The sequence below is a fragment of the Enterobacter sp. RHBSTW-00318 genome (assembly GCF_014101375.1).
GTDB lineage: Bacteria > Pseudomonadota > Gammaproteobacteria > Enterobacterales > Enterobacteriaceae > Enterobacter > Enterobacter ludwigii.
Genome location: NZ_JABXQH010000001.1, coordinates 1656550 through 2579295 on the forward strand (window position 1 = coordinate 1656550; position 922746 = coordinate 2579295).

882 protein-coding genes, 16 tRNA genes, 6 rRNA genes, 1 other RNA gene, 16 pseudogenes, 1 riboswitch and 2 other annotated features (2 of these 924 cut by a window edge) are annotated in these 922746 nt (G+C 54.7%); of the genes and pseudogenes, 388 read left to right on the plus strand and 533 right to left on the minus strand.

Features of this window, described 5'->3' with window-relative positions:
• Nucleotides 1-524: the start of an efflux RND transporter periplasmic adaptor subunit gene (locus tag HV157_RS08295; protein ID WP_104440481.1), read on the minus strand. The gene continues 538 nt to the left of window position 1, outside the view; only the first 524 of its 1062 coding nucleotides appear in the window; its start codon is at nucleotides 522-524; its stop codon lies off the left edge, out of view.
• Nucleotides 525-630: 106 nt separating this feature from the next.
• Nucleotides 631-3339: a cation-transporting P-type ATPase gene (locus HV157_RS08300; RefSeq protein ID WP_182268313.1), complete on the minus strand. Its 2709-nt coding sequence runs from the start codon at nucleotides 3337-3339 to the stop codon at nucleotides 631-633.
• Between the two features lie 488 nt (nucleotides 3340-3827).
• Between HV157_RS08300 and HV157_RS08305 the strand changes: the two genes are divergently transcribed.
• Nucleotides 3828-4076, plus strand: a complete 249-nt coding sequence (locus tag HV157_RS08305; protein WP_182268312.1) for a DUF1158 family protein — start codon at nucleotides 3828-3830, stop codon at nucleotides 4074-4076.
• A 59-nt stretch (nucleotides 4077-4135) separates the two neighbouring features.
• Here HV157_RS08305 and HV157_RS08310 read toward each other — a convergent pair whose 3' ends face one another.
• Together HV157_RS08310 and HV157_RS08315 are read right to left on the minus strand one after the other, a co-directional pair.
• Nucleotides 4136-4477, minus strand: a complete 342-nt coding sequence (locus HV157_RS08310) for a RamA family antibiotic efflux transcriptional regulator (RefSeq protein ID WP_020885132.1) — start codon at nucleotides 4475-4477, stop codon at nucleotides 4136-4138.
• A gap of 32 nt (nucleotides 4478-4509) precedes the next feature.
• Nucleotides 4510-5613 (minus strand): MBL fold metallo-hydrolase, encoded by a 1104-nt coding sequence (locus HV157_RS08315; RefSeq protein WP_020885133.1) that lies wholly within the window; start codon nucleotides 5611-5613, stop codon nucleotides 4510-4512.
• Between the two features lie 190 nt (nucleotides 5614-5803).
• Here HV157_RS08315 and HV157_RS08320 point away from each other — a divergent pair, with 190 nt between their 5' ends.
• From HV157_RS08320 to nfsB, 3 genes are all read left to right on the plus strand, one after another.
• Complete coding sequence (locus HV157_RS08320) at nucleotides 5804-6394, plus strand: TetR/AcrR family transcriptional regulator (protein WP_020885134.1); 591 nt, start codon at nucleotides 5804-5806, stop codon at nucleotides 6392-6394.
• A complete protein-coding gene (locus HV157_RS08325) occupies nucleotides 6384-6752 on the plus strand; it encodes an MmcQ/YjbR family DNA-binding protein (protein ID WP_020885135.1) in 369 nt (122 codons plus the stop codon). Before HV157_RS08320 ends, HV157_RS08325 begins: the two co-directional genes overlap by 11 nt.
• A 121-nt stretch (nucleotides 6753-6873) precedes the next feature.
• The gene (gene nfsB, locus HV157_RS08330; RefSeq protein ID WP_040016828.1) at nucleotides 6874-7527 is read left to right on the plus strand and encodes an oxygen-insensitive NAD(P)H nitroreductase; all 654 of its coding nucleotides are present in this window, start codon (nucleotides 6874-6876) and stop codon (nucleotides 7525-7527) included.
• 121 nt (nucleotides 7528-7648) lie between these two features.
• On the opposite strand, the gene HV157_RS08335 is transcribed toward nfsB, so the two are convergent.
• Nucleotides 7649-8683, minus strand: coding sequence for a hypothetical protein (locus HV157_RS08335; RefSeq protein WP_032677584.1), 1035 nt, complete (start codon nucleotides 8681-8683; stop codon nucleotides 7649-7651).
• Nucleotides 8680-9549 carry a helix-turn-helix transcriptional regulator gene (locus tag HV157_RS08340; protein ID WP_014168966.1) on the minus strand — a complete coding sequence of 290 codons (870 nt, stop codon included), beginning with the start codon at nucleotides 9547-9549 and terminating at the stop codon, nucleotides 8680-8682. Before HV157_RS08340 ends, HV157_RS08335 begins: the two co-directional genes overlap by 4 nt.
• Before the next feature lie 107 nt (nucleotides 9550-9656).
• On the opposite strand from HV157_RS08340, the gene HV157_RS08345 reads away from it, so the two are divergent.
• Both HV157_RS08345 and HV157_RS08350 read left to right on the plus strand, forming a co-directional pair.
• Nucleotides 9657-11093 (plus strand): MFS transporter, encoded by a 1437-nt coding sequence (locus HV157_RS08345; protein WP_182378457.1) that lies wholly within the window; start codon nucleotides 9657-9659, stop codon nucleotides 11091-11093.
• Nucleotides 11094-11159: 66 nt separating this feature from the next.
• Nucleotides 11160-12404 carry a mechanosensitive ion channel family protein gene (locus tag HV157_RS08350; protein ID WP_014168964.1) on the plus strand — a complete coding sequence of 415 codons (1245 nt, stop codon included), beginning with the start codon at nucleotides 11160-11162 and terminating at the stop codon, nucleotides 12402-12404.
• On the opposite strand, the gene HV157_RS08355 is transcribed toward HV157_RS08350, so the two are convergent.
• The 14 genes from HV157_RS08355 to HV157_RS08420 form a co-directional block, all read right to left on the minus strand.
• A complete protein-coding gene (locus tag HV157_RS08355; protein ID WP_073395654.1) occupies nucleotides 12405-13376 on the minus strand; it encodes a LacI family DNA-binding transcriptional regulator in 972 nt (323 codons plus the stop codon).
• Nucleotides 13377-13451: 75 nt separating this feature from the next.
• The gene (locus HV157_RS08360) at nucleotides 13452-14594 is read right to left on the minus strand and encodes a Gfo/Idh/MocA family oxidoreductase (RefSeq protein ID WP_182268310.1); all 1143 of its coding nucleotides are present in this window, start codon (nucleotides 14592-14594) and stop codon (nucleotides 13452-13454) included.
• Nucleotides 14587-15612 carry a sugar phosphate isomerase/epimerase gene (locus HV157_RS08365; RefSeq protein WP_182268309.1) on the minus strand — a complete coding sequence of 342 codons (1026 nt, stop codon included), beginning with the start codon at nucleotides 15610-15612 and terminating at the stop codon, nucleotides 14587-14589. Before HV157_RS08365 ends, HV157_RS08360 begins: the two co-directional genes overlap by 8 nt.
• A 15-nt stretch (nucleotides 15613-15627) precedes the next feature.
• Nucleotides 15628-16866, minus strand: a complete 1239-nt coding sequence (locus tag HV157_RS08370) for an MFS transporter (RefSeq protein ID WP_041162456.1) — start codon at nucleotides 16864-16866, stop codon at nucleotides 15628-15630.
• Nucleotides 16867-17050: 184 nt separating this feature from the next.
• Nucleotides 17051-18439 carry a phenylalanine transporter gene (gene pheP / locus HV157_RS08375; protein ID WP_059306883.1) on the minus strand — a complete coding sequence of 463 codons (1389 nt, stop codon included), beginning with the start codon at nucleotides 18437-18439 and terminating at the stop codon, nucleotides 17051-17053.
• A gap of 102 nt (nucleotides 18440-18541) precedes the next feature.
• Nucleotides 18542-20725 carry a TonB-dependent siderophore receptor gene (locus HV157_RS08380; RefSeq protein WP_182268308.1) on the minus strand — a complete coding sequence of 728 codons (2184 nt, stop codon included), beginning with the start codon at nucleotides 20723-20725 and terminating at the stop codon, nucleotides 18542-18544.
• Nucleotides 20726-20940: 215 nt separating this feature from the next.
• Complete coding sequence (locus HV157_RS08385) at nucleotides 20941-21981, minus strand: ABC transporter ATP-binding protein (protein WP_025204783.1); 1041 nt, start codon at nucleotides 21979-21981, stop codon at nucleotides 20941-20943.
• A gap of 1 nt (nucleotide 21982) precedes the next feature.
• Nucleotides 21983-23557, minus strand: coding sequence for an iron ABC transporter permease (locus HV157_RS08390; RefSeq protein WP_182268307.1), 1575 nt, complete (start codon nucleotides 23555-23557; stop codon nucleotides 21983-21985).
• 24 nt (nucleotides 23558-23581) lie between these two features.
• Complete coding sequence (locus HV157_RS08395) at nucleotides 23582-24598, minus strand: iron ABC transporter substrate-binding protein (protein WP_020885149.1); 1017 nt, start codon at nucleotides 24596-24598, stop codon at nucleotides 23582-23584.
• Between the two features lie 330 nt (nucleotides 24599-24928).
• Nucleotides 24929-24995, minus strand: a tRNA-Ser gene (locus tag HV157_RS08400).
• Nucleotides 24996-25153: 158 nt separating this feature from the next.
• Nucleotides 25154-25543 carry a S24 family peptidase gene (locus HV157_RS08405; RefSeq protein WP_182268306.1) on the minus strand — a complete coding sequence of 130 codons (390 nt, stop codon included), beginning with the start codon at nucleotides 25541-25543 and terminating at the stop codon, nucleotides 25154-25156.
• Nucleotides 25544-25695: 152 nt separating this feature from the next.
• The gene (locus tag HV157_RS08410; RefSeq protein WP_182378459.1) at nucleotides 25696-26472 is read right to left on the minus strand and encodes an ORF6N domain-containing protein; all 777 of its coding nucleotides are present in this window, start codon (nucleotides 26470-26472) and stop codon (nucleotides 25696-25698) included.
• 67 nt (nucleotides 26473-26539) lie between these two features.
• Nucleotides 26540-27163, minus strand: a complete 624-nt coding sequence (locus HV157_RS08415) for a P22AR C-terminal domain-containing protein (RefSeq protein ID WP_346010513.1) — start codon at nucleotides 27161-27163, stop codon at nucleotides 26540-26542.
• Between the two features lie 73 nt (nucleotides 27164-27236).
• Entirely contained in the window at nucleotides 27237-27398 is a 162-nt protein-coding gene (locus HV157_RS08420; protein ID WP_182378463.1) for an Arc family DNA-binding protein, read from the minus strand.
• A gap of 118 nt (nucleotides 27399-27516) precedes the next feature.
• On the opposite strand from HV157_RS08420, the gene HV157_RS08425 reads away from it, so the two are divergent.
• On the plus strand, nucleotides 27517-27795 hold the full coding sequence (locus tag HV157_RS08425) for an Arc family DNA-binding protein (protein WP_182378465.1): 279 nt from the start codon (nucleotides 27517-27519) through the stop codon (nucleotides 27793-27795).
• A 44-nt stretch (nucleotides 27796-27839) separates the two neighbouring features.
• On the plus strand, nucleotides 27840-28247 hold the full coding sequence (locus tag HV157_RS08430; RefSeq protein ID WP_182378467.1) for a hypothetical protein: 408 nt from the start codon (nucleotides 27840-27842) through the stop codon (nucleotides 28245-28247).
• 29 nt (nucleotides 28248-28276) lie between these two features.
• On the opposite strand, the gene HV157_RS08435 is transcribed toward HV157_RS08430, so the two are convergent.
• The 29 genes and pseudogenes from HV157_RS08435 to HV157_RS26235 form a co-directional block, all read right to left on the minus strand.
• Nucleotides 28277-29602 carry an SGNH/GDSL hydrolase family protein gene (locus HV157_RS08435; protein ID WP_346010560.1) on the minus strand — a complete coding sequence of 442 codons (1326 nt, stop codon included), beginning with the start codon at nucleotides 29600-29602 and terminating at the stop codon, nucleotides 28277-28279.
• Nucleotides 29603-29705: 103 nt separating this feature from the next.
• Nucleotides 29706-30686, minus strand: a complete 981-nt coding sequence (locus HV157_RS08440) for an IS5-like element IS5 family transposase (protein ID WP_000019402.1) — start codon at nucleotides 30684-30686, stop codon at nucleotides 29706-29708.
• Between the two features lie 361 nt (nucleotides 30687-31047).
• Nucleotides 31048-31440 (minus strand): annotated as a pseudogene (locus tag HV157_RS08445) (phage tail protein); the annotation flags it as partial.
• A 57-nt stretch (nucleotides 31441-31497) separates the two neighbouring features.
• A complete protein-coding gene (locus tag HV157_RS08450) occupies nucleotides 31498-33981 on the minus strand; it encodes a host specificity factor TipJ family phage tail protein (protein ID WP_182268301.1) in 2484 nt (827 codons plus the stop codon).
• Nucleotides 33923-34360 (minus strand): NlpC/P60 family protein, encoded by a 438-nt coding sequence (locus tag HV157_RS08455; protein ID WP_182268300.1) that lies wholly within the window; start codon nucleotides 34358-34360, stop codon nucleotides 33923-33925. The genes HV157_RS08450 and HV157_RS08455 overlap by 59 nt, the downstream gene beginning before the upstream one ends.
• On the minus strand, nucleotides 34353-34823 hold the full coding sequence (locus HV157_RS08460; RefSeq protein WP_044865745.1) for a hypothetical protein: 471 nt from the start codon (nucleotides 34821-34823) through the stop codon (nucleotides 34353-34355). The genes HV157_RS08455 and HV157_RS08460 overlap by 8 nt, the downstream gene beginning before the upstream one ends.
• A complete protein-coding gene (locus tag HV157_RS08465; RefSeq protein ID WP_182268299.1) occupies nucleotides 34823-35317 on the minus strand; it encodes a hypothetical protein in 495 nt (164 codons plus the stop codon). The genes HV157_RS08460 and HV157_RS08465 overlap by 1 nt, the downstream gene beginning before the upstream one ends.
• 2 nt (nucleotides 35318-35319) lie before the next feature.
• Nucleotides 35320-38808: a tape measure protein gene (locus HV157_RS08470; RefSeq protein WP_182378471.1), complete on the minus strand. Its 3489-nt coding sequence runs from the start codon at nucleotides 38806-38808 to the stop codon at nucleotides 35320-35322.
• Between the two features lie 63 nt (nucleotides 38809-38871).
• The gene (locus HV157_RS08475; protein WP_052135636.1) at nucleotides 38872-39468 is read right to left on the minus strand and encodes a hypothetical protein; all 597 of its coding nucleotides are present in this window, start codon (nucleotides 39466-39468) and stop codon (nucleotides 38872-38874) included.
• A 107-nt stretch (nucleotides 39469-39575) separates the two neighbouring features.
• The gene (locus tag HV157_RS08480; protein ID WP_182268297.1) at nucleotides 39576-40256 is read right to left on the minus strand and encodes a DUF6246 family protein; all 681 of its coding nucleotides are present in this window, start codon (nucleotides 40254-40256) and stop codon (nucleotides 39576-39578) included.
• 58 nt (nucleotides 40257-40314) lie between these two features.
• Nucleotides 40315-41058 carry an Ig-like domain-containing protein gene (locus HV157_RS08485; RefSeq protein ID WP_182268296.1) on the minus strand — a complete coding sequence of 248 codons (744 nt, stop codon included), beginning with the start codon at nucleotides 41056-41058 and terminating at the stop codon, nucleotides 40315-40317.
• 63 nt (nucleotides 41059-41121) lie between these two features.
• Nucleotides 41122-41511, minus strand: a complete 390-nt coding sequence (locus tag HV157_RS08490; protein WP_150344257.1) for a hypothetical protein — start codon at nucleotides 41509-41511, stop codon at nucleotides 41122-41124.
• Complete coding sequence (locus tag HV157_RS08495; protein WP_182268295.1) at nucleotides 41508-41876, minus strand: HK97 gp10 family phage protein; 369 nt, start codon at nucleotides 41874-41876, stop codon at nucleotides 41508-41510. The genes HV157_RS08490 and HV157_RS08495 overlap by 4 nt, the downstream gene beginning before the upstream one ends.
• A gap of 2 nt (nucleotides 41877-41878) precedes the next feature.
• Nucleotides 41879-42229 (minus strand): hypothetical protein, encoded by a 351-nt coding sequence (locus HV157_RS08500; protein WP_065944896.1) that lies wholly within the window; start codon nucleotides 42227-42229, stop codon nucleotides 41879-41881.
• The gene (locus HV157_RS08505) at nucleotides 42226-42459 is read right to left on the minus strand and encodes a hypothetical protein (RefSeq protein ID WP_182268294.1); all 234 of its coding nucleotides are present in this window, start codon (nucleotides 42457-42459) and stop codon (nucleotides 42226-42228) included. Before HV157_RS08505 ends, HV157_RS08500 begins: the two co-directional genes overlap by 4 nt.
• Nucleotides 42452-42625 carry a hypothetical protein gene (locus HV157_RS08510; protein ID WP_047717761.1) on the minus strand — a complete coding sequence of 58 codons (174 nt, stop codon included), beginning with the start codon at nucleotides 42623-42625 and terminating at the stop codon, nucleotides 42452-42454. Before HV157_RS08510 ends, HV157_RS08505 begins: the two co-directional genes overlap by 8 nt.
• Nucleotides 42625-43005, minus strand: a complete 381-nt coding sequence (locus tag HV157_RS08515) for a hypothetical protein (protein ID WP_063812783.1) — start codon at nucleotides 43003-43005, stop codon at nucleotides 42625-42627. Before HV157_RS08515 ends, HV157_RS08510 begins: the two co-directional genes overlap by 1 nt.
• Before the next feature lie 2 nt (nucleotides 43006-43007).
• The gene (locus HV157_RS08520; protein WP_063452468.1) at nucleotides 43008-43373 is read right to left on the minus strand and encodes a hypothetical protein; all 366 of its coding nucleotides are present in this window, start codon (nucleotides 43371-43373) and stop codon (nucleotides 43008-43010) included.
• Nucleotides 43374-43382: 9 nt separating this feature from the next.
• Nucleotides 43383-44480 carry a major capsid protein gene (locus HV157_RS08525; RefSeq protein ID WP_047716508.1) on the minus strand — a complete coding sequence of 366 codons (1098 nt, stop codon included), beginning with the start codon at nucleotides 44478-44480 and terminating at the stop codon, nucleotides 43383-43385.
• A gap of 10 nt (nucleotides 44481-44490) precedes the next feature.
• Nucleotides 44491-44925: a hypothetical protein gene (locus HV157_RS08530; RefSeq protein WP_017693196.1), complete on the minus strand. Its 435-nt coding sequence runs from the start codon at nucleotides 44923-44925 to the stop codon at nucleotides 44491-44493.
• A gap of 3 nt (nucleotides 44926-44928) precedes the next feature.
• A complete protein-coding gene (locus tag HV157_RS08535; protein WP_182378473.1) occupies nucleotides 44929-46314 on the minus strand; it encodes a DUF2213 domain-containing protein in 1386 nt (461 codons plus the stop codon).
• Nucleotides 46315-46326: 12 nt separating this feature from the next.
• Nucleotides 46327-46509 carry a hypothetical protein gene (locus tag HV157_RS08540; protein WP_182378475.1) on the minus strand — a complete coding sequence of 61 codons (183 nt, stop codon included), beginning with the start codon at nucleotides 46507-46509 and terminating at the stop codon, nucleotides 46327-46329.
• A 64-nt stretch (nucleotides 46510-46573) separates the two neighbouring features.
• Entirely contained in the window at nucleotides 46574-47152 is a 579-nt protein-coding gene (locus tag HV157_RS08545) for an HNH endonuclease (RefSeq protein ID WP_182378477.1), read from the minus strand.
• A 99-nt stretch (nucleotides 47153-47251) separates the two neighbouring features.
• Nucleotides 47252-48244 carry a phage minor head protein gene (locus tag HV157_RS08550; protein WP_182378479.1) on the minus strand — a complete coding sequence of 331 codons (993 nt, stop codon included), beginning with the start codon at nucleotides 48242-48244 and terminating at the stop codon, nucleotides 47252-47254.
• Nucleotides 48183-49628 (minus strand): phage portal protein, encoded by a 1446-nt coding sequence (locus HV157_RS08555; protein WP_182378481.1) that lies wholly within the window; start codon nucleotides 49626-49628, stop codon nucleotides 48183-48185. The genes HV157_RS08550 and HV157_RS08555 overlap by 62 nt, the downstream gene beginning before the upstream one ends.
• An 11-nt stretch (nucleotides 49629-49639) precedes the next feature.
• Nucleotides 49640-51112, minus strand: a complete 1473-nt coding sequence (locus tag HV157_RS08560; RefSeq protein ID WP_182378483.1) for a terminase — start codon at nucleotides 51110-51112, stop codon at nucleotides 49640-49642.
• Entirely contained in the window at nucleotides 51112-51627 is a 516-nt protein-coding gene (locus tag HV157_RS08565; RefSeq protein ID WP_045621971.1) for a hypothetical protein, read from the minus strand. Before HV157_RS08565 ends, HV157_RS08560 begins: the two co-directional genes overlap by 1 nt.
• A gap of 165 nt (nucleotides 51628-51792) precedes the next feature.
• A complete protein-coding gene (locus HV157_RS08570) occupies nucleotides 51793-52011 on the minus strand; it encodes a hypothetical protein (protein ID WP_182378485.1) in 219 nt (72 codons plus the stop codon).
• Nucleotides 52012-52068: 57 nt separating this feature from the next.
• Nucleotides 52069-52413 (minus strand): hypothetical protein, encoded by a 345-nt coding sequence (locus tag HV157_RS26235; protein WP_249420777.1) that lies wholly within the window; start codon nucleotides 52411-52413, stop codon nucleotides 52069-52071.
• 119 nt (nucleotides 52414-52532) lie between these two features.
• Here HV157_RS26235 and HV157_RS08580 point away from each other — a divergent pair.
• A protein-coding gene (locus HV157_RS08580) for an IS3-like element ISSen4 family transposase (RefSeq protein ID WP_180245966.1) occupies nucleotides 52533-53653 on the plus strand; the annotation gives its coding sequence in 2 pieces (ribosomal slippage) (nucleotides 52533-52791 and nucleotides 52791-53653; 1122 coding nt in all).
• A 58-nt stretch (nucleotides 53654-53711) separates the two neighbouring features.
• On the opposite strand, the gene HV157_RS08585 is transcribed toward HV157_RS08580, so the two are convergent.
• The 19 genes from HV157_RS08585 to HV157_RS08670 form a co-directional block, all read right to left on the minus strand.
• Nucleotides 53712-54152 (minus strand): lysis protein, encoded by a 441-nt coding sequence (locus HV157_RS08585; RefSeq protein ID WP_182268651.1) that lies wholly within the window; start codon nucleotides 54150-54152, stop codon nucleotides 53712-53714.
• A gap of 32 nt (nucleotides 54153-54184) precedes the next feature.
• Nucleotides 54185-54628: a lysozyme gene (locus tag HV157_RS08590; RefSeq protein ID WP_182268283.1), complete on the minus strand. Its 444-nt coding sequence runs from the start codon at nucleotides 54626-54628 to the stop codon at nucleotides 54185-54187.
• The gene (locus HV157_RS08595) at nucleotides 54612-54953 is read right to left on the minus strand and encodes a phage holin, lambda family (protein ID WP_172703114.1); all 342 of its coding nucleotides are present in this window, start codon (nucleotides 54951-54953) and stop codon (nucleotides 54612-54614) included. The genes HV157_RS08590 and HV157_RS08595 overlap by 17 nt, the downstream gene beginning before the upstream one ends.
• Before the next feature lie 360 nt (nucleotides 54954-55313).
• Nucleotides 55314-56123 (minus strand): antitermination protein, encoded by an 810-nt coding sequence (locus HV157_RS08600; RefSeq protein WP_150343991.1) that lies wholly within the window; start codon nucleotides 56121-56123, stop codon nucleotides 55314-55316.
• Complete coding sequence (locus HV157_RS26240; protein ID WP_249420776.1) at nucleotides 56123-56239, minus strand: hypothetical protein; 117 nt, start codon at nucleotides 56237-56239, stop codon at nucleotides 56123-56125. Before HV157_RS26240 ends, HV157_RS08600 begins: the two co-directional genes overlap by 1 nt.
• The gene (locus HV157_RS08605; protein ID WP_182268282.1) at nucleotides 56236-56847 is read right to left on the minus strand and encodes a recombination protein NinG; all 612 of its coding nucleotides are present in this window, start codon (nucleotides 56845-56847) and stop codon (nucleotides 56236-56238) included. Before HV157_RS08605 ends, HV157_RS26240 begins: the two co-directional genes overlap by 4 nt.
• Entirely contained in the window at nucleotides 56840-57010 is a 171-nt protein-coding gene (locus HV157_RS08610; protein ID WP_182268281.1) for a NinE family protein, read from the minus strand. Before HV157_RS08610 ends, HV157_RS08605 begins: the two co-directional genes overlap by 8 nt.
• Nucleotides 57010-57465 (minus strand): YbcN family protein, encoded by a 456-nt coding sequence (locus HV157_RS08615; RefSeq protein WP_182268280.1) that lies wholly within the window; start codon nucleotides 57463-57465, stop codon nucleotides 57010-57012. Before HV157_RS08615 ends, HV157_RS08610 begins: the two co-directional genes overlap by 1 nt.
• Before the next feature lie 228 nt (nucleotides 57466-57693).
• Nucleotides 57694-57948: a hypothetical protein gene (locus HV157_RS08620; RefSeq protein ID WP_063139440.1), complete on the minus strand. Its 255-nt coding sequence runs from the start codon at nucleotides 57946-57948 to the stop codon at nucleotides 57694-57696.
• Nucleotides 57948-58682, minus strand: a complete 735-nt coding sequence (locus tag HV157_RS08625; RefSeq protein WP_249420775.1) for a DUF551 domain-containing protein — start codon at nucleotides 58680-58682, stop codon at nucleotides 57948-57950. Before HV157_RS08625 ends, HV157_RS08620 begins: the two co-directional genes overlap by 1 nt.
• 3 nt (nucleotides 58683-58685) lie before the next feature.
• Complete coding sequence (locus HV157_RS08630; protein ID WP_182268279.1) at nucleotides 58686-58880, minus strand: diguanylate phosphodiesterase; 195 nt, start codon at nucleotides 58878-58880, stop codon at nucleotides 58686-58688.
• A 2-nt stretch (nucleotides 58881-58882) separates the two neighbouring features.
• Complete coding sequence (locus HV157_RS26245) at nucleotides 58883-59350, minus strand: ead/Ea22-like family protein (RefSeq protein WP_249420774.1); 468 nt, start codon at nucleotides 59348-59350, stop codon at nucleotides 58883-58885.
• Nucleotides 59347-59547, minus strand: coding sequence for a hypothetical protein (locus HV157_RS08640; protein ID WP_182268278.1), 201 nt, complete (start codon nucleotides 59545-59547; stop codon nucleotides 59347-59349). Before HV157_RS08640 ends, HV157_RS26245 begins: the two co-directional genes overlap by 4 nt.
• On the minus strand, nucleotides 59544-59843 hold the full coding sequence (locus HV157_RS08645) for a protein ren (protein WP_182378486.1): 300 nt from the start codon (nucleotides 59841-59843) through the stop codon (nucleotides 59544-59546). The genes HV157_RS08640 and HV157_RS08645 overlap by 4 nt, the downstream gene beginning before the upstream one ends.
• Nucleotides 59843-61276 carry a DnaB-like helicase C-terminal domain-containing protein gene (locus tag HV157_RS08650; protein ID WP_182268277.1) on the minus strand — a complete coding sequence of 478 codons (1434 nt, stop codon included), beginning with the start codon at nucleotides 61274-61276 and terminating at the stop codon, nucleotides 59843-59845. Before HV157_RS08650 ends, HV157_RS08645 begins: the two co-directional genes overlap by 1 nt.
• Complete coding sequence (locus HV157_RS08655) at nucleotides 61266-62162, minus strand: DNA replication protein (protein WP_182268276.1); 897 nt, start codon at nucleotides 62160-62162, stop codon at nucleotides 61266-61268. Before HV157_RS08655 ends, HV157_RS08650 begins: the two co-directional genes overlap by 11 nt.
• The gene (locus tag HV157_RS08660) at nucleotides 62155-62301 is read right to left on the minus strand and encodes a hypothetical protein (RefSeq protein WP_023306333.1); all 147 of its coding nucleotides are present in this window, start codon (nucleotides 62299-62301) and stop codon (nucleotides 62155-62157) included. The genes HV157_RS08655 and HV157_RS08660 overlap by 8 nt, the downstream gene beginning before the upstream one ends.
• A gap of 89 nt (nucleotides 62302-62390) precedes the next feature.
• A complete protein-coding gene (locus tag HV157_RS08665) occupies nucleotides 62391-62954 on the minus strand; it encodes a toxin YdaT family protein (protein ID WP_182378488.1) in 564 nt (187 codons plus the stop codon).
• A 29-nt stretch (nucleotides 62955-62983) separates the two neighbouring features.
• A complete protein-coding gene (locus HV157_RS08670) occupies nucleotides 62984-63235 on the minus strand; it encodes a helix-turn-helix domain-containing protein (RefSeq protein WP_001514164.1) in 252 nt (83 codons plus the stop codon).
• Nucleotides 63236-63362: 127 nt separating this feature from the next.
• On the opposite strand from HV157_RS08670, the gene HV157_RS08675 reads away from it, so the two are divergent.
• The 24 genes and pseudogenes from HV157_RS08675 to HV157_RS26250 all read left to right on the plus strand — a co-directional run bounded on the left by HV157_RS08675 (nucleotide 63363) and on the right by HV157_RS26250 (nucleotide 72714).
• A complete protein-coding gene (locus HV157_RS08675; RefSeq protein WP_126680762.1) occupies nucleotides 63363-64055 on the plus strand; it encodes a helix-turn-helix transcriptional regulator in 693 nt (230 codons plus the stop codon).
• A gap of 35 nt (nucleotides 64056-64090) precedes the next feature.
• Nucleotides 64091-64567, plus strand: a complete 477-nt coding sequence (locus HV157_RS08680) for a hypothetical protein (protein ID WP_063407876.1) — start codon at nucleotides 64091-64093, stop codon at nucleotides 64565-64567.
• A gap of 496 nt (nucleotides 64568-65063) precedes the next feature.
• Nucleotides 65064-65276: a hypothetical protein gene (locus HV157_RS08685; RefSeq protein ID WP_182378490.1), complete on the plus strand. Its 213-nt coding sequence runs from the start codon at nucleotides 65064-65066 to the stop codon at nucleotides 65274-65276.
• 69 nt (nucleotides 65277-65345) lie between these two features.
• A complete protein-coding gene (locus tag HV157_RS08690; RefSeq protein WP_032655957.1) occupies nucleotides 65346-65540 on the plus strand; it encodes a hypothetical protein in 195 nt (64 codons plus the stop codon).
• Between the two features lie 138 nt (nucleotides 65541-65678).
• Nucleotides 65679-65954, plus strand: coding sequence for an antitoxin (locus HV157_RS08695; RefSeq protein ID WP_223825982.1), 276 nt, complete (start codon nucleotides 65679-65681; stop codon nucleotides 65952-65954).
• Complete coding sequence (locus HV157_RS08700) at nucleotides 65951-66109, plus strand: hypothetical protein (protein WP_182268272.1); 159 nt, start codon at nucleotides 65951-65953, stop codon at nucleotides 66107-66109. Before HV157_RS08695 ends, HV157_RS08700 begins: the two co-directional genes overlap by 4 nt.
• Nucleotides 66106-66315: a cell division protein FtsZ gene (locus HV157_RS08705; protein WP_058106384.1), complete on the plus strand. Its 210-nt coding sequence runs from the start codon at nucleotides 66106-66108 to the stop codon at nucleotides 66313-66315. Before HV157_RS08700 ends, HV157_RS08705 begins: the two co-directional genes overlap by 4 nt.
• 7 nt (nucleotides 66316-66322) lie before the next feature.
• Nucleotides 66323-66544, plus strand: a complete 222-nt coding sequence (locus tag HV157_RS08710) for a hypothetical protein (RefSeq protein WP_249420773.1) — start codon at nucleotides 66323-66325, stop codon at nucleotides 66542-66544.
• A 73-nt stretch (nucleotides 66545-66617) separates the two neighbouring features.
• Nucleotides 66618-66902, plus strand: coding sequence for a host nuclease inhibitor GamL (gene gamL / locus HV157_RS08715; protein WP_182268271.1), 285 nt, complete (start codon nucleotides 66618-66620; stop codon nucleotides 66900-66902).
• 11 nt (nucleotides 66903-66913) lie between these two features.
• Nucleotides 66914-67112: pseudogene (locus HV157_RS08720) on the plus strand (hypothetical protein).
• On the plus strand, nucleotides 67109-67417 hold the full coding sequence (locus HV157_RS08725) for a hypothetical protein (protein WP_182378492.1): 309 nt from the start codon (nucleotides 67109-67111) through the stop codon (nucleotides 67415-67417). The pseudogene HV157_RS08720 and the gene HV157_RS08725 overlap by 4 nt, the downstream one beginning before the upstream one ends.
• Entirely contained in the window at nucleotides 67414-68037 is a 624-nt protein-coding gene (locus tag HV157_RS08730) for a lambda exonuclease family protein (protein WP_182268270.1), read from the plus strand. The genes HV157_RS08725 and HV157_RS08730 overlap by 4 nt, the downstream gene beginning before the upstream one ends.
• On the plus strand, nucleotides 68034-68462 hold the full coding sequence (locus HV157_RS08735; RefSeq protein WP_182378494.1) for a regulator: 429 nt from the start codon (nucleotides 68034-68036) through the stop codon (nucleotides 68460-68462). The genes HV157_RS08730 and HV157_RS08735 overlap by 4 nt, the downstream gene beginning before the upstream one ends.
• Complete coding sequence (locus HV157_RS08740) at nucleotides 68459-68611, plus strand: DUF1317 family protein (RefSeq protein WP_148748707.1); 153 nt, start codon at nucleotides 68459-68461, stop codon at nucleotides 68609-68611. Before HV157_RS08735 ends, HV157_RS08740 begins: the two co-directional genes overlap by 4 nt.
• Nucleotides 68608-69135 carry a hypothetical protein gene (locus HV157_RS08745; protein WP_182268268.1) on the plus strand — a complete coding sequence of 176 codons (528 nt, stop codon included), beginning with the start codon at nucleotides 68608-68610 and terminating at the stop codon, nucleotides 69133-69135. Before HV157_RS08740 ends, HV157_RS08745 begins: the two co-directional genes overlap by 4 nt.
• Entirely contained in the window at nucleotides 69111-69773 is a 663-nt protein-coding gene (locus tag HV157_RS08750; RefSeq protein WP_182268267.1) for an MT-A70 family methyltransferase, read from the plus strand. Before HV157_RS08745 ends, HV157_RS08750 begins: the two co-directional genes overlap by 25 nt.
• Nucleotides 69770-69985: a hypothetical protein gene (locus HV157_RS08755; protein WP_182268266.1), complete on the plus strand. Its 216-nt coding sequence runs from the start codon at nucleotides 69770-69772 to the stop codon at nucleotides 69983-69985. Before HV157_RS08750 ends, HV157_RS08755 begins: the two co-directional genes overlap by 4 nt.
• Complete coding sequence (locus HV157_RS08760) at nucleotides 69985-70281, plus strand: DUF4406 domain-containing protein (RefSeq protein WP_047352291.1); 297 nt, start codon at nucleotides 69985-69987, stop codon at nucleotides 70279-70281. Before HV157_RS08755 ends, HV157_RS08760 begins: the two co-directional genes overlap by 1 nt.
• Complete coding sequence (locus tag HV157_RS08765; RefSeq protein WP_096216705.1) at nucleotides 70278-70469, plus strand: DUF1382 family protein; 192 nt, start codon at nucleotides 70278-70280, stop codon at nucleotides 70467-70469. The genes HV157_RS08760 and HV157_RS08765 overlap by 4 nt, the downstream gene beginning before the upstream one ends.
• 88 nt (nucleotides 70470-70557) lie before the next feature.
• A complete protein-coding gene (locus tag HV157_RS08770; protein WP_182268265.1) occupies nucleotides 70558-70827 on the plus strand; it encodes a hypothetical protein in 270 nt (89 codons plus the stop codon).
• Between the two features lie 2 nt (nucleotides 70828-70829).
• A complete protein-coding gene (locus tag HV157_RS08775; protein WP_182268264.1) occupies nucleotides 70830-71048 on the plus strand; it encodes a TraR/DksA family transcriptional regulator in 219 nt (72 codons plus the stop codon).
• Nucleotides 71048-71233 (plus strand): hypothetical protein, encoded by a 186-nt coding sequence (locus tag HV157_RS08780; RefSeq protein ID WP_160863170.1) that lies wholly within the window; start codon nucleotides 71048-71050, stop codon nucleotides 71231-71233. The genes HV157_RS08775 and HV157_RS08780 overlap by 1 nt, the downstream gene beginning before the upstream one ends.
• 105 nt (nucleotides 71234-71338) lie before the next feature.
• Nucleotides 71339-71674 (plus strand): helix-turn-helix domain-containing protein, encoded by a 336-nt coding sequence (locus HV157_RS08785; RefSeq protein WP_071882737.1) that lies wholly within the window; start codon nucleotides 71339-71341, stop codon nucleotides 71672-71674.
• Nucleotides 71557-72714: a site-specific integrase gene (locus HV157_RS26250; protein ID WP_234783191.1), complete on the plus strand. Its 1158-nt coding sequence runs from the start codon at nucleotides 71557-71559 to the stop codon at nucleotides 72712-72714. The genes HV157_RS08785 and HV157_RS26250 overlap by 118 nt, the downstream gene beginning before the upstream one ends.
• A 15-nt stretch (nucleotides 72715-72729) precedes the next feature.
• Here HV157_RS26250 and HV157_RS08790 read toward each other — a convergent pair.
• Nucleotides 72730-72806 (minus strand) — tRNA-Arg (locus tag HV157_RS08790).
• A 278-nt stretch (nucleotides 72807-73084) separates the two neighbouring features.
• Here HV157_RS08790 and HV157_RS08795 point away from each other — a divergent pair.
• The 3 genes and pseudogenes from HV157_RS08795 to fimZ all read left to right on the plus strand — a co-directional run bounded on the left by HV157_RS08795 (nucleotide 73085) and on the right by fimZ (nucleotide 75970).
• A pseudogene (locus HV157_RS08795) lies at nucleotides 73085-73784 on the plus strand (EAL domain-containing protein).
• 24 nt (nucleotides 73785-73808) lie between these two features.
• Nucleotides 73809-74525: a response regulator transcription factor gene (locus tag HV157_RS08800; RefSeq protein WP_182268263.1), complete on the plus strand. Its 717-nt coding sequence runs from the start codon at nucleotides 73809-73811 to the stop codon at nucleotides 74523-74525.
• 812 nt (nucleotides 74526-75337) lie between these two features.
• Nucleotides 75338-75970 (plus strand): fimbria biosynthesis transcriptional regulator FimZ, encoded by a 633-nt coding sequence (gene fimZ, locus HV157_RS08805; protein WP_014168952.1) that lies wholly within the window; start codon nucleotides 75338-75340, stop codon nucleotides 75968-75970.
• Between the two features lie 51 nt (nucleotides 75971-76021).
• Here the strand turns inward: fimZ and sfmF are convergent, their stop codons facing one another.
• The 6 genes from sfmF to fimA all read right to left on the minus strand — a co-directional run bounded on the left by sfmF (nucleotide 76022) and on the right by fimA (nucleotide 82035).
• Nucleotides 76022-76546 (minus strand): fimbria assembly protein, encoded by a 525-nt coding sequence (gene sfmF, locus HV157_RS08810; protein ID WP_032681530.1) that lies wholly within the window; start codon nucleotides 76544-76546, stop codon nucleotides 76022-76024.
• Nucleotides 76547-76555: 9 nt separating this feature from the next.
• A complete protein-coding gene (gene fimH, locus HV157_RS08815) occupies nucleotides 76556-77563 on the minus strand; it encodes a type 1 fimbria D-mannose specific adhesin FimH (RefSeq protein ID WP_020885154.1) in 1008 nt (335 codons plus the stop codon).
• On the minus strand, nucleotides 77556-80117 hold the full coding sequence (locus tag HV157_RS08820) for a fimbrial biogenesis usher protein (RefSeq protein WP_182268262.1): 2562 nt from the start codon (nucleotides 80115-80117) through the stop codon (nucleotides 77556-77558). The genes fimH and HV157_RS08820 overlap by 8 nt, the downstream gene beginning before the upstream one ends.
• A gap of 14 nt (nucleotides 80118-80131) precedes the next feature.
• Complete coding sequence (gene fimC, locus HV157_RS08825; RefSeq protein WP_020885156.1) at nucleotides 80132-80824, minus strand: type 1 fimbria chaperone FimC; 693 nt, start codon at nucleotides 80822-80824, stop codon at nucleotides 80132-80134.
• Nucleotides 80825-80858: 34 nt separating this feature from the next.
• Nucleotides 80859-81404 carry a type 1 fimbrial protein subunit FimI gene (fimI, locus tag HV157_RS08830; RefSeq protein ID WP_020885157.1) on the minus strand — a complete coding sequence of 182 codons (546 nt, stop codon included), beginning with the start codon at nucleotides 81402-81404 and terminating at the stop codon, nucleotides 80859-80861.
• Nucleotides 81405-81471: 67 nt separating this feature from the next.
• Nucleotides 81472-82035 (minus strand): type 1 fimbrial major subunit FimA, encoded by a 564-nt coding sequence (gene fimA, locus HV157_RS08835; protein ID WP_014168946.1) that lies wholly within the window; start codon nucleotides 82033-82035, stop codon nucleotides 81472-81474.
• Nucleotides 82036-82345: 310 nt separating this feature from the next.
• On the opposite strand from fimA, the gene folD reads away from it, so the two are divergent.
• From folD to HV157_RS08860, 5 genes are all read left to right on the plus strand, one after another.
• Complete coding sequence (gene folD, locus HV157_RS08840; RefSeq protein WP_014168945.1) at nucleotides 82346-83212, plus strand: bifunctional methylenetetrahydrofolate dehydrogenase/methenyltetrahydrofolate cyclohydrolase FolD; 867 nt, start codon at nucleotides 82346-82348, stop codon at nucleotides 83210-83212.
• Between the two features lies 1 nt (nucleotide 83213).
• A complete protein-coding gene (gene ybcJ, locus HV157_RS08845) occupies nucleotides 83214-83426 on the plus strand; it encodes a ribosome-associated protein YbcJ (RefSeq protein WP_014168944.1) in 213 nt (70 codons plus the stop codon).
• Nucleotides 83427-83645: 219 nt separating this feature from the next.
• Complete coding sequence (locus HV157_RS08850) at nucleotides 83646-85145, plus strand: PTS transporter subunit EIIC (RefSeq protein ID WP_014168943.1); 1500 nt, start codon at nucleotides 83646-83648, stop codon at nucleotides 85143-85145.
• Between the two features lie 84 nt (nucleotides 85146-85229).
• Nucleotides 85230-86246 carry a Mal regulon transcriptional regulator MalI gene (malI, locus tag HV157_RS08855; protein ID WP_014168942.1) on the plus strand — a complete coding sequence of 339 codons (1017 nt, stop codon included), beginning with the start codon at nucleotides 85230-85232 and terminating at the stop codon, nucleotides 86244-86246.
• A 72-nt stretch (nucleotides 86247-86318) separates the two neighbouring features.
• A complete protein-coding gene (locus tag HV157_RS08860; RefSeq protein WP_086532861.1) occupies nucleotides 86319-86840 on the plus strand; it encodes a metal-dependent hydrolase in 522 nt (173 codons plus the stop codon).
• A 78-nt stretch (nucleotides 86841-86918) separates the two neighbouring features.
• On the opposite strand, the gene cysS is transcribed toward HV157_RS08860, so the two are convergent.
• Complete coding sequence (gene cysS / locus HV157_RS08865; protein WP_020885161.1) at nucleotides 86919-88304, minus strand: cysteine--tRNA ligase; 1386 nt, start codon at nucleotides 88302-88304, stop codon at nucleotides 86919-86921.
• Nucleotides 88305-88478: 174 nt separating this feature from the next.
• Here cysS and ppiB point away from each other — a divergent pair, with 174 nt between their 5' ends.
• The 6 genes from ppiB (at nucleotide 88479) to mnmH (ending at nucleotide 92987) form a co-directional block, all read left to right on the plus strand.
• The gene (gene ppiB / locus HV157_RS08870) at nucleotides 88479-88973 is read left to right on the plus strand and encodes a peptidylprolyl isomerase B (protein ID WP_014168939.1); all 495 of its coding nucleotides are present in this window, start codon (nucleotides 88479-88481) and stop codon (nucleotides 88971-88973) included.
• A 3-nt stretch (nucleotides 88974-88976) separates the two neighbouring features.
• Entirely contained in the window at nucleotides 88977-89699 is a 723-nt protein-coding gene (gene lpxH / locus HV157_RS08875; RefSeq protein WP_182268261.1) for a UDP-2,3-diacylglucosamine diphosphatase, read from the plus strand.
• Between the two features lie 137 nt (nucleotides 89700-89836).
• Nucleotides 89837-90046 carry a YdgH/BhsA/McbA-like domain containing protein gene (locus HV157_RS08880; protein ID WP_044859257.1) on the plus strand — a complete coding sequence of 70 codons (210 nt, stop codon included), beginning with the start codon at nucleotides 89837-89839 and terminating at the stop codon, nucleotides 90044-90046.
• Nucleotides 90047-90258: 212 nt separating this feature from the next.
• Nucleotides 90259-90768, plus strand: coding sequence for a 5-(carboxyamino)imidazole ribonucleotide mutase (gene purE, locus HV157_RS08885; protein WP_020885164.1), 510 nt, complete (start codon nucleotides 90259-90261; stop codon nucleotides 90766-90768).
• Nucleotides 90765-91832: a 5-(carboxyamino)imidazole ribonucleotide synthase gene (gene purK / locus HV157_RS08890; RefSeq protein ID WP_182268260.1), complete on the plus strand. Its 1068-nt coding sequence runs from the start codon at nucleotides 90765-90767 to the stop codon at nucleotides 91830-91832. Before purE ends, purK begins: the two co-directional genes overlap by 4 nt.
• Nucleotides 91833-91916: 84 nt before the next feature.
• Nucleotides 91917-92987, plus strand: a complete 1071-nt coding sequence (gene mnmH / locus HV157_RS08895; protein WP_086532863.1) for a tRNA 2-selenouridine(34) synthase MnmH — start codon at nucleotides 91917-91919, stop codon at nucleotides 92985-92987.
• A gap of 70 nt (nucleotides 92988-93057) precedes the next feature.
• On the opposite strand, the gene HV157_RS08900 is transcribed toward mnmH, so the two are convergent.
• The 3 genes from HV157_RS08900 to ybbA form a co-directional block, all read right to left on the minus strand.
• On the minus strand, nucleotides 93058-94203 hold the full coding sequence (locus HV157_RS08900; RefSeq protein ID WP_014168933.1) for a porin: 1146 nt from the start codon (nucleotides 94201-94203) through the stop codon (nucleotides 93058-93060).
• A 182-nt stretch (nucleotides 94204-94385) separates the two neighbouring features.
• The gene (gene ybbP, locus HV157_RS08905; RefSeq protein WP_182268259.1) at nucleotides 94386-96800 is read right to left on the minus strand and encodes a putative ABC transporter permease subunit YbbP; all 2415 of its coding nucleotides are present in this window, start codon (nucleotides 96798-96800) and stop codon (nucleotides 94386-94388) included.
• Complete coding sequence (gene ybbA / locus HV157_RS08910) at nucleotides 96797-97483, minus strand: putative ABC transporter ATP-binding protein YbbA (protein WP_014168931.1); 687 nt, start codon at nucleotides 97481-97483, stop codon at nucleotides 96797-96799. The genes ybbP and ybbA overlap by 4 nt, the downstream gene beginning before the upstream one ends.
• Here ybbA and tesA point away from each other — a divergent pair.
• The 3 genes from tesA to HV157_RS08925 are packed head-to-tail and all read left to right on the plus strand — an operon-like array spanning nucleotide 97454 to nucleotide 99789.
• Nucleotides 97454-98077 carry a multifunctional acyl-CoA thioesterase I/protease I/lysophospholipase L1 gene (tesA, locus tag HV157_RS08915; RefSeq protein ID WP_025206538.1) on the plus strand — a complete coding sequence of 208 codons (624 nt, stop codon included), beginning with the start codon at nucleotides 97454-97456 and terminating at the stop codon, nucleotides 98075-98077. The genes ybbA and tesA overlap by 30 nt on opposite strands.
• Nucleotides 98067-98876, plus strand: coding sequence for an SDR family oxidoreductase (locus HV157_RS08920; protein ID WP_014168929.1), 810 nt, complete (start codon nucleotides 98067-98069; stop codon nucleotides 98874-98876). The genes tesA and HV157_RS08920 overlap by 11 nt, the downstream gene beginning before the upstream one ends.
• A gap of 58 nt (nucleotides 98877-98934) precedes the next feature.
• Nucleotides 98935-99789 (plus strand): co-chaperone YbbN, encoded by an 855-nt coding sequence (locus tag HV157_RS08925; protein ID WP_025204830.1) that lies wholly within the window; start codon nucleotides 98935-98937, stop codon nucleotides 99787-99789.
• A gap of 49 nt (nucleotides 99790-99838) precedes the next feature.
• Here HV157_RS08925 and fetB read toward each other — a convergent pair whose 3' ends face one another.
• Nucleotides 99839-100621, minus strand: a complete 783-nt coding sequence (fetB, locus tag HV157_RS08930) for an iron export ABC transporter permease subunit FetB (RefSeq protein WP_020885171.1) — start codon at nucleotides 100619-100621, stop codon at nucleotides 99839-99841.
• Nucleotides 100614-101285 (minus strand): iron ABC transporter ATP-binding protein FetA, encoded by a 672-nt coding sequence (gene fetA, locus HV157_RS08935; protein WP_025204832.1) that lies wholly within the window; start codon nucleotides 101283-101285, stop codon nucleotides 100614-100616. The genes fetB and fetA overlap by 8 nt, the downstream gene beginning before the upstream one ends.
• 217 nt (nucleotides 101286-101502) lie before the next feature.
• On the opposite strand from fetA, the gene HV157_RS08940 reads away from it, so the two are divergent.
• Both HV157_RS08940 and HV157_RS08945 read left to right on the plus strand, forming a co-directional pair.
• Entirely contained in the window at nucleotides 101503-102417 is a 915-nt protein-coding gene (locus HV157_RS08940) for an SPFH domain-containing protein (protein WP_014168925.1), read from the plus strand.
• A pseudogene (locus HV157_RS08945) lies at nucleotides 102414-102872 on the plus strand (NfeD family protein). The gene HV157_RS08940 and the pseudogene HV157_RS08945 overlap by 4 nt, the downstream one beginning before the upstream one ends.
• Here the strand turns inward: HV157_RS08945 and cueR are convergent.
• Nucleotides 102863-103273, minus strand: a complete 411-nt coding sequence (gene cueR / locus HV157_RS08950; protein ID WP_014168923.1) for a Cu(I)-responsive transcriptional regulator — start codon at nucleotides 103271-103273, stop codon at nucleotides 102863-102865. The pseudogene HV157_RS08945 and the gene cueR overlap by 10 nt on opposite strands.
• Before the next feature lie 108 nt (nucleotides 103274-103381).
• On the opposite strand from cueR, the gene copA reads away from it, so the two are divergent.
• The 3 genes from copA (at nucleotide 103382) to ybaK (ending at nucleotide 107404) form a co-directional block, all read left to right on the plus strand.
• Complete coding sequence (gene copA, locus HV157_RS08955) at nucleotides 103382-105880, plus strand: copper-exporting P-type ATPase CopA (RefSeq protein ID WP_182268258.1); 2499 nt, start codon at nucleotides 103382-103384, stop codon at nucleotides 105878-105880.
• Nucleotides 105881-105930: 50 nt separating this feature from the next.
• Nucleotides 105931-106725 (plus strand): TraB/GumN family protein, encoded by a 795-nt coding sequence (locus tag HV157_RS08960; protein WP_025204835.1) that lies wholly within the window; start codon nucleotides 105931-105933, stop codon nucleotides 106723-106725.
• 199 nt (nucleotides 106726-106924) lie between these two features.
• Nucleotides 106925-107404 (plus strand): Cys-tRNA(Pro)/Cys-tRNA(Cys) deacylase YbaK, encoded by a 480-nt coding sequence (ybaK, locus tag HV157_RS08965; protein WP_020885175.1) that lies wholly within the window; start codon nucleotides 106925-106927, stop codon nucleotides 107402-107404.
• A gap of 89 nt (nucleotides 107405-107493) precedes the next feature.
• On the opposite strand, the gene ushA is transcribed toward ybaK, so the two are convergent.
• Entirely contained in the window at nucleotides 107494-109146 is a 1653-nt protein-coding gene (gene ushA, locus HV157_RS08970; protein WP_014168919.1) for a bifunctional UDP-sugar hydrolase/5'-nucleotidase UshA, read from the minus strand.
• Nucleotides 109147-109315: 169 nt separating this feature from the next.
• On the opposite strand from ushA, the gene HV157_RS08975 reads away from it, so the two are divergent.
• Nucleotides 109316-110524 carry an MFS transporter gene (locus HV157_RS08975; RefSeq protein WP_182268257.1) on the plus strand — a complete coding sequence of 403 codons (1209 nt, stop codon included), beginning with the start codon at nucleotides 109316-109318 and terminating at the stop codon, nucleotides 110522-110524.
• Nucleotides 110525-110753: 229 nt separating this feature from the next.
• Nucleotides 110754-112430 (plus strand): YbaL family putative K(+) efflux transporter, encoded by a 1677-nt coding sequence (gene ybaL, locus HV157_RS08980; protein ID WP_014168917.1) that lies wholly within the window; start codon nucleotides 110754-110756, stop codon nucleotides 112428-112430.
• An 89-nt stretch (nucleotides 112431-112519) separates the two neighbouring features.
• Here ybaL and HV157_RS08985 read toward each other — a convergent pair whose 3' ends face one another.
• The 9 genes from HV157_RS08985 to HV157_RS09025 all read right to left on the minus strand — a co-directional run bounded on the left by HV157_RS08985 (nucleotide 112520) and on the right by HV157_RS09025 (nucleotide 121887).
• The gene (locus HV157_RS08985; RefSeq protein WP_020885178.1) at nucleotides 112520-113824 is read right to left on the minus strand and encodes an inosine/guanosine kinase; all 1305 of its coding nucleotides are present in this window, start codon (nucleotides 113822-113824) and stop codon (nucleotides 112520-112522) included.
• Nucleotides 113825-113887: 63 nt separating this feature from the next.
• A complete protein-coding gene (hemH, locus tag HV157_RS08990) occupies nucleotides 113888-114850 on the minus strand; it encodes a ferrochelatase (RefSeq protein ID WP_014168915.1) in 963 nt (320 codons plus the stop codon).
• A 125-nt stretch (nucleotides 114851-114975) separates the two neighbouring features.
• Entirely contained in the window at nucleotides 114976-115620 is a 645-nt protein-coding gene (gene adk / locus HV157_RS08995) for an adenylate kinase (protein WP_006809841.1), read from the minus strand.
• 192 nt (nucleotides 115621-115812) lie between these two features.
• Nucleotides 115813-117687, minus strand: coding sequence for a molecular chaperone HtpG (htpG, locus tag HV157_RS09000; RefSeq protein WP_014168914.1), 1875 nt, complete (start codon nucleotides 117685-117687; stop codon nucleotides 115813-115815).
• 110 nt (nucleotides 117688-117797) lie between these two features.
• Nucleotides 117798-118403 carry a recombination mediator RecR gene (gene recR, locus HV157_RS09005; protein WP_006809843.1) on the minus strand — a complete coding sequence of 202 codons (606 nt, stop codon included), beginning with the start codon at nucleotides 118401-118403 and terminating at the stop codon, nucleotides 117798-117800.
• The gene (locus HV157_RS09010) at nucleotides 118403-118735 is read right to left on the minus strand and encodes a YbaB/EbfC family nucleoid-associated protein (protein WP_010428194.1); all 333 of its coding nucleotides are present in this window, start codon (nucleotides 118733-118735) and stop codon (nucleotides 118403-118405) included. Before HV157_RS09010 ends, recR begins: the two co-directional genes overlap by 1 nt.
• Before the next feature lie 54 nt (nucleotides 118736-118789).
• On the minus strand, nucleotides 118790-120718 hold the full coding sequence (gene dnaX / locus HV157_RS09015) for a DNA polymerase III subunit gamma/tau (RefSeq protein WP_104440492.1): 1929 nt from the start codon (nucleotides 120716-120718) through the stop codon (nucleotides 118790-118792).
• Nucleotides 119396-119460: a sequence feature (DnaX frameshifting element), on the minus strand. It overlaps the preceding gene by 65 nt.
• 88 nt (nucleotides 120719-120806) lie before the next feature.
• Entirely contained in the window at nucleotides 120807-121358 is a 552-nt protein-coding gene (apt, locus tag HV157_RS09020) for an adenine phosphoribosyltransferase (RefSeq protein WP_000127359.1), read from the minus strand.
• A 151-nt stretch (nucleotides 121359-121509) separates the two neighbouring features.
• The gene (locus HV157_RS09025; protein ID WP_020885182.1) at nucleotides 121510-121887 is read right to left on the minus strand and encodes a DUF454 family protein; all 378 of its coding nucleotides are present in this window, start codon (nucleotides 121885-121887) and stop codon (nucleotides 121510-121512) included.
• A 50-nt stretch (nucleotides 121888-121937) separates the two neighbouring features.
• Here HV157_RS09025 and priC point away from each other — a divergent pair, with 50 nt between their 5' ends.
• Nucleotides 121938-122465, plus strand: coding sequence for a primosomal replication protein N'' (gene priC / locus HV157_RS09030; protein WP_063156329.1), 528 nt, complete (start codon nucleotides 121938-121940; stop codon nucleotides 122463-122465).
• Between the two features lie 12 nt (nucleotides 122466-122477).
• On the plus strand, nucleotides 122478-122663 hold the full coding sequence (rsmS, locus tag HV157_RS09035) for a pleiotropic regulatory protein RsmS (RefSeq protein WP_020885184.1): 186 nt from the start codon (nucleotides 122478-122480) through the stop codon (nucleotides 122661-122663).
• Nucleotide 122664: 1 nt separating this feature from the next.
• Here the strand turns inward: rsmS and mscK are convergent, their stop codons facing one another.
• Nucleotides 122665-126012: a mechanosensitive channel MscK gene (mscK, locus tag HV157_RS09040; protein ID WP_014168907.1), complete on the minus strand. Its 3348-nt coding sequence runs from the start codon at nucleotides 126010-126012 to the stop codon at nucleotides 122665-122667.
• Between the two features lie 113 nt (nucleotides 126013-126125).
• Nucleotides 126126-126779, minus strand: a complete 654-nt coding sequence (gene acrR / locus HV157_RS09045) for a multidrug efflux transporter transcriptional repressor AcrR (RefSeq protein WP_014168906.1) — start codon at nucleotides 126777-126779, stop codon at nucleotides 126126-126128.
• A 141-nt stretch (nucleotides 126780-126920) separates the two neighbouring features.
• On the opposite strand from acrR, the gene acrA reads away from it, so the two are divergent.
• The 6 genes from acrA (at nucleotide 126921) to HV157_RS09075 (ending at nucleotide 133761) form a co-directional block, all read left to right on the plus strand.
• Nucleotides 126921-128114: a multidrug efflux RND transporter periplasmic adaptor subunit AcrA gene (gene acrA, locus HV157_RS09050; RefSeq protein ID WP_020885186.1), complete on the plus strand. Its 1194-nt coding sequence runs from the start codon at nucleotides 126921-126923 to the stop codon at nucleotides 128112-128114.
• 22 nt (nucleotides 128115-128136) lie between these two features.
• The gene (gene acrB / locus HV157_RS09055; RefSeq protein ID WP_014168904.1) at nucleotides 128137-131283 is read left to right on the plus strand and encodes a multidrug efflux RND transporter permease subunit AcrB; all 3147 of its coding nucleotides are present in this window, start codon (nucleotides 128137-128139) and stop codon (nucleotides 131281-131283) included.
• A gap of 511 nt (nucleotides 131284-131794) precedes the next feature.
• Nucleotides 131795-132169, plus strand: coding sequence for an Hha toxicity modulator TomB (gene tomB / locus HV157_RS09060; RefSeq protein ID WP_020885187.1), 375 nt, complete (start codon nucleotides 131795-131797; stop codon nucleotides 132167-132169).
• Nucleotides 132170-132196: 27 nt separating this feature from the next.
• Nucleotides 132197-132415, plus strand: a complete 219-nt coding sequence (locus HV157_RS09065; protein ID WP_014168902.1) for an HHA domain-containing protein — start codon at nucleotides 132197-132199, stop codon at nucleotides 132413-132415.
• Between the two features lie 209 nt (nucleotides 132416-132624).
• Nucleotides 132625-133176: a maltose O-acetyltransferase gene (gene maa, locus HV157_RS09070; RefSeq protein ID WP_020885188.1), complete on the plus strand. Its 552-nt coding sequence runs from the start codon at nucleotides 132625-132627 to the stop codon at nucleotides 133174-133176.
• A 117-nt stretch (nucleotides 133177-133293) separates the two neighbouring features.
• On the plus strand, nucleotides 133294-133761 hold the full coding sequence (locus HV157_RS09075) for a YlaC family protein (protein WP_032677533.1): 468 nt from the start codon (nucleotides 133294-133296) through the stop codon (nucleotides 133759-133761).
• On the opposite strand, the gene HV157_RS09080 is transcribed toward HV157_RS09075, so the two are convergent.
• Entirely contained in the window at nucleotides 133733-135193 is a 1461-nt protein-coding gene (locus HV157_RS09080; protein WP_040016798.1) for a PLP-dependent aminotransferase family protein, read from the minus strand. The two genes, HV157_RS09075 and HV157_RS09080, sit on opposite strands and share 29 nt — an antisense overlap.
• A gap of 100 nt (nucleotides 135194-135293) precedes the next feature.
• On the opposite strand from HV157_RS09080, the gene HV157_RS09085 reads away from it, so the two are divergent.
• A complete protein-coding gene (locus tag HV157_RS09085) occupies nucleotides 135294-136004 on the plus strand; it encodes a GNAT family protein (protein ID WP_014168897.1) in 711 nt (236 codons plus the stop codon).
• Here HV157_RS09085 and ykgO read toward each other — a convergent pair.
• On the minus strand, nucleotides 136001-136141 hold the full coding sequence (ykgO, locus tag HV157_RS09090) for a type B 50S ribosomal protein L36 (RefSeq protein WP_003859006.1): 141 nt from the start codon (nucleotides 136139-136141) through the stop codon (nucleotides 136001-136003). The genes HV157_RS09085 and ykgO overlap by 4 nt on opposite strands.
• Nucleotides 136142-136143: 2 nt before the next feature.
• Nucleotides 136144-136404 carry a type B 50S ribosomal protein L31 gene (locus tag HV157_RS09095; RefSeq protein ID WP_010428154.1) on the minus strand — a complete coding sequence of 87 codons (261 nt, stop codon included), beginning with the start codon at nucleotides 136402-136404 and terminating at the stop codon, nucleotides 136144-136146.
• Nucleotides 136405-136612: 208 nt separating this feature from the next.
• Here HV157_RS09095 and HV157_RS09100 point away from each other — a divergent pair, with 208 nt between their 5' ends.
• Nucleotides 136613-138178, plus strand: coding sequence for an EAL domain-containing protein (locus HV157_RS09100; protein ID WP_040016796.1), 1566 nt, complete (start codon nucleotides 136613-136615; stop codon nucleotides 138176-138178).
• Here HV157_RS09100 and HV157_RS09105 read toward each other — a convergent pair.
• Entirely contained in the window at nucleotides 138171-138443 is a 273-nt protein-coding gene (locus HV157_RS09105; RefSeq protein ID WP_020885193.1) for a metal/formaldehyde-sensitive transcriptional repressor, read from the minus strand. The two genes, HV157_RS09100 and HV157_RS09105, sit on opposite strands and share 8 nt — an antisense overlap.
• Nucleotides 138444-138577: 134 nt before the next feature.
• On the opposite strand from HV157_RS09105, the gene HV157_RS09110 reads away from it, so the two are divergent.
• Nucleotides 138578-139441, plus strand: a complete 864-nt coding sequence (locus HV157_RS09110) for a nickel/cobalt efflux protein RcnA (RefSeq protein WP_182268256.1) — start codon at nucleotides 138578-138580, stop codon at nucleotides 139439-139441.
• A gap of 33 nt (nucleotides 139442-139474) precedes the next feature.
• Here HV157_RS09110 and HV157_RS09115 read toward each other — a convergent pair whose 3' ends face one another.
• The 3 genes from HV157_RS09115 to HV157_RS09125 all read right to left on the minus strand — a co-directional run bounded on the left by HV157_RS09115 (nucleotide 139475) and on the right by HV157_RS09125 (nucleotide 144431).
• Nucleotides 139475-142567 (minus strand): beta-galactosidase, encoded by a 3093-nt coding sequence (locus HV157_RS09115; RefSeq protein ID WP_182268255.1) that lies wholly within the window; start codon nucleotides 142565-142567, stop codon nucleotides 139475-139477.
• A gap of 103 nt (nucleotides 142568-142670) precedes the next feature.
• A complete protein-coding gene (locus HV157_RS09120) occupies nucleotides 142671-143741 on the minus strand; it encodes a LacI family DNA-binding transcriptional regulator (RefSeq protein ID WP_040016793.1) in 1071 nt (356 codons plus the stop codon).
• Between the two features lie 78 nt (nucleotides 143742-143819).
• Nucleotides 143820-144431, minus strand: a complete 612-nt coding sequence (locus HV157_RS09125) for a membrane protein (protein WP_032677524.1) — start codon at nucleotides 144429-144431, stop codon at nucleotides 143820-143822.
• An 87-nt stretch (nucleotides 144432-144518) separates the two neighbouring features.
• Here HV157_RS09125 and HV157_RS09130 point away from each other — a divergent pair, with 87 nt between their 5' ends.
• Complete coding sequence (locus HV157_RS09130) at nucleotides 144519-145940, plus strand: PLP-dependent aminotransferase family protein (protein WP_025204848.1); 1422 nt, start codon at nucleotides 144519-144521, stop codon at nucleotides 145938-145940.
• Between the two features lie 80 nt (nucleotides 145941-146020).
• Here HV157_RS09130 and HV157_RS09135 read toward each other — a convergent pair whose 3' ends face one another.
• The 3 genes from HV157_RS09135 to ffs all read right to left on the minus strand — a co-directional run bounded on the left by HV157_RS09135 (nucleotide 146021) and on the right by ffs (nucleotide 146849).
• Nucleotides 146021-146236 (minus strand): hypothetical protein, encoded by a 216-nt coding sequence (locus tag HV157_RS09135; RefSeq protein WP_014168888.1) that lies wholly within the window; start codon nucleotides 146234-146236, stop codon nucleotides 146021-146023.
• The gene (locus HV157_RS09140) at nucleotides 146233-146484 is read right to left on the minus strand and encodes a hypothetical protein (RefSeq protein WP_020885198.1); all 252 of its coding nucleotides are present in this window, start codon (nucleotides 146482-146484) and stop codon (nucleotides 146233-146235) included. The genes HV157_RS09135 and HV157_RS09140 overlap by 4 nt, the downstream gene beginning before the upstream one ends.
• A 268-nt stretch (nucleotides 146485-146752) precedes the next feature.
• Nucleotides 146753-146849: signal recognition particle sRNA small type (gene ffs, locus HV157_RS09145), an RNA gene on the minus strand.
• Nucleotides 146850-147016: 167 nt separating this feature from the next.
• Here ffs and HV157_RS09150 point away from each other — a divergent pair.
• Nucleotides 147017-147331: pseudogene (locus HV157_RS09150) on the plus strand (MGMT family protein); the annotation flags it as partial.
• 30 nt (nucleotides 147332-147361) lie between these two features.
• On the opposite strand, the gene HV157_RS09155 reads toward HV157_RS09150, so the two are convergent.
• Nucleotides 147362-147889 (minus strand): YbaY family lipoprotein, encoded by a 528-nt coding sequence (locus HV157_RS09155; protein WP_014168885.1) that lies wholly within the window; start codon nucleotides 147887-147889, stop codon nucleotides 147362-147364.
• Between the two features lie 203 nt (nucleotides 147890-148092).
• On the opposite strand from HV157_RS09155, the gene tesB reads away from it, so the two are divergent.
• Nucleotides 148093-148953 (plus strand): acyl-CoA thioesterase II, encoded by an 861-nt coding sequence (tesB, locus tag HV157_RS09160; RefSeq protein WP_020885200.1) that lies wholly within the window; start codon nucleotides 148093-148095, stop codon nucleotides 148951-148953.
• 75 nt (nucleotides 148954-149028) lie between these two features.
• Here tesB and amtB read toward each other — a convergent pair whose 3' ends face one another.
• The 5 genes from amtB to HV157_RS09185 form a co-directional block, all read right to left on the minus strand.
• Nucleotides 149029-150315, minus strand: coding sequence for an ammonium transporter AmtB (gene amtB, locus HV157_RS09165; protein WP_020885201.1), 1287 nt, complete (start codon nucleotides 150313-150315; stop codon nucleotides 149029-149031).
• A 35-nt stretch (nucleotides 150316-150350) separates the two neighbouring features.
• Nucleotides 150351-150689, minus strand: coding sequence for a P-II family nitrogen regulator (gene glnK, locus HV157_RS09170; RefSeq protein ID WP_008503304.1), 339 nt, complete (start codon nucleotides 150687-150689; stop codon nucleotides 150351-150353).
• Nucleotides 150690-150911: 222 nt separating this feature from the next.
• Nucleotides 150912-152693 carry a SmdB family multidrug efflux ABC transporter permease/ATP-binding protein gene (locus HV157_RS09175; RefSeq protein ID WP_020885202.1) on the minus strand — a complete coding sequence of 594 codons (1782 nt, stop codon included), beginning with the start codon at nucleotides 152691-152693 and terminating at the stop codon, nucleotides 150912-150914.
• Nucleotides 152686-154458, minus strand: coding sequence for a SmdA family multidrug ABC transporter permease/ATP-binding protein (locus tag HV157_RS09180; RefSeq protein WP_032681552.1), 1773 nt, complete (start codon nucleotides 154456-154458; stop codon nucleotides 152686-152688). Before HV157_RS09180 ends, HV157_RS09175 begins: the two co-directional genes overlap by 8 nt.
• A 50-nt stretch (nucleotides 154459-154508) precedes the next feature.
• A complete protein-coding gene (locus HV157_RS09185) occupies nucleotides 154509-154967 on the minus strand; it encodes an Lrp/AsnC family transcriptional regulator (RefSeq protein WP_182268254.1) in 459 nt (152 codons plus the stop codon).
• Nucleotides 154968-155082: 115 nt separating this feature from the next.
• Between HV157_RS09185 and HV157_RS09190 the strand changes: the two genes are divergently transcribed.
• Nucleotides 155083-156129: a PLP-dependent cysteine synthase family protein gene (locus HV157_RS09190; RefSeq protein WP_032677522.1), complete on the plus strand. Its 1047-nt coding sequence runs from the start codon at nucleotides 155083-155085 to the stop codon at nucleotides 156127-156129.
• 41 nt (nucleotides 156130-156170) lie between these two features.
• On the opposite strand, the gene cof is transcribed toward HV157_RS09190, so the two are convergent.
• Nucleotides 156171-156989, minus strand: coding sequence for an HMP-PP phosphatase (cof, locus tag HV157_RS09195; protein WP_047355643.1), 819 nt, complete (start codon nucleotides 156987-156989; stop codon nucleotides 156171-156173).
• 101 nt (nucleotides 156990-157090) lie between these two features.
• Here cof and HV157_RS09200 point away from each other — a divergent pair, with 101 nt between their 5' ends.
• Together HV157_RS09200 and queC are read left to right on the plus strand one after the other, a co-directional pair.
• Nucleotides 157091-158791 carry an SgrR family transcriptional regulator gene (locus HV157_RS09200; RefSeq protein WP_059306738.1) on the plus strand — a complete coding sequence of 567 codons (1701 nt, stop codon included), beginning with the start codon at nucleotides 157091-157093 and terminating at the stop codon, nucleotides 158789-158791.
• Nucleotides 158792-158857: 66 nt separating this feature from the next.
• Nucleotides 158858-159553 carry a 7-cyano-7-deazaguanine synthase QueC gene (gene queC / locus HV157_RS09205; protein ID WP_014168876.1) on the plus strand — a complete coding sequence of 232 codons (696 nt, stop codon included), beginning with the start codon at nucleotides 158858-158860 and terminating at the stop codon, nucleotides 159551-159553.
• 60 nt (nucleotides 159554-159613) lie between these two features.
• Here the strand turns inward: queC and HV157_RS09210 are convergent, their stop codons facing one another.
• The 9 genes from HV157_RS09210 to bolA all read right to left on the minus strand — a co-directional run bounded on the left by HV157_RS09210 (nucleotide 159614) and on the right by bolA (nucleotide 169977).
• Nucleotides 159614-160012, minus strand: a complete 399-nt coding sequence (locus HV157_RS09210; protein ID WP_014168875.1) for a YbgC/FadM family acyl-CoA thioesterase — start codon at nucleotides 160010-160012, stop codon at nucleotides 159614-159616.
• 99 nt (nucleotides 160013-160111) lie between these two features.
• Nucleotides 160112-160492 carry a helix-hairpin-helix domain-containing protein gene (locus HV157_RS09215; protein ID WP_040016787.1) on the minus strand — a complete coding sequence of 127 codons (381 nt, stop codon included), beginning with the start codon at nucleotides 160490-160492 and terminating at the stop codon, nucleotides 160112-160114.
• Between the two features lie 148 nt (nucleotides 160493-160640).
• Nucleotides 160641-162512, minus strand: a complete 1872-nt coding sequence (gene ppiD, locus HV157_RS09220; RefSeq protein ID WP_025204855.1) for a peptidylprolyl isomerase — start codon at nucleotides 162510-162512, stop codon at nucleotides 160641-160643.
• A 212-nt stretch (nucleotides 162513-162724) separates the two neighbouring features.
• The gene (gene hupB / locus HV157_RS09225) at nucleotides 162725-162997 is read right to left on the minus strand and encodes a nucleoid-associated protein HU-beta (protein ID WP_002444653.1); all 273 of its coding nucleotides are present in this window, start codon (nucleotides 162995-162997) and stop codon (nucleotides 162725-162727) included.
• A gap of 210 nt (nucleotides 162998-163207) precedes the next feature.
• The gene (gene lon / locus HV157_RS09230) at nucleotides 163208-165562 is read right to left on the minus strand and encodes an endopeptidase La (RefSeq protein WP_014168872.1); all 2355 of its coding nucleotides are present in this window, start codon (nucleotides 165560-165562) and stop codon (nucleotides 163208-163210) included.
• 183 nt (nucleotides 165563-165745) lie between these two features.
• Nucleotides 165746-167020 (minus strand): ATP-dependent protease ATP-binding subunit ClpX, encoded by a 1275-nt coding sequence (clpX, locus tag HV157_RS09235; RefSeq protein ID WP_020885209.1) that lies wholly within the window; start codon nucleotides 167018-167020, stop codon nucleotides 165746-165748.
• 126 nt (nucleotides 167021-167146) lie between these two features.
• On the minus strand, nucleotides 167147-167770 hold the full coding sequence (gene clpP / locus HV157_RS09240; RefSeq protein WP_020885210.1) for an ATP-dependent Clp endopeptidase proteolytic subunit ClpP: 624 nt from the start codon (nucleotides 167768-167770) through the stop codon (nucleotides 167147-167149).
• A 260-nt stretch (nucleotides 167771-168030) separates the two neighbouring features.
• Nucleotides 168031-169329: a trigger factor gene (gene tig, locus HV157_RS09245; RefSeq protein ID WP_014168868.1), complete on the minus strand. Its 1299-nt coding sequence runs from the start codon at nucleotides 169327-169329 to the stop codon at nucleotides 168031-168033.
• Nucleotides 169330-169659: 330 nt separating this feature from the next.
• Nucleotides 169660-169977, minus strand: coding sequence for a transcriptional regulator BolA (gene bolA, locus HV157_RS09250; RefSeq protein ID WP_013095855.1), 318 nt, complete (start codon nucleotides 169975-169977; stop codon nucleotides 169660-169662).
• Between the two features lie 304 nt (nucleotides 169978-170281).
• Here bolA and HV157_RS09255 point away from each other — a divergent pair, with 304 nt between their 5' ends.
• The 8 genes from HV157_RS09255 (at nucleotide 170282) to HV157_RS09290 (ending at nucleotide 179157) form a co-directional block, all read left to right on the plus strand.
• Nucleotides 170282-170860 carry a lipoprotein gene (locus tag HV157_RS09255; protein WP_014168866.1) on the plus strand — a complete coding sequence of 193 codons (579 nt, stop codon included), beginning with the start codon at nucleotides 170282-170284 and terminating at the stop codon, nucleotides 170858-170860.
• Nucleotides 170861-170906: 46 nt separating this feature from the next.
• Nucleotides 170907-172382 (plus strand): muropeptide MFS transporter AmpG, encoded by a 1476-nt coding sequence (gene ampG, locus HV157_RS09260; RefSeq protein ID WP_025204965.1) that lies wholly within the window; start codon nucleotides 170907-170909, stop codon nucleotides 172380-172382.
• Nucleotides 172383-172861: 479 nt separating this feature from the next.
• A complete protein-coding gene (gene cyoA / locus HV157_RS09265; protein ID WP_008503322.1) occupies nucleotides 172862-173809 on the plus strand; it encodes a cytochrome o ubiquinol oxidase subunit II in 948 nt (315 codons plus the stop codon).
• A 16-nt stretch (nucleotides 173810-173825) separates the two neighbouring features.
• On the plus strand, nucleotides 173826-175817 hold the full coding sequence (gene cyoB / locus HV157_RS09270; RefSeq protein ID WP_014168864.1) for a cytochrome o ubiquinol oxidase subunit I: 1992 nt from the start codon (nucleotides 173826-173828) through the stop codon (nucleotides 175815-175817).
• On the plus strand, nucleotides 175807-176421 hold the full coding sequence (locus HV157_RS09275; protein WP_014168863.1) for a cytochrome o ubiquinol oxidase subunit III: 615 nt from the start codon (nucleotides 175807-175809) through the stop codon (nucleotides 176419-176421). Before cyoB ends, HV157_RS09275 begins: the two co-directional genes overlap by 11 nt.
• Nucleotides 176421-176747: a cytochrome o ubiquinol oxidase subunit IV gene (locus HV157_RS09280; protein WP_006176899.1), complete on the plus strand. Its 327-nt coding sequence runs from the start codon at nucleotides 176421-176423 to the stop codon at nucleotides 176745-176747. The genes HV157_RS09275 and HV157_RS09280 overlap by 1 nt, the downstream gene beginning before the upstream one ends.
• A gap of 11 nt (nucleotides 176748-176758) precedes the next feature.
• Complete coding sequence (gene cyoE, locus HV157_RS09285; protein WP_014168862.1) at nucleotides 176759-177646, plus strand: heme o synthase; 888 nt, start codon at nucleotides 176759-176761, stop codon at nucleotides 177644-177646.
• Nucleotides 177647-177795: 149 nt separating this feature from the next.
• A complete protein-coding gene (locus HV157_RS09290) occupies nucleotides 177796-179157 on the plus strand; it encodes an MFS transporter (protein WP_020885214.1) in 1362 nt (453 codons plus the stop codon).
• Nucleotides 179158-179189: 32 nt separating this feature from the next.
• On the opposite strand, the gene HV157_RS09295 is transcribed toward HV157_RS09290, so the two are convergent.
• On the minus strand, nucleotides 179190-179681 hold the full coding sequence (locus tag HV157_RS09295; RefSeq protein WP_040016786.1) for a YajQ family cyclic di-GMP-binding protein: 492 nt from the start codon (nucleotides 179679-179681) through the stop codon (nucleotides 179190-179192).
• A gap of 203 nt (nucleotides 179682-179884) precedes the next feature.
• Here HV157_RS09295 and panE point away from each other — a divergent pair, with 203 nt between their 5' ends.
• Together panE and yajL are read left to right on the plus strand one after the other, a co-directional pair.
• Entirely contained in the window at nucleotides 179885-180796 is a 912-nt protein-coding gene (gene panE, locus HV157_RS09300) for a 2-dehydropantoate 2-reductase (protein WP_014168859.1), read from the plus strand.
• Nucleotides 180759-181352 carry a protein deglycase YajL gene (yajL, locus tag HV157_RS09305; protein ID WP_020885217.1) on the plus strand — a complete coding sequence of 198 codons (594 nt, stop codon included), beginning with the start codon at nucleotides 180759-180761 and terminating at the stop codon, nucleotides 181350-181352. The genes panE and yajL overlap by 38 nt, the downstream gene beginning before the upstream one ends.
• Nucleotides 181353-181397: 45 nt before the next feature.
• On the opposite strand, the gene thiI is transcribed toward yajL, so the two are convergent.
• A complete protein-coding gene (gene thiI, locus HV157_RS09310) occupies nucleotides 181398-182846 on the minus strand; it encodes a tRNA uracil 4-sulfurtransferase ThiI (protein WP_121340284.1) in 1449 nt (482 codons plus the stop codon).
• A 312-nt stretch (nucleotides 182847-183158) separates the two neighbouring features.
• On the opposite strand from thiI, the gene xseB reads away from it, so the two are divergent.
• From xseB to HV157_RS09330, 4 genes are all read left to right on the plus strand, one after another.
• The gene (gene xseB, locus HV157_RS09315) at nucleotides 183159-183401 is read left to right on the plus strand and encodes an exodeoxyribonuclease VII small subunit (protein WP_008503331.1); all 243 of its coding nucleotides are present in this window, start codon (nucleotides 183159-183161) and stop codon (nucleotides 183399-183401) included.
• Complete coding sequence (ispA, locus tag HV157_RS09320) at nucleotides 183402-184301, plus strand: (2E,6E)-farnesyl diphosphate synthase (protein ID WP_014168855.1); 900 nt, start codon at nucleotides 183402-183404, stop codon at nucleotides 184299-184301. It abuts the gene before it with no gap.
• Between the two features lie 24 nt (nucleotides 184302-184325).
• Nucleotides 184326-186188, plus strand: coding sequence for a 1-deoxy-D-xylulose-5-phosphate synthase (gene dxs / locus HV157_RS09325; protein WP_020885219.1), 1863 nt, complete (start codon nucleotides 184326-184328; stop codon nucleotides 186186-186188).
• A gap of 63 nt (nucleotides 186189-186251) precedes the next feature.
• Nucleotides 186252-187226 (plus strand): aldo/keto reductase, encoded by a 975-nt coding sequence (locus tag HV157_RS09330; RefSeq protein ID WP_032677512.1) that lies wholly within the window; start codon nucleotides 186252-186254, stop codon nucleotides 187224-187226.
• An 81-nt stretch (nucleotides 187227-187307) separates the two neighbouring features.
• Here HV157_RS09330 and thiL read toward each other — a convergent pair whose 3' ends face one another.
• The 5 genes from thiL to nrdR form a co-directional block, all read right to left on the minus strand.
• The gene (gene thiL / locus HV157_RS09335; RefSeq protein WP_020885221.1) at nucleotides 187308-188279 is read right to left on the minus strand and encodes a thiamine-phosphate kinase; all 972 of its coding nucleotides are present in this window, start codon (nucleotides 188277-188279) and stop codon (nucleotides 187308-187310) included.
• A gap of 78 nt (nucleotides 188280-188357) precedes the next feature.
• Complete coding sequence (nusB, locus tag HV157_RS09340) at nucleotides 188358-188777, minus strand: transcription antitermination factor NusB (protein WP_006809908.1); 420 nt, start codon at nucleotides 188775-188777, stop codon at nucleotides 188358-188360.
• A gap of 21 nt (nucleotides 188778-188798) precedes the next feature.
• Nucleotides 188799-189269, minus strand: coding sequence for a 6,7-dimethyl-8-ribityllumazine synthase (gene ribE / locus HV157_RS09345; RefSeq protein WP_006176874.1), 471 nt, complete (start codon nucleotides 189267-189269; stop codon nucleotides 188799-188801).
• A gap of 87 nt (nucleotides 189270-189356) precedes the next feature.
• Nucleotides 189357-190460 (minus strand): bifunctional diaminohydroxyphosphoribosylaminopyrimidine deaminase/5-amino-6-(5-phosphoribosylamino)uracil reductase RibD, encoded by a 1104-nt coding sequence (gene ribD, locus HV157_RS09350; protein ID WP_020885222.1) that lies wholly within the window; start codon nucleotides 190458-190460, stop codon nucleotides 189357-189359.
• Between the two features lie 4 nt (nucleotides 190461-190464).
• Complete coding sequence (gene nrdR, locus HV157_RS09355) at nucleotides 190465-190914, minus strand: transcriptional regulator NrdR (protein ID WP_008503337.1); 450 nt, start codon at nucleotides 190912-190914, stop codon at nucleotides 190465-190467.
• Between the two features lie 152 nt (nucleotides 190915-191066).
• Here nrdR and HV157_RS09360 point away from each other — a divergent pair, with 152 nt between their 5' ends.
• Both HV157_RS09360 and HV157_RS09365 read left to right on the plus strand, forming a co-directional pair.
• Entirely contained in the window at nucleotides 191067-191606 is a 540-nt protein-coding gene (locus HV157_RS09360; protein ID WP_025204974.1) for a DUF3251 domain-containing protein, read from the plus strand.
• A 266-nt stretch (nucleotides 191607-191872) separates the two neighbouring features.
• The gene (locus HV157_RS09365) at nucleotides 191873-192757 is read left to right on the plus strand and encodes a nucleoside-specific channel-forming protein Tsx (RefSeq protein ID WP_025204975.1); all 885 of its coding nucleotides are present in this window, start codon (nucleotides 191873-191875) and stop codon (nucleotides 192755-192757) included.
• A 48-nt stretch (nucleotides 192758-192805) separates the two neighbouring features.
• On the opposite strand, the gene HV157_RS09370 is transcribed toward HV157_RS09365, so the two are convergent.
• From HV157_RS09370 to queA, 7 genes are all read right to left on the minus strand, one after another.
• Nucleotides 192806-193486: a YafY family protein gene (locus tag HV157_RS09370; RefSeq protein ID WP_014168847.1), complete on the minus strand. Its 681-nt coding sequence runs from the start codon at nucleotides 193484-193486 to the stop codon at nucleotides 192806-192808.
• Between the two features lie 14 nt (nucleotides 193487-193500).
• Nucleotides 193501-193866, minus strand: a complete 366-nt coding sequence (locus tag HV157_RS09375; RefSeq protein WP_020885224.1) for a VOC family protein — start codon at nucleotides 193864-193866, stop codon at nucleotides 193501-193503.
• 142 nt (nucleotides 193867-194008) lie between these two features.
• The gene (gene secF, locus HV157_RS09380; protein ID WP_113656521.1) at nucleotides 194009-194980 is read right to left on the minus strand and encodes a protein translocase subunit SecF; all 972 of its coding nucleotides are present in this window, start codon (nucleotides 194978-194980) and stop codon (nucleotides 194009-194011) included.
• A gap of 10 nt (nucleotides 194981-194990) precedes the next feature.
• Entirely contained in the window at nucleotides 194991-196838 is a 1848-nt protein-coding gene (secD, locus tag HV157_RS09385; RefSeq protein WP_182268253.1) for a protein translocase subunit SecD, read from the minus strand.
• A gap of 27 nt (nucleotides 196839-196865) precedes the next feature.
• Nucleotides 196866-197198: a preprotein translocase subunit YajC gene (yajC, locus tag HV157_RS09390; protein WP_000007630.1), complete on the minus strand. Its 333-nt coding sequence runs from the start codon at nucleotides 197196-197198 to the stop codon at nucleotides 196866-196868.
• Nucleotides 197199-197220: 22 nt separating this feature from the next.
• Nucleotides 197221-198348 carry a tRNA guanosine(34) transglycosylase Tgt gene (tgt, locus tag HV157_RS09395; RefSeq protein WP_121340287.1) on the minus strand — a complete coding sequence of 376 codons (1128 nt, stop codon included), beginning with the start codon at nucleotides 198346-198348 and terminating at the stop codon, nucleotides 197221-197223.
• 53 nt (nucleotides 198349-198401) lie between these two features.
• The gene (gene queA / locus HV157_RS09400) at nucleotides 198402-199472 is read right to left on the minus strand and encodes a tRNA preQ1(34) S-adenosylmethionine ribosyltransferase-isomerase QueA (protein ID WP_032677507.1); all 1071 of its coding nucleotides are present in this window, start codon (nucleotides 199470-199472) and stop codon (nucleotides 198402-198404) included.
• A 92-nt stretch (nucleotides 199473-199564) separates the two neighbouring features.
• Between queA and acpH the strand changes: the two genes are divergently transcribed.
• Entirely contained in the window at nucleotides 199565-200146 is a 582-nt protein-coding gene (acpH, locus tag HV157_RS09405; protein ID WP_047355638.1) for an ACP phosphodiesterase, read from the plus strand.
• Between the two features lie 127 nt (nucleotides 200147-200273).
• On the plus strand, nucleotides 200274-200876 hold the full coding sequence (locus tag HV157_RS09410) for a peroxiredoxin (protein ID WP_014168840.1): 603 nt from the start codon (nucleotides 200274-200276) through the stop codon (nucleotides 200874-200876).
• A gap of 70 nt (nucleotides 200877-200946) precedes the next feature.
• On the opposite strand, the gene HV157_RS09415 is transcribed toward HV157_RS09410, so the two are convergent.
• The 8 genes from HV157_RS09415 to phoB all read right to left on the minus strand — a co-directional run bounded on the left by HV157_RS09415 (nucleotide 200947) and on the right by phoB (nucleotide 211434).
• Complete coding sequence (locus HV157_RS09415; RefSeq protein ID WP_182268252.1) at nucleotides 200947-202815, minus strand: amidohydrolase; 1869 nt, start codon at nucleotides 202813-202815, stop codon at nucleotides 200947-200949.
• 21 nt (nucleotides 202816-202836) lie between these two features.
• The gene (locus HV157_RS09420) at nucleotides 202837-203382 is read right to left on the minus strand and encodes an antibiotic biosynthesis monooxygenase (RefSeq protein WP_014168838.1); all 546 of its coding nucleotides are present in this window, start codon (nucleotides 203380-203382) and stop codon (nucleotides 202837-202839) included.
• 48 nt (nucleotides 203383-203430) lie between these two features.
• Entirely contained in the window at nucleotides 203431-204072 is a 642-nt protein-coding gene (locus HV157_RS09425) for a hydrolase (RefSeq protein WP_020885231.1), read from the minus strand.
• A 200-nt stretch (nucleotides 204073-204272) separates the two neighbouring features.
• On the minus strand, nucleotides 204273-206090 hold the full coding sequence (gene malZ, locus HV157_RS09430; RefSeq protein WP_032681572.1) for a maltodextrin glucosidase: 1818 nt from the start codon (nucleotides 206088-206090) through the stop codon (nucleotides 204273-204275).
• Nucleotides 206091-206243: 153 nt separating this feature from the next.
• Entirely contained in the window at nucleotides 206244-207617 is a 1374-nt protein-coding gene (proY, locus tag HV157_RS09435; protein WP_014168835.1) for a proline-specific permease ProY, read from the minus strand.
• A gap of 81 nt (nucleotides 207618-207698) precedes the next feature.
• A complete protein-coding gene (gene brnQ / locus HV157_RS09440) occupies nucleotides 207699-209018 on the minus strand; it encodes a branched-chain amino acid transporter carrier protein BrnQ (RefSeq protein WP_182268251.1) in 1320 nt (439 codons plus the stop codon).
• 409 nt (nucleotides 209019-209427) lie between these two features.
• Nucleotides 209428-210723 carry a phosphate regulon sensor histidine kinase PhoR gene (gene phoR / locus HV157_RS09445; RefSeq protein WP_014168833.1) on the minus strand — a complete coding sequence of 432 codons (1296 nt, stop codon included), beginning with the start codon at nucleotides 210721-210723 and terminating at the stop codon, nucleotides 209428-209430.
• Nucleotides 210724-210744: 21 nt separating this feature from the next.
• On the minus strand, nucleotides 210745-211434 hold the full coding sequence (gene phoB / locus HV157_RS09450; protein ID WP_008503265.1) for a phosphate response regulator transcription factor PhoB: 690 nt from the start codon (nucleotides 211432-211434) through the stop codon (nucleotides 210745-210747).
• 187 nt (nucleotides 211435-211621) lie between these two features.
• Here phoB and sbcD point away from each other — a divergent pair, with 187 nt between their 5' ends.
• On the plus strand, nucleotides 211622-212827 hold the full coding sequence (sbcD, locus tag HV157_RS09455) for an exonuclease subunit SbcD (RefSeq protein WP_032681573.1): 1206 nt from the start codon (nucleotides 211622-211624) through the stop codon (nucleotides 212825-212827).
• On the plus strand, nucleotides 212824-215955 hold the full coding sequence (gene sbcC / locus HV157_RS09460; RefSeq protein WP_182268250.1) for an exonuclease subunit SbcC: 3132 nt from the start codon (nucleotides 212824-212826) through the stop codon (nucleotides 215953-215955). Before sbcD ends, sbcC begins: the two co-directional genes overlap by 4 nt.
• A 60-nt stretch (nucleotides 215956-216015) precedes the next feature.
• Here the strand turns inward: sbcC and mak are convergent, their stop codons facing one another.
• Nucleotides 216016-216921, minus strand: coding sequence for a fructokinase (gene mak / locus HV157_RS09465; protein ID WP_182268249.1), 906 nt, complete (start codon nucleotides 216919-216921; stop codon nucleotides 216016-216018).
• A gap of 123 nt (nucleotides 216922-217044) precedes the next feature.
• Here mak and rdgC point away from each other — a divergent pair, with 123 nt between their 5' ends.
• The gene (gene rdgC, locus HV157_RS09470) at nucleotides 217045-217959 is read left to right on the plus strand and encodes a recombination-associated protein RdgC (protein ID WP_014882739.1); all 915 of its coding nucleotides are present in this window, start codon (nucleotides 217045-217047) and stop codon (nucleotides 217957-217959) included.
• 45 nt (nucleotides 217960-218004) lie between these two features.
• Here rdgC and ppnP read toward each other — a convergent pair whose 3' ends face one another.
• From ppnP to HV157_RS09495, 5 genes are all read right to left on the minus strand, one after another.
• Nucleotides 218005-218292: a pyrimidine/purine nucleoside phosphorylase gene (gene ppnP, locus HV157_RS09475; protein WP_014168827.1), complete on the minus strand. Its 288-nt coding sequence runs from the start codon at nucleotides 218290-218292 to the stop codon at nucleotides 218005-218007.
• A 71-nt stretch (nucleotides 218293-218363) separates the two neighbouring features.
• Complete coding sequence (locus tag HV157_RS09480; RefSeq protein ID WP_025204994.1) at nucleotides 218364-219041, minus strand: AroM family protein; 678 nt, start codon at nucleotides 219039-219041, stop codon at nucleotides 218364-218366.
• Nucleotides 219042-219278: 237 nt separating this feature from the next.
• Entirely contained in the window at nucleotides 219279-219470 is a 192-nt protein-coding gene (gene yaiA, locus HV157_RS09485) for a protein YaiA (protein ID WP_013095817.1), read from the minus strand.
• A gap of 44 nt (nucleotides 219471-219514) precedes the next feature.
• Complete coding sequence (aroL, locus tag HV157_RS09490) at nucleotides 219515-220039, minus strand: shikimate kinase AroL (protein WP_020885238.1); 525 nt, start codon at nucleotides 220037-220039, stop codon at nucleotides 219515-219517.
• Nucleotides 220040-220183: 144 nt separating this feature from the next.
• Nucleotides 220184-220642: a YaiI/YqxD family protein gene (locus HV157_RS09495; RefSeq protein WP_014168823.1), complete on the minus strand. Its 459-nt coding sequence runs from the start codon at nucleotides 220640-220642 to the stop codon at nucleotides 220184-220186.
• 97 nt (nucleotides 220643-220739) lie between these two features.
• Here HV157_RS09495 and proC point away from each other — a divergent pair, with 97 nt between their 5' ends.
• Nucleotides 220740-221549 (plus strand): pyrroline-5-carboxylate reductase, encoded by an 810-nt coding sequence (gene proC, locus HV157_RS09500; protein WP_020885239.1) that lies wholly within the window; start codon nucleotides 220740-220742, stop codon nucleotides 221547-221549.
• Nucleotides 221550-221565: 16 nt separating this feature from the next.
• Here the strand turns inward: proC and adrA are convergent.
• The 6 genes and pseudogenes from adrA to HV157_RS09530 all read right to left on the minus strand — a co-directional run bounded on the left by adrA (nucleotide 221566) and on the right by HV157_RS09530 (nucleotide 227230).
• Nucleotides 221566-222667: pseudogene (adrA, locus tag HV157_RS09505) on the minus strand (diguanylate cyclase AdrA).
• Between the two features lie 101 nt (nucleotides 222668-222768).
• Complete coding sequence (gene psiF / locus HV157_RS09510) at nucleotides 222769-223089, minus strand: phosphate starvation-inducible protein PsiF (RefSeq protein ID WP_014168820.1); 321 nt, start codon at nucleotides 223087-223089, stop codon at nucleotides 222769-222771.
• A gap of 89 nt (nucleotides 223090-223178) precedes the next feature.
• A complete protein-coding gene (gene phoA / locus HV157_RS09515) occupies nucleotides 223179-224594 on the minus strand; it encodes an alkaline phosphatase (protein ID WP_020885241.1) in 1416 nt (471 codons plus the stop codon).
• Nucleotides 224595-224693: 99 nt separating this feature from the next.
• Nucleotides 224694-224954: an anti-adapter protein IraP gene (gene iraP, locus HV157_RS09520; RefSeq protein ID WP_014168818.1), complete on the minus strand. Its 261-nt coding sequence runs from the start codon at nucleotides 224952-224954 to the stop codon at nucleotides 224694-224696.
• 208 nt (nucleotides 224955-225162) lie between these two features.
• Complete coding sequence (locus HV157_RS09525; RefSeq protein ID WP_020885242.1) at nucleotides 225163-226377, minus strand: multidrug efflux MFS transporter; 1215 nt, start codon at nucleotides 226375-226377, stop codon at nucleotides 225163-225165.
• A 169-nt stretch (nucleotides 226378-226546) separates the two neighbouring features.
• A complete protein-coding gene (locus HV157_RS09530; protein ID WP_104440500.1) occupies nucleotides 226547-227230 on the minus strand; it encodes an extensin family protein in 684 nt (227 codons plus the stop codon).
• A 103-nt stretch (nucleotides 227231-227333) separates the two neighbouring features.
• Here HV157_RS09530 and ddlA point away from each other — a divergent pair, with 103 nt between their 5' ends.
• Nucleotides 227334-228434, plus strand: a complete 1101-nt coding sequence (ddlA, locus tag HV157_RS09535) for a D-alanine--D-alanine ligase (RefSeq protein WP_020885244.1) — start codon at nucleotides 227334-227336, stop codon at nucleotides 228432-228434.
• Here ddlA and HV157_RS09540 read toward each other — a convergent pair.
• The gene (locus tag HV157_RS09540; RefSeq protein WP_025205000.1) at nucleotides 228431-228667 is read right to left on the minus strand and encodes a DUF2754 family protein; all 237 of its coding nucleotides are present in this window, start codon (nucleotides 228665-228667) and stop codon (nucleotides 228431-228433) included. The two genes, ddlA and HV157_RS09540, sit on opposite strands and share 4 nt — an antisense overlap.
• Before the next feature lie 248 nt (nucleotides 228668-228915).
• Between HV157_RS09540 and HV157_RS09545 the strand changes: the two genes are divergently transcribed.
• Nucleotides 228916-229218, plus strand: a complete 303-nt coding sequence (locus tag HV157_RS09545; protein ID WP_020885246.1) for a DUF2755 family protein — start codon at nucleotides 228916-228918, stop codon at nucleotides 229216-229218.
• Here HV157_RS09545 and HV157_RS09550 read toward each other — a convergent pair.
• From HV157_RS09550 to HV157_RS09560, 3 genes are all read right to left on the minus strand, one after another.
• Nucleotides 229215-230312 (minus strand): DUF1615 domain-containing protein, encoded by a 1098-nt coding sequence (locus HV157_RS09550; protein WP_182268247.1) that lies wholly within the window; start codon nucleotides 230310-230312, stop codon nucleotides 229215-229217. The genes HV157_RS09545 and HV157_RS09550 overlap by 4 nt on opposite strands.
• 14 nt (nucleotides 230313-230326) lie before the next feature.
• Nucleotides 230327-231547, minus strand: a complete 1221-nt coding sequence (gene sbmA, locus HV157_RS09555; RefSeq protein ID WP_025205008.1) for a peptide antibiotic transporter SbmA — start codon at nucleotides 231545-231547, stop codon at nucleotides 230327-230329.
• Between the two features lie 111 nt (nucleotides 231548-231658).
• Nucleotides 231659-232192 (minus strand): isochorismatase family protein, encoded by a 534-nt coding sequence (locus HV157_RS09560; RefSeq protein WP_025205011.1) that lies wholly within the window; start codon nucleotides 232190-232192, stop codon nucleotides 231659-231661.
• Between the two features lie 204 nt (nucleotides 232193-232396).
• Here HV157_RS09560 and ampH point away from each other — a divergent pair, with 204 nt between their 5' ends.
• Entirely contained in the window at nucleotides 232397-233563 is a 1167-nt protein-coding gene (ampH, locus tag HV157_RS09565; protein WP_182268246.1) for a D-alanyl-D-alanine-carboxypeptidase/endopeptidase AmpH, read from the plus strand.
• On the opposite strand, the gene HV157_RS09570 is transcribed toward ampH, so the two are convergent.
• From HV157_RS09570 to HV157_RS09580, 3 genes are all read right to left on the minus strand, one after another.
• On the minus strand, nucleotides 233560-234183 hold the full coding sequence (locus tag HV157_RS09570) for a helix-turn-helix domain-containing protein (protein ID WP_014168808.1): 624 nt from the start codon (nucleotides 234181-234183) through the stop codon (nucleotides 233560-233562). The two genes, ampH and HV157_RS09570, sit on opposite strands and share 4 nt — an antisense overlap.
• Nucleotides 234184-234274: 91 nt before the next feature.
• Nucleotides 234275-236995 carry an autotransporter outer membrane beta-barrel domain-containing protein gene (locus HV157_RS09575; protein WP_182268649.1) on the minus strand — a complete coding sequence of 907 codons (2721 nt, stop codon included), beginning with the start codon at nucleotides 236993-236995 and terminating at the stop codon, nucleotides 234275-234277.
• 158 nt (nucleotides 236996-237153) lie between these two features.
• A complete protein-coding gene (locus HV157_RS09580; protein ID WP_000019402.1) occupies nucleotides 237154-238134 on the minus strand; it encodes an IS5-like element IS5 family transposase in 981 nt (326 codons plus the stop codon).
• A 563-nt stretch (nucleotides 238135-238697) separates the two neighbouring features.
• Between HV157_RS09580 and hemB the strand changes: the two genes are divergently transcribed.
• Together hemB and HV157_RS09590 are read left to right on the plus strand one after the other, a co-directional pair.
• Nucleotides 238698-239672, plus strand: a complete 975-nt coding sequence (gene hemB / locus HV157_RS09585) for a porphobilinogen synthase (protein ID WP_020885251.1) — start codon at nucleotides 238698-238700, stop codon at nucleotides 239670-239672.
• Nucleotides 239673-239804: 132 nt separating this feature from the next.
• Complete coding sequence (locus HV157_RS09590) at nucleotides 239805-241505, plus strand: lysophospholipid acyltransferase family protein (RefSeq protein WP_121340295.1); 1701 nt, start codon at nucleotides 239805-239807, stop codon at nucleotides 241503-241505.
• A gap of 44 nt (nucleotides 241506-241549) precedes the next feature.
• On the opposite strand, the gene tauD is transcribed toward HV157_RS09590, so the two are convergent.
• The 6 genes and pseudogenes from tauD to mmuP form a co-directional block, all read right to left on the minus strand.
• Nucleotides 241550-242401 carry a taurine dioxygenase gene (gene tauD, locus HV157_RS09595; RefSeq protein WP_014168804.1) on the minus strand — a complete coding sequence of 284 codons (852 nt, stop codon included), beginning with the start codon at nucleotides 242399-242401 and terminating at the stop codon, nucleotides 241550-241552.
• On the minus strand, nucleotides 242398-243225 hold the full coding sequence (gene tauC / locus HV157_RS09600) for a taurine ABC transporter permease TauC (protein ID WP_014168802.1): 828 nt from the start codon (nucleotides 243223-243225) through the stop codon (nucleotides 242398-242400). The genes tauD and tauC overlap by 4 nt, the downstream gene beginning before the upstream one ends.
• A complete protein-coding gene (tauB, locus tag HV157_RS09605; RefSeq protein WP_014168801.1) occupies nucleotides 243222-243989 on the minus strand; it encodes a taurine ABC transporter ATP-binding subunit in 768 nt (255 codons plus the stop codon). The genes tauC and tauB overlap by 4 nt, the downstream gene beginning before the upstream one ends.
• Nucleotides 243990-243999: 10 nt before the next feature.
• A complete protein-coding gene (tauA, locus tag HV157_RS09610) occupies nucleotides 244000-244962 on the minus strand; it encodes a taurine ABC transporter substrate-binding protein (protein WP_047955097.1) in 963 nt (320 codons plus the stop codon).
• A 196-nt stretch (nucleotides 244963-245158) separates the two neighbouring features.
• Nucleotides 245159-246091, minus strand: coding sequence for a homocysteine S-methyltransferase (mmuM, locus tag HV157_RS09615; RefSeq protein ID WP_047955096.1), 933 nt, complete (start codon nucleotides 246089-246091; stop codon nucleotides 245159-245161).
• Nucleotides 246078-247476, minus strand: a pseudogene (mmuP, locus tag HV157_RS09620) (S-methylmethionine permease). The gene mmuM and the pseudogene mmuP overlap by 14 nt, the downstream one beginning before the upstream one ends.
• Nucleotides 247477-247812: 336 nt before the next feature.
• On the opposite strand from mmuP, the gene HV157_RS09625 reads away from it, so the two are divergent.
• Both HV157_RS09625 and HV157_RS09630 read left to right on the plus strand, forming a co-directional pair.
• On the plus strand, nucleotides 247813-248922 hold the full coding sequence (locus HV157_RS09625; RefSeq protein ID WP_182268245.1) for an AI-2E family transporter: 1110 nt from the start codon (nucleotides 247813-247815) through the stop codon (nucleotides 248920-248922).
• Between the two features lie 120 nt (nucleotides 248923-249042).
• Nucleotides 249043-250827 (plus strand): diguanylate cyclase, encoded by a 1785-nt coding sequence (locus tag HV157_RS09630; RefSeq protein WP_121340296.1) that lies wholly within the window; start codon nucleotides 249043-249045, stop codon nucleotides 250825-250827.
• A 33-nt stretch (nucleotides 250828-250860) separates the two neighbouring features.
• On the opposite strand, the gene HV157_RS09635 is transcribed toward HV157_RS09630, so the two are convergent.
• Both HV157_RS09635 and HV157_RS09640 read right to left on the minus strand, forming a co-directional pair.
• Nucleotides 250861-251370: a hypothetical protein gene (locus tag HV157_RS09635; protein ID WP_020885258.1), complete on the minus strand. Its 510-nt coding sequence runs from the start codon at nucleotides 251368-251370 to the stop codon at nucleotides 250861-250863.
• A gap of 20 nt (nucleotides 251371-251390) precedes the next feature.
• Nucleotides 251391-252287: a LysR family transcriptional regulator gene (locus tag HV157_RS09640; protein ID WP_032677486.1), complete on the minus strand. Its 897-nt coding sequence runs from the start codon at nucleotides 252285-252287 to the stop codon at nucleotides 251391-251393.
• Between the two features lie 97 nt (nucleotides 252288-252384).
• Here HV157_RS09640 and HV157_RS09645 point away from each other — a divergent pair, with 97 nt between their 5' ends.
• Together HV157_RS09645 and HV157_RS09650 are read left to right on the plus strand one after the other, a co-directional pair.
• On the plus strand, nucleotides 252385-253179 hold the full coding sequence (locus HV157_RS09645; RefSeq protein WP_063156357.1) for an SDR family oxidoreductase: 795 nt from the start codon (nucleotides 252385-252387) through the stop codon (nucleotides 253177-253179).
• 68 nt (nucleotides 253180-253247) lie between these two features.
• Entirely contained in the window at nucleotides 253248-254462 is a 1215-nt protein-coding gene (locus tag HV157_RS09650) for an L-dopachrome tautomerase-related protein (RefSeq protein ID WP_047366355.1), read from the plus strand.
• Between the two features lie 405 nt (nucleotides 254463-254867).
• On the opposite strand, the gene HV157_RS09655 is transcribed toward HV157_RS09650, so the two are convergent.
• Nucleotides 254868-255227, minus strand: a complete 360-nt coding sequence (locus HV157_RS09655; protein WP_182268244.1) for a LecA/PA-IL family lectin — start codon at nucleotides 255225-255227, stop codon at nucleotides 254868-254870.
• A 786-nt stretch (nucleotides 255228-256013) separates the two neighbouring features.
• Here HV157_RS09655 and HV157_RS09660 point away from each other — a divergent pair.
• Together HV157_RS09660 and HV157_RS09665 are read left to right on the plus strand one after the other, a co-directional pair.
• On the plus strand, nucleotides 256014-256778 hold the full coding sequence (locus HV157_RS09660) for a LecA/PA-IL family lectin (RefSeq protein WP_047366357.1): 765 nt from the start codon (nucleotides 256014-256016) through the stop codon (nucleotides 256776-256778).
• A 63-nt stretch (nucleotides 256779-256841) separates the two neighbouring features.
• A complete protein-coding gene (locus HV157_RS09665) occupies nucleotides 256842-258248 on the plus strand; it encodes a carbohydrate binding domain-containing protein (RefSeq protein ID WP_182268243.1) in 1407 nt (468 codons plus the stop codon).
• Between the two features lie 184 nt (nucleotides 258249-258432).
• Here the strand turns inward: HV157_RS09665 and HV157_RS09670 are convergent, their stop codons facing one another.
• Nucleotides 258433-259125 carry a hypothetical protein gene (locus tag HV157_RS09670; RefSeq protein ID WP_047955088.1) on the minus strand — a complete coding sequence of 231 codons (693 nt, stop codon included), beginning with the start codon at nucleotides 259123-259125 and terminating at the stop codon, nucleotides 258433-258435.
• A 108-nt stretch (nucleotides 259126-259233) separates the two neighbouring features.
• Here HV157_RS09670 and HV157_RS09675 point away from each other — a divergent pair, with 108 nt between their 5' ends.
• The gene (locus tag HV157_RS09675) at nucleotides 259234-259875 is read left to right on the plus strand and encodes a TetR/AcrR family transcriptional regulator (RefSeq protein ID WP_182268242.1); all 642 of its coding nucleotides are present in this window, start codon (nucleotides 259234-259236) and stop codon (nucleotides 259873-259875) included.
• A gap of 203 nt (nucleotides 259876-260078) precedes the next feature.
• On the opposite strand, the gene HV157_RS09680 is transcribed toward HV157_RS09675, so the two are convergent.
• Complete coding sequence (locus HV157_RS09680) at nucleotides 260079-261221, minus strand: hypothetical protein (protein WP_182268241.1); 1143 nt, start codon at nucleotides 261219-261221, stop codon at nucleotides 260079-260081.
• A 158-nt stretch (nucleotides 261222-261379) separates the two neighbouring features.
• Here HV157_RS09680 and HV157_RS09685 point away from each other — a divergent pair, with 158 nt between their 5' ends.
• A complete protein-coding gene (locus HV157_RS09685) occupies nucleotides 261380-262360 on the plus strand; it encodes an IS5-like element IS5 family transposase (RefSeq protein ID WP_000019402.1) in 981 nt (326 codons plus the stop codon).
• Between the two features lie 108 nt (nucleotides 262361-262468).
• On the opposite strand, the gene HV157_RS09690 is transcribed toward HV157_RS09685, so the two are convergent.
• From HV157_RS09690 to proB, 16 genes are all read right to left on the minus strand, one after another.
• Entirely contained in the window at nucleotides 262469-263566 is a 1098-nt protein-coding gene (locus tag HV157_RS09690; RefSeq protein WP_182378496.1) for a reverse transcriptase domain-containing protein, read from the minus strand.
• Nucleotides 263566-264126 (minus strand): SLATT domain-containing protein, encoded by a 561-nt coding sequence (locus HV157_RS09695; protein WP_182268239.1) that lies wholly within the window; start codon nucleotides 264124-264126, stop codon nucleotides 263566-263568. Before HV157_RS09695 ends, HV157_RS09690 begins: the two co-directional genes overlap by 1 nt.
• Nucleotides 264127-264677: 551 nt before the next feature.
• Nucleotides 264678-264950 carry an ogr/Delta-like zinc finger family protein gene (locus HV157_RS09700; protein ID WP_182268238.1) on the minus strand — a complete coding sequence of 91 codons (273 nt, stop codon included), beginning with the start codon at nucleotides 264948-264950 and terminating at the stop codon, nucleotides 264678-264680.
• A gap of 276 nt (nucleotides 264951-265226) precedes the next feature.
• Nucleotides 265227-267914 carry a DUF927 domain-containing protein gene (locus HV157_RS09705; RefSeq protein ID WP_182268237.1) on the minus strand — a complete coding sequence of 896 codons (2688 nt, stop codon included), beginning with the start codon at nucleotides 267912-267914 and terminating at the stop codon, nucleotides 265227-265229.
• Nucleotides 267911-268321, minus strand: a complete 411-nt coding sequence (locus tag HV157_RS09710) for a hypothetical protein (RefSeq protein ID WP_182268236.1) — start codon at nucleotides 268319-268321, stop codon at nucleotides 267911-267913. Before HV157_RS09710 ends, HV157_RS09705 begins: the two co-directional genes overlap by 4 nt.
• The gene (locus HV157_RS09715) at nucleotides 268311-268550 is read right to left on the minus strand and encodes a hypothetical protein (RefSeq protein WP_182268235.1); all 240 of its coding nucleotides are present in this window, start codon (nucleotides 268548-268550) and stop codon (nucleotides 268311-268313) included. The genes HV157_RS09710 and HV157_RS09715 overlap by 11 nt, the downstream gene beginning before the upstream one ends.
• Nucleotides 268547-269137, minus strand: a complete 591-nt coding sequence (locus HV157_RS09720; RefSeq protein ID WP_182268234.1) for a host cell division inhibitor Icd-like protein — start codon at nucleotides 269135-269137, stop codon at nucleotides 268547-268549. Before HV157_RS09720 ends, HV157_RS09715 begins: the two co-directional genes overlap by 4 nt.
• Nucleotides 269138-269226: 89 nt before the next feature.
• A complete protein-coding gene (locus tag HV157_RS09725) occupies nucleotides 269227-270231 on the minus strand; it encodes a P2 family phage major capsid protein (protein WP_182268233.1) in 1005 nt (334 codons plus the stop codon).
• A gap of 351 nt (nucleotides 270232-270582) precedes the next feature.
• Nucleotides 270583-271280, minus strand: a protein-coding gene (locus HV157_RS09730) for an IS1-like element IS1B family transposase (protein WP_095033700.1) whose coding sequence is annotated in 2 segments (ribosomal slippage) — nucleotides 270583-271031 and nucleotides 271031-271280 — 699 coding nt in all. Because the reading frame shifts where the segments join, the coding sequence is not laid out codon by codon here.
• 33 nt (nucleotides 271281-271313) lie between these two features.
• Complete coding sequence (locus HV157_RS09735; RefSeq protein WP_249420794.1) at nucleotides 271314-271961, minus strand: hypothetical protein; 648 nt, start codon at nucleotides 271959-271961, stop codon at nucleotides 271314-271316.
• A complete protein-coding gene (locus tag HV157_RS26080; protein WP_058688253.1) occupies nucleotides 271921-272076 on the minus strand; it encodes an AlpA family phage regulatory protein in 156 nt (51 codons plus the stop codon). The genes HV157_RS09735 and HV157_RS26080 overlap by 41 nt, the downstream gene beginning before the upstream one ends.
• A 155-nt stretch (nucleotides 272077-272231) precedes the next feature.
• Nucleotides 272232-273083, minus strand: coding sequence for a hypothetical protein (locus HV157_RS09740; RefSeq protein WP_182378498.1), 852 nt, complete (start codon nucleotides 273081-273083; stop codon nucleotides 272232-272234).
• On the minus strand, nucleotides 273080-274258 hold the full coding sequence (locus HV157_RS09745; RefSeq protein WP_182268230.1) for an integrase arm-type DNA-binding domain-containing protein: 1179 nt from the start codon (nucleotides 274256-274258) through the stop codon (nucleotides 273080-273082). Before HV157_RS09745 ends, HV157_RS09740 begins: the two co-directional genes overlap by 4 nt.
• A 164-nt stretch (nucleotides 274259-274422) precedes the next feature.
• A tRNA-Thr gene (locus tag HV157_RS09750) sits at nucleotides 274423-274498 on the minus strand.
• Nucleotides 274499-274609: 111 nt separating this feature from the next.
• Entirely contained in the window at nucleotides 274610-275863 is a 1254-nt protein-coding gene (gene proA / locus HV157_RS09755) for a glutamate-5-semialdehyde dehydrogenase (protein ID WP_014168771.1), read from the minus strand.
• An 11-nt stretch (nucleotides 275864-275874) separates the two neighbouring features.
• Nucleotides 275875-276978: a glutamate 5-kinase gene (proB, locus tag HV157_RS09760; protein WP_020882782.1), complete on the minus strand. Its 1104-nt coding sequence runs from the start codon at nucleotides 276976-276978 to the stop codon at nucleotides 275875-275877.
• A 305-nt stretch (nucleotides 276979-277283) separates the two neighbouring features.
• On the opposite strand from proB, the gene phoE reads away from it, so the two are divergent.
• Complete coding sequence (phoE, locus tag HV157_RS09765) at nucleotides 277284-278336, plus strand: phosphoporin PhoE (RefSeq protein WP_014168769.1); 1053 nt, start codon at nucleotides 277284-277286, stop codon at nucleotides 278334-278336.
• A gap of 114 nt (nucleotides 278337-278450) precedes the next feature.
• On the opposite strand, the gene crl is transcribed toward phoE, so the two are convergent.
• From crl to gpt, 3 genes are all read right to left on the minus strand, one after another.
• Nucleotides 278451-278852, minus strand: coding sequence for a sigma factor-binding protein Crl (crl, locus tag HV157_RS09770; RefSeq protein WP_020882784.1), 402 nt, complete (start codon nucleotides 278850-278852; stop codon nucleotides 278451-278453).
• 57 nt (nucleotides 278853-278909) lie between these two features.
• On the minus strand, nucleotides 278910-280154 hold the full coding sequence (gene frsA, locus HV157_RS09775; protein ID WP_182268229.1) for an esterase FrsA: 1245 nt from the start codon (nucleotides 280152-280154) through the stop codon (nucleotides 278910-278912).
• Between the two features lie 105 nt (nucleotides 280155-280259).
• Nucleotides 280260-280718, minus strand: coding sequence for a xanthine phosphoribosyltransferase (gpt, locus tag HV157_RS09780; protein ID WP_010427903.1), 459 nt, complete (start codon nucleotides 280716-280718; stop codon nucleotides 280260-280262).
• A gap of 260 nt (nucleotides 280719-280978) precedes the next feature.
• On the opposite strand from gpt, the gene pepD reads away from it, so the two are divergent.
• Nucleotides 280979-282436, plus strand: a complete 1458-nt coding sequence (gene pepD, locus HV157_RS09785; RefSeq protein ID WP_032677472.1) for a cytosol nonspecific dipeptidase — start codon at nucleotides 280979-280981, stop codon at nucleotides 282434-282436.
• 54 nt (nucleotides 282437-282490) lie between these two features.
• On the opposite strand, the gene dinB is transcribed toward pepD, so the two are convergent.
• The 8 genes from dinB to HV157_RS09825 form a co-directional block, all read right to left on the minus strand.
• On the minus strand, nucleotides 282491-283549 hold the full coding sequence (dinB, locus tag HV157_RS09790) for a DNA polymerase IV (protein WP_014168765.1): 1059 nt from the start codon (nucleotides 283547-283549) through the stop codon (nucleotides 282491-282493).
• Between the two features lie 101 nt (nucleotides 283550-283650).
• A complete protein-coding gene (gene nqrM / locus HV157_RS09795; protein ID WP_020882787.1) occupies nucleotides 283651-283854 on the minus strand; it encodes a (Na+)-NQR maturation NqrM in 204 nt (67 codons plus the stop codon).
• Nucleotides 283854-285077, minus strand: coding sequence for an NADH:ubiquinone reductase (Na(+)-transporting) subunit F (gene nqrF, locus HV157_RS09800; protein ID WP_020882788.1), 1224 nt, complete (start codon nucleotides 285075-285077; stop codon nucleotides 283854-283856). The genes nqrM and nqrF overlap by 1 nt, the downstream gene beginning before the upstream one ends.
• Before the next feature lie 10 nt (nucleotides 285078-285087).
• Nucleotides 285088-285684, minus strand: coding sequence for an NADH:ubiquinone reductase (Na(+)-transporting) subunit E (nqrE, locus tag HV157_RS09805; RefSeq protein ID WP_182268228.1), 597 nt, complete (start codon nucleotides 285682-285684; stop codon nucleotides 285088-285090).
• Between the two features lie 6 nt (nucleotides 285685-285690).
• A complete protein-coding gene (locus HV157_RS09810; RefSeq protein WP_025205100.1) occupies nucleotides 285691-286329 on the minus strand; it encodes an NADH:ubiquinone reductase (Na(+)-transporting) subunit D in 639 nt (212 codons plus the stop codon).
• Nucleotides 286322-287116: a Na(+)-translocating NADH-quinone reductase subunit C gene (locus HV157_RS09815; protein WP_020882789.1), complete on the minus strand. Its 795-nt coding sequence runs from the start codon at nucleotides 287114-287116 to the stop codon at nucleotides 286322-286324. Before HV157_RS09815 ends, HV157_RS09810 begins: the two co-directional genes overlap by 8 nt.
• On the minus strand, nucleotides 287109-288344 hold the full coding sequence (locus HV157_RS09820) for an NADH:ubiquinone reductase (Na(+)-transporting) subunit B (RefSeq protein ID WP_182378499.1): 1236 nt from the start codon (nucleotides 288342-288344) through the stop codon (nucleotides 287109-287111). The genes HV157_RS09815 and HV157_RS09820 overlap by 8 nt, the downstream gene beginning before the upstream one ends.
• Before the next feature lie 3 nt (nucleotides 288345-288347).
• Nucleotides 288348-289691 carry a Na(+)-translocating NADH-quinone reductase subunit A gene (locus tag HV157_RS09825; protein ID WP_182268226.1) on the minus strand — a complete coding sequence of 448 codons (1344 nt, stop codon included), beginning with the start codon at nucleotides 289689-289691 and terminating at the stop codon, nucleotides 288348-288350.
• A gap of 298 nt (nucleotides 289692-289989) precedes the next feature.
• On the opposite strand from HV157_RS09825, the gene dpaA reads away from it, so the two are divergent.
• On the plus strand, nucleotides 289990-290730 hold the full coding sequence (gene dpaA, locus HV157_RS09830) for a peptidoglycan meso-diaminopimelic acid protein amidase (RefSeq protein ID WP_014168757.1): 741 nt from the start codon (nucleotides 289990-289992) through the stop codon (nucleotides 290728-290730).
• Here the strand turns inward: dpaA and HV157_RS09835 are convergent.
• A complete protein-coding gene (locus HV157_RS09835; protein ID WP_014168756.1) occupies nucleotides 290701-291468 on the minus strand; it encodes a class II glutamine amidotransferase in 768 nt (255 codons plus the stop codon). The two genes, dpaA and HV157_RS09835, sit on opposite strands and share 30 nt — an antisense overlap.
• Nucleotides 291469-291514: 46 nt before the next feature.
• A complete protein-coding gene (lpcA, locus tag HV157_RS09840) occupies nucleotides 291515-292093 on the minus strand; it encodes a D-sedoheptulose 7-phosphate isomerase (protein ID WP_014168755.1) in 579 nt (192 codons plus the stop codon).
• 239 nt (nucleotides 292094-292332) lie between these two features.
• On the opposite strand from lpcA, the gene fadE reads away from it, so the two are divergent.
• Nucleotides 292333-294777: an acyl-CoA dehydrogenase FadE gene (fadE, locus tag HV157_RS09845; RefSeq protein ID WP_182268225.1), complete on the plus strand. Its 2445-nt coding sequence runs from the start codon at nucleotides 292333-292335 to the stop codon at nucleotides 294775-294777.
• Nucleotides 294778-294885: 108 nt separating this feature from the next.
• Nucleotides 294886-295656: an amidohydrolase gene (locus HV157_RS09850; protein WP_014168753.1), complete on the plus strand. Its 771-nt coding sequence runs from the start codon at nucleotides 294886-294888 to the stop codon at nucleotides 295654-295656.
• 41 nt (nucleotides 295657-295697) lie between these two features.
• Here the strand turns inward: HV157_RS09850 and HV157_RS09855 are convergent, their stop codons facing one another.
• From HV157_RS09855 to dnaQ, 9 genes and pseudogenes are all read right to left on the minus strand, one after another.
• Entirely contained in the window at nucleotides 295698-297299 is a 1602-nt protein-coding gene (locus tag HV157_RS09855) for a gamma-glutamyltransferase family protein (RefSeq protein ID WP_020882793.1), read from the minus strand.
• Between the two features lie 9 nt (nucleotides 297300-297308).
• A complete protein-coding gene (locus tag HV157_RS09860; RefSeq protein WP_025205112.1) occupies nucleotides 297309-298184 on the minus strand; it encodes an ABC transporter permease in 876 nt (291 codons plus the stop codon).
• A gap of 2 nt (nucleotides 298185-298186) precedes the next feature.
• Nucleotides 298187-299128 (minus strand): ABC transporter permease, encoded by a 942-nt coding sequence (locus HV157_RS09865; RefSeq protein WP_020882795.1) that lies wholly within the window; start codon nucleotides 299126-299128, stop codon nucleotides 298187-298189.
• Between the two features lie 18 nt (nucleotides 299129-299146).
• Nucleotides 299147-300661 carry an ABC transporter substrate-binding protein gene (locus tag HV157_RS09870; RefSeq protein WP_020882796.1) on the minus strand — a complete coding sequence of 505 codons (1515 nt, stop codon included), beginning with the start codon at nucleotides 300659-300661 and terminating at the stop codon, nucleotides 299147-299149.
• A 2-nt stretch (nucleotides 300662-300663) separates the two neighbouring features.
• A pseudogene (locus HV157_RS09875) lies at nucleotides 300664-301742 on the minus strand (oligopeptide/dipeptide ABC transporter ATP-binding protein).
• Nucleotides 301739-302752 (minus strand): ABC transporter ATP-binding protein, encoded by a 1014-nt coding sequence (locus HV157_RS09880; RefSeq protein ID WP_047744231.1) that lies wholly within the window; start codon nucleotides 302750-302752, stop codon nucleotides 301739-301741. Before HV157_RS09880 ends, HV157_RS09875 begins: the two are co-directional and overlap by 4 nt.
• The gene (locus HV157_RS09885; protein WP_014168746.1) at nucleotides 302749-303468 is read right to left on the minus strand and encodes a FadR/GntR family transcriptional regulator; all 720 of its coding nucleotides are present in this window, start codon (nucleotides 303466-303468) and stop codon (nucleotides 302749-302751) included. The genes HV157_RS09880 and HV157_RS09885 overlap by 4 nt, the downstream gene beginning before the upstream one ends.
• Before the next feature lie 387 nt (nucleotides 303469-303855).
• A tRNA-Asp gene (locus HV157_RS09890) sits at nucleotides 303856-303932 on the minus strand.
• A 132-nt stretch (nucleotides 303933-304064) separates the two neighbouring features.
• Nucleotides 304065-304796 (minus strand): DNA polymerase III subunit epsilon, encoded by a 732-nt coding sequence (gene dnaQ, locus HV157_RS09895; protein WP_047356240.1) that lies wholly within the window; start codon nucleotides 304794-304796, stop codon nucleotides 304065-304067.
• A gap of 31 nt (nucleotides 304797-304827) precedes the next feature.
• Between dnaQ and rnhA the strand changes: the two genes are divergently transcribed.
• A complete protein-coding gene (gene rnhA, locus HV157_RS09900; RefSeq protein ID WP_226778004.1) occupies nucleotides 304828-305328 on the plus strand; it encodes a ribonuclease HI in 501 nt (166 codons plus the stop codon).
• On the opposite strand, the gene HV157_RS09905 is transcribed toward rnhA, so the two are convergent.
• The gene (locus HV157_RS09905) at nucleotides 305329-306045 is read right to left on the minus strand and encodes a class I SAM-dependent methyltransferase (protein ID WP_182268224.1); all 717 of its coding nucleotides are present in this window, start codon (nucleotides 306043-306045) and stop codon (nucleotides 305329-305331) included. It lies immediately after the preceding gene.
• A 32-nt stretch (nucleotides 306046-306077) separates the two neighbouring features.
• Here HV157_RS09905 and gloB point away from each other — a divergent pair, with 32 nt between their 5' ends.
• Both gloB and mltD read left to right on the plus strand, forming a co-directional pair.
• Nucleotides 306078-306836 carry a hydroxyacylglutathione hydrolase gene (gene gloB / locus HV157_RS09910; RefSeq protein ID WP_182268223.1) on the plus strand — a complete coding sequence of 253 codons (759 nt, stop codon included), beginning with the start codon at nucleotides 306078-306080 and terminating at the stop codon, nucleotides 306834-306836.
• A 68-nt stretch (nucleotides 306837-306904) separates the two neighbouring features.
• Nucleotides 306905-308269: a murein transglycosylase D gene (mltD, locus tag HV157_RS09915; RefSeq protein ID WP_014168738.1), complete on the plus strand. Its 1365-nt coding sequence runs from the start codon at nucleotides 306905-306907 to the stop codon at nucleotides 308267-308269.
• Nucleotides 308270-308321: 52 nt separating this feature from the next.
• Here the strand turns inward: mltD and HV157_RS09920 are convergent, their stop codons facing one another.
• From HV157_RS09920 to HV157_RS09930, 3 genes are all read right to left on the minus strand, one after another.
• Complete coding sequence (locus tag HV157_RS09920) at nucleotides 308322-309095, minus strand: class I SAM-dependent methyltransferase (RefSeq protein WP_182268222.1); 774 nt, start codon at nucleotides 309093-309095, stop codon at nucleotides 308322-308324.
• Nucleotides 309096-309169: 74 nt separating this feature from the next.
• Entirely contained in the window at nucleotides 309170-309970 is an 801-nt protein-coding gene (locus HV157_RS09925; protein ID WP_025205128.1) for an endonuclease/exonuclease/phosphatase family protein, read from the minus strand.
• A 136-nt stretch (nucleotides 309971-310106) separates the two neighbouring features.
• Nucleotides 310107-311282, minus strand: coding sequence for an MFS transporter (locus HV157_RS09930; RefSeq protein WP_020882804.1), 1176 nt, complete (start codon nucleotides 311280-311282; stop codon nucleotides 310107-310109).
• A gap of 104 nt (nucleotides 311283-311386) precedes the next feature.
• Between HV157_RS09930 and yafC the strand changes: the two genes are divergently transcribed.
• The gene (yafC, locus tag HV157_RS09935) at nucleotides 311387-312292 is read left to right on the plus strand and encodes a DNA-binding transcriptional regulator YafC (RefSeq protein WP_014168734.1); all 906 of its coding nucleotides are present in this window, start codon (nucleotides 311387-311389) and stop codon (nucleotides 312290-312292) included.
• A 31-nt stretch (nucleotides 312293-312323) separates the two neighbouring features.
• Here yafC and dkgB read toward each other — a convergent pair whose 3' ends face one another.
• From dkgB to gmhB, 8 genes are all read right to left on the minus strand, one after another.
• A complete protein-coding gene (gene dkgB, locus HV157_RS09940; RefSeq protein WP_182268221.1) occupies nucleotides 312324-313127 on the minus strand; it encodes a 2,5-didehydrogluconate reductase DkgB in 804 nt (267 codons plus the stop codon).
• Between the two features lie 162 nt (nucleotides 313128-313289).
• Nucleotides 313290-313366, minus strand: a tRNA-Asp gene (locus HV157_RS09945).
• A gap of 55 nt (nucleotides 313367-313421) precedes the next feature.
• Nucleotides 313422-313537 (minus strand): 5S ribosomal RNA (gene rrf / locus HV157_RS09950).
• Nucleotides 313538-313600: 63 nt separating this feature from the next.
• Nucleotides 313601-316506: ribosomal RNA gene (locus tag HV157_RS09955) — 23S ribosomal RNA — on the minus strand.
• A 180-nt stretch (nucleotides 316507-316686) separates the two neighbouring features.
• Nucleotides 316687-316762 (minus strand) — tRNA-Ala (locus HV157_RS09960).
• Nucleotides 316763-316800: 38 nt separating this feature from the next.
• Nucleotides 316801-316877, minus strand: a tRNA-Ile gene (locus HV157_RS09965).
• Nucleotides 316878-316947: 70 nt separating this feature from the next.
• A 16S ribosomal RNA gene (locus HV157_RS09970) occupies nucleotides 316948-318487 on the minus strand.
• The 16S, 23S and 5S rRNA genes sit together here with 3 tRNA genes alongside, the layout of an rRNA operon.
• Nucleotides 318488-318858: 371 nt before the next feature.
• The gene (gmhB, locus tag HV157_RS09975; RefSeq protein WP_014168732.1) at nucleotides 318859-319425 is read right to left on the minus strand and encodes a D-glycero-beta-D-manno-heptose 1,7-bisphosphate 7-phosphatase; all 567 of its coding nucleotides are present in this window, start codon (nucleotides 319423-319425) and stop codon (nucleotides 318859-318861) included.
• Nucleotides 319426-319613: 188 nt separating this feature from the next.
• Between gmhB and metN the strand changes: the two genes are divergently transcribed.
• The 6 genes from metN (at nucleotide 319614) to proS (ending at nucleotide 325190) form a co-directional block, all read left to right on the plus strand.
• The gene (gene metN, locus HV157_RS09980; RefSeq protein WP_014168731.1) at nucleotides 319614-320645 is read left to right on the plus strand and encodes a methionine ABC transporter ATP-binding protein MetN; all 1032 of its coding nucleotides are present in this window, start codon (nucleotides 319614-319616) and stop codon (nucleotides 320643-320645) included.
• The gene (locus HV157_RS09985; protein WP_014168730.1) at nucleotides 320638-321291 is read left to right on the plus strand and encodes a methionine ABC transporter permease MetI; all 654 of its coding nucleotides are present in this window, start codon (nucleotides 320638-320640) and stop codon (nucleotides 321289-321291) included. Before metN ends, HV157_RS09985 begins: the two co-directional genes overlap by 8 nt.
• A 40-nt stretch (nucleotides 321292-321331) precedes the next feature.
• On the plus strand, nucleotides 321332-322147 hold the full coding sequence (gene metQ, locus HV157_RS09990; protein WP_014168729.1) for a methionine ABC transporter substrate-binding lipoprotein MetQ: 816 nt from the start codon (nucleotides 321332-321334) through the stop codon (nucleotides 322145-322147).
• A 106-nt stretch (nucleotides 322148-322253) separates the two neighbouring features.
• The gene (gene rcsF / locus HV157_RS09995) at nucleotides 322254-322658 is read left to right on the plus strand and encodes an Rcs stress response system protein RcsF (RefSeq protein ID WP_014168727.1); all 405 of its coding nucleotides are present in this window, start codon (nucleotides 322254-322256) and stop codon (nucleotides 322656-322658) included.
• On the plus strand, nucleotides 322655-323359 hold the full coding sequence (tsaA, locus tag HV157_RS10000) for a tRNA (N6-threonylcarbamoyladenosine(37)-N6)-methyltransferase TrmO (RefSeq protein ID WP_182268220.1): 705 nt from the start codon (nucleotides 322655-322657) through the stop codon (nucleotides 323357-323359). Before rcsF ends, tsaA begins: the two co-directional genes overlap by 4 nt.
• Before the next feature lie 112 nt (nucleotides 323360-323471).
• The gene (proS, locus tag HV157_RS10005; RefSeq protein ID WP_014168725.1) at nucleotides 323472-325190 is read left to right on the plus strand and encodes a proline--tRNA ligase; all 1719 of its coding nucleotides are present in this window, start codon (nucleotides 323472-323474) and stop codon (nucleotides 325188-325190) included.
• Between the two features lie 53 nt (nucleotides 325191-325243).
• On the opposite strand, the gene nlpE is transcribed toward proS, so the two are convergent.
• Genes nlpE through HV157_RS10020 form a run of 3 tightly spaced genes read right to left on the minus strand, consistent with a single transcriptional unit; the run spans nucleotide 325244 to nucleotide 326940 of the window.
• Nucleotides 325244-325942: an envelope stress response activation lipoprotein NlpE gene (gene nlpE, locus HV157_RS10010; RefSeq protein WP_014168724.1), complete on the minus strand. Its 699-nt coding sequence runs from the start codon at nucleotides 325940-325942 to the stop codon at nucleotides 325244-325246.
• A 33-nt stretch (nucleotides 325943-325975) separates the two neighbouring features.
• The gene (gene arfB / locus HV157_RS10015) at nucleotides 325976-326398 is read right to left on the minus strand and encodes an alternative ribosome rescue aminoacyl-tRNA hydrolase ArfB (protein ID WP_050737481.1); all 423 of its coding nucleotides are present in this window, start codon (nucleotides 326396-326398) and stop codon (nucleotides 325976-325978) included.
• A complete protein-coding gene (locus tag HV157_RS10020) occupies nucleotides 326395-326940 on the minus strand; it encodes a YaeQ family protein (protein WP_047955068.1) in 546 nt (181 codons plus the stop codon). Before HV157_RS10020 ends, arfB begins: the two co-directional genes overlap by 4 nt.
• A gap of 196 nt (nucleotides 326941-327136) precedes the next feature.
• Here HV157_RS10020 and HV157_RS10025 point away from each other — a divergent pair, with 196 nt between their 5' ends.
• Together HV157_RS10025 and rof are read left to right on the plus strand one after the other, a co-directional pair.
• Nucleotides 327137-327337, plus strand: coding sequence for a YaeP family protein (locus tag HV157_RS10025; protein WP_014168721.1), 201 nt, complete (start codon nucleotides 327137-327139; stop codon nucleotides 327335-327337).
• The gene (gene rof / locus HV157_RS10030; RefSeq protein WP_014168720.1) at nucleotides 327324-327584 is read left to right on the plus strand and encodes a Rho-binding antiterminator; all 261 of its coding nucleotides are present in this window, start codon (nucleotides 327324-327326) and stop codon (nucleotides 327582-327584) included. The genes HV157_RS10025 and rof overlap by 14 nt, the downstream gene beginning before the upstream one ends.
• A gap of 28 nt (nucleotides 327585-327612) precedes the next feature.
• Here the strand turns inward: rof and tilS are convergent, their stop codons facing one another.
• From tilS to rpsB, 20 genes are all read right to left on the minus strand, one after another.
• A complete protein-coding gene (gene tilS, locus HV157_RS10035; RefSeq protein ID WP_182268219.1) occupies nucleotides 327613-328899 on the minus strand; it encodes a tRNA lysidine(34) synthetase TilS in 1287 nt (428 codons plus the stop codon).
• Between the two features lie 57 nt (nucleotides 328900-328956).
• Complete coding sequence (locus tag HV157_RS10040) at nucleotides 328957-329346, minus strand: VOC family protein (protein ID WP_014168718.1); 390 nt, start codon at nucleotides 329344-329346, stop codon at nucleotides 328957-328959.
• A 65-nt stretch (nucleotides 329347-329411) separates the two neighbouring features.
• Entirely contained in the window at nucleotides 329412-331544 is a 2133-nt protein-coding gene (locus HV157_RS10045) for a lysine decarboxylase LdcC (protein ID WP_182268218.1), read from the minus strand.
• A 100-nt stretch (nucleotides 331545-331644) separates the two neighbouring features.
• Nucleotides 331645-332604 carry an acetyl-CoA carboxylase carboxyl transferase subunit alpha gene (gene accA, locus HV157_RS10050; protein WP_014168716.1) on the minus strand — a complete coding sequence of 320 codons (960 nt, stop codon included), beginning with the start codon at nucleotides 332602-332604 and terminating at the stop codon, nucleotides 331645-331647.
• 12 nt (nucleotides 332605-332616) lie between these two features.
• Nucleotides 332617-336099 carry a DNA polymerase III subunit alpha gene (dnaE, locus tag HV157_RS10055; protein ID WP_047955065.1) on the minus strand — a complete coding sequence of 1161 codons (3483 nt, stop codon included), beginning with the start codon at nucleotides 336097-336099 and terminating at the stop codon, nucleotides 332617-332619.
• 38 nt (nucleotides 336100-336137) lie between these two features.
• Entirely contained in the window at nucleotides 336138-336734 is a 597-nt protein-coding gene (rnhB, locus tag HV157_RS10060) for a ribonuclease HII (RefSeq protein WP_014168714.1), read from the minus strand.
• A complete protein-coding gene (gene lpxB / locus HV157_RS10065) occupies nucleotides 336731-337879 on the minus strand; it encodes a lipid-A-disaccharide synthase (RefSeq protein ID WP_032681631.1) in 1149 nt (382 codons plus the stop codon). The genes rnhB and lpxB overlap by 4 nt, the downstream gene beginning before the upstream one ends.
• Nucleotides 337879-338667 carry an acyl-ACP--UDP-N-acetylglucosamine O-acyltransferase gene (lpxA, locus tag HV157_RS10070; protein ID WP_020882620.1) on the minus strand — a complete coding sequence of 263 codons (789 nt, stop codon included), beginning with the start codon at nucleotides 338665-338667 and terminating at the stop codon, nucleotides 337879-337881. Before lpxA ends, lpxB begins: the two co-directional genes overlap by 1 nt.
• 3 nt (nucleotides 338668-338670) lie before the next feature.
• Complete coding sequence (gene fabZ / locus HV157_RS10075; protein WP_010426706.1) at nucleotides 338671-339126, minus strand: 3-hydroxyacyl-ACP dehydratase FabZ; 456 nt, start codon at nucleotides 339124-339126, stop codon at nucleotides 338671-338673.
• Between the two features lie 103 nt (nucleotides 339127-339229).
• Complete coding sequence (gene lpxD / locus HV157_RS10080) at nucleotides 339230-340255, minus strand: UDP-3-O-(3-hydroxymyristoyl)glucosamine N-acyltransferase (RefSeq protein WP_014168709.1); 1026 nt, start codon at nucleotides 340253-340255, stop codon at nucleotides 339230-339232.
• A 3-nt stretch (nucleotides 340256-340258) separates the two neighbouring features.
• Nucleotides 340259-340753, minus strand: coding sequence for a molecular chaperone Skp (gene skp / locus HV157_RS10085; RefSeq protein ID WP_020882619.1), 495 nt, complete (start codon nucleotides 340751-340753; stop codon nucleotides 340259-340261).
• A 122-nt stretch (nucleotides 340754-340875) separates the two neighbouring features.
• The gene (bamA, locus tag HV157_RS10090; protein ID WP_014168707.1) at nucleotides 340876-343293 is read right to left on the minus strand and encodes an outer membrane protein assembly factor BamA; all 2418 of its coding nucleotides are present in this window, start codon (nucleotides 343291-343293) and stop codon (nucleotides 340876-340878) included.
• 31 nt (nucleotides 343294-343324) lie between these two features.
• Entirely contained in the window at nucleotides 343325-344677 is a 1353-nt protein-coding gene (gene rseP, locus HV157_RS10095; RefSeq protein WP_020882618.1) for a sigma E protease regulator RseP, read from the minus strand.
• 11 nt (nucleotides 344678-344688) lie between these two features.
• Nucleotides 344689-345546, minus strand: a complete 858-nt coding sequence (gene cdsA / locus HV157_RS10100) for a phosphatidate cytidylyltransferase (protein ID WP_014168705.1) — start codon at nucleotides 345544-345546, stop codon at nucleotides 344689-344691.
• 12 nt (nucleotides 345547-345558) lie between these two features.
• Nucleotides 345559-346317 carry a (2E,6E)-farnesyl-diphosphate-specific ditrans,polycis-undecaprenyl-diphosphate synthase gene (gene ispU / locus HV157_RS10105; protein ID WP_014168704.1) on the minus strand — a complete coding sequence of 253 codons (759 nt, stop codon included), beginning with the start codon at nucleotides 346315-346317 and terminating at the stop codon, nucleotides 345559-345561.
• Nucleotides 346318-346503: 186 nt separating this feature from the next.
• Nucleotides 346504-347703, minus strand: a complete 1200-nt coding sequence (gene ispC / locus HV157_RS10110; RefSeq protein ID WP_020882617.1) for a 1-deoxy-D-xylulose-5-phosphate reductoisomerase — start codon at nucleotides 347701-347703, stop codon at nucleotides 346504-346506.
• A gap of 95 nt (nucleotides 347704-347798) precedes the next feature.
• Nucleotides 347799-348356 (minus strand): ribosome recycling factor, encoded by a 558-nt coding sequence (frr, locus tag HV157_RS10115; protein ID WP_014168702.1) that lies wholly within the window; start codon nucleotides 348354-348356, stop codon nucleotides 347799-347801.
• Between the two features lie 166 nt (nucleotides 348357-348522).
• Nucleotides 348523-349248, minus strand: coding sequence for a UMP kinase (pyrH, locus tag HV157_RS10120; protein ID WP_003856194.1), 726 nt, complete (start codon nucleotides 349246-349248; stop codon nucleotides 348523-348525).
• A gap of 150 nt (nucleotides 349249-349398) precedes the next feature.
• Entirely contained in the window at nucleotides 349399-350250 is an 852-nt protein-coding gene (gene tsf, locus HV157_RS10125) for a translation elongation factor Ts (RefSeq protein WP_008501911.1), read from the minus strand.
• 117 nt (nucleotides 350251-350367) lie between these two features.
• On the minus strand, nucleotides 350368-351093 hold the full coding sequence (gene rpsB / locus HV157_RS10130; protein ID WP_003856207.1) for a 30S ribosomal protein S2: 726 nt from the start codon (nucleotides 351091-351093) through the stop codon (nucleotides 350368-350370).
• Between the two features lie 321 nt (nucleotides 351094-351414).
• On the opposite strand from rpsB, the gene map reads away from it, so the two are divergent.
• The 4 genes from map to HV157_RS10150 all read left to right on the plus strand — a co-directional run bounded on the left by map (nucleotide 351415) and on the right by HV157_RS10150 (nucleotide 356303).
• The gene (map, locus tag HV157_RS10135) at nucleotides 351415-352209 is read left to right on the plus strand and encodes a type I methionyl aminopeptidase (RefSeq protein WP_014168699.1); all 795 of its coding nucleotides are present in this window, start codon (nucleotides 351415-351417) and stop codon (nucleotides 352207-352209) included.
• Between the two features lie 63 nt (nucleotides 352210-352272).
• Nucleotides 352273-354948, plus strand: a complete 2676-nt coding sequence (gene glnD, locus HV157_RS10140; RefSeq protein ID WP_020882615.1) for a bifunctional uridylyltransferase/uridylyl-removing protein GlnD — start codon at nucleotides 352273-352275, stop codon at nucleotides 354946-354948.
• Nucleotides 354949-354980: 32 nt separating this feature from the next.
• Nucleotides 354981-355805 (plus strand): 2,3,4,5-tetrahydropyridine-2,6-dicarboxylate N-succinyltransferase, encoded by an 825-nt coding sequence (gene dapD / locus HV157_RS10145; protein WP_020882614.1) that lies wholly within the window; start codon nucleotides 354981-354983, stop codon nucleotides 355803-355805.
• A gap of 111 nt (nucleotides 355806-355916) precedes the next feature.
• A complete protein-coding gene (locus tag HV157_RS10150) occupies nucleotides 355917-356303 on the plus strand; it encodes a DUF3461 family protein (protein WP_014168696.1) in 387 nt (128 codons plus the stop codon).
• Nucleotides 356304-356393: 90 nt separating this feature from the next.
• Here the strand turns inward: HV157_RS10150 and cdaR are convergent, their stop codons facing one another.
• The 3 genes from cdaR to dgt form a co-directional block, all read right to left on the minus strand.
• A complete protein-coding gene (cdaR, locus tag HV157_RS10155) occupies nucleotides 356394-357551 on the minus strand; it encodes a DNA-binding transcriptional regulator CdaR (protein WP_020882613.1) in 1158 nt (385 codons plus the stop codon).
• 154 nt (nucleotides 357552-357705) lie between these two features.
• The gene (gene degP, locus HV157_RS10160) at nucleotides 357706-359142 is read right to left on the minus strand and encodes a serine endoprotease DegP (RefSeq protein WP_032679638.1); all 1437 of its coding nucleotides are present in this window, start codon (nucleotides 359140-359142) and stop codon (nucleotides 357706-357708) included.
• A gap of 131 nt (nucleotides 359143-359273) precedes the next feature.
• The gene (gene dgt, locus HV157_RS10165; RefSeq protein WP_182268217.1) at nucleotides 359274-360788 is read right to left on the minus strand and encodes a dGTPase; all 1515 of its coding nucleotides are present in this window, start codon (nucleotides 360786-360788) and stop codon (nucleotides 359274-359276) included.
• A gap of 82 nt (nucleotides 360789-360870) precedes the next feature.
• Between dgt and mtnN the strand changes: the two genes are divergently transcribed.
• Genes mtnN through HV157_RS10180 form a run of 3 tightly spaced genes read left to right on the plus strand, consistent with a single transcriptional unit; the run spans nucleotide 360871 to nucleotide 363013 of the window.
• The gene (gene mtnN / locus HV157_RS10170) at nucleotides 360871-361569 is read left to right on the plus strand and encodes a 5'-methylthioadenosine/S-adenosylhomocysteine nucleosidase (RefSeq protein ID WP_014168692.1); all 699 of its coding nucleotides are present in this window, start codon (nucleotides 360871-360873) and stop codon (nucleotides 361567-361569) included.
• Nucleotides 361562-362362, plus strand: a complete 801-nt coding sequence (btuF, locus tag HV157_RS10175; RefSeq protein WP_063858377.1) for a vitamin B12 ABC transporter substrate-binding protein BtuF — start codon at nucleotides 361562-361564, stop codon at nucleotides 362360-362362. Before mtnN ends, btuF begins: the two co-directional genes overlap by 8 nt.
• Nucleotides 362363-362389: 27 nt before the next feature.
• Nucleotides 362390-363013: a TRIC cation channel family protein gene (locus tag HV157_RS10180; protein ID WP_014168690.1), complete on the plus strand. Its 624-nt coding sequence runs from the start codon at nucleotides 362390-362392 to the stop codon at nucleotides 363011-363013.
• A gap of 56 nt (nucleotides 363014-363069) precedes the next feature.
• On the opposite strand, the gene erpA is transcribed toward HV157_RS10180, so the two are convergent.
• Both erpA and clcA read right to left on the minus strand, forming a co-directional pair.
• Nucleotides 363070-363414: an iron-sulfur cluster insertion protein ErpA gene (erpA, locus tag HV157_RS10185; protein WP_013095643.1), complete on the minus strand. Its 345-nt coding sequence runs from the start codon at nucleotides 363412-363414 to the stop codon at nucleotides 363070-363072.
• 85 nt (nucleotides 363415-363499) lie between these two features.
• Nucleotides 363500-364900, minus strand: a complete 1401-nt coding sequence (gene clcA / locus HV157_RS10190) for a H(+)/Cl(-) exchange transporter ClcA (protein WP_020882610.1) — start codon at nucleotides 364898-364900, stop codon at nucleotides 363500-363502.
• 177 nt (nucleotides 364901-365077) lie between these two features.
• On the opposite strand from clcA, the gene hemL reads away from it, so the two are divergent.
• Complete coding sequence (gene hemL / locus HV157_RS10195) at nucleotides 365078-366358, plus strand: glutamate-1-semialdehyde 2,1-aminomutase (protein ID WP_032681635.1); 1281 nt, start codon at nucleotides 365078-365080, stop codon at nucleotides 366356-366358.
• A gap of 56 nt (nucleotides 366359-366414) precedes the next feature.
• On the opposite strand, the gene fhuB is transcribed toward hemL, so the two are convergent.
• The 6 genes from fhuB to hrpB form a co-directional block, all read right to left on the minus strand.
• Nucleotides 366415-368397 (minus strand): Fe(3+)-hydroxamate ABC transporter permease FhuB, encoded by a 1983-nt coding sequence (gene fhuB / locus HV157_RS10200; protein ID WP_182378501.1) that lies wholly within the window; start codon nucleotides 368395-368397, stop codon nucleotides 366415-366417.
• A complete protein-coding gene (gene fhuD / locus HV157_RS10205; protein ID WP_040018653.1) occupies nucleotides 368394-369284 on the minus strand; it encodes a Fe(3+)-hydroxamate ABC transporter substrate-binding protein FhuD in 891 nt (296 codons plus the stop codon). The genes fhuB and fhuD overlap by 4 nt, the downstream gene beginning before the upstream one ends.
• Entirely contained in the window at nucleotides 369284-370081 is a 798-nt protein-coding gene (fhuC, locus tag HV157_RS10210; RefSeq protein ID WP_182268215.1) for a Fe3+-hydroxamate ABC transporter ATP-binding protein FhuC, read from the minus strand. Before fhuC ends, fhuD begins: the two co-directional genes overlap by 1 nt.
• Before the next feature lie 50 nt (nucleotides 370082-370131).
• The gene (fhuA, locus tag HV157_RS10215; protein WP_182268214.1) at nucleotides 370132-372351 is read right to left on the minus strand and encodes a ferrichrome porin FhuA; all 2220 of its coding nucleotides are present in this window, start codon (nucleotides 372349-372351) and stop codon (nucleotides 370132-370134) included.
• A 229-nt stretch (nucleotides 372352-372580) separates the two neighbouring features.
• A complete protein-coding gene (gene mrcB, locus HV157_RS10220) occupies nucleotides 372581-375106 on the minus strand; it encodes a bifunctional glycosyl transferase/transpeptidase (RefSeq protein ID WP_182268213.1) in 2526 nt (841 codons plus the stop codon).
• A gap of 176 nt (nucleotides 375107-375282) precedes the next feature.
• Nucleotides 375283-377712, minus strand: a complete 2430-nt coding sequence (hrpB, locus tag HV157_RS10225) for an ATP-dependent helicase HrpB (protein WP_182268212.1) — start codon at nucleotides 377710-377712, stop codon at nucleotides 375283-375285.
• Nucleotides 377713-377785: 73 nt separating this feature from the next.
• Between hrpB and thpR the strand changes: the two genes are divergently transcribed.
• The 9 genes from thpR (at nucleotide 377786) to panD (ending at nucleotide 384747) form a co-directional block, all read left to right on the plus strand.
• Nucleotides 377786-378340 carry an RNA 2',3'-cyclic phosphodiesterase gene (thpR, locus tag HV157_RS10230; RefSeq protein ID WP_182268211.1) on the plus strand — a complete coding sequence of 185 codons (555 nt, stop codon included), beginning with the start codon at nucleotides 377786-377788 and terminating at the stop codon, nucleotides 378338-378340.
• Nucleotides 378330-379034 carry a DNA/RNA nuclease SfsA gene (gene sfsA, locus HV157_RS10235; protein WP_014168679.1) on the plus strand — a complete coding sequence of 235 codons (705 nt, stop codon included), beginning with the start codon at nucleotides 378330-378332 and terminating at the stop codon, nucleotides 379032-379034. The genes thpR and sfsA overlap by 11 nt, the downstream gene beginning before the upstream one ends.
• 176 nt (nucleotides 379035-379210) lie before the next feature.
• Entirely contained in the window at nucleotides 379211-379666 is a 456-nt protein-coding gene (gene dksA / locus HV157_RS10240) for an RNA polymerase-binding protein DksA (RefSeq protein ID WP_001155232.1), read from the plus strand.
• 59 nt (nucleotides 379667-379725) lie between these two features.
• Nucleotides 379726-380616, plus strand: a complete 891-nt coding sequence (gene gluQRS / locus HV157_RS10245; protein ID WP_044867508.1) for a tRNA glutamyl-Q(34) synthetase GluQRS — start codon at nucleotides 379726-379728, stop codon at nucleotides 380614-380616.
• Nucleotides 380617-380658: 42 nt separating this feature from the next.
• A complete protein-coding gene (gene pcnB / locus HV157_RS10250) occupies nucleotides 380659-382056 on the plus strand; it encodes a polynucleotide adenylyltransferase PcnB (protein WP_182268648.1) in 1398 nt (465 codons plus the stop codon).
• Nucleotides 382053-382532, plus strand: coding sequence for a 2-amino-4-hydroxy-6-hydroxymethyldihydropteridine diphosphokinase (gene folK, locus HV157_RS10255; RefSeq protein ID WP_020882600.1), 480 nt, complete (start codon nucleotides 382053-382055; stop codon nucleotides 382530-382532). Before pcnB ends, folK begins: the two co-directional genes overlap by 4 nt.
• 122 nt (nucleotides 382533-382654) lie before the next feature.
• Nucleotides 382655-383446, plus strand: a complete 792-nt coding sequence (gene panB, locus HV157_RS10260; RefSeq protein WP_014168674.1) for a 3-methyl-2-oxobutanoate hydroxymethyltransferase — start codon at nucleotides 382655-382657, stop codon at nucleotides 383444-383446.
• An 11-nt stretch (nucleotides 383447-383457) separates the two neighbouring features.
• Nucleotides 383458-384309 carry a pantoate--beta-alanine ligase gene (gene panC, locus HV157_RS10265; RefSeq protein WP_025205376.1) on the plus strand — a complete coding sequence of 284 codons (852 nt, stop codon included), beginning with the start codon at nucleotides 383458-383460 and terminating at the stop codon, nucleotides 384307-384309.
• A gap of 57 nt (nucleotides 384310-384366) precedes the next feature.
• Nucleotides 384367-384747: an aspartate 1-decarboxylase gene (panD, locus tag HV157_RS10270; protein ID WP_182268210.1), complete on the plus strand. Its 381-nt coding sequence runs from the start codon at nucleotides 384367-384369 to the stop codon at nucleotides 384745-384747.
• Between the two features lie 40 nt (nucleotides 384748-384787).
• On the opposite strand, the gene HV157_RS10275 is transcribed toward panD, so the two are convergent.
• The 4 genes from HV157_RS10275 to HV157_RS10290 all read right to left on the minus strand — a co-directional run bounded on the left by HV157_RS10275 (nucleotide 384788) and on the right by HV157_RS10290 (nucleotide 388338).
• On the minus strand, nucleotides 384788-386035 hold the full coding sequence (locus HV157_RS10275) for a polysaccharide deacetylase family protein (RefSeq protein WP_014168671.1): 1248 nt from the start codon (nucleotides 386033-386035) through the stop codon (nucleotides 384788-384790).
• Nucleotides 386036-386098: 63 nt separating this feature from the next.
• Nucleotides 386099-386539, minus strand: a complete 441-nt coding sequence (locus tag HV157_RS10280; protein WP_020882597.1) for a PTS sugar transporter subunit IIA — start codon at nucleotides 386537-386539, stop codon at nucleotides 386099-386101.
• 105 nt (nucleotides 386540-386644) lie between these two features.
• Nucleotides 386645-387415 (minus strand): ABC transporter permease, encoded by a 771-nt coding sequence (locus HV157_RS10285; protein ID WP_014168669.1) that lies wholly within the window; start codon nucleotides 387413-387415, stop codon nucleotides 386645-386647.
• Nucleotides 387412-388338 (minus strand): ABC transporter ATP-binding protein, encoded by a 927-nt coding sequence (locus tag HV157_RS10290; protein WP_014168668.1) that lies wholly within the window; start codon nucleotides 388336-388338, stop codon nucleotides 387412-387414. Before HV157_RS10290 ends, HV157_RS10285 begins: the two co-directional genes overlap by 4 nt.
• Nucleotides 388339-388445: 107 nt before the next feature.
• Between HV157_RS10290 and can the strand changes: the two genes are divergently transcribed.
• Nucleotides 388446-389108 (plus strand): carbonate dehydratase, encoded by a 663-nt coding sequence (can, locus tag HV157_RS10295; protein WP_020882596.1) that lies wholly within the window; start codon nucleotides 388446-388448, stop codon nucleotides 389106-389108.
• A gap of 100 nt (nucleotides 389109-389208) precedes the next feature.
• Here the strand turns inward: can and hpt are convergent, their stop codons facing one another.
• Nucleotides 389209-389745, minus strand: a complete 537-nt coding sequence (gene hpt, locus HV157_RS10300; protein ID WP_025205381.1) for a hypoxanthine phosphoribosyltransferase — start codon at nucleotides 389743-389745, stop codon at nucleotides 389209-389211.
• A 207-nt stretch (nucleotides 389746-389952) separates the two neighbouring features.
• Here hpt and HV157_RS10305 point away from each other — a divergent pair, with 207 nt between their 5' ends.
• Nucleotides 389953-392343 (plus strand): pyrroloquinoline quinone-dependent dehydrogenase, encoded by a 2391-nt coding sequence (locus HV157_RS10305; protein ID WP_182268209.1) that lies wholly within the window; start codon nucleotides 389953-389955, stop codon nucleotides 392341-392343.
• 96 nt (nucleotides 392344-392439) lie between these two features.
• Here HV157_RS10305 and cueO read toward each other — a convergent pair whose 3' ends face one another.
• A complete protein-coding gene (gene cueO, locus HV157_RS10310) occupies nucleotides 392440-393999 on the minus strand; it encodes a multicopper oxidase CueO (RefSeq protein WP_063214163.1) in 1560 nt (519 codons plus the stop codon).
• Between the two features lie 145 nt (nucleotides 394000-394144).
• Here cueO and HV157_RS10315 point away from each other — a divergent pair, with 145 nt between their 5' ends.
• The 3 genes from HV157_RS10315 (at nucleotide 394145) to speD (ending at nucleotide 396273) form a co-directional block, all read left to right on the plus strand.
• Nucleotides 394145-394492, plus strand: a complete 348-nt coding sequence (locus HV157_RS10315) for a YacC family pilotin-like protein (RefSeq protein WP_014882582.1) — start codon at nucleotides 394145-394147, stop codon at nucleotides 394490-394492.
• A 116-nt stretch (nucleotides 394493-394608) separates the two neighbouring features.
• Complete coding sequence (speE, locus tag HV157_RS10320) at nucleotides 394609-395478, plus strand: polyamine aminopropyltransferase (RefSeq protein ID WP_014168661.1); 870 nt, start codon at nucleotides 394609-394611, stop codon at nucleotides 395476-395478.
• The gene (gene speD / locus HV157_RS10325) at nucleotides 395479-396273 is read left to right on the plus strand and encodes an adenosylmethionine decarboxylase (protein WP_014168660.1); all 795 of its coding nucleotides are present in this window, start codon (nucleotides 395479-395481) and stop codon (nucleotides 396271-396273) included. It begins immediately after the preceding gene.
• 31 nt (nucleotides 396274-396304) lie between these two features.
• Here the strand turns inward: speD and yacL are convergent, their stop codons facing one another.
• Together yacL and acnB are read right to left on the minus strand one after the other, a co-directional pair.
• Nucleotides 396305-396667 (minus strand): protein YacL, encoded by a 363-nt coding sequence (gene yacL / locus HV157_RS10330; protein ID WP_014168659.1) that lies wholly within the window; start codon nucleotides 396665-396667, stop codon nucleotides 396305-396307.
• 188 nt (nucleotides 396668-396855) lie between these two features.
• Nucleotides 396856-399453, minus strand: coding sequence for a bifunctional aconitate hydratase 2/2-methylisocitrate dehydratase (gene acnB / locus HV157_RS10335; RefSeq protein WP_020882592.1), 2598 nt, complete (start codon nucleotides 399451-399453; stop codon nucleotides 396856-396858).
• Between the two features lie 412 nt (nucleotides 399454-399865).
• Between acnB and HV157_RS10340 the strand changes: the two are divergent.
• The 5 genes and pseudogenes from HV157_RS10340 to HV157_RS10355 form a co-directional block, all read left to right on the plus strand.
• A pseudogene (locus HV157_RS10340) lies at nucleotides 399866-400807 on the plus strand (DUF3300 domain-containing protein); the annotation flags it as partial.
• Nucleotides 400792-400872 (plus strand): annotated as a pseudogene (locus HV157_RS26255) (hypothetical protein); the annotation flags it as partial. The pseudogenes HV157_RS10340 and HV157_RS26255, both read left to right, overlap by 16 nt.
• Nucleotides 400869-402020, plus strand: coding sequence for an IS30-like element IS30 family transposase (locus HV157_RS10345; RefSeq protein ID WP_001254932.1), 1152 nt, complete (start codon nucleotides 400869-400871; stop codon nucleotides 402018-402020). The pseudogene HV157_RS26255 and the gene HV157_RS10345, both read left to right, overlap by 4 nt.
• 7 nt (nucleotides 402021-402027) lie before the next feature.
• Nucleotides 402028-402627, plus strand: a pseudogene (locus HV157_RS10350) (DUF3300 domain-containing protein); the annotation flags it as partial.
• A gap of 10 nt (nucleotides 402628-402637) precedes the next feature.
• Complete coding sequence (locus HV157_RS10355; protein ID WP_020882590.1) at nucleotides 402638-403429, plus strand: DUF2950 family protein; 792 nt, start codon at nucleotides 402638-402640, stop codon at nucleotides 403427-403429.
• A 52-nt stretch (nucleotides 403430-403481) separates the two neighbouring features.
• On the opposite strand, the gene lpdA is transcribed toward HV157_RS10355, so the two are convergent.
• The 4 genes from lpdA to pdhR form a co-directional block, all read right to left on the minus strand.
• A complete protein-coding gene (lpdA, locus tag HV157_RS10360; protein ID WP_020882589.1) occupies nucleotides 403482-404906 on the minus strand; it encodes a dihydrolipoyl dehydrogenase in 1425 nt (474 codons plus the stop codon).
• A gap of 198 nt (nucleotides 404907-405104) precedes the next feature.
• Nucleotides 405105-406997: a pyruvate dehydrogenase complex dihydrolipoyllysine-residue acetyltransferase gene (gene aceF, locus HV157_RS10365; RefSeq protein WP_182268208.1), complete on the minus strand. Its 1893-nt coding sequence runs from the start codon at nucleotides 406995-406997 to the stop codon at nucleotides 405105-405107.
• 14 nt (nucleotides 406998-407011) lie between these two features.
• Nucleotides 407012-409675: a pyruvate dehydrogenase (acetyl-transferring), homodimeric type gene (gene aceE / locus HV157_RS10370; RefSeq protein ID WP_014168653.1), complete on the minus strand. Its 2664-nt coding sequence runs from the start codon at nucleotides 409673-409675 to the stop codon at nucleotides 407012-407014.
• A gap of 123 nt (nucleotides 409676-409798) precedes the next feature.
• Nucleotides 409799-410563, minus strand: coding sequence for a pyruvate dehydrogenase complex transcriptional repressor PdhR (gene pdhR / locus HV157_RS10375; RefSeq protein WP_013095596.1), 765 nt, complete (start codon nucleotides 410561-410563; stop codon nucleotides 409799-409801).
• Nucleotides 410564-411100: 537 nt separating this feature from the next.
• Between pdhR and aroP the strand changes: the two genes are divergently transcribed.
• The 3 genes from aroP to HV157_RS10390 all read left to right on the plus strand — a co-directional run bounded on the left by aroP (nucleotide 411101) and on the right by HV157_RS10390 (nucleotide 414994).
• Nucleotides 411101-412471: an aromatic amino acid transporter AroP gene (gene aroP / locus HV157_RS10380; RefSeq protein ID WP_014168651.1), complete on the plus strand. Its 1371-nt coding sequence runs from the start codon at nucleotides 411101-411103 to the stop codon at nucleotides 412469-412471.
• A 164-nt stretch (nucleotides 412472-412635) separates the two neighbouring features.
• Nucleotides 412636-414033, plus strand: coding sequence for an MFS transporter (locus tag HV157_RS10385; RefSeq protein WP_014168649.1), 1398 nt, complete (start codon nucleotides 412636-412638; stop codon nucleotides 414031-414033).
• 10 nt (nucleotides 414034-414043) lie between these two features.
• A complete protein-coding gene (locus HV157_RS10390; RefSeq protein WP_014168648.1) occupies nucleotides 414044-414994 on the plus strand; it encodes a family 43 glycosylhydrolase in 951 nt (316 codons plus the stop codon).
• 18 nt (nucleotides 414995-415012) lie between these two features.
• On the opposite strand, the gene ampE is transcribed toward HV157_RS10390, so the two are convergent.
• Together ampE and ampD are read right to left on the minus strand one after the other, a co-directional pair.
• Nucleotides 415013-415867 carry a beta-lactamase regulator AmpE gene (gene ampE / locus HV157_RS10395; protein WP_182268207.1) on the minus strand — a complete coding sequence of 285 codons (855 nt, stop codon included), beginning with the start codon at nucleotides 415865-415867 and terminating at the stop codon, nucleotides 415013-415015.
• 9 nt (nucleotides 415868-415876) lie between these two features.
• Nucleotides 415877-416428, minus strand: coding sequence for a 1,6-anhydro-N-acetylmuramyl-L-alanine amidase AmpD (ampD, locus tag HV157_RS10400; protein WP_020882585.1), 552 nt, complete (start codon nucleotides 416426-416428; stop codon nucleotides 415877-415879).
• 87 nt (nucleotides 416429-416515) lie between these two features.
• Between ampD and nadC the strand changes: the two genes are divergently transcribed.
• The 4 genes from nadC (at nucleotide 416516) to hofC (ending at nucleotide 420587) form a co-directional block, all read left to right on the plus strand.
• The gene (gene nadC / locus HV157_RS10405) at nucleotides 416516-417409 is read left to right on the plus strand and encodes a carboxylating nicotinate-nucleotide diphosphorylase (protein ID WP_020882584.1); all 894 of its coding nucleotides are present in this window, start codon (nucleotides 416516-416518) and stop codon (nucleotides 417407-417409) included.
• A 173-nt stretch (nucleotides 417410-417582) separates the two neighbouring features.
• Nucleotides 417583-418020, plus strand: coding sequence for a prepilin peptidase-dependent pilin (gene ppdD / locus HV157_RS10410; protein ID WP_032681660.1), 438 nt, complete (start codon nucleotides 417583-417585; stop codon nucleotides 418018-418020).
• Between the two features lie 10 nt (nucleotides 418021-418030).
• Nucleotides 418031-419413: a type II secretion system protein GspE gene (gene gspE / locus HV157_RS10415; protein ID WP_182268206.1), complete on the plus strand. Its 1383-nt coding sequence runs from the start codon at nucleotides 418031-418033 to the stop codon at nucleotides 419411-419413.
• Nucleotides 419403-420587: a protein transport protein HofC gene (hofC, locus tag HV157_RS10420; RefSeq protein WP_078774285.1), complete on the plus strand. Its 1185-nt coding sequence runs from the start codon at nucleotides 419403-419405 to the stop codon at nucleotides 420585-420587. The genes gspE and hofC overlap by 11 nt, the downstream gene beginning before the upstream one ends.
• A 33-nt stretch (nucleotides 420588-420620) precedes the next feature.
• Here the strand turns inward: hofC and HV157_RS10425 are convergent, their stop codons facing one another.
• Nucleotides 420621-421664, minus strand: a complete 1044-nt coding sequence (locus HV157_RS10425; protein WP_032679625.1) for a GMP reductase — start codon at nucleotides 421662-421664, stop codon at nucleotides 420621-420623.
• A 228-nt stretch (nucleotides 421665-421892) separates the two neighbouring features.
• Here HV157_RS10425 and coaE point away from each other — a divergent pair, with 228 nt between their 5' ends.
• The 3 genes from coaE to yacG are packed head-to-tail and all read left to right on the plus strand — an operon-like array spanning nucleotide 421893 to nucleotide 423460.
• Nucleotides 421893-422513 (plus strand): dephospho-CoA kinase, encoded by a 621-nt coding sequence (gene coaE, locus HV157_RS10430; protein ID WP_182268205.1) that lies wholly within the window; start codon nucleotides 421893-421895, stop codon nucleotides 422511-422513.
• Entirely contained in the window at nucleotides 422513-423256 is a 744-nt protein-coding gene (gene zapD, locus HV157_RS10435) for a cell division protein ZapD (protein WP_014168639.1), read from the plus strand. The genes coaE and zapD overlap by 1 nt, the downstream gene beginning before the upstream one ends.
• A gap of 9 nt (nucleotides 423257-423265) precedes the next feature.
• Nucleotides 423266-423460 carry a DNA gyrase inhibitor YacG gene (yacG, locus tag HV157_RS10440; protein ID WP_020882580.1) on the plus strand — a complete coding sequence of 65 codons (195 nt, stop codon included), beginning with the start codon at nucleotides 423266-423268 and terminating at the stop codon, nucleotides 423458-423460.
• Nucleotide 423461: 1 nt separating this feature from the next.
• Here yacG and mutT read toward each other — a convergent pair whose 3' ends face one another.
• The 23 genes from mutT to leuO all read right to left on the minus strand — a co-directional run bounded on the left by mutT (nucleotide 423462) and on the right by leuO (nucleotide 450646).
• A complete protein-coding gene (mutT, locus tag HV157_RS10445) occupies nucleotides 423462-423854 on the minus strand; it encodes an 8-oxo-dGTP diphosphatase MutT (protein ID WP_182268204.1) in 393 nt (130 codons plus the stop codon).
• A 57-nt stretch (nucleotides 423855-423911) separates the two neighbouring features.
• Nucleotides 423912-426617 (minus strand): preprotein translocase subunit SecA, encoded by a 2706-nt coding sequence (secA, locus tag HV157_RS10450; RefSeq protein WP_014168636.1) that lies wholly within the window; start codon nucleotides 426615-426617, stop codon nucleotides 423912-423914.
• A gap of 60 nt (nucleotides 426618-426677) precedes the next feature.
• Nucleotides 426678-427181 (minus strand): secA translation cis-regulator SecM, encoded by a 504-nt coding sequence (gene secM / locus HV157_RS10455; RefSeq protein ID WP_072126512.1) that lies wholly within the window; start codon nucleotides 427179-427181, stop codon nucleotides 426678-426680.
• A gap of 283 nt (nucleotides 427182-427464) precedes the next feature.
• Nucleotides 427465-428382, minus strand: a complete 918-nt coding sequence (lpxC, locus tag HV157_RS10460) for a UDP-3-O-acyl-N-acetylglucosamine deacetylase (protein ID WP_014168633.1) — start codon at nucleotides 428380-428382, stop codon at nucleotides 427465-427467.
• 101 nt (nucleotides 428383-428483) lie between these two features.
• Nucleotides 428484-429635 (minus strand): cell division protein FtsZ, encoded by a 1152-nt coding sequence (gene ftsZ / locus HV157_RS10465; protein WP_008501978.1) that lies wholly within the window; start codon nucleotides 429633-429635, stop codon nucleotides 428484-428486.
• A 63-nt stretch (nucleotides 429636-429698) separates the two neighbouring features.
• Nucleotides 429699-430955, minus strand: coding sequence for a cell division protein FtsA (gene ftsA, locus HV157_RS10470; RefSeq protein ID WP_006173845.1), 1257 nt, complete (start codon nucleotides 430953-430955; stop codon nucleotides 429699-429701).
• Nucleotides 430952-431794: a cell division protein FtsQ gene (ftsQ, locus tag HV157_RS10475; RefSeq protein WP_014168632.1), complete on the minus strand. Its 843-nt coding sequence runs from the start codon at nucleotides 431792-431794 to the stop codon at nucleotides 430952-430954. Before ftsQ ends, ftsA begins: the two co-directional genes overlap by 4 nt.
• Nucleotide 431795: 1 nt before the next feature.
• Nucleotides 431796-432716 carry a D-alanine--D-alanine ligase gene (locus tag HV157_RS10480; protein ID WP_020882578.1) on the minus strand — a complete coding sequence of 307 codons (921 nt, stop codon included), beginning with the start codon at nucleotides 432714-432716 and terminating at the stop codon, nucleotides 431796-431798.
• Nucleotides 432709-434184 (minus strand): UDP-N-acetylmuramate--L-alanine ligase, encoded by a 1476-nt coding sequence (gene murC, locus HV157_RS10485; RefSeq protein WP_014168630.1) that lies wholly within the window; start codon nucleotides 434182-434184, stop codon nucleotides 432709-432711. Before murC ends, HV157_RS10480 begins: the two co-directional genes overlap by 8 nt.
• 58 nt (nucleotides 434185-434242) lie before the next feature.
• Entirely contained in the window at nucleotides 434243-435307 is a 1065-nt protein-coding gene (murG, locus tag HV157_RS10490; RefSeq protein ID WP_049023069.1) for an undecaprenyldiphospho-muramoylpentapeptide beta-N-acetylglucosaminyltransferase, read from the minus strand.
• Nucleotides 435304-436548: a cell division protein FtsW gene (ftsW, locus tag HV157_RS10495; RefSeq protein WP_014168628.1), complete on the minus strand. Its 1245-nt coding sequence runs from the start codon at nucleotides 436546-436548 to the stop codon at nucleotides 435304-435306. The genes murG and ftsW overlap by 4 nt, the downstream gene beginning before the upstream one ends.
• Nucleotides 436548-437864, minus strand: coding sequence for a UDP-N-acetylmuramoyl-L-alanine--D-glutamate ligase (gene murD, locus HV157_RS10500; protein WP_025205419.1), 1317 nt, complete (start codon nucleotides 437862-437864; stop codon nucleotides 436548-436550). The genes ftsW and murD overlap by 1 nt, the downstream gene beginning before the upstream one ends.
• Nucleotides 437865-437866: 2 nt before the next feature.
• The gene (gene mraY, locus HV157_RS10505; RefSeq protein WP_008501985.1) at nucleotides 437867-438949 is read right to left on the minus strand and encodes a phospho-N-acetylmuramoyl-pentapeptide-transferase; all 1083 of its coding nucleotides are present in this window, start codon (nucleotides 438947-438949) and stop codon (nucleotides 437867-437869) included.
• A complete protein-coding gene (gene murF, locus HV157_RS10510) occupies nucleotides 438943-440301 on the minus strand; it encodes a UDP-N-acetylmuramoyl-tripeptide--D-alanyl-D-alanine ligase (protein WP_044857284.1) in 1359 nt (452 codons plus the stop codon). Before murF ends, mraY begins: the two co-directional genes overlap by 7 nt.
• A complete protein-coding gene (gene murE / locus HV157_RS10515) occupies nucleotides 440298-441785 on the minus strand; it encodes a UDP-N-acetylmuramoyl-L-alanyl-D-glutamate--2,6-diaminopimelate ligase (protein ID WP_032679622.1) in 1488 nt (495 codons plus the stop codon). Before murE ends, murF begins: the two co-directional genes overlap by 4 nt.
• A complete protein-coding gene (locus HV157_RS10520) occupies nucleotides 441772-443538 on the minus strand; it encodes a peptidoglycan glycosyltransferase FtsI (protein ID WP_014168624.1) in 1767 nt (588 codons plus the stop codon). The genes murE and HV157_RS10520 overlap by 14 nt, the downstream gene beginning before the upstream one ends.
• A gap of 15 nt (nucleotides 443539-443553) precedes the next feature.
• The gene (ftsL, locus tag HV157_RS10525; RefSeq protein ID WP_008501989.1) at nucleotides 443554-443919 is read right to left on the minus strand and encodes a cell division protein FtsL; all 366 of its coding nucleotides are present in this window, start codon (nucleotides 443917-443919) and stop codon (nucleotides 443554-443556) included.
• Nucleotides 443916-444857, minus strand: a complete 942-nt coding sequence (gene rsmH / locus HV157_RS10530; protein WP_014168623.1) for a 16S rRNA (cytosine(1402)-N(4))-methyltransferase RsmH — start codon at nucleotides 444855-444857, stop codon at nucleotides 443916-443918. Before rsmH ends, ftsL begins: the two co-directional genes overlap by 4 nt.
• Before the next feature lie 2 nt (nucleotides 444858-444859).
• The gene (gene mraZ / locus HV157_RS10535; RefSeq protein ID WP_025205427.1) at nucleotides 444860-445318 is read right to left on the minus strand and encodes a division/cell wall cluster transcriptional repressor MraZ; all 459 of its coding nucleotides are present in this window, start codon (nucleotides 445316-445318) and stop codon (nucleotides 444860-444862) included.
• A 598-nt stretch (nucleotides 445319-445916) separates the two neighbouring features.
• Nucleotides 445917-446924, minus strand: a complete 1008-nt coding sequence (gene cra, locus HV157_RS10540) for a catabolite repressor/activator (RefSeq protein ID WP_014168621.1) — start codon at nucleotides 446922-446924, stop codon at nucleotides 445917-445919.
• A gap of 179 nt (nucleotides 446925-447103) precedes the next feature.
• Complete coding sequence (gene ilvN / locus HV157_RS10545; protein WP_003856371.1) at nucleotides 447104-447595, minus strand: acetolactate synthase small subunit; 492 nt, start codon at nucleotides 447593-447595, stop codon at nucleotides 447104-447106.
• Between the two features lies 1 nt (nucleotide 447596).
• On the minus strand, nucleotides 447597-449321 hold the full coding sequence (gene ilvI / locus HV157_RS10550; RefSeq protein ID WP_014168620.1) for an acetolactate synthase 3 large subunit: 1725 nt from the start codon (nucleotides 449319-449321) through the stop codon (nucleotides 447597-447599).
• Nucleotides 449322-449701: 380 nt separating this feature from the next.
• A complete protein-coding gene (leuO, locus tag HV157_RS10555; RefSeq protein WP_032669418.1) occupies nucleotides 449702-450646 on the minus strand; it encodes a transcriptional regulator LeuO in 945 nt (314 codons plus the stop codon).
• An 813-nt stretch (nucleotides 450647-451459) separates the two neighbouring features.
• Between leuO and leuA the strand changes: the two genes are divergently transcribed.
• Genes leuA through leuD form a run of 4 tightly spaced genes read left to right on the plus strand, consistent with a single transcriptional unit; the run spans nucleotide 451460 to nucleotide 456141 of the window.
• Nucleotides 451460-453031 (plus strand): 2-isopropylmalate synthase, encoded by a 1572-nt coding sequence (gene leuA, locus HV157_RS10565; protein WP_014168617.1) that lies wholly within the window; start codon nucleotides 451460-451462, stop codon nucleotides 453029-453031.
• Nucleotides 453031-454122 carry a 3-isopropylmalate dehydrogenase gene (gene leuB, locus HV157_RS10570; protein ID WP_020882572.1) on the plus strand — a complete coding sequence of 364 codons (1092 nt, stop codon included), beginning with the start codon at nucleotides 453031-453033 and terminating at the stop codon, nucleotides 454120-454122. Before leuA ends, leuB begins: the two co-directional genes overlap by 1 nt.
• A gap of 2 nt (nucleotides 454123-454124) precedes the next feature.
• A complete protein-coding gene (leuC, locus tag HV157_RS10575; protein WP_014168615.1) occupies nucleotides 454125-455525 on the plus strand; it encodes a 3-isopropylmalate dehydratase large subunit in 1401 nt (466 codons plus the stop codon).
• A gap of 10 nt (nucleotides 455526-455535) precedes the next feature.
• Nucleotides 455536-456141, plus strand: a complete 606-nt coding sequence (leuD, locus tag HV157_RS10580; protein ID WP_014168614.1) for a 3-isopropylmalate dehydratase small subunit — start codon at nucleotides 455536-455538, stop codon at nucleotides 456139-456141.
• 202 nt (nucleotides 456142-456343) lie between these two features.
• Here leuD and HV157_RS10585 read toward each other — a convergent pair whose 3' ends face one another.
• Together HV157_RS10585 and sgrT are read right to left on the minus strand one after the other, a co-directional pair.
• Nucleotides 456344-457522 (minus strand): sugar efflux transporter, encoded by a 1179-nt coding sequence (locus tag HV157_RS10585; protein ID WP_032679619.1) that lies wholly within the window; start codon nucleotides 457520-457522, stop codon nucleotides 456344-456346.
• A gap of 119 nt (nucleotides 457523-457641) precedes the next feature.
• On the minus strand, nucleotides 457642-457794 hold the full coding sequence (gene sgrT, locus HV157_RS10590; RefSeq protein ID WP_014168612.1) for a glucose uptake inhibitor SgrT: 153 nt from the start codon (nucleotides 457792-457794) through the stop codon (nucleotides 457642-457644).
• An 88-nt stretch (nucleotides 457795-457882) separates the two neighbouring features.
• On the opposite strand from sgrT, the gene sgrR reads away from it, so the two are divergent.
• From sgrR to thiQ, 4 genes are all read left to right on the plus strand, one after another.
• The gene (sgrR, locus tag HV157_RS10595; RefSeq protein WP_049023065.1) at nucleotides 457883-459538 is read left to right on the plus strand and encodes an HTH-type transcriptional regulator SgrR; all 1656 of its coding nucleotides are present in this window, start codon (nucleotides 457883-457885) and stop codon (nucleotides 459536-459538) included.
• 36 nt (nucleotides 459539-459574) lie between these two features.
• Nucleotides 459575-459675, plus strand: a riboswitch (TPP riboswitch).
• Between the two features lie 31 nt (nucleotides 459676-459706).
• Entirely contained in the window at nucleotides 459707-460690 is a 984-nt protein-coding gene (thiB, locus tag HV157_RS10600; protein ID WP_182268203.1) for a thiamine ABC transporter substrate binding subunit, read from the plus strand.
• A complete protein-coding gene (gene thiP / locus HV157_RS10605) occupies nucleotides 460666-462276 on the plus strand; it encodes a thiamine/thiamine pyrophosphate ABC transporter permease ThiP (RefSeq protein WP_182268202.1) in 1611 nt (536 codons plus the stop codon). The genes thiB and thiP overlap by 25 nt, the downstream gene beginning before the upstream one ends.
• Entirely contained in the window at nucleotides 462260-462961 is a 702-nt protein-coding gene (gene thiQ / locus HV157_RS10610; protein ID WP_063214184.1) for a thiamine ABC transporter ATP-binding protein ThiQ, read from the plus strand. The genes thiP and thiQ overlap by 17 nt, the downstream gene beginning before the upstream one ends.
• Before the next feature lie 27 nt (nucleotides 462962-462988).
• Here the strand turns inward: thiQ and HV157_RS10615 are convergent, their stop codons facing one another.
• Together HV157_RS10615 and araC are read right to left on the minus strand one after the other, a co-directional pair.
• Nucleotides 462989-463756 (minus strand): DedA family protein, encoded by a 768-nt coding sequence (locus tag HV157_RS10615; RefSeq protein ID WP_014168607.1) that lies wholly within the window; start codon nucleotides 463754-463756, stop codon nucleotides 462989-462991.
• 128 nt (nucleotides 463757-463884) lie between these two features.
• Nucleotides 463885-464730, minus strand: coding sequence for an arabinose operon transcriptional regulator AraC (araC, locus tag HV157_RS10620; protein WP_025205437.1), 846 nt, complete (start codon nucleotides 464728-464730; stop codon nucleotides 463885-463887).
• 336 nt (nucleotides 464731-465066) lie between these two features.
• Between araC and araB the strand changes: the two genes are divergently transcribed.
• From araB to rluA, 6 genes are all read left to right on the plus strand, one after another.
• Nucleotides 465067-466776: a ribulokinase gene (gene araB / locus HV157_RS10625; RefSeq protein WP_025205438.1), complete on the plus strand. Its 1710-nt coding sequence runs from the start codon at nucleotides 465067-465069 to the stop codon at nucleotides 466774-466776.
• A gap of 10 nt (nucleotides 466777-466786) precedes the next feature.
• Nucleotides 466787-468289 (plus strand): L-arabinose isomerase, encoded by a 1503-nt coding sequence (gene araA / locus HV157_RS10630; RefSeq protein WP_014168604.1) that lies wholly within the window; start codon nucleotides 466787-466789, stop codon nucleotides 468287-468289.
• 52 nt (nucleotides 468290-468341) lie between these two features.
• Nucleotides 468342-469037 carry an L-ribulose-5-phosphate 4-epimerase gene (gene araD / locus HV157_RS10635; RefSeq protein WP_032679615.1) on the plus strand — a complete coding sequence of 232 codons (696 nt, stop codon included), beginning with the start codon at nucleotides 468342-468344 and terminating at the stop codon, nucleotides 469035-469037.
• 74 nt (nucleotides 469038-469111) lie between these two features.
• Nucleotides 469112-471469: a DNA polymerase II gene (polB, locus tag HV157_RS10640; RefSeq protein WP_182268201.1), complete on the plus strand. Its 2358-nt coding sequence runs from the start codon at nucleotides 469112-469114 to the stop codon at nucleotides 471467-471469.
• Between the two features lie 128 nt (nucleotides 471470-471597).
• Nucleotides 471598-474504 (plus strand): RNA polymerase-associated protein RapA, encoded by a 2907-nt coding sequence (rapA, locus tag HV157_RS10645; protein ID WP_182268200.1) that lies wholly within the window; start codon nucleotides 471598-471600, stop codon nucleotides 474502-474504.
• 12 nt (nucleotides 474505-474516) lie between these two features.
• Nucleotides 474517-475176, plus strand: coding sequence for a bifunctional tRNA pseudouridine(32) synthase/23S rRNA pseudouridine(746) synthase RluA (gene rluA / locus HV157_RS10650; protein ID WP_138013488.1), 660 nt, complete (start codon nucleotides 474517-474519; stop codon nucleotides 475174-475176).
• A gap of 29 nt (nucleotides 475177-475205) precedes the next feature.
• Here the strand turns inward: rluA and djlA are convergent, their stop codons facing one another.
• Nucleotides 475206-476021, minus strand: a complete 816-nt coding sequence (djlA, locus tag HV157_RS10655) for a co-chaperone DjlA (RefSeq protein ID WP_014168599.1) — start codon at nucleotides 476019-476021, stop codon at nucleotides 475206-475208.
• A 239-nt stretch (nucleotides 476022-476260) separates the two neighbouring features.
• On the opposite strand from djlA, the gene lptD reads away from it, so the two are divergent.
• From lptD to apaH, 6 genes are read left to right on the plus strand one after another with little or no spacing between them, the layout of a single operon-like run.
• The gene (gene lptD, locus HV157_RS10660) at nucleotides 476261-478612 is read left to right on the plus strand and encodes an LPS assembly protein LptD (RefSeq protein ID WP_032679612.1); all 2352 of its coding nucleotides are present in this window, start codon (nucleotides 476261-476263) and stop codon (nucleotides 478610-478612) included.
• A 53-nt stretch (nucleotides 478613-478665) separates the two neighbouring features.
• Entirely contained in the window at nucleotides 478666-479952 is a 1287-nt protein-coding gene (gene surA, locus HV157_RS10665) for a peptidylprolyl isomerase SurA (RefSeq protein ID WP_014168597.1), read from the plus strand.
• Nucleotides 479952-480938: a 4-hydroxythreonine-4-phosphate dehydrogenase PdxA gene (gene pdxA / locus HV157_RS10670; RefSeq protein ID WP_020882559.1), complete on the plus strand. Its 987-nt coding sequence runs from the start codon at nucleotides 479952-479954 to the stop codon at nucleotides 480936-480938. The genes surA and pdxA overlap by 1 nt, the downstream gene beginning before the upstream one ends.
• A complete protein-coding gene (gene rsmA / locus HV157_RS10675) occupies nucleotides 480935-481756 on the plus strand; it encodes a 16S rRNA (adenine(1518)-N(6)/adenine(1519)-N(6))-dimethyltransferase RsmA (RefSeq protein ID WP_014168595.1) in 822 nt (273 codons plus the stop codon). The genes pdxA and rsmA overlap by 4 nt, the downstream gene beginning before the upstream one ends.
• Nucleotides 481757-481759: 3 nt before the next feature.
• Entirely contained in the window at nucleotides 481760-482137 is a 378-nt protein-coding gene (apaG, locus tag HV157_RS10680; protein ID WP_014168594.1) for a Co2+/Mg2+ efflux protein ApaG, read from the plus strand.
• A gap of 4 nt (nucleotides 482138-482141) precedes the next feature.
• Nucleotides 482142-482990: a bis(5'-nucleosyl)-tetraphosphatase (symmetrical) ApaH gene (gene apaH / locus HV157_RS10685; protein ID WP_014168593.1), complete on the plus strand. Its 849-nt coding sequence runs from the start codon at nucleotides 482142-482144 to the stop codon at nucleotides 482988-482990.
• Nucleotides 482991-483029: 39 nt separating this feature from the next.
• On the opposite strand, the gene folA is transcribed toward apaH, so the two are convergent.
• The 8 genes from folA to HV157_RS10725 all read right to left on the minus strand — a co-directional run bounded on the left by folA (nucleotide 483030) and on the right by HV157_RS10725 (nucleotide 493298).
• Complete coding sequence (folA, locus tag HV157_RS10690; protein ID WP_008502023.1) at nucleotides 483030-483509, minus strand: type 3 dihydrofolate reductase; 480 nt, start codon at nucleotides 483507-483509, stop codon at nucleotides 483030-483032.
• Between the two features lie 114 nt (nucleotides 483510-483623).
• Nucleotides 483624-485489, minus strand: a complete 1866-nt coding sequence (gene kefC, locus HV157_RS10695; protein WP_020882558.1) for a glutathione-regulated potassium-efflux system protein KefC — start codon at nucleotides 485487-485489, stop codon at nucleotides 483624-483626.
• Nucleotides 485482-486012: a glutathione-regulated potassium-efflux system oxidoreductase KefF gene (kefF, locus tag HV157_RS10700; protein ID WP_020882557.1), complete on the minus strand. Its 531-nt coding sequence runs from the start codon at nucleotides 486010-486012 to the stop codon at nucleotides 485482-485484. Before kefF ends, kefC begins: the two co-directional genes overlap by 8 nt.
• 105 nt (nucleotides 486013-486117) lie before the next feature.
• Nucleotides 486118-486351: a YgdI/YgdR family lipoprotein gene (locus HV157_RS10705; RefSeq protein WP_010427047.1), complete on the minus strand. Its 234-nt coding sequence runs from the start codon at nucleotides 486349-486351 to the stop codon at nucleotides 486118-486120.
• Between the two features lie 138 nt (nucleotides 486352-486489).
• Nucleotides 486490-489714, minus strand: a complete 3225-nt coding sequence (carB, locus tag HV157_RS10710) for a carbamoyl-phosphate synthase large subunit (protein WP_014168589.1) — start codon at nucleotides 489712-489714, stop codon at nucleotides 486490-486492.
• A gap of 18 nt (nucleotides 489715-489732) precedes the next feature.
• The gene (gene carA, locus HV157_RS10715) at nucleotides 489733-490881 is read right to left on the minus strand and encodes a glutamine-hydrolyzing carbamoyl-phosphate synthase small subunit (protein ID WP_020882556.1); all 1149 of its coding nucleotides are present in this window, start codon (nucleotides 490879-490881) and stop codon (nucleotides 489733-489735) included.
• A gap of 454 nt (nucleotides 490882-491335) precedes the next feature.
• Complete coding sequence (gene dapB / locus HV157_RS10720) at nucleotides 491336-492157, minus strand: 4-hydroxy-tetrahydrodipicolinate reductase (protein WP_047743390.1); 822 nt, start codon at nucleotides 492155-492157, stop codon at nucleotides 491336-491338.
• Nucleotides 492158-492290: 133 nt separating this feature from the next.
• Nucleotides 492291-493298: a LacI family DNA-binding transcriptional regulator gene (locus HV157_RS10725; protein WP_020882554.1), complete on the minus strand. Its 1008-nt coding sequence runs from the start codon at nucleotides 493296-493298 to the stop codon at nucleotides 492291-492293.
• Nucleotides 493299-493486: 188 nt separating this feature from the next.
• On the opposite strand from HV157_RS10725, the gene HV157_RS10730 reads away from it, so the two are divergent.
• Genes HV157_RS10730 through HV157_RS10750 form a run of 5 tightly spaced genes read left to right on the plus strand, consistent with a single transcriptional unit; the run spans nucleotide 493487 to nucleotide 497790 of the window.
• Nucleotides 493487-495229, plus strand: coding sequence for a class I mannose-6-phosphate isomerase (locus HV157_RS10730; protein WP_182268199.1), 1743 nt, complete (start codon nucleotides 493487-493489; stop codon nucleotides 495227-495229).
• A 2-nt stretch (nucleotides 495230-495231) separates the two neighbouring features.
• The gene (locus HV157_RS10735; protein WP_182268198.1) at nucleotides 495232-495660 is read left to right on the plus strand and encodes a PTS fructose transporter subunit IIA; all 429 of its coding nucleotides are present in this window, start codon (nucleotides 495232-495234) and stop codon (nucleotides 495658-495660) included.
• A 9-nt stretch (nucleotides 495661-495669) separates the two neighbouring features.
• Nucleotides 495670-496164 carry a PTS sugar transporter subunit IIB gene (locus tag HV157_RS10740; RefSeq protein WP_182268197.1) on the plus strand — a complete coding sequence of 165 codons (495 nt, stop codon included), beginning with the start codon at nucleotides 495670-495672 and terminating at the stop codon, nucleotides 496162-496164.
• 10 nt (nucleotides 496165-496174) lie between these two features.
• Entirely contained in the window at nucleotides 496175-496972 is a 798-nt protein-coding gene (locus HV157_RS10745; protein ID WP_151888055.1) for a PTS sugar transporter subunit IIC, read from the plus strand.
• Entirely contained in the window at nucleotides 496972-497790 is an 819-nt protein-coding gene (locus HV157_RS10750) for a PTS system mannose/fructose/sorbose family transporter subunit IID (protein ID WP_040018597.1), read from the plus strand. The genes HV157_RS10745 and HV157_RS10750 overlap by 1 nt, the downstream gene beginning before the upstream one ends.
• 26 nt (nucleotides 497791-497816) lie before the next feature.
• Here HV157_RS10750 and HV157_RS10755 read toward each other — a convergent pair whose 3' ends face one another.
• The 8 genes and pseudogenes from HV157_RS10755 to HV157_RS26260 all read right to left on the minus strand — a co-directional run bounded on the left by HV157_RS10755 (nucleotide 497817) and on the right by HV157_RS26260 (nucleotide 505302).
• The gene (locus HV157_RS10755) at nucleotides 497817-498587 is read right to left on the minus strand and encodes a glucose-6-phosphate isomerase family protein (protein ID WP_182268196.1); all 771 of its coding nucleotides are present in this window, start codon (nucleotides 498585-498587) and stop codon (nucleotides 497817-497819) included.
• Nucleotides 498580-499134 carry a glucose-6-phosphate isomerase family protein gene (locus tag HV157_RS10760; RefSeq protein WP_050737508.1) on the minus strand — a complete coding sequence of 185 codons (555 nt, stop codon included), beginning with the start codon at nucleotides 499132-499134 and terminating at the stop codon, nucleotides 498580-498582. The genes HV157_RS10755 and HV157_RS10760 overlap by 8 nt, the downstream gene beginning before the upstream one ends.
• Before the next feature lie 158 nt (nucleotides 499135-499292).
• Nucleotides 499293-500243, minus strand: a complete 951-nt coding sequence (ispH, locus tag HV157_RS10765; RefSeq protein ID WP_020882547.1) for a 4-hydroxy-3-methylbut-2-enyl diphosphate reductase — start codon at nucleotides 500241-500243, stop codon at nucleotides 499293-499295.
• 1 nt (nucleotide 500244) lies between these two features.
• Nucleotides 500245-500694 (minus strand): FKBP-type peptidyl-prolyl cis-trans isomerase, encoded by a 450-nt coding sequence (gene fkpB, locus HV157_RS10770; protein WP_020882546.1) that lies wholly within the window; start codon nucleotides 500692-500694, stop codon nucleotides 500245-500247.
• Nucleotides 500695-500786: 92 nt separating this feature from the next.
• Nucleotides 500787-501287 carry a signal peptidase II gene (gene lspA / locus HV157_RS10775; protein WP_020882545.1) on the minus strand — a complete coding sequence of 167 codons (501 nt, stop codon included), beginning with the start codon at nucleotides 501285-501287 and terminating at the stop codon, nucleotides 500787-500789.
• Complete coding sequence (ileS, locus tag HV157_RS10780) at nucleotides 501287-504103, minus strand: isoleucine--tRNA ligase (RefSeq protein ID WP_025205469.1); 2817 nt, start codon at nucleotides 504101-504103, stop codon at nucleotides 501287-501289. Before ileS ends, lspA begins: the two co-directional genes overlap by 1 nt.
• Before the next feature lie 34 nt (nucleotides 504104-504137).
• Entirely contained in the window at nucleotides 504138-505076 is a 939-nt protein-coding gene (gene ribF, locus HV157_RS10785; protein WP_014168574.1) for a bifunctional riboflavin kinase/FAD synthetase, read from the minus strand.
• Between the two features lie 7 nt (nucleotides 505077-505083).
• Nucleotides 505084-505302: pseudogene (locus HV157_RS26260) on the minus strand (DUF2575 domain-containing protein).
• Between the two features lie 102 nt (nucleotides 505303-505404).
• Here HV157_RS26260 and rpsT point away from each other — a divergent pair.
• The gene (gene rpsT / locus HV157_RS10790) at nucleotides 505405-505668 is read left to right on the plus strand and encodes a 30S ribosomal protein S20 (protein ID WP_008502037.1); all 264 of its coding nucleotides are present in this window, start codon (nucleotides 505405-505407) and stop codon (nucleotides 505666-505668) included.
• Between the two features lie 59 nt (nucleotides 505669-505727).
• On the opposite strand, the gene nhaR is transcribed toward rpsT, so the two are convergent.
• The 4 genes from nhaR to dnaK form a co-directional block, all read right to left on the minus strand.
• Nucleotides 505728-506627, minus strand: a complete 900-nt coding sequence (gene nhaR, locus HV157_RS10795; RefSeq protein ID WP_014168572.1) for a transcriptional activator NhaR — start codon at nucleotides 506625-506627, stop codon at nucleotides 505728-505730.
• 57 nt (nucleotides 506628-506684) lie between these two features.
• A complete protein-coding gene (nhaA, locus tag HV157_RS10800; RefSeq protein WP_182268195.1) occupies nucleotides 506685-507860 on the minus strand; it encodes a Na+/H+ antiporter NhaA in 1176 nt (391 codons plus the stop codon).
• Nucleotides 507861-508042: 182 nt separating this feature from the next.
• Nucleotides 508043-509188 carry a molecular chaperone DnaJ gene (gene dnaJ / locus HV157_RS10805; RefSeq protein WP_020882543.1) on the minus strand — a complete coding sequence of 382 codons (1146 nt, stop codon included), beginning with the start codon at nucleotides 509186-509188 and terminating at the stop codon, nucleotides 508043-508045.
• A gap of 87 nt (nucleotides 509189-509275) precedes the next feature.
• Complete coding sequence (gene dnaK / locus HV157_RS10810; protein WP_014168568.1) at nucleotides 509276-511189, minus strand: molecular chaperone DnaK; 1914 nt, start codon at nucleotides 511187-511189, stop codon at nucleotides 509276-509278.
• A 297-nt stretch (nucleotides 511190-511486) separates the two neighbouring features.
• On the opposite strand from dnaK, the gene satP reads away from it, so the two are divergent.
• Complete coding sequence (gene satP, locus HV157_RS10815; RefSeq protein ID WP_020882542.1) at nucleotides 511487-512053, plus strand: acetate uptake transporter; 567 nt, start codon at nucleotides 511487-511489, stop codon at nucleotides 512051-512053.
• Here satP and HV157_RS10820 read toward each other — a convergent pair.
• The 3 genes from HV157_RS10820 to tal all read right to left on the minus strand — a co-directional run bounded on the left by HV157_RS10820 (nucleotide 512030) and on the right by tal (nucleotide 515127).
• Nucleotides 512030-513352, minus strand: a complete 1323-nt coding sequence (locus tag HV157_RS10820; RefSeq protein WP_032681686.1) for an MFS transporter — start codon at nucleotides 513350-513352, stop codon at nucleotides 512030-512032. The genes satP and HV157_RS10820 overlap by 24 nt on opposite strands.
• Nucleotides 513353-513474: 122 nt before the next feature.
• On the minus strand, nucleotides 513475-514062 hold the full coding sequence (mog, locus tag HV157_RS10825) for a molybdopterin adenylyltransferase (protein WP_020882540.1): 588 nt from the start codon (nucleotides 514060-514062) through the stop codon (nucleotides 513475-513477).
• A gap of 111 nt (nucleotides 514063-514173) precedes the next feature.
• A complete protein-coding gene (tal, locus tag HV157_RS10830) occupies nucleotides 514174-515127 on the minus strand; it encodes a transaldolase (RefSeq protein WP_014168563.1) in 954 nt (317 codons plus the stop codon).
• A gap of 262 nt (nucleotides 515128-515389) precedes the next feature.
• On the opposite strand from tal, the gene HV157_RS10835 reads away from it, so the two are divergent.
• On the plus strand, nucleotides 515390-516820 hold the full coding sequence (locus HV157_RS10835; protein WP_032681687.1) for a sodium:alanine symporter family protein: 1431 nt from the start codon (nucleotides 515390-515392) through the stop codon (nucleotides 516818-516820).
• Nucleotides 516821-516886: 66 nt separating this feature from the next.
• On the plus strand, nucleotides 516887-517660 hold the full coding sequence (gene yaaA / locus HV157_RS10840) for a peroxide stress protein YaaA (protein ID WP_063156949.1): 774 nt from the start codon (nucleotides 516887-516889) through the stop codon (nucleotides 517658-517660).
• Nucleotides 517661-517691: 31 nt separating this feature from the next.
• On the opposite strand, the gene HV157_RS10845 is transcribed toward yaaA, so the two are convergent.
• From HV157_RS10845 to yjjY, 7 genes are all read right to left on the minus strand, one after another.
• Nucleotides 517692-517991, minus strand: coding sequence for a DUF2502 domain-containing protein (locus HV157_RS10845; protein WP_182268194.1), 300 nt, complete (start codon nucleotides 517989-517991; stop codon nucleotides 517692-517694).
• Nucleotides 517992-518202: 211 nt separating this feature from the next.
• Nucleotides 518203-519489, minus strand: a complete 1287-nt coding sequence (gene thrC, locus HV157_RS10850) for a threonine synthase (protein ID WP_025205477.1) — start codon at nucleotides 519487-519489, stop codon at nucleotides 518203-518205.
• A 3-nt stretch (nucleotides 519490-519492) separates the two neighbouring features.
• Nucleotides 519493-520422 carry a homoserine kinase gene (gene thrB, locus HV157_RS10855; protein WP_014168558.1) on the minus strand — a complete coding sequence of 310 codons (930 nt, stop codon included), beginning with the start codon at nucleotides 520420-520422 and terminating at the stop codon, nucleotides 519493-519495.
• 1 nt (nucleotide 520423) lies between these two features.
• Nucleotides 520424-522886 (minus strand): bifunctional aspartate kinase/homoserine dehydrogenase I, encoded by a 2463-nt coding sequence (gene thrA, locus HV157_RS10860; protein ID WP_032679597.1) that lies wholly within the window; start codon nucleotides 522884-522886, stop codon nucleotides 520424-520426.
• Nucleotides 522887-522910: 24 nt separating this feature from the next.
• Nucleotides 522911-523028: a sequence feature (Thr leader region), on the minus strand.
• Entirely contained in the window at nucleotides 522967-523035 is a 69-nt protein-coding gene (thrL, locus tag HV157_RS10865; RefSeq protein ID WP_015572623.1) for a thr operon leader peptide, read from the minus strand. (Overlaps the previous feature by 62 nt.)
• A gap of 211 nt (nucleotides 523036-523246) precedes the next feature.
• Complete coding sequence (locus HV157_RS10870; protein ID WP_032679596.1) at nucleotides 523247-523933, minus strand: tRNA/rRNA methyltransferase; 687 nt, start codon at nucleotides 523931-523933, stop codon at nucleotides 523247-523249.
• Between the two features lie 399 nt (nucleotides 523934-524332).
• Nucleotides 524333-524473, minus strand: a complete 141-nt coding sequence (yjjY, locus tag HV157_RS10875; protein ID WP_001541509.1) for a protein YjjY — start codon at nucleotides 524471-524473, stop codon at nucleotides 524333-524335.
• A 95-nt stretch (nucleotides 524474-524568) separates the two neighbouring features.
• Here yjjY and arcA (HV157_RS10880) point away from each other — a divergent pair, with 95 nt between their 5' ends.
• Nucleotides 524569-525285, plus strand: coding sequence for a two-component system response regulator ArcA (arcA, locus tag HV157_RS10880; RefSeq protein ID WP_003856501.1), 717 nt, complete (start codon nucleotides 524569-524571; stop codon nucleotides 525283-525285).
• A gap of 43 nt (nucleotides 525286-525328) precedes the next feature.
• Here arcA (HV157_RS10880) and creD read toward each other — a convergent pair whose 3' ends face one another.
• The 4 genes from creD to creA are packed head-to-tail and all read right to left on the minus strand — an operon-like array spanning nucleotide 525329 to nucleotide 529336.
• Nucleotides 525329-526681, minus strand: coding sequence for a cell envelope integrity protein CreD (gene creD, locus HV157_RS10885; protein ID WP_182268193.1), 1353 nt, complete (start codon nucleotides 526679-526681; stop codon nucleotides 525329-525331).
• A 56-nt stretch (nucleotides 526682-526737) separates the two neighbouring features.
• Complete coding sequence (creC, locus tag HV157_RS10890; RefSeq protein ID WP_182268192.1) at nucleotides 526738-528162, minus strand: two-component system sensor histidine kinase CreC; 1425 nt, start codon at nucleotides 528160-528162, stop codon at nucleotides 526738-526740.
• Complete coding sequence (gene creB, locus HV157_RS10895) at nucleotides 528162-528851, minus strand: two-component system response regulator CreB (RefSeq protein ID WP_014168553.1); 690 nt, start codon at nucleotides 528849-528851, stop codon at nucleotides 528162-528164. The genes creC and creB overlap by 1 nt, the downstream gene beginning before the upstream one ends.
• A gap of 14 nt (nucleotides 528852-528865) precedes the next feature.
• Nucleotides 528866-529336 carry a protein CreA gene (gene creA / locus HV157_RS10900; RefSeq protein ID WP_014168552.1) on the minus strand — a complete coding sequence of 157 codons (471 nt, stop codon included), beginning with the start codon at nucleotides 529334-529336 and terminating at the stop codon, nucleotides 528866-528868.
• 211 nt (nucleotides 529337-529547) lie between these two features.
• On the opposite strand from creA, the gene robA reads away from it, so the two are divergent.
• The gene (robA, locus tag HV157_RS10905; protein WP_014168551.1) at nucleotides 529548-530417 is read left to right on the plus strand and encodes an MDR efflux pump AcrAB transcriptional activator RobA; all 870 of its coding nucleotides are present in this window, start codon (nucleotides 529548-529550) and stop codon (nucleotides 530415-530417) included.
• On the opposite strand, the gene gpmB is transcribed toward robA, so the two are convergent.
• Nucleotides 530414-531061 carry a 2,3-diphosphoglycerate-dependent phosphoglycerate mutase GpmB gene (gene gpmB / locus HV157_RS10910; RefSeq protein WP_014168550.1) on the minus strand — a complete coding sequence of 216 codons (648 nt, stop codon included), beginning with the start codon at nucleotides 531059-531061 and terminating at the stop codon, nucleotides 530414-530416. The two genes, robA and gpmB, sit on opposite strands and share 4 nt — an antisense overlap.
• Nucleotides 531062-531111: 50 nt before the next feature.
• Between gpmB and yjjX the strand changes: the two genes are divergently transcribed.
• Nucleotides 531112-531627 carry an inosine/xanthosine triphosphatase gene (yjjX, locus tag HV157_RS10915; RefSeq protein WP_014168549.1) on the plus strand — a complete coding sequence of 172 codons (516 nt, stop codon included), beginning with the start codon at nucleotides 531112-531114 and terminating at the stop codon, nucleotides 531625-531627.
• Here yjjX and trpR read toward each other — a convergent pair.
• The gene (gene trpR, locus HV157_RS10920; protein WP_020885267.1) at nucleotides 531618-531947 is read right to left on the minus strand and encodes a trp operon repressor; all 330 of its coding nucleotides are present in this window, start codon (nucleotides 531945-531947) and stop codon (nucleotides 531618-531620) included. The genes yjjX and trpR overlap by 10 nt on opposite strands.
• 54 nt (nucleotides 531948-532001) lie before the next feature.
• A complete protein-coding gene (gene sltY / locus HV157_RS10925) occupies nucleotides 532002-533939 on the minus strand; it encodes a murein transglycosylase (protein WP_182268191.1) in 1938 nt (645 codons plus the stop codon).
• Nucleotides 533940-534166: 227 nt separating this feature from the next.
• Between sltY and ettA the strand changes: the two genes are divergently transcribed.
• Nucleotides 534167-535834 (plus strand): energy-dependent translational throttle protein EttA, encoded by a 1668-nt coding sequence (gene ettA, locus HV157_RS10930; RefSeq protein ID WP_014168546.1) that lies wholly within the window; start codon nucleotides 534167-534169, stop codon nucleotides 535832-535834.
• A gap of 67 nt (nucleotides 535835-535901) precedes the next feature.
• Here ettA and HV157_RS10935 read toward each other — a convergent pair whose 3' ends face one another.
• Nucleotides 535902-536801 carry a LysR family transcriptional regulator gene (locus tag HV157_RS10935; protein ID WP_025205491.1) on the minus strand — a complete coding sequence of 300 codons (900 nt, stop codon included), beginning with the start codon at nucleotides 536799-536801 and terminating at the stop codon, nucleotides 535902-535904.
• Between the two features lie 108 nt (nucleotides 536802-536909).
• On the opposite strand from HV157_RS10935, the gene HV157_RS10940 reads away from it, so the two are divergent.
• Entirely contained in the window at nucleotides 536910-537911 is a 1002-nt protein-coding gene (locus HV157_RS10940; protein ID WP_063214206.1) for a zinc-binding alcohol dehydrogenase family protein, read from the plus strand.
• A 57-nt stretch (nucleotides 537912-537968) separates the two neighbouring features.
• On the opposite strand, the gene nadR is transcribed toward HV157_RS10940, so the two are convergent.
• The 3 genes from nadR to serB are packed head-to-tail and all read right to left on the minus strand — an operon-like array spanning nucleotide 537969 to nucleotide 541602.
• Nucleotides 537969-539201: a multifunctional transcriptional regulator/nicotinamide-nucleotide adenylyltransferase/ribosylnicotinamide kinase NadR gene (nadR, locus tag HV157_RS10945; protein ID WP_014168543.1), complete on the minus strand. Its 1233-nt coding sequence runs from the start codon at nucleotides 539199-539201 to the stop codon at nucleotides 537969-537971.
• A 35-nt stretch (nucleotides 539202-539236) separates the two neighbouring features.
• Nucleotides 539237-540622, minus strand: a complete 1386-nt coding sequence (radA, locus tag HV157_RS10950) for a DNA repair protein RadA (protein WP_014168542.1) — start codon at nucleotides 540620-540622, stop codon at nucleotides 539237-539239.
• An 11-nt stretch (nucleotides 540623-540633) separates the two neighbouring features.
• On the minus strand, nucleotides 540634-541602 hold the full coding sequence (gene serB / locus HV157_RS10955; RefSeq protein WP_020885272.1) for a phosphoserine phosphatase: 969 nt from the start codon (nucleotides 541600-541602) through the stop codon (nucleotides 540634-540636).
• A 117-nt stretch (nucleotides 541603-541719) separates the two neighbouring features.
• Between serB and HV157_RS10960 the strand changes: the two genes are divergently transcribed.
• From HV157_RS10960 to HV157_RS11000, 9 genes are all read left to right on the plus strand, one after another.
• Nucleotides 541720-542364, plus strand: a complete 645-nt coding sequence (locus tag HV157_RS10960) for a YtjB family periplasmic protein (protein ID WP_020885273.1) — start codon at nucleotides 541720-541722, stop codon at nucleotides 542362-542364.
• A gap of 39 nt (nucleotides 542365-542403) precedes the next feature.
• A complete protein-coding gene (lplA, locus tag HV157_RS10965) occupies nucleotides 542404-543420 on the plus strand; it encodes a lipoate--protein ligase LplA (protein ID WP_182268190.1) in 1017 nt (338 codons plus the stop codon).
• 408 nt (nucleotides 543421-543828) lie between these two features.
• Nucleotides 543829-544521, plus strand: coding sequence for a DUF1120 domain-containing protein (locus tag HV157_RS10970; protein ID WP_068795229.1), 693 nt, complete (start codon nucleotides 543829-543831; stop codon nucleotides 544519-544521).
• Nucleotides 544522-544792: 271 nt separating this feature from the next.
• Nucleotides 544793-545503: a DUF1120 domain-containing protein gene (locus tag HV157_RS10975; protein ID WP_014168535.1), complete on the plus strand. Its 711-nt coding sequence runs from the start codon at nucleotides 544793-544795 to the stop codon at nucleotides 545501-545503.
• Between the two features lie 251 nt (nucleotides 545504-545754).
• A complete protein-coding gene (locus tag HV157_RS10980; RefSeq protein ID WP_014168534.1) occupies nucleotides 545755-546471 on the plus strand; it encodes a DUF1120 domain-containing protein in 717 nt (238 codons plus the stop codon).
• 71 nt (nucleotides 546472-546542) lie between these two features.
• Nucleotides 546543-547247 carry a fimbria/pilus chaperone family protein gene (locus HV157_RS10985; protein ID WP_044867940.1) on the plus strand — a complete coding sequence of 235 codons (705 nt, stop codon included), beginning with the start codon at nucleotides 546543-546545 and terminating at the stop codon, nucleotides 547245-547247.
• A gap of 15 nt (nucleotides 547248-547262) precedes the next feature.
• Nucleotides 547263-549677 carry a fimbrial biogenesis usher protein gene (locus HV157_RS10990; RefSeq protein ID WP_182268189.1) on the plus strand — a complete coding sequence of 805 codons (2415 nt, stop codon included), beginning with the start codon at nucleotides 547263-547265 and terminating at the stop codon, nucleotides 549675-549677.
• Entirely contained in the window at nucleotides 549674-550243 is a 570-nt protein-coding gene (locus HV157_RS10995; protein ID WP_127350138.1) for a hypothetical protein, read from the plus strand. Before HV157_RS10990 ends, HV157_RS10995 begins: the two co-directional genes overlap by 4 nt.
• A gap of 117 nt (nucleotides 550244-550360) precedes the next feature.
• On the plus strand, nucleotides 550361-551062 hold the full coding sequence (locus tag HV157_RS11000; RefSeq protein ID WP_040018575.1) for a DUF1120 domain-containing protein: 702 nt from the start codon (nucleotides 550361-550363) through the stop codon (nucleotides 551060-551062).
• Nucleotides 551063-551108: 46 nt separating this feature from the next.
• Here HV157_RS11000 and deoD read toward each other — a convergent pair whose 3' ends face one another.
• The 4 genes from deoD to deoC form a co-directional block, all read right to left on the minus strand.
• Nucleotides 551109-551831 (minus strand): purine-nucleoside phosphorylase, encoded by a 723-nt coding sequence (gene deoD / locus HV157_RS11005; protein ID WP_013095492.1) that lies wholly within the window; start codon nucleotides 551829-551831, stop codon nucleotides 551109-551111.
• 104 nt (nucleotides 551832-551935) lie between these two features.
• Nucleotides 551936-553159: a phosphopentomutase gene (gene deoB / locus HV157_RS11010; RefSeq protein WP_020885280.1), complete on the minus strand. Its 1224-nt coding sequence runs from the start codon at nucleotides 553157-553159 to the stop codon at nucleotides 551936-551938.
• Nucleotides 553160-553212: 53 nt separating this feature from the next.
• Nucleotides 553213-554535, minus strand: coding sequence for a thymidine phosphorylase (gene deoA / locus HV157_RS11015; protein ID WP_020885281.1), 1323 nt, complete (start codon nucleotides 554533-554535; stop codon nucleotides 553213-553215).
• A gap of 56 nt (nucleotides 554536-554591) precedes the next feature.
• Nucleotides 554592-555371 carry a deoxyribose-phosphate aldolase gene (deoC, locus tag HV157_RS11020; protein ID WP_020885282.1) on the minus strand — a complete coding sequence of 260 codons (780 nt, stop codon included), beginning with the start codon at nucleotides 555369-555371 and terminating at the stop codon, nucleotides 554592-554594.
• A gap of 261 nt (nucleotides 555372-555632) precedes the next feature.
• On the opposite strand from deoC, the gene HV157_RS11025 reads away from it, so the two are divergent.
• Together HV157_RS11025 and HV157_RS11030 are read left to right on the plus strand one after the other, a co-directional pair.
• Nucleotides 555633-557180, plus strand: a complete 1548-nt coding sequence (locus HV157_RS11025) for a YjjI family glycine radical enzyme (RefSeq protein WP_182268188.1) — start codon at nucleotides 555633-555635, stop codon at nucleotides 557178-557180.
• On the plus strand, nucleotides 557155-558015 hold the full coding sequence (locus HV157_RS11030) for a YjjW family glycine radical enzyme activase (RefSeq protein WP_044866206.1): 861 nt from the start codon (nucleotides 557155-557157) through the stop codon (nucleotides 558013-558015). Before HV157_RS11025 ends, HV157_RS11030 begins: the two co-directional genes overlap by 26 nt.
• Here the strand turns inward: HV157_RS11030 and HV157_RS11035 are convergent.
• From HV157_RS11035 to HV157_RS11070, 8 genes are all read right to left on the minus strand, one after another.
• Nucleotides 558010-558792 (minus strand): TatD family hydrolase, encoded by a 783-nt coding sequence (locus tag HV157_RS11035; protein ID WP_182268187.1) that lies wholly within the window; start codon nucleotides 558790-558792, stop codon nucleotides 558010-558012. The two genes, HV157_RS11030 and HV157_RS11035, sit on opposite strands and share 6 nt — an antisense overlap.
• Entirely contained in the window at nucleotides 558789-559841 is a 1053-nt protein-coding gene (locus HV157_RS11040; RefSeq protein WP_182268186.1) for a patatin family protein, read from the minus strand. Before HV157_RS11040 ends, HV157_RS11035 begins: the two co-directional genes overlap by 4 nt.
• A 120-nt stretch (nucleotides 559842-559961) precedes the next feature.
• The gene (locus HV157_RS11045) at nucleotides 559962-560123 is read right to left on the minus strand and encodes a DUF1328 domain-containing protein (protein WP_003856556.1); all 162 of its coding nucleotides are present in this window, start codon (nucleotides 560121-560123) and stop codon (nucleotides 559962-559964) included.
• Between the two features lie 129 nt (nucleotides 560124-560252).
• Nucleotides 560253-560870, minus strand: a complete 618-nt coding sequence (gene osmY, locus HV157_RS11050) for a molecular chaperone OsmY (protein WP_020885287.1) — start codon at nucleotides 560868-560870, stop codon at nucleotides 560253-560255.
• Between the two features lie 303 nt (nucleotides 560871-561173).
• On the minus strand, nucleotides 561174-562763 hold the full coding sequence (prfC, locus tag HV157_RS11055) for a peptide chain release factor 3 (RefSeq protein WP_014168520.1): 1590 nt from the start codon (nucleotides 562761-562763) through the stop codon (nucleotides 561174-561176).
• Between the two features lie 91 nt (nucleotides 562764-562854).
• Nucleotides 562855-563532: a pyrimidine 5'-nucleotidase gene (gene yjjG / locus HV157_RS11060; RefSeq protein ID WP_014168519.1), complete on the minus strand. Its 678-nt coding sequence runs from the start codon at nucleotides 563530-563532 to the stop codon at nucleotides 562855-562857.
• Between the two features lie 19 nt (nucleotides 563533-563551).
• Entirely contained in the window at nucleotides 563552-563995 is a 444-nt protein-coding gene (rimI, locus tag HV157_RS11065; RefSeq protein ID WP_020885288.1) for a ribosomal protein S18-alanine N-acetyltransferase, read from the minus strand.
• Nucleotides 563964-564377 (minus strand): DNA polymerase III subunit psi, encoded by a 414-nt coding sequence (locus HV157_RS11070; RefSeq protein WP_020885289.1) that lies wholly within the window; start codon nucleotides 564375-564377, stop codon nucleotides 563964-563966. The genes rimI and HV157_RS11070 overlap by 32 nt, the downstream gene beginning before the upstream one ends.
• Before the next feature lie 102 nt (nucleotides 564378-564479).
• Here HV157_RS11070 and rsmC point away from each other — a divergent pair, with 102 nt between their 5' ends.
• The 4 genes from rsmC to HV157_RS11090 all read left to right on the plus strand — a co-directional run bounded on the left by rsmC (nucleotide 564480) and on the right by HV157_RS11090 (nucleotide 566002).
• A complete protein-coding gene (gene rsmC, locus HV157_RS11075) occupies nucleotides 564480-565508 on the plus strand; it encodes a 16S rRNA (guanine(1207)-N(2))-methyltransferase RsmC (RefSeq protein ID WP_182378504.1) in 1029 nt (342 codons plus the stop codon).
• Nucleotides 565509-565681: 173 nt separating this feature from the next.
• Nucleotides 565682-565768, plus strand: a tRNA-Leu gene (locus tag HV157_RS11080).
• Nucleotides 565769-565796: 28 nt separating this feature from the next.
• A tRNA-Leu gene (locus HV157_RS11085) sits at nucleotides 565797-565883 on the plus strand.
• 32 nt (nucleotides 565884-565915) lie between these two features.
• Nucleotides 565916-566002 (plus strand) — tRNA-Leu (locus HV157_RS11090).
• Nucleotides 566003-566042: 40 nt separating this feature from the next.
• Here HV157_RS11090 and HV157_RS11095 read toward each other — a convergent pair.
• Nucleotides 566043-566312: a DUF1435 domain-containing protein gene (locus tag HV157_RS11095; protein ID WP_063214213.1), complete on the minus strand. Its 270-nt coding sequence runs from the start codon at nucleotides 566310-566312 to the stop codon at nucleotides 566043-566045.
• 215 nt (nucleotides 566313-566527) lie between these two features.
• On the opposite strand from HV157_RS11095, the gene HV157_RS11100 reads away from it, so the two are divergent.
• Together HV157_RS11100 and fhuF are read left to right on the plus strand one after the other, a co-directional pair.
• A complete protein-coding gene (locus HV157_RS11100) occupies nucleotides 566528-567592 on the plus strand; it encodes a GGDEF domain-containing protein (protein ID WP_020885291.1) in 1065 nt (354 codons plus the stop codon).
• A 94-nt stretch (nucleotides 567593-567686) separates the two neighbouring features.
• Entirely contained in the window at nucleotides 567687-568475 is a 789-nt protein-coding gene (gene fhuF, locus HV157_RS11105; RefSeq protein ID WP_182268185.1) for a siderophore-iron reductase FhuF, read from the plus strand.
• A gap of 47 nt (nucleotides 568476-568522) precedes the next feature.
• Here the strand turns inward: fhuF and HV157_RS11110 are convergent, their stop codons facing one another.
• A complete protein-coding gene (locus HV157_RS11110; RefSeq protein ID WP_025205610.1) occupies nucleotides 568523-569869 on the minus strand; it encodes a PTS sugar transporter subunit IIC in 1347 nt (448 codons plus the stop codon).
• A gap of 328 nt (nucleotides 569870-570197) precedes the next feature.
• On the opposite strand from HV157_RS11110, the gene HV157_RS11115 reads away from it, so the two are divergent.
• Complete coding sequence (locus HV157_RS11115; RefSeq protein WP_014168511.1) at nucleotides 570198-570656, plus strand: YbaK/EbsC family protein; 459 nt, start codon at nucleotides 570198-570200, stop codon at nucleotides 570654-570656.
• 38 nt (nucleotides 570657-570694) lie between these two features.
• Here HV157_RS11115 and bglJ read toward each other — a convergent pair whose 3' ends face one another.
• A complete protein-coding gene (gene bglJ, locus HV157_RS11120) occupies nucleotides 570695-571330 on the minus strand; it encodes a DNA-binding transcriptional activator BglJ (RefSeq protein WP_032681707.1) in 636 nt (211 codons plus the stop codon).
• Nucleotides 571327-572064: a LuxR C-terminal-related transcriptional regulator gene (locus HV157_RS11125; protein ID WP_014168509.1), complete on the minus strand. Its 738-nt coding sequence runs from the start codon at nucleotides 572062-572064 to the stop codon at nucleotides 571327-571329. Before HV157_RS11125 ends, bglJ begins: the two co-directional genes overlap by 4 nt.
• Before the next feature lie 411 nt (nucleotides 572065-572475).
• Between HV157_RS11125 and HV157_RS11130 the strand changes: the two genes are divergently transcribed.
• The 13 genes from HV157_RS11130 to HV157_RS11190 all read left to right on the plus strand — a co-directional run bounded on the left by HV157_RS11130 (nucleotide 572476) and on the right by HV157_RS11190 (nucleotide 582812).
• On the plus strand, nucleotides 572476-573252 hold the full coding sequence (locus HV157_RS11130; protein WP_014168508.1) for a threonine/serine exporter ThrE family protein: 777 nt from the start codon (nucleotides 572476-572478) through the stop codon (nucleotides 573250-573252).
• A complete protein-coding gene (locus tag HV157_RS11135) occupies nucleotides 573243-573716 on the plus strand; it encodes a threonine/serine exporter (protein ID WP_020885295.1) in 474 nt (157 codons plus the stop codon). The genes HV157_RS11130 and HV157_RS11135 overlap by 10 nt, the downstream gene beginning before the upstream one ends.
• A gap of 67 nt (nucleotides 573717-573783) precedes the next feature.
• Nucleotides 573784-574425 (plus strand): TetR family transcriptional regulator, encoded by a 642-nt coding sequence (locus HV157_RS11140; protein ID WP_182268184.1) that lies wholly within the window; start codon nucleotides 573784-573786, stop codon nucleotides 574423-574425.
• A 41-nt stretch (nucleotides 574426-574466) separates the two neighbouring features.
• A complete protein-coding gene (locus tag HV157_RS11145) occupies nucleotides 574467-574919 on the plus strand; it encodes a MarR family transcriptional regulator (RefSeq protein WP_014168505.1) in 453 nt (150 codons plus the stop codon).
• 84 nt (nucleotides 574920-575003) lie between these two features.
• Nucleotides 575004-575432, plus strand: a complete 429-nt coding sequence (locus tag HV157_RS11150) for an organic hydroperoxide resistance protein (protein ID WP_006174091.1) — start codon at nucleotides 575004-575006, stop codon at nucleotides 575430-575432.
• 148 nt (nucleotides 575433-575580) lie between these two features.
• The gene (dnaT, locus tag HV157_RS11155) at nucleotides 575581-576126 is read left to right on the plus strand and encodes a primosomal protein DnaT (protein WP_025205613.1); all 546 of its coding nucleotides are present in this window, start codon (nucleotides 575581-575583) and stop codon (nucleotides 576124-576126) included.
• A complete protein-coding gene (dnaC, locus tag HV157_RS11160; RefSeq protein WP_014168503.1) occupies nucleotides 576123-576860 on the plus strand; it encodes a DNA replication protein DnaC in 738 nt (245 codons plus the stop codon). Before dnaT ends, dnaC begins: the two co-directional genes overlap by 4 nt.
• Nucleotides 576861-576945: 85 nt before the next feature.
• Entirely contained in the window at nucleotides 576946-577428 is a 483-nt protein-coding gene (locus HV157_RS11165; protein ID WP_020885299.1) for a DUF2501 domain-containing protein, read from the plus strand.
• A 269-nt stretch (nucleotides 577429-577697) separates the two neighbouring features.
• Nucleotides 577698-579989: a phosphatidylglycerol--membrane-oligosaccharide glycerophosphotransferase gene (gene opgB / locus HV157_RS11170; protein ID WP_044857266.1), complete on the plus strand. Its 2292-nt coding sequence runs from the start codon at nucleotides 577698-577700 to the stop codon at nucleotides 579987-579989.
• 261 nt (nucleotides 579990-580250) lie between these two features.
• Entirely contained in the window at nucleotides 580251-580802 is a 552-nt protein-coding gene (locus tag HV157_RS11175; protein ID WP_025205614.1) for a helix-turn-helix transcriptional regulator, read from the plus strand.
• A gap of 258 nt (nucleotides 580803-581060) precedes the next feature.
• On the plus strand, nucleotides 581061-581801 hold the full coding sequence (locus HV157_RS11180) for a winged helix-turn-helix domain-containing protein (RefSeq protein ID WP_014168498.1): 741 nt from the start codon (nucleotides 581061-581063) through the stop codon (nucleotides 581799-581801).
• Between the two features lies 1 nt (nucleotide 581802).
• Nucleotides 581803-582276 (plus strand): hypothetical protein, encoded by a 474-nt coding sequence (locus HV157_RS11185; protein WP_068795238.1) that lies wholly within the window; start codon nucleotides 581803-581805, stop codon nucleotides 582274-582276.
• A 29-nt stretch (nucleotides 582277-582305) separates the two neighbouring features.
• Nucleotides 582306-582812: a GNAT family N-acetyltransferase gene (locus HV157_RS11190; protein ID WP_182268183.1), complete on the plus strand. Its 507-nt coding sequence runs from the start codon at nucleotides 582306-582308 to the stop codon at nucleotides 582810-582812.
• A 67-nt stretch (nucleotides 582813-582879) separates the two neighbouring features.
• Here HV157_RS11190 and tsr read toward each other — a convergent pair whose 3' ends face one another.
• A complete protein-coding gene (tsr, locus tag HV157_RS11195; protein WP_032682055.1) occupies nucleotides 582880-584544 on the minus strand; it encodes a methyl-accepting chemotaxis protein in 1665 nt (554 codons plus the stop codon).
• Between the two features lie 85 nt (nucleotides 584545-584629).
• Nucleotides 584630-585070, minus strand: a complete 441-nt coding sequence (gene hpaR / locus HV157_RS11200) for a homoprotocatechuate degradation operon regulator HpaR (protein WP_014168494.1) — start codon at nucleotides 585068-585070, stop codon at nucleotides 584630-584632.
• A 269-nt stretch (nucleotides 585071-585339) separates the two neighbouring features.
• On the opposite strand from hpaR, the gene hpaG reads away from it, so the two are divergent.
• The 14 genes from hpaG (at nucleotide 585340) to yjiA (ending at nucleotide 600272) form a co-directional block, all read left to right on the plus strand.
• Nucleotides 585340-586617: a 4-hydroxyphenylacetate degradation bifunctional isomerase/decarboxylase gene (gene hpaG / locus HV157_RS11205; RefSeq protein ID WP_182268182.1), complete on the plus strand. Its 1278-nt coding sequence runs from the start codon at nucleotides 585340-585342 to the stop codon at nucleotides 586615-586617.
• Nucleotides 586614-588080 (plus strand): 5-carboxymethyl-2-hydroxymuconate semialdehyde dehydrogenase, encoded by a 1467-nt coding sequence (hpaE, locus tag HV157_RS11210; RefSeq protein WP_044865970.1) that lies wholly within the window; start codon nucleotides 586614-586616, stop codon nucleotides 588078-588080. The genes hpaG and hpaE overlap by 4 nt, the downstream gene beginning before the upstream one ends.
• A 2-nt stretch (nucleotides 588081-588082) precedes the next feature.
• Nucleotides 588083-588940, plus strand: coding sequence for a 3,4-dihydroxyphenylacetate 2,3-dioxygenase (hpaD, locus tag HV157_RS11215; RefSeq protein ID WP_020885307.1), 858 nt, complete (start codon nucleotides 588083-588085; stop codon nucleotides 588938-588940).
• Nucleotides 588941-588949: 9 nt separating this feature from the next.
• A complete protein-coding gene (locus HV157_RS11220) occupies nucleotides 588950-589330 on the plus strand; it encodes a 5-carboxymethyl-2-hydroxymuconate Delta-isomerase (protein ID WP_182268181.1) in 381 nt (126 codons plus the stop codon).
• Between the two features lie 78 nt (nucleotides 589331-589408).
• On the plus strand, nucleotides 589409-590212 hold the full coding sequence (hpaH, locus tag HV157_RS11225; protein ID WP_014168488.1) for a 2-oxo-hept-4-ene-1,7-dioate hydratase: 804 nt from the start codon (nucleotides 589409-589411) through the stop codon (nucleotides 590210-590212).
• Nucleotides 590213-590221: 9 nt separating this feature from the next.
• On the plus strand, nucleotides 590222-591019 hold the full coding sequence (hpaI, locus tag HV157_RS11230; protein WP_182268180.1) for a 4-hydroxy-2-oxoheptanedioate aldolase: 798 nt from the start codon (nucleotides 590222-590224) through the stop codon (nucleotides 591017-591019).
• Between the two features lie 21 nt (nucleotides 591020-591040).
• Nucleotides 591041-592393, plus strand: coding sequence for a 4-hydroxyphenylacetate permease (gene hpaX, locus HV157_RS11235; protein WP_020885310.1), 1353 nt, complete (start codon nucleotides 591041-591043; stop codon nucleotides 592391-592393).
• A 9-nt stretch (nucleotides 592394-592402) separates the two neighbouring features.
• Nucleotides 592403-593314: a 4-hydroxyphenylacetate catabolism regulatory protein HpaA gene (gene hpaA / locus HV157_RS11240; protein ID WP_032681716.1), complete on the plus strand. Its 912-nt coding sequence runs from the start codon at nucleotides 592403-592405 to the stop codon at nucleotides 593312-593314.
• A 164-nt stretch (nucleotides 593315-593478) separates the two neighbouring features.
• Nucleotides 593479-595041, plus strand: a complete 1563-nt coding sequence (gene hpaB, locus HV157_RS11245; protein WP_182268179.1) for a 4-hydroxyphenylacetate 3-monooxygenase, oxygenase component — start codon at nucleotides 593479-593481, stop codon at nucleotides 595039-595041.
• Between the two features lie 17 nt (nucleotides 595042-595058).
• On the plus strand, nucleotides 595059-595568 hold the full coding sequence (locus HV157_RS11250) for a 4-hydroxyphenylacetate 3-monooxygenase reductase subunit (RefSeq protein ID WP_020885312.1): 510 nt from the start codon (nucleotides 595059-595061) through the stop codon (nucleotides 595566-595568).
• 178 nt (nucleotides 595569-595746) lie between these two features.
• Nucleotides 595747-596664 (plus strand): WYL domain-containing protein, encoded by a 918-nt coding sequence (locus HV157_RS11255; protein ID WP_020885313.1) that lies wholly within the window; start codon nucleotides 595747-595749, stop codon nucleotides 596662-596664.
• A gap of 190 nt (nucleotides 596665-596854) precedes the next feature.
• A complete protein-coding gene (locus tag HV157_RS11260; RefSeq protein ID WP_020885314.1) occupies nucleotides 596855-599008 on the plus strand; it encodes a carbon starvation CstA family protein in 2154 nt (717 codons plus the stop codon).
• 96 nt (nucleotides 599009-599104) lie between these two features.
• Nucleotides 599105-599308 (plus strand): YbdD/YjiX family protein, encoded by a 204-nt coding sequence (locus HV157_RS11265; protein WP_003856610.1) that lies wholly within the window; start codon nucleotides 599105-599107, stop codon nucleotides 599306-599308.
• A gap of 10 nt (nucleotides 599309-599318) precedes the next feature.
• The gene (gene yjiA / locus HV157_RS11270) at nucleotides 599319-600272 is read left to right on the plus strand and encodes a GTPase (protein WP_182268178.1); all 954 of its coding nucleotides are present in this window, start codon (nucleotides 599319-599321) and stop codon (nucleotides 600270-600272) included.
• 46 nt (nucleotides 600273-600318) lie between these two features.
• Here the strand turns inward: yjiA and HV157_RS11275 are convergent, their stop codons facing one another.
• Nucleotides 600319-601677, minus strand: coding sequence for an esterase-like activity of phytase family protein (locus HV157_RS11275; protein ID WP_182268177.1), 1359 nt, complete (start codon nucleotides 601675-601677; stop codon nucleotides 600319-600321).
• A gap of 412 nt (nucleotides 601678-602089) precedes the next feature.
• On the opposite strand from HV157_RS11275, the gene HV157_RS11280 reads away from it, so the two are divergent.
• Both HV157_RS11280 and HV157_RS11285 read left to right on the plus strand, forming a co-directional pair.
• A complete protein-coding gene (locus HV157_RS11280) occupies nucleotides 602090-602635 on the plus strand; it encodes a YfaZ family outer membrane protein (protein ID WP_014168475.1) in 546 nt (181 codons plus the stop codon).
• Nucleotides 602635-602955: a hypothetical protein gene (locus tag HV157_RS11285; protein WP_020885318.1), complete on the plus strand. Its 321-nt coding sequence runs from the start codon at nucleotides 602635-602637 to the stop codon at nucleotides 602953-602955. Before HV157_RS11280 ends, HV157_RS11285 begins: the two co-directional genes overlap by 1 nt.
• A 45-nt stretch (nucleotides 602956-603000) precedes the next feature.
• Here the strand turns inward: HV157_RS11285 and HV157_RS11290 are convergent, their stop codons facing one another.
• Nucleotides 603001-604371, minus strand: coding sequence for an NAD-dependent succinate-semialdehyde dehydrogenase (locus tag HV157_RS11290; RefSeq protein ID WP_078774311.1), 1371 nt, complete (start codon nucleotides 604369-604371; stop codon nucleotides 603001-603003).
• Nucleotides 604372-604525: 154 nt separating this feature from the next.
• Between HV157_RS11290 and HV157_RS11295 the strand changes: the two genes are divergently transcribed.
• The 3 genes from HV157_RS11295 to HV157_RS11305 are packed head-to-tail and all read left to right on the plus strand — an operon-like array spanning nucleotide 604526 to nucleotide 607246.
• Complete coding sequence (locus HV157_RS11295) at nucleotides 604526-605278, plus strand: AraC family transcriptional regulator (protein ID WP_040018550.1); 753 nt, start codon at nucleotides 604526-604528, stop codon at nucleotides 605276-605278.
• 39 nt (nucleotides 605279-605317) lie between these two features.
• Nucleotides 605318-605971, plus strand: coding sequence for a LysE family translocator (locus HV157_RS11300; RefSeq protein WP_020885321.1), 654 nt, complete (start codon nucleotides 605318-605320; stop codon nucleotides 605969-605971).
• A gap of 3 nt (nucleotides 605972-605974) precedes the next feature.
• The gene (locus HV157_RS11305; protein WP_182268176.1) at nucleotides 605975-607246 is read left to right on the plus strand and encodes a DUF445 domain-containing protein; all 1272 of its coding nucleotides are present in this window, start codon (nucleotides 605975-605977) and stop codon (nucleotides 607244-607246) included.
• Here HV157_RS11305 and HV157_RS11310 read toward each other — a convergent pair.
• From HV157_RS11310 to HV157_RS11340, 7 genes are all read right to left on the minus strand, one after another.
• On the minus strand, nucleotides 607243-608319 hold the full coding sequence (locus HV157_RS11310) for a DUF2955 domain-containing protein (RefSeq protein WP_182378506.1): 1077 nt from the start codon (nucleotides 608317-608319) through the stop codon (nucleotides 607243-607245). The genes HV157_RS11305 and HV157_RS11310 overlap by 4 nt on opposite strands.
• Entirely contained in the window at nucleotides 608309-609376 is a 1068-nt protein-coding gene (locus HV157_RS11315; RefSeq protein WP_182268647.1) for an HlyD family secretion protein, read from the minus strand. Before HV157_RS11315 ends, HV157_RS11310 begins: the two co-directional genes overlap by 11 nt.
• On the minus strand, nucleotides 609373-609843 hold the full coding sequence (locus tag HV157_RS11320; protein ID WP_182268175.1) for a MarR family transcriptional regulator: 471 nt from the start codon (nucleotides 609841-609843) through the stop codon (nucleotides 609373-609375). Before HV157_RS11320 ends, HV157_RS11315 begins: the two co-directional genes overlap by 4 nt.
• Before the next feature lie 135 nt (nucleotides 609844-609978).
• Complete coding sequence (locus tag HV157_RS11325) at nucleotides 609979-610674, minus strand: winged helix-turn-helix domain-containing protein (protein ID WP_040018547.1); 696 nt, start codon at nucleotides 610672-610674, stop codon at nucleotides 609979-609981.
• Nucleotides 610667-611044 carry an amino acid-binding protein gene (locus HV157_RS11330; RefSeq protein WP_182268173.1) on the minus strand — a complete coding sequence of 126 codons (378 nt, stop codon included), beginning with the start codon at nucleotides 611042-611044 and terminating at the stop codon, nucleotides 610667-610669. Before HV157_RS11330 ends, HV157_RS11325 begins: the two co-directional genes overlap by 8 nt.
• Complete coding sequence (locus HV157_RS11335; RefSeq protein WP_182268172.1) at nucleotides 611037-611360, minus strand: antibiotic biosynthesis monooxygenase; 324 nt, start codon at nucleotides 611358-611360, stop codon at nucleotides 611037-611039. The genes HV157_RS11330 and HV157_RS11335 overlap by 8 nt, the downstream gene beginning before the upstream one ends.
• A gap of 108 nt (nucleotides 611361-611468) precedes the next feature.
• Entirely contained in the window at nucleotides 611469-612884 is a 1416-nt protein-coding gene (locus HV157_RS11340; RefSeq protein WP_182268171.1) for an aldehyde dehydrogenase family protein, read from the minus strand.
• 100 nt (nucleotides 612885-612984) lie between these two features.
• On the opposite strand from HV157_RS11340, the gene HV157_RS11345 reads away from it, so the two are divergent.
• Nucleotides 612985-613887 carry a LysR family transcriptional regulator gene (locus HV157_RS11345; RefSeq protein WP_025205665.1) on the plus strand — a complete coding sequence of 301 codons (903 nt, stop codon included), beginning with the start codon at nucleotides 612985-612987 and terminating at the stop codon, nucleotides 613885-613887.
• On the opposite strand, the gene HV157_RS11350 is transcribed toward HV157_RS11345, so the two are convergent.
• Nucleotides 613874-614353 carry a carboxymuconolactone decarboxylase family protein gene (locus HV157_RS11350; protein WP_020885328.1) on the minus strand — a complete coding sequence of 160 codons (480 nt, stop codon included), beginning with the start codon at nucleotides 614351-614353 and terminating at the stop codon, nucleotides 613874-613876. The two genes, HV157_RS11345 and HV157_RS11350, sit on opposite strands and share 14 nt — an antisense overlap.
• A gap of 102 nt (nucleotides 614354-614455) precedes the next feature.
• Here HV157_RS11350 and HV157_RS11355 point away from each other — a divergent pair, with 102 nt between their 5' ends.
• Both HV157_RS11355 and HV157_RS11360 read left to right on the plus strand, forming a co-directional pair.
• On the plus strand, nucleotides 614456-615844 hold the full coding sequence (locus HV157_RS11355; RefSeq protein ID WP_182268170.1) for a PLP-dependent aminotransferase family protein: 1389 nt from the start codon (nucleotides 614456-614458) through the stop codon (nucleotides 615842-615844).
• 81 nt (nucleotides 615845-615925) lie between these two features.
• Nucleotides 615926-616180: a DUF4282 domain-containing protein gene (locus HV157_RS11360; protein ID WP_020885330.1), complete on the plus strand. Its 255-nt coding sequence runs from the start codon at nucleotides 615926-615928 to the stop codon at nucleotides 616178-616180.
• 59 nt (nucleotides 616181-616239) lie between these two features.
• Here HV157_RS11360 and HV157_RS11365 read toward each other — a convergent pair whose 3' ends face one another.
• A complete protein-coding gene (locus tag HV157_RS11365; RefSeq protein ID WP_014168457.1) occupies nucleotides 616240-616401 on the minus strand; it encodes a DUF1127 domain-containing protein in 162 nt (53 codons plus the stop codon).
• A gap of 176 nt (nucleotides 616402-616577) precedes the next feature.
• On the opposite strand from HV157_RS11365, the gene HV157_RS11370 reads away from it, so the two are divergent.
• Nucleotides 616578-617993, plus strand: coding sequence for a PLP-dependent aminotransferase family protein (locus HV157_RS11370; RefSeq protein WP_014168456.1), 1416 nt, complete (start codon nucleotides 616578-616580; stop codon nucleotides 617991-617993).
• A gap of 66 nt (nucleotides 617994-618059) precedes the next feature.
• On the opposite strand, the gene foxA is transcribed toward HV157_RS11370, so the two are convergent.
• From foxA to HV157_RS11385, 3 genes are all read right to left on the minus strand, one after another.
• On the minus strand, nucleotides 618060-620168 hold the full coding sequence (foxA, locus tag HV157_RS11375; protein ID WP_182268646.1) for a ferrioxamine B receptor FoxA: 2109 nt from the start codon (nucleotides 620166-620168) through the stop codon (nucleotides 618060-618062).
• Nucleotides 620169-620289: 121 nt separating this feature from the next.
• Nucleotides 620290-621243: an AraC family transcriptional regulator gene (locus tag HV157_RS11380; RefSeq protein WP_041162409.1), complete on the minus strand. Its 954-nt coding sequence runs from the start codon at nucleotides 621241-621243 to the stop codon at nucleotides 620290-620292.
• A gap of 138 nt (nucleotides 621244-621381) precedes the next feature.
• Nucleotides 621382-621615 (minus strand): DUF2171 domain-containing protein, encoded by a 234-nt coding sequence (locus HV157_RS11385; RefSeq protein WP_020885334.1) that lies wholly within the window; start codon nucleotides 621613-621615, stop codon nucleotides 621382-621384.
• Between the two features lie 229 nt (nucleotides 621616-621844).
• Between HV157_RS11385 and HV157_RS11390 the strand changes: the two genes are divergently transcribed.
• Nucleotides 621845-622039 carry a DUF2767 family protein gene (locus HV157_RS11390; RefSeq protein ID WP_182268169.1) on the plus strand — a complete coding sequence of 65 codons (195 nt, stop codon included), beginning with the start codon at nucleotides 621845-621847 and terminating at the stop codon, nucleotides 622037-622039.
• A 38-nt stretch (nucleotides 622040-622077) separates the two neighbouring features.
• Here HV157_RS11390 and HV157_RS11395 read toward each other — a convergent pair whose 3' ends face one another.
• The 3 genes from HV157_RS11395 to HV157_RS11405 form a co-directional block, all read right to left on the minus strand.
• Nucleotides 622078-623199, minus strand: a complete 1122-nt coding sequence (locus HV157_RS11395; RefSeq protein ID WP_182268168.1) for a cupin domain-containing protein — start codon at nucleotides 623197-623199, stop codon at nucleotides 622078-622080.
• Nucleotides 623200-623314: 115 nt separating this feature from the next.
• The gene (locus HV157_RS11400) at nucleotides 623315-623917 is read right to left on the minus strand and encodes an ATP-dependent Clp protease proteolytic subunit (protein WP_014168451.1); all 603 of its coding nucleotides are present in this window, start codon (nucleotides 623915-623917) and stop codon (nucleotides 623315-623317) included.
• A 63-nt stretch (nucleotides 623918-623980) separates the two neighbouring features.
• Nucleotides 623981-624751 (minus strand): DeoR/GlpR family DNA-binding transcription regulator, encoded by a 771-nt coding sequence (locus tag HV157_RS11405; protein WP_182268167.1) that lies wholly within the window; start codon nucleotides 624749-624751, stop codon nucleotides 623981-623983.
• Between the two features lie 93 nt (nucleotides 624752-624844).
• Here HV157_RS11405 and HV157_RS11410 point away from each other — a divergent pair, with 93 nt between their 5' ends.
• Complete coding sequence (locus tag HV157_RS11410) at nucleotides 624845-625231, plus strand: VOC family protein (protein ID WP_020885338.1); 387 nt, start codon at nucleotides 624845-624847, stop codon at nucleotides 625229-625231.
• 33 nt (nucleotides 625232-625264) lie between these two features.
• Here the strand turns inward: HV157_RS11410 and HV157_RS11415 are convergent, their stop codons facing one another.
• Together HV157_RS11415 and HV157_RS11420 are read right to left on the minus strand one after the other, a co-directional pair.
• The gene (locus HV157_RS11415) at nucleotides 625265-626659 is read right to left on the minus strand and encodes an MFS transporter (RefSeq protein ID WP_020885339.1); all 1395 of its coding nucleotides are present in this window, start codon (nucleotides 626657-626659) and stop codon (nucleotides 625265-625267) included.
• Between the two features lie 45 nt (nucleotides 626660-626704).
• Complete coding sequence (locus HV157_RS11420; RefSeq protein WP_182268166.1) at nucleotides 626705-627793, minus strand: cellulase family glycosylhydrolase; 1089 nt, start codon at nucleotides 627791-627793, stop codon at nucleotides 626705-626707.
• 185 nt (nucleotides 627794-627978) lie between these two features.
• Between HV157_RS11420 and HV157_RS11425 the strand changes: the two genes are divergently transcribed.
• Nucleotides 627979-628986, plus strand: coding sequence for a LacI family DNA-binding transcriptional regulator (locus tag HV157_RS11425; protein ID WP_014168446.1), 1008 nt, complete (start codon nucleotides 627979-627981; stop codon nucleotides 628984-628986).
• Here the strand turns inward: HV157_RS11425 and HV157_RS11430 are convergent.
• Nucleotides 628972-629397: a fosfomycin resistance glutathione transferase FosA2 gene (locus HV157_RS11430; RefSeq protein ID WP_025205684.1), complete on the minus strand. Its 426-nt coding sequence runs from the start codon at nucleotides 629395-629397 to the stop codon at nucleotides 628972-628974. The two genes, HV157_RS11425 and HV157_RS11430, sit on opposite strands and share 15 nt — an antisense overlap.
• 199 nt (nucleotides 629398-629596) lie before the next feature.
• Here HV157_RS11430 and trpS point away from each other — a divergent pair, with 199 nt between their 5' ends.
• The 9 genes and pseudogenes from trpS (at nucleotide 629597) to HV157_RS11465 (ending at nucleotide 635836) form a co-directional block, all read left to right on the plus strand.
• On the plus strand, nucleotides 629597-630601 hold the full coding sequence (gene trpS / locus HV157_RS11435; protein WP_182268165.1) for a tryptophan--tRNA ligase: 1005 nt from the start codon (nucleotides 629597-629599) through the stop codon (nucleotides 630599-630601).
• Nucleotides 630602-630774: 173 nt separating this feature from the next.
• Nucleotides 630775-630948, plus strand: a pseudogene (locus HV157_RS26430) (hypothetical protein); the annotation flags it as partial.
• 34 nt (nucleotides 630949-630982) lie between these two features.
• Nucleotides 630983-631321 (plus strand): hypothetical protein, encoded by a 339-nt coding sequence (locus HV157_RS26435; protein WP_032681749.1) that lies wholly within the window; start codon nucleotides 630983-630985, stop codon nucleotides 631319-631321.
• 402 nt (nucleotides 631322-631723) lie between these two features.
• Nucleotides 631724-632170, plus strand: a complete 447-nt coding sequence (locus tag HV157_RS11440) for a hypothetical protein (protein WP_025205686.1) — start codon at nucleotides 631724-631726, stop codon at nucleotides 632168-632170.
• A 62-nt stretch (nucleotides 632171-632232) separates the two neighbouring features.
• On the plus strand, nucleotides 632233-633612 hold the full coding sequence (guaD, locus tag HV157_RS11445) for a guanine deaminase (protein WP_182268164.1): 1380 nt from the start codon (nucleotides 632233-632235) through the stop codon (nucleotides 633610-633612).
• 52 nt (nucleotides 633613-633664) lie between these two features.
• Nucleotides 633665-633910 (plus strand): annotated as a pseudogene (locus tag HV157_RS11450) (substrate-binding domain-containing protein); the annotation flags it as partial.
• Between the two features lie 50 nt (nucleotides 633911-633960).
• The gene (locus HV157_RS11455) at nucleotides 633961-634533 is read left to right on the plus strand and encodes a DUF1349 domain-containing protein (RefSeq protein ID WP_182268163.1); all 573 of its coding nucleotides are present in this window, start codon (nucleotides 633961-633963) and stop codon (nucleotides 634531-634533) included.
• 288 nt (nucleotides 634534-634821) lie between these two features.
• Entirely contained in the window at nucleotides 634822-635079 is a 258-nt protein-coding gene (locus HV157_RS11460) for a YjhX family toxin (RefSeq protein ID WP_014168433.1), read from the plus strand.
• A gap of 10 nt (nucleotides 635080-635089) precedes the next feature.
• Nucleotides 635090-635836 (plus strand): class I SAM-dependent methyltransferase, encoded by a 747-nt coding sequence (locus HV157_RS11465; RefSeq protein WP_040018526.1) that lies wholly within the window; start codon nucleotides 635090-635092, stop codon nucleotides 635834-635836.
• A gap of 95 nt (nucleotides 635837-635931) precedes the next feature.
• Here HV157_RS11465 and HV157_RS11470 read toward each other — a convergent pair whose 3' ends face one another.
• Nucleotides 635932-636318, minus strand: coding sequence for a SymE family type I addiction module toxin (locus HV157_RS11470; RefSeq protein WP_249420772.1), 387 nt, complete (start codon nucleotides 636316-636318; stop codon nucleotides 635932-635934).
• Nucleotides 636319-636351: 33 nt separating this feature from the next.
• On the opposite strand from HV157_RS11470, the pseudogene HV157_RS26265 reads away from it, so the two are divergent.
• The 3 genes and pseudogenes from HV157_RS26265 to HV157_RS11480 all read left to right on the plus strand — a co-directional run.
• A pseudogene (locus HV157_RS26265) lies at nucleotides 636352-636444 on the plus strand (hypothetical protein); the annotation flags it as partial.
• Nucleotides 636441-637592 (plus strand): IS30-like element IS30 family transposase, encoded by a 1152-nt coding sequence (locus HV157_RS11475; protein ID WP_001254932.1) that lies wholly within the window; start codon nucleotides 636441-636443, stop codon nucleotides 637590-637592. The pseudogene HV157_RS26265 and the gene HV157_RS11475, both read left to right, overlap by 4 nt.
• A 315-nt stretch (nucleotides 637593-637907) precedes the next feature.
• Complete coding sequence (locus HV157_RS11480; RefSeq protein ID WP_121339956.1) at nucleotides 637908-638783, plus strand: phosphorothioated DNA-binding restriction endonuclease; 876 nt, start codon at nucleotides 637908-637910, stop codon at nucleotides 638781-638783.
• A gap of 371 nt (nucleotides 638784-639154) precedes the next feature.
• On the opposite strand, the gene HV157_RS11485 is transcribed toward HV157_RS11480, so the two are convergent.
• Genes HV157_RS11485 through HV157_RS11505 form a run of 5 tightly spaced genes read right to left on the minus strand, consistent with a single transcriptional unit; the run spans nucleotide 639155 to nucleotide 642857 of the window.
• Nucleotides 639155-641488 (minus strand): primase-helicase zinc-binding domain-containing protein, encoded by a 2334-nt coding sequence (locus HV157_RS11485; protein WP_059385959.1) that lies wholly within the window; start codon nucleotides 641486-641488, stop codon nucleotides 639155-639157.
• 13 nt (nucleotides 641489-641501) lie between these two features.
• Nucleotides 641502-641825, minus strand: a complete 324-nt coding sequence (locus HV157_RS11490; RefSeq protein WP_181240937.1) for a DUF5375 family protein — start codon at nucleotides 641823-641825, stop codon at nucleotides 641502-641504.
• Nucleotides 641825-642046, minus strand: coding sequence for a hypothetical protein (locus HV157_RS11495; RefSeq protein WP_059385957.1), 222 nt, complete (start codon nucleotides 642044-642046; stop codon nucleotides 641825-641827). The genes HV157_RS11490 and HV157_RS11495 overlap by 1 nt, the downstream gene beginning before the upstream one ends.
• On the minus strand, nucleotides 642043-642600 hold the full coding sequence (locus tag HV157_RS11500; protein WP_182268161.1) for a host cell division inhibitor Icd-like protein: 558 nt from the start codon (nucleotides 642598-642600) through the stop codon (nucleotides 642043-642045). The genes HV157_RS11495 and HV157_RS11500 overlap by 4 nt, the downstream gene beginning before the upstream one ends.
• Nucleotides 642597-642857, minus strand: coding sequence for an AlpA family transcriptional regulator (locus HV157_RS11505; RefSeq protein WP_059385955.1), 261 nt, complete (start codon nucleotides 642855-642857; stop codon nucleotides 642597-642599). Before HV157_RS11505 ends, HV157_RS11500 begins: the two co-directional genes overlap by 4 nt.
• Before the next feature lie 919 nt (nucleotides 642858-643776).
• Between HV157_RS11505 and HV157_RS11510 the strand changes: the two genes are divergently transcribed.
• From HV157_RS11510 to HV157_RS11520, 3 genes are read left to right on the plus strand one after another with little or no spacing between them, the layout of a single operon-like run.
• Entirely contained in the window at nucleotides 643777-644331 is a 555-nt protein-coding gene (locus HV157_RS11510; RefSeq protein ID WP_181240941.1) for a phage polarity suppression protein, read from the plus strand.
• Nucleotide 644332: 1 nt separating this feature from the next.
• Nucleotides 644333-644605, plus strand: a complete 273-nt coding sequence (locus HV157_RS11515; RefSeq protein ID WP_059385953.1) for an ogr/Delta-like zinc finger family protein — start codon at nucleotides 644333-644335, stop codon at nucleotides 644603-644605.
• Nucleotides 644606-644624: 19 nt separating this feature from the next.
• Entirely contained in the window at nucleotides 644625-645443 is an 819-nt protein-coding gene (locus tag HV157_RS11520; protein ID WP_181240940.1) for a hypothetical protein, read from the plus strand.
• Between the two features lie 737 nt (nucleotides 645444-646180).
• On the opposite strand, the gene HV157_RS11525 is transcribed toward HV157_RS11520, so the two are convergent.
• Both HV157_RS11525 and HV157_RS11530 read right to left on the minus strand, forming a co-directional pair.
• Entirely contained in the window at nucleotides 646181-647287 is a 1107-nt protein-coding gene (locus tag HV157_RS11525; RefSeq protein ID WP_182071991.1) for a reverse transcriptase family protein, read from the minus strand.
• Between the two features lie 177 nt (nucleotides 647288-647464).
• Nucleotides 647465-647815, minus strand: coding sequence for a hypothetical protein (locus HV157_RS11530; protein ID WP_182378508.1), 351 nt, complete (start codon nucleotides 647813-647815; stop codon nucleotides 647465-647467).
• A gap of 53 nt (nucleotides 647816-647868) precedes the next feature.
• Between HV157_RS11530 and HV157_RS11535 the strand changes: the two genes are divergently transcribed.
• Complete coding sequence (locus tag HV157_RS11535; protein WP_000019402.1) at nucleotides 647869-648849, plus strand: IS5-like element IS5 family transposase; 981 nt, start codon at nucleotides 647869-647871, stop codon at nucleotides 648847-648849.
• A gap of 108 nt (nucleotides 648850-648957) precedes the next feature.
• On the opposite strand, the gene HV157_RS11540 is transcribed toward HV157_RS11535, so the two are convergent.
• Complete coding sequence (locus HV157_RS11540; protein WP_182378510.1) at nucleotides 648958-650751, minus strand: retron Eco8 family effector endonuclease; 1794 nt, start codon at nucleotides 650749-650751, stop codon at nucleotides 648958-648960.
• Between the two features lie 31 nt (nucleotides 650752-650782).
• Nucleotides 650783-652036, minus strand: a complete 1254-nt coding sequence (locus HV157_RS11545) for an integrase arm-type DNA-binding domain-containing protein (RefSeq protein WP_059385692.1) — start codon at nucleotides 652034-652036, stop codon at nucleotides 650783-650785.
• Between the two features lie 328 nt (nucleotides 652037-652364).
• Here HV157_RS11545 and HV157_RS11550 point away from each other — a divergent pair, with 328 nt between their 5' ends.
• Nucleotides 652365-653615 (plus strand): tyrosine-type recombinase/integrase, encoded by a 1251-nt coding sequence (locus HV157_RS11550; protein WP_063136044.1) that lies wholly within the window; start codon nucleotides 652365-652367, stop codon nucleotides 653613-653615.
• 292 nt (nucleotides 653616-653907) lie between these two features.
• Nucleotides 653908-654579 (plus strand): EAL domain-containing protein, encoded by a 672-nt coding sequence (locus tag HV157_RS11555; RefSeq protein ID WP_063151260.1) that lies wholly within the window; start codon nucleotides 653908-653910, stop codon nucleotides 654577-654579.
• A 43-nt stretch (nucleotides 654580-654622) separates the two neighbouring features.
• Here the strand turns inward: HV157_RS11555 and HV157_RS11560 are convergent, their stop codons facing one another.
• The 11 genes from HV157_RS11560 to HV157_RS11610 all read right to left on the minus strand — a co-directional run bounded on the left by HV157_RS11560 (nucleotide 654623) and on the right by HV157_RS11610 (nucleotide 662387).
• On the minus strand, nucleotides 654623-656482 hold the full coding sequence (locus HV157_RS11560) for a hypothetical protein (RefSeq protein WP_045623479.1): 1860 nt from the start codon (nucleotides 656480-656482) through the stop codon (nucleotides 654623-654625).
• Nucleotides 656475-656675, minus strand: a complete 201-nt coding sequence (locus tag HV157_RS11565) for a hypothetical protein (RefSeq protein WP_045623478.1) — start codon at nucleotides 656673-656675, stop codon at nucleotides 656475-656477. Before HV157_RS11565 ends, HV157_RS11560 begins: the two co-directional genes overlap by 8 nt.
• A 132-nt stretch (nucleotides 656676-656807) precedes the next feature.
• Entirely contained in the window at nucleotides 656808-657833 is a 1026-nt protein-coding gene (locus tag HV157_RS11570) for a major capsid protein (protein ID WP_172754455.1), read from the minus strand.
• Between the two features lie 25 nt (nucleotides 657834-657858).
• Nucleotides 657859-658218, minus strand: coding sequence for a hypothetical protein (locus tag HV157_RS11575; protein ID WP_003862896.1), 360 nt, complete (start codon nucleotides 658216-658218; stop codon nucleotides 657859-657861).
• Entirely contained in the window at nucleotides 658215-658430 is a 216-nt protein-coding gene (locus tag HV157_RS11580) for a hypothetical protein (RefSeq protein ID WP_045623475.1), read from the minus strand. The genes HV157_RS11575 and HV157_RS11580 overlap by 4 nt, the downstream gene beginning before the upstream one ends.
• Nucleotides 658431-659102: 672 nt before the next feature.
• The gene (locus HV157_RS11585) at nucleotides 659103-659420 is read right to left on the minus strand and encodes a hypothetical protein (protein WP_023304374.1); all 318 of its coding nucleotides are present in this window, start codon (nucleotides 659418-659420) and stop codon (nucleotides 659103-659105) included.
• Nucleotides 659413-659637, minus strand: coding sequence for a hypothetical protein (locus HV157_RS11590; RefSeq protein WP_023304375.1), 225 nt, complete (start codon nucleotides 659635-659637; stop codon nucleotides 659413-659415). Before HV157_RS11590 ends, HV157_RS11585 begins: the two co-directional genes overlap by 8 nt.
• Nucleotides 659637-660023 (minus strand): hypothetical protein, encoded by a 387-nt coding sequence (locus HV157_RS26275; protein WP_045350907.1) that lies wholly within the window; start codon nucleotides 660021-660023, stop codon nucleotides 659637-659639. Before HV157_RS26275 ends, HV157_RS11590 begins: the two co-directional genes overlap by 1 nt.
• A 266-nt stretch (nucleotides 660024-660289) precedes the next feature.
• Nucleotides 660290-661410, minus strand: a protein-coding gene (locus tag HV157_RS11600; protein ID WP_180245966.1) for an IS3-like element ISSen4 family transposase whose coding sequence is annotated in 2 segments (ribosomal slippage) — nucleotides 660290-661152 and nucleotides 661152-661410 — 1122 coding nt in all. Because the reading frame shifts where the segments join, the coding sequence is not laid out codon by codon here.
• A gap of 244 nt (nucleotides 661411-661654) precedes the next feature.
• Nucleotides 661655-662263 carry a helix-turn-helix domain-containing protein gene (locus HV157_RS11605; RefSeq protein WP_103448991.1) on the minus strand — a complete coding sequence of 203 codons (609 nt, stop codon included), beginning with the start codon at nucleotides 662261-662263 and terminating at the stop codon, nucleotides 661655-661657.
• Nucleotides 662223-662387, minus strand: a complete 165-nt coding sequence (locus HV157_RS11610) for a hypothetical protein (protein WP_045619843.1) — start codon at nucleotides 662385-662387, stop codon at nucleotides 662223-662225. Before HV157_RS11610 ends, HV157_RS11605 begins: the two co-directional genes overlap by 41 nt.
• 2139 nt (nucleotides 662388-664526) lie before the next feature.
• Between HV157_RS11610 and HV157_RS11615 the strand changes: the two genes are divergently transcribed.
• The 6 genes and pseudogenes from HV157_RS11615 to HV157_RS11640 all read left to right on the plus strand — a co-directional run bounded on the left by HV157_RS11615 (nucleotide 664527) and on the right by HV157_RS11640 (nucleotide 667708).
• On the plus strand, nucleotides 664527-665087 hold the full coding sequence (locus HV157_RS11615; RefSeq protein ID WP_023304377.1) for a tyrosine-type recombinase/integrase: 561 nt from the start codon (nucleotides 664527-664529) through the stop codon (nucleotides 665085-665087).
• 10 nt (nucleotides 665088-665097) lie between these two features.
• Complete coding sequence (locus HV157_RS11620; protein ID WP_023304378.1) at nucleotides 665098-665292, plus strand: hypothetical protein; 195 nt, start codon at nucleotides 665098-665100, stop codon at nucleotides 665290-665292.
• Between the two features lie 5 nt (nucleotides 665293-665297).
• Nucleotides 665298-665495, plus strand: a complete 198-nt coding sequence (locus HV157_RS11625; RefSeq protein ID WP_023304379.1) for a hypothetical protein — start codon at nucleotides 665298-665300, stop codon at nucleotides 665493-665495.
• Nucleotides 665477-665785: a hypothetical protein gene (locus HV157_RS11630; RefSeq protein ID WP_180238192.1), complete on the plus strand. Its 309-nt coding sequence runs from the start codon at nucleotides 665477-665479 to the stop codon at nucleotides 665783-665785. The genes HV157_RS11625 and HV157_RS11630 overlap by 19 nt, the downstream gene beginning before the upstream one ends.
• A gap of 456 nt (nucleotides 665786-666241) precedes the next feature.
• Nucleotides 666242-666427, plus strand: a pseudogene (locus HV157_RS11635) (IS256 family transposase); the annotation flags it as partial.
• A gap of 72 nt (nucleotides 666428-666499) precedes the next feature.
• Complete coding sequence (locus HV157_RS11640) at nucleotides 666500-667708, plus strand: IS256 family transposase (RefSeq protein WP_015386429.1); 1209 nt, start codon at nucleotides 666500-666502, stop codon at nucleotides 667706-667708.
• 50 nt (nucleotides 667709-667758) lie between these two features.
• Here HV157_RS11640 and HV157_RS11645 read toward each other — a convergent pair whose 3' ends face one another.
• The 5 genes from HV157_RS11645 to rraB form a co-directional block, all read right to left on the minus strand.
• Entirely contained in the window at nucleotides 667759-668127 is a 369-nt protein-coding gene (locus tag HV157_RS11645) for a hypothetical protein (RefSeq protein ID WP_029497222.1), read from the minus strand.
• 545 nt (nucleotides 668128-668672) lie between these two features.
• Nucleotides 668673-668754: transfer RNA gene (locus HV157_RS11650), tRNA-Leu, on the minus strand.
• 104 nt (nucleotides 668755-668858) lie between these two features.
• A complete protein-coding gene (locus HV157_RS11655) occupies nucleotides 668859-669587 on the minus strand; it encodes a topoisomerase II (protein WP_182268160.1) in 729 nt (242 codons plus the stop codon).
• A gap of 30 nt (nucleotides 669588-669617) precedes the next feature.
• Nucleotides 669618-670376 (minus strand): tRNA isopentenyl-2-thiomethyl-A-37 hydroxylase MiaE, encoded by a 759-nt coding sequence (gene miaE, locus HV157_RS11660; RefSeq protein WP_079231460.1) that lies wholly within the window; start codon nucleotides 670374-670376, stop codon nucleotides 669618-669620.
• Between the two features lie 46 nt (nucleotides 670377-670422).
• Nucleotides 670423-670848, minus strand: a complete 426-nt coding sequence (gene rraB / locus HV157_RS11665; RefSeq protein ID WP_014168417.1) for a ribonuclease E inhibitor RraB — start codon at nucleotides 670846-670848, stop codon at nucleotides 670423-670425.
• 99 nt (nucleotides 670849-670947) lie between these two features.
• Here rraB and HV157_RS26085 point away from each other — a divergent pair, with 99 nt between their 5' ends.
• The 3 genes from HV157_RS26085 to xynR all read left to right on the plus strand — a co-directional run bounded on the left by HV157_RS26085 (nucleotide 670948) and on the right by xynR (nucleotide 672909).
• Nucleotides 670948-671043, plus strand: a complete 96-nt coding sequence (locus tag HV157_RS26085) for a hypothetical protein (RefSeq protein WP_215723726.1) — start codon at nucleotides 670948-670950, stop codon at nucleotides 671041-671043.
• Nucleotides 671013-672017: an ornithine carbamoyltransferase gene (gene argF / locus HV157_RS11670; RefSeq protein ID WP_032679528.1), complete on the plus strand. Its 1005-nt coding sequence runs from the start codon at nucleotides 671013-671015 to the stop codon at nucleotides 672015-672017. The genes HV157_RS26085 and argF (HV157_RS11670) overlap by 31 nt, the downstream gene beginning before the upstream one ends.
• Before the next feature lie 133 nt (nucleotides 672018-672150).
• A complete protein-coding gene (xynR, locus tag HV157_RS11675) occupies nucleotides 672151-672909 on the plus strand; it encodes a DNA-binding transcriptional repressor XynR (protein ID WP_025205733.1) in 759 nt (252 codons plus the stop codon).
• A 4-nt stretch (nucleotides 672910-672913) separates the two neighbouring features.
• Here xynR and HV157_RS11680 read toward each other — a convergent pair whose 3' ends face one another.
• From HV157_RS11680 to HV157_RS11700, 5 genes are all read right to left on the minus strand, one after another.
• On the minus strand, nucleotides 672914-674533 hold the full coding sequence (locus tag HV157_RS11680; RefSeq protein ID WP_182268159.1) for a glycoside hydrolase family 43 protein: 1620 nt from the start codon (nucleotides 674531-674533) through the stop codon (nucleotides 672914-672916).
• 11 nt (nucleotides 674534-674544) lie between these two features.
• Entirely contained in the window at nucleotides 674545-675927 is a 1383-nt protein-coding gene (locus HV157_RS11685) for an MFS transporter (protein WP_072126504.1), read from the minus strand.
• 335 nt (nucleotides 675928-676262) lie between these two features.
• The gene (gene yagF / locus HV157_RS11690) at nucleotides 676263-678230 is read right to left on the minus strand and encodes a xylonate dehydratase YagF (protein ID WP_025205737.1); all 1968 of its coding nucleotides are present in this window, start codon (nucleotides 678228-678230) and stop codon (nucleotides 676263-676265) included.
• 14 nt (nucleotides 678231-678244) lie between these two features.
• Nucleotides 678245-679153 carry a 2-keto-3-deoxygluconate aldolase gene (yagE, locus tag HV157_RS11695; RefSeq protein ID WP_182268158.1) on the minus strand — a complete coding sequence of 303 codons (909 nt, stop codon included), beginning with the start codon at nucleotides 679151-679153 and terminating at the stop codon, nucleotides 678245-678247.
• Nucleotides 679154-679371: 218 nt separating this feature from the next.
• Nucleotides 679372-679824, minus strand: a complete 453-nt coding sequence (locus HV157_RS11700; protein WP_182268157.1) for a YhcH/YjgK/YiaL family protein — start codon at nucleotides 679822-679824, stop codon at nucleotides 679372-679374.
• A 675-nt stretch (nucleotides 679825-680499) separates the two neighbouring features.
• Here HV157_RS11700 and arcA (HV157_RS11705) point away from each other — a divergent pair.
• From arcA (HV157_RS11705) to ridA, 9 genes are all read left to right on the plus strand, one after another.
• Entirely contained in the window at nucleotides 680500-681720 is a 1221-nt protein-coding gene (arcA, locus tag HV157_RS11705) for an arginine deiminase (protein ID WP_020885388.1), read from the plus strand.
• Nucleotides 681721-681730: 10 nt separating this feature from the next.
• Nucleotides 681731-682642, plus strand: coding sequence for a carbamate kinase (gene arcC, locus HV157_RS11710; RefSeq protein ID WP_182268156.1), 912 nt, complete (start codon nucleotides 681731-681733; stop codon nucleotides 682640-682642).
• Nucleotides 682643-682732: 90 nt separating this feature from the next.
• The gene (gene argF / locus HV157_RS11715; protein WP_182268155.1) at nucleotides 682733-683737 is read left to right on the plus strand and encodes an ornithine carbamoyltransferase; all 1005 of its coding nucleotides are present in this window, start codon (nucleotides 682733-682735) and stop codon (nucleotides 683735-683737) included.
• Nucleotides 683738-683783: 46 nt separating this feature from the next.
• Nucleotides 683784-685187: a YfcC family protein gene (locus tag HV157_RS11720; RefSeq protein WP_020885390.1), complete on the plus strand. Its 1404-nt coding sequence runs from the start codon at nucleotides 683784-683786 to the stop codon at nucleotides 685185-685187.
• An 80-nt stretch (nucleotides 685188-685267) separates the two neighbouring features.
• On the plus strand, nucleotides 685268-685747 hold the full coding sequence (locus tag HV157_RS11725; RefSeq protein ID WP_025205741.1) for an ArgR family transcriptional regulator: 480 nt from the start codon (nucleotides 685268-685270) through the stop codon (nucleotides 685745-685747).
• A 100-nt stretch (nucleotides 685748-685847) separates the two neighbouring features.
• Nucleotides 685848-685952 carry a pyrBI operon leader peptide gene (locus HV157_RS11730; protein WP_168769597.1) on the plus strand — a complete coding sequence of 35 codons (105 nt, stop codon included), beginning with the start codon at nucleotides 685848-685850 and terminating at the stop codon, nucleotides 685950-685952.
• A gap of 34 nt (nucleotides 685953-685986) precedes the next feature.
• Nucleotides 685987-686919 (plus strand): aspartate carbamoyltransferase, encoded by a 933-nt coding sequence (gene pyrB, locus HV157_RS11735; protein WP_014168402.1) that lies wholly within the window; start codon nucleotides 685987-685989, stop codon nucleotides 686917-686919.
• 12 nt (nucleotides 686920-686931) lie between these two features.
• Nucleotides 686932-687393 carry an aspartate carbamoyltransferase regulatory subunit gene (gene pyrI / locus HV157_RS11740; RefSeq protein WP_025205744.1) on the plus strand — a complete coding sequence of 154 codons (462 nt, stop codon included), beginning with the start codon at nucleotides 686932-686934 and terminating at the stop codon, nucleotides 687391-687393.
• A gap of 74 nt (nucleotides 687394-687467) precedes the next feature.
• Entirely contained in the window at nucleotides 687468-687854 is a 387-nt protein-coding gene (gene ridA / locus HV157_RS11745; protein ID WP_014168399.1) for a 2-iminobutanoate/2-iminopropanoate deaminase, read from the plus strand.
• 65 nt (nucleotides 687855-687919) lie between these two features.
• Here ridA and HV157_RS11750 read toward each other — a convergent pair whose 3' ends face one another.
• Entirely contained in the window at nucleotides 687920-690304 is a 2385-nt protein-coding gene (locus HV157_RS11750; RefSeq protein ID WP_182268154.1) for a family 20 glycosylhydrolase, read from the minus strand.
• A 150-nt stretch (nucleotides 690305-690454) separates the two neighbouring features.
• Entirely contained in the window at nucleotides 690455-693163 is a 2709-nt protein-coding gene (gene mgtA, locus HV157_RS11755) for a magnesium-translocating P-type ATPase (protein ID WP_182268153.1), read from the minus strand.
• A 392-nt stretch (nucleotides 693164-693555) separates the two neighbouring features.
• Between mgtA and treR the strand changes: the two genes are divergently transcribed.
• From treR to HV157_RS11775, 4 genes are all read left to right on the plus strand, one after another.
• On the plus strand, nucleotides 693556-694503 hold the full coding sequence (treR, locus tag HV157_RS11760) for a trehalose operon repressor TreR (RefSeq protein ID WP_014168396.1): 948 nt from the start codon (nucleotides 693556-693558) through the stop codon (nucleotides 694501-694503).
• Nucleotides 694504-694631: 128 nt separating this feature from the next.
• Complete coding sequence (treB, locus tag HV157_RS11765) at nucleotides 694632-696050, plus strand: PTS trehalose transporter subunit IIBC (protein WP_025205752.1); 1419 nt, start codon at nucleotides 694632-694634, stop codon at nucleotides 696048-696050.
• Between the two features lie 51 nt (nucleotides 696051-696101).
• On the plus strand, nucleotides 696102-697757 hold the full coding sequence (gene treC, locus HV157_RS11770; RefSeq protein ID WP_020885396.1) for an alpha,alpha-phosphotrehalase: 1656 nt from the start codon (nucleotides 696102-696104) through the stop codon (nucleotides 697755-697757).
• Nucleotides 697758-697891: 134 nt separating this feature from the next.
• Nucleotides 697892-698638 (plus strand): oligogalacturonate-specific porin KdgM family protein, encoded by a 747-nt coding sequence (locus HV157_RS11775; RefSeq protein WP_182268152.1) that lies wholly within the window; start codon nucleotides 697892-697894, stop codon nucleotides 698636-698638.
• 8 nt (nucleotides 698639-698646) lie between these two features.
• Here HV157_RS11775 and HV157_RS11780 read toward each other — a convergent pair whose 3' ends face one another.
• Nucleotides 698647-699306 (minus strand): MurR/RpiR family transcriptional regulator, encoded by a 660-nt coding sequence (locus HV157_RS11780; protein ID WP_014168392.1) that lies wholly within the window; start codon nucleotides 699304-699306, stop codon nucleotides 698647-698649.
• A gap of 179 nt (nucleotides 699307-699485) precedes the next feature.
• Between HV157_RS11780 and HV157_RS11785 the strand changes: the two genes are divergently transcribed.
• The 5 genes from HV157_RS11785 to nrdG all read left to right on the plus strand — a co-directional run bounded on the left by HV157_RS11785 (nucleotide 699486) and on the right by nrdG (nucleotide 707174).
• A complete protein-coding gene (locus HV157_RS11785) occupies nucleotides 699486-700883 on the plus strand; it encodes a fructose-specific PTS transporter subunit EIIC (protein ID WP_020885398.1) in 1398 nt (465 codons plus the stop codon).
• Between the two features lie 10 nt (nucleotides 700884-700893).
• A complete protein-coding gene (locus tag HV157_RS11790; RefSeq protein WP_182268151.1) occupies nucleotides 700894-703491 on the plus strand; it encodes a glycoside hydrolase family 38 C-terminal domain-containing protein in 2598 nt (865 codons plus the stop codon).
• Nucleotide 703492: 1 nt separating this feature from the next.
• Nucleotides 703493-704065, plus strand: coding sequence for a PTS sugar transporter subunit IIA (locus tag HV157_RS11795; RefSeq protein ID WP_032681842.1), 573 nt, complete (start codon nucleotides 703493-703495; stop codon nucleotides 704063-704065).
• A gap of 367 nt (nucleotides 704066-704432) precedes the next feature.
• Nucleotides 704433-706571, plus strand: coding sequence for an anaerobic ribonucleoside-triphosphate reductase (gene nrdD, locus HV157_RS11800; RefSeq protein ID WP_182268150.1), 2139 nt, complete (start codon nucleotides 704433-704435; stop codon nucleotides 706569-706571).
• A gap of 138 nt (nucleotides 706572-706709) precedes the next feature.
• A complete protein-coding gene (gene nrdG / locus HV157_RS11805) occupies nucleotides 706710-707174 on the plus strand; it encodes an anaerobic ribonucleoside-triphosphate reductase-activating protein (RefSeq protein WP_020885402.1) in 465 nt (154 codons plus the stop codon).
• Nucleotides 707175-707222: 48 nt separating this feature from the next.
• Here the strand turns inward: nrdG and HV157_RS11810 are convergent, their stop codons facing one another.
• The 14 genes from HV157_RS11810 to pmbA form a co-directional block, all read right to left on the minus strand.
• Nucleotides 707223-707462, minus strand: a complete 240-nt coding sequence (locus HV157_RS11810) for a type II toxin-antitoxin system RelE/ParE family toxin (RefSeq protein ID WP_020885403.1) — start codon at nucleotides 707460-707462, stop codon at nucleotides 707223-707225.
• A complete protein-coding gene (locus tag HV157_RS11815; RefSeq protein ID WP_020885404.1) occupies nucleotides 707452-707694 on the minus strand; it encodes a type II toxin-antitoxin system RelB/DinJ family antitoxin in 243 nt (80 codons plus the stop codon). Before HV157_RS11815 ends, HV157_RS11810 begins: the two co-directional genes overlap by 11 nt.
• A 77-nt stretch (nucleotides 707695-707771) precedes the next feature.
• Nucleotides 707772-709682 (minus strand): PRD domain-containing protein, encoded by a 1911-nt coding sequence (locus tag HV157_RS11820; RefSeq protein ID WP_020885405.1) that lies wholly within the window; start codon nucleotides 709680-709682, stop codon nucleotides 707772-707774.
• A gap of 19 nt (nucleotides 709683-709701) precedes the next feature.
• Complete coding sequence (locus HV157_RS11825; protein WP_020885406.1) at nucleotides 709702-710838, minus strand: lactonase family protein; 1137 nt, start codon at nucleotides 710836-710838, stop codon at nucleotides 709702-709704.
• Nucleotides 710839-710956: 118 nt separating this feature from the next.
• Nucleotides 710957-711697, minus strand: coding sequence for a KDGP aldolase family protein (locus HV157_RS11830; protein WP_014168382.1), 741 nt, complete (start codon nucleotides 711695-711697; stop codon nucleotides 710957-710959).
• The gene (locus HV157_RS11835) at nucleotides 711694-712812 is read right to left on the minus strand and encodes a DgaE family pyridoxal phosphate-dependent ammonia lyase (RefSeq protein ID WP_014168381.1); all 1119 of its coding nucleotides are present in this window, start codon (nucleotides 712810-712812) and stop codon (nucleotides 711694-711696) included. The genes HV157_RS11830 and HV157_RS11835 overlap by 4 nt, the downstream gene beginning before the upstream one ends.
• Nucleotides 712796-713929 (minus strand): amidohydrolase/deacetylase family metallohydrolase, encoded by a 1134-nt coding sequence (locus HV157_RS11840; RefSeq protein WP_063934280.1) that lies wholly within the window; start codon nucleotides 713927-713929, stop codon nucleotides 712796-712798. The genes HV157_RS11835 and HV157_RS11840 overlap by 17 nt, the downstream gene beginning before the upstream one ends.
• A 42-nt stretch (nucleotides 713930-713971) precedes the next feature.
• Entirely contained in the window at nucleotides 713972-714613 is a 642-nt protein-coding gene (locus tag HV157_RS11845) for a DUF4310 family protein (RefSeq protein WP_014882285.1), read from the minus strand.
• 13 nt (nucleotides 714614-714626) lie between these two features.
• The gene (locus tag HV157_RS11850) at nucleotides 714627-715403 is read right to left on the minus strand and encodes a DUF4311 domain-containing protein (RefSeq protein WP_014168378.1); all 777 of its coding nucleotides are present in this window, start codon (nucleotides 715401-715403) and stop codon (nucleotides 714627-714629) included.
• 22 nt (nucleotides 715404-715425) lie between these two features.
• Entirely contained in the window at nucleotides 715426-715725 is a 300-nt protein-coding gene (locus tag HV157_RS11855) for a DUF4312 family protein (RefSeq protein ID WP_006810338.1), read from the minus strand.
• 2 nt (nucleotides 715726-715727) lie between these two features.
• Nucleotides 715728-716090 carry an SFCGS family glycine-rich protein gene (locus HV157_RS11860; RefSeq protein ID WP_003830384.1) on the minus strand — a complete coding sequence of 121 codons (363 nt, stop codon included), beginning with the start codon at nucleotides 716088-716090 and terminating at the stop codon, nucleotides 715728-715730.
• A gap of 10 nt (nucleotides 716091-716100) precedes the next feature.
• Nucleotides 716101-716439 carry a glycine dehydrogenase gene (locus HV157_RS11865; RefSeq protein ID WP_182268149.1) on the minus strand — a complete coding sequence of 113 codons (339 nt, stop codon included), beginning with the start codon at nucleotides 716437-716439 and terminating at the stop codon, nucleotides 716101-716103.
• Between the two features lie 318 nt (nucleotides 716440-716757).
• Nucleotides 716758-717144, minus strand: a complete 387-nt coding sequence (gene cybC / locus HV157_RS11870; protein WP_014168375.1) for a cytochrome b562 — start codon at nucleotides 717142-717144, stop codon at nucleotides 716758-716760.
• 41 nt (nucleotides 717145-717185) lie between these two features.
• Nucleotides 717186-718538, minus strand: a complete 1353-nt coding sequence (pmbA, locus tag HV157_RS11875) for a metalloprotease PmbA (protein ID WP_020882904.1) — start codon at nucleotides 718536-718538, stop codon at nucleotides 717186-717188.
• A 95-nt stretch (nucleotides 718539-718633) separates the two neighbouring features.
• On the opposite strand from pmbA, the gene yjgA reads away from it, so the two are divergent.
• Nucleotides 718634-719185 carry a ribosome biogenesis factor YjgA gene (gene yjgA, locus HV157_RS11880; RefSeq protein WP_014168373.1) on the plus strand — a complete coding sequence of 184 codons (552 nt, stop codon included), beginning with the start codon at nucleotides 718634-718636 and terminating at the stop codon, nucleotides 719183-719185.
• A 92-nt stretch (nucleotides 719186-719277) separates the two neighbouring features.
• Here the strand turns inward: yjgA and mpl are convergent, their stop codons facing one another.
• Entirely contained in the window at nucleotides 719278-720654 is a 1377-nt protein-coding gene (mpl, locus tag HV157_RS11885) for a UDP-N-acetylmuramate:L-alanyl-gamma-D-glutamyl-meso-diaminopimelate ligase (protein ID WP_025205787.1), read from the minus strand.
• A 197-nt stretch (nucleotides 720655-720851) separates the two neighbouring features.
• Between mpl and fbp the strand changes: the two genes are divergently transcribed.
• Both fbp and HV157_RS11895 read left to right on the plus strand, forming a co-directional pair.
• On the plus strand, nucleotides 720852-721850 hold the full coding sequence (fbp, locus tag HV157_RS11890; RefSeq protein ID WP_020882906.1) for a class 1 fructose-bisphosphatase: 999 nt from the start codon (nucleotides 720852-720854) through the stop codon (nucleotides 721848-721850).
• A 148-nt stretch (nucleotides 721851-721998) separates the two neighbouring features.
• Nucleotides 721999-722355 (plus strand): LysR family transcriptional regulator, encoded by a 357-nt coding sequence (locus tag HV157_RS11895; RefSeq protein ID WP_025205788.1) that lies wholly within the window; start codon nucleotides 721999-722001, stop codon nucleotides 722353-722355.
• Here the strand turns inward: HV157_RS11895 and HV157_RS11900 are convergent.
• The 5 genes from HV157_RS11900 to ytfQ form a co-directional block, all read right to left on the minus strand.
• Entirely contained in the window at nucleotides 722327-723898 is a 1572-nt protein-coding gene (locus tag HV157_RS11900; RefSeq protein ID WP_182268148.1) for a methyl-accepting chemotaxis protein, read from the minus strand. The two genes, HV157_RS11895 and HV157_RS11900, sit on opposite strands and share 29 nt — an antisense overlap.
• 93 nt (nucleotides 723899-723991) lie before the next feature.
• Complete coding sequence (gene yjfF / locus HV157_RS11905; RefSeq protein ID WP_020882909.1) at nucleotides 723992-724993, minus strand: galactofuranose ABC transporter, permease protein YjfF; 1002 nt, start codon at nucleotides 724991-724993, stop codon at nucleotides 723992-723994.
• Entirely contained in the window at nucleotides 724980-726005 is a 1026-nt protein-coding gene (ytfT, locus tag HV157_RS11910; protein WP_025205793.1) for a galactofuranose ABC transporter, ATP-binding protein YtfT, read from the minus strand. The genes yjfF and ytfT overlap by 14 nt, the downstream gene beginning before the upstream one ends.
• 10 nt (nucleotides 726006-726015) lie before the next feature.
• The gene (gene ytfR, locus HV157_RS11915; protein WP_078774349.1) at nucleotides 726016-727518 is read right to left on the minus strand and encodes a galactofuranose ABC transporter, ATP-binding protein YtfR; all 1503 of its coding nucleotides are present in this window, start codon (nucleotides 727516-727518) and stop codon (nucleotides 726016-726018) included.
• A gap of 124 nt (nucleotides 727519-727642) precedes the next feature.
• A complete protein-coding gene (ytfQ, locus tag HV157_RS11920) occupies nucleotides 727643-728599 on the minus strand; it encodes a galactofuranose ABC transporter, galactofuranose-binding protein YtfQ (protein ID WP_182268147.1) in 957 nt (318 codons plus the stop codon).
• Between the two features lie 309 nt (nucleotides 728600-728908).
• On the opposite strand from ytfQ, the gene ppa reads away from it, so the two are divergent.
• Nucleotides 728909-729439: an inorganic diphosphatase gene (gene ppa / locus HV157_RS11925; RefSeq protein ID WP_020882913.1), complete on the plus strand. Its 531-nt coding sequence runs from the start codon at nucleotides 728909-728911 to the stop codon at nucleotides 729437-729439.
• Between the two features lie 482 nt (nucleotides 729440-729921).
• On the plus strand, nucleotides 729922-730245 hold the full coding sequence (locus tag HV157_RS11930; protein WP_249420771.1) for a hypothetical protein: 324 nt from the start codon (nucleotides 729922-729924) through the stop codon (nucleotides 730243-730245).
• Between the two features lie 42 nt (nucleotides 730246-730287).
• Here the strand turns inward: HV157_RS11930 and HV157_RS11935 are convergent, their stop codons facing one another.
• The 3 genes from HV157_RS11935 to tamA are packed head-to-tail and all read right to left on the minus strand — an operon-like array spanning nucleotide 730288 to nucleotide 736141.
• Entirely contained in the window at nucleotides 730288-730632 is a 345-nt protein-coding gene (locus HV157_RS11935) for a gamma-glutamylcyclotransferase (protein ID WP_014168360.1), read from the minus strand.
• A 2-nt stretch (nucleotides 730633-730634) separates the two neighbouring features.
• Nucleotides 730635-734411 (minus strand): autotransporter assembly complex protein TamB, encoded by a 3777-nt coding sequence (gene tamB, locus HV157_RS11940; protein ID WP_182268146.1) that lies wholly within the window; start codon nucleotides 734409-734411, stop codon nucleotides 730635-730637.
• Nucleotides 734408-736141: an autotransporter assembly complex protein TamA gene (gene tamA / locus HV157_RS11945; RefSeq protein WP_020882918.1), complete on the minus strand. Its 1734-nt coding sequence runs from the start codon at nucleotides 736139-736141 to the stop codon at nucleotides 734408-734410. Before tamA ends, tamB begins: the two co-directional genes overlap by 4 nt.
• A 225-nt stretch (nucleotides 736142-736366) precedes the next feature.
• Between tamA and msrA the strand changes: the two genes are divergently transcribed.
• Nucleotides 736367-737008 carry a peptide-methionine (S)-S-oxide reductase MsrA gene (msrA, locus tag HV157_RS11950; protein WP_182268145.1) on the plus strand — a complete coding sequence of 214 codons (642 nt, stop codon included), beginning with the start codon at nucleotides 736367-736369 and terminating at the stop codon, nucleotides 737006-737008.
• On the opposite strand, the gene HV157_RS11955 is transcribed toward msrA, so the two are convergent.
• A complete protein-coding gene (locus HV157_RS11955) occupies nucleotides 737009-738067 on the minus strand; it encodes a LacI family DNA-binding transcriptional regulator (protein ID WP_014168356.1) in 1059 nt (352 codons plus the stop codon). It abuts the gene before it with no gap.
• Nucleotides 738068-738260: 193 nt separating this feature from the next.
• Here HV157_RS11955 and HV157_RS11960 point away from each other — a divergent pair, with 193 nt between their 5' ends.
• The 6 genes from HV157_RS11960 (at nucleotide 738261) to HV157_RS11985 (ending at nucleotide 745870) form a co-directional block, all read left to right on the plus strand.
• Nucleotides 738261-739412, plus strand: coding sequence for a Gfo/Idh/MocA family oxidoreductase (locus HV157_RS11960; RefSeq protein ID WP_182268143.1), 1152 nt, complete (start codon nucleotides 738261-738263; stop codon nucleotides 739410-739412).
• A 16-nt stretch (nucleotides 739413-739428) separates the two neighbouring features.
• Nucleotides 739429-740607: a Gfo/Idh/MocA family oxidoreductase gene (locus HV157_RS11965; protein WP_063934282.1), complete on the plus strand. Its 1179-nt coding sequence runs from the start codon at nucleotides 739429-739431 to the stop codon at nucleotides 740605-740607.
• 2 nt (nucleotides 740608-740609) lie between these two features.
• Nucleotides 740610-741677, plus strand: coding sequence for a Gfo/Idh/MocA family oxidoreductase (locus tag HV157_RS11970; RefSeq protein ID WP_182268142.1), 1068 nt, complete (start codon nucleotides 740610-740612; stop codon nucleotides 741675-741677).
• 12 nt (nucleotides 741678-741689) lie between these two features.
• Complete coding sequence (locus HV157_RS11975) at nucleotides 741690-742724, plus strand: Gfo/Idh/MocA family oxidoreductase (protein WP_181216267.1); 1035 nt, start codon at nucleotides 741690-741692, stop codon at nucleotides 742722-742724.
• A gap of 67 nt (nucleotides 742725-742791) precedes the next feature.
• Complete coding sequence (locus HV157_RS11980; RefSeq protein ID WP_182268141.1) at nucleotides 742792-744339, plus strand: MFS transporter; 1548 nt, start codon at nucleotides 742792-742794, stop codon at nucleotides 744337-744339.
• A gap of 193 nt (nucleotides 744340-744532) precedes the next feature.
• The gene (locus tag HV157_RS11985; RefSeq protein ID WP_014168349.1) at nucleotides 744533-745870 is read left to right on the plus strand and encodes a hemolysin family protein; all 1338 of its coding nucleotides are present in this window, start codon (nucleotides 744533-744535) and stop codon (nucleotides 745868-745870) included.
• Nucleotides 745871-745948: 78 nt separating this feature from the next.
• Here HV157_RS11985 and HV157_RS11990 read toward each other — a convergent pair whose 3' ends face one another.
• Nucleotides 745949-746155 (minus strand): DUF1107 domain-containing protein, encoded by a 207-nt coding sequence (locus HV157_RS11990; protein ID WP_003856054.1) that lies wholly within the window; start codon nucleotides 746153-746155, stop codon nucleotides 745949-745951.
• Between the two features lie 324 nt (nucleotides 746156-746479).
• Here HV157_RS11990 and HV157_RS11995 point away from each other — a divergent pair, with 324 nt between their 5' ends.
• Nucleotides 746480-747037, plus strand: a complete 558-nt coding sequence (locus HV157_RS11995; protein WP_014168347.1) for a YtfJ family protein — start codon at nucleotides 746480-746482, stop codon at nucleotides 747035-747037.
• Here HV157_RS11995 and cysQ read toward each other — a convergent pair.
• The gene (gene cysQ / locus HV157_RS12000; RefSeq protein WP_014168346.1) at nucleotides 747031-747771 is read right to left on the minus strand and encodes a 3'(2'),5'-bisphosphate nucleotidase CysQ; all 741 of its coding nucleotides are present in this window, start codon (nucleotides 747769-747771) and stop codon (nucleotides 747031-747033) included. The two genes, HV157_RS11995 and cysQ, sit on opposite strands and share 7 nt — an antisense overlap.
• Nucleotides 747772-747961: 190 nt before the next feature.
• Between cysQ and HV157_RS12005 the strand changes: the two genes are divergently transcribed.
• The gene (locus HV157_RS12005) at nucleotides 747962-749905 is read left to right on the plus strand and encodes a bifunctional 2',3'-cyclic-nucleotide 2'-phosphodiesterase/3'-nucleotidase (RefSeq protein ID WP_020882925.1); all 1944 of its coding nucleotides are present in this window, start codon (nucleotides 747962-747964) and stop codon (nucleotides 749903-749905) included.
• A gap of 44 nt (nucleotides 749906-749949) precedes the next feature.
• On the opposite strand, the gene HV157_RS12010 is transcribed toward HV157_RS12005, so the two are convergent.
• A complete protein-coding gene (locus HV157_RS12010; protein WP_014168344.1) occupies nucleotides 749950-750336 on the minus strand; it encodes a helix-turn-helix domain-containing protein in 387 nt (128 codons plus the stop codon).
• 84 nt (nucleotides 750337-750420) lie between these two features.
• Between HV157_RS12010 and HV157_RS12015 the strand changes: the two genes are divergently transcribed.
• From HV157_RS12015 to HV157_RS12025, 3 genes are all read left to right on the plus strand, one after another.
• Nucleotides 750421-751269: an SDR family oxidoreductase gene (locus tag HV157_RS12015; RefSeq protein ID WP_148576592.1), complete on the plus strand. Its 849-nt coding sequence runs from the start codon at nucleotides 750421-750423 to the stop codon at nucleotides 751267-751269.
• An 81-nt stretch (nucleotides 751270-751350) separates the two neighbouring features.
• Nucleotides 751351-752175 (plus strand): AraC family transcriptional regulator, encoded by an 825-nt coding sequence (locus HV157_RS12020; protein ID WP_025205813.1) that lies wholly within the window; start codon nucleotides 751351-751353, stop codon nucleotides 752173-752175.
• Nucleotides 752176-752250: 75 nt separating this feature from the next.
• Complete coding sequence (locus HV157_RS12025) at nucleotides 752251-753216, plus strand: DMT family transporter (RefSeq protein WP_032679428.1); 966 nt, start codon at nucleotides 752251-752253, stop codon at nucleotides 753214-753216.
• On the opposite strand, the gene HV157_RS12030 is transcribed toward HV157_RS12025, so the two are convergent.
• A complete protein-coding gene (locus HV157_RS12030; RefSeq protein WP_014168340.1) occupies nucleotides 753213-754862 on the minus strand; it encodes a methyl-accepting chemotaxis protein in 1650 nt (549 codons plus the stop codon). The two genes, HV157_RS12025 and HV157_RS12030, sit on opposite strands and share 4 nt — an antisense overlap.
• Nucleotides 754863-755106: 244 nt before the next feature.
• Here HV157_RS12030 and ytfE point away from each other — a divergent pair, with 244 nt between their 5' ends.
• Entirely contained in the window at nucleotides 755107-755769 is a 663-nt protein-coding gene (gene ytfE / locus HV157_RS12035) for an iron-sulfur cluster repair protein YtfE (protein ID WP_014168339.1), read from the plus strand.
• Between the two features lie 65 nt (nucleotides 755770-755834).
• On the opposite strand, the gene cycA is transcribed toward ytfE, so the two are convergent.
• The gene (gene cycA / locus HV157_RS12040; protein ID WP_014168338.1) at nucleotides 755835-757244 is read right to left on the minus strand and encodes a D-serine/D-alanine/glycine transporter; all 1410 of its coding nucleotides are present in this window, start codon (nucleotides 757242-757244) and stop codon (nucleotides 755835-755837) included.
• 312 nt (nucleotides 757245-757556) lie between these two features.
• On the minus strand, nucleotides 757557-758177 hold the full coding sequence (fklB, locus tag HV157_RS12045) for an FKBP-type peptidyl-prolyl cis-trans isomerase (RefSeq protein ID WP_025205816.1): 621 nt from the start codon (nucleotides 758175-758177) through the stop codon (nucleotides 757557-757559).
• Nucleotides 758178-758410: 233 nt separating this feature from the next.
• Here fklB and HV157_RS12050 point away from each other — a divergent pair, with 233 nt between their 5' ends.
• A complete protein-coding gene (locus HV157_RS12050; RefSeq protein ID WP_032679427.1) occupies nucleotides 758411-759055 on the plus strand; it encodes an OapA family protein in 645 nt (214 codons plus the stop codon).
• A 45-nt stretch (nucleotides 759056-759100) separates the two neighbouring features.
• Here HV157_RS12050 and HV157_RS12055 read toward each other — a convergent pair whose 3' ends face one another.
• The 5 genes from HV157_RS12055 to rpsF form a co-directional block, all read right to left on the minus strand.
• Entirely contained in the window at nucleotides 759101-760030 is a 930-nt protein-coding gene (locus HV157_RS12055; RefSeq protein ID WP_025205818.1) for a DMT family transporter, read from the minus strand.
• Between the two features lie 150 nt (nucleotides 760031-760180).
• Nucleotides 760181-760630, minus strand: coding sequence for a 50S ribosomal protein L9 (gene rplI, locus HV157_RS12060; RefSeq protein WP_014168334.1), 450 nt, complete (start codon nucleotides 760628-760630; stop codon nucleotides 760181-760183).
• Between the two features lie 41 nt (nucleotides 760631-760671).
• The gene (rpsR, locus tag HV157_RS12065) at nucleotides 760672-760899 is read right to left on the minus strand and encodes a 30S ribosomal protein S18 (RefSeq protein WP_000135199.1); all 228 of its coding nucleotides are present in this window, start codon (nucleotides 760897-760899) and stop codon (nucleotides 760672-760674) included.
• Between the two features lie 4 nt (nucleotides 760900-760903).
• Nucleotides 760904-761218 (minus strand): primosomal replication protein N, encoded by a 315-nt coding sequence (gene priB, locus HV157_RS12070; protein WP_003856035.1) that lies wholly within the window; start codon nucleotides 761216-761218, stop codon nucleotides 760904-760906.
• Nucleotides 761219-761224: 6 nt separating this feature from the next.
• On the minus strand, nucleotides 761225-761620 hold the full coding sequence (gene rpsF / locus HV157_RS12075) for a 30S ribosomal protein S6 (protein ID WP_014068637.1): 396 nt from the start codon (nucleotides 761618-761620) through the stop codon (nucleotides 761225-761227).
• A gap of 341 nt (nucleotides 761621-761961) precedes the next feature.
• On the opposite strand from rpsF, the gene yjfY reads away from it, so the two are divergent.
• Nucleotides 761962-762237 carry a DUF1471 family protein YjfY gene (gene yjfY / locus HV157_RS12080; RefSeq protein WP_025206244.1) on the plus strand — a complete coding sequence of 92 codons (276 nt, stop codon included), beginning with the start codon at nucleotides 761962-761964 and terminating at the stop codon, nucleotides 762235-762237.
• 142 nt (nucleotides 762238-762379) lie between these two features.
• Here yjfY and HV157_RS12085 read toward each other — a convergent pair whose 3' ends face one another.
• The 6 genes from HV157_RS12085 to ulaA are packed head-to-tail and all read right to left on the minus strand — an operon-like array spanning nucleotide 762380 to nucleotide 766788.
• Nucleotides 762380-763066: an L-ribulose-5-phosphate 4-epimerase gene (locus HV157_RS12085; protein ID WP_032679424.1), complete on the minus strand. Its 687-nt coding sequence runs from the start codon at nucleotides 763064-763066 to the stop codon at nucleotides 762380-762382.
• Nucleotides 763059-763919, minus strand: a complete 861-nt coding sequence (locus HV157_RS12090; protein ID WP_182268140.1) for an L-ribulose-5-phosphate 3-epimerase — start codon at nucleotides 763917-763919, stop codon at nucleotides 763059-763061. Before HV157_RS12090 ends, HV157_RS12085 begins: the two co-directional genes overlap by 8 nt.
• A gap of 9 nt (nucleotides 763920-763928) precedes the next feature.
• Complete coding sequence (gene ulaD, locus HV157_RS12095) at nucleotides 763929-764579, minus strand: 3-keto-L-gulonate-6-phosphate decarboxylase UlaD (protein WP_008502901.1); 651 nt, start codon at nucleotides 764577-764579, stop codon at nucleotides 763929-763931.
• Nucleotides 764580-764592: 13 nt separating this feature from the next.
• Nucleotides 764593-765060, minus strand: coding sequence for a PTS ascorbate transporter subunit IIA (gene ulaC, locus HV157_RS12100; protein WP_014168330.1), 468 nt, complete (start codon nucleotides 765058-765060; stop codon nucleotides 764593-764595).
• Nucleotides 765061-765069: 9 nt separating this feature from the next.
• Nucleotides 765070-765375 (minus strand): PTS ascorbate transporter subunit IIB, encoded by a 306-nt coding sequence (ulaB, locus tag HV157_RS12105; RefSeq protein WP_014168329.1) that lies wholly within the window; start codon nucleotides 765373-765375, stop codon nucleotides 765070-765072.
• Between the two features lie 12 nt (nucleotides 765376-765387).
• Entirely contained in the window at nucleotides 765388-766788 is a 1401-nt protein-coding gene (gene ulaA / locus HV157_RS12110; RefSeq protein WP_182268139.1) for a PTS ascorbate transporter subunit IIC, read from the minus strand.
• 358 nt (nucleotides 766789-767146) lie between these two features.
• On the opposite strand from ulaA, the gene ulaG reads away from it, so the two are divergent.
• Nucleotides 767147-768211 (plus strand): L-ascorbate 6-phosphate lactonase, encoded by a 1065-nt coding sequence (gene ulaG, locus HV157_RS12115; RefSeq protein ID WP_020882936.1) that lies wholly within the window; start codon nucleotides 767147-767149, stop codon nucleotides 768209-768211.
• A 111-nt stretch (nucleotides 768212-768322) separates the two neighbouring features.
• Nucleotides 768323-769078, plus strand: a complete 756-nt coding sequence (gene ulaR, locus HV157_RS12120; protein ID WP_014168326.1) for an HTH-type transcriptional regulator UlaR — start codon at nucleotides 768323-768325, stop codon at nucleotides 769076-769078.
• Here the strand turns inward: ulaR and yjfP are convergent.
• On the minus strand, nucleotides 769075-769797 hold the full coding sequence (gene yjfP / locus HV157_RS12125; RefSeq protein ID WP_182268138.1) for an esterase: 723 nt from the start codon (nucleotides 769795-769797) through the stop codon (nucleotides 769075-769077). The genes ulaR and yjfP overlap by 4 nt on opposite strands.
• A 137-nt stretch (nucleotides 769798-769934) precedes the next feature.
• Here yjfP and bsmA point away from each other — a divergent pair, with 137 nt between their 5' ends.
• The 3 genes from bsmA (at nucleotide 769935) to HV157_RS12140 (ending at nucleotide 772791) form a co-directional block, all read left to right on the plus strand.
• Nucleotides 769935-770264, plus strand: coding sequence for a biofilm peroxide resistance protein BsmA (gene bsmA / locus HV157_RS12130; protein WP_025206249.1), 330 nt, complete (start codon nucleotides 769935-769937; stop codon nucleotides 770262-770264).
• A gap of 148 nt (nucleotides 770265-770412) precedes the next feature.
• Nucleotides 770413-770688, plus strand: a complete 276-nt coding sequence (yjfN, locus tag HV157_RS12135) for a DUF1471 family protease activator YjfN (RefSeq protein WP_025206250.1) — start codon at nucleotides 770413-770415, stop codon at nucleotides 770686-770688.
• Between the two features lie 171 nt (nucleotides 770689-770859).
• Nucleotides 770860-772791: a methyl-accepting chemotaxis protein gene (locus HV157_RS12140; RefSeq protein ID WP_182268137.1), complete on the plus strand. Its 1932-nt coding sequence runs from the start codon at nucleotides 770860-770862 to the stop codon at nucleotides 772789-772791.
• Here HV157_RS12140 and HV157_RS12145 read toward each other — a convergent pair.
• Nucleotides 772788-774410 (minus strand): isovaleryl-CoA dehydrogenase, encoded by a 1623-nt coding sequence (locus HV157_RS12145; RefSeq protein ID WP_032681874.1) that lies wholly within the window; start codon nucleotides 774408-774410, stop codon nucleotides 772788-772790. The genes HV157_RS12140 and HV157_RS12145 overlap by 4 nt on opposite strands.
• 194 nt (nucleotides 774411-774604) lie before the next feature.
• Between HV157_RS12145 and HV157_RS12150 the strand changes: the two genes are divergently transcribed.
• Complete coding sequence (locus HV157_RS12150) at nucleotides 774605-775879, plus strand: MFS transporter (protein WP_047954945.1); 1275 nt, start codon at nucleotides 774605-774607, stop codon at nucleotides 775877-775879.
• A 67-nt stretch (nucleotides 775880-775946) separates the two neighbouring features.
• Here HV157_RS12150 and rlmB read toward each other — a convergent pair whose 3' ends face one another.
• From rlmB to nnr, 14 genes are all read right to left on the minus strand, one after another.
• Entirely contained in the window at nucleotides 775947-776681 is a 735-nt protein-coding gene (rlmB, locus tag HV157_RS12155; protein ID WP_014168319.1) for a 23S rRNA (guanosine(2251)-2'-O)-methyltransferase RlmB, read from the minus strand.
• Between the two features lie 69 nt (nucleotides 776682-776750).
• A complete protein-coding gene (gene rnr / locus HV157_RS12160; protein ID WP_182268136.1) occupies nucleotides 776751-779192 on the minus strand; it encodes a ribonuclease R in 2442 nt (813 codons plus the stop codon).
• Nucleotides 779193-779230: 38 nt separating this feature from the next.
• Nucleotides 779231-779656 carry a nitric oxide-sensing transcriptional repressor NsrR gene (gene nsrR / locus HV157_RS12165; RefSeq protein WP_014168317.1) on the minus strand — a complete coding sequence of 142 codons (426 nt, stop codon included), beginning with the start codon at nucleotides 779654-779656 and terminating at the stop codon, nucleotides 779231-779233.
• Nucleotides 779657-779848: 192 nt separating this feature from the next.
• A complete protein-coding gene (locus HV157_RS12170; RefSeq protein ID WP_025206256.1) occupies nucleotides 779849-781147 on the minus strand; it encodes an adenylosuccinate synthase in 1299 nt (432 codons plus the stop codon).
• A 104-nt stretch (nucleotides 781148-781251) separates the two neighbouring features.
• Nucleotides 781252-781449 carry a DUF2065 domain-containing protein gene (locus tag HV157_RS12175; RefSeq protein WP_014168315.1) on the minus strand — a complete coding sequence of 66 codons (198 nt, stop codon included), beginning with the start codon at nucleotides 781447-781449 and terminating at the stop codon, nucleotides 781252-781254.
• A gap of 71 nt (nucleotides 781450-781520) precedes the next feature.
• On the minus strand, nucleotides 781521-782525 hold the full coding sequence (gene hflC, locus HV157_RS12180) for a protease modulator HflC (RefSeq protein ID WP_014168314.1): 1005 nt from the start codon (nucleotides 782523-782525) through the stop codon (nucleotides 781521-781523).
• 2 nt (nucleotides 782526-782527) lie between these two features.
• Entirely contained in the window at nucleotides 782528-783790 is a 1263-nt protein-coding gene (gene hflK, locus HV157_RS12185; RefSeq protein WP_182268135.1) for an FtsH protease activity modulator HflK, read from the minus strand.
• A 56-nt stretch (nucleotides 783791-783846) separates the two neighbouring features.
• The gene (gene hflX / locus HV157_RS12190; RefSeq protein ID WP_020882944.1) at nucleotides 783847-785127 is read right to left on the minus strand and encodes a ribosome rescue GTPase HflX; all 1281 of its coding nucleotides are present in this window, start codon (nucleotides 785125-785127) and stop codon (nucleotides 783847-783849) included.
• 74 nt (nucleotides 785128-785201) lie between these two features.
• On the minus strand, nucleotides 785202-785513 hold the full coding sequence (gene hfq, locus HV157_RS12195) for an RNA chaperone Hfq (RefSeq protein ID WP_014168311.1): 312 nt from the start codon (nucleotides 785511-785513) through the stop codon (nucleotides 785202-785204).
• An 85-nt stretch (nucleotides 785514-785598) separates the two neighbouring features.
• On the minus strand, nucleotides 785599-786549 hold the full coding sequence (gene miaA, locus HV157_RS12200; RefSeq protein ID WP_014168310.1) for a tRNA (adenosine(37)-N6)-dimethylallyltransferase MiaA: 951 nt from the start codon (nucleotides 786547-786549) through the stop codon (nucleotides 785599-785601).
• Complete coding sequence (gene mutL / locus HV157_RS12205; RefSeq protein WP_182268134.1) at nucleotides 786542-788386, minus strand: DNA mismatch repair endonuclease MutL; 1845 nt, start codon at nucleotides 788384-788386, stop codon at nucleotides 786542-786544. The genes miaA and mutL overlap by 8 nt, the downstream gene beginning before the upstream one ends.
• Nucleotides 788387-788395: 9 nt before the next feature.
• Nucleotides 788396-789733, minus strand: coding sequence for an N-acetylmuramoyl-L-alanine amidase AmiB (gene amiB, locus HV157_RS12210; RefSeq protein WP_014168308.1), 1338 nt, complete (start codon nucleotides 789731-789733; stop codon nucleotides 788396-788398).
• Between the two features lie 16 nt (nucleotides 789734-789749).
• On the minus strand, nucleotides 789750-790211 hold the full coding sequence (tsaE, locus tag HV157_RS12215) for a tRNA (adenosine(37)-N6)-threonylcarbamoyltransferase complex ATPase subunit type 1 TsaE (protein WP_020882947.1): 462 nt from the start codon (nucleotides 790209-790211) through the stop codon (nucleotides 789750-789752).
• Entirely contained in the window at nucleotides 790204-791727 is a 1524-nt protein-coding gene (gene nnr / locus HV157_RS12220; protein WP_025206258.1) for a bifunctional ADP-dependent NAD(P)H-hydrate dehydratase/NAD(P)H-hydrate epimerase, read from the minus strand. Before nnr ends, tsaE begins: the two co-directional genes overlap by 8 nt.
• Between nnr and queG the strand changes: the two genes are divergently transcribed.
• Nucleotides 791726-792865, plus strand: a complete 1140-nt coding sequence (queG, locus tag HV157_RS12225) for a tRNA epoxyqueuosine(34) reductase QueG (RefSeq protein WP_040018456.1) — start codon at nucleotides 791726-791728, stop codon at nucleotides 792863-792865. The two genes, nnr and queG, sit on opposite strands and share 2 nt — an antisense overlap.
• A gap of 269 nt (nucleotides 792866-793134) precedes the next feature.
• On the opposite strand, the gene HV157_RS12230 is transcribed toward queG, so the two are convergent.
• The 4 genes from HV157_RS12230 to orn form a co-directional block, all read right to left on the minus strand.
• Nucleotides 793135-793210: transfer RNA gene (locus tag HV157_RS12230), tRNA-Gly, on the minus strand.
• 36 nt (nucleotides 793211-793246) lie between these two features.
• A tRNA-Gly gene (locus tag HV157_RS12235) sits at nucleotides 793247-793322 on the minus strand.
• A 36-nt stretch (nucleotides 793323-793358) separates the two neighbouring features.
• Nucleotides 793359-793434: transfer RNA gene (locus HV157_RS12240), tRNA-Gly, on the minus strand.
• A gap of 215 nt (nucleotides 793435-793649) precedes the next feature.
• Entirely contained in the window at nucleotides 793650-794195 is a 546-nt protein-coding gene (orn, locus tag HV157_RS12245; RefSeq protein WP_025206260.1) for an oligoribonuclease, read from the minus strand.
• A 107-nt stretch (nucleotides 794196-794302) separates the two neighbouring features.
• On the opposite strand from orn, the gene rsgA reads away from it, so the two are divergent.
• The 3 genes from rsgA (at nucleotide 794303) to mscM (ending at nucleotide 799764) form a co-directional block, all read left to right on the plus strand.
• Nucleotides 794303-795355: a small ribosomal subunit biogenesis GTPase RsgA gene (gene rsgA, locus HV157_RS12250; protein ID WP_020882951.1), complete on the plus strand. Its 1053-nt coding sequence runs from the start codon at nucleotides 794303-794305 to the stop codon at nucleotides 795353-795355.
• A 97-nt stretch (nucleotides 795356-795452) separates the two neighbouring features.
• Entirely contained in the window at nucleotides 795453-796421 is a 969-nt protein-coding gene (asd, locus tag HV157_RS12255) for an archaetidylserine decarboxylase (RefSeq protein WP_020882952.1), read from the plus strand.
• A gap of 19 nt (nucleotides 796422-796440) precedes the next feature.
• A complete protein-coding gene (mscM, locus tag HV157_RS12260; protein ID WP_025206261.1) occupies nucleotides 796441-799764 on the plus strand; it encodes a miniconductance mechanosensitive channel MscM in 3324 nt (1107 codons plus the stop codon).
• 39 nt (nucleotides 799765-799803) lie between these two features.
• Here the strand turns inward: mscM and yjeM are convergent, their stop codons facing one another.
• Nucleotides 799804-801303 (minus strand): glutamate/gamma-aminobutyrate family transporter YjeM, encoded by a 1500-nt coding sequence (gene yjeM, locus HV157_RS12265; RefSeq protein WP_163304282.1) that lies wholly within the window; start codon nucleotides 801301-801303, stop codon nucleotides 799804-799806.
• Nucleotides 801304-801503: 200 nt separating this feature from the next.
• Nucleotides 801504-802481 carry an elongation factor P--(R)-beta-lysine ligase gene (gene epmA, locus HV157_RS12270; RefSeq protein ID WP_020882955.1) on the minus strand — a complete coding sequence of 326 codons (978 nt, stop codon included), beginning with the start codon at nucleotides 802479-802481 and terminating at the stop codon, nucleotides 801504-801506.
• A 310-nt stretch (nucleotides 802482-802791) separates the two neighbouring features.
• On the opposite strand from epmA, the gene frdA reads away from it, so the two are divergent.
• The 4 genes from frdA to frdD are packed head-to-tail and all read left to right on the plus strand — an operon-like array spanning nucleotide 802792 to nucleotide 806085.
• On the plus strand, nucleotides 802792-804582 hold the full coding sequence (gene frdA, locus HV157_RS12275) for a fumarate reductase (quinol) flavoprotein subunit (RefSeq protein ID WP_014168298.1): 1791 nt from the start codon (nucleotides 802792-802794) through the stop codon (nucleotides 804580-804582).
• A complete protein-coding gene (gene frdB / locus HV157_RS12280) occupies nucleotides 804575-805309 on the plus strand; it encodes a fumarate reductase iron-sulfur protein (RefSeq protein ID WP_020882957.1) in 735 nt (244 codons plus the stop codon). The genes frdA and frdB overlap by 8 nt, the downstream gene beginning before the upstream one ends.
• A 10-nt stretch (nucleotides 805310-805319) precedes the next feature.
• Nucleotides 805320-805715, plus strand: coding sequence for a fumarate reductase subunit FrdC (gene frdC / locus HV157_RS12285; RefSeq protein WP_163304280.1), 396 nt, complete (start codon nucleotides 805320-805322; stop codon nucleotides 805713-805715).
• Between the two features lie 10 nt (nucleotides 805716-805725).
• The gene (gene frdD / locus HV157_RS12290; RefSeq protein WP_032679414.1) at nucleotides 805726-806085 is read left to right on the plus strand and encodes a fumarate reductase subunit FrdD; all 360 of its coding nucleotides are present in this window, start codon (nucleotides 805726-805728) and stop codon (nucleotides 806083-806085) included.
• Nucleotides 806086-806114: 29 nt separating this feature from the next.
• Here frdD and ampR read toward each other — a convergent pair whose 3' ends face one another.
• Nucleotides 806115-806990 carry a LysR family transcriptional regulator AmpR gene (gene ampR / locus HV157_RS12295; RefSeq protein WP_020882960.1) on the minus strand — a complete coding sequence of 292 codons (876 nt, stop codon included), beginning with the start codon at nucleotides 806988-806990 and terminating at the stop codon, nucleotides 806115-806117.
• 132 nt (nucleotides 806991-807122) lie between these two features.
• Here ampR and blaACT point away from each other — a divergent pair, with 132 nt between their 5' ends.
• Together blaACT and HV157_RS12305 are read left to right on the plus strand one after the other, a co-directional pair.
• A complete protein-coding gene (gene blaACT / locus HV157_RS12300) occupies nucleotides 807123-808268 on the plus strand; it encodes an ACT family cephalosporin-hydrolyzing class C beta-lactamase (RefSeq protein ID WP_182268133.1) in 1146 nt (381 codons plus the stop codon).
• A 97-nt stretch (nucleotides 808269-808365) separates the two neighbouring features.
• Nucleotides 808366-808896 carry a lipocalin family protein gene (locus tag HV157_RS12305; protein WP_014168292.1) on the plus strand — a complete coding sequence of 177 codons (531 nt, stop codon included), beginning with the start codon at nucleotides 808366-808368 and terminating at the stop codon, nucleotides 808894-808896.
• Here the strand turns inward: HV157_RS12305 and sugE are convergent.
• Nucleotides 808893-809210 carry a quaternary ammonium compound efflux SMR transporter SugE gene (sugE, locus tag HV157_RS12310; protein ID WP_032681885.1) on the minus strand — a complete coding sequence of 106 codons (318 nt, stop codon included), beginning with the start codon at nucleotides 809208-809210 and terminating at the stop codon, nucleotides 808893-808895. The two genes, HV157_RS12305 and sugE, sit on opposite strands and share 4 nt — an antisense overlap.
• 262 nt (nucleotides 809211-809472) lie before the next feature.
• Between sugE and HV157_RS12315 the strand changes: the two genes are divergently transcribed.
• A complete protein-coding gene (locus tag HV157_RS12315; protein ID WP_014168290.1) occupies nucleotides 809473-810072 on the plus strand; it encodes a LuxR C-terminal-related transcriptional regulator in 600 nt (199 codons plus the stop codon).
• Between the two features lie 38 nt (nucleotides 810073-810110).
• Here HV157_RS12315 and ecnB read toward each other — a convergent pair whose 3' ends face one another.
• The 3 genes from ecnB to efp all read right to left on the minus strand — a co-directional run bounded on the left by ecnB (nucleotide 810111) and on the right by efp (nucleotide 811122).
• Nucleotides 810111-810257 carry a lipoprotein toxin entericidin B gene (gene ecnB, locus HV157_RS12320; protein WP_014168289.1) on the minus strand — a complete coding sequence of 49 codons (147 nt, stop codon included), beginning with the start codon at nucleotides 810255-810257 and terminating at the stop codon, nucleotides 810111-810113.
• A gap of 108 nt (nucleotides 810258-810365) precedes the next feature.
• Complete coding sequence (locus HV157_RS12325) at nucleotides 810366-810497, minus strand: entericidin A/B family lipoprotein (protein ID WP_025206267.1); 132 nt, start codon at nucleotides 810495-810497, stop codon at nucleotides 810366-810368.
• A 58-nt stretch (nucleotides 810498-810555) separates the two neighbouring features.
• Complete coding sequence (gene efp, locus HV157_RS12330) at nucleotides 810556-811122, minus strand: elongation factor P (RefSeq protein WP_014882207.1); 567 nt, start codon at nucleotides 811120-811122, stop codon at nucleotides 810556-810558.
• Between the two features lie 40 nt (nucleotides 811123-811162).
• On the opposite strand from efp, the gene epmB reads away from it, so the two are divergent.
• Complete coding sequence (epmB, locus tag HV157_RS12335) at nucleotides 811163-812191, plus strand: EF-P beta-lysylation protein EpmB (protein ID WP_032681886.1); 1029 nt, start codon at nucleotides 811163-811165, stop codon at nucleotides 812189-812191.
• Between the two features lie 63 nt (nucleotides 812192-812254).
• Here epmB and HV157_RS12340 read toward each other — a convergent pair whose 3' ends face one another.
• From HV157_RS12340 to HV157_RS12350, 3 genes are all read right to left on the minus strand, one after another.
• Nucleotides 812255-812608: a DUF4156 domain-containing protein gene (locus HV157_RS12340; RefSeq protein ID WP_020882965.1), complete on the minus strand. Its 354-nt coding sequence runs from the start codon at nucleotides 812606-812608 to the stop codon at nucleotides 812255-812257.
• Nucleotides 812609-812745: 137 nt separating this feature from the next.
• Complete coding sequence (gene groL, locus HV157_RS12345; RefSeq protein ID WP_014168284.1) at nucleotides 812746-814389, minus strand: chaperonin GroEL; 1644 nt, start codon at nucleotides 814387-814389, stop codon at nucleotides 812746-812748.
• 32 nt (nucleotides 814390-814421) lie between these two features.
• Nucleotides 814422-814715, minus strand: a complete 294-nt coding sequence (locus HV157_RS12350; protein ID WP_003855929.1) for a co-chaperone GroES — start codon at nucleotides 814713-814715, stop codon at nucleotides 814422-814424.
• Between the two features lie 178 nt (nucleotides 814716-814893).
• Between HV157_RS12350 and yjeH the strand changes: the two genes are divergently transcribed.
• Complete coding sequence (yjeH, locus tag HV157_RS12355) at nucleotides 814894-816132, plus strand: L-methionine/branched-chain amino acid transporter (protein WP_182268132.1); 1239 nt, start codon at nucleotides 814894-814896, stop codon at nucleotides 816130-816132.
• Between the two features lie 42 nt (nucleotides 816133-816174).
• Here yjeH and HV157_RS12360 read toward each other — a convergent pair whose 3' ends face one another.
• Nucleotides 816175-816639 (minus strand): FxsA family protein, encoded by a 465-nt coding sequence (locus HV157_RS12360; RefSeq protein ID WP_020882967.1) that lies wholly within the window; start codon nucleotides 816637-816639, stop codon nucleotides 816175-816177.
• A 335-nt stretch (nucleotides 816640-816974) separates the two neighbouring features.
• On the opposite strand from HV157_RS12360, the gene aspA reads away from it, so the two are divergent.
• From aspA to HV157_RS12390, 6 genes are all read left to right on the plus strand, one after another.
• Entirely contained in the window at nucleotides 816975-818411 is a 1437-nt protein-coding gene (gene aspA / locus HV157_RS12365; RefSeq protein ID WP_020882968.1) for an aspartate ammonia-lyase, read from the plus strand.
• 116 nt (nucleotides 818412-818527) lie between these two features.
• The gene (locus HV157_RS12370) at nucleotides 818528-819829 is read left to right on the plus strand and encodes an anaerobic C4-dicarboxylate transporter (protein ID WP_006178930.1); all 1302 of its coding nucleotides are present in this window, start codon (nucleotides 818528-818530) and stop codon (nucleotides 819827-819829) included.
• 113 nt (nucleotides 819830-819942) lie between these two features.
• Nucleotides 819943-820266 carry a divalent cation tolerance protein CutA gene (cutA, locus tag HV157_RS12375; RefSeq protein WP_044857998.1) on the plus strand — a complete coding sequence of 108 codons (324 nt, stop codon included), beginning with the start codon at nucleotides 819943-819945 and terminating at the stop codon, nucleotides 820264-820266.
• Nucleotides 820242-821945: a protein-disulfide reductase DsbD gene (locus HV157_RS12380; protein ID WP_182268131.1), complete on the plus strand. Its 1704-nt coding sequence runs from the start codon at nucleotides 820242-820244 to the stop codon at nucleotides 821943-821945. The genes cutA and HV157_RS12380 overlap by 25 nt, the downstream gene beginning before the upstream one ends.
• 49 nt (nucleotides 821946-821994) lie before the next feature.
• Complete coding sequence (locus tag HV157_RS12385) at nucleotides 821995-822570, plus strand: transcriptional regulator (RefSeq protein ID WP_020882970.1); 576 nt, start codon at nucleotides 821995-821997, stop codon at nucleotides 822568-822570.
• A 126-nt stretch (nucleotides 822571-822696) separates the two neighbouring features.
• Nucleotides 822697-822772 (plus strand) — tRNA-Phe (locus HV157_RS12390).
• A 316-nt stretch (nucleotides 822773-823088) separates the two neighbouring features.
• Here the strand turns inward: HV157_RS12390 and rrf (HV157_RS12395) are convergent.
• The 4 genes from rrf (HV157_RS12395) to HV157_RS12410 all read right to left on the minus strand — a co-directional run bounded on the left by rrf (HV157_RS12395) (nucleotide 823089) and on the right by HV157_RS12410 (nucleotide 828066).
• Nucleotides 823089-823204 (minus strand): 5S ribosomal RNA (gene rrf, locus HV157_RS12395).
• A 63-nt stretch (nucleotides 823205-823267) separates the two neighbouring features.
• Nucleotides 823268-826173: ribosomal RNA gene (locus HV157_RS12400) — 23S ribosomal RNA — on the minus strand.
• Between the two features lie 192 nt (nucleotides 826174-826365).
• Nucleotides 826366-826441: transfer RNA gene (locus HV157_RS12405), tRNA-Glu, on the minus strand.
• 85 nt (nucleotides 826442-826526) lie between these two features.
• Nucleotides 826527-828066 (minus strand): 16S ribosomal RNA (locus HV157_RS12410).
• Between the two features lie 493 nt (nucleotides 828067-828559).
• Between HV157_RS12410 and HV157_RS12415 the strand changes: the two genes are divergently transcribed.
• A complete protein-coding gene (locus HV157_RS12415; RefSeq protein ID WP_182268130.1) occupies nucleotides 828560-829513 on the plus strand; it encodes a nickel/cobalt transporter in 954 nt (317 codons plus the stop codon).
• 32 nt (nucleotides 829514-829545) lie between these two features.
• Here the strand turns inward: HV157_RS12415 and proP are convergent, their stop codons facing one another.
• Nucleotides 829546-831048, minus strand: a complete 1503-nt coding sequence (gene proP, locus HV157_RS12420; RefSeq protein ID WP_020882807.1) for a glycine betaine/L-proline transporter ProP — start codon at nucleotides 831046-831048, stop codon at nucleotides 829546-829548.
• Between the two features lie 649 nt (nucleotides 831049-831697).
• Here proP and kdgT point away from each other — a divergent pair.
• Nucleotides 831698-832690 (plus strand): 2-keto-3-deoxygluconate transporter, encoded by a 993-nt coding sequence (kdgT, locus tag HV157_RS12425; RefSeq protein ID WP_086462936.1) that lies wholly within the window; start codon nucleotides 831698-831700, stop codon nucleotides 832688-832690.
• 32 nt (nucleotides 832691-832722) lie between these two features.
• On the opposite strand, the gene HV157_RS12430 is transcribed toward kdgT, so the two are convergent.
• The gene (locus tag HV157_RS12430) at nucleotides 832723-833601 is read right to left on the minus strand and encodes a diguanylate cyclase regulator RdcB family protein (RefSeq protein WP_014168272.1); all 879 of its coding nucleotides are present in this window, start codon (nucleotides 833599-833601) and stop codon (nucleotides 832723-832725) included.
• Entirely contained in the window at nucleotides 833598-835952 is a 2355-nt protein-coding gene (crfC, locus tag HV157_RS12435; RefSeq protein WP_047355930.1) for a clamp-binding protein CrfC, read from the minus strand. Before crfC ends, HV157_RS12430 begins: the two co-directional genes overlap by 4 nt.
• Nucleotides 835953-836547: 595 nt before the next feature.
• On the opposite strand from crfC, the gene HV157_RS12440 reads away from it, so the two are divergent.
• The 16 genes from HV157_RS12440 to phnP all read left to right on the plus strand — a co-directional run bounded on the left by HV157_RS12440 (nucleotide 836548) and on the right by phnP (nucleotide 848199).
• Nucleotides 836548-836883, plus strand: coding sequence for a zinc ribbon domain-containing protein YjdM (locus HV157_RS12440; RefSeq protein ID WP_020882810.1), 336 nt, complete (start codon nucleotides 836548-836550; stop codon nucleotides 836881-836883).
• 80 nt (nucleotides 836884-836963) lie between these two features.
• Nucleotides 836964-837401: a VOC family metalloprotein YjdN gene (gene yjdN / locus HV157_RS12445; RefSeq protein WP_014168269.1), complete on the plus strand. Its 438-nt coding sequence runs from the start codon at nucleotides 836964-836966 to the stop codon at nucleotides 837399-837401.
• Between the two features lie 136 nt (nucleotides 837402-837537).
• Complete coding sequence (gene phnC, locus HV157_RS12450; protein ID WP_014168268.1) at nucleotides 837538-838326, plus strand: phosphonate ABC transporter ATP-binding protein; 789 nt, start codon at nucleotides 837538-837540, stop codon at nucleotides 838324-838326.
• 24 nt (nucleotides 838327-838350) lie between these two features.
• A complete protein-coding gene (phnD, locus tag HV157_RS12455; RefSeq protein WP_014168267.1) occupies nucleotides 838351-839367 on the plus strand; it encodes a phosphonate ABC transporter substrate-binding protein in 1017 nt (338 codons plus the stop codon).
• Nucleotides 839368-839419: 52 nt separating this feature from the next.
• On the plus strand, nucleotides 839420-840199 hold the full coding sequence (gene phnE, locus HV157_RS12460; protein WP_044857801.1) for a phosphonate ABC transporter, permease protein PhnE: 780 nt from the start codon (nucleotides 839420-839422) through the stop codon (nucleotides 840197-840199).
• 20 nt (nucleotides 840200-840219) lie between these two features.
• On the plus strand, nucleotides 840220-840945 hold the full coding sequence (phnF, locus tag HV157_RS12465; RefSeq protein ID WP_025206370.1) for a phosphonate metabolism transcriptional regulator PhnF: 726 nt from the start codon (nucleotides 840220-840222) through the stop codon (nucleotides 840943-840945).
• Nucleotides 840946-841398 carry a phosphonate C-P lyase system protein PhnG gene (gene phnG / locus HV157_RS12470; RefSeq protein WP_020882814.1) on the plus strand — a complete coding sequence of 151 codons (453 nt, stop codon included), beginning with the start codon at nucleotides 840946-840948 and terminating at the stop codon, nucleotides 841396-841398.
• Entirely contained in the window at nucleotides 841395-841979 is a 585-nt protein-coding gene (phnH, locus tag HV157_RS12475; protein WP_014168263.1) for a phosphonate C-P lyase system protein PhnH, read from the plus strand. The genes phnG and phnH overlap by 4 nt, the downstream gene beginning before the upstream one ends.
• Nucleotides 841979-843043 (plus strand): carbon-phosphorus lyase complex subunit PhnI, encoded by a 1065-nt coding sequence (locus HV157_RS12480; RefSeq protein ID WP_032679402.1) that lies wholly within the window; start codon nucleotides 841979-841981, stop codon nucleotides 843041-843043. The genes phnH and HV157_RS12480 overlap by 1 nt, the downstream gene beginning before the upstream one ends.
• Nucleotides 843036-843881, plus strand: a complete 846-nt coding sequence (phnJ, locus tag HV157_RS12485) for an alpha-D-ribose 1-methylphosphonate 5-phosphate C-P-lyase PhnJ (protein ID WP_014168261.1) — start codon at nucleotides 843036-843038, stop codon at nucleotides 843879-843881. The genes HV157_RS12480 and phnJ overlap by 8 nt, the downstream gene beginning before the upstream one ends.
• On the plus strand, nucleotides 843878-844633 hold the full coding sequence (gene phnK / locus HV157_RS12490) for a phosphonate C-P lyase system protein PhnK (protein WP_182268129.1): 756 nt from the start codon (nucleotides 843878-843880) through the stop codon (nucleotides 844631-844633). The genes phnJ and phnK overlap by 4 nt, the downstream gene beginning before the upstream one ends.
• A 9-nt stretch (nucleotides 844634-844642) precedes the next feature.
• Nucleotides 844643-845323 carry a phosphonate C-P lyase system protein PhnL gene (gene phnL, locus HV157_RS12495; RefSeq protein ID WP_020882817.1) on the plus strand — a complete coding sequence of 227 codons (681 nt, stop codon included), beginning with the start codon at nucleotides 844643-844645 and terminating at the stop codon, nucleotides 845321-845323.
• On the plus strand, nucleotides 845320-846456 hold the full coding sequence (gene phnM / locus HV157_RS12500) for an alpha-D-ribose 1-methylphosphonate 5-triphosphate diphosphatase (protein ID WP_113656998.1): 1137 nt from the start codon (nucleotides 845320-845322) through the stop codon (nucleotides 846454-846456). Before phnL ends, phnM begins: the two co-directional genes overlap by 4 nt.
• Nucleotides 846453-847004 (plus strand): ribose 1,5-bisphosphokinase, encoded by a 552-nt coding sequence (phnN, locus tag HV157_RS12505; RefSeq protein WP_182268645.1) that lies wholly within the window; start codon nucleotides 846453-846455, stop codon nucleotides 847002-847004. The genes phnM and phnN overlap by 4 nt, the downstream gene beginning before the upstream one ends.
• The gene (gene phnO, locus HV157_RS12510) at nucleotides 846997-847431 is read left to right on the plus strand and encodes an aminoalkylphosphonate N-acetyltransferase (RefSeq protein ID WP_014168256.1); all 435 of its coding nucleotides are present in this window, start codon (nucleotides 846997-846999) and stop codon (nucleotides 847429-847431) included. The genes phnN and phnO overlap by 8 nt, the downstream gene beginning before the upstream one ends.
• Before the next feature lie 9 nt (nucleotides 847432-847440).
• The gene (gene phnP / locus HV157_RS12515; protein ID WP_014168255.1) at nucleotides 847441-848199 is read left to right on the plus strand and encodes a phosphonate metabolism protein PhnP; all 759 of its coding nucleotides are present in this window, start codon (nucleotides 847441-847443) and stop codon (nucleotides 848197-848199) included.
• Nucleotides 848200-848253: 54 nt separating this feature from the next.
• Here phnP and yjdP read toward each other — a convergent pair whose 3' ends face one another.
• Together yjdP and HV157_RS12525 are read right to left on the minus strand one after the other, a co-directional pair.
• The gene (gene yjdP, locus HV157_RS12520; RefSeq protein WP_068795432.1) at nucleotides 848254-848577 is read right to left on the minus strand and encodes a DDRRRQL repeat protein YjdP; all 324 of its coding nucleotides are present in this window, start codon (nucleotides 848575-848577) and stop codon (nucleotides 848254-848256) included.
• Nucleotides 848578-848646: 69 nt separating this feature from the next.
• Complete coding sequence (locus HV157_RS12525; RefSeq protein ID WP_182378512.1) at nucleotides 848647-850929, minus strand: ATP-binding protein; 2283 nt, start codon at nucleotides 850927-850929, stop codon at nucleotides 848647-848649.
• Nucleotides 850930-851110: 181 nt separating this feature from the next.
• On the opposite strand from HV157_RS12525, the gene HV157_RS12530 reads away from it, so the two are divergent.
• From HV157_RS12530 to HV157_RS12555, 6 genes are all read left to right on the plus strand, one after another.
• Nucleotides 851111-852631 (plus strand): sugar ABC transporter ATP-binding protein, encoded by a 1521-nt coding sequence (locus HV157_RS12530; RefSeq protein WP_020882824.1) that lies wholly within the window; start codon nucleotides 851111-851113, stop codon nucleotides 852629-852631.
• Nucleotides 852628-853623 (plus strand): ribose ABC transporter permease, encoded by a 996-nt coding sequence (locus HV157_RS12535; RefSeq protein ID WP_014168244.1) that lies wholly within the window; start codon nucleotides 852628-852630, stop codon nucleotides 853621-853623. The genes HV157_RS12530 and HV157_RS12535 overlap by 4 nt, the downstream gene beginning before the upstream one ends.
• 30 nt (nucleotides 853624-853653) lie before the next feature.
• The gene (locus HV157_RS12540; protein WP_014168243.1) at nucleotides 853654-854595 is read left to right on the plus strand and encodes an ABC transporter substrate-binding protein; all 942 of its coding nucleotides are present in this window, start codon (nucleotides 853654-853656) and stop codon (nucleotides 854593-854595) included.
• Between the two features lie 84 nt (nucleotides 854596-854679).
• Nucleotides 854680-855366, plus strand: coding sequence for a D-lyxose/D-mannose family sugar isomerase (locus HV157_RS12545; protein ID WP_182268126.1), 687 nt, complete (start codon nucleotides 854680-854682; stop codon nucleotides 855364-855366).
• Nucleotides 855367-855376: 10 nt separating this feature from the next.
• On the plus strand, nucleotides 855377-856237 hold the full coding sequence (locus tag HV157_RS12550; protein ID WP_025206378.1) for a ketose 1,6-bisphosphate aldolase: 861 nt from the start codon (nucleotides 855377-855379) through the stop codon (nucleotides 856235-856237).
• Complete coding sequence (locus HV157_RS12555) at nucleotides 856234-857241, plus strand: carbohydrate kinase family protein (RefSeq protein ID WP_086462941.1); 1008 nt, start codon at nucleotides 856234-856236, stop codon at nucleotides 857239-857241. Before HV157_RS12550 ends, HV157_RS12555 begins: the two co-directional genes overlap by 4 nt.
• Here HV157_RS12555 and HV157_RS12560 read toward each other — a convergent pair.
• Nucleotides 857238-857969: a response regulator transcription factor gene (locus HV157_RS12560; protein WP_014168239.1), complete on the minus strand. Its 732-nt coding sequence runs from the start codon at nucleotides 857967-857969 to the stop codon at nucleotides 857238-857240. The genes HV157_RS12555 and HV157_RS12560 overlap by 4 nt on opposite strands.
• 255 nt (nucleotides 857970-858224) lie before the next feature.
• On the opposite strand from HV157_RS12560, the gene fdhF reads away from it, so the two are divergent.
• A complete protein-coding gene (gene fdhF / locus HV157_RS12565) occupies nucleotides 858225-860372 on the plus strand; it encodes a formate dehydrogenase subunit alpha (protein ID WP_078774721.1) in 2148 nt (715 codons plus the stop codon).
• A 324-nt stretch (nucleotides 860373-860696) separates the two neighbouring features.
• Entirely contained in the window at nucleotides 860697-861371 is a 675-nt protein-coding gene (locus HV157_RS12570) for a tetratricopeptide repeat protein (RefSeq protein WP_014168236.1), read from the plus strand.
• Nucleotides 861372-861445: 74 nt separating this feature from the next.
• Here the strand turns inward: HV157_RS12570 and gltP are convergent, their stop codons facing one another.
• A complete protein-coding gene (gltP, locus tag HV157_RS12575) occupies nucleotides 861446-862759 on the minus strand; it encodes a glutamate/aspartate:proton symporter GltP (protein WP_013095082.1) in 1314 nt (437 codons plus the stop codon).
• A gap of 423 nt (nucleotides 862760-863182) precedes the next feature.
• Here gltP and acs point away from each other — a divergent pair, with 423 nt between their 5' ends.
• From acs to actP, 3 genes are all read left to right on the plus strand, one after another.
• A complete protein-coding gene (acs, locus tag HV157_RS12580) occupies nucleotides 863183-865141 on the plus strand; it encodes an acetate--CoA ligase (RefSeq protein ID WP_020882831.1) in 1959 nt (652 codons plus the stop codon).
• 71 nt (nucleotides 865142-865212) lie between these two features.
• A complete protein-coding gene (locus HV157_RS12585; protein ID WP_014168233.1) occupies nucleotides 865213-865527 on the plus strand; it encodes a DUF485 domain-containing protein in 315 nt (104 codons plus the stop codon).
• Nucleotides 865524-867173: a cation/acetate symporter ActP gene (gene actP / locus HV157_RS12590; RefSeq protein ID WP_014168232.1), complete on the plus strand. Its 1650-nt coding sequence runs from the start codon at nucleotides 865524-865526 to the stop codon at nucleotides 867171-867173. Before HV157_RS12585 ends, actP begins: the two co-directional genes overlap by 4 nt.
• A gap of 32 nt (nucleotides 867174-867205) precedes the next feature.
• Here actP and HV157_RS12595 read toward each other — a convergent pair whose 3' ends face one another.
• On the minus strand, nucleotides 867206-867895 hold the full coding sequence (locus HV157_RS12595; RefSeq protein WP_023310063.1) for an LrgB family protein: 690 nt from the start codon (nucleotides 867893-867895) through the stop codon (nucleotides 867206-867208).
• Entirely contained in the window at nucleotides 867888-868298 is a 411-nt protein-coding gene (locus HV157_RS12600) for a CidA/LrgA family protein (RefSeq protein ID WP_032679393.1), read from the minus strand. Before HV157_RS12600 ends, HV157_RS12595 begins: the two co-directional genes overlap by 8 nt.
• A 102-nt stretch (nucleotides 868299-868400) precedes the next feature.
• Here HV157_RS12600 and HV157_RS12605 point away from each other — a divergent pair, with 102 nt between their 5' ends.
• Entirely contained in the window at nucleotides 868401-869282 is an 882-nt protein-coding gene (locus HV157_RS12605; protein WP_025206385.1) for a LysR family transcriptional regulator, read from the plus strand.
• Between the two features lie 48 nt (nucleotides 869283-869330).
• Here HV157_RS12605 and HV157_RS12610 read toward each other — a convergent pair whose 3' ends face one another.
• The 4 genes from HV157_RS12610 to soxR form a co-directional block, all read right to left on the minus strand.
• Nucleotides 869331-870977: a Na+/H+ antiporter gene (locus HV157_RS12610; RefSeq protein ID WP_014168228.1), complete on the minus strand. Its 1647-nt coding sequence runs from the start codon at nucleotides 870975-870977 to the stop codon at nucleotides 869331-869333.
• 152 nt (nucleotides 870978-871129) lie between these two features.
• Nucleotides 871130-872479, minus strand: a complete 1350-nt coding sequence (gene ghxP / locus HV157_RS12615; RefSeq protein WP_020882835.1) for a guanine/hypoxanthine transporter GhxP — start codon at nucleotides 872477-872479, stop codon at nucleotides 871130-871132.
• Between the two features lie 296 nt (nucleotides 872480-872775).
• Complete coding sequence (locus tag HV157_RS12620; protein ID WP_025206386.1) at nucleotides 872776-873447, minus strand: glutathione S-transferase; 672 nt, start codon at nucleotides 873445-873447, stop codon at nucleotides 872776-872778.
• A 302-nt stretch (nucleotides 873448-873749) separates the two neighbouring features.
• A complete protein-coding gene (gene soxR, locus HV157_RS12625; protein WP_014168225.1) occupies nucleotides 873750-874208 on the minus strand; it encodes a redox-sensitive transcriptional activator SoxR in 459 nt (152 codons plus the stop codon).
• 98 nt (nucleotides 874209-874306) lie between these two features.
• Between soxR and soxS the strand changes: the two genes are divergently transcribed.
• Complete coding sequence (soxS, locus tag HV157_RS12630; protein WP_013095071.1) at nucleotides 874307-874633, plus strand: superoxide response transcriptional regulator SoxS; 327 nt, start codon at nucleotides 874307-874309, stop codon at nucleotides 874631-874633.
• 6 nt (nucleotides 874634-874639) lie between these two features.
• Here the strand turns inward: soxS and HV157_RS12635 are convergent, their stop codons facing one another.
• On the minus strand, nucleotides 874640-876205 hold the full coding sequence (locus tag HV157_RS12635; RefSeq protein WP_025206387.1) for an EAL domain-containing protein: 1566 nt from the start codon (nucleotides 876203-876205) through the stop codon (nucleotides 874640-874642).
• A gap of 339 nt (nucleotides 876206-876544) precedes the next feature.
• Nucleotides 876545-877945 (minus strand): sensor domain-containing diguanylate cyclase, encoded by a 1401-nt coding sequence (locus tag HV157_RS12640; protein ID WP_182268125.1) that lies wholly within the window; start codon nucleotides 877943-877945, stop codon nucleotides 876545-876547.
• Between the two features lie 489 nt (nucleotides 877946-878434).
• Here HV157_RS12640 and HV157_RS12645 point away from each other — a divergent pair, with 489 nt between their 5' ends.
• The gene (locus HV157_RS12645; RefSeq protein ID WP_020882839.1) at nucleotides 878435-878716 is read left to right on the plus strand and encodes a YjcB family protein; all 282 of its coding nucleotides are present in this window, start codon (nucleotides 878435-878437) and stop codon (nucleotides 878714-878716) included.
• A gap of 63 nt (nucleotides 878717-878779) precedes the next feature.
• On the opposite strand, the gene ssb1 is transcribed toward HV157_RS12645, so the two are convergent.
• Entirely contained in the window at nucleotides 878780-879307 is a 528-nt protein-coding gene (ssb1, locus tag HV157_RS12650) for a single-stranded DNA-binding protein SSB1 (protein WP_020882840.1), read from the minus strand.
• 251 nt (nucleotides 879308-879558) lie between these two features.
• Here ssb1 and uvrA point away from each other — a divergent pair, with 251 nt between their 5' ends.
• Nucleotides 879559-882381 carry an excinuclease ABC subunit UvrA gene (gene uvrA / locus HV157_RS12655; RefSeq protein WP_014168220.1) on the plus strand — a complete coding sequence of 941 codons (2823 nt, stop codon included), beginning with the start codon at nucleotides 879559-879561 and terminating at the stop codon, nucleotides 882379-882381.
• A gap of 3 nt (nucleotides 882382-882384) precedes the next feature.
• On the opposite strand, the gene HV157_RS12660 is transcribed toward uvrA, so the two are convergent.
• From HV157_RS12660 to dnaB, 8 genes are all read right to left on the minus strand, one after another.
• Nucleotides 882385-882738 carry an MmcQ/YjbR family DNA-binding protein gene (locus HV157_RS12660; RefSeq protein WP_014168219.1) on the minus strand — a complete coding sequence of 118 codons (354 nt, stop codon included), beginning with the start codon at nucleotides 882736-882738 and terminating at the stop codon, nucleotides 882385-882387.
• Between the two features lie 2 nt (nucleotides 882739-882740).
• Complete coding sequence (locus HV157_RS12665; protein WP_014168218.1) at nucleotides 882741-883157, minus strand: secondary thiamine-phosphate synthase enzyme YjbQ; 417 nt, start codon at nucleotides 883155-883157, stop codon at nucleotides 882741-882743.
• A 113-nt stretch (nucleotides 883158-883270) separates the two neighbouring features.
• Nucleotides 883271-883984 (minus strand): acid phosphatase AphA, encoded by a 714-nt coding sequence (gene aphA, locus HV157_RS12670; RefSeq protein WP_182268124.1) that lies wholly within the window; start codon nucleotides 883982-883984, stop codon nucleotides 883271-883273.
• 253 nt (nucleotides 883985-884237) lie between these two features.
• On the minus strand, nucleotides 884238-885431 hold the full coding sequence (gene tyrB / locus HV157_RS12675) for an aromatic amino acid transaminase (protein ID WP_182268123.1): 1194 nt from the start codon (nucleotides 885429-885431) through the stop codon (nucleotides 884238-884240).
• 75 nt (nucleotides 885432-885506) lie between these two features.
• Entirely contained in the window at nucleotides 885507-886517 is a 1011-nt protein-coding gene (locus tag HV157_RS12680; protein ID WP_182268122.1) for an AAA family ATPase, read from the minus strand.
• Nucleotides 886514-887071: a nicotinamide riboside transporter PnuC gene (pnuC, locus tag HV157_RS12685; protein WP_182268121.1), complete on the minus strand. Its 558-nt coding sequence runs from the start codon at nucleotides 887069-887071 to the stop codon at nucleotides 886514-886516. Before pnuC ends, HV157_RS12680 begins: the two co-directional genes overlap by 4 nt.
• Nucleotides 887072-887093: 22 nt before the next feature.
• Complete coding sequence (alr, locus tag HV157_RS12690) at nucleotides 887094-888173, minus strand: alanine racemase (protein ID WP_182268120.1); 1080 nt, start codon at nucleotides 888171-888173, stop codon at nucleotides 887094-887096.
• A gap of 16 nt (nucleotides 888174-888189) precedes the next feature.
• Complete coding sequence (gene dnaB / locus HV157_RS12695) at nucleotides 888190-889602, minus strand: replicative DNA helicase (protein ID WP_008503375.1); 1413 nt, start codon at nucleotides 889600-889602, stop codon at nucleotides 888190-888192.
• A 66-nt stretch (nucleotides 889603-889668) separates the two neighbouring features.
• On the opposite strand from dnaB, the gene HV157_RS12700 reads away from it, so the two are divergent.
• Nucleotides 889669-890652, plus strand: a complete 984-nt coding sequence (locus HV157_RS12700) for a quinone oxidoreductase (protein WP_014168211.1) — start codon at nucleotides 889669-889671, stop codon at nucleotides 890650-890652.
• Nucleotides 890653-890837: 185 nt separating this feature from the next.
• Here HV157_RS12700 and pspG read toward each other — a convergent pair whose 3' ends face one another.
• The 4 genes from pspG to HV157_RS12720 all read right to left on the minus strand — a co-directional run bounded on the left by pspG (nucleotide 890838) and on the right by HV157_RS12720 (nucleotide 894264).
• Nucleotides 890838-891080 (minus strand): envelope stress response protein PspG, encoded by a 243-nt coding sequence (gene pspG, locus HV157_RS12705; protein ID WP_020882842.1) that lies wholly within the window; start codon nucleotides 891078-891080, stop codon nucleotides 890838-890840.
• Nucleotides 891081-891216: 136 nt separating this feature from the next.
• Nucleotides 891217-892212 (minus strand): tRNA dihydrouridine(20/20a) synthase DusA, encoded by a 996-nt coding sequence (gene dusA, locus HV157_RS12710; RefSeq protein ID WP_182268119.1) that lies wholly within the window; start codon nucleotides 892210-892212, stop codon nucleotides 891217-891219.
• A gap of 82 nt (nucleotides 892213-892294) precedes the next feature.
• Nucleotides 892295-893605, minus strand: coding sequence for a conjugal transfer protein TraF (gene traF, locus HV157_RS12715; RefSeq protein WP_014168208.1), 1311 nt, complete (start codon nucleotides 893603-893605; stop codon nucleotides 892295-892297).
• A 170-nt stretch (nucleotides 893606-893775) separates the two neighbouring features.
• Entirely contained in the window at nucleotides 893776-894264 is a 489-nt protein-coding gene (locus HV157_RS12720; protein ID WP_014168207.1) for a cupin domain-containing protein, read from the minus strand.
• A gap of 115 nt (nucleotides 894265-894379) precedes the next feature.
• Here HV157_RS12720 and zur point away from each other — a divergent pair, with 115 nt between their 5' ends.
• Nucleotides 894380-894892 carry a zinc uptake transcriptional repressor Zur gene (zur, locus tag HV157_RS12725; RefSeq protein WP_014168206.1) on the plus strand — a complete coding sequence of 171 codons (513 nt, stop codon included), beginning with the start codon at nucleotides 894380-894382 and terminating at the stop codon, nucleotides 894890-894892.
• Between the two features lie 48 nt (nucleotides 894893-894940).
• Here zur and HV157_RS12730 read toward each other — a convergent pair whose 3' ends face one another.
• From HV157_RS12730 to HV157_RS12745, 4 genes are all read right to left on the minus strand, one after another.
• Nucleotides 894941-895150, minus strand: coding sequence for a CsbD family protein (locus HV157_RS12730; protein ID WP_014168205.1), 210 nt, complete (start codon nucleotides 895148-895150; stop codon nucleotides 894941-894943).
• 119 nt (nucleotides 895151-895269) lie between these two features.
• Nucleotides 895270-896607 (minus strand): MATE family efflux transporter DinF, encoded by a 1338-nt coding sequence (gene dinF / locus HV157_RS12735; protein WP_047954917.1) that lies wholly within the window; start codon nucleotides 896605-896607, stop codon nucleotides 895270-895272.
• A gap of 63 nt (nucleotides 896608-896670) precedes the next feature.
• Nucleotides 896671-897279: a transcriptional repressor LexA gene (gene lexA / locus HV157_RS12740; protein ID WP_014168203.1), complete on the minus strand. Its 609-nt coding sequence runs from the start codon at nucleotides 897277-897279 to the stop codon at nucleotides 896671-896673.
• 108 nt (nucleotides 897280-897387) lie between these two features.
• On the minus strand, nucleotides 897388-897756 hold the full coding sequence (locus HV157_RS12745; protein WP_014168202.1) for a diacylglycerol kinase: 369 nt from the start codon (nucleotides 897754-897756) through the stop codon (nucleotides 897388-897390).
• A gap of 154 nt (nucleotides 897757-897910) precedes the next feature.
• Here HV157_RS12745 and plsB point away from each other — a divergent pair, with 154 nt between their 5' ends.
• On the plus strand, nucleotides 897911-900331 hold the full coding sequence (plsB, locus tag HV157_RS12750) for a glycerol-3-phosphate 1-O-acyltransferase PlsB (RefSeq protein WP_020882845.1): 2421 nt from the start codon (nucleotides 897911-897913) through the stop codon (nucleotides 900329-900331).
• Nucleotides 900332-900396: 65 nt separating this feature from the next.
• Here the strand turns inward: plsB and ubiA are convergent, their stop codons facing one another.
• The 5 genes from ubiA to malK form a co-directional block, all read right to left on the minus strand.
• Nucleotides 900397-901266 (minus strand): 4-hydroxybenzoate octaprenyltransferase, encoded by an 870-nt coding sequence (gene ubiA, locus HV157_RS12755; RefSeq protein ID WP_014168200.1) that lies wholly within the window; start codon nucleotides 901264-901266, stop codon nucleotides 900397-900399.
• A gap of 12 nt (nucleotides 901267-901278) precedes the next feature.
• Nucleotides 901279-901776 (minus strand): chorismate lyase, encoded by a 498-nt coding sequence (gene ubiC, locus HV157_RS12760; RefSeq protein ID WP_014168199.1) that lies wholly within the window; start codon nucleotides 901774-901776, stop codon nucleotides 901279-901281.
• A 180-nt stretch (nucleotides 901777-901956) separates the two neighbouring features.
• On the minus strand, nucleotides 901957-902910 hold the full coding sequence (gene malM / locus HV157_RS12765) for a maltose operon protein MalM (RefSeq protein ID WP_032681924.1): 954 nt from the start codon (nucleotides 902908-902910) through the stop codon (nucleotides 901957-901959).
• Nucleotides 902911-903024: 114 nt separating this feature from the next.
• On the minus strand, nucleotides 903025-904335 hold the full coding sequence (locus HV157_RS12770; protein ID WP_020882848.1) for a maltoporin: 1311 nt from the start codon (nucleotides 904333-904335) through the stop codon (nucleotides 903025-903027).
• 42 nt (nucleotides 904336-904377) lie between these two features.
• Entirely contained in the window at nucleotides 904378-905487 is a 1110-nt protein-coding gene (malK, locus tag HV157_RS12775) for a maltose/maltodextrin ABC transporter ATP-binding protein MalK (protein ID WP_014168196.1), read from the minus strand.
• A 372-nt stretch (nucleotides 905488-905859) separates the two neighbouring features.
• Between malK and malE the strand changes: the two genes are divergently transcribed.
• From malE to malG, 3 genes are all read left to right on the plus strand, one after another.
• Entirely contained in the window at nucleotides 905860-907050 is a 1191-nt protein-coding gene (malE, locus tag HV157_RS12780) for a maltose/maltodextrin ABC transporter substrate-binding protein MalE (RefSeq protein ID WP_020882849.1), read from the plus strand.
• Nucleotides 907051-907116: 66 nt separating this feature from the next.
• On the plus strand, nucleotides 907117-908661 hold the full coding sequence (gene malF / locus HV157_RS12785; RefSeq protein WP_020882850.1) for a maltose ABC transporter permease MalF: 1545 nt from the start codon (nucleotides 907117-907119) through the stop codon (nucleotides 908659-908661).
• Between the two features lie 14 nt (nucleotides 908662-908675).
• Entirely contained in the window at nucleotides 908676-909566 is an 891-nt protein-coding gene (gene malG, locus HV157_RS12790) for a maltose ABC transporter permease MalG (RefSeq protein WP_014168193.1), read from the plus strand.
• Between the two features lie 96 nt (nucleotides 909567-909662).
• Here malG and psiE read toward each other — a convergent pair whose 3' ends face one another.
• On the minus strand, nucleotides 909663-910073 hold the full coding sequence (gene psiE, locus HV157_RS12795) for a phosphate-starvation-inducible protein PsiE (protein ID WP_020882851.1): 411 nt from the start codon (nucleotides 910071-910073) through the stop codon (nucleotides 909663-909665).
• A gap of 129 nt (nucleotides 910074-910202) precedes the next feature.
• Here psiE and HV157_RS12800 point away from each other — a divergent pair, with 129 nt between their 5' ends.
• Together HV157_RS12800 and HV157_RS12805 are read left to right on the plus strand one after the other, a co-directional pair.
• On the plus strand, nucleotides 910203-910718 hold the full coding sequence (locus HV157_RS12800) for a GNAT family N-acetyltransferase (protein ID WP_182268118.1): 516 nt from the start codon (nucleotides 910203-910205) through the stop codon (nucleotides 910716-910718).
• 8 nt (nucleotides 910719-910726) lie between these two features.
• Entirely contained in the window at nucleotides 910727-911182 is a 456-nt protein-coding gene (locus HV157_RS12805; protein ID WP_020882853.1) for an acyltransferase, read from the plus strand.
• 38 nt (nucleotides 911183-911220) lie between these two features.
• Here the strand turns inward: HV157_RS12805 and HV157_RS12810 are convergent, their stop codons facing one another.
• The 5 genes from HV157_RS12810 to pgi form a co-directional block, all read right to left on the minus strand.
• Entirely contained in the window at nucleotides 911221-913317 is a 2097-nt protein-coding gene (locus tag HV157_RS12810) for a YjbH domain-containing protein (protein WP_014168189.1), read from the minus strand.
• Nucleotides 913317-914054, minus strand: coding sequence for a capsule biosynthesis GfcC D2 domain-containing protein (locus tag HV157_RS12815; RefSeq protein ID WP_032679376.1), 738 nt, complete (start codon nucleotides 914052-914054; stop codon nucleotides 913317-913319). The genes HV157_RS12810 and HV157_RS12815 overlap by 1 nt, the downstream gene beginning before the upstream one ends.
• Nucleotides 914051-914689 carry a YjbF family lipoprotein gene (locus HV157_RS12820; protein ID WP_025206403.1) on the minus strand — a complete coding sequence of 213 codons (639 nt, stop codon included), beginning with the start codon at nucleotides 914687-914689 and terminating at the stop codon, nucleotides 914051-914053. Before HV157_RS12820 ends, HV157_RS12815 begins: the two co-directional genes overlap by 4 nt.
• 118 nt (nucleotides 914690-914807) lie before the next feature.
• Complete coding sequence (yjbE, locus tag HV157_RS12825) at nucleotides 914808-915050, minus strand: exopolysaccharide production protein YjbE (protein WP_014168186.1); 243 nt, start codon at nucleotides 915048-915050, stop codon at nucleotides 914808-914810.
• A 367-nt stretch (nucleotides 915051-915417) separates the two neighbouring features.
• Complete coding sequence (gene pgi, locus HV157_RS12830; protein ID WP_020882856.1) at nucleotides 915418-917067, minus strand: glucose-6-phosphate isomerase; 1650 nt, start codon at nucleotides 917065-917067, stop codon at nucleotides 915418-915420.
• 375 nt (nucleotides 917068-917442) lie between these two features.
• Between pgi and lysC the strand changes: the two genes are divergently transcribed.
• The 3 genes from lysC (at nucleotide 917443) to HV157_RS12845 (ending at nucleotide 920152) form a co-directional block, all read left to right on the plus strand.
• Nucleotides 917443-918792 carry a lysine-sensitive aspartokinase 3 gene (lysC, locus tag HV157_RS12835; RefSeq protein ID WP_014168184.1) on the plus strand — a complete coding sequence of 450 codons (1350 nt, stop codon included), beginning with the start codon at nucleotides 917443-917445 and terminating at the stop codon, nucleotides 918790-918792.
• A gap of 92 nt (nucleotides 918793-918884) precedes the next feature.
• On the plus strand, nucleotides 918885-919829 hold the full coding sequence (gene panS, locus HV157_RS12840) for a ketopantoate/pantoate/pantothenate transporter PanS (RefSeq protein WP_182268117.1): 945 nt from the start codon (nucleotides 918885-918887) through the stop codon (nucleotides 919827-919829).
• Nucleotides 919830-919879: 50 nt separating this feature from the next.
• The gene (locus HV157_RS12845; RefSeq protein ID WP_014168182.1) at nucleotides 919880-920152 is read left to right on the plus strand and encodes a DUF3811 domain-containing protein; all 273 of its coding nucleotides are present in this window, start codon (nucleotides 919880-919882) and stop codon (nucleotides 920150-920152) included.
• Here HV157_RS12845 and rluF read toward each other — a convergent pair whose 3' ends face one another.
• Nucleotides 920153-921022 carry a 23S rRNA pseudouridine(2604) synthase RluF gene (gene rluF / locus HV157_RS12850; RefSeq protein ID WP_032681926.1) on the minus strand — a complete coding sequence of 290 codons (870 nt, stop codon included), beginning with the start codon at nucleotides 921020-921022 and terminating at the stop codon, nucleotides 920153-920155.
• Nucleotides 921023-921156: 134 nt separating this feature from the next.
• A protein-coding gene (locus HV157_RS12855; RefSeq protein ID WP_182268116.1) for a Na/Pi cotransporter family protein crosses the window boundary here: on the minus strand, nucleotides 921157-922746 show its 3' portion. It continues 42 nt past the right edge of the window; the window shows 1590 of its 1632 coding nt (coding positions 43-1632); the start codon falls outside the window, past its right edge; it ends in the stop codon at nucleotides 921157-921159.

Below are 922746 nucleotides of genomic sequence, written 5' to 3' on the forward strand. Positions count from 1 at the left end.
CCGGCATGGAACTGGCTGTGCCCCACTCGGCCATCAATCGGCGATGTGATGCGCGTGTACGCCAGCGTCACGTTACGGGTTTCGAGGCGAGCTTTCGCCTGCTCCAGCGCAGCGCTGGCGACATCGCGCTGCATGCGCGCGTTATCCACGTCGTGACGGCTGATGGCATTGCTGTTGCCCAGGCTTTCAAAGCGTGAAAGCTGCTGCTGCGCCTGACGCAGCGTGGCTTCCGCGCTCTTTACCTCAGCCTGTGCCAGACGCACGGCGGCGCGTGGCTCGGCATCGTCCAGCTCAAACAGCACGTCACCTTTTTTCACGTATTGTCCGTCGCGAAAATGAACCTGGGTAATCACGCCTTCCGTGCGCGCTTTTATCTCGACGGAATGAATGGCTTCAATGCGGCCAGGCACGTGCCGTTCAGCGGCGTGGGTCGTTTGCTCCACAACCGCCACGCGAACCGGAATGGCAGCAGCAAACGCGGGTTGAAAGAGGGCGAGGAGGACAAACAGGAGCGGGAATTTCATGGGGATGTACCTCTGATGTGCTTCCCTCACCCCAGCCCTCTGCCCAATGAAAGGGAGGTCAGCATCCCCTCTCCCGGCGGGAGAGGGTTAAGGTGAGGGCAAAAGGTTATGCAGCCTTACGGAACCTGCGGGTCAGTCGCTTCTCGATTTCAACAACGAAGAACATCACCGCGGCTACCGCCAGCGTGACGAACCAGTAGCGCAGAGGCAGCGCTTCCGTGCCGAAAAGCATCTGCATAAACGGCAGGTAGATGATTGCCGCCTGGAGCAGGAACAACACGCCTGTGACCAGCCAAATCCCTTTGTTCGCCAGCAGGCCACGGTTCAGGGAGAACCCTTCAGTGTTGCGGCAGTTAATCATGTATACCCACTGGGCGCAGACCAGCATCTGCAGCAGCACGGTGCGGATGAACTCCGCGCTGTGGCCGCGCGGTGCCAGCCAGGCTTCCAGCGCAAAAGCGGCGATGGCAATCATGGTCCCGACAAAGGCCACGCGCCATACGGCGTACGCATCCATCACGTGCTGTCCGGTCTGACGCGGCGGACGCTTCATGATGTTGCGCTCAGCGGCTTCAAAGGCCAGGCCAAAGGAGAGCGTGGCGGAGGTTGCCATGTTCATCCACAAAATCAGTACCGGCGTCAGCGGGATAATGTTCCCTGCCAGCAGCGCAATAACAATCAGCAACCCCTGCGCCAGGTTGGTCGGCATAATGAACAGAATGGTTTTCTTCAGGTTGTCGTAAACGCGACGCCCCTCTTTTACCGCGCTGGCGATGGTGGCGAAGTTATCGTCGGTCAGGACCATGTCCGCCGCCTCTTTGGTCACTTCGGTGCCTTTGATGCCCATTGCGATGCCCACGTCCGCCTGGCGCAACGCCGGAGCGTCATTCACACCGTCGCCGGTCATGCCCACGATCTCACCCTTGTCCTGCAGGGCTTTCACCAGGCGCAGCTTATGCTCCGGGCTGGTACGGGCGAAAATGTCATATTTCACCGCGGCGTCTGCAAGCTCAGCGTCGTCCATTTTCTCCAGCTGGTAACCCGTCACCGCCTGCTCGCTGTTGGTGATCCCGAGCATCTGGCCGATGCTCATTGCCGTCTGCGGGTGATCCCCGGTGATCATCTTCACGCGGATCCCGGCCTGCTGGCAGGCATGAATCGCATCAATCGCTTCAGGACGCGGTGGATCCATCATTGCGGCAATACCGAGGAAGATCAGCCCGTGATTCAGATCGTCATGCGTCAGCGCCTGCTCACCGTTCGCCGGCTTGAACGCCGCGGCAACCATACGCAGCCCCTGACGTGCATAGCGCTCCATCTCGGTTTCCCAGTAAGCGCGGTCGAACGCTTCAGCGCCGTTACGGGCCTGCTGCTGTTTACACAGCGCGAAAATCACGTCCGGCGCGCCGGTAATCAGGATGTGCTCCTCGTGACCAATCTGATAGTGGGTGCTCATGTACTTGTACTGCGAATCGAACGGGATCTTGTTAATCAGGGTGGTCATCACCGGCTCAAGATGCGCCTTCGCCGCCAGCACCTTCAGCGCCCCTTCGGTCGGCCCACCGGTGATGCCCCACAGACCGCGTTCATCCTGAATCAGCTGGCTGTCATTACAGAGATCGACAGTGCGCAGGTACTGCTCCAGCACGGTGCCCGGCTGGATCTGCATCGGCTCGTCGCTGCCTTCCAGGTAAATGTTCCCCACCGGCTCGTAGCTGTTACCGTCCACGCGGTAGCAACTGTCGGCAGTAATGATGGCTTTCACCGTCATCTCGTTCATGGTCAGGGTGCCGGTTTTATCCGAGCAGACCACGGTCATCGCCCCCAGGGTTTCAACCGTTGGCAGCTTGCGGATAATCGCCCGCTTGCGTGCCATCGCCTGCACGCCAAGAGAAAGGATGATAGAAATAATGGCTGGCAGACCTTCCGGCACGGAGGCGACCGCCAGGCTAATCAGAGAGAGCAGCAGCTCGCCCATGGGGATTTCGCGGAACACCAGGCTGAAGACAAACAGTGCCGCCATCATCGCCAGAATAATGGCGAAGATCGCTTTCCCCAGCTTGTCCATCTGCACCAGCAGCGGCGTACGATGCTTTTCAATACCCGCCATCATCTGGTTAATGTGGCCAAGTTCAGTCTCTTGCCCGGTGGCAATGACCACGCCAATGCCGCCCCCTGCACTCACGGTCGTACCGGAAAAGACCAGGTTAGTGCGGTCGCCCAGCGGTAATTCACCGGTCAGCGGATTAATGTGTTTATCCACCACGGTAGATTCGCCGGTCAGAATAGCCTCTTCCACGCGTAAATTATGCGCTTCGATTAAACGCATATCCGCCGGAATACGATCGCCCGCGCGTAATACAATAATATCGCCCGGGACTATTTCAGTTGTCGGTAGCGCTTCATGATTGCCATTGCGAATGACGCGCGCTTCGCTGGAGAGCATATTGCGAATACTCTTCAGGGATTTTTCCGCATTGCTTTCCTGAATATGGCCAATTAACGCGTTGATTACCGCCACACCGAGGATAACCAGCGTATCGACCCAGTGGCCCATAACCGCGGTTAATACCGCCGCGGCAAGCAGAACGTAAATCAGTACATCGTTAAAATGGGCGAGAAAACGTAGCCAGGCGGGCTTGCCTTTTTTCTCCGGCAACGCGTTAGGGCCATATTGATGCAGACGTGCCTGCGCTTCAGCACGGTCGAGGCCATTTGCCTGGCTCTGCTTGTTAGCAAGCACTTGCTCAACGGTCTGCTGATACGCCTGCCCACCAGCAGGTGGCATGTTCTGAGAGAGATTTTTTTTGGTCATCGTATTTTTCCTTCAATATACGGTGGACGGAAGCCTGAATTCCTTTCTGGCTTTAATAAATTCATTTTTAAGGCTTGCGGGTAAAATTGATCTACCGCAATATAATTACTGCCGGGATATTCAAAACTAATAAATATTATTCGAATACGATGATTTTTACAAAATATTTCTAAACCAACGCTAAACGAGGAGGAACCATGTTTGGTATTTATCGCGCACGCCGCCTGGCGTTATACATTGTCGCAGCCATTGTTATTGCCACGTTAATTGGATATAGCACTTATATGTTTGTAAAATTATTTGCATGACAAGGACATTTATTTACATAACGCGATAATAATTTAATCGCTTCTGAAAGATTATTCTCTTTCTGTTATTTATTCGCAGAAAAGTGCATTTGATTTAACAAAAAACGTCTGCCGGGTTTATATTGCTTTACGTTCCGCGATGCCGGACAATGACATTTTTAACTGACGATTAACATTAAGATGAAACACCCGTTAGAATCGCTGCTCACAGCGGGGGGCATTTTGTTGATGGCCCTGCTCTCCAGCCTGCTGTTACCTGCGCCGTCGCTTGGGCTGGTGCTGGCGAAAAAGCTGATGACGATCTTCCACATGGTCGATCTTAACCAGCTGTACACCATTTTGTTCTGCGTGTGGTTTTTACTGCTTGGCGCCCTCGAATTCTTCATCCTGCGTTTCGTCTGGCGTCGCTGGTTTTCACTGGCATCGTAAGTAAAAAAAACCGGGTGCGGCTGCGCCTTACCCGGTCGGATTTCTGCATAACGACACGTTCAGTGTGTCCGGCTGTGGTTCTCTTTGCGGTACGCGCCAGGCGGCTGGTTGAAGGTACGGGTAAAGATACGCGTAAACGTCTGCTGCGAATCAAAGCCGTAGCGCAAACAGATATCGTAGACACGCTCGTCCGATTCACGCAGGTCACGCGCTGCCAGCAGCAGCTTGCGTTCGCGAATGTAACGCCCGAGACTTTCGCCCTTATACTGCATAAACAAACGCTGCAGATGCCATTTCGAGTAACCCGCGTGGCGGGCGATCTCTTCGATACGTAATGGCTGGTGCAGGTTGTCGTCGATCCACTCGACGATGGTGTCGATGACTTGAGCGGAAATGGTCATACTGCTCTCCCCCTCTGCTTCTCGCTTAAACATTATTCCCACCACTCACGAAAGGTTTGCGTGGTATCACTCACGTGAACAGGTTCACCCAGCTCCGGCGTCAGTAGCCGATAATTTTTATCTTTGCTGGCCTGCGCCAGCTGGATCAGCGGATCGTTCCAGGTGTGTTTCGCCAGCACAAAGCGTCCGTTATGACCGGGCACGACAGCTTTCGCGTTAAGGTCAGCCGACGCCTGCGCCGTTTCCGCCGGCATCATGTGAATGTACTTCCAGTCCCGATCGTACTGGCCGTTTTCCATGATGGCTAAATCCACCTCGCCGAACTGCTCACCGATGGCCCTGAAGTGCGGACCGTAACCGGAGTCTCCGCTGTAATAAACCTTCTGCGCCGGCGTGACGAACATAAAGCTCCCCCACAGGGTTTGATCGCGTTTAATCCCGCGTCCGGAGAAGTGACGTGCCGGCAGGACGTGCACCGTTAAGTCATCACTGATGCGCACCGACTGGTTCCAGTCGCGTTCGTCGATAATTTCCGGCTTCATGCCCCAGTAGCGCAGATGAGATCCAACGCCCAGCGGGGTAACCACACGTTTCACCTTCGGCAGTAACGCCCTGATGGTGGCGTAATCCAGATGATCGTAGTGATCGTGGGAGATGATCAGCAGGTCGATCTCCGGCATGTTCTGCGCATGCCAGGGATACTCGCCCGCAAAAGCTTTATTGAGGAACGAGAACGGCGCGGCATAGTTGCTGAGTACCGGGTCAATCAGAATACGTTTACCCGCCAGCTGCATATACCACGACGAGTGACCGAGCCAGACCAGCGTGTCCTGCTCCAGCGGCAGACTGGCGAGATCGGTTTTCACCAGCGGCAGCGGCTGCGCGGGACGGGCATTTTCGGTTTTGCGGGTCAGAAATTGCCACCACGCCACCAGCATATTTTGCTCGCCGGTGAAGCCCGGTGTCGGCAACGTATTGTGGAATTTCCCGTCGCGATACTGCGGGGAGGCCTCCACTTCGGTAAGCTGCGCACCCTGCGGTGGCTGGCCAAATCCAGGATTCAGGACAAAAGGTAAACTCGCAGCTGAAGCAATAATCATGACGAACACCACGCAGATGAATAGAGGCTTTTTCATATCCTGACCCGAAAACGCGCCCCATCCGATGGTTTACGCGGGTTGAACTTGATTATGAGTGAGTAAGCACTCATTATAGATATGATGATAAAGTCGTCAAGACGTTTTCGATCTTTGACATTGCGCGTTGCAGCCTGTCAAAGCACGTGTTTCAATCAAGGTTTTTACAATTGACAGGAGGAACAATTTAGTGGCACGTCCGAAGAGTGAAGATAAAAAACAGGCCTTACTGGACGCAGCAACCGCTGCATTTGCACAGTCAGGTATTGCCGCCTCAACGGCCTTAATTGCCCGGAACGCGGGCGTCGCTGAAGGCACACTGTTCCGCTACTTTGCTACCAAAGACGATCTGCTGAATGCCCTCTATCTGCACCTGAAGCAGGATCTCTGCCAGACGATGCTGGCGGAGCTTGATCGCACGCTCACCCTTCCCAAAGAACATACCCGCAATATCTGGAACAGCTACGTGGACTGGGGCATCCGTAATCCTGTCGCTCACGCCGCCATTCGCCAGCTTGGCGTCAGCGAGAAGATCAGCGCCGAAACGGAGCAGGCCGTGCAGGAGATGTTCCCGGAATTGCATGAACTGTGCCGTCGCGCAGTGCGTCCGGTATTTATGTCCGATGAGTTTCGTACCTTTGGTGATGCCATGTTCTTATCGCTTGCCGAAACCACCATGGAATTTGCCACCCGCGATCCGTCCCGCGCCGTCGATTTTAAAGCGCTGGGCTTTGAAGCCATGTGGCGTGGACTCGCCTCCGAGGATATTGATGGACAGTAAATCGCTGCAGGAACACGCCAAACGCGTGGCGCTGGAACTGCCGTTCACCGAACACTGCTGGCCGTTCGGGCCGGAATTTGATGTGTTTAAAGTGGGTGGCAAAATTTTCATGATTGTTGCGGTTGCTCACGGGCGACCGCATGTCAGCCTGAAATCCGATCCGGAAAAATCCCTGTTAAACCAGCAGATCTACCGCGGCGTTGAGCCGGGGTATCATCTCAATAAAAAACACTGGATTTCACTCTACGGCACCGACGATGTTACGCCGGAACTGGTGGCCGATCTCATCAACGATTCCTGGAATCTGGTCGTCGATAAGCTGCCGAAAAAAGACCAGAAATGGATCAGGCCGCGCTGATTGTTCGTCTGAGACGAACAGATTAAGCGCTCAAAATGCACTTATCTTTTCCCGCTTCGCACGGTAATCTGCACTCCTTTTCGCGCCCGCACGCGGGCGAACTTTATCACCAGGAGTTGTTATGGATATCATTTCCGTTGCCCTGAAACGCCACTCCACCAAGGCGTTTGACCCAAGCAAGAAACTGACCGCTGAAGAAGCGGAGAAGATCAAAACCCTGCTGCAGTACAGCCCGTCCAGCACGAACTCCCAGCCGTGGCATTTTATTATTGCCAGCACTGAGGAAGGTAAAGCGCGCGTGGCCAAATCTGCGGCAGGCACTTACGTGTTCAACGAACGCAAAATGATGGACGCCTCTCATGTGGTGGTGTTCTGCGCGAAAACCGCCATGGACGATGCGTGGCTTGAGCGCGTCGTCGATCAGGAAGAGGCCGACGGTCGCTTCAACACCCCAGAAGCAAAAGCGGCGAATCACAAAGGTCGCTGCTATTTCGCCGACATGCACCGCGTGGATCTGAAAGATGACGACCAGTGGATGGCGAAACAGGTTTACCTCAACGTCGGTAACTTCCTGTTAGGCGTGGCCGCGCTGGGCCTGGATGCCGTACCCATTGAAGGTTTTGACGCCGCCATTCTCGACGCAGAGTTTGGCCTGAAAGAGAAAGGCTTCACCAGCCTGGTGGTGGTCCCGGTTGGACACCACAGCGTGGAAGATTTCAACGCCGCGCTGCCAAAATCTCGCCTGCCGCTGAGCACGATTGTGACCGAGTGCTAAGACAAACGGGCCGCAACTGCGGCCCGTTTTCAATCACGCGTCATCTGCCTGGTTTCGCCATTGAGTCAGCATCTCACGCAGACAGCGTTTTCTGCGTCTTCCCGATAAACACGCGCAAAACTTACTTCTCCGCACGCCCGGCATGCCAGATCCGCTCCGCATACCGCCCTATCACCGCCAGCGACGCCGCCAGAATCAGGAAGAACACCACCTTGTTCATCCCATCCCAGAAGTATTCGAAGTAGCGGGTATAGAGGTTAATGGCGAGGAACGTCAGGCCAAACCCGCGCAGCATGCCGTCGTCGGTTTTCAGACTGACGTAAATACAGAGAACCGCCGCCACCGCAAACAGCAGCGCCCACGGCAGCAACGAGGCCTGGGTCACGCTGTACCAGTTATCGATATCGTAATTACCAAATATCGACATGATCCACAGGGCGACAAAGAGATACGTCAGCCCCATCGCTTTACTGGTGGTGTAGAGATGACGGGACTGCAGCACAGCACGCAGGATCCAGCACAGGGCCAGCAGCGCGCCGCCGAAAAAGATAAAGCGCACCGGATAGTTCATCCCCAGCCAGTAAGCACCCCAGCCGGACATATAGCCCGTCTCCGCGCCAAACCAGTTGCCAAGCGAGAGCAAGAAGAACAGCCAGACCAGCCCGGAGCGGCCGAAAAAGCCTACCAGACCATAGACGGCACAGCCGGCCAGGAACAGGGGTGCGATGTGGCCGCTGCCATTATCCAGCCGTTCACCCAGCTGCCAGAGCGCGATGGCGGTGAACAAGACTCCGAGGAACAAAATCGCTTCGGTGCTGTAATGCCACTGCGTCTCCCGCCGCTGGCGGCTAAAGCCCCACAAATAAAACAGCACGGCCAGGAGCGCCGGCAGCCCGATGCGGGCAAGGGAGGAAAAAGCGAAGAATTCGATAATGCGCGCCATCAGTTCGCTGTCCGAGAACAGGCTGCCGATGGCGATAATGACGCAGGCGAGTGCCGTCCAGAAGGCATAGCGGCTCAGCCGCTGCCAGTCCATGGTCACGCGTTGAAGCGTACCGGCCAGCCGCTGGTGGTCGTCAGCGGTTAATGTGCCTTCCTGTTGCCACTCGTTGAGTGCGCGGCGTAGCAGCCGCTCCTGTTTGCCGGTAACCTTCATTTTGCCTGCTCCGTCAGCCATTCCATTGCTCTCTCCCCGGCTTCATCTACTGGCAGATACACCAGCAACCGGGAACCGTTTCGTGGAGCAGAGTACCAGTACATCTGCTGCAGGGTAAATTCCCCAAGCTCAGGATGGGTAAACAACTTGAGCTGGTTTTCCACACCGCGCACGTCATTGCGCTGATGCCACAGATTTTTAAACTCCTCAGACACCGCAAAGAAGCGCGCCAGTTTGGCTTCCCACAGCGGGTCACCCCGGTGCTCGGCCATCGCCGCCCGGAAATAGGAGACAAAAACGGGCAGCACATCGTCACGTCTGCCGAGACGGGCGCGCCATGCCGGGTGGGTGAGGAACAGATAAATACAGTTGCGGTCTTCCGGGGGGATCGCATTGAAATCGACCCCCATCAGATGACCAAAGCTGTCGTTCCACGCCACGATGTCGAAATTGGGTTTCTGAATGCTGGCCGGTTTCGGCATTAACGTATCAAGCAGGCGGCGCGTGCCTTCGCTGATCCCTTCACAGCAGGTGGCCTGCGGTGCTTCACCCGGCGGTAGCCCGGCCAGCACAAAAAGATGGCGCGCTTCGGTCGGGGTACATTGCAGCGCTTTTGCCACGGCGGCCATCACCGCGCTGGACGGATTGACGTCCCTGCCCTGCTCAAGCCAGGTGTACCAGGTCACCCCGACGTCCGCCAGCAGGGCCACCTCTTCACGGCGCAGCCCGGGCGTGCGGCGTCGACCGCTGCGCGGCAGGCCGAGCCGCTGTGGATCGAGGCTTTCGCGTCGGGCGCGTAAAAACGCACCAAGTTGTTTTCGGGTGTCATCCTTGAGCGAGACGACGGGTTCAGACATCAGCGCCATAAATCCCCCTGCATGGTAGTGCCAGTACCAGTATAAGCAAGAACTGGTACCCGTTTATCAGATCGTTGATGCTACGACCATCTGTTGAATGACGCAATGGAGTTACCATGAATACGTCAGTCGTTTCACCGGGCCGTGCAGGCCTGATATTGCTGTTAACCGGCCAGATGCTGCCGCTGATTGATACCTCAATCACCAACGTGGCGCTGGATGCTATCACCCATTCGCTGCACGCTACGGCCACCGAGCTGGAATTAATTGTGGCCCTTTACGGTGTGGCCTTTGCCGTCTGCCTTGCCCTCGGCAGCAAGCTGGGGGATAACCTTGGCCGCCGACGTCTTTTCATGTGGGGCGTGGCGAGCTTTGGCCTGGCCTCACTGCTGTGCGGAATGGCAGGCAACATTGAACAACTGCTGGGCGCCCGTATTCTTCAGGGGGCTGGCGCGGCGCTGATCATGCCGCAAATTCTCGCCACCCTGCACGTAACGCTGAAAGGCACGGCCCACGCGAAGGCCATCAGCCTCTTTGGCGGCATCGGCGGCATCGCGTTTATCGTCGGCCAGATGGGCGGAGGCTGGCTGGTATCGGCGGACATTGCCGGCCTCGGCTGGCGTAACGCCTTCTTTATCAACGTGCCGATTTGTCTGGTGGTGCTGGCCATGAGCCGCCGCTACGTGCCGGAAACCCGCCGCGACACGCCATCAAGCATTGACTGGACGGGCACCGTCCTGCTGGCGATCATCCTCTGCTGCCTGCTGTTCCCGATGGCGCTTGGCCCGCAGTGGCACTGGTCCTGGCCGCTTAAGGTCGCGCTCATCGCCATTATTCCGCTTGCCGGGTTAATGGCCCTTAACCCCCGCAAAAAAGAGCGGGACGATGCGCATCCGCTGATCCCGCCGCGCCTGCTGCAGTTGCGCAGTATCCGCTTTGGCGTGCTGATTGCGTTGCTCTTTTTTAGCGTCTGGTCCGGCTTTATGTTCTGCATGGCGTTAACCATGCAAACCGGTCTGGGGATGGCGCCGTGGCAGTCTGGCAACAGTTTTATCGCCCTGGGTGTCACCTACTTTATTTCAGCGTGGTTTGCCCCGCGTCTGATTGCCCGCTACAGCACCAGTACCATTCTGCTGACCGGTCTGGCGATCCAGATAGCGGGCCTGCTGGCACTGATTGTCACCTTCCGCCTCTGGGGAATGCACAATACCGCGCTGACGCTGGCACCCGCGACCGGGCTGGTCGGCTACGGTCAGGCGCTGATCGTGAACAGTTTTTATCGTATTGGCATGCGCGATATTCAGCCTGATGACGCCGGGGCGGCGAGCGCCATTTTGAGCACGCTGCAGCAGGCGGCACTTGGACTCGGCCCGGCCATCTTTGGCGCGATTTTGCTGCACGGTCTGCAAAATCATCACGGAGATTACACCCAGGCGATCACCCTCTTCCTCGCGGTGGAAACTGGCCTGATGGTGATCCTCGCGCTGGCGACGCTGCGGGTTCGCCATCACCTGTGCCTGCCGGTGGTGACGACCTGCCACGCCGTCAAATAACCCTGACGAATTTGCATAATAGATCCGCAGCCGCCATTATGGGGCTGCATCAATACAGGAGACGTTATGCAGGAACTAATTGCTCAGGTTGAAGAGTTAGGCATTGAAATTAATCACACCACCTCTTTAGTGATTATCTTTGGTATTATTTTTCTTACCGCACTCATCGTTCATTTTATTCTGCACAAAGTGGTCCTGCGGGCCTTTGAGAAGCGCGCACAGGCCAGCAGCCATTTATGGTTGCAAATCATTACCCAGAACAAGCTATTTCACCGCGTCGCTTTTACCCTGCAGGGGATAATTGTCAACGTTCAGGCGGTACTGTGGCTGCAAAAAGGCAGCGAAGCCGCGGAAATGCTCACCACCTGCGCAAAGTTGTGGGTGATGGTGTATGCCCTGCTCTCGTTCTTCTCGCTGCTGGACGTCATTTTCAATCTTTCGCAAAAGATGGCGACAGCCTCGCAGCTCCCGCTGAAGGGCATCTTCCAGGGGATAAAACTGGTGAGCGCTATTCTGGTGGGGATTTTAATTATCTCGCTGCTGATTGGTCAGTCGCCAGCCATTCTGATTAGCGGCCTGGGCGCCATGGCTGCGGTGTTAATGCTGGTGTTTAAAGACCCCATCCTCGGGCTTGTCGCTGGGATCCAGCTCTCCGCCAATGACATGCTTAAACTCGGTGACTGGCTGGAGATGCCAAAATACGGAGCCAACGGCACGGTCACAGACATCGGCCTGACCACCGTGAAGGTGCGCAACTTCGACAACACCATCACCACCATTCCGACCTGGGCGCTGGTCTCTGATGCCTTTATCAACTGGAGCGGCATGTCGGCCTCCGGCGGGAGACGCATCAAGCGTAGCCTGAATATAGACACCACCAGCATCCACTTCCTCGACGAGCAGGAGCAACAGCAGCTGATTCAGGCGAAGCTGCTTAAGCCGTACATGGCGGCGCGTCACGAAGAAATTTCGCTCTGGAATCAGGAAAACGGTGAAGGCGAATCGGTGCTGAACCTGCGCAAAATGACCAATATTGGAACCTTCCGCGCCTATTTAAATGAATATCTGCGTAATCACCCGCGGATCCGTAAAGATATGACGCTGATGGTTCGCCAGTTAGCGCCAGAAGCTAACGGGCTGCCAGTTGAAATATACGCGTTCACTAACACGGTCGTCTGGGCGGAATATGAGGCGATTCAGGCCGATATTTTCGACCATATATTCGCGGTGGTGGATGAATTTGGTCTGCGTATTCATCAGTCTCCGACCGGAAACGATATTCGCTCGCTGGCTGGCGTAATAGCGAAATAATCAGGCGCTGGCGCGGGAGATAAAGCGCCAGTCCATCATCACTCTTTCTGTGGGCGCATCCGGGTTATCGATTTTATTCAACAACAAATCGACCGCCTTGCGCCCAATATCCCGCGACGGCTGTTCGATGGTGGTGAGCGAAATCATCTCCGCCAGTTCCGTACCGTCAAACCCGACTACCGCAATGTCTTCCGGCACGCGTAATCCCGCCTGCTGGATCGCATGCAATGCGCCTGCCGCCAGGGTATCGGAAACGGCAAAGACCGCGTCAGGCGGGTTTTCCTTCAGCAGATTTTGCATCGCCGCTATTCCGGCGCTGAAGCTGAGATCGCTGGCGTATTCCACCGCCTGGTAAGCCAGATCTTTCAGGTGGATAACGCTCTTATAGCCGCGCTCGCGCAGGCGGGCATATTTATAACTCAGGTCGTGGTTAATCATCGCGATCCGCCCGCGCCCGCCGTCGGCAAGCTGGCTGACGGCATGCTGCGAGGCGTCCACATCGTTAATCCCGACGCAGGAGACCGCACCGGCATCGGCGTATTCGGCGCACTGCACCCACGGCGCAGTGCCAATCAGGGCGGCCAGTTCAGGAAGCTTTGAGAAGGCATCCATGGTGATAATGCCGTCGACAATTTTACCGGACAGCAAACTCAGCCCCGAACGCGAGCGTTCAATGTCAGAGCCGGAGTTGCACAGCAGAATGCGGTAGCCGTTCTTTTCGGCTTCCTCTTCAATGCCTTTCACCACTTCGGCGCAGAACGGGTTAGCGATGTTCGACACCATTACCAGAATCATATAGCTGCGGGCAGTCCGCAGCTGGCGCGCCAGCAGGTTGGGCTGGTAATTACTCTCTTTGATCGCCTGCAGGACGCGTTCGCGGTTTTTCGCTTTCACGGTATCGCTGTTGTTAAGCACGCGGGAGACCGTTGCCACGGACACCCCGGCAAGCTGAGCGATTTTCTGAATGGACATAGCGACGGCACTTCCTGCGGTTAACGTTTTATGCAGGCTACCATAAATTCGTTGCCCGGCGAACCGGGCAACGCGTCAATACGCAACGCGCACCCAGCGCTGTTGCTGATGGCTTTTCACTATCGCATCAATGATATACATGACGTTCGCGCCGTCATGGAACGTCGCAAACAGCGGCTGTGCCGGCATCTCCCCCTGCATCACGGCGCGGTAAAACTGCGCCATCATATTTTTAAAGGCATCGGGCCAGCCTTCGATATGTCCGCCGGGAAAATGGGCGCTTTCGGCCACGTCACGGTTCATCAGGTTTGGATCGTCGGAGAGGGTCTGGTTTGCCTGCGTACGATGGCCGATCCAGAGTTGCTGCGGCACCTCCTGATCCCACGCCACGGACCGTTCGCTGCCGTTAATTTCAAACGTCAGCCGATTTTTGCGCCCGGCGCTGACCTGCGAGACGTTAAAACTGCCTTTGCTGCCATCGTCGAAGCGCACCAGCACTGAGCCAAAATCTTCGGTGGTGACCGGTTTGTCTTCATCGTTCGCGCTGCGATCATCCGTGAAGGTCCGGTTTCCCGCCGCACTGGCCTTGCGCGTTGGCCAGACGATGGCGAGGTCGGCCATCACGTCGGTGATCCGCCGCCCGGTCACAAACTGCACCGTGTCGCACCAGTGGGAGCCAATATCCGCCACCGCGCGCGATTCACCGCCCAGCGTGGCATCCACCCGCCAGTTGTAGTCGGTTTCCAACAGCATCCAGTCCTGCAGGTAGCTGCCATGCGTGGCAAACAGCCGACCGAGACTGCCCTCGCGCCTCATGCTGGCCGCCTGGCGCACCATCGCAAACTGGCGATAGACAAAGCTGACGCCGTGTACCACGCCCGCCTGCTCAGCCAGTGCCACCAGCTCGCGGGCCTCCTCCGGGGTCATACACAGCGGCTTTTCGGAAAAAACATGCTTACCCGCCCGCAAAATCTGGCGGTTAATCTCTGCGTGCAGATGGTTTGGCGTGCAGTTATGCACCACGTGCAGATCCGGATGGGCGAGCAGCGCCTCAACGTTCCCGTAAGCATGGGACACATTCAGCTGGCGCGCCTTTTCCTGCGCTTGTGAAAGCGAGCTGTCGCACAGGGCGACCACCTGCACACTGCCGAGACGCCGCAGCGCCTCAATGTGCGCCGGGCCGATAAAGCCACTGCCGACAATCCCGACGTTAATCATGGCAGCCTCCCGCGGCGAAATGGTCAAACGCGCGCCCGGATACCGGAATGATATGACGACGGATAAATTCGCTGCCTTCGCGGGCACCGGTATCGCCATCCTTAAGACAGCATTCCCACTCCAGCACTGCCCAGCCCTCGTAGTCGTACTGGGTCAGTTTGCTGAAAATACCGGTGAAATCGATCTGCCCGTCGCCCGGCGACCGGAAGCGACCCGCGCGATGGATCCACGGCTGGTAGCCACCGTATGCACCGCTGCGCCCGTTGGGACGAAACTCTGCATCTTTGACGTGAAACGCTTTAATGCGCGCATGGTAGAGATCGATAAACGTCAGGTAGTCCATCTGCTGAAGCAGCATATGGCTGGGATCGTAGAGAATATTGCAGCGCGGGTGGTTGTCCACAAGCGCCAGAAAACGCTCAAACGTCACGCCGTCATGCAGATCTTCCCCCGGATGCAGCTCATAACAGACATCGACGCCGTGCTCATCAAAGGTGTCCAGAATGGGCCGCCAGCGGGTTGCCAGCGTCTGGAAAGCGTCCTGAAAACGCTGCGCATTGTGCGGCGGCCACGGGTAGAAAAATGGCCACGCCAGCGATCCAGAAAAAGTGGCGTGCGCTGTCAGGCCTAATTTTGCGGAGGCCGCCGCCGCCTGATTCAGTTTGCTGGTCGCCCACGCCCGACGGGCCGCGTCGTTACCCCGCACGTCTGCCGGCGCGAAATGGTCAAACGCGTCGCCGTAGACCGGGTTCACCGCAATAAGCTGCCCTTCCAGATGGGTCGACAGCTCGCTGATCGCCAGCCCGTGCTCCGCCAGCGTGCCGGTAATGTCGTCACAGTAGGTCTGGCTCTCAGCCGCTTTCTCCACGTCAAAAATGTGCGGATGATTGCAGGGGATCTGCACGGCTTTGTAGCCCTTACCTGCTGCCCAGCCTGCCAGCCCATCCAGCGAGTTAAACGGCGCTTCTGCGCTGATAAACTGCGACAGGAAAATACCGGGTCCCTTAATCGTTCTCATACCACCTCCTGAACGTTACGCCTTGTCATCGTCATATTTGAACGTGAGAAGGAAAATCAGCGCAATCACCGCTGCCGCCACCGCCGGGATCCACCAGAAGGTGACCCACGCCTGCGGCACGGCCTGTCCCGCCACCAGACGGTTATACAGCGCGCCAGAAATCTGTGAACCAAGCAGCATGCCGATGCCATAGGTGAACATCACGATCATGCTCTGCGCCTGGCCTTTCACCTTTTCGCCCGCCACGCGGTCGGTATAGATAAAGCCCACCACAAAGAAGAAGTCATAGCACACACCGTGCAGCAGGATGCCGAGATAGAGCAGGAAACGTCCCTCCTCACTCACCCCCATGGCAAACATCGCGTAACGGACAAACCACGCCAGCATGCCGACCAGCAGCATAACTTTCACGCCCAGACGGCGGAAAAGCAGCGGGATCACCAGCATGAAGACAATCTCTGACATCTGGCCGAACGACATCGCGGTGCTGACATCAGCAATCCCGGCATCCGCCAGATACGAGGCGGTGTAAGCGTAGTAGGTGCCAAGCGGCACGGAAATCAGCATTGCGCAGACGGAAAAGACCAGGAAGTGGCGGGTTTTCAGCAGGGCAAACGCATCAGCGCAGAACAGATCGCGAACCTGGACCGGCAGCCCTTTTGCCGGGGCGGGCGTGTGCGGCAGCGTCAGACTGTAGATCGCCAGCAGCACGGAGCTCGCCGCCGCAACCTGGAAGATCGTGACGCTGGAGGCCACGCCGGTAACGCCGATAAAGATCCCCGCGACAATCCAGCCGATAGTGCCGAACACGCGCACCACCGGGAAGGTTTTATCGACATTTGCCAGGCTGTGAAACGCGATGTTGTTCGTTAAGGCCAGCGTCGGCATATAGCAAAGCGTGTAGCCAAACAGCAGGCCAATCAGCAGCGCACCATTTTCAGCGATCAGCGCCCCCGGAACGAACCACAGGATAGCCGCGCCCGCCAGGTGCATTACCGCCATCACCTTCTGCGAGGCGAAGAAGCGATCCACCAGCATCCCGAGCACGAACGGCGACAAAATAGAGGCGATGGGCCCGGCGGAGAACGCATCGCCAATCAGCAACGACATGTTGTGCTGGGTCATCACCAGACCCAGCGTGACCGACCAGCTACCCCAGATAAAAAACTGCAGAAACATCATCAGCGACAGACGCGGAACCAGCAGCCGGTGCTGCGCTATCACCTTTCCACTACTTTCAGTTGTTGACACCATAATGAGCCTCACCCAAGAAAAGTAATCGATTACAAATACCCTCAAATGAAAAGCAATCGATTACAAAATAAAGATCCTGTGGATCAGGAGAGATTTGGGAGAGGGGTCACGATAAAGAGGTTTATCGCGTTGGGATGGGAAACCGGATAGCTCGCCCTCTCCCACCGGGAGAGGACGGCATGCATTATTGCTTGCGGGAAAGTTTAAACGCCACAAACAGGAAGATGACCCACACCGGGAGCAACATCGCGGAAAGCCGCATGTCGTCCATGCTGCACATCAGCACAAGGATCAACCCGAGGAAAGCGATGCAGAGATAGTTTCCTGCCGGATAAAGCAGCGCTTTAAACTGCGTCTCACGTCCCTTGCGACGCATCGCGGCACGAAAACGCAGGTGCGCCAGGCAGATCATGATCCAGTTCAGCAGCAGGGTGGCAACCACCAGCGCCATCAGCAGGCCAAACGCCTCTTTTGGCAGCAGGTAGTTGATCACCACCACCAAAGAGGTGATCGCACCGGACAACAGCAGAGAATTCACCGGCACGCCGCGACGGCTGACGCGGGTTAAGAACTTCGGCGCATTCCCCTGCACGGAGAGGCCAAACAGCATCCGGCTGTTGGAGTAGACGCCGCTGTTATAGACCGAAAGTGACGCCACCAGAATAACGAAGTTCAACGCTGAGGCCACCACATTACTGTTGAGATCGTGGAAAATCATCACAAACGGACTGCTGTTTGATTTCACCTCAACCCAGGGATAGAGCGCGAGCAATACCACCAGCGAACCGATGTAGAACAGCAGAATACGGTACACCACCTGGTTGACCGCTTTCGGAATGCTTTTATGCGGGTCGCGCGCTTCAGCGGCAGTGATACCAATCAGCTCCAGCCCGCCGAAAGAGAACATGATCACCGCCAGCGAAAGGATAAGCCCCTTCCAGCCGGTCGCCAGGAACCCTCCGTGCTGCCACAGGTTGTCGATCGTGGCACGCTCACCGCCATGACCCGAGAACAGCAACCACAGGCCAAAACCAATCATGCCGATAATCGCCAGCACCTTGATGAGCGCAAACCAGAACTCGGTTTCACCGTACAAACGGACGTTCACAAGGTTGATGGCATTGATGATAATGAAGAAGGCCGCCGCCCAAATCCAGGTGGGCACATCCGGGAGCCAGTACTGCATGTAGATGCCAGCGGCGGTCAGCTCTGCCATCCCCACCAGCACAAACATCACCCAGTAGTTCCAGCCGGAGAGGAACCCCGCAAACGGGCCCCAGTATTTATACGCAAAGTGCGCGAACGAGCCTGACACAGGCTCTTCGACGACCATCTCGCCGAGCTGGCGCATGATCAGGAAGGCGATAATCCCGGCGAGGGCATAACCCAGCAATACCGCCGGCCCCGCCATCTGAATGGCCGGGCCGATGCCGAGAAACAGCCCGGTACCGATAGCCCCACCGAGGGCAATTAACTGTATATGTCGATTTTGCAAACCACGTTGCAGCGTCGGATTCTGTTCCGACGAAGCTTCAGCGCTACCGGTGCCTGAAGCGGATGACGCGTCTTTCACGCCCTACCCCTGTCTCTTTTTTAGAAGGGGCACGTTTTAACACTTCAGGCTGGTGGTAGCAAGGGAATGGGGCATCCCTGCCCCGGATAACGAGCGGCGTTCTCAGAATGCGTAGCCCACCGAGACTTTAAAGGTACGCGGTTCGCCCTGGGTGATGTAGGTACCTGAATCATCCACGCTGGACCAGTAGTTTTCATTGGTCACGTTGTCGATACCCGCACGCACCGTCATCTGATTTTGATTGTGGTTAACGGCGAAGCGATAACGCATACCCAGATCCAGCGTAGTATAGCTGTCCAGCTTTTTGGTGTTCGCCAGGTCCGCGTATTGCGTGCCGGAGTGGTTCACGCGCGCGGTAGCGGTCAGGCCATCAATCGGTTTGATGTCATACTCTGCGCCCAGAACAGCATAGAAATTCGGAACGCCAATCGCATCATTACCCTGGTTGAGGCCGTTGTTGGTTTTGGTCAGCTCCGCCTGCAGCCAGGTAGCGCTGGCGTTCAGACGGACGCCCAGCAGGGGCTCACCGAACACATTCAGCTCCACGCCGCGGTTACGCTGCTCGGCATCAAGACCATAATGACCGTTGCTGTTGAGGATCGCCGACGGCATTTTGATCTCAAACAGCGCCAGGGAGCCGCCCACGCGACCAAAATCCGCCTTCACGCCCACTTCGTTCTGCTTAGAGTGAACGATGCCGGTGCTCTGCCCGTAGTTGGTGGCGGTGTTGGGAGCTGTTTGACCCGGCTGCAGCGCTTCGGTGTGGTTGGCATACAGGGAGATCGCCTCCCACGGCTTGTAAACCACGCCGTAGGTAGGCATCCAGCGGCTGCCGTCGAAACCGTCTGCTTTATTTTCCTGCCCGGTAATTTTGTTGTATCCGCGAATGACCACCTTCTGATGACGCGCCCCGGCGGTAAACAGCAGTTTGTCGTCCAGCACGCCCAGCGTATCACTCAACAGCCAGCCCTGCGTCCGGGTACGCCCGCTGGTGAGCGGATCGCTGTAATTTCCGCCTAAGCCGTTGAAACTGGAGCTATCCGGCATATCCACACCGGTATTGTGGTAGATATTGGTGGTTGGGTTATCCGCCGCCGACGACATTTTCCAGCCGATTTTTTCGTTTTTGGTCATCGCGGAGTAACCAACGTTGACTTTATGCGTTACGAAGCCGGTAGCAAAGTTACCGCGAATACCCGCCATCCCGCTCACGGAATCGCTGATGCGGTTGGTATCAAGACGGCTGACCGTCGCCTTACCACTTTTATCCAGCAGCTTCGGCGCGCTGTAAATCCCTTCTTCGTGAGCGTGCTGTGCGCCGAGGCCGGTATAGGCCGTCCAGTTATCGGTAATGTCGTACTCGCTGCGCCACATCCCGAATTCATTTTCGATGTTGCTGTAGGCCCATTTCTGCGAGAAGTTGCGATCGTTTTTCGGCGGTTCAGGCACGAAATCCACGGCGGAGATATTGACGCTGGTCGGGCTGCCATGGAAGGTTTTCTTCTGATACCCCACATCCAGAGAGGTGCGGAAATTGTCGCCTTTGTAGTCGAGGCCGGTGGAGAGCAGCGTAGTGCGGCGGCGATCGTTGGGCACCCCGCTTTCCCCTTCGCGATGGACGAGGTTCACGCGCGCGCCAAACTGGTCGTTGTCGCCATAGCGACGGCCCGCATCCAGCGTGGTGCCAAACTGGGAATCAGAGGTGTAATCGACGCCCACTTTTGCCTGCGGCGTTTCATCCGCGTGTTTCGGCTCAAGGTTAATCATTCCCCCCACGCCTGAACTTGCCGCGCCGTTCATCAGGGCGTTTGCCCCTTTAAAAATCTCAATGCGGTCGACCATCTGCGCATCCACCACCTGACGCGGCAGAACGCCAGACAGGCCGCCGAAGGTCATGTCATCTCCGTCAAACTTCAGGCCACGGATACGGAAGGTTTCGGCGCTGTTGCCGTAACCCTGAACGTACTGCACCCCCGCGTCGTTAGCGACCACATCAGCAATGGTTTTCGCCTGCTGATCTTCTACCAGCTTCGAGGTGTAGCTGATGATATTAAACGGCACGTCCATGGCGTTCTGCTGCCCCAGCATCCCCATGCGTCCACCGTTCGCCACCTGCCCGTCAAGGAACGCCGGCACAAGCTGGTCGCCGCCGGGTTTAAAATCGCTGGCAGGCGCAGACTGGACAATCAGGGTGTCTTCTTTCTTTTCATCCGCCGCCAGGACAGAGTGCGTGACCGCGCCGATGGCGAGAGCCAGCAGCGTTTTATGCCTTTTCGTGTTGTTCATAATTAACTCATTAAACGTGCGCGCAAAAAGGGCCCGTTGTCGGGCCTTAGAATGTAATCAAGTGCAATGCAAATGAGAACTATACGCATTACATGATTATTGGCAAGCGTAAACGCACGTCACTGCGTGAGAAAATCGGTTAACAGGCGCGGGAAAGCAGGAGGACGTATGGACGGGATAGCGTGGCATAACCGCCCCGTTTCCGGGACGGTCTTTCAGGCGCGGCGGGAGAACGATAAAACGCGGGCGGTTCCCGCAACATCAATACGCACAGCCGTACCCGGATTCCAGCCAGGCTGGCTTACGGTCTTCAGAACAACAGGCTCCTGATGCCCGGCAAACGCCAGGGTGAGCGTGGACAAATGACCGGTAAAATCGACATCAATTATCGACACCGGGCTTTCATGCGGCGCGCACGCCGTCACGCGCAGTTGTTCAGGGCGCATCATGACGCGGCCCTGCCCGGTGGCATGCGTATTGTTGGTGGGTATCTCACCCAGCGCGCACACCGCATGGCCGGCGGTAAGCTGAGCGGGCAGGATCACCGCGTCGCCCAGAAACAGCGCGGTCTCTTCATCAACGGGCTGAGTGTAGACGTCATACGGGGTACCCACCTGGGTAAAGCGCCCGGAACGCATTACTGCCACCTGGGTGGCAAAAGATAATGCTTCGTTTTGATCGTGCGTCACCAGAATCGAGGCAACGCCCGCTTCAGCCAGCAGGTCAGCGGTCGCTTTGCGGGTCATGGCGCGAAGACCGGTATCGAGCGCCGAGAACGGCTCATCCAGCAGCATCAATGAAGGACGCTGAGCCAGCGCGCGGGCGAGCGCCACACGCTGCTGCTGTCCGCCAGAAATCTCATGCGGCCAGTGGGTCGCGAGCTGCCTGTCCAGCGACACCATCTCCATCAGCGCCTCTACGCGCTGGCGCTTTTCGTGGCGCGTGCCGTCCAGCCCCCAGGCAATGTTGTCTGCAACGCTGAGATGCGGGAATAACGCGCCCTCCTGGGGAACAAAGCCAATGCCGCGCAGATGAGCGGGAACAAAGCTGTTTTCGTCAAACAGCGTTCGGCCCTGCATCACTATCCGCCCGGCGTCCGGCGTTTCAAAGCCGGCAAGAATGCGCAGCAGCGTCGTTTTCCCTGACCCGGACGGCCCGACTATCGCCGTCCGGCTCCCCGGCGCAACGCTCAGGTTTAAGCTGTCGAGCACCTGCACACCGGAAAAGGATTTAGAAATGGACGTTAATTCAAGCATGTCATAGTCCTGCAATTTTTTTCGACTGCACGTAGAGGATGGCGGTCAGCGGGAGTGAAATCAGGATCATCAGCATCGCGTACGGCGCGGCGGCAACATAATCGATCTCACTGGTCAGCGCCCAGAAACCGGTGGAAAGCGTGCGTGTTCCCAGCGGGGAGAGCAGCAGCGTGGCGGTCAGTTCGTTGCTGACGCCGAGAAAAACAAGCGCAGCCCCCGCGGCGGCACCCGGCGCGGCCAGCCGCATGGTGACGCTCCACAGCGCCTTCGCAGGCGTGCTGCCAAGGCTACGCGCCACGTTTTCCAGCTCTACCGGCGCCTGTGCAATCCCGGCCCGCAGGTTGATGAGCGCGCGGGGCATAAACATCAACAGATAGGCGAGGAACAGCGTAATTTCCGTCTGATAAATGAAGCGGGCGTAATGAATCGTCACCGTTACCAGCGCGAGAGCGGTCACAATCCCCGGCAGCGAGCTGGTGATGTAGATACACCCTTCCAGCATCCGGAAGACGCGGTGCGGATAACGGATACCGAGCCACGCAATGGGGATCACGCAGGCCGTGGTCAGCAGTGCCCCACCCACGCCGAGCATGAGCGTCTGGCGCAGGGAGTGCCAGAGATCCGCGCTCATCCAGTTCTCAATACCGCCCAGCCAGACCCAGCGACACAGCACAATTAACGGTACGCCCAGCGCCAGCACGCTCAGCGTGAGGAAAAACAGCTGGGCCAGCGTGGCCGCGACCGGCTTCAGCGGCCAGCGTTTCTGTTCACGTGCGGCCCCGCCGCCGATGCGCGCATAGCGTGCTTTTCCGCGCGTCACCCCTTCCAGCATTAAGATGGCCAGACAGCATAAGGCCAGCACGCCCGCCAGCATATTGGCTGCCGGGCCGCTGAAGGTAGACTGAAACTGGTCATAAATCGCGGTGGTGAACGTATCAAAGCGGATCATCACGTACAGGCCGTATTCCGCCAGCAGGTGCAGCGCGACCAGCAGCGCCCCGCCGCAGATAGCAAGCTTGAGCTGCGGCAACACTACGCGGAAAAAGACCCGCCACGGCGGCGTGCCGAGCGACGCGGCCACATCTTCAAGCGTCGGGTCGAGGCGGCGCAGTACTGCGGCAACCGGCATGTAGATAAACGGGTAGTAAGCTAAAACAGAGAGAAATACTCCCGCGGAAAGACCGTGCAGGGAGGGGATGACGCTCACCCAGGCATAGCTTTGTACAAACGCGGGGATTGCCAGCGGGGCGACCGCCAGCGCAGACCATATTCCCCGCCCGGCCAGCCGGGTACGCTCCGTGAGCCAGGCTATCGCCACGCCGGTCACAATACAAAGCGGAACCGCTAAGGCCGTCAGCCACAGCGTGTTGCTGAGCAACTCAGCAACACGCGGGCGGAACACCAGCGTCTTAATGGTCTCCCAGCCCGTCTCAATGCCAATGGCAATGATAAAACCCAGAGGCAGAAGCGCCATTAATGAAAATAAGACAGCTAACGCAACCATCGGCAGTGCAGGTCGCCTGCGAGCAGGCTCCTGCATCCTGTTTTTTCCGATGTCGAGACTCAGACCAGACATAAGGCGTTCACTTAACTCTCAGGATCACAGCAGGCCGGCTTGCGTCATCAGCTCGATAACTTTTTTGCTGTTAAGCGTTGAAGGTTCCACTTTCGGCGCATCCAGATCTTTCAGCGGAACCAGTTTCGGGTTAGAGGCCGCGTTCACGCCAACCGCATATTCAAACGCGTTGTTGGTGCGCAGGCTCTCCTGACCTTCTTTACCGGTGATCCACTTGATGAATGCCTGAGCCTGTTCTTTGTGTTTGCTGGACGCCAGTACGCCACCGCCGGAAAGGCTGACAAAGGCACCCGGATCCTGATGTTTGAAGTAGTAGAGTTGGGTATTTTTGCTGTTTTCACCCGTTTTGGACTGATCGACAAAACGGTAGTAGTGATAAATCACACCGCCATCAATCTGGCCGGCGTTAACGGCTTTCATCACGGTGCTGTTACCTTTGTAGGCCACAAAATTGGTTTTCATCGCCTTCAGCCACTCAAGGGTGGCCTGCTCGCCTTTCAGGGCCAGCATCGCACTTACGATCGCCTGGAAATCCGCGCCTGACGGCGATGCCGCCCAGCGGCCTTTCCACTCAGGTTTCGCCAGATCCATCAGCGATGTTGGCAATTGCTGTTCGCTCAATTTTTCCGGGTTATAGACAAACACCGTGCTACGCGCAGCAATCCCGATCCAGCGGCCGTGCGCAGGACGAAATTCCGCAGGCACCTGCTTCAGGGTCTCTGCATCCAGTGGCGCGAACAGTTTGGCATTATCCACCAGAACCATTGAAGGCGAGTTTTCCGTCAGAAACACGTCTGCAGGTGATGCCGTGCCTTCCTGAACCAGCTGGTTACCCAGCTCGCTGTCATCGCCATTACGCAGCGTCACCTTAATACCCGTTTCTTTGGTAAAACCGTCTACCCACGCCTTCACCAGATTTTCATGCTGCGCGTTATAAACAACGATACCTTCGTTGTTATCAGCGGCAAATGCTTGTGTGGAAAGGAAAAGAGATGAAGACAACAAGGCAAGCGAGAAGCATGACAACAGGCGAGAATTCATGAACATATCCTTTATAGACCAGGGTGATTTACCACGCATAGCGTTGTGGGACAGGATTAAAGCATACAAAAACGCTAATGATAATTAGTATCAATCAAGTTTAGTCGTAAAAGTGTAAAATATTCTTATACAGCGGATAAATATGATAAAAATCCAGATTATAAAAATGGATGAAATAAAGATTAAGAAAACCTTAGGCTGGAAAAATAACAAATATTCATTAGCGTTCTATTTATTTCCCGATTATTTAATCGACAGAATGAGATCGGCATAAACGTGTATTTAGCGTAAAACGGGAGAGTGGAAGCGAAAAAGGGTGAAGGCAGTAAATGGCACGCCCTGTAGGATTCGAACCTACGACCTACGGCTTAGAAGAACGTAGAGTACCATTTAACGCACTGTAATATCATTAGTTTTTCCGCGCTCGCACCTCGATTGTGTCATTACGTGTCGTTATATGCTTCTGCGTTTCGTTACGACTCATCCATGCATGACACATCTGTGACACAGAGAGTGCACAGCCATGCCGCCTGGCATAGCTATGCCTTTTCCCCATTACATCACCGGGCAGTCGTCGAACTCGCCAGAGCGAGCATCGTTGATGCTGTAGGTGATCACCCCAAACACCGGCCGCGAAGTATCCGACAAATCGTCCTTCGATGGTAACGGCTCCCTCCTTCCATTTTCAGGGTTCTCCAGACATGGATGCGGTAGCGTCCTGTAGCGCATGATCCTGAACTCACCATCAACAGCACAGACAAGCAAAGAACCGTCTTTCGGTGTCAGTGATGAATCGACGATGAGCATGGCGCCCTTCATGATTCCGGCGCGCAGGTATGTCGTCCCGGCTATCATCATGTAAGTGGCTGATGGATGTGCAATAAGCCGCTTGTCGAGCGATATGCGCTCTTCTACATAGTCTGCTGCTGGCGATGGAAAACCCATGATGCACCTCCGATGGTTACTGTATATGCATACAGTATTACTGATCGCTGGTGTCGATCAAGCGAAGCGATTGAACTGATTTATAAGTGGCGGTTGGTGCTGGAAATTTAGTTGTGAAAAACCCGCCGAAGCGGGTTTGTATTTGAGTTAGATTAGAATAGCTTTCGAAGATCTACACCGTACACTGCCAACCATGCTGCACGTGGCCAGGACTTTACGCTACCGAATCGAGGGTCTTCTACTTCATGAGGTTCTGCATCATTTTCACGGCACCACTTACGCAAAGGCTGCCATTTGAACTTCTGGTTAAGCTTTTTCTCTACCGGAATGATGGCAGCGAAGTTTTTACCTTCGCCAAGCCGCTCAGCTAACTTATTCTTTTCACGCACTGCGATAGAGGCCGTTGTCATTGCAGTGACTTCTCGCTTCTCAGAAATCCAGAGTTTTTCTTTTACCGCGCGATCACGCTGCTCTGTGATGAACCGGTTCTCTTTCACCTTTAAAAGAAGGTCTTCGAGCGCCTCTTCATAAGTAAGCGGGATACCAGCCACTGGAGTTGGTCTGAAATATGAGTCTTCCAGACGTTCGAAGAAAGACCACGCTTCATCTGTGTCGACTATTTTAGACATGCGTGCAGCGCCCTTCTCCGTCCATAGAGTCAGGATTCTTGCGCGCTTACCAACAGACTCGCTAGAAGATAGTCTGTTCTTAAACTCCCTTAAATCATTCCCTTTTAACGTGAAGTAATGAACGCCGTTGATAAATCGCGACTCATTTCTGATGTGATTTTGCTGAATTCGAATCACATCGGTTCCATAGCCTGCGGCCAGCGTTTCAGTTGTAACAACACGCAAACCCTTCCATTCAATCACCGGAAGCGGCTGGGGATCGACATTTGGTTCATGAACTGCTAAATTTAATGAAGTCATTGGTTGGACCCTTATGACAAGCTTCAATGGAAGCCGGTAGCTCGAACTGCCGGCTTTTCTTTTTGCATCACTGCAACATTTCCTGACGCAAGTGCGGTAATACCCTACTCCAGTTATCATCCCTCCATGGTTGAAATTCGATATGCGATGTTTCGCGCTTGATGATCTCTCTCCCCTTGTTAAGGGTTCTCGTGAACCCTTGGCCTATCGAGTAGAAATGACCTGCCTGCCGATGTTCAGCCACTTTCAGTAAGGGGTAGATATCGCGACAAGCAGTAATCATCACAGCTCCAGCCCGCCACAGCCACGCTAAATCACAAAGTTCTTGGTCTGTGAACTGTTTGGCGATCGGTGAGTGCTCTACTTCTCGATCCAAAATACCCAATACCCAGCGGCGAAACTCTTTGGCTACATCTGTGCGAGCGAACATGGCAATCAGGTGAGCACCTCGAAGGGAAAAAACACGCACCTTCTTGCGGTAATTTCCTGAGGTCACTGATTCAATGACCTGAGTCATTCCATCGGAGAATTCATCATTGTTTTGGTTGAAGAGGTTGGTAATGGACTTGGTGCTTTTGTATTTCAAAGCAGCAGCCAAATCAGCCGAAGTAAACCAAACGCTGCCCATATCATTTACTGGAGAAAGCTGAACACCTTTGAAGTTAAACTCGGATTTGGATACAATATTCATGTTGGTTTCCTTGCATACGGTTACTGACATAGAAGCCCGGTTCGTGTCCCCACACTGCCGGGTTTCGCTATTTTTATGCTTTGATAAACCCATCTTCTTTCAGGCTCCTTTCGATACGCTTAATGACCTCATTGTTAAGCGAACGCCCCTCACCCTTTGCTACTAACTTCAGCAACTCCTTAAGGTGTTCCGGGAAGCGAATACCTGTCGGAGCTATATCACGAACCCTTTCCATTTATACCTCACTTTCTCTTCATCGTGTAATAACTACACAAATCTTACATCGTGAGCATAGATTGTCAACGCATTTGTTATTACATTGTGTAGTTATATGACTTCACGAGAATTTGGTTATGAAAGTACGAGACATCGCACCTTATGGCGTACGGATGCCAGCAGAACTAAAAGAGAAGATTGCAGAGATAGCCAAAGCTAATGGCAGATCCATGAATGCGGAGATCGTTATGGCTATTGAGGCGTGGGTTTCATACCACGAGAGAAAGGAGGGTGTCGATACTACCAATATCAACATGCCAATGACAAAAGATGAGATGAGAATGCTCGTTGATAACGTCAAAGAAGCTGTGGTGACTCAGCTGGTTAAGAAATACAAATTCGTACCTAAGGAATAGAAAAAGCCCACCTGAGTGAGTGTTTACAACAAGGAGAAGTAATCATGGATAATTTTTCCTCAAAGATTGCTAGGATTTCCGGCATGACCAACAAGGAAATCATCGATCTGCACTTCACTATGCAGGAGGAGATCAAGAAGCAGTATAAATTGAGAGCTAACCCGAAGAACTTGCAGAACGCCATTTCTCTTTGTGAGAAATGTGTCGCCATATCAGGAATCGTCATTGAGGCTATGAAGAAAAAGCACCGCGCCGATTGTGACGAGTATGCTCGGATCTTTGGCCGCTTATCTCCTAATTCTAAGTTTTATTACCCCAGCCACACAGCGGCACGCCAACTTTGCATCATCCTAAAGAAGCAAGGGAATGCCAATCAAATAGCCTACATTGAAGACAAAATGGCGCGAGAAGGATGGGGTAGTGGAAAGAGCGTAGATTTACTCGATCTTTAAGCCCACCGAGGTGGGCTGAATTGCAGGTGTTATCGCCTGATTACGTGAAATGGCTGACCTTTGGTGTCAACTTTCAATTTCGACGCATCTACACCAAGACTTAATCTGGCCATTAATTGACCAACAACCGCAATAACATCCGTTCCTGACAGTTTTATTGTTGTGTAGTATGTCCCAGCAGTGACTGATGAGCTCATGTCAACTCCAGCAACCTCGGCATTGTTTGCCCAATAACTAAGCCTCAAAGTCGTTCCTGTTAACTTAAGAGATATTGCTTTTGAGTTAGCATTTCCTGAAGTATCAAGGAGTGCAACTTCAGATCCGCTTGAAAATGGATATTGCAGCGCGACTGCATCCATATTCAGTACGTAATCATCCGCTAGATAGCCGCCAGACTGATCAGTCATTGAATTGAAGCTTCCACCTATGAGCGACACTCCTGAAAATGTTGCTCCCGTACCAATGCTTGTTGCTGTATCTATCAATACCCCAACCACATTAAGACCTGCAAACACTTTCTTTGGAATGCATGTCATACCATCCCAATCAATATCACCTATAGATCCATATGTCTTTCGTGGCTCTGAAATATAAGCAGTAACATTATTTATGAAGTAGTTGTGTTTTGCAGAAGAACCCCAATAAAGCTCATTTATTCCAAACCTTTCCTGCCCATGCTCAAAAATGACGGGGAAATTTATTCCTGTGGCATTACTCTCTTTAGTCCAGATGAATGTTTCTCCACATCTCGCGCCATGTTCCTCAATGCTTGAGTTAGTGGAGTTGGTGTAAAATGTCGATCCATTAAGGCCAGCATTATCGCCTTTCATAGCAAGCCGATGCGCACTGACAAGTGGTATCGCCAGATTGTAACCATACTGACGATATGCTGTAGCGCTCATATGTACGCCGTCAGGGAAAATAGTGATTGGGGTAAATACATTCAGCGACTGAGACATGTATTTATAGTTATCAACCAGGTCTACAGCCATATTGGCTGCGACTTCCCTCATCACATTTACAAAATTGATGAATCTTTTGCTGTTTGGAGTCGTTCCGAGTCCAATGGTAAGTTGAGGGTTTGGCGTCACCAGAATCGGTGTTGCATTGTACTGGCGAGAAACCTTAACAAAGGTAATAAGGTCTTTTCTGTATTGAAGAATGTCCTTCCCTGTCTGGTTATCATTAATCCCATGATTGCAGTACACAATGTCACACGCTGACTCAGTAAGCCTTTGCTGATATGTTTTGCCAGAACCATCGGTGCCGCGAATCATGTCATACAGAGTTGTGCCAGGGATGGCGTAGTTAGGGAAGGTGCGAATAAGTGGGGAAATTCTTCTCGGCTGACTCAGTCATTTCATTTCTTCATGTTTGAGCCGATTTTTTCTCCCGTAAATGCCTTGAATCAGCCTATTTAGACCGTTTCTTCGCCATTTAAGGCGTTATCCCCAGTTTTTAGTGAGATCTCTCCCACTGACGTATCATTTGGTCCGCCCGAAACAGGTTGGCCAGCGTGAATAACATCGCCAGTTGGTTATCGTTTTTCAGCAACCCCTTGTATCTGGCTTTCACGAAGCCGAACTGTCGCTTGATGATGCGAAATGGGTGCTCCACCTTGGCCCGGATGCTGGCTTTCATGTATTCGATGTTGATGGCCGTTTTGTTCTTGCGTGGATGCTGTTTCAAGGTTCTTACCTTGCCGGGGCGCTCGGCGATCAGCCAGTCCACATCCACCTCGGCCAGCTCCTCGCGCTGTGGCGCCCCTTGGTAGCCGGCATCGGCTGAGACAAATTGCTCCTCTCCATGCAGCAGATTACCCAGCTGATTGAGGTCATGCTCGTTGGCCGCGGTGGTGACTAGGCTGTGGGTCAGGCCACTCTTGGCATCGACACCAATGTGGGCCTTCATGCCAAAGTGCCACTGATTGCCTTTCTTGGTCTGATGCATCTCCGGATCGCGTTGCTGCTCTTTGTTCTTGGTCGAGCTGGGTGCCTCAATGATGGTGGCATCGACCAAGGTGCCTTGAGTCATCATGACGCCTGCTTCGGCCAGCCAGCGATTGATGGTCTTGAACAATTGGCGGGCCAGTTGATGCTGCTCCAGCAGGTGGCGGAAATTCATGATGGTGGTGCGGTCCGGCAAGGCGCTATCCAGGGATAACCGGGCAAACAGACGCATGGAGGCGATTTCGTACAGAGCATCTTCCATCGCGCCATCGCTCAGGTTGTACCAATGCTGCATGCAGTGAATGCGTAGCATGGTTTCCAGCGGATAAGGTCGCCGGCCATTACCAGCCTTGGGGTAAAACGGCTCGATGACTTCCACCATGTTTTGCCATGGCAGAATCTGCTCCATGCGGGACAAGAAAATCTCTTTTCTGGTCTGACGGCGCTTACTGCTGAATTCACTGTCGGCGAAGGTAAGTTGATGACTCATGATGAACCCTGTTCCATGGCTCCAGATGACAAACATGATCTCATATCAGGGACTTGTTCGCACCTTCCTTAGTAATGGTTGGACTGACTGGTACCCCGTAAAGATACACCAGAGCCTCTTTACACATCTTTGGGGGGTTATTTACGCTTTGTGTCAGGCTTGGCGGCTCCGAGCCATACATAGTTGAGTCACCAAAAAACTTAATATTTTTTACAGTACCAGCAAGCATGTCTTTTGCGTGTGTGGCTGCTGTTTTACCTGAGTAATAAATTGAGTTCTCGACATCGTCAACGTGGGCGCTTAATGCATCCAAATCTTCCTGTTTCGCAGCTCCATTTACTAGGTCCACGCCTCCAGGACCGGCGAGATCGGATCTTAAAGATGCGTCACCTACACTTACCCATTTCCCCTTTCCAATCCCACCGGTGCTGTCAGGTGTAGATCCAGGGGGTACTACTTTGGGGAGCGTCCCATCCCATCTGTAGTATTCGCCGCTGCTTTCCCAGCGTAAGCACTCGTTAGCAAGGCTAAGGGTGCTGCCATCTTCAAAAGAATCCTTCGTGATATAGCCATAATTCAGAATTGCCTGATTCGCATCGTAATTTATACCTTCAATTGTACGATGCTTATTGCCAAATCTGTCAACATAATCATGGCTTTCAGACGTAACAAATTCGTCGATTTTTCCTGCGTTAAATTTCAGGTCGCGAGGCGATTCACTTGGAACAGGGAGATTGGTTGGTTGCGTAGCCATATTGATTCCATAAAAAAACCCGGCGCAGAGGCCGGGTCTGGTTAGTCGGGATAGGTCTTATTGGTAAATCAGGTCGCTATACTCAGCGAGGGTTAAGGCTGTGCTTCCCTTACCGTCTGGCTGCTTAGCTGTTATTGTCCACTGCCCTGCATCAAGCTCCTGTGACGTGGCAATGACGTACCGGGAAGGAGACTGGACGTCAACGCCGTCGAACAGATTCAGGTCAATGTCTGGAATGGCAGCAGTAAAGCCAAACGCGGTGTCAGTGCGTGGAGATGCCGGATATCTGGCTGTGGTAGCGCCGGTTGTATCCGTGACCTGTACAAACATGGTTCCTGAGAAGTTGATGCGCTCACTCGTCTCGAAGTCATTGCCGACCCGTGACACGATGTATCCGGCCTGCTGGTTGGTATCATATGTATCCGGCACCTGAACCATATCGCCAATGTTTACCCATTCTCCGTCAGCCATTGCTGTGATGGCCATGGTCATACGGGAGAAGATCAGCCTCTTGCACTCGCGCAGCGCCCTTTCGTCCGCCTGAAACCTGTTTCTGACGTACAGCATTTCGAACTTTTTCGCCTTAGTCGGCGATCCTTCAATGATGGAATTTCCCGATATCCGGTACCGGACAAAGTCCTGCTTATTGGTGTCCGGGTTGCGGAACTGCACTTCAACGCCGTCATAGCCGCCTGGAAGCGTCATGTCGTAAGAAAGCGAGTAACCGTCTGGCTTTGTGTTTGAGCGGTTGAATATCGTGGCCGCAGAGGTTTTCTTGCTGTCTCGTGTGAATGACAGCACGCCGTTATCGTCATAAACGGACACGCTGGCAGCGTCACAGACGGTCTCCATCCGCGAGCCGAGCGACACATCCTCATCATCAAAGGTGTAATCGAAGTATCCGAGGCGCGGGTCGATAGCGTCGATTTCAGCCTGTATCTGGTACAGGCCATAAATGTCGATGCTCGACTCCGGCTGCTGCCCGACGACCAGCCAGTTAAACAACGCAATGTCAGCGAATTTACGCGATGGTCTGAGCGTATAGTCGACCTGTTGCGTCGTCATGTTGTAGCTGATGACATGGCGGGTGATCAGCGCGTTATATTTCCTGTCGCGCCCGCTCGTGGCATTTTCTGTGGCCCGAACCTTTACCATTACCAGCGAATCTTCAGCGTGAACGACGTTTGTCCTCACGTTTACCGCATGGATTTCTTCAACCTGAAGCTTACTGGCATCACTGCTGTTATCGGTCCTCTGGAATGTGATTGCATAGCGCCCAAACCCGCCAGTTGGAATAAGCTTGTCCGTCCGGTTAAACGTCTCAGACATGTAGTCATGAGGCGTTGTCTGACGGTAAGTAAACACCTGTTCGGTTCCGGGGATCTGGTTATTGCTGTCGTCGACTTTCCAGATTGTCACCTTCCAATTTGTTTCGCTATTACCGCCGAGGCCGGACTGCGTGTGAAGCCACAACTGGCTTGATGCAATCGGCGAGAAAAACGGCCCCACTATCAGCGCAGCGTTATCATTCAGGATGAACTTCGTCGTATTGATGGTTGCATCCTGAATGGGGATAGCCGGGCCATTCAGACGGTCAAATGTGAAGGTGTAGTAATAGGTCGGATTAACCACTGCTCCGTCGTTTGTTTCCTGAAACTGTATCAGCCTGCCAGAAAGAGTTACGTCTTCCGTTCTGGTACCGCCAGTGATTGGATACGTCACATTAATGGTGAATGTCACCGGGTGCGGGAAAGTCAGATCGGCAAAGTAATCGAAGGTTGCCTGTTTCACGATTTTCATCGCTATCTGTCCCCCTGCATAGACACCGCTGATAACAGTGTTTGCAGTGGCCGTTTCTACCGGGAAATCGCCACTCTCGTTTAACCCTGGCACTTCCTGCCCGTCAACGTCATCGAAATGGTAGCCTTCATTCACTACCGGGATTACGTCACCTGGCTGGTAAATGGTGTAACTGGCCCCTGCCATTGAACCGAGATTTGACTCTGAGAAACGCACAGACGTAACGTCGTATTTACCCAGCCCGAATACCATCAGTTCAGTGATGTATTTCAGGTTGCTGATATATTCGAACAGCGATTCCTGAGCCAGATCCGGGAAAGAACGCACCTGACCGAAGTTATCAGGCTTGGCTTCGCCATTACGCGCAATGTTGGTCTGGCCTTTCAGACTGTTGTTTGGCGACGTTTTACTGTTCCCGCCGGCAGCGCCCGCATTTGCTTTCGGCATCAGCCCGGAAAGTACTTTCTGAGTAAATTTTATCGGGTTGAGGTGCTCGAGCGGGTTCAGGATGGTACCAATCAGACCGCCGTTTTTAGGCTGGTCAAAAATGACTACCCGGTCATTTTTCTGAAGAACAAACCCCAGTTCTTCTTCAGGCTCCAGCTCTTTGCCGTTAACGTTGATGCGAATATCGCGGTGAAAACTTTCCTGCTCAAGCCAGTCATAAAACACCGTCCCTGCTTCAACTTCCGCCCTGTCCTTCGGCATCCCCGGGACGCGCTGAATTTCGATTACCGGCATACTGGTAAAACTCCACTCTGGTGAATAGCTTCTGAATTGTCCGTATCGCGTCAAATCTGACGTGCCCGTATTCCCCGCGGCTGTGCAGCGCCCGGCCGTCAACAATCAGGCCAACATGCACAGGCTGGCTGCCAACCCAGGCCACGAAGATCCCTTCATCGAAAAATGTTTCGCTTCGCTGCCAGAACACGACATCCGCGTCATAGCAGGTCATGAAGTCGCGCCCGGATTCATAGTCCGCAGTCTGGTGTACCTCGATACCGAGAACATGCCGGTAATACATCACCACCAGACCCCAGCAGTCTGCTGCGTCGAAACTGCACGCCCGGTTACTCCATGGCACGCCCTCAATTCGAGAAATAAACTCGTCTCTATGCATTCTGAAGCCCCGGGTATTCTTCGACGGTGTACAGACGGCCAACGTTCCGGTTTAGCGGATTAATTCGCGTGAGGCTGCATGTGACGTCCTTGTCATCCATCGAGCAGTCATTGACGTAGAGCGTCCATGACTTGATGGCTGTGCTCATGTCTGCAGCGTCAAATTGTTGATAGGTGGCAGAGATCGGTGTGATGCGCGAATGCGCCTTCCAGAGTTTCAGCTTCTGCTTAAAGTCCTGCGCCAGGCGGCTAAATTTAACCGTGCTGTCGAGTACCGGCGTATTGCTTTGCTGGCTCTCCGTAAGCTCCATCCGGCATGGAGTGAACACCTGGCCGCCTAACGTTTTTGGGAATATCTGGTTGTTCACCAGACGCACATATCCAAACGTCTCGTTGTAGAAGGTGATCGTCTCGTACAGTATCCGATTAGGTCTCTGGCTTTGAAATTCTCTCAGTGTGGGCATTACGGAACCCTCGAAAGGCTTTCCGGATCGCGTCCATCCGGATAACCGGTGACGATAATATCGAGCCATGAACCCCACGGCGGCGGAAGCTCGACAATAATGTCGTCATACTCATCATCAGAGTTAACCAGTTCTCGCGCGACAACATCACCGCTCCAGGTGAAAATGGATCCGGACTGCGACCATGTCGGCCAGGAAAGGAAATGCAGTTCCTGAACCTCTATCCCTGTGTCACCAGTACCTGTCCCGAGGCGCATCGTGAACCACTGATTGCAGTTATCGAGGTAGTTCGGGCTCCGCAACCACTGCATGAAGGCCCGATGCTGATCCCGGGTGAAAATCCACGTAAGAGAGAATGTGGTTTTCAGGTCATCGGTGAGTTTCTGAAATATTGGCGCGCCGACCGCCGGCTGGTCCGTCCGAAAACCGGTATCGGTCGAGGGTATCTTCCCTTTTTGCGCCAAGGGCAGCCAGTCAGGATATGGAATTGGCATAGTTAGCTCCTTGCCTTACGTGGTGCCTGGTGATTTCGCTGTATGGCCTGACTGGCAGGACCGCCGTTATCGAGGTCATAAACGAATGCATCCACCGTCCACCCTCCATTTCCGTCTGGTGTTGCCTGCGCATCTACGTTTGACGACGTGTAGTTGTTGATATTGACTACCACACCACCACCTCCCCCATTCGTCAGCTCCTTATTGCTAATCACCTTTCCGTTGTCTCCGGGGATCATGTACTGACTGCCATTGCTGGCCTGGTAGATTTCAGGCATGCCGCCCTCGCCTACCTGGTACATAGAGCCTGCTGATACAGGACCGCCATTTTTACGCTTACCTGCGATACCACCAGCCATCGCCATGGCGGCAATAACTGCACCGATACCAATGGCCGCAGCACCACCGAATGATCCGATGGAGGCGACGATTGCAGCTGGTGTCCACGCCGCGGTCGTGGCCGCAGCAGAGGAAACGCTTGCCGCGGTAGTCGTCGCTGTACCGGCTACTGCTGCCGAGGTTGTGGCCGTGGTGGCAGCGATTTGGGCAGTGCTGCCAGTTATCGCTGATTTAACCCACTCTACACCCATCTGCACAAAGCCATTGATGAGGCTATTCAGCGCGTTGCTTGCGAGAGATTGCATGGCCTCCTGAGCAGACATGCTTCCGGTTAGGATCCCCGTGAAAGCGTTGGAAGCGTTGCCAGCTAAAGAGTCAAATCCGGCTGCCAATAACTCATTCGCAGAATTTTGGTTTTTCCATATTTCCCATTGCGCTGCTATCCGTTGATGTTCGTATTGAGTATTAGCTGCATTAGCAAGCTCTATCCCACGCTGTGTTAGCTTTCCTTTATCAGACTCGAATTGCTGAATCATGGCTAATTCGGTTGCATGCTGATTGGCAAGTTGCTGAACTGAGTCAATTCCTCCTTGCGCATCCTGTACGGGCGTGACATTTGCAATTTTCTGCGCCCTTATCTTCGCCAGATTAACCTGATGTTGCTGCTCAAGTTGTTCTGACGTAGCGTTGTACTGCTCTTGGCTGATTTTCTTCGCGGCCAGAGCTGTGTTCAGAGCCTCAACATCCTGCTTGTAAGTGGCGTTCTCACGTGACTCAGGAAGAAGCTTCTGAGCTGCAGACTCTGCCTTGATAGCGTTGGCCGTATCCCATTTTGCTGCAGCATACTGGCGGGCCTCTGCGATCTGGGCCTGAGTCGCGCCTTTCCCAAGAGATTGCTCGGCATTAAGCATGGCCTGCTCTCTGCTGAGTTCTTGAGTTGACCCCGCCGCCAGTTCCGCTTGCTGTTTCAGGTTCGCCAGTTTCTGAGCCACAGAATCAGCGGATGTTGCAGAACGTTTATCCTGCTGTTCGCTTTCACGCTGTGTTTTTTTTCTGGCTTCTTCGGCCTTTTGCAGGTCGTAGTTTTCTCCAGCAAGCTTTCCAGCTGATGATATCTGATTCTTGTTATCAGTTACCTTGGCGGCTTGCATTTGAGCTTTAACAACGGCTCTTTGTCGCTCATCCTGAATTTTAAGAAGTTCGTTTTGCTCCTCAAGATTGAGGATAAGCTTATCGCCCTCTTTCGTGGCCGGAGAAATTTGCAGTGCTTTCGGATCAAAATTCTTCCCTGCCTGATTGGCCCGGTTTATTTCATCAGCTGTATCACCAAAGGCTTTCGCTACCGCACCCTGAACTTGCTCAAGAGACCAGGATTTTTCGATGAGTTGATCATGAACTCCCATCGCCGTAAGCATGTTGTTCGTGAGCGTGCGTGTCGCCTCTGACGCGGTTTCTTCTGTCCGGGATAATTTATCTTTAGCGGCCTCAAGGTCTCGCGTCTTGCGAGCCAGCTCATCAGACACTTCCGCCTGTTGGCGAGCGAAGTCTGTACCTTGCCCCATAGATTCAGCAACCTTCTGGGCAGCCGGGGTAAAGTTCTGGTATCTGTCTCTCAGCGAGTCAACTTCACTTTGCAGATCCGCAACAGCCTCTTTCTGAGCTCTAATAGAATTATTGGCATCTGCAATAGCCCCACGCAGCTGCGTGTTCGACATTGCATTCATGGCGGCGTTGAGCTTATCCAGACCATCGGCGAAGGCGATAGCCTCCTCTTTTGCCTGCTGAGCTTTCTGCCAGAAATAGAAGATCGCGCCGGCAGCAAGCATAGCCGCCCCCGCTGGACCACCTATAAGAGCAAGCGCACCACGAGCCATTCCGATACCAATGGACGCTGCACGAGCAGCTGTCGCTGCACGGGCCGACGCAGCAGCCTGGGCAGTTTCAGCCTCGGCAAGAGCTATAGATGCGGTAGTAGCCCTGGTTTTTGCGGCTACAAGGGCATCCATTGCCAGCATCTCTGCAGCGCTACCTTTTGCCACGTTATATTCAGCCTGGGCCAGCGCGAGAGAAGAAAGAGCAGCCTCTTTATCAGCAAGAGCCTTACGCTGAACAGAATTAGCGGCTACCAGAGCAGCCTGTGCCGTCTGATTGTCTGCGACAACCTGCTGACGGGATGCTGCGATATCAGCGATTTTCGCTGAGGTAGCCATGGTCAACGCACCGACATATCGCGCGCCCATAACGCCAGCAACAATGGTCAGAGTAGCGCTGAGAACGTCCAGGTTTTCACTGAGTGAAATAACTGAATCACTGAATATTTTGACACCAGTTTTTACAGTGGCATTCTCGCCAAAGAACTTCGTGATGTTGTTGTTGGCAATTTCAAGAGACTGGCTGATCGTGGCAGTAGTTTTAGCGAACTCCTGTCCAATTTTATCGCCCTGAGAAAGCAACCCATTCACGATCACATCAGTGGTTAACTTGCCCTCTGCAGCCATGTTTCTGAGCGCCCCAATGCTGACATTCATAGAGTCAGCCAGGGCAATCATGAGCCGGTTACCCTGCTCGTTCACAGAGTTAAATTCATCACCCCTTAATGCTCCGGACGCCAGCCCCTGAGCAAGCTGAATGATTGCGTTACTTGCCTCCTCGGCTGTTGCCCCTGAGACCACGAAACCCTGGTTAATAATGGTTGTCAGCCTGGTAATGTCCTCAACACTGACACCATAACTCCGTGTTGATCGCTCGAGACGTGCATAGAGAGTGGCCGTGGCATCGAGACCTGAACGAGTCTTTTGAGAGATATCAAAAACACGCTCGGTGACATCAGCCAAGGTCTCAAAAGGAGGTACGGAATCCCTGACGGCGTTTGCCAGTTTATTACTCAGGTCCTGCCATGCCTGGGCGTATGCGCCGACCTGCTGTACAGAAAGAGCGGCAATGAGCGCTTTCGCGACGCCAGTTAAGCTGGACATAGTGCCTTCAATCGAAGACAGGGATCGCTCAGTGCGGTTTAACCCAGCCTCAAGACGACCCATGCTACCGTTAAGACCATTCAATGCGGCATCGATATCCCGGCGTCCCTGAAGGATCCCGGCGGTGTCCATGTCAACTTCATAAACAATCGTTCCAGCGCTGACAGTACCAGCCATAATCTAATCTCCGGGCAATAAAAAACCCCGCCTGAGCGAGGTTTGATATGGTTTTATTGTTGGTTAGTTGCAGGTGTTTTCCCATGAGTCATTAAACTCCTGGCTATCGTCATCTATTACGGAGTGCCCGTTGGTAGATATATACCTTGAATTACCTGCATAAGCGCCGAAACTATTTTTTGCATTTACGTACCCACAAACTGCACCACCCTTGCCGATCTTCTCCCCAGAGAACTCAGCAGATGATGAGTCTTTGAGCAATCCCTTCACTGACTCTTTTGCATCGTAGTATCGGATTGCACGCCCCTCCTCCTGAGCTGTTTCTTGTTTTTTTAAGTCGCTCTTCAGGTCTTCATATTGCTTTCTTTCCGCGTAAGCATCACCAAAAATAGGGGTTTGGGAGTTGACCCAAAAAAGAAATCCCACATTGGCAGCTAATGATACAGCCAAAAAACCAACGGCGCAGAATCGTAAAGTTCCACGCCTCTCCGCCTGTGTAAGACGGGAATTAAACGCCGCCTTCTCGCCTATTTTTCCAAATCCAAAGCCAATGATAATGAAAGTTGCAATTATGAAGACGAGAGATAGTGGCTCTCTTGCTGCGAAGGTGCATGTAATTACTAATGCAATAAAACCCAGCGCCACAAATATCTTGTTCATATCCCTATTCCCCTTTGGTAAAAATGAACATCCTACCCAGGAATAGCACAGGCGCAACGGAAAAGGATGATTTATTGTTCTCAGGGTATCGTTGTATAGAAGGTCGGTTACTTCTTTTTCGCATTCTCGCGTCGAACTGCCTGTTTAGCCAGATATTCATCGGCGATGCTGTCGTACTCTTCGCGAGTAAAGCCTTTCTGGTCAGGATATTTAGCCGCCAGCAGCATCTGAAATTCGGTCATCGTTAACTGAGAGGCTTCAGTGCGGCTCATGCCGAAGTGATTACGTGCCGCGCTGATGTACTCGAAGGCATTAAATTCAGATGTCGTGCTGGTATTCTCATGGCGCTGTAGCTTTCTTATCCTGGCTTTCCCAATAATGCCGTGCGTTATTAGTGCTTGCGCAATCACAACCATATCAAACTCATCCATTGCCCCATGCCGGAGTTTGAATGGCTTTCCTTTGGTTTTGGCTATGCGTAGCTCACCAATCAATGGGGTAGCGTCTGCGTCGCAACAGGATGAAAGCACCGTCATTGCAGCCATTATTGCTTTTTTCCCATAACTGGTTGTTCTTAAATGCTGAATGAGCCATTCAGGCACCAATCCATAGGCATTGATAGCCGACCTTATAAGATCTGATACTTCATCATGATGAAGGTCATAGAAAGCAGTTACGATATCTTTTGGCTCGCCTATTCGGGTCATGTTGATAAACGATGGACGGAAAAAATATTCCTTGTCACCAGCGGCGATCAGGAATTCGCCAATTTCTTTTAATGGGATCATGGTAAATTCCATAAAACGGTCATTATCAAGGGCAGCACGCCGCCCTTTGGAATGTCCGTTACGTAACGGTAACCGTATGCACGGCTACAAAGTTGCCGTCTTCGGTGTTGATGATGATCTGCGCGCTGCCGGTGGCGACGCGCGTCACGGTAACGGTGTTGCCAGAGGCGGTAGCCGTTGCCTTGGTCGCGTTGGTAGTCGCTACAGTGAAGTCTTTGTTGGTTGCGCCTGTTGGTGCGATGTTCACCGTGAAGGTGCTGGTACCGCCCGCCGTGCCGGTGCTGGTTGTCGGGGTTACCGTCACGCCGGTCACCGCCACTGCCGTCACTTCGTTGACTTCGATTGTGCTCGCATCACCGACTTTGAACTCGGTAGAGAACGTGACGATATCGTTGGTTCCACCATCAGAGCTCAGCGCTGTGATGTTCATGTAGCCGATAAATTCAACCGGTCCGTAGTCCATGCGCACCCAGATACCAGGCTGGCGCTTGGCCTTCAGCTCATCGGCGAAATACTTGATGAACTTGCCGACACCGTACTGATCCAGCTTGTCCTTCTTGCGCACCTCACCTTCAAAGCTCAGGGTGAAGTCACTGTTGGTGATGATGGTTTCGACATAGCCGCCGCCGTCATCCGCATCAGAGGTAACCGAGTTTGGGTTGAAGTCGAAGCCTTTCGACGTACCAGCGGCCAGCGCCATCCACTTACCTTCGAGTGGTTTGACGTCCGGGCAGCCATCGGCGACTTCCAGCACGACCGCACCGCCGAACAGGCGCTCGTTCGAGTTCTGGCAATTAGCCATGTGAAACTCCTCTTTGACGTATAAAAGAAAACCCGCCTGAGCGGGTTATTTGGTTGGGAATGGCTAGTCGCCAAACGTGCATGCAAATTGCAATCGGAAGACTATTCGCCCTTCTTCTGTGAGCACCGGCGCGGGAATTGCGCCCATGTTCTGGATGTATCCGACACACTCGTCAGCCATGGGGTTGGCCTGGACGTAATCGACGATGCGCTGAACGGCGTTTAAGGCTTTGTCTTTGGCCCCGACGCCTTTAGCGCCAATAACATCGACGATCACATGATATTCAGAGCCAAGTGCGTTGCGGATGTTTGTTCCGCCGTTTGGCCTGAATACCATGACCGCTTCGGATGATTTCCCTGGGTCGTCGTACATCAGTTGCTGGACAGTAAATCCAGACGTCAGCCCAGCGTTAACAAACAGGTTTAGAACCCGCTCGTGCATCATTGGCGTCATAGCGAAAGCTCCTTGGCAACAGCAGCATCGATAGCGCTTCGCTCTTCTTCGAATCCAAGCGTAAGGAACTCTTTCTTAGCTGTGGTGCGTCTAAATTGCTGAGGGTTGGCCGGATCGTGAACATAAACGGCGTAGTTCGTCGAATACCCCACGCGCCCGGTAACAATTGCGCCGTTGGTTATGACTTCCCTGAACTGACTGTTAATCAGCGCCGATGTATCGATTGGAGTGTAGAGGGCAGCTCTAGCGCCGCCAATTAGCATCGCCGACTGGAGCGCTCTGACAATTTTACGCCCCTGAATATCGTCAATTATGCGGTTCACGTTGCGCACCACGCCCTTGACACCCTTCACTTTGATGCCCATGGCTAGACTCCCGTCAGGATGGCGTAATCATCCGCCACTCGCTCGAACGTGTCGGCGTAGCGGATAACCTGCCGCACCTCGTCGGCACCGGCCACAACCGGGTCGGCTTCGGTCGAAACGCCAATCAGCAGGTAATCACCCGCGGACGCCAGCGCGAACTCCGTCCAGACGGTATTCTTCACGACGATTTCTGCGCCGAGACTGGCTAACTTCTTGCTGAGCCCGCCCTCGTAATCACAGAGGATTTGCTCAGGTTCGGCATAGCCCAGTGGGTCGCCGTATTCGTCATTACCTTCCAGTTTGCGCCAGATGGTCGCCGTGGCGGTGTAAGACCAGTTGGCAACGCTGCTCATAGATTGAATACCTCCACCTTCTCAACGATTTTGAAATCATCAAGAGGCCGCATCGAGCCTGGTTGACTGGCGAGGCGCTTAGCATCAGCCTGCTCCAGAAAGTCAACTTTGGCTTTCTCGTAAGTTTCAGCATGGCGGCCAATAAACTTAACGCCGGAGTCGTTTATCCAGATGAACAGCGACCAGTTGCCTTCGCACTTAAAGGCATGCACAACGTATCTTTCAGCCATCTTTCCACCTCAGCACCTTCGCGCCAGTCGCCCGGATGCGCGGGCAGTTGATGAACCACTCGCCGTCCGATTTCACGTATCCGGTAGTCTCCCGCCCGGTGTCGGTCATCACCCATACACGGGTAAACGAACGCGGCAGGCCTTGCTTAACTGATTTGTACGTCATCAGCAGCCCCCGACCACCATGAACAGGCCGACACTATTACCAGCGCTGATCGGTAACTCACCGGTGCATCCGCTGGTATCGAGACGGGCCAGCGAGTCACGCAGCCAGGTAATGCTGTCGTCGCCATATTCAAACGAGCGGGACGCGCCAGACGGCGCCCCCTGCGATTTGATTCGGCGCGCGCCGGACGACGTAGCCATAAGCGCTGCGGCGTACATCAGGATCAGCTTTGCGGTGCAATCATCGTATCCAGCGCCATCGAGGCACGGGATAATTTTGTTGACCGCGCAGAGAATCGGATCCAGCAACGCCATGGGAATGGTGTAACCCAATTCACCGAGGTACGCCTGCACGTCTGCCGCTGTGATTGGGTCAGCCATGGTTATTTCGCCTTCTTGGTTGCTTCTGCCAGTGCCGCTTCGGCTTCGTCAGCGCGTTTTGTTTCTTCTGCCAGTGCGTCGGCGTGAGCCTTGTCTTTTGCTTCACCATCGGCGATTAGCTTTTGGTTCTGCTCCAGCGCGTCCGCGAGTTGCTTTTTCAGGCCAGAAAGGTCTGCCGCCTGCGCGGACGGAGTTGCCACTTCGAAGGTAAGCTTCTCGCCTTTCTTCTTGTCGGTTTCCTTCGCCTTGCCAGCGCTGATCCAGCGCTCAGCCGTTGCGTCGTCAACATCCACCACCGAACCAACCTCCAGTTTGCGGAGATTGGCACCGGCGTGCAGGTTACTTGCCACGATTTCTACCAGTGCCATGATTTATCCTTAGCTTGATGCGTGAATGACGGAGTATTTGTTGTTGATGTCCTGCTTGACCATCAGCCCCATTGCACCCCAGGTGCGCCAGATGTAGTCGCTGTTGTACTCCGGGCGGGGGGAGGCAACGGTACCGATAGCCTGGCCGACGATTGGAGCAATGACACCTGCACTCAGTGGAACGATGACGATTTCGTTACCTGACAGTTGGCTGTCTTCTTTAATCGCCGCTACACCGGTCAGCTTCAGGATTTCATCCATGATCGTTCCGGACTGGAAGTTGTCGGAGAAGTAGCGTTCCAGGTTGGAGATGATTTCGCCGGATACATACCAGGTCTGCTCTGCATACTGGTTGTTTACGCGACGCATCTGATCACGAAGCGCGATTGCCCCGGCGCGGATGTCCTGAGACGTTGCTGTGCCAGAGGTAAAATCGATGTTCAGGCCTGAAGCTCCAAGGTCGATCTGCGCTACGCGCTCATCGTCACGCAACCCTTTCCAGGTCAGACCGTCAAACACTGCGAAGTTGCCAGCTTTGTCGCGGAAGCCGTTGAAGATGTAGTCAACGTAACGACGCTGAACGTCTTCAACCGAACCACGCTGCGCATCAGCCTGCGACTGCAATGCCTGCGGGCTGTTGAAGATTGGATCACGCCATTCGAACTTAAAGCCCGAGTCGTGGATAGGCACCATGGTGCCATCGAAGGAATAGCTGCGAGCATCCAGCGCCGCACCAACCTGACCGGACATGGAAGTATGAGCCCAGCCGCGGCCGCCGGTACGAGCGTAATCGTAACGAGACTGCTCAATTCGCACGGAGCGAGAGAGCGGCATCAGATCGTTCAGCAGGGTGAATTCGGTATTTGGCTCGAACTGCTGAAGCACAGTTGTGTCGAAAGCGCGATACAGGCGGCGGATATCGTCAACTGCGTTCACCGCGTCGAGATAAGGGGCGTTTTCTGCATCACCACGGAACTGAGTGCGCGCCAGAAAATCAGCTGCTGCCTGAGCACTGGCGTTTCGCTCAAGTTCGAGAGCGCGCCATTGCGCCTGGTTTACCGCGAGGTTACCGGTCTTCTCGCCGATAGACTTGGAGAATACAAACATTCAGTGCTCCTTATTTGAACACAACGCGAATCAGATCGCCCGCCACCGCAGTGACTGCTTTATCTTCTTCGACATAAGCGAATACGGCGGCATCATCTACAACCGCAGTGATCTGACCGTTGGCTACTGCAACCGGCTGGCCTTTGGTGTAAGTGCCCGCTGCTGCTCGCACATTTAGGAACATGCCAGGCAGCGGATGAATACCAACAACCAATTCATTGGCTGGGATTGCGTCATCAACACTCAGGCAGCGCAGGTAGTCTTTGTTTGCCACATACTTGATGGCGGATTCTGCCCCGACCACAGAGGCCGTGAACTTGTCAGCAGTACTGAAGAAGCCAACAGTACCAGGCAGAGTCGATGCAGCCGCCCCGCCTTCGCGGTTAAGCAGAGGATTAGGGAACACGCCGCCGGCGTGGATAATATGCTTTCCGTCTTTAGCCATTTTTTACTCCGGCATTTCGCTGACTGATTGGGTATTGGTTGCCTGGCGGAATGCACCGTTCAGGCCGAAAGAGGTCTGGCACTTGGCGTACATCGCGTCGAGAGCCTTACCGTCCAGATCTGCGACTTCGTCATCGCTCATGTTCATCGCCAGCTTCACAGCTGCGCGCTTCTCACCTTTCTCTTTGTCGGCGTTCGCGTTCAGGCTGTTGAAAACGACGTCCACGCGATCGGCGAGTTTCTGCGCCCACGTTGGCATCTCTTCGTTATTGGTGGCCTGCTCTTTTTTCTTTGGCTTGCCGGTTTCAGGGTCGATTTCTTCATCGCCTTTTTTCTTGGCGATGGCTTCGTCGGCCTTCATCTGGTTGTATGCGTCCATCAGCTCGGCGTCGGACTTGCCTTCAGTCGGCTTACCAGCGGCTTGCAGCGCATTGATAATCAGTTCTTTCATCGGATCGTTCTCTCCGTTGGTTTTAATCTCGTACTCAGTGGGTTTGCGCACGACTTCTACAGGTTCGCCGACGAACACGGCCTTGCCGTCATCATCGATGAGGTACTTCTGCTTCAGATATTTGGTGTCATTGCGGTAGATGAAGCTGTCCGGCCACACCGTTTCAGGCCAAAGCCACTTATCTACGGCATCACCCTCTCGCAGCTTGTCGCTGATAGCCCGGGAGATGTCGTCGAATGAGAAGTTAGAGGCATTGGTGAAGAAGAATTTGGTCTTGTTGATCAGGCCGTCGCGGGTGCAGTCGATACCATCAGCCAGGCGGGCAAACTCGATCTGCTGCTCATCACCTTCTGAGTTGACGAAGATACCCACGCCCTCCTCCGGCGTGCCGGCGCCAGGCTCATCAAGTAGCACCGCCACATGGTCAAACATCATGTTGGTGGCGATCTCGTTGTACTTCTTGCCCTTTGATTCGCCGTTGGCGGCAATGCCGGAATACAGCAGGCCGGTGGATATGTGGATCGGGTCTGAGTTGGTACCAGCCAGCATCTCATCCAGACGGTTAATCAGGCGCTTACCCTTATCACTCGACTCGGCGTACTGGCGGTTAACGTACATGTCGCCCGTCACCTTCCCGTCTTTGTGGCTGACGTTCTGCAGCCAGGCACCGACGTGGTACTCGTTCACCGCCCGGACATCGCGCGCCGAAACATGCTTGCCGTCCACTTTAGGGTGGCCCAGCGGCATCGGGTTACGCTCGAGTGTGTTGTAGGCCTTTTCGATTTCTGCTGCCGGGTACAACTTCCGGTTCATCACGATATCGTCCACGACAGGCGTGATGCCGCGAACCACGATATGTGGCTTGCCGTCGATGGTTTCAGTGGTGATGTTTGAAGCGGAGTTGACGACGGTCAGCACGTTAACGCGGTTGCGTTTCATGCTGGGTCCTCGTTATTGGATAGTTTTGTGTAGCGCTCTGACGATAGTTTTTACTTGGCGCACGTTGCCGCGACCTTGTGACTTAATGACTTTGCGATCACCTACCTGCTTCATCATCGCTTCGACGCCGCCGATCTTAACGTGCGTGCATGAAATATCGCCAAGTCTCTTCGATTCGAAATAAATGCCGCTCATATGGGCCTCGTTGGTGGATTTCAGGCATTAAAAAAGGCCGCCTTGGCGACCTTGTAGTTATTCATCAGAGCCCCAATTCGCGGAGCTTATTCAGATTGTGCTCTATCTTGCGCTTGCCGTATTCGCCATGAACCCTTTCACATTCGGCGTTATAGGCAAGGACGGCAATTTTTATATCATCGTAAATTCCAATATACCGCTCTGAGTCCTCGCAGCGAATTCTAGCCATCCATTTGCTTCGCTGTTGATGCCAATACACGCCGATAAAGTTATTCCCAGATGCCAATCCTCCAACCATGCTTCTGTTGTTTTCAGTCATGGTTACATCACGGAGGTTTGCCAACCTGTTATCACTTTTAATGCCATTGATATGGTCGGTGAATTCGCTATCAGTACCGGTAATCATCTTCCATATAACTCTATGAGCCAAATAGCTCACTTTGTTAACGGAGATTTTTACATATCCATCTGGCCTAATGCACCCACAAGGCTTATTTGCATATCGCCCATTCCATGCTGAACATGCGTTCTCTGATTTAAAGTGACTGACTGGCCTTGCATTCCAAAACAACTCGCCAGTATCTGGATTGTAAGAAAAGCATTCACGTAAAAACTCCGCGCTTGGCGCTGGTTTCGAATTCATAACTAATCGCTCCATTAGTTCGCTCATGATGGTGCTGGAAGGCCCTGAGCGCAGGACTTTTCGGGTGGCCGCCCTATCCAGCAGGTATATTTTACCAAATTACTTTTCGGATGACTTCCAATTACTCCGCTCTTTACTTAATTTCTCGGCAAGACCTTCGTTGTAAAGTTTGCCTTCTTCGTCAAGCAGACAAGGGATATTGGCACAGTAACAGTTATAGGAGTTGCCATCCTTCGAATAGAACTCTGAAACCTCATCAGTGGTGTACGTTTTCCCGTGTCTTGCCCCATGAGTCACCCTCGTGGTCGGTTTAAGTGCGGAAATCCACAATATCGCAGTGTTCAGACCCAGGCGTTCTTTTGCCCAATCAACCTCATTGCGCTGCGCCTGCCTTAAGGCTCCAACTTGCTCCGTTTGAGCTATCGTTTTGGCTTTGGACATACTTACGTCCAGGCGTTTACTAATAACCTGAGCGGCATCCCTTGGCGACACGCCGCGCGCCACTGCATCAGTGATGATGTTGGTCAGGTCGCCGCGGGCAGTGTCGCTGATGACCTTCCAGTCACTGAACGTTGTCAGCCTGGCCGCAGATATCTGGTTCAGATAACCCGGGCTGATTAAAAGCTGCTGTAGCGTCGTCTGGCTGGCGTATATCTGCGACTGCACCGACAGGTTGGTGAAGGCGTTTAGCGTGCCGCGGTAATATTCCGCAATGACGTAATCCATCGCCCAGATGTTCTGGCTGCCACCTTCCAGCAACTCGTCATCCAGTATCGACTGAACCACCTGCAGCAGGTCGGCCAGTTGGGCCGCCGTCATGTCGTAGATGTACTTACCGGCGTTCACCTGGTACAGCGAGGGTTCCGCTCCTTCGTTGTTGCACAACATCCATGACTTTTCGCCATTGGTCTCACGCTGCCGCCCGGTAAGGCGCTGATCGAATACCTCTTTGAGTTGGCGCTTGATGTTCAGATACCGGTCTTCGATATCATTGAACATCCGGCTTACCTGCCGTGATGACTGCGTAGGGTCAGCTTTGTTGCGCGGTACGATTGGCGTCCCGATTCTCATCTTTTGGGTTGAGAGGATCATCGGTTGTTACCTTTTGTTGGGGGTCTGGAGTCTTAACCTCTTTGCGCGGCTCCAGCTCACCAACCGCGCGGATTTCGTTTTCATCCACTGCCGGTGTGCCGTATGCCTGCTGGGTATCTTTCGCAACTGCAGCCATTGCCTGCATGTTGGCAATCTTCTCTTTCTCGCTCGGCGCGAGCAGATCTGACCATGCCAGCGTGACCTCTCCGGATGATGGCGGGTCAATGACACCAACCGTCCATAAGCGCTCAAGCACGCTCTCGATCACCGTTGACTGGAATCCCCAGCGGCGGCCGTTACAGCGTTTCGCCCAGTCCGTTTTGTCCTCATCGGAAGCAAGTCGCCCCGTCTGCTGACCAAACAAGATGGTGAACGGACACTGAATCGAAGATGCAAACTCGTTGGCGGCCACTGTCCATGTAGGAGATGGATCGGCTGCTGCTACGGAAAGCACCGACGGCGTGCCAGCCTGCATTACCAGGGCGGCATCAGTGCCACGGTTCATCTTGGAGACTTTGTCGTTAAGCGCCTCGCCAAGGTCTTTGTAGCCAGCGTCTGTGGCCGCCTTTGTCAGGTTCGCAATGTTGGTTTCTTTGTCGAACGCAATCCCGAGCTGGCGACTGGCATTCTTCAGGAACCCTTCGGCACTACCACCAGATACCTTTTCGAGGTCGAGAAGTTTGTTGTAGCCTGCACGCAGGAATGGCACGCCAGACAGCATATTTTCGTCTTCAGAGCCTTCGCAGAGAATGATGATTCGCTCTGGGTGTACGGTAACTCCGCGCACCGGGCCATAGGTGCCATCATCACCGACTGGCTGCTCATTGAAGTTGTACGAAACTGGCTGGCCGTACGTTTCTGAAAGCGTGTCGGTATCGAAGTTGCCTGGCTTGATCTGCGATTCCCACGCTGGGATAAGCTTAACAATGGCCTTGTCTTTCAGCCGTGCCACAACCGACCTGTCTACCGGTTCACTCCATTCTCTGCCGTCACGGAACTGAATGAGCAGTGCCGAGTACCGGCCAACGAGATTGCGACGATCCGCATCCTTGATTTTCGGCCAGTGCTTCTTCAGCAATTTGGTGGCTGACTTTTCCCAGGCGGTTGTCTCGGTTGACTCCTTGCCGTCGTCGCCATCGATTATTGTGGGGTTATCCGCCCAGCAAGAATCAAGAAGCTTATGCACGGCGGCAAACGCCACCGCGTTTCGCTCATAGGCCCGGTAGTAGCGGTCAAACTCAAGATTGTTTGGATAGCCAAACTCATCCCACAGCTTCGTGCGTTTGGTATTCCCTGGCTGGCCTGCGTACAGCATGCGCTGCCGCCCGATAGCATCAGCAAGGGCGTTCACGAGGAATGAAACCTCGCCTTGTTGTTCACTCACTGATGAGCTCCTTAGAAGAATACTGCGCCGACCTGCTTGCGGTTGTTCTTCGCTACAGCAAAGTAGCGGAAGCCGTCAGCGCCGTGTGATGTAAAGTCATGAAGCGGTTTATCTTTCCAACACCCGCGCTTGTCGTCCCACTCCTTGCGGTAGCCCTCGAGGTGAGATATGCCCTCGGCACACTTCTCTTCATCGAATACGCAGGACGGGAGGATTTCACGCACCGACTCAATGCCTGTATCGACGCCAGTTTTAGGCACGACGTTGAATGTCATCGAGTACACCTGGCCGTCAATTTCATAGCCTTCCTGCGCAAGCTCTTTGCGCGATTTGGCGTCAGCGCCGAACTCGCGGTTTTCGATGTCGTGCGGTCCCCAGTGCTCACCGTACTCGTAGCCGCGATCTTTCAGCACCTTCATGTAGTGCCTCAGGCCTTCGCCGGAGTTTTCGTAATAGTCGATGACATGGAACTCTTCGCCAACCTCGCGAACGAACCAGATGGCCGTGGAGTCGCCCACCCCGATATCCCAGAATGTATGAACTGGCAGGTGTGAGTTATCCGGTATTTGACCGATCCGCTTATTGGTGTAGAGCCAGCGGAACTGTTTGGCGTAGTAAGCGCCCTCGACCGACTGCTGGAACGCCTCGGCCGGAATGGTCGGGTATTCGCGCTTCATGTCGTCGCCGAGGGTTTTCTCTTTGGCGTAGTACCAGGCTTTCTGGCGTTCATTGACGACTACGCAGTGCTTCGCTTCCATCTCAGCGAAGTATTCCAGCAGGCGCACCGGCAGTGCTTCGACCGGGTCGATTGCGTACTGTGGGTTCTTCCACCAGGAGAAGAAGAAAAACTTCCAGTCCAGCGCGGATAAAGGCTTCCCCTGCAGCAACGCTTTCTCTGCCGTCTGGCAGTAATCGAAGAAGTAACCCGCCCGGCCCTCGGCTGTGCTCTCGATAGTAGCGAAGCATCCAGTCGATACCGCCTCAAACGCACCAGTGACGATCTCACGGGCTTTGTCAGGATACTTGGCGCATATCTTCCCGAACTCGGAAACGTGCAGGTAACGCAGCGTACCGCCACGAAATGAAGTGCTAACGTATAGTGAGCCGCCCTTCTTGAAGACGAGCTCGCCGGAAGAGTCATTGCTGGACGGGTTGGCCGCCTTTATCTCTGCAGGCAGCTTATCGTATGCGTACTTCACCTTTTCGCGGAACAGGCGCTTTGCGTCATTCAGCGTGTGGGCAATCAGCGCGCACTTCGCCGACTCGAACAGGGCCGCGTCGAGCTGGATGATGCACACCTCTGTGGTGAAACCGAGCTGACGTGCTTTCAGGATGATATTGCGGGTGTGGATCCCCTCGAAGTATTCCCTCTGCTCAGGCGTCATCCTGAACCGCGTAGGCTTTCCCTCTTTGTCGGTGATCCAGTAAAGGTTATTCAGCCGCCATTCTTTGTCTGCCAGAAGCTTGAGGTGCTCAGGTTTCATTACGCCCCCTGAGACAGTGAATCCATCAGGTTAGACAGGTCATCAACCGTCTTATTGCCTTCTTCGGTGTCAAGGTTATACGCCTTGCGCTCAGCGTTTATCACTTTGATTTGAGCATCAACACCGGCTGTAATCGAACGAGACATTGAGGCGTGATTTTCTTCCGTGATATCTGCATCTTCGAGGAAGTCGCGGAGCTTATTGGTGATGCCGCGCCATGCCGCCAAACTTTCCCGATGAGCCATGACTACAGCGGCAGCCTCATCGGATGCCTGGTCAATAATCTGCTCATCAGTAACCACTGGTGACTGGTTACTGTCTTTGGTTACCGACTTGGTTACCTTGGCCTTGGTTGCCGCCCTGACCTTCTCTGTCAGGTCGCGCTGCCATCCCTCTTTGTTTGCTCTCTTCAGGATGGTGGCGTGGTTAACGCCATGCTTTTCGCCGATGGCCCTTACTGACAATGAACCAGCCCGGTAAGCCGATTCAATGGCCTCCCAATCTGGTTTGCTCATTGGTTACTCCGTTATTTCTTTACAGGCTCATACTTCAGCTTCTGGGTAATGCCATGCTTGACGAGGAAGTTTCTCACCTTTTGGTAATCAGGCTCGCAACGCATCATCAGGCAGAACACTGTCAGCGTCCTGAGGTAGACAGGAACCCACCACCTGCTTTTGATTTCAACTGACAGTCTGCACATCGCCATTGGTTTCTTCCTCGGTAGGAACTGGCGTGAACTCCACACGCTTTACATCAGCAGGAGCGAAGTACAACCACTGTCCCGTTTCCGTTGCCAGCGGCACAAAGCCATTAACCAGCTCAGGCTGACGGCGGGACATCTTGCCCGTGAAGCTTTCGCCTGTTTGGGTGGTTAGCGTGATTTGGTAGATGTCGGGCATGTTTTCACCTTCTTGCTGATGCCATGGCGAACAATAAAGCCTGCGACCTTGTCGTAATCAGGTTCTTGTCGTGTGGTTAGGCAGAATAATGTGAGTGTCCTGATATAAAGCTTCACCCACCACCGTGTTTTGATTTCTAGTTGCAAGGTAGCCGCCATGTCTTTCAATCCTTACTTTTCCGTGAAGGGTTTTATGCACCAACTCGCCATCCTCAATGAGTGGTTGCCCATCATTGGTTGTGGCAATAACGATGACCTCACCCTTCTCATCGTCAGCGGTTAAGCATCGACTCACCTCAACATCATCAAGGTAAACAGTGATTCGCTCACGACCAGGGTTAATTTTGATGCCGGGATCGTCGTCAAGTACGGTAAGGCGCATGGTGATACCTCTGCTTGTCATTATCGAAGCCCCTCTGTGAAGGGTTAGCCATTGCAGCTGAACTCTCCATGACCTGCTCCCCGTTGATTAGTACACCCCGATGTTAGTAATGTCTTCATAAGCCACATGAGGACATCCCCATGAAGAAGCGTTTTTCCGACGAACAGATCATCAGTATTCTCCGCGAAGCCGAAGCTGGGGTACCCGCCCGTGAACTCTGCCGCAAGCATGCCATTTCCGATGCCACGTTTTACACCTGGCGTAAGAAGTATGGCGGTATGGAGGTGCCTGAAGTTAAGCGCCTGAAGTCGCTTGAGGAAGAGAACACCAGACTCAAGAAGCTGCTTGCCGAAGCCATGCTGGATAAAGAGGCGCTTCAGGTGGCTCTTGGGCGAAAGTACTGACGACAGACCAGAAGCGGGAAGCCGTGATGTTGATGTGTGATGCGACCGGTCTGTCGCAACGTCGTGCCTGCAGGCTTACAGGTTTATCCCTGTCGACCTGCCGCTATGAGGCTCACCGTCCGGCTGCTGATGCGCATTTATCAGGGCGCATCACTGAGCTGGCACTGGAGCGCAGGCGTTTTGGCTACCGTCGTATTTGGCAGTTGCTGCGCCGTGAAGGGCTTCATGTTAATCATAAGCGCGTGTACCGGCTTTATCACCTCAGTGGCCTGGGCGTAAAACGCAGAAGACGTCGTAAAGGGCTGGCAACAGAACGTCTGCCGCTGCTCCGTCCGGCGGCGCCCAATCTGACCTGGTCGATGGATTTCGTCATGGACGCACTTTCCACCGGTCGCAGGATCAAGTGTCTTACCTGCGTCGATGATTTCACAAAGGAATGCCTGACGGTCACTGTTGCCTTTGGGATTTCAGGCGTTCAGGTCACGCGTATTCTGGACAGCATTGCACTGTTTCGAGGCTATCCGGCGACGATAAGAACTGACCAGGGGCCGGAGTTCACTTGCCGTGCACTGGATCAATGGGCCTTTGAGCATGGTGTTGAGTTGCGCTTAATCCAGCCGGGCAAGCCAACGCAGAACGGATTTATTGAGAGCTTTAACGGACGATTTCGCGATGAATGTTTGAATGAGCACTGGTTCAGCGATATCGTTCATGCCAGGAAAATTATTAATGACTGGCGGCAGGATTATAACGAATGCCGCCCGCACTCCACGCTGAATTATCAGACACCGTCTGAATTTGCAGCGGGCTGGAGAAAGGGTCATTCTGAGAATGAAGATTCCGGCGTTACTAACTGAGTGTTGTATCTAATCGTGGGGGCAGGTCAGCTCTTCTATTCTTAGTGCGGGTTGTCCATCATTTCAGGCACTGTGTGTTGATGTATTCCTGCAGCATCTTCAGTGATGCTTGGTCGCTGATGATTCCGGAACGGATACCGAGAACGTTTCGTCCAGCAACTGGAGAGAGTTCGACGGTGGCATCATTGCCCAAGCCGGTGGTGCTGGCGGTTTCTGTTGAGGCTGGCACTGGACACTTTCCTTTGACGAGCACCCGGCCACCATTATCAAGCTTGCGCTGAAGAGCATCATTTTCAGCTTTAGCATCGTCTAATTCCTTCGTGTATTTGGCATCCAGTGCAGCAACGTCACGCTGCCGGGTTTGCATGTCTTTGATGGTGGCGTTCGCTAGGCTGAGCTTCTCAATGGCCTTATCGCGCTGGTCTTTGTAGGTGATAGCGTTGTCGCGGTAGTGGTTCACGAAGAACGCCAGCACGAAGATTAACGCCAACACCAGCAACTGCAGCCAGTAACGTTTTACCAGCGCGCCAATCACGACAGGAACAGAGCGCGCTCCGCCTCACGCCGACGGGTCAGCCCATTCAGGACTTTGCCACCAGCTTTATTCCAGTGCAGGAACTCATCGGCAGCGCCAGCGTAATCTCCGGCGTTGAGTTTTCGCAGGAGAGTAGATGTCGACAGTGACCGGGCGCCGAGGTTGTACGTGAACGACACCAGGGCGTCAAATTGCCCCTGAGTCATTCCAACTTTGACCAGGCGGGACACGTCACTTTCGTAGCTGACCAGCCCGGTCTTCAGCAGACGCTCTGCCGTTTCCTGCTTAATCGTCATCCCGGCGCGGATTGGTTTCCCGTCGACAGGCTGAGTCCAGCCATAGCCGATCGTCCAGACGCCGACGCTATCCTGGTAGGCGGTGAGCTTGCAGCCTTCGAACTGCTTGATCAGGGCAATGCCTTTATCACTGGTTTGCATCACCGCCTCCAAAGCGAGAATTAAACACCCGTGCAGCCATAACCTTCACCTGCTCTACGCCAACAAAACCGAGTGCGCCACCTATAGCAATCGACAGGGACTGCGGAAGGTTGAAGTAATCAAGAGCCGACACAGCAGTAAGGGTCAGAGCCCCGCAGATTGCCCCCTCAAGTAGCATTTTCTTCCATCCGCCACCACCGTAAGCGATTCGCAATGCGGCCATGGCAACCGATAGCAAGACGGCACCCATCGGCGTTTCACCACGCCACCAGCTGTGGAGTAGTTCGATAAACTCCGTCCAGGAGTGGGGATCGTTATGCATTTTCATAGTCTCTAACCTCCGGCTTAAAAGCGGGGGCTGTGTGTTTAAAGGGATCAGGCCCTCGGTACGATTTAACAAGTAGGCGTGTCGATGATGGTTCCCGGAGCCTGAAAATAAAAAAGCCAGCGACAGGCTGGCAATGTGAGGGTAAGGCAATGTCGGCTCTCTGGCCGAAGGGTCCCAGGTAGTGGGTTCTGTGTGCGGCGTACCGCAAATAAAAAAGCCCAAGGCATTAACCTCGGGCTTGAATTTTTTGGCTTCGGAACGACTGAACGGATTCCCAGCGTTAGAGATGAATCTATCCAGTTTTTCCGCGAAATGCAATACCTATTTCCTATAAATTTTCAATATTGTGGAAAATATTTTTCATCTAGTAACTTTTGAGAGAATAGAATCGGCCATAGACTCCTGTTTGTGGCATTCGGCAACCAACTCCTCAAAGAGCGGCTGAAGTTGCTCATATGCTGCTGTTTTCTTTATCTCCGCTACAGTATTAATGCCCTCAATTACCGTTGAGAACTTCAGTCTGGCGTAACCTCTACCTCCGCAGCGGTCACAGGCCTTCATCACCGGAACGCCCTGCCGATCGCTTTCTGCCTTATCCAGCACCTTACCTTTGCCATGGCAGCGACACGAATTGCTGATAACGCCTTTTCCGTTACACGGCTTGCATTTGACCCGCACCACCTCCCGCGCCTGCGCCCAGCTCTCCCAGTCACTTGGGCGAACGGCCCGCGACATTTTCGACCAGTACGGCGGTTTCCCCCATGGGTATGAGACCTTGTTGGTAAACACTTGCGCCTCTGTAAATCCGCCACCATCACAGCAATCACATTTTCGAGTGCTGGCAGCACTTCTTGAATAATCCTGGTATGCAAAAGCGCAGAGAACCTTAAGCACGCCTGACCGAGCTGATTCATCGAGTTCAGACAGTGCTCTGAATTTACCTGATAACTTACGTGCCTGCTCATAGAGTCTCTCCAGTGCTATATCTGGGCTGCTAATGCCGATTTTCGAGAGGTAAAGATCGAAACCAAACCCGCACTTGTGACCGGCAAGGCCAAGCGCCGCCATAACGTCAGTGCCGGTGAGACTGTCTGATGCGGTTGCGCGAGGAGAGTCACTGAACATCGGTGATTTAGGCGCAAAGTATTTAGCGATTGATTCGAGGTTCATTATGCGGCTTCCTTCTGTGACTGATTTGTTTTGGTCTTGCTGTGCTTTGCTACTGGCGGCATGCTGGCGCGATTAACGCTTTCTGCCTGGTACCGGAGGAAGTCGTGGTGGTTCATGCGGCCTCCTGCTGTTTGAGTGCGCGAAGGTCTGCCCGGGCCTTGGCGCGGATGCCATCGAGCTCTTCTCGGGTGTATCGGTGGGTTTCATTGTTGGATTCCAGCGCCAGCACGCGTTCTTCGCCGATCAGTTCGACCAGCGCTGCGCGGTACGCCTCGATGTTCCCGGATTTGTGGACGTTGCAGGCGGAGCATTGGAGCCAGAGATTGTCCGGGTTAAAGCGAAGCTGTGGTGCTGCGGCCGTGGTGCGGTAATGCCCGGCATGCCAGGCAAACGCGGTCTTGGTTCCGCAGGAGATACAGCCGTGCCCGGCAGCCAGCAGCATTTCGCGCCGCCAGTCGTTGAAGGCGCGTTGAGTCATCTGCACCCAGTGGCGGATTGGCTTCAGCTCGTTACGACGTGCAGCGCGGCGTTGGCGCCCTTCCTTCTCGGTTTCCTTCTGCTCCTTAATTCGCTTAGCCGCGGCTTTCACCTTCTCCTTTTCGCGTTCTTCCATCGCGAGGATTGCGCCGTGCTCCGGGCAGCACCAGCGGATCCGGATGTCGTGGAATTTAGGCACGAAGTATTCACCGCACACTTTGCACTTACGGCGGGGTGGTTTACGCATGCTTCCTCCGTGCCGCGAGACGCAGCCATTTCTGATCCACTAGGCGGGCGGTGTAGTCCTTCAGTGTCGGGATTTCGGACGGATTAACCGCGACCTTACGCTTGCGGCGCGCCGGAACGCGGAAGATTTCGTTGGTGATGACGCGGGAAAGTGGAGTAGACATCAGGCCTCCTGCTTATCGCGCAGCTGCTGGTACTCGCAGCTCTGCGGAATGGTCAGGTGGCATCCAATATTCATCGCCCAGGCTTCGACTTTGCACAGGAAGATGTACATCTCGCCGGTTTCCAGCTCGGACGTATGGCGCAGGGATTGCACGCTGGTAACCTCTCCGGACACGACGTCTACCCTGTCCTTGCTTTCGTAGCCGAGATAGGTGTGCTTCATCGCGTCTTTGACCCATTCAGGCGTAGCGAAGGTCTTGCCGCGGGTGATGAGGTATTCGCTGATTTCCGTGTACCACATGTGGCTGAGAGCGTTCTGCGACAGGCTGCGCTTCTCGCGCCACGGCTTAACCTGAAGGCGAAAGCATTGCCCGGCATCAAGCAAGGGCTGAATCTGCTGACCGATGGCCGCGAAGTTACCGCGATGGAGTTTGATTCCGTCTACTGGCAGAGTCATACGGCCTCCTTAACGGAAACCGCAGAATGCAGAAAATCGCAGGTGCATTTCTGCATCTGTGACAAGGTGAGGAGTTCAGATTGTGGTCGCATTTAAGTCCCCTTAAATGCGCAGAAGTCACCAATGGGTGTTCAGGCCATCAGCAAAGAAAGTATGTACGGTTGATTCAACAAAATCAACTCAAGAGAAAGGCCTCCGAAGAGGCCTGTTTGTTATGCGTCGAATGGGTTAGGCATTATGTGATACCACTGATGGCGAACTGAGTGGGCAGGCGACACCGATAGGATGCTTACCATTGCAGATAAAGCACCGCATCTCGCTAAGCACCTGAGGAGAGGTAGTGATCGTCTTCGGAGGATTACCCTCGCTCAATGCATCCCGGAACGCGACCGCTACAACCTTCCCGCCCAAAGCTTCCATATGGGCATGTACTGGCGGCTCCTTGCCGTCTTCGAACTCAATGACGAAAGTAAACTTGCCCATCACTTCACCTCCTGCTGCGGTGCTGCTGGCAGCGGCATCCAGTGGGTTGGCTTGCAGTAGCAATCAAAGCCGTGTCCGTGTGCTGACCCGCCAACGTACGTTGCCATCTTGATTAATGGATCATTACTTTCCGGCGCGTCTGGACGGTACGCCAACACTTGTTCCCCTGCGGAAGGCATCCGCTCAACGCAAGCCACCCAACCATCCGGAATCACCGGAGAGTTGCCACCCTGAACAGTAGGCATATCCGGACCTTTGCGAATCGCCCTGGCAAGTTCGATTGGGTCGTCGTACAACCAGTCACTTGTTTGCGGATGATTGGCTTCTGCCAATTGTGCAGCCCACTCCAGGCCGTCTTTGTGTCCTTGCAGATAGTCCAGCGGTAACTCATCACTATTACTTACAGGTTCGGCCTGAAGCATGGCGGCGCGATAGGCGTTCCAGCCAACAGCTTTTCCGTGTTCAAACGCGCTGTCAAAGTCATCATCCATTTCCATCGCAGCGGGCACAGATACCGGCGCTGGCGGGACTCTATACAGTGGAATTCGTGCCCGTTCAGGAACGGAGTCCCCCTCTGATATTTCATACCACCCCCAACGTGCCTCGTGATAGAACTCGCCAACAGGCTCCGCTTCCATCCCCGCAAGCGCCATGCGTGCCAATGCAGATGCATCACCACACTGGACGTGATCGGTTTCAATGATGTGCTGTAATTGTTCTTTGGTGAATGTCATGGGTTAGTCCTCTGCCTGCACGATAATTTCCACATTGATACTCATCACGCCAGCATTAACGCTCATCTCCGTGGCATCTGCGTTAATCATGTATTCACCGACTACCAAAGCCAGCAACTTGAGTGATGCGCCTGTATCGCAGCCTGTTAGCTCGTTGACAAGGTCCACGACTTCTTGCATGTGATCGCCCATTCTCATACTCACTCCCCCTCTATCTGCAATTTGATGCCAGCGGCGGCGCAGGCATCTTTAAACTTCACCTCACATTCAAGGCGGCATGAGTTGTAGATGGCTGCGAGGTCACTATTATTAAATTCCTCGTCAACGTATTTACCTGCTGTTGCGCGCTGCGGCAGCTTCACGGTGAGCGTTCTGGCATCAAGCGAGGCGATGCGCATACTACCGTCAGCGATGACGCTCTCGTAATACTCGCGTTGCTCAGCAATCCGCTTCTCTCCGGCTTCCAGTTCATCCAGCAGCGCCAGCACGGTAGTGGGGTTTGCTGCGGAGTTCAACGCGTTCAAGGCAGTGATATCTGCATCAAGCTGAGTTCCTTCTGCGAGTGAGATGTCGAAAATATCGTCAGGCGGCATAACACTAAGGCGCTCATGTGCACCAACTGCTGCCTCAGCGATTTCACGTAATGCGCGTTTGTCGATGTTGCTCATTGGGTGGCCTCGCTAGTTAACTTTTCGAGAATGGCATCAAGAGCCTTCCGTTTTCCGGCATATCCGCCACCAACCCACTCTCCACGAAGCAAGGCGTAATATTTTCCGTCGTCTTCGTGATACGGTCCTCTGATAGACCAGTCGGTTGTGATGGCGTCGATCGCCTTTTTAGTTTCTGCGAAATCCATCATGCTCATACCCCTACCCTCCCCCAAACCATCAATACTCGCTTCATCGCCGGACTGTTGCGGCACTCCTGAAATATTCCGTTGGTGCAGCTGCGCGCGGTGCCATCCTGTTCTTCTGGCGTCGCCAGGCGATAAGTCACCGTTCGCCAGACCTTGCTCACCCGGACAATCTTGCGGGCCCGCTCCAGGTCGATAGCGTTCTTCGTGATGCAGTTGATAGTCATGCCACACTCGGCGGCCACATCCTTCGCAGTGAAGGTCCGGTGCGTTTCGAGATAACGCAGAATTGCCTGTTTGCCTTTCATCAGTAGCCCCCTTTCTTTTTCGGCTGCTGCTCACGCCCGCGGCGTTCTGCGGCGGCGGCCTGCTGGTCTGTGTCGTAAATTGCCCCGTTGAACTGATTGCAATAAACCGTGCCGGTACTGCCGTGGCGGTTGAGACGCAGGATTAACTCGGTTTCGCCCGGTGGCACGCTGTCATCGAAAGCACCTTCCCGGTGGATGCCAACCCAGTAGTCGCAGTCCTGCTCAATCTGCCCTGTGTCGCGGGAATCGCTCGGCAACGGGCGTTTATTCACTCGCTTCTCCAGTTCGCGGTTGAGCTGGGTCAGCAGCACGACGACGCAGCCAAGCTCTTTGGCGAGGTTCTTCAACCCTTTGGTGATCATCCCGTAGGCCAGGTCATTACGGTCTGCTTTTTCGGCGGTCATCAGCGTCAGGTAGTCAACCAGAATCATGCCTACGCAGCCTTTCTCGCGCTTAATTCGACGGCATTCGGTAACGATATGCGCAAGTGACAGGCCGGGAGTGTCGTCGATGTACAGCATGTCGATTTCACTCAGTCGGCCGGCTGTAGCGATCGCCTTCTTAAAGTCGCCGTCGTAGTCTCCCTGGTACTGATCATCGGCGCCATCCGTGGCGGGCATGTAAAAAATGCTCGGATTTACGCCGGACTTCTGACCAACCAGTTTTTCGAGGATCTGGTCGCTCGGCATTTCCAGGCTGAACATCAGCGCTGGCTTTTTCTCACGAACCGCGCAGTTGATCGCCATCTGACCGTACAGGGTTGTCTTGCCCATCTTTGGCCTTGCGCCAATCACGAACAGAGAGCCTTTAACCAGACCTTTCGGCGCCAGCAGCCGGTCGAGTGACGGGATGCCGGTGCTCATGCCGCGCTGTTCGCCTGAAGGGTCAAAGCGTTTCTCCAGATCTGCTACCCAGTCATCCATAACCTCGCCGAAAGACCTCAACCCCCGACGACTGCCGGTTTTTGAATGGTCTGCGAGCTGGGTGAAAATACCCTGAATGGCCTCGTACTTCTGCGTGGCGCTCATGCCGTTGCGTGAATACAGCAGCTCAGTAGCTTCGGTCAGTCGGCTGATGCCATAGCGCTCCATTGCGGCTTCGCGGACTGATGCAGCGTATGCCACGATGTTTGCAGCGCTCGGTGTGTTTTTTGCGATCTGCGCGATGTAGGCGAAACCGCCGATCTGCTCCGTAAGTCCTTTGCTTTCCAGAGAGTCGAAAAGCGTCAACCCATCGACTGGCTTGTTAGCTCGGAACATGTCACGTAATTCAGCAAAGACGATCTGATGAACCCGGATGTAAAACGACTCAGGCTTGAGCATTGCCAGCACTTTTTGAACACGCTCGCTGTTGTCATCGTCCAGCAGGAGTCCGCCGATGACGCTCTGCTCCGCTTCGACGTTGTGGGGTACGGTCAGGATTTCAGAGGTCATCACAGGCCCCCTCGCGCGTCTTGGCATACACATCCACGTTCAGGAAGTATTCGAGAGCCTTGCGGCGCCATGTGCGTCCCGTGCGCTGGTCTGGGCGGTTCTCCAGCATCCAGCGGCAGTTAGTGGCGATGTAGCTCAGATACGATTCCCAGTCGCTCAAGGTGAACTTATGGCCGTCGAGCTGCTGAGTTACTTTCCCGGCCTTCTGCCAGAAGGTGCGGATCAGAGCACGCCGCTTGTCAGTCAGTATCCTGATGCTCTGGGCTTCAGGCAGTACGCGATGGTAAACCTCGACTACCTGCTCACAGCTGAGAGAAGGTTTTTTCTGCTCTGGTTTTTCTGCTGCTGATGCACACTCTCTTACGTTAGTAAGAGAGTTATTTAATATATTGTTATCTGTGGACACTGGCTGGACATCGGCTGGACACACATCCTCCACAGGCATTGGTACTACTGCGTTTGCGCTGGACACCGGCTGGACATCGGCTGGACAAAAATTTGACTGATATTCGTCATATTTGACCACTTTTAGAACAGTAAAACGGTTGTTCGATTTGGTGGTGATCATGCCCAGGTTCTGGAATTTACGGAGCAGTGATTTAACGCGATCAGCGGTCAAACCCGTTTCCATTGCCAGTGTGTTGCGCCCGGTAATGAACTCTCCGCGTTCGCAGATCACATCGCCGACATCAGTCGATACCATTGTCTGTTCGTGATTAGCGCGCAGGAGCAGGTGAACCCATAAATGAGCCGCCTCAGCGTCCTTGTAGAACGGCACATCCATAATTTTACGGTGCAGCAAGGCAAACCCCTTACCGTCATTCGTGCGCGGTTTCTGGAGCCTTCTGGCCTCTCTGGCTTCGGCTAAATTGGATACGTTACCCACGGCCACTCTCCTTACGTTTCAGTTCTTCCAGGATGGCGCGCATCTTCTCTGCCACAATCGGGTTAACCGAGCGGATGAAGCGGTCGCGGGTAATGTTTTTATGTACAGCGGTATGGAAATAGCGTGGTTTTTTTGCCATTATTCCTCCTGCAATGAGTGCACACGATTTGCATCTGAAGGCCAGTTCTGTTCGAGCAGACTGGCTTTCGCCGTTTTTGATACTTCCCATCACATAACCCCTAACATTGAAGTGACCATCGTCATCAGCGGCCCTACCTGCTCCGGCATGAGGCGGAACAGCGACGCTATACCCTCGCTCACCTCTTTCAGCTTCTGATGCTCTGGAACGCCGAGAAGAACAGCCTGCTTTGCTTCAGCGCACTCCTTCATGGCATCAGCAATCAACTCCTCTTTCGTTTTGCCGTTCACCAAGCCGAACCGGCGCGCGATCTGCTCGTTATCCCGCGTCATCACATCGATAATGACTGGAATCAGCAGCGCCAACCCCTTGTCGTTCTTCGGGCCAGGATCGTTAATCATCCGGAAGAAGTTCTGTTTTGTGTTGTGCTCTGAACCGGCCAGCAGTAACCCACGACCACCTCGTGCCAACCACTCTTTGGCTACCAGTTGCGAAATGTGGACCTGAGCCTGCCCTGGTGTTGCCTTCTGCCAGGCGCGAACAGCTTCGCGAATACGAGTTAGCTTACTGGTATTGCGCGGAACGCTTTGATTTATCGAAATCATCGGACTCGTCGTGAATCCATTATTCTCTTGATACGCAAGTGAATGCATTGCTTTCCCTTTCGTGGTTAGGGCCGCCGTTAAGCGGCATGGTTGTCAGGGTGTGGAAAGATGGACGGCAGGTCCGGGCGGAATTCATGAGCCTGGATTTCACCACCAACCGCTTTCACCAGTTCAGGAACGTGAACCGGGGAGATGCGTTTCTTTCCGTTAAGCCAGTCGCAGATAGTGGACTGGGCTTTACCGCAACGTTTTGCCAGCTCTTTCTGGCTGCCAGCGATGGCGATCGCTTTCTCTACTGCGGAGTTCTTCTCTACTGTTGGGGTCTTCATAATCACCTCAGCTATCAGTTTAAAGCGATTATGGTTATCACTTTAGCGAATGTCAATCGCATAGGCGATTTTTTGCTAAATAATCGCTTGAGCGATAGAGTTAAAGGAGTCATTAACAGAGGTGAATATGGGATTCTCGGAGCGCCTGGCGCAGGCAATGAAACATGCTGGATATACACAGGGCCGATTAGCCAAGGATGTCGGCATGGCTCAGTCCAGCGTCAATAAGCTACTCAAGGAAGCTAACGGCTCTCGTAAGACTGTTGAGATCGCCTCTGTACTGGGTGTGCGGCCGGAGTGGCTGTCTACTGGTGAAGGGGAAATGGCTTCAAGTAGCGCAAGAGAACCGTCTGCGCTATACCAGGTTAAGCCGTCAATGAATGGGATTTACCGCGTGGATGTACTCGACGTTAAAGCCAGCGCTGGGCCGGGCAGCATTGTCACCAGCGATTTCATTGAAACTATCCGAGCCATTGAATACACGACTGAGCAGGCGCGAGCCTTGTTCGGCAATCGTCCAGCTGCGCATGTCAAAGTGATCACAGTTAATGGTGACAGCATGGACGGCACTATTTCACCTGGTGATCAGATCTTCGTTGATACCGGTGTTACGCACTTTGATGGTGACGGTGTATACGTCTTCGTATTTGGGAAGACACTGCACGTTAAGCGCCTGCAGATGCAGCGAGACAGGCTGGCAGTAATATCCGATAACCCGATTTACGAAAAATGGTACGTCGAGCCTGAAGATGAGGACGTGTTCTACGTCATGGCTAAAGTACTGCTGAGACAGTCAGTCGATTATAAAAGATTCGCATAACAAAATTTACACAGTAATTACTCTGGGATGGGAAGATGAAAAAATTAGCAGCTGTAGTTATCGCCTCTGCATTGCTCAGCGCGTGTGCGCAACCACCTTATGCCCGTATTGCTTCTGATTACGATCAGAAGATGGCTGAGGCTAAAAAACATGATGCCGAGTTTGCCGAGAAGGTGAGAAATATCAATCTTGAAACAGCCGATGTCGGTGAAAAGCCTAAGAACTATAAAGAGCTGGTTCAGGCAACAATCAAGGATGCCTTAAAGGATCCTGATTCCGCGAAATTCAGCGACTTCTCTCCACTCCGCAAAGAGGTTATGGTTGAGAACAGGAACTTTGTTTACGGTTACTCAACGTGTGTTTTCGTGAACGCAAAAAATTCTTATGGCGGATACACAGGTAAGCAACTCTACTGGGCCTTTATCCGTAATGGACAGGTTCTTAGGTTTAAGAATACCAATGACGAGTACGGAGACTTGATCTTCGTAGGCAGGAAAGTTAACTGCAACTGATTAACCAACCGGCGAAAGCCGGTTTTTTTATACCTCCATCAACTACCTTCAATTCACTCCCATCAAACCGCCTTCAACATCACTTTTTTCTACTTCGTTTAAAAAAAATATCGCTTTAACATTCAATGAATTATCACTTTATCGATGATAAATATCGTTTTGGCGATTGACTGAAATAATCGCTTTAGCTATTGTTACCCCATCGAAACGAAACATCGACAGCTGAGCGAAGTTAGCCAGCGGCGGACAGCAAGTCGCCTGCTTTTTAACAACATACAAAGTCGGAACAGCACTCGGTAATCCTGTTTAGACCCCAACGTACAAATTCGGCGCAGCACCGGGCGCGATCCGGTCGGTGTGAGGCTACCCCCTCGCGAGAGCGATAAAGGCGTGGGAACGGGCAACACTGGCGGGATGAGAGGTGCGAAGCGCAAACAGATTTATTCCAGTCCATTCGAAGTTGAGTGGGCTGGGCTGAATCACAAGAGGATTTTTTATGACTCAGACATACATTCCGGCGTGTTTAAGAGACCTTCCTAAGAAGCGTCAGAAGCCACGCAAACAGGCGATTAAAGAAGCACAAGTTGAGGTTCTAAATAAGGCAATAGCATCGATCAAAGACGATATGCGTGCGTACAAAACAGAAGAGCATCGGCGCGGGTATTACCAGGCGATCAGCACACTCTCACAGATTCGTGATGAGTTGTAGCTCAGCAGTTTACAGCGGACTGATAAAGCATTTCTCCCGCATCAGCGGGTAACGACAGAGGGTAAGACGATGAAAAGCAGTTTATTAACAAGTGAGATTGAAAAAGATAAGGCTAATGAGATTAGCGAAATCATCTTCCAGGCATTGCAGGAAATCGATCCAGCAGAGTTTAAAGATGAGGACTCAGGTGGCCCAGAGCGGGCATCAGGCCTTGCCGATCAAATTTCAGAACGCCTTGTACTCAAGGGCGCATCTATCAACTAACCCGCTCCGGCGGGTTTTTTCATACCTCACCGTTCTCGATGAGTGCGGTTAGTTATGACAACCGGCGGCCATCCACCGCCCAATAGCGCAGAAGTCTTGTTTCAACGTTCAGAAGCCCAGCTTACGGGCGGAGTGATTATGCAAAAATTTATCGTTATCCAGCAGCACGCTTGGTCAAACGACCACGGTTACGGCATTGGTTATTCCTCAGATTTGGAAAGATTTGATAAGCGGGAAGTGGCAATTTCTCACGGATTTGAAGTAGCAGGTTGTGATGATTTCAATATCGGTGTTATCGCCGACGGCCGACTAGTGTCGCTCGACTGGATGGAAAAGCCAGTAGGCAACGGAAAAGGCGTTTCAGTTGAGAAGCTCCAGATTATCTCTGATGCCATTGGCTTGGAGGCATCATGACAGTCACCCACAACGGCAAGCAGTACACCGCCAAAAAGCTCAACGATAACGAGTGGCAGCTGACGTCCGTATCGGCACCGCGTGAAAAGCTGACGCTTAACCGCTGGCAGATGCACGTTGCTGGCATCCTGGAACAGGTTGAGGTGAAGGTATGATCAACCACTACGGCACTACCCCGCTCATTCGCCAGTGTGTCACGCCCGGCATGATGGCGATGCATGAAGGCCGAACCTATCGCGTCTCAGCAGTCATTCAGGAGCGCAAATGGGTGTACCTGCACACAGATGCAGAAATCATCCGCCTCAGTGACTGCGTGATTGACGTCCTTCTGGACGGTCACGGCAACCCTATCCTGCACTGAGGTGATTATGCAGAAGTTTGAATATTTCGTGATGGATGGCCGCGTTCAATACGACCCTGAACGATCCACAGTATTCGAAGCTTTGGGCCAAAAAGAACCATCTAAAAAGGCCATGAAACGAGATTGGGGCGATATGGGCGCATTTCTTGTGCGCGCTCAAGTCACCAGTGAAGACGCATCAGGCAATTCACAATGCGGTGATTTCGAAGTAGTCCGCGAAATCCAGTAATTCCCCACCCTATTCCACCGACCAGTCTGCAATGCGGACGGGCCGCGCACATTTCAAATTCAGGAATTCAGCCATGAACGCATACCTCACTTACGACCGCATCGAAGATCGGCGCTGGGCTGAACAGCAGCTCACCGACGAAAAGGAAAAATGGATCGGAGACAGGGCGCAGCAAATCATCGACATGATGCCAAAAGAGCCGTCCGGCCTCTTCCACTTCTCCGTACCGATTGACTCCAGTCCATACGAAGGGCTTCGCAGCGATAAAGCTGGCGAGGCCTACAACGATTTCATTTCGGCAGTTGCTTACGCCCAGGCGGAATACGACTGGGAACACCGTACCGGCTGCCCGTTTTAAGGATGCATGAAATGTCTGAATCTAAAACTCACTACCGAAAAGCTTTTGACTCCCCTTACCTGAGCAGCGCCGACATCGTTGAGCCAACGGTGCTGACGATCGCCCGCGCAACGTTAGAAAACGACAAAACAAAAAAATCCAAAGACGTTTTTAACACCGCTTATTTTGAAGAGCGCGAGCTGCGCCCTGGCGAAAAGCTTAAGCCGATGATTCTGAATGCCACGAACAGCAAGATGCTGAAAAGCATTACCGGATCCCCGTTCCTTGAGGATTGGGTAGGCGTGAAGGTTACTGTCTACGTCGATAAAAATGTCCGGTTAGGAAAGGAATCGGTTGAAGGCCTCCGCTTAAGCCCGGCGCGCGTCACAAAGCCGGTGCTTTCGCCGGATAAAACGCAGGCATGGAATAACGCCAAGGCCGCCTTCAAGCGCGACGGCAACCTTGATGCGGTGCTGGCGAGAATGGACATTTCTCCGGAGCATCGCCGCCAGCTTGAGCAGGAGTGTTCATCATGATCTGGCACGACGTCGAGCAAAACGGTGAAGAGTGGGACGCTCTTCGCCTGGGTAAGGCTACCGCTTCAAACTTCGGCTTGATCATGGCAAACGATGGGAAGGCTTTTGGCGACCCAGCCAAGCGTTACGCCCTACAGTTGGCTCTGGAGCAGATTAAGGGATGCAAGTCTGAGTTCGGCTTCTCAAACGAACACATGGAGCGCGGTCACGAACAGGAGCCAATTGCCCGCATGCTCTACGAAGAAATGAACTTCGTCGACGTGGATAACGGCGGGTTCTTTGATCACGAAACTTACGGTGACAGCCCAGACGGCCTCGTTGGCCAGGAAGGGCTCGTTGAGATTAAGTCGGTCATTGCCGCCACACACTACTCCACCCTAACCCGCGGATCCTTCGATCCGACATACAGATGGCAACTGGTCGGTCACCTTGATTGCTCCGGAAGGGATTGGGTGGACTTCATCAGCTACTGCTCAGACTTCCCTGACGGTAAGCAACTCATCGTCTATCGCCTTGAAGCTGCTGAATGTGAATCAGAAATAGCCCGGCTTCGCGCGCGCAGAAAAGACTTCCTCGAACTTGTTGCGGACACGAAGCGCCGCATTCTGGAGCTCGAATGAAACGCACACCCTTTTACCGCAGGCCCGGGCGAACCGGGCAATTCTCCGGCCTCCGTGAGCGCGTTATCTGGATGATTCAGACGCGCGGCCGCCCGGTAACGGGCAGCGAAATCGCCGAGAAATTTGGTGTAACGCTGATCGAGTTTAACCGGGTCGCCAACGGGATCACTCGCGGCTCCGGACAGATAGCGCAGATCGTTGAGTCAAAAAAATGGCTTAACGAGGACGGCATCTGCGACCGGACATTCGACCTGATCACGAAGCCAAAGGTCGTAACGCCGCAAGGTAAATCGCGCCTGTTCACCCGGCGCGCCATTGAGCAATCGCAAGAAGGTAGGCGGAAGGAGTGCATTCAACGTGCCGCACGCCGTAGTCGACTGATTGCTCAGGGCCTCTACATCGACGAAATGGAGTCCATCCTATGACTCACGCTCACGACGACATCAGGGTAGGCACTCTGTGCCTTCCCTTCATTGGTAACGGCTGGCTAATGCCATGGGGTGAAGTGGTCAGCAATCCATTAAAGGCGCAGAGACTCGTTGAGGAATATCGGGAAAGGCAGGAGGCGGCATGAGTGAAGAGTATGCCAGCGAGCTTGAGCTGGGAAAGTGCGGAGAATATTACGCAATTTTTAAGTTAGCCAAGCAGGGTTTTGTTTGTTTCCCATCAGACCAGGGTTTGCCATACGACATTGTGGTTGAAGCCAACGGTAGGCTCCTCAAGGGACAGGTTCGCTCGACGCTGAAAATGCGCGATTACGGCAAATCGAAAAGTGTTTACCGGTTCGGTACGAGAACGGGGAAAGGTTATGCCCGTGCCGCATCACTAAGGACATGTGACTTCTACGCATTCGTTGTCATCGATGAAGAGAAAATAGCATTCATGTCTACAGCGGAACTTACCAGCACAAAAAACCCTGGAACGCTTATTCAGACGATGGAGTTTCGATCTTCGAATGGCATTTACCCCGGGAGAATTTATTCCAACGGCACACAAAGGATGCTTGATTACTCACGGAATATTGAGAGCTACGAAGATTTCAACCGTGTCGTTTCTCTTATGGGAGGAAGAAGATGCCGAATCAAAAATACAGCTTAATCATGGCCGATCCTCCCTGGTCTTACGGAAACACCATCAGTAACGGGGCCGCTGCCGACCACTACTCCACCATGAAGTTAATCGACATCAAGCGCCTTCCGGTATGGGAACTTGCCGCCGAAAACGCGGTGCTGGCGATGTGGTACACCGGCACGCACAACCAAGAGGCCATCGAACTGGCCGAGGCCTGGGGCTTTACCGTTCGCACGATGAAGGGCTTTACCTGGGTGAAGCTGAATCAGAACGCGGAACTGCGCATCAACAAGGCGCTGGCCGAGGGTAAAGTCACCGACTTTTACGACTTTCTCGATCTGCTTAACGCCGAGACGCGCATGAACGGCGGCAACCACACAAGGGCCAATACCGAAGATCTGCTGATTGCTACCCGTGGCGCCGGGCTGGAGCGAAAGCACGCCGGGATTAAGCAGGTGGTATATAGCCCGCTCGGTGCGCACAGCGAAAAGCCGTGGGAAGTTCGCCACCGGCTGGAACTGCTTTACGGAGATGTGCCACGCATTGAACTGTTTAGCCGCAGCGCGGCCGCTGGATGGCACCACTGGGGAAATCAGTGCGCTACCGCCGCGGTAGAACTGCTGCCCGGCTGCGCCATCGATGTTGTGAAAACGGAGGCCGCATGACGCCAGAAACTGACAACGCCGTCCGCGCAGCCTGCCGCCGCTGCACCGAGGAAATCCAGCAGGCCATGCGCAAGAAGCCAAAGCCAAACCGGAACGAAACGGTGCCTCCCATCATCAACAAGCATCACAAGAAAATAGAAGCTCTGGGAGTTAGCCTCCTGGAGTTCGTCGTATACACAGGGCGGCTTAATCGCCGCTTCGGAGTTGAATAGTGAAAATATACATCGCTGGGCCAATGAGCGGCCTACCTAATTTTAACCGTGCCGCTTTTAACCATGCGCATTTTCATCTCTGGTCGAAAGGCCATATTGTTCTGAATCCCGCCCGTCTACCAGATGGATTAACCCAGGCCGAGTACATGGACATCTGTCTGTCTATGCTTCGCTGTGCTGATGCTATCTACATGCTTGAAGGCTGGGAGCACTCCGCTGGTGCCCGAGCGGAGAATGCGCTGGCCGAGAAGCTTGAAATGGAAATTATCTTCCAGGAAGAGGAGCGTGCCGCATGAACAGAGCCTCGCCCGTTGATTTGAGGAAGAGCCTCGAAATAGCCAACCACCTGGCGCACATCGGGATTCGTTTTGTGCCGATCCCGGTGGCGACCGAGGAAGAATTCCAGACGCTGGCCGCCGAGCTATCTCGACGGCTTGAGCAGATGGCAGTCGAAGCCGAGAAGAATGATGGCGGTGCAGCATGAATGCACTAATCACCCGGGAGCTTAAGGCTCCTTTTTTATTGCTTGCGTTCACCTTCAACCGAATTAACCGACAGTTCGCGGAGTGAATATGGAAGATTTTAAAGGCACTAAAGGTAATTGGTTATACAGCAAAGAGACCGGAACAATACGCGGTGATGGTGGCCTTCTCGCTGAGTTACTGATTAATGGCTCCGAAGACGATAACGGCGCGCTCATGGCCGCCGCACCGGAATTGCTGGAAGCGTTGCAGCTAACCGAAAAAGCAATGGCAGAAGGTCGAAACGTTACATACCCGGAATGGTACGGAGTAATCAACAAAGCCCGCTCGGCCATCAACAAAGCCCTCGGTAAGGAGTGACCATGGCCGACATCATCGACACAGCAGCAGAGATTGAAGAGCTTCAGCGTAACGCTGCACTTTCCGCTCATCTCATCGACCACAACGCAGTATCAGCAACGCATTGCTCCGATTGTGGCGAGGATATTCCAGACCTGCGCCGAATGAAGGTGCCGGGCTGCCAGCGCTGCGCGTCGTGCCAGCAGGATGAAGAATTAAGAATGAAGACGGGGAGGATGTGATGGGGAAAATGACGTTCGTCTTTGAATATGAGGACGGCAAAGAGCCGCCGGTTAGTGCTGGCATGGAATTTATGGGCGGGAAGATTGTTGCAGCAGCTTTTCGTGATGCTCTCGAAGAGCCAGAAGTATGTGATGAGATGGTGCCCGACCCTGAATGGCTGGAAAAAAGCCTCAGCCGGTTATGACACAACTGATAGCCAGTTATGAGCTGGCTATTGGGTGCGATAGCGCCACCTCGTGATCCCTTTTGCCCGGCCCTACGCCGGGTTCTTTTTGCCTGGAGGAAATGCATGGTTGAGGCAAAAACACTGACAGCCAGACAGGCGGCCGAGCTACTAATCACCTCACCGAGAACTGTCTACCGTCTTATCGACTCGGGGCAGCTGGCCGGGAAGAAGATCGGGAACAAATACCGCACAACCGACGTAGCCTGTATTGCGTATTTACATGACCCGCGCGATCCTGTTTCCGCGAGCGCGGGTGAACATAAAGGAGAAATTTTATGTCAATCACCCTCAGAGGCGGCGTCTGGCACTGTCATTTCGTTACGCCGTCAGGGAAAAGAATTAGACGATCTCTTGGTACGGGGGACAAGAAACAAGCGCAGGAGCTGCACGACAAGCTGAAGGCTGAAGCGTGGCGGGTTGATAAAATTGGGGAACTACCGACGAGGACGTTTGAGGAATGTTGCATCAGGTGGATCCGCGAGAAGGAGCATAAGCGGTCACTCGATGACGATAAGACCAAAATCGAATATTTCCTGCGGCATTTCTCCGGCCGGGATATTTCAACCATCACGGCTGAACAGGTTCATGAAGCTGTTTCGAAGATGGTCAACCGTAAGCATATTCAGGTCTGGGAGTCGCGCCGGGACGCGGCTATACGGCGGGGGAAGGAACCGCCTCCGTATGTTGAGAAGCCGGTAAGCCAGGCCACAAAGAGCCAGCACCTTTCGTTCATGCGATCTCTGTTCAAGGCTGCGGCAAATGACTGGGGCTGGATTAAAACGGCCCCGGTTATAAAAACCAAAAAGCCGATCAGCAAACGCATCCGATGGCTGACCAGGGACGAGGCAGAAAGGTTAATTGCCTGCATGCCGGAGTCGATAAAGCCGGTGGTGATATTTGCACTGGCAACCGGCCTGCGCCGCTCCAACATAATTGATCTGGAGTGGCAGCAGGTCGATATGCAGAGAAAGGTTGCATGGGTAAATCCGGAGAACGCGAAGGCGGGCAAGGCTATCGGCGTGGCTCTGAATGATACCGCATGCAGGGTATTAAGGGATCAGATCGGGAAAAGTTCCAGGTGGGTATTCGTTCACACGAAGCCATCAACGCGCCCGGATAAAACCGTCACTCCGGCTGTCCGAAAAATGCGAGTGGATGACAATGTCGCCTGGCGCATTGGACTGGAAAGAGCGGGTATAGAGGACTTCCGTTTTCACGACCTCCGGCATACCTGGGCGAGCTGGTTAATTCAGTCCGGCGTGCCGTTGTCCGTTCTGCAAGAAATGGGCGGCTGGGAGTCCATCGAAATGGTCCGTCGATACGCTCACCTGGCACCGAACCACTTAAGCGAACACGCACGGAAAATTGATGCCATTTTTGGCAACCATGACACAAATACGACACAAGGAGAAAATCAGGCTGGCTTGAAACTGGCGTAAGCGCCTGTTTTTAAATGGCACGCCCTGTAGGATTCGAACCTACGACCTACGGCTTAGAAGGCCGTTGCTCTATCCAACTGAGCTAAGGGCGCACTGAGAAGAGTGAACTTCGCGGTGGTGAAACGCCTGGAATTATACGGTCAATGACAGGTGAGTCAATGCCTTTTCGGCTTTCAGGGGCAATTACCGCTAGCCGATTGTAAATACGGCTGTTTTTTCAACATTCATCGCTTTTCCGTCGTAGAATTTCGCGCTGCGAAAAGGCTTAGTTGCATTTAAGTAACGCCTGCTGTTTTCCTGAGCGTCAGCTCGTCACACTAGTGTGAGGTATCCCGGCCGCCTGGAGGCTGACAGACAACAGGACCATGGAGTGACAGCGCAAAACCTGACCTATACGCCCCCCCGGTTACAGTACCTTTCTCAGGACATCGTCGGCATCAAACTTGAGCCCATCGTCGCCCTCTCCTCTTTACGCAGGGTCGGCGTGGAGGTCCTTAGCGTCCTGTCCAAAACGCAGCATAGCCGAAGCCTTTTTCCGCCATCAGTCTGCAGACTGGTCGATAACGCTACTTGAAGCACAGCTCACCGCGTTAAAAAATACCCCGCACTGTAATAATTTTTTCATTAATCTGCCGATAACCGTCCTGACAGAGCCGGACGCTTTTCAGCGGCTTAGCCGGATAAAATGTCCGCCGCTGAATATTGAACTTGTCGACCCCAGTGCTTTTTTAACGCTGTCAGCCGCGCAGAGGCAGGCCGTTACCCGGAGCCTGTTGCAGCTCATAAGACAAGGTCACGGTATCTGGCTGGATGACATTGATGAAACACTCATCCCGCCCTTTTTATCCTGCCAGTTACCGTTAAGCGGCGTAAAAATCGATAAGGATGCATTCTGGCGTTTACGCGCCACGCCCGCGCTACGGCAACTGGTGTCCCGGTGCTTTCAGCTTGCCGGGAAAGTGCTTATTGAAGGTATTGAGACTGAGCAGGATTGTACCTGGGCACTGCAGGCAGGCGCAGAACTCGGCCAGGGCTATTACTGGCCGTCCTGGACATGGCCGGAGGATTAAAAAGCCATTTCCAGGGGGGAGGCCATGCGAATGACAGTGCGCCGTTACCGGCGGCGGCGTACAGGAAGTGATGCACTGGGATTTACGCGCTCGCCTTTTGCTCCCCCCTTCTTCGACCGGCTCGAATTTTTGAGTCAGTCCATCAGCCAGCCCCGCAAAACAGACGCTCCGTTTATCATTCTGGTGACGGAGGATCATTTTCTGCGCACCGGTTTTCTCAACGGCCAATTTCCCCTGAGCAGCTGTTGCGACTATCCCACGCTGGAGGATGCGTTTAGCGCCCTGGCCCAGTGGCCTTCCGCCCGTCTGGTGGTGGATATTGAAAGCCGCTCCACTGCGCTGATCGACAAGCTGGATCAGCTCAGAAGGCATAGCCTCTATCCCCCTTTTCTGACGCCCTATCTGTTAGTCAGGGCGGATAATTACGATACTCGCCTGTTCTGCAAAGCGGCGGGCCCTTTTCACGTGCTCGAACGTCAACTGACGCCGTCTGCTTTCCAGCACAGCCTGATGGATACCAGCCCTCCCCAGGGCTGCGATAAAGACTGGTTCTCCCGCACCGAATGGCCTATTTTGCAGGAGTTATCGCGGGGGAAGACCCTTCGCCAGATAGCGTTGATGCAGAATCGCCCCTATAGCCGCATTATCTATCGTCTCAGCTGCGTTCTGTTGAAACTGGGTCTGACCCATCGCCAGGAACTGCTGCACCTTCTCAATAACCTCTCAGACTGCACCTTCTAACCCACTCACTAAGCCCTTATTTCCTAAAGACCTTTAGGAATTTACTTATCAATCATGTTGCTTAATTGTTAAATTTTAACAATAATTTCAATTTTATAACTATTCCTAATTTACGGGCTTAAACCATGTGAAATGTCACAGAATGAATAATCTGCAGCACTTTCCTCCGTGCGTTAAGTGTTTGATAACGGAGTTAATAAGACGATAATGATGTAAAAACAAGCGGCTCGGCGAGACTGCCTGGCAGTCAAAAGCGAAGTCTGTAGTATGTTCTGCTGTACGACAGGTGCCCTTTCCGGCGGCGACCCGATCACTTTCAAACGAAGGTCTGGTGCCCTCTGTGAACACTTTTTCGCCATCCGATCCCGCTTTCAGCCCCTGAAAACGGCCGTCGATTTGTTAACATTTGATCAACATACAGTGTGATATGTCATTTTTTGTTATTACATAAAGATCAAAAGATGTGGTAAATGGGATAACAGGATATTTAAGCTAATTTTAAAAAAATAGCTATTCGGATCCAGAAGATAATACAAAGTAATAAGCGAGGGGTAATTTACAGGGTTTTCGGAAAAAACTTACACGGTATAATAAGACGCGTATCAAATATGAATAAGAAAAACCTTTTTGCCAACACCAGCCAAATGAGATGACCGCGCTGAGGCATAGATTTCTTCACTACGTTAACAAGGATGCTTTCGCTCTTTCCAGGGAAATACTACGGTATAAGGATCTGCACATTTATCCTTCCGGCATTTCGAGAGTTTTAACCAAACTCGGCATAACGCTTTTAACAGTCTGAGGCATTAAAAATGAAACCGGCATCCGTTATCATTATGGACGAACACCCTATCGTCAGAATGTCGATAGAAGTCCTGCTACAGAAAAATAAAAACATCACAGTCAAACTCAAGTCTGGCGACAGCCATGAAGTCCTTGACTGTATCCGTAACCACCCTATCGATCTGGTGATCCTGGACATCGAACTTACGGGCACAGATGGCTTCGCTTTACTGAAGAGAATCAGAAACTTAAATAAAGACATCAAGGTCCTGTTCCTCTCTTCAAAATCCGAGTCTTTTTACGCGGGACGCGCCATTCGCGCCGGGGCAAATGGTTTTGTCAGTAAACGAAAAGATTTGGGCGAGATCTACAACGCCGTTGAAATGATCCTGATGGGCTATTCTTTTTTCCCGTCGGAAACGTTGAATTTTATAAACCATTTGGGTTCGGGGAAAGGGATGGTCGCGGATATGCCATTATCGAATCGTGAGGTGACGGTATTACGTTACCTGGCAAATGGTTTATCCAATAAGGAGATTGCAGAGCAGTTGCTATTAAGCAACAAAACCATCAGCGCACATAAATCCAATATTTATTCCAAGCTGGGTGTGCAAAGCATCGTTGAATTAATTGATTATGCCAAAGCACACGAACTGCTATAACCTGAATTCACTCCCTGCAGCTTATCCGAGCTGCAGGGAGTGCGGTCAGCGCTAATTATAATTAATCATGAAGGTGGCATCAGCATCAGCCCGTCCGGGCTGAGGGTTATCAGCAGTGGCAATATAATTGGCATAAAATGACAATGTCGCATTTCCCTGCGCATCAACCGCTACCGGCTGGCTGGCCTCCTGAAGTGCCAGACGCGTTTTATCCGCATCCCTGATCTCGACGGCAACGTTGCTTGCCGTACTGGCGTCATTGAGCGCCAGTAACCCGTTATTGCTTCCGTCGGCTTTACCCGAAAACGTGATGGACGCCGCACCAGGCGGACAGCCGGTCAGCTTCAGCGTAAACGGCATGGGCTGCGTGCGGCTTCCCGTGGTGCTGAGCTGTTTCGTGGGCCAGGTTCCCAGCGTGACGGTCTTGTCGCTATCGCTGCCCTCGGCCACACAGGTAAAATCAACAATGTTGCCGTACATCTGAATATTGATCTCCCCCAGCGCAGTGGCTGCCTGCGCGCTGGCGTGAAGCATCATCAGTGTCATTGCGGCGAAATGCCAGTTCCGGTTCCGCATCTCTTCCCCTTAATCGTAATCCACACGCAGATAACCCCGTGACGTGAAACGGCCTTCCGCAGGCTTATTCCCCGTCACGCTGACCGGCCAGACCCGGATCCCCACCTGCGCCTGCGCACTGTCGTCGAGCCGGAACGGAATTTTGCTGGTCAGGTTGTTGGGCGTTAGCGGGGTACCGCTTTCGTTGGCAATCACAAACCCCACATCGGGGTTATCCGACACCACCGCGTTGCTGGAGACCTTTTCTGCCTCAACGCGCATCGTCAGCATTGCGTTCGCTTCCACGTTGGTGCATTTGATGGCGATGGTTTTGCTTTGTGCGGTTACCCCCTCCGGTTTGTTACCCGCCCCGGCCTTGCTGAACAGGGAGGCACCGATATCGCCGAAGTCAAACTCCACGATATTCCCCGCATTGATGGCGCAGCTTTGCGGCACCTGGATGGTCCCGCTGTAGCTGATGGTGTAGACCGGCGAGGTTAACGGATCAGAAGAGGTAGTGGTGACATAGACGCGGAACATGGTCGCCCGCGGGATCACCACCATATTTATAAACCGTCGGGTCACTTTGAGGCGAAAGACGAGGCTGGAATCCTGAACGCCAAACGGTTTGTTTTTAGAGACGTTCGGGTGACTCCCCATCTGGATGTAACTTTTGGGCGGATAAAATACGCCAGCAAAGCTGTCCGTAATTTTCATTGCCCCATCCAGATAGTCGTTTAGCTTCAGGTACTGATAGCCATCACTCGTTCCCGTGACCGGGTAATCGGTAACATAACTACGTTTGGTCGTGTTCCCGGTGGTGCCCTTCGGGCAGACGGCATTCACCCCCACCCACTGCGATTTCTCGCTGAGCGTCACCACCTGTCCGATCTGGTTATTCGAACTGTTAAATTTATCCGTCAGGTCGTAATGCACCTCCGTAGGGACGCCCTTTTCATTCACACACACGGTGGCTAAGGCATTCCCCACGGGCAAAATAGAGAGAAGTGATAAAGCCAGGCAATGGATTTTACTCACAGCGAATCCCCTTAAGTGTGATTGCCTGTTGCAGGCTCTTTTCTGGCAAGCTGTAGTGCGCACGACACTGGGATTGCATCCCGTTGCCCCACTGGATCAGCAGTTCACCTTCCAGCGGCAGGCCGCTCAGGTAAATTTGTCCGTCATCGCCCACCATACTGGTGACGCCGCTCTGGGTTTCACGCACCACAGCACCGAATGGCACAGGCTGGTTGCCGCGCGTGACGGTCAGCAGGGCGCGCACGCCAATACGGGTATCAAAGCTGGCGCGCACCAGCGCCCCTTTTGTCGGCACCACGCTGCTCACGTTATTTTCGATATCGGTGTTATTGCTCATGGTGTTGGTATCCAGCGCCACGCGGTTATAGCGGTAGACGGTGGCATACGGCATCACCGCATAGCCACGCCAGTCGGTTTTCACACCGGTCTGGTTTTCCACGCTCACGCCCGATGCTCCCGGCGCTTTGATCAGAACGTTGGTATCGCCCAGCGGCTGGCTGAAGGTTACGCCATCCGCATGGCCGACCACGCCGCCGGAGAGCTGCCAGTTGAGATCGTGCTGGTCGCGTGCGTAGTTGTAGCCAACCCCCAGCGTGCCGTAGGTTGCCTGCCAGTTCGCGCTGGCGCTTCCGCTTGAGCCGTTATTGCTGGTGTGGCCCTGGGTCACGCTGTAGTTCAGGTTGCGATCTTCCATCAACGTCCCACTGACCCCGGTTTGCCAGCTTGTGTCGCCATCACTATTACGGCTGGCTGACGCCGTGGCATAAGCGCGGTCAATGGCGCTGTCCCGACGAAAACCCTGGCGGGTAAAGAGGCTGAACGGTACGGAGACGTTAAACGACGCGATTCGGTCCGTGCCGTCTATCCCGACGGATTTGTTCCATGACCAGGACACGGAGTAGTTGACGCCCTTCACGCCGCCCGCGTATCCCAGCTGATACCAGAGGTTGGACTCATCGGTGCCCCAGTACGTCTGTTCGCTACCGGAGATATAGACCGAGCCGTAATCCCCCAGCGACTGGGAAATATTGAGCTGGAAGCGCCCTTTTTTATTCCACGTCAGGTTGTGATAACTCTCCACATCCGGCACACCGTCATCATCCTGGTTGTCGGCATACTGGTAGCCTTCCATTGAACGCCACGCGACATCGTCCAGGGTGTAGAACCCTTTTGTGGAGTAGCGGTAGCCCAGCAGCTGGAAGTTGGTTCCGAATCCGTTAAGCGATTTTGCATAGAGGAAACGCAGCGACTGCCCTTCATGGCGGCTGTCATCCGCAAGCTGGCTGCGGGCATGGGTAATATCGAGCGACACCGCCCCCCAGTCACCGAGGTTTTTCCCGGCCCCGATGGCCACCGCGGTATAACGTGACGCGAGTTGGGTACCGCCGTACAGCGTGTAGCCGTCGCCAAGCCCGGTAATCAACGTACCCTGCGTGAAGAATGGCGTATCCTGTTCGCTGTTGCCGCTGCGGTAATCCCCGGCCACCAGGTCATACTTCCAGCGCCCTTCGCGCTGCAGGAGGGGCACGGTGGAATACGGCACGGTATAGCGCTGCTGGCTGCCATCCTTCTCTTCAACCGTCACCTCAAGGTCACCGCTTGACGAGGTTGGGTTAAGATCGGTGATGGCAAAGGCGCCAGGCTGTACATAGCTTTGATAGATAACGTAGCCGTTTTGTCGAACGACCACTTTGGCGGGCGTCCGGGCGATGCCGCGAACGGTTGGTGCGTAGCCCTGCAGGCTGTCCGGGTACATGCTGTCAGACGAGAAGAGCCGCCCGCCGCGAAAACCCACGCTGTCGAAAACGTCATTACCGGTATTGCTGTCGCCCAGCACCAGCTCGCTTTTCAGCGGGATCACGGTGCGCTGCGCCCAGGTGCCAATATTCTGCCAGTTGCTGTGCCGCTGCCCGTTATTCTGCGTGTAACGCCATGCGCCATTATTGCGTAAACGCCACGCGCCATAGTTCAGCCCGCTCTGCAGGTTCAGATAATAGCTGTCGTCCTCGCTCCCGCGGTTGCCGGTAAAGCTGTAGTTCACCAGCGCGGCAGGGATCCCTTCATCCCATTGATCGGGCGGAATGTAGCCGCGTGCGCTGTTCTGCATCGCCACCTGTGGCAGGCTGATATTCAGGCGCAGCGAGGCGAAGTTGAACGCGATCTCACTGCCGGGAATAGCCTTCGCCAGGGGTATACAGGTCTCCCCTTTCACGTTAACCAGCTCAGGAAAGGCTGCGATATTGACGCCAAAACGCTCCAGCATCACGCGCGTAATGCACGGCGACAACCCACCGGCAACCGGCGGTGTATTGTCGGCCTGCTCGAAGCGCACATCCTGCGTCGCGATAAACTCATCGTTACGCCAGATATCCACGCGATAAACGCCAGGCGCCTGCTGGTGACCTTGTTCAAAACGCGATAAATCCGCCACGTTGGCGGTGTCATCGGACAAGAAGGCCGGGTTAAAGTAGCTTTCGCTCCAGCCAGCCTGTGGCCAGAGCGCTGCCATCAGCGCCAGTGCGACCGGGCAGTAACGTCCCTGGTGATTATTCATCGCGCTGACTCTGCTCACAGGTTGACGCTACGCGCCGGCGTAATGGCACCGTAGTCATTCACGCTCTGCCAGGAGAGCGTACCGCTTGCGGCGGCTGGCAGTACCTGCTGCGCCGAGTTTTTAGGCGCAACCATCAGGTTATCCAGCGTCTGTCCGCCCAGCTTCATATTGACCAGCGTGATGTAATACGGCGAAGCGTTACTGACTTTGAGGTGGTTGCCGACGCGCTCAAAACGCAGCTGCGAGAGCGCCTCTTCCGGCTGCATCGGCAAATTTGTCGGGCGGACAAACAGCTTGATCCGCGACAGGATGGCCAGCTGCAGCACGTTATTGTTTTCCGTTTTCGCTTTGTTCACGGACGGGATCGCTTTCACGTTCATGTAGAAGAGCGATTCACGATCGGCAGGCAGCGCGGGCCCGGCATAAATAATGCGCAGCGTGTTTTCGCTGTCCGGCTCGCTGACAAACAGCGGCGGGGTCACGGCAAAGGTTTTTTCTTTTTGCCCGTTCGCATTTTCGATCCACGCGTTGATTAAATAGCGCTCTTGTTTATTGCTGTTGGTGATCGCCAGCGAAGTTTGCTTTGCATCTGCCGGATAAATAACGCGGGTGGCCCCCAGCGCAATACCGCCGGAAGCATTTGCGCATGCAGAAACCATCATTAAAATTAACGATAAAAACAGTCCTGGTTTAATTAGGGTATTCATCACAACCGTACCTTTAATAATGTGTTCGCAGGTGTTATGGATAAATCAACGTAAACCAGACATCCGACTGAATATTGCCTGGCACGAGGTGTTCGGAAATAGCCCGATAGCGGGCGCTAAAATGAAACGCAAGCTCACTGGTATTCACCGGCAACCAGCTGACGGCCGTTGCGTTCGGGATAATCTGACGTTGTTGTTCGTCAAAAAGAGCCAGCCCCACGCCGCTGCTTATCGGTGATTCACCTGGCCGCGATGTCGCCAGAAAAACCTGCGGATCTTCTGCTGGCGTAACGCCCTGAAACTGGATCCCCACGGTGCGCGAGACATCCACGCTGCAATCCAGCAGCCGCACGGTGAAGGGCACATTGACCGTGGAAAAACTGCCCACACCGGAAAATGAATTGGTTCGGTACTGCCCCATTTCGATGCGCATGTTCTGGCTGTCGGGTGCCACGGCGCAGCCGCCGTTCACCAGCTCACCTCTGAGATGAACTTTGCCGCCGTCGATTACCACGGTATGTGCTGAGGCCTGGCAGGCCATCGCAAGGGTTAACAGCAGTAGTGTTCCGGTCCTTGTCATCCTTCGTTCCTGGCCTTTGCGTATGACGGCCTCTTCCCTGAGGCCTGAACATCCCTGTGCGGAGGAATTACTCGTATTTCATTACGAAAGTGGCGTCAGCGTTTGCCTGGCCTGGCTCGGTGGTCGCAGCCGTTGATTTGTAACGCGCGGTGAAGTTCAGGGTGTTAGTCCCTTCGATCAGGTTCTGCGCGGCAGAGAAGGTTGAACCATCTGGAGTCAGGGTGGTGGATTTGCTGTCGAGGATCTCGATGCCCACGCCCTTCGCGGAGTTGTCGTTGTTACCAGAGGTTACCGCCAGCAGGGTTTTGTCGGTCGCGTCGATCTGACCAGTGAACGCAACTGCGGCTGTTTTCGCAACCAGCGGGTCACAATCATTCAGTTCAATGGTGAACGGAATATTAGAGGTGGTGTCACCCACTTTCGTGAACTTCGCGGTACGGTATTGGCCCAGGTTAACCGTCTGCTCGGAAGAATCAGTATTTACTGAACATGCAGCATTAACCAGTTCACCTTTAAAGTGTACGGTACCGCCATTTACGGTAACCGGTGTGGCTGGATCTGCTGCATTTGCGGCACCCGCAACCAGGGCCAGAGTAGCAATAACAGTAGAAGCAATGTTGCTGAGTTTCATGTCTATTCCTTTAAAATGTAAATAACCCTTCCCGCGAATAATCGGGAATAAGAAATACGTTCAATTGATTAATTGAAAGCTTATTTCGGAGGAGACAAAGTAGCTCATGAATGTATTTTAAAATATGTCAAAACGCTGTCATTTCGCCAGGTCACATCCTAATCCTGCCTAAGAAATTGACCATCCCCTCAGAAGGGTTTTTACGGCCTCCTGATGAAAACTCGCAAAGGGTGACTGACAGCGGCGCTCGCTTCTGACAAAATACAGGCAATCCCCCCTTTCAAACGTTACAGACGGAATCTTCTCTCTGATGGCAGCAAAGATTATTGACGGTAAAACGATTGCGCAGCAGGTGCGCTCTGAGGTCGCGGAAAAAGTGAAGGCGCGTAAAGCTGCCGGAAAACGCGCCCCCGGGCTGGCCGTTGTGCTGGTCGGCAGCAACCCGGCATCGCAGATTTATGTCGGCAGCAAACGCAAAGCGTGTGAAGAGGTGGGGTTCGTCTCCCGCTCTTACGATTTGCCGGAAACCACCAGCGAAGCAGAACTGCTGGAACTTATTGATACCCTGAATGCCGACAACGCGATCGACGGTATTCTGGTTCAACTGCCGCTGCCAGCCGGCATCGACAACGTGAAGGTGCTGGAACGTATCGCCCCCGACAAAGACGTTGATGGTTTCCACCCGTACAACGTGGGCCGTCTGTGCCAGCGCGCCCCGCGTCTGCGTCCATGCACGCCGCGCGGTATCGTTACGCTGCTGGAGCGTTATAACATCGATACCTACGGTCTGAACGCCGTGGTCATTGGCGCATCAAACATTGTTGGCCGTCCGATGAGCATGGAGCTGCTGCTCGCTGGCTGCACCACCACCGTGACCCACCGCTTCACCAAAAATCTGCGTCATCACGTAGAAAACGCCGATCTGCTGATCGTGGCGGTCGGGAAGCCGGGCTTTATTCCGGGTGAATGGATTAAAGAAGGCGCGATCGTTGTGGACGTCGGTATTAACCGTCTGGAAAACGGGAAAGTGGTCGGTGACGTGGTTTACGAAGATGCTGCGGCTCGCGCCTCTTACATTACTCCTGTACCGGGCGGCGTAGGCCCGATGACCGTTGCCACACTGATTCAGAATACTTTGCAGGCATGCGAAGAGTACCACGACGTAGAGGACGCGTAAGATGGCCACATTTTCATTAGGTAAACACCCGCACGTTGAGCTGTGCGATCTGCTGAAGCTGGAAGGCTGGACCGAAAGCGGCGCACAGGCCAAAATCGCCATTGCCGACGGGCTTGTTAAGGTGGACGGCGCAGTGGAAACCCGCAAGCGCTGCAAAATTGTCGCGGGTCAGACCGTGAGCTTTGAAGGGCAAACCGTGACGGTGACCGCCTGATGCTCTCCCCCTCTCCCGTCGGGAGAGGGAACCCACATTCCCCCACACCCATCACGGTTAATTATCGATCGACTTCAAATAATCACTATTTCATCTGTTGAAAAGTGAAAATTCTGTTGCGCGTTTTTCACTCTTTCCCCACGATAAGTAGAACGTTCTACTAAAACGTTCTACTTACAATAACAGCGCCAAAAAAAGCGCTACTCGGGGGAAATCAGCATGAGTCTGATATCAGGGTTTGTTAAATCGCTCTCTAAATTATCGATGATTGGTCGCGCGTTAATGCTGCCAATTTCACTGCTTCCCGCTGCGGGCCTGCTGCTGGCCTTTGGCGATAAGTTTCACCTGCCGCTGATGATGAACGCGGGCGGGGTTATCTTTGATAACCTGCCGATGCTGTTTGCCATTGGTTCCGCCGTGGGGCTGGCATCCGAGTCCGGCATTGCCGCGCTCTCGGCGGCGGTCTCGGTGTTTGTCACCAACATCACCATCAGCACCGTCTTGAGTATCACGCCGGAAATGGCGTCTCAGGGCGGCAAATACGCGATGGTGGTCGGCATCCCGACGTTGCAGATGGGCGTCTTCGGCGGCCTGATCTGCGGTATTCTCGCCGCCTGGTGCTATAACCGTTTCCACACCCTGCAGCTGCCAGAGTTCCTCGGGTTCTTCTCCGGGAAACGCTTTGTGGCGATTGCGACAGCGTTTCTCTCTTTCCTGCTCGGCCTGCTGTTGCCGTATGTCTGGCAGCATATCCAGGCGGGCATCGATGCGCTCTCCGTGGTGGTTAATGGCGATAATCAGGCAGCCTCGACCTTTATCTTCGGTCTGGTGGAACGCGCGCTGATCCCACTCGGCCTGCACCACATCTGGTATCCCTCTTTCTGGTATTCGTTTGGGGATTACACCACCCAGGCCGGTCAGGTGATTCACGGCGACCAGACCATCTGGTTTAAGATGCTCGAAGAAGGGGTCAAATCCTTCAGCAGTGACAGCTACCAGAACGCCGGTAAGTTCATGCAGGGTGAATTCCCGCTGATGCTGTTCGCGCTGCCTGCGGCGTGCCTGGCGATGTACCACGAAGCGCACACCAAAAATAAGAAAATCGCGGCCGGTATTTTGTTCTCTGCGGCGCTCACCTGCTTCCTGACGGGGATCACCGAGCCGGTTGAATTTACCTTTATCTTCGTCGCCCCTATTCTGTACGTCTTTAACGCCATCATGGCCGGTCTGGCGTACATGACCATGTATCTGCTGCATGCGCATATCGCCAAGTCGTTCTCTGCGGGCTTTATCGACTACCTGTCGTTCGGGATCCTGCCGTCATTTAACGGCTACAAAACCAACTTCCTGAACGCCATTATTATCGGCATTCCGATGGGCCTGATTTACTACTTCACGTTCCGCTTTGTGATCCGTCGTTTCGATGTGAAAACGCCGGGCCGTACAGAAGTGACCGCCAGTGCGGACGATAAGTCAGATTCAGAACTCGCCACAGAGATCATCAACCTGCTGGGCGGCGCGCACAACATCGACTCCGTCGGCTCCTGCATCACCCGTCTGCGCCTGGAAGTGGCAAAAAGTGAAGCGGTTGATAAGGACGGTCTGAACGGCCTTGGCGCCCGCGGCGTAGTGTTCGTCGGTGATAACGGTATTCAGGTGATTTTCGGTGCCAGAGCACAGTTTATCGCCCAGACCATGTCCACCATGATTGGCAAATAATAAGATGCCTGAACGACACGTCTCCTGTACGCTGGGGGACGTTGTCTTATCTGGCTGATAATCGGTAAATTTCAGGGAGCGGTTTTGAAGAAAGTCAGCATTATTGATGTCGCAAAGCATGCGGGCGTTTCGGTCTCCACCGTATCGCTGGTGCTGCGCCAGAAAGGGAAAATTTCAGACGCAACGATCGCGAAGGTCAATGCTGCCATCACTACGCTGGGCTATGTTCACAACGTCGCCGCTGCCAATCTCCGCGCCAACACCTCCAACCTGATCGGCCTGATCCTGCGCGACTTTAGCGACAGCTTTTCCATTAAGGTGATGGCGAGCATCGTCCAGGAGCTGGAGAGACAGGGGTATATGGTTTTCCTCGGCCAGCCGCTGAACGACCATGAACATCTTGAGCGCTGCCTGCTGTCGTTTAAACAGCAGGGGGTCGCCGGCGTTATCTATCTGGCCTCTGACACCCGGGCATCCTCGCTGCCGGAACACATCCGCCAGTGCCCGCTGCCGCTGGTGGTGGTCTCTCAGTCCCTGCTGGATGAAAAATGCAATCTGGTGATGCGCGACAACCGCCAGGCGGCGAACCTTGCCGCGCGTTATCTTATCGAGCGCGGACACCGCAACATTGCCTACATTGGGGGTCGTGAAGGCTGCCTTATCCGCGAGCAACGTCTGCTCGGCTTTCGCAGCGCGATGACCCAGAACGGCCTGGTCTGGCGTGAGGAATACTCGCCTGCGTGTAGCGATGACACGCTGGCCGCAGGTTTCGCCACCCGCCAGTTGCTGGAAAAAAACAACACCATTACCGCCCTGCTCTGCCACTCGCCGGATGCGATGATCGGCTCCATCTCCGGCATTCATCAGGTGGGGCGCACCGTGGGGAAAGATGTGTTTCTCACCCAGCAGGTCGCGCTGGTCGGTTTTGAAGATATGCTGCACGTGAACCTGACGTCTCCCTCGTTTACCTACGTTTCCTCCGCCAGTGAGGAGACGGGGCGTCAGGCGGCGGGGTTGATCATCCGCAAGCTAAAAGAGCCGGATCTGCAAACACAGCGTATCACCCTTTCCGGGCAGCTTATTGCCCGAGAATCGGCGTAAATAAGACGCTAACACCATCCTCATTGCGCCCATTCGCTGCTATATTTCCCTGCTTTGCCATGGATAATCGCAATGCCTACCGTTATCACCCACGCTGCAGTGCCTTTGTGTCTGGGTTTAGGCCTGGGACGTAAAATCATCCCTCCCCGCCTGCTGCTTGCCGGCGTCGTCCTCGCCATGCTGCCGGACGCCGACGTGCTGGCGTTTAAGTTCGGCGTTGCCTACGGCAATGTGTTCGGCCACCGCGGCTTTACCCACTCCCTGCTGTTTGCCTTTGTGGTGCCGATACTTTGCGTACTGATGGGCCGACGATGGTTTCGGGCAAGTCTGACCCGCTGCTGGCTGTTCTTAACCGTGTCTCTGCTGTCGCACAGCTTGCTGGATTCCATCACCACCGGTGGGAAAGGCGTCGGCTGGCTGTGGCCGTGGTCAGATGAACGGTTTTTTGCACCGTGGCAGGTCATTAAGGTCGCGCCGTTTGCGCTGTCACGCTATACCACGCCCTACGGGCATCAGGTGATTATGTCGGAGCTGCTGTGGGTGTGGCTGCCAGGGGTCGTACTGATGGGGCTGTTGTGGTGGAAGCGGAGGTAAAAGCAAAACGGCAACCCAGTTGCCGTTTTAGTGTTTGCACCCTCTCCCGGTGGGAGAGGGCATCAGCGCGCACCAGAATTATTTTCGACGCCAGGTGGTTCCCTGCGGGCCATCTTCCAGAATGATGCCCATTTCCGTCAGACGGTTACGCGCGGCATCTGCTGCCGCCCAGTCTTTCGCCTGACGCGCTTCCAGACGCGCGTTGATAAGTTGCTCAATCTCCGCCACTTCGCTATCGTCCGCCTGCGCACCGCTTTGCAGGAACAGATCCGGTTCCTGCTCCAGCAGACCCAGTACCGAAGAGAGCTTACGCAGATGGGAGGCCAATGCATTCGCCGCCGCCATATCTTCTGACTTCAGACGGTTAACTTCACGCGCCATATCAAACAGCACAGAGTAGGCTTCCGGCGTGTTGAAGTCATCGTTCATCACGTCAATAAAGCGCGCTTCAAACGCCTCACCGCCTGCCGCGGGTACAGATTTATCGGTACCGCGCAGGGCAGTGTACAGACGCTCCAGCGCCGCACGCGCCTGTTTCAGGTTCTCTTCGCTGTAGTTCAGCTGGCTGCGATAGTGACCAGACATCAGGAAGTAGCGCACGGTTTCCGCATCGTAATATTTCAGCACGTCGCGCACGGTGAAGAAGTTGCCCAGAGATTTAGACATCTTCTCACGGTCAACCATCACCATCCCGGAGTGCATCCAGTAGTTCACGTACTCGCCGCCATGCGCACAGGTTGACTGTGCAATTTCGTTTTCATGGTGCGGGAACATCAGATCCGAACCGCCACCGTGAATATCGAAATGTTTGCCCAGCTGTTTGCAGTTCATCGCCGAGCACTCAATGTGCCAGCCAGGACGCCCTTCGCCCCACGGGGAAGGCCAGCTTGGTTCGCCCTCTTTGGACATCTTCCACAGCACGAAGTCCATCGGGTTACGCTTCACGTCCACCACATCAACGCGCGCACCGGCCTGCAGCTGATCCAGATCCTGACGGGAAAGCTGACCGTAGGTAGGGTCAGTCGGCACGGAAAACATCACGTCACCGTTATCGGCCACATAGGCGTGACCACGTTCGATCAGCTTTTCGGTGATGTCGATAATTTCGTGGATATGGTGGGTGGCACGCGGCTCGCTGTCCGGACGCTGAATATTCAGGGCGTCGAAATCTTTGTGCATTTCCGCGATCATACGATCCACCAGCGCAACAAAGCTTTCGCCATTTTCGTTCGCACGCTTGATGATTTTGTCGTCGATGTCGGTGATGTTACGCACGTATTTCAGGTTGTAGCCCAGAAAACGCAGGTAGCGCGAGACAACGTCGAATGCAACAAAGGTACGGCCATGGCCGATATGACAGAGATCGTAAACCGTAATACCACACACGTACATGCCGACTTCCCCGGCATGGATAGGTTTAAATTCCTCTTTTTGGCGCGTCATTGTATTAAAGATTTTTAACATCGAAGATTCCATGTAAACACGTGTGTGGTTGAAAACCGGTTATTCTACCTGTAATTCAAACCTGAAGCAGCACACAATGCAAGGTGATCGCATCCTGTGGTTATGCTATAACAAGCCCCTATAGATGACCCAAACGCGGGTCGACGTACCACAATAACGGAACAGGATGCAAAAATGGTTACTTTCCACACTAATCATGGCGATATCGTAATCAAAACCTTTGATGACAAAGCGCCTGAAACAGTTAAAAACTTCCTGGACTACTGCCGCGAAGGTTTCTACAACAACACTATTTTCCACCGCGTGATCAACGGCTTTATGATCCAGGGCGGCGGTTTCGAACCTGGCATGAACCAGAAAGCGACGAAAGAAGCGATCAAAAACGAAGCGAACAACGGTCTGAAAAACACCCGTGGTACGCTGGCGATGGCTCGTACGCAGGCTCCTCACTCTGCAACAGCCCAGTTCTTCATCAACGTTGCTGACAACGACTTCCTGAACTTCTCCGGCGAAAGCCTGCAGGGTTGGGGCTACTGCGTCTTCGCAGAAGTGGTTGAAGGTATGGACGTAGTCGACAAAATCAAAGCCGTGGCGACCGGCCGCAGCGGCATGCATCAGGACGTTCCAAAAGAAGACGTCGTGATTAACAGCGTGACCGTCAGCGAGTAATTCGTGGCGACACTCTTTATTGCAGATTTGCACCTGCAAACAGAAGAACCGGCGATCACCGCCGGTTTTCTGCGTTTTTTACGCAGTGAAGCGAAAAGTGCCGATGCACTTTACATTCTGGGTGACCTGTTTGAAGCCTGGATTGGCGACGACGATCCCAACCCGCTGCACCGTGAGATGGCGGCTGCCATTAACGCGCTGGTCGATTCCGGCGTCCCCTGCTTCTTTATCCACGGCAATCGTGATTTCCTGCTCGGCAAGCGCTACGCCCGCGAAAGCGGCATGACGCTGCTGCCGGAAGAGCAGGTACTCGACCTTTATGGCCGAAAGGTGTTAATCATGCACGGTGACACACTCTGCACTGACGACACCGGCTATCAGGCGTTTCGCGCTAAGGTTCATACCCCGTGGATCCAAAAACTATTCCTGGCTCTGCCGCTGTTTATCCGCAAGCGGATCGCAGCCAGAATGCGTGCCGACAGTAAGGCCGCCAACAGCGGCAAATCCATGGCCATTATGGACGTTAATCCCCAGGCGGTAGTCAGGGTCATGGAAAAACACCGCGTTCAGTGGTTGATCCACGGTCATACTCATCGTCCCGATGTGCATACCCTTACCGCCAACGGCGAAGCGGCCCACCGCGTCGTCCTGGGGGCCTGGCACAGCGAAGGTTCTATGGTCAGCGTCACGCCTGACGGTGTGGAACTGATCGCTTTCCCGTTTTAACTCGCCAAAAAATCATTCTATTTTTTTGAACAATATCGGCAAATTGTTTCGATTTTAATCAACCCGTGGTCGGCCTATTATTTATCACATCAGGGCAACACGCCCTATCCCAGATAAAACATTTAAGGAATACGACCATGAAATCCATCAAAACTTTCGTTGCTGTTACCGCACTCTCTCTGATCTCTTTCGGTTCTTTTGCTCAGAGCGTCAGCGCCACGGCCTCTACCCTTGACCGCGCAGAAGCGAAAATTGCCGCTCAGGCTGCTGAACAGGGCGCGTCTTACAAAATCACCAGCGCTCAGTTTAACAACCGCGTTCATATGACGGCAGAACTGACTAAATAAGACGTCTGCTGACCGTGCCGTCCGTCAAAAGCACATCAAAGCACATCGATGCCTGATAAAACAGACCGCCAGAACGCGGTCTGTTTTGTTATCTCCTGAGGGCTACAACGGCTCAGTTTTTAACCGCGCAACCGTTTTCCTTGCCCCTATTACATGCTATTCTCTGTGCCCTCGAAAGCAGTGTGTTTCGCACCACAGGAGTTTTAAGACGCATGTCTTCCCGCAATAATCCGGCGCGTGTCGCCATCGTGATGGGGTCCAAAAGCGACTGGGCTACCATGCAGTTCACCGCCGAAATCTTTGAAATCCTGAATGTTCCGCACCACGTTGAAGTGGTCTCCGCACACCGTACACCGGACAAACTGTTCAGCTTCGCCGAAAGCGCCGAAGAGAAGGGTTATGAGGTGATCATTGCCGGTGCGGGCGGCGCAGCACATCTGCCAGGCATGATTGCCGCCAAAACGCTGGTACCGGTTCTGGGTGTTCCGGTGCAAAGCGCTGCGTTAAGTGGTGTCGATAGCCTCTATTCCATCGTTCAGATGCCGCGTGGCATTCCGGTCGGCACGCTGGCCATTGGTAAAGCGGGCGCTGCCAACGCTGCCCTGCTCGCCGCGCAGATCCTGGCGACTCACGATAAAGCGTTACATCAGCGTCTGGCGGACTGGCGTAAAGCCCAGACCGACGAGGTGCTGGACAATCCGGACCCACGGGGTGCGGCATGAAGCAGGTATGCATCCTCGGTAATGGTCAGTTAGGCCGTATGCTGCGTCAGGCCGGTGAGCCGCTGGGTATTGCCGTCTGGCCCGTCGGGCTGGATGACGAACCGGAAGCCGTGCCGTTTCACCAGAGTGTGATCACCGCGGAGATTGAACGCTGGCCACAAACGGCCCTGACGCGCGAGCTGGCGCGTCACAATGCCTTCGTTAACCGCGACGTCTTTCCCATTATTGCTGACCGTCTGACGCAAAAGCAGCTGTTCGATAAGCTCGGGCTGCCGACTGCGCCGTGGCAGCTATTGTCCGATAAAAGCGAGTGGAAGGATGTATTCGCAATGCTGGGCGAGCTGGCAATTGTGAAGCGTCGCGTCGGCGGGTACGACGGTCGTGGACAGTGGCGTCTGCGCGCCGACAACACTCACGAGCTGCCGGACGATTGCTACGGGGAGTGCATCGTTGAGCAGGGCATTAACTTCAGCGGTGAAGTCTCGCTGGTAGGTGCTCGCGGGCAGGACGGCCATACCGTTTTTTATCCGCTGACGCATAACCTGCATCAGGACGGGATCCTGCGTACCAGCGTTGCATTCCCGCAGGCCAGTGCTGAACAGCAGGCGCAGGCAGAAGAGATGCTCTCTGCCATCATGCACGAACTCGGTTACGTCGGCGTCATGGCGATGGAGTGTTTTGTCACGCCGTCCGGTCTGCTGATTAACGAACTGGCACCGCGCGTTCACAACAGTGGTCACTGGACCCAAAACGGGGCGTCCATCAGCCAGTTCGAGCTGCACCTGCGCGCCATCACTGACCTGCCGCTGCCGCAGCCGGTGGTCAACAGCCCGTCGGTGATGATCAACCTGATCGGTACCGATCTGAACTACGACTGGCTCAAGCTGCCGCTGGTGCATCTGCACTGGTATGACAAAGAGGTGCGTCCGGGTCGTAAGGTCGGTCACCTGAACCTGAACGATACCGACACCGATCGTCTGAGCGCCACGCTGGAAGCGATTATTCCTCTCCTGCCGCCGGAATACGCGAGCGGAATTATCTGGGCGCAATCAAAGCTTAAGTAATACTCCTCTGCCGGGGAGTTGACCTTCCCCCTCCCCGGCGTACAATCCCCGCCCATTGCAGCTTAGTTTTCTTCTGGAAAAACCATGAACGATGGAACGGACTATCGCGCGATCCTCGCATCCGATACCCCTTTAATCGACGTTCGCGCGCCGATCGAATTCGCCCAGGGCGCGATGCCTGCGGCAATCAACCTGCCTCTGATGAACGATGATGAACGCGCCGCCGTCGGTACCTGCTATAAACGCCAGGGGCCGGACGCTGCGCTTGCACTCGGCCATAGTCTGGTCGCAGGCAGCACCCGTGAGATGCGCATTAACGCCTGGCGCGAAGCCTGCCTCTCCCACCCCACCGGCTACCTCTGCTGCGCGCGTGGCGGTCAACGCTCGCATATCACTCAGGCCTGGTTGAAAGCGCGCGGCGTGGATTACCCGCTGATCGCAGGCGGCTATAAAGCGCTGCGTCAGACCGCAATTGAGGTAACCGCTGAGCAGGTGCAAAAACCGATGGTGCTGATCGGCGGCTGTACCGGGAGCGGCAAAACGTTGCTGGTGAAACAGCACGCGCAGGGTGTGGATCTGGAAGGGCTGGCACACCATCGCGGCTCGTCGTTTGGCCGCACGCTTACACCACAGCTTTCGCAGGCGAGTTTCGAAAACCAGCTCGCCGTCGTGCTGTTGAAAAAAGAGGCCGCACGCTGGGTGCTGGAAGATGAAGGGCGGATGATTGGCTCCAACCACCTGCCGGAATGCCTGCGAGACCGCATGGTTCAGGCGCCTGTTGTGGTAGTAGAAGACCCGTTTGATGTCCGTCTTGAACGCCTGCGTGAAGAGTATTTCGACCATATGTGGGCGGATTTTTCCGCTGCCTTTGGCGAAGAGGCGGGCTGGAAAGCGTACAGCGAATACCTGCACCACGGCCTGTTTGCCATTCGCCGCCGTCTGGGGCTGCAGCGCTTTGCAGACTTTACGGCGCTGCTGGATTCCGCCCTGCAGGAGCAACAACGTTCTGGCAGCACCGACGCGCATTTGCGCTGGCTTGCCCCGCTGCTGAACGACTATTACGACCCGATGTACACCTGGCAGCTGGCAAAAAAGGCGGAGAAGATTGTGTATCGCGGAACGTTTGAGGACGTGGCTGACTGGCTCAATCGCTGAATCACGCGCAAAAAAACGGCAACCCAGGGTTGCCGTTTTCATATCGGGGTGACTCCCCTGCGGACTGAACTTAGAAGTCGTAACGCAGACGCACCAGGTTCATGTCGCCCAGGTTATCCGTGCTGGAGGTGAACACGTGTTCGTAATCAACACGGAAACCGTAGTCCAGCTGGACGCTAACACCCACACCGTTATCGATACGCTGGTAGTTACGACCATTCACGTACTCAATACGGTCACCCATGAAGTAAGGCTGGATGGATTTCACCGCATACTGATCGATTGGGAATTTGTACCCTGCGAAGTATTCAATACCCCATGCATCACCGGCAAAGTAGTTGTCAGTAGACACTTTTTTGGTGGTCAGGAAGTTCTGGTACCAGCCGCCGCCAGCCGAGAAGGTCCAGTTATCCGGCGTCCAGCTCAGCGCGGTACCGAGGATATTCTGGTCGTAAGATTTGCTGTCGCCGTTGTCCGGGTTACGCATGTCCGCGCGGGTGTAGTTCCACGCTGCGCCCCAGGTCAGATCGGTGGTCAGGTGGTAATCCAGACCCAGTGAACCGCCGCCTTTACGTTTGTAACGCAGGCCATTGCCCGGCAGGTATTCGCTGTCTTCAAACAGGTAGGATGCATAGATATCCGCATCGCCTACGGTTTTCTTATATTTCAGCATTTTGCGTGAACGATAAGAACCGTCGTAGTCACCGTTGATCCCGTTACCTGGAGCCTGACCAATCATGTCGTAGTCCCAGATATCGGTTTTCACGCCAACCACATCATAGTAAACGCTGTTCTGTTGACCGAAGGTCAGCGTACCCCAGGTGTCGCTCTTCAGACCGGTGTACAGCATACGGCGAGAGGTGTCGTTAGCACCTTCAGCGTAGTGATTATCCCAGTTGAACAGCGCCGGAATGTTCACACCCAGCTCGTAGTAGCTGATCCAGCTGATGTCATCAAACAGATAGTAATCTGCTGCGAAACGGAAACGGGTGCCGCCGTCGAAGCCATTACGTTTGTAGGAGCCTTTATCGCCGTCGCCCGTCATCATGTTGAACTGAGGACGAATACTGCCGCCAACGGTAAAGTTAAGACGGCTCAGCGGGTTACCTGCCTGAGGGTCTTGTTTAAGAACCGTGATTTCCGCCTGAGATGCGAAGGAGGTCAATGCCACTGCTGCGCCAATTGTTACTGCCAGCGCTGATTTTTTTATAGTCATTATTTTTCCTTTATAGACACGCTGCTAAATATTTAGCAGGTGAATATTAACTGGAAATAATCTTGCTGTGTGCGCGGGTTTTTAATGTTTTGTGCTACTAAACGCATGGGTATTACCGATTTGTGCTGCTAAATTATTACGCACCAGCAGATAAACCGGTGCGCAATTATCACGGATTTGAACTAACTGGCAAACTGACGGAACAGCGCTTTGCCTTTTAGCAATCGCGTGCCGAGCCAGCCGCCACACAGCGACAGCAGCACCGCACCGCAGACCGGCAGCGTGAACCACAGCCGCCAGTCAGGCTCCCACGGGAAATCGAAGACCCGGGTCTGCAGCACGGCTAACGCCGTCTCAGCCCCCATCGCCGCCACCAGACCCGAGACCAGCCCCAGCAGGGCGAACTCGCTCCACAGCGTGGTGCGCAGCAGTCGCTTACTCGCCCCGAGCGTGCGATAGACCACCAGCTCCTGATGACGCTGCCGCATCCCGACCTGCACCTGGGCCAGCAGCAACAGTACGCCGCAGATCGTCACCAGCACCACCATGACCTCCAGAGCCCGGCTGACCTGCTCCAGCACCTGCCCGACCTGTTTAAGGATCGCGCCAATATCCAGCAGGCTGACCGTCGGAAATTCGCGGTTCAGCCGGGTCAGCATACCGTTGCCGTTTTCCCAGCGGAAACTGGTGAGCCAGCTTTGCGGCTGTCCGTCCAGTGCGCCTGCGGGGAAAATAAAGAAGAAGTTCGGCCGCAGGCTTTCCCAGTCCACCTTACGCAGGCTGGTGACCTTAGCGCTAAAGTCCTGGGTATCGCCGGTAAAGGTCACGCTGTCGCCCAGCCTGACGTTCAGGCGCGTCGCCAGCCCCTCTTCCATCGACACTTCACCCGCTTTCGGCGGCCAGCTGCCGGCGGTAATCGGGTTGTGATCTGGACGTTTCTCCTGCCAGGTCAGGTTCAGTTCGCGGTTAAGCGATTCATCCTTGTTTCCCTCCGTGGACTGGCCGTTGATCTGCGTCAGACGCGCACGGACGATGGGGTAGAACGACTCCGGCACAATCTGGTGTTCCGCCAGGAACGTCTTCAGCGGTGTCACCTGCTCAGGGGCGATATTGATCAGGAAATAGTTCGGGCTTTCCGGCGGAAGCTGCTGTTGCCAGCGATCCAGCAGATCGCCGCGCAGCACCAGCAGCAGTGCCAGCAGCATAAACGACAGCGAAAAGGCAGACAGCTGACTCAGCGTAGACCAGGGCTGGTGCAGCAGACGGTTCACCGCCAGCCGCACGGGAAGCGACTTCACCGTCAGCTTTTTAAGCACATTAAGGAGCACCCAGCCGACCACACCACACAGCAGCGCCAGCACCACCGCCCCGGCCAGTACGGCCCACAGCAGCGTGCTGCCGCCCATCAGCCAGGCCAACAACCCAACCGACACCGCAACAATGACAGGAAGATAGAACTTCAGCGGCCAGACGTTGGCCACCACGTCACGGCGCAGCACGCGCAGCGGCTGCGTCGCGAGCAACAGCCGGTACGGGCGAAGCCCCACCAGCACCGAGATCACCATCATCGCGCCAATCGCCCACAGCCACGGCCAGAGGCTGGCCGGTGGAAGTGCGGCAGGCAGTACCGGTTTCAGCATGACCATCAGCAGCTTTTCAAACAGCAGCCCCATCGCCCCACCGGTGAGTGCTGACAACACCAGCAGCATCAGCCACTGGCCGACAATCAGCTTACGCAGCTGGGCGCTGCCCGCGCCGAGGGTCTTGAGGATCGCCACCAGATCGTATCGGCTGCGGCAGTAGTGCCCCATGGCCACCGCCACCGCCGCCACGGCCAGCAGCAGGGTTAACAGCGCTGAAAGCAGCAGGAACTGCTGAGACCGTTCGAGAGATTTACCAAGCGCCCCTTCGTCCTGCTCCAGTCCGTACCAGCGATGCTCCGGTTTTAACTGCGGCAGCAGCCATTTTTCATACGCGTCAAGCTGGGCGGGCGTTCCCGCAAACTTATAGCGCCAGGTGACGCGGCTTCCCGGCTGCACGGCATGGGTATTCGCCACATCAACGGTATTCATCAGCAAGCGCGGGGCAAGCTGGAACGGGTTAAAGCCGGAGTCAGGTTCCTGAACCACCTCCCCGGCGATACGGAGCGTGGCGTCACCCACGTCGATGCTGTCACCCGTTTTCAGGTTCAGCAGCGCCATTAAACGTGGCGCCAGCAGCACCGTGCCCGGTTTCGGCTTTAAGCCAGGCGGGCTGGTCTGCAGTTCACCGTACAGCGGGTAAAGGTCGTCGACGGCTTTGACGCTCGCCAGCTGCGGCGTATCGCCGGCAAAGGTCATGGTCTGAAAGCTCAGCTGTTCCCCCACCTTCAGCCCACGCTTACGCGCTTCGTCAAGCCAGCCCGGCGGGACGGGACGCGAGCTTTGCAGCGCCCTGTCTCCGGCCATAAACTCGCGGCTTTGCTGGCTTAACCCTTTCTCCATGCGATCGCTGACGCTGCCCAACGCCAGCACGCAGGCTACCGCCAGGCTTAACGCCATCCAGACAATCAACAGCGTGGGCGAGCGCCATTCGCGCCAGAACCAGCGGGCAATCATGCTTCCTCCTGCAGTTCACCGTTAACCAGCCGCAGGCGACGGTCGCAGCGGGCAGCCAGTTGCGGATCGTGGGTCACCAGAATCAGCGTGGTCCCGTGTTCGCGGTTGAGCGAAAACAGCAGGTCGGCAATTTTATCCCCGGTCTTTCGGTCGAGATTTCCGGTAGGCTCATCCGCAAACAGCACGTCCGGGCGGCCGTTAAACGCCCGGGCCAGGGCCACACGCTGTTGCTCCCCGCCGGATAGCTGCGCCGGAAGATGGTCGAGGCGTTTGCCAAGCCCTAGTTGCTCCAGCAATGCCTTCGCGTGGGCGCGACTTTCACGGCTGTTACCGCCGCGCAGCAGTGCCGGCAGTTCAACGTTTTCCAGCGCATTGAGCGTCGGGATCAGCATGAAGGACTGAAAGACAAACCCGATATGACGTGCGCGGAGCGCGGCACGCGCCTCTTCATCAAGCTGATGCAGCGGTTGCCCGACCAGGTTGACCTCTCCACTGCTGCCGTCGTCCAGACCGGCTAAAATGGCCAGCAGCGTGGACTTCCCGGAACCGGACTCGCCAATCAGCGCAATGGTTTCGGCGCGTTTGACAACGAGTTCAACTCCGGTGAGGATGGAAAGCTCGTGTTCCCCCTGACCGACGGACTTCTTAAGACGATGAACTTCAACAATGTTTTCCGCTGGCATTTGCCCTTCCTGTTTTTAATCCTGATGACCTTCCGCGCGGCGGCAGCGGACACGTTACTGGTTCTCGGTGACAGCCTGAGTGCAGGCTATCGCATGGCGGCCAACGCGGCCTGGCCAGCTCTGCTCAATGACAAATGGCAGAGTAAGACAACGGTTATTAATGGCAGCATCAGCGGTGATACCTCGCAGCAAGGCTTGTCGCGCCTGCCAGCCTTACTCAAACAGCATCAACCGCGATGGGTGCTGGTTGAGCTGGGCGGTAATGATGGCTTGCGTGGTTTCCAGCCTCAGCAAACGGAACAGACCCTGCGCACGATCCTTAAGGATATTAAGGCCGCGAACGCGCAACCGCTGCTGATGCAAATTCGCCTGCCCGCCAACTATGGACGTCGGTATAATGAAGCCTTTAGCGCGATCTACCCAAAGCTTGCCAACGAGTTTGATATTCCGCTGCTGCCATTTTTTATGGAAGAGGTCTATCTCAAACCCCAGTGGATGCAAGACGATGGGATCCACCCCAATCGCGATGCGCAGCCGTTTATTGCCGACTGGATGGCAACACGGCTGGCCCCTTTAGTTAAACATGACTCCTAATTCAGCGGAGATCCTGACAGGTAAAGTTATGCAAAAATCGGTCTTAATTACAGGATGTTCCAGCGGAATCGGTCTTGAAAGTGCACTCGAGTTGAAGCGTCAGGGATATTGGGTACTGGCGGCCTGCCGTAAACCCGACGACGTCGAACGCATGAACGGGCTGGGCTTTACCGGTGTGTTACTGGATTTAGACTCACCGGAAAGCGTGGAACGCGCAGCCGATGAGGTGCTGGCCCTGACCGACAACCGTCTGTACGGCCTTTTTAACAATGCCGGTTACGGCGTGTATGGTCCCCTGGACACGCTCACCCGCGAGCAACTGGAAAAACAGTTTTCCACCAATTTCTTCGGCGTCCATCAGCTCACCATGCGCCTGCTCCCCGCCATGCTGCCGCACGGTGAAGGACGCATTGTGATGACCTCCTCCGTGATGGGGCTGATTTCAACGCCGGGCCGCGGGGCCTATGCCGCCAGCAAGTATGCGCTGGAGGCCTGGTCCGACGCCCTGCGCATGGAGTTGCGTCACAGCGGCATTAAGGTCAGCCTGATTGAGCCGGGCCCTATCCGCACCCGCTTTACGGAAAACGTTAACCAGACCCAGGCGGATAAACCGGTCGAAAACCCCGGTATCGCCGCACGCTTTACGCTCGGGCCGGAAGCAGTCGTCGCTAAAGTGCGCCATGCTTTTGAGAGCGAAAACCCCAAAATGCGCTATCCGGTGACGCTGGTAACCCATGCGGTAGGCTGGTTAAAACGCCTGCTGCCGGGCCGGATGATGGACAAAATTTTACACGGTTGAGTTGAAGCGTCGTCGCTAACCCCCATGTAAATAACAAACCGATAAAAGAGAAGGCCGCATGTCCGTACAGAATATCGTCAATATTACTGAAGCAAACCTGCAACAGACCCTCGAACAGTCCATGACCAAACCGGTGCTGTTCTACTTCTGGTCTGAGCGTAGCCAACACTGTCTGCAGCTGACGCCGGTACTCGAAAGCCTTGCCGCGCAATACAATGGCCAGTTCATTCTCGCCAAACTGGATTGTGACGCTGAGCCTATGGTGGCGTCTCAGTTTGGCCTGCGCGCGATTCCAACCGTCTATCTGTTCCAGAATGGGCAACCTGTTGATGGCTTCCAGGGGCCACAGCCTGAAGAAGCGATTCGCGCCCTGCTGGATAAAGTCCTGCCACGCGAGGAAGAGCTGAAGGCGCAGGAAGCCATGGGACTGATGCAGGAAGGCAAATACGACGAAGCGCTGCCGCTGCTCAAAGAGGCGTGGCAGCTGTCGAAACAGGACAGCCAGATTGGCCTGCTCCTTGCGGAAACGCAGATTGCCCTGCACCGTTCCGACGATGCGGAAGCTGTGCTGAAGACCATTCCACTGCAGGATCAGGATACCCGTTATCAGGGTCTGGTCGCGCAGATCGATCTGCTGAAACAGGCGGCGGATACGCCGGAGATCCAGCAGCTTCAACAGCAGGTTGCCGATAACCCGACCGATGCCGCGCTGGCAAGCCAGCTGGCGCTGCAGCTGCATCAGGTGGGACGTAACGAAGAAGCGCTGGCACTGCTGTTCAGCCATCTGCAAAACGATCTGGGTGCCGCCGACGGTCAGGCGCGGAAAATGTTCCAGGAGATCCTGGCCGCGCTGGGCACCGGCGATGCGCTGGCGTCGACGTACCGCCGTCAGCTGTACGCCCTGCTCTACTGATGAACAGGCCCGGTGCCGTTTGCGCTCACCGGGCCTGCACAAGAGGCGGTCACCCCGCCTTTTTCAACTGCGTCACCACCAGCTGATGGCGCGCGTTGTAGAACTTCCGATAGGTTAAATAGCAGGCAATAATGGTCGACAGGCTGGCCGTAGAGAGCAGCATAAAGGTCACCATGATCTGATATTTAATGGCTTTGACCGGATCGATACCGGCAAAAATCAGCCCGGACATCATTCCCGGCAGGCTAACCAGCCCAACCGTTTTTGCGGAATCCACCGTTGGGATCAGCGACGAGCGGATGCTGTCGCGGATCAGTACCGCCGAGGCCATTTTCGGTGTCGCCCCCAGGCTTAATTTCTCCTGCAGCTTCTGTTGTTCACTGCTAAACCGCTGGCCGAGGTTGTTGTAACACAGTCCTACAGCCACCATCGCGTTCCCCGCAATCATCCCGGAAATAGGGATAACCTGCATCGGCGTAAACTCGATTGAGCCGGACACCACCAGCACCGCCAGCGTCAGCGCCGTCCCGGTTGTAATGGCGATAAACGATGAGACAAACGCCTTATCGATATACTTACTGCGTTTCTGCGCGTTCCACGCCGCGTTAAAGCAGATAAACAGCACCATTAGGAGCGTCAGCACCGCGTGGTTGACGTTAAAAATATACTTCAGCACATAGCCGACAATAATGAGCTGGATAACCGCGCGGCAGATACTCCAGATAATATCTTTCTCCAGGCCTAGCTTTTCCCGGTAGCTCACCACAATAGCGATCAGTACCAGCACCATCGAAAACGCCAGCGACGTATTCGTAATATTATGCTCACCCACGGTTTGCCTCCTGCATTTTCCCGCCCTGCGGCTCAAGCGTAATGACGTCATCCGCATGGGTAATTTCGTTTGAATCGTGCGTAACCCACAGCACGGCAATATTCTGCTCGCTTGCGTAACGATGAATAATCTCGTTAACGTTGCGTTTGTTCACCTCATCCAGCGCGCTGGTGATCTCGTCCAGTAACAATATCTTCGGCAAAAACTGCAGATTGCGAATCAGCGAAACGCGCTGCTTTTCGCCGCCCGATAATTCATTGATGGATTTAATCAGCGTCTCTTTCGACAGGCCAAAGCGGGCCAGATCGGCGATAAATTTTTCTGGCTCCGGCGTTTTATGACGGATTTGCCACGGAAAGACCAGGTTGTCATAAACCGTGTCCCCAAACAGCGAAGGGGTTTGCACGCAGTAAGAGACCTGCTGGCGATAGCTTTCTGGCGACAGTGTCGCGATATCCTGCCCTTCAAACAGGATAGCGCCCTCAGTGGGGCTGAGCAGTGAAGCGACAATCTTTAATAACGTGCTTTTACCACAGCCTGACGGCCCTGTTATCAGTTTGAACTCACCCGGGGAAAGACAAAAATCGACATGCTGAAGGATCGTGGTATTTGCCACACGAAAACCGACATCCCTGACCTGCAAGAGCGTATTTTTATTGTTCATCATGCATCCTGTAACCACCTTTATTGCAACCATGCGTAGAATAATCCTTTCACGAACGCAGCGCGAATAGGGTGTATCGATGGCTGGAGTAAAGGTTTTACCGGTATTCGTCGCGCCCCCTTCTTTACAGGGGCGAATTTCAGCCCGTTAGCCGATATACTGACTTATAACACACACGCCGTTCCCTTCGTCACAGCATGCAAAACAGGAGGTTTTTATGCTTATCGTTATACCTGTCCTTATTTTCGTTGCGCTGGTTATTGTCGGCGCTGGCGTCAAAATTGTCCCACAGGGGTATCAGTGGACCGTTGAACGCTTTGGCCGCTACACCAACACGCTCCAGCCGGGTTTAAGCCTGATTGTCCCTTTCATGGACAGGATTGGACGTAAAATCAATATGATGGAACAGGTGCTGGATATTCCTTCCCAGGAAGTGATCTCCAAGGATAACGCCAACGTCACCATTGATGCGGTCTGTTTTATTCAGGTTATTGATGCCCCAAAAGCGGCCTATGAAGTCAGCAATCTGGAGCTGGCTATCGTAAATCTGACGATGACCAACATTCGTACCGTGCTCGGTTCAATGGAGCTGGACGAGATGCTCTCTCAGCGCGACAGCATTAACACCCGCCTGCTGCACATTGTCGACGAGGCCACCAACCCGTGGGGGATCAAAGTTACCCGTATTGAGATCCGTGACGTGCGCCCACCGGCAGAGCTGATCGCCTCCATGAACGCGCAGATGAAAGCGGAACGGACCAAACGCGCCTATATTCTGGAAGCTGAAGGGGTGCGTCAGGCAGAGATCCTGAAAGCCGAAGGGGAAAAACAGTCGCAGATCCTGAAAGCGGAAGGTGAACGCCAGTCTGCCTTCTTACAGGCGGAAGCCCGTGAACGTTCTGCAGAAGCGGAAGCCCGCGCCACCCAGATGGTCTCTGAAGCAATTGCGGCGGGTGATATCCAGGCGGTGAACTACTTCGTTGCGCAAAAATACACTGACGCGCTGAAAGAGATTGGCTCCGCGAACAACAGCAAAGTAGTGATGATGCCGCTGGATGCCAGCAGCCTGATGGGCTCCATCGCCGGGATCACGGAACTTATCAAAGACAGCGGAAACGAGCGCAAAAAATGATTGAGCTAATCGTCGCACATCCTCATGCATTCTGGCTAAGCCTCGGTGGCTTATTGCTGGCCGCGGAGATGCTTGGCGGCAACGGTTACCTGCTCTGGAGCGGTGTTGCCGCTGTCATTACCGGGTTAGTGGTCTGGCTACTGCCCCTCGACTGGGCGTGGCAGGGGGCGTTATTTGCCGTGCTGACGCTGTTGGCCGCCTGGCTGTGGTAGCGCTGGCTTAACCGCCAGGTGGCAGACCAGAAACCGCTCGACGCCCACCTCAATCAGCGCGGGCAGCAGATTGTCGGCAAACGTTTTACGCTCGACACGGCGCTGGTTAACGGGCGCGGACATATGCGCGTGGGCGACAGTTCATGGCCCGTGGTGGCCGACGATGACCTCAGCGCCGGCACGCAGGTTGAGGTCATTGCGGTGGAAGGGATAACCCTGCGGGTTAAAGCCTGTCAGGCATGAGCCTTGCGATGACAACAGCCGGACAGATTATCGATAATCGGGCAGTCGGCGCTGTCATCCCCCGGACAGGATTCCGCCAGCGCCAGAAGCTGCTGACGCATCGCCTGTAACTCGGTAATGTGGCGTTCAATCTCAGCCACTTTCTCCAGCGTACGTTTTTTCACGTCTGCGCTATGGCGTGCCGGATCGTTGAATAAGGTGACCAGCTCGCCGCACTCTTCAAGGTTAAATCCCACCTGCCGCGCCTGGCGCAGCAGCGTCAGTTCATCAAGATGCAGTTGCGTATAACTGCGGTAGCCATTTTCACTGCGCAGCGGCGGTGTCACCAGCCCCTTCTCTTCATAAAAACGGATCGCTTTGCTGGTCAATCCGGTTTTTTTCGCAACATCACTGATATTCACATTTCCCCCTTGACCTTCCCCTTGATGGAAGGTTTAACCTTCATAACAGTTAGCGAAAAGCGTTATGCCGGTCAACATCTGACCAGATCATTATACGGGAGTTTTGTTATGTCTCACACTATTGACCTGACACTGGACGGCCTCTCCTGCGGCCACTGTGTCAAACGCGTTAAAGAAAGTCTGGAACAGCGTCCTGATGTAGACAGCGCTGAAGTGACCCTTGATCACGCCGCCGTCACCGGTAGCGCCAGTGCGGATGCGCTGATTGATACGATCAAACAGGCTGGTTATGGGGCGGAGCTGAGCCACCCAAAGGCTAAACCGCTGGCAGAGTCATCATCCCCGTCGGAAGCACTGACAGCGGCCACTCCTGAGCTTCCGGTAGCTGATGATATTGATGACAGCCAACAGCTGCTGATCAACGGCATGAGCTGCGCCAGCTGCGTCTCCCGGGTACAAAATGCCTTGCAGGCTGTACCGGGTGTCGCGCAGGCACGGGTCAATCTTGCGGAGCGTACTGCGCTGGTGATGGGCAGTGCCTCCGCCGCAGATTTAGTGCAGGCCGTTGAAAAAGCGGGCTACGGCGCAGAGGCCATCGAAGATGACCTCAAACGTCGTGAACGCCAGCAGGAAACGGCCGTCGCCACCATGAAACGCTTCCGCTGGCAGGCCATCGTCGCGCTGCTGGTTGGGGTGCCGGTCATGGTGTGGGGTATGATCGGTGACAATATGATGGTCACCGACGATAACCGCACGCTGTGGCTGGTCATTGGGTTGATTACGCTTGCCGTGATGGTCTTCGCAGGCGGTCACTTCTACTCCAGCGCCTGGAAAAGCCTGAAAAATCGCACCGCGACGATGGACACCCTGGTCGCACTCGGTACGGGTGCGGCGTGGCTGTACTCCATGAGCGTCAACGTCTGGCCCCAGTGGTTCCCGATGGAAGCGCGTCATCTCTATTATGAAGCGAGCGCGATGATTATCGGCCTGATTAACCTCGGCCATATGCTTGAAGCGCGCGCCCGTCAGCGCTCCTCCAAAGCGCTGGAGCGCCTGCTGGATTTAACCCCACCGACCGCGCGCGTCGTGACGGATGCAGGTGAAAAAAATGTCCCATTGGCTGAAGTTCAACCCGGCATGACGCTGCGCCTGACCACCGGCGACCGCGTTCCCGTCGACGGTGAAATCACTCAGGGCGAAGCCTGGTTTGACGAAGCGATGCTGACCGGCGAACCCGTCCCGCAACAGAAAGCCCAGGGCGATGCCATTCATGCCGGTACGGTGGTGCAGGACGGTAGCGTGCTTTTCACCGCCAGTGCCGTCGGCAGCCATACCACGCTGTCACGCATTATTCGCATGGTGCGTCAGGCACAGAGCAGTAAGCCGGAAATTGGTCAGCTGGCCGATAAAATCTCCGCCATATTTGTGCCGGTCGTGGTCGGTATCGCGCTGCTGAGCGCGGCTATCTGGTATGTCTTCGGCCCGGCACCGCAAATTGTTTATACCCTGGTGATTGCCACCACGGTGCTGATCATTGCCTGTCCTTGCGCGCTCGGTCTTGCCACGCCAATGTCGATCATCTCAGGCGTAGGCCGTGCCGCTGAATTTGGCGTGCTGGTACGGGATGCCGATGCGTTGCAGCGGGCGAGCACGCTGGACACGCTGGTGTTTGATAAAACCGGCACGCTGACGGAAGGGAAACCGCAGGTAGTGGCCGTGATAACCGCAGGCATCACGCAGGATGACGCGCTGCGTCTCGCCGCGGCGCTTGAACAAGGCTCCAGCCACCCGCTGGCCCACGCCATTATTGAGAAAGCGGGGAATGCCAGCCTGCCGCAGGTGAGCAATTTCCGTACCCTGCGCGGTTTAGGCGTCAGCGGTACCGCCGAAGGGCACACGCTGCTGCTGGGAAATCAGGCACTGCTGAAGGAGCATGGCGTTGAGACCTCTGCCCTGGAACAAGACCTGAAAGCTCAGGCCTCTCAGGGCGCAACCCCGGTTCTGCTTGCCGTTGATGGCAAGGCCGCGGCGCTGCTGGCAATTCGCGATCCGCTACGCCAGGACAGCGTGCAGGCGTTGCAACGCCTGCATCGCGCGGGCTATCGCCTGGTGATGTTGACCGGGGATAATCCTGTGACGGCGAACGCCATCGCCCGGGAAGCAGGGATTGACGAGGTCATTGCCGGGGTGTTACCTGACGGCAAAGCAGATGCCATTAAGACGCTGCAAAGCCGGGGTCGCCAGGTGGCGATGGTGGGTGACGGGATTAACGATGCGCCGGCGCTGGCACAGGCGGAAGTGGGTATTGCGATGGGGGGCGGTAGCGATGTCGCCATTGAGACGGCCGCCATCACCCTGATGCGTCACAGCCTGATGGGCGTTGCGGACGCGCTGGCGATTTCAAAAGCCACCTTGCGCAACATGAAGCAGAACCTGCTGGGTGCCTTCGTCTACAACTCGCTCGGTATCCCGATTGCCGCCGGTATTTTGTGGCCGCTGACCGGCACGCTGCTGAACCCGGTTGTCGCGGGTGCGGCGATGGCACTCTCGTCCATTACCGTGGTGAGCAACGCAAACCGGTTGTTGCGGTTTAAACCGAAAGATTGAACCTTCTTCTCCTACGCGCTAGCATGAACCTTTCCGTTTATGGAGCGCGTATGAGTCTGTTTAATCGTATAAAAACATCGTTTCGCGCCCTCTTCCCCCGCCGTTATGCCTGGCCCGGCATGGATATCTCGCTTCCCGGCGGGCAGCACCTTCACCTGGTGGGCAGCATCCATATGGGCACGCAGGATATGTCCCCGCTGCCAGCCGGTCTGATGAAACTGCTGAAGAGCGCCGATGCGCTGGTCGTTGAAGCGGATATTTCGGGCCAGACGTCGCCGTTTGCCGGCCTCGAAAGCGATCTCCCCCTGGCTGAACGTCTGAACGACACGCAGTTTGCTGAACTGACGCGCGTCGCAGATGAGACGGGCGTGTCGCTCTCCATGCTGGACACACTGCCGCTGTGGCAAATCGCGATGGTCCTGCAGGCGACCCAGGCGCAGCGTCTGGGGCTACGCGGGGATTACGGTATTGATTACCAGCTGTTGAATGCCGCGAGAGCACGTCATTTGTCAGTCATTGAGCTCGAAGGCACGGACAGCCAGATAGCCCTGCTGCGCCAGCTTCCTGATGATGGGTTGATGCTGCTGGATGATACCCTGACCCACTGGCACACCAACGCGCGTCTGTTGCAAACGATGATCGGCTGGTGGCTGAATGCGCCGCCCACGGACGGTAAACTGGCGCTGCCGTCGACGTTCAGTGAATCGTTGTATGATGTGCTGATGAACGAACGCAACAAAGCCTGGCAGCAGACGTTACATGCATTGCCTGCGGGGCGTTACGTGGTCGCTGTCGGGGCGTTACATTTGTACGGAGAAGGGAATTTGCCGTCACTGCTGAAATAAAAAAATGGCCAATATTTCTATTGGCCCGTCAAAGAGGAATTTCATCGTTTTTATTATGCCGAAGGAGACCTTCGGTTGAGCCGATTGTCGCTCAAAGTGACCATCACTGCCAATACTATTGCGCAAGATGGTGCTATTTTTTAGACAAACGTCAGGCGTATGCTGTCAGCATGAATTGTCTGTCGTAAGAAGGATAGCTATGACTCCCGCCGTTAAATTACTCGAAAAAAACAACATTCCCTTTCGGATCCACACCTACGATCACGATCCCAGCGAAACGAATTTTGGTGATGAAGTGGTGCGCAAACTGGGGCTGAACGCCGATCGGGTTTATAAGACGCTGCTGGTGGCGGTGAACGGTGATATGAAACACCTCGCCGTCGCGGTAACGCCCGTTGCCGGGCAGCTGGATCTCAAGAAAGTGGCCAAAGCGCTGGGGGCAAAGAAGGTGGATATGGCCGATCCGATGGTTGCGCAACGCACTACCGGCTACCTTGTCGGCGGTATCAGCCCGCTCGGGCAGAAAAAACGCCTGCCGACGCTGATTGATGCCCCTTCGCAGACGTTCGACACCATTTATATTTCCGGCGGCAAACGCGGGCTGGATATTGAACTGTCCGCAGGCGATCTGGCGAAAATACTGGACGCGACATTTGCGGATATTGCGCGACGGGATTGAGGAAGTGGCCCGGAGGCACTGTGCTTACCGGACCGACGATTCTCATACAGGCCGGGTCAGGCGTAGCCGCCCCCCGGCACAAAACCGCACTACTGCCAGCTCACCTCGCCTTTCGGCTCATAGGTATTCACGTCGATCGGTGAATTCTGCTCGATGAACTGCTTCAGCACTTCCGCATCGATAAACCCGGTATTCACATAGCCCGGTTTATTGTCGATATGCGGATAACCGTCGCCACCGGTGGCGTTAAAGCTTAATGTTGCCATGCGGTAGGTTTTAGCAGGATCGACCGGCTCGCCTTTGATTTTGAGGTCGTTGAGCTTGCCGTCCTTCGCCACAAAGCTGACGTTGGCAAACTGCGGATAAGCGCCGGAATCCGGCTTCATCTGCGCCACGGCGGTGAGATAGTCAATCACCTCTTTACCGCTCATGTCGACATACACCACGATGTTACCGAACGGCTGAACCTTCAGCACATCTTTATAGGTGATGTTTCCGCCTTCGATGGAGTCGCGGATACCGCCGCCGCTCATCACGCCAAAATCGGCATTTGTGCGCGCCATTTGTGCCGCCAGCACCAGATGCCCCATATTGGTCTGCACAAAGCGAACTTTGCTGCGGTCCCCTTCCAGACGACCATTCAGCGTACCAATCTTCACGTCCAGCTGCGCCTTGCCTTTATTCTGGAAGGGCGTCAGCAGGGAGAGCATCTGCGCGTTCTCGGCAATTTCCGGGGTGTAGAGTACGCGTTCACTCTTCCCGTCAGGGTAAGTCACTTTCTTCTTCAGGTTGACCGGAATGAGCTGATAGTGCACCAGCTTCATCTCGCCGTTACGGAACTCAAAGTCCGCACGCCCCACGTATTTACCCCATTCGTGCGCCTGCACAATCCAGATACCGTTCTGACGATCCGGAGCACACGGCGTGCCTGGCACGTAGTCGACCTGCTTTTTATTCTCTGACGCCATGCAGACCGGGTCTTGTGAATGACCGCCCACAATCATCGCCAGCGAGCCTGCAGGCAGGCTGCGAGCCATCTCCACGTCACCCGGCGCATTCGAGCCGTGCTCACCGTTGTCGTAGTGGCCCATATGGGTGGTGGCAATAATGACATCCGGCTTTTCGTTCTGCTGCAATTCCTGAATGACCAGCTTCGCTTCGTCTGCCGGTTTACGGAATTCGATATCGGTAAAGAACTCAGGGTTGCCGATTTTCGCCGTATCGTCGGTGGTTAACCCGATGACCGCAATTTTCAGATCCTGACGCTTAAACAGCGCCCAGGGTTTGAACAGTCGCTCGCCGGTGCTTTTCTGGTAGATGTTGGCAGAGAGGAACGGAAATTTGGCCCATTTTTCCTGCTGACGCAGCACCGTCAGCGGGTTATCGAATTCATGGTTACCGACGGCCATCGCATCGTAGCCAATAAGATTCATGCCGCGGAAATCAGGCTCCGCATCCTGTAAATCAGATTCCGGCACGCCGGTATTGATATCGCCCCCCGACAGCAGCAGTACGCTGCCCCCCTGGGCTGCCACCTCTTTACGAATGCCATCCACCAGCGTTTTTTGTGCCGACAGACCGTATTCGCCGTATTCACTGCGCCAGAAATGGCCGTGATGATCGTTGGTATGCAGAATGGTGATTTTATAGGTTTTATCTTTTTCATAGGCCTGCACGGGCAGGCTAACCAGACCCCAGGCGGCGATCAGCGCCAGCGCGACGCTCCGCTTCATTAACTTCATCTTCTCTCTCCCTGACCAATAGACAAAGGCAAAAATTACAGTGACTAATAAGAATAGACAAATAAGTTTTCAGAATTGCGACTTTATTCAAATGTCACTGCCGGGTATGTTAGTTGGATAATAATTACACCCTGCATTTCTAATAACAAAAGACGTGGTATTCATCTCTATGGCAATCAGTGAATCAACCCAGCCCGTGTCTGGCGCTCCGGCGTCGCGCACCTCGTTTAAAGTGTTAGGCGCAATCAGCCTTTCACATCTGCTCAACGACATGATCCAGTCGTTGATTCTCGCGATCTACCCGCTGCTGCAGGCCGAGTTTTCATTAACGTTCGTGCAGATCGGGATGATCACTCTGACCTTCCAGCTGGCCTCCTCGCTTCTGCAACCGGTCGTGGGCTACTGGACGGATAAATATCCCATGCCGTGGTCGCTACCGATTGGCATGTGTTTTACCTTGAGCGGGCTGGTGCTGCTGGCAATGGCAGGCAGCTTTGAAGCTGTGCTGATTGCCGCCGCGCTGGTGGGCACGGGGTCGTCGGTCTTTCACCCGGAGTCCTCACGCGTGGCGCGCATGGCCTCCGGGGGCCGTCACGGGCTGGCGCAATCGCTGTTTCAGGTGGGCGGTAACTTTGGCAGCTCCCTCGGCCCACTGCTGGCAGCGGTGATCATCGCTCCGTACGGCAAGGGTAACGTGGCGTGGTTTGTGCTGGCAGCCTTGCTGGCGATTATTGTGCTGATTCAGATCAGCCGCTGGTATGCCGCGCAGCATCGCGTGAACAAAGGTAAACCTAAAGCGAAGGTTATCAATCCCCTTCCTCGCGATAAGGTCATTCTGGCCGTCTCCGTGCTTCTGGTGCTGATTTTCTCGAAATACTTCTATATGGCGAGCATCAGCAGCTATTACACCTTTTACCTGATGCAAAAATTCGGATTATCGGTCCAAAACGCCCAGCTTCACCTGTTTGCCTTCCTGTTTGCGGTGGCTGCAGGGACGGTTATTGGCGGGCCTGTGGGCGATAAAATCGGACGCAAATACGTCATTTGGGGCTCTATCCTCGGCGTGGCCCCGTTTACCCTTATTTTGCCGTATGCAAGCCTGGAGTGGACGGGGATTTTGACCGTGATTATTGGGTTTATCCTCGCCTCGGCGTTTTCCGCCATCCTTGTTTACGCGCAGGAGCTGCTGCCAGGCCGTATCGGTATGGTTTCCGGGCTCTTTTTCGGTTTTGCTTTCGGCATGGGCGGCCTTGGTGCGGCAGTACTGGGCATGATTGCCGACCACACCAGTATCTTCCTGGTCTATAAAATCTGTGCTTTCCTGCCGCTTCTGGGGATGTTGACCATATTCCTGCCTGATAACCGCCATAAAGCGTAATATAACGGTCGCTAAAGTTTTACTTTGGCGACCTGACACCCTGATGCCATAAGGGTTTCTTCTCCATCCCCCTGCCTAATTTATCAAAATGCGCTTTTTTACACGCATATTGCTGTTTTATTCAAACTTCAACAATTATTCATAAACATAACGGCAAAAATTGTCATAAACTATTACTCGGTTTTTGGTTTTTTAACCAAATGGAACACCCACAACGAAAGGAGACGGAATGCATCACGCCACACCGCTTATCACCACCATTGTTGGTGGACTTGTGCTCGCTTTTATCCTCGGCATGATTGCCAATAAACTGCGTATTTCGCCTCTGGTGGGCTATTTGTTAGCGGGTGTGCTGGCGGGTCCCTTTACGCCAGGTTTCGTGGCGGATACCAAACTGGCGCCCGAACTGGCGGAATTAGGCGTGATTCTGCTGATGTTTGGCGTAGGTCTGCATTTCTCACTCAAGGATCTGATGGCGGTAAAGTCGATCGCCATACCGGGAGCGATCGCACAGATAGCCGTAGCGACGCTGCTGGGAATGGCGCTTTCGACAGTGCTTGGCTGGTCGCTGATGACCGGTATCGTCTTTGGGCTGTGTCTTTCAACCGCCAGTACCGTCGTACTGCTGCGCGCGCTTGAGGAGAGGCAGCTTATCGACAGCCAGCGCGGACAAATCGCGATAGGCTGGCTGATTGTGGAAGACCTGGTGATGGTGCTGACGCTGGTGTTGCTGCCTGCCGTCGCCGGTATGATGGAAAAAGAGAGCGTCGGCTTTGCGACATTGGCGCTGGACATGAGCATCACCATCGGGAAAGTGGTGGCGTTTATCACCATTATGATGCTGGTGGGCCGCCGTCTGGTGCCGTGGATCCTGTCCCGCAGCGCGGCCACCGGCTCCCGTGAGTTGTTTACCCTGTCTGTCCTTGCCCTGGCGCTGGGGATTGCCTTTGGTGCCGTTGAACTGTTCGACGTCTCCTTTGCACTGGGCGCGTTCTTCGCCGGGATGGTGCTGAACGAATCCGAGCTGAGCCACCGTGCGGCGCACGATACGCTGCCGCTGCGCGACGCCTTCGCCGTCCTGTTCTTTGTCTCCGTCGGGATGCTGTTTGATCCGATGGTTCTGGTTCAGCAGCCGCTGGCCGTGATGGGCACCCTGGCGATTATTATCTTTGGTAAGTCGGTTGCCGCCTTCTTCCTGGTACGGATGTTTGGCCACTCGCCGCGTACCGCTCTGACCATCGCCGCCAGCCTGGCGCAGATTGGTGAGTTCGCCTTTATTCTGGCAGGCCTGGGTATGGCGCTGAATCTGCTGCCGCAGGCCGGGCAAAACCTGGTCCTCGCCGGAGCGATCCTCTCCATCATGCTGAACCCGGTCCTGTTTGCGTTGCTGGAAAAATACCTCGATAAAACCGAAACGCTGGAAGAGCAGACGCTGGAAGAAGCTATCGAAGAAGAGAAGCAGATCCCGGTGGATATTTGCAATCATGCCCTGCTGGTCGGCTTTGGCCGCGTAGGAAGCCTGCTCGGTGAGAAGCTGATGGCGCAGGGGATCCCGCTGGTGGTGATTGAAACATCACGTACCCGCGTCGACGAGCTGCGCGAGCGCGGCGTTCGCGCGGTGTTGGGCAATGCGGCAAACGAAGAGATCATGAATCTCGCGCATCTGGACTGCGCGCGCTGGCTGCTGCTGACCATTCCAAACGGCTATGAAGCGGGTGAAATTGTGGCGTCCGCACGTGAGAAGTGCCCGAATATTGAGATCATTGCCCGCGCCCATTATGACGATGAGGTGGAGTACATTACCGAACGGGGTGCGGATCAGGTGGTGATGGGTGAACGCGAAATTGCAAAAGCGATGCTGACGCTGTTAACGAAACCGCCGGTTGACGAGGTGGTGACGGGGTAAGTGTGCCTCCTGCAGCCCCTGACTGACCCTCTCCCACCGGGAGAGAGTACAAACACGAATACGGCAACCGCAAGGTTGCCGTTTTGCCTTTACCGGTCCCAGTAGGCTTCTTCGAGGCTATCTTCCCTTTCCGGCAGACCGCGGGTTAAGCGCGGCGAGTGCTGGTTCAGCACCTGATAACTCACGCGGTTCGCGTACTTACACACCTGCGCCAGCGACGAATAGGTCAGCCAGTTGAATTTGTGCTTGCTGGAATTCGGGACGTTGGTTTTATGGTAGGCATTCGCAGTGATGTCATGCAGCAGCGCCGCCAGTGCGCCATCTCCCGCGCCATTGGTGTTCATGATCTTTTCTGGCCCGCCCATATACGGCGCGATGTGGGAGTAAATACGCAGCGGGTTTTCGCAATCTTTATGGCGAATCGCGCGGCTGAACTCGTACTGGTTAAACTCGGCAATGGCGCCTGGCAGCAGTGGATGCTGCGTTTTGCGTTTGCTCTCTTCTTCCGTGAAGCCTGCCATATACAGCCCTACCGGTCCGGCCGTGCAGAGCACCAGATCGACCCAGTCGAGCGCTTTATCGGAGGCCAGCAGCGGATCGCTCTCGCCGGTCAACGCTTCAGCCTCTTCTTCGTTCATCGCCAGAATCGAGACGTGTTCCTTCAGGAAGGCCTGCCACCACTCGGGGTTGTCGGCTATCACGAATTTGGTACCCAACGTCAGAACGACCGGCACATTGTATTTCTTCGCGTACTCAATCGCTTTCATGGTGGCTTCCGGCATCGGCTCGCCGGGTTTACAGCGCACCAGATACGACGTCAGCACCAGTGCAGACGCGCCCGCAATCACCGCTTCCGGAATGCTCTCTGCACGCAGCTTATTCATGTGGCCGGGGCTGATGGCAAAGGTACGTTCGCCGGAATCGCTGATCAGCGTGAAACAGCGGCCAATCGGCCCGTCAACGCCCTGAAGGTAGTTCAGATCGGTGCGGCTGGAGGTATTGCACAGGTAACGGTAGGCGTAGCCACCAATTTCGATGTTGCTGCACATGACGCCCAATAACACAGAGCGGTCGTCGGCAAGCACCGAGTAGTTGTGCATGGTGTTGCCGATAGTGCCACCGGCAAACTGATGGGTGATCAGGTTTTCGCGCGTCAGCTCCTGATACAGGGCTTCGGCAACATCGTCCTCAATCACCAGCGAGTGACCGGCGCTCAGACCGTAACGAGCGACAAACGCATCATCCACTTTAGCTTCAATGTCCACCAGCGTCTGATCGATACCGACGACCCATGCAGCGCTGGTTTCATTTTCCGGCTGGATTTGCTGCAGGAGCGGATCGCGGGCATCAACGGGGAAGTAGTGTTTAGATTTGCGTTTACCGGGAAATTTCATGGGTCTGAACTGTGCAAGGATTATGGGCCGGGAATGGTAGCACAAACCCGGCCCATAGTGCGATCAGCGGCTGTTTGTCACCAACGACACCATCATCTCGATATGCTCAGGCGAGTCGTTAAGGGCCGGAATGTATTCGTATTTCGTTCCGCCCGCCTCGAGGAAGAACTCTCTGTTCTGCACGGCAATCTCTTCCAGCGTTTCCAGACAGTCGGCGGAGAAACCGGGTGACATCACCTGAATATGTTTCACGCCCTTCTCACCGAGCATTTTGAGGGTTTCGTCGGTATAAGGCGTTAACCATGGCTCGCGGCCAAAACGCGACTGGAAGGTCATCATCACTTTCTCTGGCGGCAGGTCGAGGGCTGAGACCAGCTCACGGGTAGTATCGCGGCAGCGCTGCGGGTAATCATCCCCTTCATTGGCGAAGCGCTGCGGGATCCCGTGATAGGAGAGCAACAGCAGATCCGGCTCGCCATGTTTTTCAAACGACGCGCGCGCGCTACTGGCAAGCGCTTTAATATAGCGTTCGTTATCGGCGTAATCGCGAATGAAGGTCACGCCAGGAATACGGCGGCGGGTCGCCAGAATACGAGCCAGCTCATCCCAGACGGCGGCAACCGTCGAGCAGGAATACTGCGGATAAAGGGCGAGTACCACAATGTGGTCGACGCCCTGCGCCAGCAGCGAGTCGACCGCGCTTTCCAGTGACGGTTTACCGTAGCTCATGCCCAGCGCGACGGGCATATCCGGCAGGCGGGCGGCCAGCGCTTTTTCCTGCCGACGGCTATACACCATCAGCGGTGAGCCCTCTTCCATCCAGACGGACTGATAAAGCTTTGCTACACGTGGGGCACGAATCGGCAGAATGACGCCACGCAGCAGCGGCCACCACAACAGTCTTGGGGTATCCACGACGCGCGTGTCGCTTAAAAATTGTCGCAGGTAGCGTTTTACCGCTTCTGATGTCGGTGCATCTGGTGTACCCAGATTGGCAAGCAGGATGCCGGTTTTCGCCTGACTCATTCACGCCTCTTAACCATTTGAATGGTTTTCAATTGTAGCGGAAAAGCGTTTAAACGAAACCCATTGCTGCAATAGGTAAGATGAGAATTTTTCTCACCCGGAGAGCCCGGGTGAGAGAGGTGCAATTAGCCGAGGATTTTTTCCAGCTCTGCACGAACGTCAGCAACGGCTTTGGTGCCGTCAACTTTCGCGTATTTGGTGTTACCCGCCTGCGCTTCTTTGGTGTAATAACCGATCAGCGGAGCGGTCATCTGATGGTATTCCACCAGACGTTTACGCACGGTCTCTTCCTGATCGTCTTTACGGGTGGTCAGCTCTTCACCGGTAACGTCATCTTTACCTTCAACCTTAGGCGGGTTGAATTTGATGTGGTAAACGCGGCCAGAGGCAGCGTGTACGCGACGACCAACAATACGGTCAACGATCAGCTCGTCCGGCACGTCGAACTCGAGCACGTAGTCCACGTTGATGCCCGCTTCTTTCATGGCATCAGCCTGAGGAATGGTGCGTGGGAAGCCGTCCAGCAGGAAACCGTTACGGCAGTCTTCCTGAGCAATGCGCTCTTTGACCAGAGCGATAACCAGCTCGTCGGTCACCAGCTTGCCTGCGTCCATGATGTCTTTCGCTTGTTTACCCAGCTCGGAGCCAGATTTAACAGCGGCGCGCAGCATATCACCGGTGGAGATTTGCGGAATACCGTATTTCTCCATGATGAACTGAGCCTGAGTTCCTTTACCCGCGCCCGGAGCGCCAAGCAGAATAATACGCATTGCGAAAATCCCCTCAAAAGTCGATTCAATTTTTCAAAAGCGCTAAACAATACCACCAGAACGGATATGGCTCAAGGAAGGCAGGCGGGCTGAAACGGTTAATGAAGGGAGATTAACGGGAAGGAGCGGTCTGGTGCCCTCCCCCGGTCCTCTCCCACAGGAGAGGGAGAAGACCAGGGGGAGGCGGGTCAATTACGCCAGCAGCAGCGCATTCACACGTTTAATGAATAGGTTAGGATCTTCCAGCGTGCCGCGCTCGGCCAGCAGAGACTGATCCAGCAGGAGCTCAACCCACTCGGCAAAGCGTGCTTCGTCCTGCGTATCCGCCGCGCGTTTCACCAGCGGATGATCCGGGTTCAGCTCGAAGATATATTTCACTTCTGGCATCGCCTGGCCCGCCGCGGCGAACAGTTTCGCCATCTGGGTGCTCATTTCATCCGCATCCGTGGTGACAATGGCCGGGGTATCGGTCAGACGGTGAGTGAAACGCACCTCTTTCACGCGATCGCCCAGCAGCGTTTTCACGCGCTCAACGAAAGGCTCCAGCGCCTTCTCCGCTTCTTTCGCGCTTTCGTCCACTTCATCGGCCAGCTTATCGATCGACTCATCGGCTTTGGCGACGGACTGGAACGCCTTACCGTCGAACTCGGTCAGGTAGTTCATCATCCACTCGTCGATGCGGTCAGACAGCAGCAGTACTTCGATGCCTTTCTTACGCAGCAGCTCGAGGTGTGGGCTGCTCTTCGCCGCGGCGTAGCTGTCGGCGGTGATGTAGTAGATCTTCTCCTGCCCTTCTTTCATGCGGGAGACGTACTCTTCCAGCGACACGGTCTGCGCAGAGGAGTCGGTGTGAGTGGAAGCGAAACGCAGCAGTTTAGCAATGGCTTCTACGTTGGATGTATCTTCCGCAGGGCCCTCTTTCAGCACCAGACCGAACTGTTTCCAGAAGGTCTGATATTTTTCTGCATCGTCTTTCGCCAGTTTTTCCAGCATCTGCAGCGCACGTTTGGTCAGTGCATTACGCAGGTTACGGGTGACGGTGCTGTCCTGCAGAATTTCACGGGAGACGTTCAGCGGCAGATCGTTGGAGTCAATGAGACCACGCACAAAGCGCAGGTAGTTCGGCATGAACTGCTCGGCGTCATCCATGATAAACACGCGCTGGACGTACAGCTTCAGACCGTGCTTGTGATCGCGGTTCCACATATCCCACGGCGCCTGAGACGGGATATACAGCAGGCTGGTGTACTCCTGCTTACCTTCCACACGGTTGTGGCTCCAGGTGAGCGGATCGGTAAAGTCGTGGGCGATGTGTTTGTAGAATTCGTTGTATTCGTCGTCTTTAATTTCAGACTTATTGCGCGTCCACAGCGCCTGCGCCTTGTTGATTTTCTCCCAGGACACCACGGTTTCACCGTCTTTCTCTTCCTGTTTTTCAATCTCAACCGGCAGGGCAATATGGTCGGAGTATTTGCTGATGATGGAGCGCACGCGCCAGTCATTCAGGAAATCGTCTTCGCCTTCACGCAGGTGAAGGGTGATTTCGGTACCGCGGTCCGCTTTGGTGATGTCATCAACGGTGTATTCGCCTTCGCCTTTAGATTCCCAGAAGACGCCGTGATCCGCACTGTCGCCTGCTGCGCGGGTACGTACGGTGACTTTGTCCGCAACGATGAACGCCGAGTAGAAGCCCACACCGAACTGGCCGATCAGCTGGCTGTCTTTCGCCTGATCGGAGCCCATTGATTCGAGGAACGCTTTGGTACCGGATTTAGCAATGGTCCCGAGATGGTCGATGACCTCGTCGCGGTTCATACCAATGCCGTTATCGGCGATAGTCAGGGTACGGTTCTCTTTATCGAAAGAGACGCGCACGCGCAGTTCTCCGTCGCCTTCGTACAGATCCGGGTTAGACAGGGCGCGGAAGCGCAGCTTGTCCGCCGCATCGGAGGCGTTGGAAATCAGCTCACGCAGGAAGATTTCTTTGTTGGAATACAGGGAATGGATCATCAGGTGCAGAAGCTGTTTTACTTCTGACTGGAAACCACGGGTTTCTTGTCCTTTCATCTATGTCGACCTCAACAATGCCATTTAATGGGGTTTTAAAACGTTGAGGGAGAGATGGGGATACGAGGGGAGAATTTCAAGCGGAGGCCGCGATTGCAGCCTCCGTTTGGTCAGAAAATAATCTTGTGACGTCCAGCCAGAGAGTGGGACAGCGTGGTGCCGTCCACCATCTCCAGCTCACCACCCACTGGCACACCGTGAGCGATGCGGCTGGCGTCAACGCCATACTGTGCGCACAATTCGGCGATGTAGTTGGCCGTAGCTTCCCCTTCCACCGTTGGGTTGGTGGCGAGGATCACCTCTTTGATCGTTTCGGACTCAAGACGCTGTTCAAGGCGATCGAGACCGATATCGTCCGGGCCAATACCGTCCAGCGGGGAGAGATGCCCCATCAGCACAAAATAGCGGCCAGAAAACTGCCCGGTCTGTTCGATGGCGTAGATGTCCGCCGGACTCTCCACCACGCAAATCTGACCATTTTCCTGACGACGCGGATTAGTGCAGATGTTACACACGTCCTGCTCGGTAAAGGTACGGCAATCCGCACAGTGACCAATTTCTGACATGGCACGGGTCAAAGCCTGCGCCAGGCGCATCCCGCCGCTGCGGTCGCGCTGCAATAGCGTAAACGCCATGCGCTGCGCCGACTTCGGGCCGACACCCGGCAGACAGCGCAGTGCTTCCATTAACTGCGTGAGCAGCGGACTGGTTTGCATCAGAATGGCATCTTGAAGCCAGGCGGCAGTTGCATACCGCTGGAAACAGAGGCCATTTTCTCTTTCTGAGTTTCATCGATACGGCGCGCAGCATCGTTAAACGCGGCTGCAACCAGATCTTCCAGCATGTCTTTGTCGTCTTCGAGCAGGCTTGGGTCGATTTCAACGCGACGGCAGTTATGCGCACCGTTGATGGTCACCTTGACCAGACCGGCACCGGATTCACCCGTGACTTCCAGCTGAGCGATCTCTTCCTGCATCTTCTGCATTTTTTCCTGCATCTGCTGAGCCTGCTTCATCAGGCCACCCAGACCGCCTTTTCCACCAAACATAGGCTTCTCTCTTCTTTCACGTTTAAGGATTACAACCGTAAGTCAGACTCACGATCAAATGGGGCGAATACTCTCTTCATCCAGATCGGCGTCGAAGAACCGGCGCAGAGTCTGGATATTGTTATCCGCGATAATCGACTCGCGCGCCTGCGCGAGCTTCTCTTCATAAATCGCCTGACGCCATTCCAGTGGCGTTCGCACCGCCGGATTATCATCTTCAATGATAGTCAATTCAACCGGTGCACCGTGTAATGCGGTGAGCGCCTCGGCCAGCGCTTTTTGCGCGCCAGGGGAATTCAGGTGCCGCTGACCCGTTCGCAGGTGTAAACGTACCTGATGACCGTCCTGCTCTTTCCAGGCATTCAGCGCGACCTGCTCAACCAGCTTCGGCAACTGCAGTTTACTGACCTCTGCGGCCCACGCGTCACGCTCAATAGACTCTTCGGCAAGTTTCGCGGAAAGCTCAGGTGTTTTTTCATGCTCCAGCGCCTTTTTTAGCGCTTTCGGTGTGGCAACTTCTTCTTTCACCTCTTCAACGAGGGTTGTTGCCTTCCAGCGGTAAGCCTCTTCTTTCACCGGGGCTTTTTGCTCGAGCGCGGACGGTGCAGGGCGCGACTGAACGCGCTCCGTAACCGAAGCCAGTCGTTCAAGCGCGGCGTTGTTCACCGGCCGCGCTCTTCCTGGCGCTGCCGGTTCACTCTTTTTTGGTTTGGTTGCTCCCTGAGCACGTTGCAACTGGCTTCGTGCGGCAAGCACCGAACTGGTGGCCTCCGGCAGCGGTACGTTCTGCTGCGGGGGAGCCGTCGGCTGCGGTGGCACCTGCTGAGGCGACATCACCGCAGTGGGGGCGACCGGAGCAAAAGACTGTCGGGGCACTTCCGGCTCCGGCAGAGGCATGCGCGGATGGAACGCCAGCGCACGCAGCAGGGTCATTTCAACGCCCATCCGGGGATCCGGCGCAAACGGCAGCTCTTTGCGGCCAATCAGCAGCGTCTGGTAATAAAGCTGCACGTCAGCCGGTGGGACGGTGCGCGCAAGTTCACGCATCCGGTGTTCAATAACCGCCATATCGGCACCGATGGCTGACGGAGAAAGCTGCAGCATCGCCACGCGGTGCAGCAGACTCAGCATCTCAACCAGCAGCGCTTCCCATTCAATGCCCCGGGCAGCCGCGGCGTTCACCAGCGACATGACGCGTTCACCGTTGGCGGCAATCATCGCTTCGATGAGAGAAAGCGCCTGATCGTCATCCAGCGTGCCGAGCATGGTGCTGACCCCGTCGGTCGAGAGTTTACCGTCACCGCTGGCAATCGCCTGGTCGGTGAGACTTAAGGCATCACGAAGGCTGCCGTCTGCCGCGCGGGCCAGCAGCTGCAGGGCGCGCGGTTCGTGGACAATCTTCTCTTCATCAAGAATATGTTCAAGCTGAGCGCGGATCTGCTCGACGTCCAGCGCCTTCAGATGGAACTGCAGGCAGCGCGACAAAATAGTGACCGGCAGCTTTTGCGGATCGGTGGTCGCCAGCAGGAATTTCACATGCGCGGGCGGCTCTTCCAGCGTTTTCAGCAGGGCGTTGAAACTGTGGCGTGACAGCATGTGCACTTCATCGATCAGATAGACCTTGAAGCGGCCACGCGCCGGCGCGTACTGCACGTTGTCGAGCAGATCGCGGGTATCTTCCACTTTCGTGCGCGAGGCGGCGTCGATCTCAATCAGATCGACAAAGCGCCCCTGCTCAATTTCACGGCAGTTGTCACACACGCCGCACGGCGTGGCGGTGATCCCGGTTTCGCAGTTCAGACCTTTTGCCAGCAAACGGGCAATAGAGGTCTTACCGACGCCGCGGGTGCCGGAGAAAAGATAAGCGTGATGGATGCGACCTAGCGACAAGCCGTTCGCCAGGGCCGTCAGCACATGCTCCTGACCGACAACGTCAGCAAAGGTTTGTGGTCGCCATTTACGGGCTAACACCTGATAACTCATGGGCAGGCTCTGCAACGCTGGAAGGTGAATTTATGGAGGGGAATGCTATCACAACCTCACCCATTGAGCGAGGTTGTGAAAACCGGGATTAATGACCCGGGAAAGGCACCAGGCTGTAGCTGGTAATGCCCTGTTTTTCCAGGCGCTGTTCGCCACCCAGGTCAAACAGGTTAATAATGAATGCCGCATCGGTCACTTCACCACCCAGACGACGGATCAGCTTCACGGTCGCTTCAATCGTGCCGCCGGTCGCCAGCAGATCGTCAACCACCAGCACTTTATCGCCAGGCTTGATCGCATCAACGTGGATTTCCAGCTGATCGGTGCCGTACTCCAGTTCGTAGCTCTCTGCGATGGTTTCACGCGGCAGTTTACGCGGTTTACGTACCGGCACAAAGCCAACACCCATTGCCAGCGCGACCGGCGCGCCAAACAGGAATCCACGGGCTTCGGTACCCACTACTTTGGTGATCCCGGCGTTTTTATAACGCTCGACCAGCAGTTCAATGCTGAGCGCGTACGCTTTCGGGTCTTCCAGCAAGCTGGTGACATCACGGAAAAGAATGCCAGGCTTTGGATAGTCCTGGATACTTTTGATGCTGTTTTTCAGATATTCAAGCTGCTGTGCAGTTGCGGTCATCGGTTTGTGCCTAAATGAAACAGTGTTACTCACAGCGCGCAACGAGTCGGCCAGGGTAACAATTGTTTAACCTTTGACCAGGCGCAGCTGTGCTCGAAAACGGTCGAATTTACTGGCTGCGCGCAATAATTGCAACAGCCATTATAAGGCTTCAGTGCTTTTGTTGCTTTTCATCAACCACGGGGATCCGCCACATAAAGAAAAGCAGACAGGCGAGGATCGTCAGCAACAGAATGCGCACCCACATCATTTTCACCAGCCATAATGAAATGGCAAAGGTAATCAGGATCACCGCGATCGCACGCGGCTTCGCACCGGGCGGCATTGCCCGATGTTTTTGCCAGTGGCGCAAATAGCCGCCAAACCAGGAGCGGTACAGCAGCCAGTGGTGAAAGCGCGGCGATGAACGGGCGAAGCACCAGGCTGCCAGCAGGATAAAAGGCGTGGTGGGCAATAAGGGCAAAACCACGCCCAGCGTGCCTAACACTACCGCGAGCCAGCCAATGATGATTAAAATAGTACGCTGCATAATGCGAATCGTTATCAAACTGAACGGCTACTTTACCACTGGAGAGCGTATTGAAAACAGCCCTGCTTCTGGAGACGCTGCAAAATCAGCTGTCCACCCTGCGCGCGCAGGCTACGCCGTTAATGGGGCATGCTACGCTGAAGCCGCGCTTTGACCGGCAGCTTTTTCGTACCCGCAGCACGCGCATCCAGGATTATGTTGCTGAGGCGCAGACGAATCTTGATGAGTTGCGCCACGCGGTTGAGAACAATCAACAGCAACAGGTCGCCTGGCTTGCGGAACATCTCACCGAGCAGATCACCGCCCTGCACCGTGAAATGACCGCCTGGCCGCTACGCGTCTGGGACAGCGCGTCGCCGGGTCTCGGTAAATGGCAGCGCAAGCGGCTGGAGAACCAGGATTTTGCACGCCGTCTGTTTGAGATGAAGCAGGAGCGGGAAACGCGCCTGAACGCAAGCGAGACGCTGGAAGAGCAGCAGTTATTAATGCGAGAGATTAGCGCCCTGGAGGGCCGCATCGTTCGTTGCCGTCAGGCACTGGATGAAATTGAACGCGTCATTGAACGTCTGACCCGTTAACAGGAGCCGTAAATGTCACTGGAAAATGCACCGGATGAGGTCAAGCTGGCCGTCGATTTGATTATGCTGCTGGAGAATCATGACATCCCCGCCCAGACGGTGCTGAAAGCACTTGAGATAGTGAAGACGGATTTTGAAGGCAAGGTGAAGGCCAGTCGCCTTCACCCTGCCCCTCTCCCACCGGGAGAGGGAACCTGAATTACGCCGGAGTAGGATCGTCACCCTGAATCTCGCGCTTCACTTCCGTATGCTCATCACCTTTCTCGTTACGCAGGTGAACTTCAAGCTGGTTGAAGGCGATATTAATGTTGTTTTCACGGCACAGACGATCGATAGTGCGGTTCAGCTCATCCACGGTGTAGCTGCGATCGCGCAGCTCACGCACGTATAACCGCAGCTCGTGATCCAGCGTGCTCGGCCCAAAGGTGGTGAAGAACACATCTGGGGCGGGCTCGTGCATCACCTTAGGATGCGATTTCGCGGCTTTTAACAACACCTCTTTCACTTTATCCAGATCGGAGCCGTAGGCCACACCCAGTCGAATGACGACGCGCGTTGTGGTGTCGGAGAGCGACCAGTTGATCAGTCGCTCGGTGACGAACGCTTTGTTCGGGATGATCACCTCTTTGCGATCGAAGTCGGTGATGGTGGTGGCACGAATACGGATCTTGCTGACCGTTCCCGAGAAGGTGCCGATGGTGACGGTATCACCGATACGTACCGGACGTTCGAACAGAATGATCAGGCCGGAAACAAAGTTACCGAAGATCTCCTGCAAGCCAAAACCGAGACCGACAGAGAGCGCGGCCGCCAGCCACTGCAGCTTATCCCACGAGACGCCAAGCGATCCAAAGACCGTCATCGCCCCGACAATAATAATGACGTAGTTGAGGATGGTGGTGATGGCATACGACGCCCCCTGACGCAGGTTCAGACGCGACAGCACCAGTACTTCAAGCAGGCCTGGCAGGTTTCGAATCAACGCCCAGGCTACCACTGACGACACCAGGGCAAAGAGCAGGCTGCCCATGGTCACGCTTTTCATTACCGCGGCGCCCGCTTCGGTGCCGTTGTATTGCCAAAGGGTGATACTGTCGAGGTAGGCGAAGACGGTGATTAAATCAGACCAGATCGCCCAGAACATCACCGCAAACAGCGCGATCATCACCAGCATGGTGATACGCAGTGTCTGCTGGTTCACCTGCTCCAGCGCGATGGTTGGCTCTTCCTGTGGCTCCGCGCCTTCGGCCCCCTCCTTCACCTGATGCTGGCGACGCGCGATGGCACGACGATAAGCGATGCGGCGAGCCGCCACGCTCAGGCCGCGCAGTACGGTCTGATAAAGCAGGTTCCAGACGATCACCAGATAGACGGTTTCAATCCAGCGTCCGGACAGGCGCAACGTGGTATAGAAGTACCCCGTCGCCGTGAGCACCATCAGTGCCAGCGGAATAATCGCCAGTACCGTCACGGTGGCCAGACGAATGTTGTGAGACTCTTTATCCCGCCAGCTGTCGCGGCACATCGGCCACATCAGGATGGCAATGAGCAGCAGGTTCAGCAAAATAACCAGCTGGCCCATGACATCGTCCATCAGGTGCAGCGGAGACAGCTCAGCGACGACGGACCAGAAGTGCAGCGGCAACAGCGCCAGGCTGACGCGTACAATCTGACGACGCCAGTGGCTGGTCAGTTGCGCAGGCATGTTGAAATGACGCACCGCAACGCCGTCTTTTTCCAGCACTTTCCAGCACACGCCAAACACCAGCCAGAACAGGGCCAGTTTTTTACTGAACGCCCACAGCAGGTCGCTGATGTTGAGCTGCATCGTCAGCAGGATAAGCCCCACCGCCAGAATAATCAGGCAGACCGGCAGCGCGCGGATCAGATCGATCAGAATCGCTTTTGGCGTGTGCAGCTGACTGTCGTTACGCAGTTGCCCCACTTCAGACGCCAGCTTATCCTGGTATTTCTTCAGCCAGCCCAGACGCCAGCGGATCAGGCCGGCAATCAGCAGCAGCGGGAGCCCCGCCAGGAAGGCAATCATCACCGCAGGCCAGGCTTTCTCCCAGTTTACGGTGATTTTCATGCTCTTAATCTGCGCCTTCAGCGTTTCAGGGAAGGATTTAATCCAGTCCCAGTCCATCGGCTTATTGCTGTTAACCCAGAAAATCTGCTGGGTCAGGATCTCCTGCAGACTTTTCGACACGCTCACCAGCTGTTGCTGGTTGATCTGCAGGTTAATCGCCATCATCAGCTGGTTGCCGAGCTGTTTGTTGAGCTGGTCGAGCAGCTCGCGGCGCATATCCACAACCTGCAGCAGAGCGTCGTGAACTTCCGGGTTCACTTCACTGGAATGGCCTTCTTCCAATTTGGCGACAAACGTATCGCTCTGGAAAAGGGCGTCGCGCTGCTGGTTCACATCGAATTGTTCCAGACGCAAATCCGCAATGCGGTTGGTCATGTCCTCGAGCTCATCGGCGGACGGCAGCGTCTGCTGTTGCTGGTAGAGAATACGCGACAGCAGCAGGCTGCCTTTCAGAACCGCAATCTGCTCTTTAATGTTGCGTTCAGCCTGCAGCGCGCGGTCCAGCCAGTTTTTCACTCTGATATTTTGCTGAACCAGCGAGTTACCGCTTTCTGTTGCCAGTATCAGGCGCTGGCTCAGCTGATGGTTAGCCTCGAGCTCCTGTTTCACCAGCGGGTTCGCCTGAATGCGGGCAGTTTCGTCCGGTGAGACGGCTTCCTGAGCCGTTTTCTCCGTCAGCGTAAGGCGCTTACTGTTAACCGCCTCCTGCAACAGCTGAAGCTGATGTTCCAGACGATTAATGTTCGCCGTTACGTAGTCGCGCTGCTTCTGGAGCGTATCCTGCAGCACCGTATTCCCTTCCAGGCTTTTACGCTGCTGTTCGATTTGTGCATTCAGTAAGGCCTGCTGCACCAGCAGCAGCGTTTGCTGCGTTGGGCGCAGGGTGCCTTCGCCAACCGACGTACCGTTCAGACGGTTGCGGATCTGCTGCAGCTGCTGAGAGGCGGCGTACATCGCATTTTGCACGCGCTCGGGCTGGGTTTGCAGGGAGACAAGCTGGCTGTTGTACGTACCGAGATCGGACTGCGCCGTTTGCAGATCGTCGAGCAGCTGTGCGACGCGCGATTCCAGCTGACGCAATGACAGGGTCGCGAGCGTTTTACGGGTTTCGTCGTCATTATCCACATCGCTCAGGGCATTCAGCGATTCCGTGGCCTTACGCATGTTTTCAGGCGCCTGCGCCACTTTCTGCCGAAGCTGTGTGGTTTCCGCTTTAACACGCTCAATTTTATCAAGCGTTTCCAGCGTCTCCGTCAGATCCTGCTGAACGAGCTTATCCAGAGCAGAGAGATCTTTTTGTTTATTCAGGGTGTCGAGTTGCGACTGAACATCACTGCGTGAAGGGATGTCATTGTTGTTATCGGCGCGGGCCCAGGAAAGCGGTGCCGTTGCGAAGAAAAACAGCGTCGCCAATAAAAATACAAGAACAGGATGTTGCGAGCGATTGGTGTGCAGCATAGTTGTGAATGATGTCAGAAGATGACCGAAAATAGTCCGGCGTGCAGGATATCACGCTCGCCTGAAGCAGAATAGCGCGAACGTGAGCCTCTAAGAGAAATCCTGGAATCGCGTCAGGCTGTTAGCGAGCCTGACTTGCCATGCAGCGTCGGGGAGAGCTGGCACATCTCCAGGAAAATAGCGACATAGCTGCGGGCTTCGTTCTTCAGGTCAAAGGAGTCCGGGGCGAAAAGCCAGTTTTCCATCAGGCCGGAAATATAACTGCGCATCAGGACAGCCGCCCGTCGGGTCATTAACGTCGCCGGCAGCTGGTTCGCCTGCATGCACTGGGTGAGGACCTGTTCAATGCGATCGTAGCTTTCCAGACACAGGCTGCGCTGCGCCTGCTGGACGACCGCCATCTCTCCGACCAACTCGCATTTATGGTAGATGATTTCCATCATTAACCTGCGACGTTCTTCAACTACCGTTGCTTCAAGGATATATACTAATATTTCTCTTAATACTGAGAGTGGATCCTCGGGGAATTTTGCCCGATACTCAGTCTCAAGATCGCTAATGCTGGACTCTGAGAGTTGCCAGATTTCACTGAACAGATCTGTCTTGTCTTTAAAATGCCAGTAAATCGCTCCCCGCGTGACGCCCGCGGCCTGAGCAATCTGCGCCAGCGAGGTTGACGAAACACCCTGCTGAGAAAACAAACGCATAGCCACATCCAGAATGTGTTGTCGGGTTTCAAGCGCTTGTTGTTTGGTTTTTCGTGCCATACGTTAGTGAATTTACAGGAGTCAGATTTACATACATTTGTGAATGTATGTACCATAGCATGACGATAATATAAACGCAGCAATGGTTTTTTGGACTCAGGACCATTGATCAATTTGAAATCGGACACTCGAGGTTTACATATGAACAAAAACAGAGGGTTAACGCCTCTGGCGGTCGTTCTGATGCTCTCAGGCAGCTTAGCGCTAACAGGATGTGACGACAAACAGGCTCAACAAGGAGCTCAGCAGGTGCCAGAAGTTGGCGTGGTGACGCTCAAGTCCGAACCTCTCCAGATAACGACAGAATTACCGGGCCGTACCAGCGCATACCGCATCGCAGAAGTGCGTCCTCAGGTGAGTGGTATCATCCTGAAACGTAACTTCACCGAGGGTGGTGAAGTGAAAGCTGGCGAGTCTCTGTATCAGATTGATCCGGCAACCTACCAGGCATCCTATGAGAGCGCGAAAGGCGATCTGGCGAAAGCAGAAGCAGCAGCCAAAATCTCCCAACTGACGCTGAACCGTTACAAAAAACTGCTCGGTACCAAGTACATCAGTCAACAGGATTATGACACTGCCCTGTCTGATGCACAGCAGACCAACGCCGCCGTGATTGCCGCGAAAGCTGCAGTGGAAACAGCGCGTATCAACCTCGCCTATACCAAAGTGACCTCCCCAATCAGCGGTCGCATTGGTAAATCTTCCGTCACGGAAGGGGCGCTGGTGCAGAACGGTCAGACCAACGCGTTGGCTACCGTGCAGCAGCTTGATCCGATTTACGTTGACGTGACCCAGTCCAGCAACGATTTCCTGCGCCTGAAACAAGAGCTGGCAAACGGCACGCTGAAGCAGGAAAACGGTAAAGCCAAAGTGGAGCTCGTGACCAATGACGGTATCAAGTTCCCGCAGGCAGGCACACTGGAATTCTCCGATGTGACGGTCGACCAAACCACCGGTTCCATCACCTTACGTGCGATTTTCCCGAACCCGGATAAGACACTCTTACCTGGTATGTTCGTTCGCGCGCGTCTGGAAGAAGGCACCAACCCAACCGCACTTCTGGTGCCTCAGCAGGGTGTCACCCGTACGCCACGTGGCGACGCGAGTGCACTGGTTGTCGGGGCTGATGACAAAGTCGAAACGCGCAACATCACTGCCACGCAGGCGATTGGCGATAAATGGCTGGTGACGGAAGGTCTGAAAGATGGCGATCGCGTGATTATTACTGGTTTGCAAAAAGTTCGTCCTGGCGCGCAGGTCAAAGCACAGGAAGTGAAATCTGACGATAAACAACAAGCTTCGGCCGCTGGCCAGTCAGAACAAACCAAGTCTTAACTTAAACAGGAGCCGTTAAGACATGCCTAATTTCTTTATCGATCGCCCCATATTTGCATGGGTGATCGCCATAATCATCATGCTGGCTGGGGGACTTGCGATCCTGAAGCTGCCTGTCGCGCAATATCCAACGATTGCGCCACCGGCGGTAACAATTTCCGCAACCTACCCCGGGGCTGATGCAAAAACGGTGCAGGACACCGTGACACAGGTTATCGAACAGAACATGAACGGTATCGATAACCTGATGTACATGTCCTCAAACAGTGACTCAACCGGTACGGTACAGATCACCCTGACCTTCCAGTCAGGTACTGATGCTGACATCGCGCAGGTTCAGGTCCAGAACAAACTGCAGCTCGCCATGCCGTTGCTGCCACAAGAAGTACAACAGCAGGGTGTGAGCGTCGAGAAATCGTCCAGTAGCTTCCTGATGGTTGTTGGCGTTATCAACACCAACGGCACCATGACGCAGGAGGATATTTCCGACTACGTGGGCGCCAACATGAAGGACGCCATCAGCCGTACGTCTGGTGTGGGTGACGTTCAGCTGTTCGGTTCTCAGTACGCGATGCGTATCTGGATGGATCCGAACAAACTGAACAACTTCCAGCTGACGCCGGTGGACGTGATCAACGCCATCAAAGCGCAGAACGCCCAGGTTGCCGCCGGTCAGTTAGGCGGTACCCCGCCGGTGAAAGGCCAGCAACTTAACGCCTCGATCATCGCACAGACCCGTCTGACCTCCGCCGATGAATTCAGCAAAATTCTGCTGAAGGTGAATCAGGACGGTTCGCAGGTTCGTCTGCGCGACGTGGCAAAAGTGGAACTGGGTGGCGAAAACTACGACATCATTGCGAAGTTTAACGGCAAGCCGGCTTCCGGTCTCGGGATCAAACTGGCGACAGGTGCTAACGCCCTGGACACCGCGACGGCTATCCGTGCGGAACTGAAGAAGATGGAGCCGTTCTTCCCGTCCGGCCTGAAGATCGTTTATCCGTATGACACCACGCCGTTCGTCAAAATCTCGATTCACGAAGTGGTTAAAACCCTGGCAGAAGCGATCATCCTGGTATTCCTGGTCATGTATCTGTTCCTGCAAAACTTCCGCGCGACGCTGATCCCAACCATCGCCGTACCGGTCGTATTGCTCGGGACCTTCGCCATACTGGCCATCTTTGGCTACTCGATAAACACCCTGACGATGTTCGGGATGGTGCTCGCCATCGGCTTGCTTGTGGATGACGCCATCGTGGTGGTAGAAAACGTCGAGCGTGTCATGGCGGAAGAAGGTCTACCGCCGAAGGAAGCAACCCGTAAATCCATGGGCCAGATCCAGGGCGCGCTGGTCGGTATCGCGATGGTACTGTCAGCGGTATTTATCCCGATGGCCTTCTTCGGCGGCTCAACCGGTGCAATTTATCGTCAGTTCTCCATCACCATTGTCTCAGCGATGGCGCTGTCGGTACTGGTTGCATTGATCCTGACGCCTGCACTGTGTGCCACCATGCTGAAACCTGTTCAGAAAGGCGGTCACGGCGAGCATAAAGGGTTCTTCGGCTGGTTTAACCGCATGTTTGATAAGAGCACGCATCACTACACCGACAGCGTGGGTAACATCCTGCGCAGCACCGGTCGTTACCTGCTGCTCTATATCATCATCGTGGTGGGTATGGCCTATCTGTTCGTTCGTCTGCCAAGCTCGTTCCTGCCAGATGAAGACCAGGGCGTGTTCCTGACGATGGCACAGCTGCCGGCGGGTGCCTCGCAAGAACGTACCCAGAAGGTGCTGGATGAAGTGACGGATTACTACCTCACCAAAGAGAAAGCTAACGTTGAATCCGTGTTTGCGGTTAACGGCTTTGGCTTTGCGGGTCGTGGTCAGAACACCGGTATTGCCTTCGTTTCTCTGAAAGACTGGTCAGAACGTCCGGGCGAAGAGAACAAAGTTGAGGCGATTACTGGCCGTGCAATGGGCACGTTCTCACAGATTAAAGATGCGATGGTCTTCGCCTTTAACCTGCCAGCGATTGTTGAACTGGGGACAGCGACAGGTTTCGACTTCCAGCTGATTGACCAGGGCGGTCTGGGTCATGAAAAACTGACGCAGGCACGTAACCAGTTGTTCGGTGAAGTGGCGAAACACCCTGACCTTCTGGTCGGCGTGCGTCCTAACGGTCTGGAAGATACGCCTCAGTACAAAATCGACATCGATCAGGAGAAAGCACAGGCACTGGGCGTTTCCATCAGTGACATCAATACCACGCTGGGCGCGGCCTGGGGCGGTAGCTACGTCAACGACTTCATCGACCGTGGTCGTGTGAAGAAAGTGTACGTGATGTCAGAAGCGCAATACCGTATGTTACCGAACGATATCAACAACTGGTACGTTCGCGGCAACAACGGTCAGATGGTGCCGTTCTCATCCTTCTCTACGTCGCACTGGGAATACGGTTCGCCGCGTCTGGAACGTTATAACGGGCTGCCATCCATGGAGATCCTGGGTCAGGCCGCACCAGGCCGAAGCACCGGTGAAGCCATGAACCTGATGGAAGAGCTGGCAGGTAAACTGCCTGCGGGTATCGGCTATGACTGGACCGGTATGTCCTACCAGGAACGTCTGTCCGGTAACCAGGCCCCTGCCCTGTACGCCATTTCACTGATTGTGGTCTTCCTGTGTCTGGCGGCACTGTATGAGAGCTGGTCGATTCCGTTCTCCGTTATGCTGGTGGTGCCACTGGGGGTTATCGGTGCGCTGCTTGCGGCAACGTTCCGTGGATTAACCAACGACGTGTACTTCCAGGTGGGCCTGCTGACAACCATTGGCTTGTCGGCGAAGAACGCGATACTTATCGTTGAATTCGCCAAAGATCTGATGGAGAAAGAAGGTAAAGGCCTGATTGAGGCGACCCTTGACGCGGTGCGTATGCGTCTGCGCCCAATCCTGATGACGTCACTGGCATTTATCCTCGGGGTAATGCCGCTGGTTATCAGTACCGGTGCGGGTTCCGGTGCACAGAACGCCGTCGGTACAGGCGTTATGGGGGGTATGGTTACCGCAACCGTACTTGCTATCTTCTTCGTTCCGGTATTCTTCGTGGTGGTTCGCCGCCGCTTTAGCCGCAAGAATGAAGATATTGAGCACAGTCATTCGGTAGAACCGCACTGATACCGGTTTCACATGATAAAAAGGCCGCATTAGCGGCCTTTTTCTTTTTCAGAAAAAAATCATAAAATAGGCTTATTGTGCTTCTATTTATTTCCTGCCGCCTACAATGACATATCATAATTAAGTGATAACGTAATCGCTGAATTCAGGATTTTTTTAATTTCATTTCCCTGCTTAAGTGATTAGGAATATTCCTAACCATATCTTCAGACAAAGAGAACTCCGGATTTGGACATCTTAGGATTGTTTACGCTAAGCCAATGAAACGTAAGGGAGCGAAAAAAGTTCCGCGTTAATCTGGATAAAAATGTTTAGCGCTGAAGGCACATTTGCGTAAAGGCTCGCAGTCAGTGCTTTTATTTGTAATTTTTCGTAATAGCGCGGTGAAATCTTGATCAGAGTGGATTATAGTTAGAGTTATCAGGAACACAGCACCCGTGCGGCTAAGTATGTTGTATCCATCCCGACATGATGTTCGGTGAGTAAGAAATCACTCAGAAGGGGATGCGCTATGGACGAGTACTCGCCAAAAAGGCATGATATCGCGCAGTTGAAATTTCTCTGCGAATCCTTGTACCATGACTGCCTTGCCAATCTTGATGAAAGTAACCATGGCTGGGTAAACGACCCAACGTCTGCCATCAATTTACAGTTAAACGAGTTGATCGAGCATATTGCAACCTTCGCACTTAATTATAAAATTAAGTACAATGAAGATAATAAGCTGATTGAGCAAATTGATGAATACCTGGATGACACCTTTATGTTGTTCAGCAGCTACGGCATTAATGCGCAAGATTTGCAGAAATGGCGTAAATCGGGCAACCGACTATTTCGTTGCTTCATCAACGTGAGCAGAGCTAACCCCGTTAGTCTTTCCTGTTAAAATTATTACAATTAGTAAGGTAAATTTATGTCTGAAAAACCACTCACAAAAATCGATTATTTGATGCGTTTGCGACGCTGTCAGTCAATAGACACGCTTGAACGTGTAATTGAAAAGAATAAATACGAGCTTTCTGATAATGAACTGGCGGTATTTTATTCAGCGGCTGACCACCGTCTTGCAGAACTGACCATGAATAAGCTGTATGACAAAATCCCAACGTCCGTGTGGAGATTTGTCCGTTAATCTTTGAAGTGTGTCTGTAGAGGTTCTACGCCACTTTCTCAGCTGTATTCAACTTTCTGGTTATACCCTCCTGCCCCAGTGCAGGTCTCCGTGTAAAACGTGCTCATCCGCAATATTATTGTGATTATAGTCACAGTGGTTTTCCGGGAACGTTCCCCTGCCATCCTGTTCCGATTACCCTACGGTAAAGACGACCAGTGAGGTTCCCAATGAGCATAGAAAAGCAGAAGATGATTGCAGGTGAACATTACCGCCCTGGTGATGAAACATTACGGGCCGACCGATTACGCGCCCGACACCTGGTTCACCGTTATAACCACACGGCACCTGATGAGAAACTCGAACGCCAGAACATTCTGGCGGAACTCCTCGGGCAAAGCGAAGGGGCCTATATTGAGCCGAGCTTCCGCTGTGACTATGGATATAACATTTATCTGGGCAAAGAATTTTACGCCAATTTCGATTGCGTGATGCTGGATGTCTGCCCGATACATATTGGCGACAACTGCATGCTCGCGCCAGGGGTGCATATTTACACGGCAACCCATCCGCTGGACGCCGACGCGCGTAATAGCGGCGTGGAGTTTGGCAAGCCGGTGACCATCGGCAACAACGTCTGGATTGGCGGACGTGCGGTTATTAACCCGGGCGTTACGTTGGGTGATAATGTGGTGGTGGCCTCCGGCGCTATCGTAACGAAAGACGTCCCGGCGAATGTCGTCGTCGGCGGCAATCCGGCAACAATCATTAAACGGCTGTAAAGTGACGGGGAGTCAACTGTTATGGTCTTTTAGCGCCTGACTGTTACTTTTTTCAGCCAAATGGCTCCCCTAAAATTGGCAGACATCCTGTATTGTCAATTCTCATAAAGGCAAAAAATGACCGAGATACAGCGCCTGCTTACTGCCACCATCGACGATCTTAATCACCGCGAAAAGCGCGACAATCGCCCGCGCTTTAGCATCAGCTTTATTCGCAAACACCCTGGACTGTTTGTCGCAATGTATGCCGCCTGGCTGGCGACACTGATTGTGATGCTGAAGTCCGAAACTCTGGTGGACTCCGTCTGGCTGCTTGTCATTCTGTTTGTGGTGTTTAACGCCTTTTTCTTTTTTGACGTTAATCCCCGCTACCGCTACGAAGATATCGACGTCCTTGATTTCCGGGTTTGCTATAACGGTGAATGGTATAACACGCGTTACGTGCCGCCGGAGCTGATCGAAAGCATCATGCACTCCCCCGCGGTTGAAACAGTGCAAAAAGAGAAGCTGCAGAAGATGGTATCCACCAAAGGTCAGCTCTCTTTTTATGATGTCTTTACCCTTTCCCGTCCTGCTGCTGCGTGATTAAAGCCTGTATGCGTCGGATACCCGACACAAACTGAGAAGCAGAGGTATTGCCGTAACCTAACACCAGACCGGTTTGCCCCTGCTTCGGCTCCAGGTAATACCCGCTCAGTGCAGCGGGTGCCAGCTGAAACGTCCTCGCCTGCGCGACCACTTTCTGGTCGTCGATGCCGTCTATTGCCAGCGTCAGATGCATCCCCCCTTCACCCGCCAGAATGCGATGCGGAGTATGAAGCTCAGCACTCAGCACCTCACGCAGCTGTCGGTAGCGCTTACGGTAGAGCCGGCGCATGGCGGCAAGGTGGCGGGCATAATGTCCTTCCTCAATAAACAGCGCCAGGGTTCGCTGTTCGGCGCGATGCCCGCCACGCAGCAGCGCGCCAATGGCCGGACGGGCCGCTTTTGCCAGCGCCGGGGGTAACACCATGAACCCCATTCTCAGCGACGGAAAGAGGGTTTTGCTGAAGGTACCAAGATAGACAACCGGCGCATTGTTGACCATTCCCAGCATTGCGGGCACGGGCTCACCGGAATAACGAAACTCGCTGTCGTAATCATCTTCAATAATCCAGGCGTTATGCTGCCGGGCCAGATCCAGCAGCGCCAGGCGTCGCCGCGCGCTGAGCACGCTTCCGTACGGAAACTGGTGCGAAGGTGAGGTGAAAATAAGCGCAGGGGACGGCGTATCCAGCCCTTCCCAGAACATGCCTTCGTCATCAACCGGCATCCCCGTCATGACTAAGCCCGCTTTGGCAAAGGCGCTTTTAGCCCCGCCATAGCCAGGATCTTCCACCCACGCGACGCTGCCGGGTTCGCTCAGCAGCAACGTGCAAAGGTTTACCCCCTCAAGCGCGCCTTCGGTCATCACTATCTGACTGGCATCGCAGTCAATGCCGCGCGAAAGGGCAAGGTGGCGGGCAATGGCCGCCCGCAGCGACGGCTCCCCGGCAGGATCACCATACCCTAACAGCGCGCTGCCCTCTTCGCGCAGAACCCGGTCGTACAAGCGCCGCCACAGCGGCAGGGGAAAGTAGTTGATGGCCGGTGTTCCCGGCGTAAATGCCGGAACCGGGGTATCACGCGGCACCGCCGCAGGCAGCGAGGCGACCCGGCTGCCGAGCGCGACGGCAGAGTCCGGCAATGCCTGAACGAGCGTACGCTGCGCCAGCTGCGCCACCCGCGTCCCCTGGCGGTTACGCAGCAGATACCCTTCGAGCGTCAGCTGTTCCAGCGCCGCATTGACGGTATTCCGTGAAAGCGAGAGCTGCTGAGCCAGCATTCGCGAACCGGGAAGCCGACTCCCGGCGTGTAGCCGGCCGCACAGTATCGCCTCACGCAATGCATGATACAGTGCACGCTGTAGCGTCTCTTCCCCCCGCGCTTTCAACGCGGCATTCAGCAAAGTATAAAATTCATCGCCCGGTATGTTCATCTCGCCTCCCGTGGTACCACCAAAACATATCTGAGTGGCACTTTTTAAGGAACCAGTAATTCACTAGTCTGGCGTTCTTATCAACGTCACGGACAGTAAAATGAAAACATTCAACGAGTTTGGACAGCCAGTAGGCGAGGCGCTTATCGACTGGCAACCCCGCCAGCACCCTTCACGTGTGGTGCTTCAGGGCCACTATTGTCGCCTTGAGCCGCTGCGGGTGGAGCACGCTGAGGCGTTGTTCAGCGCGTATTCTCTGGCCGAAGATACCCGCAGCTGGACGTGGCTGCTGCGTGAGCCGGATGCCAGCGCAGAGGCGTTTGCAGGATGGGTAGAGAGCGTGCGTGACTTATCCGATCCGATTCACTTTAGCGTTATCGACAACCAGACCCAGTCTCCGGTCGGCACGCTGGCTCTGATGCGGATCGATCCAACCAACGGCGTTGTGGAGGTGGGACATGTTCATTTCTCCCCGCTGCTCAGCCGCACGCCGATGTCGACGGAAGCGCAATATCTGCTGATGCGATACGTGTTCGACACCCTTGGGTATCGTCGATACGAGTGGAAGTGCAACAGCCTGAACGCGCCTTCGCGCAAGGCGGCACTGCGTCTTGGCTTTCAGTTTGAGGGGCGTTTTCGTCAGGCACTGGTCACGAAAGGTCATAACCGGGATACCGACTGGTTTTCGATTCTCGACAAAGAGTGGCCGGCGCTGGCGAGTGCCTTTGAAGGCTGGCTTGCCACCGACAATTTTACTGCCGATGGCAACCAAAAAAGATCCCTGGAAAGCTGGCGCGAAGCACGCGTCTAGCGTCTTTTCTTACGTCCCTGAACCGCCTTAAAGCGCGGATTGGATTTGCAAATCACGTATAAGCGTCCCTTGCGTTTGACTATCTGGCAATCCGGGTGACGCTGTTTTGCACTGCGCAATGAGTTAAGTACCTGCATGGTTATCCCCGCTTCGCATTAAGAAAGCCGCCGAAACGCTTACGGAAGCGCGCCGCACTGCCATCCGTCGAGAACGTTTTCTGCTTGCCGGTGTAGAACGGGTGCGATTTTGAAGAGACCTCGATGGTGATATACGGATACGTTTCACCGTCGAGTTCAATTTCGCGGTCGGTCTTAATGGTTGAGCCGACTTTAAAGTATTCATTAGCACTGGTGTCGTGGAACACCACGGTGCGATAGGCTGGGTGGATATCTGGTTTCATCGTAAACTCTTCATGTTTTGTTATAACATAACAAAATGATATCTAACCCCTGCTGAAAAAACAACCCCTCTGCCCCGACGATATTTTCTGTTGTGCCGTAAATCATGACCTGCGCGTGCTATAACTTTATCATTTAGCGGTAAAATCTTTCTCCTCTGGCAGGTTTTTCAGCGCCCAGGAGCGGGCATAAGAGGAAGGAGACAGCACCATGAAAACCCGACATCTGGTCAGTCTGGTGACCGGCGTACTTATCATTGCGGTACTGGTTCCGATTAGCCTGAGCATCTGGCTGGCACATCGCCAGGCGGAAGATAAGTTTGTCGATGCGCTGGATAGCTATGCCTCACGCGTGCTGATACGTACCGCCAGGGTGGTGGATGATGCAAAGGAAGCGCTCAATAGCCTGCAGACCTTTAAAGGGATCCCCTGTAGCGTTATGCATTTAAGGGAGATGCGGCGGGTCGCTTTTTCATGGCGTTATGTTCAGGAAGTTATTTATATCAACAATCTTGAGCCCCTTTGCTCGTCCCTGGAACAAACCAGTCAGTCGGCCCCTTTCCCGCCGCCCATGCGAATCACGGAAGATGGTTATGGCGCATGGCTCACCACGCAAAACGATCTCGGTTTTAGCCGCTACATGGCGGTCCTGGGTCGGGGCCACTATCTGGTGCTGCTCGATCCTGCCTCGCTTGTCGATGTGATCCCTTTCGGTGAGATCGCCACAGATGCCGCCCTGGTGGGCAGCAAATCACATCTCATTTTTGCCAGCAGCAGCAATCTCGATCCGCATATCCGCAATCTGGTTAAGGATCAGGGCGTCACCCGTATTCAGTACAACGGCTCGATATACATTATGAAGCCTGTTCCTGAACTGGGGTTTACGGTGGTCGCCTGGGCGGCGTTAAAACCGCTGGCTGAAACCTGGCACCAGCAACTTCTCATCTGGCTGCCGTTTGGCATACTGATAAGCCTGCTTGCCGCACTCTTTGTTTTACGACTGCTGCGTCGCATCCAGTCGCCACGCAACCGCCTGCTTGACGCCATTAACAACCGGGAATTTGTGGTTCATTATCAGCCCATTATTGAACTCTCTAGCGGGAAGATTGTGGGCGCAGAGGCGCTAACCCGCTGGCCCCAGCCTGACGGCAGCAGCCTTTCACCGGATATTTTTGTGCCGCTTGCTGAGCAAACGGGGCTCATCTCGCAGCTGACGCATTTGGTCATTGAAAAGGTATTTGAGGATATGGGCTACTGGCTGCACCTTCACGCCGGTCAGCATATTTCCATTAACCTCGCGCCGGCCGATTTGACCTCGGGAAAACTCCCGCCACTGTTGAGCCACTTAATGAATAAGTGGAAAGTCCATCCGCAACAGATCGCCCTTGAGTTAACCGAGCGCGGCTTTGCCGATCCTAAAATCAGCGCTCCGGCCATCGCCGCCTTTCGTCATTCAGGCCACGCAATCTATATTGATGATTTCGGTACGGGCTATTCCAGCCTGAGCTACCTGCAGGATCTGGATGTCGACACGCTAAAAATTGATAAAGCGTTTGTGGATGCACTGGAATATAAAAACGTGACGCCACACATTATTGAAATGGCGAAATCGCTGAAGCTGGCGATGGTGGCGGAAGGCGTGGAGACCGAAGGGCAACTCGCCTGGCTACGTCGTCACGGCGTTCAGTATGGGCAGGGTTGGTACTACAGCAAGGCGTTGCCGAAAGCGGACTTTATTCTTTGGGCGGAAGATAACCTCAAAACACATCCTACTTAAGGTAGGATTTGATCACCTGTAACACGACGCCAAGATCGGCTTCGCGCTGAGCTTCTTCAGGCTCTTTCACCACATGATCGGTGAGATGACCTTCGATCACCTGCATCATCATGCCGTTTACCGCGCCGCGGATCGCCGCCAGCTGTTGTAACACGTCGGCGCATTCGTGGTCGCTATTGAGCATTTTTTCCAGGGCAGCGCTTTGCCCCTGAATTTTCTTCAGGCGAGTCAATAACATCTTCTTGTCGCGAACCGTATGTGACATCTCTGTCTCCCTCATCGTATGGCTTTTAAAGCATATCATGCTCTACTCCCCCTGAGTATTTTTCTACTGGGGGGTAGTATTAGACTACTGGGGGGGAGTAGTATCTGAACACGCTTTCCACTCCGGAATTTTCCATGAACGATTTTGCTTCACTCCTGCAGCAGGGCAATGCCTGGCTGTTTGTACCCAGCGCTATCCTCCTCGGCGCGCTGCATGGCCTGGAGCCGGGCCACTCCAAAACGATGATGGCCGCGTTTATTGTGGCTATTCGCGGTACGCTGAAACAGGCGGTGTTGCTTGGTCTGGCGGCAACGCTTTCCCATACGGCGGTGGTCTGGATCATTGCCATGGCAGGATTATGGTTTGGCCGGGGCTGGGATGCGCATACGTCTGAGCCCTGGTTCCAGCTGGTCTCGGGGATACTGATCGTGCTGATCGCCCTGTGGATGGCCTGGCGAACCTGGAAGGAGAGTCAGCCACACGATCACCACCATCATCACGATCACCATGACCATCATCATGACCATGACCACCATCATGATCATCACGACCATGACCATGACCATGACCACCATCATGATCATCACGACTATGGGCATCCACTGGTTGAAGAAGAGTGGCAGGACGCCCACCAGCGCGCGCATGCACAGGATATTAACCGCCGCTTCAACGGCCAGAACGTTACCACCGGACAAATTGCACTGTTTGGCCTGACCGGAGGGCTTATCCCCTGCCCGGCCTCAATCACGGTCCTGCTCATCTGCCTGCAGCTGAAGCATTTTGCCCTCGGCGCAACGCTGGTATTCAGCTTCAGTATTGGTCTGGCGTTAACGCTGGTCGCTTCCGGTGCAATTGCCGCCCTGAGCCTTAAGCATGCGACAAAACGCTGGCCGGGTTTCAGCGAGTTTTCACGAAAAGCACCGTGGATCTCCGCCGCCCTGATTACTGTGGTCGGGATTTACATGAGCCTGCACGGCCTGAGCGGTATCCTGGCGTAAGCGAGGCGGCCACTGCTGTGGCCGCCTCTTTGCTCAGTCAGGGTTCTGCTGCCAGCTGAAGGTATAGCGAAGCTGGCGTTTCTGCAGAATAAATTCCGGCGAGACGCTGGGGCTCCACGAGTCATCACCGCCCACGCCCATATGGAACGCGTCCAGGTTAAGCCAACACCCCGGCTCCTCGCGCAACAGATGATGGTGAGTTGTCTCATGCAACTGCCGCTGGCTGTAGCGGCTGACGGAGAAATGGAACAGGCCATTCAGCCGATGCGCGCCCAGCAGCAGTTCACGGGTATCACAGCGCAGACCATTTTCTGTCGGGAAGATGTAAGGCGTGTGCATGGCTTCCAGCGGTAATGTCCAGCGCCCCTGCTGAGCCGCCAGCGTTCTGTCCGGGTAATTTTCATGTGGCCCAAGCCCCAGCCATTGAACCGTTTCCGGCGTTGCGGCAAGGTGAACACTCAGGCCTACGCGTGCCGGTTCCGGGATATCAGACGCAATATCGACCTGAATATCGCCATGCAGAACGCCCCGATCGTCCACCCGCCAGACTTTACGGCTCAGGAACAGCGCTTTACCGCGATACTCCCAGACATGCAGGGTTTTCACCACCGCCTCGGCTGCATGCTGCTCTCCTTCACAGTGCAGTAATCGCGAGGTGAGCTCGTACATGCCTGCCGCTTTCCAGCGCTCCACCCACGCATTCGGATCGATTCGCGTGGCCTCGCTCACGCCAATATCATTGTCCAGCGGTGCGCGGCTAACGTTATCCGTCAGCGGTGAGAGCAGCGTTTCAACGCCATTGCGCCACCATTGCGTCAGGTGTCCTGACGCGCGGTTGAACTGCCAGCGTTGCTGCTGATGTACCAGCTCAAGCACGTCGCCAGTTTGCGTTAACACCGGCGGTACACCTTCTGGCACTGGCGGGGCGATATACAGGGGAGTCGGAACCGGCCACTGCTCCCACGCGCAGCGATGGTTTGCCGGTGACCACGGCGTCGCCCGCGGCTGGTGCACTTCAACGTTCAGCCAGACGTCACCCGCTTCAGGCGCCAGCGCTGGCAGGTTGATGTCCAGACGCTGTGTGCCCTGGGGAGCAATGGAGAGCGTCACGTCCCCCCTGGCCAGCACGTTGCCGTCGCGGACAAGGGTCCAGCGCAGCACCTCGTTATCGGTATGACGGAACAGGTAATCGCTGTGGACTTCAATCACCAGCGGAGACGTACTTACCCGCGTAAAGGTGAAAAACTGCTGAGCGCGCTGGGCTTCATACAGCGCCGGATGCGGTGTGCGATCGGGAAAAACCAGCCCGTTAAGGCAGAACTGGCGGTCATTGGGCGTGTCGCCAAAATCTCCCCCGTAGGCCCAGAACGGTGCGCCATTGTCGTCTTTCCTGGTCAGCGCCTGGTCAACCCAGTCCCAGACAAATCCCCCCTGCAGGCGAGGATGGCGGCGAAACGCCTGCCAGTATTTGGCAAAACCACCGAAGCTGTTCCCCATCGCATGGGCGTATTCACAGAGAATAAGCGGACGCGTTTCATCCGGCATGCCGATCCATTTTTTAACAGACCATTTCGGTACCGCCGGGAAGGGCTGATCCTGATCGACCCGGGCATACATTGGGCAAACGATATCGGTCGCTGCCGTATTCGCTCCACCGCCTTCGTACTGCACCGGACGCGTCGGATCGGTGGTTTTCAGCCAGCGATACAGTGCGTCATGGTTCGCGCCATGGCCGGACTCATTCCCCAGCGACCAGATGATAATCGAAGGATGATTGCGGTCGCGCTGCACCATGCGGGTGACGCGTTCGCTCATGGCAGGGAGCCAGCGCGGATCGTCAGCAAGGCGACTCATCGGCACCATGCCGTGGGTTTCAATATTGGCTTCGTCGACGACATACAAACCATAGCGGTCGCAAAGCGTGTACCACAGCGGATGGTTCGGATAGTGCGAGCAGCGCACGGCGTTGAAGTTATGCTGCTTCATGAGTTCGATATCGCGGCGCATCGTCGCTTCATCCATCACCTGGCCGTTTTCCGGGTGATGCTCATGCCGGTTAACGCCGCGGATCAGCAGGGGTTTACCGTTGAGCTTCAGCAGGCCATTGCTGATCTCTATGCGGCGGAACCCCACATCGCAGGCCTCCGTTTCAAGCACCTCACCCTGCGCGTTCAGAAGGGTCATCGTCAGGCGATAAAGTTCCGGCGTTTCCGCACTCCACAAGGCAGGCGCCTCAACGGGGAGCGTCACCGTTAGCCGCTCGGCCCAGCCGCCGCGCTCATCGACAACGGCAGTGCCCGGCCGCCCGGTGGCACTGGCGCATTTTTCGCCGTTGCGCCACAGGGTAAACGCCACCTCACACTCTGCAAACTGTGCGCCTGCGAGCGCGAGATCCACCTTCAGCACCGCGCGATCCCGCTCCGCATTCAGGTCAATCACAACCTGATAATCGGCTATGTGCGTCTCTGGCTTATGCAGCAGCGACACATCGCGGAAAATCCCGCTCATGCGCCACATGTCCTGATCTTCCAGATAGCTCCCGTCGCACCAGCGCAACACCATGACCGCAATGCGGTTCTGGCCAGGACGCAGTACCGCTGAGAGATCGAATTCGGCGGGCAGTCGGCTGTCCTGTGAATAACCGATCCATTGACCGTTACACCACAGATGAAACGCCGAGTTCACGCCATCGAAGATAATGCGGGTTTGGCCGCTCTGCAGCCAGGCATCATCCATCTCAAATGTGAGCGAGTAACAACCGGTTGGGTTTTCTTGCGGCACAAACGGTGGGTTTACGGGGATCGGATAGGTCACGTTGGTGTAGATGGGCGTGTCGAACCCCTGCATCTGCCAGTTAGAGGGCACGGGCATCAGCACGGCATCGGCGCAATCTTCACTGACCCATACCGAAGGAACCTGCTCTGGTGCGGGAAAGAAGCTAAAACGCCACTCCCCGTTAAGGAAGCGTCGGCTGACGGTTCCCCCGTCTTCTCTGGCGGAGTGTTCGTCACGCCAGCTGTGCAAGGGAGCATGTGCTGCCAGGCGGTTCCACTGGGTGACCCCCGGGTTTTCCCAGTCCCGACGAGCCAGAAGTGCGCTGAGGGTCAGCGATGGAGTGTTGGACATATTAACCTCTTTGCGAAGCGCTCACAATTTTAGCTAACATGCCCTGGCTACCGGGTGCGGTAAAGCGTCGGATCGCGGGGTAGCGAGTCAGATCACAAAAGTCTTACCGGCGAGCAAGTTGCTCAGCCGCTAACGCCAGGCTCCTGAGCTGCTGTGCCAGATCCTCGCGTTCGATCTGCTGCGGATCGTGGCGAGCGGTAGAATGGCGGGTCACCAGCGTCACCGGAAGCTGAACCTGCCAGCATGCGTCACCCTCAACTGGCGCCAGCAGCCACTCCACGCTTCGCTCGCCGGCCTCGCGAAAAGCCTGGCGAATGGTGGTCAGTGGGGGAGAAAACCAGGCGCTGTCTGCCGTATCGTCGAACCCGACAACCGACATCTGGCCCGGGATCGCGGTCCCTTTTTCCGCACAGGCGCGCATCACCCCCAGCGCCATTTGGTCGTTCGCGACCACTATCGCATCCGGGAGTTGCGCGGCAGATAACAGCAAATGTCCTTTCTCATAGCCGCTTGCCGCACTCCAGTCGCCGTGCGCCACCGCGACAGCCTCAAGCCCGGCCTGTGCCAGCGTGGTGTTCCAGCCTGCGAGACGTGCCCGGGCGGAGACAGAGCTTTCCGGTCCGCTCAGCAGCGCTATACGCTCATGCCCCAGCGAAAGCAGATGCTCAATCCCGAGACGAGCACCCTGCTCTGCATTAAACACAAGACTGTTTACCTGAGCCGAGGGCGAGACATCCAGAAACAGCACCGGAATGGGCGATGCGAGGGCTTTTAGCGCTTCAGCATGAGGATCCTCCAGCGGCACATTCACCAGCAGAGCTTCCACACGCTGCGCCAGCAACGCCTGAAGGGCAGACTGGCACTGCTGTGGATGTTCCACCATTGAGATAAGCACGCTCGCCCCCTGCTCAACCGCCCGGGATTTTACCGCCGAAACAATTTGCGAAGGGGCGTGCAGCGCCAGATCGGTAGTAATAAGACCAATCGTACGGGTACGTTTACCCGCCAGCTGTTGTGCCCTGAGATTGGGGACGTAGTGCAGTTCCGCCATCGCCTGCTGCACCTTTTCCCGCGTGCGGGCAGAGACATGCTCCGCGTCGTTAATCACACGGGAAACGGTCTGATAAGAAACCCCCGCAAGGAGGGCGACATCATAGAGAGTGATTGCTTTCATGCATTCTGGCATCGCGTCATTCGAAGGCCACCATTCTGACACAGCGACGCCATGAAAACATGTGAGCGCTTCGCAGAATTAAACAACCCGCTCCGGCTGGGGAGTCTTCTCAACGCGCGGCTTATAACGGAACAGAGGCAAGCAGATCTGGATAAGCGGGCCAATGGTCAGAGCATACGCGACGGTGCCTATCCCGAACGTTCCGCCCAACATGCACCCAATCAGCAGCACGGACACTTCAATCGAGGTACGTACACTGCGGATGGACCATCCCATACGGGCATGGATCCCGGTCATGAGACCGTCGCGCGGGCCCGCCCCGAAACCGGCACCGATATACATACCGGTGGCTATCGCGTTCACGACAATTCCGGCCACCAGCAGCGCGATACGCAGGGGCAGCGAGGTCACCTCGGGGATCAGGGCCATGGAGGCATCTGCCGCCAGGCCAATAATAATCACGTTACTGAGGGTTCCCAGACCAGGCATCTGACGCAGCGGGATCCACAGCAGGAGTACCGCCGCACCGGTTAAAATAATCACCATCCCAATGCTCAACCCCAGCTGGATCGCCACGCCCAGGTGGAAGACGTCCCACGGGTCGAGCCCCAGATCCGAACGAATAAACATCGTGGTTGAAAGCCCATACAGCCCTAAACCGACATACAGTTGTAGCAGACGACGTACCATTTTTTATCTTCTCCAGTGAACCAGGCTTTCATCTTGAGCGAAAATGGCATTATGATTAATGTCCAGTTTTCAAATAGTGGACTGCATATGTCATCTCGCCGCTTCGGAAGCCAGTCATTGGTACGCCTGTTAGGCCACTGGCAACAAACCTCGTCCCGGACCCCGCTCTGGCGTCAGCTGGCGGATGCGTTACGCCTGTTAATTCTTGATGGCCGACTGGCGCTTAACACCCGTCTACCCGGCGAGCGGGAGCTGGCCACTGCGCTGGATGTGAGCCGGACCACCATCAGCAGCGCACTCGCCCATCTGCGTGAGGAAGGTTATCTTGAAAGCCGCCACGGCAGCGGTTCACGCGTGATCCTGCCCGACACACGCGCCGTGCCAACCCTTTCAGCAGCCAGTGCCGCGCTGGATCTCTCCACCGCGGCGCTCAATGCCGGGCCTGAGATCCACCAGGCCTATACCCATGCGCTCACGGCCATTACGCAACATCTCTCGCTTACGGGTTACGATCAGCTTGGGTTGCCGGCGCTGCGGGAAGCCATCGCCGCACGCTATACCGCGCGGGGGCTTCCGACCCGGACAGACGAGGTGATGGTGGTCAATGGCGCGGTCAGCGGTTTTGCGCTGGTCCTGCGGATGATGACCGGTCCGGGGGATCGCGTCGTGGTCGATCATCCCACTTACCCGCTGGCGATCGCCGCCATTCAGGGAGCGCAGTGCCGTCCAGTGGGTGTGTCGCTGCCGGAAACGGGCTGGGATACCCATGGGTTTGCCGCAACGCTTGCCCAGACAGCGCCGCGCCTGGCCTACCTGATGCCCGATTTTCATAACCCGACCGGGCGATGCATGGATATTCCCACCCGTCAGGCAATCACCGAGATTGCCGCGCAAACCCGCACGACGCTGGTAGTAGATGAAACGATGGTGGATCTGTGGTTTGACTCGCCCCCACCGCCGCCGCTGGCGTCATTTAACCCTCAGGCCACCGTGATAACGTTAGGCTCCGCCGGAAAAAGTTTCTGGGGCGGCCTTCGTCTTGGCTGGATCCGTGCCTCCTCGCGCACCATCGCTACGCTTGCCCAGACGCGGGATACCCTGGATTTAGGATCGCCCATGCTCGAACAGCTGGCGACGCTGTGGCTTATCAATAACAGCGAAACGTTTTTGCCTGCTCGCCGGAAGATGCTGGCGGAACGGCGAGACCAATGCGGCGCGCTGTTGCGCGAGCACTTCCCTGAATGGACATTCCATGAAGCGGAAGGCGGGCTTTCCTACTGGATTGAACTGCCGGGGATGCTGGCAACACAGCTTGCTGCACGCGCAGAGATACTGGGAATCAACCTGGGGACCGGCACGCGGTTTGGTTTATCGGGTGCGTTTGATCGGTATTTACGTATGCCCTTTTCACTCGATCCGGCTGAGCTTGAACAGGCATTACTGAGAATTAAACCCTTGTGGCTCGCCCTGAATAAAAACGTGCCATCAATAAAAAGAAGTCTGGTTTGATATAAAAAATTTGAAGTGGATCATAAAATAAAAACTGCTGACTGTCACAGATACAGTCAGCAGTTTTCACCATTCAAGATTTAGTGCTGAGGAGGAATAGGAAAACCTTTCAGTGAAATAACGAAATTTTCACCGTCTTTCTTTATTTTTGCGCCGGTATCACACCAGTCAGACGCAATACGAAAGAACTCATCACTTCCTACATTCCAGCCAAGACGTACATGCTTCACGTAGCCTGAACGCAACAGATCGCAGGCCTCGTTGTAGTCACTGGCAGTTGACAGTTGTTGTTTCATTTTCTCTTCTTAAGAATTTTACGTAGAGCCTTGATTTCTTTAGGAGTAAATGGAGAAACACTCTCTTCTTCCGTATGCTGGTTATCAATATCCTCTTCCGATACTCCCGCCTCTTCTACCGCTTCGAATGCCAGCAGCAGCAGTTTCTCTGTCGTCACGCTTAAATTCTCGTTATTAACTTCAGCATAGTGGCGAAGTCTTTCTTTTAGCGCTTGATCAATCTTAACGTTTAACACCGCAGTAGCCATGTTTGTCACTTCCCTTCGGAATAAGTACTTTATTTAATACACGAACTTACCAATGTTATCCAGATATATATTTTTAAGTTATGACAGAAAAAAGACATCCGATATTAAAATGACAGTCTATTATTACAGGTTTATGACAGTAATATTTCAATGCAATGAAATATATATTACATGCAGTCAGTAAGGTCCTAATAACGTTGTGGATTAAAGGCTATTCGAAGCGAAGAGAAACAGGGAGAGTGTTGATGAGAGCAGAAATGGGTGGGGGCCCTGCCAGCTACATCCCGGCACACACGTCGTCTGCCCTGGCTGCTTCCTTCCGGACCTGACCTGGTGAACAGAGTAGCGTTGCGGGAGAACCAACAGAGCCCCCATTGAGAGCGTTGATAACCAACGCGCTGGCGCATTATCCCTGTGCTTACCGCCAATTGCAAGCGACCCGCAACTGGATGCTGGTTTCTTGCGCAAACTGGCGCAGCAATTGGGTTTATCTTCGTTTAACATGACTGTCCAGACATTCCCCACAGGTAGACGTATGGACGAACATGACTCCTTTCCACAACGCGTATGGCAAATTGTGGCCTCTGTGCCGGAAGGTTATGTCACCACCTATGGCGACGTAGCGCGTCTGGCCGGTTCTCCGCGTGCGGCGCGGCAGGTCGGTGGCGTACTGAAAAGGTTGCCGGAAGGAAGTACCCTGCCCTGGCATCGGGTGGTAAATCGTCATGGGGCGATCTCGTTGACCGGGCCGGATCTGCAGCGCCAGCGTCAGGCGTTACTGTCAGAAGGGGTGCAGGTGTCGGGGTCAGGACAGATTGATTTGCAAAAGTACCGCTGGGTGTATTAAACCCTCTCCCGAAGGAGAGGGTTAAGAGCGTTACATCTGGGTCGGAGGGGTTGGCAGAGACGGTTGGTTAGTCTGTGGCGCAACCGGCACTTCGGTTTGCTGTACCGGAACCAGGTTCAGGTCAACTTTTGTCCCGCCGTGGTTAATCGCTTCCTGCACCGTATCGGTGATAAACACCAGTTTATCGTTGATCGTTACTGCTGCGCTCAGGAGGATACGGGCATTAGGCTGCACGTCTGATGGGTTATACGGCAACACGAAGCTAAACGGTGCCTGCTTACCTTCCGTACGCACGGCACGCTGGGCCAATACTTTAGACGGCGCGTCTGCCAGGGAAGCATCAGACAGGGTTACCGTTAATACCGCATCTGGCGGTAACGCGACTTTTTGTTTAATCCAGATAGTCCCGGAAACGTTAGGCTGCTGAATGGACTGCTGTGAGAGTGTATTAATCCCGTTTGGATCTGCTGCTGGCACCGGCACCTGGGCGCTCTTTCCTGCACAGGCGGACAACGCCACCGCAATTGCTACACCACTTAGCATGGGCACGAGTTTCATTGAAGTCTCCTTATCATCAATGCACCAGCGGGATCGATCCCATCCGATGTCGTTTCAATCACATAACACAGGTAAGTTTGGCACAGATCACTGATTTATGCCTAAAATCGTCCAGATATTCAGATTATTCTACCCATCGGACCACTTTCATTTCTGCGTTATACTCTGCCTATCTTTCGCTACGGCGTTTATTGAGGACAACTATGAGTCAGGCACTGAACAATCTGCTGACATTACTGAATCTGGAAAAAATTGAGGAAGGACTCTTTCGCGGACAGAGCGAAGATCTCGGCTTACGCCAGGTCTTCGGCGGGCAAGTCGTAGGACAAGCGCTCTACGCAGCAAAGGAGACCGTCCCTGCAGACCGTCTGGTGCACTCATTTCACAGCTACTTCTTACGCCCTGGTGATAGCGCGAAACCCATCGTATATGACGTTGAGGTATTGCGGGATGGCAACAGCTTTAGCGCGCGTCGTGTCGCGGCGGTTCAGAATGGCAAGCCTATCTTTTACATGACCGCCTCGTTCCAGGCGCCGGAACCGGGTTATGAGCATCAGAAAACGATGCCACCCGCGCCGTCGCCAGACGATCTCAAATCCGAGACCGATATCGCCCGTGCGCTGGCGCATCTGCTTCCACCGCAGGTAAAGGAGAAGTTTCTCTGCGATAAACCGCTTGAGATCCGCCCTGTCGAATTCCATAACCCGATGAAAGGCCACACGGCCGAGCCAAAGCGTCAGGTCTGGATCCGCGCTAACGGCACCGTGCCCGCGGATTTCCGCGTTCATCAGTATCTGCTGGGTTATGCCTCAGATTTCAACTTCCTGCCGGTGGCGCTGCAGCCGCACGGCGTGGGCTTCCTTGAAAAAGGGATGCAGGTGGCCACCATCGATCACTCCATGTGGTTCCATCGTCCGTTCGACATGAACGAGTGGCTGCTCTACAGCGTGGAGAGTACCTCGGCGTCAAGCGCGCGCGGCTTTGTGCGCGGTGAGTTTTACACTCAGGATGGCGTGCTGGTCGCGTCGACGGTGCAGGAAGGGGTAATGCGTAACCGCGGGTGATGCTGTACTGCGGCCCTCTCCCGATGGGAGAGGGAACAAAACGAAAACGGCAACCCTGGGTTGCCGTTTTGCTTATCAGGCGTTGTACGCATTCTCGCCGTGGCTGTTGACGTCCAGACCTTCGCGTTCCTGCTCTTCCGGAACACGCAGACCGACGGTCATATCCGCCAGCTTATAGCCGATGAAGGCCACAACGGCAGACCACACGACGGTGATGGCGATACTTTCCAGCTGCACCAGCACCTGGTGAACCATGGTGACGCCTTCTGCGTAACCCACGCCGCCCAGCGATTTCGCCGCGAAGATACCGGTCATGATACAACCGACGATGCCGCAGACGCCGTGTACACCGAAGACATCGCACGGGTCATCGACGCGCAGAACACGTTTCAGCGCCGTCACACCCCACAGACCCGCCAGACCGGCGACCAACCCGACAAGCAGCGCGCCGCCAACACCGACGTAGCCACAAGCTGGCGTGATACCAACCAGACCGGCAATTGCACCTGAACAGGCACCCAGCAGCGAAGGCTTACCGCGTACCGCCCATTCACCAAACACCCATGAGAGGATCGCACCCGCCGTTGCCACAACCGTATTCACGAAGGCCAGTGCGGCGATTTCGTTTGCTGCGCTTGCTGAACCGGCGTTGAAGCCGAACCAGCCAAAGTAAAGGATCGCTGTACCGGTAAAGACCATTGGCAGGTTGTGCGGTTTGAACGCTTCTTTACCGAAGCCCACGCGTTTGCCAATCAGGTATGCCCCTACCAGGCCCGCCACCGCGGCGTTGATGTGTACAACGGTACCGCCTGCGAAGTCCAGCGCGCCATGGCTCGCCAGCAGACCGCCACCCCAGACCATGTGCGCAATCGGCACATAGGAGAGCGTCAGCCAGACCACCACGAAGATCAGGACGGCGGAGAAGCGAATACGCTCAGCCAGCGCACCGACGATCAGCCCGACGGTGATACAGGCGAACGAGCCCTGGAAGGCAACGTGAATATATTGATAGAAACTGCCCATCAGCGCGGTCAGTTCGATGTTTTTCAGCATGACCCAGTCAAAGTTTCCGAAGAACGCATTGCCCGTGCCGAAGGCCAGAGAGTAACCGTAGACCACCCACAACACGCAAACCAGCGCGAACGTGACGGCAACCTGCGTCAGCATGGAGAGAACGTTTTTGCCACGGATCAGGCCGCCGTAGAACAGCGCAATGCCCGGAATGGACATGAACAGCACCAGCGCGGTGCTGATCATCATAAAGGCGTTATCGGCTTTGTCTGCCACCGCAGGGGCAGCCAGTGCCAGGCCCGGCAGCAGTGCCAGCGAACCCAGACCCGTTTTGATTGTTGCTATCTTCATTTTCTCGATCCCTATCACTGTGTGCCAGGAGTTACTTACAGTGCCGCTTCGTCAGATTCGCCGGTACGGATGCGAATGACGCGCTGCAATTCGGCAACGAAAATTTTGCCGTCGCCAATTTTGCCGGTGTAGGCCGCTTTGCTAATGACATCAATAACTTCATCAAGCTGGTCATCAGCAATCGCGACATCAATTTTTACTTTTGGCAGGAAGTTAACGCTGTATTCTGCCCCGCGGTAAAGCTCGGCATGACCCTTCTGACGACCAAAGCCTTTCACTTCGGTGACAGTCAGTCCCTGAATACCCATGGAAGACAATGCTTCACGCACGTCTTCGAGTTTGAATGGTTTGATTACAACCGTAACCAGCTTCATAGATCCCCTCCAGTCAGAATTCGGTAATGGCCGCCGCTAATACGCAGAAGACATTGCAAGGGGTGTGCCAGAAATGAAAACCTGAGGGAAACGCGCTGCAATGAGCATTACACGAGCATGTTTAACGAACCGGTGAAAAAAAACGCACCATGACAGTGCACGGTGCGTTTCAGTTTTGCACCAACAGTAATGACTGTTAGCGCGCTGCCTTGTTTTGGTGCATCAGGCGCTGAGGGACTCGTCCTCACGCACGCTGGCGGCCAGCTCTTCACCGGCCAGCTGCAGCTGATACATCTGCCAGTAGCGCCCTTTTGCTTCCAGCAGCTCCCGGTGCGTACCGCGTTCGACGGCCTGACCGCGATGCAGCACCAGGATGGTGTCTGCGTCGACAATCGTTGAAAGACGGTGTGCGATAACCACCAGCGTCGTGTGGTCACGCACCGCGGCCAGCGCCAGCTGGATAGCCTGCTCAGTACCAGAGTCAATGCTGGCGGTCGCTTCGTCGAGTATCAGCACCTGCGGCGTTTCAATCAGCACCCGCGCCAGGGCCAGAAGCTGCTTTTGTCCCACCGAGAGGTTATTCCCCTGCTCACCAAGCCGGGTATTGATCCCATCGCTAAAGCCGCGCGCCAGCTCTGCCAGCTGCACGGTTTCCAGCACATCCCACACCTGTTGCTGGGTATAATCCCGCCCCAGGGTGACGTTGGCGTAAAAGGTATCGGCCATGACCACCGGGTCTTGCTGCACCATTGCAACGCCTTTGCGCAACACATTGTGGCTCAGTGATGCGAGCGGACGACCATCAATGCGGATTTCCCCCTGACTAACCGGGTAATAGCCCATCAACAGGCTGGCGAGGGTACTTTTGCCGCTGCCGGTATGCCCCACCAGCGCCACAAAGCCGCGCGACGGCACATCAAGAGAGATGTCCTGCAACACCAGACGGTCTTCACGATAAGCAAACGAGACCTTATCAAACGTAATCTCTCCGCTTTGCAAAGGACGCTCATCATCGCCGTAGGTCTGACGTGGCCGGTCCATCAGTTCGAACACGCGCTCCCCCGCCACCACGGCCTGTTGTAACATAGACTGCTGGGTGGTGAGTTCTATCAACGGTTCATTAAGGCGTCCCAGATAGCTGATAAAAGCGTACAGAACCCCAACTTCAATTGTTCCGTTCGCGCTCATCCCGAAAAGCATCAGCAGGCCACAGAGAACCAGCGCCGAGAAGAGGCTCAGCAGCGGACGCAGCAGGAAACCGTCCAGTCGCAGCGTCTGCATGCGCGCCATATAGTGCGACCGGCTGGCTTCCCCCATGCGTTCACCAAAGCGTGCCTGCTGGCGGAACTGCTGAATGACGCTCATGCCGTTGATCACTTCGTTGAAGCCATCGTTGATATCGGCCAGATAGGCCCGCACCCGACGCACAATCGGCGTGCTGTAGCGTTGATAGATGACCATTACAATCAATACGGCCGGGAAGATGGTGATCGCCACCAGAGCCATACGCCAGTTGAGGCTGAACATCGCCACCAGCATGGCGCCAATCAGCGCCGCGCTGCGCAGCACGGTTGCCACGACGGTGACATACAGATCGCGGATCACCTCGGTATCGTTGGTCACCCGGGATATCACCTGCCCAACCGGCTGGGTATCAAACTCGCTCAACGGCTGGCGCAGTGCCGCATCCATCACATCCGTACGTAGCTTCTGCACCACGCCCACGGCCGCCCGGTTAAAGAGCAGAGACTGGGCGTAATGCAGTGACGCCGCAGTCAGCTGTAGCCCAACGTAGGCCACACCTAACCCCGCGACGAGCCCCAGCGGCAAATAGCTTTTCGCCACCATATTGTCGATAAAGTAGCTGATGAGCAGCGGACCGCTCACTTCTGCAATCGCGGCAATCCACAGCAACAGCACGGCAAGTGAAAGCGGTTTTCGCCACGGAGAACCATAGGCCAGCAGGCGTTTTAGCGTCGGCCACTGCGTCACGGTCTTACGCATTAGCGTTCTCCTCATCCTGTTCCGGGGCGTCGTCCAGCGCCGCTTCAAGCTGCTGATAACGATACATATCGCGATACCAGCCCGGTTGCTCCGCAAGCTGTTCATGCTGTCCGCGCTGGGCAATGTGCCCGTGCTGTAATACCAGAATTTCATTGGCTTCCGTCAGCGCCGACAACCGGTGTGCACTGATGATCACCGTCCTTCCATCCCCCCACTGTCGCAGGTTATGCAGGATCTGGTGCTCGGTGCGGCCATCGACGGCGGAGAGCGCATCATCAAGGATCAGGATTTCGGCATTCAGCAGCAGCGCGCGGGCAATCGAGAGACGCTGTTTTTGCCCGCCGGAAAGCATAACGCCACGCTCACCCACTTCCGTTTCATAGCCCTGTGGCAGACGCAGAATATCGTCATGGACGCTGGCCAGGCGCGCGACGTGCTCAATCTCTTCCTGAGTCGCCGCCGGGCGTCCGAGGGCAATATTATTCGCCACGGTGTCAGAAAAGAGAAACGGCGTCTGGCTGACCACCGCCAGACGACCGCGCCAGTCATCGAGCAGCAGGTTCGTCAACGGAATATCATGGAAGCGAATATCGCCCTGCGTGACGTCAAAGTGACGTTGAATCAGGGAGAGTACGGTACTTTTCCCGGCGCCTGTCGGACCGCAGATACCGAGCATCTGACCCGGTTTGAGCGTAAAGCTGACGTTCTCCAGTACCGTATGTTCCGTTTGCGGATACACAAACTTACGGACGTCGACATTCATCACGCCGCGCCCTTCCGGTACCGATTCGCTACCGTCATTCACCACTGGCGCTTCGGCAAGCATCGCGCGAATACGGCTGTAGGCGGCGCTGCCGCGCTCTACAATGTTAAACATCCAGGCCAGTGCCAGCATCGGCCATATCATCAGCCCCAGGTACATGGCAAAGCTGGTCAATTGCCCGAGGGTTAGCGAGCCCTGCACCACCATCCAGCTCCCGCCACCAATGGCCAGCAGGTTTGCCATGCCAATCGCGACATAGATTGTCGGGTCAAACCGCGCATCGATACGCGCAACGCGCATGTTCTTCGCCCCCGTGTCGGCGGCATCGGCTGCAAACAGCGCGGATTGTCGATCTTCCAGGCCAAAAGCTTTGATCATGCGGATGCTGGTCATGCTCTCCTGCGTACGGTCATTCAGCGAGGAAAACGCCGCCTGCGCCAGCTTGAAGCGCTCATGAAGCTGTTCGCCATAGCGGTTGATCGCCAGCGCCATCAGCGGCATAGGCAGCAACGCCAGCAGCGTGAGCTGCCAGCTTATCTGGGTGGACATCACAATCAGAACCGCACAGCCCATCACCAAAGAGTCCACCAGCGTTAACACCCCTTCCCCGGCGGCAAACACGACGCGGTCAACGTCATTGGTGGCGCGAGCGATAAGATCCCCGGTGCGATGACGCAGGTAGAACTCGGGATGCTGGCGGCTCAGCTGACGATAAAAATCTTCACGCAATTCGACGGCCAGCTGATAGGACGCGCCAAACAGCAGTACCCGCCAGACGTAGCGCAGCAGATAGACAATGATGGCCGTCAGCACCAGCGTGCCGACCCACATCAACACCCGTGCGGTGGTGTAATGCTGTTCTGTAACGCCATCCACCACGTATCCCACCACTTTCGGTGGAATTAACTGCAGGATAGCAATGATAATAAGCAGGGCCACAGCGCCGAGGTAGCGTTGCCACTCCCGACGAAAGTACCAGCTTAATTGGGCAAATAATCGCACGCGGTTTGTTCCTGAAGGTATGGATCCGGCTACGCCGGGAAGTTATTCAATTAATCAATGGGTAGTGCTGTGGTGTATTTAATCTGTTCCATGGCGAAGCTCGAGGTGACGTCCGACAAGCCCGGTACGCTGTTCACCAGCCGCTTGTAAAAATCATCATAACGCTTCATGTCTGCCACCTGGACGCGCATCAGATAGTCATACTCTCCCGCCATGCGCCAGAAACCGAGCACCTCCGGCATCTCGGAGACCTGTGTTACGAAGCGGCTGTACCACTCGCTGCTGTGATGTTGGGTTTTTATCAGGACAAATGCCGTCAACCCAAGCCCCAGTTTTTCGGGATCTAAAAGCGCGACTCGCCCCAGAAGGATGCCGTCATCTTCAAGCTTCTTGAGACGCTTCCAGCACGGCGTGGTGGTCAGATTAACGGCATCTGCCAGTGCCTGCAAAGAGAAGGTACAATCACTTTGCAGTAAAGAAAGCAGCTTACGGTCTATTTTATCTAGCATACCCACCTCACAGAGAAAAATTTTCTCCCTTCATTCTATTTTAAAGGCCATATAGCAACAATTTTTTCTGTGCTTTTCGCTATGCTGGGCACAAAATGACAAACGGATAAATACGATGAATAGCGCCTGGGTTAAACATGCCATCAGCGAAATCAATGCCGACTATCAGCGCTCGGCGGACACCCATCTCATTCGCCTGGCTCTGCCGGGCTTTGCTGGCATCCAGCTGTACCTGAAAGATGAAAGCACCCATCCCACCGGTAGCCTGAAGCATCGCCTGGCGCGTTCGCTCTTTTTATACGGTTTGTGTAACGGCTGGATTAAGGAGGGAACCACGATTATTGAATCCTCCTCCGGTTCAACCGCTGTATCCGAAGCCTACTTTGCCCGCCTGCTGGGCCTGCCGTTTATCGCCGTGATGCCCTCCTGCACCGCGAAACGAAAAATTGAGCAGATTGAATTTTACGGTGGACGCTGCCACTTTGTGGAAAGCGCCTGCGAAATTTACGCCGCGTCTGAAATGCTGGCCCGTGAGCTGAATGGCCACTATATGGACCAGTTCACCTTTGCGGAGCGAGCCACAGACTGGCGCGGCAATAACAACATTGCCGACAGTATTTTCCGCCAGATGACCCACGAACCTCACCCTGTTCCGTCGTACATCGTGATGAGCGCCGGTACTGGCGGCACCTCAGCCACTCTGGGACGTTACATCCGCTGTCAGGGCTATGATACGCAGCTGATGGTGGTGGATCCGCAGAACTCGGTGTTCCTGGACTACTGGCAAAGCCGCAATGCCGATCTGCGCAGCCCGGTGGGCAGTAAGATTGAAGGAATTGGCCGCCCGCGCGTGGAGCCTTCATTCATTCCGGACGTGGTGGATGAAATGCTCCGCGTGCCGGATGCCGCCAGCGTGGCAACCGCGCACTGGCTGGAGACACAAATTGGTCGTAAAGTCGGTGCATCTACCGGCACCAACATGTGGGGAGCCCTGCAGCTTGCGGCTCGCATGCGTGAAGAGGGGCGCACCGGCTCTATCGTCACCCTGCTCTGCGACAGCGGCGAGCGCTATCTTGAGACCTATTACAATGCGCAGTGGGTTCAGGCAAACATCGGCGATATTGAGCCGTGGAAAGCGCAGATTATGCAACTGGTGAAATAAAAAAAAGCCAGACCGGGGTCTGGCTTGCTGGAAGGGTCTCACTATTCGGGGGAATATGGGAGGTTGTTGTTGTCCAGCCAATGCGTCAAAAAATGAGACACTGCTTCGTTACCGCAGTGCCCGATAACCGGTAGATGGGGAAGCTCTGCCTTCAACTGCGGCATCGCATTTCCCATGATCAGACCGCGACCAACGCTGCCCAGCATTTCGCGGTCGTTCATGGCGTCGCCAAACGCCATACATTCCTGCATCGTTAAGCCCAGGTGATCGCTCAGTACCGCCAGCGCCGATCCTTTATTACACCCAACCGGCAAAACCTCGAGACAGTCCACCGCTGAAAAGGTCAGGTGCGCCCGGTCGCCTAACGCGTCATTCAGCTGAATGCGTAAGCGACAAAGATCGTCATGATCGCCGCAGAAACAGATCTTCGTCACCGCGTGAGCCGGAATACGGCGCAGATCGATAAGCTGATAGCGGAAACCACTGTAGACATGGGCGTGCAGCAATGCCGGAATGTCATGCCCGGTAAACCAGCCGTTATCGTTAAAGACATGAACGCTGGCCCGGGTGTCCCAGGTGCTGTGCAATACGATATCTGCCACTTCCGGGTTGAGATCCTGACGGTGGAGAACATCGCCTTCGACAGAGTGAATGCGTGTCCCGTTGCCGGTAATAAGAAAAGCATCCAGGGAAAATGCCCCCATTAAATGGCGCATCTCCAGCACATGACGGCCGGTGGCAAACGTCAGGGTGACATCACGTTCGTGCAGGCGCTTCAGGGTACTCAGGGTTTTCTCACCCAGACGGTGATCCGGCATTAACAACGTACCGTCCATATCAAACGCAGCGAGACGAGCCATGATTACTCCTGAAATGTGATGCGGTTAACTTGTGCATCAGTATTGCGTGAGATATACGGAAGTAATAGTGAATAGATGATAATTATTGTTCAGGGTTTCTCATGCGCCAGCTTAACCGACTCAACCAGTACCACCGTTTGTGGCAGCCTTCCGCTGGCGCGACGCAGCAGGCCACCATCAGCGAGCTGGCCGCCCGCTGCTTTTGCAGCGAACGGCATGTCCGTACATTACTCCGTCAGGCGCAGGAGGCGGGCTGGCTTAGCTGGCGAGCGCAGTCTGGCCGCGGTAAGCGTGGGGAGCTGACTTTCCACGTCACCCCGGAGTCACTGCGCAATGCGATGATGGAAGAGGCACTGAAGAGTGGGCAGCAGCATAACGCGCTTGAGCTGGCCCAGCTGGCACCGGAGGAGCTGCGGTCACTGCTTCATCCGTTTTTAGGCGGCCAGTGGCAAAACGATACGCCGACGCTGCGCATTCCCTATTACCGCTCGCTGGATCCACTGCATCCCGGCTTTTTGCCCGGTCGGGCGGAACAGCATCTGGCAGGACAGGTTTTTTCCGGGCTGACGCGTTTTCACGGTAACAGCAGCGAACCGACAGGCGATCTTGCCCATCACTGGGACGTGTCGGAGGACGGGCTGCGCTGGCATTTTTATATTCGCTCCACGCTTCACTGGCATAACGGTGATAAAGTCGAAACGGCCCAGTTACAGGAGAGTCTGAATGCGATGTTGACGCTCCCGGCCATGCACAGGCTTTTTCAGAGCGTGCTGCGCATTGAAGTTACCCATCCGCAGTGTCTGACGTTTATTTTACACAAGCCCGACTACTGGCTGGCGCATCGGCTAGCAACCTATTGCAGCCGTGTGGCGCACCCGGCACAACCGATGACAGGCAGCGGACCTTTCAGGCTCACCGCGTATAAGCCGGACCTGGTTCGTCTGGAAAGCCATGAGCAGTATCACCTTAGCCACCCGCTACTGAAGGCCATCGAGTTCTGGATCACCCCTCAGCTATTTGATCAGGGGCTTGGAACCAGCTGCCGGCATCCGGTACAAATCGCCATCGGGGAGCCTGACGAACTGACCCGTTTGCGGCTGGTGAGTAACAGCATCAGCCTGGGGTTTTGCTACCTCACGCTGAAGCGCAGCCCGCGTCTTAGCGAAATGCAGGCAAGACGCCTTATCAACATCATTCACCTCTCAACGCTTCTGCATACTCTTCCTCTGGATGAGGGGCTTATCACCCCAACGCAGGAGTTGCTGCCGGGCTGGCGTATTCCTGAGTGGCCGGATCTCACGGATGTCCCTTTGCCTGAGACGCTGACCCTGATTTACCATCTGCCCGTTGAGTTACATACCATGGCGAGTCAGCTAAAAGCGTATCTTTCCCGCCAGGGCTGCGCGTTAACGGTCATCTTTCACGATGCCAAAACGTGGGACGGATGTCAGCATCTTGCCGACGCGGACCTCATGATGGGAGACAGGCTGATTGGCGAAGCACCGGAATACACCCTTGAGCAGTGGCTTCGCTGCGATGCGCTATGGCCGCACCTGCTGAGCGCACCGCAATATGCCCATCTGCAGGCGACACTGGATGCCGTTCAGACCCAGGCTGACGAGCATGCCCGGCATCGCGGGCTGAAAGCTATTTTCACCCAACTCATGGAGAGCGCGGTGCTGACACCGTTGTTTAACTACCAGTACCAAATCAGCGCGCCCCCGGGAGTCAATGGCATACGGCTTAACACCCGCGGCTGGTTCGATTTCACCGAAGCCTGGCTCCCGGCCCCCAAATCGTGAAGAAGCTGGTCGTCGCCGTAGTCAGACGGTAACATGATGTTTTTACCGTAACTGTCGAGATGATTTATGAAACGTGCCGTCGTCGTGTTCAGCGGAGGACAAGATTCCACTACCTGCCTGGTTCAGGCGCTTCATCAGTACGATGAAGTTCACTGTGTCACTTTCGATTATGGTCAGCGACATCGCGCTGAAATCGACGTCGCCCGTGAACTGGCGCTGAAACTGGGCGCGCGCGCGCATAAGGTGCTGGACGTTACGCTGTTAAATGAACTGGCCGTCAGTAGCCTCACCCGCGACAGTATTCCCGTTCCTGACTATGAACCTGATGCCAGCGGCATTCCGAACACCTTTGTGCCAGGCCGCAACATTCTCTTCCTGACGCTGACGGCGATCTACGCCTACCAGGTGAAAGCCGAAGCGGTGATCACGGGCGTGTGTGAAACCGACTTCTCCGGGTACCCTGACTGCCGTGACGAGTTCGTGAAGGCTCTCAACCACGCCGTGAATCTGGGGATGGCAAAAGAGACGCGCTTTGAAACGCCACTGATGTGGCTTGATAAAGCGGAAACCTGGGCGCTGGCAGACTACTGGGGCAAACTGGACATGGTTCGCAGCGAAACCCTTACCTGCTACAACGGCATTAAAGGTGATGGTTGTGGCCAGTGTGCGGCCTGTAATCTGCGCGCAAACGGGCTGAATCACTATCTGGCCGACAAAGCGGGCGTGATGTCGGCGATGAAGAAAAAAACCGGGCTCAAATAAGCCTCTTTGACCGTGCTGGCGAACAGAATATCGACAGCACGGGTCATGAACACAACGCGTCTAGACGATCATCAACTGCAGTTTTTCCCGCAACTCCCCTTCCAGCGGCAACGCTTTCTGGGTTTTCAGATCAATACAGACAAAGGTGATCAGCGCGTCGGCAACGGCCTGGCCTTCAGGATCCAGCGTCACCGCCTGGGTTAACACGCCGCTCTTGCCGTTTAACTGTTGAAGCTGGCTGGTGATGGTCAGCACATCTCCCAGCACGGCCGGACGACGGTAGTTGATATTGATGTTGACGACCACGAACGCGATGTTGTGCGCGGTCATCCACTGAAAGCTTTCGCTGCTTTCCAGACCGTCCCAGCGCGCTTCTTCAAGAAACTCAAGATAACGGGCGTTGTTGACGTGCTGGTAAACATCGATGTGGTAGCCGCGTACTTTGATTTTTGTCTGCATAGCGCAATAGCCTTTACTGTTGTTATAGGATAAGAGGTCATGACTGGTATGACCTCTTTATCCTGGCAAAATTTTGCCGCCGTGCAAGTAATTATGTGATTACAACGTCAGGTGTGAGAGGTTGCGCTCAACCAGCGCCCCGCCCATACCGGGCACTTGCTTAAGATCGTCAACCGTTTTGAAAGGACCGTACTCTTCGCGATAGCTGACTATCGCCTGCGCTTTTTTTAGCCCTACGCCATTCATCACCCGGGCGAGATCCTCTGCCGATGCCGAATTGATACTGACTCGCGTACCGTCATCATCCGCGCTTTTTCCGGCATCCGTGGCTTTCGTCTGGCCAGCTGCGGGTGCCGCTGCGTCAGACCTGGTTTGCACCGCCGGTGTTTTCGCCGCAGGTGTCGTCGCCAGCGCACCTGCGCTCATCCCGGTGGTGGCAATCGCCAGAGTAATGAACAGAGCCTTGATTCCACATTTCATGCTGTTATCTCCTTGTTTGTTGACAGCCAGGCCACAATATCCAGCGTTATAACCCGGCACAAACGGCAGATTGCAGAAATGGAAAAGGCCGCGAAAGCGGCCTTTAGTTATTGCAGAGCGTTACGAAAATATGCGAGCAAATACGTAATTATTGCTGCTGAGTCATCACGTCACCGAGCTTGATTTTGGCTTCTGTGCGCAGGTTGCTCATCATCGCTTCGAAAGCAATCTGGGCATTGTTCTGGGTAATACCCTGCACCATCGCTTTCTTCTGCTCTTCAGGCATCGTGCCTGCTTTCACATCGTCCAGCGCGAGCAGAACGACGTTACCCTGCATATCGGTAGTGGTACCGAAGCTTGGTTTGTCCTTCGCAGGCAGGCTCAGACCGAACGCTGCCTGACTGACAGGATCCTGACCGGTACGGCTCAGCGTTTTTGGCTCACCGAAGCTCAGACCTGCCGCTTTCAGTGCATCCTGTTTACCCGCTTTCAGGTCAACCAGAATCTTCTCAGCATCCAGTTTTGCCTGCTGTTCCGCTTTGTTGTGCTTAACCTGAGCAACCACCTGATCTTTCACTTCTGCCAGCGGTTTAATCGCTTCTGGTTTGTGCTCGCTGACGCGAAGAACAAACGCACGATCGCCGTCTACGGTAATGATGTCAGAGTTGCTGCCCGGCGTGCCATTCTCGCCAACCAGACCACCGTTGAAGATGGCATCAGCAACCGGTTTGAAATTCAGCTCTTCCGGCAGGTTGTTACGACCGAACCAGCCGGTCTCAACCGCTTTCACCCCTGCAGCCTGCTCAGCACCCGCCAGAGATTCGTTGTCGTTGCTGGCAGCATCACTGACTTTCTGTTGCAGCGCGTAGTATGCATCCAGCGCTTTTTCCTGCTTCACTTTCGCTGCGATATCATCGCGAACGTCAGCCAGCGGCTTGGTTTTCGCGGCCTCGATGTCATCCAGACGCGCCACCAGGAAACCAACGGAAGATTTAATGACACCCGAAAGCTGGCCTTTATCTTTCAGACCGGCATTTTTCAGTTCGTCAGGCGTGGTGCTCTCTTCCAGCCAGCCCATATCACCGCCGTTTTTAGCAGAGATAATATCGGTGGATTTTGCTTTCGCGAGGGAGGCGAAATCAGCGCCCTTATTCAGCTCATCCAGCACGGCTTTGGCGTCTGCCTCAGTTTTGGTCTGGATCACGCTGTAGCGGTTACGCTGCGGCTGAGTGAACTGATCCTGATGCTGATCGTAATAAGACTGAATTTCCGCGTCAGAGGCTGTTTCCTGCAGCGCGGCAGCATCCAGCTTGATGTAGCTCACACGGAACTGTTCTGGAGCAACGAAGTTATTCTTGTTCTGCTCGTAATAGGCGTTAATGTCCGCGTCGCTAACCTGCTGCTTCGCCGCCAGAGCATTCACATCGATGGTCGCTTCACGTACCACGCGCTGCTGTGCAACCAGGGCTGCCAGCTCTTCCGTCTCACCTTTGAGCATGAAATCAGTGCCAACGACGGCATTGATGAGCTGTTGGGTTGTCAGTTGATTACGCAGAGCCTGAGCGTATTGATCGGCAGTCATGCCCATCTGATTAATGATGCCGTTGTAACGCGCATTGTCGAATTTGCCGTTAGACTGGAATGCCTGAGTCGATAAGATGGCTTTTTTAACCTGCTCATCGCTGATGCCCAGGCCCAGTTTTTTCGCGTATTGATCCAGCAGCGCTTCGTCGATCAGACGGTTCAGGGTCTGTTGGCGCAGGGATTTCATATACCCTTCGTTTGCCGCGAGTTCAGAGAATTGGTCGCCCAGCTGTTGCTGCATACGGTTACGTTCACCGGCAAAAGCATTCTCGAACTGACCACGGCTGATCTCCTGGCCATTCACTTTTGCGGCATAGTTCGCGCCACCGCCGATAAGGTAACTGCTCACGCCGGTCAATATGAACGACACGATAATGATACCGAAAATAATCTTGAGCACGAGACTGTTAGCAGCCGTGCGTAAGCTGTCCATCATGGTGTAACAACACTCCGCTGTAGGTGACTGGTTACCTGACGCTAACGGAAAATCCTGCCCGTCGCGCGTAAAGGCGTATTGTGACAAGAAAACGGTGCGATTGTCAGCCCACAACTCGCATAAACTCGCACAAATCAGGCCTGGACAAACAAAAAAGGCACATCAAATGATGCGCCCTTGTACTATTCGGCTTCCCTGAGATGGGAAAGCAATCAGTTTACTGCGTCTTTCAGCGCTTTACCTGCACGGAAACCCGGCACTTTAGCGGCAGCAATGGTGATCTCTTTACCGGTCTGAGGGTTGCGGCCAGTACGGGCAGCACGCTCTTTAACAGCAAAAGTACCGAAGCCTACCAGTGCAACGTCGTCCCCAGCCTGCAGAGATTCAGTAACAGAAGCAATTAATGCATCTAACGCACGTCCAGCTGCAGCTTTAGAAATATCAGCACCAGCAGCAATTTTGTCAATCAGTTGAGATTTATTCACTGTTCTCTTCCTCTCTTTATAATTTATATCGCGCCTGAATCCTTCACAACGCGACCGCGCAGCAGTTATATCAGGCCTGCCATGACCTTACAACACCCGTTGTTGATGGCTGGCCTAATCAGCAATCTAAATTAGCTATACAAAAAAAGGCTGGCAAGTGCGAAATGACTTACCAGCCTTACTTTTATTGACGCTCTTTGCGCGAGGTCACTATTTTGCGGTTACAACCTGCATTCCGGAAGGTTCATTCTGCAGGGCGAGAGTCAGAACTTCCTCAATTCGCTTCACAGGATGAATCTGCAGATCGGCAATCACGTTGTCCGGAATCTCTTCCAGATCGCGTTTATTTTCGTAAGGGATCAATACGGTTTTGATCCCACCACGGTGTGCCGCCAGCAGTTTTTCTTTTAACCCACCGATTGGCAGCACCTGGCCACGCAACGTGATCTCACCGGTCATTGCCACATCGGCACGCACCGGGTTGCCGGTAAGGCAGGAAACCAGTGCGGTACACATGGCAATACCTGCGCTTGGGCCATCTTTCGGCGTTGCCCCTTCAGGCACGTGCACGTGGATATCGCGTTTCTCGTAGAAATCAGGGTTGATGCCCAATTTCTCCGCACGCGCGCGTACCACGGTCAGCGCGGCCTGAATCGACTCCTGCATCACTTCACCCAAAGAGCCGGTGTAGGTCAGCTTGCCTTTACCCGGGACACAGGCGGTTTCAATGGTCAGCAGATCGCCACCCACTTCCGTCCATGCCAGACCGGTGACCTGGCCCACGCGGTTTTCATTGTCCGCGCGACCATAGTCAAAGCGCTGAACGCCCAGATAGGCATGCAGGTTGTCGCCATTGATCACGATGTGTTTCAGGCTCTTATCCAGCAGCAGCTGTTTAACCGCCTTACGGCACAGTTTAGAGATTTCGCGCTCAAGGCTACGCACGCCCGCTTCACGGGTGTAGTAGCGGATGATGCCAATAATCGCGCTGTCCTCAACGGTCAGCTCGTTGGCTTTCAGCGCGTTACGCTCAATCTGCTTCGGCAGCAGGTGCCGTTTCGCAATGTTCAGTTTTTCGTCTTCGGTATAACCGGAGAGACGAATCACTTCCATACGGTCCAGCAGCGGCGCCGGAATGTTCATGGAGTTCGAGGTCGCGACAAACATGACATCGCTCAGGTCGTAATCCACTTCGAGGTAGTGATCGCTGAACGCCACGTTCTGTTCTGGATCAAGAACTTCCAGCAAAGCAGACGCCGGATCGCCACGCATGTCCGAAGACATTTTGTCGATCTCATCGAGCAGGAACAGCGGGTTTTTAACGCCCACTTTCGCCATCTTCTGGATCAGTTTACCCGGCATAGAACCGATGTAGGTACGACGGTGACCGCGGATCTCCGCTTCATCGCGTACGCCACCCAGCGCCATACGGATATACTTACGTCCGGTCGCTTTGGCGATGGACTGACCCAGAGAGGTTTTCCCTACCCCCGGTGGTCCCACCAGGCACAGAATCGGGCCTTTGATTTTGTTCACACGGCTCTGGACTGCGAGGTACTCAAGAATGCGGTCTTTCACGCGCTCAAGGCCGTAGTGGTCGGTATCCAGGATCTCCTGCGCCTGACGCAGGTCTTTTTTGACCTTGCTGCGGGCATTCCAGGGAACCTGAACCATCCATTCGATATAGCCGCGCACGACGGTCGCTTCAGCCGACATTGGAGACATCATTTTCAGCTTCTGCAGTTCTGCTTCGGCTTTCTCTTTGGCCTCTTTCGGCATTTTCGCCGCGTCGATCTTACGCTTCAGCGCTTCGTTTTCGTCCGGCGCGTCATCCATCTCGCCGAGCTCTTTCTGAATGGCTTTCATTTGCTCATTCAGATAGTACTCACGCTGAGATTTCTCCATCTGCTTTTTAACGCGGTTACGAATACGCTTCTCAACCTGCAGCAGATCGATCTCAGACTCCATCATCGCCATCAGATATTCCAGACGTTCGTTAACGTCGGACATCTCCAGCACGGACTGTTTGTCAGCCAGCTTCAGCGGCATGTGTGCAGCGATGGTGTCCGCCAGACGCGCAGGATCGTCGATGCTGTTCAGCGACGTCAGCACTTCTGGTGGGATTTTCTTGTTCAGCTTGATATAGCCTTCGAACTGGCTAATCGCGGTGCGCACCAGCACTTCCTGCTCGCGCTCATCCAGCTGAGGTGATTCAAGGTACTCTGCCTTGGCAGAGAAATGCTCGCCATCGTCAGACAGGGTGGTAATACGCGCACGCTGCAAGCCTTCTACCAGCACCTTAACGGTGCCGTCAGGCAGCTTCAGCATCTGCAAAATAGAGGCCACGGTCCCGACGGTGAAAAGATCGTTTACACCCGGCTCATCCGTTGATGCTTCTTTCTGCGCCACCAGCATGATTTTTTTATCATGATCCATGGCGGCTTCGAGGCAACGGATAGATTTTTCCCGCCCTACAAATAAGGGTATGACCATGTGCGGATAAACCACCACATCGCGCAACGGCAATACGGGGATTTCAATGCGTTCAGAACGCTCAGGATTCATAGAGCTCTCTCTTAGTTTAGTGTCCGCCAGGTAAACTGGTCATGTCACTGTGCTTCACATAACCATTAACATGTATCCAGTATATGGGGATGTTTCCCACACATTCAACGCCGCGTATACGGAAAAATAAAAGGGGAGATAAAATCCCCCCTTTTTGATTAACTGCTTGTATGATTTGGTGAATTATTCGCCAGATGCCTGTTGCGCTTCCGGCTTGCCATAAATCAGCAATGGCTTGGTCTGGCCGCTAATGACCGACTCATCAATCACCACTTTCTCAACATCTTCCATCGACGGCAGATCGTACATGGTGTCAAGCAGCGCCGCTTCCACGATAGAACGCAGGCCACGCGCACCGGTTTTACGGATCATCGCTTTCTTGGCAATCGCGTCCAGCGCTTCGTCACGGAATTCCAGCTCAACGCCTTCCAGATTGAACAGCGCCTGATACTGCTTGGTCAGCGCATTTTTCGGCTCTTTCAGGATCTGAATCAGCGCGTCTTCACTCAGTTCGTTCAGCGTTGCCACAACAGGCAGACGGCCAATGAACTCAGGAATCAGACCAAACTTGATCAAGTCTTCTGGCTCAACCTGTGACAGCAGCTCGCCTTCGTTCGGCTTTTCGGACGAGGCTTTCACCGTCGCGCCAAAACCAATGCCGGAGCCGGTTTCAACACGGTGAGAGATCACTTTATCCAGACCGGCAAACGCACCACCACAGATGAACAGGATCTTGGACGTATCAACCTGCAGGAACTCCTGCTGAGGATGTTTACGGCCACCCTGCGGTGGAACGGCTGCAACCGTACCTTCGATCAGCTTCAGCAACGCCTGCTGCACGCCCTCACCCGATACGTCACGGGTAATGGACGGGTTGTCAGATTTACGGGAGATCTTGTCGATCTCATCGATGTAAACAATCCCGCGCTGCGCTTTCTGTACATCGTAATCGCATTTCTGCAGCAGTTTCTGGATGATGTTTTCTACGTCCTCACCCACATAACCGGCTTCGGTCAGGGTGGTGGCATCGGCCATTGTGAACGGAACATCCAGCAGACGCGCCAGCGTTTCAGCCAGCAGCGTTTTACCGGAGCCGGTTGGGCCGATCAGCAGAATATTACTTTTACCCAGTTCTACGCCATTGCTGGTATCACCGTTACGCAGGCGTTTATAGTGGTTGTATACCGCCACGGCGAGCACTTTTTTCGCCTGCTCCTGACCGATGACATAGTCGTCAAGATGATGACGAATTTCATGCGGCGTTGGCAGCGCGCTGCGCTCGCGGTGAGGTGCTACTTCTTTAATCTCTTCGCGAATAATGTCGTTACATAAGTCAACACATTCGTCGCAGATATACACGGACGGCCCGGCAATCAGTTTACGCACTTCATGCTGGCTTTTGCCGCAAAAAGAGCAGTACAGCAGTTTGCCCGAACCATCTTTGCGTTTATCTGTCATGAGTCCAAACCTCTTTTTAAGTTCTTTGTGCCGCACATGACGACGCAAATGCCATTTTCAGACGCAAGCTGCTTTTAGCAACATGCCGCCCTACCTGAGTATAGCGGCACACTCGCGTCACGGGCATCAATTACGATGGGTCAAAACGGAGTCGACTAAGCCGTACTCAACAGCCTCAGAGGCAGAGAGGAAACGATCGCGCTCGGTATCGCGCTCGATCTGCTCAAGAGATTGACCCGTATGCTGCGCCATAAGTTCATTCATGCGCGCTTTTACTTTCAGAATTTCGCGGGCGTGGATTTCAATATCCGTCGCCTGCCCCTGATAACCCCCCAGCGGCTGGTGAATCATCACGCGGGAATTTGGCAGGCAGAAACGCTTACCTTTAGCCCCTGCGGTTAACAGGAACGCACCCATAGATGCAGCCTGACCCATACAGATAGTGCTGACATCTGGCTTGATGAATTGCATGGTGTCATAAATGGACATACCTGCCGTGATCACGCCGCCCGGGGAGTTAATGTACAGGTAAATGTCTTTTTCCGGGTTTTCCGCTTCCAGAAACAGCATCTGCGCCACGATCAGGTTAGCCATGTGGTCTTCCACCTGGCCGGTCAAAAAGATAACGCGCTCCTTGAGCAGACGGGAATAGATATCAAAAGAACGCTCACCACGTGAGGTCTGTTCAATAACCATTGGCACCAGAGCCATATGGGGTGCAAAGTTATCTCGTTCGCCACTGTATGACATTTCCGTCTCCTGGATCAAAATTGAAAACACCTGCTGTACTGATTGTAACCTTACGGACGGATTATCAGCCAGTCTCAATCATCGTGATTACACACTTATGGGGTTCATACTGCCCTATTTCAAGCATAACAACCTTTTGTTGTTACGCTAACACTGAAAGGGCGTTTTAGCACTCTTCCTGGGGTAAAGCAGTGATAAAAAAAACCCGTCGCCGGAAGGCAACGGGTTTTTTGTTCAAACTTTAAACCCTGGGGGCGAAATTACGCCTGCTGGTTCATCAGTTCGTTGAAAGAGGTCGCTTTTTCGGTCACTTTCGCTTTCGCCAGTACCGCTTCAACAGCCTGCTCTTCCAGGGCAACATTGCGCATGTTGTCCATCAGCTCTTTGTTCTTACCGTAGAACTCGATCACTTCTGATGGATCTTCGTATGCAGAAGCCATCTCTTCGATCAGGCCTTTCACACGCTCTTCGTCAGCTTTCAGCTCGTGGGTACGAATCACTTCGCCCAGCAGCAGGCCAACAACAACGCGGCGTTTAGCTTGCTCTTCGAACAGCTCGCGTGGCAGTTCCATCGCTTGCTGCTGGTTGCCACCGAAACGCTGTGCAGCCTGACGGCGCAGAACGTCGATTTCGCTGTCAATCAGGGCAGCCGGAACGTCGATTTCGTTCGCTTTTACCAGACCGTCAATCGCCTGAGATTTCACACGGTTACGTACAGCGCCGTTCAGCTCACGTTCCATGTTTTTACGCACTTCGGTACGCAGACCGGCTACAGAACCATCTTCCACGCCGAAACGCTTGATGAATTCTTCAGTCAGTTCAGGCAGTTCGCGCTCTTCAACTTTCTTCAGGTTGATAACGAACTTCGCTGCTTTACCTTTCAGGTTTTCAGCGTGGTACTCTTCCGGGAAGGTCACGTCGATGGTGAACTCTTCGCCCGCTTTGTGACCTTTGATACCGTCTTCGAAGCCTGGGATCATACGACCCTGGCCCATTGCCAGTACGAAGTCAGACGCTTTACCGCCTTCGAACTCTTCGCCGTCTACAGAACCGGTGAAGTCGATGGTCACACGGTCTTCCGCGTCAACAGCACCTTCTTTCTCTTTCCAGTTCGCCTGCTGCTTACGCAGAGTGTCCAGCATGCCGTCAACGTCTTCGTCAGTCACGGAAACAACAGGTTTTTCAACTTCGATAGATTCCAGACCTTTCAGCTCAACTTCCGGGTACACTTCGAACTCTACGGAGTAGGTGAAGTCTTCGCCCTGTTTGTATTCGCCTGGAACGTAATTCGGCGCACCGGCCGGATTAATTTTTTCTTTGATGATCGCATCAATAAAGTTGCGGCTCATCAGTTCACCCAGCACATCCTGACGCACGGAAGCGCCATAACGCTGAGCAACAACATTCATCGGTACTTTGCCCTTACGGAAGCCGTCAATACGTACTTTTTTTGCTACGTTGACCAGCTCGCTTTTCACAGCAGTTTCGATGCTGTCAGCAGCGATAGTAATCGTTACACGGCGGCCAAGGCCTTGAGTGGTTTCAACTGAAACTTGCATCTTGTTACCTCAAAAAAATCACAGTGCTCGGTCAACTCTGAATCTGTCTGTTATACCGGGATGCTCTCTTAGTGCAGATTCACATTCCCTGTCGCCAGAATCATCCCGAAGACATTCATTAAGACGCGGCATTATAGCGGCATCACTTAGGTGAGTCGAGAACGGTTGGGGCATGTTGCTGCGGCTTTTTTCACACTTTAAGGCTATTTTTAGCCTTAAAAACGCACCATCCGCTCAAAACTCAGACAAAACAAAACGGCCCGGAGGCCGTTTTGAGGAAATCTGTATGCAACATACTGGAAAAGCTCCAGCCGTTGCAAATCCGATTTATCAGGCGATGGTGCCTGCGCCGCGACACGGCGGCGATGCAAATACCGTATCCTGCAAGCCTTCCCATTCCTTAATGGTATAGGTGTGCAATGCCAGCGCATGTACGGTTGTGGAGAGTTCTTCCGTCAAGGTGCTGTAGATCAAGCGATGTCGGTTCAGGAAACGTTCTCCCGTGAAGCGATCGCTGACCAGAACCACTTTAAAGTGGCTTTCAGAACCTGCCGGCACGTTATGACGATAGCTTTCGTCGACGACTTCGAGGAACACAGGGTTGAACGCTGCCCTTAATTTATCTTCTATCTGTTCACGTATCATCATGAAATCACTCCTCCGACAACGCCAGGATGTCACCCATCCCTTTAAATATTAGCCGCTTTTACCGTTTCCATTACAACAAGACAACAAATATTTAGCTTTCGTCTTATTTTCTCATTCAGACGAATGAAGTTCACTGTGAGACTCATACCTTTTGACCTTCGCGCGTGGAGAAAAAGGCGGGGCTGGTCAGTTTTCGGACAAGGCGATGAATTTACATGCGTTGACCACTTCCCCTGGCCGTTAGCGATGTTATGATGGCGGCAATTTTTCTCTGTAATGCTTACGATTCGTTGAGAACCTGAAAATGTTAAAAAAACTCTTCTTTCCGTTGGTAGCACTTTTTATGCTGGCAGGCTGCGCTACCCCGCCTACAACCATTGATGTCTCCCCTAAGATTACCCTGCCTCAGCAGGATCCTAGCCTGATGGGCGTAACCGTGAGCATTAACGGTGCCGATCAGCGTCAGGATCAAGCCCTGGCTAAAGTGACCCGCGACAACCAGCAGGTGACGTTGACCGCCTCACGCGACCTGCGCTTCCTGCTGCAGGAAGTGCTCGAGAAACAGATGACTTCCCGCGGCTATATGATTGGCCCAAGCGGTGCGGTTGATCTGCAGATCATCGTGAACAACCTGTACGCTGACGTGTCCCAGGGTAACGTTCGCTACAACATCTCCACCAAAGCGGATATCGCCATCATCGCGACCGCGAAGAACGGCAACAAGATGACCAAAAACTACCGTGCGAGCTACTCTGTTGAAGGCGCGTTCCAGGCGTCCAACAAAAATATTGCTAACGCGGTTAACAGCGTGCTGACTGACACCATTTCCGATATGGCGCAGGACACCAGCATCCACGACTTCATCAAGCAAAACGCGCGTTAATCCCGCTTCCTGACCCGGTGTTTCACCGGGTCAGCTTTATATGAACATGTCGAGTCATTACTTACGCATTTTCCAGCAACCTAAATCAGCCATCCTGCTGATCCTTGGTTTCGCCTCCGGTTTACCTCTCGCCCTCACCTCCGGCACGCTGCAGGCCTGGATGACCGTCGAGAATATCGATCTCAAAACCATTGGTTTCTTCTCCCTCGTCGGCCAGGCTTACGTCTTTAAGTTCCTGTGGTCGCCGGTGATGGACCGTTATACCCCGCCGTTCCTGGGCCGTCGTCGCGGCTGGTTAGTGATGACCCAGGTCCTGTTGCTGATCGCAATCGCGGCGATGGGCTTTCTTGAACCCACGACGCAGCTTCGCTGGATGGCCGCCCTTGCGGTGGTAATCGCCTTCTGTTCTGCCTCGCAGGATATCGTTTTTGATGCCTGGAAGACGGACGTGTTGCCTGCAGAAGAGCGGGGAGCCGGCGCAGCCATTAGCGTGCTGGGCTATCGTCTGGGGATGCTGGTATCCGGTGGTCTGGCGCTGTGGGTGGCCGACCGTTATCTCGGCTGGCAGGGCATGTACTGGCTGATGGCCGCCCTGTTGATCCCCTGTATTATTGCCACCCTGCTCGCCCCCGAACCGAGCGATGTGATCCCGGTTCCACGTTCTCTGGAGCAGGCCGTTGCCGAACCTCTTCGCGACTTCTTTGGCCGCAACAACGCCTGGCTTATCCTGCTGTTAATCGTCCTTTATAAGCTCGGCGATGCCTTCGCGATGAGCCTGACCACCACCTTCTTAATTCGCGGGGTCGGGTTTGATGCCGGCGAAGTCGGCGTGGTGAACAAAACGCTCGGGTTGTTTGCAACTATTGTCGGGGCCCTGTACGGCGGCGTATTAATGCAGCGTCTGACGCTCTTTCGCGCACTGCTGATCTTCGGCATCCTGCAGGGGGCATCGAACGCCGGTTACTGGCTGCTGTCGGTGACGGATAAGCATATGATCAGTATGGGCGCCGCGGTGTTTTTTGAAAACCTGTGCGGCGGTATGGGGACAGCGGCGTTTGTTGCCCTGCTGATGACCCTGTGCAACAAATCGTTTTCCGCGACGCAGTTCGCTCTGCTCTCGGCGCTTTCCGCCGTTGGTCGCGTGTATGTCGGGCCGATTGCCGGCTGGTTTGTTGAAGCCCATGGCTGGCCAACGTTCTACCTCTTCTCAGTGGTAGCGGCAGTGCCTGGACTCTTATTGCTACTGGTCTGTCGCCAGACGCTGGAATATACCCAGCGAACAGAACACTTTATGCCACGCACGGAATATCATCGCGCTTACCGTTTTGCGTTACGACTGTTAATGGCGGGTTGCTTTGCCCTGGTGCTGTGGCTCGTGGTGCTCATTATTAATGCCACCACCTCTCTGGTACTGCCTCTCGAAGCGCTTCTGCTGGATGCCGGCGCGCTGCTGGCGGTTGCCGGGATCCTGACTGGCGGGCTGCTCGATTTCATGGCGCTGCGTAAAACGCAGTTAACCTGAAGTAAAATCCGAAAGGTTATTTCCCGTTGTAATCACGAACCGAAATTATAACGGTGAAATAGCCGCCAGCCGCTAAAAAAAATATTTGTTGTTTTGTGCGGGATAGGATTCGGAAATTATTGGAGTCAATTGCAGAACGCTATTTTTCATTAAACGATTCAGCATCAGAGAGTTTGATTTTTCGTTTTTTAGTTGTCTTTTTATTGATAATTAATTGTTAATTTTTTGTTTATTTTTCACAATGGTTATACCAATTGCCCCTTTTAGGGTATGCTTGGGGGTCCTTTCGTTATAAAGCCCATGCCATGCGGCTTACGTCTTAAAAAGCGACATAATTTGCAACACTTGTGACATGTGCGGCAGAACCCGGTAACACCTTCCTGACACAGGTCTAATGATGTTTACAGTAATGTAACCTTCCCGTAAAATGCCCCCACACTTTAAACGCCACCAGACTCCCGTGGAATTGAGGTCGTTAAATGAGACTCAGGAAATACAATAAAAGTTTGGGATGGTTGTCATTATTCGCAGGCACTGTATTACTCAGTGGCTGCGATTCTGCACTACTTGACCCCAAAGGACAGATTGGACTGGAACAACGTTCACTGATATTGACGGCTTTTGGCCTGATGTTGATTGTGGTTATTCCAGCCATTTTGATGGCTGTTGGTTTCGCCTGGAAGTATCGTGCGAGCAATAAAGATGCGAAGTATAGCCCTAACTGGTCACACTCCAATAAAGTGGAAGCTGTGGTCTGGACGGTACCTATCCTGATCATCCTGTTCCTTGCCGTACTGACATGGAAAACCACTCACGCACTTGAGCCAAGCAAGCCGCTGGTTCACGATGAAAAACCGATTACCATTGAAGTGGTCTCCATGGACTGGAAATGGTTCTTCATCTATCCGGAACAGGGCATTGCCACCGTGAATGAAATCGCCTTCCCGGCGAACACTCCGGTTCAGTTCAAAGTGACCTCCAACTCCGTAATGAACTCCTTCTTCATCCCACGTCTGGGTAGCCAGATTTACGCGATGGCCGGTATGCAGACTAACCTGCACCTGATCGCGAATGAAGCAGGCACCTACGATGGTATCTCCGCCAGCTATAGCGGCCCGGGCTTCTCAGGTATGAAGTTCAAAGCTATCGCGACGCCAGACCGTGCCGCTTTCGACCAGTGGGTTGAAAAAGCGAAGCAGTCTCCAAACACCATGTCTGACATGGCGGCGTTCGAAAAAGTGGCAGCACCTAGCGAATATAACAAGGTGGAGTACTTCTCTAACGTGAAACCCGATTTGTTCAAAGACGTTATTGGCAAATTTATGGATCACGGCAAGAGCATGGACATGACCCAGCCTGAAGGTGAGCATAGCGCACACGAAGGTATGGAAGGCATGGACATGAGCCACGCGGAAACCGCTCACTAAGGGGCCGAGGAAGAAAATGTTCGGAAAATTGACACTGGATGCAGTGCCCTACCATGAACCCATTATCGTGGTTACGGTTGCTGCAATTATCATCGGTGGCGCAGCCTTACTGGCCTTGATCACTTACTTCGGTAAGTGGAGCTACCTGTGGAACGAGTGGCTGACTTCGGTTGACCACAAAAAACTGGGTATCATGTACTGCATCGTCGGTATCGTCATGTTAATTCGTGGCTTTGCGGATGCGATCATGATGCGTAGCCAGCAGGCACTCGCGTCTGCGGGTGAAGCCGGCTTCCTGCCGCCGCATCACTACGACCAGATCTTTACCGCCCACGGCGTTATCATGATCTTCTTCGTGGCGATGCCGCTGGTTATCGGTCTGATGAACGTTGTCGTTCCGCTGCAAATCGGCGCGCGCGACGTAGCGTTCCCGTTCCTGAATAACCTGAGCTTCTGGTTCACGGTTGTCGGCGTTATCCTGGTTAACCTGTCACTGGGTGTGGGCGAATTTGCTCAGACCGGCTGGCTGGCTTACCCGCCGCTTTCGGGAATTGAGTACAGTCCGGGCGTTGGCGTCGATTACTGGATTTGGGCACTTCAGCTCTCCGGTGTCGGTACAACCCTGACCGGTATCAACTTCTTCGTGACCATTATCAAGATGCGTGCCCCTGGCATGACCATGTTCAAGATGCCGGTATTTACCTGGGCATCTCTGTGCGCCAACATCCTGATTATTGCATCATTCCCAATTCTGACCGTCACCATCGCGCTGCTGACCCTGGACCGCTACCTGGGCACCCATTTCTTTACCAACGATATGGGTGGCAACATGATGATGTACATCAACCTGATTTGGGCCTGGGGTCACCCGGAAGTGTACATCCTGGTTCTGCCGGTCTTCGGTGTGTTCTCCGAAATCGCAGCAACCTTCTCGCGTAAACGTCTGTTTGGTTACACCTCACTGGTGTGGGCAACCGTGTGTATTACCGTTCTGTCGTTCATCGTTTGGCTGCACCACTTCTTCACCATGGGTGCTGGCGCGAACGTAAACGCCTTCTTCGGTATTACGACCATGATTATCGCAATCCCTACCGGGGTTAAGATCTTCAACTGGCTGTTCACCATGTACCAGGGCCGTATCGTGTTCCACTCAGCAATGCTGTGGACTATCGGCTTCATCGTCACCTTCTCCGTGGGTGGGATGACCGGTGTACTGCTGGCGGTACCGGGTGCTGACTTCGTTCTGCACAACAGTCTGTTCCTGATTGCGCACTTCCATAACGTTATCATCGGTGGTGTGGTCTTCGGCTGCTTCGCTGGCGTAACCTACTGGTGGCCAAAAGCGTTCGGTTTCACCCTGAACGAAAAATGGGGTAAACGCGCATTCTGGTTCTGGATCATCGGCTTCTTCGTTGCATTTATGCCGCTGTACGTGCTGGGCTTCATGGGTATGACCCGTCGTCTGAGCCAGCAGATTGATCCACAGTTCCACCCAATGCTGATGGTTGCAGCGGGCGGTGCCGTGCTGATTGCTTGTGGTATCGCGTCTCAGCTGATTCAGTTCTACGTTTCTATTCGCGACCGCGATCAGAACCGTGACCTGACCGGTGACCCATGGGGTGGCCGTACGCTGGAGTGGGCAACCTCTTCTCCACCACCGTTCTATAACTTCGCTATTGTGCCGCAGGTCCATGAACGCGACGCATTCTGGGAAATGAAAGAAAAAGGTGAAGCGTACAAGCAACCTGCTCATTACGAAGAGATCCACATGCCGAAAAACAGCGGTGCGGGCATTGTTATTGCCGCCTTCGCAACGGTATTTGGCTTCGCAATGATCTGGCACATCTGGTGGATGGCGATTGTTGGCTTCGCCGGCATCGTAATCAGCTGGATTGTGAAGAGCTTTGACGAGGACGTAGACTACTACGTACCAGTCCGTGAAGTCGAAAAACTGGAAAACCAGCATTTCGATGAGATTTCTAAAGCGGGGCTGAAAAATGGCAACTGATACTTTGGCGCACTCTACTGCCCACGCGCATGAACATGCGCACCACGATACAGGACCGACGAAAGTCTTCGGTTTCTGGATCTACCTGATGAGCGACTGCATTCTGTTCTGCTGTCTGTTCGCAACGTATGCCGTTCTGGTGAACGGCACTGCGGGCGGCCCGGCCGGCAAGGACATCTTTGAACTGCCGTTCGTTCTGGTAGAAACCGCGCTGCTGCTATTCAGCTCCATCACCTACGGCATGGCGGCTATCGCCATGTACAAAAACAACAAGAGCCAGGTTGTCTCCTGGCTGGCGTTGACCTGGCTGTTTGGTGCTGGCTTTATCGGGATGGAAATCTATGAATTCCATCACCTGATTATGGAAGGCTTCGGGCCGGATCGTAGTGGCTTCCTGTCTGCGTTCTTCGCACTGGTCGGGACCCACGGTCTGCACGTAACGTCTGGTCTGATCTGGATGGCAGTACTGATGTTCCAGATCTCCCGTCGTGGCCTGACCAGCACTAACCGCACGCGTATCCTGTGCCTGAGCCTGTTCTGGCACTTCCTGGACGTTGTGTGGATCTGTGTGTTCTCTGTTGTATATCTGATGGGGGCGATGTAATGAGTCATTCAAACGATCATGGCGCTTCCCACGGTAGCGTAAAAACCTATATGACAGGTTTCATCCTGTCGATCATTCTGACGGTGATCCCGTTCTGGATGGTGATGAGCGGTTCTGCGTCTAAGCCGGTTATTCTGGGTGCAATCCTGGTAACCGCGGTGATTCAGATTCTGGTGCATCTGGTTTGCTTCCTGCACATGAACACCAAGTCCGATGAAGGCTGGAACATGACGGCTTTCATCTTTACCGTGATTATCATCGCTATCCTGGTAGTCGGTTCCATCTGGATTATGTGGAACCTTAACTACAACATGATGGTTCACTAAGAGCGGCGAGTATGTTTAAGCAATACCTGCAAGTCACGAAACCAGGCATCATCTTTGGCAACCTGATCTCCGTAATTGGGGGGTTCCTGCTGGCCTCTAAAGGCAGCATCGATTACACCCTCTTTATCGCTACGCTGGTCGGTGTGTCGCTGGTTGTTGCATCCGGTTGTGTATTTAACAACTACATCGACATGGATATCGACAAGAAGATGGAAAGGACTAAAAATCGGGTGCTGGTTAAAGGCCTGATCGCCCCTTCCGTCTCGCTGGTGTACGCCACCTTGCTGGGTATTGCTGGCTTTATGCTGCTGTGGTTTGGCGCTAATCCTCTGGCCTGTTGGCTGGGGGTGATGGGGTTCGTCGTCTATGTGGGCGTTTACAGTCTGTATATGAAACGCCACTCCGTCTACGGAACGCTGATTGGTTCTCTCTCCGGCGCTGCGCCGCCGGTGATTGGCTACTGCGCCGTCACGAACGAGTTCGACAGCGGTGCGCTGATCCTGCTGGCTATCTTTAGCCTGTGGCAGATGCCGCACTCCTATGCCATCGCGATTTTCCGCTTTAAGGATTATCAGGCAGCGAACATTCCGGTTCTGCCGGTCGTGAAGGGCATTTCCGTGGCTAAAAACCACATCACGCTGTACATCATCGCCTTTGCCGTGGCAACGCTGATGCTCTCTCTGGGCGGTTACGCCGGGTACAAATACCTGGCGGTAGCGGCTGCGGTGAGCGTCTGGTGGCTCGGCATGGCCCTGCGCGGCTACAAAGTGGAAGATGACAAGGTCTGGGCACGTAAGCTGTTCGTGTTCTCCATTGTCGCTATCACTTCGCTGTCGGTGATGATGTCCGTGGATTTCATGGTGCCTGATTCACACAACCTGCTGACTTACGTCTGGTAAGTCACACCAGGTGAATAAAAGGGTGCTTCGGCACCCTTTTTTATTCATCGAATCCATTAATAACGCATGTAATATTTGTTAAATAACCCTTTATTTACCCCGCCCCTTCCCCGCACTACACTATGGCCTGCTTTTGAATTGAGGTGGTAATGAACGATTATAAAATGACGCCAGGCGAATTGCGCGCGACCTGGGGTTTAGGGACTGTTTTCTCGCTACGGATGCTTGGCATGTTTATGGTCCTGCCTGTTCTGACCACGTACGGCATGGCGCTACAGGGTGCCAGCGAAGCGCTGATTGGCCTGGCGATTGGCATCTACGGTCTGGCTCAGGCGGTATTTCAGATCCCGTTTGGCCTGCTCTCGGATCGGGTTGGCCGCAAACCGCTGATTGTCGGCGGCCTGCTTATTTTTGTGCTCGGCAGCGTGATAGCCGCCCTCTCCCACTCCATCTGGGGAATTATTCTTGGTCGCGCCCTGCAGGGCTCTGGTGCGATTGCCGCCGCCGTGATGGCGCTGCTGTCAGACTTAACCCGTGAGCAGAATCGCACCAAAGCGATGGCGTTTATCGGCGTGAGCTTTGGCGTCACTTTCGCGATTGCGATGGTGCTCGGGCCTATCATCACCCATAAACTCGGTCTGCATGCCCTGTTCTGGATGATTGCCGTGCTGGCGACCGTCGGTATTGCGCTGACCCTTTGGGTGGTGCCGGACAGCAAAAACCACGTCCTTAACCGTGAATCCGGGATGGTGAAAGGCTGCTTCAGCAAAGTGCTGATGGAACCGCGCCTGCTTAAACTTAACTTCGGCATTATGTGTCTGCACATCCTGCTGATGTCGACCTTTGTCGCCCTACCCGGTCAGCTTGCCGCCGCGGGCTTCCCTGCCGCGGAGCACTGGAAAATCTATCTGGTGACCATGCTGATTTCGTTCGTCTCGGTCGTGCCGTTCATCATCTACGCCGAAGTGAAACGCAAGATGAAGCGCGTCTTCATTGGCTGCGTGGCGGTGCTGCTGATTGCCGAGATTGTGCTCTGGGGATCCGGCCCGCACTTCTGGGAACTGGTGGCCGGCGTGCAGCTCTTCTTCCTGGCCTTTAACCTGATGGAAGCCCTGCTGCCATCGCTAATTAGCAAGGAGTCCCCGGCCGGCTATAAAGGCACAGCAATGGGGATCTACTCCACCAGCCAGTTTATCGGCGTGGCTATCGGGGGCTCGCTCGGCGGCTGGGTGGACGGCCTGTTTGATTCGCAAACCGTGTTCCTCGCAGGCGCACTGCTGGCGATGGTCTGGCTGCTGGTCGCCAGCAGCATGAAAGAGCCGCGCTACGTCAGCAGTCTGCGGGTCGAAATTCCTGAGGATGTAGAGATTACCGACGCGCTAAAACAACGTCTTGAGGCAACAGAGGGGGTAAGTGAAGTGCTTATTGCCCCACAAGAGCGCAGCGCTTACGTCAAAATAGACAGTAAAGTGACTAACCGCTTCGAAATCGAGCAGGCTCTCAAAGCCTGAAAAAATGCCCGGTAAAACCGGGCATTTTTGTCTTAATCGCGGAAGTTCTTGAACTGGAACGGCTGCCCCAGATCGCCGCCACGTACCAGCGCCATAACGGCCTGCAGGTCATCGCGGGATTTACCGGTCACACGAATTTCTTCACCCTGGATTTGCGCCTGAACCTTCAGCTTGCTGTCCTTGATGAGCTTAACGATCTTCTTCTGAACCGTGCTCTCAATACCCTGCTTCAGTTTGGCTTCGACAAACCAGTTTTTACCGCTATGCACAAACTCGTCTGGTACATCCAGTGAGGTGCCTTCAATACCGCGTTTAAGCAGCTTGGCGCGCAGAATATCCAGCAGCTGGTTAACCTGGAAATCAGATTCGCTCAGGACCTTAATGGTCTTATTCGCATCGTTCAGCTCGAAAGTTGCCTCAACGCCACGAAAGTCGAAACGTGACTCAACTTCACGGCTTGCGTTTTCAACGCCGTTGCGGACTTCCTGGATATCAACTTCGGAAACAATATCGAAAGATGGCATCTTTTCTTCTCCCTTCATTTTTGTTGCGTTGCATAATACCCGCTACAAGGCAGATACCCCAAATAATTCGAGTTGCAGCTATCCCTGGCCGCTCACGTGAGGAAACACCGCACAGATGTCACAGGGTTTACTCAACAGAAGCTTAGCTGACGGCGCTATACTTAGGCCGTAACACCTGGCGCAGTTGCAGGTGAGGAGGAACAATGAAAATTACAGTGCTCGGATGCGGAGCCCTTGGACAGCTATGGCTGACCGCGCTTTGCAAGCACGGACATGAGGTACAGGGCTGGCTGCGCGTGCCCCAGCCCTATTGCAGTGTGAACCTGATTGACGAAGACGGAAGTATATTCAACGAATCACTCACCGCGAACGATCCGGATTTTCTGGCGCAAAGCGATCTGCTGCTGGTCACGCTCAAAGCATGGCAGGTATCAGATGCGGTAAAGACGCTGGCCGCGCAACTTCCCCCAGACTCCCCTATCCTGCTGCTGCATAACGGCATGGGAACCATTGATGAGCTGAAAAGCATCCCGCATCCCTTGTTGATGGCGACCACCACGCACGCTGCACGCCGCGATGGCAACATTATCGTGCATGTCGCCAGCGGCGTAACGCACATGGGCCCCGCCCGTACGCAGGATGGTGACTACAGCTATCTGGCGGATGTTCTGCAGAAGGTGCTGCCGGACGTGGCCTGGCATGACACTATCCGCCCGCAGCTGTGGCGCAAGCTGGCGGTTAACTGCGTGATCAATCCGCTGACGGCGCTGTGGAACTGCCCGAACGGGGAACTGAAAAATCATCCGCAGGAAATTGCCACCCTGTGCGCGGAGGTCGCCTCGGTTATCGAACGTGAAGGCCTGCATACCTCGGCGGAGGATTTACGCTATTATGTTGAGCAGGTAATTGAAAGTACTGCAGAAAACATCTCCTCGATGTTGCAGGACATTCGGGCATTACGCCACACAGAGATTGATTACATCACGGGCTATTTGCTTAAACGCGCCCGCGCCCACGGCATTGCCGTGCCGGAAAATGCCCGTCTGTATGACCTGGTTAAACGTAAGGAGAGTGAATATGAGCGCGTCAGCACTGATCTGCCTCGCCCCTGGTAGCGAAGAGACAGAAGCCGTCACCACCATTGATTTGATGGTGCGCGGCGGCATTAACGTGACCACCGCCAGCGTCGCCAGCGACGGTAATCTGACCATCACCTGTTCACGGGGCGTAAAAATCCTCGCCGATGCACCGCTTGTGCAGGTGGCCGACGGGGATTACGACATCATCGTACTGCCGGGCGGCCTGAAGGGCGCGGAGTATTTTCGCGACAGCCCGCTCCTGGTCGAAACCGTCAGGCAATTCCATCTGTCGGGGCGCATCGTTGCGGCAATTTGTGCCGCAGCCGGCACGGTTCTGGTGCCGCATAACATTTTCCCAATCGGTAATATGACCGGTTTCCCGGGACTGAAAGAGACCATTCCTGAAGAGCAATGGGTGGATAAACGTGTGGTCTGGGATCCGCGCGTCAATCTGCTCACCAGCCAGGGGCCGGGTACCGCGATCGATTTTGGACTGAAGATTATCGACCTGCTGGTCGGGCGTGAGAAAGCCTACGAGGTGGCGTCGTCGTTAGTGATGGCGGCGGGGATTTATAATTTTTACGAAGCGTAGCGTGTAAAGAAAGCCGGGTAAGCGAAGCCGCTACCCGGCAAACGGTTAAGGGCGATAGACCTTCACATTTGCAAAGCCCTGCTCGCGCAGATACAGTGCCTGCAGACGGCTCATCACCCCGCGCTCGCACCACAGCAGATACGTTTTGCTCTGGTCGAGATCGCCGAATTTGGTGCTCAGCTTGTAGAACGGCAGGGAAACCACGTCCACGCCTTCAACCTGCAGCGGTTTGTCATCCTGTTCATCAATGGAACGGATATCCAGAATCGCGTCGTTGGCACCGAAACCGCTGACGGTTTCAACTTCAACCACTTCCTGCTCGGTCTGCTGGGCAATCTCGCGGATATCGATGTTGGTCGCTTCCGCCACCACCTTCTCCAGAATGCCGAAATCGAAGTTCTCTTCTTCGGCTTCGATTTTCGCCTTCACCGCTTTGACGGTAGGGCTTTTTGAGATCACACCGCAGTATTCCGGCATGGTGCGGGCAAAATCTTCGGTACCGATTTTGCGCGCCAGATCGATGATGTGCTCTTTATCGTAGGAGATCAGCGGACGCAGGATCAGGGTATCCGATACGTTGTCGATAAGACGCAGGTTGGTCAGAGTCTGGCTGGAGACCTGGCCCAGCGCTTCACCGGTGACCAGCGCCTGCACGCCGTAGCGCTCCGCCACTTTGGACGCTGCACGCACCATCATGCGCTTCAGCACCACGCCCATCTGACCGTCGTCCACTTTTTCAAGGATTTCGCCGACCACTGGCTCAAAGTTGATCGCCACAAAACGCACGCGGTGGGAGCTGCCGAAGCGGTTCCACAGATAGTGCGCAACCTGACGCACGCCGATTTCATGCGCCGCACCGCCCAGGTTAAAGAAGCAGTAGTGTACGCGACAGCCGCGGCGCATCAGCATATAGCTGGAAACACCGGAGTCGAAACCGCCGGAGATCAGCGACAGGACATCTTCCTGCGTGCCGATTGGGAAACCGCCGATACCTTCATAACGGCCTTTCACCAGCAGCAGGCGATCGTTTTCGATCTCCAGATTAACGGTCACGTCCGGGTTAGTCAGGCGCACGCGGGCGCTCTCAACGTGCTGATTGAGGCCGCCACCCACATAGCGCTCCACTTCAATGGAGCTAAACTCATGCTTACCACGACGCTTCACGCGCACGCAGAAGGTTTTGCCTTCAATCTGATCGCGGTACTGCACCAGCGCTTTTTCAAAAATGTCATGCAGGGAGGTGTAAGGAACGTCTTCCACTTCCAGAATATGGTGAATGCCCGGAATACGGGTCAGCGCGTCGCGAATATCCTGACGTTTGTTTTCATCTTTCGCGCGAACCTCAACGTGGTCCCAGTGACGCACCACGGCGAGCGCTTCGTCGTAGTGTTTTAATACGTTACGAATGTTCCCGGTGAGAATTTTAATAAAGCGCAAACGCACAGATTGGCTTTTGATGGTGATTTCAGGGAACAATTTAATGATAAACTTCATGGCGGCAATGTTTCTTAGGCAAGCTTAAGGCTTGTAATGGAAAATGAAATATACACAAAATCATTCAGGTGGCATCAACGCGGCGAGTCACAGCCCCCCGCAAGCTTACGCGAGTAAGTAACGGAAAGGCGCAAACGTAGCCCAAACAGAGACAACCTGAAGGATGACGTGTATAGCAGCCCACACCCGTGGCTGCATCCAGGCGCGCAAGTATATCATCTTCACGCCGCTCCTGTGCACATTGCGCGTTATTTGATAATTGCCCCGAGTCCGTTACCATGTCGGGGCTGAGAATATAAGAGTCAATTCACTATGCCGAAGAAGAACGACGCACCGGCCAGTTTTGAAACTGCGCTGAGTGAGCTGGAGCAGATTGTCACCCGCCTTGAGAGCGGCGATTTACCGCTGGAAGAGGCGCTCAATGAATTCGAGCGCGGCGTACAGCTGGCGCGCCAGGGGCAGGTCAAACTGCAGCAGGCCGAGCAGCGCGTGCAGATCCTGCTGTCCGACAGCGAAGACGCTAAAACTACGCCATTCACACCGGACGCCGAGTAAATGGATTTCGCCAACGAGCTTCAGGCATGCGTCGCGCGTGCCAACGATGCGCTGCGCCGTTTTATTGAGCCACAGCCTTTTCAGAACACTCCACTGGTTGAAGCCATGCACTATGGCGCACTCTTGGGTGGAAAGCGCCTGCGTCCGTTTCTGGTCTACGCCACGGGCAATATGTTTGGCATCAGCGCTAACACGCTGGATGCCCCGGCAGCCGCCGTTGAGTGCATCCATGCCTACTCGCTGATCCATGATGATTTGCCGGCCATGGACGACGACGATCTGCGTCGTGGCCAGCCTACCTGCCACATCAAGTTTGGCGAAGCGAATGCCATTCTGGCGGGGGATGCCCTGCAAACCCTGGCGTTCTCGATTCTGAGCGATGCGCCGATGGCCGAAGTGGCCGACCGTGACCGTCTGTCGATGATCTCTGAACTGGCAATGGCCAGCGGCGTCGCCGGTATGTGTGGCGGTCAGGCACTGGATCTGGAAGCGGAAGGACGTCAGGTTAATCTGGAACAGCTGGAGCGTATTCATCGCCATAAAACGGGCGCATTGATTCGTGCAGCCGTTCGTCTGGGCGCCCTGAGCGCGGGTGAACAGGGGCGCAAAGCCCTGCCGATACTGGACAGATACGCAGAAAGTATCGGTCTGGCATTCCAGGTTCAGGATGACATTCTGGATGTGGTGGGCGATACTGCAACATTGGGTAAACGTCAGGGTGCGGATCAGCAGCTTGGCAAAAGTACCTACCCCGCCCTGCTGGGTCTTGAGCAAGCCCAACGTAAAGCCCGGGATCTGATAGAGGATGCCCGCCAGTCGCTGAATCAACTGGCCGCGCAATCACTGGATACTTCGGCACTGGAAGCGCTAGCGGACTATATAATCCAGCGTGATAAATAAACACACTATCTCGATGAGCCTTTGATGAGTTTTGATATTGCCAAATACCCGACACTGGCGTTAGTTGACTCCACCCAGGAGTTACGCCTGTTGCCGAAAGAGAGCCTGCCGAAGCTGTGCGATGAGCTGCGTCGCTACCTGCTCGACAGCGTAAGCCGCTCCAGCGGCCATTTCGCCTCCGGGCTTGGCACGGTAGAGCTGACCGTGGCGCTGCATTATGTCTATAACACGCCGTTCGATCAGCTCATCTGGGATGTCGGCCACCAGGCCTATCCGCATAAAATTCTGACCGGACGTCGCGATAAAATTGGCACTATTCGTCAGAAAGGCGGCCTGCATCCGTTCCCATGGCGTGGCGAGAGCGAGTACGACGTATTAAGCGTTGGGCACTCCTCCACCTCAATCTCTGCGGGTATCGGTATTGCGGTGGCAGCCGAAAAAGAGAATAAACAGCGTCGTACCGTCTGCGTCATTGGCGACGGGGCGATCACTGCCGGAATGGCCTTTGAGGCCATGAACCACGCGGGCGATATCAAGCCAGACATGCTGGTTATCCTTAATGATAACGAAATGTCGATTTCCGAAAACGTGGGCGCGCTGAACAACCATCTGGCGCAGCTGCTCTCCGGCAAGCTTTACTCCTCGCTGCGCGAAGGCGGCAAAAAAGTCTTCTCCGGCGTACCGCCAATCAAAGAACTGCTTAAACGCACCGAAGAACACATCAAAGGCATGGTCGTGCCGGGTACGCTGTTTGAAGAGCTGGGCTTTAACTATATTGGTCCGGTGGACGGGCATGACGTTCTGGGGCTTGTCACCACGCTGAAAAACATGCGTGACCTGAAAGGCCCGCAGTTCCTGCATATCATGACCAAAAAAGGCCGTGGATACGAACCGGCGGAAAAAGATCCCATCACCTTCCACGCGGTACCGAAATTCGACCCGAGCAGCGGTTGCCTGCCCAAAAGCAGCGGCGGCATGCCGAGCTATTCAAAAATCTTTGGCGACTGGCTGTGTGAAACCGCCGCTAAAGACAATAAGCTTATGGCGATCACCCCGGCCATGCGTGAAGGTTCTGGCATGGTGGAGTTCTCCAAAAAATACCCGGACCAGTATTTTGACGTTGCCATTGCCGAGCAGCACGCGGTGACCTTTGCGGCAGGCCTGGCGATTGGCGGTTATAACCCGGTTGTCGCCATTTATTCCACCTTCCTGCAACGCGCCTACGACCAGGTGATCCATGACGTTGCCATCCAGAAACTGCCGGTCCTGTTTGCTATCGACCGCGCAGGCATTGTGGGTGCTGACGGCCAGACGCACCAGGGGGCATTTGACCTGTCGTTCCTGCGCTGCGTCCCGGATATGGTCATCATGACGCCAAGCGATGAGAACGAATGTCGTCAGATGCTGTTTACCGGCTACCACTATCAGGATGGCCCTAGTGCGGTGCGCTACCCGCGCGGCAATGCCGTCGGCGTTGAACTGCAGCCGCTGGAAAAACTGCCGATAGGTAAAGGTCTGGTGAAGCGTCGCGGTGAGAAAGTGGCGATTCTGAACTTTGGTACGCTGATGCCGGAGGCCGCGAAAGTGGCTGAAACGCTGAATGCGACCCTCGTGGATATGCGCTTTGTGAAGCCGCTCGACGAGGCCCTGATCCTGAGCATGGCGGAATCTCATGACGTGCTGGTCACGCTGGAAGAAAACGCCATCATGGGCGGTGCGGGCAGCGGCGTAAACGAAGTGCTGATGGCTAACCGTAAAGCCGTGCCGGTACTGAACCTTGGTCTGCCGGATCATTTCATTCCACAAGGCACCCAGGACGAAGCCCGTGCGGCGATTGGCCTGGATGCGGCCGGCATTGAGTCGAAAATCCGTTCCTGGCTTGCCTGATCCCTCCCCTTTTCCGCTCCTGCTATGCTTAAACGTATTGTTTAAAAAAGCAGGAGCGGAACCATGCAATACACGACATTAGGAACAACAGACCTTCAGGTTTCCCGACTTTGCCTGGGATGCATGACCTTTGGCGAGCCAGACCGGGGAAATCACGCCTGGACGCTGCCGGAAGAGAGCAGCCGCCTTATCATCAAACGCGCACTCGACGGCGGGATTAACTTTTTTGATACTGCCAACAGTTACTCCGACGGCAGCAGCGAAGAGATTGTCGGCCGCGCCCTGCGCGATTTTGCCCGCCGTGACGATGTGGTCGTCGCCACCAAGGTATATCACCAGGTGGGTGATTTGCCTGAAGGTCTTTCCCGTGCGCAAATCCTGCGATCCATTGATGACAGCCTCCGGCGCCTGAATATGGATTATGTCGACCTGCTGCAGATCCACCGCTGGGATTACAACACGCCGATTGAAGAGACGCTGGAAGCCCTTAACGATGTGGTTAAGGCCGGGAAGGCGCGTTACATCGGCGCATCATCTATGCACGCTTCGCAGTTTGCCTCAGCGCTTGATCTTCAGGCGCAGCACGGCTGGGCACGGTTTGTCACCATGCAGGATCACTACAACCTTATCTATCGCGAAGAAGAGCGCGAGATGCTGCCGCTCTGCTATCAGGAAGGCGTAGCGGTGATCCCATGGAGTCCCCTGGCGCGCGGACGCCTCACCCGACCATGGGGAGAGACCACCGCCCGCTCGGTGTCGGATGCGTTCGGTAAAACCTTATACGAAGGTACGGAAGCCAGCGATGCGTTGATCGCCGAGCGTTTAGCGGGGATTGCCGATGATACCGGTGCCACGCGTGCGCAGGTAGCGCTGGCGTGGCTGCTGAGCAAACGCGGAGTCGCGGCACCGATTATCGGTACATCGCGGGAAGAACAGCTGGACGAGTTGTTGAGTGCCGTTGATTTAACGCTGACGCCTGAGCAAGTCGCCGAACTGGAAACGCCGTACCAGCAGCATCCGGTGGTCGGGTTTAAGTAAGCCCTCGCCCTGCCCGTCTCCCAAAAGGAGAGGGAACAAAACCCCTCGGCCGGGTAAGCGCAGCGCTACCCGGCAGACGAATCACGCAAAGTGGTCGTAACCCTTCCAGTCAAGCGTAACCGGCGCGCCATCACGCACAAATTTCAGCCCTTCACTTTCCGGCATAATCTGTCCGATACAGGTAAACTTCGCCCCAAGGTGAGCTAGCGCCACGTCCAGCGTTCCCCGGTTCAGTTCCGGTACGGTAAAGCACAGCTCATAATCTTCGCCGCCGGAGAGCGCCCAGCGCAGAGCCTGCTCAGGTTCCACATGGCGAAGCAATGGCTCTGACAGCGGGAACAGATCCAGATCTACGCGCGCGCCCACACCGCTGGCTTTCAGAATATGGCCGAGATCGGAGATAAGCCCGTCAGAGAGATCGATAGCCGAGCTTGCCCGCTCGCGCAGCGCCTGGCCGTGCAAAATACGCGGCGTTGGGCGCAGATGGCGTTTCACCAGATATGCCGCATCGTCGGCATCCTTGACGCGTAAGCGGTCCTGGAGGATCGCCAGCCCTGCGGCGCTGTCGCCCGGCGTGCCGGTCACGTAGATCCAGTCACCCGGCTTTGCGCCCGAGCGTTTCAGCGCCCGGCCCAGCGGGACATAGCCGTGGATCGCAAGCGTCATCGACAGCGGCCCGGCAGTGGTGTCACCGCCAATCAGCTGCATATCGTAGTAGTTGAGCTGATCAAACAGCGCATCGCTAAAGGCTTCAAGCCAGTCTTCATCCACCTCGGGCAACGTCAACGCCAGCGTCAGCCACGCGGGATCGGCGCCCATGGCCGCTAAATCGCTTACGTTGACCGCCAGCGCTTTATACGCCAGATCGGCGGGATCGATATCAGGTAAAAAATGACGTCCGCACACTAAGGTGTCGGTGCTGATTGCCAGCGTCTGTTTTTCGGGAATATTGAGAAGTGCGCAGTCATCGCCAATGCCGGTTTCAACATCAAGACGAGAGGTTCTGACACGGTCGAAATAACGGGCAATCAGGGAGAATTCGCCGCATGCCATACGTTATGCCTCAGCAAATTAAATAAAAAAACCGGAGCCGCACTGCCCGGCAGGCAATGCAAAACTCCGGTTTGCGGATCACTTTTTGTGGGGACGGATCGCAGGTGCGGCTTTATCCAGCACGCCGTTTACAAATTTATGGCTGTCTTCAGCGCCGAAGGTTTTCGCCAGTTCGATCGCTTCGTTGATGGCCACTTTGTACGGCACATCATCACGTTTAGACAACTCAAACAGCGCGATACGCAACACTGCTTTCTCAACCTGACCCAGCTCTTCGAGCAGACGGGACAGGTATGGCTTCATCAGACCATCGAGATACGCGCTATTAGTCGCCACTCCCGACAGCAGTTCACGGAAGTACAGAACGTCAACGTCTTTCACGTCCTGTTCTGACAGGAACTGGTATTCAACATCAGCGATGTCGTTCTGGGACAACTGCCAGGAGTAAAGTGCCTGGACGGCACATTCACGGGCGCGGCGACGAGCAGCAGGTTTCACGGAATTCCCCTTACAAAAAAATCAGGCCTTAATGGCTTTCAACACATTGATCATTTCAAGCGCGGTCAGTGCAGCTTCTGCACCTTTGTTACCGGCTTTGGTACCAGCGCGCTCAATGGCTTGTTCAATACTTTCGGTAGTCAGCACGCCAAACGCGACAGGAATTTCTGCATCCTGCGCAACGTGTGCCAGACCATTGCTTGCACCGCCTGCAACGTATTCGAAGTGTGCAGTGCCGCCACGAATAACGGTACCCAGCGCAATCACCGCGTCGTATTTACCGGTTTTCGCCAGCGCGCCCGCTGCCAGTGGCAGTTCATAAGCACCTGGAACCCAAACAACGGTAATGTTGTCATCTTTAACCTGGCCGATACGTTTCAGGGCGTCAATGGCACCTTCCAGCAGGCTGTCGTTGATGAAGTTGTTGAAACGCGCAATGGTGATGGCGACGCGAGCGTCCGGGGTAGCTACAGCAGCTTCAATAATGTTCATACTCTTCCTTTACGGGTTCATTTGGCCCCGCAGGGGGGCGGATTTTATCATAATACTTTGCGCACTGCTTCCCTATTTCAGGAGCAATTACGCTGGCGTTAAATGGAGGCAGACATCCGGGCCCACCGGACGAATCTCGCTAAATTTGAGTTGTGGTGCATCGCCAAGTTTTTCAAGACCCGGCAGCACAAACAGACCACGCGCATCGTTACCCAACAGTTTAGGTGCTACGTAGACAATCAGCTCATCCACCAGCCCGGCCTGCAGCAGCGCGCCGGCCAGCGTCGGCCCCGCTTCTACCCAGATACTGTTCACCTGTTGCTTACCAAGCAGCATCATCAGCACCACTAAGTCGAGGTGCCCGTTATGCTCTGGCACCATGATGCTGCGTACGCCTTGCGGCCATTCACGCGCATCGTCCTGCGTGCGTGCAATCCAGGTTTCGCCCGGCTGTTGCACGATGCGGTGCGCAGGCGTGATGCGATTCTGGCTATCGATGACAATACGCAGCGGCTGACGCAGGTTTTCCTGCGGGTAGCACGCCTGGGTATCGGCATTCAGTTCATCCCAGCGCACGGTCATGGCAGGATTATCAGCCAGAACCGTTTCACTGCTGGTGAGGATAGCATGGCTTTGCGCGCGCAGACGTTGCACATCGCGCCTTGCCTGCGCAGAGGTGATCCACTGGCTCTCGCCGTTCGCCATCGCCGTACGACCATCCAGTGAGGCCCCAAGCTTAAGCTGAATGTACGGGAACCCGGTGCGCATGCGCTTCAGGAAGCCTTTGTTGATCGCTTCTGCATCCTGCATCATCAGACCGTGACTGACATCAACTCCTTCCTGCTGCAGTCGATACAGGCCACGTCCGGCAACCTGCGGATTGGGATCCTGCATCGCCGCGACAACGCGCGCGACACCCGCCGCAATCAGTGCTTCGCAGCACGGCGGGGTACGGCCGTGGTGGCTGCAGGGTTCCAGCGTCACGTAGGCCGTTGCACCGCGCGCCTTTTCGCCGGCCATACGCAGGGCATGAACTTCGGCATGGGGCTCACCGGCACGGTAGTGAAACCCTTCGCCCACGATCTCGCCATCGTTGACAATGACGCACCCGACGTTAGGGTTGGGATGGGTGGTAAAACGACCGCGCTGCGCCAGCTTCATGGCTCGCGCCATGTAAATCTCATCCTGCATGAGCTTAATCCTGTAAGCGGGCGATCTCTTCGCCAAACTCTTTGATATCTTCGAAACTGCGGTACACAGAGGCGAAGCGGATATAGGCGACCTTATCGAGCTTTTTCAGTTGCTCCATCACCAGGTTGCCAATCATCTTGCTTGGCACCTCGCGCTCACCCAAACCACGAAGGTAAGATTTTATGTGGTTTAACGCCATTTCGACGTCATCTGCACTGACAGGGCGTTTTTCCAGCGCCTTGAGCATCCCGCTGCGCAGTTTCTCTTCGTTAAACGGCTCACGCACGTCGTTACTTTTTACCACGCGCGGCATTACCAGCTCTGCAACCTCAAAGGTCGTGAAACGCTCGTTGCACACCAGACATTGCCGGCGGCGGCGTACGGAAGACCCTTCGCCCACAAGGCGAGAGTCGATAACTTTGGTATCCACAGCGGAGCAGAATGGGCAATGCATACGGTATCCCTGTTATGTGGTTAACTGATTTTCATTTTACCCTGATCTGGCCTGACAACAAAGGAAGAGCTTTTTGAGACAAAGGATCTATGCCTGTTGATGCGATGCTGGCTACCATTACGGAGATCCGTTATTTCAAGGAAATAAACGCAATGACAAGACGTTACCTGAAAATATTGCTGGTGGGGAGTCTGTTTACCCTTAGCGCCTGTGCACAGCAAACCGAAGTCCGTCAAATGAAACAAAGCGTGAATACGCTCAATACCGCGATGGACAAACTGAACAAAGAAACCGTGAAGATCACCCAGCAAAACGCGCTGAATGCCAAATCCAGCAGTGGGGTTTATCTACTGCCCGGGTCTAACACCCCGGCGCGCCTTAACAGCCAGATTGGCACGCTGAAAATGTCGCTGGTAAACGTGGCGGCCAATGCGGATGGTACTCGCGCAACATTACGCATTCAGGGGGAATCCAACGATCCTCTGCCAGCCTTTAGCGGCACCGTCGAGTGGGGGCAGATTCAGGGCACCACAGAGAACTATCAGGAAGTGAACGTGAAGAGCCAGCTGTTCACCGCACCCGCCAGCGTGCTGGCCCCGAGCGATGTTGACATTCCGATCCAGCTGAACGGACTTACGCCGGATCAGTTAGGTTTCATCCGCATTCACGATATCCAGCCCGCCGCGCAGTAATCCCCTTTCAGCGGAGTGCAATGTCACTCCGCTAACATTTACAATCCGCAAAGATTGGCAACAGAAATCATTGCCGCTACAATCCCCGCCGTTTAAAGTACGCAAACGTGAACGCAATCGATTACGCGCGTGAGAGATATGTGAAACAACACATATTTTTGTGAGCAAGGATTCCTATAATAGGCTCCGCAGAAACACGAAATATTTAGAAACGCAATTCGCGCATTTTTCACTCCCGGAAGGGAATTTCAATCAGTGGCATGATTATGAAAAAAACATTACTCGCGGCTGGCGCCGTGCTGGCACTCTCCTCCACTTTCACTGTTAACGCAGCGGAAAACGATAAACCACAATACCTCTCCGACTGGTGGCACCAGAGCGTTAACGTGGTTGGCAGCTATCACACCCGTTTCGGACCACAGATCCGCAACGATACCTATCTGGAGTACGAAGCCTTCGCCAAGAAAGACTGGTTCGATTTCTACGGCTATATGGATGCACCGGTCTTCTTCGGCGGTAACACCGATGCGAAAGGTATCTGGAACCACGGTTCACCCCTGTTCATGGAGATCGAACCCCGCTTCTCCATTGATAAGCTGACGGGCACCAGCCTGGCGTTTGGTCCATTCAAAGAGTGGTACTTCGCGAACAACTACATCTACGACATGGGCCGTAACGCGTCCGGTCGTCAGAGCACCTGGTATATGGGTCTGGGTACCGACATCGACACCGGTCTGCCAATGAGCCTGTCCCTGAACGTCTATGCGAAATACCAGTGGCAGAACTACGGTGCCGCGAACGAAAACGAGTGGGATGGCTACCGTTTCAAAGTGAAATACTTTGTGCCAATTACCCAGCTGTGGGGCGGTAACCTGAGCTATATCGGTTTCACCAACTTTGACTGGGGTTCAGACCTGGGCGACAACGACTTCCGTGACCTGAACGGTAAGAAAGCGCGTACCAACGACTCCATCGCCTCCAGCCACATCCTGGCGCTGAACTACGATCACTGGCACTACTCCGTTGTTGCGCGTTACTGGCATAACGGCGGTCAGTGGAACGATGACGCAAGCCTGAACTTCGGCAATGGCGACTTCAGCGTACGTTCTACCGGCTGGGGTGGTTACCTGGTTGTCGGTTACAACTTCTGATGTGAAAGAAGGCAAAAACGGACAAAGCCAGCTGATATGCTGGCTTTTTTATTGCTTCACCTTACGCAGAAAATCCGCCAGCGATCGCTCCGCGCTTTCGCTAAAACGCCTCTGCGTGAGCGTAATATTCAGACACCTGTCGAGCCGGAAGCAGCGGTAGTCATCACGCCGTTCACACCACGCGGCCAGCAGCCAATGCTCTCCCCAGAAGAACAGCCCCAGCGGCTGAATGTCGCGCCATGTCAGATGCCCGGCTTCATCACGATAATGCAGCGCCAGTACGCACTGGGCAGAAATAGCCTGATGAATAACATCAAAGTCGCTGCGCGAATGCGGCTGAAGCGCAATATCCGGCGCATATATCCGCGTCTGCTCCGCCTTACGTCGGCTCTCCTCGGGCAGGATCGCCAGCACCTTCTCCTGCGCCGACTCAAGCTCACGCGAGAGCGAGTCGCCCCCCCAGGTTTTCAGCAGACGGATGGCGACCATCAGCGCTTCAGATTCTTTGTTCGTCAGCATTAGCGGAGGTAAGTCAAAACCCGACATCAGCCGATAGCCGCTTCCCGCCTCCCCTTCCACCGGCACGCCGGAAAGCGACAGGTCGCGGATATCACGGTATACGGTCCGTTCCGATACGCTCAACCTGTCCGCCAGATGCGCTGCCGTTGTCAGACGCCTGCCTCTCAGGATCTGCACAATCTGAAACAAACGGTCAGCGCGTCGGGTCATATCGTATTCAGCTCTCAGGCAGGTTGATGGAGGCCGACGCGATTACCTTCGCTGTCGGTAAACAAGGCTATGGTGCCAATGCCACGCGGCAATTCCAGCGGGCCAAACACGCACTCGCCACCCGCAGACGCGATGCGATCGAGCGTTGCCGCCAGGTTGTCAGTATGCAGGTAAATAATAGCGCCCTGTACGGACGGTGTAATGCCCTCAAATTTTGCCAGCGCGCCGCCGGTGGCCGGATCGTCATGCGGGAAAACGGCTAGCTCAGCCACATCCATTTTCTCTCGTCTCAGCTGTACCTGCATCACGGGCTCATAAAATTTGATAGCGCGATCCATATCGGCGACCGGAATTTCAAACCAGTTAATCACACTTTTCATACATCCTCCTGCCTGTTGTTTGGGTTCGAAAAGAGTCTACGACAGGGCTCCTGACAGCATACTGTCAGGAGTGTTTGGCAGGAGCAGATAAAAAAAATCCCGGTCAACAGACCGGGATTTCGGGAACGAACGACACGTCGTCTTACGGCAGAATAGACGGCTGATCCGCCCCTTCTTTCTCGACTTTCTGCTGGAGCAGGTGTTCGCGCTTCATGCCAAGTTTCAGTGCCAGTGCGGAGGCGACGTAGATAGACGAAGCCGTACCGATAGAGACACCGATCAGCATGGTCAGCGAGAAGCCTTCCAGTACCGGGCCACCGAAGAGGAACAGCATCAGGATCACCATCAAGGTGGTTCCGGATGTGATCAACGTACGGTGCAGCGTCTGTGTCAACGACACGTTAAAGATTTCGTACGGCGTACCGCGACGGATCTTACGGAAGTTTTCACGAATACGGTCAGATACCACGATACTGTCGTTCAGTGAGTAACCGATAACGGACATCAGGGATGCCACGATTGTCAGGTCAATCTCAATGTGGAACAGAGACAGTATGCCCATGGTGATCACCACGTCGTGCGCCAGGGCGATAACCACACCCGCCGCCAGTCGCCACTCAAAGCGGAAACCGACGTACACCAGAATGGAGATCAGAGCCACCAGCAGCGCCATCGCACCGGTTTGCGCCAGGTCAGCACCTACGCTTGGCCCGACGAACTCGATACGCTTAACCGTCGCATTCTGGTTGGTTGTTTCGTTAACCACGTTAACAACCTTGCTGCCCAGCTCCTGGCTGCCGTTCGCATCGTGCACCGGCGGCATACGCACCATGATGTCACGGCTGCTGCCGAAGTTCTGCAGCAACGGCTCTTCAAAGCCCGCTTTCTGCAGAGACTGGCGCATCTGGTCCATATCGACCGGTTTTTCCAGGGAGATCTCAATTACCGTACCACCGGTGAAATCAAGCCCCCAGTTAAAGCCTTTCACGCCCATCACGATAAGGGAGAGGATCAGCAGTAAACCTGAAATGCCGAAAGCCCAGTAGTCCCAGCGCATAAAGTCCCAGACTTTACGGCCGTGGTTCAATTGTTCAACAGTATATTCCTGTGCCACAACGCACTCCTCAGATAGACAGCTTTTTGACGCGCTTGCCGCCATACAGCAGGTTCACGATGGCACGGGTGCCGACAATAGCGGTAAACATTGACGTTGCAACACCGATACCGGTGGTGATCGCAAAGCCTTTGATAGCGCCAGTCCCCACTGCATACAGGATAAGAACCTTAATCAGTGTTGTTACGTTCGCATCGAAGATGGAGCTGAATGCCCCTTTGTAGCCTTCGTCAATCGCCTGCTGAACAGAGCGACCGTTGCTTAACTCTTCTTTGATACGTTCGTTTATCAGTACGTTGGCGTCGACCGCCACCGCAAGGGTTAAGACGATACCGGCAATCCCCGGCATGGTCAGCGTCGCCCCCGGCAGCAGAGACATGATGCCGATAATCAGCACCAGGTTCGCAACCAGTGCGCTTGTCGCAATCAGACCAAACTTCTTATAGAAGAAGATCATGAAGAGGATGGAGACCACCAGACCGGCCAGACACGCTTCCAGACCCTGCTTGATGTTTTGCATCCCCAGCGTTGGACCAATGGTACGTTCTTCAACAATCTGAATCGGTGCAATCAGCGCACCGGCACGCAGCAGCAGCGAAAGCTGACGCGCTTCGTTCGGGTTGTTGATACCGGTGATGCGGAAGCTGTTACCCAGACGAGACTGGATGTTGGCGATGTTAATCACCTCTTCCTCTTTCACCAGCACCGCGCGGCCGTTTGCGTCTTTCTTACCGCTGTCTTTGTACTCCACAAACAGGGTCGCCATCGGTTTACCGATGTTGTCCTTGGTGAAGTTAGACATGATGTTACCACCCGCGCTATCCAGCGAGATGTTAACCTGCGGCTGGTTGTATTCGTCCTGGCTGGATGTGGAGTCGGTGATGTGGTCACCGGTCAGGATCACGCGTTTGTACAGCACAACTGGCTGACCTTCGCGGGTCTGTTTCACTTCCGAATCGCCCGGAATACGGCCAGCGGCGGCAGCGGACTGATCGACGTTGGAGTTAACCAGACGGAATTCCAGCGTGGCAGTTGCTCCCAGAATCTCTTTCGCACGTGCCGTGTCCTGAATCCCCGGGAGTTCCACCACGATACGGTCAGCCCCCTGACGCTGTACCAGTGGCTCAGCAACACCCAGCTGGTTTACACGGTTACGCAGAATATTGATGTTCTGCTGAACGGCGTATTCACGGGCTTCTTTCAGGCGAGCATCGGTCATCACCGCGCGCAGCTGGTTGCTGCCCTGAGAGGTGATCACGAGGTCACGGTGACGTTGAGTCAGGTAATCTACAGCCTGATCGCGCGCCGCGCTGTCGCGGAACGTGATGCTCATACCGTAGTTATCTTCTTTACGAACGGTAGTGTAAGCGATGCCTTTTTCGCGCAGATCGCTGCGCAGGCTGTCGATGTTTTGTTCCTGCAGTTTGCCGAGCGCGGTATCCATATCCACTTCCATCAGGAAGTGAACACCGCCACGCAGGTCAAGACCGAGTTTCATTGGCTCTGCATTCAACGCAGCCAGCCAACGCGGGGTTGCAGGAGCAAGGTTAAGCGCCACGACGTATTTATCACCCAGCACGCCCATCAGCACTTCGCGAGCGCGGAGCTGCGTGTCGGTGGTGTCGAAGCGAGCAAGAATTGCGCCCTCTTCCAGAACCACAGACTTAGCGGTAATTTTTTCTTCTTGTAACGATTTCTGGACCTGGATCAGCGTTTGCTCACTGGCGGCGACACCGCGCGCGCCAGTGATTTGAACAGCCGGATCCTCACCATACAGGTTGGGAAGCGCGTACAGCAGGCCGACGAGAATCACGGCGACCAGCATGATGTACTTCCACAAAGGATAACGGTTTAACACGGCAGTTCCCTTTGGGAAAAGTTGGGATTACAGCGCCTTCATGGTGCCTTTCGGCAGAACGGCAGCTACGAAGTCACGTTTGATAACCACTTCAGTGGTGTCGTTCAGGGCAATAGCAATGTAGCCACTTTCAGCCACTTTGGTTACGCGACCGACCAGACCACCGTTGGTCAGCACTTCATCACCTTTGGCAATGGAGTCCATCAGCTTTTTGTGCTCTTTGGTACGCTTCTGCTGTGGGCGCAGGATCATGAAGTAGAAGATCAGACCGAACACAACCAGCATCAGAATCAGAGACATCGGGCTGCCCTGCGCCGGAGCACCTGTTGCCGCTACCGCATCAGAAATAAAAAAGCTCATTCAAATTCCCTCATTATTAAAATTAATCAACGTTCAAAGGTGGAACGGTTCGACCCTGACGTTGGTAAAAATCGGTCACGAAGCTCTCTAATTTACCCTCTTCAATAGCCTTGCGTAAACCAGCCATTAAGCGCTGATAATAACGAAGATTATGAATGGTATTGAGACGCGCGCCCAAAATCTCATTGCAACGATCAAGATGATGCAGGTACGCGCGAGAATAATTGCGACAGGTGTAGCAATCGCACTCGGAATCGAGCGGGCTGGTGTCACTCTTATGCTTCGCGTTACGGATTTTCACCACGCCATCGGTCACAAACAGATGACCGTTACGCGCGTTGCGGGTTGGCATAACGCAGTCGAACATATCAATGCCGCGGCGCACACCTTCAACCAGGTCCTCAGGTTTACCCACACCCATCAGGTAACGGGGTTTATCTGCCGGGATTTGTGGGCAGACATGTTCCAGAATGCGATGCATGTCTTCCTTCGGTTCACCCACAGCCAAACCGCCGACAGCGTAGCCATCAAAACCTATCTCTACCAGACCTTTAACAGAGATATCGCGTAAATCTTCGTAAACGCTGCCCTGGATAATACCGAACAGCGCATTTTTGTTCTGCAGGGAGTCAAAGCGGTGACGGCTACGCTTCGCCCAGCGCAACGACATCTCCATGGAGCGTTTCGCGTAATCCCAGTCGGCCGGGTATGGCGTACATTCGTCGAAGATCATCACGATATCAGAGCCGAGATCGTACTGAATCTCCATAGACTTTTCAGGATCGAGGAAAATCGGATCGCCGTTGATCGGGTTACGGAAGTGTACGCCCTGCTCGGTGATCTTACGGATGTCGCCCAGGCTGAAGACCTGGAAACCACCGGAGTCGGTCAGGATCGGGCCTTTCCACTGCATGAAGTCATGCAAATCGCCGTGCAGCTTCATGATCTCCTGACCAGGACGCAGCCACAGGTGGAAGGTATTGCCGAGGATAATCTGTGCGCCAGTGGCTTCCACTTCTTCCGGCGTCATCCCTTTTACGGTGCCGTAGGTGCCCACAGGCATAAACGCGGGGGTTTCCACCACGCCGCGATCAAACACCAGGCGGCCGCGACGTGCGCGACCATCGGTGGTATCGAGTTCAAATTTCATTTTTTCTCCGACGTCAGAAAAACAGTCCAACGTTGTAAAACGGTGCCGCGGACTTATTCCCCGACACGCTCATTCAAAGCCTGCGGATTGTACGTGATAAACATCGCGTCCCCGTAGCTAAAAAAGCGATATTTTTGTTCTACCGCAGACTTGTACGCCGCCATGGTGTGCTGATAACCCGCAAAAGCGGACACCAGCATAATCAGCGTTGATTCAGGCAGATGGAAGTTGGTTACCAGGGCATCAATCACGTTGTACTGATAGCCCGGGTAGATAAAGATCTGCGTATCGCCAAAGAAAGGCTCAATCAGGTCATTTTTGGCGGCCTGCGCGGCGCTCTCAAGGGAGCGTACCGACGTAGTGCCCACTGCCACAACGCGGTTACCGCGTGCTTTGGCGGCCAGAACGGCATCTACCACCTCTTGCGGCACTTCGGCATATTCGGAGTGCATGATGTGGTCTTCGATGCTGTCCACACGCACCGGCTGGAACGTACCCGCACCGACATGCAGGGTCACGAAGGCCATCTCGATGCCTTTCGCGCGCAATTTTTCCAGCAGCGGTTCATCAAAATGCAGGCCCGCCGTCGGCGCGGCGACCGCGCCAGGTTTCTGGCTATAGACGGTCTGGTACAGTTCGCGGTCAGCCTCTTCGTCCGGGCGCTCGATGTAAGGGGGCAGCGGCATATGGCCGATCGCATTCAGGATGTCGAGCACCGTGCGCTCGTCATTGAACGCCACCTCAAACAGCGCATCGTGACGCGCGGTCATGGTTGCACGGATGCTCTCATCATCGCCAAGCAGCAGCTCAGCACCCGGCTTCGGCGCTTTAGAGGCGCGAATATGTGCCAGAATACGTTTATCATCAAGCATACGTTCGACCAGTACTTCAATCTTGCCGCCGCTGGCTTTACGGCCAAACAGACGCGCCGGGATCACGCGGGTATTGTTAAAGACCAGCAGATCGCCAGGGTTGAGCTTGTCGAGCAAATCGGTGAAAGTACCGTGCGTCAGCTCGCCCGTCGGCCCATCCAGTGACAGCAAACGACAGCTACTGCGCTCAGGCATTGGGTAGTGAGCAATCAGGGATTCAGGTAGTTCAAAGGAGAAATCGGCGACGCGCATGACGTATACTCGTGACTTAAAAACAGGCGGCATAGTCTAGTGCTCACACCCTTTTGCTGCAACAACTAGCCGCCCCTGGACAAATAAAACGCATGAATTTTCTCGCTCACCTGCATCTTGCTCATCTCGCTGACAGCTCTCTTTCCGGCAATCTGCTGGCCGATTTCGTGCGCGGTAATCCCGCCGACGCGTACTCCGCAGAGGTTGTCGACGGGATTTTTATGCATCGCCGTATCGACGTACTGACCGATAACCTGCCGGAAGTCCAGGAAGCCAAAGCGTGGTTCCGCCCTGAAACGCGGCGCGTCGCACCGATCACGCTCGATGTAATGTGGGACCATTTCCTCTCGCGGCACTGGGAAACACTCTCTCCTGAGATGCCCCTAAACGCGTTCGTGCACTATGCCCACCAGCAGGTGTCCATTATTTTGCCGGATTCGCCGCCGCGCTTTGTGAATCTGAATAACTATCTCTGGTCAGAACGCTGGCTTGAGCGCTATCGCGAGATGGACTTTATACAGAATGTGTTAAACGGGATGGCGAGTCGCCGACCGCGACTCGACGCGCTGCGCGACTCCTGGCATGACCTGGACACCCACTACGAGGCGCTGGAGACGCGGTTCTGGCAGTTCTACCCGCGTATGATGACCCAGGCGAAAAACAAACAGCTATAACAGAAATGCCATTGATAGGTGAAAGCTTGCTGAACGATTGTTAGCGCCTCTTTGTCTTATCAATGAACACTCTCTATACTGGGCGGCGTTGCGTTCCAAATAACCTTAGTATCTACAGGAGAATCACATGGTTCTGGTAACTCGTCCGGCTCCGGATTTTACAGCTGCAGCAGTTCTGGGCAACGGTGAAATCGTTGAAAACTTCAACTTCAAACAGCACACCAACGGTAAAGCGACCGTTCTGTTCTTCTGGCCAATGGACTTCACTTTCGTTTGCCCGTCTGAGCTGATCGCATTCGACAAACGTTACGAAGAATTCCAGAAGCGTGGCGTAGAAGTTGTAGGCGTCTCCTTCGACTCTGAATTTGTACACAACGCATGGCGTAACACCCCTGTCGACAAAGGCGGCATCGGTGCGGTGAAATACGCAATGGTTGCGGACATCAAACGCGAAATCCAGCAGGCTTACGGTATCGAACATCCGGACGCTGGCGTTGCACTGCGCGGTTCTTTCCTGATCGACGCAAACGGCATCGTTCGTCACCAGGTTGTTAACGATCTGCCACTGGGTCGTAACATCGACGAAATGCTGCGCATGGTTGACGCGCTGCAGTTCCACGAAGAGCACGGTGAAGTGTGCCCGGCTCAGTGGGAAAAAGGTAAAGAAGGTATGAACGCGTCTCCGGACGGCGTTGCTAAATACCTGTCTGAGAACGTATCCAGCCTGTAATCGGCACGGTTTACGGAAAAGGCCCGCATCAGCGGGCCTTTTTGTTTTGTACGATCTCGCTCTTCACACGTTAAAACGCGAAGCACGAACACCCCAGAACGCCCCAGAATGCCTGGTCATCAGATACCGGGATATCCGATTGCCGCGCAATACCGTGCGCATGGCCATGCACTCCGCAGCTACCAATGCACTGGTGCATCTGTACCACCGCCCCCACTTTGCTGGCTGCAGGCGGCGCAGAGCGGTAATGCCCCGGGACTTTCACGACCGGTGACCACGACGGCACAACCGGGATCGGCGGCGGTGACAGCGGACTGAAATGACCGGCGGCATACACGACCTTGCCGTCCACAACGGTCAGCACCGATTCAATGCCCTTGATCTCCTCTTCCGTCACGCTGAAGTAATCTTTCGACAGCACCACCAGGTCCGCAAGCTGCCCTTCAACCAGACGGCCTTTTTTACCCTGCTCGCTGGAAAACCACGCGCTGCCTGCGGTCCACAGCTCCAGCGCTACCTCACGCGGCAGGCGGTTATTGTCGTCATACATCGCCAGGCCGCCGACGGTTCGCCCGGAGACCAGCCAGTAGAGCGCCGTCCACGGGTTATAGCTCGCCACACGGGTTGCGTCGGTTCCTAACCCAACCGGCACGTCCAGTTCCAGCATTTTCGCCACCGGCGGCGTATGTTTTACCGCCTCTTTGCCGTAGCGGTCGACGAAATATTCGCCCTGGAACGCCATACGGTGCTGCACCGCAATACCGCCCCCCAACGCTTTGACGCGCTCGATATTACGCTCGGTAATGGTCTCCGCATGGTCAAAGAACCAGTGCAGCCCGTTAAACGGAATCTCACGGTTCACCTTCTCAAAGACATCCAGCATCCGGCTGATGGATTCGTCATAGGTGGCATGCAGCCGGAACGGCCAGCGGTTTTCCACCAGGTGGCGCACCACGCGTTCCAGCTCGTCTTCCATCCCTTGCGGCAGATCCGGGCGCGGCTGGAGGAAATCTTCAAAATCCGCCGCCGAGAAGACCAGCATCTCTCCTGCCCCGTTCGCACGATAAAAGTCTGTGCCCTGCCCCGGTTCGAGCATATCGGTCCAGCGCTCAAAATCCTCCAGCTCCTGTTTAGGGCGCTGGGTGAAGAGGTTGTAGGCAATACGCACCGTCATCTGCTCTTTGGCGTGCAGTTCGGCAATCACCTCGTAATCTTCCGGGTAGTTCTGGAAGCCGCCGCCGGCATCAATGGCGCTGGTCAGCCCCAGACGGTTAAGCTCACGCATAAACTGGCGCGTGGAGTTAACCTGCAGCTCAATGGGGAGTTTCGGTCCTTTTGCCAGCGTGGCGTAGAGGATCATCGCGTTAGGTTTAGCGATCAGCAGCCCGGTCGGGTTGCCGTGGTTATCACGCACAATCTCCCCACCCGGCGGGTTTGGCGTCTCTTTGGTGTAGCCGACAGCTTTCAACGCGGCGCGGTTAAGCAGGGCGCGATCGTAGAGGTGCAGGACAAACACCGGCGTATCCGGTGCCGCCTCGTTAAGCTCTTCGATGGTCGGCATCCGGCGTTCGGCGAACTGAAACTCGCTCCAGCCGCCCACCACCCGAACCCACTGAGGTGAAGGTGTACGATCGGCCTGATCTTTCAACATCCTTAGCGCATCCGCCAGCGACGGTACGCCTTCCCAGCGCAGCTCGAGGTTGTAGTTCAGCCCGCCGCGGATCAGGTGCAGGTGCGAATCGTTAAGCCCGGGGATCACCGTACTCCCCTTCAGATCGACAATCTGCGTTCCCTGCGTCGCATAGCTCATAATGCGATCGTGGTTGCCCGTCGCCAGGATCTTGCCGTTAGCAATAGCCACCGCTTCCGTGAGCGGGTTTTCGCGATCGAGGGTATGGATCTTACCTTTGGTTAAGATCAGTGTGGCAGTTTGAGACATAACGTACTCCTTTCAGCCGAATCAGGCTTTTTTGAGCCATCCGGCAAACAGACGGGTCACGATGGGCATCCACAGCCAGACCACCAGCGCGACCACACAGGCATCGTTAATCAGATGCAGCAACAACGTACCTTTCAGGCCAGGAAGCAACGCACCGGTCACCAGCGGCACCAGGTTGGTACTGGGGAAGATAACCAGCAGGGTAATGAGAAACTGTTTCCACTGTTTAGGCTTACGCACATGAGGCTCCGGTGGGGTAAACCAGAACGCCGCCTCGGTACGTACTTCGGTTTTATCGCCTTCCGCCAGCAGCGGTTCAATCTCTTTTACCAGCGCATTACGGGTATCGGACTGGGTCCACGCAGAGAGGTGTTCGAGGGTGTCGAAACGGATTATCACCGTCCACAGATGTTGTCCGTCGGTCGGGCGGATGACGTTCGCGCCAAGATGCCCCGGAAATTCCGCCGCGATGGGCATGATCTTACCCAGCCACTGTTCGTATCGCTCAGCCTGACCCGGCAGCAAGGTGTGGGTGATCACCAGCGTGACATGCGATGTGTGCGCCATAATAGTTTCCTGGTCATTAATGGGCGGGAGAACCCCGCCCTGGAAGGTTTACGCTTTGCGTTCTGGCGCACCGTGAACGAGGGTGTAGGCATAGTCAACGCCCATGCCATAAGCGCCGCTGTGCTCACGGACCAGGTCCATGACCGCGTCGTAAGTGCCTTTGCGAGACCAGTCGCGCTGATACTCAAGCAGCACCTGCTGCCAGGTCACAGGAACCGCGCCCGCTTGAACCATACGGTCAATCGCACGTTCATGGGCATCTACGGAGGTACCGCCGGAAGTATCGGTTACTACATAAACTTCAAACCCTTCATCCAGGGCCATCAGCGCCGGGAAGGTCAGGCAAACTTCGGTCCACAGGGCTGAGATGATAAGTTTCTTGCGGCCCGTTGCTTTCACTGCCGCAACAAACGCATCGTCTTCCCAGGAGTTCATAGAGGTACGTTCAATCGGTTTAACCTCCGGGTGAACCGCCAGCAGTTCTGGCCAGATGTATCCGCTAAAGCTTTTTGTTTCGACAGAGGTGTAGATAACCGGAACATCAAAAATTTTGCCTGCTTTTGCCAGAGCCACCGTATTATTTTTTAATAACTGACGGTCAATATTTGCCACGCCAAAAGACATTTGCGGTTGGTGATCGATAAAAATCAGTACGGAATTGGACGGGTCAATCAGTTCACGAATAGACATAAAAGTACCTTTTAATCAATGTGTTAAAAGCCAACGTTTTGGTGTGCTATATGAGAAAGGGCCCTGACTGATAAAGCAATTTGAGTATAGCGAGAATTGATTGAGCGGATAGTAAAGATATTTGTCCCCTCTGTTGAAATTAACCGAACAACTTAGGGGAATTTTCAGCAACCGGGAAATAAACCGGTTGCTGATGACGATTAATTTCCGAACCAGACGGAGGCGGAAATGGCCGGTAAGGAGAGAATGCCTTCCTGAATCGTGCCTTTACCCTCTTTGCGTTGCCACGCCTTCACGTGCAGCAACGGAGAGTCATCCAGCACCACTTCACAGGCTTCTCCGCGGTTGATGGCGACCAGCACGCGTTGCTGGTTGTAGACGCGGGCAAACACCACCACGTTATCGTGGGCATACACCACCTGACAGCCACCGTAACGCAGCGCCTGGTTCTGTTTACGAAGCTTAGCCAGACGCTGGTACAGGCTGAGCAGCGCCTTGTCCTGCTTCGCCGGATCCCAGGGGAAGGTTTTGCGGCAGAAGGGATCGTTGTTCCCCTCCAGCCCCACCTCATCACCGTAGTAAATGCACGGCACGCCTGGCCAGGTGAAGAGCCAGGTAACGGCCAGCGGCAGGCGCGCCACATCCTTGCCAAGCAGGGATTTAAAACGTGCGGTATCGTGGCTGTCCAGCTGATTAAACATCCGCAATTGCTGCTGATGCGACAGGCTGGCGCGGTAGTTATCCATCCATGCCATACAGGTTTCGGCGTCGATATGCTGCGGATCGTAAGAGATATCGGTGTTCGCCAGAAATCCCCATAGCGGGAAGGTAAAACCGCGGTAGTTCATGGCCGAATCTTCTGCATCGGCTTGCAGCCACTGGCGTGCATCGCCAAAATGCTCGCCAAAGACAAAGGCCTCCGGCTGCGCGGCTTTCGCTGAGCGGGTGATACCTGCAACGTGCTGAAGGTTATTCCGCGCTCCGCCCGCTTCACCCAGCATATGCACCACGTCAAGACGCCAGCCGTCCATGTTCCATGGTGCCTTAAGCCAGTGGCGGACAACGCTGTCTTCACCGCCGTAGATTTCGTTGACCAGAGAAGGCGACTGGAAATCCAGCTTCGGCAGGCTTGGGTAGCCCAGCCAGTCCAGCGCGTAGCCCTCTTCATTAAAGCTGTACCAGTCACGCTGCGGCGAATCCGGGTTATGGCATGCCCCGCTCATCGACTGGTTATGACGGTCAAACCACGCGTGCGAATCCCCGCTGTGGTTGAACACGCCGTCCAGAATCAGGCGCATCCCTTCGTTTTTAGTGTTCTGTCGCAGGCGCAGCAGCGCGGCATCGCCGCCAAACTGCTCATCAACATGACGATAATCTTCGGTGTCGTATTTATGCACGCTCGGCGCTTTAAACACCGGGTTAAGGTACAGCGCCGTCACGCCCAGTTTTTTCAGGTACGGGAGTTTTTCGCTGATCCCGTCGAGATCGCCGCCGTAAAACGTCGAGCCACCCGCCTGCGCGGTCAGCGGTTCATCCCATGCTTTGAGGATAATGTCGTGACCTGCTGCGTGGTGGTAGTAAACCTTATCCTGGTCTGCAGTGCGCTTTTCGCTGCGGGCAAAGCGGTCCGGGAAAATCTGGTAAAACACCTGATCGTTAACCCATTGCGGGCCATTGTCCGGGTAATCGACGGCAAATTGCTCCAGCCGGGCCGGCGGAAAACGGCTAAACCCCTGCGGGGTAAACCACAGCTGGCGGTTATTCCACAGCAGTTTAAAACTGTAGCGACGACGCGGCTGTCCACGGGTTAAATCGATGTTTGCCCGCCACGCCGTAATCCCGGGCTGCGGCTGGCTGCGCTGCTTATGCATTTTCAGCGCGGTCTCTTCGTTATCAATTTCGGCGCGTAGCGTCACGCGTTCAGGCTGATTTTCCCCCGCCAGCCAGAGCGTAATCACAAGGTTGTCTTTGTTTTGCTTAACAAATGGGGCAACCGGAAGGTGCCAGGCGTTTAACATCACGAATCCCCTTTGATGAAATTGACGTCACCTTGCCACAGGGTGGTTAAGGTTAGCTCATCATGACGAGGTTTATTGAGGGAGGAGGACGGGGGAGGAGGCATCAGCGTGAGCGGATACCTCCTTCCAGTCCCTCTGCGGGGAGAGGGAAGTTTACTGTGCCTGCGCCAGCTGACGGTCGCGGCGGCATTTGAACATCCAGCCCAGCAGCAGCAGGACGATCCACGCGCAGCCCACGTAAAGGGAGATACGGGTATCCGGATGATAGCCAATCAGGGCGATGATAAAGACCAGGAAGACCAGACCGACAGCGGTTGTCACCACCCCACCCGGCACTTTGAACTTCAGCGCTTTCGCCTCTTCCGGTGACAGACGGCGACGGAACGCAATCTGCGACAACAGGATCATGATCCACACCCACACGGTCGCGAAGGTCGCCAGCGACGCAATCACCAGGAACACATTCTCCGGCATGATGTAGTTCAGGTAGACCGACAGCAGCAGGGCTACGGTCATTACCATTACCGTCACCCACGGCGTGCCGCGACGAGAGGTTTTGGCAAACACCTTAGGCGCACTGCCCTGCTCCGCCATTCCGTGCAGCATGCGGCCCACGCCAAAGACGTCACTGTTGATTGCCGAAAGCGAGGCGGTCAGCACCACAAAGTTCAGGATGCTGGCGGCAAACGCGATGCCCATATGCTGGAAGGTCAGCACAAACGGGCTGCCGTTTGTGCCCACCTGGTTCCACGGGTAGATGGACATAATGACGAACAGCGTCCCCACATAGAACACCAGAATACGCATTGGCACTGAGTTGATGGCGCGCGGAATGGATTTCTCCGGGTCTTTCGCTTCCCCGGCGGTAATGCCGATAATCTCGATCCCGCCGTAGGCAAACATGACCATCTGCAGCGACATCACCATACCGAGCCAGCCATTGCTGAAGAAGCCGCCGTTGCTCCAGAGGTTATGGATCCCCGTTGGCTGACCGCCGTTGCCGATACCCCAGATGATGATCCCGAAGCCCGCGATAATCATGATGATAATGGTGGCAACTTTGAAGAAGGAGAACCAGAACTCCAGTTCACCGAACACCTTCACGCTCATCAGGTTGACGGCACAGATGATCAGCACCACGCTCAGCACCCAGATCCAGTGCGGAACCGCGGGGAACCAGACGCCCATGTAGATGCCAAAGGCGGTAACGTCGGCAATAGCCACAATCAGAATTTCGAAGCAGTAGGTCCAGCCGGTGATGAAGCCCGCCAGCGGGCCTAAGTTTTCCTGCGCATAGCGCGAGAACGAACTGGCAGACGGATTGTGAACCGACATCTCCCCGAGGGCGCGCATGATGATATACGCGGCCACGCCACCGATGATGTAAGCCAGCAGAACGCTGGGACCGGCCATTTTAATGGCATCTGCCGAGCCATAAAAAAGACCGGTACCGATAGCGGATCCCAGCGCCATAAAGCGAATGTGGCGGGTGCTGAGTCCACGTTTGAGTTTGTTAGTGCTTTCCATTTAAATCTTGCCATTCAACTCGAAAAAAACAAAAAACCACGGGGCCTTAAGCCCCGTGGTTAAACAGTTTGTTGCCGTTGATTAATGGGCGTTCGATGCGAACTGACGCCCTGCAGCACGATCCCAGATAATAGCCAGAACCAGTGCAACAACGGTAGGCATCAACCAGGCCAGGCCTTGCTCGGACAGCGGCAGACGCTGTGTCCAGGCTGGCAGTATTTGCGCAAAGGCGGATGCTTTAATCCCGTCAAGGATACCAAAAAACAGGCTGATAAACATGGCTGGCGCAATAATTCGCGACGAGTTGTTCCACCACGGGCGGGTGAAGCTCAGCACCACCAGCACGATACACGGCGGATAGATGGCCGTCAGCACCGGGATAGAGACCTGAATCAGGTGGCTCAGACCGAGGTTTGACACCGCCATGGAGAAGATGCCCAGGATAAAGACCAGCGTACGGTAAGAGAGCGGCAGATACTGAGCAAAGAACTCAGCGCAGGCGCAGGTCAGCCCCACGGCGGTGACAAGGCACGCCAGGAAAATCAGTACCGCCAGCAGCAGGCTACCCGCACCACCAAAGGTGTGCTGTACGTAAGCATGGAGGATCGCCGCGCCGTTGGCATTTTGATTGACCAGTATGGCGCTATCTGAGCCCAGGCGGAACAGCGCCAGGTACAGCAGCGTCAGCCCTACACCGGCCATCAGGCCAGCCCAGATGGTGTAGCGAGTCAGCAGACGCGCTTCGGTTACGCCGCGGGAACGTGCGGCATTCACGATAACAATACCAAACACCATTGCGCCCAGCGTATCCATCGTCAGGTAGCCGTTTACAAAGCCATTGGAGAACGCAGCGTTTTTATAGGCGTCCATCGCATCGCTAATCGGGCCTGCGGGCCAGACGATGGCCGCAACCGCCAGCACAATCAGCGCCACGATTTTCAGCGGAGCCAGGAAGTTACCCACGGTATCCAGCAGCTTGCCTGGATAAAGGGAAACAAGAATCACAATAGCGAAGTAGATCAGGCTGTAGATAAACAGCGGCATCGCGCCATCGCCGGTCAGCGGGGCAATCCCCACTTCGAAGGATACGGTCGCGGTACGCGGGGTCGCAAACAGCGGGCCAACGGCCAGATAGCAGACGGTCGCCAGCAGAATGCCGGCCACTTTGCCAATCGGGGTACTGAGGCTATCAACGCCACCACCGACTTTCGCCAGCGCGACGACGGTCAGTACCGGCAGACCCACAGCAGTAATCAGGAAACCAAACGCAGCGGTCCAGACGTGTTCACCCGCCTGTAAGCCAACCATTGGAGGGAAAATGATGTTGCCTGCGCCAACGAACAGCGCAAATGTCATAAAGCCCAGCGCGATGATGTCACGCGATTTTAAGTGATGGGTCATAAAACCTTACTGCCTGTGGATGTGGTGTTGAAAACATTGAGATTTTCGCTATCTCTGACGGGACGATACAGCGGAAAATTTGCTCAATTTCAGCGGGATATGCTCCCGTCCTGGCGTGGAGAAGAATAGTTTTTCGATTTACCACGCAAATACAGTCGGTATGACAGTATCTGGGGCGCAATTTAAACGCTTATAACGTTTAAAGGCAAGATGGGATCGTGAAACCAGAACAATATGCCAGCATCAAAAATCAGACCAGCACAATACGCTAATTATAAGAAAAACCCATGGCTAATCATGCGAACAAAAAACAGCCAGCCGTATAATATTCAGCCGCGTTTCGCTTGACTGCAAAGCAAACGGGCCAGCAAACGCTGGCCCGTGGAAAGGTAAACTGACACGCCTGTCGTCAGGCGATCTTTTTGGCAATTAATCGTTCCGGGATAACGAAACTGAAGCGGGTTCCCTTACCCAGCGTGCTTTGAATATCGAGACGGCTTTCATGGTGATTCACCGCGTGTTTCACAATAGCCAGCCCCAGACCGCTGCCGCCGGTCTGCCGTGAGCGCGCTTTATCCACCCGATAGAAGCGCTCAGTCAGACGCGGGATGTGTTCAGGTGCGATCCCCGGCCCGTTATCCTCTACGCTGAACTCAGCGCCCGTTGGCGTGTGCTGCCAGCGCACCACGATATCCGTCCCCGCTGGCGTATGATTCACCGCGTTATACACCAGATTGGAAATGGCGCTGCGCAGCTCATCTTCGCTGCCAAGCACCTTGAGCGTGTTGTCGACCTCGAAGGTCAGCTGATGCATTTTATGGCTTAACGTCTGCGCTTCGCGCTCCACCACCCGCAGCATCATCGGAACATCAATGGTGTCATTCAATGCCAGCGAGGGGGCGGCCTCAATTTTCGAGAGCGTCAGCAGCTGTTTCACCAGCCCTTCCATACGGTGCGTTTGTTCACGCATCGTATGCAACGCTTTCTCGCGCGGCGCGCCTTCCAGCGTTTGCTCCTGCATCATCTCCAGGTACCCCTGAAGCACCGTCAGCGGAGTGCGTAATTCGTGGCTGACGTTGGCAAAGAAGTTGCGTCGCGCCCCTTCCAGCTGGTGCATCTGGGTGACATCACGGGCAACCATCAGCCACTGCTGGTCGCTGTAAGGCATCACACGGATTTCCAGATGGCGCCCATTATTGAGCTTCAGGTTGTGGGGGCGGGTAAAATCACGCTTTTTCAGGTACAGCGTGAACTCGGGGTAACGCAGAAGGTTGAGGATGTTCTGGCCATTATCGTCCGGCCAGCGCAGGCCCAGCAGCTGTTGCGCGAGGCCGTTACACCAGAAGATCGTCCCTTCTTCGGTCGTCAGAATGACAGCATCCGGCAGCGACTCAGCGCCGCTACGGAAGCGTTTGATCAGGCTTCCCAGCTCGCGACGCCGCTTTTTGTTACGCATCTGCATCTGGTGCAGACCGTACAGCAGCGGCTCCCAGCTTCCGCTTCCCGGCGGAGGCGTCATACTTCGGTCAACCCACAGCCACCACGAGAGGCGCAGCAGGTTCCAGAAATGCCAGATCAGAAGCCCGGTAACCGACGCCAGCAGAAACCACGGCAAATATCCAAGAAAGGCCCCCAGAATGAAGGCCGGAATACAGCATAAGATCAGTTCAAAGACGAGCCTTTTCCATGACAGACGTTCCAGCACGCGTCACACTCCTGTCATTGTTCAGAAACGGGTTGAAAAACGATAACCCGTGCCGCGGACCGTCTGCACCATGCGATCGTGGCCGCTCAGTTCCAGCGCTTTTCGCAGGCGGCGGATATGTACGTCAACCGTCCGGTCTTCGACATACACGTTAGTTCCCCAGACGTTATTCAGCAACTGTTCGCGGCTGTATACGCGCTCCGGGTGAGTCATAAAGAAATGCAGAAGTTTAAATTCGGTAGGCCCCATATCGAGGGGATTTTCACCGGTCATGACGCGGTGTGAGGTAGGGTCAAGGCTCAGTCCCTGCATCTCAATCACCTCTTCCACCGCCATCGGTGAAATGCGGCGCATCACGGCTTTAATGCGGGCAACCAGCTCTTTCGGTGAGAACGGTTTGGTAATGTAATCGTCCGCCCCCGTTTCCAGACCGCGTACGCGATCCTCTTCTTCACCGCGCGCCGTGAGCATCACAACCGGTATGTCGCGGGTTAGCGCTTCACGTTTCAGGTGTTTGATAAACTGCAGCCCGGAGCCGCCAGGCAACATCCAGTCGAGCAGAATCAGATCGGGCCAGGGTTCATTCAGCTGGTTCACCGCGCTGTCATAATCTTCCGCCTCAACCGGCTGGAAGCCATTTTGCTCGAGCACGAAGCACACCATTTCACGAATCGGAGCTTCATCTTCTACGACCAGAATACGTCTCGCCATACTTTGCCCTGTTTTATCTTATTTAAGTTACAAGTTTGTAATGCGGCGTCATTATGCGTCAGATTTATGACAGATTTATGAAAAACAGTACCACTATAAAGGGCAAACTGTTGTTTTATTACAGCGGTTATTTTCTGTTCCCTGACAGTTTATAATCCTGCTTTCTCTTTTTCGCCACGGATCAGCAATGCGCATACTACACACCTCTGACTGGCATCTGGGTCAAAATTTTTACAGCAAAAGCCGGGCGGCTGAACACGAAGCGTTCCTGAACTGGCTGCTGGATACGGCCCGCTCTCATGAGGTGGACGCCATTATTGTGGCGGGCGACATTTTCGATACCGGCTCGCCCCCCAGCTATGCGCGCGAGTTATATAACCGTTTTGTCGTCAATCTGCAGCAAACGGGCTGTCATCTGGTGATTGTTGCCGGCAACCATGATTCCGTCGCAACGTTAAATGAATCCCGCGATATTCTGGCGTTTCTCAATACTACCGTGGTGGCCAGCGCAGGACATGCGCCGCAGATCCTGAAAAAGCGCGACGGGACGCCGGGTGCGGTACTGTGTCCGATCCCATTTTTACGCCCGCGCGATATTGTCCAAAGCCAGGCGGGGCTTTCCGGCGCTGAAAAACAGCAGCATTTGCTGCAGGCCATCACCGACTATTACCACCAGCAGCATGCCCAGGCCTGTGCCCTTCGCGGCGACCAGGCGATTCCGGTGATTGCCACCGGGCACCTCACCACCGTTGGGGCCAGCAAAAGCGACGCGGTGCGTGACATTTATATTGGCACGCTGGATGCTTTCCCGGCACAAAACTTCCCGCCCGCGGATTATATTGCCCTCGGGCATATCCACCGGGCGCAGGTTATCGGCGGCTGCGAGCACATTCGCTACTGCGGTTCGCCCATCTCGCTGAGTTTTGATGAGACCGGCAAAGCCAAAAGTGTCCATCTGGTGAGCTTTAGCGACGGCAAGCTCAGCGCCGTCGACACGCTGGAAGTGCCCGTCACCCAACCGCTGGCGGTGCTGAAAGGCGATCTGGACGCCATCACCGCCCAGCTTGAACAGTGGCGCGGCGTGGAACAAAACCCGCCGGTCTGGCTGGATATTGAGATCGCCAGCGGCGACTACCTGCATGATGTGCAGCGTAAAATTCAGGTACTCACGGAAGACCTGCCGGTAGAGGTGCTGCTGGTGCGCCGCAGCCGCGAGCAGCGCGAGAAAATTCTGCTCGGCGCTCAGCGCGAAACGCTCAGCGAACTCAGGGTGGAAGAGGTCTTTGAACGCCGGCTCTCCCACGAGGAGATTGACGACGCGAAACGCGCACGGCTGAACGAGCTGTTTACGCACACCCTGCATGCCCTGAACGATGAGGAAGAAAACGCATGAAAATCCTCAGCCTGCGTCTGAAAAATCTCAACTCACTGAAGGGTGAGTGGAAAATCGATTTTACCGCGGAGCCGTTTGCCAGCAACGGACTGTTTGCGATTACCGGGGCTACCGGCGCAGGGAAAACGACCCTGCTCGACGCCATTTGTCTGGCGCTGTATCACGAAACGCCGCGTCTGCAGAAAGTCTCCCAGGCACAAAACGATTTGATGACGCGCGACACGGCCGAATGCCTTGCCGAAGTTGAGTTTGAAGTCAAAGGTATTGCCTATCGCGCTTTCTGGAGTCAGAACCGCGCGCGAAATCAGCCCGACGGTAATCTTCAGGCCCCACGCGTCGAGCTGGCACGCTGTGAGGACGGTAAAATTCTGGCCGACAAAGTGTCGGATAAACTGGAACAAACGGCCGCCCTCACCGGGCTGGATTATGGCCGTTTTACCCGCTCAATGCTGCTCTCTCAGGGGCAATTTGCCGCCTTCCTCAATGCCAGACCTTCCGACCGCGCCGAACTGCTGGAAGAACTGACCGGAACCGAGATCTACGGGCAAATTTCCGCCATGGTGTTTGAGAAACACAAAGCCGCGCGTAACGCCCTTGAGGTGTATGAAGCACAGGCTGCAGGCGTCGTGTTGTTGAGTGAAGAACAACAGCAGCAGTTACAGCAAAGTTTGCAGGCACTTACTGACGAAGAAAAAACGCTGCTGGCGCAACAGCAGAATCAACAGAAAGATTTTCAGTGGCTTACGCGCAATGACGAGCTTATACGTGAGCAGCAGCGCGTTGCCACCTTGCAGCAACAGGCGCAACAGGCACTGACCGAGGCTGCGCCCGAGCTGGCAACGCTCCAGCTTGCTCACCCCGCCGCCCAGCTGCGTCCACTGTGGGACAGCCAGCAAGAGCAAACCACCCGGCTGGGGCAAACGAAGCAGCGCATTGTTGAAGTAAATGCTCGCTTACAAGCAAAAACCGCGCTGCGCTCGCGTATCCGTAATACGGCCCAGCGTAGCCATGCACAACTGCAGACCGACCTTACGGCGCTGGCACAGTGGCTGGCAGAGCACGAGCGGTATCGTCAGTGGGGCCAGGAGATAGCAGGCTGGCGCGCCCATCTTGCACAGCTGAATCGCGATAAAAATCAGATCGCCACGCTTTCCACGCGCATTGCTGAATTACGCCAGAAGCTGGCAGAGATGCCGGAAAACGCCCTGACGCTCACGGCTGACGAGGTCAGCGTGGCGATGGAGCAACAGGCTCAGTCACGGACTTTCCGCCAGCGGCTGATGTCGCTTCAGGCCCGTTATCTGCCGCTGCAACAACGTCTGCGCCAGAACGGTGAAAGCCTGCAGAAAGCCCAGGCAGAGCAGGTAAAACTCAATGAAACGCTGACGCTGCGCCGCCAGCAGTACAAAGAGAAAAACCAACATTATCTGGATCTTGAAACGCTCTGCAGACAGGAAGAGAAGATTAAAAGTCTGGAGGCAGAGCGTGCGCAGCTGCAGGCGGGACAGCCCTGCCCGCTGTGCGGCTCAACCTCGCACCCGGCGGTCACTGCCTATCAGGCGCTGGAGCTGAGTGCCAACCAGCAGCGTCGCGACCAGTTAGCCAAAGAGGTCGCTGCACTTAAAGAGGAAGGATTGTTAGTTCTCGGTCAGGTGAATGCCCTGACCCGGCAGATCCAGCGTGAGACAGACGACGCTCAGACGCTCTCCCAGGAGGAGCAAGCGCTCACTAAAGAGTGGCAATCGGTTTGCGCGTCCCTGAATATCACTCTGAATATTCAGGAAGATATTGCCCCGTGGATGAACGAACAAGAGCAGTATGAGCGTCAGCTTTACCAGCTGAGCCAGCGTCTGACGCTCCAGCAACAGCTGAATGAACAGGACGCGCAGGCGCGTCAGTATCAACAGCAGCTGACGGCCACGCGCCAGGCGCTGGAAACGACCCTGCTGACGCTGTCACTCAACGTCCCGGAAGAAGGCACAGAGGCTGCCTGGCTGAACGAACGAGAAACCGAGTTCGCACAGTGGCAGGAAAAACAGACTCAGCATGGCGTCATGCAGGAGCACATGACGGCTCTGATGCCGCTGCTCGACACCCTGCCCGCCACAAACGACACAGAAACCGAACCGGCCATTCCTGATAACTGGCGCGAAACGCACGACGAATGCGTTTCTCTTCAGAGCCAGCTTGCCACATTGCAACAGCAGGAAAGCCTCGAAAGCGAGCGACTGCAGCACGCCACGACGCATTTTACCGCCGCATTGACCGCAAGCTGCTTCGCCGATCGGGAGGCCTTTCTGGCTGCACTGCTTGATGAAGAGACCATCCGCAGTCTTGAACACCGTAAGCAGACCCTGGAAAACCAGCTTCAGCAGGCAACCGCGCTGTTCGCACAGGCAAACCAGCAGCTGCAGGCTCATCAGACGCAGCGACCGGAAGGGCTGGAACTCGATGCGCCAACCCTGCAGTTGCAGCTACAGCAACTCGGGCAACAGCTTCGGGAGAACACCACTCATCAGGGTGAAATCCGCCAGCAGCTTAAACAGGACAGCGATAACCGTCAGCACCAGCTGGCGCTCATGCAGCATATTGAAGAGGCCGCGCGGCTGGCCGATGACTGGAGCTATCTGAATTCGCTGATAGGTTCCAGCACCGGCGACAAGTTCCGTAAGTTTGCCCAGGGGCTCACGCTGGATAATCTGGTCTGGCTTGCCAACCAGCAGCTAAATTGCCTGCACGGGCGCTATTTGCTGCAGCGCAAGGTCAGCGATGCGCTGGAACTCGAAGTGGTGGATACCTGGCAGGCGGACGCGGTGCGCGATACCCGTACCCTCTCCGGCGGCGAAAGCTTCCTTGTTAGCCTGGCACTGGCGCTGGCGCTTTCCGATCTGGTGAGCCACAAGACACGCATCGATTCGCTGTTCCTGGATGAAGGCTTCGGCACGCTCGACAGCGAAACGCTGGATACCGCCCTCGATGCGCTCGACGCGCTGAACGCCACCGGGAAAACCATTGGCGTGATTAGCCACGTCGAGGCGATGAAAGAGCGGATCCCGGTGCAGATCAAAGTGAAGAAGATTAACGGGCTGGGGTATAGCAAGCTGGATAAGGTGTTTGCGGTGGAGTGAGGGTGCCCTGCGTTAGGGCACCCTCATCCCGCCCCTCTCACGTAGGGAGAGGGAGAATGGCTATAGCGGCCAGAGCCACGCGGCGCCGCGCACGCCGCTGGAGTCCCCGTGCACCGCTTTGCGGATCGGGGTTTCACACTCGCCGCCGAAGACCCACTGCTTCAGCAGATTCGGCACCGTGGCATATAAACGGTCGACGTTGCTCATCCCGCCGCCGAGCACAATCACGTCAGGGTCAAGGATATTCACCACGTGCGCCAGGGATTTCGCCAGCCGCATTTCATAGCGGCTGAGAGCCAGCTCAGCCACCGGATCGTGTTCCCCGACCCGGCGCATAATTTCGTTCCCCTTGAGTGGCTGGCCACTCAGGCGGTGGTAATCGGTGGCAAAACCGGTGCCGGAGATAAACGTCTCAATACAGCCCTGCTTGCCGCAATAGCACGGCACCTCGGCGCGGTATTTAAGTTCATCTTCATCCATCCACGGCAAGGGGTTATGTCCCCACTCGCCCGCCGTACCGTTGCCGCCAATATGGGCACGCCCGCCCAGGGCCACGCCTGCGCCACAGCCGGTCCCGATAATGACCGCAAAAACGGTCTGGGCCCCTGCGGCGGCACCGTCAATGGCTTCGGAGACGGCCAGACAGTTGGCGTCATTTGCCAGACGCACTTCCCGGTTCAGGCGCTGACTTAAATCTTTATCAAAAGGCTGACCGTTGAGCCAGGTGGAGTTGGCGTTTTTAACCACCCCGGTATAGGGCGAGATTGAGCCCGGGATCCCCATCCCAACGGTGCCGGTCTGCCCTGTCGCCTGCTCAGCCATGTCGACCAGCCGGGCAATCGTCTCGATAGTCTGGTGATAATCATCGCGCGGCGTAGGCAGACGGTGGCGGAACAGTTGCTCCCCCAGCTCGCTCAGTGCGATGACTTCTGTTTTGGTGCCGCCCAAATCAATCCCAATACGCACAAGACACTCCTCATTATTTTGATTATCAACAGAGTAGAAGCCCGCTTCCCGATTAGCAATGCAAGCGATGCGACAATTCGTTATCATGCCCGCTGATTTAACGACAAGGCCGTGGAAATTATCATGCTGTGGTTCAAAAATTTGATGGTTTACCGTCTCAGCCGCGACGTTTCGCTGCGTGCAGAAGAGATGGAAAAACAGTTAGCCGCTTATAGCTTTTCCCCTTGCGGTAGCCAGGATATGGCAAAAACCGGTTGGGTTCCTCCAATGGGTTCACAAAGCGATGCATTGACCCACGCCAGCAGCACGGGTCAAATCATCGTCTGCGCCCGCAAAGAAGAAAAAATTCTGCCCACGCCGGTGGTCAAGCAGGCGCTCGAAGCGAAAATTTTCAAGCTTGAAGCCGAACAGGGTCGCAAGCTGAAAAAAACCGAAAAAGATTCGCTGAAAGACGAAGTTCTTCACTCTCTGCTGCCGCGCGCCTTTAGCCGTTTCAGCCAGACAATGATGTGGATCGATACCGTTAACGGGCTGATCATGGTGGACTGCGCCAGCGCCAAAAAAGCGGAAGATACGCTGGCCCTGCTGCGCAAAAGCATCGGATCGTTACCGGTCGTTCCGCTGGCGCTGGAAACGCCGATTGAACTGACCCTGACCGAATGGGTGCGCAGCGGTACAGCGGCCCAGGGCTTCCAGATCCTTGATGAAGCCGAGCTCAAAGCCCTGCTCGAAGATGGCGGCGTGATCCGCGCGAAAAAGCAGGATCTGGTGAGCGACGAGATCGCCGTTCACATTGAAGCGGGCAAAGTGGTGACCAAACTGGCACTCGACTGGCAGCAGCGTATTCAGTTTGTGATGTGCGATGACGGCTCGGTGAAGCGTCTGAAATTCTGCGATGAGCTGCGCGATCAGAACGAAGATATCGATCGTGAAGATTACGCCCAGCGCTTTGACGCGGACTTTATCCTGATGACCGGAGAGCTGGCAGCGTTAATTCAGAATCTGGTAGAAGGCCTCGGCGGCGAAGCGCAGCGGTAATACCTGCAGTGACCCTCTCCCGGCAGGGAGAGGGAATAAAACGTTTTATTTCAGGTAGCGGCACAGATAAGAGGTCGGTTCAGCAACCTGCAGATGGAATTCGCTGTGGCCAGGGACGTTGAACGCTTGTCCGGCTGAGTAAACTTTCCATTCTGTTTCCCCCGGCAGTAAGACGTTGAGCGCACCGCTGATCACCGTCATCTCTTCAGCTTCGGCTGTACCAAAGGTGTATTCCCCTTCAGCCATAACGCCGACACTGGCGCGGCCAGTGCTGCTGCTGGTAAAACCAATGGATTTCACTTTACCGGAAAAGTATTCGTTACTTTGAAGCATGAACTGGCCCTTATATTTTTAGATAAAAATTCACTATAGGGGCCATGATCATCACCTGTCACGCAAAATCATTAGATCAACAGCTCTGCGGCCAGCCGGGCCATCAGAACATTGGACAACAGCACCGGGACATCCAGCGCCTTTTGCAGTAAATCACGGTGGTGCTGGTGGAATCCAAGGCAGTCCAGAATCAACACATCGGCCCCTCTCTCCAGCAGTTCCCGTCCCGCCTCAATCAGCGCAGCCTCGCTGTCCCAGAAGGGATTGGCCAGCGCATACAAAGGCATTTTTTCGAGTACGTGCCATTTTGCCGTCTGGTTGTCCATGAGCTCTTCAATGGGAACAATGACCCCCACCTGATGCCCGTCAACAATGGAGGCCACCAGCGGCGGAATGATCCGCATCGGCTCCAGCAAAATCGCATTACGCGCGATGAGTCCCTTAACAGGTGCAGTACTCATCAGTAAAATAACGTCATAGCCTTGATTATCGAGCACTTCTATTACGCTCTGCAGCGAGCGCTCGATTTTCTGACGCGAAACATGCGCCAGTTTACCGTCACTTAATAACGTCGCCAGGGGATCCTCCCCCGCCTCTACAGCGTAGTCTTCCATGACCTCTTCCCGACTCATCTTCCCCAGCAGGCTTAGATGCGTTATCTGTTGTTCAGATACATGCTCGGTTAAGAGCGGTAACACTTCGCTTACAGGGACCACACCAATAGTGAGGATCGCCAACGTCGCCTTCATCTTCATCGCCTTCCATTACCGCTAAATCTTTCACACAGGTACAGGCTCACTACGCTGCACAGTTCGTTTTTTCAACAAAACAGCACCAAGCGTAGCAGGTGATCCCCATCGCGAAATGTAAAGATCGCCTGCCCGTTACGGAGTTACCTGTAATAACTAAATATTAACTCCTGCTTAACATTTGCGATGAGTAAAAAGTGTGATTCAGGCACGGTATTTAGCCCTTTAGGAATTCATTCACGACTTATCAGGATCTTCGTAGCGCCGTTTGGCATCCAGCGCTTCCTGTTCAGTTTCATGTTCACTGATCAGAGAGTCTGGTTTGGGGTGATCGGCACGCAGCTGATACCAGGTGACGGTTTGATCGCCATTGCCTTTTTCAACGGTAACGATGCGTGCTTCACGTGGATAGGGAGGTCTGGTTGGCATAGCTCATCCTTTTTTTATGTCTGAGCTATAAGTATAGACGCCGCTTAGCTGGCACAAGCCAAACGCAGGGCGGTAATAATCTGAATTACCACGTCCTCGGGTGAAGCGGAAGCATCCACAACGTGGTGTGCCGCTTCGCGGTATAACGCATCGCGCTCGGCCAGCACTTCGCTCACCTCTTCGCTGAGCGGCCGGGAGGTCAGCGCAGGACGTTGTCCCTCTTCCGGAAATGCTTCCAGCCGTCCTACCAGGGCCGAAACGGGTGCACTGAGGTAGATGACAATCCCTTTTTCGCGCATAAAGCGACGGTTACACTCGGCGAGAACAATGCCGCCACCGGTTGCGATAACAGCAGACGGCGTGGTGACCGCCTTCAGCGCGGCCGTTTCACGGGCGCGAAAGCTCTCCCACCCCTCTTGCTCAACGATTTCCGCGATGCTTTTCCCGGCTTCGGTTTGCAGCCAGTGGTCGGTATCAACAAACTGACGATCGCACGCGCGTGCCAGTTCCAGGCCAACGGTGGTTTTCCCACAGCCGCGGGGGCCAACTAAAAAGATGGGTTGGGTCATAACCAGGTGTTCCCCTTGATGCCGGATGGCCGAAGAGCGTAAAGAAATAATTGCAGAAGATGTTGCGTTTACTTTACTGCAAAGCGGTACGGGATGACAACCCTGCGGAGGCCATACTGTACCACAAAGTGACAATGGTTATCATTACGCAGTGCGACGCTTGACTTCGAGCAGCCACTTATCAAGCTCTGCAGCGAACTGCTGGCGATCGCGCTGGGACAGGCTGTCTGGCCCGCCGGTCTGCACGCCGCTGGCGCGAAGCGTATCCATAAAATCACGCATGGTGAGTCTTTCACGAATGGTCGCCGGCGAATAACGCTCCCCTCTCGGGTTCAGCGCCGCCGCTCCCTTTTCAATCACTTCCGCGGCCAGCGGGATATCCGCCGTGATCACCAGATCCTCGGGGCTACACAGACGCACAATCTCGTTATCCGCCACGTCAAAACCAGCCGGAACCCGCAATGCGCGAATAAATCGGGAAGGCGGTACGCGAATATTCTGGTTCGCCACCAGCGTAAGCGGCATCTGCACGCGCTCGGCCGCGCGGAATAAAATCTCTTTAATCACATTCGGACACGCGTCCGCATCAACCCAAATCGCCATATTGTCTCCCCATAATGATTCTGCCGACTATTGTCGCCTGCATTTCGTTGTTAAGCTATCAATCAGAGAAAACAACGCATAATGACGGAGAATCGTGATGGATAAGAAAATCGGGTTTATCGGCTGCGGTAACATGGGCAAAGCCATCCTGGGTGGCCTGATCGCCAGCGGACAGGTGCTGCCGGGTCAGATTTGGGTCTACACCCCATCACCGGACAACGTCGCCGCGTTACGCGATCGGTACGGGATCAACGCAGCCGAAAGCGCCCAGGAAGTGGCTCAGGTAGCCGATATTGTCTTTGGCGCCGTCAAGCCGAACATCATGATCAAAGTGCTGAGCGACATCACCACCAGCCTGAACAAAGAGACGCTGGTCGTATCGATTGCCGCGGGCGTCACGCTCGATCAGCTGGCGCGCGCGCTGGGTCATGACCGTAAAATCGTACGCGCTATGCCGAATACCCCGTCACTGGTCAACGCCGGCATGACCTCCGTCACGCCTAACGCGCTGGTGACGTCGGAAGACGTGGCGGATGTCCTGAACATCTTCCGCTGCTTCGGTGAAGCGGAAGTCATTGCCGAATCTATGATCCATCCGGTAGTGGGAGTGAGCGGTTCAGCGCCTGCGTATGTCTTTATGTTTTTAGAAGCGATGGCCGACGCCGCGGTGCTTGGCGGTATGCCACGAGCGCAGGCGTATAAATTCGCTGCACAGGCCGTGATGGGCTCTGCCAAAATGGTGCTGGAGACCGGTAAGCATCCGGGTGAACTGAAAGATATGGTCTGCTCGCCTGGCGGAACCACTATCGAGGCGGTGCGGGTGCTGGAAGAGCGCGGCTTCCGTTCGGCCGTTATTGAAGCGATGACAAAATGCATGGAAAAATCAGAGAAACTGAGTAAATCCTGATTATCTGAGCCGGACGTCAGGCAGCCACCTCGGTGCGGCCGCGTCCGGCATTTTTCGCTTTATACAGCGCCACATCGGCCGCTTTTAACCACTCCCGATAGTGCCCGAACTGCGGTCCCCAGGGCGCGACACCGACGCTAATACGCAGAGATTCCTTGGGCGCACACGGTAACGACAGCGTTTCCAGCCGCTCATGTACGCGTGACATCACGGCGATGGCACTGTCTGCCGCCGTCCGGGACATGATCACCGCAAACTCATCCCCGCCAAAACGGCCTATCGCATCCCCGGAACGCACCGTTAGCTGCAGTTGCCGCGTCAGGGCAATGATCGCTTCATCACCCACATCGTGGCCCCAGGTGTCATTGATATTCTTAAAATGATCGATATCGATAAGCAAAATCGTGGCGGTGCAGTGGTTGCGGCGACAGTGTTCAAATTCATTTCTCAACAACACTTCCCAGTGCCGGCGATTAAAGACGCCGGTCATGCCGTCGCGGGTACTCATCAGCTCCAGCCGCCGTTTATGCTCTGCAAGCCTGATGGCAGTACGATGGCTGAGCCAGGCAAAAAGCATCGGATATAACACCAGCACGGGAAGCGTTAAGCCCCATGCCAGAGGCTCCGGGTTAAAGACAGCCACCCGGCCCACGACGGGGAGCGTCACCAGGGAAGACAGAAGGGTTAACATGATGCCGGTAAAAAACAGCCGACAGCCGCCGGCCCCCATCATGTTCATTCCCACCATCATCAGTCGCTGCCGTAGGTAGCGCATTGATCCCCATCATGCCGATCCAAAGCCCGGCAATAATGGCATCAATCTTCAGATTAAAGCGTTCCTGCTGATGAGGCGAAGCAGCACGGCAGGACCACTGCCAGGCGAAATGGGGCCAGACAAATGCCCACCCCACCAGGAACAACCACCAGACGCCGGATACAGAAAAGGTGACCAGCACGCCAGAGAGGGGGAAGAACATCGCTGCCAGTCCGACAACACGCGCCAGCCGGGCTCGCCGGGCAAACGGGATCCCGGTACGGTGGGGGTCATCCTGAGAAAGGGTCATATTCCACTCTTCCCGAATGCGCTTTATATTGTAATAAGATTCATCATTCATCATTTTTGGGAATATTCTGAAATATTTCCCAAATTATAGAGAGGGGGCTTACGGGGAAAGTATGAAATTTCGGGTGAGCCGCCGGGGCCACTCACCCGATAGGACTACACGTTTTTCTTCAGACAGGCACTCATGAACTTGCTGCGATCGTCGCCTTTCAGGGACTGTTCGGTCGCTTTCGCATTACACTCGCGCATTTTTTGCTGCTGCGGCGTCAGGCTTTTCTCACCCGGCTTCGCGGCACCGTTTTTGAGGCAACCGCTCATGTAGGTCTTACGGGCATCGCCCTTCAGGCTCTGTGCGGTCGCCTGTTGATTACAGGTGGTCATGCGTTGCTGCTGCGGCGTTAATGTTTTCTCTTCCGCGTTCGCCGATGAGATCAGGAACAGACCCGAGAGCAGAGTAACCAGTAATGTTGTTTTCATTGCACCATCCTTTTGTGAACATTCACTGTAAGTCTGGTTCGTGACAGGAAAAAAACCACCCGGCAGATGTGATTTCCGCCGGGCTTTTATTATTTCAGCCCCAAAGCCGCTTTCATGGTGTAGAACAGATCCGTTTGATCGGTCAGCCCTACCACGTTTGCCGCATGCGGACCGTATGCTGCGATGCGCAGCTGGGTTCCGGTATGCTCCATGGACTCTTCTTCAGAGTTGCCATAGCTCAACACCATCACCGCGCCGTCTTTGGTGTTCAGCGCCTGCGTCAGGCCCGGTGCTTTGGTATCCGCTGGGATGATCTGGCTGGCGTGCGCATGGTCTGCGGTAACGACCACCAGGGTATTGCCGTCTTTCTTCGCGAACTCAAGTGCCTTCTGCACTGCTTCGTCCAGATCGACCGTCTCGCCAATCTGACCGCACGGGTTAGCCGCATGATCCTGTTTATCGATAGACGCGCCTTCCACCTGCAGGAAGAAGCCCTTTTCACTCTTGCTCAGCAGTGAGATCGCTTTATCGGTCATCGCTGCCAGCGTCGGGATGCTGTCGGTACGTTTTGGGTTTGGCGTACAGGTTACGGCAGGTTTATCAATGTTGCCGTGGTAGGACGCTTTTGGCCCTTCCCAGCGCACCGGCATATTGCCATCAGAGAAAAGACCCAGCAGCGGTTTATCCTGGCTTGCTTCGGTAATCGCCGCCAGAGAAGATGCATCGCTCACCAGCTGATAGCCGCGAGCCTGCGCCTGCTCACGCAGCGTTTTGCCCTGCCATTCGCCCGCCGTTGCGGTTTCCGCGAAGGTTTTCGCCCCGCCGCCCAGCGTCACGTCAGGACGTGCGTTCAACAGTTGTTCCGTAATCGAGCCTTTGCCGCCCTTTTCCAGCGCGTTAGTCGGGCATTTTTCGCTGGTCACCGACGGGCCGTAGCATTTACGCGAGGTAACATGCGCCACCAGCGCCGCTGGCGTTGCATCCTGAAGTTCAGCCGTAGAGACGTTGCCGGTAGCCAGTCCCGCCGCTTTAGCCATCTCCAGAATGGTCTGGTGATCTTTTTCGTGAATATCTACACCCAGCGCACCATTATAGGTTTTCACACCGGTGGACCACGCCGTGGCAGAGGCAGCAGAATCCGTCACGTAATCGGGTTTACCGGTTTTTTTATCCAGCGCGTAATGGGTATATTGTCCGGTGAGAGGCAGTGCGTCGATACCTTTAAAAAAGCCGCCCGCGCCTTCGGCATAATTTCGTGCTGCCGTTATTTCGGAATCGCCCATCCCGTCGCCAATCAGCAGAATAATGTTTTTAGCGGGTTTCTCATTCAGCGAAGCGCGAATGGCGGCGGTTTGATCTTCGGTCAACCGACGCGCGCCGCCTGGCTGGGTGATATCCCCTTTGGCCGCACGATTATCCAGCACGCTGGTATTGTGATTGTCGGCATAAATAGCGGGTGACATTAACAGGGGAAGTAATGCGATGAAAAGAGCGCTCTGTTTCAATTTATTTTCTCCATGTACAAATACATAAAAAATAAAACAGAGCGACTATAGGCATCCTGCATGACATTTCTATGACACGCCGTCAGGTTCCGTGATGGTTTAGTTGCGAGGATGCCTTAACAGCTTTTTTACGTACTGGCGGAGCATTTCAGCATCCTCAACCGGCACCTGGGAATCGGGTCTGACGCTTTCCAGCGCGCCTTCAACGTTCTCAATCAACGTCTGTTGTTCGTTTTTCGCCATTTGTCGCAGCAGCGCGGTGACCACAATTTCCAGCGCTTCAACCTGGGCGACCAACTCTTTTGACTCTTCTTCCTTTTGTGCAAGCTTGACCAACAACTCAGCAATGAGATTTTTCATGGTGCTATTTCCTTATCCGTTTTGTCTGAACTTAGCATTCTGAATCCATTATGCAAAGAGAAGAAATTTATTATGTTATGCAAAAGTGATGCGGCAGGAAAAATAGATTCCTCGCGGCTTTCAGCGAAACGTTTTTCTATAAAAACGCCGCATTTAGTTATATAAAAATGCGGCAACCATAAGAATATATAATACATCTACGAAACGGTTATCGCGCCGATTTCGCCTCCGCCATTTGTCTGCGGCGACGCAGTGCAATAGCCAGTTGAATTATATTTATCAGCACCACAATGGCGGTAGCAGCAAATACCCAACGGAAACCGGCCATTGCCGAAACAGCGGCTCCCATAAGCGGACCGGCAACGTTACCTAAATACATAAACGACTGGTTATAGCCAAAAATACGGCCCGTTACCTGGTCACTGGAATATTTCACCAGCAATGTTTGCACCGCGGGTAACATCGCACCATCGGCAAAGCCCAGCAGAAACCGCAGCACGCCAAGCTGAAACGGAGAAGTGACAAACGACATTGCGAAAAAGAGCACCACCGCAAAAATCAGCGTGGCCATCAGGATACGCGCCGTGCCGATCCTGTCGCCCAGTTTTCCAAGGCGTGGCGCCGAAATGAGGGCTGATACGCCCGGGACGGCGGCAATCATCCCGCTGAGGAAAGCAATATTATTGCTGTCTGGCTCCATCGACTTAATAAACAGCGCCAGAATCGGGCCGACCGAACCGTTGCAAAGCTGGATCACCATGGTGGTCACAAACAGGCTGATCATCAGGCCCGGATAGGGCAGCGAGGCGAAAACGGCCTTGCCGCTCAGGCGTTCAGCTTTGCTGATGACGGGGCGTCCTCCCTCTTTAATGAGGAAGAGCGTGACCAGAAAACTGACCACCAGCAGGATGGCCGTAATGATAAACACCGCGCGCAACCCCACATGATCGGCGAGGAAGCCCCCTAGCAGCGGGCCGCCAATGACCCCGCTTATCTGAGCAGTAGAGAGCGTACTCAGCGCCCAGCCGCTGCGTTCACGGGGCACCTGCGAGGCCACCAGCGCCATGGCATTCGGAATATACCCGGACGTCAGCCCCATCACCGCTCGCAGGAAAAAGAGCTGCCATACGTTAGTGGCAAAGGCCTGCAGCAGAATGGCTATCGCCATCCCCAGCGATGCGCGCAGCAGCATCAGCTTGCGCCCTTTGCGGTCGGCCAGACTCCCCCACATCGGCGAGACAATGGCAGAGACCAGAAACGTGACGCTGAACGTCAGACCTGACCACATGGAGAGCGCTTCATGGGAGGTAACGCCCAGCTGCGACACGTACAGTGGCAGGAAGGGCAATATCTGGCTGATGGCCAGTCCGGTAAAGAAGCACCCGAACCAGACCGAGATGAGATTAACTTTCCAGGATTCCATAAAAGAAATAGTCTTCATTTTTAGGCGAATTCGCCGACAGATTAGCAAGTTACGCGTTATGACGTCGCACCAGAGATGCGCACTTGCCGACTTTGGTGTTTTATCTTCCCAGTCATCATATTTGTGAAATAAGTCACAAATCATCCATTTTCTGACGGAATATTATGCTTCAGCGGCAGAGACCGAAACCGCGCATCCCCAGGTGAAAGTGGCTGGCATGGGCAGCGTTATACTCTGGCCCCAGGCTGTTACCGTAATAGCTGCAGCTCGCCGCCAGCATGCCTTTCAGCCATGGCTGCGTTTTTGTCGCCTTCCAGCCGTTTTGTACCGTGACCCTCTCACCGTTTGCCAGCCCAAACGCCGTGATATCCAGCGCCTCTGCCGTAGCATGTTCACTGCGTCGCGCGTCGGGGCGATGGTAAATGTTGCGGCAGGCAAAGCTGCCGAGATGCTCAATACGCGTCAGCTCACTTCCCGTATAGCGTCTGGTGAGTGGCCGGGCCTGCTGGCTGATAAACAAGGCAGAACTGAGCGCCAGCGGGCAGCTCGCAAGGAAACTGCTGTTCAGGCTGACCGGACCGAAGTTACGTACCCGGACGACGTTACGGAGTGGACACTCCCCACCGCTGTCTGCGACCGGTTGTGTGCGGATAAGCGCGCGTTGATTGGCCTGCGATAACAGACTCGCGCACGCCTGGGGCGTTAAGTTCCGAAGCTTATACTGGGTAATGCGGCCTGGCGGGTCGTCGAGATGTAGCGGCGTGAAAGGGTTGTAGTAAGACGGCAACCAGTGATACCCCACCGTTGCGACAGCCGCAATAATGAAAATGGTCAGCAGAGTTTTTCCTTTCACGCTCCCCCCTTAACATTCCCCAAAACATTATGGCAGAAGGCCGCGAAACCCGCTGGGCATCGTGGTATGTTATTGGTTTTTCGTCAGACTGGAAGAGAGTGAGATGGCAAAGCAGCGCGTAGGTATTGTCTTTGGGGGAAAATCAGCGGAGCACGAGGTTTCATTGCAATCGGCCAAAAATATCGTCGATGCAATCGATAAAAGCCGTTTCGACGTGGTGCTGCTGGGCATAGATAAACAGGGGCAATGGCATGTCAACGATGCCAGCCAGTATCTGTTAAATGCTGACGATCCGGCGCATATCGCCCTCAATCCTTCTGCAATCAGCGTCGCGACCGTACCCGGCGTGGTGCAAGGGCAACTCATCGACGCCGGTAATGCGCAGTCTCTCGCCCAGATTGACGTGGTCTTCCCTATCGTTCATGGCACCCTTGGCGAAGATGGTTCGCTGCAGGGGATGCTGCGCATGGCCAACCTGCCGTTTGTCGGTTCTGATGTGCTGGGTTCCGCTGCCTGCATGGATAAAGACGTCACCAAGCGCCTGCTGCGTGATGCGGGGCTGAATATTGCGCCGTTTGTCACCCTCACCCGCGCCAACCGTGACCAACACAGCTTCGCTCAGATTTCCGGTCAGCTGGGCCTGCCGCTGTTTGTGAAACCTGCAAACCAGGGTTCTTCCGTCGGGGTCAGCAAGGTGACAAGCGAAGCGCAGTTCACGCAAGCGGTCAGCCTGGCGTTTGAGTTTGACCATAAAGTGGTGGTTGAGCAGGGCATCAAAGGCCGCGAAATTGAGTGCGCCGTGCTGGGCAACGATTTCCCACAGGCAAGCACCTGCGGTGAAGTGGTGTTAAACAGTGATTTCTACTCTTACGACACTAAATACATTGATGATAAAGGCGCCCAGGTTGTTGTGCCTGCGAATATCGATCCGGCAATCAACGATAAGATCCGCGCGATCGCGATTAACGCTTATCAGACGCTCGGCTGCAGCGGCATGGCGCGCGTGGATGTGTTCCTGACGCCTGAAAACGAGGTGGTGATTAATGAAATCAACACCCTGCCGGGCTTCACCAACATCAGCATGTATCCCAAGCTGTGGCAGGCCAGCGGGCTTAGCTACTCAGCACTTATCACCCGCCTGATTGAACTGGCGCTGGAGCGTCATGCTGCGGACAGCGCCCTGAAAAGCTCCGTAAACGGTTAATCGGGAGTTTTCGCCGTTTCCGTCTCATCCGCTGTCGTCTCTTCAGGACGACGGCGGATAATCATCCCCGCCAGCCAGAAGCTGATAACCCAGGTCACCAGACCCACGGCATACGTTTGCCACCCTTTTGCTTCAAATCCCAACAGCCCCACGACACCGTTAAGAATAAAGATCAGCCCAATAGCAAAGGCGTAGTAATGCCAGTCACGGCGTAGTTTGGAAGTGAGCTTCATGACAACTCCGGCAGGAAAAAAAGATATCCTCTCACAGATTTATGACGAGGTCTGTGGCTAATGCGGAAATTCTGAAACACGCTGTTGTTTCAATTAAGTTAAGAAATTGTGATGCGCTGCAGAATTCGACAATCCAGGAGAATTCCTTAGGGTAAATTAACACGATTCTGATATTGACAAATGCTATGACCTGTCAAACTCACCCTGTAAGACGCATATAAAACAGAGTGATTTATCGGGAGGTCGTGATGGCTGACTTTACATTGTCGAAACCGATTTTTGGCGGTAAACAACCAAAAACCTCCACGGCGGGTAATATCGCTTATGCCCTGTTTGTCTTGTTCTGTTTCTGGGCGGGTTCGCAGCTACTCAATATGCTGGTTCATGCACCAGGAGTCTATGAACACCTGATGCAGGTGCAGGATAACGGACGCCCGCGAGTGGAAATTGGCTTTGGCGTAAGCACCCTGTTTGGCCTCATTCCTTTCCTCGCAGGGTGTATGATTTTAGGCGTTGTGGCATTAGTACTGCGTTTTCGCCGTCGCTTTTAAAGCCCCATACAGCGAGCCCGGCGGTCATCCACGCGTTTTGCGAACCAGGCGGTTGTCAGGTTACGCGTGATCTTCGGGCTTTCCAGCTGAATACCCGGCAGGATTGCCCTCGGTAACGTTTTCCCACTTTTCTGTTCTGCAAGCGTAAAGACTTTCTTGTACAGTTCGGTTTTCTCAAACGCCAGACTATCGCCTTTCTCAAGCTGATGGCGAATGTCGCTGTCACTCATGCCAAGCCTGTTCGATAATTTCCGCACCGCCCGCTCCGTGGTGCCAGCCTCGCTGCTGCCGTAGGCAATAAGATCGCCATCCAGTGCCAGCTTCACGCCGCTCGCGCGGCTGACCGCATTCTGAAACGCCGCGTTACGGCTGGCATACCAGCCTGCGTTAAAGTCCGCAAAGCGGTACAGCGGCTCACTGTAATTCGCCGGATAGTTCAGCAGATGATAAGTACCGAACCACAGGCCGCCACGCAGGGAGAAGACCTCCTGACGCACCGTACCGTCGATTTTCCACGGGTAGCCGTCGGTATGCTTTTCCGCAAAGGCAATGCTGACCTGCATCGGCCCGCCGGTGTGTACCGGGTTAAGTGAACCAAACAGTGTCTGCCCCATCGGCACCATGCTGATGAAATCATCAAAGATGGCGCTGAGCTGTTTCTCGGTTTTTACCGTGTCCAGCCGTTCGCTGTAGCTTTTTCCATTTGGCGAGGTGATCTTAAACGCGGTATGCACGAGGAATACCGGGATATGCATCGATTCCGCACGGCGGTCGATCTCTTTCCAGGCTATTTTGTTCAGACCCGGCACGACCGGGTCTGACTGGTACATTGATTCCTGCTGCGCCACCGCCAGTACCGAGCAGATATTCTCCTCGGTAGGGGCAATCTTCTGGCTTTCAAAGGTTTTTGCCAGCGCATCCGCCCATGCATTGCGATCTTTCACGCTGGCGGGCATTTTTTGCCGCACAACGCTTGCCACATCAACAGGCTTCTCCCCTTCTTTAAGCGGGGCAGCCCCTTTTTCGGCACACCCCACCAGCACCAGAACGGCCAGTAAGGACAACGGTAACGCACGCGGTACGGCAAAGCTCATAGCAACTCCCTGTATTAGCTAAATGTATTGGTGACTTCCTGCAGTTCCTGGCCGTCCAGCTCACGCTCAAAGCTGCGTAAACGTTTATAGATGGACATCAGTTCCACCAGCGTGGTCCAGGAGCTGATCAGATACTGGAATGAGCCACGCACCTGACCAAAAACGTTAGTTATCTGGGTCATCAGACCGAGCGTAATCGTACCCGCAACGATGGACGGGAACAGCAGGAACAAACCGAAAACGTTATCGACCTGCAGATACAAAATGCGCGCAATATTGAAATACATATAGTGGAAGTAGAGACGGAAATAGTTGCGACGCACGGCACCAAACAGCTCACGTACGGTTGGTGGTGAGGCACGATTAGCATCATCTTCACCATAGACCAGCTCTTTACGATAAGCCGCTTCCACGCGTTGATTTTTAAACTCCAGCCCCGGCAGCTTAATCCCGACCACCGCCAGCAGCCCCGTCCCCATCAGAGACCAGACAATCGCCGCAATCACCAGCCCATACGGCAGATGACCGACAACAGGCAGATCCGGCACGTGAGCCGAGAGCGTCACCAGCACCGGCAGGAAGGCAATCAGCGTCATGATGGCGTTGATAAAGCTGACGCCCATGTCTTCAAGGGTGGAGGCAAAACGCATGGTGTCTTCCTGCACACGCTGTGCTGCACCTTCGATATGACGCAGGTGTTGCCAGTGCGCCATGTAGTGTTCGTTCATCGCGGTACGCCAGCGGAAAACGTAGTGGCTGACGAAGAAGTTGTTCATCACCCCGATCACCACCGCTATCAACGCGATACCGAGGAAAATGCCCACCTCATGGTAAAACTGGTTAATGGTTACCTTATGCGGCGAACTCAGCGCGGTCTGGATAAGGTCGTAGAACGGGGCATACCAGGCGTTTACTGCCACCCCCACTTCCACCAGGAACCAGGTCACAAAGATAATCAGCGAGGTTCCCAGAATCGACCAGTATTGCCAGCGGTGCGGCGCATAGACAAACCAGAACAGGGCAAACAGGCCAACGCATACCATGTAGTAGGCGTAAAACAGCAAATAGCTAAGCGACCAGAAGCGGGCGGCGCTGATCGGGACGTCACCCGTTGCGCCCGTAATGCGGGCCAGCCACGCCCCGCCGCCAGCCTGCCAGAAAATGACAGCGATCAGTGCCCAAATAAATGCCGACAGGAAAAAAGGCCCCGGCTTTGGGAAAAAAGACTTAAACATAATGCTTCCTTCTTGTTGTTATGGCTGTTGCTGTGCTCAACACATCACCACACGAAAATCTCGCCTGAGCCAGACGGCGCAGGCAAAAAGGTCAGACCCGAGGGTTAATTATTAGTTCGCTTTCCAGTTTTCGAGAATTGTTTCGGTGCGTTTCACCGCGAGAGGATTGGCCGGCGCAATAAAGTCACGCCAGACGTCGTTGTAATGGTTAATCAGAATCGGCGCGTCGGCTGCCGGACGATTAGCCGTGGTATGGGCATCTTCCGCCACGGTAATGTGATAGCCACGGCTGACCCCGTTCTTGATGGTCGCGTCGACACAGTAATCGGTGGCACAGCCGCAGATGACAAACTCGCGAATACCTTGCTCGCGCAACACCGCTTCAAGTGCGGTGTTATAAAATGCATCGCAGGCAGTCTTGGTGACGTAAAGCGCGTCAGCGGGCTGATGGAGTTCAGGCAGCAGCGCAAACCCTTCGCTCCCCTCTTCCAGACCGCCTTCACCGGTATGCTGAATAAAAATCACCCGTTCGGCGGCCTGCGTGAGCTGATTGATAAGCGAAACACATTTTTCGCGCTGGTAACGCGGCGTTGCAAACACCCCTTGCTGCATATCGACAACCATAACCACACGCTTCACTGACATATCGTTCTCCGCAAGATTGAGTGACACTGGCCTCTATCATACGGCCGATGTCACAAAATGGGAGACTGGTCGCCAGGAAATTATGCTTATTTACCCATGGTTACGTTTTTCTCGCTATCGTTATGCAATTCGGGGCATTGCACCGTGCGCTTTAGTAGTATAAATACCCATTACTTTTCTCATTCAATTCATGGATGCTTTTCGTTGAAACGTTGTCTGCTCTCTTTTGCCGCGCTGTGTGCGGTGAGCTTCTCCACCGCCCAGGCAGCTCAGCCGCTGACGGCCCCCGTTTTGGCTTCAGATATTGCCGATCGCTACGCGAACCTTATCTATTACGGCAGTGGCGCGACCGGGATGGCGATGGTGGTCATCGACGGCAACCAGCGCGTATTTCGCAGCTTTGGCGAAACGCGACCGGGAAATAACGTTCACCCGCAGCTGGATTCCGTGATCCGCATTGCGTCCTTAACCAAGCTGATGACCAGCGAAATGCTGGTGAAATTACTCGATCAGGGCGTGGTCAAGCTCGACGATCCGCTCAACAAATATGCGCCGCCAGGCGCACGCGTTCCAACCTATCAGGGCACGCCCATCACGCTGGTAAACCTTGCCACCCATACCAGCGCGCTGCCACGCGAACAACCCGGCGGCGCGGCGCACCGTGACGTTTTTGTCTGGCCAACGCGCGAACAGCGCTGGAACTACCTGAGCACCGCCACGCTGAAATCGGCCCCGGGTTCACAGGCATCTTACTCAAACCTGGCGTTTGACCTGCTGGCAGATGCGCTCTCAACGGCAGCAGGCAAACCTTACCCGCAGCTCTTTGAAGAGCAGATAACGCGCCCGCTCGGCATGAAGGACACCACCTTTACCCCTTCTCCGGATCAGTGCCGACGCCTGATGGTGGCAGAGAAAGGCGCAAGCCCGTGTAATAACACCCTGGCAGCCATCGGCAGTGGCGGGGTCTATTCAACGCCAGGCGACATGATGCGCTGGATGCAGCAGTTCCTCTCATCAGATTTCTATGCGCGCAGTCACCAGGCCGATCGCATGCAGACCCTGATTTACCAGCGTAGCCAGTTGCACCGCGTGATCGGCATGGACGTACCGGGTAAAGCCGACGCGCTGGGCATGGGCTGGGTCTATATGGCACCCAAAAATGGCCGACCGGGCATTATTCAGAAAACCGGTGGCGGCGGTGGATTCATCACCTATATGGCGATGATCCCGCAGTCCAACGTGGGCGCGTTTGTGGTCGTCACCCGCTCTCCAAATACGCGTTTCGTCAATATGAGCGATGGCATCAATAACCTGGTGGCTGAACTGAGCGCCAATAAAGCCCAGGTGCTCACCGCCTCCATCCAGCCTTAATATTCCGTGGGCAAACGGTTGATGCTGACCAGTTTGCCCCGGCTCATATTGATATAGTTGCCTTGTCGCAAAGCAGCGAGCACTTCGGCAACGACAGAGCGTGAAATACGCGTGCTTTGTTGTATATGATTCATCACACCAATTTTTGAACGCAGCGTTTCATCCCACTCGGCCATATTCAGCAGCATTGCGCGGATCTGGTGATAGGAGTTATTTCCCACCAGTTGCCTGTCGCGTTTGCCCAGAATGTAATTTATCCAGGATAACCAGCAAAACGCGTCTTTCCAGAGCGAATGCTGTTGAATGAGTTGACGGGTGGTCGCCGCGGGCAAATAAAAACCGGTACAGGCCGTTTTGGCAGTGACTCTGTATTCCTGACTGTGGTTAATCACTACGGCAGACAGGCCAAAAATAAAAGGGGCTGACGCAATGCCAACCAGCAGATCGTCTGAATGACGATAAACTTCAATAACGCCGGTCTGGAATACGTAGGTACAAGGCTCACTCCCCTTGCCCGAGGTAATTAATTGCTGTGGAGCAGATTTAAACGGGGTACTGGCTGCTATCAAACATGCTTCGAGCCGGCTTAATTCAGAAAGTGGTTTCGCATTAACGTTCATGCAGACCTCAAGACATCCGTATTTGTCGGTTCACTATTATTTTTTATTGTCATCTATAAAAAAGCGGGGGCTTATCCCCCGCTTTTATTTATTACCAGGTATATTTCACACCCAGATTTGCACCCCAGTTCTGGTCAACGTCACCGCCGCCCAGATAAGTGGCATCAGTGTAAGCACTGAAGTTCTTCGTAAAACTAAACTGGGTACCCAGACCAACCCGCACTGCGGAGCCTTTCACGCCATTATCAATGCTGTCACCGTTAACATCGGCATCGTTACCAGCGTCGTCATAGACATAAGCGAGTTTGAAGTAAGGCGTAAGTGCCTGGTCACCGCCGTAGTTAAAGGTGTAACCGGCATCCACACCCGCTTCGTAACGCAGGCTGTCATAGGATTGACTATCCATGCGCATGTCGTTGCTGAGGCGATAGTCATCACCGGACTGGAACAGACCCGACACGGCTGCGTATGGCGTCACATAACCAGAGAGGTTTGGTTTCCAGTCATAGCCCAGTTTCAACCCAAAACCAACGGCGTCGGTGGTAGTGTTACCGTCAACATACTGACCATTGCTCATGGTCGCGGAGAGATCGTTGTTGAACCGGGTGTAGCTCAGGGAACTGTCGATGAACAGATCGTTCGCAAACTTCGCGGACGCGTACATCATTGCCGTCTGGCTGTCCTGATCCACCTGACCGGTGCGATCGCTGATATCGCCTTTGGCGAAACCTGCCGCACCCCCGACGATCCACTTCGCATTATTACCGTCAATCAGGGTATCCAGACCAACCATGATACCGCTCACGTCCTGATCGTAGCTGATAACGCCATTATCGCCGTCGAAGTTGCCGCCAACGTAGCTTACCCATGCCCCGCCGTTATCCGCCAGGCCATGACGGCTGTTGGTCAGACGCGCACTAACTGCATCCTGCTGCAGATTCCAGATGTTGGTGTTGGCAGACGGGATACTCAGCGCCATGTTGGCATAATCGGTCAGCGCTTGCTGTTGCAGAACAACAGTGTCGCCTTTCTGCTGCGCCTGATAAGTATATGCCCCTAAATCGGCTTTATTTGCCGCAGTGAAGCTGGCGCGGGTCTCCGTGTTGTTGTCATAAACACGGATAATCTCCTGGCCTTTATAGTCAGCAACAGAGCCGGCGCCGGTGGCGTTGTCGATACGCACGGCGTAATTCCCTGCCACGTCACCATTCACGGCCAGATGGCCGTCAGCGTTGAGTGCCACAACGCCGTAGTCGTAATCGGCTTTGCTCATATCGTTGGTGATATAGCGGGCGTTGTTCAGATCGCTGTTCAACACGTAATCACGGCTGGCCACGTTCAGCACGCCGCCATCCGTTAACACCATATTGTGCGTATCCACCTGGCCGAGGCCGAGAGACAGCTCCGCACCGTTGTCCACGGTAATGGTATTGGCATACAGCTCCGCGGTTTCCTCTGTCAGGGCCGCACGGCTGTCGCTGTCCAGATAGAGGCTGTCGGTTGCCACGGCACCATTGTCACCGATGTTCAGAGATGAAGCGTTGGACAGGGTGATGGAATCAGCCAGCAGGCCCGAGTTTTCAACATTGACCTGCGAATGATTATTCACCGTCAGCGTGTCGATGTTAGAGAGCTTACGGGTATCCCACTCAGAGCCGTTATCCAGCGTGACGTTGAACAGACCGCTCTGATAGACCGCTTCACCCGCGACATGTCCATTATTGTCGAACGTGGAATCCGGCCAGATGCTATCTGGAGAAAGGGTGCGCCAGTCAACGTCACTGTAGCCCAGGCCATACATCTGCACGGTGCCGATGGCCTCAACGCTGGACTGCGCTGCGCCGACCCATTTGCTGCCATTGGTCAGCGTGACGTCCAGCTTATCGGTGTCATCCCAGCCGTTGGTGGTTGGGTTGTATATACCGTCAGCCGTCGTATCGGTTGCCGGATCGCCGTTCGGGTAGAAGTTGTTATCGAAGGTACTGGAGAACAGGATATCGCCGGTGATCGTGGAGTGATCGAACGTTGCGGTGGTCTGCATCGCGTTGTCAGACGCACTGGCAGCAACAATCAGCGCCGCGTCGTCAGCCGCAGTGGCATTGGTTTCACCGTAATCACTCGGCTTCGCGGTTTGACCATAGAACCCGCTGGTGCCCAGGTCACTGTATGCGCCAGAGGTCAGCACCGAGTCTTTCACCAGCAGCGTGTCGGTAAAGACATTGCTGCTGTTCGCCACACCTTCCACACCGTCATACGGGGTATTATCCCGTTCCTGATACCCCTGAGTCAGGGTAATGCCGGCGATGTGAGAGTTATTCTGAATAACAATATCCGATTCCACATCCAGGGTAATTGCATTGCCCAGCGCATAGGTGTCCAGATAATGCGTTTCCGTATTTTCCCCGTTCACAACGTCATACGCATAATGCTCGTAAGTATCATTGATCGTGGAGTTATCGACGGTCAGGCTAAAACGGTCGTATTGAGAATGGGTTGTGCCGTCCGTATCCACGCCATCAGCACATGACGCGGTCATGCATTCTGAAGTGATCATGCCATTAATGGTGCTGTTGGAAATGCTCAGCGCATTCGCCCGCCCATTGATACCATCATCCAAATAATAGGTTGATATAACACCATTCACGGTGGATTTATTAATCACCGGATAAATATCACCATCGTGCGTCGCATCAGAGTAATCCCAGTCAGCGTAACCATAATACCAGGGTGCTGCTGCCGTATTATCATATCCGAAGGTATTATATGTCGTACCAGAAATATCCTTCGCATTGGCCTGAGAAGCGATAGCCAGGGTGCAGGCTAAGGAAGGTGCGAATAAGTGGGGAAATTCTTCTCGGCTGACTCAGTCATTTCATTTCTTCATGTTTGAGCCGATTTTTTCTCCCGTAAATGCCTTGAATCAGCCTATTTAGACCGTTTCTTCGCCATTTAAGGCGTTATCCCCAGTTTTTAGTGAGATCTCTCCCACTGACGTATCATTTGGTCCGCCCGAAACAGGTTGGCCAGCGTGAATAACATCGCCAGTTGGTTATCGTTTTTCAGCAACCCCTTGTATCTGGCTTTCACGAAGCCGAACTGTCGCTTGATGATGCGAAATGGGTGCTCCACCTTGGCCCGGATGCTGGCTTTCATGTATTCGATGTTGATGGCCGTTTTGTTCTTGCGTGGATGCTGTTTCAAGGTTCTTACCTTGCCGGGGCGCTCGGCGATCAGCCAGTCCACATCCACCTCGGCCAGCTCCTCGCGCTGTGGCGCCCCTTGGTAGCCGGCATCGGCTGAGACAAATTGCTCCTCTCCATGCAGCAGATTACCCAGCTGATTGAGGTCATGCTCGTTGGCCGCGGTGGTGACTAGGCTGTGGGTCAGGCCACTCTTGGCATCGACACCAATGTGGGCCTTCATGCCAAAGTGCCACTGATTGCCTTTCTTGGTCTGATGCATCTCCGGATCGCGTTGCTGCTCTTTGTTCTTGGTCGAGCTGGGTGCCTCAATGATGGTGGCATCGACCAAGGTGCCTTGAGTCATCATGACGCCTGCTTCGGCCAGCCAGCGATTGATGGTCTTGAACAATTGGCGGGCCAGTTGATGCTGCTCCAGCAGGTGGCGGAAATTCATGATGGTGGTGCGGTCCGGCAAGGCGCTATCCAGGGATAACCGGGCAAACAGACGCATGGAGGCGATTTCGTACAGAGCATCTTCCATCGCGCCATCGCTCAGGTTGTACCAATGCTGCATGCAGTGAATGCGTAGCATGGTTTCCAGCGGATAAGGTCGCCGGCCATTACCAGCCTTGGGGTAAAACGGCTCGATGACTTCCACCATGTTTTGCCATGGCAGAATCTGCTCCATGCGGGACAAGAAAATCTCTTTTCTGGTCTGACGGCGCTTACTGCTGAATTCACTGTCGGCGAAGGTAAGTTGATGACTCATGATGAACCCTGTTCCATGGCTCCAGATGACAAACATGATCTCATATCAGGGACTTGTTCGCACCTTCCCTAATGCAAGTTGTGATACAACCAGTTTCTTTTTCCATGTTTGCATTGGGTCATCCCTCCTCAGGGACGTAAGCAAGTTTGTCCATCTAACGATTTTGCAATACTTAATTGCGGAGGGAATTATGCATTTTCAATCTGAAAAGGTTCAATGAATCATTCCATTAAGTCCGCATTCAGACAAACAACATGAAAATAATGCAGAAGCGATGCAATGCCATCAATAATCATTATAAAACAGGCAGTTAAAACACCCTCTTATAAAGATAAAAAATATAATAAAAATAAATAGATCATTTTCAATGATATATTTACTTCATCATAGAAATAAAACCAATATTTCGAGAACAATTAACGCCAGTCGAAGGGAGAATATTATTGTTCGCGTAACGCGTTGGCATCGGGATTCCCCCTCGACAAAATGCCCACTTTGGTAAAACACCTTCTTTCACTTTGAGGTACACTAACCCTCTTTGTTCCACAAACCTCAGGCATACCATGACCGATTTAATTGCTCGTCCCCGTCGCCTGCGCAAGTCACCCGCACTACGCGCTATGTTTGAAGAGACAACACTGACCTTAAACGATCTGGTGTTGCCGATTTTTGTTGAAGAAGAGATTGACGACTACAAGGCCATCGAAGCCATGCCTGGCGTGATGCGCATTCCTGAAAAACATCTGGCGCGTGAAATCGAACGTATCGCCAATGCAGGGATCCGCTCGGTGATGACCTTCGGCATCTCCCATCATACTGACGCCACCGGCAGCGATGCCTGGAAAGAGGACGGTCTGGTCGCCCGTATGTCGCGCATTTGCAAAGAGACCGTGCCGGAAATGGTCGTGATGTCCGACACCTGTTTCTGCGAATATACCTCTCACGGCCACTGCGGCGTGCTGTGCGATCACGGTGTGGATAACGATGCTACCCTGCTGAATCTTGGTAAGCAGGCGGTGGTTGCTGCCGCTGCGGGTGCTGATTTCATCGCGCCATCGGCTGCGATGGACGGGCAGGTGCAGGCTATCCGCCAGGCGCTGGATGCTGCCGGTTTTACCGACACGGCCATCATGTCCTACTCCACCAAATTTGCCTCCTCTTTCTACGGCCCGTTCCGTGAAGCAGCCGGTACGGCGCTGAAAGGCGATCGTAAAACGTATCAGATGAACCCACTCAACCGTCGGGAAGCTATCCGTGAATCCCTGCTCGATGAAGCCCAGGGCGCAGACGCCCTGATGGTGAAACCAGCGGGAGCCTATCTCGACATCCTGCGTGATATTCGCGAACGCACCTCGCTGCCGCTGGGCGCGTACCAGGTCAGCGGCGAGTACGCGATGATCAAATTCGCCGCCATGGCGGGTGCGATCGATGAAGAGAAAGTGATCCTGGAAAGCCTGGGTGCGATCAAACGCGCGGGTGCGGATCTGATCTTCAGCTACTTTGCGCTGGATCTGGCTGAGAAGAAAATTCTGCGCTAAGGCGCAACGGTGCCGGGGGGCGGTTTCGCCTGACCCGGCCTGCTCTCCCTGCCTCACGAAACTTCACCAAACTGCAATACAACCGACATCTCCCCCTTCTACTGTCATCGCAAGACGGCAGGAGGAGTGATCATGTTTAGTCTCGATAGCGTTCTCGATGACCTTTGGCCTCAGGCGAGGCCGGCACCCTGGCAAAAAAGTCTGTTAAAAAGGCTGTTTTACGAAGAAGAATTCCAGCAATTTGCCGCAGCACACCGCCACCTGAAAGGACTGGATACGGTGGAGCAAGTTCTGGAGCACCTTGATATTCTCTGCACCGTTTCCGCCCGCGATCTCGAACAAATCCCCGAACATGGCCCTCTGGTTATCATTGCCAACCACCCGACAGGAACTCTGGACGGGCTGGCGCTGATGTACGCCGTCTCGCGCGTGCGACGCGATGTCAAAGTCGTGACCAACCGGATGCTGACCCACCTGGAGCCGCTAAGCTCGCTGTTTATCCCGGTCGATAATATGGGCGGCAGAACGGCAAAAACGTCGCTGGTACAGATGGAACAACATCTGCAAAACGCGGGCGTGCTGATCTTCTTCCCGGCGGGTGAAGTTTCCCGGCCGACGCGAAAAGGCATTCGCGATAAAAAATGGCACTCGGGATTTATCAAACTCGCCACCAAACTGCGCGCCCCACTGCTGCCGGTACATATTCAGGCGCACAACAGCCTCCTCTTTTATGCCAGCACGCTGGTATCGCCGACGTTATCCATGCTGCTGCTGATGCAGCAGATGTTCCGCCGTCGCCATAGCCAGCTGCCGATTACAATCGGTCAGCAGATTGCCTGGAGTGACTGGTATAGCGCCACCCTTTCGTCGCGTGAGATGGCCGAAAAGTGCCGTCAGCACGTGATACGTCTTGGCAAGGGAGTGCCTGGCGTCTTTAAAACCCAGTGCGCCATTGCCCGTCCGGAAGACCGGGCCACGCTAAAACGCGAGCTGGCGCAGGCCGAATGTCTGGGCAAAACCGGCGATGGAAAATCCATCTATCTCTGGCAGCGTAACGGCCAGGAAGAGGCGCCACTGCTACGCGAACTGGGCCGCCTGCGTGAGATTGCGTTTCGCGCGGTGGAAGAAGGGAGCGGTAAACGCCGGGACACTGACAGCTACGATGATGATTATCTGCATCTGATCTTATGGGACGATGAGGACCTGGAGATTGTCGGCGCGTATCGCTTTATGCCCACCGCCAGACAAGTGGAGCGTCGGGGGCCGGAAGGACTGTACAGCTACAGCCTGTTCCACTACGACGACAAAATGCAGGATGTGCTGGAGCACGGCATTGAGCTCGGGCGCAGCTTTATTCAGCCGCGCTACTGGGGACGCCGCGGTCTGGACTATCTGTGGTCAGGCATTGGTGCCTATCTGGCACGTTATCCTCACTACCGCTATCTGTTTGGTCCGGTCTCGATTTCCGGGGGCTTACCGCCTGCCGCGCGGGATCTGCTGGTGGCGTTCTACCGCCTCTGGTTCCCGGCAAGCCATCCGCTCGCGGCGTCACGCCAGCCCTACCCGGCATCGCTTCCGGACGTGCTGGCGCAGTTTGGCGGCGTGGATTATGTCGACGATCTGACGAAGCTGAAATCCCTGCTCGGCAATCTGGGCTGCGGCATTCCGCCGCTCTACAAGCAGTATTCCGAGCTGTGCGAACCGGGTGGCGTACAGTTTATTGATTTCGGAAGCGACCCGGCATTCAACAACTGCGTTGATGGCCTGGTGCTGGTGGATTTGTGTTATCTGAAGGCGAACCGCTATCAGCGCTATATTGAGGCGCATTTGTAACCCTGCTTTCCCCTCTCCCGTCGGGAGAGGGTCAGGGGGAGGCATCAGCCCGCACGGTAAAACGGTTTATCCCCTAAAATCGTCGCCCGCTGCATAATCCGACGCTGCGGCAGATAATCCGCGTTCGCATAGTGTTGCGTCACGCGATTGTCCCAGATCGCCAGATCGTTCTCCTGCCAGCGCCAGCGCACCTGAAATTCCGGCCTGGTGATATGGGCAAACAGGAAGCTTAACAGCGCATCGCTCTCTTTTTCCGTCACGTCTACGATCCGCGTCGTAAAGCCTTCGTTCACAAATAACGCCTGCTTACCGGTCACCGGGTGCGTACGCACTACCGGATGCAGCAGCGGCGGATGTTTCGCGACCGCGTCCTGCCAGCGCAGATGTTCCTCTTCGCTTTTCCGGTACTTGTACTCCTGGAAGGATTTTTTGAAGTCATGTTCGGCCCGCAACCCGCTCAGCAGCGTCCGGAACGGCACGGACAGCGCCTCGAAGGCGGCGATACCGCTGGCCCACAGCGTATCTCCACCGGTGTCCGGCAACAGCTTCGCCGCCAGTATCGCCCCGGCAGGTGGCGTTTCGATAAACGTCACGTCGGTGTGCCAGTTGTCGTTGTCCGGCGGATTATCGTTATGGGTATCCAGCACGATGATCTCCTCCACGCCTTCCGCATGGGGATAGACCGGGTGGATATGCAGATCGCCGAAGCGCAGAGCCAGCGCGCGCTGCTGCTGCGGGGTGATCGCCTGTTCGCGCAGGAACACCACCTGATGGCGCAGCACCGCGTGGTACAACTGCTCGAACTGGTTATCGCTCAGTGGACGGGTCACGTCCAGGCCGGAGACCTGCGCACCAATGTATGGCCCCAGCGGGGTGATGGTCAGACGTTCACTCATTGTATTTCTCCATGCCAGGGCGTCAGACGTCGCTGTAGCGCGCGCAGCCCCAGTTCTAATCCAAAGGCGATCACGGCGATCACCGCGATCCCTGCCAGCACGACGTCAGTCGCCAGAAACTCTCCCGCCGACTGCACCATAAACCCTAATCCGCGCGTGGCGGCGATCAGCTCAGCCGCCACCAGCGTTGACCAGCCCACCCCGAGGCCAATGCGCAATCCGGTTAAAATCTCCGGCAGCGCGCCCGGTAAAATCACAAACAGCAGCACCTGAAGACGGCTGGCACCAAGCGACTGCGCCGCGCGGATCCGCACCTGCTGCGCACTCTTCACCCCAGCCAGTGCCGACATAGCAACCGGGGCAAAAATCGCCAGATAAATCAGCAAGATTTTCGAGGTTTCCCCGATGCCAAACCAGATCACCATCAGCGGCAGATAGGCCAGCGGTGGGACCGGACGGTAAAGCTCAATCAGCGGGTCTAGAATGCCGCGCACCGTCGGGCTCAGCCCCATCGCGATACCCACCGGGATGCCAATCACTACCGCCGCCAGCAGCGCCACCAGAATACGCGCCAGACTGGCACCTAAATGCTGCCAGAGCGTGGCATCCATAAAACCCTGCGGCCCGGCGATGGTGATGAGTTTCGCCAGCACCTGTCCCGGTGGCGGAAGGAACAACGGGCTAACCCACTGTTGCGCTGCCACCGCCCACCAGACCGCGAGCAATACCAGCAACGTGCCCGCACTCAGCGTGATCTGGCGAGAGAACGGCCAGCGTAACGCGAGACGAGGACGGCGCGTTTTTTCACTGAAGACAATGCTCATGAGAATGCCTCCCGTTGTTCAAATACGCGGCTTAAAACATATTCGCGCTGTTCAATAAACAGCGGATCGGATTTGATACTGCGGACCGGTTCACCGGCCACATAGCGACGGGCAAAGCTGAGCGGCAACCGCTCCAGCACACGACCCGGCCCCGGCGAAAGCAACACCAGTTCGGTCGCCATAAACACCGCCTCTTCGATATCGTGGGTGATCAGCAGTACCTGCTTGCCCGTTTCGTGCCACAGGCGCAAAAGCAGCGTTTGCATCTGCTCACGGGTGAAGGCGTCCAGCGCACCAAACGGCTCATCCAGCAGCAACAGCTGTGGGTTTGCCGCCAGCGCGCGGGCAATCCCGACCCGCTGACGCTGGCCACCGGAAAGCTGCCAGATAAAACGTTTTTCAGCGCCCTCCAGCCCCACCTTTTTTAGCATCTCACGCGCGGTCGCCAGCCGTTGTTCACGGTGAATCCCCGCAAGCTGCAGGCCGAAGGCGACGTTTTCCTGCACGTTGCGCCACGGAAGCAGCCCTTCACTCTGAAAGACCACGCCGCGCTCTGCACCCGGACCCTCGACCCGTTTCCCTTCCAGCTGGATGGAGCCATGCTGATACGGTACAAACCCGGCGATCAGATTCAGCAGCGTGGTTTTGCCGCACCCGGACGGCCCCAGCACGACCAGCAATTCACCACTGTCCAGCGTCAGGTTGATCTCCTCCAGCACGGGTTTACCGCCGTAATCAGCAGACAGATTTGTAATATTCAGCATCGCTTCCCCCTTATTTCACAAAGCGATCGGTCACGTACTGGCTGTAATCTGTCTCCACTGCAGGCACTTTGCCCTGTTCTTTCAGAAACGTAGCGGTATCGACAATCGCTTTATTGACCGGCCCATTGAGCTGCTGAACCTGTTGTGCAGGCGTGAGATAGGTATTGCCTTTCACCAGCCCCGGCACGTCCGCTTCCGGAACGCCGCTCAGGCGCGACAGTTTTTCCAGATTGCCCGTCTCTTTCAGCCACGCATCGGGGTTGCTGAGATAAGGCTGTTGGGCGTCAATGGCGCTTTTAGCAAACGCCTTCACCACATCAGGGTGTTTCTCCGCGAAGTCTTTACGCACGACCCACACGTCGAGCGTCGGCGCGCCCCACTGCCCCACCTGTTCGGAATCGGTCAGCACGGTGCCGTCTTTTTCCAGCTCATTCACGGCAGGTGCCCAGACGTAAGCGCCGTCGATATCCCCACGCTGCCAGGCGGCAATAATTGCGGGTGGCTGCAGGTTGATGATCTGCACCTGGCCCGGCTTGATGCCCCAGTGTTTGAGCGCCGCCAGCAGGCTGTAATGGGTGGTGGAGATAAACGGCACGGCGATGCGCTTGCCAATCAGATCTTCCGGCCGGGTGATGTTTTTCTTCACGACCAGGGCTTCAGAGTTCCCGAGCTGTGACGCCAGCAGGAAAACCTCAACAGGCACCTGCTGGCTGGCAGCCACCGCCAGCGGGCTGGAACCGATATTGCCAATCTGCACATCGCCGGACGCTAATGCGCGCACGACGGCCGCCCCGCTGTCGAATTTACGCCAGTCCACCTTCGCGCCGCTTTCTTTGGCGAAAGTGTTATCCGCCTGCGCAACTTTTGCCGGTTCCGCAGAGGTTTGATACGCGACGGTAACGTCTACCGCCTGTGCCTGAAATGCCCACAGCGCCAGCGCGCCGAGAAGTGTAATTCGCGATGAAATTGCCATTGTGACTGCTCCCCTTGTTGTTATGAGGGCAGTATTTCCGGCGCAGGAATTTTGATAAAGGAATAAAAAAGAATCGTTAATTCCGATTCGTTTTTAGAAAAAAAGTGGCAAAGGATAGTGAATTTTGTGGGGTTTATTCTGGCTCCCTCTCCCGACGGGAGAGGGATGAGGTGAATGCATCAGACGACACACGGCATCAGCGCTGCGCCTTTAGCTCTGCAATGTCTGTCGGCGTGGTCCGGCAACATCCTCCAATCAACTTCGCCCCGGCCGCCAGCCACTGGGGTAAATAGCCCGCAAGCGTTTCGCAGGCTTCGCCATGGTGATGCCAGGTTTTGGTCACGGCGTCATAATGCTCCCCCGAATTCGGGTAGACCACCAGCGGCAGTGCGGTGAGGCTGTGAAGATGTTTCAGCGCCGCGGTGGTATTTTCCAGCGCGATACAGTTGATCCCCAGCGCCACAATTTGCGGATAGCGTTCCAGCGCAGAAATCACCTCGCGCAGCGGCGTGCCGTCGCTGAGGTGCTCGCTGTCACGCAGGGTAAACGAGAACCATCCCCGGGCTCGGGGATACTCGGCAAGAAGCGCCGCCAGCGCCTTGATTTCAGCAAAGGATGGCAGCGTTTCGCAGGCCAGCAGATCTGCCCCGGCATCCAGCAGCGCTTCCACGCGCGGGCGATGGAAATCGGTAAACGCTTCTGCGCTTCGCACGTAGTCACCGCGATACTCAGATCCATCCGCCAGGTATGCACCATACGGCCCAACCGATCCCGCGACCAGCAGCGTGCCTGCACGAGGGTTTTCCGCGAGATACGCTTCGCGCGCCTTACGCGCCAGCTCCACGCTTTTGCCAATCAGCGCACGGGATTGCGCCTCATCCAGGCCTCGTGCGGCAAACCCCGCAGGCGTGGCCTGATAGCTGGCGGTGATCGCCACCTGCGCGCCCGCCCGGTAGTAGTCCAGATGAACGTCGCGGATAAGATCCGGGTTTTCAACCAGCACTTTGGCAGACCACAGGCTGTCTGCAAGATTACAACCGCGCGCTTCCAGTTCCGTCGCCATCGCGCCATCCAGCACCACAAATGGCTGTTTTTCAAGGATGGCGGTAAGCGGATTATTCTGCGACATGTTCAGGCTCCTGCGATGTCATGTTTCGGGTCAGGTAGTAGGCACCATAACACAGGGCAACAAACGGAAGCCCGCAATAAAGGGCAATACGCTGACTCGGGTCAAACGCCAGACCAACACAGGCCACCACGCAGAGGATAAAGCCGAGCACCGGCACCAGCGGATACCACGGCGCGCGATACTGCAGAGCGGAAAGCGGCTGACCAGACTGAAGATGGCGACGACGGAAGACAAAATGCGACGCGCAGATGCTGATCCAGACCGCCACCACAGCAAAGCCTGAGATGGCGGACAGTGCGACAAACACCGTGTCCGGTGCCACCACGCTTGAGAACAGCGCCAGTACGCCGCCAAGCATTGAAACAGAAATCGCCGTCATGGGTACGCCGTTTTTATTAACGCGCGCAAAGCAACGCGGCAGCGTTTTTTCATTCGAGAGCGACCAGAGCATGCGGCCAGAAGCGTACAGGCCCGAGTTCGCCGCCGACAGGATGGCCGTCAGGATCACGAAGTTAAAAATATCAGCCGCGTACGGAATACCGACCTTTTCGAACACCAGTACAAACGGACTTTTTTCCACGCCCGCCTGATGCATCGGGATCAGCGCGGCCAGCACAAACACGGTACCAATAAAGAAGATGATCAGCCGGGCAATGGTGGTACGAATGGCAACCGGAATCACCTTGTGCGGGTTTTCCGTCTCACCCGCCGCGATACCGATAAGCTCTGTCCCGGAGAAGGCGAAGTTCACCGCGACCATGGTCATCAGGATGGGCAGGCCGCCGTGCGGGAACCAGCCTTCGGCGGTAAGGTTGGTTAAGCCCGGCGCGGGAGAACCGTCCTGCATCGGGATAAAGCCAAACACCGCAGCGCCGCCAAGAATAATAAAGGCAATAATGGTGATGACTTTCACCAGCGAGAACCAGAACTCGCCTTCGGCAAAGAAGCGCGTGGAGATGACGTTAAGGCCGAAGATCACCACGCAGAACACCACGCACCACGTCCAGACGGGCACCTGCGGGAACCAGTACTGCATACAGAACCCGGCGGCGGTAAAGCTCGACCCGAGCGCCACCGTCCAGGTTAGCCAGTAAAGCCACGCCACGGTATAGCCTGTAGCCGGGCCAAGATAGCGGGCGGCATAGACGTGAAACGCGCCGGTTTCCGGCATCGCAACGGAAAGTTCGCCCAGACACTGCATCACCAGCCAGACCACCAGCGCCAATCAGGTACGCCAGCAGCGTTCCTGCGGCCCCGGTCGTTGAAATGATATAACCAGTATTGAAGAATAGCCCTGTCCCAATGACCCCACCCAGCGAGAGCATAATCAGGTGGCGTGTTTTCATGGTGCGCTTAAGCTGCCCATTTTCTTGTTGTGTTTGCATATTACCTTCTATACGTATGGACATCTAAACATCCAAAGAAGGTGTGTTATACCGCGATTGTTAAGAAAAAGCTAGACGACCAGACGTAATCGAGCGCGCCGCGCGCTGAGTCTGGGGTGGGTTGTGAGGATCACATACAGGAACGGACGCCAGGCCATAAGTACCTCCGCAAGCAGATACTTACAGCATGGCGCGGACCCTGGCGTTCTTCGGTCAGTCGAAAGTGGTATCCGTAAGGAGCGGGTTCATACGCGGGATTTTACAGCGGCGCAATTCTTGGTAAATCCCTCAATCAGTTCTATAGTCGACACAGTTTCATCGTTACAGGATCAACTGATGCGCTTTAACGGACTGACCAAAGGTTTCTTTATCTTCATACTCGCCCTTGTCACCTGGGCTTTCTTCGACGTGCTCTCCCCCTACTTCTCCGCGATTTTATGGGCAGCCATTCTTACCGTTATCTTTAACCCGGTAAAAAACAAGCTGCGCACGGCGATGGGCGATCGCAACGGACTGGCTTCGCTGTTAACCATCGGCATTATCTGCCTCATCGTCTTTATCCCGTTGATGGTGATCTTTTCATCGCTCGCCATTGAACTGAACGTGGTGTACACCAAGCTGCAAGCGAACAATACCCAATTCCCGGAAGTGGTGGCGAGCATCTTTAACCACCTGCCAGGCTGGGCCAGCGGCTTCCTTGCGGACCACAATCTGACGAACGCGGCGCAGATCCAGAAAAAACTCTCCGATGTGGCCCTGCAGGGCGGACAGTATCTGGCCGGCAGCGCGTTTCTGATTGGTAAAGGGACGTTTGGCTTTGCGATCAGCTTCGGCATCATGCTTTATCTGCTGTTCTTCCTGCTGAAAGATGGTCCGTATCTGGTACGCCAGATCCTTGATTCGCTTCCTCTGTCTGATTTTGCCAAACAGCATCTGTTCGCCAAATTCGTCGGCGTCTCGCGGGCAACGGTAAAAGGTACGGCGGTAGTGGCGGTGGTTCAGGGCACGCTCGGCGGGATTGCATTTGCCATCGCTGGCATTGACGGTAGCGTACTCTGGGGCGCGCTGATGGCGTTCCTTTCGCTGGTTCCGGCCGTCGGCTCGGCCATTGTCTGGGTGCCGGCCGCCATCTTCCTGTTCGCCACGCATCAGCTCTGGCAGGGTCTCTTTATCGTTGGCTTCTTCGTCATCATTGTCGGGCTGGTGGACAATATCCTGCGTCCATTGCTGGTGGGGAAAGACACCAAAATGCCGGACTACCTGATCCTCATCTCAACCCTTGGCGGGATGGAGCTGTACGGCATTAATGGCTTTGTGATTGGGCCGCTGATCGCCGCGCTGTTCATCGCCTGCTGGAACCTGTTCTCCGGTCGCGATCACGCGGGTAACGCCGAAGAGCTGGATGCGGATTTCATCGAGGAAGGAAAAAACCCTCCAGATTTGTGATGATATGACGATAAAGACCACACCAGGCGGCACTGTGCCGCCTTTTTTTTCGCCTTAAATCAAACGTTTTCTATAATTTGAAAGAACGCCATCCTTCTCATGTCGTAAAAGGATCCACAGGTGCGAATCGCAACGATAACTAACTGGGCCTATGGTGCCACGGTCTGCCTGACCCTTGTCTCAGGCATCATCATGCTGATGGCATCCAATGCCGACACCGTGGAACGTCATGCCGTGGAACAGCGGCAGCGCTTTGATGAGCTGACGGAGGATATTGAAACCGACGCCTGGGCGCAGTCCGATTTAGCCCGCCTGTACGTAATAAAAAAAGATCCGCAAACCCTCAGACAATACAGCCAGTCAGAGAACAACCTGAAAAATGTCGAGCTGAGGCTGGATAAACTGCGCGATAACGGCGCGTCCGATGAGGAGCTGTCCCTGCTGCGGGAAGGTCTCAAGATTATCGATGAGCTACAGGATGAACAGCAGACGGCCCTGACCAGTACAGAACGGGGAGAAGATGCCCAGGCCATTGCCCTGCTTTATGGTGCCCCCTATGAGCAGGCACTGGAACGCGCACAAAACCAGATTGATCACTTTCGCCAGATCCTCGACAAGCGGGTGATTGCGTCCGTGCAGGATGCCACCAAAAAATCGAAAGCGCTGCGTACGGCCTCTGAACTGATGGTTGGCCTGACCGCCCTGCTGTTTCTGTTTGTCCTGGGCTTTATCCTGAAACGCCGCGTGCTGCGCCCCGTGGTGCGCCTGAGCGACGTGGTACACCGTCTGGCGTCGCAGGATTACGCCGTCGAAACGCCGAATTTTAATCAGATTGATGAGATTGGCGATATGGCGCAGGCGATCCGTATTTTTCGTGAAAACGGCCTTGCCCGGCAACGGCTGGAAAAAGAGCGCGACGCCGACTGGGCTGTCCGCGAACTGCTGGCCCGCATGACGCAGCGGCTGCAAGGGTGTGAGAACTTTACCGATGTTATCAACGTGGCGGAGATGTTTGCCCCCAATATCGCCCCGGGGGTCCCTGGCCGGCTCTATGTCCTTGACCGCGATCCCTGGCAGATGCGCTGCGTTGCCCAGTGGCTCTCCCCCACGGGAGAGGAGATGATGTTTCATCCTGACGAATGCTGGGCAGTAAGGCGTGGTCAGAGTCATCCCCCGTTCAGCGGTAAGCCGGATATCGCCTGCTATCATCTGCCGGAATCACTGGCGTATCGTTCGCTGTGCGTGCCGCTTATTGCCCAGGGCGAGGCCATTGGTCTACTCTCATTCCAGAATATCACCGCGGAAAATGCCCCTGCCCGTGCTTATCTCGAACTCATGGCCGAAGCGCTCGGTCTGGCGCTGGCAAACCAGCGGCTACGCGATGCGTTGCTGGAAAAAGCATTGTTCGACCCGCTGACCGGCTTGCGTAATCGCCATCATCTGGAAGATACGCTTCATACCCAAATGACACAGGCCATTCGTAACGGCGAACCACTGAGTTGCATGATGATCGATATCGATCACTTCAAGAGCATTAATGACCGGTTTGGCCATGAAGCGGGTGATCAGGTTATTAAAAGCGTAGCGACGATTGTTCAGCGGGCTACCCATGACAACGGAATGGCTTTCCGCTACGGCGGGGAGGAGTTTTTAGTACTGCTTTCCGGTGCTGATGAAGAAGAAGCGCATGACTGTGCTCAACAGATTTACAACGGCGTACAAGGGTTGTCGCTACGTTATGGACTCACGGAGATTGGGCCAGTCGATGTTTCGATTGGTATCGCCAGCTATCCGCAGCACGCCCAGAGTGACAACCTGCTGCGTGCAGCCGATGTGGCTTTGTACCGGGCTAAAGAACTGGGTCGATCGCGGATTGTAAGTTTTGGGATGCTGGAGGGGGGCTAGACGTCATGTTGCGCCACTGATGCTTTCCCCTGTTCATGAGCGCGTGATAGCCCAAAGCACCACGATACCCAGCGCATTACTGCGTTTTTCAACATATAAGGTGTTATCGAGTTGATAGTCGCCCATCGGGTGACAAATACGTATCTTCTCTTTCAGTTCAGGTTCATATACTTCAGCCCCTTCACAATTATATCTGCCTACAGATTTATATTTGTAAGGAGCACTCCAGGACGACACTTTCCCATCCAGTAAATAAACCGCCGTAAAGACGACGAAAATGGCGAGAGGCATGCTGATAATAAAGGTGCCAATGAACACTTTTAGACGCTCAGAAAACGGCCAACCTTTCAACCGTCCCTTCCAGATAAAAATGACCATCAAAGCCAGCGACAAGAGCAATGAGCCGGTCGCGATGTATTGCATTGCGAGAGCGTTAATAAATGTCACACGGTAAATTTCTACGCGCCAGGTAATAAAACAAATTACCAGCGTCAATACCCCAACAATCGCTGGAATCAAAAACGAATAAGACGTTTTTTTCATATTGCACCCTTCCCTTGTCGTTATTGCGTGGTCAGGAGATCAATCATCGCGCGGGTGGCAGCGGACTGGCGCCGGTGTGGCGCGAAGATCACCGAGAACGGCCGCGAGCGTCCGCGAAGGTGAGGAAGCACCTCCACCAGCTGACCGCGCTGTATCCTGTCCCGAACGATAAATTCATAGCTCTGGCAAATCCCCATACCGTGTTCAGCCAGGGAGACGACGCCCAGCACATCATCCGACGTTTCGATAGTTGAAGCGGGTAGCCAGTCCACATCGCGTTCGTCTTCCCGAAACACCCACGGAGCGATGCGACCGGTGCGCGGCAAAATAAACGGCAGACACATGTGTCGGTGCAAATCATCCAGCGTTTGCGGAGTCCCCATCCTGTGAAGGTACGCGGGTGATGCGACCAGAAGCAAAGCGGCATCCTCCAGTTTACGCGCGACTAAACCACTGTCGGGCATCTGACCCAAACGAATCGCCAGATCGAACCCTTCAGCAATCAGGTCGACGTTGCGGTTGGTGATGTTCAGATCCACCTGAACGCGCGGGTAGTGCTGGGAGAATCGCGCCAGCAAGGGCGGCAGACGATAGTGCCCGTAGGTAGTCGGTACACTCATGCGCACGCGTCCGGTCAGGTCGCCTTCCTGACCCTGCCCATCACGTTCGGCTTCATCCAGCAGGGAAAAAGCAGAGCGCGCCTGCTCCAGATAGACTCGCCCTGCCTCGGTCAGGCCTACCCGACGGGTGGTTCGCTGTAAAAGCTGTCGTCCCAGACGCGTCTCAAGGCGGGAAACCGCACGACTCAACACCGAGGGCGTGGTGGACAGGGCGACGGCAGCAGCAGTAAATGAGCCGTGTTCAACGACAGCGATGAAGACCTCAACATCGCCAAGATAATCGAATTTTCTGCTCATTATGCTCTTTCAGGAACAAATGTTTTTCAATTCCGCTAATTTATCTCCTGTTGGGCGATGAGTAAAGTGTGCGCATTCATCACCAGAGGGTAAAATCATGGATCTTCAACTCACCGGTAAGACTGCACTCGTTACTGGCGCAACCGCGGGGATTGGTCTGGCCATCGCCCGCACGCTGGCGCGCGAAGGCGTGGCCGTCACCATTACTGGTCGTGACCACGCGAAATTGCAAAACGCCGTGGCAGACATTACCGCCGCTCAGCCTCAGGCGCAGGTCACCGCTATCGTTGCCGACCTGGGAAGCGCTGAGGGGGCAAAAGCCCTGATTGCGGCCTGCCCTGACACCGATATTCTCATCAACAACCTGGGCTTTTATGAAGCCCGAGACTTCGCCGACATCACCGATGATGAGTGGCTGAACATGTTCAACATCAATGTCATGTCCGGCGTTCGCCTGTCACGGCATTATTTCCCGCGCATGCTGGAACGCAACTGGGGCCGGGTGATTTTTATGTCGAGCGAAGTCGGCGCGTTCACGCCGCCAGACATGGTGCATTACGGCGTCAGTAAGTCGGCGCAACTCGCCGTTTCGCGCGGTATGGCCGAACTCACGAAGGGGACGGGCGTTACGGTCAACAGCGTACTGCCTTCAGCGACCCGCTCCGACGGCATTATCGAATACCTGCGCCAGACCGCGCCTGCACCGGGTATGACCGACCAGGAGATCGAAGCGAATTTCTTCCAGACCTACCGCCCCAGCTCTCTTATCGCGCGAATGATCGATGCTGATGAGATAGCCGCGATGGTCGCGCTGCTGGCAAGCCCGTTGGGCGCTGCCTCTAACGGTGCCGCGGTGCGCGTCGAAGGCGGCACCTTCCGCTCCATTCTTTAATGCAGCAGCCGTCATGACCTGAGGGAAATCAGTGTCCCCTGCTTTCCCCTATTTACCGGAGCATAGAAATGTTCAAACGTACCCGTAATATGTCCGCCATCGCGATGGCAATGTTGTTCTCTTTTGCGAGCGTAGCCAGCGCAGCGAACCAGGCCCCTCTTGAGCGCTGGCGCAGCTATACCGGCGTAACCTGGAATACGCCTGAGAAGGGGGAAACGCCGACGCCGTTTTCCGGCTCGGTTAACGCGCCCATCGCAGGCATCCACTTTGATGCAAAGGGAAGAGCCTTTGTCAGTACCCCTCGACTGGTTTCAGCCGGTGCACCCGCGACGTTAAGTATTCTTGATACGACCGTGCAGACCGGACCGGCGCGCCTCACGGCATTTCCGTCCCGCGAGGGTAATGCGGTGGAAACCGCTCCCGACCAGAACCTGCGTAACGTGCTTGGCTTCTATATTGACCGTAAGAATGGCTGGCTGTGGGCCCTGGATATGGGGTTCGTCGCGGGAGAAGCGGAATCCCCCGTGGGTTCGCAGAAACTGATGGTGCTGGATCTGAATACCGGCCGCACGATCAAACGCATTCCACTGGATGGCGTGGCAGACCGCAAGGCGAGCTTCCTCAATGATGTGGTTGTTGATGAAACGCGCCGTGTCGCTTACATCTCCGACAGCGGCTCGCGCAGTGCGCCTGAGAACCGCGTCGGTCTTATCATCGCCGATTTCGCAACCGGCACTGCCCGACGTGTGCTCGACCGTCATCCAGACCTGCAGATTGAGCCGGGTGTGAAAGTCGTCTCGCACGGGGCTGAAGTCTGGCCAGGTCATCCATTACTGATTGGCATCAACGGTATTGCGCTGTCTCCGGATACCGGCACGCTCTACTGGACGGTGACGACAGGGACCCATGCATTTGCGGTACCGACTGACATTCTGCGAAAGCCAGGTGCTGACGATGCGCAGATTGCGGCGCAGATCCGGGATCTTGGTTCGGTGGGAGGCAATACCGACGGTATCGTGACCGATGCCAAAGGCAACCTCTATATCACCGATGTGACACACAACGGTATTGTCAGGTATGAACCGAAGAGCGGCTCAATGACCCTGATGGCGTCAAACGACGGCGTACACTGGCCGGACACGCCGGCCATCAATCCGGACGGGGATCTGATCTTTACCTCCAGCAGCCTGAACGACCATTTTGCTGGCGCGGTCAAACCTGGCCAGGAGCGCTATGACGTATGGCGTTTACCCCTGAAGGCGTTGCAGGATAAGCACCAGTAACGCGACTGCGCATGCTCAGCACTGGAAACACTACACGCTCACAGGGACTCTCCTTGTGGGCGTGTACATTACTGACGCCGGTGTATGCGAGATAACCGGTGCAGCCAGAAGCAAACGGGCAATGACAGCAACAGAAAAAGGCAAAATGCGGCCAGGAATGCATCCGTTGTAGTAAAATGCAGGACTGAAGCCGCCAGTCCCCCTGCGATTCCACTGAGCACTATCAGGCCGAAAAACACCCACCCGGTAGAGTACCAGAGAATATTGTTAATTAGTCTTCTTATCATCTGCTGAGTTCTGCGAATAATATTGGAATGAATAAGATATCGGTTTGAGAACGCCGGACATAATCCCTGCCGCCATATCAATGGGGCTGAAAATCGCTGTATCCGAAACGACCCGTTCTTACCGGTATACATTGACGCTGAAACTGCCGGTATTGTCAGAGTATCCGACCTCTGTATCGGCAATATACAGATGCAGGGTACCGCTCTGGGGAGCCGTCCATTTATATACTCCACCGCCTATATCATAACCTTTTCCAGAGGTATCAAATCTCGCCTTCAGCACCTTATCATTGCAGGTAATGAGCCCTTCTTTCACCCTGCCATCCGGCACCGCCAGCGCAAATTCTTCTTTACCGTATTTAATCCAGCCAGAGGCCATTATCGTTATCTCATCACCGGCATTCAGTTGCAGGCCTGTATTAATACCGGAAGGAATATTTGCAGGAACTTCTCCGGACCACTCTGGCTTAGCCGTCATGCTATTCTCCTTTATCAAACTTCATTAACATTACATTTGATGCGTGCTTTACATCAATCAAAGACAAACCCCCCCTGCATGTGACAGACATCACATTTAGTATTCATAACATTTCATCATGGATGCATATGAATATATTTACCTTTTCCACACTTATGTCGAAAGAATAAGGCGATTTCTTTTTTTACGCTGCGTTTTATATAAAGATACCAACACAACCAACAACTAAGGCGCTGATTTGTAATTGATTTTAATGTTAACTATAGGAGTAATCGCACTTTTAATCATGACTGTAATTATACCTTTAGTAAATTAACTACCATGCCTGACTGGCGGTAATAATAGGTACGCGAAGCAGTGAGATGGCGCCTTACAGCACCGCCTGCCGCGATATCCGCCCAATAAAAAACATCTACCTTTCCACTTAATTTCTCGCCTCCCCGACGGAAAATTAATGGGTTAACAAATATCCACTTAGTTACCCTGTGTATTACTTTTTTGGTTTCAACATATACCTCTCACTCATACGCATTACCGCTCTGGAGTAACAAAACACGGCATGAGATTAATCCTAATGTTTAATTCGCAGAACTGCAGCAGACGGGAGATGAACGGAAATCATCAGCATCATTTCCAGAATATTATTTGCTGAGTGGCATATCTATTTATATTCTGATTGTGAATGCCGTACCCCTTAGTAACAAAAAACATTATCTATAGGCTATTTATTACCTCATACCACTGACAAGCTGGATGCTCTACGCTGTCACGATTACGGAGAATTATATGACTGTTTCACCTGCATGGTCGGGCAATATTGACGCAACTGCTGACACGGGCATTAATACCGGACTTAAACTAAAAGCCGGGCAAAAAATCAGTATTATTGCGGAAGGATGGATTAAATACGGTAAGGAAGACTACGCCCTGGCATCGCCATACGGCAGGCTAAAAGAGGGCTTTGTCTTACGGAACGATAAGGTGCTGAAAGCCCGATTCAGTGCATCCGGAAAAAGCTATGACATTGGCAGTGGTGTTTACCAGTGGTCGGTACCGGAAGACGGCGAGCTGATTCTCGTGGTCAGTGACTCTTCACATCGCGACAACAGCGGCGCTTTCAGCGCGGTTGTGTATATCGCTGAAGACGAAAAGAAAGCGGCGGCTAAAAAGGCGGACTGGAAAGGTCATGTTCCCGCAACGCGCAGTGACTGGACCCACACCGGCGTATCCGTGAGCAAAGGGGATAAGGTGATGCTGATTGCAGCCGGTACCGCTCAGTACGACAGCCGCGGTCGCAGCTTTGGACCTGACGGCGACAGCCAGCATCCGTCAGCGCAAAAACCGGATCCCACTTTTGTCCTGCCAGAAGCACTGGCGGGGAAATTACTGATCAAAGCGGGTGAGCATATTTACGGTATCGGAAGCGGCGGTAGCGACTGGGAAGTCCCGGCTGATGGCGAAATTTCATTCATTTTTAATGATACAAATGTTGCGTCTGAATACGCCAATAATACGGGAGGCTATGACGTCAGGTTTGTTGTGCTCGGTTGAAATGCCCGCAGGGAGGCAACGTGCCATTCACTGCCTTCCCTGCCGGTTCACTGGAAAACAAAAATGAACGTTAATGGAGCCCCTGATATGAGCATTATGGACAATAAAAAAGTTGATTTGGTTTTCATCATCGACAGCAGTCTTTCAACGAAGGATGAAGCGGAAGCGCTCTGTGCAAAACTTGAGAGCGCCATTGAGGAGGCCAGAAAAGCCTGCCCTTCGGATTTACGAACTGATTTTCTGGGTATCGAAGGCGTTTTTGCCGGCACCAAATTTAATAAAACGGTCCGTCAGTTCCTGACGAGCGAGGCCGGAGCTAACCCGTCCGCCCTGAAAGGCAGAGAGTATGTCAAAGAGGGGAACCCCGCTCAGGAAGATGTGGCGCCTGCTGCGGAGGACGTTATCCGTCATTACAACTGGCGTGACGGCGCTGAAAAGAATGTTTTTGTGCTGGGAGACGAAAGTCTGAAAGGCGGAGAGATGACCCTGGATGCGGCCCGCATCAAAGCCTGCGATGATGCCATTGCCACCGCCCTGGAGTACGGTGTCAAAATCCACTCCTATCTGGGCACGCCTCATGTCTCATTACCTTATCCCACCCCGGATGATGAGAAAGCCATGGTTCGGGAATACAAGCGCCTGGCGCTTCGTACGGGTGGTGAGCATTATATCTACACCTCCGGCATTGCCGATTTTGCCTCGGTTTTAAAAAGCACCATTTGCGCCAGTAAGGCCACGCAACACGACAGCGTGGCGAACAAAAAAGAAGAAGCAGATGCGCTGGAAGGTAAAACGCCAGCGAAGACGCCTGGTAATGGCAGCGATCTGTGCGCACAGGCCCCTGAGATTGTCCGGGCGGTGAATACGCTTGCTGATGTGCTTAAGAACTTGATTGACGCTTGCGCCAGCGACTGTCGTTGCAAAGAAAATACGCCCCCTTGCCCGTGTCAGGAACATCACAACAAACCGGTGCCCCCCTCCTCACCCCCCGCTGCGCCGGACACTGCCCCTGTCAGTCCCGAACCAACACCTTTCCTGGATGAGAGTAAGTTTACGAATAATCATCTGAATAACTGGCAATTTGGACCGGCAACGCCTGAGCATGAGTTTTACTCAGAAGGTGGCGCGACCATGATTCGTTTTCCGACCACCAATGTTAAAGGCCGGACACACAATGGTGTGCTGCTTTATAAACATTATTCGGAACTCCAGCCGGGGAAACGCTATCGCTTCAGCCTTCAGGCTCGCAGGGACAATGACTACAAGGTGATACCCGAACTGTCACTGCGGGTGGCAGGCCAGGATATTACCTCGGTTACAGCACTTGCCGTGAAAGGCGAGTGGGTCACGCTGTCAGGAGAGTTTACGGCGGCACAGGGCGATAATGTGCTGGAAATTTTCAGCCATAAAGCCAGCGGTGACGGTAACGATTTCAGCATAACTGGAATCACAGTAAAATCAGTCGATTGATTTTGTTACGCTGAATTCATTTCAGATATGAAGTGATGCCGGTTTGGCTACGCGTTGGTTAAACCAGGCATCACTGCTTAGCCAGTGTGCGTCACGCTTGAGATAACGTTGGTCTGGCCCGGTAATACACGGTGGGCATGATTACCCTCGTCGACAGGTTTACCTGAGCATTTAAACCCGCGAGTTACCAGGGAAGCGCAATTTTCTCATCATTCGCTTTCTCGCCGTAATACAAAGAAGGCAGGAAACGAGACAAGAACGTGAACTCTGTATAACAGTGTCGCATGAGCGCTAATCCAACGTCATCGGCAGGTTCAGCGTGGTCGTCATTACTCATACCCAGAATAAACCGGCTACGCAGCACACAACCAAAAGGCGTATCCCGGACAACATGTAGCATTTGTCCGTCCAGCGGGTCGCCCTGGCTATCCAGTTCAGTTTTTTCACCGAAGCCTATCCTTGCGGCAATGATTGCCGAGACACTCCCATCCCCCATTGCCTTGTCGACAGCCATTTCGCCAAATACCGATGCAGGGTGATGGAATTTAAGACGCGCGGGAATGGGAGGGATTTCAGCTAATGATTCAACTGCATGGATGCTTGCGCCGTAAAAACTTTCCCCACGCTTCCAGTTGGCGTCCCATCCACGATGCTCAACATGATCAACGGGATGCCACCATTTTATATGCTGCGTCGTTTCAAAAAAGGTAAACCACCAGTTAATCATACGTCCTTTGCAGCCATGTAAATCGGTGCGCACGGAGACCAGCAGACTCCCGTCATCCAGACGTTTAATACCCGTCTCCAGCGGCATGGGTGAAGGATCAAGCAATGCCGAATAATCCAGCCAGGGCCTGGCAATATCGTGTTGTCGCATTTTTTTCTCCATTAGCATTGGGAAATTCGCACCATTTAGGAAACGAAGTGCGTTTCCTAAACATTACCGATAGAATGGTCGTATGACAAGCGAAAAGGAATCTCCAGGATGACCTCACCAACCAAACCACGCGGACGTCCCTCAGTCCCTGAGGAAGAGGTGAAGAAACAAATCATTGGTAGCGCGACGGCCTTGCTCTTTGACAAAGGCTATGACGCCACAACAATTGAGGCGGTTGCATCGCATGCAGGCGTTGCCAAAAAGACCGTCTATCGCTTTGCGAAAAACAGGGAGGAATTGCTTGGCCTTTCGGTTCGAAACTGGACGGATAACTACGCCCCACTCCTGCAGAGCGATCCGAAAGATAAGGATGACGTTTTACCGGCGTTAAGAAAATTACTGGCTGCGATTTGTGGTCAGGCGCTATCAGTAACCGCCGTGAAAATGTTTCGTCTTCTCAATACTGAATTTCCTGGCAAAGATGATCTTCTCAAGAAATATAATGAAAATGGCATAGCGCGTGGCCAACAATTACTCACTGAGTGGATTATACGACAGCAAAAACAGGGCTGGTTGCCGATGTTACCTGCAGATACCAGTGCCAAAGTCCTACTCGCCATGTGTGTCGCCGAACCTCTTCGGCAGGCGGCGATTGGTTTAACTCATCCTGTTGAGAAAACCGATATTGAGGCACATTTGGATTCTTGTATGCCTTTTATTTTACTTATATTCAGGCAAGGTGATGAATGACATAGTACCTGGTGATTCTTGTAGAGTGTCACGCTTAGTACCTGTTCGAGCTATACAACTACAGGTCGCTACGTACTTACATCTCTGATAGCAACTGTTAACCATAGCGGTAATGACGTGAATTCATATTTCTCCCGTTAGACACAATATTTTTTATATCAACATCAGTAAAGCCCCAATTCATGAGGCTTTTGCATGATTAGTTATAGAGAGCTCTTTTTCGCTCCCTCAATCTCCGCCTGACAAACATCATCATTTGTAAATGTATACTGTAGGTAAACATATCCCTGCGCAGAACTGTTCGCTCTGGCTTCGATAGAAATAGCAGCAATATTATTTTTTAGCGGCGTTTCTTTTGTTCCCTTCCAAGTGGCGGATAGGAAGCGCTCTTTTTTATTTAGCCCCATCATCCAGTCCTGAGGCTCTTTCCAGATTGAACCAGCCAGTAAAAGGTCTGTGGTTTCGGCCTTTCCATAAAGTGAGCTTAACGAGCTACTCAAATCTTCAAACCTTGATTTCAAAGCAAGCCCATAGCTATCGGTATCAATGTTTTTACCGACAGCCCTAATTTGACATAAGCCAGCTTTAGGCGAGATCAACAAACCATACATTTCAAAATCTGCGTTTTGCTTCGGTAGTTTATCGGAAGTATACAGATTCACGCTGTCAGGTAGTGGCTTTAGCTTTGCCCCGATCATATCCTCAATATTTTTCTGGGTTAGACCAGCCTCAAGCCCGAACGGGCCTTCAGCGGGCGGCAGCAGTGGGGGTTGTTCTTGTGTAGTTTTAGCCGTTGCTTCCTTCTTGCCACTGGCGGTTGCTGCATTATCCTGAATTGGTGCAAGCTTAACTTCAGCGAGACCATACTTAGCGGTTAGATATTTTTGCTGCAGCATAGCCATGCTTTGTTCTTCAGTGGCAACGGCTGATAGTTTAAGTACCTGTATCAAACCGCCAGTGTACTGGCTGGCATCTGCTTTAGCTTCGTTGATTTTTGCAGTCAGATTATCGATCTCTGTTTTAATAGAGGCCGCAAGTTCAGGGTCTGGCTTGGTACCAGAGACTACTACATCAATTTTGGCACCGGACTCAATAGCATTTATACGCTGTTCTAAAAGAGCCTTATTCGTTCCCAAAACTTCCAGTCTTGCGGTGGTTAAATTCTTGATCAGTCCACCAGAAAATTGTTGATCAACTTCTTTTGCTGCTGAGATTTCGCCCTCAGTCTGTGATAGCTCAGCCTTAAGAGCCGCAACTTCCTGTTTTTGTTCCGGGGTTAACTCTTGTGGCCCACACCCGGTTAACATCGTTATGCCCACTAATGTTGCAATCAAAGTTTTCTTCATATCCCTATCCCAGTTGAAAGTATTCGGATTAATCCTATCAGGAAGTTAGACGTATTAGAATTTGTCAGTCTTGGTCATGTTCAATGCTTGGGAAGGTGCGAACAAGTCCCTGATATGAGATCATGTTTGTCATCTGGAGCCATGGAACAGGGTTCATCATGAGTCATCAACTTACCTTCGCCGACAGTGAATTCAGCAGTAAGCGCCGTCAGACCAGAAAAGAGATTTTCTTGTCCCGCATGGAGCAGATTCTGCCATGGCAAAACATGGTGGAAGTCATCGAGCCGTTTTACCCCAAGGCTGGTAATGGCCGGCGACCTTATCCGCTGGAAACCATGCTACGCATTCACTGCATGCAGCATTGGTACAACCTGAGCGATGGCGCGATGGAAGATGCTCTGTACGAAATCGCCTCCATGCGTCTGTTTGCCCGGTTATCCCTGGATAGCGCCTTGCCGGACCGCACCACCATCATGAATTTCCGCCACCTGCTGGAGCAGCATCAACTGGCCCGCCAATTGTTCAAGACCATCAATCGCTGGCTGGCCGAAGCAGGCGTCATGATGACTCAAGGCACCTTGGTCGATGCCACCATCATTGAGGCACCCAGCTCGACCAAGAACAAAGAGCAGCAACGCGATCCGGAGATGCATCAGACCAAGAAAGGCAATCAGTGGCACTTTGGCATGAAGGCCCACATTGGTGTCGATGCCAAGAGTGGCCTGACCCACAGCCTAGTCACCACCGCGGCCAACGAGCATGACCTCAATCAGCTGGGTAATCTGCTGCATGGAGAGGAGCAATTTGTCTCAGCCGATGCCGGCTACCAAGGGGCGCCACAGCGCGAGGAGCTGGCCGAGGTGGATGTGGACTGGCTGATCGCCGAGCGCCCCGGCAAGGTAAGAACCTTGAAACAGCATCCACGCAAGAACAAAACGGCCATCAACATCGAATACATGAAAGCCAGCATCCGGGCCAAGGTGGAGCACCCATTTCGCATCATCAAGCGACAGTTCGGCTTCGTGAAAGCCAGATACAAGGGGTTGCTGAAAAACGATAACCAACTGGCGATGTTATTCACGCTGGCCAACCTGTTTCGGGCGGACCAAATGATACGTCAGTGGGAGAGATCTCACTAAAAACTGGGGATAACGCCTTAAATGGCGAAGAAACGGTCTAAATAGGCTGATTCAAGGCATTTACGGGAGAAAAAATCGGCTCAAACATGAAGAAATGAAATGACTGAGTCAGCCGAGAAGAATTTCCCCACTTATTCGCACCTTCCCTAGAGAATGAAGCAACGTTATATCGTTAATTTCCGAAAAAAAGTATAACCATCCCTTTGATTTTGATTGGAATACACAACCAGTAATCCTCAGATTTATACGCCACGTTAAAAACTCCTGACTTTTAATACTGGAGTGTTTAAACCCTGTAAAAATCGATAAAAGAGATTGTCGTAAGTTATCAACAGATCCATCACGTGCTGAAACCTTACCTCCCTCGCTAAAATAATATCCTAAGTAACCAAACTTACTTTCGGTTAACAAACCCATACTAGATTTCTCAGGATTCTTAATTGGATCATAAATTTTAAGTCCGAGCCTTCTGAACTTTACAAGAACACTTTCTATCAAAGCTTCTGCCTTATCTGAACGACAAAGGATCATTAAGTCATCAACATATCGGAAGTATGATACATCTTCCCTTGATGCAAAGTGTTTATCAATATTCATCAAGTATATTGCAGCCAATATATTCGAAATTGATAATCCTTGAGGTACGCCACATTCATTAGCTTTATCACTTGCATTAGGCTTAGAAACCGTTGGTGAGCTAATTGCTTTACCTATTAGAGATAATATATTTTCATCTCTAATTTTTGCTCTAAGTCTCGATATTAACTTGTTATGCCGTATTGACGGATAAAAATTCGCCACATCAAACTTCATAAAATAATTATACTGCTTACTCAAAATAATATTATTAACTTTTACCACCATATTCTGTGGTAACTCAAAATTTAAATCAAATGCATAAACCTCTTGCAAGAAATCACAAATAGCTCTTAAGGCGATTCGGTCCCTGATTGTTGGTATTGAAATTTCCCTTGGCGCCTTTCCTTTACCTTTACTTATAAGCTTTAGTTTATATTTATTGAAGCGATAAGTACCAGCTAAACACTTTCTTCTAATTGTTTCTATTTCGTGATCATGAAAGCGCCAAAAGACTTCATGAGACATATTATCGATACCTGTTGCCGCAGATAACAAAACCACTTCTTTGTAAATTCTTTTTAAATTAGATGATTGAAAATGCTTGAGAAATATATCATATGCACTCATTAGACAGCTCTCAATGAAAACAAGATAATAAAAGGAAAAAGAAACAAAAACAAAAATGATGCTACATTTCGAAGAAAAAGTATGGCTATCATGAAGAAATGGATAAAAGTAGGTTTTTTCGTTAAAAGGCTTTTATCATTCGTATTAAAATATTCGTCGACTATGGCTTTTGCAAAATCTTTTTCTAAATGGTTTTCTGACGAACCTAACACTGCTTGATATTCTTTATCTAATTCGGAAGGATTTGTTGGGAAAAGTGATGCGGTATGTATTACACTCAGTCGCTCGTAACATTGTTTAATTAATAATGCACGGCCTTTAAAATTCATATTATTGATAAAAAGAGTCAACACTAAAATTAGCACTGACAAAGAAACCATTATCGCTGCTTCTTCTATCTTTTGAGCGGGTTTTACTAAGGTATAAATAGAATAACATACTAAAAAAGTTGAATACCAAAGCAAAAGAAGTTGAGAGTAGTAATCAAAATTAAGCAGGCGTCGCTCAGCTTTTATTTTCGCTTTTCTTGTCCACCATATTTTATCAGATAAATCGCTCATCATATAATCCCTAATTAATGTGAGGCGCCGAAGGTAGTAATAAGTAACGCCTGTAAACAGACTAGTCAGACTAGAGGCAAAGCCTCCCAAAATTAGTTGCACCCATTTGGTATGGATGATCGCAGGTGAATCACCTACGATACGCCTCACAGGAAATGTACTACTTTTCATTACAAAAAAAAACTTCAAACGACCAAAATCGCACTACACCGCACCCGCCTGCGGTTTTCAGATCGCAAAAATTTTTCAGTTGGGATTTTTTACAAATGATAGTGCCAGACCGCGCCACAACTGGGGATTTACAGCGAGCAGGGAACTGAAAAGAGTGAAAAGAATTTCAGTTTTTTTCAGTTTAGCTTTACTCCAGCATCGTAACCACTTTAATTAAGCTATTGATAGTAAAGAGATATAAAATTTTAGGTGAGATTTTTCATGATAAATGACGGCACACTTAAAAGTTAAGCAGCTGATTCTTATATACATTTTTGCTTAAGCAACTGAAATTTAACGAACCGAAGCCGGGAAAATTTTAGTTACTCCCGGCGAGCCGTTCACTGGCTCTCTTTGGCTGCCAGTAAAAGTTCTAATGCTTTTTGTCGCTCGTCCGGTGGCAAGGCATCCATTAGCTCTTTAATCCGTCCCTGGCCGCTCAAAGCGCTGGGACTAATCGTGTGTGAGAAGGAAACGTTCATCACAAACGTATGCCCACACTCTACATTTGAGCAATAACAGTACACATCTGATAATTTGGGGTGCTTTCGGTTTGTCTTTCTCACCTTTGCCGCAGACATACACTCTGGGCAGTTAATTTTCAGCACTCGCATCGCTGTTCCTCTTTTGCCAGCCAGAATAAGGGATTTGAATCCCTACCTCTTGTTCTGAACGTGTAACACTGGTAACACGTGTAACATCGTTGATTTAATTGAATTTAATCTGTTACCAGTGAGCTAAATAAAGAGGTAACGAGTGGTAACACACTGATTTTTGTTACCTCTGTTACCTCTGGCTATTTCTGACTGGTAACAGTGGCAAGCCTCGTCGTTACTGCCTGTTACCTCTGTTACCAGTGTTACCTCATAAAAATAAGACTCACGCGATTACTATTCGGGATCGGCGCTACCCAGTACTTGCGTATTAAACTGGTACACACGCTTAAGCCCTATTTCTGGTAGGCGAATGCTGTTTTGCGTTCTCCCGTCTTCCCCGGCTTTCAGCCAGCCCGCCTCAACACACAATCTGGCCACCTTTCGCGAATCGAACCCTTTACAAATTTCTTTCCAGCCAGATGGCAATACGTAGAAGGTCACTGTGGAATCTGTCACGTTGTCGCCCTTGTCCAATTTCCTGAACCCCATCATCGACTGTGGACGGTTCTTGTCGTCGTGCCAGTCAGCAAAGCGGCTGAACTGGTTACGTGTCATATAATCCCTGACCTGCTCCAGTGCGGTTTTATCCTCCTGGTTCGCGGTGTGCCCACGATCAGCCATCCATGAGGCCAGACAACACTCAGCAGCCCTGAATGCCTCACCTTCAGGCCATCCGGTTATCCCGGCTTGTGTGGCAAGTTCTCCGGCCATAGCAACCAGCGCAAAACGGGTAACGGCGCGCCCAACTTGATTTCCTGCATCCACAGGGGTCAACCTGCGGGTGTAGTCCTTCAGCAGCGCTTTCGCCTGGCTGGTCAGTTCCGGGAGATCGGCTGTCAGACAATGCAGCCAGTCACGGAAGGGTGAACCATGATAATGAATAACGGCGTGTTCCAGATGCTCCGCCAGCGCTTTACCACCACTAAAGCCGTGCAGTTCCTCAAATACTCCATGCTTGCCCGAATCACTCGGGATCTGGATCATGCGTACTTCAACCCCGGCGTAGGTTCGCTCTCCGGCATTGGCGGCGTGCTCGACCAGTGACAGCTCCCCCGTGGAAAGAAACAACAAATTCCAGCGGTTTGTTTCCCGTACCGAACCATCAGTTCGGGCGCGGGCTTTGCCCTGACCGTTCGCCAGCATGTAGGCAATATTCCCCGCCTCTCTGCCATCCACCTCGCGAATTTCATCAAGCATCAGTGTGGCATCATTGCGGCGGCTGGCCGTTCCTTCCAGCGCGTTCCCGGTAGCACGCCATGTATGCCAGAAATCCGTACCACCGCACACCGAAGCAGCCACTTTCATGGTCGTGGTTTTACCGTCTGTAGATTCACCTTTCAGGTGATAACCGCCGCCACCTATACCAACCAGCTTCAGAAGCGGCGCGGCGAATGCCAGGCTTACGGCAAAGGCCAGTCGGGCATTATTGACGCAATAGCGGCCTATATTTTCCCGCCATTCTTCCGTGGTGCCCGTAACACGAAAATCACGCCCCTGAACGCTGGAAGTCTGGAGAATGACAGACTGTGACTCTCTGCCGATCACTTCATCCTGAAGAACATAAACGCCGCCATGCCAGCCTGTTTTATTCACGCAGGTCACTTTTCTGTCGGGCTTGCACAGGGAGATGTATTCCATCAGGTGCGCTCTGGCCATCCCGTTGATATTGATATAAGAAAGCCCATTGACCAGCAGTACGCGCCGCAGTTCCTCTCCGCTACCACCCAGCATTTCCATCGGCATTGCCCATTTTCGGCTAATGCCGTTGGTGTCCTCCCATTCCAGCAGACGGCCATAATTACTGCCGTCAGCATCGCTGGTGATAGCAGTCACACGCAGCGGACTACAAATCTTGATATTACGGATCTCAGTATCACCATCTGATTTATTCACCAGCTTGTCATACCACAAATATTCTTTCGTGAGCCTGAACCCCTGCGGTAATCTGGTTTGCCCTTTTCCGTGCAACGTCATTTCCTCCCGGAAGGCTTCACGCGCCCTTTCCTTCCCGGTTTCCTGACGATAATCATCCCAGTCGGCTTTATGACGTACCGGAGGAAGCGTTACCCAACCATCTACGGCTTTCGCGGCTTTTTCAGCCCATACCCGGCCAGTGTTCTCTTTCCCGTCAACAAGATCGTTATCTCCAGCCAGGATAATCCGGGTGTCCGGCCATCGAATGCGGATTTGCTCCGCAACCTTCACCAAATTTGTGGCCGCAATGGCAGCAACGATCCAACCGTCAGCCAGGAGGCTGACCGTCAACGCAGTGGCATATCCTTCAGTGATAATGACCTGTTCTGGAGCATCAGACGGAACATCAGCCACGGCAATAAAAGCACCTGACAGCTGACTGCCGGGTAAAAGACTTTTATTACCATCAGAGTTAATAAGCTGACCGCCTGTAATATTCCCGGTGATGTCAGTTAAAGGCAGCAGCAGCGACCCGGCTGGAAAAGTCATTCCCGCCAGATTGATGGCAGCAGTAAGAAGCGGTAAAGAGTAACCCTGCAATCCCTTTCCGGTCAGATAGGCTGATTCACCGTTTTGAGACAACTTTTTAAGTTTCTGATAGCGGTCTGCTCCGGTCTCTTTTCCCGCCACCTTTTTCCTGGCTGGCGTAGCGGGTTTATCCTGTACTTCAGGTAATGCCAAAACCTCAGAGACCATTCCCGCGACCTCCTTCAGTGAGCGCCCTGTCACCAGACGGACTAAATCAAGGCCATCGCCATTGCCGCACTGATTACAGAACCATGTTCCGCGCCCCTCTTTGTCATCAAGACGGAAGCGATCTTTTCCGCCGCAGGCCGGACAGGCACCGTGGCGTCGAGCGGAAGGAACATTAATCCCTAACGCGGAAAGGATGTGTGGCCATCGCCCGTTTGCTGCCCCCGAAACCGCAGATACAGACTGAACTTTCATAACAGTACCTCCCCGACTCCCGCAGTGGTAATGCTGAAACCAGTAGGTACTTCTCCATCGGGCGCACCGAAAACGATGTCCCGGTACACTTCGCGTAGCTCAGAAACACCATATGCGGAAAGGCGAATATTTTCAGCCATGTAACCGGGTGACAGCATTCGCTCCAGAACGTCACACGCCAGGCGAAGCCCCTCTTCCTGGCCGAATTCGTTAATCCAGGGCGCTTCAATATGATAAAGAATATTCATGGCCACACGCTCAGGTGTCAGCACGATACGCTCGCCATCCTCGATATATACAGCTTCCCCATTAATCCGCAGCATCAGGGAGATATAGGCGTCAGCAATGCAGGAGCGCAGAAATGCCGCCCGAAATTCTGTTGAGTTGATCCCGATATTAGCGTGCATCGCTCTCTCCTTTGATGGTGCTGGTTTCCTTCACTACGCCTTCCAGCTGTTCTGCAATACATGCCATTAGCGCTGCGGCACCTTCAGCAGAAATCGTTTTCGTTCCGCTCATTACAGGCATTGAAAGAATTTCGGCAAGAAACTCGCTGGCCTGAGCTATTCGTAAAAGACGGCTTTCGCCCACTTCAGACAAGGTGCAACCATGTTTAGTGATAGGTAAATGGTTCATGCGTTCACCTCCCCGAAATTGTTCATCGGAATACGTGCGGCCAAGCTCAGTACAAAATCGGCAACGAGTTTCAGACGTGCAGCACGCTCGCAGGTTGCAACAGTACGCACAGCGAATGGACGCGCGGCATAGTCAGAACGGCGAACAGCGAGAAATACAAAGGTAAATTGAGGGTGAGGCAAAGCAGGGATCGTAGCCATGGTGGCAGTCTCCTTCAGATAGCGGGTAACGCTACCACCGGAGTTCCTACGCTCATGGGTGGTAGCCCAAACGGGGGTAGGAATACCGGCTCTGAAGGATACCGGCCAGCCCGAAAGCTGCCCCGCCTGGACTACCATAATTTGGATGATGTGGCGTAAATAACGAATAGATACGGTTAACCACCACACCATAAAATAAGGGTGAGTCAAAGCTACGACACAAAAAAACACGCTCGGCGCGTGTGGTGTCGCCTTCAGATAACACGGGTTCCTACGCCCGATTGCCGATTTTGCGGCAACGCTACGAATATAGCCCGAGCATTTAGCATGGTGCAAGAATTTTATAACCGAATCTTGTGTGTTGAACATATAGATAAACCCTGGCATTCTTAAACCGCAGACCGAAGTTTCGGTTTTTCATTATCCTGTTGCTGTGCATAAGACCCGCTTTTGCGGGTCTTTTTGTTTCTATAGTCTCAGTCAGAAAAAGTCACCGCACTCTCATCAACAGCCGCATAAAGCTCCGGTTCACCCAGCGCATACCCTTCATTACGAAGATAAGAATTCACGTATTCACTTTTCTCATCATCAAACTCAGCCCGGAATGATCGGGTTCGGGACTGGGTATAAATGTGCAGATTATCCAGCGTAGTGACCGCAAGACGTTTTCCCGGCATGAACGGCGGGATAAAAGCAAACCGTCCGGCAATCGAACTGACTGCCATTTGCGCAGCATCCACATCAGCCGGGCGATCAGCTGCGTTGAAGAGCTTTAGACGCTGTTTAGCAGCAAGCTCGGCACCCACGAGAACCACCAGACGCGGATCTTCACGATAAGGCTCTGCAATCAACTCAGTAATGAGGTGATTAGCAAGCAGATCGAGGTTTTTCCATTCCCCGGTATCTCCAAGGGTTAGAGGGGTGCTTAAAACCTGCTGACCATCTCGATAATCTTTTGCCAGCGCATGCCAACCGATATTTACGTCCTCACCTTTTTTATTGATCTCAGGATCAGTCGTATCGGCAATTGACTCTCCATTAAAACCAACCCGCAACATATCAAGTGCATAAGCCTGACTAAAAAACGCACTGACCGATTTATCAAATTCGCCCTGGGCACCTATATGATAAATATGTGACATATCTAAATAGCTGATTCGTGCACACGTGTCAGTTTCGGACAGAAAAAATTCAGTGCCATTTATCGCTAACATCTTACGGAATCTGCCACCTTGAACTCGTCCTGTATGTAACTCGCTGGCTCCAATATTAATGGCATTACCTGAAACAGCATTAACGTCACGTAAAGTGATATTATTGATTAACCAACCAGACTCAAGAATTGAGCTTCGCAAAATATTTTCTGTTGGTTTACTTAATGCAAATCTTCTGTTTGAAGATTCCTGGTAATTTGTGCCAGACACGAATTTACTGTGATAACGGCGTGCAGCGTCCGGCCTTTCGGCTTTGAATGCGTACATGATTTATCCTTTTATTATTTACGAAATATTTTTTTCTTGTGTTCAGAGAGCTGATTATATTTCACAGCATGTTCTGCATACTCACGATCGCTTACTACAGAGCGAAGAATGGCATTTTCAGCGCGGTAGTACTCCCGATAGGCCATAGTTCGACTTATCCCACCTCTTTCCAGTTCGTAACGGTCAATTGGGTATGCACAACATTTAAGAATGTGCTCAACTGCATTATCCAGTGCGCATAGAGCATCCAAGATAAATCTTACATCCCGAACTAAAGTCGCATCGTTTAAAACATTAATAAACTCAGCGGGAGAAGTTAACGGTCTGGAAAACGAGGGTAATGACTCCAACTTATTGATAGTGTTTTATGTTCAGATAATGCCCGATGACTTTGTCATGCAGCTCCACCGATTTTGAGAACGACAGCGACTTCCGTCCCAGCCGTGCCAGGTGCTGCCTCAGATTCAGGTTATGCCGCTCAATTCGCTGCGTATATCGCTTGCTGATTACGTGCAGCTTTCCCTTCAGGCGGGATTCATACAGCGGCCAGCCATCCGTCATCCATATCACCACGTCAAAGGGTGACAGCAGGCTCATAAGACGCCCCAGCGTCGCCATAGTGCGTTCACCGAATACGTGCGCAACAACCGTCTTCCGGAGCCTGTCATACGCGTAAAACAGCCAGCGCTGGCGCGATTTAGCCCCGACGTATCCCCACTGTTCGTCCATTTCCGCGCAGACGATGACGTCACTGCCCGGCTGTATGCGCGAGGTTACCGACTGCGGCCTGAGTTTTTTAAATGGCGGAAAATCGTGTTGAGGCCAACGCCCATAATGCGGGCGGTTGCCCGGCATCCAACGCCATTCATGGCCATATCAATGATTTTCTGGTGCGTACCGGGTTGAGAAGCGGTGTAAGTGAACTGCAGTTGCCATGTTTTACGGCAGTGAGAGCAGAGATAGCGCTGATGTCCGGCAGTGCTTTTGCCGTTACGCACCACCCCGTCAGTAGCTGAACAGGAGGGACAGCTGATAGAAACAGAAGCCACTGGAGCACCTCAAAAACACCATCATACACTAAATCAGTAAGTTGGCAGCATCACCGAAAACGAGTTAAGATATTTTTTACTAATGTTCTTCCCGATATGTTCAGCTTCTTCAAGTAACAAACTTCCGAATCCCCTGAAGAGACTTACCCGCGTTTGCTGCTCTTTCTGCCGTAACAATGCAGAATGGTACTGTCGTTCATAAGCATCACGCGCCCCTTTCACGGCATTTTTGTTTTTTACTTCAGAAACTGTTCTGGCGTTAACATTCACCCCTGCATTCTTTAATGCGTACTCGGCAGAGCTAACATCTTTTTGTCGGAAGGATAACTCTTCTTCTTCACGATGACATAGCACATCAAATCGACTCATTAAGAGATTGATTTCATCGGCAGTCGCTTCTGTATCAGGGATTGCTAGCCCGGTTAAAGACTGTAATTTCTCTCCTTTACAACGCAGTTTATTTAACATAGAGATCTCGATGATTCTTATTATACATGCAGAATCACCATATTCTTCATTGAAAATACTGACCTTATAAGTATCTATTGTCGTAACGTGATCACTTTTCAGGGAAGGATACAAGGGCTTACCCTCCATTGGGAGTTTAATAAATGTCATATCAGTCCTATTTTTAACAAGTTTAATTAGATGTGTGACTATCTCTCCAGGCATAATAATCACCAGCGCGCCATCGTGACATACGACCTAGCTTGATCGGTTTAGGGAATCTACCAAGAGAGATCAGTTTATAAATCCACTTATCAGTAAATAAGCAGTCGGAAGTTATAAATTTCATATCAACTAATTTGTCGTATGAAGGGCGGCTTTTAGAATTATCCAAAATATCTCCATCAGTTCATCAATGTTCGTCAATGAACACTATCTAAACATAGATGGTTTCGTTTTAACGTTGAGTAGAAAAAATAATTTCTACTCAACGTTAACTAGGACTTAGTTCGCGATCAATTTACCAGCAATAGCTTTACCCAAAATTCGCTCTATTCTATCTATCGAAAGTGGAGGCTCACCATTTATATATAACAGTTCGGTTGCACGTTTTTCTATGCAATTAGCCCATGAACGAATTGACCCAGAGCACTCATTCGGATACTTTTCTTTACAGAAAATAGCAGCCACGAGCACAACTTCTCTTTTCTTGGCATGACGTTCTGAAACAACTTTAGATAGTTTTACCGATTTTATGCCTACGGATTCATGTGGCTTATGAATTATCTTATTGGCTATATCATTTGATAGAATTCTTTCAACATGCTCTCTCGTGATCCATAGATCATTTAATGTAACTCCGCATCCTTGTGAATCAGGCAATAAACAACAAAAGAAACCCTCAAAGCTCATATCCCCTGAAGGTAAAACTATTAGCCCATCATCATAGAAATTATTCATTTCCATTTTAATTAATACTCTTTGCTCAAGCTCCCATAATCCCGATGCGTGCCCATAAGCGATGTTAAGTGAGTCTTCATCATCAGAGCCAAAACTAAATAAATCATCCTTAGAGAAAAATTCAATATCCTCAGTGTAAATTGAGTCGTCATTATATATAAATGAATTCCTAGTTAATTCTTTGAACTCTTCAGTATGATTAGGCAAATCCCTTAAGTCATTATTTATTTTTTTAACGTCCGCAGAGCTATAAAAAATTGAATTGGCCATATCCAGCATGACACAAAGTTTGATTTTATCTACTGCTCCCCAATGAATTAAATCCCCAACATCACAGCCTATTAATTTAGCTGCTCGGCTCACTCTGTAATAATCTAAAGAAGGAATAGTTTTCATTTTCGTCCCTCTAAAAAGTCAGCATACCACTGCATCATTTCCCTACGCCCTTCAATATATTGAGCATGGTTATAAATTCCACGAATAGAGTTCTTGTCCAAATGAGCAAGCTGGGTTTCAATCCAAGCGCTATTAAAACCTTTCTCATGCAAAATCGTACTCATCGTATGCCTGAAACCATGCCCTGTTACACGGCCAGCATACCCAATACGTTTAAACACCTGGTTGATACTGGCTTCACTCATGAATTTACTGGGATCGTTGCGTCCAGGGAACATGAGCGGATAGTTGCCTGTCAGCTCTTTCAAACGCCCGAGGTGAACTAATGCTTGTTTTGACAGTGGTACAATATGAGTCCTACGCATTTTCATGCGTTCTTTGGGAATTTCCCACACTGCGTTATCAAAATCCACTTCACGCCATTCCGCTGCTCGTAGCTCTCCGGTTCTGAGACCTGTCAGGATGAGCAGATGCGCTCCCAGCAACACTATAGGGCTTCCTGAATAAGCGTTAAGGGCAGTGAAGAACTCGGGTAGCTCGTTGGCTTTGAGAAATGGATAGTGGACTGCTTCATGGCCTTGCATTGCACTGGCAAGATCCGGTGCCGGATTGTAGATCGCTCGACCTGTTACGATGGCGTAGCGGAATACTTCACCGCATCGTTGACGGACTTTCTTCGCTTTTTCCATTGCTCCTCTGGCTTCTATTAATCTCAGAACTTCAAGCAGCTCTAAGGGCTTAATATCAGCAATGGGTCGATGGCCGATGTGCGGGAAAATGTCTTTATCAAATGCCTCGATAATGTCTGAAGCGTAGCCCTCAGACCATTTAGGTGACTTCATTTTGTGCCACTCTAACGCCACTTCTCTGAATGGATTGAGTATCTCTGTAGCAGCGGTTAAAGCATGTTTTTTGGCTTTCTTCACTTCACCAGGGTCTTCACCGGCTGCGAGCAATTTCTTTGCGTCTTCACGCTTTTGCCTGGCATCAGCCAAAGAAACCGTTGGATAGACACCAAAAGATAAACGCTTCTCTTTGCCAGCAAAACGGTACTTCATACGCCAGTAACGCGAGCCATTGGGTTCTACTTGAAGATACAGACCACCTCCATCAGACAGCTTGTAGCTCTTCTCTTTTCCTTTCGCGGCTTCAACCTTTCGGGCATTCAGCATCATTGGGGGCACATTTCCTAGACCGAACAGAACATGCCCCTGATTGTGCCCCCAAAGGTATGTTGATTTCAATAGATAGAGGTTGACGTCAAATGACTGAAAATAACGTAACTACTATGTTTTAAAAGGATTTTGTTGATGTGAATTGACTTGAGAAAACTAGGAGATGGTGCCGATAATAGGAGTCGAACCTACGACCTTCGCATTACGAATGCGCTGCTCTACCAACTGAGCTATATCGGCCCTGAAAGGCCGGTTACGAGCGTAACCACGGGGCAAAAGGTTAGATCTAACCGGGTGATGCGTCAATGCCCTTTTGAATCAAACGGCTATTTTTGCATCACCCGTGATTATTTACGCACGAATCGTATCATCACCGAAGCCGATCCACTTGTAGGTGGTCAGTGCTTCCAGGCCCATCGGGCCTCTTGCATGCAGTTTTTGCGTGCTGACAGCAACTTCTGCGCCCAGGCCGAACTGGCCACCGTCGGTGAAGCGGGTTGAGGCATTCACGTATACGGCAGAGGAGTCCACCTCATTCACAAAGCGGTCGGCATTGCGCAGGGTACGCGTCAGAATCGCATCCGAGTGCTGGGTACCATGTTCACGGATGTGAGCAATGGCATCGTCAAGACTCGCAACCACCTTCACGTTCAAATCCAGCGACAGAAACTCGTCGTCGTACTGTTCCGCTTTGACCGGTACCACCGTTGCCGGGCCGTCTTTCAGCAGTGCCAGCGCGTTGGCATCCGCGTGCAGCGTCACGCCGCTTTCGGCCATCTGTTTGCTCAGAGCAGGCAGGAAGGTATTGGCGATGCCCTGATGCACCAGCAGCGTTTCAACCGTATTACAGGTGCTTGGACGCTGGGTTTTGGCATTGACGATAATCTTCAGCGCCGGTTCAATCTCGGCACTGTCATCGACCACGATATGGCACACGCCGATACCGCCCGTGATCACAGGAATGGTCGACTGCTCACGGCACAGCTTGTGCAGGCCCGCGCCACCGCGTGGGATCAGCATGTCGATGTATTTATCCATGCGCAGCATCTCGTTCACCAGCGCACGGTCCGGGCTCTCGATTGCCTGTACGGCACCTGCCGGCAGGCCGCACTCTTCCAGCGCCTGCTGGATAACGTTTACGGTCGCGGCGTTGGTACGCCAGGTCTCTTTCCCGCCGCGCAGAATGGCGGCGTTGCCGGTCTTCAGGCACAGGGAAGCGACATCAACCGTAACGTTGGGACGGGCTTCATAGATCACGCCAATCACGCCCAGCGGCACGCGACGACGCTCAAGGCGCAGCCCGCTGTCGAGCAGCCCACCATCAATGACCTGACCTACCGGATCGGCAAGATTGCAGACCTGGCGGACATCGTCAGCGATGCCTTTCAGACGTGCCGGGGTCAGCGCCAGGCGGTCGAGCATTGCTTCGCTCAGGCCATTGCGACGCGCTTCCAGCAGATCCTGCTCGTTGGCGAGCAGAATCTCCTGCGACTGCGATTCCAGATAATCAGCGATTTTTTCCAGTACGCGGTTTTTCTCGCGGCTGGAAAGGAGCGCCAGTTTGTAAGAGGCGGCCTTCGCGGCTGCGCCCATTTGTTCCAGCATTTTCTGGCTCCTTAACGAATAATCATGTCATCACGATGCACGGCAACCGGGCCATATTCATAACCCAGAATGGCGTCGATCTGCTGTGAATGGTGACCCGCAATACGGCGCAGGGCATCGCTGTTGTAGCGGCTTACGCCGTGGGCGATGTCACGACCTTCGAGATTACGGATACGGATCACTTCACCACGTGAGAAGTTGCCTGTCACGCTTTTAATTCCTTTAGGAAGTAATGAGCTCCCTCTTTCCAGAATTGCGGCGGTCGCCCCTTCATCAACGGTGAGTTCGCCTGCCGGCGGTGCGCCAAAGATCCAGCGTTTGCGGTTCTCCAGCGGGGAGGCTTGCGCATGGAAGCGGGTTCCCACGGAGATGCCTTCCATCACGTCGCCAATCACGCCAGGACGGCTGCCCGCGGCAATGATGGTGTCGATACCGGCACGGCATGCCACGTCGGCAGCCTGCAGTTTGGTCCCCATCCCGCCGGTCCCGAGGCCTGAAACGCTGTCACCTGCGATGGCGCGTAGCGCATCGTCGATACCGTGTACATCGGTAATCAGTTCAGCATCTGGATTTGAACGCGGGTCGGCGGTGAAGAGCCCCTGCTGGTCGGTCAGGAGCAGTAATTTATCAGCGCCTGCCAGAATCGCGGCCAGTGCCGAGAGGTTATCGTTATCACCCACTTTGATTTCAGCGGTGGCAACGGCATCGTTTTCGTTAATGACGGGAACGATGTTGTTATCCAGCAGCGCACGCAGCGTATCGCGCGCGTTCAGGAAACGCTCCCGGTCTTCCATATCCGCACGCGTCAGCAGCATCTGCCCGACGTGGATGCCATAGATAGAAAACAGCTGTTCCCAGAGTTGAATGAGTCGGCTTTGTCCCACGGCGGCCAGCAGCTGTTTCGAGGCGATCGTCGCGGGGAGTTCGGGGTAACCCAGGTGTTCACGCCCGGCGGCAATCGCCCCGGAGGTCACAATTACAATACGATGCCCTGCGGCATGCAACTGAGCGCACTGACGTACAAGCTCAACAATGTGGGCGCGATTAAGGCGGCGCGATCCGCCTGTTAAAACACTGGTACCGAGTTTTACCACCAGCGTCTGGCTGTCACTCATGATTCTCTGCCGTTCAACGATAAGGGAAAATGATGTCAAACGAACGTTTTAACAGGTGTCAGCCCCGTTGCCAACTGCCTTAGCACATCGCGAAACACTTTGTTGCGCGGGATCAGGAAGCGTAGCGGCAAAATTTGACAGTTTTATTACCGAAATAATAAATCACAGTTTTTTAAAATTATTCTTAATTTGTCATAAAAGTTTCATTGCGTAACGTTAAAACCCTTTCTGTTTTTTCACGGGACTTAAGCATGAGCTTATCGTCCAGCGAATTTTTTTAGCGCGTTTATAAGACAGGATCGAAAATGAAAAAGAGCACACTGGCATTAGTGGTAATGGGCGTTGTGGCTTCCGCATCTGTACACGCAGCCGAAGTTTATAATAAAAACGGTAATAAACTGGACGTATACGGCAAAGTTAAAGCAATGCACTACATCAGCGATGATGACACTAAAGATGGTGACCAGACTTACGTCCGTTTCGGTTTTAAAGGCGAAACACAGATTAACGATCAGCTGACGGGCTATGGCCGTTGGGAAGCTGAATTTGCCGGTAACAAAGCCGAAAGCGACTCTACACAGAAAACGCGTCTGGCGTTTGCTGGTCTGAAACTGAAAGACATTGGCTCTCTGGATTACGGTCGTAACCTGGGCGCACTGTACGACGTTGAAGCCTGGACCGATATGTTCCCTGAGTTCGGTGGTGACTCTTCAGCCCAGACTGATAACTTCATGACCAAACGTGCGAGCGGTCTTGCCACCTACCGTAACACCGACTTCTTCGGTGCGGTTGATGGCCTGGATATGACCCTGCAGTATCAGGGCAAAAACGAAAACCGCGACGTCAAAAAACAGAACGGTGACGGTTTCGGTACCTCTCTGACCTATGACTTCGGTGGCAGCGACTTCGCCGTCAGCGGTGCCTACACCAACTCTGACCGTACTAACGCACAAAACCTGCTGACGCGCGGCGAAGGTAAAAAAGCGGAAGCATGGGCAACCGGTCTGAAATATGACGCTAACGATATTTACCTGGCTGCGATGTACTCTGAAACCCGCAATATGACCCCAATTTCGGGTGGTTTTGCGAATAAAGCTCAGAACTTTGAAGTTGTTGCACAATACCAGTTCGATTTCGGTCTGCGTCCGTCCCTGGGTTATGTCCAGTCTAAAGGCAAGGATATCGAAGGTGTGGGTGACGAAGATCTGGTGAAATACATCGACGTGGGCGCGACCTATTATTTCAACAAGAATATGTCCGCGTTTGTTGATTATAAAATCAACCAGATTGATGACGACAATAAACTGGGCGTGAGCAGCGATGACATCGTTGCTCTGGGTATGACCTACCAGTTCTGATATTGTTGAAATAAAAAATCCCGGCGCAGATGCCGGGATTTTTTTTGCCTGGAGGGGGTCGGGTTTACTGCCCTCACCCCATCCCTCGCGAAGAGAGAGGGAGAAATATCGCGATTACGCCGTCAGCTTAACCGCTTCGCTGGAAAAGTTATCCGCGGGTTCAAGCTTCAGATCCAGGGTGGCCAGCAGTGCTCTTGCCTTTTCGAGGTACTCTTTCAAAGTATGCTCCAGGCGGTCGATCACTTCCTGGTCTTTGATGGGGGCTGTTTGCCAGTAGCCGTCTTTATTAAACAGGCCGAACTGGTAGCTATACGTAAAACGTTTTTCTTCCGCTTCCATTTCCATCCACCAGCCCCAGAATTCACGTTTTTCGGGTGCAGGCTTCACGTTGACGCATACAGCCAGGCAGTCGAAAAAAAAGCGATTTTCTTCACACTGCTCTTCTCGAATATACGGGCCGAGAGCCATAAACTTCTTGATCAGTCTACTTTTCGGGTGTCCACTCGGTAACGTCATTGCGATCTCCTTTTGTGAAGCCACTGTTTTACCAAACCAGCAAAATTTAGCAATCTATTAACACAATCTCTGCGCGATCCAGCGTGTGATCTCTCTCAATGCTTTGTCAAAATTCTGGTACACCGGGCTGAACGGTACCTCAAGCAATTTGCCATCCGCAGATGACGAAGTGATTAAGCGTGACTCCTCTTCGGGACTGAAGGGATCGTTTTTCCAGTACCCTGACATCATCGGCGTAGGGCAACGCCGTCCCAGCAACCCCTGCGTTTTTAGCGAGTAACGATTGAGTTCAACGCGCAGCGCTTCGTCTGATGCATCATGCATGCCAAGGCGGCTGGCCAGCACATCAAGGTACATTTCCGGCACGCGGCCCTGCCGGGCCGGATCGCTGAGCAGAGCGTGCACCACCGGACCGAGACAGGCGACGGCCTTCAGGCGTGAAGCTTCAAGGTAAGCCAGACGCACGGCGACGTTGGCGCCAAAGCGGAAGCCAAATGCAGCAACACGCGTGTGGTCAACCCATGGAATGTTTTCCAGCGCTTTTAGTGCATGTTGGTGCAGAAGACTCGAGTCCTGAGTCAGTTTCCATTTGGATGAAAAGCCAATTGAGGGCATATCCAGCGTCAGCATCGCGATCCCTTTTGGTGCGAAGTAACGCTCATACAGGCTGTAATAGTCGATTTGCAGTGAATCCAGCCCGCCGCACATCAGAACGGTCGGGAACGGGCCTTCTCCTTCTGGCATATGCAGGAACCCGGTGACGGGCGCGCCACCCGGGATGGTAAACTCCAGCTCGCGCATCCGGCCCGGCAAGCGTTGAGCGGCCTCTTCGTAGGCGCGATTCGCCAGCGCCTGAGCCTGCTCGGCCAGCTCATCACCTTTCAAATGCGGGTATGCGGCAATAGCATAGAGGTTGGCTGCATGCAGCCAGTGTTTGCCGCTGAGCGTGGCATCCTCTTCCTGGCTGGCTTTTTGCTGCCAGAGCATCGCCTGTTTAGACCATTCGTAGATCCAGTTTCCCCCGCGATAACCCACGACCGTATCGTAGAGTTCACTGTCGGTGCGCTCGGCTTCGCTCATCACGATACGCGCCTGCACATCAAGGATTTCACGGGGATCAATACCGCGCCAGATCCACATCAGACGGTTAATCATGCGGTACCAGTGGGGCACGTTTTTACCGTCTAATGCAGACTGGACGGCAGGCATGGTCCCCGGATTAAACCGGCGCACCAGCGTCGACGTTTCAGGGTGTTTGAAACGGGGTTTGAAGAGAGTCTCGGTGAGATTCGCCTGCGTCATTACGTTGCCTCCATGAATACGTCATATAGAGACCATTGTAACGCGCGTCAGACTAAAAAAAACAACGCCCGGTATCACCAGGCGTTAAATAAGTGCGTAAGAGAATTAACGACCAGAGATTGGCGGTACGAATACCACGCCCATATCCCATGGCTGTTCAATCCAGGTATCCTGAGGGATATCAATCACGTAATCGTCAACCAGCGGGCGACCTGCTGGCTTCGCGAAGATGGTGACGAAGTGGGCTTTTGGATACATTTCGCGGATAGCCACCGCGGTACCGCCGGTATCAACCAGGTCGTCGATAACGATGAAGCCTTCACCGTCGCCTTCCGCACGTTTCAGCACGGTCAGCTCACGCTGGTTATCATGGTCATAGCTGGAGATGCATACGGTATCGACATGACGAATACCCAGCTCACGTGCCAGCAGCGCCCCCGGTACCAGACCGCCACGGCTGACGGCAATAATGCCTTTCCACTGTTCGGAAGGCATCAGACGCGCAGCCAGTTTGCGTGCGTGAATCTGCAACATGTCCCAGGTGACGACGTATTTTTCGCTCATGTGAAGTGTCCCAGCCTGTTTGTATACGGCTTAAAAAGTGTTCGAGGGGGAAATAGGTTGCGCGAGATTATAGAGATCTGACGCACTAAAAACCAGTGTTTAGCGCCCGGAGCCTGAGTTTTTACATGCTTTATGCTACCAGCCACCGGAGAAAGTGGTATTCTCAGTTGCATCTCGCAAGCCTGTCTTGTGGTAACTATTAACCTGCTAACCCTGTGACCTGCAACTCGCTTTGCAGGGCATCGACAAGGAGACTTATCGTGTCTGAACTGTCTCAATTATCTCCACAGCCACTGTGGGATATTTTTGCCAAAATCTGTTCCATTCCCCACCCTTCCTACCATGAAGAACAGCTTGCCGAACATATTATGGGCTGGGCGAAGGAAAAAGGTCTGCATGCTGAACGCGACCAGGTTGGCAACATTCTGATCCGCAAACCGGCGACCGCAGGCATGGAAAACCGTAAACCGGTTGTGCTGCAGGCGCACCTGGACATGGTTCCACAGAAAAACAACGATACCGTTCACGACTTCACCAAAGACCCTATCCAGCCTTACATCGATGGCGACTGGGTGAAAGCGCGCGGCACGACCCTTGGTGCAGATAACGGCATTGGTATGGCGTCTGCTCTGGCGGTCCTGGCGGACGACAGCGTTGAGCACGGTCCGCTGGAAGTGCTGCTGACCATGACGGAAGAAGCAGGCATGGACGGCGCGTTCGGTCTGCAGGCGAACTGGCTGCAGGCGGACATTCTGATCAACACCGACTCTGAAGAAGAGGGTGAGATCTACATGGGCTGCGCCGGCGGGATTGATTTCATCACGACCCTGCCACTGTCCCGCGAAGCGATCCCTGCTGGTTTCCAGACCTTCAAGCTGACGCTGAAAGGGCTGAAAGGCGGCCACTCCGGTGGTGATATTCACCTGGGTCTGGGCAACGCCAACAAACTGCTGGCACGCTTCCTGGCTGGCCACGCGGCTGAGCTGGATCTGCGTCTGGTGGATTTCAACGGCGGCACACTGCGCAATGCCATTCCGCGTGAAGCCTTCACGACCGTGGCAGTACCCGCTGCAAAAGCTGACGAGCTGAAAAAGCTTTCCAGCGTGTATCTGGATATCCTGAAAAACGAACTGTCAGCGAAAGAGAAGAACCTGACCGTGGTGCTCGAGTCCGTGACTACCGACAAAGCGGCGCTGACCTCCCCGTCTCGCGACGCCTTCGTTCAGCTGCTGAACGCGACGCCAAACGGCGTGATTCGTAATTCAGACGTCGCGAAAGGTGTGGTTGAAACCTCCCTGAACGTGGGCGTGGTCACCATGAGTGATGACAGCGCGGAGATCATCTGCCTGATCCGTTCGCTTATCGACAGCGGTAAAGAGTATGTGGTGAGCATGCTGGAGTCTCTGGGTAAACTGGCGGGTGCGCACACCTCCGCAAAAGGTAGCTACCCAGGCTGGCAGCCGGATGCAAGTTCCCCGGTGATGGCGCTGGTGCGTGAAACTTACCAGCGTCTGTTCAACAGTACCCCGAACATTCAGGTGATCCACGCCGGTCTGGAGTGTGGTCTGTTCAAGAAACCGTATCCGAACATGGACATGGTGTCTATCGGGCCAACCATTACCGGTCCGCACTCGCCGGATGAGCAGGTTCATATTGAAAGCGTGGGTCATTACTGGACTCTGCTGACTGAACTGCTGAAAGCGATCCCTGCTAAGTAATTCGCCGTATGATGCCCGGTAGCACGTTGCCTGCCGGGCTGACAAATCCGCCTGCTATAACCCCAATACCAGCTGCCGCTCCAGTTGCGGGTCCAGCAGCGTCACGTGTAACCCCACCAGCCTCACTCCCCGCCCTGCCCGCCGCTCTTCCCAGGCTTTTCTCGCGGTGGCGATAAGATCGTCTTTATTCAGTCGCGGCCAGACATGCTCCTGCGTCGTCTGCTGGAAATCATTAAACTTCAGCTTAACGCCCTGACGGGCAATCAGCAGATCGGGTTTTACTTTCGCTAACCGCCGCTCCAGTTCGGGATAAAGTTGGTCAGTGATAATGACTTCACACTCGGACCAGTCATGGATGTCTTCCATCAGCGTGCGTTCAACCCCGACCGATTTACGCAGCCGCTCACTGCTCACGCTGCGCTCATCAATTCCCTGACTGCGCTCCCACAGCACGCGACCAAACTTACCGAAACGCTTAAGCAGCATGGCCAAATCGCTTCGCTGTACATCTTCACAGGTCCGTAATCCCATACTTTCCAGCTTTGCAGCAGACACTTTCCCCACGCCGGGGATTTTGCCGAGCGGCAGCGTTTTTAAAAACGCCGGAACCTCTTCCGGAGTGATGACGTACTGACCATCGGGTTTATTCAAATCAGACGCTATTTTGGCGAGAAATTTCACCGGTGCGACGCCCGCGGAAGCGGTCAGATTGAGCTCGTTGAAGATAGTCCGGCGGATCTCCTGCGCCATTAACGTTGCGGAGCCGTGGCAGTGCAGGCTGTCAGTGACATCCAGGTAGGCTTCGTCCAGCGACAGAGGTTCAATCAGCGAGGTATAGCGAGAGAAGATCTCGCGGATATGCAGGGAGGCTTCTTTGTAGGCTTCAAATCGGCCGGGCAACAGCGTGAGATGAGGGCACAGCTTTAGCGCCATGGCAGTTGGCATAGCGCTGCGCACGCCAAATTTGCGCGCAGGGTAGTTGGCGGTGCTGATCACACCGCGCTGGACACGGCTACCGCCAATCGCAATAGGTATATCCCGCAGCGCCGGATTATCACGCATCTCCACTGCGGCAAAAAAGCAGTCCATATCGACATGGATTATTTTGCGCATAGTAAGCCCTCACTCATCACTGGATAAGTATACAGTAAAGAAATGAGAGTTGAGAAGTGTGTTTCCCCTCTCCTCCAGGAAGAGGGCAAACACCGGACTCACTACAGGATCCGCCGGGCCTCGCGCGCCATGCGTTTTTTACGGGCGTCGCAGGGTTCGGGGCAGTCGCACACTTTTTCCATCCCGAGCGCGGAGATACCACCACAGCTGCCCTGAATGCTTTTACGCTTTATGATCCAGCCCAGAGACATGCCGAGTACAACAAGCAAAAAAACCGCGAAAGTTGCCAGAAACGTCAGCATCATCACCCCCCGAAGTCATCCAGCAGGATGTTCTCATCTTCCACACCCAGATCTTTTAGCATCTTAATGACTGCAGCGTTCATCACTGGCGGCCCACACATGTAAAATTCGCAATCCTCTGGCGCAGGATGCTGCTTGAGGTAGTTTTCATAAAGTACGTTGTGGATGAACCCCGTGTGGCCGGTCCAGTTATCTTCCGGTTGCGGATCGGAGAGGGCCACATGGAAGGTGAAGTTTGGGTTTTCACGCGCCAGTTGCTCAAACTCATCATCATAGAACATCTCTCGCAGCGAGCGTGCCCCGTACCAGAAGCTGATTTTGCGCTTGCTTCCGAGGCGCTTGAGCTGGTCAAAAATGTGCGAACGCATCGGTGCCATGCCCGCTCCACCACCGATAAAGACCATTTCAGCCTCGGTCTCTTTAGCAAAGAACTCGCCAAACGGACCGGAGATGGTCACCTTATCTCCCGGTTTCAGGGACCAGATATACGACGACATGACGCCTGGGGGTGCATCAGGCACATTCGGCGGCGGCGTGGCGATACGCACGTTGAGCATAATGATGCCCTTCTCGTCCGGGTAGTTGGCCATTGAGTAGGCGCGAAGCGTCGGTTCTTTAACGTCAGACACAAAACGGAAAAGATTGAATTTGTCCCAGTCGGCACGGTACTCATCCGGAACGTCGAAGTCCGCATACGCCACGGTGTGATCCGGGCACTCAATCTGGATGTATCCCCCTGCCCGGAACGGAACATCTTCCCCTTCCGGCACGCGCAGCTTCAGCTCTTTAATGAAAGTCGCTTTGTTATCGTTAGAGATAACCTCGCACTCCCATTTTTTGACCCCGAAGATCTCTTCCGGCAGCTCAATTTTCATGTCCTGGCGCACCGCGACCTGGCAGGCCAGACGGCAGCCCTCTTTCGCCTCACGCTTCGTGATATGCGCCAGCTCAGTGGGCAGAATATCACCGCCGCCCTCTTTCACCGTGACGCGGCACTGACCGCAGGAGCCACCGCCACCGCAGGCTGAGGAGACAAAGATCCCGTTGCCGGAGAGCGTATTGAGCAGTTTATCCCCCGCCGGCGTGCGGATCTGGTTTTGCGGCTCACCGTTGATATCAATCACTACGTCGCCGGAATTCACCAGCTTCGCGCGTGCCGCCAGAATCAGCCCTGACAACACCAGTACAATCAGCGTGAACATCACCACGCCAAGAATAATTTCCATCTGTTAGCCCTTATAGCTGCACACCGGAGAAGGACATAAAGCCCAGCGCCATCAGCCCGGTGGTGATAAAGGTGATCCCTAAGCCACGTAAACCCGCAGGCACATTGGCATATTTCATTTTTTCGCGGATCCCCGCCATGGTAACGATAGCCAGCATCCAGCCGATGCCGGAGCCGAAACCATACACAACGGATTCACTGAAGTTGTAATCACGCTGAACCATAAACGAGACGCCACCAAAGATGGCGCAGTTCACCGCGATCAACGGCAGAAAAATCCCCAGCGCGTTGTATAGCGACGGGAAATACCTGTCGAGGATCATCTCCAGGATTTGTACCAGCGCCGCAATCACACCGATAAAGGTGATGAAGTTCAGGAAGCTGAGATCGACACCGTCTACCAGCGCACCTTCGCGCAGCACAAAGTTGTACACCAGGTTGTTAATCGGTACAGATAAGCCGAGCACCACCGTGACCGCAACACCCAGACCAAACGCCGTCGATACCTTTTTGGAAACGGCAAGAAACGTACACATGCCCAGGAAAAACGCGAGTGCCATGTTTTCAACAAACACCGCGCGCACAAATAAACTCAGGTAATGAGCCATCGTCGGTTACTCCTTTTCCTGCTGTTCTGGCTTCAGGGTACGAATCAGCCAGATCAGCAAACCGATAATGAAAAATGCGCTTGGGGCCAGCAGGAAGAGTCCGTTTGGCAGATACCAGCCGCCGTTTTGTACCGTGTCCAGCACCGTGACGCCAAACAGCTTACCGCTGCCGATCAGCTCGCGCAGGAACCCAACGGTCAGCAGGATAACGCCGTAACCGAGACCGTTACCGATCCCGTCCATAAAGCTCGCCAGCGGAGGCATTTTCATCGCATAAGCTTCGGCACGCCCCATCACGATGCAGTTGGTGATAATCAGACCGACAAACACCGAGAGCTGTTTTGACGTTTCATACGCGAAAGCGCGCAGTAGCTGATCGACCACGATCACCAGCGACGCGATGATCGCCATCTGCACAATGATCCTCACGCTATTCGGGATGTGGTGGCGGATCATGGAGATAAACATGCTGGAAAATGCCGTCACCAGCGTGACCGCGACGGTCATGACCAGCGCGGTTTCCAGTTTTGTCGTGACCGCCAGTGCCGAACAGACTCCCAGTACCTGTAAGGTAATAGGGTTATTCGCCAGCAGCGGACCGATGAGCACCTTTTTGACTTCTTTCAGTTCACCCGTATCAGCCATTGTTCAGCGCTCCTTCACGTACGTTTTTCAGGAAAGGACCAAAGCCCAGTTCGCCCATCCAGAAATCAAAACTGTGCTGCACCCCTTTTGACGTGAGCGTTGCCCCGGAAAGCCCATCTACGGCATATTCGTCACCCGGACGCGCAGCCCCTTTCATCACCTTCAGGGCAGGCAGGCCGTTATCGTCGAGCACTTTCTTGCCGACAAACTGCGCGCGCCAGTTAGGGTTTTCAACCTCACCGCCGAGCCCCGGCGTTTCGCCCTGGTCATAATAAGTAATCCCTTTCACCGTGCGACCATCCGTATCGAGTGCCACAAAGGCGTACATCATCGACCACAGCCCGTTGCCGTATATCGGCAGCACGACCTCCTGCACCCGCTTCTGCTCATCGCGCACTAGGTAAATTTCGGCGAGGTTACTGCGACGCTTGATGCCAGCGGGATCTTGCGATGCCTCCAGCGTCAGGCTCATCTCAGGGTCTTTCAACGCCAGTGCCTGGTTAAATTTCGTCGGGTCTTTATCCAGCAACTGGCCGGTTTTTAAATCCACCAGACGCGCCGAAATGCGCTCCGCGAAGAGTTCAGCCACGTCGTCTGTACTCATCCCTTCCTGCATTAACCCGGCAACAGCCAGGATGTTGCGTTGTTTATCCAGCGCGCGCTGCTCCTGTTGCCGTGGTTTTAATCCCACGGCAGAGCCAGCCACGACAATGGAACAGACCAGGCAAAGGACCAGCACCACCAGCAGCGTTTTGCCGATGCTGTCGTTATTTTTGCTTTCAGCCACGCGCTTTCCTCCGCTTAATGTTGGCGCGCACAACCAGATAGTCGAAGAGCGGCGCAAACAGATTGGCAAACAGAATGGCCAACATCATCCCTTCCGGATAAGCCGGGTTGACCACACGAATCAGGACACACATCGCACCAATGAGCACGCCATAGCTCCATTTACCTTTGTCGGTAAAGGACGCAGAGACAGGATCGGTGGCCATGAACATCATGCCGAAAGCGAACCCACCCAGCACCAGATGCCAGTACCAGGGCATGGAGAACATCGGGTTGGTGGCGGAACCGATGAAATTAAACATCGTGGCTGTTAACACCATGCCAATCATTACCCCTGCGACAATGCGCCACGACGCGACGCGTCCGAAGAGAATGATGGCGCCACCGAGTAAAATCATCAGCGTGGAAACTTCCCCAATAGAGCCGGGAATGTTGCCAATAAAGGCATCCAGCCAGGTCACGGGTTGACCCGTGGCGTTGTTAACCAGCGTTTCGCCCCCGTGCGCGGCCCACTGCGAAAGCGGCGTCGCACCCGAGAACCCATCCGCGGCCGTCCACACCAGGTCGCCCGAGATTTGCACCGGATACGCAAAGAACAGGAAAGCTCGCCCGGCCAGTGCCGGGTTGAGGAAGTTGCGCCCGGTGCCACCGAAGATCTCCTTGGCAATCACCACGCCAAAACTGATCCCCAGTGCCGCCTGCCAAAGCGGCAGCGTTGGTGGAACAATCAGGGCAAACAGAATCGACGTCACGAAGAAGCCTTCGTTGATCTCATGTTTGCGAATGATGGCGAACAGCACTTCCCAGAAGCCCCCCACGATAAACACCGTGATGTAGATTGGCAGGAAGAATACGGCTCCCAGCGTCATCATGCTTATCCAGCCGGCATCGGCTGCAAAGCTGACCCCCAATGTCTGAGCCAGTCGGTAGTGCCAGTCCGACTGGATAACCTGAGCCAGCTGTGGGGCATCATATAAATGATGCAGCGCCGGAATGGTCTGCAGGCCAACGTTGTACATACCCCAGAACATGGCCGGGAAGACCGCAAACCAGACCAGAATCATCATTCGTTTGAGGTCGATAGCATCGCGGACGTGTGCCGCCCCTTTTGTGACCAGCCCCGGCGTGTAGAAAATGGTCGCCGTTGCTTCATACAGCGGGTAGTACTTCCTGAGCTTCCCGTGCGTAAAGTGCGGCTCTATTTTTTCAAAGAGGTGTTTTAAGCCCATCAGTTATCCTTCCTGCTCAATGCGGGTTAACACCTCGCGCAATACCGGTCCATATTCGTATTTTCCCGGACAGACATAGGTACAGAGCGCCAGATCTTCTTCGTCAAGCTCGAGGCACCCCAGCGCCTGGGCACTGTCGGTGTCGCCGGCCAGTAGATCGCGCAGTAGCAGAGTTGGCAGAATATCCAGCGGCATAACGCGCTCGTAGTTGCCAATCGGAACCATGGCGCGCTCTCCGCCGTGGGTGCTGGTCGAGAAATTAAAGAGTTTGCGACGCAGGAAGTGCCCAAGGGTAGTGCGGGTCACGGAATACTTCTCAGCGCCCGGCAGAACCCAGCCGAACAGCTCTTTCTCGCGACCTTCCAGAACCACACTGACCTGCAAGTGGAAGCGCCCAAGATACGCCTGCGCGCCAGCCGCATGACGGCCACTGAGCACCGAGCCAGAAATCAGGCGGTTTTCGCCCTCTTTCGTTTCACCGGCAAGCAGTTCATTAATGTCCGCACCCAGCAGCGTTTTCACCAGGCGTGGATTTGCTGCCTGTGGCCCGCCGAGGGCGATCACCCGTTCAGAGCACAGTTCACCGGTGGTAAAGAGCTTACCAATGGCAATCACGTCCTGATAATTCAGATGCCAGACCTGTTTCGTCAGGCTCACCGGCTCCAGGAAGTGGATATGCGTTCCGACTAACCCCGCCGGGTGCGGGCCTGCAAACGCATTAAACGTAACTTGCCCCTGCGGATGGCCCCCGAGTTTGCCGCCGCCCGCCTGACAGACGTGGACCTTCCCCGAAGTCAGACGGGTTAACACGGTTAGCCCGGCATCAAACGCGTTACGCTGCGCCAGAATAATGGGCTCCGGGTCCGCGCTGAGCGGGTTGGTATCAATGGCGGTGACGAAAATAGCGGCCGGAAGCGTGTCCGGAACAGGCGATTTGCTGAAAGGTCGCGTGCGAAACGCCGTCCACAAGCCGGACGCCAGCAGTTGTGCCTGAACGGCTTCCCGGCTCAGGGCGGCGAGGTCTGCTGCGTCGAAACGGGAAAACTCACGTTGTTCGTCGCCTTCAATACGGATAACCACCGACTGCAGGACGCGACGTTCACCGCGATTGATTGCCACCACGGTACCGCTCGCGGGGGCCGTAAACATAACGCCAGGATTTTTTTTGTCCTCGAAGAGCGCCTGTCCTTTAATGACGCGATCGCCTTCCTGCACCAGCATTGAGGGACGCATTCCCAGGTAGTCATCGCCCAAAATGGCGACATGGCGGACACTTGCGCCAGGCGAAACGTGCGGCTCGGGCACGCCTGCAATCGGCAGATCAAGTCCTTTTCTGATTTTAAACATGTGGTTAGCAAGCTTCCATGAACTTCAATCCAGAGGGAGCGAAGTGTACCATTTTCGCTGTTTTTCGGGCACCAAAACCTCGGTTGCAGGCGCTAAAGTGCGAGGTATTACGCAAAGTTCCTGGAGCCAACGCGATTTTGATGGTTTATAAAGTAAAACTAATTTGTAAACTCACCGCCCGGCTCTTGCGAAAATCTATGGCGGTGCTAATGTGAGCGCACCTAACAGAATAATCTGATTTCGGGTCTCTTTTGCCGTCCTGGCAATTTGGTCTTAGTTTTATCAAGGAACTAGTAGTATGCGTAAAATCGCATTGTTCATTGCGATGCTCCTGATTCCGTGCGTATCGTTTGCCGGGCTGCTCAGCAGCAATAGCTCAACCACGCCGGTCAGCAAAGAATATAAACAGCAGTTAATGGGATCACCGGTTTATATTCAAATCTTCAAGGAAGAACGCACACTCGATCTGTTTGTAAAAATGGGCGAGACATATCAGCTGCTTGATAGTTACAAGATTTGTAACTACTCCGGTGGTCTGGGGCCAAAACAGCGTCAGGGCGATTTCAAAAGTCCGGAAGGGTTTTACAACGTTCAGCGTAGCCAGCTAAAACCTGACAGCCGCTTCTATAAAGCCATTAACATTGGCTTCCCGAACGCCTATGACCGTGCCCACGGTTATGAAGGCAAATACCTGATGATCCACGGTGCATGCGTGTCTATCGGCTGTTATGCGATGACCGATACCGGCATTGATGAGATTTTCCAGTTTGTCACCGGCGCACTGGTCTTTGGTCAGCCGAACGTTCAGGTCAGCATCTACCCGTTCCGCATGACCGATGCCAACATGGCGCGTCACAAGTACTCCTACTACGCGGATTTCTGGAAACAGCTGAAACCGGGTTACGACTACTTTGAGCAGACGCACAAGCCGCCGGTTGTCTCGGTTGTCGATGGCCGCTATGTGGTCAGCAAGCCGCTGAGCCACGAAGTCGTCCAGCCGCAGCTGGCATCAAACTACTCGGTCCCCGAGACAAAATAAGACCCACTCGCCTGGCATAATCTTTTGCCAGGTTTCGTTGCCCGTCAGCGGCTGGGTCGCGATCACTGTGACCACATCATTCGGTGTGGTCTCTCGTTGAAAATCAATTTCCACATCCTGATCGAGCAGCTTGGCGACGCCAAACGGCGCGCGGCGCGTGATCCAGAACAGATTGGTCGAACAGAACGCCATCACATAACGCCCGTCAGACAGCAGCATGTTGAACACGCCCTTCTCACGCAGTTCTGATGCCAGCGACGCAATGTATTTGAAGACGGCGGTCATGTTGCCGGGCGTGCGCGGATAACGCTGCGTCAGCTTGTGCAGCAGCCAGCAAAACGCTTTTTCGCTGTCGGTCTCACCGACCGGACGGAAATTGCCCGTCTCCAGCGACTTATAGCCGGAGAGCTGGCCATTGTGCGCGTAGGTCCAGTGACGGCCCCACAGCTCGCGGGTGAACGGGTGGGTATTTTCCAGCGCCACTTCCCCACGGTTTGCCTGACGGATGTGGGCAATCACCGAGCGGGACTTAATGGGATAGTCCTGCACCAGTCTGGCAATCGGGGAATTAAAGCTGGGCTGGGGATCTTTGAATGTGCGACATCCTTTGCCTTCGTAGAAGGTAATGCCCCAGCCGTCTTTATGCGGCCCGGTGCCCCCGCCGCGCTGAACGAGCCCGGTGAAGCTAAAGCAGATATCGGTTGGCACATTGGCGCTCATCCCGAGCAATTCGCACATACATCACCTCCACAACAGCGGGGGCAATCATGCCCCCAGCGAAGTCTTACTTAACCATCTCTTTTTCGATCAGCTGGATCAGGATGTGGATCACTTTGATGTGAATTTCCTGAATACGGTCAGCATAACCGAAGTGTGGAACACGGATTTCGATATCCGCCGTACCGTCCATCTTACCGCCATCTTTACCGGTCAGGGTGATGACTTTCATCCCTTTTTCACGCGCTGCGGCAATCGCTTTGATCACGTTAGCCGAGTTTCCGGACGTCGAAATACCCAGCAGCACGTCACCTTCACGGCCCACGGCTTCAACGTAGCGAGAGAAGATATAGTCATAACCAAAATCGTTACTGACGCAGGAAATGTGGCTCACATCGGAAATCGCAATCGCCGGGTAGCCCGGACGGTTTTCACGATAACGCCCGGTCAGCTCTTCTGCAAAGTGCATCGCATCACAGTGGGAACCACCGTTACCACAGGAGAGCACTTTACCGCCGGCCTTGAAACTGTCGGCCAGCAGGACCGCTGCGCGCTGAATAGCGTGAATATTGGCATCATCTTTCAGAAAGTTAGCCAGCGTTTCCGCCGCTTCGTTCAGTTCGTTACGAATAAGATCCTGGTACATGAGGATAATCCTTCAGTATTGATGAAATAACACAGTGGAGTGTACCGGATAGCGGGAAAAGCGAGAAGCTAAAGCCATGCGAATCGTCTGGCGTTTTGCGTTTTCGTGCCGGCTTAAACCTGAACAATGTGAACCAGGTTGTAATTATTTTGTAAACACATTGCTAAAGGAAATAACATCAACTACAACCATATCATCACAAGTGGTCAGACCTCCTACAAGCAAGGGAGCTTTTCTTTATGATGATTTTGAGCATTCTCGCAACCGTTGTTCTGCTCGGTGTGCTGTTCTATCACCGGGTGAGTTTATTCCTGAGCAGTCTGGTTCTGCTGGCCTGGACGGCTGCGCTTGGCGTCGCTGGCCTGTGGAATATCTGGCTTTTAGTCCCGCTGGCTATCATTCTTCTGCCGTTTAACTTTACGCCGATGCGTAAATCGATGATCTCCGCGCCGGTGTTCAAAGGCTTCCGCAAAGTGATGCCGCCCATGTCGCGTACGGAGAAAGAAGCGATTGATGCCGGTACCACCTGGTGGGAAGGCGACCTGTTCCAGGGCAACCCGGACTGGAAAAAGCTGCACAACTATCCGCAACCGCGTCTGACCGCTGAAGAACAGGCCTTTATTGATGGTCCGGTGGAAGAAGCGTGCCGCATGGCAAATGACTTCGCGATTACCCATGAAATGGCGGACCTGCCGCCAGAACTGTGGGCGTATCTGAAAGAACACCGCTTCTTCGCGATGATCATTAAGAAAGAGTACGGCGGTCTGGAGTTCTCCGCTTACGCTCAGGCACGCGTCCTGCAAAAACTGGCAGGCGTTTCTGGGATCCTGGCGATCACCGTTGGCGTGCCGAACTCGTTAGGCCCGGGTGAACTGCTGCAACACTACGGTACCGAAGAGCAGAAAGATCACTACCTGCCGCGTCTGGCACGCGGCCAGGAAATTCCATGCTTCGCGTTGACCAGCCCGGAAGCGGGTTCCGATGCGGGTGCGATCCCGGATACCGGCGTCGTCTGCATGGGTGAATGGCAGGGCCAACAGGTGCTGGGTATGCGCCTGACCTGGAACAAACGTTATATTACGCTCGCCCCTATCGCGACCGTGCTGGGACTGGCCTTTAAGCTCTCCGATCCGGAAAAACTGCTGGGCGGTGAAGAAGATCTGGGCATTACCTGTGCGCTGATCCCAACCTCCACCCCAGGCGTTGAAATTGGTCGTCGCCACTTCCCGCTGAACGTACCGTTCCAGAACGGCCCAACCCGCGGCAAGGATATCTTTGTACCGATTGACTACATCATCGGTGGTCCAAAAATGGCCGGTCAGGGCTGGCGCATGCTGGTGGAATGTCTGTCGGTTGGCCGCGGTATTACCCTGCCGTCGAACTCGACCGGTGGTTTGAAATCTGTCGCGATGGGGATTGGTGCATACGCCCATATCCGCCGTCAGTTCAAAATCTCTATCGGCAAGATGGAAGGGATCGAAGAGCCGCTGGCACGTATCGCAGGCAACGCCTACGTGATGGATGCTGCCGCCTCCCTGATTACCTACGGCATTATGCTGGGCGAAAAACCGGCCGTGCTGTCAGCTATCGTGAAGTATCACTGTACCCACCGCGCACAGCAGTCAATCATTGATGCAATGGATATCGCGGGCGGTAAAGGCATCATGCTCGGCGAGGGTAACTTCCTGGCGCGCGGCTACCAGGGCGCACCGATTGCCATCACCGTTGAAGGGGCAAACATCCTGACCCGCAGCATGATGATCTTCGGCCAGGGGGCAATCCGTTGCCATCCTTATGTGCTGGAAGAGATGGCCGCCGCGCAGAATAACGACGTGGATGCCTTCGACAAGCTGCTGTTCAAACATATCGGTCACGTGGGCAGTAATAAAGTACGCAGCTTCTGGCTGGGTCTGACGCGCGGTCTTACCAGCACCACGCCAACCGGTGATGCGACCAAGCGTTATTACCAGCATCTTAACCGCCTGAGCGCCAACCTCGCTCTGCTGTCAGATGTTTCTATGGCGGTGCTGGGCGGTAGCCTGAAGCGTCGCGAGCGTATCTCTGCCCGTCTGGGTGATGTGCTGAGCCAAATCTTCCTGGCCTCTGCGGTCCTGAAACGCTACGACGATGAAGGCCGTCAGGAAGCCGATCTGCCGCTGGTTCACTGGGGTGTTCAGGATGCGATGTATCAGGCGGAACAGGCCATTGACGATCTGCTGGCGAACTTCCCGAACCGCTTTGTTGCAGGCGCCCTTCGCGTGGTGATCTTCCCGACCGGTCGTCATCATCTGGCCCCGTCTGACAAACTGGATCACAAAGTGGCGAAGATCCTGCAGGTACCGAGCGCAACCCGTTCCCGTATCGGCCGCGGTCAGTATCTGGCTCCCACGCCGCATAACCCGGTTGGTCTGCTGGAAGAAGCGCTGCTGGACGTGATGGCTGCCGATCCCATCCACCAGAAGATCTGCAAACAGCTGGGCAAAAACCTGCCGTTCACCCGCCTGGATGAACTGGCGAAACAGGCCCTGACGGGCGGGATCATCAACAATGATGAAGCCGCTCTGCTGGTGAAAGCCGAAGAGAGCCGTCTGCGCAGCATTAACGTGGATGATTTCGACCCGGATGAGCTGGCGACACAGCCGGTAAAGCTGCCGGAGAAGGTCCGCAAACCTGAAGCTGCATAACGCGTTTCGCTTCTACAAACCCCGCCACGCGCGGGGTTTTTTATTGCCACATTTTCTCTTTATGTCGTGCTACAGTGTCAAAAAGTGGTCGTTTGAGGAGTCTGAATTGTGCCTGGTCTGAAGATTTCGATTTTGCAGCAACCTTTAGTGTGGATGGACGGCCCTGCCAACCTGCGCCACTTTGATCGTCAACTGGAAGGCATTACCGGGCGTGATGTGATTGTCCTGCCGGAGATGTTCACTACCGGCTTCGCCATGGAAGCGGCGCAACAGTCAATGCCACAGCAAGAGGTGGTCGCCTGGATGCACGCCAAAGCACAGCAAACCAATGCGCTGATTGCCGGCAGCGCTGCGCTGCAAACCGAACGCGGGCCGGTCAACCGCTTCCTGCTGGTCGAGCCGGAAGGGAAAGTGCATTTCTATGATAAACGCCATCTGTTCCGCATGGCAGATGAACATCATCACTATGAAGCGGGTGATGCGCGCGTGGTGTTCGAATGGCGCGGCTGGCGTATTCTGCCGCTGGTTTGCTACGACCTGCGCTTCCCGGTGTGGTCACGCAACCGCAACGATTACGACCTGGCGCTGTATGTCGCCAACTGGCCTGCCCCGCGCTCCCTGCACTGGCAGTCGCTGCTGGTCGCACGCGCCATTGAAAACCAGGCGTATGTGGTCGGCTGTAACCGCGTGGGGACCGATGGCAACGGGCATCATTATCGGGGGGATAGCCGGGTGGTGAACCCGCAGGGTGAAATTATTGCCACCGCCGAGCCGCATCAGGCAACGCGCATTGATGCTGAGTTGTCACTGACGGCCCTGAAGGAATATCGCGAGAAGTTTCCGGCCTGGCAGGATGCGGATCCCTTTAGCATTGGATAACGGTTTCCCCTCCCTCTCACAGGTAGAGGGAGGGGACATCATTAACTCACCAGCGCCTGCCCGTCTTTGCGGCTCTCTGTCGCCGCCACATAGTGCCCTTCCGGCATACGATAAATCACCTGCGCGCCGCCGAAGTTGTAATCCTGGAGCGGATCTTCCACCACGATCTGGTGCCCGCGCTCACGCAGTGCGGCGATAGTATTGCGATCGAACGTCGATTCGACGATCACTTCCCTGCCCTGCACCACGCGCCAGCGAGGCGCATCAATTGCCGCCTGTGGGTTTTGCCCGTGCAGCATGATGCGCAGCGCCATCTGCATATGCCCCTGCGCCTGCATTGGCCCGCCCATGACGCCAAAGGACATCAGCGGTTTACCGTTGCCGTCCATCGCAAAGCCCGGAATGATGGTGTGGAACGGACGCTTACTGCCCGCCAGCGCATTCGGATGGTTTGGATCCAGCACAAAGCCACAGCCGCGGTTTTGCAGACTGATCCCGGTCTCCGGCACCACAATCCCGGATCCAAAGCCCATATAGTTGGACTGAATAAAGGAGATCATCATACCGCTGGAATCTGCAGCGCTCAGGTAGACCGTGCCGCTCTGCGTCGGCGAACCGTAGACGAAATCGGAGGCGTTATCGGGGTCGATAAGCGCCGCGCGCGACGCCAGGTAACGATCGCTCAGCAACGCCTGGGCCGCAAACTCCATGTGTTCTTCATCAGCGACGTAGCGATCGAGATCCGCCAGCGCCAGTTTCATCGCTTCAATAGACAGATGAAGCGACTGCACGGAATCCGGATGATGTTTTTCAATTCCACACTGCTCCAGAATACCGAGCGCAATCAGCGTGGCGATGCCCTGCCCGTTTGGCGGCAGCTCCTGCACCGAACCACCGGCAAAATCACGCGACAGCAGTTCTACCCAGTCCACACGATGATTGGCCAAATCCTCTGCCGTCAGGTGCGCGCCATGCTCTTTCGCGAAAGCGGCAATTTTCTGCGCCAGCTCGCCGCGGTAAAACGCTTCACCGTTGGTTCTGGCAATCAGCTCCAGCGAATGAGCCTGCGCCGGGTTACGGAAGATCTCGCCAACCCGGGGAGCACGCCCTTCCGGTGCAAAGCAGGCGCTAAAGCCTGGCTGATCTTTCAGCTTGTTATAACCCCGCTGCCAGAGATGGCCAATCAACGGGGAGACCGGAAAACCGTTACGCGCATACTCGATGGCCGGTTGCGCCAGCGTAGTGAGCGGCAGCGTGCCAAAACGTTCTGCCAGCGCCACCCAGCCCGAAACCGCACCCGGCACGGTGACGGCGTCCCAGCCAATTTCCGGCACCGCGGTTTTACCGGCAAACAGATCCGCATGCCAGCTGGCAGGCGAGCGGCCTGAGGCGTTCAGGCCGTGGAGTTTTTCACCATCCCAGACGATGGCAAAGGCATCGCTGCCAATACCGTTGCCGGTGGGTTCAACCACCGTCAACGCCATGGCGGTTGCAACCGCCGCATCAACCGCGTTCCCGCCGAGCTGCAGCATTTTCATTCCCGCCTGGGCCGCCAGCGGCTGAGATGTCGCCACGGCGTTGTGGCCCATCATCGGTGGGCGTCGTGAATCGTAACCGGAAGTGAAATCAAGCGCTTTGGTCATCATGACTCCTTAGTCATGGCGCGGATCGAGCGCATCGCGCAGCCCGTCGCCGAGTAAATTAAAGCCCTGCACGGCAAGAAAAATCGCCACACCGGGGAATACAGACATCCACGGAGCCTGCTCAAGGAAACCTTTCGCGGTATTAAGCATTGAGCCCCATGACGGGTTCGGCGGCTGCTGGCCTAACCCCAGAAACGACAAACTGGCTTCAGCAATGATTGCCGAGGCAATGGCCAGCGTGGCCTGCACCAGAATCGGAGACATCACATTGGGCAGCACATACTTAATGATGATCCAGCGATCCGGCAGGCCAATCGCCCTCGCGCCGTCGATATACTCTTCGTTGCGAATGGCGATCACCTGGCCGCGCGTCAGGCGGGCGAAGATCGGCATTGCGGAGAGGCCAATGGCGATCATGGCGTTGGTCAGGCTTGGGCCCAGAAACGCCCCGAGCGCGATCGCCATGATCAGGAACGGACAGGCCAGCAGCGCTTCAATAAAACGCGAGATCACGCCGTCCCACATCTTCTGGAAGTAACCCGCCACCAGCCCCAGCGGAACGCCAATGACCACGGCGATCACCACCGACATACAGCCAGCCATCAACGACGTTCTCGCCCCCCAGATAATGCGGGACAAAATATCGCGGCCCAGTTCATCGGTCCCAAACCAGTACATCACCGAAGGCGCTTTACGCACCGCCAGGAAATTGGCTTTCACCGGATCAAAAGGCGCGATCCACGGCGCCAGCAGTGCCACCAGCACAAAAAAGCCCACCACTACGGCACCCATCACCGCGCTTTTATTGGCGAGAAATTTCTTCAGCACCCGGTTCTGCGCACGGGGCTGAACCGCGGCAATGGTTTGAGTTGTCAGTTCCGCCATGCTTAACCTCGCATTTTCGGGTTGATAAGAACGTAAAGCACGTCGGCCAGCAGATTCAGCAGCAGGAAACCGATCGCCACGATAAGCACCACCCCCTGCACCACCGCATAGTCACGGTTAAAGACCGAATCGACGATCATCTTGCCGAACCCTGGAATGGTGAAGACCTGTTCGGTCAGTACCGCGCCACCCAGCAGTTCGCCGAACAGCAGCGTGGTCAGGGTGATCACCGGAACCAGCGCATTGCGAAACGCATGCTTTAAAATCACCGCCTTTGGCAACAGCCCTTTAGCCCGTGCGGTGCGGATGTAATCGGCCTTCATTACCGCGATCATGGAGGCGCGGGTATGGCGCATCAGCGTGGCCGCCAGCCCCGTTCCCAGTACCGAGGCAGGCAACAACAGCGTACGCAGGTTCTGGATCGGATCTTCACTAAACGGCACGAATCCCGACGCTGGCAGCCATTGCAGATTGACCGAGAAGACCAGAATCAACAGGATCCCGAGCCAGAAATGCGGTATCGAGATCCCCGAGATCGCCACAAAGTTGGCACCGTGATCGACCCAGCTGTTTTTGTTGACCGCCGCGAGGATCCCCATGCTGATGCCAAACACCAGCGCGATGATCATCGCCAGCAGCGACAGCTCCAGCGTCACCGGCAGTTTGCTGGCAATGAGCTGGGTGACCGGCTCGTGAGTGCGTAAGGAGACACCAAGATCGCCCTGCAGCGCGCGCGTCAGCCAGTTGAAGTACTGCACAGGGATGGGCGCATCGAGATTGAGCTCAGCACGCAGCTGGGCGATCACCGCCGGATCGCGCTCCTCCCCGGCCATGGCGATCAGCGGATCGCCGGGCAGCAGTTTTTGCAGGCCGAACACCATCATACTCACCAACAGTAAGGTCGGGATGGCCAGCAGCAGACGTTTGCAAATCAGTTCCAGCATGGGTTCTCCTCAGGCCAGTTATTTCGCCAGCGTCAGGCCAGCCAGACGCACAATGCCGTCCGGATACGGTTTAAAGCCCTGCACGCTCTTGTTCAGACCAAAAATACGCGGTTCAAAATAGAGGTAGGCGATGGGCATATCCGTCTGCAGCTGTTTCACCACCTTGTCGTACAGCGGCTGACGGACGGCTTTGTCGTTGCTCAGGCGCGCCTGCGTCAGCCATTCATCCACCTGCGCGTTACTGTAACGGCCGTCGTTAAGGGTGCCTTTGCTGTTAATGAAGCCGTAGATGCTGCCATCCGGATCCGGACGACCCGACCAGCCAGAGAAGCTCAGCTGATAATCACCGCTTTGCTGACGGTCGAGCAGCGTGGCGAACTCGGTCATTTGCAGGTTCAGGTTAAAGCCAGCCTCTGCGACCATCGCCTGCAGTACCTGACCGACCTGCTGTGAAGTTGGGTTGTTGGGCACCAGCAGATTGACATTCAGCGGCGTAGTGACGCCTGCCGCTTTCAACAGCGCTTTGGCTTTGTCGACATCGCGTGGTGGCACCGGCAGGTTAACGTGATACGGACTTACGGTAGAAAACGCCTGGTTTGCCGGGGTGTACAGTCCCTCGAAGACCACCTGATTTAACGCATCGCGATCGATTGCCTGAGAAAATGCCTCACGCACGCGGGCATCCTTAAACGGATCGTTCGCCGGGACCTTGCCGTTATTGATATTGAAGGTAATGCCCTGATAACCCAGACCGGTCACCTTCGCCAGCGCCAGTTTGCTGTCGGCTTCTACGGTTTTCACGTCGCTGGCGGCAATGCCTTCAGTCAGATCAAGATCCCCTGCACGCAGGTTAGCCAGACGCACGGAAGCATCCGGGATCGGCAGATAGATAATTTTGTCGAAATGGTAAGCGCCTTTGTTCCAGTAGTTGTCAAAACGCGTCAGAACGATACGGTCCTGTGAGACGCGGCTGTCGAACTTATAGGGGCCAGAGCAGACCGGATGGGCGGCAAAGTCAGGCTTTTTCGCGGCGTCGGGTGCCATCATCGCCCCGGCGCGATCGGTAAGCTGCATCAGCAGTGCGGCATCAGGTGTTTTCAGATGCAGGGCAATCTGCATCGGGCCTGTCACCTCAACGGACTCAACGGACGAGATTTCACTTTTACGCAGCGAACCTTTTAACGTCAGCGCGCGGTCGAGGTTGTATTTTGCCGCGGCGGCGTCAAATTTTTCACCGTCATGGAAGGTCACACCTTCACGCAGATCCATGGTCAGCGTTTTGCCGTCGTCACTCCAGGCCCACGATTTCGCCAGACCCGGCACCACTTTCAGATGCTCATCCACGTCCACCAGCCGGTCGCACAGAGACGCAAAGACGAAACGGCCATAATAGGTGCGCGCAAGATGCGGATCGAGCATGTCCGGATCCGCACCCAGACCAATTCGCAGTACGCTTTCAGAATGGGCGGGCAGCGCCGCGCCAAGCAACATAACACTTCCCAGTACGGTCAAAAGAGAATTACGCATTGTCATTATCATGAGTTCCTTGAAGGAAGGGAGGAGTGATTGGCCGCGTGTTCAAACAGCGCGCGGCGGCGCAGAAAGGCTGCGGATGGCGGTGCTATCTGGATAACACTGCGATCACGGTTAATCTCCTGCCAGCGATGGCAGGCAATCTGGCGTCCCCCGTCCAGCACCTGATTGATCGGCTCGACCTGGCGACATTCATCCGTGGCATACGGACAACGGGTATGGAAACGGCAGCCTGACGGTGGGCTGGCCGGGTTCGGTAAATCCCCCTGCAGCAGAGGTGCCACCCGCGGCGCGCCTGGATCTGGGGGGCGGAGGCGATTAACGCCTGCGTATAGGGGTGTAGCGGGGCATCAAAGATTTCGTCGACTGTCGCAAGCTCAACAATTTGCCCGAGATACATCACCGCCACGCGGTCACTCATATGGCGAATCACCGCCAGGCCATGGGCAACAATCACCATTGTCAGCCCCAGCTGATGCTTCAGACTTTCCAGCAGGTTGACCACCTGCGCCTGAACCGAGACATCCAGCGCGGAGACCGGCTCGTCCCCCAGCAACAGCTTTGGCCCGGAGGCCAGCGCACGCGCAATACCGATTCGCTGACGCTGCCCTCCGGAAAATTCGTGCGGATAACGTTGCGCCCAGGCCGCTGGCAGCCCTACGGTTTTAAGCAGCTCCGCCACCCGATATTGCCTGTCGGCTTTCTTCATCGACTGGTGTAGCCACAGCGGCTCACCGACGATCTGCTCGACCGCCATGCGCGGGTTTAACGATGCGAAAGGATCCTGAAAGATGATCTGCAGCTCCCGCCGCAGCTGGTTCAGACGCGCTCCCGAGGCATGAGTGATCTCCTCACCCTGATAAAATACGCGTCCTTCGCTGGCCGCCAGCAGCCGCAGAAGAAGACGGCCCAGCGTCGATTTTCCGGATCCGGACTCACCCACAATCGCCAGCGTTTCACCAGGCATGACGGAGAGGGAGACGCGATCGACCGCGGTGACAAAACGTGCTGGGGTAAACAGTTTTTTAGGGCCGGGAAAAAGCTTGCTCAGGTCCCGGGCTTCAAGAATGGGCGTCGTCATGCAATTTCTCCCAGCGCAATATGTTGTTCCAGCGGCACGCGGAAGCAGGCCACCTGATGGTCGGTCCCCATCGCCGTCAGCGACGGCTTTTCGTCATGACACCGCGTTTGCGCGAAGGGGCAGCGGGTAGCGAACCGGCACCCTTTGGGCATGGATTCCGGCAGCGGAACGGCTCCGGGAATAGTGGAAAGCGCGCCTTTACGTGCGCCGAGGGACGGAATCGAGCCCATCAGTCCTATGGTGTACGGGTGTTGCGGGTCGGCAAAAATGGCCTCCACGCTCCCCTGCTCTACCACCTGTCCGGCATACATTACCGCCACCTGCTGCGCGACTTCCGCCACCACGCCCAGATCGTGGGTGATCATTAACACCGCCGTACCGGTCTCTTCTTTGAGGGTATTAAGCAGCGCGAGGATCTGCGCCTGAATGGTCACATCCAGCGCGGTTGTCGGCTCGTCGGCAATCAGCAAACGTGGATGGTTAATCAGCGCCATCGCAATCATCACGCGCTGACGCATCCCCCCGGAAAGCTGGTGCGGATACGCTTTCAGGCGCATTTCTGCTGCCGGGATCTGCACCTTCTCCAGAATCTGCAGCGCAACCTTCATCGCCTCTGCACGAGAAAGTTTCTGATGGCGCATCACCGCTTCACTGAGCTGGTCTCCCAGCGTGAAGGCAGGGTTGAGCGAGGTCATTGGCTCCTGGAAAATCATTGCCAGTTCGCTGCCGCGAAGATCGGCATATTCCCGCGGTGAAAGCTTTCGTAAGTCGTGACGACGGAACTGCATCTCGCCGCTGACGATCTGTGCGCTGGCGGGCAGTAAGCCCATCAGCGCTAATGAGGTGATACTTTTCCCGCAGCCGGATTCCCCCACCAGCGCCAGCGTTTCTCCCGCGTTGACCGTCAGTGAAATACCATCAAGCACGCTCACCGGAGAGCCGGCGAACGTTACGTTAAGCTTTTGCAGCCGCAGTACAGGCGTGGGGTCCTTAAACGGGATCGTCGTCATAGCGTGAAGTCGTCCTCAAGGTGAATAGCCTGAATCAGGGCTGACTGCAGGCTAAGCAGGTGTTCGCGCATGGCGGCCGCTGCTTCATTAGGCTGGCGATGGATAATCGCAGACATGATTTTTTGATGATGGTCGTTGTAGTGATCAACCCGCTCGGGTGTACGGGCTAATTCGCGCAAATGCTGCCAGCCCGGTTCACGTCTGACGGCATCAATGGCATCAAACAGGCCAAGCATCAGGCGATTACCGGCAGCCTCGGCAATGGCGCGGTGAAATGCGCTATCCCAGAGTTCGTTGAGATCGCGGTCGTCCGGGCTGACCTTATCAATGCGTTCCAGCATGCGCTGCATAAGCGCGAGGTTTTCCCTGGTGGCACGCAGTGCCGCAAGCCGGGCTAAGCCGGGTTCGAGCTGTAGACGAGCTTCCATGACTTCCAGAAGGTTGGTTTGCTGAACCAATCCCTGAAGGGCCAGAGGTTCAACAGGTGCAGACGGGCCTATAAAGGTCCCTTTGCCCTGTTTACGCCAGATCCGCCCCTCCTCTTCCAGCACATCCAGCGCACGACGTACTTCACGTCGTCCCACGCCGAGAGTCTCCGACAGCTCACGTTCAGTGGGCAGCGGAGTGCCTGGTGTTGACTCATGCTGGTTGATCAGTCCGCGCAGCTGCTCAAGCGCGGTGCTGGAATTGGCCAGAAACCGTGACGGTTTTTCCATATTGGTTCGCTCGCTATCATCATTACTTTATTTTTATTAACGATAAGCTATTGATATGACGTGCTACTTACCGTGCTAATGATTAAGCAATAAACGAACCAATAAAGCATTGGTTCATGAACTTTCTGAAGGGATGGAGATAAGCGAATGATTTTCTGTGAATTATTTTTTACAAAATTACACATCTGCTCCGCTGCCAAAAAATCAATCGGTGGCAAAATGCACAAATACGGTGCAAAATGTGCACTATCATTGATCAAATGTTAATTAATTGCACCACAGATATTAACTTTTTGTTAATAAAGACAGGGGGGGCGGATAAAGAAGATTTGCAGACGCAGAAACGACGAAGGCCTGAATCATTTCTGATTCAGGCCTTCTGAATAGTGGCGGAACGGACGGGACTCGAACCCGCGACCCCCTGCGTGACAGGCAGGTATTCTAACCGACTGAACTACCGCTCCACTGTTCCCGCTGGGGGAACGAGGCGCATATTACGGTTTGCCTCCGGACTCGTCAACGCTTTTTCTCACGTTTTGAATCGTTTGCTGCAAAATTCACCCATACGATGATTTTACAGGCATTCCGGCCCTTTTTCAGGCCCGCCACATGCAGCTTCCGCCTTTCTTCTGCACTAAATCAAGACGGGATTCATGGTTAAGTAACTCTTCATCATTGGCTAAAACCACTCGCAAACGACTGGCCTGGCGAACAACGCGTTGAATCCCCGCTTCCCCCTGCGTCTGCTGCGATTCATTTTCCATGCTGAACTTCATGGACGTCTGACCACCGGTCATCGCCAGGTAGACATCCGCCAGGATCTGGGCATCGAGCAATGCGCCGTGCAACGTTCGCTTGGTGTTATCTATTTCATAGCGAGAACAGAGCGCATCCAGGCTGTTACGCTTGCCAGGAAACATTTTCCTTGCCAGCGCCAGGCTATCGGTCACCTTACAGAACGTGTTCGTTTTCGGAATATCACGATGGAGCTTACTGAACTCATAGTCCATAAAGCCGATATCGAACGACGCGTTGTGAATGATAAGCTCGGCGCCTTTGATATATTCCAGAAACTCGTCTGCCACTTCCGCAAAGGTCGGTTTATCCAGCAAGAACTCATCGGCGATACCGTGCACGCCGAACGCTTCTGGGTCCACCAGTCGGTCGGGTTTGAGGTAGACATGGAAGTTGTTCCCCGTAAGACGACGGTTCACCACTTCAACGGCACCGATCTCGATGATCTTGTGCCCTTCGTAGTGCGCGCCGATCTGGTTCATACCGGTGGTTTCGGTATCGAGGACAATCTGGCGAGTAATTGCAGTGCTCATAGCGGTCATTTATGTCAGACTTATCGTTTAACTGAACGTTTCAAATACAGGAAGTCTACCAGAGATGCGTAAACAGGTAGAAATTTTCACCGATGGATCTTGCCTCGGCAACCCAGGGCCTGGCGGTTATGGCGCGATTATGCGCTATCGTGAGCATGAAAAAACTTTTAGCGAAGGCTATTTTCTGACCACCAACAACCGCATGGAGTTGATGGCCGCCATTGTGGCGCTGGAAGCGCTAAAAGAACACTGCGATGTGGTGTTGAGCACTGACAGTCAGTACGTACGCCAGGGGATCACCCAGTGGATCCACAACTGGAAAAAACGCGGCTGGAAGACGGCAGATAAAAAGCCAGTCAAAAACGTCGATCTCTGGAAACGTCTTGATGCTGCGCTGGGCCAGCACGAGATTAAATGGGAATGGGTTAAAGGTCACGCAGGCCACCCCGAAAACGAACGTTGTGACGAACTGGCACGGGCGGCGGCATCCAACCCCGCTCATGAAGACACAGGCTATCAGCCCGAATCCTGATCAGGGTTTTCTGTACTGCCGCGTGGCGCCCACGGTCTGGCGAATGGGCGATTTCGATTTACTCTGCTTCATCGGATTAAGCGTAAGGGGGATGGTCCGCTTACGCGCGACAATAAATTGCATGCAGCCTAATGCCGGCAGATGGGTGCTCAGAACAACGCCCCCCTGCCGCGCCCAGGGAAGTACCTGAAAACCGCCCGAGCAGAGCACCTCAAAATTCAGCAGTGAAAGCCAGTCAAGCTGGCGCATCATCGTGAACATCCTGCTGTTATACGGCGGTGTCCGGCGAAGCACCGGAACCAGCTTGCGCAGCCCCATCAGACTCAGCGGATTGAACCCGCTGAGTATCAGCCAGCCATCATCAATCAGGACGCGATCTGCCTCGCGCAGCAGGCGATGAGGATCGCTGCACCAGGGCAACGTGTGTGCCAGCAGGCAGGCATCAACGGACTTTTCCGCAAACGGCAGATGCAAAGGATCCGCTTTCACCTGAACCGGCGATGCGCCAAGAGAGACATTAACCTGATGTGAGATAGCGCAGTTTTCGGTATTGATTTCCGCGCTGAGATTGCCAATCTTAAGCAAGTGAAAACCATACATTTTCGCGAGCCAGGGTTTAAGCTGCTGTTCCAGGTTCTCGCGATAGTATTCACCCCAGGGCAATTCGGCCCAACGTTCAGGTGCCGGGACAATCTGAGGTATCCTTGCCGGTTTCATCAACACACCCACCACGCTATAAGAGGTAATTTATGAATCTTATCAGTATTCCCGCCTTTCAGGACAATTACATCTGGGTTTTAGTCGATGACGAGCGTCGGTGCATTATTGTCGATCCTGGAGAATCGGCTCCTGTATCAGACGCGATAAAAGAGAACGGCTGGCAACCAGAGGCCATCCTTCTGACCCATCATCATAACGATCACACCGGCGGCGTTGCTGACCTTCGTGCCCAATTCCCGCATCTGGTGGTTTACGGACCGGCAGAGACACAAGATAAGGGAACAACGCAGGTAGTCGAAGAAGGTGAAAATATCCTCATACGCGAGTGGGAGTTTTCTGTATTTGCTACACCAGGTCACACTTTGGGACATCTTTGTTTCTACAGTAAACCTTATCTTTTTTGCGGCGACACGCTGTTCTCCGGCGGCTGTGGAAGGCTTTTTGAGGGCACCCCAGCCCAGATGTACCAGTCATTACAGAAGATTAGCGCATTACCTGACGATACCCTTATTTGTTGCGCACATGAGTATACATTAGGAAATATGAAGTTTGCGGCGAGCATCTTGCCAGAGGACCGGGCGATTCAAGATTATTATCACAAAGTGAAGGAGTTACGTGCAAAAAACCAAAAAACACTCCCCGTAATTCTGAAAAATGAGCGTAAAACTAATTTATTTTTACGAACAGATGATGTTGATTTAATTGATGAAATTAACAAAGAAACAAATTTGTCACAACCAGAACAACGATTTGCATGGTTAAGGTCAAAGAAAGATAACTTCAGATAATTGCGGGTTGCCTTTTCAAAATTTCGCCGTTATCATCGCTCGTCTTTTAAGCAACTATTGACACACACATGAAGGCAAAAGCGATATTACTCGCCTCTGTCCTGCTTGTAGGTTGCCAGTCGCAGAACGGCAGCAACGTACAACAGCACGCACAGAGCCTTTCTGCAGCTGGTCAAGGGGAAGCAGGGAAGTTTACAAGTTCAGCGCGATGGATGGACGATGGGACGTCTTTCGCACAGGATGAAGACTTGTGGACCTCTATTGGCGACGAGCTAAAGATGGGAATTCCGGAAAACAACCGGATTCGCGAACAGAAGCAAAAGTATTTAAGAAATAAGAGCTATCTCCACGATGTAACTTTACGGGCAGAGCCGTATATGTACTGGATAGCCGGGCAAGTTAAGAAACGTAACATGCCGATGGAGCTGGTACTCCTACCCATAGTGGAGAGCGCTTTTGACCCACACGCGACGTCTGGCGCCAATGCCGCAGGCATTTGGCAGATCATTCCGAGCACCGGGCGAAACTATGGTTTGAAACAGACCCGCAACTATGATGCGCGTCGTGATGTTGTCGCTTCAACGACAGCCGCTCTCGACATGATGGAACGTCTTAATAAGATGTTCGACGGCGACTGGCTGTTAACGGTCGCAGCGTATAACAGTGGCGAAGGTCGTGTACTGAAGGCAATGAAAGCGAATAAAGCACGGGGTAAATCCACCGATTTTTGGTCGCTCTCACTGCCACAGGAAACGAAGATTTACGTACCGAAAATGCTGGCATTGAGCGATATTCTCAAGAACAGCAAGCGTTACGGTGTACAACTGCCAACACCAGACGAAAGTCGTGCACTGGCGCGCGTTCGCCTCAGCAATCCGGTTGATATTCAACAAGTTGCTGATATGACGGGTATGTCGGTAAGTAAACTGAAAACCTTTAATGCTGGCGTTAAAGGCTCAACGCTGGGGGCCAGTGGTCCGCAGTATGTAATGGTTCCGCAGAAACATGCTGAGCAGTTACGTGAGTCTTTAGCATCGGGTGAAATTGCCGCTGTTCAGTCAACACTGATCGCGGATGCATCATCCGTGAACAGCCGCAGCTATAAGGTTCGGTCAGGTGATACGCTTTCGGGCATTGCCTCACGTCTTGGCGTGACGGCAAACGACTTGCAGCAGTGGAATAATCTGCGCAGCTCAGGCCTGAAAGTGGGTCAGACTCTGACGGTGGGTGCAGGTAACAGTGCACAGCGTCTCGCCAGCAACAGCGATAGCATTACCTATCGTGTGCGTAAAGGTGATTCACTGTCCAGTATCGCAAAACGACACGGCGTAAATATCAAGGATGTGATGCGCTGGAACAATGATACTGACAATCTGAAACCAGGCGACCAGCTAACGTTGTTTGTGAAAAACAGCGCCACGCCAGACTCCTGATGACACGACCTAACGATAAAAAGGCACCGATTCCCCTCGGTGCCTTTTTTCTTTACGCTGCTTTTTGCGCTTCAGCCATGATGGTATCGCTGGTAAATGATCCATCATCCTGCAATTCAAAGTACGCCTTCACTTCCGCTGACGCACTATCCTGATACAACCGAATGGCCTGGCTTAACGCTTCCGGCGTGCGCATACGGGCAATCCACGAGCTGAACTCCAGCGGCAAGCGATCCGTTATCAATGCACGTGTGATCAGCCCCGCTTCAGTAATCAGCGCGAACCACTCCCCGCTGGAGTAGTTTTGCACATGCGAGGTGTCGCGCAGCGCTTCGACCGTTTGCAGCCAGATATTACGCACCGGATGTCCCGGCGACATCACATCCATAATGATAAAGATCCCGCCCGGCTTCAGAACGCGTTTAACTTCACGTAATGCCTGGCCGACGTCATGCCAGTGATGCGCAGAATAACGGCTGATAACAACTTCAAATGAGGCATCTTCAAAGGGTAAGGATTCGGCATAGCCCTGGCGCGTTGCGATGTTGTTCAGCCCTTTGTCTTGTGCGGCCTCTGCAACCACCTCCAGCATCTGACTGGATAAATCATAGGCCGTGACCTGCGCCACCTGCTGTGCTGCCGTGAAGCTGGCATGCCCGGCGCCACAGCCTAAGTCCAGAACGTGCGCGTGCGGCACTGCCGCCAGGCGTTCACCGAGACGGACCAGATCACGGCCAGACGCGTGCACTGCACTGCTCAGATAAGCATTTGCCTGGGAGCCAAACTGTTTTTCTACGTTGTCATGATGGGAGTGTGTTGTTGTCATCGTACTGTCCTTTTGTTGTTTAAAATAAAGGGCAGCACCCGAATGGCCTGCCCCACGGCAGACCTGACATACCATTATTTATCAGGTTTGCCGGGACTGAATTCAACGAGTAGAGGATTGTGATCGGAGGCACGCGTCACCAGAACAGAGGCGTCGTGAACGTTCAGACCACGATAGAAGACAAAATCGAGAGGACGACCAAACGCTTTCTTGCGCTGGTCATCGCTAAAACGAACTTCACGCAGCGACATTTCGCGTGCAAAGCGATACAGCGCATTCATGCGCGGACGGCTCCAGGCATTAAAATCCCCGGCCATAATGATGGGCCCGCTGTGATGGGCGATCTGGTCACCGATCGGAAGTAACTGCTTACTATACACATCCACGCCCAGGCTGAAGTTGACCGCGTGGATATTCACAACCATCAGCATGCGCGTGTCTGGCAGCGGGTAGACCGTTACCAGCGCCGATTTCGCCAGACGCAGAATCGGCTCGCGCTCGCGCAGCGGGCAGCAATAGACCGGATGAGCCGAAGAGAGGGTCATCACGCCAGAAGGATGTTGCGGCAAGACAAACGCGGGAACCTGGTCAGCAGCAAGGTAGTGAGTCGTAGCAAACCTTACCAGCTCGGGGGTGGTTTGCGCCTCCTGCAACAGCACCAGATGGGCGTCTTTCCCAAAATTCTTGAGTACCGATAACCACTCAGCGCGCTGTTGTTTAAAGATGTTCCACACCAGCACCCGGATTTTTTCATCGCTGCTTAAGGGTGTCCCGGCAGGTAATGCCTGACTTATGCTCGCAAACGACCCCGGAGGCAAGATCCTCTCCGCGGGCATTCCGGCAACATAACGCATGGCATAGGTATTTTTTCGCACTTTTGGAAACGGCCTCTGTAACATGAACCAGCCCGGAAAACGGACTGGTTCTAATGTTATAGGGACTTTAGGTTACACTTTCAACGCAATTTCAGATAAACCGCTTTCCAGTTTTGTAAGCAAGCACTTACTGATGTTATCCCAGCACTACACGAGCGGGTTTATCAAGGCGCCCACTCAGGCTAATCAGCAGGAAAGCGACCAGAACAATCACCGCACCAATCCATGGCGTTTGGGTTAATCCGAAATGTTCAACGGTTTGCCCACCAATGATGGAACCCAGCGCAATCCCAATATTGAACGCGGCAATATTCAGGCCCGATGCGACATCTACCGCGTTGGGTGTATAAAGTTCGGCTTTTTGTACCACGTAAACCTGCAGGCCTGGCACATTACCAAAAGCGAAGATCCCCATCACCAGTACCGTTATCAGCGCGGCGTATTGCATCGATGCCGTGAACTGGAAAATCATCAGCAGAACAACCAGTGCTGCGAAGATAAACTTCAGGGCCGGCACTGCACCATGTTTGTCCGCAAGCTTCCCTCCCCAGATATTACCGATGGCGACGGAGATACCATACCCCAGCAAAATCCAGCTCACTGCACTGGGTGAGAAGCCTGCCAGGTCCTGCATCATCGGAGCCAGGAAGGTGAAAGCCGTGAATACCCCTCCATAGCCGAGCGCTGTGACGGCGTAGATGATCAGCAAACGCGGATGCGTGAGTACCTTGAGCTGATCGCTCAGGCTGGCACTCGCACGTCCTGCAATCGTCGACGGTACCAATAGCAGGCTGGCAACCAGGGCAATCACCCCCAGTAAAGAGACGGCAAGGAAGGTTTCGCGCCAGCCAAAGTGCTGTCCGATAAACGTTCCTAACGGTACACCGGTGACAAGGGCGACGGTCAGACCACCGAACATAATCGCGATGGCAGATGCTGCTTTCTCTTTTGGTACCAGGCTGGTTGCAATAGTTGAACCAATGGAGAAGAACACACCGTGAGCGAGACCGGTCAGCAGCCGGGCAATCACCAGCGTGGTGTAGTCCGGCGCCTGCCAGGCCAGAATATTGCCAGCGGTGAATAACACCATCAGCGCAACCAACAGCGGCTTACGCGGGAAACGTCCCGTCAACGCGGTCAGGACGGGGGCGCCGATGGCAACCCCGAGCGCATAGATAGAAACCAACAGGCCGGCAGAAGGCAGCGAGATTGAAAGCTGGTTAGCTATCGTAGGCACCAGTCCTACGATAACAAATTCGGTCGTGCCAATTGCAAAGGCACTGATCGTCAGGGCAAGTAGCGCCAGTGGCATAAATAACTCCATATCATCAGGATTAAGATGACAGGCAGTATGCGCCAGTGCTTAAATAACAAAAATGGTCAAAATATCAATAGAATTTTGCAGGTGGTGCAACAATGAAAGCAACGTCGGAAGAGCTGACAATTTTTGTCGCCGTCGTCGAAAGCGGCAGTTTTAGCCGTGCGGCCGAGCAGTTGGGGCAGGCTAATTCAGCCATCAGCCGCTCGGTGAAAAAACTGGAGATGAAGCTCGGCGTCAGTCTTCTCAACCGAACGACGCGTCAACTGAGCCTGACGGAGGAAGGCGAGCGTTACTTCCGCCGTGTGCAGTCCGTCCTGCAGGAGATGGCGGCGGCAGAAACAGAGATTATGGAAACCCGTAGTACGCCGCGCGGATTGCTGCGCATTGATGCGGCAACACCGGTTGTTCTTCATTTTCTGATGCCGCTGATCAAGCCTTTCCGCGAACGCTATCCGGAGATGACGCTCTCGTTAGTTTCCTCAGAGACGTTTATCAATCTCATCGAGCGGAAAGTGGATGTGGCGATCCGTGCCGGCACCCTGACCGACTCGAGCTTGCGGGCCCGCCCTCTTTTTGCCAGCTACCGCAAGATAGTCGCGTCACCGCAATACATCGCAGAGCATGGCAAACCAGAGACGGTTGAAGAGCTGAAGCAGCACCTGTGCCTGGGCTTCACGGAGCCCGTATCGCTGAACACCTGGCCTGTGGCCTGTCATGATGGTCAACTGCATGAAATCACCAGTGGGTTATCATCCAACAGTGGAGAAACGCTGAAGCAGCTTTGCCTCGAAGGGAATGGGATCGCCTGTTTGTCGGACTATATGATTGATAAAGAAATTGCACGCGGTGAGCTTGTAGAGCTGATGGCAGATAAACGTCTGCCTGTGGAGATGCCTTTTAGTGCAGTTTATTACAGTGACAGAGCGGTAAGCACGCGCATACGCGCCTTTATCGATTTCCTGAGCGAACATATAAAAACAGCTCCCGGGGGAGCTGTGTGAGGGTTTCAGGCTACAGAGGAAAGGGTCAATATTAATCCCAGCCAGGTGCCAGACCTTCAGGGCTGACCAGACGATCGTTGCATTCCAGGACAGCGATCGCTTTTTTGTCTTCGTCGTCCAGCTGGAGATCCCTCGCTAACAGGTTGCTGGCCAGGTTTTCACGTCGGGTTGAAGAGGGGATCACGGCGTAACCTTCACCCATCGCCCATGCCAGAATCACCTGTGCAGCCGTTGCGCTATGTTTTTCTGCGATACGATTAATCACGTCATCTTTCAGTGCTTTACCGTAGGCCAGGGTCATATATGAGGTGATGTGGATGCCGTGCTGTTTTGCCCAGTCCACGACTTTGCGGTTTTGCAGGTAGGGAGAGAGTTCAATCTGATTGGTTGCAATGTTTTCTGCCCCCACGGCGGCAATGGCTTTTTCCATCAGCGGGATGGTGAAATTAGAAATACCTATTTCACGCGTTAAGCCCTGCTCTTTCGCTTCACGCAATGCCTGCATGAACTCCTCGACTGACACGGCATCGTTCGGTGATGGCCAGTGGATCAACGTCAGATCCACATAGTCGGTACGCAGTTTTTCCAGGCTCTCTTTCAGGCTGGGGATCAATTTGTCTTTGCTGAGGTTTTCAATCCAGATTTTGGTGGTGATGAAAAGCTCGCTGCGCGCTACGCCGCTCTCTTCGATAGCCTGACCAACGGCAGCTTCGTTATCATAAATCTGCGCCGTATCAATTGCGCGATAGCCAAGCTCAAGTGCAGTTTTAACAGATGCGATAACAATGTCGTCTTTCAGGCGGAAAGTGCCCAGACCCAGTGCAGGGATAGTCATGTAATCCTCGTTATTCATAATGATTGTTAACTGAGGAGGATTATCGCTGCTGCCGTTATGCAGAAAAAGAGCGTTTAACGCAGAGGATTTTTGCTGATTTGGCAATAATGATACGACAGATATGAAAAAAGCCCTGAGCGTTAACTCAGGGCTTTTAATAAGTGGCGGAACGGACGGGACTCGAACCCGCGACCCCCTGCGTGACAGGCAGGTATTCTAACCGACTGAACTACCGCTCCACCGAAGACTGCTGTAACCACCGGTTTTATGCACCGGCTTACTACGTAATTTGATGCCTGGCAGTTCCCTACTCTCACATGGGGAGACCCCACACTACCATCGGCGCTACGGCGTTTCACTTCTGAGTTCGGCATGGGGTCAGGTGGGACCACCGCGCTAAAGCCGCCAGGCAAATTCTGTAATCTGTATCAGCTGAATATCGTCTCTCATCGCCAAAACACCTTCGGCGTTGTAAGGTTAAGCCTCACGGTTCATTAGTATCGGTTAGCTCAACGCATCGCTGCGCTTACACACCCGACCTATCAACGTCGTAGTCTTCAACGTTCCTTCAGGAGACTTAAAGTCTCAGGGAGAACTCATCTCGGGGCAAGTTTCGTGCTTAGATGCTTTCAGCACTTATCTCTTCCGCATTTAGCTACCGGGCAGTGCCATTGGCATGACAACCCGAACACCAGTGATGCGTCCACTCCGGTCCTCTCGTACTAGGAGCAGCCCCCCTCAATTCTCCAGCGCCCACGGCAGATAGGGACCGAACTGTCTCACGACGTTCTAAACCCAGCTCGCGTACCACTTTAAATGGCGAACAGCCATACCCTTGGGACCTACTTCAGCCCCAGGATGTGATGAGCCGACATCGAGGTGCCAAACACCGCCGTCGATATGAACTCTTGGGCGGTATCAGCCTGTTATCCCCGGAGTACCTTTTATCCGTTGAGCGATGGCCCTTCCATTCAGAACCACCGGATCACTATGACCTGCTTTCGCACCTGCTCGAGCCGTCACTCTCGCAGTCAAGCTAGCTTATGCCATTGCACTAACCTCCTGATGTCCGACCAGGATTAGCTAACCTTCGTGCTCCTCCGTTACTCTTTGGGAGGAGACCGCCCCAGTCAAACTACCCACCAGACACTGTCCGCAACCCGGATTACGGGTCTACGTTAGAACACCAGCCATTAAAGGGTGGTATTTCAAGGTTGGCTCCACGCAGACTGGCGTCCACGCTTCAAAGCCTCCCACCTATCCTACACATCAAGGACCAGTGTTCAGTGTCAAGCTATAGTAAAGGTTCACGGGGTCTTTCCGTCTTGCCGCGGGTACACTGCATCTTCACAGCGAGTTCAATTTCACTGAGTCTCGGGTGGAGACAGCCTGGCCATCATTACGCCATTCGTGCAGGTCGGAACTTACCCGACAAGGAATTTCGCTACCTTAGGACCGTTATAGTTACGGCCGCCGTTTACCGGGGCTTCGATCAAGAGCTTCGCGTTACCGCTAACCCCATCAATTAACCTTCCGGCACCGGGCAGGCGTCACACCGTATACGTCCACTTTCGTGTTTGCACAGTGCTGTGTTTTTAATAAACAGTTGCAGCCAGCTGGTATCTTCGACTGATTTCAGCTCCACCCGCAGGGGCTTCACCTACATATCAGCGTGCCTTCTCCCGAAGTTACGGCACCATTTTGCCTAGTTCCTTCACCCGAGTTCTCTCAAGCGCCTTGGTATTCTCTACCTGACCACCTGTGTCGGTTTGGGGTACGATTTGATGTTACCTGATGCTTAGAGGCTTTTCCTGGAAGCAGGGCATTTGTTACTTCAGCACCGTAGTGCCTCGTCATCACACCTCAGCGTTAACAAGGAACCGGATTTACCTGGAACCTCCGCCTACATGCTTAAACCGGGACAACCGTCGCCCGGCTAACATAGCCTTCTCCGTCCCCCCTTCGCAGTAACACCAAGTACAGGAATATTAACCTGTTTCCCATCGACTACGCCTTTCGGCCTCGCCTTAGGGGTCGACTCACCCTGCCCCGATTAACGTTGGACAGGAACCCTTGGTCTTCCGGCGAGCGGGCTTTTCACCCGCTTTATCGTTACTTATGTCAGCATTCGCACTTCTGATACCTCCAGCACCCCTCACAGGACACCTTCAACGGCTTACAGAACGCTCCCCTACCCAACAACACATAGTGTCGCTGCCGCAGCTTCGGTGCATGGTTTAGCCCCGTTACATCTTCCGCGCAGGCCGACTCGACCAGTGAGCTATTACGCTTTCTTTAAATGATGGCTGCTTCTAAGCCAACATCCTGGCTGTCTGTGCCTTCCCACATCGTTTCCCACTTAACCATGACTTTGGGACCTTAGCTGGCGGTCTGGGTTGTTTCCCTCTTCACGACGGACGTTAGCACCCGCCGTGTGTCTCCCGTGATAACATTCTTCGGTATTCGTAGTTTGCATCGGGTTGGTAAGCCGGGATGGCCCCCTAGCCGAAACAGTGCTCTACCCCCGAAGATGAGTTCACGAGGCGCTACCTAAATAGCTTTCGGGGAGAACCAGCTATCTCCCGGTTTGATTGGCCTTTCACCCCCAGCCACAAGTCATCCGCTAATTTTTCAACATTAGTCGGTTCGGTCCTCCAGTTAGTGTTACCCAACCTTCAACCTGCCCATGGCTAGATCACCGGGTTTCGGGTCTATACCCTGCAACTTAACGCCCAGTTAAGACTCGGTTTCCCTTCGGCTCCCCTATACGGTTAACCTTGCTACAGAATATAAGTCGCTGACCCATTATACAAAAGGTACGCAGTCACCCCATAAAAGAGGCTCCCACTGCTTGTACGTACACGGTTTCAGGTTCTTTTTCACTCCCCTCGCCGGGGTTCTTTTCGCCTTTCCCTCACGGTACTGGTTCACTATCGGTCAGTCAGGAGTATTTAGCCTTGGAGGATGGTCCCCCCATATTCAGACAGGATACCACGTGTCCCGCCCTACTCTTCGAGTTCACAGCCTGTGTGCTTTCGTGTACGGGACTGTCACCCTGTACCGTGCGACTTTCCAGACGCTTCCACTAACACACAAGCTGATTCAGACTCTGGGCTGCTCCCCGTTCGCTCGCCGCTACTGGGGGAATCTCGGTTGATTTCTTTTCCTCGGGGTACTTAGATGTTTCAGTTCCCCCGGTTCGCCTCGTTAACCTATGTATTCAGTTAACGATAGTGTGTCGGAACACACTGGGTTTCCCCATTCGGACATCGCCGGGTCAAAGGTTCATATCACCTCGCCGGCGCTTTTCGCAGATTAGCACGTCCTTCATCGCCTCTGACTGCCAGGGCATCCACCGTGTACGCTTAGTCGCTTAACCTCACAACCCGAAGATGTTTCTTTCGATTCATCACCGGTTTGCGAAAATTTGAGAGACTCGAACACACATAACATGTGTGTCGTTTCAATTTTCAGCTTGATCCAGATTTTTAAAGAGCAAAACTTCGCAGTGCACCTTTTCAGGTTCACTCTGAAGTTTTCTTGTTTTCGCAGTAAAAGATGGTGGAGCTATGCGGGATCGAACCGCAGACCTCCTGCGTGCAAAGCAGGCGCTCTCCCAGCTGAGCTATAGCCCCATCGTATGACCAACCTCTTCAAATCTGCATGACAGATTTGGTAGGCCTGAGTGGACTTGAACCACCGACCTCACCCTTATCAGGGGTGCGCTCTAACCACCTGAGCTACAAGCCTGTAGAGGTTTTTTACTGCTGTTTTTCATCAGACAATCTGTGTGAGCACTACAAAGGCAGGTTCTTTAAGGTAAGGAGGTGATCCAACCGCAGGTTCCCCTACGGTTACCTTGTTACGACTTCACCCCAGTCATGAATCACAAAGTGGTAAGCGCCCTCCCGAAGGTTAAGCTACCTACTTCTTTTGCAACCCACTCCCATGGTGTGACGGGCGGTGTGTACAAGGCCCGGGAACGTATTCACCGTAGCATTCTGATCTACGATTACTAGCGATTCCGACTTCATGGAGTCGAGTTGCAGACTCCAATCCGGACTACGACGCACTTTATGAGGTCCGCTTGCTCTCGCGAGTTCGCTTCTCTTTGTATGCGCCATTGTAGCACGTGTGTAGCCCTACTCGTAAGGGCCATGATGACTTGACGTCATCCCCACCTTCCTCCAGTTTATCACTGGCAGTCTCCTTTGAGTTCCCGGCCGGACCGCTGGCAACAAAGGATAAGGGTTGCGCTCGTTGCGGGACTTAACCCAACATTTCACAACACGAGCTGACGACAGCCATGCAGCACCTGTCTCAGAGTTCCCGAAGGCACCAATCCATCTCTGGAAAGTTCTCTGGATGTCAAGAGTAGGTAAGGTTCTTCGCGTTGCATCGAATTAAACCACATGCTCCACCGCTTGTGCGGGCCCCCGTCAATTCATTTGAGTTTTAACCTTGCGGCCGTACTCCCCAGGCGGTCGACTTAACGCGTTAGCTCCGGAAGCCACGCCTCAAGGGCACAACCTCCAAGTCGACATCGTTTACGGCGTGGACTACCAGGGTATCTAATCCTGTTTGCTCCCCACGCTTTCGCACCTGAGCGTCAGTCTTTGTCCAGGGGGCCGCCTTCGCCACCGGTATTCCTCCAGATCTCTACGCATTTCACCGCTACACCTGGAATTCTACCCCCCTCTACAAGACTCTAGCCTGCCAGTTTCGAATGCAGTTCCCAGGTTGAGCCCGGGGATTTCACATCCGACTTGACAGACCGCCTGCGTGCGCTTTACGCCCAGTAATTCCGATTAACGCTTGCACCCTCCGTATTACCGCGGCTGCTGGCACGGAGTTAGCCGGTGCTTCTTCTGCGGGTAACGTCAATTGCTGCGGTTATTAACCACAACACCTTCCTCCCCGCTGAAAGTACTTTACAACCCGAAGGCCTTCTTCATACACGCGGCATGGCTGCATCAGGCTTGCGCCCATTGTGCAATATTCCCCACTGCTGCCTCCCGTAGGAGTCTGGACCGTGTCTCAGTTCCAGTGTGGCTGGTCATCCTCTCAGACCAGCTAGGGATCGTCGCCTAGGTGAGCCGTTACCCCACCTACTAGCTAATCCCATCTGGGCACATCTGATGGCAAGAGGCCCGAAGGTCCCCCTCTTTGGTCTTGCGACGTTATGCGGTATTAGCTACCGTTTCCAGTAGTTATCCCCCTCCATCAGGCAGTTTCCCAGACATTACTCACCCGTCCGCCACTCGTCACCCGAGAGCAAGCTCTCTGTGCTACCGTTCGACTTGCATGTGTTAGGCCTGCCGCCAGCGTTCAATCTGAGCCATGATCAAACTCTTCAATTTAAGTTTGATGCTCGTGAATTAAACTTCGTAATGAATTACGTATGTTCACTCAGAGACTTTGGTATTCATTTAGTGTCCGAAGACATTAAGAATCCATGTCACTTTGAGTGCCCACACAGATTGTCTGATAAATTGTTAAAGAGCAGTTGCGACGCGGCTTACAGCTCACCGTCGCGAGGTGGCGTATATTACGCTTTCCTCTTTCAGAGTCAACCCTGAAGTTCAGGATTTTTTCTCTTCAACCGACCGGATTATCTGTGAAGTGATTCACATCCGCCGTGTCGATGGAGGCGCATTATAGGGTGCCGCCGAGGAATGACAAGCGGAAATATGCATTTTTATTTCGACCGCTCACCTTTTCACCAAAAAGGCTATTTTTGGTGCTTTTTAATCTCTTTTGGCAGCTCTGCCAGGCTATTAATCACCCAATCCGCGGCACTCTCTGCTTCGGGCGTCACAGGTTTGCCGGTGCGCACAAGTATTTTAGTCCCCACACCTGCGGCGGTTGCTGCCTGCATATCTTCCAGTTTATCGCCCACCATATAAGAAGCAGCCATATCGATATGCAGGAATTCCTGCGCAGAGATAAACATTCCCGGATGCGGCTTGCGGCAATCACACGTCTGGCGAAACTCTTCTACAGTTCCCTGCGGGTGGTGCGGGCAATAGTAAATGCCATCAAGTTCGACACCGCGGTCAGCCAGCGACCAGTCCATCCATTCCGTCAGCGTCTCAAATTGCGCCTCGGTGAATTTTCCACGTGCGATACCGGACTGGTTGGTCACGACCACCAGCGCATAGCCCATCTCTTTCAGCTGGCGCATGGCATCGATAACGCCCTCGATAAACTCGAACTCATCAATTTCGTGGACATAACCGTGATCCACATTAATAGTGCCATCACGATCGAGAAAAATTGCGGGTACTGATTTTGCCACCGGTTTGCTCCTGAAAAAGGCATGTACAGCTAGTATCTCATGAATCGCAGCGCAATAAAGTGCTCATCGTACAGAGTTGGATTGATTTAGACGTCTGGATGCCTTAACATCCGTTTTGTTTACGGTCATCACCCGTATCTGGCAGAAGAAAATGCCACGGCTAACTTACATACGATAAAAATAATCTAATGATTAAACTTTCCAATATCACCAAAGTGTTCCAGCAGGGGAACCGAACCATTCAGGCGCTGAACAATGTCAGCCTGCATGTTCCTGCTGGTCAAATTTATGGCGTCATTGGCGCATCGGGTGCAGGTAAAAGTACGCTGATCCGTTGTGTTAACCTGCTTGAGCGCCCAACCCAGGGTCGTGTAGAAGTTGGCGGGCAGGAACTGACCGCCCTTTCAGAGAAAGAACTGACGAAAGCACGCCGCCAGATTGGCATGATCTTCCAGCACTTTAACCTGCTGGCCTCCCGTACGGTGTTTGGCAACGTTGCCTTACCGCTGGAACTGGACAACACGCCAAAAGAAGAAGTTAAGCGTCGCGTAACCGAACTGCTGGATCTCGTCGGTCTGGGTGATAAACACGATAGCTACCCGGCAAACCTGTCCGGCGGACAAAAACAGCGTGTGGCCATTGCCCGCGCGCTGGCAAGTAACCCGAAAGTGTTGCTGTGCGATGAAGCCACCAGCGCATTAGATCCCGCCACTACGCGTTCCATTCTGGAGCTGCTGAAGGACATCAACCGTCGCCTCGGCCTGACCATTCTCCTTATTACACATGAAATGGACGTGGTGAAACGCATCTGTGATTGCGTCGCGGTAATCAGCAACGGTGAGTTGATTGAGCAAGACACGGTCAGCGAAGTGTTTTCCCATCCGAAAACCCCACTGGCACAACAGTTTATTCAGTCCACGCTGCACCTGGATATTCCGGAAGATTATCTGGAGCGTTTAAAAACAGAATCGACCGCGGACAGCGTCCCGATGCTGCGTATGGAGTTCACTGGCCAGTCCGTCGATGCACCGCTGCTGTCCGAAACCGCGCGCCGCTTTAATGTGAATAACAACATCATCAGCGCGCAAATGGATTACGCCGGTGGCGTGAAGTTCGGCATCATGCTGACGGAAATGCACGGCACACAAGCAGAAACCCAGGCGGCAATTGCCTGGCTGCAAGAACATCACGTAAAAGTAGAGGTACTGGGTTATGTCTGAGCCGATGATGTGGCTGCTGGTTCGCGGCGTTTGGGAAACGCTGGCAATGACCTTTGTATCAGGCTTCTTTGGTTTTGTGATTGGTCTGCCGGTCGGCGTGCTGTTGTATGTGACGCGCCCGGGACAAATCATTGAGAACGCGAAGCTGTATCGCACCCTGTCTGCACTGGTGAATATCTTCCGTTCTATCCCGTTCATTATTCTGCTGGTGTGGATGATTCCATTTACCCGTGTGATCGTGGGAACGTCTATCGGTTTGCAGGCAGCCATCGTTCCGCTGACCGTAGGAGCTGCGCCGTTTATCGCCCGTATGGTGGAAAACGCCCTGCTGGAAATCCCGACCGGTTTGATCGAGGCTTCCCGCGCGATGGGGGCAACGCCAATGCAGATCGTGCGTAAAGTACTGCTGCCTGAAGCGCTGCCTGGGCTGGTTAACGCGGCAACCATTACGTTGATTACTCTGGTGGGTTATTCCGCGATGGGCGGTGCCGTTGGCGCCGGCGGTTTAGGCCAGATTGGCTACCAGTACGGCTATATTGGTTATAACGCTACCGTAATGAATACCGTTCTGGTATTGCTGGTTGTGCTGGTTTACTTAATCCAGTTCTCTGGCGATCGCATCGTCCGGACTGTTACTCACAAATAACGTTACACACAACACAAACTCGACGAGTTAAGGATATAACATGGCGTTTAAATTAAAGACCTTTGCAGCGGTAGGCGCGCTGATCGGCTCTCTGGCACTGGTGGGTTGCGGTCAGGACGAAAAAGATCCAAACCACATCAAAGTGGGCGTTATCGTGGGTGCAGAACAGCAGGTTGCTGAAGTCGCGCAGAAAGTCGCGAAAGAGAAGTATGGTCTGGACGTTGAGCTGGTGACCTTTAACGATTACGTTCTGCCGAACGAAGCGCTGAGCAAAGGCGATATCGACGCCAATGCCTTCCAGCACAAACCTTACCTGGATCAGCAGATCAAGGATCGCGGCTATAAACTGGTGGGTGTGGGTAACACCTTTGTTTACCCTATTGCCGGTTACTCCAAGAAAATTAAATCTCTGGACGAACTGCAGCCAGGCTCTCAGGTTGCCGTCCCTAACGACCCAACCAACCTTGGCCGTTCCCTGCTGCTGCTGCAGAAAGTGGGCCTGATTAAACTGAAAGACGGTGTTGGCCTGCTGCCAACCGTTCTGGATGTCACCGAGAATCCGAAAAATCTGAAAATTGTTGAGCTGGAAGCCCCACAGCTGCCACGTTCTCTCGACGACGCGCAGATTGCCCTGGCCGTTATCAACACCACGTACGCCAGCCAGATTGGCCTGACGCCAGCAAAAGACGGTATCTTCGTTGAAGACAAAGATTCCCCGTATGTAAACCTGATCGTGACTCGCGAAGACAACAAAGATGCGGAAAACGTGAAGAAGTTCGTACAAGCTTATCAGTCTGACGAAGTTTACCAGGAAGCCAACAAAGTGTTTAACGGCGGCGCTGTTAAGGGCTGGTAATCTCACCTCAGTGTAATATCATCAAGACGGGCTTATGCCCGTCTTGTCATTTGTGCAGTCAACTGATTCAATATCTGACGTTTTGATTATCCATTGAGGAATTATTATGCGTGCTTTACCGATCTGTCTTTTAGCACTCATGCTGAGCGGCTGTTCTATGCTAAGCAGATCTCCTGTTGAACCTGTCCAAAGCACGGCAACCCCGCCAAAAGCAGAACCCGTAAAACCGAAAGCGCCTCGCCCTGCGCCGGTTCGCATTATTACCAAAGCTGACGAACTCGTGGGTAAACCTTTCCGTGAACTGGGTGAAGTAAGCGGCGAATCCTGTCAGGCTACCAATCAGGACTCTCCACCGAATATCCCAACAGCGCGTAAACGCATGCAGATCAACGCGGCAAAAATGAAAGCCAACGCGGTTCTGCTGCATAGCTGCGAAGTGACCAGTGGAACACCGGGTTGCTACCGTCAGGCGGTTTGCATCGGCTCGGCGCTGAACATTACGGCGAAATGAGTTCATTTCAGTTCGAACAGATAGGCGTTATTCGCTCTCCCTATAAAGAGAAGTTCGCCGTGCCACGCCAGCCAGGTCTGGTCGCCAGCGGTGGCGAGCTTCACTTGATCGCGCCCTACAATCAGGCCGATGCCGTACGCGGGCTCGAAGCATTCAGCCACTTATGGGTTGTGTTTGTGTTTCACCAGACGATGGAAGGTGGCTGGCGTCCGACCGTACGCCCTCCTCGTCTGGGAGGCAACGCCAGGATGGGCGTGTTTGCGACGCGCTCAACCTTCCGTCCAAACCCTGTCGGGATGTCGCTGGTCGAACTGAAAGGTATACGCTGTCAGAAGGATCAGGTCATACTGGAGTTAGGCAGCCTTGACCTGGTTGATGGCACGCCGGTTATCGATATCAAGCCGTATCTCCCCTTTGCCGAAGCGTTACCTGATGCCCGCGCAAGCTATGCACAGGAAGCACCGCAGGCAGATATGCCTGTTCACTTCACGGCTGAGATAACCACGCAGCTTGAGCAGCTGGAAACACGCTATCCCCGCCTTCGTGACTTTATCACCGAAGTGCTGGCACAGGACCCCCGTCCGGCCTATCGTAAAGAAGAGGACGCCGGGAAAACCTACGCCGTCTGGCTGCTGGATTTTAACGTTCGCTGGCGCGTGACCGGGGCAGGTTTTGAAGTGTTTGCCCTTGAACCCAGGTAATTTTGTCCTCCTCTCTTTTGGCATCTTTGCCACACTGGTAAACTAAACCACTTTTTTTGTCTCAGGCTGGTGTTTCAGCCTGTTCCAATCGTCGAAATGGAACCGTAACAACATGCGTACTAGCCAATATCTGCTCTCCACTCTGAAGGAGACGCCTGCCGACGCCGAAGTGATCAGCCATCAGCTGATGCTGCGCGCCGGGATGATCCGCAAGCTGGCCTCCGGGTTATATACCTGGCTGCCGACCGGCGTGCGCGTCCTGAAAAAAGTCGAAAACATCGTGCGTGAAGAGATGAACAACGCCGGTGCTATCGAGGTGTCCATGCCTGTGGTTCAGCCCGCTGACCTGTGGCAGGAGAGCGGCCGTTGGGAGCAATATGGCCCTGAGCTGCTGCGTTTCGTTGATCGTGGCGAGCGTCCATTCGTCCTCGGCCCAACGCATGAAGAAGTCATTACCGACCTGATTCGTAATGAGCTGAGCTCTTACAAACAGCTGCCGCTGAACTTCTTCCAGATCCAGACCAAGTTCCGTGATGAAGTTCGCCCACGTTTCGGCGTCATGCGCTCACGCGAATTCCTGATGAAAGATGCTTACTCTTTCCATACGTCTCAGGAATCGCTGCAAGAGACCTACGACAAAATGTACGAGGCTTACAGCAAAATCTTCTCCCGTATGGGTCTGGATTTCCGTGCTGTGCAGGCTGATACCGGTTCTATCGGCGGAAGCGCGTCTCATGAGTTCCAGGTTCTGGCTCAGAGCGGTGAAGACGATGTGATCTTCTCTGACTCTTCTGATTACGCCGCGAACATCGAGTTTGCAGAAGCGCTGGCCCCTAAAGCGCCACGTGCTGCTGCAACCGAAGAGATGACGCTGGTTGATACACCTCACGCAAAAACCATTGCCGAGCTGGTTGAGCAGTTCAACCTGCCCGTCGAAAAAACGGTAAAAACCCTGCTGGTGAAATCCACCGAAGGTAGCGCGTACCCGCTGGTTGCCCTGCTGGTGCGTGGCGATCACGAACTGAACGAAGTGAAAGCTGAGAAGCTGCCTCAGGTTGCCAGCCCGCTGACGTTCGCAACGGAAGCGGAAATCCGTGCCGTCGTGAATGCAGGTCCAGGCTCTCTGGGCCCGGTGAATATGCCGGTTCCGGTGGTTATTGACCGTACGGTAGCCGCAATGAGCGACTTCGCCGCTGGCGCTAACATCGACGGTAAACATTACTTCGGCATCAACTGGGATCGCGATGTCGCGACACCGGAAGTGGCTGATATCCGTAACGTGGTGGCAGGCGATCCAAGCCCGGACGGCCAGGGCACCCTGATGATCAAACGCGGTATCGAAGTGGGCCACATCTTCCAGCTGGGGGATAAATATTCCCGCGCGCTGAATGCCGCCGTTCAGGGGGAAGATGGCCGCAACCAGATCCTGACCATGGGTTGCTACGGTATCGGTGTGACGCGTGTGGTTGCAGCAGCCATTGAGCAAAACTACGATGAACGTGGCATCGTCTGGCCAGACAATATCGCCCCGTTCCAGGTGGCTATTCTGCCAATGAACATGCACAAGTCTTACCGTGTGCAGGAGCTGGCCGAAAAACTTTACTCCGAGCTGCGCGCTCAGGGTATCGAAGTGCTGATGGATGACCGTAAAGAGCGTCCAGGCGTGATGTTTGCCGATATGGAACTGATCGGTATCCCGCACACCGTAGTCATCGGCGACCGTAACCTCGACAGCGACGACATTGAATACAAATACCGTCGCAGTGGTGAAAAGCAGATGATCAAGACTGGCGACATTCTTGATTACCTGGTGAAAGCCATCAAAGGTTAACGTTCAACAAAAAACCCCGCTCAGGCGGGGTTTTTTAATGGGTCGATATCGGCTTATTTGCTGTTACAGTCTTTGCCCGCAACAAACTTCGCGTCTTTATCTGCCACCAGCGTTTTCACCAGCTCTCCGCTGTCCGGGTTCGGCTCCAGCGTAAAGTGACCATCTACCGTCAGCAGGACAGGCTTGCTGTCATTGCCGCGCGCAACAGCGTAATCACGCTCCAGCTGCGCATTGTTCGCCACGCTGATTTTCTTGCCGGTGGCGCAGTCGGTAAAGATCGCCGCATCCGCCATATAGAAATACATCCCACGCATTGGCATTGGCGTTGCAGGCAGGGCCGCTTTCACCGGGGCCAGCGTATAGTTGAACTGGGACTCAATCGGATTGCCTTCGCGGTCGAGCATCTCCATCCCTTCACCTTTGGCGCGGAAATAGGTTTTCTCACCGGTGGTATCCGTCAGTACCAGCTTCTCAGCCGTACGCGCCCATGTCCCGTAGGACGCAAAGGAAGATGGTTCTTTCGCCCCCTGATAACGCTGGTTCATAACCCAGGTACCGTCTTTCTGCAGGAACAGTGACGTTTCAATGCCCTCGCAGTCGGCACACGGTAAAACGCCGCGCCAGCTCTGCTGCATTGGTTTTAACTCTTCATTCTGCGCAGGCTGCACGACCTGCGTTTCAGAACGGTTGTTACACCCGAAAAGCGCAAACAGCGTACTCACTGCCAGCGCTGACAATAATGCTTTTTTCACAATGAATTCCTTATGAAATTGTGTTCCTTTTCGTCACTCCGTAGGGCGACGAACTTTACCGCGTAGTGCTTTCACTGTGGATTTTTGGGCCTTCGACGATAGCCGACGCTCTTTCGATGCGCGGGTCGGTCGCGTTGCCCGACGGCTTTTTTGCACTGTCGTTAATTCTTTAATCATCGACACCAGTCTGGCAATCGCCGCTTCGCGGTTCAACTCCTGGCTGCGGTACTCCTGCGCTTTAATCACAATCACGCCATCACTGGTGATCAGGTGATGGCTGGCAGCGAGCAGGCTTTCTTTGTAATACTCTGGCAGGCTGGAGGCCCGAATGTCAAAGCGCAAATGGATAGCCGTTGAAGCCTTGTTAACGTGCTGTCCACCCGCCCCCTGAGCACGGATGGCGGTGATCTCCAGCTCATTGTCAGGGATGCTAACGTTTCGGGACAAGACAATCATGGCGCTGGCTGCCACGCCGTCAAATGAATTTCCAGATTATTCTGAGAATCAGAAAGCCAGATAGCACCGTCCTGAATTGTGGCCTGCAGGACCATCGTCCGGCTGGCAAACTCGCTCAGCTTCGCCAGTTGATCATCGTCCAGATACCAGACGGTAAGGTTGGCAAACTGCCCGCACTTGCTCTTGCTTTGCTGCCACCAGATTTCCGCAGCACGTTGATTATACGCGAATAACGCCACGTTAGCGGACTGCGTGCAGGCCTTTTTAATGCGGCGCTCATCCGGCAGACCGAGTTCAATCCATAAATCGATACCCAGATGATCGTTGTGCAGCCAGGCCTCTGGCTCGTCCTCAGCGCTTAAGCCACGGCTAAATTGCAGACGCTCGTCAGCATACTTTATCCACGCCAGCAGGCGCAGCATCATGCGCTCCTGGGTTTCAGAGGGGTGGCGTGCCAGAGTGAGTGACGCATCCAGGAACTGGTTGCGGTCAAGATCTGCCACATTGACCACAGCTTTATAAATTGTCGCTTTCAGCGCCATGAGAGAACTCCTTTCGAATCAGGCGCACATTGTAGCGAAAAAGGAATAAAAAGGCTGTTCCCGGGTGAACATTCACCGGCTATCAAGGCGCTGATATTGCTTAAATGAGTATGGTATAGTCACCTTGCTAAACCGAGTTTATCTTCGTAGGCTTAATGATATCTCACAGTAAGTCAGTGCGCTGGCGGGAGGGGATGTGAATAATTATTGTGAGTTAATTCGCAAACGGTATGCGGAAATCGCCAGCGGAGATCTGGGGTATGTCCCGGACGCGTTGGGCTGTGTATTGAAAGTGCTTAATGAAGTGGCCTCTGATGAGGGCCTTTCAGAATCGGTCAGGGAAAAAGCAGCGTATGCTGCGGCGAATTTACTGGTGAGCGATTATGTCAATGAATGAAACTTATCAACCCATCAATTGTGATGACTATGACAACCTCGAACTCGCCTGCCAGCATCATTTAATACTGACGCTGGAGCTAAAAGATGGCGAAGTGTTGAAGGCAAAAGCCAGCGACCTGGTTTCGCGAAAGAATGTGGAATATCTGATAGTGGAAGATGCCGGGGCGACGCGTGAGCTACGTCTGGACAAAATTGCCAGTTTCAGCCACCCGCAAATCGGCACCGTTGTGGTGAGCGAATCCTGATGACACTAACGGGCAGCCCGGCTGCCCGTTACGCTTTCCACTCAAACTGCATGCCCGTTTCTGCCCACCCCTCTTGCGTAATGAATACCCCTGCTGCAGCAATCAGCGTTTCACCGTAGAAAAGTAGCGGCGTGGTATCGCGTCGCCAGGGCGGCACATTGCTCTCCTGCCAGATTTTCTTCAACTTCCGCCCTCCGTTGCGCCCGACAATATGCAGCAGTCCGCCCGCCTTAAAGCGCACGGTGACCGGCTCCCCGGGTTCAGGCAGACGCACATGGCCGGTTGGCACCAGAGACACTCGACCGGCATCACAGGGCAACAGCAGCGGTTCCGCAAGCGACGGCCAGTCGAGCACCCTGTCGGCGAGCGAGGGGGATGATTTAACCCACCAGAGCGCCCCTTTATAGCGTCTGACGTCGAAACCGTTCAGGTGTACACACGGCGTAGCATCTTCCCGTGCCAGGGCGACTTCAGCCCAGAGACGAGCCAGCATTGCCCGCGACGGCATAGCGGCACCGTGCGAGGCCAGCCAGCGTCGTAACAATGCGGACCGACGCGCCGGGCTCATCGCTTCCAGCGGTGCGATGGTAAGCGATCCCTGTGCGGTAATCAGTTCCGCCAGCTCTTCGCTCAGCAGCTCATCCAGCAGACTCTCCTGTTCAGCGCACAGCATGGCGCTGCGTGCTGCCGCTTCTGCAAAGTGCGGCCAGCGCTCGCTCAGAAGCGGTACGACACGCAGACGCAGGAAGTTACGGTCATAGCGGTCATCCTGGTTGCTTTCATCTTCAATCCAGCTCAGCCCGTGTTCCCGTGCCCACGTTTCCAGCGAGGCTCGCGTCTCGCCAAGCAGTGGGCGAAGGAGGTGCGATCCGGCGAAATCAGTCCGTTCTGGCATCGCGGATAATCCCGCCGGGCCGCTTCCTCGTTTGAGGGCCAGTAATAACGTCTCGCACTGGTCATCGAGATGCTGCGCCGTGACCAGCGCTTCGTCAGGCTGTAATTCAGCGGCAAAAGCGGCATAGCGTGCTTTACGCGCCTGCGCCTCAATGCCCAGCCCCTCATCCTGGAGATGTACACGTTCAACTGCCAGCGGGATCGCCCATGCCGCACACACCGCCTCGCAGTGTGCCACCCACGCATCCGCGTGCGGGCTTAACCCGTGATGAATGTGCATCGCCCGAAGCTGAATATCAGGCTCGTTGTCACGCCAGAGTTTGAGACGGTGGAGCAGAACGGTGGAATCCAGGCCACCGCTAAACCCCACCAGCAGCTGGCGGTACGGTGAAACGGCTTGAGCAATCGCGGGTAGGGTCATAGAAAATCACACATAAAAATGCCCGAACTGAGCGGGCATTATCACACAGGGTGGAAATTACTGCTGGTAAAGCTCCAGCGGAAGGCCATCCGGATCGTTGAAAAAGGTAAAACGCTTGTCGGTGAACGGGTCGATACGAATCGCTTCGCACTTCACGCCGTGGGTCTCCAGATGTTTTACGGCGCGATCAATGTCGTCGACGCTAAAGGCAAGGTGGCGCAGGCCGCAAGCTTCCGGGCGGGACGGACGTGCTGGCGGAAAAGGAAAAGAGAACAGCTCAATCACATATTGCCCGTTTAAAGCGAGATCGCCTTTCCAGGAGTCACGCTCCTCACGGTAAGCCTCGCTTAACAACGTAAAGCCCAGAATATCGCAGTAGAAGGCCTTACTTTTTGCATAATCGGTGGCAATGATCGCAATATGGTGAACCTGTTTTAAACCCAGCATAGCTTCTCCTTTTTATGATGCCTGAACGTTACAACCGACAACCCGGGCCTGGCAAGCTGTCGCCCTTATTTTAGGACTCGCACCCAGTAACCCCCTTGCTCATCGCGCTTCGCCCCGTGAATATCAGTCTCAAAGCCCGGATAGTGGCGCCCCACTGAGCAGAGCATCAGCAGAAAATCGAGCACCGCCCGACTCTCTTCGGTGATCATCTCCCCCGGCATCAACAACGGTACGCCCGGCGGATAAGGCAGGATCATGTTAGCCGACACGCGCCCGACCAGATTTTCCAGCTCAACGGTTTCAACCTCCCCTTTCACCTGACGTTGCCAGGCCTTGTGTGGGGTCAACTTCATCTCCGGCAGCACGTCAAACGCCTGCAGCATCAGGCGCGGCAGATCGTGCTGACGGATCAGCCGATGGATCCCCTGGGCCAGATCCTGAATGCGCATATTGCGGTAGAAGTCAGGATCTTCAGCATAAAGATCCGGCAGCATATTTTTCACCCGCAGGTTGAGATCGTAAGCGCGCTTAAACTCCATCAGTCCGCGCAATAAGCCCATCGCACGGGTTTTATCAATCCCAATACTGAACAGGAACAAGAGGTTATAAGGGCCGGTTTTCTCCACCACTACGCCACGTTCATCAAGGAATTTTGCCACCAGAGCAGCAGGAATGCCTTCGTCACTCATCGTGCCCTGTTCGTCCATCCCCGGCGTCAGGATCGTTACCTTCACCGGGTCGAGGAACATATGGTCGGCGTCGGCATCGCGAAAACCGTGCCAGCTCTCGCCGGGTGAGACAGGCCAGCACTCGGCCTCATCAATCTCTTCGGGTTGCCAGATATCGAAGAACCAGCCGTCCGCTTCATCTTTAAGGCGCTGGACTTCTTTACGGAAATGCAGCGCCCGCTCTACAGACCGATTGATCAGACGCTTGCCCGGATTCCCGCGCAGCATTGCCGCCGCCGTTTCAATAGAGGCCACCAGCGGATAGCTTGGCGAGGTGGTGGTGTGCATCATAAAGGCTTCGTTAAACGTCTCTTCGTCGTACTCGCCTTTGATGTGAATAAGCGAGGCCTGAGAAAACGCGGCCAGCATTTTGTGCGTCGACTGCGTTTCGAAAAATACTTTGCCCGGCACGCGCTCACCGCTCATGCCGCTTTTTCCCGCGTAAATCGGATGAAAGTTGGTGTATGGCACCCACGCGGAGTCAAAGTGGATCGACGGCACATCCAGCGTCTGCTTAATCCAGTTGGTGTTATAGAGCAGACCGTCATAGGTGGAGTTAGTGATGACCGCATGGATCGGCCAGCTTGCCCCCGGGATCGCCGCGACCTTATGTTCAATCGCGGCGTGGCTAAATTCACGACGCGGGATCCCGCCGAGGATCCCAAGCGCGTTTCGCGTCGGGGAGAGCCATAACGGCACGACATCGCTCATCATCAGCAGATGAGCCAGCGACTTGTGGCAGTTACGGTCAATCAGCAAGGTGCTACCGGCGGGTGCGGCGTACATTCCGACGATTTTATTTGATGTCGAGGTGCCGTTGGTCACCATATAACTCTGCTCGGCCCCAAAAGTCCGGGCAATATATTCTTCAGCTTCCAGGTGCGGTCCGGTGTGATCGAGCAGCGATCCGAGTTCAGTGACGGAAATCGACACGTCCGCTTTGAGCGTGTTGCCCCCGAAGAAATCATAGAACAAACAACCCACCGGGCTTTTTTGATAGGCCGTCCCTGCCATATGGCCAGGCGTGCAGAAGGTGTATTTGCCTTCTTTGACGTAAGTGAACAGCGCGCGGGTAAACGGTGGCGTGATGTTATCGAGATATTCACCGGTGTACTGTTGAATACGGGTCGCAATATCTTCCGCGACACCGAGTGAGTATTCAAAGAACCACAGCGCCATTCGCATATCATGAGCGCTCACGTCCATTGTCGAGTGGGTATTAATAAAAGCGTACAGCGGGAGATATTCGTTCAGCTTATTGATATCGCTGCACAACTCCATGTCGTACTCGTCCCAGTCGAAGATCACGCCACAGATGCGAGGGTTGTGCTCGATAAATTTCAGCAGGTCGGCGCTATTGTGCGGCCAAATCAGCTGGTACCCGCGGGACTGAAGGGCGTGCTCCAGCTCCTTAATGGGCTCGTCTTTATAAAAGACGCCGTGCGGCCCCATAATGGCGATGATGTTCACGGTTTACCTCCTTGAAAAACATTAGCTAAGCATAGTTAAGGTAAACGGCAGGCATAAAAAAAGCCGCAACAATGTGCGGCTTTTAGGATAATTGTGAAGCTTACGCGTAACCGTAGGTCATCAGACGCTGGTAACGACGGTTGAGCAGATCTTCTGTGCTCAGGACATCCAGGTCCGCCAGGTCTGCCAGCAGCTGCGCTTTCAGGGAAGCCGCCATCACTTCCGGCTTACGATGCGCGCCGCCCAGAGGTTCAGGGATCACGGAGTCGATCAGCTTCAGCTCTTTCAGACGTGGGGCAATGATGCCCATCGCTTCTGCAGCCAGAGGCGCTTTATCGGCGCTCTTCCACAGAATAGAGGCACAACCTTCCGGGGAGATAACGGAATAGGTGCTGTACTGCAGCATATTCACTTTATCGCCCACGCCAATCGCCAGCGCACCACCGGAACCCCCTTCACCGATAACGGTACAGATGACCGGCACCTTCAGGCGAGACATCTCGCGAAGGTTACGCGCGATGGCTTCTGACTGGCCACGCTCTTCCGCGCCCACGCCAGGATACGCACCCGGGGTGTCGATGAAGGTGATGATTGGCATCTTGAAACGCTCAGCCATCTCCATCAGACGCAGGGCTTTACGATAGCCTTCTGGTGCCGGCATACCAAAGTTACGACGAATTTTCTCTTTGGTTTCACGGCCTTTCTGATGACCAATGATCATCACCGGGCGCCCGTCCAGACGTGCGATGCCACCGACGATAGCTTTGTCGTCAGCGTAAGCGCGATCGCCTGCCAGTTCGTCAAATTCGTCAAACGCCAGGCGGACATAATCCAGGGTGTACGGACGCTGTGGATGACGCGCCAGCTGGGCGATCTGCCATGCGCCGAGATCGGCAAAGATTTTGCGCGTCAGTTCTACGCTTTTCTCACGCAGACGATGCACTTCTTCATCGATGTTAATATCCAGTTTTTCATCCTGACGGCTTACCGCTGTCAGAGAATCGATTTTCGCTTCCAGCTCAGCAATCGGCTGTTCGAAATCAAGGAAATTCAGACTCATAGTATTCCTGTATTAGTCAAACTCCAGTTCCACCTGCTCCGAACCAATGAGGCCACGGAGATCGTTAAGTAAACGATCGCTCGGAGAGACACGCCACGTTGCACCAAAGCGCAACCGCGCACGTGCATCCGCCCTCTGATAGTAGAGATGTACTGGAATTGTCCCCGAGCGGTGGGGTTCCAGAGACTGACGGAGTCGGTTTAAAAGCTGGTCATCAATTTGCCTGTCCGTCAGCGAGATAGCAAGCCCGCGAGCATATTTTTCCCGGGCTTCGTCAATGTCCATCACTTCGCGGGCGGTCATTTTAAGCCCCCCACTGAAGTCATCAAAGCTGACCTGTCCGCTGACGATAAGTATGCGGTCTTTTTCCAGCAAATGCTGGTATTTATCCAGCGCGTCGGTGAACAACATCACCTCCAGACGCCCGGAACGGTCATCCAACGTACAGATGCCGATACGATTGCCGCGCTTGGTGACCATAACCCTTGCAGCAATCACGAGCCCCGCAGCCGTGGTGATTTTACCACGTTCTGTCGGATGCATGTCTTTCAGCCTATAGCCTCCGACATAGCGCTCAATTTCTTTGATGTACTGGGTGATGGGGTGCCCCGTCAGGTATAAGCCTAACGTTTCACGCTCTCCATCCAGCACCACCTGTTCTGGCCACGGCTGGCAGCTGGCATAAGACTGCTCTATCTGCTCTGGCTCTTCCGCCAGTACGCCAAACATATCCGCCTGACCGATCGCTTCCGCTTTGGCGTGCTGATCCGCCGCTTTCAGCGCATCGCCGAGAGAGTTCATCAGCGCGGCACGATGCGGCCCCAGCCTGTCGAACGCGCCGGACATGATCAGTTTTTCGAGCACGCGGCGGTTCAGTTTTTTGGTGTCCGTACGGGCGCAAAGATCGAACAACTCGCGGAAATAACCGCCGTTGTTACGCGCTTCGAGGATCGCCTCAATCGGGCCTTCCCCCACGCCTTTGATCGCGCCAATCCCGTAAACAATCTCCCCGTGCTCGTTGACGTGGAAATGATAGAGACCGGAGTTGATATCCGGCGGCAGGATCTTAAGCCCCATGCGCCAGCACTCATCGACCAAGCCAACCACCTTCTCGGTGTTGTCCATATCGGCAGTCATAACCGCCGCCATAAATTCAGCAGGATAGTGCGCTTTCAGCCACAGCGTCTGGTAAGAGACCAAAGCATAGGCAGCAGAGTGAGATTTGTTAAATCCGTACCCGGCGAATTTCTCTACCAGGTCAAAGATTTTGATCGCCAGCTCGCCATCAATACCGTTTTTTCTTGCGCCTTCTTCGAAAGTGCCGCGCTGCTTGGCCATCTCTTCCGGCTTTTTCTTACCCATCGCACGACGCAGCATGTCCGCGCCGCCAAGGGTGTAGCCAGAGAGCACCTGGGCAATCTGCATAACCTGTTCCTGGTACAGGATAATGCCGTAGGTTGGCTCCAGAACGGGCTTCAGGCACTCGTGCTGCCACTGCACATCCGGATAGGAAATCTCTTCACGCCCGTGCTTACGGTCGATAAAGTTATCTACCATCCCTGACTGTAGCGGACCCGGTCGGAACAGGGCCACCAGTGCGATCATATCTTCGAAGCAGTCAGGCTGCAGGCGCTTAATCAAATCTTTCATGCCGCGGGATTCAAGCTGGAAGACGGCGGTGGTCTCCGAGCGCTGCAGCATGTCGAAACTTTTCTTATCATCAAGCGGAATGGCCGCGATATCCAGCGGCGGCTCGCCGTTCTTCTCGCGACGGGCGTTGATCATCTCCAGCGCCCAGTTGATGATGGTGAGCGTACGCAGACCGAGGAAGTCAAACTTCACCAGCCCGGCGTATTCGACGTCGTTCTTGTCAAACTGGGTGACCGGATGCTGGCCCGCTTCATCGCAGTATAGCGGCGCAAAATCGGTGATTTTGGTCGGCGCGATAACTACCCCACCCGCATGCTTACCGGCGTTACGCGTGACGCCTTCCAGCTTGCGGGCCATGTCGATCAGCGCTTTAACTTCTTCATCGGCTTCGTAGATTTCTGGCAGCTGTGGTTCAGCTTCAAACGCTTTTGCCAGCGTCATACCTGGGTCAGGTGGCACCAGTTTAGAGATACGATCGACAAAACCGTACGGATGCCCCAGTACACGGCCAACGTCGCGAATAACCGCTTTCGCTGCCATCGTACCGAAGGTAATAATCTGCGATACCGCGTCGCGGCCGTACATGTCCGCCACGTGTTCAATAACCTGGTCGCGTTTCTCCATGCAGAAGTCGACGTCAAAGTCGGGCATCGAGACACGTTCCGGGTTAAGGAAACGTTCGAACAGCAGGTCAAATTCCAGCGGGTCGAGGTCGGTAATTTTGAGTGCATAGGCCACCAGCGAGCCCGCACCGGAGCCACGCCCCGGTCCAACCGGTACGCCGTTATCCTTCGACCACTGGATAAACTCCATAACGATCAGGAAGTAGCCCGGGAAACCCATCTGGTTGATCACCTGGAGTTCAATATCCAGGCGCTCGTCATATTCTGGTCGACGTTTTTTACGCTCGTCTTCATCCGGGAAGAGGAATTCCAGACGCTCTTCGAGGCCTTCTTTCGACTTCATGACCAGGAAGTCTTCCGTGGTCATGTCCCCGGTCGGGAACTGCGGCAGGAAGTATTCGCCAAGGCGCACGGTGACGTTACAGCGTTTGGCTATCTCAACGCTGTTCTCCAGCGCTTCCGGGATATCGGAGAAGAGTTCGCACATCTCCTCTTCATTGCGCATGTACTGCTGAGTCGAGTAGTTGCGCGGACGTTTCGGATCGTCAAGCGTGAAGCCATCATGGATCGCGACGCGAATCTCATGCGCGTCAAAATCGCCAGGCTCAAGGAAACGCACGTCATTGGTTGCCACCACGGGCAGGCCGCGTTCTTCAGCCAGCGCAACCGCGGCGTGCAGGTAACTCTCTTCGTCCTGCCGACCGGTGCGGATCAGCTCAAGGTAGTAACGATCCGGGAAATGTTCTTCATAGAACGACACGCACTGATCCACCAGCGCACTGTTGCCACGCAGCAGACATTTGCCGACATCACCCATACGGCCGCCGGAGATCAGCAGCAGCCCGTCGTTCAGCTCAGCCAGCCAGTCCCGGTCAATCCACGGCCCCAGTGCGCCATAGCCGCGCTGATAGGCTTTGGAGATAAGCAGAGTAAGGTTTTGATACCCTACGTTATTCATCGCTAACACGGAGATTTGCGTCAATTCATCGCCGATAAGATCGCTTTGGACGTGAAAATCCGCGCCAACGATGGGTTTCATCCCCGCGCCATGTGCCGCTCCGTAGAACTTCACCAGGCCACACAGGTTGGTAAAATCGGTGATCGCCAGCGCAGGCATGCCAAGCGAGGCCGCCTTTTTTACCAGCGGCCCGGTCTTCGCCAGCCCATCGATCATGGAGTAGTCGCTATGCACCCGCAGGTGTACGAAACGTGGTTCAGCCATCTTCAGATTCCGCGTTACTTAATTGCTTGCGTATTGATTCAGGACACCAGTCCCAGCGCGCGTTTCACCGGGCCAAAGCTGCGTCGGTGATGTTCAGTTGCGCCATGTTCAGCCAGCCTTTCCAGATGAAAGGCCGTTGGATACCCCTTATGCTGGGCGAAGCCATACTGAGGGTAAGTGAGGTCCAGCGCGGCCATTTCGGCATCACGCGTCACTTTGGCAATGATAGAAGCCGCACTGATTTCTGCGACCCGGCTATCGCCTTTCACCACCGCCATTGACGGCATCGGCAATGCAGGGCAGCGGTTTCCGTCAATCAGGACATACTCCGGGGTAATTTTCAGACCCGCCACCGCGCGCTGCATCGCCAGCATAGTGGCATGCAAAATATTGAGTTCGTCGATCTCATGCGGCTCTGCACGCCCCAGGCTCCAGGCCAGCGCCTTTTCCTGAATCTCACTAAACAGCGCCAGACGGCGCTTTTCAGACAATTTTTTAGAGTCGTTTAACCCGATAATCGGGCGAGCAGGATCGAGGATCACCGCAGCGGTCACCACTGCACCCACTAACGGGCCACGACCGACTTCGTCCACACCCGCCACGAGGTGGGTGTGAGGATAAATAAATTCCATCATTTTGCTAACTCCAGCACCGCTTCAGCCGCTTGTTCATCGGCATTACAGCGGATCTGCTGATGCAGTTCGCGGAACGTATCATGCATCTGGTGGCTGGTTTTGCCGTCGGCCAGTAGCGGTAACAACGCATCGGCCAGCGCCTGCGGCTCGCACTCATCCTGCAGAAGCTCTTTCACCAGCTCGCGCCCGGCAAGCAGGTTTGGCAGAGAGACATAGTCCGTTTTCACCAGACGTTTCGCCAGCCAGAAGGTGAACGGCTTCATGCGATAGCCTACCACCATCGGGCATTTCGCCAGCATACACTCCAGCGCAGCGGTGCCCGAGGCCAGAAGTGCGGCGTCGCTTGCGACCATCGCCTCACGGCCCTTCCCGTCCAGCAGATGAACATGGAGATCCGGAGCAACGTCCGCCTTGATGCGCTCAAACTGCTCGCGACGTTTTGCATTCACCAGCGGCACAACCACTTCGAGGTCAGGATAGGTCTTGCGAAGGATTTGCGCCGTTTTCAGGAAGTCCGCGCTGAGCATCTCGACTTCTGCACCACGGCTACCGGGCAGCAGTGCCAGACAGTGCGCATCATGAGGAATACCCAGCACATCGCGCGCCGCGTTTTTATCCGGATCCAGCGGCATTGCATCCGCCATGGTATGACCGATAAAACGGCACGGGACATTAAATTTGTCGTAAAACGCTTTTTCGAAAGGCAGAAAAGCCAGCACCAGGTTGGTTGACCGTCCGATTTTGAAAACGCGTTTCTGTCGCCACGCCCAGACGGACGGACTGACATAATGAATGGTTTTGATGCCCTTCTGCTTCAGATTCCCTTCGAGGGTAATGTTGAAATCCGGTGCATCGATACCGACAAACACATCGGGTTTGAGTTCGGTAAAGCGACGGGTGAGATCGGCACGAATGTGCAGCAGACGACGCAGGCGACCCAGCACCTCAACGATGCCCATCACGGCCAGCTCTTCCATTTCATACCAGGCTTCACAGCCTTCGGCCTGCATCAGCGGGCCAGCAACGCCTACAAAGCGCGCATTGGGTACCCGGGCCTTAAGTGCGCGGATAAGACCTGCACCAAGAATATCGCCGGAGGTTTCTCCGGCGACCAGGGCTATCGTAAGCGGACGACTGTCGACCATTAACGAATCAGACCCCTTGTGGAACGGTCAAAGAACGTCATGAACTCGTTCACTTCAGGGTGCTTTTCCGCCAGCTCGGCAATTTCCGGCTTCGCCTCTTCCAGCGTTTTACCGCTACGGTACAACAGTTTGTACGCGTTGCGGATTGCAGTAATCGCTTCGCGGCTAAAGCCACGACGCTTGAGGCCTTCGATGTTCACGCCAAACGGCGTGGCATGGTTACCCTGCGCAATGACGAACGGTGGGACATCCTGCGCCACACCGGAGCATCCGCCGACCATCACGTGTGCACCAATGATGCAGAACTGATGGACTGCGGTCATGCCGCCAATAATTGCGAAATCATCTACCGATACGTGTCCTGCCAGCGTTGCGTTGTTGGCAAGAATACAGCGGTTACCTACCGTACAGTCGTGCGCGATATGCGCATTAACCATAAACAGGTTGTCGCTGCCCACCTTCGTCAATCCACCACCCTGTACTGTTCCACGATGAATGGTGACGCTTTCGCGAATGCGGTTACGATCGCCGATTTCCAGACGGGTCGACTCACCAGCATATTTAAGATCCTGGTTTACTTCGCCGATGGAAGCGAACTGATAGATCTCGTTATTGCAGCCAATAGTCGTATGACCATTCACGACAACGTGAGATTTCAGTACTGTACCCTCACCAATTTCGACATGGGGTCCAACAATACAAAATGGGCCAATATGGACGTTAGCACCAATAATGGCACCGACTTCCACAATGGCGGTAGGATGAATAAAGGCGGATTTATCAATCACGTATCAAGACTCCCGGCTACGAGCACACATCATAGTCGCTTCGCAAACAACTTTGCCGTCAACCAGAGCTACGCCTTTGAAGCGAGTCAGGCCGCGACGCGTTTTTTCAAAAGTGACTTCCATGATCATCTGATCACCAGGCACGACAGGACGCTTGAAGCGCGCTTCATCGATACCCGCGAAGTAGTACAGCTCACCCGGCTCCAGTTTGCCCACGCTTTTAAACGCAAGAATACCGGTAGCCTGTGCCATCGCTTCCAGAATCAACACACCCGGGAAGATAGGTTTACCCGGGAAGTGTCCCTGGAAGAACGGCTCGTTCACGGAAACATTTTTCACTGCGCGCAGAAAACGACCTTCTTCAAAATCCAGCACACGGTCTACCAGCAAAAACGGGTAGCGGTGCGGCAGAAGTTCTAAAATCTCTTCAATATGCAGAGTATGAGTGTCAGTAGTCAAAATACTCTTCCTGTCAAAATGTACTGATAAAAATAATAACACGGCCTGCCGGTTTATAAGAAAGCCGACAGGCCGGGGAATATAGCATTAAACGGATGAACGCTTAGTCTTGTTGATCGATTTTGCGCTCAAGAGACTTGAGTCGCTTGCTCATATCATCAATATTCATCACCAGAGCAGCTGTTTTACGCCATACCTTGTTGGGTTGCAGCGGGATGCCAGAGGAATAGACGCCAGGTTCGGTGATAGGACGCATTACCATGCCCATTCCTGTCACGGTCACCTTGTCGCATATTTCCATATGGCCATTAATCACGCTCGCACCGCCGATCATGCAGTAACGGCCAATTTTCAGGCTGCCCGCCATGATAACGCCACCCGCAACCGCGGTATTGTCGCCAATCACAACGTTATGCGCAATCTGGCACTGATTATCGATGATAACACCATTGCCAATAATCGTATCGTCAAGTGCACCACGGTCAATGGTGGTACAAGCACCGATCTCAACACGATCGCCGATAATCACGCGACCAAGCTGTGGGATCTTAACCCAATTACCACGATCGTTAGCGTAGCCAAAGCCATCAGAACCAATCACTGTGCTGGACTGAATGAGGCAATTTTCGCCAATTTCTACTTCATGGTAAACAGACACGTTGGCCCATAAACGGGTCCCGGCGCCGATTTTCGTATTTTTCCCAACGAAACAACCTGGGCCAATGACAACGTTATCGCCCAGCACCACGCCAGATTCGATAACGGCATTTGCGCCAACTGCCACGTTGTGACCAAGCTGAGCCGTCGGATCAATCGCTGCACTGGCAGCAATGTCCTGCGCCGGCTGCGGCGTGGAATCAAGAATTTGTGCCATGCGTGCATACGTCAGGTAGGGATTTTTCACTACCAATGCGCTTCCAGTGGCAAACGGAAGATCGTCCTGCGTCAGAACAACAGCTGACGCCTGGCATTGAGCCAGTTGCTCACGGTACTTAGGGCTTACCATGAAGGTAATAGTGCCGGCTTTAGCAGATTGCATGGACGCAACAGCGGTGATGACGAGATCGCCATCACCGTGTAATTCTGCATCCAACTGCTGAGCTAAATCAGCCAGTCGAATTGAAGGCATTACTTATTTAACCTGTTTCAGAACATCAGCGGTGATGTCTTTAACATCGCTGCTGTTGAAAGCAACGGCATTCGCATCAACAACCAGATCGATGCTCTGATCGGCAGCAACTGCTTTAACAGCAGTCTGAATGCGAGTCACCAGCTTGCCACGCTCTTCGTTAGAACGACGCTGACGATCCTGCTCGAAAGCCTGCGCTTTCTGGGAGAACGTCTGACGCTGAGCCATTACGTCTTTTTCCAGCTTGCTACGGTCGCTCGCTTTCATGGTAGAACCATCACGCTGCAGACGCTGCATTTTGGACTGAAGATCGTTTTCCATACCCTGCAGTTCGCTTGCACGGCCTTTGAATTCGTTTTCCAGCGTCGCAGAAACACCTGTTTTCTGTGCAACCTGCTGGAACAAATTACCCATGTTGACGATTGCAATTTTGTCTGCTGCCTGAGCAGAGGTTGCCATCGCTAAACCGAGACCTGCAGCTAATAACCACTTTTTCACAATTAACTCCTTACCATCCCATTGGCACCAGAAGGTACCGTTCTTTGCGTGGCAAGGCGATCGTGTTACCGATCGCCAGTTGTCAGCGCTACACTGCCAACGCATTCCATTGCAGCGGATTATTACCAGGTTTTACCAATGTTAAACTGGAATTGCTCCGCTTTGTCTCCATCGTATTTCTTAAACGGCTGGGCGTAAGAGAAGACCAACGGCCCCAGCGGTGACATCCATTGTAATGCGATACCTGCAGACATGCGAATATTGCTCGGATCGCTGTAGTCTGGTACGCCTGCCGCACGCATCTGGGCAGTATTCTCCCAGTTGGTATCCCATACAGTACCGGCATCCCAGAAGATGGATGTACGGACTGAGTTTGCGTATTTATCACTGATGAACGGCGTAGGCGTGATGAACTCCAGGCTGGCAACGGCCATGGCGTTACCGCCCACCGCATCATCAGAGCTACAGACTTCAGAAGACGACGATTTATTACAGTTATCGGTGTCGTTACCACCGTAATAGACCGCTTTCGGACCAATGTTGTTGGACTGGAAGCCACGGACGGTGCTGGAACCACCGGCGTAGAAGTTCTCATAGAATGGCAGTTCTTTGCCACCTAAACCATCGCCATAGCCCCAACGGGTACGACCCAGGACTACCCACTTGTGGTCGTCATCAATTGGGAAGTAGGACGCAGTGTCCAGCGTTACCTTGTAGAACTCGTTATCAGACCCCGGAACGGTCACTTTACCGTTCAGGTTGACACGAGAACCTTCCGTCGGGAAGTAACCACGGTCGAGACGGTTATAGGTCCAGCCATAGTTGAAGGTGAAGTCATCAGCAGCAAAGCCGTTGTTGTCCCCATTTTTACTGGTTGACTGGCCAATAGAGTCCAGATAACGCCACATCGCCACCTGCGGTTGCATGTTGGACAGGTCGTTATGCACATAACCTAAACCAGCGCGCAGCGAGTTGTATTCGTTAACCGGGAAGCCGAGCGTGCCATCTACACCGTAGCTCTTGTTGGTGTAAGAAGACAGATCCGCGTCATCTGCTTTAAAGTCGTTATAGAAGATACGACCGCCCAGGCTCACACCATCTACGGTGAAGTATGGGTTGGTAACAGAGAACTCAGAGTAGGTCTGGTAGTCGTTTTTGGTACCGTTGATACCTACGGAGTAACCCGTACCCAGCCAGTTATCCTGCTGTACGCCGACCTGGAAGCTGACGCCACTTTCAGTACCGTAGCCCACACCGAAGTTAAAGCTACCGGTGTTACGCTCTTTGACTTTATAAACGACATCAACCTGATCCGGGCTGCCCGGAACACGCTGGGTATCGGTATCAACCGTTTCGAAATAGCCCAGACGGTTCAGACGCTCTTTACCCTGGTCAACAAGGTCGCTACCTAACCATGCGCCTTCCATCTGACGCATTTCGCGACGCAGGACGGAATCTTTGGAGGTGTCGTTACCTTCGAAGCGGATCTTACGCACGTAGAAACGGTTACCCGCATCAACGTTAACGTGAAGCTTCACAGTTTTATCCGCGTCGTTGATTTCAGGCTGAGTTTGTACACGCGGATAAGCATAACCATAGCGGCCGAGCAGCTTCTTAATGCTGTCTTCCATTTTGGTCACTTTAGACCCGCTATACAGCTCGCCCGGCTGAATTTTGGTCAGCGATTCGATCTCAGCAGAATGGCCTGCCAGGTTACCACTCACGTCAACACCAGAAAGCTTGTACTGATCGCCTTCTGTGATGTTAATCGTAATGTAGATGCCTTTCTTGTCTGGCGTCAGACTGACCTGAGTCGAGTCGATGTTGAAACGGGCATAACCGCGATCCAGATAGTAGCTGCGCAGGGTTTCAAGGTCGCCCGCCAGTTTCTGCTTCTGGTATTTACGATCGCCCACCACGTTCCACCATGGCACTTCGTCGCGCAGCTGGAACGTAGAGATCAGTTCATCGGTGCTGAACGCGTGGTTACCCACGATGTTGATCTGTTGGATCTTCGCAGAAACACCTTCCTGGAAGACCAGTTTCAGGTCAACACGGTTACGTGGCAACGGCGTCACAACTGCTTTCACGCTGGCGCTGTATTTACCCACGCTGTAATAGAAGTCTTCCAGACCTTTTTCTATGTCTGAAAGGGTTGTGCGGTCCAGGGATTCCCCCACACGTACGCCAGATGCTTCAAGGTTCTGCTTGAGCATGTCATCTTTCACCGACTTGTTACCGGAGAAGGTGATACTGGCGATCGTCGGACGTTCTTTTACCTGAACCAGAAGCGTATCACCATCGCGCAGGACGCGGACATCCTCGAAGTTGCCAGTGGCAAACAGAGCACGGATGGTGTTACTGATGTCATCATCATTAACCGTATCGCCGGGGCGCACAGGCATACTGAGGAGGGCCGCACCAACGGCGACACGCTGAAGGCCTTCGAAATGAATGTCTTTCACTACGAACCCGTCAGCACCGTATACGGTGGCGCTGCTAAACAGCAGCGACGCTATGAGCAACTTTTTCATCGCCATCGTTATTATGCGTTCTTCCTAACTAACTCTCTTACAACCGAGAGAAATCATTGAAAAGTGCAAGCCCCATTAACAGCACCAGCAAAATCGAGCCAATGCGATAACTAAAGTCTTGAACTCGCTCGGATACCGGCCCGCCTTTTAGCTTTTCAATCGCCAAAAACAGCAGATGACCCCCGTCTAAAACGGGAAGCGGGAACAGGTTGATTATCCCAAGGTTCACGCTAATGAGCGCAAGAAACATGAGATAGTAAATCACCCCGAACTCCGCTGACATCCCAGCCCCCTGAGCTATTGAAATTGGCCCACTGAGGTTGTTCAGTTTCACATCACCGGTTATCAATTTCCCCAACATGTTTACCGTCAGCTTCATCAGTTGCCATGTTTTATCCGTGGCTTCAAGGATGGCGCTGAACGGCCCATACTGGCGTATTGTCTTGTACTCATCTGGCAGCGGGATGACTTTCGGCACAACGCCTGCAAACCCTTCTGCCTTTTTGCCGACCGACTTCGTATCCGGAGTCAGCGTCAGCGAAAGCGGACTGCCCTGCCTTTCAACTTCCAGCGCGAGCGACGTGCCCGGATTATCGCGCACCAGAGTAACAAAGGTCATCCACTCTGTTAATGGTTGACCATCGACTTTAACGATCCTGTCGCCCGCTTGCAAACCTGCTTTGCTGGCAGCCGAGTTTGCTTGTACTTCGGCTAATACCGGCTCAATCTGCGCACCGCGTGGACGAATGCCCAGCGCAGAGACGGGATCTTCTTTGTCTGGCTCGAAACGCCAGTGACGTAAATCGAGCACTTTGTCCTGGCGCTGGTCAGAACCAAACGGCGACACGCTGAATGTTGTCTGCCGATCGCCAATTTTGGCTACCAGCTGCAGACGCACGGCATCCCAATCAGGGGTTTCGATGCCATCAATCGCTTTAAGTTCCATCCCCGGCGTAATTTGCGCACTCGCCGCGATGGAATCAGGCGCAATTTCACCCACAACCGGACGCACGCCAGGCACGCCGATGATAAACACCAGCCAGTAGGCGAAAACAGCAAAGATGAAGTTGGCTACCGGCCCGGCAGCGATGATGGCGGCGCGTTGTCCAACGGTTTTGTTGTTGAATGCGCTGTGTCGTAGCTCAGGGGCGACAGGCTCAACGCGTTCGTCGAGCATCTTAACGTAGCCGCCAAGCGGGATAAGAGCGATGACAAATTCTGTGCCGTGGCGGTCAGTGCGCGTCCAGAGTGATTTACCAAAACCGATGGAAAACCGCTCTACTCGCACACCGCAACGGCGAGCAACCCAGAAATGGCCAAATTCATGCACGGTAATCAGTACACCCAGTGCAACAATGAACGCCGCCAGGTTCCAGAGAATGCTCAGCATAAAACCTTCCGTTAAATCGTCCCGAATACCAGTAAAAGCAAGCACGCAAACACTGGAACAGCCGCTGTCAGGCTATCAATGCGATCCAGTATACCGCCATGTCCTGGAATCAGGTGTCCGCTGTCCTTAATCCCTGCTTCACGCTTAAACATACTTTCGGTTAAATCACCGAGTACCGAGGCCAGCGCAGCAAATATAGAGCACACCAGCAGTATTGACGGTGCCACTTCCAGATTCGCCCAGACGCCATAGCCCCAGGAAATGATTGCTGCCGTAAACAGGCCGCCGATGAATCCTTGCCAGGTTTTGCCCGGAGACACTTTTGGCGCCAGTTTATGTTTGCCAAACAGTTTACCAAACATATAGGCCCCAGAGTCAGCCCCCCAGACGAGAATCATCACATAAAGCAGCCAGATCGCGCCGCTGTAGTGGTTTTCGTCATAGTGCCAGGCGCGCAGTGCGACCATACCCCAGAAAAAAGGAACAATTGTGAGCAGGCCAAAAATAAGACGCAACACTTTTGAATTACGCCAGAATGCCGCGGAACCTGGGTAAAAAAGCACCAACAGCAGCGCGGCAACCCACCAGCCCAGCGATATCCAAAGGGAACCGGCAACCAGCGGTTGATGAATATCATGGTGATATTCAGGCAAGGTAAACAGCATCAGGGCCAGGATAAAGCCACAGAGTACCGCCAGCCATACCCGCTGAGTGCGTGAGGTAAAGCCGCTAAACTGACCCCATTCCCACGCGGCGAGCATGCAGACCACCAGCGTCAAAATAGCGAATCCCACCGGGGGCAGTAAAAACAGCGCCGCAATGACAATGGGTATTAATACAAAAGCGGAAATCAGGCGATACTTCAGCAAAAGCTACCCCCATCAGGCTTTGTCGCCACCTGGCTCGGTGCCGCCGAAACGACGCTCTCGATTGGCAAAGGCATGCAGCGCACCTTCAAAGTCTTGTTCATCAAAATCGGGCCAAAGAACATCAGTAAAGTAAAGTTCGGCGTAGGCAATTTGCCACAGCAAAAAGTTACTGATGCGATGTTCTCCCCCTGTCCTAATTACCAAATCCACAGGTGCCAGTTCATTCATGCAGATTTGCTTACTCAGCGCCTCTTCATCAATTTGGTCGGGTCTCAACAGCCCTTCCTGAACCTGTTCGGCCAGATGCCGAACGCCCTGGATAATATCCCAGCGTCCACCGTAATTCGCCGCGATATTGAGCGTCAGACCGGTATTATTTTCAGTCAGCGCTTCTGCTTTACGAATCCGTTCCTGCAAACGTGAGTTAAAACGACTGGTTTCGCCGATAATACGCAGACGGACGTTGTGGCGGTGCAGGCTTTTTACTTCGCTATCGAGCGCCCACACAAACAATTCCATCAACGCGGTCACTTCCTGCGGCGGTCGATTCCAGTTTTCACTGCTAAAAGCATAGAGCGTTAACGCATCAATGCCGTTATTGGCGGCAAAAGAAACGGCGCGGCGAACAGATTTCGCCCCAGCTTTATGCCCAAAGGCTCGTATCTTCCCTTGTCTTTTCGCCCAGCGGCCGTTGCCATCCATAATGATTGCTACATGACGGCAGCCATGAGCTGGCAAGTTTTCGCTTATTGGTTGATTCGCAGACAACATAACGCGTTTTTGGTCCCTGAAAAGGATTTAACGGTACTCAGGAATACTGAAGCCTATACGTAAAAAAGCCGTGTCAAACCACGGCTTACCTGACCACGTAAAGTCAAATACCTGCGATCAGGTGGCGCAGACTATATCACTGAAGCCCAACGCTAACAAATAGCACAACCACTAGTGCTTGCTTTATCACCAGCTTGCGAGGCGTGTCACCTGCTTACGTGCAATAACGCGAGCCTGTGCATCCACCGCCAGCACCTCTTCCACGCTTTGTGGTTCGCGCAAATCCATCATTTCCAGTACCGATAAATTCAACGTCGCAATATCGGTAAATCGGATCTGCTGATTCAGAAATGCCTCAACGGTAATTTCATTAGCTGCATTAAGTGCCGTCGTCGCCGCCTGCCCCTGGTCAAAGGCTTTCATCGCAAGCTTCAGACACGGATAACGATCGTAGTCCGGTTCGCTAAAGGTCAGTGAACTCAGCTTGCAAAAATCGAGCGGTTTCGCCCCGGACTTCACCCGATTCGGCCACGCCATGGCATGCGCGATAGGCGTGCGCATGTCCGGTTCGCCCAGTTGCGCAAGGACGCTGCCATCCTGATAGCGCACCATCGAGTGAATCACCGATTGCGGGTGGATCAGCACTTCCATCTGTTTCGCCGACGCATTGAACAGCCAGCGCGCTTCAATGTATTCCAGACCTTTGTTCATCATGGTGGCGGAGTCAACGGAGATCTTACGCCCCATTGACCAGTTCGGATGACGGCACGCCTGCTCAGGCGTCATTGCGCTCAGTTCAGACAGTGGCGTTTCACGGAACGGGCCACCTGACCCGGTAAGCAAAATCGATACTACGCCATTCTGCTCCAGGTCAGCGTACCCCAGGTTCTGTTGAAAAGGTTGCGGTAAACTCTGAAAAATCGCGTTGTGCTCGCTGTCGACCGGTAAAAGACGCGCCCCGCGCTGCTTCACCGCCTCCATAAAGAGACGTCCGCAGGTCACCAGCGACTCTTTGTTAGCCAGCAGAACCTCTTTACCGGCATCAATAGCGGCAAGCGTCGGTAGCAGCCCTGCAGCCCCGACGATTGCCGCCATGACCTGATCAACCTCATCCAGCGCAGCCATGTCGCAGGCCGCCTGCTGGCCGCTCAGGACCTCGGTACGACAGCCTTTCTCACGCAACTGCGCGGTGAGCAGGCGGGCGCTCTCTTCGTCATCCATAACCGCATAGCGAGGCGTAAACTCCAGACACTGTTCGATCATACGCTGCACATTCTTACCGGCCACCAGCGCGGTCACGGTGTAATGTTCAGGATTATGGCGAACAACGTCGAGAGTGCTGCAACCGATAGAGCCGGTTGAGCCAAGGAGTGTTAAATGCTTCATGAGATGCCCGAAAAAAGTTAGACCAGATAAAAGCAAAACGCCGCCAGCAAGACCCGAAGTCCTTCTGAACGGCGTTTATCAGTGTACGACAGAAATCAGAACTGCATCAGTTCCGCTTCTTTATCTGCCAGCGCCGCATCAATTTTCTTGATCGCAGCATCCGTCATCTTCTGAATGTCGTCCTGAGAACGACGATCGTCATCTTCACTGATCTCTTTTTCTTTCAGCAGCGCTTTGAGTTTATCGTTCGCATCACGACGTACGTTACGCACGGATACGCGACCCTGCTCAGCTTCACCACGAACAACTTTGATCAGGTCTTTACGACGTTCTTCAGTCAGTGGAGGCAGTGGAACGCGAATGTCAGCGCCCGCAGAACTTGGGTTCAGACCGAGGTCAGACGCCATGATCGCTTTCTCAACCGCTGGGCTCATAGAACGATCGAAGACGTTGATTTTCAGCGTACGGGTATCTTCAACGGTAACACTCGCCAGCTGACGCAGTGGCGTTGGCGTGCCGTAGTATTCTACGATGATGCCATCCAGCAGGCTTGGGGAAGCACGGCCAGTACGGATTTTGCTGATTTGGGTTTTGAACGCTTCTACGCATTTTTCCATGCGTACTTCAGCATCTTTTCTGATTTCGTTAATCACGTTACGAATCCTTGAAAACTTGTCTCAGGCAGACTATCCGCCAGCACAGCGCTACAGGTGTGCTAAGTATAGTCGCGTTTAATTCTGACAACGCCAAAGGCGCGCCCAGGTAAGATACCACTACAAAATAAAGCGGAATCTTACCTGTATTTATCGCCGACGGAAATTATTCCGTGATCAAAGTGCCTTCTTTTTCACCCATGACCACGCGACGCAGTGCGCCAGGTTTGTTCATGTTGAAGACACGGATCGGCAGTTTGTGGTCACGAGCCAGCGTAAAGGCGGCAAGATCCATCACTTTCAGCTCTTTTTCCAGCACTTCGCTGTAGCTCAGCTGATCGTACATGGTGGCAGACGGATCTTTTGCCGGGTCGGCAGTAAACACGCCATCCACTTTAGTCGCTTTCAGAACCACATCGGCTTCGATCTCGATACCGCGCAGGCAGGCAGCGGAATCGGTAGTAAAGAACGGGTTACCCGTACCGGCGGAGAGGATCACCACGCGGTTGTTGCGCAGCAGGCTAATCGCCTCTGCCCAGCTGTAGTTATCGCAGACGCCATTCAATGGGATTGCGGACATCAGGCGGGCGTTCACATAGGCGCGATGAAGCGCATCACGCATTGCCAGGCCATTCATCACGGTTGCCAGCATACCCATGTGGTCGCCCACAACGCGGTTCATCCCCGCTTTCGCCAGACCAGCACCACGGAAAAGGTTGCCACCGCCAATGACCACGCCAACCTGAATACCCAGTTCGACCAGTTCTTTGATTTCCTGTGCCATGCGGTCAAGGATGCTTGCGTCAATACCGAAGCCTTCCGATCCCTGCAGCGCTTCGCCACTCAGCTTAAGCAGAATGCGTTTGTACACGGGTTTTGCATTGGTAGCCATGTTTCTTTCCTGAGACTGTCAACGATTAAGATGGGGGTTAATTCTGGCGACATGATATGTCGCATATCAGCACAGGGATACTGGAGCCTGTCTGATTTCGTGTGACGGGTGACAAAAAGAAGCCGCCCTCAGGCGGCTCCTTTTCAATCATTAAGACTGCTTGGACATTGCAGCAACTTCTGCTGCGAAGTCAGTCTCAACTTTCTCGATGCCTTCGCCCACTTCGAAGCGGATGAAGCCAGTCACGTCAGCGTTGTGCTCTTTCAGCAGCTGAGCAACAGACTTGCTTGGATCCATAACGAATGGCTGGCCAGTCAGAGAAACTTCGCCGGTGAATTTCTTCATGCGGCCTTCAACCATTTTCTCTGCGATTTCTTTTGGCTTACCAGACTGCATCGCGATGTCCAGCTGAACCTGGTACTCTTTCTCTACCACTTCAGCAGACACGTCTTCTGGCTTAACGAATTCTGGTTTGCTTGCAGCGATGTGCATAGCCAGCTGTTTAACCAGCTCTTCATCAGCGCCTTTAGCCGCAACCAGAACACCGATACGTGCACCGTGCTGGTATGAACCCAGAACGTCGCCTTCCAGAGAAGCAACACGACGGATGTTGATGTTCTCACCGATTTTAGCAACCAGAGCAACACGTTCTTCTTCGAACTGTGCTTTCAGAACTTCAACGTCAGTGATTTTGCCCGCAACAGCTGCGTCCAGAACTTTGTTAGCAAATGCCTGGAAACCACCATCTTTAGCAACGAAGTCAGTCTGGCAGTTAACTTCCAGGATGATGCCGTAGTTGCCGTCGATCTTAGTGATGATCACGCCGTCAGCAGCAACGTTGCCTGCTTTTTTAGCTGCTTTGATCGCACCGGATTTACGCATGTTTTCGATTGCCAGCTCGATGTCGCCGTTCGCTTCAGTCAGCGCTTTTTTGCAATCCATCATGCCTGCGCCAGTACGCTCGCGCAGCTCTTTTACCAGGGATGCGGTAATTTCAGCCATTCTTAAATCCTCGGGAGATGTGAACTGCCCGGCCTGCGGCCAAACAGTGTAAATTGAAAAAAGGGGCCGATAATTGGCCCCTATTCATACACGGTACTAATAAGGGGTGAAACCTTATTATTCAGCTTCTACGAAGCTTTCTTCCGCCTGAGAAGCCAGATCCTGGGAACGGCCTTCACGAACGGTAGCAGCTACAGCGCTCAGGTACAGGCTAACAGCACGGATTGCGTCGTCGTTACCCGGGATAACGAAGTCAACACCGTCCGGATCGGAGTTGGTATCAACGATAGCGAATACCGGGATACCCAGGTTGTTAGCTTCTTTGATTGCGATGTGCTCGTGATCTGCATCGATTACGAACAGCGCGTCTGGTAGGCCGCCCATATCTTTGATACCGCCCAGGCTGTTTTCCAGCTTGTCCAGTTCACGAGTGCGCATCAGCGCTTCTTTCTTAGTCAGCTTGTCGAAAGTACCGTCCTGAGACTGGGTTTCCAGATCTTTCAGGCGCTTGATGGACTGACGAACGGTTTTCCAGTTAGTCAGCATGCCGCCCAACCAGCGATGGTTCACGAAGAACTGATCGCAGCTGTTAGCAGCATCTTTCACAGCTTCGCTTGCAGCGCGCTTAGTACCAACGAACAGAATCTTACCTTTACGGGAAGAGATCTTGTTCAGCTCAGCCAGGGCTTCGTTGAACATTGGTACAGTTTTCTCAAGGTTGATGATGTGAACTTTGTTACGTGCGCCGAAGATGAAAGGCTTCATTTTCGGGTTCCAGTAACGGGTCTGGTGACCGAAGTGAACACCAGCCTTGAGCATGTCGCGCATGGAAACAGTTGCCATGTTTAAAACCTCTATATTAAAAGTTGGGGTTATGCCTCCACGTATCCCATATTACCGACCCCGAAGGGCACCCCGGAATATGTGCCGATACGTGTGTGTTGTTACACAAAGTGAGATTTGTCGCTTCCGTCCAGCCTGTGTATCTGAAATGGATCGGAAGTCCGGCGCGCTTTATACCACAAAACACGACCAGAAACCAACAGTTGTTGGCTGAGTGTGCTGTTAATGATTCTCAATTTGGCACGGGGTGCGCCTGACTGATACCATTAACGACACTTAGACTAGTATTGTCGAAAAAATCGACACTGATGGACAGATTACATGGCTATCTCTATTAAGACACCTGAAGAAATTGAAAAGATGCGCGTCGCCGGTCGTCTGGCCGCAGACGTGCTGGAAATGATCGAGCCGTACGTGAAGCCGGGCGTGAGCACGGGTGAACTGGACCGCATTTGTAACGACTATATCGTCAATGAGCAGCACGCGGTCTCCGCCTGCCTTGGCTACCATGGTTTCCCGAAATCCGTCTGCATTTCGATTAACGAAGTGGTTTGTCACGGTATTCCGGACAACGAAAAACTGCTCAAAGATGGCGACATCGTCAACATCGACGTGACGGTCATTAAAGATGACTACCACGGTGACACCTCTAAGATGTTCATCGTGGGCAAGCCGACGATTCTGGGCGAGCGTCTGTGCAAAGTGACGCAAGAAAGCCTCTACCTGGCGCTGAAAATGGTTAAACCCGGCATTCGCCTGCGCACCATCGGGGCCGCTATCCAGAAATTCGTTGAAGCGGAAGGTTTCTCCGTTGTGCGTGAATACTGCGGCCACGGCATTGGCCGTGTCTTCCACGAAGAGCCACAGGTTCTGCACTATGATGCGGATGACGGCGGCGTAGTACTGCAAAAAGGCATGACCTTCACCATCGAGCCGATGGTCAACGCCGGTGATTACCGCATCCGCACCATGAAAGATGGCTGGACGGTGAAAACCAAAGACAGAAGCTTGTCTGCGCAGTACGAGCATACTATTGTGGTAACAGACAACGGCTGCGAAATTATGACGTTGCGCAAGGATGACACCATCCCGGCGATACTCACGCACGATGAATGATAAAAAAGCCGGCAGATGCCGGCTTTTTTAATGGCTATAGCTTTTTCTTATGGGTGGCGCACGATGAGTAATCTTTTACCCGAACAGTATGCTAACACAGCACTTCCCACCCTACCCGACCAGCCCGATAACCCGGGCGTCTGGCCCCAGCAGGATCTGACCTGCGCCGGTATCAAGGCGCATATGGATGTCTTCCAGCGCTGGCTCGGAAGCGCATTTGATGCCGGCATCTCCGCGGAGCAGCTCATTGAAGCTCGCACCGAGTTTATCGACCAGCTCCTGCAGCGTCTGTGGATTGATTACGGGTTTGGGCAGATCAGTGACGTGGCACTGGTCGCCGTCGGGGGCTATGGCCGCGGTGAGCTTCATCCGCTTTCCGATATCGACTTACTGATTTTAAGCCGCAAAAAACTGCCGGATGAACAGGCGCAGAAAATTGGCGAACTGCTGACGCTACTGTGGGATGTGAAGCTTGAAGTGGGCCACAGCGTGCGCACGCTGGAAGAGTGCCTGCTCGAAGGATTATCTGACCTGACCGTCGCCACCAACCTGATTGAAACCCGCCTGTTGATTGGCGACGTTGCGTTGTTCCTGGAGCTGCAAAAACACATTTTCAGCGACGGCTTCTGGCCTTCAGAAAAATTCTTCGCCGCGAAGGTCGAGGAGCAGAATCAGCGTCACCAGCGCTACCACGGCACCAGCTATAACCTGGAGCCGGATATTAAAAGCAGTCCGGGCGGACTGCGCGACATTCACACGCTGCAGTGGGTGGCCCGCCGCCACTTTGGCGCCACCTCAATGGACGAGATGGTTGGCTTCGGCTTTTTAACCGAGGCTGAGCGAAACGAGCTGAATGAGTGTCTGCACCTGCTCTGGCGGATCCGTTTTGCCCTGCATCTCGAGCTTAGCCGCTACGATAACCGTCTGCTGTTTGACCGCCAGCTCAGCGTGGCGCAGCGCCTCAACTACCGCGGTGAAGGTAACGAGCCGGTTGAGCACATGATGAAGGATTTCTTCCGCGTTACCCGTCGCGTCACTGAACTGAACCAGATGCTGCTGCAGCTGTTCGACGAAGCGATCCTGGCCCTGACGGCGGACGAAAAACCGCGGCCGATCGATGATGAATTCCAGCTGCGCGGCACGCTTATCGATCTGCGCGACGAAACGCTGTTTATCCGTGAGCCGGAAGCGATCCTGCGGATGTTCTACACCATGGTTCGCAATAGCACGATCACCGGGATCTACTCCACAACGCTGCGTCATCTGCGCCATGCGCGCCGTCATCTGACGCAACCACTGTGCTATATCCCGGAAGCCCGATCCCTTTTTCTCAGTATGTTGCGCCATCCGGGGGCGGTCAGCCGTGGGCTTCTGCCGATGCATCGCCACAGCGTGCTGTGGGCCTATATGCCACAGTGGTCACATATCGTCGGGCAGATGCAGTTCGATCTGTTCCACGCCTATACGGTGGATGAACACACGATCCGCGTCATGCTCAAGCTGGAGAGCTTTGCCAGAGAAGAGACACGCTCACGTCACCCACTGTGCGTCGAACTGTGGCCACGTCTTACCCACCCGGAACTGATCCTGATTGCCGCCCTGTTCCACGACATCGCCAAAGGTCGCGGCGGTGACCACTCGGTGCTCGGCGCGCAGGACGTGCTGAAATTTGCCGAACTGCATGGACTGAACTCTCGCGAGACGCAGCTGGTTGCCTGGCTGGTACGCCATCACCTGCTGATGTCCGTCACCGCGCAGCGTCGTGACATTCAGGATCCGGAGGTCATCAAGCAGTTTGCAGAAGAGGTTCAGACGGAAAACCGCCTGCGCTATCTGGTCTGCCTGACGGTAGCCGATATTTGTGCCACCAACGAAACGCTGTGGAACAGCTGGAAGCAAAGCCTGTTGCGCGAGTTGTACTTTGCCACCGAAAAACAGCTGCGCCGCGGGATGCAAAACACCCCGGACATGCGCGAGCGTGTACGCCATCATCAGCTGCAGGCGCTGGCGCTGTTGCGGATGGATAACATTGATGAAGAGGCGCTGCATCAGATTTGGGCGCGCTGTCGTGCCAACTATTTTGTCCGCCACAGCCCAAACCAGCTTGCCTGGCATGCGCGACATCTGCTTCAGCATGATTTGTCGCAGCCGATGATCCTCCTCAGTCCGCAGGCCACGCGCGGCGGTACCGAGATCTTTATCTGGAGTCCGGATCGGCCTTATCTGTTTGCTGCGGTTTGTGCCGAACTGGACAGGCGTAACCTGAGCGTTCACGACGCGCAGATTTTCACCACCCGGGACGGCATGGCGATGGACACCTTTATTGTACTGGAGCCAGACGGAAGCCCGCTGTCGTCGGACCGCCATGAAGGGATACGTTTTGGCCTGGAACAGGCGATCACCCAGCGCAGCTGGCAGCCACCGCAGCCGCGTCGTCAGCCGTCGAAATTACGCCACTTTACCGTCGATACCGAGGTCAATTTCCTGCCGACCCACACCGATCGTAAATCGTTCCTGGAGCTGATCGCGCTCGACCAGCCAGGGCTGCTCGCCCGCGTCGGCCAGGTTTTTGCCGATCTGGGAATTTCGCTTCACGGGGCCAGAATTACAACCATTGGCGAACGAGTAGAAGATTTATTTATAATCGCCACCGCCGACCGGCGTGCCCTTAATAATGACCTGCAACTTGAAGTGCAACAACGGTTGACAGCAGCCCTCAATCCAAACGATAAAGGGTGACGTGTTTTTTAGTGAAATGGAAAGAGTAAACAATGCAGCAGTTACAGAACGTTATTGAGTCCGCTTTTGAGCGTCGCGCCGAGATTACTCCGGCAAATGTGGATACCGTTACCCGTGAAGCGGTTAATCAGGTTATTTCTCTGCTGGATTCCGGCGCGCTACGTGTAGCAGAAAAAATCGACGGTCAGTGGGTAACTCATCAATGGCTGAAGAAAGCCGTACTGCTCTCTTTCCGTATCAATGATAACCAGGTTATCGACGGAGCAGAAAGCCGCTACTTCGATAAAGTCCCTATGAAATTCGCTGACTACGACGAAGCTCGCTTCCAGAAAGAAGGCTTCCGCGTAGTACCGCCAGCGGCCGTACGTCAGGGTGCGTTCATCGCGCGTAACACCGTGCTGATGCCCTCCTACGTTAACATCGGTGCTTACGTAGACGAAGGCTCCATGGTGGATACCTGGGCAACCGTCGGCTCCTGCGCGCAGATCGGTAAAAACGTTCACCTGTCCGGCGGCGTGGGTATCGGTGGTGTACTGGAGCCACTGCAGGCTAACCCAACCATCATCGAAGATAACTGCTTCATCGGTGCGCGCTCGGAAGTGGTGGAAGGCGTGATCGTTGAGGAAGGCTCCGTTATCTCGATGGGCGTTTACATCGGTCAGAGCACCCGTATTTACGATCGTGAGACCGGTGAAATTCACTACGGTCGCGTGCCGGCCGGTTCCGTTGTGGTCTCCGGCAACCTGCCGTCAAAAGATGGCAAGTACAGCCTGTACTGTGCGGTTATCGTGAAGAAAGTTGATGCGAAAACCCGCGGTAAGGTGGGCATCAATGAGTTGCTGCGCACCATCGATTAATCGGATATAACAAAAAGCGGGGGCCACCCCGCTTTTTTCATATCTGAGGGTGGCGAAAATAGATTTTTTCGTTAATTATTCAAAGGTTATGTTGAGATCAAGGGTACCGCTATGTACGATAATCTGAAAAGTCTGGGCATTACCAATCCTGATGAAATTGATCGTTACAGCCTTCGCCAGGAAGCTAATAACGACATTCTGAAAATCTATTTTCACAAGGACAAAGGAGAGTTTTTCGCCAAGAGCGTGAAGTTTAAATATCCACGCCAGCGTAAGACCGTCGTCGCTGACGGTGTAGGACAGGGATACAAAGAAGTTCAGGAAATCAGCCCTAATCTGCGCTATGTGATCGATGAACTCGATCAGATCTGTCAGCGCGACCGCACTGAAGTCGATCTCAAACGTAAGATCCTCGACGATCTGCGTCACCTTGAAAGCGTTGTCACCAACAAGATTAGCGAAATCGAAGCGGATCTTGAAAAGCTTACCCGGAAATAAACGCAAAACGGCAATCTTTGATTGCCGTTTTAGTGTTTGCGCCCTCTCCCGTGGAAAGGGATGGCGTAAGGGCATCAGGCCGTATTTCACTCATCTCTGCTCATCGAGCTGTAACGCCACATAAAGCAGCAGCCTGTCGTCAAAGCTCCCCAGATCCAGCCCTGTCAGCTCCGAAATCCGGTTCAGTCGATATTCCAGCGTATTACGATGTATAAACAGCGCTTTCGACGTTGCCAGCGGCTGTACGTTATGACGGAACCACGCCTGCAGCGTCCGACGCAGCAGACCGTTATTGTCCATCGCCTTCAGGCGCGCTAACGGACGTGCCAGCTCATTGGCCTGCCAGCCACCGCGCAGGCTGTCGAGCAGTACCGGGAGCATCAGATCCTGGTAGAAATAACTGCGGCTTTCCGGCATCCGCTGCTTACCCACCATCATGGTGGTGCGGGCAGTACGCCAGGAACGGGCAATACTGCCCGGACCGGTGAAGTAATTGCCCAGCGCGACGCGAAAACGAAGCTGACCATTCTCCTTCATGCGGGCAATCAACTGCTCCACGCGACGACGATGATCTTCTGCATCCCAGCGCCCGAACGCGTTCAGCGCGGGCTTGAGCACCACCATTTCCGTCAGAGAGACAATCGCCACCAGGTTATCGCGTTCCGGCGTCGCCAGCGCATTTTGCAGCTGCTGCAGCTCAGCCATCGCACTGTCGACGCCAAGCTGGCCGCTGTCCACCTCAATTACCGCCACGACGCGCGGCTGATTCAGATCGATTCCCAGGCGCTGCGCCCATTCATTGAGTGCAGGGGTATGCTCATCCGCCTGAATCAGGTTCATCACCAGCTCTTCACGCAGACGGCTGTCCTGGGCGAGCAGATGCATCAGGCGCGACTGCTCAAGCATCATCTCCGCCGTCATACAGACCAGTTCGCCATATTTTCGCAGCGACTCCGGCTCGCCGGTCAGGCCGATAACGCCAACAATTTCCCCCTCAAGACGCAGCGGTAAATTGATGCCCTGACGGACACCGTGCAGGTGTTTCGCCACCGCATCGTCGATGTCCACCACCCGCCCCTGGGAGAGCACCAGCAGCGCCCCTTCGTGCAATTCCCCAATACGCTCACGATCGCCACTGCCAATAATGCGCCCACGGGCATCCATTACGTTGATATTGGTATCAATGATGCGCATGGTGCGTGCCACAATATCCTGCGCCATTTTGGTATCGAGATGCCAGCCAGCCATGTAACCCTCCTGTGAGCAGAGCTCAAGCATAGGGAAGTTCAGCTACCGCTGCATTGTGCGAATGCACAAAGTGAAAGGGAGAAGTATGGAGTTGTGGAAAAGGTCACAGAAAGGTGAAAAGCCCCTGCTCATCTGAAACAGGGGCCTGAGAGGATTACTGCATCAGCAGGTAAATTGAGGTATCACCACGCTGAATATTCAACGCCAGCACGGAAGGTTTGCTGTCCAGAATTTTGCGCAGTTCAGCAATGTTTTTCACTGGCTGCTGGTTCGCACCCATGATCACATCGCCTTTTTTCAGGCCAATGCGCGCAGCCGGGCTGTTCGCTTTAACGTTGTTTACCACAACGCCTTTGTCCTGACCTTTATTGCTCATCTCGGCGCCTTCAATGCCGCTGAAGATGGTGCTGGAATCAACCTGATTCTGGCTGCTCTGCTGCAGTTCCAGGCTCACGTTAACCGGTTTACCGTCACGCAGCAGGCCGAGGGTGACTTTGCTGCCAATCGGCATGGAGCCCACTTCAGCACGCAGCGCGGCAAAGCTGCTGATCGGTTTCCCGTTCAGGGAGGTGATGACATCACCTGCTTTAATGCCCGCTTTCGCCGCGGAGGAGTTCGGCATCACCTGGCTGACAAATGCGCCGCGCTGGGCGTCAACTTTCATCGCCTTAGCCAGTTCGGAATTCAGTTCGGTACCCAGAATCCCCAGTTCACCGCGTTTCACCTGGCCATACTGCACCATCTGCGCGGTCAGGTTTTTCACCATGTTACTTGGGATAGCAAAGCCGATCCCGATATTGCCGCCGTCTGGCGCAAGGATCGCGGTGTTGATACCAATCAGCTCACCGTTCAGGTTCACCAGCGCACCGCCGGAGTTACCCCGGTTGATGGCGGCATCCGTCTGGATGAAGTTTTCATAGTTTTCGGCGTTGAGGCCGCTACGACCCAGCGCGGAAACAATCCCCGAGGTTACGGTTTCACCCAGACCGAACGGGTTACCAATAGCGACGGTATAATCACCGACACGCAGCGCATCGGAGTCGGCAATTTTAATCGCCGTCAGGTTTTTCGGATCCTGAATCTGGATCAACGCGATATCGGAGCGCGGGTCTTTCCCGACCACTTTGGCATCAAATTTACGCCCGTCGCTCAGTTGGACCTTAATGCTGTTGGCGTTATCAACAACGTGGTTGTTGGTCACGACGTAGCCTTTCGCCGCATCGATAATCACACCCGAGCCAAGCGCCATGAATTTCTGCTGCTGGCCACCCCCCTGGGTGTCATCCCCTGCACCACCGCCCTGACAGAACGGGGAGCTCTGGAATGGCGAACCGTCCTGGCAGAAAGGTGAGTTATCACCAAAGAACTGCTGGAAGTTACGCGGCATACGCGGCGTATTGACGGTTGTGCTGCCCTCAACGTTAATACTCACCACCGATGGCATCACTTTTTCGAGCATCGGTGCCAGGCTTGGCATCTGCTGCGCGGTCGCTGCCGACGATGCGGTCTCAGCTGCAGTAGCAGTCAGAGGAGACAGCGCTAAACCTAAACTCAGAGCCAGTGCACTCATTGCTAATGTGGTTTTTTTCATGTGTCTTAATCTCGATTTACAGATAACGCAAAATTGCTGTGTAACTCAGATTCATTTTATACCGCTTAGTTCCGGCCATAAGTTTATGGAAAAGGTAAAAATTTATTGGCCGTCTTTACAAAACTCTGTGCTTATTCCACCGCCATGAGCTTGCGGTATTCATCCCAGGCATACAAATCTGTCATCCCGCTGATATAGTCCTGGATAAGACGGCAGCGATAATAATATTCCAGCACCGGCCACTGGGGCGACTGACGATCCAGCTTGCCGATGGCTTCGACATAAGCCAGGCGGTGGCGGGTTGAAAGCTTCTGATAAAGCCGGGATTCAATCGGTATTCGCCGCACGCGCTCTTTTTCCACCAGCTCGCTGAACTCGTCGACGGATAACTGCAGCAGAGGCCGATAGATTTCGAGTAACCCACTGATAACCCTGTATCCCTGCAGCTCAAGCTGTTCAACATCCGGATGGCTGAAAACATGACGCACGGCCACGTTTTTATAGAGCTCAAGAAGCTGGCTAAAGCTGCTGTCATCTTCCAGCAACGCATGGTTGAATTCGCCGCTATAAATTAACGGCAGGTTGTCAATAAAGCGCGAGGCGGCATAAGGCACCAGTTTATTTAATGTATTGACCCGTAAATACATAAAGAACTGATCTTCCGTGCTGCGGCTTAATGTATTTGAACGCGATTTCTCCCAGGCATTTTCGACAACCTGAGCAAACAGCGAGCCTTTTTCATGCGTTCCCCAGGCCTCATAAAGATGCTGATAAAGTTCTTCGACGCTGAATATTCTTTTCTCAACGGCGTCTTCCAGGTCGGCAACACAATATGAAATGTCGTCGGCAGCTTCCATAATCCAGGTTAAGGGGAAACGGCCGTTTGGTGTCAGAGAAAGTTCTTTACGCAGGCGCTCAATATAGGCTTCTTCAGAAAGATAATAGCCCGGCTTTTTCATCAAATAACTGTGCGACGCGGGCGTCTCGCCCATCCACCAGGCCGGTCGCGTATATTTCAGGATGCACCCCACCTGTGCCCAGGTCAGGTTCATACGCATCAGGGAGTGGACCAGCCGGATCCCCTGCGCATTGCCTTCGAAGTGACAGAGGTCGTGACGGACTTTACGCCGCAGGTCGTTCAGCGTGTCTTCACCTTCGCGCAGGCGTAAATCCCGCACCAGGCAGCGGTCATCGCTCAGAGGCTGGCTTACCGCATCAGCAGGATAAAGCCGCTGTTTAAACCAGTCATTTATGGCGGCTTCGCCAAAATGACCAAAGGGCGGGTTACCGATATCATGCATCAGGCAGGCCATCTCAACGATGCTCTCAAACGGCCCGGTCAGCTCATTCAGCCCATAGGTTTCGAGAAGCTGCTGCTCTTTGAGACGGCTTAAAATCTCTTTGGCAATGTAGCGGCCAACCTGCTGAACTTCCATAGAATGCGTTAAGCGCGTACGCACCGCAGCGTTACGTTCAAGCGGAAACACCTGGGTTTTTTGCTGTAACCGACGGATTGCCGGCGAGTTTATGATCCGCCCACGATCGCTTTCGAAGATACGCAGGATCTCATGCTCGCTCTTGTCGCCCTGCGGCGAACGGAAACGTCGGTGCCAGTTAATTTTGGTGCGAAAATCGATTGGTGACATGTGCTCCCCCGCGTGAGAATGCGTTTCCTCTTAACCGCATGATAGACTATGCATCTTAACAAGGCACATCGCGAGTAAATCTATGAAAATCGGCATTATTGGTGCAATGGAAGAAGAAGTTACGCTGCTGCGTGACAAAATTGAGAACCGTCAGACTCTCTCCCTCGGTGGCTGTGAGATCTATACCGGCCAGTTGAATGGCGTTGACGTCGCTCTGCTGAAATCAGGCATCGGTAAGGTTGCTGCTGCGCTGGGCGCGACCCTGCTGCTCGAACGCTGCAAGCCGGACGTTATCATTAACACCGGTTCTGCAGGCGGCCTGGCGTCGACGCTGAAAGTCGGTGATATCGTTGTTTCCGATGAAGCGCGTTACCACGATGCAGACGTTACCGCATTCGGCTACGAATACGGTCAGCTTCCGGGTTGCCCGGCCGGGTTTAAAGCCGATGATAAACTGATTGCGGCGGCTGAAAGCTGCATCGCTGAGCTGAACCTCAACGCGGTACGCGGCCTGATCGTCAGCGGTGATGCGTTCATCAATGGCTCCGTCGGCCTGGCGAAAATTCGTCATAACTTCCCTCAGGCCGTTGCCGTTGAGATGGAAGCGACCGCCATTGCTCACGTTTGCCATAACTTCAACGTTCCGTTCGTGGTGGTTCGCGCCATCTCCGACGTGGCTGACCAGCAGTCTCATATCAGCTTCGACGAGTTCCTGACCGTTGCGGCAAAACAGTCCACCGTGATGGTGGAGCGCCTGGTGCAGAAACTGGCTCGTGGGTAACCCATACATCAGGGCGCTGGTCGCCCTGCTTTTTCTCGCACCGGCATGGCTATTTGCCGCGCCGCGTGTGATTACGCTCTCTCCGGCAAACACCGAACTGGCCTTTGCCGCCGGGATCACGCCTGTCGGCGTGAGCAGCTTTTCGGATTACCCTCCGCAAGCGGCCCATATTGAACAGGTAGCGACCTGGCAAGGGATGAACATTGAGCGCATCGTGGCGCTTAAACCCGATCTCGTGCTTGCCTGGCGCGGCGGTAACGCCGAGCGGCAGGTCAACCAGCTCTCTTCGCTTGGGATCAAGGTGATGTGGATTGATGCGGTGAGCATTGAGCAGGTCGCTCAGGCACTGCGTTCTCTGGCCCCCTACAGCCCTACTCCAGCAAAAGCCGAGAATGCCGCGAAAGAGATGCTCAGCGACTATGCCGCGCTGAAATCCCGCTACGATACCCCCGTCAAAAAACGCATCTTCCTGCAGTTTGGCAGCCAGCCGCTGTTCACCACCGGGAAAGGATCCATTCAGAATCAGGTGCTGGAAATCTGCGGCGGTGAAAACATCTTTGCAGCCAGCCGGGTGCCGTGGCCTCAGGTCAGCCGGGAACAGGTGCTCGCACGCCAGCCACAGGCCATCGTGGTGGTCGGAAATGCGAGCGAGATTCCTAAAATTGAACAATTCTGGCAACGTCAGCTAAAAATACCGGTGATCCCCCTCACCAGTGACTGGTTTGAACGCGCCAGCCCGCGTATTATCCTCGCCGCAAAACAGCTCTGTGCCGCGCTGGCAGAGAGTCACTAACAACATACCCCGCTCGAGGATTTAACGATGCTCGTTTATTGGCTGGATATTCTTGGCACAGCCGTTTTTGCTATCTCCGGCGTTTTACTCGCCGGAAAACTGCGCATGGATCCGTTTGGCGTACTGGTGCTGGGCGTGGTCACCGCCGTGGGTGGCGGGACAATCCGTGATATGGCCCTGGCGAATGGCCCGGTATTTTGGGTAAAAGATCCAACCGATCTGGTGGTGGCGATGGTCACCTGTCTGTTGACCATCGTATTGGTTCGCCAACCCCGCCGGTTACCGAAATGGATACTCCCGGTGCTGGATGCCGTCGGTCTGGCCGTCTTTGTGGGCATCGGGGTCAATAAAGCCTTCAATGCGGGAACGGGCCCGATGGTGGCCATCTGCATGGGCGTGTTAACCGGGGTCGGCGGCGGGATTATTCGCGACATTCTGGCGCGTGAAGTTCCCATGATCCTGCGTACCGAAATCTATGCCACGGCGTGTATTATTGGTGGGATTGTTCACGCGACGGCGTATTACACCTTTGCGATGCCGCTAGAAAATGCAGCCATGCTGGGTATGGTGGTCACGCTGGGGATACGGTTAGCGGCGATACGCTGGCATCTGAAGCTGCCGACGTTTGCGCTGGATGATAATGCACGATAAGCGTTGTTTATAAGCCCGGTGGCGCTACGCTTACCGGGCTTACGACTGCATCCCTGTCAGATGCTGAACGAAGAGCCACATCCACAGGTACTTGTCGCGTTCGGGTTAGTCACAACGAAGCGCGAACCTTCCAGGCCTTCAGTGTAATCCACCGAACCACCCACCAGGTACTGCAGGCTCATCGGGTCAACCACCAGCGCAACGCCCTGCTTCTCGATAGTCATATCGCCGTCGTTGACCTGATCGTCAAAGGTAAAACCATACTGGAAGCCGCTGCAGCCGCCACCGGTAATATAGACACGCAGTTTCAGATCCGGATTGTCCTCGTCGGCAATCAGGGTTTTCACTTTGTTGGCTGCTGCTTCGGTAAATTCCAGCGGCAACGCTACGTCATCACTCATCTTATGCTCCCATGAATACTGCTACTGCTATTGGGTAAAATTCACCCAATTCTTTATGTCATTATCTAATACCCTGGTAATTCATTCAAGTATTCTGCGTCGGGGCCCGCTCGGCCTCTTGTTTTGCCAGGGTACGAGCAAGAATGGTGGAGTATAGCGGTTTTCCACCCAGGAATTGGGCTAATAGTGTCGCGCCGAGACAGGTAATGATCATTGGCAAAATGAGCTGGTAATTATCCGTCATCTCCAGAACCAGCACGATGCCGGTCAACGGCGCACGCAGGGACGCCGCCAGCAGCGCGCCCATTCCGGCAATAGCAAAGGTCCCGGCGTCCAGATGATAGGCCGGGAATCCGGCAGCAGCGACCATGCCAAACGCGGTTCCCAGAAGCGTACCCAGCGCCAGCATCGGGGCAAAAATACCGCCAGGCGCACCGGAGGAGAAGCACAATACGGTGGTAATCACCCGCGAAATAAACATGAACAGCAACAGACCAATGCTGAAATTACCCGCCGCGGCAATCGGTATCAGCCCGAAGCCACCGCCTGCGGCATTGGGCTCAATGAAGCCGAGCACGCCGCAGCCGCCGCCCAGCAGTCCGCCGATCAATACCCAGCGGGTGGTATTCCCACCGTGAATGCGCTGGAACATATCCTGAGCGCGTAAGATAAGCGTGTTAAACAGCGGGCCGACCACGCCAAAAATCATGCCGAGGATCAGGTACAGCCACAGCGTATTCACTGGCGCATTGGTCAGTTTCCCCACCTCAATCACCGCCCCTTCGCCATTAAAAATGCGAAAGACAATGCTCGACATAATGACGCCGGTGAATACCGCTTTTATCGAGATAAGGTTGTAGCGAAACTGTGCCCGCATCTCTTCAATAATGAACAGGATCCCCGCGAGCGGTGCGTTGAACGCCGCCGAAAGGCCGGCCGCCGCCCCCGTTGCCAGCAGCGTATGTCGCGCCTCCGCGCTGCGCATGCGAAACAGATCGCCGACCATGCGCCCAACGTTTCCGCCCAGCTGCACCGTTGGCCCTTCGCGCCCGAGCACCATGCCTGCACCGAGCGTTCCCATGCCACCGATAAATTTTACCGGGATGACGCGCCACCAGCGAACCGGCCTCAGCTCTTCCAGCGCGCCTTCTATTTCAGGGATCCCGGAACCGCCCGCTTCCGGCGCAAATTTACGAACCAGGAAATAGCCCACCATGGCGAACAGCGCTGATAAGCCAAAGGCCCACACCCATACCCATCCACCGCTATAGGCAAAACCCGCCACGGTTCCAATTCGCCAGTTCATTATCGCGTTAACCGCTTTTTCGAAGGCGATACCCACCAGCCCGGCAACTGCGCCGACCACGGCAGCAGCCAGCAGGATAGCCAGCGGCGTTTTATCACGATTAAGCAAGCGCCGGATGCTGATACGGTGCTGCGCACGTCTGAACTGCTGTTCAGTATAAGAATGAGTGTCTGCTTTCATTACCGTTTCTTTTCGTCATACAAATAACCGCAGGGATTTTACCAGAGTGCGTAATATCATCCCGTGAAAAATACTTAACAATTGTTTAGGCATGAAAGGGGGCAAAAATTTCATTACCTTCCGAGGATCACTTAGAATAGTGTGCTTAATCATTTTATACGAACCAGGAACGACGCCATGAGCAAGTCTGAAAACCTCTACAGTGCAGCCCGCGAGCTTATCCCAGGTGGCGTGAATTCGCCTGTTCGCGCCTTTACCGGCGTAGGCGGTACGCCGCTGTTTATCGAACGTGCTGACGGCGCGTATCTGTATGATGTCGATGGCAAAGCCTATATCGATTATGTCGGCTCCTGGGGTCCGATGGTGCTGGGTCACAACCATCCTGCTATCCGCAATGCGGTGATCGAAGCCGCCCAGCGCGGCCTGAGCTTCGGCGCGCCAACCGAGATGGAAGTGAAAATGGCGGAACTGGTCACCGAACTGGTCCCGACAATGGACATGGTGCGTATGGTGAACTCCGGTACCGAGGCCACCATGAGCGCGATCCGCCTGGCACGTGGTTTTACCGGCCGTGACAAGATCATCAAATTTGAAGGCTGCTACCACGGTCATGCGGACTGCCTGCTGGTAAAAGCCGGCTCCGGCGCGCTGACCCTCGGTCAGCCGAACTCACCGGGCGTACCGGCTGACTTTGCGAAGCATACCCTGACCTGCACCTATAACGATCTGAACACCGTTCGGGCAGCCTTCGAGCAGTATCCGCAGGAGATTGCCTGTATCATCGTTGAACCTGTCGCAGGCAACATGAACTGCATTCCACCGCAGCCGGAGTTCCTGCCGGGTCTGCGCGCCCTGTGCGATGAGTTTGGCGCTCTGCTGATCATCGACGAAGTGATGACCGGCTTCCGCGTCGCGCTGGCGGGTGCACAGTCTTACTACGACGTAGAGCCGGACCTGACGTGCCTTGGCAAAATCATCGGCGGCGGCATGCCTGTCGGTGCATTCGGGGGACGTAAAGAGGTGATGGAAGCGCTGGCGCCGACTGGCCCGGTCTACCAGGCGGGAACCCTTTCCGGCAACCCGATTGCGATGGCCGCAGGTTTCGCCTGTCTGACCGAAGTCGCGCAGCCGGGTATTCACGAAACCCTGACCGACCTGACAACTCAACTGGCCAACGGCCTGCTGGAGGCCGCGCAAGAAACCGGTATTCCTCTGGTGGTAAACCACGTTGGTGGGATGTTCGGGATTTTCTTCACCGATGCGAAAACCGTGACCTGCTATCAGGATGTGGTGAAGTGTGACGTTGAACGCTTCAAGCGCTTCTTCCATCTGATGCTGGAAGAAGGCGTCTACCTGGCACCATCCGCGTTTGAAGCAGGCTTTATGTCCGTCGCGCACAGCGAAGACGATATCAATAAGACTATCGATGCTGCGCGCCGGGTCTTTGCGAAGTTGTAAGACAGAAACGAACTGCTGCCCTCTCCATCGGGAGAGGGCAATACCCCACCGCCCTTCTACCTGCTTTGCTTTCTCAACAAATAGATAAAGTACGGCGCCCCGATAAACGTCGACAGCAACCCGGCAGGTATCTGGTACGGGAACAACACCATCCGCCCCAGCCAGTCAGCCACCACCAGTATTATACCCCCCGTCAGCGCCGACATCACAATGTGCGGCATCGTGCGACGAAAGCCCATCATTCTGGCAATGTGCGGCGCCATTAAGCCGACAAAGCTCAGCGGGCCGATGGTCATGGTGGCCGTTGCCGTGAGGCATGCGGCCAGCAGCAGTAACCCGATACGGGACGGCGTCAGGGCCATCCCCACCGCACGCGCGGTCTCGCCGCCCAGCGGCAGAATGGTCATCCAGCGACGACACAGCGGCACCATCGCCAGCAATACGATCATTGCAATCCCGGAATGCACGACCTGGCTGCCGGTGGCGCTGTACGTTGAACCGGAGATCCAGGTCAGGATCTTGGCCATACGCGGATCGCCACTCGCCTGCAGCATCATCAGCAGCATGGTAAATGCCGTGCTGAGCGCCATCCCGGCAAGCAGCATCCGGTGAGGGGAAAACCCACCACGCCCGGAGGCAATGAGGATGATCAGCAGCGTCACCGCCGCGCCAACGCTCCCGGCAGGCATCAACCAGCCGAAGGCATTTCCCGGCACCAGGAACAGCATCAGGACCACGCCAAAGGCGGCACCAGAACTGATACCCAGAACCTCCGGGCTGGCCATCGGATTACCGGTCAGACGCTGGATAATACAGCCCGCCACCGCCAGCATGACCCCGGCGATTAACGCCGAAAGAATGCGCGGCCAGCGCCACTGCATGAGTTCGTTGAGCAGATCCCCAGACGCCCAGTGCCAGCCCACCGCATCGCGTCCGAAAGCGAGCGCGGCAAATGAGATAACAATCAGCACTGCCAGCCCGGCAAGGCTGAACCCCAGCACTGACTGGCGCTCAGCATAGACCTTATCGCCAGCATCCATCGCTGGCGCGCTGATACTGCGCAGACGCGGCAGCAGCCACAGCAGCAGCGGTGCACCGATAAGCGCCGTCATCGAACCGGTAGACACTTCCATCCAGACGCGTGCCAGCCAGAGAATGATTTGATCGGAAAGCCAGAGGATCAACGCGCCAATCAGCGGGGCTAACATCAGGCGCGCCAGCAGGCGGCGCGCACCGAGCATTTTTGCCAGCAGCGGCGCAAATAGCCCGATAAACCCGATGATGCCTACCGCATTTACCAGCAGGGCACTGAGCACAATCGCCAGCGTCAGCGCCCCCAGACGGGCCAGCGACAGCGCCAGCCCCAGATTACGCGCCACGCCATCGTCAAGACCCATCAACGTCAGCGGGCGCAAGAGCAGCAGCGTCAACACGACGCCACCGACGAGCTGCGGCCACAGACGCTGCACGACGCTCCAGTCGGTCTGGGTGAGCGTACCGGTGCTCCAGAGGAACATGCTCTGCAGCTGATCGTGATGGAACAGCACCAGCAGCTGATTAATCGCGCCGCAGTACAGGCTCACCACCAGCCCCGCAAGAATAAGCGTGACGGGGGAGAGACGCTTGCCCCAGGCGACGCCGAATACCAGCGCGCCCACCACACACGCACCGGCGAGGGCAGCAAACTGCGAGGTCAATGCCCCAGGCAACGCCCAGAGTGTGGTAATCGTGATCCCAAGCTGTGCCCCGGTCGCCACGCCAAGCGTCGTCGGCTCGGCCAGTGGGTTACGCAGTACCTGCTGGAATAAAACGCCCACCAGCCCTAATCCCGCCCCGACCAGCAGCGAAATCGAAAGGCGCGGCAACAGACTGTAGTGGAACAGCATTTGCTGAATATTATCGATATCTGGCGCCACCAGCGCCCCACGCCACTGGTCGCGCGGTAAGGCCGTCGACAGATTGAACCAGGTCAATGCCAGCGCGCACAGGAAAAGGAGGCAAAGTAACAGTTCCGGGAAACGGGCAATACGCTTACTCATGCCTGGCCTCCCAGCGCGTTGTCCAACACGCGGGCAAAGTGCATGGCAGAAAGCGTCGCGCCGTAGAACCATACCGCAGGTGCGCGCAGGAACCGTTTTTCACGCACAAACGGCATTGCCTGCCAGAGCGGCGTCGCCATCAGGGTTTGCATCTCCCGCTCGTTGCCGTGGTCAAAGCACAACACATCCACATCGCGAAATGCCGCAAGACGGTCAATCCCCACGGCGGTGCTGCCCCAGAAGGTCATCTCCCCTTCCCAGGCATTACGAATACCAAAACTGTCGAGCACGTCCTGGAACAGGCAGTTTTTCCCAAAGACCAGCATATGGCGGGCATCCAGCAGCGTCACCATCAGCAGCGGGCGATCGCCCCGGTGAGCAAAACGCGGCTTCAGGGCGTTAATCAGGGCATCAAAATCGTCGAGATGTTTTTTGGCCTCAACCTCACGGTTAAGGAACTGTGCCATCTCGTGGAGGGAGTTTTTCGCCATCGCCAGCGGATTTTTACCGTCGCTGAAGGAGAAACCACGGCCGGGCGCAATCCGTGCCATTGTCTCTTCTGACGGGCCGTAACCTGCAGACCAGAACAGGAATGACGGCTTCATCTGGGTGAGCAGTTCGAGGTTTGGCTCGGTGCGCAGGCCGATGTCGATTACCGAGTCCGGTAGCCTCGGCTCATTCACCCACAGCCTGTAGTTGGGAATATCCGCCACGCCATAGGGCGTAACGCCCAGCGCCATCATCAGCTCTACCGGCAACCATTCCAGCGCCACAATGCGGTGTGGATCGACCGCAGCCGCACGCGCGGTATTCATTTTTAACAGCAGCGGTGAAAGCGCCATTGCCGTCAGCAGACGACGGCGACTCATCAACATAGAATCCAGCATCAGTACACAAAGCTCACCGGTGCTGCCCCGGCAGGGTGAGGCAAAATCCCCATTGGAATACCGTAAATGTGTTCCAGCGTTTCACTGCGCATCAGTTCAGACGGCGTCCCCTGGGCGATCATCTCACCGCCGCGCAGGGCAACGAGGTAATCGCAGTAACGCGCGGCCATGTTGATATCATGCAGGACCGCGATAACCGTCAGACCGCGCTGCTGGCTTAAACGATGCACCAGCGCAAGCACGTCGACCTGATGGGCAATGTCCAGCGCAGAGGTCGGTTCGTCGAGCAGCAGGCAGCGGCTGTCCTGGGCCACCAGCATTGCTATCCACGCGCGCTGACGCTCCCCTCCTGACAGGCTGTCTACCAGACGGTGGGCCAGCGGTTTTAGCCCCACCAGCGCAATCGCCTCTTCCACTTTCTCTCTGTCGGCCGCGCCGAAACGGCCAAGCGCGCCGTGCCACGGATAACGCCCAATCGCCACCAGTTCACGCACGGTCATCCCCTCCGCCTGCGGCAACTGCTGCGGCAGATACGCCACTTTGCGGGCAAAGGCTTTACTGCTCCAGCTCTCCAGCGGCTGACCGTCCAGCAGGATATCGCCTTCTGACGGCGGCTGATGGCGGCCAAGCATTTTGAGCAGCGTTGATTTACCAGAGCCGTTGTGACCAATCAGGCCTGTCACTTTACCTGCCGGGAAGGTCAAAGAGAGCGGATGCAGCAGGGTGCGTCCGGGCACGCGAAAGGAGAGATTATTGAGCGTGAAGGTGGTGTCGGATTGCGTTTGATTATCCTGCATATCGGCCAACTTAAATAAAAAGGGCACGGCGAACCGTGCCCGAAGAGAGATTAGAAGCGGAAGGTCGCGGTGGCGACAACCTGACGTTCAGCACCCCAGTAGCATGCATAATCCTTGTAGCAGCTGGAGACATATTCCCGATCGAACAGGTTATTCACGTTCACCGCCACAGATGACCCCGGCAGACCCAGACGGGCCAGATCGTATTTCACCATCGCATCGGCAAGGGTGTAGCTCGCGACGTTAAACGGCTGATCTTTTTTGTCGCCGCTTGAGTAGTAGCTCACCGTGTTACCGATGTAACGGGTACCGGCACCAATCGTCAGGCCGCTTAAGGCCGTGTCGGTGAAGGTGTAATCTGCCCACAATGACGCCTGATTACGCGGCACTTCCGCCGGACGTTTACCTTCAAAGGTGCTGTCATGGGTGTACTCAGCATCAATAAAGCTGTACGCCGCGGTCACGTTGATATTGGCGTTAACCGCTGCCTTCGCTTCCAGTTCGAAACCGCGAGAACGGATCTCACCGGTCTGGATACTGTGAGTATTCGTTGGATCGTTCGGATCCGCCGTCAGGTTTTTATCCTTCGTCAGCTGGAACAGCGACGCGGCGACCACAACCGGCAGGTCTTTCGGCGCGTATTTCACACCCGTTTCATACTGCTTACCGCGGGAAGGGTCGAACGGTGTGCCGTTACGATCGGCGCCCGATACCGGCTCAAACGACTCGCTGTAGCTGAAGTAAGGTGAAATACCGTTATCAAAGAGATAGTTAATTCCCCCGCGCCAGGTGAAAGCCTGGTCGTGGTTTTCAGCCAGCGAATCGGCCGTACCGCGCGTCAGCGTTGAGGCCATCACGTAGTCGTAGCGTCCGCCCAGCGTCAGCACCCACTTATCCCACTCCGCCTGATCCTGAGCATAGAGCCCGGTCTGTTCATTACGGTTAACGACGGAATAGTTAGACCATGGCAGGTTAGTGTTGATGTTCGCGTTGCCGTAATCCGGGTTCTGGATATCAATCGGGTCGGCGGAACCATACAGCGCATTGATATCATTACGCATACGCGAGTAATCAACACCCGTCAGCAGCGTGTGGTCTACGGCGCCCGTCGCGAATGTCGACTGCAGTTGAGTATCCACGGTGAACATATTCAGATCTTCATCTGAACGCACATAAGCGCGGTTAATCTTGCCAGGCTCAGCGTAGCCATTGCCGTAAACAGAGCGGTAGAGCGTATGAACTTTTGCGTAACGCAGATTCTGACGCACGGTGAACGTGTCATCAAACTGATGCGAGAAGCTGTAACCAATCAACTGCTGGCGACGAGCCATCTTATTATCCGCTTCACCTTCGTTGAAATCGGTTGGGATCTTATGCTCATTGCCGTTTGCGTCACGGTATGGCACCACGGTCCCTTCCCGTGGCAACCAGCCGTAGTAGCCCGCTTCCGGATCGTTCTGGAAATTGCTCAGGAAGGTGAAATCGGTTTTGTCATCCGGACGCCAGCTAAAGGAGGGCGCAATCGCATAGCGGGTTGATTTTGACATCTCCTGCTGTGCGTTCTGACTACTGCCAAGACCGGTCAGGCGGTACGACCACACGCCATCTTCATCGATTGCATCACTGAAATCGAAGCCCGTTTGCCACAGGTTATTGGTCCCCATTTTAAACTGGACTTCTTTCAGCGGCTCGGTCAGTGGGCGTTTGCTCACCATACTGACGATACCGCCGGGATTGCTGTTGCCGTAGAGCACAGACGTAGGTCCGCGCATCACTTCTACGCGCTCAAGGAAGTACGGATCCATGGAAGCTTCGGAGTAGTTATTCCCCATCAGCTTCATACCATCGAGATACTGGTTGGTGTTTACCGTCGAAGGCGCGGTAAAACCACGAATTGAGACCACATCATAGGTGGTGGAGCTGCCGCGGGTCGCAAACACGCTCGGCGTATAGCCCAGCGCCTCTTTTACGGTCGCTGGCTGGCGGCGTTCCATTTCATCACGCGTCACCACGGAAATAGACTGCGGGGTCTTTTCAATCGCGGTATCGGTTTTGGTCGCCGTTGCCGTGCGTTTTGCTGCGATCGTTGGCGCAGGCCCCCACGGACTTTCCTGGGCGGCAGGCGCGGCGGTAACGGTGATGGTTTCTTCTTTTTTCTGGGTTTCAGCCGCATGTGCATACGTAGACATGCCGGCAACCGCTGTGGCTACGACGACCGCGATTTTTCGCAGCGACGTGTGAATTGGCTGAGCAGTATTGGAAAGCGCCATGTTTATCTCTGATGGAAAAGTGAATGATAACGTAAACGAGAATTATTATTATGACCGCAGAATAATATGCGAAACGCTGGCTGCATAGCAAGCAGTAAGCGGCCCTACGAGAATTAAGGGTTTAAGAAATAAACAAGAGAAAACGAAGGGTTAATCAGAATGAAAACGAGGGTTAAGGAAATGGAAAGTACAGGTAAAAAAATCCCCCCTTTCGGGGGGATGTGAGGCGTTAGTTACCGCCGAACATATCTTTAATCCAGCCCGCGACACCGTCGCTGTCTTTTTTCTCATTCTGCTGCTGCGGCTGTTGTTGCGGCTGCTGCTGAGGCTGAGAAGACTGCTCGAACGGGTTACCCGTCGGTTGCTCTGGCTGGCTTTGCTGGCACAGCGAATCCGGGTTGGTGGTCCAGACAGGCAAGGTACGCATACCGCCGCCACAGACAAAGTTACCAGAACCGTCCACGCCCATATCGACGATATCTTCCGGCGCCACCAGATTCAGCGGTACCGGAGACTGATTCGCCAGATAGCGCTGGTAAATCGACATCGCCCCGCTTGCACCGTACAGTTTGGTTGGCTGGTTGTTATCGCGACCTACCCAGGTGATCACCACTTCACGGCCATCGATACCGGCGAACCAGGTATCCACATTGTTGTTGGTGGTCCCGGTTTTACCTGCCAGATGCAGGCCCGGATACTTCGCACCCAGTTGACGTCCGGTCCCCCGCTGCACAACCTGCTGCATCGTCCACAACGTCATATAGGCCGCCTGCGCTGGCACGGCACGTTCCGCTTGCGGGAAGCTCTGATACAGCACGGAGCCATCCTCGGCAATCACTGAACGCAGAGCAGAAAGCGGTGCACGGTTACCCCCGCTGGCAATGGTCTGGAACGCCTGAGCCACTTCGATCGGCGTCAGGTTAAGCGCCCCCAGGATCATCGCCGGAACAGGATGGAGCTGATCTTTCGGCACACCCAGTTTCTGCCAGGTGTCGACAATCACCGGCAGACCGAGCGCCATACCCAGGTTCACCGTTGGCACGTTCATCGAGCGGGTCAACGCATCCACCAGCATGACCTGGCCGCTGAACTGTTTATCGTCGTTCTGCGGAGACCATACCTGGCCGTTAGGCTGGCGCAGGGAAATCGGCGCATCGGCAATCCAGGTATTCAGGCGATACTGGTTAGGCTGACTCAGGGCGGTAAGATAGGTTGCCGGTTTTGCCAGTGAACCAATCGAACGTCGCGCCTGCATTGCACGGTTGTAGCCTGCGAACTGCGGCTCAGCACCGCCCACCATGGCGCGAACTTCGCCGGTGTTACGGTCAACCACCACCATCGCGGTTTCAAGATCGCTCAGCTTACGCTGTTTCTTCAGCGCCGGGATGCCTTCCACCGCAGCTTTTTCAGCGGCTTCCTGCGCCACGGAATCGAAGGTAGTAAAGATCTTCACGCCGGAGAGATCTTTCACCTTATCACCGAGCTTGCTTTGCAGCTCCTGACGCACCAGCTGCATAAACGCAGGCTGAGGCGAGATCACGCCACCGCGCGGCTGAACGCCGAGTGGACGTGCGCTCAGCATGTCGTACAGCTCCTGGTCAATCACCTGCTGCTGTTGCAGCAGACGCAGCACCAGGTTACGACGTTCCAGCGCCAGTTTCGGGTTACGCCACGGGTTATAAATGGACGCCCCTTTCACCATGCCCACCAGCAGCGCCTGCTGGTCAAGGCTCAGCTCTTCCACCGGACGACCAAAGTAGTACAGACTTGCCAGCGGGAAGCCGCGGATTTCGTTATCCCCGCTCTGACCGAGGTACACCTCGTTCATGTACAGCTCAAGGATACGATCCTTGCTGTAACGCGCATCCATCAGTACGGCCATGTACGCTTCGTTGGCTTTACGCCAGTAAGAGCGTTCACTGGAGAGGAACAAGTTCTTCACCAGCTGCTGGGTCAGCGTACTCGCCCCCTGCACCGTCCGTCCGGCGGTCAGGTTAGCCAGCACCGCACGGCCAATTGAGTAAAGGCTGATGCCATCATGCTCATAGAAGTGACGGTCTTCGGTTGCCAGCAGGGTATCAACCAGCAGGTCCGGGAAGCCGTTACGGGCAACGAACAGACGTTGTTCGCCGTTCGCCGACGAGAGCATGGTGATCAGACGCGGATCGAGACGGAAGAAACCGAACTGACGGTTGTTATCCATGTTCTCGATGGTGTCCAGACGATCGCCGTCAAAGGTCAGACGCGCACGCACCTGGCCCTCTTTGCTGTCCGGGAAATCAAACGGACGGCGGATCATCTCAATGCTTTTCGCCTGCACGGTAAATTCGCCAGGACGCGTCATTTTCGACACCTGACGATACTGGGTGGCTTCCAGCAGTTTCACCATCTCGTTCTTGCTGATGGACATATCTGGCTCAAGGTTCACCATGCGGCCATACACCGCCGCAGGCAGTTGCCAGACTTTTCCGTCGATACGGCTACGGATCTTCTGATCCAGATAGACGCCGTAAATCGCCATCAGCACAACAAATACAATGAACAGCTTCAGCAGCAGCCAGAACCAGCCGCGCTTGCCCCGAGGCTTACGCCCTTTGCCTTTCCCTTTACGCGGCATCGGTTCTTCATCCTCATAATCGTCTTCATAGTCATCGTCATAGTCCTCATCTCTGAGGCGACGACGGCTTACCTTTTCTTTCGCCGGACGCGTTGGTTTTCCCTTACGTCCTATTGGCTCGCGGTCATTCCCCGCCATGCTTTTTCTCCGCAACTTTCAGGCGCAAGGGCCCGATTCTCTTTTCTTCCACTGGCCTGTGAAAGAAGAAATCTCTCAAAGTAAACAGCAAGACCTTCCTGACAGGAACGTCTTTAGTATTTTCTCCCGCACCCTGCGGGTGAGGGCATCAAGCCGCACGTTCCCAGCCACACCCGTCACGAATATTTCTTCGTCCGTCGTGTCGGTGCCGTATTTGCCGGATCGTCCGGCCAGACATGTTTGGGATACCGCCCCTTCATCTCTTTTTGCACGTCACGGTAGCTCCCCGCCCAGAATGCCCCCAGGTCGCGGGTAATCTGTAACGGGCGATGGGCTGGCGACAACAGCTCCAGCACCAGAGAGACGCGCCCTTGCGCCACAGAAGGCGTGGTGGCTTCTCCAAACATTTCCTGCATACGTACCGCCAGCGCCGGAGGATTATCCTCGTGATAACGAATGGCAATCCGGCTTCCGGTCGGCACAGTGTAATGCCCTGGCAGTTCACTATCCAGACGTTGACGTAATGACCAGTCCAGTAAATTCTGTAACGCGACCTTAACATCAAGCGCTTTTAGCGCACGCAGCGAGTGTACACCGTGCATTTGCGGCAGCAGCCAGCGTTCAAGCGAGGCCAGCAATGTCTCATCATCGACCGCGGGCCAGTCATACTCCGTTAGCCAGCGTGCGGCACAGTGAAGACGAATACGGTACTGTTCCGCCTCTGGCGTCCAGTTCAACACCCCTAACCCTTTGTCCCGGATGCCGTTCAGCATGGCCAGATGCAGCACCTCTTCCGACGGTTTTGCCAGCGGCGTGGTGCCGAGGATCAGTTTACCTGTCTGGCTGCGACGAAACGCCTTCAGCGTGCCCTGAGCCTCATCCCATTCCACGGTATCGGATTGCTGGACCAACTGCGGACAGGCACGCGTCAGGGCGTCAATATCCACCGCGATAGCCTGTAAAATACGCGCGTCCGGGGAGTGGCTACCCTGTAACAGTAACGGCGCAATCAGCCATTCGTGACGCGTCATGGCGTCATCGCTGTCCAGCATGGCCCCCATGCCATTGGCCAGTTGATATCGCCCGTCCAGACCGCGACGACGCGCGATCCTGTCGGGAAACGCCTGCGCTAACAGAGGCGCGATAGCCGCGCTGTCTGGCGACCCGGCGCGGCCGTTGAGTCGCCGGCAAAGCTGCTGCGCCCGCTGCTGCCAGTTCCCCTGATTGCGGGAAAAGGCCTGCGCCAGATCGCTGCTGCCACCGCGCGGTGGCTCCTCAAGAATAGCCGCCAGTTTCGCCGCCGTAGCAATTTCATCCTCCCCCTGCGCGGCCACCAGCATCGCCGCCAGGCGAGGGTCATTGCCCAGCGCGGCCATTTTTTGCCCGCGGGATGACAATCGCTCACCATCAAGCGCCCCCAGGCGGTTCAGTAAGGCCCGGGCAGCAGCAAGGTTAGCGGCGGGTGGAGGATTAAGCCAGGTCAGCTGTGCCGGATCCGGGCATCCCCACTGCAGAAGATCCATCACCAGCCCCGCCAGATCACTGTGTAAAATTTCCGGCGTGCTTTGCTGTGCAGCGCGTTCAGCCTGCTCCGCGCTGGTCAAATGCAGGCAGATACCGGGCTCAAGACGTCCCGCACGGCCTGCTCGCTGGACCATTGACGCCTGGCTTATGCGCTGCGTCAGCAGTTTAGTCAGCCCGGTACGCGCGTCAAAGCTCGCCACCCTCTCCTGCGCACTGTCCACCACCAGGCGAATGCCTTCAATGGTTAAACTGGTTTCGGCAATATTGGTTGCCAGCACCACCTTACGCTGCCCCGCGGGCGCGGGCAGGATTGCTTTACGCTGATCCGCCAGCGACAGCGCGCCGTAGAGCGGGCAAAGCAGCACGTCACTTCCCACCCGGGAAGCCAGTTGGTCCTGCACGCGCTGGATCTCGCCTACACCTGGCAAAAACAGCAATAGCGATCCCGATTCCTGGCGGAGCAATTCGGCGGTTGCGATGGCTACCGCGTCGTCAAAACGCTGATGGGCAGGCAACGGTTGATAGCGACGCTCAACAGGAAATGCTCTGCCTTCGGAGGCGATAACCGGCGCGTCGGGCAACGTCTGCTGCAGTCGCTCGTTATCCAGCGTAGCGGACATGATAAGCAACCGGAGGTCGTCGCGTAGTCCTTGCTGAACATCAAGTAACAGCGCCAGTGCCAGATCTGCCTGCAGGCTACGTTCGTGGAATTCATCCAGAATCACCAATCCGACGCCGTTTAACTCCGGATCGTTTTGCAGCATGCGGGTCAGGATCCCTTCGGTCACCACCTCAAGGCGCGTGGACGGGCCAACACAGGTTTCGGCGCGCATACGGTAACCCACCGTCTCGCCCGGCTTTTCACCAAGCAGTTCCGCCAGGCGCTGCGCCACGTTCCGTGCGGCCAGCCTGCGCGGCTCCAGCAGGATAATTTTCCCGCGGACAGTGCCCTCTTTGAGGATCTGCAGCGGCAGCCAGGTGGATTTACCTGCGCCCGTCGGGGCGTTAAGTAAAACCTGCGGGGCATGGTGTAAGGCAGCAAGAAGCTCAGGAAGGACGACGGCGACCGGCAATGAGGACACTAACAGCTCCAGAGGGTTAACATTAGTCGGCGTACATTGTAGCATCGGCGCATACCATTACCGAGTCCCCTGTATGTCTGAGTCGAAACGGCTGTTTTTTGCCATAGAATTGCCCTCCACGCTACAGCGAAAAATCGTTCGCTGGCGAGCCAGCCATTTTCCCCAGGACGCAGGGCGTCCGATCGCGGCGGCAAACCTGCACCTGACGCTGGCCTTTCTGGGCGATGTCAGCGCCGAAAAACAGCGCGCGCTGGCAGCAATGGCTGGCCGCATTTCTCAGCCGGCGTTTACGCTGCACCTCGACGACGCGGGCCAGTGGCTGCGCTCACGCGTGGTCTGGCTGGGCACGCGCCAGCCGCCCCGCGGGCTTTTACAGCTTGCGAGTATGTTGCGCGCCCAGGCGGCTCGCAGTGGGTGTTACCAGAGTCCGCAGCCGTTTCATCCGCATATCACCCTGCTGCGCGATGCCGGTCAGGCCGTTGCCATTCCGCCACCCGGCTTTCACTGGGACGTTGAGGTCAATAACTTCGCGCTTTACGAATCGGTCTTTACCCAAGGACGCACCCGTTACACGCCGCTACAGCGCTGGTCGCTGGGCGATACCCTAAGGAATTCTGATGAAGTTTAGTCCTGCCCTGCAGCACGCCACGCTGGTTCAACGCTACAAACGCTTTCTCGCTGACGTGATCACCCCCGAAGGTGAACAGCTCACGCTGCACTGCCCGAACACCGGTGCCATGACCGGCTGTGCGACGCCGGGTGACACGGTCTGGTATTCCACTTCAGAAAATACTAAACGCAAATATGCCCATACCTGGGAAATGACCGAGACGCAAAACGGGGCATTTATTTGCGTGAATACCCTGCGCGCCAATCAATTAGTTAAGGAAGCATTGACCCTTGGCACCCTGCCCGAACTTGTGGGATATGGCACGCATAAAAGTGAAGTTAAATATGGCGATGAAAGCAGCAGAATTGACTTCATGTTACAGGCGGAAGACCGGCCCGAGTGCTATATTGAAGTAAAATCAGTGACGTTAGCGGAACAGGAAAACGGCTACTTCCCGGATGCGGTCACGCTACGGGGGCAGAAGCATCTGCGGGAGCTGATGAGTGTTGCGGCGGCGGGCAAACGCGCCGTATTGCTGTTTGCGGTTTTACATTCAGCCATTGAACGATTTTCTCCAGCCCGCCATATTGATCTCAAATACGCGCAATTGTTGAATGAGGCACAAAAGCAGGGGGTGGAGGTTTTGGCTTATAAAGCGGAACTTTCTGCCGATAATATGACTCTGAGATCCTCTCTTCCCATTGTCTTATAAGGGATTAGACGATTGACTATTAAGTGTTCTGGCCGCGTGCGCAAATACGCTTTTCCTCACAGGCTTGTCAAGTGTTACGTTTAGATAATTGCCATACGGAAAAGCATCTGCTATTTATAGCGACCTGATTTTTCCCCCAACACGGGGATCGATAGTGCGTGTTAAGGAGAAGCAACATGCAAGAAGGGCAAAACCGTAAAACATCGTCCCTGAGTATTCTCGCCATCGCTGGGGTGGAGCCGTATCAAGAGAAGCCGGGCGAAGAGTATATGAACGAAGCCCAGCTGTCGCACTTCAAGCGTATTCTTGAAGCATGGCGTAATCAACTCAGGGATGAAGTCGATCGCACCGTTACTCATATGCAGGATGAAGCTGCTAACTTCCCGGACCCGGTAGACCGTGCCGCTCAGGAAGAAGAGTTCAGCCTCGAACTGCGTAACCGTGACCGCGAACGCAAACTGATCAAAAAGATCGAAAAAACGCTGAAAAAAGTCGAAGACGAAGATTTTGGCTACTGCGAATCCTGCGGTGTTGAAATCGGAATTCGTCGCCTGGAAGCGCGTCCAACCGCCGATCTGTGCATCGACTGTAAAACGCTGGCAGAAATCCGCGAAAAACAGATGGCCGGTTAATACCAGCGCTGTTTACACACTCCAAAGGCGGGAGTTTCTCCCGCCTTGTTACTGTTGATATGTCTGAATCACACTATATTGGGCGCTTCGCGCCATCCCCTTCTGGTGAATTACACTTCGGCTCATTAATTGCCGCCCTCGGCAGCTACCTGCAGGCTCGCGCCCGTCACGGTAAATGGCTGGTCCGCATTGAAGATATTGATCCTCCGCGTGAAGTTCCCGGTGCAGCAGATACCATTCTGCGTCAGCTGGAACATTACGGTCTTCACTGGGACGGTGACGTCCTCTGGCAGTCAAGGCGACATGATGCCTACCGGGAACGCCTGGCGTGGCTCCACGCACAAGGGCTCTCCTACTACTGCACCTGCACCCGCGCGCGTATTCAGAGCGTGGGTGGCGTCTATGACGGCCACTGCCGCACGCGCAATAACGGTCCAGAACTGGCCGCCGTGCGCATAAAGCAGCATGTCCCGGTGACGCACTTTACTGATTTACTCTCCGGCGAAATCCATGCGGATGAACGTCTTGCACGCGAAGATTTTATTATCCACCGCCGTGACGGCCTGTTCGCCTATAACCTGGCGGTAGTGGTTGATGACCATTTCCAGGGCGTGACGGAAATTGTGCGCGGGGCTGACCTGGTGGAACCTACCGTGCGACAAATATCGCTCTATCACCAGTTTGGCTGGAACGCGCCGGATTACATTCATCTGCCGCTGGCGGTCAATGAACAGGGCTTTAAACTGTCAAAACAAAATCATGCGCCCGCCCTGCCAGACGGCGATCCGCGCCCTGTTTTGATCGACGCGCTGCGATTTCTCAACCAGAATGTAACCAACGAATGGCAGGATTTGCGAATTGACGAACTGCTGAAAATGGCGATCGCCAACTGGACGCTGACGACCGTGCCAAAAATCCAGCATTCTCAAATGCGTTGCGCTGAGCTATGATTAGCCGCTTTTTTCATAACAAAACACACTACGAGGTGTACTATTTTTACCCGAGTCGCTAATTTTTGCCGTAAAGTGCTAAGCCGCGAAGAGAGCATGGCGAACGACGCTATTGCGCAAAACCGCATGTCGGTTATTCCACGTGAGCAGCACAATATTTCCCGCAAAGATATCAGTGAAAATGCCCTCAAGGTGCTCTATCGTCTGAATAAAGCAGGCTACGAGGCCTATCTCGTTGGCGGTGGGGTGCGTGATTTACTGCTGGGCAAAAAACCAAAAGATTTCGACGTGACGACCAGCGCCACGCCAGAGCAGGTGCGCAAATTATTCCGTAACTGCCGCCTTGTTGGCCGTCGTTTTCGTCTTGCTCACGTCATGTTTGGGCCGGAAATTATTGAAGTGGCGACCTTCCGCGGTCACCACGAAGCGGGCGAATCCGATCGCACCACCTCCCAGCGCGGCCAGAACGGCATGCTGCTGCGGGACAATATCTTCGGTTCTATCGAAGAAGATGCCCAGCGTCGCGATTTCACGATCAACAGCCTTTACTACAGCGTGGCAGATTTCACCGTCCGTGATTACGTCGGTGGCATGCAGGACCTGAAAGAGGGTCTGATTCGCCTGATCGGCACGCCGGAAACGCGTTATCGTGAAGACCCGGTGCGTATGCTGCGCGCCGTACGTTTCGCCGCCAAACTGTCAATGCGCATCAGCCCGGAAACCGCAGAGCCGATACCGCGTCTGGCGACGCTGATTAACGACGTGCCGCCAGCCCGTCTGTTTGAAGAGGCGCTGAAGCTGCTGCAGGCCGGTTACGGCTACGAAACCTACAAGCTGCTACGCGAATGCAGCCTTTTCCAGCCCCTGTTCCCGACCATTACGCGCTGCTTTACCGAAAACGGTGACAGCCCAATGGAACGCATGATTGCGCAGGTGCTGAAGAATACCGATACCCGCATTCACAACGATATGCGTGTGAACCCGGCGTTCCTGTTTGCTGCGATGTTCTGGTATCCGCTGCTGGAAGCGGCGCAGAGAATTGCGCAGGAAAGCGGTCTGGCCTACTACGATGCGTTTGCGCTGGCCGCAAATGACGTGCTGGATGAAGCCTGCCGCACGCTCGCCATTCCAAAACGTATTACGACGCTGGTGCGTGATATCTGGCAGCTTCAGCTGCGCATGTCTCGTCGTCAGGGTAAACGCGCCTGGAAGCTGATGGAGCATCCTAAATTCCGCGCTGCGTTCGATTTACTGTCGCTGCGTGCTGAAATTGAACGGAACCAGGAACTGCAGCGTCTGGCGCAGTGGTGGGGCGAATTCCAGGTTTCAGCACCGCCAGAGCAGAAAGATATGCTCGTCGACCTCGATGACGAACCGACGCCGCGTCGTCGCCACCGTCGTCCGCGCAAACGTGCGCCGCGCCGTGAAGGTACGGCATGACCCTGGCGTACATTGCCATCGGCAGCAATCTGGCCTCTCCGCTGGAGCAGGTTAATGCTGCCGTTCAGGCGCTGGGTGAAATCCCACAAAGCCGTATTGTGGCGGTCTCTTCTTTCTACCGGACACCGCCGCTGGGGCCACAGGATCAGCCTGATTACCTGAATGCCGCCGTGGTGCTGGACACTGCGCTGAATGCCGACACGCTGCTGGATAATACTCAGCGAATCGAACTGCAGCAGGGCCGCGTACGCAAAGCCGAACGCTGGGGGCCGCGCACCCTCGATCTCGACATTATGCTGTTTGGCCACGAGGTGATTAACACCCCCCGTCTCACCGTTCCGCACTACGACATGAAAAATCGCGGCTTTATGCTCTGGCCGCTGTTCGACGTTGCCCCTGACCTCACCTTCCCTGACGGCCTCTCGCTGAAGGCAGTGCTGGATAGCCTCGACGCAGAAAAACCTGCCCGCTGGTGATCCGCGTTTTTACCGGTTAACCCTCACGGAATTGTGGTTAATCGGTTGCCTAAAATCATTGTTCCCTCAAATGTTACTGTTAGAATGCGCAAAGATTCGCTTTTGGGCTATCAGGAAACAGTATGAAACCAACCACCATCTCCTTACTGCAGAAATGCAAACAGGAAAAGAGACGCTTCGCCACCATTACTGCGTATGACTACAGCTTCGCTAAGCTTTTTGCCGAAGAGGGTATCACTGTCATGCTGGTCGGAGATTCGTTAGGGATGACGGTACAAGGCCATGATTCCACCCTGCCGGTGACGGTCGAAGATATTGCCTACCATACCCGTGCCGTGCGCCGCGGAGCACCTGCCTGTCTGCTGCTTTCCGATCTGCCTTTTATGGCCTACGCGACGCCAGAGCAAGCGTTCGAGAATGCGGCAACCGTCATGCGTGCCGGGGCCAATATGGTCAAAATCGAAGGCGGAGCCTGGCTTGCAGAGACCGTGAAAATGCTCACCGAACGTGCCGTGCCGGTCTGCGGCCACCTGGGTCTGACGCCGCAATCCGTCAATATTTTTGGCGGCTATAAGGTGCAGGGCCGCGGTGACGCGGCACAGACACTGTTTGAGGATGCCCTGGCGCTGGAAGCCGCTGGCGCACAGCTGCTGGTGCTGGAGTGTGTGCCGGTTGAACTGGCAAAACGCATCACCGAGGCGCTGTCGATTCCGGTGATTGGCATTGGCGCAGGCAATGTTACCGACGGTCAGATTTTAGTGATGCACGACGCCTTTGGTATTACCGGCGGTCATATCCCTAAATTCGCCAAAAATTTCCTGGCAGAAGCAGGCGACATGCGTGCTGCTGTGCGGCAGTATATTGCCGACGTTGAATCCGGTGTTTACCCGGGTGAAGAACACAGTTTCCATTAAGGAGTCTTGTTGTGCTAATCATTGAAACCCTGCCGCTGCTTCGCCAGCATATCCGACGTGCACGTCAGGAAGGTAAACGTATCGCACTGGTTCCCACGATGGGTAACCTGCATGACGGCCATATGAAGCTTGTTGATGAAGCCAGAGCGCGTGCAGATATCGTGGTGGTCAGTATCTTCGTGAACCCCATGCAGTTTGACCGTGCCGACGACCTGGCGCGCTATCCGCGCACCCTGCAGGAAGATTGCGAAAAACTCAAAAAACGCCACGCGGACATTGTCTTCTCTCCGGCACCTGCAGACGTCTACCCGCAGGGGACCGAGGACGCGACCTACGTGGACGTGCCGGGCATTTCAACCATGCTGGAAGGCGCCAGCCGTCCGGGCCATTTCCGCGGCGTTTCAACCATCGTCAGCAAGCTGTTTAACCTGGTGCAGCCCGACGTTGCCTGCTTCGGTGAGAAGGACTTCCAGCAGCTGGCGTTGATCCGTAAGATGGTCGCCGACATGGGTTATGATATCGAGATCGTGGGCGTGCCGATTGTGCGTGCCAAAGACGGTCTGGCGCTCAGTTCCCGTAACGGGTACCTTACCGCGGATGAGCGTAAAATCGCGCCGGGATTGAGCAAGGTCATGAATACCATGGCGGAACAGCTTGTGGCTAAAGAGCTGAGCGCAGAAGAGATCGTTGCCCTCGCCGAACAGGCGCTGAACGACAAAGGCTTCCGCGCTGACGATATCCAAATCCGTGATGCCGATACGCTGCTTGAGCTGACCGATACCAGCAAGCGCGCGGTGCTTCTGGTGGCTGCATGGCTCGGTCAGGCACGCCTTATCGACAATAAAGTGGTTGAGCTGGCATAACTCTCTACCTCCCCTCGTTCGCGGGGGGTTAACGCATGATGATTAAAGGTAAACGTAATGATTCGCAAAATGCTGCAAGGTAAGCTTCACCGTGTGAAAGTCACTCAGGCCGACCTGCACTATGAAGGCTCCTGCGCCATTGATCAGGATTTTCTTGATGCAGCGGGCATCCTTGAAAACGAAGCCATTGATATCTGGAACGTGAATAACGGTAAGCGCTTCTCTACCTATGCGATCGCGGCGGAACGCGGCTCCAGAATTATCTCCGTGAATGGCGCTGCCGCTCACTGTGCTGACGTCGGTGATATCGTCATCATCGCCAGCTTCGTGATGATGTCTGGCGAAGAAGCCCGTCGCTGGCAGCCAAAAGTGGCGTACTTCGAAGGCGACAACGAAATGAAACGCACCGCGAAAGCCATTCCGGTCCAGGTTGCCTGATATCCTGAAGGCTGTGAACCGTTCACAGCCTTCTCTCACCTCATCCCTGCGGCTGATTACTGATAAGCCGCGACATCGTCTCCAGCGAATCCGTCCTTAAAATATACAGTCGCTTAAGCAGGAACGGATTGTCCCCGGGCTTCACTTTGCCTTTTACCGTTGTCACCGCCAGGTGGAACCCTGCGTCATTCGCTGCTTTTACCGCTTTGTCGTCATAGGCGCCAAACGGATAAGAGAGATAGAGCACGTGCGGGTTAAATTGCGCCAGCGCCCGGCGTGAACGCGCGAAATCGAACAAAATCACGTGATGACTACGGCTCAGTAAGATCGGGTGTTTATTGCCGTCCACCCGATGCAAGAAGTGGGTATGAGACTGGATATCAAACACATCCTGGATCTGCTCAAGCTCAGAGACACTCATAAACTGCAGGTATTTCGGCGCCCACTTCTGCGGATGACGTTTTATACGCGACGAGATGATAAACGCCGTCGCCTTGAATCCATACGCTTTGAGGACGGGATACGCATAGCGGCTCACCGACTTCAGCCCGTCATCAAAGGTGATCACCACAGACTTCGCCGGCAGGTTCATTTTGTTACGCACATACCCTTCAAGCTGAGCCATCGTCAGCGTGGTATAGCCCTGATCGCGAAGCCAGGTCATCTGGTTGCTGAACGCACGCACGCTGGTGGTCGTGGAGGTATGCCGGAAACGGGTGTTCTCCTCATCACGCAGGATATGGTGATAGGTCAGGACCGGGATGCCGTTATCTTCCTGCGCATCCAGGCTGCTGATCCACGCCAGACGATTGCCGATGCGGATCTGATACCAGGTCTGGTTCAGACGGTCTTTAAGTTTATTCAGAATGGGGTAGCGAAGGTTAGCACTCATCGTGCCGAATGGGGCGCTTCCGCTGCTGGGGGCGTTAAAGACAGGCGTGTCTTTCCAGGTTATCAGGTTCTGGTTACTCAGCGGTTTATTCAAATCACCAAGGCTGTCTTCCACGCGCTGTTTGCCCTGCACGTCTTCCAGGTGCTCTTTATCAATAAAGCCCGTGCCGAAGCCAAAACGAAACTCGTAGTAATCAGCGGATGTGGGGACAACGGCCAGGATTTGCCCGGCACGGATATTGCCGACATTGACCACATTGTTACCTACTTGCGCCCAGATAGCCGCATCTTCGGTGGTTTGCATATATCGGGCGGGAAGCCCTTGCTGAGCGATCAGGCTGGCAGATGCGCCGCCGGAAACCAGCAGCAACAGAAGGAACACAACGCGCATGAACATGGAATATTAATCGACACGGAAAATCAGCCACCATTGTAACAAAAGCAGCATCAATACCAATGTTTAATTCTTATACAAATCATGGAGCAAGACAAAGGGAGGATTTTTTTGCTGCTGATGCCACAGGCTGCTGACGCCGGCCACTTTTTTGTCGACGATTGCATGACGGAATTCAGCACTGCTTAAGGTTTCCCGGAAGGGATACATGGATTCCAGCAGCAAAGAGTTAATGCCTGATATCACTTCACAGTTGTCGTGCTTGTGGCTCAACAATGCCGCAGAGCGATAAGGTGCCGCGCCGGATTTATCGGTCAGGAAGATGACGCCGTCACCGGTGTCGGTTTCATGCAGGGCATCGCACATCATTCGGCTGAGCATGTTGGTGCTCAATCCACGCCAGTAGTTAACCGCACGGCATTGCGCCAGCGGACCAAATCTGGCCTCCAGTTTATCCAGCATATCCTGCGCCTGTTCATCATGGCAGGCGATCACCCATCCCAGCATCACTCTCTCCTTAGCAGGCAAGTAGTTTAGCGGAGTGAAGGTTAGCGTACGGTGATAACAATCAAAGAAAAGCGCCCGGCAAACAGAATGTCGCCGGGCGGGAGATTAGCTGCGCAGACCGCGTCCACGCTGAATCAGAGACCAGCACAGCAGGTAGAAGGCGATAATAAACACCACCAGCACCGCAACCGTGGTAATCAGTGGCACATCCGTAATGCCGAGGAAACCAAAGCGGAAGCCGCTGATCATATAAACAATCGGGTTCAGGTGTGACAGCGCCTGCCAGAACGGCGGCAGCAGCGTCAGGGAGTAGAACACCCCGCCAAGATAGGTCAGTGGCGTCAGCACAAAGGTCGGGATCAGGCTGATATCATCGAACGTTTTAGCAAACACCGCGTTCAGCAGACCGGCCAGCGAGAACAAGATTGCCGTCAACAGTAACGTGAGCGCCACGAACAGCCATGAATGCACCTGGAACGGCACAAAGAACAGGGAGATCGCCGTCACCAGAATCCCCACACAGAGACCGCGCGCCACGCCGCCGCCCACATAACCCGCAATGATCACATGCGTTGGTACCGGCGCGACCAGCAGCTCTTCAATGTTACGCTGGAACTTGGCGCTAAAGAATGATGATGCCACGTTAGCATAGGCGTTGGTGATCACCGCCATCATGATCAGGCCCGGCACAATAAACTGCATATAGGTAAAGCCGTGCATTTCACCAATGCGGGAACCGATGAGGTTACCGAAGATGATGAAGTAGAGCGTCATGGTGATCACCGGCGGTACCAGGGTTTGCACCCAGATACGCATAAAGCGGTTAATCTCTTTCGCCCAGATGCTTTTCAGCGCGACCCAGTAAAGATGCGTCATGCCTTGTCTCCTTGTTTATCCTGCACCAGAGAGACAAACAGCTCTTCCAGTCGGTTCGCTTTGTTACGCATACTTAATACCTGAACACCCTGCGCGCTCAGCTGTGAGAACACGCTGTTAATGCCCTGCTCGCGCAGCACTTCCACTTCCAGCGTTGAGGTATCCACCAGACGATAGTTATAGCCTTCCAGCGTCGGCAGCGGGCTTTTCGCCGCCAGGTCGAGAATGAAGGTTTCGGATTTTAGCTTGGCGAGCAGGCTCTTCATCGAGGTGTTTTCCACCAACTCACCGTTCTGAATGATGCCGATATTGCGACACAGCATCTCCGCCTCTTCGAGGTAGTGCGTGGTCAAAATAATGGTCGTGCCTTTGTCGTTGAGGTCCTTCAGGAAGCCCCACATTGAACGACGCAGTTCGATATCCACGCCCGCGGTGGGCTCATCAAGGATCAGCAGCTTTGGCTCATGCATCAGCGCACGGGCAATCATCAAACGGCGCTTCATCCCGCCAGACAACATGCGCGCACGTTCATTGCGTTTTTCCCACAGATCGAGCTGTTTGAGGTACTTTTCGCTGCGCTCTACCGCTTCTTTGCGCTCAACACCGTAGTAACCCGCCTGATTAACCACGATTTGCTGCACTGTCTCGAACGGGTTGAAGTTGAACTCCTGCGGTACCAGTCCGAGCTGGCGCTTGGCATTCACCACATCTTTTTGCAGGTCGTAACCAAACACGCTCACCCGGCCGGACGTTTTGTTGACCAGCGAACTGATAATGCCAATGGTGGTGGATTTCCCCGCCCCATTCGGCCCCAGAAGCGCGTAGAAATCCCCCGCTTCCACTTTGAGATCTATCCCACGCAGCGCCTGAACGCCGCCTGGATAGGTTTTTTTGAGCTGCTCAAGCTCCAGTGCAATCGCCATGAATTAAACTTACCTTAGGTTCTGACACACGTTGTGTGGTTTCATTAAAAGTCGAGTTACCCTATATTAGCGCAACGCAATCACTCGGTTACAGGTCGCTAACCTCCATGAACGACATAGATACACTCATCAGCAACAATGCACTATGGTCAAAAATGCTGGTGGAGGAAGACCCCGGATTTTTTGGAAAGCTCGCGCAGGCGCAAAACCCACGCTTTCTCTGGATTGGATGTTCCGACAGCCGCGTTCCGGCAGAGCGCCTGACAGGTCTCGAGCCTGGCGAACTGTTTGTGCACCGTAATGTTGCCAACCTGGTGATCCATACCGACCTCAACTGCCTTTCGGTTGTTCAGTACGCCGTTGACGTTCTGGAGGTCGAGCACATCATTATTTGTGGCCACTATGGCTGCGGCGGTGTGCAGGCCGCGATTGAAAATACCGAACTCGGGTTAATCGATAACTGGCTGCTGCATATCCGCGATATCTGGTTCAAACATAGCTCACTGTTGGGTGAAATGCCGCAGGAGCGTCGTCTCGATACCCTTTGCGAGCTGAACGTGATGGAGCAGGTTTATAACCTTGGTCATTCCACCATCATGCAATCGGCGTGGAAACGCGGGCAAAAAGTCTCGATCCACGGCTGGGCCTACGGTATTCACGATGGTCTGCTTCGTAACCTGGAAGTGACCGCCACCAACCGTGAAACGCTGGAGCAGCGCTATCGTTCCGGGATAGCTAACCTGAAGCTTAAGCACGTCAACCATAAATAGCTGCCTGTAAGCTGTTAGATAAAAACAAAACGGCAACCCGGGTTGCCGTTTTTACTGTGTGTCCCCTCGTCAGAGGGCAACAGACCGCACGTCACAAACCTTACTCGTCGAGCAGGATCACTTTACCCACATACGGCAGATGGCGGTAACGCTGCGCGTAGTCAATGCCATAGCCCACGACGAACTCGTCAGGGATAGAGAAGCCGACAAACTCTACCGGCACCTGCACTTCACGGCGGCTGGGTTTATCCAGCAGGGTGCAGATCGCCAGGGATTTTGGCTCACGCAGGCTCAGGATCTCGCGCACTTTAGAGAGCGTGTTGCCGGAGTCGATGATGTCCTCAACGATCAACACATCTTTGCCACGAATATCTTCATCCAGATCTTTCAGGATTTTCACATCACGGGTTGTGGACATGCCGCTGCCGTAGCTGGAGGCGGTCATAAAATCGACCTCATGGGACACCTGCACTTCACGGCACAGGTCTGCCATGAACATGAAAGAGCCACGTAAAAGACCGACCAGCACCATTTCGCTGCCGCTGTCCTTGTAATGTTCGGTGATTTGACGACCCAGTTCGGCGATACGCGCTTTGATCTCGGCTTCCGGGATCATCACTTCAACAGTATGTTTCATATTACTAACCATATGATTTTAATGAAAATCTCTCAATGCGGATGAATGTTACTCCGGCATCGATACGCAAGCCAGCCATTATATCAGTAAATGGATACACCTGGCGCATGAGTTATAAAAAGCAAATATTGTGATTCCGATCACACTTGTTAATACCTATAATTAGTTGCTAGCAAATAATTAACAAAACTGACGAGTACACTTTCTATGGCTGAAATAAAAACTCAACAGCCACGTCTACTGGTGACATTAACAGCGCTATTCGCCGCCTTCTGCGGCCTGTATCTGTTAATCGGTGGCGTCTGGCTGGCCGCAATTGGCGGCTCCTGGTACTACCCTATTGCGGGTCTGGTTATGCTTGGCGTAACCGTCCTGTTGTGGCGTAGAAAACAATCCGCGCTATGGCTTTATGCTGCTTTACTCCTCGCAACCATGATCTGGGGTGTCTGGGAAGTCGGTTTCGACTTCTGGGCACTGACGCCGCGCAGTGACATCCTGGTCTTCTTTGGTATCTGGCTGATCCTGCCGTTCGTGTGGCGTCGCCTGATTGTTCCTTCAAGCGGTGCCGTTGCGGCGCTGGTGGTTGCCCTGCTGATCAGCGGCGGCATTCTCACCTGGGCCGGTTTTAACGACCCGCAGGAGATTAACGGTACGCTGAATGCCGAATCCACCCCAGCTGCGGCTATCTCGCAGGTCGCGGATGGCGACTGGCCAGCTTATGGCCGTAATCAGGAAGGTCAGCGCTACTCCCCGCTCAAGCAGATCAACGCGGACAACGTTAAGAACCTGAAGGAAGCCTGGGTATTCCGTACCGGCGACCTGAAGATGCCAAACGATCCAGGTGAACTGACCAACGAAGTGACGCCGATTAAAGTCGGTAACATGCTTTATCTGTGCACCGCGCACCAGCGTCTGTTCGCGCTTGATGCGGCCACCGGTAAAGAGAAATGGCACTTCGATCCACAGCTGAACTCCAACCCGTCGTTCCAGCACATCACCTGCCGTGGCGTCTCTTACCACGAAGCGCGTGCTGATAATGCGAGCCCTGAAGTCATTGCCGACTGTCCTCGCCGCATCATGCTGCCGGTAAACGATGGCCGCCTGTTCGCGATCAATGCCGAAACCGGTAAGCTGTGTGAGACCTTTGCCAACAAAGGTATCCTGAATCTGCAGACCAACATGCCGGACACCACGCCGGGTCTGTATGAGCCAACCTCACCGCCGATCATCACCGATAAAACTATCGTGATTGCCGGCTCGGTAACCGATAACTTCTCCACCCGCGAAACCTCTGGCGTTATCCGTGGTTTTGACGTGAACACCGGTAAACTGCTGTGGGCCTTCGACCCGGGCGCGAAAGATCCAAATGCGATCCCATCGGACGAACACACCTTTACCTTTAACTCACCTAACTCCTGGGCACCGGCGGCGTATGACGCGAAGCTGGACCTGGTCTACCTGCCGATGGGCGTCACCACGCCAGATATCTGGGGGGGTAACCGTACGCCTGAGCAAGAGCGTTATGCCAGCTCTATCGTGGCGCTGAACGCGACCACCGGTAAACTGGCCTGGAGCTACCAGACTGTTCACCACGACCTGTGGGATATGGACATGCCGTCCCAGCCAACGCTGGCTAACATTACCGTTAACGGCAAAACCGTTCCGGTGATTTATGCACCCGCGAAAACGGGCAACATCTTTGTGCTGGATCGCAGCAACGGTAAGCTGGTTGTCCCGGCACCCGAAAAACCCGTTCCGCAGGGCGCTGCCAAAGGCGACTATGTCACCAAAACACAGCCGTTCTCTGACCTGAGCTTCCGTCCGAAGAAAGATCTCAGCGGTGCAGACATGTGGGGTGCCACAATGTTTGACCAGCTGGTGTGCCGCGTGATGTTCCATCAGCTGCGCTATGAAGGTATCTTCACGCCACCTTCTGAGCAGGGCACGCTGGTCTTCCCGGGTAACCTGGGCATGTTCGAATGGGGTGGGATCTCCGTTGACCCTAACCGTCAGGTGGCGATTGCCAACCCGATGGCCCTGCCGTTTGTTTCTAAGCTTATTCCACGCGGTCCAGGCAACCCAATGGAGCAGCCTAAAGATGCTAAAGGCAGCGGTACTGAAGCGGGTATTCAGCCGCAGTATGGCGTGCCATACGGCGTCACGCTGAACCCGTTCCTGTCGCCGTTTGGTCTGCCGTGTAAACAGCCTGCCTGGGGTTATATCTCCGGCCTGGATCTGAAAACTAACCAGATCGTCTGGAAAAAACGTATTGGTACGCCTCAGGACAGCATGCCGTTCCCGATGCCAGTTCCTGTCCCGTTCAATATGGGTATGCCAATGCTGGGTGGTCCAATTTCTACCGCCGGTAACGTGCTGTTCATCGCGGCAACCGCCGATAACTACCTGCGCGCGTACAACATGACCAACGGTGAAAAACTGTGGCAAGGCCGTCTGCCAGCAGGTGGACAGGCAACGCCGATGACCTATGAAGTGAATGGCAAGCAGTACGTTGTCATCTCTGCGGGTGGTCATGGTTCGTTTGGTACGAAGATGGGCGACTACATTGTGGCTTATGCTTTACCCGACGACGCTAAATAACTAACACCGCCAACGGTAAAAAAAACGGCAACTTCGGTTGCCGTTTTTATTGCTTATCCCCTCTGGACCGGGGTCTGGGCATCAGGCCACACGATATTAAACCGTGAACCCCAGCATCATGCCCGTATCTTCATGCTCCAGCAGATGGCAGTGCGCCATATAGGCAAACGCCTTCGGTGCCTCGTGGTCAAATTTCACCAGCACCTCACTGACGCCACCTTCAACCCTGACGGTGTCTTTCCATCCCGCGCGATGCGCCTGTGGCGCGTTACCGTTTTCAGAAAGGATGCGGAACTGGGTGCCGTGAATATGGAACGGATGCAGCATCATGTCGCCTTCGCCTGAAATCACCCAGCGTTCAAACTGCCCTTTTGTGGCAGCAAACATTGGCGTGTTCATGTCGAACGCTTTGCCGTTGATCATGTTGGCATTATGGAAATCGAAATCATGGCCACCGTGCCCCATGCCGCCCATTTTACCGTGGTCCATATTCATATGGCCCATCATCTCTCCGTGGTGCATACCCGCCATCGCCTGATTGCCATATTTCGCCATCAGTGCCTGCATGCCCATCATGTCGAGCATCGGGTTCATGGACAGTTGCAGCTTGCGTTGGGTCAGACCCTCGAGAGAAGGTAGCGCCGGGAGCGTGGTCAGGGTATCCGGCAACATGCCCGAGGCCGTGACCTGCAGCGGCTGGATCTGCAGTACCGGGTGCGGCTTGTCAAAGGGTGCAACCGCCATTCCCATCTGACTGACCGGTAGCGTGACCAGGTCAAACGGTTTGCCGTCGCTGATATCCACCAGCACCTCAAAACGCTCCCCCATCAGCATCGGTAGCGTATCCACCTTCACCGGTTCAGGCAGCAGCCCCCCGTCGCTTGCGACCACGTACAGAGGACGTTTATCGCTGGTGGCGAAATTCAGTGAGCGGGCGTTACAGCCGTTGAGCAGGCGTAAGCGCAGCCAGCCTTTCGGTGCCGCATGCTGCGGGTAAATGGCACCGTTGGTCAGCAGGGTGTCGCCGAACCAGCCTACCGCCGCGCTCATGACGTCCAGCTGGTAATCAATTTGCCCGTCAGCGGTGAATTTTTTGTCCTGCACAATGACCGGCACATCGTCGATGCCCCACTGTTTGGGCAGGCGCAGCAAACGGCTTTCGTCATCTTCAATCAGCACCAGCCCCGCCAGCCCCATCGCCACCTGATGGCCCGTTTTGCCATGCTGATGGGGGTGGAACCAGCAGGTCGCGGCGCGCTGGTCCGGGGTAAAGGTCACGCTTCGCTTACCGCCCGGTTTTATGATGCCCTGCGGCCCCCCGTCCACCTCGCCCGGCACTTCCAGTCCGTGCCAGTGCAACGTGGTCTCCTCAGCCAGCGTGTTATGGATATCCACCGTCACCGCTTTCCCTTTACGTAACTGAAGTGCCGGGCCGAGAAGATTGCCGTTATAACCCCACGTTGTCGCGCTGTGTGTGCCAAAGGTCGTTTTACCGGACTGGACAACAAGCTGGATGCGGCTACGGGCATCCGCGGTGAGTAAATCAGGGATCGGTAAGGCAGGTCTGTCGGCCGCAAAAGCCGCGCGGCTCCACAGCGGTAAAGCGCTGGCTACGCCAAGCGCAACGGAATATTTTAAAAAATCACGGCGTTGCATGTTCATTTCCTTATTTCCAGCAGGCGATCTTTTGAGCATAAACCCTCCCCTTACCGGAAGGTCAAGTAAAGCGGCAATAATAAAGATCGTCGGCCTGGCATCAAGTATGCTAACGTTAATTTTCCGTGATGCAGTGGTAGAAGCAATGAAGACGTTTTTCAGAACAATTTTGTTCGGTAGCCTGATGGCGATGTGTGCGAACAGTTACGCGCTGAGTGAAAATGAAGCGGAAGATATGGCCGATCTGACGGCAGTTTTTGTCTTTCTGAAAAACGATTGTGGTTACCAGAATTTGCCCAACGGGCAGATTCGTCGCGCACTGGTCTTTTTTGCCCAGCAAAACCAATGGGATCTCAGCAACTACGATAGCTTCGACATGAAGGCGCTCGGCGAAGACAGCTACCGCGATTTAAGCGGTATTGGTATCCCTACCGCCAAAAAATGCAAAGCGCTGGCTCGCGATTCACTCAGCCTGCTCGCCTACGTGAAATAACCTTCCCGACGCCCCCTTGTTGTGCCTATAGCCGTGCAACCACGGTTATAGTTAGCTATCATGTTTCGCTCATTTTTTGTGAGCGTAACGGATGTTAACAAAGGAGGAGTCCGCGTATGGCCGACCACACGTTGTGGCATGAAACACTGCATGACCAGTTTGGTCAGTACTTTGCCGTTGATAACGTGCTCTATCATGAGAAAACCGATCATCAGGATCTGATCATCTTCGAGAATGCCGCCTTTGGCCGCGTGATGGCGCTGGATGGTGTCGTGCAAACGACCGAGCGCGACGAGTTTATCTACCACGAGATGATGACCCACGTTCCGCTGCTGGCACACGGGCATGCGAAGCATGTTCTGATTATCGGTGGTGGTGATGGCGCAATGCTGCGTGAAGTCTCCCGCCATCAATCCATCGAAACCATTACGATGGTGGAAATTGATGCCGGCGTGGTCTCTTTCTGTCGTCAGTACCTGCCGAACCATAACGCCGGTAGCTATGACGATCCGCGCTTCAGTCTGGTCATTGATGATGGGGTTAACTTCGTTAATCAGACGACCCAGACCTTCGACGTTATTATCTCCGACTGTACCGACCCGATCGGTCCCGGCGCGTCGCTGTTTACCTCCGATTTCTACGAAGGCTGCAAGCGCTGCCTGAAGCCGGGCGGGATTTTCGTGGCACAAAACGGCGTCTGCTTCCTGCAGCAGGATGAAGCCCTCGACAGCCACCGCAAGCTGAGCACCTATTTTGGCGATGTCAGCTTCTATCAGGCCGCTATTCCGACGTACTACGGCGGGATCATGACCTTTGCCTGGGCAACGGATAACGACGTACTGCGCCATCTCTCCACCGAAATTATTCAGGCCCGCTTCCACCAGGCCGGTCTTACGTGCCGTTACTACAATCCGGCAGTTCATACCGCAGCGTTTGCCTTACCGCAGTACCTGCAAGACGCATTATCCACTAAGGGGGTGAGCTAATTGAAAAAGCTTAAACTGCATGGCTTTAACAACCTGACCAAAAGCCTGAGTTTTTGTATTTACGATATCTGCTATGCCAAAACAGCGGAAGAACGCGATGGTTACATCGCCTATATCGATGAACTCTACAATGCCAACCGTCTGACCGAGATCCTGTCAGAAACCTGTTCGATTATCGGCGCGAATATCCTGAATATCGCCCGTCAGGATTATGAACCTCAGGGTGCCAGCGTCACGATTCTGGTCAGCGAAGAGCCGGTCGACCCTCAACTTATCGATAAAACAGAACATCCGGGCCCGCTGCCGGAAGTGGTCGTCGCCCATCTCGATAAAAGCCACATCTGCGTGCACACCTACCCGGAAAGCCATCCTGAAGGCGGGCTGTGTACCTTCCGTGCCGATATCGAAGTGTCGACCTGCGGTGTGATCTCCCCGCTGAACGCGCTGAACTATTTAATCCACCAGCTGGAATCCGATATCGTGACGATTGATTATCGCGTGCGAGGCTTTACCCGTGACATTAACGGCATGAAGCACTTTATCGATCACGAGATCAATTCCATTCAGAACTTTATGTCCGACGACATGAAGTCGCTGTATGACATGATGGATGTGAACGTGTATCAGGAAAATATCTTCCATACCAAGATGTTACTTAAGGAGTTCGACCTTAAGCACTACATGTTCCATACCCGACCAGAAGATTTAAGCGAAGAAGAGCGCAAGGCCATTACTGACCTGCTCTGGAAAGAGATGCGCGAAATCTACTACGGCCGCAATATTCCGACCGTGTAAGCCGCGCTGGGAGCAAGGACGCTCCGGTGTGCTATTTCTGTTTCATGAACGCCCGGTACGCCGTCACGACTTGTAAAAAGTCTTCTACGCCGCACAGCGACAGACTCTCTTCATCGTAGTAGCTCATCCCCTCTTCCATCTCATCACCGGAGAATTCAAGCTGGTTGGCACGCACCATCACCTCTTCGCCATCCATCCACAGCGTGTATTCGTGCCCGGCACGTTGCCAGGAGCGTTCACTGCCTTTCACCGTATTTGCCGCCTGTTCAACTTCGTCCAGAAGGGCGAGATTCTCTTTCACCTCTTCGTTGAACCAGTGTCCAACAGCTTCGTGGCCCATCGACATACGCACTTTCACCACTCCGGTGATGTCGCGCAGAAATTCGTAATCCATAGTATTTTCCTCTGCAAAGCCATTACGCTAATTATCGCAGCAGAGAGGAAGAAAAAAAGCGTGGGAGGCAGGAGGAATGAAAATAAAAAGGTGAGAGCAAGACCTTGCGATCTGATGCCCTCACCCTGTCCCTCTCCACAGGAGAGGGTGCAAACACAAAACCGCCTCCGCGGAGACGGTTTAGCTGTTTATACCGCCGTCTGGAAGATAACCCCGTCAGCCTTCTCGGTGTACTGAGAGAGCTGGTCGAAGTTCAGATAGCGATAGGTATCTACCGCCGTCTTATCCACCTGAGCCACAAAGGTCTGGTACTCTTCCGGCGTTGGCAGTTTACCAATCAGTGCCGCAACCGCCGCCAGCTCCGCAGAGGCCAGATAGACGTTTGCACCGGTACCTAAACGGTTCGGGAAGTTACGGGTAGAGGTGGAAACCACCGTCGCACCGTCAGCCACGCGCGCCTGGTTACCCATACACAGGGAACAGCCAGGAATTTCGATACGCGCACCGCTCTTACCGAACACGCTGTAGTAGCCCTCTTCGGTCAGCTGAGCCGCATCCATACGGGTTGGCGGAGCCACCCACAGACGCGTTGGCAGCTGGCCTTTGTGGGTATCCAGCAGCTTACCGGCAGCACGGAAGTGGCCGATGTTGGTCATACAGGATCCAATGAACACTTCGTCGATCTTGTCGCCCTGAACGTCTGAAAGCAGACGCGCATCATCCGGATCGTTTGGTGCACACAGGATTGGCTCTTTGATATCCGCCAGATCGATGTCGATCACTGCCGCGTATTCTGCGTCAGCATCGGCTTCCAGCAGCTGTGGATCCGCCAGCCATTTTTCCATGCCCTGGATACGGCGCTCCAGCGTACGACGGTCGCCGTAGCCTTCTGCAATCATCCACTTCAGCAGCACGATGTTAGAGGTCAGATACTCAATAATCGGTTCTTTGTTCAGCTTGATGGTACAGCCAGCAGCAGAACGCTCCGCGGACGCATCGGTCAGTTCGAATGCCTGCTCGACTTTCAGATCCGGCAGACCTTCAATTTCCAGAATACGGCCAGAGAAGATGTTTTTCTTCCCTTTCTTCTCAACGGTCAGCAGACCCTGTTTGATGGCATACAGAGGGATAGCATGCACGAGGTCACGCAGGGTGATACCCGGCTGCATTTTACCCTTGAAGCGCACCAGAACCGATTCTGGCATATCCAGCGGCATCACGCCGGTTGCAGCAGCAAACGCCACCAGCCCCGAGCCCGCCGGGAAGGAGATACCGATTGGGAAACGGGTATGGGAATCACCACCGGTACCGACGGTATCAGGCAGCAGCATACGGTTCAGCCAGGAGTGAATAACACCGTCACCCGGACGCAGCGACACACCGCCACGGTTCATGATGAAGTCAGGCAGCGTGTGGTGCGTGGTCACGTCAACCGGCTTCGGATACGCGGCAGTGTGACAGAAGCTCTGCATCACCAGGTCAGAAGAGAAGCCCAGGCACGCCAGGTCTTTCAGTTCATCACGGGTCATTGGGCCAGTGGTGTCCTGAGACCCCACGGAGGTCATCTTCGGTTCGCAGTACGCGCCAGGACGGACACCGGCGACGCCGCAGGCGCGGCCCACCATTTTCTGCGCCAGGGAGTAACCACGATTGCTTTCCGCCACATCTTTCGCATGACGGAACACGTCGCTGTGCGGCAGACCCAGCGCTTCACGCGCTTTGGTCGTCAGGCCACGACCGATGATCAGCGGAATACGGCCACCGGCACGCACTTCGTCAATCAGCACGTCGGTTTTCAGCTCAAAACTCGCCAGCAGTTCGTTGGTTTCGTGGTTGCGCACTTCACCTTTGAACGGGTAAACGTCAATCACGTCGCCCATATTCAGGTTAGAGACATCCACTTCGATCGGCAGTGCGCCCGCATCTTCCATGGTGTTGAAGAAGATTGGCGCAATTTTGCCGCCCAGCACCAGGCCGCCGCCACGTTTGTTAGGCACATGAGGAATGTCATCGCCCATGAACCACAGTACGGAGTTGGTCGCGGACTTACGGGACGAACCGGTACCCACTACGTCACCGACGTATGCCAGCGGGAAACCTTTTTCCTGCAGGGCTTCGATCTGTTTGATCGGACCAACGCTGCCCGGCTGATCCGGCTCAATACCTTCACGGGCGTTTTTCAGCATCGCCAGCGCGTGCAGAGGAATATCAGGACGAGACCACGCATCCGGTGCCGGAGAGAGGTCATCGGTGTTAGTTTCACCGGTCACTTTGAAGACGGTAACGGTGATTTTTTCAGCCAGTGCAGGACGGTTCAGGAACCATTCGGCATCGGCCCAGGATTGCATAACCTGTTTCGCGTAGGCGTTGCCGGCTTTGGCTTTTTCTTCCACATCGTAGAAGTTATCGAACATCAGCAGCGTTGAGGAGAGCGCTTTGGCGGCAATCGGAGCCAGCGTGTCGTTATCCAGTGCGTCAATCAGCGGATGAATGTTGTAGCCACCCTGCATGGTACCGAGCAGTTCAATAGCTTTTTCAGGAGTAACCAGTGGGGAGGTTGCTTCGCCTTTGGCGACGGCGGCAAGGAATCCGGCTTTTACGTAGGCAGCTTCATCTACGCCAGGCGGTACACGGTTGATCAACAGATCTAACAGGAATTCTTCTTCGCCCTTAGGCGGGTTCTTCAGCAGCTCGACGAGCGCGGCCATTTGGGTTGCATCTAAAGGTTTGGGTACAATTCCCTCGGCGGCACGTTCTGCTACGTGCTTACGGTATTCTTCTAGCACGACGGTTCTCCTCGCTCTCATTGTCATATGCGGCGGGCGTTCTCTTCACGCTCCTGTGAGACAGCAGTTTGTAGGGTAAATGCCCGATACCGCGTCGGGCAGCATAGCAGGATTTCTGCACAGTGTTAATCCGTTTACAAAAAAGCAACATTAAAAAATTTGCTGAATCGTTAAGCATGGTGTAGCGGGCAGGTGCAACGAATTCTGACTGCAAAAACCGTGAGTGCGACCTTCTGAATATTCCGGCGGCATTTCAGCCATCCGATATAATTGTGTAATAAATACTCACACTCTTTATCCGGACGTACCGGATGATTCCCCACAAAAGTCAAAACAGTAAAAGACGGGTGATTGATACTCACGCCAACCGTAACGCCTCACGGCACAGCGCTTGTCTCGTTGGAGTCATTTTATGAAGTTGCCCTTTAAGCCACAACTGCTTGTCCTTCTGTGCAGTGCCGGGCTGTTTGCCGCCTCAGGCGTCATGTTCGTTAAAAGCCGCGCAACGGAGCCTGTGGCTCCAGCCCCTGTCGCACAACAACCGGCTGCGCCGCCTGCCGCCCCTGCCGCTCAGCCAGCACCGGTCGTCGCGCCAGCCTACACGGCCGCGCAAATTGATCAGTGGGTTGCCCCCATCGCGCTCTACCCGGATGCCCTGCTATCGCAAATTTTGATGGCTTCGACTTACCCGGCCAACGTCATCCAGGCGGCACAGTGGTCAAAAGACAACCCTAAACTGCAGGGCGATGCCGCCATTCAGGCCGTGGCGAATCAACCCTGGGATCCGAGCGTAAAATCACTGGTGGCGTTTCCTCAGCTGATGTCCCTGATGGGCGAAAATCCACCCTGGGTGCAGAGCCTGGGCGACGCGTTTCTCGCGCAGCCAAAAGATGTGATGGATTCCGTGCAACGTCTGCGTTTGCTGGCGCAGCAAACCGGTGCATTGCAATCCACCCCGCAGCAAACGGTCACCACCGAGACAAAACCGGCCCCGGCGAAAACGGCCACCGGCCAGACAACAAGCACCGCCACGACGTCAGCCCCGACGGTCATTAAAATTGAGTCTGCCGACCCGCAGGTGGTTTACGTTCCCACCTACAACCCGAATACCGTGTATGGCACATGGCCGAACACCGCTTATCCGCCCGTCTATTTACCGCCCTCCCCGGGAGAGCAGTTTACGGACAGCCTGGTCAAAGGCTTAGGGTTCAGCCTGGGCGTGGCGACCACCTACGCTATTTTCAGCAACATCGACTGGGATGATGACGATGACTGGGATCACCACCATGATGACGACTGGGATCACCACGGCGGCTATAACCGCAACGGTGATAACAACATCAATATCAACGTTGTAGATTCAATTGGTCAACGCAACAGTTATGTGAAAACATGGGGTTGCGGAGGTTTTTTGAATGAGACGAACATTTACAGCAGAGGAAAAAGCCTCTGTTTTTGAACTATGGAAGAACGGAACAGGCTTCAGTGAAATAGCGAATATCCTGGGTTCAAAACCCGGAACGATCTTCACTATGTTAAGGGATACTGGCGGCATAAAACCCCATGAGCGTAAGCGGGCTGTAGCTCACCTGACACTGTCTGAGCGCGAGGAGATACGAGCTGGTTTGTCAGCCAAAATGAGCATTCGTGCGATAGCTACTGCGCTGAATCGCAGTCCTTCGACGATCTCACGTGAAGTTCAGCGTAATCGGGGCAGACGCTATTACAAAGCTGTTGATGCTAATAACCGAGCCAACAGAATGGCGAAAAGGCCAAAACCGTGCTTACTGGATCAAAATTTACCATTGCGAAAGCTTGTTCTGGAAAAGCTGGAGATGAAATGGTCTCCAGAGCAAATATCAGGATGGTTAAGGCGAACAAAACCACGTCAAAAAACGCTGCGAATATCACCTGAGACAATTTATAAAACGCTGTACTTTCGTAGCCGTGAAGCGCTACACCACCTGAATATACAGCATCTGCGACGGTCGCATAGCCTTCGCCATGGCAGGCGTCATACCCGCAAAGGCGAAAGAGGTACGATTAACATAGTGAACGGAACACCAATTCACGAACGTTCCCGAAATATCGATAACAGACGCTCTCTGGGGCATTGGGAGGGCGATTTAGTCTCAGGTACAAAAAACTCTCATATAGCCACACTTGTAGACCGAAAATCACGTTATACGATCATCCTTAGACTCAGGGGCAAAGATTCTGTCTCAGTAAATCAGGCTCTTACCGACAAATTCCTGAGTTTACCGTCAGAACTCAGAAAATCACTGACATGGGACAGAGGAATGGAACTGGCCAGACATCTAGAATTTACTGTCAGCACCGGCGTTAAAGTTTACTTCTGCGATCCTCAGAGTCCTTGGCAGCGGGGAACAAATGAGAACACAAATGGGCTAATTCGGCAGTACTTTCCTAAAAAGACATGTCTTGCCCAATATACTCAACATGAACTAGATCTGGTTGCTGCTCAGCTAAACAACAGACCGAGAAAGACACTGAAGTTCAAAACACCGAAAGAGATAATTGAAAGGGGTGTTGCATTGACAGATTGAATCTACAGTTGAGAACTTTAATAAAATCAGCGGCCAGCGCCTGACGGACGCCAACCGCACCTGGCAGCATAACCCGGCCTATCGTGAAGGAGTGCCCTATCCCACCAACACGCTCAACAATCGCTTCCACTCAACGAATACGGCAACGGGGCTAAGCGCGACACAGCAAAAACCGGTCAACCGGGACAGCCAACGGCAGGCTGCGCTGAGCCAGATGGAGAAATCGACGGGAAAAACCTTCCCGCAGACCGCGCGTCCGGGCACCAAAGATGCACAGCGTCAGGCGTCAACCGCCCAGCTGAAGCAAATTTCCCAGCGCAACAACTACCGGGGCTACGACACCAAACCGCAAACGGCACAGCAGACAGCCGCTAAGACGCGAGACAGCCGCCCGACCACCACCCAAAGGCAAGAGAAACGGGTTTCGCAGCCTGCGCGGAGTAGCCAGCCGCGCGCCAATGCGCTCAGCGGTAACGACAGTCGTTCCGCCAACTGGCAAGCCCAGCAGCAGCGAGGCGCCCAGAGCAGGCAACAGGCTGCCCGCCATCAGCAACCGCGCCAGACGTCTACCGGGCGTGCTGAACACCGTGAATTCCGTCACCGTTAAGGAAGCCGACATGAAAAGCAAATTACTCAGTGGGATCGCGTTATTCATGCTGTCGGCCGCCGCAATGGCGCAGCAATCTTTCAGCACGCCAGACCAGGCAACCGATGCGCTGGCCAGCGCCATCAGTGAGCAAAATGAAAGCGCGATGAACACCCTGCTCGGTGAGAACTGGCGTGATTTCCTGCCGCCGGAAGGGGTGGATCCTGATGCCGTGGATCGCTTCCTGCGCGACTGGAAAGTGCGGCACAATACGGTCGTTGACGGGAATAAGGCACATCTTGTGGTCGGTGACAGCGACTGGCAGCTACCGATTCCGGTGATCAAAACCGCCTCTGGCTGGCAATTTGATATCAAAGAAGGGGCTGAAGAGATCCTGACCCGCGAGATTGGCCGCAACGAGCTCGCCGCCATCGAGGCGCTGCACGCGTATGTGGATGCACAGCAAAGCTATTTTGCGCTGAACCAGAAATATGCACAGAAGATTGTCAGCTCAGCCGGCAAAAAAGACGGCTTATACTGGCCGGCGTCGCCCGGCGAAGCCCCCAGCCCACTAGGTCCGGCCTTCAGCCCGAAAGAACCCGGCACTGGCTATCACGGCTACCGCTTTCGCATCCTGCCGGATAAAAACGGTTTTGCCATGGTGGCCTGGCCAGTCAGCTACGGCCAGACGGGCGTGATGAGCTTTGTAATAAACCAGACCGACAAGGTGTACCAGTCGGACCTCGGCAGCGAGTCAGAGAAGAAAGCGCAGGCGTTACCTGCTTATCACCTGGATCACACCTGGCAACCGGTCGCCCCATAACGCAGGCAAAAAAAACGCCTCCGGAGGAGGCGTTTCGCAATCATGAAGAAACTTATTTCTTCTTCGCTTTCGCGTTAGGCAGGTCGGTGATGCTACCTTCGAACACTTCTGCCGCCAGGCCAACAGACTCGTGCAGAGTCGGGTGAGCGTGGATGGTCAGCGCGATGTCTTCAGCGTCACAACCCATTTCGATAGCCAGACCGATTTCACCCAGCAGCTCGCCGCCGTTGGTACCGACAATCGCACCACCGATCACACGGTGAGTCTCTTTGTCGAAGATCAGTTTGGTCATACCATCTGCGCAGTCGGAAGCGATAGCACGGCCAGAAGCAGCCCACGGGAAGGTGGCGGTTTCGTAGCTGATGCCTTTCTCTTTCGCTTCTTTCTCAGTCAGACCCACCCATGCCACTTCTGGCTCGGTGTAAGCGATAGATGGGATCACTTTCGGATCGAAGTAGTGTTTCATGCCGGCGATAACTTCAGCGGCAACGTGACCTTCGTGAACACCTTTGTGCGCCAGCATTGGCTGACCGACGATATCGCCGATAGCAAAGATGTGCGGCACGTTGGTGCGCAACTGTTTATCAACGCGGATGAAGCCACGGTCGTCCACTTCCACGCCTGCTTTGCCCGCGTCGAGGTTTTTACCGTTCGGCACACGGCCGATAGCCACCAGCACGGCGTCGTAACGCTGTGGTTCGGCAGGGGCTTTTTTGCCTTCCATGGAAACGTAAATACCGTCTTCTTTCGCTTCAACGGCAGTCACTTTGGTTTCCAGCATCAGGTTGAATTTCTTGCTGATACGTTTGGTGAAGACTTTAACGATGTCTTTATCGGCAGCCGGGATAACCTGGTCGAACATTTCAACCACGTCGATCTCTGAACCCAGCGCATGGTACACGGTACCCATTTCCAGACCGATGATACCGCCACCCATAACCAGCATACGCTTAGGTACGGATTTCAGCTCCAGCGCATCGGTGGAATCCCACACGCGTGGATCTTCATGTGGAATGAATGGCAGCTGAATTGGACGGGAACCCGCAGCGATGATCGCGTTGTCGAAGTTAATAACGGTTTTGCCGTTTTCGCCTTCCACTTCCAGGGTGTTCGCGCCGGTGAATTTACCCAGACCGTTGACCACTTTCACTTTACGGCCTTTGGCCATACCTGCCAGACCACCGGTCAGCTGAGTGATAACTTTCTCTTTCCAGGTACGAATTTTGTCGATATCGGTTTTCGGCTCGCCGAAGACGATACCGTGTTCAGCCAGTGCTTTGGCTTCTTCGATAACTTTCGCAACGTGCAGCAGAGCTTTAGAAGGGATACAGCCTACGTTCAGGCAAACACCACCGAGGGTGTTGTAGCGTTCTACGATTACGGTTTCCAGACCTAAATCAGCGCAACGGAAGGCAGCAGAGTAACCCGCCGGGCCTGCCCCAAGTACCACGACCTGAGTTTTGATTTCAGTACTCATCATGACCTCTTATTGATTTCCGGCGGTCCAGGTACTTGTCGCCCTTCATCCACCGGGACGTTCTATCCGCCCGCAGTTTACAAAATTGTTAACAATTTTGAAACAACAAACGGCTCACGAATTGTCGCTTTTCGCCAATAACCTCACAGACCACATGAGATTAACAGAAAAAAGCCGGCCGACTGGCCGGCTTTTCGATTACATCACCAGGCGGCGAATGTCGCTTAGGGTGTTGTTGATGATGGTGATGAAACGCGCACCATCAGCACCGTCGATCACGCGGTGGTCGAAGGACAGAGAGATTGGCATCATCAGACGCGGCACGAACTCTTTGCCATTCCATACCGGTTCCATCGCGGACTTGGACACACCAAGGATAGCCACTTCCGGCGCGTTAACAATCGGTGCGAAGTGGGTAGTACCCAGGCCGCCGATGCTGGAGATAGTGAAGCAGCCGCCCTGCATTTCGCCGGCAGTCAGCTTACCATCACGCGCTTTTTTGGAGATGGTGGTCAGTTCACGGGACAGCTCAGTGATGCTCTTCTTGTTCACGTCTTTAAAGACCGGAACAACCAGACCATTTGGAGTATCAACCGCAACACCGATGTTGATGTATTTCTTCAGCGTCAGCTTCTGGCCATCTTCGGACAGGGAGCTGTTGAAGCGTGGCATCTGCTCAAGCGCCGCAGCAACGGCTTTCATGATGAAGACGACTGGGGTGAATTTCACGTCCAGTTTACGCTTCTCAGCTTCGGCATTCTGCTGTTTACGGAACGCTTCCAGATCGGTGATATCCGTTTTGTCGAAGTGCGTAACGTGCGGGATCATCACCCAGTTACGGCTCAGGTTGGCACCAGAGATTTTCTGGATACGACCCAGTTCCACTTCTTCGATTTCACCGAACTTGCTGAAGTCCACTTTCGGCCATGGCAGCATGCCCGGGATACCGCCGCCAGCGGCAGCAGCAGGGGCAGCTTCAGCGCGTTTCACCGCGTCTTTCACATAGGCCTGAACGTCTTCGCGCAGGATACGACCTTTACGGCCAGTCCCTTTCACTTTCGCCAGGTTTACACCGAATTCGCGCGCCAGGCGACGAATCAGTGGCGTAGCGTGAACGTAAGCGTCGTTCTCAGCGAACTCAGATTTACCTTCTGCTTTTGCAGCAGGGGCAGCAGCAGGTTTAGCCGTCTGAGCCGGTGCAGCGGCAGGTGCTGGTGCAGCAGCGGCTGCCGGAGCAGCTGGCGCAGCGCCTTCCACTTCGAAGACCATGATCAGAGAGCCCGTAGACACTTTGTCGCCGGTGCTGATTTTGATCTCTTTAACGGTACCCGCGAATGGCGCGGGTACTTCCATAGACGCTTTGTCGCCTTCTACGGTGATCAGTGACTGTTCAGCAGCAACTTTGTCGCCCACTTTCACCATCACTTCGGTGACTTCAACTTCGTCACCACCGATGTCAGGTACGTTGACATCTTTCGCACCGCCAGCAGCAGGTGCAGCGGCCGGCGCTGGCGCAGCAGCCTGAGCAGGCGCGGCAGCAGGTGCAGCACCTGCCACTTCGAAGATCATGATCAGAGAGCCGGTAGAAACTTTGTCACCGGTGTTGATCTTGATCTCTTTAACCGTACCCGCGAATGGCGCCGGCACTTCCATAGAGGCTTTGTCGCCTTCTACGGTGATCAGGGACTGCTCAGCCGTAACGCTATCGCCCACTTTCACCAGGATTTCAGTGACTTCTACTTCGTCACCGCCGATGTCAGGCACGTTGACTTCTTTTGCCGCAGCAGCTGCTGGTGCAGCCGCCGCAGGAGCAGCTTCTTTCTTCTCTTCCTGCGCAGGTGCAGCTGCTGCTGCACCGTCGGCGGAATCGAAAATCATGATCAGTTTGCCAGTCTCGGTTTTATCGCCAACAGAGACTTTGATCTCTTTAACGATGCCAGCCTGAGGAGACGGAACTTCCATAGAGGCTTTATCGCCTTCTACAGTGATCAGCGACTGTTCAGCTTCAACTTTGTCGCCCACTTTGACCAGGATCTCGGTGATTTCAACTTCATCAGCCCCGATGTCCGGTACTTTGATTTCGATAGCCATTCTTCTTTTACCTCTTACGCCAGACGCGGGTTAACTTTATCTGCATCGATGTTGAATTTGGTGATTGCGTCCGCAACCACTTTCTTATCGATTTCGCCACGTTTAGCCAGTTCGCCCAGTGCTGCTACAACCACGTAAGATGCATCCACTTCGAAGTGGTGACGCAGGTTTTCGCGGCTGTCAGAACGACCGAAGCCGTCAGTACCCAGTACGCGGTAATCATCAGCCGGTACGTAAGTACGAACCTGCTCAGCGAACAGTTTCATATAGTCAGTAGACGCAACCGCAGGCGCGTCGTTCATCACCTGAGCGATGTATGGAACGCGTGGCGTTTCCATTGGGTGCAGCATGTTCCAGCGCTCACAATCCTGGCCATCACGCGCCAGTTCAGTGAAGGACGTTACGCTGTACACGTCAGAGCCAACGCCGTAGTCGTTCGCCAGGATCTGTGCCGCTTCACGTACGTGACGCAGGATAGAACCGGAGCCCAGCAGCTGAACTTTACCTTTGCTACCTGCAACGGTTTCGAGTTTGTAGATACCTTTACGGATACCTTCCTCGGCACCTGCTGGCATGGCCGGCATGTGGTAGTTTTCGTTCAGCGTGGTGATGTAGTAGTAAATGTTCTCTTGCGCTTCACCGTACATGCGCTGCAGACCGTCATGCATGATGACTGCCACTTCGTACGCGTAAGACGGGTCGTAAGAGATACAGTTAGGGATAGTCAGAGACTGAATATGGCTGTGACCATCTTCGTGCTGCAGACCTTCACCGTTCAGGGTCGTACGACCAGAAGTACCACCGATCAGGAAGCCGCGAGCCTGCTGGTCGCCTGCCTGCCAGCACAGGTCACCGATACGCTGGAACCCGAACATGGAGTAGTAAATGTAGAACGGGATCATCGGCAGGTTGTTGGTGCTGTAAGAGGTCGCAGCAGCCAGCCAGGATGCGCCTGCGCCCAGCTCGTTGATACCTTCCTGCAGGATCTGACCTTTCTCGTCTTCTTTGTAGTAAGCAACCTGCTCACGGTCCTGCGGGGTGTACTGCTGGCCGTTCGGGCTGTAAATACCGATCTGACGGAACAGACCTTCCATACCGAAAGTACGCGCTTCGTCGGCAATGATTGGAACCAGACGATCTTTGATCGACTTGTTCTTCAGCATCACGTTCAGGGCACGAACGAAAGCGATAGTGGTAGAGATCTCTTTGTTCTGCTCTTCCAGCAGCTGAGAGAAATCTTCCAGCGCTGGCAGTTCCAGCTTCTCGGTGAAGTTAGGCTGACGAGCTGGCAGGTAGCCTTTCAGCGCCTGACGACGTTCGTGCAGGTACTTATGCTCTTCAGAACCTTCAGGGAAGGTGATGTAAGACAGGTTTTCTACCTGCTCATCGGTCACTGGAACGTTGAAACGGTCGCGGATATAACGCACGCCGTCCATGTTCATTTTCTTAACCTGGTGAGCGATGTTTTTACCTTCTGCGGTATCACCCATGCCGTAACCTTTGATGGTATGAGCCAGGATTACAGTCGCTTTACCTTTGGTTTCACGCGCTTTTTTCAGTGCAGCGTAAATTTTCTTCGGATCGTGGCCGCCACGGTTCAGAGCCCAGATCTGTTCGTCAGTCCAGTCTGCAACCAGTGCTGCGGTTTCAGGATATTTACCGAAGAAGTGCTCACGAACGTAGGCACCGTCTTTGGATTTGAAGGTCTGGTAGTCACCGTCAACGGTTTCGTTCATCAGCTGGATCAGTTTACCGCTGGTGTCTTTACGCAGCAGTTCGTCCCAACGGGAACCCCACATCACTTTGATCACGTTCCAGCCAGCACCGGCGAAGATGCCTTCCAGTTCGTTGATGATCTTGCCGTTACCGGTTACCGGACCATCCAGACGCTGCAGGTTACAGTTGATGATGAAGCACAGGTTGTCCAGTTTCTCACGGGTCGCAATGGTGATTGCGCCTTTCGATTCTGGCTCATCCATCTCGCCATCGCCCAGGAAGGCGTAGACGGTCTGTTCAGAGGTGTCTTTCAGACCACGGTGTTCCAGATATTTCAGGAATTTAGCCTGATAGATAGCACCGATTGGGCCCAGACCCATGGATACTGTCGGGAACTGCCAGAATTCTGGCATCAGTTTAGGGTGTGGGTAAGAAGACAGACCTTTACCGTGAACTTCCTGACGGAAGTTGTTCATCTGCTCTTCAGTCAGACGACCTTCCAGGAATGCACGTGCATAGATGCCCGGAGAGATGTGGCCCTGGAAGTACACCAGATCGCCGCCATCTTTCTCGTTAGCTGCACGGAAGAAGTGGTTGAAACACACTTCGTAAACGGTCGCAGAAGACTGGAAGGACGCCATGTGGCCACCCAGCTCCAGGTCTTTCTTGGACGCGCGCAGAACGGTCATGATGGCGTTCCAGCGGATTGCAGAACGGATACGGCGTTCCAGATCCAGATTGCCCGGGTATTCCGGTTCGTCTTCAACGGCAATCGTGTTTACGTAGTTGCTAGCCCCTGCACCTGAAGCAACCTTCACACCGCCTTTGCGGGCTTCAGAAAGCAGCTGATCAATCAGATACTGAGCACGCTCAACACCTTCTTCACGGATGACCGATTCGATCGCCTGTAGCCAGTCGCGAGTTTCGATCGGATCCACGTCATTTTGGAGACGTTCTGACATGGGGGTATTCCTTATCTATCTAATACGTTGATTTGTCTGGAACCTGTCCCATTGTGCTCTTGGGCAAGAACACAATAAGACAGGTTCTGCGTTTAGTTGCCGCGCTCTAAAAAACCCTGGCGCTTAATCCTTTCGTTGCTGTATGCGGCGTAATGAACGTTCGCGACGCGATTGTTCACGGCTGCGGTCCAGCAAGATTTCCTCAATGAAAGCCAGATGTCGGTGCGACGCTTCGCGCGCCTGCTCCGGTTCCCCGGCCATTATCGCCTCGAATACTCGGGTGCGATGGTTGCTTACCAATGGGAGCATGTCCCGACGGGCATACAACAATTCAAAATTCTGACGAACGTTCTGGGCCAGCATCGGCTCCATGCAGCGTAGCAGATGGAGGAGCACAACATTGTGTGCAGCTTCGGTGACGGCGATTTGATACTGGACAACGGCATTGGACTCGGCGTCTAAATCGCCGGATTGCTGTGCCCGTTCAATGGCCTGATGAAGTTCGCGGATACGCACGCGATCTTCATCAGTGCTACGAAGTGCGGCGTAATAGGCCGCGATACCTTCTAGCGCGTGACGGGTCTCAAGCAGATCAAACTGGGATTCTGGGTGGTCAGAGAGAAGTTCTACCAGCGGATCGCTGAAGCTCTGCCACAGGCTGTTTTGCACAAAGGTTCCGCCGCCCTGGCGACGAAGCAGCAAGCCCTTTGCTTCGAGACGTTGAATCGCCTCACGCAGAGAGGGACGTGAAACGTCGAACTGTTTTGCCAGCTCGCGTTCTGGCGGAAGTTTCTCACCCGGGCGCAGTGTCCCTTCGAGGATTAAAAACTCCAGCTGCTGCTCAATCACATCAGATAGTTTTGGTTGGCGAATTTTGCTGTAGGCCATATTCCCTGTCTTACGCCTTTTTGCCCGGAGTCAATTGGTCTTACCAATTTCAAGTTCGTATCGCTAAAGTAACAAAGTATTCACCTTCTGTCCATATTGGTTTTGATTGAAATCAGTAAACCCTGCACATTTTAACAACCTTACAGAAATAACGTTTCAGAAATGTAACTTCGCACAAATGAGTTAGTTACTCCCTTAGTGGGAGTTTTAACCTTAATGAAACGAGGGTTTTTGCAATCTGAAGCGATTCAACAACGCAAAATATGAAATTTTGCCCACTTACGGAGCATTTCTATTCTATAGGTTGGGGTATGAAGGGTTAGCGGGGTGATTTACAAATGCTTTCTTTTTATTCAACTCGTCATCGCCCCGTCATAAAGCAGGTGCATTCGCTGGCGCTTACCACTATTCTGGCGCTTACGGAAGACATCTCCGCTTTTTTCGGTCTCATTGACTGTAAAGAAATAAATACAGAAAACGGATATTCATAATTACACACGCGTCGCGTGAACATAACAACCACACACGAGGTTTCAAATGGAAGCTCAACAGCACGGCGATCAGCTAAAGCGCGGTCTGAAGAACCGCCATATACAGCTAATCGCACTGGGCGGTGCTATTGGCACTGGACTGTTTCTGGGAAGTGCATCCGTTATCCAGTCTGCCGGTCCCGGCATTATTTTGGGTTACGCCATTGCCGGTTTTATCGCTTTTCTGATTATGCGCCAGTTAGGTGAAATGGTCGTTGAAGAGCCGGTTGCGGGCTCTTTCAGCCACTTTGCCTATAAGTACTGGGGGAGTTTCGCCGGTTTCGCGTCAGGCTGGAACTACTGGGTGTTGTACGTTCTGGTTGCCATGGCTGAACTGACCGCCGTCGGGAAATACATTCAGTTCTGGTACCCCGAGATCCCCACCTGGGCTTCTGCTGCGGCCTTCTTCGTCATCATTAACGCCATCAACCTCACCAACGTTAAAGTCTTCGGTGAGATGGAGTTCTGGTTTGCCATCATCAAAGTGGTTGCCGTCGTGGCGATGATCATCTTTGGCGGCTGGCTGCTGTTTAGCGGCAACGGTGGCCCGCAGGCCACGGTACGCAACCTCTGGGAACAGGGCGGCTTCCTGCCTCACGGCATGACGGGCCTCGTGATGATGATGGCAATCATTATGTTCTCCTTCGGTGGTCTGGAGCTGGTCGGCATCACCGCAGCTGAAGCTGACAACCCGGAACAGAGCATCCCGAAAGCGACCAACCAGGTTATCTACCGTATTCTGATTTTCTATGTGGGCTCACTGGCCGTTCTGCTCTCTCTGCTGCCGTGGACGCGCGTTACTGCAGACACCAGCCCGTTTGTCCTGATTTTCCACGAGCTGGGCGATACCGTCGTGGCGAATGCGCTCAACATCGTGGTGCTGACAGCGGCGCTGTCGGTCTATAACAGCTGCGTATACTGCAACAGCCGTATGCTGTTCGGCCTGGCCCAGCAGGGTAACGCGCCGAAGATGCTGCTCAACGTCGACAAGCGTGGCGTTCCGGTGAACACCATCATCGTTTCGGCGATCGTAACGGCGCTGTGTGTCCTGATTAACTATCTGGCACCGGAATCGGCGTTTGGCCTGCTGATGGCGCTGGTGGTCTCTGCCCTGGTTATCAACTGGGCGATGATCAGCCTGGCACACATCAAGTTCCGCCGTGCCAAGCATCAGCAGGGCGTGAAGACTCGCTTCCCTGCCCTGCTCTATCCGCTGGGCAACTGGATCTGCCTGCTGTTTATGGCGGGAGTGCTGGTCATCATGCTGCTGACCCCGGGTATGGCAATCTCGGTGTACCTGATCCCAGTCTGGGTTGCCGTTCTTGGTATCGGCTATCTGTTTAGCCAGAAAAGCCGCAACGCCCTGAAAGCTCACTAAGTCTCCCCCGCGGTATCTGCGTTTTGCAGGTACCGCGTGTTGTTACCTCCCTCACAGTTTCACGCCAACAGCGCATTTATCCATATCACCGCCCTGATACTGCAACGCATATATTCGTTTGCCAGCAAATAATTCTCTCCATACCGTAACCCGGAGAGCAGTCTATGGATAACGCAAAACTGTCAGTAAAAGAAAAGATCGGCTATGGGATGGGCGATGCAGGTTGCAACATCATCTTTGGCGCCATCATGTTGTTTGTTAATTATTTTTATACCGATATTTTTGGTCTGGCGCCTGCACTGGTCGGCGTACTGCTGCTGTCTGTCCGCGTAATTGATGCCGTAACGGATCCGATTATGGGGGCCATCGCCGACCGTACCCGCAGTAAATATGGCCGGTTTCGTCCATGGCTGCTGTGGATAGCCTTTCCCTATGCGCTGTTCAGCATCCTGATGTTCACCACACCAGAGTGGAGCTACAACAGCAAAGTTATCTATGCCTTCGTCACCTATTTCCTGCTCTCTTTAACCTATACGGCAATCAACATTCCTTATTGCTCGTTAGGCGGCGTGATTACCAACGATCCGCAGGAACGTGTTGCCTGCCAATCCTATCGCTTTGTGCTGGTAGGTATCGCCACGCTGCTGCTGTCGCTGACGCTGTTACCGATGGCCGACTGGTTTGGTGGCGACAACAAAGCCAAAGGCTACCAGATGGCAATGACCGTGCTGGCGCTGATTGGTACCGGTATGTTTCTGTTCTGCTTCTATACCGTTCGCGAGCGTGTACGCCCGGCGGTACAGACTCATGACGAGCTGAAAAACGACCTGAAAGACGTGTGGAAGAACGACCAGTGGGTGCGCATTCTGCTGCTAACCCTGTGCAACGTGTGCCCGGGCTTTATCCGCATGGCGGCCACGATGTACTACGTGACCTGGGTTATGGGCCAGAGTACTCATTTCGCCACGCTGTTTATCAGCCTGGGCGTGGTTGGCATGATGCTCGGCAGTATGCTGGCGAAAGTCCTCACCGACCGCTGGTGTAAGCTGAAAGTGTTCTTCTGGACCAACATCGTGCTGGCGATTTTCTCCTGCGCCTTCTATTTCTTCGATCCGAAAGCCACGGTCACCATTGTGGTGCTCTACTTCCTGCTGAACATCCTGCACCAGATCCCGTCTCCGCTGCACTGGTCGCTGATGGCCGACGTCGATGACTACGGTGAGTGGAAAACCGGTAAGCGCATCACCGGGATCAGCTTCTCCGGTAACATCTTCTTCCTCAAACTGGGGCTGGCGATTGCCGGTGCGATGGTTGGTTTCCTGCTCTCCTGGTACGGTTATGACGCGGGGGCGAAAGCGCAAAGTCCGGATGCCATCAACGGCATTGTATTGCTGTTTACCGTGATTCCGGGCGTCGGGTATCTCATTACCGCAGGCGTGGTACGCCTGCTGAAGGTTGACCGCGAAACGATGAAGCAGATCCAGGAAGACCTCGAGAAGCGTCGCAACAATTATCGCGAGCTGAATAATTATCAGGAACTCAAAGCCGCTGAGACGAAATAAGGAAAGCCGAATGCACACCTGGCCAAACCCGTTTATTGAACAACGTGCCGACCCCTATATTCTGCACCACGAGGGGCTGTACTACTTTATCGCCTCCGTGCCGCAGTACGACAGGCTCGAGATCCGCCGCGCCGACTCGCTGGAAGGACTACGCGATGCCGAAGAGGTCGTGGTCTGGCGTAAACCGGAGACCGGGCCGATGAGCCAGCTGATCTGGGCACCGGAACTGCACCACATTGACGGTAAGTGGTATATCTATTTTGCCGCCACCCATACCCAGGCGCTGGACAGCCTCGGGATGTTCCAGCACCGTATGTTTGCGCTGGAGTGTGCGGACCACGATCCCCTCACCGGGACGTGGATCGAGAAAGGCCAGATTACCACCCCGTTCGACACCTTCGCACTGGACGCCACCACGTTCGTCCATCAGGGAAAACGCTGGTATTTGTGGGCACAAAAAGCCCCGGATATCGCCGGAAACTCCAACCTCTATCTGTGCGAAATGGCGAATCCGTGGACGCTTAAAGGCGAGCCGGTGATGCTCAGTAAACCGGAGTATGACTGGGAATGCCGCGGATTTTGGGTCAACGAAGGTCCGGCAGTGCTGTTTCACGAAGATAAGCTGTTTATCAGCTACTCCGCCAGCGCCACGGATGAGAACTATTGCATGGGGTTACTGTGGATAGACATGAATGCCGATCCGCAAAATCCGGCGAACTGGCATAAAGCGTCGCGTCCGGTTTTCCGAACCAGCGTCGAGAATCGTCAGTTTGGGCCCGGGCATAACAGCTTTACGCAAACGCCGGAGGGAGAAGACGTGCTGGTCTACCACGCGCGAAACTACACCGAGATTGAAGGCGATCCGCTCTATGACCCGAATCGTCACACGCGTCTGAAACACGTGCGCTGGGACGAAAATGGGATGCCTGACTTTGGCATCCCGCCTGCTGATACGCTCTGACCGGTACGGCGCGCTGGCTTAGACCAGCGTGCCGTAAATGGTCAGCAACGCCACGACCACGACCACCACAAACGACGTTTTCTTCGCCATGGAGACAGCCGCTTTCGGCGTTTCAATCTTGTCGGTATGCGGCTCACGCGCCAGCGAGAACTGCGCCAGACGTGTTAACACCTGATACTGAGACGTGTGGCGGTCGGCAAGCGAAGCAAACCATGCCGGCAGCGCTTTTTCACCGTGGCCAATTAACGCATAAACGACGCCCACCAGACGTACCGGGAGCCAGTCCAGCACATGCAGAATGGCATCGATTCCCGACAATAAACGTTCATGCGGGGTAAGGTAACGGGCAAGCCAGGTCTGCCAGGCGCGCAGAAACGCATAGCCCATCAGCAGTACCGGCCCCCACGGGCCGCCCACCACAAACCAGAACAGCGGTGCCAGGTAGTAACGGAAGTTGATCCACAGCAGCGCATTTTGCAGTTCGCGCAAAAATTCACGCTCATCGCAATCCGGCGGCACGCCGTGGATCATCGTCAGCTCGCTCGCCATGGCGCCCCGCGCATGGGCATCGTCACGGGATGCGGCTTTCAGATAGGCGTGGTAGTGCATACGCACCTTGCCCGCGCCAATACAGAGCACGCCGAGCAGGATCCACACCACCAGCAGCGGCACGTTGAAAAAGAGGCCGTAAAGCGAACGCAGCAGTAAAAATGTTATAACCATCACGCCAGCGGTCATCAGCAGCGTGCGCAGCATGGAAAAATGTTTAATCCGGCGGAAAAGCACCTCCAGCCGGTGATCCAGATGCCAGTGCTCACCGAGTTTGAACAGGCGTTCAGCGATGATAACCACCAGCATGGTAAACAACGTCATGTTATCTCCTTATTCTGACGACGCGGTAAGCAAGGCGCGAAACCGGGGCCAGTCAAAAGCCGGGCCGGGATCGGTTTTTCTCGCCGGAGCAATATCGCTGTGTCCCGTAATATTCCCGGCTATCGCGGGATAGAGCCCGATCAGCGTTTGGGTTACAGCCACCAACTGTTGATACTGTGAATCGGTGTAGGGGGTGGTGTCAGTGCCTTCCAGCTCAATCCCGATGGAAAAATCATTGCAGCGGTCGCGTCCCTGGTACATCGACACGCCGGCATGCCAGGCACGCTTATCAAAAGGGACGTACTGAACCACTTCGCCGTCGCGACGGATCAGACAGTGAGCCGACACGCGCAGATGCGCAATCTCAGCAAAGAAAGGATGGGCATCAGGATCCAGGTTCCCCGTGAATAATGCGTCGATCCACGGGCCGCCAAACTCACCCGGCGGGAGACTGATATTATGAACAACCAGCAGTGTGGGCTTTTCATCCTCCGGGCGGCAGTCGTGGTGCGGCGAGGGCACATGCCGCGCATCCACCAGCCATCCGTTTTCTAACAACATGCTGGAATTCCTTATGTATGGTGCTGTTACTCGGTTCAGAGTAGCATGTTTCAATATTATGATTCGTTACCAATTTGGAGTTTTATCATGCCGCCTCGCCGTTACAACCCCGACAACCGACGTGAAGCGCTTCTGGAACGTATTAATATGGATATTCCGGCAAGCGTTGCCCATGCCCTGAAAGAAGATCTGGGCGGTGACGTCAGCGCCGACAGGGATATTACCGCACAATTATTGCCAAAAGAGACTCGCTCACATGCGGTCATTATTACGCGCGAAGAGGGTATTTTTTGCGGTAAGCGTTGGGTTGAAGAGGTCTTTACCCAACTGGCAGGCGATGAGGTGCAGATCACCTGGCATGTCGACGACGGTGATGCGATTACGGCAAATCAGCCGCTGTTCGAACTTGATGGACCTTCCCGTGTACTGCTGACCGGCGAACGAACCGCGCTGAACTTCGTGCAGACGTTGTCCGGTGTGGCAAGCGAAGTACGTCGCTACGTTGACCTGCTGGCGGGTACCCGCACGCAGTTGCTGGATACCCGCAAAACGCTACCGGGTCTGCGCACTGCGTTGAAATACGCGGTGCTCTGTGGCGGCGGTGCAAACCATCGTCTGGGGTTGTCTGACGCGTTCCTGATTAAAGAGAACCATATCATTGCCTCGGGATCCGTGCGTCAGGCGGTCGAAAAAGCCTTCTGGCTGCATCCGGATGTGCCCGTCGAAGTGGAAGTCGAAAACCTGGAGGAGCTGGAGCAGGCTATCAAGGCCGGCGCCGATATCATCATGCTTGATAACTTCGAAACCGAGCAGATGCGCGAGGCGGTAAAACTGACCAACGGCAAAGCCCAGCTTGAAGTATCCGGCAACGTGACGTTTGATACGATCCGTGAATTCGCCGAGACCGGCGTTGATTTTATCTCCGTTGGGGCGCTGACCAAGCACGTTCGCGCCCTCGACCTCTCGATGCGCTTCAAATAATGACCCTCCCCTCTCGTTGCGGAGAGGGGAAATTCACTCCCGCTCGCAAAACCATTGCCCTACCCTGCAACACGTCACGAATTCCCTGAAAGCCCCTTCACGTTCCTTTTTTTGCCCCTCGTTTCTGCGCTGTCTCACTGCCAGAGTAGCCCTACTTAACGTAAGGAGCAGACATGGACAGACAACAAGGATTCACACTCATTGAGCTGATGGTGGTGATCGGCATTATTGCCATTCTGAGCGCCATCGGCGTTCCCGCGTACCAGAACTACCTGCGAAAAGCAGCGTTGACCGATATGCTGCAAACCTTCATTCCCTACCGCACCGCCATTGAGCTTTGCGCCCTGGATCACGGCGGCGTGGAGAGCTGTGACGGAGGCAGTAATGGCATCCCGTCCCCCACCACTACCCGCTACGTTTCAGGCATGAACGTGGCGAAAGGCGTCGTGACCTTAACCGGCCAGGAGAGCCTTAACGGGCTGGAGGTGGTCATGACGCCACAATGGAATAATGGCAACGGCATGACGGGGTGGACGCGTGACTGCAACATCGGTACCGACAGCGCGCTCAAGCAGGCCTGTGAAGACGTTTTCCGCTTCGACACCCACTGAGGAGCGGATGATGAATACCGATCAGCTTGTCGCACTTTGTCTGCGTCACCATGCCCTTCTGCTGAGCAGCGATAGCGACATGATTAGCATTGCCGTCGTGCGAAACCCCGGCCCTGAACTGATGGAAGCCCTGCGTTTCGCTACCCAGAAACGGATTGATATCGAGTGCTGGAGCGCCGAGCGCATGGAAAAGCACCGGCAGTTAACCACACAAACGCATCTGCCCGTCGTTACGCCGACACACTCAGCGGTGGATATTCTTAACCACACGCTGCAGCAGGCGATAAACCAACGCGCTTCTGATATTCATATTGAACCGATGGAGCAGACTTGCCAGATTCGCCTGCGCATCGACGGCGTGCTTTGCCCGCAGCCCCCACTTTCAGCCGCGCTGGCCACCATGCTCAGCGCCCGGTTAAAAGTGCTGGGTAACCTCGATATTGCGGAGCGCCGCTTACCGCAGGACGGTCAGTTTACGATTGAGCTGGCAAACGAGCCGGTCTCATTTCGCATCGCCACGCTTCCCTGCAGCGGGGGTGAAAAAATTGTACTGCGCCTGCTGCATCAGGTTCAGCAATCTCTTGAGCCGGAAACGTTGGGGATGAATGCTAAACAGCTGGCCGGCTTTAGCGAAGTGCTCCACCAGCCGCAGGGGCTGATTCTGGTTACCGGCCCCACTGGCAGCGGTAAAACCGTGACGCTGTATAGCGCGCTGCAGGCTCGAAACACGCCGGATGTGAACATCTGCAGCGTGGAAGACCCGATAGAGATCCCGCTTGCAGGATTAAACCAGACGCAGATAAACCCGCGTGCGGGCCTCACCTTCCAGACGGTGCTGAGAGCGCTGCTACGTCAGGATCCTGACATCATTATGGTCGGCGAAATTCGTGATGGCGAAACGGCAGAGATTGCCATTAATGCCGCACAAACCGGGCATCTGGTGTTGTCGACGCTACACACCAACTCGACGGCGGAAACCCTGATCCGCCTGCAGCAGATGGGGGTGGCGCGATGGATGATCTCTTCCGCCCTCTCGCTGGTCATCGCCCAGCGGCTGGTGCGCCGTTTATGCCCCCATTGCCGCCAGGAAACCGACAAGCGGGCAGAACTGCCTCGCTCCGTTTGGCCCCGTCCGCTACCGCGCTGGCAACCCACCGGCTGTGAGCGCTGTTATCATGGTTTTTACGGTCGCGTCGCCATTTTTGAAGTGCTCGTCATTGACCAGACACTCCGGCAGGCCATTGCCAGCGGAGCGGGGTCAGAGGTGATTGAGGCCAGCGCCCGTCAGGCAGGAATGACATCCCTTTTCGAACATGGCTGTATGGCTGTTGAACAGGGACTGACCACGCTCGAAGAGTTGCTGCGTATCCTGGGAATGCCCGATGGCTGCTAATCACCTCTGGCGCTGGCATGCGCTATCCGTTGAAGGAGAGCCCCGAAGCGGGGCTCTGTGGGCAACTGACCGCAATGCGGCTTTCGACAGGCTGATGCGCAAAGCGCTGCATCCTCTGACAATCACCCGCTGCACGCAGAGGTATCGCTGGCGACCACATCACCGCTACGAGGTATTTCGCCAGCTCGCCACGCTTTTGCAGGCGGGCCTGACACTGTCTGACAGCCTGCAGATGCTGGCGGACCAGCATCCGATAACGCCCTGGCAGGCACTCCTGCAAAGCCTTGCCGATGAGCTGAGTGAAGGATGCCCTTTTTCTGAGGCGCTGAAGCGCTGGCCCGCGGTATTTAGCCCACTGTATGTGTCGATGGTGAAGACCGGCGAGCTAACCGGGAAGCTGGAGACGTGCTGCCGTGAACTTGCCCAGCAACAAAAATCACAGCAGCAACTCAGTGCGAAAGTGAAAAAGGCACTGCGTTACCCGATGATAATCCTGGCTCTGGCGGTACTCGTGGTGCTGGCCATGATCACTCTGGTCTTGCCCGAATTCGCCGCCATCTACAAAACGTTTAATACCCCGCTCCCGATGCTGACACAAATAGTCATGGGAATGGCAACGTTTATACAGTCCTATGCCCTCGTGCTGTTCGCGGGGCTACTCCTTCCTGTGAGCATCGCCTGGGCTTGGCGGCAGGATCCACGCTGGCAACACGTACTGCTGCATATCCCCGTCATGGGTGCACTGGCTAAAGGACAAAAGCTGGGGCAAATTTTTACCGTGCTGTCGCTCACGCAGCAGGCGGGCATCGCTTTTTTAAAGGGTCTGGAGAGTGCAGAAGAGACGGTTGAGAGCAGGTACTGGCAGGGGATACTCCGCGCCATCCGGGAAGACGTTGAAAAGGGTTATCCCCTTTGGGCATCCTTTCAAAAGGCGGCGGTTTTTACTCCGCTGTGTATTCAGCTATTACGAACCGGTGAAACGTCAGGTGCGCTCGATATCATGCTGGTAAACCTGGCGCGTCACCACACGGAGCAAACCTTTCAGTCAGCAGATAACCTGGCTGCCGTGCTGGAGCCTGTGCTGCTGATCGTGACGGGTGTGATTATCGGCACGCTGGTGGTGGCAATGTATCTGCCTATCTTCCATCTCGGCGATGCGATGAGTGCGGGATAACGCTGGCACACGGATGCGCGCCAGCTTACGCGATTACAGGCTATTGAAAACGCGGTTTTCCTGTTCCTGAACGCGGATAAAGGTCGTGCGTTTCGTCAACTCTTTCAGGCGGGATGCCCCCACATAGGTGCAGGCCGAACGCAGGCCACCAAGAATGTCACGTGCGGTATTCTCAACCGGGCCGCGCAGCGGCAGCTTCACGGTTTTGCCTTCTGCCGCACGGTATTTTGCAACGCCACCCACGTGACGGGTCATCGCCGATTCAGAGCTCATACCGTAGAACAGCATAAATTTCTCGCCGTTCTCTTCCACCACGGTACCGCCACTCTCTTCATGACCTGCCAGCATACCGCCAAGCATCACGAAGTCTGCTCCGCCGCCGAAAGCTTTCGCGACATCACCCGGGGTAGTACAACCACCGTCACTGATGATCTGGCCGCCCAGGCCGTGCGCAGCATCGGCACATTCAATAACCGCAGAAAGCTGCGGATAACCGACACCGGTTTTCACACGCGTGGTGCACACGGAACCCGGGCCAATGCCCACTTTGACGATATCTGCGCCAGAGAGGATCAGCTCCTCACACATCTCGCCGGTCACTACGTTACCCGCAATGATGGTTTTGTTCGGCCAGGCTTCACGCGCCTTGCTCACGAACTGCACGAAGTGTTCGGAATAACCATTCGCTACATCAATACAGACGAAGTTCAGCGCGGGGTTACTCTTGAGGATTTGTTTGGTCTTTTCGAAATCGGTATCTGAGGTTCCGGTAGAGACCATCACATGCTTCACGACCTCAGCAGAAGCGGATGCCACAAAGGCGTTCCACTCTTCAGGGCTGTAGTGTTTGTGAACTGCCGTGAGGATGTCGAACTGTGCCAGCGCGGTTGCCATCTCGAAGGTTCCCACGGTATCCATATTGGCAGCGATGATCGGCACGCCAGACCAGGTCTGACCGGAATGTTTAAAGGTGAATTGACGTTCGAGTTCAACGTCTGAGCGACTTTTCAGTGTAGAGCGTTTAGGGCGGATAAGAACGTCTTTGAAACCTAACTTCAGATCTTCTTCGATACGCATGTGCGGATTCCTGGGGTTAGAGGCAAATATGTTAAAAGCACAACTCCAGTGACGTTATCATACGCACTAATACCTGCTCCGCAAGACTGCGAAATTCTCTTTTTTTACGCTACAATCCTATAAATTTACCTGGTAAAAAGCCGGTAAAGAGAGCTAAACATTGGCTGGCACACGTTTGAATTTCAACCAACTGATTTTAATAATGAATAATTCCCAGGATTTGATTTAATGGGGTATACCGTCGCATTAACCGGCGGCATCGGTAGTGGCAAAAGTACCGTTGCGGACGCTTTCGCTCGCCTGGGTATCGCGATTATCGATGCCGATATCATTGCCCGTCAGGTGGTAGAACCGAATACACCCGCGTTAAAGGCCATTGAAGAACATTTTGGCCCGGCCATCATCAATGCGGACGGCACGCTAAATCGCCGGCAGCTTCGCGAATGCATTTTTTCCGATTCTGAGGAAAAGGTCTGGCTTAATGCCCTGCTCCACCCCATTATCCACCAGGAAACCCAGCGTCAGATTGCCGCCGCCCGCTCACCGTATGTGCTGTGGGTAGTTCCGTTGCTGGTAGAAAATCAGCTGCAGAAGAAAGCCGATCGGGTTCTGGTCATTGATGTCCTCCCCGAAACGCAAATCCAGCGAACCATGACGCGCGATCGCGTCTCGCGCGAACATGCCGAACAAATTCTTGCCGCTCAGGCCACGCGCGATCAGCGCCTGGCCGTTGCGGATGATGTTATTGATAATAACGGCGCACCAGATGCCATTGCATCGGATGTTGCCCGTCTGCACGCGCAGTATTTGACCTTCGCCGCGCAGGCCGTTGCACAGGAAAAACCATAATGTCGACTCACATCCTTTTTGAGCATCCGCTTAACGAAAAAATGCGTACCTGGCTGCGTATCGAATTTCTTATTCAACAACTCTCGCAACATCTGCCTGTCAACGATCACGCCACTGCGTTGCACTTCTTCCGCAATGTGGGCGACCTGCTGGATGTGATTGAGCGTGGAGATGTTCGCACCGAATTACTGAAAGAACTCGAGCGTCAGCAGCGTAAACTGCAGGCATGGGCGGAAGTCCCGGGTGTTGATCAAAGCCGTATCGATTCCCTGCGTCAGCAGTTAAAAAGCAGTAGCAGCACGTTAATGGCTGCCCCTCGCGTTGGCCAGTTTTTGCGTGAAGATCGCTTGATTGCCCTGGTACGCCAGCGCCTGAGTATTCCCGGTGGATGCTGCAGCTTTGACCTGCCGACGCTTCATATGTGGCTGCACATGCCGCAAACGCAGCGTGATGCGCAGGTGAATATCTGGCTGGAAAGCCTGGAGCCGATGCACCGGACGTTATCGCTGATCCTCGATCTTATCCGTAACTCTGCGCCGTTCCGCAAGCAGACCAGCCTGAACGGTTTTTACCAGGATAACGGGGACGATGCCGATCTGCTGCGACTGAACCTTTCGCTCGACGTGCAGCTTTACCCGCAAATTTCCGGGCATAAGAGCCGTTTTGCGATTCGCTTTATGCCGCTGGACAGTGAAAATGGCACCGTGCCGGAACGGCTCGATTTTGAACTGGCCTGTTGTTAAGGAGTGCCAATGTCTGACGTAACCATCGTAAACTGCCCAACCTGTGGCAAAAGTGTTGTCTGGGGCGAAGTGAGCCCATACCGCCCATTCTGCTGTAAACGCTGTCAGTTAATTGACCTGGGCGAATGGGCGGCGGAAGAGAAACGCATTCCGAGTGAAGGCACTCTTTCGGACAGCGATGACTGGAGTGAAGAACAGCAGTAAATTAAACGCCCTGCACTAACCGGGTAATCACAGGCTCATTTGCCGGCGGGAATTTGTCGGCATCGCTTGCCTGCAGTTCAACCCAGTTACCCGGTTGCCCCTCTTTGCCCCAGGGATCCCCCTCCCAGTTTTCCACCAGCCAGAACCAAAGTGTAATGTGACGATCGGGAAACTGGTATTCGAGCTTGTCAAACAGCGTTGCGCCAAGCGGGGTGATCCCCACTTCTTCCTGAAGCTCACGGATCAGCGCCTGTTCCGGCGTTTCGCCTGACTCGATTTTCCCGCCCGGAAACTCCCATTTGTTCGCCATATGGGCGTCGGCGGCGCGCTGGGTGATAAAGAACTGGTTTTGCGGGTTGCGAATAATCCCGATGGCAATTTGCAGTATTTTCATATTGTCGCTTCCATAAAAAAGGCGCAGATTTCTGCGCCTTTTTGTTTTGTTATGAATTTAGCTCAGACGACCGTGGCACGCCTTGTATTTTTTACCGGAACCACACGGGCACGGATCGTTGCGGCCAACTTTACGATCGCCAGTCTGGGCCGCGATCGCTGCCGCAGCTTCGCTCTCGTCAGTCTGGTGGCTCAGCTGCTGCATCTGTGCCAGACGCTCAGCTTCTTCACGGCGCTGTTGCTCCATTGCTTCCACTTCTTCCGGCATGCGTACCTGAACTTTGCTCAGGGTGCTGATCACTTCATACTTCAGTGACTCCAGCATGGACGCAAACATGGCGAAGGATTCACGCTTGTACTCCTGCTTCGGATCTTTCTGCGCGTAACCACGCAGGTGGATACCCTGACGCAGGTAGTCCATCGCCGCCAGGTGCTCTTTCCACAGGGAGTCCAGCGTTTGCAGCATCACGCCTTTTTCGAAGTGACGCATCATCTCAGCGCCAACGACTTCTTCCTTACGCTTGTATACGTCCAGCGCGGTTTCGAAAATACGTTCACGCAGGGTCTCTTCGTGCAGCTCAGGCTCTTTGTCCAGCCACTCTTTGATTGGCAGTTCGAGGTCGAAGTCGTTTTTCAGGCGTTCCTGCAGACCTTCGATATCCCACATTTCTTCCAGAGACTGCGGTGGAATATGCGCGTCGATAGTCGCTTTGAATACGTCTTCGCGAATGCTGTTGATGGTGTCGCTCACGTCGGACACATCCAGCAGTTCGTTACGCTGGGTATAGATGGCACGACGCTGGTCGTTGGCCACATCATCATATTCCAGCAGCTGCTTACGAATATCGAAGTTGCGGCTTTCCACTTTACGCTGGGCGTTAGCAATCGCTTTGGTGACCCACGGGTGTTCAATGGCTTCGCCAGGTTTCATACCCAGTTTACGCATCATGCCGGAAACACGGTCGGAGGCGAAAATACGCATCAGCGCATCTTCCATAGACAGGTAGAAGCGGGAAGAACCGGCATCGCCCTGACGACCCGCACGGCCGCGCAGCTGGTTATCGATACGACGAGATTCGTGACGTTCGGTACCAATGATATGCAAACCACCGGATGCCAGCACCGCGTCATGGCGTACCTGCCAGTCCGCTTTAATCTGAGCAATCTGCTCCGGCGTTGGGTTTTCCAGCTCGGCAATCTCTGCCTGCCAGCTACCACCCAGCATAATGTCGGTACCACGACCCGCCATGTTGGTGGCGATTGTTACCGCTGCCGGGTAACCCGCCTGCGCAACGATATCCGCCTCTTTGGCGTGGAATTTCGCGTTAAGAACGTTGTGTTTGATGCCCGCTTTGGTCAACTCATTGGAAACCACTTCGGATTTCTCGATGGAGATTGTCCCCACCAGCACCGGCTGGCCATTAGCGGTACGATCGCGAATATCTTCAATGATCGCCTGAATTTTTTCCGCTTCGGTCATGTACACCAGGTCCGGCATATCCTTACGGATCATTGGGCGGTTGGTTGGAACGACCACGGTATCCAGTTTGTAGATGGAGCTGAATTCAAATGCTTCGGTATCTGCAGTACCGGTCATCCCCGCCAGCTTCTCGTACAAACGGAAGTAGTTCTGGAAGGTAATAGAGGCCAGCGTCTGGTTTTCATTTTGAATATCAACGCCTTCTTTGGCCTCAACGGCCTGGTGCAGACCGTCAGACCAGCGACGTCCCTGCATGGTACGGCCGGTGTGCTCATCAACGATGATAACTTCACCGTCTTTCACGATGTAGTCGACATCACGGGTGAACAGCGCGTGGGCACGCAGCGCGGCAGTGACGTGGTGCATCAGCATAATGTTAGTCGGCGAGTACAGAGACTCGCCCTCTTCCATGATGCCTTCAGCCACCAGCAGCTCTTCAATTTTCACCAGACCGCGTTCGGTCAGGTTCACCTGGCGCGCTTTTTCATCGACAGAGAAGTGACCTTCACCCTGGAAGGTGTCGGAATCTTCTTTCTCCTGACGCAGCAGGTGCGGAATGATTTTATCGACTTTACGGTACATCTCGGAGCTGTCTTCGGCCGGGCCGGAGATGATCAGCGGGGTACGCGCTTCATCGATCAGGATGGAGTCCACCTCATCCACCAGCGCATAGTGCAATTTACGCTGCACGCGCTCTTCAGGGCTAAACGCCATGTTGTCACGCAGGTAGTCGAAGCCGTATTCGTTGTTGGTACCGTAGGTGATATCCGCGTTATAGGCTTCACGTTTGGCGGGTGCCGGCAGACCGGACATGTTGATGCCAACGGTCATGCCCAGGAATTCGAACAGGGGACGGTTGTTTTCGGCATCACGCTGTGCCAGATAGTCGTTGACGGTAACGACGTGAACGCCTTTACCGGTCAGTGCGTTCAGGTAGGCGGGCAACGTTGCGGTCAGGGTTTTACCTTCACCGGTACGCATTTCCGCGATGCAGCGCTCGTTAAGCACCATACCACCCAGCAGCTGAACGTCGAAGTGACGCATGCCAAACACACGTTTACTGGCCTCACGCACAACGGCGAAGGCTTCCGGGATCAGGCTTTCCAGCGTTTCGCCTTTTTCAAGACGTGCGCGGAATTCAACGGTTTTCGCTTTCAGCTCGTCATCAGAGAGCTTCTCCATCGCCGGCTCCATGCCATTGATGACGGTAACAGCTTTGCGCATACGGCGCAGGGTACGATCGTTACGACTACCAAAAACTTTTGTTAACAATTTGATTAGCATAATAAATTCTCAAACGCCCCAGGTTGGGCAGATAAATTAAGGTATTGAAAAAAGGTTAATTTAGCTGAGGCGTTGAGGCCCGGCGCGGATGCCGTGGGCCTGGCTAATCCATGTCGAAACGGAGAAGGTCGCAGGAGGAACGTGCGCGATTTGCGTGGTCTGACGCACCATGACGGGTGGCTGACTGTCCTGCGTAAGCAGCGCGTTAAGCGTGTCCAGCAGAGCAAGATGCTGCGCCTGTACCGGCAGCGTCTCTTCAGCAACAGGCAGTGCCTGCGGAGCCATCGCAAATGACAGATGGCGAATAACGGTACGGATCGCATGCTGGTGCCAGTAATCCACCGAGAAATTCGGGCGGCGATTGGCTTCAAGCCACGCCAGGTTAGTAAAATTAACCCGCGTGTTGAGATCGTGTTTGGTTGTGGAGGTCTTCGTCGGCGTCGCCGCTTCCGCACTGTTGCTGAGCGCAGGCAAGCCGAAACTCGCCGCGACCATCCCTAATAAGAGATGCGGCCAGAAGTAACGTCTGCCAAATTGTCGCCAGCGCGTCAGTATTCCGCTCACTTGCTCCACCACATTAAGCCAGCCTTCAACAGGCTGAATTCAATTATTCTTTTAAGCGCCCAGATATTACCACTAAAGCCAATACACAGCAGCAGGAATGACGTATTGCTGCGGGGAAAAACGGTCAAGAATGCAGCTAACGCACAGATTTTCTGCACCGGGCAAACGAGAAGTGACGCTGGGGCAAATAAATGAAGAGGGGTAAAAATAAAAACGACTGGTCTCCCTGGTCGGAGAGAGTACCAGGTTAACCAGTCGATTTTTTACGAAACGGCTTTAACCGTTACGCCAGTACCGTGTTTGGTGCTTTGAAGGCCAGCGGCAGCTCAGCTTCGTCTTCAAAGGTCACATATTCCCAGGCTTCCTGTTTTGCCAGGACTGCCTGCAACAGTTTGTTGTTCAGTGCATGACCGGATTTAAACGCGGTAAATGCACCAATGATGTTGTGACCACACATAAACAGGTCGCCGATAGCATCCAGCATTTTGTGACGAACGAATTCATCTTCAAAACGCAGACCGTCTTCGTTCAGTACGCGATAATCGTCAACAACGATGGCACAATCGAAGCTGCCGCCCAGGCACAGGCCGCGGGACTGCAGATATTCGATATCACGCATGAAGCCAAACGTACGGGCACGGCTGATCTGGCGCATAAACGCATCAGCAGAGAAGTTCATCGCATAGCGTTGGGTGCTGGCATCAATCGCCGGATGGTTAAAATCGATGGTAAAGTCCAACGAGAAACCATTGTACGGTTTGAATTCAGCCCATTTGTCGCCATCTTCGACGCGAACGGTCTCTTTGATACGAACAAATTTTTTCGCGCAGTTCAGTTCTTCGATGCCGGCATCCAGCAACAGATAGACGAACGGAGCAGCACTACCATCCATGATCGGGATTTCTGGCGCATCGACTTCAACCATAATGTTGTCGATACCCAGACCCGCCAGGGCGGCGTTCAGGTGCTCTACGGTAGAAATCCGCACGTCATGCTCGTTCACCAGACAAGTACAGAGCATAGTATCACGCACAGATTTGGCATCGGCCGGAAAGTCTACCGGTGGATTCAAGTCGGTGCGACGATAGATGACCCCGGTATTGGCCGGCGCAGGGCGTAACGTCAGTGTGACTTTCTTGCCGGTATGTAAACCGACACCAGTCGCCTGAACGATACGTTTAAGTGTCCTTTGTTTGATCATCGTATAATCTCGCCAAATTAACTATCCAACCGAAAGTGTATATCACTGACGGTGGGCCAGTTTAGCACAAAGAGCGAAAATCCCCAAATTCCAGCCAATTCTTAGTCAGCTTGCTTGCGCAGGAACGCCGGGATATCCAGATAATCTGGCTCTTTCGCCGTTTGCGGAGTGGGGTCGTTAACCACTTTCGCGGCCGGTTTCTGCTCCTGAGTCAGAGGAGACATACCGTGCTGCTGGTAACGATCCATAACCGGCTGCTGAGTCTGTTTGTTGGTCACCAGGGTGATCTCAGGACGCTTGTCCATACCGATACCGGTAGCAACAACAGTAACACGCAGCTCGTCGTTCATTTCCGGGTCAAGGGAAGTACCGATTACCACGGTAGCGTTGTCAGAGGCGAACGCACGGATAGTGTTACCCACGGTTTCAAACTCATCCAGACGCAGGTCGAAGCCAGCGGTAATGTTGACCAGCACGCCGCGCGCACCAGACAGGTCGATATCTTCCAGCAGTGGAGAAGAGATAGCCATTTCAGCCGCTTCTTCTGCACGGTCTTCACCGCTTGCCACGCCAGAGCCCATCATCGCGTAGCCCATTTCGGACATCACGGTACGAACGTCTGCAAAGTCAACGTTCATCAGACCAGGACGGGTAATCAGTTCAGCGATACCCTGCACCGCGCCTTTCAGCACGTCGTTGGCTGCGCCAAAAGCGTCCAGCAGAGAGATACCGCGACCCAGAACTTTCAACAGTTTGTCGTTCGGGATGGTAATCAACGAGTCCACGTGCTTGGACAGTTCAGTGATACCCTGCTCCGCGAAAGCCATACGCTTCTTGCCTTCAAAGTTGAAAGGCTTGGTCACGACAGCAACGGTCAGGATACCTAAATCTTTCGCTACTTCAGCCACAACAGGTGCTGCGCCGGTACCCGTACCGCCCCCCATACCCGCTGCGATAAAGACCATGTCCGCACCTTCCAGTGCAGCGCGCAAGGCCTCACGATCTTCTTCAGCCGCATTACGACCGACTTCCGGGTTAGCCCCAGCGCCCAGCCCTTTGGTGATGCCACCGCCGATCTGGATAGTCTGGCCTACAGCCGTCTTACGCAGTGCCTGTGCATCGGTGTTAACTGCAAAGAACTCAACACCTTCAATGCGTTCACGCACCATATGCTCTACGGCGTTACCGCCGCCGCCACCGACGCCGATGACTTTAATCACCGCGTCGTTGGTCAGTTCCATAGGTTCAAACATAATTTCTCTCTCCGTTGTGCCTGTCGCCCGAGACCGCTAATTCTCTCCGGTCTCTTAAAAAAATTAAAACTCTTTTCGCAACCAGTTGTTCAGTCGTTTGACCCACGACCCAACTGAGACGCGTTTTTCCACTTCTGCTTCACCACTGAGATGAGATTCTTTCCCGTAGTGGAGCAGGCCCACAGCCGTTGAATAGTACGGCTCCTGAGCATAATCCGTTAAACCGGTGATATTCAGCGGAGCACCGATACGCACTTGCGTATGGAACACGCGCTGAGCGCAGGCCGCAAGACCTTCAATTTGCGCTGCCCCGCCGGTTAATACAATCCCCGCTGCAAGATGATGTTTCACGCCCTGCTGGCGAAGCTGTTCCTGTAACTGCAAAATCTCTTCGTTGACCAGGTTAAGCAGCTCGGTATAACGCGGCTCAATGACCTCTGCCAACGTCTGGCGCTGCAGGCTGCGCGGTGGACGTCCGCCCACGCTCGGCACTTCAACGCTCTCATCTTTGCCAACGATAGACCCCAGCGCACAGCCGTGGCGTACTTTAATCGCTTCTGCATCACTCGGTGGCGTACCAAAAGCGTAAGCAATATCGCTGGTCACAACGTTCCCGGCATACGGGATCACTTTGGTGTGGCGCAGCGCACCGCCGGTATACACGGCCATGTCCATTGTACCACCACCAATATCGACCACACAGACACCCAGTTCACGTTCATCTTCGGTCAGCACGGAATAGCTCGCTGCAAGACCGGCGAAAATGAGTTGGTCAACTTTCAGGCCACAACGTTCAACGGCTTTTACAATGTTCTTCGCCATATCGTTGTGACATGTGATCAAGTGCACTTTTGCCTGCATACGTACGCCGGAGAGACCGACCGGGTTTTTGATCCCTTCCTGGTAGTCAATCGCATACTCCTGCGGGATCACGTGCAGCACGCGATGCTCATCGCGAACGCGCACGGATTTCGCCGTATGCACAACGTTTTCAACGTCTTCCTGCGTCACTTCTTCTTCGGAAATCGGCACCATGCCGATTTCGTTCTGGCAGCTAATGTGCTTACCCGAAAGCGCCAGATAAACAGAGGAAATCTGGCAATCTGCCATCAATTCAGCCTGATCGATGGCGCGCTGTACGCACTTCACCACCGACTCAAGATCGTTAACCCCACCTTTATCCATACCACGGGACGGGCAACTGCCCACGCCAATGATATTGACCATACCGTCGGGCAGAACTTCCCCTACTAAAGCGGCAACCTTCGCGGTGCCAATCTCCAGTCCAACTACCAGTTTTCTGTCCGTCGCCTTGATCATTGTTGTTCTGCCTGTACCTGTGCCTGATTCTGTTGCTGATTAGGTTCCTCGACCGGAGCCGGTTCCCAACCGACTGCTGCGCCTGAGTCATAGCGCAAATCAACGTAGCTTATCCGTTTGCCGTCAGTCTGTGCCTGCTGCTGTAAAACCGGGTAAAGTTCTACAAATCGCGCCAGACGTTTCATTGTGTCCCCGCGACCCAGGTTGAGCTTAATGCCATTCGTTAACGTCAGTTGCCAGGAGCGGCGCGCCGTCATTGCAGCATCTTTTAGCGTAAACCTGTCCTTCGCCAGCACCTGCCCCATTTCACGAAAACCTTGTAACACTTCGTTTTCGCTACCTTCCGGGCCATACAACATCGGTAAATTTTGCTTGTTGACACGATCGGCCGGGACGCTGAAGGAATTTCCGTCTACGTCAACCATGTGCTGATCATTCCAACGCGCAATGGGCACATATTCAACCAGATGAATCTTCAATTCATCAGGCCATTGCTTTCTGACACTCGCCTGTTTTATCCATGGCAGACGTTCAATCTGACTCTGGATAATATTGACGTCCTGCGTCATAAAGGTGCCAGGCGATCCCAGCGCCAGAATTGTCTGGCGAATGTCATCGTTACGGGTGTAATGACGCTCACCGGTGACCACCAGCTTCGAAAGCGGCAACCGTTGCGCATCTTCCATCCAGCCCAGAACCATCCAGCCGCTGATAAACACGGTGCACAGCACCCCGAGCAGGAAAATAATACCTGCAAGACGCGTTCCATTACTCCGGCGTGAAGAAGAGTATTCTTCTTCGTCATCGCGGTTGCGCGTGTTCAATGCAGCCTGAGACATATCAGCCCGCCTGGTCCAGAATACGTACGACTAATTGCGAGAAGCTCATCCCCGCCTGACGCGCTGCCATCGGCACAAGGCTGTGGCTGGTCATTCCCGGAGAAGTATTTGCTTCCAGCAGATAAAATTGTCCATCACTGTCAAGCATCACGTCGATGCGGCCCCATCCACGGCAACCCAGAACATGCCAGGCTTTAACCACCAGGGACTGTAAATCGGTTTCACGCTCAGCTTCAAGACCACTTGGGCAGAAATATTGCGTCTCATCAGAGAGATACTTCGCCTCATAATCATAGAAGGTTCCGGCCGGTTGGATACGAATTGACGGTAAAATTTCTTCGCCAAGCATCGCGACGGTAAATTCCGGCCCGCTGAGCCATTTTTCAATCAGAACTTCTTCATCATGTTGAAATGCCAGGGCTAAAGCGGAAGATAAATCCTCAGCTTTCTCAACTTTGGACATGCCAACGCTCGACCCTTCGCGGCTGGGCTTTACAATAACCGGTAAGCCCAGCTCAGCAATGCGTGCATTAACGCTATCAGAGAGGCCCATTTCAAATTCGCGACGCGTCAGGGCAACCCAGGGGGCAACGGGTAAACCCGCGCCCTGCCACAGCAGTTTGCTGCGCAGTTTATCCATAGAAATGGCGGAGGCCATCACACCGCTGCCGGTGTACGGCATGCCGGTGAGTTCCAGCAGCCCCTGAAGGGTGCCGTCTTCGCCACCACGGCCATGTAACGCGATAAAGACTTTATCGAAGCCCATCGCCTTTAACTGGGTTACGTCAGTCTCTTTCGGATCGACCAGGTGCGCATCCACACCCCCTTCACGCAGGCCCGCCAGTACAGCGGCACCTGAATTCAGGGAAACCTCGCGCTCGGCGGATGTGCCGCCAGACAGGACAGCAATCTTATCAGCCATGATGCTCATCCTCCTGAGTTTGCGGCTTCAGTTTGATTTCAGCTAAGGTACGGGCGATTTTGCCGATATTTCCCGCGCCCTGAATCAGAATTAGATCGTTGCCGGTCAGCACCGGGGCCAGAATTTCAGCCACCTGAGCAGGATCGGAAACCAAAATAGGGTCTACTTTACCGCGTCCGCGGATGGTACGACATAAAGAACGGCTGTCTGCACCAGGAATAGGAGTTTCGCCCGCTGCATAAACATCCAGCATCAGGAGCGTATCCACCTGTGACAGCACGCTGGCGAAATCGTCATACAGGTCACGGGTACGCGTGAAACGGTGCGGCTGGAAGATCATGACCAGATTTTTTTCTGGCCAGCCTGCACGCGCGGCTTTGATCGTCGCGTCCACTTCCGTCGGGTGGTGACCGTAGTCATCAACCAGCATGGCAGTACCGGGTTTACCGTTCACCGCCTCAAGCGGGTATTCACCAAGGAAGTCGAAGCGACGCCCGGTTCCCTGGAAGCTTTCCAGTGCACGAAGAATGGCTTCGTCATCAATGCCTTCTTCTGTCGCCACGGCCACTGCCGCTGCGGCATTCAGCGCGTTGTGACGCCCTGGTGCATTCAGGGTGACATGCAGCAGTTCTTTGTCCTGACGCGCCAGGGTGAAATGCCCCTGCGCACCCAGCTGTTTGTAATCTTCCACGCGGACATCAGCGTCTTCGCTGAAGCCGTAAGTCGTGATTTGACGTCCGACGCGCGGCAACAGCTCGCGAATCACCGGATCGTCTACACACATTACCGCGCGTCCATAGAACGGCAGGTTGTGCAGGAAATTAATAAAGGTCTGCTTTAAGTTCTCGAAGTCGCCCTGGTAAGTATCCATATGGTCGGCTTCGATATTGGTGACGATGGCGACCATCGGCTGCAGATGCAGGAACGACGCATCGCTCTCATCCGCTTCGGCAATTAAATAACGGCTGTGTCCGAGACGCGCATGCACGCCTGCCGCTTTAACCAGACCACCATTGACGAACGTCGGGTCGAGGCCCGCTTCTGCATAAATGCTAGAGACCATCGCCGTGGTGGTGGTTTTGCCGTGGGTGCCGGCAATCGCAATGCCATGTCGAAAACGCATCAACTCCGCCAGCATTTCCGCACGGCGGATCACCGGAATACGCGCTTCGTGCGCGGCCACGATTTCCGGGTTATCAGAGGAGATGGCGCTCGACACGACCACCACACTCGCATCGCGCACGTTTTCCGGGCGATGATTGAAATAGATAGTCGCCCCAAGCGACGCCAGCTGCTGCGTAACAGGGTTTGGCGCCAGGTCAGACCCGCTGATCTGATAGCCTTCGTTAGCTAACACTTCGGCAATACCGCCCATGCCAGCACCACCGATGCCAACAAAGTGAATGTGCCGGACGCGACGCATCTCGGGCACGATAGAACGCAGTTTTGCCAGTTGTTGTGTATTCATTCTCTAAACGCCATCGACTACTTAAAAAATTCGTGCAGCGCAACACGCGCTGCGAGGGTTAAGCCTGGGCTGCCAGGCTCACTTCTTTTGCCACCCGTTCCGTTGCATCAGGAATAGCGGTCGCACGTGCGCGTTGCGCCATCTCCAGTAATGCCTCTCTGTTCCAGCCCGCCAGGGTGGTGGCGACCGCATCGGCGGTAAATTGTGGCTGTTCAAATATTTTCGCGGCGCCGGCTTTCTCAAGCGGCAGCGCATTCCAGTACTGCTGTCTGTCTTTGTGCTGGAACGGCACAAACAGAGCCGGCAACCCGGCGGCGGCAATTTCGCTCACCGTCAATGCGCCAGAGCGGCAGACCACGACATCGGCCCAGGCATACGCTGCGGCCATGTCGTCGATAAATTCCGTCACTTTATGCTGCGGCTGGCCTTCATCGGCGTAAGCCTGCTCAACCATCTGCTGAGCACCTTTTCCGCTTTGGTGCCAGATTGTCACCGCATCCCCCAGCTTTGCTGCAACCTGCGGCATCGTCTGGTTTAAAATGCGTGCGCCCTGAGAACCGCCAACGACCAGCACACGGACCGGCCCTTCACGACCCGCCAGGCGCGCATCCGGTAATGGCAGCGCCAGCACGTCTACGCGCACCGGGTTACCCACCACGTCCGCCTTCGGGAAGGCTCCCGGGAAAGCCTGCATCACTTTGGTGGCAATTTTCGCCAGCCATTTATTGGTCAGACCGGCAATGCCGTTCTGCTCATGCAGCACCACGGGGATGCCCAATGACCAGGCCGCCAGCCCACCCGGGCCAGAAACATAGCCGCCCATCCCCAGCACCACATCAGGCTTAAAACGCTTCATGATGGCGCGCGCCTGACGCCAGGCGTTGAAAATACGCACCGGTGCCAGAAGCTGGGCCTTAATGCCTTTTCCGCGTAAGCCGGAAATGCGAATAAAGTCGATCTCGATACCGTGCTTCGGTACCAGGTCGGCTTCCATGCGGTCCGCGGTTCCCAGCCAGCGTACCTGCCAGCCCTGATCCATTAAATGGTGCGCAACTGCGAGCCCCGGGAACACATGTCCACCGGTACCGCCTGCCATCACCATTAACCGCTTCGGTTGATTCATCGTGAACCTCGTGTAAACGCCTGGGCTTTTTCCAGACGCGTTTCATAATCTATGCGTAACAACATCATGATGGCCGTCGACATAATCAGCAGACTGGAACCACCATAACTGATCAACGGCAACGTCAGGCCTTTGGTCGGCAGCATACCCGCTGCGGCCCCGACGTTAACCAATGCCTGGAAACTAAACCAGATACCTATTGAGCAGGCTAAGAAACCTGAAAAGCGGTGATCGATCTCCAGCGCTTTCCGCCCAATCGACATGGCGCGGAAAGCGACGAAGAATACCATTAATAGCGCTAATACCACACCGATATAACCCAGTTCTTCCCCAATAATGGAGAAGATGAAGTCAGTGTGCGCTTCGGGTAAATACTCCAGTTTCTGTACCGAGTTGCCCAGCCCCTGACCCCAGACTTCACCGCGACCAAAAGCCATCAGCGACTGCGTCAGCTGATAACCGCTGCCAAACGGGTCTTCCCACGGGTTCCAGAATGAGGTCACACGGCGGATACGGTAAGGCTCGGCGAGGATCAGCAGCACAACCGCTGAGATACCCATTCCGATGATGGCGATGAACTGCCACAGCTTCGCACCGGCCAGGAACAGCATTGCCAGCGTGGTGACAAACAGCACGACCACGGTACCAAGGTCAGGCTGCGCCAGCAGTAAGACCGCCAGCACCAGAATAACGCCCATGGGTTTTAAGAAGCCGCGCAGGTTATTACGCACTTCATCCACTTTACGTACCAGGTAGTTAGCCAGGTAGCAGAACAGGGAGAGCTTGGTAAATTCCGCGGGCTGAATACGCAGTGGGCCAAAGGCAATCCAGCGCGATGCCCCGTTTACGGAGCTCCCCACCACCAGTACGATCAGCAGCATAATGATGGAGGCGATCAGCATCGCGGTACTGTGCCGCTGCCAGAACTCCATCGGCAGACGTAATGTCACCAGCGCCAGACAGAACGCCAGGATGATGTACAGGCCATCACGTTTCGCAAACAGGAACGGATCGTTCGCCAGTCGCTGCCCGACAGGCATTGACGCCGAGGTCACCATGATAAAACCAACCGCCGCCAGTCCCAGCGTGAGCCAGAAGAGCGTACGGTCGTACATGACCAGGCTGTCGTTATCTTTTTGACGAGAGCCCATCACCCAGCCTTTGAGTGCCGCAAACACCCACGCCAGAACGCCAAATCCTGGCAGGCGCGGCATTTTCAGGCGAGGGAGAGATAAACGCATCAGCCTAACTCCTTCGCCAGACGGGTAAAGAGATCGCCACGCTGTTCGAAATTTTTGAATTGATCGAGGCTGGCGCAGGCCGGAGAGAGCAGGACCATATCACCGGGCTTCACGCGAGGGGCAATCAGCCGCATCGCCTGCTCCATGGTCTCGGTTTGCTCGGCAATGTCAGGACGCAGCTCAGCCAGCTCACTGCCGTCGCGACCAAAGCAGTACAAGCGGATATTATTCCCGGCGAGATACGGTTTCAGGGTGGAGAAATCCGCCGATTTACCGTCGCCGCCCAGCAGTAAATGCAGGGTACCTTCAACGTGCAGGCCGTTCAGGGCGGCCTCGGTACTGCCGACGTTGGTGGCTTTTGAGTCGTTAATCCAGCGCACACCGTTGTGCTCCAGCGCCAGCTGGAAACGGTGCGCCAGGCCGGTAAAGGTGGTCAATGCTTGCAGGCTGGACGAACGCGGCAGCCCTACGGCATCCGCCAGCGCCAGCGCCGCCAGAGCATTGGTGTAGTTATGCTGGCCGGTAAGCTTCATCTCTTTCACGTTCAGCACTTTCTCACCCTTCACGCGCAGCCAGGTTTCGCCCAACTGACGGTTAAGATGATAGTCACCCATGGTGATGCCAAAGCTAATGCAGCGATCGTCCGCCCCGCGCACCGGCATGGTCAGGGCGTCATCCGCGTTGACGACGCAGACCTTCGCATTTTCATAAATGCGCAGTTTGGCGGCGCGGTACTGCTGCAGACCAAACGGATAGCGATCCATATGATCTTCAGTAACGTTAAGGATCGTCGCCGCGGCCGCACGAAGGCTGGAGGTCGTTTCCAGCTGGAAGCTGGAAAGCTCGAGGACGTACAATTCACAGCCCTTATCCAGCAGCATTAGCGCTGGCAGGCCAATATTGCCTCCCACGCCCACGTTCATGCCCGCCGCTTTCGCCATCTCACCCACAAGGGTGGTGACGGTGCTTTTACCGTTAGAGCCGGTAATCGCGATAACGGGTGCCTGCGCTTCACGGCAGAACAACTCAATATCACCGACAATCTCAACGCCCGCATCGGCCGCGGCGCTGAGTGAAGGATGCGCCAGCGCCATACCGGGGCTGGCGACAATCAGATCGGCTGCCAGCAGCCAGTCATCATTCAGACCACCAAGGTGGCGTTCAACCTGTTCCGGCAGTTTATCCAGACCCGGCGGAGAAACACGCGTATCCATTACGCGCGGCGTCACGCCGCGCGCGAGGAAAAAGTCCACGCAGGAGAGGCCTGTCAGCCCCAACCCGATGATAACGACTTTTTTGCCCTGGTAATCTGCCATGATTAACGTACCTTCAGCGTTGCCAGGCCAATCAGCACCAGCATCAGCGAAATAATCCAGAAGCGCACAATCACGCGCGGTTCCGGCCAGCCTTTCAGTTCATAGTGATGGTGAATCGGTGCCATACGGAAGATGCGCTGACCGCGCAGCTTGAAGGACCCGACCTGCAAAATCACTGAAAGGGTTTCAACCACAAATACCCCACCCATAATCACCAGCAGGAACTCCTGGCGCAGCAGTACGGCAATAATGCCCAGCGCGCCGCCCAGAGCCAGTGAACCGACGTCACCCATAAAGACCTGCGCCGGGTAGGTGTTGAACCACAGGAAGCCCAGTCCCGCCCCGACAATCGCCGTACAGACGATAACCAGTTCGCCTGCGTGTCGCAGGTATGGAATGTGCAAATAGTTAGCAAAGTTCATGTTACCGGTGGCCCACGCCACCAGCGCAAAACCGGCGGCGACGAAGACGGTTGGCATAATCGCCAGGCCATCCAGACCGTCGGTCAGGTTTACGGCGTTACCGGTGCCCACGATGACGAAGTAGGCCAGCAGAATGTAGAACAGCCCCAGTTGCGGCATCACATCTTTAAAGAACGGCACCACCAGCTCGGTGGCGGGTGTGTCTTTTCCTGCCAGATACAGCGCGAAGGCCACACCCAGCGCAATCACCGACATCCAGAAGTATTTCCAGCGGGCGATCAGACCTTTGGTGTCTTTACGCACGACCTTGCGGTAATCATCAACAAACCCAATGATGCCGTAGCCCACCAGCACGGTAAGTACGCACCAGACGTACGGGTTAGAGGGATAAGCCCACAGCAGTACGGAAACAACGATCGCGGTCAGGATCATGATCCCGCCCATGGTCGGCGTACCCCGCTTGCTGAAGTGCGACTCCGGACCGTCGTTACGCACAACCTGACCGAAGGAGAGTTTTTGCAGACGGGCAATCATGCGCGGGCCCATCCACAAAGAGATGAACAGCGCAGTCAGCAGGCTGACAATGGCGCGAAACGTCAGATAGGAAAAGACGTTAAAGCCTGAATAATATTTGACCAAATGTTCGGCCAGCCAAACTAACATGTCCCGTTCTCCTGTAATGCGTGCACAACCTCTTCCATGGCGGCACTACGTGAACCTTTCACTAACACAGTCACAATTTGTTTTTCTGTCATCAATGCCTTAAGGCGTTCAATCAGCGCGGCTTTATCGGCAAAGTGCTCGCCAACACCGCTGGCATGGCTAATCGCCTGGCTCAGTTTTCCGGCGCTCAGCACGCAATCAATACCTGCCGCTTTCGCCGCGTCCCCCACCTGGACATGACACGCTTCGCTTTCATCACCCAGCTCAGCCATATCGCCCACCACCAGCACGCGATAACCTGGCATCTCAGACAACACCTGCACCGCCGCGGTCATTGAGCCGACGTTCGCGTTATAGGAGTCATCCAGAAGCAGTTTGTTTTCCGCAAGCTGGATCGGGAACAGACGCCCCGGCACGGCTTTTAAATTTGCCAGACCGGTTTTAATCGCCTGATGCGACGCACCAACCGCCATCGACAGCGCCGCTGCCGCGAGCGCATTGGCGATATTATGACGACCCGGCAATGGCAGAAGCACCTCAATGCCCCCGGTTGGGGTATTAAGGGTGAATTCCGTGCCATGCGAAGTCACATGAATATTGGTCGCGGTAAAATCACTGTTGGCCGCATTCGGCGAGAAGCGCCAGGTCTTGCGGGAACCAATGATCTGTTGCCAGTTCAGCCAGTCATTGTTGTCGGCATTCATAATGGCGATACCGTCTTCCGGCAGGCCGGTATAGATCTCGCCTTTAGCTTTCGCCACGCCTTCCAGCGAACCAAAACCTTCCAGATGTGCAGCGGCCAGGTTATTCACCAGCGCTGCTTCCGGGCGCGTCAGGCTCACGGTCCAGGCGATTTCGCCCTGGTGGTTTGCCCCTAACTCGATCACGGCAAATTCATGCTCTTTGGTCAGGCGAAGTAATGTCATCGGCACGCCGATATCATTGTTAAGGTTGCCTGCCGTATAAAGCGTATTTCCGCACTGGCTCAGGATGGCCGCAGTCATCTCTTTCACAGAGGTTTTGCCTGATGAACCGGTCAGCGCGACGACGCGCGTCGGCACCTGCTGACGAACCCAGGCCGCCAGCTCGCCGAATGCCAGACGGGTATCTTTCACCACGATCTGCGGCAGATCGACAGCGAGTTTACGGCTGACCAGCAGCGCCCCTGCACCATTCTCCCTGGCCTGTTGTGCAAAATCATGCGCGTCAAAACGTTCGCCCTTCAGCGCCACAAACAGACAACCCGGGGTCACTTTGCGGGTATCGGTCGTTACGGCATCGATGGTCAAATCGTGACCCAGCAGCTCGCCCTGCAGTACCGCAGCGGCCTGACTTAAGGTGATGCTAATCATGCCACGACTCCCAGCAGACGCGCGGCCGTGACGCGGTCCGAATAATCGAGACGACGGTTGCCAACAATCTGATAATCCTCATGGCCTTTCCCGGCCAGCAGCACAACGTCGTTTTCCTGAGCCTGCATGATGGCGTTGGTCACGGCTTCCGCACGGCCTTCCACCACGCGAGCGCGGCCTGCATCCAGCATGCCCGACAGAATGTCGTTAATAATGGCGCGCGGCTCTTCAGTACGCGGGTTGTCATCGGTTACAACCGGAATATCCGCGAACTGTTCAGCAATGGCACCCATCAGTGGACGTTTGCCCTTATCACGGTCGCCACCGCAGCCAAACACACACCAGAGCTTACCGGTGCAGTGCAGACGCGCCGCTTCCAGTGCTTTTTCCAGTGCGTCCGGCGTGTGGGCATAATCGACCACCACGGTCGGTTTGCCCGGTGCGCTGAACACTTCCATACGGCCACATACCGGCTGCAGACGCTCGGCCGTTTCCAGCAGCGCGTTCATCGGATAACCCAGCGCCAGCAGCGTCGCCAGCGCCAGCAGCAGGTTGCTGACGTTAAACGCGCCCATCAGACGGCTTTCAATTTCACCGTCACCCCATGAGGAGGTAAAACGAATGGTGGCGCCACTGTCGTGATAATCCACCGCAACCGCCTTCAGCCAGCGGCCGTGGCAGTTCGGGTTGATATGGTCTTCCATCGACACCGCAACCGCATCCGGCAGCTTCGCCAGCCAGCGGCGACCGACTTCGTCGTCAGCGTTGATAATGGCCTGTCCGCTATGGTGGGTGGAGTAGAGCAGCCATTTCGCCGCTTCGTAATGCTCCATATCACCATGATAATCAAGGTGATCGCGGCTCAGGTTAGTGAATACTGAGGCGGCAAACTTCAGCGCCGCCACGCGGTGCTGCACCAGACCGTGGGAAGAGACTTCCATCGCGGCAAAGGTTGCCCCCTGCCCTGCCAGGCCGGCCAGCACGTGCTGTACGTCGACTGCGGAGCCGGTGGTGTTTTCGGTCGGGCTCACTTTGCCCAACAGACCGTTACCGACAGTTCCCATGACCGCACCGGTTTCACCCAGCAGCTGCGCCCACTGCGCCATGAGCTGCGTGGTTGTGGTTTTGCCGTTTGTACCTGTCACGCCCACCAGACGCAGCCGATCGGACGGTTCGTGATAGAAACGTCCGGCCAGCGCAGAGAGACGCTCGTTTAACTGGCTGAGATAGATGACCGGCACCCCGTGCATTTCACGGATTTCACCGTCGGTTGCCTCATCTTTGGCCTCAGCAATAATGGCAGCAACACCTTGCGCAATCGCCTGCGGGATATAACGACGCCCGTCCGCCTGATGACCGACCACCGCCACAAAAAGATCGCCAGAAGCAGCCGCACGGCTGTCCAGTACCATCTCTCGCAGTGCTCGCTCCGGTGCATTAGGCACCCACGGAGCGAGAAGGTCGCGCAAATTACGATCTGCCACCTGTACCCTCGCCTTGATTAATTACAAATTCACTTTTCTCACCCGTTGCCAGCGCATCCGGTTCGATGTTCATGGTGCGCAACACGCCGCCCATGATGGCCCCGAACACAGGCGCGGAAACGGCGCCGCCGTAGTATTTACCCGCCTGTGGATCGTTAATGACGACCACCAGCGCAAAACGCGGATTACTGGCAGGCGCAACGCCTGCGGTATAGGCAATGTATTTGTTGATGTAACGGCCGTCTGGCCCCACTTTTTTCGCGGTACCGGTTTTGATGGCGATGCGATAGCCTTTAATCGCTGCCTTCACGCCGCCGCCGCCAGGCAGCGCCACGCTTTCCATCATATGAACGACGGTACGCACGATGGATTCCGGGAAGATACGCTCACCTGGAACCGGTGGATCAACTTTGGTAATGGACAGCGGACGATAGACGCCATAGCTGCCAATCGTTGCGTAGACTCGCGCTAACTGTAACGGCGTTACCATTAGCCCGTAGCCGAAAGAGAAGGTGGCCCTCTCTATGTCAGACCACCGTTGTTTTTGAGGATATAAGCCACTGCGTTCTCCGACCAACCCCAAATTGGTCGCCTTTCCAAGCCCAAAACGTGAGTAAGTCTCTACTAACGCTGAGGACGGCATCGCTAACGCCAGCTTTGAAACGCCAACGTTACTCGACTTCTGTAAAACCCCGGTCAGGGTCAATTCGCTGTAGCGCGCCACGTCTTTAATCTCGTGGCCGTTAATACGGTAAGGGATCGTGTTCAGGACCGTGTTTTCATTGACGATACCACGCTGGAGCGCCGTCATGACCACCATCGGTTTCACCGTGGAGCCCGGTTCGAACACGTCGGTAATCGCCCGGTTACGCATCGCATCTTTTGCGGTGCCGGTAAAGTTGTTCGGGTTATAGGACGGGCTGTTGGCCATCGCCAGCACTTCGCCCGTACTGACGTCCACCAGCACGGCGCTGCCGGATTCCGCCTTGTTGAAGGCGACGGCGTTGTTCAGCTCGCGGTAGACCAATGCCTGCAGACGCTCATCAATACTCAGCGCCAGGTTGTGTGCCGCCTGACTGTCCGTGGAAGAGATATCTTCGATAACGCGGCCGTAGCGGTCTTTACGAACAATTCGCTCGCCAGGCTGACCAGTGAGCCATTTATCGAAGCTTTTTTCAACGCCCTCAATCCCCTGGCTATCAACGTTGGTAAAGCCAATGAGGTGAGCGGTTACTTCGCCGGAAGGATAGTAGCGGCGGGATTCTTCACGAAGGTGAATACCCGGCAGCTTCAGCTTACGAATGTAGTCCGCCATGTCAGGGTTGACCTGACGCGCCAGATAGATAAAACGCCCTTTTGGATTGGCGTTGACGCGGGAAGCGAGCTGATCCAGCGGCATTTTCAGGGCATCCGAGAGCGCCTTCCAGCGGTTATCAAGCGTAATGCCACCCGCATCGTGCAGCTCTTTCGGATCGGCCCAGATGGCTTTAACCGGTACGCTCACGGCCAGTGGACGGCCTGAGCGGTCGGTGATCATCCCGCGGGACGTCGACACTTCCTGAACGCGAAGGGAACGCATGTCGCCCTGTCGAACCAGCATGTCAGGGGCGATGATTTGCAACCATGCCACGCGTCCCAGCAGGAAACCCAGTGCCAGTAAAATGCAGCCGCAAAGCAACGCAAAACGCCAACTGATAAAGTTGGCCTGTTCTTCCTGACGTTTTGGTTTAAGCGTTTTTGCCGCTGCTCTCATGCGTCGCGTTTTCCCTTATTTTTGTACTACAATATTTTCCTGAGAAGGATCAACATGCTGCAATTGCAGCTTTTCCGTTGCGATCCGTTCAACCCGGCTGTGATCGCCGAGCGCATTTTCTTCAAGGATCAGGTTTCGCCATTCAATATCCAGCGCATCGCGTTCCAGTACCATCTGCTCGCGTTGCGCAGTTAATAAGCGTGTGTGGTGGGCAGTCGTGACCACCGTGACGGCCGTGACAATGATGCAAATGAACAGACAGAGTGGCAGTTTCCCAAACCGCAAAAGATCGTCGCCGATCACGCCAGGCAAGGCATGGCGCTCGTTGCTTCCTAACGAATCCTTAACTTTGCTTAGGGTCTCTGTCACTCTGCCGATCATGCGTTCGTCCTCTCTGCAACACGCAGCACTGAACTACGGGCGCGTGGATTCTGTGCCACTTCTTCTTCGCCCGGCATCAACTTGCCTAATGCTCGCAACTGACGGCCACCCAGCTTCCTGAGTTGTTCTTCCGTCATCGGCAGCCCCGCTGGAACCTGTGGACCGCGGCTTTGTTCACGCATAAAGCGCTTCACAATGCGGTCTTCCAGCGAATGGAAGCTGATGATGGATAACCGCCCACCCGGGGCCAGCACGTCGAGCGAGCTTTTTAGCGCCAGCTCTATTTCCTCCAGTTCACTGTTTACCCAGATGCGAACCGCCTGGAAGGTACGGGTCGCGGGATGTTTGTGCTTATCCTTCACCGGCGTCGCCGCCGCGATCACCTCGGCCAGCTCTTTTGTGCGGGTCATCGGCTCGATGCGGTTACGCTCAACGATGGCGCGCGCGATACGCTTGCCAAAACGCTCCTCGCCGAAGGTTTTGATCACCCAGGCAATATCCGCTTCGTCCGCGGTCTGTAACCACTCGGCGGCAGACTGACCGCGAGTAGGATCCATGCGCATGTCCAGTGGACCATCGCGCATAAAGGAGAAGCCGCGTTCAGCATCATCAAGCTGGGGTGAAGAGACGCCAAGATCGAGAAGGATTCCGTCGATCTTGCCCGTCAGGCCGCGCTCGGCAACATAATCAGCGAGCGCAGAGAAAGGTCCATGCACGATGGAAAAGCGTGGGTCATCGATGGTTTGCGCAACGGCAATCGCCTGCGGATCGCGATCGATTGCCAGCAGACGCCCTTCCGCTCCAAGCTGGGAGAGGATTAAGCGCGAGTGGCCACCGCGACCAAAAGTGCCATCAATGTAGATGCCGTCCGGACGAATATTCAGGCCGTTAACGGCCTCATCCAGCAGCACCGTTTTATGTTTGTAATTTTCCATCATATTTATAGAGACAAGTCCTGCAGCCGTTCCGATAATGTCGCGGAATCAGACTGCTCAGCGTCGATATCTTCCTTGACCTGTTGATACCAGGTCGTTTCATCCCACAGTTCAAACTTGTTGAACTGCCCGACCAGCATCACTTCTTTGGTCAGACCGGCATGTTGCCGTAACACAGGGGCAATCAGTAACCGGCCTGCGCTATCCATCTGACATTCACTGGCATGTCCCAATAACAACCGCTGCACGCGGCGTTCCTGCGGGTTCATGCTCGACAGTCGCGACAGCTTTTGCTCAATAATTTCCCATTCAGGTAAGGGGTAAAGCAGCAGGCAGGGGGAGTTGATGTCAATGGTGCAAACCATTTGACCCGTAGCGTTCTCAATCAGCTGGTCGCGGTATCGGGTTGGTACCGATAAACGCCCTTTGCTGTCGAGATTGACTAACGTAGCTCCACGGAACATGCCAGTCTCACCCCTCCTCACCACTTTAACCCACAAATTCCCACCTAAAGGAGTTTACGGAGCGAGGGAAAAGCTTGTCAAGCCAGGACTCTCCCTATACAGGCCCGAAAGGCCTCTATTTACAGAGATAAACAGTCCTGGTTAATAACTGCACAACTGGCGAGGCAAAATTAACGTTATGAATATTTGTAAGAAAAAAACCGAATATGCACACTAGCGTTAAGGCTCACTCAATATCATCGCAGATAAATATAAAGTGTCAGTTTGCGACGCGGGCAGCATTTTATGACAGATTCTCAGGGGATAACAGCGCCAGATTCACCCCAGGTCTCGCTAAACGCGGCGGTTGCCGTGCAAGCTGGCACAGGAGAAGGAAAAACGTCTGAATATTCATCGCCGGAAGAGGGTTTGTAACAAAATAATACAAAGACAGGCATTTAAAATCGTTTAAACGTCCTTTAAAGGAACCATTAAACGCCAAAATGAATTAAGAAAAATAGCAGAAGGTAAATTCGCAAGAATTATCCTAATTTCTCTACGGGAATTATCCCGGCGAATTATTTTGTCAAAAGGGGGCAGATTTCTCCGCCCCGTCATTTCATTTATGGCGGCTCAAAATTCCGCGATGGTAAAGATTACGTTTAATACGCGTCAGACCCGGCTTCGGTTTACGCGGCTCGTCCAGACTTGCCAGCACAATTTCCAGCACGCGTTCAGCCACATCACGATGGCGTTGAGCCACCGCCAGAACCGGGCACTGGAGGAAGTCGAGCAGCTCGTTATCACCGAAGGTCGCGATGGCCAGGTCGGAAGGCAGTTTACCCTCACGGCGTAAGGTCACATCCATCACCCCCTGCAGCAGAGCAAATGAGGTGGTGAATAGCGCCTGCGGCATCGGGTGCGTTTCCAGCCATTTCTCGAAAAGCTGTGCGGCCGCTTCACGTTCATAGCTGTTGGCATAGAGGTAGTGCACCTCACGGGGATCGTCTTTCCAGGCGGTTCTGAACCCCTGTTCACGCAGGAAGCTGACTGACAGTTCAGGCAGCGCCCCCAGATACAGCACCGTTTCAGCCGGGAAGGTTCTCAGCTCTGCCGCCAGCATCTCGGCATCATCCTGATCGGCACCGACGACGCTCGTGAAATGCTCCCTGTCGAGCGCACGATCCAGCGCCACAATCGGGAATGGGTCGTTCGCCCAGCGTTGATAGAATGGGTGTTCAGGCGGTAAAGAGGTGGAGACGATGATGGCATCGACCTGACGCTGGAGCAGATGCTCAATACAGCGCATCTCGTTGTCGGGCTGGTCTTCCGAGCAGGCAATCAGCAACTGATAGCCACGCTGGCGTGCCTGACGTTCAAGATAGTTGGCGATACGGGTATAGCTGGTGTTTTCCAGATCCGGGATCACCAGGCCAATAGAGCGGGTGCGTCCGGCACGCAGGCCAGCTGCGACAGCATTCGGATGGTAGTTATGTTCACGAACCACCGCCATAACTTTTTCAACGGTCTTATCGCTGACACGGTACTGCTTTGCTTTACCGTTAATCACATAGCTGGCCGTTGTTCGTGACACGCCGGCTAGCCGGGCGATTTCATCCAGTTTCACAATTGCCCCTTAAAAAATGAAAAGAGTCCATGGCCTTGGCAAGGTTATGGTTAAATCTTTTAACATCTAAACGCAGAATAGCCTTCGCGGCAACCGCTTTTATCTCTGTTGTCGGCTGATTACACAAAAAAAAGCCCGGCTTTGGTGACCGGGCAGAAAGAGGCGAACCTTTTAGACAACTAACGCATGATCTTATCGCCGCGTGACAGGCCAACAACGCCCGATCTCGCAACCTCAACAATTTTGGCCACATCCCGCACAGATGCCAGGAAGGCATCCAGCTTGTCACTCGTTCCGGCCAGCTGAACCGTATATATAGAAGGCGTGACGTCTATAATCTGCCCACGGAAGATATCCGTGTTACGTTTCACTTCCTCACGCCCGTAACCGCTGGCCTGGATTTTCACCAGCATGACCTCTCGCTCAACGTAGGCCCCCTGCCCCAGCTCGCTGACGCGCAGAACATCGACCAGCTTATGCAGCTGTTTCTCGATCTGCTCAAGCACTTTGGCATCGCCGACGGTCTGGATTGTCATGCGCGACAGCGTCGGATCGTCAGTCGGCGCAACGGTCAGGCTTTCAATGTTATAGCCGCGCTGTGCAAAAAGGCCAATGACGCGCGACAGTGCGCCAGACTCGTTTTCCAGTAAAACAGATAATATCCGGCGCATATCAGGTTCTCTCCGTTTTGCTTAACCACATTTCATCCATACCACCACCGCGAATATGCATCGGGTATACGTGCTCGGTGCCATCAACAATGACATCCATAAAAACGAGGCGGTTATTTTTAACGTGCTCAAGCGCTTCACCGAGCTTCGTTTCGAGCTCTGCCGGATCGGTCACTCGCATCCCAATATGGCCGTAGGCTTCAGCCAGACGAACAAAGTCAGGCAGTGACGTCATGTAGGACTGAGAGTGACGACCAGAGTAGATCATGTCCTGCCACTGCTTCACCATCCCGAGATAACCGTTATTCAGGTTCAGCACCAGTACCGGCAGCTCATACTGAAGGGCCGTCGACAGCTCCTGGATGTTCATCTGAATACTGCCGTCTCCCGTCACGCAGACGACGGTTTCGTCAGGCAGAGCCAGCTTGACGCCCAGTGCGGCAGGCAAGCCAAAGCCCATCGTTCCTAACCCTCCGGAGTTAATCCAGTGGCGCGGTTTATCAAACGGATAATAAAGGGCCGCGAACATCTGATGCTGACCCACGTCAGACGTCACGTATGCCTCGCCTTTCGTCAGCCGCCAGATAGTTTCGATCACCGCCTGCGGCTTAATGCTGTCGCTTTGCGTGTCATACTTCAGGCACTGACGCGCGCGCCATTGTTCGATCTGCTGCCACCAGTCACGGATCTCATCCAGCGGCTGGGAAGGCGGCTCCTGTGCCAGCAGATCCAGCATTTGCTCCAGCACCTGGCGGGCATCACCGACGATCGGCACATCCGCAGACACCGTTTTCGAAATAGAGGTGGGATCGATATCAATATGAAGCACGGTGGCGTTCGGGCAGTATTTCGCCAGATTGTTGGTGGTGCGATCGTCAAAGCGCACGCCGACGGCAAAGATCACATCGGAATGGTGCATCGTCATGTTGGCTTCATAGGTACCATGCATACCCAGCATCCCCAGAGCCTGACGGTGAGTTGCCGGGAAAGCGCCCAGCCCCATCAGCGACGACGCAACGGGAAGATTGAGTTTCTCGATAAGCTCCCGAAGCTGCCCTTCACAGGCAGAATTGATTGCCCCACCACCGACATAGACTACCGGTTTTTTGGCGGCCAGCAGCGTTTGCAAGGCACGTTTGATCTGCCCCTTGTGGCCCTGCGTCGTTGGGTTGTATGAGCGCATGCTCACCGACTCCGGCCAGACATAAGGAAGCTTGTTCGCCGGGTTCAAGATATCTTTCGGCAGATCGACCACCACCGGGCCGGGACGCCCGCTTGCTGCCAGCCAGAAGGCTTTTTTCAATATCCCCGGGATGTCTTCAGTTTGCTTAACCAGGAAGCTGTGCTTCACAACGGGACGCGAAATCCCCACCATGTCGCACTCCTGAAACGCGTCGTAGCCAATCAGTGACGTCGCCACCTGGCCGGAAAGAATAACCAGCGGGATAGAATCCATATACGCCGTGGCAATGCCGGTGATGGCGTTTGTCGCGCCGGGACCGGACGTCACTAATACCACGCCTACTTCACCTGTCGCGCGGGCCAGCCCGTCAGCCATATGCACCGCCGCCTGCTCGTGGCGTACTAAAACATGGTCAATGCCGCCTACCGTATGAAGCGCATCATAAATATCCAGGACTGCGCCTCCGGGATAACCGAACACTTGCTTCACGCCCTGATCGATTAACGATCGGACGACCATTTCCGCGCCAGACAACATCTCCATGCTTTGCCTCCAGGCATTTTGTTATAGACGAGCTGCAGAATTCATTTCCGCACCGTCTTACGACTGGGTTAAACCAATCTTATATTTTGCAGAGTGATCGTTACCTTAACCGCTCGTTATGAGGCAGGCAATTAGCAGACCGGGTGAGCTAAACGGTTCGCAAAGCAGAAAAAACAGGTATTAAGGAAGGATATGGTCAATTCATCTGGTATTAGAGGATGAGATGATTAATCATCGCTGAAAAGCGCGTCGATTCAGGAAATCATCTATTTTTGCGAGCCAGAGAGCAGTAAGAAAAAATTCACAACAGAATAAAATAACAATAACAGAGAAAAAACCAGGATAAATCACACGCGAAGATGCAATTTATCCTGATGCGCTTATCGACGGCAAATACTGATCAGCAACTCTTCCATCCACTGATGCCCTTTATCCCGACCTGCGGCTTCATGCCAGGAGAGATAGCAAGTACGACTATTCAGCTTGAGCGGCAACGGCAACATTTGCAGTTGTAGTTGACCGGAAAACTCTTCAGCCAGCCAGCGTGGTGCAATAGCCACCAGATGTGTCTGCGAGACCACGTTCAATACGCTGACCATTGCCATTCCCTGATAAGCAACGCTTGCCTGTTTATCCGCCGTGTCATACCACGGCAGGCTAAAGGAAGCATATCTGTCGAGCGCAACAACAGCATGCTGCTCGCTATAAACGTCACTTTCCCGAAGCGGAGAATTGAGTCGGGGATGTTTTTTACTGGCGACCAACACCATTTCATCTTTAAACAGCGGAACGCAAGAAAATTCGGGACGTCGAAATTCTTCATATCCCAGAACGAACTCGGTCTCCTGGTAGCGTAACTGATGCTCTGTGTTTTGATTTAAGGATGATTTAAAAACCAGATGGATATTGGGAGCGATCTCTTCAACTTTATTATAAATAATCGACGTCAAATAATTATCTAACGGACTGCAAACACAAAGATTGAATACACGCTCACTGCTTAAAGGTTCAAAGCCTGACCCTGGCAGCTCGTTTTGAACCAGCTGCAACGCCTGACGGATAGAGCCGAATAACTGGAATGCCCGTGCGGTAGGCTGTATTCCTCTCCCGTAACGAACGAATAACTCGTCGTTAAACATAACTTTAAGTCTGGCGACGGCATTACTGACCGCGGGCTGAGACATCCCCAACGTATGTGCCGCCCGGGTGATATTCTGCTCCTGCATGACAGCATCAAATACCGTGAGCAGATTAAGGTCCACCGTACGTAACTGCGGTTTAATCCCATCAGTAGTTTGAGGTTGTTTAATATTAATTTCTGGCACTTCTGACTCCACTGTCACGCTACACTCCCTTTGCCAACGTACTGTAATAATTCCGAAGAATATGATTTACCATGCATATACGATCAGCGAAAGAGAATTATTTTAAATTCGGAAAATATAAAGAACAGTTTAGCGAAAATGACTTTTCGCCGCTGACAAACGATAAAATAAACACCACTGCAAATGATATGATTCACTTTAGGATTTGAATGAAACCATAAACTAGACCAATATACAATCGTCAGCGGGTTAATGATGTCTTAAGTATTATTAAACTGTTATTGCAACCCCGATTAAATAAGTTAACAATCTGTAATAACCATAAGACATCCGAAGAGATAAAAAACATTCACCGCATTTATAACTTAATGATATCAAACCCATTTGCACCCCACACAACTGAGTAGCGAACTTTTAAGTTATTCATCACAATTATATTCAATTATTTCTGCAACCTTTTTCTCAGTCCAAAATTAGACAATTTGTAGGGTCGGAAAAGCAAAACCCAGCACAATTAGCTAAAGCATATATCCTGTCAACCTGGCCAGCCGGGTGCGTTTTTGCCTGCAGGGGTTGACATGCACAGTCGTATCCAGTACCACTAAAAGCATATTGAATTTAACGGAGCACGATTCATGATTCGCACCATTCGTTTCACCGGTCTACTACTACTAAACGCATCCACTTTGCGCGGTAGACTGGCGGGCGAAATTCAGCGTTGAATCGTCACCAGTAAGACTAAAAACCCGCGCCACTGCGCGGGTTTTTTTATGCTCGTAGCAAGGCGCCCTAAGACTGACAAGGACCTAACCCATGAGCCAGCAAGTCATTATTTTCGATACAACTTTACGTGACGGTGAACAGGCATTACAGGCAAGCCTGAGTGTGAAAGAGAAACTGCAGATCGCGCTGGCTCTCGAACGTATGGGTGTCGACGTGATGGAGGTTGGTTTCCCTGTCTCTTCTCCGGGTGACTTCGAATCCGTGCAGACCATAGCGCGTACCATTAAGAACAGCCGCGTCTGTGGCCTGGCACGCTGTGTGGAAAAAGATATCGATGTTGCAGCCGAGTCGTTGAAGGTTGCCGAAGCATTCCGTATTCATACCTTTATTGCTACCTCTCCTATGCACATTGCCACCAAGCTGCGCAGCACGCTGGATGAGGTCATTGAGCGCGCGGTCTACATGGTCAAACGTGCCCGTAACTACACGGATGACGTTGAATTCTCCTGTGAAGATGCTGGCCGTACGCCGATTGAAGATTTGGCGCGCGTGGTGGAAGCTGCCATCAATGCGGGCGCTAAAACCATCAATATCCCGGACACTGTCGGCTACACCATGCCGTTTGAGTTCTCCAACATCATTACCGGTCTGTATGAACGCGTACCAAACATTGATCAAGCGATTATCTCCGTACATACCCACGATGACCTGGGGCTGGCCGTTGGCAACGCCATCGCTGCGGTGCACGCCGGTGCACGTCAGGTAGAAGGCGCGATGAACGGCATCGGTGAACGTGCAGGTAACTGTTCACTGGAAGAAGTGATCATGGCGATCAAAGTGCGCAAAGACATCATGAACGTGCATACCCGCATCAATCACAACGAAATCTGGCGTACCAGCCAGACCGTCAGCCAGATCTGCAACATGCCCATCCCGGCTAACAAGGCGATTGTGGGTACCGGCGCCTTTGCGCACTCCTCCGGTATTCATCAGGATGGCGTGCTGAAAAACCGTGAAAACTACGAAATCATGACCCCGGAATCCATCGGCCTGAACCAGGTTCAGTTGAACCTGACCTCCCGTTCCGGTCGTGCGGCGGTGAAACACCGTATGGAAGAGATGGGTTATAAGGACAGCGATTACAACATGGATCAGCTGTACGACGCCTTCCTGAAGCTGGCCGATAAAAAAGGTCAGGTATTCGACTATGACCTGGAAGCGCTGGCCTTCATCAATAAACAGCAGGAAGAGCCTGAGCACTTCCGCCTCGATTACTTCAGCGTGCAGTCAGGCTCCAGCGACATTGCGACTGCCTCGGTCAAACTGGCCTGTGGCGAAGACATTAAGGCCGAAGCGGCAAACGGCAATGGCCCGGTTGATGCCATTTACCGCGCAATTAACCGCGTCACCGAGTACGACGTAGAGCTGGTGAAATATGACCTGACGGCCAAGGGCCACGGTGAGAATGCCCTGGGTCAGGTTGATATCGTGGTCACCCACAATGGCCGTCGTTTCCACGGTGTGGGCCTGGCGACGGATATTGTTGAATCCTCCGCGAAGGCGATGGTCCACGTGCTGAACAACATCTGGCGCGCCGCTGAAGTTGAAAAAGAGTTGCAACGCAAAGCTCAGAATAAAGAGAACAACAAGGAAACCGTGTAATGTCGAAGAATTACCATATTGCTGTGTTACCGGGTGACGGTATTGGCCCGGAAGTGATGGCACAGGCGCTGAAAGTACTGGAAGCCGTTCGTTCGCGTTTTGCGATGAAAATCTCCACCAGCCACTATGATGTGGGCGGTATCGCCATCGATAATCACGGTACTCCGCTGCCAAAAGCGACCGTTGAAGGGTGTGAAAATGCGGATGCAGTGCTGTTTGGCTCCGTGGGTGGCCCTAAATGGGAACACCTGCCGCCCGCCGGGCAGCCTGAGCGCGGCGCGCTGCTGCCACTGCGTAAACATTTTAAATTGTTCAGCAACCTGCGTCCGGCGAAGCTGTACCAGGGGCTGGAAACGTTCTGTCCGCTGCGTGCAGATATCGCGGCTAACGGCTTTGACATCCTGTGCGTGCGTGAACTGACCGGCGGGATCTACTTCGGGCAGCCTAAAGGGCGCGAAGGCAGCGGTCAGCATGAAAAAGCCTTTGATACCGAGGTCTATCACCGTTTTGAAATTGAACGTATCGCCCATATCGCTTTTGAGTCGGCGCGCAAACGCCGCCATAAAGTGACGTCTATCGATAAAGCGAACGTTCTGCAGTCTTCTATTTTGTGGCGTGAAATCGTCAGTGAAGTCGCGAAACAGTATCCGGATGTCGAACTGTCCCATATGTACATCGACAACGCGACCATGCAGCTGATTAAAGATCCGTCGCAGTTTGACGTTCTGCTGTGTTCCAACCTGTTCGGCGATATTCTCTCGGACGAGTGCGCAATGATCACAGGCTCTATGGGGATGTTGCCATCAGCCAGCCTCAATGAGGAGGGATTTGGCCTGTACGAACCTGCAGGCGGCTCCGCGCCCGATATCGCCGGCAAAAACATTGCCAACCCGATTGCGCAGATCCTCTCCCTGGCCTTGCTGTTGCGCTACAGCCTTGATGCCGGTGATGCAGCAACCGCAATTGAAAACGCCATTAACCGTGCGTTAGAAGAAGGTGTCCGTACCGGTGATTTAGCACGCGGCACGGCGGCAGTCAGTACCGATGAAATGGGCGACATTATTGCCCGCTATGTCGCTGAAGGGGTGTAATCATGGCGAAAACGTTATATGAAAAATTGTTTGATGCGCACGTAGTTTACGAGGCACCAAACGAAACCCCACTGTTGTATATCGATCGCCATCTGGTGCACGAGGTTACCTCCCCTCAGGCATTCGACGGACTGCGTGCGCATAAGCGCCCGGTGCGCCAGCCTGGTAAAACCTTCGCGACAATGGATCACAACGTCTCCACGCAAACCAAAGATATCAATGCGTCGGGCGAAATGGCGCGTATCCAGATGCAGGAGCTGATCAAAAACTGCAATGAATTTGGCGTCGAGCTCTACGATCTGAACCACCCGTATCAGGGTATCGTCCACGTAATGGGGCCGGAACAGGGCATCACCCTGCCAGGCATGACCATTGTCTGCGGTGACTCCCACACGGCCACCCACGGCGCGTTTGGGGCCCTGGCGTTCGGTATTGGTACCTCTGAAGTTGAACATGTTCTGGCGACGCAGACCCTGAAACAGGGCCGCGCCAAAACCATGAAGATTGAAGTGAAAGGCAAAGCGGCCCCGGGCATTACCGCCAAAGACATCGTGCTGGCCATCATCGGTAAAACCGGCAGCGCAGGCGGCACCGGTCACGTGGTTGAATTCTGCGGTGAAGCCATCCAGGCACTGAGCATGGAGGGCCGTATGACGCTCTGCAACATGGCCATTGAGATGGGGGCAAAAGCGGGCCTGGTCGCGCCAGACGAAACAACCTTCAGCTATGTGAAGGGCCGTCTGCACGCGCCGAAAGACCAGGATTTTATTGAGGCGGTTGCGTACTGGAAAACCCTGAAAACCGACGATGGTGCGACGTTTGACACCGTGGTTACGCTGCAGGCGGAAGACATTGCGCCACAGGTCACCTGGGGAACCAACCCGGGCCAGGTGATTTCCGTTAACGATAATATTCCTGACCCGGCCTCTTTCACCGATCCGGTCGAGCGCGCCAGTGCGGAAAAAGCGCTGGCCTATATGGGTCTGAAGCCAGGCATTCCGTTGACTGACGTGACCATTGATAAAGTGTTTATCGGCTCCTGCACCAACTCCCGTATCGAAGATTTACGCGCGGCGGCCGAGATTGCCAAAGGCCGTAAAGTGGCGCCGGGCGTTCAGGCGCTGGTTGTGCCGGGCTCTGGCCCGGTGAAAGCCCAGGCGGAAGCTGAAGGCCTGGATAAGATCTTTATCGAAGCGGGCTTCGAGTGGCGCCTGCCTGGCTGCTCCATGTGCCTGGCCATGAACAATGACCGCCTGAATCCTGGCGAGCGTTGTGCCTCCACCAGTAACCGTAACTTTGAAGGCCGTCAGGGCCGCGGTGGGCGTACTCACCTGGTCAGCCCGGCAATGGCCGCCGCTGCGGCAGTGACCGGTCATTTCGCCGATATTCGCAGCCTGAAATAAGGAGACAATCATGGCAGAGAAATTTACCCAACATACGGGCCGGGTTGTCCCACTGGACGCCGCTAACGTCGACACTGACGCCATCATTCCAAAGCAGTTTTTGCAGAAGGTGACCCGTACCGGGTTTGGCGCGCATCTGTTTAACGACTGGCGCTTCCTGGACGACAAAGGCGAAGTGCCCAATCCCGAGTTCGTGCTGAACTTCCCGGAATTTAAAGGCGCATCGATTCTGCTGGCGCGTGAAAACTTTGGCTGCGGCTCTTCCCGTGAACATGCACCCTGGGCGCTCACCGACTACGGGTTTAAAGTGGTTATCGCCCCAAGCTTTGCCGATATCTTCTACGGCAACAGCTTCAATAACCAGCTGCTGCCGGTGACGCTGAGCGATGCGCAGGTAGACGAATTGTTCGCCCTGGTGAAGGCAAATCCTGGGATTTCGTTTGAAGTGGATCTGGAAGCGGAAGTGGTGAAAGCGGGTGATAAGTCCTACAGCTTCAGCATTGACGCCTTTCGTCGTCACTGCATGCTGAATGGCCTGGACAGTATTGGCCTGACGCTGCAGCACGAAGATGCCATCTCCGCCTATGAGCAAAAACAGCCTGCGTTTATGGGGTAGGCTGCGTACCATCCTGGTGAAGATCAACATCGTCCAACATAATGGGTGCAGTACACCATCAGTGTTAATTGATGTGGGCCTCACCACTGTTTGCCTCTTGCGTCAGCCTGAGGCAAACAGCCTCGGCTGACGCCACGCGCGCTATGCGCCTTCTCAGACCCTGTCAGAAAATCGTTTTATTTCGTGAAGCCGCCTTCCAGAATCACACATCTTTTACCCGGCAGGTTAGCACCAGCGTCACCACGGAAATGGCCGCAATCATCCAGTACACTGACGCGTGACCGTAGGTTTGTGACAACGCCCCCTGAATCACCCCTGCCAGAATAACGCCCGTTGAAATGCTGTTGGTAAAGAGCGTAGTGGCAGAGCCTGCCCGTCCCGGCATTAAGTCCTGGAACCAGAGCATCCCAATCCCGGCCACGATGCCAATAAACACGGCATTAAACAGCTGCAGCGCAAGCAGTGCTTCGCGCGAATGGAAGACGATCAGCCCCAGATAAAAAAGCACTCCTGCCGCCACGGCGACGATCATCATGCGGCGCTTTCCAAAACGCTTAACGTAATAACCCGCCAGGATCATCGCCGGAATTTCCAGGCCGGCTGCCGTCCCCATCAGGATCCCCGCAAGCTTGTCCGGCAACCCCAGATCGCTGCTGATCCACAGCGGCATATCAATGATGTACATGGTGTTGCAGGTCCACATCAGCATGGACGCGATAAACAGCATGCGGACGTTTTTATCCTGCCAGCCGCTCACCTGGGTGATGGGTTTATCCGTCGTCAGCTCCACTCGCGCCACTGAGGGTAGCGCAAAGGCAATCAGTATCAGGCTGATGACAAAAATGCCGGCAGCGATGGAAAACATGGTGGTAAAGCCATAGTTCAGCGCCAGCATAAACGCCAGCGGCGGGCCGATCACCCAGGCCAGAGAGAGCTGCGCACGCATGACCGAGCTGAACATCACCACTTCCCGCGCCGAGTTATCCGCGTATTCACGGGCCAGCGCGAACAGCTGCGGCATGGCGGTATTGGCGAGCGACGCCAGAAGCACGCCGCAGGTAATCAGCGTCAGGTAATGGCGATTGAAGGCAAACAGCAGCGCGTTACCCACGGCCATGGCGCAGCAAAAGAGGATCAGTTTGCGACGATCGCCCCGATTGTCCGATCGTTTTGCCAGTGCCAGACTGACCAGGATCCCGGCGATGGCGTTCACGGTATAAAACAGCCCCACCCAAAACGGCTGCGCCCCCACCTCACGGCTGAGAAACAGACTCAGCGTCGGAGCCTGCAATGCCCCCGCCACGCCCATCATAAAGGCCACCAGCATAAAAGCGGCATACACGCCGTTCAGGCGTCGCCCCATCGTCATCAACCAGAGCATGCGCAAGTCCTTGTGAAAGCGAATCGAAAGTGGGTGAATAGTAAACGAAAAAAGCCAGCAAAAACATTTTGCTGGCGGGTGATAAGCACCAATACTCAGTCACACATGATCGAGGCGAGTTAGCAAGAAGAGGTCGGTTTCGTAACGTCCCACTGCATCAGATCTTCCAGGATTTTCAACCGTTGCTCTGCACACTGGCGGGCCAGCCAGGACGCTCCCTGCGTCGCTGAAAAATAACGCTGATAAAACTGACGTGCGGTAGACCTCTTCATAATTTACCTCCTCACTTCATCGGGAAGAATTATTGGCCTAATATAGGGATTAATAAATTGCTGATTTTTTGTCAGGAGTTCCCCTTTTATGCCATCTGGTCGTCTGCAACAACAATTTATCCGCCTCTGGCAATGCTGCGAGGGGCGATCGCAGGAGACCACGCTGAACGCGCTGGCGGACCTGCTCAGCTGTTCGCGCCGGCACATGCGCACGCTGCTTAATACCATGCAGCAGCAGGGCTGGCTAAACTGGGAGGCCGAGGCGGGTCGCGGAAAACGCTCGCGCCTGACCTTCCTGTATACCGGGCTGGCGTTGCAGCAGCAGCGGGCGGAAGACCTGCTGGAACAGGACCGCATCGACCAGCTGGTGCAGCTGGTGGGGGACAAAGCGGCAGTACGCCAGATGCTGGTGTCGCATCTCGGGCGCAGCTTTCGTCAGGGTCGCCACATTCTGCGGGTGCTCTACTATCGACCGATGAAAAACCTGTTACCCGGCACGGCGTTACGCCGCTCTGAAACCCATATGGCCCGACAAATATTCAGCGGCCTGACGCGCATAAATGAGGAAAATGGGGAACTGGAAGCGGATATTGCGCACCACTGGCAGCAACTTTCTCCTCTTCACTGGCGCTTTTTTCTACGTCCTGGTATTCATTTCCACCACGGCCGCGAGCTGGAGATGGTCGATGTGATTGCCTCTTTAGAGCGCGCCTGCACGCTACCGCTCTATTCCCATATTTCACGCGTTCACTCTCCTACGGCATGGACACTGGATGTTGAACTGTCTCAGCCGGACAAATGGCTTCCGTGGCTGCTGGGCTATGTACCGTCGATGATTTTGCCCGGTGAATGGGAATCGATGAATAATTTTGCCAGCCTGCCGATTGGCACCGGCCCCTACTCTGTATCGCGCAATAACAACAACCAGCTGAAAATCCGCGCTTTTGATGACTATTTTGGCTACCGGGCGCTGATCGACGAAGTGAACGTGTGGGTATTACCGGATCTCAATGAAGAGCTGAGCGCCGGGCTGACGCTGGAAGGGCCCACCACGGGCGAAAAGGCCGTGGAGAGCCGGCTCGAAGAAGGGTGCTACTACCTGCTGTTCGACAGCCGTACCCATCGCGGGGCAAACCATGAGGTGCGTAAATGGATAAGCCACGTGTTGTCGCCCTCCAGCCTGATTTATCATGCGGAGGAGCAGTACCAGACCTACTGGTTCCCGGCGTATGGTCTGCTTCCTCGCTGGCATCACGCCCGCCCGACATACTGCGACAAGCCCGCCGGGCTGGAGTCCATCACCCTGACCTACTATCGCGAGCACGTTGAACACCGCTTTATCGCCAGAATCATGACCCGACTGCTGGCCGCCGTTGGGGTGAGGCTGGATGTCAAAGAGGTGGATTACGATGAATGGCATCAGGGGGAGATCGTCAGCGACATCTGGCTCAACAGCGCCAACTTTACCCTGCCGCTTGATTTCTCGCTCTTCTCTCACCTGTATGAGGTCCCGCTTATCCAGCACTGCATAGACCGGGACTGGCAGCAGGACGCGGCACGCTGGCGCGCCGGCGACATGAATCTGGCCTCATGGTGCCAGCAGTTGCTGGCTGAACAAGCGATCGTGCCGTTGATCCACCACTGGCTGATGATCCAGGGGCAGCGTAGTATGCGCGGTGTCAGAATGAATACGCTGGGCTGGTTTGATTTTAAATCCGCCTGGTTTTCGCCGCCGGAGCCATAACACTTTCGTAATATTTGCCAAATCATTACAATAGCGCCGTTCTCAACGGGGTGCTGCATCACTGATGTGCGCTGAGATAATACCCGTCGAACCTGATCCGGATAACGCCGGCGAAGGGATTTGAGGCTGTCACTCAAAATCCTTTGCCACTCAACCTTGAGGTGCAAAGTGTTAAAAAAAGTTCTCCCCCTTCTGGCGCTGTTTGCGCTGCCTGCCGTCGCGAAGCCCGTCCTGACGGTCTACACCTACGACTCCTTCTCAGCCGACTGGGGTCCGGGTCCGGTGGTGAAAAAAGCCTTTGAAGCTGACTGTCAGTGCGAACTGAAGTTCGTGGCGCTAGAAGATGGCGTCTCTCTGCTTAACCGCCTGCGCATGGAAGGCAAAAACAGTAAAGCCGATGTGGTGCTTGGGCTGGATAACAACCTGCTGGAGGCCGCCTCGAAAACCAGACTGTTTGCCAAAAGCGGCGTCGCCACCGATGCCGTCAGCGTCCCGGGCGACTGGCAGAACGACACCTTTGTGCCGTTCGATTACGGTTACTTCGCGTTTGTTTACGACAAAAACAAGCTTAAAAACCCGCCGAAAAGCCTGAAGGAACTGGTCGAAAGCGAGCAGAAATGGCGCGTTATTTATGAAGATCCTCGCACCAGTACGCCAGGCCTGGGGCTGCTGCTGTGGATGCAGAAAGTCTACGGCGATGACGCTCCGCAAGCGTGGCAGAAGCTGGCCGCCAAAACCGTCACCGTGACAAAAGGCTGGAGCGAAGCCTACGGTCTGTTCCTGAAAGGGGAAAGTGATCTGGTTCTGAGCTACACCACCTCCCCGGCTTACCACATCATCGCCGAGAAGAAAGACAATTACGCCGCCGCCAGTTTTGCTGAAGGGCACTATCTGCAGGTCGAAGTGGCAGCCCGCACGGCATCCAGCAAACAGCCCGAACTGGCCGAGAAGTTCCTGAAATTTATGGTCTCCCCGGCATTCCAGAACGCTATTCCAGCGGGTAACTGGATGTACCCCGTGACCAGCGTGGCGTTGCCAGCGGGCTTTGAGAAACTGACCAAACCGCAAACCTCGCTGGAGTTTACGCCTCAGCAGGTTGCCGCGCAGCGAGCAGCATGGGTAAGTGAATGGCAACGCGCCGTCAGCCGTTAATTCCCGGCTGGTTAATTCCTGGGCTGCTCGCCGCCGTATTGATGGTGGCGGTCAGTCTGGGCGCATTCCTTGCCTTGTGGTTTAACGCGCCAGAGAGCGACCTGTTCGCGCTCTGGCACGACAGTTATCTCTGGCACGTTATCCGTTTCTCTTTCTGGCAGGCCTTTCTCTCTGCGCTGCTGTCGGTTATCCCCGCCATTTTCCTGGCACGCGCGCTTTATCGCCGCCGTTTCCCCGGCAGGCAGGCCCTGCTGCGCCTGTGCGCCATGACGCTGATCCTGCCGGTCCTGGTGGCCGTGTTTGGCATCCTGAGCGTCTATGGCCGTCAGGGGTGGCTGGCTTCACTTTTCAGCCTGCTGGGTCTGGAGTGGCGCTTCTCGCCCTACGGACTGAAGGGCATTCTGCTGGCGCACATCTTTTTCAATATGCCGATGGCGACCAGACTCTTTTTACAGGCACTGGAAAACATCCCCGGTGAACAGCGCCAGCTTGCCGCCCAGTTGGGCATGCGCGGCGTATCCTTCTTCCGCCTGGTCGAATGGCCGTGGCTGCGTCGTCAGATCCCGCCGGTTGCGGCTCTGATCTTTATGCTCTGTTTCGCCAGTTTTGCCACCGTGCTTTCACTCGGCGGCGGCCCGCAGGCCACCACCATCGAACTGGCAATTTACCAGGCGCTCAGTTACGACTATGACCCCGGCCGCGCCGCGCTGCTGGCGATGGTGCAGATGGTTTGCTGCCTGTGCCTTGTGCTGCTGAGCCAGCGTCTGAGCAAAGCCATCCCGCCGGGCAGTAATCAGATAACCGGCTGGCGCGACCCGCAGGACAGCATGCATAGCCGGATCGCTGACCTGCTGCTTATCACGCTGGCGCTGCTGCTTCTGCTTCCGCCGCTGATGGCCGTCATCGTCGATGGCCTGAACCTGAATCTCGTTACCGTGTTGCAGCAGCCCGTTCTCTGGCAGGCAACGTGGACCTCGTTACGGATCGCGCTGGCCGCCGGGCTGCTGTGTGTCATGCTGACCATGATGCTTTTATGGAGCAGCCGCGAGCTTTACGCGCGTCAGGCCCGTAAAGCCGGGCATGCCCTGGAGCTGACAGGCATGCTGATCCTGGCGATGCCCGGCATTGTACTGGCGACGGGGTTCTTTTTACTGTTCAACAGCACCATTGGCCTGCCGGAAAACGCCGACGGCATCGTGATTTTCACCAATGCCCTAATGGCGATCCCCTACGCGCTGAAGGTGCTGGAAAATCCGATGCGAGACATCAACAGCCGCTACGCGCTGCTGTGCCAGTCGCTCGGTCTGCAGGGCTGGCAGCGGCTAAAGATTATCGAACTGCGTGCGCTGAAACGCCCGCTGGCCCAGGCCCTGGCCTTCGCCTGTGTGCTCTCAATTGGTGATTTTGGTGTCGTGGCGCTCTTCGGTAATGAAGATTTCCGCACCCTCCCGTACTGGCTGTACCAGCAAATTGGCTCCTATCGTAGCCAGGAGGGAGCCGTCACGGCGCTGCTGTTACTGGTGCTCTGCTTTGCCTTATTTACCGTTATCGAAAAACTTCCGGGGCGTAATGTTAAAACTGACTGATGTAACCTGGCTCTACCAGCATCTGCCAATGCGCTTCTCCCTTTCGGTTCGTCAGGGAGAGATGATTGCGGTTCTGGGTCCGAGCGGGGCCGGAAAGAGTACTTTGCTCAATCTGATTGCCGGTTTTCTGCAACCGGCGAGCGGGTCGATAGTGATTGAAAACCGCGACCATACGCGCACGCCACCCGCCCGACGTCCGGTGTCGATGCTGTTCCAGGAAAATAATCTGTTCATGCATCTGACGGTGCGGCAAAACATCGCCCTGGGTATGGATCCTGGCCTGAAACTCAACGACGGTCAGCGCCAGAAGCTGGAGCTGATTGCCGCTCAGATGGGCATTACCGCGTTTATTGACCGCCTCCCTGAAGCCCTCTCCGGCGGGCAGCGTCAGCGGGTGGCGCTGGCGCGCTGCCTGGTGCGCGAGCAGCCCATACTGCTTCTGGATGAGCCCTTCTCTGCACTCGATCCTGCCTTGCGCCAGGAGATGCTTACCCTGGTGCAGGACGTGTGCCAGCGTCAGCAACTGACAATGCTGATGGTTTCGCACAGCATTGAGGATGCCGCGCGGATTGCGCCACGATCGGTGGTCATTGCAGAAGGGCGAATTGCCTGGGATGGCGGCACTGAGGAACTGCTCAGCGGTCACGCAGGGGCGTCGTCATTGTTGGGCATCAGTGCGAGCTGACCCTCTCCCACGGGAGAGGGAAACAGATTAACGGCTCACCACCTTCAAGAGGATTTCACCGTACACCGGCATCAGCGGGTGGCGAATCAGGGCGACCAGCGCCACCACGGCAACCCCCAGCATTAACGGCGCGAGCCACAACAGGCGCGAGCGTGGCAGATAACGCGTCAGGCGATCAACATTCGCTTTCGCGCTGCGCCACAGTCGCCAGCACAGCCAGGCAGCGATCCACAACAGCAGGGCCGTAGCCAGCAACAACCACTTAAACTCGCCACTTTGCATTCCGTCAGGAATATCAACGGTGGCCCCTGCCAGGATCCCCGGCAGAAAGTAGAACGGCGGCCAGAAAACACAGCCGATGATGTTCGGCACCACGAATTTCGCAACAGGCAGATCCAGCATCCCCGCGACCATCGGCACCAGCGGACGCGTTGGTCCAACAAAGCGACCGACGAGGATCGTGAACATGCTGTGCTGATGCAGCGCGTGTTCGGTTTTATCCAGCAAGGCTTTGTTCTTTTTCATGAACGACCAGCGGTGCAGCGGTTTCTTAAAGCGCCAGCCCAGCCAGAAGGAGATCCAGTCGCCGAGTAAACAGCCGATAATCCCCGCCATCCACGCCTGCCAGAAATTCACTTCACCGCTGCCAATCAACGCGCCCAGCCCCGCCATCATCACCGTGCCGGGGAGGATCAACCCAACAAGTGCAAGCGATTCCAGAAACGCCACCAGCGCAACGGCGATAAGCGAATACATAACGGACTGGGTGATAAAATGTTCCAGCAATGCCTGCATAACTATTCCGGTCAGAAAACGAATCAGGGATTCTGCTTAGCGCCCTGCACCGCGTCAAGACAACAATTGTCTGAATAGTTTACAGGTTGCTTCCACAGTTCACCTGCTTGTTTATCTTTTTTTACCGTTTATTCACATCCTGCCCGGAATTCACTGGGGCTGGCACCGGTGCATTTTTTAAATACCCGGGAGAAATAGAGCTGGTCTTCAAAGCCCACATTGCGCCCCACGGTGGCAATGGGCATGCGGGTGGTGCTGAGCAGGAGCTTCGCCTGGCTGATACGCTGGTCCTCACGCCAGCTCAGGACGCTAACGCCCAGCTGCTGACGGAACAGATGTGACAGCCGCGACGGTGAGAGACACACATGCTGGGCGACGCTGGCGATATCGAACTGGCTGTCGGCCAGATGGTCGCTGATGTACTGGCAGGCGTCGCGCACGCGGTTGTCCAGCGGAGGATTAAGTGACGCGTTTATCGCCTCCATCCGGCGCAACAGCACCTGTTCAAGCAGGTTAATCGCCAGCAGTTCGGCATACCGGCCACCCGCCTGCCCCGCTTCAATAATTTGGGCAAAGAGTTCGCGGAACTGAGCCAGATGAACCTCGTCCGGGCGATAAAAACCGGTGTGCGCAAAAATAGCCGGCCACGAGAGCCACTCCTGCCAGTAGGCGCGCGGGCGGAAGTAGACCCACTGGTGATACCACTCTTTGGCCTCCGGGTGGCGCCCGTAGTGGTGGATCTCCCCCGGCGGAAACAGCAGCATATCGCCCGGACGGCAGACAAACTGCTGATCGTTATTTTTGATAATCCCTTCCCCACGCACCGTCAGGTTCAGAATATACCCTTTCATCCCGAGCGGTCGGTCGACGTAAAAATCGAGATATCCCTCAGCCTCAATAGGGGTCAGCCCCGCCACCAGGTGAGCATTAAACGAGTAGCCCGGTAATAAGGGATCGTTTTGCGTTTCGGCCATAGATTCAGTTCTCCCAAGGGTCCTGAAGGAAACCAATTGTCCATATCGATAAAAGCAGTATAAAAATGGCCCGCGAAAAGATCCAAAAAGCATCACGCCTCTTTTACGTCCGCCATGTTTCAGCCTTTCCCCCTGATTTGTCCGCCCACGGGGGCAGATCAGCAGTAACAAAAGTGTCTATAAGTGCGGCAGAAATGTCCACATTGATTATTTGCACGGCGTCACACTTTCTATTGCAACAGCAATTTAGTCCATAAGATTAGCGGATCCTGCCTGACGATTTTCGCCTCCAGTCTCTAATGTTCTCTCATACCTGTTTTTTGATGGAGCAACACCATGGCAATTGCGATTGGCCTCGATTTTGGCAGCGACTCGGTTCGCGCTCTGGCAGTGGACTGTACAAGCGGCCAGGAAATAGCAACCAGCGTTGAGTGGTACCCGCGCTGGCAAGAGGGGCGCTACTGCGATGCGCCAAATAACCAGTTCCGTCACCATCCACGTGACTACATTGAGTCGATGGAAGCGGCAATCAAAACCGTACTGACTGAACTGACCGACGCCCAGCGGGCAGAAATCGTCGGGATTGGCGTCGACAGTACCGGCTCAACGCCTGCCCCTGTGGATGCCGAAGGCCATGTTCTGGCGCTGCGTCCGGAGTTTGCTGATAACCCGAACGCCATGTTCGTGCTGTGGAAAGATCACACCGCCGTTGAAGAGGCCGAGGCCATTACCCGCTTGTGTCACCAGCCCGGTAAGACGGACTACTCGCGCTACATCGGCGGTATTTACTCCAGTGAATGGTTCTGGGCAAAGATCCTTCACGTAACCCGCGCGGACGCATCCGTTGCGCAGGCCGCGGTATCCTGGATTGAACTGTGCGACTGGGTACCAGCCCTGCTCTCCGGTACCACGCGTCCGCAGGATATCCGCCGCGGACGCTGCAGCGCCGGACACAAATCCCTGTGGCATGAGAGCTGGGGTGGCCTGCCACCGGCGGCGTTCTTCGATGAACTCGATCCCGTCATCAACACGAGTCTGCAATACCCGCTGTTCACCGACACCTTCACCGCCGATATTCCGGTGGGTACGCTTTGTGAAGAGTGGGCGACGCGCCTGGGTCTGCCGCAAAACGTGGCCATCTCCGGCGGGGCGTTTGACTGCCACATGGGCGCGGTGGGCGCTGGCGCCCAGCCAAACACGCTGGTGAAGGTAATCGGCACCTCCACCTGCGACATTCTCACCGCGGATAAAGCCAGCGTAGGCGATCGGGCGGTAAAAGGCATCTGCGGCCAGGTTGACGGTAGCGTCGTACCGGAGTTTATCGGTCTGGAAGCGGGTCAGTCCGCCTTTGGCGATATCTACGCCTGGTTTGGCCGCGTGCTGGGCTGGCCGCTGGATCAGTTGGCGGCGGCACATCCTGAGCTGAAGACCCAGATTGCCGAAAGTAAAAAGCAGCTTTTGCCGCAGCTCACCGCCGCGTGGGCAAAGAATCCTTCTCTCGATCACCTGCCGGTGGTGCTCGACTGGTTCAACGGTCGCCGTACGCCATTTGCCAACCAGCGCCTGAAAGGGGTGATCACCGATCTTAACCTCGCCACCGACGCGCCAGCGCTGTTTGGCGGCCTGATTGCCGCAACTGCCTTTGGGGCGCGCGCCATTATGGAGTGCTTCACCGAGCAGGGCATTGACGTCAACAACGTGATGGCACTGGGCGGCATCGCCCGTAAAAACCCGGTAATCATGCAGGCCTGTTGTGACGTGCTGAACCGTCCACTGCAGATTGTCGCCTCCGATCAGTGCTGTGCCCTCGGAGCAGCGATCTTCGCGGCCGTTGCGGCAGGCGTTCATGCCGATATCCCGACCGCGCAGCAGCACATGGCGAGCGCTGTCGAAAATACCCTCCAGCCGCGTGCTCAGCAGGCGCAGCGTTTTGAACAGCTTTATCAGCGCTATCAGCAATGGGCAAAAAGCGCCGAACTTCACTATCTCCCTGTCGCCGCCCCGGCCAAACACACCGCGGACACTACGGCAACCCTGACACATTAAGGACACAATAATGACCATTTTTAATAATTATGAAGTGTGGTTTGTCATTGGCAGCCAACATCTGTACGGGCCGGAAGCGCTGCAACAGGTGACGAAACATGCTGAGCACGTGGTCAACGCGCTCAATGCAGAGGCTAAACTGCCGTGCAAACTGGTGCTCAAACCGCTCGGCACGACCCCGGATGAGATCACGAACATCTGCCGCGACGCGAACTACGACGATAAATGCGCTGGCATGGTGGTGTGGCTGCACACCTTCTCGCCGGCCAAAATGTGGATCAACGGTCTGGCCATCCTCAATAAACCACTGATGCAGTTCCATACCCAGTTCAACGCGTCCCTGCCGTGGGACAGCATTGATATGGACTTTATGAACCTGAACCAGACCGCGCACGGCGGCCGCGAGTTCGGCTTTATCGGCGCACGTATGCGCCAGCAACATGCGGTCGTCACCGGCCACTGGCAGGATCAGCATGCGCAAAAACGTATCGGCTCCTGGATGCGCCAGGCGGTGTCCCGACAAGATACTCGCCACCTGAAAGTGGTGCGTTTCGGCGACAACATGCGTGAAGTGGCGGTCACCGACGGCGATAAAGTTGCCGCACAGATTAAATTTGGTTTCTCGGTGAATACCTGGGCCGTGGGCGACCTGGTGCAGGTGGTGAATGAAATCAGCGATGGCGACGTAAGCGCGCTGGTCGACGAATACGAAAGCAGCTACCGTCTGACCCCTGCGGCACAAATTCACGGTGACAAACGCCAGAACGTGCTGGATGCAGCACGTATCGAACTGGGCATGAAACGCTTCCTGGAACAGGGTGGCTTCCATGCCTTTACCACCACTTTTGAAGACCTCCACGGCCTGAAACAACTGCCCGGCCTGGCGGTACAACGTCTGATGCAGCAGGGCTACGGCTTTGCCGGCGAAGGCGACTGGAAAACTGCCGCTCTGCTTCGCATTATGAAAGTGATGTCAACCGGTCTGCAGGGCGGCACCTCCTTTATGGAGGACTACACCTACCACTTCGAAAACGGCAACGACCTGGTACTGGGCTCGCATATGCTGGAAGTGTGTCCTTCCATTGCCGTTGAAGAGAAACCGATCCTCGACGTGCAGTACCTTGGCATTGGCGGAAAAGCCGACCCGGCACGTCTGATCTTCAACACCCGTACCGGTCCTGCCATCAATGCCAGCCTGATTGACCTGGGCGACCGTTTCCGCCTGCTGGTGAACTGTGTGGATGCGGTTGAAACCCCGCATTCTCTGCCAAAACTGCCGGTCGCCAACGCCCTGTGGAAAGCGCAGCCTGACCTGCCAACCGCCTCGGAAGCCTGGATCCTGGCCGGTGGCGCGCACCACACCGTCTTCAGCCACGCGCTGGATCTGAACGACATGCGTCAGTTCGCCGAACTGCACGACATCGAACTGACCGTCATTGATAACGATACCCGCCTGCCCGCGTTCAAAGACGCACTGCGCTGGAACGAAGTCTATTACGGTTCAAAACGTTAACAGGGGAACCTTTGGCCTGCCGCAGGGCGGGCCTCTTTTCCTGGAGGATTGCATGTTAGAAGATCTCAAACGTCAGGTACTTGAAGCCAACCTGGCGCTGCCCAAACACAATCTGGTGACGCTGACCTGGGGCAACGTCAGCGCCGTTGACCGCGAGCACGGCGTCTTCGTGATAAAGCCGTCAGGGGTGGATTACACGGTAATGACCGCAGAAGATATGGTTGTCGTCAGCATCGCCACGGGCGAAGTGGTGGAAGGAAAGAAAAAACCCTCCTCGGACACGCCAACGCATCGCCTGCTCTACCAGGCCTTCCCGACCATTGGCGGTATTGTGCATACCCATTCGCGTCATGCGACCATCTGGGCGCAGGCCGGCCAGTCCATTCCGGCGACCGGAACCACGCACGCAGACTACTTTTACGGCACCATTCCCTGCACCCGTTTGATGACTGATGAAGAGATCAACGGCGAGTATGAGTGGGAAACCGGCAACGTTATCGTCGAAACGTTTGAAAAACAGGGTATCGACGCTGCGCAAATGCCCGGCGTGCTGGTGCACTCCCATGGACCTTTTGCCTGGGGCAAAAACGCCGAAGATGCGGTACATAACGCGATTGTGCTGGAAGAGGTCGCGTATATGGGCATTTTCTGCCGCCAGCTGGCTCCGCAGCTTCCGGATATGCAGCCAACCCTGCTGGATAAACACTACCTGCGTAAACATGGCGCAAAAGCCTATTACGGGCAGTAAACTGTATATATACCCAGCATAAAATATTCAACCAGGCTATAATCAAGCCTGGTTTTGTTTTATGGGATAGCGGCGTGGCGCAGGCGCAAGAAGGTTTTTTACTTACCCGACACTGGCGGGATACTCCTCAGGGCACCGAGGTGGCATTCTGGCTGGCGACGGACAACGGCCCGCTGCACGTGACCCTGCCGCCGCAGGAGTCCGTGGCTTTTATCCCGAACGATCATGTTGAGAAAGTAAAGCAACTGCTGCGCGGTGAAAATGGCTGGCGCCTGACGCCGCTTGAACTGAAAGATTTCCACCGTCAGCCCGTACATGGCCTCTACTGCCGCGCCCATCGCCAGCTGATGCGTTATGAAAAACTGCTGCGCGACGCTGGCGTGACCCTGTACGAAGCCGATATCCGCCCGCCAGAACGTTTTCTGATGGAGCGGTTTATTACCGCCCCCGTCTGGGTCGACGGCACCGCGCAAAACGGCAGCCTTATTAACGCCCGTCTCAAACCCAACCCTACCTACCGGCCGCCGTTGAAATGGGTCTCGCTGGATATCGAAACCACTCGCCACGGTGAGCTGTACTGTATCGGCCTTGAAGGCTGCGGGGATCGGGTTGTTTATATGCTTGGCCCCCCGAATGGCAACGCGTCCGCGCTGGATTTCCGACTGGAGTATGTCAACAGCCGGCCACAGCTTCTGGAAAAGCTAAACCAGTGGTTTGCCGATCGCGATCCCGATGTGTTGATCGGCTGGAACGTGGTGCAGTTCGATCTGCGCGTGCTGCAAAAACATGCTGAACGTTACCGCATCCCCCTGATGCTGGGGCGCGGAAACAGCGAGCTGGAATGGCGCGAGCACGGTTTTAAAAACGGTGTGTTTTTCGCGCAGGCCAATGGCCGCCTGATTATCGACGGCATTGAGGCGCTCAAATCTGCCTTCTGGAATTTTTCCTCTTTCTCTCTGGAAGCGGTGGCGCAGGAGCTGCTCGGCGAAGGGAAATCCATCGACAATCCGTGGGACAGGATGGATGAAATCGACCGGCGCTTTAACGAAGACAAACCGGCGCTCGCCACCTACAACCTGAAAGATTGTGAACTGGTGACGCAGATTTTCCACAAAACGGAGATCATGCCCTTCCTGCTCGAGCGCGCGACGGTGAACGGCCTCGCCGCTGACCGGCACGGTGGCTCCGTGGCCGCCTTTAGCCACCTCTATTTCCCGCGTATGCACCGGGCGGGCTATGTCGCCCCCAACCTCGGTGACGTGCCGCCGCAGGCAAGCCCGGGCGGTTACGTGATGGATTCCCGGCCCGGGTTGTATGACTCCGTGCTGGTGCTGGACTACAAAAGCCTCTATCCGTCCATTATTCGCACCTTCCTGATCGATCCCGTCGGGCTGGTGGAAGGGATGGCGCAGCCTGACGATTTGCACAGCACAGAAGGTTTTCTCGGGGCCCGCTTCTCACGGGAAAAGCACTGTCTGCCGGAAATCGTGGGAAACATCTGGCACGGTCGCGACGAGGCTAAGCGTCATGGCAACAAGCCCCTTTCTCAGGCGCTGAAAATTATCATGAACGCGTTTTACGGGGTTCTGGGGACCAGCGCCTGCCGCTTCTTCGACCCACGACTGGCGTCATCTATCACCATGCGCGGGCACGACATCATGCGCCAGACCAAAGCGTTGATTGAATCCCAGGGTTATGACGTTATTTACGGCGATACGGATTCCACCTTTGTCTGGCTTAAGGGCGCGCATTCAGAAGAGGATGCCGCGCGAATCGGCAAATCACTGGTGGCTTTTGTGAACGCCTGGTGGCAGGAAAGTTTGCAAAAAGAGCGGTTAAGCAGCGCGTTAGAACTGGAGTTTGAAACCCATTTCAGCCGCTTTTTAATGCCCACCATTCGCGGTACCGACCAGGGCAGTAAGAAGCGCTACGCCGGACTTATTCAGGAAGGTGACAAGCAGCGAATGGTCTTTAAAGGGCTGGAAACCGTGCGCACCGACTGGACGCCACTGGCACAGCAGTTTCAGCAAACGCTTTATCTGCGTATCTTTCGCAACGAGCCTTATCAGGACTACGTGCGTGAAACAATTGCCAGCCTGATGGCAGGTGAACTCGACGCCCAGCTGGTGTACCGCAAGCGCCTGCGCCGCCCGCTGGCGGAATACCAGCGCAACGTTCCGCCGCACGTCCGCGCCGCGCGTCTGGCGGATGAGGAGAACGTACGCCGGGGGCGTGCCCCGCAGTATCAGAACCGGGGAACCATCAAATACCTCTGGACCACCAGCGGCCCGGAACCCGTGGATTACCAGCACTCGCCTCTGGATTACGAGCACTATCTTACGCGTCAGCTTCAGCCGGTCGCGGACGGAATTTTGCCCTTCATCGACGACGACTTTGCTACACTAGTGACAGGGCAACTTGGCCTATTTTGACACGTGACGAAATGGCTGCCATCCAGTACCATAGCGCCCTTTCCATTCCCGGACCCATTTTTCAATGACTGTCTTTTTTGACGGTGGTTGAACTATTGCCTGCAATTTACGATTAGAGCCGAACAAATATGCCTTTTACACTTGGTCAACGCTGGATCAGCGATACAGAAAGCGAACTTGGATTAGGAACCGTGGTTGCCGTGGATGCACGAATGGTTACCCTCCTTTTCCCTGCTACCGGTGAAAACCGCCTGTACGCCCGCAATGATTCCCCTGTGACCCGCGTGATGTTCAACCCGGGTGACACCGTGACCAGCCACGACGGCTGGCAGCTAAAGGTCGAAGACGTAAAAGAAGAGAATGGACTGCTCGCCTACATCGGGACTCGCCTGGACACCGACGAGGCCAATGTCATCCTGCGTGAGGTGCTGCTCGACAGCAAACTGGTATTCAGTAAGCCGCAGGATCGCCTGTTTGCCGGGCAAATCGACCGTATGGATCGCTTCTCCCTGCGCTATCGCGCGCGCAAGTTCCAGAGTGAACAGTACCGTATGCCGTGGAGCGGCCTGCGCGGTCAGCGTACCAGCCTTATTCCCCACCAGCTGAACATCGCCCATGACGTGGGCCGCCGTCACGCACCTCGCGTTCTGCTGGCAGATGAAGTGGGCCTGGGGAAAACCATTGAAGCGGGCATGATCCTGCATCAACAGCTGCTTTCCGGCGCAGCCGAGCGCGTGCTGATTGTGGTACCGGAAACCCTGCAGCATCAATGGCTGGTCGAGATGCTGCGCCGCTTTAACCTGCGTTTCGCTCTGTTTGATGACGAGCGCTATGCAGAAGCCCAGCACGATGCGGACAACCCGTTTGAAACGGAACAGCTGGTGATCTGCTCTCTGGATTTCGTACGCCGCAGCAAGCAACGTCTTGAGCATCTGTGCGACGCCGAATGGGACCTGATGGTGGTCGATGAAGCGCACCATCTGGTCTGGAGCGAAGATGCACCAAGCCGGGAATACATGGCTATCGAACAGCTTGCCGAGCGCGTACCAGGCGTCCTGCTGCTGACCGCAACGCCGGAGCAGTTAGGTCTGGAGAGCCACTTCGCCCGTTTGCGCCTGCTCGATCCAAACCGCTTCCATGACTTTGAACAGTTCGTTGAAGAGCAGAATAACTACCGTCCGGTCGCCGATGCCGTTGCCCTGCTGCTGGCGGGTAAACATCTCTCGAATGACGAGCTCAACACCCTGAGCGATCTGATTGGCGAGCAGGATATTGAGCCTCTGCTGCAGGCGGCCAACAGCGACAGTGACAACGCGGATTCCGCGCGTAAAGAACTGATCGATATGCTGATGGATCGCCACGGCACCAGCCGCGTTCTGTTCCGTAACACCCGTAACGGGGTGAAAGGTTTCCCGAAACGCGAACTGCATACCATCAAATTGCCACTGCCGACGCAGTACCAGACGGCCATTAAAGTTTCCGGCATTATGGGCGCGCGCAAAACTGCAGAAGAGCGTGCACGCGACATGCTCTACCCGGAACAGATTTACCAGGAATTTGAAGGCGATACCGGCACCTGGTGGAACTTCGACCCGCGTGTTGAGTGGCTGATGGGCTATTTGACCGCGCACCGTTCTCAGAAAGTGCTGGTGATCTGCGCCAAAGCAGCCACCGCACTGCAGCTGGAGCAGGTCCTGCGCGAACGCGAAGGTATTCGCGCCGCCGTGTTCCACGAAGGGATGTCCATCGTCGAGCGTGACCGTGCCGCGGCATGGTTTGCAGAAGAGGACAGCGGTGCCCAGGTTCTGCTGTGCTCTGAAATCGGGTCTGAAGGCCGTAACTTCCAGTTTGCCAGCAACCTGGTGATGTTCGATTTGCCGTTCAACCCGGATCTGCTGGAACAGCGTATCGGCCGTCTGGATCGTATTGGCCAGGCGCATGATATTCAGATCCACGTTCCTTATCTGGAAAAAACCGCCCAGTCCGTACTGGTGCGTTGGTTCCACGAAGGTCTGGATGCGTTTGAGCATACCTGTCCGACCGGCCGCCCGATTTACGATCAGGTGCACGCCGATCTGATCGGCTATCTGGCCGCGCCAGAGAACACCGACGGGTTTGATGAACTGATCAAAGCCTGCCGTGATAAGCATGAAGCGCTGAAATCACAGCTGGAACAGGGCCGTGACCGCCTGCTGGAGATCCACTCCAACGGCGGTGAAAAAGCCCAGGCGCTCGCTGAAAGCATTGAAGAGCAGGATGATGACACCAGCCTGATCAGCTTCTCCATGAACCTGTTCGACATCGTTGGCATAAACCAGGACGATCGTGGCGAGAATTTGATTGTCCTGACCCCGTCCGACCATATGCTGGTCCCGGATTTCCCTGGCCTGCCGGAAGATGGATGCACCATCACCTTTGAACGTGATGTGGCGCTGTCGCGCGAAGATGCGCAGTTCATCACCTGGGAGCACCCGCTGATCCGCAACGGTCTGGATTTGATCCTCTCAGGCGATACCGGCAGCAGCACCATCTCGTTGTTGAAAAACAAAGCGCTGCCAGTGGGTACCCTGTTGCTGGAACTGATTTACGTTGTCGAAGCGCAGGCGCCGAAACAGCTGCAGCTCAACCGCTTCCTGCCGTCAACGCCTATGCGTCTGCTGCTGGACAAAAACGGCACGAACCTCGCCGCTCAGGTTGAATTCGAGAGCTTTAACCGCCAGCTGAGCGCGGTGAACCGCCATACCGGCAGTAAGCTGGTCAACGCGGTACAGCAGGATGTACACGCTATTCTGCAGCTGGGTGAAACGCAGATCGAAAAAGCGGCCCGGGCGCTGATTGATGCCGCACGTCAAGAAGCCGACGACAAACTGTCCGCGGAACTCTCCCGTCTGGAAGCGTTGAAAGCGGTAAACCCAAACATCCGCGATGACGAGCTGGCAGCGATCGAGAGCAACCGTCAGCAGGTGCTGGAAAGCCTTAATCAGGCAGGCTGGCGTCTGGATGCCCTGCGTCTTATCGTTGTGACGCATCAGTAAACGGAGCGCAAGATGGTGATGGAGCCTTACAATCCACCTCAGGATCCCTGGCTGGTGGTGCTTTATCAGGATGAGCACATTATGGTGGTCAACAAGCCCAGCGGCTTGTTGTCCGTGCCAGGGCGTCTGGATGAGCACAAAGACAGTGTGATGACGCGTATTCAGCGTGATTATCCTCAGGCGGAGTCTGTCCATCGTCTGGACATGGCCACCAGCGGTGTGATTGTAGTGGCGCTGAATAAAGCGGCGGAACGCGAGCTGAAACGCCAGTTCCGCGATCGCGAGCCGAAAAAGCAGTATGTCGCACGTGTCTGGGGGCATCCTCAGCCGGCGGAAGGTCTGGTGGATTTACCGCTGATCTGCGACTGGCCAAACCGACCAAAACAAAAGGTCTGTTACGAAACCGGCAAAACAGCGCAAACCGAGTATGAAGTGCTGGAGTACGCGCCAGATAACACTGCGCGCGTGCTGCTTAAACCGATTACAGGGCGCTCGCACCAGCTGCGTGTCCATATGCTTGCGCTGGGGCACCCGATTCTGGGGGACAGATTTTACGCGCCGCCCGATGCACTGGCGCTGGCGCCACGCCTGCAGCTGCATGCGCAGACGCTCACCATCACCCATCCGGTTTTTGGCAATGCAATGACGTTTAAAGCCCCAGTCGACTTCTGAAAAAAAGGCCCGACAGTGTCGGGCCTTTTTTATTTGAAACTTTTCTTCTCTTTAATCAACTCGTACGCTTTCTGAATTTCCTGCGCTTTTTGCTTCGCCATCTCCATCATCTCCGGCGGTAAACCTTTCGCGACCAGTTTGTCCGGGTGGTGCTCACTCATCAGCTTACGATAGGCACGCTTGATGGTGGTTACATCGTCCGATGGCTTCACCCCCAGCACGTTACAGGCATCCTCCAGCGTCGGCCCCCGCTGCGCCTGCTGCCAGGCACCGCCAGAGGACTGCTGGTGATAGCCGCCGCCAAACTGCGCACCGCCCTGCATCATGCGCAGGAACTGGTCGAACTGCATACGGGAGATGCCCAGTTCTTCCGCAATAACGTATAAAACATCGCGTTCATTAGGATGAAGTGAACCATCGGCAAACGCCGCCTGGATTTGGATCTCCAGAAACATCCGAATTAAATCAAAACGGCCGAAGCAGATGCTGCGGAACTGACGCATTTTATCGCGCAGCGGATAGTTATCCGCTTTACCGATGCGAAACGCATTTTGTGCCGCGAGACGGGAGTCACCATGCAGATTCATGCGGTCCATAAAGACGCTGGCTATCTGAATATCGGCTTCCGTCACACGCCCTTTTGATTTGGTTAAGTGCCCCATCACCTCAAACGTGGTGGAGAAAAAGAGGGACTGACGCTCACGCTGATTGGCAAACCAGGCCATTTTGCGGCTGCGAGCCTTATCAAACATATGGCCGATAATAAGCCCCAGTACGATCCCCCAGAACCCGGCACCCATGATGATGGCGAACGCAACGCCGATTATTTTACCCCAATACTGCATATACTCCCCGGTTAGTCATGTTCCTGGCCGACGCAACGTCATCATCACAGTGTTCAAGCCACGGTCAATTGAAGGACATCGCCTATAATTTGCTTTATCATACTCGTCATTCGATAGCGAGCCTAACACTCTGGCGCGCAAACGGGCAGGATTAACGCTGGTACTGCGCTGATGAGTAAGATAGTCTCTGAGCGTTTGTAAGCCGTAGCCACTGATGACGGAACAATAAAATACAACGTATGAAAAAACGTATCCCCACCCTCCTGGCCACAATGATTGGCACCGCCCTGTACAGCCAACAGGGACTGGCGGCCGATCTCGCCTCGCAGTGTATGCTTGGCGTCCCAAGTTATAATCGTCCACTGGTAAAGGGCGATACGAATAGCTTGCCGGTAACCATTACTGCCGATAGCTCTAAAGGCACATATCCTGACAATGCGACATTTACTGGCAATGTGGATATTAACCAGGGCAACAGCCGTCTGCAGGCAGATGAAGTGCAATTACACCAGAAGCAGCCGGAAGGTGCGGCCGAGCCGGTACGAACGGTGGATGCGCTGGGTAATGTGCACTATGACGACAATCAGGTCATCCTGAAAGGTCCGAAAGCCTGGTCAAACCTGAATACCAAAGACACTAACGTCTGGGAAGGTGATTACCAGATGGTAGGTCGCCAGGGGCGCGGTGATGCGGACCTGATGAAACAGCGCGGTGAAAACCGCTATACGATTCTCGAAAACGGCTCCTTCACGTCCTGTCTGCCCGGGTCTAATACCTGGAGCGTGGTCGGAAGTGAAGTCATCCATGACCGTGAAGAGCAGGTTGCCGAGATCTGGAACGCCCGCTTTAAGCTCGGTCCGGTACCTGTTTTCTACAGCCCTTACCTGCAGCTTCCTGTGGGTGACAAACGCCGCTCAGGTTTCCTGATCCCGAATGCCAAATACAGCACCACGAACTACTTTGAGTTCTATCTGCCGTATTACTGGAACATCGCGCCCAACATGGACGCCACGATCACGCCGCACTATATCCATAAGCGCGGCAACGTTATGTGGGAAAACGAGTTCCGCTACCTGACGCAGGCGGGCGCTGGCCTGATGGAACTGGATTATCTGCCGTCGGATAAAGTCTTCCAGGATGAACATCCAACAGAAGGTGATAAACACCGCTGGTTGTTCTACTGGCAACATGCCGGGGTAATGGACCAGGTCTGGCGGTTTAACGTTAACTACACCAAGGTTAGTGACCCATACTATTTTAACGATTTCTCGTCAAAATACGGTTCGAGTACCGATGGCTATGCCACGCAGATCTTCAGTGTGGGCTATGCGCTACAAAACTTTGATGCAACGGTCTCCACCAAGCAGTTCCAGGTTTTCTCTAACCAAACGGCAAGTACGTACGGTGCAGAACCGCAGCTGGACGTTAACTGGTATCAGAATGATGTAGGTCCATTCGACACCCGAATTTATGGTCAGGCAGTCCACTTCGTTAACACTAATTCGAATATGCCAGAAGCGACACGTGTTCATCTGGAGCCAACCATCAATTTGCCATGGTCTAACGACTGGGCAAGTTTGAATACTGAAGCCAAGCTGATGGCGACACACTATCAGCAAAAAAATATTGATGATTATAATTCCAGTAACAATAAGCATCTTGAGGAATCAGTAAATCGTACGCTTCCACAGTTCAAAATGGACGGCAAACTGATCTTCGAACGCGATATGGGTCTTCTGGCGGAGGGTTATACCCAGACGCTTGAGCCACGTATGCAGTATCTGTACGTGCCGTATCGCGATCAAAGCAACATTCAGAACTATGACTCCTCATTCCTGCAGTCTGACTACAGCGGCCTGTTCCGCGACCGTACCTACGGTGGCCTCGACCGTATTGCGTCAGCAAACCAGTTAACGACCGGCGTCACAACACGCGTTTATGATGATGCCGCCGTTGAACGTTTTAACGTTTCTGTTGGTCAAATCTACTATTTCACCGAGTCCCGGACCGGTGATGACAACATTAACTGGGAGAAAGACAACAAAACGGGTTCTCTGGTGTGGGCGGGTGATACCTACTGGCGTATGACCGATCGCTGGGGTTTACGCGGGGGGGTGCAGTACGATACGCGTCTCAACAATGTTGCAACAAGCAGTGCGGCGATTGAATACCGTCGTGATGAAGACCGTATGCTGCAGTTGACCTATCGTTACGCCAGCCCTGAATATATTCAGGCCACGTTGCCAGACTATGCAACCGCGGAACAGTACAAAGACGGCATCTCGCAGGTGGGTGGCGCAGCGAGTTGGCCAATCGCCGATCGCTGGTCAATCGTCGGTGCTTACTACTTTGACACCAACACCAGTAAACCTGCTGACCAGATGGTTGGTCTGCAATATAACTCCTGCTGCTACGCGCTGCGTGTCGGTTACGAACGTAAGCTTAACGGCTGGAATACTGAGAATAATCAGAGCAAATACGATAACGTGATTGGCTTTAATGTCGAACTGCGCGGCCTGAGCTCCAACTACGGCCTGGGCACGCAGCAGATGCTGCGCTCGAACATTCTGCCGTACCGCAGTTCCTTGTAATGTGCTTAATTTGCAACGTAATCCGCTTTGCGGTTAATTGAAATGGAAAAAGTATGAAGAACTGGAAAACGCTGCTGCTCGGTGTCGCTATGGTTGCGAATACCAGCTTCGCGGCCCCCCAGGTTGTTGATAAGGTCGCCGCTGTGGTTAACAACGGCGTCGTGCTCGAAAGCGACGTTGACGGTTTGATGAAATCTGTGAAGCTCAATTCGGGTGAAGCAGGTCAGCAACTTCCGGATGACGCAACCCTGCGCCATCAGATCCTGGAACGTCTGATCATGGATCAGATTGTCCTGCAAATGGGTCAGAAAATGGGTGTGAAGGTCACTGACGAGCAGCTCGATCAGGCCATTGCTAACATCGCGAAGCAGAACAACATGAGCCTGGACCAGATGCGCAGCCGTCTGGCCTATGATGGCATCAGCTATGCAACGTACCGTAATCAGATCCGTAAAGAGATGCTGATTTCGGAAGTGCGCAACAATGAAGTCCGTCGTCGCGTCACGATCCTGCCTCAGGAAGTGGACGCGCTGGCAAAACAGGTGGGTAACCAGAACGACGCCAGCACCGAACTGAACCTGAGCCACATTCTGATCCCGCTGCCAGAGAACCCAACCTCCGACCAGGCTGCGGAAGCTGAAAGCCAGGCGCGTTCGATTGTCGAGCAGGCACGTAACGGCGGTGACTTTGGCAAACTGGCCATCACCTACTCCGCTGACCAACAGGCGCTGAAAGGCGGCCAGATGGGCTGGGGACGTATCCAGGAGCTGCCTTCCATCTTTGCCCAGGCGCTGAGCACGGCGAAGAAAGGTGACATCGTGGGTCCAATCCGTTCAGGCGTGGGCTTCCACATCCTGAAAGTGAACGATCTGCGCGGTCAGAGTCAGAACATTTCAGTTACCGAAGTTCACGCTCGCCATATTCTCCTCAAGCCGTCACCTATCATGACTGACGATCAGGCGCGCGTGAAACTGCAACAGATTGCTGCGGACATTAAGAGCGGAAAAACCTCGTTTGCGAATGCCGCGAAAGAGTTCTCTCAGGATCCCGGCTCTGCTAATCAGGGCGGCGATCTGGGCTGGGCGGCCGCGGATATCTACGATCCTGCGTTCCGTGACGCACTGATGAAGCTGAACAAAGGCCAGATGAGCGCCCCGGTGCACTCCTCCTTCGGCTGGCATCTGATCGAACTGTTGGATACCCGCAATGTTGATAAAACGGACGCGGCGCAGAAAGACAGAGCCTACCGCATGCTGTTTAACCGTAAGTTCTCTGAAGAAGCAGCAACCTGGATGCAGGAACAACGCGCCAGCGCTTATGTGAAAGTACTGAGCAACTAATGAAACAGCATCGTGTTGTGATCACTCCCGGCGAACCTGCCGGGATTGGGCCTGACCTCGTTGTCCAGCTCGCCCAGCGCAGCTGGCCGGTGGAACTGGTTGTCTGCGCTGATGCAACACTGTTACAAGACCGGGCAACGCTGCTCGGTCTGCCTTTAACGCTCATCCCCTACGTTGAAGGCCAGCAGCCTGCACCACAGCAAGCCGGCACGCTTACGCTTCTTCCTGTTCCACTTCGTACTCCCGTCATCCCGGGTCAGCTCAGTACCGAAAACGGCCACTATGTTGTAGAGACGCTGGCGCGTGCCTGCGACGGTTGCCTGAAGGGCGAATTTGCCGCCCTGATCACCGGTCCCGTGCACAAAGGCGTTATCAACGAGGCGGGGATACCGTTTACCGGGCACACGGAGTTCTTTGAAGAGCGCTCGCACAGCCCGAAAGTGGTCATGATGCTGGCGACAGAAGCAATGCGCGTTGCCCTCGTGACGACCCATTTGCCCATCAGGGCCATTCCGGATGCCATTACTCCGTCTCTTTTACGGGAGATCATTGGGATCCTGCATCACGACCTGCAAACCAAATTCGGCATCAAACAGCCGCACGTCCTGGTCTGCGGCCTGAACCCGCACGCCGGTGAAGGCGGACATATGGGTACCGAAGAGATCGACACCATCATTCCGGTGCTTGAAGAAATGCGGGCAAAAGGGATGAACTTAAGCGGGCCGTTGCCTGCCGATACCCTTTTCCAGCCAAAATACCTGGATAATGCGGACGCCGTGCTCGCGATGTACCACGATCAAGGCCTGCCCGTGCTAAAATACCAGGGCTTTGGCCGCGGGGTGAATATCACCCTCGGTTTACCTTTTATTCGAACGTCCGTTGACCACGGTACTGCGCTGGATCTGGCAGGCCAGGGGAAAGCGGATGTCGGCAGTTTTATTACGGCGCTTAATCTCGCCATCAAAATGATTGTTAATACTCAATGACTAATCGAGTCCATCAGGGCCACTTAGCCCGAAAACGCTTCGGGCAAAACTTCCTCAACGATCAGTTCGTGATCGACAGTATCGTGTCTGCCATTAATCCGCAGAAAGGTCAGGCTATGGTCGAAATCGGCCCGGGTCTTGCCGCTCTGACTGAACCCGTAGGCGAACGCCTGGACGAACTGACCGTTATCGAACTCGATCGCGATCTCGCCGCACGCCTGCAAACTCATCCGTTCCTGGGGCCAAAGCTGACGATTTATCAGCAGGATGCCATGACCATGAACTTTGGTGAGCTGTCGGAAAAAATGGGCCAACCGCTGCGCGTGTTCGGTAACCTGCCGTACAACATTTCCACACCGCTAATGTTCCACCTGTTTAGCTATACTGATGCCATTGCCGACATGCACTTCATGTTGCAAAAAGAGGTGGTTAACCGTCTGGTTGCAGGGCCGAACAGTAAAGCGTATGGTCGTTTGAGCGTGATGGCGCAATATTTCTGCAACGTGATCCCGGTGCTCGAAGTACCGCCAACCGCCTTTACGCCGCCACCAAAAGTGGACTCTGCGGTAGTGCGTCTTGTACCGCATAAAATAATGCCGTACCCGGTGAAAGACCTGCGCGTGCTGAGCCGCATTACTACGGAAGCTTTTAACCAGCGCCGTAAAACGATCCGTAACAGCCTGGGCAATCTGTTTACCGTTGAAGTGCTGACTGAGTTGGGTATTGACCCGGCAATGCGTGCAGAAAATATTTCCGTAGAACAGTACTGCAAGCTGGCTAATTACATCAGCGAAAATGCGCCGCCGAAGGAGAGTTAAGCCATGATTGATTCGCCCCGCGTATGTGTCCATGTACAAAGCGTTTATGTTGAATCCCAGTCCTCACCGGATGAAGAACGTTTTGTCTTCGCTTACACCGTGACCATTCGCAATCTGGGGCGGATGCCTGTGCAACTGCTTGGGCGCTACTGGCTTATCACCAACGGCAACGGCCGCGAAATCGAAGTTCAGGGTGAAGGTGTGGTTGGTGAACAGCCCCACATCGACCCTGGCGAAGAGTATCAATATACCAGCGGTGCCGTGATCGAAACGCCGCTGGGTACCATGCAGGGCCATTACGAAATGGTCGACGTCGATGGCAATGTGTTCCGCGTTGCTATTCCTGTGTTCCGTCTCGCCGTTACAACACTCATTCATTAATCTAATGTCTACATATCTGATTGGCGACGTTCACGGTTGCTACGATGAACTGATCGCATTGTTAAAACAGGTCGACTTTACGCCTGGACAAGATACGCTCTGGCTGACGGGCGATTTAGTGGCGCGTGGCCCTGGCTCACTGGACGTTCTACGCTTCGTCAAATCACTGGGCGACAGCGTGCGCATGGTACTGGGCAATCACGATCTGCATTTGCTGGCCGTCTTTGCCGGGATCAGTCGCAACAAACCCAAAGATCGTCTCTCGCCTTTGCTGGATGCCCCGGACGCGGATGTTCTCATCAACTGGCTACGCCGCCAGCCGCTGCTGCAGATCGATGAAGAGAAAAAACTGGTCATGGCGCATGCCGGGATCACCCCTCAGTGGGATCTTGAGACGGCGAAAACCTGTGCGCGTGACGTTGAAGCGGTGCTGGCAAGCGACTCGTATCCTTTCTTCCTCGACGCGATGTACGGCGATATGCCGAATCACTGGAGCGAAGATCTTAGCGGTCTGGCCCGCCTGCGCTTTATTACGAACGCTTTCACCCGCATGCGTTTTTGCTTCCCGAACGGGCAGCTGGATATGTATTGCAAAGAGACACCGGAAAGCGCCCCTGCGCCTCTTAAACCGTGGTTTGCCATTCCCGGTCCGGTGACCAACGCCTATAACGTGGTGTTTGGCCACTGGGCGTCGCTTGAAGGAAAAGGCACACCGGAGGGGATCTACGGTCTCGATACCGGTTGCTGCTGGGGTGGAGAGTTAACCTGCTTGCGCTGGGAAGATAAAACGTACTTTGTTCAGCCATCCAACCGACAGCTGGACTTAGGGGAAGACGAGGCCGTTGCCTCCTGATGAGGATTTCCCTCCCCCGGACGGGAGAGGGACATTCACTTAGCGACGTTCCAGAATTTCGAAGCAGTAGCTGTGGGAGTTCTGCGCATCCGCGTCGTGGAATTCACTGAAGACAGATTCCCACTCATCAGGATCGTAGTCCGGGAAATGCGTATCCCCTTCCACTTCCGCATCAATGTGGGTCAGATACAGCTTCTGTGCTTTAGGCAGGAACTGTTCGTACACACGCCCACCGCCAATCACCATGATCTCCTCGGCATTACCGCATGCGGCAATGGCCTCGTCTACGGACTTCACCCATTCGACGCGATCGTCAGTGCCAGGCTGGCTACTGATAACGATATTTTTACGGCCCGGTAATGGACGACCAATCGACTCCCAGGTCAGGCGGCCCATCACTACCGGCTTGTTTAACGTAGTACGTTTAAACCATGCGAGATCGGCAGGCAGGTTCCACGGCATGGCATTTTCCATACCGATAACACGGTCCACCGCCAGCGCTGCAATCAGACTGATCATTGAAAATTTCCCGGATGCAAAAAATTGCCGCCACTATACGGAAAGCTTAATCTTTCGTCGACTGGCGGCTGAGTAAAGATAGAGAAATTTTTTAATATTGCTGGCAACTCCACTTCACGCGGAAGGTTTACTCTCCGGTTCGTCCGCCGGATCGCCGGTATGCTTGCCCTCTTCCGTGCCCTGCCAGCCGTGACGCTGGATAAGCGACAGGTGATTGCGGTCCTCGTTAATGATTTCCGTCAGCATCGCGCTGGTGCGTTTAAACACCGCTGCACGCTCGGTGGCTGTGCTGCCCGCCATCGCCACCATCTCTTCCACCATCTCGGTGTTAAAGCGGCGGAACAGGTCCGCACGTTCACGGGCTTCATAGGCCCCTAGCCCCAGATTTTCCAGCGCCATCCGGCCAGACTTGAGCGCACCTTCGAACGTTTCACGCTCTGGCGCCTCCACACCTGCCTGACGCAGCCGGATGTAGTGATCCACATCGCGGGCGCGAGAGATAATGGTCAGCTCGGGGAAGTGTTCCTTGACCAGCTCCACCATCTGCATGCTGGTCTCCGGATCGTCGATTGCGTTAATCAACACTTCGGCTTTCGCCGCCCCGGCGGACTCCAGCAGATCAACACGCGTTGCATCCCCGTAAAACACTTTCATGTCGAATTTCCGCAGGGTTTCAACATGGTCGGGATCGTGGTCGAGGATCACCATTTTGACCCCGCTCGACAACAGCAAACGGCCCACGATCTGCCCGAAGCGACCAAACCCGGCGATAATCACCCGTGGCTGCTCCTCGTCGATCTCGTCGGCTTCGCGTTCTTGCTCGCTCCCCGTTTTTTCCAGACGCGCCAGCACCACCAGCAGAACAGGCGTTGCGGCCATCGACAGTGCGACGGCAAGCGTCAGCGCTTTCGCCCACTCAGCATCCAGTACGTTGGCCATCTGCGCCGCGCCAAAGACCACGAATGCAAACTCACTCCCCTGCCCCAGCAGTACGGCAAACCAACGACGCTGCTTGTTGGGCACCGTTAATGGACGCGCTATCAGCCACAACATGCCCATCTTAATGACCAGGAAACCGACCAGCAGGATGAGGATCCGCAGCGGATGCGTTACCAGCGTGCCAAAGTCGATAGACATCCCCACGCCGATGAAAAACAGCCCCAGCAATAATCCCTTAAACGGCTCGATATCACTTTCCAGCGCATGGCGATATTCAGAGCTGGCCAGCAGCACCCCTGCCAGGAACGCCCCCATAGCCATCGATAGGCCGGCTTCCTCAAGCAGCAAACCAAAGCCAAACACCAGGAACAGCGCAACGGCACTGAAAACTTCACGCAGGCCGGAGCGAGCGACAAAGCGCAGCAACGGACGGGTCACGTAGCGGCCAAGCAGAATAACCAGCGCCAGGGCACCAACCACTTTCAGCGCGGAAAGCGCAAAAGCTCCCATGGTCGTTGAGGCACCGCTTGCGGCCAGCAGCGGGATCATCGCCACCAGCGGGATGGCGGCAATATCCTGGAACAGCAGCACCGAAAACGCGCTGCGCCCCATCTGAGAGACCGTCAGGTTGCGCTCGTTCATTGCCTGCATGGCAATGGCCGTCGAGGAGAGTGCCAGCGTCAGGCCGATGAGTGTCGCGACTTTCCAGTCCATGCCCAGCAGGATACAGAACCCACCCAGCAGCAGACCACAGGCCACCATCTGCAACGCTCCCCCACCAAATACCGAAGCACGCAGTTTCCATAACCGCCGGGGATCCAGCTCCAGGCCAATTACAAACAGCATCAGCACGACGCCGATCTCAGCAAAATGGAGAATCGCCTCGGCATCGGTCACCAGACGGAAGCCCCACGGTCCAATGACACAGCCGGCAATCAGGTAACCCAGCACCGAACCCAGCCCCAGACGTACCGCCACGGGTACAATCAGCGCAGCCGCGCCGAGGTAAATCAGCGCCTGTATCAGCGTATGGCTATCCATTGTTCGCCTCCTGCCACTCAAGTAACCGTTGTTTATAATGGCGTGCCTGCGCCTGCAACGTCTCATCATCGCAAACGAACGTACAGTGCATCGCAAAAGGAGGGAGCCAGTTCAGCCCACAATAGAGCGCCGTCGCCTGCAGCGGCTGTGACAGCACCTCAAAGCCCGGGAAAGCACCAATATCGAAGTGGCTTTCTCCCCCGCCGGTGGTCACGGCCCACATCAGGCTTTTGCCTTTAAGCGCGTGACCGTTGTGGCCATACGCCCAGCCGTGGGAAAAGACTTTATCGATCCACAGTTTGAGGAGCGGAGGGGTGCTGTACCATTGCATCGGATGCTGCCAGATAATTAAATCGGCACGAGAGAGCGCCTCCTGTTCGGCGGCGATATCGATATTAAAATCGGGATAAAGTTGATAGAGGGAACGTATCTCTACGTTATCAAGCGTCCTTACCTGCTCAAGCATCCGTTTATTTGCATGCGAGTGATGCGGATACGGATGTGCGTAAATTATCAGAATCATTAATTAGCCTGTTGTTTTACTGCCTTCTTTTACCAAAAGAGTGTAGTCAGTAATTCAACAGGCTAATAGTGAATATTATTGACGGGCTAACGTCAGAAATCTGAACTAGTTATCCAGTTCGCCCATGGATTTCACCTGGTCACGGTTGATCTGTTCAGTTTGACCCGTTTCGGCGTTTTTATAGGAAACCAGACCGGTGTCATCATCGACCTGCGGCTTACCGTCAGTCACTATCGTACGCCCATCCGTGGTTTTTACTGCCTGATTAGATGAACAGCCCGCAACGGTAAACATGGCGGTGGCAGCCAGAACGGACGCGATCAGAAGTTTATTTTGCATGGTGTTTTCCCCTGCTCTCAGTTGAATTTCGTTATCGACCTAACCATTTTAGGCTAACTGACTGAATGCGGTTGGAAAACCAGAAGGTTCTGAAGGTGGGAATAATACCCGGCAGCGAATACTGCCGGGTATGTTGGCTTACTTGTTAATCTGAGCGTGCATTTCCTGAACGGAAATCACCTTCTCGGTGGCATCAGCGTTCAGTGCCATCGCGGTGGCGAAACCACCGTTCAGGGTGGTGTCGTAATGCACTTTGTACTGCAGCGCGCTGCGGCGAATCAGCTTGGAGTCTTCAATCGCCTGACGACCTGCGGTGGTGTTAATGATGTAGGTGTATTCGCCATTCTTGATGCGATCCTGAATGTGCGGACGACCTTCATGCACCTTGTTCACCAGACGCGGATTAATGCCCGCTTCACCCAGCACAATGGCCGTGCCGTGGGTTGCATCCAGCTCGAAGCCCTGTTTCAGCAGCTTAGCCGCCAGGTCAACCACGCGCTCTTTATCGCCTTCGCGAACAGAGAGCAGCGCACGGCCAGATTTTTTCATGGTGGAGTTACTGCCTAACTGCGCCTTCGCGAACGCTTCTGCGAAGGTGCGACCCACGCCCATCACTTCCCCGGTAGAACGCATTTCTGGCCCTAACAGCGGGTCGACGCCCGGGAATTTGTTGAACGGCAGTACCACTTCTTTCACCGAGTAGTACGGTGGGATAATTTCTTTCGTCACGCCCTGCTGTGCCAGCGTCTGGCCCGCCATCACGCGCGCCGCCACTTTCGCCAGCGGAACACCGGTAGCTTTAGAGACGAACGGTACGGTACGTGCTGCACGCGGGTTCACTTCAATCAGGTAGACTTCGTTGTCTTTGACAGCGAACTGGACGTTCATCAGACCGCGAACCTGCAGTTCGAAGGCCAGCTTCTGCACCTGCTGGCGCATCACGTCCTGAATTTCCTGGCTCAGGGTGTACGCTGGCAGGGAACATGCGGAGTCACCGGAGTGAACGCCTGCCTGTTCGATGTGCTCCATGATACCGCCAATCAGCACCATTTCGCCGTCACAGATGGCATCCACATCCACTTCAACGGCATCGTCGAGGAAGCGGTCGAGCAGAACCGGCGCATCGTTGGACACGCTCACTGCCGTCTGGAAGTAGCGACGCAGGTCAGCTTCGTCGTAGACGATTTCCATCGCGCGGCCGCCCAGCACGTACGAAGGACGTACCACCAGCGGGTAGCCAATCTCTTTCGCCTTCTCAACAGCCATCTCGATAGCGGTGACGGTGGCATTGGCCGGCTGTTTCAGCTTCAGACGGTCAACCGCCTGCTGGAAACGTTCACGGTCTTCTGCACGGTCGATTGCATCCGGGCTGGTACCGATTACCGGCACACCAGCGGCTTCCAGCGCGCGCGCCAGTTTCAGTGGGGTCTGGCCACCGTATTGCACGATTACGCCTTTAGGCTTCTCGATACGCACGATTTCCAGCACATCTTCCAGCGTTACCGGCTCAAAGTAGAGGCGGTCGGAGGTATCGTAGTCGGTCGACACGGTTTCCGGGTTACAGTTGACCATGATGGTCTCGTAACCGTCTTCGCGCAGTGCCAGGGAGGCGTGAACGCAGCAGTAGTCAAACTCGATGCCCTGGCCGATACGGTTAGGACCGCCGCCCAGCACCATAATCTTGTCGCGGTCGACGGACGGATTCGCTTCACACTCATCTTCATACGTGGAGTACATGTAAGCGGTGTCGGTCGCGAACTCCGCTGCACAGGTATCCACGCGTTTGTAGACCGGGTGCAGGTCATACTGGTCACGCAGCTTGCGGATTTCCGCTTCACGTACGCCCGCCAGTTTGGCCAGACGCGCATCGGCGAAGCCTTTACGCTTCAGTACGCGCAGGAAGTCAGCGTCCAGGCCATTGATGCCCAGGTCCGCGACTCTTTCTTCCAGACGTACCAGCTCTTCAATCTGCACCAGGAACCAGCGGTCGATGTTGGTCAGGTTGAACACGCCATCAACAGAGAGGCCCGCACGGAACGCATCGGCGATGTACCAGATACGCTCTGCGCCTGCGTCTTTCAGCTCGCGGCGAATTTTGGTCAGCGCTTCAGGGTCTTCCAGGCTCACTTTCGGGTCAAAACCCGTGGCCCCCACTTCCAGGCCGCGCAGCGCTTTCTGCAGGGATTCCTGCTGAGTACGCCCAATCGCCATCACTTCGCCAACAGATTTCATCTGCGTGGTCAGACGGTCGTTTGCGCCGGCGAACTTCTCGAAGTTAAAGCGAGGGATCTTGGTCACAACGTAGTCGATGGACGGCTCGAAGGACGCTGGAGTGCGGCCACCGGTGATGTCGTTCATCAGCTCATCGAGGGTATATCCTACCGCCAGTTTCGCGGCCACTTTCGCAATCGGGAAGCCGGTGGCTTTCGAGGCCAGCGCGGAGGAGCGAGAAACACGCGGGTTCATTTCGATAACAATCAGGCGACCGTTTTTCGGGTTCACCGCAAACTGAACGTTAGAGCCACCCGTTTCTACGCCGATTTCACGCAGTACCGCCATCGAGGCGTTACGCATGATTTGATACTCTTTGTCGGTCAGCGTCTGGGCTGGCGCTACGGTGATGGAGTCGCCGGTGTGGATACCCATCGCATCGAAGTTTTCGATGGAGCAGACGATGATGCAGTTGTCGTTTTTATCACGCACCACTTCCATCTCGTACTCTTTCCAGCCAATCAGCGATTCATCAATCAGCAGCTCTTTGGTGGGGGAGAGATCCAGACCGCGTTCACAAATCTCTTCGAACTCTTCGCGGTTGTAGGCGATACCGCCGCCGGTGCCACCCATGGTGAAGGATGGACGGATGATGCACGGATAACCAACGTCAGCCGCAACAGCCAGCGCTTCTTCCATGGTATGTGCGATACCGGAACGCGCGGTGTCGAGGCCGATTTTCTTCATCGCCACGTCGAAGCGACGACGGTCTTCAGCTTTATCAATGGCATCGGCTGTCGCACCAATCATGGTCACGCCGAACTCTTCCAGCACGCCCTGACGCTCCAGCTCCAGCGCGCAGTTCAGCGCCGTCTGGCCGCCCATGGTAGGCAGAACCGCGTCCGGACGCTCTTTTTCGATGATTTTGCGTACCACTTCCCAGTGAATCGGCTCGATGTAGGTTGCATCTGCCATTTCCGGGTCAGTCATGATGGTGGCCGGGTTAGAGTTCACCAGGATAACGCGGTAACCCTCTTCGCGCAGGGCTTTACACGCCTGGGCACCGGAGTAGTCGAATTCGCAGGCCTGGCCGATCACAATCGGGCCAGCGCCAAGGATCAGGATGCTTTTTATGTCTGTACGTTTTGGCATGGTCTTCTCGGCTCCTGATTATTTAGCGGTCTTACGGTATTGCTCAATAAGTTCGATGAAGTGATCGAACAGCGGCGCGGCATCGTGCGGGCCCGGGCTGGCTTCAGGGTGGCCCTGGAAGCTGAACGCTGGCTTATCGGTACGATGAATCCCCTGCAGGGTGCCATCGAAAAGAGACTTGTGGGTCACGCGCAGGTTAGCAGGCATTGACGCCTCATCCACTGCGAAGCCGTGGTTCTGTGCCGTAATCATTACCGTGTTGTTATCAATATCTTTCACCGGGTGGTTCCCACCGTGGTGACCGAACTTCATCTTCACTGTGTTAGCACCGCTCGCCAGCGCCAGCAGCTGATGACCCAGACAGATGCCGAATACCGGGATATCGGTTTCCAGGAAGGATTTGATGGCGTCGATAGCGTAATCGCACGGTGCCGGGTCGCCAGGACCGTTGGACAGGAAGATACCGTCCGGATTCATCTTCAGTACCTCTTCAGCAGAGGTTTTCGCCGGGACGACCGTCAGGCGGCAGCCGCGGTCGACCAGCATACGCAGGATGTTGCGCTTGGCACCAAAATCGTACGCCACCACGTGGAATGGCAGGTCGCTCTCTTTTTTCGCTTCCGGCAGGTCTCCCGCCAGCGTCCAGCTTCCCTGCGTCCAGCTGTAGGCTTCTGCTGTGGTCACTTCTTTCGCCAGGTCCATGCCGTTCAGACCCGGGAAAGCTTTCGCTTTTTCCAGCGCCAGGGCTGCATCGAGGTTATCTCCTGCGATGATACAACCGTTTTGTGCACCCTTCTCGCGCAGCAGACGCGTCAGCTTACGGGTATCGATATCAGCAATCGCCACGATGTTATGGCGCTTCAGGTAGGAAGAGAGGTCCTCGGTATTGCGGTAGTTGCTGGCAATCAGCGGCAGGTCGCGAATGACCAGGCCTTGCGCATGTACCTGAGAGGATTCTTCGTCAGCAGCATTGGTGCCGACATTGCCGATATGAGGATAAGTAAGAGTAACGATTTGGCGAGAATAGGAAGGATCAGTGAGGATTTCTTGATAACCGGTCATTGAAGTATTGAAAACGACTTCCCCAACCGCCGAACCCGTTGCCCCTATGGCCCGACCGATAAACTGGGTTCCGTCTTCCAGAACCAATAGCGCTGACTTAATCAAAACACCCTCCAGAGAATATTCACTCACTTTATTTGCATATTAATTCATAACCACGTCATGAATCAATGCAAATGTGTTGCCAGCGGATTTTTGGCAAACGGCGGCATTCTGGGGATTTGGTGGCTAAAAGTCAACTTAAAACGGAGATTTGTCATATTCTTTTGCGAGCCTGAGAGAGCCAGGAGAGCTTAAGCGGCAAAAAGATCAGGTAAATCACTGCGGAAAACGCTTGCGCGGCAAGTTTAATGGGAAAGGCCGCTTCGTGGCATCAAAAAGTGGACCAGACGGTCAAAATTTACATTCAGATAACACAAAACACGAAGAAGAGATGAACTTTAGCGTGTAAATTCAGGAAATCATGATGAAAGACATAAAATAAAAGGGCAATAAAATATTGCCCTATGCAATCAAAGCATTACGACTGCAATAACCACATCACGATGGGTAATAACGGTTACAAATTGTTGAGATCAAGCACATCTCGCATATCAAAAAGACCCTCTTTCTTGTCTTTTAACCACAAGGCGGAGCGTACAGCGCCATTTGCAAACGTCATCCGGCTGGATGCCTTATGCGTAATCTCGACGCGTTCCCCAATATCGGCGAACATCGCCGTATGTTCGCCGACGATATCGCCCGCGCGGACGGTAGCAAAACCAATCGTGCCGGGAACACGTTCACCGGTGTGCCCTTCACGGGTGTAGACCGCGCAGTCTTTCAAATCTTTATCCAGTGCATGAGCAATCGCTTCCCCCATCGCCAGCGCCGTACCGGATGGCGCGTCGACTTTATAACGATGGTGCGCTTCAACAATCTCAATGTCGGTATAACTGCCCATGACCTTCGCTGCCTTCTCCAGCAGCTTCAGCATGACGTTCACCCCCACGCTAAAGTTTGCGGCGAAGACAATCGCAATCTCGTGTGAGGCATCCTGAATGGCCTGCTTCCCGGCATCATCAAAACCGGTGGTGCCGATCACCATTCCTTTACCGTGCTGACGGCAAAATGCCAGATGCGTGAGCGTGCCTTCCGGACGGGTAAAATCGATGAACACATCAAAGTCATCTTTTACCGCCTCCAGGCTGCTCTGCACGGTAACGCCTGTCTTACCCGCGCCCGCCAGCTCACCCGCGTCAGCGCCAAGCAACGATGAGCCGTCACGCTCCAGCGCCGCGCCCAGTGCCACGCCATCCATCTGTAGTGCCGCCTGAATCAGCTGGCGACCCATACGTCCACCCGCGCCCGCAATGGCGACACGGATCTGTGCATCATGCATAGTTATTCTCTTACGTTAAAATGATGTAAACCGTTTTCAGATTAACCAGCCTTTGCAGATGCTGCCAACTGAAAACGACGATAATTAGAATTTAATGATAAACAGGAAGAAATATCAGCAAAAGGCATAATCTTCAGCGAAAACCGCACGATTCGCGGACCACCAGCGCGGGCGGTAAAATAATGCGTTTCGCCGGCTCCCGGTTCCCCTGTATCCGGCTGAAAAGCAGCTCGCCGGCCTTACGCCCTATCTCCTTCGCGGCAACGGAGACGGTAGTCAGTGCAGGCTGTACCAGCCCGGCCTCGGTAATATCGTCAAAGCCCACCAGGGCAAAATGGCGTCCCGGCTCGCGTCCCATTTTGCGTAAACACTGCATAACGCCAAGGGCAACAATGTCCTGGTAACACACTGCCGCGGTAATCTGCGGATGGTTCATCAACAACGCTTCCGCCACGCGCGCGCCATCACTCTGGCTTGCCTGTGAGGTGACGATCCATTCGGGATTCGGCGTCACACCATACTCCAGTAATTTACTGGTAAATCCGCCGATACGCTGAGCGCGAGACCCCGAATTCAGGCTACCGCCGATAAAGGCAATCTGACGATGCCCCATCCTCAGAAGATGCTCTGTCGCCATTTGGGTGCCAAGGAAGTTATCGGTTCCCACAAAATCAAAGTCCGGATCGTTTAGCGGTCGCACGACCATAATTGCCGGAATATTGCGTCGCTTAAGACCATCGAAAAAGGCCTGCGGGGTTTCTCGCGCGGCACACAGCACCATGCCACAGACGTTGTTACGCATCAGCGAATCCACAAACTTTTGCTGTCGCTCGGACGACTCTTCGCTGTTTGCCAGAAACAGCAGAAGGTCGTGGCGTTCCATCTCATGGCTTAGACCTGCCGTCATTTCGCCATAAAAAGGGTTCGTGATGTCATGCAACAGGAGCCCCACCTGATTACTGCTGCGGTTTCGCAGGTTGGCTGCCGTCTGATTGTAAACATAGCCCGATTCATCCAGCGCCTGAAGTACGCGCTCCCGGGTCCGTTGCGAGATCCGCCCTTTATTACACAGCACCATTGATACGGTGGCGGTTGAAACCCCGGCGCGTTTTGCCACATCAGCCAGCGTGATACCCGTCATGATCGCTCCTTGTCGTTCACATCAGATTAATCGAATAACCTCAATTTTGCACTTTTGCGCGTGAGCCTCTTCACATAATGGCCGCCTTTTCGCCACTTATCGCCAGAACTGGCGGGTTAATCGCGTTAATCACCCTTCCCAAACAAGGTTAATCGAATAACCTTAAGCAACGAAGACGGAGAGAAAAGATGGCAACTTACGATAAATTCCCGGAAGTCGCAGTAGAGGGGTATGACGATTGTGCCTGGCAGGGCTGGGACGCGATTGTGCGCGAGCTTACCCGCAGAGCGGGTCAATATACACGCACCGTGCTGGTCATTGACTGCTACCCCGGCGTCAGGCTGGAGGAACTGGAGACAAAACTGCTGCCAGCATTGGGGGCTACGCTGACGCTCAATGCCGAACAGATGCGTCTAGACGAACCCGCTTTAAGCCGGTTGCTGGCCCGACATCTCACTGACGACCGCGTCTTCGGCGTGCTCTCCTGCCACCAGCTCGACGAATTCATCGACCCGGTGAAACGCGAGGCGTTGCAGGCGCAGGTCGAACTGTGCCGCAAAGGGATAATCGTTATTTACGGGCCGGGTGCCGCGCTGGTTAATGCAGGCGATATTCTGGTCTACGCCGATTTACCGCGCTGGGAGATCCAGCAGCGCATGCGCAGCGGTGAACTGGCTAACTGGGGCGCGGCGAACCAACACGAGGATATTCTGCGTCGGTACAAACGCGCCTTTTTCATTGAATGGCGCGTATTCGATCGTCACAAAACCCCGCTGCTACGGCGTACTGATTATCTCCTGGATACCACCCAGGCGGATAATCCGGCGATGGTCGGCGGCGATGCGCTGCGCGCCGGGTTGCAACACACCACCCAACGTCCTTTTCGTGTAGTGCCCTTTTTCGACCCCGGCATCTGGGGCGGACAATGGATGAAACAGAAATTCGATCTCGATCCCTCTGCGCCTAACTACGCATGGTGTTTTGACTGCGTGCCCGAGGAAAACAGCCTGTTGCTTCGTTACGGCGCGGTGCGGATCGAGATCCCCTCTCAGGATTTGGTGCTGCTGCACCCCCGGGCGCTGCTGGGTGAAAAAGTGCATGCCCGTTTTGGCGCGGAATTTCCCATCCGCTTTGACCTGCTTGATACCCTCGGCGGGCAGAACCTGAGTTTTCAGGTGCATCCAACCACGGAGTACATACAGCAGCATTTTGGTATGCATTACACCCAGGATGAGAGTTATTACATCCTTGAGGCAGAGCCAGGGGCTCAGGTGTATCTGGGGACCCGAACGGGTACCCGGCCCGAAGAGATGCTGGACGACCTCAGACGGGCCAGCCGCGGTGAAAAGCCGTTCGACGACGCCCGCTTCGTCAATCATCTTGCGGCGAACAAGCACGATCATTTTTTGATCCCCGCCGGTACGGTTCACTGTTCTGGAGCAGGAACCGTGGTACTTGAGATCAGCGCCACGCCTTACATTTTTACCTTCAAGCTCTGGGACTGGGGACGGCTGGGAATGGATGGGCAGCCCCGCCCGGTTCATCTGGCGCATGGCGAAAAGGTGATCGACTGGCAACGCGATACGCAGTGGGTCGAACAGCATCTTGTAAATCAGTGTGAACCCCTCGGCGAAGGCACCGGCTGGCGCGAAGAGCGGACGGGGCTTCACGAACGTGAATTCATCGAAACGCGTCGCCACTGGTTCAGTGAACCGGTGACGCACTCCCCCCGCGGAGGCGTGAATGTCCTTAATCTTGTTGAAGGTGAAGAGGCGACGGTAGACAGCCCCGACGGCGCATTCGCCCCCTTCGTCGTGCACTACGCAGAAACGTTTATCGTCCCCGCTGACGCAGGCGAATACCGTATTTCTCCGTCAGGGCCGAGCTGCGGTAAATCCATTGCCACCATTAAAGCCTGGGTAAGAGGTTAACCATGATTCACATTATTGTGGCGACACACGGCCCGCTGGCCACCGCCCTGCTGGAAAGCGGAAAAATGGTGTATGGCAATCTCCCTCATCGACAGGCGGTATGTCTGAATGCACAGGCTGGCATAGCGGGGTTTCGCCGTGATTTCGCTGCGGCATACCGCCGCGCAGGTGCAGGTGCCGACGGCATCGTCGTCCTGTGCGATATGCAGAGTGGAACACCGTGGAATGTGGCCTGCGAATACGCGTTTAATCCCCAGACGCATCCGCCGGTCGCCGTGGTGGCAGGAGTCAACTTCCCCATGCTCTTGCTCACCGACGACATTCTGATGGCCCGGGATGTCCATGCCGCCGCGGCGCAGCTCATCGAATTAACGCAGCCCACCCTGGTTCAGGCAAAACGGGTGGAATCCGCCCAGAACGACGATTTCTAAGGAGCTTATATGAGCATTTCGTTTGTACGTATTGACGACCGGGTGATCCACGGGCAGCTCGTCACGCGCTGGGCCAAAGAGCTGCCCTGTGATGGCATCGTGGCAATTGACGATGCCGTCGCGGCCGATACGCTGCTCTCGTCGGTAATGAAAGGCGCGGTGTCAGATACCAGAGTGTGGCTGTTCGATACCCTGACCGCCATCGAAAAGCTGCCGAAAGTGATTGCCAGCGATAAGCGCTACTTCGTGATTGGCAAATCGCCTGTCACCCTGCAACGTCTTGAACAGGCAGGCATAAGCCTGAAGAACGGCAATGGCAAAATTAACGTCGGGCCAATGAGTGCCCGCGCCAACACCACCACCATTGGCCCTAATCAGTCCGTAACGCCAGAGGAGGCAGCAGCCTTTGACTGGCTGACTGAACAGGGGCATGCCATTGAGTTTCGTCTGGTGCCCGATGCCAGTTTTTACAGCTGGCAGGACGCCCGGCAAAAACTGAAATAAGGAGCGCATGATGATTTTCGAAGCTTCTCTCATCGGTCTGCTTTGCTATCTCGGTGCACTCAGTAGTCCCTGGCTGTTTGGCCTGACCGGCGGCTGGTATCTCATCTCCCGCCCGCTGGTTTCGGGGATGCTGGTGGGCCTGATTCTGGGCGACGTTAAAACCGGGATCATGATTGGTGTGGCGGTGCAGGCCGTTTATATCGCGATGGTCACCCCCGGCGGTTCAATGCCTGCCGACCTCAATTTTGTCGCTTATCCTGCTATCGCGCTGGGGATTCTGTCGGGCAAAGGGCCAGAGGTGGCCGTGGCGCTGGCGGCGACCATTGGCATTGCCGGAACGATACTGTTTAACGCCATGATGGTATTGAACTCGTTCTGGAACCACCGCGCCGACGTGGCGCTTGAGCGCGGGGATGAGCGCGGAATTTATCTTAACAGCGCGGTCTGGCCGCAGGTGATGAACTTTGTTCTGCGCTTTGTGCCGACGTTTATCGCCGTCTATTTTGGCGCGCAGTACATCAGCGGGTTTATGGACAGTCTGCCCGACATCGTGCTTTCGACCATGAACGTGCTGGGGGGCATCTTACCGGCCGTTGGGATCGCCATCCTGCTTAAGCAGATCATCAAAAGCTACAGCATGCTGATCTACTTCCTGGTGGGCTTCATATGCATTGTGTTCCTGAAGCTCAACATGGTGGCACTGGTGATTGTGGGCGCCCTGCTGGCGTTAATTCATTACAACTACAAGCCGGAAGCGCCGCAGGCTGTCACGCCGGGTAGGCCCGCCGACGATGAGGATGAATTCTGATGGAAGACCGTAAACTGACCCGAAAAGATCTGCGCCGCTGCTGGCGAGCGTGGATGATGCATAACCTCTCTTCGATGAGCTTCGAGCGTCTGGAATCGTTCGGCTTCTGTCTGAGCATGTTACCGGTCGCCAAAAAACTCTACCCGGATGCCGCCCAGCGCACCGAGATGCTGCGCCGACACGCCTCGTTTTACAACACGGAGCCGCAGATCGGTGCCATCGTAAACGGTATGGCGCTTGGGCTGGAAGAGAAAAAAGCCAACGGCGAGCCCATTGATGGCGAAACGATCAATACCCTGAAGGTGGGGCTGATGGGACCAATCGCGGGGATTGGTGACTCAATGATCCCCGGCATGCTGATCCCCATTTTGCTGAGCATCGGTATGGCGCTTGCCGCCGGAGGAAATGTTCTTGGCCCGTTGTTCTACACCGTCGCCTGGCTGGCCATCATTATCCCGGGATCCTGGTTTCTGTTTCTGAAAGGCTACCAGATGGGCTCAGGGTCGGTCGAGATGCTGGTGAGCAGCAAGTCAACGCGACTGCGCGAAGCTTTGTCTCTGCTGGGTGTATTTGTGATGGGCGGCGTGGCGGCAAGCTACGTTAAGCTGGGCACCGGACTGGAATTTATCACCCGTGACGGGGTTAACATCCATGTTCAGCAGATGCTTGACGGTATCTTCCCGCAGCTATTACCGCTTCTGGTGGTTCTGGGCACCTGGTATCTGATGGCAAAACGTGGCGTCTCCCCGGTCAGGGCCATGATTGTGCTGCTTGCGCTGGCGGCACTGGGCGTCGCGTCAGGTCTGTTTGCCGGATAAGACAGCCGGGGCAATGCCCCGGTTTTTTATGGGTGGAAGTTATGCCACAGTTCGGCCACTTTATCCGGGCGAGAGATAAACTGAAAGCGAGCAGGATCGGCAATAAATTGCGTATAGACAGGCTCATCCGTCAGGCCGAATTCGCTGTAGCGACGCGGTGTGATCATCTGTAGCCGCCCCGGCAGATAATGCGTGTTGTGCTGCCAGATGATATGGCTCCCCTGCAGCAGCGGATACCAGGCCAGTCCTTTACGCGCCCGCACGGCATCATATTCAAAACCATATTCCCTGTCGCACCACGCACCGAAGGTCAGCGGTTCATCCGGCGAGGCAGAGATAGTGGCATGCCCCCAGCCGGGCGGAACCAGCACCTTTTCGCCCGGCCCGGCCAGTACGGCGAAACAGCGCCCGGGATCGTCCGCAACATACTCCTGCATATAGATAATGGCGCGCCCCTGCCAGATTTCATACAGCTCGGGCGGAGACCAGACGCTGTGACGGCTTTTACGGTGAACATGCCCCTGGCTGCGGATCGGCTCTTCACCCAGCGTTCCCGTCGCGTAAGTCACGACCCCAAACAGCAGCATGCGTTTTTTCAGCTCCTGCCGGTCTGCCAGACGGGCGACATCCATCGCGATAGCATAAACGTCTTCCGGCCCTGAGCAGTCAGGATCCCGTAACGACGCGCGAATCTCATCAAGCGTACGGATCTCTGGCATCGGGCCAGTGACGTCCTCACCGTAGCTGAACCCCAGCGGGTGCTGGCTGATGGTCATGTCCAGCCCAAAGTTATCCATTCTGAACCTCCCAGCCACCGTCAGTGGCCAATACCCGCACGGCAAAACCATCGGGTAACGCGGCATAGTCGTGTCCGGCGACGGCGGGCCAGACCGCGAGTGAAGAGAGCGTGGTCTCACCGGTATTGATTAAACGGTGGGCGGTAAAAGGCGCAATAATATGGACGGATCCCGGCATCACGCACTCCAGACGGGTTTCGCCGGATGTCGTCTGGAGTAAAAGCAGGCCACTTCCCCGCAGTCCAAAATAGACTTCGCCCTGTTCACGACGTTGATGAAAATGGCCGCGGGTCATAAAAAATTCCCGGCCAATTTTACCTGCATGTAAATGGGTAACGCCGACAAACAACGCCCCTTCTTGTGCAGGCGATTCCAGCATTTCGACGTCATACACCGTCTGATGCGGATCGCATTGTGCCCAGGCGTCTCGATCGGCAAACAAACCATTGAGATCGGCAAGGCGTGTGGATTTAAGAATAAGTGCGCCGCGGGCAAGTGTACCACTGGCCCAGGCCACCAGAGGCGGCAGGATAATATCTGAAGTCATCGTCTTCTCCGGCCCGAGGAGAACAACCCGCCCAGCATAACAATTTAAACGATTAACCTGCGTATCAAAGACGCAATGTGTCAGGTGAATCACAGTTAATCAGCAATAAAAATGCCGGCCACTGACGTGGCCGGCATTCGGGTCATGCGCGAGGAAACTTACTCGACTTCGCGTGCGTCGATACGCAGCTCTTTCGGGACCTCGAAAACAATGTTCTCTTCGCGTCCTTCCAGCGGGACCGCTTCGCCGCCGCCCAGTTCCTGCAGACGGGAAATCACGTTCTGCACCAGGATATCAGGTGCCGAGGCGCCGGCGGTTACCCCGACACAGGCCACGTTTTTCACCCACGCTTCCTGGATATCGCTGGAATCATCAATCAGATAGGCCGCTTTCCCCATTCGCTGCGCAAGTTCAGCCAGACGGTTGGAGTTAGAGGAGTTTTTCGAACCGACAACCAGCACCACGTCCGCCTGTTCAGCCAGAGCACGCACCGCTTCCTGGCGATTGGTGGTGGCGTAGCAAATGTCGTCCTTACGCGGGCCGACGATTTTCGGGAAGCGCTGACGCAGGGCGTCAATCACGTCCGACGTATCGTCAACGGAGAGCGTCGTCTGGGTCATAAACGAGAGACGCGTTTCATTTTTGACGTTCAGCGTAAACACATCTTCCGGCGACTCCACCAGGTACATCCCCCCTTCCGGGTTGCTGTACTGGCCCATGGTACCTTCGACTTCCGGGTGGCCGGCATGGCCAATCAGGATCGACTCTTCACCACGACGGCTGGCGCGCGCCACTTCCATATGCACTTTGGTCACTAATGGGCAGGTGGCGTCGAACACGGTCAGATCGCGGCTTTTCGCTTCGTTACGCACCGCCTGAGAAACCCCGTGTGCGGAGAAAATCAGGATCGCGCCGTCAGGCACTTCGCTGATCTGCTCAATGAAGATCGCGCCACGCTCGCGCAGGCTGTCGACGACATAACGGTTATGCACCACTTCGTGACGCACATAAATCGGCGCGCCGTAAATCTCGAGCGCGTTTTCAACAATGCTGATAGCGCGGTCTACACCGGCGCAAAAGCCGCGCGGGTTAGCCAACAGGATCTGCATTTCAGGCCTCCAGTACCGGATCGATCTCCAGCACTTCAATATCAAAATGGACGGTGCGCCCGGCAAGCGGATGGTTGAAGTCAACGGTGATGGAGTCACCATTGATTTCGCGGATCACGCCAGGCATTTCGCTGCCATCCATAGCGGTAAAGAGCATGATCGCCCCGATTTCCGGCTCACCTGCATCCATAAACTCGCGGCGCGAGAAGTACTGAACAAGGTCCGGGCTTGGCACGCCAAACGCGGCATCCGGCTCCAGCGAAAATGCCTTTTTCTCGCCTTCTTTCAGGCCAAGCAGCTGTTGCTCAAGACCTTCAGACAGGGAGGTGTCGCCGAGACGAAACAGGGCGGGTTTGCCGTTATTGCGGGTGGATTCAGCCGTGGAGCCATCATCCAGTTTCAGCGTGAAATGAACGAGGACCGCGCTGTTGCTCTGTACGGATTTAGACATGCAAATTGCTCGCTTGTTTTGACCCACCGGTAAGAGACGGGAGGCCAGACATTCTGTAGGCCGGGGGCGCATGCGCCACCCGGCATTTACATTTAAGCCTGTTTCTTCGCGGCCGCGTTCGGCAAGAAGCCTTCCAGCACGATTAACGCCGCGCCGATGCAAATTGCGCTGTCGGCGAGGTTAAAGGTCGCGAAGTGCCAGTCGCCGACATAGAAGTCGATCATATCGACCACAAAGCCATGCCACAGGCGATCAAACAGGTTGCCCAGCGCGCCACCGATAATCAGCGCATAGGCGATGTTATTTAGCTTTTGTGTTGCCTTCGAACGGTACATCAGCAGCGATAGCACCACGCAGATACCGATAGCGATACCTGCAAAGAACCAGCGCTGCCAGCCACCGCTGTCAGCAAGGAAACTAAACGCCGCACCGTAGTTACGTGCGTAATGCAGGTTAAGCGACGGGAACAGCGACACCGTCTCCCCCAGAGCAAAATTCTGGAGGATCAGGAACTTGCTGCCCAGATCGATAATCAGCACGACCACCACCAGCCACAGCCAGCGCAGTCCTGTTGAACAGAGAGTTTTACTCATCAGGCAAACTTACGTTTCTCGCCGTCACCGGCGACGTTGCTGACACAGCGTCCGCAGATATCTGCGTGTTCCGCCACCTGGCCGACATCAGTGGTGTAATGCCAGCAACGCGGGCATTTATCACCTTCGGCTTTGCTCAGTGCGACTTTCAGTCCTTTGAGCAGTTCGCTCTGCTGTGCATCAGCAGACGCCTGGGCATAATCCGCAACTTTCGCACCGGAGGTCAACAGGACAAATCGTAATTCATCGCCCAGCGCCGTCAGTTTCGCCGCCAGCTCTGGCTCGGCGTACAGGGTAACTGCCGCTTCCAGCGAGCCGCCGACTTTCTTGTCAGCACGCGCCTGCTCGATGACCTTGTTCACTTCGCCACGCACTTTCAGCAGCTCGTCCCAGAAGGCATCGTTCATCGCTTCGGTGCTGGAGAGATCGAACAGACCTTCATACCACTCGCCGGTGAAGACATACTTCTCACGGTCGCCTGGCAGGTAACCCCAGATTTCATCTGCGGTGAAGGACATGATCGGTGCCATCCAGCGAACCAGCGCTTCTGCGATGTGGAACAGCGCAGTCTGGCAGCTACGACGCGCCACGCTGTCCGCTTTCGCGGTGTACTGGCGGTCTTTGATGATGTCGAGGTAGAACGAGCCCATCTCGATGGAGCAGAAGCGCATCAGGCGCTGCACCACTTCGTGGAAATCGTAAGATTCGTAAGCCTTCAGGATATCTTCCTGTGCCGCTTTCGCGCAGCCTACTGCCCAGCGATCCAGCACCACCATCTCTTCCGGTTTCACCATATCTTTTAGCGGATCGAACCCGTTCAGGTTCGCCAGCAGGAAGCGCGCGGTGTTACGGATACGACGATAGCTGTCGGCAGCACGTTTCAGGATCTCGTCCGACACCGCCATTTCGCCGGTATAGTCGGTAGAAGCAACCCACAGACGCAGAATGTCCGCGCCCAGTTTGTTCATCACGTCCTGCGGAGAGACGGTGTTACCGATCGATTTAGACATCTTACGACCCTGACCATCCACGGTGAAACCGTGGGTCAGCACCTGGCGATACGGTGCTTTACCTTTCATGGCGGTGGAAATCATCAGCGATGACATGAACCAGCCGCGGTGTTGGTCAGAACCTTCCAGATACATATCTGCCGCGTGGCCGGCAAATTCCGGACGCACGTCAACAACAGACGCGTGTGTTGAACCGGAGTCAAACCACACGTCCAGGGTATCAGGCACTTTCTCGTAGTTGTCTGCATCAGCGCCCAGGATGTCGCGGGAATCGAGATCCCACCATGCCTGAATGCCGTCAACTTCTACACGCTTCGCGACTTCTTCCATCAGTGCCAGGGTGTTCGGGTGCAGTTCCTGTGTCTCTTTGTGCACGAACAGAGACATTGGTACGCCCCAGGTACGCTGACGGGAGATACACCAGTCAGGACGGTTAGCGACCATGGACTCGATACGCGCCTGACCCCAATCCGGGATCCACTGCACGCCTTTGATCTCTTTCAGGGACTGCTCGCGCAGGCCTTTCTGATCCATGCTGATGAACCACTGTGGGGTCGCACGGAAGATGATCGGAGATTTGTGACGCCAGCAGCACGGATAGCTGTGCTGCATTTTCTCAACGTGCAGCAGCGCGCCGCTGGTGCGCAGCATGTCAACGATGATGTCGTTCGCTTTGAAGACGTTGATACCGTCCAGCGCCGGGTAGGTGCCTGGCAGGTAAGAACCGTCAGGACCAACCGGGTTAGCGATTTCAAGACCGTATTTCAGGCTGATGCTGTAGTCGTCAGGACCGTGGCCACCGGCGGTATGTACCGCACCGGTACCCGCATCCAGCGTCACGTGATCGCCCAGAATCGCCGGCACATCGAAGTCCAGGAACGGGTGTTTGAAGCGCATCAGCTCCAGCGCGTCACCTTTCACGGTGCCCAGCACGGTATAGTCGGTGATGTTCGCGCGTTTCAGCACGCTTTCGACCAGATCTTTCGCCAGGATCAGCGCCTGACCGTCAACCTGCACCAGCGCGTACTCGAACTCACCGGACAGGGAGATCGCGCGGTTTGCTGGCAGCGTCCACGGGGTGGTGGTCCAGATAACCAGCGAGATGGGGCCATTGACAGAGGTCACGCCAAATTTGGCTTTCACCGCCTCCTGATCGACCGCGTGGAAGGCCACGTCGATAGACGGAGAGGTTTTGTCGTAATACTCCACTTCCGCTTCTGCCAGCGCAGAACGGCAGTCCACGCACCAGTGCACCGGCTTCGCGCCTTTGTGCAGATGGCCGTTACCGATGATTTTACCCAGCGCACGGATGATGTTGGCTTCGGTTTTGAAGTCCATGGTCAGGTACGGACGTGACCAGTCACCCAGCACGCCCAGGCGGATAAAGTCCTGACGCTGACCGTCAACCTGCGTAGCCGCGTATTCGCGACATTTTGCGCGGAATTCTGCCGCGGTGAACTTCTCACCCGGCTTACCAAACTCTTGCTCAACTTTCAGTTCAATTGGCAGACCATGGCAGTCCCAGCCCGGAACGTAAGGCGAGTCATATCCCGCGAGGCCTTTGGACTTCACGATAATGTCTTTCAGAATCTTGTTTACAGAGTGACCAATATGAATGCTGCCATTCGCATATGGAGGGCCATCATGCAGAATGAAGGTTTTTTTGCCTTTTTTGGCTGCACGGATGATGCCGTACAGGTCATCATCGGTCCAACGCGCCAGCATTCCCGGTTCGCGCTTGGCGAGATCGCCGCGCATCGGGAACCCTGTTTCCGGCAAATTCAGGGTTGATTTATAGTCACTCATCAGATTCTCGGTTCCGTATTTTTCACGTAGGCATTTAAGCCGGGTTTACTCGCCCAAAAAACTCGCGGGCCGTTAATTCATCTCGCGCGATTTGCGCCTTTAGTTCATCCAGCGAAGCAAATCGCTGCTCATTGCGTATTTTTTTACGCAGTATCACATCTATATGGCGACCATAAAGGTCCATTACAACGTCCAGCAGGTGCACTTCTAATTGTTGACGGACACCGGCGACTGTAGGACGTGTGCCAATATTGGCGACACCGAAATACGGTTTATCGCCCAGACCAGCCACTTCCACCGCATATACCCCTTTAACCGGGGAGACCTGACGACGTAGCGGTATATTCGCCGTCGGGAAACCTATGGTGCGGCCCAGCGCATCGCCATGGACCACACGGCCTGAAATGCTAAACGGATGCCCCAGCAGCGTTTCCGCCGTATCCAGTTCATCGTTGGCCAGCGCCTGACGCACCGCAGTGCTGCTAACCCGGACGCCGCCTTCGCAAAAGGTCATTGCGCTGGTGACATCAAAGCCGTACTCGAGGCCAGCCTTCTGTAATAGCAAGAAATCGCCCTGACGACCAGCGCCAAAGCGGAAATCATCACCCACGGCCAGAAACTGCACGCCAAGGCGCCTGACCAGCAGGTCACTGACGAAATTTTGTGCTGTGAGCGCGGCAAAGCGGCGATCGAAACGCACGCACAATACGTAGTCCACCCCGGACTCTGCCAGGTAGCGCAACTTCTCGCGCAGGCGAGTGAGGCGAGCCGGTGATTTATCGCCGGCAAACAGCTCCAGCGGCTGCGGCTCAAAAATCATCACTACAACGGGCAGGCCACGCGCCTCCCCTTCTTTACGCAATCCCTGCAGCAGCGCCTGATGACCACGATGCACGCCGTCGAAATTACCAATGGTCAGCACGCACCCGTGCGGTGCTCTGCTGAGATTATGTATGCCGCGTATCAGCTTCATGTCTGGCTCAAAACAGTGAAAATCGCCAAAGTATACCTTGTACAGCGGTTAAGGTTAACCGGCGATTGTTCGCGCAAAACAGAAAGCCGTAATGATTTCATCAGGCTGACCTTTCACAGCAAAAAAATCTGCCCGTGAACTGCGTTTTTTGTGCCGAAAAGCTGTATTCACGAGCGACAAGCTGGTAGAATCCTGCGCCATCACTACGTAACGTAGCGTCGCCAATCAACGGCGCTTATTTGCACAAATCCATTGACAAAAGAAGGTATAGAGGGCATATTCCTCGGCCTTTGAATTGTCCACATAGATCATATTTGGGAGTTGGACCTTGGCTAATATCAAATCAGCTAAGAAACGTGCTATCCAGTCTGAAAAGGCTCGTAAGCACAATGCAAGCCGTCGCTCTATGATGCGTACTTTCATCAAGAAAGTATACGCAGCTATCGAAGCTGGCGACAAAGCTGCTGCGCAGAACGCATTTAATGAAATGCAACCAATCGTGGATCGTCAGGCTGCTAAAGGTCTGATCCACAAAAACAAAGCAGCGCGTCATAAAGCAAACCTGACCGCGCAGATCAACAAACTGGCTTAATCGCCACTTGTTGTTGCTTGTTTTAAAAGAACCCGCTTAACGCGGGTTTTTTTATATCTTCAGATTGCCGGTGGCGTAAACAGCGCCGAGTAGTCGCGGTTACAGATGCGCTGTACCGCTGGGTGTTGAATCATCCTTTCTGCAAATATCGCGTGATACTCCTCCATCACGTTATCGACCCGGCCAATCTCCGTAATCTTGTTATCTGAATAGAGATCGTGCACGTACAGCGTCGGTGCAACGAAGATGGCGTTATGCGCCTCACCAAAGGCTTTCATTAGCGCAGCATCGTCAAACTCGCCGAGGATCTCCACCTTCAGTCCCTGAGAGTTAAACCAGTTCAGCAGTTTACGCCCAAGCATGGAGCGCCGGCCTGGCACCAGCAAACGACGCTCCTCCAGACAGGCAGGAAACGGTTTTTCCGGCGGCGGGTTAATGCACCAGAAGCTGACCCCGCATTCGCCAATCTTCACCGAGAACAGCCCTTCCTGCTGCGTAGAGTCGATCGGGCAGTCCGAGATAATCATATCCAGCTTATGCTGGCTCAGCTGCTCCAGCAGCATCTCGTGCGTGGACTCAAAACAGCGCAGGTGGATTTGCTCATCTTCGACCACCGCCGCATCCAGCACGCCGCTGACCAGCCGTTTTGACAACGCATCCGCCACGCCGACGTCAAAGAGCAGGTTTGACTCTTTGCGGTAGTTAACAATATCCAGCATCTCCTGGCTTAAGGTGAACATCTTATCCGCGTAGCGGAAAACCAGTTCGCCCAGCTCACTTGGCTCAATCCCACGGCCCTTGCGCTTAAAGAGCTTGCCCTGCAGCCGCTCTTCCAGCGCTTTGATTTGCCCGGTGATGGTCTGCGGCGTCAGGTAGAGCGCCTCTGCCGCCCCCACGACCGATCCCTGCTTATAGACGTGCCAGAAGTAGTAAAGGTGGTTGTAATTCAAATGAGACATCGTGTCTTCGCTCCCTGATCGTGTAGCGGGAGAAGGTGTTCTTCTCCCGGTTTCCTGTTATGCCTGAACGACCGGTCCGGACAGTTTGACCTTCAATAAGGTATAGCCAGTGACTGCGGCCAGTAACGATCCGATAAGGATACCCAGCTTCGCCCAGACGATAAGCTCAGGCGCATGGGCACCAAAAGCCAGCGTTGAGATAAAGATCGACATGGTAAACCCAATGCCGCACAGCACGCCCACCGCCATGATCTGCTTAAACGTGGTACCGTGCGGCAGTGACGCCAGCTTCAGCTTCAGCGCCAGCCAGCAGAACAGGCTAATACCCAGCGGCTTACCAATAAACAGTCCGGCAATAATGCCCAGCGGCAACATTGAGGTCAGTCCCTCAAGGGTTACCCCTTCCAGCGAAACGCCTGCATTAGCGAAAGCAAACAGCGGCAGGATCATAAAGGCGACCCACGGGTGCAGTACATGCTCCAGCTGTTTGGCAGGCGATCTCCCCTCCTGCGGCTTAAGCGGAACGAAGAAGCCGACGATGACCCCGGCGAGCGTAGCGTGCACGCCTGATTTCAGTACCGCGGTCCACAGCACCATCCCCACCAGCACGTAGATCCCGATGCGGCGCACGTTGCAAATGTTTAACAGCGCCAGTACCGCAATCGCTCCTGCGGCAACGCTCAACGACAGGATCGACAGGTCACTGGTGTAGAACAACGCAATAATGACAATCGCGCCCAGGTCATCAATGATCGCCAGCGCCATCAGGAAGATTTTCAGTGCCACCGGCACGCGGCTTCCCAGCAAGGCCAGCACACCCAGGGCAAACGCGATATCCGTTGCTGCCGGAATGGCCCAGCCATGACGCGATACCGGATCCTGCCAGGTGAACGCCAGGAAGAGCAACGCCGGAATGACCATCCCCCCGAATGCGGCAATCACCGGGAACGCGGCACGCTGACGGCTGGCAAGCGAACCCAGGACCAGCTCACGCTTAACCTCCAGTCCTACCAGCAGGAAAAACACGGCCATCAGTGCATCGTTGATCCACAGCAGCATGTTCTTGTTAATTTCCAGCGCCCCGACTTTCAGCTCGACGGGAGTTTCCAGAAACGCGTGGTAAAAGTCGCGTGTGAAACCCATATTGGCCAGCGCCATCGCGGCCGCAGCGGCAATGATCAGGATGATGCCGCCTGATGCTTCACTGCTAAAAAAACGGTGTATTAATTTCACGTAGGCTCTCTCTTACAGCAATACTTCGGTAAAACCATAATACCAGGCCAAACAGCTCGGCAAAAGCAGATTAATGTTGAGTATATATTCAGTTTTACCGAATGATAGCCATGAGGACAGCTACAAAAAGAAAAAGCCCGAAATCGCTTCCGGGCTTTTTGAGATGAACACCAGCTAACGGATCAGCGGGTCAAATCGTCGAAGAATTTTTTAACGCCATCGAAGAAGCTTTTGGAGCGCGGGCTATTTTTCTCACCCGTCGGGCCGCCAAAACTTTCCTGCAGCTCTTTCAGCAGCTGTTTCTGCTTGTCGTTCAGGCCAACCGGGGTTTCAACCACCACGCGGCACAGCAGGTCGCCCTGCGCACCACCGCGAACGGATTTAACACCTTTACCACGCATGCGGAACAGCTTGCCGGTCTGGGTTTCGCCTGGAACCTTCAGATTGACGCGACCATCAAGCGTTGGCACTTCAATTTCGCCACCGAGTGCCGCCATGGCGAAGTTGATGGGCACTTCACAGTACAGGTTGTTGCCTTCACGCTCAAAGATGGCGTGCTGCTTGACCTGAACCTGAACGTACAGATCGCCTGCCGGTGCGCCGTGCTCGCCGGCCTCACCTTCACCTGCCAGACGGATACGGTCGCCCGTGTCCACGCCTGCCGGGATTTTAACGGACAGCGTCTTGGTTTTCTCAACGCGACCATGACCGTGGCATTTTGTGCAGGGGTCTTTAATCAGCGTACCGCGACCATGACAGTGCGGACACGCCTGCTGCACGGCAAAGAAGCCCTGACGCATCTGCACCTGACCGGAACCGTGACAGGTTGGACAGGTTTGCGGCTGGGTGCCTGCTTTCGCGCCGCTGCCGTGGCAAACGTCGCACTCTTCCAGCGTCGGAATACGGATCTCTTTGGTGACGCCGCGTACGGCCTCTTCCAGCGTCAGATCCATGTTGTAGCGCAGGTCGGCGCCGCGCGCCGCGCGCTGACGGCCACGACCGCCGCCAAAAATGTCGCCGAAAACATCGCCAAAGATATCGCTGAAGTCAGCGCCGCCGCCAAAGCCGCCGCCACCGAAACCACCGCCGCCCATGCCGCCTTGTTCGAAGGCTGCGTGACCGTACTGGTCATAGGCCGCACGTTTCTGTGCATCGGTCAGGACTTCGTAGGCTTCTTTGATCTCTTTAAATTTGGCTTCAGCCTCTTTGTCACCCTGGTTGCGGTCCGGGTGGAATTTCATGGCCAGGCGCTTATACGCCTTTTTGATTTCACGCTCTTCCGCAGTTTTCGGAACGCCTAAAATCTCGTAATAGTCTTGCTTTGCCATTGGTTTTTTTAAGCCCCTTAACATGCGAGCACGGGCGTGGAGAGTTCTCCTACGCCCGTGCCGATTAATTACCCTGCATCAGGGCGATTATTTTTTGTCTTTCACTTCTTCGAACTCAGCGTCGACAACGTCGTCGTCTTTCGCGTTGTTCTGAGAAGCGTCAGCGCCAGCCTGCTGTTGGGCGTGCTGCTGCTGAGCGATTTCCATCAGCTTCTGAGAAGCCTGTGCCAGCTCCTGCATCTTCGCTTCGATATCCGCTTTGTCTTCGCCTTTCAGAGACGTTTCCAGCGCGCTCAGTGCAGCTTCGATAGCCGTTTTGTCTTCAGCTGGCAGTTTATCGCCGGCTTCTTCAACCTGCTTACGGGTGCTGTGCAGCAGATGGTCGCCCTGGTTACGGGTCTGAACCAGCTCTTCGAACTTACGGTCAGATTCCGCGTTCGCTTCTGCTTCACGAACCATTTTCTGGATCTCTTCTTCGTTCAGACCGGAAGAGGCCTTAATGGTGATCTTCTGCTCTTTACCGCTGTTTTTGTCTTTCGCGGAAACGTGCAGGATACCATCAGCATCGATATCGAAGGTTACTTCGATCTGCGGCATACCGCGTGGCGCCGGGTTGATGCCATCCAGGTTGAACTGACCCAGTGACTTGTTATCCGCCGCACGCTTACGCTCACCCTGCAGCACATGGATGGTTACTGCAGACTGGTTGTCTTCAGCAGTAGAGAACACCTGGCTGTGCTTAGTAGGGATAGTGGTGTTTTTGGTGATAAGCGCCGTCATCACACCGCCCATGGTTTCGATACCCAGAGACAGCGGGGTAACGTCCAGCAGCAGAACGTCTTTCACATCACCCGTCAACACACCACCCTGAACGGCAGCACCGATAGCCACTGCTTCGTCCGGGTTAACGTCTTTACGTGGCTCTTTACCAAAGAATTCAGCCACTTTCTTCTGAACCATTGGCATACGGGTCTGGCCACCGACGAGGATAACGTCGTTGATATCAGACACGGACAGGCCAGCATCCTGCAGAGCAACTTTCAGTGGCTCGATGGAACGGTTCACCAGGTCTTCTACCAGGCTTTCCAGTTTCGCACGGGTCACTTTAATGTTCATGTGTTTAGGACCGGTCGCGTCTGCAGTGATATACGGCAGGTTCACGTCGGTCTGCTGAGCGGAAGACAGTTCGATCTTCGCTTTCTCAGCGGCTTCTTTCAGGCGCTGCATTGCCAGCGGGTCGTTACGCAGGTCAATGCCCTGATCTTTCTTGAACTCGTCAACGAGGTAGTTGATCAGACGGGTATCGAAGTCTTCACCACCCAGGTGGGTATCACCGTTGGTTGCCAGAACTTCGAAGGTTTTTTCGCCATCAACTTCGTCGATTTCGATAATAGAGATGTCGAAAGTACCACCACCCAGGTCGTAAACCGCGATAGTACGGTTGCCAACTTCTTTATCCAGACCGTAAGCCAGTGCCGCTGCGGTTGGTTCGTTGATGATACGTTTTACTTCCAGACCTGCGATACGGCCAGCATCTTTCGTTGCCTGACGCTGAGCATCGTTGAAGTAAGCAGGAACGGTGATAACAGCTTCAGTTACCGGTTCACCCAGGTAATCTTCTGCGGTTTTCTTCATTTTTTTCAGCACTTCAGCAGAGATCTGCGGTGGTGCCGTTTTGGTGCCTTTCACATCAAGCCATGCATCGCCGTTATCTGCTGCGATGATTTTGTAAGGCATGATAGAAACGTCACGCTGAACTTCTTCGTCCTGGAAGCGGCGGCCAATCAGGCGTTTAATCGCAAACAGGGTATTTTGCGGGTTTGTCACTGCCTGACGTTTAGCCGGCTGACCAACCAGAGTTTCACCATCCTGGGTATAAGCAATGATAGAAGGCGTGGTGCGATCGCCCTCGGCGTTCTCCAGCACGCGTGCGGTAGTGCCATCCATAATCGCTACACAAGAGTTGGTAGTACCCAGGTCGATACCAATAATTTTACCCATCTAAACGTCTCCACTTAAAATTCAGTCAACATGTGGTTGTGTACCTGTAATAAGGGCAGAACGTGCTTTTTCAACTGCCCACAATTGATTTTTTTCAGGTCCACACACTGCGGTTGACTACAAGATGGGGTCGCGCCAGCGTCCATCAAGGGGGAACGGTAAAAAAAATTTTTAATTTCACCCTGATGAGATCATAGACGGCATTGATTGCGCCCATTATGATGCCGCGCCCCGTCAGGGAGAACTGACGCGGGTTTAACCATTTCACCATATTAATGATGATTTTTTTGAGGACTTATGGGCAACACTAAGTTGGCTAATCCGGCTCCGCTGGGCCTGATGGGTTTTGGCATGACCACTATCCTGCTGAACCTGCACAACATCGGGATGTTCCCGATGGATGGCATTATCCTGGCGATGGGCATTTTTTACGGCGGTATCGCGCAAATCTTCGCGGGCCTGCTGGAATATAAGAAAGGCAACACCTTCGGCTTAACCGCATTCACCTCTTATGGTTCTTTCTGGCTGACCCTGGTCGCGATCCTGCTGATGCCTAAAATGGGCCTGGCAGACGCGGCAAACGCACATTTCCTGGGCGTTTACCTTGGTCTGTGGGGCGTATTCACACTGTTTATGTTCTTCGGCACCCTGAAAGGCAACCGCGCACTGCAGTTTGTTTTCCTGAGCCTGACCGTGCTGTTCGCCCTGCTGGCGATCGGCCACCTCGTGGATAACGAAAGCATCGTGCATATTGCCGGCTGGATTGGTCTGGTGTGCGGCGCAAGCGCTATCTACCTGGCAATGGGTGAAGTGCTGAACGAGCAGTTTGACCGCACCATCCTACCGATTGGTGAAAAACACTGATCCATCTGTCGTGTCCGCTTCGCGGGCACGACATCCCTGTTTCTGCCGAAGCCAAATGCCTAACACCAGCCCCATCACCGACAGCGCGAGCACATACCAGGCGGGTGCCATCGGGGATACTCCCATCAACACCGTGACCGCAATCGGCGTCAGCCCGCCAAAGATGGCGTAAGAGACGTTATAGGAAAAAGAGATCCCGGTGAAGCGGACCTCTGGTGGAAAAGCTCGCACCATCACATACGGCACTGCACCGACAACCCCCACGCACAGCCCGACCGTACCGTAGAGCAGGAACAGCTGTTCAGGATGGCTGCCTGCCAGGTGGTAAAACGCCCAGCTCGACGCAGCCAGCAGCAGACTGCCGATGATGAAAGTCAGGCCGGCACCGATACGATCAACGGCCAGCCCCGCGGCCAGACAGCCAAAGCAGAGCATAATGGTGGCGATACTGTTTGCCTGCAACGTTACCGCCGGCGCAAAACCGTACTGCTTTTGCAGCCATACCGGAGACATCAAGATAACGACCACGATGCCCGCCGACAGCAGCCAGGTGAGCAGCATCGACACCACAACCGCGCTCCGGTGGCGCACCACCACGGCTTTTACCGGCAACTCCTGTGCCAGCGCCTTGCGCTGCTGCATCTCAAGGAAAATAGGTGTCTCCTGCAGCCAGCGGCGAAGATACATCGCCACCAGGCCAAACGCCCCGCCGAGCAGGAACGGTACGCGCCATCCCCAGTCGTGAACCGCCTGTTGCGTCATGCTGGTATTCACGATAGTGGCCACCACTGAACCGAGGAGGATACCGACAGTCAGCCCCGCCGTTAAGGTTCCACAGGCGATGCCGATGCGGCGCGCCGGCACATGCTCCGCCACAAACACCCAGGCCCCCGGCACTTCGCCGCCAATTGCCGCCCCCTGAAGAATGCGCATAAGCAACAGCAGCAGCGGAGCAACAATGCCCATTGAGGCGTAAGTGGGCAGCAGACCAATGGCCAGCGTCGGCACGGCCATCAGTAAAATGCTAAGCGTGAACATCTTCTTACGCCCGACCAGGTCACCAAAGTGGGCCATCACAATGCCACCCAGCGGTCGTGCCAGATACCCGGCGGCAAAAATGCCGAAGGTTTGCACCTGGCGCAACCACTCCGGGATATCTGCCGGGAAGAAAAGTTCCCCCACCACGGCGGCGAAGAAGACGAAGATGATGAAGTCGTAAAACTCCAGCGCACCGCCTAAGGCCGCGAGCGTGAGGGTTTTATAGTCCTGTCGATTCAGAGGTCGGGTGTTATGTGACATAGCGAACCATTTGGCTTGTATTGTGGATTTATTTTTACAGCAAACGTAAAGAAAAAATTACTATACCGTAAAACCCTTACCACGCCACCGTCGCTTCAGCTAATGTCACATATTGATTAATTTCAGGAGATTGTCTCGCGACGGGCGTTTTTCGGACGAAAAGCTGCTACCACTTTCTCATCGGTCTCCACATACGGACCGTCAAGCAACTGTATACAATACGGTACACTTGCAAAAATCCCGTGCACGATCACGCTGCCATCTTCCGCTTTCAGTCCTTCAAGCGTCTCTTTGATGGACTTCGGCTGGCCCGGCAAATTCAGAATCAATGCCTGCTTGCGGATCACCCCGACCTGACGGGAGAGGATCGCCGTCGGCACAAAGTGTAGACTGATCTGGCGCATCTGCTCACCGAAGCCAGGCATCTCACGATCGGCAACCGCCAGCGTGGCATCCGGAGTGACGTCCCGGCGCGCAGGTCCGGTGCCTCCCGTGGTCAATACCAGGTGGCAGCTCATCTCATCCACCAGCTCACAGAGTGTCTGTTCGATAATGGGCTGTTCGTCAGGGATCAGGCGGGTCTGGATCTCAAAGGGGGTTGTCAACGCACTGCCCAGCCATTCTTCCAGCGCGGGGATGCCTTTATCCTGATAAACACCGCTGGAGGCGCGGTCAGAAATCGACACTAAGCCGATGCGTAAGGTATTCATATCCATTCCATTCAAAAAAGTACTGATTAAAGGGAATGATACACGCAGAGGGGAAATTCAGACAGAGTACGAAAGAAGTAGCGTGACCGGGAACCCGGTCACGCAGAATGATTACAGCAGGTCGCCGATCATTTTTTCCAGTTTTTCCTGGTCGATAGCAAACTTACGGATACCGTCCGCCAGTTTATCTACAGCCATTGGATCCTGGTTATGCTGCCACAGGAACTCAGATTCAGTGATGCGCTCCGGACGCGCTTTCACTTCACCGGTGTAGGACAGTTTACGCTCGATAGCACCTTCGCTTTCAGCCAGCTCTTTCAGCAGTGCCGGGGCGATGGTCAGGCGGTCACAGCCAGCCAGTTCGATGATTTCACCTACGTTACGGAAGCTTGCGCCCATCACCACAGTCTCATAACCGTGCTGTTTGTAGTATTCGTAGATTTCGGTCACGGAAACGACGCCTGGATCTTCAGATGCCGCGTACTCTTTCTTATCCGTGTTGGCTTTGTACCAGTCCAGAATACGGCCAACGAATGGAGAAATCAGGTATACGCCGGCTTCCGCACATGCACGCGCCTGTGCGAAGGAGAACAGCAGCGTCAGGTTACAGTTGATACCGTCTTTTTCCAGCTGTTCAGCTGCACGAATACCCTGCCAGGTCGACGCCAGTTTGATCAGGATGCGGTCATTGCTGATGCCGGCATCGTTGTACATTTTGATCAGACGTTTTGCTTTGGCGATAGACGCTTCGGTGTCGTAGGAGAGACGTGCGTCAACTTCGGTAGAGATGCGGCCAGGAACCAGTTTCAGAATTTCCAGACCAATGTTCACGGCCAGTTTATCAGTGGCATCAACAACCTGCTGCGCGCGGTCGTTGCTCTGTGCTTTCGCCCAGGTCACTGCGTCGTCAATCAGTTTGCGATACTCAGGGATCTGTGCGGCGTTAAGGATCAGAGAAGGGTTGGTGGTGGCATCCTGCGGCTGGTACAGCTTCATTGCCGCGATATCTCCGGTGTCAGCTACGACAGTGGTGAACTGACGAAGGGAGGTCAATTTATCCGTCATGATAGTGTTTCTCTTTTAACGTGCCCTGGATAATTCACGCTACCGACAGCATGCCTGCAGCGGAAAAATGACAGGTTTACTTGTTAGGGGGATGTAACCGGTCTGCCCTGATGATAACACGACGGAGGGGTAGCGCAACCGCAGACAGTGCGCTTAGACAGAGTATGATAAACTCAGAATATTAACAGGCTGCTAAGTAACAGCATGTCCAATCAGTGGTAGCGCTTACATATTCATTTTGGCATCAACAAGAGGGACGTTAATGCCTGATTTCCTTTTCTTTATTAATGAAGTCCTTTGGGGTTCGATAATGATATACCTGCTGCTGGGTGCAGGTATTTGGTTTACGCTACGCAGCGGGTTTATCCAGTTTCGTTATATTCGCAAATTTGGCAGAAGTCTGAAAAACAGCGTCACGCCCCAGCCGGGCGGATTAACCTCTTTCCAGGCCCTCTGCACCAGCATTGCCGCACGCCTCGGCAGCGGTAATATGGCTGGGGTAGCACTGGCCATCAGCGCCGGTGGCCCGGGCGCCGTTTTCTGGATGTGGGTCACGGCGCTTATCGGGATGGCCACCTCCTTTGCCGAAAGCGCCCTCGCCCAACTCTACAAAGAAAAAGATAAAAACGGACAGTTTCGCGGCGGCCCGGCCTGGTACATGGCGCGTGGCTTAGGAATGCGCTGGATGGGCGTGCTGTTTTCGCTGTTTTTACTGCTCGCGTACGGTCTGATTTTTAATACCGTTCAGGCGAATTCTGTCGCCCATGCCTTGCGCTATGCCTTTGCGTGTCCGGAGTGGATCACCGGGCTTGTTTTAGCCCTCTGTATCCTGCTGACCATTTCGACCGGCCTAAAAGGTGTCGCCCGCCTGATGCAGTGGCTGGTGCCGGTCATGGCGCTGCTGTGGGTTGCCGCCAGCCTGTTCGTCGCCGCACGGCATATCGAGCAGGTGCCGGAAGTGATTGCAACCATCTTCAAAAGCGCATTTGGCTGGCGTGAGGCGGCATCGGGCGCACTGGGTTATACCTTCAGCCAGGCGCTGATGTCGGGCTTTCAGCGCGGAATGTTCTCCAATGAAGCCGGTATGGGATCAACGCCCAATGCCGCAGCCGCCGCCGCGTCCTGGCCGCCTCACCCGGCGGCACAAGGCATTGTTCAGATGATTGGCGTTTTTACGGACACCATTATTATCTGTTCCGCCAGCGCCATGATCCTGCTGCTGGCCGGCCCGGTACCTCACTCATCGGAAACAGCCGGCATACAACTGCTTCAGCAGGCACTGGTGAATCTGACGGGCGGCTGGGGAGCCGGGTTTGTCTCGCTCATCCTGCTGTTATTCGCCTTCAGCTCGATTGTTGTGAATTACCTCTACGCCGAAAATAACCTTATTTTCCTGAAAGTGGACTCCCGCCGTATGATCACGCTGCTGCGCCTCGGGGTGATACTGATGGTGTTAGCAGGTTCGCTGCTCAGTATGCCGCTGGTCTGGCAACTGGCGGATGTCTTTATGGCGCTCATGGCCATCACTAACCTGACGGCGATCCTGCTGCTCTCACCCGTGGTTACGCTTATCGCACGGGACTATCTTCGTCAGCGCAAACTGGGCGTACCACCGGTCTTTGATGCCTCGCGTTATCCCGACATCCAGGCGCAAATTGCGCCCGGCACCTGGGATGATTTGCCACGGCAATAACAGCTATCGATCAATTGAGGGCGATTTTTTGCTAAAGTCGCTCTAAATTTCCTGCAAGGACTGGATATGCTGATTCTGATTTCACCTGCTAAAACGCTCGATTACCAGAGCCCGCTCGCCACCGAGCGCTATACCCAGCCTGAACTGCTGGACTATTCGCAACAGCTGATTCACGTCGCGCGTAAGCTCTCTGCGCCACAAATTGCCTCGCTGATGAGCATCAGCGACAAACTGGCGGATCTTAACGCGACCCGTTTCCACGAGTGGCACCCGGACTTCACGCCAAACAACGCCCGCCAGGCGCTTCTGGCGTTTAAAGGTGATGTGTATACCGGCCTGCAGGCGGAAGATTTTAGCGAAGCCGATTTCGACTTCGCCCAGCAGCATCTGCGCATGTTGTCAGGTCTGTACGGCGTGCTGCGCCCGTTGGACCTGATGCAGCCATATCGTCTGGAGATGGGTATCCGCCTGGAAAACCCTAAAGGCAAAGATCTGTACCATTTCTGGGGTGATATCATCACCGACAAACTGAACGCTGCGCTGCATGCTCAGGGCGATAATGTGGTGATCAATCTGGCCTCCGATGAATACTACAAATCGGTGAAGCCCAAAAAGCTGGATGCGGAAATTATTAAGCCCGTTTTCCTCGATGAGAAAAACGGCAAGTTCAAGGTCATCAGCTTCTACGCCAAAAAAGCGCGTGGGTTGATGAGCCGCTACATCATTCAGAACCGCCTGACGAAGCCGGAGCAACTGACCGGCTTCAACAGCGAAGGCTACTTCTTCGATGAAGAAGCGTCAGGAAAAGGCGAACTGGTGTTTAAGCGCCACGAGCAGTAAAACAAACCCCGCCAGATGGCGGGGTTTTGCATTAATGGTGTTTCCAGTCCGGGCCAGGACGCGGGTCGTCGTGACGATCGTGATGGTGGTCATCATGATGACGATCGTGATGATCGTCATGTGGGCGCCAGTGATTATCGCGCCAGTCATAGTGAGCCTTCCACCAGTCATGGTCGCGCCAGCGGCCACCATCCCAGTAGTGACCACGATTATCCTGATCGCCAATCTGCAGTTTTACCGCAGGGACGAGGGTGATTTCAGAGGCCTGAACCGCCATCGGAGCGACCAGCATCATTGAAAGCACCAGCAGAGCAGGTTTCAGTTTAGACATAGGTGACTCCTTATTCATTTACCCGATGTGGGCCGATGTAAGGAGAATACGTGAGGAGGACGGGGGATGTTATTCTCTGCAATCCTAATCGCTAAGTGACCGCATTTATTGGGAATTTCTGCTTTTTTACTGCTATTTTCCTCCTTAATTTCTCCATAAAAAAAGCCGGGTAAGTTTCACCTTACCCGGCCTGCATAGGGTGACAGAACCGTTATCCGCGCGTCATCATCAACTTACGCAGCGCGGCGAAATCCGCGGGCAGTTCATGCGAAAGCAGCGGCAGATCCGCACGCTCGGCCAGCTCTTTTGGCAGCGGCAGCGTTTCACCCAGAATCACTTCCACGCTCTCTTTGAACTTCGCCGGATGAGCCGTTCCCAGGAACAGGCCATACTCCCCCGGATTCAGCTGATCGCGCAGCGCACGGTAGGCGATCGCCGCATGCGGTTCAGAGGTGTACCCCACCGCTTTCAGCTCACGCATGGTGGCTTTGGTGGTCTCATCCGTCACCGCGGCATAACCCAGATCGCCCAGACGCCAGACCTTACGGCGGAACAGCTCTTCCACACGCGGCCAGTTGTTCGGCTGGCTTACGTCCATCGCATTCGAAAGCGTCGCCTGCGTGGCGTTCGGCGCCCATTTACCGTCTTTCAGGAAGCGCGGCACGGTGTCGTTGGCGTTGGTGGCGGCGATAAAGCGTTTTACCGGCAGACCGAGCGATTTCGCCAGCAGGCCCGCCGTCAGGTCACCAAAGTTGCCGCTTGGTACGGAGACGACCAGCTGATTGCGCGCCTCCTGTGGCAACTGTGCAACCGCTTCGAAGTAGTAGCAGATCTGCGCCAGCAGACGGCTGATGTTAATGGAGTTCGCCGAGTTCAGACCCAGCGCCACTTTCAGCTCTTCATCATCGAAGGCCTGCTTAACCAGCGCCTGACAGGCATCGAAATCGCCGTCAATCGCCACGGTCTCAATGTTGCCCCCGAGCGTACAGAACAGTTTTTCCTGCAGCGGACTGATTTTGCCTTTCGGGTAGAGGATCACCACGCGAACGTTCTTCAGACCATAGAACGCATGGGCAACGGCCGCACCGGTATCGCCGGAGGTCGCCGTCAGAATCGTTACCGGTTTGTCGCCGCTGATGTGGGTCAGCATCTGCGCCATAAAGCGGCCACCGAAGTCTTTAAACGCCAGGGTTGGACCGTGGAACAGCTCAAGGCAGCCGACATCCGGCTCAACCTGCTTAACCGGTGCCGGGAAAGCGAACGCTGCACGCACGCGCTCTTCCAGCAGCTCCTGCGGGATTTCATCGCCGATAAAGGCAGAGAGAATTTTAGTGCTGCGGGTGACAAAGTCCTGCTTCAGCAGTTCATCAATGTCGGTCAGCTGAAATTCCGGCAGGTCATGGGGGAAGAACAGCCCCTGATTTTTGCCCAGTCCCTGAGTCACCGCCTGCGCGAAGCTGACCTGCTCGTTATGATCTTTAAGGTTGTAGAGTTTCATTCGTTATCCCAGTACTCGTGCGCCAGCCGTGTCCAGACGGCAAATATGAACAAAGCCTTCCTGATTTTGCAGGTAGTGTTTAGAGAGCCAGTCCGCCACGCGCTGCGCCGTGTCTGGCTTATCGCACAGGGCGAACAGCGTCGGGCCGGAGCCGGAGATACCGCACGCCAGTGCGCCGGTATCCATTGACGCCTGTCGCGCCTCGTTAAAGCCAGGCAACAGCTTAGTGCGGTACGGCTCGGCGATAACGTCTTTCATTAATTTTGCTGCCAGCTGCGGCTGACGGGTGTAGCAGGCGTGTATAAAGCCGGCCAGATGACGTCCGTGAGCGATACAGTCCTGACGACGATACTGCGCAGGCAGGATCGCACGCGCTTCAGCGGTGGATACCTTAATGCCGGGATAGGCCAGCACCCACAACCACTCATCAAACCCTGGCACCTGCTGGCTGATGATGCCATTTTCTTCAATCATCAGCTGCATACCACCGAGGAAGCAGGGGGCAACGTTGTCATAATGAATGCTGCCGGAGATGCGCCCTTCCAGCTCGCCCATTAACCCGAGCAGACGGTTATTATTCAGCGGCTTGCCGCAGTGCTCATTCATGGCCACCAGTCCGGCGACCACGGAGCAGGCGCTGGAACCCAGGCCAGAGCCAATCGGCATACTTTTCTCCAGCGTCATGGCGACCGGCACATTTTTGCCGATCTCCTGACAGAACCGCTCCCAGCACTGATAAACGATATTCTCGCGCGGGTCTGTCGGCAGTTTGCTGGCGAAGCGGCCCACGTTATTCAGGCTAAAGCTCTCTGCCGCTTCAACCGTTACCGTATCGCCCAGCAGCGAACCATCCACCGGCGTCACCGCCGCACCCAGCACATCAAATCCGACGCTCATATTGGCGCTGGAAGCCGGGGCATAAACTTTCACCATGTTAAACTCCTAACTTCCATGACAGGGTACGCAGCAAATCGGCAAATACACCCGCCGCGGTAACATCATTCCCTGCGCCATAGCCGCGAAGCACCAGCGGCAGTGGCTGATAATAGTGGCTGTAAAACGCGAGGGCGTTTTCGCCGTTTTTTACTTTGAACAGCGGGTCGTTGCCATCCACTTCAGCAATCTTCACGCGGCACATACCATCGTCTTCAATATTGCCAACATAGCGCAATACCTTACCTTCATCACGGGCTTTCGCAACGCGTGCGGCAAAGGCGTCGTCTAGCTGCGCTAAATTGGCCATAAAGGTGTTCACGTCACCGCTGTCGTCAAACCCGGCAGGCAGAACAGGCTCAATCACGATATCGGAAAGCTCCAGCTCACGGCCCGTTTCACGCACCAGTATGAGCAACTTACGCGCCACATCCATACCGGAGAGATCGTCTCGCGGATCCGGCTCGGTGTACCCCAGTTCACGCGCGGCACGGGTCGCTTCCGACAGGCTCATGCCCTCATCCAGCTTGCCGAAGATAAACGACAGCGAGCCGGAAAGAATGCCGGAGAAACGCTGCAGTTCATCCCCCGCGTTCAGCAGGTTTTGCAGGTTCTCGATCACCGGCAGGCCCGCGCCCACGTTGGTGTCGTAGAGGAACTTACGCCGTGACTTGCTCGCCGCCAGACGCAGCTGGTGATAGTAATCCATCGACGAGGTGTTGGCCTTTTTGTTTGGCGTCACCACGTGGAAACCTTCGCGCAGGAAATCGGCGTACTGATCGGCCACCGCCTGGTTCGAGGTACAATCGACAATGACCGGGTTAAGCAGGTGATACTCTTTCACCAGACGGATTAACCGGCCCAGATTAAAGGGCTCTTTGGCATCATTCAGCTCAGTCTGCCAGTTTTCCAGGTTCAGACCATGAACGTTGGTCAGCAGCGCTTTTGAGTTCGCGATACCGCACACGCGCAGATCAATGTGCTTTTTCTTCAACCACTCCTGCTGACGCTTCACCTGCTCCAGCAACGCGCCACCCACACCGCCCACGCCAATCAGGAACAGCTCAATCACCTGATCGGTGTTGAACAGCATCTGATGAACCACGCGAACGCCGGTTGTCGCATCGTCGTTGTCAACGACCACCGAGATTGAACGCTCAGATGATCCCTGGGCAATGGCCACAATGTTGATGTTGGCCCTGGCCAGCGCGGCAAAGAATTTGGCCGAGATACCGCGCAGCGTACGCATACCGTCGCCCACTACCGAGATGACTGCCAGGCGTTCCTGGATAGAAAGCGGCTCCAGCAGCTCTTCTTTCAGCTCAAGGTAAAACTCTTCTTCCAGCGCACGACGGGCGCGCAGGCAATCCCCCTGCGGTACGCAGAAGCTGATGCTGTATTCAGAAGAGGACTGAGTGATCAGCACAACCGAGATACCGTTGCGAGACATGGCCGCGAAAACGCGGGCCGCCATACCGACCATGCCTTTCATTCCCGGGCCGGAAACGCTGAACATGGCCATATTGTTCAGGTTAGAAATGCCTTTCACCGGCAGGCCGTCTTCATCGGTACTGGCACCAATCAGCGTGCCTGGCGCTTGCGGGTTACCGGTGTTTTTAATCAGGCAAGGGATCTGGAACTGGGCAATGGGAGAGATGGTGCGAGGGTGAAGAACTTTAGCGCCGAAGTAGGAAAGCTCCATCGCTTCCTGGTATGACATCGACTTCAGCAGCCTGGCGTCCGGCACCTGGCGCGGATCGCAGGTGTATACACCATCGACGTCAGTCCAGATCTCACAACAGTCGGCGCGCAAACAGGCTGCCAGCACGGCAGCAGAGTAGTCGGAGCCGTTGCGGCCCAGTACGACAAGTTCACCCTTCTCGTTTCCGGCGGTGAAGCCCGCCATCAGGATCATATGGTCAGACGGAATTTTGCTCGCGGCAATGCGACGGGTTGATTCGGCTATATCAACGGTAGACTCGAGGTAGTGACCCACTGCCAGCAGTTTTTCAACGGGATCGATAACCGACACATTGTGGCCACGCGCTTCCAGCAGGCCCGCCATGATGGCAATCGACAATTTTTCACCACGGCAGATTAACGCCGCGTTGATGCTGTCCGGGCACTGACCTAAAAGGCTGATACCGTGCAGCACGTGTTTGATTTGGGCGAACTCTTGCTCAACAAAGGATTTCAGCTGTGCGAGCGGGAAACCCGGCTGCGCCTCCGCCAGTCCCTGCAGCAGCTCAGCGAAGATACGCTCGGCGTCGCTCAAGTTCGGGAGTGCATCCTGGCCACCGATGGTCTTTTCAATCATCGCCACCAGGTGGTTGGTGATTTTTGCCGGGGCAGAGAGCACGGTCGCGACCTGCCCCTGCCTGGCGTTGCTCTCCAGGATATCGGCAACACGCAGAAAACGTTCTGCATTTGCCACTGATGTACCGCCGAACTTCAACACTCGCATGGTTCTACCTCGTTTCCTTTAGCCGAAAAAAAAGCCCGCACTGTTTGGGTGCGGGCTTTTTTCTGTTTTTCCTGTACGCGTCAGCCCGCATCATTTCCTGTGGTAATGATGATGGTTGTTGTAATGGTGGTGATGCTGATGCGTTTCATGGATGTTGTGTACTCTGTCATTATTATCTGTCTGTGCTGTATTCTTTTAGGGTTAAAGGATTGGGCACCTTAAGTCAATGAATTTTTAATTTGATCACAATTCGGGACGCTCTCACGTCCCGCTGCTTGCAGATTTATTTTCATCCGATTCCCCCAGACGCACCCCACCCAGACAGACGGATACGCCATAGTAAAAAATTATGACAGCATTTTACTCGGCTAATTTTTTTTCAATATCATGCAGCAAACGGTGCAACATTGCCGTGTCTCGCTGCTCAAGGCGCCCAAGTCGCTGATGCAGCCAGTCCGCCATTTTTTGATCTTCCGCGACACCGAGTTGTAATAACAGATGGTCAACGCGAGCGCGCAGCGCGGCCAGCTGGTTTTCATCTGCCCCTTCAGCCTGGGGTTGAGGAATTTGTATTAGGGAGGCTAATTGATAGCAATACACCATTACCGCCTGGCCTAAATTCAGCGACGGATAATCCGCCACCATCGGCGCACCGGTCAGGACGTCCGCCAACGCCAGCTCCTCGTTCGTCAGACCGGAATCTTCCCGCCCGAAGACCAGCGCGGCCTTCGTCAGCCACTGGCTTTTTTCCGTTAACATCGGCACCAGTTCCGCCGGCGTGGCGTAATAGTGGAACTTTGCCCGGCTGCGTGCCGTGGTCGCCACGGTAAAAGAAATGTCGTGCAGCGCAGCGGCGAGCGTGTCGTAAGTGGTTATATTATCGAGAATATCCCCTGAACCGTGCGCCACCCAACGGGCCGCGGGCTCGAGGTGCGCCTGGCTGTCCACGATGCGAAGATCGGTAAACCCCATGGTCTTCATGGCACGCGCCGCAGCGCCTATATTTTCGGCTCTGGCTGGAGCGACCAGTACAATCGACAGATGCATTTATGCTCTCTTTTTAATCAGTTAGCGGGTAAAAACGTGATGCACTTCAACATATTACGCGGCGCGAATTTACAAAAATGCAACACAAATCACCGAAATAGCGTTTCAGAACAAATTAAAAACGCTAAACTATTTTGTGGCTGAACAATCAGTTAGAATGTTAACAGAAGGCTATTATCCTTATGTTTTATAATGGTAATGACCTCATGAATACTCTTTTCTGATTGGATTCGTATCGTTTATAAATCAAGGTACGCAACTAGTTGGTTTATTGAAAAATTGTGACAAAGGCTAGCATTCGGCTACGATGATTTCATCAAACTGTTAACGTGCTACAATTGAACTTGATATATGTCAACGAAGCGTAGTTTTATTGGGTGTCTGGTGTCACTTAGCCTGTTATGTTGCTGTTAAAATGGTTAGGATGACAGCCGTTTTTGACACTGTCGGGTCCAAAGGGAAAGTACCCACGACCAAGCTAATGATGTTGTTGACGTTGATGGAAAGTGCATCAAGAACGCAATTACGTACTTTAGTCACGTTAGGCCGGTCATGTTAATTTGCGACATGCATCAGGCAGGTCAGGGACTTTTGTACTTCCTGTTTCGATTTAGTTGGCAATTTAGGTAGCAAACATGCAGACCCCGCACATTCTTATCGTTGAAGACGAGTTGGTAACACGCAACACGTTAAAGAGCATTTTCGAAGCAGAAGGCTACGATGTCTTTGAAGCGACCGATGGCGCAGAGATGCATCAGATCCTTTCTGAAAATGATATCAACCTGGTGATCATGGATATCAACCTGCCGGGCAAAAACGGCCTTCTTCTGGCGCGCGAACTGCGTGAACAGGCGAACGTCGCGTTAATGTTCCTGACAGGCCGTGATAACGAAGTTGATAAAATCCTTGGCCTGGAAATCGGTGCGGATGACTACATCACTAAACCGTTTAATCCACGCGAGTTAACCATTCGTGCACGCAACCTGCTGTCCCGCACCATGAACCTGGGCACGGTCAGCGAAGAGCGTCGTAGCGTAGACAGCTACAAGTTCAACGGCTGGGAACTTGATATCAATAGCCGTTCACTGATTAGCCCGAACGGTGAGCAGTATAAACTGCCGCGCAGTGAATTCCGCGCGATGCTGCACTTCTGTGAAAATCCGGGCAAAATTCAGTCCCGTGCAGAACTGCTGAAGAAAATGACCGGCCGTGAGCTGAAGCCGCACGACCGTACCGTAGACGTGACCATCCGTCGTATCCGTAAACATTTCGAATCTACGCCTGATACGCCGGAAATTATCGCCACTATTCACGGTGAAGGTTATCGTTTCTGCGGCGACCTGCAGGAGTAATCCGGCAACTGAAGTAAAAAAAACGGCGCTTTCGCGCCGTTTTTTATTTCCAGACTCGCATCGTATCCGCATCAGGTTCAACGGGGGGGACGGGACGCTTCGGCTGAGAGAGTGAATACCAGTCAAGGTGACGCGTCAGGTACATGACCGCAAACAGTGCCATCGCCAGTACGGCAGCTCCCAGCAGCAACGCGCTGTCCTCAGAACGCAGCAGGAACCACATCACGACATCCAGCCCCAGCAGCGCCAGAATAAACACCCCGCTTCGCCTCCAGCTTTTCAGTACCGCCTGCAGGTACACACCATTCATCATTGCGCCGACAAGGCTTGCGATAATCCAGGCCGGCGTAAACCCGACATGCTCAGACAGGGCAAGTAAGACGAGATAGAACAGGACCAGCGACAACCCCACCAGCAGATACTGCATTGGGTGCAGACGCAATCCGGTAAGGGTTTCGAACACGAAGAAGGCCATAAACGTCAGGGCAATCAGTAAAATAGCGTACTTGATCGCGCGGTCTGTCAGCTGGTACTGATCCGCTGGCGTGGCAACCGTCACGCTAAAGGCCGGGATAGAACTCCATTCCGGTGACTCGCCCTCGGCGAACCAGCTTTGCATATTGTTAGCAAACCAGCTGCTCTGCCAGTTTGCCTGGAAACCAGACTCGCTAATCTGATGCTTAACAGGCAGATAGTATCCCATAAATCCCGGGTGCGGCCAGTTACTGCTCAGCGTCATTTCGCTGTTACGCCCGACAGGCACCACCGCAAAAGTGCCCGTCCCCGCCAGGTTAAAGGACATATCAAGGGCGAGCGTTTTCGGCTCAAGGGCTTTATCACTCAGCGGAATATGAATACCGGCAAGTGTGCCATACACGCCGGTTCCCGGTTCTACGCTGAGCGCCTCACCGTTGATTTTTGCGACCTTCACAGTACCAATGCCCCGGGCATCACCCACGCCAATCACCAGGAATGGCTGCCCCAGCGTCATGGTTTCGCCCTTCAGCTGCGCCATTTTCTCCGTCGAAAACTGCGCTTTTATTTTGAGATCGGTGTTCCAGATTTGCCCGTCATAAATACCGATGCTTCTGGACTCCACGCGCTGATTTCCCTCAACGAGCAGAGATTCCGGCAGGATAAAGTGCAGGTAGCTTTTTTTGTATTCGACCTTTTTCTCATCCTCAAGTTTGTAAAAAACCTCGGTGACAGGAATGGCAATCAGCGGTCCTACCAGCTTTTGCGGCCCGCTGGTGCTTTGGCGAAGCGAGTGTTCAACATCGTTACGGTAGCTCTCACGCTCCGAAATCAGGTTACTGACCATAAAGAGCGGGACTAACAACAGCAGAATGCACCCCAGCAGGGTGCTTACTTTCCAGAACAGGGGGGATTTCATCATTACGTCTCCTTTGTGATGAGGAGAGCGTACCGGGGCTATGTGGGGCCAGTTTGAAGTTATGTGAAGTGACGGTGAAGTGTCAGCGTGGCTTTCACGCCGCCTTCTGGCTGGTTATGCAGAGCAATGTCCCCCTGATGCAGACGCGCCACCTCCTGCACGAATGCCAGACCCAGCCCGCTGCTTTTCAACCCGTTCTCGCGGGGGAGCGAGTAAAAACGTTCAAAAATACGCGCCATGGCATAGTCTGGTATCCCGCTTCCGCTGTCGCTTACGGTAAGCCGGATCTCGGTTGGCGTCTCCTCGGCAGCCAGCTGAAGCGTCCCGCCCTGCGGGGTAAAATCGATGGCGTTATCCAGCAAATTGCCCAGCGCCTGTTCAAGCAGCTCGGGGTCGCCCTGCACCTGCAGCGAAGTGGGCTGGCAGGTCAGGATGATATTTTTCTCCGTGATAACGGCGGAGCGTGAATCCGCAAGCCGTGAAAACAGCGTGCTGACACTCACGCTCACCGGCTCTATCTCTACCCGGTTTTCAAGACGCGCCTGAGAGAGCAGTTTTTCCACCAGCGACTGCATACGCGCGTTTTGCACCAGAATATTATCGATAAACCGCGCGGCCACCGCCGGCGGCGGCTGCTCATTAAGGATCTCTGCCGCGCCGCGGATTGCCGCCAGCGGGCTTTTGAGTTCATGAGTAAGCGCATGCACATAATGCTCGATGTAATTCTTACCCTCGAGGCGAATGCGCATATTTTCCAGCGCCTGCGCCAGCTTTCGTAGCTCACTGCTGCCGGGGTTAGGCAGCGGGAGAGGCGTGTCCGTGGTCACCGCATCGGCGTAGCGCGACAATCTGCCAATGGAACGATTGATCCATCCCGCCACCAGCAGACCAATCAGCAGGGCAATGCCGAGCAGCGCCCCACCCGCCCACAGGATCCGCCGCTCGCTACGGTGAATAACCGGCGCCATGGCACTGTTAGGTTTTCCGACCGACAGCACGCCGATAATGTTGCCCCTGTCCATTACCGGTGCGGCAACATACATCACCGTACTTTCCGGATCGTCAGGGTTGCTCTGGGTGCTGCGCGCGCCATATTCCCCGCGAAGCGTCAGCCAGACGTCATTCCAGCGGGAGTAGTCTTTTCCTACCGCCAGGCCCGCCGAATCAAACACCACCTTGCCCGTGGCATCGGTCATGTAGACGTGGTACTCGTTGCGGACTTTATGAATGCCACCAATGTTGGCGCGAAACGGCCGCTGATGGAGCCGTGAAAAGGCCTGAGCCAGCTGGCCCTGCTGCGGATTGCCTGCGAGCAGGTCGTCTCGCCCCACTTCCGCCAGCAGGGTCGCGGTGTCAATCAGCGTGCCTTCGGTGGCTCTGCGCACGCCGGGCTTGACCTCCTGCACGAAGATAGACAGCACAAACCACGCGGCGATTGCGACAATCAGGAAATAGCCCAGCAGCAGACGCATGCCAATACGCATTAATAAAGCCCCAGACTGTAACCCATCCCGCGATGGGTACTGATGGGCGAAAGCCCGTCATTGACCGCGCGCAGCTTGGCGCGCAAGGTTTTGATATGCGTATCCACGGTACGATCGAAGCTATCGCCGTCTTCGCCCCACACTTTGTCCATAAGCTGCTGGCGAGAAAAGACCCTGCCCGGCGCCTGCAGCAATGTTTTGAGCAGCAGGAATTCGTAGCGCGTGAGCGGTAAAGGCTCCCCATACCAGCTGATTCTGGCGGCGGGTTCGTTCAGTTCAAACTGCCCGATACGAACGATCTCGGCAGGGGCGGTGGATTTTTGTAACCGCCGTAGAATAGTCCTCACCCGGGCACAGACTTCACGCGGGGAGAAGGGTTTAGCGACATAATCATCCGCGCCCATCTCCAGCCCGAGCAGCTTATCCACTTCGTCACTTCGCGCCGTCAGGAACAGGATCGGCAGTGATGGATGCTGCGCCAGAAGCTGACGGCAGAGTTCAAAGCCGCTGATGTCAGGCAACCCGACATCCAGAATCGCCAGCGCGGGGACCTGCCGCCGCGCCTCTTCCAGTACCGGTAACCCACGCCCGAAAGCCTTCACCGCAAACCCCTCCTGCTGAAGCATGTAGAGAAGCGTGTCGGCGATACTGATTTCGTCCTCAACCAGCCAGACCAGAGGTTGCTGCATGATTCATCCCTGAATTAGTGCCATGGCATGATCGGCACGGCGCTGATGGCGTTTTTCGGTGAGCCTTCAACCACTTTGTCGGAATAGGCCAGATAGGCGAGCGTGTTGCGTTTGGCGTCATAAAAACGCACCACCTGCAGCTTTTTAAACACCAGCGAGGTCCGTTTCTGGAACACAACGTCGCCCTGCGCTTTGCCGTTTTTGATTTTGTCACTCAGCTCCACAGGACCGACCTGCTGGCAGGAGATTGCCGCATCGGAGGTATCTTCCGCCAGCCCAAGCCCGCCTTTAATGCCCCCGGTTTTCGCCCGACTAACGTAGCAGGTGACGTTTTTCACGTCCGGATCGTCAAACGCCTCCACCACAATCTTGTGGTCCGGGCCGAACACTTTGAAAACGGTATCGACAGAACCAATCTGTTCCGCCTGCGCGGCGTGCCCCACCGTCAACATCAGGGCAGTGAAGATCAAAGTCTTGTATTTCATATTGTTACCATTTTTAAGAATTACGCTGAGCGATTATTCAACACTGTAGACAAAAATGTAGCAAGATCACAGGATTAGAATATATTCACCCAAAACGAGGAACAAAAGGCATTAATGAGCAAAAAAAACACTGAATGCTAAAACATCAAAAAATGCTATTATCCGCTAACCTGTTATCAGGCACCTGCTGTTTTAAGGATGAGGATAGTATATGGATCAGGCTGGAATTATTCGCGACCTGCTCACCTGGCTGGAAGGTCACCTCGACCAGCCTTTGTCACTGGATAATGTGGCGGCTAAAGCAGGCTATTCCAAGTGGCATCTGCAAAGGATGTTCAAGGATGTCACCGGTCATGCTATCGGGGCCTATATCCGCGCACGTCGTCTGTCAAAATCAGCGGTGGCATTACGCCTGACCGCGCGGCCGATTCTGGATATTGCACTGCAATATCGTTTCGACTCGCAGCAAACCTTTACCCGCGCCTTTAAAAAACAGTTCTCGTTAACGCCAGCGCTCTATCGCCGCTCGCCTGACTGGAGCTCGTTTGGCATGCGTCCGCCGCTGCGTCTGGGCGAGTTTGCAATGCCGAAATATGAATTTATCACCCTGCCAGAAACGCACCTGATTGGTACGACGCAAAGCTACTCCTGTTCGCTGGAGCAGATTTCCGAATTCCGTCATCAGATGCGCGTTCAGTTCTGGCGCGACTTCCTGAGCCATGCACCGGCGATCCCGCCCATCCTGTATGGTCTCAACGAAACGCACCCAAGCCAGGAAAAAGACGACGAGCAGGAGGTGTTCTACACCACCGCGTTAACGCCAGAGCTGGCGAATGGCTATATTCAGGGTTCAAAGCCCGTGGTGCTGGAAGGCGGCGAATACGTGATGTTCGCTTATGAAGGGCTGGGAACGGGTGTACAGGAATTTATCCTGACCGTTTACGGAACCTGCATGCCAATGCTGAACCTGAATCGCCGTAAAGGTCAGGATATTGAGCGCTACTATCCGGCAAGCGATGCTAAACCGGAAGAAGGCCCAATCAATCTGCGTATGGAATTCTTAATTCCGATACGTCGTTAACGCTGAAGTTCGTCAAGTGCAGGGGCATCAAGATGCGAAATGTCCCCTGCCATCTCTACGACCCAACCTGACGCCAGCCACGCGCTTTCCTGATAGTCGATACGGGAAATAGAGCAGTTGCGCAGACGCAAACGGCGCTCTGCATACGCAGGTAACCCCAGAATCGTGCTCACCAGGCAGCCCAGCGCAATACCGTGACTCACCAGCAGCGGACGGCTCCCGGCCGGAAGCTTCAGGCATTCCGCCAGCGCGGCATGCATACGCACGCTCAGCTCCTGCATGGATTCGCCTTCCGGAATACGGCCATCTTCGGTGCCGTTGACCAGCGTGCGACGCCAGCCCTCTTCCGTTTCCGTCAGCGTATCAATATGCCGTTTTTCCAGCACGCCCATATCCAGCTCGCGCAGACGCGGCTCGATCATGACATCACAACCACAGGCATCGGCAATGATGCGCGCCGTCTGCTGTGTGCGACCTAAGTCGCTGGTGATAACATGCGTAATGCCCAGCGTTCTGGCGCGTTCTGCCACCTGCCACGCCTGCTGCACACCCTTTTCAGTAAGAGGACTGTCTGACTGGCCTTGAATACGTCGCTCGGCGTTCCACTGCGTCTCACCGTGGCGAACAAGGTATACCTGTAACATGCTTTTTTTCCGTTATACTGCGATGAGTTTTTTTTGAATCGAGCTTAATTATGCACCATGTTGTCTCTGCTACCACCAATCCTGCCAAAATTCAGGCAATTCTAAGGGCATTCGAAGAGATTTTCGGCGAAGGATCCTGCCATATTGATGCCATCGGCGTCGAGAGCGGCGTGCCTGAACAGCCGTTTGGCAGCGAGGAAACGCGCGCTGGCGCACGAAATCGCGTGGCAAATGCCAGGGCTGCCGCACCGGATGCTGACTTCTGGGTGGCAATTGAAGCGGGTATCGACGAAGGCGCGACGTTCAGCTGGGTGGTCATCGAGAACCGTGAACAGCGTGGAGAAGCGCGTTCAGCAACCCTGCCGCTGCCAAAAATCATTCTGGAAAAAGTATCCGCGGGTGAAGCGCTCGGGCCGGTGATGTCTCAGTACACCGGCATCGATGAAATTGGCCGCAAAGAAGGCGCGATTGGCGTCTTTACCGCTGGCGCACTAACGCGTTCAGGCGTTTACCACCAGGCGGTGATTCTGGCCCTGAGCCCGTTCCATAACGCGATTTATCGCTGAGCGCCCAGCAGCACAGACTCCAGCCACTGACGCAGTTCCACCGGCGCGGATTTCAGGCTGTTCGATCCGCGGGTGATCGTCGCGATACCCGCGCCCAGTTCATTTTTGAGCTCACGCTGGCTCATCTCACCGCGCAACAGCTCTTCGATGATCCGCACGCGTGTGCCCAGGGCTTCACGCTCATCCGGCGTCAGCATCAGCTGCAATAAAGGCAAATGCAGATCCTGGTCGTAAGACTGGCGGAGCAACTCCACAAAACGAAGCCACTCCTGATGACGTTGTTCGGCCATTGCCGAGGAATACGGGGAATGCTGGGTCATGTTATGCCGCCTGTTGTACTCATTAACGAGTACAGCATAACACAACCCGCTCCATCAGTAACGTCTCTGCCACTCAGCATCGCTCATCAGGGTATCTTTTTGTCCCATGAAATAGCGATAGTAGGCGTCATAAGCCAATACGTTCTTCACATAGCCGCGGGTTTCCGAGAACGGAATACTTTCCACAAACGCGACGGCGTCAATGCGCCCGGCGCTGTTGCCAAGCCAGGTGCGCACGCGGCCCGGGCCTGCGTTATACGCCGCCGAGGAGAAGATGCGGTTATTGCCGAACTGCTGATAAACATACTGCAGGTAGCTGGTACCGATATTGATGTTGGTCTCCGGATCCAGCAGCTGCGACGGACTGCTGTATCCCGGGGTGTTAAACATCTTCACCGTGTGCGTCGCGGTTCCCGGCATCACCTGCATCAGGCCGCTGGCCCCGACCGGGGAACGGACTTTCGGGTTCCACGCACTCTCCTGGCGGGCAATGGCCATGGCGTAGCTTTGCGGAATGTCTTTACCGCTGGTGTAGCGCTCAAACAGATCTTTATAGGCCAGTGGGAAACGCTCTTCGAGATGATCCCACAGCTTGCCAGCGATCGTTGCCTGCACGCTCAGATCCCACCAGTGGTTATCAAAGGCATAGCGGGCAAGCTGTGCCTTCTCATCGGTCGTACGGCTGGTCACCAGATTCGCCCATTCGCTACGGGCGGTATTGTCCATGTTCCAGTACATCAGCTCGCGAACGCGCGCCATTTCTGGCCCCTGAGTCAACGCCGGGTTGGCGTTAGCAGGGGCTTTATCAATGCGGAACGTGTACTCCTCACCCAGACGCTGTGCGGCCGCCATCGGGTAGAACCCACGCTGCTGCATCAGCGCATGGAGGATCTCTTTGGCTTCATCGTCACGCCCGCGCTCCATCAGCAGATCCGCCTGCCAGTAACGCCATTCGTCTTTCTCTTTGGCGTCCATTGGCAGACGCGCAAGCCAGGTATTCAGCCCCCGGCGATCGCCCGTCCCCAGCGCCATACGCACGCGGCGCTCCACCAGCGACGTGGAGTTCGAACGCATAATCGCATCGTCTCGCCAGCGCGCCTGCTCGTCGGTTACATCGGTGCTCATCAGTCGCCACGCCACAATGTCGCGCAGCTCCTGAGTTTGATCTTCATTGAGCTGCTGCGCCTGCACCAGCTGCGGGATCATCAGCCGCGCATTTTCCACGTCGTCACGCGCCACGCTGGCAAAAGCCACCGCGGCCATCTGGCGGGTAAAATCGGTCGCGCCGGTGCTGCGGGCAAAGGTCAGTACGCTGTTCGGATCGTTCGCCAGGGCGATGACGGCGGTTGAGATCGTCTGATAATCAGACGGCATTTGCCCCGCAAGCGTGGTAACCAGCCGCGTGTTTCCGGCTTTCATCGCCAGGCGAATACGTTCAAGGTACGCCAGCGGATCCTGCTTACCTGACGCACGCCATGCGCCAAAGAGGGAATCACAGGCATTTGGCTGGCTTTTTCCGGTCAACCACAGATCTTTCGCGCCCGCCCAGGCCTCTTCCTGCTGTCCGGTAACCCACTTCGCATAGTAATAGTTACACTGGGCTTCGGTGGTGTTCGGTTTTTCCGGGCTAAACGCCAGCAGCCCACGCCAGTCTTCACGACGTGCCAGTTCGTTCACAAAACGAGACTGCAGCGTCCGCGCGGGTGGCAGCGTCGGGTTCGCCTGAATAAAGTTATTCACGGTGACCGTGGGTTGATTCATGAGATCGTCGGTGATCTGCCGATACTCCAGATACGGATAGAGAGGATACGCTTTTAAGGTCGGCATCAGCGCCTGCACGGTATCCATCTGCTTATTGTCCCACGCCTGTTTAATCTGGGCGTAGCGATTACGTTGTTCATCCAGTGAATCGGCATGCACCGCCTGGCTTGCCGCCATCACGCATACGCTGGCAGCCAGCAGACGCCAGACCACCTGTTTGGCTTTTCCCACAAGCTCTTCCTCATTGTTTTTTCGTCAATTGCAGCGTCTTGCCACGTCAAAGTCTAATTAACTTATGCTAACCAGGCATCCTGCAACGCGCCACGTTGCGGACACTTTTTTACCTTTCTTGCGCGTTTTAACACTCCCGACGTTCCTGGCTGGGATTAGGGCGGGAAAAAGGCTACACTTCGAGGCTGATATTCTTTCTCATCACGATAAAAGAGGCGAAGTCCAACGTGGCTCAATTCGTTTATACCATGCATCGTGTCGGCAAAGTTGTCCCGCCGAAACGTCATATTCTTAAAAATATCTCGCTGAGCTTCTTCCCGGGCGCAAAAATCGGTGTTCTGGGTCTCAACGGTGCCGGTAAGTCCACCCTGCTGCGCATCATGGCCGGCATCGATACAGACATCGAAGGTGAAGCCCGTCCGCAGCCTGGCATCAAAATTGGCTACCTGCCGCAGGAGCCTCAACTCAACCCGGAACACACCGTTCGTGAATCCGTTGAAGAGGCGGTTTCTGACGTCGTTAACGCACTGAAAGGTCTGGATGAAGTGTATGCCAAATACGCTGAACCGGATGCGGACTTCGATAAACTGGCCGCTCAGCAAGGCAAGTTTGAAGAGATTATCCAGGCGCATGACGGCCACAACCTGAACGTGCAGCTCGAGCGCGCCGCTGACGCCCTGCGTTTGCCAGACTGGGATGCGAAAATCGCGAACCTCTCCGGGGGTGAACGCCGCCGCGTGGCGCTGTGCCGTCTGCTGCTGGAAAAACCAGACATGCTGCTGCTCGACGAACCGACCAACCACCTGGATGCGGAATCCGTGGCATGGCTGGAGCGTTTCCTGCACGATTTCGAAGGCACCGTTGTGGCGATCACCCACGACCGTTACTTCCTCGACAACGTTGCAGGCTGGATCCTGGAGCTTGACCGTGGTGAAGGCATTCCATGGGAAGGCAACTACTCCTCCTGGCTGGAGCAGAAAGACCAGCGTCTGGCGCAGGAAGCCTCTCAGGAAGCCGCGCGTCGTAAGTCTATCGAGAAAGAGCTGGAGTGGGTTCGTCAGGGCGCTAAAGGCCGTCAGTCTAAGGGTAAAGCCCGTCTGGCACGCTTTGAAGAGCTGAACAACACCGAATACCAGAAACGTAACGAGACCAACGAACTGTTTATTCCGCCTGGCGCACGTCTGGGGGATAAAGTGGTTGAAGTCACCAATCTGCGTAAGTCTTATGGCGATCGCCTGCTGATTGACGACCTGACCTTCTCCGTACCGAAAGGTGCCATCGTGGGGATCATCGGTCCGAACGGCGCGGGTAAATCTACCCTGTTCCGCATGATGTCCGGTCAGGAACAGCCAGACAGTGGTTCAATCACTCTGGGTGAAACCGTGAAACTGGCTTCCGTTGACCAGTTCCGTGACGCCATGGATAACAGCAAAACCGTGTGGGAAGAAGTCTCCGGCGGCCTGGATATCATGCGTATCGGTAACACCGAAATGCCAAGTCGCGCTTACGTTGGCCGCTTTAACTTCAAAGGCACCGACCAGGGTAAACGCGTGGGCGAGCTCTCCGGTGGTGAACGTGGTCGTCTGCACCTGGCCAAACTGCTGCAGGTTGGCGGTAACGTGCTGCTGCTCGATGAACCGACCAACGACCTGGACATTGAAACCCTGCGCGCACTGGAAAACGCCCTGCTGGAGTTCCCGGGCTGTGCAATGGTTATCTCGCACGACCGTTGGTTCCTTGACCGTATCGCAACCCACATCCTGGACTACCAGGACGAAGGGAAAGTGGAGTTCTTCGAAGGTAACTTCACCGAATACGAAGAGTACAAGAAACGTACGCTGGGCGCAGATGCGCTGGAGCCGAAACGTATTAAGTACAAACGTATCGCGAAATAAATGTAAAACGGCAACGTCAGTTGCCGTTTTTTTTGTTTGTTCCTACACCCTGTGAGTGACGCACCGTTCACCCACCCACGTAAAACCGCTTCACCTCATCACACTGCATCGCAAAGTCGATATAACGCATCAGCGCCGGCGAGTTCAGCTTGCGGCTCGGGTAAGCCAGCCACAGATCGTTCCCCTCGACGTTCCACTCCGGCAGCACCTTCACCAGCGCGCCCTTTTCAACCTTATCCTCAAGCAAAAAAGCGGGAAGCAGCGTGATCCCGGCGCCGGCGATGGCACATTCGCGCGCATACACCAGATTATCCGTCAGATGGGCGTTATCCGGCAGATAACGGTAATCCTCACTTTCGCTTTGCAGCAGCCACTCAGACCACGCCTTGTGGGTAATACAGCGGTGATCCACCAGCTGCCGGGGATGCGTCAGCGGCTCCCGGCGCGCCAGGTAAGTCGGTGAGGCCAGCATATAACGCGGGCAATGACCGATCATACGGCCAATCAGGGAGGAGTCCTGCGGCTTACCGGTACGCAGCGCCACGTCAAAACCTGACTCGACCAGGTCGAGCACGTCGTCAGAAATGGACACGTCAAGCGAAACGTCCGGATAGCGGAGCTGGAACTCCGCATTCAAATGCGCCAGCAGTGTCGCGCCGATCCCGGCCGGGCAGGTGATGCGCAGTCGACCGCTGGGGTTTTCACGCAGCCGCTGAATGGCGTACTCCGCCCGTTCACTTGCCGCCAGCATCTCACGGCAGTGAACCAGATAGTGCTCGCCGGCGAACGTCAGGTTCAGCCTGCGCGTAGTACGATTGAGCAAGCGGATCCCCACCTGCTGCTCAAGCTGACTGATTCGCTGGCTGACGCTGGATTTCGGCAGCTCAGCTTTCTGTGCCGCCGCGGTAAAGCTGCCCAACTCTGCCACCAGCGCAAACAGCGCCATGTCCTGAAGTTGTTTAAACATGATTGTTCATCCTGTACGAACACTTCGTTCTTAATTGTCCATCTTATCACGCGACTGAGCACTTAATAGACTAGTCTCAACAACACGCTTTCCCTAAAGGAGCTCACCATGTCAGTTAAAGCCATTGCCGTTAATCCAGACAGTCCTGCTGATTTCATTGAAATTACCCAACCGATGCCGCAGCCCGGCGAGTACGATCTGCTGGTTGAGGTAAAAGCCGTTTCCATCAACCCGGTCGATACCAAAGTTCACGCGGGCATCGTCAGAAGCGGCCTGACGGAACCACGCGTTCTCGGCTGGGACGCCAGCGGCATTGTGAAAGCCGTGGGTGCAGGCGTTAGCGGTTTTAAACCGGGTGATGAAGTGTGGTACGCGGGCGATATTACCCGCCCGGGCAGCAATACCACCCATCAGCTGATCGATGCGCGCATTGTCGGGCATAAGCCGGTAAGCCTCGGCTGGTCTGCCGCAGCCGCCTTGCCGTTAACCGCCCTCACCGCCTGGGAAGGATTGTTTGAACGGCTGAATATCCAGGATGCCGGCCCGGACAAAACGCTGCTCATTATTGGCGGCGCGGGCGGCGTAGGATCGCTGGCGATCCCGTTTGCGAAACATCGCAGCAACGTGAAGATCGTCGCGACCGCCTCGCGGGAAGATTCTGCTCAGTGGTGTCGCGACCGCGGTGCCGATCACGTGGTGAATTACCGTGACCTGAAAGGTGAACTGGCTAAACAGGGCCTGACGTTTGTGGATTACATTTTCATTCTCAATGATACCGACGGCCACTGGGATGCCGTCAGTGAACTGATCGCACCGCAGGGGCATATCTGCTCCATCGTTGAGAACGCACATCCGCTGAACCAGGATAAGCTGAAATCCAAATCTGCCGCGCTGCACTGGGAGTTTATGTACACCCGCAGCATGTACCAGACCGCCGACATGGCGCGTCAGGGCGAGATCTTAAACGAGGTTGCGAAGCTGGTGGATAACGGCGTGGTGGAAAGCTCACTGAGCGAAACGCTGCACGGGCTGAGCGTCGAAAGCATCACCGAAGCGCACCGAAAAGTGCTGGACGGGCATATGCGTGGCAAAGTGGTGGTTGAGTATTGAGGGGGGGGTCCCCCTCACACCGGCCCTCTCCCTCAGGAGAGGGTTAGGGTGAGGGAATTACCCCTGCTCCCCCATCATCTCTTTCACCAGCTCTACGCAGCGCAGGAAACGGCTGTCGTAATCTGACTCCTCCACATGCACAAACTCCACGTTATTTTCGTGCAGCATGTCGATGAGCATGCTCTGGAACTCTTTTCTGTCGACGGAACTGCCGAGGCTGCGGATCCCGTCGGCAACCCACGGGGTGTTGTTTTCGAGCAAAATCACCAGGTCAAAGCGGTATTCGTCTATCAGCGCCTGCACAAACGGATGCTCGCGTCCCTCGTATTTTTTGCAAAACGCCTGGGTGGTGACGAAATCGGTATCAATGAAGGCCACTTTATTGGCGTATTTCACCGCGAAATCAATGTACTGCGCATGACCCAGCGCGATTTTATCGTAGTCGGAGTACTGCAACGCCATCTCGTCACCACCCAGATGAGAGAAGACGTAATCACGCCCGTACTCCCACGCACTGGTGGTGTTAAAGATGTTGGCCAGCTTGTTGACCAGCGTCGATTTCCCGCTCGACTCGCCGCCCAGAATCGCAACGGTGCGCACAAAGAACGGTTTTACCTCGGTTGGGATGTAATCCCAGTAGCGGAACGGGTTTTCGCGGATCAGCGCCCCGCTGATGTTCATAAAGGTACGCTTTGGATCGATCAGCACGGTTTCAATGCCCAGATGCTCGCGGAACTGCGGCGCATCGGACTCTTCAGAGGTGTAGATCCAGTTCGGGGTGATCCCCTTTTCGTCCATGAACGCTTTGACGCCATTGCTCCACACATCCCAGCCGTGCGGATACGGCTCCATGCCCTCTTCATTAAAAGCATGAATACGAATGTTTTTCTGGTACTTAAAGGTCTGCAGCAGCCAGCGCAGGCGATCCGGCACGGTTGGCTGCTGCGACATGGCGCTGTCCTCGAACAGCTGACGGTCGCGGGTTTCATCGTAACCCATGATGATATGCAGCTCGTCCACCTGGCTACAGGCACGCTGGATCAAATAGATGTGCCCGGTATGCAGCGGGTAAAACTTGCCAAATACCACGCCGACGTTCTTTTGCATACGCGGGAATTCAAGCCCCAGAAAGCGGTGCAACGCTTCCAGCTTTTGTGCGCTGGGGCTTTTGATTTTGGCGTTCAGCAGTTGGCTCAGGTAGCCTTTGGTCATGCCGCTGGCATCCGCCACCTGCTGCAGCGTGCAGCCTTTCTGGCGGATTGCGGTCTTGATGTAGTCAAATGATGACATAAATTACGGTGCCTCCTGCAAAATCGAATACGTAATTATAAGTCGTCAAAGACATTTAACGCATCTGCGAGTTTCTTCACGCCAAAGACCTGCATCCCTTCCGGGATTTTTTTCGGCACGTTGGCGGCGGGCACAATGGCGCGGCGAAAGCCGTGCTTCGCCGCCTCGGAGATGCGCTCCTGGCCGCTTGGCACCGGGCGGATCTCCCCGGCCAGACCCACTTCACCAAACACCACCAGGTCCTGCGGCAACGGTCTGTCACGCAGGCTGGAGACCATTGCCAGCAGCAGCGCCAGATCCGCACTGGTCTCAGTGACTTTGACCCCGCCGACCACGTTGACGAACACGTCCTGATCCGCCATCTGCAGGCCGCCGTGGCGGTGCAGTACGGCCAACAGGATCGCCAGGCGGTTTTGTTCCAGGCCAACGGCCACACGCCGTGGGTTACCCATCATTGAGTGATCCACCAGCGCCTGAATTTCCACGAGCAGCGGACGCGTCCCTTCCCAGAGCACCATCACCGAGCTACCGGAGGTCACTTCATCGCCCCGGCTGAGGAAGATGGCAGACGGGTTGCTGACTTCACGCAGCCCCTGCTCGGTCATGGCAAACACACCCAACTCGTTCACCGCACCAAAACGGTTTTTGTGGCTGCGCAACGTACGGAAACGGGAATCGGCATCGCCGTCGAGCATGACGGAGCAGTCGATACAGTGTTCCAGCACTTTCGGCCCCGCCAGCGAGCCATCTTTCGTGACGTGGCCGACCATCACAATCGCCACACCGCGCGTTTTGGCAAAGCGCGTGAGATAGGCGGCGGTTTCACGCACCTGCGCCACGCTCCCCGGTGAAGACTGGATATCCGCCATGTGCATCACCTGAATGGAGTCGATAACCATCAGCTTCGGCTGCTCTTCTTCGGCAATCATGCAGATTTGCTCGATGCTGGTTTCCGAAAGCATGTTGAGGTTGCCGGTTGGCAGGCCCAGACGGTGCGCACGCATCGCCACCTGCTGCAGGGACTCTTCACCGGTGACGTACAGGGTTTTCATCTGTTCGGCGAGCTTGCAGAGCGTTTGCAGCAGCAGTGTTGATTTACCCGCTCCCGGGTTACCACCGATCAGGATCGCACTGCCCGGCACTACTCCCCCGCCGAGCACACGGTCAAACTCTTTGAATCCGGTCGAGAAACGCGGCAGCTCTTCGAGGCTGATATCCGAGAGCTTTTGCACTTTCGCGACACCGGCGTTGCCGGCATAACCGCTCAGGCGTTCATTGCGGGCCACGCTCGGCGAAGCCGCCACACCACGCACTTCGGTGATGGTGTTCCAGGCATGACAGGCGCTACATTGCCCCTGCCAGCGCGGATAATCCGCACCACATTCATTACAGACAAATGCGCGTTTTGGAGCTTTCGCCACAGTTTACCTCGTTATTTCTGATTCACGCTGCCGGAGAGAATGCAGAACACCCCCATCAGGTCAGCATGACGGATGGTGACTTCCGTCTTTTCATTCACTTTAGGCTTGGCATGGTAGGCAATGCCAAGGCCTGCCGCTTTGATCATCGGCAGGTCGTTCGCGCCATCACCGATGGCAACGGTCTGGACGACAGGAATTTCATATTTTTCCGCCAGACGGGTCAGGGTATTGGCTTTGTACTGGGCATCCACGATATCGCCGATCACCTGGCCGGTCAGCTTGCCGTCCATGATTTCCAGCTCATTCGCCACCACGGTGGTCAGGCGCAACGTGTCGCGAAGGTAGTCGGCGAAGAAGGTGAACCCGCCCGAGGCGATAGCCACTTTCCAGCCCAGCGTTTCTAACTTCAGCACCAGCTGCGTCAGCCCCGGCATTAACGGCAGCTCATCACGCACCTGGCGCAGGATGTTCGCGTCGGCCCCTTTCAGGGTCGCCACGCGCTGCCTCAGACTGGCGGTGAAATCCAGCTCGCCGCGCATTGCCCGTTCGGTCACATCGGCCACCAGCTCGCCGCTGCCGGCAAGCCTGGCGATCTCGTCGATGCATTCGATCTGGATGGCGGTGGAATCCATGTCCATCACCAGCAGACCCGGCGTTTTCAGGTGTGGAATTTTGCCGAGAGGCGCCACGTCCAGGCCGGCATCATGCGCCAGGCGGGTCGCGCGCTGCGTCAGGGAACCTGCCAGGCGGATGACCTGATAATCCTCTACGCACCAGGCCGCCACGATGACCATCGCTGCACCCAGTTTGGTTTGATATTGGGTCAGGCGTTGTTTGTCCAGGCCGCGTCCGTACAGCAGCCAGCCGCTACGGCCAGCGTGGTAATCCAGAGGCATCACCTCATCACCACTTAAAGAGAGCGGCAATCCTGGCCATAAAGAGACATCCGTAGGCAGGTCGCACCAGGTAATGTTCGGCATTGAAGCTCCTGTGAATTCGTTCGCGCCGGAAGGTTCCAGAGGGAAAATAACGCATGAGGCTACCTTGTAACCATCACTTCTGGCAACATTAAGCCGTAAATTTTCAGCAGGTGGAATATGGCTCGCGCAAAACTGAAATTCCGACTTCATCGTGCCGTGATTGTCCTGATATGTCTCGCACTCTTGGTCGCGCTGATGCAAGGGGCATCGTGGTTCAGCCAGAATCACCAGCGGCAACGTAACCCGCAGTTTGAGGAACTGGCGCGTACTCTGGCGCGTCAGGTCACGCTCAACATCGCCCCGGCGATGCGCACCGAAACGCCGGACGAGAAGCGCATAGGTCAGATATTACGCCAGTTAACCGAAAACAGCCGCATTCTTGATGCCGGTGTCTATGACGAACAGGGCGACTTGATCGCCCGTGCCGGTGAGCACGTTGACGTCCGTGACAGGCTGGCGCTGGACGGCAAAAAAGCCGGCGGCTATTTCAATCAGCAGATCGTCGAACCCGTGCAGGGGAAAAATGGTCCGCTCGGGTATTTGCGCCTGACGCTCGACACCCACACCCTGCCCACCGAAGCAAAACAGGTGGACAACACCACCAATATTTTGCGCCTGATGCTGCTGCTCTCGCTGGCCATCGGTGTGGTGCTGGCACGCACGCTGCTGCAGGGTAAACGCACCCGCTGGCAGCAATCGCCTTTCCTCCTGACCGCCAGTAAATCGGTGCCCGAAGAGGACGAGGGCGATAAGAAAGAATAGTGATAAAGTAGGCTTACGATTCGGAAAAGGAACTTTGCCATGACGACGTTACGCCTGCTTATCTCTGACTCTCACGATCCCTGGTTCAATCTCGCGGTAGAAGAGTGCATCTTCCGTCAGATGCCAGCCACTCAACGGGTGTTATTTTTATGGCGCAACGCCGATACAGTGGTGATTGGCCGTGCGCAGAATCCCTGGAAAGAGTGTAATACCCGGCGTATGGAAGAGGATAACGTCCGCCTGGCGCGACGCAGCAGCGGCGGCGGCGCGGTATTTCACGACCTCGGCAATACCTGCTTTACCTTTATGGCGGGCAAACCTGAATACGATAAAACCATTTCCACCGCGATTGTGCTTAACGCCCTGACATCGCTGGGCGTGACTGCCGAAGCGTCAGGCCGCAACGATCTGGTCGTCAAAACCCTCGACGGGGATCGCAAAGTCTCCGGCTCCGCCTACCGTGAAACCCTGGACCGGGGATTCCATCACGGTACATTGTTGCTGAATGCCGACCTCAGCCGTCTTGCGAATTACCTTAATCCCGATAAGAAAAAACTGCAGGCCAAAGGTATCACCTCCGTGCGTGGCCGCGTCGCCAACCTGATCGAATTACTGCCGGGCATCACCCACGAACAGATCTGCGATGCCATCCGCGAAGCGTTTTTCGATCACTACGGTGAGCGGGTCGAAGCCGAAGTGATCTCCCCGGATAACACCCCTGACCTGCCAAACTTTGCGGAAACCTTTGCCCGTCAGAGCAGCTGGGAGTGGAACTTTGGTCAGGCGCCGGCCTTCTCGCACCTGCTGGACGAGCGCTTCACCTGGGGCGGCGTGGAGCTTCATTTTGACGTGGAAAAAGGCCACATTACCCGGGCGCAGGTCTTTACGGACAGCCTGAACCCTGCGCCGCTGGAGGCGCTGGCCAGCCGCTTACAGGGCTGCCTGTATCGGGCCGACACGGTGCAGCTGACATGTGAGGCATTACGTGGCGAGTTCCCCGATCAGGCAATCGAGCTGGGCGAGCTTTCAGCCTGGCTTTCGCAGGCCGTACGCTAAACCATGTTGCCCGGCGTGCTTCGCCGGGCGAGTGATGTAACCTGTTTACGCGATAACGTCTTATTCTTATTTTTTAAGCAGGCTTCAGGGATCCAGCCTGCCCCATCTCATTAAAAAATATTATATTATCGTCGGGAAGGGCATTGAATGCTTCCCGGCCTTACGAAAACCGCTAATAACTTTCAATAATAAATTGAACAATAAAAGCGGAAATATGCCCGTAAAATGCGTGAAAATATTCACACCATCTATGCTTTTATATTTTCATTACTGCCCGTTTAGAAATTCTAAATACACCATTTAGAGCAGCCACAATATACTACCGCCCGTGGTTACATCCATATATAAAACCTATTGATTACATTACTAGTCGACAGCTCTATAATTTCTCTTCGTTAAGGAACAACAATGAAAAAAATTCTTCTTGTCGCGGCCATCGCTGCGGCAACGTCCATGACCGCAGCCCATGCGGCTAACACCGCCGTCATGAAAGTGAAAGGCAAACTGACCAACGCGTCATGTACTCCTACAATGAGCAACGGCGGTGCAGTAGATTATGGCAAAATATCAATGGGCTCACTGAGCGCGACTGAGGATAACCAGCTCGGCCAGCGTGATATCACCATGACAATTACCTGTAATTCTGCGACCAAAGTCGGCTGGACAATGTACGACAACCGCAAAGACAGTCTGGCTGACGGCCATTATATTGAAGTCGATGATTCTGCCGTTGATGGCAGCTCGACATTCAGCCCTCAGTACACAAGCGGTTTAGGTTTTACCAAAGAAGGTCAGAAGATTGGCGGATGGGCAGTGTATACCAACCTGCCATATGTCACGGTAGACGGCGCACCTGCTGATGCGATTACCGCGGGAGGCACTAATCTGACTAAATGGAATAAAAATACGACGGGTCGTCTTGTTCTGGATGACTACGAAACCATGTCCGTCGCCAAACCGGGTGAACTCGTGCCGATGGCCTTTACCGAAGCCGTATTCCCAATGAAAGTCTCCATGGCAATCAGGAATACCAACAGACTGACCATTACCGAAGATACCGAACTGGATGGTCAGGCGACCATTACGCTGAAATACCTCTAATTAAATTATCGCTCAGGCGATAACGTATCTCTGACGGCGAATTTAATTCGCCGTTTTTTATTCCTTTATTCATACTGCATCCATCATATTATTCGCAAGACGTAAATACATACATGATTGTATTTACAGCCCTTAATTAAACTCACAACCGAGTGTAGAATTTCTCATTTCACAAATAACTCTGACCATTAATAGAATTCCCGCGCTTGTGAATCAATACGTTAATTACACGCACATAAGAAAATGTCCACTTTTTGGTTAAGGAATAACAGTGAAAAAACTTCTTCTCGCCACTCTGATTGCCGTGGCTTCGCACGCTGCGCTCGCCGACTCTACCGTTGTGATGAAGGTGAAAGGCAAAATGAATAATGCGTCCTGTACGCCTGAATTAAGCAATGGCGGTTCTATCGATTTTGGCACCATCGCCCTGGATCAACTTTCTCCTACCCAGACGAATCAGATGGGTCAAAAGGACATGTCGTTAACCATTAACTGCCCTTCAGCGACCAAAGTGGCCTGGAGCATCGCGGACAATAAAGAAGATACCAATGCGGCAAATGACCTGACGTCCAGCCAGTTCTACATCCGCGATGCGGCGGATAACGGAGGTGATGCCTGGGGCGCTGGCACCACCTATGGCGTTGGCACCACGGCTGCGGGCGAAAAGATTGGGGCGTATGCCATCGCAACGCGCGTGAATGAAGTTACCGCCAATGGTCTTCCGGCTCAGGCCATTTATGCCCCGGCGTACGTCAACAGCAATGGCGAATACATGTGGCGTAACCTGAGTACCGGTATTATTGCCAACGGTAACGCAGAAATTATGACGGCGACCACCCCAGGCAAATCTTCTCCGCTGGCGATTACCAACGTCGTCTTCCCGTTTAAAGTCTCGATGGCCATTGTGAATACCGATCGCCTGACCACGACCGATGAAGCTCAACTGAGCGGCGAAACCACCATTACGCTGGTTTATCTCTGATACGTTAAGGTCATGTTTTCTTTTCTCCGGCGGGATATCCCGCCGTTTTAAAGCAGAATATAAATCCATTCATATCTGATTGTAATGACTTAATAAAATCTCAATGTGCTCGTTAGAAAATCTAATTATTGCATTCTGTGAATCATTAATAGAATCAGCGGCGCTTGTTATTTAACACGTGTATTCATGCAAGCACTTTGCGGACTAAAAATATCTTTTTTAGTCACTCTCTTTCAGGTTAAGGAATAACAATGAAAAAGCTTCTTCTTGCCACCGTGCTATCCATGGCGGCAACAGCCGTTTGCGCAGAACCGACCGCCATGCTCAAAGTACAGGGCTCACTGACCAGCGCAGGCTGCGTGCCGGAAATCAGCAACGGGGGTCTGGCCAACTTCGGTGAAATCGGTCTGGACTCCCTCTCCTCCAGCGTGCCATATCAGGCAGGCCATAAAGATGTCACCCTGACCATCAAGTGCCAGTCCGCCACACGCGTGGGCTGGACGCTTCACGACGATCGCGCGGATTCCAACGCCGGTGCCAGCCTGCCAGCCAACCAATTCCACGTGGATAACGCTACCGCAAACGGTGGCCAGGCTTCTGGCTCCAGCCAACTGAACGGCGTAGGTAAAACCAGCGCCGGCGAGAACATCGGTGCGTATGCCATTTCTACCTACCTGACCTCCGTTACCGCAGACGGCGCGGCGGTACAGCCTATCGCGGCTACCCTGTATACCGGCGGCACGATCAGCAGCAGAAGCTGGATGAACATGTGGACCAGCGGCATCCTCTCCAACGATGGCACCGACGTCATGACCGTTTCCAAAAGCGGCCAGCGTGCACCTTTAGCCTTCATGAGCGCGGCATTCCCGCTGAAGATTGCGCTGGCCGTAGCCCCAAGCGACAAGCTGACCCTGACCGACAAAACCGAGCTTGAAGGCCAGTCAACGATCACCCTGGTTTACCTCTAATCCAGCCCCCTGACGCAAAACTCTCCAGTTACATGGGGAGTTTTTTTCCTGACCAGCGAATGAAACCCACTATGTCTACGATCCACACATCAACACGTTTGATCTGCTCACTGTGCCTCGCCCTTCCGGCTTCGCTTTTTGCCGCCGGAATGGTGCCTGAAACCACCCTGCTGCTGATTGACGAAGCGAACCACGGCGGCGTCATGAGCGTGAAAAACACCGACAGCATTCCCACCCTGCTTTACACCTCCATCCGGGATATCGGGGGCGACCAGGGGGTAAAACTCAACGTCACCCAACCGGTAGTGCGCCTTGAGCCAGGCCAGGAGCAACAGGTTCGCTTTATTCTTGAAACCGACAAACCGCTTAGCGTTGAACAGTACAAACGCGTGGTGTTCGAAGGTATTCCGCCCAAAAGCACGGATAAAAACGTGAAGGTCGGGATCAACCTGCGTCAGGATTTACCGGTCCTGATCCATCCCAAAGATCTGCCGGTGGTCACCGACGCCTGGAAATTACTGACCTGGTCAGTCACCGGGAAAGAGGTCAAGGTGCAGAATCCGTCCGCCTACGTGGTCCGTTTCTCCACCTCTGTCACCTTACTGCCTTCGCATACGGAAGGTCTGGTCAACAAGACGTTTATCCTGCCGGGAGAGACCATGACGGTGCAGACCGACACCCCGGTTAATGGCACCGATAACGCCATTGAGTTCAATCCGGCCAGCCGCTACGGGATTGAAGTTGAGAGCTTTACCGCTTCCCTGACGCGCCAGTAAGACAGGGATGTTTTGGTGATTGAGTTCTCTTTGCGTAATCAGACGCTTCGCGCCGCCATACTGGGGGCTTTGACGTTGCCCGCCCAGTCGGTATCGGCGGCCGGTATGGATTTTAATACCGATATTCTGGCGACCCGCGGTATCAGCACCAACCTCGCCCACTACTTCTCCCAGGCCCAGCGATACCTGCCGGGGCCGCATGCCGTGCAGGTAAAAATTAACGGCGTCGATAAAGGCACGCTTGCGATCCGCGTGGGAGAGGAAGGGCAACTGTGTCTGGATGATGACTTTACCCGTGCGGCAGGTCTTCTTCCGCTGAATATCAATGCAAAAGAGCCCTGCCATAATCTTCTGCAAGATTACCCGACTGCCACCGTCACGCTGCTGCCCAACGCGGAGTCGCTTGAGATTTATGTTCCCGCAGAGGCGATGGACAATGGTTTTTATGCCGCGAAATACTACGCGCACGGCGGTGCGGCGGGTCTTATCAATTACAGTGCGTTCAGCAACTACAACGAGTACGGCAGCGGCGGAAACAGTACCTTTTCCCAGGGCAATATTGGCGCCGGTCTCAACGTGGCGAACTGGACACTGCGCAGCAACTTTATCCTGACCGACGATAACGGAACCCGCAGCACAGAGAATCTCTATACCTACGCGGAACACGTCTTCGAAGAACGGAAACTTCGCATTCAGGCGGGGCAGATTAACGTCAACTCGGCGCTGTTCAGTGGCGCACAAATTAATGGCGTTCAGTTCCTGCCGGAAACGGGCCTGCAACCGAATATTCCGGCGACGACCATTTCCGGCATCGCCCGCACCAACCAGGCGCGCGTTGACGTTCGTCAGTCCGGGCAGGTTATCTACTCTTCGCTGGTGAATGCCGGTCCGTTTACTCTGACCGATGTCCCGGTGGTGCGTGGCAACGTGGATTTGGACATCAGCGTGGTCGAAACCGACGGTTCCACCACGACGTTTACGGTTCCCTCCTCCTCACTGAACGTGAGCGGGATGACGCGCACCGAAGGGCTCAGCGTCTCTTTGGGTAAAGTTCGCGATACCGGGGATGAACAAGGGTCGCCCTGGGTATTTAATTTTTCTGACGGAACCCGGTTTACGCCCCAGCTCACCGGCGTCACGGCGGGCGTGCTGGCAGAGCAGTATCAGGCGGTCGGGGCGATGCTGGAATGGTCGCCAGCCGAGTACTGGCTCCTTTCTCCCAGCGTTCAGATGAGCCGCGCGCAGTTCTACGGTCAACAAAATGGCCGCAAGATAGAATTGCAAAGTCACCTTTCCCTGCCCGAGCAACTCACGCTTGGGGTCAGCGCATCAACCTACAGCACCGGCTACCGGGAGTTAAACGAGGCGATGGACGCTGAATCCCAGCGCTATCAAAGCGCCTGGAATACCAGCCTCAACTGGAACAATGCATGGGTTGGCTCGCTTTCTTTCCAGTACAGCGAGAATGCCGGCGATGAAGAGAGCAGTAGCTCCCGCTACCTGATGGTCTCCTGGGGCAAGAGTCTGGGGCACACGTCGCTCTCAGTGAACTGGCAGCACGCCCTCAGCAGCAGTGAGACGGAGAAGGGCGGCACAAGTGATGGCGACCTGCTCTATCTTAATCTGGTCATTCCGTTTGGCACTGAGCGCATCAGTACCTATATGCGCAGCCAGGGTGAAAAACAAAACCTCGGTATTCAGGACAGCGGATCGTGGGGTCAGAACACCAATTACAACCTCTCGGTCGATCGCGATAATCAGGACAAGACCCAGTCGTTTAACGGCAATGTCAGCACCAACCTGCACTACGCACAGCTGGGCATGGCCGCAGGGTTGAATGACGGGAACCAGCATAATTACAGCACCTCCCTCAGCGGCGGCATCGCCCTGCATGGTCATGGCATTACGTTTGCACCCTACCCGATTAAAGACACCTTTGGCATTGCGCGATTAAGCGAGCCGGAAAGCGGTATTCAAATCACCACGCCCGATGGAACCGTCTGGACCGATGCGTGGGGACAAGCCGTGGTGCCGGGTCTGCGCGAGTGGCAAACCTCTCAGATTGTCATTGATGCCAGTTCCCTGCCACAGGGAATGGATTTATCGAACGGGATACAGACCGTTTCCGCAGCTTACGGCTCATTCGCCCAAGTGGATTTCCACGTGCTGAACACGCGTCGTCTAATGCTGACCGTGAAACGCCCTGACGGGTCATGGCTCGCCAGAGGGCTTAGCGTGGTGGATAAAGACAGCCGTTATATCGTCAGCGTAATGGATAACGGCAGCGTGTTTATTCCCGACGCCACGGATGCGCCCGCCCTGTATGTGGTGGACGACAACATGGCAAAAATTTGCCATATCACGTATTCGCTCAGCGAAGACAAAAATACCGAGTCCTATTACGAAAAAGCAGAAGGAATGTGCCAGTGAAAACCTGTTATTCCCTTTTATTCGCGGCGTTTGCCAGCATGATTTTGCTCTTCTCCGCACGCGCGTCCAGTGAAGAGTGTCAGGTTACGTTTTCGCAGCCTGTTGTCTCGTTTGGAAAACTCAAACCGTCGGATATCGCCGCCTCGCAGAAGAACTGGAACCGAATGCCGGCCAAAGAAATTACGGCCAACGTCTTCTGCCCGGAGCCGAGAGTGATGGCGCTGTTTCTGCAGTCCACTGCCGGCGTCAACGGGGGGGTTCTCTTTGGTCAGGACGGGCGACTGGCCATTATTGCCGACAATATGGTAGTTGACGGGCATGCCTGCACGCTGGCGAAAACGACGGACCGTATCGGTTTTACGCCCTCCTCCAGCCCGACGCAACGCGCGTTTATCAAAAATAATGAAGGTCTCGTTGCCCGGCAAAATGCCGCGCCGGTGCGGGGTAAACACATGAGCTTCACCCTTAAGATTGTTCCCGTCATTAATAACAGCCAGCTTCGTCATGTTGCTGACAATACCCTTCTTGAGAGCAATATGGCCTGGGAATTATTAACACAGGAATAACCCCATTCACGCGTCAGGTACCTGCCTGCGTGAAGCGTAGAAAAGCACTACCGTTACAAATACTGACGGGTTAATACCCCGCAATGTCATGCTTTTTATTTATGTTAAGGATTAACAATGAAAAAATGTTTACTCGTTGTCGCGCTGGCCCTGGCGGCCACATCCGCACACGCGGGCGATACCGCCGTGCTGAAAGTCAAAGCCTCGCTTGCTGGTGCCTCGTGTGTACCGGAGCTGAGCAATAATGGCGTGATCGATTTTGGCAGGATTCATATTGGCGATTTGTCGCAAACCCAGGCTACGCAGCTGGGCGAAAAAGGGGTGATGCTGACGATCAACTGCCCAACGCCAACAAAGGTGGGCTGGAGCATTGCGGATAACCGTACCGATTCCAACGCCAGCACGGGCAGCAGTAACCTGAAGGTGAAAAACGCCAATGCTAACGGCGGTGAGCTTCGCGGTGCGATGAGCACCTTTGGGCTGGGCAAAACGCACGATGGTAAAAACATCGGCGCGTACTCCATTTACACCACGCCAGGCGATGTGACGGCGAACGGCAATAACGCTGAGCCTATCCGTACGGCCGTGACCGCGGGAGCGGGCGTGAGCCGCTGGCAGAAAGCCAACGGTGGTACCATCGCCAATAAAGATTTGGGTCTGATGAGCGTTGCACCGGCGGGCAAAAACGACCCGATGGCGGTCACCAGCGTCTCTTTCCCGCTGAACGTGTCGCTGGCGGTCGAGAATCTGAAGAATCTGTCTTTAACGGAAGATACGGAGTTTGACGGTCAGGCGACCATCAGCGTGGTGTATTTGTAACCGGGAAGAGCATGCCGGGCAGCGAACGCCGCCCGGCAGTACAACATTACTCTTTGTCGCCCAGCAGAACGGATTCCAGCGCGATTTTGATCATGTCGTTGAAGGTGGTCTGACGCTCAGCAGCGGTCGTCTGCTCGTGCGTACGGATATGGTCAGACACGGTGCAGATGGTCAGTGCTTTCGCGCCAAACTCAGCCGCAACACCGTAGATCCCAGCCGCTTCCATTTCCACACCCAGGATGCCGTACTTTTCCATCACGTCGAACATCTCGCCGCCGTCTGGTGCATAGAACAGGTCAGCAGAGAACAGGTTACCCACGCGTGCGTCTACGCCCAGCGCTTTTGCGGCGTCAACCGCGTTACGCACCATGCCGAAGTCAGCGATGGCGGCAAAGTCGTGGTCTTTGAAACGCATACGGTTAACTTTAGAGTCCGTGCACGCGCCCATGCCGATAACCACATCACGCAGCTTAACGTCCATACGTACTGCACCGCAGGAGCCTACGCGAATGATTTTCTTCACGCCGAAATCGGTGATCAGCTCTTTGGTGTAGATGGAGCAGGATGGGATACCCATACCGTGACCCATCACGGAGATTTTGCGGCCTTTGTACGTACCGGTGAAGCCCAGCATGCCGCGAACGTTGTTCACTTCACGCACGTCTTCGAGGAAAGTTTCTGCAATGTGCTTCGCGCGCAGCGGGTCGCCCGGCATCAATACGACGTCAGCGAAATCACCCATTTCGGCATTAATGTGAGGAGTTGCCATCTTCAGTTCCTTTTATCGTGTTTTTGCCGGGTGGCGGCGGCGCCTGCCCGGCCTGCATGGTGTTCTCCCTCTCCCGGAGGGAGAGGGGATACGCCCGGATGTGTTTAGAACATGGCCTTGCCATATTCCATGTCGGACGTACCAAAGTATTTCGCAATAGTCTGACCGATATCGGCGAAGGTTTCACGGTGGCCCAGTGAGCCAGGTTTCACTTTCGGGCCGTACACCAGCACAGGAATGTGCTCGCGCGTGTGATCGGTACCGGTCCAGGTTGGGTCGCAGCCGTGGTCGGCGGTCAGGATCAGAATGTCATCTTCCCCCACCAGCTCCATCAGCTCCGGCAGACGGCGGTCAAACAGTTCCAGTCCCGCGGCATAACCGGCCACGTCACGACGGTGGCCCCAGGAGGAGTCGAAGTCCACGAAGTTGGTGAAGACGATAGTCTTGTCACCCGCTTCTTTCATCTCTTTGATGGTGGCGTCAAACAGCGCATCCAGACCAGTGGCTTTCACTTTTTTGGTGATACCGCAGTTGGCATAGATGTCTGCAATTTTCCCCACGGACACTACGTGGCCGTCTTTCTCGTCAACCAGCTTCTGCAGTACGGTCGGTGCCGGTGGTTCAACGGCCAGGTCATGACGGTTACCGGTGCGCTGGAAGTTACCCGCTTTATCACCGATAAACGGACGTGCAATCACGCGACCGATGTTATAGCCGCCTTCGGTCAGCTCTTCACGTGCGATTTCGCACAGCTCGTAAAGCTTATCCAGGCCAAAGGTCTCTTCGTGGCAGGCAATCTGGAACACGGAGTCGGCAGAGGTGTAGAAAATCGGCTTGCCGGTTTTCATGTGCTCTTCACCGAGTTCGTCCAGAATCACGGTACCGGAAGAGTGGCAGTTACCGAGGTAGCCCGGCAGATTGGCACGCTTAACCAGCTTGTCCAGCAGCTCCTGCGGGAAGCTGTTCTCGTGATCGGAGAAGTAACCCCAGTCGAAGAGAACCGGCACGCCGGCGATTTCCCAGTGGCCAGACGGGGTATCTTTACCGGAAGAGAGCTCGTGCGCCCAGGCGTACGCGCCTACCACTTCCGCATTGCCGTCCATACCGGCTGCAATTTTACCGGTAGAACCTTCATGGGCTTTCACCAGACCCAGACGGGTCAGGTTTGGCAGAGTCAGAGGGCCTTTACGACCGTTGTCCGCTTCGCCTTTCGCACAGGCTTCAGCGATGTGACCCATGGTATCGGAACCCACGTCACCAAAACGTTCTGCATCTTCGGTTGCGCCGATGCCGAATGAGTCCAGCACCATAATAAATGCACGTTTCATAATTGTTCTCCGTACGTAGTGCTTCAAAAATTATCGATCAGATCAGTATACCGCTATTCGGTGATACGGCGATAGACAGTCGGTGTGCTTTGCGGTGCTTTATCATCAAGCGTAATGGCCGCTTTCACCGCCTTCGCCGCTTCCTGCCAGCTGGCTTCATCTTTCGCGTGGATCACGGCCAGCGGACGTTGACCATCGACGCTGTCACCCAGACGCGCCATATCGGTAAAGCCGACGCTGTAATCAATGGTGTCCGAGGCCTGACGACGACCGCCGCCCATCGACACGACCGCCATGCCGAGCGCGCGCGTATCCATCGCCGAGACAAAGCCTTCGGTATCGGCGTAGACCGCTTTGCTGAGCGTCGCCGTTGGCAGGTATTTCGCGTAGTGTTCAACGAAGTCGGTCGGGCCTTTCTGCGCCGCTACCATGCGGCCGAAGATCTCTGCCGCTTTGCCGTTATCCAGCACCGCCTGAAGTTTGGCGCGTGCGTCGGCATCATCGCTGGCGAGCTTGCCGGAGATCAGCATCTCCACGCACAGGGCCATGGTGACATCGAGCAGACGCGGGTTCCGGTATTCACCGGTGAGGAACTGCACGGCTTCACGCACTTCCACGGCGTTGCCTGCGCTGGACGCCAGCACCTGGTTCATGTCCGTCAGCAGGGCGGTAGTACGCACGCCCGCTCCGTTGGAGACGCCCACAATGGCTTCTGCCAGCGCCGCGGAAAGTTCATAGGTCGGCATAAATGCGCCGCTGCCCACTTTCACATCCATGACCAGCGCATCCAGGCCTTCCGCCAGTTTCTTGGCGAGGATAGAGGCGGTAATCAGGGGAATAGAGTCAACGGTCGCGGTGATATCGCGGGTCGCGTAGAAGCGCTTGTCGGCAGGAGCAAGAGAGCTGGTCTGGCCGATAATCGCCACACCAACGTCTTTAATAATGTCGCGGAAGCGATTGTCATCCGGGAAGATATCGAAGCCCGGGATGGCTTCCAGTTTGTCGAGCGTACCGCCGGTATGTCCCAGGCCACGCCCGGAGATCATGGGGATATAACCCCCACAGGCCGCCACCATTGGGCCCAGCATCAATGACGTCACGTCACCTACACCGCCGGTTGAGTGTTTATCCACAATCGGGCCGTTGAGGTTCAGGCTTTTCCAGTCCAGAACGGTTCCTGAATCTCGCATCGCCATGGTCAGCGATACACGCTCAGGCATCGACATATCGTGGAAGAAAATGGTCATCGCCAGAGCAGCAATCTGCCCTTCAGAGATGGTGTTATCACGAATGCCATTGATAAAGAAGCGGATCTCTTCGTCGCTTAATGCATGACCATCACGTTTTTTACGAATAATTTCTTGTGCGAGAAACACGGTAACCCCCGAGAAAACAGGTTAAATGCGGCGGATGGCCCGCCGCAGGATAAAAATCAGTAGCTGCTTGCGCTCTTACCGTCGCCGTGACCCAGCGCTTTCAGCAGGCTCGCCAGCAGGCTGGATGCACCAAAGCGATAGTGACGGGAATCCGCCCACGCCGGGCCGAACAGTTCGTCGGCAATCGCCAGGAACTGCTGCGCATCTTCAGCCGTGCGCACGCCGCCCGCAGGTTTGAAGCCTACGGTTTTTTCCACGCCCATATCACGGATCACTTCCATCATGATGCGCGCGCTTTCCGGCGTTGCGTTCACCGGCACTTTACCGGTAGAGGTTTTGATGAAATCCGCACCCGCGTTGATGGAGATTTCAGACGCTTTACGGATCAGCGCTTCTTCTTTCAGCTCACCGGTTTCGATGATCACTTTCAGCAGCACGTTTGCCGCAGCACAAGCGTCTTTACACGCTTTCACCAGGTCAAAACCAACCTGCTCGTTACCGGCGATCAGCGCACGGTACGGGAATACCACGTCCACTTCGTCAGCACCGTACGCGATGGCCGCGCGGGTTTCAGCCAGCGCAATCTCGATGTCGTCATTGCCGTGCGGGAAGTTAGTCACGGTTGCAATGCGTACATCCGGCGTGCCCTGCTCTTTCAGCGTCTTACGGGCAATGGGGATAAAGCGCGGGTAGATACAGACGGCTGCAGTGTTCCCGACGGGCGTTTTCGCCTGATGGCACAGGGCGATGACTTTCTCATTGGTGTCGTCATCATTCAGGGTGGTCAGGTCCATCAGTTTCAACGCGCGCAGGCTGCTTGCAGTTAAATCGGTCATAACATTCTCCAACGGCATCGCCGTATAAATTTCACCTTGCGGTCTGTGACTATTCTAACATTCAGCCGCACTTACACTTCGACATTCATCACAGTTAATGAAAACTGCGTACAAATTTGCATTACTGTAATGAGATGAACTTCAAATTTTACTGCTGTCGCTGCTGATTAAAGCAGCGATACCCGGTGTGGGATCAAAAGTCCCCCCGGGATGACTTCCTACAATTCGGTCATCATCCGCAGAACCATAAAGGAAGCGAATATGTCCCACGCCAGCCCTCACGCACTGCAACAACGTTGCCAGCAAATTGTGACAAGCCCGGTATTGACCCCCGAGCAAAAACGTCATTTTCTGGCGCTGGAAGCGGAGAACCATCTTCCCTACCCCGCGCTGCCTCAGGCCGCTCGCACCGCGCTGGAAGAGGGATTTATCTGCGACATGTTCGAAGGCCATGCGCCTTATAAACCGCGCTATGTTCTGCCTGATTACGCCAGATTCCTCGCCAACGGCTCGGCATGGCTGGAACTGGAAGGGGCAAAGGATCTGGATGACGCGCTCTCACTGCTGACCATCCTGTACCACCATGTTCCTTCTGTCACATCGATGCCGGTCTTCCTCGGTCATCTTGATGCATTACTGCAACCGTATGTTAATATTCTAACACAAGAAGAAATCGATAGCCGAATAAAACGTTTCTGGCGCTATCTCGACAGAACGCTTCCGGATGCGTTTATGCATGCCAATATTGGTCCGGCGGACACGCCCGTTACCCGCGCGATTTTACGCGCTGATGCAGAGCTGAAGCAGGTCGCACCGAATCTGACCTTTATTTATGATCCCGATATCACGCCAGACTCGCTGCTGCTCAGGGTGGCCGAAAACCTCTGTGAATGCAGCAAACCCCATATTTCTAACGGCCCGGTGAATGATAAAATTTTCACAAAAGGCCGTTATGGCATCGTGAGTTGTTACAACTCCCTGCCGCTGGCAGGCGGCGGCAGCACGCTGGTGCGCCTGAACCTGAAGGCCATTGCCGAACATAGCGACTCGCCCGAAGACTTTTTTAGCCGTACGTTGCCCCACTACTGCCAGCAGCAACTGGCCGTCATCAATGCCCGCTGCGAGTTCCTGTATCAAAAATCCGGCTTCTTTGAGAATAGCTTCCTCGTCAAAGAGGGACTGATTGATCCCGACCGCTTTGTGCCGATGTTCGGCATGTACGGCCTGGCCGAAGCGGTGAACGTGCTGTGTGAGAAAGCGGGTTCCCCGGGCCGTTACGGTAAAGACGACCAGGCCAACGCGCTGGGGTATCGCATCAGCGAGCAGCTCGCGGCGTTTGTTGAAAACACGCCGGTGAAATACGGCTGGAAAAAGCGTGCGATGCTGCATGCCCAGTCCGGAATAAGCTCTGATATCGGTACGACGCCGGGCGCGCGGTTGCCTTACGGGGAGGAGCCGGACCCGATTAGCCACCTGCTGAGCGTGGCGCCACACCACAAGCACTATCACGCCGGGATTAGCGACATCCTGACGCTGGACGAGACGGTCAAACGCAACCCGCAGGCCGTGGTGCAACTGTGTCTGGGTGCGTTCAACGCCGGAATGCGGGAGTTCACCGCCAACGTGGCCGGTAACGATCTGGTACGCGTGACCGGATATATGGTCCGGTTGTCCGACCTGGAGAAATACCGTGAAGCAGGGTCACGCACTAACACCACCTGGCTTGGAGAAGAAGCCGCCCGACATACCCGCATCCTGGAGCGCCAGCCACGCGTGATAAGCCATGAACAGCAGATGCGCTTTAGTTAGTCAGGTGATCCCCTTCTCCTGCGTGGACGGGCCGGGCAGCCGCCTGGCTCTGTTTCTCCAGGGCTGCAACCTGCGCTGCAAAACCTGCCACAATCCGTGGACCATCGGACGCTGCAACGACTGTGGCGACTGCGTACCCCATTGCCCACACGATGCGCTGAACATACAGGCCGGGCGGGTCTGGTGGCAGGAGAGTCAGTGTCAGCAGTGTGATACCTGCCTGCAGTTGTGCCAGCAGCAGGCAACGCCAATGGCACACCGTTTTAGCGTCGACGAGATCCTCATTCAGCTCTCTAAATCCGCACCCTTTATTGAAGGCATTACCGTGAGCGGCGGTGAAGCGACAACGCAGCTACCGTTCCTGGTGGCGCTCTTCACGGCGATCAAAGCCGATCCCGCCCTGCAACACCTGACGTGCCTGGTGGACAGCAACGGTCTGTTAGGGGAAACCGGCTGGCAAAAACTGCTGCCGGTATTCGACGGGGCAATGGTGGATTTGAAGGCCTGGGGGAACGAACACCATCGCTTCCTGACCGGACGCGAAAATCCGCAGATTAAGCACAGTATCCGCTGGCTGGCACACCACCAGCGGCTGGCGGAACTGCGATTACTGGTGATCCCGGAGCAGTGTGATTATCTGGAGCATCTCAAAGCGCTGACGGCGTTTATCCACGCGTTGGGCAATGTCCCGGTACGCATTAACGCCTTTCATGCTCACGGCGTTTACGGTGAAGCGGCGTCCTGGCGCAGCGCCACGCCCGAAGATATTGAGCCGCTGGCGCGGGCGCTGGAACAACAGCAAATCGTGGTGATCCGACCGGCGCTTTATCTATAACGTAATACCAAATACCGCGCGGGTATTCTCCAGCAGGGCATGCGCAATCACCTCTTCCGGCTCCTCGCGCAGCTCATAAAGCGTGTCAAAGACCCGAGCGGCCTGCTCCGGGCGATTTGGCTGCCCCTGAAAACCGTTGAGCGGCATATCCGGTGCGTCGGTTTCCAGTAATAATGCTTCGAGCGGCAGCTGCGCCATCACATCGCGGGTTTTACTGGCGCGTGGATAGGTGATGGTACCCCCGACGCCAATTTTATAGCCCAGCGCAATAAAGCGCTGCGCCTGCTGCAGGCTCCCTGAAAAACCGTGCACAACGCCCCTTCGCGGAAGATCGATACGCTTCAGATGCATTGCCAGTTTGTCATGGGTTCGACGGGAGTGAAGGATCACCGGCAGATCGTGGCGCTTCGCCAGCCGCAGCTGCGCATCAAGGATCGTCTGCTGGCGCGCAAACTGCGGATCGTCGCGATAGAGATCGAGGCCGATCTCACCGATGGCGACAAGTTTGTCGCCAGCCGTCTGCACAATGGCGTCCAGCGCGTCGATATGCTCATCAAGATGGTGTTCAATCACAATGGGATGCAGGCCGAGCGCGGCGTACAGCGCCTGGTGCCGCCTTGAAAGATCCACTACCCGCTCAAAGTATGCCGCTTCAACCGCCGGCACAATTATCGCCTCTACGCCGGCATGTGCAGCTCGCGTGATGCTTTGCTCTTCATCCCCCGTAAACGGTGGAAAATCAAAATGACAGTGGGTATCGATAAACCGGTACGTCACGCCAGACCCTCATTATCTAACAATGCGTCATTCGCCTGCGGAGCATCCACCAGCGGCATCGCCAGCGCATCATTCGCCACCACCGCCGGTGGGGTAATAATGGCTTTATGACGATGTATAGGCGGTTGATCAGCCAGCAGTTTGCCTATTGTCGCCAGGAAGTAACGCCCGCACAGGCGCCCCGTTTTGTAATCGGTACGCAGCGCAGGAATGCGGCTGCCCAGCGCCATGCTGACCAGCGGTTTAGGCGGGTAAATTTCAAATATACGCAGCTTACCCGGCGGTTTTTCAATAAAGCGCTGCATGGCGCCGTAGGTCGTTTCATGCTGCTTCGCGATATTGACCAGATGTTGCAGGCTGCTGTCGCCTAACCAGCGCTCCATGCGTTTAAACCATTGCGGGGTATAGTACATTTGCGACGGGACGGTGCGGATCACCACAATGGTGTTTGCCCCGCGTCGCGCAGCTTCCTGTACCGGCACAGCGTCACTGATGCCGCCATCCAGATAGCTGATGCCGTCCAGCAGTGCGCCGGAACGATAGAAACCGGGAATGGCGCTGGAGGCGCGAATGATATCCAGCCAGTTCTCTTTTTGAGGAGAGAAATAGCCCGGCGTGTAGTCATCACCACGGCTGGCGCACATCCAGAACTCTTTTCCGCTGTCGAACAGGCGCGCCGCCGTATCCATTGCCAGCGGCATCTGGCTTGAGGTCGAATCCAGCAGCCAGTCAAGGTCAATCAGGTTCCCGCCACGCACAAAGCGCACCGGGTTGAAAAATTCTTTCGCCGTGGTGTAGCGCATGATCACTTTTCGCGCGTAGCCGGGCTGGTTACAGACATAAGCAGAGAGGTTTTGCGCCCCGGCAGAGGTCCCGAAGTACAGGTCAAACGGGTTGAATTGCGCGCGCATAAACTCGTCCAGCACACCGGCCGTAAAAATGCCGCGCTGTCCGCCACCTTCACACACCAGCGCAAGCGGGCCTGCGCGAAACGGCTTTAACGCCAGCGGCGCAATATTGCCGAGCGTAACGGGAATTCGTTGCCCCACCTCTGCTTTCCTGTTTTCATTTTTCTGTTATGACACAGTAGCGCACCCGACCAGCGACTGAAACAAGAAAAAGCCAGTCACGAGGACTGGCTTTTTTTTGTTGAAGGAATATTGCGTTTGCTACGGACGTCGACGACCCGTAAACAGGCTGACCAGGAACAGAATAATACCCACGACAAAGACAATTTTTGCTGCCCATGCCGCTGTACCTGCCAGACCACCAAAGCCCAATGCGGCGGCAATTAACGCGATAACCAGAAATATAATGCCCCAACGAAACATAAGCTTCTCCTTTACCATAGTTAATGTCGGCCGCTAAATGTGAGCGCGCTCAGGTCACTCACCGGCGATTTTCCAGAGTCATTTTTATTTCGCCCGCTGACGTTAGCCAGACGGGCGAATGGTGCAGATTTACTTCGTTTTCAGATCGTTTTTAACGCTTTTAACACCATCGATCGCTTTCGCGATGGACTCGGCGCGCTCACTTTGCGCCTGAGAATCGACCGTACCGGAAAGCTGAACCACGCCATCGGTGGTTTCCACTTTCACTTTACGAGATGGCACGATGTCATCTGCTAAAAGTTTAGCTTTGATTTCGCTGGTGGTGGCTGCATCTCCGGCATACCCTTTCACCGACGCGTTTTTGCTGTCCCGAACGTGCAGTTTGTCGCTCACGGACGCTACACCTTCAACACCCTTCGCCACTTTTACCGCCTGTTCGGCCTGGGCCTGGCTTTCTACAAAACCACTCAGGGTGACAACTTTCTTGTCAGTTTTAACGGAAATATCGGTGCTCTTGATAGCTTCATCATCCACCAGTGCGGCTTTCACTTTTGCTGTGATTGAGCTGTCATCCATGAAATTACCGACTTTATTCATAGAGCTATCGATTTTTTGCCCTGCGGTATCGGCGGTGGACTGGGCTTTATCCATAGTGCTGGTTTCAGCCAGAGCAGAACCACTTACCAGGATGCTACCCAGTGTCACAGCCAGCAGAGTTTTAGAAATCTTCAGTCTTGTCATATTCATCGATGTATTCCTGTGTATACCCGTCATTCGGGCGACATACTTCCCTAATTGCTAGTTTTATATATTGCGAATGAACACACGGGCAAAATGGAGAACCCAAAGTCATGCATTGAACAGTTAATTCATCCACGCCCGGTGTTAAACACTGAGTTAAATATAGATCACTCTCACAGTGCCGCTTTCAGATTTGGGTAAAAAACGAGCAAAAGACGCGAAATAATGTTGAATTAAGAACATTCCGCAAGAGATTAATAAGACAGGAAATAAAGAAGAGCACGGCGATTGCCGTGCTCTGAGAGGGGATCAGTGTTCGCGCGTTTTGCGGAACTGGACATCAGGATAACGTTCCTGCGTCAGGTTAAGATTGACCATGGTTGGAGCGATATACGTCAGGTTATCACCGCCATCCAGTGCCAGCTGCACTTCGTTCTTACGTTTAAATTCTTCGAATTTCTTCACGTCAGAACACTCTACCCAGCGCGCGGTCGCCACGTTAACCGATTCATAGATCGCTTCCACGTTGTACTCACTCTTCAGACGCGCAACGACCACGTCGAACTGCAGCACACCGACAGCGCCCACGATCAGATCGTTGTTAGCGATAGGGCGGAACACCTGGACAGCGCCCTCTTCGGAAAGCTGAACCAGCCCTTTCAGCAGCTGTTTCTGCTTCAGCGGATCGCGCAGGCGAATACGACGGAACAGTTCCGGTGCGAAGTTCGGAATACCGGTGAACTTCATCATTTCACCCTGGGTGAAGGTATCGCCGATCTGAATCGTACCGTGGTTGTGCAGACCGATGATGTCGCCCGGATAGGCTTCTTCAACGTGCGAACGGTCGCCCGCCATAAAGGTCAGCGCGTCGGAGATCACCACATCTTTACCGATACGTACCTGACGCAGCTTCATGCCCTTTTCATACTTACCGGACACCACGCGCATAAAGGCGACGCGGTCACGGTGTTTCGGGTCCATGTTAGCCTGAATTTTAAAGACGAAACCGGTGAACTTCTCTTCTTTCGCTTCCACTTCACGGGTGTCAGTTTTACGTGACATCGGTTGTGGCGCCCACTCCACCAGGCCGTCAAGCATATGGTCAACGCCGAAGTTACCCAGCGCGGTACCAAAGAAGACCGGGGTGATTTCACCGCTCAGGAACAGCTCTCTGTCGAATTCGTGAGATGCACCTTGAACCAGCTCCAGCTCGTCACGCAGCTGCGCGGCCAGCTCTTCACCCACAGCCGCATCCAGCTCCGGGTTATCCAGACCTTTTACGATACGGACTTCCTGAATGGTATGGCCTTTACCGGTCTGGTAAAGATAGGTTTCGTCTTTATAAAGGTGATAGACACCCTTGAACAGCTTGCCGCAGCCAATGGGCCAGGTGATAGGCGCGCAGGCAATTTTCAGCTCGTTTTCCACTTCATCCATCAGCTCCATCGGGTCGCGGATGTCACGGTCGAGTTTGTTCATAAAGGTGAGGATCGGCGTATCGCGCAGACGGGTAACTTCCATCAGCTTACGGGTACGATCTTCTACCCCTTTCGCGGCGTCGATGACCATCAGACAGCAGTCCACCGCCGTCAGCGTACGGTAGGTATCTTCCGAGAAGTCTTCGTGCCCTGGGGTATCCAGCAGGTTGACCAGGCAATCATGATACGGGAACTGCATCACGGAGGTGGTAATGGAAATACCACGCTGCTTTTCCATCTCCATCCAGTCAGATTTTGCATGCTGGTTGGAACCACGGCCTTTTACGGTACCCGCAGTCTGAATCGCCTGTCCGAACAGTAACACCTTCTCGGTGATGGTCGTTTTACCGGCATCCGGGTGAGAGATAATGGCAAAAGTACGGCGCCTGGCCACCTCTTGCAGATAAGGAGACAACGTCATAATGAAATCTTCTATATAAGCGCGGCGTCAGGCCGCGCATCATGGGATACGAAAAATGCGGCTATTTTACCCATCAATGGGGGGCAGGCAATCATTGTTTACACAGGAGCTGCTCCAGTTCGTTCAATGACGTGACGGTCCAGGTCGGCTGGATACCTTCCGGCAACGTGCGACCGTGTGCATTCAGCCAGACGGTCGACAGGCCGGCGTTCATCCCGCCACGAATATCCGACTCCGCGGTGTCCCCGACCATCAGCACACGTTCACGATCGGGATTGCCCGCTTGTTCCAGCGCATAATCAAAAATACGCGGATCCGGCTTAGGTACGCCCACCTCTTCAGAGATCACCAGCGCGTCAAAATGATCGCGCAGGCCCGTACGCTCAAGGCGGATCTGCTGCAGGGCGGTAAACCCGTTGGTAATAATGCCCAGCTTCGCCTTGCCTTTCAGGGCGTCCAGCAGGGAAACCGCGCCCGGCAACGGCGCGCAGATATCCGCCATAGCATTAAGGAAGGCATCGTTAAGCGCACCCGGGCTGACGTTTAACCGCTCGGCCCAGACATCAAAGCGCTGGTGCTGCAGCTGTAACGCGGTGATGGCACCGTTCTGGTAATCCACCCACAGCGGTTTGTTTACCGCCTGATAGTCCTGAAAGTCTTCAGCGGTGAAGGTAACGCTATAATCGAGAAACATCCGCTGTAGGCCGCCAAACGAGTCAAACGTAAACAGCGTTTCGTCGGCATCAAAGAAAATCCAGTCCCATTTCATCGTTACAACCTTATTTTAGTTATCCAAGCGGCAGAGCCATTATGATGGCGTCTTCACGTCCCTCTGCGGTGGGGTAGTAGTTACGGCGGATAGTCGCCTCGTTAAAGCCTAAGCTTTCATAGAGTGCGATGGCGGCGACATTCGACGCGCGCACCTCCAGCCACAGGGTGAAAACGTCACGGGTTTCGAGCTCGCGAATGAGATGCTCAAGCAGTTCTCTTCCCAGCCCCCGGCGCTGATACGCGGGATCAACCGCGATATTAAACAGCGTCGCTTCGTCCAGAACGACCTGCGTGATGGCAAAAGCGGCCATCGTGCCGTCGACGTCCAGACGGTAATTCAGATACCGCTCGCCCTGATTGCTGGCGAGGGTTTTTTCGCTCCATGGAAAAGCATGGGCGCGCGTTTCAATCGCGTACGCCGCGGTCAGATCAGGCGTCGTGAGGGAAGAAATCGTGTTCATATTCGCAGATTTGTTGCCATAGCGCGCTGCGCGCTTTTGGGTTGGCTTTCAGTTCGTCCAGCGCTGGCGAGCAGATCTGGCTCCCTTCCAGGGAGACCTCATCGATGTCTCCCATACGCCAGCTGTTGCAGCGGCTGTCGGATGGCAGCATGGTGACCCTGTCTGGCGTAAGCTGTAAAACCTGTTCAGTGGTCAGCTTCAGGCTACGAAGGACATCACCAATAAGGGGTTCATTCAGGGCAGGCAGTTGCTCCGCCACCATCACCAGCCGGACGTGCGCAGGGATGGAGATGGCGATTTCGCCCTGCAACGCCGTCGGGCGACGCAAAGCCCACTGGGTGATGCCCAGTTGCTGCAACTGCCAGTCTCGTCGGGATGTCATAGGGAAAACTCCTGTCTCTCAGGCGCGCAAATATAGCAAATGTGTCGAAACTGCGCCATCTACCTACTATAATCCCCGCCTGAGTTAATTGAGGAACAATTCATGTCTGCATTTACCCCGGCAAGTGAAGTCTTGCTGCGTCACAGTGATGATTTCGAAGAAAGCCGTATTCTGTTTGCCGGAGATATGCAGGATGACCTGCCCGCACGTTTCGACTGTGCTGAAAGCCGTGCCCACACCCAATACTACCACCACTGGCAGGTACTGAGCCGCCAGATGGACGACCGCGCGCGCTTTAGCCTGGTCGCTGAACAGAGCGACATCGCCAACTGCGACACGCTCATCTACTACTGGCCGAAGAACAAGCCAGAAGCCCAGTTCCAGCTGATGAACCTGCTTTCTCTGCTGCCCGTTGGCTGCGATATTTTTGTGGTCGGTGAGAACCGCAGCGGCGTTCGTAGCGCAGAACAGATGCTGGAAGGCTATGCGCAGCTGAATAAAATCGACAGCGCCCGTCGCTGTGGCCTGTATCACGGCCGTCTGGAAAAACAGGCGACCTTTGATGCTGAGAAATTCTGGGATGAGTATCAGCTTGACGGTCTGACCATTAAAACTCTGCCAGGCGTCTTCAGCCGCGACGGTCTGGACGTGGGCAGCCAGCTTCTGCTCTCCACCCTGACGCCGCATACGAAAGGCAAAGTGCTGGATGTCGGCTGTGGCGCGGGTGTACTGGCGACCGTACTGGCGAGCCATTCGCCAAAAGTGCGCTTAACCCTGTGCGATGTGAGCGCCCCGGCGGTTGAAGCAAGCCGCGCAACGCTTGCTGCAAACGGCCTGGAAGGCGACGTGTTTGCCAGCAACGTCTTCTCTGACGTGAATGGCCGTTTCGACATGATCATCTCCAACCCGCCATTCCACGATGGTATGGAAACCAGCCTTGAAGCGGCGCAAACGCTGATCCGTGGTGCAGTACGTCATCTGAACAGCGGGGGTGAACTGCGTATTGTGGCTAACGCCTTCTTGCCGTACCCGAAAGTGCTGGATGAAACCTTTGGCTTCCATGAAGTCATCGCCCAGACGGGTCGCTTTAAGGTTTACCGCACCGTGATGACGCGTCAGGCTAAGAAGTAATCCCCTTATCTGGCAGGCCGGATACGCGTAACCGCTATCCGGCAAAACCGGGCGCTACCATCGGCCATTTTTGCAGCAATCAAAACAGCGTGCGCATTTTTCTGTTGACGTAAAGCTGAAAACATCTAGAATGCGCCTCCGTGGTTACGATACTTTTACAGTATCGATGGTATGCGAAGGTGGCGGAATTGGTAGACGCGCTAGCTTCAGGTGTTAGTGTCCTTACGGACGTGGGGGTTCAAGTCCCCCCCCTCGCACCATAAATCACGTTGATATTGCTCGCACTGGGCGAAGGTGGCGGAATTGGTAGACGCGCTAGCTTCAGGTGTTAGTGTTCTTACGGACGTGGGGGTTCAAGTCCCCCCCCTCGCACCAACGAGGCGATATCAAAAAAGTAAGATGACTGTGCGAAGGTGGCGGAATTGGTAGACGCGCTAGCTTCAGGTGTTAGTGTCCTTACGGACGTGGGGGTTCAAGTCCCCCCCCTCGCACCAATTATCTTACATCCTTTCTGACGTTCTTCTCGCTTTCCGCTTATTTCAAACTCATCAGTATCACCAGAATTCCACTGACCAGTGCTACGCATGACGGCAGTAACACAAAGTGGCGCAGCTGTTTATGCCAGATCATCCCTGACGTCACTAACAGTCCTGACACAATGAGCGCTTTCCAGACATCAATGGAGAGATCGGCAAACATCAGACCGCCAAGAATCGCCCCCGGCAGTAACACTCCCCAACCACTTCCCAGCGCCCTGTTCAACATGGTTCGCCCTCTCACATTGATAATGATAACCAATATCATATGATATCAATTATCATTTGTCAGCACGATTAATCAAAAACTCTCCCCCTTTACCTTTCCTGTAATGACAGGAAATGCCTAAGGTGATAAATTGCTCACCTGTTAACTAGACCTAAAGATTTTCTGATAATTACTCTTTGAGTTTTTTGCATCTTTCATTGCGAAACAACACCTATTTACCTGTTTTAATTAAATATTAATAAAAACGCACTACTATGACATCACAATCCTGGCGGTCTTTGGTCCACAGTAAATATCAATTATCGTTACGTTTATTTTTATTTCTGAACGCGACCTCAGCTGTGTTCTCGGTAACAAACCCGCTTTATTCTATTCGCCTGTTATCGGTCCCTCTGATTTCTATTTTTGTTATCAGCATCGGGCTACTCGTCTGGCACTGGAAAAAGAGAACCCGCAAGGTAAATATTCCTGCCGTTTCAGCGATCTTCGGTATTTTATGGGCGTGGCAGGTGGCCTCGAAATTTTCGTTAATTACCCACGATCAGGCGACCTATTTGATCATGGCATTATTAACGGTACTGTTTATTGGTACGCTGGCCTTCGCCAGTAATATCAAAGCATTTACGCTGCACTCCTTCCCCACCTTTATTGTCTGCCTGTGGTTAAGTAATCATGATATATGGCTGAGAATGACCTATTCTTTCGCACTTCCTGTGGTAGCAATTGCGATTCATAACATTTTGCAAAGACGTAACGATCGCTTCGCGCAGGAACTGCTCTCCCGTTTGCTGGAGGAGCGTGAGACCCTCACCGATCTGAGCATGATGGACCCGCTTACCGGCCTTTATAACCGTCGCGGACTGCAAAGCCGGCTAGAGAATCTTCCGGCAGTGGAGAACGGCGAGCACTTTGTCCTGCTGATGGATATCGACCACTTTAAGGCCTACAACGACCACTACGGCCATATGATGGGCGACCAGGCGCTGATTCGGGTCTCTGCTGCCATCCGTGATGCCGTGCGTTCACGCGATATTGTGGCGCGCTTCGGCGGGGAAGAATTTATGGTTCTGCTGACCAATATTTCTCTCGAGCATGCCCGTCAGACGGCAGAGCGGATCCGCCAGAAAGTCTACGATTTAAAAATCCCGCATATGTTCAATGAAAGCGTGGCGACAAACGTCACCATCAGCATTGGAATTGCCATTTTTGAGGATGAAGACGCCGAAGGCGCACTGGAGAAAGCGGACAAAGCCCTCTACGAAGCAAAGCATATGGGGCGCAATAACATCCTGCTGAGCGAAGAGCTTCAGACCGCGTAAGCGCGGCGTCATATAACGCGGACAAAAGTCTTGCCATCGGTATGAGCAATAGTTAGGATTGGCAATCATTATCATTTAGATTTGTATCTCTACTATGGCCACTCATACCGCACAAATCGTTGAACCACCTCTCTGGAGAGCCCGCCTCCCCACCGGGAATGTTTCGCTTGCGGATGCCATCAGGGATAAGATCGCTAAAACCCGCGCCCACCTGCTGGACTTTATCAGGCTGGATGAAGCGCACCCGCACCACGCCATGACGCTGGAAGAGTGGCGACAGCCGTCGACACTGCAGTCGTTGCTGGCAACCTATTCCGACCATATCTATCGCAATCAACCGACCCTTACGCGGGAAAATAAACCCCTGCTCTCCCTCTGGGCGCAGTGGTATATCGGGCTGATGGTGCCCCCACTCATGCTGGCGCTGCTCACACAAAAGGGCATGCTGGAACTCTCCCCGGAATATTTTCATGTCGAGTTCCACGAGACCGGCCGTGCGGCCTGTTTCTGGATTGATCTCCACGAAGACCAGAACGCAGAGCACCTCTCTGCTCAGGAACGTATGGAGCAACTCATAACTCGCGCCCTGATCCCGGTAGTGGATGCGCTGGAAGAGACGGGGGAAATCAACGGGAAGCTTATCTGGAGCAATACCGGGTATTTAATCCACTGGTATTTGACGGAAATGAAACCTCTGCTCGGTGATGAGAAGGTCGAGGCCCTGCGCCAGTCCTGTTTCTTTGCAAAACAGCTTTCCGATGGTCGCGATAACCCGTTATTCCGCACCGTGGTCCTTCGTGACGGGCTTCTGGTTCGTCGCACCTGCTGCCAGCGTTATCGCCTGCCGGACGTTCAGCAGTGTGGAGATTGTACGCTCAAGTAAGGACAGGTGTTGCCGGGCCGCATTAACGCTGACCCGGCATCCGTTTCTCACGCTACCTGCTGATTTTCCTCTTCCGCATTACGTTGCGCTTCTTCCGCTTCCTGCTCCAGCAGCTGCTTCTCGTACACTTTAAAGAACGGGAAGTAGATGATGGCCGATACGCACGCCAGGACCACCACCAGAATGGCTGCACGGAAATCCCAGCCCAGCGCCCATGCGGCACCTACTGGTGCAGGTGCCGTCCACGGCACAACGGAGATCACGCGGCCAATCAGATCGAACTTCATCGCCGACCAGGCCAGCACGGCGTTAACCATGGGTGCCAGCAGGAACGGAATAAAGAACACCGGGTTCATGACAATCGGCGTACCGAAAATAACGGGTTCGTTGATGTTAAAGAGGCTTGGCACCACGCTCAGACGGCCGATAGAACGCAGATGAGCGGAGCGGCTGCGCAGGTAGCAGAACACCAGCCCCATCGTGGCACCTGACCCCCCGATGACGATAAAGAACGTCCAGAACGCTTCCATAAAAATATGCGGCAGCGGCTGGCTGGCGGCCAGCGCGGTCTGGTTAGCGCCCAGGTTGGTCAGCCAGAACATCTGCAACATCCCGGAGACAATCGCGGCACCGTGGATCCCGGCGAACCACAGCAAATGCCCAATCAACACCGCCAGCAGGATTGCCGGCAGGGAGTCTGCGGCTGAAACCAGCGGTTTGAAAACAGACATAATCGCCTGCGGAATCAGCATGCCAAACTCAGACTGAATCACCAGACTCAGCGGGTAGAGCGTCAACACCACCACCAGCACCGGGATCAACAGGTCAAAGGAGTTTTTGATCATCGGCGGAACCTGGTCCGGCAGACGGATCCCGATGTTATGCGCTTTCAGAAAACGCATCATCTCAACGCAGTAGATAGCCACCAGAATCGCGGTAAAAATGCCAGTCCCACCGAGGCTGTCGACCGGAAGCGTGCCTTTGGTTTTCGGCGCCGCGACCAGCAGAAACGCCATCAGCGACAGCATGGCGCACATAAACGGGTCTAACTGATGCGATTTGACATAGTGTTTGCCAAGGTTATAGGCAATGGCCGCGCAGATATACAGGGACATAACGCCCATCGTCATATCAAATGGCGTGAGGATCTGACCTTCAAATTGCTTCGCCATGTCCAGCCAGGCGCGCGCGAAACCCCAGGTGGTATCAGGCGAAAACGGTGGATACGCGAAGACGAGTAAAAATGAACCCACAATCATGAACGGCATCGCGGAGATAAAGCCATCACGAATAGCCATAACATGACGCTGGGAGGAGATCCGCCCGGCAATCGGGCTGACGTAATTTTCTACAAAACGAAATATCAGATTAAACGCAGCATGGTTGGCAGACATAGCAGATCTCCTTTCAGACGTTTATGACGGGCGCATTCACGCCATACGTTGGTCCATACATCACCTTCACAACCTTGCCGGCGCGTTTACCAGCGGTACTGCTCAGACGGAATGGTTTCATATTTAGCTCTTATTATTGGATACAGGGGACGTTACATAGTCAGTATTAATCTCTCACTCACGGTCTGCAACCGGTTACTGTAACCGGTTTCCGTGAATGTGAAGGCGATCCAGAAATCGGCCGTGTGGGATATTTGTTACTGAAGAGATATTTACAGAGCATAAATTCTTATGACAGATTACGCGGGATATTTGTCAGGAGGAAACAATGAGTTTGCAGTCTGTACAGCAGTTTTTTGCCGACAACGCTCCGGATATAGAGGTTATTGAACTTAGCCAGAGTACCGCAACCGTTGCGTTGGCTGCTGCCGCCCATCGTGTTGAGCCGGGACAAATCGCCAAAACGCTGTCGTTGAAGGTTAAAAATGACGTCATTCTGGTGGTCGCGAAAGGTGATGCGCGTCTGGATAATAAAAAACTGAAAGACACGTTTGGCGCAAAAGCACGCATGCTCAGTTGTGATGAAGTGGTCACCATCACGGGTCATCCTGTTGGCGGCGTGTGCCCGTTTGGGCTGGAAAATCCGCTCGCGGTTTATTGCGATATTTCACTGAAACAGTATGCTGAAGTGCTGCCGGCCGCGGGTGCAATTCACAGTGCCGTGCGTATTTCACCAGACAGAATGGCAGAACTGACGTCCGCAAAATGGGTGGATGTTTGCATCTGAATGAGGCGCCAGAGCCTGTCTGGCGCACAGATATCAGCTTATAAAAATGTCGGCTGGCTTAATACTGATGTTCGCGGATCCCGGGCCGGGAGATGAGTCAGAATATCTGCCGCATCAAGCAGCCCCACGTCAGAATTGACCCCAAGCTTCACCATCGCATTAAACTTGTGCGCCCGGATGGTCTTAATATTGCGCTCAAGCTGCGCGGCGATTTCAGGAATAGAAAACCCGCAGGACATATACCGCAAAATCGCCCGCTCCGTTGGACTTAACATCCTGTTTTGACTCTTGTACCAGTGGTTGAGCATATTGTCATTGATGTGCAGCGTTTCACTCAGCAACACCAGCAGTTCCTCCTGCAGGCGGTCGAGCGACACCGATTTACTGACGACACCGTGAAGGCGTGAAGGGGAAAGATGGCTGATTAACCGCGCTTCCATTTCATCTGCCGCCAGGATGATGCGCTGAATATGATTATGCGTAAACGCGAGATCCCGCAGGGATGCCAGACAGTTTCGACGCTCTTCTCGCGCATCAGAAAGTGAATAGATCAGCGAGAAAAAAGAGACATGAGGAAGCGCCTTCTTAAAGCTGTCAAATTCACTGAACATGTGCAGTTGATAATGGCTGAGCGTGGGCAGTGCAAACAGATGCTCCAGCCCGACGGCACTCATCGCGCAATTTTCGATGACGGCAATATGTCTTGTTGAACCGGTTTTATCCATTCCTCGAACTCTCCATAGGCTGACATTAAACTCAGCTCTCTCAATCCCTGAGTACTGTTGATCCAGGCGTACAGATCGGCATTACTCCGTAATGACAACCGTCGCATCGCACTGTTTTTCTGTGCACTGATCGTTTTATTGCTCTTCTTGAGCAAAGTGGCAATTTGGTTAATCCCCCAGCCCTTGCCTAACAGACGCAATACCTTGCGTTCAGAGTGGGTGAGCGCAATGACGCGGTCGTCTTCATCATCGTTACAGGCAGGCTCGGGCGTTAATAACGTCTGGCTTATCCGCTCTGCCCGTTCACTGCCTGCACGGATGGCGTTAATTACGCCTTCTATCGGCTCCATATCAGAAAGCAACGTGCTTTCCGGACGCATAAGCAGCTCAACGGCAATAGGGTAAAGCGGTCGGGAGACTAAAAAAATCCAGTGAATATCCCGATATTGATTTAATAAACCGTAATATTCTTCGAGCGTGCCCCGGGGATTCCTGTATTCACCTGAAATATCAGCGATAATGACGTCTGCACGCCGTAACTGCAGCAGGGTTAATTCCTGCAGCGAACGGCAAAACGTTAAATCAAAATCGGCAAAATGGCGTGTCATCACGCCCCCCAACCCGTTTTGCATTACGGGTATTCTGCTAATGACGACGCCATGTTTACCATTCAATGACGACATAGACCCTCCGTGTCCATTTTCATATGATGAGTAACGTTAAAACGCATCAAGGTATAAGTGTATTCGTCCCTGAGTGTAAAACTGATTAATACAAGCAGAAGATGAGATGTGTGCTTCATTTAAGAAATGCCTAAAACAGCGGTAATATCTCACAAAGCACAGATAAATTTAATTATAAAGGCCTTAAAATAATTAAAATATAAACTTAGTAAAACTAAATATAAATATCTTATATTTCCCAATTAATAATTCATCATATTTATGGCCCAAAACCGCATCCCGCCGCCAGACAGCCCGCAACTGTTTGCATAAAGCTTGATCTGACCCACAGCTAGAGGCACTGCAGTTTGTGCTAAAAGTAAGCATGACGGGCCAACAGGCAAGCTATTCACCTTCTCTTCAGGACATGACATGCAGGCAGATCGATCAACGCAGCGTGCCATCACGCGGCTCTGTATTCAGTGCGGTCTTTTTCTGCTCCAGCACGGGGCGGAAAGCGCGCTGGTCGAGGAACTCTCCACCCGGTTGGGGCTGGCGCTGGGTATGGATAGCGTTGAGAGCGCCATTTCATCCAATGCTATCGTGTTGACCACCATAAAAGACGGTCAGTGCCTGACCTCCACCCGCAAAAACCACGACCGCGGCATCAATATGCACGTTGTAACTGAGGTCCAGCATATTGTCATTCTTGCTGAGCATAAGCTTCTCGACCTGCACGACATTGAAAAACGGTTCAACCAGATTAAGCCCTTACGTTATCCCCGCTGGCTGGTGGTGTTAATGGTCGGGCTGTCCTGCGCCTGTTTTTGTAAGCTCAATAAAGGCGGCTGGGACGGCGCGGTCATCACCTTTTTCGCCAGCAGCATCGCCATGTACGTGCGCCAGCTCCTGACGCACCGCCAACTCCACCCGCAAATTAATTTCTGCATTACCGCTTTTGTCGCCACCACGGTTTCTGGCCTGCTGCTTCGTCTGCCGCAGTTTGCCAACACGCCGACGATTGCCATGGCGGCCAGCGTGCTTCTGCTGGTGCCCGGCTTCCCGTTGATTAACGCCGTAGCCGATATGTTTAAGGGGCACATCAATACCGGTCTGGCACGCTGGGCGATTGCCAGCCTGCTGACGCTTGCAACCTGCATTGGTGTGGTAATGGCCATGACACTCTGGGGGTTACGCGGATGGGCGTGATCGATTTTCTGCTGGCGCTGGCGCAGGATATGCTGCTGGCCGCGATCCCTGCCGTCGGTTTTGCGATGGTCTTTAACGTTCCGCAACGCGCGCTACCGTGGTGCGCGCTGTTGGGTGCTATTGGTCATGGCTCGCGAATGGTGATGATGACAGCGGGATTCAACATTGAATGGTCAACATTTATGGCCTCAATGCTGGTCGGCAGCATCGGAATTCAGTGGTCGCGCTGGTATCTGGCGCATCCCAAGGTATTCACCGTCGCCGCCGTTATCCCGATGTTCCCCGGCATATCTGCCTATACGGCCATGATTTCCGCGGTAAAAATCAGCCATTTCGGCTACACCGAACCGCAAATGATCCTCCTTCTGAGCAACTTTCTTAAGGCTTCGTCCATTGTCGGTGCGCTCTCTATCGGACTGTCGATCCCCGGACTGTGGCTATACCGCAAACGTCCACGGGTTTGAGATTTGTGTTATTACGCTGCCGTGAGGATAATCACTCCCATCCGTTTGGTGACGATAAGGAAAGGATGTGGCTAACCCAGGCAGCGAACTCCCCGAGCACAATGAAGAATCCAGCCTGAAAGAGAAAATCTTTCAGAGCGCTATCACGCTGTTTGCCGAATACGGGTTGAACGGTGCCCGCATGGAACAAATTGCGGAGAAAGCCGGCACCACCAAACGCATGGTTGTTTACCACTTCAAAAACAAAGAGAACCTGTATCTTCTCGTACTGGAGTATGTTTACACCCAGATCCGCGCCAGTGAACAGGCGCTCAGCCTGGCGGGAATGCCCCCTGTCGAAGCGCTGGTTCATCTGGTTGAAGCCACCTTTGACTACCATGCCGACCACCCGGATTACATCCGCATTATCTGCATGGAAAACATGCAGCGTGGCCGTTTTATGCAGCAGTCCAGCTACCTCCGCCAGGTCAACCGCAGCGCGCTTGATCTGCTGGAAGCGATCCTCCGTCGCGGGAAAGAAAAGCAGTTGTTCAATCAGACGGTTGAAGCCCGCGATCTGCATCGTTTGATCAGCAGTTTCAGCTTCCACTACGTTGCCAATAGCTACACCTTCACCCTGCTGTTTGAAGAGGGTGCGGACGAACATGCACAGCGCCAGCACTACCGCAAAATGGCCGTTCAGGTGGCGCTCCGTTATACTTGCCCATAAAATAGTTTGCAATTAAATCGTACACTATCTATATTCATCTCATGAACGCGAAAACGAACGACACGACCGCTGCGCTCCTGCTGGATAACCAGCTCTGCTTTGCTCTCTATTCAGCAAATCTGGCGCTGAACAAGTTGTACCGGCAACTGCTGGCACCGCTGAACCTGACTTACCCGCAATACCTGGTGATGCTGGTGCTGTGGGAGCAGGATGACATTACGGTGTCGGACATCGGTGAACGGTTGTTCCTTGACTCTGCCACGCTGACGCCGCTGTTGAAGCGTCTGGAAAGCGCGGGGCTGATAAACCGCCACCGCTCACGTAAAGACGAGCGTCAGGTCGCCGTCACCCTGAGCGATGCGGGACGTCATCTCCAGCAGCAGGCTTCCGGGATCCCCCATGCAGTGGGATGCGCCGCCCAGTGTGATACTGAGACCATGCTGTCACTTAAGCAGCAGCTGGAACGTTTGCGACAACAGATCCAACGCGCGTAAGGCTATACTTTACGCGTATTTATTTACCCATATATATCGCACGCTATTTAATAGCGCACATTAATGTAAGATGAGGAATCTGCCATGTCTTTAGAAAAAGTTGTTTACACTGCCAAAGCAAAAGCAACCGGAGGCCGTGATGGCCGTGCGACCTCTTCCGACGGCGTACTGGACGTTAAACTCGGCGTGCCAAAAGAGATGGGCGGCATGGGCGGTGACGTCACCAACCCTGAGCAGCTGTTTGCTGCCGGCTACTCTGCCTGCTTCCTGGGTGCCATGAAGTTTGTAGCCGCTCGCGACAAATTTACCCTGCCAAAAGAGGCCTTTATTGAAGGCGAAGTGGGGATTGGGCCGCTGCCAACCGGTTTTGGTATCGAAGCAAAACTGAACATCCACGTTGAAGGTATGGATCCTGCAGAAGCCAAAAAACTGGTCGATGCAGCACACATTGTGTGTCCGTACTCTAACGCGACCCGCGGTAACATCGACGTAACGCTGAACATTATCGCCTGATAACTGCCTGATGGCGTTACGCTTATCAGGCCAGCTGTTGTCGCCCCGGCAGGCATCGCGCCGCCGGGGAAAACCCCTCCTTCCCTTCCCGCTCTCTGTGCTACCATAAGCCCATATCACGCCCGTAGTTATCAGTAGAGTAAGCGTTATGTCCTCCAGAATTCTGACCACCAGCATTGCTGGTATTGATGCCTTTATGCGCGATCCCCGCGGTGTGCTGACCCACGCCGAAGGCGGCACGGTTGCGGTATTTGCTGACAACGCTCCGGCGTTTTATGCCATCACACCGGAACGTCTGGCACAGCTTCTGGAGATTGAAGCGCAGTTGTCCCGCCCGGCGAGCGACGTAACCCTCGATAACCAGTTCTTTGACGAGCCGGTTAACGTCCCCATGGCCGTTCCCATGGGAAAATTTGCCCTGTATGCGGGCTGGCAACCTGATGCTGATTTTCAACGGCAGGCGGCATTGTGGGGCATAGCGTTAACGCAACCGGCTACCCCCGAAGAGCTGGCCGCGTTTACCGCCTGGTGGCAGGCGGAAGGCAAAGTATTCACCCATATTCAGTGGCAACAGAAGCTCGCGCGTCATCTGCAAATTAATCGCGCCAGCAATAACGGCCAGCCAAAACGTGATATCAACGCGTTTTCCGAACCGGATAAACAGATCCCTAATGGATTCCGAGGTGCGAAATGAAGAACGTCGGCGACCTGATGAAACGTCTGCAAAAGATGATGCCAGCCAACGTGAAGCCCGCCTTCACGACGGGTGAAGAACTCCTGGCGTGGCAAAAAGAGCAGGGTAAGATCCGCGCCGCCGCGCTGGCCCGCGAAAACCGGGCGATGAAAATGCAGCGCACCTTTAACCGTTCCGGTATTCGCCCCCTGCACCAGAACTGCTCATTTGATAACTATAAAATTGAGACCAACGGGCAGATGAATGCACTCGCTGCCGCGCGTCAGTACGTGGATGAATTCGACGGCAATATCGCCAGCTTCATTTTTAGCGGCAAGCCTGGCACGGGGAAAAACCACCTGGCGGCCGCTATCTGTAACGAGCTGCTGCTGCGCGGGAAATCGGTGCTGATCATCACCGTGGCCGATATCATGTCCGCCATGAAAGACACCTTCAGCAACCGCGAAACCAGCGAAGAGCAACTGCTTAACGACCTGAGTAATGTCGATTTACTGGTTATTGATGAGATTGGCGTCCAGACCGAATCCCGCTATGAAAAAGTGATCATTAACCAGATTGTCGATCGCCGCTCTTCCTCCAAACGCCCCACCGGCATGCTGACTAACCATAACATCGACGAAATGACCCGCTTGCTGGGCGAACGCGTCATGGATCGCATGAAGCTCGGGAACAGTCTGTATGTCATCTTCGACTGGGAAAGTTACCGCAGCCGTGTCACCGGTAAAGAGTATTAAGATATTTCCAGGAAAGACCGGTGGCCCGGAGGTATATACTGACTCCACTTTCGCCCCAAAACGGACCTTTTTTGAGTAAGCCATTATGAAAAAACAGTTTCTTTTCAGCACCGTATTAGGCGCCCTGCTGGTTACCGGCGCGGCACAGGCCGCATCCTGGCAGGATTCGCTGTCCAGCGCAGCGAGCGAACTGACCAAAGAGAGCAGCAGCACCCAGGGCGGACTGTCAGCCTCTTCCCTTACCGGCCTGCTGGGTAACAGCACCCAGAGCCTGAGCGCAGGCACAATGAACAACGCCGCGGGGATTCTGGAATATTGCGCGAAGCAAAAACTGGCCTCCGTGACCGACGCGCAAAACGTGAAAAATCAGGTGCTGGGCAAACTCGGTCTGGATACACAGGAGCAGAAACAGGACACCAACTATATGGATGGTATTCAGGGCCTGCTGAATGCGCAAAACGGTCAACAGCTCAACCTGAGCACCATCGGCAACTCCTCGCTGGCGAAACAGGTGAAAACCAAAGCCTGCGATCTGGTGCTGAAACAAGGCGTTAATTTCATCTCCTGATCCCCGCCTGTATTGCCATTACACGCCGCGTTTAAGACGTTACTCTTTTAACGCGGCGTTAAAGCCGTCTTTTTCCTGCCTGCCACCGTCTGAGCGTCCGTATGTCAGGATGCGACCCCCTTCAAAAAAACGATTTTCTAAACCAAATCCTAACAACAGCACACTTTCGTGACACTAAAATTGCAGCTACACGACAACGCAATTACATTGTATAACCCAAAAAATAATCAGTTAGCCAGCTAAGCGCCTGGCGTCATGAGGATAGACTGTTGTCAGAGTTAATGTCCCTTGTCCTTTTTCTGGCCTCTGTCGGCGTTTACGCCTGCAAAGCGGGCCGTAACACCTGGTGGTTTATCGCCACGCTGGTGGTGCTCGGCATTTTTATTATTTTAAACATTACCTTATACGCCAGCGATTACTTTACCGGTGACGGCATTAACGATGCGGTGCTCTACACGCTGACGAATAGCCTGACGGGCGCGGGCGTAGGTAAATACATTCTTCCCGGGCTTGGCCTGATTGCGGCGCTGGTGATTATTTTTGGCGCCCTGGCCTGGGTGCTGCGCCGCCGTCGACATCTTCCGCATCATGGCGGCTACAGCCTGCTGGCACTCTGTCTGGCGCTGGCGTCCGTGGATGCCAGCCCGGCATTTCATCAGATAACCGAGCTGGTAAAGTCACAGTCGCGCGACGGCGACCCGGATTTCATGGCCTGGTATAAAGAGCCGTCCAAAAAAATAGCCAACCCGAAGCTTAACCTGGTGTATATCTACGGCGAGAGTCTGGAACGCACCTGGTTTGATAACAATGCTTTTCCGAACCTGACGCCGGAGCTGGGCGCGCTGAAAAACGAAAGTCTTGATTTCAGCCATACCGCGCAGCTGCCCGGTACGGATTACACCATCGCCGGTATGGTTGCCTCGCAGTGCGGTATCCCGCTCTTCGCCCCCTTTGAGGGTAATGCCTCGGCCTCAATGTCGAGCTTCTTCCCGCAGAACGTTTGCCTCGGCGATATCCTGAAAAACTCCGGCTACGAAAACTACTTCGTACAGGGGGCTAACCTGCGCTTTGCCGGAAAAGATGTGTTCCTGAAATCCCACGGTTTTGACCATCTGTATGGCTCAGAAGAGTTAAAAACGACCGTTGCCGACCCGCATTACCGCAACGACTGGGGCTTTTACGACGACACGGTACTGGACGAAACCTGGAAAAAGTTCGAGGAACTGTCCCGCGCCGGCAAGCGTTTCTCCCTCTTTGCCCTGACGGTAGATACCCACCATCCGGACGGGTTTGTCTCGCGCACCTGTAAGCGCAAACGCTATGAGATTGACGGCAAAAACAACACATCGTTCAGCGCGGTAACCTGCAGCCAGGAGCATATCGCCGCTCTGGTCGAGAAAATCAAAGCCTCGCCGTATTTTAAAAACACGGTCATCGTCGTCTCATCTGACCATCTGGCGATGAAAAACAGCGCCTGGGATCAGCTCAGCAAACAGGATCGCAGCAATCTGTTCTTCATTCTGCGCGGCGACCAGCCACAACAGGACGTGATCGCCACCAAACGCAACTCCATGGATAACGGCGCAACCGTGCTGGACATTCTGGGCGGGGATAACTTTATTGGCCTTGGCCGCAGTACGCTCTCGGGGCAGTCACTGTCGGAAGTGTTCCTCAACATGAAGGAGAAAATCCTCGCGTGGAAGCCGGACATCATCCGCCTGTGGAACTTCCCGAAAGAGATGAAAGACTTCACCATTGATCAGGATAAAAACACGATTGCCTTCTCCGGCAGCCATTTCCGTCTGCCGCTGCTGCTGCGCGTGTCGGATACGCGCGTCGAACCGCTGCCGGAAAGCGAATACTCTGCGCCGCTGCGTTTCCAGCTGGCCGACTTCGCCCCTCGCGATAATTTTGTCTGGGTCGACAGGTGCTACAAAATGGGCCAGCTCTGGTCCCAGCCACTGGCGCTCTCAACCGACTGGTGCGTTTCTCAGGGACAGCTTGGCGGGGAGCAAACCGTGCAGCATGTCGATAAAGCGCAGTGGAAAGGCAAAACCGCATTCAACGATACGGTCATCGATACCGCGCGCTATCAGCGAAATGTCGACATGCTGAAGATCGTGGATAACGATATTCGCTATAAAGCAGACAGCTTTATCTTCAACGTGGCCGGGGCACCGGAAGAGGTCAAACAGTTCAGCGGCATCTCGCGTCCGGAATCCTGGGGGCGCTGGTCTAATGCGCAGCTGGGCAGTGAAGTGAGGATTGAGTACGCGCATCCTCTGCCGGAAAAATTCGACCTGGTGATCACCGCCCGGGCCTATGGTCCAAACGCAAACCGTCCCATCCCGGTGCGTGTGGGCGATAAAGAGCAAACGCTGACGCTGGGAAATGACGTCACCACCACCACGCTGCATTTTGATAATCCTTCCCGCAGCAATACGCTGGTGATTGTTCCGCCGGACCCGCAGCCGACGAATGAGGGAAATATTCTTGGCCATTCACCGCGCGAGCTCGGCATCGGGATGGTAGAGATTAAAATTGTCAGTAAAGAGAGCTGATCCCTTCTGCGCCCGGCGTTCTGTCGGGCGCTTTATGTAAATATATAATCCTATAAAACAATTAAAAATAAGACAGAGACACCATATATCTCTCATTTCTATTTATAAATTCACCAGAAAGAAATCATATCTCAGAATGTGTAACTCCTTACACCCTGAGAGAGTTACCCACTTTTTATCATGCTAACCGGCAATACGTTCGAATCCACCCTGGCACAGCGCAGCGGAGTACGACCAGCGCTATCAGGGGAAAAAACCCTGATGCCGCAGACACTGAATGCCGACTATAAGGTCATCGTTTTAAGCGGCAATGCCTTCTTGTGGCTGGGCCTGAAGACGTTCATCTCGCAGAGTGTGGACCCCTGCCCTGAAATTTTCTGGATTAACGACGTGAGCCCTGAGGGGATCCTGCCCCTGCGGCAACTGATGTTGAATATCCGCGTCAAAAAAGGGTGGCTGGTATTCACCGATGCGTCCCGCGTCAATGATATTAAAATCATTCTGGGGGGTGAGCGTGTCCACGTGGTGGCGGGAAACCTGTCACTCGCGCAGCTCAGCCGCTGTTTTCAGAACACGCCGTTCGCAAGCGTAAAAAACGCCACGCTCACCTGCCAGGAGCTTCGGGTTTGCATGCTGTTCCGCAACGGGTTCAGCCCGGTTCGCATCGCGCAGATCCTGAATAAATCCCCGAAAACGATCTACACCCACAAGCGTAACGCGATGAACAAATTTCACTGCCAGAACCTGGCGGAATTCCATCGCAAACTCTTCCTGCTCGACTACCCGGCATCGTGTTTGTCACTGCACGGCTAATCACGTCGGGAAATAAGATCATGCGGCGTCATCTTCCCTGTCTCATTCTCTGGCTGTTGATGCTGGCGCTGCTGTCTCGCTATGCCCTTCCCGCCACGTTGGGATGACGTGGTAATCCGACTGCACGAGTAAATTGCCTTAAATCTTGTCTGGATCAATGTTATCGGTAACAATGACGCTAAAATAGCCAGCGTGTTATGTCCGACAAGGCACAGCCTTATCTTCTTTTTTGTTATTTTTTCTGTATTACAATAACTTATGAAATACCTGCTTGCTGACGCCATCGTCTATAACGACGAAGACGGTTCTGTTTCTCTTATCAATGCACCCGATCTGGACAGACAAATCCTCACCTGTACCGCCAACGCCATCATGAAGCTGCTGGTTCAGCATCACGGCAACGTCGTCGAACGTGACACCTTTCTGAGTGATGTCTGGGATCAACGTGGGCTCCAGGGGTCCAACAATTCGTTAAATCAATACATCAGTATTGTGCGCAAAATGCTGTCGAGCCTGCTGCCCGACACCCTGTTTATCGTCACCGTGCCGAAAACGGGCTTTATGCTCAGTGCTGATATCGCGGTAACGCCCCTGGAGGACGATTTTCCCGTCGTGGAGTCGGTCCCGGCCTCACGACGCATTCAGCCAGAATGGCTATTCTGCGGTGTACTCACGCTGATGGTCGTGGCGCTGTGCATCGGCGCCTGTTTGACGAAACAGGCGCACCAGTACAGTGACACTCATCTGCTCACCCACATTGGCACCTGTCCGGTCTACACCTTCTCCCCGCTGGCAGATGTGTTTCACACTAAGGCCATGGCGCTGGCGCAGACGCTTCAGCGCGAAGGTAATCTGCCCTGCCTGAAAAACTCTATTTTCTATATGCACATCCAGAGAACACTTTTCTATGGCCACGAAGGGCGGCTGGTCCTTTCCCAGTGTTCTCTCACGGACGGTAAAGCCAGCGCCTGCCGAACGCTTTACTTTTACGAGTGGTGATATGAAACAAAAAAAAGTGTGGCTTATTCTGGTGCTCAATCTGTTGCTGATTGGCGTGACGCTGGCGTGGTACGTCTACACGCCTCCGCTGTCCGGAACCTGTGCAGGAAACCTGACATTTTCAGCCCGACATGACGATCATGATTTCTCCTTTGAAGGGGAGGTTACGCTGCGCTTTCAGCCCGACAACACAGGGTACCTTACGCTTAACGGCGACGTGGTTAACGAGCCACATCACTGGGATGTTTCCCGCCAGGAGATGTTTACGTGGCGGCACGTTGAGGGCTCACTCTATGAAATATTCATACAAAGCGTGGCGCGCTTTAGCCATGACACCCTGCCACCGGGGGTCTTTGAAAAGTACGTCGCCGGCCTGACGCCGGGGAACAAAAGACTCCTGAAGATTGAACGCACGCCGGAAGACGCGCTGGTGATCAGCAATTTCTATGCGCCGGTCCTGATTTGTTCAGAATAGGCGCGGCTGGTCGGGGTATACTTTCCGCCATGAACATTCTCTTTCGACCGACGACGCCCAAAGATGTTGCAGCCCTGCCCGCCATCGAGCGCGCGGCAGGCGAGCGTTTTCGGGACGTCCCCGAACTGGCCTGGCTTGCAGACGGCGACGTCATTTGCGCGGAACAACATCTTGATTACGCGAAACGCGGGTTAAGCTGGCTGGCGCTGGCAAACGACCTACCCGTCGGGTTTATCCTTGCAGAAGCCCATCCGTCATCGCTGTTTATTGTCGAACTCTCGGTTCATCGGGAGTGGCAGGGAAGAGGAATAGGTCGGCGACTTATCGCCTGCGTCGCAGACCATGCCCGCACGCTGGGGCTGACATCGCTGACGCTGACCACCTTTTGCGAGGTGCCGTGGAATGCGCCGTTTTATGCGCGACTCGGGTTTGAAACGGTGACGATGCTAACGCCTGAACTGCGTCAGAAAAGAGAGGAAGAAGCGGCGCACGGTTTCGCGTATGACTCCCGCTGTGCCATGCGCCTGCCTCTGTGATATCGGCCTGCAAAACCCCCATTACAGGCCGGGTCAGGCGTAGCCGCCCCCCGGCACTGTGGCAGGATTAAAACGTTTCCCAGTTTTCGCCCGCATCGGTGGTCGCGGCTTTACGCGCCATCATAGGGGCCGCAGCGGTTTTCGCTGAAGCCTGCTCGCGGGCTTTCATCTGCTCCTGCTGAATGCGGAACACGGCCACGGCCTGAGTCAGACGGCTCGCCTGCTCTTCCAGTGCCGCTGCCGCCGCGGCAGACTCTTCCACCAGCGAGGCGTTCTGCTGGGTCACGCGATCCATCTCAGCCACCGCCAGACCCACCTGATCGATACCGCGGCTCTGCTCATCAGACGCAGAGGCGATTTCACCCATGATGTCCGTCACGCGGGTTACCGCATTAACGATTTCGCCCATGGTTTCGCCGGCGCTTTCTACCAAGGTAGATCCGACTTCCACGCGGCCAACAGAGTCTTCAATCAGGCTCTTGATCTCACGTGCTGCCTGGGCGCTGCGCTGTGCCAGGTTACGGACTTCACCCGCAACAACGGCAAATCCGCGGCCCTGCTCGCCCGCACGTGCCGCTTCTACTGCAGCGTTCAGTGCCAGGATGTTGGTCTGGAACGCGATGCCGTCGATCACGCTGATAATGTCGGCAATTTTCTGCGAACTGCCCGCGATGTCACGCATGGTTTGCACCACGTTATCCACCACTTTACCGCCCTTCTGCGCGGTTTCAGACGCGCTCAGCGCCAGGTTGCTCGCCTGACGGGCGTTCTCGGCGTTCTGCTTAACGGTCGCCGTCAGCTGCTCCATGCTGGCAGCGGTCTCTTCCAGGGATGCGGCCTGCTGTTCCGTACGGGAAGAGAGATCGTTGTTACCCATCGCGATTTCGCTCGCGCCGCTGTAGATGGCATTAGCACCGTTACGCACATCGCCAACGGTACGGACCAGCTCGCCCTGCATATGACGCAGCGAGTCGGCCAGTTCACCCATCTCGTTAGCGCCCTGCACCTCGATGCGCTTCACCAGATCGCCGCTGGCGATATGACGAATGTTGTCGATAAGACGGGTAAGTGGCGAAATCAGCGCCTGCTTGATACCCAGCCACACGGCCACGATCACCACCAGCACCGCAATCAGTACGCTAATCAGCACCCAGATTGCCTGGCTGTAGGAGCTATTGCTGTTTTCCACCGCCATCTGATACAGCTTGTCGTTCTGCTGCAGATAGTTCACGTACTGCTTCTCAAAACCATCCTGATAGCTCTGGGTAGGTTGATCGAAGAAGGCGTTGATTTTGCCCGCGCCCAGCAGCTGGATCAGCTCCGCCAGTGCACCGTGGTAGATATCGTAGTTACGTTTGATCTCCGTCGCGTCGGCATCGTTTTGACGCGGATCGCGTGGCAGGGCTTCGTATTCAGCCCAGTTTTTTTCTGCCTGTTTCAGGGAAGCCGCCGCAATTTGCATCAGATCGTTCACGGTCGCGCCGCTGCCGATATTGCTCTGATCCATCATGTAGCGGATACCCGCACGGTTCAGGGTATTACGGGTTTGCAGCAGGGCAACCCAGCTGGCGTTCAGCGTGGACTGTTGCTGGCGAATGGTTTGCAGGACAGTGAAATTCTCTTTGTCATGCTTGAGGGCATTGAAGAAAAGACCACCGGATGTGAGTTGTAAAAGGCCAAATATCGCTAATACCAGCATTAAACTGGTGACAATCTTGATACGGTTTAACATGTTTTCGCTTTCCATCAGACAGATAACAGGATTTTCGGCCTGGAAAGGGAAAACTTTACGAAAATCATCCTTAAATTTGTGGTTTTTACTCTTCTTCGCGCGCTGTGATATGCCGGTTCCCCAGTTCAATAAACTCTTCCAGCAGCGCTGTCAGCTGTTGCATCTTCGCCGGCGTATATTCGGCCTCGATTTGCTGATACGCCTCTTCCACCTGCGCCTGGGCACGCTCGTATAGCCTGTTCCCCTCTTTGGTCAGCGACACGTACAGCTTTCGCTGATCGTTTACGGGCTTAAGGCGCAGCACCAGACCGTCACGCTCCATGCGCGTCAGAATGCCCGTCAGACTGGGACGCAAGATACAGGTGCGAAACGCCAGATCGTGAAAATCCATCGACGGATGTTCGGCCAGCACGCGCACGATGCGCCACTGCTGCTCGGTCAGGTTATGCCGTTTCACAATCGGGCGGAAGTAAGACATCGCCGCTTCCCGCGCCTGTAACAGGGCGATAGTTAATGAATCATGCATAGCCTCTCCCGGTAATCATTAACACATGAACAATTCAGTTCTGCTGGTTTTACACACAACGCGTTTTACGACAAAAAGTCTAACAGAAACAAGCCTGATTTATTAACGCAATGATAAATATAGCCTTTAATCTCTTTATGTAAATTTATTGTTATTCATATCACAAATTATTCACTTCTGGTTGCGAAATAAACAGCAAAGGCATACAACCAGATCATTAACATATTAATGAAATCACAGACCGGACGTCCGGCCTGAGGAGTAAGTGAATGAAAGGTACTGTTTTTGCCGTAGCGCTGAACCACCAGAGCCAGCGCGATGCCTGGCGCGACGCGTTTGAAAAAGCCCCCTACAACACGCCGCCAAAAACCGCCGTGTGGTTTATCAAACCGCATAACACCGTGATCCGCACGGGCGACCCCATTCCCTTCCCGCAGGGAGAAACCGTGTTAAGCGGTGCCACGGTAGCGCTGGTTGTGGGTAAAACGGCGCGTAACGTTCCCGTGGACGAGGCGGCGGAGTACATCGCCGGTTACGCGCTTGCCAACGAGGTGAGCCTGCCGGAAGAGAGTTTTTATCGCCCGGCGATCAAGGCCAAATGCCGCGACGGCTTTTGTCCGCTGGGAGAGCTGGCCGCCCTCGACCACGTTGATAACCTGACCATCGTCACCGAAATTAACGGCCGGGAAGCGGACCACTGGAACACCGCTGACCTGCAGCGCAATGCCGCAGAACTGCTGAGCGCCCTGAGCGAATTCGCCACCCTCAGTCCGGGCGATGCCATTCTGCTCGGCACCCCACACTCGCGCGTCCCGCTGCAGCCGGGCGATCGCGTACGCATTCTGGCGAAAGGCTTCCCGTCCCTGGAAAACCCGGTGGTTGATGAACGCGAGGTCGCCCATGCGCAAGGCCCACATCCGCACGCCACGCTGTTCGCGCTTGGTCTGAACTACGCCGATCACGCCAGTGAGCTGGCGTTTACGCCGCCAACGGAACCGCTGGTGTTTATCAAAGCCCCCAACACCGTGACCGGCGATAACCAGACCTCGGTCCGCCCGAACAACATTGAGTACATGCACTATGAGGCGGAGCTGGTGGTGGTCATCGGCAAAACGGCGCACAAGGTCAGTGAGCGCGAGGCGATGGACTATGTCGCGGGCTATACCGTCTGCAACGATTACGCCATCCGTGACTACCTGGAAAACTACTACCGCCCGAACCTGCGGGTGAAAAGCCGCGACGGGTTGACCCCCCTCAGCCCGCATATCGTGCCGAAAGAGGCCATTCCCGACCCGCATAACTTAACCCTGCGCACCTTCGTGAACGGTGAATTGCGCCAGCAAGGGACCACTGCCGATCTGATCTTCAGCATCCCGTTCCTGATTGCCTATCTCAGCGAGTTTATGACCCTGCAGCCCGGCGACATGATTGCCACCGGCACGCCAAAGGGTCTGTCTGACGTACAGCCTGGCGACGAAGTGGTCGTGGAAGTAGAGGGCGTGGGCCGCCTGGTGAACCGCATTGTCAGTGAGGAGACTGAAAAATGAAAAAAATAAACCATTGGATTAACGGTAAAAACGTCGCAGGAAGTGATTACTTCCACACCACTAACCCGGCCACCGGAGAGGTGCTGGCGGAGGTCGCGTCCGGCGGTGAAGCTGAAATTCATCAGGCCGTGGCGGCGGCCAAAGAGGCATTCCCGACGTGGGCTAACCTGCCGATGAAAGAGCGCGCACGCCTGATGCGTCGCCTCGGAGATCTTATCGATCAACACGTTCCGGAGATTGCGGCCCTCGAGACCGCCGACACCGGCCTGCCGATCCACCAGACCAAAAACGTGCTTATTCCACGCGCGTCGCACAACTTCGAATTCTTCGCCGAAGTGTGCCAGCAGATGAACGGTAAAACCTACCCGGTCGACGACAAGATGCTCAACTACACCCTGGTGCAGCCGGTGGGGGTCTGCGCGCTGGTGTCGCCGTGGAACGTGCCGTTTATGACCGCCACCTGGAAGGTTGCGCCGTGCCTGGCGCTGGGCAACACCGCGGTGCTGAAGATGTCTGAACTCTCCCCGCTGACCGCCGACCGTCTGGGCGAGCTGGCGCTGGAGGCCGGTATTCCGGCGGGCGTGCTGAACGTGGTGCAGGGCTATGGCGCAACGGCGGGCGATGCGCTGGTACGTCATCACGACGTGCGCGCCGTCTCCTTTACCGGCGGCACCGCCACCGGGCGCAACATCATGAAAAACGCCGGACTGAAGAAATACTCCATGGAGCTGGGAGGGAAATCTCCGGTGCTGATTTTTGAAGATGCGGATATCGAACGTGCGCTGGACGCCGCCCTGTTCACCATCTTCTCCATCAACGGCGAGCGTTGCACCGCTGGCTCACGCATTTTCATTCAGCAGAGCATCTACCCGGAATTCGTCAGGCGCTTTGCCGAGCGCGCGAACCGTCTGCGCGTGGGTGACCCGACCGATCCGAACACTCAGGTTGGCGCGCTGATCAGCCAGCAGCACTGGGAAAAAGTCTCCGGCTATATCCGTCTTGGCATTGAAGAGGGTGCGACCCTGCTGGCGGGCGGCCCTGACAAACCCACCGATCTCCCTGCTCACCTGAAAAACGGCAACTTCCTGCGCCCGACCGTGCTGGCAGACGTCGACAACCGGATGCGCGTGGCCCAGGAAGAGATTTTCGGTCCGGTTGCCTGCCTGCTGCCGTTTAAGGACGAAGCCGAAGGGCTGCGTCTGGCTAACGACGTGGAGTACGGCCTGGCGTCATACATCTGGACCCAGGACGTCAGCAAAGTGCTGCGCCTGGCGCGCAATATCGAAGCCGGAATGGTGTTTGTAAACACCCAGAACGTGCGCGATCTGCGTCAGCCGTTTGGCGGCGTGAAGGCTTCCGGTACCGGGCGCGAAGGGGGCGAATACAGCTTCGAAGTGTTCGCTGAAATGAAAAACGTCTGCATCTCCATGGGCGACCATCCGATTCCAAAATGGGGGATCTGAGTATGGGCAAGTTAGCGTTAGCGGCAAAAATTACCCACGTTCCGTCAATGTACCTCTCTGAACTGCCGGGAAAAAACCACGGCTGCCGCCAGTCCGCCATCGACGGACATAAAGAAATCAGCAAGCGCTGTCGGGAGCTGGGCGTCGACACCATTATTGTGTTCGATACCCACTGGCTGGTGAACAGCGCCTACCACATCAACTGTGCGGATCATTTCTCCGGCATCTACACCAGCAACGAGCTGCCGCATTTTATCCGCGACATGACCTACGACTACGACGGTAACCCGGCGCTCGGCCAGCTTATCGCCGACGAAGCGGTGAAACTCGGCGTACGTGCCAAAGCGCACAACATCCCGAGCCTCAAGCTGGAGTACGGCACGCTGGTGCCAATGCGCTACATGAACAGCGATAAGCACTTCAAAGTGATCTCTATCGCCGCGTTCTGCACCGTCCACGACTTCGCCGACAGCCGCAGGCTGGGCGAGGCCATCGTCAGCGCGATTCAGAAATACGACGGCACCGTGGCGGTGCTCGCCAGCGGTTCGCTGTCGCACCGTTTTATCGACGACCAGCGCGCCGAAGAGGGAATGAACAGCTACACCCGCGAGTTCGACCGTCAGATGGACGAACGCGTAGTGAAGCTGTGGCGTGAAGGCAAGTTCAGGGAGTTCTGCAGCATGCTGCCGGAGTATGCCCACTACTGCTACGGCGAGGGCAACATGCACGACACGGTGATGCTGCTGGGGATGCTCGGCTGGGACACATACGACGGCAAGGTGGAGTTCCTCACCGAGCTGTTCCCCAGCTCCGGCACCGGCCAGGTTAACGCCGTTTTCCCCCTGCCCGCGTCCGCGTAAGGAGCCAGCATGCCGCACTTTATTGCTGAATGCACTGACAACATCCGCGAGCAGGCGGACCTGCCAGCACTGTTCGCCAAAGTGAACGACGCGCTTGCCGCCACGGGAATCTTCCCACTCGGCGGTATCCGTAGCCGCGCGCACTGGCTGGACACCTGGCAGATGGCCGACGGTAAGCACGATTACGCCTTTGTGCATATGACGCTGAAGATTGGCACCGGGCGCAGTCTGGAGAGCCGGGAGGCGGTGGGAAAAGCACTGTTTGAGCTGATTAAAACCCACTTCGCCGACCTGATGGCATCGCGCTATCTGGCGCTCTCTTTTGAAATAGACGAGCTGCACCCGACGCTCAATTACAAGCAGAACAACGTGCACGCTTTGTTTAAGTAGCGCCCTTACCGGGCCGACAACGGCTTTGAACGCAAGCCGGGTGAGCAGCACGCCACCCGGCAACAACAGGAAATCGCCATGCTCGATAAACACACCCATACCCTGATCGCCCATCGTCTGCATCAGGCGGAGCAGTCCCGGGAGCAGATCCGCCAGATCTCGCTCGACTACCCGACGATCACCCTTGACGACGCCTACGCCGTACAGCGCGAATGGGTGAGCCTGAAAATCGCCGAAGGTCGCGTGCTGAAAGGCCACAAGATTGGCCTCACCTCCAAAGCGATGCAGGCCAGCTCGCAGATTAGCGAGCCGGACTACGGCGCTCTGCTCGACGACATGTTCTTCCACGACGGCAGTGATATCCCTGCCGACCGCTTTATCGTCCCGCGCATCGAAGTGGAGCTGGCCTTCGTGCTGGCAAAACCCCTGCGCGGCCCAAACTGCACCCTGTTCGACGTCTACAACGCCACGGATTACGTCATCCCCGCGCTGGAGCTGATCGACGCCCGCTGCCACAACATCGATCCCGAGACCCAGCGTCCGCGCAAGGTGTTCGACACCATCTCCGATAACGCCGCCAACGCAGGTGTGATCCTTGGCGGTCGCCCGATTAAACCCGACGAGCTGGATCTGCGCTGGATCTCCGCGCTGCTCTACCGCAACGGCGTCATTGAAGAGACCGGGGTCGCCGCGGGCGTGCTCAACCACCCGGCCAACGGTGTGGCCTGGCTTGCCAATAAACTCGCGCCGTACGACGTTCAGCTGGAGCCTGGCCAAATCATCCTCGGCGGTTCATTTACCCGCCCGGTGCCGGCCAGCAAGGGCGATACCTTCCACGTGGACTACGGCAAGATGGGCTCCATCAGCTGCCGTTTTGTTTAGGAGACCACCATGGAAAACAGATTCAAAGCGGCGCTCAGCGCCGGAAAACCGCAAATCGGCCTCTGGCTGGGGCTGACCAGCAGTTACAGCGCCGAGCTGCTGGCCGGTGCGGGTTTCGACTGGCTACTGATCGACGCAGAGCACGCGCCCAATAACGTGCAAACCGTCCTGACCCAGCTGCAGGCGATCGCGCCTTACGCCAGCCAGCCGGTGGTACGCCCGTCGTGGAACGACCCGGTCCAGATCAAACAGCTGCTGGACATCGGGGCGCAAACCCTGCTGGTGCCGATGGTACAAAACGCCGATGAAGCCCGGCTGGCGGTGCGCGCCACGCGTTATCCACCGGCGGGGATCCGCGGCGTGGGCAGCGCGCTGGCTCGCGCCTCGCGCTGGAACCGCACGCCTGATTACCTGCAGCGCGCTAACGATGCCATGTGCGTGCTGGTGCAGATTGAAACGCGCGAGGCGCTGAAAAATCTGCCGCACATCCTCGATGTGGAAGGCGTGGACGGGGTGTTTATTGGCCCGGCGGATCTGAGCGCCGACATGGACTTTGCCGGAAATCCGCAGCACCCGGAAGTCCAGGCCGCCATCGAGAAGGCCATTTCGCAGATCCGTGCGGCAGGCAAAGCGCCCGGCATCCTGATGGCTAACGAGCCGCTGGCAAAACGCTACCTCGAGCTTGGCGCGCTGTTTGTCGCCGTCGGGGTCGACACCACCCTGCTTGCACGCAGCGCCGAGGCGCTGGCGGCACGTTTTATCGATATCCCGGTTACGTCAGTAAATAACAATAAATCCGTCTACTAAACGTACGATGTGGAGCGCAACATGACGACCTCTACCCTGCAAACCCATGATAATAAAGCTGTAGAACACCGCGTTATTCAGAAGCTGTTTCGTCGTTTGATCGTGTTTCTCTTTATCCTGTTTGTCTTCTCGTTTCTTGACCGCATTAACATCGGCTTTGCCGGGCTGACGATGGGCAAAGATCTGGGCCTCACCTCGACCATGTTTGGCCTGGCCGCCACCCTGTTTTACGTCACCTACGTGATATGTGGGATCCCCAGCAACATCATGCTGGCGAAGGTCGGCGCCCGTCGCTGGATCGCCGGGATCATGGTGGTGTGGGGCATCGCTTCCACCTGCACCATGTTCGCCACCAGCCCGCACACGCTCTATGTGCTGCGCATGCTGGTGGGCATTGCCGAGGCCGGATTCCTGCCGGGGATCCTCGTCTATCTCACCTGGTGGTTCCCTGCCTACCACCGCGCCCGCGCCAATGCGTTGTTTATGATCGCCATGCCGGTGACCATGATGCTCGGCTCGATCCTCTCCGGTTATATTCTGGCCATGGACGGGCTGTGGAACCTGAAAGGCTGGCAATGGCTGTTCCTGCTGGAGGGGCTACCGTCCGTGGTGCTCGGCGTAGTGACGTGGTTCTACCTGAACGACACGCCGGATCAGGCCAGCTGGCTGGATGACGACGAAAAGCAGGCGCTTAAAACAATGATCGCCCGCGAGCAGGAGTCGGCCATCGCCCGTCCCGTCACGCCGCGTTCGACGCTGCGCGAAGTGTTTACCCCGGCCGTGCTGCTCTATACCCTGGCCTATTTCTGCCTCACGAACACCCTGAGCGCGATAAATATCTGGACGCCGCAGATCCTGCAGAGCTTCAACACCGGCAGCAGCAACATTGTGATTGGCCTGCTGGCGGCGATCCCGCAGTTTTGCACCATCCTCGGGATGATCTGGTGGAGCCGCCGCTCCGACAGGCTGAAAGAGCGAAAAAAGCACACCATTCTGCCGTATCTCTTTGCGGCGGCAGGATGGCTGCTGGCCTCGGCGACCCACCACAGCCTGATCCAGCTGCTTGGCATCATCATGGCCTCAACCGGATCGTTTACCGCCATGGCGATCTTCTGGACCACGCCGGATCGGGTTATTAGCCTGCAGTCGCGGGCGGTCGCACTGGCGGTGATCAATGCCATCGGTAACGTCGGATCCGCCGTCAGCCCGCTGTTGATCGGCATTCTGCGTGACAGCACCGGCAGCTTCAGCTCCGGGTTGTGGTTTGTTGCCGGCTTGCTGGTGGTCGGCGCGCTGGTGCTGACACGTATCCCGATGACGCAGCGGGAGAGCCTTGAGCACGAGCCAGGTATGGCGGCGCAGAAAATCCCGTAAGGAGCGGCTATGTGCCAGAACCCGATCGCGAATATCGACATCAGCAAAGAGTACGACGAAAGTCTGGGAACGGATGATGTTCACTATCAGTCGTTCGCCCGCATGGCGGCCTTTTTTGGCCGCGACATGCAGGCTCACCGTCACGACCAGTATTTTCAGATGCACTTTCTGGATACCGGACAGATCGAACTGCAGCTCGACGATCACCGCTACTCGGTGCAGGCTCCGCTGTTTGTGCTGACCCCCCCGTCGGTGCCGCACGCGTTTATTACCGAATCCGACAGCGACGGGCACGTTCTGACGGTGCGCGAGGATCTGATCTGGCCGCTGCTGGAAGTGCTCTACCCCGGCACGCGGGAAGCCTTTGGCCTGCCGGGGATCTGCCTGTCGCTGGCCGATAAGCCGGACGAACTGGCGGCGCTGAAGCACTACTGGCCGCTGATTGCCCGGGAATCGACGGCGCAACTGCCCGGGCGCGAACACACGCTGGTTCTATTAGCCCAGGCGGTGTTCACCCTGCTGCTGCGCAACGCGAAGCTCGACGATCACGCCGCCAGCGGCATGCGCGGCGAGCTGAAACTGTTCCAGCGCTTTACCCAGCTGATTGATGTCCATTTTCATGAGCACTGGACGGTACCGGAATATGCCAGCGAACTGCACCTGACCGAATCGCGTCTGACCGATATCTGCCGGCGCTTCGCCAACCGCCCGCCGAAGCGGCTGATTTTTGACCGTCAGCTGCGTGAAGCGAGGCGGATGCTGCTCTTCTCCGACAGCGCGGTCAGCGAAATCGCCTGGCAGCTGGGGTTTAAAGACCCGGCCTATTTTGCCCGATTTTTTAATCGGTTAGTGGGGTGTTCGCCGAGCGCGTATCGGGCACAAAAAGTACCGGTGTCGTCTGTCACCCCACCCCAGCCCTGACCCTCCCCCGGGTTCAGGGTGAGGGAAATCACACTCTGCGATCATATGCGAAAAGTACCAGCCGTTGTCCCAATCGTCCCTTCACGTTCACCCCCGCTCAGGCTTCAATTAAACAACAAAAACAAAACATAAATTTAACATCACTGTTCCGATACGAGGTCCCTATGAAGCCTGAAGATTTCCGCGCTGATGCCAAACGTCCGTTAACCGGTGAAGAGTATTTAAAAAGCCTGCAGGATGGCCGTGAGATTTATATCTACGGCGAGCGCGTCAAAGACGTGACCACTCATCCGGCGTTTCGCAATGCGGCAGCCTCCATCGCACAGATGTACGATGCGCTGCACAAGCCTGACATGCAGGACACGCTGTGCTGGGGTACCGATACCGGCAGCGGCGGCTACACCCATAAGTTTTTCCGCGTGGCGAAAAGCGCCGACGACCTGCGTCAACAGCGTGACGCCATCGCCGAGTGGTCGCGCCTGAGTTACGGCTGGATGGGCCGCACCCCAGACTACAAGGCGGCGTTTGGCTGCGCGCTCGGTGCCAATCCGGCGTTCTACGGCCAGTTCGAACAGAACGCCCGCAACTGGTACACCCTTATTCAGGAAACCGGACTTTACTTCAACCACGCCATCGTTAACCCCCCCATCGACCGTCACAAACCGGCGGACGAAGTAAAAGACGTCTACATCAAGCTGGAAAAAGAGACCGACGCCGGAATCATCGTTAGCGGCGCAAAAGTGGTGGCAACCAACTCGGCGCTGACTCACTACAACATGATCGGTTTTGGCTCCGCGCAGGTGATGGGCGAAAACCCGGACTTCGCGCTGATGTTCGTTGCGCCAATGGACGCCGAAGGCGTGAAGCTGATCTCTCGCGCCTCTTACGAAATGGTGGCAGGTGCGACCGGCTCTCCGTACGACTACCCGCTCTCCAGCCGTTTCGACGAAAACGACGCGATCCTGGTGATGGATCATGTGTTGATCCCCTGGGAAAACGTGCTGATCTACCGCGATTTCGATCGCTGCCGTCGCTGGACCATGGAAGGCGGTTTTGCCCGCATGTACCCGCTGCAGGCCTGCGTACGTCTGGCGGTGAAGCTCGATTTCATTACCGCGCTGCTGAAGAAATCGCTGGAGTGTACCGGCACCCTGGAGTTCCGCGGCGTGCAGGCGGATCTCGGGGAAGTGGTGGCCTGGCGCAACATGTTCTGGGCGCTGAGCGACTCCATGTGTTCTGAAGCCACGCCGTGGGTGAATGGTGCGTACCTGCCGGATCACGCGGCACTGCAGACCTACCGCGTCATGGCCCCGATGGCCTATGCGAAGATCAAGAACATCATCGAGCGTAACGTCACCAGCGGCCTGATCTATCTGCCGTCCAGCGCACGAGACCTGAACAATCCGCAGATCGACCAGTATCTGGCGAAATACGTGCGCGGCTCCAACGGCATGGATCACGTGGAACGCATTAAGATTTTGAAACTGATGTGGGATGCCATCGGCAGCGAGTTTGGTGGTCGTCACGAGCTGTATGAGATCAACTACTCCGGCAGCCAGGACGAAATCCGTCTGCAGTGTCTGCGTCAGGCACAGAGCTCTGGCAACATGGACAAAATGATGGCAATGGTCGACCGCTGCATGTCCGAGTACGACCAGCATGGCTGGACGGTGCCGCACCTGCACAATAATTCCGATATCAACATGCTGGATAAGCTGCTGAAATAACGCAGCGGGAGGTTTCAATGCATACAGAACAACGCCTGCGTTTTCGCGATGCGATGGCCAGCCTGTCGGCGGCGGTTAACGTTGTCACCACCGAGGGCGATGCAGGACGCTGCGGTATCACCGCCACCGCCGTCTGTTCAGTCACGGACACCCCGCCATCGCTGATGGTCTGCATCAATGCCAACAGCGCCATGAACCCGGTTTTCCAGGGTAACGGTAAGCTGTGCGTCAACGTGCTGAACCATGAGCAGGAGATCATGGCCCGCCACTTCGCCGGGATGACCGGCATGGCAATGGACGATCGCTTTGCCCTCTCCTGCTGGCAGAAAGGTCCGCAGGGGCAACCGGTGCTGAAGGGCGCGCTGGCAAGCCTTGAAGGCGAGATTAGCCAGGTGCAAACCATCGGCACCCATCTGGTTTATCTCGTTGAAATTAAAAACATCATTCTGAGCGAAGCGGGACACGGCCTGATCTATTTTAAACGCCGTTTCCACCCCGTCATGATGGAGGCTGAAGCCGCAGTGTGACCCCCTCCTGCGCTGGCCGTTTCCCGGCCAGCGCCAATTTCCACAAAAATTCCTAAGGTTTCCGCTTAATCACGCCGTTATATAGCCATAAGAGAAATTTTCTGTGTCTGAATACTGACAATACATGTCAGTGCTACCCGCATCATTCAGCGCATACCCTAATATACAGGAAGACCTTATGGCTAAATCGACGCGGAGCCGCTCGGCTGAACGTCTGGTCGATATTCTGGTTGAGTTACATTTAAATGGTGTGGTAAACCGCAGTGCGCTCATGGAAAAATTTAAAATTACCGAGCGCACCGTCTACCGGGATTTAAATGCGCTTTCACCTATTGTGGAACATACCGGTAACGGACTGTATCGTCTGATCCACTCCGCACAATCTCCCGGTGGACAAGGATTACATCACACGATTGCTAACTTCCTGAATGCCGATAGTTTTTTCCCGGAAAGAAATACGGAATTCTGGCAGAAACTTGAAACACGCGTTGACGAAAATCATATTCTTATTCTTGGCAACGAAGCAGAGCACACGGTAGAACGTGATATTCGTCGCTATTTATCGAAAATCGAGAAATCGATTAAGAATCGTAATGTATGCCAGATCGTTTATAAGGGTAAAACCCGCCTGATTAATCCCTATAAACTCATTAACAATAAAAATATATGGTATTTACAAGCCACCGAGAATAGTCGGCTAAAATCCTTCTCGTTGAGTCAGATTAGCTGGTTTGATATTCAACAAAAAACCTTCACGCCGGAAGAAAATGCGCTCGGACTGCTGGAAAAAAGCCTTGATCCGTGGGTGTCGGAAGACACTTTCGAAGTGAAAATATTCATTAAAGATACTATTTCACATTACTTTATGCGCCGCGACCTGCTGCCGGAACAAGAGCTTGTCGGTGAGCAGCACAACGGCGTCACGCTGCGCTGTCAGGCGGCACACGAGAACCAGATCCTGCCGCTGCTGTTCTACTGGCTGCCGAACATTCAAATCCTGGAGCCCAACTGGCTAAAAGAGAAGCTGCTTAAAACGCTGGAAAATTATCTGGCGGTAGAGCGCACAGCAGATAACCACGTGATCTCAATCACATAATTTCTCCCGGCGGCGGCGAGACGGAACCACTCGCCGCCCTCTTTGACCGCTCACCTGGCCCTTTCAACCGCTCATTCATTTACCTGTCTTTACACGCGCGTGGTTCTGGCACGATCGCTCCAGCATTAATCAATACCTCCTCATAACGAACCCTGACCCTTTTTCATTACATAAAAAACCAGGTCTTACTATGGATACGAAAAAACTACTGAAGCACGTGCCCTGGGCGTTACTCGGGATCCTCGGCGCTTTTTGTCTGGCGGTTGTCGCACTACGCCGGGGCGAACACGTAAGCGCCCTGTGGATCGTCGTTGCGTCTGTCTCCGTCTATCTTGTTGCTTATCGCTACTACAGCTTATACATCGCGCAGAAGGTCATGAAACTCGACCCGACGCGTGCCACTCCGGCGGTCATTAATAATGACGGCCTCAACTACGTGCCCACCAACCGCTACGTGTTGTTTGGTCACCACTTTGCCGCTATCGCCGGTGCGGGTCCGCTGGTCGGCCCGGTTCTGGCCGCGCAGATGGGCTACCTGCCTGGTACCCTGTGGCTGCTCGCGGGCGTAGTGCTGGCCGGGGCGGTGCAGGACTTTATGGTCCTGTTTATCTCTTCTCGCCGTAACGGCGCCTCTCTGGGTGAGATGGTCAAAGAGGAGATGGGCCGCGTGCCGGGGACCATCGCACTGTTCGGCTGCTTCCTGATTATGATCATCATCCTCGCGGTGCTGGCGTTAATCGTGGTGAAAGCGCTGGCCGAAAGTCCGTGGGGGGTCTTCACCGTCTGCTCTACCGTGCCGATTGCGCTGTTCATGGGTATCTACATGCGCTTTATCCGCCCGGGTCGCGTGGGTGAAGTGTCGGTGATTGGTATTGTGCTGCTGGTTGCATCCATCTACTTCGGTGGCGTGATTGCGCACGATCCGTACTGGGGCCCGGCGCTGACCTTCAAGGACACCACCATCACCTTCGCGCTGATTGGGTATGCGTTTGTCTCCGCTCTGCTGCCGGTCTGGCTGATCCTGGCACCGCGTGACTACCTGGCGACCTTCCTGAAAATCGGCGTTATCGTCGGTCTGGCGATCGGCATCCTGGTGATTAACCCGGATCTGAAAATGCCGGCAGTGACCCAGTACATCGACGGCACCGGTCCTCTGTGGAAAGGTGCGCTGTTCCCGTTCCTGTTTATCACCATTGCCTGCGGTGCGGTCTCTGGCTTCCACGCCCTGATTGCTTCCGGTACCACACCGAAGCTGCTGGCTAACGAAAAAGACGCGCGTCTGATTGGTTACGGCGCAATGCTGATGGAGTCTTTCGTGGCGATCATGGCGCTGGTTGCCGCGTCCATCATCGAACCGGGTCTCTACTTCGCGATGAACACCCCTCCGGCAGGCCTGGGCATTACCATGCCAAACCTGCATGAGATGGGCGGTGATAACGCGGCGCTGATCATGGCGCAGCTGAAAGATGCGAGCGCACATGCTGCCGCAACCGTCAGCTCCTGGGGCTTCGTGATTTCGCCTGAGCAGATCATGCAGACCGCGAAAGACATTGGCGAACCGTCAGTCCTGAACCGCGCCGGTGGCGCACCGACGCTGGCAGTGGGTATCGCACACGTGTTCCACAAAGTGCTGCCGTGGGCGGACATGGGCTTCTGGTACCACTTCGGTATTCTCTTTGAAGCGCTGTTCATCCTCACCGCGCTGGACGCCGGTACCCGTGCAGGACGCTTTATGCTGCAGGACCTGCTGGGTAACTTCGTGCCGTTCCTGAAGAAAACCGACTCTCTGGTGGCGGGTATTCTGGGAACCGCGGGCTGCGTGGGTCTGTGGGGCTACCTGCTGTATCAGGGCGTTGTCGACCCGCTGGGCGGCGTGAAGAGCCTGTGGCCGCTGTTCGGTATCTCTAACCAGATGCTGGCCGCTGTCGCCCTGGTTCTTGGCACCGTTGTACTGGTGAAGATGAAACGCACCAAATACATCTGGGTCACCGTGATCCCTGCGCTGTGGCTGCTGCTCTGCACCACCTGGGCGCTTGGTCTGAAACTGTTCAGCGCCAATCCGCAGCTGGAAGGCTTCTTCTTCATGGCTAACCAGTACAAAGAGAAAATTGCCGCAGGCGGCGCGGACCTCACTGCCCAGCAGATTGCCAACATGAACCATATCGTGGTGAACAACTACACCAACGCAGGTCTGAGCATTCTGTTCCTGGTGGTGGTGTACAGCATCATCTTCTACGGCATTAAAACCTGGCTGAACGTGCGTAACGCCGAGGGTCGTACGGATAAAGAAACCCCGTATGTCCCGGTACCGGAAGGCGGCGTGAAGACCTCTTCACACCACTAATCCGCCCTCGCATCCCTCTCCCTGCGGGAGAGGGTTAGGGTGAAGGGAAACAACGCCCGGCAGCCCCTGCCGGGCTTTTTCTATCTGGAAGGCACAATGTTTGGTAACTTAGGCGAAGCGAAAAAATACCTCGGTCAGGCGGCGAAAATGCTGATTGGCATTCCGGACTATGACAACTACGTTGAGCATATGAAGACCAACCATCCGGATAAACCGTACATGACCTATACCGAATTCTTCCGCGAGCGTCAGGAAGCGCGCTACGGCGGGAGTGGAGAAGGCGGCGTACGCTGCTGCTAAAGGAGAGACCATGACCCCGATTGCCGTCACCCTGCTGACCGGTTTCCTTGGCGCCGGTAAAACCACCCTGCTGCGCCACATTCTGAACGCGCAGCACGGCTTCAAAATCGCCGTGATCGAAAACGAATTCGGCGAAGTCTCGGTCGACGATCAGCTGATTGGCGATCGCGCCACGCAGATCAAAACCCTGACTAACGGCTGCATCTGCTGCACCCGCTCGAATGAATTAGAAGACGCCCTGCTGGATCTGCTCGACAGCCGCGATCGCGGTGAAATCGATTTTGACCGCCTGGTGATTGAATGCACCGGTATGGCCGACCCCGGCCCGATTATTCAGACCTTTTTCGCCCATGAGATCCTCTGCCAGCGCTACCTGCTGGACGGCGTCATTGCGCTGGTCGACGCGGTTCATGCCGACGAACAGATGAACCAGTTCACCCTCGCCCAGTCGCAGGTGGGCTACGCCGATCGCATCCTGCTGACCAAAACCGACGTGGCGGGCGACAGCGAAAAACTGCGCGAGCGCCTGACGCGTATCAACTCGCGCGCGCCGATTTACATCGCGACGCACGGTGATATCGACCTCTCGCAGCTGTTCAACACCAACGGATTTATGCTGGAAGAGCATGTCACCTCAACGCCGCGCTTCCACTTTATGGCAGATAAGCAAAACGACGTCTCGTCGATTGTGGTCGAGCTGGATTACCCGGTGGACATCAGTGACGTCTCCCGCGTCATGGAAAATCTGCTGCTCTCTTTTGCCGACAGGCTGTTGCGCTACAAAGGGATGCTGTGGATTGATGGCGAACCGAACCGCCTGCTGTTCCAGGGCGTACAGCGGCTGTACAGCGCGGACTGGGACAGACCGTGGGGAGATGAAACGCCGCGAACCGTCATGGTGTTTATTGGGCTACAGCTGCCGGAAGACGAGATCCGGACAGCGTTTGCAGCACTGCGCAAATAACCGTACGAACGCAGCCCTCTCCGCAGTTGAGGAGAGGGCTGTGAGATTATTTCAGCGCCTCGGGCAGCGTCACAATCCACAGTTCACTTTCTGACGCCGGCTTCGCCAGCGGCTTCACGGCGAGGGTGGTCGCAACCGGTTTATCATCAATCGTGAGCGCACCTTGCGAATTCACCCGATAATCCTTGAGCTTCTTGCCCTCGACCGGATTTTCCATCGCCACCTTCACGCCAAAGTCATTATCGTTCGCGACCGCCAGCGTGTTGTTGTCAATCAGCGCTAACCCTTCGGCCTTTTCCTGCTGCCAGCCAAGCGCGCGCAAATCCACGACCTGGGTTTTAGCCGCCAGCGTAATGCCGCGCTGGGCCAGCGTCTTCTCGTCATCAAACTCCGGGTATTCGCCCGGCTTATCGAAGCGTGTCAGATCGCTCGCCTTGCTGAGGTCCACCTTGTAGATGAGGTTGCGCATGCCATCGTTTTTATCGCTGCCCTGCTCAATCAGCAGCAGGTGCTGATTATCAAGCGCCACAATATCGCCAATTTTGGCGTCACTGTTTTTGCTGTAGGCTTCGCTGTCGATGGGATAACCGTACATCGCGGTTTTCCCGGTCGCCGGGTCGAAGCTCACCAGGCGGGTAAACAGCGCCTGTTTTTTGCTTTTGCCGTCGATATCCAGCGTGCTTTGCACCGCGGCAATGATACGCCCGTCCGGCATACGGGTCAGGCCTTCAAAGCCCCGGTTTGGTTGACGCCATTTAATAATATTCGGCAAGCCGCCCGCGATGGATTTCTCGCCTTCCGCCGCCTGCGGACCGTGAATCGCCAGGATCTTGCCTTTGCTGTCGACGTTAATCAGGAACGGACCGTATTCGTCACACAGCCAGTAACCGCCTTTACCGTCCGGCGTGATACCTTCCGTATCCAGCCCGCGATTGTCGCCCTTCAGCACCTTTAACGTGTCACTGAACGCCACTTCATTGGTCGAGCCAATCACGCCGCTTTGCAGCGGCAGACCGTTGATCGCGCCTTTATCGTCATGCAGAGGGCGCGCATCGACGGCCTCCGCTTTGCCATTTTGTACGCGAATCGTCATCAGCAGCGGAGCGAAATCGGGCGTGACAAAGATTTTGGCTTCGTCTTTCCCCACTTTCGGCGAATCCGCATTCGGACCGCGATCGGTCACGGTCGCAAACGTCAGGGTATCGCCCTGTTTACCGGTAAACAGCAGGCCAGAGCCAATCCCGACCGGGAGCCCCTTCGGGAACGCACCGGCAAACGCGCCGCTGTAGCTCACGCGCGTGCCTTCGGGGAAGCTGACAACATAGTGTTCGGCCGTGGGCTGCGCCGCCAGGCCAGAGAAAGAGAGCGCACAACCGATAAGCACAGGAATAATTTTTCTTTTCATATTGTTAGTATCCAGAAAGTGAAGCCAACAACGTAAAGAACAAACGTGTCAGGAAAATGACACCGCAGAGATACGCGGGCAGGCAATTGCAGGCGCATGAATCGCCAGAAATGTAAAACTAAACCACAAAGTGTAAAATTTGAAATGTTTCTGGAAATTATTAGAAAGCCAATTAATTCATCTCAAACGGTTATCCTCTGTCTCGTTCAGTGTCTATTTAGTCAAAAAACTAAACCTGTCTTAAACGTCCAGGTAATACATATTGACCCGGCGATAACTAAACATGAAAGCAACATTTCAAAAGCCAGCCATTAACAAAAACAGCATAAAAACACGACCTTAATCACATTTGCAGTCATAAACATCGCTTGTTAAGGTGGCCTCAGATGAAATTAATGACGAGGCATAAAACATGAAAAAACTGAATGTTCTTCTTCTTTCTGCTCTGACCGTCCTGTCGGGTTCCGCACTGGCTATGGGCGGCACGATTGAGCAAGGTAAAAACTTTACTAACCTTAATCTGGAAATGGGTAAATCCTCATCCGGTGTGTACCTTGAAAGCAACTGGCTCAAAAACACCGACGACGGCACGCAAACAGGTGGCGTTGGCGCCGGTTACAACCTGGAAGTGGGCCCGGTGATGCTGAATGCCGGTGCCAAAGCAATCTACCTTGGCCCGAAAAAAGGCGATAACGGCGTGGCATTCCCCATCGGTGGCGGTATTAACGTTGCGCTGACGGACAGCATCCACGTGTTTGGCGAAGGGTATGCCGCACCAGAAGGTCTGAACAACAGCGTGAAAAATTACGTGGAAGCCAACGGCGGTGTGAGCTGGACGCCAATCACGCCTGTGACGCTGAAAGTGGGTTATCGTCACGTAAGCGTTGACGGCAAAGACGGTCGTCCTGGCCACACGCTGATCGACGGCGCATATGTAGGCGGTGGAGTCACCTTCTGATGAAACACCGCATTACCGCGCTTTGCGTTCTGAGCATCACGCTTCTGCTCACCGGTTGCGTCCAGTATAAATGGGTGAAACCGGGAGTCAGTGACGCTGAGATGAATAAAAAGCTCACGGAATGCGAAGCACAGGCCCTGATTGATCTGCCCCCGGACAATGTTGTGACCGGTTCGAGCTCGGAAAAAATGGACAAATCGAAAAAGAAAAAGGATATTTCCACGAGCTACACGGTTGAAGACGCGAATGAATATCGCCGGGATACCTTAGTCGACAGCTGCATGTTCAAAAGCGGCTGGGACAAGATTGAAGTGCAATAACCCCAAAAAAAAACCTGCCGAATGGCAGGTTTTTTATTCGCGGAGTTACTTACGCACCACCACCAGCTTCTGGTTCACAAACTCTTTGATCCCCAGGTCCGACAGTTCGCGTCCGTAACCGGATCGCTTCACGCCGCCAAACGGCAGCTCTGGCGCGGTATCGGTGAGCCAGTTGATATACACCATGCCGGTCTCAATACGCGACGCCATTTTCTTCGCCCGCTCGATATCCTTGCTGAACACCGCGCCGCCCAGACCATAGTGGGAATCGTTCGCCAGTGCGACCGCTTCGTCATCATTTTTCACCACATAGATCTGCGCCACCGGGCCGAAGAACTCCTCAAAGTAGGCCGGGTTGTCGCGCGAGATATGCGTCAGGATCGTCGGCTCAAAGAAGCACCCGTCACGCTGCACCGGTTTGCCACCGTAATGCAGTGTCGCGCCGTTTTTCACCGCCTCGTTGACCTGTCTGGTCAACGTGTCCAGCGCATCCTGAGAGGACAGCGGCCCCAGGGTAGTGCTCTCGTCCAGCGGATCGCCAATCTTCACTTGCTTAAACGCCTCGGTGAATTTCGCGAGGAAGGCATCCGCAATCTTCTCATGCAGGATGAAACGCTTCGCCGCCGTACAGACCTGGCCGGCGTTATTGAGTCGGGCATTCACGCCCGTCTTCACGGCCTTCTCCAGATCGGCATCATCCAGCACCACAAAGACGTCGTTACCGCCCAGCTCCAGGGTCGATTTTTTGATGTGCTTCGCCGCCTGCGCCGCGACCACGCTACCCGCTTTTTCGGAACCGGTCAGCGCGGCACCCTGTACACGATCGTCGGCGATGATGTTCGCCACCTGATCCGACGAAATAAACAGGTTGGTCCATGCCCCTTCCGGTGCACCGGCCTCACGCACCAGATGCGCAAACGTCTCTGCACAGTGCGGCACGATGCTGGCGTGTTTGGCGATCACCGGGTTACCGGCCGCCAGGTTCGGGGCGAGGACACGCATCAGCTGGTAATAAGGGAAGTTCCACGGCTCAACGGCCATCAGCACGCCAATAGGGTGGTGCTCGACCCACGCTTCCCCGAGTTCGGAGTCGTACTTCACCGGGGCGAGGAACCGTTGGGCATTATCCGCGTAGTAGCGGGCGATTTGCGCGCACAGTTTCACTTCACCGCGACTCTGCTCAATGAGCTTCCCCATCTCCTTGCTGGCAATTCTGGCCAGATCCTCCGTACGTTCGTCGATGAGGTCCGCAAGTTTACGCAGTACCGGCAGGCGCTGGTTAATGTCGCCTTTTGCCCAGTCCGAATGGTAAAGCGCATCGGCCGCCTTCAGCGCCGCTTCAACATCCGCGTCGGTATGGGAGGGATATTCTTTGATGAGCTGGTTTGTGGCAGGATTTACTGTCTGGTAAGCCATTTCGAATCTCCTTGTTTTACCGCTTAGGGTATTAAGGGTAGACAATATGACTGGCGATGGACGTAAAGTTGGGTATATCCGGAAGGTTCTTAGCGTGGTACTGCAACATGTCGCGCGGGCATGGTATAAAAAACGTTCCTGACAGGAGTCCCCCATGACCGAGACCCGACACATCCGCCAGACCTTTCATCGCGCCTGCGGCCACGAGCTGCGCAGCACGTGGCAGAGCACCCAGGCGTATAAACGTCATTGTCACCCACAGCTCTCTATTGGCGCGATCCTGGAAGGCCAGACGTGCTGCACAATCCATGACAGGGAGTATATCCTGACCCCTGGCGACATCATCGTCATCCCGGCGCATGCTCCCCACAGCTGCAACCCGGTGGCGGGGCAACCACGCAGCTACCATATGCTGTATATCGACACTGACCTTTCGCTGGCACTGCAGGTCATTCGCGATCAAGCGCTGTTTAATCATTATCTTGACGTGGTTGAGAACATGACCGCGGCCTCCCTGAACGCACTGCTTTGCGCCCTTCCCCCCTCTACAGGCCGTACAGATAAGCCCCATTCATTGAGTCAGCAGGTGCAAGAGGCGTTTCTGTCGAACCTCACCGCTCCGCCTTCCCTTGACGACCTTGCCCGGCGATTTTCACTGCGCAAAGAGACATTAATCCGCACCTTTAAACAGGACACCGGCCTGACGCCAGGACGCTTTCTCAGCATCTCTCGCGTGGAATACGCCAAAGCGCGACTGCGTGCGGGAGATGATCTCGCCGATGTCGGTTACCAGAGCGGGTTTGCCGACCAGAGCCATTTCCATAAAACCTTCGTCAGCTACACGGCCGCCACGCCTCGCCAGTACGCGACGGGCCGATCAATATCAGACAATAATCAGGATACGTAACGCCGTAAGGTGATCTCCGTTTTTGCTCTGGAGGTCACGATGGAACTGTTCTTCCCTTCCGCTTTTCTCGCCCTGGCGCTGGCGCATTTTGTAGCCCTGTTAAGCCCCGGTCCGGATTTCTTTTTGCTGGTCGGTTACGCCGCGCGTTACCGGCTGCGCGGCAGTGCCGGGTTGTGCCTCGGTATCGCCGCGGGTAACGCGCTCTATATTGTGCTGGTGATTATCGGCTGGAGTGCCCTGCGCACGTTTTCGTGGCTGTTCACCCTTATCGAATTATCCGGCGCGCTCTACCTGCTCTGGATTGGATCGCGGCTGGCGCGCAGCCGCCCGCAGACGCTTGCGCTCAATGAGACTCATCAGCGGTGCCCCTCATTGCGTAAGCAAATCCTGCTGGGGCTCGGTTCGGCACTGTTAAACCCGAAGAATGCACTTTTTTATCTGGCGCTCATGACGGCGCTGTTAGGGCCAGATGTCACGCTGCTTCAGCAGTCAACCTGCGGTGTCTGGATGGTAATGGTGGTGCTGGTCTGGGATTTAGCGCTGGTGTCGCTGATGGGCTTGCCCGTGGTTCAGCGGACGCTCAGCCGTTCACTCTGGCTGATTGAGCGAACCGCTGGCGTGGTGCTGATGGCGTTTGGTGGGTGGGTCGTGTGGCGTTTTTTGCATTTTCTTCCCGCCTCCCTCTATTCTTAAGCCATGGAAAAAATAGCTGAACTTAAACGCGCCAAGCTGCTGGCGCTGTCGCTGCTGCTGATTGCCGCCGCGGCGTTTATCACCACCCTGTTCCTGCCGCAAACCTTCTGGGTGCGCGGCGTAAAGGCCATTGCCGAGGCGGCGATGGTCGGCGCGCTGGCGGACTGGTTTGCCGTCGTCGCGCTGTTTCGCCGGGTGCCCATTCCGTTTATCTCACGCCATACGGCGATCATTCCGCGCAACAAAGACCGCATTGGCGACAATCTGGGTCAGTTCGTGCAGGAAAAGTTTCTCGATACCCAGTCACTGGTGGCACTGATCCGCCGCTATGAACCGGCACAGATGATTGGCACCTGGTTCAGTCAGCCCGACAACGCCCGGCGCGTCGGGCTGCATCTGATTCAGGTAATGAGCGGTTTTCTTGAACTGACCGACGACGGACGCATTCAGCGGCTGCTCAAACGGGCGGTGCATAAGGCCATCGACAAGGTCGACTTCACCGAAACCAGCGCGGTGATGCTGGAGAGCATGACCCGGAACAATCGCCATCAGGTGCTGCTGGACGCCATCATCAACCGCCTGATCGCGCTTATCCAGCGTGACAGCACGCGGGACTTTATCGCCGACCAGATTGTGCACTGGCTGAAGACCGAGCATCCGCGCAAGGCCATGGTGCTGCCTACCGAGTGGCTCGGCGATCAGAGTGCGGAGATGGTGTCGAATGCGGTGAATACGCTGCTGGATGATATCAGCCACGACCGCACGCACCAGATCCGCCAGGCGTTTGACCGCGCCACGCTGAAGTTTATCGACAACCTGAAAAACGATCCGGAAATGGCCGCCAAAGCCGATAACATCAAGCACTACCTGAAGAACGACGAGGCGTTTAACCGTTATCTGGGCGAGATGTGGGCCGACCTGCGTCAGTGGCTGAAAGCGGATATGCAAAGCGAGGACTCGCGCGTCAGGCAGCGCATCGCCAACGCCGGACTGTGGTTTGGTGAAACGCTGTCGAACGATGCCAGCCTGCAGGCATCGATGAACGAGCATCTGGAGCAGGCGGCGCACCGCGTAGCACCGGATTTTGCCGCGTTCCTCACGCGGCATATCAGCGACACGGTCAAGAGCTGGGATGCCAAAGACATGTCGCGCCAGATTGAGCTTAACATCGGCAAAGACCTGCAGTTCATCCGTGTGAACGGCACGCTGGTGGGCGGGACCATTGGCCTGATCCTGTTTTTACTCTCGCAATTGCCTGCCGTGCTCGCGCATTAATTCGCCTCAGGCGGCGCGATCACATAGCGCGTAGGGGCAAAGCGATTGAGGATCATATGCACCAGGAAGACCATTGTCAGGGTCGCCACCAGCGCAAAGGTCACCGAGGTAATGCGATAGAGATCGCTGAACACCAGGTCGCTGTCCGGGTGCATGTTCTGCCCGAACATAATGCCGATGGTGGTGATGCTGGAAAACCCGACCCCGGCGCCGACCTTCTCCATCACGTGCAGCCGCGCGCCAAATGCCAGCCCAAGGCCGATAAGCGGCATCATCAGCAGCATATGGCTGCTGTGATCGTAAAGGATAAGCTGGACGACCAGAATGTAGAGGCAGCCCAGCACCACGCCGACCACGCGCCAGAGGGAACTCATCACCGCGCCGCGATAGTGCATGGGAAACAGAATCAATACCCCGGCCATCAGCGCGGAAAGTGAGTCGCTCAGGTCGCTTATCTGGAAGATGACGAAAATCAGGGTGGCAACGGTCCCGGAAAGCAGCGACTCGTGGCGCACGCGGGCGTCATCTTTTTCAATCAGCGGCGGCGGCTTGCGCGGCTCCACGTCCGGCAGCAGGTAATTCATCAGCGCGCTCAGGCACACCGCCATAACGCTCGCTTCGATATTGGAAAACAGCAGCGTATGCCAGTCGGTGGTGGGATAGCTCATAAAGTTGAGCATCACGCTCTGGCAGTCCACGCCCATCGAACCAAACAGAAACAGCGGTCCCTTACTCATAAAGCGAAAACGCATGACGTACAGGGCGAACACGACTAACGTCATGATCACCGGCCATTGCGACAGATAGCCGATGATAATGACCATTTCAACGCAGTTAAGCGAGGCGCTAAAGATAAATTGCTTCGCCACGTGGCGGTTAAAGACCGGTACCAGCGACAGCAGCATGATGGGGTAGACCACGAAAAACACGCCGTAGTGAGTGTTGTAAAAACTCGAAATGCTCAGCGCAATCATGCCGGCAAAGACGATGCGCAGGGTCTGGCGAAAGTCGTTTGCCGTATAGACGATGTTGCCGTGCGGGGTAAACACCCGCGCCAGAGTGTTAATAGACATAGTGCAGCAGGCTCACCAGGTGGATCTGCATCCCGGAGAAGAAGCGCGCAAACGGCCCTTCGCTGTTATAGAGCTGCACGGTGGCACGCGCACCGGTCGGAAGTTGCTTCGGCAGCGCCTCGTCCAGCGCCACGTGGATTCGCATACGCTGGGCATCACGAACCCACCGGTTGGAGGTTTCTGGCTCGGACAGCTCGCCGTTCACTGCCTCCTGTCCGGCAAGGATCCCCGCATCGCTGCTGGTCACATGCGCACGGAAGACGTGTCCCGGGAAGGCGTCAAACACCACGGCGGCATCGGTTCCCTGATGGGTATGGCGCAGGCTCTTCTCGCGGAAGTCGGCCACGATATCGGCCTGATTATTCACCAGCGCCAGCGCGGCCGAGCCGGAGGAGGCGTAATAGCCGGGGCTGAGCTGCAGGTTACTGACCGTGCCGTCCGCCTGGGCGTAAACCTTCGTCCAGCCAAGATTCAGTTCCGCTTCATCCAGCGCGTTGCGGTATTTCTGCAGGGTGACGTTGCGGTGTTCTTCCCGCTCACCGCGCTGAATGCGCAGGTTACGGATGTTCGCCTGCAGCGAACTGACGGACTGCTCGCTGCTCTGCCAGGTGGTCCGGACTTTATCCAGATCCGCCTGCGACACGTTCTGCAGCGTGCTGAGTTTCTGATAACGATCGTAGGTCACCTTGTCGTTACGCGCGGTCAGCACGGCGGTTTTCAGGCTGGCCTGTGCGGCCGCGATCTGCGCATCCAGCTGTTCGTTAGAAAGACGCGCTTGCTCCAGCGCGATTTGCGCTGCTTCCACTTTATTGCGAAACGGCGTGTCATCCAGCTCAAACAGCAGGTCGCCTCGCTTCACCTGGCTGTTGTTGTGTACATGGGCAGCCGCCACGTAACCGGAGACGCGCGGAGAAACCGGTGTCACCACGCGCATGACGGTGGAGTCCGGCGTCAGCGGGATCCAGATGTCCGCGACGACAAAATAGACAAACATCAGCAGGAAAGAGGCAATACTTACCCTTACCCAGCGGGCTAACTTTTGTTCAGGAGTCATTATTTTTCGGTCTTGTTATCTTCTTCGCGGATTTTCCGCAAATTGCAGGCGATTTGATTCAATGTGGCGCTGAAAATATCGAGATGCTCCGGCGCGATGTTTTGCGATACGCGCGCCTGAAATGTCTCGATCACCCGGGAGAGCGTCCTGAGTACGGCGTTCCCCTCCGGCGTCAGCGTGAGTATCCGGATACGCTTGTCATAAGGCGATACGGTGCGTAACAGGTAACCCTGTTTTTCCAGCTGTGTCAGCGTGCGCATCAGCGGCGGCAGTTCAATACCCTGCACCTCCGCCAGTTCACTCACCGAGACGTTATCCCCAAGCTGTTGAAGCTGCATCATCACCGTCCAGCTCGACTGGGTTAACCCGGTCTCGAGAATGGCGTCGTCAATCACGGCGCGCCACTGACGCACGATCATGGCCATCCGCATCCCCATCGGTCTGCGGCTAAACAGTTCTTCTTCACGCATGGGATATCCTCTCGTAACACGCGGTCAAGATAATAGTTACCAGGGTAAGTATCAAGAAACGAGAGACAAAAGAGCAGGAATTGCGAAAAACGAATGCCCTCTCCCGGTGGGAAAGGGCATCAAACCGCGGAGAGTTTAGCGGCTAAAACGTTTTTTAATGGCAACGTTTCCCGACGCGGTGACTACCACGTCCCGATATCCCGCCACCCGCTGGATCCAGCCGTTGCTGTCCAGGTACGCGAGGAGCGCCGCGCCCGCCTCGCCCCCCAGATGAAACCGCCGCTCGCTCCAGTCAAGACAGGCACAGCAGGCCTTACGGCGCGGATTGGCGCTTAATGATATACCGAGCGTCAGGAACTGTTCGCGTCCATACACGGTCAGGGCTGACCCGTCCGTCTCCAGCCAGCCCTGCGCCTGCATAAAATCGTAGATTTGAACGGCCACCGTCCCTGCCAGATGGTCGTAACAGGTGCGGGCTTCACGCAGGGCTTTCGGGGCGGTGGTTTCCGGCGGAGTGATGCGGCTCCACGACAGCCCCATCATCTGCTCGACCAGTTCCGCCACGTCGTGTCCTGCCAGGCGGTAATAGCGATGCCGCCCCTGTGACAGGCAGGTAATCAGCTTGCCGTCCAGCAGACGGGTCAGGTGCCCGCTGGCGGTGGAGGGGGCGACATCCGCCGCCGCGCTCAGCTCGGTGGCGGTCCATGCCCGGCCATCCATCAGCGCACAGAGCATTTTCACACGCGACGGATCCGCCATGGCGGCGGCCACTGCCGCCATGGCCTGCTCCAGCAGCGCGCTGTTGTCAGGGGGTAAACGGGTCTTAAGCATGGACTGCCCATGGTCTGGTGATCTCTGCCGCCAGCTTATCATTATCCGTCAGCAGAATGAGGTGATTCGCATGGTCGCTGTACTGGGTCAGTACAGACACACCGTGAGCCGCTAACGCCGCGGCAATCTCGCCCAGCTCACCGGGGCGCGCCTGCTGCAGTTTTCTGATCAGCGGTTTACGGACTGATCGGACGTTAAACCCGCCCTCAAGCAGCACGCGATGGGCTTTTTCGCCCTCTTCCACCAGGAAATGGGCTTCGGTACCAAACACGCCGCCGCCCTCCAGCCCCACACCATTGCGCCCCAGCAGCTGGCCAAATCGCGCCAGTTCCCCTGGCGTATCGTCGAAAATCACATGAACGTCATACATCCGCATGCCCTCCGGTTTCTGAGGCGTATTCCCGCACCACCTGCGCCACCCGAATGCGGTAGTAGGTAAAGATGGCCTCCCGCCCCTCCCTCTGCGCCGCCTGATGAAAGACGTTCTGCTTCCAGCGGCGGACCGCTTCTTCGTCCCGCCACCAGGAGAGGGAGAGAATTTTGCTGTCGGTGGTCAGGCTCTGAAAACGCTCGATATCAATAAACCCGTCGATATCCGCCAGCAAGGGCTTGAGTTCGGCTGCGAGCTGCAGGTAACGCGCCTGGTGGGCAGGCGCGGCCTGGGCTTCGAAAAGGACTGCAATCATGGTTGTCTCTCCGTTGTGAGGGTGCGGAGAGCATGCAGGAAAGAAAATGCGGATGCTTCGGTGAAGGGCGAAGTATTGTCGCCCGCTTCCCGGGAGGGCGACAAACGGTTATCCCAGAATCGACTTCGGCTCCATAAACGCGCGGATCCCCCACTCGCCCATCTCACGCCCCACGCCGGAGTGCCTGAACCCGCCAAACGGCGCTTTAGGCTCATGGGCCAGCGTGTTCACCAGCACGCGGCCCGCGACAATCTGCTGCGCCACGCGACGCGCACGTTCGACATCCCTGCCCAGCACCATCGCACTCAGGCCATACTCGGTGTCGTTGGCAATGGCGACGGCTTCGGCCTCGTCCTGATAAGGGATCACACACAGTACCGGGCCGAAGATCTCTTCCCGGGCAATCGCCATCTGATTTGTGACGTCAGCAAACAGCGTCGGGCGCACAAACCAGCCGTCCTGCGTCCCTTCCGGACGCCCTTCGCCCCCCACCAGCAGGTTTGCCCCCTCGTCGAGACCTTTACGGATATAGCCCTGCACCCGCAGCCACTGTTTTTCGCTGACCATCGGGCCAATTTCTGTCGCGTTATCCCGCGGATCGCCAGATTTCACGGCCGCGACGGCCTGCGCCAGCGCAGTTTCGATTTCCGCCTTACGCGACTGCGGTACCAGAATGCGCGTTCCGGCCACGCACGCCTGCCCGCTGTTCATAAACCCGGCCTGCACCACCAGCGGGATAGCCTGCGCCAAATCGACGTCATCAAGCAGGATCGTCGGCGATTTACCGCCTAACTCCAGCGTCACCCGCTTAACACTCTCCGCCGCGTTGCGCAGTATCGCTTTGCCGGTAACGGTCGAACCGGTAAACGAAATTTTCGCCACGTCCGGATGGCGGCTGATGGTCTCACCGACCGTATCGCCCCGTCCGGTGACAATGTTAAACACGCCCGGCGGTAACCCGGCATCGCGCAGCGCCTCGGTGACAATGCGGGTTTGCAGCGCGCTCATCTCGCTCGGTTTAATCACCGCCGTGCAGCCCGCCGCGAGCGCAGCCGCCAGTTTGCCGCAGATAAACCCCGCGTCGCTGTTCCACGGGGTAATAAGCCCGGCGACACCCAGCGGCGTCATCTGCACCGTTGCCGCCCCCGCCGTGGTCACAAACTCAAAGGCTTCCAGCGCCTCGATGGCCTGGGCAATGACATCTGCCGGGTAGCGGGCCATCCACGCCGAGCGCGAGGCTGGCGCGCCGTACTCTTCAATCACCGCGTCCAGCAGCGCATCATGACGGGCGGCCACGGCGGCATGCATGCGTTTCAGCGCGGCAATGCGTTCCTGTCGGGGGGTTTGCGACCATGCCGGAAATGCCGCTTTCGCGGCCGCGATGGCATGCTCAGCGTCTACCTCATCGGCCAGGCGAACCTGGCCAATCACCCGCGCCGTCGCCGGATTGTATAAATCAAAACGTTCGGTGCCGTGCGGGGTAACAAATTCGCCGTTGATAAAGATCTGTTCGATGTGGTGCATATAAACCTCCTCAGGCTGTATGGACACAGTCTGGCACGGCTTCTCCGTTGCGATAATCCACGCTATGCTGCAAGGGTTGTTTCGATTTTCAGGATAATCTATGCATCGTTCGGGTCTGACAGAGCTGGAAGTGGTCATGGCGGTGGTGCGGCGCGGCAGTTTTCGCGGTGCGGCACAGGAGCTGGGCATGTCCGCCACGGCGGTAAGTAACGCTATCGCCGGGCTGGAGAGCCGCCTGGAGACGCGCCTGTTTAACCGCACGACCCGCAGCGTGGCGCTTACCGACGCCGGGCAGCGCTACGTGGCGCGTATTGGCCCGGCCCTGCAGGCGATACGCCAGGCCAGCGAAGAGATCCACAGTGATACCGGCGAACCTGCCGGCACCCTGCGCTTAAACGTACCGAACCATATCGGTGCGCTCTTTTTGGATCAATTGCTGATCGACTTTATGATCCGTTACCCGAAAATGCGCGTCGAGACGCTAAGCGAAGCGCGAATGATCGACATCGTCGCAGAAGGTTACGACGCCGGGATCCGTCTTGAAGAATCCGTGCCACAGGACATGATCGCCGTGCCGCTGACCGGTGAAATCCGCCAGCTTGTCACCGCCACGCCGGATTACTTTGCCCGCCACGGCACGCCGCACACGCCGGAGGATCTGCTCTTACATCAGGGGATCGGTATGCGCATGGCGCACGGTGGGATCTACCGCTGGGAGCTGGCGCGTCACGGAGAACACTACGCTCTGGCGGTACCGCCGCGCTTTGCCACATCCGATCTTTTCGCCTCGATCCGGGCCGTGAAGGCGGGATTAGGGATAGGGTTTTTACCGGAACTGTATATCCGGGAAGAGCTTGAAAGCGGGGAACTGGTGAGCGTGTTAAACGACTGGACGCAGCCGTTTGCCGGGCTGCGCTTGTACTATCCGGGGCATCGCCACGTCCCGCCAGGGTTACGGGCGCTGGTGGCGATGATCCGTGAGCGCGGGGTTATTCGAGGTTAGCTTTGTTCAGCCCGTAAGCCGCGTCCAGCGAGCCCGGCTCCATGCGGGACGTGATCCCCAGACGGTTCCAGGCGTTGATCGCCACAATGGCAAAGTTCAGCTCTGAAATCTCCACGTCCGAGAAGTGCTCCGCCACGCTGCGGTAGAGCGCATCGCTCACGCCATGCACGCTAATTTGCGTCAGCGCTTCGGCGAAGGCCAGCGCCGCTTTCTCACGGGCGCTGAACAGCGGGGACTCGCGCCATGCCGCCAGATGGTACAGGCGCAGCTCGCGTTCTCCGGCGATTTTGGCCTCTTTCGAGTGCATATCCAGGCAGAAGGTACAGCCGTTCAGCTGTGAGACACGAATGTCGATCAGGTGCTTCAGCGCCGGGTCGAGAGAAGTTTTCGCCACTTCCATGCTCAGGTTGGACAGCGCGTTGGCGAGGGCAGGTGTGATCTTATGGTGGTTGACGCGAGTGCTCATTGTCTTTCCTCTTTTTTGTGCGGCATATGTCATGCGATGAGGACAATCTACGCGGATAATGACATAGTAAAAAGATACAAAAACCGTCAAACGAGGTAGGACATGAAGCCGGGCTATCACGCTATTTATACCCGCTATCGCGACAACATCACGCGTGGCGTGCTAAAGCCTGGCGACAAAGTCCCCGCCATTCGCGTGCTGGCGGAAGAGCTGAAGGTGGCGCGCAAAACCGTTGAAACCGCTTACGCCATTCTGACGGGCGAAGGGTATCTGGTAAGCCTGGGGGCACGCGGCACGCGGGTCAATCCGGACCTGTTACTGCCCGCGCAGCACGCCCCTGCGGAGCAGACCACCGGCACGCTTCCGGCCTCGCTGATCGGCCAGCGCGAACGGGCAGGTTTTCTGCGCCCCGGCATTCCCTCCCTCGACAGCTTTCCCTATAAAAAATGGCTGCTGCTTTCAGGCCAGGCGACGCGCGCCATGCGCCAGGAAGAGATGCTGAATCCGCCCGTGCTGGGCTGGTATCCGCTGCGCCAGGCGATTGCCAGCTACCTTAATATTTCACGCGGGCTCGCCTGCACCGCCGAGCAGGTGCTGATCACCAGCGGCTACAGCGGTAGCCTGCGCCTGATCCTCGATACGCTGGCCAGCCGCAGCGACAAGGTGGTGTTTGAAGATCCGGGCTACTTTATGGGCCAGCAGTTGCTCAAGCGGATCGTGCCGCGCCTGCACACCGTGCCGGTCGATCGCGCCGGGATCGATACGGAATACCTGCTGCGCCACCATCGCGATGCCCGCTTCGCCATTGTCACCCCGTCGCACCAGAGCCCGCTGGCGGTCACCCTCTCTCTGCCGCGTAAACAACAGCTTCTCGACTGGGCGAGTCAGAACGAGGCCTGGATTATTGAGGATGACTACGACGGGGAATTTCACTACACCCGTAAGGTGCTGCCGTCGCTAAAAAGCCTCGACCGGCACGACCGGGTCATTTTTATGGGCACCTTCAGCAAAACCATTATGCCGTCGCTGCGCATGGGCTACGTGGTGATGCCCGCCAGCACCCTCGGGGCCTTTACCGACTGCGCGGACATCGTCACCAGCGGCCAGCCGGTGCTGACGCAAAAGATCCTCACCGCCTTTCTCAACGAAGGCCATTTTTTCCGACATCTTAAGAAGATGCGGGCCCTGTATCAGACCCGGCGGGAGTGGATGATTAAGGCTTTGCAGGAGGTGTATGGCGACCTGTTTTTCACCGAGCAAAACGACGGTGGAATGCACATCGTGGCATTCCTTTCGAAGGGGAGTTGTGACCGGGAAATCGCGCACTGCTGGCAAGCGCAGCAGCTGCAGGTTAACGCGCTCTCGGAGTGGTATCGCGGCTCCGGCAAGCGGTACGGACTGGTGATGGGCTATAACAACGTGCGCACGTATCAGGAGGCGGTGGCACTACTTGAAAGGCCAAAACAAGAAACGCTGGAATTACTACTCTGAAATCAGATAGCTATCCACGCCATAAAAGAACGTGATAAAGATACAATCTTGAGCCTTTTTTATATTTCTAAGGAAAAGAAAATGAAAGCCATTCTGGGATTTGACTACTTATTAACGCCACGCGTGCTGGTCTTCTTCTACTGGATCGTCATGCTGGTGATTTTGATTGCCGGCGTGTATTCCATGTTTACCGATCATCTGATCACCGGATTTATCGGGATGATTTTCAGCCTGATCGGCTGTCGCGTGACGTTCGAACTGATCATGGTCGCATTTAAGAATAACGAATATCTGCGCCGCATCGCTGAAAACACCGCGGTGAAATCAGTCGAATAATCTCTCCGTTGCGCCGGGTAGGGGTTTCTCCTTACCCGGCCAGCGCCGACCCTGCCTGCTTACACATCATAGCGCGACAACCCGACATCCTTAAGCTGCTCGTCACTCATCTTGCTCAGGATGCGACGTGTGCGGTGAATACGGTACCAATTGCGTAGCGTTTTGCCGATCCAGACAAAAACAATAAACGGACGTTTTGAACGGTTCTCGTAAAATTCCATGATGCTCTCCTCACTGTGCCAGTAGCGTTATCATCGTGGAATTCAGGTCGTACAATACAGATTCAAAAACATCTTTTGTTTAACATACAGATCCGCTAAAAGTGTATCTGCATGCCGTTTTTTGCGGCAATCTGTACTGGTTTTACAATCTGTATGGTGAAAACAAAGGATACAGCATGACGCGCTACCAACATCTCGCCAACCTTCTGGCGGAACGCATTCAACAAGGGCTGTATCGCAGCGGTGAACGCCTGCCGTCGGTGCGCGCGCTGAGCCAGGAGCATGGCGTTAGCATCAGCACCATACAGCAGGCCTACCAGATCCTCGAAAATCTGCAGCTGATCACGCCTCAGCCACGCTCCGGCTATTTTGTCTCGCAACGTAAGGCCATGCCGCCCGTACCGGCAATGACGCGTCCGGTGCAGCGTCCGGTAGACGTCACCCAGTGGGATGAAGTGATGATGCTGCTGGATGCCCGTGCCGACAAAGAGATGATCTCCTTTGGCGGCGGCTCGCCGGACGTCAATCAACCGAGCCTGAAACCGCTATGGCGTGAAATGAGCCGCATCGCGCAGCACAACCCGGGCGAGATGCTGAGCTATGACGTGCTCGACGGTCGGCTCGAGCTGCGCGAGCAGATCGCACGGCTGATGCTGGACGGCGGCTCTACCGTGGCCGCGAATGAGATTGTCATCACCAATGGCTGCCACGGCGCGCTGTCGATTGCCCTGCTCTCGATATGCAAACCGGGCGATATTGTGGCCGTGGAATCCCCGTCGTTTCACGGCACCATGCAGATGCTGCGCGGGTTCAACATCAAAGCCATCGAAATTCCCACCGACCCCGAAACCGGGATCAGCATTGAAGCGTTAGAGCTGGCGCTGGAGCAGTGGCCCATTAAAGCGGTGATCCTGGTGCCCAACTGCAATAACCCGCTGGGTTTTATCATGCCGGAAGCGCGGAAGAAGCAGGTGCTGGCTCTTGCCCAGCGGCACGATATCGTGATCGTGGAGGATGATATTTACGGCGAGCTGGCGGCGGAATACCCGCGCCCGCGCACCATTCACTCCATGGACATTGATGGCCGCGTGCTCCTGTGCAGCTCGTTTACCAAGACCGTGGCCCCGGGCCTGCGCGTCGGCTGGATTGTGCCGGGACGCTATTACGACCGGGTGATGCACATGAAATACGCCGCAGGCGGCTTTAACGTGCCGGGAACGCAGATGGCGGTGGCGGCGTTTATTCGCGACGGCCATTATCATCGTCACGTTCGCCGCATGCGCCAGATTTATCAGCAGAATATGGAAACCTATACCTGCTGGGTGCGGCAGTATTTCCCGGCGGAGATCTGCGTGACGCGCCCGCAGGGCAGTTTTTTGCTGTGGGTGGAGTTACCGGAAAACGTCGACATGGTGTGCGTCAGCAAGCAGCTGTGCCGACTGAAGATCCAGGCGGCAGCCGGGTCGCTGTTCTCTGCGTCCGGCAAGTACCGCAACTGCCTGCGGATCAACGTTGCGTTACCGCCAACGGAGAAGCATCGCGAGGCGCTGAAGAAGATGGGTGAGGCAATTGTGATTGCGATGGAGGAGTAGTGCGGCCTGATGCCCTCCTCCACCAGGCCGGGCAAGGCGTCACCGCCGCCCGGCACTGTCACTGACTTAAAACGTCCATGAAACGCTGCCAACGATACTGCGTTCCGCGCCGAAATAGCAGTAGGAGAGCGAGTTACACGCCGCCACATAGCGTTTATCGGTCAGATTATTGACGTTCAGCTGCGCGCTCATGCCCGTGAGCCCCACCTTCGACAGGTCATACCCCACCACCATATCCACCAGCGTATACGACGGCAGCGTATGGGTGTTCTGGCGATCGCTGGTAATGCCGTTGACGTAACGAACGCCGGAGCCGACGGTCAGGCCGTCCAGCGGGCCCGTTTTCACGTCGTAGCTGAGCCAGGCACTGGCCATATTCCGCGGCGCATAGACGGCGCGCTTGCCCTCCTCTTCCGGGCTACTCTTCTTGTAGCGAATGTCGGTATAGGTGTACGCCGCCTGCATGCGCAGGCTGTCGGTCAGTTGACCCACCGCTTCCAGCTCAACGCCCTCGGACTCGATTTCACCGATGGAACGGTACGGATCGGTCGGCTCCTCTTTGGTGGCGATATTCTTCTGGTTGATGCGGAACACCGAGGCGCTGAACTGGCTGTTCATCCCCTCGGGTTCATACTTCACGCCCGCTTCCCACTGCTTGCCTTTCATCGGGTCCAGAATGTTGCCCTGCTCATCGGCGAAACTGGTCGGCGTAAAGGCCGTGGAGTAGCTGACGTACGGCGCGACACCGTTATCAAACAGATACAGCAACGCCGCGCGGCTGCTGACGTTGTTCTTATCCAGGTCGCTGCGGGTATGGTTAACGTTATCAACGTTCGACACGCTTACCTGGTCATAGCGCCCGCCCAGCGTCAGGCGCCAGCGGTCAATGGACATCTGATCCTGCAGGTAGTACCCGGTCTGGCGCAGCTTATGTTTTTCCTTGCTGTACTGGGTGATGTAATCCGGTTTCGCGCCGTAAACCGGGTGGAACGCGTCGATGGGCGGGAAACCGCCGTAGTAGCCGGTCACGTTATTGGTACGGTCCTGATAATCCAGGCCGATCAGCACGCGGTGGTTAACTGCCCCGGTATCGAAACTGCCGTCGACCTGGTTATCCAGCGTGATGGCATTCATCTTCTCGTCAGAACCGGAATAGCCGCGGTTGAGCTCGGTATCGTTCAGCCAGCCCGCGGCATATACCTGATTCAGCTCCACTTTGGTGTGCAGATAGCGCAGCTTCTGGCGCACCGTCCAGCCGCTGTCGAACATGTGCTCAATGTTGTAGCCCACCATGTTTTCCCGACGATCGTACTTGTCGTAGTCATCCTCACCTTCAAAGAAGGTGTTGGTGATTTTCTTACCGTTATGCGGCACCACGGTGCCGTCATAAGGCAGGCCGGAGTGGCTCCCCCCTTCCGGATCGCGGTGCAGATAGGCCATCAGATCCAGACGCGTGTTATCAGTGATGCGCCAGGTCAGGCTCGGCATCAGCGCGTAGCGCTCTTCCTTCAGCGGATCAAACTGGGAATCGGCATAGCGGGCCATCCCGCTGAGGCGCACCGCCACGCGGTCGTTATCATCGACCGGACCGGTAACGTCGAACATCGCCCCGCGCTGGTTATTGTTCCCGGCAAATAGCTTAATCTCCCCGCCCGGATCGAACGACGGCTTGCGGGAGGTCAGCGCCACGATACCGCCCGGCGATGAACGGCCGTACAGCACGGAGGCCGGGCCACGCACCACCTCGATATTGTCGAGGAACCAGGGGTCCACCACCAGCGAGCTGTGAGAGTTGGTGTCTCCCATCATCTTCAGGCCGTCGAGGTAGACGTTATCCAGACTGCCGTCGGAGAAACCGCGCAGCACCATGTAGTCGAAGCGGTTTGACGCGCCAATCTGGTTGCTGTAAACCCCCGGCGTGTAACTCACCGCCTGGCGCACGCTGGTCGCACCCTGCTCTTCAAACTGCTCGCGGGTAACGATAGAGACCGACTGCGGAGTCTCTATATCCGGCGTTTCAAGCTTGGTGGCAGCAGATTGCATCTGCGACGTGACCACAACTGTGTCCGTTTGTTGGGCATCCTGCGCCAGTAAAGGAAAAGCGACGCTACCGGTAACCCATCCCACCAGCAGTGCCAGACGTGACTTAGCAAACATAACCCTCTCCAAAGGTATTTCTTATTGTTAATAAGAATTATTACCTTTTTGAGAGGGCAAACAGCTATGCGCGCCGCCAGGATACGTATGCGCGGTGCTAAACCGCACGGGTTGCGTTCGCGCGAAGAGAGAAAGTAGGTTAGCGGCGTTTGCGCACGTCGCCCGGTGCAATACCGTAATGGCGGCGAAACGCGGTAGCGAAATTGGTGGCGTGCTGATAGCCACACATCCACGCCGCCTGCTGCACGCTATAGCCTTCAAGCAGATAGCGACGCGCCAGCGCGAGCCGACATTCGCGCAGGTAATCGAAAAGGGTGCAGCCGTAGCGTTGACGAAACTTGCTGCGCAGGCTGCTCGGGCTCATGGCGGCGAGGGCGGCCAGCTGCGCAAGAGTATGATCCTGCTCCGGAGACTGTTCCAGCCTGCTGCGCACGCGTTCAAGACGCGCATGCTCAGGCCGGCACGGGAAGGATTGCTGGCGCTGCGCCAAACCCTGGCCCAGAAGCTGATACATCAGCCCTTCCAGCAACAGCTGACGGGATAACGCGCTTAGACCCTGCTGCTGAGCATGCTGGATCCCCGCAAGGACAAACTCAGGAACGTGCCAGACCAGGGTGGGCGCATTCAGGCTTTGCCATTCCTGGAGCAGTGACTCAAGCAGGGCCTCACGCCTGGCATCGTGTGGGAACAGACCAAACGAGAGCGTTTTCAGCGTGCTGTCGGCATCATGACGCGCGCACATTATCTGCTCTTCACTCAGGCGGGAGCTGAAGGCCATGCCGGATCGTACGACATATTCAACGCCATTAAGCGCGATCGTGACGCCCCCTTCCAGCACCACCAGCATATAGAGTGGGCTGCTATGGCGAGAGGTGGTTTCGTAAGGTTGTAAAACGCGAACGTTGGAGTGGGTCAGTGAAATGCCGGATGAAAGCGTCATCTCTTCCACATTCCCCTGCAGCACGGCGCGGTTGTTGACCTGCGCATCTTTTAACTGCGGGAACCGGTAGTCGATGCCGTAGCGCTCACCGAATATCTGAAAATCCTCAACAAAAAACAGGCGTTTCGCTGATCTATTTTCACGCTGGAGCATATGACGGTGCCTGCATCGGGGAAAGGACAAACGAAACAGTACCATTCATTGGTGGTGGCAGCAATCACTGGGCATAAAACGTATTACGCTCCGGTCTGAGCCGGAGCGAAGAAATATATTTCAGTTAAAGAGATATATTTATGCTTGCTGCCATTCAGCAAAAACCTCTTTATGGTTTTTGGTCAGGACAACTTTATTATCATCCACTTTGTCCACCCAGCCGAGCGGTATAAAGTGGTGCTTCCCACCGGATTCCGGATCGCTTTTCGCAAGCTTGATGCGCTCACCATCCAGATGGTCCACCACACCGACGTGTGTTCCGCAGCTGGCGACAACCTGAGCGTGATCCATAATTGCGTTTTTATCTACCATAATAATTCTCCCGTTTTGGTTATTTGGCCGTTGCACGGAATTAACTGTAGCGCATAAATTTGGCTTACGGGCGCTTATTAGCATTTTGAAACATCATTGACACAACAGGATATTATGGCTACCGCGAGGCATAGTGAAGCATAATGAAAAAATAAGAATAAGATGAATTATTCTCGCAGTTTATTTTTTATTTCATAATTACATTATCGCAACCAACGAGGAGGCATTAATGACGATTCGTAATATTCGTAATAATCGTACAGAAATTTCACTGGCTCTTGGTGAAGCGGTTTTAGACATTGTGCAAAAAGGCCACGAGCTGTCGCGTGAAAATCTGGCGCAGGCGATGAAAACAAAAGCAGAGAAGGAGCGCGACGATGAGCAGCTCCTGAATTACTGGAAAGCCTGTAATATGCTGGTCTGAACGAGGCGGCGTTTAGCCTGGCTAAACGCCGCCAGCCATTACTCGTCGAAGAACCAGTAGCCCTGGTTAATCAGTCCGGTCAGTTCGTCAATAAACGCCGGATTGTTCAGCGCCTCGCCCAGCACAGCCTGGCCGAGTTCCGTGTAGCGACACAGCACGTCTGCGGCCTTCGCATCTACCGTTTCCAGCAGTTCGCTGTTGATGAAGACGCTGCCGTTGATATTCAACACGCGCAGACCGCTCAGGCGAGACAGCGTTTCGCCACCCTGCAATGCATCAAGCACTTCTTCTGCCGTGTACGGCGGTTCCGCGGTGGCAATATCCAGCTCATGGCGCGGCGTCGAGACAAAGCTACCGAACCATTTCGTGAAATCATCAGGCTTGCTGATCATGTCGATCATCATCTGGCGAATACGATCCAGCTCGTACTGTTCCACGCGTCCAGGGTGTTCACGGCAGGTCAGATCCGGATCGCTGTAATGCTCGCCGCCCAGATCGTTTTCCAGCGCGTAATCGGCAAAGCTGCTGATCAGATCGCGACCGTTCGGCCCACGGAAACCGACGGAGTAGTTGAGCGCCGTTTCGTGGGTAAAGCCGTCGTGCGGGAAGCCAGGTGGAATGTAGAGGATATCGCCCGGGGCCAGATCTTCGTCGATGATCGGCTCAAACGGATCAACGTGCAGCAGCGCCGGATGCGGGCAGAACTGGCGCATTGGCAGCTTGTCACCCACGCGCCAGCGGCGGCTTCCCATCCCCTGAATGATAAACACATCGTACTGATCGATATGCGGGCCCACGCCGCCGCCAGGGACAGAGAAGGAGATCATCAGGTCATCCAGACGCCAGTCTGGCAAGACGCGGAACGGGCGCACCAGCTCCGCTGCAGGCATGTGCCAGTGGTTTACCGCCTGCGCCAGCAGCGACCAGCCGGTTTCGCCCAGGCCATCGAAGTGCTCAAACGGACCATTGCTGGCCTGCCATTTACCGTTGGAATGGCTGACCAGACGGCTATCGACTTCAGGCTCCATCGCCAGCCCTGCCAGTTCGTCCGGGGTAATCGGGTCGACAAAATTGGGGAAGGCATTTTTCAGCACTACGGGTTGTTTCTGCCAGTATTTTTCAAGAAATTCCGGCCAGTTCAGGTTCAGTTGATACGCCATGGGTAGCACCAGTGAGAGGGTAAACAGGCGCGATTATAGGGGAGACGGTCAAGGGGGAACTTGTCATGGGTCAAACGAGAGGAGAAGGCCGGCGCAAACGTCCGGCCCTGAGGGATCAATCCAGCTTCAGATCGTCATAATGCGTAATCAATTTACCCACAATGCCGTAGTCCAGCGCTTCTGCCGGAGACATCCAGAAGTTGCGGTCGGTGTCTTTTTTCACTTTTTCCAGCGGCTGGCCGGTGGCGTCAGCAATCAGCTTGTTCACGCGATCCAGCATGCGGATGATCTCACGCGCTTCAATCTCAATATCCGTCGCCTGACCACGCACGCCACCCAGCGGCTGGTGGATCATAAAGCGGGTGTTGGGCAGAGAGTAGCGATGTTCTTTTTTCGCCGCCAGGAAGATGGTGATCCCGGCGCTCGCCACCCAGCCGGTGCCGATGATGTGTACGTCCGGACGGATAAACTTGATGAAGTCATGGATGGTATCACCCGCTTCCACGTGGCCACCCTGGCTGTTGATGTACAGCTTGATCGGATCGTTGCTCACGCTTTGCAGCAGGATCAGTTGGGTAATGACTTTTTGCGCCAGTTCCTGGTTGATCTCACCGGAGATAACAATCGAGCGGGACTCGAGCAGTTTTTGCTGCAGCGCGCCCGCGCCGTTTGACCCTTCCGCTTTATCCTTATCGCCTTCTTTCAGTGTGTAGTGCATTGTTATGTCCTCAGCATTTAGCGCTCAAAACCAGAGTGTAGCCTGTTTTACCGGTCAAAGTCCTCAGGCGCACACAATGCGAACATCCTGCGCCGCAAACGCGTCGATAACGTCCTGTTTAATATTCGCGTCCACCACCAGCACATCAATGTCCCGGCTCTTTGCCACGACAAAGCGCGCCACGCCGGGAAGCTTGTCAGCAGTCAACGCCACGATGGTCTGGTTGCTCTGGGCGATCACCGCTTTTTTGAACGCACAGTCGGCAAAATCAAAGCCGGTCAGCCCCATCTCAGGATCCATCGCACAGCCACCGATAAAGGCCTGATCAAAGATAATCCCCTCAAGCTGGCTTGCAGCCGTGGCACCCACCGTCGCGCCGGACGCCCGCTGGATCTGCCCGCCAGTGATGATCACCTCACACCGCGGATGTTGCAGCAACGCGGTCGCGATGGCCGGGGAGTTGGTCACCACCGTCACGCTGAGTTCGGCAGGAAGGGCTTTCGCCAGCGCCAGGTTGGTGGTGCCCGTATCCATAAAGATACAGCCACCTGCTTTGATCAGCGTTGCCGCTTTCTGCGCGATTGTGGCTTTTTGTGCACTGTTTTCCTGCTCGCGGCGGCTAAATGTCCCCGCATCCGGCAGCTGAAGAACCGCGCCACCGTAGACCTTTTTACAGAAGCCCTCTTTGCTAAGCTCATGTAAATCACGGCGAATGGTGTGCTCGGAGACCTTCATTTGTGTCGCCAGTTCGGTGCACACCACCCTTCCGCTCTCCTGAAGGATCTGACGGATCAGCGCTTGTCGTTGCTCCGGAAAAGCAGCATAATCGAGCATTATAAGTCCTTTAAAATAACAAAACCGAGCATTAAAGCGCATAATGTTGCACTGCGCATGCTCTGTCAATCAGCACTCACCGCGAGGATAACAATGAACATTGCCCATGTTGCACTCTGGACCCGACACCTTGATGCACAGGTACAGTTCTGGGAAACGGTTTTTGGCGGACGTCGTAATGAACGCTACCTCAGCAAAAATCGTCCGGGCTTTGCGTCACATTTTATTACCCTGGATGGCGGGCCAACCCTTGAACTGATGACGGTGCCGGACCTGCCCGACGCCCCGGCTCATCCGGAGTTTATTGGCTGGGCGCATATCGCCATTCACGTCGGCAGCCAGGCTGATGTGGACCGTATGGCGGCGCAGGCACAGTCAAACGGCACCCTGCTCAGCGCCCCCCGCATGACCGGGGATGGGTTTTATGAGGCGGTGATTGCAGACCCGGACGGCAACCGGATTGAGCTCACAGGAGAGTAAAAGACATAACGCCTGCCATGCAGGCGTTAATGTTTAATTCACCGTGGCCGGGCGCGCCAGATTTTCCTCGCCCTCACGTTGCTGCGCTTTCTCATGCTGACGTTCCGCCAGCAACCGGCAAATCTCCGCATGCTTCTCCTCGGTAAAGGTAAAGCGCGACATAAACCCAAGCCGGATCAGCGAGCCGATGGCGGGCAGCAGACAGATACCAAAGAACAGCCCCGACAGCACGCCGTCACTCTGGGTTTGTGCCTGCGGGACATAGCCGATCATCGTCAGAAACACGCCGATTAACCCACCGCCGACCGCCACCGACATCTTGCCGGTAAAGGTCTGTCCGGAGAAGGTGATCGCCGCACAGCGCTTGTGGGTGTGGTACTCCGCATACTCAATGGTGTCGGCAATCATCGAGGAGGTGAGGATGTTGGACATCATCACGAACAGCGTACTCAGGCCAAGCAGGATAAACAGCATCGCCGTCTGCTGATAGCCCACAAACCACATCACCACGCGTACCGCGACATCCAGTCCGCAGAGGATCATAAACAGCTTCCGCTTCTGCATCCTGCGCGTCAGCATCGGGGCGACGAGACACACCACCGCCGCCATAATCCCCATCACGCCGATCGCCATCTGCAGGCTGCCGTCACCCATGTTGTTGATAAAGAAGTAGATGTAGAGGCCGCCAGCCACGTTATGGAACACGCAGAAGAAGAACGACAGCAGAACGATAAACAGCGGCTTGTTCTGGCGCAGGTTATGGAAGGTGTCACGTATCGTCACCTTTTCCGGACTCGGCGGCACACGCTCCTTAATCTGCATAAAGCCGTTGAGCATCAGCGGCAGGCCGACCAGCATCATCACCAGCGCTGCCATAAAATAGCCTTTGTCGTTGCTGTACTGGGCGAAGAACGCCGCCAGTTTCGGGAAGAAAATGTTGGCGCAAGCGATCCCGGCGTTAACCCCCAGCATGGCCGCCGTCACCGCGCGGGTGCGCTGCCCGGAGTCGTTAGTCATCACCGACGACATCGACCAGAACGGGATATCAGAGATGGCGTACAGCGTTCCCCACAGAATGTACGTCACCCCGGCGTAGAGAATTTTGGTGGTCATGTCCGCTTCGATTTTATAGAACGACAGCAGCGTGACGCCGGTAATGAGTAACGGGGCGATCAGCAAAAAGTGGCGAAACTTGCCGAACCGGGTGTTAATGGTGTCCATTATGCTGGCAAATAGCGGGTCGTGAACCGCATCCCACGCGCGGGCAATCAGGAAGATGGTACTCGCCGCCAGCGCCGAAATCCCCAGCACGTCGGTGTAAAAATAGTTAATAAACGAACCCACTAAACCAAAGCTAAAACACTGACCTAATCCATAACCAAAATAAGACCACAACTCGCGAGACGGTATTTTCATTGTCATTGCCATAGTGCGTACCTGGTTGCCCGGCGGCAGACCGCCGGGTCGATATTATTAGCCCTGCGCTTTCGGGGCGATCTTACGGAGCTTCTTCATTAAGGCCATTTCACTGCGCGAGAACGGGATACCGTTCTCCTCAAAGACGTCGTGGAACCAGAGGCGGCAGTAGTCCGTAGACTCCTTCATCACCACCGGCCACGGCAGCCACGTCTGGGTTTTACCGCGCACCAGCCCCCACTGATACGGCGCGACCTTCGCCGTGTACATCAGCGGAAGCTGCTCCTCGAGGGTGCTGCCCACGTGGCGGGCCAGCCATTCGGTGCAGAAGATTGGCCGCCCAAGCGCCTGCAGCTGCTGGATAATCGCGGTCATGCGTCCGGTGTTGGTGTAAGCGTGGAAGCTCACCACGTCGGATAGCGCCAGCGCGGTTTGATCCAGCGGATGCTGATAAAACGTCTCGCCCTCCTCTTCCGCCGGCAGACGCCACGCGCAGACGGTGAGCGGCTGAGTGGGATCCTCTTCACGCACCCACCGGAACGCCAGCTTCATCAGCTCATGCGCGCAGGCCTCCAGCTTCGCGTCGTACTGCACCTCCTGCGTACCGGTCGCAAAAATGCCGCGGTTGCCCGGCTCGTTATACAGATCCCACAGCAGTACGCGCTCATCGTCGCGGAACTGGCGGATAACGTCGCGGATATAGCGCTCAATCTGCGGCCAGCAGTCAGGATCGCAGACTTTATCGCGCCCCGGGCTCGCTGCCGCCTGGCTGTTGTGCTTGCCCGGCACCGGCGGCTTTTGCGGCCCCAGATACGGTTCATCGCCGGAGAAACCGCAGTCGTCCATCAGGGTCAGCATGGTGCTGAACCCGCGGCTGTCGGCCATCGCCAGAAACGCGTCGATGCGCGCCATCAGGCCGTCGCGATCGTGTTCCCAGACAATAAACGGCAGGTTGATGCGCAGGGTGTTGTAGCCCGCCTCCGCCGCCCAGCCCAGTTCGCGGTCAATGGTATCGGCATCGAAGGTCTCTTCCTGCCAGATATCGGTCCAGTTCACCGCCGTCGACGGTAAATAGTTAAACCCACACAGCCAGCCTTTTTGCTGATACCACGCCTGCGCCTGCTCCCTGCTCCACTGCTCTTTCATTACGCGTCCTCTTACTGATAATATTTAGCTAATAAATATTAGTTGCGGGATAAATGCGCAATTCATGACGCTCCGAAAAGCGACAGCCTTCACAAAGTTCATGCAGGCGCGAATAAGAAACGTGATCGACGGCGCGTAAGCGAACAGTTAGGGTATGATGCGGTGTCGCGAGAGGGAGAGGACGGATGAAGCGAAAAACAAAAGTCACGATGAACGATATTGCGCGGGCGGCGGGGGTGTCGCAGGCGACGGTATCGCTGGTGCTCAACCAGTCCCGTAACATCAAGCTCAGCGACGAGACCCGCCAGCGGGTGATCGGCGTGGCGACCGAGCTCGGTTATGACCGCCTGCCTGCCATTCACGCCCCGCGCAACCAGGAGGAAATCGCCCTGCTGGTAAGTTCCCTGCAAAGCTTTGATCCGTTTATCGATGCCATCAGTCAGGCGCGGGAAGCCGCATGGCGCAACGAAGCGCTGCTGACGGTGTACGACTACGGTGATGACGTAGAGCTGGCGCTGAACATTATCCGCCAGCTGGAGAAGCGCAACTGCGTGGGGATCATCCTCGCCTCCCCTGTTACCACCCTTGTCGACATGACCGCTTTTCAGGACTGCACCCGCATTCCACTGGTGCTGCTCAATCAGCGCGATCCCGGCTCGCCGCTGCTGCCGTCGTTTATTCCGGACGACTACGCCAACGCCTTCCAGGTGACCAAACACCTGATCGCCTGCGGTGCAACGCGTATCGCCCACATCACCGGCGAGAGCTGGATGGAGGCCTCCCGCCAGCGGCTGGCCGGCTATCAGGCCGCCTTACAGCAGGCCGGTTTAGCCTGTGACGAGAGTCTGGTGCGCCAGACCAACTGGCAGTTCAGCGAATCCTTTACCGCCACCACCTCTCTGCTGGCGCTGGACGAACGCCCGGACGCCATCTTCTGCGCCAGCGACTGGCTGGCGATCGGCTGCTATCAGGCGCTGGCGGTAAACGGCGTGCGCATCCCGCAGGATATGCTGCTGGCGGGCTACGACGACCAGAAGATCTCCGAGCAACTCACCCCACCGCTGACCAGTATCCAGCTCCCCTACAGCGAACTGGGACGGCTGGCGGTGGAATACCTGTGCAATCAGGAAGATGCCGCCACCCACGTGACGCTGGCGGGCAGGCTGAAGGTACGGACATCAAGCCTCGTCTGAGGTGAAGACCATTCCGGCATAGGGTTTCTCCCGGCACGCCGCCAGCCGCGCGGCGAGGCTGCCCACGTGCAGCTCCAGCTTGTGCCCGTCCGGGTCGAGAAAATAGAACGATGCCCCCTCACTTTTGTTCTGCTTCCAGACGGTAACGCCTGCCTGCTCCAGCTTGTGCGAGAACGGCTCAAAATCTTCCGCCGCAACGGTAAACGCGTAATGGGTATAGTCGCTCTCCTGCGGCGGCACGTAACCGCGCGCCTCGTCATAGGACAGGCAGACCCACAGATCGCCGCAGGTAAGATAGGCCCCGGTATTCCAGCGGGCGTGCAGCGTCAGCCCCAGCAGCTCGTGCCAGAAGGTAACGCTTTTTTGCAGGTCGCTGACCGCGAGGGTCAGATGGTTGAGTGATTGCAGCATGACGTGCCCTTTTGTTTTTTGCGCCAGACGTGGTACGGTAACTTCATGAACATAAACCACGCCGTGCTCACCGTAAACCGCTGGTGGCTGCCTTCTTAAAGGCGGCACGGAGTAGTTTTCCCCATTTTCAGATAGCCGCCGAAAGGCGGCTTTCACATTTCTAAGACCCCTTTCGGCACTTGCACATTAAGGAGTCTTTATGAACGTTCAAACCATCCTCACCGGCGACCGCCCAACCGGCCCGCTGCACCTGGGCCATTTCGTCGGTTCGCTGCGCCAGCGCGTGGCGCTACAGCAGACGCATAACCAGTATGTATTGATTGCCGACCTGCAGGGGCTGACCGACAACGGCAGCAACCCGCAAAAAATCCGCGACAACATCCCTGAAGTGCTCGCCGACTACCTCGCCGCCGGCATCGACCCGAACCTGACGACACTCTGCCTGCAGTCCGCCCTGCCCGCTCTCGCCGAGCTGACAATGTTGTATATGAACATCGTCACCGTCGCCCGCGTCGAGCGTAACCCGACGGTGAAAAATGAGATTGCGCAGAAAGGCTTTGCCCGCTCGCTGCCGGTCGGTTTTATGGCCTACCCCATCAGCCAGGCGGCGGACATCACTGCGTTCAAAGCCGAGTGCGTCCCCGTCGGCGACGACCAGTTGCCGATGATTGAGCAGACCAATAAGATTGTGCACAAGATGAACAGCCTGTTGCCTGCCCCGGTGCTGCGCCACTGCAAAGCGATGCTCAGCGACACCGGCCGCCTGCCCGGCATCGACGGCAGCGCCAAGATGTCGAAATCCCTGGGCAACACCCTGCCCCTTTCCGCCAGTGAAGAGACGATTCACCGTGCGGTCAGTGCTATGTACACCGACCCGAACCACCTGAAGGTGAGCGACCCGGGGCAGATTGAGGGAAACGTGGTGTTTACCTACCTCGACGCGTTTCATCCGGACAAAGCCAAAGTGGCAGCGATGAAGGCGCATTATCAGGCGGGCGGACTGGGTGACCGGGCATGCAAGAACGAGCTGGAGGCATGCCTGCAGGAGCTGATTGCACCGATGCGGGAACGGAGGGCGATGTACATGCAGGATAAAGGGGAGTTGATGGCGATGCTGAAGCGCGGCACGGAACGGGCGCAGGGAGTGACGCAGGGGACGCTAAAGGAGGTGAAGGTTGGGCTGGGGGTGCCGGTGTTTAGTTAAGTTAGTTTGAGCGGTGGAGTGCGTGGGATTGGCATGAAACCGCTTATTATCTCATTTAAGATAATATTAATGCCCCTAATAATTCTTAATTTTTCGTGTAGATTATATAAATTGCTTTAATTGCATTAATATTACATCGATATTACTCTTTATAACAGATTTAAAGAGATACTATGGCTGACGTAGAAGATATCGCGAGGAGATTATGCAATATAATCTCCTCGTCTGATACCGTGACTGGACTTATAAAGGGAGGGCTATCTGCACCGCAAGATTATGGATATCGGGTTTATGGTATCGTTGACACGGACACACGATATACACGCAAAACTGAGAAAATAACAATAGAAAAACCAAAAACAAACACTACGGCAGGGTCATATGAGTAAGTTTACCATCCCAATTATAAACCTGCTTCTTTGCTCATATTTAATTTTTGCCTATAGTCTTTGCTGGATTGAATTCGACACATGGCATGATAAAACAATCGCCTTTTCCATCATTACTATGAGTGCTTACATTATTTCATTAGTACTCAATAGATTACTGCCAGGAAAGATACTTACTTTAGGTGGGATCCTGAACGTGTTATCAGGCCCTCTGCTCGTGGTAGGTGCATTTGCTTGCATAGCTATCCTTGAGCCGTGGCCTTTGAAAATTCCTGGCTTATTCATATGGGTCGTGGCGATGTTATATCTACCTTCTTTTATAAACGTTTAATAGAACAGTGTGGTGCCGGGTGCCTCCCGGTGAGCAAAGCCCGCATAATGACGTTAACCTATAAATTATGCCCCACCGCACAGGGGGATTCACCACAACACGAAGTATATGAAAAATGCCGCGATAAAAAAGCTATTCAAACCGACAATAAGACAACAGTCATTTCGCCATTTTGCTTAATCATGCCCTGCCAGACACATTACCGCATCCACCCTTCGGCTTATAAAGCATGCCCAGCGGAATAAATCATTGCTATCTTTTTAATAGCCTCAACTTTCGCCATCTTATTAACCTTTCGATTTATTGATGTATTTCATTTTTGTGCCAGGATTTTTAACGAATAAAAAATGAATGCACGGAAGATACCCTACCTCTCCTCCGGCAAAGATATGGACAAATAAGATGAAACTCAGGATAACATTACTTTCAGCACTGCTGGCGCTTCCGCTATTTGCTCAGGCGACCTGCAACGTACCGGAGACACTCTCCGGCAAAATCTTTATCAATAAAACGGGTCCGCTATGGTCTGTGCAAAACCCCAATGCCGATAGCCTGCTCCGGCTGGAGTTCACTGACGATACGTATACCAGCCATATTTTGCGCACAGGCAATAAGGTGCAAGGGAAATACCGTTATGAAGTTTTTAAAAGCCAAACAGGCCTGGCACACAGCGTAGGCGTTCTGGAAGCAGAGGAGGATTTTCAGGGCCAGACGACGCTGTTTACCCTCACGCTGGTCTGCCTTAGCGACAGCACCGGCACCTTTGTCTACAACCAGCGCCAGGGCGCCATTAAACCGGATATCAGACAGAACACGGGGGTCTGGATAGTTCAGGATCCTGCGACCTGAAAAAATCCTACTGCCATCCGGGACATTTTCCCTTCAGCATAATCGTGAAAAAGGACAAACAGATGAACACCTACCACGCATTCCCCTGGCAACGGGTTGTTAGCGCGCAGGGCTATACGGCGAAATCAAAGGAAAATGTGATTCACTTCACCGACACGCTGTTCTGTATCGACGGTAGCGGTACCATTGTGGATATTATTCAACATAACGATGACGCGTTCCGGCACGTACGTGACGCCGCCCGTAAAGCGGGTAAGCTCACTGAACTCTCTTCTGACCAGTATCTTCTTCCCGGCCTGATCGATTTGCATGTCCACGCCCCGCAGTGGCCTCAGATGGGCAAGGCGCTGGATAAACCGCTTGAGAAGTGGCTGAATGACTACACGTTCCCGCTGGAAGCCCGATACGCCGACGTCGATTTTGCCCGCCGAAATTATACGGAACTGGTCAGCGCGTTGTTGGCGAACGGCACAACCACCGCCGTCTACTTCGCCACCCTGCACACTGAAAGCAGCGTCGAGTTGGCCCGCATATGCCTGGCCCAGGGGCAGCGCGCCCTGGTGGGCCGCGTCGCGATGGACGATCCCTCCCAGTGCCCTGACTATTATCGGGACGAAACGGCGGCATCGGCCGAGGCGGAAACGCGTGCATTTATTCGCGCTGTCGCAGAGTTACCCGGCAATACGGCAAAACGTGTGCTCCCGGTTATCACCCCGCGGTTTATTCCCTCCTGCACGGACGACCTGCTGAAAAGACTGGGCACGGTGGCGAGAGAAACAGGCTGCCACGTGCAAACCCATTGCTCAGAAAGTGACTGGGAACATGGTTACGTTAAAGAACGCCTGGGGAAAACGGACACCGTGGCGCTGCGTGATTTTGGCCTGTTGACCCAAAAAACCATCCTCGCGCATTCAAACCACATTGAAGATGACGATGCTGACCTGATTAAGAAAACCGGGGCTGGCGTCGCGCACTGCCCCCTTTCAAATTTCTATTTTGCCAATGCAGTATTCCCTCTGCGAGCAATGCTGGACCGTGGACTGAACGTCGGGTTAGGCACCGATATTGCCGGTGGCCATAGCCCCTCGGTATTTGATGCCTGTCGCCATACCATCACCGCCAGTAAAGCCCTGAATGATGGCGTCGATGCCCGTATCAAACCGGAACACCGCGGCAGACCAGGCTCGGCAGTCAGCTTCAAGGAAGCATTCTGGTTGGCGACAGCCGGTGCGGGTGGCGTGCTTGAGCTGCCTGTAGGAAAGCTGGAGGTCGGATACCAGTTCGATGCCATCGTCATCGATACCCGGGCTGCAGGAAGCGATATTTATATTCATCCTGCTGAAGACCAGCCTGAAGATAAACTGCAAAAAATCATCTTTAACGCCAGGCGAAATAACATCAGCCGTGTCTGGGTAGACGGAAAAGCCGTGAAAGTTCAGTAAGATCATACAGCGGCACCGTCTGTGGCATCACCGTGGCTCCCTGTAAGTTTACGACCGTATTGCCTTTATGGTGTATCAGACGCTGTTAACGCAGGGGATCCGAATCCCACAGGATATTGCCGTTCTTGGCTACGATAATCTTGTCGGCATCGGAAATTTGTTTTTACCCCCGCTATCCACGGTCCAGCTGCCGCATTATGAGATTGGGCGCTTAAGTACCCTGCACATTATCAATGGCGACACCCACCGGGATAAGGTGCTGGTCGAGAGCCCCTGGCTCAGGCGCGAATCCTGTTGAGCAAGGGAGGCCGCATACCGACGACCTTTTGACAGTCACCTGGGGACATTATGCAAAACGAATTTTACTGGATAAACGAACCGGCCAAATGGCATAGCGAGAACAACACGTTATCGGTAGTGACCGACGACCACACCGATTTCTGGCGCCATACGTGGTACGGATTCGAGCGTTTCTCGGGCCACATCTACGCGACAGACGCGGCAGGTGATTTCACGTTTCAGACAAACATCCGCGCTGATTTCAGCACGCTCTATGACCAGGCGGGGATCATGCTGATGTTGGACGAGCAACACTGGCTCAAGGCCGGGATTGAATACAATGATGGTGCGCCGGCCATTGGCAGCGTACTGACGTTACAGGCCTCCGACTGGGCAACCGGTATCTTCCCGGGTAACCCCCGGGAGTTCTGGCTTCGCCTGACCCGCAAGGGAGACGCGTTACGGTTACAGTACTCAGCAGACGGGCTGTCGTGGCCTTTACTGCGTTTATGCCATTTCCCGTCGGGGCCAGTGAAAGTCGGTGTCATGTGCTGCACGCCTGAACGCAGCGGCTTAGCCGTCGAGTTTAGTGATTTCAGTCTCGCTCCGGCCATGGATAAAGCGCTGCACGATCTCAGCTGATTTACATCGCGCCATCCGGTTCTACGATCCGTTGATGGCGCTGCCTGAGCTTCCACCTGGATCACACTTTTCCCACCCGACCATTCCCTTAAAATAAACAGGTGATATTATTCACCCCGTAAATACCTCTCAACTCAACCCGAGGCTTTGATGCTGGAGAATGTCATCATCCGATAATCAGCTCCCCGACCTTTCAGGCCGGACTGATTATCAATGCGCCGAAATCGAATGCGGACACCGCGGTGTGTTTGCACGTTTTGCACATGATGATTAAACAGGTTTTCCAGTATGAATTTATCCCGTCAGGAACAACGTACCTTACACGTTCTCGCCAAAGGTGGACGTATTGCGCACGTCCGCGATAGCTCAGGCCGCGTCACCGCCGTTGAATGCTACAGCCGCGAAGGGCTGTTGCTCGCCGACTGCACGCTCGCCGTCTTCAAAAAACTCAAAACCAAAAAGCTGATCAAGTCCGTCAACGGTCAGCCCTACCGCATTAACACGACCGGGCTGAACAGCGTTCGTGCCCAGCCAGATAATCGTTAAGGAGAGGATGATGGATATCCCACGTATTTTTACCGTCAGCGAAAGCGAACACCGCATTCATAACCCGTTCACCCCGGAAAAGTACGCCACGCTGGGCCGCGTGTTACGCATGAAGCCAGGCACGCGCATTCTCGATCTCGGCAGCGGCTCGGGGGAGATGCTCTGCACCTGGGCGCGCGATCACGGCATTACCGGCACCGGCATCGACATGAGCCGACTTTTCACCGAACAGGCAACGCGCCGTGCTGATGAACTCGGCGTCAGCGAGCGCGTGCGTTTTATTCATGACGATGCGGCCGGATACGTCGCAGATGAAAAATGTGATGTGGCGGCCTGCGTAGGCGCCACCTGGATTGCCGGCGGCGTCGCCGGAACAATGGCGCTGCTGGCAAAAAGCCTCCGGCCTGGCGGGATGATACTCATCGGTGAACCCTACTGGCGTCAGGTTCCTGCGAGCGATGAGGTAGCCCAGGCCTGCGGCGTCTCGTCCATCGCAGACTTTCTCACCCTGCCCGACCTGGTCGCCTCGTTCGACGCGCAGGGCTATGACCTGGTGGAAATGGTCCTCGCAGACCAGGAAGGCTGGGACAGATACGAAGCGGCGAAATGGATGACCCTGCGTCGCTGGCTGGCGGAAAACCCTGACGATGACTTTGCACAAGAAGTTCGGGCGGAGCTGACAATTGCGCCCAAACGCCACGTCACCTACACACGAGAGTACTTTGGCTGGGGGGTGTTTGCGTTGATTGCCCGATAGCCTGAAACAGGCGGTATAGCCTTAACGACTATACCGCCTTCACGCATCAGGTATTAAGGCGGCTCAGAATAATATGAACGCGGATTCCGTCACGTTTACCCGCGCTTAATCACCGGGATATCGCCCGTATCATTTAACGCCCCTGGAAATGTTTTTAACCACTGAGCGACTTTTTGTTTATTGATATTCACCACACTCATCCCTTCCAGGCATCCCCATAATTCTCTTGTATGCTGCGGCGTGATCACAATACAGTCTTTCATCACCCGGATTTTAACCGGCATACCGCTGATAAACCCTGCTCGTGTTAGCCAGTCTCCCCCCAGCGGAAGATATTTATTATCTATCCGGGCATAGAGTTCACAGCAGGCAGAGCTTGCTTCCGGCGTTTCTGCGCGGGGATGAACAGGCGCGGCACTGGTCTGGTTGCCGTGAAGTCGGCGGGTACTGTTTTTGCGTACCAGCTCGCGGTTTTCAATCATGCCGGTGAAAGCATCTGATTCTGTTTTGCAAACCGTAAACTCTGGCATAAAATTCGGCGCTGTAGATTCAATTGGTCAACGCAACAGTTATGTGAAAACATGGGGTTGCGGAGGTTTTTTGAATGAGACGAACATTTACAGCAGAGGAAAAAGCCTCTGTTTTTGAACTATGGAAGAACGGAACAGGCTTCAGTGAAATAGCGAATATCCTGGGTTCAAAACCCGGAACGATCTTCACTATGTTAAGGGATACTGGCGGCATAAAACCCCATGAGCGTAAGCGGGCTGTAGCTCACCTGACACTGTCTGAGCGCGAGGAGATACGAGCTGGTTTGTCAGCCAAAATGAGCATTCGTGCGATAGCTACTGCGCTGAATCGCAGTCCTTCGACGATCTCACGTGAAGTTCAGCGTAATCGGGGCAGACGCTATTACAAAGCTGTTGATGCTAATAACCGAGCCAACAGAATGGCGAAAAGGCCAAAACCGTGCTTACTGGATCAAAATTTACCATTGCGAAAGCTTGTTCTGGAAAAGCTGGAGATGAAATGGTCTCCAGAGCAAATATCAGGATGGTTAAGGCGAACAAAACCACGTCAAAAAACGCTGCGAATATCACCTGAGACAATTTATAAAACGCTGTACTTTCGTAGCCGTGAAGCGCTACACCACCTGAATATACAGCATCTGCGACGGTCGCATAGCCTTCGCCATGGCAGGCGTCATACCCGCAAAGGCGAAAGAGGTACGATTAACATAGTGAACGGAACACCAATTCACGAACGTTCCCGAAATATCGATAACAGACGCTCTCTGGGGCATTGGGAGGGCGATTTAGTCTCAGGTACAAAAAACTCTCATATAGCCACACTTGTAGACCGAAAATCACGTTATACGATCATCCTTAGACTCAGGGGCAAAGATTCTGTCTCAGTAAATCAGGCTCTTACCGACAAATTCCTGAGTTTACCGTCAGAACTCAGAAAATCACTGACATGGGACAGAGGAATGGAACTGGCCAGACATCTAGAATTTACTGTCAGCACCGGCGTTAAAGTTTACTTCTGCGATCCTCAGAGTCCTTGGCAGCGGGGAACAAATGAGAACACAAATGGGCTAATTCGGCAGTACTTTCCTAAAAAGACATGTCTTGCCCAATATACTCAACATGAACTAGATCTGGTTGCTGCTCAGCTAAACAACAGACCGAGAAAGACACTGAAGTTCAAAACACCGAAAGAGATAATTGAAAGGGGTGTTGCATTGACAGATTGAATCTACAGCAGCCATTTTCAACTCCTTTTCAGTTGCTTGTGGTTAGCGGTATGGGGGTGTTGCAGCACCTTCATATCGCGTCTCGTTGTAAATAATTCCTGTGAAACTCACTCTGCCGTTCGGCGTTATTTCTGATGCGTATTATACCAGGCTGAATATAAATACAGCGGTTTTGGGTGGGGTAAATTTGGAATTTGCGAGGGGGATTCAGGAAAAAGGTTAGCATGCGGTAAGGTCATGTTTTTGCTGATTGCGGGTTGATTGGTCTGGGTTTTGCGAGCATCATCGCAATTATTTACCTTCTTCCGTAACGCGATGGCTTCCAGCAAAACACTCGAACAGGCAATTGCCGACATCACCATCTGGCGCAAAGGCGAACAACGTGCGCCACATAAACCCTTATTGCTTCTGTACGTGCTGGCGAACTATCAGCAGGGGCATGCACGATTGTTTGACTACGGTACCGAGGTACATGCTCAACTGCTAAGCCTGTTAGAACGCTTTGGTCCAGACAGGAAAGAACATTACCCGAACATGCCCTTCTGGCGACTCAAACGGGATGGATTCTGGGATCTTGAGAACAGTGAACTCTGTTCCACCACTGGCAGCAAACAGCCACCGGTAAAAGAGCTTGTTGAACATAAGGTCGCTGGCGGTTTTGATGAAGAACACTATGCGCTACTGAGAAAGAACAAGAAGCTGATCGGCTCGCTGGCACAGAAGATCCTTGAGGCGCATTTCCCGGAAAGCATCCAGGAAGAGATCGCAGATGAGATGGGTTTTGATATTCAACAGATCCGTAAGGTTCGCGATCCGTTGTTTCGCCAGCAAGTGCTTCGCGCCTATAACTATGAATGTGCAATCTGCGGATTCAACATGCGACATGATAACACCTCCGTTGCGCTTGAAGCCGCGCATATCAAGTGGAAACAGTTTGGCGGGCCGTGTGAAATCCCGAACGGGCTGGCGCTGTGTGCAATTCATCATAAAGCGTTTGATAAGGGATCGATTGGGCTGGATGACAGTTTGCGGGTTCTGGTGTCTGAGGCGGTAAATGGCAACGGGAATGGGATTGTAGGAAGACTGTTCTGGGATTTCGCCGGGAAGCAGATAGCACTGCCAATGGTGAAAGGGAATTATCCAGGGGAGGGGTTTGTGGAATGGCATCGGAGGGAGGTGTATAGGGGGTGAGTGCGAAGGCCGGACTAAAATATAGACACAAGTCATTGTTAAATAAATATTTTTCAATATAAAAACAGATTTATGCCCCCATTTGTGCCCCCACTTTTTTTCTTCCCATCGGTAAAAAAGACGAGTTTTTAGCCATTTGTAATCAAAGCACAATTTTAATATCCCCGGTTAGGTTCCGTGCAACGGATCCAAACCAAAAGTCCTCAACACCCAAAATTACTTTTTCTTTAGAAAAGCATGCACACTGTTCACTGCGACATAATTAACTTTAATATCAATAAAATAGAAGTTAACAATATGGTGTAGAGTGAACAGTAAACTCTACATTCATTGAAAAGAAAAAACCCGGCGTATGCCGGGTCAGTTATACGTTAATTGGTTGCTGGGCCATCGCACTTAGGTAGCCAGTCAGCATTGCTTTCCTCTCTGAGTGCCAGATTGGTCTGCATTCCCTGATTGGTCCGCCGCTTCTCGTACTGCAGCCCATACTCTTTCAGCATTAACGGCAGCCCCTTGCCAAACATGGTCAGACTGAGCGTATTTTTATAGCCGTTGGCTTCCATGTAGACCAGATAGGCATGGTAAAGGTATGTACGAGGCTGACGTGGGACAATGTTAGCGTTCCCCATAAACATTCCCGTGGTGTCAGGTAAGACTTCAAGGTATCCGCAAAAATCAAACGCTGAATCAGCATCACGCTTGATGGTGAGCGCTTCATCGGAGTTCTGCTGCGACTGAAGTAATGTCCTGGCACTCATTGGGTCGCTGAAACGTTGCATAAGCTGGCGAACAATCACCGCCAGCTCGCTGGCAATTTTCTCTTTGAGCTGGGTATCGCGTTCCTCCGGGGCTATCTGGTCGGGAAAATGCAGGATCACCCTTCGGCGTGAAACTCCACCACTACGATCAGTGAAACGCATCGGGTTATTGTTCACAGCCAGAATAACTGCAGGAATGTGGGTTGAATAGGCGTTCTGGTATTTGGGATCAACGGATACCGCATCGCCGCCAGTGATGGCTTTTAGGCCGGCCCCGTCACCGCTCCACTTTTCCTGGTCGGGAAGTCGAATCAGTGAAAAACCAATTAATGCGGCTCGTTCTCGTGGTGACTCAAGCATTTCAATGGTTGCAGAGGTAGCATTATCCTCACCTGCCAGCATTGTTGCTATTTCAGCCAGAATACTCTTTCCGCTTCCGCCAGGGCCAGTGACCTCCAGAAACAGCTGCCAGTCATAACGGTTAGCCAGCACCATAAACAGTGCCGCCAGGATAATGTCCCGCTTTTCTGGTTTGAAACCTGCGGCGCGATCCAGCCAGCGCCAGAATGCCGGGGCATGAGTTTCCAGTGCCTCGCCGTCTACAGGCTGCGTGTAATCCACCTCGCACAGCGTACGTAACCAGTGCTTCTTATCGTGCAGGCTGAACAATCCTGTCCGGGTATCGAGCACACCGTTGCGAAACCCGATCAGCTGCCGCGCTGGATTCTGCTGTTGCGGAACAATCAGTTTGAGGGTTTCCACGATAGAGGCAATTTTCCCGGATGAAAAAGGTGCGCCAAGGCGCTGAAACAGCGCAGCCACATCACGGGCAAAATCGGCGTAAGAGATAACTTTCCAGGCCCCCGCCTCATAGCGTGAAAGGAGCTGCCCATTCGGGTCTACTGCCAGTGCATTTTTATAGTGATCCACTACCCTCTGCGCTTTTTCACTGACGCTCAGCGCGCTAAATTCAGCTTCGCTCATTGTGTCGAACGGGCTGGCAACGGCTGGTTTTATGGCCTCATAAATTGCCTGCCGGGTGGCTTCTTCGCCATTCTGCGTGAATGCATCATTCCAGTCACCAAACACAGGTGGGAGCGCCATTGTGCAATTGCAGGCCTTGGCAGCAGCTACGCCCCTTGTTTGCCCCGCACCGTTGAGATCGCGGTCAGCAGCAATAATTATCTGGTGCGTTGGGTACTGACTGCAGGCAACGCTCGCCAGGGAAAGGAAATTGACGGATGAAAAGGCCACCATGACAGCATCGCCAGTCAGATGGTTGAGAGTAAGTGCAGTGGCATATCCTTCCGCTATCCAGAGCCGTTTAGCTGATTTGGCAGTACCTTCAACAAGGTAAAAGGCATTCTTAACCTGACCGCCTTTAAGGAAGCATTTGCCGCCATCAGCCTTGATTAACTGCAAATTTACCAGATCCCCATCTGCATACAGTGGAACGATAAGATCTCCCATACGGAATGTCACACCACCGACTTTATGCACGGCGGTTAATTCCCGGCAAGGCAGTGCAGAAAACCCTTTGCCCGTCAGATAGGCATTGCCAGTGGTCTGACGAGATTTCTCAAACAAACGGGCAGCCAGCGCTGCTGCAGTTTGTTTCCCGGTCTTATTATCAAGAGAACCGGATTCAAGCCTTTCCTGAGATACCGGTGGCAGATTTCCGGTAATGCCGTTTATTCTGTCTGCCGCTTCACTAACGCCTACATCCAGTACTTTACTCACAAGCGCCAAACCATCACCTGCCCCGCACTTGTTACAGAACCACGTTCCCCGTCCTTCCTGGTCATCAAATCGAAAGCGGTCTTTCCCGGCGCATACCGGACAAGGCTGATGACGATTTTTCAATACGTTTACGCCCAGTGCGGGTAAGATACTTGACCAGTGACCTCGAGCTGCTTTCTCAGCCTGGCTAACTTTCATTCCTGACATTATGCGGCCCTCCTTAATGCAGCGCTGGTTTATTGAGGTGATGGGAGCAAAGTTCATCCATTACCGTCACTCCGAGCAGTGAGAGAACCGGACAGGCCTTAAGCGGCCCCGACTCCATTAGATCCGAAAGCAACGCGCAGGCAATTTCCAGTCCCCTTTGCTGCCCATGCTGGCGCAGATAGAACCCTTCCAGCTCGCGGGCGATGGCATCTTCAAGTTCAGCGAGTGTCAGGCCGGAATAACGTTCCCGCTGACTGCTGAGAGTCAGCCAGGCACAAGCTACGGCACGTCGATACAGAGCGGCGCGAAGTGCCAGATGAGATTCACAGGATTGCATCAGGCCACCTCCGCATTCATCAGGTCGTCATGGCAGCGCTGCACCACACCATCCAACTGCTCTGTCATCAGATAGATGAGGGAAACCAGTTGTTCACATTGGGCCCCCGCTGGCTGTTCATAACAGTCCTGCAGGGCTGCCATGCCAGTGACATATTCACCCACATTGCGTAAATGTTTCAGCCTTACAATATCGTCGTAGGAGATCTCAAACTGGTTCATAGTGTCACCTCTTTGGCAGGCAGGCGTGCAGAAAGGGAGAGCACATAATCACGAACCAACGAAAGGCGTGCGGAACGCTCATCGCAGGCCACAGTGCGGAGCATACAAATGCGAGGTTGAGTGTCTGCACGGCGGATTGCGGCAAACACAAAGACATATTTCGGGTGTGACGAGGTGAGGATTGTAGCCATTATGGCAGCCTCCATTGAGTGGCGGTTATTGCTACCACCGGAAACGCCAATTTCACTGGTGGCAGCCCGAACGTGGTTGGCGTAACCGGCCTCAATGGATACCGGCCAGCCCGAAGGCTGCCCCGCCCGGACTGCCATTATCACGATAGAACCACGGTGTACACATAAACACCACAGCCCGGAAAATGGGTGTGCCTGAGCTACGACGAAAAAAAAGACGCCTGGCGCGTCTGGTGTCGCCATTGAGTTTCGCGGAACGCCAATTCCGGCTGCCGATTTTGCGACAGCGGAAAGACTATACATAGAAATGGCGACAGTAAGCAAGCCTGAGAAAAGGTATTTAATGTGTTCAGGTATCATCATGCATCACATCCCCGCCCACGGGCGCTGATACGGTCCGCCATCCATGCGCTGACCTCAGACTGTGCCCAGGCGACATTTTTTCCGCCAAGCGGGATCTGCTTCGGAAACGCATCGCGGCTGATCAGATCGTAAATGGTCGAGCGAGACAACCCGCATAAGTGCATCACCTCAGGCAGGCGTAAAAAACGCTCATGCTGGTTCGGAATAGGAAATAATGGCGCAGCCGGAGCTGGCGCAGAAACAGAAATATTATGCATTTGTCTACCCTCTTAATTTCAACAAAAGTCCGGATAAATTCATACGGATTCAGGTAGTTCCTTATTATGTGTATATAGCTTGCTTGCGCACGCATTATTTATTTAGCGTCACGTATTGATTTTATGGAACTTAAAATCCGATCAAACCTTATAAAATGACATAATAAACACTATGCCTGCGGGCTATAAATACAGGAGCATTAATAGGAACTACCATTCATCTAATGGTTTACTAACCCCATGAGTCATTGCACGTAATGCTGCTGCCTCCGGAGTTCATACAGCAATGCTGCATAAATACTATACGGGGCCTTGCATTGCAGGTCCCTACATACGGACATATTCACGAAACGCATCCAATGTATAAAATTTTGGCCTGCATAAAAAACTTGATGTTAAATAACTCCACCTTAAATCTTAAAATATATCAAAAATGAATCCATACAGAACCGGACGGCTCTAGTTTTATAAAAATCAGTATGAAATGCAACACCATGGCAAGAGGCAAAAATGTTATTTTCCAGCCAAAAGATGCAGTCTGTTTATGTGCCTGTTGAATACTACTGAATAAGGGTGAATAGTGGTGGGGAGCAAAAAATGAATACCCATGAGGAATAAAACAGCCATCCATTATGAAAAAATACTATAAATGATTTTATTCCATGTGAACAGTTATGAACAGTCGATGAATACTGCTTTGCCACCCCTTCACTTTTTAACTTACTGTATTATCTATTATTTTATCTAAGTGAATAGTAGTGAATAGTTAAAGTAAGTCTGAAACAAACTCAGCTAAGCGAGACCTTTCTTGGCTAGCCAAAAAGAAGTCTTTGTCTAGTCGCTCGCACAATGGCGTTCAATGGCAGCTTTGTATGCATGACAGCACAATTGACAACACGACAAACCACCAGGTGCTGACATGACTACCGGAACCATTAATCAGGAAGCTCTTAACGATTACCGCGCGGCGATAAAAAGCTGGCTGACACTACGTAATGTGCAAAGTACCAGCCAGCTTCGTTTGGCGGCTCTTCTGGATACTGAAGAAAAACCGGCAGCATATGCCAGCCAGCTTGAAAATCTTCGTGAGCGCCTTGCACTCCTCGAATGGCAAATTAACTGTGCCGCCCGGGATGGTCTTTATGCTCACCAGATTGTGCTGGAAAGCTGTGTTACAAGCGCAGCTGAAAACTTCATGAGCGAGCATGGTGATGCACTCACTGACGCTCTGGCTCCTTTTCTTTGCGCACCATACGGGCTTGAGGCGGCAATGAAAATATTACGCACCGCTGTAGTCCGACAAACCGAAATCCGTACTCCTGTAATTTCAGCAGCATATAAGAGCGTTATCGACGAAACCGGATTAACGGTGGATGCATCAATGCGAGCTGATGCTTCAGCCACTTTCACTCCGGCAAAACATAAAGTTTTCCTGGCCCGCCTCAACAGGCTTAATGAAAAAGGAGGGTATTGATATGGCCCTGAAGTGTCCTGAATGTGGCACGGTCGCACACGCCAGAACCAGCGCATATGAAGCTCCATCGGTTAAACGCTCATGGTATCAGTGCCAGAATCTTGAATGCTCCTGCACATTTACTGCCCTGGAAAGTGTGGACACGATAATTATGAAGCCCCATAAACCAGCGGCGCCTGAGCCTGAATCACAGAGCGATTCTCTTGTACGTCAGCCGCATACACTGGGCCGCTACGGTTCAGCCTGTACCCTTAAAGACCGTCATGCACAATAAAATGAGGAGGAACAACGATATGACAGAACAACAATTGACGGAAAACCAGATTCAGGCCGCAACCGGACATGTAGTAACACTTCTCGCGAGGGCAAAAAAACCGCTTCAGGATGCGGATTGGCTCATGAGATTGCCTGCAAATGAAATAGCCCGCGAGACGGAAAAACTGACAAAAAGCCTTTCCTCGGAATGGCAGTCCCGAATTATCGACCTTTACCAAAAAATGCAGACCTGGGTGGAGGCCAGACAGGCCGAAGAAGCAGCCATTGAGAACCTTCGGGCTCTGCGCCAGCATCAGACCGAAACTGAGCAGGTCAGCAAAGACAATCGGGCGCAGTTCAGGGAATTGCTTAACCAGAGCGGCGGCATCGTAACGCCGGAGATGAAAGCTCTCCGGGCTGAGTATCTGGAACAACAGGAAACAGCCACAGAACTGGCCGGGCTGATTACTGAAAAAGAAGAGCAGCTGCCGGTACTGGCTGCAGCGACCGCGCGTAAGGCAAACGTCTATATAAACTGCCATCATGGCATCACTGAGGAGCGTATCGATGAGCTTTTACGAGATTTTTTTATTTTCCACGGTGCCGAATTGAGCAGCCTGCTCAGGATGAAGTACAGACAGTTTGAGCGGAATAGCTCAGCGCATATACCGGGCATTATTGAAGGGACAAATGATGCAGATACGTTGTATCGTGAATTTATCCTGAATCTAATGCTGAAGTGGACGAATGAAATATTGCCGTTGAGATTCCGGGACGACGTGATGAGTCTGATCGGTTCAGCACCGGTATCAGGATCACATGACGACAGAAAAAAAAAGAAAGCTGTTCTGACCTGAACAGAAAAGCTCACTTAAGCCCGGCCAGTGCCGGGTTTTTTGATGTCTGTAGCATGAGTGCATGCCTATACTGCATGAAATCGCATGACTATATGCACTTGCATTTTTACTTCTCAGGCCAGATTAGGCGCGGTTAAGAGCCTATCATGCAACTGCATGAAAACCACTCCATAAAGCGGGCAGGCGTGGCGGGGCTACGAGTGCGCGCTGTGGGATTAAATGGTGTTGATCATTCAAATCCCGAGGAGCCGACAGGGTCAAGATAGGGGTAAATCTCACCGCTTTGGGGCGCTGTCGAAACGCAAGTTACTAGGGTGAAGAGCAGCTGGCCAGAGCAGAATTACGCGGCAGAAAGCATTTCAGGCCTGTTGCTGCTTAGTGAGTTAATAATGGTGACAAAATCACCACTAAACAGAGCGGGATTTATCTCCGTCGCCACGCTGACCGTGCAGCAGCCCGTCAAACAACCTATATAAATCCAGTTATTTCCCTCAATTAAGCCATGCATCCAAAGGGGGCATGGTTTTACATGCGTTTTCCCGTCCCTGCACTACAGCGCCAGTCTTGGGGCAGCCTGAGAACACCATTACACCTGTATTAAAAGTGCCCCCTGCGTGCTGGCGTGCTGGCGTGCTGGCGTGCTGGCGTGCTGGCGTGCTGGCGTGCTGGCGTAAGTATTGCGCAAAACTATATTGATAAAGTCATCTTACAGTGCAAAAATATCCCTCAACCAACTATCACTTAATAATAGCGTCAATTTCATCAATCATTTTTGAATATGACTCTATTTTCTCATCAGGAATGCAATCATATCTGAGGTTAAACTTTATGAACGATATTAAATAAGCACGATAGCCGCAAAGCTTATTACGAACCTGGGTTTTATAAAATTTTTGTTTAAACGCTCTAGTTATCGGGAAAGCAAAATTATCAGGCTTTATTTTCTCCCTAAAAATCCCCTCCATGATTTTAGTGTAATCTACTGGCTTTTTATTAAATTCATGGATGATTTTTTTTAACTTTATTATCTTCTTGTTTGAAATAAAAACACCACTTATATCGTTAACATTCTTCCTATTTGTCAATGAAGAGGATTGGATAACATATCCATTTAGAGATATCCTATGCTTCGCCTTAACGATTTTTTTCTCATTTACCTTTAATTTATGTGATGAAAGAATCACTTTAATTTCATGCTCAAAAGAATCCGAATGAATGTACTTGTCAGCGCGAGAGGATGAAAATAGCATATCATCGGCATATCTAGTATATGTTATATTATACAGCGCACATGTTCTTTGGATAATTATGTCAATTTTACGAAGAAAAATATTTGATACGAACGGAGACGCAGGAAAGCCAACAGGTAAAATTCTTTTTCCTTTATCATCATCATTCCCAAAGGAACTGCCGACATGAAACAATATCAAATTGAGGAATGATGAAATTAATTTTTGCTTATTTTTGGGGTCAATACACTCGTCTTTAAAATATGATGAAAAGCAATCCCTCAACAACTTTTCGTCAATTGAATGGAAGAAGTTTTTTATATCAAAACGAAGGAAGTGATAGTTATTCGAGTGAGGCTCAAGAAAATTCAAATAGCAGGCGCCCTTCCTAAAACCTACTACACTATCATTTAAATCAATTCTTCGTAACAACACTTCAATTAAATTTCGCTGAGCAAGCAATGCAGGGGATTTATTTTTTAAAGCATATATGTATCTTTTTTTTATCTTTTTTTCGAGCACGCTAGAATATGGAATCGATGGAATGACATCATCCTCCAAAAGATCCTTTGGTGCAATTTGAGTTTTGAACAAATTTTTATCGATAATATGCATTATAGTAGCAACCTAATAATGTATAAAATGTGCTTCGTCCCGATACCAAGAACAACTTTTCACGGGCAGTGAAACTAAAAGCTCATCCAAGATAATCATAACATCGTAGGAGGAACTGGTCTTTATTAGGGCTAGTCAAGTCTGACGAATCAGATCTTGAACCATTTTCATGGCCCCTTACCCTCTATCGAGACGAAGCTTATCTATCATACTATAAAACTCTGGGAAAATTAAAGAAAATTTACTATCAAACGATGTAGATGTTTTTGCTGCTTCCAATTCAAGATGGGCTATAGCGAAATCAAGAAATGAAGTGACCCATCCACCAGTTTTCCCCGTATAAAAACACTTCTTCTGAATTTCTCTTTCGACAATATTTAATAAACGCTGCCCAAGTTTAAAGTCTTTGTTTTTTAGATGTTTATAGACTAAACCAGTTGTTGCCTTTCCATTAAAAATCAACCGTAAATAAGTAGCAAGAGTTCTGTAATTGAAATATGTTAGCCCCTCTAAGGAAGGTGCGAACAAGTCCCTGATATGAGATCATGTTTGTCATCTGGAGCCATGGAACAGGGTTCATCATGAGTCATCAACTTACCTTCGCCGACAGTGAATTCAGCAGTAAGCGCCGTCAGACCAGAAAAGAGATTTTCTTGTCCCGCATGGAGCAGATTCTGCCATGGCAAAACATGGTGGAAGTCATCGAGCCGTTTTACCCCAAGGCTGGTAATGGCCGGCGACCTTATCCGCTGGAAACCATGCTACGCATTCACTGCATGCAGCATTGGTACAACCTGAGCGATGGCGCGATGGAAGATGCTCTGTACGAAATCGCCTCCATGCGTCTGTTTGCCCGGTTATCCCTGGATAGCGCCTTGCCGGACCGCACCACCATCATGAATTTCCGCCACCTGCTGGAGCAGCATCAACTGGCCCGCCAATTGTTCAAGACCATCAATCGCTGGCTGGCCGAAGCAGGCGTCATGATGACTCAAGGCACCTTGGTCGATGCCACCATCATTGAGGCACCCAGCTCGACCAAGAACAAAGAGCAGCAACGCGATCCGGAGATGCATCAGACCAAGAAAGGCAATCAGTGGCACTTTGGCATGAAGGCCCACATTGGTGTCGATGCCAAGAGTGGCCTGACCCACAGCCTAGTCACCACCGCGGCCAACGAGCATGACCTCAATCAGCTGGGTAATCTGCTGCATGGAGAGGAGCAATTTGTCTCAGCCGATGCCGGCTACCAAGGGGCGCCACAGCGCGAGGAGCTGGCCGAGGTGGATGTGGACTGGCTGATCGCCGAGCGCCCCGGCAAGGTAAGAACCTTGAAACAGCATCCACGCAAGAACAAAACGGCCATCAACATCGAATACATGAAAGCCAGCATCCGGGCCAAGGTGGAGCACCCATTTCGCATCATCAAGCGACAGTTCGGCTTCGTGAAAGCCAGATACAAGGGGTTGCTGAAAAACGATAACCAACTGGCGATGTTATTCACGCTGGCCAACCTGTTTCGGGCGGACCAAATGATACGTCAGTGGGAGAGATCTCACTAAAAACTGGGGATAACGCCTTAAATGGCGAAGAAACGGTCTAAATAGGCTGATTCAAGGCATTTACGGGAGAAAAAATCGGCTCAAACATGAAGAAATGAAATGACTGAGTCAGCCGAGAAGAATTTCCCCACTTATTCGCACCTTCCCTAAGTTTTTAAGTATGTTATCGACATCTATACCATTGGAATGATGAAGCCAAAGTAAAAACAATGGAAGCGAATTCTCATTTATTAAGCACTCTTCAAAAGTGCTACTTAACACTATAATATTCTTATTTGATAAATAACTATCTATATTATCAACAAGTTTATTCACATATGCTTTACTGATATTATCAAAGTCTAACGTTTTATTATTAAAAGATAGAACCTTTCCTTCTGAAGATTTAATATCATTCAAGATTGAAACTTGAACCCTGTATTCAGAACTATATCCCTTCATATAGTATTCTATTTCAGAGTCTAATTTCTCAGGTTTTAAACTGAATAACCCCCCATTTCCCTGAAGCATTACTTTACACTGCCGCTTAGTAACCTCGTATTGTAACGTTTTGTCTCTATCAAATAGGTAAAAATACGGAATTGATAATTTTGATCTGTTCGGATTTAAATTTTCAAGATATACATTTGATCCTGCCTGATAAAGTTCCACATTATTCATGTGAGGATATTTTTTAGAAAGTGAAAAGTTTGAGAACGCTTCCAGTTCAGTATCGCCTTCAACAAATAAGATAATATCACTAAAAAATAATCTTGCTTCATTATCATTAAAGATATTTAAAAAACGCCTATCTTCATATGTAGACTTCATTACACCAACGCGAGTATGATTTTCTTCAATCCTAAAATGAAGTATCTGATGATTATCTTTAAAATATTTGATAATATGTTTGGCTATATTTGCTGAATGGGTTGCGATAAAAATTTTTGGCAACGGAGTTGCATATTTACCCTTTTCAAAGGATTCTTTTGTTTTTTTGAAAGATTCATAAGATTGATAAAGCTCATAGATTAGTTTTTCATTCGCCTTAGGATGAAGCCCAATTTCAGGCTCATCAATATAAACTATTGGTGAAATGTATTCTCTCCGAGTTAAAGAAACTAAAAGCTTTAAGAAAAGTGATAAATATTCTAAAGAATTTGTTCCATCCGATTGAGTAGTAAGGTCTTTACCGCCAACATTAAACGTTTGACCATTTAACCCAATTTTTACATAGTTTAATACCCTCTCTCTATAGCTATAGGATGATACCTTTGTTATATCCTGAATTTTAGAGGTGAAATCCTTATATGCATTACTATTAGGAGAGATTTTTTCATTCAAGAAATCAATAATTTCTTCTTTTTTAACCCCATCTACTTTGAACGACTTCAATCTGCTAATTAGATCCCATAACTTATCCCAATCATACAAATTTATATGCCTAGTTTCTATTTCAAAAAATGGAAATAAATAGCCAATCAAATCTATTTCAGAATTATTTTTGGTTGACCAAGAAAATGCATTATTACTATGGATTGTCAATTTAAGCGTAAAAGTTGTGTCATTGATTCTGTTAGTGAAAAAATCTTTCTCAACCCCCATTGGTGAACCTTTAAAAAAGGTGTTGTATATATGTTTAAAAAAATCTGTTTTTCCTTTTCTTTTTGAAGTTACTATATTTTTAATTCTTGTTAAATCATATTGTATTGAAATACTTCCATGACTACTATAATTTGAGTGTAACTCAGGAGGTATGCATTTAATATTATCGATTTTTTTGTAAAAAAAGGACAATAGTTTTAATAAATTGCTTTTACCTACATTATTTTTCCCAATTACACAATTTAAATCTTTAATATTATTTATTATTAACGTATCATAAGATAATAAATTTTCAATCCTGATTGATTTAATGCTCATCTACTCTCCTTCGCATGCACTGAGAAAATAATTAATTTTTAGCGAAATCATAAGGTGTTATATAGTTATGTGTATTCTCTTCCAGATAGTCCGCCCACCATTGTACCATCAGGCGACGCTCGTCTAAATGCTCGGAAGTATGAATATATGCAGCACGCACGTTATTACGTTCCGAATGACTTAATTGTCGCTCTATTGCATCCTCACTCCATAATCCTGATTCACCTAGCGCACCACGCGCCATCGTCCTGAATCCATGCCCGCAGACCTCGGTTTTCGTGTCGTATCCCATCGCACGTAATGCGCTGTTTACTGTGTTTTCGCTCATAACTTTAGTTGCGTCATGATCACCCGGAAAAAGCAGCTCTTTATCACCACTAATCTGCTTTAACTGATCCAACAAAATCACCGCCTGCCGACTAAGCGGAACAATATGCTCCTCTTTCATCTTCATGCCACGGTACGAGTAACGCACGCCTTTAATTTCTTCTCGTTTTGCTGGTACGCGCCAGAGAGATTTATCAAAGTCGAACTCATTCCAACGCGCGAAGCGTAACTCACTGGAGCGCACGAAAGTTAGTAAGGAAAGCTCGACTGCGATCCGTGTCATTACACGGCCACGATATGCAGCAAGACGAGCAAGAAACTCAGGGAACCGGCTGGAGGGTAAAGCGGGATAATGTCGCGCCTTAGTTGTCGATAACGCCCCGGCCATGTCACTGGCTGGATTAGAGTCGATGTAATCGTTCTGTACTGCATAACGCATAATAGCCGTGACGCGCTGTTGCAAGCGCTGAGCTACGTCATGCTTACCACTGGCATCAACTTTTTTAATCGGGGCTAACAGGTGACTGGTTTTGAGCTGGCGAATGTCGGACGAACCGATATGAGGGAAGATATAAAGCTCAAGATAGCGAAGAACGCGCGATCGATGGTCTTCACTCCAGCGCTTGTTACTTTCATGCCATTCGCGGGCAATGATTTCGAAAGTATATGCCCCCGAATTCTCTGCCTGAGCTTCTTTCTGTTCAGCTTTAGGGTCAATGCCCTGCACTAGCATTTTTTTAGCTTCATCACGCTTTGCTCGTGCCTGAGCAAGCGTTACCGTAGGCCAAACACCAAAAGCGAGGCGATCCTCTTTTTTGTCAGAGGGGCGTCGGTATTTCATGCGCCAATATTTAGAGCCCTTGGCCGAAACCTCGAGATACAAACCGCCGCCATCGGCCATTTTGTAGGTTTTGTCTTTTGGCTTTGCGGTCTCGACCTGTCTGGCGTTGAGCTTCATTTGGGGGCACATTTCTAATCGAAGTTAAGATGCCCCCAATTATGCCCCCAATGACATCCGGATTTCAACGGACAACCTCGTACAACTCAGGACGTAAAATCGCTGCAAGCACTGATTTTTAAGGGATAATTGGACTTTGTCGGATGTTCTTGGAAGTACTAATGGTGCCGAAGGCCGGACTCGAACCGGCACGTATTTCTACGGTCGTTCGCTTGTCTGACAAGCTCCTGCAATCCTTTGAATCAACTGGAAAAACAGGTAAAGACTTCGACATTTCACACTATTCAAAATCATGTGCAAAAGCCCTGACAAAATAGCTGGGGTGAACATGATTTACAAGCGAGATCGTTACTTAGTTTTAGATCCATGCGGAAACTATCTGGTGAGGATCGCCATACCAAAGTACATGCGTCATCTGTTCGGAGGACGACACAACTATGTGAAGAGCACAGGCACACGCGATGTGCGCGAAGCCCGTCTCTTTCGTGATGCGGTTGCCCTGGAGTGGTTTAAGATTCGTAACCTGGTAAAGCCACAGCGTGATCGAGGCTCGAAGGTTGAGCAAATACTGAATGAGCTACGCCGGATCGGGACGTATGCACACGAAGCGCCGGAACCATTAAGCGCACCTGTAATGAGTTGCCCTTCCCTCTTGAGGATGCGGGATCAATACATTCTCCAGTTCAGCGAGAAGCGCAAACTCACCACGTTATCGAAGACCAACAAGGCCGTAGAAGTGCTCTTAGAACATCTGAAAAAGCGTGATGTTCAGCTTCGTGACGTTAACCGAACCACCGTTACAGGCTGGCTTGATAAGCTCAAGACGGAGAAAGCACCACAGACCATACAAAACTACGTCAGCGCACTGGCGCAGATCTGGGATCTGGCTCGTAACCGTTACCACGATGCACCACAAGAAAACATCTGGCGCGGTCATGGTCTCGAAAGCAAAAGTAGCAAGGTGAGCTATGAAGTGTTTGAGCCTGGCGAATTAGCGAAAGTGTTCGCAGTGATGGCAGATGATGAAGAGATGCAGAACGTAACGCTGATCGGGATGTATAGCGGTATGCGCCTTAATGAAATCTGTTCGTTACGTGCAACCAACATCAAGGAGATCGAGGGGGTGCTATGCTTCGAAGTGACAGAGGGTAAGAGCAAATCAGCCGCCCGTATCATCCCCTGCCACAGTCTGATCACTCCGTTGGTGTTGTCGCTTCGTGAGAAGCCCTACAACGGCTTTTTGTTCTATCGTGCGTCAATCACTGACCGTGCAGACGGAAAGCGCTCTACGTGGCATTCACAGCGTTTTACGAGGGCTAAACGAAAGGCTTTAGGCGAAGCGGGATCAGAGTTGAAAGTTTTTCACTCGTTACGCCACCAGGCCGCGCAAATAATGGACAGGGGCGGAATTGGTCGAGGTAAGTTAAAGCCAGTACCAGAAGACCGCATTGCGCTGCTACTCGGTCACGAGCGCGGCTCTACAGAGAGTTTCAAGACGTACAGCAAGAATGCCGCCTCTCCTGTTGAGCTACGGCAGTATATAGAATTGCTACGCTATCCAGAGATAGAGAATCAATAAAAAAGGGGCGTAAGCCCCTCGTTAACTTATCGAATAGAACATTATTACATTACTTATATATTTAGGTGAATATGAACCAGTATCAAACAAAAAACCGAGCAAAAAAACAACCAGAAATACATCACAAGACTAATATATAACAATCAGCAAACACCCACCGAAAAGTAAAAAGTCATGTTATATCAATCGCTTAGTCAAAACCCTGCATCCGTACCACAAATTTTAGCAATACTATTGCTTTATTGTGATAAAAATTACAATATAATTTTAATTAAAATTTAAGGTATTTATTATGGATACTACATTCATTGCTGAACCTATAGTGAGCATTGACGAGAGGTTGTTAGGCGTTGAGCTTCTCACTCGCTTCATTACCTCAGATGGACGTCCCCTTCACCCTGAGTTCGTAATTTCATCTTGGGATTTAGATAGGAAACGGCTTTTCCTATACGAACAATGTGGAAACATTGCCATTAAGCAAACGTGGTTCGAGCGAAAGAATCTATTTTGTACACTGAACATTGATCAGCAAATGGCTTTTCTGATACGTCATGACTACATACTTAGACAAACTTTCGAATCGATGTCATTCATCAAACTTGAACTTTCCGAGCTTTTCCCTGGTTTGGATAAGGGATTGAAAAGTCCCTTATTAAAATCGCTGAGCCAGGGTGTAAATGGGCTATGGCTCGATGACCTTGGCGCAGGAAATGCGAATGTAGTTAGTTTGATGGAAGGATACTTTGAGGTTGTAAAGGTAGATCGCTGCTTCTTTAATGAGCAGGTGCAGAAACCAACCTTCTACATGCTAATTGCTTCCATTCAAAAACACTGCGGCAAGGTTATTATCGAAGGGATTGAGGATCGAGAACGTTTGGGAATACTGCGTGAGGTGGGGGTTTGGGGATTACAGGGGTATCTTTTTAAATCTGTCCCTTTTAAAAACGTGGATTTATTGCTGTAGTGTTGAAACCATCAAAAAAAGGGGCTTACGCCCCTTTGATCTATCACCCACCTGTAGACGATTGACCAGACGACATTTGCAGCGTTAGCGACTGTGCGAAGCTGGCTTGAGAAGCTCTCGCCTGGAAGTCTACATAGTCGGCTAATCTGCCTGTATCGGATTGGATTGTCAGTGGTACGGACGGTGCAACCGTCAGGTTAAATGTAGGATTCAGATTATACGCTGGTGGATTGCCGCTATTGAGTGACATTGCAGAATCACGCAGAGAATCACCTGCAAGGTTATATTCGTTCGCCGCTGTCCCTGCTTGCTGATCATCAATACCTAACCACGATTTAATAGCCGGAGCCACTGTCTGAGGATTCCAACCCGTTTGCTCTTGAATCCACCCTGCCGCGCCGTTAGCACTTCCTGTGACGCCATCATAGACCGCCTGAGCTGCTGGCTTATCTTTATCAGCAAACCAACCAGGGAAGCGAGCGCGAAGCCCTGCATTGATGTCACTCACAAGATTGGAGATTTCCCCAACGAAGCCCGACACCTGTTTAGCAAGGTCGCCTAATCCCTCACCTAATAGCCCAGCACTCTGATTGATTGCCTGTGTATTTTTCACCAACTCATCACCGCTATCGGCAAAACTGGACATAAAGCCAGTGAATAGACTGTTATCAACGCCATTCATCAGATTACCCATTGCTACACTCAGGTCACCATATGCCAGAGTTTGCCTTATTTGCTCATCGTTAAGAGTTTGACCACTTTCAACAAGGCTTTTCAGGACGGAGATAAACTGCTCACCGTTATTTTTGAAAAGATCGAGGTAGTGCATCCCATCATCAAAAGTATTTTCGAGAAGATGCCCGATCTCACCGTCTTTCATCCCGCGACGCTGGCCTTCATTTACCACCGATTGTAGGTAATCAAGCGGATTATCTGCATACTGTGAAAGCTGCGATTTGTTCCAGCCAAACTTATTTAACACTTCGTCAACGGCGCTATTTCCACCAGACCATTTACCGCCTTTGAACTGGCTATTTAATAATGTTTCGTTGATTCTCTCGCGGGTATCTTTCCCGAAGCCATCCGTGATCTTGTCAACGCTGGCGCTCGAAACCCCGTGCTGCTGCCCCCAAGATACAATCGCCTTAACAGCGTTAGGATTCAGTTTGGTACGTTCCGACATACGGACAAGCTCAAGATTTTCATCTCCTTGCTGCTTGATACGAGACAAGACTCCTGCCCCGCCAGCTAATGCAGCAGTAGCACCAACAAAGCCAGCACCGCCACCTATAACATTCAGCCCTTTTTCTTTAATACCCTTTGCAGCCCCTGCATAGTCGGTTTTCATAGCATGTCTGAGTGCTGCCGCCTGTTGCTGTGTAGATGCGGTTATTTTTGCCTGGAGCGCCGCTTCCCTACGCAAGTCCGTTATGCGCTGCCGTATGGTAAAATTCATTCGTTGGCTTGAAATTAGCCCATTTTTAAAGGCTTCTGTTTCTTGTTGAATGAGTTTAAGAGCCTCGTATTGTTTCGCGGGATCTAAACCATACTTGCCTTTAATCCCACGGAGCTGTAAGCCAGCCGATTTAAATTTGATGTCAGCCGTTTCATTACGTTTAGCAATTTTCGCTGCTTCTCTGGCTTGCGCTTTCCCTGCCTTTTCTGCCTGGCGTTGTTGCTTCAAGTCATTGGACGTTTTGGGAGAAGCCGCTTTAGCATCTGCCACTTTTTCCCTTGCTGATTGTCGGCGTGCGCGCTGTGCCTGAAACCGAATTTTCGGATCTTTAATCTTAGAAAAATGGCGTTGAAGATCATCAGCGGCTTTCTTCGCCTCTGCAATGTCCTCTTTCGAAACTTGAAAACGTACCGTGTTGACGATAGAACTTGTGTGAATCTCAAGCATTACCACCGCCTTTCTGATCCAAGAAGTGATGAATTGCCGCTTCGACGGTTTCACCACGGAAAATACGCGCTCTAACGCCCGTATACGAAATCTCTAATAGCTCGCAAAGCTGGCTCACCTTGAGCAGCCCTTCTGCATCGTCTGCACTCAGTCGAACGTGTAAACCACGATTTGATTTAAGGATTAGTTCCACCTGTATTTTTCCTCTTGTTCTGGGGGAAACAAAAAAGGGATGCTACCAGAGCCACAATTGCGCTGTGGGTTAGTAAGCATCCCTCATTAAAGCGCCTGAATATTTCCAGCGAGTCAGGCTCCCGCTTGCTCATTAAGCAGTGATGGTGATTTTCACCTGCATACCTAACGCATGATTGACAGGCAACGCCGAATTTTCGTGCATAACGTGGTACGCATCGCCGCGCTCACTCAGGTAGCCCCAAGAGTAGTATTCAGCAGGTGCTGCATCGATCAGCGCGAAGTTGCCAGAGGCAGCGCCGTAAATATTCTTATAAGGATTTGAGTTGCCTTTGCTAAACACAGGCACCGCCACCATGTCAGCATCATCTGGCATCTGTGCAAGGATCAGCGGATCTGTCACTTTAACAATGTCGATCGGCGCACCAGGCAGACTAAACGTACTAACACCAGGGAGAAGCTCGTGACGCTGGTAGAATAGGTTACGGTCGTCATATGGCGCTACATACTGGAACGCCTTAGACATACTGTCAGAGAAGCGAATCTGGCTAAATGCAGCAGGTTTAGCGAATACGATCACTCGTTCAATCTGTCCAGCCAATCCACCTGCGGCAGCCTGAACTTTGTCTAAGATGGCATCAAAATCCTGTGCCGCTGTCGCTGTATTCACGCTGGCTGTCATTGGCACCACACCGAACAGTTCAGCATAAGAGATCAGTAGGTCATCAGTTGCAGGCGTATAAACTTCACCTTTGAACAGAGCACGGGCCAGGTAAGACTCACGGGTACGCAGATAAGCAATCTTATGTTTGCCAGTGTATTCGGTGTACAGGTCGGTAACGGTTTGCTCGTAGTCCGTTCCTTGCACTCTGCGGCCTTGTACGTCTACAGGTTTAAACTCATCTTCCCTTGCAAACCAAGGAATCTCGATAAGGTATTCTTTGCCATTCTGACGCGCGGTAGTGTCGTGGTTTGATGAATAACGGCTCTGCGGGGTGTTAAACAGGCTGTAGTTATCATCCAGAAGCTGTGTCACCACCACTTTCGGATTCTGAACACCTACCCCGTCGAATAGGTCGAGGGCATTCATAAGATAGTTACGTTCCGGCAGAGCCTGGAAGATTGGCGCTAAATCGACCATCTCACGCCCAATTGCGATTTTACTCATTATTTATCTTCCTTGATTAAGAGGTGAAGAATGGACGGCATACGAACCCTTTGGATTCGAGCGTGGTGATAGCTGCGGCGTGATTAGCTGCGTTCAGGTTGTCGGCTTTCAATGCTACGAAGCTGCCAACATTAGGCGCACGTAGGACATTTACCGTTTTACCGTCGCCAGCACTGACGGCATCGGACACCACCACAAAGGCATCATCGCCGGAGGTGTATAGAGCGCCATCAGCGCCGATAACATCGCCGCATTCAATATCTGCTGGCAGGTCGAAAACACGGCCTTCTACGGCTGCAAAAGAATCAGTGGCGTAGCTCACTACGTCAGTGAAACTCTTACGAATGGGGAAAAGCTCGGTTAGGTCTACAATCATTGTTGTTTGATTTCCTTGGATTTGATTGCGATCCGTTCCTGCATACTAAGTTGAGGTGTGTCCTCAGAAGGGAAATACTGTTCTACAGCTTTTTCTATTTCTTCAACGGTACATCCTGCCATTTCAGCCACTTTAGCTATTAACTCAGGATTAACTTGAATCACTTCGGATTTGTATTTTAGGATTCGGTCGCGATTGTTTATTAAGAACATTGTGTTGTTCCTTCGCGTTGTAACTGCGTTCATCATTCCGTTAATAACGGAAGTGTTACATGCAGATTGTTAAAAAGGGGCGATTAAGCCCCTGGAGAGTATGCCCTTGTTAGAAAGCATTGTTTAACGTCATTTTCGTTTCGGAGGATTATGATGTTAAAGAATGGTTTCTTTAAAAAAAATGAAGGGCGCAACTGTTACGAATAACAGAAGAAGGATCGCCCGTCATTGCTCCCACTTCAAAACAGAAGCCCTTCTGTCATGGCGAGAAGTGGGAATGGAATCTCAATATCACCACTGGAATAGTAATAAGAGATTGCCAGCCTGAACGTAACGACCACTGACGGCGTTTATTCAGTCTGACTGCTTATAATCCTAACGGGGTTATAAGATTTAGAGCAAAGAATTTGCTCTCTGAAAGAGAATGTGCGCGGTGATTGTCCGTTACCACCCGACACAAGTGGGAACGCCCGCGCCACCCTTTGGAACTAAACACAACAAAGGAAAACAACCAGCTTTCAGAGAGAAAATTCAGATGGAGAGAGTGCCGCTATGGGAAACGGCATTCAGGAGGGTGAAGTGATTCGAATACTATCCCTACTTCTTATTCTATAACATTTCTGTTAATTTGTCAATACCCAAACCAACATTTTATTCACTTTCCTTGCATTTTTATTCAAATTCGAGTGCTGCGTATTCTTCGGCTATGTCCTGCGCAAGCCCGTCTAAATCCTGCATACAGGACACGAGGGACTGAGCCACCTGAGACACTTCGCGTAGTACGTCTTGATCCTCGTTCAGACTCTCTGACTGCTCCACTACGCTTATAATCCCTTGCATAACAACTGAGGCCAGATGAAGCTGTTTAACGGCCTCAGAAACGCTCTCAGGGGTTCCCTGTCGGTAGGCTTCCGTAGTCGCATCAAGAAGCGGAATGTGTAGTTGCTCGTGAAATTCCTGTAGCATTAGGTCAATATCGGTTTTAGTCATTTTTTATTTGTTCCATTGTCATTTTGATTTTATTTGCAGCAGCCAGGAAAGGCGCTGCGAGAGTAAGGACTCTGTTTTCCAGGTCATCAAGCGCAGTTATTTTCTCGTCATCCGTCAGATAAGCGTCATTGTTGATTGCTTCGATCTCAGTGAAATACCATTCACAGCATTTAACGTGCTGGGCGAATCGCTTTGTTTGAGTTGTTTCCAGGTGCATTAATCGTGTGTTTCCTTTTCATCGTGAAAAATAAAATCGAGGTCTTGCGTGTGATGGGATAATCCCCACGTTTGGCAATACCCGACAAAATCGGCGTAGTTTTCCCACCCCTTCACCTGCCAGGATCTAAGATCACTGCTATCAATTTGGTATTCACGGCGGCGGCGTGGTTTATAGAAGACGTTATCCGAAGATGCTAAAACATCCTGCAATAGTTCAAACTCAGCCCCTACGGGCACCGTTGCAGGGTATTCTATTATTTCGGTGATCCATTCTCCTGGAATAGACTCTCGTGCGAGGTCTTGTAGAGAAGAGGTGTATTTACGTTTGCTGGCGCGTGTTGCTTGTTCTATCCGTTTAATTGGATTTCGTTCTTTTCGTCCCATTCATTCCTCGTAGAGGGGAAACTCCGTGTTTTCTCGTTAATGTCCATACTGCGTAAAATGCAAATAACCAATACATAGCGATGATCATAAAAGTTTCCCGATTGTGTGTTTTAGAAATCAGAGTAGATAAATTCTACATTGTCTCGTTCGATGTGTTTCAGCGTGAATGATAGATAATGGCTTTCATCGTCGATATCAATCACACCAATGTTGCGCAGCGCACGAAGCCAGAACCTGTGACCTGCCCCCACGATTAGATACAACACTCAGTTAGTAACGCCGGAATCTTCATTCTCAGAATGACCCTTTCTCCAGCCCGCTGCAAATTCAGACGGTGTCTGATAATTCAGCGTGGAGTGCGGGCGGCATTCGTTATAATCCTGCCGCCAGTCATTAATAATTTTCCTGGCATGAACGATATCGCTGAACCAGTGCTCATTCAAACATTCATCGCGAAATCGTCCGTTAAAGCTCTCAATAAATCCGTTCTGCGTTGGCTTGCCCGGCTGGATTAAGCGCAACTCAACACCATGCTCAAAGGCCCATTGATCCAGTGCACGGCAAGTGAACTCCGGCCCCTGGTCAGTTCTTATCGTCGCCGGATAGCCTCGAAACAGTGCAATGCTGTCCAGAATACGCGTGACCTGAACGCCTGAAATCCCAAAGGCAACAGTGACCGTCAGGCATTCCTTTGTGAAATCATCGACGCAGGTAAGACACTTGATCCTGCGACCGGTGGAAAGTGCGTCCATGACGAAATCCATCGACCAGGTCAGATTGGGCGCCGCCGGACGGAGCAGCGGCAGACGTTCTGTTGCCAGCCCTTTACGACGTCTTCTGCGTTTTACGCCCAGGCCACTGAGGTGATAAAGCCGGTACACGCGCTTATGATTAACATGAAGCCCTTCACGGCGCAGCAACTGCCAAATACGACGGTAGCCAAAACGCCTGCGCTCCAGTGCCAGCTCAGTGATGCGCCCTGATAAATGCGCATCAGCAGCCGGACGGTGAGCCTCATAGCGGCAGGTCGACAGGGATAAACCTGTAAGCCTGCAGGCACGACGTTGCGACAGACCGGTCGCATCACACATCAACATCACGGCTTCCCGCTTCTGGTCTGTCGTCAGTACTTTCGCCCAAGAGCCACCTGAAGCGCCTCTTTATCCAGCATGGCTTCGGCAAGCAGCTTCTTGAGTCTGGTGTTCTCTTCCTCAAGCGACTTCAGGCGCTTAACTTCAGGCACCTCCATACCGCCATACTTCTTACGCCAGGTGTAAAACGTGGCATCGGAAATGGCATGCTTGCGGCAGAGTTCACGGGCGGGTACCCCAGCTTCGGCTTCGCGGAGAATACTGATGATCTGTTCGTCGGAAAAACGCTTCTTCATGGGGATGTCCTCATGTGGCTTATGAAGACATTACTAACATCGGGGTGTACTAATCAACGGGGAGCAGGTCACCTGATCCCGTGGTCACTTACACCGGATTTATCAGATAGCTCGCCGTAGGAAATTTTGGTTTTCCTTCCTTTCCAGAACCAGATAAGCGCATAATAAACGCCCTTCCCGCTATCGTTGATCTGTATCTGGTTTGTATTGTTCAGTTTTATGTATTGTATCAATTAGGTCTCCGTTAAAATGGTATCGTTGATTGTTCAATCTGGGTGTATTCATACGGGTGTGTTTCCTGAAATAGTTGCTCGATTCCCATTGAATGATCTATTCCGATTCGTTGAAGTACTCTTGATGACCAGGAATAAAAGCTCTCGTCCTCTCGCCGTTGTGACAAATTTTCAAACAGGTGTTTCACTGCGTCAGAAGTACGGATTCTTTGAGGCGTTATCGCTGGTGTGTCTTCGTGGGTTTCTACTGTCTTCACTGGCTCAGGGGCTGGCACTTCGTCAGACACTGTTACAGGTGGCTTCTGGTGATATGGCAGAACAATGTAAATGTTCGTCATCCCTTTTCGGCCTTCACTAACAACTTGCACCCAACCAAAAGACACGAGGTCTTTAATGTGGCGGCGTACAGTTTGATCTGTACCAAGTCCGAGCCGATCACCAATACCAGTTAATGAAGGGGTTACTTGTTGGAATGTACCGGACAGGCTTTGCAGATAGGAATAAACGATCTTGTGGTGAAGTTTTACTTCGTGAGTTTCGCCGTTAACTTCTACGGAAGTGATTCCGAGTAAATCATAGTCAATCGCCAGGAATAGCTTTTCGTGTTTTGTTGTCTTCATTATTTTCCTCTTTGCTAAGGATCGCTGTTATGAGTTCCGATACCAGAGCGGCAGCGGGTTTGTCTTCTTTGTTGGCACGGTTGATCAACGCCTCGTAAGTTTCTGTTGTGAAATTGATTTTCATCGTGTCTTCTCCTTCGTGAGATTATTCAGTGGTCGAAGTGCGGATTTCATCCCAGCGCTTCAATACTTCTGTGAGAAAGGCTTCCCTCTCGTGGTATCCACGAGCGCGGCAAGCGTTGCGTAGTGCTCGGATGCGGTAACGGTTGGTGGTTCCGTCTTTCAATTGTTGAAGTGTGTCTTCAACGTCAAAGTATCTCAGTGTGGCCTCCTATGGTTGGCGTATATAAAAAAGACACCTTGCAGCCTGACGGCTCAAAGCGCATTAAGAGATTATGTGGATAAAGTTTTATGCTACATGGGTACTATAACATTTTTCTTACCTATCTGTCAACCCCTCAACGGTGATTATTCGAAAAAATTTTGATCATTTTCAATGCGTTGCATTTTTGCTTTGCGATTTGTGCTCTTTATACACAAAATAAACAGTGGATGTCAATCTGTTTTTGTGGTAGAACTTGCCACCAGAGAAGACAGCCACAAGAACAACGAAAAACAGCCTGTAACGCTCTCTGCGGCGTTCTGACGCTTTCAGGCTACCATTGCATTCCCTACCCTGTTTAAATCGCTCTACGGGCTTCCTGTGCGCCCTCTGGCACTTACCGAAACCAATAGCACAACTACAGAGGGATAACGGTAGTTATCAGGATAGTAGGTGTTGGTATTGGATTGAGGCTGGATGAACTGGAGCCATCAGCGAACAGTGAAGCCTTAGCCACTGACTTACTGAAACCTTGCATGGGTGAACGTTAGTTCATGAATGGATGGTTGAGGTTAGTCAACTTATCAGATGGTCAATCAACGGTAGTTGGTTGGTCAGATGGTAATTCCGCGCACAGCGCAACGGTACTTTGCCGATGGCAAATAATTGTTCGTGCCTGACTCTCGTCAGAAACGAAGTTTGCACGAGTCCAGAAGGTAAAGAGTAACGCTTTGCTGCGTCGTGAGCGGAACGAGGCCAGCCAACGTAGCCCGAAAGGAAGCGAAGTAAGGCTGCTTGCCAGGAGTGACGGCGAGAGACGCCAGGCAAAAGATCTTTGCGACAAGCGCAAAACCATAAAAGAATAAAGATCATTCTTATTAGGTTAATTGTTATTAACTTATTCTTATCGGGTATCAGACTTGATAGGGGTACTCCTGTCAAAGTTGATAGGGGTAGGGGTATCAGTTCTGATAGGGGTATCAATCTTGATAGGGGTATTCATTGGGATCTGGAGTGCCGAATACTCGGGCTTTTCCCCTGTATCCTTTCTGAACAGTCGGCTTTTTCCCGTGTATTACGAAAGTACCAAAGCGTTACTTTCTCCGATTCAGTGGTGCAAATGCACCTCAATTTGAGGGTTATCCAAAGTACCGTCGCCCTTCACCCAACGGTAGACCCTCGCCCTTCACCCAACGAATCGCACATGCAACAATCCTAAGAACAGCCAGAGGAAAATATTAGGTTATCCCTATCGAAACCCCACATTAATAACGTCAAAACCTATCTTAAATGACAGGTAAAGATCCTGGGTAAATGTAAGCTAAAGTAGATTGTTCACTTTCATTGTCAGAATGATCAGTTTAGCCAAACCGTTGTGTAGTGCTGAATACAGCGCCATTTGTCATGAAAACTACTTTGCACCCGTGCCAGATTCGTTGAACGAGTTTTCTAAATTGAAACGATGTTTCTTTTTTCATGCCAAAACCCGCCAATTCATTAGCATTCTAATCATTTCATGATGCAATCAGTTGCAAGTGCATAAACTCCGCATAATCTGTGCATACAGGCAGGTTAGCGCCGCCCTCGCCTAACGACTCTACATTTATCACCATTAAATCAATGAGATAGATAACAACCACACACAAGCATTGGTAGTGTGATGTTCCGGTGTCACCGCTGTTCTTCTTGCCGATCTGATGATTTGGCAATGTCCAAACACATGTTTATAAATGCCAACCTTATGAATTTGTTGAAGATATTTCAAAATCATGCAGATTTCGATCTGGGTGTGCCTGATCTTCGCGTTCAGCAGTGGACACAATCGCGCCATCTACCACACACAACAACGATCATTTTTTGATCATTTGTATTGCAACTTACTGAAATTGATCATAATATTTATTTCATCGATTTAGATGTGTGACCTTGAAGGAGGGTAAATTGAACAGAGCAGTAGTGTTAGACGAACAGCAAGCTAAAGCGATCAGGGAGTGGCTAAACGCTCATAACAAGAGCCTGATAGCTGACGTTTCGTTAATAATGCAAGCCGCCGTACTGCGTGTGGGTGATGCCGTCGCTTTGCGCTTCGACGAAGTGATCAACGGTGAGATTGACATAGAAGAACAGAAGACAGGGAAGCGTAAAGCCCTCACCCTTCCGGCTCCAGTGGTGCAGATGATCGCACGTCGCCGTGCTGAGTTTCCGCATGATGTGCATGTGTTCAGGAGCCAACGTAACCGCTCGATGAACAAGCAAGCACCTGTACGACGCGAGGAAGTGAGTAAGCAGATCGCAGAAGCCGCTAAAGCTATCGGGATTTATGGCACTGTATCAGCACACAGCTTTCGAAAGGCGGGGGGGAATGCTCTTTATCGGCGTTCTGGAAATAACATTGCCCTCGCTATGACTGTGCTCAATCACAGCAACATCACCGACACCAGACGCTATCTGGATTTAGACAAGCAAGCCGTTAGCCGTGTGATCAATGAGATGGACTTATAAGGAGGTAAACATGAAATATCTTGTGCTGACGCTGGGGATCATGCCAGCCCTGGCGAATGCCGGACAGATAACCCTGATTCTCAGTGATGAACAGGAGACAGATAACGCGAAGATCTGCGTTTACAGCAACGCCAACTATACGGAGACAGTGACGATCAGACCATCGCAGCAATGCCGCTACACAATGACCTTTGAAGAGGAGTAATGAGTATGAAGATTATAGAGATGAACGAACACACCACAGCTTTCAGTCCTATTGAGAGCGAAGAAGAATTGAAATTCGCCGTAGCATTTTTGGACATGTGGCAGAGAAGCCAGGAGCACGGCGTGAACTTTGAACAGGTGTTGAAAGATGCAATTCAACAAGCAACACCGAACGAGGATCGTAAATGGGTGAGTATCAAATGACTAACAGTTACGGATTGAAAACGCCTGAACAATGGCAACAAGAAAGTATTCTTGCCCTGCTGTTTCATTACGACCACGTAGAAGCCTGTTTCATGGCAGACGCTATCAAGGTGTTACCAGAAGATCACGACGTGAACAGAGCGGAGGAGTATTTAGAAAGCCTGATAGAATGGCTGTCTGGTAACACGGACGAAAGCGAAATGAGAAAGGCTATCGAGTGTTACAGCGTCAAAGGCAGCGAAGAGCAAACAGAATTTTTCTTAGGTGCAATTCTCGGAGATGAGTATTGAAAAAGGAAGAAGAGCTAATCACCAGCTTTATCTGGTGTGGTGCTACGGTGTGCGTTTATACGCAGGTAGTGAAGTTTGCAGGGACGACGATACAGCGTCATCTGTTACCGAGAAATTTACGCAATGCTGTTAATAGTGCTGTGCAGGATGCTGAGAACATCCCACACAGCGATCCGACAAACAACAAACCACCACGGAGAGTTAGTAATGTCAGACCATCAGATCATAACAATGAGCCTTCGATTACTGCAAGGGGAAAGCAGGTACGCCAGTACAGGAAAGGCTGATATACGTATTCGTGTTCCGGCGATGAAAGGTAGCCAACTGAAAGCCTTGCTTGATTACATACGCGCGTTGAAGTGAAGAAGCGGGGGGCGAGTTGCCGAGTCTGTACATAAATTTGTGTAATTGCCTGATTTTGATATGTTCAATCCAACATCAAAAGCAGGTTAATTTATGGACGAAAAACAGTTGCAGGCTCTGGCTAACGAACTGGCCAAAAATCTCAAAACCCCTGACGATCTCAACCAGTTCGATCGCCTGCTGAAGAAAATCAGCGTTGAGGCGGCTCTCAACGCCGAAATGTCCCACCATCTGGGCTACGATAAAAATCAGCCCAAACTGGGGGCTAATTCCCGTAACGAGTCTGTACATAAATTTGTGTAATTGCCTGATTTTGATATGTTCAATCCAACATCAAAAGCAGGTTAATTTATGGACGAAAAACAGTTGCAGGCTCTGGCTAACGAACTGGCCAAAAATCTCAAAACCCCTGACGATCTCAACCAGTTCGATCGCCTGCTGAAGAAAATCAGCGTTGAGGCGGCTCTCAACGCCGAAATGTCCCACCATCTGGGCTACGATAAAAATCAGCCCAAACTGGGGGCTAATTCCCGTAACGGCTATTCCACAAAGACCGTTACCACCGGCGATGGCCCTCTGGAACTACGTACCCCACGCGATCGTGATGGCTCCTTCGAACCCCAACTGGTGAAGAAAAACCAGACCCGCATTACCGGCATGGATAACCAGATTTTATCGTTGTATGCCAAAGGGATGACCACACGCGAGATCGCCGCCGCGTTCAAAGAGTTGTATGACGCGGATGTCTCACCCGCGCTGGTCTCAAAGGTCACCGATGCGGTCATGGAGCAGGTTGTCGAATGGCAAAATCGTCCGCTGGATGCAGTCTATCCCATTGTTTATCTTGACTGTATCGTCCTGAAAGTCCGACAGGATAGTCGTGTCATCAATAAATCAGTGTTCCTGGCGCTGGGCATTAATATCGAAGGCCAGAAAGAGTTGCTGGGGATGTGGCTGGCCGAAAATGAAGGGGCGAAGTTCTGGCTGAATGTGCTGACAGAATTGAAGAATCGTGGCCTGAACGATATCCTCATTGCCTGCGTTGACGGCCTGAAAGGTTTCCCGGACGCCATCAACGCGGTGTATCCGGAGGCCCGCATCCAGCTGTGCATCGTGCATATGGTGCGCAACAGCCTGCGGTTCGTCTCCTGGAAGGACTACAAAGCCGTCACCCGCGACCTGAAAGCGATTTACCAGGCACCGACGGAAGAAGCAGGCCAGCAGGCGCTGGAAGCGTTCGCCGCAGCCTGGGACAGCCGCTATCCGCAGATAAGCCGAAGCTGGCAGGCAAACTGGGCCAACCTGGCGACGTTCTTCGCTTACCCGGCAGACATCCGCAAAGTCATCTACACCACCAACGCCATAGAATCACTGAACAGCGTGATCCGGCATGCTATCAAAAAGCGTAAGGTGTTCCCGACGGACGACGCGGTGAAAAAGGTGGTGTGGCTGGCAATCCAGGCGGCCTCACAGAAATGGACGATGCCGCTGAGGGACTGGCGTATGGCAATGAGCCGCTTTATTATCGAGTTCGGTGACCGCCTGGACGGTCACTTCTGAGAAAAGGCATTTACACAGAATCGTGTACAGGGTCGAGTTGCCCCCTGACCTTATGCCTTGATTAGCCATTTAGGAGGGATTTCGAGCCATTTCTGACTCTCTTCATCGTAGAAAAATACATCATCTACACCGTGTTCAATCAGATTCACTGGTTTCTCACCTATCGGGAGAGACAACTCCTCAATAAGAACAGCCAAAACACTATTCACCTGATCATTGCCATCCCAGGCAACATTTTTTTCCATGTGTTTTCCATGAAATCCATAGCGGATACGTAACTGCTTGTTGGTCATTACCATCCCCCTACTGTTTGCATTGTCTTGGTACATTGATTCAACAAAATCTCGTTGCTCTCCAGTCAAGGCGAGTATCTCCAACAAAAGAGTTAACTCCCTTCGTATTGATTCCTTATCTGACATACCCACCCTTGAGTGATTAAGATTAATCTCAGGTTATACAGGGTGCAAAAATTGTGCAACTAACAGATTTTGGACAATAGAAGCCTAATGCCCGTTGGTGGTAAGACAACACGCGGAGCCGTTAGGCGACAACATCAGGGATATGTCAGACAGTGAAGTTTATCAGGATGACCATGTACCCGAAGGAGCGAGGCCGAACCGCTGGCAGAGCCTACATATCGTTTGTAGGTACGAACACCACCATAAACCTGTTTATTCCCTGCAACGTCATCAGCGACGTGTGGCATTTGGGAGCATCGGCAAAAAATGCGCTTCACTGTAAGCGTTTGGTATAGGTTTAGAGACGGTGGCACGTCTTCCAGCTTCAAAGGGAAAAGCGATACGAGGTTGAGCCTGGGAACTACTCGCCACTATGTGCTAACATACCAAAGCCATTAACAAACACAGTGGCTTTTGTACGTGATGAAGAATTGACATTTTCTACTGGTCAATGAGACGGAATTTTCACACTAACTCATTGATTTAAAAGAAAATAAGGTACTGAATGCCGAAGGCCGGACTCGAACCGGCACGTATTTCTACGGTTGATTTTGAATCAACTGCGTCTACCGATTTCGCCACTTCGGCACTGAAGGGGATGCGGAAACGTTGTGGATTATACCTGTCGCGCGCCGCCATGCAAGCGGCGACGCGCTAAACCTACGCTAAGTGTCCAAAAAACCAGCGCCCTGTCATTCTACCTCGGAAACCGCCAGCCGAATCACGCCTGCCGCCTTCTGCTCTGGCAGCGCCAGCACCTTCGCCCACATCTCCTGCACCATGTCGCAGGAGAGCTTCTCTTTGCCCACCGCCTTCTCCGGCATCTGCAGCAGCTGGATGTCCTCGCCGTACTTGTCGGCCAGTGTTTTCATAATCGGGCGGACATCCGTCACCGCGGCTTCGCGTTCTTCCGCGGTCACGGTGTGGCGGTTTTTGCCGTAGGCCGCGCGCATCATGTCGGCGTCGGCCTGCATGCGCCGCGTCATCAGGTCTTTATCCAGCATGCGCATCGGGTTGACGCCCCCTTTTACCGCCGGGTAGAGGAAGCGGAAACAGGCGTCGTCGCTCACCTTCTGGATGGCGGCGGTCTGCTCCATGTTGATCGTCATATAGTTCACCACGTTAGCGTCCGGCGCGTTTTGCAGGCGCGACATCTGCAGATGCAGGATCTGCGGCTGGATGATGTCGATAATCTTCTGTTCCGGCTCGCCGGCTTTTTGCAGGGCCGCCATCTGGTCAAGAATGCGCTGATGAAGCACAGGCTCCTGCTCTTTGATCACCTGCCAGGCGGGCATTGCGTTGAGGGTGGTATCAAGCTGCTGTTCGGGGGTGTGCTGGCGTTGTTTGTCGAAGTAGACCCAGAACGCCACGACGGCAGCCAGGAGAGTCACCACGACTATACGGATCCACGTTTTATTCATCTCGCATCCTTTTCTTTTCGCTATGCCGGTTTACACCGGCACGCCGCTGTGAAAGCGAAACTCATTGTCCGGTGTCGAGATAAGTGTGGCTTCAATTTCGCCAAAAAGCTGTATGCGCGGTGAGATATCGTCGTCGCTCACCTGTTGGGCAAGCGTCAGGTAGTCCTGATAGTGGCGCGCTTCCGAGCGCAGCAGCGACAGATAGAACTTCTGCAGGTCGTCGTCGAGGAACGGGGCCAGCGCGGCGAAACGCTCGCAGGAGCGGGCTTCGATGTAGGCACCGCAGATGAGCTTGTCGATAAGCGTCAGCGGTTCGTGCGTGCGCACCGCTTTCAGCATCCCTTTGGCGTAGCGGCTGGCGGTGATTTTGACGTACGGAATGTCGCGCGCCAGCATCGCCTCGCGCACCTGCCAGAAGTGGTGCAGCTCTTCTTTGATCAGCAGCACCATGCTGTCGATAAGCGCCTGGCCCCACGGGTCGTCGGTTTTGGGCATGACGCTTTTGCCAATCTGCTTGTGCAGGGCCACAAAATCCGGTTCCGGGCCTTCGCGGAAGGTGAACGCTTCGTAGGGTTTGAGCCAGTCGAGCAGCGCGTCGGCACCGCTTTCATCGGCGACGTATTTGCGCACCAGCAGCAGCGCGGTCTGGGCGGCCTTGAGCTCGCACACCATGTGGTCGGTGAGCAGCAGCGGCAGGTTCGCCGGGTCGCGGGCGTGATCAATCCATGCTTGTGGGGTCGGGCACTGGAGGAAGGTAAGAACGGGGGCGAGTATCTGCGGGTAATCCATGGTTCTGCCTTGAAAAAGCGGTGGCACGCGCCACCGCCTGAAACGCTTAGTGACGCACGCCGTCGTCGTCTTCGTCGATGAAATCTTCGTCGTCGCCTTCTTCGCCGTCTTCACCGTTCGGATCTTCGAAGTAGGTTCCCCAGCCGTCGTATTCCACTTCAAACTTCTCGGCCAGGTTCATCAGCTGTTCGACCTGAGCGTCGATCAGTTCTGCTTTCAGCGCGCCTTCGCTCAGAATATCGCAGCAGATGACGGTGTCGCCCTCTTCCACTTCCAGCTCTTCCGGCTCGGTCACTTCGTAACCCAGTTTGAAAGCTTCTACCGCCAGTTTTTCCAGCGCGTCAAAATCGTCAGCAGAGAAATGGTGCTCGATGGTGTACAGCGCGTCCGGATCGCTACCGTCTTCCAGCAGTTCTTCGATAATCAGGCGCGTCTCTTCGCGTTGCTCTTCCAGGTGTTCCGGGTTTGCCATGGCTCATTCCTCTTTAAAGTGCGGCAGATACTTCTATTTTCACACACGGACGGGTTTGCCTCCACCTTTGTTGGAAAGATTTGTGAAACGGGGTTGCAAATGAATAATTACACATATAAAGTGAATTTTAATTCAATAAGTGGCGTTTGCCATGTGAGGATAAAATGTCTGATCTGTACAAGAAACACTTTCTGAAATTGCTCGATTTTACCCCTGCACAGCTCAATTCCCTGCTGACCCTTGCCGCTCAGCTTAAAGCCGATAAAAAAAAGGGTAAGGAAGTACAAAAGCTTACTGGCAAAAACATCGCGCTCATCTTCGAAAAAGACTCAACCCGTACACGATGCTCTTTCGAAGTTGCCGCATTTGACCAGGGCGCGCGCGTCACGTATTTAGGGCCGAGCGGCAGCCAGATTGGGCATAAAGAATCAATTAAGGACACCGCGCGGGTACTCGGGCGGATGTACGATGGCATTCAGTATCGCGGTCACGGTCAGGACGTGGTCGAAACGCTGGCGCAGTATGCGGGCGTGCCGGTGTGGAACGGGCTGACCAACGAGTTCCACCCGACGCAGCTGCTGGCGGACCTGCTGACCATGCAGGAGCACCTGCCGGGCAAAGCGTTTAACGAGATGACGCTGGTTTATGCGGGCGATGCGCGTAACAACATGGGTAACTCGATGCTGGAAGCGGCAGCGTTAACCGGGCTGGATCTGCGTCTGGTGGCACCGAAAGCCTGCTGGCCGGAAGAGCGCCTGGTGGCGGAGTGCAGCGCGCTGGCGGAGAAGAATGGCGGGAAGATCACCCTGACGGAAGAGGTCGCGGCCGGCGTGAAAGGGGCGGACTTCATCTATACCGATGTGTGGGTGTCGATGGGCGAGGCCAAAGAGAAGTGGGCCGAGCGGATTGCCCTGCTGCGCGGGTATCAGGTGAACGCGCAGATGATGGCGCTGACCGGTAACCCGGACGTGAAGTTCCTGCACTGTCTGCCGGCATTCCATGACGACCAGACCACGCTGGGTAAGCAGATGGCGAAAGAGTTCGATCTGCACGGCGGGATGGAAGTGACGGACGAGGTGTTTGAATCGGCGGCGAGCATTGTGTTTGACCAGGCAGAAAACCGGATGCATACCATTAAGGCGGTGATGGTGGCGACGCTTGGGGAGTGATCCTCTGCGGTCTGGTGCCCTCACCCCGGCCCTCTTCCACCGGGAGAGGGCGTAAACCGGCGCCACTTCATTGATTTTTCCGCCTGAAAAAGGTACGTTTTCGCCTTAATTCCTGCGTGGACATACCAGCATTATGCCGATTATTCAGTCTGTTGAACGTGCGTTGCAGATCCTCGACCTGTTTAACGAGCAGGCCACCGAGCTTAAGATCACCGACATCAGCAAACTGATGGGGCTGAGCAAAAGTACCCTCCACTCGCTGCTGAAAACCCTGCAGCTTCACGGCTATATCGATCAGAACCCGGAAAACGGTAAATATCGCCTCGGCATGAAGCTGGTTGAGCGCGGCCATTTTGTGGTGGGCTCAATCGATATTCGTCAGAAGGCGAAAGGCTGGCTGACGGAGCTGTCGCAGCGTACCGGGCAGACCACCCATCTGGGGATCCTGGACGGTCGTGAAGGCGTTTATATCGAGAAGATTGAAGGCAAGCTGGCGGCTATCGCCTATTCACGCATTGGTCGTCGGCTGCCGGTTCACGCCACCGCCATCGGCAAGGTGTTGATTGCCTGGCTTGGCGAGGCCGAGCTGAACGCCCTGCTTGAGGGCTATCAGTACACCACCTATACCCCTTCCACCCTTGCCTCCCGCGACGCGTTGCTGGAGGCCCTCGCCAAGACCCGCGAGCAGGGTTACGCCTTCGACCGCGAAGAGAACGAGCAGGGCGTGCGCTGCGTGGCGGTACCGGTGTGGAACCATGAATCCCGCGTGATTGCCGCCCTGAGTCTGTCGACGCTGACGTCGCGGGTGGATGACGCCGAACTGGCCAGCTTCCGCGAGCAGCTTCAGCAGGCCGGGCTCCAGCTCTCACGCGCGCTGGGTTACCCGGCCTGAGCCGCTATTTCGCGGCCGGTTCGTAGGTGAAGTAATCAAAGTCAGCGTGGCAGCCGTCACCGCTGATGTCTTCGCAGTGCAGGCCGACAAACGCGCCGGTAAAGAAGCCGCGGCCGCCGATGTAGTCATCCGACAGTTTCCACGCTTCATACGTCACCGGCACGGTGTGCCACGTGTCACCGTCAAACGAGTAGCTGTAGCGGTAAACCAGGGTGTCGACGTCAACCCGTAACCAGATGCTCTCTGCGCTGTCCGGTACCGGGATTGGCTGTTCATGCAGCGGCCACGACGGCACGTTGTGGTCAAGCTGGATCACTTTGATCGTTCTGCCCTGCCCCTCTTCGTAGTCCACAAAGCAGTAGCTCCAGTTTTTACAGTTGTAGTAGCAGGTCAGCCCGGCGCTCTGCTGGAAGTGAACCGGCGAGAACTGCATGCGCGTCTCTGCCCGGAAGGCGAAGTGCTGCCAGCGGCGTGCCACGGTCGACTGGGTAAAGGTCGAGTTAAGCGAGTCGTTGCCGTAAAGCCGCAAATACCCCGGGCGCACGCTGAGCGAGCCGAGGGTGTCGTCGAACGGAATGCGCAGGGTCTGCAGCTCCGGGTCAAGCGTGCTGCCGTCGAAATCCTCCCGCCAGCTGTCCCGGGAGGCGGCGGGCTGCTCCGCTATCTGCGGGGCGGGGACGGTCAGCTGCGCGTGTTTGCCGCCCTCAACGTACGGCCAGCCGTCGCGCCATTCGATGCGCGCAATGCCGGTCTCGCGTCCCAGCGGGCAGTAGCCGCGCCCGCCCGAGGCCAGCAGCGGTATACCCGGCAGGCGCAGCGGTCGGCTGGTGAGGTAGGCCATATACCACTCCCCGGTGTGGGTCTGCAGCAGCGAGCCGTGGCCGCTCTTCTGCAGCGGGTTCTCCGGCAGATGCCAGCTGGTCATCATCGTCACGTCCGGATGCAGTTCGTACGGCCCGTCGAGCGTTTTTGAGCGCAGCACCACCACCGCGTGTTCATAGCTGGTGCCGCCTTCGGCGACCATCAGGTAGTACCAGCCCTCTTTACGATAAAGGTGCGCCCCTTCGGTGTAGCAGAGCGGCGTGCCGGTAAACAGGGTTTTGCGCTCGGGCGAAAGGGTGCCGGTCTGCGGGTCAAACTCCTGCATCACGATGGTGTTATGCGGGTTACTGTGATGGCGCGGCCCCCACGGGCGGTAGAGGTAGTATTTGCGGCCATCGTCGTCGTGGAACAGCGACGGGTCAAACCCTCCGTTGCCCATCGGGATCGGTTCGCTCCACGGCCCCTCGATGGAGGGCGCAGTGACGAGGAAGTTACGGCCATTTTTCCACGGCGAATCGACAATTTTCACGTCGGTGTACAGCAGCCAGAATTGGCCATCGGCGTAGCTCAGGCACGGCGCCCAGATGCCGCCGGAGTCCGGGTTGCCCTTCATGTCCAGCATCGACACCCTGTCCAGCGGCGTGCTGACCAGCGACCAGTTCTTCATGTCGCGGGAGTGGTAGATGCGCACGCCCGGAAACCATTCAAACGTCGAGGTGGCGATGTAGTAATCCTCCCCCTGACGGCACAGGGACGGGTCAGGGTTGAAGCCGGTGAGGATCGGGTTTGTTATCGTTGTCATGTTGCCTCCTGTTAATGGGATGCGGCTGTCGCAGCGTCGGGCACGGCGTCACCCTGCGTTGCACGGTGCTTAATCAGCTGCTGGCTGATGGCCGCCACGCGGGCGTCGGTGAGTTTGTAGAACGACAGCATGATGAACATGCCCACGTAGAGCACCACCGGCACCACGCAGAACAGAATTTTAATGGTGGTCAGCACTTCGACCGGCTGCACGCTGCTGCTGGCGGAGTAGTTCACATACGCCAGGATCCAGCCCACCACCGCGCCGCCAATCGCCAGACCGATCTTCAGGCTGAACAGGTAGGTGGAGAACACCAGCCCGTCGAGGCGGCGTCCACTGCGGCTCTCCTCGTAATCCACCACGTCAGAGGCCATCAGCCACTGCAGAGGCGTGGTGGTGTTAAAGACGAACAGGAACAGAATGTTAAGGGCGAAAATCAGGGCGATATGTTCGGCCGGGATGAAGAAAATCAGCAGGCTGATCAGGGAGTAGGCCACGATTATCCACTTGAAGGCGGTCACCCGGTCAAAGCGCCCCAGCAGGCGGGATGAGCAGAGCGAACCAAACATGGTGGCGAGGCTGCCGTAAAGCAGAAACTGCGTCGCCATCTCCGGGTGATCCATGACGTATTTCACGAAGTAGAGCGTCGCCCCGCCGCGGACCACGTTGGAGCAGGTCGCCATCATCTTGAACGCACACATAATGCGCCACTGGGTATTGCCGAACAGAAGCTTGAGGTCTTTCGACACCGACGACCCCGGCTGCACCTCAAAGGTGTAGCGCTCTTTGGTGGTGAAGAAGCAGACGTAGAGCAGCACCACGCCGCTCAACCCCAGCACGCACATGGCGCCGAAATAGCCGACCTGCTCATCACCTTTACCAATGATGCTCACCAGCGGCAGGGCAATGCCACTGATGGCCAGCGATCCCGCCGCCGCGAGGAAAAAGCGCCAGGACTGCAGCGCGTGGCGCTCTTTCGGGTCAGCGGTGATGACGCCCGGCATGGCGCAGTAAGGGACGTTAACGAAGGTGTAAACCAGGGTCAGCAGAATGTAGGTTATGCAGGCGTAGATGATTTTACCCTGCGCGGAGAAGTCCGGCGTGTAGAAGGTCAGCACGCAGACAATCCCAAACGGGATCGCGCCCCACAGCAGGAACGGGCGGAACTGGCCGTGACGCGTGCGGGTGCGGTCAACCAGCAGCCCCATCAGCGGATCGGTGACGGCATCCAACACGCGGGAAACTAAAAACAGCGTCCCCATAATGCCCGCCGACAGGCCAAACACGTCGGTATAGAAATAGGCCAGCAGGAACATGGTGGCCTGCCAGACAAAGCCGCAGGCGGTGTCACCCAGCCCGTAGCCAATTTTATCTTTCATGGTTAATTGCATCATTACCCCCAACGGCAGTACGTGGAACAGTGCAAACGCCAGGGTCCTGATTCAGGCAAATAAATGCCCGGTGCATCATCAGGAATACACCCTTATTTCGTGTGCTGAATTCACAACATCGTGTTAATAGAGTGTAATTAAGTGTTCAATTAACCGACAATGGTCATATCTTATTTCTGAATTATGATATTTTGCTTTTGTGACGCCACTCGACATCCTGATATCATTTAAAGACCTTGCTTTTCATGTAATTAGATTATTTACGCAATAATAAAAAACAGACATGCAAAAGCCGTCCACGGAATATTTTCCGTAGACGACAAGAGCCAGAAATATAATTAAAGACCGAGCGCTTTTTTACCGGCGTTAATTACCTCGATGATTTTATCGGTGTCATAAATACACCCTTTCCAGGTGCCGCCGCTCACCGACTGCAGAGCCGCCCACAGGCGGGTATCGTCCGGTAAAAATGCATGGGCGTGCAGGTCAGGATGCACCGGACGCGACGCCAGCACGCGCGCCCCCTCTTCCGGCGTCAGCGGCTGTTCCGCCGTGCCGATAAAGTTAACGCTGCCCGTTAAGGACAGGCGGTCGACGCTGATCTCAATGATATCGTTGTCGCGCAGCTTGCCGATGGGGCCACCTGCCAGCGCTTCCGGCGACACATGGCCGAAGCACGCCCCGGTGGATACCCCCGAGAAGCGCGCATCGGTGATCAGCGAGACCGTCTTGCCCCACGAGATATGTTTCAGTGCGGAGGTCAGCTGGTAGGTCTCTTCCATGCCGGTGCCGGACGGGCCTCCGCCAATCACCACCATAATATCGCCCTGCTGGATCGCCTCCTGCTTGATGGCCTTAATAGCCTGCGCTTCAGAGACAAACACCCGCACCCGTCCGGTATGGCGGTAAACGCCATCGTCATCCACAACAGACGGGTCGATGGCCGTGGCTTTGATCACCGACCCTTCGGGCGCGATATTGCCGGTCGGGAAGCAGACCGTCGAGGTCAGGCCTTTCGCGTGGGCGCGTTCAGGCGGCAGGATCACGTCATCCGGATCGACGCCGTCCTGCTCGCGCAGGCACTGACGAAAACGCGCCCGACGCGCTGAGTTTTCCCACCAGTCGAGGTTCTCCCCGACCGTCTGGCCGGTAACGGTCATGGCATCTTCGTGCAGCAGGCCCAGCTTGCGCAGATGAAGCATCACCTCCGGCACGCCGCCCGCCAGGAAAGCACGCACCGTCGGGTGGTAGTCCGGGCCGTTTGGCAGCACGCTCACCAGACGCGGAACCTTACGGTTGATGCGCGTCCAGTGCGCCACATCCGGAATGGTGCAGCCCGCCGCATGGGCAATCGCCGGGATGTGCAGCAGCAGGTTGGTGGAGCCGCCAAACGCCGCGTGAAGCACCATGGCGTTTTCAATGGCTTTGTCGGTCAGGATATCGCGGGTCGTGATCCCCCGGTTATCCAGCTCGCTCACCGCCCGCGCAGACTGACGGGCAATCTCCAGCCACACGGCCTGCCCGGACGGGGCGAGCGCGGAGTGCGGCAGCGCCAGACCCAGCGCTTCGGCCACCACCTGTGACGTTCCCGCGGTGCCGAGAAACTGACAGCCGCCGCCGGGTGATGCGCAGGCGCGGCACCCCAGCTCGGCAGCCTCCTGCAGCGACAGCTCATGGTTAGCGAAACGCGCACCAATGGTCTGCACTTTTCCGGCATCTTCCCCCACGGTCGGCGGCAGCGTCGCCCCACCCGGCACCAGAATGGTCGGCAGATCATGCATGGAGGCCAGCGCAATCATGGTCGCGGGCAGCCCTTTATCGCAGGTTGCCACGCCGATCACCGCGCGCCGCGTCGGCAGGGAGCGGATCAGACGACGAAACACGATCGCCGCGTCATTACGGTACGGCAGGGAGTCGAACATGCCGTGGGTGCCCTGAGAGCGTCCGTCGCACGGATCGCTGACGAAGGCCGCAAACGGGATCCCACCATTACGGGTGATCTCCTTCGCCGCCGCCTGCATCTGCATGCCAATCTCCCAGTGCCCGGTGTGGTAGCCCAGTGCAACAGGTCGCCCGTCCCCGGCGCGAATGCCGCCCTGCGTACCGATAATCAGCACCTCTTTGCCGGTCAGCTTGTTGGCGTCCCAGCCCATACCGGCGTTTTGCGTCATACCAAACAGATTACCGCTGGGGGATTCCATCAGCATTTGCGGCGTCAGCGGCAGCGCCCCCTGCGGCCCGGCCGCATGGGTGATGACGGCATAAAACGCATCGTCCTGTGGGGTGAAAATTTTCTCAATGGTCATCGTCGTCTTCCGGCTCAGCAGAGCTTGAGCTGTTGCAACAGGGTTTTCAGCTGCGCCTTACGCGGTTCATCCAGTGGCGACGCGGGCGGCAGCACGTATGTGGAGATCGGGCGGCCGCACAGCACAATCGCCTCTTTAATGACGTTCACAAACGGCGTATCAAGCTGATACATCTGCGGTATTTGCAGCAGGACCTGGTGGTATTCGGCCGCCTTCGCCACCTCCTGGTCACGCCAGGCCTTCAGCAGATTCACCGACACCTGCGGAGCAAAGTTACCGCTGGCCGAGATCGCGCCATCGCCCCCCAGCAGCAGCGTATTAAACAGATGATCGTCATAGCCGCACAGCACCGTGAAGTGTGGATGGGCAGATTTGACGGTGTGGATCATGCTGCGCAGATGGGCGACGGAATCGATCGTGTCTTTGATGCCGACAATATTGCTCCGCGAGTCGGCCAGGGTTTTGACCAGCGCCGGAGTCAGATCCTGCCCGGTCAGCGCCGGGAAGTTATACAGCATTACCGGCAGCGTGACGCTGTCTGCCACCTGTTCGAAATAGCGGATCAGATTCGCTTCGGACACTTTCCAGTAGTACGGGTTGATCACCACGATCCCGTCGGCGCCGGCCTGCTGCGCATGCTGGCTCAGTTCAAGGGTTTCCCGGGCGTTGGTGCCACCGGTGCCAATCAGCACCGGCACCCGGCGATCGACATGATCGATAGCAAACCGGGCAATGGTTTTACGCTCTTCGGCGCTTAGCTGGGAGAACTCGCCGCCACTGCCCAAAAAGAACAGGCCATCGACGCCTGCGGCGATCAGGTCGTCGATCAACGCGGCGGTGCCGTGTTTATCAAGCTGTCCATCGGCGGTAAAGAGGGTGGAGACAGGGGGAATGACTCCCGTGAACAACGCGGTCTGCGGCATGAGATCTCCTTGCTGAATTATTTTGTTCTACATTATAGAACAGCGTTCATTAATTTAACGATCATACTATGACGCAGAAAAAGCGCAGGTAAATGGGAGGCGATGAGGGAGTGCGGAAAATATAAGCTGGATCACATAATGACGGGCTGCGGCCTGATGCTTTCACCCTCTCCCACCGGAAGAGGGAACGTTTCACCCTTCGCTTACGCTAACAGGGCTTACCCCACCAGCATTTTCACCACCACTTTACGCACCTTCGCAGGCGCGCCCACCGTGCACAGCGGCTTGTGCACTTCACCCGGATAGAACACCACAAAATCACCTTCACTTAACACCACCGTTTTCTCCTGCCCGCCCTCGGGCAAAAACGCGATGTCTTTATCCGCCAGCCAGTCGGTGTCCGGCGTACCGTGCGGCAGGGTGCTGAAGGTCATCCCCTCCTGGCCTTTCATGATTATCTGAATATCCAGATAGCGGGCGTGATACTCAGCGCGGCGCTCGGCAAATGGCTGGGTCATATCTTCAGACACCAGATAAAACAGGCTGTTGCCGTCGATGTCGTGTTTGCCGCAGGGGGTAGCATCGGTAACGTGCGCCTTGACGTACTCGATAGCCTGACGCAGTTCTTCAGGTAGCCAGGACTGCAGATGATGGATGTTGCCAGCGATCATAAATAAACCCTCAATATAAAACATCGTTTCATTTTAATCTTTTATACGAGAATTCAGACTGTCCTACCACCGCTTTTTCGATGAGTTTTGCGCGAGCGCATGTTTATCGGGAAATGTGTTACTCCACTGTTAATCGCTCACAGGCATTTATGCAGTCTTTATGCATAACCTCAGCCCTCCGCTTTCAGGCCGTGATGCTAACTTACTGATCGTATACGCTTCATAGCAAAACTCACTGTGACTTCACACTTTATCATTTTGGTAATTTGCTATTAAATCCCATAATTATTTATTGATTTTTCTTAAGTCAAAAATAGTTAATGGATAATAGTGCATAGTCATTCTGCGCGCCGTTTAATTATCATTAAAATCAATACCATAACTAAATATGTCAAAACATTAAATTCTACAAAATAATAACAACTCCAAATAATGCCAACGGATCCTGCTTAGCTATTCACCCGCAAATATAATCAAATTAATCATTATCTGATACGAATCATGCAAATGAAAACAAACTCCTTAATAGCCATTTTCACGTGAGCGACGTCACAATATTCATTATTTAAGCGCCTACTATAAATCTCGAAATCAATTGAGCTTAGCCGCCATGTAAATAAAGACATCACATGGCGCATGCCCTTTTTATTCTGAAAAACAGTTAAAGGAATAATTATGGAAAAGCATTACGTCGGTTCTGAAATTGGTCAATTGCGTAGCGTTATGCTGCACCGCCCAAATTTAAGTCTGAAACGTTTAACGCCATCGAACTGCCAGGAGCTGCTATTCGATGATGTGCTCTCGGTTGAGCGGGCGGGTGAAGAGCATGACATCTTCGCTAACACCCTGCGCGAACAGGGTGTGGAAGTCCTGCTGTTGACCGACCTTCTCACGCAAACCCTTGATATTGCAGAGGCCAAAACCTGGCTGCTGGAGACGCAAATCTCTGACTATCGCCTCGGGCCAACCTTTGCCGGCGACGTGCGCGGCTGGCTGGCAGATATGCCACACCGCGAACTGGCACGCAGATTAAGCGGCGGATTAACCTACGGTGAAATTCCGGCTGCCTTTAAAAATATGGTGGTGGATACCCACACGGCAAATGATTTTATTATGAAGCCACTGCCTAACCATTTATTTACCCGCGATACCTCGTGCTGGATTTATAACGGCGTGTCAATTAACCCGATGGCCAAAGCGGCCCGCCAGCGTGAAACCAATAATCTCCGGGCCATATATCGCTGGCACCCTGCATTTGCCGATGGCGATTTTATTAAGTATTTCGGCGATGAAAACATTAATTACGACCACGCCACGTTAGAGGGCGGCGACGTATTAGTCATTGGCCGCGGCGCAGTGTTAATCGGCATGTCTGAACGCACCACGCCGCAGGGCGTTGAGTTCCTCGCCAATAGCCTGTTCAAACACCGCCAGGCCGAGCGCGTCATCGCTGTGGAACTGCCAAAACACCGCTCCTGCATGCACCTCGATACCGTCATGACCCACATCGACGTGGACACCTTCTCCGTCTACCCGGAAGTGGTGCGCAAAGACGCTCAGTGCTGGACGCTCACCCCGGACGGCCGCGGTGGCCTGCTGCGCACCCAGGAAACGGATCTGCTGCACGCCATTGAAAAAGCGCTCGGCATTAATCAGGTACGCCTGATCACCACCGGCGGCGACGCCTTTGAAGCCGAACGCGAACAGTGGAATGACGCGAATAACGTGCTGACCATCCGCCCGGGCGTGGTGATTGGCTACGAGCGTAACGTCTGGACCAACGAGAAATATGACAAAGCGGGTATCACCGTGCTGCCTATCCCGGGTGACGAACTGGGACGCGGCCGCGGCGGCGCGCGCTGCATGAGCTGCCCACTGGAACGCGACGGAATTTAAAGGAGCCATCATGGAACGAAAACCCACTCTGGTTGTGGCGCTTGGCGGTAACGCATTGCTGAAACGCGGCGAGCCGCTGGAAGCGGAGATCCAGCGCAAGAACATCGAGCTAGCGGCCCGCACCATCGCCGGGCTGACGGAACAGTGGCGCGTGGTACTGGTTCACGGCAACGGACCACAGGTTGGGCTGCTGGCGCTGCAAAATAGCGCGTACGACAAAGTCACCCCCTACCCGCTGGACATCCTCGGTGCCGAAAGTCAGGGAATGATCGGCTACATGCTCCAGCAGGCGCTGAAAAACAATCTGCCCCAGCGTGAGGTGAGCGTCCTGCTCACCCAGGTGGAAGTGGACGCCGCCGATCCGGCATTTACTAACCCGACCAAATACATCGGCCCGGTCTACAGCGAAGCCCAGGCAAAAACGCTGCAGGCGGAGAAAGGCTGGGTGTTCAAGGCCGACGGCAGCTATTTCCGCCGGGTGGTTCCCTCTCCACAGCCGAAACGCATCGTTGAGAGCGACGCCATCACGGCACTGATACAGCGCGATCACCTGGTGATCTGCAACGGCGGCGGCGGCGTGCCGGTGGTGGAAAACGCCAATGGGTATCACGGCATTGAAGCGGTGATCGACAAAGACCTCTCTGCCGCCCTGCTGGCGCGCCAGATTGAAGCCGATGCCCTGCTGATCCTGACCGATGCCGACGCGGTGTACCTCGACTGGGGCAAACCAACCCAGCGTCCGCTGGCACAGGTCACGCCGGAACTGCTCAGGGGCATGCAGTTTGACGCCGGTTCGATGGGGCCAAAAGTGGCCGCCTGCCGCGAGTTTGTCGAGGCCTGCAACGGCATCGCCGGGATCGGCGCGCTGGCCGACGGGGCAGACATTCTGGCGGGCGAGAAAGGCACGTTGATTCGCCACTGAACCGTATTTTCCCCTCACCTTCCCTCTCTCACTGTGGGCGAGGGTCGGGGTGAGGGCACCAGACAACACCATTTTAAAAGGGACGACCCAATGACCATCAATCTGAAAAACCGTAATTTCCTCAAACTGCTGGACTACACCCCGGCAGAAATCCAGTACCTGATCGACCTGGCCATCGAACTCAAAGCCGCCAAAAAAGCCGGACGTGAAAAACAAACCCTGGCCGGGAAAAACATCGCCCTGATTTTTGAAAAAACGTCCACGCGCACCCGCTGCGCCTTTGAAGTCGGTGCCTTCGACCAGGGCGCACAGGTGACCTACCTCGGCCCAAGCGGCTCGCAGATTGGCCACAAGGAGTCGATGAAAGACACCGCCCGCGTGCTGGGGCGGATGTACGACGGCATCGAGTATCGCGGCTACGGCCAGGCCATTGTGGAAGAGCTGGGCCAGTACGCGGGCGTGCCGGTGTGGAACGGCCTGACCGACGAGTTTCACCCCACTCAGATCCTCGCCGACCTGATGACCATGCTGGAGCATGCTCCGGGCAAAACCCTGCCGGACCTGAGCTTTGCCTACCTTGGCGACGCGCGGAACAACATGGGCAACTCCCTGATGGTCGGTGCCGCCAAAATGGGGATGGATATCCGCCTCGTCGCACCGAAATCGTTCTGGCCGGAAGCCGGGCTGGTTGAGCAGTGCCGCGCCATCGCCAAAGAGACCGGCGCACGCATCACGCTCACCGACGACGTGGAGGAAGGCGTACACGGTGCCGATTTCCTCTACACCGACGTGTGGGTCTCGATGGGCGAGCCGAAAGAGGCCTGGGCCGAGCGCGTCAGCCTGATGAAGCCTTACCAGATTAACGCCCAGGTGATGAAAGCCACTGGCAACCCGAACGTCAAGTTCATGCACTGCCTGCCGGCGTTCCACAACGAACACACCAAAGTCGGCCGTGAAATCGAGATGGCCTACGGTCTGAAAGGGCTGGAGGTGACGGAAGAGGTCTTCGAATCACCGAACTCAATCGTCTTTGACGAAGCAGAGAACCGCATGCACACCATTAAAGCGGTCATGGTGGCGACACTCGGCGACTAATCACCGCCCGGCGCGCCACGGGGTGCGCCGGGTACAGGAGAACATCATGGGCAAGTTCAAGTTTCCCTCCGCTTACACCATTCTCTTTTTTCTGATTGCCGTTGTGGCGGCACTGAGCTGGGTCGTACCTGCCGGTCAGTATCAGATGGCAATGAATGAAACCCTCGGTAAAGAAGTGCCGATTGCCGGAACGTACGCGCACGTGGCGGCGCATCCGCAGGGGCTGGTTTCCGTACTGATGGCCCCCATTGCCGGGCTGTACGATCCCGTTTCCGGCCAGGCCGGGGCGATCGACGTCGCGCTGTTTATCCTGATCATCGGGGGATTTCTCGGGATCGTCACCAAAACCGGGGCGATCGACGCCGGGATCGAGCGCGTAACCACCCGCCTTCGCGGACGTGAAGAGTGGATGATCCCGATCCTGATGGCGCTGTTCGCGGCTGGCGGCACCATTTACGGCATGGCCGAAGAGTCCCTGCCCTTTTATACCCTGCTGGTCCCGGTGATGCTGGCCGCCCGTTTCGATCCGGTTGTCGCCGCATCCACCGTGCTGCTCGGGGCGGGGATCGGCACGCTCGGCTCCACCATCAACCCGTTTGCCACGGTGATCGCCGCTAACGCCGCCGGGATCCCGTTCACCAACGGTATCGCCCTGCGCGTGGCGCTGCTGGTGATCGGCTGGATCATTTGCGTGGCATGGGTGATGCGCTATGCCCGTAAAGTGCGTCTGGATCCGTCATGCTCCATCGTCGCAGACAAGCAGGAAGAGAACCTCGCCCACTTCCTCGGCAATAAAGGCGAGCAGTCGCTGGAATTTACCCCGGTGCGCAAAATCATTCTGCTGATCTTCGCCCTCGCCTTCGCGGTGATGATCTACGGCGTAGCGGTGCTGGGCTGGTGGATGGCGGAGATCTCGGCGGTATTTTTGGCCAGCGCCATTATCGTCGGGCTGATTGCCCGCATGAGCGAAGAGGAGCTGACCTCGACGTTTATCAACGGCGCGCGAGATTTGCTGGGCGTCGCGCTGATTATCGGCATTGCGCGCGGTATCGTAGTCATTATGGATAAGGGCATGATTACCCACACCATTTTGCACAGCGCGGAAGGGCTGGTCAGCGGGTTGTCCACGGTGGCGTTTATCAACGTGATGTACTGGCTTGAGGTCGTGCTGTCGTTTCTTGTGCCTTCTTCGTCCGGCCTGGCCGTTCTGACGATGCCGATCATGGCACCCCTTGCTGATTTCGCTAACGTCAACCGCGACCTGGTGGTTACGGCTTACCAGTCGGCCTCCGGCATCGTTAACCTGGTCACGCCGACCTCAGCGGTTGTGATGGGCGGTCTGGCGATTGCCCGTGTGCCTTACGTGCGTTACCTGAAATGGGTTGCGCCGCTGCTGGCGATCCTGACGGTGGTGATTATGGTGGCGTTAAGCCTGGGTGCCTTGTTGTAATTTGCCGGCTGGCACTGCGCCTGTCCGGCCTACGGACCGGTGCGGTGCCACCGGTTATGTCGGGAACTGATATGGGAAATATGATGGATTACGAAGACTGCTCTCCCAGAGAACAACTGCAGCTAACGGTATGCCAGCAGCTGATCGCCGAAAAGAGTTATCTCTCCCAGGAAGAAATCCGCCGCGATTTGCAGGAGAGAGGGTTTGACAGCATCAGCCAGTCGACCGTTTCGCGTCTGCTGAAATTGCTCGGTGTCATAAAAATTCGAAATGCCAAAGGGCTAAAGATTTATTCGTTGAATCCTCAGTTGCGCCCTGCCCCCGATGCCGCGCGTACCGTTTCCGAAATGGTGGTGAGCGTGGAGCATAATAGCGAATTTATCCTTGTTCATACCGTGGCCGGATATGGCCGTGCGGTGGCGCGAATTCTGGATTATCACCAGTTACCGGAAATTTTAGGTGTGGTTGCCGGAAGCAGTATCGTCTGGGTCGCTCCCCGGGTGGTGAAGCGTACTGCGCTGGTGCATAAACAAATTAATTATTTACTCAGAACGAATTAATATTCATAAAGAACCGTTTGCATTGAGTAAAGTGTGCATTAAACCCCTTGATCCGAAAATCGAGCTGCGTATAATGCCCGACAATTTGCCGGGAGGAAGCATGGTCAAGCGTGTACGACATAACGTCTTACCGCGTCTGAAATCAGACGCTGGACTGCCGTTTTTCTTCCCGTTGCACAATCTATTCCCAGAGCCCCTCATTTGAGGGGCTTTTTTTTGCCCGGCGTCAGGAGATAAACATGAATCCGCTTTATCAAAAACACATCATTTCCATAAACGACCTCAGCCGCGAAGAGCTGGAACTGGTTCTGGAAACCGCGGCAAAACTGAAGGCAAATCCGCAACCGGAACTGCTGAAGCACAAGGTGATTGCGAGCTGCTTCTTCGAAGCGTCGACCCGCACCCGCCTCTCCTTCGAAACCTCCATGCACCGCCTCGGCGCGAGCGTGGTGGGGTTTTCAGACAGCAGCAACACCTCGCTGGGTAAAAAAGGCGAAACGCTGGCGGATACCATTTCAGTTATCAGTACCTACGTTGACGCGATTGTGATGCGCCACCCGCAGGAAGGCGCGGCGCGTCTGGCGACCGAATTTTCCGGCGGTATTCCGGTGCTGAACGCCGGAGACGGGGCCAACCAGCATCCGACACAGACCCTGCTTGATCTGTTCACCATTCAGGAAACGCAGGGCCGTCTGGAAAACCTGAACATCGCCATGGTGGGCGACCTGAAATATGGCCGCACCGTTCACTCGCTGACCCAGGCGCTGGCGAAATTTAACGGCAACCACTTCTTCTTCATCGCGCCGGACGCGCTGGCAATGCCGCAGTACATCCTCGACATGCTGGACGAAAAAGGGATCCCGTGGAGTCTGCATGCCAGCATCGAAGAGGTGATGGGCAACGTCGATATTCTGTATATGACCCGCGTACAAAAAGAGCGTCTGGATCCGTCTGAATACGCCAACGTGAAGGCACAGTTTGTGCTGCGCGCCAGCGACCTCGACGGCGCACGCGAGAATATGAAGGTGCTGCACCCGCTGCCGCGTATCGATGAGATCACCACCGACGTGGATAAAACGCCGCACGCCTGGTACTTCCAGCAGGCCGGAAACGGCATCTTCGCCCGCCAGGCGTTACTGGCACTGGTTCTGAATCGCGAATTGGCTCTGTAAGGGGAAACGACAATGACACACGATAACAAACTCCAGGTTGAAGCCATCAAACGTGGCACCGTGATTGACCACATCCCTGCCCAGATCGGCTTTAAGCTGCTGACGCTGTTCAAGCTGACCGAAACCGACCAGCGCATCACCATCGGCCTGAACCTGCCGTCGGGTGAAATGGGCCGCAAAGACCTGATCAAGATTGAAAACACCTTCCTGACCGACGAGCAGGTTAACCAGCTCTCTCTGTACGCGCCGGATGCCACCGTGAACCGCATTGACGAGTACGAAGTGGTCGGTAAATCCCGTCCTAATCTGCCGGATCGCATTGAAAATGTGCTGGTCTGCCCGAACAGCAACTGCATCAGTCATGCTGAGCCGGTTTCGTCCAGTTTTGCAGTGAAAAAACGTGCCGATGACATCGCACTCAAATGCAAATACTGCGAAAAAGAGTTTTCTCATTATGTGGTGCTGGCCAACTAATTGAGGTTGGTAAAGGATCCCGGCCTCCCTATAATGGCCGGGAACATTTAATCAGCTGTTATTCTGGAGAAATCATGACCAAAGTACTCGCGACGGAAAATGCACCAGCGGCTATCGGCCCATACGTTCAGGGCGTTGATCTGGGTAGCATGATTATTACCTCTGGCCAGATCCCGGTGAACCCAAAAACGGGTGAAGTGCCAGAAGACGTGGCGGCGCAGGCGCGTCAGTCGCTGGAAAACGTACAGGCTATCGTGGAGTCTGCGGGTCTGAAAGTGGGCGACATCGTGAAAACCACCGTGTTCGTGAAAGATCTGAACGATTTCGCGACCGTTAACGCCACGTACGAAGCGTTCTTCACTGAGCACAACGCCACTTTCCCTGCACGCTCCTGTGTGGAAGTTGCGCGTCTGCCTAAAGACGTGAAAATTGAAATCGAAGCGATCGCCGTACGTCGCTAAGTTTCAGTCAGGGGCAGCCGAGGCTGCCTTTGCGCCCGGCAGGCAACGCGCTACCGGGCGTTTTGCTACTGATTCCGCGTCGCCCGTAGCAGCGTTTCCAGCGGATACACCGCCGCAATCACCACTTCATCCTGTATTTTCGCCGCGTTATCCAGCTCGCCCTGAATAGAGGCAATTTCGTTGTCATCCAGCGTCCCCTGACGCGCCACCAGATCCGTCAGCCGCAGGCCAATCGAGGCCAGCTTATCCACCTCCTGAATGACCGGTTTAATCGCCTTCAGTGCGTAGCTGTTTTCACTTAATGCCAGCGCATCGCTGGTGTTGCTTTGCCAGCGGTTGAAGACGTGGCGCAGCGCGTCGGCGCTTTCCGTGTCTTCCGCGTCGCTGACCAGGCGGTCAGCCCATTTATTCATCTGGCGCACCGTGGCACTTTCGGCGTTGAGCGCATCAGCAAACCGGTTGAGCGGTTCGAACTGATGGTAATTTCCGGCCTGGAACTTAAGGTGCTGACGGGTGTAATACTGCGCCGGCTCGATTGCCTGCGCGAGGATTTGCAGCGGAAGGGTATCGGCGTTATTCGCCAGACGCGTGAACTGCACCTGCTGCTGAGTATGCTGCTGCAGCCCGACCGAGACCGTCGACCAGCTGTCCATCGCCTGCAGGCGGGTGTACATATTGTCGACATCGTTAACGTCCTGCGCGGACCATAACCGCTCCGCCACCGCAAAGGTGCGCGGCCACAGGCGGATATCCAGCACCGGTGCGACCACGTTTTCCGCCCACAGCGCGGCTTCCCCGCCGAGCAGGTTCACCTGATTAGCGGCGTCCGGTACCACCGGCGGGATGCCTTTGGGGATATCGTCCAGGCGCTTGCCGCTAATGGGATAGCGGGCATTGCCCACCAGGAAATAGCCGCTCAGCTTATCGTTGTCCACCGACACCACCGGGCGCGTTTCGCCCATCCAGGTATCGACGGTAAACGTCACCTGATTGTCGTCGCGCCACGCAATATCCTGTACCGCACGACGGGATTTCCCGGCGAAATCAATAAATCCACGCCAGCCGGAATCCCCTTTCACCAGGGTGAAGCTCCCCTCCACCGGCTTGCCTTTCAGACGCGGCATGGTGAATGACCAGCTTTGAGCGCTGTCGGTGTCGCCAATCACATCCTCGCCGTTTAACCCCTGCGGCACAATTTCATTGCGGTAGTGATAGGCGGTGGACTGGGGCTGATCGAGGTAAAAGCCGGTCGAGAGAATGCCTTTATAGCCCTTCTGCGCCACCTGCCCCAGCGCGTCCTGGCCCTGCCAGGACTGGATCAAGATGCTTTTTGGCAGATCAGGATGAGCAATCTCATCCCAGCCCACCATCTGCCGGTGGTGTTTTTCGAGGATATTTTCCAGCTTGCGATTGAAATAGGCCTGCAGGGCATGGCTGTCTGCCAGTGTGTTGTCGCGCATAAACTGCTGAATGGCGGCGTTCGCTTTCCACTGGGTGTCATCCACCTCATCGCCGCCAATATGCAGATACGGATCGGGGAAGATCGCCGCCAGTTCACTGACCATCGCCTCCGCAAACTGATAGGTCGCCGCTTTTGTCGGATCCAGGACCGGTTTCAGCACGCCCCAGTGGCGTTCCATCACATACGGTCCCGGGGCGCTCATCAGTTCCGGGTAGGCCACGGCAATCGCCGAGGCGTGGCCCGGCATGTCGATCTCCGGCACCACGCGGATGCCGCGTTCGGTGGCATAGCGCACAACGTCGCGCATCTGTTCCGGCGTGTAAAACAGCCCGTCGCTGGCGAGCTGCGTGAGCTTTGGATAGCGTGTCGAGCTGAAGCGCCAGCCCTGATCGTCGGTCAAGTGCCAGTGCAGCACGTTGAGTTTTGCCGCCGCCATACCGTCAATCTGCCGTTTGATATCCGGCAGCGGGATAAAGTGTCGTGCCGAGTCAAGCAGCAGCCCACGCCACGGGAAACGGGGGGAATCCTCAATAGTGACCCACGGCAGAGAGGTGTTTTCCGCCCCGTTTTGTATCAGCTGGAGCAGGGTTTCCATGGCGCGCAGCGCGCCAAAACGGGTGTTGGCGGTGATATCCACGCCACTGGCATCGACCGTAAGCGTATAGCCCTCATCGCTGTCCGGCAGCGGCTGCGGCTTCACTTTTTTGGTAATAGCAATGCGGATGGTGGGCTTGTCCGGTTTAACGGCCTGCGGTTGTAGCGTCCAGCCGGTTTGCAGGGCGATGCGCTGGCGCAGACGGTTGACCGCGTCGCCGAGGTCGTCTCCGGTAACGCTGACGGAAAGGGTGTTGTTGAGTACCAGTGCGCCCTGCGTTGCGGGACGTTCAACCTTCGCAGGCCAGGGCATCAGGGGAAGGTCGCCTGCCGGAGCGGCAAACGCTGACGCGCCGAGCATCAGCCCGGCGGTTAAGAGACTGTACCGTAACATGAATGTTCCTTATCTGACGGGCCAAATAAAGGCAAAACATTCAGTTAACATGCGCTCATTTTGTCGTCAAGCGAATGCGCTGACGGAGATCACAGGTTGTTGAATTTGGGAGGAAACGTACCCCTCTCCCGTGCCGGGAGAGGGGGGAAATCACTGCCACCCATACCGACGGCTATAGAAGCCTTTGACCATCTGCGTCAGCACCATGTAGCCCGCGAGGATCGCCACCAGCCACGGGAAGTAGCTCAGCGGCAGGGCCTGCAGCTGGAGGTAACTGGCCAGCGGCGAGAACGGCAGTGCAATGCCGAGCGCCATCACGATGCCGGTCATGACAATCAGCGGCCACGCGGCCCGGCTCTGGATGAACGGGACGCGACGCGTACGGATCATATGCACAATCAGCGTTTGCGACAGCAGCCCTACCACGAACCAGCCGGACTGGAACAGCGTCTGGTGTTCCGGCGTGTTGGCATGGAACACAAACCACATCAGGCAGAAGGTCAGAATGTCGAAGATGGAGCTGATCGGGCCAAAGAACAGCATAAAGCGCCCCAGATCGGACGGGTTCCAGCGCTGCGGCTTCTGGATCTGCTCGTCGTCCACGTTATCAAACGGGATGGCGACCTGAGAGACATCGTACATCAGGTTCTGTATCAGCAGGTGAAGCGGCAGCATCGGCAGGAACGGCAGAAACGCACTCGCCACCAGCACGCTGAAAACGTTACCGAAGTTGGAACTGGCGGTCATCTTGATGTACTTCAGCATGTTGGCGAAGGTACGACGTCCCTCGATAACGCCCTCCTCCAGCACCATCAGGCTCTTTTCCAGCAGAATGATATCCGCCGCTTCACGGGCAATGTCCACCGCACCGTCTACAGAGATACCAATATCCGCCGCACGCAGGGCGGGCGCATCGTTAATGCCGTCGCCCATAAAGCCCACCACATGCCCTTCGCGACGCAGCAGGGTGACAATGCGCTCCTTGTGCATGGGTGTCAGCCGGGCGAACAGCGTGGTGCGCTGCGCAAGCGTCGCCAGCGCATCATCGGAGAGGGGCTCAATATCACTTCCCACAACGACGTCACCCGCATCCAGCCCCACTTCATGACACACTTTGGCGGCCACCAGCTCGCTGTCGCCGGTAAGGATTTTCACGGTGATGCCGCTGGCCTTTAACGCTTTCAGCGCAGGCGCGGTGGTCTCTTTCGGCGGATCGAGGAATGCGATATAACCCTCGAGGATCAGATCGGATTCGTCGATACGCTGATAGTCCCCTTCGCGTGCAGGCAGGAATTTACTCGCCACCGCCACCACGCGCAGCCCCTGACGGTTCAGGTTATCGGTGACGCGCTTGATACGGCGCAGCATGGTTTCATCCAGCGGCACAATGTCGCCGTTATAGCGCACCTGGGTTGAGACATTGAGGATCTCCTGCAATGCGCCTTTGCAGATCAGCTGATGCACGTCCGGATGCTCGCTCACCACCACCGACATGCGGCGGCGCTCGAAGTCGAACGGGATCTCATCCACTTTCTGCCAGCGCCCGGAAAGCGTGCGGGCAGATTCTTCATCCACGCCTTCGAGCACGGCGACGTCGAGCAGGTTTTTCAGCCCGGTCTGGTAGTGGCTGTTCAGCCAGGCGCTGTGCAGCACGCGATCGCTGGTTTTACCGGCGATATCGGTGTGGTTCTCCAGCACAATTTTGTCCTGGGTCAGCGTGCCGGTTTTATCGGTGCAGAGAATGTCCATCGCGCCAAAGTTTTGAATGGCATCCAGGTGTTTGACGATCACTTTCTGTTTTGACAGTTTGACCGCCCCGCGCGCCAGCGTGGAGGTGACAATCATCGGCAGCATTTCAGGCGTTAACCCCACGGCGACGGAGAGCGCAAACAGCGCCGCTTCCCACCAGTCGCCCTTGGTATAGCCGTTGATCAGCAGCACGATCGGCGTCATCACCATCATAAAGCGGATCAGCAGCATGCTGACGCGGCCAATCCCCTTCTGGAAGGCATTCGGTTCGCTCTCCTGCTCGCTCACGCGCCCGGCCAGCTGTCCAAACCAGGTGTTGCCGCCGGTAGCGATGACCATTGCCTGCGCCGTGCCGCTGACCACCGTAGTGCCCATAAAGCAGAGGGTGTCACACTCGAGCGGGTTCATCTGCTGCGGGTCGCGGGTGCGCGCCACTTTTTCCACCGGCAGAGATTCACCGGTCAGCGAGGCCTGCGCCACGAACAGATCCCGCGCCTGAAGAATACGTAAATCCGCGGGGATCATGTCGCCGGCCGCCAGCTTCACCAGATCGCCCGGCACCAGCTGGTCGATAGGCAGCTCAACCCAGGCGTTCTCCCCGAGATCGTTAATGACGCGCGAGACGGTTGCGGTGTTGCTTACCATCGCTTTCAGGGCGTCTGCCGCGCGGGTAGAGCGGGCCTCCTGAATAAAGTTCAGCAGCGTGGAGATCCCCACCATCAGGGCGATAACCCCGGCGGCAAACAGATCTTCGGTGGCATAGGAGATAATGCCAAGCACGGTCAGCAGCAGGTTGAACGGGTTACGGTAGCAGGTCCACAGATGCACCCACCACGGCGCCGGTTTTTGCGCCGGAATTTGGTTATCGCCATGCACGGCACGGATTTTTTCCACTTCCGCCGCGTTCAGCCCCTCCGGATGCCCGCCAAAGGCACGCCAGACTTCGTTTTCATCCATGGCCGCCACGTTCAGGCAGCGTTGGCTCAGGGAAGCAGGGATCGCTGCAGAGGCCATATTTTTGGCATTTGGCAGCGGGTCGCGCTGAACAAGACGATGTGGCAGGTGGCGGCTCAGCATCGCCTGCAGCTGCCGGGTGATATTTTTAAACATAGTCATTCCCCCGCGCCCGCAAACGCGGACACAGTATTTCCTGCAGGCGTGGCAAAGCCGTACCTGACAGGCACTTAATCTTTTAAGCAGGAACGTGCAGGACGTTGCTGCCTCACATACCGGTGAGACAGCACAAAGGCTGGCTTACCGGAAAGAAAGAACGCTCCCGTTCAGGAGAAGCGTGGGATCGGGATCCATGTCACCTCCGGTAAGTAAAAAAGTAGGGTGCCGCCGCGCAGTATAAGGATTTAACCGTACCGTTTGCGGCGATTCGGGCGGTATTATACTCCCCCGCAAATAAACCGAACGTAAACCAGACTTTGCCCATAGCGAAAACACGCTATAGCATTAGGCTCTACTGACCACGTTGTCATTGTTACAGGGAATACAGCATGCAGAACCGCCTTACGATAAAAGACATCGCGCGTTTAAGCGGCGTGGGGAAATCCACCGTATCGCGCGTGCTCAACAATGAGAGCGGTGTCAGCGAACGCACCCGCGAGCGCGTCGAGGCGGTAATGAATCAGCACGGTTTTTCCCCTTCCCGCTCTGCGCGCGCCATGCGCGGGCAAAGTGACAAAGTGGTTGCCATTATCGTCTCGCGTCTGGATTCCCTGTCCGAAAACCTCGCCGTTCAGACCATGCTGCCCGCCTTTTATGAGCAGGGCTACGACCCAATCATGATGGAGAGCCAGTTCTCCACGCAGCTGGTTGAAGAGCATCTGGGTATGCTCCAGCGGCGCAACATTGACGGCGTGGTGTTGTTCGGATTTACCGGCATCAAAGAGGAGATGCTTAAGCCCTGGCAGGCGTCGATGGTGATGCTGGCGCGCGATGCCCACGGTTTTGCCTCCGTCTGTTACGACGATGAGGGGGCGATTATTACCCTAATGCAGCGTCTGTACGATAAAGGCCATCGCCATATCAGCTACCTCGGCGTACCGCATGCGGACGTTACCACCGGCAAGCGGCGTCACGAGGCCTACCTGACCTTCTGTAAACAGCACAACCTTTCCGCCGTCGCGTCTCTGCCGGGGCTGGGAATGAAACAGGGCTACGAGCAGGTCGCCAGCGTGCTGACCCCGCAGACCACGGCGCTGGTGTGCGCCACCGATACCCTGGCGCTGGGCGCGAGTAAATATCTTCAGGAGCAACGCATAGAAGGACTGCAGATCGCGAGCGTTGGCAGTACGCCGCTGATGAAGTTTCTGCACCCGGAGATTATCACTGTCGACCCGGGCTACGCCGAGTCAGGCAGGCAGGCCGCTGCACAGCTGATCGAGCAGATCAACGGGCGTGCTGAGCCGCGTCAGATCGTGATTCCCGCCCACCTTTCATAACCCTCGTTTATCAGTTTATTGTGATCTTCGCCTGATTTCGGGAACGTTCCCATTTTCGCCGTCACGCTGAAGGAGTAGGCTTGCGCTCAGGTCATTACCCCCCTCACCATCGGTCATGAGGTTTCATGATGAGTAAAGTCAAACAAGAAGATATCGACCAGTTGATTGTCCTGGTAGGCGGCCGTGAAAACATCGCGACCGTCAGCCATTGCATTACCCGCCTGCGCTTCGTGCTGAACGATCCGGCCAAAGCCGATCCGAAAGCCATTGAAGCGCTTTCCATGGTTAAAGGCTGCTTTACCAACGCCGGTCAGTTCCAGGTCGTCATCGGTACCGAAGTGGGCGATTACTATCAGGCTCTGCTGGCGACAACCGGGCACAGTTCAGCCGATAAAGAGCAAGCCAAGAAAGCTGCACGCCAGAATATGAAATGGCACGAGCAGTTAATTTCCCACTTCGCGGAGATTTTCTTCCCGCTGCTCCCGGCGCTGATCAGCGGCGGTCTGATTCTGGGCTTCCGCAACGTTATCGGTGATGTGCCGATGAGCGACGGCAAAACCCTGGCGCAGATGTACCCGGCGCTGAAAACCGTTTACGACTTCCTGTGGCTGATTGGCGAAGCGATCTTCTTCTATCTGCCGGTCGGGATTTGCTGGTCAGCGGTGCGCAAAATGGGCGGCACGCCGATTCTGGGTATCGTGCTGGGCGTCACGCTGGTCTCTCCACAGTTAATGAACGCTTACTTACTTGGTCAGCAGGTGCCTGAGGTGTGGAACTTCGGTCTGTTCACCATCGCGAAAGTGGGCTATCAGGCGCAGGTGATCCCAGCCTTGCTGGCCGGTCTGACGCTGGGCTTTATTGAAACGCGCCTGAAACGCATCGTACCGGATTACCTCTATCTGGTGGTGGTGCCGGTTTGCTCCCTTATTCTGGCCGTCTTCCTCGCCCATGCGTTTATCGGTCCGTTTGGCCGCATGATTGGCGACGGCGTTGCCTTCGCGGTACGTCACCTGATGACCGGCAGCTTCGCGCCGATTGGTGCCATGCTGTTTGGCTTCCTGTACGCCCCGCTGGTGATCACCGGCGTGCACCAGACCACGCTGGCGATTGATATGCAGATGATTCAGAGCCTGGGCGGTACACCGGTCTGGCCTATCATCGCGCTGTCTAACATTGCGCAGGCCTCGGCGGTCACGGGCATTATCCTGGTCAGCCGCAAGCATAACGAGCGTGAGATTTCTGTTCCGGCCGCCATCTCCGCCTATCTCGGCGTCACCGAACCGGCGATGTACGGTATCAACCTGAAATACCGCTTCCCGATGCTGTGCGCGATGATCGGCTCCGGTCTGGCAGGCCTGGTATGCGGTCTGTACGGTGTGATGGCGAACGGGATCGGTGTCGGCGGTCTGCCTGGTATTCTCTCCATCCAGCCCGCTTTCTGGCAGGTGTTTTCCCTGGCGATGGTCATCGCGATTGTCGTTCCAATGGCTCTCACCACCGTGGTTTACCAGCGTAAGTACCGTCAGGGCGCGCTGCAGATTGTTTAACTTCATCTTTCGGGGCGCAGTTGCGCCCCTTCGCATTTGCAGGAACGCATTATGAATACCCTTCCTCACTGGTGGCAGAACGGCGTTATCTACCAGATCTATCCAAAGAGTTTTCAGGACACGACGGGCTGCGGTACCGGCGATTTACGCGGCGTCACGCAGCGGCTGGACTACCTGCAAACCCTCGGCATCGACGCCATCTGGCTGACGCCGTTTTATATTTCCCCGCAGGTAGATAACGGGTACGACGTGGCGAATTACACCGCCATCGACCCGGCCTACGGCACGCTGGATGATTTTGACGAGCTGGTCGCGCAGGCCCATCAACGCGGCATTCGTATCGTGCTGGATATGGTGTTCAATCACACCTCAACGCAGCACGCCTGGTTCCGGGAATCGCTGAATAAAGAGAGCCCGTATCGCCAGTTCTACATCTGGCGCGACGGTACGCCGGAACAACTGCCCAATAACTGGCGCTCCAAATTTGGCGGCAACGCCTGGCGCTGGCACGCCGAGAGCGAGCAGTACTATCTGCACCTGTTCGCCCCCGAGCAGGCGGACCTCAACTGGGAAAACCCGCAGGTGCGCGCCGAACTGAAAAAGGTGTGCGAGTTCTGGGCCGACCGTGGCGTGGACGGTTTACGCCTCGATGTGATTAACCTGATTTCCAAAGACCAGGATTTCCCGGATGACGCCGTGGGCGATGGCCGTCGCTTCTATACCGACGGACCGCGCATTCATGAGTATCTTCAGGAGATGAGCCGCGACGTCTTTACCCCGCGAAACCTGATGACGGTAGGTGAGATGTCGTCGACCTCGCTGGAAAACTGTCAGCAATACGCCTCTCTCGATGGGCGCGAGCTGTCGATGACCTTCAACTTCCACCACCTGAAAGTGGATTACCCCGGCGGCGAAAAGTGGACCCTGGCCAGGCCGGACTTCGTGGCGCTGAAAACCCTCTTCCGCCACTGGCAGCAGGGCATGCACAACAAAGCCTGGAACGCGCTGTTCTGGTGTAACCACGATCAGCCGCGCATTGTGTCGCGCTTTGGCGATGAAGGGGAGTACCGTCCCCACGCCGCGAAAATGCTCGGCATGGTGCTGCACGGAATGCAGGGCACCCCGTATATTTACCAGGGCGAAGAGCTGGGTATGACCAACCCACACTTCAGCCGTATAACCGATTACCGCGACGTTGAAAGCCTTAATATGTTCGCTGAACTGCGGGCCAACGGTCGCGCCCCTGAAGAATTGCTGGCTATTCTGGCGAGTAAATCCCGCGATAATGGCCGCACGCCAATGCAGTGGGATGCCACACACAGTGCGGGCTTTACCGAGGGTGAGCCGTGGATTGGCGTTTGCGACAATTATGAGACGGTTAATGCCCGTGCGGCGCTGGACGATACTGATTCGGTGTTTTACACCTACCAGACGCTGATTCGCCTGCGTAAAACCCTGCCGGTGCTGACGTGGGGAGATTATGAAGACCTGCTGCCTGACCACCCTTCCCTGTGGTGCTATCGCCGGCGGTCGCAGGGCCAGACGCTGATGGTGGTGGCAAACCTGAGCCGTGAGCGCCAGCAATGGGTTCCCGCCTCAGTACAGGGAGCCTGGCGGGTCGCACTGAGCAACTATGCGGATGCTCCCCCTCAGCCCGACAACCTGCTGTTGCGCCCGTTTGAAGCCATCTGGTGGATACAGGAATAACCCTCAAGAGATACAGCCAGCTGTATCTCTTTTTTTATGTTTAGCGATACGCTAAATGTACGACGATAACTTTTACTTCACGGTGTGCCAAAATAAGAATAGCCCTGCCATTTAAATAACCTCGGCAGGACATTATGAAAAAGACAATTATTAAAGCAACATGTATTAGCGCATTATTATTAAGTACCCAGGGATGGTGCGGAAATACCTCCGTCGATCTTCGCTTTGGTCATAATACGCGCTCAGACGTAAATGATTCACGTATTAAAGTGATGCATCAGGCTGATAACGGTTTTTACTTCTCCGTCGAAGCGGCGCAAAACCATAACGATACGTTCTTTGGTGATACCGACCGATATAATCCGGACGAAAAAGGGTTAACGGAGGCAGCACAGGAAATCGAAACGCGCTGGCGTTTTGATCTGGGAAATGGGGTCGCCATCGCGCCAGGGATGGTGACCGTCTTTACCGCCAGCAATACGCATTACCGCCCCTTCATCCAGGGCTGGAAAGCGTTCGATAACGGCCTGAACCTGTCTGCCCGCTACCGCTATAACACCGTTAACGACGCGCACAGCGACAAACGCCTGGACGGCAGCGGCTACACCCGCCGCGAGTCACACCAGTTCGACCTGTGGTTCGCGTACAACATCGGGAAATTCGGCATGTCCTATAACCCGCGCTTCCGCTGGCAGGATAATGTCGATCAGGGAACCGGGGATGATACCTACTGGGAGCACACCGTAGCGTTCAACTACAAGCTCGACGACGGCTGGACGCCTTACGTCGAACTGGTGTCGCTGGATAAAACCTACCTCACTCAGGATGGCAATCATGAAAATGATTACGCCATTCGTCTGGGTATCGTGAAACAGCTCTGACGGCCTGCCTACTCCGTATCGTGCTGCAGAAGCCTGCAGCCGATACGATCGACGGCGCTTAACAGGTCCAGCTGCCCCTCTCGCTGGTATAACGAGACGGCATTCATATCAATCGACAACGGCCAGCACAGCGTAGAAAGCCCGGCCAGCGTCGAACCCTGACGGGTAATCGCAATAATCTTTAGCCCCTTACGCAGCGCGTTACGCGCCATTTCTATCAGCGACTGCGTCTCCCCGGATTTACTGATCAACACCAGCGTGCCCTTCGATACCCGGGTCAACTGGTGCATATCATTCAGAATCAGGTGCGGCAGGCTCGCCAGTGACAAAAAACGCGACAGGTAGTTGAGGCTGGTGAGAGACGCCCCGCGTGCATATAAATAGATATGGCTGGAATGGGTCAGTAACCGGGACACGTCCACCACGATATCGTCTGCCTGTGGCCCCATCGCAGGCTCGGCAGGGACAGACGTAAAATGGTCGCGTAAAAACCGATAGCGAAGCTCGGTATAACTTTTATAGCCCATTTTCTTACAGACGCGATTCACCGAGGTGGTTGTCGTAAAAGTATCACGCGCAATCTCTTTTGCCGATATATCAGAAATATTGCGTGCGTGGTGCTGAATGTATTCAAATATCAACCGTTCACTTCCCTGAAATGAATTCATTTATTACGTCCTGTTAAAACCTAACAGGATATTAGCAGAATAGCGAAATAGTGTCTGGAAGGCGCTTCACATATTGCCACATAGCGTATGACGATACGTAATTAGTATTAGCAAACCTTAAACACTGTTTTAAGTTCTCTTTATACTTTCGCTATTTTCACACCCAGGGAATTATTACAATGATGAATCAAAAAATTATCGCTGTAACGGCTTGTCCTACAGGGATCGCGCACACGTTTATGGCGGCAAGTAAAATTATTGCATGGGCAAAAGAGCATAATATTGAGGTCAAGGTCGAAACGCAGGGCAGCGACGGCGTAAAAAACAGATTAACGAAACAGGATATTGCCTCCGCCACGGCCATTATTCTTGCAACCGACGTTCCCATTCAGGATGCAGAACGTTTTGAACACGTTCCTCACCTTCAGATCCGCACGCAAGAGCTGATTAAAAATACCGACCGCTACCTGCGTCAGGCGCTGGCCATGCAGAAAAACGTCACCACTGTGGCGGACGAAGACGCCATTCAGCGTTCGGCTTACCAGATTTTTATCGGCCATATCATGGCGGCCATCAGCTATATGTTACCGGTCGTGGTAATGGGCGGCCTGATGATGGCGACGGCCAAAATTACCGGGCAGTTTATTAACATTGAGCATTCGCCGTTCAGCGTGCTGGATAAAATGGGCTTTATGACCATCAAGTTCATGTACCCGGTCTTTGCGATGTATCTGGCCTTTTCCATTGCCGGTAAACCGGCGCTGATCCCCGGACTGATCGGCGGCATCATGTCAGATGAGGTCTACAAACGCTTCTTTGATATTGAAGGCTTTATGCCCTCCGGCTTTTTCGGCGCAATTGGCATCGGCTTTTTTGTCGGCTATCTGGTGCGCTGGCTGAATGATGCAATTCACGTCCGACAGCAGCTTACCACCCTTAAAACCATGCTGGTCGTTCCGCTGATCACCGGTATTACGCTGGTGATGGTAATGGAATATCTGATCAACCCGATTTTTGGTTCGCTTAACCAGCTGATGGTGGTCTTTTTTACCTCGGCGGGTGATACCGGACGCGGCTTCTATTCGGCCATGATCGCCGCGGGTACCGCGTTCGATCTCGGCGGCCCGGTCAACAAGGCGGCAGGATCGGTCGCGCTCGGCCTGAACGGCATGAGCGAGACATTTGATTTAACCGCCCGCGAGCTCTCCATCGTGATTCCTTCTATTGGGGTAGGCCTCGCCGCATTCCTCAATGGGCGTTTTGGCCTGCCGGATGTGTTCAGCCGTGAAGAGAAAACCGTTGGCAGCACTTCGTTATTGCTGGGCTTTATCGGTATTTCAGAAGGCGCTATCCCGTTCATTCTGAAAAACCCACGCCTGATCCCCGTGTTCATGACAGGAGCCGTCGCAGGTGCGCTGGTGGCGATTGCCCTCGGCGTGAAGCAGACGTTGCCCCTGCCGGCTATCTGGGGCTGGCCGCTGGCGACCAATGTGGTCGGGTACCTGGCAAGCGTCTTTATTGGCGCACTGATTTGCGCCCTGGGCGTGCTTTATCTCAGCCCAAAGAACGCCAGATAAGGAGAGCGCAATGAGCCAGATCCACGTCATAGCCCATACCCACTGGGATCAGGAGTGGTATTTCACCCGCCAGGACAGCATGGTGCTGGCGTCATACAACTTTGCGGAGGTCATCGAGACGCTGGAGCAGGATCCGGCCTGGCAGTGCTATCACCTTGACGGGCAGATGGCGGTGGTGGATGACTTTCTCGCCATCAATCCCGATTACCGGCCCCGGCTGGAAAAACTGGTCAGGGAGAAAAGCGTGTTTGTCGGGCAGTGGTTCACCCAGACGGATACCTACAACGTTCACGGCGAATCGATTATCCGCAATCTCAAATACGGCATCTTCGCCGCTCGGGCGCTGGGGCATGCCATGCAGGTCGGTTATCTGCCGGATACCTTTGGGCATAACGCGCAGATGCCCACGATTTTGCAGGGCTGCAATATCGATAATATCGTTTTCTGGCGCGGTGTCGACCACGACACTCAGGCCAAAAACAGCCAGTTTCTCTGGCGCGCGCCGTCAGGTGCAACCATCATCGCCTGTGCAATGGCGCTGGGGTATGGTGCGGCCAAGAACATGCGCGCGGAGGCCAGCCATCTGCACGGCAAGATCTACCCGATGGTGGATCTGCTGCGTTCACGGTCGCAGATTGACGACCTGCTCCTGCCCTGCGGCGGCGATCAGGTGAGCATCGACCCGGCGCTGCCGCATATCCTGCAGGCTGCCAGCGCTCACTCTCCCACGCAGGACCGTTACGTCCTCAGCTCGCTGGAGCAGTACGTCGCTCTGCTGCGCACAAAACGGGAACAACTGGCGTTATGGGAAGGTGAGCTGAAATCGCCGCGCTACACCCGCATTCACAAAACGATCGGGTCTGTGCGTTACGATATCAAAAAGAAAAATGCCGACATCGAGCAGTTCATCCTGCGACAGCTGGAGCCCACCATCGCCATGGCGCGTCATCAGGGCATTCCGGTCATGCTCCCGATTGTGGACACCCTCTGGAAGAAGCTTCTGCGAAGCCATGCCCACGACTCCATGGGCGGCTGCAACAGCGATGCCACTAACCGCGACATTCTTCATCGACTCGAGCAGACAGAGCAGCTTTGTCACAGCCTGTGGAATCTGGTGGTGAAGTCACTGGCCGCCGCATGCTGTCAGGAGGGTGACCTGCTCATTTTCAACCCGCTGGCCACCCCGACCCGCTGCGTGATCCACACCACCCTGTACAGTCGGGCCGACAATATCACCCTGACGTATCAGGGCCAGCCGCTGCCCTTCGACGTTCTGGAACGCGAGACGTTACCCGGAGGAACGGCCATCTTCCTCACCTGTGAGGGCGAACGCGAAACGCACCTTCCGCCTTATTTCCGCTGGCATGTTGTTCTGCAGACGCCTCTCCTGCCGCCGGTGGGCTATATCACCGTCAACCTAAAAGACACGCCGGCTCCGTTTGCCAGGACCTGCGCCGCGAAAGGAGAGGCGATAGAGAATACGGTTTATCGACTGACGCTGGAGGGCGGTACGCTGGTGCTTGAAGACAAGCGCAACGCCAGGCGCATCACGTCGTTATTCAGTCTTGAAGACTGCGCGGATGCCGGAGACAGCTATGATTTCTCGCCGCTCCCGGGCGATGAACCGACGCGCTGCGCGCATTTCACGCTGATCGACTGCAGCAAAACCCCTCTTTGCCAAACGATGGTGCTTGAGGCGGTCATGTCGCTACCGCCGGATCTCGCTGGACGCCGGGAAAATACCCGCACCCCGTTATCGATGCGCATAGTGTGCGAATTACGTCACGACGATCCGAATCTGCATGTTGATAGCTCGCTGGTAAACAGCCACTGCGATCACCGGCTGCGTTTACTGATCAACAGCGATATTTGCACCCGTCACTCCCTCGCCTCGCAGCCGTTCTCGATAATCGAGCGCGAAACGGGGTACGACGATACTCACTGGCAGGAGCGCTATCGTGAGAAGCCCGTGGATATTGAAACCAGCGAGGGCATTATCGCTATCGCGCAAGCGGGCAAAGCGCTGGTCGTGAATAGCCGCGGCATGAAAGAGTTTCAGGTTATTGGACGCGATCCGGCAGTCATTGCCCTGACCTTATTCAAATCAACCGGCGTACTGGGGCGCAGCGATCTTGACTGGCGACCTGGCCGGGCGTCTGGCATTAACAATACGGTGGTCGATACGCCCGATGCGCAGCTGCTCAAACCGCTGCACTTTTCCTTCACCGTGGCGCTGGCCGATAACGCAGACCATCTGACGCTGCGCCAGCTGGAGAATCAGGCGACGGGTCACCCCTTCACCTATCAACGGCAAACGCTGCATACCCTCGATAACCGGCTTGAGCGTTTTTCGCTGCGCCTGCCCGAACGCACGCTGCCGGCAGAATTTTCGTTATTCGCCTTACCGGAACCGCTCGTTCTTTCTGCCCTTCCTCATGCGCAACGATCGCCTGGCACGATCGCCCGCGTGTTCAACGCCGGGACGCAGCCTGTCCCTGTTCCGGCTGGCCTGGCAGAGCGTCCCCAGCTCAATTATCTGGAAGAACACGTGTCATCGGTGACGACGATCCCCCCTTCTGCGACCTGTGATTTTTTGATTGAGGCTTAACATGAACTTGCTTGAACTCACGCACCCCGAACTGGTGTTTATTAACCCACCCTGCCGCACGCCTGAAGCGCTGATCCGCTGGCTCTCCGAACCGCTTGTCGGGCGAAACGTCATCACCGATAAAGACGCCTTTATCCAGAGCGTCTTACACCGCGAAAGTGAAGGTCCCACCGCGCTGGGCGAAGCGCTGGCCGTTCCGCACGGTAAATCAGACGCGGTGCAGCAGGCGGCGTTTTGCCTGGCGCTTTTTGATGAGCCGGTTATCTGGCCGGGGCTGGAAGGCGATGAAGCGGTCAGGATGGTTTTTCTGCTCGCCATCCCGCACGCCGAGGCCGGCAGTACGCATATGCAGCTGCTGACGACGCTGACCAGTTCGCTGGCGGAAGAGCGGGTGCGTAACGCGCTTCTGGCGGCGCGCACCGGCGAAGAAGCGCTGTCCGCGTTGCGCAGAGAAATGCCACAAAACGCGGACGCCGAACCCGGGCGCTCACTTGTTATCCCGCTGATACTGGGGGGTATTGCGGCGGCAGCCTTTCTCCAGGCCGGACTGAACTGGGCATGCGGGGTGAGTTAACCGACTGGCGCTCGGCACATGCTGCTGAGCGCTTGTTTTTGTTGAATAATTAATCAGAATTTTCCCTCTCGTCTTTACAAACGCTGGAGTGCCCGTCGTTTGTACTCTCGTCTTTTTACTTTGTTCTGAATCAAATAAATCGCAAACATGTTTGATGCAAATCACTATATGTAGCACTTAAAATGCACGCCGACCCAACATATTGTATTTATCGTCTACTATTCCAACAACAAGACGGCGACTCAGCTCTCCGGAATTGTGGATAACACGCGTTGGGAACGTGGGAAGTCTCTGGCCTGGCTGACAATACGCCCGGTGAACACTTCTCCACCTCTGTGGATAACCTGTTTTTAAAAATGGAGTGATCATGACACCGCATGTGATGAAACGTGATGGCTGTAAAGTGCCGTTTAAATCAGAGCGCATCCAGGAAGCCATTCTGCGTGCAGCTAAAGCAGCGGGTGTCGATGACGCAGATTACTGCGCCACCGTCGCAGAAGTCGTTAGCAGCCAGATGAACGAACGCAGCCAGGTCGATATCAATGAGATCCAGACCGCGGTTGAAAACCAGTTGATGGCGGGCCCCTACAAGCAGTTAGCTCGCGCCTATATCGAATACCGCCACGATCGGGACGTTCAGCGTGAGAAACGCGGTCGTCTTAATCAGGAGATTCGTGGCCTGGTGGAGCAGACCAACTCCGCCCTGCTGAATGAAAATGCCAATAAAGACAGCAAAGTGATCCCCACCCAGCGCGACCTGCTGGCCGGTATTGTTGCCAAACACTATGCCCGTCAGCACCTGCTGCCGCGCGACGTGGTCTCGGCGCATGAGCGCGGTGAGATCCACTATCACGATCTCGATTACTCGCCCTTCTTCCCGATGTTCAACTGCATGCTCATCGACCTGAAAGGCATGCTGACCCACGGTTTTAAAATGGGTAATGCCGAGATTGAGCCGCCAAAATCGATCTCCACGGCCACTGCGGTCACGGCGCAGATTATCGCTCAGGTCGCCAGCCATATTTACGGCGGCACCACCATTAACCGCATTGATGAAGTACTGGCACCGTTCGTCACGGCAAGCTTCAATAAACACCGTCAAACCGCTGAAGAGTGGCAAATCCCGGACGCCGAGGGCTACGCGCACTCCCGTACCGAAAAAGAGTGCTACGACGCGTTCCAGTCGCTGGAATACGAGGTGAACACCCTGCATACCGCCAACGGTCAGACGCCGTTTGTGACCTTCGGTTTTGGTCTGGGTACCAGTTGGGAATCACGCCTGATTCAGCAATCTATCCTGCGCAACCGTATCTCCGGGCTTGGTAAAAACCGTAAGACAGCGGTGTTCCCGAAACTGGTGTTCGCTATCCGCGACGGCCTGAACCACAAGTTTGGCGATCTTAACTACGACATCAAACAGCTGGCGCTGGAGTGTGCGAGCAAGCGCATGTACCCGGACATCCTGAACTACGACCAGGTGGTCAAAGTGACCGGCTCGTTTAAAACGCCGATGGGCTGCCGCAGCTTCCTCGGCGTGTATGAAGACGAAAACGGCGAACAGGTTCACGACGGCCGTAATAACCTCGGTGTGATCAGCCTCAACCTGCCGCGTATCGCCCTCGAAGCCAAAGGCGACGAAGCGGCCTTCTGGGCGCTGCTGGACGAACGTCTGCAGCTCGCACGAAAGGCCCTCATGACCCGTATCGCGCGTCTGGAAGGGGTGAAAGCCCGCGTTGCGCCCATCCTGTATATGGAAGGGGCCTGCGGCGTGCGCCTGAAGGCGGACGATGACGTGTCGGAGATCTTCAAAAATGGTCGCGCGTCGATTTCTCTGGGCTACATCGGTATTCACGAAACGATCAACGCGCTGTTCGGCAACCAGCACATGTATGACAGCGACGCCCTGCGTGAAAAAGGTGTCGCCATTGTTCAGCGCCTGCGCGATGCGGTTGACCAGTGGAAAGACGAAACCGGCTACGGCTTCAGCCTGTACAGCACCCCGAGTGAAAACCTGTGTGACCGTTTCTGCCGCCTGGATACCGCTGAATTTGGCATTGTCGAAGGGGTAACCGACAAAGGGTACTACACCAACAGCTTCCACCTCGACGTGGAGAAGAAGGTGAACCCTTACGACAAGATCGACTTTGAAGCCGCGTATCCGCCCGTCGCGAACGGTGGCTTCATCTGCTACGGCGAGTATCCGAACATTCAGCACAACCTGAAGGCGCTGGAAGATGTCTGGGATTACAGCTATCAGCACGTACCGTATTACGGGACCAACACCCCGATTGACGAGTGCTACGAGTGTGGCTTTACCGGTGAGTTTGAGTGCACCAGCAAAGGCTTCACCTGCCCGAAATGCGGTAACCACGATGCGGCTCGCGTCTCGGTGACCCGCCGCGTATGTGGCTATCTCGGGAGTCCCGATGCGCGTCCGTTTAACGCCGGTAAGCAGGAAGAGGTTAAGCGACGCGTGAAACATTTGGGGAATGGGCAGATCGGTTAAGGCGTCGGGGGTTTCCCCTCACCTTACCCCTCTCCCTCCGGGAGAGGGAACCGAACGCGCACCTACGTTTTCCCCCTCTCCCTGTGGGAGAGGGCTGGGGTGAGGGCACCCGCGCACACACACTCTGGACATCTTCTTATGCGATATCATCAATACTATCCCGTCGACATCGTCAACGGCCCCGGCACCCGCTGCACTCTGTTTGTCTCAGGCTGCGTCCATGAATGCCCCGGCTGTTACAACAAAAGCACCTGGCGCCTGAATTCAGGCCTGCCGTTCACCGCGGAAATGGAAGAGCGGATCATCCACGATCTCAACGACACGCGCATTCATCGCCAGGGGATTTCACTCTCCGGTGGCGACCCGCTTCACCCACAAAACGTGCCGGACATTCTGAAGCTGATAAAACGCATTCGCCGCGAATGTGCAGGCAAGGATATCTGGGTCTGGACGGGTTATAAGCTCGAAGAACTGAATGCTGAGCAGAGGGAAGTGGTGGATTTGATTAACGTACTGGTTGACGGCAAGTTTGAGCAGGATTTAAAAGACCCTGCGCTGATCTGGCGCGGCAGCAGCAACCAGGTTGTGCATCATTTGCGGTGATCGCTAAAGCCGTTTGTTTACGTCATGATAAACGGCTGATTTCTCTCTCTAACCGATAGCAATAACACATACCGTCACAACGTTGTCCTGAACCTGATAGACCAAACGATAACCCTGGGATCTGAGTTTTATCTTGTCGCAATCAGGCAGGCCATGCAGGCGAGCCGATTCAACCCTGGGGTTCACCAACACGTTCGCAAGCTTCTTCTTAAACTGATTTTTTACGGTATCACCCAGCCTGGTCCACTCCTTGAACGCCCTCGGATCAAATACGAGTTCATAAGTCATCCAGCCTAACCTTAATTCCTTTTTGCGGATTAGCCAACCGCTCCCGGACTGTCTGTATGAGTTCATCTTCACTGTCGCTAACAGTGACCGTTTTCACCGGCATACGCCCCGTCTCCGCAACGTACTGAAACAGTAACCGAACGGCTTCCGTTGGCGTGATATTGAGTTTTTCAAGCACGGCATAAGCCTCGTTTTTGAGTTTGTCATCCAGACGGACGTTCAGCGTGGCCATTATGCCTCCAGTGAAATCGAATGTGTAATGCATTTTAGCATTACATTTGCATTACATCGAATTCTGGATAACGTCTCTCAAAACCGGCTCACACTCTCCATCGCCACCGCTTTAAACCCGGCGAAATCATTGCAACTGCACAGCCGTGACATGGCGCGCTCACGCAGGAAAGTCACGAAAATATCGTAAATCGCCATCGCCTCTTCGTACTCGCGCTTGCTGATGGCGAGCAGGAAAATCACGTGGGCGGTTTCATCCCCCCAGGCAATACCCTGCGGTGACAGCACGGTGTAAACCACCGTTTTTTGTGCCAGTAGCCCGAGGGAGTGCGGCAGCGCAATGCCGTCGCCCAGCATGGTGCTGACGATGGCCTCTCGCTCAACGACCGAATCCAGAAACTCCGCGCCAACAAACCCCTCTTCTTCGAGCTGCTCGCACAGCTCCCGGAACAGCGTTTGCTGGTCAATCGGCCTGTCGATAATACGAAAATGGGCGGCATCGAAGTATTTATCCAGCATCCACGGGCGGGTTCGGTCCACCAGCACCAGCTTACCTATCTGCTCAAGCTGGTAGTCCGTCGGGAACGGGGCGATCATCACCACCGGTTTAGACTTTTCGCTCACGCGGGCGGTCGAGATAACAAAGTCTTCGCCGATCGGTTCCGCCAGCTCATACTCGCGCAGCGTGAGCGTGCGGGTCACCTCAATTTGCGGATATTTGCGCTGCAGCACCGCTTCAATCATCCGGACCATCGCATTCCCGGCATCGCAAACTAACAGCACCCTCGGCTGGCGCTGGTAGCCGATGTTGTAGTGGCGCTCCAGCCCGACGCCGATATGCAGCACCAGGAAACCGATCTCGTTTTCGCTGATCACATACGGCGTGTATTTCCCCCAGCTCGACACTGCCGCGAGGGTCATATCCCACGCCATCGGGTAGTGCTGCTTGATGTTATCCAGAAGCGGATTCGGGATCATGATTTGATAGCGCACGCGGGTGATCATGGTTTTGATGTGGGTGAGCAGATCCGCATGCAGTTGCTCGTCGCTGAGCAGGTTGTAGTTATAGTGGGTATTGATGTAGCGCAGGATGTAATTGACCAGCGCTTCGTCGTCATCGGCATTGATGGCACTGGGGGCAATCTCCTGGATCTGACGTGCCGCGATGTGAACGCAGAGCCAGCTCTCTTCTGAAGGCGAAAGCGCTTTATCCGCCAGCTGTTGAATGGTCACAGCGATGTCTTTCGCCGCCTCACGGACATTCTCGGCCACATCTTCTGCGTGAAATTCCGGCAGCGGATAGCCCTCGCTGATGCGACGCACCGACACCGCACAGTACAGGCGCAGGAACAGCTCGCCCTCGTCAGTCAGACGAATGTGATGTCGCGTCAGCGCATCGTGCAGCACGGGAACCATCTGCTCAGCCACCCCCGCATTGAGCGCAACGTCGGTCACCAGCGGGTTCAGGCTATCCTGCTGTGCCAGCTCCCAGAGCAGATCGGTGAGACAGGCGCGGGTCGCCATCTCGCTGCCAAACAGCTTCATGCCGTGGCGCGGTCGGGTTTCCAGCGTCAGGTTGTAACGGTGGAACCACTCGCGCACTTCCACCATGTCACTTTGCAGCGTCGCACGGCTGACAAACCACTCATCCGCCAGATCCTCCAGCTTGAGCGAAAACGCGGAGGTAAGAAAACGGACCACCAGATAGTGCACGCGCTCCGGCCCGGTGCGGGGAATGCGCAGCGCGCGCGGGTGGGAGGACTGAAGCTGCTGATAGCGTTCTGCATCGTCAATTTTGAGCTGATAGCCATTGCCGCGGCTGAGAATAAACTGCGCGCCGTGGCTCGCCAGCAGCGCGTTCAGGGCAGTGATATCAGCGCGGACGGTTCGCGTGGAGACCGACAGCCGCTGCGCCAGTTCGTCCTGCGGCAGCGTCTCGTTTTGCAACAGATCGAAAAGTTGCGCTAAACGTTGGTTCGGAAATCGCACGGGGTTGTCCTCTTACGGCTTAGGGTGAAATGACCATCTGGGATGGGCTGCCGACCGGGGTATAGTCCGGCTCGGCGCTGAGTTTGCCGTCCTGCGCCACGCGAAAACGGGTAATGTTGTCGCTGCGCTGATTCATGACGTACAGCCAGCGCCCCTGTTTGTCGAGCGTCAGGGTGCGCGGGTAATCACCACGCGTCCACACATCATCCTGATGCGTCAGCGTGCCATCCGCTGTTACGGTAAAGTGCCCGATGCTGTTATGCAAACGGTTAGCCACATACAGCTGTTTGCCATCGGCACTGAGCGCCAGCCCGGCGGCAAAACTGGTGCCTTTATAGCCGTGTGGCAGGGCGGAGAGGGTTTTCCCCTCCTGCAGCCTGCCTCGCGCATCCAGCGTATAGTGCGTGAGCGTGGATGCCTCTTCGTTAATCAGCCATAACGCATCGCCTTTCGGCGTAAAGACGAAATGCCGCGGACCGGCCCCTTTCGAGGAGGCACTGATAAACGGCGGATCGTTCGGGGTCAGCTTGCCTGTTTGATCGTCAAAACGGTACTGGTAGATACGATCCAGGCCCAGATCGGTAGAAAAAACGTATTTCCCGCGCGGATCGGCGGCGATCATGTGCGCATGGGGGCCATTGTGATCGCTAATGGCAAAACTGCCTTCCACCGCCGCCGCCGGTTTCGCCACGCCCGGCTCTCCCCGATCCTGATGCGTGTCCGTGGCCTCCCCCAGACTGCCGCCTGCATTAACGGGCAGAACAGCAATCGAGCCGCTGACGTAGTTCGCCACCAGCAGGTGGTGACCCTTTGGCGTCAGGGAGAGATAGACCGGCCCCGCCCCGCCGGACGCCACCTGATTAAGCTCGCTCAGTTCACCGTTATCGCCCACGCGCAGCGCCTGCACCACGCCCTGCTCCACTTCGCTCGCCAGATAGAGCGTCTTACCATCCTGCGAGACGGTGAGCTGCGCGGCGTTTGGCAGCGTGCTGACCAGCGTTTTATTCGACAGCGCACCAGTGTGAGGATCGACCGTAAAGCGGTACAGCCCCTCGCCGTTCGGGTTGTACGTCCCGACCCAGGCGTACTGCGTCTGGGCGATGGCGGTGGTAGCGAGTAACGAGAGTGAAGCGACGAGCAGATTGCGGGTGTGCATGGTGGCTCCTTTGGTTTTGTGCGGTTTGTGCCCCTCACCCTAACCCTCTCCCCAAAGGGGAGAGGGGACGATTACACCCTCTCCCCTTTGGGGAGAGGGCCGGGGTGAGGGGTAAAGACTACTTAGCCAGCTTCTTCGTCATCTCCAGCAGCGTACGCACATCTTCCGGACGCGTGTCGCCGCTGGCTTTGTCGATAATCGAGCTGTAGATATGCGGAATGATTTTACTCACGCCCGCATCAAGGGCGATCTGCAGGATCGCTTCATAGTTCTCCAGATCGATCCCACCGGTCGGCTCCAGCCAGAAATCGTGACGGGCGCAGGCTTCCGCCACTGCCTGGTATTCGTCCCGACACGCCAGGCCTCCCATCGGGAAGTATTTGATGGAGCTTCCGCCAAAATCTTTCAGCAGGGCAATCGCGGTTTCAACCGGCACAATGCCGTCCGGCGCCGTGCTGCTCAGCGGACCGGTGGAGATTTTCACCTTGCCAACGGTGCCGGTCGGAGAGACCAGGCCATTGACCACGGATTCACTCTGCCCCAGCAGCGCACGGCTGGTTGCCACGCCGGTGAACACCTGGTTAACGTGCTGCGGCTGCACCTGACGGGCGATCTCACTGACCATCGCGGACTGGTTCGGATCGCCCGCGCCGAGGCCCACGGAGAGCGCATTATCGATAAGCTGAGCGTAGTCGCGCATATCGGCAACCGCACTGGCGACATCCGGGTAATTTTTGGAGAGCACGCCCACCAGCACGTGGCCTTCCGCCGCCTCGTAAATGGCGCTGGCGTTGGCTTTCGATCCTGCCAGCACGTTCAGGCAGACGCGGTCACGGTAAAAGTTGGGGGTCAGTTTCATGCCTTTTTCTCCTGTCCTAACACTTCACTCATGCGGCGATAAACAATGTTCAGCTGATCGGCATTCACGCTGCGCACGTCCGCTTCGATAATCCCTTCGTTGGCCTTGTAGCCACGGAAGTAAATGGCGTACTCGCCCTGCTTCAGCGCGGTCACCAGGTCGCCGGTGCCAACACCGGTGGTAGCTTCATCAAACTTAATCTCGGTACGGGCGATATCGCGACCGGCACTGTCCCAGACCACGCGTGCCGTCACGCCGTTAAGGGTATTAAGCGCGTCAATAAATGGCGTCATCTTCGCCACCATCTCTTCGCCGCTCTCTTTGGTCGCCGTCAGGTAGTGTTCGATGGCACAGGTGAGGCCGAGGATCCCCTCTTTACCCACTTTCATTGCGCGGCCAATCCCCGCCGTCTGGCGTTTCACCCACTCAACATACTGCGTTTTGCCGATCACCAGCCCGCTGGTTGGCCCTTCAATCGCTTTCGCACCGCTGTAGATAACCAGATCGGCACCGGAGCGGTAGTAAACGTGAAGATCTTCTTCCGCGGCCGCATCCACGATCAGCGGCAGATCGTGCTTACGCGCCACCACCGCCGCCTGCTCTACGCTGAGCATGCTTTTCTGCACGCAGTGGTGAGACTTGATGTAAAGAATGGCCGCGGTACGCGGCGTGATGGCCGCCGCCAGCTGATCGGCGGAGCATTCGTTCGCGTAACCCGCTTCCACCAGCTTGCCGCCGCCCAGCGCCACCATAGTGCCTACCGGTGCGCCAAAGTTAACGTTATGGCCTTTCGGCAGCACGATTTCGTTGTTCTCAATCGGGGTGACGTGCAGGTTCTCCAGCAGCCAGTCGCTGTCTTTGACCAGCACCGCCGCCACGGACTGGGCGATGCCCGCTGACGCGCAGGAGACCACCGTCGCCCCTTCCACATCCAGCAGCTTCGCGATGTATTCGCCGGTTTTGTTGACCAGATCCTTCATCTCGAAATAGTGATTCATGCCATCCATCGCCGCCTGCACTACGTCCGGGCGCGGCGTGGAAACACCCAGCGCCGTCATACGGCCTGAGGTGTTGATGACTTGCTTTAAGTGATACTTCTCATAAATCGAAGGCATGTTCCGTGCTCCCTTGTTCGGTCATGTAGCCCTTGCCTGCGCGGATGGCGGCAAGCGGCACCAGAATGTGTTCAGCCTGCAGGCTGTCATTTTCAGCATCCACCAGCAGCGTTGGCTGGCGTTTTATCGTGAACAGCGTCAGGTCAGCATCAAGACCTGGCTGAATACGGCCTTTGTGCGTCAGACGCAGCCCGTCGGCGGCGTTCGCGGTGACGCACTCAATCACCTGCGGCAGCGACATGCCGATGGCGAGAAACTTCGACATCACGCTTGCCAGCGACCCTACCGGGCCGTTAATGCGGTTGCGGCAGTAAATATCCGAGCTGATGGTGTGTGGCAAAATGCCCATCGCAATGGCGCGTCTCGCCACCTCAAAGCTAAAGCTCGCCGTACCGTGTCCGACGTCCAGGCGCACACCGCGTTTCAGGGCGGAGGTGATGGACGCACGCAGTTCACCGGATGGCGTCAGAATGCGGTTCGGCTTGCCGTTGTAGCAGTGGGTGATGATGTCGCCTGAGCTGAGCAGGTCGGCAATTTCATCGAGGTTAGGCGGGTTGTTGCCGATGTGCACCATCAGCGGCAGGTCGCCGTTCTCTTTCTGGATGGCTTTCGCGTGCTCAAGCGGCGTTATGCCGTTTTCGCCAACCACGCTGCTGCTCATGCGCGCTTTCAGGCCAACGATAAAATCCGGGTAGCGCGTAACGGCCTGCTTCACGGCCTTCGCATCAATGTTGGCCATATTGGCCAGTTCGTTCTGGGCAATCAGCCCCACGCGGGAGATGTTCAGTAAGGCATAAACGTCGGTTGAGGCTTTACGGGTGATTTCATAAAAATCGTCCACGTCATCCGCGCCGGTACTGCCGGCATCCACCACCGAGGTCACGCCGGTGGCGATGCCCACGCTGTCCGGTTCGTCGTGATAAATAGGGGAGTTCGGGTAGCAGTGAACGTGGGAGTCAATCCAGCCTGCGCTGACGAACACTTCACCGTTCAACTCAACCGTTTTGCGGGCGGCCGCGGTAATGTCGCCCAGCGCCGCGATTTTTCCGTCCTGAATGGCGATATCGGTCAGGGTATCGTCGGTGAGGCGCGCACGGCGCAGGAGTAAATCAAACATGAGGATCTCCTGATAAGGCGGGCGCCGGGGCGCCCGCGGGCATTAAAGGGCGACCGGGAACAGCCAGCCCAGAATCATTGCACCGAGAATGGCGCCACCGGTAATCGGCTTCTGCCAGATATAGAACAGCAGCGCACCCACCAGAGAGCCGACACCAATAGGAATGGAGGCGGTCATGGCGCTGAGGATAATCAACGGCCCGAGGAAACGACCGGAGGCGTTACCGGCCCCCATCATCACGTCCGCCCCGTAGGTGGAGTTGCTCTGATTGATGGTGAACTTACGCGCCAGGATGATGACGTAGCCAATTGCCAGGCCAATCACCAGGCCGGTGATCAGCGCGGCGATAAAGTTGGTCACCGGGAACATGATGCCCGCGCCCAGCAGCAGCGCCGGAACCCCGAGGCCCACCCCGGTCTGAATCGCCCCGCCGATATCAAGGATACCGACCAGCGACCCTTCGATAATACGGGCGAACAGGAAGCTCGCACCGAACGCCGCCACCGCGCCGTAAACGCCGGTATCCATCCCCGCTTTCAGCATCGCCACGAAGGCCACTTCGTTGAACGCGCCGATGCCGTAGAGGTAGTACATATGCGTCCCGGCGAAAACACCGGAAGAGAGCAGGCCAACGAAGATCGGGAACGACCAGTCGGCATACCAAAAACCTTTATTCTGTTCCATGTCGAGGCTCCTGTTATTTACCGCTGAGCGCGTTGTGGATCATGTCGAGCCAGTTCGGCACGGTCAGATGGAAGGATTCGATCATCTTCATGTCGAAGCCACGGAAGAAACCGCTCAGCACGAACAGCGCCACGATGGCCGCCATCATCACTTTGGTGACGTGGTTCCATCCGCTCTCTTCAACGCCCTTACCGATCAGGATACCCAGCACCAGACCCGGTACGGCGTTACCCATGATCAGCTGCGCCGCGCCGCCGAAAATGGTGGCCCAGAAGCCCGATTTTTTACCCGCATCAATGGCGGCCAGCCAGAAGATCACCGGCATCACGGTGTTGACCAGCAGGTTTGCCGCAGGCACCAGCACCTTCACGGCGGTTACCTGAAGCGCAGCCGGAACAGAAGAGGCGGTGAGGTTAAGGAAGGTGACGACAATCATGCCGATCACGCCGCAGGCAATCGCCATTTTGCGCGGATCGTGCAGCGTTTCGCCGACGTTACGGTTTTTAATCATCAGTGCTGCAGCACCCCAGTTCGGGATGATGCGGTGGTCAACGTCCTGTGTGAATGCCCCTGCGGCCACGGAAGAGGCCCAGGCGTTAAAGAAGAAGCCTAACCCAAAGGAGAAGTGAGATGCCGGATCCCCTTCACAGGAGTTCAGTTCCCCCAACGTACGAAACGCGCCCATACCCTGAGTGGTAGGCGCATGAAACATGCGTGCAGCCCCGGCCCCCACACCGACGCCAACCAGGCCGCCAATGATGAGCGATTTTATTAATATAATTAAGAACATCAGTCTGCCCTTTTATGAATAATCAGCGTTGCGTGACGAAATCCACCTGGTCGAGATTGATGGCAGTCACGTTGACGGTCACATCCAGCTCCACGCTGTAGGTGCGTCTTTCCCGGCGCAAAAAGAAGAACAGAAAAGCTTCTTTACGCACCGCTTCTTGCGCCTGAACGACCTGCACATCCTGTGGCTCAATACGCAGTAAGATATGCGGTGAGGCTTTCATCACCGCGGCCTGAACGTGGTTGAGTGCATCAGCAAAGGCGCGCGCTTTAGCGTCGCCTTTGCCCTTCACTCTCACCGTGGTTGTGAACTGTTCTTTCATGCTTATGCGCCGTGTTTCTTCTGCCACGCCTGAACCAGACGCTCGCCCAGCTCTTCTTTATCCATAAAGCCAAAGCCCAGCACATTGCAGCCTTCATTGATGGCGGTGACGCCTTCATCCACTGAACGCATGCCGTATTTGGCTTTGTAGCCATATTTGGTTTGTGCGGTGATGGCACCCGCGCCGCCGCTGCCGCAGAAAGAGATGCCGAAGGTGGCATTTTCCGCTTTCATCACGTCCCCGAGCTTCATGTCTGCTGCCACACCCGGCACGACAACCGCGCGTCCACCGGCTTTTTCAACGCCTGCCGCCACTTTCTGACCTTTACCCAGGCGATCGCCAATCACGACTGTAATCTGTTCCATGTGTTGCTCCTTAAAGGTTGTCTTTCGCGACTTCGAAGTGAACGGAGAGCAGCCAGGCCTCTTCATCAGGAAGGTTGCCAAACTGCGCGACCACTTCACGGGCAAGCCGCATTGAATCGGGAGAAATTTCGTCGAACAGCTCGGCTTCAACCTCCGGCAGCGGCTCGCCGGTCACGGACCGGTGCGCCATCGCGCGAACGTGGGAGGTGAGCATCTGTTCCTGTACTGCGTTGGGGATGATGTTGTGCCGGGCCAGCAGGGCATACACCTGCGTCAGCATGGTGTTAGCGAGCTGCTCTGTTTGCACCGCCTGATCTCCAACGTCGTTCATTACCGCTCCGTTAATCACTCGTCTTACCCCGTTAATGGCTCTGGAATAAAACTAACGTTGGGGGGGAATTGTTTGTAGCGAGTTGTTTTCCACTTCGAAGTGGAAAGGCGAGCACCGGCAGTGATCTGTGCCACATAAATATGCTGAATATAGATAAATCACTGTATTTACGTGATGAATATCACGCTATCTGACGGCAATTAAGGGGGCGTGGGAGCGAAAAAGATTATGGGCAGGCGTGCAAATATGTGAGGTGGATAAGGTTTTCTTATGCCCGGAAAGCAAACATGCGGGGGCGATTAACCGCCCCCGCACGGGGAAAGCGCGTACCGAGAATTAACGATACTTTTTGTGATAGGTATTACGCGTGGTCACAAACTGGTCGGCTGCCGCCTGGGCTTCCTTCACTTTGCCTTCGTTGGCAAGCTTCAGTGCACCGTCAATCTGACCGACCAGCACGTCAAAGCCGTGGCGGTAGTCTTTCATCTCAGCGCTGTCTGCCGCTTTATTTTCCAGCTTTGGCGGCGTGGATTTCTGTGCGTCCAGTGCCGCTTCACGCATTTTGGTCAATGCGCCTTTCATTTCCGCCGCATTGTCCGTTTTCTGCACCACCTTCAGGTTTTCACTGAGGATGCCCATGTCGTCTTCAAGATCGGCAGCAAACGCAGAAGAACCAAGAACCAGCGTTGACGCTGCGACGATCGCTAACAGGTGTTTACGCATTGCTCACTTCCTTTTTTATTATTAAAACGCCTTTACGGGTATTACTGCCCGGCGATTTTCATCTCCGGTAAGAGGACTGAACCACACTGTATATTGCTACGTGTTTCAATATCGTTACCGACAGTAACAATATTGCGCCACATGTCTTTCAGGTTGCCGGCGATGGTAATTTCGCTTACCGGATACTGAATTTCACCGTTCTCAACCCAGAAGCCCGCCGCGCCGCGCGAGTAATCGCCGGTAATGCCGCTTACGCCCTGGCCCATTAACTCGGTGACGACCAGACCGGTGCCCATCTCTTTAAGCATCTGCTCAAAGCTCAGGCCCTGACCCGCGATTCGCCAGTTGTGAATGCCGCCCGCGTGACCGGTGCTTTTCAGCCCCAGCTTGCGCGCGGAGTAGTTGGTCAGCAGCCACTGCGTCAGAATGCCGTCTTTGATGATATCGCGGCGCTCGGTGCGCACACCTTCGCTGTCGAACGGCGTCGAGGCCAGCCCTTTCAGCAGGTGCGGATGCTCTTCAATGGTCAGCCATTCCGGCAGGATCTGCTTGCCCAGCGAGTCAAGCAGGAACGTTGATTTACGGTAAACGGAGCCCCCGGCAATCGCCCCCACCAGGTGGCCAAACAGGCCGGTCGCCACTTCATTGGCAAAAATGACCGGGGCTTTCATGGTGGAGAGTTTACGTGGCGACAGACGGGACAGCGTGCGCTGCGCGCATTCTGCGCCAACCCACTCAGGTGACTGCAAATCGCCCAGCGCGCGACCGATGGTGTAGGCGTAATCACGCTCCATATCACCGTTCTCTTCAGCGATAACGCAGCTGGAGAGCGAATGGCGCGTTGAGCAGTAGCCCTGCAGCATCCCGTGGCTGTTACCAAACACTTTGATACCGTAGTGGCTGTTAAAACTTCCGCCTTCGGTATTGGTGATGCGTTTATCGGCCTTCAGAGACGCCTGCTCGGCACGGGCAGCCAGTTCGATCGCTTCGTCCGGCGTCACTTCCGCCGGGTGGAAAAGATCGAGATCCGGGGCATCGAATGCCAGCAGCTCTTTGTCGGCAACGCCGGCGTAAGGATCGGGCGAGGTGTAACGCGCAATATCCAGCGCAGCCTGCACCGTACGGGCAATGGCATCCGGGCTGAGATCGGTCGATGACGCGCTGCCTTTGCGATTCTGGTGATAAACCGTGATCCCCAGGGCGCCATCGCTGTTGAATTCTACATTTTCCACTTCGCCGTAGCGGGTGCTGACGCTGATGCCGGTGGTTTTGCTTACCGCCACTTCGGCGCCATCTGATTTACCTGAAGCGAGCGTCAGCGCGGTGGAGACGGCTTCTTCCAGAATCTTACGCTGCGCTTCAACTTGTGAGGTTACTTTCATCGCAAATGCCATACTGTAAGAGAGAGTTAATTGAAGTCTAACAGAGAACCGTTTTTCAGTGCGCGTCTTAACTGGTAACATTAGCCTCTTTTTTTAAGGAGCCTGACATGACTAAGCAGCCCGAAGACTGGCTCGACGACGTTCCCGGTGATGACATCGAAGACGAAGATGATGAGATCATCTGGGTCAGTAAAAGTGAAATTAAACGTGACGCCGAAGAGTTAAAACAGCTTGGCGCGGAAATGGTAGAACTGGGTAAAAACGCGCTGGATAAACTCCCGCTCGACCAGGATCTGCGCGATGCCATTGAACTGGCACAGAAAATCAAGAAAGAAGGCCGTCGCCGTCAGCTTCAGCTTATCGGTAAAATGCTGCGTCAGCGTGACGTTGAACCGATCCGCCAGGCGCTGGACAAACTGAAAAACCGCCACAACCAGCAGGTTGCGCTGTTCCATAAGCTTGAGCAGATCCGCGATCGTCTGATTGAACAAGGTGATGATGCGGTACCGGAAGTACTGAACCTGTGGCCGGATGCCGATCGCCAGCAGCTGCGTTCGTTGATCCGCAATGCCCAGAAAGAGAAAGAAGCGAACAAGCCGCCGAAGTCTGCACGCCTGATTTTCCAGTATCTGCGTGAGCTGTCTGAAAACGAAGAGTAAGCACAGCATCGTTGAGTGCCCTTAACCCCGCCCCTCGCCCACAGGGAGAGGGAGAAAAAGCCCGGTAAGCGTGAGCGCTACCGGGCTTTTTTTTACTCGGCGACCGCCTGCGCTTTCTTCGCCAAACCGTCCAGCAGCTTCTGATGGATCCCACCAAAACCGCCGTTGCTCATCACCAGAATGTGATCGCCAGGCTGTGCGGCTTTCACCACCATATCCGCCAGCGCATCCACATCCGCACTCCAGTGCGCAGGCTGAATGCAGGCATCGGCCACTTCGGCCACCTGCCACGGAATATGCTGCGGCTGCAGCAGGAAGACTTCATCGGCACGCCCTAAGGATGGCGCAAGATCGTCTTTGCAGATGCCCATTTTCATGGTGTTCGAACGCGGTTCCAGCACGGCCAGAATGCGGGCGGTCCCGCCGACTTTGCCGCGTAAGGCCGCAAGCGTCGCCAGAATGGCGGTCGGGTGATGCGCAAAATCGTCATACACCGTGACGCCGTGGGCTTCACCGCGCAGCTCCAGACGACGGCGGGCGTTAATGAACGAGCCTAACGCATCCGCCGCATCCGCAGGCTGAACGCCCACATGACGTGCCGCGGCAATCGCCATCAGGCCGTTGTGCATGTTGTGCTCGCCCACCAGGCCCCACTTCACCTCACCCACTTTCTCACCGTCGAGCAGCACTTCCCACTCAGAGGCATCCGCGTTGAGTTTTTTCGCCTGCCAGTGTCCCTGCTCGCCCACCAGCTCCTGCTCGCTCCAGCATCCCATCGCCAGGGTTTGCTTCAGGTTGATGTCGTTTTCCGGCAGGATGATGCGGCCCTGACCCGGAACGATGCGCACCAGATGGTGGAACTGTTTCTGAATCGCTTTCAGGTCGTCAAAAATATCCGCGTGATCGAACTCAAGGTTGTTGAGGATCAGCGTCCGCGGGCAGTAGTGCACGAACTTGGAGCGCTTGTCGAAGAACGCGCAGTCATACTCGTCGGCTTCGATCACGAAGAACGGGCTGTCACCCAGACGCGCAGAAACATCGAAATTACCCGGCACACCCCCGATCACAAAACCTGGCTTATAACCACAGGCTTCGAGGATCCAGGTCGCCATTCCGGCGGTCGTGGTTTTGCCATGCGTTCCGGCTACGGCAACGACCCAACGGTCGCGCAGCACGAAATCATGCAGCCACTGCGGGCCAGACATGAACGGAATGTTGCGTTCCAGAACCGCCTCAACGCACGGATTACCGCGGGTCATGGCGTTGCCAATGATCACCAGATCCGGCTCAGGATCCAGCTGGCTGGCATCGTATCCCTGAATCAGAGAGATGCCCTGTTTCTCCAGAAGCGTGCTCATCGGCGGATACACATTGGCGTCCGAACCTGTCACTTCATGGCCCAGAGAGCGCGCCAGCATTGCCAGTCCGCCCATGAAAGTGCCACAAATCCCCAATATATGAATGCGCATACGTCACTATCCTTCTTCAATGTGGCGCACATTTTACTCACATGTCAGCGACAGCGAAACGCATTTCAGGTAAATCCGTATATTGCTGGCGCGATTCACCTCTGCGCTAATATTTGAATGTTTGTTAAGATTGTTGGGCTTTAGTCGTTTTAGTGAACATACAATCGCTCTACTCACAAAGATGCAGGGAAAGTGTTATGAAAACGTTAGGTGAATTTATTGTCGAAAAGCAGCACGAGTTTTCTCATGCTACGGGTGAACTCACTGCTTTGCTGTCGGCAATAAAGCTGGGCGCTAAGATCATCCACCGTGATATCAACAAGGCCGGTCTGGTCGATATCCTGGGTGCCAGCGGTGCCGAGAACGTTCAGGGCGAGGTTCAACAGAAACTCGATCTGTTCGCAAATGAAAAACTGAAAGCTGCACTGCGCGCGCGCGACATCGTGGCGGGTATCGCCTCCGAAGAAGAAGATGAAATTGTCGTTTTCGAAGGGTGTGAACACGCTAAATACGTTGTGCTGATGGATCCGCTGGACGGTTCCTCTAACATCGACGTTAACGTTTCTGTCGGTACCATTTTCTCCATCTACCGCCGCGTCACGCCTGTTGGCACGCCGGTGACAGAGGAAGATTTCCTGCAGCCGGGCAGTAACCAGGTGGCGGCCGGTTACGTCGTTTATGGCTCCTCCACCATGCTGGTGTACACCACGGGCTGCGGCGTTCACGCCTTTACTTACGATCCCTCGCTGGGCGTTTTCTGCCTGAGCCAGGAACGTATGCGCTTCCCGGAGAAGGGCAACACCTACTCCATCAACGAAGGCAACTACATCCGATTCCCGAACGGCGTGAAGAAATACATCAAGTTCTGCCAGGAAGAAGATAAAGCCACTCAGCGCCCGTACACGTCCCGCTATATCGGCTCGCTGGTTGCTGACTTCCACCGCAACCTGCTGAAAGGCGGTATCTACCTCTACCCAAGCACGGCAAGCCACCCTGACGGCAAGCTGCGTCTGCTGTATGAATGCAACCCAATGGCGTTCCTGGCCGAACAGGCTGGCGGCAAGGCGAGCGACGGTAAAGAGCGTATTCTGGACATCGTGCCGGAAAGCCTGCACCAGCGTCGTTCGTTCTTTGTCGGCAACACCCATATGGTTGATGACGTTGAACGTTTTATCCGTGAGTATCCGGACGCATAATCCATAACACGGGGAGCCCTTCAGGCTCCCCGCTTCATTTATATATTTTACCGTATAAGTGTTTATAAAAAACACGCTTTAATATTCGGTTTTGCTCCTGCATTATTTCCATAACAGTTTGACAAATATTTCCTGGAGCCTAATCGTCATGAAAAATTATTCCCGTGCTAATACCGGCATTGATTTAAATCTTATCCCTGTTTTTATTGAAGTGGTCCGTTGCGGCAGTATGGCAAAAGCCTCTGTACGTCTGGAGATGTCGCGCCCCGCGGTGAGTCTGGCATTAAAACGCTTTAATCAGCTGTTTGACGAGCCGCTATTTTTCCGCAAAGGGTTATATCTTGAGCCGACTGAAAATGCATTAGCATTAACCCAGTCTCTGGAAATATTAATGGGCGATATTCACGATAATATTGGCGCATTAAATTCAGCGACACATAAAACCCCGACACAGAATGCGCCGGGGCGGGAAAATATTATGCCGCTGTCTGAGCCGTCAGTTTAAATGATGCCATGGCGTCCATCAGCTGACGCGATTGCTCTTCCAGCGAGCGCGTCGCGGCAGAAGATTGCTGGACCAGCGCCGCATTCTGCTGCGCGGTTTCGTCCATCTGATTCACGGCAATATTCACCTGCTCAATGCCGCGACTCTGCTCCTGGGACGCGGTCGCAATCTCGCGCATCAGTTTGGTCATGCGCAGTACTTCTGTTGCGATCTCATCCATCGTTTCGCCAGCCTGCTGCGCCAGCTCGCTGCCTTCGTTTACATGGGTCTGAGAATCACTGATAAGCGAACGGATCTCTTTTGCTGCGTCAGCGCTGCGGCTGGCGAGGTTTCGCACTTCACCGGCGACAACGGCAAACCCGCGCCCCTGCTCACCCGCGCGCGCCGCTTCCACCGAGGCGTTCAGCGCCAGAATATTGGTCTGGAAGGCAATGCCGTCAATGACGCTCAGAATATCGGCGATGCGTGCCGAACTGCCGGCGATATCACGCATTTTTTCAATGACGTAGCAGACCATTTCGCTGCCGTGATCGGCGGTGTCAGACACGGATTTCGCCAGCTGGTGCGCCTGCTCGGCGTTGTCTGCATTGAGTTTCACCGTGGCGGTGATCTCTTCCATGCTGGCGGCCGTCTGCTCAAGCGATGTCGCGGTGGATTCCGTGCGCTGGGCAAGATCCATGTTCCCCGCCGTCAACTCGCGGCTACCGGTATCAATTTGCGAGCTGGCATCACGTACCCGTAAAACCGAGTTCATCAGAGACTGCCGCATCCCCTCAATGGCCGCGTTCAGGCGGTTAAACTCCTGGCTTGCCGGGTCATTCAGCGAGTGGGTTAAATCGCCCGCCGCCACGTTCTCCAGCTGAGCAATGGAGGCCGAAAGCGGTTTGAGCAGCATGTGACGCAGTACCAGCCACGCCAGCACAATAATGCCAGCCGTCAGCAGCGCGGCCACCACGATCAGGGTCAGTACCCGGTTTTTGCTCGACTGCACGGCCTTCACTTCCGCTTTCCCGCGCGCTTCGCTCCATTTCTGAAAGACCTGCATATCATTATCAAACTGCGCCGCCACCGGGATCAGCGTGTTCTCCAGCAGATCGTAATAGCTGTCTGCGCTCTGATCGTTCAGGGCTTTCAGCATCGGGTCGATCCCCTGCTGGTTATAGGTCGCCAGGCTCGCGGCCACCTTATCCAGCAGTTTTTGTCCCTGCTCATCCGCCACCCCGCCGTCGATCACGCCTTTCAGCGTTTTACGGGCCTGGGCAATCTCCTGATTGATGTTTTTCACCGATTTGGCCGCGTCATCCAGCATGCCGATTTCCATCATCCGGACCGCCTGACCCGCTTCATTACGCGCGCGCAGGATCAGGGTATAGCCAGAATTAAGCTGCACCATCTGCTCACCCTGAAGGTGGTTGATGCGCTGGAGTGAAGAAGAACTCTGTGTGAGGGCATAAATGCCAATGCCGCTGACAAGCAGCAGCAGAAGGGTCATAACGGCCAGTAAAGAGAGCAAGCCGGTACGAATCGATAGCGTTTTAAGCATGATATTATTTCCGGTAGCGAGATATTTCTGGGCATAAAAAAAGAGTATCGGCCGCTACCGGAAAATGTTTAGACTTTAAGCAAATTCAGCGTGTTATGGCTCTGTTACTGAAGTGTTTACACGGGTAACAGGCGAGCTTTGTCGGTTCTCCCAGAGCACAGTCAGGCCGCGCTGCAGGGCGATAAAAATAAACAACAGAATGCCAATGGCGATCTTGGTCCACCATGAACTGAGCGTGCCGTCAAAGTTGATATAGGTCTGGATCAGTCCCTGGATCGCCACGCCGAACAGCGTCCCCAGCACCGTGCCAACGCCGCCGCTGAGCAACGTGCCGCCAATCACCACCGAGGCGATGGCATCAAGCTCCACCCCGACGCCTGCCAGGGCATAACCCGCCTGGGTATAAATCGAGAAGACGATACCCGCCAGCGTCGCCAGTCCGGTCGAGAGCATATAGATGCGGATTGTGGTGCTGCGGGTGGAGATCCCCATCAGGTTTGCCGAGGTGGCGCTGCCGCCAATGGCATAGACCTGATTACCAAACCGGGTACGGTGGGCAAGGAAGATCCCCACCACCACCACGCCCAGCATCAGCAACCCCATCGCGCTCAGACGACCGCCCCCGGGGATTTTCCACGCCAGGCTGGAGAGCGTGTCGTAGACAGGATGGTTAATCGGAATCGATTCTTCCGAGACCAGGTAGCTCACGCCGCGCAGGAAGAACATGCCGGCGAGGGTGATAATAAAGGCCGGGATTTTCAGCGCGTCGATCAAAAGCCCCATAAAGGCGCCAAACGCGCAGCCCATCACCAGCACCAGCGGGAAAGCCAGCAGCGGCGAGATCCCCCAGAAACCGATCGCTTTTGCGAGGAATACGCCCGTGAAAGCGATCACCGACCCAACCGAGAGATCGATCCCACCGGAGAGGATCACAAAGGTCATGCCAACGGCGATAATGCCTAAAAAGGCGTTATCCGTCAGAATGTTGCAAATCACCCGGGTAGAGGCAAAGCCCGGGAATTGCGTCAGGCAGTAGAGATAACCCAGCACAAACACGCCCAGGGTGATCATTAACGGTAAATTACGTTTTATCATGGCCACGGATCCCTTTAATGATGCTGACAAAGCGCGGCGACTGGACGATCAGCACGCAGAGCACGACCACCGCTTTCACCACCTGGTTGAGTTCCGGCTGAAAACCGGAGAGCAGGATCCCGGTATTCATACCCTGAATAATCAGCGCACCAATCACCGAGAGCAGCAGATTAAACCGCCCGCCCATCAGCGATCCGCCACCGATGACCACCGCCAGGATCGCATCCAGCTCCAGCCATAACCCGGCGTTGTTGGCATCCGCACCACGGATGTCCGCCGCGACGATCACCCCGGCAATGGCGGCGCAAATGCCGCTCAGCACGTAGGTCAGCATGACCATCAGCCGCGTATTAACCCCGGCGTTTCGCGCCGCACGGATGTTAATTCCGACCGCTTCAATGAACATGCCCAGCGCCGTTTTACGGGTAAAGAGCCAGAACACGACTAATGTGACCAGCGCAATAACGATCGGCGTCGGGAAGAAGAACAGCTTACCGCTGCCAAGCCATGCCAGGCCGGGGGAGTTGAAGGTCACAATCTGACCCGAGGTGATAAGCTGTGCCACACCGCGTCCGGCCACCATCAGGATGAGAGTGGCGACAAACGGCTGAATTTTCAGGACCGCCACCAGAATGCCGTTCCACAGTCCGGCCAGCACGCCGGTACCTAATGCAGCCAGCAGCACTACCGGCAGGCTGTGCCCGGCGACGGTCATGGACGCTGCCGTGGCGCCGGCGATGGCCATCACCGCACCGACGGAGAGGTCAATCCCGCCGGTGGCGATCACCAGCGTCATACCAATGGCCAGAAGCGCCACCGGGGCGGCACGGTTTAAAATGTCTATCGGACTGCCAAACAGCCGGCCATCCTGCACGATAATCTGAAAGAAATGCGGGGCGACCAGGCTATCGATCAGCAGCACCAGCAGCAACGCGATAATTTGCGGCGTGCCGGTAGGCCAGGTGAAGCGGCGCCTGGTTGCACCGGTTTGCGGAAGCGAACGGGGCATCACGATTAACTCCTTACGCCGCGATGGCATTCATGATTGCCGGAACGGACAGTTTATCCAGCGGGATCTCTGCCACCTGCTTACGATCGCGCATGATGATGACGCGATCGGCATACCCCACCAGCTCTTCCAGCTCGGATGAGATAACCAGCAGCGCCAGACCGTCTGCACACAGCGTTTCGATAAGCCGGATAATTTCGGCGTGCGCCCCAACGTCGATACCGCGCGTCGGTTCATCGAGGATCAGGAACTGGGGTTTAGTCAGCAGCCAGCGTGACAGCAATACCTTCTGCTGGTTGCCACCGGAGAGAAATTCAATGGGCTGTTCAGCGCTCGGCGTACGTATACCGAGCTGACGGATAAATCGCTCGGCAATGGCGTTTTGTTCTTTCCGCGGGATGGGGCGTAGCCATCCGCGCTGCGCCTGCAGAGCCAGAATGATATTTTCCCGCACCGAGGCGGCGGCAATTATGCCATCGGTTTTCCTGTCTTCCGGGCAGAAGCCCACGCCCAGGCAGGAGGCCTGATGCGGCGATCGCAGGGTCTGCGGTTTACCTTTGATCAGCGCGCTGCCGCTGTCCGCAGGTTTGATCCCGAAGATCACCTCGGCGGTTTCGGTGCGCCCGGAACCCAGCAGGCCCGCCAGCCCGACAATTTCACCGGGCCGCACGTCCAGATTAAAGGGTGAGATCACCCCTTTTTTGCCAAAATTGCTGAAGGCCGCGACCGGTTTCTCGCTGAGCAGCGTGCGGCCTGCGCGCTGAAGCGCGTTGGTTTCCAGCTCGCGGCCCAGCATCATTTTGACCAGTTCTATCTGCGGCAGCTCGCGGGTTTCGCGGCAGCCGACAAAGCTGCCGTTGCGCAGCACCGTGATGCGATCGCTGACCTCATACACCTGATCGAGGAAGTGGGTGACGAAGATCAGGCTTACCCCCTGATCGCGCAGCTGGCGCATCAGGGTAAAGAGCATTTCAACTTCCTGGGTATCAAGGCTCGCGGTAGGCTCATCAAGGATCAGCACTTTCGCGGAGAGATCGATCGCCCGGCAAATCGCGACAATTTGCTGCATCGCGACGGAAAAACGGTTCAGCGGTTCGCGAACGTCCAGGGAGAAGCCATAGGATTCCATCAGCCTGGTGGCTCGCGCTTCCATCTCTTTGCGTCGCAGCAGGCCGAAGCGTCTTGGCTCACGGCCGATAAACAGGTTATCCGCCACCGACATATTCGGCAGCAGGTTCACTTCCTGGTAAACCGTCCCAATCCCCAGCTGTTGTGCATGGGCGGTGTTTTTTGGCGAAATGGCGTTGCCTTCTAGCCAGATTGTGCCGCGATCGGCATGGTAAACGCCGGTAAGTGCCTTAATCAGCGTCGATTTGCCTGCACCATTCTCTCCCAGCAGCGCCATAATCTCACCGCGTCGCAGGCTAAAATCAACGTTATCCAGCGCTTTTACACCGGGGAAAAACTTGCTTAAGCCCTCTGTGCGGAGGATTTCCTGGTGTTGTGTGTCGGTCATGTTTCCCCCTCACCCTCGCCCTCTCCCGGTTGGGGAGAGGGAAATGTTCATGCCAGTCTACCCGCCCTTGTACACCCTCTCCCCTCAGGGGAGAGGAGTGGGGTAAGGGGCGAGGGAAAAGGCCTTAGTAGCCCATATTTTTCTTCTTCTCTAACTCTTCTTTCGCAGTGTCAGGCAGGTAGAGCGTCGATTTGGTTATCGTCACTTTTTCAGGCAGGGTGCCGTCTTTCTTGAATTTCTCCAGCGCATCGAATGCCGGGCCAGCCATGTTTGGCGTCAGCTCCACGCTGGCGTTCGCTTCGCCGTCCATCATCGCTTTATAGATATCCGGCACGCCATCGATAGAGCCCGTGAGGATATCTTTGCCCGGCTTCAGCCCCGCTTCTTTGATGGCCTGGATAGCCCCGATCACCATGTCATCGTTGTGGGCGTAAACCATGCAAATGTTCTTGCCGTTGTTTTCAGCTTTGATAAAGCTCTCCATGACCTCTTTACCTTTACTGCGGGTAAAGTCGCCGGACTGAGAGCGGATAATCTTAATGTTTGACGCTTTGGCGATGGCTTCCGCGAAGCCTTTCTTACGATCGATGGCCACGCTCGCCCCGACGGTCCCCTGCAACTCAACGACGTTACACGGCTTGCCATCCACCTGTTTCACCAGCCAGTCACCAATTAATTGGCCCTCGAGAACGTTGTTGGCGGTGACGGTGGTCATATAGAGAGATTTGTCTTTTACATCAATGGAACGATCGAGCAAAACAACCGGGATCTCAGCGTCTTTCGCTTCCTTCAGGACCGGCTCCCAGCCAGTGGCCACGACCGGCGCAATAAAGATGGCATCAACGCCCTGGGCGATAAATGACCGCACGGCTTTGATCTGGTTTTCCTGTTTTTGCTGCGCATCGGCGATTTTCAGGGTGATACCGCGTTTCTGGGCCTCGCTTTTCTCAACGTTGGTTTCTGCCGCTCGCCAGCCGGATTCAGAGCCGACCTGGGAAAAACCTACGGTTAAAGGGGCGGCCATCGCCATAGACGACATGGCTGCCGAAACTGCTGTGACAAGAAGTAAGCGCTTCCACATATGAACGTCCTCGTAGGGGTGTTTATTGTTGGTTAAAAGATGTTCTGCGAAATGACTATAGCCAATGAAATATGTAACGAATTGCGTTACATCACACTTCAGAAAAGTGAATAAAACGTTAATCACAAGTTTGTAATCGCTTTCATTTCACCATTAAAAAAGCGGCTGAGTTTATGGATTTTCCTGTCATGGAATCGGTCTGAAAAGTGGGGAGAACGTGGAGAGAAGACGAAAACAGGCGGAGACATTCAGCGCCAGTTGGCTATAATACCTGCCACTTGTTTACCATCCATTTTAAAGGACACAGACATGAGCTTACTCAACGTCCCTGCGGGTAAAGAACTGCCAGAAGACATCTACGTAGTTATCGAAATCCCGGCTAACGCAGATCCTATCAAATACGAAGTGGACAAAGAGAGCGGTGCGCTGTTTGTAGACCGTTTCATGTCTACCGCCATGTTCTACCCATGCAACTACGGTTACATCAACCACACCCTGTCTCTGGACGGTGACCCGGTTGACGTACTGGTTCCAACGCCATACCCACTGCAGCCAGGCGCAGTCATTCGCTGCCGTCCTGTTGGCGTGCTGAAAATGACCGACGAATCTGGTGAAGATGCGAAACTGGTTGCTGTTCCGCACACCAAACTGAGCAAAGAGTACGATCACATCAAAGATGTGAACGACCTGCCAGAACTGCTGAAAGCGCAGATCACTCACTTCTTCGAGCACTACAAAGACCTCGAAAAAGGCAAGTGGGTTAAAGTTGACGGCTGGGAAAACGCAGAAGCAGCGAAAGCGGAAATCATCTCCTCTTTCGAACGCGCTGCGAAGAAGTAATTCTTACCCCTGAATAATAAGGCCCCGCGAGTCGGGGCTTTTTTATGCTTTGCGTCTGACGCGACACTGGCACGCTAAATACGGTATAGCGGGTAACATCTCAAGGAACCAGCAGAATATATGAGCTTGTGACCCCAGGTTTTTGACCCCGGCAGAGCCGACCTGTTTGAAGAGCTTGCAGGGTATTATGAGAGTGATGACCTGATATTTACCGAGATAGGTCTTTGATATCATCTAACGCTATTAATAGCCTGCATTTGCCCTACACGCTGCGTTAAAACAATTACCGACGAATATGCCCGTTTCGTGTCTGCTTCAGGGCTGTATGAAGACAGGTGTGTCTACCCTTTTTGTTGCAATGTACAGCGGGTAGAGTAAACGGCATACCCTGAGCTCAGGTGCTACTAATATCACCCATAGCTATTTTTTAATTGAGTTGCTGGTCAGCACACTCCTGACCGTCGCGATTGTGGGCGTTTTACATGCTACGTTTCTTTCTTCACAGCATAAAGATGGGCTACATAAAGGCGTTTGACTGTTACGGTAAAGACAGCAAATGGCAGTATCTCTGCATCATGACATTCCAGCTCGCCTGGTTTTTGTTTTATTTATGGATCCCCTACCGTAGCGATTATGCCATTTTGCTGTTTTTACTGTTTTTTATTCCCGTCATTTCAAGCAATACGCGGTGCATCAACTACTACGGCTTTTCACGCGCCCTGTGTCTGATATGGCTGGTTGCTCCGTACATCATGCTTTTTGTTCCGCTGTTTTTGACCCGACGCCGAAGCACAGAAGAGAGCTAACCCCATAAAAAACAACGCCACCTGACGGTGGCGTTGTTTTTTTCAGTACTGGTCTCTGTCTAACCAGTTACCGCTTACAATCCGCTTTAACCCCTCGACCGGACGCTGGTAGACGTACATCCACGCACTTCCATACGGCGTCTGGATCAACTGGCGAGCGTATTCACCGCCCCTGGTGCGCAAGGCATCAAGTTCGGCAAGAGTAGCATTATCAATACGATAAACTTCACCCTGTACTGTTCCTTCCCCAGGAACCGCGCCTGGATAGTGGCCCAGGCTATACAACTGGTAGTTCTCGATATTGTAATTCCCCAGCAGCAGGGCATTGGTCATCCAGTGACTGTTGCCTTGCTTGGTTCGTAAACTGCCGTAGACAAATATTCGCATTGCTAAAACTCAAACTGATAGAGCAGATCAAGTGCCTGGTCTACGCCGGACACTGCTTCCAGATATAGCTTAGGCATAAGGCGATAGCGTAACGTGAGTGTTGCCAGTGAGTCAAAGATCCCCACGCCATATTTTACCTGCAGACCCGGCAGTACATAGCCACTGACCACCACTTGCGAGGAGTCACCCACGCCCTGAGTGTCCAGTGCCAGATTGCTTACGCCGAACGTCTCGCCGATTTTACCCACAACCTGCCCACTTTGTGCAACCCCCAGACCCACTAACATCGAGGTCATCGCTGCACTGTCGCTCTGGCCGCTCTCCAGTCCTTGCCCACGCAGCAGGTAAGACAGGGCTTCCTGTTGCGACATTGCCGGGTCGGAGAAGATCTCCGCCTTCGGCTCATCAGCAGAGCCGGTAACGCGAACACCCGCAATAACGTCGTTTTCGGTGGCTTCCGGGTTACGAATCGCTTCGATATTGAGCAGTGGCTGATCCGGTGGGCCGGAGAACAGCAGCTCACCTTTACGCACAATCAGATCCTGACCATAGGCATGGAAGCGCCCTTCAGGAATATTGATCTGGCCGTTCAGACCCAGTCCCTGTTTGTCCTGCGCGACTTTCAGATCCCCCGTCAGTCTCGCCTTCAGCCCAAACGCATCCAGACGCACGTTATTGCCGACGTGAACGGTGAGATTACTGTTGATCGGAATACCGGCGCTCTTCTGCTCAACGGGTTTGAGATTTTCATTGAGCATGACTTCGTCACTGGAGACGCCCACCGCGCTCTCAGGCACCTCGTGCACCACGATGCGTGCCCACGGTACGTCCACGTTGCCGTCCAGCGTGAAGAGGCTTGGGGTGGCTTCAAAGACAATATCCGGGGATACGTCCAGACGTACCATCGGCGGTACGGTGATCCGCACCTTGCTGCCTTTGGCCGCAACACGGGCCCGCCAGTTATCAAGCTGGCTCCAGTCGGCATCGCCGCTGAGGTTGATTTGCCCCTGCTGGGTACGCACCACCCCGGCGAGGGTCGAGCTCATCCCATTGAAGTTCATCGCAATCTGGCTTGGCTGCATATCAAACGGCATAAAGTTGCCGTCGATATCCACGCCGTTAAGCTGCATCTGGCCAAACAGCTGCGGGCTTTGCGCATTGCCCGCCAGGCGCAGGTTCGCGCTGAGCATCCCCTCCGCTTTTTCTCCACGTGAGAAAATCGGGTTGGCCATCGCCAGGTTGAAGTTGCGGATATTAACGTTACCGGCGAGATTACGGCGTCCTTGCGGATCGGTAATCTGCACCTGCCCGTCAAACTGACCATTATTGGTCAGACGGATAAGCCACCCCAGCTCCGCGCGGTTGTTATGCAGATCGGCACTCAGGTTGAGGGTATCAAACGCCACCGGCAGCGGTGCGTCGTTTACCTCCTGTATCACCTTCACGTTACGACCGGAGAGCGTCACGCTACCCTGCGGCAGCCCCTCTTTGGTTGTGTCCCACGCGACATCGGCTTTCCCGCTAAAGACGCCGCTGGCCTGAGTCGTCTCCGGCATAAACGGTTTTAGCATCGCCAGGTCGAAGCGATTAAGGTTGATCTGCGCACGCCCTTCAGCCCCCGCATCAATGGTCTGCGGCACGCACAGTTCCGCATTCGGGTTGGTCCAGCAGTGCGGTCCGATACTGATCTTTTGTTCGGCGTTGCGGTAGTCCAGCGCGATAGAACGGGACAGCGCCAGCGGCCCTACCGGGGTGTTGAAGCGGGTATTGTCCAGCGTCCCTTTCCAGCGCGCCTGTTTGCGATCAAAGCTTCCGGTCAGATGAAGCTGACCGGATACCGGCTCGCCCTGCACCTTAAGCTGGAGATCGTGCTGTTTTTCGTTACCTTTGGCATCCAGAGTGACCAGATTAATGTTCACGTCGGGCTGAGAAATGCGCTCCACGCGCAGGTTCAGGTTACCGCCAATCTGATCGGTGGATTTCACATCCCCTTCGACGCGAACCCGCGCAACGGTCAGCGCCTGCCAGCGCAGGTTGCTGGCGGTGATATCGGCCAGCAGCTGCGGAGCCTCTACCGTGCCGCGCACCTTCACTAACCCTTTCGCCGTGCCGCCCAGCCCTGGCAGGGCGTTATCCAGATTTGGTGCATCAATGGTGGCATCCAGATTAAGATCTTTCACCCCCAGCTCGCCTTTGATATCCGCCGTGTTACGGCCCAGCGCCACGTGCAGACCCGGGATCGCCCACTGCAGATAGCTGTTGCCCTTCAGCGAGCCTTCAACGTTGACCTTATTCTGCTTCACGTTACCGGTAAGCTTGATTTCCGGCACGTCCATCTGCCACGTACCGCCATACAGGCTGCCGCGGGTTTTGATCAGGCCGTCCAGTTTTGACGGCCAGTCCGGCACCTCTTTGGCCGTGTTGATCCCCGTCAGCTTCAGCTCGCCACGCCAGCTGATCGCCTGCTGCCAGTCGAGCAGCGCGGTGAGTTCCGTTTTGCCTTCCAGTGCCGCGACGGTCAGTTTGTCGAGATTCACCTGCTGCTCGTTGCCTTTAGCATCCAGCGTAATCGTCGCAGGCGGAACACCTTGCCCCTTCACCCCCGCGCGGAATGACAGGGTGTAATCGGTCATTTTGCCGCTCAGCTTGAGCTTCAGGTCATCGGCCTGGAACTGTTTTTCGCCGGTGAACGGCCAGTAGAGCTGCTTACTGACAACTTCAAGGTTGAGCGGCAGCCCCGCTTCCGCCAGCTGCGTTTGCGCGCGCAGATCCATATCCACCGGGCCGGAGAGGTTAACGCCGACATCCAGTTTATCGCGCAGCGCCCCGCCCACTTTGACCTTCACTTTTTCGCCTTTCAGCGGGTCGATGTTGAGCGAACTGTTCAGGGTGATATCCACCGGCCAGTTGTCGCGCAGCAGGGCATTCCCTGACGCGTTAACCGAGCCCTGGTTGGTGTCGATATCCAGCGCGTCGAGTTTCATGTTGCCGTCGATGCTGCTGACTTTAAGCAGCATGTTGAAGACCGTCAGATCGGTATCGCCGGTGAGACGCAGCTGCTCGCCTTTAAACTCTTCGATATTCAGGTTCAGCGGCAGATGAACGTCCGTCATCTCCGGCAGCACAGGTTTAGAGAAGAGATCTTTCAGCGTTTCGCCCAGCGGTTTCTCTTCCGGCTGCGGGTTCTGGATCTTCGGTTCGACAATTTCTTCCTGCGCCACGTCCGCCACTTTCGGCAGCGCGATCAGCAGCCCCTGAAGGGAGGTTGGCGTCAGGGTGAGGTTTTTCTCCTGCCAGCGCAGGCCGGAGGTGAAATCCATGACGGAGACGGTGGTGTCGTCGATTTTGACATTGACGTTATCCAGCGCCACCCGATAGAGGGCAATCGGATACGGTGTGGAGAGATTCAGCGGGCCGCTATCCTCTTCCTCAACGGGTGCCGATTTCGGCATTTTCTTCGAATCTATCGCCACGTTCACGTCTTTCAGCGACAGATCGTTAACGCACAGCTTGCTGTCCCGCAGGCAGCCCAGCTTCACCGCGAGGTGAAATTCCCCCGCGTTTACCGCCACGCCAGGCTGCTCGTAGCGGATGTTTTTCAGACGCAGATCGCGCCAGCCGCCTGTCACCTGGCCAATTTCCAGCCCGGGAACCCAGCGGTTAGCCGCGTTAAACAGCAGATGCAGGCCAGACGTCGTTCCGACCAGAAACGCCACCGTACCGAGCAGCAGTACGATAAAAATCAGCACCCCGAGGCTTATCTTCTTCCATAAACTCATAATTCAGGCCCCAGACCGATGTAAAACTGTAAACCGTGTTCTTCTTTATCACCCACCGGCACGGCGAAATCGAGCTTGATTGGCCCGACGGGAGACTGCCAGCGTACGCCCACGCCCGCGCCGGTTTTAAAGTCGCTGCGGCGGATATCGCTTACCGCTTCGCCGCCGTCGACAAACATCGCGCCCCACCATTTTCCGCTGACGTTGTACTGGTACTCCAGCGAGCCGGTAGCCAGCTTGGAGGCACCAATCAGCTTGCCGTCATCATCTTTCGGCGCGATGGATTTGTATTTGTAACCGCGAATACTGCGGTCGCCACCGGCGAAGAAGCGCAGATCCGGCGGAACTTTGTCGAAGTCGCCGGTTTCAATCCAGCCGAGGTTGCCGCGCATCACGAAGCGGTGTTTGTCATACAGCGTGCGGATCCAGACGTTTTGCGCCTGAATCACCGAGAAATCCACATCGGAACCCCACATGGTGTTGGAGTAATCGATGGAGTAACGCTGGGAATCGCCCCAGGTTGGCATCAGGCCGCCGCGCGAGCGGGTACGGCTGATCATCACCCCCGGGTAGAGCAGCATGGTGGTGTTGGTGACGTTGGCCTGGGTAAAGTGGTCCAGACTCCAGCGCAGGTTAATGGCGCGCTGCCAGCCGCTGGAGAGGTCCCAGTATCGCGATACCGCAAGCGTGGTGGAATCTGCCTCGGTATCGTTCAGGTCGGTACGCTTAAAACCGCCCTGAACAAGGTAATACTGTTCAAGCGGGTTTTTCAGCAGCGGCATTTTGTAGCTGAAATCGAGCTGCTGTTCCGGCGCTGAGATACTGGCGCTGGTGGTCAGGCTGTGACCGTATGAGTTCATCCACGGCTTTTTCCATGTGGCTTTCACGCGCGGACCGACGTCGGTCGAATAACCAACACCGGTCTCAATGGTGTTCTCGGTGCGCGGCGAAACAACGCCATGCAGCGGCAACACCTTGGTTTTGCGCGATTTATCAAACTCCGGCGCGACAACCACCGAGTTAAACCACCCGGTGGCGGAGAGGCGGCGGTTCAGCTCCGCCAGATCACGCGACTGGTAGTAATCGCCCTTTTTGAAAGGCACGAGGTTTTGCAGATACTCTTCACGAATTTGTGAGCCTTCGAAGGTCACATCGCCGAAACGATAACGTTCGCCGCTGTCATAATCGATATCCCAGAAGGCCTGGTGCCTGTCGAGCGCAATGCCCAGCTGGCTTTTGTCGAACTGGCTGTCAAAATAACCCTTACGCAGGGAGACGCTCGTCAGCTCTTTTTTGAAATGGTCGTAGTCACCGTGGTTCAGCACGGTACCGTTTTTCGGCCGCGTGCTGAGCAGATCCAGGTAATCCCGGTCCGTACGCGCGCCGCCGCGCAGAATGACGTTAGTGCCGCCGATCAACACCGGCTCACCCGGTGAAACGCGGGCAATAAGCACCTGTCGCCCCTTCTTTGGCGGCGGACGGAGATCGAAATCAATGGTGGGTTCGTAATAACCCAGCGCTTTCAGCCCTTCGCGGATCGCATCATCCACGCGCGCGCGAAAACGCCGGTCCGGCGTCACTTCGTCGCTCTCGATGGTCGACAGCTGCGCACGCACGTTTTTTTCCAGCGCCCCGGATAACCCCTCAACCTGCAAACGGACATTCGCCGCGCTGGCAACCCCGCTTGTCAGCAATAAACTGACCAAACATAACTGGCGGATTTTTGTCACGTTTTCTCCTGAATATCCCTTTTTCCACCCTGGAAGCAAATGAAGTGCCGCTCCGCGGCAAAATACGGCCTGTTAGCCAAAAACCCACATCACGGGTTGAAAACGGGTGTAACACCCAAATATTTCTTATGATTAAATCTAGACTCATTCAGCGCATTTATTGTGTTCAATTAAACGCTTCGTGACAACCTTAACCGAAACATCGCAGCCCGGGAGGCCCCCATCGTGAGTTTATTCGACAAAAAGCATCTTGTTTCACAAGCTGATGCATTACCGGGACGCAACACCCCTATGCCTGTGGCGACCTTACACGCCGTGAATGGCCATTCAATGACAAACGTTCCTGATGGAATGGAAATCGCCCTGTTCGCCATGGGCTGCTTCTGGGGCGTAGAACGTCTCTTCTGGCAACTCCCCGGCGTTTACAGCACCGCGGCGGGTTACACGGGGGGGTATACGCCAAACCCAACCTACCGCGAAGTGTGCTCTGGCGAGACCGGTCATGCCGAAGCCGTACGCGTGGTGTATGACCCTGCCGTCATTAGCTATGAGCAACTTCTGCAGGTGTTCTGGGAAAACCACGACCCGGCCCAGGGCATGCGTCAGGGTAACGACCACGGCACCCAGTACCGCTCGGCTATCTACCCTCTCACTCCTGAGCAGGAGACGGCCGCCCGCGCAAGCCTTGAGCGCTTCCAGAAAGCGATGCACGATGCCGGTGACAATCGCGAGGTCACCACGGAAATCGCCTCTGCCAAACCGTTCTACTATGCGGAAGACGACCACCAGCAGTACCTGCATAAAAACCCGTACGGCTACTGCGGTATCGGGGGTATTGGCATCTGCCTGCCGCCACAGCTGGCCTGATTACTGGTCTAGCGCCACGCGAGCCGCGTGGCGCGTGGCATTACTGACCGACCCATAATTCATGACTTTTCCCTGCAACAGCAGGTTAAAAACCGGTGCCTGCGGCCTGTTAAGGCGGGTCTGCAACAGGTGCACGGCCTCAATCCCCAGTTCGCGACAGGGCACCGTGACCCCCGTGACCGGTTTTTCCAGCCGGTGCGCTAAATTCCAGGCAAAATCGGTGGTAATCAGAGAGATGTCTTCCGGGACGCGCAGCCCGTGGCGGGTTAATGCCCTCACCACACCTTCGGTCATGCTGGTGCTGTTCGGGAAAATCACCTCAGGCCACTGCGCTCTGTCATGACTCAGCAGCCACTCATCCAGCGCCCGCTCGGCTTCGTCTGCGGTAAACCACTCCGTCACGAGTAAATCACGCTGCGGCTCAAAGGCGACGTGAAAATGGCGATACGCCTCTTTAATGCCATCCAGACGAGCGTAAAGCGTATCTCGCCGAAGGCAGGTCAGCGTCAGGACCCGCCGATGCCCCTGTTCAAAGAGATACTGCATGGCGGTGAAGCCAATCGCCCGGTGATCGGGTGATACCGAATCCAGTACCCGCTCCCGGTCCACGGAATTAATTAAGACGCAGGGTTTATTGAGCGTGCTGGCCAGTTTAAATATGGTGGCATCATCAGTACCAATAATAATTATCGCGTTGATGTTCTTCTGGCTGGCCTTTTCCATAAATAATTTTACATCGGCGTGTTGTTCTTCTAATCCGCAACAGCTGACCCACACATTGTGTGGCGAGCAGGCCTCAGCAATCCCTTTGGTCACCTCAAGATAAAAAATATCGCCGCGCCCCTGAAAGGTTCTTTCCGGAGCAAAAACGGCAATACCGTTAATCAACAGCCGTCCACTGGCCATGGACTCCAGCACGCCCAGCTCTCGTGCGGTGCGAACGATTGCATCCCGGGCTTTATCGCTGGTATATGACTTGCCGCTTAATACCCTCGACACCGTGCTAACGGAATATCCCGTGAGGGCCGCGATCTCCTCCATTTTTAACCTGCCCGGCATAGTGTGACCTCGCTCTCAATCAGTTTTTGCAAATATTTGCAGAAACAGCCTTTTGATTTTAAAACCAAATTTCAGAAAGCCTGGAGATTACTTATTCACCTTGCGAGTATTCTCACAAAAACACATTGTCGCTACGCCTCGCCTTTCCTATTTTCCGGTCATCACTTCTTTTCAACTGAAATTAAGGTGTGACATGGAGAAGGTACGTTTTGGCATTATTGGTATAGGTAATATCGGTACGGTCCACGCACGTTATTTACTCGCGGGTACGGTCAATGACGCCTGCCTGACGGCAGTTTGTGACAATGCACCGGAAAAACACCCGGCCATTCGCCAGCTGGTGGGGGCCATTCCCCTGTTCAGTGATGCCCAGGAGATGATCCAGAGCGGGCTTATCGACGCGGTGATTGTCGCCACGCCCCATTACGAACATCCGCGCCTGTCGATGCTGGCAATGCGTAACGGCATTCATACCCTGTGTGAAAAACCGGCAGGCGTTTATACGGCGCAGGTGCAGGAGATGAACGCCTGCGCGCGCGAGTGCGACGTGGTGTTTGGCATCATGTACAACCAGCGACCAAACCCGCTCTACCGGAAGGTTAAGGATCTTATCGACAGCGGTGAGCTGGGCGAGATCCGCCGTTCTAACTGGATAATCACCAACTGGTACCGCTCGCAGAGCTACTACAACTCCGGCGGCTGGCGCGCGACCTGGAAAGGAGAAGGCGGCGGCGTGTTGCTCAACCAGGATCCGCATCAGCTCGATCTCTGGCAGTGGCTGGTGGGCATGCCGGTCCGCCTGCGCGCGTTTTGCCAGTTCGGCAAACATCGTGACATTGAAGTGGAAGACGAGGTCACCGCCTATGCCGAGTATGCCAATGGGGCTACCGGTGTATTTATCACTACCGTGGCAGAAACGCCGGGGACAAATCGCCTGGAGATCGTCGGGGATCGCGGCAAAGTGGTCGTCGAAGAGGGGCGGCTTCGCTACTGGCGGCTACGTGAGTCCGAAACCGACTTTAACGCCCGCTGGCAAAACGGTTTTGGGGAGCCTGAATGCTGGGAGGTCGACATTCCTGTCGCCGCCGAATGCAGCGAACATCATGTCATTACCGCAAACTTCTGCGCCGCCATCCTGCGCGGTGAACCGCTGATTGCACCGGGCCTGGACGGGATCCACGGCCTGACGCTCTCCAATGCCATGCATCTTTCCACCTGGACTGACGACTGGGTCGAACTGCCGATCAACGAGAAACATTACTTGCGCCTGCTCCAGCAACGCATCAGCACCTCTGTTGCTAAAGAGGCCATAAACGTGACGCTTGATGCCTCAGGCACCTGGTAACTCCGGAGACGACACGATGCTAAATATCGCCATTGTAGGTACAGGCAATATCTCACATAACCATATTCAGGGTTATTTGCAGTTTGGTCAGCGCTGCCGGATTGTCGCGCTGGTGGATATCTACCCGGAAAAAGCGCACGAGAAAAAAACGCGCTATGGCCTGACGCAGGCCCGCGTGTATGAGAGCCATCAGCAGATGCTGGCATCCGAACCAGACGTCGATATCGTCGATGTCTGCACCCCGCCGTATGTCCACGCACAAATAAGCATTGATGCACTGGAGGCCGGGTGCCATGTGCTGTGTGAAAAGCCGATGGCCGCCTCGCTTGAGGAGTGCGACGCGATGATTGCGGCTCAGCAGGCCAGCGGCAAAACGCTCTCCATCATTGCGCAAAATCGCTTTACCGATGCCTTCTGGCGCTTAAAAGCAGCGCTGGATTCCGGCCTCGCGGGCAAAATCTGCCATGCGCAGGTGGATTCGTTCTGGTGGCGCGGCCACTGCTATTACGATCTATGGTGGCGTGGCACCTGGGAAAAAGAGGGGGGCGGCTGCACGCTCAATCACGCGGTTCACCATATCGACGCTATTCAGTGGATGCTCGGGGTTCCATCCGAGGTAGTGGCGATGATGACCAACGTGGCGCATGACAATGCCGAAGTGGAAGACCTCAGCACCGCAATATTCAAATATCCCAGCGGCGCACTCACGCAGCTTACCGCCTCGGTGGTGCATCACGGCGAAGATCAGAAGATCGTCATCCAGGGCGAGCGCGCACGCATCTCTGCCCCCTGGCAAGCCTGTGCCAGCGTGAGTGCCGATAACGGTTTTCCTCAGGAAACTCACGACCAGCAGCGGGAAGCACAGCTCAACGCTGTTTTTGCGCAGACAGCGGCACTCGCGTGGACGCTGCATACCGGGCAGATTAACGACCTGCTGCTGAGTATTGAACGCGGCACGGCTCCGCTGGTGGATGGATTACAGGGAAAACGCTCGCTGGAGTTGATTACCGCAATTTATAAATCTGCCATCACCCGCACCGTGGTCTCGCTCCCCATTCCACGTGACGATCCGTTTTACCGTACCGGCGGGATTAACACCCTCGCCCCCCGTTTTCATGAGAAATCCGCAAGCGTGGCCAACTTCAGCGAAGTGGGCGCCATCCCCCTGGGTAAAGATCTGGATCGAGGAATCTGAAGATGAATAAACATGACGGAATGAACTACGCGCCAGTCGGCAAACCTCAGCCTGTTGTCCGGGAAGGTGAATTTGTCTTTTCCGCTACCGCGCTCGACCACGGGCATATTTATGGAATGTGTAACGGGCTGATTGAGGCCGGCGCCACGCTGAAATGGGTTTACGATCCCGATCCGTCCAGAGTGGATAAATTTATCCAGCAGTATCCGCAGGCCAGAGTGGCGGATTCGCTGGAGGCGATCCTCGCCGATAACGAGGTGCGTCTGGTGGCAGGCGCCGCCATCCCCTCTGAACGCTGTGCGCTGGGGCTGAAATCGATGGCAGCGGGGAAGGATTACTTTACCGACAAAGCGCCGCTCACCACCCTTGAACAGCTGGCAGATGCCAAAGCGATGGTTGAAAAAACGGGTAAGAAATACGCGGTTTACTACAGCGAACGTCTGCATGTTGAGAGTGCTGTCTTTGCCAGTCAACTGGTAAAGCAAGGTGCCATCGGCGACGTGGTACAAACGCTGGGGACAGGCCCACACCGTGAAGGCGAAGGAAGGCCGGACTGGTTTTACGATCGGCGATACTTCGGCGGCATCCTGTGTGACATCGGCAGCCATCAGATTGAGCAGTTCCTTTTTTACACCGGCAACCGCGATGCCACCGTGATGGCAAGCCAGGTCCGGAACGTTAAACACCCGCAGTACCCCGCCTTTGAAGATTTTGGCGACGCAATGCTCAAAGGCGAAAACGGCGCCAGCGGCTACTTCCGCTGCGACTGGTTTACCCCGGATGGGCTGTCCACATGGGGTGACGGGCGACTGACGCTGCTCGGCACCGAGGGTTACATCGAAATCCGCAAATACGTCGATTTAACCCGCGGCGAGCAGGATGTGGTTTATCTCGTCAATAAAGAGGGGGAGTTCCGTTATCCGGTAGCAGGCCAGGTCGGATTCCCGTTCTTTGGCGAACTGATCCTCGACTGTCTCCATCGGACTGAAAATGCCATGACGCAGGCGCACGCCTTCAAGGCTGCGGAGCTCTGCGTGAAGGCTCAAATGCTCGCCAACGCGGCGGGTTAAGGGGAGCCGGAGATGACTATCCTGAATACCGCTATCATCGGCGGCGGGGCGATTCATGGCTGCCATGTCAATGCCCTGCGCCAGATACCCAACGTCGCGCTGCGTGCGCTGGTCGACATCGACAGCGTTAAAGGACTGGCGCTGGCGAAAGACTATCAATGCCGTTTTTATCAGGATTACCGGGAAATGCTGCTGGATGATGCCATCGACGTGGTACACATCTGTACGCCCCATTTCGAGCATAAAGAGATGATTCTGGCGGCACTCGCCGCCGGGAAGCATGTTTTTTGCGAAAAACCGGTGGGCATGAACACCCGTGAACTCATTGATATCACCCGTGCCGCCGATCGGGCTCAGAGCCTGCTCGGCGTGTGCTATCAGAACCGGCTCAACCCCACCAGCCAGCGTATTCGGCAGGAGTTAGGCCATGGACAGCTGGGGAAAATGCTCAGCATCAGGGCAGTACTCACATGGTCACGCGCGGGCGCTTACTACACGCAAAGCCCCTGGCGCGGCCGGCTGGCGACAGAAGGCGGGAGTCTGCTGATCAACCAGGCAATCCATACGCTCGACCTGATGCAGTGGTTCGGTGAAGGCGTGACGCGAGTGAAAGGCGTGGTGGATAGCGGTGAGCTGGCAGACGTGACCGAAGGCGAAGACAACGCAATGGCCACGCTACACTTCGCCAACGGCGCCCGCGGCCTGTTTTATGCCAGCAATTGCCACACCACGGACGCCCCTCTCCTGCTGGAGATCCACTGTGAACGCGGCTCGCTGCTGCTGAATGACAACACTCTCTGGCGCGTCACGCCGGGTGAGCGATTAAAACTGGCAAGCGATGATTCCCCCGACGGCGCGGTAAAAAGCTACTGGGGGCTGGGTCATCAGCAGGCGATCCGCCGGTTTTATACTGCCGTTCATCATCCGGACAACAGAGACTATATCGATATCCGTACCGCCGGCAAATCACTCACCCTTGTGGAGGCTATTTATCGGTCATCTCAAACAAGACAATGGATAAATATCAACAACCAGAACGTAATTTGAATTCCAGACGTTAATAAAAATACGCCCCGTAAAACGGGTTAATCATTACCCTACACTGGATATTATTATGGTCAAACCAACTGAACGTAGAGTTGGTTATGGCGTGGCGCTTGGCTACGGCATAACCGATCTGTTTGGCGGAGGCGCTTTCGCCATTATCGGCACCTGGCTGTTATTTTTTTACACGACCTATTGCGGGCTGTCTGTTATTGAAGCGGGCTCTATATTTGCTATCGCCCGCGTCATTGATGCACTGTTAAGCCCGATCATGGGTTATATCACTGATAATTTTGCGGGTACCTGGCTCGGCCGTAAATTTGGCCGTCGCCGTTTCTTTTTATTACTGAGTTCCCCGTTAATGTTTTTGTATGCCCTGTTGTGGCTGACGGATATGGGGTACTGGTATTACCTGGGAACCTATCTCTCGATTGAACTGCTGTCGGCGATGGTGCTGGTGCCATGGGAGACGCTGGCCGCAGAAATGACGAACCGCTATGAAGAGCGCAGCCGACTTTCAGGGGTGCGCATGATCTGCTCTCAGCTTGGGGGGTTCCTTGCCGTTTCCGTCCCCGGCGTCATTATGCAGTTCACCGGGAAAGACAATCCGTTTACCTATACGCTCACCGGCCTGATATTTTCCTGCGTTTTTTGCCTTGCGGTGTTTATTACGTGGTACACCACATGGGAAGCGAAAGATGTGCATCAGGAGTCCGATTTTAAGATAGATAACCAGCGCAGCAGCGGGGTAGCCAATCATCTGAAATATCTGGTACTGGACCTCTTTTCGTCCTTTCGCATCCGCGCATTCCGCCTGCATATCATTATTTATATCTTCTCGTTTACTGCGATGGACGTCTTCGGCTCGGTCTTTACCTATTATGTCGTTTATTGTCTGAGCCAGGATGCGGCGGCAGTGTCGGGCTGGCTGAGCATTGCCGCCTTTGCCTCGGTACCAGGCACGTACGGATTTATGCTGCTTTTGAACCGGCTGAATATCACGCCGTCCGCCGCGCTGCGCCTCTCTTATGGCTGTATCTTCGCCGTGCTGGTATTACTGTTTACGGTCTACCTCACCAAAACGCAGGTGCCAACGCTGCTGTTCTCGGGGGTCTTTATCCTGCTCGGTGCCGCCCGCTCTGGTCTTTATTACATCCCGTGGAATATCTACAGTTTCATCCCTGATATCGATGAGATTGTGACGCAGCAGCGCCGCGAAGGGATTTTTGCCGGGGTGATGGTATTGACCCGCAAAAGCACCGTGGCGATTGCCATCATGATCATCGGTCTGGTGCTGCAGGAGTCAGGGTTTGTGAAGGGCAGCGGCGCACAGCCTGAAAGCGCGCTGGGGGCCATTATCGGCCTGCTGATTTTCGCGACGGCGGCCCTTCTGGCCGTGAGCTTCTTCACGACCTATAAATTTAAACTGACCCGCGAGACGCACAAGCTGCTGCTGAAGGAGATTGCGCGCCGCAAGCTGGGCGGAGATTATCGCGACTGCGACGCCAACACCCGCGTGGTGATCAAACAGCTCACCGGCTATGAGTATGACCAGGTGTGGGGAGGGGATGCCACGCGCCGGGCGGCAGGAAACGCCAGTTTATCCGCAGTAAAATAGCCGTACGTACCGGACAGCGCTTCGCTGTCCGGCCGGTTTTATGCCAAAATGTGACCTCTGGCAGATTTACACGCCTTTACGCTATACTACCCGCTGAAATAATCAGCTCAACGCTACGAGCTGACGTTCTATGTGTCTTCACACAAATGTAATTAACTTCCCTTCCGAGGATCTGGCTGAAGCCGGATAAACTATGTTAAACAGTATTTTAGTGATACTTTGTCTCATTGCCGTCAGTGCATTTTTCTCGATATCCGAGATCTCGCTGGCCGCCTCCCGTAAAATCAAACTGAAACTGCTTGCTGACGAAGGCAACGTTAACGCATCACGCATACTCAAAATGCAGGAAAACCCGGGAATGTTTTTCACCGTGGTGCAGATTGGCCTGAACGCGGTCGCCATCCTGGGCGGTATCGTGGGGGATGCGGCATTTTCACCAGTGTTTCATGGCCTCTTCGCACGCTACTTTTCACCTGAACTCTCCGAGCAACTGAGTTTTATTCTCTCCTTCTCGCTGGTGACTGGCCTGTTCATCCTCTTCGCTGATCTGACCCCGAAACGCATCGGTATGATTGCGCCAGAAGCTGTGGCTTTGCGCATCATCAACCCGATGCGCTTCTGCCTGTTCCTGTTCCGTCCGCTGGTGTGGTTCTTCAACGGCCTGGCCAACAGCATTTTCCGCCTGTTTAAAATTCCGATGGTGCGAAAAGACGATATCACCTCTGATGATATCTATGCGGTCTTCGAAGCGGGTGCCCTGGCGGGCGTGCTGCGCAAGCAGGAGCACGAGTTGATTGAGAACGTGTTTGAGCTGGAATCCCGCACCGTACCGTCATCCATGACCGGACGTGAAAACGTGATTTGGTTCGACCTGCACGAAGACGAGCAGAGCCTGAAGCAAAAGGTGGCCGAGCACCCGCACTCCAAGTTCCTGGTCTGTAATGAAGATATCGACCACATCATCGGTTATGTGGACTCGAAAGACCTGCTGAACCGCGTGCTGGCCAACCAGAGCCTGGCGCTCAACAGCGGCGTTCAGATCCGCAATACCCTGATTGTTCCGGATACCCTCACCCTCTCTGAAGCGCTGGAAAGTTTCAAAACGGCCGGTGAAGATTTTGCCGTTATCATGAACGAATACGCTCTGGTGGTGGGCATCATCACCCTCAATGATGTGATGACCACGCTGATGGGCGACCTGGTTGGCCAGGGGCTGGAAGAGCAGATTGTTCAGCGTGATGAGAACTCATGGCTTATCGACGGCGGTACGCCGATTGACGATGTCATGCGCGTGCTGGATATCGACGAGTTCCCGCAGTCAGGTAATTACGAGACCATTGGCGGCTTTATGATGTTTATGCTGCGAAAAATCCCGAAACGTACCGACTCGGTGAAATTCTCTGGCTACAAGTTTGAAGTGGTGGATATTGATAACTACCGCATCGACCAGCTGCTGGTGACGCGTATCGATAATAAACCGACCGTGCTGGTGCCACGGATGCCTGACGCAGAAGAGAAAGTGTCGGCGTAAGGCCCATAAACATCAACGGCTCCCATCGGGAGCCGTTTTTTTATCAACTGCGTTTTTTACTACTGCATAGCACGTTGGTTAAGCCATCTCAGTTTGCAGACGCATAACCTGACGGTTGACTTCAGACATCACAGACAGGTGCTGCTTGTCCTTCACTTTTGGGATAAGGATCTTGCCCTTATCAAACTCAAAAGCGCCAACATCCTTGATATACAACCGTCCACGGAACAGGATCTTCACGTACTTCGCCACCTGAAGCGGGTTGTAGCGTTGGAAAATTTTCATTCTTGTATCTCCTGCGAATCATACGCTCTTGCGGTGCCACAATCGGCCCGACTGTCCTGAGCGCAAATTTTGTTGCCCAAAGACTATAGACCAGAACTACGGTGTTACCCAGTATGCATAAGTTTATTTACCGTTTGATTACAATTATTCAGAATAATCTTTGCAAAGCTTCACTCAGGGCAGTATAAGCCGTCGTTTTTTCATGGATATGTGCGTTCACCCGCAAACTGGCATCGGGATTGCGGGAAAACCACATTGATCGCACTTATGATTAAAATCGTATGACCAAGTGGTCGGATCACCTGCAAACAATAAGGAAACACCATGACCCTACGAACTATCCTTGCAGCAGCCTGCCTGCTTCTGCCCCTGTGGGCTAGCGCTCACGCGATTGAAAAAGGACAACGAGTACCACCAGTCGGCATTGCTGACCGGGGAGAATTGATTCTCGACAATGATAAGTTTAGCTACAAAGCGTGGAATAGCGCGCAGCTCGCAGGCAAAGTGAGAGTTGTACAACATATTGCCGGTCGTACATCCGCAAAAGAGAAAAATGCCAACCTGGTGGAAGCGATCAAGGCCGCAAAATTCCCACACGACCGCTACCAGACCACCACGATCGTTAACACTGACGATGCCATTCCTGGCTCCGGAATGTTTGTGCGTTCAAGCCTTGAGAGCAATAAAAAACTCTATCCGTGGTCGCAGTTTATTGTCGACAGCAACGGCGTGACGCGTAAGGCGTGGCAGCTGGAGGAAGAGAGTTCCGCAATCATCGTGCTGGATAAAGACGGCCGCGTGCAGTGGGTGAAAGACGGGGCACTAACCCAGGAAGAGGTGCAGCAGGTTGTCGCCCTGCTGCACAAACTGCTGGCTCAATAAATAGAGACGCGGAAGCCGGGGTTAAGGAAGGATTCGCGCGGGGTGTAGTCCAGCGGCTTACCCTGCCAGTCATGAACATGTGCCCCGGCTGCCGTGGCGACCGCATGCCCTGCCGCGGTATCCCAGACGTTCGTTGGCCCAAAGCGAGGGTAGAGCTGGGCATGGCCTTCCGCCACCAGACAGAATTTCAGTGATGAACCAATCGAGGTCGTCTGGTGTTCACCCAGCTGTTGCAGATATTCCTGCAGTTCGCTGTCGCTGTGCGACCGGCTGATCACCACCAGCGGTGGACGCGCATCGCGCACCTGAATCTGCTTACGCACGCCGCACTCTTCCTTCCACGCCTTACCGTCTGCAGCGCTGTACATGACCTTCATCACCGGCGCGTATACCACCCCAAGCACCGCTTTGCCTTTTTCAATCAGCGCGATGTTGACGGTGAACTCACCGTTACGCTTGATAAACTCTTTGGTGCCGTCGAGGGGGTCCACCAGCCAGTAACGCTGCCAGTGCTGACGCTCGTCCCAGCTCTGCGGCGCTTCTTCTGACAGGACCGGGATATCCGGCGTTAAGGCCTGCAGTCCTTGCAGGATCACCTTGTGAGCCGCGATATCCGCCGCGGTGACCGGAGAGTCATCTGCCTTGCTGACGACCTCCATCGGTTTTGCACCGTCATACACCTGCATGATGGCATCTCCCGCATCCCGTGCGAGCTGACAAATCTTATCTAACATTCTCCACCTCTTTGTTAACGCAGTGGGGTTAACTCTTTGTTTTAGTTATATCGTAATGGGAACAATTCCGCTATCTGTGAAGCAATTCTGGTTTCATGGCGCTTTTTTCTGTCAGGATTCACATTTATGTAAGCAACACGCTATAGATACATATTCTTTTGTGGCCTGGATCGAAAAAAGGACTCCTCTGATGATTAAGTTTAGCGCAACGCTCCTGGCGACGCTGATTGCAGTGAGCGTACAGGCGGCGACGGTAGACCTGCGAATTCTGGAAACTACCGACCTGCACAGCAACATGATGGACTTCGATTACTACAAAGATACCCCGACGGAAAAATTCGGACTGGTACGCACGGCAAGTTTGATCGCTGCCGCCCGCAATGAAGTTAAAAACAGCGTGCTGGTCGACAACGGCGATCTCATTCAGGGTAGCCCGCTCGGGGACTACATGGCCGCGAAGGGGCTGAAGAAAGGCGAGATCCACCCGGTGTATAAAGCGATGAACACCCTGGACTATACCGTCGGCAACCTGGGCAACCACGAATTTAACTACGGCCTGAAGTACCTGCACGATGCGCTGGCTGGCGCGAAATTCCCGTACGTTAACGCCAATATCATCGACGTTAAGACGCAGAAGCCGCTCTTTACCCCCTATCTGATTAAAGAGACCGAGGTTGTCGATCAGGACGGTAAAAAACAGACGCTTAAAATCGGCTATATCGGCTTTGTGCCGCCGCAAATCATGACCTGGGATAAAGCCAACCTCGACGGTAAAGTGACCGTTAACGATATTACCGAAACTGCGCGCAAATACGTGCCGGAAATGCGCGAAAAAGGCGCAGATCTGGTGGTGGTGGTTGCGCACTCGGGACTCTCCGCCGATCCGTATCAGGCCATGGCGGAAAACTCCGTTTATTATCTGAGTGAAGTCCCGGGCGTCGATGCGATCCTGTTCGGCCACGCCCACGCGGTCTTCCCGGGTAAGGACTTTGCCAACATTAAGGGTGCAGACATCGAGAAAGGGACGCTCAATGGCGTGCCATCGGTGATGCCGGGCATGTGGGGCGACCACCTTGGTGTGGTGGATCTGGTCCTCAATAACGACGGCGGCGACTGGAAGGTCACTCAGTCAAAAGCAGAGGCGCGCCCGATTTACGACGCTGCGGCTAAAAAATCACTCGCCGCCGAAGATAAAAAACTGGTCGACGTGCTGAAGCATGACCACGACGCCACCCGCGACTTCGTCAGCAAGCCGATCGGTAAATCGGCGGATAACATGTACAGCTACCTGGCGCTGGTGCAGGATGACCCGACTGTCCAGGTGGTTAACATGGCGCAAAAAGCCTATGTCGAACACGTTATTCAGGGCGACCCGGACCTGGCAAAACTGCCGGTGCTGTCGGCCGCAGCACCGTTCAAAGTGGGCGGGCGTAAGAATGACCCGGCAAGCTACGTTGAAGTCGAAAAGGGCCAGCTGACCTTCCGTAACGCCGCCGATCTCTATCTCTATCCGAACACCCTGGTGGTGGTCAAAGCGACGGGCAAGGAGGTGAAAGCGTGGCTGGAGTGCTCCGCCGGGCAGTTTAACCAGATTGATCCGCACAGCAGCAAGCCGCAGTCGCTGATTAACTGGGATGGCTTCCGGACCTATAACTTTGACGTGATTGACGGCGTGGAGTATCAGATTGATGTTACCCAGCCTGCAAAATATGACGGCGAATGCCAGGTCATTAACCCGCAGGCCGAGCGCATCAAAAACCTGACCTTTAAGGGCAAAGCCATCGACCCGAATGCCACCTTCCTGGTGGTAACCAATAACTACCGCGCCTACGGCGGCAAGTTTGCCGGCACGGGAGATAGCCATATTGCCTTTGCCTCACCGGACGAGAACCGCTCGGTGCTGGCGGCGTGGATCAGCGCGGAGTCCAAAAAAGCGGGGGGCATTCATCCGGCAGTGGACAACAACTGGCGCCTGGCCCCCATTCACAGCGACACGCCGCTGGACATCCGTTTTGAAACCTCACCGTCCGATAAAGCGGCGGCGTTTATTAACGATAAAGCCCACTATCCGATGAAGAAAGTTGCAACGGATGATATTGGCTTCGCCATTTATCAGGTGGATTTAAGCAAGTAACGCGGTGTGTGCCGGGTAGCGGCTTCGCCTTACCCGGCCTGCCTTTACGCCGCGCGTTCTTCCCGGTTCGCCATCACCTGCGGCGTATGCACTTCTATCCAGTCCGCCAGCGCGGCCACTTTCTCACTCACCTCTGTCCCTAACGGCGTCAGGCTATACTCAACGTGCGGTGGTACAACCGGATACGAGACGCGATTAACAAACCCGTCCTGTTCCAGCGCCTGTAGCGACTGGGCCAGCATCTTTTCGCTGACGCCTCCCATTTTTCGGCGCAGGTCGCTGAAACGGTGGGTTCCCTGCCGCAGGGCCACCAGAATCAGCACGCCCCAGCGGCTGGTGACATGTTTGAGAACCTCTCTGGAAGGACACTGTTCCGCGAAGAGGTTGCCATCGCGCATTTGTTCGCTGAGTGTCGGTATCGTTGTTTTCATACTTACCTTTATGTACGTACTTACTAAAAGTTAGCTATGGTGCTAGTGTGCCACAACACCAGACAAACACGAAGAGGATTCATCATGATCGCAATTACCGGCGCAACCGGCCAGCTTGGCCAGCTCGTTATCGAACAGCTGTTAAACACCGTACCGGCAAACCAGATTGTGGCGATTGTCCGCAATCCGGCAAAAGCTGAAGCCCTGCGCCAGCAGGGAATTACCGTTCGTCAGGGGGATTACGCTGACGAAAGCACAATGACCTCCGCGCTTAAGGGCGTAGATAAGCTGCTGCTGATCTCCTCCAGCGAAGTGGGTCAGCGCGCCACCCAACATCAGAACGTCATTAATGCTGCCAAAGCCGCTGGCGTGAAATTCATCGCCTATACCAGCCTGCTGCATGCGGATAAATCGCCGCTGGGCCTGCACGTTGAACACGTCGCGACGGAGAAGGCATTGGCGGAGTCCGGCATCCCTTACGCCCTGCTGCGTAACGGCTGGTACACTGAAAACTATCTGGCGAGCGCACCGCCCGCGCTGGAGCACGGCGTATTTATTGGCGCGGCCGGTGAAGGCAAAATCGCCTCTGCCACCCGTGCGGATTACGCGGCTGCCGCGGCAAAAGTCATCTCCGGGGACGGCCATGCAGGCAACGTATACGAGCTGGCCGGCGACCACGCCTGGACGCTGAGCGAACTGGCGGCCGAACTCAGCAAACAGAGCGGCAAAAACGTGGCGTATCAGAACATGAGCGAGGCGGATTTTGCCGCGGCGCTGAAGGGCGTTGGCCTGCCTGCCGGGCTGGCGGAGATGCTGGCGGACTCCGATGTGGGCGCGTCTAAAGGCGGTCTGTTTGACGACAGCCATACGCTGAGCAAACTGATCGGGCGTCCAACCACACCGCTTTCAGAGAGCATTAAAGCCATCCTGTAAATGTTGCAAAATGGTTATTTTTTGTAGCATCCCCTCGAGTCATCTCTGATAATGGAGAGATGACTCATGAGGAGGTTCACCGTGCAGGGCGTACCGGAACAGTTCATTGATGAGAGAGACAGCGCGCGCTTTCGCCATCTGGCGCATTTGCCGGGCCTGGAGCTTTATCACGCGCATATTTCTGACTACGCCTTTGAGCCTCATACGCATGAAGCCTTCGGCATCGGCACCATTGAAACCGGTGCCGAACGCTTTCGCTATCGCGGTACCCAGCATCTCGCGGCGGAAAAATCCGTCGTGACCATGAACCCGGACGAGATCCACACCGGGGAATCGGCGACGGATGGCGGCTGGCGCTACCGGATGGTTTACATTGAACCCGATCTGCTGGAAGAGGTGACCGGCCTTCGCCACTGGTGGTTTAGCGACGTAACCCGCCATGACCCGCTGCGCTCACAGCAAATCGGCAGGCTTATCTATGGCCTGTGGCATACGGACGACCCGCTGGCGCAAAAAGGCTTGCTGCTGGATCTGATCGAGACCTTCCAGCCGTTAGCCCGCCACGCGCCGGTTACCCGGGAAGGTGCACACCGGTTCGAACGGGTTCGTGAGTATATGCACGACAACTACATGCACGCCCTGACGCTGGACGAGCTGGCCAACGTAGTCTCACTCAGCCCCTACCATTTTCAGCGCCAGTTCAAGGCGCATTTCCATGTCACTCCGCATCAGATGCTGATGGCTATCCGCCTGTGGCGCGCCAAAGCGTTTCTCACACACGGCATGCCCGCCGCCGAAGTCGCCGCCGCGACCGGGCTGACCGATCAGTCCCATTTGACTCGCGCCTTTACCCGCCGCTATGGCATTACCCCCGTGCGCTACCAGAAACAGGTCGTTAAGCGCTGATGCGCAACCTCATACAATACGCGCGCCCTTCCCCCTCCTACACTGAACGCAGAATAAACCAATGTGGATGGAAAAATGATTAGTGGTGTGTTGTATGCCCTGCTTGCGGGTCTGATGTGGGGACTGATTTTTGTCGGCCCGCTGATCGTGCCGGAGTACCCGGCAATACTGCAGTCGACCGGACGTTATCTGGCACTGGGACTGATTGCTCTCCCGCTGGCGTGGCTCGGTCGTGCACGTTTGCGTCAGCTCGGCCGGCAGGACTGGTTCACCGCGCTGGCGCTGACCATGATGGGCAACCTTATCTATTATGTTTGCCTGGCGAGCGCCATTCAGCGAACCGGGGCACCGGTATCTACCATGATTATCGGCACGCTGCCCGTGGTGATCCCGGTCTTCGCTAACCTGCTTTACAGCCACCGCGACGGGAAACTGGCGTGGTCAAAAATGGTACCAGCGTTGGTGTGTACCGCCGTGGGGCTGGTCTGCGTCAACATTGCCGAGCTGCAGCATGGGCTGGAGAACTTCTCACTGTTGCGTTACGGTTCTGGCATCCTGCTGGCATTCGTTTCCGTGGTGTGCTGGGCGTGGTATGCCCTGCGCAATGCGCGCTGGCTGCGGGAAAACCCGGATAAACACCCGATGATGTGGGCGACGGCTCAGGCGTTGGTCACGCTCCCGGTTTCGCTTATGGGCTATGTGGGGGCCTGTCTCTGGTTAGGCCACCAGCAACCGGATTTCGCTCAACCGTTCGGACCGAGACCGTGGGTCTTCGTCGGGCTGATGCTGGCGATTGCGGTGCTCTGCTCATGGGTGGGCGCGCTGTGCTGGAATATCGCCAGCCAGAAGCTGCCGACGGTGATTTTAGGGCCGTTGATTGTATTCGAAACGCTGGCCGGGCTGCTTTACACCTTCCTGATGCGCCAGAGCGTACCGCCGCTGTTAACCGCCTGCGGGATTATATTGCTGGTCGTTGGGGTCGTGATGGCGGTGAGAGCAAAGCCGGAAAAACCGATGGTCGTTCCGGCTTCAGAGAGTTAAAACGTTTCCCAGTTCGCTTCAGACGTCGCCGCGACAGGTTTAGCCGCTGGAGTGTAGCTTTTCACCGGCGCGGCGTTGACCACCGGGTTGCGGGTAATTTTAAACACCGCCACCGCTTCGTTCAGGCGTGCCGCCTGATCTTCCAGCGCGGCCGCCGCTGCCGCAGACTCCTCTACCAGCGAGGCGTTCTGCTGGGTCACGCGATCCATCTCGGCCACCGCCTGACCTACCTGATCGATACCGCGGCTCTGCTCGTCAGAGGCAGAGGCAATCTCGCCCATGATGTCGGTCACGCGGGTGACCGCATTCACGATCTCTGCCATCGTCGCCCCGGCTTCGTTTACCAGCTGTGAGCCGGCATTCACGCGCTCGCCGGAATCGTCGATCAGCGCTTTAATCTCTTTTGCCGCCTGAGCGCTACGCTGGGCAAGGGTACGCACCTCACCTGCGACCACCGCAAAGCCACGGCCCTGCTCGCCTGCACGCGCGGCTTCCACCGCCGCGTTCAGCGCCAGGATGTTGGTCTGGAAGGCAATGCCGTCGATTACGTTGGTAATTTGCGCAATTTTGCTGGAACTGGTCGCAATGTCGTCCATGGTGCGCACCACACCCTCCACCACGTTACCGCCCTTCTTCGCGGTTGAGGAGGCATCAAGCGCCAGACGGGAAGCCTGACGTGCGTTATCGGCGTTTTGTTTTACCGTGGCGGTCAGTTGTTCCATGCTGGCAGCCGTCTCTTCCAGAGAGGCAGCCTGCTGCTCGGTACGGGAAGAGAGGTCGTTGCTGCCCGCAGAGATTTCCCCTGCACCGGTGTAAATGGTGTCTGCGCCTTCACGCACCACGCCCACCGTGTTTGCCAGCGAAGTTTGCATCTCCTGAACGTTGCGCGCCAGGATAGCCATTTCATTCTTACCCTCTGCCTGAATCGGCTGGGTCAAATCCCCTGCGGCAATGGCGCGGATATGGCCGATCACATCCTGCAGCGGCAGCAGCAGAACGCGGCGCATTGCAATCCAGCTGGAGACGATCACGGCAATCACCAGCAGCATGACCGCAGAGAGGATCCACAGGATACGTTTATAATCGTTTTCGTTGTCTTTAATCCCTCTGTCCGTGAGGACGGCCTGCGCTTCACGCCATTCACGGTACACGTTCTGCATAGCGGTCTGTTTCTGCTCCGCATTCTGCTTGAACATATCTTCCAGATTGCCCTGGCCCAGCAGGACGTTCATTTGCGTCAGCGTGGCGGAGTAAATGCGGTACTGCTCTTCCAGACGGTTAGCCAGATTCTCGTCCAGACCCGGAGTATTAGGCAACGCGTAGTATTTATCGTAATGGGACTGTGCATCCGCCAGCAGGTTCTTCGCCGTGTTCACCAGTTCATTCAACTGCCCGCCGTTAATCTGAGACGCCATGCTGCTTTGCAGACGCAGCATGCCGCGGTTCAGGGTCACGCGGGCCTGGTTGAGGCTGATCCATGCATCGGTAAACTCGGCGACATTCTGGCTTGAGAGCTGCGAGACGGTGAAGTTATCTTTGTCGTTATTCAGCGCGTTGATAAAAATGCCGGCGGAAATGACTTGCATGATGCCGAGCACAAGCAGCACCGAAATAAGAAGGGTAATGACTTTTATACGTTTAAACATGCGTTGCCTTTTTTATATGCAGGTTTGTCTGACGTGGATATATCGGCAGGCACGGCGAGTTGTTTACTGTTTCCCCACGTTAAAAAACTTTCTAAAGTAATTTCCTGCATTCATTCAGCAAGTTAAAAGTCATTATTTTTTGTGATCTGGTTCTCACTTTTTCCCTTCCCTCTAAAGGGTTATAGCGTCGCCTTAAAGATGCATTTAAAATGCACTTTATATTATTGATGATGAGGTAACTGCTATGGCCTTCCGCGACCAACCCCTTGGCGAGCTGGCGCTCTCCATCCCGCGCGCGTCCGCGCTGTTTCGTAAATACGATATGGATTACTGCTGTGGCGGTAAGCAAACCCTGGCACGTGCCGCCTCGCGTAAAGAGCTGGATGTGGGGCTCATTGAAGCGGAGCTGGCGCAACTGGCTGAGCAGCCTATTGAGAAAGACTGGCGCACTGCAGCCCTTGCCGACATCATCGACCATATCATCGTGCGTTTTCACGACCGTCACCGTGAACAACTGCCTGAACTGATCCTGCAGGCGACAAAAGTGGAGCGCGTTCACGCCGACAAACCTTCCGTACCACGCGGTCTGGCGAAATACCTGACCCTGCTTCACGAAGAGCTTTCCAGCCACATGATGAAAGAGGAGCAAATCCTCTTCCCGATGATCAAACAGGGTATGGGCAGCCAGGCGATGGGGCCCATCAGCGTCATGGAAAGCGAACATGATGATGCAGGCGAGCTGCTGGAAGTGATTAAACACACTACCCATAACGTTACACCGCCACCAGAGGCGTGCACCACGTGGAAAGCGATGTACAACGGCATTAACGAGATGATCGACGATCTGATGGAACACATCAGTCTTGAGAACAACGTCCTGTTCCCGCGTGCCCTCGCAGGTGAATAAAAAAAGGCGCCCGAGAGCGCCTTCCTGAGGTTATCATTCGGCCACAGCATCTGTGGCCTTTTTTATTAACGCATGCCTGCCATACGTTTCTTACCGATAAATAACCATCCCAGCCCCAGCGCGATGAACCACAGCGGCGTGACGATTAACGCCTGACGGGTATCGTCTTCAAGCGTCAGCAGAACCAGCACGAAGACGAAGAACGCCATGCACACCCAGCACATCAGCTTGCCCAGCGGCATTTTGTAGATCGATTTTTCATGCAGGTGTGGACGCTGTTTGCGGTACACCAGGTAAGAACACAGGATGATGGTCCAGACGAACATGAACAGGATCGCAGAGACCGTGGTGATCATGGTAAACGCACCGATCACACTCGGGTTCACGTAGAGCATCACCACACCGCCCAGCAGGCAGATACAGGAGAAGGTCAGCCCTTTCGCCGGCACCGCACGCTTAGACAGTTTGGCAAACGCGCGTGGCGCAACCCCTTCCTGTGCCAGACCAAACAGCATACGGCTGGTAGAGAACACCCCACTGTTGGCCGAAGAGGCCGCGGAGGTCAGCACCACGAAGTTAATCAGGCTTGCGGCCGCAGGCAGTCCAACCAGTACAAACAACTCAACGAACGGGCTCTTGGTCGGTACAACAGAGCTCCACGGCGTCACGGACATGATGATAATCAGCGCGAACACGTAGAACATAATGATACGAATCGGGATGGAGTTAATCGCGCGCGGCAGGGATTTCTCCGGATCTTTAGTTTCCGCCGCCGTGGTACCGACCAGCTCAATCCCCACAAAGGCAAACACCGCAATCTGGAAACCGGCAAAGAAGCCGCTGATGCCTTTCGGGAACCAGCCGCCGTCATTCCACAGATGCGCGAACGAAGCCTGAACGCCGGTTGGAGACTGGAAGTGCGTCAGTACCATCACCAGGCCGACAACAATCAGGGCGATAATCGCCACGATTTTGATCATCGCAAACCAGAACTCCATCTCACCGAACATTTTAACGGTGGCGAGGTTAAGGCTCAGCAGCAGAACAATCACCGCCAGCGAGGCCACCCAGTCCGATAACCCCGGGAACCAGAACTGCGCGTAGGCCGTGATGGCGACCACATCCGCCATGCCGGTCACCACCCAGCAGAACCAGTAGGTCCAGCCGGTGAAGTAGCCCGCCCAGGGGCCAAGCAGGTCGGAAGCGAAATCGCTAAAGGACTTGTATTCGAGGTTCGAGAGCAGCAATTCACCCATTGCACGCATCACGAAGAAGAGCATAAAACCGATGATCATATAAACGAAAATGATCGACGGCCCGGCAAGACTGATGGTTTTACCTGACCCCATAAACAGCCCGGTACCGATGGCACCCCCGATGGCAATGAGCTGAATATGACGGTTTGTGAGATTGCGCCGTAGCGACTGTTCAGACGACGCCTCTTCGTCGGCGACGACTTTAACCTGATCTACCATGTGATATTTTCCTGTTTATGCCTGTCTGTGTTGTTAAGGCTCTTCTGGCCTTTAAATACGTCAAAAAAATAACGGTCCCATGAAAGGACTCATCGATATTAGGTAAGAATCGGCGGGATGAATACTATGATTTGGATATTATGTTAATAATATGTTTAAAGTGAGTGTCATATCACTCATACAACGCGAAACAGCTCACAAAAATACACGCAACAGTTTCGTTTGCAAGATAAAATGTTGATTCCGTCGTAACTATAGGTTTTATCACTATATTCCTCTCCCCCGAAGGAGAGAGGAAATAAGAAAAGCTGATTACAGAATTTCCAGCAGCTCGACTTCAAACACCAGGGTGCTGAATGGCGGGATGGACGCACCAGCGCCACGCTCGCCGTACGCCAGGTTGTGCGGGATAGTCAGTTCCCATTTGGAACCCACTGGCATCAGGGTCAGCGCTTCGATCCAGCCCGCGATAACGCCGTTAACCGGGAATTCAGCCGGTTCGCCACGTGCTACAGAGCTGTCGAACACCGTACCGTCGATCAGTTTACCGGTGTAGTGCACACGAACGTGGTCAGTACGCGCCGGGATTGCGCCGTCGCCCTGGTTGATCACGCGGAACTGCAGGCCAGACTCGGTGCTGTTCACGCCTTCACGCTCACGGTTCTCTTCAAGATATTTCACGCCTTCTGCAGCCATCTCTTCGAAACGCGCGCGACGCACGGCGTCAGCACGTTCGTGGATTTCACGCAGCGCACGGTGCACAACATCAACCGGAACTGCCGGGTTGTTGCCTTCCAGCGCATCAGCGATACCCGCCACCAGCGCTTCGGGTAACAGACCTTCCAGGCCGGATTCGCTCAGCTGCTGTCCTACCTGCAAGCCGATACCGTAACTTGCCTGCGCTTCGATAGTGTCAAAAGTCGGGGTGGTCATGGGTTTTCCTTCCATCACATTTAAAGTAGCGGGCAGCATATCAGCCATGCCCTTATGGGTAAAACTTTGTCTGAAGTTAAGGTGACAAACCGCGACGAAACAGAAACAATAGAGAGAACCAGGATTAATCCCGAACGAATGTCACGGATGTCGGGTTTGCTACGCCGTTCAGGCAGTTAGCAAACTATACTTCGGAGCACAGGATAAAAAAGACGCGGAGCAGGAGGAGAGCCATGCCCGGGCGATTTGAACTGAAACCTACCCTGGCGAAAATCTGGCAGGCGCCGGACAATTTTCGCATCATGGACCCGCTGCCGCCTCTGCATCGCAGAGGGATCATCATTGGCGCGCTGATGGTGATCGTGGGCTTCCTGCTTCCTTCCGGTGGCGATGACGCCGACACCGCGACGGTGACCCGCAATGCCCAACTGGATATTCAGTCGCAAACGCGACCGCAGCCGGACACACAGCCTGTGCAGACGCAACTGGTCACCCCGACGAACGATCCGGGACAGGTTGCGCCTGTTGAACCGGAACCCATTCAGGATGAACAGCCACAGGAACAGGCAGCGGCCCCGGCAGAGCCACAGGCTCAGCAGCCAACCGGCATTGAGCAGCAGTGGCGTTCCTATCGCGTAGAGCCGGGTAAAACCCTTGCGCAGCTGTTCCGCGACCACAATCTGCCACCAACCGATGTGTATGCCATGGCGCAGGTGGAAGGCGCAGGTAAGCCGCTCAGTAATTTGCAGAACGGCCAGCTGGTGCAGATACGTCAGAATGCCAGCGGCGTCGTCACCGGGCTCACGATTGATACGGGAAATGGCCAGCAGGTGCTGTTTACCCGCCAGCCTGACGGCAGTTTTATCAGAGCACGTTAATGTTCAGGCCGGGTAAGGCGAGCCAGCCCCCCGGCAATGCCCTTCTTAGTGACTCCGCTTATTGACCCACCAAATCCCCGAGCAGACCAGCACCAGCGCAATCGCATATTTGATGTCCAGAATGTTTTCACCGAGGAAAATGGCGGACAGCACCGTCCCGGCAACGGGGATCACAAAGTTGAACGGGGCAATCATACTTACGCGGTTCACTTTCAGCAGCGCGCTCCAGAGGGCGAACGCTACCGAAGAGAGTAACGTCAGATACCCCAGCACCGCGACGGCCGTCATGCTATGCACTTCCAGCGTCCCTCCCGTGAGATAGCCACCCGCCACCAGCGCCGCGCCGCCGATAGCGAGCTGCCAGCCGGTCATCACCGTCGGGTCGACGGTCTGGGAGATGCGTTTTCCGTAAAGCGTGGCGGCAGAAAGGATAAAGGCTGCCAGCACCACAAACCCGTCTCCCTTCCAGACGAAGCTGAATTCGCTTAACCCGCCGTGGAAGTTAACCAGCATCACTCCGGCAAAGCCCAAAATACAGCCAAGCGTTTTGTTATAGCTGAGCTTGTCGTTGTGGTAGATGAAGTGCGCCAGCAGCACGCTGAAGAAAGTGCCGGTGGCGTTCATGATCGAGCCGTTCACGCCTGTCGTGTAGGCCAGTCCGATATAAAAGAAGGTGTACTGAATGCTAGTCTGCGTCAGCCCCAGGACGGTCAATTGCCCAAACTGCCCGGGCGTGAACCTGCCGATGGGCTTGCGCTGTGCTAACGCAAAGAGAAGCAGCAGCACACCCGCAAACAGAAAACGGTAACCAGCGAACACGACCTTTGAGGGAATATCATCAGTGGCAATCTGGAAGAGTTCATAGCCGCTTTTTATGGCCGGGTAAGAGCTACCCCAAAGCAGACAGCAGAGCGTGGCGCAGGCATAGGCCACCTTTCGACGGGCAAATACGGGCGTGGGCAGAGCGGTTTCCATGTCGAATCTCATAAATAAAATTGCGTTTCATTTTATTATCAGCGAATGCGCCAGGAATAGCGACCCTACAAGCACTAAAGCGCGAGTCTGGTCCCTTAAAAAAGCAAAACGCCGGCACAAGGCCGGCGCTTCGACGTGAGCAGAGTAAAATTACTCAGCTACAACGTTAACAACCAGTTTAGCGAACACTTCGCTGTGAACCTGGAAGTCCACTTCGTGCTCACCAGTGGTACGCAGAACACCGTTCGGCAGACGAACTTCGCTCTTAGCCACTTTAACGCCAGCTGCAGTTACTGCATCAGCGATATCGCGGGTACCGATGGAACCGAACAGTTTACCTTCGTCGCCAGCTTTGGAAACGATGGTAACAGTGCCCAGTGCGTTGATTGACTCAGCGCGAGCATTAGCAGCCGCCAGAACGTCAGCCAGTTTGGCTTCCAGTTCAGCGCGACGTGCTTCGAAAAACTCTACGTTTTTCTTGGTAGCTGGAACAGCTTTACCCTGTGGAACCAGGAAGTTACGAGCGTAGCCCGCTTTAACGTTTACCTGATCACCCAGGCTGCCCAGGTTTGCTACTTTATCAAGCAGAATAACTTGCATTACCTTATCCTCTTAAAGTCGTATTAATGGACCGTGCCCGATTACTGATGACGATCAGTGTACGGCAGCAGGGACAGGTAGCGAGCGCGTTTGATAGCGCGAGCCAGCTGACGCTGGTATTTTGCACGAGTACCGGTGATACGGCTTGGGACAATCTTACCGCTTTCGGTGATGTAGTTTTTCAGCGTTGCGATATCTTTATAGTCGATCTCTTGAACGCCTTCCGCGGTGAAACGGCAGAACTTGCGACGACGGAAATAACGTGCCATATGGCTAGTCTCCAGAATCTATCAAATCAATCTGCTCGGCATGCAGAACCATTTTGCTCAGGCCGTTCTTTGCCTTGTGGCAAGAAATGAACCCCTGAACGATTACTGCGCTACCGACCGTTAAACTGTGAGTAATGGCCTGGTTTTCGTGTCCGCTAATAATAACGGGCATTTGGCACCACGCCTGCCGGTGAAAGCCGGCTTCCTCTTGCACAGAACGATGCTCAAGCACGAACTGGCAATGCGGAATTCCTGATGGACTGACCTTACGAAGGGGGGTCCTGCACACGGTACCGGACAACACCAGACGGTTGGTCATCAGAAATTACTCTTCAGAATCCCCAGCATCAGAATCATCTGCGGTTTCGTTTGCGAAATCATCGCGACGCTCACGGCGCTCGTCTTTCGCTTTAACCATCGGAGATGCTTCGGTCACTGCGTTTTTGGTACGCATAACCATGCTGCGGATAACGGCATCGTTGAAGCGGAAGGTAGTTTCCAGCTCATCGATCACTTCCTGCGGCGCTTCAACGTTCATCAGAACGTAGTGTGCTTTGTGCAGTTTGTTAATCGGGTAAGCCAGCTGACGGCGGCCCCAGTCTTCCAGACGGTGGATCGTACCTTCTGCACCAGTGATGGCAGCAGAGTAGCGCTCGATCATGCCCGGAACCTGTTCGCTCTGGTCAGGATGGACCATAAAAACGATTTCGTAATGACGCATCGAATTGCTCCTTACGGATTATTCAGCCTCCTGTCTGGGTCAGCCGAGGCCCGGGGAGGCAAGGAACGTGTTAAAGGTCGGCTGAAAAATTGACGCGTCATAATACTTGCGCGCCCCTGGAAACTCAAGCTGATTGCACAAATAATTCGCACAAAGCGTAAAGCTGGTCTAAGTGGGTGATTTAAAATTAATCACATCAGGAAGCGTTGTTTTTTTGAACAACAGCATCAGAAATGGTCACGCATCCCCGCCGGATAAGTGATTACACTTTAATCAGAGACCTTATTTATAAAAGGAGAGCAACACCCTCTTTCACAGCACGCAGTCGTGGAGCGCATATCATGAAAAAAATCGCATTTGCCGTAATGGCTGCACTTTTGCTCAGTGCAAACGCGATGGCAGCCATCAAGATAGACGGCCGGCAGGCCCAAAACATGGATGATGTGCAAAGCTTAGGCGTAATCTACATCAATCATAATTTCGCCACTGAAAGTGAAGCAGATCAGGCACTCAATCAAGAGACCGATGCTCAGGGTGCACAATATTATCACGTCATACTGATGCGTGAGCCCGGCAGCAACGGCAATATGCACGCCAGTGCAGATATCTACCGATAACGCTTTAACGCTAGCACCAGGAAAGCCAACAAAGAGAACATAGCCATAGTTTAACTTGCCCCCTGCCCGGGGGCTTTTTTTTTGCTAATGGCTCTGAAATACCACCGGTTACAACTGTTTTTCGGTATTCCAGAGCACTTATTCACTTCTGCCCGTAATAGGCGTTGGGCCCATGTTTACGCATGAAATGTTTATTCATAAGGTAATCATCAATGCCCTGAAGCTGCGGATTGATGCCGCGGGCGATCCACGCCATTCGCGCCACTTCCTCCATCACCACCGCGTTATGCACGGCATCGTGAGCGTCTTTTCCCCACGAGAATGGACCGTGCTGATACACCACAATACCCGGCGTATGCAGCGGCTCACGCTCAGCCAGCGTGTCGATAATGACGCGACCGGTGTTGAGTTCATACTCCCCTTCCACTTCGGCCTGCGTTAATGCCCGCGTGCAGGGAATATCGCCAAAGAAGTAGTCTGCATGCGTGGTGCCAAGAGCCGGAATGGGCAGCCCTGCCTGCGCCCAGGCCGTGGCATGGGTCGAGTGTGTATGTACAACGCCGCCCAGGGAGGGATAACGCTGATACAGTGCCAGATGGGTGGCGGTATCAGAAGAAGGACGCCACTTTCCGTCAACCACGTTGCCATGGAGATCCACAACCACCATGTCGTCGGCGGTCATGGATTCATAGGGCACACCGCTGGGCTTAATCACGACCCGCCCCTGCTCACGGTCAATAGCGCTGACGTTACCCCAGGTAAACGTCACCAGACCGTAGCGAGGTAGATCCATATTGGCCTCAAAGACCTGCTGCTTAAGCTTATGCATGCTCAGCCTCCACTAACCCAGCCCGCGCCATACGTTCACGGACCCAGTCCCGCGCCTTCGCCACTTCGGCTGCCGGGTCGTCCGACGTTTCACTCCACATCTCAATCAGGTAAGGCCCGCAATACCCTGTCTGTTTGAGCGTCTGGAAGCACCGTTCGAAATCCACCACCCCGGTGCCGAACGGAACATTTTTGAATACACCAGGCCGGGTATCTTTGACATGAACCGCCACGATATGACCAATACCCGCCTGCAGTTCCATCTGCACGTCGTTATCCCAGGCTGACAGATTGCCGATATCAGGGTAGAGCTGGAACCACGGATTATTCAGGTAGTGCGCGTAACCCAGCGCCTTGCTGATGGAGTTCATTAACGGATAATCCATGATCTCCATCGCCAGCGTCACCTGAGCACGGCTGGCCATGTCGACGCTCTCTTTCAGGCCGTCACGAAAACGACGGCGCGTTTCATTGTTGGCGTCCTGATAGTAAACGTCATACCCCGCCAGCTGGATCACACGGATGCCGACATCCTGGGCAAAGCGAATGGCTTTACGCATGATCTCCAGCCCCTGAGCACGCACAGCATCATCTTCACTGCCAAGCGGAAAACGACGATGGGCGCTGAGGCACAGGGAAGGCACACGTACCCCCGTTTCAGCGATGGCGCTTACCAGTGCCAGACGCTGTTCGCGGCTCCAGTCCAGGCGAGACAGGCGTTCGTCCGTCTCATCCACTGACATTTCGACAAAATCGAAACCGAGTTGTTTCGCCAGTTGCAGCCGCTCCAGCCAGCACTCCCCCGCAGGGAGTGCCTTTTCATAGATGCCGAGCGGGACTTGTTTAGACAACATACCCGCTCCTTAGCCCCAAAGCTGAGCGATTGAGCGTTTGAACTGACGCGCGGCTTCTACCGGAGAGGCGGCATCACGGATGCTACGGCCTGCGATAAAGACATGAATTGGGATACCTTTGAACAGCGGCAGATCTTCCAGCGCCAGGCCTCCGGTCACGGTCACTTTGAAGCCCATATCGGCCAGACGCTTAATCGCGCTGATATCCGCTTCCCCCCACGCTACCCCAGCGGCCTGCGCATCACGGCTGCGGTGATAAACCACCTGTTGAATGCCCGCGTCACGCCACTCCTGCGCCTGCTCCCAGGTCCAGAACCCGGTCAGCTCAATCTGCACATCACCGTTGAACTCTTTTGCCACATCCAGCGCACCTTTAGCCGTGTTGATATCCGCACAGCAAATAACGGTGACCCAGTCGGCATTGGCTTCAAAACACATACGGGAAAGAATTTTGCCCGCATCGGCAATCTTGGCATCCGCCAGCACGATTTTATGCGGATACAGCGCCTTCAGGTCGCGGACGGCGCGAACGCCTTCGCCCACGCACAGAATGGTACCGACTTCAATGATGTCCACTTCTTCCGCAATCAGGCGGGTGGTTTCGTAAGCGTGAGACAGAGTCTGGTTATCCAGCGCGACCTGCAACATTGGTAATGACATTTTCAATTCCCTCTTAAACTGCCGCCGCAGTGGCGTTATCAATTAAATCCAGCACATCCTGCTCGGTGCGGCAGGCGCGTAAACGGTCGAAGTTGGCCTCATCATCAAACAGATTCACGATCTGCATAATGCCCACCTCCTGGTGGGTGTTGGCATCAACAGCCGCCATGGTGATGAGGATGTCGACCGGGTCGTTATCTTCGTGGTTGAAGGCCAGTGGTGTTTTCAGCGTAACCAGCGCAAAGCCGGTTTTTTTAACGCCCTCTTCCGGGCGGCCATGCGGCATCGCCAGCCCTGGTGCAATCACGAAGTAAGGGCCGTGCTCTGCAACACCATCCAGAATGGCCTGGTAATAACGCGGCTCGACAACATCGGCTTTTACCAGCAGATCTACGCTAAGTTTCACCGCTTCCTGCCAGGTGCTGGCGTCGGCCTGTAAAAGGATGGAGCTATTCTCTGCCAGCGAATCACGTAGTTTCATGTTGCGTCCTTACTTCACATCCTGTGGGAAATGCGCGTTGATCACTTCCAGCAGCTTTGGTCCAAAGTCGGCTGGCGACAGCATGTTGCGCACGCCTACCACATATTTGTTGCCTGTCACGGTGATCTCACCGGCGATGTGGGTAGAGGCGATGATGATGTCCGCGCCGTTCAGTTCACTTTTGTATTCGCCCACTGCGCAGCTGTTCACCGTGTGGTCGATGTTTGACTGGGTTAAAAACTGGTCCACTTTCATCTTCATGATCATGGAACTCCCTTGCCCATTGCCACACACAGCCAGGATACGTACGGTCATAATCGAAACTCCTTAATGAGCAGAAACTTCTGCTGTTTGTTTTTCTGCATCTTCTTCAGCCCGCAGAGAGCGACCAGCGAAGAACATATAAGCCAGGGCAATGAGGATGATGACAGCCATAAAGATCAGGCCAACGGAGGCGAAGCCCTGCATCATCGGTGGTGCCAGAATTGACCCGTCGGCCATGCCCATCCAGGCGCTCATACCGGTGAGCTTGACTGCCCACACACACCCGAAGATTTCCACCATCCCCATCACCAGGCAGATCTTGAGCGCCGCGCGCCAGCCACCAAAGTGGTTCGCAAAGACGCCGATGGTGGCGTTGGAGAAGAACATCGGGATAAAGCCAGGAATGATCAGAATGGAAGAGCCGCAACCCACCAGGATACCCACCGCAATCAGCTGGCCGATGGTGCCCCACATGAAGCCCCAGACCACCGCGTTTGGCGCGAAGCTGTAGATAGCCGCGCAGTCAATCGCCAGTACCGCACCTGGAATCAGACGCTGAGAGATACCGTTGAAGGCTTCGGACAGCTCGGCAACGAACATACGCACGCCCTGGGTGATAATGAAAATCGCCACCGCGAAGGAGAAACCGGTCTGCAGGATATAGACAGTCCAGTGGGTTTTACCCGCCATCGCCTGTACGACGTCAATGCCAAAGGAGAGCAGAATGGCACCGAAGAAGAGGGTCATCACAATCGCCGTAGAAACGATATTGTCGTGGAAAATATTCAGCCAGCCCGGCAGTTTAAGATCTTCGACGCTCTCTTCTTTTTTGCCCAGATACGGCGCGACTTTATAGGCAATCCAGGAGGCAAACTGCTGCTGGTGGCCGATGGAGAAGCCGCAACCGTCGGTGACGTCCTGCGTGGGCTTGTACATCATGTTGGAGGTGATACCCCAGTAGAGCGAGACCAGCACCGCGGTGCAGATAATGGTCGTCCACATTGGGTAGCCAAAGATAAAGAAGGAAACCGCAATCAGCCCTGCCTGCTGGAACATGATATGGCCAGTCAGCATGATGGTGCGAATACCGGTAATGCGGCGCAACAGAACGTAAATGATGTTCAGCGCCAGCGCGAGCAGGACCGCATACCCTACCCAGCTGTAGGCATCGCCCATGCGATCGATGGTGGCCATCATCGAGGCGTAGGTGTCAGAGATGGCGCCGTTGATGCCATAGACTTCCGACATTTTGGCCACTACCGGCTTGAAGGTGCCGGTCAAAATGCCTGAACCCGCCTGCAACAGCATGAAACCGATGATGGTTTTAATGGTGCCTTTAATAATAACGCTGACGCTTTTACGCAGCAGGATATAGCCAAGGCACGTCACGATGCCCAACAACAGCGGGGCATTAGTCATTACCTGATTAAAGAACACGGTAAAGACGTTGTAGAGGATCTCCATAACTCTCTCCAGAAATGAGAACACGAGGGGCAATCCCTGTGCGGTTGGTGACAACACTCTATTAATCACAAATAATCATCACAAGATTAAATCTGATTATTTGTGACGCATCACGCAAATTATTTCCCTGGTGTTAGTAATGATTTTCACTTCGGCATGCCACATAGAATTATTTCCATATAATTCATGCAATTAATGATTAATACGGTAAAAGATAACAAGAAGCGAGAAGAGCGTCCGTGACGTCAGGCAGATAAAATTACACATTTTGATCGTTGCAATGCGCGTGAAATGGTGCCAGCATTAATCACAACAAATCACCAATTGATTACTTTTGATTAAACCAGGAGTCAAAACGATGAGTAAAGTGAACACCATTACCCGTGAATCATGGATTCTGAGCACTTTCCCGGAATGGGGTAGCTGGCTGAATGAAGAGATTGAGCAGGAACAGGTTGCTCCTGGTACCTTTGCAATGTGGTGGCTGGGGTGCACGGGGATCTGGCTGAAATCAGAAGGTGGCGCGAATATTTGTGTCGATTTCTGGTGCGGCACCGGCAAACAGAGTCACGGTAACCCGCTGATGAAAAAAGGCCATCAGATGCAACGCATGGCGGGCGTGGAAAAACTTCAGCCAAACCTGCGTACCACACCGTTTGTTCTTGATCCGTTCGCCATTCGCCAGATCGATGCCGTTCTCTCTACGCACGATCATAACGATCATATTGATGTCAACGTGGCGGCAGCGGTCATGCAAAACTGTGCCGATGACGTACCGTTCATCGGGCCGCAAACCTGCGTGGATTTATGGATCGGCTGGGGCGTACCGAAAGAGCGCTGCATCGTCATGAAACCGGGCGATGTGGTCAAAATTAAAGACGTTGAGATCCACGCGCTGGATGCCTTTGACCGCACTGCACTGATTACCCTTCCGGCCGATCAGAAAGCCGCAGGCGTACTGCCAGACGGTATGGACGAACGTGCGGTGAACTACCTGTTTAAAACGCCCGGCGGTTCCCTGTACCACAGCGGTGACTCTCACTACTCAAACTACTATGCAAAGCACGGCAATGAGCATCAGATTGATGTGGCGCTCGGCTCATACGGGGAGAACCCACGCGGCATTACAGACAAAATGACCAGCGCCGATATGCTGCGCATGGCGGAAGCGCTGAACACCAAAGTAGTGATCCCTTTCCACCACGATATCTGGTCAAACTTCCAGGCCGACCCGCAGGAGATACGCGTACTGTGGGAAATGAAAAAAGACCGCCTGAAGTATGGCTTTAAGCCGTTCATCTGGCAGGTAGGAGGCAAGTTCACCTGGCCGCTGGATAAAGACAATCTCGAGTATCACTACCCACGTGGCTTTGATGATTGCTTTACTCTTGAGCCAGACCTGCCGTTCAAGTCATTCCTCTGATTATTAATGCCCATCGCCAGACCCGAGTGTCTGGCGGTTTCATATTTCTTTTAGTAATTTCACGCTATTTCAAATATCATCTTTTAAAATCAATTCTTATCGGAATAGCTCATGACGGAAGCGCAACGGCATCAAATATTACTGGAACTCCTGGCGCAAACAGGGTTTGTCACCGTTGAGAAAGTGATCGAACGTTTAGGGATTTCCCCGGCAACAGCGCGGCGGGATATTAATAAGCTGGATGAAAGCGGTAAGCTGAAAAAAGTCCGCAACGGTGCGGAAGCGATTAGCCAGCAGCGTCCACGCTGGACGCCGATGAACATTCATCAGGCGCAAAATCATGATGAAAAAGTCCGTATTGCCAGAGCGGCATCCCAGCTGGTGAACCCCGGCGAGAGCGTGGTGATCAACTGCGGCTCGACGGCGTTTCTGTTAGGTCGGGAGATGTGCGGAAAGCCGGTACAAATCATCACGAACTACTTGCCGCTCGCCAACTATCTTATCGATCAGGAGCATGAGAGCGTGGTGATCATGGGCGGCCAGTACAACAAGAGCCAGTCCATTACGCTCAGCCCGCAGGACAGCGAAAACAGTCTTTATGCCGGACACTGGATGTTTACCAGTGGCAAAGGCCTGACCGCAGATGGCCTCTACAAAACCGATATGTTAACCGCCATGGCAGAACAAAACATGCTTAACGTGGTGGGCAAGCTCGTTGTGCTGGTCGACAGCAGCAAAGTGGGCGAACGCGCAGGAATGCTGTTCAGCCGTGCTGAACAGATAGACATGGTGATCACCGGCAAAGGTGCCAACCCTGAGATCCTCCAGAAACTGAAAGATCAGGGTGTCAACGTCCTGTGCGTTTAAAGGTGCTGGCGGAAGAAGTCCACCGTAGCGTCCAGCGCCGTTGGCGTAATGCGGTGGCGAACGCCCGCTTCCCACAGGCAGGTCAGGTTGCCATCCAGCCCGTCGTGCTGCAGCGCCTGCTGAAGCCGGAACGTTTCTCCGGGTGGGACCACATCGTCCGCATCACCATGCCACAACAGCAAAGGACGATCGGCCAGACGCGGTAACGCCCGGGTAACCTCCCACCCTGCAAGCGCCGCCTCAACCTCCGTGAGTGCCTGAGGTGGAAAAAGCGTCTTCGCCAGTGAGGTGAAGTAGCCCGAGCCCATCAGACAAGCCACTGACTTCACTTCTGGATGGTGCGTCATGATCCCCAGCGCCGCCATCCCGCCCATCGATGCCCCAGCCACGGCCAGCCGATTATCAGCCACCAGCCCTGCCTGGTAAAGCGCATCGCGCAGCCCGGCAAACTCGGTCAGGCTACCGTGCAAAATGTGCCAGAACTGCCCAAGCCGCGCCTGTTCGTTGCCGGTAAAACGTGCGCCGTGATCGGGTGCATCCGGCATGACCACACGAAAACCGGCCTGCGCGAGTGCCACCGCAAAATAGCTGTAGACCAGCTTCGATGAGGTAAATCCATGATAAAACACTATAACAGGCAGTGGTTCCTCACGTTTTCCGGCGGGTGTTGCGTGTAATATTTCACGATCACCCAGATGGCGTATTTCAATTTCAATCATTGTCGACCCTGTAATGATGAATGATTCATAATGTTGAGAACTGGGTTACGATTTCACGCTATTTTCATTCGAAAATTACGCCCCAGCTAACACTTCGGGAACATTCCCCCAAAACTAAATTCACAGACAACTACACTATGGCTATCAGGAAACGAGATATGGTTATGCGCAGGTTTGCTGCTTTATTGCTGATGTTACTGCTCAGTGGCTGTAGCGCGCTGCAGGGAACGCCACAACCCGCTCCCCCGGTCGCCGATCACCCGCAGGAAATCCGTCGTAATCAGACGGAAGGATTACAGCGTATGGGTACCGTCTCTGCGCTGGTTCGCGGCTCCCCGGATGACGCGGAAGAAGCAATAAAGGCACAAGCCGTCGCCGCCAAAGCAGATTATTACGTCATCATTATGATCGACGAAACCATCATTACGGGACAGTGGTACTCACAGGCCATTCTGTATCGTCAATGATCGTCTTCATTTGAACGACATTTACACTGCTTTGCGTCCATAGACACTTTCCTGTCCACAATAAACTCCATGCCCGCAACAATGGAAGTGAGTTTATTCGCGAAGGATTGCCCGGCGGATACCGGAGACATGTGAAATGGAGCTGACGATGAAACGAACTCTTGCTTTGACCACACTGTTGCTCTCAGCAGGTCTTGTGAGCACAACCGCGCAGTCAGCTGAATTTGCCAGTGCTGATTGTGTGACTGGCCTGAATGAAATTGGCCAGATCTCCGTGAATAATATTTCGGGGAGCCCGCAGGACGTTGAACGTGTCGTTGCATTAAAGGCCGATGAGCAGGGTGCTTCATGGTATCGCATTATCCAGATGCAGGAAGATCAGTACATCGATCACTGGCGGGTACAGGCCATTCTCTACGCGTAATCCCCCTCCGATAAAAGCCACTTACTTTTAGTGGCTTTTCGTTTTTGCAAATTTTTTATCTTTTAGCAAACCAATTAAAAACAATTAAATAACATTTTGTTACACTAAACCAGTAAACGTTATCTCTGCTCTGCCGTTGAAAAGCCATACCTTTTCAATGATGAGCAATTTATGATCAACTTTTTCCGTCGTGCAGGTCTGGGTGCAAAGCTGTCGCTGCTTACCGGTGCCAGTGTCGCCATCCTGTTTCTGTTTTTCACTTTTCTGCTCAGCCAAAAAGCCAGCCAGCAGCTTGAAGCCCTCGCGATAGAAGACCTGCATAATCAGTCCACCGGCATGGTCGATATGGTGCAGATGTTTAACACCAGCCTGAGTGAAGAGGTCGAGAGTTATACCCGGCTGTTTACCACCTTTTTGCCCCAGCCACTGAGCGTTGATAACACGCAAACCCAGACGATTAACGGGATTAACGTTCCGCTCCTGAAAGGAGGGGAAACCGGGCTACATGAAAACAATTCCCTTTCAGACGATTTTCTGAGCCGGACAGGGGCAATCTCGACCCTGTTTGTGCGTAGCGGTAACGACTTTGTGCGCGTCGCCACATCGCTGCGTAAAGAGAACGGCGAGCGGGCAATGGGCACCGTTCTGGATACCACCAGCCCGGCCTTTGCCGCCGTCACCCGGGGCGAGGTTTATCGCGGTCTGGCGCTGCTGTTCGGCAAGCGCTACATCACCCAATACCAGCCGGTTAAAAACGCGGACGGCCAGGTCATTGCAATCATCTTTGTTGGTGTGGACATCACTCACTCCTGGAACGTCATGCGCGAGAAAATCCTCAACCGTCGACTGGGCGAGAGCGGTCACTTCTTTGTTCTGGACCGCAGCCACGGCAAAACGCGCGGGCAGTATCTGTTCCACACCAGCGCGGAGGGAAAAGTACCGGAGTGGGATAGCGCTATCCAGCAACAGCTGTTGAGTGATAAATCCGGCACGCTGGAGCGCGTCAGTGCCGATGGCCGCACGCTGACCATGGCGTATACGCCGCTGCCAGGCTGGAACTGGGCCATTGTCGGCGAAGTGGATAAATCGGTACTGCTCTCAAGCGTGACCGCCATGCGCGACCGCTTCCTGCTGGCAGGGGTGGTGCTGTCAGTGCTCTTCGCGGGTCTGTTTGTGGTCATTATACGTCGCATACTGACGCGCCCATTGCGCAATGTGATCCACCTGGCCCAACAGTATGCCGCAGGCGATCTGCGCTCCAGCCTGCCCGTGACCCGCCAGGATGAGGTCGGTCAGCTCATCGATGCCATTAACGGTATTGGAGGGGGACTGCAGAAAATTGTTCTACAGGTGCGCGAGGCCGCAGCGGAGATCCATATGGGCACCAACGCGCTGGCATCCGATAGCGAAGAAATCTCCGGACAGATTAACAAGCAGGCCAGCAGTGTAGAAGAGACGTCTGCCAGCATGGAGCAACTGGCCGCGACCGTGCAGCAAAATGCCGCCAACATGGAACAAACGCAGCAGCTGGTAGGCGAAACGTCGCGCGCGGTACACCAGGGCGGTGAGACGGTCACCCACGCTGTCGCTACCATGGATGATATTCGCGAAGCATCAAAGCGAATCGAAGACATCACGCGCGTGATTGAATCCATCGCTTTTCAGACCAACATTCTGGCGCTTAACGCAGCGGTTGAAGCAGCCCGCGCAGGCGAGCACGGAAAAGGTTTTGCGGTGGTGGCGCAGGAGGTGCGCGCGCTGGCAGGACGCAGCGCCAACGCGGTGAAGGAGATTGAACAGCTCATCGGTGATACGCTCAGAAAAGTCAGCGAAGGCCATGCGCTGTCTGAACAAACGCGTCTGGCGATGGATTCCATCATCGTGCACATCGATAACATCAACAAGCTGGTCACGGAGATTAACCATGCGTCCCGCGAGCAATCCGCGGGAATAGGCCAGGTTAATCTGGCCATGACCCACATTGGCGAAGCGTCGCACATCAACGCCGACCGCGTCTTACGTAGCGAACAAACCGCACACACGCTGCGTGAGAAAGGCTCACACCTCACCCAACTGGTGAGCCTGTTCCAGCTAAAGAGTTAGCCAACCCTGCCCGTGGCACGCAACAGCAGGTCATTTTGCACCTGCTCGCTCATCAGCGTACCGCCGCGGGTATCAAGCATCATGCGGCACCACGCCTGCGCCACGGGTGGCGATGCGTGCCGCAGCATCTGACTTCCGGCCCCCAGCAGGAAAAGCTGTTGCGTGATCTCCCGCCCCTGCGCCTCCTGCGGTTTTCGCAGTTTTTGCTGAAGCTGACGCCAGCTGCGATCGAAGTGCCTGTCCTGCCCTTTTACCTGGGCAAAATCATCCACAAGCAGGTCGAGAATGCCGGATTGCTTCGTCAGTACACGCAGAACGTCCAGGCACATAATATTGCCGGACCCTTCCCAGATGCTGTTCACGGGCATCTCACGGTACAAACGGGGAAGCTCACTCTCCTCGCAGTAGCCTGTGCCGCCGAGCACTTCCATGGCTTCCGCCACAAACGGGATACCCGCTTTGCAGACGCTGTATTTCGCCGCGGGGGTGAAAAGGCGCGCCCAGGCGGCCTCCTGAGGATCGGCACGCCTGTCCCACGCCCGGGCCAGACGAAACAACAGTGCCGTCTGGCCCTCCAGCATCAGCGCCATGCGGCTCAGCACATCGCGCATGAGCGGCTGGTCGATAAGGTTTTTACCAAACGTCTGGCGTTGATGCGCATGGTAAAGCGCCACGGATAAAGCCCGACGCATCAGCCCATGGCTGCCCAGCGCGCAGTCAAACCGCGTCAGGCCGCCCATTCGGAGGATCTGGCGTACCCCTTCTCCTTCCTCCCCCAGCAGCCAGCCGGACGCATCCAGGAATTCCGCTTCGCTGCTGGCGTTAGAGCGGTTGCCGAGCTTCTCTTTCAGCCGCTCCAGACGTACGGCATTGCGTTGCCCGTCAGGCAAAAAGCGTGGAACAAAAAAGCAGGACAGCCCCCCTTTCGCCTGGGCCAGCACCAGATGCGCATCGCTTTGCGGCACAGAGAAAAACCATTTATGCCCGATAAGCCGGTAGCTGCCGTCATTGCACTTTTCCGCTTTGGTGGTATTGCTGAGTACGTCCGAGCCGCCCTGTTTTTCTGTCATCCCCATGCCAATCAGCAGGCCACGCTTTTGCGCCCCTGGGGCAAGATGAGGATCGTAACGATCGCTCATTAACGGCGTGATCCAGTCACGGAACGGCTCGGGCAGCGCCTGTTGCAGCAGCGGTGTAGCAGCAAAGGTCATGGTGACAGGGCAAAGCGTGCCTGCTTCTACCTGAGCGTGCAGGACAAAACGTGCAGCTCTGGCGACAAACGCGCCTTTGCGCGCCTCCTCTTCCCACGCCAGGTTATGGACACGGTTCGCGCAAAGCCCCTGCATTAAGAGGTGCCATGCGGGATGAAAGCGAACATCATCCAGTCGCTCCCCGGTGGCGTCATAGCGTAATAACTCCGGCGGATTAACGTTCGCCAGCCTGCCCAGCTCCAGCGATTCCGCGGTTCCTAACTGCTGGCCGATGCTGGCAAGAAGCTCGATATCCCACTCGGCGCCTTCGCGAACAACCGCGTCACGCAGAGCGCAATCAGAGAGGAAAAGGTTGCTGTTTGAGAGCGGTGCAGGTTGATTAAAAACGGTATGGGTCTGCCAGTGCATGCTGTCTCCCTCCTTCAGTGGCAATGAAGATAAGTATGGACAGGCCACGTGCACGCTGCATGGGAGTGAGGTCACACGATGACGATCCCGCTGATATCATTCGTGAAATAGCTCACAGAACATAAGAATAAACTATTTCGCGCATTCGCTTTTGTTGAATAATTTATTCTTACCCCCTTTCAGTGAGGAACGTTATGCAACCGGACGCGCACAAGCGTGCATTAATTGCAGGCTCCATTGGTAACTTTATCGAGTGGTATGAGTTTGCGGTCTATGGTTTTCTGGCGACCGTAATTGCGAAGAACTTCTTCCAGCTTGAGGGGGACGCGGGGCTAACCAGCCTGATCCTTACCTACGCTTCCTTTGCCATCGCCTTCTTCTTCCGCCCGCTGGGCGCGGTGGTGTTTGGCAGAATAGGTGACCGGATAGGCCGAAAACCGACGCTGATTATTGTACTAGTGCTGATGACGCTGGCCACCGCCGCAATCGGTATTGTGCCGGTCTATGCCAGCATCGGTATTGCCGCCCCGCTGATTATCACGCTGCTGCGCATCCTGCAGGGGTTGTTCGCCGGTGGTGAGTATGGTGGCGCCGTCTCGCTGATGACCGAGTTTGCCCCACGCGGCAAGCGGGGCCTCTACGGTGCATGGCAGTCATTTACCGTCGCGCTGGGCCTGTTAGCAGGCGCTGGCATTGTCGCACTGCTCTCCACCCTTCTGACACCGGAAGCCCTGCATGACTGGGGCTGGCGCATCCCGTTCTTCCTGGCATTACCGATGGGCGTGGTGGCGCTGTGGCTGCGGGTGAGTATGGAAGAGACGCCAAGCTTTGTGCAACAGCAGGAAAAGCCGGTTGCCGCTCAGGCTGATACCGTCGCCACGCTCAACGCCATTGTGATGGGCATTGGCCGGGTGATGGTCTGGTCAGCGGCGGGTTATACCTATCTGGTGATAATGCCCACCTATCTGCAGTCGGCGCTGCATACCGGGTTTAACCAGGCGCTGTTGATTGCGGTGATTTCGAATATCGGTTTTGCGCTGACGATTATTCCGTCCGGGATCCTGAGCGACAAAATCGGACGCCGCACGGTGATGATCGTCGCCACCACGTTGCTGCTGCTCCTTGCCCTGCCGCTGCTGAAGGTTTTACAGGCGGAGTCCAGCACGCTGGCCATCAAAGCGCTGGTGGTGCTGATTGCGGGTGGTCTGGTGGGGATGCTGGCAGGTCCCGGGCCGGCGATGCTCTCAGAGATGTTCCCGACGCGCGTACGGTATACCGGGCTTGGGCTGGCTTATTCCCTGTCGAACGCCCTTTTCTCGGGCTGTGCGGGGCTGATTATTACCGGGCTGATTAAAGAGACGGGCAACCTGGATATTCCGGCTTATTACGTCATGGCGACGGCGGTAGTGAGTATCTTCGCGCTAATGACGCTCAGGAAGGATGACCATTTGCGGTCACTGGAGGAGTGAGTTTTTCACCGTCTGGTGACTCTCCCACAGAAAATACGAAAGGCCGTCCTCAGGACGGCCTTGCTGTTTATTCCCCGCGCTGACGTACCGCTTCAAACAGGCAGATACCTGTTGCCACGGAGACGTTCAGAGACGACACGCTGCCCGCCATTGGAATGCTGATCAGCTCATCGCAATGCTCACGGGTCAGACGGCGCATACCTTCGCCCTCAGCACCCATCACCAGGGCCAGACGGCCGGTCATCTTGCTCTGATACAGAGTATGATCCGCTTCACCCGCGGTACCGACGATCCAGATATTCTCTTCCTGCAGCATACGCATGGTGCGCGCCAGGTTGGTGACGCGGATCAGCGGTACGTTTTCCGCTGCGCCACAGGCCACTTTCTTCGCCGTCGCGTTAAGCTGTGCAGAGCGATCCCTCGGCACGATAACCGCATGAACACCTGCCGCATCTGCGCTTCGCAGACATGCGCCAAGGTTGTGCGGGTCGGTCACGCCGTCAAGGATCAGGAAGAATGGATTTTCCAGCCCGGCGATAAGATCCGGCAGATCGTTTTCCTGATACTGACGACCTGGCTTAACGCGGGCAATAATGCCCTGGTGAACGGCACCTTCACTTTTCTCATCCAGGAACTGGCGGTTCGCCAGCTGGATCACGACACCTTGTGCTTCCAGGGCGTGGATCAGCGGCATCAGACGTTTGTCTTCACGCCCTTTCAGAATAAACACTTCCTGAAAACGCTCCGGTGCGCGCTCCAGCAGGGCCTGCACCGCGTGGATGCCGTAAATCATTTCACTCATTGATGGTTCTCGTTCTGTCTTTTCTTTTCCCTCTCTCCGCAGGAGAGAGGGTCAGGTTGAGGGGGAGAATTACTCCGCCTGCTGTTTCTTCGCTGCGCGCTTTGCCCTGGTGGCAGCCGCAATTTTCTGCGTTTTGGTGGACGGCTTTTTCGCCTTCCGGGCATCTTTCTTCGCGGCCTTCGGCTTCTGTTTCTTCTCACCACGGAACGCGCTGTCTGGCTCGAAGTTTACCTTCTTACCCGCCTGACGACGTTTGCCACCGCTGTTGCCGTTGCCCCCTTTTTTCGTCTTTTCACGCGCCGTTTTACCCACATTACGCGGGGCACGCTCGCTGGAGATCAGGCTAAAGTCGATTTTACGGTCGTCCATATTAACGGCTTCGACCTTCACTTCCACGCGATCGCCAAGACGATAGGTCTGGCCGCCAGATTCACCAATCAGGCGCTGCCCGACCTGGTCGAAACGGTAATAGTCGTTATCCAGGCTGGAGACATGCACCAGACCGTCGATAAACAGTTCATCCAGACGGACGAAGAAACCAAAGCCGGTGACGCTGGCAATCACGCCTTTAAAGACGTTACCCACCTGGTCCAGCATAAAGTCACACTTCAGCCAGTCTGCCACGTCGCGCGTCGCTTCATCTGCACGACGTTCGGCCATGGAACAGTGCTGACCGAGTTGCAGCATCTCTTCCATTGAATAATGGTAGCCACCGGTTTCGGTCGTATTACCTTTATGACCCTGCTCCTGCGCCAGCAGATACTTGATCGCGCGGTGCAGGGAAAGGTCCGGATAACGACGGATCGGCGAGGTAAAGTGGGCGTAAGACTGCAGCGCCAGACCGAAGTGACCGCGGTTTTCCGGATCGTAAATCGCCTGCTTCATGGAACGCAGCAGCATGGTCTGCAGCATTTCTGCATCCGGGCGATCGCCAATCGACTCCAGCAATTCAGCGTAATCACGCGGCTCTGGCTTGTTACCGCCAGGCAGTTCCAGACCCAGTTCAGCCAGCACGGAGCGGAACGCAGTGATGGCTTCGGTCGACGGTTTATCGTGAATACGGAACAGCGCAGGTTCTTTGGCTTTCTCAACGAAACGTGCCGCCGAGATGTTTGCCAGAATCATACACTCTTCAATCAGCTTATGGGCATCGTTACGCTGGGTCTGCTCAATACGTTCTATGCGGCGTTCAGCGTTAAAGATGAACTTCGCCTCTTCGCTCTCAAACGAGATCCCGCCGCGCTCTTCACGCGCCTGATCCAGCGTTTTGTAGAGGTTATGCAGCTCTTCGATGTGTTTCACCAGCGGCGCATACTGCTCACGCAGATCCTGATCGCCCTGCAGCATATGCCAGACCTTGGTGTAGGTCAGGCGCGCATGGGAGCTCATTACCGCTTCGTAGAATTTATAACCCGTTAAGCGCCCTTTGGTGGAGATGGTCATCTCGCAGACCATGCACAGGCGGTCAACCTGCGGGTTCAGGGAGCACAGGCCGTTAGACAAGACTTCCGGCAGCATCGGGATTACCTGCGACGGGAAGTAGACCGACGTTCCACGGCTGCGCGCTTCGTTATCCAGCGGAGTATGCGGGCGCACGTAATAGCTTACGTCAGCGATGGCAACCCACAGACGCCAGCCGCCGCCGCGTTTTTTCTCGCAATAAACGGCATCATCGAAGTCGCGGGCATCTTCACCATCAATAGTCACCAGCGGCAGATCGCGCAGATCCACGCGGCCCACCTTGGACTCTTCCGGCACGTCTTCTTTCAGGCCGACAACCTGCTCTTCAACCGCTTTCGGCCAGACGTAAGGAATTTCATGAGTACGCAGCGCCATATCAACGGCCATGCCGGTGCCCATGTTATCGCCTAACACTTCGACGATTTTCCCGACCGCCTTGGTGCGGCGGGTAGGACGCTGGGTGAGTTCAACCACCACCACAAAGCCCATACGGGCGCCCATCACCTCTTCAGGCGGGATCAGGATATCGAAGCTCAGGCGGCTGTCGTCCGGCACCACAAAGCCCACGCCAGCGTCGGTAAAGTAGCGGCCAACAATCTGGCTGGTTTTAGGGACCAGGACACGCACCACGCGCGCTTCGCGGCGACCTTTACGGTCCGCGCCCAGCGGCTGCGCCAGGATCTGGTCACCGTGAATGCACATCTTCATCTGCTCAGAGGAAAGATAAAGATCGTCTTTACGGCCTTCTACGCGCAGGAAGCCATAGCCATCACGGTGGCCGATGACGGTGCCTTTCAGCAGGTCAAGACGTTCGGGAAGCGCATAGCACTGACGGCGGGTAAAGACCAGTTGCCCGTCGCGCTCCATCGCGCGCAGGCGGCGGCGAAGGGCTTCAATTTGCTCTTCACCTTCAATGTTTAATTCAACGGCAAGTTCTTCACGATTGGCGGGTTTTTCGCGTTTTGTTAAGTGTTCAATGATGAACTCGCGGCTGGGGATAGGATTCGCGTATTTTTCGGCTTCGCGTTCCTGGAAAGGATCATGTGACATATCGGTTCCTCCGTTGTCAGCTCCGGTGGAAATTTTCTTCATTCCACCAGCAATAATTTATAAAGTGGTTGATTCTCTTCAACCAAATCGGCCAGCGTGTAGTTATCCAGTTCCTTGAGAAAACTTTGCACGGCCAGAGAAAGTGCCTGTTTAAGGCGACAAGCGGGCGTAATGTGGCAGAACGCGCTGCTGCAGTTCACCAGAGACAACGGCTCCAGTTCACGTACCACATCCCCAACACGAATACTCTGCGCCGGTTTACCGAGACGGATCCCACCATTCTTCCCGCGGACGGCAGCAACGTATCCGGCACGACTAAGTTGATTGATTATTTTGACCATATGATTACGGGACACACCGTATACCTCTGTAACCTCAGAGATACTGGTCATTTTCCCATCGGGTAACGACGCCATGTAAATCAGCGCGCGTAAGCCGTAATCGGTGAAACTTGTTAACTGCACATCAACCTCAGGAAAAAGGGAAAACGCGGATAAACCGCACAGATATTCATTAATGATGATAAACCAGCCAGATAGTAAGCGGCTAATTTATTTGACAGACGGGGCGAAAAAGCGGAGATCGAGGAGCGTTCGCCGGATGGCGCGACGCGTATCCAGCCTGCGGGTTGTCCCGCAGGCCAGCAGTCACGAAGATTATGCGTCGAACGGGTCGCGCAGGATCATCGTTTCAGTACGATCAGGGCCGGTAGAGATAATGTCGATCGGCACTTCGGTCAGTTCTTCAATACGCTTGATGTAATTCAGTGCTGCCTGCGGCAGACCGCTACGCTCTTTCACACCGAACGTCGTTTCAGACCAGCCTGGCATGGTTTCGTAGATTGGCTCGATGCCTTTCCAGTCATCCGCAGCCAGCGGAGTGGTGGTCACTTCGCGACCATCAGGCATACGGTAGCCTACGCAGAGTTTCACCTCTTTCAGACCGTCCAGCACGTCCAGTTTGGTCAGGCAGAAGCCAGACAGGGAGTTAATCTGTACTGCGCGACGCACGGCTACCACGTCCAGCCAGCCGGTACGACGACGACGACCGGTGGTCGCGCCAAACTCGTTACCCTGCTTGCACAGGAACTCGCCGGTTTCATCAAACAGCTCAGTAGGGAATGGACCCGCACCCACGCGAGTGGAGTAAGCTTTGATGATGCCCAGAACGTAATCCACATAACGTGGACCCAGACCAGAACCGGTCGCAACGCCACCTGCGGTGGTGTTAGAGGAGGTAACGTACGGATAGGTACCGTGGTCGATGTCCAGCAGTGTACCCTGCGCACCTTCGAACATGACGAAATCGCCACGCTTGCGCGCCTGGTCCAGCAGATCGGACACATCAACAACCATACCGGTCAGAATGTCAGCAATCGCCATGACGTCATCCAGCACTTTCTGGTAGTCAACAGCGTCAGCTTTATAGAAGTTCACCAGCTGGAAGTTGTGATATTCCATCACTTCTTTCAGTTTTTCAGCGAACGTCTCTTTATCAAACAGATCGCCCACGCGCAGACCGCGACGAGCAACTTTGTCTTCATAAGCCGGGCCGATACCACGACCGGTCGTGCCGATCGCTTTCGCGCCACGCGCTTTTTCACGCGCTACGTCCAGCGCCACGTGATAATCAAGGATCAGCGGGCAGGCTTCGGAGAGCAGCAGACGCTCGCGAACGGGGATACCACGGTCTTCCAGACCTTTCATCTCTTTCATCAGAGCAGCCGGAGACAGCACAACGCCGTTACCGATGATGCTGGTGACGTTTTCGCGAAGAATGCCTGATGGAATAAGATGGAGGACGGTTTTTTCACCGTTGATTACGAGAGTATGGCCTGCGTTGTGACCGCCCTGGTAGCGTACAACATATTTAGCCCGTTCAGTCAGAAGATCAACAATCTTCCCTTTACCTTCGTCACCCCATTGGGTGCCCAGTACGACGACGTTGTTACCCATTTTTTTCAAAATCACCGTTTGCTTAAAAATGGATTCTACCATCGCTTTTTCAGATATACAGCACTTTTTGACCTCAAAATACGCCAAACCAGATTACTTTTTGATCAGCCAATCGTTTTCCTCAACATGTAGTAGATAACGATGCCGGCAACCACAAGTCCGCCCCCAAATCGACGCAAAATATTATCCGGCAACTGGCTCAGAGAGGCTATCATCCGACGCCATGCACGCGGATAAAGCATCGGTCCAAGACCTTCCAGCACCAGAACCAGGGCCAGCGCAAGCCAAATGGTTGAATTCATTTTTAATCCTTATAAAAGAAAACCACCGCTCCGTTGAGAGCGGTGGTTTGAATACTCAAACTGGCCTGAGTTTATCGCGTTGCGTTAGCCGGCGTCTTCATGTAACGGAAGAAATCGCTGTCCGGGCTGAGCACCATCACATCCTGGTTGCTCTGGAAGCTGTTCTCGTAAGCACGCAGGCTACGGATAAAGGCGTAGAAGTCGGGATCCTGGCTGAAGGCATCGGCAAACAGTTTTGCCGCTTCGGCATCCCCTTCACCGCGCAGAATACGGCCCTGACGCTCAGATTCTGCCAGCGTCTTGGTCACTTCGTAATCCGCTGCCGCACGCAGTTTCTCCGCCTCTTCCTGACCTTGTGAACGATGACGACGTGCTACCGCTTCACGCTCGGCGCGCATACGGTTGTAAATCGCCTCGGACACTTCCGCTGGCAGGTTGATCTGCTTGATACGGACATCGACCACTTCGATACCCAGAGCAGCCATACTGTTCGGGTTGATCACCGGCACTTTGCCGTTGGTTTCAGCCTGAACGCGTTCTGCCGCTTTGGCAATGGCATCATCCGCTGCCGGGGTGGTGACTTCGTCTTCGGTTCCTGCAGAGCCGGAGTTCAGCGCATCACGCACTTCCAGCGTCAGACGACCACGGGAGTCGGTGACGATGTCTTTCACATCCAGACGACCAATCTCAGAGCGCAGACGGTCAGAGAACTTACGTTTCAACAGCACTTCCGCCTGAGAAACGTCGCCACCGCCCGTTGCCAGGTAGTAGCGGCTGAAATCACTGATACGCCATTTGATGTAGGAATCAACGATCAGGTCTTTCTTCTCTTTGGTCACGAAACGGTCGGCCTGGTTATCCATGGTCTGGATACGGGCGTCGAGCGTTTTCACCGATTCAATCAGTGGCATTTTAAAGTGCAGGCCCGGCTCAAACACCAGCGGCTTGTTCTCGCTGTCGCGCAGAACTTTACCAAAACGCAGGGTAATTCCACGCTCGCCCTCTTTCACCACAAAGATAGAGGTATAAAGCACGACCAATACGATGATGATGATCGCAATAACTGACTTACGCATCCTTATTCCCCCTGACGCTGGTAGTCGTTACGCTGCGCGTTAGCACGGCGTTGGTCCATAATGTCACCATCGTTCGAAGAAGGCGTGGTTGTGGCGCTTGAGCTACCGGATGCCGCAGGTGGCAGACGCAGCAGGTTGTTGGCACCGCTGTTATCCGCCTTTGCCGACGGCGCCGAACCGCCTTTCAGCATCTGATCCAACGGCAGTACCATCAGGTTTCCACCTTTGCTGTCGTTAACCAGTACCTTACGCGTATGGCTCAGCACTTTTTCCATGGTCTCAATATAAAGACGTTCACGGGTAATCTCCGGAGCCGCTTTATATTCTGGCAAAATCTTCGCGAAGCGCGCCACTTCACCCTGAGCTTCCAGGACGGTCTGGGTTTTATACGCACGCGCTTCTTCAAGAATACGCTGCGCCTGACCGTTAGCACGTGGCTGAACTTCGTTGGTGTACGCTTCCGCTTCACGGATGTACTGTTGTTCGTTTTCACGGGCGGCAATGGCGTCATCAAACGCGGCCTTCACCTCTTCCGGCGGACGAGCAGCCTGGAAGTTGACGTCCAGCAGGGTGATACCCATGTTGTACGGGCGAATGGTCTCCTCCAGCTCACGCTGGGTATCGCTACGAATAACGGTACGACCTTCGGTCAGAATGCGGTCCATGGTGTACTTACCGATCACACCGCGCAGCGCACTGTCTGTGGCCTGACGCAGACTGTCATCTGCACTGGTCACGCTAAACAGGTAGTGCTGCGGATCGGTGACGCGGTACTGGACGTTCATCTCAACGCGCACAACGTTCTCGTCGGAGGTCAGCATCACGCCGGATGCCGCCAATTCACGGACAGACTCCACGTTCACCGCGGTCACGTCGTCAATGAAAGTCGGTTTCCAGTTCAGACCTGGTTCAACCAGATGGCTGAACTTCCCGAAACGGGTGACCACACCGCGTTCCGCTTCTTTAATGGTGTAGAACCCACTGGCAGCCCAGATGATCACCACGGCAGCGGCAACAATGCCCACCACGCGGCCCCCTAACTGCGGGCGCGGCCCCTGAGTGGAACCCCCACCAGAGCCAGAACCTTTACCTCCGCCAAGACCACCAAGCTTCTTGCTTAGCTTGCGGAAGATATCATCCAGATCCGGCGGCCCCTGCTCGCGACCACCTTTGTTGCCATTTCCCCCAGAGTTGCCGCCTTGATTATTGCTGCTTCCCCACGGGTCGCGGTCTTGTCCGTTATTACCGGGCTGATTCCACGCCATGTATATGCTCCATATTTGTTATGCAAGGGCGAATTATTCAGGCATCCCCTTTCTGATCAGACGATATAGTCGACCAGCGCAGGTTCTTGTTTACAGAGGCGACGCCAGTCAACGATCGGCAAACGCACCTGCATCCCCACGCTGCCGTCATCCTCCATCCACTCTTTTTCTATCGCCTGAAGCTGATAAAACCGGCTGCGCAGCCTGCCTTCCTGTGGCGGCAATCGCAGCGTGTGCTGGGCTACCTCACCGGAAAGACGTTCTGTCAAAGCCTGGAAAAGCAGTGGCACACCAATACCGGTCTGAGCGGAAAGCCAGACCCGAATCGGTTTGTTCTCTTCATCTCGGTCGATACGCGGCTCAAAATCCTCCAGCATATCGATCTTGTTCATCACCAACAGCGTTGGGATGTCGTCGGCGTCGATCTCGTCGAGCACCACGTTTACCGCGTCGATGTTCTCCTGCAAGCGAACATCTGCAGCATCAATGACGTGCAGCAGCAGGGTCGCCTGACGCGTCTCCTGCAGGGTGGCTTTAAACGCAGCCACCAGGTCATGCGGCAGGTGACGGATAAACCCTACGGTATCCGCCAGCACCGTTTCACCGACGTCGGCGACGTCAATACGACGCAATGTGGGGTCCAGGGTCGCAAACAGCTGGTCTGCGGCATAAACCTGGGCCTCAGTAATCTGGTTAAACAGGGTGGATTTACCGGCGTTGGTATACCCCACCAGCGACACCGTCGGGATGTCAGCTTTTGATCGCGCCCGACGTCCTTGCTCACGCTGTTTTTCAACGCGTTCCAGACGTGAAAGGATCTGGGTAATACGGCCACGCAACAGACGGCGGTCGGTTTCAAGCTGGGTCTCACCCGGACCGCGCAAACCAATCCCGCCCTTTTGTCTTTCAAGGTGGGTCCAGCCACGCACAAGCCGCGTTGCCAGATGGCGCAACTGCGCCAGCTCAACCTGCAGCTTACCTTCGTGAGTACGCGCACGTTGAGCGAAAATATCTAAAATCAAACCCGTGCGATCGATAACACGGCATTCGCAAAGACGTTCCAGGTTACGTTCCTGAGCCGGAGACAGCGCATGATCAAACAACACGACTGACGCGCCGGTTGCTTTTACGGCATCCGCAATTTCAACTGCTTTACCTTCACCAACAAAATACTTTGGGTGCGGCGCTTTACGGCTACCGGTAATCACCTGCATTGCTTCGACACCGGCGGAAGAGACCAGAGATTCAAACTCCTGGAGGTCTTCCATATCTTTGTCTTGCGTAAAATAGATGTGTACCAGCACCGCCTGCTCACCGGCATCATAACGGTCAAACAAGCGTAAATTCCTCAAAAAAGATCAGCGGGGAACGCAGGATCCCTGGCTCCCCGTGTGGATAACAGCCCGAAACCTTATTCGGTATCTTCGCTGTCCTGCGCAGGAGAAGAAGAACCCTGCGCGCTGCTGCCATGATGGTAGTTACTACCCGTGCCGCCGCCAGTGTTATTGCTGTGATGGGATACCGGACGAGACGGAACAACTGTAGAAATAGCGTGCTTATAGACCATCTGACTAACCGTGTTTTTCAACAGGATCACGAACTGATCGAAAGACTCAATCTGACCTTGCAGCTTAATACCATTCACCAAATAAATAGAAACTGGAACACGTTCCCGACGCAATGCGTTCAGGAACGGATCTTGTAAAGATTGCCCCTTAGCCATTCTATCTTTTCCTTATATGCTTGTTTTGTACTTAGAACCTTGCGATTCTGAAAAATTGCGCACGATACGACTCAATTGTACACATTCAGTGAGCGATATCACCAACAACCTCAATCACTTCGTTTAACGCCTGTTGCGGTTTTTCACTGTCTAACCAGTGAACACCGTCCCAACCGCGCAACCAGGTGATCTGGCGCTTCGCTAACTGTCTCGTGGCGCAAACACCTCGATAAACCATTTCATCATATGAAATCTCGCCTTCAAGATATGACCACATCTGGCGGTATCCCACACAACGAACGGAAGGCATATCCGTATGCAAATCTCCACGGGCAAATAGCGCCCGCACTTCTGCTTCAAAATCTGAAGCTAACATCTGATGAAAACGCTGCTCAATTCGTTGATGGAGCAGTTCACGGCTCGCCGGGGCGATGGCGAACTGATGCACCTGATACGGCAGAGCGTCTCCTGACGTTTGCGTCAGTTCCGTTAAAGTTTTACCCGAAATGAAAAAAACTTCCAGTGCCCGGGAAAGCCTTTGCGGATCATTTGGATGGATCCGTGCTGCGGCAACCGGGTCAATCTCGGCCAGTTGCTTATGCAAAACGTCCCATCCCTGCTCTGCCGCCTGCTGCTCAATTTTTGCTCTTACTTCCGGATCCGCTGATGGCAGAGGTGAAAGCCCCTCCAGCAACGCCTTGAAATAAAGCATGGTTCCGCCAACCAACAGCGGTATACGTCCCGCCGCCGTTATCTCGGCCATTTCGGCTAACGCATCGCGGCGGAAATCCGCTGCGGAGTATGCCTGAGCCGGGTCGAGAATATCCAGCAAACGATGCGGTGCCGCACGCAGTTCGTCTGCGTCAGGCTTCGCCGTGCCGATGTCCATCCCTCGGTAGATAAGGGCAGAATCGACACTAATCAACTCTACAGGCAAAACTTTACGCAACTCAATGGCCAGTGCCGTTTTGCCGGAGGCCGTGGGGCCCATTAAAAAAATCGCCTTTGGCAGGCTCGCCTTGCTTACGTCAATCATGTTTCAGGGCATTCATCGCCGTTTGTAAATCAACAGGTTGTAATAACCCACCTGGCGGTGTCTTCACCAGATGCGGACAAAGGCGTTCAACCTCCGCCAGCACGCTAATGGCCTGCGCCATACTCCACGGCGCATGTTCGCTTGCCAGATGGCGGGCGATCCACTGCGCGGTGTTGGCGGCATCAAACGACGTTTGCTGCGCCAGGTAGCCTATCAGTTCAGGAATCAAGTTTTGTAAATTTTGTTGGCGTAAGGGTAAAGGCACTGCGCGAATGGTCACATGTTGTGGTTCGAGCACCATTTCAATGCCCATCTGCGCCAACAGGGCCTCTGCGCGACGCAGTACCCCTGTTTCTTCAGGGGATATTTTTAGCCGAACGGGGATCAGCAACGGTTGTGCACAGGCCGCGTTTTCACCCGGCGTAAGCTGCACTTGTTTAAGCCAGCGTTCCGCCACCGGCAATGCCAGAAGCATCACGTGGCCTTCGCGCTCCAGCAACGCCATATCCGGTGCGATAATCGTCAGAACCCGGCCAAAACTCTGGCTGTGGCCGTCCAGTGAAGGCGCTGGCACCGCGACAGGCGCTTTGCGCTCCACCGCGGGAGTTTCCAGCAATTTCCGGTACAACGCGCCCTGCTGTTTTTGATAGCCAGGCTGGGCGTTTGGATAGTTCGCTCCCGTTGGGCGCGGTGTGCTACCCGTAGCAGAGAAACGCGGGGCATCCGGCTCACGCGCCACGGCAGGTTCAGCAAAATGGTTCCGGCCCGCTGCAACACGGTTTTCCGGAAACGCGCGCGGGGCGGGTTCTTCTTTTTCCAGCGGCAGCGTCGGTTCAGCCTGCTGTTGCAATACGCTCAGCACGCCCTGATAGATAAAATCATGCACCAGACGTGACTGGTGGAACCGCACTTCATGCTTGGCAGGATGGACGTTAACGTCCACCTGGTGTGGATCGATTTCTAGATAGAGCACAAACGCCGGTTGCTGATCTGCACCCAGTTTATCTTCACAGGCCTGACGAATGGCGTGATTGATGAGGCGGTCACGCATCATACGACCGTTCACGTAGCAATACTGGATCTCAGCGAAGGCGGCGCTGCTCGCGTTGGGGTCAGCCACCCAGCCGCGCATGGCCAAATCGCCATGCTGCCACTCAATGGCCAGCGCGTGCTCGAGAAACGGTACGCCGCAGATAGCGCCCAAGCGGCGCTCTTTTTGCCCACCTTCCGCCACGGCGCGGTACTGGCGCATGACTTTGCCGTTATGGCTAAGGTTAATGGTCACGTCAAACCGCGCCAGGGCAATGCGACGAATGATCTCATCGATATGCCCAAACTCGGTTTTTTCGGTACGCATAAACTTGCGTCGGGCGGGGGTGTTATAAAACAGATCCAGCACTTCCAGCGTCGTACCGACCGGATGCGCCGCTGGTTTAATCGTCACGTCCATATCACGCCCTTCGGCGTACGCCTGCCAGGCTTCCTGCTGTTCAGCGGTACGGGAGGTGAGCGTGAGGCGGGAAACGGAGCTGATACTGGCCAGCGCTTCCCCGCGAAAACCGAGGCTAATGATCGCTTCCAGGTCATCAAGAGAGGCAATTTTACTGGTGGCATGACGCGCCAGCGCTAACGCCAGCTCGTCTTTTTTAATTCCACAGCCGTTGTCACGAATGCGAATCAGCTTTGCGCCGCCGCGTTCGATATCAATATCAATGCGGGTGGCCCCCGCATCAAGGCTGTTTTCTACCAGCTCCTTCACCACCGATGCAGGGCGCTCCACCACCTCACCGGCGGCGATTTGGTTCGCGAGCTGCGGCGGTAGAACCTGAATCGGCATGAATTCTCCTTAATTGGTCGCGGTCATCTCACCTGGCTGCGCTGCGCTGGCCGTCTGGGCGGCACCGCCCTGTGGCGCGGACTGCAGCGGATGCGCATCAAAGTATTTACGCAGACCGTTATAGATCGCTTCGGCAATTTGCTGCTGATAGCTGTCGCTGCCCAGCAGGCGTTCTTCAGCGTTATTACTGATAAAGCCTGTTTCCACCAGAATCGATGGAATATCCGGCGATCGCAGAACGCCCAGGCTCGCATGCTCCGGACGGCGCTTGTGCAATGACCCGATGCCCTGCAGCTGATTCAATACATTTGTGGCGACATCATACCCGACGCGCTGGGAATGACCGAATTGTAAATCCAGCACCGCCTGGCTGAGATACGGATCGGCCTGGCTGTTTGCCAGCACATCACCCGCCCCACCTAACAGTTCGGACTGTTTCTCGTGCTCTTCAAGCCAGTTTGCCATTTCACTGTTCGCCCGACGGTTTGACAGCACCCACACTGAGGCTCCCGTGGCGTTACGGTTTGGCGCGGCATCCGCATGAATGGACACCAGGAAATTGGCATTTTGCTTACGTGCCACATCCGAGCGGCCCATCACCGAGATAAAGTAATCGCCGTCGCGCGTCAGCACGCCTTTAAACATAGGATCGTCGTTTAGCAGCGTCCGCAGCTTACGGGCAACCGCGATGGTGACATTTTTCTCCCGCGTACCGCCCGGGCCAATTGCGCCGGGATCCTGACCGCCGTGCCCCGCATCGATGGCGATAATCACTTTATCACCGCTGACCGCGCGACGTGCGCTGGCCGCCGGCCGCGTCACAGTATTGCTGCTGGTAACGCTGGTAATGCGGTCGCTGTCCGTTTTAAACGGATTACGTGCCGGTTCGGATGGGCGCGGGGTATAAACCGGCTCTTCCACGCGTTTCGCCACCACCGGTGGAGGCGGAGGCGGCGGAGGGGCGTCAGCGTTGATGGTAAAGACCACCGTATAATTCGCACCGTTTTGCTGCTTAACCGCTCTGGTTTTACCCTTTTCGGTTAGGTCGACCACCAGACGCAATGACTGGCTATCTTTTGGCGAGCCGGAACGAATGCTTTTAACCAGATTATTGCCGCTGAACTGGAGCGGTAACCCCTGGATAACCCCGGTTTGTTTGATATCCAGCGCCACGCTGTGGCTGTCTGGCTGTGAAAAAGCATATTCCGGATCGCCCATAAAGCTGAACGTGATCCTGGCCTGGCTTTCGCCGTTCGACACCTGAATATCCGACAGGCTTGCCGCCCCGGCCTGCGCGCACAGCAGCACCGTGGCAGCCAATAACCAACCTTTAACGCGACTAATCATCCCGTCATCCCTACGCTTAACCGGCCAGACGCGCCAGTAAGGAACTACCTGATGAGGAAACAGCACTGATGCGTGCCTCACGCCCTTGTGCCTGGTAATCTAAGTGAATTTCGACATCCGGGTCAGGCAACACACCCGCACCTTGTTGCGGCCACTCCACCAGGCAGATGGCATCATTGGCAAAATAATCACGGATCCCCATAAATTCCAGCTCCTCGGGATCCGCAAGGCGGTATAAATCAAAGTGGTACACCATGAGATTTTCAAGGGTGTACGGTTCTACCAGCGTGTAGGTTGGGCTTTTCACATTGCCTTTATGGCCTAACGCCTGCAGAAAACCCCGGCTGAAGGTGGTTTTACCCGCACCTAAATCACCATACAGATAAATGACGGTTGCCCCCTGACAGGCCTGTGCCACGCGTTTGCCAAGATCTAAAGTGGCTTGTTCATCAGGTAAAGAAATCGCTCGATTAGTCATTTTCTACGTCAATCACATCCGGGTTAACAACACGCCGTAGCGTGCAAAAAAGATCGGTGGCCAGCATTCCGCGTGTGCCGTAACGTGCCGCCAGCTTATCCGCCGCGACACCATGGGCCACGCAGCCAGCGCAGGCTGCATCATAAAGGGGAAGTTTCTGTCCAAGCAATGCGCCAATGATGCCGGAAAGCACATCGCCCATTCCGCCGCTCGCCATGCCCGCATTTCCGGCATCGACAATGCCCAGCGCCTCGTCGCTGGCGACAACGGTTCCTGCCCCTTTCAGAACGGCAACACCTCCGTAACGTTTTACCAGACGCCGGGCAGAAAGTAAGCGATCGCTTTCAATTTCTGCCACGCTGCAGTTAAGCAGGCGCGCGGCTTCGCCGGGGTGCGGCGTCAGAATGCGATTGTGACGCTTATCAGGATTGATTGCCAGAAGGTTCAGCGCGTCGGCATCCCACAGCATCGGTTTACGAAAATTCTCGACCTTCTGCAGGGCCTGTTTCCCCCAGGCCTGCTGCCCAAGCCCCGGGCCAATGACCACGACATCCGCCCATTCGAGACTCTCTTCAAGCGACTGCGGCGTCAATTCATGCACCATCAGCTCCGGACGGGCCGTAATAATTGGCGCACTATTTTCGATGCGCGTCAGCACCCGCACTAAACCGGCACCGCAACGCAATGCCGCTTCCCCCGTCATGCGGATAGCCCCCGCCGTACCGTGGTCACCTCCAATGATCACCAGCCTGCCGTGATCGCCTTTATGGGACGTCGGGCGGCGCGGCGGTAACCACTGTGCCAGCAGCGAAGCATCAACGCGCGAAACGTGGGTTTCCTGCCCGGCAAGCCAGCTCTCCAGCCCCAGTGCGTTATGGTGCAACGTTCCCGTGACATCCCGCGCTTTACCAGTAAGCAGCCCCGGTTTCAGGGCGATAAAGGCAACGGTGTGCGCGGCCTGAATCACCGCGCCCGGCGTCGTGCCGGTTTGCGCCATCAGGCCAGAAGGTATATCCAGGGCCACCACCGGCGCGCTGTGGGCATTGGCACGTGCAATCAGGGTGGCAACCGGGTCGCGCGGCGCACTGCGTAGTCCGGTGCCCAGCAGGCCATCAATAATCACATCAATCTCTTCCGGCCAGACGATATCGGTGGCATGAATAACACCGCCCGCGTTCAGCCAGGCTTCCCGCGCCGCACTGGCCTCTTCTGGCAGCGGTTTATCACTCTCCAGCGCCAGCAACGTCACGTGGATCCCGGCGGCAACCGCCAGCCGGGCAACGACATAACCGTCACCGCCGTTATTGCCGTGTCCGCATAAAATCAGCCAGTGCGACGATTCAGGGTAAGCCGTGCGGGCAACGTTAAACGCCGCTTCGCCCGCGCGTTGCATCAGTTCATACAGGGTAATGCCGAGGCTGTCTGCGGCCTCTTTTTCGGCGTGCCGGAGGTCATCCGCATGCCAGATGGAATGTGGTATACTTTCGGGGTTTTTCTTCACAGTATGGTCCGTCATGTCACAGCCCCTCGATCTCAATGAATTAGCGCAAAAAATTAAACAGTGGGGTGCTGAGCTTGGCTTCCAGAAGGTGGGTATCACCGATACCGACCTCTCCGCCAGCGAGCCGAAACTGCAGGCATGGCTGGATAAACAATACCATGGCGAAATGGAGTGGATGGCGCGTCATGGCATGATGCGTGCCCGCCCACACGAGCTGTTACCCGGTACATTACGCGTCATCAGCGTACGCATGAACTACCTGCCCGCCAACGCGGCGTTTGCTCGCACGTTAAAAAATCCCGCTCTTGGTTACGTCAGCCGGTACGCCCTGGGCCGTGATTACCATAAGCTTCTGCGTAACCGTTTAAAAAAACTCGGGGAAACTATTCAGCAGCACTGTGTGTCGCTGAATTTTAGACCGTTTGTAGACTCTGCGCCTGTTCTTGAGCGCCCGATAGCAGAAAAAGCCGGGCTTGGCTGGACAGGTAAGCACTCACTTATCCTTAGCCGCGACGCCGGATCGTTCTTTTTCCTCGGTGAACTGCTCATAGATTTGCCGCTGCCGGTAGATGGTCCGGTAGAGGAAGGTTGCGGGCGCTGCGTGGCCTGCATGACCATTTGCCCGACGGGTGCCATCGTGGAGCCTTATACGGTGGATGCGCGCCGCTGCATCTCCTATCTCACCATTGAACTCGAAGGGGCGATACCGGAAGAATTCCGTCCGCTCATCGGGAACCGTATCTACGGCTGCGATGACTGCCAGCTGATCTGCCCCTGGAATCGTTACTCGCAGCTTACGGATGAAGACGATTTTAGTCCTCGTAAAGCGCTTCATGCGCCTCAGCTTATCGAGCTCTTCGCCTGGAGTGAGGCCTGGTTCCTGAAAGTCACCGAAGGATCCGCCATTCGGCGTATTGGGCATCTGCGCTGGCTACGAAATGTCGCCGTTGCGCTGGGTAATGCGCCCTGGGATGAAGCCACTATTCAGGCGCTCGAAAGTCGCAGAGGTGAGCACCCACTTCTTGATGAACACATAGAATGGGCGATTGCGCAGCAAATCGAGAAGCGCAATGCCTGCGTTGTCGAGGTGCAGCTGCCGAAGAAACAACGGCTGGTGAGAGTGATTGAAAAAGGGCTTGTACGGGATGCTTGATATATTCACAGCCTGTGAATAAAAATAAAAACTCAAGCGCCATCGGGGCTGGCAATGAGGTCAAGTGATCTAAATAACATTTTGAAATGAAATTTACTTCATTAAATTCAGTATGTTACGAAGATATTATTCACCCTGCTAATTTTCTTCTGGTCTGTAACTGAGTAGGGCTTCTGTGGATAACTCTGTTCACAAGAGTATTTCAGATGCAATAGAAAATGTCCCCAACGAAGCATTCCGCTGTGGATAATCTGGAGATGATAAGAATTTGGAGCGGGAAACGAGACTCGAACTCGCGACCCCGACCTTGGCAAGGTCGTGCTCTACCAACTGAGCTATTCCCGCTTGGGTGGTCCGTGCTGTGGAAGCACTTTCAAATTTTGGAGCGGGAAACGAGACTCGAACTCGCGACCCCGACCTTGGCAAGGTCGTGCTCTACCAACTGAGCTATTCCCGCTTGGGTGGTCTGTGCTTTAGAAGCACCTTCAAATTTTGGAGCGGGAAACGAGACTCGAACTCGCGACCCCGACCTTGGCAAGGTCGTGCTCTACCAACTGAGCTATTCCCGCAAATTTGCACTGCTTTTGTTGCTGTCGTAACGTGTATTTCTCTGTCGTTACGGGAGGCGCATTATACGAGAAATCCGTTTAGCTGCAACCCCCCTAAAAGCGTTTTTTGTGAAATTCAGTTCAAGTGATGGAATATTCATCGCTTTGCACGTTTTTACACCATTCATGCGTTCTGTAGGCCGGGTAACGCGCAACGCCCCCGGCAACCGCCTGAATTACAGCTTAATAAAGTTCTCGCGATAATACGCCAGTTCGGCCACGGACTCACGGATATCGTCCATGGCCTGATGCGTTCCCTGCTTTTTAAAGCCATCCAGGATTTCCGGTTTCCAGCGACGCGCCAGCTCTTTCAGGGTGCTCACATCCAGATAGCGGTAATGGAAGTAAGACTCCAGCTCCGGCATGTACTTAAACAGAAAACGGCGATCCTGACCGATGCTGTTACCGCAGATAGGTGATTTGCCCGCCGGAACCCACTGTTTCAGAAACGCAAGCGTTGCCAGCTCCGCCTCACGATCGCCCATGGTGCTCGCCTTAACGCGCTCCACCAGCCCGCTCCCCGTGTGGGTGCGCACGTTCCACTCATCCATTAACGCAAGCTGGTCGTCGGACTGATGAACCGCGATAGTCGGCCCTTCCGCCAGAATATTCAGGTTGGCATCGGTCACCAGGGTTGCAATCTCAATAATGCGATCGCGCTCGGGATCCAGCCCGGTCATTTCAAGATCGATCCAAATCAGGTTGTTTTCATCCGCGCTCATGTTATTTTCCACCCTTCTCGCATAACCGGCTGTAGCAGGTTAACTAGTATTAATTAGAGTGTATCATAGAGGTTTTGCCCCTTACGGGCGACCAGGAGCCAGCGCGATTGAGTAAAAATAAACTCTCCAAAGGGCAGCAGCGCCGTGTGAATGCCAATCACCAGCGCCGTCTTAAAACCACTTCGGAGAAGGTCGATTACGACGACAACCTGTTTGGCGAACCGATGGAAGGCATCGTCATCAGCCGTTTCGGTATGCACGCCGACGTGGAATCCGCCAACGGTGAGATTCACCGCTGCAACATCCGCCGGACGATTCGTTCTCTGGTAACCGGCGATCGCGTGGTCTGGCGCCCGGGTAAAGAAGCGGCGGAAGGCGTCACGGTAAAAGGCATCGTTGAGGCGGTCCACGCGCGTACGTCGGTACTGACCCGTCCCGATTTCTACGACGGGGTTAAACCTATCGCAGCCAACATTAACCAGATCGTTATCGTCTCGGCGATTTTGCCCGAACTTTCGCTCAATATTATCGACCGATACCTTGTCGCCTGTGAAACGCTGCAGGTTGAACCGATCATCGTACTCAACAAAATCGATCTGCTCGATGAAGACGGCATGAACTTCGTCAACGAGCAGATGGATATCTACCGTAACATCGGGTATCGCGTTCTGATGGTTTCCAGCTATACCAAAGATGGTCTGAAACCGCTTGAAGAGGCGCTTACCGATCGCATCAGCATCTTTGCGGGACAGTCCGGTGTGGGCAAATCAAGCCTGCTGAACAACCTTCTCGGCCTCCAGCAAGAGATCGTGACCAACGATGTGTCTGATGTTTCTGGCCTGGGCCAGCACACTACCACCGCGTCACGCCTGTATCACTTCCCGCACGGCGGCGATGTCATTGACTCCCCGGGCGTGCGTGAATTCGGTTTGTGGCACCTTGAGCCGGAACAAATCTTCAACGGATTTGTCGAATTCCATGATTATTTAGGCGCTTGCAAATACCGCGACTGTAAACATGACAATGACCCGGGCTGCGCTATCCGTGAAGCGGTCGAGAAAGGCGAAATAGCGGAGACCCGCTTTGAAAACTACCACCGCATTCTCGAGAGCATGGATCAGGTAAAAACGCGTAAAAACTTTTCTGATTCTGATAACTGACAACTAAGCTAAGCATCGCTAAAATCGTCCCCTTTTTTCAGGTTCCGGCGCTTTGCGGCCGGATCAGGAACGACAAAACAATGGCCTGGAGGCTACCTTGTTAAACTCATTTAAACTTTCGCTTCAATACATTCTGCCGAAACTGTGGCTCACTCGCCTGGCGGGCTGGGGCGCGAGCAAACGAGCGGGCTGGCTGACCAAACTGGTCATCGACCTTTTCGTAAAATATTACAAGGTCGACATGAAAGAGGCGCAGAAGCCGGATACCGCCAGCTACCGCACCTTCAACGAGTTTTTCGTCCGCCCACTGCGCGACGACGTGCGCCCGCTGAATACGGACCCTAACGTGCTGGTGATGCCTGCAGATGGCGTGATTAGCCAACTGGGTCACATCGAAGACGACAAAATCCTGCAGGCGAAAGGCCATAACTACAGCCTGGAAGCGTTGCTGGCAGGTAACTACCTGATGGCGGATCTGTTCCGTAACGGGACCTTCGCGACCACCTATCTCTCACCGCGCGACTATCACCGCGTGCACATGCCGTGCAACGGCATCCTGCGTGAAATGATCTACGTTCCGGGCGATCTGTTCTCCGTGAACCACCTCACGGCGCAGAACGTACCTAACCTGTTCGCCCGTAACGAACGCGTCATTTGCCTGTTTGATACTGAATTCGGTCCTATGGCGCAGATTCTGGTGGGCGCGACCATTGTCGGCAGCATTGAAACCGTCTGGGCTGGCACCATCACCCCACCACGTGAAGGCGTGATCAAGCGCTGGACCTGGCCTGCCGGCGAAGAAGAAGGCTCTGTCGCCCTGCTGAAAGGTCAGGAGATGGGTCGCTTCAAGCTGGGCTCAACCGTTATCAACCTGTTTGCACCGGGTAAAGTTAAGCTGGCCGAACAGCTTGAAAGCCTGTCGGTCACCAAACTGGGTCAGCCGCTGGCCGTCTCTACCGAAACCTTCGTAACGCCGGTGGCAGAACCTGCACCGTTGTCCCAAGAAGAGATCGACGCCGAGCACGACGCCAGCCCGCTGGTTGACGACAAAAAAGACGAAGGCTAATAACAGAAGGATCGCTGACGTGCGCCCGATTATCGTTCTACTGATGGCCTGGTGCCTCAGCATGGGGGCGTACGCAGCGACAGCCCCCGACGCAAAACAGATAACCCAGGAACTGGAGCAGGCAAAAGCGGCAAAACCCGCTCAGCCAGAGACCGTTGAGTCGCTCCAGTCCGCCCTGAACGCGCTTGCGGAGCGAAAAGGCTCCCTTGAGCGTGCACAGCAATATCAGCAGGTTATCGACAACTTCCCGAAACTCTCGCAAACGCTGCGCTCGCAGCTCAGTAATCTGCGTGATGAACCGCGCGATATACCGGCGGACATGTCTTCTGATGCGCTGAATCAGGAGATCCTCCAGGTCAGCAGCCAGCTTCTGGAAAAGAGCCGTCTGGCTCAGCAGGAGCAGGAGCGGGCGCGTGAAATTGCCGACTCGCTCAGCCAGCTTCCCCAGCAGCAAACCGATGCCCGCCGCCAGCTTAATGAAGTTGAGCGTCGCGTTGGCACGCAAAGCGGCAACACGCCGCAAGCGCAGGCGCAGAATCTGGGGCTGCAGGCCGAATCTGCTCGCCTCAAAGCCCTTGTCGATGAACTGGAGCTGGCGCAGCTCTCCGCCAATAACCGCCAGGAGTTGTCGCGGATGCGCTCTGAGCTGGCGCAGAAGCAGAGCGAACAGCTGGATGCATATCTGCAGGCCCTGCGTAATCAGCTTAACAGCCAGCGGCAGCGCGAAGCCGAGCGTGCGCTTGAAAGCACCGAACTGCTGGCGGAAAACAGCGCGAACCTACCCAGCGGCATCGTTGAGCAGTTTAAGGTCAACCGCGAGCTCTCTGCGGCGCTGAACCAACAGGCGCAGCGTATGGACCTGGTGGCCTCGCAACAGCGTCAGGCTACCAATCAAACCCTGCAGGTCCGCCAGGCGCTTAACACGTTGCGTGAGCAGTCCCAGTGGCTAGGGTCATCAAACCTGCTGGGTGAGGCGTTACGCGCGCAGGTCTCACGCCTGCCGGAAATGCCCAAACCGCAACAGCTGGATACCGAAATGGCTCAGCTGCGCGTGCAGCGACTGCACTTTGAGGATCTGCTCAACAAACAGCCGCAAATCCGCCAGATCCGTCAGGCTGACGGACAGCCGCTGACCAGCGAGCAGAACCGCATTCTGGAAGCCCAGTTGCGTACCCAGCGTGAACTGCTGAACTCCCTGCTCCAGGGCGGGGATACGCTGATTCTGGAACTGACCAAGCTCAAGGTCTCTAATAGCCAACTGGAAGATGCGCTGAAAGAGGTGAATGAGGCAACGCACCGTTATCTCTTCTGGACCTCCGACGTGCGGCCGATGACCTTCTCGTGGCCGATTGAGATTGTTCAGGATCTGCGCCGCCTTATTTCGCTGGATACCTTCAGCCAGCTGGGCCAGGCCAGCGTGATGATGCTCACCAGTAAAGAGACCATTTTCCCGCTGCTGGCCGCGCTGATTCTGGTGGGCTTCAGCATTTACTCGCGCCGGTATTTCACCCGATTCCTGGAGCGCTCCAGCGCCCGGGTGGGGAAAGTTACGCAGGATCACTTCTGGCTGACGTTACGCACCGTCTTCTGGTCGATTCTCGTCGCCTCACCGCTACCGGTCCTGTGGATGACGCTTGGATATGGCCTGCGGGAAGCCTGGCCCTACCCGCTCGCGGTGGCCATTGGCGATGGCGTCACTGCCACGGTGCCACTGCTGTGGGTGGTAATGATTTGCGCCACGTTCGCGCGGCCCAACGGTTTGTTCATCGCTCACTTCGGCTGGCCGCGTAATCGCGTTGCACGCGCCATGCGTTACTACCTGATGAGCATCGGACTGATTGTGCCGCTGATTATGGCGCTGATCATGTTCGATAAACTCAACGACCGGGAATTCTCAGGGTCGCTGGGCCGCCTCTGCTTTATGCTGATATGCGGGGCGCTGGCAATTGTCACGCTCAGCCTGAAACGCGCCGGTATCCCGCTCTATCTGGATAAATCCGGTAACGGCGACAACATGTTCAACCGGCTGCTCTGGAACTTGCTGCTGAGCGCACCGCTGATTGCCATGCTGGCAGCGACGGTGGGTTACCTGGCGACCGCCAAGGCGCTGCTGGCGAGGCTTGAAACCTCGGTGGCGATCTGGTTCCTGCTTCTGGTGGTGTATCACGTGATACGCCGCTGGATGCTGATCCAGCGCCGCCGTCTGGCGTTCGACCGTGCCAAGCACCGACGGGCAGAGATCCTCGCCCAGCGTGCGCGTGGCGAGGAAGAGCCAAACCATGTCAACAGCACAGAAGGCACGACGGAAGCTGACGAAGTCGAGCTGGATCTGGATGCCATCAGTACCCAATCCCTGCGACTGGTACGCTCCATCCTGATGCTGATTGCCCTGCTGTCGGTGATCTTCCTGTGGTCGGAAATTCACTCCGCGTTTGGCTTCCTGGAAAACATCTCTCTGTGGGACGTAACGTCCACGGTACAAGGTGTGGAGAGCCTGGAGCCGATTACCTTAGGCGCGGTGTTGATTGCCATTCTGGTGTTGATCATCACCACCCAGCTGGTGCGTAACTTCCCGGCGCTGCTGGAGCTGGCCCTGCTGCAGCATCTCGATTTAACCCCGGGGACGGGATACGCAATTACCACCATCACCAAATATCTGATCATGCTGTTTGGCGGACTGGTCGGCTTCTCAATGATTGGTATTGAATGGTCGAAACTGCAGTGGCTGGTGGCGGCACTTGGTGTGGGGTTAGGGTTTGGCTTACAGGAGATCTTCGCCAACTTTATCTCTGGCCTGATTATTCTGTTCGAAAAACCGATTCGTATTGGCGATACGGTAACGATCCGCGATTTGACCGGTAGCATCACCAGGATCAACACGCGCGCCACCACCATCAGCGACTGGGACCGTAAAGAGATCATCGTGCCGAACAAGGCGTTTATTACCGAGCAGTTTATCAACTGGTCGCTGTCAGACTCCGTCACGCGTGTGGTGCTGACGGTACCTGCGCCGTCGGATGCCAACAGCGAAGAGGTCACTCAGATCCTCTACACCGCCGCGGAGCGCTGTTCATTCGTGATCGACAACCCGGCGCCGGAAGTGTTCCTCGTGGATCTACAACAGGGGATCCAGATTTTCGAACTGCGTATTTACGCCGCCGAAATGGGACACCGTATGCCACTGCGTCATGAGATTCACCAGCTGATTCTGGCAGGGTTCCGTGAGCACGGCATTGATATGCCGTTCCCACCGTTCCAGATGCGTCTGGAAAGCCTGGACGGGCGTAAAACGGGAAGAACGTTAACGTCAGCGGCGCGCACACGCCCGGCAGGAAGTCTGTAACCCTTCTCCCCTCCCTTCCGGGAGGGGAATGTTTGACCGCTACGCCACTTCCGTCAGCAACGCCACAGAACGTCGGCGATAATTCTCATAAATCCCCATCGCCAGCAGTGAGAAGAAGACTGGACCGCCCACCATCCACAGTGCGCTACTCCAGTCATTCGCCTCAATCACCGGCTGAATAACGGTAAAGATGTTGGCGAATGCCACTACCAGCACCACCACCGTGGTTGCCAGCAGCGTGGCGGCGCGCGTTTTGAAAATCACAAACGGACGCTCAAGATCCTGCTTCGCCTTAAAGAACGGGAAGGCCAGGCTCAGAAAGAGATAAGGCAACGTCATCGACACGTTCGCCATCAGGGTCAGCTTGTTATAAAACGCTGACGCGGTATCCCCACCAAACGACACCAGCAAAATGAACACGCTGACCAGCAGGCACTGCATCCACATGGCGTTGGCGGGCATACCCGCGGTATTCAGTTGCGTCATGCGTGCAGGCCACAGCGCTTTTGGCGTGCCCTGAATTATCGCTTTCAACGGAGAGTAAATCAGCGTGAAAAACGCGCCGGTATAGGCAAGGAACATGGACAAGCCGGTGATGCGTGCAAACCAGACGCCCATCGCTGCCGCCGCTTCCGGTGTCAGATTCATCGCTTGTCCCAGCGTCATCCCCAGGCTTTTCATCAGCACATAGGTAATGTTGCCCAGGTTAGTGGTGTTGTTGCTGAGTACCTGCTGCCAGTTGGTGCTGACGCCCCAGAGGAAAATTGCCAGCGAATAGCCAATGGAGATAACTATCGCGGCAAAAATAATGCCTTTCGCAAAGTTCTTTTCCGGGTTCTCGGTCTTGTCGACCAGACCGCCCACCGCCTCAATACCGCCGTACGCAAAAATGGCAAACACCACAAAGGAGAGCATAGCGAGCCCGGACTGATAGCTCGGGTTGGGCGAGGAAACGAAGTTCACCTCCTGAGCGAAATGTCCGCCGTTCAGGCACAGAATGGCAATGCTGACCAGCAGCAGCACCAGATTCAGGCACATCACCGAGATCCCGCCCACGGCGGTAATGCGGGCAATTTTGTTGATGCCCTTAGACGCCACCAGCGTTACAACCACCATCCAGCAGACGGCCAGAATCCCGACCACCTGCGTGGAACTCAGACCGGCCAAAGACCAGACCTGAGTGTAATCGCTGCCGAAAACAAACGTCGAAAACGGTACCCAGACCTTGGCCGCCGTACTGACCATCCAGACCACATACGAGGAGAACCACATAAACGTGCCGATAAACGCGTAGCGCGGGCCGATGCTGTTGTTCATCCAGGAATAGATCCCGCCCTCTTCTTTGCGGTAAGCCGCCCCCATTTCCGCCATCATCAGCGCAAACGGTATGAAGAAAAACAGAGCCGAGACGATGTAGAACGGCGTTGCGCTGTAGCCCATCAGATAGAAAGCCGACGGGCTGTTGGCAAAGCCAAAGACGGAGGTAAAAATCATCAGGATGAGCCCGGTGAGGGTCATCTTTTTAAGTGACTGGGACATAGCGCCATCCAAAGGAAGTTAAACTGCGCGGATGGTAGCAGATGACCAGACTAATATTGTGGCTATTAGGGGCAAATTAAGAAAAAGACCTGCGTACAGAGAATGTGGCAGTTTTTAATGTTGTCGTGCGGAAATGGAAAGGTTAATTGACATCAGAGGTGAGCCGGGTAAGCGACAGCGCTACCCGGCAATGCGATGCGTTATGCGCGATCGACCGTAAACGCGATCACTTCGCCCAGCTGTTCTGCACCCAGCGCCAGCATCACCAGACGATCAACGCCCAGCGCCACGCCGGAGCAGTCCGGCAGGCCCGCCTTCAATGCTTCCAGCAGATGGGTATCAATCGGCTGCTGCGGCAGACCACGTGCCGCGCGCTTGCGGTTATCCTGCTCAAAACGCTGCTGCTGTTCGCGTGCGTCGGTCAGTTCGTGGAAGCCGTTCGCCAGCTCGATACCTTTGTAATAGACCTCAAAACGCTCCGCCACGCGGTGATCTTCGGTGCTGATCTGCGCCAGCGAAGCCTGGCTTGCCGGGAAGTGATATACAAACGTCGGCCGGTCTTTGCCAATTTGCGGTTCAACGCCAAAGGTGAAGAGCAGTTGCAGCAGCGTGTCGCGGTCTTCTTCGGTATCTGCCACGTTGCTCAGATCCAGTTTTGCCGCCACTTCGCGCAGCTGCGCTTTATCCGCAGAGAGCGGATCAATTTCCAGGTAACGCTGGAAAACCTGCTGATAAGAGAGCGTTTCCGCTTCTGAGCACTCCAGCACCTGCTGCAGCAGATCGTCCACCTCGTTCATCAGGCGGTACATATCATAATGCGGACGGTACCACTCCAGCATGGTGAATTCCGGATTGTGGTGACGCCCCATCTCTTCATTACGGAAACTGCGGCACAGCTGATAGACCGGGCCACAGCCTGCCGCCAGCAGGCGTTTCATGTGGTATTCCGGGCTGGTCATCAGATACAAATTCATGCCCTGTGAGTGGCCAGGACCAACAAAACGGGTTTCAAACGGGACCAGATGAATATCCGTTACCGTTGCCTGACTCATGCACGGGGTTTCCACCTCAAGGACGCCGCGGTCGGCAAAGAAGCGGCGGATCTCCGCCATAATTGCAGCGCGTTTTAGCAGGTTGGGGATGGATGCGCTCGGCTGCCAGGTGGCCGTTTCGCTCATGAGTTTTTCTCCGATTTCAGACAAGGGCACGAAGTCTACTCGTTACCAGGGACGGAGACAAATTTTGCGCAGTAAAAAAGCGCATTTCATTTAGGCGAACAATTGCGCGACGAAATTCATTACTCACCGCGATAAATCGCCGCACAGAACAGCAAAAAAATCGAACACGTCAAATTTCCCTGACATCCACGCGGTTATACTGCTTTACCCATAAAGGAGCAGTGGAAACGCTTTCGCAATCGTCCTTTTGGACGGGTGAACTACCTTTAGTTTATCGCGTTGCGAAATAACAAAAATCTGGAGGAATGTCGTGCAAACTTTTCAAGCCGATCTTGCCGTTATAGGCGCTGGCGGGGCTGGATTACGTGCTGCGATTGCTGCAGCACAAGCTAATCCCAACGCTAAAATCGCATTGATTTCAAAAGTCTATCCGATGCGCAGCCATACGGTTGCCGCAGAAGGAGGATCCGCCGCCGTTGCGCAGGATCATGACAGCTTCGAATACCATTTCCACGACACGGTTGCAGGGGGCGACTGGCTTTGCGAGCAGGATGTCGTTGACTACTTTGTACACCATTGTCCTACGGAGATGACCCAGCTTGAACAGTGGGGATGTCCGTGGAGCCGTCGTCCGGACGGCAGCGTCAACGTTCGCCGCTTCGGCGGGATGAAGATCGAACGCACCTGGTTCGCCGCCGATAAAACCGGCTTCCACATGTTGCACACCCTGTTCCAGACCTCCCTTCAGTTCCCACAGATTCAGCGCTTTGACGAACATTTCGTCCTCGACATTCTGGTTGATGATGGTCAGGCGCGCGGTCTGGTGGCGATGAACATGATGGAAGGCACCCTCGTCCAGATCCGCGCCAACGCGGTGGTAATGGCTACCGGCGGTGCGGGGCGTGTTTACCGCTACAACACCAACGGCGGTATCGTCACCGGTGACGGCATGGGCATGGCGCTTAGCCACGGCGTGCCGCTGCGGGATATGGAGTTCGTGCAGTATCACCCTACTGGCCTGCCGGGCTCCGGCATTCTGATGACGGAAGGCTGCCGTGGTGAAGGCGGGATCCTGGTCAATAAAAATGGCTACCGCTATCTGCAGGATTACGGCATGGGCCCGGAAACTCCGCTCGGCGAGCCGAAAAACAAATACATGGAACTGGGCCCGCGCGACAAAGTATCTCAGGCCTTCTGGCACGAGTGGCGCAAAGGCAACACCATCTCCACGCCACGCGGCGATGTGGTCTACCTCGACCTGCGTCATCTTGGCGAGAAGAAACTGCTGGAACGTCTGCCGTTCATTTGCGAACTGGCAAAAGCCTACGTTGGCGTCGATCCGGTGAAAGAACCGATTCCGGTACGTCCAACGGCCCACTACACCATGGGCGGTATCGAAACCGACCAGCAGTGCGAAACCCGCATTAAAGGGCTGTTTGCCGTGGGCGAGTGCTCTTCTGTCGGCCTGCACGGTGCCAACCGTCTGGGATCAAACTCACTGGCGGAGCTGGTGGTCTTTGGCCGCATGGCGGGCGAACGTGCGATGGAGCGTGCTGCCACCGCGGGCGAGGCGAACAGCGCGGCGCTGGATGCCCAGGTCGTTGACGTCGAAAAACGGCTGAAGAACCTGGTGAACCAGGAAGGAAATGAAAACTGGTCGAAAATCCGCGACGAGATGGGCCTGTCGATGGAAGAAGGCTGCGGTATCTACCGTACCCCTGAACTGATGCAAAAAACCGTGGATAAGCTGGCAGAGCTGCAGGAGCGCTTCAAGCGCGTACGCATTACCGATACCTCCAGCGTGTTCAACACAGACCTGCTCTATACCATTGAGCTGGGTCACGGCCTGAACGTGGCGGAATGTATGGCGCACTCTGCGCTGGCACGTAAAGAGTCACGCGGCGCGCATCAGCGTCTTGATGAAGGCTGCACCGAACGTGATGACGTCAATTTCCTGAAACACACTCTCGCCTGGCGCGATGCGGATGGCACCACCCGTCTGGACTACAGCGACGTGAAAATCACGACGTTGCCACCGGCTAAACGCGTGTATGGCGCAGAAGCAGAAGCCGCCGAGAAGAAGGAGAAGGCGAATGGCTGAGATGCAGAAACTGAAAATCGAAGTGGTGCGCTACAATCCGGAAGTGGACACCGCACCGCACAGCGCATTCTATGAAGTCCCTTATGACGAGCAAACCTCTCTGCTGGATGCGCTCGGCTATATCAAAGATAACCTTGCGCCGGACCTGAGCTACCGCTGGTCGTGCCGTATGGCAATCTGCGGCTCCTGCGGCATGATGGTCAACAAGGTGCCAAAACTGGCCTGTAAAACTTTCCTGCGTGAATACACCAAAGGCATCAAAGTAGAAGCGCTGGGTAACTTCCCGATTGAACGCGATCTGGTGGTCGATATGACTCACTTTATCGAAAGTCTGGAAGCGATTAAGCCGTACATCATCGGCAATCCACGTACGCCGGATCAGGGGACGAACACCCAGACGCCAGCTCAGATGGCGAAATACCATCAGTTCTCCGGCTGCATCAACTGTGGTCTGTGCTACGCCGCGTGTCCACAGTTTGGCCTGAATCCAGAGTTTATTGGCCCGGCGGCCATTACCCTGGCGCACCGCTATAACGAGGACAGCCGCGACCACGGTAAAAAAGAACGTATGGCGCAGCTTAACAGCCAGAACGGCGTCTGGAGCTGTACTTTTGTGGGCTACTGCTCCGAAGTCTGTCCGAAGCACGTCGACCCGGCCGCCGCTATTCAGCAGGGTAAAGTGGAAAGCTCGAAAGACTTTCTTATCGCCACCCTGAAACCACGCTAAGGAGTGCATAATGACGACTAAACGCAAAGCCTACGTGCGGCCAATGCCGTCCACCTGGTGGAAGAAACTGCCGTTTTATCGCTTCTATATGCTGCGTGAAGGCACCGCGGTGCCGGCGGTCTGGTTCAGCCTGGAGCTGATGTATGGCGTTTATGCCCTCAAACATGGCCCTGAAACCTGGGCCAGCTTTGTCGGCTTCCTGCAAAACCCCATCATCGTGATCCTGAACCTGATTGTGCTCGCGGCAGCGCTGCTTCATACCAAAACCTGGTTTGAACTGGCGCCAAAAGCGGCGAACATCATCATTAAAGACGAGAAAATGGGGCCAGAGCCTGTCATTAAAGGGCTATGGGGCGTGACGATCCTCGTCACTGTGATCATTCTGTTTGTCGCACTGTTCTGGTAAGGAGACTACTGTGATTAATCCAAATCCAAAACGTTCTGACGAGCCGGTCTTCTGGGGACTGTTTGGCGCAGGGGGGATGTGGAGCGCCATCATCGCGCCGGTCATCATCCTGCTGGTCGGTATTATGCTGCCACTGGGGCTGTTTCCGGGCGATGCGCTGGGTTACGAGCGAGTACTGGCCTTTGCCAGCAGCTTTATTGGCCGTGTGTTCCTCTTCCTGATGATCGTCCTGCCGCTGTGGTGTGGCCTGCACCGTATTCACCATGCGATGCATGACCTGAAAATCCATGTCCCGAGCGGGAAATGGGTGTTCTACGGCCTGGCAACCATCCTGACGGTGGTTACGCTGATTGCCGTGGTTACTATCTGATACATCAGGCCCGCCCCCCGGCGGGCCTGTCATTTCTGCATTTTCCCCACCAGCCACTGCGCAAACTCACGCATTGCAGGGGTTTCTGTCCGTGACTGCAATCGGGTTAACCAGTAACTGCCCAGCTCAATCTGTGTCGCAAACGGCTGAATGATACGTTCACTGTTCAGCAGATGAGTGAACATACCCACAGGCGCGATAGCAATTCCCACGCCGGCCTGCGCGGCTTCCAGCATGGTAACGGATGAATCAAACACCATCACCCGATGCGTTGGTGACGGCGGGAGTTCGCCCGCGGCCTGCATCCACGCCGACCATTCGTCGCGTCGGTAGGAGCGCAGCAGCGTAAACTTCAGCATATCCGCCGGTGCTTGTAGCCCGACGGCAATTTCAGGCGTGCACAGCGGAGCCAGCGGCGCAGAACACAGAAACGTCGCTTCAGTGCCATGCCACGCCCCTCCACCGTAGCGGATCGTGTAATCAAGCCCTTCGGCGGCCGGATCGACACGGTTATTATGGGTCGAAAGATGCAGATCGATATGCGGATAGCGGCGACGGAAATCATCCAGCTGCGCGAATAACACCCCGGTCGCAAAAGTCCCCACCACGCCAATTTTAAGCTTCTCCAGCGCGCGATGACTGGCAAAGCGATCCAGCATGCCGGCGATACGATCAAACGAATCGTTCAGCACCGGCAGCAGATTCTCGCCCTCTGTCGTCAGCATCAATCCGCGCGAAACCCGGACAAACAGCTGACAGTTCAGATGTTGTTCCAGCGTCTTAACGTGCTGACTGATGGCTGAATGGGTGACATTCAGCTCAATGGCAGCATTAGTAAAACTGAGGTGCCTTGCGGCGGCTTCGAAGGCACGAAGCGAATTAAGCGGTAAATAGCTGCGTGTCATCGACCCATCCGTTAGAAAAATTAACAGCTAATGCTAAATTTAACCGTTTGTCAGCCACAGTCAAATCCAACAGACTGGGTATGTCTGACGGGCCCGGACACTCCCTTGACTCGCTATTACGGAAGATAACTGATGATGAAAAAATCCCTGTGCTGCGCTCTGCTGCTCAGCACCTCCTGCGCTGCATTAGCCGCACCTCTGTCAGAAACACAGCTGGCGAAGGTCGTGGAACGTACCGTTACGCCCCTGATGAAAGCGCAGTCTATTCCGGGTATGGCGGTCGCCGTGATCTATCAGGGCCAGCCGCACTACTTCACCTTCGGCAAGGCCGATGTCGCCGCGAACACACCCGTCACTGCACAAACGCTGTTTGAGCTGGGCTCAATCAGCAAAACCTTCACCGGCGTTCTGGGTGGCGATGCTATTGCTCGCGGTGAAATTTCGCTGGGCGATCCGGTGACCAAATACTGGCCTGAACTGACCGGCAAACAGTGGCAGGGCGTTCGCATGCTGGACCTGGCAACCTATACTGCCGGTGGCCTGCCGTTACAGGTGCCCGATGAGGTTACCGATAATGCCTCGCTGCTGCGTTTTTACCAGTCCTGGCAACCACAGTGGGCGCCAGGCACCACGCGTCTTTATGCGAATGCCAGCATCGGTCTGTTTGGGGCTCTGGCAGTGAAACCTTCTGGCATGCGCTTTGAGCAGGCGATGACGGAGCGGGTCCTGAAGCCGCTTAACCTGAACCATACGTGGATTAACGTTCCGAAGGCAGAAGAACAGCATTACGCCTGGGGTTATCGTGACGGTAAAGCGGTTCACGTTTCGCCGGGCATACTCGATGCCGAAGCATATGGCGTGAAAACCAACGTGAAGGATATGGCGAGCTGGGTGGTGGCTAACATGGCCCCCGATGGGGTACAGGATGCCTCACTGAAGCAGGGCATGGTGCTTGCACAGTCTCGCTACTGGCGCACAGGCTCGATGTACCAGGGCCTGGGCTGGGAGATGCTCAACTGGCCGGTAGAAGCCAAAACCGTGGTGGAGGGCAGCGACAACAAGGTAGCACTTGCACCGTTGCCCGTGACAGAAGTGAACCCTCCTGCACCACCGGTAAAAGCGTCATGGGTGCATAAAACAGGCTCGACGGGCGGATTTGGCAGCTACGTGGCATTTATTCCTGAGAAGGAACTCGGCATCGTTATGCTGGCGAACAAGAGCTACCCGAACCCGGCACGCGTGGAAGCGGCATACCGTATTCTGAGCGCTCTGCAGTAAAATCTTGCCGGGTGATGCTGATGCCCACCCGGCCTGCAAAATTCCCGCATTTTCCTTGCTGTCATCTACACTTAACAAAAACAGTAAGGAAACTCCTATGCGCATTTTGCCTGTTATCGCCGCAGTGACAGCCGCGTTTTTAGTGGTTGCCTGCAGCTCCCCTACTCCCCCTCCCGGCGTCACCGTTGTCAGCAATTTCGACGCACAACGTTTTCTTGGAACATGGTATGAAATCGCGCGCCTTGACCACCGTTTTGAACGGGGTTTAGAGAAGGTCACGGCAAATTACAGCCCGATGGATGACGGCGGTATTCAGGTTATCAACCGGGGCTATAATCCGGACCGGGAAATGTGGCAGCAGTCGATTGGACAAGCGTACTTTACCGGCGACCCGCGACGGGCCGCGCTCAAAGTCTCCTTCTTCGGCCCGTTCTATGGAGGATATAACGTGATCGCGCTCGACAGAGAGTACCGTCACGCGCTGGTCTGCGGGCCGGATCGCAACTATCTGTGGATCCTCTCTCGCACCCCAACCCTTTCACCTGAGATGAAACAGCAGATGCTGGACGTCGCGACCCGGCAAGGGTTTGATGTGTCGAAACTCATCTGGGTAGAACAACCCCATTAATGGGTGCTGAGCTTCAACCCAATAATACCGGCCACAATCAGGGCGAGGCTGGCGATACGCGCCAGACTCGCTGACTCACCCAACAGCAGGATCCCCGTGATGGCCGCCCCCACGGCGCCAATTCCCGTCCAGACGGCATACGCTGTCCCCACCGGTAAAGAACGCATCGCCCACGAGAGCAAAACGATACTCACAATCATCGCGGTAAGGGTAATGACGCTGGGTGTCAGGCGGGTAAAACCGTGGGTGTACTTCAGACCTATCGCCCATACCACTTCGAGCAGGCCAGCAATAACAAGAATGATCCAGGACATTTCAGGCTCCTTAACTTAAATGCAAGTTGGGGCCGTCCCCGATGAAGGAAGCGCTTACGGGTCGTCCCGCAAGGCAAAGATTACGCCTCATATTTTGGTTAGCGTGCGATTTTTTTTCAATCCTTTTGTGCTGAACATGTTAAGGCAAGAAATAGCCGCAGTATGCCGCGCAGTTCAGGCATTTATCACTCATCCGACTTCTCTATGATGATGTGCTTTCTGATGGCAGGAAGCCAAACCACTAGCCGACTGCGTATATAATATGTTCAAAATTCTTTTGATTGACCGTTGTCACTTCACCCGCACCGGGTTTGAAGCATGGCTCAATCATTCCGGTTTATTTCCGGAAAACGTCGTTGTGACCGGCCTGAATAATCTTTTCCTCGCCAGAGAGCACATTCTGCAATGGAAACCGACGCTGGTTATTGCTGACCTGCATGGGTTCAGACAGGATGTACATCCCTTTCAGTCCCTCTCATCTTTGCTGAACGCCAGCGAAAGAGTGCCCTTTATTTTGCTGCAATCGGGTGAGGATAGTGAAATGACCGCCTGGCTGAAGCAATTCCCGGTCTGGTCATCGCTGTTGAAAAATGCCCGTCTTGAACAACTGGGGACAGTTATCCACGACGCACTCATTTCGCACGCGAACAGTGAAAAGCCAAAGGTAACCGCGCCTTTGCTGACGCGCCAGGAGGAGAAAGTGCTGACGTTGTGGATGGAGGGTGCCAGCAATCAGAAAATTGCGGCTCACCTGAGTATTAACGGTAAAACGGTCTATACCTATAAACGGAATATCCGCATGAAATTGCATATGGATACGCGTTATTCACCGTTTTTATCCCTGCAGGAATCAGAAAGCTGACGGTACGAAACCCGTCTGGTTCCGTACCGTTTATTCAATTACTGCTGTGCTTTACTTGCCGCACCAGAGATTGCGCTACCACCTTCAGAAATATCCTGACCAACGCCACGCGTGGTATTACAGGCTGTTAATACTGAAGAAAGTACCAGGACTGAAAAGATCGCTGCAATTGTCTTCTTAACCATAATATCGTCCTTTTATAGCCAAAGTTGTTTTGTGTATAGCAATTTAAGAATAGACAATATCCCGTCGTTTGACGGAAAAGGACGCATTTTTAGGAAAATTAGACGGGGTTAGCTGGCCGCGTGAGAAATGATATGGCCGAGATCCTGGATATCTTCCCCCATTCCACGCGTGGTGTTACAGCCGGAAAGCAACGCGCTGGACAGCGCTAACAGAAGCAGAATTTTAACGGTACGGTTCATCATCCCTGCCTGCAAAAAACAGGCGCAGCGGGCGCTGCGCCTTCAGTCTTGACGTAAATTACTTCACGCGAGATACGTATTCGCCGGAGCGGGTATCTACTTTGATCACTTCACCAGTCTGTACGAACAGTGGAACTTTAACCACTGCACCGGTGGACAGGGTAGCTGGCTTGCCGCCAGTACCTGCGGTATCACCTTTCAGACCTGGGTCGGTTTCAACGATTTCCAGCTCTACGAAGTTTGGTGGGGTAACAGCGATAGGCTGGCCGTTCCACAGGGTCACGATGCACTCAGCCTGGTCCAGCAGCCATTTTTCGCTATCGCCAATCGCTTTAGCATCCGCAGACAGCTGCTCGAACGTTTCGTTGTTCATGAAGTGCCAGAACTCACCGTCGTTGTACAGGTAAGTCAGGTTCATATCGACAACATCAGCGCCTTCAGCGGAGTCAGTAGACTTGAAGGTTTTCTCAACACGGGTACCGGTCAGCAGGCGACGCAGCTTAACGCGCGCGAATGCCTGGCCTTTACCTGGTTTAACGAATTCGCTGGCTTCAACCGCGTACGGTTCGCCGTCCATCATGATTTTAAGACCAGCACGAAAATCGTTGCTATAGTACGTTGCCATAAGGCCCTCTAAATTTGTTAACTGGTAGCTAAGCCACAAAATGGCGCATATTGTAACCCTAAACACCCCGTCCAGAGAAGATTGGTTATCGCAACTTGCCGATGTAATCACCAGTCCTGATGAATTGCTGCGTCTGTTAGACCTCGATCAGCACCCAGAGTTGCTTGCAGGCCGCGAGGCTAAGCGACTTTTTGCCCTGCGTGTTCCCCGCGCGTTTGTTGCCCGTATGGAGAAAGGAAACCCTGACGATCCATTATTAAAACAAACGCTTACTGCGCAGGAAGAGTTTATATCAGCGCCAGGATACAGCACCGATCCTCTGGAAGAGCAGAACAGTGTGGTACCGGGTTTACTGCACAAATATCTCAACCGTGCTCTTCTGCTGGTGAAAGGCGGTTGCGCGGTAAACTGCCGTTATTGTTTCCGTCGCCACTTCCCGTATGCCGAAAATCAGGGTAATAAACGCAACTGGCAGGTCGCCCTGGACTATATCGCCGCCCATCCGGAACTGGATGAGATCATTTTTTCAGGTGGCGATCCGCTGATGGCAAAAGATCATGAACTGGACTGGCTGTTGACCCAGCTTGAAGCCATTCCACACATTAAGCGTTTGCGCATCCACAGCCGTTTACCGATTGTTATTCCGGCACGTATTACGGACGGTCTGGTATCTCGCCTTGAGCAGTCTCGTTTACAGGTTCTGCTGGTGAACCATATCAACCATGCGAATGAAATCGATGAGGCATTCCGTGCGGCGATGGCGCGTCTGCGCAAAGCGGGTGTGACGCTCTTGAACCAGAGCGTGTTGCTGCGCGGTGTGAATGATAATGCCCGGGTTCTGGCGGAGCTCAGTAATGCGTTATTCGATGCGGGCGTGATGCCCTACTACCTGCACGTACTGGATCGTGTGCAAGGCGCGGCGCATTTCATGGTCACGGATGATGAGGCCCGGCAGATTATGCGCGAACTGTTAACGCTGGTTTCAGGCTATATGGTGCCGAAGCTGGCGCGAGAGATTGGCGGTGAGCCGAGTAAGACGCCGCTGGATTTGCAACTGCGGCAACAATAACGGCAGGTGGCGCTACGCTTATCCGCCCGGTGGGGTTGGGCGCAGCGCCATCAGCAATGTAGATCAGTTAGGGCACTTATAGACCTGGCCATTCATCTGGCTGGCCGTTGGCACGAAGCTGGACAACATCCCTTGCGACGGGCTGCTCACACCGTAAATCACGTTGCCACCCATCTCTGCAGCCTGGTTACGCAGCGCGTTAGCAGCACCGCGCATAGATCCACCTTCTTCACCGTGCTGACCCGACATCCAGTTGCTTTGCTCACCGGTTGCCGTGCCTAAAAACTGGCACTCGTTACCCGGCTTATCTTCAACAAAGCGAACGCCCTGACCTGCAGCAGACAGCTCATTGCTGGAGCTACAACCCGCCAGCAGCAATGCTGCTCCTACGATCCCTGCACAGACTTTTACGCGCATGTTATTCCTCGTTTTCAATAAGCTGGACAGCAGATGTTGTCCGTGTGTAAACCTTATACTAAAAAGATGACCAAAAGAAAAACCCCCGAGCATTTCTGCCCGGGGGTTTTTCTCATTCTAAGCGGTAAAGCGCACGATTACATCATGCCGCCCATACCACCCATGCCGCCCATACCCGCAGCACCTAAATCAGGTGCGTCGCCTTTAGGCATGTCGGTCACCATGCACTCGGTAGTGATCATCAGACCCGCTACAGAGGCCGCGTACTGCAGTGCAGAACGGGTCACTTTGGTTGGATCCAGGATACCGAAGTCGATCATGTTGCCGTATTCTTCAGTTGCAGCGTTGTAACCGTAGTTACCTTCGCCCGCTTTCACCATGTTCGCAACCACGGATGGCTCTTCACCGGCGTTGGAAACGATCTGACGCAGTGGTGCTTCCATTGCGCGCAGCGCAACTTTGATACCCACGTTCTGATCTTCGTTCTGAGCAGTCAGGCCAGCCAGTTTAGCGGCAACACGCACCAGCGCGACACCACCACCAGCTACCACGCCTTCTTCTACTGCTGCACGGGTCGCGTGCAGAGCATCGTCAACGCGTGCTTTCTTCTCTTTCATTTCAACTTCAGTTGCCGCGCCCACTTTGATTACTGCCACGCCGCCTGCCAGTTTCGCTACGCGCTCCTGCAGTTTTTCACGGTCGTAATCAGAGGTTGCTTCTTCAATCTGCTTACGGATCTGAGCAACACGGCCCTGAATAGCCGCTTCTTCACCCACGCCATCGATGATGGTGGTGGTGTCTTTGTTGATCACAACGCGTTTAGCCTGGCCCAGGTCTTCCAGGGTCGCTTTTTCCAGCTCCATACCGATCTCTTCAGAGATTACGGTACCGCCAGTCAGGGTAGCGATATCCTGCAGCATCGCTTTACGGCGGTCGCCGAAGCCAGGTGCTTTAACCGCAGCCACTTTCACGATGCCACGCATGGTGTTAACCACCAGGGTCGCCAGTGCTTCACCTTCAACGTCTTCAGCAATGATAACCAGCGGCTTGCCTGCTTTCGCAACGGCTTCCAGCACTGGCAGCATTTCACGGATGTTGGAGATTTTCTTGTCAGCCAGCAGGATGAATGGGCTTTCCAGCTCAACAGCACCCGTTTCTGGCTTGTTGATGAAGTATGGGGACAGGTAACCGCGGTCGAACTGCATACCTTCAACCACGTCCAGTTCGTCTTCCAGACCGGTACCGTCTTCAACGGTGATCACGCCTTCTTTACCGACTTTGTCCATCGCTTCCGCGATCAGTTTACCTACGGTTTCGTCGGAGTTAGCGGAGATAGTACCAACCTGAGCAATCGCTTTAGAGTCGGAGCATGGAACGGACAGCGCTTTCAGCTCTTCAACCGCCGCAGTAACCGCTTTGTCGATACCGCGCTTCAGATCCATTGGGTTCATACCCGCAGCAACGGCTTTCAGACCTTCGGTGATGATAGCCTGTGCCAGTACGGTTGCGGTGGTGGTACCGTCGCCTGCAGCGTCGTTCGCTTTAGAGGCAACTTCTTTCACCATCTGCGCGCCCATGTTTTCGAACTTGTCTTCCAGCTCGATTTCACGTGCTACAGAAACACCGTCTTTAGTAATGGTTGGCGCGCCGAAGGATTTATCCAGCACTACGTTACGGCCTTTCGGGCCCAGGGTCACTTTAACTGCATCTGCCAGTACGTTTACGCCGCGGAGCATTTTTACACGAGCGTCGTTACCGAATTTTACGTCTTTAGCTGCCATGTTCTTATTTCCTCAAATTCTCGTGCGTAAAATTACGCTTCAACAATTGCCAGAATGTCGCTTTCGGACATGATCAACACTTCTTCATTGTCGATCTTCTCGGATTTCACGCCGTAGCCATCGTTGAAAATTACGATGTCACCAACTTTAACGTCCAGTGGCTGCACAGTTCCGTTTTCCAGAATGCGGCCCTTACCGACAGCGATTATTTCGCCACGCGTTGATTTTGCTGCTGCAGAACCAGTCAGAACGATGCCGCCAGCAGACTTGGTTTCAACTTCTTTACGTTTGACGATCACACGATCATGTAACGGACGAATACTCATTGATAGCTCTCCTTTGAGAAAGTCATTATCAGTTATGGATGACGCCGGTCCGCACGCGGTTTTCCGACTAGTGCCCTGAGAGATGGGGATAGCTTTTTCCCCCTTCAAGGGGCAGACGAAAAAAAATTTGCGAAAGTGTTACCATCGCCTCTCTTTTGATCGTGGCAGGACGATGTCAATGAGTGGACTAAAACAGGAGTTGGGACTGGCGCAGGGCGTGGGTCTGCTGTCGACCTCCTTGTTAGGTACAGGTGTGTTTGCGGTACCCGCGCTGGCAGCACTGGTGGCCGGCAATAATAGCCTGTGGGCGTGGCCAGTGCTGATTGTGCTGGTGTTTCCGGTCGCGGTCGTGTTTGCCATCCTCGGACGGCATTTTCCCAGCGCGGGCGGCATAGCGCACTTTGTCGGTATAGCGTTTGGTCCGCGACTGGAGCGGGTCACCGGCTGGCTGTTTCTTTCTGTTATTCCGGTCGGTCTACCGGCAGCGTTGCATATCGCGACCGGTTTTGGCCAGGCGCTGTTTGGCTGGCATAACGAGCAACTGCTGCTGGCCGAGCTGGTTACGCTGGCCATCGTCTGGTGGGTCGGCTCACGGGGTGCCAGCTCGAGTGCCAACCTGCAAACCGTCGTTGCAATACTGATTGTGGCCCTCATTGTCGCCATCTGGTGGAAAGGGGATATTACGCTGAAGGAGATCCCCTTCCCCGCGGTAAGTGAGGTCAACCATTCGCAGCTGTTTGCTGCGCTATCGGTAATGTTCTGGTGTTTTGTCGGGCTGGAGGCGTTTGCCCATCTGGCCTCTGAGTTTAAACAACCGGAACGGGATTTCCCGCGCGCCCTGATGATTGGCCTGCTGTTAGCAGGTACCGTTTACTGGGCTTGCACCGTGCTGGTACTGCATTTCAACGCGTTCGCCGCGGATAAAGCGGCCGCTGCCTCGCTGCCGGGCATGGTGGTGCAACTGTTTGGTCTGAAAGCACTGTGGGTCGCCTGTGTTATTGGCTATCTGGCCTGTTTTGCCAGCCTCAATATCTACATCCAGAGCTTTGCGCGTCTGGTGTGGTCGCAGGCGCTTGATAAACCAGAGAGCCGCCTTGCGCGCCTGTCTAAACGTCAGTTGCCGTTGAATGCGCTTAATACCGTGCTGGGCTGCTGCGTCTTGAGTTCGCTATGTATTTACGCGCTGAATATCAATCTTGATGCCCTGATCGTGTACGCCAACGGGATTTTCATCATGATCTACCTGCTGTGCATGCTGGCGGGTTGTCGTCTGCTGAAAGGTCGCTATAAAGCGCTGGCAGTGGTTGGTGGCGTGCTTTGCCTGCTGTTGATGGCGATGGTGGGGTGGAAAAGCCTGTATGCGATTAGCATGCTGGCGGGGCTGTGGCTGTTTTTACCGAAACGCGGCACCCTGTAAAACAAAGCCCGGTAGCGATTCGCTTACCGGGCCTGGCCTCTTTTACCGATCGTCTTTATGGTCTAAACGGTCGCGCTGTTCATCTTTACGCTGATACTCCCCTTCGAAAGTATCCCCCGGCCCTGTACTGAAGCCACCGCCCGGCATACGGCTAAAACGCAGATGCGGCAGTAGCTTCATGGTCAGGTGCTTTTGCACCGGTGGCAGAAGCAGCAGCAGGCCGAGGAAGTCAGTGAAGAACCCCGGCAGGATCAGCAGCAAGCCAGCAATAATCAGCGAGACGCTTTTGATCATCTCTGCGGCCGGGCTTTCGCCTGCGGCCATCTTCTGCTGCATTATCAGGAAATTTTTGAAACCCTGATTACGCACCAGCGACATGCCGATCACCGAAGTGAAAATCACCAGAATCAGCGTTAGCAGGACACCCAGTACATGGGCGACCTGGATAAAAATTGAAATCTCGATGTAAACATAGAGAAAGAAAGCAATAAATGGTACCCAGCGCACTGGCATCTCCTGTGTGGCAGGTGCCCTCAGGCCCCTGTCTGAATGTGTTCGCGAAACGCGTCTGTAAGAAATGGTGACGGTTAGCCAAAATTCAATCGGTTTGCACGGATATTTTTTCTGGAAATTTTAAAGCGGTGACTCATTTCACAGATTAATAATTATCATGGAATCGGGTCGATAATAAGTGATCCAGATTACGGCAATTCGCTATCATCAGCATATGATCTCGAACATCTGGCTGATTGAGGGAATAATCGTCGGTCAGAAAATATTCAAAACCACATAAATACTGTGTGTTTAGTACAATCCATCGGCAGCTTGAAAAGAAGGTTCACATGTTAAACAACATTCGTATCGAAGAAGACTTGTTGGGTACCAGGGAAGTTCCAGCGGATGCCTACTATGGTGTTCACACTCTGAGAGCGATTGAAAACTTCTACATCAGCAACAACAAAATCAGCGACATCCCTGAATTTGTACGTGGCATGGTGATGGTGAAAAAAGCCGCAGCACTGGCCAATAAAGAGCTGCAAACCATTCCGAAAAGCGCGGCAAATGCGATTATCGCTGCCTGCGATGAAGTGCTGAACAACGGCAAATGCATGGATCAGTTCCCGGTCGATGTCTATCAGGGCGGCGCGGGCACCTCCGTCAACATGAACACCAACGAAGTACTGGCAAACATCGGCCTGGAGCTGATGGGTCATCAGAAAGGTGAATACCAGTATCTGAATCCGAACGACCACGTTAATAAATGTCAGTCCACTAACGACGCCTACCCAACCGGCTTCCGTATCGCGGTGTATGCCTCCGTGGTGAAACTGGTGGACGCCATTAATCAGCTGGGTGATGGCTTCCAGCGCAAAGCCGTTGAGTTCCAGGACATCCTGAAAATGGGTCGTACCCAGCTACAGGACGCGGTTCCGATGACCCTCGGTCAGGAATTCCACGCGTTTAACGTGCTGCTTAACGAAGAAACTAAAAACCTGCTGCGCACCTCCGAGCTGCTGCTGGAAGTGAACCTGGGCGCAACCGCCATCGGCACGCGTCTGAATACGCCGGACGGTTACCAGCAGCTGGCGGTACAGAAGCTGGCTGAAGTCTCTAACCTGCCGGTTGTGCCTGCAGAAGATCTGATTGAAGCCACCTCCGACTGCGGCGCGTACGTTATGGTTCACAGCGCCCTGAAACGTCTGGCAGTGAAACTTTCCAAAATCTGTAATGACCTGCGCCTGCTCTCTTCCGGCCCACGCGCTGGTCTGAATGAAATCAACCTGCCAGAGCTGCAGGCCGGTTCGTCCATCATGCCGGCGAAAGTGAACCCGGTAGTGCCAGAAGTGGTGAACCAGGTCTGCTTTAAAGTCATCGGTAACGATACAACCGTGACCATGGCCTCTGAAGCCGGCCAGCTGCAGCTGAACGTCATGGAGCCGGTCATCGGCCAGGCAATGTTTGAATCCATCCACATTCTGACCAACGCCTGCTACAACCTGCTGGAGAAATGCGTTAACGGCATCACCGCGAACAAAGAAGTTTGTGAAGGGTATGTCTACAACTCCATCGGCATCGTCACCTACCTCAACCCGTTCATCGGCCACCATAACGGCGACATCGTCGGTAAGATTTGCGCCGAAACAGGTAAGAGCGTGCGTGAAGTCGTTCTGGAACGTGGACTGTTGACCGAAGCCGAGCTGGACGATATCTTCTCGGCCCAGAACCTGATGCACCCGGCATACAAAGCGAAACGATATACCGATGAAAGCGAACAGTAGCAGTTCAGGCTAGGCTTCCTTAAGGCACGTCACTTGTGACGTGCCTTTTTTCTTTATAGGCGTTACCAAAATACAACAATTCAATATCAACTTGTTAATAAGCAAGGCAGGTCCTTATGTTTGGAGCAGAACTCGTCATCGTCCTGTTGGCGATTTATTTGGGAGCAAGACTCGGGGGTATCGGCATTGGTTTTGCCGGCGGTCTCGGGGTGCTCGTACTTACCCTTATCTTTCAGATTAAACCCGGCGCAATCCCTTTTGACGTTATCGAAATCATCATGGCGGTTATTGCCGCTATCGCAGCCATGCAGGTGGCAGGCGGTATGGACTACCTGGTGAGCCTGGCGGAGCGTATGTTACGCCGCCATCCAAAATACATTACCTTCCTTGCCCCGCTGGTGACGTGGTTTATGACCATTCTCGCCGGTACTGGCCACACCGCCTTCTCCACGCTGCCGGTCATTACCGAAGTGGCGAAAGAGCAGGGCATCCGTCCGTCTCGTCCACTCTCGATTGCCGTGGTCGCGTCCCAGATTGCGATTACCGCATCACCTATCTCCGCTGCGGTGGTCTTCTTCGCCGGTATCCTTGAGCCTATGGGCGTGAGTTACCTGACGCTGCTGGCCATCTGTATTCCGGTGACGCTGATTGCAGTGATGATCACCGCCGTGCTGTGTAACTTCCTCGGCGCCGAACTGAAAGACGATCCGGTTTATCAGGAGCGTCTGGCAAAAGGTGAAGTGAAACTGCGTGGTAGCCAGGTCTTCGAACTGAAGCCGCATGCAAAACGCTCTGTCTTGCTGTTCCTGATCGGTATCGTTGCGGTCATGTTCTACGCAACCGCCATCAGTGACACCGTGGGTCTGATCCAAAACCCGGTCCTGCCGCGTAACGAAGCGATTGTGGTATTCATGCTGACTATCGCTACGCTGATCAGCATCACCTGTAAAATCGACACCAGCGAAGTGCTCAACGCCAGCACCTTTAAATCCGGTATGAGCGCCTGCGTGTGTGTACTGGGTGTGGCCTGGCTTGGTGATACCTTCGTGAAAGCTCACATCAGCGATATCCAGACCGTTGCGGGCGACCTGCTGCACAACTATCCGTGGCTCCTGGCTGTGGTGCTGTTCTTTGCCGCAACCCTGCTTTACTCTCAGGCGGCCACCACCAAAGCCCTGATGCCTGCGGCACTGATGCTGGGAGTTACCCCGCTGACGGCTATTGCCTCGTTTGCTGCCGTTTCTGCACTGTTCGTTTTACCCACCTACCCAACCCTGCTGGCGGCGGTTGAGATGGATGACACTGGCTCGACTCGCATCGGTAAGTACGTGTTTAACCATGCGTTCCTGATCCCGGGCGTGGTGGCTATCTCGCTGTGCGTGATCCTCGGCTTTATCATTGGCGGCATCGTGCTGTAAACAATGATGGGTTGTAAAAATAGTTAAAAACGGGCCGCTCTGCGGCCCGTTTCATTAATGACCAATAGCCTTGCGTGATATAGTGAAGACTTTCGTGATGAGGAGGTCGACTTGTGAACACGCCTGATGCTGTTGTTGTCCTTTGTACCGCCCCTGATGAAGCCTCTGCCCAGGATCTCGCCGCCAAAGTGCTGGCCGAAAAACTGGCAGCCTGCGTGACGCTCCTTCCTGGCGCCACCTCCCTTTACTACTGGGAAGGTAAACTGGAGCAGGAGTACGAAGTCCAGATGTTGCTCAAAACCAATCTGGCGAACCAGCAGGCACTCCTGGACTGCCTCAAATCTCATCATCCTTATCAAACCCCCGAACTGCTGGTATTGTCAGTGGTCCACGGCGACAACGATTATCTCTCATGGCTCAACGCTTCCTTACGCTGATCCTGCTGCTGTGCAGCACATCAGTTTTTGCCGGGTTATTTGACGCTCCCGGCCGTTCGAACGTTATTTCTGCCGACCAGGCATTTGTTTTCGATTTTCAGCAAGACCAGCATGACCTGAATCTTACCTGGCAGATAAAAGAGGGGTATTACCTCTATCGCAAGCAGGTCAGCATCACGCCTGCTCAGGCAAAGGTAGGCCCACTTCAGATGCCTGCGGGCGAGTGGCATGAGGACGAGTTTTTCGGCAAAAGTGAAATCTATCGCCAGCGGTTAAGCGTGCCCGTGACGGTCAATCAGGCCGATAAAGGCGCCACCGTGACCGTCACGTATCAGGGCTGTGCCGACGCGGGCTTCTGCTATCCGCCGGAAACCAAAGTCATTCCGCTGAGCGAAGTTAAAGCGGCCGCCAGTATGCCTGCTCTTCCCGCAGGGGAGAGCACCGGGGTGAAGGACGACGGTCGCACAGCGCTGCCCTTCTCCGCCTTGTGGGCTTTACTGATTGGTATCGGCATCGCCTTCACGCCGTGCGTGCTGCCCATGTATCCGCTTATCTCCGGGATTGTCCTCGGCGGTAAGCAACGCCTTTCAACCGCACGCGCCCTGCTGCTGGCCTTTATCTACGTGCAGGGTATGGCGTTAACCTACACCGCACTGGGCCTCGTGGTTGCTGCTGCCGGACTGCAGTTCCAGGCTGCACTTCAGCACCCTTATGTGCTGGCTGGCCTGTCGATCGTATTTATTCTGCTGGCGCTGTCGATGTTTGGTTTGTTCACCCTACAGCTGCCGTCCGCGTTGCAGACTCGCTTAACGCTGATGAGTAACCGTCAGCAGGGTGGCTCCCCGGGCGGCGTGTTCGTGATGGGTGCCATCGCCGGGTTGATTTGCTCACCGTGCACTACCGCGCCACTGAGCGCGATCCTGCTGTATATTGCCCAGAGCGGTAACCTGTGGCTCGGCGGTGGTACGTTGTATCTCTACGCGCTGGGAATGGGTCTGCCATTGATTCTGGTAACGGTATTTGGCAACCGTCTGCTGCCCAAGAGCGGCCCGTGGATGGAGACGGTGAAAACCGCGTTTGGTTTTGTCATTCTGGCGCTGCCGGTGTTCTTGCTCGAGCGTATTATCGGCGACGTCTGGGGGATGCGCCTGTGGGCAATGCTCGGTGTTGCTTTCTTCTGTTGGGCGTTTATCACAAGCCTGGCAGCGAAAAAGCCGTGGATGCGTCTTGTGCAAATCCTCCTGCTCGCCGCCGCGCTGGTGAGCGTACGGCCACTGCAGGACTGGGCATTTGGCACACCCGCGGGACAAACGCAGGCGCATTTGAACTTCATCCAGATAAAAAACGTGGATGAACTCAACAGCGCACTGGCGCAGGCGAAAGGCAAACCGGTCATGCTGGATCTGTATGCGGACTGGTGTGTCGCCTGTAAAGAATTCGAAAAGTACACGTTTAGCGATCCGCAGGTGCAAGGTGCGCTGAAAGAGACGGTTCTGCTCCAGGCAAACGTCACCGCCAACAGTACAGCGGATAAGGCACTGCTGAAGCAACTTAACGTGCTGGGTCTGCCAACCATTCTGTTCTTCAATGAACAGGGCCAGGAGCAGCCCGCACAGCGTGTAACCGGGTTTATGGACGCGACGGCATTCAGCGCGCATTTGCGCAATCGCCAACCGTAAACAACACTTGAAACGGGACAAACCGTTGGGAATAACGGAGGAGATAACCGTGCAACGCGAAGACGTACTGGGACAAGCCCTGCAATTACTTGAGATTCAAGGGATCGCCAGCACCACGCTTGAGATGGTAGCCGACCGTATTGATTATCCTCTGGATGAACTCATGCGCTTCTGGCCGGATAAAGAGGCGCTGCTTTACGATGCCCTGCGTTATCTCAGCCAGCAGGTTGATGTCTGGCGCAGGCAGCTGATGTTAAATGAAGAACTGACTGCGGAGCAAAAGCTGCTGGCGCGTTATACCGCCCTGAGCGAATGCGTAAGCAACAACCGTTATCCGGGTTGCCTGTTTATTGCCGCCTGCACCTTCTACCCTGACCCCGGCCATCCTATCCATCAACTGGCGGATCAGCAAAAGCGGGCGGCGCATGATTTCACGCACGAACTGCTGACCACGCTCGAAGTGGATGACCCGGCGATGGTCGCTAAGCAGATGGAGCTGGTACTGGAAGGTTGCCTGAGCCGCATGCTGGTAAACCGTAGCCAGGCCGATGTGGATACAGCACACCGTCTGGCCGAAGATATCCTGCGTTTTGCGCAGTGTCGTATGGGTGGTGCGCTGACGTAATCTGTCTGAAGAATTTGACCTGTTCGGCGCGTAAACCGTCAGATTGCCGCAAAGTTAAGCAGTTGAACGGCTTTTCCCGAAATAGTGTTGACGATCAGGCGCGATTGCGGTTTAATGCGCTCCGTTGCCCGGATAGCTCAGTCGGTAGAGCAGGGGATTGAAAATCCCCGTGTCCTTGGTTCGATTCCGAGTCCGGGCACCACTATTTTAAGAACCCAGCCTATGGCTGGGTTTTTGCTTTCCTGCGTCTGATAAACTCTCCTGTAACCACTCTCTGGTCACATCCTCGTAAACCTGTTCCTGCAGTATTTCATGGCGCTTAAAGTGGTCCTGTGCACGCTAAATTCCGTACTGATCTGAAGTGTTTGGGGGGATCCTGAAGGGAGATGATGGGGGTTGGGGTTACCGTATCGTGGCTTCGCCTTGTCTGGCGGCACTCTTTGGGGAATTCAGATGTGTATTTCGCGCCCCAAAGCAAAAAACCCCGCACCATACGGTACGGGGTTCTTTTAATTGATGCCTGGCAGTTCCCTACTCTCGCATGGGGAGACCCCACACTACCATCGGCGCTACGGCGTTTCACTTCTGAGTTCGGCATGGGGTCAGGTGGGACCACCGCGCTAAAGCCGCCAGGCAAATTCTGTAATCTGTATCAGCTGAAAATCGTCTCTCATCGCCAAAACATCTTCGGCGTTGTAAGGTTAAGCCTCACGGTTCATTAGTATCGGTTAGCTCAACGCATCGCTGCGCTTACACACCCGACCTATCAACGTCGTAGTCTTCAACGTTCCTTCAGGAGACTTAAAGTCTCAGGGAGAACTCATCTCGGGGCAAGTTTCGTGCTTAGATGCTTTCAGCACTTATCTCTTCCGCATTTAGCTACCGGGCAGTGCCATTGGCATGACAACCCGAACACCAGTGATGCGTCCACTCCGGTCCTCTCGTACTAGGAGCAGCCCCCCTCAATTCTCCAGCGCCCACGGCAGATAGGGACCGAACTGTCTCACGACGTTCTAAACCCAGCTCGCGTACCACTTTAAATGGCGAACAGCCATACCCTTGGGACCTACTTCAGCCCCAGGATGTGATGAGCCGACATCGAGGTGCCAAACACCGCCGTCGATATGAACTCTTGGGCGGTATCAGCCTGTTATCCCCGGAGTACCTTTTATCCGTTGAGCGATGGCCCTTCCATTCAGAACCACCGGATCACTATGACCTGCTTTCGCACCTGCTCGAGCCGTCACTCTCGCAGTCAAGCTAGCTTATGCCATTGCACTAACCTCCTGATGTCCGACCAGGATTAGCTAACCTTCGTGCTCCTCCGTTACTCTTTGGGAGGAGACCGCCCCAGTCAAACTACCCACCAGACACTGTCCGCAACCCGGATTACGGGTCTACGTTAGAACACCAGCCATTAAAGGGTGGTATTTCAAGGTTGGCTCCACGCAGACTGGCGTCCACGCTTCAAAGCCTCCCACCTATCCTACACATCAAGGACCAGTGTTCAGTGTCAAGCTATAGTAAAGGTTCACGGGGTCTTTCCGTCTTGCCGCGGGTACACTGCATCTTCACAGCGAGTTCAATTTCACTGAGTCTCGGGTGGAGACAGCCTGGCCATCATTACGCCATTCGTGCAGGTCGGAACTTACCCGACAAGGAATTTCGCTACCTTAGGACCGTTATAGTTACGGCCGCCGTTTACCGGGGCTTCGATCAAGAGCTTCGCGTTACCGCTAACCCCATCAATTAACCTTCCGGCACCGGGCAGGCGTCACACCGTATACGTCCACTTTCGTGTTTGCACAGTGCTGTGTTTTTAATAAACAGTTGCAGCCAGCTGGTATCTTCGACTGATTTCAGCTCCACCCGCAGGGGCTTCACCTACATATCAGCGTGCCTTCTCCCGAAGTTACGGCACCATTTTGCCTAGTTCCTTCACCCGAGTTCTCTCAAGCGCCTTGGTATTCTCTACCTGACCACCTGTGTCGGTTTGGGGTACGATTTGATGTTACCTGATGCTTAGAGGCTTTTCCTGGAAGCAGGGCATTTGTTACTTCAGCACCGTAGTGCCTCGTCATCACACCTCAGCGTTAACAAGGAACCGGATTTACCTGGAACCTCCGCCTACATGCTTAAACCGGGACAACCGTCGCCCGGCTAACATAGCCTTCTCCGTCCCCCCTTCGCAGTAACACCAAGTACAGGAATATTAACCTGTTTCCCATCGACTACGCCTTTCGGCCTCGCCTTAGGGGTCGACTCACCCTGCCCCGATTAACGTTGGACAGGAACCCTTGGTCTTCCGGCGAGCGGGCTTTTCACCCGCTTTATCGTTACTTATGTCAGCATTCGCACTTCTGATACCTCCAGCACCCCTCACAGGACACCTTCAACGGCTTACAGAACGCTCCCCTACCCAACAACACATAGTGTCGCTGCCGCAGCTTCGGTGCATGGTTTAGCCCCGTTACATCTTCCGCGCAGGCCGACTCGACCAGTGAGCTATTACGCTTTCTTTAAATGATGGCTGCTTCTAAGCCAACATCCTGGCTGTCTGTGCCTTCCCACATCGTTTCCCACTTAACCATGACTTTGGGACCTTAGCTGGCGGTCTGGGTTGTTTCCCTCTTCACGACGGACGTTAGCACCCGCCGTGTGTCTCCCGTGATAACATTCTTCGGTATTCGTAGTTTGCATCGGGTTGGTAAGCCGGGATGGCCCCCTAGCCGAAACAGTGCTCTACCCCCGAAGATGAGTTCACGAGGCGCTACCTAAATAGCTTTCGGGGAGAACCAGCTATCTCCCGGTTTGATTGGCCTTTCACCCCCAGCCACAAGTCATCCGCTAATTTTTCAACATTAGTCGGTTCGGTCCTCCAGTTAGTGTTACCCAACCTTCAACCTGCCCATGGCTAGATCACCGGGTTTCGGGTCTATACCCTGCAACTTAACGCCCAGTTAAGACTCGGTTTCCCTTCGGCTCCCCTATACGGTTAACCTTGCTACAGAATATAAGTCGCTGACCCATTATACAAAAGGTACGCAGTCACCCCATAAAAGAGGCTCCCACTGCTTGTACGTACACGGTTTCAGGTTCTTTTTCACTCCCCTCGCCGGGGTTCTTTTCGCCTTTCCCTCACGGTACTGGTTCACTATCGGTCAGTCAGGAGTATTTAGCCTTGGAGGATGGTCCCCCCATATTCAGACAGGATACCACGTGTCCCGCCCTACTCTTCGAGTTCACAGCCTGTGTGCTTTCGTGTACGGGACTGTCACCCTGTACCGTGCGACTTTCCAGACGCTTCCACTAACACACAAGCTGATTCAGACTCTGGGCTGCTCCCCGTTCGCTCGCCGCTACTGGGGGAATCTCGGTTGATTTCTTTTCCTCGGGGTACTTAGATGTTTCAGTTCCCCCGGTTCGCCTCGTTAACCTATGTATTCAGTTAACGATAGTGTGTCGGAACACACTGGGTTTCCCCATTCGGACATCGCCGGGTCAAAGGTTCATATCACCTCGCCGGCGCTTTTCGCAGATTAGCACGTCCTTCATCGCCTCTGACTGCCAGGGCATCCACCGTGTACGCTTAGTCGCTTAACCTCACAACCCGAAGATGTTTCTTTCGATTCATCACCGGTTTGCGAAAATTTGAGAGACTCGAACACACATAACATGTGTGTCGTTTCAATTTTCAGCTTGATCCAGATTTTTAAAGAGCAAATATCTCAAACGTCACCCGAAGATGAGTTTTGAGATATGTCGGCAGGTGACTTTCACTCACGAACCAGCAAGTGGCGTCCCCTAGGGGATTCGAACCCCTGTTACCGCCGTGAAAGGGCGGTGTCCTGGGCCTCTAGACGAAGGGGACACTGAAGTCTCAATCGCAAGACGCCTTGCTATTTACTTTTCATCAGACAATCTGTGTGAGCACTACAAAGGCAGGTTCTTTAAGGTAAGGAGGTGATCCAACCGCAGGTTCCCCTACGGTTACCTTGTTACGACTTCACCCCAGTCATGAATCACAAAGTGGTAAGCGCCCTCCCGAAGGTTAAGCTACCTACTTCTTTTGCAACCCACTCCCATGGTGTGACGGGCGGTGTGTACAAGGCCCGGGAACGTATTCACCGTAGCATTCTGATCTACGATTACTAGCGATTCCGACTTCATGGAGTCGAGTTGCAGACTCCAATCCGGACTACGACGCACTTTATGAGGTCCGCTTGCTCTCGCGAGTTCGCTTCTCTTTGTATGCGCCATTGTAGCACGTGTGTAGCCCTACTCGTAAGGGCCATGATGACTTGACGTCATCCCCACCTTCCTCCAGTTTATCACTGGCAGTCTCCTTTGAGTTCCCGGCCGGACCGCTGGCAACAAAGGATAAGGGTTGCGCTCGTTGCGGGACTTAACCCAACATTTCACAACACGAGCTGACGACAGCCATGCAGCACCTGTCTCAGAGTTCCCGAAGGCACCAATCCATCTCTGGAAAGTTCTCTGGATGTCAAGAGTAGGTAAGGTTCTTCGCGTTGCATCGAATTAAACCACATGCTCCACCGCTTGTGCGGGCCCCCGTCAATTCATTTGAGTTTTAACCTTGCGGCCGTACTCCCCAGGCGGTCGACTTAACGCGTTAGCTCCGGAAGCCACGCCTCAAGGGCACAACCTCCAAGTCGACATCGTTTACGGCGTGGACTACCAGGGTATCTAATCCTGTTTGCTCCCCACGCTTTCGCACCTGAGCGTCAGTCTTTGTCCAGGGGGCCGCCTTCGCCACCGGTATTCCTCCAGATCTCTACGCATTTCACCGCTACACCTGGAATTCTACCCCCCTCTACAAGACTCTAGCCTGCCAGTTTCGAATGCAGTTCCCAGGTTGAGCCCGGGGATTTCACATCCGACTTGACAGACCGCCTGCGTGCGCTTTACGCCCAGTAATTCCGATTAACGCTTGCACCCTCCGTATTACCGCGGCTGCTGGCACGGAGTTAGCCGGTGCTTCTTCTGCGGGTAACGTCAATTGCTGCGGTTATTAACCACAACACCTTCCTCCCCGCTGAAAGTACTTTACAACCCGAAGGCCTTCTTCATACACGCGGCATGGCTGCATCAGGCTTGCGCCCATTGTGCAATATTCCCCACTGCTGCCTCCCGTAGGAGTCTGGACCGTGTCTCAGTTCCAGTGTGGCTGGTCATCCTCTCAGACCAGCTAGGGATCGTCGCCTAGGTGAGCCGTTACCCCACCTACTAGCTAATCCCATCTGGGCACATCTGATGGCAAGAGGCCCGAAGGTCCCCCTCTTTGGTCTTGCGACGTTATGCGGTATTAGCTACCGTTTCCAGTAGTTATCCCCCTCCATCAGGCAGTTTCCCAGACATTACTCACCCGTCCGCCACTCGTCACCCGAGAGCAAGCTCTCTGTGCTACCGTTCGACTTGCATGTGTTAGGCCTGCCGCCAGCGTTCAATCTGAGCCATGATCAAACTCTTCAATTTAAGTTTGATGCTCGTGAATTAAACTTCGTAATGAATTACGTATGTTCACTCAGAGACTTGGTATTCATTTTTTGTCCGAAGACATTAAGAATCCATGTCACTTTGAGTGCCCACACAGATTGTCTGATAAATTGTTAAAGAGCAGTTGCGACGCGGCTTGCAGCTCACCGTCGCGAGGTGGCGTATATTACGCTTTCCTCTTTCAGAGTCAACCCTGAAGTTCAGGATTTTTTCTCTTCAACCGACTGGGTTAACTGTGAAGTGATTCACATCTGCCGTGTCGATGGAGGCGCATTATAGGGAGTTCTCTGCAGGCCGCAACCTAAAAGTTGCAAAAAGATGACTGACTGCTGTATTCCCCAGCAAAACCCCGCTTTATACCCTTTTACGCACAGACTTATCCACAATTGAGGCGGGATCTCTGTGCGATCCTACGGATTAACAGGCAAGATCAACTATACTAGCGACAAATATTCCCCCACCAGGCCACCCCATGACCACACAACAACTGACTCGTGACTGGCGTCTTCCTACAGCAGGCATCATGTTGCTGGCGATCCTCTTAGCCGGGTTTACCCTGCATACGCACTGGAACACCTTTCTTCAGTGGTGCCTTGCCACGCAAATTACCCTGCACCGTTATCTGGTGATGTACCTGCTCCAGCTTAACAACCACCAGTACAGCGGCGGGTTATGGCTATTAACCGGCGCCTTCTTCTATGGCGTGTTGCATGCCATCGGGCCGGGGCATGGGAAATTCATTGTGACGACCTACCTCACGACAAATAAAGAAAGCGAACGGGCCGCCCGGGTCGTTCCTTTTCTTGGCAGCCTGATGCAGGGCGTCAGCGCCATTCTCTTTGTCTTTATTCTGGCGGTAGGGTTTAACCTCGCATCGGGGGATATCAGTACCAGCCGCTGGTACGTCGAGAAGATCAGCGCGGTGCTCATCGGTGCATTTGGTGTATTTGTCATTTACCAGGCGCTGAAAAGCCTGCGGCCTCGCCGGATGGCTATCTCAGCCATCATGCCCCTTCATCAGCATAATGAACACTGTGGTTGTGGTCATCACGGTGTAGGTGCAGACCTGGCGCAAGGCGACTGGAAAACCCGGTTGGGCGTCATACTGGCGATTGGTGCGCGCCCGTGCAGCGGGGCGATCATGATCCTGATGTTTTCAAATGCGCTGGGCATTGTTACCTGGGGGATGGCCGCGGTCATGACCATGTCGCTGGGAACGGCGTTGTCGATTATGGGCCTGTCACTGGCGGTACGTTATGCCCGAGAGCGGACGGTGGCCTGGTTTGGCGGCGGGGCTTCACTTAGCTGGCTGGTCCCGGTCTTTAAAATAGCCGGAGGGATAGTCCTGATCCTGTTCGCGACCGTGCTGTTCCTGACGGTACTCCCCATCAGCGCCAATGGCGATTACATCGCCGCAGGCTGCTAATAAAAGAAAACCCGCCAGCGGCGGGTTTTTTATTACTCGTTGATTCGTGGATGCTGGTCCACCAGGCGGGAGCGTTTTTGCTGCAGCTCTTCAATCTCTGCATCAATGTCTTCAATCTTCTGCTCTACATTATCGTAGTGTTCGCGCAGGATCTCTTTCGCTTCCTGGATATCAGACGCCGCAGGCGTGGCCCCTTTAAGAGGACGATTCGCCGTCTCCTTCATGGTAATACCGGTAATCAAACCAATCACCGCGATAACCATCAGGTAATAAGCCGGCATCATCAGGTTCTGCGTACTTTCCACCAGCGAGGCGGCAAGCGTCGGGGTCAGACCGGCAATCAGCACCGAGATGTTAAAGGCTGCCGCCAGCGCACTGTACCGAATGTGTGTCGGGAACATCGCAGGCAGCGTCGAGGCCATCACCCCGATAAAGCAGTTGAGGATCACCGCCAGCATCAGCAGACCGGCAAAAATCAGACCCAGCACATTACTGTTAATCAGAATAAAGGCCGGGATTGCCAGGGCAAACAGCGCGACACTCCCCAGAATAATGAACGGTCGACGGCCAAAGCGGTCACTCAACAGCCCCATAATCGGCTGCACAAACAGCATACCCACCATGATGGCGATAATAATCAGCACACCGTGGTCTTCTGAATAGTGCAGGTTATGCGACAGATAGCTCGGCATGTAGGTCAACAGCATGTAGTAGGTCACGTTCGTGGAGATGACCAGACCAATACAGGTCAGCAGGCTGCGCCAGTGCTTCGTCGCAATCTCTTTAAAGGAGACTTTCGGTCCATCCTGCAGCCCTTCGCGGTCGCCCTGCTCCAGCTTCTCAACGTGCTGCTGGAACGCCGGCGTTTCTTCAAGAGCATGACGCAGGTAAAGACCGATAATCCCTAATGGCAGCGCCAGGAAGAACGGAATACGCCAGCCCCAGGAGAGGAAGTTCTCTTCACCGACGACGGTAGAAATCAGCACCACCACGCCCGCACCCAGGACAAACCCGGCAATTGAGCCGAAGTCCAGCCAGCTTCCCATAAAGCCGCGCTTACGGTCCGGGGAATACTCTGCGACAAAGATAGAGGCACCCGTATACTCACCGCCTACGGAGAAGCCCTGGGCCATCTTACAAAGCAGCAGCAGAATCGGAGCCCAAATGCCGATGCTGGCATAGGATGGTATCAGGCCGATACAGAACGTACTGATCGACATAATGACAATGGTGATAGCAAGGATCTTCTGGCGACCATATTTATCGCCAAGCATACCGAAGAACAGACCACCCAGCGGGCGAATCAGGAAGGGGACGGAGAACGTACCCAGCGCGGCAATCATCTGCAGACTGGGGTCGGCGCCGGGGAAGAACACTTTACCTAACGCATAGGCCACAAAGCCGTAAACACCAAAATCGAACCATTCCATCGCATTACCCAGCGAGGCGGCGGTGATCGCTTTGCGCAGTTTGGCATCATCAATAATGGTGACGTCGCGAAGCGTGATGGGTTTGATTTTTTTCCTTCTGAGCATAGCTATCCTCGTAGACTCGGCCCTGTCCGTTTCACAGTCCCGTATGCGATCTGTGAACCATGGGATCCGCTCCATGCGAATCGCCTTATTCAAGCGTAGCAGGTTTACTTACATTGACGTTTTACGTCGATACAACCGAACCTGTTGACGCCTGCCTGGGCAGTTAATGACCTTTTTACCCTACCAGCGTTTATATTTGTGATCAACTTCACACATATATTTATGTTACGTCAGCTGGCTGCAGTTTTTGTCAATTAGCGCAAATCTGCACGTTCTCAATCGCCATAAAAACACATCCTCACACACATCATTATTTCCCGGCCAACGGAAAATGAAACCCCATTACTTCACATCAGATTTACATAAATTCTAACCCTCCGACGCGCGTTTAAAACGTTTACGCCAATATGTGATGCAGATAACTAAAACACTGTTTTATTTTCATTGAATCATCATTCCAATGATCGCATTATAATTCCGAATAGCACGTTCCCGGTGCTGTGGCACCGCGTTTACCAGGATCGCTTTTTTAGTTTTATTGCATGGGTAATGACGCCATCGAACCCAGAGACATTCAATTCATTGAATTTATTGATTTATTTTTTAGTTTTTGCCGCCCGCCATGCGGGATACGATTTGAGGGTTATCTATGAAGATTAAAGCCACGATTGAACGCATACCGGGCGGTATGATGCTGGTTCCACTTGTACTGGGCGCTATCCTGAATACCCTGGCTCCTGAAACCGGCGCTTATTTTGGCGGGTTCACAAAAGGGATGATTACGGGCACCGTTCCCATTCTGGCCGTCTGGTTCTTTTGTATCGGCGCTTCAATTAATTTACGGGCAACAGGCACCGTATTACGGAAATCCGGCACGCTGGTGATTACGAAAATTGCCGTGGCCTGGGTAGTGGCAATGATCTGTGCGATGTTCATTCCGGAGAATGGAATTCAGACCGGATTCTTCGCCGGATTATCGGTTCTGGCAATTGTCTCTGCGATGGATATGACCAACGGCGGTTTGTATGCCAGCCTGATGAACCAGTACGGCACCAAAGAAGAGTCAGGTGCATTTGTCCTGATGTCTCTGGAGTCCGGTCCGCTGATGACCATGCTGATTCTGGGCTCTGCTGGCCTGGCGTCCTTTGAACCCCACCACTTTATCGGCGCGATCCTGCCCTTCCTGATCGGTTTTGCTCTGGGTAACCTGGATAACGATCTGCGTGATTTCTTCAGCAAAGCCACGCCGGTGCTGATCCCGTTCTTCGGTTTTGCGCTGGGTAACACCATCAACCTGAATGTCATCCTCGATACGGGTCTGCTGGGTATCGTGCTGGGCGTGGCGGTGATCATCATCACCGGTATTCCGCTGATTATTGCCGACCGGGTCATTGGGGGAGGAAACGGAACGGCGGGGATCGCCGCCTCTTCTGCCGCAGGTGCAGCCGTGGCCAACCCGGTGATCATTGCGCAGATTAACCCGGCTTTTGAACCGGTGGCCGCGTCCGCGACGGCACTGGTTGCAGCCAGCGTGATTGTGACCGCGATTCTGGTTCCCATCATCACCGCACTGTATGCAAAACGTGTCGGGCATGTTGCTGAGGTTCAGACAGAGCCTAAGCCTGTTGAAACACACCACTAACCGATGCTCCCCCTCCCGGTGAGAGGGGGATTTCAGCCACCAAAAATCTCTTCCACCATCCCATCCACAAGCCGTTTTGCCGAGCACAGCCTCGGCATACCCAGCGCGACAGTGTGCCAGCTTTGCGTCACCGACCAGCTCACCGGATGGTTATCCGCCTGACACCAGTCGCCCAGCCAGCCGAGCATGTCTTTATGATCTATCAGTCCCGGCGACGCGGGCGTTGTCAGCCACTGATGGTAGAAATGGCGGGTGGAAGGAGAAGCGTTGATGCCCTGCGCAAGATAGTTTGCCGCCATACTGCGTAAGTTATCCTTGAGCATCGCCGCCACGTCTTCATTCGCCAGGCGACAGGCATCACCAAATGCGCCCCAGCGCAGCTCTTCCAGGACGACATAGCAACGCCCGGCCAGCGACCAGCCATCGTAGTGACCGGCTCGCCAGCGGGTAAAAATTTGTTCGCTGTGCTCACCCGCCTGCACCGTCAGCCCTCGCTGGGAGAGCGCCTTCTCTTTATAGGCGGCTCGTTGCGTAAAATGAGCGGAAAGCTCAGCGTACTGCTGAATCAGGCCGGGCGATTGCTGGGCCCGCGGGTTAGTCTGCTGACGCAGCGCAATCAATTTGTCTGCCATCAGCGTTAGCGCAAGGTGCCCGGGGTCAAGCATACCGGCCAGCTTTTCCGCCAGCCCCAGGCGCAGCGCCGCATTTTCATTAAGCATACCCGCCATCGCCCAGGGCCGTAGCCGGGTATGCGTCATGATCTCCTGGGTCAAACGCTCACGAAACTGCAGCTGTTGTGGTCCCGGGTGGGGATGACGCGCCGCGTCTACCCCCTGAACCAGATCGACCATAAATTTTGGATGAATACACTCCAGCGTTCGCCCGGGGCCGTCCAGTAGTTGTGTTGTCATGGTTGTTCTGCCGCGAATAGGGTTTGAATATCATCGCGTAACAGTCGGGTATCTTCCTGTATCCACGTCGCAGTCGTGATACTTTGCTTTAACAGCTGGCTGAGCGCTCGGGTCGAATGCTCATTTTGCTGACGTACTGCGAGGCTATCACGCAAACTTTCCTGTAACCCGGTCAGGCATAACGAAAATTCCGCAAAGAACGTTGCCATCCCCGCCGTAACAGAGACATCGACCTGGGCGGTCAAAGCTTTACGGATTTGTTCACAGAACTGGTCGATATGCTGCTTGAATTTTTCATGCAGCTGTTCAATATCAATGACATAGCGTGTGCGTGCGACAACATAATCTTCCCAGCCCCAGCCCGGGTTATTCAGCCAGCGAGAGACGGTTTCACGCATGCTCGCGGCGCCCGCTGGCTGGCCTGCCGGGCGGTGGTCCTGCGCAATCGCATCGTTAAACAGCGCCCGGGTGTTGAAGTTAAGTTGATGCGCCTGAAACGCCGGGAAGCTTATCCGCGCGCGAAAACCCGCATGGCTGAGTTGTTCTTTAATACGCGTTTCGATTGGCCGCATGGCTTCATTCAGCGAGCGCGCCAGCGTCGACTCCAGTTGATCGAAGCGTAACGCCAGCTCCCGGCCGATCTTCGTCTGCGCATCCAGCATGATCAGCTCGCAGGAGGAGCGGATTTTACTCAGCGCAATTTGCGCCTGCCCTTCATCATCCAGTACCAGCTGTTTCAGCGCCTGCGGCTCGTCACGGCGAAGATCCCGCGGTTCGATGCCCGCCAGGTCGAGAACAGAGCGGGCGCTAAACACATGGCTAATTGCCTGCTGGAGTGAAGTATTCTGCGACATCATAAAGTCAGCGGTGGCGTTAAGCGCCTGCTCCACTTCATGCTTCACTTCGTCGCTCACCACGCGCTGACGCGTATGCAGCAGGGCCATGTCCTCTTCCAAGCGCGCGATATTCAATTCCAGCGCCTCAAAAGCGACCGTCAGCCCCTGGTAGCGGAAGTCCAGGTACTCCCGGGCATTTTGGGCGTAGTTAAGCAGCTTATGCGACGCCGAACGCAGAGCGAAGAGCGATGCATTGGCATAGGCGGCATAAATAAGCTTGCGGATCGGCTGTTCAAATAACGAATCTTCCCACAGCAAATCGGCAGCATGACGAATATGGTCGATGTCGTCCAAATCCTCCGTACGCCAGCGGCGTCCCAGCGCGGCTTCGGCAAAATCCTGAACCCAGCGCTGCTCCTTGTGATCCGGTAGCTGACCGTGGGTAGTCATCTCATAACGGGCGCGGTTCGCCAGATACGCCCACATCGACGAAACGGGATAAATTTGCCCCGGCGAAATATTCCCTTTCATTAAGGTGCCGGAGATCATCGCTTTAACCTGTTCTTCATCGTCGCTGTTACGATCTTTCTGATCGAATTTATTGACCAGCGCATACAGCGGCACCGATTTACCGGCGACTGAAATGGCCTGCCGGACCTCGTGATCGGAAATCGATTTGAGCTGGGTGTAATCCATCACCGCCAGCACCGCCGACGCGCGGGATAACTGCTCGCTCAGCATTTTTTGCAGATGCGGTTGCCCGGCCTCATTCGGCCCGGGGGTATCAAGCAGCGTCAGTTGCCCAAGGTGGGCATCCAGACCCGCGAGATGCACGAACTCCACTTCGATCACCGGAATGTGTTCGATGGCCGCATATTCAGAGAACGGAAACTCGACGCCTAACGCCTGTGAGAGCCTCACCAGGTCGTTAAGGCTTTTCAGACAATGAAATATCGGCTGCGCACCCAGGTGATGCTTCTCGAAAGCCTCACCTTTTTCAATTCTTTCCAGCAGCGTAATCATGTCCTTATCAATTTCCAGACGTTGCGCCAGCTTCCCGCGATCGTAATCGCAGAGCTTTTTCTGTAACAGGAGGATTAATTCATCGATAGGAGAGACGTGAGCAAAATGGAGCACCGGCTCTTTCTGACCCGGCGTATGACGGATCAATGTCGGAAGCGCCGTCATCGGGCGGTTGCGGTTCGGCAACACTTCGGTTCCGACAATGGCATTAATGGTGGTCGATTTCCCCGCTTTCATGGTGCCCACAATTGCCAGCACCATTTCCAGACGGGTTATTTTCCGTAATTCATTATTCAGCATAGCCTGCTGGGCTTCGACACCCCGCGCACTAAAATGCAAAGGTAAGACGTTGTTCTTTTCACCCGTAATGGCTGCGGCGGTGCTTTCCAGCTTCGCCGTCGGCATTGATTTCAACGTATCAAGATTTTGCAGGGCGAGCTGTAACAAACGCTCTGCTTCCTGGCTTAATTCAAAAATGGTCTGTGTGTGCATGATAAAAGCCTTTCCTTAACGCAAATTTATTACTTTTATTAAGCCACTGGTTTTAATTATGTTGTTCAGGCTTATATGATCACGTGTGGAAAACATGTTCACCGAAATATAACTGATTGAAGATAATCAGAAATAAATCGCTATCCTTGCATGGCGTGTAAAGCTTCCCCTCTGGCATGACAGCCAAAAGATAAAAGCCTGGCCCATTTTTAAGAAACTTCAGGATATATCATCATTATTTACCCACCTAAAAAGAGAGGTAATGCGTCACCGCCATAAGATATGGATGACGGGAAGTCAGGAGATAAATAACAATGTGTCGCTTCACCTTATCCGAAATGGAGGTGCGTAGCAATTTGCTGCAATAAAATATTCGATATATTTACTGCCATTTCTTTCCACCGTGTTAATGCCGTAAGCATCGCTTAACTGACTGACAGGAAATGTCACTGGCGACACGCTTTTTGCTTTTTTTTTAAATAGAATATCACCGACAACGGTGTGGATTTGCGTTATACTTGCCCCCTTTTTCGGCACCCAGCCGTCATTTTGCTGGCACTTTCCAGCGTGTTACGCACTTTTTGAGGATACCCTTATGCAACTCCCACACTGCCCGAAATGCAATTCTGAATACACCTATGAAGATAATGGCATGTTCATCTGCCCGGAATGCGCTCACGAATGGAATGACGCCGAGCCGTCGCACGATACTGATACGCTTGTTGTAAAAGATGCGAACGGTAATCTGCTGGCTGATGGCGACAGCGTCACCGTGATTAAAGATTTGAAGGTTAAAGGCAGCTCTTCCATGCTGAAGATCGGCACTAAAGTGAAGAATATCCGTCTGGTAGAAGGCGACCATAATATTGACTGCAAAATTGACGGCTTTGGCCCGATGAAACTGAAATCAGAGTTTGTGAAAAAGAACTGATTTACCCGCCCGGTGGCGCTTCGCTTACCGGGCTGGCGAGAACTACACTTAACGGGCTCTTCTTACGTGAGGTATAGATTATGCCGTTAAGTCCCTACATCTCTTTCGCCGGTAACTGTGCCGAGGCCTCCGCCTTTTATCAGCACGCCGTCGGCGCAGAGCTCCTCTATAAAATCACCTTCGGTGAAATGCCAAAAGGCGACAGCAGCGAAGAAGGCTGTCCGTCTGGCATGCAGTTTCCGGATTCGGCGATCGCCCACTCGAATGTTCGCATTGCGGGCAGCGATATCATGATGAGTGATGGGCAGCCGCCCGGCAGCAAAGCGCAGTATGCCGGGTTCACGCTGGTGCTGGACACCCAGGACGTGGCGGAAGGCAAACGCTGGTTCGACAATCTGGCCGCGGAAGGCCATATCGAAATGGCCTGGCAGGAGACCTTCTGGGCGCACGGTTTCGGTAAAGTCACCGACAAATACGGCGTGCCGTGGATGATTAACGTCGTTAAGCAACAGCAGTGATCTTCTGGCGGTGGGCAGTCTGCCCCCGCCTGTCATCAAACTCCCCTCAACTCTTCAAACTCCCGCAACCGAGACTTAACCCAAATGTCATATTGATGCGCCAGCATGAGGCCACATTTATTGTGAGGCCCAGCATATGCAAACTGTTATCCGCGTCGAGAAACTGAGCAAGACCTTTCATCACAACAAGGCCCTGCATGCCGTTGATCTGACCGTCCAGCAGGGCGAAATGGTGGCGCTCCTGGGGCCATCCGGCTCTGGTAAATCCACCCTTATGCGTCATTTAAGCGGCCTTATCACCTGTGATAAGACCTCAGAAAGCCACGTCGAGCTGCTGGGCAACACCGTGCAGCGTGCAGGACGCCTGGCGCGGGATATCCGCAAAAGCCGCGCCCAGACGGGCTATATCTTCCAGCAGTTCAACCTGGTCAATCGCCTGACGGTACTGGAGAACGTGCTGATTGGCGCGCTCGGCAGCACCCCGTTCTGGCGTACCTGTCTGCGCTGGTTCTCCCCCTCTCAAAAGCAGGAAGCGTTGCAGGCGCTGACCCGCGTCGGAATGGCGCATTTCGCCCACCAGCGCGTCTCCACACTTTCCGGTGGACAGCAGCAGCGCGTGGCTATCGCCCGTGCCCTGATGCAAAAAGCGCAAATCATTCTTGCCGATGAACCCATCGCCTCGCTGGACCCGGAATCGGCTCGCATCGTGATGGAAACCCTGCGCGACATCAACCTCAACGACGGCATCACCGTAGTGGTGACGCTGCACCAGGTGGATTACGCCCTGCGCTATTGCGAGCGCATCGTCGCGTTGCGTCAGGGGCATGTGTTCTTTGATGGCCCAAGCCATCAGTTTGATAACGACCGTTTCGACCATCTCTACCGCAGCATTAACCGCGTCGAAGAGAACGCGCAGGCTGCTTAATTAAAACCGATCCGAGGAAAGTACATGAGCTACAAAGCCGTTGCCGCGCTGGCGTTTACCAGCATGTTCAGCATAAGCACTCTGTTAAGCCCTGCGTACGCCCAGGAGCAGGAAAAAGCGCTGAACTTTGGCATTATTTCGACGGAATCACAGCAGAACCTGAAACCTCAGTGGGAACCGTTCCTGAAAGATATGGAAACCAAACTGGGGATCAAAGTGAACGCCTTCTTCGCCCCGGACTATGCGGGCATCATCCAGGGGATGCGCTTTAACAAAGTCGACATCGCCTGGTACGGTAACCTCTCCGCCATGGAAGCGGTGGATCGCGCGAACGGCCAGGTCTTTGCCCAGACCGTTGCCGCGGATGGTTCTCCGGGTTACTGGAGCGTGCTGATCGTCAATAAAGACAGCCCCATCAACAACCTGAACGACATGCTCGCCAAACGTAAAGAGCTGACGTTTGGTAACGGCGATCCCAACTCCACCTCTGGTTTCCTCGTGCCGGGCTATTACGTCTTTGCTAAAAACAACGCCTCTGCCAGCGAATTTAAGCGCACCGTGAACGCCAGCCATGAAACCAACGCGCTGGCCGTGGCCAATAAGCAGGTGGATGTCGCCACGAACAACACCGAGAACCTCGACAAGCTGAAAACCTCGGCACCGGACAAGCTGAAAGCGCTGAAGGTTATCTGGAAATCCCCTCTGATCCCGGGCGACCCCATCGTCTGGCGCAAAAACCTGTCTGAGACCACCAAAGACAAGGTGTACGACTTCTTTATGAATTACGGCAAAACGCCGGAAGAAAAAACGGTTCTGGAACGCCTGGGCTGGGCACCTTTCCGCCCGTCAAGCGACCTGCAGCTGGTCCCGATTCGCCAGCTGGCGCTGTTTAAAGAGATGCAGGGCGTGAAGGACAACAAGGGCCTGAAGGAGGAGGAGAAGAGCAGCAAAGTGGCTGCGATTCAGGCTCAGCTCGAAGACCTTGACCGCCTGACCGCGGCGCTCGGCGCCATGAGCAGCGTGAATAAAGCGGTGCAATAACGCTTACCGCCCTCTCCCGGTGGGAGAGGGCATTCAGACCAAAGGGGCACACATGCAAACCATCACCCTCCCACCGCCGAAACGCAGCTGGTTCTCGCTTTTTAGCTGGGCCATTTTGCTTGCGGTGCTCGTTATCTCCTGGCAGGGCGCGGAAATGGATCCGCTGCTGCTGTTTAAAGATGCCGGCAATATGGCCACTTTTGCCGCCGACTTCTTCCCGCCTGATTTCAGCCAGTGGCAGGATTACCTCAGTGAAATGGCGGTCACTCTGCAAATCGCCGTGTGGGGCACCGTCCTGGCCGTCATCCTTTCTGTTCCGTTCGGCCTGATGAGCGCCGAGAACATCGTTCCGTGGTGGATTTACCAGCCGATGCGTCGCCTGATGGACGCCTGCCGCGCCATCAACGAAATGGTCTTTGCCATGCTGTTCGTGGTGGCCGTCGGCCTGGGTCCGTTCGCCGGGGTGATGGCGCTGTTTATTCATACCACCGGCGTGCTCTCCAAGCTGCTCTCCGAGGCGGTGGAAGCTATCGAGCCGGGCCCGGTCGAAGGCATCCGCGCAACGGGCGCCAACAAAATTGAAGAGATTCTCTTCGGCGTACTGCCCCAGGTGATGCCGCTGCTGATCTCCTACTCCCTGTACCGTTTCGAATCCAACGTTCGTTCCGCCACCGTCGTCGGCATGGTGGGCGCAGGCGGTATTGGCGTCACGCTGTGGGAAGCGATTCGCGGGTTCCAGTTCCAGCAAACCTGCGCCCTGATGGTGCTCATTATCATCACAGTCAGCCTGCTGGATTTTATGTCTCAACGTTTGCGTAAGCACTTCATCTGAGAAGCGAGGCTTTGATTTGTATGCACTTATCCAGACATCCGACCAGTTACCCTACCCGCTGGCAAGAGATAGCGGCAAAACTCGAGGTGGAACTTCGCACCCACTACCGCTGCGGAGACTACCTGCCTGCCGAGCAGCAGCTTGCCGACCGCTATGAAGTGAACCGACACACGCTGCGCCGCGCCATTGATCAGCTGGTCGAGCGCGGCTGGGTGCAGCGCCGTCAGGGTGTCGGCGTGCTGGTGTTGATGCGCCCGTTTGACTATCCGCTCAATGCGCAGGCGCGTTTTAGCCAGAACCTGCTGGATCAGGGCAGCCACCCGACCAGCGAAAAACTGCTGTCGGTGCTGCGCCCGGCCTCAAGCCACGTCGCGGACGCGCTGGGCATTCAGGAGGGCGACAATGTCATCCACCTGCGTACCCTGCGTCGGGTCAACGGCGTGGCGGTGTGCCAGATAGACCACTACTTCGCCGACCTGGCGCTGTGGCCGGTGCTGCAAAATTTCTCCAGCGGCTCGCTGCATGATTTTCTTCAGGATGCCACGGGCATCTCGCTTAAACGTACCCAGACGCGCATCAGCGCCCGCCGCGCGCAGGCCAAAGAGAGCAAAGTGCTGGAGATCCCCAACATGGCTCCGCTGCTCTGCGTTCGCACCCTCAACCACCGTGACGGCGAAATAGACGCGACGGAATACTCCGTCAGCCTGACCCGCGCCGACATGATCGAATTCACCATGGAGCACTGAATGCATTTCGATACCTCCACCCGCCAGCGCTGGATGGGCGTACTGGCGCACAGCCAGCCCGCTGCGCTTTCGGACCGCATGCAGGCGCTGAATCTGACGCCGGAATATGACCTCATCCGCGCGCCGGAAATTGGTCTGGTGCAGATCCAGGCGCGTATGGGCGGTACCGGTGAGCGTTTCTTCGCCGGCGATGCCACCCTCACCCGCGCAGTGATCCGCCTGAACAGCGGCACGCTGGGCTACAGCTACGTGCTCGGGCGCGACAAACCACACGCCGAACGCTGCGCGGTGATTGACGCCCTGTTACAGGAACAACCTCATTTCCAGACCCTGATGGAAACCCTTATTGCCCCGCTGGAAGCCGACCGTGCTGCACTGATTGCCGCCCGCCAGGCCCAGATAAACACCAGCCGGGTCGACTTCTTTACGCTCGTTCGCGGAGATAACGCATGACGCTTCAACCCGCTTTTACCCTGGCCGTCCAGGATGCCCAACAAAGTTTTCGTCGCCTGCTGAAAGCCATGAGCGAGCCGGGCGTCATCGTCTCGCTGCATCAGCTCTCTCAGGGTTGGCTGCCGCTGAATCTGGCGACCACCAGCGTACTGCTGACGCTCGCCGACAACGACACCCCGGTGTGGCTCTCTGGCGCGTTATCGAATGATATCGCCAGCCAGAACCTGCGCTTTCACACCAACGCCCCGCTGGTTGAACAGCCCCGGCAGGCGGTGTTTGCCGTGGCCGACGAGCAAATCAGCCACGAGCAGCTTAATGCCCTGAGCGAAGGAAGCGCGGTGGCACCGGAGACCAGCGCCACGCTGATTTTGCAGGTATCAAGCCTGAGCGGTGGCCGCATGCTGCGCCTCACGGGGGCGGGTATTGCCGAAGAGCGCATGGTCGCGCCACAGCTGCCGGAGTGCATCATTCATGAACTGACTGAACGCCCGCACCCGTTCCCGCTCGGTATTGACCTGATCCTCACCTGCGGAGAACGCCTGCTGGCCATCCCTCGTACCACTCATGTGGAGGTGTGCTGATGTACGTTGCCGTCAAAGGGGGCGAGAAGGCTATCGCCGCCGCCCATGCCTTGCAGGCGCACAGACGACGGGGTGATGACGCGCTTCCCGAGCTCAGCGTCACCCAGATTGAGCAGCAGCTCAATCTGGCCGTCGACCGGGTAATGACTGAAGGCGGCGTCGCTGATCGCGAACTGGCGGCGCTGGCGCTGAAACAGGCCAGCGGCGACAACGTCGAAGCCATCTTCCTGCTGCGTGCTTATCGCACCACACTGGCGAAACTGGCGGTGAGCGAACCGATCAATACGGCAGAAATGCGTCTGGAACGTCGTATTTCGGCGGTCTATAAAGACATCCCCGGTGGCCAGCTGCTTGGGCCCACCTATGACTACACCCACCGTCTGCTGGATTTCACCCTGCTGGCGAACGGCGAAACGCCCCAGCTGAGCACCTCGGATGCAGAGCAGGTTCCCTCCCCGCACGTTTTTAGCCTGCTGGCGAAACAGGGTCTGGCGAAGGCCGAAGACGATACCGGCGCGCAACCTGACGACATCACCCGCACGCCGCCGGTTTACCCCTGTTCACGCTCGTCGCGCCTGCAGCAGCTGATGCGCGGCGACGAGGGGTATTTACTGGCGCTGGCCTACTCCACCCAGCGTGGCTACGGCCGCAACCATCCGTTCGCGGCGGAAATTCGTAGCGGCTACCTTAACGTCGAGATCGTGCCCGAAGAACTGGGTTTTGCGGTGAACGTCGGCGAACTGCTCATGACCGAATGCGAAATGGTGAATGGATTTGTCGCCCCCGAGAACGAGGCCCCGCATTTTACCCGCGGTTACGGGCTGGTGTTCGGCATGAGTGAGCGCAAGGCGATGGCGATGGCGCTGGTCGACCGTGCCCTGCAGGCACCGGACTACGGCGAAGCGGTCTCCGGCCCGGCGCAGGATGAAGAGTTCGTGCTGGCCCATGCGGATAACGTCGAGGCCGCGGGCTTCGTTTCCCACCTCAAGCTGCCGCACTACGTCGATTTCCAGGCCGAACTGGAACTGCTGAAACGCCTGCAACGGGAGCGCGCACATGACTAACTTAAGCGGCTACAACTTTGCTTATCTGGATGAACAAACCAAACGCATGATCCGCCGCGCCATTTTGAAAGCGGTGGCTATCCCCGGTTATCAGGTGCCGTTCGGCGGCCGCGAAATGCCCATGCCTTACGGCTGGGGTACCGGCGGCATTCAGCTGACCGCCAGCGTCATCGGCGAGTCGGACGTGCTGAAGGTCATCGACCAGGGGGCTGATGACACCACCAACGCCGTGTCGATTCGCCAGTTCTTTCAACGCGTGACGGGCGTCAATACCACCGAAAAAACCGAAGATGCGACGCTGATCCAGACCCGTCACCGCATTCCGGAAACGCCGCTGACGGAAGATCAGATTTTAATTTTTCAGGTGCCTATTCCGGAGCCCCTGCGCTTTATCGAGCCGCGTGAAACGGAAACCCGCACCATGCACGCCCTGGAAGAGTACGGCGTCATGCAGGTGAAGTTGTATGAGGATATCGCCCGCTTCGGCCATATCGCCACGACTTACGCCTATCCGGTCAAGGTCAATGGACGCTACGTGATGGACCCGTCCCCCATCCCCAAATTCGACAACCCGAAGATGGACATGATGCCTGCCCTGCAGCTGTTTGGTGCCGGGCGTGAAAAACGCATCTACGCCGTACCGCCTTACACCCGCGTGGAAAGTCTCGATTTCGACGACCACCCGTTTACGGTGCAGGAGTGGGACGAGCCGTGCGCCATTTGCGGCTCAAAACACAGCTATCTGGACGAAGTGGTGCTGGATGACACGGGCAAACGGATGTTTGTCTGCTCCGACACCGACTTCTGCCGTCAACAGAGCGAGGCGAAAAGCCAATGAAACCGCTGCTTTCGGTTAATAACCTGACCCACCTTTACGCGCCGGGCAAAGGCTTCAGCGACGTCTCGTTTGAGCTGTGGCCGGGCGAGGTGCTGGGCATTGTCGGCGAGTCCGGCTCGGGCAAAACCACCCTGCTGAAATCTATCTCTGCACGACTGACGCCGCAAAAGGGCGACATTTTATATGAGGGCCGGTCGCTGTACGGCATGAGCGAGGCCGAACGCCGTCGCCTGCTGCGCACCGAATGGGGCGTGGTGCATCAACATCCCATGGACGGCCTGCGCCGGCAGGTCTCGGCCGGAGGCAATATCGGTGAAAGGCTGATGGCCACCGGCGCACGCCATTACGGCAACATCCGCGCCACGGCACAGCAATGGCTGAGCGATGTGGAGATCCCCACCTCGCGCATTGATGACCTGCCCACCACCTTCTCCGGCGGTATGCAGCAGCGCCTGCAGATTGCCCGCAATCTCGTCACTCACCCGAAGCTGGTGTTTATGGACGAACCCACCGGTGGGCTGGACGTCTCCGTTCAGGCGCGTCTGCTCGACCTGCTGCGCGGCCTGGTGGTGGAACTGAACCTGTCCGTGGTGATTGTCACCCATGATTTAGGCGTTGCCCGCCTGCTGGCGGACCGTCTTCTGGTGATGAAGCAGGGTCAGGTGGTGGAAAGTGGGTTGACCGACCGCGTACTCGACGATCCCCATCATCCGTACACCCAGCTGCTGGTGTCATCGGTATTGCAGAATTAAGAGGCCCCCATGATCCGCGTAGAAAATGTCAGTAAGACCTTTGTGCTCCACCAGCAAAACGGCGTGCGCCTGCCGGTCCTGCACAGCGCCTCTCTGGAGGTTAGCAAGGGTGAATGCGTGGTGTTGCACGGCCATTCCGGCAGCGGCAAATCGACGCTGCTGCGCTCCCTGTACGCCAACTATCTGCCGGACGAAGGCCACATCTATATTCGTCATGGCAATGAATGGGTCGATCTGGTGCAGGCGCCGGCGCGTAAGGTGCTGGACGTGCGCCGCTCGACGATCGGCTGGGTCAGCCAGTTTTTGCGGGTGATCCCACGGATCTCCGCCCTGGACGTGGTCATGCAGCCGCTGCTGGACCTGGGCGTTCCGCGCGAAACCTGCGCCGCGAAAGCCGCCGGCCTGCTCACGCGCCTGAACGTGCCGGAACACCTCTGGCACCTTGCCCCGTCGACCTTTTCCGGTGGCGAGCAGCAGCGGGTGAATATCGCCCGCGGGTTTATCGTCGACTACCCAATTTTACTGCTTGATGAACCCACTGCCTCGCTCGACAGCAAAAACAGCGCGGCGGTGGTTGAACTGATCGAACAGGCCAAAGCACGCGGCGCGGCGATCGTGGGGATCTTCCACGACGACACCGTTCGCTCCCGCGTCGCAGACAGGCTGCACCCGATGGGGACGCTCGCATGATCGTGAATAACGTAAAGCTGGTGCTGGAAAATGAAGTCGTTGATGGCTCGATTGAGATCCAGGCCGGAGAGATCCGCGCCTTTGCGGAAACCCAGAGCCGCGCCCCGGAAGCGATGGACGGTGAAGGGGGCTGGCTGCTGCCGGGCCTTATCGAACTGCACACCGATAATCTGGATAAATTCTTTACCCCGCGTCCGAAAGTCGACTGGCCAGCCCATTCCGCGATGAGCAGCCATGACGCGCTGATGGTCGCCAGCGGCATCACCACCGTGCTGGACGCCGTAGCGATTGGCGACGTGCGCGACGGCGGCGACCGTCTGGAAAACCTCGAGAAGATGATCAACGCCGTGGAAGAGACGCAAAAACGCGGCCTTAACCGCGCCGAGCATCGTTTGCACCTGCGGTGTGAACTCCCGCATCACACCACTCTGCCGCTGTTTGAAAAGCTGGTGGACCGCGAGCCGGTCTCACTGGTCTCGTTGATGGACCACTCGCCGGGGCAGCGTCAGTTCGCCAGAATAGAGAAATACCGCGAGTACTATCAGGGAAAATACGCGCTGACCAATGAGGAAATGGCGCGTTATGAAGAGGAACAGCGACAGCTTGCGGCGCAGTGGTCTCAACCAAACCGGCTCTCCATTGCCGCCATGTGTCGGGAACGCAACATTGCCTTAGCCAGCCATGATGATGCGACGCATGAACATGTGCGCGAATCGCACCAGCTTGGCAGCGTAATCGCTGAATTTCCCACCACGTTTGAAGCAGCAGAAGCCTCACGCACCCACGGCATGAACGTCCTGATGGGGGCGCCGAATATCGTGCGCGGCGGCTCCCACTCCGGCAACGTGGCGGCAAGCGCGCTCGCGTCGCTAGGTCTGCTGGATATCCTCTCGTCCGACTACTACCCCGCCAGCCTGCTGGACGCCGCCTTCCGGGTCGCGGCTGACGAAAACAATCGCTTTACGCTGCCGCAGGCGATTCGTCTGGTAACGAAAAACCCGGCAACGGCACTTAATCTTCACGATCGTGGAGAGATAGCTGAAGGTAAACGGGCGGATCTGGTGCTGGTTCACCGTAAGGGCGAGCACATCCATATCGACCACGTCTGGCGTCAGGGGAAACGGGTGTTCTGATGGGAAGACTAATCTGGCTAATGGGGCCGTCAGGCTCTGGTAAGGACAGCCTGCTGTCCGCGTTACGGCAGCGGGAACATCCCCAGCTTCTGGTTGCGCACCGCTATATCACCCGTGCGGCGAATGCCGGGAGTGAGAACCATATCGCCCTGAGCGTGCCGGAATTTTTCACGCGCGCCGGGCAAAATCTGCTGGCGCTCAGCTGGCACGCCAACGGTTATTACTACGGGATAGGCATCGAGACAGACCTGTGGCTGCACGCCGGGTTCGACGTGCTGGTCAACGGCTCACGCGCGCACCTTCAACAAGCGCGCGCTCGCTATGAAGCAGCGCTGTTGCCGGTCTGTCTGCAGGTCTCGCCTGATGTGCTGCGCAGCCGGTTGCAGAGCCGGGGTCGTGAAAACGCCAAAGAGATCGAGCAGCGGCTTGAACGTGCGGCGCGCTATACCCCATCGAACTGTCATATCCTCAATAACGACGGAAGTTTGCTACAGTCAGTCGATAACTTTTTAACGCTTATCCGTCAGAAGGAGAAACAGCATGCCTGACTGCCAGCTTCGCCCCGCCACTGCCGACGATGCGCAGATTGTTTACGCGCTGATTTGCGAACTCAAGCAGAGTGAGTTTGATCATCAGGCGTTCCACGCCGGGTATCTTGCCAATCTGCAGGACCACAATATGCGTTACCAGCTGGCTGAATTAAACGGCCAGGTGGTGGGCATGATTGGCCTGCATATGCAGTTTCACCTGCACCACGCCAGATGGATTGGCGAGATCCAGGAGCTGGTGGTCATGCCGCAGGCGCGCGGTCTCAGGGTGGGCAGCCAGCTGTTGGCCTGGGCGGAGAACGTGGCGCGGCAGGCGGGCGCTGAACTGACAGAGCTATCCACCAGCGTGAAGCGCCTGGACGCTCACCGTTTTTATGCTCGTGAAGGGTATACGCAGAGCCATTTTCGTTTCACCAAACTGTTGTAGAGGTGCACGATGAGTCTGACGATTACGTTAACGGGAACCGGTAGCGCTCAGCTGGTGCCGGTGTTTGGCTGCGACTGCGCGGCGTGTCGCCGGGCGCGTCTGCAGGATAACCATCGCCGTCGCCCCTGTAGCGCGGTAGTCAAATTCAACGATGCGGTAACGCTGCTGGACGCCGGTATCCCGCACCTGATGGACGACTGGCCGGCAGGCAGCTTTCAGCAGTTTTTACTGACCCACTACCATATGGATCACGTCCAGGGGCTGTTCCCCCTGCGCTGGGGCGTCGGTGCCCCTGTTCCGGTGTACGGTCCGCCAGACGAGTCGGGGTGTGACGACCTGTTTAAACACCCGGGGATTCTGGATTTCAGCCATACGGTAGAGCCGTTTGTGGTGTTTGAACTGCAGGGCCTGCGGGTCACGCCGCTGCCGCTGAATCACTCGAAAATCACCTTTGGCTACCTGCTGGAGTCCGCCCACAGCCGTGTAGCCTGGCTCTCCGACACCGCCGGATTACCCGATAAAACGGTAAAATTCCTGCTCAATAACCGGCCGCAGGCGATGATCATCGACTGCAGCCACGAACCGCGTGACGAAACGCCGCGCAACCATTGCGATCTGAATACGGTTATTGCCTTAAATGAGATCATCGGCTGTCCGCAGGTGATCCTGACCCATATCAGTCATCAGTTCGACGTATGGATGATGGATAACCCGCTACCCGACGGGTTCGAGGCGGGATATGACGGAATGACGTTGTTGCTGGATTAGGTCACTCCCTCTCTGGATGAGAGGGCGAGGCGTATGGATGCTAAACCGCGCGTATCAGCGATCGTAATCGTCTTCTAACCGGCGTTCATCTTCTTCTAACTGACGTCTGTCATCATCCAGCTGGCGTTGACGCTCATCCAGACGGCGACGGCGATCCTCCAGTTGCCTGCGGCGATCGTCATACTGACGGCTGTCGGTCTGGCGGCTGCGATCGTAGCGATCGTCGTCATCATCGCTATTGCGACTGCTGCTGGGGTTATAGGCATCGTTGATCGCCTGCTGAATATTGCCAATGGCCTCATCAATAACATCGGCGTGAGCCAGTTGGCTGGTAAGTGACAGCAGACCAAATAACAGAGCGGTAGAGTAACGTTTCATAAGACCAGACTCGCAGGTGGACTGGCCTTACGGTAATGAACAACAGCTGGCTGGGGTAGCGGAGGAATCTCAAATTACCATCACCTTGCGCAACGCCTGCGCCAGCTGTACACGGGTAAAAGGCTTACGCAGTAACGCCACGTCCGGCAGTTGCGGGTTATGCGTCGGACGCAGATCCTGGCCGCTGATCAGCAACACCGGAAGCTGCGGATAATGACTGCGCACATGGTTGATCACCTCGGCGCCGCTGAGGTTGCCGGGCAGCATTAAATCGCTAATAAACATGCCAATATCCGGTGACGCGTCCAGCATCTTCAGGGCCTGTTCGCCGTTGTCCGCTTCAAGCGTCAGATAGCCCAGCTGATGCAGCTGCTCGCACAGGGTCTGGCGGACATCGGCTTCATCTTCCAGCACCAGTACCAGGCGTTCATTTTCAACGGCAGCCGCGGCGGCCTGGGTCTGATCAGCAGAACTAACAGGCAGCGTCGAGCGTGGCAGATGCAGCCGCACGGTGGTCCCCTGCCCCGGCGCGCTTTCAATCTCCACGCGCCCACCGGACTGGCGTACAAAACCGTAGACCATCGACAGGCCTAATCCGCTACCGCTCCCGGTTTGCTTGGTCGTGAAGAACGGTTCGAAGACCCGGGATTTGACCTCCTGCGACATTCCACTTCCCCGGTCAATAACCTCCAGCGCCACCATATCCTGCCTGCGTCCGTCACTGCGGGTCACGCGCTGATTCCACGTGCGGATCTTAATAACCCCTGTCTGTCCCTCCATCGCATCGCGGGCGTTCATCACCAGGTTAATAATGGCGTTTTCCAGCTGGCTGACGTCTATCCACGCCGGCCACGCCGGTGATTGCGCTTCAATTTCCAGCGTCAGGGTGGCCGGCAGCGAGTGGTACATCAACTCCCGCAGGTTCTCGAGCAGCGGTTTCATCTCTACCGCGTGCGGGGTCAGGGATTGCTTGCGGGAAAACGCCAGCAGGCGCTGGGTCAGCACCGCACCACGCTCGGCGGCCTTGAGTGCCCGGGTGATACGCGGGGCGTCCTGTGAGTCGGGATCGGTGAGTTCCAGACTGCCAATGATCACCGCCAGCAGGTTGTTAAAGTCATGCGCCAGACCGCCCGTCAGCTGCCCGACGGCCTTCATCTTCTGGCTGTGCACCAACGCCTCTTCCAGCCCCTGACGCTCGATGCGGTCGATCTCCATCTGCGTGGTTTTTTCTTTCAGCAGGCGGGTGGTGTGGACAAGCGAGGCGGTGTTGCGGGCAAAAACGTTAAACGCTCGCGCCAGCTCACCCAGCTCATCACGGCGCTGCAGTCCGGGGACGGAAACATCCTGTTCGCCGTGGGCAAGGCGCGACATCGCCCGGGAGATGGCCGTCAGGTTGGAGGCCAGATTACGGTAGATATACCAACAGGCGCACCCGGTGATGATCAGCGCCAGCACGGCGAACACGCTGATAAATACGCTGATGGAGCGCAGCTCCTGGTGACTCTGGGCAGTGCGCAGCCGGGAGGCCTGCGCCACCTGTTCAACGTACTGATTGATGTCGCTGTTTAATATCGCCACCAGAGCCTTGATGTGGAACATATACCAGCTGATCGCCAGATCGCTCTCCTCCAGCTGCGTCGAGAGCGGAACAAGCTTGTGAAGCTCGGCATTAAAATCGGGTAGGATAGCGTTCACCACGGGCTGCGTCACGCTCTGGGGCAGCGTTGCCGTCACGGCATCCAGCTGCTGAACCGTGGCGCGCGGCGAGGGCGTTTCAATAGCGGCGATGATTAGCCTGTCCATTTCCATAAGCTGTTGCGCATCCGGGACGTTGCTGGCGTAACGGCGGTTGATGTCCTGCAGATGGCGCAAATAGCTCTGGCTTTGATAGAGCGCGCTGAGAAGCGCATTACGCTCCAGATGACGCCGCTGCCCGCGCTCCAGCATGCCCGTCACGCTCTGCTGTAACTCATTACTTCTCTGAATAATTCGCGCCACCAGCGCGGGCTCCTGTTGCGCCAGTGGCGCATCGGCAAGCTGTTCCAGCGAGTGACGCAGCGCCATCTGCGTCTGCTTCAGGCGCTCGGCTTCGCCCTTGTATTCCAGCGCGCCTACAACTTGCGAGAGCCGCACCGCCGCCGTTGCCACATTGGCGGTATCGCGGGCGAGGTTCATGCTGCCGGTCATGTCATCCAGCGTCTGCTGCTGCACCTGTTCCTGGATCTGGCTGGCATGACGAAAGCCGAGCACCGCCACGCCGCTGACCATCAGCGTCACCGCCACCACCAGCAGATTAAAAATCAGCAGGCGACCACAGGCGCTGGCAAAGAAGGGCGGACGGTGTGATGGCATACGGTAAGCTCCGGTGCAATGTGATGCCCTCACCCTGGCCCTCTCCTGCTGAGAGGGAAAAAGCGGGGAATTGTGATGTAAGTTAACTATTCATAACTATGACAAATATGAACGGCTTCTGACATTTTGCATTTACCAACCTGTGATGAAGTGCGGATATCGACATTCAAGGAGATCCGCCATGAGCAGAACCCCGGTACTGGAGATGCGCAACATTGCCAAAACGTTTGGCCATTTCCACGCGCTCAAGGGTGTGGATTTGACGGTGTACCCCGGTGAGATCCACGCGCTGATGGGGGAAAACGGCGCAGGAAAGAGTACCCTGATGAAGATCCTCGCGGGGGCCTATACCGCCACCAGCGGCGAGATCCTGATTGACGGACAGCCGTTTCACATCAAAGGGCCAAAGGATGCGCTGGCCGCGGGTATCACCCTCATTTATCAGGAGATGCAGCTTGCCCCCAATCTGACCGTCGCTGAAAACATTTTCCTGGGCAGCGAGCTGTCGCGCGCCGGGCTGGTACAGCGCAAAGAGATGGCCGCACAGGCGCAGGCGGTGATTGACCGTCTGGGCGCGCACTTCAAGGCGACCGACCTGGTAATGAGGCTGACCATCGCCGAGCAGCAGCAGGTTGAAATTGCCCGCGCGCTGCACCGTAACAGCCGCATTCTGGTGATGGATGAACCCACCGCCGCCCTCTCCTCACGTGAAACCCATCGCCTGTTCGAGCTGATACTGCGTCTGCGAGAGGAAGGAATGGCGATTATCTATATCAGCCACCGCATGGCGGAAGTGTATGAACTCTCCGATCGCGTCAGCGTTCTGCGTGACGGGCAGTACGTCGGTAGCCTGACGCGCGACAAACTGAACGCCTCTGAGCTGGTGAAGATGATGGTCGGCCGTCCGCTAAGCGATCTGTTTAACAAAGAGCGCGATATCCCGCTCGGCAGCCCACGTCTTAACGTGCATCACCTTACCGACGGCAAGAAAGTGCTCCCCTGCAGTCTGCAGGTGCGTTCCGGAGAAATTGTCGGCCTGGCAGGTCTGGTGGGCGCCGGACGTTCTGAACTGGCGCAGCTGATCTTCGGCGCGCGCAAAGCCACGGGCGGCATGATTGAGGTCGACGGCGAACCGGTGGTGATCCACTCCCCGCGTGCCGCCATCGACAACGGGATCGGTTTTCTCACCGAGAACCGCAAAGAACAAGGGCTGTTCCTCGAGCTGGCCGCACAGGAGAACATCACCATGGCGACGCTGGAGCGCGACGCCACCTTCGGCATGCTGAACCGCAAAAAAGCGCAGACCATTTCTGACGATGCGATCGCCCTGCTTAACATCCGCGTGCCGCATTCACAGGTCCGCGCGGGCGGCCTGTCCGGGGGCAACCAGCAAAAGCTGCTTATCTCCCGCTGGGTGGCCATCGGCCCACGCATTCTGATTCTGGATGAACCGACGCGCGGCGTCGACGTCGGGGCGAAAAGTGAAATCTACCGCATCATGAACCAGATGGCGCGCAAGGGCGTGGCGATCCTGATGATCTCCAGCGAGCTGCCGGAAATCGTCGGCATGAGCGACCGCGTCTATGTCATGCGTGAAGGCAGCATTGCAGGTGAACTTCACGGAGCAGAAATTTCTCAGGAAAACATCATGACGCTGGCGACCGGCGTGAACGACTCTCATCATCAGGCGGTGCAACTATGACAAATTCAACCCATCCGCAGCAGGTGGCGAAGTCCGCCTCTGCCAAAAAAATGCTGATGAGCGATCTGATGCAGACGGTCGGCATTTTGCCCATCTTGATCCTGATTGTGGCGGTATTTGGTTTTATCGCGCCTAACTTCTTTACCGAAAGTAATCTGCTCAATATCACCCGCCAGGCGTCGATCAACATCGTACTGGCCGCAGGGATGACCTTCATCATTCTGACCGGCGGGATCGACCTCTCCGTCGGCTCCATTCTGGGCACCACGGCCGTGGCGGCGATGGTGGTGTCGTTAATACCTGAGTTCGCCATGCTTTCTATTCCGGCAGCGCTCATGCTCGGCCTGGTGCTGGGTTTGTTCAACGGCGCGCTGGTCGCTTTTGCCGGGCTGCCGCCGTTTATCGTGACGCTCGGTACCTATACGGCACTGCGCGGTGCGGCTTATCTGCTGGCGGACGGTACGACCGTCATTAACTCCAACATTAACTTTGAGTGGATCGGCAATAACTACCTTGGACCCATTCCGTGGCTGGTGGTGATCGCGCTGGCGGTCATTGTGCTGTGCTGGTTTATTCTGCGTCGCACCACGCTTGGCGTTCACATTTATGCGGTTGGCGGCAACATGCAGGCGGCGCGTCTGACAGGCATTAAGGTCTGGCTGGTGCTGTTGTTTGTGTACGGCATGAGCGGGCTGCTCTCAGGCCTGGGCGGCGTGATGAGTGCCTCGCGTCTCTACAGCGCCAACGGCAACCTGGGCATGGGCTACGAGCTGGATGCGATTGCGGCGGTGATCCTCGGCGGTACCAGCTTTGTTGGCGGGATCGGCACGATCACCGGCACGCTGGTGGGGGCGCTGATCATCGCCACGCTTAACAACGGCATGACGCTGATGGGCGTCTCCTACTTCTGGCAACTGGTGATCAAAGGGGCGGTGATCATCATAGCGGTGCTGATCGACAAATACCGTACCCGACACCATCAAAGTGCATAACAACAATACCCTACAAGCGAGGAAGAGAAGATGCGTTTGAAACCGTTAGTGACCGCGCTCTGTGCTGGCGCGCTGCTTGCCGCAACGCCGTTTGCGCAGGCGAAAGATCTGAAGTCCATCGGCGTGACGGTGGGCGACCTGGCCAACCCATTCTTCGTGCAGATCACCAAAGGTGCCGAGCTGGAAGCGCGCAAACTGGCGGGGGATAACGTCAAAGTGACGCTGGTCTCCAGCGGTTACGATCTCGGCCAGCAGGTAGCGCAGATCGACAACTTTATTGCGGCCAAAGTGGACATGATCATCCTTAACGCTGCGGATTCCAAAGGGATCGGCCCGGCGGTTAAACGCGCGAAAGAGGCCGGGATCGTGGTTGTCGCGGTTGACGTCGCGGCGGAAGGGGCGGATGCCACCATCACCTCCGATAACACCCAGGCGGGGGAAATGGCTTGTAAATACATTACTGATCGCCTGAAAGGCAAAGGCAACGTGGTCATCATCAACGGGCCGCCAGTGTCCGCGGTGCAAAACCGCGTCGAAGGCTGCCAGACCGAGTTCAAAAAACATCCGGATATCAAGGTACTCTCTGATAACCAGAACGCCAAAGGTAGCCGTGAAGGCGGTCTGGAAGTGATGACCTCACTGCTGGCGGCCAATCCGAAGATCGACGGCGTGTTCGCGATTAACGATCCGACGGCGATCGGTGCCGATCTGGCGGCAAAACAGGCCCAACGCAATGAATTCTTTATCGTTGGCGTAGACGGTAGCCCGGACGGCGAGGAAGCGCTTAAGCGTGAGAACTCCCTGTTTGTCGCGACGCCGGCTCAGGATCCGCAGGTAATGGCGGCAAAAGCGGTTGAGATCGGCTATGACATTCTGCAGGGCAAACCTGCGCCTAAAGAGCCTGTGCTGATCCCGGTGACGATGATCGATAAAAAGAACGTCGGATCCTATAAGGGGTGGACAGTGAAGTGATGTAGTGCGGTTTGATGCCCTCACCCTGATCTTCTCTTCGCGGGAGAGTTGGGGTGAGGCCTGACATAGCGTCCAGGGGGCCCCATGAAACGCTCCGAAATCAATGAAATCCTTGGCCACACGCGGCAATTCTTCTCCATGCACGATGTGCATCTCCCTCCCTTTGCCAGTTTTCCGCCGACGAAATGGCAGCAGCTTGACCCGGCCGCCTGGCAGGAAGTGTTTGATCTCAGGCTTGGCTGGGACGTAACAGCATTCGGCGGCGACCATTTTGCCGCACAGGGGCTAACGCTCTTTACCCTGCGCAATGGCTCACCGAACGGCGTGCCCTATGAAAAGTGCTATGCCGAAAAAATCATGCACGTCCGGGATGGTCAGGTAACGCCCATGCATTTTCACTGGCGTAAACGGGAAGACATCATCAACCGTGGCGGCGGAAACCTGATCGTCGAGTTATGGAATGCCGGCGCACATCAAGAACCTGAAAATACCGACGTGACCGTTACCCTCGACGGCTGTCTGCAGACCCACGCGCCCGGCAGTCAGTTACGCCTGCAACCCGGGGACAGCATCTGCCTCCCCCCCGGCCTGTACCACAGTTTCTGGGGCGAACGCGGTTTTGGCGACGTACTGGTGGGGGAAGTGTCATCGGTGAATGACGATGAACACGATAACCATTTTTTACAGCCCATTGCCCGCTATAACAATATCGAAGAAGACGAACCGGCGGTGCTGGTGTTGTGCAACGAGTACAACCTGTTTCGGAAATAAGGAGTAAATGATGCCATTGATTTCTCTTGCCGACGGTCTTGAGCACGCCAGGAAACACCGCTACGCGCTCGGCGCGTTTAACGTTCTCGACTCCCATTTTTTGCGCGCGCTGTTTGCTGCCGCGAAACAGGAACGCTCGCCGTTTATCATTAATATTGCGGAAGTCCACTTTAAGTATGTCTCCCTGGAGTCGCTGGTCGAAGCGGTCAGGTTTGAAGCCGCCCGTCATGATATTCCGGTGGTGCTCAACCTCGATCACGGCCTGCATTTCGAGGCGGTGGTACGTGCGCTGCGCGTAGGCTTCAGCTCCGTGATGTTTGATGGCTCCACCCTGAGCTACGAAGAAAACATTCGCCAGACGCGGGAGGTGGTGAAGATGTGCCACGCGGTTGGCGTATCGGTAGAAGCGGAGCTGGGTGCGGTAGGCGGTGACGAAGGTGGCGCGTTGTATGGCCATGCGGATGAAGCGTTGTTTACGGACCCGCTGCGGGCGCGCGAGTTTGTCGATGCCACCGGCATTGATGCACTGGCGGTCGCCATTGGCAACGCGCACGGTAAATACAAAGGCGAGCCAAAACTCGATTTCCCTCGTCTGGACGCCATTCGCCAGCAGACCGGCCTGCCGTTGGTCTTACACGGCGGCTCCGGCATCAGCGATGCCGATTTTCGTCGCGCCATCGAACTGGGGATCCATAAAATCAACTTTTATACCGGCATGTCACAGGCCGCGCTTTCCGCCGTTGAGCAACGGATGGCAAAACGTCAGCCTCTGTACGATGAATTTGCAGAACTGTTGCTGGGTATAGAAGAGGCGATTACCGATACGGTCGCCGCGCAAATGCGCATCTTTGGCAGCGCGGGGCAGGCATAATGGAACGTAAAGGGATTATCGCCGCCGGCAATATGCTGGTGGATCACGTCCACCAGATTGTGCAATGGCCGGAGCGCGGCTGGCTGGCGGAAATTACCCACAGCGAACGTTCAACCGGCGGTGCGCCGCTGAACGTCCTGCTGACGCTGGCCAAAATGCACGTTGGCCTGCCGCTGCAGGCCGTCGGCCTGATTGGCGAAGATAGCGACGGCGATTACATCCTGGCGATGCTCGATCAGTATCACGTCAACCGCCAGCGGGTGCAGCGCACGACCTTTGCGCCAACCTCTATGTCGCAGGTTATGACCGACCCCAGCGGGCAGCGCACTTTTTTCCACTCCCCGGGCGCCAACCGTCTTCTGGATCTGCCCGCCTTCGACCGCCTCGACGGCGCGATGAAGATTTTCCATCTCGGCTACCTGTTACTGCTCGACAGCCTGGATATGCCCGATGACGAGTACGGCACCCGCAGCGCACGGCTGCTGGCCCAAATGCGCGATCAGGGGTATGAAACCTCGCTCGATCTGGTCTCACGAAAGGGTGACCCGCGCTATCAGCCGCTGGTTCTCCCTGCCCTGCGCCATCTTGATTATCTGGTCATCAACGAACTGGAAGCCGGCGAGTTTAGCGGGCTGGAGATGCGCGACGAGAACGATGCTCCGCACATTGCCCATATCGCGGAAGCCGCCTCACAGCTTCTGGCGGCTGGCGTGCGTCAGCGGGTGGTGATCCACTGTCCGGAAGGGGCGTGGGGGTTAACACCGGACGATGAAGGGCGCTGGATCCCCTCCTGGTTGCTGGAGCGGGAAGAGATTATCGGCAGCGTCGGGGCGGGTGATGCCTTCTGCGCAGGCTTCTTATACGGCTGCCATGAAGCGTTGCCGCTGGTCGAGAGTATTTATCTGGCCCATGCCTGCGCGCGGGCAAGCCTGCTGGCTGCGAACGCCATTGATGGGGCAAAAACGCTGGCCGAGTTGCAGCTGTTTATTAAAGAGAATATTTAAGCCGCTTTCTCGCTGTGAGACACATCGGCAGCAAAGACGTAGCCCAGCCCCCGGACGGTTTTAATGAGTGCGGGCTGATGCGGGTTGGCTTCTATTTTACGGCGCAGGCGCATGATCAACACATCGATTGTGCGGTCGAACACCTCGGCACTTTCGCTGTGCGTCAGCTCGAGCAGTTGTTCCCGGCTGAGCACCCGCCGGGCGTTCTGGGTGAGCGCCAGCAGCAGACCATATTCTCCCTGGGTCAACGGTACGGGGTTACGTTGCGGATCGCTGAGTTCACAGCGGGAGGTATCCAGCGTCCAGCCATTGAACGTCACGCCCGCCACGCGTGGCACCGGGGTATCTGCGGCCAGCGCCCCGGTCCGGCGAAGCACGGCTTTAACCCGGGCAACCACCACGCGCGGGTTAAACGGTTTGCCAATATAATCGTCGGCCCCCATCTCCAGCCCCACCACCACGTCTGACTCACTGCCCAGCCCGGTCAGCATCACCACCGGCAGCTCCGGACGTTGCTTTTGCAGGTGCAGTAATACCTGCAGGCCGTTGATATCCGGCAGCATCATATCCAGCAGGACAAGGGCGATGTGTGGCTCATGCTGAACCAGACTCAGCGCGTCCTGGCCGTTATGGCAGACGAGCACGCTAAAGACGTGCTCACTCAGCACATCCTGCAGCAGCTCGCAGACTGCGGTATCGTCATCAACCACCAGAATCGCCGGTTTCATCGCATGCTTCCATCAGGGGATTATGTTAAGTCTGAACTATTCTGCCGTCGGCTCCAGCCAATTTGACTTTTACATGACGGAATTACAACCCATGTCACATCCACTGCCCATTCGACACGTCAATTTTGACGATTGGCTGTTTTTCGTCAGGGTTTTGCCCCTCTGTTGGCCGTAAAGTCTGCTGATACCCACAATAAAAACATGGCATAGAAGCTGCATAGTGGGGCGTAAGCATTGATTAACTGGAGCAGACTGATGAAAAAAGTCGTCACGGTTTGCCCTTATTGTGCCTCGGGTTGCAAGATCAACCTGGTGGTCGATAACGGCAAAATCGTCCGGGCGGAGGCCGCCCAGGGGAAAACCAACCAGGGCACGCTGTGCCTGAAAGGCTACTACGGCTGGGATTTTATTAACGATACCCAAATCCTTACCCCACGCCTGAAAACCCCTATGATCCGCCGCGAGCGCGGTGGCAAGCTGGAAGCCGTCTCCTGGAGCGAGGCGCTGGATTATGTCGCCACGCGCCTGAGCGCCATCAAAGCCAAGTATGGCCCGGATGCGATCCAGACTACCGGCTCATCACGCGGTACCGGTAATGAAACCAACTATGTAATGCAAAAATTCGCGCGCGCCGTTATTGGTACCAATAACGTCGACTGCTGCGCTCGCGTCTGACACGGCCCATCGGTTGCAGGTCTGCACCAGTCGGTCGGTAACGGCGCTATGAGTAATGCGATCAACGAGATAGATAACACCGATCTCGTGTTTATTTTTGGCTATAACCCGGCGGATTCTCACCCTATCGTCGCGAACCACGTGATTCGCGCCAAACAGAATGGGGCGAAAATCATCGTCTGCGATCCGCGCAAAATTGAAACGGCACGTATTGCGGATATGCACATTGCCCTGAAAAACGGCTCGAATATCGCGCTGTTGAATGCGATGGGCCACGTCATTATTGAGGAGAATCTCTACGACCAGGCGTTCGTCGCGACCCGTACGGAAGGGTTTGACGAGTATCGGAAAATTGTCGAAGGCTACACGCCGGAGTCCGTCGAAGCGATAACCGGCGTAAGCGCGCAAGAGATCCGTCAGGCAGCGCGGATGTACGCCGGAGCGAAAACCGCGGCCATTTTGTGGGGCATGGGCGTAACCCAGTTCTATCAGGGCGTGGAAACCGTACGCTCCCTGACAAGCCTTGCGATGTTGACCGGAAATCTGGGCAAACCGCATGTGGGCGTGAACCCGGTACGTGGTCAAAACAACGTGCAGGGTGCATGTGACATGGGCGCACTGCCGGATACCTATCCGGGCTATCAGTACGTTAAGTTCCCGGAAAATCGTGAGAAATTCGCGAAGGCCTGGGGCGTGGAGAGCCTGCCAGAACATACCGGGTATCGCATCAGCGAGCTGCCGCACCGTGCGGCGCACGGTGAAGTGCGTGCCGCCTACATTATGGGTGAAGATCCGCTGCAGACCGACGCCGAGCTGTCAGCGGTGCGTAAAGGCTTTGAGGATCTCGAACTGGTGATTGTCCAGGACATCTTTATGACCAAAACCGCGGCGGCGGCGGATGTGATTTTACCGTCAACGTCATGGGGCGAGCATGAAGGTGTCTACACGGCGGCAGACCGCGGCTTCCAGCGCTTCTTCAAAGCGGTGGAGCCGAAGTGGGATCTGAAAACCGACTGGCAGATCATCAGCGAAATCGCTACCCGCATGGGTTATCCGATGCATTACAACAACACTCAGGAAATCTGGGACGAGTTGCGCAAACTGTGTCCGGACTTCACCGGTGCCACCTATGAGAAAATGGGTGAGCTGGGGTATATTCAGTGGCCATGCCGCGATGAGTCAGAGGCCGATCAGGGCACGTCGTATCTCTTTAAAGAGAAGTTCGACACCCCGAACGGACTGGCGCAGTTCTTCACCTGCGACTGGGTCGCGCCAATCGATAAACTCACCGATGAGTATCCGATGGTGCTCTCTACCGTGCGTGAAGTGGGCCACTACTCCTGTCGTTCAATGACCGGTAACTGCGCTGCGCTGGCGGCACTGGCGGATGAACCGGGCTATGCGCAGATCAACACCGCTGACGCAGAGCGTCTGGGCATTGAAGATGAAGCCCTGATCTGGGTGCACTCGCGTAAAGGACGCATCATTACCCGTGCGCAGGTCAGCGACCGACCTAACAAAGGGGCGGTCTATATGACCTACCAGTGGTGGATTGGTGCCTGCAACGAACTGGTGACGGAGAACTTAAGCCCGATAACCAAAACGCCGGAGTATAAGTACTGCGCCGTACGCGTGGAGCCGATTGCTGACCAGCACGCCGCGGAACAGTATGTGATTGACGAATATAGCAAGCTGAAAGCCAGACTGCGCGAAAGCGCGTTGGGTTAATGCCGTTAATTAATCGATGAATAAAAGGGGGTGACTTATTCACCCCTTTTTTATTTCTTAATAAGCTATTTATATTATCAATATATATTGTGCACACTGCCCCGCATCAATAATGTCATTAGCACCGAAATAAATACCCGGCTTTGTATTTTAATTCAGTGAGAGAATCTCCCCCACGAGCGTCTAATGCCCTCTTTCACAAGCATTATTGTGAGACGAAACGCGGCGGGCACCGGGAAATGTTCATTCACCTTTACCGCGCCCGTTTTTTTCTTCTGCGACGACGATTATACTGCGCGGCGTGTACCCAGATGATAAGAATCCATGAAATCAATTTTTCTGATGTTGTTATTTTTTACGTCACTCGTCCACGCGGATGAGATTGGCAGCCAGTACAAGCAACAGGCGGAAGCGGGTGACGCCCGCGCCCAGTATTACCTTGCCGATACCTACTTCAGTTCCGGCGACAGCAAGCAGGCCGCGCAGTGGGCAGAGAAAGCAGCAAAAGGGGGCGATGTCGACGCTATGGCGTTGTTATCGCAAATCCAGTTTACACAGGGCGATTACGCGCAGGCCAAAGCGCTGGCGCAGCAAGCCACTATCGCCGGCAGTAAACGTGGCGCAATTATGCTGGCACGCGTGCTGGTCAACACCCAGGCAGGGAAAACTGACTACCCACAGGCCATCGCACTGCTGCAGACGGCAACCGAAGATATCGACAACGACTCCGCGGTGGATGCGCAAATGCTGCTGGGGATGATTTATGCCAACGGCGTTGAGGTGGCGCAGGACGACGTCAAAGCCGCGTCGTGGTTCAAACGCAGCTCCTCCCTTTCGCGTACGGGTTACGCGGAGTACTGGGCCGGAATGCTGTTCCAGCAGGGCGAGAAAGGCTTTATAACGCCGAATAAGCAGAAAGCGCTCTACTGGCTGAACCTGAGCTGTACCGAAGGGTTTGATACGGGATGTGAAGAATTTGACGCGTTGAGTGGGGAGTAAAGTCTCTTACACGGCCCTCTCTTTTGGACAGAGAGGGAATGCGTAAAGGCCGGGTTAACCCCGGCCTTTTTATTTTACTGGTCTGCGGTCTTATCAAAACGACCCAGCACTTCGCGTTCATACGCCAGCGCTTTTTTACGGTCGAATTTGTGCTCCCACTTAGCGATAACCAGCACCGCCAGGGCGTTACCCACCACATTCAACGCCGTACGCGCCATGTCGAGGATACGGTCGACACCGGCGATAAACGCCAGACCTTCCAGCGGGATCCCTACGCTGCCCAGGGTCGCCAGCAGGACGACAAAGGAGACGCCAGGTACGCCTGCGATGCCTTTTGAGGTCACCATCAGGGTCAGCACCAGCACAATCTCCTGCCACAGAGACAGGTCAATGCCGTACAGCTGAGCAATAAAGATAGCCGCAATACTCTGGTACAGCGTGGAGCCGTCCAGGTTAAAGGAGTAGCCGGTTGGCACCACAAAGCTGGTAATCGATGCCGGCGCGCCGTAGGCCTCCATCTTCTCGATAATACGCGGCAGTACGCTTTCAGAGCTTGCCGTGGAGTACGCGAGAATCAACTCATCTTTGAGAATACGGATCAGGATCCAGATGCTCAGCCCACACAGGCGCGCCACAATTCCCAGTACCACCAGCGCGAAGAACAGGATGGCGAAGTGAACCAGAATCACTAGCTTCGCCAGCGGCCACAGGGAGGCGAAACCGAAGTTCGCCACGGTTACCGCGATAAGCGCAAACACCCCAACCGGCGCGTAGCGCATCACCATGTGAGTCACTTTGAACATGGTTTCAGAAATTGAGCGGAACACGGTGACCAGCGGTTCACGGTGCGTGGCAGGCAGGGAGGAGAGGCCCAGACCAAACAACACCGAGAAGAAGATGATCGGCAGCATCTCGCCCTTCGCCATGGAAGCCACAATATTGGTCGGCACCAGCGAAAGGATGGTTCCCATCAGGCCATGCGCGTGGCTCTGTACTTCAGCGGTAGTGCTTTGATATTTCGAAATATCCACCGTCGCCAGCTGCGACATATCGATCCCGGATCCTGGCTGGAACACGTTCGCCAGTGTGATGCCCAGAATGATGGCAATCGTCGTGATCACTTCGAAATAAAGAATTGTCTTCGCGCCGATACGGCCTAACTGTTTTGCATCCCCCACACCGGCAATGCCGACGACCAGCGTTGAGATAACAATCGGTACGACAATCATCTTGATCAGATGAATAAAGATATCCCCTGCCGGGGAGAGCAGGTTCGCAATCAGCCACTCGCGGCTGTCGCTGTGATAATGCAGGTAGCTACCCAGCAGGATACCCAGCACAAGGGCTAGCAAGATTTGCCAGGCCAGGCTGACTTTAACGTTTTTCATAGAAACTGACTTCCTCAATGAAGCGCCCTATTCACATAAACTGCATGAATATGGATACATACTGAAAGGGTATGAATTGTGTTGCGTTGGTTTATGGGATTTTTTAACGCGGCGTATGAGTATCATTTGCGCGGCATGTTGCGCAAGCCTTAAAGAACGGCACATTTCGCTGCAAAAAGCAGTCATGACGTGAGTTTGTCACAATTCCCATCAATAACTTTTTGTTATAAAAAGGCTTTTTTAATGGAATTTGTGAATAATCGGCACGGTGAATTATTTTCCTTCAAAGTTTCATTCGCTCATTTTTCATACTCTTCAAACAATGCGTGATCTGTAGCCCAAATAATAAACAAAGCTTGTAAAGCCCCTACTATTAACGTTTTTGCGACATATTATTAACATCTTACAAGGAGAAAAAAAGCCATGAGCCAAGTACATAAACACGACATTCCCGCAAACATTGCGGACCGTTGCCTGATAAACCCGGAGCAGTACCACGAGAAGTATCAGCAATCCGTCTCCAGCCCGGACGTCTTCTGGGGTGAGCAGGGCCATATTCTTGACTGGATTAAACCTTATCAGAAGGTGAAGAACACCTCCTTTGCGCCCGGCAACGTCTCCATAAAATGGTACGAAGACGGCACGCTGAACCTGGCAGCAAACTGTCTTGACCGCCACCTTGCCGAACGCGGTAATGAAACGGCCATTATCTGGGAGGGCGACGACGCCTCTCAAAGCAAACACATTACTTATAAAGAACTGCACCGCGACGTGTGCCGCTTTGCCAACGTTCTGCTGGAAAGGGGCATTAAAAAAGGCGACGTGGTGGCTATCTATATGCCAATGGTGCCTGAAGCGGCGGTAGCCATGCTGGCCTGCGCGCGCATCGGTGCGATTCACTCGGTGATTTTTGGCGGCTTCTCACCGGAAGCGGTAGCCGGACGTATTGTCGATTCCAGCTCGAAACTGGTGATCACGGCCGATGAAGGCGTGCGCGCTGGCCGTGGCATTCCCCTGAAGAAAAACGTCGATGAAGCGCTGAAAAATCCGAACGTGAAAACCGTCAGCAACGTCATCGTCCTCAAGCGTACCGGCGGCAAGATTGACTGGAACGAAGGACGCGACCTGTGGTGGAGCGATCTGATTGAAAAAGCCAGCGACCAGCATCAGCCGGAAGAGATGAACGCGGAAGATCCGCTGTTTATTCTTTACACCTCCGGCTCAACCGGCAAACCGAAAGGCGTGCTGCACACCACCGGCGGCTATCTGGTCTATGCCGCTACCACCTTCAAGTACGTATTCGACTACCATCCGGGCGACATTTACTGGTGTACTGCCGACGTGGGCTGGGTCACCGGTCACAGCTACCTGCTTTACGGCCCGCTGGCCTGTGGTGCCACTACGCTGATGTTTGAAGGCGTACCGAACTGGCCAACGCCGGCACGCATGTGTCAGGTGGTCGACAAACACAAGGTCAATATTCTCTATACCGCCCCAACGGCGATCCGCGCATTAATGGCGGAAGGCGATAAGGCCATTGAAGGCACTGACCGCTCTTCGCTGCGCATCCTCGGTTCCGTTGGCGAGCCCATCAACCCGGAAGCCTGGGAGTGGTACTGGAAGAAAATCGGCAACGAAAAATGTCCGGTGATGGACACCTGGTGGCAGACCGAAACCGGTGGCTTTATGATCACCCCTATGCCGGGTGCGACGCAGTTAAAAGCCGGTTCAGCAACTCAACCTTTCTTCGGCGTACAACCTGCGCTGGTGGATAACGAAGGTAATCCGCTGGACGGGGCCACCGAAGGCAATCTGGTGATCACCGATTCCTGGCCGGGCCAGGCGCGTACCCTGTTCGGCGACCACGAGCGCTTTGAGCAGACCTACTTCTCGACCTTTAAAAATATGTACTTTAGCGGTGACGGCGCCCGGCGTGACGAGGACGGTTATTACTGGATAACCGGGCGCGTGGACGACGTGCTGAACGTCTCCGGCCACCGTCTGGGTACCGCGGAGATTGAATCCGCGCTGGTATCTCATCCGAAGATCGCCGAAGCCGCCGTCGTTGGGATCCCACACAACATTAAAGGCCAGGCGATTTACGCCTACGTCACGCTGAATCATGGCGAAGAGCCGTCACCAGAGCTGTATGCCGAGGTGCGCAACTGGGTACGTAAAGAGATTGGCCCGCTTGCCACGCCGGACGTACTGCACTGGACCGACTCTCTGCCGAAAACCCGCTCAGGCAAAATTATGCGCCGCATATTGCGCAAAATCGCAGCCGGTGACACCAGCAACCTCGGTGATACCTCAACGCTTGCCGATCCTGGCGTGGTGGAAAAACTGCTCGAAGAGAAGCAGTCCATCGCAATGCCATCGTAACGCGATCTCCCCTCTCCCCCCGGGAGAGGGAATAAAAAAACCTCCCCTATAAATACTTCTGGAGACCTCTGATGAATAACGATATTTGTCAGCAGATAGAGAATAGTGCGCACTACAGGGAGCTCGTGGATAAACGGCAACGGTTTGCCTTCTTACTTTCCATCATCATGCTGATTATTTACGTCGGCTTTATTCTGCTGATTGCCTTTGCCCCACACTGGCTCGGTACGCCGCTGCACGCGGGCACCAGCGTCACGCGTGGAATTCCGATTGGGATTGGCGTGATAATCATTTCGTTTGTGCTGACCGGCGTGTACGTCTGGCGCGCCAATGGCGAATTCGATCGTCTTAACAGAGCAGTCCTGGCAGAGGTAAAAGCATCATGAAGAGAGTCCTGACGGCGCTTGCCGCCACACTTCCCTTTGCCGCCAACGCCGCTGATGCCATCACCGGCGAGGTACAGCGCCAGCCAACCAACTGGCAGGCGATTATCATGTTCCTGATTTTCGTGCTGCTGACGCTGTACATCACATACTGGGCCTCGAAACGCGTGCGCTCCCGTAATGATTACTACACCGCAGGCGGCAACATTACCGGTTTTCAGAACGGACTGGCGATTGCAGGCGACTTTATGTCCGCCGCCTCCTTCCTCGGTATCTCCGCGCTGGTGTACACCTCCGGCTACGATGGTCTGATTTACTCCCTCGGCTTCCTCGTGGGCTGGCCGATTATTTTGTTCCTGATCGCAGAACGCTTGCGCAACCTGGGCCGCTATACCTTCGCAGACGTGGCCTCCTACCGGCTGAAGCAGGGGCCGATTCGTACCCTCTCCGCCTGCGGCTCGCTGGTGGTGGTCGCGCTGTATCTGATTGCGCAGATGGTCGGCGCGGGTAAATTGATCGAACTGCTGTTCGGCCTGAACTACCACATCGCGGTGGTGCTGGTGGGTGTGCTGATGGTGATGTACGTCCTGTTCGGCGGCATGCTGGCCACGACCTGGGTGCAAATCATCAAAGCGGTCCTGCTGCTGTTCGGCGCCAGCTTTATGGCCTTTATGGTCATGAAACACGTCGGGTTCAGCTTCAATAATCTGTTCACTGAAGCGATGGCGGTACACCCGAAAGGGGAAGCGATCATGAGCCCTGGCGGGCTGGTGAAAGACCCTATTTCTGCGCTTTCGCTCGGTTTGGGTCTGATGTTTGGTACGGCTGGCTTGCCACACATCCTGATGCGTTTCTTCACCGTGAGCGATGCGCGTGAAGCGCGCAAAAGCGTCTTCTACGCCACGGGCTTTATGGGTTACTTCTACATCCTGACCTTTATCATTGGTTTTGGCGCCATCATGCTGGTGGGGGCGAATCCGGCGTTTAAAGACGCGGCGGGCGGGCTGATTGGCGGTAACAACATGGCGGCAGTGCATCTGGCCGACGCGGTAGGCGGTAACCTGTTCCTTGGCTTTATCTCGGCCGTGGCCTTCGCCACCATCCTCGCGGTGGTTGCCGGGCTGACGCTGGCGGGCGCGTCTGCGGTATCGCACGACCTCTATGCCAACGTTATCCGCAAAGGTGCAAGCGAACGTGATGAGCTGAAAGTCTCGAAAATCACCGTGCTGGTGCTGGGCGTGGTCGCTATTCTGCTGGGGATTTTGTTCGAGAAGCAGAACATCGCCTTTATGGTGGGGCTGGCCTTCTCCATTGCGGCAAGCTGTAACTTCCCTATCATCCTGCTCTCCATGTACTGGTCAAAACTGACCACCCGTGGGGCGATGATTGGCGGCTGGCTGGGGCTTTTGACGGCAGTGATTCTGATGGTCCTTGGCCCGACGATTTGGGTACAGATCCTCGGTCACGAAAGCGCTATCTTCCCGTATGAATACCCGGCGCTGTTCTCCATTGCCGTGGCGTTTATTGGTATCTGGGTCTTCTCCGCGACCGATAACTCGCCGGAAGGTAACCTGGAGCGTGAGAAATTCCGCGCCCAGTTTATCCGCTCACAAACGGGTCTGGGCGTCGAGCAAGGCCGTGCGCACTAACCTCGTCTCCCCGGCCTTACCGGCCGGGGAAATCAGAACATCACCCACGCCACCAGCGGTGCAATCAATACCATCACCACGCCCGAGAGCATCATCACCAGGCTTGCCACCACCCCTTCCTGCTGCCCGAGTTCATACGAACGTGCCGTTCCCGCACCGTGCGATGCCGCGCCAAATCCCGCCCCTTTCGCCATTCCTTCACGGATCGACAGCCGCAAAAAAAGCATGTCGCCAACCGCCATCCCGAAGACACCCGTCACGACCACAAATAACGCGACCAGATCCGGCTGTCCACCGAGCGGCTTGGCCGCGGCCAGCGCAAACGGGGTGGTGACCGAACGGACGGCCAGGCTGCGCTGAATTTCATCGGGCAACGTAAACAGCCGGGCCAGCCAGACGGAACTGCAGACCGCCACCACCGTGGCCGTGATCACGCCAGCGCTGAGCGACATCCAGTGGCGTTTGATGATCGCCAGGTTGTCATACACCGGTACCGCAAAGGCAATGGTCGCAGGCCCCAGTAGCCACAGCAGCCAGTGGGATTCCCCAATGTAGTTCTGCCAGGAGATATGCCCGAAGACCAGCATCAGGACCAGCAGGATCGGCGTGAAGACCAGCGGCATCAGCGGCAGCGCGTGAAAACGGCGATACAGCCGTTTATTGGCAAAGTAGATCGCCAGGGTGGCAATCAGGCACAACACGCTTATCTGGAAGTTAGTCATGCTTTTGCCTGCTGATTTCAAACCGATACACTTTATCAACCACCCAGGCGGTGGCCCCCAGCACCATCAGCGTGCTCAGCGCAATGACCGCGAAGATACGCCAGCCATCTACCCTCAGCAGTTGCGCATAGTTCACCACCGCGACCACGGCAGGCACAAAGAACAGCAGCATCTCCGCCAGCAGCCAGCGCGCGCCGGCGCGTACCCAGTTGAGGGGGATAACGCGGCAGAGGATAAGCGTCAGCATCAGCACCATTCCGACCAGGTTGGCAGGCAGCGGCAGATGCAACCAGTTGACAAGATATTCCGCGAAAACAAACAGTCCCGCATAAAGCAGTACCTGAACCGGTACCTGAAGTCGTTGCACAACGGCAGGCGTAACACGGCTTAACGCCACGGCCATGGGGGTTTTCCTCAAAAATGAGACGAGGCGCCAGTATAGTGAGCGCACGTAATGGACTGAAATGAATTAAAATCATCAAAGGTATAGTTCCGAGGAATAATCATGGACATAAGAACGCTGCGCTATTTTGTCGAAGTGGTTCGTCAGCAAAGTTTTACCCGCGCAGCGGAGAAGTTGTTTGTCACCCAACCCACCATCAGCAAGATGCTGAAAAACCTCGAAGATGAACTGAACTGCACCCTGCTTATCCGCGACGGACGCAAGCTGCTGCTGACCGATACCGGGCGGGTCGTCTTTGAACGCGGGCTGGCGATCCTGGCGGAGTTCCGCCAGCTGGAAGCGGAGCTTGGCGATATCAATCACCTGACAAAAGGGCTGCTGCGCCTCGGCATCCCACCGATGGTTGGGATGATGATGGCCGGCCCCATCAGCCTGTTTCGCCAGCGTTATCCCGGCGTTGAACTGAAAATTTCCGAGTTTGGCGGCTTAACGGTTCAACAGGCCGTCACCAACGGCGAGCTGGATGTCGCCATGACCGCCCTCCCCGTGGAGGAAGAGAGCGGTCTGGCGACGCTGCCGCTCTTTAGCCATCCGCTGTGCGTGCTGGTCCCCCGCTCTGGTGACTGGCTGAAGGTCGACACGGTGAAACCCGAACGGCTCGGTGAACACCCGCTGCTGATTTACAACGAAGATTTCGCCCTCAGCCGCCAGCTGATGGCGCTGTTTAATCAACACAACGTGAAGCCGCGCATTGCGGTGCGCAGCGGGCAGTGGGATTTCCTGGCCGCGATGGTGCAGGCAGGCGTCGGCATTGCGATATTGCCGCAGCCGATTTGCGAACGGCTCGATAAAAACACCCTGCGCTGGATCCCGCTGGAAAGCGATTTGCACTGGCAGTTAGGGATGATTTGGCGCGAAGGGGTTTATTTATCACACAGCGCGCAGGCGTGGCTGAAATGCTGTGAAGGATTTTGGGTCCCCTGACCCTCTCCGGGCGGAGAGGGTCAGGTTGAGGGTATCAGCCCGCACGGACTACTGATTCTCAATCAGCAAGGCTTCCAGCAAATCCAGATCGTGCAGCAGTTTTTGCAGCGTCTCATTGCTGATTTGCCGCGTGGCGCGCAGGTGGTACAGCTCGGCACGCTCTGAGCGCAGCGCCGCCAGACGGAACCGGCGCTCCAGGTTCTCCTCCTGCAGCGAACTTTCCACATCGTTGCGGCCATCGGCACGACGACGCAGGTTACCAATCACGCGCGAGCTCACTTCAGTCAGCAGCTGGTTGTCGATGTTCTCTTCCGTGTCCGCCGCAAGACGTTCTTCCATCTTCTGAATGGCCACAATCGCCACTTCGGCGGTCGCCGCGCGGGCAATACGCTCCTCTTTATGCTGCTGAGTCGAGTCACCCGTCTCAATATGCTGCAGCAGAAGAGGCAGCATTATCACGCCGACAAACAGTGAGAACAGAATCACGCCTGCCGCCAGGAACACCAGTTCATAGCGCGCCGGGAAGACATCGCCCGTGGGCAGCAGCAGCGGAATGGACAGCACACCGGCAAGCGTAATTGCCCCGCGAACGCCAGCAAAAGAAGCAATCAGCAGCTCCCGCGTGGTCCACGAGCCGAACTCCATCGGTTTTTTCGTCAGGAAGCGCATGCTGAATTTTTTCATCGTCCACAGCCAGCCGAAACGCACCAGCATCAGCGCCATGTAGATCAGCACGATGTCGGTGAACAACATCCACGTTTCGACGTTCGGGTCGGCCTCGGCCGCCACCAGCGAGGATTCCATGATGCCCGGCAACTGCAGGCCCAGGAGCAGGAACACCATACCGTTAAAGACAAATTCCAGCATCGCCCAGGTGCTGTTTGCACGCAGGCGCATGGCCAGCGGCGCGCGGCGCATTACGCCGGAGCGGGTGATGGTCATCCCTGCCGCCACCGCCGCCAGAATGCCCGACACGCCGATATGTTCGGCAATCAGGTAAGAGGCAAACGGCAGAAGGAACAGCAGCACAATCTGTGTCGCCGGTTCATCGCCGCCCCAGCGGCTGAGGAAGCGCAGCGAACGACCATACAGCCAGCTCACCACAAACCCGGCCAGGATACCGCCAATCGCCACCTTGAAGAATTCCAGGGTCGCGCCGCCTACGGTAAAGATCATCGTGCCCATCGCGACGGCCACGGCAAATTTCAGGGCAACCAGGCCAGAGGCGTCATTCATCAGCGCCTCACCCTGTAAAATCCCCATGATTTTCTTCGGAATACGGCCTTCACCGACAATGCCGGACAACGCCACGGCATCGGTTGGTGACAGCACCGCGGCCAGCGCAAAGGCCGGAATTAACGGAATGCCCGGTACCGCCCAGTAGATCAGGAAGCCAATCCCGACCACCGTGACCACCACGAGCGCCAGCGCCAGACCTAATATCTCTCGCCCGTGCTCAAGGAATTCACGCGTGGGCGTTTTCCAGCCATCGGCAAACAGCAGCGGCGGAATAAACAGCACGAGGAACAGTTCGGGGTCGAACTCCACGTGCAGGCCAAACGTCGGCCACGCCAGCAGCGCGCCGATGGCAATTTGCATTAATGGCAGGGGGACCTGAAAGGGCAGTACGCGTGTGACTACCCCGGATAGCGAGACCACAAGAGTCATGATGAGTATTGTGAAGAAGATTTCCATGCGTTCCCTGTTTGCTGTGTTTCTTAAAAGCCAAACCTAAGGCGTCGTGCCTGTTATTCTATCTTCCCCAGAGTAACGCAAAAGACAACGGGATGAGTCCTGAAAATAAAAACGGGCGGCCTGAGCCACCCGTTTTCGCATCAATGGACAACTTAGATTGCCCAGCCGCCCGCGTAGAACGCCACCAGCGCGACGGCAATCACAACGGTGCCGATGTTCAGCTTGCGCCACTCGCCGGAGACCAGACGCCCAATCACCAGCGACGCGAAACCGATCATGATGCCGGTCACGATATTACAGGTCAGCACGATAAAGACCGCCGTGATGAGGCCTGACATCGCATCCACAAAATCAGCAAAATCGATTTTCGCCACGTTGCTCAGCATCAGCAGACCAACGTACATCAGCGCAGGTGCGGTCGCGTAGGCCGGCACCAGGTAGGAGAGCGGAGAGAGGAACAGGATCAGCAGGAACAGCACGCCAACGGTAATGGCCGTCAGGCCGGTTTTACCGCCTGCCGCCGTACCCGCAGCGGACTCGATATACACCGCAGCCGGAGCCGCGCCCACCAGACCCGAGAAGACGCTGCTCAGGGAGTCGGTGGTCAGCGCTTTGCCGCCATCGATAATCTGACCGTCTTTATCCAGCAGGTTCGCCTGACCCGCGACGGCACGGATGGTACCCGTTGCATCAAACACCGCGGTCATCACCAGCGCCAGCACGCTTGGCAGGATCACCGGGTTCAATGCCCCCATGATATCCAGACTGCCAATCAGAGAGTTGCCTTTGTCATCGCTCAGCGACGGCATGGCGAAAATCCCGGAGAAGTGAACGTTAGGATCGAAAATCAGGCCAACAATGGACACCCCGATAATGGTCAGCAAAATGCCGCCCGGGACTTTCAGTTTTTCCAGACCAATAATTACCGCCAGACCGATCAGGGACATAATGACCGGGAAGCTCGCGAAATGACCCAACGCCACCGGCAGACCGTCCAGCGGATTCTTGATCACCAGGCCGACGCCGTTTGCGGCAATCAGCAGCAGGAACAGCCCGATACCAATGCCGGTGCCATGCGCCACGCCCTGAGGCAGGTTGCGCAAAATCCAGCTACGGATGCCGGTGGCGGAGATAACGGTAAACAGTACCCCCATAAGGAACACGGCGCCGAGCGCAACCGGTACGCTGATGTGCTGACCCAGAACCAGGCTGAAAGCGGTAAAGGCGGTCAACGAGATTGCACAACCGATCGCCAGCGGCAGGTTCGCCCACAGGCCCATCACGATGGAGCCAACGCCCGCCACGAGACAGGTAGCAACAAAGACGGCCGCCGGTGGGAAGCCCGCTTTACCCAGCATACCCGGAACGACAATGACGGAGTAAACCATCGCCAGAAACGTGGTCAGACCGGCAACGATTTCCTGACGCACGGTGCTGCCGCGAGCCGAAATTTTAAAGATGGCGTCAAGCGAACCGCCAGTACGCGCAGATGGCGTAGACATAGAAAACATCCCCTGAGAGTTTTTATAGAAAGTCCGTAAGCGTGGTGGAGACGCCACTGCCAGCTAAACGTCAAATCCGTGTTTTGCATTTGCGACGAAAGGGGCGTCACAGAAAAAGCAAACGTTTAGCTCCGCGCTTACAAACGGGTGGTCAAATTAAGGCAAACGATTATCTAGCCTAATCCCCGCCCTTTTCAACTGAACTTTATCGTTTTTCGCTAAAATTCCCTTATGACGCTGAAGAAATAAACAGAGGATGCGCAAACGTTATCGTCTGTGCGCAATTTGTTTACATTTCACTCCCCACCCGGAATCGATAACGGGCCACCTTGCTCCAGCGTTTTTTGCCAGCCAGGGCTGCTCTCCACTTTTTTCTTCCAGGCCTGGGTATGCGGGAGGTTATCGATGCCACCGCGCGCCAGCAGGGCAAAAATCGGGAAACTCATCTGAATATCCGCCATGCTGAGCGCGTCGCCGGCAAACCAGCTGTTTTCAGCAAGATGCGACTCAATAAAGCGTGCATGGGTTTCAAGCTGGCGGTTGAGATACGCTTTTTGCACTCCCTGCCCCAGCGCTTTACCCAACGTGCGGATACCAAACGGCACGGGCGGCTTACCGAGGCTACTGAAAACCAGCTTCATCAACAGCAGCGGCATTAGCGAACCTTCGGCATAGTGCAACCAGAAGCGGTATTGCACCTTATGCGCAGGATCCAGAGGTTTAAGCCGCGACTCAGGATCGTAGGTTTCCTGAAGATATTCGAGGATGGCCCCCGACTCGGCGAGGATCAGGCCGTTATCTTCAATAACCGGCGATTTGCCCAACGGGTGCACTTTTTTGAGCGACTCAGGCGCCAGCATGCTCTTTTCGCGCTGGTAACGAACAATCTCATAGGGCAGGGAAAGTTCTTCCAGCGCCCAGATCACACGGTGTGAGCGGGACTGGTTCAGGTGGTGTACCGTGAGCATTGTGTTCTCCTTTTATTCATACTTTTTAACTATAGAAAATCGAACAACACCGCGAAAAAAATTCGCCTAAAAAACGGCCTGACCGACTGGCGAAAAGACGGGTCTTGCATAGAATTAAAGTGTCAGCACAATCCGGAACCTCCCCAACACGCTCGACATGAGGGGTGCTGATGTCGGGGGAAACCCTCCCGTGAACCAGCGGGATAGAGTGAAAGACAAAGACCGGGAAAAACTAAAGCGCCCTTTTGTGGCGCTTTAGTTCTTTATGAGGTGCGGTATGAGGTGCGGTTTTCTGCCGCATCTCAGTCTTCCTCCAGCAACCGCGCCCCTGTCCCCTGCTCACCCAGCCTGTCGCCCGGGTTACGCAACGGACAATCACTGCGCGACAAACAGCCGCAGCCAATGCATCCGTCCAGTTCATCACGCAGCGCTACCAGCGTGTGAATGCGTCGATCCAGCTCTTCACGCCACTGAGAGGAAAGCTCTTTCCACTCTTTCGGGCTGAGAGAGTGCCCTTCCGGCAGCACGCCGAACGCATCGCCGATGGTGGCCAGGGGGATTCCGATTCGTTGGGCAATTTTGATAATCGCGACATAACGGAGCACGTCACGCGTGTAGCGTCGCTGGTTTCCGGCGTTTCGGATGCTTTTAATTAACCCTTTGCTTTCATAGAAGTGGAGCGCCGACACCGCAACGCCGCTTCGCTTCGCCACTTCGCCGGGGGTTAACAACGCTTTAATTCGCGGCAATCTCTTTTCCATAAAACCTCTTTACCTCAAGTTAACTTGAGGAATTATACTCGCCCGCAGAGAAAACGACGAATCAACCAGGGCAGTTGTATCTACAGAGGGGCAACCTTATGTCGCATCAGCAAATTATTCAGACACTTATTGAATGGATTGATGAACATATCGACCAACCGTTGAACATTGATGTGGTCGCTAAAAAATCCGGCTATTCGAAATGGTATTTACAGAGAATGTTCCGTACCGTTATGCACCAGACGCTGGGTGAGTACATTCGTCAGCGCAGACTGCTGCTGGCGGCGCAGGCCTTACGCTCAACGCAGCGGCCCATTTTTGATATCGCGATGGATCTGGGATATGTGTCGCAACAAACCTTTTCCCGCGTGTTTCGCCGCGAGTTTGACCGCACACCGAGCGACTATCGCCACCAGTTGAATTAATGGCTCTCAATGCAAAGGTTGCTGCTGCCAGGTCATAAACTCCTGGGGCGGCATCGCTTTCGCGAAGTGCCATCCCTGACAGAACTGAACGCCACGTTTCAACAACCAGCTCACCTGCTCTGCCGTTTCCACCCCTTCCGCAATGGTTTTAAGCCGCAGGCTTTGTGCCATCTCAATAATATGCTCGGCGATAAGGTGGCTGGTGCTGTTGGTTGTTAGGGTGTCGATAAAGGATTTGTCGATTTTCAGAATATCGACATTCAGCGAATAAAGGTTGTGCAGGTTAGAGTAACCCGTTCCAAAATCATCAATCGCCACTTCGTAACCCGCCTGACGGAACGCCTGAATAACCGGGGTGGTTTTAGGGACATCAATAAAACCGCGCTCCGTGACTTCGATTTTAATTTGCTGCGCACGCACGGCGTAGTGTCGGGCCTTGTCCGAAATCATGGCGATCAGCCGTGAAGAGTGGAAATCCGTGGCCGACAGGTTAATCGAAATATAGAGATGCGGATGTGTTGCCAGGAATGTGCCCAGATCGCTGAATACCTCTTCGACAACATAATCCGTAATTCGCTCGCTCATGCCCTCTTTTTCCGCCAGCGGAATAAATTCAGCCGGGCTCATGACCGGTCCGTTAAAGCCAGGCCAGCGTAATAACGCCTCGGCTCCCACGCACTGGTTGTTCTTGATATCAATAATCGGCTGATAGTGAACACAAAGCTGGCGTTTATTGAGCGCTCGCTGCAGTAACCGCCCGGGAGAATTAAGTTCACGATGGGTGCGAGACCACACCAGCAAAATAATTATGCTGCAGATCATCCCCAGCGGTAGCGTCAACGTCGCCTGGTGATAAAGCATTTCATAAAAACGTTTATTCGACGTCGACACGATAGCGGCAATAGGCCGTTTTGGGGATTTGACGACCGTATAAAAACGGTTATCTTTTTGAAATACCGATTCCTTATCCCGAATCATCGAACTTAATAAAGAAACATTCGCGCGCTGACTGACGGAAAAGAATGCATTCGTTACCGTGTCGTATACCCCCCACGAAAGGGAATGATCTGTCGACATTACTTCGCTGTAGGAAAGCGGATTGACCACCACAACATAATTTCCGCGCTGCATATATGTCATTTTATAGCCAGTGAAAAATGGCGTATCGCGATAATAATAGATAGCAACGTCAGGTTTACGTGTGTAATTAGCAGTGGATATCAGATAAGGATTGGCGGGTGTAAAAACGGTCGAACAAAGAAAATTCTGACCTTCTGCATAAATTAAATCCGCAACAAACAGACGACCGCGAACAACGTTCAACATATATTGGCGATGTTCTGGTGTACAACGTTCACCCTGATATTTTTCAGCCTCGTCGCGGGCCAGATCAACTTGTTGAATTACCAGTTCTGTTTTGTCTAACGCCAGTTCAGCAAAGGTACGTAGCTGGGCGCTTGTTTCCGACACGGCTCTTATCTGGGCAAACCATAGCGCAAGCATCACCGGCAGCATAACTACCATGATGATCCCTACCACCCTGAGCATCTTGCGCCGCGCGCTACGATTCATTTCCCGCCCTATATCCCTGCATGTTGTACGCCTGTAGTAATGAAGGCCGGATGCTTTGTTTAACAGGTGATTACGTTGCATGAATCATGCGAAGTTAGCAACTGACTTTTAGTATTAAAAATCTTAATTTTCGTTATGACGATAATATTTTCCCGTAAGCTAAACTGTAAGTATTCGTTACGTTTCAATTAAGGAAAATAATTATCCAGCGGGTACGGGAGGTTTGAAGATAACACAACAGAGGATCGTTGATTAAGCCAAACTTCTGGCAGTGTGAAAAAACAACAACGACAACATGACATTTTATGCTATTTACTCGCGCGTATTTTGTTTTTTGATTTATAAATAATCAGCAGCCACCACCGTTTTCCCCCGACCCGTACGCTTGGCGTCATATAATGCTTTATCGGCGCGCATCAGTAATCCTGAAGTATCGCGTTGGCCCTGGCAGACCTCCACCGCCCCGGCGCTGAATGACAGCACCAGCTTTTTCTCTCCCACCACGAGCGGGTTGGTTTTGAGGGCAGTACGTAGCCTCGCCGAAAAAAGGGCGCCCGCGTTGCCGTCGGTTCGTGCCAGCAGGAGTAAAAACTCCTCGCCGCCCACACGGCCAAGCGCAGCGTTCTCGGGGCTTAACTCACGGATAGCCTGGCAAAAGTGGACAAGCGCCCGATCGCCCACCTGATGCCCCCACCGATCGTTGATCTGTTTGAAAAAATCCAGGTCAAACATGAGCACGCAAAAATGGCTGTCAGCATCCTGCCTGGCATTTGCCGCCAGCGCGGATTCCAGCTGCTGTAAAATGGTTGAACGGTTAAAACACCCGGTAAGATCGTCCGTGGTGGCTTTCACTTCCAGCTGCTGTTCGGCTTTTTTACGCTCGGTAATATCAAGCCCGATATTCAGGACTGAGCTGTCCGGCAGCAGAATGTTTGACCACAAAACCGTCAACGGCGTACCGTCTTTACGCAGTGGATGCCACTCGTACATATCCTTTAGCGGCGAGACATTTACCGACTCCCTGACCCGTCGCCGCTCTTCCGGGTCGGGGTAAAACAGTGAGAGCGGATCGGCATGGGCGCTAATCTCCGCCATTGTCCAGCCAAACACTTTTTCACACTCAGCATTCCACAGCACGCAGCGGTTAAATTTATCGAATGAGTTCATTAAAACAGGCGCTCGTTCAAACAGGGTTTTATATTGGGTCACCACACGCTGCATTTCCTGCGCTGTTTTTTCACGAACGATAATTTCTGAAAAATAGTCTTTTAATTTTTCGACCAGTACCGCAACAATACTTTTCAGGATGGCCAGAGAATATAACGGCTCAGCAAACGCCAGAAAGAAATAGCCGCTGCCTTGTCCGTTATGGGTTGAAAGCTTGCATAACACCCCGCTTTGCAATTGCGAATAGCCAGGATGATGAGCGGAGAATAATGCGCGGCCGATATTCTCTTTCCAGTAGACGACCCGCCACGCGCGGTGATGCTTCTCCAGCAGGGTACCGGCAAGAAAATCGGCCACCTCAAATGAGTGACAGGTCACTTCACCGGCACAGACCACGCGCTGTAGCCCGTCAGTATCAACGCTAATCCAGGCCAGGCTTGCCCCGAAGGCCCGGTTGATCGTCTCAAGCATCTCGCTCAGCGAACAATGGGCGTGAAGCTGGGGCATCAGATCTGCCAGCGCATGCAACGCCCGCAGGCTGTCATTAACAATCTCACGTCGTTTTTCTTTCATTTTTTTCGCAGATTATTAAGCGTTAAACCGGACGCAACTTTCTTCAGATTCAAAAATCGGCGAGCCAGAGCAGGATGCTGAATATCAGCACAGCTGGAGTGCGAGACGTTGTGTGTAATTAAAAACGTACAAAGAGAAAAAAACCAATAAAATTCAAAAACCTGAATTATAGAATGCGAGTAAATTTATTTATCCACTCAAGCATAATCCAAAGGGTTGTTGCTGTAAACGTTCTACAGCACACCTCAATTTGCAGAGGATTTGTTATCTCAATGAATTTATTACCTGGAAGCGATAAAAGGGGGTCATTAGCGTGCAAAGATATATTTTCCCCTCAATCCTCGTGCGACGCCTGGCTGTGATAATTCCTGCTTTTTTCACCCGTCTGAGGCTGGCGAATAAATCAACAAATGTGATATAGTTCACACATATTGTGTAACGAGAAACACTGTTTCATTCAGTTCGTCTGCTTTGTTGAGGATGGGTTTTATGGCAACCATTACTACCAGCATGGTTCTCCTGCGCTGGCCTTTGTTAAGTGCGGTGCTGATGTTCCTGGCCAGCACGCTAAATATTCAGTTTCGTAAATCTGACTATGCTGGCCTTGCTGTCATCAGCACCCTGTTGGGGTTGGGCGCAGCATGCTGGTTCGCAACGGGCCTGCTTGGCATCACCCTGCTGGATCTCGCTGCCGTCTGGGAAAATATTAAAGTGGTCATGGTGGAAGCCATGAGCCATACCCCGCCAGACTGGCCGATGGTTATTACCTGATCCCTGAGATGAAGAAAAAAACCCAGACCGAGGTCTGGGTTTTTTGTTTTGAACCGTCGGATATCAGAACGGAATATCGTCGTCGAAGTCCATTGGGGGTTCGTTAGACGGTGCTGGCGCGGACTGCTGCTGTGGGCGAGACTGCGCGCCACCGCTGAACTGGTTGCCGCCCTGTGGCTGCTGAGGCTGACCCCATCCGCCCTGCTGCTGCTGACCGCCACCTGCTGGTGCGCCACCGCCCTGACGGCCACCGAGCATCTGCATGGTGCCACCCACGTTGACCACAACTTCCGTGGTGTACTTCTCAGCGCCGGCTTGATCGGTCCATTTGCGGGTACGCAGCTGGCCTTCAATATAAACCTGAGAACCTTTACGCAGATACTCACCAGCCACTTCCGCCAGTTTGCCAAACAGCACAACGCGGTGCCATTCGGTCTGCTCTTTCATCTCACCGGTCGCTTTATCACGCCAGGATTCGGAAGTAGCCAGCGTAATGTTGGCAACTGCGCCACCACTCGGCATGTAGCGTACTTCCGGGTCCTGGCCCAGATTACCGACGAGAATCACCTTGTTTACGCCTCTGCTGGCCATGTTCGTGTCTCCTGAATACGTTTCTTAATAGTGTAAACGCGCGAGTGTACCATTTCCACGCTGCAATTTGCATAGTTGCGTAGTCGGTTCCGAAATCTCTCGCGAACTCGACATTGTTACACAGTGAATCAGAAAATGCATTCCAATACTGTATATTCAAACAGGTCATTTTGTGTCATAATTAGCCGTTTCTGACAGCCGTTTGTCCTTCAAACAAACCAGGCAATCCGTGTTCCAACCGGGAAAGGTGAATGGATAAGATCGAAGTTCGGGGCGCCCGCACCCACAATCTCAAGAATATCAACCTCATAATCCCTCGCGACAAACTCATCGTCGTGACCGGGCTTTCGGGGTCTGGCAAATCCTCACTGGCTTTCGACACTTTATATGCCGAAGGACAGCGTCGTTACGTGGAGTCACTCTCTGCATACGCACGTCAGTTCCTGTCACTGATGGAAAAACCGGATGTAGACCATATTGAAGGGTTATCACCTGCTATCTCCATTGAGCAGAAATCCACCTCGCATAACCCGCGTTCAACGGTTGGTACGATTACCGAAATTCATGACTACCTGCGTCTGCTGTATGCACGCGTGGGTGAACCGCGCTGCCCGGATCACGACGTCCCGCTGGCCGCGCAGACCGTAAGCCAGATGGTGGATAACGTGCTGTCGCAGCCGGAAGGCAAACGCCTGATGCTGCTGGCGCCCATCATTAAAGAGCGTAAGGGCGAGCACACTAAAACGCTGGAGAACCTGGCAAGCCAGGGCTATATCCGCGCCCGTATCGACGGCGAAGTGTGTGACCTGTCGGATCCGCCTAAGCTGGAGCTGCAGAAGAAGCACACCATCGAAGTGGTGATTGACCGTTTCAAAGTCCGTGACGATCTGGCGACCCGCCTGGCCGAATCCTTTGAAACCGCGCTGGAACTCTCTGGCGGTACGGCCGTGGTCTCCGATATGGACAACCCGAAAGCGGAAGAGCTGCTCTTCTCCGCCAACTTTGCCTGTCCGATTTGTGGTTACAGCATGCGCGAGCTGGAGCCGCGTCTGTTCTCGTTCAACAACCCGGCGGGCGCCTGTCCGACGTGTGACGGACTGGGCGTACAGCAATATTTTGACCCGGACCGCGTGATCCAAAATCCGGAGCTGTCGCTGGCTGGCGGTGCGATCCGCGGATGGGATCGCCGCAACTTCTACTATTTCCAGATGCTGAAGTCGCTGGCAGAGCACTACAAATTCGACGTCGAAGCCCCGTGGGCCAGCCTGAACCCGAACGTGCACAAAGTGGTGCTGTTCGGTTCCGGCAAAGAGAACATCGAGTTCAAGTACATGAACGATCGCGGTGATACCTCCGTGCGCCGTCACCCGTTTGAAGGGGTGCTGCACAATATGGAGCGCCGCTACAAAGAGACCGAATCCAGCGCGGTTCGCGAGGAGCTGGCGAAGTTTATCAGCAACCGTTCCTGTGCGACCTGTGAAGGTACGCGTCTGCGCCGTGAAGCTCGCCATGTGTTTGTTGAAAACACGGCGCTGCCGACCATCTCAGACATGAGCATCGGTCACGCGATGGACTTCTTCAACAACCTGAAGCTCTCCGGCCAGCGCGCGAAAATCGCGGAAAAAGTGCTGAAAGAGATCGGCGATCGTCTGAAGTTCCTGGTGAACGTCGGCCTGAATTACCTGACGCTTTCCCGCTCCGCAGAGACCCTCTCCGGTGGCGAAGCTCAGCGTATCCGCCTCGCGAGCCAGATTGGCGCAGGCCTGGTCGGCGTGATGTATGTGCTGGATGAACCCTCAATCGGCCTGCACCAGCGTGACAACGAGCGTCTGCTCGGCACGCTTGTCCACCTGCGTAACCTCGGTAACACGGTGATTGTGGTTGAGCACGATGAAGACGCGATCCGCGCCGCTGACCACGTTATCGATATCGGCCCGGGCGCTGGCGTACACGGCGGCCAGGTGGTCGCGGAAGGAACGCTGAAAGATATTATGGCGGTGCCGGAGTCATTGACCGGCCAGTACATGAGCGGCAAGCGCAAGATTGAAGTGCCGAAACAGCGTGTACCGGCGAACCCGGAAAAAGTGCTGAAGCTGACCGGCGCCCGCGGCAATAACCTGAAAGATGTGACGCTGACGCTGCCGGTTGGTCTGTTTACCTGTATCACCGGCGTATCCGGTTCCGGTAAGTCGACGCTGATCAACGATACGCTGTTCCCGATTGCGCAGACGCAGCTGAACGGCGCGACGCTGGCCGAACCGGCGCCGTACCGTGACATCCAGGGGCTGGAGCATTTCGATAAAGTGATCGATATCGATCAGAGTCCAATCGGGCGGACTCCGCGTTCCAACCCTGCCACCTATACGGGCGTGTTCACACCCGTACGTGAACTGTTTGCAGGTGTGCCGGAAGCGCGTTCACGCGGGTATACGCCAGGACGTTTCAGCTTTAACGTGCGCGGCGGACGCTGTGAAGCGTGCCAGGGCGACGGGGTTATCAAGGTTGAGATGCACTTCCTGCCGGATATTTACGTGCCGTGCGACCAGTGCAAAGGCAAACGCTATAACCGCGAAACGCTGGAGATTAAGTACAAAGGCAAAACCATCCACGAAGTGCTGGATATGACCATCGAAGAGGCACGTGAGTTCTTTGACGCGGTCCCTGCGCTGGCGCGTAAGCTGCAGACGCTGATGGATGTGGGCCTGACCTATATTCGTCTGGGGCAGTCTGCCACCACGCTGTCTGGCGGTGAAGCACAGCGCGTGAAGCTGGCGCGTGAGCTCTCCAAACGCGGTACCGGCCAGACGCTGTACATTCTCGATGAGCCGACCACCGGTCTGCACTTTGCCGATATCCAGCAGCTGCTTGATGTTCTGCATCAGCTTCGCGATCAGGGCAACACGATTGTGGTCATTGAACACAACCTGGACGTGATTAAAACCGCGGACTGGATTGTCGATCTCGGCCCGGAAGGCGGCAGCGGCGGCGGTGAAATCCTCGTCTCCGGTACGCCAGAGACCGTTGCAGAGTGCGAAGCCTCGCACACCGCGCGCTTCCTCAAACCGTTGCTGTAATTGTCACACGGAGAGTTGCTGTCGGGTCGCTTCCGGCAGCAGCTCTACCGCCTGCTGATAAGACGCGTCCACCAGATAGTAAATTTGCGAACCCGGCAGTGAACCGTCGAGATAAACGGTGCTCCAGTGCGCTTTGTTGAGATGCTTGCTTGGCCGGACGTCATGGTGCTGCTGGCGTAACAGCTCCGCCAGTTCCGGGCTGGTTTTCAGCGACGCCGCCGGGCGACCCTCAACCTCTTTCACCATCGCAAACAGAATATCCCCCACTTTAATCTGCGTGGCTTTCCAGTCGCTGTGAACGCTCTGCTCCGCGCCAGGTTTACTCATGCAGTACTGAAGTAGCTCCGAAATTGTCATCTTTATTCCCCTTGTAGCGTTGCGATAATTTTACGCGAACCACCGTGAATACGATGTTCTCCCAGCCAGATCCCTTGCCACGTTCCCAGCAGTAACCGACCATTGTGCACCGGCAGCATCAGCGATACGCCCAGCAGAGAGGATTTGATATGCGACGGCATGTCATCTGCTCCCTCATAGTCATGTTCATAAGGGGCGTTGTCCGGAACGGTTTTGAGAAAATGCTGCTCCATGTCAGACCGGACGGTGGGATCGCAATTTTCATTAAGCGTGAGAGAGGCTGACGTGTGCTGAAGCAGCAGATGCAGTAACCCCGTCCTGATGCGCGAGAGGTCGCGAATTTGCCCAATGACTTCATCAGTCACCAGATGAAATCCACGAGGTTTCGCGCTTAAGGTCAGGGTCTGTTGATACCACATGTGCTGCTCCGTTATGAAAGATGAATCTTTCTAAGTGTGCAGCAAGAAAGCGAAAGGTAAAACCCACAGCGACGAGATTTGATTAAAAAAGAGGCAACCTCGCCGCCCGGCGGTTAATACTCAGAATTAACAATCACTTCTTCGCCAAACTTTCCGGCCATGGGCAACGGTCGATACGTAGAGTTTGAGGCGCGTAACACCCTGATCCCTCTGGCTCCAACGTCATGCGCGGCGGTGATATCGTTATCTGAATCGCCATAGAAGACTTTGATGTGCTTCTGTTCCAGCCATTGGGTTTTGGTGTTTTGGCCGGTTTTGTCGCCGGCAAAAATAACCGGATTCATGCTGGAAGCCGGGATCTGAAAATCATCCTGCAGCGTTTTAGAGACGGTTTCGGTTTTGGTCTGGCTGCGTCCGGTCACAAAGTAAATGCTGTCACCGCGTTTAACGTGCATGGCGATAAGCGCGCGCGCCACCTCTTTAGGAATGCTGAACTCGTCCCAGCCGTTGTTCATCTTTTCCCAGAACTCGGGGTTCTTCAGATACGCTTCGCTGTCCGGTGAGTAGGTTTTTTTGCCCCGCCAGAATCCCGGGCTGGAAAACAGGACCGTATCGTCGATATCAAATCCTACAGCCATTGGCGGGCGCCCTAACAGGCTATTTTCGATTTGGGCTACGGATACCCAGTGAACAGGTGCTTGCTCGGCAAGCATGGCGGCTGTTGTGCCGGTGTAAAGCGGCGTCGGCGCGGAAGCGCGCGCGACGACGGCACTATTTAGCGAGAACAATAAGCAGGCGGCGCTGAGCGCCAGTGTGATCTTGCGCATGTTTTCCCCTGAATATTCAGTTTGTTATCGTTTTATTTTGAGTGAATGGTCAAAAAACTATCCGACCATAACCCCGGGGGGAGATGAAGGGAAGGAGTTTTTACTTATGAAGCTGAATAAAAAGAAGAAGATCACAAAGCGTGGATGAGGTCTGAAGGCCCGGTAGACGCAGCGCCACCGGGCAAGATTTTTGTGCGTCCTGATGCTCTCACTCGGCCCTCTCCCGCAGGGAGAGAGGGATGATAGTGAGTGCTTACATCACTGCAGCAAACGCCTGCGCAACACGATGAACGTTGCTGGCATTAAGCCCCGCCACGCACATACGGCCGCTGGAAATCAGGTAGACGCCGAACTCTTCACGCAGGCGATCGACCTGAGCCGCGCTGAGGCCGGTGTAGCTGAACATCCCGCGCTGCTTAAGCAGATAGTCAAAATTATGCCCTGGGACGGCCTCTTTCAGCACGTCGACCAGCTCCTGACGCATTGTCAGGATGCGCTTGCGCATAGATTCCACTTCGGCGAGCCACGACGCTTTCAGCCGATCGTCACCCAGCACCGTGGCGACTACCTGCGCACCAAAGTTTGGCGGGCTGGAGTAAATGCGGCGCACGGTCGCCTTCAGCTGACCGAGCACTCGCCCGGCCGCTTCAGCGCCCTCACAGACCACTGACAGGCCGCCGACGCGCTCACCGTACAGGGAGAAGATTTTTGAGAAGGAGTTGCTGACCAGCGCAGGCAGTCCGGCGCTGGCAACGGCGCGGATAGCGTAGGCATCTTCTTCCATGCCCGCGCCAAAGCCCTGATAGGCGATGTCGAGGAAGGGGATCAGGTTACGCGTCTTCAGCACGTCGATTACCGCATCCCACTGGGCATTAGTCAGGTCTGCACCGGTCGGGTTATGGCAGCACGGATGCAGCAGAACAATACTGCGCTCCGGCAGCGTATTCAGTTTTTCCAGCAGCGCGTCAACGCGCACGCCGTTGGTTTCGCTGTCAAACCACGGATAGGTCTGCACCGTAAAGCCCGCGCCCTCAAAAATCGCCACGTGGTTTTCCCACGTCGGGTCACTGACCCACACGCCAGAATCCGGGAAGTATTTTTTCAGAAAGTCAGCGCCAACTTTTAATGCGCCCGAGCCACCCAGTGTCTGGATGGTCGCCACCCGTTTTTGTGTCAGCACGGCGTGATCGGCACCAAACAGCAGCGGCGCAATGGTGTTGCGGTAGCTGTTTAACCCTTCCATTGGCAGATAGAGCGAGGCCCCGTGCGGGACGGCGTTAAGACGCGCTTCCGCTTCTGCCACAGCTTGCAGCTGAGGAATAATGCCCTCCTCGTTGTAATACAAACCAATACTGAGGTTGACTTTGTCGCTGCGAGGATCTTCTTTAAAACGCTCCATTAAGGAGAGAATGGGGTCGCCGGCATAGGCGTCAACTTTCTGAAACACGCGATGATTCTCCGGAATTCGATGAGGCAGGGATTTCAACAATAAACCGGATATGACAGAAGATCGAGAGCGATATCAGATCCGTTCCTGCAGATGTCGTCGAATCTGTTCAATGCGTTCAGCAAGCGAACCAGAAACAGGCAGATAGGGGATATTTCTGTCTGTTAACGCGCGGATGTACCATGCCTGTTGTCGCTGGCGGAATGCAGCCCCCTGACGGGTACCATCCTGAACAAAAGGAAACTCATCGCCACAGAGCACCACCAGAGAATATGCGCGCCCGGCTAATTCTTCTAGCTCGCGTGGCGCGCTGCCAAACTGGTCGAGCATATAAAACAGCGTGGTTAAGGGCGAGGTATCGCAAACCAGGAAGGGAGCCGTGCTGGCCATCGCTTCACGACGCACCTGCTCGCGGGCAATATGCAGCAGATCGTCGCATCCCAGCACGCCATTCTTCTCTTCCCAGTATTCTCGGCCAAACTCGGCGACAAACGGGGCGTTGAGCGTCGTCGCTAGTGCGCGGGAAAGCGTACTTTTCCCTGTCGATTCGCCCCCCAATAAACAAATCCGAAAGACAAAGCTACGGTAGACCTCCGGGGACATCATCGTGCGGTAGCGATGGACGTCAGAACGTATCAGGGTTCCCGAGGGCGCCTCAGGCCCTTTCGGACGCTGGAGGCGGACATGCGTAACCTGCTTGCCAAAACGCTGGCTTAACACCGCCGCAAATCCGTCGCCGTAGTCTTCGGCGGTAAATACGGCCTGTGGCTGGCAGTGAAGTATTTTTTCACACAGCGTTGCCACGTAATGCCGGTGAAGATCGGCATCCGCATCATTATGTGGTGGTGGTTCAAGCGCATGGGTCGCGATGACCTCCGGCGTCAGCACAAGGTGATGACATTGCGGGAAGCGCGCGCTTAACCAGTGAAGGCGCTTGTCGGGGTCATAACCCGGGATTTCCGGACGCGAATAACTGATGATATAGACCGTCTCACACTGGGCCAGCGCAGCATTTATCAGCGCTTCATGCCCCACGTGTAATGGCGCAAATTTGCCCACAACCAGACCGTCGCGATAAGGCTTCACTGGGTGCGAATCTCCTTACGCCACTGATATAAACCGTGCCAGGCATTAAACCAAAACACCAGATATAAACCCGCGGTCAAATGCAGATCTCTCATCGCATATAACGGGACCGCCAGCGTGTTTACAGCCAGCCAGACGTACCAGTTCTCCAGGCGTCGCCCCATTAACATAAACTGTGCAAGCACGCTGAATGTCAAAATAACGGAGTCCACCCAGGGGGCCCAGGCGTTAGTGTAGCGATGCAAGATCAGGCCATAACCCGAGGCCACCAGCAGGGCGCAGGCGAGCAGGATGAAGAAATGTCTGGGCGGGGTACGCCGAACGGGCAATACCTCCCCGCGATGACCTTTGAGCCAGTGCACCCAGCCAGTGATGCTGGTGATGATGAAAAAGAGCTGCAGGGTAACGTCAGCGTAAAGCTGAACCGAATAAAAGACCCAGCCATAAAGCCCACTGCCGATGATGCCTATCCACCACGTGTGAATACTGTTTCTGGCAGCCAGCCAGACCGAGAGGGCATAAGCCAGACAAGCGGCCATTTCGGATGGTGACATTACCCCTCCCTGGAAAGGTCTGTTAGTCGATGTACTTCATCGCAACCCTTGATGTCAGGCGCGTGATAAGTTCGTAAGCACTCACTTTTGTGATTTCAGCGATGCGTTCAACAGGTAAACCCTCACCCCACATCACCACGTCATCACCCGGTTTGTCCTGTGCATCTGGCCCGAGGTCAATACAGATCATGTCCATCGCCACGCGGCCCACGATGTTCGCTTCACGGCCATTGACCAGCACCGGCGTGCCGGACGGCGCGGCGCGGGGATAACCGTCACCATAGCCCATCGCCACCACGCCAAGGCGTGTGTCGCGCTCGCTGGTCCAGGTTCCGCCGTAGCCCACGGGCTCACCCGCTTTGTGATCGCGCACAGCAATCAGGTTAGACACAAGGGACATCACCGACTGGAAACCAAAATCCGGCCCCCAGGGTCTGTTCTCCAGCGGAGAGACGCCGTAAAGAATAATGCCCGGACGCGCCCAGTCGAAGTGCGACTGCGGCCACAGCAAAATACCGCCAGACGCGGCAATGGAGCGCATTCCTGGCTTGCCTTCACAGAAAGTATTAAAAATATCCAGCTGCTGTTCGGTCGCGCCACACTCGGGTTCATCGGCACGGGCAAAGTGGCTCACGATATTCACCGGCTGACGGACGTTTTTGCACTGACACAGACGCTGATAAAACGCGTCCGCCTTTTCCGGGCGCACGCCCAGACGGTGCATGCCGGTATCGAGCTTCATCCAGACGGTGACAGGCTCACTCAGCTCGGCGGTTTCCAGCGCCGCGAGTTGTTCTTCGTTATGTACCGCGGTGTGCAGATGCTGGTCAGCAATGGTCGGCAGATCTGCCGCTTCAAAAAAGCCTTCCAGCAGCAAAATCGGTTGAGTGATCCCACCCGCGCGCAGGCGGATGGCTTCTTCAAGACGGGCGACGCCAAAGGCGTCGGCATCGGGGAGCGTTCGCGCGGTCTCAATAAGACCGTGTCCGTAAGCGTTCGCTTTCACGACTGCAACGAGTTTACTGGCGGGAGCCAGTTCACGCAGACGTTGCAGGTTGTGTCGCAGAGCGCGGCGGTTAATGACTACAGTTGCCGCTTGCATTTGAATTCCTTAGAAATTACTCATCATCATATTGAGGACCGGCGTAGTTGTCGAAACGCGACCACTGTCCGTTAAAGGTCAGACGTACCGTACCGATAGGGCCGTTACGTTGTTTACCAATAATAATTTCGGCGATCCCTTTCAGGTCGCTGTTCTCGTGATAAACCTCATCACGGTAGATGAACATGATTAAGTCGGCATCCTGCTCGATGGAGCCCGATTCACGCAGGTCGGAGTTGACCGGGCGCTTATCAGCACGTTGTTCCAGGGAGCGGTTAAGCTGCGACAGCGCCACCACGGGCACATGCAACTCTTTGGCTAACGCCTTGAGCGAGCGGGAAATCTCCGCGATTTCCAGCGTACGGTTGTCGGACAGCGACGGCACGCGCATCAGCTGAAGGTAGTCAATCATGATAAGGCCAATACCGCCATGTTCACGGGCGATACGGCGCGCACGGGAGCGCACTTCCGTCGGCGTCAGGCCGGAGGAGTCATCGATATAAATATTCCGTTTTTCCAGCAGGATACCCATGGTGCCGGAGATACGCGCCCAGTCCTCATCGTCGAGCTGGCCGGTACGGATACGGGTCTGATCCACGCGCGACAGCGACGCCAGAGAACGCATCATGATCTGTTCTGATGGCATCTCAAGACTGAAGATAAGAACCGGCTTGTCCTGCAACATCGCCGCATTTTCGACGAGGTTCATCGCAAATGTCGTTTTACCCATGGAGGGACGCGCCGCGACGATAATCAAATCCGACGGCTGCAGACCCGCGGTTTTCTTATTGAGATCGTCATAGCCGGTGTTCACGCCGGTGACACCGTCGTGCGGCTGCTGGAACAGTTGCTCAATACGCGCGACGGTAGCATCAAGCACATCAGCGATATTTTTCGGGCCTTCGTCTTTATTTGCCCGACTTTCCGCGATTTTAAAGACGCGGGACTCGGCGAGATCAAGCAGGTCTTCGCTGGTACGCCCCTGCGGATCAAAACCGGCTTCGGCGATCTCATTCGCCACCGAGATCATCTCACGAACAACAGCACGTTCGCGCACGATATCGGCATAAGCGCTGATATTCGCCGCACTTGGCGTATTTTTTGACAGTTCCGCCAGGTAAGCAAACCCACCCACGCTGTCCAGTTGCCCCTGACGCTCCAGCGATTCCGCGAGCGTGATAAGGTCAATCGGGCTGCCCGACTCCTGCAGACGTGCCATTTCAGTAAAGATATGACGGTGCGGACGGGTATAGAAATCCTCGGACACCACGCGCTCGGCGACGTCGTCCCAGCGTTCGTTATCCAGCATTAAACCGCCCAACACCGACTGTTCCGCTTCAATCGAGTGCGGCGGGACTTTTAATCCTGCGACCTGGAAATCACGCTCGCGAGGTTCAGTCTGTTTGTTGAAGGGTTTGTTTCCTGCCATAGTGAATGGAGTTACCGAGATAAAGAGTGGGTCGAAAGATTACCATATTTTTCTGACGGAGGGAGCATGGCAACGCGCATTGAATTCCAGAAACATGGTGGGCCAGAAGTGTTAAACGCGGTGGAGTTTACCCCCGCAGCGCCTGGTGAAAACGAAGTACAGGTTGAAAACAAAGCCATCGGCATTAACTACATCGACACCTATATTCGCGGCGGTCTCTATCCGCCTCCCTCCATGCCAAGCGGACTGGGAACGGAAGCGGCAGGCGTCGTGCTCAAAGTGGGCAGCGCCGTTAAGCATATTAAAGAGGGCGATCGCGTGGTGTACGCGCAATCCGCGCTGGGTGCCTACAGTTCCGTGCACAACGTGCCGGCCGATAAAGCCGCCCTTCTGCCAAATGCCATCTCGTTTGAACAAGCGGCCGCCTCATTCCTGAAAGGGCTCACGGTCTATTATCTGCTGCGCAAAACCTATGAGATCAAACCTGACGAGCAGTTCCTGTTTCATGCCGCGGCGGGCGGCGTGGGGCTGATCGCCTGTCAGTGGGCCAAAGCGCTCGGTGCAAAACTTATCGGCACGGTGGGCAGTGCACAAAAAGCCCAGCGCGCGCTTCAGGCCGGCGCCTGGCAGGTGATTAACTACCGTGAAGAGAGCATTGCTGAGCGCCTCAAAGAGATAACCAACGGCAAAAAGGTGCGCGTGGTTTATGACTCGGTGGGTAAAGATACCTGGGAGGCGTCGCTGGATTGTCTGCAGCGTCGCGGGCTGATGGTGAGCTTCGGCAACGCCTCGGGCGCCGTGACCGGCATTAATCTTGGCATTCTCAACCAGAAAGGGTCGCTGTATGTGACTCGCCCTTCCCTGCAGGGGTATATCACTAACCGGGAAGAGCTGATCGAGGCCAGCAACGAGCTCTTTTCGCTGATCGCCAGCGGTGTGATTAAAGTGGATGTGGCGGAGGCGCAGAAATACGCGCTAACCGATGCCAGGCGTGCACATGAGGTGCTGGAGAGCAGAGCGACACAGGGTTCAAGTCTGTTAATTCCCTGATCCCTAAAAAGAAATTGGGCTTCCCGTGGGAAGCCCTTTCTTTTTTTTAGTTCGGCTGTATGTAGGGTACAGCTCGATGAATTCTTTAGCGGCAGTCATAGTGACAGATTCGATAAGTAAATCCTATTCTGTTCTAAGCAATGCTGCCGGAAAAGTTGCAGGTATGTGACGAACACCTCAATACCTTAGTAACGAAAACGGTTATTGCGCTGATAAGTGGGCAGTTTTGGTGATTTAATCGCCCGTATTACCCACACCACGGCAATGGCCAGCAGCAGCCACGGCAGGAGCTTCAGCGTCAGGGCAAATAATCCCCCGATAAACATGACCACCGTCGCCACGACGATAGCCGCCAGAATCCCGAGCAGGGAAATCCCCGTCATCATCAGCATGACAAAAAAGCCAATCACAAAAAGTAGTTCTAACATGGTGCTCTCCCACGCGTTCCCAAATGATACCGCGATCATTACAAGAATCATGCCAACCATAACCCGCTGTTCTTAAAGCAAAACGCCCCGCACGGGTGTGCGAGGCGTGGTGAATTTGACGATCTTTTAGCGAAAATTATCGCTTATCAGCGACCAGACGTAGCGCGTGTTCCAGCACCTCGATGTCTGCACCGGCTTTATGCGCGTTCTCGCTAAGGTAGCGACGCCACTGGCGTGCTCCCGGGATCCCCTGGAACAGGCCCAGCATATGACGGGTGATATGACCAAGATACGTCCCGTTACTCAGCTCACGCTCAATGTAGGGATACATGGCGCGTACCACGGCCACCGGGTCGGTATCTGCGCCTTCAACGCCAAAGATTTCCCTGTCGACCGTCGCCAGAATGCCTGGATTTTGATACGCCTCGCGCCCGACCATTACGCCATCCATATGCTCCAGGTGTGTTTTGGCCTCTTCCAGCGATTTAATGCCGCCGTTGATCGACATCGTGAGCTGCGGGAAGTCACGTTTTAGCTGGTACACGCGCGGGTAGTCCAGCGGCGGGATTTCACGGTTCTCTTTCGGGCTAAGTCCGGAGAGCCAGGCTTTACGCGCATGGATGATAAACATCTCGCACTCGCCTTTCCCGGAGACCGTATTGATAAAATCGCAGAGAAATTCGTAGCTGTCCTGGTCGTCAATGCCGATACGGGTCTTGACCGTCACCGGAATGGAAACCACATCGCGCATCGCCTTGATGCAGTCTGACACCAGGGATGCATTGCCCATCAGACACGCGCCGAACATGCCGTTCTGCACACGATCGGACGGACAGCCAACGTTAAGGTTAATCTCGTCATAGCCGCGCGCTTCTGCAAGCTTTGCACACTGCGCCAGCGCAGCGGGATCGCTACCGCCAAGCTGCAGCGCAACCGGATGCTCTTCTTCGCTGTAGGCCAGATAGTCGCCCTTTCCGTGAATAATTGCTCCGGTGGTCACCATTTCGGTGTACAGCAACGTATGGCGGGAGAGCTGACGCAGGAAGTAGCGACAGTGTCTGTCCGTCCAGTCGAGCATCGGCGCAATGGAGAAACGGTGTGCAGGGAAAGCAGTCTGTAATTCTGACGACATGGCGAAGTTTTAAGCATCTGGTGAAAAGGGGGCGCTACTATAGCACAAAGAAAAGCCGGAGGCGCAGCGCCTCCGGTGCACTTTAGAAGGTCATGCTCAACTGGGCGCCTGCGCCCCAGGTCTCGTCTTCACCATACAGGCCCATCAGGTCGACATGGACCGTGTTAAACGGTGCAAAACCGACACCGCCTGTGAAGACATTGCTGTCATTACCTTTCATATCAGCACGGAAACCCGCACGCACCGCCAGCCAGTTCAGCGGCGTCACTTCGGCGCCTACGCCAACATACTGAGAAGTGTCTTCGCTTTTGAAGCCTTTGGTTTCCGTCAGATCGCCATCGGCGGTTAACGTCACCAGATCGTTATGCCAGGCGGCACCCGCGGTAACCAGAGGGCGGATCTGGTAGGTGTCTTTATAGCTCACCACCTCCCCCGTGCGCCCGTTGCGGATGCGAATGTCTTTGGTGTCGATATCGCGTGACATCAGGTTTTGTCCGCTCACGCCGACCGTCCAGTGCTCACCAAAATCGGCCGCGATACCGGCATCAACGTTAAAGCCGGTGTCGTCAGTACGGTAGCGGCTGTCGTTCCACTTGTTGCTGTCATAATCGTAAATGGAGGTGGTGTAGTTATAGACCCAGGTCTTTTGCAGTTTTGGAGTCACGCCAACAGACACCGGAACACCGCCAAGCTCGAACTGACGCGCCACCGCGATACCATAGTCGGAGACAATTGCCGCCCGGCCAGACGCCGTTGAGTTGAGGTTTTTCGTGATTTGATCGGTGCCGTTCAGCGCAGCGTCCAGTGCAACGCCGGCAGCCACCGCATCGCTGCGTTGAATACCGCGCAGGTAATCAATATCTTGCTGATCAATAGAAGAACTGACGCGTCCGTGGGCATAGCCTTTAGCCATAAAGGCCACGGAAAGGACATCGTTAGGAATACTGACGGCTATCCCCGCACCCGCCGTGGCGCGTGCCGTTTTGCCCTTGAGATAATCCAGCTCATCGGCCAGATCTTTCGCCGCGCCCTGGAACTGGTTGATGGAACCTAACGGGTTGGTAATGATCTCAATCGGTGTAAGGTTATCAACCACGTCTTTGTAATGGTTGATTTTATCGTTGATGGTATCAATCTCATCCTGAAGATTGTCTTCATCGGTCACCTGCACGCCAGCGGACGGTAAAATGACCGTCACATCGTCGTCCGGTTTCGCCTTCGCCAGTAGCGCAGGGTTGATTAACGCCCCGCTGCCATAGTTTCCGGCCGCGACACCCGTGCCCCCCATGGCGTCGCTACGTGATTCTGTCCAGGTATTGGCTGCTCCCGCCTGATTTGCCATAAACAAGGAGACAGCGATGCTAACCACCGAAAATTTAAAATGTTTTTTCACAGTATGCTCGTCTTATAGTCTGTTATTAAATAACCCCTGTCTGTTATCTCCCAAACAGGAACGAACTATTGCTGTGAATAAGTGCAAAAAGACCCGCTATTTCCTTAAGTTAAATTCTCGCCAGGCCTGTTGTTATTTGTGACGGCCCTCAATATTTATAGAAGAGGAAATTATTTTTTCCCAGGTTTTCCATCGTGCGGTCCAAAAAACTGAGGAGGGTGGTCTACCCAGCGATCGTCGCGCGTGGCGGCGTACTCCGGATTAAGCGGGTAATAGATACGGTTATGCTTCTTGTTGGCCTCACCCACCACCAGGAGCCGTACCTCTTCGTCGGTGTTGTTGATGAAGGTATGACAGACCCCGGTTCCGGCGGGAAAGCCCACGCTGTCGCCAGGTTCAAGTTTCCATAGATATCCGTTAATCCAGGCTTCAGGGTAACCTTCAAGCACGTAGATAAACTCTTCTTCGTCGCTTTCAGCATGAGGATAAGAGGTCCGTCGGCCTGGCGGTAAGCGCTCATGGTGTATACCAATGCGTCCAAGGCCGAGCTTACGCGCCAGCGGTGCGCCAATGGCAAAACGTTCACTACTGTCGGGATAGGTTGAGTCATCTGCGCCTTCTACGTCGCGCCAGTGTCGAATACAGTCAGGTCTTTTCATCGTTTATTCCCCGGATTGCGTTGCGTCAGGTATAGCACAGCCTGGCGGATCTCGGTGTTTTTAGCAGAACATGATAAAGTGGGGGTTTTCCAGCCTATAACATCCGGGGTGCTAAATGGATAAGTCCACAAAAGAGCTGTTAGCGCAGGCAGAAAAGCTGTGCGTGCAACGCAATGTGCGCCTGACTCCGCAGCGCCTTGAAGTATTACGTTTGATGAGCCTGCAGCAGGGCGCGATCAGCGCGTACGATCTGCTTGATCTGCTGCGCGAAAGCGAGCCACAGGCTAAACCGCCAACGGTGTACCGCGCGCTGGATTTCCTGCTGGAACAGGGCTTTGTGCATAAAGTTGAATCGACAAACAGCTATGTGCTGTGCCATCTGTTCGATCAGCCAACCCATACGTCGGCCATGTTTATCTGCGATCGCTGCGGCAGCGTGAAGGAAGAAGGTGCGGAAGGCGTTGAAGATATTATGCATACGCTGGCAGCCAAAATGGGCTTTGCGTTGCGTCATAACGTGATTGAAGCGCACGGCCTGTGCTCAGCCTGCGTAGAGGTAGAAGCCTGTCGTCACCAGGATGAGTGCCAGCACGACCATTCGGTACTGGTGAAGAAAAAGCCGCGTTAACGGCAAAAGAAAAGGCGGCCCGAAGCCGCCCTCAGGGGGAGTAAAGGATTACCAGCGATAATCGTTACGGGTTTCCCAGTCTTTCACTTCGTTTTCAGCACGATCTTTCTCGTAGCCGTAACGTTCCTGAATTTTACCCACCAGCTGATCGCGTTTACCTTCGATGATGGTCATATCATCATCCGTCAGCTTACCCCACTGTTCTTTCGCTTTACCTTTGAACTGCTTCCAGTTGCCGCCGATTTCGTCTTTATTCATAATCGTGTCCTCGTGTTAAGCGTCGGTAGGTTTCGTCCGCTTCGTTCTTTTCTGCTGGACGTGATTATTATTGTAGTTAAGGATCCGGCAGTTGTTTTTATATTCGGAATCTTTAACCGTCACGATATATCGTGGCGGGAAGGCAGCCAGGTGTTATTTCGCCAGTGACGACGCCAGATAAAGGCCAGCGACAGACCACGTAACGCGAGGAAAACCGCCAGAGCCAGCCACAAACCGTGGTTGCCCAGATACGGCAGCGTCAGCAACGTCAGACCAAATCCCGCCGCAGCGACCGCCATGCTATTGCGCATCTCCGCACCTCGCGTCGCGCCAATAAACATGCCGTCCAGCAGATAACACCACACGCCCACCACCGGTAAGATTGCCTGCCAGAAGAGATAGTGACTCGCCAGTTCGCGCAGCGATGGGAGGGAGGTGAGTAAGGCAACGATCTGTTCACCCAGACAGGCGTAAATGAGTGCAAACGCCAGCGCCACCAGGCCTGACTGACGACAGGCGGCCCGCCACACCTCGCGGAGCTGGCCGCTTTCGCGTGCACCATACGCTTGCCCGGAATGGGCTTCAACGGCATAGGCAAAGCCATCCAGCGCATACGCGGTAAAGGTGAGCAGCGTCATCAGGACCGCATTAACCGCGACGATCTCCGGCCCAAGTCGCGCCCCAAAGACCGTCAGCGCGCCAAAGCAGAGCTGAAGCAGCAACGAGCGCAGCATAATGTCGCGGTTAAGCGCCAGCAGCGTGCGGAAATTACCGCGCCATGCGGTTTTGAGCATCGCAAGCGAGATACCGCGCAGGGCCAGCACGCGCCAGACCATCCACAGGCCGATGAAAAAGGTACCGTATTCTGCAATTGCCGTCGCCAGCGCGGCGCCCTGCACGTTCATATGCAGACCCATCACCAGCCAGACATCAAGCACGATGTTGAGAAGATTGCCTGCCACCAGCAGAATGACTGGCGCACGGGCATACTGCACGCCGAGTAACCAGCCAAGCAGGACCAGGTTCGCCAGTGATGCAGGCGCGCTGAGCCAGCGAATTTCAAGGAAGCGTCGCGCCTGCTCAAGTACCGCCTCGCTCCCGCCAACGACATGCAGCGCCAGATCAATCAGTGGCGTGCGCAACACCACGATCAGCGCACCCGCGCCCAGGGCAAGGATCAAGGGTTGAACCAGCGCACGCGCCAGACGCAACGGATCTTTTGCGCCATACGCCTGAGCCGTAAGCCCGGTGGTACTCATGCGCAAAAAGAGCAGCAGCATAAAAAGGAAGCTGGTTGCCGTCGCGCCGATCGCGACGCCGCCCAGATAAACGGGGGAATCCAGATGACCAATAACAGCCGTGTCTACCAGTCCCAGCAGAGGGACGGTGATATTGGAAAAAATCATTGGCAGTGCAAGACGCCACAATGCCTTATCTGATGTCGTCAGCAGTGACATGAAAAATACCGGCAGTGGAGATTGAATCAGGCTACGGCAGGTCCGTAGCCTGTTATGACATGATTACAGCCATTCACCGTTGCGGATAACCCCAACAGCCAGCCCTTCAATAGAGAAGTTATGTTCGCGGAGATCCACAACAATCGGGGAGAACTCGTTGTTTTCAGGCAGTAACTGGACGGTGTTACCCTGCTTTTTCAGACGCTTAACGGTAACTTCATCGTCAATACGCGCGACCACAACTTGCCCGTTGCGCACGTCCTGGGTTTTATGAACTGCGAGCAGATCGCCGTCCAGAATACCGATATCTTTCATCGACATGCCGCTGACGCGCAGCAGGAAATCTGCGCTCGGTTTAAACATGCCCGGGTCAACCTGGTAGTGACCTTCAATATGCTGTTGTGCCAGCAAAGGTTCCCCTGCCGCGACACGGCCCACCAGCGGAATGCCTGTCTCTTCTTCCACCAGCAGACGGATGCCACGTGAAGCGCCCGATACAATCTCAATGACGCCTTTACGCGCCAGCGCTTTCAGGTGTTCTTCGGCAGCATTCGGAGAACGGAAACCCAGACGCTGAGCGATCTCCGCACGCGTGGGTGGCATACCCGTCTGGCCGATATGATCCCGGATGAGATCAAACACCTCTTGCTGCCTGGTCGTTAACGCTTTCATTCCGCCCCCTGGGTGTATATACAGTTATGCTGTGAGTATATACAGTCAAAGGCGATTTTGGAACCAAAAACTGCACAAAAAACCAGGGACTTAATTATTTCTCGAGGCTTATCGGAAATGTGACCAAAGCAGCGTGACCCAGGTGATGACCGCAGTGATAATCGCCAGCAATACGGCAGCAGACCCCATGTCTTTCGCCCGGCCGGAGAGCTCATGGAAATCAGAGCCGATACGGTCCACCACGGCCTCAATAGCGCTATTGAGAATTTCCACTATCATCACCAACAGCACGGAGCCGATCAACAAAACGCGGGTAATCGCATCAACATCAAGGAAACAGGCGATAATCACCGCGATGATAGCGGCGACGCCCTCCTGGCGAAACGCGGCTTCATTGACCCACGCGGCACGGAAACCTTTCCATGAATAGCCGGCGGCTTTGATGATTCGGGTTAACCCAGTGGTATTATTGGCCATTAAAAGAACCTTTTAATTAAAATAGCGTCAGTAACAGTAGGCGCAACGTGTTTCGCTGCTGCCTGAAGTATGACGGGTAACAACAGAAATTTTGCGCGCTTTCTGTTATCCTTGCGCCGCAATTGCATTATTAACCAGAGGCTTTACATCGTTTATGTCCGGCTGGCCACGAATTTACTACAAATTACTTAATTTACCATTAAGCGTCCTGGTAAAAAGCAAGTCTATCCCAGCGGAACCCGCGCTGGAATTGGGGCTCGATACGTCACGCCCAATTATGTACGTTTTGCCTTATAACTCGAAGGCAGACCTACTGACGCTTCGCGCCCAGTGTCTGGCGCATGATTTACCTGACCCGCTTGAACCCCTCGAAGTCGACGGCACTCTGCTGCCGCGCTATGTGTTCATTCACGGCGGGCCGCGCGTGTTTACCTATTACACGCCAAAGGAAGAGTCCATCAAGCTTTTCCACGACTATCTCGACCTGCACCGCAGCAATCCGGGTCTGGATGTGCAGATGGTGCCGGTATCGGTGATGTTTGGTCGCCGCCCGGGCAGAGAGAAAGGTGAAGAGAACCCACCGCTGCGCATGCTTAACGGCATTCAGAAATTCTTCGCGGTCTCCTGGCTGGGACGTGACAGCTTCGTGCGTTTCTCCCCGTCCGTTTCGCTGCGCCGTATGGCGGACGAGCACGGCACCGACAAGATTATCGCGCAGAAACTGGCGCGCGTGGCGCGTATGCACTTCGCCCGTCAGCGTCTGGCTGCCGTCGGTCCACGTCTTCCTGCACGTCAGGACCTGTTCAACAAGCTGCTGGCCTCCAAAGCGATTGCCAGGGCCGTTGAAGACGAAGCGCGCAGCAAAAAGATTTCCCATGAGAAAGCACAGCAGAACGCTATTGCACTGATGGAAGAGATTGCCGCGAACTTCTCTTACGAGATGATTCGTCTTTCCGATCGTATCCTGGGCTTTACGTGGAACCGCCTCTATCAGGGCATCAACGTTCATAACGCCGAGCGCGTACGCCAGCTGGCCCATGATGGCCATGAGATTGTCTATGTCCCCTGCCACCGCAGCCACATGGACTATCTGCTCCTCTCCTATGTGCTCTATCACCAGGGTCTGGTACCGCCGCACATCGCTGCCGGCATTAACCTGAACTTCTGGCCAGCCGGCCCGATTTTCCGCCGCCTGGGGGCGTTCTTTATCCGTCGTACCTTTAAGGGCAACAAGCTCTACTCCACCGTATTCCGTGAATATCTTGGCGAGCTGTTCAGCCGCGGTTATTCCGTTGAATACTTCGTGGAAGGGGGTCGCTCCCGTACCGGTCGTCTGCTCGATCCTAAAACCGGCACGCTGTCGATGACCATTCAGGCGATGCTGCGCGGGGGAACTCGCCCGATCACCCTCGTCCCCATCTACATTGGCTACGAACACGTGATGGAAGTGGGCACCTACGCCAAAGAGCTGCGCGGTGCGACCAAAGAGAAAGAGAGCCTGCCGCAGATGCTGCGCGGCCTGAGCAAGTTACGCAACCTTGGCCAGGGCTACGTCAACTTTGGCGAGCCGATGCCGCTGATGACCTACCTGAACAACCATGTTCCGGAGTGGCGCGAGTCTATCGATCCTATCGAAGCGATTCGCCCGGCCTGGCTGACGCCTACGGTCAACAGCATCGCCTCTGAACTGATGGTGCGTATTAACAACGCCGGTGCGGCAAACGCCATGAACCTGTGCTGTACGGCGCTTCTGGCCTCTCGTCAGCGTTCACTGACCCGTGAACAGCTTACGGAGCAGTTGGATTGCTATCTCGACATGATGCGCAACGTGCCGTACTCGGTAGATTCGACCGTACCGGTAAGCACGGCAAGCGAGCTTATCGAGCATGCCCTGCAGATGAACAAGTTTGAAGTCGAAAAGGACACCATCGGCGACATCATCATTCTCCCGCGCGAGCAGGCGGTGCTGATGACTTACTATCGCAACAACATCGCGCATATGCTGATGCTGCCCTCGCTCATGGCGGCCATCATCACCCAGCATCGTCGCATCTCGCGTCAGGAGCTGTTGCGTCATGTTGAAACGCTCTATCCAATGCTGAAAGCGGAGCTGTTCCTGCGCTGGGACAAGGACGAACTGGCGACTGAGCTGGATAAACTGACCGAAGAGCTGCGTCGTCAGGGGCTGATTACCGTCACGAACGACGAGCTGCATATCAATCCGTCACGGTCCCGTACCCTGCAACTGCTGGCGGCGGGCGCGCGTGAAACGCTGCAGCGCTACGCCATCACCTTCTGGTTGCTGAGCGCGAATCCGTCCATTAACCGCGGTACGCTCGAGAAAGAGAGCCGGACGCTGGCACAGCGCCTGTCTGTTCTGCACGGGATTAACGCCCCGGAATTCTTCGACAAAGCGGTCTTCAGCTCTCTGGTGCTGACGCTGCGTGATGAAGGATTTATCAGTGATACGGGCGATGCCGAGCCGGAAGAGACGCTGAAGGTGTACCAGATGCTGGCCGAACTGATCACGTCTGATGTGCGTTTAACGATTGAAAGTGCGACGCAAGGCGAGTGAAGCGTGCAGCGGTCTGATGACCTGCGATGAAAACAAAAACGGCAGCCTTCTGGCTGCCGTTTTTTTTACGAAAAGTAGCTCATCGCCAGCCCTAAAAACAGCACCAGACCGACATAGTTGTTATTCATAAACGCCTTGAAGCAGGCTTCACGCTCCCGTTTCGCAATCAGCTTCTGCTGGTAGACAAACAGCATTCCCGCCACCAGCACGGCCCAGTAAAACGCCCAGTTGAGCCCGTTCAGGTAACCTATCGTCACCATTAACGCCAGCACCGCAACCTGCAGGATACCGATGATCAGCTTGTCATGACGTCCGAAGAGGATCGCCGTCGATTTAATGCCAATCTTCAGGTCATCGTCGCGGTCTACCATCGCGTATTGCGTGTCGTATGCCACGGCCCAGAGAATGTTCGCCAGGAACATCAGCCAGCAGCTTAACGGGACGGACTCACTCACCGCCGCAAACGCCATCGGGATCGACCAGCCAAACGCCGCGCCCAGCACCACCTGAGGCAGGTGGGTGTAGCGCTTCATGAACGGATAAACCCAGGCCAGAGCCAGGGCCGCAACTGAAAGCAGAATGGTCATGGTGTTCAGGGTTAACACCAGCAGGAAAGAGAGCAGCACCAGTACGATAAACAGCGTACGGGCCTCTTTTTCGGTCACTTGCCCGCTGGGCAACGGACGATGGGCCGTACGTTTTACGTGCCCGTCGAATTTACGATCCGCATAGTCATTGACCACGCAGCCCGCCGCACGCATCAGCCAGACGCCTGCAATGAACACCCCCAGGATCCACAGCGGCGGTACCCCTGGTGTTGCTACCCATAGCGCCCAAAGGGTCGGCCACAGCAGCAGCAGCGCGCCGATGGGTTTATCTGTACGCATCAAGCGGTGATAAGCCAACAGCTTATTCTGCGTCAGGCTCCACTCCATTTTTTCTTCCTCTTAGTACAACGGCGATGCCGGTAAAAAAAGCTCCGTCAGTATTAACGGCTTACCGCTCAGGCGAAGGCGGGAACGACGCCCCCACAGTTCGGCATCGCGACCAATCTCAATAAAATCCCGGGTAAGCTCGGACGACGTGAAAAGATAGCGCCCCAGCGGCGTATTCCCCAGCCGTTGTAGCGCCAGCTCTGGCCCGGAAAGGGTGGACTCGGGAACAACCGTTCGTCCGGCAAGCCATGGCTCACCGTCTGCACAGAGTAATATTTCGCGCAGCCAGTAGCGTTCTTCCTGCGGCAACAGGGGCAGCTCAGAGGCGATCTCAGCGCAAGAGACAAACCCTTCCTGAACCAGGGTCACCGTAACGGTTTTGCCCTGCTGCTCGAAACGTTTAGTCATGGAATCTTCCAGCAGCAGCCAGTCCAGTTGCTCCGGGTCAAGCGCAGGTATTTGGTCGAAATAGCGCAGCGCACGCAGTTGCGTTAGCGCGGGGTGTGACATGCCAGACTCTCCGATACATAACGTAATGGCATTGTATCGCAGAAAAGCGGATTGAGGGGGGCCAAACGTTATTTAACGATCACGATCGCAACAAGAGCGCAACAGCCCGTGTGACACCAAAAAAAGTGCGCCCACTCAGGCGCACTAAACTACTAACAAATCAGCACTGTGGGGAAACGGTTACCCCTTGCCTTTTACACTGCTGATAAAGGTGGAACGGGCAGTGGTTGAACCTAAACGTTCGGCTTCATCAAGCAGTTTCAGCGCTTTGTCGACATCGCCGCGCTTCACCGCCTGCTTAATGGCGTTATTGAAGTATTCTTCGGTGTCGTTCAGTACCGGCTCGGCTTTCTTCGCCGGAGCCGGGGCTGCGGTTGCAGCCGGAGCCGCCGCCGTAGCAACGGGTGCGGCATACACAGGCGCAGCAGTGTTCCCCACCGTGACCGGGCCTGTACCGGATGAACCAAACAGAGGGCCAACCAGTACGCTGGAAGCACTGTTTGTTGAGACTTTCAGCTTCAGCAACCCGTCGGTGACATGACGCGCTAACGGATCCGGGATATCCGGAACAGAGTTACCGGTTCCTTTGGCATAGGCTTTTGCCGGGTCGGTGAGCTTAGTGGTCTGCTGCAAATCTTTATCCGTGGTGAAGACCAGGACATAAATCTTCTGCTGTCCCAGAGCAGGCGTCAGGCGCATTTTGCCTTCGAGGCGGTCAGCGCTCATGACGCCAGGCTCCTGGTAGCCAAAATAGTCGCTCGGGAAGAAGGCAGATGGCGTCAGGTTTTGGTCCAGAATCAGGACGTTAGGCGCAAATACGCTGGTCTGCTTGCTTACTTCGCTGGTCAGCGTCAGGGTCAGCTCACCAATATTGGCCGGGACGCTGAAAGCGGCAACCGGACCGGCAATCCCCGGCACGTTAAGCTGTTGGCCTGCCGCAGAAAGTTGGGTTGACTGGGTTTTGGATTGGTCAACCGGCGTCCAGGTCAGTTGCTGGAGCGCCGCCGCCGGGATGGCAGGCGCAGCGCTGGTATTTTGTGGCACGAAATTGACATCTGCGAAGGTGATCGCCGGAACACAGGCCAGCAGCCCCGCAGAGAGGCACAGCGCGACGAGACTTTTCTTCATTTTCATTGTTATTACCTCTGATAGCGTGAGCACTGCGGTGGCCAGGCAATAGCGCGCAGCACCCTAAGGATAGAGGGGCTTACGCCCCTCTTTTTAGGTCATTACGTCAGGTCTACCGAATTACCACCAGATTTCCATCTGGGCACCGAAGGTCCACTCGTCGGAGTCGCCACGGCTGAAGGTTTTCGCGGAAGTGTCGCTATACGCTACGCCAGAGGTGTAACCTGCGCCTGAGTCGTTGTTCGCATAGCCCCATTTCTCATCCCACTTCGCGTAGGTTGCGAAGACACGGATAGCCGGGCGAGACCAGATGCTGTCGCCTGCCTGCCATTGCTGTGCCAGGGTGATTTTGTATTGGCTGTTTTTCTCGTCAGTTTTCTGAGACTTAACGTTGTCGTAGCCCACTTCAAGCAGGGTGCTCATGATTGGCGTCCATTTGAACATTGGACGCACGCCGACAGTCCACCACTCTGTACCATTGTTGTTGTCACGATCGATATTCTGGTACATACCGACGTACATCAGGTCCCAACGGTCTGCCAGGGTGATTGCACCGTGGTCCAGCACACGCCACATGGAACCGTCGTTATCAATGCTACCGCCCTGCGGAATACCTTTGCCGTTAGAGGTCATGGAGTCCGTACCGTACTGCAGCACGAACTTGTTGAAGCCTTTCAACATGCTCTGGGTGTGCTCAGCGGTGAACAGCCAGCCATCTTTAGAGGCGCCAGGCTGCAGATAGTAGTCGTCAGGAATGTTGGTGTGACCATAGTCAACACCCAGTTCCAGTGTACCACCCGGGTTGGTTTCCAGGCCGGCCAGACGGACGTCGAAGACATCGTTTGGTACTACGTTGTCATAAATACGGTCGCCGTTCGCATCACGATCGGCGAAGGTTGCAGAACCGCCGGACTCAGAAGAACGGGTCGCGGCCAGAGACAGTTTACCGAAGCCCAGATCGATGTTTTCGATACCCGCACCAGGACCAGAGATATCCCAGTAGTAGAAGTCGATCATGTGGACGTCATGACGCTGATAGAAACGCTTACCGGCCCAGATGGTGGAGCCTGGCAGCCATTCAATCAGGTTTTTACCCTGCACGTTTGCTTCACGGAAGGCTGGGCTGGTGGATTCCCAGTCATTCTGCTGAGAAACGGAATACGCAACGTTAGTGTCGAAATAGAAGCTCTTATCGCCCTCTTTCCACACTTCCTGACCCAGTTTCAATTCGGCGTAGGTTTCACATTCGTTACCGAGACGGTATTTACTTTGTGCACCGGTTGCCTGGAAACATTGTTGTTCACCGCCACTCCCGGTCCAGCCAATGCCAGAACGAGCATAACCTTTAAAGTCCACGGCACCCGCGTGTGCAGACAAAATGCCTGCCGTCACGGCGATTGCCAGAGGAAGCTTGCGCAGAGTAATCATCATTCTATCTCCTGAGATCATTGCTTTTCTTTGTAATTGGAATGCTTAAACGCCTGGCTCTTTGTGCAACCGACGACATGCGGTGCCATCCTCACGGAACAGATGGCAACGCTCTGGCGGCAAACCGATAGCGAATGTGGCACCCTCTTCTACCAACACCACGTCATTCTGGCGGTAGACCAGGTTCTGACGGATGGCGGGGATCTGGATATGAATCTGTGTTTCGTGACCAAGTTGTTCGACGACCTGAACGTCACCTTCCAGCGTCACATCGGCGATGTGGCTCGGCAGTAAATGCTCAGGACGAATACCGAGGGACATATTGGCCCCCACCTGTACGTTGGCGCTGTCGACCGGCAGCCACACTTGCTGACGGTTTGGCAGCTCCACCTGTACCTGTTCAATGGCTGTCGCGGTCACTTTGACGGGCAGGAAGTTCATCTTTGGCGAGCCAATAAAACCCGCAACAAAGCGGTCTGCCGGGTAGTGATAAAGCTCCAGCGGTTTACCCACCTGCGCCACGCGACCGGCGTCCAGCACCACAATTTTGTCGGCCAGCGTCATCGCTTCGACCTGATCGTGGGTGACGTAAATCATCGTGCGGCCAAGACGTTTGTGCAGACGGGAGATTTCGATACGCATCTGGACGCGCAGAGCGGCATCCAGGTTAGAAAGCGGTTCATCGAGCAGGAACACGCGCGGTTCGGCGACCAACGTACGGCCAATTGCCACACGCTGACGCTGCCCACCAGAAAGGGCTTTTGGTTTACGCTCAAGCAGGTGTGCCAGCTGTAACACTTCCGCCACCTGCGTGACGCGCTGGTTAATCACCTCTTTTTTCGCGCCCGCCAGCTTCAGACCGAAGGACATGTTCTCGGCTACGGAAAGGTGGGGATAGAGTGCATAAGACTGGAAAACCATGCCGACGCCACGTTCGGCAGGCGGAATGTCATTCATTCGGGTATCACCAATCAGCAAATCGCCGCTGGTGATGGTTTCAAGACCGGCAATCATACGCAGCAGAGTTGATTTACCGCAGCCAGATGGGCCGACAAATACCACGAATTCACCTTCGTGGATGTCCAGATTGATGTCTTTCGACACCACAACGTCACCCCAGGCTTTCGTTACATTACGCAGCTGTACGCTCGCCATGCCCTTCTCCCTTCGTTACAACCTGTCACCGACAGAAACATTCAAGATAAGTTCACTATGGGGTATCCATTACTTTCGTGAATCCTCCACCCCCCGGCTTTTTTATGGGGGAGGAGGCGGGAGGATGAGAGAGCAGGCTCTGCGACCGCCGCTGGAGGGCTGAGGCGAAATTCGTGAAGCCACCTGCAAAATTCACTGTGTTTTTATGTGCGCCAGCACTCATAACTTAAATTTATGTAACGGAGATCACACAAACGGGGGGTGGGGCGTAGGGGTTGGGAGGATGGAAAGAGGATGTCAAATAAGGAGACTGAGTCACGTTGAACCACCTCAGTGTATCCACGAGCACATCACCAAAAAAGGATGGCAGATATGAAGATCAAGACTGGCGCACGCGTTTTCGCATTGTCCGCCCTTGCAGCAATGATGATTTCCGCACCGGCTCTCGCCAAAATTGAAGAAGGTAAGCTGGTTATCTGGATTAACGGCGATAAAGGCTATAACGGCCTGGCCGAAGTGGGCAAGAAATTCGAGAAAGACACCGGTATCAAAGTTACCATTGAACACCCGGACAAACTGGAAGAGAAATTCCCGCAGGTGGCTGCAACGGGTGACGGTCCGGACATCATCTTCTGGGCACATGACCGTTTCGGTGGCTACGCCCAGTCGGGTCTGCTGGCTGAAGTGACGCCGGACAAAGCTTTCCAGGACAAACTGTACCCGTTCACCTGGGATGCCGTTCGCTATAACGGCAAGATCATCGCTTACCCAATCGCGGTAGAAGCGCTGTCTCTGATTTACAACAAAGACCTGGTACCCAACCCACCGAAAACCTGGGAAGAGATCCCGAAACTGGATAAAGAGCTGAAGGCGAAAGGTAAGAGCGCGCTGATGTTCAACCTGCAGGAACCGTACTTCACCTGGCCGCTGATTGCTGCCGACGGCGGTTACGCGTTCAAATTTGAAAACGGCAAATATGACGTGAAAGACGTGGGCGTGGACAACGCTGGCGCGAAAGCAGGCCTGACCTTCCTGGTTGACCTCATCAAGAACAAACACATGAACGCGGATACCGACTACTCCATCGCAGAAGCGGCGTTCAACAAAGGCGAAACCGCGATGACCATCAACGGTCCGTGGGCCTGGACCAACATCGACAAGAGCAAAATCAACTACGGCGTAACCCTGCTGCCAACCTTTAAAGGCAAGCCGTCTAAACCGTTCGTTGGCGTGCTGAGCGCAGGTATTAACGCTGCCAGCCCAAACAAAGAGCTGGCGAAAGAGTTCCTGGAAAACTACCTGCTGACCGACCAGGGTCTGGATGAAGTGAACAAGGACAAACCGCTGGGCGCGGTTGCGCTGAAATCCTTCCAGGATCAGCTGGCGAAAGACCCACGTATCGCGGCAACCATGGATAACGCCCAGAAAGGCGAAATCATGCCGAACATCCCACAAATGGCAGCGTTCTGGTACGCCACCCGTACCGCCGTCATCAACGCAGCAAGCGGTCGTCAGACGGTTGATGCTGCGCTGAAAGATGCTCAGGGTCGTATCACGAAGTAAGGCTTTTATCCCCTCTCTCCCCTGCGGAGAGAGGGAGAACAAAATGTGTTGTAGAGGAAGAACCCCATGGATGTCATTAAAAAGAAACACTGGTGGCAAAGCTCTGCCCTGAAGTGGTCTGTAATGGGTCTGCTGTGTCTGCTGGTGGGTTACCTTGTTGTTTTAATGTACGTACAAGGGGAATATCTGTTCGCCATCATGACGCTGATTTTAAGCTCTGCTGGCCTGTATATTTTCGCCAACCGTAAAGCCTATGCCTGGCGATATGTTTACCCGGGCGTGGCCGGGATGGGTCTGTTTGTCCTGTTCCCGCTGATTTGTACCATTGCTATCGCGTTCACCAACTACAGCAGCACCAACCAGCTTGCTCAGGAACGCGCCCAACAGGTGCTGATGGACCGCTCTTATCAGGCGGGCAAAACCTTTAACTTCGGCCTGTATCCTGCGGGCAGCGAGTGGAAGTTAGCACTCACTGACGAAGAAACCGGCAAAAATTATGTCTCTGACGCTTTCAAATTTGGCGGTGAGCAGAAGCTGGCCTTAAAAGAGGCTGCGGCCCTGCCGGAAGGCGAACGCGCTAACCTGCGCATCATTACGCAGAACCGTCAGGCACTGACGCAGCTTACCGCCCAACTGCCGGACGAAAGCAAAGTGACCATGAGTTCACTGCGCCAGTTCTCCGGGACACAACCGCTCTATACGCTGGCGGACGACGGCACGCTGACCAACAACCAGAGCGGCGTGAAGTACCGTCCAAACAACGACATTGGTTTCTACCAGTCCATTACGGCTGATGGCAAATGGGGTGATGACAAGCTCAGCCCGGGCTACACCGTGACGATAGGCTGGGACAACTTCACCCGCGTCTTCACCGATGAAGGGATCCAGAAACCGTTCTTCGCCATCTTTGTCTGGACCGTGGTGTTCTCCATACTGACGGTGATCCTGACCGTTGCCGTGGGCATGGTGCTGGCGTGTCTGGTGCAGTGGGAATCTCTAAAAGGGAAAGCCATTTACCGCGTGCTGCTTATTCTGCCGTATGCCGTCCCGTCGTTTATCTCGATTCTGATTTTCAAAGGGCTGTTTAACCAGAGCTTCGGTGAAATCAACATGATGCTGAGCGCGCTGTTCGGCATCAAACCGGCCTGGTTCAGCGACCCAATCACCGCCCGCTCGATGATTATCATCGTGAACACCTGGCTCGGTTATCCGTACATGATGATCCTGTGCATGGGCCTGCTGAAGGCGATTCCGGACGATTTGTACGAAGCCTCGGCAATGGATGGCGCGGGTCCGTTCCAGAATTTCTTTAAGATTACGCTGCCGCTGCTCATTAAACCGCTGACGCCGCTGATGATTGCCAGCTTTGCCTTCAACTTTAACAACTTCGTGCTGATTCAGCTGTTGACCAACGGTGGGCCTGACCGTCTTGGCACCACCACGCCGGCAGGCTATACCGACCTGCTCGTCAGCTACACCTACCGTATCGCCTTCGAAGGCGGCGGCGGTCAGGACTTCGGTCTGGCGGCAGCGATTGCCACCCTGATCTTCCTGCTGGTTGGCGCTCTGGCGATTGTGAACCTGAAAGCAACACGCATGAAATTCGACTAAGGAGGGCACAGAATATGTCTATGGTCCAACCCAAATCTCAGAAACTGCGCCTCTTCGCGACGCATTTAGGGCTGCTGATTTTTATCGCGGCAATCATGTTCCCGCTGCTGATGGTCATCGCCATCTCCCTGCGTGCCGGTAACTTCGCGACCGGGAGCCTGATCCCGGATGAAATCTCCTGGGAGCACTGGAAGTTAGCGCTGGGCTTCAGCGTTGAACACGCGGATGGCCGCGTCACGCCACCGCCGTTCCCGGTGCTGTTATGGCTGTGGAACTCGGTGAAAATTGCCGGGATTACCGCGATTGGTATTGTCGCACTCTCCACGACCTGTGCTTACGCCTTTGCCCGTATGCGTTTCCCGGGTAAGGCCACGCTGCTGAAAGGGATGCTGATTTTCCAGATGTTCCCGGCGGTACTGTCACTGGTGGCGTTGTATGCCTTGTTTGACCGACTGGGCCAGTATGTGCCGTTTATCGGCCTGAACACCCACGGTGGCGTCATCTTCGCCTATCTTGGCGGTATCGCGCTGCATGTGTGGACCATCAAAGGGTATTTCGAAACCATTGACGGCTCGCTGGAAGAAGCGGCGGCGCTGGATGGCGCGACCCCGTGGCAGGCATTCCGTCTGGTGCTTCTGCCGCTGTCGGTGCCGATCCTGGCGGTGGTCTTTATCCTGTCGTTTATCGCAGCCATCACCGAAGTGCCGGTCGCTTCCCTGTTACTGCGTGATGTCAACAGCTATACGCTGGCCGTCGGTATGCAGCAATACCTCAATCCGCAGAACTATTTGTGGGGCGACTTTGCTGCGGCGGCTGTACTTTCCGCCATCCCTATCACCGTCGTGTTCCTGCTGGCGCAGCGCTGGCTGGTGAATGGCCTGACGGCGGGCGGTGTGAAAGGTTAAGTTTCATTTGTTATGCCACTGCAACCCTCAACTTTAGACGTATTGTATTGACCCAACTTGTGACTGTTGTTAGGCGGCCTCCGGGCCGCCATTTTTTTATTCCCGTTTCAGCCGTTTCGAATTGCACAGCCAGAGCGTGATCACCAGCAGCAGGATCGCCGCCGAATAGATCAGTACGTCGAGCGGGGAGGTATGATCCACGATGATCAGCCGCACAATCGCGGTGATCCCGATGTAAACAAAATAGCGTAGCGGGAAGTGAAAGCCCGACTGGAAATACTTCACAATCAGCGCGATAAACTCAAAGTAGAGAAAGTAGACCACCAGGCCTTCCACCAGCTCATATTTGCTGGTTTGTTCAGGGGCGAACAGCACATCCGCCAGATGCACCGTCTCTTTTCCCAAAAAGACGACCAGTATCAGGCCAAGGCTCAGCAGACCGAGGTTCAGCACGGTCTGGAGGATTGTTGAGATAAACTCAACGCGCGGGCGAGTCAGGGATGTCATAGAGCACCTCATTCTCCAGGGCGAGGTTCCTGTATAACGCAAAAATGTGACGGTGATCTATATTTTTTGTTTATATTATGTTCAGCGCTGTGGCATGTTGCATTGTGACACGCTTATTTCGACGAAGGGATGATGAAATTAACCATTCAACGCGCCACCCTGGATGATGCAAAACAGCTGAGTGAAATGGGGTATGCCAGCTACCGGCATCACTTTGGGCATCTATGGGAAAGCCAGACAGAGCTTGCCGCCTTTCTTAAGCAGGAATACGCGCCGCAGGCGATAGCAGACAGCCTGATGCAGCCGGGCACTTACTGGCTCATTGCCAGCGCACAAATGCCAGTCGGATTCGCAAAATTCTCAACCCAGCAGACCATCGAGCCCGAGGGGCTGTCGGGTACGCTCCTGCATAAACTCTATTTATTGCCGGATGCCACGGGACACCGCTACGGCGAGCAACTCCTTGCGGAAGTGATTCGCCAGGCAAAAGCCTGTTCGGAAAATCTGCTGTGGCTGGAAGTCCTCGAAAAGAACCCTCGCGCACGCCGGTTTTACGAAGCGCAGGGGCTGAAACATGTCAAAGACACCCTCTTCATCACTGCGGCGCAAACCAGCACCCTCCATATTATGTCGATGCCAGTCTAAGGAGATGTATGCCAGAGCAACGCCAGGCGGCTATTCGTCATGTTGTCTGCGGCGAAAACGTCGTCATTTACGAACCCGCGAATCTTTATGAATGTTCGCTGGGCGATAACGTCTTTATCGGCCCGTTTGTTGAAATCCAGGCTAACTCGCACATCGGTGCTGACAGCAAAATTCAGTCCCATACCTTCATCTGCGAGTACGTCACCGTCGGCGAGCGCTGTTTCATTGGCCATGGGGTGATGTTCGCCAACGATATGTTCCGCGACGGTAAACCCAATGCCGACCGGCGCAGCTGGGGACACATTCGCGTGGGCAACGACGTTTCAATCGGCAGCGGGGCCACCATTCTGGCTGTCTCAATTTGTGATGGGGCGGTGATTGGGGCGGGAAGCGTGGTGACAAAGTCCATCACCGAGAAAGGGGTTTACGCCGGCAACCCGGCGAGACTGTTGCGGCGTTTGTAAGGTGCCCGGCAGGCGTAACGCTACCGGGCACTCACGCATCATCTGAAGTTGATGTTCTTATCGCTGGTCATGTCGTACAGCTGGAATTTACGACCCAGCTGCTGACCACCGTCACGCGTCAGCGGCGTCCAGCCAATTGCCGCACGGCTGCGGGTTGGGCCTGACGAGAACAGATCCAGCGGAATGGAGACGTACACGCCTTTGGTGAAGTCCCCTTCCCCGTACTCGTCCGGCGAGACGTTAGTGATCGTGGCATAGCCACCGACCACCACACCGCTGTCGAAGTGTTTAGAGATATCCAGCGTGCCGCCTTTATCCCCCGCCAGATACTGACCAACGCTGGCTTTCACCAGTACGTCCGGGGCAAACGACGGCGTCCAGTAGGCCGTCAGGTGGCCGGTTTTAACGCTGTAATCGGTGAACTTCATCATGTCCTGCGCGCTGCGCCAGTCACGCTGTTTGACGTAGTTGGCATCAAGACCGAACGCCCAGTTGCTGTCTACCGGACGGTAGAGCACTTCAGCCCCCGCGCCGCCAAACATCGTTTCCAGATAACCGCCGTAAACCTGGCCGTAGAAACCGTTACCAAAGTACTGGAAGTAGTTGGCCTGCAGGTTGTTTACGTAAGCGTCGTTCTGCACATATTCACGTACGCGAGTACGCACGCGCGGCAGCTTCGAGTCGTTCGGCGGGTTGGTATAGTTGAACTTGTCGTAGTTGTTGGCAAGGTTACCGAACAGGCTGCCGGTGGTCAGCAGGTGGTCGGTGACCCACAGATCCGCCGTCGCCATGACGCCCAGCTGATACATGTAGAAGTTTTCTGGCCCACCAACAGACTGGTTCAGCACCGGATCGATATGGAAATCAAAGCGCGACTTATCGATATACCAGCCCTGCTCGGTGGTGTCTGGCACCACTGGCTCAACGCGTTTTTGCACCAGCTCGGTTTCATGCCCAAGCGGTTCGCCTTCCAGATGGCGCTTAAGGCTGGCGACATCCGTTTCCGTCGTGACCTGCGGCATGTTCAGACGGTTTTCGGTCACGCGGATCGTGCTGATACCGTCCGGCAGATCGTTCATGATGATCCGGTTGGCGCGTTCGATCCCTTCCCGCGAGTCGCGGTATTTCACCTGCTCGCCGGTCACGTACAGCGTATCGCCTTTCACCTGAATCTTCGGATCCGCCAGTCCGGCGTTGTATTTCAGCAGGGTCAGCTGGTTCGCCACGACGGAGTGCTGCAGAATGGCATCCTGCGGCTCCGGCTGGTAGGCAGGGCGCGCGTTGTCGTTGTAGTGTGGCCGCATATCGTTAAAGTTGGTACGCAGCGTCACGCCAAACATCACGGTATTGCCACGCTCATAGCTGAGGTTAACGTCAGCCCAGTCAGCCACACGGTAAATGGCACCGACGTTAAATTTGCTCTTCTGCTCAATCTTGCCGGCGAAATCCTGTGAATAGTCATTCCCTTCGTATTCCAGCTTCAGGCGCAGCGGCTGCCAGGGCGTCTGGTACTCTACGCCGCCAAACAGCGAGGCCGGGCCGTGGAACATCTGGTCGCCGTTGATGGAGCCCGCTTTCTGATAGCTATTATCGCGATAGCAATATTTGTCGCTGTAGGAGCAGAACGGGTTTTTCACGTTGCCGCTGGTGCCCAGATACCCCCAGCCGAGACCGAGTGAGAAATCAAACGGTCCCCAGGCTTTGCTGGCCACCACGTATTCCGCATCAAACAGACCGGTACCGCCGATATCCCGTGCGCCAACGGAGACCTGCGGCATCCAGTAACTCTCTTCCCACAGACGCAGCTTCACGTCGAACGCTTTATCTTTGTAGGTCTGATCGCCGGAGAAGGACTCGACGCTGCTGTACCGTTTGGTGCGCACGTCAGTGTAGCGCAGCGTGGTTTCGAGCCACGGAAACAGCTGTACAGCGGCGGAGTAGTAGCGATACTGATCGTTATCACGGTAGTTGAGGCTGATTTCCCCTTCCCGCGCCATGCGCGCGGTAGGCGTTTGCAGTAAACCGACGCCGCCGAAATCTGACTGAGACGGGCCAATGGGTGCCGGATACGTTTCTGCATGGCAGGCGGCACTCACGCACAACGCCAGCATGCTATAGAGATAGGTTCTTTTCATTATTCCGGTATCCGCTGTTTCAGGGAGTGAAGGATATCGGCGTTCAGCCCGTCATATGCCTTCGTCCAGAAATGGTCGGCAAAACCGACAAAAATGACGCTGCCTGGCATCGGTTCGATATGGCGTTTATTCCAGTAGGCTACCGGTGCTTTTTGCGTTTGGCCGTCCGGGTACACCACCCATGCGTAGCTCTTATCCGCACCGCTCAGCAAATTTTGTTCATCGAGATAGCTCGCCACATCGCGACCCGGCATAAACGGCTTGTCACCGGGACTGCTGACAAGCCCGAACACGGTAATGGTAGAAGGCTGAACAGGTAGCCAGAGCGTGTACTCGCCTTCCAGTGACGGGTTAGCCGTTTCCGCGACGCGAACGTGGTCCGGATCGAGATTGACCGGCAACCGTCCGGTGACCTTCAGCGCCTTAAGCTGCTGGCGAAGGCTGTTAATGGCCGCCGCGTCGTCACCCTCTTCCTGCTCCGCCAGCCCTGTTAGCCTGGCGAGCAGCGCGTTATGTTGTTGCTCCGCCACCACCGTCGCCTGTCGTTCACTGATGACCGCACCCGGCCACCAGCTGTTCGCCAGCCTTGGCTGGCCGACGAGATCGATCAAGTGTCCGGCGTTGGTCAATGTTTTAGGCTTCGTATTGTCCTGCGTATAGACTTTTACCGTCCCGGCAGACCATGCGAGCGGCGTAGCAAAGCTTGCGATCAGCGCAACGCGAATAAGTGTTTTCATGATTTCGCGGCCTTGATCAGCGTGGTTTTGACCGGGAAGAATCCGGCACCCAGATACTGTAACGACTGGCGTATCTGGCCGTCATCGTCCACCCAGAAGCGGTTATGCCAGGTTGCCTGATCGGTAGTGACCTCTTCATCCAGCACGCGAACCCGGGTTTCGTCGCTGCCCACATTGACGCTGTCCGTGCCATCCCAGCGGAAGGTGGAGCGGGCGGTGGCATAGCGAACCTGCTTGTGTTCGGTCCAGCCCATCGTGCGGGTCCAGCTTGCCCCGTCGGTTATCTGGTTCGGCTTGTTCAGCGGATCGGCGGCGAGATTGTTGACTTCAAGCAGGTTGTCGCCCCCGAGCAGGGTTTTCACGATACGGCTATGCTGCGTTACGATGGTGGCCTGATCCTGCGTCACCCATTTCTGCTGCCCGTTTTCATCGAAAGCGAGCACCACAAACAGCTGTGGGCCATCGTTGAGCTGCATGTACTGACTGGCATAGGGCATGTTCTGAAGTTCGTCATCGGTCAGATGCACGCCCGGCGTACCGAACATGCTTTCCCACAGTGAATGGCCCAGCCCTTTGGTGGTGGCCGAGCACGCCTGCAAAAGCAGACAAATCAGGATGATCCCAGGTCGCTTCACGACTCTTCTCCGCATTATTGCCGGGTGATGCTGCGCTTACCCGGTCTACAGGTCCCGAAGGCTACTGAAAAGCCAGAATAACCACACCGAAGTGTGGTTATGATTAAAACACCCGTTATTACTGGGTGCTGGTGGTCGTGGTGGTCGTGGTTCCGGTATTGGAGCCATCACCGCCACCGGTTGCCGCCAGGGCGACACCCACGGCTGAACTTACGGTGCTGGCGCTGGACGCGGTAGAAATCCCCGCAGACGCAGACGTCGCAGCCGAACCTGCCGCTTCTCCGACCTGAACCGGAGCCGCATTAACAGATGTCGCCGCAAGCGCAGATATGGCGAAAATGCCATACAGTACTTTCTTCATAAGAATTTCCCTTCATTTAATGAATGGAGATTTGCCCAAAAAGAATTTCAGGCGGATTCGAGTATACACAACTAAAGGTGAGGGTTTGCCGTAGGGATAAATAGAAGAAGGGTTTTCGGACAATTGGATAAAATGGAAACAAAAGGACGATTAGATAATAATATAACTTATATAAATCAATGAAATAGAATTAGATCCCGTGACGGCAATTATCCGTATTTTCCTAAAATAAACCGCAGCAATTAACAGGTTAACAACTATTTTCAGATTAAACTCACTACAGGAATTTGAGTTTAATAACAGACATCAGGAATTATCCGATAAAAAAATGCCGGCATTTCGCCGGCACTTTTTCATGACACTTTAATTACGCGCGCCATGCTTTATAACGGTTGATCAGACCATTTGTGGAGCTGTCGTGGCTGTTAATCGCGTTATCATCACCCAGTTCAGGCAGGATACGGTTTGCCAGCTGTTTACCCAGCTCAACGCCCCACTGGTCAAAGGTGAAGATGTTCAGGATAGCGCCCTGAGTGAAGATCTTATGCTCGTACAGGGCAATCAGCGCACCCAGGCTGAACGGCGTAATTTCGCGCAGCAGGATGGAGTTGGTTGGACGGTTGCCTTCGAACACTTTGAACGGCACAACGTGGTCCAGCGTGGCCGGATCTTTACCCTGGTCGCGGTATTCCTGCTCAACCACGTCACGAGACTTACCGAACGCCAGCGCTTCAGTCTGTGCGAAGAAGTTAGACAGCAGCTTCGGATGGTGGTCTGACAGCGGGTTATGGGTAATGGCCGGGGCGATGAAATCGCACGGGACCATTTTGGTGCCCTGGTGGATCAGCTGATAGAACGCATGCTGGCCGTTAGTGCCTGGCTCGCCCCAGATGATTGGGCCAGTCTGGTAATCCACTGCGTTACCGTTACGGTCAACGTATTTACCGTTGGATTCCATGTTGCCCTGCTGGAAGTAGGCCGCAAAACGGTGCATGTACTGGTCGTATGGCAGAATCGCTTCGGTTTCAGCCCCGAAGAAGTTGTTGTACCAGATACCAATCAGCGCCAGCAGCACAGGCAGATTTTTCTCAGGTGCGGTGGTGGAGAAGTGTTTATCCATCGCATGCGCGCCGGAGAGCAGCTCAACGAAGTTGTCGAAGCCGACGGAGAGAATGATCGACAGGCCAATAGCGGACCACAGAGAGTAACGCCCCCCCACCCAGTCCCAGAACTCGAACATGTTCGCGGTGTCGATACCGAACTCGCTAACGGCTTTCCCGTTGGTCGACAGCGCGGCGAAGTGTTTCGCCACGTGCTTGTTGTCGCCTGCGGTTTTCAGGAACCAGTCGCGCGCGCTGTGGGCGTTGGTCATGGTTTCCTGAGTGGTGAAGGTTTTAGACGCGACCAGGAACAGGGTCGTTTCCGGATTCACGTTCTTCAGCACCTCGGCGATGTGGGTACCATCGACGTTAGAAACAAAGTGCATGTTGAGGTGGTTTTTGTATGGGCGCAGCGCTTCGGTGACCATGAATGGGCCAAGGTCAGACCCGCCGATACCGATGTTAACCACATCTGTAATCGGTTTGCCGGTGTAGCCTTTCCAGCTTCCGGAGATGATCGCTTCAGAGAAAGCTTTCATCTTTTCCAGCACCGCGTTCACTTCCGGCATCACATCTTTGCCGTCAACGATAATCGGAGTATTGCTACGGTTACGCAGCGCCACGTGCAGCACGGCACGGTCTTCGGTGCGGTTGATCTTCTCACCGGAGAACATGGATTTGATGGCGTCGGCCAGCTCAGTCTCTTTCGCCAGATCCTGCAGCTTCGCCAGCGTTTCTTCGGTAATGCGGTTTTTGGAGAAATCCACCAGCATCAGGTCATCGAAGGTCGCGGAGAACTTATTGAAACGATCGGCATCTTTCGCGAACAGGTCCGCGATGGTGACGTCTTTCATTTCATCATAATGTTTCTGTAGTGCCTGCCAGGCAGCGGTCTGCGTTGGGTTGATGTTTTTCATTAGCAATACTCTTCTGATTTGAGAATTGTGACTGCGGTCGATTGTAGCGCCTGCAAATAAAAATTGTGATGGTTTTTATGCCATTGCCCTGGCCTGCATCAAACACAGGTGAAAAGACCCGAAAAGTATAGCTGCTGAAACGCCCTTCAGGGGCGGCGAAATGTCGGTCAAAAGGCGGTAAAAAGAAGCATAAAATATGGCCCTGTTATAAGTCCTGTTACTGAGGGGTACCCCCCCATAAAAAATCCGCATAATCCCAGCATTGACAGGACCTCCCCCACATTTTATTTATAGGGCCGTATTTTGCGCCTGCACCTGTTCTCGTTTCATTCTTGTGCCAAGGTCGCTTTATTCATTCCCTGACACGAGGTTGTTATGACGAGTTTTGTGGTCGCCAAATTTGGCGGCACCAGTGTGGCCGATTACGATGCCATGAACCGCAGCGCCGATGTGGTGCTGGCCGATCCGAATACCCGCCTGGTGGTGCTTTCCGCCTCTGCTGGCGTGACGAACCTGCTGGTTTCTCTGTCTGAAGGACTGGAAGCAACCGAACGTTTCGTTAAGCTGGACGCACTGCGCAAAATTCAGTTCAACATCCTTGAACGTCTGCAGAATCCGAACGTGATCCGTGAGGAAGTGGAACGCCTGCTGGAAAATATCACTACCCTGGCTGAAGCCGCCTCTCTGGCGACCTCCACCGCGCTGACCGATGAACTGGTCAGCCACGGCGAGCTGATGTCCACGCTGCTGTTCGTGGAGATCCTCCGCGAGCGTAACGTCCATGCTCAATGGTTTGACGTGCGTAAAGTCATGCGCACCAGCGATCGCTTTGGCCGTGCCGAGCCGGATGTTGAAATGCTGGCCGAGCTGACCCAGCAGCAGCTGGCTCCGCGCCTGGCAGAAGGGATGGTGATCACTCAGGGCTTTATCGGTAGCGAAGCCAAAGGCCGTACAACAACGCTTGGCCGCGGTGGCAGTGACTATACGGCAGCCCTGCTCGGCGAAGCGCTGCATGCCACCCGTGTGGATATCTGGACTGACGTGCCGGGTATTTACACCACCGACCCGCGCGTGGTCTCTGCGGCGAAACGCATTGATGTGATCGCGTTTGAAGAGGCGGCAGAAATGGCCACCTTCGGCGCGAAAGTATTGCACCCGGCGACGCTGTTGCCGGCCGTGCGCAGCGATATCCCGGTCTTCGTTGGCTCCAGTAAGGATCCCAAAGCAGGCGGTACGCTGGTGTGCAAGAAAACTGAAAACCCGCCATTGTTCCGAGCGCTGGCCCTGCGCCGCCGTCAGACACTGGTGACGCTGCACAGCCACAATATGCTGCATTCTCGCGGTTTCCTGGCGGAAGTGTTTGGCATCCTCGCGCGCCATAATATCTCCGTGGATTTGATCACCACATCCGAAGTGAGCATCGCGCTGACGCTGGACACCACTGGCTCCACGTCAACCGGCGACACCCTGCTGACGCAGTCGTTGCTGATCGAACTCTCTGAGTTGTGCCGCGTGGAAGTGGAAGAAGATCTGGCGCTGGTTGCCATCATCGGCAACAAGCTGTCGCGTGCCTGCGGCGTGGGCAAAGAGGTCTTCGGCGTACTCGACCCGTTCAGCATTCGTATGATTTGCTACGGCGCCTCCAGCTACAACCTCTGCTTCCTGGTGCCAGCCGATCAGGCCGAGCAGGTCGTGCAAAAACTTCATCAGAATTTGTTTGAATAAAATTCGTTAGCACGATAAACAATACCTATAAGCCGGGCACAGACCCGGCTTTTTTATAACTAAACAACACGACAATACTGCAAGGACTATCTATGTTATCCGCCATCACCCGGCTGTTCCCGTTGTGGGCACTGCTGCTTTCCGTACTCGCGTATTACACTCCCACCCACTTTACGGGCATTGGCCCGTGGGTCACGACGCTGCTGATGCTGATTATGCTCGGCATGGGCGTACACCTGAAAATTGACGACTTCAAACGCGTTCTGTCGCGCCCAGCCCCCGTAGCGGCAGGAATTTTCCTGCACTACCTGGTCATGCCGCTTGCGGCCTGGCTGCTGACCATGGCCTTTAAAATGCCGCCAGATTTATCCGCCGGTATGGTGCTGGTCGGCAGCGTGGCCAGCGGCACGGCATCCAATGTGATGATTTACCTGGCAAAAGGTGATGTGGCGCTCTCGGTGACCATCTCTTCCGTTTCAACGCTGGTGGGCGTGATTGCCACGCCGCTGTTAACGCGTCTGTATGTGGATGCGCAGATTCAGGTAGACGTCATGGGGATGCTGCTCAGTATTCTGCAGATTGTGGTGATCCTGATTGCGCTGGGCCTGGTGATTCACCATCTGTTCCCGCGCGTGGTCAAAGCCGTTGAACCGTACCTGCCTGCCTTCTCGATGGTCTGTATTCTGGCCATCATCAGCGCCGTGGTTGCCGGCTCCGCCTCGCACATTGCCTCAGTGGGCTTTGTGGTGATCATCGCGGTGGTGTTGCATAACACCCTTGGTCTTTTGGGCGGTTACTGGGGCGGGAAGCTGTTTGGTTTCGACGAATCCACCTGTCGTACGCTGGCAATCGAAGTGGGGATGCAAAACTCGGGGCTGGCCGCAGCACTGGGCAAGATCTACTTCTCGCCGCTGGCGGCCCTGCCGGGTGCGCTGTTCTCCGTCTGGCATAATCTGTCCGGCTCGCTGCTGGCAGGCTACTGGTCAGGCAAACCCATTAATGAGCCCGCGAAAAAAGATGCAGTGAAACAGGGTTAATTTCCTTCGCTTGCTTTACACTGGAGCCTCCCCTTCAGGAGGCTTCAGCAATGGCTACACCACGTTTGACCCAGAAAGACATGACGGAAGCTGAGCAGCGCGAACTGAAAACGCTCCTCGACCGCGCTCGTATCGCCCATGGCCGCACGCTGACTAACGCCGAAACTAATCAGGTTAAAAAAGAGTACATCGATAAATTGATGGCTCAGCGTGAAACTGAGGCGAAACAAGCCCGCAAGCTGAAAAAAGAGCAGGCTTATAAACCCGATAAAGAAGCGACCTTTTCCTGGTCAGCCAATACCTCACCCCGTGGAAGGCGCTAATTAGCGCCCTTTCTTTTTACGCCCCGGCTGGACGAAGCGTTTGCCCGCAGGTTTGCCGCGGCTTTTCTCTTCTGATGGCGGCGCTTTCACCACCGGGCGCTTAATGGCCTGGGTTTTCGGTTTGGCTTTCGTTTTTGGCTTCGCTTCAGACGATGAATTCTCGATGAGCCTGAACAGCTCAATCAGTTCGTCATCCGTTAAATCACGCCACTCGCCCAGTGGAATACCGGTCAGACTCACGTTCATAATGCGCGTACGTTCGAGCTTCACCACGTCATAACCGAAGTGCTCGCACATCCGGCGGATCTGACGGTTTAAGCCCTGCACAAGGGTAATGCGGAAAGCAAACGGCGCCTCTTTCTTCACCTTGCACTTCTTCGTGACGGTCCCCAGAATCGGCACACCTGCGCCCATACCGCGGATAAAGTCGTCCGTGATCGGCTTATTGACCGTGACGATGTACTCTTTCTCGTGGTCGTTACCGGCACGCAGAATTTTGTTCACCAGATCGCCGTGGTTGGTCAGGAAAATCAGCCCCTGTGAGTCTTTATCAAGGCGGCCAATCGGGAAGATACGGCTGCTGTGGTTAACGAAATCAACAATGTTGTCCCGCTCGCCGTCTTCCGTGGTACTGACGATGCCAACCGGCTTATTCAACGCGATAAATACCAGGTCTTCCGCATCACGCGGTTCAATGAGCTGACCATTCACTTTGACCACGTCACCGGGGACGACCTGATCACCGATGGTGGCGCGTTTGCCGTTGAGGAACACGTTACCCTGTTCAATGTAACGGTCCGCCTCGCGACGTGAGCAGATCCCGCTCTCGCTAATGTATTTGTTTAATCGTGTTGATTGAGTTGGCAGCATAGTTTCTCCTGTAAAGGCGAAATATACCTTAGGTTTGGGCTGGTAAAAAGATTAGCCGACGGTTACCGGGCATCATGCCCGGCGTAAACCTGCTGGTTTTCAGGTTAACCACCTTATAAAGGCGCTTTCAGAGATTAATATTCATCTCGATCGTCGTCTTCATCCGGCTGCTCCATGACGCTATAAGCGACCGCGCAGAATAACGAGTTGAGACGCTTCATGTCCCCCAGCAACCCCAGGTGCAGGGAGCTGGTTTCAATGCTCTGGACGTTCTGCTGGTGCAGTCGTTCAACGTGGGCGTGCGAGTAGCGCCGGTTGAGGATACGGAAGCGATGTTTGTTACGACGCAAGCGGCGTGCGCTCGGTACGTCGCTGGAGAAGAAGACCAGCATCGCCAGCTTCAGGTTGCTCAGCAACTGCTCGTGCAGCGCCTCCAGCTCCTTCAGGCCTTCAACCGAGAAGGCGCGGCGCGCGGCAAGGGATTTGTCAGCAATTTCACTTCCCATACGCTCAACGATATCCGAGGCCTGCTCGAGGTTAAGCGACATTTCGATGATTTCCGCCCAGCGGCGGGACTCTTCCTCTGCCAGTTCTTCCTGCGGAATACGCGCCAGGTAGAGCTTGATGGCGGTATAGAGCACGTTGATATCGTCCGCCAGCCTGCGCAGCTCTTTCTCTTCTCGCGGCTCTCCGTGCATGACCTTTTGCAGCCCTTCAAGCATGGTTTCCATGGCATCGCCCATGCGCAGCGTCTCACGCGCGGCATTAGCCAGCGCCAGCGCCGGGGTATCCAGCGCGGAGGTGTCCAGATGCTTAGGTTTCAGACGCGCATCCAGCTCCGGTTCATCCCGAATAAGCCGTTCGCAGAAGCGGGCCATGGGTTCAGCAAAAGGCACCATCGCCAGGCAACGCACCAGGTTGTAAAACACGTGGAAATAGATAACCAGCTCAGCCTTCGGTAACGGGAGATTGTCCATCAGGTTGGCCAGCGGATAGACAAACGGCAGAATAATCAGGCTACCCACCAGCTTAAACAGCAGGCTTCCGAGCGCCACGCGCCGGGCAGCAGCGTTTGCGGCGCTGTTATTGAGCATCGCCAGCAGGCCAGAGCCAAGGTTGGCCCCGATTACCAGACACAGCGCGACCGGGAAAGAGATCGCCCCCGCGGCGGTTAACGTCGCCGTCAGCAGCACGGCGGCCAGGCTGGAGTAACTGACGATGGCAAATACCGCGCCGATCAACGCATCCAGCATGATGTCTCCGGTCAGCGAGGCAAAGATGACCTGAACGCCGTTGGCCTCGGTGATGGGGGTCACCGCCTGCACAATCAGCTCCAGCGCCAGCAGGATCAACCCAAGGCCAATCCCCACGCGGCCAAGCTGTCCGGCACGCGTCTGCTTACGGCCAAGGAAGAAGATGACACCGATAAAAATCAGCAGCGGCGACAGCCAGGAGAGATCGAAGGTCAGGATACGCGCCATCAGCGCGGTCCCCACGTCAGCGCCCAGCACAATGACCAGCGCGGGTGCCAGCGCCACCAGATCCTGCGCCACAAACGAGGTCACGAGCAGGGTCGTCGCATTACTGCTCTGCACCAGTGCCGTCACGCCGATGCCCGCGCAGAAGGCGAGCGGCTTCTTCTCAACGCTGCTGCTGAGAACGGTGCGTAAGCGCGCGCCAAAGACGCGCATAACGCCGGTACGGACAATATGCGTGCCCCATAC

Coding starts and splice junctions, on each gene's coding strand:
- HV157_RS11730 (WP_168769597.1), top strand. CDS start 685,848: ATGGTCAAGCGTGTACGACATAACGTCTTACCGCGTCTGAAATCAGAC.
- creB (WP_014168553.1), bottom strand. CDS start 528,851: ATGCAGCAACCTCTGGTCTGGCTGGTTGAGGACGAAATCAGTATCGCC.
- HV157_RS11285 (WP_020885318.1), top strand. CDS start 602,635: ATGAAACACCGCATTACCGCGCTTTGCGTTCTGAGCATCACGCTTCTG.
- rluA (WP_138013488.1), top strand. CDS start 474,517: ATGGTGATGGAGCCTTACAATCCACCTCAGGATCCCTGGCTGGTGGTG.
- HV157_RS11165 (WP_020885299.1), top strand. CDS start 576,946: ATGAAAAAACAGTTTCTTTTCAGCACCGTATTAGGCGCCCTGCTGGTT.
- arcA (WP_003856501.1), top strand. CDS start 524,569: ATGCAGACCCCGCACATTCTTATCGTTGAAGACGAGTTGGTAACACGC.
- HV157_RS11100 (WP_020885291.1), top strand. CDS start 566,528: ATGACATCACAATCCTGGCGGTCTTTGGTCCACAGTAAATATCAATTA.
- HV157_RS09065 (WP_014168902.1), top strand. CDS start 132,197: ATGTCTGAAAAACCACTCACAAAAATCGATTATTTGATGCGTTTGCGA.
- fimA (WP_014168946.1), bottom strand. CDS start 82,035: ATGAAACTCAGCAACATTGCTTCTACTGTTATTGCTACTCTGGCCCTG.
- HV157_RS12010 (WP_014168344.1), bottom strand. CDS start 750,336: ATGAAAACAACGATACCGACACTCAGCGAACAAATGCGCGATGGCAAC.
- argF (WP_182268155.1), top strand. CDS start 682,733: ATGACCATCAATCTGAAAAACCGTAATTTCCTCAAACTGCTGGACTAC.
- HV157_RS09700 (WP_182268238.1), bottom strand. CDS start 264,950: ATGCGAGTGCTGAAAATTAACTGCCCAGAGTGTATGTCTGCGGCAAAG.
- HV157_RS11515 (WP_059385953.1), top strand. CDS start 644,333: ATGGCCCTGAAGTGTCCTGAATGTGGCACGGTCGCACACGCCAGAACC.
- carB (WP_014168589.1), bottom strand. CDS start 489,714: ATGCCAAAACGTACAGACATAAAAAGCATCCTGATCCTTGGCGCTGGC.
- HV157_RS08775 (WP_182268264.1), top strand. CDS start 70,830: ATGGCCGACATCATCGACACAGCAGCAGAGATTGAAGAGCTTCAGCGT.
- HV157_RS08335 (WP_032677584.1), bottom strand. CDS start 8,683: ATGAAGGTTACCGGCAAACAGGAGCGGCTGCTACGCCGCGCACTCAAC.
- HV157_RS08310 (WP_020885132.1), bottom strand. CDS start 4,477: ATGACCATTTCCGCTCAAGTCATCGACACCATCGTCGAGTGGATCGAC.
- cdaR (WP_020882613.1), bottom strand. CDS start 357,551: ATGGCTGGCTGGCATCTCGATACCAAAATGGCGCAGGATATTGTGGCA.
- HV157_RS11625 (WP_023304379.1), top strand. CDS start 665,298: ATGAAGATTATAGAGATGAACGAACACACCACAGCTTTCAGTCCTATT.
- HV157_RS08370 (WP_041162456.1), bottom strand. CDS start 16,866: ATGGTGTCAACAACTGAAAGTAGTGGAAAGGTGATAGCGCAGCACCGG.
- nhaR (WP_014168572.1), bottom strand. CDS start 506,627: ATGTCTCATTTGAATTACAACCACCTTTACTACTTCTGGCACGTCTAT.
- ulaR (WP_014168326.1), top strand. CDS start 768,323: ATGACGGAAGCGCAACGGCATCAAATATTACTGGAACTCCTGGCGCAA.
- deoB (WP_020885280.1), bottom strand. CDS start 553,159: ATGAAACGTGCATTTATTATGGTGCTGGACTCATTCGGCATCGGCGCA.
- lspA (WP_020882545.1), bottom strand. CDS start 501,287: ATGAGTAAAACTCTCTGTTCAACAGGACTGCGCTGGCTGTGGCTGGTG.
- ftsW (WP_014168628.1), bottom strand. CDS start 436,548: ATGCGTTTATCTCTCCCTCGCCTGAAAATGCCGCGCCTGCCAGGATTT.
- HV157_RS09200 (WP_059306738.1), top strand. CDS start 157,091: ATGCGCCAGCTTAACCGACTCAACCAGTACCACCGTTTGTGGCAGCCT.
- leuA (WP_014168617.1), top strand. CDS start 451,460: ATGAGCCAGCAAGTCATTATTTTCGATACAACTTTACGTGACGGTGAA.
- HV157_RS08940 (WP_014168925.1), top strand. CDS start 101,503: ATGCTTATCGTTATACCTGTCCTTATTTTCGTTGCGCTGGTTATTGTC.
- fbp (WP_020882906.1), top strand. CDS start 720,852: ATGAAAACGTTAGGTGAATTTATTGTCGAAAAGCAGCACGAGTTTTCT.
- HV157_RS11930 (WP_249420771.1), top strand. CDS start 729,922: ATGCTACGTTTCTTTCTTCACAGCATAAAGATGGGCTACATAAAGGCG.
- HV157_RS10760 (WP_050737508.1), bottom strand. CDS start 499,134: ATGACTTCAGATATTATCCTGCCGCCTCTGGTGGCCTGGGCCAGTGGT.
- HV157_RS09905 (WP_182268224.1), bottom strand. CDS start 306,045: ATGAAACCGGCAAGGATACCTCAGATTGTCCCGGCACCTGAACGTTGG.
- groL (WP_014168284.1), bottom strand. CDS start 814,389: ATGGCAGCTAAAGACGTAAAATTCGGTAACGACGCTCGTGTAAAAATG.
- sgrR (WP_049023065.1), top strand. CDS start 457,883: ATGCCATCTGGTCGTCTGCAACAACAATTTATCCGCCTCTGGCAATGC.
- murC (WP_014168630.1), bottom strand. CDS start 434,184: ATGAATACACAACAACTGGCAAAACTGCGTTCTATCGTGCCCGAGATG.
- bolA (WP_013095855.1), bottom strand. CDS start 169,977: ATGATGATACGTGAACAGATAGAAGATAAATTAAGGGCAGCGTTCAAC.
- satP (WP_020882542.1), top strand. CDS start 511,487: ATGGGCAACACTAAGTTGGCTAATCCGGCTCCGCTGGGCCTGATGGGT.
- HV157_RS08780 (WP_160863170.1), top strand. CDS start 71,048: ATGGGGAAAATGACGTTCGTCTTTGAATATGAGGACGGCAAAGAGCCG.
- HV157_RS11000 (WP_040018575.1), top strand. CDS start 550,361: ATGAAAAAATGTTTACTCGTTGTCGCGCTGGCCCTGGCGGCCACATCC.
- HV157_RS08365 (WP_182268309.1), bottom strand. CDS start 15,612: ATGAGAACGATTAAGGGACCCGGTATTTTCCTGTCGCAGTTTATCAGC.
- lptD (WP_032679612.1), top strand. CDS start 476,261: ATGAAAAAACGTATCCCCACCCTCCTGGCCACAATGATTGGCACCGCC.
- zapD (WP_014168639.1), top strand. CDS start 422,513: ATGTCGACTCACATCCTTTTTGAGCATCCGCTTAACGAAAAAATGCGT.
- tsaA (WP_182268220.1), top strand. CDS start 322,655: ATGAGTTCATTTCAGTTCGAACAGATAGGCGTTATTCGCTCTCCCTAT.
- acrA (WP_020885186.1), top strand. CDS start 126,921: ATGAACAAAAACAGAGGGTTAACGCCTCTGGCGGTCGTTCTGATGCTC.
- xynR (WP_025205733.1), top strand. CDS start 672,151: ATGCCGATTATTCAGTCTGTTGAACGTGCGTTGCAGATCCTCGACCTG.
- HV157_RS12340 (WP_020882965.1), bottom strand. CDS start 812,608: ATGCGCGTAAAAGTCTGTGCAGGGATCGTAGGAGCAGCATTGCTGCTG.
- nqrF (WP_020882788.1), bottom strand. CDS start 285,077: ATGGAAATTATTCTTGGCGTGGTGATGTTCACGCTGATTGTACTGGTG.
- proY (WP_014168835.1), bottom strand. CDS start 207,617: ATGGAAAGCACTAACAAACTCAAACGTGGACTCAGCACCCGCCACATT.
- yafC (WP_014168734.1), top strand. CDS start 311,387: ATGAAAGCAACGTCGGAAGAGCTGACAATTTTTGTCGCCGTCGTCGAA.
- HV157_RS11260 (WP_020885314.1), top strand. CDS start 596,855: ATGGATACGAAAAAACTACTGAAGCACGTGCCCTGGGCGTTACTCGGG.
- gpmB (WP_014168550.1), bottom strand. CDS start 531,061: ATGTTACAGGTATACCTTGTTCGCCACGGTGAGACGCAGTGGAACGCC.
- HV157_RS08485 (WP_182268296.1), bottom strand. CDS start 41,058: ATGGCTAATTGCCAGAACTCGAACGAGCGCCTGTTCGGCGGTGCGGTC.
- HV157_RS26240 (WP_249420776.1), bottom strand. CDS start 56,239: ATGAACCACCACGACTTCCTCCGGTACCAGGCAGAAAGCGTTAATCGC.
- pnuC (WP_182268121.1), bottom strand. CDS start 887,071: ATGTCACCATCCGAAATGGCCGCTTGTCTGGCTTATGCCCTCTCGGTC.
- cyoA (WP_008503322.1), top strand. CDS start 172,862: ATGAGACTCAGGAAATACAATAAAAGTTTGGGATGGTTGTCATTATTC.
- yaaA (WP_063156949.1), top strand. CDS start 516,887: ATGCTGATTCTGATTTCACCTGCTAAAACGCTCGATTACCAGAGCCCG.
- HV157_RS08700 (WP_182268272.1), top strand. CDS start 65,951: ATGACAGTCACCCACAACGGCAAGCAGTACACCGCCAAAAAGCTCAAC.
- HV157_RS12745 (WP_014168202.1), bottom strand. CDS start 897,756: ATGGCCAATAATACCACTGGGTTAACCCGAATCATCAAAGCCGCCGGC.
- fimZ (WP_014168952.1), top strand. CDS start 75,338: ATGAAACCGGCATCCGTTATCATTATGGACGAACACCCTATCGTCAGA.
- HV157_RS09330 (WP_032677512.1), top strand. CDS start 186,252: ATGCAATACACGACATTAGGAACAACAGACCTTCAGGTTTCCCGACTT.
- sbcC (WP_182268250.1), top strand. CDS start 212,824: ATGAAAATCCTCAGCCTGCGTCTGAAAAATCTCAACTCACTGAAGGGT.
- HV157_RS08610 (WP_182268281.1), bottom strand. CDS start 57,010: ATGTCTACTCCACTTTCCCGCGTCATCACCAACGAAATCTTCCGCGTT.
- HV157_RS12665 (WP_014168218.1), bottom strand. CDS start 883,157: ATGTGGTATCAACAGACCCTGACCTTAAGCGCGAAACCTCGTGGATTT.
- pyrH (WP_003856194.1), bottom strand. CDS start 349,248: ATGGCTACCAATGCAAAACCCGTGTACAAACGCATTCTGCTTAAGCTG.
- erpA (WP_013095643.1), bottom strand. CDS start 363,414: ATGAGTGATGACGTAGCGTTGCCGCTGGAATTTACCGAAGCAGCAGCC.
- HV157_RS10740 (WP_182268197.1), top strand. CDS start 495,670: ATGAGCATTTCGTTTGTACGTATTGACGACCGGGTGATCCACGGGCAG.
- ppdD (WP_032681660.1), top strand. CDS start 417,583: ATGGACAGACAACAAGGATTCACACTCATTGAGCTGATGGTGGTGATC.
- HV157_RS09095 (WP_010428154.1), bottom strand. CDS start 136,404: ATGAAACCAGATATCCACCCAGCCTATCGCACCGTGGTGTTCCACGAC.
- HV157_RS08410 (WP_182378459.1), bottom strand. CDS start 26,472: ATGACTTCATTAAATTTAGCAGTTCATGAACCAAATGTCGATCCCCAG.
- HV157_RS10315 (WP_014882582.1), top strand. CDS start 394,145: ATGAAGACGTTTTTCAGAACAATTTTGTTCGGTAGCCTGATGGCGATG.
- ybbA (WP_014168931.1), bottom strand. CDS start 97,483: ATGCCAGCGGAAAACATTGTTGAAGTTCATCGTCTTAAGAAGTCCGTC.
- dgt (WP_182268217.1), bottom strand. CDS start 360,788: ATGTCACCAATCGATTTTCGCACCAAAATTAACTGGCACCGACGTTTC.
- hofC (WP_078774285.1), top strand. CDS start 419,403: ATGGCTGCTAATCACCTCTGGCGCTGGCATGCGCTATCCGTTGAAGGA.
- HV157_RS08740 (WP_148748707.1), top strand. CDS start 68,459: ATGACTCACGCTCACGACGACATCAGGGTAGGCACTCTGTGCCTTCCC.
- HV157_RS09695 (WP_182268239.1), bottom strand. CDS start 264,126: ATGAGCGATTTATCTGATAAAATATGGTGGACAAGAAAAGCGAAAATA.
- HV157_RS12530 (WP_020882824.1), top strand. CDS start 851,111: ATGAGCAGAACCCCGGTACTGGAGATGCGCAACATTGCCAAAACGTTT.
- nfsB (WP_040016828.1), top strand. CDS start 6,874: ATGGATATCATTTCCGTTGCCCTGAAACGCCACTCCACCAAGGCGTTT.
- HV157_RS11500 (WP_182268161.1), bottom strand. CDS start 642,600: ATGATGATACCTGAACACATTAAATACCTTTTCTCAGGCTTGCTTACT.
- HV157_RS11855 (WP_006810338.1), bottom strand. CDS start 715,725: ATGAAAGAACAGTTCACAACCACGGTGAGAGTGAAGGGCAAAGGCGAC.
- HV157_RS11180 (WP_014168498.1), top strand. CDS start 581,061: ATGAAATACCTGCTTGCTGACGCCATCGTCTATAACGACGAAGACGGT.
- HV157_RS11305 (WP_182268176.1), top strand. CDS start 605,975: ATGGAAAAAATAGCTGAACTTAAACGCGCCAAGCTGCTGGCGCTGTCG.
- HV157_RS10585 (WP_032679619.1), bottom strand. CDS start 457,522: ATGCTCTGGTTGATGACGATGGGGCGACGCCTGAACGGCGTGTATGCC.
- HV157_RS11325 (WP_040018547.1), bottom strand. CDS start 610,674: ATGCTTAAGACCCGTTTACCCCCTGACAACAGCGCGCTGCTGGAGCAG.
- HV157_RS10985 (WP_044867940.1), top strand. CDS start 546,543: ATGTCTACGATCCACACATCAACACGTTTGATCTGCTCACTGTGCCTC.
- yacG (WP_020882580.1), top strand. CDS start 423,266: ATGTCTGACGTAACCATCGTAAACTGCCCAACCTGTGGCAAAAGTGTT.
- HV157_RS09560 (WP_025205011.1), bottom strand. CDS start 232,192: ATGTCAGTGAAGCGTGTGGTTATGGTTGTCGATATGCAGCAAGGGGTG.
- HV157_RS09155 (WP_014168885.1), bottom strand. CDS start 147,889: ATGAAACTCGTGCCCATGCTAAGTGGTGTAGCAATTGCGGTGGCGTTG.
- rluF (WP_032681926.1), bottom strand. CDS start 921,022: ATGCTGCCAACTCAATCAACACGATTAAACAAATACATTAGCGAGAGC.
- ilvN (WP_003856371.1), bottom strand. CDS start 447,595: ATGCGCCGGATATTATCTGTTTTACTGGAAAACGAGTCTGGCGCACTG.
- hpaA (WP_032681716.1), top strand. CDS start 592,403: ATGTGCCAGAACCCGATCGCGAATATCGACATCAGCAAAGAGTACGAC.
- malZ (WP_032681572.1), bottom strand. CDS start 206,090: ATGTTAAACGCCTGGCACCTTCCGGTTGCCCCATTTGTTAAGCAAAAC.
- ampD (WP_020882585.1), bottom strand. CDS start 416,428: ATGTTGTTAGAAAACGGATGGCTGGTGGATGCGCGGCATGTGCCCTCG.
- HV157_RS11125 (WP_014168509.1), bottom strand. CDS start 572,064: ATGTCGTCATTGAATGGTAAACATGGCGTCGTCATTAGCAGAATACCC.
- deoD (WP_013095492.1), bottom strand. CDS start 551,831: ATGGCAACTCCTCACATTAATGCCGAAATGGGTGATTTCGCTGACGTC.
- folK (WP_020882600.1), top strand. CDS start 382,053: ATGACCCTGGCGTACATTGCCATCGGCAGCAATCTGGCCTCTCCGCTG.
- yajC (WP_000007630.1), bottom strand. CDS start 197,198: ATGAGCTTTTTTATTTCTGATGCGGTAGCGGCAACAGGTGCTCCGGCG.
- phnD (WP_014168267.1), top strand. CDS start 838,351: ATGAGCTACAAAGCCGTTGCCGCGCTGGCGTTTACCAGCATGTTCAGC.
- tsr (WP_032682055.1), bottom strand. CDS start 584,544: ATGTTAAACCGTATCAAGATTGTCACCAGTTTAATGCTGGTATTAGCG.
- HV157_RS08500 (WP_065944896.1), bottom strand. CDS start 42,229: ATGAGCAGCGTTGCCAACTGGTCTTACACCGCCACGGCGACCATCTGG.
- lexA (WP_014168203.1), bottom strand. CDS start 897,279: ATGAAAGCGTTAACGACCAGGCAGCAAGAGGTGTTTGATCTCATCCGG.
- fhuD (WP_040018653.1), bottom strand. CDS start 369,284: ATGCTGGATTCTATGTTGATGAGTCGCCGTCGTCTGCTGACGGCAATG.
- HV157_RS11025 (WP_182268188.1), top strand. CDS start 555,633: ATGTCCCACGCCAGCCCTCACGCACTGCAACAACGTTGCCAGCAAATT.
- crl (WP_020882784.1), bottom strand. CDS start 278,852: ATGACGTTACCGAGTGGACACCCGAAAAGTAGACTGATCAAGAAGTTT.
- ushA (WP_014168919.1), bottom strand. CDS start 109,146: ATGAAGTTAATGAAGCGGAGCGTCGCGCTGGCGCTGATCGCCGCCTGG.
- HV157_RS08480 (WP_182268297.1), bottom strand. CDS start 40,256: ATGATCCCATTAAAAGAAATTGGCGAATTCCTGATCGCCGCTGGTGAC.
- HV157_RS08350 (WP_014168964.1), top strand. CDS start 11,160: ATGCAGGAACTAATTGCTCAGGTTGAAGAGTTAGGCATTGAAATTAAT.
- gpt (WP_010427903.1), bottom strand. CDS start 280,718: ATGAGCGAAAAATACGTCGTCACCTGGGACATGTTGCAGATTCACGCA.
- HV157_RS11610 (WP_045619843.1), bottom strand. CDS start 662,387: ATGAAAATCAATTTCACAACAGAAACTTACGAGGCGTTGATCAACCGT.
- phnG (WP_020882814.1), top strand. CDS start 840,946: ATGCATTTCGATACCTCCACCCGCCAGCGCTGGATGGGCGTACTGGCG.
- HV157_RS08685 (WP_182378490.1), top strand. CDS start 65,064: ATGACTCAGACATACATTCCGGCGTGTTTAAGAGACCTTCCTAAGAAG.
- HV157_RS11620 (WP_023304378.1), top strand. CDS start 665,098: ATGAAATATCTTGTGCTGACGCTGGGGATCATGCCAGCCCTGGCGAAT.
- clpP (WP_020885210.1), bottom strand. CDS start 167,770: ATGTCATACAGTGGCGAACGAGATAACTTTGCACCCCATATGGCTCTG.
- rsmA (WP_014168595.1), top strand. CDS start 480,935: ATGACTAATCGAGTCCATCAGGGCCACTTAGCCCGAAAACGCTTCGGG.
- HV157_RS11425 (WP_014168446.1), top strand. CDS start 627,979: ATGAAGCGAAAAACAAAAGTCACGATGAACGATATTGCGCGGGCGGCG.
- HV157_RS12700 (WP_014168211.1), top strand. CDS start 889,669: ATGGCAACGCGCATTGAATTCCAGAAACATGGTGGGCCAGAAGTGTTA.
- malK (WP_014168196.1), bottom strand. CDS start 905,487: ATGGCGAGCGTACAGCTGCGTAATGTAACGAAAGCCTGGGGTGACGTT.
- HV157_RS11685 (WP_072126504.1), bottom strand. CDS start 675,927: ATGATGCAATTAACCATGAAAGATAAAATTGGCTACGGGCTGGGTGAC.
- dnaT (WP_025205613.1), top strand. CDS start 575,581: ATGTCCTCCAGAATTCTGACCACCAGCATTGCTGGTATTGATGCCTTT.
- HV157_RS08345 (WP_182378457.1), top strand. CDS start 9,657: ATGAATACGTCAGTCGTTTCACCGGGCCGTGCAGGCCTGATATTGCTG.
- dusA (WP_182268119.1), bottom strand. CDS start 892,212: ATGTCGTCAGAATTACAGACTGCTTTCCCTGCACACCGTTTCTCCATT.
- panS (WP_182268117.1), top strand. CDS start 918,885: ATGTTATCCGCCATCACCCGGCTGTTCCCGTTGTGGGCACTGCTGCTT.
- HV157_RS12800 (WP_182268118.1), top strand. CDS start 910,203: ATGATGAAATTAACCATTCAACGCGCCACCCTGGATGATGCAAAACAG.
- araA (WP_014168604.1), top strand. CDS start 466,787: ATGACCATTTTTAATAATTATGAAGTGTGGTTTGTCATTGGCAGCCAA.
- yjfY (WP_025206244.1), top strand. CDS start 761,962: ATGAAAAAAATCGCATTTGCCGTAATGGCTGCACTTTTGCTCAGTGCA.
- malG (WP_014168193.1), top strand. CDS start 908,676: ATGTCTATGGTCCAACCCAAATCTCAGAAACTGCGCCTCTTCGCGACG.
- HV157_RS09855 (WP_020882793.1), bottom strand. CDS start 297,299: ATGACCAAAGCGCTTGATTTCACTTCCGGTTACGATTCACGACGCCCA.
- ftsZ (WP_008501978.1), bottom strand. CDS start 429,635: ATGTTTGAACCTATGGAACTGACCAACGACGCGGTGATTAAAGTCATC.
- panE (WP_014168859.1), top strand. CDS start 179,885: ATGAAAATTACAGTGCTCGGATGCGGAGCCCTTGGACAGCTATGGCTG.
- hpt (WP_025205381.1), bottom strand. CDS start 389,745: ATGAAACATACTGTTGAAGTGATGATCCCGGAAGCCGAGATCAAAGCG.
- psiE (WP_020882851.1), bottom strand. CDS start 910,073: ATGACATCCCTGACTCGCCCGCGCGTTGAGTTTATCTCAACAATCCTC.
- ppa (WP_020882913.1), top strand. CDS start 728,909: ATGAGCTTACTCAACGTCCCTGCGGGTAAAGAACTGCCAGAAGACATC.
- HV157_RS10835 (WP_032681687.1), top strand. CDS start 515,390: ATGCCTGATTTCCTTTTCTTTATTAATGAAGTCCTTTGGGGTTCGATA.
- HV157_RS09010 (WP_010428194.1), bottom strand. CDS start 118,735: ATGTTTGGTGGAAAAGGCGGTCTGGGTGGCCTGATGAAGCAGGCTCAG.
- hpaH (WP_014168488.1), top strand. CDS start 589,409: ATGCTCGATAAACACACCCATACCCTGATCGCCCATCGTCTGCATCAG.
- ybcJ (WP_014168944.1), top strand. CDS start 83,214: ATGGCCACATTTTCATTAGGTAAACACCCGCACGTTGAGCTGTGCGAT.
- HV157_RS08465 (WP_182268299.1), bottom strand. CDS start 35,317: ATGCCAATTCCATATCCTGACTGGCTGCCCTTGGCGCAAAAAGGGAAG.
- HV157_RS09120 (WP_040016793.1), bottom strand. CDS start 143,741: ATGAAAGCAATCACTCTCTATGATGTCGCCCTCCTTGCGGGGGTTTCT.
- HV157_RS11680 (WP_182268159.1), bottom strand. CDS start 674,533: ATGACAACGATAACAAACCCGATCCTCACCGGCTTCAACCCTGACCCG.
- nqrM (WP_020882787.1), bottom strand. CDS start 283,854: ATGATGCTGACGTTTCTGGCAACTTTCGCGGTTTTTTTGCTTGTTGTA.
- HV157_RS09125 (WP_032677524.1), bottom strand. CDS start 144,431: ATGGTACGTCGTCTGCTACAACTGTATGTCGGTTTAGGGCTGTATGGG.
- HV157_RS08540 (WP_182378475.1), bottom strand. CDS start 46,509: ATGAGCGGCATTTATTTCGAATCGAAGAGACTTGGCGATATTTCATGC.
- fetA (WP_025204832.1), bottom strand. CDS start 101,285: ATGAACAATAAAAATACGCTCTTGCAGGTCAGGGATGTCGGTTTTCGT.
- HV157_RS12430 (WP_014168272.1), bottom strand. CDS start 833,601: ATGACAACACAACTACTGGACGGCCCCGGGCGAACGCTGGAGTGTATT.
- HV157_RS11535 (WP_000019402.1), top strand. CDS start 647,869: ATGAGTCATCAACTTACCTTCGCCGACAGTGAATTCAGCAGTAAGCGC.
- HV157_RS11465 (WP_040018526.1), top strand. CDS start 635,090: ATGGATATCCCACGTATTTTTACCGTCAGCGAAAGCGAACACCGCATT.
- HV157_RS12660 (WP_014168219.1), bottom strand. CDS start 882,738: ATGACAATTTCGGAGCTACTTCAGTACTGCATGAGTAAACCTGGCGCG.
- HV157_RS10755 (WP_182268196.1), bottom strand. CDS start 498,587: ATGGATAACTTTGGGCTGGACATGACCATCAGCCAGCACCCGCTGGGG.
- HV157_RS10355 (WP_020882590.1), top strand. CDS start 402,638: ATGAAAAGCAAATTACTCAGTGGGATCGCGTTATTCATGCTGTCGGCC.
- glnD (WP_020882615.1), top strand. CDS start 352,273: ATGAGTAATCTTTTACCCGAACAGTATGCTAACACAGCACTTCCCACC.
- gloB (WP_182268223.1), top strand. CDS start 306,078: ATGAATCTTATCAGTATTCCCGCCTTTCAGGACAATTACATCTGGGTT.
- HV157_RS11275 (WP_182268177.1), bottom strand. CDS start 601,677: ATGAAAAGAAAAATTATTCCTGTGCTTATCGGTTGTGCGCTCTCTTTC.
- mtnN (WP_014168692.1), top strand. CDS start 360,871: ATGAAAATCGGCATTATTGGTGCAATGGAAGAAGAAGTTACGCTGCTG.
- HV157_RS09135 (WP_014168888.1), bottom strand. CDS start 146,236: ATGAAACAACAACTGTCAACTGCCAGTGACTACAACGAGGCCTGCGAT.
- HV157_RS11895 (WP_025205788.1), top strand. CDS start 721,999: ATGAAAAATTATTCCCGTGCTAATACCGGCATTGATTTAAATCTTATC.
- argF (WP_032679528.1), top strand. CDS start 671,013: ATGTCTGATCTGTACAAGAAACACTTTCTGAAATTGCTCGATTTTACC.
- HV157_RS09420 (WP_014168838.1), bottom strand. CDS start 203,382: ATGGCGCACACATCGCATGTCACGCTGGTGATCACCCACACCTTGCTG.
- leuC (WP_014168615.1), top strand. CDS start 454,125: ATGGCGAAAACGTTATATGAAAAATTGTTTGATGCGCACGTAGTTTAC.
- yagF (WP_025205737.1), bottom strand. CDS start 678,230: ATGACCATTGAGAAAATTTTCACCCCACAGGACGATGCGTTTTATGCC.
- HV157_RS11480 (WP_121339956.1), top strand. CDS start 637,908: ATGGCTTCCAGCAAAACACTCGAACAGGCAATTGCCGACATCACCATC.
- ftsQ (WP_014168632.1), bottom strand. CDS start 431,794: ATGTCTCAGGCTGCATTGAACACGCGCAACCGCGATGACGAAGAAGAA.
- phnM (WP_113656998.1), top strand. CDS start 845,320: ATGATCGTGAATAACGTAAAGCTGGTGCTGGAAAATGAAGTCGTTGAT.
- HV157_RS10280 (WP_020882597.1), bottom strand. CDS start 386,539: ATGCTGGGATGGGTGATCGCCTGCCATGATGAACAGGCGCAGGATATG.
- clcA (WP_020882610.1), bottom strand. CDS start 364,900: ATGAAAGCAGACACTCATTCTTATACTGAACAGCAGTTCAGACGTGCG.
- rlmB (WP_014168319.1), bottom strand. CDS start 776,681: ATGAGTGAAATGATTTACGGCATCCACGCGGTGCAGGCCCTGCTGGAG.
- HV157_RS08675 (WP_126680762.1), top strand. CDS start 63,363: ATGGGATTCTCGGAGCGCCTGGCGCAGGCAATGAAACATGCTGGATAT.
- sfmF (WP_032681530.1), bottom strand. CDS start 76,546: ATGCGGAACCGGAACTGGCATTTCGCCGCAATGACACTGATGATGCTT.
- ppnP (WP_014168827.1), bottom strand. CDS start 218,292: ATGCTTCAAAGTAACGAATACTTTTCCGGTAAAGTGAAATCCATTGGT.
- HV157_RS11330 (WP_182268173.1), bottom strand. CDS start 611,044: ATGTATGACGTTCATGTGATTTTCGACGATACGCCAGGGGAACTGGCG.
- HV157_RS11030 (WP_044866206.1), top strand. CDS start 557,155: ATGAACAGCAGATGCGCTTTAGTTAGTCAGGTGATCCCCTTCTCCTGC.
- HV157_RS09825 (WP_182268226.1), bottom strand. CDS start 289,691: ATGTTTAAAATCAGAAAAGGACTTGATCTGCCGATTGCAGGCGTGCCC.
- HV157_RS11835 (WP_014168381.1), bottom strand. CDS start 712,812: ATGCCTTCGATTTATGAGAAGTATCACTTAAAGCAAGTCATCAACACC.
- HV157_RS10305 (WP_182268209.1), top strand. CDS start 389,953: ATGGCTGAAATAAAAACTCAACAGCCACGTCTACTGGTGACATTAACA.
- pdhR (WP_013095596.1), bottom strand. CDS start 410,563: ATGGCCTACAGCAAAATTCGCCAACCAAAACTATCTGATGTGATTGAG.
- HV157_RS08670 (WP_001514164.1), bottom strand. CDS start 63,235: ATGAAGACCCCAACAGTAGAGAAGAACTCCGCAGTAGAGAAAGCGATC.
- tsf (WP_008501911.1), bottom strand. CDS start 350,250: ATGGCTGAAATTACCGCATCCCTGGTAAAAGAGCTGCGCGAGCGTACT.
- bamA (WP_014168707.1), bottom strand. CDS start 343,293: ATGGCGATGAAAAAGTTGCTCATAGCGTCGCTGCTGTTTAGCAGCGCC.
- HV157_RS09650 (WP_047366355.1), top strand. CDS start 253,248: ATGTTCAAACGTACCCGTAATATGTCCGCCATCGCGATGGCAATGTTG.
- HV157_RS09885 (WP_014168746.1), bottom strand. CDS start 303,468: ATGGAAAAACCGTCACGGTTTCTGGCCAATTCCAGCACCGCGCTTGAG.
- HV157_RS11825 (WP_020885406.1), bottom strand. CDS start 710,838: ATGCACACCCGCAATCTGCTCGTCGCTTCACTCTCGTTACTCGCTACC.
- proA (WP_014168771.1), bottom strand. CDS start 275,863: ATGCTGGAACAAATGGGCGCAGCCGCGAAGGCCGCCTCTTACAAACTG.
- HV157_RS08620 (WP_063139440.1), bottom strand. CDS start 57,948: ATGGGCAAGTTTACTTTCGTCATTGAGTTCGAAGACGGCAAGGAGCCG.
- yjeM (WP_163304282.1), bottom strand. CDS start 801,303: ATGTCCCAGTCACTTAAAAAGATGACCCTCACCGGGCTCATCCTGATG.
- HV157_RS26435 (WP_032681749.1), top strand. CDS start 630,983: ATGAGTAAGTTTACCATCCCAATTATAAACCTGCTTCTTTGCTCATAT.
- mraZ (WP_025205427.1), bottom strand. CDS start 445,318: ATGTTCCGTGGAGCTACGTTAGTCAATCTCGACAGCAAAGGGCGTTTA.
- HV157_RS08735 (WP_182378494.1), top strand. CDS start 68,034: ATGAAACGCACACCCTTTTACCGCAGGCCCGGGCGAACCGGGCAATTC.
- yaiA (WP_013095817.1), bottom strand. CDS start 219,470: ATGCCAACCAGACCTCCCTATCCACGTGAAGCACGCATCGTTACCGTT.
- HV157_RS11145 (WP_014168505.1), top strand. CDS start 574,467: ATGAACGCGAAAACGAACGACACGACCGCTGCGCTCCTGCTGGATAAC.
- hpaE (WP_044865970.1), top strand. CDS start 586,614: ATGAAAAAAATAAACCATTGGATTAACGGTAAAAACGTCGCAGGAAGT.
- HV157_RS09675 (WP_182268242.1), top strand. CDS start 259,234: ATGACCTCACCAACCAAACCACGCGGACGTCCCTCAGTCCCTGAGGAA.
- HV157_RS08665 (WP_182378488.1), bottom strand. CDS start 62,954: ATGCATTCACTTGCGTATCAAGAGAATAATGGATTCACGACGAGTCCG.
- thrB (WP_014168558.1), bottom strand. CDS start 520,422: ATGGTGAAAGTTTATGCCCCGGCTTCCAGCGCCAATATGAGCGTCGGA.
- fadE (WP_182268225.1), top strand. CDS start 292,333: ATGATGATTTTGAGCATTCTCGCAACCGTTGTTCTGCTCGGTGTGCTG.
- robA (WP_014168551.1), top strand. CDS start 529,548: ATGGATCAGGCTGGAATTATTCGCGACCTGCTCACCTGGCTGGAAGGT.
- phnE (WP_044857801.1), top strand. CDS start 839,420: ATGCAAACCATCACCCTCCCACCGCCGAAACGCAGCTGGTTCTCGCTT.
- tesB (WP_020885200.1), top strand. CDS start 148,093: ATGAGTCAGGCACTGAACAATCTGCTGACATTACTGAATCTGGAAAAA.
- HV157_RS10480 (WP_020882578.1), bottom strand. CDS start 432,716: ATGGCTGATAAGATTGCTGTCCTGTCTGGCGGCACATCCGCCGAGCGC.
- HV157_RS11380 (WP_041162409.1), bottom strand. CDS start 621,243: ATGCTCCAGCGTGAAAATAGATCAGCGAAACGCCTGTTTTTTGTTGAG.
- HV157_RS08315 (WP_020885133.1), bottom strand. CDS start 5,613: ATGAAAAAGCCTCTATTCATCTGCGTGGTGTTCGTCATGATTATTGCT.
- HV157_RS09105 (WP_020885193.1), bottom strand. CDS start 138,443: ATGTCACATACGGTTCGCGACAAGAAGATGTTATTGACTCGCCTGAAG.
- acrR (WP_014168906.1), bottom strand. CDS start 126,779: ATGGCACGAAAAACCAAACAACAAGCGCTTGAAACCCGACAACACATT.
- dnaC (WP_014168503.1), top strand. CDS start 576,123: ATGAAGAACGTCGGCGACCTGATGAAACGTCTGCAAAAGATGATGCCA.
- nrdD (WP_182268150.1), top strand. CDS start 704,433: ATGACACCGCATGTGATGAAACGTGATGGCTGTAAAGTGCCGTTTAAA.
- tal (WP_014168563.1), bottom strand. CDS start 515,127: ATGACGGATAAATTGACCTCCCTTCGTCAGTTCACCACTGTCGTAGCT.
- HV157_RS08570 (WP_182378485.1), bottom strand. CDS start 52,011: ATGCCCGACATCTACCAAATCACGCTAACCACCCAAACAGGCGAAAGC.
- HV157_RS12055 (WP_025205818.1), bottom strand. CDS start 760,030: ATGGAAACCGCTCTGCCCACGCCCGTATTTGCCCGTCGAAAGGTGGCC.
- ampG (WP_025204965.1), top strand. CDS start 170,907: ATGTCGAGTCATTACTTACGCATTTTCCAGCAACCTAAATCAGCCATC.
- tauB (WP_014168801.1), bottom strand. CDS start 243,989: ATGCTGAATATTACAAATCTGTCTGCTGATTACGGCGGTAAACCCGTG.
- HV157_RS11580 (WP_045623475.1), bottom strand. CDS start 658,430: ATGTTCTTAATAAACAATCGCGACCGAATCCTAAAATACAAATCCGAA.
- htpG (WP_014168914.1), bottom strand. CDS start 117,687: ATGAAAGGACAAGAAACCCGTGGTTTCCAGTCAGAAGTAAAACAGCTT.
- HV157_RS09720 (WP_182268234.1), bottom strand. CDS start 269,137: ATGCCAGGGTTTATCTATATGTTCAACACACAAGATTCGGTTATAAAA.
- alr (WP_182268120.1), bottom strand. CDS start 888,173: ATGCAAGCGGCAACTGTAGTCATTAACCGCCGCGCTCTGCGACACAAC.
- dnaB (WP_008503375.1), bottom strand. CDS start 889,602: ATGGCAGGAAACAAACCCTTCAACAAACAGACTGAACCTCGCGAGCGT.
- HV157_RS10870 (WP_032679596.1), bottom strand. CDS start 523,933: ATGCATCTGTCGATTGTACTGGTCGCTCCAGCCAGAGCCGAAAATATA.
- HV157_RS08545 (WP_182378477.1), bottom strand. CDS start 47,152: ATGAATTCGAAACCAGCGCCAAGCGCGGAGTTTTTACGTGAATGCTTT.
- leuB (WP_020882572.1), top strand. CDS start 453,031: ATGTCGAAGAATTACCATATTGCTGTGTTACCGGGTGACGGTATTGGC.
- cueO (WP_063214163.1), bottom strand. CDS start 393,999: ATGCAACGCCGTGATTTTTTAAAATATTCCGTTGCGCTTGGCGTAGCC.
- HV157_RS09100 (WP_040016796.1), top strand. CDS start 136,613: ATGAAAACCCGACATCTGGTCAGTCTGGTGACCGGCGTACTTATCATT.
- HV157_RS08755 (WP_182268266.1), top strand. CDS start 69,770: ATGACGCCAGAAACTGACAACGCCGTCCGCGCAGCCTGCCGCCGCTGC.
- HV157_RS10040 (WP_014168718.1), bottom strand. CDS start 329,346: ATGCTGGGTTTAAAACAGGTTCACCATATTGCGATCATTGCCACCGAT.
- HV157_RS08515 (WP_063812783.1), bottom strand. CDS start 43,005: ATGGCTGACCCAATCACAGCGGCAGACGTGCAGGCGTACCTCGGTGAA.
- HV157_RS09210 (WP_014168875.1), bottom strand. CDS start 160,012: ATGCAGACAAAAATCAAAGTACGCGGCTACCACATCGATGTTTACCAG.
- HV157_RS12595 (WP_023310063.1), bottom strand. CDS start 867,895: ATGACTAACTTCCAGATAAGCGTGTTGTGCCTGATTGCCACCCTGGCG.
- HV157_RS09025 (WP_020885182.1), bottom strand. CDS start 121,887: ATGCAGCGTACTATTTTAATCATCATTGGCTGGCTCGCGGTAGTGTTA.
- HV157_RS10845 (WP_182268194.1), bottom strand. CDS start 517,991: ATGTCTAAACTGAAACCTGCTCTGCTGGTGCTTTCAATGATGCTGGTC.
- mutL (WP_182268134.1), bottom strand. CDS start 788,386: ATGCCGATTCAGGTTCTACCGCCGCAGCTCGCGAACCAAATCGCCGCC.
- HV157_RS10820 (WP_032681686.1), bottom strand. CDS start 513,352: ATGTCACATAACACCCGACCTCTGAATCGACAGGACTATAAAACCCTC.
- tomB (WP_020885187.1), top strand. CDS start 131,795: ATGGACGAGTACTCGCCAAAAAGGCATGATATCGCGCAGTTGAAATTT.
- HV157_RS11850 (WP_014168378.1), bottom strand. CDS start 715,403: ATGTTCTTAATTATATTAATAAAATCGCTCATCATTGGCGGCCTGGTT.
- HV157_RS12645 (WP_020882839.1), top strand. CDS start 878,435: ATGGCAACCATTACTACCAGCATGGTTCTCCTGCGCTGGCCTTTGTTA.
- rapA (WP_182268200.1), top strand. CDS start 471,598: ATGCCTTTTACACTTGGTCAACGCTGGATCAGCGATACAGAAAGCGAA.
- HV157_RS09870 (WP_020882796.1), bottom strand. CDS start 300,661: ATGACAATGCGTAATTCTCTTTTGACCGTACTGGGAAGTGTTATGTTG.
- aceE (WP_014168653.1), bottom strand. CDS start 409,675: ATGTCAGAACGTCTCCAAAATGACGTGGATCCGATCGAAACTCGCGAC.
- miaE (WP_079231460.1), bottom strand. CDS start 670,376: ATGGATTACCCGCAGATACTCGCCCCCGTTCTTACCTTCCTCCAGTGC.
- HV157_RS09415 (WP_182268252.1), bottom strand. CDS start 202,815: ATGTCTCAAACTGCCACACTGATCTTAACCAAAGGTAAGATCCATACC.
- sbcD (WP_032681573.1), top strand. CDS start 211,622: ATGCGCATACTACACACCTCTGACTGGCATCTGGGTCAAAATTTTTAC.
- djlA (WP_014168599.1), bottom strand. CDS start 476,021: ATGCAGTATTGGGGTAAAATAATCGGCGTTGCGTTCGCCATCATCATG.
- fimC (WP_020885156.1), bottom strand. CDS start 80,824: ATGAATACCCTAATTAAACCAGGACTGTTTTTATCGTTAATTTTAATG.
- dkgB (WP_182268221.1), bottom strand. CDS start 313,127: ATGACTATCCCTGCACTGGGTCTGGGCACTTTCCGCCTGAAAGACGAC.
- HV157_RS08800 (WP_182268263.1), top strand. CDS start 73,809: ATGCGAATGACAGTGCGCCGTTACCGGCGGCGGCGTACAGGAAGTGAT.
- HV157_RS10180 (WP_014168690.1), top strand. CDS start 362,390: ATGCTCGTTTATTGGCTGGATATTCTTGGCACAGCCGTTTTTGCTATC.
- kdgT (WP_086462936.1), top strand. CDS start 831,698: ATGAAGATTAAAGCCACGATTGAACGCATACCGGGCGGTATGATGCTG.
- tsaE (WP_020882947.1), bottom strand. CDS start 790,211: ATGACTAATCGAGCGATTTCTTTACCTGATGAACAAGCCACTTTAGAT.
- HV157_RS09215 (WP_040016787.1), bottom strand. CDS start 160,492: ATGAAATGTGGAATCAAGGCTCTGTTCATTACTCTGGCGATTGCCACC.
- ribE (WP_006176874.1), bottom strand. CDS start 189,269: ATGAACATTATTGAAGCTGCTGTAGCTACCCCGGACGCTCGCGTCGCC.
- HV157_RS10750 (WP_040018597.1), top strand. CDS start 496,972: ATGGAAGACCGTAAACTGACCCGAAAAGATCTGCGCCGCTGCTGGCGA.
- HV157_RS12370 (WP_006178930.1), top strand. CDS start 818,528: ATGTTTGGAGCAGAACTCGTCATCGTCCTGTTGGCGATTTATTTGGGA.
- HV157_RS09255 (WP_014168866.1), top strand. CDS start 170,282: ATGTTAAAAAAACTCTTCTTTCCGTTGGTAGCACTTTTTATGCTGGCA.
- HV157_RS09690 (WP_182378496.1), bottom strand. CDS start 263,566: ATGAGTGCATATGATATATTTCTCAAGCATTTTCAATCATCTAATTTA.
- pyrI (WP_025205744.1), top strand. CDS start 686,932: ATGACACACGATAACAAACTCCAGGTTGAAGCCATCAAACGTGGCACC.
- HV157_RS08725 (WP_182378492.1), top strand. CDS start 67,109: ATGATTCTGAATGCCACGAACAGCAAGATGCTGAAAAGCATTACCGGA.
- ridA (WP_014168399.1), top strand. CDS start 687,468: ATGACCAAAGTACTCGCGACGGAAAATGCACCAGCGGCTATCGGCCCA.
- HV157_RS12030 (WP_014168340.1), bottom strand. CDS start 754,862: ATGTTTAAACGTATAAAAGTCATTACCCTTCTTATTTCGGTGCTGCTT.
- HV157_RS09835 (WP_014168756.1), bottom strand. CDS start 291,468: ATGTGCGAATTGCTCGGGATGAGCGCCAATGTGCCAACCGATATCTGC.
- rsmC (WP_182378504.1), top strand. CDS start 564,480: ATGTCTGCATTTACCCCGGCAAGTGAAGTCTTGCTGCGTCACAGTGAT.
- phnH (WP_014168263.1), top strand. CDS start 841,395: ATGACGCTTCAACCCGCTTTTACCCTGGCCGTCCAGGATGCCCAACAA.
- mltD (WP_014168738.1), top strand. CDS start 306,905: ATGAAGGCAAAAGCGATATTACTCGCCTCTGTCCTGCTTGTAGGTTGC.
- queC (WP_014168876.1), top strand. CDS start 158,858: ATGAAACGTGCCGTCGTCGTGTTCAGCGGAGGACAAGATTCCACTACC.
- HV157_RS08920 (WP_014168929.1), top strand. CDS start 98,067: ATGACTCCTAATTCAGCGGAGATCCTGACAGGTAAAGTTATGCAAAAA.
- HV157_RS09370 (WP_014168847.1), bottom strand. CDS start 193,486: ATGACCCGACGCGCTGACCGTTTGTTTCAGATTGTGCAGATCCTGAGA.
- ulaB (WP_014168329.1), bottom strand. CDS start 765,375: ATGACCGTACGTATCCTGGCTGTGTGTGGCAATGGGCAAGGGAGTTCC.
- HV157_RS11350 (WP_020885328.1), bottom strand. CDS start 614,353: ATGAGCACTCGCGTCAACCACCATAAGATCACACCTGCCCTCGCCAAC.
- HV157_RS08900 (WP_014168933.1), bottom strand. CDS start 94,203: ATGACTATAAAAAAATCAGCGCTGGCAGTAACAATTGGCGCAGCAGTG.
- HV157_RS09570 (WP_014168808.1), bottom strand. CDS start 234,183: ATGAACGTTAATGCGAAACCACTTTCTGAATTAAGCCGGCTCGAAGCA.
- HV157_RS08405 (WP_182268306.1), bottom strand. CDS start 25,543: ATGGGTTTTCCATCGCCAGCAGCAGACTATGTAGAAGAGCGCATATCG.
- fklB (WP_025205816.1), bottom strand. CDS start 758,177: ATGACCACCCCGACTTTTGACACTATCGAAGCGCAGGCAAGTTACGGT.
- sgrT (WP_014168612.1), bottom strand. CDS start 457,794: ATGAAGAGGTCTACCGCACGTCAGTTTTATCAGCGTTATTTTTCAGCG.
- mog (WP_020882540.1), bottom strand. CDS start 514,062: ATGAATACCTTACGCATCGGCTTAGTGTCGATTTCTGACCGCGCCTCC.
- HV157_RS12545 (WP_182268126.1), top strand. CDS start 854,680: ATGAAACGCTCCGAAATCAATGAAATCCTTGGCCACACGCGGCAATTC.
- guaD (WP_182268164.1), top strand. CDS start 632,233: ATGAACACCTACCACGCATTCCCCTGGCAACGGGTTGTTAGCGCGCAG.
- HV157_RS11485 (WP_059385959.1), bottom strand. CDS start 641,488: ATGTCAGGAATGAAAGTTAGCCAGGCTGAGAAAGCAGCTCGAGGTCAC.
- HV157_RS26275 (WP_045350907.1), bottom strand. CDS start 660,023: ATGGGACGAAAAGAACGAAATCCAATTAAACGGATAGAACAAGCAACA.
- lpxB (WP_032681631.1), bottom strand. CDS start 337,879: ATGGTCGACAGTCGTCCGCTTACGATAGCCCTGGTCGCCGGAGAAACC.
- HV157_RS09540 (WP_025205000.1), bottom strand. CDS start 228,667: ATGAAGCTCACTTCCAAACTACGCCGTGACTGGCATTACTACGCCTTT.
- yjfF (WP_020882909.1), bottom strand. CDS start 724,993: ATGATAAAACGTAATTTACCGTTAATGATCACCCTGGGCGTGTTTGTG.
- soxR (WP_014168225.1), bottom strand. CDS start 874,208: ATGGAAAAGAGATTGCCGCGAATTAAAGCGTTGTTAACCCCCGGCGAA.
- HV157_RS11630 (WP_180238192.1), top strand. CDS start 665,477: ATGGGTGAGTATCAAATGACTAACAGTTACGGATTGAAAACGCCTGAA.
- panD (WP_182268210.1), top strand. CDS start 384,367: ATGATTCGCAAAATGCTGCAAGGTAAGCTTCACCGTGTGAAAGTCACT.
- hfq (WP_014168311.1), bottom strand. CDS start 785,513: ATGGCTAAGGGGCAATCTTTACAAGATCCGTTCCTGAACGCATTGCGT.
- HV157_RS11045 (WP_003856556.1), bottom strand. CDS start 560,123: ATGTTTCGTTGGGGCATTATATTTCTGGTTATCGCGTTAATTGCCGCC.
- HV157_RS10735 (WP_182268198.1), top strand. CDS start 495,232: ATGATTCACATTATTGTGGCGACACACGGCCCGCTGGCCACCGCCCTG.
- frdC (WP_163304280.1), top strand. CDS start 805,320: ATGACGACTAAACGCAAAGCCTACGTGCGGCCAATGCCGTCCACCTGG.
- amtB (WP_020885201.1), bottom strand. CDS start 150,315: ATGAAGATAGCAACAATCAAAACGGGTCTGGGTTCGCTGGCACTGCTG.
- nrdG (WP_020885402.1), top strand. CDS start 706,710: ATGCGATATCATCAATACTATCCCGTCGACATCGTCAACGGCCCCGGC.
- HV157_RS10285 (WP_014168669.1), bottom strand. CDS start 387,415: ATGACGCATCTTTACTGGGTCGCGCTGAAAAGCATCTGGGCGAAAGAG.
- HV157_RS08765 (WP_096216705.1), top strand. CDS start 70,278: ATGAACAGAGCCTCGCCCGTTGATTTGAGGAAGAGCCTCGAAATAGCC.
- araB (WP_025205438.1), top strand. CDS start 465,067: ATGGCAATTGCGATTGGCCTCGATTTTGGCAGCGACTCGGTTCGCGCT.
- sbmA (WP_025205008.1), bottom strand. CDS start 231,547: ATGTTTAAGTCTTTTTTCCCAAAGCCGGGGCCTTTTTTCCTGTCGGCA.
- ecnB (WP_014168289.1), bottom strand. CDS start 810,257: ATGGTTAAGAAGACAATTGCAGCGATCTTTTCAGTCCTGGTACTTTCT.
- HV157_RS09625 (WP_182268245.1), top strand. CDS start 247,813: ATGCGCTTTAACGGACTGACCAAAGGTTTCTTTATCTTCATACTCGCC.
- gltP (WP_013095082.1), bottom strand. CDS start 862,759: ATGAAAAACGTTAAAGTCAGCCTGGCCTGGCAAATCTTGCTAGCCCTT.
- psiF (WP_014168820.1), bottom strand. CDS start 223,089: ATGAAAACAACATTACTGGTTACTCTGCTCTCGGGTCTGTTCCTGATC.
- apt (WP_000127359.1), bottom strand. CDS start 121,358: ATGACCGCAACTGCACAGCAGCTTGAATATCTGAAAAACAGCATCAAA.
- HV157_RS11415 (WP_020885339.1), bottom strand. CDS start 626,659: ATGGCAATGACAATGAAAATACCGTCTCGCGAGTTGTGGTCTTATTTT.
- mmuM (WP_047955096.1), bottom strand. CDS start 246,091: ATGTCGCAGAATAATCCGCTTACCGCCATCCTTGAAAAACAGCCATTT.
- pgi (WP_020882856.1), bottom strand. CDS start 917,067: ATGAAAAACATCAACCCAACGCAGACCGCTGCCTGGCAGGCACTACAG.
- HV157_RS12415 (WP_182268130.1), top strand. CDS start 828,560: ATGACCACACAACAACTGACTCGTGACTGGCGTCTTCCTACAGCAGGC.
- HV157_RS09140 (WP_020885198.1), bottom strand. CDS start 146,484: ATGGCTACTGCGGTGTTAAACGTTAAGATTGATCAAGCGCTAAAAGAA.
- yjjX (WP_014168549.1), top strand. CDS start 531,112: ATGCACCATGTTGTCTCTGCTACCACCAATCCTGCCAAAATTCAGGCA.
- gspE (WP_182268206.1), top strand. CDS start 418,031: ATGAATACCGATCAGCTTGTCGCACTTTGTCTGCGTCACCATGCCCTT.
- HV157_RS26080 (WP_058688253.1), bottom strand. CDS start 272,076: ATGAAATTTATAACTTCCGACTGCTTATTTACTGATAAGTGGATTTAT.
- tauA (WP_047955097.1), bottom strand. CDS start 244,962: ATGGCAATTTCATCGCGAATTACACTTCTCGGCGCGCTGGCGCTGTGG.
- HV157_RS09665 (WP_182268243.1), top strand. CDS start 256,842: ATGAACGTTAATGGAGCCCCTGATATGAGCATTATGGACAATAAAAAA.
- metQ (WP_014168729.1), top strand. CDS start 321,332: ATGGCGTTTAAATTAAAGACCTTTGCAGCGGTAGGCGCGCTGATCGGC.
- acs (WP_020882831.1), top strand. CDS start 863,183: ATGAGCCAAGTACATAAACACGACATTCCCGCAAACATTGCGGACCGT.
- yjiA (WP_182268178.1), top strand. CDS start 599,319: ATGACCCCGATTGCCGTCACCCTGCTGACCGGTTTCCTTGGCGCCGGT.
- phnK (WP_182268129.1), top strand. CDS start 843,878: ATGAAACCGCTGCTTTCGGTTAATAACCTGACCCACCTTTACGCGCCG.
- rraB (WP_014168417.1), bottom strand. CDS start 670,848: ATGGCAAACCCGGAACACCTGGAAGAGCAACGCGAAGAGACGCGCCTG.
- lplA (WP_182268190.1), top strand. CDS start 542,404: ATGACGACGTTACGCCTGCTTATCTCTGACTCTCACGATCCCTGGTTC.
- HV157_RS09550 (WP_182268247.1), bottom strand. CDS start 230,312: ATGAGCTTTGCCGTACCGCGTGCGTTACCGTTGTCCTTACTGGCCGTT.
- HV157_RS11355 (WP_182268170.1), top strand. CDS start 614,456: ATGAAGCCGGGCTATCACGCTATTTATACCCGCTATCGCGACAACATC.
- HV157_RS08880 (WP_044859257.1), top strand. CDS start 89,837: ATGAAATCCATCAAAACTTTCGTTGCTGTTACCGCACTCTCTCTGATC.
- HV157_RS09080 (WP_040016798.1), bottom strand. CDS start 135,193: ATGAACATACCGGGCGATGAATTTTATACTTTGCTGAATGCCGCGTTG.
- HV157_RS08600 (WP_150343991.1), bottom strand. CDS start 56,123: ATGAACCTCGAATCAATCGCTAAATACTTTGCGCCTAAATCACCGATG.
- HV157_RS08520 (WP_063452468.1), bottom strand. CDS start 43,373: ATGGCACTGGTAGAAATCGTGGCAAGTAACCTGCACGCCGGTGCCAAT.
- mscK (WP_014168907.1), bottom strand. CDS start 126,012: ATGCTGCACACCAATCGCTCGCAACATCCTGTTCTTGTATTTTTATTG.
- HV157_RS12175 (WP_014168315.1), bottom strand. CDS start 781,449: ATGAATTCAACCATTTGGCTTGCGCTGGCCCTGGTTCTGGTGCTGGAA.
- folD (WP_014168945.1), top strand. CDS start 82,346: ATGGCAGCAAAGATTATTGACGGTAAAACGATTGCGCAGCAGGTGCGC.
- mutT (WP_182268204.1), bottom strand. CDS start 423,854: ATGAAAATACTGCAAATTGCCATCGGGATTATTCGCAACCCGCAAAAC.
- osmY (WP_020885287.1), bottom strand. CDS start 560,870: ATGAATATGACAAGACTGAAGATTTCTAAAACTCTGCTGGCTGTGACA.
- HV157_RS10615 (WP_014168607.1), bottom strand. CDS start 463,756: ATGCAGGCATTGCTGGAACATTTTATCACCCAGTCCGTTATGTATTCG.
- HV157_RS12535 (WP_014168244.1), top strand. CDS start 852,628: ATGACAAATTCAACCCATCCGCAGCAGGTGGCGAAGTCCGCCTCTGCC.
- purE (WP_020885164.1), top strand. CDS start 90,259: ATGTCTTCCCGCAATAATCCGGCGCGTGTCGCCATCGTGATGGGGTCC.
- HV157_RS12610 (WP_014168228.1), bottom strand. CDS start 870,977: ATGGAAATCTTCTTCACAATACTCATCATGACTCTTGTGGTCTCGCTA.
- map (WP_014168699.1), top strand. CDS start 351,415: ATGGCTATCTCTATTAAGACACCTGAAGAAATTGAAAAGATGCGCGTC.
- HV157_RS11725 (WP_025205741.1), top strand. CDS start 685,268: ATGATGGATTACGAAGACTGCTCTCCCAGAGAACAACTGCAGCTAACG.
- HV157_RS09985 (WP_014168730.1), top strand. CDS start 320,638: ATGTCTGAGCCGATGATGTGGCTGCTGGTTCGCGGCGTTTGGGAAACG.
- fkpB (WP_020882546.1), bottom strand. CDS start 500,694: ATGTCTAAATCCGTACAGAGCAACAGCGCGGTCCTCGTTCATTTCACG.
- HV157_RS12640 (WP_182268125.1), bottom strand. CDS start 877,945: ATGAAAGAAAAACGACGTGAGATTGTTAATGACAGCCTGCGGGCGTTG.
- copA (WP_182268258.1), top strand. CDS start 103,382: ATGTCTCACACTATTGACCTGACACTGGACGGCCTCTCCTGCGGCCAC.
- fhuF (WP_182268185.1), top strand. CDS start 567,687: ATGGCCACTCATACCGCACAAATCGTTGAACCACCTCTCTGGAGAGCC.
- accA (WP_014168716.1), bottom strand. CDS start 332,604: ATGAGTCTGAATTTCCTTGATTTCGAACAGCCGATTGCTGAGCTGGAA.
- mrcB (WP_182268213.1), bottom strand. CDS start 375,106: ATGGCGGGGAATGACCGCGAGCCAATAGGACGTAAGGGAAAACCAACG.
- HV157_RS12305 (WP_014168292.1), top strand. CDS start 808,366: ATGCGCATTTTGCCTGTTATCGCCGCAGTGACAGCCGCGTTTTTAGTG.
- HV157_RS09410 (WP_014168840.1), top strand. CDS start 200,274: ATGGTTCTGGTAACTCGTCCGGCTCCGGATTTTACAGCTGCAGCAGTT.
- uvrA (WP_014168220.1), top strand. CDS start 879,559: ATGGATAAGATCGAAGTTCGGGGCGCCCGCACCCACAATCTCAAGAAT.
- lpxC (WP_014168633.1), bottom strand. CDS start 428,382: ATGATCAAACAAAGGACACTTAAACGTATCGTTCAGGCGACTGGTGTC.
- lpcA (WP_014168755.1), bottom strand. CDS start 292,093: ATGTACCAGGATCTTATTCGTAACGAACTGAACGAAGCGGCGGAAACG.
- orn (WP_025206260.1), bottom strand. CDS start 794,195: ATGAGCGCGGATGAAAACAACCTGATTTGGATCGATCTTGAAATGACC.
- yajL (WP_020885217.1), top strand. CDS start 180,759: ATGAGCGCGTCAGCACTGATCTGCCTCGCCCCTGGTAGCGAAGAGACA.
- HV157_RS08450 (WP_182268301.1), bottom strand. CDS start 33,981: ATGCCGGTAATCGAAATTCAGCGCGTCCCGGGGATGCCGAAGGACAGG.
- soxS (WP_013095071.1), top strand. CDS start 874,307: ATGTCGCATCAGCAAATTATTCAGACACTTATTGAATGGATTGATGAA.
- HV157_RS09635 (WP_020885258.1), bottom strand. CDS start 251,370: ATGAAAAAAACGTCTTATTCGTTTTTGATTCCAGCGATTGTTGGGGTA.
- HV157_RS09360 (WP_025204974.1), top strand. CDS start 191,067: ATGACAAGACGTTACCTGAAAATATTGCTGGTGGGGAGTCTGTTTACC.
- HV157_RS12600 (WP_032679393.1), bottom strand. CDS start 868,298: ATGGCCGTGGCGTTAAGCCGTGTTACGCCTGCCGTTGTGCAACGACTT.
- HV157_RS08355 (WP_073395654.1), bottom strand. CDS start 13,376: ATGTCCATTCAGAAAATCGCTCAGCTTGCCGGGGTGTCCGTGGCAACG.
- HV157_RS09810 (WP_025205100.1), bottom strand. CDS start 286,329: ATGGCTGATACGGGTGAACTGAAAGAAGTCAAAAAGGTGCTCATCGGT.
- HV157_RS08535 (WP_182378473.1), bottom strand. CDS start 46,314: ATGAAACGCAACCGCGTTAACGTGCTGACCGTCGTCAACTCCGCTTCA.
- HV157_RS08360 (WP_182268310.1), bottom strand. CDS start 14,594: ATGATTAACGTCGGGATTGTCGGCAGTGGCTTTATCGGCCCGGCGCAC.
- HV157_RS08750 (WP_182268267.1), top strand. CDS start 69,111: ATGCCGAATCAAAAATACAGCTTAATCATGGCCGATCCTCCCTGGTCT.
- HV157_RS11430 (WP_025205684.1), bottom strand. CDS start 629,397: ATGCTGCAATCACTCAACCATCTGACCCTCGCGGTCAGCGACCTGCAA.
- aroL (WP_020885238.1), bottom strand. CDS start 220,039: ATGACCCAACCCATCTTTTTAGTTGGCCCCCGCGGCTGTGGGAAAACC.
- HV157_RS11540 (WP_182378510.1), bottom strand. CDS start 650,751: ATGAGCATTAAATCAATCAGGATTGAAAATTTATTATCTTATGATACG.
- HV157_RS11110 (WP_025205610.1), bottom strand. CDS start 569,869: ATGTCTGCCAACCATGCTGCGTTTAATCTGATATTTCGTTTTGTAGAA.
- HV157_RS10345 (WP_001254932.1), top strand. CDS start 400,869: ATGAGACGAACATTTACAGCAGAGGAAAAAGCCTCTGTTTTTGAACTA.
- surA (WP_014168597.1), top strand. CDS start 478,666: ATGAAGAACTGGAAAACGCTGCTGCTCGGTGTCGCTATGGTTGCGAAT.
- dnaE (WP_047955065.1), bottom strand. CDS start 336,099: ATGGCTGAACCACGTTTCGTACACCTGCGGGTGCATAGCGACTACTCC.
- HV157_RS11585 (WP_023304374.1), bottom strand. CDS start 659,420: ATGACTAAAACCGATATTGACCTAATGCTACAGGAATTTCACGAGCAA.
- HV157_RS08415 (WP_346010513.1), bottom strand. CDS start 27,163: ATGAATATTGTATCCAAATCCGAGTTTAACTTCAAAGGTGTTCAGCTT.
- HV157_RS08625 (WP_249420775.1), bottom strand. CDS start 58,682: ATGACATTCACCAAAGAACAATTACAGCACATCATTGAAACCGATCAC.
- hpaX (WP_020885310.1), top strand. CDS start 591,041: ATGACGACCTCTACCCTGCAAACCCATGATAATAAAGCTGTAGAACAC.
- dnaX (WP_104440492.1), bottom strand. CDS start 120,718: ATGAGTTATCAGGTGTTAGCCCGTAAATGGCGACCACAAACCTTTGCT.
- dapD (WP_020882614.1), top strand. CDS start 354,981: ATGCAGCAGTTACAGAACGTTATTGAGTCCGCTTTTGAGCGTCGCGCC.
- HV157_RS08565 (WP_045621971.1), bottom strand. CDS start 51,627: ATGAGCAAACCAGATTGGGAGGCCATTGAATCGGCTTACCGGGCTGGT.
- HV157_RS08430 (WP_182378467.1), top strand. CDS start 27,840: ATGGATAATTTTTCCTCAAAGATTGCTAGGATTTCCGGCATGACCAAC.
- thiQ (WP_063214184.1), top strand. CDS start 462,260: ATGTTAAAACTGACTGATGTAACCTGGCTCTACCAGCATCTGCCAATG.
- queG (WP_040018456.1), top strand. CDS start 791,726: ATGTCACAGCCCCTCGATCTCAATGAATTAGCGCAAAAAATTAAACAG.
- HV157_RS08340 (WP_014168966.1), bottom strand. CDS start 9,549: ATGGCGCTGATGTCTGAACCCGTCGTCTCGCTCAAGGATGACACCCGA.
- coaE (WP_182268205.1), top strand. CDS start 421,893: ATGGGGTATACCGTCGCATTAACCGGCGGCATCGGTAGTGGCAAAAGT.
- HV157_RS11510 (WP_181240941.1), top strand. CDS start 643,777: ATGACTACCGGAACCATTAATCAGGAAGCTCTTAACGATTACCGCGCG.
- malE (WP_020882849.1), top strand. CDS start 905,860: ATGAAGATCAAGACTGGCGCACGCGTTTTCGCATTGTCCGCCCTTGCA.
- amiB (WP_014168308.1), bottom strand. CDS start 789,733: ATGATTAGTCGCGTTAAAGGTTGGTTATTGGCTGCCACGGTGCTGCTG.
- lpxD (WP_014168709.1), bottom strand. CDS start 340,255: ATGCCTTCAATTCGACTGGCTGATTTAGCTCAGCAGTTGGATGCAGAA.
- ampE (WP_182268207.1), bottom strand. CDS start 415,867: ATGACGTTGTTTACCATGCTGGTGGTTATCATCGCTGAACGCCTGTTC.
- HV157_RS08975 (WP_182268257.1), top strand. CDS start 109,316: ATGGCAATCAGTGAATCAACCCAGCCCGTGTCTGGCGCTCCGGCGTCG.
- HV157_RS08820 (WP_182268262.1), bottom strand. CDS start 80,117: ATGAATAATCACCAGGGACGTTACTGCCCGGTCGCACTGGCGCTGATG.
- HV157_RS09525 (WP_020885242.1), bottom strand. CDS start 226,377: ATGGAATCCTGGAAAGTTAATCTCATCTCGGTCTGGTTCGGGTGCTTC.
- dpaA (WP_014168757.1), top strand. CDS start 289,990: ATGCGTAAAATCGCATTGTTCATTGCGATGCTCCTGATTCCGTGCGTA.
- HV157_RS09580 (WP_000019402.1), bottom strand. CDS start 238,134: ATGAGTCATCAACTTACCTTCGCCGACAGTGAATTCAGCAGTAAGCGC.
- HV157_RS11280 (WP_014168475.1), top strand. CDS start 602,090: ATGAAAAAACTGAATGTTCTTCTTCTTTCTGCTCTGACCGTCCTGTCG.
- can (WP_020882596.1), top strand. CDS start 388,446: ATGAACGACATAGATACACTCATCAGCAACAATGCACTATGGTCAAAA.
- HV157_RS08925 (WP_025204830.1), top strand. CDS start 98,935: ATGTCCGTACAGAATATCGTCAATATTACTGAAGCAAACCTGCAACAG.
- kefF (WP_020882557.1), bottom strand. CDS start 486,012: ATGATTCTGATAATTTACGCACATCCGTATCCGCATCACTCGCATGCA.
- HV157_RS11265 (WP_003856610.1), top strand. CDS start 599,105: ATGTTTGGTAACTTAGGCGAAGCGAAAAAATACCTCGGTCAGGCGGCG.
- trpS (WP_182268165.1), top strand. CDS start 629,597: ATGAACGTTCAAACCATCCTCACCGGCGACCGCCCAACCGGCCCGCTG.
- thrC (WP_025205477.1), bottom strand. CDS start 519,489: ATGAAACTCTACAACCTTAAAGATCATAACGAGCAGGTCAGCTTCGCG.
- HV157_RS08660 (WP_023306333.1), bottom strand. CDS start 62,301: ATGGCAAAAAAACCACGCTATTTCCATACCGCTGTACATAAAAACATT.
- HV157_RS12145 (WP_032681874.1), bottom strand. CDS start 774,410: ATGCACTGGCAGACCCATACCGTTTTTAATCAACCTGCACCGCTCTCA.
- HV157_RS08645 (WP_182378486.1), bottom strand. CDS start 59,843: ATGAAAGGCAAACAGGCAATTCTGCGTTATCTCGAAACGCACCGGACC.
- ybaL (WP_014168917.1), top strand. CDS start 110,754: ATGCATCACGCCACACCGCTTATCACCACCATTGTTGGTGGACTTGTG.
- mgtA (WP_182268153.1), bottom strand. CDS start 693,163: ATGTTTAAAAATATCACCCGGCAGCTGCAGGCGATGCTGAGCCGCCAC.
- HV157_RS10385 (WP_014168649.1), top strand. CDS start 412,636: ATGGATAACGCAAAACTGTCAGTAAAAGAAAAGATCGGCTATGGGATG.
- HV157_RS12480 (WP_032679402.1), top strand. CDS start 841,979: ATGTACGTTGCCGTCAAAGGGGGCGAGAAGGCTATCGCCGCCGCCCAT.
- iraP (WP_014168818.1), bottom strand. CDS start 224,954: ATGAAAAATCTCATTGCTGAGTTGTTGGTCAAGCTTGCACAAAAGGAA.
- phnF (WP_025206370.1), top strand. CDS start 840,220: ATGCACTTATCCAGACATCCGACCAGTTACCCTACCCGCTGGCAAGAG.
- HV157_RS09640 (WP_032677486.1), bottom strand. CDS start 252,287: ATGAGCAGAAAATTCGATTATCTTGGCGATGTTGAGGTCTTCATCGCT.
- ppiB (WP_014168939.1), top strand. CDS start 88,479: ATGGTTACTTTCCACACTAATCATGGCGATATCGTAATCAAAACCTTT.
- rdgC (WP_014882739.1), top strand. CDS start 217,045: ATGCTGTGGTTCAAAAATTTGATGGTTTACCGTCTCAGCCGCGACGTT.
- clpX (WP_020885209.1), bottom strand. CDS start 167,020: ATGACAGATAAACGCAAAGATGGTTCGGGCAAACTGCTGTACTGCTCT.
- maa (WP_020885188.1), top strand. CDS start 132,625: ATGAGCATAGAAAAGCAGAAGATGATTGCAGGTGAACATTACCGCCCT.
- hflC (WP_014168314.1), bottom strand. CDS start 782,525: ATGCGTAAGTCAGTTATTGCGATCATCATCATCGTATTGGTCGTGCTT.
- aspA (WP_020882968.1), top strand. CDS start 816,975: ATGTTAAACAACATTCGTATCGAAGAAGACTTGTTGGGTACCAGGGAA.
- HV157_RS11130 (WP_014168508.1), top strand. CDS start 572,476: ATGCAGGCAGATCGATCAACGCAGCGTGCCATCACGCGGCTCTGTATT.
- tig (WP_014168868.1), bottom strand. CDS start 169,329: ATGCAAGTTTCAGTTGAAACCACTCAAGGCCTTGGCCGCCGTGTAACG.
- nrdR (WP_008503337.1), bottom strand. CDS start 190,914: ATGCATTGCCCATTCTGCTCCGCTGTGGATACCAAAGTTATCGACTCT.
- HV157_RS08605 (WP_182268282.1), bottom strand. CDS start 56,847: ATGCGTAAACCACCCCGCCGTAAGTGCAAAGTGTGCGGTGAATACTTC.
- HV157_RS10980 (WP_014168534.1), top strand. CDS start 545,755: ATGAAAAAGCTTCTTCTTGCCACCGTGCTATCCATGGCGGCAACAGCC.
- HV157_RS08530 (WP_017693196.1), bottom strand. CDS start 44,925: ATGGCTAAAGACGGAAAGCATATTATCCACGCCGGCGGCGTGTTCCCT.
- purK (WP_182268260.1), top strand. CDS start 90,765: ATGAAGCAGGTATGCATCCTCGGTAATGGTCAGTTAGGCCGTATGCTG.
- HV157_RS11645 (WP_029497222.1), bottom strand. CDS start 668,127: ATGTCAGATAAGGAATCAATACGAAGGGAGTTAACTCTTTTGTTGGAG.
- phnJ (WP_014168261.1), top strand. CDS start 843,036: ATGACTAACTTAAGCGGCTACAACTTTGCTTATCTGGATGAACAAACC.
- murF (WP_044857284.1), bottom strand. CDS start 440,301: ATGATTAGCATCACCTTAAGTCAGGCCGCTGCGGTACTGCAGGGCGAG.
- HV157_RS09820 (WP_182378499.1), bottom strand. CDS start 288,344: ATGGGCTTAAAACACCTCTTTGAAAAAATAGAGCCGCACTTTACGCAC.
- tamB (WP_182268146.1), bottom strand. CDS start 734,411: ATGAGTTTATGGAAGAAGATAAGCCTCGGGGTGCTGATTTTTATCGTA.
- HV157_RS09590 (WP_121340295.1), top strand. CDS start 239,805: ATGTTTAGTCTCGATAGCGTTCTCGATGACCTTTGGCCTCAGGCGAGG.
- ybaK (WP_020885175.1), top strand. CDS start 106,925: ATGACTCCCGCCGTTAAATTACTCGAAAAAAACAACATTCCCTTTCGG.
- HV157_RS10150 (WP_014168696.1), top strand. CDS start 355,917: ATGTACGATAATCTGAAAAGTCTGGGCATTACCAATCCTGATGAAATT.
- rsmS (WP_020885184.1), top strand. CDS start 122,478: ATGTCACTGGAAAATGCACCGGATGAGGTCAAGCTGGCCGTCGATTTG.
- creA (WP_014168552.1), bottom strand. CDS start 529,336: ATGAAATACAAGACTTTGATCTTCACTGCCCTGATGTTGACGGTGGGG.
- HV157_RS12325 (WP_025206267.1), bottom strand. CDS start 810,497: ATGAACCGTACCGTTAAAATTCTGCTTCTGTTAGCGCTGTCCAGCGCG.
- ssb1 (WP_020882840.1), bottom strand. CDS start 879,307: ATGGCCAGCAGAGGCGTAAACAAGGTGATTCTCGTCGGTAATCTGGGC.
- phoE (WP_014168769.1), top strand. CDS start 277,284: ATGAAAAAGAGCACACTGGCATTAGTGGTAATGGGCGTTGTGGCTTCC.
- ybbP (WP_182268259.1), bottom strand. CDS start 96,800: ATGATTGCCCGCTGGTTCTGGCGCGAATGGCGCTCGCCCACGCTGTTG.
- HV157_RS12815 (WP_032679376.1), bottom strand. CDS start 914,054: ATGAAAACACTTATTCGCGTTGCGCTGATCGCAAGCTTTGCTACGCCG.
- dinB (WP_014168765.1), bottom strand. CDS start 283,549: ATGCGCAAAATAATCCATGTCGATATGGACTGCTTTTTTGCCGCAGTG.
- HV157_RS09130 (WP_025204848.1), top strand. CDS start 144,519: ATGTCATCTCGCCGCTTCGGAAGCCAGTCATTGGTACGCCTGTTAGGC.
- HV157_RS11295 (WP_040018550.1), top strand. CDS start 604,526: ATGACCGAGACCCGACACATCCGCCAGACCTTTCATCGCGCCTGCGGC.
- nadC (WP_020882584.1), top strand. CDS start 416,516: ATGCCGCCTCGCCGTTACAACCCCGACAACCGACGTGAAGCGCTTCTG.
- HV157_RS11175 (WP_025205614.1), top strand. CDS start 580,251: ATGCCGCAGACACTGAATGCCGACTATAAGGTCATCGTTTTAAGCGGC.
- phnC (WP_014168268.1), top strand. CDS start 837,538: ATGCAAACTGTTATCCGCGTCGAGAAACTGAGCAAGACCTTTCATCAC.
- HV157_RS11250 (WP_020885312.1), top strand. CDS start 595,059: ATGCATACAGAACAACGCCTGCGTTTTCGCGATGCGATGGCCAGCCTG.
- dksA (WP_001155232.1), top strand. CDS start 379,211: ATGCAAGAAGGGCAAAACCGTAAAACATCGTCCCTGAGTATTCTCGCC.
- dinF (WP_047954917.1), bottom strand. CDS start 896,607: ATGTCACTGCTGACGACATCAGATAAGGCATTGTGGCGTCTTGCACTG.
- HV157_RS11335 (WP_182268172.1), bottom strand. CDS start 611,360: ATGATTGCAGTCCTTTTCGAAGCCCAGGCCGCGCCTGCCCACCAGGCG.
- xseB (WP_008503331.1), top strand. CDS start 183,159: ATGCCGAAGAAGAACGACGCACCGGCCAGTTTTGAAACTGCGCTGAGT.
- HV157_RS11955 (WP_014168356.1), bottom strand. CDS start 738,067: ATGCCGGGCAGGTTAAAAATGGAGGAGATCGCGGCCCTCACGGGATAT.
- HV157_RS11255 (WP_020885313.1), top strand. CDS start 595,747: ATGGCTAAATCGACGCGGAGCCGCTCGGCTGAACGTCTGGTCGATATT.
- hpaG (WP_182268182.1), top strand. CDS start 585,340: ATGAAAGGTACTGTTTTTGCCGTAGCGCTGAACCACCAGAGCCAGCGC.
- HV157_RS08525 (WP_047716508.1), bottom strand. CDS start 44,480: ATGTTTGTATTCTCCAAGTCTATCGGCGAGAAGACCGGTAACCTCGCG.
- HV157_RS12090 (WP_182268140.1), bottom strand. CDS start 763,919: ATGTTGTCTAAACAAGTCCCGCTCGGCATCTATGAAAAGGCACTCCCT.
- HV157_RS09545 (WP_020885246.1), top strand. CDS start 228,916: ATGGCTGACTTTACATTGTCGAAACCGATTTTTGGCGGTAAACAACCA.
- thiL (WP_020885221.1), bottom strand. CDS start 188,279: ATGGCATGCGGCGAATTCTCCCTGATTGCCCGTTATTTCGACCGTGTC.
- hpaD (WP_020885307.1), top strand. CDS start 588,083: ATGGGCAAGTTAGCGTTAGCGGCAAAAATTACCCACGTTCCGTCAATG.
- yjdN (WP_014168269.1), top strand. CDS start 836,964: ATGCCGTTAAGTCCCTACATCTCTTTCGCCGGTAACTGTGCCGAGGCC.
- HV157_RS08860 (WP_086532861.1), top strand. CDS start 86,319: ATGCCTACCGTTATCACCCACGCTGCAGTGCCTTTGTGTCTGGGTTTA.
- cysS (WP_020885161.1), bottom strand. CDS start 88,304: ATGTTAAAAATCTTTAATACAATGACGCGCCAAAAAGAGGAATTTAAA.
- sugE (WP_032681885.1), bottom strand. CDS start 809,210: ATGTCCTGGATCATTCTTGTTATTGCTGGCCTGCTCGAAGTGGTATGG.
- HV157_RS11310 (WP_182378506.1), bottom strand. CDS start 608,319: ATGTCTATTAACACTCTGGCGCGGGTGTTTACCCCGCACGGCAACATC.
- HV157_RS11700 (WP_182268157.1), bottom strand. CDS start 679,824: ATGATCGCTGGCAACATCCATCATCTGCAGTCCTGGCTACCTGAAGAA.
- rimI (WP_020885288.1), bottom strand. CDS start 563,995: ATGAACACGATTTCTTCCCTCACGACGCCTGATCTGACCGCGGCGTAC.
- HV157_RS11840 (WP_063934280.1), bottom strand. CDS start 713,929: ATGTTTGATTTACTCCTGCGCCGTGCGCGCCTCACCGACGATACCCTG.
- rnhB (WP_014168714.1), bottom strand. CDS start 336,734: ATGATGGAATTTATTTATCCTCACACCCACCTCGTGGCGGGTGTGGAC.
- HV157_RS11935 (WP_014168360.1), bottom strand. CDS start 730,632: ATGCGAATATTTGTCTACGGCAGTTTACGAACCAAGCAAGGCAACAGT.
- HV157_RS12570 (WP_014168236.1), top strand. CDS start 860,697: ATGAAATCAATTTTTCTGATGTTGTTATTTTTTACGTCACTCGTCCAC.
- dxs (WP_020885219.1), top strand. CDS start 184,326: ATGAGTTTTGATATTGCCAAATACCCGACACTGGCGTTAGTTGACTCC.
- HV157_RS11525 (WP_182071991.1), bottom strand. CDS start 647,287: ATGCATATTATCGATAAAAATTTGTTCAAAACTCAAATTGCACCAAAG.
- yjjG (WP_014168519.1), bottom strand. CDS start 563,532: ATGAAATGGGACTGGATTTTCTTTGATGCCGACGAAACGCTGTTTACG.
- HV157_RS12605 (WP_025206385.1), top strand. CDS start 868,401: ATGGACATAAGAACGCTGCGCTATTTTGTCGAAGTGGTTCGTCAGCAA.
- HV157_RS12050 (WP_032679427.1), top strand. CDS start 758,411: ATGCCCGGGCGATTTGAACTGAAACCTACCCTGGCGAAAATCTGGCAG.
- gluQRS (WP_044867508.1), top strand. CDS start 379,726: ATGTCTGAATCACACTATATTGGGCGCTTCGCGCCATCCCCTTCTGGT.
- ppiD (WP_025204855.1), bottom strand. CDS start 162,512: ATGATGGACAGCTTACGCACGGCTGCTAACAGTCTCGTGCTCAAGATT.
- HV157_RS11780 (WP_014168392.1), bottom strand. CDS start 699,306: ATGAATTCATTTCAGGGAAGTGAACGGTTGATATTTGAATACATTCAG.
- HV157_RS09280 (WP_006176899.1), top strand. CDS start 176,421: ATGAGTCATTCAAACGATCATGGCGCTTCCCACGGTAGCGTAAAAACC.
- adk (WP_006809841.1), bottom strand. CDS start 115,620: ATGCGTATTATTCTGCTTGGCGCTCCGGGCGCGGGTAAAGGAACTCAG.
- ytfE (WP_014168339.1), top strand. CDS start 755,107: ATGGCCTTCCGCGACCAACCCCTTGGCGAGCTGGCGCTCTCCATCCCG.
- HV157_RS12720 (WP_014168207.1), bottom strand. CDS start 894,264: ATGAAAAGACCTGACTGTATTCGACACTGGCGCGACGTAGAAGGCGCA.
- HV157_RS08650 (WP_182268277.1), bottom strand. CDS start 61,276: ATGACCTCTGAAATCCTGACCGTACCCCACAACGTCGAAGCGGAGCAG.
- treC (WP_020885396.1), top strand. CDS start 696,102: ATGAATACCCTTCCTCACTGGTGGCAGAACGGCGTTATCTACCAGATC.
- HV157_RS09175 (WP_020885202.1), bottom strand. CDS start 152,693: ATGCGTAAGACCGTGACGCAGTGGCCGACGCTAAAACGCCTGCTGGCC.
- HV157_RS08385 (WP_025204783.1), bottom strand. CDS start 21,981: ATGCTTGAATTAACGTCCATTTCTAAATCCTTTTCCGGTGTGCAGGTG.
- HV157_RS08730 (WP_182268270.1), top strand. CDS start 67,414: ATGATCTGGCACGACGTCGAGCAAAACGGTGAAGAGTGGGACGCTCTT.
- HV157_RS09110 (WP_182268256.1), top strand. CDS start 138,578: ATGAACGATTTTGCTTCACTCCTGCAGCAGGGCAATGCCTGGCTGTTT.
- rplI (WP_014168334.1), bottom strand. CDS start 760,630: ATGCAAGTTATTCTGCTTGATAAAGTAGCAAACCTGGGCAGCCTGGGT.
- ulaD (WP_008502901.1), bottom strand. CDS start 764,579: ATGTCATTACCAATGTTGCAGGTCGCGCTGGATAACCAGACTCTGTCT.
- HV157_RS12730 (WP_014168205.1), bottom strand. CDS start 895,150: ATGAATAAAGACGAAATCGGCGGCAACTGGAAGCAGTTCAAAGGTAAA.
- HV157_RS11720 (WP_020885390.1), top strand. CDS start 683,784: ATGGGCAAGTTCAAGTTTCCCTCCGCTTACACCATTCTCTTTTTTCTG.
- murD (WP_025205419.1), bottom strand. CDS start 437,864: ATGGCAGATTACCAGGGCAAAAAAGTCGTTATCATCGGGTTGGGGCTG.
- frdB (WP_020882957.1), top strand. CDS start 804,575: ATGGCTGAGATGCAGAAACTGAAAATCGAAGTGGTGCGCTACAATCCG.
- thiP (WP_182268202.1), top strand. CDS start 460,666: ATGGCAACGCGCCGTCAGCCGTTAATTCCCGGCTGGTTAATTCCTGGG.
- hemB (WP_020885251.1), top strand. CDS start 238,698: ATGACCGATTTAATTGCTCGTCCCCGTCGCCTGCGCAAGTCACCCGCA.
- HV157_RS10020 (WP_047955068.1), bottom strand. CDS start 326,940: ATGGCGCTGAAAGCGACAATTTATAAAGCTGTGGTCAATGTGGCAGAT.
- cof (WP_047355643.1), bottom strand. CDS start 156,989: ATGGCTCGTCTCGCTGCGTTTGATATGGACGGTACGTTGTTAATGCCG.
- priB (WP_003856035.1), bottom strand. CDS start 761,218: ATGACCAACCGTCTGGTGTTGTCCGGTACCGTGTGCAGGACCCCCCTT.
- HV157_RS11365 (WP_014168457.1), bottom strand. CDS start 616,401: ATGGAATTTTACGAGAACCGTTCAAAACGTCCGTTTATTGTTTTTGTC.
- HV157_RS09745 (WP_182268230.1), bottom strand. CDS start 274,258: ATGATGCTGAATGCCCGAAAGGTTGAAGCCGCGAAAGGAAAAGAGAAG.
- HV157_RS08495 (WP_182268295.1), bottom strand. CDS start 41,876: ATGGGCATCAAAGTGAAGGGTGTCAAGGGCGTGGTGCGCAACGTGAAC.
- hpaI (WP_182268180.1), top strand. CDS start 590,222: ATGGAAAACAGATTCAAAGCGGCGCTCAGCGCCGGAAAACCGCAAATC.
- HV157_RS12550 (WP_025206378.1), top strand. CDS start 855,377: ATGCCATTGATTTCTCTTGCCGACGGTCTTGAGCACGCCAGGAAACAC.
- HV157_RS11405 (WP_182268167.1), bottom strand. CDS start 624,751: ATGCTCGATTATGCTGCTTTTCCGGAGCAACGACAAGCGCTGATCCGT.
- HV157_RS11985 (WP_014168349.1), top strand. CDS start 744,533: ATGTTAAACAGTATTTTAGTGATACTTTGTCTCATTGCCGTCAGTGCA.
- HV157_RS11830 (WP_014168382.1), bottom strand. CDS start 711,697: ATGAAACTGACCCCCAACTTTTACCGTGACCGCGTCTGCCTGAACGTG.
- HV157_RS11785 (WP_020885398.1), top strand. CDS start 699,486: ATGATGAATCAAAAAATTATCGCTGTAACGGCTTGTCCTACAGGGATC.
- HV157_RS11750 (WP_182268154.1), bottom strand. CDS start 690,304: ATGTTACGGTACAGTCTCTTAACCGCCGGGCTGATGCTCGGCGCGTCA.
- lon (WP_014168872.1), bottom strand. CDS start 165,562: ATGAATCCTGAGCGTTCTGAACGCATTGAAATCCCCGTATTGCCGTTG.
- HV157_RS08325 (WP_020885135.1), top strand. CDS start 6,384: ATGGACAGTAAATCGCTGCAGGAACACGCCAAACGCGTGGCGCTGGAA.
- HV157_RS09685 (WP_000019402.1), top strand. CDS start 261,380: ATGAGTCATCAACTTACCTTCGCCGACAGTGAATTCAGCAGTAAGCGC.
- lpdA (WP_020882589.1), bottom strand. CDS start 404,906: ATGAGTACTGAAATCAAAACTCAGGTCGTGGTACTTGGGGCAGGCCCG.
- HV157_RS09645 (WP_063156357.1), top strand. CDS start 252,385: ATGGATCTTCAACTCACCGGTAAGACTGCACTCGTTACTGGCGCAACC.
- tesA (WP_025206538.1), top strand. CDS start 97,454: ATGAACTTCAACAATGTTTTCCGCTGGCATTTGCCCTTCCTGTTTTTA.
- HV157_RS11410 (WP_020885338.1), top strand. CDS start 624,845: ATGAACATTGCCCATGTTGCACTCTGGACCCGACACCTTGATGCACAG.
- ampR (WP_020882960.1), bottom strand. CDS start 806,990: ATGACACGCAGCTATTTACCGCTTAATTCGCTTCGTGCCTTCGAAGCC.
- HV157_RS11965 (WP_063934282.1), top strand. CDS start 739,429: ATGCTAAATATCGCCATTGTAGGTACAGGCAATATCTCACATAACCAT.
- HV157_RS09085 (WP_014168897.1), top strand. CDS start 135,294: ATGAAAACATTCAACGAGTTTGGACAGCCAGTAGGCGAGGCGCTTATC.
- arfB (WP_050737481.1), bottom strand. CDS start 326,398: ATGATTGTCTTGTCCCGAAACGTTAGCATCCCTGACAATGAGCTGGAG.
- HV157_RS11795 (WP_032681842.1), top strand. CDS start 703,493: ATGAACTTGCTTGAACTCACGCACCCCGAACTGGTGTTTATTAACCCA.
- bsmA (WP_025206249.1), top strand. CDS start 769,935: ATGGCTATCAGGAAACGAGATATGGTTATGCGCAGGTTTGCTGCTTTA.
- HV157_RS09680 (WP_182268241.1), bottom strand. CDS start 261,221: ATGAAGAAAACTTTGATTGCAACATTAGTGGGCATAACGATGTTAACC.
- HV157_RS08380 (WP_182268308.1), bottom strand. CDS start 20,725: ATGAACAACACGAAAAGGCATAAAACGCTGCTGGCTCTCGCCATCGGC.
- proC (WP_020885239.1), top strand. CDS start 220,740: ATGGATAAGAAAATCGGGTTTATCGGCTGCGGTAACATGGGCAAAGCC.
- HV157_RS10290 (WP_014168668.1), bottom strand. CDS start 388,338: ATGGCGATTGCACTGGAGCTTGAGCAGCTCAAAAAAACCTATCCAGGC.
- acpH (WP_047355638.1), top strand. CDS start 199,565: ATGAATTTTCTCGCTCACCTGCATCTTGCTCATCTCGCTGACAGCTCT.
- pdxA (WP_020882559.1), top strand. CDS start 479,952: ATGAAACAGCATCGTGTTGTGATCACTCCCGGCGAACCTGCCGGGATT.
- HV157_RS09295 (WP_040016786.1), bottom strand. CDS start 179,681: ATGCCATCTTTCGATATTGTTTCCGAAGTTGATATCCAGGAAGTCCGC.
- HV157_RS08490 (WP_150344257.1), bottom strand. CDS start 41,511: ATGACGCCAATGATGCACGAGCGGGTTCTAAACCTGTTTGTTAACGCT.
- HV157_RS11440 (WP_025205686.1), top strand. CDS start 631,724: ATGAAACTCAGGATAACATTACTTTCAGCACTGCTGGCGCTTCCGCTA.
- HV157_RS09655 (WP_182268244.1), bottom strand. CDS start 255,227: ATGACGGCTAAGCCAGAGTGGTCCGGAGAAGTTCCTGCAAATATTCCT.
- brnQ (WP_182268251.1), bottom strand. CDS start 209,018: ATGACCCATCACTTAAAATCGCGTGACATCATCGCGCTGGGCTTTATG.
- HV157_RS08390 (WP_182268307.1), bottom strand. CDS start 23,557: ATGTCTGGTCTGAGTCTCGACATCGGAAAAAACAGGATGCAGGAGCCT.
- apaG (WP_014168594.1), top strand. CDS start 481,760: ATGATTGATTCGCCCCGCGTATGTGTCCATGTACAAAGCGTTTATGTT.
- yjbE (WP_014168186.1), bottom strand. CDS start 915,050: ATGAAGAAAGTACTGTATGGCATTTTCGCCATATCTGCGCTTGCGGCG.
- HV157_RS12005 (WP_020882925.1), top strand. CDS start 747,962: ATGATTAAGTTTAGCGCAACGCTCCTGGCGACGCTGATTGCAGTGAGC.
- rsmH (WP_014168623.1), bottom strand. CDS start 444,857: ATGATGGAAAATTACAAACATAAAACGGTGCTGCTGGATGAGGCCGTT.
- HV157_RS10705 (WP_010427047.1), bottom strand. CDS start 486,351: ATGCAAAATAAACTTCTGATCGCGTCCGTTCTGGCTGCCACCGCCATG.
- ileS (WP_025205469.1), bottom strand. CDS start 504,103: ATGAGTGACTATAAATCAACCCTGAATTTGCCGGAAACAGGGTTCCCG.
- HV157_RS08550 (WP_182378479.1), bottom strand. CDS start 48,244: ATGATCCTCTCAACCCAAAAGATGAGAATCGGGACGCCAATCGTACCG.
- aroP (WP_014168651.1), top strand. CDS start 411,101: ATGGAAGCTCAACAGCACGGCGATCAGCTAAAGCGCGGTCTGAAGAAC.
- HV157_RS26235 (WP_249420777.1), bottom strand. CDS start 52,413: ATGACAAGCAGAGGTATCACCATGCGCCTTACCGTACTTGACGACGAT.
- gamL (WP_182268271.1), top strand. CDS start 66,618: ATGAACGCATACCTCACTTACGACCGCATCGAAGATCGGCGCTGGGCT.
- HV157_RS08745 (WP_182268268.1), top strand. CDS start 68,608: ATGAGTGAAGAGTATGCCAGCGAGCTTGAGCTGGGAAAGTGCGGAGAA.
- creD (WP_182268193.1), bottom strand. CDS start 526,681: ATGATGAAATCCCCCCTGTTCTGGAAAGTAAGCACCCTGCTGGGGTGC.
- HV157_RS11395 (WP_182268168.1), bottom strand. CDS start 623,199: ATGGCGTATCAACTGAACCTGAACTGGCCGGAATTTCTTGAAAAATAC.
- HV157_RS10960 (WP_020885273.1), top strand. CDS start 541,720: ATGGCTCGCGCAAAACTGAAATTCCGACTTCATCGTGCCGTGATTGTC.
- HV157_RS09880 (WP_047744231.1), bottom strand. CDS start 302,752: ATGACGACGATCCCGTTTAAGGACCCCACGCCTGTACTGCGGCTGCAA.
- epmA (WP_020882955.1), bottom strand. CDS start 802,481: ATGAGCGAAACGGCCACCTGGCAGCCGAGCGCATCCATCCCCAACCTG.
- HV157_RS09725 (WP_182268233.1), bottom strand. CDS start 270,231: ATGTACGCATTCAAAGCCGAAAGGCCGGACGCTGCACGCCGTTATCAC.
- araD (WP_032679615.1), top strand. CDS start 468,342: ATGTTAGAAGATCTCAAACGTCAGGTACTTGAAGCCAACCTGGCGCTG.
- HV157_RS08395 (WP_020885149.1), bottom strand. CDS start 24,598: ATGAATTCTCGCCTGTTGTCATGCTTCTCGCTTGCCTTGTTGTCTTCA.
- panB (WP_014168674.1), top strand. CDS start 382,655: ATGAAACCAACCACCATCTCCTTACTGCAGAAATGCAAACAGGAAAAG.
- HV157_RS08615 (WP_182268280.1), bottom strand. CDS start 57,465: ATGACTCTGCCAGTAGACGGAATCAAACTCCATCGCGGTAACTTCGCG.
- ulaC (WP_014168330.1), bottom strand. CDS start 765,060: ATGAAACTACGTGATTCGCTGGCAGAGAATAGCTCCATCCTTTTACAG.
- zur (WP_014168206.1), top strand. CDS start 894,380: ATGGATAAGTCCACAAAAGAGCTGTTAGCGCAGGCAGAAAAGCTGTGC.
- HV157_RS08770 (WP_182268265.1), top strand. CDS start 70,558: ATGGAAGATTTTAAAGGCACTAAAGGTAATTGGTTATACAGCAAAGAG.
- HV157_RS09660 (WP_047366357.1), top strand. CDS start 256,014: ATGACTGTTTCACCTGCATGGTCGGGCAATATTGACGCAACTGCTGAC.
- acrB (WP_014168904.1), top strand. CDS start 128,137: ATGCCTAATTTCTTTATCGATCGCCCCATATTTGCATGGGTGATCGCC.
- HV157_RS12585 (WP_014168233.1), top strand. CDS start 865,213: ATGAATAACGATATTTGTCAGCAGATAGAGAATAGTGCGCACTACAGG.
- HV157_RS09275 (WP_014168863.1), top strand. CDS start 175,807: ATGGCAACTGATACTTTGGCGCACTCTACTGCCCACGCGCATGAACAT.
- HV157_RS08960 (WP_025204835.1), top strand. CDS start 105,931: ATGAGTCTGTTTAATCGTATAAAAACATCGTTTCGCGCCCTCTTCCCC.
- HV157_RS10730 (WP_182268199.1), top strand. CDS start 493,487: ATGGCAACTTACGATAAATTCCCGGAAGTCGCAGTAGAGGGGTATGAC.
- HV157_RS11990 (WP_003856054.1), bottom strand. CDS start 746,155: ATGAAAATTTTCCAACGCTACAACCCGCTTCAGGTGGCGAAGTACGTG.
- tauC (WP_014168802.1), bottom strand. CDS start 243,225: ATGAGCATTGTCTTCAGTGAAAAAACGCGCCGTCCTCGTCTCGCGTTA.
- hpaB (WP_182268179.1), top strand. CDS start 593,479: ATGAAGCCTGAAGATTTCCGCGCTGATGCCAAACGTCCGTTAACCGGT.
- HV157_RS12140 (WP_182268137.1), top strand. CDS start 770,860: ATGATCAACTTTTTCCGTCGTGCAGGTCTGGGTGCAAAGCTGTCGCTG.
- HV157_RS12150 (WP_047954945.1), top strand. CDS start 774,605: ATGCAACCGGACGCGCACAAGCGTGCATTAATTGCAGGCTCCATTGGT.
- HV157_RS11460 (WP_014168433.1), top strand. CDS start 634,822: ATGAATTTATCCCGTCAGGAACAACGTACCTTACACGTTCTCGCCAAA.
- HV157_RS11290 (WP_078774311.1), bottom strand. CDS start 604,371: ATGGCTTACCAGACAGTAAATCCTGCCACAAACCAGCTCATCAAAGAA.
- HV157_RS08440 (WP_000019402.1), bottom strand. CDS start 30,686: ATGAGTCATCAACTTACCTTCGCCGACAGTGAATTCAGCAGTAAGCGC.
- pmbA (WP_020882904.1), bottom strand. CDS start 718,538: ATGGCATTTGCGATGAAAGTAACCTCACAAGTTGAAGCGCAGCGTAAG.
- dnaQ (WP_047356240.1), bottom strand. CDS start 304,796: ATGAGCACTGCAATTACTCGCCAGATTGTCCTCGATACCGAAACCACC.
- ribD (WP_020885222.1), bottom strand. CDS start 190,460: ATGCAGGATGAGATTTACATGGCGCGAGCCATGAAGCTGGCGCAGCGC.
- HV157_RS10725 (WP_020882554.1), bottom strand. CDS start 493,298: ATGACGGGTATCACGCTGGCTGATGTGGCAAAACGCGCCGGGGTTTCA.
- mraY (WP_008501985.1), bottom strand. CDS start 438,949: ATGTTAGTTTGGCTGGCCGAACATTTGGTCAAATATTATTCAGGCTTT.
- ribF (WP_014168574.1), bottom strand. CDS start 505,076: ATGAAGCTGATACGCGGCATACATAATCTCAGCAGAGCACCGCACGGG.
- folA (WP_008502023.1), bottom strand. CDS start 483,509: ATGATCAGTCTGATTGCAGCGCTGGCGGTGGACCGTGTTATCGGTATG.
- fhuC (WP_182268215.1), bottom strand. CDS start 370,081: ATGCAGGATAATCAAACGCAATCCGACACCACCTTCACGCTCAATAAT.
- cycA (WP_014168338.1), bottom strand. CDS start 757,244: ATGGTAGATCAGGTTAAAGTCGTCGCCGACGAAGAGGCGTCGTCTGAA.
- HV157_RS09715 (WP_182268235.1), bottom strand. CDS start 268,550: ATGAACCATTTACCTATCACTAAACATGGTTGCACCTTGTCTGAAGTG.
- proB (WP_020882782.1), bottom strand. CDS start 276,978: ATGAGTGACAGCCAGACGCTGGTGGTAAAACTCGGTACCAGTGTTTTA.
- HV157_RS08470 (WP_182378471.1), bottom strand. CDS start 38,808: ATGGCTGGTACTGTCAGCGCTGGAACGATTGTTTATGAAGTTGACATG.
- mnmH (WP_086532863.1), top strand. CDS start 91,917: ATGAACGATGGAACGGACTATCGCGCGATCCTCGCATCCGATACCCCT.
- treB (WP_025205752.1), top strand. CDS start 694,632: ATGAGTAAAGTCAAACAAGAAGATATCGACCAGTTGATTGTCCTGGTA.
- HV157_RS11370 (WP_014168456.1), top strand. CDS start 616,578: ATGACGCGCTACCAACATCTCGCCAACCTTCTGGCGGAACGCATTCAA.
- HV157_RS12805 (WP_020882853.1), top strand. CDS start 910,727: ATGCCAGAGCAACGCCAGGCGGCTATTCGTCATGTTGTCTGCGGCGAA.
- HV157_RS11070 (WP_020885289.1), bottom strand. CDS start 564,377: ATGACATCCCGACGAGACTGGCAGTTGCAGCAACTGGGCATCACCCAG.
- pyrB (WP_014168402.1), top strand. CDS start 685,987: ATGAATCCGCTTTATCAAAAACACATCATTTCCATAAACGACCTCAGC.
- recR (WP_006809843.1), bottom strand. CDS start 118,403: ATGCAAACCAGTCCGCTGCTCACGCAGTTAATGGAAGCACTGCGCTGT.
- dnaJ (WP_020882543.1), bottom strand. CDS start 509,188: ATGGCAAAGCAAGACTATTACGAGATTTTAGGCGTTCCGAAAACTGCG.
- HV157_RS11475 (WP_001254932.1), top strand. CDS start 636,441: ATGAGACGAACATTTACAGCAGAGGAAAAAGCCTCTGTTTTTGAACTA.
- HV157_RS11555 (WP_063151260.1), top strand. CDS start 653,908: ATGGATACTACATTCATTGCTGAACCTATAGTGAGCATTGACGAGAGG.
- HV157_RS08785 (WP_071882737.1), top strand. CDS start 71,339: ATGGTTGAGGCAAAAACACTGACAGCCAGACAGGCGGCCGAGCTACTA.
- metN (WP_014168731.1), top strand. CDS start 319,614: ATGATTAAACTTTCCAATATCACCAAAGTGTTCCAGCAGGGGAACCGA.
- HV157_RS09375 (WP_020885224.1), bottom strand. CDS start 193,866: ATGAAAAGTGTGATTAACTGGTTTGAAATTCCGGTCGCCGATATGGAT.
- HV157_RS11980 (WP_182268141.1), top strand. CDS start 742,792: ATGGTCAAACCAACTGAACGTAGAGTTGGTTATGGCGTGGCGCTTGGC.
- HV157_RS11970 (WP_182268142.1), top strand. CDS start 740,610: ATGAATAAACATGACGGAATGAACTACGCGCCAGTCGGCAAACCTCAG.
- HV157_RS12015 (WP_148576592.1), top strand. CDS start 750,421: ATGATCGCAATTACCGGCGCAACCGGCCAGCTTGGCCAGCTCGTTATC.
- HV157_RS08305 (WP_182268312.1), top strand. CDS start 3,828: ATGAAACACCCGTTAGAATCGCTGCTCACAGCGGGGGGCATTTTGTTG.
- fhuA (WP_182268214.1), bottom strand. CDS start 372,351: ATGGCGCTTTCCAATACTGCTCAGCCAATTCACACGTCGCTGCGAAAA.
- HV157_RS11520 (WP_181240940.1), top strand. CDS start 644,625: ATGACAGAACAACAATTGACGGAAAACCAGATTCAGGCCGCAACCGGA.
- aphA (WP_182268124.1), bottom strand. CDS start 883,984: ATGCGCAAGATCACACTGGCGCTCAGCGCCGCCTGCTTATTGTTCTCG.
- HV157_RS10745 (WP_151888055.1), top strand. CDS start 496,175: ATGATTTTCGAAGCTTCTCTCATCGGTCTGCTTTGCTATCTCGGTGCA.
- HV157_RS12620 (WP_025206386.1), bottom strand. CDS start 873,447: ATGCTCACGGTACACCACCTGAACCAGTCCCGCTCACACCGTGTGATC.
- HV157_RS11340 (WP_182268171.1), bottom strand. CDS start 612,884: ATGCACCACATCGAACAGATCTTTATCAACGGCGAATTTGTTACCCCG.
- HV157_RS09495 (WP_014168823.1), bottom strand. CDS start 220,642: ATGGCGATTTGGGTTGATGCGGACGCGTGTCCGAATGTGATTAAAGAG.
- HV157_RS11550 (WP_063136044.1), top strand. CDS start 652,365: ATGATTTACAAGCGAGATCGTTACTTAGTTTTAGATCCATGCGGAAAC.
- HV157_RS08985 (WP_020885178.1), bottom strand. CDS start 113,824: ATGAAATTTCCCGGTAAACGCAAATCTAAACACTACTTCCCCGTTGAT.
- thrA (WP_032679597.1), bottom strand. CDS start 522,886: ATGCGAGTGTTGAAGTTCGGCGGTACATCAGTGGCAAATGCAGAACGT.
- apaH (WP_014168593.1), top strand. CDS start 482,142: ATGTCTACATATCTGATTGGCGACGTTCACGGTTGCTACGATGAACTG.
- HV157_RS09920 (WP_182268222.1), bottom strand. CDS start 309,095: ATGACAACAACACACTCCCATCATGACAACGTAGAAAAACAGTTTGGC.
- yjgA (WP_014168373.1), top strand. CDS start 718,634: ATGACTAAGCAGCCCGAAGACTGGCTCGACGACGTTCCCGGTGATGAC.
- yacL (WP_014168659.1), bottom strand. CDS start 396,667: ATGGATTACGAATTTCTGCGCGACATCACCGGAGTGGTGAAAGTGCGT.
- serB (WP_020885272.1), bottom strand. CDS start 541,602: ATGCCGAACATTACCTGGTGCGACCTGCCTACGGATGTCTCTTTATGG.
- cyoE (WP_014168862.1), top strand. CDS start 176,759: ATGTTTAAGCAATACCTGCAAGTCACGAAACCAGGCATCATCTTTGGC.
- ilvI (WP_014168620.1), bottom strand. CDS start 449,321: ATGGAGATGTTGTCTGGCGCGGAAATGGTCGTCCGATCGTTAATCGAT.
- HV157_RS11605 (WP_103448991.1), bottom strand. CDS start 662,263: ATGAAGACAACAAAACACGAAAAGCTATTCCTGGCGATTGACTATGAT.
- HV157_RS11545 (WP_059385692.1), bottom strand. CDS start 652,036: ATGAAGCTCAACGCCAGACAGGTCGAGACCGCAAAGCCAAAAGACAAA.
- HV157_RS08425 (WP_182378465.1), top strand. CDS start 27,517: ATGAAAGTACGAGACATCGCACCTTATGGCGTACGGATGCCAGCAGAA.
- HV157_RS11360 (WP_020885330.1), top strand. CDS start 615,926: ATGAAAGCCATTCTGGGATTTGACTACTTATTAACGCCACGCGTGCTG.
- HV157_RS08300 (WP_182268313.1), bottom strand. CDS start 3,339: ATGACCAAAAAAAATCTCTCTCAGAACATGCCACCTGCTGGTGGGCAG.
- thiI (WP_121340284.1), bottom strand. CDS start 182,846: ATGAAGTTTATCATTAAATTGTTCCCTGAAATCACCATCAAAAGCCAA.
- HV157_RS10940 (WP_063214206.1), top strand. CDS start 536,910: ATGTCAGTTAAAGCCATTGCCGTTAATCCAGACAGTCCTGCTGATTTC.
- HV157_RS09670 (WP_047955088.1), bottom strand. CDS start 259,125: ATGCGACAACACGATATTGCCAGGCCCTGGCTGGATTATTCGGCATTG.
- rpsR (WP_000135199.1), bottom strand. CDS start 760,899: ATGGCACGTTATTTCCGTCGTCGCAAGTTCTGCCGTTTCACCGCGGAA.
- HV157_RS12170 (WP_025206256.1), bottom strand. CDS start 781,147: ATGGGTAACAACGTCGTCGTACTGGGCACCCAATGGGGTGACGAAGGT.
- HV157_RS12525 (WP_182378512.1), bottom strand. CDS start 850,929: ATGCCATCACACCGTCCGCCCTTCTTTGCCAGCGCCTGTGGTCGCCTG.
- HV157_RS08460 (WP_044865745.1), bottom strand. CDS start 34,823: ATGCCCACACTGAGAGAATTTCAAAGCCAGAGACCTAATCGGATACTG.
- HV157_RS11095 (WP_063214213.1), bottom strand. CDS start 566,312: ATGATATTGGTTATCATTATCAATGTGAGAGGGCGAACCATGTTGAAC.
- dapB (WP_047743390.1), bottom strand. CDS start 492,157: ATGCATGATGCACAGATCCGTGTCGCCATTGCGGGCGCGGGTGGACGT.
- hemH (WP_014168915.1), bottom strand. CDS start 114,850: ATGAGTCAGGCGAAAACCGGCATCCTGCTTGCCAATCTGGGTACACCA.
- ytfR (WP_078774349.1), bottom strand. CDS start 727,518: ATGACCGACACACAACACCAGGAAATCCTCCGCACAGAGGGCTTAAGC.
- yagE (WP_182268158.1), bottom strand. CDS start 679,153: ATGCCGCAGACCGCGTTGTTCACGGGAGTCATTCCCCCTGTCTCCACC.
- HV157_RS12845 (WP_014168182.1), top strand. CDS start 919,880: ATGGCTACACCACGTTTGACCCAGAAAGACATGACGGAAGCTGAGCAG.
- lysC (WP_014168184.1), top strand. CDS start 917,443: ATGACGAGTTTTGTGGTCGCCAAATTTGGCGGCACCAGTGTGGCCGAT.
- HV157_RS09930 (WP_020882804.1), bottom strand. CDS start 311,282: ATGCCACTGGCGCTACTTGCCCTGACGATCAGTGCCTTTGCAATTGGC.
- HV157_RS12085 (WP_032679424.1), bottom strand. CDS start 763,066: ATGCATAAGCTTAAGCAGCAGGTCTTTGAGGCCAATATGGATCTACCT.
- HV157_RS09860 (WP_025205112.1), bottom strand. CDS start 298,184: ATGGCGGAACTGACAACTCAAACCATTGCCGCGGTTCAGCCCCGTGCG.
- HV157_RS11975 (WP_181216267.1), top strand. CDS start 741,690: ATGACTATCCTGAATACCGCTATCATCGGCGGCGGGGCGATTCATGGC.
- HV157_RS08420 (WP_182378463.1), bottom strand. CDS start 27,398: ATGGAAAGGGTTCGTGATATAGCTCCGACAGGTATTCGCTTCCCGGAA.
- ispU (WP_014168704.1), bottom strand. CDS start 346,317: ATGTTGTCTGCGAATCAACCAATAAGCGAAAACTTGCCAGCTCATGGC.
- HV157_RS08475 (WP_052135636.1), bottom strand. CDS start 39,468: ATGAACAAGATATTTGTGGCGCTGGGTTTTATTGCATTAGTAATTACA.
- ddlA (WP_020885244.1), top strand. CDS start 227,334: ATGGCAAAGCAGCGCGTAGGTATTGTCTTTGGGGGAAAATCAGCGGAG.
- HV157_RS11220 (WP_182268181.1), top strand. CDS start 588,950: ATGCCGCACTTTATTGCTGAATGCACTGACAACATCCGCGAGCAGGCG.
- creC (WP_182268192.1), bottom strand. CDS start 528,162: ATGCGTATTGGCATGCGTCTGCTGCTGGGCTATTTCCTGATTGTCGCA.
- glnK (WP_008503304.1), bottom strand. CDS start 150,689: ATGAAGCTGGTTACGGTTGTAATCAAACCATTCAAACTCGAAGACGTG.
- actP (WP_014168232.1), top strand. CDS start 865,524: ATGAAGAGAGTCCTGACGGCGCTTGCCGCCACACTTCCCTTTGCCGCC.
- nqrE (WP_182268228.1), bottom strand. CDS start 285,684: ATGGCTCATTACCTGAGTTTATTTGTGCGCGCGGTGTTTGTTGAAAAC.
- HV157_RS11400 (WP_014168451.1), bottom strand. CDS start 623,917: ATGCACTACACACTGAAAGAAGGCGATAAGGATAAAGCGGAAGGGTCA.
- HV157_RS11845 (WP_014882285.1), bottom strand. CDS start 714,613: ATGGAACAGAATAAAGGTTTTTGGTATGCCGACTGGTCGTTCCCGATC.
- ispA (WP_014168855.1), top strand. CDS start 183,402: ATGGATTTCGCCAACGAGCTTCAGGCATGCGTCGCGCGTGCCAACGAT.
- rpsB (WP_003856207.1), bottom strand. CDS start 351,093: ATGGCAACTGTTTCCATGCGCGACATGCTCAAGGCTGGTGTTCACTTC.
- HV157_RS11810 (WP_020885403.1), bottom strand. CDS start 707,462: ATGACTTATGAACTCGTATTTGATCCGAGGGCGTTCAAGGAGTGGACC.
- cyoB (WP_014168864.1), top strand. CDS start 173,826: ATGTTCGGAAAATTGACACTGGATGCAGTGCCCTACCATGAACCCATT.
- speE (WP_014168661.1), top strand. CDS start 394,609: ATGGCCGACCACACGTTGTGGCATGAAACACTGCATGACCAGTTTGGT.
- HV157_RS09075 (WP_032677533.1), top strand. CDS start 133,294: ATGACCGAGATACAGCGCCTGCTTACTGCCACCATCGACGATCTTAAT.
- phnP (WP_014168255.1), top strand. CDS start 847,441: ATGAGTCTGACGATTACGTTAACGGGAACCGGTAGCGCTCAGCTGGTG.
- queA (WP_032677507.1), bottom strand. CDS start 199,472: ATGCGCGTCGCCGATTTCTCCTTTGAACTACCTGAATCCCTGATTGCT.
- plsB (WP_020882845.1), top strand. CDS start 897,911: ATGTCCGGCTGGCCACGAATTTACTACAAATTACTTAATTTACCATTA.
- cybC (WP_014168375.1), bottom strand. CDS start 717,144: ATGCGTAAACACCTGTTAGCGATCGTCGCAGCGTCAACGCTGGTTCTT.
- HV157_RS11640 (WP_015386429.1), top strand. CDS start 666,500: ATGGACGAAAAACAGTTGCAGGCTCTGGCTAACGAACTGGCCAAAAAT.
- HV157_RS11420 (WP_182268166.1), bottom strand. CDS start 627,793: ATGAAAGAGCAGTGGAGCAGGGAGCAGGCGCAGGCGTGGTATCAGCAA.
- yjdP (WP_068795432.1), bottom strand. CDS start 848,577: ATGAAACGTTACTCTACCGCTCTGTTATTTGGTCTGCTGTCACTTACC.
- efp (WP_014882207.1), bottom strand. CDS start 811,122: ATGGCAACGTACTATAGCAACGATTTTCGTGCTGGTCTTAAAATCATG.
- pspG (WP_020882842.1), bottom strand. CDS start 891,080: ATGTTAGAACTACTTTTTGTGATTGGCTTTTTTGTCATGCTGATGATG.
- malM (WP_032681924.1), bottom strand. CDS start 902,910: ATGAAAATGAAGAAAAGTCTCGTCGCGCTGTGCCTCTCTGCGGGGCTG.
- frsA (WP_182268229.1), bottom strand. CDS start 280,154: ATGACGCAGGCGAATCTCACCGAGACTCTCTTCAAACCCCGTTTCAAA.
- yjeH (WP_182268132.1), top strand. CDS start 814,894: ATGAGTGGACTAAAACAGGAGTTGGGACTGGCGCAGGGCGTGGGTCTG.
- thpR (WP_182268211.1), top strand. CDS start 377,786: ATGTCTGAGTCGAAACGGCTGTTTTTTGCCATAGAATTGCCCTCCACG.
- ghxP (WP_020882835.1), bottom strand. CDS start 872,479: ATGTCTACGCCATCTGCGCGTACTGGCGGTTCGCTTGACGCCATCTTT.
- hpaR (WP_014168494.1), bottom strand. CDS start 585,070: ATGCATGATTCATTAACTATCGCCCTGTTACAGGCGCGGGAAGCGGCG.
- HV157_RS11470 (WP_249420772.1), bottom strand. CDS start 636,318: ATGATTGAAAACCGCGAGCTGGTACGCAAAAACAGTACCCGCCGACTT.
- HV157_RS12350 (WP_003855929.1), bottom strand. CDS start 814,715: ATGAGTATTCGTCCGTTACATGATCGTGTGATCGTCAAACGTAAAGAA.
- cysQ (WP_014168346.1), bottom strand. CDS start 747,771: ATGTTAGATAAGATTTGTCAGCTCGCACGGGATGCGGGAGATGCCATC.
- araC (WP_025205437.1), bottom strand. CDS start 464,730: ATGGCCGAAACGCAAAACGATCCCTTATTACCGGGCTACTCGTTTAAT.
- HV157_RS26245 (WP_249420774.1), bottom strand. CDS start 59,350: ATGAGCAACATCGACAAACGCGCATTACGTGAAATCGCTGAGGCAGCA.
- HV157_RS11995 (WP_014168347.1), top strand. CDS start 746,480: ATGACCCTACGAACTATCCTTGCAGCAGCCTGCCTGCTTCTGCCCCTG.
- HV157_RS09290 (WP_020885214.1), top strand. CDS start 177,796: ATGAACGATTATAAAATGACGCCAGGCGAATTGCGCGCGACCTGGGGT.
- fimI (WP_020885157.1), bottom strand. CDS start 81,404: ATGACAAGGACCGGAACACTACTGCTGTTAACCCTTGCGATGGCCTGC.
- HV157_RS08680 (WP_063407876.1), top strand. CDS start 64,091: ATGAAAAAATTAGCAGCTGTAGTTATCGCCTCTGCATTGCTCAGCGCG.
- hflK (WP_182268135.1), bottom strand. CDS start 783,790: ATGGCGTGGAATCAGCCCGGTAATAACGGACAAGACCGCGACCCGTGG.
- yjfN (WP_025206250.1), top strand. CDS start 770,413: ATGAAACGAACTCTTGCTTTGACCACACTGTTGCTCTCAGCAGGTCTT.
- HV157_RS12560 (WP_014168239.1), bottom strand. CDS start 857,969: ATGAAACCGGCGATTCTGGTGGTTGATGACGATACCGCAGTCTGCGAG.
- HV157_RS11385 (WP_020885334.1), bottom strand. CDS start 621,615: ATGGTAGATAAAAACGCAATTATGGATCACGCTCAGGTTGTCGCCAGC.
- HV157_RS11815 (WP_020885404.1), bottom strand. CDS start 707,694: ATGGCCACGCTGAACGTCCGTCTGGATGACAAACTCAAAAACGAGGCT.
- HV157_RS12635 (WP_025206387.1), bottom strand. CDS start 876,205: ATGAATCGTAGCGCGCGGCGCAAGATGCTCAGGGTGGTAGGGATCATC.
- HV157_RS11560 (WP_045623479.1), bottom strand. CDS start 656,482: ATGCTTGAGATTCACACAAGTTCTATCGTCAACACGGTACGTTTTCAA.
- ytfQ (WP_182268147.1), bottom strand. CDS start 728,599: ATGTGGAAGCGCTTACTTCTTGTCACAGCAGTTTCGGCAGCCATGTCG.
- malF (WP_020882850.1), top strand. CDS start 907,117: ATGGATGTCATTAAAAAGAAACACTGGTGGCAAAGCTCTGCCCTGAAG.
- HV157_RS11900 (WP_182268148.1), bottom strand. CDS start 723,898: ATGCTTAAAACGCTATCGATTCGTACCGGCTTGCTCTCTTTACTGGCC.
- HV157_RS11495 (WP_059385957.1), bottom strand. CDS start 642,046: ATGAACCAGTTTGAGATCTCCTACGACGATATTGTAAGGCTGAAACAT.
- HV157_RS12810 (WP_014168189.1), bottom strand. CDS start 913,317: ATGAAAAGAACCTATCTCTATAGCATGCTGGCGTTGTGCGTGAGTGCC.
- HV157_RS09115 (WP_182268255.1), bottom strand. CDS start 142,567: ATGTCCAACACTCCATCGCTGACCCTCAGCGCACTTCTGGCTCGTCGG.
- HV157_RS11455 (WP_182268163.1), top strand. CDS start 633,961: ATGCAAAACGAATTTTACTGGATAAACGAACCGGCCAAATGGCATAGC.
- rof (WP_014168720.1), top strand. CDS start 327,324: ATGTCAATGAATGAAACTTATCAACCCATCAATTGTGATGACTATGAC.
- secA (WP_014168636.1), bottom strand. CDS start 426,617: ATGCTAATCAAATTGTTAACAAAAGTTTTTGGTAGTCGTAACGATCGT.
- miaA (WP_014168310.1), bottom strand. CDS start 786,549: ATGATTGACGTAAGCAAGGCGAGCCTGCCAAAGGCGATTTTTTTAATG.
- sfsA (WP_014168679.1), top strand. CDS start 378,330: ATGAAGTTTAGTCCTGCCCTGCAGCACGCCACGCTGGTTCAACGCTAC.
- proP (WP_020882807.1), bottom strand. CDS start 831,048: ATGCTCAGAAGGAAAAAAATCAAACCCATCACGCTTCGCGACGTCACC.
- ulaA (WP_182268139.1), bottom strand. CDS start 766,788: ATGGAGATCCTCTACAACGTCTTTACCGTGTTCTTTAATCAGGTAATG.
- HV157_RS12540 (WP_014168243.1), top strand. CDS start 853,654: ATGCGTTTGAAACCGTTAGTGACCGCGCTCTGTGCTGGCGCGCTGCTT.
- HV157_RS11590 (WP_023304375.1), bottom strand. CDS start 659,637: ATGCACCTGGAAACAACTCAAACAAAGCGATTCGCCCAGCACGTTAAA.
- nnr (WP_025206258.1), bottom strand. CDS start 791,727: ATGACGGACCATACTGTGAAGAAAAACCCCGAAAGTATACCACATTCC.
- fhuB (WP_182378501.1), bottom strand. CDS start 368,397: ATGAGTAAGCGTATTGCCCGTTTCCCGGAACTGTTACTTTGCCTCCTT.
- HV157_RS09865 (WP_020882795.1), bottom strand. CDS start 299,128: ATGCTGGAACTGATTTGCAAACGTCTGCTGCTGGCCATCCCGACCTTA.
- HV157_RS11655 (WP_182268160.1), bottom strand. CDS start 669,587: ATGAATAAAACGTGGATCCGTATAGTCGTGGTGACTCTCCTGGCTGCC.
- HV157_RS10520 (WP_014168624.1), bottom strand. CDS start 443,538: ATGAGAGCAGCGGCAAAAACGCTTAAACCAAAACGTCAGGAAGAACAG.
- HV157_RS12315 (WP_014168290.1), top strand. CDS start 809,473: ATGTTCAAAATTCTTTTGATTGACCGTTGTCACTTCACCCGCACCGGG.
- HV157_RS09190 (WP_032677522.1), top strand. CDS start 155,083: ATGAATAGCGCCTGGGTTAAACATGCCATCAGCGAAATCAATGCCGAC.
- kefC (WP_020882558.1), bottom strand. CDS start 485,489: ATGGATAGCCATACGCTGATACAGGCGCTGATTTACCTCGGCGCGGCT.
- rnr (WP_182268136.1), bottom strand. CDS start 779,192: ATGTCACATGATCCTTTCCAGGAACGCGAAGCCGAAAAATACGCGAAT.
- HV157_RS11390 (WP_182268169.1), top strand. CDS start 621,845: ATGACGATTCGTAATATTCGTAATAATCGTACAGAAATTTCACTGGCT.
- HV157_RS08510 (WP_047717761.1), bottom strand. CDS start 42,625: ATGACGTACAAATCAGTTAAGCAAGGCCTGCCGCGTTCGTTTACCCGT.
- HV157_RS10970 (WP_068795229.1), top strand. CDS start 543,829: ATGAAAAAAATTCTTCTTGTCGCGGCCATCGCTGCGGCAACGTCCATG.
- HV157_RS11505 (WP_059385955.1), bottom strand. CDS start 642,857: ATGCATAATATTTCTGTTTCTGCGCCAGCTCCGGCTGCGCCATTATTT.
- HV157_RS11135 (WP_020885295.1), top strand. CDS start 573,243: ATGGGCGTGATCGATTTTCTGCTGGCGCTGGCGCAGGATATGCTGCTG.
- HV157_RS08595 (WP_172703114.1), bottom strand. CDS start 54,953: ATGAAAATGCATAACGATCCCCACTCCTGGACGGAGTTTATCGAACTA.
- HV157_RS08690 (WP_032655957.1), top strand. CDS start 65,346: ATGAAAAGCAGTTTATTAACAAGTGAGATTGAAAAAGATAAGGCTAAT.
- HV157_RS11790 (WP_182268151.1), top strand. CDS start 700,894: ATGAGCCAGATCCACGTCATAGCCCATACCCACTGGGATCAGGAGTGG.
- tilS (WP_182268219.1), bottom strand. CDS start 328,899: ATGACCCTACCCGCGATTGCTCAAGCCGTTTCACCGTACCGCCAGCTG.
- HV157_RS09710 (WP_182268236.1), bottom strand. CDS start 268,321: ATGCACGCTAATATCGGGATCAACTCAACAGAATTTCGGGCGGCATTT.
- ubiA (WP_014168200.1), bottom strand. CDS start 901,266: ATGGAGTGGAGCCTGACGCAGAATAAGCTGTTGGCTTATCACCGCTTG.
- crfC (WP_047355930.1), bottom strand. CDS start 835,952: ATGCACACACAGACCATTTTTGAATTAAGCCAGGAAGCAGAGCGTTTG.
- HV157_RS09705 (WP_182268237.1), bottom strand. CDS start 267,914: ATGAAAGTTCAGTCTGTATCTGCGGTTTCGGGGGCAGCAAACGGGCGA.
- HV157_RS09480 (WP_025204994.1), bottom strand. CDS start 219,041: ATGAAGGCGACGTTGGCGATCCTCACTATTGGTGTGGTCCCTGTAAGC.
- rcsF (WP_014168727.1), top strand. CDS start 322,254: ATGCGTGCTTTACCGATCTGTCTTTTAGCACTCATGCTGAGCGGCTGT.
- blaACT (WP_182268133.1), top strand. CDS start 807,123: ATGATGAAAAAATCCCTGTGCTGCGCTCTGCTGCTCAGCACCTCCTGC.
- ftsA (WP_006173845.1), bottom strand. CDS start 430,955: ATGATCAAGGCGACGGACAGAAAACTGGTAGTTGGACTGGAGATTGGC.
- HV157_RS09425 (WP_020885231.1), bottom strand. CDS start 204,072: ATGTCTATTCGTGAACTGATTGACCCGTCCAATTCCGTACTGATTTTT.
- prfC (WP_014168520.1), bottom strand. CDS start 562,763: ATGACGTTGTCTCCTTATCTGCAAGAGGTGGCCAGGCGCCGTACTTTT.
- mpl (WP_025205787.1), bottom strand. CDS start 720,654: ATGCGCATTCATATATTGGGGATTTGTGGCACTTTCATGGGCGGACTG.
- HV157_RS08710 (WP_249420773.1), top strand. CDS start 66,323: ATGCAGAAGTTTGAATATTTCGTGATGGATGGCCGCGTTCAATACGAC.
- ubiC (WP_014168199.1), bottom strand. CDS start 901,776: ATGTCACACCCCGCGCTAACGCAACTGCGTGCGCTGCGCTATTTCGAC.
- HV157_RS11190 (WP_182268183.1), top strand. CDS start 582,306: ATGAACATTCTCTTTCGACCGACGACGCCCAAAGATGTTGCAGCCCTG.
- ispH (WP_020882547.1), bottom strand. CDS start 500,243: ATGCAGATCCTGTTGGCTAACCCGCGCGGCTTTTGCGCCGGTGTAGAC.
- HV157_RS11960 (WP_182268143.1), top strand. CDS start 738,261: ATGGAGAAGGTACGTTTTGGCATTATTGGTATAGGTAATATCGGTACG.
- HV157_RS10425 (WP_032679625.1), bottom strand. CDS start 421,664: ATGCGTATCGAAGAAGATCTGAAGTTAGGTTTCAAAGACGTTCTTATC.
- phoB (WP_008503265.1), bottom strand. CDS start 211,434: ATGGCGAGACGTATTCTGGTCGTAGAAGATGAAGCTCCGATTCGTGAA.
- proS (WP_014168725.1), top strand. CDS start 323,472: ATGCGTACTAGCCAATATCTGCTCTCCACTCTGAAGGAGACGCCTGCC.
- HV157_RS10390 (WP_014168648.1), top strand. CDS start 414,044: ATGCACACCTGGCCAAACCCGTTTATTGAACAACGTGCCGACCCCTAT.
- arcC (WP_182268156.1), top strand. CDS start 681,731: ATGGAACGAAAACCCACTCTGGTTGTGGCGCTTGGCGGTAACGCATTG.
- ftsL (WP_008501989.1), bottom strand. CDS start 443,919: ATGATCGGCAGAGTGACAGAGACCCTAAGCAAAGTTAAGGATTCGTTA.
- HV157_RS11860 (WP_003830384.1), bottom strand. CDS start 716,090: ATGGAACAGATTACAGTCGTGATTGGCGATCGCCTGGGTAAAGGTCAG.
- HV157_RS12380 (WP_182268131.1), top strand. CDS start 820,242: ATGGCTCAACGCTTCCTTACGCTGATCCTGCTGCTGTGCAGCACATCA.
- HV157_RS11150 (WP_006174091.1), top strand. CDS start 575,004: ATGTCTTTAGAAAAAGTTGTTTACACTGCCAAAGCAAAAGCAACCGGA.
- rpsF (WP_014068637.1), bottom strand. CDS start 761,620: ATGCGTCATTACGAAATCGTTTTTATGGTCCATCCTGACCAGAGCGAA.
- yjfP (WP_182268138.1), bottom strand. CDS start 769,797: ATGATTGAAATTGAAATACGCCATCTGGGTGATCGTGAAATATTACAC.
- HV157_RS12440 (WP_020882810.1), top strand. CDS start 836,548: ATGCAACTCCCACACTGCCCGAAATGCAATTCTGAATACACCTATGAA.
- arcA (WP_020885388.1), top strand. CDS start 680,500: ATGGAAAAGCATTACGTCGGTTCTGAAATTGGTCAATTGCGTAGCGTT.
- HV157_RS09740 (WP_182378498.1), bottom strand. CDS start 273,083: ATGAAAACTATTCCTTCTTTAGATTATTACAGAGTGAGCCGAGCAGCT.
- ulaG (WP_020882936.1), top strand. CDS start 767,147: ATGAGTAAAGTGAACACCATTACCCGTGAATCATGGATTCTGAGCACT.
- HV157_RS26085 (WP_215723726.1), top strand. CDS start 670,948: ATGAATAATTACACATATAAAGTGAATTTTAATTCAATAAGTGGCGTT.
- epmB (WP_032681886.1), top strand. CDS start 811,163: ATGGCGCATATTGTAACCCTAAACACCCCGTCCAGAGAAGATTGGTTA.
- HV157_RS11490 (WP_181240937.1), bottom strand. CDS start 641,825: ATGCAATCCTGTGAATCTCATCTGGCACTTCGCGCCGCTCTGTATCGA.
- murG (WP_049023069.1), bottom strand. CDS start 435,307: ATGAATCAACCGAAGCGGTTAATGGTGATGGCAGGCGGTACCGGTGGA.
- HV157_RS12025 (WP_032679428.1), top strand. CDS start 752,251: ATGATTAGTGGTGTGTTGTATGCCCTGCTTGCGGGTCTGATGTGGGGA.
- HV157_RS11185 (WP_068795238.1), top strand. CDS start 581,803: ATGAAACAAAAAAAAGTGTGGCTTATTCTGGTGCTCAATCTGTTGCTG.
- HV157_RS08640 (WP_182268278.1), bottom strand. CDS start 59,547: ATGAGCATGATGGATTTCGCAGAAACTAAAAAGGCGATCGACGCCATC.
- HV157_RS12770 (WP_020882848.1), bottom strand. CDS start 904,335: ATGATGATTACTCTGCGCAAGCTTCCTCTGGCAATCGCCGTGACGGCA.
- trpR (WP_020885267.1), bottom strand. CDS start 531,947: ATGACCCAGCATTCCCCGTATTCCTCGGCAATGGCCGAACAACGTCAT.
- aceF (WP_182268208.1), bottom strand. CDS start 406,997: ATGGCTATCGAAATCAAAGTACCGGACATCGGGGCTGATGAAGTTGAA.
- hemL (WP_032681635.1), top strand. CDS start 365,078: ATGAGCAAGTCTGAAAACCTCTACAGTGCAGCCCGCGAGCTTATCCCA.
- dnaK (WP_014168568.1), bottom strand. CDS start 511,189: ATGGGTAAAATTATTGGTATCGACCTGGGTACTACCAACTCTTGTGTA.
- deoC (WP_020885282.1), bottom strand. CDS start 555,371: ATGACCGATTTAACTGCAAGCAGCCTGCGCGCGTTGAAACTGATGGAC.
- ykgO (WP_003859006.1), bottom strand. CDS start 136,141: ATGCAGGTACTTAACTCATTGCGCAGTGCAAAACAGCGTCACCCGGAT.
- HV157_RS08505 (WP_182268294.1), bottom strand. CDS start 42,459: ATGGCTGAAAGATACGTTGTGCATGCCTTTAAGTGCGAAGGCAACTGG.
- HV157_RS11775 (WP_182268152.1), top strand. CDS start 697,892: ATGAAAAAGACAATTATTAAAGCAACATGTATTAGCGCATTATTATTA.
- phnL (WP_020882817.1), top strand. CDS start 844,643: ATGATCCGCGTAGAAAATGTCAGTAAGACCTTTGTGCTCCACCAGCAA.
- HV157_RS11115 (WP_014168511.1), top strand. CDS start 570,198: ATGAGTTTGCAGTCTGTACAGCAGTTTTTTGCCGACAACGCTCCGGAT.
- HV157_RS09365 (WP_025204975.1), top strand. CDS start 191,873: ATGAAAAAAACATTACTCGCGGCTGGCGCCGTGCTGGCACTCTCCTCC.
- phnO (WP_014168256.1), top strand. CDS start 846,997: ATGCCTGACTGCCAGCTTCGCCCCGCCACTGCCGACGATGCGCAGATT.
- HV157_RS08455 (WP_182268300.1), bottom strand. CDS start 34,360: ATGCATAGAGACGAGTTTATTTCTCGAATTGAGGGCGTGCCATGGAGT.
- rseP (WP_020882618.1), bottom strand. CDS start 344,677: ATGCTGAGCATTCTCTGGAACCTGGCGGCGTTCATTGTTGCACTGGGT.
- HV157_RS11575 (WP_003862896.1), bottom strand. CDS start 658,218: ATGATTGTAGACCTAACCGAGCTTTTCCCCATTCGTAAGAGTTTCACT.
- HV157_RS11345 (WP_025205665.1), top strand. CDS start 612,985: ATGCATCGTTCGGGTCTGACAGAGCTGGAAGTGGTCATGGCGGTGGTG.
- HV157_RS10275 (WP_014168671.1), bottom strand. CDS start 386,035: ATGTTCATGCGCGTTGTGTTCCTTCTGTTGCTGCTGGTTTCCGGCGGC.
- HV157_RS08850 (WP_014168943.1), top strand. CDS start 83,646: ATGAGTCTGATATCAGGGTTTGTTAAATCGCTCTCTAAATTATCGATG.
- tgt (WP_121340287.1), bottom strand. CDS start 198,348: ATGAAATTTGAACTCGATACCACCGATGGTCGCGCACGTCGCGGCCGC.
- nadR (WP_014168543.1), bottom strand. CDS start 539,201: ATGTCATCATTTGACTACATCAAGACCGCAATCCGCCAGAAAGGCTGC.
- leuD (WP_014168614.1), top strand. CDS start 455,536: ATGGCAGAGAAATTTACCCAACATACGGGCCGGGTTGTCCCACTGGAC.
- HV157_RS08630 (WP_182268279.1), bottom strand. CDS start 58,880: ATGAGAATGGGCGATCACATGCAAGAAGTCGTGGACCTTGTCAACGAG.
- HV157_RS10935 (WP_025205491.1), bottom strand. CDS start 536,801: ATGTTTAAACAACTTCAGGACATGGCGCTGTTTGCGCTGGTGGCAGAG.
- treR (WP_014168396.1), top strand. CDS start 693,556: ATGCAGAACCGCCTTACGATAAAAGACATCGCGCGTTTAAGCGGCGTG.
- tauD (WP_014168804.1), bottom strand. CDS start 242,401: ATGAGTGAACGTCTGACCATCACCCCGCTGGGGCCATACATTGGTGCG.
- bglJ (WP_032681707.1), bottom strand. CDS start 571,330: ATGAGTGCCGTCGGGCTGGAGCATCTGTTTGCACTGCCCACGCTCAGC.
- HV157_RS11320 (WP_182268175.1), bottom strand. CDS start 609,843: ATGCGTGAAGAAGAACTGTTTAGCCGCAGACCGATGGGGATGCGGATG.
- HV157_RS08695 (WP_223825982.1), top strand. CDS start 65,679: ATGCAAAAATTTATCGTTATCCAGCAGCACGCTTGGTCAAACGACCAC.
- ispC (WP_020882617.1), bottom strand. CDS start 347,703: ATGAAGCATTTAACACTCCTTGGCTCAACCGGCTCTATCGGTTGCAGC.
- HV157_RS08705 (WP_058106384.1), top strand. CDS start 66,106: ATGATCAACCACTACGGCACTACCCCGCTCATTCGCCAGTGTGTCACG.
- degP (WP_032679638.1), bottom strand. CDS start 359,142: ATGAAAAAAACCACATTAGCAATGAGTGCACTGGCTCTGAGTTTAGGT.
- HV157_RS09185 (WP_182268254.1), bottom strand. CDS start 154,967: ATGCTAGATAAAATAGACCGTAAGCTGCTTTCTTTACTGCAAAGTGAT.
- HV157_RS11300 (WP_020885321.1), top strand. CDS start 605,318: ATGGAACTGTTCTTCCCTTCCGCTTTTCTCGCCCTGGCGCTGGCGCAT.
- HV157_RS08560 (WP_182378483.1), bottom strand. CDS start 51,112: ATGAAACCTGAGCACCTCAAGCTTCTGGCAGACAAAGAATGGCGGCTG.